This is a genomic window from Rhizobium sp. ZK1 (assembly GCF_047782645.1).
Lineage (GTDB): Bacteria > Pseudomonadota > Alphaproteobacteria > Rhizobiales > Rhizobiaceae > Rhizobium.
Genome location: NZ_CP180587.1, coordinates 1595863 through 2244590, shown reverse-complemented (window position 1 = coordinate 2244590; position 648728 = coordinate 1595863). Strand labels below are relative to the sequence as shown.

The following is a 648728-nucleotide window of genomic DNA, read 5'->3' as shown; positions in this document are numbered from 1 at the left end:
GAAGCATTCCCCTTTCGATTGTATCGACGTTTTATCTCATGCAGTCATTCGTCACCGTTGCGACATCAGTCCGGAAAGATGCCGGGGCTCGTCGGCGCGCCGTCGTCATATCCGGAAAGCCAGTCGATGGTCGTCTCGCGGTAGCGGGTCAGTCCCTTGTAGTCGATGAGCTCTGCTGGCAGGGTTTTCAGCACGCGCGGAAAGCGGCGCGCCCATTTCGGCACCGTCACCAGCTCCTCCATATTCATCAGGTAGCAACGGATGACGAAGAGGATCGCGTTCGAGCGCGGCAGGCGCCAGAGGCTCTGCAGCTCGACGCGCAGATGCACCTTCTCGCCGACATTCTCCGATGTCACCGTCGTACGGTCCGGTCCCCATTTGTGATAATTCTCCGGACTGGTATCCAGTCTCGGATTGATGGTCATCGTCCAGTTAAAACGGCGCGTCGGCTTGCCCTGCTGCAGGTTCAGGAGGAATTTCAGCGCCCTGTCGAAGACGCCGATCTGGTGGGCGAGCGGCACCGGACCGTGCCATTCCATGAAATTCATGCCGATATCGAAATCGAGCGACCAGTCGGCCTGGGTCGTCACCATGCCGGCATCCATCCAGAGATTGCCGTCACGCTGGTCGACGATGCAGAAATCTCCCTGAGCCTGGCGAGTGATGTATTCGAGCGGCTCATATGGCAGCGTCGAACGGTCGCCGAAGGTGAATGTGTCGTCGATGCCGAGCGGCCGGTTGATCCAGCGCCACTGGTCGCCGTTCCTGATCAGCGTGAAATGCTCGGGATAGCCGGCAGCCTGCTCCTCCATCAGGAGTTCCAGCGTATCCCATTGCGCCGTCATCATATGCGGCAGCGCCTGATAGCGCAGTGGGTCCTCTTTCAGCACCAGCGCCCTGTCCTGCATCTCGGCGACGTAATGCTCGTCGACATCGATGAGGCTTTCGAACACGGTGCCCTCGCGGCCCTTCACATGCGGCTCCATATTGACCGAATACATGTATTCGTCGCGATCGAATGGAAACGGAAAGCGCCGGATGTTTTCCGGGCTGTTGCGATAGGTGAAGTCGTCGCGGAAGGTTTCCTGTTTGAAGACGATGGCCATGTCCGTTCTCCTTGTTCCGCTTTCAGCTCTAGAGGTCGAGGCTGAGCCTGTTTCCCTCAAAGCGGGAGACACAGATCATCACCTTGCGGCCGGAGGCCTTTTCTTCATCGCTCAGATAGACGTCGTGATGCAGGAGCCTGCCCTCGCAGGCCGCGACTGCCGTTTCGCATTGTCCGCAGGCGCCTCCCCGACAGAGGAAGGGAGCGTCAACGCCTGCCGCCTCGATCGCCTCCAGGATGCTCTCGTGGTGACCGACATGAACCGTCTTTTCCGACCGCAGCAGCTCTATGTCGAAGGGCTTGCCGGGCTGGGAGGATAGAAACCGTTCCGAATGCAGGTTTTGCTCCGGCCAGCCGGCCTCGAGACCGGCCCTCAGCACGCCATCAATCATGCCGGAGGGGCCGCAGACATAAAGGTGCGTGCCGAGCGGCTGGCTGTCGAGCAGGCGGGCGAGAGGAATGAAGTTGCTCTCCGCATCGCAATAGATCTTCACCCGATGCGAACCGTAGCGGTCGACCAGTTCCCGGCAATAAGCGCCGCGGTCGTGGGAGCGCACCGCATAATGCAGCTCGAAATTGGCACCCTCGCGCGAAAACTGTTCCATCATCGCGATGAAGGGCGTGATACCGATTCCGCCGGCGATCAGAAGGTGCTTGCGGGCACGCCAGTCCGGCTGGAAGAGGTTGACGGGATAGGAGACCTTCATCTCGTCGCCCTCGCGCACCCTCTCGTGCATGAAGGCCGAACCGCCGCGAGAATTCTCGACGTGCAACACGCTGATCTCATAGGCAGAGCAATCCTGCGGCGGCGACATCAGCGAATAGGCGTTGCGCCGCATATGGCCTTCGTCATTCATCGAGACGATCACATGCGCGCCGCCCGAAAAATAGGGCATCGGCCGGCCATCCAGGCGTTCGAAGCGGAAGCGCTTGATGCGCTCGGCGACCGGCGTCACCTCCGTCACGCGGACGGGAATTTCTGTACCACCGCTCACAGGAACAATTCCTCCGGATCTGGGGCGCTGCCGGGCTCCTCGGCGTCGATATTGACGCCCTGGAAGGCACCGAGCCGGCGGGAATAATGGTCACGCACGAGGAGCGGCAGGCCACAATGGCTGCAGGTGAAGGGACTGTGCGTGACGTTGTCGGTAATGCCCTTGCAATGGACGCATTGCACCCGCCGCGCGAGCGACCCTCGATGCTCCGTAATGATCGAGGCGTGGTCCATGCCGTGGTCGAGGGCGACCATCATCGCCTGGCCAATGAAACCTTCGGTGCCTGCAAGATAGAGCCGCGTACCCATGCGGGCGGTCGTCAGCGATCCCTTCAGTCGGAAGAGCAGCGTGGGGATCGTCGGGGCGACAAAGAACATGTCGGCGTCGAGGCGGCGAAGTGCCTCGTCATGGCCCTTTCCCTGCGAAGCGCGGGCGACATAGAGGATCTCGCTGCGGGAAAGGATGCCTGTATCGAGCCCCGCCGTCTGGTCGAGAAGGGCATTCGCACCCTCCCCCTCCAGCACGAAAATGTGATGCCGGGCCTGCGGCTGGATCGTCAGACCCTTGTAGACCGGCCGGCTCTTGATGCCTTCGACAAGCATGCCTGCGCCTCCTTAACCGACTGCCGTCCTCTTCTTCTTTTCCGGATCGTCGAAGGGCAGCGTATGAGCGATCGCGCTGGTCTTCAGGGTCTTGCCGCGCACCTCGAGCTTCGTGCCCTGGATGGCCTTGTCGACGTCGAGGCGGGCGATCGCCATCGACTTCTTCGTCAGCGCGGAATAGCTCGGGCAGGTGATGACGCCGACCTTCTTTCCGTCGGCATAGACTTCGTCGCCGAGATCGGCCGGACCGTCGGCATCGATCAGCATGCCGAAGATCTTGAACCGTTCCTTGCCCTTCAGCCGCGCATGTTCCTCGGCGCCGCGGAAGCCGGTCTTGCCGGGGCTGACCGTGAAATCGAGGCCGAGTTCCCACAGGCTGTCGCCAGGCGGCTGGTCGGCAAAGGGATACATTTGCGAGTTGTCGTAGGGATAGAAGAGCAGGTAGCTCTCGACGCGCAACATGTCGAGCACAGAGAAGCAGCAGGGAATGATGCCCATATCGGCGCCTTCGGCGACGATGCGGTCCCAGACCATGACGGCGTCCTGGCCGCGCACGAAGATCTCGTAGCCGCGCTCGCCGGTATAGCCGGTGCGCGAGATCATGACGGGCGCGCCGAACAGCGTCGTCTGCATGTGATGGAAATATTTGAGGTCGCGGATGCCGGGCACATATTTGGCGAGGTAGTCGACCGCGAGCGGCCCCTGCAGCGACAGATCATGGAGGTCGTCATCGAAGAGCACGGCGCAGTTGCGGCCGGCCGCCTGTTTGACGATCTCCTCGTGGCCGGAGCCGGAGCCGTGCACCAGCATCCAGGAATTCGGGCCGGTGCGGTAGACGATGCAATCATCGGTGAAGTGGCCGCGGTCATTCAGCATGGTCGCGTAGACCGAGCGACCGGGATAGATCTTCGTCATGTCGCGGGTGGTGATATAGTCGAGCACGGCGATCGCATGCGGGCCGACCAGATGCACCTTCTTCAGGCCCGAGACATCCATGATGCCGGCCTTGGTGCGGACCGCGATATGTTCCTCCGACATGTCCTTGTCGTAGGTCCAAGCGGTTCCCATGCCGCTCCAGTCCTCGAGCTTCGATCCCAGAGCGCGATGCCGATCCGCCAAGGCGGAGAAACGCCAAGATAATGCCATTTCCGTTCCCTCTTATTTCCTCTACGGAATATTTATTTCCTGACTATATTCGTCTTTCACGCTGTGGCAAGCCGATCCCGATGATTTTTGTCGGCGGTCCCAACGGCATTTTCACTAGAATACCGGCGGCGTCAGTCCTGCCGAACGATGGGCGGCAATCACCGTATTGGCCATCAGCATGGCGATCGTCATCGGGCCGACGCCACCCGGCACCGGGGTGATGACGGCGGCAACCGGGGCGACCTCGGCAAAGGCGACATCGCCGACGAGGCGGGTCTTGCCCTCGCCGCGTTCGGGGGCCGCGATGCGGTTGATGCCGACGTCGACGACGGTGGCGCCGGGCTTGACCCAGTCGGCCTTGACCATTTCCGGCCGGCCGACGGCCGCCACCAGAATATCGGCATTGCGGCAGATGTCGGCCAGGTTCTTCGTGCGCGAATGGGCGATGGTGACCGTCGCATTGGCGTTGAGCAGAAGCTGCGCCATCGGCTTGCCGAACAGGTTGGAGCGACCGATGACGACAGCGTTGAGGCCCGATAGGTCCTCGCCATGGGTGCGGCGCACGAACACCATGGCGCCGGCCGGCGTGCAGGAGACGAGGCCGGTCTTCAGGTCGCCGGTCGCAAGCTTGCCGGCATTGACGACGCTCAGGCCGTCGACATCCTTTTGCGGCAGGATCGACTGGATGATCGGCTCGCTGTCGAGATGTTTGGGCAACGGCAGCTGCACGAGAATGCCGTGGATCGAGGGATCGGCATTGAGCGAAGCGACAAGGGTTGCAAGCTCGCCCTGGCTCGTTTCGACGGGCAGCGTGTGCTGGACGGACTTGAAGCCGCATTCCTTGGCCATGCGGCTCTTGGAGCTGACATAGGTGTGGCTCGCCAGATCATCACCGACGATGATGACGGCAAGCCCCGTCTGGATGCCCTTGGCGGCTTCCAGCGCAGCATTTGCCGATTTCACGGTTTCGATTACGGAAGCGGCAACCTGCTTGCCGTCGATGACCTCGACCATGGCTCAGCCCATGCGCTCGGAAGCGTAGCTGCCCGGACTTGCCGGGAAAACGACGGTGCGATTGCCGTTGATGAAGGTACGGTGATGGATATGGGCGTGGATCGCGCGCGCCAGCACCTGGCTTTCGACATCGCGGCCGATCGAGACGTAGTCGTCCGGGCTCTGTGCATGGGTGATGCGGGCGGTGTCTTGCTCGATGATCGGGCCTTCGTCGAGATCGGCTGTCACATAATGCGCCGTCGCACCGATCAGCTTCACGCCACGCTGATAGGCCTGCTTGTAGGGGTTGGCACCCTTGAAGCTTGGCAGGAAGGAATGGTGGATGTTGATGATGCGGCCCGACATTTTCTGGCACATCTCGTCTGACAGGATCTGCATGTAGCGGGCGAGCACGATCAGTTCCGTGCCGGTCTGCTCGGCCACTTCCATGATATGGGCTTCCGCCTGTACCTTGTTGGCCTTGGTGACGGGAATATGGTGGAAGGGAATGTCGTGGTTGACGACGACCTTCTGGTAATCGAAATGGTTGGAGACGACGCCGACGATGTCGATCGGCAGCGCGCCGATCTTCCAGCGATAGAGCAGGTCGTTGAGACAATGGCCAAAGCGCGACACCATGAGCAGCACCTTCATGCGCTTCTCGCTGTCGTGAAAATCGTAAGTCATGCCGAAACGCGTCGCGATGCTGGTGAAGCCGGCGCGGATATCGGCCTCGGAGATGCCCTCTTCGGACATGAAGGAGACGCGCATGAAGAACTGGCCGGCGTCCAGATCGTCGAATTGCGAGCTGTCGACGATGTTGCAGCCCTGTTCGGCGAGATAACCCGAGATCGCCGCAACGATGCCGCGCGTCGACTTGCAGGATACCGTCAGTACGTAGCTCTTCATGCCATCTCTTCCTTCGTCTTTTGAAGCATAGGCCACCAGCCGGGCCGGTGCGCTAATGCTCCGACCCGTCGGCACGTGATGTCAAAACCTCAACCGGTCGGCTCAGATATCGAGCGTACTGTCGCGTTCCCACTGGGTGAAATGCGAGCAGTAGGCATTCCACTCCTGGTGCTTGAGCTTGAGATAGGCGGCGGAGAACTCGGTTCCGATCGCAGCCTTCAGACCCTCGTCGGCGTCATAGGCACGCAGCGCATCGAGCAGATTCAGCGGCAGACGCGGCGCATTCTTCACGAGATGGCCCTCCGCATACATGTCGATGTCGTGGTGCGGGCCAGGATCGGCCCTGTCCTCAAGGCCGTCGAGGCCGGCGGCGATGATGATCGCCTGCAGCAGGTAGGGGTTGACCGCACCATCAGGCAGGCGCAGCTCGAAGCGGCCGGGGCCTGGCACGCGCACCATGTGGGTGCGGTTGTTGCCGGTCCAGGTTACCGTGTTCGGCGACCATGTGGCGCCCGAGGTCGTGCGCGGCGCATTGATGCGCTTGTAGGAGTTGACGGTCGGGTTGGTGATCGCGGCAAGTGCCGAGGCGTGCTTCATGATGCCGCCGAGGAAGTGCCTGCCTTCCGCCGACAGGCCGAATTCGGCTGTCCTGTCGGCGAAGACGTTGACCTTGCCATCATTGTCCCAGACCGAGATATGGCAATGGCAGCCATTGCCGGTCAGGCCCTTGAAGGGCTTCGGCATGAAGGTAGCGCGAAGCCCGTGCTTCTCGGCGATCGACTTGACCATGAACTTGAAGAAGGAATGCTTGTCGGCCGTCTTCAATGCGTCGTCGAATTCCCAGTTCATCTCGAACTGGCCGTTGGCATCTTCATGGTCGTTCTGATAGGCGCCCCAGCCGAGCTCCAGCATATAGTCGCAGATCTCGGCAATGACGTCGTAGCGGCGCATGACGGCCTGCTGGTCGTAGCACGGCTTTTCAGCCGTGTCGCGGCCATCGGAAATCTGTTCGCCGTCGGCGGTGATCAGGAAGAATTCGGCCTCGACGCCGGTCTTGACCCGCTTGCCCGCCGCTTCGGCTTTACCGACAAGCTTCTTCAGCACATTGCGCGGCGCCTGCGCCACGAGCGTACCATCCATCATGCAATCGGCAGCTACCCAGGCGACGTCCTTCTTCCAGGGAAGCTGGATGACGGAGGCGGCATCGGGAACGGCAAAGAGGTCGGGATGGGCGGGCGTCATGTCGAGCCAGGTGGCAAACCCGGCAAAACCCGCGCCCTCTTCCTGCATTCCGGCAATCGCCTGCGCCGGCACCAGCTTAGCGCGCTGGCCGGAGAAGAGGTCGGTATAGCTGATCATGAAATATTTGATGCCTTTGTCTTTCGCAAAAGCAGCAAGGTCCAGTGTCATTCTCGTTCCCCTTTGGATTTCTCAGAGACACTTTGGTTATGGATGCGAAGCGGCCGGACTTTTTTGCCCGGCCGGTAGAAATCAGTAACCTCCCTTGCCCGGTATCCAGCTCGTTCCCGCGAGCGGTACCTGCGCCATCGCAGAAGCCTCGATCGTCAATGCGCAGAGGTCTTCCGGTTCCAGATTGTGGACATGATTCTTGCCGCAGGCGCGCGCGATCGTCTGCGCCTCCAGCGCCATGACCTTGAGGTAATTGGCGAGGCGGCGACCGGCGGTGATCGGATCGACGCGCTTCATCAGTTCCGGATCCTGCGTTGTGATGCCGGCCGGATCCTTGCCTTCGTGCCAGTCGTCATAGGCAGCTGCCGTCGTATGCAACGTCTCATATTCGGCCGCCCAGCGCGGATCATTCTCACCGATGGCGATGAGGGCGGCCGTGCCAATGGAGACGGCATCGGCACCGAGCGCGAGCGCCTTCGCCACGTCTGCGCCGTTCCTGATGCCGCCCGAAACGATGAGTTGCACCTTGCGGTGCATGCCGAGGTCTTGGAGCGCCTGCACGGCTGGGCGGATGCAGGCGAGCGTCGGCATGCCGACATGCTCGATGAAGACTTCCTGCGTTGCCGCAGTGCCGCCCTGCATGCCGTCGAGCACGACGACATCGGCACCGGCCTTCACGGCAAGGGCCGTGTCGTAATAGGGGCGCGCACCGCCAACCTTCACATAGATCGGTTTTTCCCAGTTGGTGATCTCGCGCAATTCGAGAATCTTGATCTCGAGGTCGTCGGGACCGGTCCAGTCGGGATGACGGCTTGCCGAACGCTGGTCGATACCCTTCGGCAGCGTGCGCATTTCGGCGACGCGGTCGGAGATCTTCTGACCGAGCAGCATACCACCGCCACCGGGCTTGGCACCCTGGCCAACGACGATCTCGATCGCGTCGCAGCGGCGCAGATCCCGCGGGTTCATACCGTAGCGCGACGGCAGGTACTGATAGACGAGCGTCTGAGAATGCCCGCGCTCTTCCTCCGTCATGCCGCCATCGCCTGTTGTCGTCGAGGTACCGGCAATCGTGGCACCACGGCCGAGCGCTTCCTTGGCAGGCCCGGAAAGCGAGCCGAAGCTCATGCCGGCAATCGTGATCGGGATCTTGAGTTCGATCGGCTTCTTGGCATAACGCGAGCCGAGCACGACGTTTGTGCCGCATTTCTCGCGGTAGCCTTCGAGCGGATAACGCGAGATCGAGGCGCCGAGGAACAGGAGGTCGTCGAAATGCGGCAGCTTGCGCTTGGCGCCGCCGCCGCGGATATCATAGATGCCGGTTGCCGCGGCGCGGCGGATTTCCGACATCGTGTATTCGTCGAAGGTTGCCGAAAGGCGAGGCTTTGTGGGCGGGTTGTGATAGCTCATGGAAAACCTCGATAAACTCAATAGGCGTCGGCATTGTCGACGTTGAAATTGTAGAGCTTGCGGGAGGAACCGTAGCGGCTGAACTCCTCCGGCCGCACATCGGTGATTCCGGCCTCTTTGAGCAGAGCGGAGAGAAGCTCGATATGTTCTGCCCGCATTTCCTTCTCGATACAGTCGGCACCAAGGCTCTCGACCTTGCCGCGCACGAAGATTTGGGCCTCGTAAAGGGAGTCTCCGAGCGCATCGCCGGCGTCGCCGAGCACGACGAGGTTGCCGGCCTGCGCCATGAAAGCGGACATGTGGCCGATATTGCCACGCACGACGATGTCGATGCCCTTCATCGAGATGCCGCAGCGCGAAGAGGCATTGCCCTCGATGACCAGCAGGCCGCCGCAGCCAGTGGCGCCCGCATATTGGCTGGCGTCACCCTTGATGGTGATGCGGCCGGACATCATGTTTTCGGCAACACCGGGACCCGCCGAGCCGTGCACGGTGATGACAGCCTCCTCGTTCATGCCACCGCAGTAGTAGCCGACGCTGCCGTGGATATCGATGCTGACGGGAGCATGCACGCCTGCGGCGACGGCATGGTGGCCGCGCGGATTGACGACATCGAACTGCAGGTCGTTGTCGCCTGACGCTACGTCATGCAGGGCTTGGTTGAGGTCACGAAGCGGGGTCACCGCAAGATCGAATGTGGGCATGAAATCGTCCTGAAATGAGATCGAGCCGATGGGATGAAGGCAGAAGAAGCAGCCCTCAGCGTTCCCAGAAGTAGACGGTCGCAGGCTCCGGCTCCCAGATGCGTGCGGCCTCGATACCGGGCAGATTGACGAGCGCGCGGTATTCCGAGCCGAAGGCGACGTAACGGTCGGTCTCTGCCATGACGGCAGGCTTGCAGGCGATGGCATCGCGCACGACGCCGAAGCCGGACTTGGTGCCGACGACGAAGGTGAAGAAGCCGTCGAGATCGTCGACGGCGCCCTCGAGCGCCTCGCCGAGATTCTTGCCCTTGGCCATTTCGGCGGTCAGGTAGGCGGCGGCGACTTCCGTGTCGTTCTCGGTCTCGAACATCATGCCTTCGCGCTTGAGTTCGCGGCGCAGGTTGTTGTGGTTGGAAAGCGAGCCGTTATGGACGAGGCACTGGTCGGAGCCGGTGGAAAAGGGATGGGCACCGAGCGTGGTGACTGCCGATTCCGTCGCCATACGGGTGTGGCCGATACCATGTGTTCCGGCCATGGCATTGACGGCGAAACGGGAAACGACGTCCTTCGGCAGGCCGGTTTCCTTGTAGATCTCGATCGCGTCGCCGCTGCTCATGATGCGAATGTCGGGGCGCAGATCGGCGATGGCAGCGCGGCCCTCTTCGAGCATGTCCTTCGGCAGGGTGACGACGGCATGGGTGCTCTTGATATCGATTGAGACCCCTGCACCGAGTTCCTTCATGAGCTCGGCTTCAAGACCGGAAAAATCCTTCTTCGGTCTGGCGGACTGGATGGTGATCTTGGCGCTATTGCCGCTGCTTGCGCCATAGATCGCAATGCCGGCGCTATCAGGTCCGCGGTCCGTCATCGTCACCAGCATGGATGACAGCATCGCACCGAGCTCCGGCTCCAGGCTTTTATCCTTCAGGAAGAGACCCACAATTCCGCACATGACAGACCCTCCATTTCGCGTCTGTAAAATGACTATCAGGTCTGTTTTGGCTTTTCAACCTGCAGGAATATTTTTTTCTTTTAAGGCAAGTCAGTCATTCTTGCCGCGTTGCGGATAGCTGATGATGGAAAGGTAGCGGCTTGGGAGTTTCACGAGTTCTTCCGGCCCGTGCGGCGCATCGGCGTCGAAGAACAGGCTGTCGCCCGGCTGCATCGGGAAAAGCTGGTCGCCATGGCGATAGACGACCTCACCTTCCAGCATGTAGATCAGCTCCATACCCTCGTGCTGGAAGGTCGGAAAGACATCCGAATCCGTCGTCAGCGTAATGAGATAGGGTTCGACGACCACGCCGCTGCTGTTGTTGTCGATATGGCCGAGCAGATTATACTGATGGCCGGCGCGCGTGCCGCGCCGCTCAAGCTCGATGCCCTGCCCCGCCTTGACGAAGACGGCGTTGTGCGGTTCCTCGTAGCGGCGGAAGAAGGCCGTCAACGGCACGCCGAGGGCGCGCGACAGCGACTGCAAGGTCGTCAGCGATGGCGAGATATTGCCGTTTTCGATCTTTGACAGCATGCCGAGCGAAATGCCGGTCGCCGCCGCAAGGTCGGTGACGGTTATGCCGAGCTTCTTGCGATAGGCGCGCACCTCATGGCCAATCGCCATTTCGAGATTGTTTTCCTTCGGCTCGCGCACCGCATGCGGATTCTGGGACAGGGCCTGACGCGCCGCTTGGGTATGCTCCTGGCTCGACGTTTCATCCAGCTTGATCTTCATTCACGGTCCTTCGTACACTCGCTCTTTACAATAGCCTATCGCCAGAGTGAAATCTTCTCAACCCTGAAGAAAGTCAGAGCTTGCGGACCGAACTCGGACTGGTGCCGTAAAAGCCGCGAAAGAGGCGCGAAAAATGCGCGGCGCCGGAAAAACCTGTCGCAATGGCGATCTCGGAGATCGACAGCGGGCTCTGCTCAAGGAGCCTTCGGGCATGCTGCAGCCTGATGCGTCTATATTGCGCGATAAAGGTCGTATCGAGGTGAATGGCGAACAGGCGGTCGAGATGGCGCGGTGTTACCCCGGCAATGCGGGCCATGGCTGCACGGTTGAGCGGCATCTCTATGGTTTCCTCCATCTTTTCCAGGACGCTCAGCAGCCCCGGATGGTGCACGCCGTAGCGCTCGGTAAGGGAAGCGCGCTGCGGCGCCGTCGACTGTCCGACCTCGGTATGCAGGAACCAGTCGCTGACCCGACGGGCGAAGTCCGGTCCCATGCGCTCGCCGATCAGCGCATGCATCATGTCGAGCGGGGCAACGCCGCCGCCGCAGGTGATGCGGTTGCCGTCGACGACGAAACGCGCCTGGCGCGGCGACAGGTCGGGAAAGGCTTCGAGAAGCGCCGGCGCATGCTCCCAATGGATTGTAAAGTCACGGCCTGCCAGCAGCCCGGCCGCAGCCAGCAGGTAGGGACCGCCCGAAATGCCGCCGATGCGCACGCCTTCGCGCGCAAGCTGCCTTATGCAGGAAAGCACAGCCGGATAGTGCCAGTCGCGCGGCGAACCGCCGGCGCAGACGAAAACAGTACCGAGCCCAAAACCGCGACCGGGAAGCGGTGCGGCCGGAACGGGGACGCCACCGGAAGACAACACCGCCCCACCCTCAGGCGAAAAGCACGAGATGCGGTAGATTTCCCGCCCGGCAAGCAGATTGGCGGCCCGCAGCGGCTCGCTTGCCGAGGCATAGGACATCAGGGCAAATCCCGGCAGAAGGATGAAACCGATGGAATGCAGGTTTTTTGCTTCGATCGACGCCATGTCCCGTTCTTATCGATAAATGTCCTAAACAGGCAAGTCGCGTCTTGCCTTTCTGGCATCATGGCACCAGCTCCCACCGGATCCATCCATGCGCTATTCCGCTCTTTCCATCTTCCTAAACGGGCTTCGCGGCAACAAGGACTGGGCGCCTGCCTGGCGGGAGCCTTCGCCGAAGCCGCATTATGACGTGATCATCGTGGGTGGTGGCGGCCATGGGCTTTCGACGGCCTATTATCTCGCAAAGACATTCGGCATCACCAATGTCGCCGTGCTGGAGAAGGGCTATCTCGGCTCCGGCAATATCGGCCGCAACACGACGATCATCCGCTCCAATTACCTTCTGCCCGGCAACAACCCCTTCTACGAGCTCTCGATGAAGCTCTGGGAAGGGCTGGAACAGGACTTCAACTTCAACGCCATGGTCTCGCAGCGCGGCGTGCTCAACCTCTTCCATTCCGATGCGCAGCGCGATGCCTACACAAGACGCGGCAATGCCATGCGCCTGCACGGCGTCGATGCAGAGCTCCTCGACCGGGCGGCGGTCCGCAAGATGCTGCCCTTCCTCGATTTCGACAATGCCCGCTTCCCCGTCATGGGCGGTCTCCGTCAGCCGCGCGGCGGCACGGTACGCCACGATGCGGTCGCGTGGGGTTATGCCCGCGGCGCCGACATCCGCGGCGTCGACATCATCACCCAGTGCGAGGTCACCGGCATTCGCTGCGAGAATGGCAGGGTGACAGGCGTCGAGACCACCAGGGGCTTCATCGGCTGCGGCAAGCTGGCGCTTGCTGCCGCCGGCAATTCCACCGTCGTTGCCGACATGGCGGGCCTGCGCCTGCCGATCGAGAGCCATGTGCTGCAGGCCTTCGTCACCGAGGGGCTGAAGCCTTTCATCGATACCGTCGTCACCTTTGGAGCCGGCCATTTCTACGTTTCGCAATCGGACAAGGGTGGCCTCGTCTTCGGCGGCGATATCGACGGCTACAATTCCTATGCCCAGCGCGGCAATCTCGCCACTGTCGAGCACGTCGCCGAAGCCGGCGTCGCGATGATCCCGTCGCTGACGCGGGTCAGGTACCTGCGCAGCTGGGGCGGCGTGATGGACATGAGCATGGACGGCTCGCCGATCATCGACCGAACCCATATCGACAATCTCTACCTGAATGCCGGCTGGTGCTATGGCGGCTTCAAGGCGACACCCGCCTCCGGCTATTGCTACGCCCATCTGATCGCCCGCAATGAGCCGCACGAGACGGCGCGCGAGCTGCGCCTCGACCGCTTCCGGCGCGGCTATCAGATCGACGAAAAGGGCGTCGGCGCCCAGCCCAACCTGCATTGAGGACATGAGACCATGGCAAGCCTGATTTCCTGCCCTCATTGCGGGGTCCGCCCCAGGGAAGAATTCACCATCCGGGGCGATGCGAGCCTGACCCGACCGGCAGCCGATGCCGGCGGTGACGCCTGGTACGAGTACATCTATCTGCGCGACAATCCGAGGGGGCGGCACAAGGAGTACTGGCACCACTCCTCCGGCTGCCGGCGCTGGCTGATTGTCGAGCGCGACACCGTCACCCACGCCGTTCACACCGTCTGCGATGCCGCGCTTGCCAAGCTCGGAGGTGCAGCATGACGAGTTCGCGGCTTCCCAGCGGTGGCCGGATCGACCGGTCGCGCACCTTGAACTTTACCTTCGACGGCAGACAACTAACCGGCCATCCCGGCGATACGCTCGCCTCCGCCCTTCTTGCCAATGGCATCCAGCTCGTCGGCCGCAGTTTCAAGTATCATCGGCCGCGCGGCATCCTGACGGCGGGCGCGGCCGAGCCCAACGCACTGGTCACGACGGGTACGGGCGGCCGCACAGAGGCCAATACGCGTGCCACGATGATCGAACTCCATGACGGGCTCATTGCCCGCAGCCAGAACCGCTGGCCCTCGCTCGACTTCGACATTGGCGCCATCAACGGCCTGCTGTCGCCCTTCCTGAGCGCCGGTTTCTACTACAAGACCTTCATGTGGCCGGCCGCCCTTTGGGAAAAGCTCTACGAGCCGCTGATCCGCAAGGCCGCCGGCCTCGGCAAAGCTTCCTACGAACCGGATCCGGATTCCTACGAGAAATGCTGGGCTCACTGCGACTTGCTCGTCATCGGCGCGGGGCCTGCCGGCCTTGCCGCGGCGCTGACGGCAGGGCGCGCGGGTGCCCGCGTCATCCTCGCCGACGAAGGTTTTGCGCTCGGCGGCAGCCTGCTTCTCGAAAGCGGCACCGCACTTCAGGACATGCTCAATGAGCTCGAAGGCCTGCCGAACGTCCGTCTCCTGGCGCGCACCACCGTCGTCGGCTGGTACGACGACAATGTCTTCGGCGCTGTCGAGCGCGTGCAAAAACATGTGGCACTGCCGGATCCGCATCGCGCCGTCGAGCGCCTCTGGCGCATCATCGCCAAACAGGCAATCCTCGCCTCGGGCGCCGAAGAGCGGCCGCTCGTCTTCGGCGGCAACGATATTCCAGGCGTGATGATGGCGGGCGCGATGCACAGCTATCTCAGCCGGCAAGCGGTGACGCCCGGCGCCCGCACCGTGATCTTCACCAGCAATGCGTCCGGCTATCGCACGGCAGCCGCACTCGAAGCCGCCGGTGTCGATGTCGCCGCCATCGTCGACAGCCGCGACGCGGCCGACAATACCTGGTCGGGACGCGCCCGCGTGCTGAACGGCAGCCGGGTGCGCGAGGCGCATGGCGGCAAGCGCCTGCGCCATGTCACGATCGAGACCGCTTCGGCAACACAGCGCATCGAGGCGGATGCGCTTGCCATGTCCGGCGGCTGGAGCCCGATCATCCACCTTGCCTGCCATCGCGGCGCCAGGCCGGTCTGGTCGGACGAAAAGGCAGCCTTTCTGGCGCCGGAACGCCAGCAGGGCCTGTCGATTGCCGGCTCTGCGGCCGGGCTCGGCTCGACGGAAGCCTGCCTCGGCGACGGCGCGGCCAAGGCAGTCGAGGCGCTGCAGGCGATCGGCTTTGTCAAGGTCGCGGCCGCCTTCGCGCCCGTCGAGGAAACCGCGACGGCATCGAAGCCGCTCTGGTTCGTCAAGGGCGGAAAGGGCAAGGCCTTCGTTGATTATCAGAACGACGTACACCTCAAGGATCTCGGCCTTGCCGTTCGCGAGGGATATGGGCATGTCGAGCTTGCCAAACGCTACACGACAAGCGGCATGGCGACCGACCAGGGCAAGCTCTCCAATATCAATGCGATCGGCATCCTGGCCGAGACCCGCGGCGTGTCGCCTGCCGAAGTCGGCACCACCACATTTCGTCCCTTCTATACGCCTGTCTCCTTCGGCGCCCTGACGGGCGCCTCGCGCGGCCGCCATTTCCAGCCCGTGCGCAGATCGCCGCTACACGGCTGGGCCAAGAAGAATGGCGCCGTCTTCGTCGAGACGGGGCTCTGGTACCGCTCCTCCTGGTTTCCACGCGCAGGGGAGACGAACTGGCGCGAGAGTGTCGACCGCGAGGTGTTGAACATCCGGCAGAATGCCGGCATCTGCGACGTCTCCACCCTCGGCAAGATCGAGGTCTTCGGCAGGGATGCCGCTGCCTTCCTCGACCGCGTCTACTGCAATGGCTTTGCCAAACTGCCGGTCGGCCGGGCGCGCTACGGCATCATGCTGCGCGAGGATGGCATGATCTACGACGACGGCACGACGAGCCGTTTCGCCGACGACCATTTCTTCATGACGACGACGACGGCGCTCGCCGCCGGCGTGTTGACCCATCTCGAATTCTGCGCCCAGACGCTCTGGCCGGAGCTCGACGTCCGTTTTGCCTCCTCGACCGACCAATGGGCGCAAATGGCGGTTGCCGGCCCGAAATCGCGCGCGATCCTCTCCGAGATCGTCGACGAGGATATTTCCGATGCCGCCTTCCCCTTCATGAGTGCCCGCACGGTCTCGCTCTTCGGCGGCGCGCTCGAAGGACGATTGTTCCGGATCTCTTTCTCCGGCGAACTCGCCTATGAACTTGCCGTGCCGGCCGGCTACGGCGAATGGGTCGCCGATCGGATCATGCAGGCTGGTGAAAAGCACGGTATCTGCCCCTACGGTGGCGAAGCCCTCGGTGTCATGCGCATCGAGAAGGGCCATGTCACCCATGCCGAGATCAACGGCACGGTGACGCCTGGCGACCTCGGATTCGCCCGCATGGTTTCCACCACCAAGCCTGATTTCATCGGCAAGGCGATGCTCGCCCGCGAAGGTTTGCAGGCAAAGGAGCGCCCCCGCCTCGTCGGCGTCAAGCCGCTCGATCCGGCGACGAGCTTTCGCACCGGTTCGCATATCCTTGCCGAACATGCCACCGCGACCCTTGAAAACGATCAGGGTTACGTGACCTCGAGCGCATTCTCGCCAAGCCTTGGCCACACGATCGGCCTTGCGCTCGTCAGGCGCGGGCCGGAGCGTTTGGGGGAAAAGGTCGTGGTTTGGAACGGCCTCAGAAATGAATTCACCGAAGCGGTGCTTTGCAGTCCCGTCTTCGTCGATCCCGACAATGAGAAACTCCATGTCTGAACGCCCCGAACACAAGCCGGCCCTTGCCGGCAAAGCCACAATTGAAGGGTCCGGCATCCGGCTGGAGCCCTTGCCGGAGGGTCACCTCCTGCATGTCATGGGTGCGTTCGACGGCGACACGCTTGCAGGATCGCTTACTGCGGCTGGACTGGCAAAGAGCGCGATCCAACGGGCGGGCTATCAACAATGGTACGTAACAGGAGATGAAATCCTCCCACCCGCGCAAATCGCGCTGCTTGCCGATCACTTGAGAGGCAAGGGTTTCGTCTGCGACCAGAGCCACGGCCGCATCCGCATCGCTCTGTCCGGTTTCCGCGCCCAGGAACTGCTTTCTCTGGGAACCGCAGTCGATCTCGACCCCGCCGCCTTCCCCGTCGGACACTCGGCAGTCACACTCTTCGGACATATCTCGGTGCAGCTGACGCGCACGCACGCCACACGCTTCGAGTTCGCAGCGTTGCGCAGCTTTGCCGAAAATCTCTACGACATGCTCGAACATGCCGCCCTCGCCTCAGCGTAAGCCAGCGATCGGATCGATGACGACAGCCCTCCGATAAGGGCCCAGCAGCCTTGCGCGGGCCACGTTATTGCATCTCGATTTGTCAGCTGTGAAAATCAGGGCTTTTCGGGCTGCAAATCAACCGGTCGAGGGCAAATGAACGCAATCGGTTTTATCTGATCGCGTCGAAGATTGATGCTGGTCAAAGCATCATCCTTGGCATGTGTGAAAATGGCCATCAAGGATCACACTGGAGGAAAGGAACCGTCATGCTGGCCCAGTCGACAATGGCGTACAATCGTTCCGCAATCAGGACCGGAGCGACGACTCGAGATGTGACCAAACTCACGCCTTCGCTTTATGGAGGCTTTCACACGACGGGCGATGAAGGTGGCGCGCACGGAACTGTCGTAAAGGGCGACCTGATCATGCGCCGAGAGATCAAGGCAGTTCCATCGGAAGATCGCAACTGCGGCGCCGAGTTCGAGCTCGTACGCGACATCCCGAGTAATCGCTCGTCCATAGGGGACATCATCCTGCCTGTCGTCGTGGAAGAGGATGTTGAGGCGATGCGCGGCGGCGCCCGCTACACTGACAGGCTGCAGGTTTCGTCCGCGGACATGCTTCATGGACGCCAATCCTGACAATTATGTTGAAGTCTCTCCCAAGGAGTCGATGCCACGGAACCTGCTCGGTTTCGTGCTTCTGATGGGCCGATCCCATCAACTGGCTTTGGCTGCAATTTCGGTGCTTCTCTTTCTTGCCGGAACAGCGCCCCTGGAAATCCAGAGGCGAGTCATCAATGCGGCAACGCAGGGCGGCGCCTACCCGACCATCTTCGCTCTTGTCCTTGCTTATCTCGGCCTCGTCCTGCTGGAAGGACTGACTAAGCTCGGCTTGAACCTCTATCGCGGCTGGATCGGTGAGGTGGCGATCCGCTGGCTGCGGATGACGGTACTGTCAGCCTCCGATCAGTCGCGCAGGCATCCTCCCGACGCACTGGCAGAGGGCGTGCAGCTATCAATCGTTCTGGCCGAAGCCGAGCCGGTCGGCGGCTTCGTCGGCACGAGTATTTCCGAGCCGCTTCTACAGGTCGGCATTCTCTGTGCGGTCGGGGGTTACATGATCTTCCTGCAGCCGCTCATGGCACTTGCCGTCGCCGTCGTCTTCTTGCCGCAGGTCGGCTTCGTGCCGCTCATGCAGCACGCCATTAACCGGCTCGTTGCAAGCAAGATCGCTATCATGCGGCATGTCAGCGAGGGAATGATCGAGCATGTCACTGGCAGCGATCTGAGTGATGTCCAGGCAGATCGCGTGCAATCGCTTTTCGTCACCAACATGACGATCTACAAATTCAAGTTTTCGATGAATTTCCTGATGAACCTGATGACGCAGCTGGGTTACGCCGGCATTTTCGCGCTCGGTGGCTACTACGTCGTCACCGGAAAGACCGAGATCGGCACGATCGTTGCGTTCGTGTCAGGGCTGTCGAAGATAACCGACCCTTGGGGGGCTTTGATCGACTGGTACCGCGACCTCACGGTTACTCAGGTCAAATACGCGATGATCCGTGATGCAAACGCCGATCAGGAGGCGCCAAAAGATCAGAATGATGCCGGGGCGAAGCGACGGACGATCACATAACTCTGGAAGCTCGTCATAAATGGCGCTCACGGGGCGCTGCTTTGATGAAGCTCAAAGACGACCGCGCCAAAAGACAGAAGATGTTCGGCGGGACTGTCGCAATCCATCGCGGCGGCGTTGAGGGAGACCTGACATGTTCAAGAACATTCTCATAGCGACGGACGGCTCCGAACATTCGAAAAAGGCCGTCGAGTTAGGAGCAGCTCTTGCGGCGGGGACTGGCGGGCAGGTCGTTCTCGTGCATGTTCTCCTCGTCGGAGAGGTCGATACTGATGTACAGCGGATGATCGACGCTGAATTTCCGGGAGCAGAACCAGCACTGGGCTCGGCCGATGACATCATGAGCACGAGGCTGGCAGCGCCGCGTTTTGATATTTCTCTTCATCGGGCGACCTCCTACCGGATTTTCCGCATCTTGGGCGATCAAATCATCGAGCAGGCCATCAAGGTCGTCAAAGCGGAAGGCGTTGATCAGGTTTCAACGCTGCTGTTGGAAGGAAACCCTGCAGAGCAAATTCTCAACTCGGTCACCGACGTGCAGGCCGACGTCGTCATCTGTGGCGCTCGCGGCCTTTCCAGGTTCTCGGCGCTGCTCCTCGGCAGCGTATCCAACAAGATCGCGCAGCTTTGCCCTGTGACCTGCGTGACGGTTCGCTGATGGTGATCGCGTCGCTCCACACAATCTGTGACGGATCCAGGTCGATCGAAAAAAAAGACCAGCATTCGATTTCAATCCGGGGCATCTTGATGGCGCGATAGCGTCGGGTGCATCAGGAGGCCCGCATGGTGAACGTTCATTTCGCCAATGGACCACTAAGGTTGCCCGAAACCCCTCACGCATTGACGCCGGAGGCGCTGACCGCCATGCTTGGCGTGTCGGAAGAGGTGGGGTTGTCTCGTGAAGACGCTGAAAAAAGGCGTCGGGCCGTTGGCTCGAACGCCATTGAAGCGCGACCCGCCGCAACGTGGTTTAAACTTCTTTTGCACCAGTTCATGACCCCTGTGGTTTATCTGCTGGCCGGTGCAGCTGGATTAGCTTTTTATTTCAACGAGCTGGAAGAAGGCGGCGCCATCGTTGCCGTCCTTGCCGTCAATGCTGTCATCGGGTTTTACACCGAGCTCAAAGCCGTACGTTCAATCGAGGCGTTGCGTGCACTGGGAGCCCATACCGTCCGGGTACTTCGTAACCGAGTTGTCAGCCGTGTGCCGGCAGAGGATCTGGTCCCAGGTGATGTCGTGGTCATTGAAGCGGGCGAAGCGGTCTGCGCCGACCTCCGACTGATTGAAGCTTCCAGGCTGGCCGCGGATGAGTCGACCCTGACAGGCGAATCCGTGCCTGTGGAAAAGGATGTCCAGTCCGTCTCGCAAGACGCGCGCCTTTCGGAGCGTCGGTCGATGCTGTTCAAAGGAACAACTATCACACGAGGAAGCGGCCGAGGTGTCGTGACGGCGACGGGGCTCGCCACCGAACTCGGCAAGGTATCGCGGCTGATCATGGAGGTTGACGCCGGCAACTCACCAATGGAGCGAAAGCTATCTCGTCTTTCGACACAGCTTGTCGGAGCCACGCTGGTTGTCGCCTGCGCAATCGCTGCTCTTGGCCTCGTCTCTGGCCAGGATGAACTCCTGGTCATCGAGGCCGCAATTGCTCTTGCGGTCGCCGCTATTCCAGAAGGACTTCCGATTGTCGCAACGCTCGCTCTAGCGAGAGGAATGTGGCGTATGGCGGAGCAGAACGCCTTAATCGAGCGCCTTTCGGCTGTGGAGACGCTCGGCGCCACGACCGTCATCCTGACGGACAAGACCGGAACGCTGACGGAAAACCGCATGACCGTCCAGCAGCTTTTGACCTCTTCTGGAGAAGTCGTGGTCAACGCGAATCCGCCGGAGAACACACTTCTTTTGCGGGCCGGCGCCGATCAGGAACTCTCATTGTTGTTGACGGTGGCTGTGCTGTGCAATGACGCAGATCTTGAGAATGCCGACGCCGAGGGGACAGGCGATCCAATGGAAATCGCACTTTTGCGCGCCGGTCTGACAGCGAATATGAACCGGTCCGACCTCCTGTTCAAATACCCGCTTCTGCGCAAACACGCCTTCAATCCCACTACGAAGATGATGGGAACGGTCCATTCCAGTCGAGATGGCATTCTCATCGCAGTCAAAGGAGCGCCGGAGCCGATTATCAATTCTGCAACCGGGGTGATGCACGAGGGAAGCGAAATCCGGTTTGACGAAGAAACGCGCTCGAAATGGAATAATTCCGTCGGACGTCTCGCCGACCACGGCCTGCGCGTTCTCGCCTGCGCTGTCAGACACCAGCCTCAAGAGCCCGATGATCCGTTTCATAAACTGGTCCTGGTCGGCCTAATCGGCCTTCAGGATCCTGCTCGTGCAGACGTACCGGAGGCGATCCGAGACTGCCAGAATGCAGGAATACGGGTGGTCATGGTAACCGGCGATCATGTTGCAACGGCCAGAAGCATTGGTCGCGCCGTGGGCCTCGACACATCTGAAGGCAATGTGGTTGAGGGGCGAGAGCTCCACGAGATGCTGAGGACAGGTGCGCCTGCTCTACGCGATGTCGGCATCTTTGCCCGGGTCGATCCCTCTGAAAAGCTCACTCTCGTGCGAGCCTATCAGAATGCCGGCGATATCGTGGCGATGACGGGGGACGGCGTCAATGACGCTCCAGCCCTGCGGCAGGCAGATATCGGCGTTTCGATGGGACTGCGCGGCACCGACGTCGCCCGCGAAGCGGCGGCAATGATCCTCCTTGACGACAGATTTTCGACGATCGTCAAGGCAATCCGTGAAGGCCGCATTATCTTTGCCAATATCCGCCGGCTTGTCGCCTATCTGCTATCGTGCAATCTCAGTGAACTGATGGTGATCGGTCTGGCAGTTGCCGGATCTCTGCCACTGCCTTTGCTGCCGCTGCAGATTCTCTATCTGAACCTCGTGACCGACGTGTTTCCGGCCTTCGCGCTCGCAATGGGCGAAGGAGAGCACCGAGTGCTCAACAGACCGCCCCGCGATCCGAAGGAGGCTATTCTTGGCCGCGCCCAATGGCGCGCAGTCATCCTCCACGCGATGGCGCTGAGTGCCGCTACCTTTGCAGCTCTCGGTATCGGAAAATGGCTAGGCTTCGATCAACGCGCAAGCGTGACCGTAACATTCCTAACCCTTGCCTTTGCTCAGCTATGGCATGTCTTCAATTTGCGCAGTCGTGGAACGAGCATTTTTGTCAATGAGATGACCGGGAACCGATGGCTCTGGTTTGCCCTTGGCCTTTGCACCCTGTTATTGGCTCTCCCCCCTTATGTGGGTCCGGCAGCTCACCTTCTGCAACTCGTCCCACCAACTGCTCAGATGTGGCTTGTCGTCCTGTTTTCCAGCACCGCGCCGCTGATCGCGACACAGATCGTCATGCTCGCACTATCCGGGACGAGACCCAATCGCTCCTGAGCTGGCTGGCCGTATTTCCGGGTCGAGCTCATGCTGAACGGCATTGCGAGCTCGGCGCTGTTAATGGGCAGCTGCACGCGCTTCCAGCGCTCCGTATTACTTTCATGGTCACATATAACCGGCGTCCGCGCATGCGTTAGATCAATGCGACCGACAACGAAAACAAATAGATATTATACTGCGAAAGATGGAGAGGTGGAGAAGACATGACACCACAGTATTTTCTTCCGCTGGCGACGTATCCCGATCCGAGTTCGGGATTGATCATTTCGAATGCCATCGCGTTCGCCGAGTTCTGCGGCGCAAATCTTCACGTCTGCGCGCAAAGAGTTGAGATTCCGCACATCCCCGACGCCTGGTCATCGCTGCTGCTCGATACGCCAAAGATGATCGAGCAAGCCGAAAGCTTGAGCCGTGACCGGGCTGCAACGCTGATCGCCGCGGCGGAAAATCTGAGCGCAGGCACGGAAATTAAGGTGTTTACTCGAACGTTGAAGACCGCTTTGCCTTCGCTGCACGAAACAGCGGCCACGCAAGCACGTTTCTTCGATCTCGCAACCCTCGAATGTATCGCCAGTATTCCGGACACCCGCATCGTCGCTGAAGCCGTCATATTCGGCTCAGGCCGACCGGCCGTCATTTTTCCCAATAAGACTGTCGCCAGCAAGATCGATCATCTGGTGATTGCATGGGATGGGAGCCGCGCAGCCGCTCGCGCCGTCAGCGATGCGAACCAGCTCATCCGGATGGCCCGGACCGTATCGGTCCTGTCGGTCACTGGCGAAAAATCGCTTCCAGCCGACAGCGGAACGCACCTTGCTGAAATCTTGAGGTCGAGCGGCGTCGATGCCAAGGCAACGTTCGCCCAAGGTAGCGGGTCATCTATCGGCCAGAGCATCCAGCAGGCCGCGCTGGACCTGGGCGGCGATTTTTTGGTCATGGGAGCATTCGGGCATTCTCGATTGCGAGACTTTGTCTTGGGCGGAGCAACTGATGGGGTCTTGGACGAGCCGGCCTTGCCAGTTCTCATGTCCCATTGACGGGCGGGAGGATAGGTCTCTCTATCCGACCCTTTGGGCTCAGGCGGGAAAATGCCGTTACGCCGGAAGTCTCAGCCGATCTTCACCGATGCTCGCTATGAGATTAATCAAGCAATTCGCGCAGACGGATCGCAAGTTCGCGGGCCGTGTAGGGCTTCTTCAGCAAGCTTGTGGAGGGGGAAAGCTCGCCGCCGGCGATCGTCGGCTCGGCATAACCAGATGTGAAAAGGATCTTGATACCCGGCTTCAGCATCCGCACGATATCCGCCAATTCGTCGCCGGTCATGCCGCCGGGCATGACGATATCGGTAAACAGCAGCGCGACATCAGGATAATCCTCAAGCCGGTCGAGCGCCTCGTGACCGTTTGCCGCTTCTATGACTTCGTAACCGGCACTGATGAGGCGGGAAACAGCAACCCGGCGCACGCGCGCATCGTCCTCCACGACGAGGATCGTCTCAACACCGCGTGGAATGTGGGGCTCCGACCGTTCAGCCTGCGATTCCTGATCCGTGCCATCCTCTGCCACCTTGGGAACTGCCGGAACAAAGATGCGCACAGTCGTTCCCTGGCCCACCTCGCTATAAAGCTGAATATGGCCGCCGGATTGCTTGGCGAATCCGTAGACCATTGAAAGGCCGAGCCCCGTGCCGGAACCAAGGCCCTTGGTCGTGAAGAAGGGTTCGAAGGCCCGCTGCTTGACCTCCGCCGTCATGCCGCTGCCGGTGTCCGTCACCGAGATCAGCACATAGTCGCCAGTGCGCACCTGTGGATACATCTGCGCATAATCGGCGTCGAGCTTGACGCGCGAGATCTCGACCGAGAGCTTGCCGCCGCGCGGCATGGCATCTCGAGCGTTAAGCACAAGATTCAAAAGAGCGTTCTGTAACTGCGATCCATCAACCAGCGCGCTGTTGGACGAGCCAATCACGGTGGTGCGAAATTCGATCGCTTCGCCGAGCGTACGTCGCAGCAGGTCGGAAAAACCGGAAATAAGCTGCCCGACGTCGACGGGTTTCGGATTGAGCGGCTGGCGGCGACCGAAGGCGAGCAACTGGCCCGTAAGTTTCGCCCCGTCCTCCGCCGCCTCCTGCGCCTCACGCAGCAGCGGTCGCAGCCTTTCGTCCGTCAGTTTGTCCTCGATCATCTCGAGATTGCCGCTGATGACGGTAAGCAGATTGTTGAAGTCATGCGCAAGCCCGCCGGTCAGTTGGCCGATCGCTTCCATCTTCTGCGACTGGCGCAACTCCTCCTCGGTCTTGTGGCGGCTCGTGAGGTCGCGGATGAAGCCGGTGAAGATGCGTTTGCCATTGGTGACCGCCTCGCCGACGGAAAGCTCCATCGGAAAGACCGAACCATCTTTACGCTGCCCGGTCACCAGTCTGCCATAACCGATAATCCGGCGCTCGTCGGTCATCAAGTATCGGGAGAGGTGGCCGTCATGGGCGTCGCGATCCGGCTGCGGCATCAGGATCTTGACGTTGCGCCCGCAGACTTCCGCGGAAGGATAACCGAAAAGCCGCTCTGCCGCAGCGCTGAAGGAGGAGATCCTGCCGGCATCGTCAATGACAATCATCGCTTCGGGAACCGTGGCCAGGATGGAGCGCAGATGTGCTTCCCTCTCCGCCAGATCATCCTGCATTCTCTTCATGCCGGTTACATCGTTGTTCGTTTGGATAATCATCGCTGTTTTGCCGAGCGATGGATTGAAGAGGGACCAGCGCGTGGCAATGAAAAGCGTTTGGCCGTTATTGTGTCGGTGCGTCACCTCCCCTTCCCACGCCCCTTGCCTTCGAACGGTTTCGCGGATTTCTTCCAAGGGTGTCGGAAACTGCGTTGCGAGAAGTTCGTGGACGACCTTTCCGACAGCCTCGTTTCGTGGCCAGCCATAGAGAGCTTCGCAGCCACTGGTCCAGCGGTTGATTATCCCGTCGAAACCGTGAACGACCACGTTTGCTCCGTCGAACATCAGGGCAATCTGGTCAAGCTCCGTCTCAATCGTCATCTCCTCGCCGCTCTCCCTTCATCGCTGACGCTCTCAGTGGCGCGGCCGCCTTTCACATGCAGCCTGCTTCCATCCGTCCCCCGCCAATTCGTCGTCACTTCCTGACAATTGCACAAGCGCAGACCGCTTCACGACGCGAAGGGAATGACGTCCCACAGGCGCAAGCACGCCTTTATTCGTCAGCTTCGTGATAGAACGGGAAACCGTCTCGATGGTGAGGCCGAGATAGTCGGCGATGTCCAGTCGGGTCATTGGCAGATCGATCACGAAATCGCCCTGCCCTTCCGAGACCGCGCGAAGAAGCTCTCTTAGAAGAAAAGTGCAAATCCGCTCTTCGGCGCTCTTGCAGGACAGGAGGACCATCTGATCCTGGGCAGCGGCCATTTCGTCGCAAAGACGGGCGAAGACCTCGGGCCGCAACTCCGACGAACTGGCGACTTCGCTATCGAATGCCTTGCGCGAGAAACGTCGTACCTTCGTGTTGGTAATGGCTTCGGCACTGTAGAGATAGTGGTCCTTCAGCGAGACGCCGACGATGTCGCCGGCGTGCAGAAATCCTGTGATGACGCGGCGGCCATCCGAGATGATCTTGAAGATGCGGAGGGTCCCTTCGACGACTTCGAACAGGTGCTTGGCAGCGTCGCCTTCGAAAAAAAGGGACTGGCCGGCGGCCAGACGTTCGACAGGTTGTCTCCTAAAAAGCTCCTGAATGCAATTCGGCTCGGAGCCAAGGAGCACCGCATTGTTGATCTGCTTGTCGTGATGAAAAGTGGCGCCCTGCAGCATCTTCGTCCCTCCGCGCTGTGGATGAGGCCAATAAAAGGGCTCAGAGTGACATGCGGATGCCGCGTGTGTAAAAGACAATGCGAATTTGTAACAGTTTGTAACAAATGTCGGCGCAACGCCGTATTGCCGTAGCCACCTCCCCATCTGCCAGACGATCAGAACCGCCCGGAAAGGCGATCAAAGGCGATAGATGACGCCGTGGTCCCATCGATGACGGAACTCCTGATCGTCGAGCACACTCCAAATCTCGGGTCGAAGAGACCAAAATCGCAGATATTTGCTCTTCGCATCGATCGCCTGTCTCTCGATACAGGCAAACAGGGCTGCGGCGATTTCATGTTCGTGGAGCGGGCTTATGACAATGAACATCGCTACGTCGAACAGCGGCCCGGCAACAGGGTGCTTTTCGAAGCGAACATGGCAAAGGCCGCGAGAGTAACCCCTGGTGTCGGTCGCGACGATAAAGTTGCGCCGCTCCGAGCCGCCGGTTACCCGGCGCCAGGAGTCAAGTGTCAGATCAGGCATTGCCGCCTGCGCTATGACGTATGTACGGTCAATCTGGTCTTTCTGCAGAGGGCCGATGACAAAACCGCTATTGTTAGGCGTCATCTGAGGTCTCCGTTACATTGGACTATACCCTGGCGCTTTGCCGGGGATGGACGTGACGCTTCGTATTCGATGGTCTGACAAATCCCGTCACCTGCCGAAGAACATCGCCAGCACATCCCCGCCCGTTAGAGCCGCCAATCTCGCCGAGATCACCGTGCTCCGGAGGCTCCGTCATTACACCTGTGAGACTTTGCTAACAGCAGTACAAAACCCTAGACCGATGGTGAGCTTACCGCGTTGACCCGCATCAAAGTCGACCGGTCAATCAGAAGATCGCGAGCACAAGCACGCTGCTGAAAATCGTGTTGTGTTAGCGCCACCCATCTCGGCGGGTGCATTTGTTCAGCGGATTGACAATCAGCGCTCGGTACCGGGACTGAACGGCTGCGACTCTAGGCTTCGCGCCGAATGTTCCGCGTCACCCGCCTTGGTGCATTTACAATCATCAATGACATCATCATTGGGGCTCGACGGTCGCGAACGGCGGCAACCGCGCCATGCGTCGCACATTGAGGTATGTCAAGGCGGCCGCCAAGCCGGCCCGGTATCCTGCATTCTCTTCTAGCTGGAGCCGTAGACATGACGATCCCCGCCAAATCGGTAATGACAACGGATTTAATTACGGTGTCGCCTGAGACCACCGTAGCCGAGGCCGCCCGGCGCATGCTGATCCATCACGTCACCGCCGTACCTGTGGTGGACCCCGATAACCGGCCGCTTGGATTGGTCAGCGAAGGCGACGTGATGCGCCACTTCGGCGCGCAGTTTCAAAGTAAGCGAGCGGAATGGCTACGCCTGCTGGCGGAAGGCGAGACACTCGCGCCGGAGTTTCTTGCCGAAATCCGCCTCAACCAGCAACGCGTCCGCGAGATTATGCATTCAACCATCATCTCCGCTGATCAGGAAACCTCTCTTGCAGAGTTGGCTGATCTGATGCTGAAACATGGGATCAAGCGCGTTCTTATCCTGCGTGACGGCGTGTTGGTTGGCATCGTCAGCCGCGCCGATGTGGTTCAGGCCGTGGTGGAAAAACTGGACGACTTGCTTGAGCCGACGGACTAGCGCCGGAAGTTGGTGGAGCAAACCTACTCGACAATCATCTCCTTCCAGTTTTTCCTGATCATTGAGGCCGCGAGTGCTTGGCTTTACCGGTTTAGATGAGCCTGTGCGGGTCTTTTCGGCTGTTGCGCCCGATGACGTCGACAGCATTGATGCCGGTCACATCGACAACACGTCAGATAGCGCCGGCTCTTTGAGATCGATCAACGACGACCCGCGGCAAACGATTTAGCTCAATTTCCCAATGAGATTGCATGGCGCGATTCATGCTGGTCAGCGATACGCGTCGTGACTTTAGGTGCTCTTTCGAGGGAGATTGACATGCAAATTGACCATATCGCCCGTATGCCCGCTCAGAAGGTCTACAAGGTTACCGAGCTCGCCCGCACGCTGCATATCCGAGATGAACAGGAACAAGAGTTGAAGACGCTTTTCGGCGAATTCGTCACGAGGCAGGAATTCTTGTCCAATGTGGAGCCACCACCGCGCTTTCGGTGACGGTCCGGTCGACGCCGATGCCGGCGGACGCCTCGCCGCGAAGAGGGGCATGACAGTGGCTTCCGGCTTCCCTCCGCGCCCTTTCAGATCACCCATCTCACGTCGGGCGCCGCTTTCCCCTCGCGGTCAGCCGGACCTCGGCATGCATCAAGATCAGTCCTGGGACCATCGGCAACCAGAATGTCAGTCCACGGAAGACAAGCGTGGCGGCAAGCGCCTCCTCCACCCGGATCCCAAGCAGGTGCAACAGTCCGACACAGGCACCCTCGAAAGATCCGAGGCCAAGCGGAAGCGGTGAGACGGTTCCAACGACCGAGGCGAGAACGAAGCTCACGAAGGCAGCGCCAGGTGAGGCAGCAACGCCCAGTGCATGCAGAACAACCCAGAGGGTCGCCGCATCGAGCAAAAAGATGGATGCCTGAAGAAGAATGCTCTTCGCGAGCAGTCCATTATCGCCAAGCACGCGATGATCCACCTTGGCCAACAGATCGGTAAGGCGTGCCACCGGGCGCAGCGAGCGGATGCGGTCCGGAATGAAGCTCAGTCTGGTGCGCACTGTCATTATAAGAACGGAAGGAGCCGTGATGATCAGCAGGGAAAAGACGATGCAAAGCCATGCCCACTTTTCGTCCAGCTTGCCGGTGCTCCAAAGTGCTGCGAAAGCGGCCGATGCCATGAGAAGATAGGCTGAGTAATAGGCGATGGTCGCATTCAAAAGGGCGGTAACCGTTGCCGCGGCCGAGATGCCGCGGCGGATCAAACCCCGCGCGACGACGAGGCCGCCGCTGACGCCTCCGGTCGGTACTGCCTGGTTTGCAAAGAGCTCGATGACGGCAAGGCGAAAAAGAGCACGCAAGGGAGGCCTGAAGCCCTGTCTGCGTAAGACGAGGAGCCAGATCATCGCGGCGCAGGCATAGGTCGCGAGCTGAAACGCGATACCAGGCAAAAGCCAGCCAAGCGATGTTCTGCCGAGCGTGACAAGAAAGATCTCGATCTCTCCGAAATGCAGAACGCCTGCAACCAAAGTCCCTAGCCCGAGTACACCGATTACCCAGCCGGCAATGATGGCTGGCGAAAGCTCCAGCGCCGCCTTGGCGGTTGAGCCGCCGGCGGGCGGGCTTACCCGATCCGATGGCATCTCCTCGGTCACGGTCGGTTTGATGCCACAGATTGGCCCTGGACGGGCAGGATCGCCGCCTCTTCGCGCCGAATTGCCGGAAAATCGGCGGGTGTGATCGTCTCGCGTTCCAGCAGAAGGCGAGCGCCGGCCTTCAGGTCCACAATCCGGGCGGCCAGAACGTTCCTGGCGTCCTGATAGGCCGTTTCCAGTATCTCTCGGATTGCCAGATCAACGTCGCGGGCTGTCGCATCGGCATAGTCGCGCTGCATGGAGGCTGCTCGCCCATCGTCGAGCCATTGCAGCCGCGGTGCTTCCAGGACCGCTTGCCCGAGCCGGCTCATGCCGAAGCGTGTAACATAACCGCGGGCGATGTCAGTGGCCTTCGCGAGATCGTCGGCCGCGCCCGTGGATATTTCCGAAAAGACCAGTTCCTCGGCCGCACGACCTGCCAACAACGCGACAATCCTCTCCAGCAATTCCGGTGCGGTGACGAGAAAACGATCGTCGGTCGGCCTCTGCAACGTGTAGCCGAGCGCACCCACGCTGCGTGGAATGATCGACACTTTCTGCACCGGGTCGGTGCGCCGCAACGCGGCTGCGGCAATCGCATGCCCCATTTCGTGGACGGCGACCCTTTCGCGCTCGGGCGCTGCCAGGAGCCGGCTTCGCCTTTCGGCGCCCGCCACGATCCGTTCCATGGCTCTCGTGAAGTCGCCCATCTCGACGCAGTCCGCATTGCGGCGCGTTGCAAAGATTGCAGCTTCATTGACGAGATTTGCGAGATCGGCTCCGGTGAAGCCTGGCGTCATGCGTGCCACGTCGTCCAGCTCGACTGTCTTCGACAGCAGGATCTTCCGGCAATGCAGGGCAAGGATTGCGGTGCGACCCGGTCGATCCGGGCGATCGACGACGATCTGCCGGTCGAAGCGGCCCGACCGAAGCAACGCAGCATCAAGAATCTCGGGACGGTTCGTTGCAGCAAGCAGAACGATGCCGGAACCGGGATCGAAACCATCGAGTTCGGCAAGCAGCTGGTTGAGTGTCTGCTCCTTTTCGTCTCCCGCGCCGAAAGACCCAAGCGCGCTTCGTGCCCGTCCCAACGCGTCGAGTTCGTCGATGAAGATGATGCAGGGTGCTGCGGCGCGCGCCTGTTGAAACAGGTCGCGAACGCGAGCGGCACCGACTCCCACGAACATTTCGACAAATTCCGATCCCGTAATGGAAAAGAAAGCGACGTCGGCCTCCCCGGCGACCGCTCGTGCCAGAAGGGTCTTGCCGGTTCCGGGCGGACCGACAAGCAGCACGCCCTTCGGCACGCGTGCGCCAAGGCGCGAGTACCGGTCCTTCTCCTTGAGAAACGAGACGACCTCCTGCAGCTCGGCCTTGGCCTCGTCGGCGCCTGCAACGTCCTGGAAGGTCACACCCGTCTTCCGTTCGAGATAGACCTTGGCTTTGGACTTGCCGATCGTCACGAGCCCGCCCATGCCCTGCTGTTCGGCGAACCTTCGGAAGAAGAAGAACCAGATTGCGAGAAAGGCGACAGTCGGAACGATCCAGGACAGAAGTGCTGTCAGCCAGTTGCTGTCACTGGCACCAGTGATCTCGACGCCGGCCTTTTCAAAGGTTTCTGCTGCCGCCGGATCGACGCGATGGGTTGCAAAGAAGGTCTTTCCATCGAGCGGCTGTTTGAACTTTCCCTCGACCATCGTCTCGGTGATCGTCACAGACTGGATCTTGCCCTCGCTCGCCATGCGAACGAGATCACTATAGGACGGCTGCGCAATGTCACGCGTCGCAAACCACACTTGGAACAGTCCGATCAGGAGCAATGCCACGAAAAGGTATCCGAGGTTGAAGCCGTGCTTGCGTTCCATGTACGCCTCCTTTGCGCCCTTTGGTATCGTCTTCCCACGAACGACGCGAACAATCCTTGATGGGGATCAACATTGAGCAATCGGGGAGCCGGGCAGCATTCATCGGTATGGTGAGAGACCGGCGCAGCGCATCTTCAACGCGGCGTGCCGTTCAGGCTGACACGGGTTTCTCGAAGGTCGGCAGCGAACGAGTCAAGGTCCCGATTGGCCGCATCCATCCAGGGCTTCGTTACCGGCCAGGCTGGAGGGGCTGCCGCAACAACCCATCTATTTCAATCTCCGGCGCGCCCGCCCTCTTTCAAGCGTGCTCGACTGCCCGCTGTCTCCATCGCCGCAAACCTGCCAACGGCCGTAGATCTCTCCTCATTTTGACAGGGATCAACGACGAACGACCGGTACGATCCTAACAAAGAAATGATCGGGAGGAGAATGTCATGAACGACAAAATCTTGAGACGGAGCGTGATAGAAGAGCTCGATTTCGAACCGGCCTTGACTCGACCATTATCGCCATCACCGTCGAGGGAAGCATCGTTCGGCTTTCCGGAAAGGTCGGAACATCTGGCGAGGTTGAGCTTGCGGAACGCGCGGCGAGCCGTGTGAGGGGCGTTCGTGGCATTATTCAGGGCCTGGGGTCCGCGCCACCCATGAGCAGATCATGATTGCATAACTTACCAACACCGTCTTGCACAGGTGTCTTATAAGGAGTCCTTGTCATGCTACATCATCGAGACACAAGCCGCGTCACGGAAGCTCTGATGTCGGCTGCCGGCTGCGCTCCGCCCTCTTACGATAGCCGGACGAATGGCGATATCTTGCTTGAGCGCGACGATGCCGATCACTGGGACATCGAGATCATCTCGCCGCGCGCTAGAGAATGGGCGGCGTCCGAACTCTGTTGCCCGCTCCGGCAGTGTTTCGCCGGCAGGATGCGTCTCGACATAATGAGCGCAGACCGGCTCCTGAAGATGGCCCATGATCGGGGATTCCGGACGGAGTTCGTCACCCGAAGCGGCAGGGACGTTTTTTGATGTTCAATACCGTCGTCTGCGCGCGATCAGCATGGGGTCACGCAGCAGGACGTTCCAGAAATTGTCGCAGGCGAAAGCCCAATGGAAATCCCGAACTCGGCCGATGGTCTCGTACGGGCGATCGTGCCGGTCCCGGAGCGCTTGGTTGTGGCATGCGCAACTCCAACAGCGGACCGATGTTCGATTGGCGCGGCAACCCCTCCGACATGACCCCATCCAAGATCGCTTTCCGCTGGAGGTTGACCGCTCGGAACCCGATTGCCGCGTGGTCTTATTCAAGCAGTTTGATGCGCGTCAATGTCGTTGTCCCATTCCATCGCTCTAATGCAACGGCTCGCTAATGAGTGAACATGGACTGCACCAGGTCCTTGGGACGCTTTGATGCAGTCTCCTTTGCCAAACGTAGGAGAAAATCATGGCTGACACAGCAACGAAGCTTCCGGTCAAGACTGAAGAAAAGTCTGCATTGCCGACCGGCAACCTCTGGTCCCCGTTTGAAGCATTTCGCTCGGAGATCGACCGTCTGTTTGACGATTTCACGCCTTTTTCGCGTCGCTCGTCGGATCGCCCATTATTCGGGCGCGTTCTGCCGGCGCTTGGTGCCTGGCCGACGGTCCCCGCAGTCGATGTCATCGAGAGGGACGATGCGTTCGAGCTCACCGCCGAGGTGCCCGGGCTCGATGAGAAGAACATCGAGGTCAAGCTGTCCAACGGCATGCTGACGATCCGGGGCGAGAAGCAGGAAGAAAAAGAGACAAAAGAAAAAGAATATCATATCTCCGAACGCCGCTTCGGCTCATTCCAGCGCAATTTCCAACTTCCCGACGGCGTCGATGCCCAAAAAGTGGAAGCAAGCTTTGCCAAGGGCATCCTGAAGGTCAAACTGCCGAAGAGCGCCGAAGCGAAAAAGAATGAGCGGAAGATCGAGATCAAGGCCTCGTGATCCAACAGCGCCTTCGATAAGGCGGCGCGCAGATATCGCGCGCCGCGTCAACCGAGGAGGCTCACCAACACGCAATCACGCATGATGTGCCACCAAAGCAGGGTACTTGGCGGTCGCAAACGCGTCAGCGTTGCTGTTGATCCTGTTCAGAGAGCCCATCTGCAAGGCGGCAACACCGGTAAAGATCACGCGCCGGACAAGGCGCGGACGATGAAAGCATTACCGTCAGAAGCTGCTTGCGGCCTACCGTTTGGCTTTATCCCACAATATCCGGCGCTGATGTCGACACCCAAGCTGGATTCCTCAGAAAATAGTCCGCTGAAACATGGCTAGAAATTCCCGCCGCCGTTTGAAACGCCGCGGGTCCACGCCAGCACGCATTTCCAACGAGTCAGCATCTGCTTTTGTCAGATTGAAACCAGCAGCGGAGCCAGATGCAACTCGTTCGGAGGATCTGTCAACGATCACACGACCATCTGCCGCCGACCGGCAACCCCGCCAAGCCGACAGCATCCTTATGGCGACCCCGACAACTCGCCGACGAGCCGTTATTCCGTTCGTCAGCGCTCTGAGACAAGGTGTCTCTGAATTTCGTCGATTGGCAGATTGACGAGGTCTTTGTCGTATTCGGCAATGACGCGCTTGCTGAGGCTTTCAGACATGGCCTGTCTCAGGTTGGCCAGCGACTTGGGAGCCGCGGCGATGACGAGTTTGCCGATAGCCCCTTCCGCGCAGACGGTCTCAAGCCGCTCTGCTACGATTGTCGAGAAACGCCGCTCCTCCAAGTCGTGAAAGTCGGTCTCATCGACACTGCTGCGATGGCTGCCCGCCCACGTCCGGCCCGGCCGGTCCGTTCCCTGTTCATGGCTGGGCGGGTTGGCGCTCGCTTCAATGACCTGCTCGACTTCGAGCATCAGCTGATAAGCTGTCCCGATGTTACGCAACAAAAGAGCCTTCTTTCCGTCGGCAACCAAAACACATGCGTCGTGGGGAATGATCTCGCTCTTCATTGAGCCCTCCTGGCTTTGAGTGTTTTTCATTGTAGACGTGCAGGAAAAATGCAGTTTGACCAGCGTCAAAAAGGGGACGAAGTTCGCAGCGTTTGGCTAAGACCAAGTGACGAAGCTTTTTCTGGTTACTGCCGCTTGTTCGGCTTGGTCTTCTGGGTTGCCCGTCCCGGAAGCGACCTACACTGCCGCGGTGATGACACCGCTCCATCCAGCGCTCTCCCAGGTCGAGCCGTTTACGAAGAGGAGCTTCGTGCGATGACGAATGAAATGATGTTCGAGGCCGCCGCGCAACTCGAGGCCGAAAACGCAAGCTGAGGATTGCAGTCAATCTCAACCGATCCGGCCGCCGATGTTGCTCCAGTTCCTCCGCCGGGGTGAATCTTCAAAAGACGACAGACCCCGGCCGGCGCGGCTTGGATGCCGGCGCGTTTAGCGAAGCCGTCGCAGCAATTGTCTGGCCGACGTGCTTCACCACGCGCTGTTCATATCATTTGCCAGCCGCCCGCCTCGCAGCTTCATCAAACACCTGGAGCGCATATTCGCAAGTGGCGCTCATGTCGTCGCCGCAAAGCTTCAAGTTCTTGCATCCGGAGGAAACCTTCCGGGCGATCGTTTCGCGGAAGGCGGAAAGGTCGTGCGCGTCCGGGTGCTTGAGGATCTCCTGCAGGCAGGCGACGGTAATCGTTTCGTAGACCAGCAGCTTGCCCTCGATTTCTCCGATTGTCGGCACCGCGAAGCACTCGCCTCCGCGCTTGTTGTCTCGTTCAACAGTCAGCATAGCGCATCTCCCTTTGTCCAGCGATGATCGAATCCTGCATCTGCAAGCCCCTGCTGGCTCGGCTGCCGACAATCGTTTTCGACACGGCAAAATGATCCAGTAATCTCCACCCTGGCACCGCGCGCCTTGATCTTCAGAAGCGCGAGCGAGAGGCACTTTTGACGAAACCTGGGTTCGTCCAGCCTTCAGATGGCGATACGACATCGCTTCCACTAATCTAACAACGATATCCGCACTGCGGCGCGCAAACGTTGACGAAGGTCAAAGACCGTCCAGCAGAAGAGAATATTCTCATCGCATTCAGCCAAGAGGTGATCGCGATGACAATCAAGACGGTATTGAGCATTCTCAACGTCGAACATTTCGATGAAGATCTGAGAGCGGCGGCTGCATTCTGTGAGATCTACGGAGCGCATCTCAGCGCGCTCGTCATTTCAATGGGTTCAGCGGGGGCGATAGGCGAATACAATGCCATGTCGACCGTCTGGCTCGATGAACGGCAGCGCGAGATCGAGGAACTTGCAGAAGCCGCAGACAGGGTGAAAGACATACTTGGCCGCGCGGACCTGTCCTGCGATGTCGACCACGTCTATACGGAATTTGCATGGGCCGACCAGGACATAGCGGAACGGGCGCTCTACGCGGATGTCGTGCTCGTCGGTCGGCAGGCGGCCGATGATGAAGACCTTCGCAAGCGGATCTTCGACGGCGCTCTCTTCCAAACGCCAACTCCCATCCTCATCAATCGCGGCCCGCGCGCCATCTCCTCAGCTGCAAAATCAATCCTCGTCGCGTGGGACTCCAGCAATGAAGCCTCTCGTGCAGCGCGCCAATCGCTCGAGCTTCTGAAACAGGCGGACGTGGTTTACATCACGCTGATAGACCCGGTCGCCAGTATGAGGGCGAATGGCGAGGAGCCGGGAGCCGACATTGCAGCCTACCTTGCCCGCCACGGTGTCAAAGTGCAGGTGGATCGCCTGGCCAGCGGCGGGCGGAGCGCGGACGAAGTCCTAAGACAACACGCGGTCGATGTTGCCGCCGATCTTATCGTCATGGGCGCCTTCAGCCATCCACGCTGGCAGCAAACGCTGTTTGGCGGGGTGACCCGTAGCATGATCGAGGAGACCAGCATCCCAATTCTCATGGCGCACTGAGGCGGGCCGGAAGTAAGATCGATCATAGCATCGTCGCGATGGACAAGACTAAAACCCCCGAATTCCACGGGGGGTGCTTTGTCGTGTGCGCCAGCGGATCGACATCGTCGTCTTAACCGAAATCGCTCCCAACACGCTGACATGGCCCGGTCGCCCTGTCGCTCTTACTGATAAAGGACGGCATCGCCCGGCGAACTCAAGCGCTGCGATGACAAATTCGACCGGTCCTCCTGATCGACCTCCGCCGCTGCTCGAAAGCCCAGCCTGCGCAGATCGGCGGCGTCGGGCGCCACCCCTGTATAGCGTGTTGGAAGAGGAAATCCGCTTGTTCCCTCGGGCATGGAAATCACGACAAAAAAGTTCCACGCCCGATCTTGAAGATACATTATTATATATTATAATATAATGTATAATAAAATCTAGCACGGAGTTGGCAATGCCTGTCACCGCAATATCCGAGAAACTGTCGGTCTCGCCGCAGCCGAGCATCGAGACCATCCAGTCGCTTTACGACAGAGGCTTTAGGACACTGATCAACAACCGGCCGGATGATGAAGATTCTGCCCAGCCGGGAACGCAGGGCGAAAGCCAGGAAGCAAAGCACTGCAAACTGTCCTATGCATTCATTCCGGTCACACTTGGCACAATCACCGAGGCGGACGTCCGTGCGTTTCAGCGCGCAGTCGACGAATCCGAAGGGCCGGTGTTCGCCCATTGCAAGACCGGCACCCGATCACTCAGCCTCTACCTGATCGGTGAGGTTCTTGACGGCCGGATGTCTGCAGACGCGGTGGTCGAGTTCGGACACGTCCGGGGCTTCGACACAAGCGGCGCCGCAGCCTGGCTTAAGACACATGCCGCGCGCCGACCGCAGGTGAAGGGCTTTTTCGACAAGCGCACCTGGAGCGTCCAGTACGTGGTGTCCGATCCGGCGACCGGCAAGTGCGCCATCGTGGATCCGGTCCTGGACTTCGATGAGAAGGCGGGCGCGACAGCGACCACCAATGCCGACGCAATCCTCGAATACGTCCGCAGCCGGGGGCTGACCGTCGAGTGGATCCTAGATACCCATCCGCATGCCGACCACTTCTCGGCCGCCCAGTATCTTAAGGAGAAGACCGGGGCTCCGACAGCCATCGGCGAGCGCGTCGTCGACGTCCAGAAGTTGTGGAAAGGCATCTACAACTGGCCGGAACTTGCGACCGACGGCTCGCAATGGGACCGTTTGTTTGCCCACGGTGAAACCTTCAAGGTCGGCTCGATCGATGCCAAGGTGCTGTTCTCGCCCGGACATACGCTCGCCTCCATCACCTATCTGATCGGCGACGCAGGCTTCGTGCACGACACGCTCTTCATGCCCGACAGCGGCACGGCGCGCGCCGACTTCCCCGGGGGCGATGCCCGCATTTTATGGAACTCGATCCAGGGGATCCTCACCCTCCCCGACGAGACGCGGATCTTCACGGGCCACGACTATCAGCCAAGGGGCCGCGCACCCCGTTGGGAAAGCACGGTGGCCGACCAGAAGAAGTCCAACCCGCATCTTGCCGGCGTGACGGAGGAAGAATTCGTGGCACTCAGGACGAAGCGGGACAAGACGCTGCCAATGCCGAAGCTCATCCTGCATGCCCTGCAGGTGAACATCCGCGGCGGGCGCCTGCCGGAGCCTGAAGCCAACGGCAAGCGCTACCTCAAATTTCCACTCGATGCATTGGAGGGAGCAGCATGGGAATGACGTCCGATCTGAAGGCGATGATGAAGGCGAGGCTTGCCCGCACCGAAATGGCCAGCCAGGCCGGCGAAGTTGCAGATCTATTGAAGACCCTGTCCCATCCGGCCCGCCTGATGATCGTCTGCACGCTCATCGAAGGCGAGTATTCGGTCGGCGAACTTGAAGAGAAACTCGACGTGCACCAGCCGCATCTGTCGCAGCACCTGACTGTGCTGCGTGGCTCCGGCATCGTCGAAACGCGGCGGGAAGGAAAGCAGATCTTCTACCGCCTGACCGAGGCAAAGGCTGTCCGGCTGGTCGCCGCCCTCTATGACATCTTCTGCGTGAAGGAAGAAGAATGAACGCCTATCTCCCATCCCTGGCCGGCGGCATGCTGATCGGCGCGTCCGCTACCATGCTTCTTCTTCTCAACGGCCGGATCGCCGGGATCAGCGCGATTGTCGGGCGTCTCGCTCAGGGCGTCGGAGTGACCACCAATCTTGCCTTCGTGCTTGGGCTGCTGCTCGGGCCGATTGCCTACCTGCTCGTCTTCGGCGATCGGCCAGTGGTCGACATCACCGCAGGCTGGCCGCTCATCATCGTCGCGGGGCTGCTCGTCGGCTTCGGCTCGCGGATGGGCTCCGGCTGCACGAGCGGGCACGGCGTGCTTGGCCTCGCCCGCTTGTCGCCGCGCTCCATGGTGGCCGTCGCTACTTTCCTGACGGCCGGCATGGTCGCCGTCGCAGTTTTGCGGAGCCTTGGAATATGAACAGCAACATCTACCGGTTCGCGGCCGCTCTCGTCTCCGGCGTCGTCTTCGGATTGGGCCTGTCGCTCTCCGGCATGCTGAACCCGGCTCGCATCCAAGGCTTCCTCGACGTCTTCGGCGCATGGGATCCGAGCCTCGCCTTCGTTCTTGGCGGCGCTGTCGCCATTGCCTTCGTTGGCGTGCAGGTGATGAACCGGATACGACATCCTGCCTTCGACGACAGCTTCCATGTCCCAACGAGCCGGCGGGTCGACGCGCCGCTGGTCGTCGGCTCGGCCTTGTTTGGCCTCGGCTGGGGGATCGGCGGCTTCTGTCCCGGCCCGGCCGTCGCCTCCCTGTCGCTCGGTATTCCGCAAACCGTCCTGTTCGTCATCGCCATGCTGGTCGGGATGACCTTGTACGACAGAGTATGGAGCAGACGGGCATGAGCACCTCCATCCTCGCGGCAGTCGGCTCCGGCGGGATCGTCGGGTTCATGCTCGGCCTACTCGGCGGCGGAGGCTCCATTCTGGCCACTCCGCTGCTCCTCTACGTCGTTGGTGTGAGCCAGCCTCATATCGCAATCGGAACGGGCGCGCTTGCGGTCTCGGTGAACGCGTTCGCGAACTTTGCAAGCCACGCGATCAAGGGGCACGTCTGGTGGCGCTGCGCAGCCGTCTTCTCGGCACTTGGCGTTCTCGGAGCGCTCGCCGGATCCAGCCTCGGCAAGGCGATGGACGGAGGTCGTCTGATCTTCCTGTTCGCAGTCCTGATGGTCGTCGTCGGCGCCTTGATGCTCAAGCCCCGCAAGGCGGTGACGGCGGAGTGCCGGCCGGTCGACCTCAAGATGTGCCTCGCGACTGCGGCCGTGGCACTCGCCGCCGGCGCTGCATCCGGTTTCTTCGGAATCGGCGGCGGCTTCCTGATCGTTCCCGGCCTGATGCTGGCGACAGGCATGCCGATGATCAACGCGATCGGGACATCTCTGCTCTCCGTCGGTGCGTTCGGACTGGCGACGGCGTTGAATTATGCCAGTTCAGGATTGGTGGATTGGTGGCTTGCCGCGGAGTTCATCGGGGGCGGCATCACCGGCGGTTTGCTCGGCATGCTGGTCGCCACACGACTAAGTGGCTACAAGAACATCCTCAACCGCCTGTTCGCGGTGCTGATCTTCGTAGTCGCCGCGTACATCTTCTATCGCAACTGGGGAACGCTGATGAACGGCTGAGTGGGCGCCGACGTCGGAGTGGCGGCGCTTGGCGTGGCATTCCGACGGGAGCCAACGTCCCGAGGCCGATCATGCGATCGTCAGGCGGTCTTCCAGCGTGCTGATACCCGGTGCCGACCAAGCGGCACGCTCAGCCGCGCGGCGTTGGGACCAGGTGGCGACCTTGCCGGACAAGATGACCTTTCGGCCCTGGACATCGACGCTAATATGGTTGGATTCGATTTCCGCGTCCCGTTCGAAGGCATCCTCGATGCGTTTCTTTATGTCTATAGCGCTCAGTTGCGGCTTGATTTCGATGAGATTGGAGACGCCGACAACACCGGCAAGGCTCTTCACGGAGGCGTAGGCCGCGTCCTTTTGATACTGCCACTCAACTTTGCCGGTGAGCGTGATCCAGCCCTTGAAAACCCTCACCTGGACGGTGTCCTTCGGCACACACACGTCCCAATCGAGCATCTTGACGGCTCTGGCGGCGATGTCATCGTCGTCAGTCGCGGCCGCGCCAAATATCCGCACCTCGATTTCCTGCGCGATCCCCCTGACGCCCTTGACCCGGCTAACGACCCGCTCGGCCGCTTCCCTCTCGGCATAGTTCGCAACATGGCCTGTCAGCGTAACGATGCCCTTCTCGACGATCACGCCGATTTCGGCCGCGTTGACTCTGGGATCAAACTCCAGTTCATCCAGAATATGCTGACGGAGTGAAAGATCGTTCATAACACCCTCCTTGGAATGGTCGACGCCATATACTGCCATAGGCGGAGCCGGCATCATTGACCCTTGTCAAGATTGGCAGGACCAATAGCGCAACGCGGTCAGGAGGGTTGCTCGCCGGCATGACCGGCGAAAAAACACTCCGCCCGAGCCAGAAAACGGTGCGCATGAGACGATACCCGTGACTGAAGCGAGCGCTGAACAGGCACTCAGTGCCGCTCATGGAAGAGCATCAGGATACCGTTTTTGCTCCAATGTCATCGGCGACATCATCGGCGAGCTTCCGAGCCAAGCGAGCGCCTTCCGCTTCCATGCTCGAAGCGACAGCAGCCATCTTCGCGAACGCGCGCGGATAGTCCGCAAAAGCGCTCTGGAAATAGTCCGCCAGTACATCGAATGAATCGTTCAACTCGATACTCTCGACCAAGTCGCGCAGGCAGGTGTCGAACAGCTTCGTTCGATGCTGCAGGAAGCCCATGAGCTCGGCCTGACAGCGCAGGCCGATCCTGCATGACAGGACGAAAAGTCTCGCTTGTACGACAAGAGGATTTGCCGCGAGAGGGGTGTCCATTTGTGCAGAAAGTGGAAAGGCGGTTTTAAACATCGACAATCCTCCAAAACAAGGTTGGCACGGAAGGCCAAAGATCCGAAATCTCGGTCAATCGAGATTCCTGTCGAGGGCCGAGCCAGCGTGGCGTTGCACCTGCGAATATATCCGCACATTCACGCGCCACTTTGATCCGCCGCAATGAAATGCGGCAATACTTTGTGGAACTATCCTTTCGAAGATGAAAGGGAGCGGAACAATGCTGAGGTTTTTTGCAGCAGGGGTTATGATCGCGACGGCCGTTCTAATTGGCTATGCCGGTGCAACGAAACCGGCTGGACAAAAGCAAGCCAGCGCCGACAGCCAGACCGACAAGAAGCCTCCGAAGGCGGGTTATCCGAACCTTTTCATTCCGCCGACAAAAGGCAACGGCTTTTGACCAGTAGTCTCGACCTGACAAATCCCTGGATGATTTGGGCGGTTTATCTGATCACGATGAAGCGCGTGTGTCCGTCCCTGTAAATTCCAAGCAGTAGAACATCCTTCGCGCGCCGGGTGAGTTCGACGACGGCTTGCGGTGATTTTGCCGGCGTGCGGTCGACGCTGACGATGACGTCTCCGGCTTCGAGGCCGGCAATTGAGGCCCGGCTGCGATCGCTCATTGATTTCACCAACGCCCCTTCAACCTTGCCATAAGCATCCGAAGCTTGATCGAGAACCTGCAGGGTGACGAGGGAAAGAAGGCCGTCGCCTTCCATGGTCAAGGGAAGCGGAGCTGGAGGGGGTTCGCTTTCGGCGGCAAGCGTGGCGCGCAGATCGAATTTCCCCTCTCGCCGAAAGACGGAAACGGTCACCGTGGCGCCGGGTGGATAGGAGGCGACCTTCGTCCGCAACTCGCGCGCTGTATGAACGGGAGTACCGTCGATCCCGACGATGACGTCGGCGACCCGGACACCTGCCCGGCTCGCGGGCGAACCCGGGACAACCTCGCCGACGAGAGCCCCGGTTGACGTCCTGATGGCAAGCGCCTGTTCGAAGTCACGATCATTGTCCTGAACTGCAACGCCGAGCTGCCCACGGCGAACTTCCCCATAGGTAACCAGTTGTTTGACGACACCGCGGGCAATGTTGACCGGGATGGAGAAGCCGACGCCGACATTCGTGTCGGATGGTCCCATGATCGCCGTGTTGATACCAACCAGTTCGCCGTCGAGGTTGACCAAAGCCCCGCCCGAGTTTCCCGGGTTCATGGAGGCGTCGGTTTGAATGAAATCCTCATAGCCTTCAAGACCGAATCCCCCGCGCCCGAGAGCGCCGACGATTCCAAGGGTGGCAGTCTCTCCCAGGCCAAATGGATTACCGATCGCCACGACATAGTCACCGACATGCAGCGCGCCGGAATCGCCGAGTGCCATTGCCGTCAAACCCGAGGCCCTGATCCTTACGACGGCAAGATCCGTTTGAGGATCGCTGCCGACAAGTTCGCCATCATAGGTGTCGGCGGTGAAAAGCCGGATGGTAATCTTCGTGGCATTTGCAACGACATGATAGTTCGTCAGAACAAAGCCTTGCCCGGCGTCGATAATGACGCCCGAGCCGGTCGTCTGCGTTGGATCGGACGTCCCGTCCTCCTCTAACGCGCTGTCGGCACCGACGGACGCTTGGACATTGATGGATACCACGCTTGGAAGGACGCGCTCGAGCATCGGCGCCAAGGAGGGCTGGCCCTGGGCGAACGCTGCAGTGCCGCATCCCCAGGCGAGAAATACGGCGACCTGCAGGAGTCTGAGAAGGACTGTTCCATAAACCTTAGGCGCATAGCGACTATTATTCGGACAATGACTTGCATGCGCCGGCATAACTGGTCCTCCCCAGCAACTTTCCTTGCAGCTTCGCCGAGAATAAGAGTCGATCCGACATCGCGACATTGACCAAGCGCAATCTCGATTATCCTTCGTTGCAAGAAAGTGGAGCATCTGCCGTCAATCTCCTGCGCTCGCTCGGCATCGGGAAACCGCGTGTTGCCGTGCTTGCGGCGGTCGAAACGGTCAATAGCAATATGCAGGCGACGCTGGACGCCGCTGCGCTGACTGTGATGGCGGCACGCGGCCAGATCAATGGTGCGGTCGTCGATGGCCCCCTCGCTTTCGACAATGCGATCAGCGCCGAAGCCGGCCGGGCAAAATCTATCGACTATGCAGTGGCCGGTCAGGCAGACATCTTCCTCCTACCGGATCTGGAGGTCGGCAATATGCTGGCCAAGCAGCTCATCTATTTCGCCGGGACCCATGCCGCCGGCCCGGTGCTTGGTGCTCGTATTCCCATCATCGTGACCAGCCGAGCCGATCCGCTCAAAGTGCGCACCGCTTCAGCGGCCTTGGCTAAACTCCTGGCCGCCGCCATATCAGACAGTCCTTGAAGCAGGATCAGCGATGGCGCAGCCTCGCTTCTTCCACCCTTATCGCAAACGTGCGAATGAAGACCCTTCTTTGGTTGGAAGGCAAGACAGAGGCTGACTTGGATCCTCCGGGCTGGCATCCGTAACCGGAGCTTGCCTTGGCCGTTTGGCCTGCGGGTCTCAGCAAGCGGGCGCCAGACCTGTTTGGGTGCTCGTTGATCAAGGTCAATGAACTTGCCGCTCATCATTTTAGTCTGTGTCTGTACAGGAGGCAAAAATGTCGACAGTGCAGACCATCATGACGCCAAACCCCGTGACGATCGGCGCGGAGGCGCGGATCTGGGAGGCGGCAAACTTGATGCTTGACCATGGCATCAGTGGTCTGCCCGTGACGGACGAGGCCGGACAGCTGGCCGGCGTCATCAGCGAAAGCGACTTCTTGCTGCGTGGAGAACTGCACACAGATCCGGCAAAAAGCTTCTGGCAACGGTTGTTTTCCACACGCGGCGCCCTGGCGGAAGACTATTCCAAGGCGTTCGGGCGAAAGGTCGGAGAGGTCATGTCCTCTCCGGCTGTCACCATCGGGGCTGAGGAGGCGGTCGGCGCCGCAGCTCTTCTCATGGTCGAGCGCAACATCAAGCGCCTGCCCGTCGTTGCGGACGACAAGGTCGTCGGCGTCCTGACGCGATCCGACATCATGCGCTCGATGATCAAGGAGATGGCCGCACGTTCGGTCGAGAGAATCGATGCGGATATCCGCCGCGCCCTGGAGGGCGAGCTCGATCATCAGCGGTGGGGCGACAACATTACGGTACACGTGAAGGAAGCCATTGTCACACTCGAGGGGAAGGTCCTCGACTTAAGGGAGAAAACTGCGGCGCGCGTGGCGGCAGAAAATACACTGGGCGTGATCCAAGTCATCGACAATCTGCAGGTGGTTGTGCTGCCTGACATGCCTGTCCCGCCGCCTGGCTTCTACCCTTGAACCGAGAAGCTCTGGCAATCGGTCTTTCGGGTGGCGAGCTGGAGAGCCCACTCCGGAAGGGATCGCAGGTTTCCGCAAACCTGGTTATCGAAGGAGATGGAAATGAGTGACACGCAAGTCGCAGCATTGGACCATACGGTCCAGCTCACAAATCTATGGCTGAAAAAGCTTGTGGATCAACACCGTTTCAGCGACCGGCACGAAGCATACAACGCTTTGAGAGCCGTCCTCCACGCGTTGCGCGACCAACTGACGGTAGAGCAGGCGGTTCATCTGTCGGCACAACTGCCGATGCTGGTGCGCGGGATCTATTTCGAAAATTGGCACATCGGCGCTGAAAGGAAGCGCATGCGAAGTATCGACGACTTCACGCAGCAGGTAGCAAACCACCTTCCGCCACAGTTTCCACGCGACCCCAAAGCGACCAGCAGGGCTGTATTCGATCTCCTGTCACAGGAGATCGACCCGGGTCTGTCGGAAAAGTTGATCGACGAATTACCCGAGGTCCTGCGCCCCCTTTGGCTGTCCGTTATAGAGCGGTAATTGCCCATCACGAGAAACGACAAGCCGCGGTCACACAGGCTTGAAGAGGGATTATCAGTTTTAAGGATGTTGAGCACGCAGAGGAGGAGAAGAAGATGTCAGTCCCTAACGAGCTCGTCGAACCCTGGCATGAGCCGGTATATGTGCAGGTCGAGGCGCGAGGGCCGCAGATCATTCACAATCCGGCCGAAGCACTCGAGTTTCTCGCAAACGATTGGGTCGGATCGCGTCGAAAGCACTCATTCGCGCGGGAAATCTGTTCGGCTGCCGTGCGAAATCAAATTTCCAGCGACACCGCGCGCGAGGCGTTCTTGCAAGCAGTTCTCGATGCCAAAATAAACACCCGCGCCCCAGACAGTCAGCAGTAAATTCCGGAGAGCCGCTTCGCCCGCCTCGAGAAGCCTTCTGGCAAGCATTATGCGTCAAAAGCGATCCTGGCCGGCACGCGCCCCCGACGGTCGCTAGACGACGGCGCTCCAAATTCAACGCGCCATTTTCGAGCCCACGCTGAAACCTGAATACAAAGCGGCCTGCGCCAAGCTAACATACCTGTCCGTCTTCTGCTCCCATACGCTCGTTTCCTTTGCGCTGCCGTCAATCAGATGAGAATAGCTCATGCGTGCCCGCAGCGTTGCTCGAAAGGCCACGTAGAAGAACCACAGACTGTCGGGAATTTGATCGGCGAGCGCATGTTGCAGAAGACCTCTTATAGTCTCGCCTGTATCTCCCGCGCCTGAAAAGGCGCATTCCATCGCAAGAAAAGCAACCTCATCGAAGGGATCGATGAAGCGAAGTCGAGGATTGAACTCCAGGCAATCAAAAATCACGAGCGGGTCGCAGAAACATATGTGCTCGGGGCGCAGGTCGCCATGTCCCTCCACATAATGTCCACTCTCGATCCGTTGGACGATCGCATTCTGTACAGCATAAAAGGCGCAATCGAGGTCATTCAACACATGCGCGATTGCTCGATGATCGACGTCGAAACCCTCATGTCTCAACGTCTCCCTGGTGATGTCCTTCTGGCACTCGAGCGTGCGAAGATGGTCGAAAGGATCGATCGCTGGCCGAGCGCCCGTTCGATAGAAGTCGGCTAGCCGATCCACGAGCCTTGTCATATGCCCCGACGGGACGGCCCCGGTCTCAAGAAGCCGGTCAAGCATCAGCTTGTCTGGAAGGCGACGCATTTCCACCAGCCACTCGACCGCCTTGCCGCTTCCATCGAGACAGAGCGATCCATCCGCCTGCAATGTTACTGGTAGCACCGAGAGATATGTGTCCGGCGCCAGGCGCCGGTTGAGGCGCGCCTCCTCACGACAATTGACCTCGCGTGCGGCGAGCGTCGAAAAGTTCATGAAAGGACCCGTTACCGGCTTCTTCAGCTTGTAAACCCTGTCATCATGCAAGAAGACGAAGGACATATGGGTTTCGCGAACGGTGACCGGAAAGTCCGGCTTGCCGTAGGTGGACGGTTCGCTCAGAAAGCTGACAATCTCGTTCAGGGTCGCCAAAGAAAACTCCTCAAGCAAGTATCGAACAATCTTAATCGAAAGAGCGTCTTCTCCGGTTGATGTCGGTCAATCCGCTTTCCCGTTTTGACTTCGATCATGGCAGTGGCGCTGGGCCAGCTTATTCTCTCTGGTGTTTAGAGGAGGGTGCCATGACCATGTTCGCGAAAGTCGATAAGCGTCTGACGCGTCTGTTCCGTCGTCTTGATAGTGCTCTTACGTCCACCGACGAACACGTCAATCTGCTTCATCAGGCCTGGCTCGACCGACGAGGTCAGAAAATAGCGCCAGATCCGGAGCCTTTCCTGTCGCCGTCGTCCGAAGCCCCCGGTGGTGGCCTCGTCTTGCGCGCGGAACCGGACAATCGCTATCGGTTGGTCTCGGGACTGGCAGCGGCAAAGGATCTTCTCGGCTCATGTCCGGGCGAAGGACATCTAGAGAAGGCAGCGGACAAACGAGGGGCCGTGCGTCTTCGAAGCCTGATGCGCTTCGTCGAGCAGACCGGAGAGCCTATCATCGGATGTTTTACGACGCGACCTGCGCCAAACACGTTCATCGATGCGGAGCTTTACGTTGCCCCATTGTCTAGCGATGGAAGGACGATAGACGCGTTCCTGGCTGCGGCAAACATGCGGCAGGTCGTAACGCAAGCACGACGTTTCGTGCCGCACTGGCGCCGCCCCCACCCCCTTCTCTTTGCTCTTGAGGGCAGCAGGGTTTTCGGCGAGCGCCTGGCAGCAGAGCTCGAGCTTCCCATCTCTCCACTCGAAGAGCGGTCCTTTGAGGACGGCGAGAAGAAATGCCGCCCCTTGGCGGATGTTTGCGGCCGCGATGTTTTCGTGGTGTCGGGCCTGGGGCGCGACGCAAGCGAGAGCGTGCACGACAGGCTTCTAAAGCTGTTATTCTTCATCGCAACGCTAAAGACCAACGGCGCGGCACGCGTCACTGCCATTGCTCCCTACCTCCCATACATGCGCAAGGATCGGCAAACGAAAGCGCAGGATCCCCTATCCGCCGCCTATGTGGCCCGGTTCTTCGAGACGGCGGGCACCGACTGCCTGATCACAATGGAGACCCACAATCTGGCGGCCTTCCAGAATGCCTTTCGCTGTCGAGCAATTAACCTTGTGGCCTACGAAGCCTTCGCCAGCCACTTTGCCGAACGCATCCTAGACCAGGGCGTCACCGTCGTTTCCCCCGATCTTGGTGGAGCAAAACGCGCCGAGATGTTTCGGGAAAGACTGGAAACCAGGCTGCGTCGCCCGGTGGGCCTTGCATTCATGGAAAAGCAGCGCAGCCAAGGGATAGTAAGCGGAGACCTCTTTGCCGGTGATGTCGACGACAGGTTTGTCATCATTCTGGATGACCTGATCAGCTCGGGCACGACGATGCTTCGTGCAGCAAAAGCCTGCGCCGAGCGCGGAGCTAGGGAAATCCATCTCTGCGCCACACACGCCGTCTTTTCGAAACCCGCCGCAGCCGACCTCAGCGCCGCGTTCATAGACGGAATCGTCGTCAGCGACACTATCGCTCTTGCCGAGCCCTATCGCTCGGACCGGCGGGTTGCGGTCATCCCTGTGGCCCACCTTTTCGCCGAAGCAGCCGCCCGAGCTTATGAGGCTGGCGCCGAGTGACCCCGGCCACGATACACGTTGGAGATACCGACATGGACGTTTCGGAAGCCCCTGCCCTCAAGGCGTCGACAGGCAGCGTGTCGGCTTCGGCCGGCCTGTCGTTGGACGTCAATCGACAAGTCGCCGGGAGGCTGCGCGAATATTCCGGTCTTCTTCGCCAGCAAGGCGAAAGCGGTTTTCGCTCTCGTGCCTACAATCGGGCTGCCGACGTGATCGGGGCGCTCGAACGCCCCGTTGACGAGATCTTTTCGCGCAAGGGCCGTGAAGGATTGATCGAGCTTCCAGCCGTTGGACCGGGGATTGCGAGCGCGTTGACGGAAATATTGACGAGTGGGCGCTGGAGCCAACTCGACAGGCTGCGCGGAGACTCTGCTCCCGAAGCCATATTCCGCACCATACCAGGAATCGGACCAGCGCTTGCCAGACGCCTGGTCGACCAGGCCGGAATTGAAACCCTCGAGGATCTGGAGCACGCGCTTCACATCGGCGGGCTTACGGTTGCAGGCATTGGCAAACGCCGAAAGGATCTGATCGCTGCGGTTCTGGCGGAGCGGCTGGGGCGACGGCCGGCCGTCGCGATAGCCGAAAGCCCGCCTCCCGCCGTGTCATTGCTTCTTGAGATCGACCGCATCTATCGCAGCATGGCCGGAGCAGGAAAGCTCCCAAGAATCACCCCGCGACGTTTCAATCCGATGAAAGTGGCATGGCTTCCCGTTCTGCATATCCGCAGGCATGGTTATCATTTCACGGCTCTCTTTTCCAACAGCCGCCTGGCGCATGAATTGGGCCGAACGAAAGACTGGGTGATCATCCATTACCATCGTGACGGTGAGCAGGAGGGACGATGCACGATCACGACAGCAAGCCACGGCCCGTTGGCGGGACAGCGGGTGGTTCGAGGCCGGGAAGACGAACAGCGCCCAGTCGTGGCATGAAAGCCTGATCATGCAGATATGAAGATCGGACGTTTCCGCCGCTCCAGCATAGAGCGGGTCACGCCGCCAAAGATGCGCTCGCGCAGACGCGAATGGCCGTAGGCGCCCATGACGAGGAGGTCGGACTGCATCTGATCTGCGTGGGCATCCAGCGCTTCGGCCACGGTAAGTCCATTGCTACCCACGCAATCCACGACGATATCTATTCCGTGATGAGACAGGTAGGATTGCAGCTTGGCGGTGACTTCTCGCTCACTGCCTGAGGAATCGACCATAACCGCCCTTACCGATCGTGCCCGCTTCAAGAGCGGCACGCTCGCCTTGACCGCGGCGGAGGCTGCCGGCGCATCCGTCCATGCAATCAGGACAGTATTCTCCTCCCATTTGTCCGCAGCAGTCGGATTGACGATGACAGGAACATGAGCGTGGAACAATAAGCCGTCGAGCACGGCATCCCGGATCACGGGATCAGCAAGAATGTCGTTTCCGATGACCGCGACATCGCTTAACTGTGCCTGCTCGCCAACGACATTATCGATACGGACGATCTCCGTGTAGGCGCATTCCACGTCATTGGAGATCCCCTTCCGGGTAAGTGTGGCCTCGAGATCTTGGACGCGGTCTAAAAGGCGGGATCGATTCTTCTGGTTTTCCGCCTGCCAAGGTGCGGACACGAACTCCAGGTTAACGCCCACGGGCGGCGGCTCGGCTGCCTCGACAAGCAAAAGGGAAAGATGACCCTTTTCGAAGCGAGCAAGTATCACAGCCGCGTCCAGCTCTGCCTCGGTGACATCCTCTTTGACGATGTTCAGGATGTTGGCGAACGTCATTGCCGATCCTCCGTTAGGATCTGCGAAGGATGGAGCCGCTGTCCACTTCGAACCTTGACCTTAGTCAAACCGGACTGGATTTGATGCCGGCGACAGGTTCGTCATAAGCAGTCGATCGAGATGAATGCGGCCGGATTTCTCGAGAGGGGATGCTGGCGCGTAGGGGTTGACCTGCGTCAATGTTGCCCGCGACGAGCGCTGTATCATTGAAAAGTCATCGCCAGGGAGGTTCTCGTGTACAAGCATTTTCTCGTTCCGACAGATGGATCGGCTTTATCGAATGCGGCCGTGAAAAAGGCGATGGAGTTCGCCCGCGGCATGGGCGCCAAGGTCACGGTGCTAACTGTGGTCGAACCCTTCAAAGTGCTTTCGATCAATGCCGAGCAATTGGAAAACACCCGCGCGGAATTCGATCGTCATGCGGACCTCGTGGCCGACAAGGTTCTTCGGGACGCGGAGGAGGTTGCCGCTGCGATCGGCACCACCTGCTCGACGCTGCGAATGAAAAGCAGCGACCCTGCAAAGGCCATCGTTGAAGTTGCTGCAAGCAATGACTGCGACCTGATCGCAATGGCTTCCCATGGTCGGGAGGGCTTCAAGGCTTTCATGATCGGAAGCGTGACGATGAAGGTGCTCGCCAATTCGAAGCTTCCCGTTCTCGTCTATCGTGAATCGTAAAGAGCTGGCGGAACGGGTCCGAGGATCAAGCGGCCAGTGCAGGGTACCGCGAGGTTAATGGGAAGCGGAAGATGTCTCTGAAAGACAAGCCCAGGCTGACGTTCCACGGAGCCGCCGGCTCGGTGACCGGTTCATGCTTTCTCCTTGAAGTCGGCGAAAGCCGCATTCTCGTCGATTGCGGCATGTTTCAGGGATCCAAGACAGAAAAAGAGCTGAACTATCGCCCCTTTCCGTTCCAGTCGGCCGAGCTTGATGCCGTCATTCTGACCCATGCGCATATAGATCATAGCGGGCTCCTGCCGAAACTGGTGAAAGACGGGTTCTCCGGCCCGATCTACTGTACGCCGGCTACATTGGACCTTTGCGCCGTCATGCTCCCGGATTCGGGGCATATCCAGGAGATGGAAGTCGAGCAGCTCAATCGAAGAAATGAGCGGCGAGGGCGAAAACCCGTCAGTCCGATCTACACCGCTGCTGACGCCATGTCCTCGCTCGTGCAGTTCCAGGCGCACCCGTTCAAAATTTGGAAGGAACTGTCTCCGGAGTTTCGCTTCCGTTTCTGGAATGCCGGACATCTTCTCGGCTCCGCCTCGATTGAAATTGAGATCGGCTCTCACTCCGATCGCCAGCGGCTCTTATTTTCAGGAGACATCGGCCCACGCCACAAGCTGTTCCAGTTCGATCCGGAAGCGCCGTCCGCCTTCGACTATATCGTCTGCGAAAGCACCTATGGCGACGTCGATCGTCACGATCCCTCGGATGAAAGGCGCCGCAAGATGCTGCGTGAGGAGGTCCAGCGTGCCACGCGCCATCGAGACGGCGCGCTTCTGATACCCTCGTTCGCGGTGGAGCGCACGCAGGAGCTTTTGGCCGACCTGTCTCACCTCATGGATAAGGGCGAGATTCCAAAGTGTCCTGTCATTATCGATTCTCCCCTTGCACTGCGCGCAACCCAAGTCTTCAGCAGACATGCCAGCGAGCTTGAGAACGGTGATCTTCTGCTGCGCGCATTGAAGTCCAGGAATGTCCGCTTCACGGAGAGTGCCGAACAGTCGAAGGCGATCGATCATATCCATGGATTTCACATCGTCATCGCTGCCAGTGGCATGTGTGAAGCCGGCCGTATCCGGCATCGTCTCAAGAACTGGCTTTGGCGGGAGGAGGCAACCGTGCTGCTGGTTGGCTATCAGGCAACCGGTACGCTCGGACGCCTTCTGCAGGATGGGGCGTCTACCGTCCGCATCCAGGGCGACGAGATCATCGTTCGAGCAAATATCCGCACGCTCGACGTCTATAGCGGACACGCCGACGCGACGGAACTGGCAGCCTGGGTCACTGCGCGTCTACCTGTAAGAAGGGTCCTATTTCTGGTACATGGCGAGTTGCCGGCCGTGGTGGGGCTGGAAACCCGTCTCCTGGCGACACGGCCTGATCTTTCCATCGTCAAGCCGACCCTGGACGCAACCTACGAGCTTTCTGCCGAGGGGCCAGTGGAAACCCGCGCCCCTGAGGCGCCACCCCGTTTGGAAGCGTTCCAGACCGGTCGCAAGGACTGGCACAACGATTATCAGTCCCTGATCCTGGACCTCGAAGAGAGATTGGACAAAGCCGCTGACGAGAAAGCGCGCGGTGTCATTCTGCGGAAAATCAGAAATGCCGTCGACGAACTTCAAGAGCGGGGTCGATGACCGACCTATACTTTATATCCGCAATTGATCGTAACCGGCGTCGAACTCCTTTCTCGCCAGTAACCGTCTGATCGGCAAGAGGCCGCATGACCCGTACCGCTGTCGCAAACCCGCCTTATGAGGCGCAATGTTTTTAATGACCGGCATTTGAAATTGCCGTCAACGGGCAGCCCAATGGCCGCCAATCTTGACATAGGATCGTTTCACCGCAGCCCAGGCGATCCTATGGGACACCTCCTCCTGGCGAGGATCGTCTTTATAGGCGTCGAAGGCATGGTTGAAAGCCTGACGATAGATGTCCTGGGCGTGATCCGGCAAAGAAGCGCGCACCGAGGCAGGCAAGTCGCTGTTGTCGATATAAGGCATGGCGGCGTGCCTCGCTTCCCTCCAAATCAAGCAGAGTGATGCGACATCCCCGCTTCATCCTTCCGTCGTTCCGCCTCCGCAACCTTCCTTTTGACCGTCACGAAACTATCGGGGCTGACGGAGATGCTGTCGATGCCGCAGTCTACCAGAAAGCTTGCGAAGTCAGGATGATCGCTTGGCGCCTGACCGCAAATGCCAATCTTGGCGCCGGACCTGCCCGCTTCGGCGATGACATGCGAGATCATCCACTTCACGGCCGGGTCCTGTTCGTCAAAAAGGTCGGAAAGCTCGCCCGCATCGCGATCGACGCCGAGGGTGAGTTGCGTGAGATCATTCGAGCCGATGGAAAATCCATCGAAATGGTCAGCGAACTCCTTTGCCAGAATAACGTTGGAGGGAATTTCGCACATCACATAGACCTTCAGCCCGTCTTGACCGCGCGCAAGGCCATTCTCTGCCATCACCTTCAGGACCTTTTGAGCCTCTTCCACGGAGCGACAAAACGGTACCATGACGATGACGTTATCGAAGCCGAGTTCGCCTCTTAACTTGCCGATGGCGCGGCATTCCAAGGCAAAGCCGTCACGGTAGCGCGGTGAGTAGTAGCGGGAGGCACCTCTGAAGCCGAGCATCGGATTTTCCTCGCTCGGCTCGAATTCCCGACCGCCGACGAGCTTGGCATATTCATTCGTCTTGAAGTCGCTGAGCCGGACGATCGCAGGCTTCGGATAGACCACCGCGGCAAGGCGTGCCAGGCCGCAGGCGAGATGATCAACGAAAAAGTCTGCCTTGACCTCGTAACCTGCAGTTAGTTCCTCGATCTGATGTTTGGCGTCTGCATCCTTCAGACTGTCGAGATGGGCTAACGCCATCGGGTGGATGCGGATGGCATTGCCGATGACGAATTCCATGCGGGCAAGCCCGATGCCGTCACAAGGAAGCCGCCACCATCGAAAAGCGGCCGCGGGATTGGCCAGATTCAACATGATCTCGGTGCGGGTCGTCGGCAGGTCTGTGACGTCAACCGTTTCGACCTCATAGTCTGCAGTGCCATCATAGATGAAACCCTCGTCGCCTTCTGCGCAGGAAACGGTTATTTCCCCGCCTGTATGGAGTATTTGCGTCGCATTGCCGGTTCCGACGACCGCCGGCAGGCCGAGTTCGCGACTGACGATTGCCGCGTGCGACGTGCGCCCGCCGTGGTCGGTAACGATTGCCGCTGCCCGCTTCATGACGGGCATCCAGTCGGGGTCCGTCGTTGCCGTTACCAATATCGACCCGTCGACGAACGTGTCGATGTCCTTGGTCGTCTCGATCAGACAGGCTCGGCCGGACACAACGGCGTCACCGATTGCCAGGCCGGCAAGAAGCATCTTGCCCTTGCGTTTGACGACATAGTTTTTGAGTTCGTTCAGCTTGCGAGCGGACTGCACCGTTTCCGGACGGGCCTGGACGATGAAAAATTTGCCGGTCTCGCCGTCTCTGGCCCATTCGATGTCCATCGGGCAGCCGTAATGATCTTCGATCAGCACAGCCCAACGCGCCAGAGTGATGACGGCGTCGTCATCAAGAACGAAGGCTGCGCGTTCGAACTTGGACGTCGGCACGTTGCGGGTCGGTTCGCCTGTCGACCCATAGATCAGCTTCTTTTCCTTGGCACCGCATTTGCGCGCGATGATGGGGCGCAACGACGTGTTCTTCAGCAGCGGCTTGAAAACCTGATACTCGTCTGGGTCGACAGTGCCCTTGACGACATTCTCGCCAAGCCCCCAGGCGGCATTGATCAATACGACCTTGTCAAAGCCCGTCTCCGTATCAATGGAAAACATCACGCCGGAACTGCCAAGGTCGGAGCGGACCATCTGCTGGACGCCGATCGACAAGGCGACCTTCAGGTGATCAAAGCCTTTTGCCTGCCGATAAGTGATCGCTCTGTCGGTGAAAAGCGAGGCGTAGCATTGGCGGCAGGCATCCAAAAGAGCCTTCTCGTCCCTGACGTTGAGGAACGTCTCCTGCTGTCCGGCAAAACTCGCATCCGCAAGGTCTTCCGCAGTTGCGCTGGAGCGCACCGCCACTGCGAGGTTGCCGCTTCCGACCCGCGCTGAAAGCTCGGCGTAGGCCTTTCTGACGGCGTCTGACAGCTCATCGGGCCAATCGCCGTGCAGAAAAAGCCTACGGATCGCAGTGCCGGTCTCCGCCAGACCTGCCTTGCCTGCCTGCCACTCGGCAATCAAGGAGGCGATGCGGCCTTTAATATCGTTGGACGCAAGATAACGCCAGTAGGCCGCGGACGTCGTTGCAAAACCCGGTGGAACCGCAATCCCCTTCGGCGTCAGGTTCTGGATCAACTCTCCGAGCGAGGCGTTCTTGCCACCGACTTCAGCGACGTCGTCGCGCCGCACGTTTTCGAACCAGACGATCTGCTCCATCGTGCCGTCCATGAGACGCTCCCTGCAATACGAGTGTCGAACTCCAGTCGCATCAACTCTATTGGAGATCCTTTTGTGCGGCTTTGATGAGGATCAAGGTCGGGTCTCGCCAGATGCGCCAGGCTATTAAAAGCGGGCGAACATATGAGGTGGAGCCATGCAGATGCTGTCAGACCGTCACGCCGTCGTTGGCGAAATCGGAGCGGGCCACTTGCGCTTTGCCGTGGCCGACATCGACGAATTGGCGATCGATCACTATGTCAATTTCAAAACGAGCGATTTCGATTCGATCGAGGTGGCGCTCGATGCTTATTTCAAATCGCTGCCCGGGCAGCCAGGCAAGATCAGCCTTGCCGTGGCCGGCGATGTCGCCGACAATCAGGCGCGCATTTCCCATCTCCCGTGGACGTTTTCCGCAAGAGAATTGCAGAACGCCTTCAGCGTGCCCATCGTCAGGCTGATGCGCGACATCGATGCGGTCAGCTCCTGCGTGCCTACACTGCCCCCGCACGAACTCGTAAAACTGACAAGCCCATCCCCGCAAAGCGGACCGAAGGGTGTCATACTGCTCGACCGGGATCTCGAAGCCGCCATGATCGCTCCAAACCAGCATGGTTGGACTGTTTTACACGGCCGCGTCGGCGAGATGTCGTTCGGCGCCGATAGTGCCGACGAACTCTTACTCGTCCAGGCGATGCGGCATGGCATTGGCAGGGTTGCGCTGAAGAGGGTGCTCACATCGACGGGACTGACGGCTCTTTACGATGCATTGCGACTTCGCTCCGGTCTTGAAGCCCCGAGTTGGAGCGCATTCGATATTGCTCGGGTTGCCTTGTCTGCAGAGCCAGATCCAATCGCGCATGATGCGCTTCGGTATTTCGCAAATTGGCTCGCACGCTTTGCCGGTGATCTTGCCGCGGCATATGGCGCAGAAGGCGGGATCTATCTCAGCGGGAGCCTGGCGATCGAATTGCGCGAAATCCTGAGAAGCGAGGCGTTCGTCGAATCCTTTTCGGCCGCCGGCGGTCCCGACGGCTTTACCCGCAACGTCCCGGTTTATCTCGTCACGGCGACAAATCTCGCGCTGCGCGGTGCTGCCCTGGCAATTTCCTGAAATCCACTGACAGGGCGCGTTGCTTGCCCGTTCTAGATCTCCATGGGCGGGGCAGCCGGTTGCTGGGCGGGCTCCGGAATTTCGGTCATCGTCGCCTCCGAGAGGAGCAATATGCTGGCAACCGACACCGCATTTTCCAACGCGACGCGCACCACTTTGGTCGGATCGATGATCCCCTCCTCAAGAAGATCGACGTAGCGATTGCGGGCCGCATCGAACCCAATCGCGCCGTCAGATTCCAGCATCCTGGCGACAACGACACCGCCGTCGACCGCCGAGTTCTCGGCGATCTGTCTGGCCGGTACTTCCAAGGCGCGCTTGAGGATTTGGACGCCCGTGCGCTCATCGCCTTCGCAGAGGTCTTCCTCTGCGACCACCGCCTTTACACAGCGAAGCAGCGCCAAGCCGCCCCCAGGAACGATACCTTCATCGACCGCGGCCTTTGTGGCATTGATCGCATCGTCGAGAGCCTCCTTCTTAGCCTTCACCTCCGCTTCCGCAAGCGCGCCGACGCGAATGACCGCAACACCGCCCGACAATTTGGCAAGCCGCTCCTGCAGCTTTTCCTTGTCGTAGTCGCTTGTCGTCGTCTCGATCTCCTTGCGGATCTGTTCAGCCCGCCCTTTGATGGCCTGCTGCGAACCGCCTCCGCCGACAATTGTCGTCGTGTCCTTATCGACGACGATACGCGACGCTGTGCCGAGCTGATCTACCGTCACCTTGTCCAGCTTGAAGCCGAGGTCTTCGGAAATGAGCTGCGCTCCGGTAAGGATCGCCAAATCCTGCAGCATGGCCTTGCGGCGGTCGCCGAAGCCTGGAGCCTTGACGGCACAGTTGCGGAACGTGCCGCGCAGCTGGTTGACGATAAGGGTTGCAAGCGCTTCACCTTCCACGTCCTCGGCGATCACGAGCAATGGCTTGCCTGATTTGGCAATCTGCTCAAGTAATGCGACAAGATCGCCCAATGCGGAGATCTTTCGGTCAAAGATCAGCACCCTTGCGTCTTCCAGGACGCATTCCATCTTCTCGGCATCGGTTGCAAAATAGGCTGAAATATAACCGCGATCGAACTGCGTTCCCTCGACCACGTCGAGACGTGTCTCCATCGTCTTGGATTCCTCGACGGTGATGACGCCTTCCTTGCCGACCTTTGCCATGGCTTCGGCGACCAGCTTGCCGATCGCCTCATCATTATGGGCGGAGATGGAGGCGACCTGCTGCCTTTCCTTGTCCGAGGTCACCGGTCTCGATATCGATCGCAACGCCTCGACGGCCCGAACAACGGCGCGATCAAGACCTCGTTTGATATCGATGGCGCTTGCGCCCGCTACGACGTTGCGATGGCCGTCCGCCAGGATCGCATGTGCCAATAGCGTCGACGTGCTCGTTCCGTCGCCAACGACCTCGCCTGTCTTTTCCGCAGCGGCTCGCAGCATGCGGGCACCCAGATTTTCTTCCGCGTCCTTCAGGTCGAATTCCTTGGCGATCGTCACACCGTCATTGCACACGATCGGCGCACCCCACTTCTTTTCGATCAGAACCGACTTCGAGCGCGGCCCAAGGGTGATGCGAACCGCATCTGCGAGCTTGCTGGCCCCCTGAAGAACCTTGCCTCTGGCTTCGGAATGAAAAAGAACCTGTTTATGCGCCATCTTCCATCTCCCAAGTAAAACCAAGCGCAGATGCTCAGCCCGTTGATAATGATTGGCATAGATCGTGGGCAGCCGCGTTGACCAACATCAATATTGCGCTCGCTTTCAAGACCAGCTCGTTTTGACCTCGCGCAATGCTGCGGCGCGCGGGGAGTGATAATTTTCGCCCTGTAAGGCACGGAGAAATGAGAGATCGGGGGAGCTGCATTCCCCAGCTCAAATCACCCCCCTGGAGAAGGTCAATGACAATGTCCGAACAAACGGGGCGCTGGCTGCGCTGGTTGATCATCGATCATCTTGTCCTGATCGTACTGTTTTTGATGATCGCTACGGTCTTCAGCATTTTGCTGCTGAAACCATTGATCCGAGGCGAGCAGGACCTACCGCTGCAACGTTCAACGCTCGATGACCGCGCCAGCGATTAGAGACCGATCACATGCACGGCGGCAGGTTTCAAGGAATGCCGTCGGTTATAGCTACCATACACCTTACCGGGGGAGTCCACGCGCTGGACTTTGCCAACACAATTGGAGACGGCGCCGGGCGTTTGACGAGCGCCAGTGACGTTCTCGACTGGGCGCACCGTGCGCACCGTGCGCACCGACGCGAATAGATGCGACCGCCTCAGCGCTATAGCCTCAGCTGCGTCTCTGCATCGAAGAGATTGACGCTCGATGGATCCACGGCAAAGGCAACCGGATCTCCCCTCTTTCCGGAAAATCGAGGCTCCACCCGAGCGATAACGGTCTGAGGGCCAATGACCGTCGTCAGGATCGTATCCGGTCCGGTTGGCTCGACCACGTCGATGACACCATGAAAGGCGCCGTGTCCTTCTACAATCTTCAACTCCTCCGGACGAACACCCAGGATCAGATCCCGCTCGGTCAATTCACCGTTTCCGGCTCCGAGTTCCAGCGCCACCCCCTCCGCGCGAAACTGCCAACCACGATCGCTTTTGACCACGCGTCCCCGGAGAAAATTCATGGCCGGCGAACCAATGAAACCGGCGACGAACATGTTGGCGGGGCGCTCGTAGATGGTTCGCGGATCGGCCAGTTGCTGGAGATGGCCACCCTTCATGACCGCCACCTTGGTAGCCAATGTCATGGCTTCGATCTGGTCATGCGTCACGTAAACGATGCTGGTCCCAAGCCGCTCATGGAGCCTCTTGATCTCGGTGCGCATCTCCACCCTGAGCTTGGCATCAAGATTGGAAAGCGGCTCGTCGAACAGAAACAAGTCCGGATTCCGGACGATTGCGCGTCCCATCGCTACGCGCTGGCGCTGACCGCCGGACAGGTTCGCCGGTTTGCGGTCAAGGAGATGCGTGACCTGCAGCATGTCGGCGGCTTGCGCGACGGCTTCGCGCCGCTGGTCCGCCGGTACACCACGCATCTCCAGACCAAAACCGATGTTACGCTCGACCGACATCGTCGGGTAAAGCGCGTAGGACTGGAAGACCATGGCGATGTTGCGGTCTTTCGGCGGCAGAGCCGATACCGAGCGGCTACCAATGGCGACATCGCCGCTGGAGGAATCGTCAAGCCCTGCGATGATGTTGAGCAAGGTCGACTTGCCGCAACCGGATGGTCCGAGCAGAACGAGGAAACCGCCATCCTCAAGCTCGACGTCTATCCCGTGAAGCACCTCAAGAGCACCGTAAGACTTTCGGATGTTTTTGAGTGAGAGTGTAGCCATTATCGTCTCCTTCAGCCCTTGATTGCGCCGGCAGTGAGCCCCTGGACCATCGCCCGCTGGACGATTGCGAAAAGAAGCATGACGGGCAGAATGCTGAGAATGCCGCCGGCGGCCAGAACACCCCATGGAAGCTGGAATTCACCGACCATCAGTTGCAGCCCGACAGGCCATGTGCGCGATCCCTGCCCGGTGGTCAGCATGAGGGCGAAAATGAATTCGTTCCAGGCGGCGATGGCAATGAAGACCGAACTGGCGAGCAGACCATTGCGCGCCAGCGGCAAGACGATGCGGACCATGGCGCCGAGCCGCGTCGATCCGTCGATGCGCGCGGCGCTTTCGAGCTCCCTGGGCGCAGCGTCCAGGAAGCCCTTGAGCATCCACACGAAAAGCGGCAGCAGGAAACTGGTATAGGCAAGCGCAAGGCCGAACCGGCTGTCCACCAGGCCGACGGTTTTCATCATCACATAAAGCGGGATGATCATCATCACGGCGGGGAACATACGGATCAGCAGGTAGCCCAGCATGAGGCTGTTGCGGCCGCGGAATGTCATCCGTGCAAACGCGTAAGCCGCCAGCGTGCCGGCAACGACGCAGATGGCCACGGTGACGATGGTTACGATCAGGCTGTTGCCGATCAAAACCGGAAAGTTGGACTGCGTCCAGATCGCCACGTAGTTCTGAAATGTCACGTGCCGGGGAATATATTGCATCTGAGAGGTGACGATGTCCGTTTCGGCCTTCAGTGAGGTCAGGAACATCCAGAGGATCGGACCAAGGCAGAATATCCCGAGCGCGCACAAGACGATGTAGGTGAGAACGTCGGCTGCCAAACGCCTGCTATGTTTGGTTCGAAACATGGATCATTCTTTCGTTATACGTGACAGGCGGATGTAGATCGTCGCAAACATCATCAGGATCAGGAACATCACGACCGACAGAGCGCCGGCGTAGCCAAAATTGAAATCCCGGTGGGCTGTCTGAAAGGCGTAGAGTGACAAGACTTGCGTCGCGTTTCCGGGGCCGCCGCCGGTCAGGACCAGCAGAAGATCGGGAGAATTGACAAGGCTGATGACACGCAGGATGACTGCAGCGACGATTACTGTTTTGAGCATCGGCACCGTGATCAACCGGAATTTCGTAAAGGAACCGGCGCCGTCTACGGCGGCAGCCTTGTATAGGTCCTCGGGAATCCCTTTCAAGCCAGCGAGAAACAGCAGGGCAAAGAATGGAAACCCATGCCAGGCTTCGACGAGGATCGTGGCGGCAAGCGCGGTATTCGGGTCGGCAAACCATGCCTTGTAGGCATTGAGCAGGCCTATCCGGACGAAGATGTCGTTGATGACGCCAAGCCGCGGGTCGAGAAGCAGCGCCCACATGTGTCCGGCGACAACATTCGGAAGGAAATAGGGCAGCAGGATCAAAACGCCGAAGATCTTCGTCCCCGGCAGATTTCGGTTCAGCGCAACGGCAGCGATGAAGCCGAGCGTCATCTCGACGGCGACCGCCGCCACCACCCATATCGCGGTGTTCTTCAGTGAGATCCAGAAGACCCGATCGGACATCATCGCCACATAGTGCTTCATTCCCACCCAGCCGTTGAGGCCCGGCCGGGTGAGGCGCATTTCCCGCGTACTGATGACGAAGCCGTAGATCGTCGGGTAAGCGACGACGAGGAGAAGTAGAAGGAGGCTCGGCAACAGGAGAAGATACACCCAGGAGCGTGTCTCCGAGAGTTCGCCAAGACGGCGGAGCGGTCGGCTGCGTGAGGTTGATGTCATTGAATATCGGCGATGGCGCCGTCCCTGATTAAGGCGCGTGCCCCATTAGGACATCGCGCCTGAACGAGGTTAGCGAAGGGCGGCTTCGAGGCCTTCGATGAAGCGGTCCACGGCCTGTTCCGGCGTCAACTGACCGGTAAGGACTGCCTGGAACGTCGGATTGACGACGTTCTCCGACCAACCGGCGGCACCTACGAAACTGTTGGGCAACCGCCCGAACTCCAGCGTCTGCGTTGCCGCGTTGTAGATCGGGTTGCCCGTGATGCGGTCGTCCTTCAACGCTGCGGTGGAGGCCGGGAAATATCCCGTTGCCTCGAGAAGCGCGATAGCCGCATCCGTCTCGCCCCAGAAGCTGATCCACTTCCACGCGGCCTCGATATTGTCTTCCTTGAAGATCCCGTTGCCGGCATAGGCAACGCGGGCAATATGGGCTTTGGGACCTGCAGGCATCGGCGCGGTGGAGAACTGCTCGCCCTGCTTGAGCGCTGCCGAGATCTCGATGAGCGAGCCGGTATGGTGCCAGATCATCGCCGTCTGACCGGTCCTGAAACCTTCCATGATCTGACGATAGCTATCATTCGGCGCGCTGGGCGGCACCACCTTCTCCTTGCGGAAAAGGTCGGCATAGAAGGTGATCGCCTCGACGGCCGCGGGCTTGTCAATGGCTGCCTGACCATCCTTGACGAGCGGCGAGCCGAACGCCTCCATAACATCGATGACATATTTGAAAGCGCCAGCGCCGCCGCGCATTCCGAATGCATAGCGGTTCTTGGAGGGATCCGTCAGCTTTCGGCAAGCGACCAGGAATTCCTCGAAGGTCTTCGGGGGAGCGGAAAGACCGGCTTCCTCGAAATAGTCTTTTCTGTAGTACATCCAGTCGACGAAGGCATAGGCTGGAACTGCATAGATGGCGCCGTCCTGCGACATTCCCGTCCAGCGATTGTCGGGAAGGTTCGCCTTGCCGGCCCAAGTGTTGACGCGCCCGCTGATGTCCACAAGCGCTCCCATCGCCGTCAGGTCGGCAAAACGCTCGGCGATCACCATGCCGGTATCGGGGCGCCCGCCGGCAACGACAGCCGACGAAACCTTCGCCATATATTCGGAATTGGGAATGCCCTCCTGCGTCACCGCCACATCCGGATTTGCCGCTGCGAAGAGCTGGATGATCTTTGCCAGTCCGGCCATCTCAGACTGGCTGGCGAAATGGTGCCAGTAGTTGATGGCAGTCGCGGCATTGGCGCTGCGAAGGCTGGCCGCCAGGCTTAGCGCTGCCGAGGCTATCAGGAATTCACGCTTGCTGAGTTGCACTACTATCTCCTCCCGAGATATCAGACCATCAATCTGATCGATCAGATGGCAATATCATCGTTTTGGAGATCCCGCAACACACTCGGTCGAAGACAGCGAGCGCGGAAACGTTCAAACAAGACCGAGATTGCGTTGCACGGCAGCCTGGAAGTGCGCGATCAGGGCCTTTTCGGCAGCATCCGCGTCCCTCGTGCTGCATGCTTCGAGTATATCGAGGTGCTCCTTCAACGTGCGCACAAGGATCGGGGTCGTGACCTTTCGCTCCAGCCGCAGAAGACGCAGGTAGTTGTGCATGCGCCGGTAGGCGCTGTCGATCAGCGGGTTGCGCAGGGCCTTGATGATCTCACCGTGCAGTTCCAACTCAAGCGCGTCCGTCTCCAGAAGCTGCTCAGGTCCTATGCCGTTACGCTCAAGCTGGCGAATAAGCCTGGAATGCCTGACTTCCAGGGCATTCATCAGATTCTCGTCGCCCTCCTCGGCAAACACCCTGATAGCCGCGCGCTCGACGATGGAACGGAACTGATAGGTGGAGCGGGTAAGTTCCATGCCCGGCCGGACGAACTGGATGCCCGAGCGCGGGTGGATGGTCAGAATGCCCTCCGTTTCCAGCACGCGCAGCGCGTCGCGCAAGGGTGCCACGGGAACACCAACGACCGCCGACAGCTCGTTCTGCGAGATGAAGGCACCCACCGGCACCTTCCGTTCGAACAGGCTTTCCAGGACGCGCTCATAGGCTATGTCGCTGAGGCGCGTTGCCGCGGCATCCCCAATCACCGACTTCGCGGCATGCGGCTCTTGCAGTTTCTTCATAGGTCCGATATCACCTTTCTGATCGATCAGATCAACAAATTAAACGATCAGCGAGCGCTACGATGTCTCTCTCCCGCTTCCGTATAACCCGATTTCAATTTGCCCGCGACCGCGTAATCGGCGACAGCCAGGTTCGCGCCGACGAGACCAACGTCGCCGCGCTCGAACTGATCTCGGACACAGGAGAGGTGGGGCTCGGCTTCATCCAGACCCTTTTTTATCCCCTGCCGGATCAGGCCGAGATCGAGGCCGTTTTCGAAAACGAAGTCTGGCCCGCGATCAAGGGAGAAAAGGCGATCGGACTGGTTCACCGCGTGAACCGACCGCGCGGCGGCAACCAGCGCGCCTACTCCCTGCCATTCCACGAAGCGCTGCAGGTAGCCCTCTGGGATCTTGCCGCCAAGCAGGCAGGCATGCCCTTGCACCGCCTCCTCGGAAGCCGACGCAATCGCGTCCGCGCCTATGCGAGCGGCCTTGATTTCCACCTGAGCGACGACGCCTTCAGCGCGCTGTTCGCGCATGCTGCAAGCGTCGGCTACACGGCCTTCAAGATCAAGGTCGGCCATCCTGATTTTGCCCGCGACCTTGCCCGCCTCGAACTCTTGAAGAAGGTCGTGCCGGAGGGATCGCAGATCATGATCGATCCGAACGAAGCCTGGAACTCTAAGGAGGCCCTGGTCAAGCTGACGGCAATACGCGATGCAGGACACAATCTCCTCTGGGTGGAAGATCCCATTCTGCGCCACGATTTCGAGGGTTTGCGAACCCTGCGTCACGCGGTCAACTGGACGCAGATCAACAGCGGAGAATATCTCGATCTGTCCGGCAAGAGGACCCTGCTCGACCATCACGGCGCCGACATTCTGAACGTTCACGGCCAGGTGACGGATGTTATGCGCATCGGTTGGCTGGCCGCCGAACTGGGCATCCCGGTCAGCCTCGGCAATACCTTCCTGGAGATCGGCGTTCACATGGCTGTTGCCCTGCCGGAGGTCGAATGGCTGGAATATTCCTTCCAGAACTTTGACCACCTGGTCGAAACGCCAATCGAGATCCGCGACGGCTTCGCCTACGCGCCGGACCGCCTGGGTCATGGATTGGTGCTTTCGGAGGGGGCACGGCGCGAATGGGCGCGCCCACAGCGACTAGAGCGGTCCAAACTTGGACCGGCCCCAAAAAACCACCGCCTTCCTCTCCTCCCATGAGGATAAGTTCGCAATAGGCAAACAGCGACGAGCGCAGCATTTCCTCCCGTTCGTGGCATAAGCCTCTTGTTCGCAGGAGGTGGACCTCGATCTGGATTGACCATTCCGACAAAGATCATTGTCGTCGTCAGAAACGTGGCTCGCAAACAGGCGGCTGCCCCAGGTAGCGCGCATTCCCTTGACCGCAATATTGTCTTTCACGGTCAGAGGCACGCCATCCAATGGCCCAACCGGCTCGCCAGATTTCCCACGGCGCTTGCTTTGTCGTCCCGCTTCCGACGCTCCGCCCTGTCCAGGGGCACTATAGCATTGGGCTTCGGATTTACTTTAGGACCGAAGCCCATCACTGGCCGGATTGTCTCAAAGCAAGCGGTAACCACATGGGCGTCGGCTTCGTTACGAGCGCTCGGATCCGGCAATCATTTCCAGGCGCGATCCGCAACCTGCATTGTGAAGATTAGCCCTCAAGAGGTCACGCGGGTAACCACGGGGGCCGTCGTAAACACAGCGTTGCTCGACAAAAGGCTTGCCTGAGGAGACAGTCCTCCCACGGTTGAGAAATAGCTGTTTTGCTCACGGTGGATCCCTGGCGCTTGTTTGAGCATATGCTTTAACCGCAGCTCAGAAACTCGGCAACTTCAAAGTCATGATGAGCAGGCAATACATCTCCCAGTCACAGGCTATCTAATTGGCCAATAACATGAAATTATAATTTCACATAACTTGGCACGAAACCTGCTTCTCTTTTTTGACTGGGCAGACGCTCAGAGGCAGCCAAAAAGAGGGAACGTAATGACGCATAGGGACACTCACATTTCCCGTAGCCAGCGAATGATCATGATCTTCCGCACGGCAATCCTTGCAGTATCTGCTACGTTTGCAATGACGACGGCAAACGCAAGCGGAGCACTGGCTGCGGGTACGTTGCGCATCGGGATGACTGCCTCCGATATTCCCCTGACGACTGGCCAAACCGACCAAGGGGGCGAGGGTCAGCGGTTCATGGGCTATACCGTCTACAATTCGCTCATCGAATGGGATCTGACGAGCGCAGACAAACCTTCGATCCTGATACCGAGCCTTGCGGTCTCCTGGGACGTCGACGCGACTGATAAAACGAAATGGGTGTTCAAGCTTCGTGATGGGGTGAAGTTTCATGATGGCAGTGCCTTTGACGCAGATGCCGTTGTATGGAATCTCGACAAGATCCTGAAGCAGGATGCCCCACAGTTCGACAAGCGTCAGTCCGCGCAAGGCAAATCACGCATTCCGGCCGTTGCCTCTTACAAGGTCATCGATCCGCTCACGGTCGAAATTACCACCAAGACACCGGACGCCACCCTGCCCTACCAAATCAGCTGGATCCTGATGTCATCGCCGGCGAACTGGGAAGCCCAGGGCAAGAGCTGGGATGCCGTTGCCCAGAAGCCCTCTGGCACCGGCCCATGGAAGATCGAAAGTGGTTTCACCCCGCGCGAGCGCGTCGAGCTGACGCCCAACAAGGACTATTGGGACAAGAAGCGCGTACCGCAGCTCGACAAGCTGGTTCTCATCCCGCTGCCTGAACCGAACACCCGCGTCGCCGCGCTTCGATCCGGCCAGGTCGACTGGATCGAAGCACCGGCTCCAGATTCCGTCAGCTCGCTGAAGGACGCTGGCTTCAAGATCATCACCAACTCCTACCCGCACAACTGGACCTGGCATTTCTCCCGCGTCGAGGGTTCGCCGTGGAATGACATTCGCGTTCGCAAGGCGGCAAACCTTGCGGTCGATCGTGACGGCCTGAACGAACTACTCGGCGGTCTGTCGATCCCGGCGCAAGGCTATCTGCCGCCGGGCCACCAGTGGTTCGGCAACCCGACGTTCAAGCTAAGTTACAATGTCGAAGAGGCAAAGAAGCTGATGGCTGAGGCCGGCTTCGGTCCCGACAAGCCCATCACGACCAAAGTCATCATCTCGTCCTCGGGTTCTGGCCAGATGCTGCCGTTACAGATGAACGAATACATCCAACAGACGCTGGCTGAAATCGGCATCAAGATCGAATACGAGGTGGCTGACTGGAACACCGTCATCAACATCTGGCGTGCAGGTGCCAAGGACCCGAGCGCAAAGGGTGCGACGGCGATCAACTACAGTTACTTCATCCAGGATCCCTTCACCGCGCTGATCCGCCAGTCGCAATGCAACCTCGCACCACCGAACGGCACCAACTGGGGTTACTATTGCGACCCCGAGATGGATGCCCTCTTCGACAAGGTGCGCACGACCTTCGACCCTGCCGAACAGGACAAGGTGCTTCAGCAGATCCACGAGAAATATGTGAACGAAGCATTGTTCCTGATGGTCACGCATGACGTCAACCCGCGTGCCATGACCGGCAAGGTCAAGGGCTTCGTCCAGGCACAGAACTGGTTCCAGGACTTCTCCACGATCAGCATGGACCCTTAAATCCAATGCCTGGGCTGCGCCCTGGCCCACGGGTGCGCAGTCCCAAGGATGCCCGATCGAACCCGTCTTGTGAGGACACCATGCTGGCCTATGCCTTGAAACGACTGCTGCATGTCATTCCCGTGGCCATCGGCGTAAGCATCGTCTGCTTCATGCTGATCCATATTGCGCCGGGTGACCCGCTGGCGGCGATCCTGCCAACCGATGCCTCTGCGGATCTGCAGAACCAGATGCGGGCCTTCTATGGGCTCGATCGTCCATTGCCGGTGCAATACGCCCTGTGGGCATGGCGGGCGCTGCACGGCGACCTGGGGATCTCGATCGCGTCCGGCCGCCCGGTGCTCAGCGAGATTATGGACGCCTCGGTCAACTCGATCATCCTGGCGGTCGCCGCGACGATCATCGGCTTCACCGTCGGCTCGGTACTCGGCTTGGTGGCAGGCGTGTTGCGGGGTAGCTGGATTGATCGCCTGGCCTCCGCATTCGCGATGCTTGGCGTTAGCGTCCCACATTACTGGCTGGGCATGGTTCTCGTCATCGCATTTTCCGTCACGCTCGGCTGGCTGCCTGCAATGGGCGGCGGCCCCGGGGGATCGGACGGACGCGGCTTCAGCTGGGAATATCTGCAATACCTGATCCTGCCTGCGGTCACGATGTCGGTCATTCCGATGGGCATCATTGCACGCACCATTCGGTCGCTGGTGGCCGACATCCTGTCACAGGACTTCACCCAGGCGCTGGCTGCCAAGGGGCTGATGAACCGGCAGATCATGAGCCATGTGATACGTAATGCAGCGCCGACCGCTATTTCTGTCATGGGCCTTCAACTGGGCTATCTCCTGGGCGGATCGATCCTGATCGAGACCGTGTTCTCCTGGCCGGGCACCGGCTTCCTGTTGAACGGCGCCATCTTCACCCGCGACCTGCCGATCCTGCAGGGCACGATCCTTGTGCTTGCGATGTTCTTCGTCCTCCTCAACCTCGTTGTCGATGTGCTGCAGAGCGCAATCGATCCGCGCATCCAGAGGAGCTGACCCATGTCGGTCATTACAGCAGATCTGGCCTCGGAGGCGCCAAAAGTCCTCAAATCACCCGGATTCTGGGGTGGTGTCGTTCGCCGCCTCAGCCGTGATCCGGTAGCGCTCACGGCTTTGGGCGTCGTCATTCTTTTGGTGCTCATCGCGATATTCGCGCCGTACATCGCCCCTTATGACCCGTCGAAAGGCAGCGTTATCCGTCGCCTGAAGCCGACCGGCACACCCGGATATATCCTCGGCACCGATGAACTCGGGCGCGATATGCTCTCGCGTCTGATTTACGGCGCCCGTCTCTCGCTGGTGATGGGCGTCGTCCCGGTTCCGGTCGCCTTCGTCATCGGCTCGGCGATCGGCATCATCGCCGGCTATGCTGGCGGGATTACCAATACGCTGATCATGCGCACGATCGACGTCTTTTACGCATTCCCCTCCGTGCTGCTTGCTGTCGCTTTGTCAGGTGCCCTTGGTTCGGGTCTGACCAATGCGCTGGTCTCGCTGACCGTGGTCTTCATCCCGCAGATCGCGCGCGTTGCTGAAAGCGTCACGACCCAGGTCAGGAAACTCGATTACGTCGATGCGGCCCGCGCATCCGGTGCTCCTGGTCACACCATCATTCGGGTACACATTCTCAGCAATGTTCTCAGCCCCATTTTCGTCTTTGCCACGAGCCTGATCTCGGTCTCTATGATCCTTGCATCCGGCCTGTCGTTCCTCGGCCTTGGTGTGCGTCCGCCCGATGCCGAATGGGGTCTGATGTTGAATACGCTAAGAACAGCGATCTACAACAATCCGTTCGTCGCTGCTTTGCCGGGATTGATGATCTTCATCACCTCGGTCTGCTTCAATCTTTTCTCCGACGGGCTGCGCACAGCCATGGACGTGAAGTCATGAGCGCAACAATCTCACCCTACAATCAGGACATGGAAATCGGCGAGCGCGGCGGACCGGCTCAACCCCTCATCTCCGCCCGCGGTCTGCTCAAGCATTTTCCGGTCAAAAGCGGTGGCTTTCTCGGACCGCGGAAAGTCGTACGCGCCGTCGATGGCGTCGACTTCGATATTCTCAAGGGCGAGACGCTCGGCGTCGTCGGGGAAAGCGGCTGCGGTAAATCGACGACGGCGCGGCTGTTGATGAATCTCATCGTTCGCGATCAGGGCGACATCCTGTTTGATGGCGAGACAGTCGGCGGCACGCTACCGCTTGCACAATACCGACGTCAGGTGCAGATGGTCTTCCAGGACAGCTATGCATCTCTCAATCCTCGGCTGACGATCGAGGAATCGATCGCCTTTGCGCCGCAGGTTCATGGTGTCCCGGCCGGAAAGGCGATTGCACGCGCCCACGACCTGCTTTATCGGGTGGGGCTGGAGCCAACGCGCTTTGCCGGGCGATACCCGCACGAACTGTCGGGCGGGCAGCGGCAACGCGTCAACATCGCCCGCGCGCTGGCACTCGAACCAAGGCTGATCATCCTCGACGAGGCGGTCTCCGCGCTCGACAAATCGGTGGAAGCACAGGTTCTCAACTTGCTGCTCGACCTCAAGCGCGACTTCGGGCTAACCTATCTGTTCATCTCCCACGATCTCAACGTCGTGCGCTTCATGTGCGACCGGGTCATGGTGATGTATCTCGGCAAGGTCGCCGAGATCGGCAGCCGGCAGGCGGTCTTCGAAAACACGCGGCACCCCTATTCTTCAGCGCTGCTGGCCTCGATGCCCAAAATCGATCCATCTGAGAGAACGTTGGAGCCACCGCTTTCTGGAGATCCACCGAACCCGATCGATCCGCCCAGCGGCTGTCGTTTTCATACCCGTTGCACCTTCGCCGAGGATGCCTGCAGCCGAACTCTGCCGCTGTTGGCAACGGTCTCCGACGAGCAGTCCGCAGCCTGCCTGATGTCGACACCGGGGTCGGGCCACAGCCGTGCGCCCGTCACCATGGAGGCTTGAGATGACGCAATCCGATGTTGTGATCGATATCCAGAACCTATCGGTTACCTTCAATCGAGGACGCAAGCCGGTAAAGGCCGTCAATGGCGTCAGCCTCCAGGTAAGGGCTGGCGAGGTCGTGGCCCTCCTGGGAGAGTCTGGGTCCGGCAAGAGCGTCACCATGCGCTCGCTGCTTCGCATGCATCCGAAGGGGACGACGATCGACGGGACTATGTCGGTGGCCGGACGCGATGTCACTGGCTTGTCGACGCGCGAACTCGGCAATCTGCGTGGCGCCGTCGTCTCGATGGTGTTTCAAGAGCCACGTCTTGCCCTCGATCCGGTCTACACGCTTGGCCGGCAGATCGAAGAGACGATCATGCGCCATGAAAAGATTTCTCGATCCGCCGCGACTGCCCGATCGCTTGCCTTGTTTGAAAAGGTTCGCATTCCCTCGCCGGAGCGGCGCCTTCGGAACTATCCGCACGAGATGTCGGGAGGCATGTTGCAGCGCTCGATGATCGCCATGGCGCTGGCCTGCAATCCAAAGGTCCTTCTCGCCGATGAGCCGACGACGGCGCTGGATGCCACCGTACAGATCCAGATCCTGCTGCTCATCCGTGAATTGCAGAAGGAGTATGGATTGTCCGTCATCTTCGTAACCCATGATATCGGCGTTGCGGCCGAGGTCGCTGACCGCATCGCGGTCATGTATGCGGGACGGATCGTCGAAGAGGGGCGCGTTGAAGACATCATCCGCGACGCGAAACACCCCTATACAAAAGGGCTGCTCGGCGCGCGCGTCGAACTTGCAAACGGCCGCGATCGGCTGATCACCATTCCGGGCGCGCCGCCAGATCTGGCCAACATGCCACCGGGCTGCGCGTTTGCGCCACGATGCGCGCAGGCATCAGAACCCTGTCGCACCGAAGTTCCGGCACTCGTCGCCGCGGAACGGGCTGGCCGGGTTGCCTGTCTCCTATACCGCTGAGAAACCCGAAATACACTAAAGGGAGGTGGACGCCCGGCTGCGGCGTCCAAAGCACCATGACACACATCGTTGTCATCAATCCAAACACATCGGAGGCGACCACGGCGATGATGACCGATATCGCTCGTCAGTCTGTTCCTGCTGGTATTTCGATCGAAGGCGTGACCGCAGCAAGAGGCGTATCGATGATCCTCAACAGCAGAGAGCTTGCCGCCTCCGCCGACGGCGTCGTGCAGATGGGGTTGACCGCGGCGCCAAGGGCCGATGGCATCATCGTCAGCGCTTTCGGGGATCCTGGCCTCGAAGAGCTGAGGCAGATGACCGATATACCCATCATCGGCATATGCGAGGCAAGCATGCTGGAAGCTGCGTTCGGCGGACGACGGTTTGGCATTGCGACCGTCACACCAGATCTCGTCGAGGGTTTCGCGGCAAAGGCGGTGAGCCTCGGGCTTGCCAACCTTTTCACCGGCACTCGATTGACCAGCGGGGACCCAATTTCTCTCTCTTCCGACCCGGAGCGGCTGCAGACGGCCCTCACCATTGCCGTCAAGGAGTGCCTGGAGCTTGATGGCGCCGAGGTGGTCGTCATCGGCGGCGGGCCGCTTGGCAGAGCAGCGGTCCAACTTCAGCAACAGCTGTCCGCGCCGGTGATCGCCCCGATTGAATCAGCCACTAAACTCCTCCTCAAGCGGATGTTTCCTCTTGAATCAGTCGCTGCGAGTTTGGTGTAATGACCAGGTCGCTTCGGCACGGCAGCTTGAGTTTTCCGGTTGCAAATCGGGAGATTGCGAAGGAAAGTCCGCCGCCTGGAGACGTCGCGGAGAGTATTGTGCCGAAAGATCGTTCGTTCCTGTTTCGCGTGAGAGAGGCGCTTCCCAACCTCCATCCGGCAGAAAAGCGATTGGCTGAGTTCGTTTGCGATTTTCCCGGCGAACTCGCGAGCTATTCAGCACAGGAACTTGCGGCGCTCGCGCACGTTTCCAAGGCCACTGTCACGCGGTTCATCCAGCGGCTCGGTTATGAGACCTACGAGGAAGCCCGCCGCCACGCGCGGGAGGAAAAGCAAACTGGGTCCCGGCTTTTTCTCACGAGTTCGGCCAACGCTGCGTCGATCCAGTCGGTAGAGGCACATATAGCCCAAGGCATCGCCAACCTTGAAGCGACGTTCATTTCTATTCCTGACAGTCAGATAGAGGCCGCAGCCGACGCAATCCTCAATGCGCGAAAAGTCTGGGTTGTCGGATTTCGAAGCAGTCACCCATTTGCCTCGTATCTCCAATGGCAACTGATCCAGGTCATTGAAAACATTGTCGCCATCCCCGGTTCTGGGCAGACGCTAGGCGAACACTTCGTGAGCCTTCGTGAGAATGACATCGTCGTGGTCTTTGCTATGCGCCGACGAATTGCGCAGATGGACGCAATTCTCGAACAAATTCGGAGATCGAAGGCAAATCTTCTGTACGTTACCGACGAAAGCGCACCCTTCGAGACCGCCGCTGGTTGGCACTTCCAATGCCAGACACTTGCGCCCGGCCCGTTGTTCAACCACACCTCGGTGATGGCGTTGTGCCATTTGCTGATTAGCCGGTGTTTCGAAAAAGCCGGGGTTGAAGGTCGAAAACGACTTCGCGACATTGAGGCTCTAAACGAAAATCTCGAAGAATTATAAGTCGTTTTAACTTCGATAATTGGCATGGGGGTGCGAGCCCGAAGCTGTAAATAGAGTCGACCCCGCAGCAGTTCCCCACGTTTTGAGTCTCACTGCTCGTGATGGGAGCAGAACCGACAACCTCCTATATCCTTGCAATCAGTCAGTTCATCGATCGTTACTCATGCCGAGAAGGCCGCCACCGCACGATCCATGCCGCAGTGACGGAAATCCGCTACCCCGCCGCAAATTCCTGTTTGCGGTTGGCCCACCCACAAACCCGCAGCTCGATGACGGCGAATACGCTGTAAAGAGCGATGCCCAGGAATGCGAGGGCAAAAAGTCCTGCGAAGGCGAGCGCTACGTCGAAGCTCGACGTTGCCATCATCATCACGGTTCCGATGCCCAGATTCGAAGCGACTGTCTCAGAAAGCACCGTGCCAACGAAGGCAAGGGTAACGGCGACCTTAAGCGACGCGAAGAAATATGGCATAGCTCGTGGAAGGCTGACGTTCCACAGAACCTGGATACGCGATGCTCCGAGTGCCTTTAGCACGTCTTCCATTTCCGGCTCGGTGGTCGCAAGACCGGTCGCGACATTGACGACAATCGGGAAGATGCAGGTCGTCAGCGCGGTTAGGACCGCTGGCACCGTGCCCGAGCCGAACCACAGAACGAAGATCGGAACGACGGCGACCTTCGGAATGGACGAGAAACCGACCAAGAGCGGATACGCTGTCTTGTAGGCGGTTCTCGATACGCCAACAAAGATGCCGAGTGCCACGCCGATCACCATGCCGAGGGAAAACCCCACCATCGTTGTTGCCAACGTCTGGAGGATGTTGGGCCACAGAGCCGGCATTTGGATAATGAGCGTGCTGAAGATGGCGCTCGGGCGCGGCAACACGATCGGGCTGATATGGAAGACGATGCAAGCCACTTCCCAGACAACAAAAATCAGCACGATCAGGGACGCGGATTTCAGGTTTTCCTTGATTTGAGGCGACGGCATCAGACCTTCTCCACTTCCTGGCGCGCGGCAAAAATCAGGCGCCGTAAATCATTTGTGAGATCGGTAAACTCTGTCTCGAACGTGGTTTCCAGCGTTCTCGGTCGCGGAAAGTCCACTGCACGGTCCTCGGTCACGCGGCCTGGGCGGGCACTCATCACCAGGATCCGGCTTGCCAGAAACGCCGCTTCGCGAAGATCATGCGTGACGAGAAAGACAGTCGGTTTCGTCTCCATCCAGAGATCCTGAAGGATCGCCCAGAGCTCCTCGCGGGTGAATTGATCCAACGCCCCGAATGGCTCGTCGAGCATCAGGAGTTTCGGGGAATGGATGAGCGCGCGGCAGAGATTGGCGCGCTGTAGCATGCCGCCGGATAGTTCCCAAGGCCGGCGGTCACCGAAACCGGTAAGGCCGACTTTCGCAAGTAGGGCGTCGGCCCTGTCCCGAAACACGGTATCCTTATCGCGACGGAAAGTATCCGAATAAGGTTTGACGATCTTCAGCGGCAGCATGATGTTCTGCCGGATCGTCAACCAGGGCAACATCGTCGGATTCTGGAACGCCATGCCGATCCCGACCTGTTCCGCCCCCACCTCGCGCCCGGCGACAAAGACAACGCCTTCCGTCGGCCGAAGCAGGCCCGCAACGAGCTTGAGAATGGTGGACTTACCGCAGCCGGAGGGACCGACCATCGCAACGAAATCACCGGGGCGAACTGTCAGATTTGTCCGGTCTAGCGCCAAGAACGTGTTGTCTCCCTTGCCGAACCGCACCTGGACATTTTCGAGCTGCGCTATTCGTGCCGTCATCTGCTCCGCCGGAGGGAATGCTGTCGTCATCTACTCTGCCCCTCTTTGATTTTCCGTTCGAACGCCGCGATAGCGGCTTTCGCGATCTCAAGATCCTGCTCTCCCGTCCCGGAGCCGACCCCGATCCCACCGACAACCTGACCGTCAACAAGCAAAGGCAGGCCACCAAGCAGATTTGTCATCTTTCCCGACGTTGCTTCGGCCAAAAGCAATGCCTTGTCGGGCGATATACCACCCGTCGGCTGACCGGTCGTTGCAGCCGTCATCGCCTTGCGCGTTGCGCTCTCGATCGAAAGCACGCGCGCCCCGTCCATTCGGATAAAGGCCATCAGATTGCAGCCTTCGTCGACCACGGCGATGCATTGGGGGACGCCCATGGCTTCCGCAGCATCAACGGCTGCGGCAAGAATGGTGGATGCGCCGCGATGCGTAAGCTTTACCGCCGATCTGGTCAACGTCATCGGAAGTTCTTCAGACATGGCGCACATACCCTCCGTCGACGCGATAGACACTCCCCGTGACATAGGATGCCCGACCGCTACAGAGAAAGGCGACGACGGCCGCAATTTCGTCAGGTTCGGCATAGCGACCGGCGGGAATCTGGGCCAAGGAACGCTGACGCACGGTTTCCACCGGAATGCTCTCGCGTTGAGCGGTTGCCTCATCGGTCATCGCGACACGCTCGGTCGCGACCCGGCCGGGCATCACCACATTGACGGTCACTCCATCCTTTGCAACCTCGGGCGCCAGCGACTTAGACCATGCGATCAACCCGGCTCGGATCGTGTTCGAAATCCCGAGGACGGGGATTGGCTGAACGGCGCCAGTGCTGACAACCGTCACGATGCGTCCCCAGACTTGCCTGCGCATGGCCGGAAGAAATAAATCCGTCAGACGGATTACCGACAGCGACATCGATCGGAAGCTCTCCTCCCAGTCCGAGACATCACGGCCGACCGCGCCACCGTAGGGCGGGCCGCCGGTGTTGTTTATCAGGATGTCGATATCGCCAACCTCGGCCGCGAAGACGGTCAGGCTCGTAATATCCGATAGATCGACCTGAAACATGCCTGCCGCCCCGACTTCGGCCGCGGCTGCCGCAAGCGCCTGCCTGTCACGGGCAGCCAGGAACACGGCAGCACCTTCGGCGGCGAGTGCCCTGGCGACAGCGAGACCCATGCCGCGATTGCCTCCCAGCACGAGCGCACGCTTTCCTGCAATTTTCAGATCCATGCGGCGATCTCCCTTGTCTTCCAAGCCGACGATGTTTGTTGCGTGAGGAACTGTCCGCGGCCCGGCTGCGCCTTCAGTTCATTGTTCTCGATGATGACCTCACCGCGGCTGATGATGGTCTCTGGCCAGCCCTGGACCTCGAGCCCCTCGAATGGAGTGTAGTCGACATCGTGATGCATCATGCTGTTGGTGATGGTGACCCGCCGTTCCGGATCCCAGATAGCCAGATCCGCATCGGCACCCACGGCGATCGTGCCCTTACGTGGGTGGAGACCATACAGCTTGGCATTGTTCGTCGCCGTCAGTGCCACGAAGCGCGGAAGGTCTATGCGCCTTTTCATGACACCTTCGCTGAACAGGATGGCGAGCCGCGTCTCCAGCCCTGGGATGCCATTGGCGATGGCACGGAACGATGCCGCAGGACCAGCCTTCAACTTCCCATCCGCATCGAAGCAATAGGGCGCATGATCGGAATTGAAGATGTCGATCGTACCGTCTTCGATGCCGCGCCAAAGTGCTGCCTGCGCCGCCGTATCGCGCGGCGGCGGACTGCACATGGCCTTGGCCCCGAGCATATCCGGCATTTCCAGATCGGCTTCGGTCAAGAGCAGATATTGCGGGCAGGTTTCGGCGATAACGACGTGGCCACCAGCGCGAGCGCGGCGGATCTCATCAAGCGGATCTCCCCCAGAGACATGCACGATCACCAGCGGCACACCAGCGATTTCGGCCAGCGTGACGGCCCGGTGTGTCGCTTCCCTTTCTACTGGAAGCGGCCTCGACGTGGCATGAGCAGGGGGTCGCGTTCGCCCCTGCTTTTCGAGCCGATCCGCAAGCCAGCCGATCATCTCGTGGTTTTCGGCATGGATCAGCATCACTGCTTTTTCCTCGCGCGCTGTCTCGAAGACATCGAGGATCTGGCGATCGCTCAGCTGCATCGCGTCGTAGGTCATATAGACCTTAATGCTCGTGTGGCCGCGGCGGATCAACGCCGGCAGTTCCTGCCCGAGGACCGCGGGTGTCGGGTCGCTGACGATCAGATGGAACGCGTAATCTATCACCGACTGCCCCTCGGCCCGTCGGTGATAGTCGGCCACCGCGGCAGTCAATGACTCACCCCGGTGCTGGACGCAGAAGGGTACGATGGTCGTTGTTCCCCCGAATGCGGCACTAATGCTTCCGGAGCGAAAACCGTCCGCCATTTTCGCGCCCTTAGCCGCCAGCCCCGGCGCCTGCGGTTGGTCGAGATGGCAATGAGCATCGATGCCGCCGGGCAGCACGAGCCGCCCGGTTGCATCGATCACTTGCTCTGCGTCCTCGATATGCTCGGCGATCGCAGCAATACGGCCTCCCCTGACACCAAGGTCCGCCTTCGTTACGTCAGAGGCGGTCACGATTGTTCCGCCGCGGACCACCAGGTCAAACATCATGCCGGAAGCTTCCTGAGTTCAGCCACGGGCAGGAAAGACGGATCGAACAGATCCTCGGCCTTCGGTACGGATGGCAGACTGAAGCCCGCCGCGACGGCCTCCATTGACTTCGACAGTCGGGCCGTGTCGACACCGCCCATGCCGCTCTTCTTCGTTTCTTCAGTGGTGAACTGGTTCTTGATCAGCCAACGTAGCTTCTGTTCCTCCAGATCGGCATTGATCAGCGGGGAGTGTGCCTTCAGTGCAGCGATAGCAGCCTTCGGATCGGCTATCGCTGCCTGATACCCTCGTGCGCTGGCAGCGATAAAGGATTTTGCCACGTCCGGCCGCTCTGTACGGAACTTCTTCGATAGGACAATTGCGTTGCCATAGAGGTCAAGCCCAGCGTCGGAATAGTAGAGGATCTTGATATCGGCTGGCGCAATACCGGCCTTCTGGAGACCGAAGTAGACCGTGGAGTCGAAACCAAGAATGGCATCGGCGCTGCCTCCAGCAAGGACGGCCTCGCGCAACTGCAGGCCGACCATGTTCCACTTAATCTTCGATGCATCGATCGACGTCGTCTTGACATAGGTGGAGAACAGTCGGTAGGCGCCGTCGGCCGCCGCTGCGCCGATCGTGCGTCCCTCAAGGTCGGAAGGCTTTGTAATTCCCGATTTCGCCAGCGTGACGACCGAAAGCGGGCTTTTGTAATAGAGCATGAAGGCAGCGCGTACCTCCGCAGTCGGGTTCTTCGAGTTGAACTCCGCGAGATTGTTGATGTCGACCGTACCGCCATCGTAAACGCCCGACCCGGTTCGTGACGCGGCTTCGCCTGAGCCGCCGCTGGTGTCGAACTGGCAGTCGAGGCCGGCATCCTTGTACCAACCATTCTGCGCTGCCAGGAGATACATTGAGATCGAGCCGTCGAACGGCACGGCAAAGGAGAACTTCACCGGTTCAGCTGCAAAGCTACGCCCCGCCCGAACAACGAAGGGCGCGGCTAGAGCCGCCTGCAGAATGGTTCGCCTTGAAGTTTTGAATTCGAGCATGTCAGTCCCCTTTTTTTGGTGAAGCCGCCAGAAATATTTTGCAAGGGACGTGCCACTCTGCGAAATATAATGAAAACAAAGCTGCGCTCAAAATTGTGCGCAATATTCTGTGTAGCGATTAATCGCGGAGAGCCTAAGTATGAGCCAGAAGACGCGTTTGGTGGGCATGATGAATGAGCGCAACCGCCCCCGGACGGATGACGCGGAGGCTGCTTACAGGCATTTATTCGACGCAATTGTCGACCAGCGCCTGCTGCCGGGAACTAAGCTTACCGAGATCGCGTTGGTTGAAGCGTTCGGCGTAGGCCGACGTATGGTCGCTACCGCCTTGCAGCGCCTGCACTGGGAGAAACTTGTCGTTTTCATACCCAACCGCGGTGCCTATATCGCCGCACCCGACGCCGACGAGGCCCGGCAGGTGTTTGCCGCCCGCGTCGCGATCGAGGCCGGAACGACCGAAGCGGTGGCGCAGGCGGCTGATCCAACGGCGATTGCTAGGCTGCGCGACAATATCGAGCAGGAGCACAAACTTCGCGAACAAGGGTATATCCGCGAGGCGATCCACCTATCCGGTGGTTTTCACACGTTGATGGCCGAGCTATCCGGCAATCGTGTCCTTGCAGATCAGGTGAGGCTGCTGGTTGCCCGCACCAGCCTGATCGTCAATCTCTTCGACAATCAGATGGGACTTGCTGGCTGGCATGATCATCATGACGACCTGATTGAGCATTGCGAGAGAGGTGATGTCGAAAAAGCCGTGACACTCATGCGCGAGCACATTCTCGAAATCTGTGATGCACTGGCACTCGACAGGCGCCGACCTGTCGCCTTTGATATGGTGAGGGTGTTCGCGCGGGGGTAATCCGAGCAATGTTACCGGAGCTCTTGAAGGGAATCGAACAGCAGATCCCGCAAATAAAAGCATGGGATAATAGCGATTTAGGGAATGCCAGATGATGTTGACACGCGTCACACTCCCGGCCTTAAATGCCCATCAAGCAACTGTGCTTGTTCATTCACTCGGCGAGCGCCTAAACGGGATCGCTCGTCCAGTCTTCATGTCCATGCCGTATTCGGATCACGAAAATTGCTCCGTTCTCCTCGATCCGGTAGACAATGAGATGGGCTTTGAACGGATGAATTCTAACTGGCGGCGAAATCTCTTCTCGCTCACGCGCCATTCGCGGATTAGCGGCAATGAGATCAAGCACTGCAAACAGTTCGTCATGATACCGCCTAGCCTGTGCGGATCCGAACATGCGCACACCTTCTTCGGCGATTGTAATGATATCCTCTTCCGCTTCGACTGAAAGGCTAAAACGCATTACCTGCTGCCGCGCGTCGTTTCCCCACGCGCGACTGCCGCGGCAAAAAGCTCGTCCTTCGACCGGCTGCCAACACCACTTTTAAGACCGTCATCAACGAAGCGTTGCATGGCGGCAATCTTATCACTGCGAACTTGGTCCCTCCGGATCAGATCACGCACATAGTCGCTGGCATTGGAATATCGCCCGGTCTTTGCTTGCGCCTCGACCCAATCTTTCATCGGGTCCGGAAGAGATACGTTCATCGTAGCCATTCGAGTCTCCATAGGACGAGAAGATTAGCCGAACTTGGCAAAGTTTGTCAAATCGCTCTCCCGGGTTCGAAGCGCAGCTCGGCTAGGCTCATTCTCGACATCGCGCATCGCCGCGATTAGGCGCTCTCGCTGGCGTGGAACGCCGATCTTCAAATGGCCGTCTTGAACGAACTCGAACCGTTGGCCCGCAGCACAGCAGACAGAAGTCGCGATCGGCTCCTTCATCCTCAATCGAATGTTGGCCTGCGCACGCCCGCGGTAAGATCACCGCCGCATAACAGCAGCATCAAAGATGGAAGTTCGCTCTTTCCGTGACCCTTGCACCAACGCCGCACAACACGGCTGAGGTGGGGAAGCAGGGTGTTGTGCCGGCAACTCCTCAATGGAATAACGCAGCCGTTCCTGTCAAAGAAACGTCGGTTCCTGCCATCAAGATGAATTGGGTTTGCTCGATGCCGCTGACCGGATTAGTCTCTAGCGTCAATCCGGGAAGGACACTACATGCGGCAGGTCGCCCTTGTTCTCGAACACGGTTTTCAACTTATGGGATTGGCAGCTCTGGCAGCATTCGAGCTTGCCAACGCCGAACTCGGAGACGATGGCTATCAGCTGACTGTCCTATCGGAACACGGTGGTACGGTCAGGTCTTCGATGAACACGGGCATAGAGACGGTAGCGCTCGGTCTCATGCCAGATACGCTGATAGTGGCTGGTGAACTCGTTCCCTCTCCCATCTCTCCAGGATTGCGTGGCTATCTGGCGCGCGCCGGTAAGGAGGCCCGCAGGGTCGCCGGCGTTTGCACCGGTGCTTTCGTACTGGCCGAGGCCGGTCTGCTGGACGGCCGCACGGCCACCACCCACTGGGCGCATGCACCTAACCTCAGATCCCGATTTCCTAAAGTCACCGTGGACGATGACCGGATTTTTATCCGTGATGGGAATGTCTGGACCTCAGCCGGAATGTCCTCGGCTATCGACCTAACTTTGGCGTTGATCGAGGATGATCACGGATCGTCTCTTTCAAGAGCCATTGCCCGCAAACTCGTCGTCTATCATCGACGCCCCGGCGGCCAGTCGCAATTCTCGGCGCTTCTTGAACTGGAGCCGCGATCCGACCGGGTGCAGCGAGCGCTTACCTATGCCCGGGAGAACCTGCGCAACAACCTCTCTGTCGAGGAATTGGCCGAAGCCGCCAGCCTGTCACCACGCCAGTTTAGCCGGATTTTCCGCGAAGAAACCGGCCAGTCCCCCGCCAAGGCCGTCGAGATGATGAGGCTGGAAGCTGCGCGCGTTATGCTGGAAGAAGGCCGGCATCCAATGGACATCGTCGCCCGCGATACCGGCTTTTCCGACCGTGACCGGATGCGCCGCGCCTTCCTGCGCAGCTACGGGCAACCGCCCGCCAGCCTGAAGCGCAGCCTTAAGCTGATGGAAGACAGCACGGCGGCGTGACTGGATTTGCTGCATCTATGTCGTTTCAGTCAGCGGCTTTGACGGATAGCCTCGCTCTATTCAAACAGAATGGAGTAACGTCATGGAGAAGACTCTGGCACCCGCTGGCTGGATACCAGCCGGGGGCGTCTTGCCGTCAGGCAAAGCGGTCCAGACGGTGGCATCCCGCTGATCCTGCTGCAGCGGTTTCGTGGCACGATGGACGATTGGGATCCGGCGTTCGTAAAGGCCATTTCCGCCGAGCGTCGTGTATTCAGCTTCGACAGCACAGGCATCGGCAGGTCCGAGGGCCGCGTCCCTGAAACGATCGCCGGAATGGCTGCGGTGACGGCCGAGGTTATCGGCCGGCTGGGCTTCAGACAGGCTGATGTCCTTGGCTGGTCCCTTGGCGGCGGGGTGGCCCAGCAACTGGCGCTCGATTCCCCCCATCTTATCCGGCGCCTGATCATCGCCGGATCGAGCCCAGGCGGCATCAACGACGAGACGACTTTCTCTTCCTTTTCTATCCCGAGACCGAAGCCGCGGTCGCGTGCGGCAAGGCTTCGATTGCAAGGATTGCGGCACAACCCGATCAGGGTCCCACTGTGACCGCCAAAGCCTTCATGGCACAGATCAAGGCAATCTCCAGCTGGCCGGGCGTGCTTTCCCGGGCAAAGGATCTGCGCATGCCGATCCTGGTCGCCAACGGTGCCCATGATTTGATGCTGCCCGCCTATCGCTCCTTCGTTCTGTCACAGCAGGCGCCGGACGCAGGACTGGTCCTTTATCCCGACGCAGGCCACGCCTTCCTGTTTCAGGAGATCGAGGATTTCGCCGCACAGATCGATCTCTTCCTCGGCTAACGCGCACCAACGCCAGTGTCGTTTCAGACAACACCCGGCCATCGCGCCGGGTTTTTGATGTCTTCTTAAAGCAGTGTCTTGATTTGCTGTTTTTATGACATTTGAGCCAACCCATTCAGCCCACATAATGAACGTATCGAAAGCGCCGTGGTGGCGCGCGATTTCGCAAGAGAAGGAATATTCCATGCAGATGACCGGCAACACAATCTTCATCACCGGCGGCACGTCGGGCATTGGCAGGGCGCTTGCCGAAGCCTTCCATGCTCTCGGCAACAAGGTCATCATCGCCGGCCGCCGCAAGGCGCTGCTCGACGAGGTGGCTTCCACGAACCCCGGCATCGACGGTGTGGAGCTCGATATTGCCGATGCGGCCGACATCGACCGTGTCGCGGCACAGCTGATCCGTGACTATCCCACGCTGAACGTCCTGATCAACAACGCCGGCATCATGCCGTTCGACGATCCTTCGACCCGCATCGACGACGCCACGTCGCGCCGCATCATTGAGACCAACCTGCTAGGCCCGATCCGCCTGACATCAGCCCTGATCGAGCATCTCAAGGCCCAGCCGCGCGCGACGATTATCCACAACACCTCGGTCCTTGCCTATGTGCCGATCGCAACCAACGCCGTTTATTCGGCCTCAAAGGCGGCACTGCATTCCTACACCCTGTCGCAGCGCTTCATGCTGCGGGATACCCGTGTCACCGTGCAGGAAATTGCGCCGCCGTGGGTCGATACGGACCTGATCAAGAAGAGCGGCGATACGCGCGCCATGCCGTTGGACGCCTTCATCGCAGAAACCATGAAGGGGCTTGCAACCGAAGCGCCGGAGGTTTTCGTCGAGGGGATCCGTGCGCTGCGCGACAATCCAGGCCTCAACGAACACGCGCTGGTCGATGGCTTCAACGCCGAGATCGCCGCAAACCCGATCCCCTTCTGACATCTCCATGCTGCCCGTGTCAGGGCCCGCAGATGGCGGGCTCTGACGTCAAGGAGTTTTAAAACCATGTCCGTGTCGCTGATTCACACCTCCCACGTGGGACTTGTTCCTGCGGGATTCCTTGCACTCGGGACCTTCGCCATCGGCACCGAGGGCTTCATGATCGCACCTCTTTTGCCGGTCATGGCCGAAGACTTCCACATGGCCGTACCGACGGTGGCCCTACTGGTTGTCGTGTTCACGCTGGTGCTGGCCGTGTCCTCGCCGGCCACGACAGTTGCAACCGGCAGATTGGCGCGCCGGAGGGTACTTCTGATCGCCATGTCGCTGTTTGCCATCGGCAACCTCACTGCGGCATTGTCATCCTCTTTCGCGGTCCTGATGGGTGCGCGTATCGTCATGGCGATCGGAGCGGGTCTTTATGTCCCTGCGGCCAATGGTTTGGCCGGTGTAATCGTACCACAGCATATGCGTGGACGCGCGCTTGCCATCGTCAGTGCCGGGCAGACATTGGCGATTGCGCTCGGATTGCCGCTCGGCGGCCTGATCGGTCATGCCTTTGGCTGGCAGGCAACCTTTCTGCTGGTCGGCGCGATGAGCGCGGTGGCAATCGGGGGCATATTGATGGGCATCGCGCGGGATGCCGGCAGCGGCTTTGCAGTGGCAGGCCTGAGAGACCGGGTATTGGTCATACGGCAGCGGCCCGTCCTGCGGCTGTTGTCCGTGAGCCTATTCTGGTCGATCGGCGCCTTTGCCGCCTACCCTTATATCGCCGAGTATCTGGAGGCCGTTCTTTCGTTCGGACCGCCAGGGATCACCGCAACAGTATCCCTTTGGGGTCTTTCGGCCGCAGCCGGTGTTATGACCGGAGGTATCCTCAACGATCGCTTCGGCGCGAACCGCGTGGTGTGCTGGTCGCTTTCCCTGCTTGGCCTCTCCTTCCTGGCGCTGGCGGTCCTGGCAGGCCTGCCTCCATCGACGGCGCTTGTCCCCGTGCTGGCGGCCGTTGCCCTCTGGGGCTTCACGGTCTGGTCGTTCTTTCCCGCGCAGATGTCGCGGCTGATCGGAGCGGGAGCACAATCGCAGGCGCCGGTCGCCCTCGCGCTCAACACATCGACCATGTATTTCGGATTCTCCGTCGGAAGCGCGCTTGGCGCAACCGTTCTTGGCACGGGCGTCATATGGGGCATCGGCCTGCTGGCAGCATCGGCGGAACTTATCGCCTTCGTCGTGAATGCCACCTTCTTCAGGACCCGATGACTTTGACCGTCAGCCCTGACACTTCCTCCCGTCACCCCGAACGGCAAATCCCCCTGTCCCTCACCCAACGGCGATTATTTCCCCACGAAAACAGCTCGAAAGGAGCAATGCCATGGCCTCTCGTATTAACACCCCGGCCACTGTCACCGCAACCGGCGAAACAGCCGATCTCTTCGCGACCATCCGCAACTCCATCGGCATGGTTCCCAACGCCTATTCTGCCATCGGCAACCTCAGCACCCCGGCCCTGCAGGCCATGCTCTCAGCCGATGCGGCGCCCTCGCGCGGCTCGCTGTCCGCCCAGGAACGCGAAACCGTCAAGCTCGTTGTCAGCGCTATTGCCGCCTGCGACTATTGCGTGGCGGCCCATAGTCTCGCCGGCAAGGCTTCCGGTATTCCGGTCGACACGGTGCGCGCGATCCGCGCGCTTGAGCCGACGGGTGACGCCCGCCGCGATGCGCTGGTCCGTTTTGTCCGCGTCCTTCAGCAAAGCAGCGGGACGATCGACTTGGCTGAACTCGACACGTTCCGCGCCGCCGGCTTCCCCGATCAGGCCGTTGTCGACGTGGCGCTGGCGATCGCGATCATCACCTTCACGAACGTTTTCAATCGCGTCAACGACACCACCGTCGACTTCCCGGCCCTCAAATGAGGGCTTTCGTGCTTCTCGATGCGACAACAGGCGTATCGGCGGGCACGTCCTGAATTGCCGTCTTTACGTCCTTCCGGGCAAGCCTGCCAATTGCTATCGTCTTCCCTACAGACCCTCATCCAGCAACGGATGAACGCAAAAGGAACTGATCATGAGCACGACTCTCGAGACGGCCCCGACACTCCACGTTGAAGTTGGCGGCATCCGCTTTGCCTACCGCAAGCTTGGTCCCGAAAGTGGCATTCCGCTTGTCTTCTTGCAGCATTTCACGGGAACCATGGATGCCTGGGATCCGCGCGTCGTCAATGCGCTGGCCGCCGACCGCCCCGTCATCGTGTTCAACAATACTGGCGTGGGAACGTCCACCGGCGCCGTGCCCGACACCATCGAGCAAATGTCCACCGATGCGGAAAGCTTCATGGTGGCGCTTGGCCTCACCGAAGTCGATCTTCTCGGCTTCTCGCTCGGCGGATTCCTCGCCCAAGTGATAGCCACCCGTTCCACGGTCAAGGCTCGCAAGCTCATCGTCGCCGGGTCCGCCCCCAGAGGCGGCGAGGAACATCTCCTGCAAGTGGTGGAAGAAGCATTCTCGAAGAACGCCCGGGACGTGCGCCTTCCCCTTTTCTTCACGCCAAGCGCGGCGAGCCAAGCAGCGGGCTCCGCTTTTGTCGACCGGGCGACCGCCCGCCGCCAGGATCGCGACCCCGAAAGTGGCGATGCCGTCAGCAACCCGCAGGCGGCCGCGATCATCGCCTGGTGCGCAAACAAAGATGCCGGCCACGCGACATTAAAGGCCATCCGCCAGCCCACGCTTATCGTCCACGGCAGCGACGACACGATGTTTCCCTCGATCAATGCCTACGAGATGTTCAAGCATATGAGCAGCGCCACGCTGATCATCTATCCGGACTCCGGCCACGGCGCCCTGTTCCAGCACGCCAACACCTTCGTCGCTCACGTCCAGACCTTCCTCAATGCCTGAACGAGTACCCGCACCCTATTTTACAGGACTTCCTCAATGAATACGCTCGCGCAGAAGATAATCGATGCCCATGGCGGCCTCGACGCCTGGAAGACGTTCGCTAGCCTCACCGCGCATCTGAAGCAGGGCGGTGCGCTCTGGCCCCTCAAAGGTCATGGCGGGAAGCTCGATGACACCAACGTCACGGTCGGGCTCGGCAATGAATGGGCGTCCCACCATCCGTTCGGCGCCAACGGCAAGGTCACCCTGTTCCGGCCCGACAAGGTCGAGATCAAGGATGGGACAGGTCGGGTGCTTGAGGAACTCGAGATGCCCCGTGCCTCCTTTGCCGGCCATACGCTCGAGACGCCTTGGACGGAACTGCAGCTCGCCTATTTCGCCGGTATTGCGATGTGGACCTACTTCAATATGCCGTTCCTGTTGGCGGCTCCCGGTGTCGCAAGCGTACAGCTACCGGACTGGAGCGAAAACGGGGAGACGTGGCAGCGTCTGAAGGTGACCTTCCCGAAGGAAATCGCAACCCATAGCACCGTGCAGACGCTGTATGTCGATGCTGACGGGCTGCTGAAGCGCCACGATTACGACGTGGAAATCGCCGGCAACACGCCTGGCGCTCACTATATCTCAGGCTACACGACAGTGTCGGGAATCAAATTCCCGACTGAGCGACGCATCTTCCCGCGTCAACCTGACGGGACATCGCTTCCTGAACCACTCGTGGTGTCGATCGACCTCTCTGACATTAAGCTGCACTGAGTGACAGCTGGCGACGGCGATGCTCCCGCCCTGTGAGGAAAATGTGATGTATGTTCCCCAAGTCACTTTGGGCGCTGTGAAGGCGGCGGAGACTAAGGCGGACGAGATCGGCGTCCATGTGACCATTGTCATCGTTGACCGGGGTGGGGAGCAGATCGCCATGGCGCGTATGGATGGCGCCTGGCCGGGCGCGTTCGATCTGGCTCTCGGCAAGGCACAGACAGCGCGGTCGTTTCATGCGCCCTCAGCCACATTCGTCCTGTTGATCCAGCCGGGCGCCAGCCTCTTTACCGTAGGGAATACCAGCGCCGGCAAATATGTCATCCTTCCCGGCGGCGTCCCGATCAAACTTGAAGGTCACGTCGCGGGCGCCGTCGGCGTAAGCGGCGGCTCCAGCGAACAGGATGCTCTCATTGCCGCCGCTGCGCTCGAAGCGGCTGTCCTCAAGCAACAGGAAAAATTGTGACCACCTGACATTCGCGGCACCCGCAATGAGTTGTTTATACGTAATGACCCGGCCAACCAGATGGGTCCGCACGCCGAAAAGGATATCCGTTATGACGTCTGAAATTCTGATGCCGACCGACGCGTCTTTCGTCGATATTGACGGCCTCAAGATCCGATTGGTCCGGTCGCCTTCGGATCCCGGCCTACCGATACTGCTGACGGCACCCTGGCCCGAGAGTATCTATGCCTTCAATCTCGTCTGGCCGCGGGTATATCCCTTGGGGCCTTTGACGGCGGTCGATCTCCCGGGCTTCGGCATGTCCGAAAGCCGGCCGGATCTGATGTCACCCGAGGCAATGGGCCGTTTCCTCATTCGCGCGATGGACGAACTAGGCATCGAACGCGCGCATGTCATTGCGCCGGATGTCGGCACGCTAGCGGCGCTCTTCGCTGCGAGCAGCAATCCGGACCGGTTCGAAAGCATCGTCGGCGGTAGCGGCGGCGTCAGTCTGGATCTTCTAGGCGGCCCATTGCGGCAGATCGTGGGATCATCGAGAGACGACTTTGCTGGTTCCGATGGTGGCGAGCAGGTCTATCAACTGGTCAAGACCATGGCACGGACCGCCATTCCGGAAGCCATTCTGGAGGATTACCGCACGTCGTCTAAAGGTCAGCGCTGGAACGAGGTTGCTGATTTTGTGCGCGCCTATAGTCACGATCTTCCCCGATTGGCGGAGTTGTTGCCGGCGATTGCGACGCCGACATTGGTGGTTTCGGGGAAGGATGATCCATTCGTTCCGCCATCCAACGGGCAGTTTCTCGCAGACCATATGCCGCATTGCCGTGCCGAAGTGGTCGAGGCTGGTCACTTCGTCTGGGAGGACGCTGCCGAGACCTATGCGAAGCTGCTCTCTGATTGGATCTCCGGAGATTACCGACATGCCTAGCCATGAGCTGCTTCGGAAAGCCGGAAGAAACCGCTGCGGCAACTGCATTTGCTGTCTGGCGAGGCTTTCATCACCGGGCACACGCTGCACGTCGATGGTGGTGCATCGATTGGCAAGGCATCGCTTTGAGTGCTGATGCTGTAGAGAATACCCCTTTTGAGAGTGGCCCGAAATCGCAGGCATCAATCATATCGACCCTGTCCTCTTCAATGCAGTCAGCTGAAGCTATCTCGCTTGGAACGCTCGCAGCCTTGCTGAAAGCAGGCGCCTTATGCACGTCGGGCTGCCGAGGCGGGACGATGACGAGATCATTCTGCTCGACACGGTGCTTTGCAAGCACCACAAGTTGATCGGAACGGTTAATGAAGTCCCACGCCATCAAGGAAAAGCGGGCAATGGTTCGGTGGTTTGCGAAGAAAGCGCAACCGCTGTTCGGTGCGGGCAGCTTCGAACTTTCGTCGGCGAAGTCTTTCCACGTGATAGAGCCGCAGATAACTATCGTCATATGAAAGTGGGTGGTGGATTTGAGGAGGTGGTTCTTAAAGGCGAGATGAACGGAGGAAGGGCATGGCTCTTGAACCAGTTCGAACCGCCGACCCGTTGTTTTCCGGCATCAAGCTCTAAGTCTAGCTAGTTGGCAAAGTGTCGGGCCATTCCTGCGCGCCATGGAGGACGCGAAGGATACGAACAGATGCCTCCGTTGCCGCGTATGCCACGACATACGGCGTGCCGTTGATTACCAGTTCGCGCGTGCCAGCAATTCTGCCAACACGACCGCTCGCGGGAAAATCAGTCAGACGACGAGCGGCCGCGACTATCCGTTCATCGACAAGGATGGCGGCTGAAGGATTATCAGCCTCGATAAACGTGAAGATGGCGTCACGATCCGATAACGCGAACGCAGACCAGGTAAGCTTCACGATTTGCGCGCATTCACTTTAAGGCAGGCCGCCGCGCGACGTTTCGCAAAATGGGCCTCGACTTCATCATCCGAGACGTCCGGTCGAGTATCGTTCAATGCTTCGAGTACCTTGGAGCGAAACCAAGCGTCATGGGCCTCACTGCCTGAAAGAAGTTCGAGTGGCAGCACACCCTCGTTGGCTGTCCGGGTGAGCAAGATACGAACCGCATCGGATACCGTTAGGCCCATGTTTTCAAGCACGGCGGAAGCGCGATCTCGAATTTCGGCATCGATACGGGTTTGGACGAGTGCGTTTGCAGCCATAGCCATCTCCATTTCAAGCCTGAAAGTAGTGCAAATGAATGACAAACGCAATGGCAGGTTTCGGTCGTCTTCGCTCACGAGAGTGGGAAAAACGTGGGGGTAAGGATATCCAGGTAATCGAGTACTTTTTGGAAAGGATACTCGTTGACCGCACAACTGAAGATGATCATCTCCGTCGAGCTTGTGGGGGTGGACGGCGTTCGACAGCGTCGCGAAATTGCCAACGTTAAGCGCAGTGTCGATGATGCTCGTCTCGACGATTTTGGCCTTTCCCTCGAAGAAGCCAAAGAAATTCAGCTGCATCTGCAGAAGGAGCTGACGCAGTTTCAGACGGATCAGGCTGTCCAGCGTGATCGGAAGTGCCCGCATTGCGATTGCTCTCGCCAGGTTCACGATTACAGATCCCGTACGATCCATTCGCTCTTCGGCCTTTGTCGTGTGCGCGTGCCACGGTGGCGACGCTGCGAATGCGGATCGAGCGCAAGATTGGCCGCCGATTGTACCCCGACCCTGTTGAATGGAAGAACAACGCCGGAATTGGAGTGAATTCAGACAGAGCTCGGCTCCCGTTTGTCCTTTCGAGAAGCAGCTCGTGTACTTGATATCTTTCTGCCCCATAATCACCGGACGCTGCGTAACCGGCTGGCCAAGGTTGCCGATCAGATCGAAAAGTGGGACGTCGAGAGCCCGTATCGGCATCGTAAACTTAACGTCCGCCAAGTGACAGGTACTGCTCCTGCTGGACTCCCCGATTATATCCGAGCGATTTCGGCCCACATGCTCATGGTCGCTGCGCGTAGTTCGCGATGGTGGCTGGATGAAATGTCGTGACGGGGGATGTTGAACAGATTAGCGATCGGATCGTGAATGGACACGAAGCGTTGCAAATGTCGCGGTGACTTGGAGCCCTTCATGATCCGTTCTCGTCGTCGGACAGGCTGGTGGGAGTTTTCTGCCCGATTGTTGAGGCCTTTGTGGGAGCGATGCTCGACGCCGGGCATGATTTCCCGCTTTGCGGCGCCGTAGGAGCGAAGCTTGTCGGTAACCATCACGCGTGGCGCCCGGCCATGGCTTTTCAACAGCTTGCGCATCAGGCGCTTGGCCGCCTTGGCGTTACGGCGGCTTTGTACGAGAACCTCCAGAACGAAACCATTCTCATCAACGGCGCGCCACAACCAATGCTTCTTGCCTCGGATCGAAATGACGGCCTCGTCGAGGTGCCATTTATCGCCGAACTGGCCGGACGAGCGGCGGTGGATCTCGTTGGCAAAACTACGGCCAAATTTCTCTGCCCACAGTCGCACCGTTTGATGCGAGACAAGGATGCCTCGCGCCGCCAGCATATCCTCGACCATCCGCAGGCTCAGAGGGAAGCGGATATAAAGCCAGACCGCGTGGGCGATGATGTCGGCGGGAAAACGATGGCGGCGGTAGAGTGGGTCAAGGGCGGTCATACCCCAGGATCCACCTTCAAAGCCCACATTTCGTTAAGTTGACGATGCCTGCCTTGCTCATCGACCAAGAGGTGCGCTCCGCGATGAATTCCGCGAACGGTTTGACGTTCATGTGGACGCTCGCCTGTTCAAGGCCGGCCAAATAAGTTGACCGATCCTCAACCCTAACCACTGCCCATGGAAACCCACCCGAGGCGAACATGGCGTTCATCAGGAAGCGCGCCATCCGTCCGTTGCCGTCAGGATAGGGATGAACATAGCCTATCAACCAGTGGCCAAGGACTGCCCTAACCGCTGGCTCGCTTTCCTTCTCCAGTAGATCGAACAGGGTCTCCATTCCATCCGGAACCGCTTCGGAACGCGGTGGTACATGCCATGATCCGCGAAGATATACAGGGTGGTTTCGATAGCCCGCGAGGGCGCTGGGTTTCAGGATACCTGCGGCGACCGAGGGACCGAACAGTTCGCGGTACCAATCCCTATGTTGCTTACGGATAACGGCTCCTGACGGTGCACCGCGGAGAATCTCCGCAACAGATTCCTTCACGCTCTGAAATGCCTGCCAATAACCGCGTGCTGCCAGGGCGTCCCGGTTTTGCCTATCCTGCTGATCCACATCCGGAGCCCACGTACCAGCGCGCACGCGATCAATGAGTTCCGGAGTAACGCTGTATCCTTCGATCGAAAGTGAATGGTATGCGTCGTTCTTGTATATGTCCTCGACCGATTTCATGAAAGCGACGGTGTCCGAGGGAAGTCCGGGTGCAGCAGGAAAGACATCGAGGACCGCCTGACGCTGGCTTTCCCATATAGCATTGAGACGCGCCACAATGGGAGATTCACCGACAGCTAAGGTGGAGACTTTCTGGTTTTGATCGAACGGGTCGGTCTCTCTAACGTCGTACATCGCGCCTTTCATCGTTTTCAAGATATCGTCGGCGAACTCGCCTTTTCCTATGCGCCGAAATGCCCCGGCCAGACGGCCTGCCACCGCCGAGTGCCCTCCGTCGAGTAATCGACCGAGGACACCCGACACATCACGCATGGATTTCAGCACGATCTGGGCTTCGATAGGTGATCTTTGGAAAAACGCTTCAGTAACTTTTACCAGGGCGGCGTCCGCAGTATAGAACCTCAATCCGTTTTTCTCGACGAGATCCTCGCGCGGTGGCATTTGCTTGGTCTTGAGATCGTAGATGGATGTGCCAAAAAGCAGTGATATATTGTTGCCCGTTGCCTTTGGACTGTTGACAATCACCTGGGGCGGAATCGCAGTTGCTTCTGCGTGGAATAGCATCGATTGTTCCGGTGACAGATGCCATTCCCGTCCAAAGCGGTCGTTGCAGTAGAGGGAGCAGAACTCCCAGAATGAAGCGTACCAAAGGGTTGTGTCGCCGTCTTGGGACTGGGGTCCCGTTGACATTTGCCAGCCGCGGATGACTTCTTGGAGAAATCCGCTCCGTGTAAGGCGCTCTCGGTGTAGTCGGCTGAACTCGTCGGACTTGAATATTCGACGCCCGCCATCCTGCAACGTTTTGAGGGCTTGCAGGGCTTCAGCCAACTTTTCATTTGGTGTAGCCATTTTGGTTCTCACGACCATGTAGTTGTTGCGCGAACTCGCAATGCCGCGTCTCATAAGGCAATGCCCGCGTCATTGCACGTTTTTGATGCCGTTTAGTTGCGCGTTTTTAACGTTGAGTCAATACGCGTTCAATATGATGATTTAATAAACGTTTTTGATGATGAGTCATAACGCGTTTTTGGTGCCGCGATTCACCGCAGCACTTCATGTCGATCTAAGCAGCCTGCATCAAGATGCGAGAGTGAGATGGTGGTGATTGGATTCTTACGGCGATGGATTGAACATCGGCGAGGGGGCGTAGCCTTAAGCTGGGACAGGGTGCGCGTCTGGCATCGTGTCAGCCTTCACGCGTTGATTGACATAGTGATCTGCCGCCATGTTGCGTTGGCGTTGGAGCGAAGCTGGCGGTGATCTGTTGCGGTCAGGTGTTTGCGGTGAAGAAGAAAGAGATTGGCGACTTGGCCATGGGTCGAGATGAAACGCTGGCATTGCCGCGCCTACTTGAAGCGCATCATGCGCCGTTCCCGTCGTCGCACGGGAAGATGTGAATTCTCGGCGCGGTTGTTGATGCCTTTATGTGACCGATGCTCGACGCCCGGCATCAATTCGGACTTGGCGGCAGAATAGGACCGCAGCTTGTCGGTGACCATAACCCGTGGGGTGGTACCCTGACCCTTGAGCAGTTTGCGCATCAGCCGAAGGGCTGCCCGCTTGTTTCTGCGGCTTTGCAGCAGGGCATCGAGGACGTAGCCGTTGGCATCGACAGCGCGCCACAGCCAGTATTTCTTCCCCTTGATCGTCACCACCATCTCATCAAGCTGCCATTTATCAGCAAATTGACCGCGGGACCGTCGACGAAGCTGATGAGCGAATTTGAGGCCGAACTTCGCAGCCGGCATCGTCAACTTAACGAAATGTGGGCTTTGAAGGTGGATCCTGGGGTATGACCGCCCTTGACCCACTCTACCGCCGCCATCGTTTTCCCGCCGACATCATCGCCCACGCGGTCTGGCTTTATATCCGCTTCCCTCTGAGCCTGCGGATGGTCGAGGATATGCTGGCGGCGCGAGGCATCCTTGTCTCGCATCAAACGGTGCGACTGTGGGCAGAGAAATTTGGCCGTAGTTTTGCCAACGAGATCCACCGCCGCTCGTCCGGCCAGTTCGGCGATAAATGGCACCTCGACGAGGCCGTCATTTCGATCCGAGGCAAGAAGCATTGGTTGTGGCGCGCCGTTGATGAGAATGGTTTCGTTCTGGAGGTTCTCGTACAAAGCCGCCGTAACGCCAAGGCGGCCAAGCGCCTGATGCGCAAGCTGTTGAAAAGCCATGGCCGGGCGCCACGCGTGATGGTTACCGACAAGCTTCGCTCCTACGGCGCCGCAAAGCGGGAAATCATGCCCGGCGTCGAGCATCGCTCCCACAAAGGCCTCAACAATCGGGCAGAAAACTCCCACCAGCCTGTCCGACGACGAGAACGGATCATGAAGGGCTCCAAGTCACCGCGACATTTGCAACGCTTCGTGTCCATTCACGATCCGATCGCTAATCTGTTCAACATCCCCCGTCACGACATTTCATCCAGCCACCATCGCGAACTACGCGCAGCGACCATGAGCATGTGGGCCGAAATCGCTCGGATATAATCGGGGAGTCCAGCAGGAGCAGTACCTGTCACTTGGCGGACGTTAAGTTTACGATGCCCTTGATGGATCACCATCTTGCGGACATCGAGGGACGGGTGCGGCTGACGGAGGGACAAGGCGATCGGCACACGTTTATGGCGGTTCTGGAGAACTTTTCCTAAGCACCGAGAGCGAGCGAAGTGGCACTCTCTATTTCTTTCAATGCGATGGCCGCCTCGAAGGGATCAGAACTTGCGCGCCCCTTTTTGACCAAGCGATAACAACGATTTATCGGTCTTGCGCTCAGGAATCTCGCCTCCGTCCAAACATCATTCGTTCAGACGATCAACCAAACGCGTCATGAGATCCATTCGTTCATGAAGAATCGCCATGATGAGGGCAGGCGCATCCTCTCGAGGCAGACAAAAGACGTAGTGATGCTGGCATCGCGCCATTCGTAACGCCGGATAAAGCGCGCTCATATCCTTGAACGGAGCTTCGCCCTCGGCAAGGTTTGCGATACCTCGCTCCAAAGCCGAGACGTAGCGGCGTACCTGGGCGGCACTCCATTGCGCACGTGTGTAGCGGATTACCGAGCGTAGATCCGCTTCCGCCTCTGCAGTAAGAATGTAGGCCGTCAAGCACGACCCTCGGCAATCTCCTCGTCGAGGATCTCACCTACGGTTTTGGTCGACACTTTTCCGGCGAGCCCCTCATTGACGCGCGTGTTCATCAACGTCTTCAACTCCTCCCAGGCTCGTTCTCCGTCTGTGTCACCGGGAAAGAGGCGCTCAAGTGCATACTGCTTGATTGTCTTGCCCTGCAAAGCGGCCAGCGCCTTTAGGCTTTGATGTTGTTGGTCCGTTATGTCGATCGTCAATCGGCTCATCTAACGTGCTCCTGAACTGAGAAAACCCACATTAGCACATATGTGGGTATGTGTGTAGCGACCCCATAAATCTCCGGACAGAGGTGCTGTCCGGCCCTGAGCGCCGCCGCCGGTGGCCGACCACGAAGAAGCTCGCGATAATCCGCGAACTACGAGCCTGATGTCACAGTCAGCATCGTTGCTCGGCGTCATGGCATTCAGCCGAACCACTTGTTCGCCTGGCGCAAACTTGCGGTGCAGGGTGCGCTGACGGCCATTGCATCGCAGGAAGAAGTCGTCCCGGCGCGTGCCGGCGGCCAGGTCGGCGCTGACAAGCGACAAGGGTAACTGCGCCACGCCCACACCGGCGCGAACGGCGTCGCTAACCATCATGAACGACGAAAGGCTTAATACCGGTCGCTCGATCCCTCATCCAAATCGACAAGCAAGTTTCAAAGGATAGCAATTGCCACTTGTTCCGATTGCAACAACGGCAGCTCTGACGACACCGCACATTTTAGGAACGTCATACTGGTAGCCGGATTACCCAACGCTGCGGTGAGCGAGTTGTGGAACGGCAACCATCCCATCTTGTTCTGACCCCAATATTGTCGGGAAGACGGTCAATCAACGGCCTGTCACCTGGCTGCCCCGGGGCCGTGTCGGCGCTGAGGCGACCTGGCGGCGTTCGAAACCGCCGCCAGCAGCTTGTAGTTTAACGTCCTGGATGGCTATTCCGCCGGCCTAGGGAACTTTAGCCGTTCAGCGGCACCATTCCTCGATCGCTAAGGCGATCGCCTTGGTGCAATCGATGAGATCACGGACCGAGACGCGTTCATTCGGCTGATGCGACAGAGCTGGATCGCCCGGGCCGAAGTTTACCGTCGGCGTGTTGCCAAGGCCGGTCGGCAGACCGATATCGCTATGGGCACCGAAGCCGGAGAGGACCGGATCGAGATCAGCCGTCTCCACCGCGTTCTGGAAGATGCCGATGAAAGAGCTGTCGGCCGGGATCTCTGCGCAATCGGCATCGAGAATCCATTCTACCCGAGCTGGATGCGCGCGCAGGTAGGGATCTGCCTGGCACACATGCCGCACATGCTCTTCAATCTCACGCTTGACCTTGCCGCCGAGGCCGAATTCGTCCTTTTCGCTTGGAAGATATTGCGCGTCGATGATGATCTCCGCGCGACCGGCCATCGACGACGGATGTTCGCCCGCCGACATCTGGGTGACGATGATCTGGTTCGGCAGATCCATCAGCGGGTGGTTCTTCCTGGGATCGAACATCCAGCGACGATTGAGGATGTCGATACCGTCAAGCATCTGGCGGCAAAGCTGGACCGCGTCGACGGGACCGCTGGAATACCACGCATTCGGCGTCAGCTCAGCATGGCCGCCGATGCCGTCGATGATGATCTTGCCCCACAGGATTCCATGGCACAGCGGCGCGATCTTGTTGCCGGTCGGCTCGGTCATGATACCGGCGTCCGCCTTGAAGCCACGATCGACCATTGCAAGCGAACCCATGCCGCCGATTTCCTCGTCGACAACGGTCGTAAAGACGATGTCTCCCGAAAGCGGTACTTTCAACTCCTTCAGGATCTCGACCGCCATCAGCATGCAGGCAACGCCACCCTTCATGTCGACGGTGCCGCGACCATGAAGGAAACCTTCTTTAAGGACCGGGTCGAAGGGATCGGTCGCCCAATGATCGATGGCACCCGGCGGAACGACGTCGATATGGCCTGTCAACATGATCGAGCGGCCTCCACCGATGCCGGCAAGCGTACCGCCGAGATTGGGCCGGCCTTCGAAGGTACGTCCTTTGTTGGCACCTGGCCGGCCTTCATACTTGGCATAAAGTGCCGGACCGTCCGGATCCCAGAGATCGGTAGTAAAACCCAGCTTTTCCAAGCGCTTCTGCAGATAAAGCTGGCAGTCGCGCTCGCCGGGACCGGCCTCCTTCGGGTTTGATTTGACGACGGAGGGAAAGCGGACGAGGTCGCTCAAGGTCGCGACGATCTTGTCCGAGCGCGCTTCGACGAGCCCGGCGATGGTCTGTTGCAGTGAGGTCATATTTTATCTCCAGCGTTGGGAAAGGCGTTCGGCAAGCAGGACGAAGATCAGCAGGCAGCCGACGATGCCCACCTGCCAGACGGTGTTGACGCCAAGCTGCAAAAGGCTCGTCTGCAGGGTGACGAGCAGCATCACGGCTGCGAGCACGCCGCCGACGCCGCCGCGTCCTCCCGTGATGAGGATGCCGCCAAGCATGGCTGCAGTTAGTGATGCCAGTTCGAGATTCTGGCCAATATTCGGCCGACCGCTTCCGAGCCAGGCGATTGAAACAAGCCCGGCGGCACCGCAAAGCAAACCACTTGCCGCATAGATAATCATGCGGGCGCGATCGACCGCGATGCCGGTCAGCCGCGCGGACCTTTCGTTGAAGCCCATCGCATAGATCCATCTGCCCCAGGCAGTTCCATTGAGAAGTATTGCCGTGGCGATAAAGGCGGGAAGAGCAATGGTCAGGAACGGAAGGGGGAAGCCGGCCACGATGCCCCGCCCCCAGACAAGCAGCCAGTCCGGCACGCCTGACTGCGCAGCACCACCTGTCACAGCAAGCGCCAGGCCCGAATAGATGAAGAAGGTCCCGAGCGTGGCGATCAGTGGTAAAATGGCAAGGCGTGTCACGAGCCAGCCGTTGATCAAGCCCAGGACTGTTCCGAATAGGAGACAGAGGAAAGGCAGCAACCCCGGCGGCAAGCCGAGCCGGACGAGCATCAGGCTGGCGACAGCCGTCAACGACACGATACTGCCGACCGAGAGATCGATGCCGGCGCCTCCGGCAAGCACGACAAGCGCCTGACCGAGCGAGGCGAGCGCCAGGATGGTCGAGAATTGCAGCACGGTGGAGACCGTCGAGACATTGAGCGTCGATGGCTGCAAGACGGCGACCCCGGCCACGAGGACGATCCACAATGCCACAAGGATGGAAAGGATCAGATGGGTACCCTGCAACGTGCATCGGTTCTTCATCACTTCGCCCACTTGATATCGGAGAATTTCAATCGATGGGCCATGACCTCGAAGGCAAGCGTCCCGATGAGGAGAGCGCCGGTCACCACCGGCTGCCACAACGAGGGCACGCCGATCAGCAGCAGCCCGTTCTGCAATATGCGCAGCAGGAGCACGCCGAACACCGTGCCGACGAGGCTACATTTGCCGCCGAGGATGCTGGTGCCGCCGAGCACGACGGCAGCGACCGCATCAAGAGCCAGATTGCTGCCGATCGACATTTCGACATTGCGGTAGGTGCCGACATAGAAGGTGGCAGCAAGCCCCGTCAGTGCTCCGGCGATGACGAAGACAGCGCAGCGGACTCTGACGACCGCAACGCCTGAAAGTCGTGCCTTGTCTTCCGAATTGCCGATCGAGAGCAGATGCAGACCGAAGGGTGTCCGCCGCAGCACTAGCCAGATGACAAGATAGGCAAGCACGATGACGATCGCGTTCAGCGGTATGCCGGCAAGCGAGACCGACAGGAAGTCCGTCAGAGATTTCGGCAGGCCTGAGAGCCACTGCCCGCCCAGAAGCACGAATATGCCGGTGCGGTAGACCCCGAGCAACCCGAGTGTGCCGACGATCGCCGGAATGCGACCAAGCACGACCACCGAGGCCGTAACCAGCCCGAGCAAGGCGCCGACAACAGGCCCCGACAGGGCGACCACAAGAGGCGGAAATCCGGCGCCAAGGCCGCGACCGATGGCGATCGCGGCGAGGCCCATGACGACACCGATGGAAACATCGATGCCGCCGATGGCAAGGATCAACGTCATCCCCAGACCCGACAGCAGCAATTCCACGCTATTGCGCAGTATTGTGCCGGCGTTCGCGAAGGATGCGAAATAGGGCGATGCGAGGGAGAAGATGGCCACCGCCACGAGGATCGCGGCGAGCAAGCACCACTCCCGGGCACTCATGGACGTATTGCTACCGATCAGACGTCGCATCGCTCTGCTCAGAAGTTGAACTTGTCGACGTTGTCAGCGGTAAAGACTGCCGGCGGTCCCAGCAGGAGGATGCCCTTCTTGGCGTCATAGGAGACCGGCTCATCGAAGCTCGGAACCTTGTTTTCAGCCTCGAACGACTTGCCGTCGACGAGCTGCTTGCCGGCCCAGACCGTCAGATAGCCGAGCTTTTCCGGATCCCAGAGGACGGTGAAGCCGAAGGCGCCGCTCTTCAGATAGCTGCGGGCGGTATTCGGGCTGCAATAGCCGGTCCCGATGACGGAACCGATCTTGCCTGCCGTCTCTATTGCCTGGGCGACGCCCGGGCATGTCGAGGAGGCGACGCCAATGATTCCCTTCAGATCGGGATTTGCCGTCATCATGTCGCCGGCGATCTGGGCGGCGCGCTCGGCGGTGCCGCCGGCATATTGGGGCGGCAGAAGCGTCAGCTTTGGATATTTGATCTTGGCTTCCTCCTGCATGAAGCCGATCCATGCATTCAGGTTCGATGCAGTCGCCTCTCCCGAGACGATGCCGATCTTGGCATCCGGCCCGACCCGCTTGACCAGCTCATCGATGATGGTGTTGCCGAGACCCTGGTCCGTCGCCTGAGCGACATAGACGGCGCGGCCGCTGTCGGGCGCGTCGCTATCGCTGGTGAAAAGCTTGATCTTCTTCGCTTCGGCCGCCTTGACGACCGGGGCAATGCTTGACGCATCGAGCACGCTGACGGAAATGGCGTTGACGCCCTTGTCTATCAGGCTCTGAACGATCTGAAGCTGATCGACCGGATTGGTGTCGACAGGGCCGGTATAGACGAAGTCGACGCCGAGATCCTTGGCGGCGCGATTTCCGCCGTCCTGCATAGCGTTGAAATAGGGAATGCCGACAAGCTGGGGCACGAATGCGACCTTTGGCTTGTCCGCTGCGAAAACGGCGGTTGCGGTGACGAGCGTGAAGGCTGAAATCGTCAGCGTCTTGGTGATGCGATTGAACATGGTTTCTGATCCTCTGGAAGTGACGCGCATTTTTTAGTTTGTTTTTTCAAGCGCCCGCACGTCGGGATGGGCGCCTGTTATGAGGGAGACGATCTCTTCTGGATCGGTGGTATCGCGCCTGCGTTCCGCGACCTTGCGGCCGCGGCGGAAGACGACCATCCGGTCGGCGACTTCGAAGACATCGGAAATGTTGTGGCTGATGATGACGACGGCGCAGCCGCGCTGGGCGAGCTTGCGGGTCAGCGACAGCACCTTACGGGTTTCGGCGACGGCGAGCGCTGCCGTCGGCTCATCCATGATGACCAACTTGGCGTCGAGATTGAGCGCCCTGCAAATGGCGACCGCCTGGCGTTGCCCGCCGGACAGGCTGCCGACGGCCGCGTTCGGATCGGAGATATGCGCATCCAGTTCATCGATCAGATTGTCGACGCGCTGACGCATTTCCCGGCGGCGCAGAAAGGGAATGCCGAGGACCGACCGCTTCAGTTCGCGCCCGAGAAAGACGTTCTCGGCGATCGAGAGATTTTCCGAAAGGGCGAGTTCCTGGAAGATCGTCGCGATGCCGGCGGTGGCGGCGTCCTTCGGCGAGGTGAAACTGACAGGCTTGCCCTCGATCAGCAGTTCACCGCTGGTCGGCGCGTGGGCGCCTGCCAGGACCTTGACGAAGGTCGATTTGCCGGCGCCGTTGTCGCCGAGCAACGCCAGCACCTCGCCCGCGTGGATATCCACATCTACGTCAGCCAGAGCGGTCAGTCCGCCAAAGCGCTTTCCTATTCCGGCGGCTCTGAGGAGGGGATCTGTCATGTCGGTTTGCTCCTTTTCGTCCGCTAGATCGACTTCACGGCCCAGCGCAGGATGTTGAGCCAAAGCGTCGCGTAGCCCGGCCAGGCGACAAAGCTGTTTGGCAGCCAGTGTGGTCCGATATCGGAAGTCCAGGCGACTGTGCGGCCCTTGCCGTGGGAACCCGTGACCAGCAGCGGGTGCGAGCCCTCGTCCTGCGGCAAGGTTGCCAGCACTTCGATACCGGCGCCGTCCTTGGCGACGACCTCGTTGGCGCCAAGCAACAGCGGCCATTCACCATCAATGCCGGAAAGGATGGGATGCGACTTGCCCGTCACGATCGCCTTGAAGCCTTCCGGTACTTCCAGGCGATCGTCGTAGGGAAGGCAGGTGACGGGGAGAGCCTCCTCGACCGGCGTGCGTCGCCATCGCGCCTTGCCGTCTATGCCCTGAAAGGAGAAATAGCCGCCGGCCATAATCAGGCCGCCGCCCTTCTTCGTCCATTCGCGGATAAGCTTCAGACGGTTGGCGACAGGCTTGCCATGCAGCCACACATCCGGCGGCAACAGCAACGAATTGGCGCCGATATCGGAAAGGATAATCGCGTCATAGGACGTCAGGCCATCCATCGTGTAGGGAAACTTCTCGACGGCCTCATGCGCGGGCATGTAGTTGACGTCGAACTCGCTTCCCTTCAGGGCGGCGACGAGCGGTTCTGCACCGAGATGGAAGGTGACGCTGCCGAACTGATCGAACCCCTTGTAATGGGTAGCCGAACTTACCCAGCTTTCGCCGACCAGCAGCACTTTCTTCGTCATGAACCTCTCCTTGTCTTTGAATTGTCCGGGGTGAGCCCCGATTCAGATCGCCCGGCGCACTTCGACGGCGGACAGCAATTCCTTCAATCGTGCGGCATTGGCCGTGTAGCCCTGCGCACCTTCGGCAGTCGTGGTCAGGCTGGCGCCGATGGCTGCGTGACGCGCGGCCTCTTCCAGCGAAGCGCCATGCAGCCAAAGGCTCAGGAACACGCCGGCGAAGGCGTCGCCGGCACCGGTCGCATCGACGCGGTCGACTGGCAGCGCCGGCACTTCGATCTGCGCGCCGCCGCCCTTTCGAAAGACCGCCGCGCCGAATTCGCCGAGCGTCAGCACGATGTCGCCGCGCGTCCTGAGGCGCGAGAAGATCCGCCGGGCTTCCTCGATCATCGAGGCGAGCGGGGTGCGGATGTTGAAGATCTCGCGCAGCGTCTCGTCGTTGACGAAAGTCAGGTCGATGCGCCCGACGAGGTCGATGAATGCCTCAGGGGTGCGCGACCCCTCGGGCAGTCCGGCCGTGTGCAGGCTGACGCGCCAACCGGCATCACGGAAACGCTGGATCGAAGGGATCATGCGCTCGTAGTGAAATCCTTCGATATGAAGGCAGGACGCAACTTGCGGCGTCTCGACATCCATATTGGCGGTCAGGTCGATTTCGCTGAGTTCGAAGGTCTCGTGAATGATCGTGCGGCTGCCGTTGCCCTCGATGATGACGATCGCGCGCGGCAGGCGGTTGTTGATCGGTCGGCGGATCGGCAGCACGTTGACGCCGCGCGCCATGAGTTCGGCCAGTGCCCATTCGCTGTCGCCATCGTCGCCGACAGCGGTCGCGAGATCGACCTGCAGGGAATAATCGTCGCCGACACCGACGGCGGCGACCGCAAGATTGGCAGCCGGGCCGCCGAGAGCCTTCTCGATATGGCGGGCGGCCACCCGGTCGTCGCGATGCGGTAGAACAGGTACCCGGCATAGGTAGTCCACACATATATGTCCCACGACCAAAAGCCTTGGCAATGAGCGCGTTGACTTCATCCTCTCGGCAACACGAAGAGGTAAGGCTCTTGCGAAAAGACTCGGTCTGTAAGCTAGCTTTTGAATTGCTTGCTGGACCTTCTCACCCGTTTCCGGTCGGACGGGGACGTTACCATTGAGAAAATTCGAGACGGTGCCAAGAGAAACCCCCGCGGCACGAGCAACGTCACTTATCGTAGGGCGACCATTCCGCATAGCAGCTACTTCTCCATTGAAGCGTTTCAATGGTACAAGCGGTGCGTCACGCCGTCAAAAGAAAGAAATACTAACAAGCTGTGTTAAATGGGAAGCGCATTTCAAGAGTCGGCCTAAGCAGGCATTGATTTCCACTAGCGGGCGTTATTGAAATCATTTCAATTGGCGCTGGGGCATCGTTAACTTAACGAAGCATGGACTTGAATGTGGGATGCTAGTCGCCGCTGGATGAAAGTTCAGTGGCATGTCAGGTGCGGTCGAGCGCCTGGATCTGGCTTTTCTCGTCGACCGACAGCACGATGGCATGGGCCGGCGGGTCGACGTAGAGGCCGACAACGTCTTTGAGCTTGGCGACGAACTGCGGGTCGTTGGAGAGCTTGGAGGCCCCCCAGCGGTGGGGCTGGAGACCATGCGCCTTCCAGATGCGACGCACCGCGCTGGCGCTGACGCCCACCTCGGCCGCCATCATGTCGGCAGTCCAGTGCGTCGTCTCGCCCGGCGGGTCGGCAAGCGAAAGCGCCACCACCTGCTCGCTGATCTCCGGCCCGAGCGGCGCAATACGCGAGGGGCGCGACTTGTCGCGCAAGAGACCCTCGAAGCCTTCAGTGGCGAAGCGCTCCTGCCAGCGCCACACGCAGGTCTTCGACTTGCCAGTCTGTCGCATGATCTCGACGGTGCCGACGCCATCGGCACTCAGCAGGATGATCTCGGCGCGCCAGACGTGCTTCTGCGGCGCATTGCGATCACTGATGAGGGCTCTCAGGCGTTGGCGTTCGGTCGACGAAACGGTGAAGGCTATTCCTGTGCGCATGCGCCACACTCGCATACGCGCTCGCCAAAGGGAATCCCATACGGACTCTTATGTTAAGCGGAAACCACTAGCGCAGCTGATCGGAGACTTCGCTGCGCTGGCCGTCGTCGATCTGGATGAACTGAGCTTCCGTTTGGGTGATCCTGCCGACGCTTGGCGAGGTGAAAGCTCAGGCGCCGATGGCGGCGCGCAGTTTCAGCGCCAGATCCGGGCTGTCCGAGGTCAGGCTGCCGATTCCGCGCTCCAGCCAGTGGCGGATACCGGGCTCGTCGTTGAGGGTCCAGACGCAGAGGCGCTCCAGCGGCAGCCGGGCGCGGATCAGGTCCCATGCGGCTTCCATCAGCTCGTGGTGGATGGCGACGATCTCTACCAGCTCGTCTACGTGATCGATGAAGGCGGTGAGCCCGCCCTGCTTCTCGGCCCAGGCGGCGTTAACGGAGACGAGGCGCGAAACATCGGGCGCATGAAGGCGGCAATCCTCCAGAACGGAGGTATCGAAGGAGGTCAGGTAGGAGCGTTCCCCGACACCGAAGCGGGAAAGCTCGGCTGCAACGCGCGCGGCGATGTCAGGATAGGGCGTGCCGGTCTCGTCAATCTTGATCTCGACATGCAGGTCGATGCCTCTATTGGGGGCGAGAACTTCGAGCACTTCGCCAAGCGTCGGAATGGCCTCGTCCGTGCCTTTCAGCAGGATCCCCTTGCGGGCTTCGACCGACAGGTCCTGCACCGGGCCGGAGCCTTCGGCGGTGCGTTCCAGCGTCGCGTCGTGGATGACGACCAGTTCGCCCGAGCGCGTCAGGTGCACGTCGAATTCGATGGCGTCGACGCCGAGCGTGATAGCATTGCGGAAGCCGGTGAGCGAGTTTTCGGGCCAGAGGTTGCGGGCGCCGCGATGGCCGGTGATAAGCGTCATGGAATTTCCTTCAATAATTGTTTTCACAGTATTAGCGGATTGTCGGGTCGAGCTTGTCGCGCAGCCAGTCGCCGACAAGCGAGATCGAAAGCGTCGTCAGCATGATGACGGCGGCGGGCGCCAGCATGATCCAGGGCGCGCGCGTCAGATATTCGCGTCCGAAGCCCACCATGTTGCCAAGGCTGGTTTCCGGCGGCTGCACGCCGAGGCCGAGGAAGGAAAGACTGCTTTCCATCAGGATGATTTCGGGAAACGTCAGCGTCATGGACACGATCAGCGTCGAGGCGACGTTCGGCAGGATATGACGCAGGTAGACGCGCGAAGGCGTAGCACCGAGCTGCACCACCGCGGCCGCATAGCCCTGGGCGCCCGCGGCGATGGCTAGGCCGCGGGCGATGCGTGCATAGCGTTCCCAGCCGTAGAAACCCATGAGGCAGACGAGCAGCAGCATGGAGGAACCGAAGAAGGCGAGCACCGCCAGCGACATGATGAGGAAGGGCAGCGCGGCCTGGAAATCGGCGAGCATCAGCACCAGATGCTCCACGAAACCGCGGAACTGCGCCGCCAGGAACCCGAGCAGTGTGCCGAAGACGGCCGAGAGGATCGTCGCGCCGAAGGCGATGACGAGCGACACGCGGATCGACTGGATGAGGCGCGAAAGCACGTCGCGGCCGAGCTCGTCCGTGCCGAGCAGATGCTTGAGCCCGCCCGGCGCCGAAAGCCGGCTGCTCAGATCCATGGCCGTGATGTTGAACGGACGGATCGTGTCGGCGAAAACGGCGATCAGGACCATGGCCGCTAGCCACAGCAGGCCGAACGCCACCGACATCGGCAGGTTGCGGCGCAGGAAGGAGACGAGGCGGTTGGGCTTTCCGGAAGCCGGCGTTGCCACGAGATCGACAGGTGCCATCGGTTTTCTCCTCAGTGCCCGGCCGCATGCGAGCGAAGCCGCGGATCGAGCCAGCCGTAGAGCAGGTCGACGACGAGGTTCGATACGACCATGGCGGCGGCGATGATCAGCAGGATGCATTGCACGACAGCGAGGTCGCGATTGGTGACCGAGACCACCAGCAGGCGACCGATGCCCGGCCAGGAAAAGATCGATTCCACCACGACGGCGCCTGCGATCAGCGAGCCGACCATGAAGCCGACGATGGTGACGATCGGCACGGCCGCATTGGGCAATGCGTGGTTCCAGACCACGTCATGCCATGCCAGCCCCTTGGCCGAGGCCGTGCGGATATAGGGCTGGCCGATCACCTCGATCATGGCGCTGCGCGAAAAGCGGGCGAGGATGCCGATGCCGCCGATGCTCATGGTCAGCGTCGGCAGGATGCCGTGCACCCAGGTATCCTGCCCGCCCGAGGGCAGCCAGCCGAGGATGACCGAGAAGACCAGCACGAGCAGCAGTCCCATGACGAAGGAGGGAATGGTGAAGCCGAGGACGGCGAGCAGGATGACGCCGCGGTCGGAGAAGCTTTGCCGGTGGAGCGCCGCATAGACGCCGGAGGGAATGCCGAAGACGAGCTTGAGGACGAGGGCCGGCAGCGTCAGCTGCAGCGTCGCCGGCACGCGTTCCAGCACCAGGTTGAGTGCGGACGCCTTGTCGCGCATCGAGACGCCGAAATCGCCTGACAAGATCGACTTGATATAGGCGAGATATTGAATCCAGAGCGGCTGGTCGAGGCCCCATGCCTTGCGGAAGGCATCGACCGCCTCCTGCGGCACGTCAGGCCCGAGCATGACCAGCGCGGGATCCCCCGACATGCGCAACACGACGAAGGCGAAGGTAACGACCGCCATGATGGTCAGGACGGCACGGAACAGGCGCACGAGTACGAAACGGATCATGGAAGCCTCCTATGCCGCCACCGGCGTTGTTTCACCGGCCACGACATGGCAGGCGGCGGTGCGGCCCTCGCCGATATCGAGGAGTTCCGGCACGACGGAACGGCAGACGTCCCGCGCCAGCGGACAGCGCGGGTGGAAGGCGCAGCCGGAGGGGCGGCTCGCCGGGTTGGGCGGCTCGCCCTGCAGGATGACGCGGCCTTCGAGCGGCTTGCCGGGAACGGGCACGCTGGACACCAGCGCTTTCGTGTAGGGATGCCGCGGCGCGCGGAAGATGGCGTCCGAGGACGCCTCCTCGACGATGCGGCCGAGATACATGACCGCGACACGGTCGGCGATATTGCGCACCACCTTCAGGTCGTGGCTGATGAAGACCATGGCGATGTCGTTCTTTTCCTGCAGGTCGCGCATCATGTTGACGACCTGCGCCTGGATGGAGACATCGAGCGCCGAAACCGGCTCGTCGCAGACGATGAGCTTCGGCCGGGACGCGAGTGCACGGGCGATCACCACACGCTGGCGCTGGCCGCCCGAAAGCTCGTGAGGATAACGATCGGCCTGGTCATCGCGGAGGCCGACGGCCCTCATCAGTTCCGTTACGCGCGACGCCTGGTGCTCCCTCGGGATGAGCTTGTGGATTTCGAGCGGCTCGGCGATCTGCTTGGCGATCGTCACGCGGCGGTCGAGCGCGGCAAGCGGGTCCTGGAAGACGAGCTGCATTTTCGCACGCAAGGAGCGCCATTCGGCGGTGTTGCGCGCCGGCATGGCCCGCCCCTGAAGGCGAACGCTGCCCTCCTGCGCATCGTCGATGCCGAGCAGCATGCGCCCGAGCGTCGATTTGCCGGAGCCGGATTCGCCGACGATGCCAAGTGTTTCGCCCGGCATGACCTGGAGAGACACGCCATCGACGGCGCACACCGGCGTCGGGCGGCCGAAAAGGCCGCGGCGGATCTGATAGATGCGGACGAGATCATGGGCTTCGATAAGCGGCGTCATTGAAGCAGGCCTTCGACGATACGGGACGTCAAGGTCTCAGGCGCAGCCGCGACGGGCACCGGCCGCGTGCAGGCGAGCTTGCGGCCGTCATCAAGGGACACGAGCGGCGGGCGCTCGCTGCGACAGGCCTCGACAGCGCGTGAACAACGCGGCGAGAAGGAACAGCCTTGCGGCAGGTCTTTCGGATTGGGAACGGTACCGGGAATGGGGATCAGCCGTTCGCGGCCGCCATCGAGGCGCGGAATGGCATCGAAGAGGCCGCGCGTATAGGGGTGGCGCGGCTCGGAGAAGAGCTGTTCGACGCGGCCCTCCTCGACGATGCGACCGGCATACATGACGCAGACGCGCTCGCAGACCTGGCTGACGGCACCGAGATCGTGGCTGATGAAAACGGTCGCCATGCCGGTTTCGGCACGCAGGCGGATCAGGAGATCGAGGATCTGCGCCTGGATCGTCGCATCGAGAGCCGTTGTCGGTTCGTCGGCGATCAAAAGGTCCGGCTCACCGGCAAGCGCCATGGCGATCATCAGGCGCTGGCACTGGCCGCCGGAAAATTCATGCGGGTAGAGATCGAAGCGGCGGCGCGCATCGGGAATACCGACCATGTCGATCAGCCTCAGCGCCTCGGAGATCTGCCGGCCGATGCGCAGCACCGGATTGAGCGAGCTGGACGGGTCCTGGAAGATCATGGCGATGCGGCTGCCACGCACGCTTTCGAGCACAGTACGCGATCCGCCGACAAGTTCGTTGCTTTCCAGCCGCACCGAGCCGGAGACACTCGCCTTGCCCGGCAGCAGGCCAAGGGCTGCAAGCCAGGTGACCGACTTGCCGCAGCCGGATTCGCCGACGAGGCCGAGCGCCTCGCCTTTGGCGACGTCGAGATCGATGCCGTGGAGAACCTGCACGCCGTCGAAGGCGACCGTCAGGCCACGCAGTTCCACGAGATTGGAGCCGGTCGCGCCCATCTTTCATCCCCGCTTTTCGCTTGCACCATAAAAGAGGATCTCCGGCAGCCCTCAAGCCGCCGGAGACCGGAGTGACGAGCCGATCAGATCGACCAGTTGGTGGCGCGGAAGTCCATGGCGAAGGCCGGAGCGGCCTTCCACTTCAGCGACGACTTCATGCCGGTGAAGACGGCATTCTGGTGCAGGACCTGATAGACCGGGTCTTCGCGCTCGGCGATGTCAAGCATGCGGGCGATGGCCTTCTTGCGCTGCGCCCGGTCGGTGGAAGTTTCCATGACGACGGAGAGCTTGTTCAACTCCGCGTTCGTCCACTCCTTCTTCTGCTGGGCATCGCCATTCGGGCCGAACTGCACGACCAGCGGCGTGATCGGGTCGTTGATCGTATTGGAAGCCGACCAGTCGCGGATACCCTTGACGCCTGCCGTATCGTGGATCTGCGCCCAGTTTTCCTTCATCTCGATCTCGACGTTGAGGCCGACTTGCTTCCACATCTCGACCATGATCTGGCCGTTCGCCGTCTGGTTCGTGTAGTAATTGTTGAGCAGGCGGTAGGGGATCGCATCACCCTTGTAATTGGCCTGCTTCAAGAGGTCCTTGGCGAGATTGGGATCGTAGGCCGGAGGCGCCCAGCCTTCGATGAACATGTCGCCGTTGCGGAAGGATTCGAACTGCATACCGGCCGGGACAACCGTTTTGCCGGCCCAGAGCGCATCGACGATCGCCTGACGGTCGATGGCGTGCGTCATGGCGCGGCGCACCAGCGGGTTGGCAAGGATCGAGTTCTGGATGTTGAAGACCGAAACGCGGTGGTTCCAGATCGTCGCGTTCTGGACCTCGTAGCCCGGAGCAGCCTCAACGGCGTCGATCTGGTCCGGCGGCAGGTCGCAGGCGAAGTCGTATTCGCCTGAAAGCAGGCCGTTGACGCGGGCTGCGACTTCAGGAACCTCGACGAAACGGATCTGCTCGAGCGGCGGGCGGCCGCCCCAATATTCGTCAAAGGCGACGAGCGTCAGCGAAACGTCGGGCTTGTACTCGCCGACCATGTAGGGACCGGTCGTGACCGGCTTGCGCGACCATTCGGTGAAGCTTGCAGCCTCATCCCAGGCGCGGCGGTTGGTGATCTGGCTGCCGGCGGAATAGAGGCGGCCTTCGAGCGTCACGTCAGGCGTGGCGTTGTGCAGGCGCACGGTGTACTTGTCGACGATTTCGATGCCGGCGAGCGCCGGCCATAGACGACGGCCGGTACCGGGCATGGAAGCCGGCAGTTCCTTGGCGGTCGTCGGCTTGTGATCGTCTTCGAAGATGGTCTTGCCGCCGGCAGGTTCCGTATTGCCGAACACGCGCTCCCTGGAGAAGGAGAAGGCGACGTCCTCGGCGGTCATTTCATCGCCGTTGTGGAACTTGACGCCCTGGCGCAGCTTCAGTTCCAGCGTTTTGTCGTCGATGCGCTTCCATTCGGTCGCAAGACCCGGAACCGGACCCTGGTTGCCCATCCAGTCGCGCAGGATCAGACCTTCCCAGAGGTTGGGATAGAAGATGCGCTCGCCGACGTTGGACTGCTCGTGATAGACGTCGAGCGAGTTGTTGTTGGTTATCTTCTGCACCGCGATGGTGATGGAAGGACGCTTGGCCTGGCTGAAAGCCATGCGCGGCAGAATAAGCGTACCGGCGGTAGCGCCGAGCAGGCCGAGCGCGCCGCGTCGATTGATGGAAATCATCGGAAACTCCTTGTGTCTTGACCGGCGGGCTCCCCGGCTCGCGGCCTTCGTTCTTAGGATCGGCTCCATGTCGCCTGAACGACGGCTTCATGAAGTTTCGGTAACAGCCGCCCGTCGCGGATGCCGCGAAGGGCCATTCAGCGCGCGAAAGCATCCGCCCTCGCGAGATCAGCCAGCGGCCTCCACCGCCGGTTTCCCTTCAGAAGAGGCCTTTTCCTTTTCAGAAGACGAAAGCGCCGCAAGAGCGAGCGCCAATTCCCCCGCCCCCTCGACCGTTCGCAAGGCCCCTGCCACCTTCAGCGCCTCGTGCCGCCCGCTGCGCGGATCAGCCGGATCGACGAAGCCGATCGCCGCCATGCCGGCCGCCACAGCACCCGCAATCCCGAGCGCACTGTCATCGATGACAAGGCAACGGCCGGGCTCGACGCCGAGATTTTCGGCGCAGAGCAGGAAGAGATCCGGTGCGGGCTTCGGCCTCGCCACCATCTCCGCGCTGTAGATATGCGGGGCAAATTCCGCCCAGAGGTCGAAAAGACCGAGGCTGCGGCGCAACCGCTCCATGTCGCTGTTGGACGCCACGCATTTACGCTGCTTGAGATCCCGCACCAGCTTTTCCATACCGGCCATCGGCTGCAGCGAACGGGGAAATTCCTCGTAGAGTGCGCTTTTTGCATCGGCGAAGACGCGGTCGGGATCGGCGAGGCCGAGTTCCTCCATACAAAGGCGGCGGCCCGCCTCGCCCGAAAGACCGGTGAAGCGGCGGTGCACCTCGGCATGGCTCAAGGGCACACCGGCGCGCTGCAGAGCCTGCGCCAGCGTGCCGCTCGCCACCGGCTCGCTGTCGATCAATACGCCATCGCAATCGAAGATCAGAAGTTCTATCGTCATGCCGAGCGCATTACGTTACATATGTTACACCAATGTGATATTTGTAACGCCGACGAATTCAGGATGAAGATTTTATGGATTTTGGTGAGCTGAAAATCCGGGCGGCCTGGCTCTACCACGTGGAGGGATTGACCCAGGCGCAGATCGCCGAGCGGATGAACCTCACCCGTCGCAGGGTGAACGAGTTTCTGGCCGCAGCTCTGGAGGAAGGCATCGTCAGGGTCAGCTTCGCATCGCCGCTTGCCGCCGGAATGGAGCTCGAATCGCGCCTACAGGAACGTTTCGGCCTGGAGGCAGCGATCGTCGTTCCGACCCCGGCCGATCCGCAGCTTCTGCACCAGGCGGTCGGCCGCGGTGCCGCCGCCTATCTCGACCGGCTGATCCAGGCCCGCAAGCCCCGCTCCATCGGCGTCGGCTGGGGGGCGACGCTCAGGGAAACCGTCATTCACATGACGCCGGCAAACGAGCCGGAGATCGAGGTACGCTCGATGATGGGCGGGCTGACGCGCGGTTCGGAGATCAACACGTTCGAGATCGTGCGCACTTTCGCACAGGTCCTGAAGGCGCAATGTCATTATTTCGCAGCACCTATCTATGCAGAGAGCCCGCATTCGCGCGAGGCGATCATTTCGCAATCCGTCTTCCAGCGGATCTTCCGGCAGACCTGCGAGGTCGATATTTCATTTCTAAGCGTCGGCGACATGACACGGCAATCCCTGCAGGTGCGCTACGGCCTGCCGCCCGGAACCGATGTCAGCGACCTCATCGACGTCGGCGCCGTCGGCGACTTGCTCGGCCGCTATGTCGACGCCGAGGGACGCCCCGTCGCCCATCCGCTGAACGCCCAGGTACTCGCCCCCGATCTTTCCGACTACCGCAAGATCCCCTGCCGGATCGTCGCCTCCGGCGGATCCCACAAACACGCCATCCTCACCGCCACCTTGCACGCCGGACTCGCAACCGCGCTGATCACGGATGAGGAGCGCGCAAGGGCGTTGCTGGCCGGCGGATGAGGTGAGGTGCGTGCCTGCGTCTATGGGAGGCGACCGAGATTGATGCGGCCTGGGCAGTAGATCCTGAGATCTCCTCCACAAGACCGGCGGAATCTGGAAAACCACTATCTCGTCAGTGGAGTGGCATTGACCGCGACACGTTCTGCGATCATTATTCGGCAATCCCTAAATTAGAAGCATCATCTGATTCACACCAAAATCAAGCGAGTGCAGTTAGATCAGTGGGTGTTCTCTAGAGGACTTTACGGAAGGGGAGCAAAGGATGCCGGACGGCGACGCGACACAGTCTGCTTCTGTCGAAACCTATCTCCTTACCAATACCGACGAGATCGTCTCTCTTTATGACGAGAGCTTTCATCTTACCGAATGCTCGGCAAGTCATCGGCAAACGCATGCCGTCGATTCTCTGGTCGACGCCACCTTGTGGCATGTCTATCCGGAGCTTTTAGCCCCTTCGACGAAATCTGCGGTCGAACTCGTACTTTCGAGTGGATTGCCGCGAAACGTCGAGATCGCAGACGCAAAGACAGGAGATCAGCGTACACTCACGGTTTTCCGCAGCCCTCGCGGCTTGGGTGTTGTCGAGGCGGACGGCGATTCGAACTTGCGCGGGACTTATAGCCAGGCTGAAAATGACCGTGCGCTTCTCTTTCATCAGGCTACCCACGATGTTTTGACCGGACTGCCAAACCGACGGCAATTCAGCGATCAATTGCGGGGCGCCTTCCCGGTATCAAAGGGGGTAAAGTTCGCCCTCATGCAGATCGACCTCGATGATTTTAAGCCTGTCAATGATACATTGGGTCACGGTGCGGGCGATACCGTCCTGAAGATGGCGGCCGAACGGATAAGGAGCGTGCTTCGGGAGCAGGAATTCGCTTATCGATTGGCCGGTGACGAGTTCGCGGTCATCCAGCGGAGAGCCAACCAGCCTCGGGAGGCGGAGCGCCTGGCAGAAGCGCTCGTCGGTGCGTTCAGGGAACCGTTCACGGTGGAGGGCATCAATGTCTTTGTCGGCGCAAGCGTCGGGATTGCCGTTGCCCCGGCGGATGGAAACGAATTCGAACAGCTCATGAAAGCGGCAGACATCGCGCTCTATGCGGCCAAAAAGGACGGCAGGCACAGGGCAAGGAAGTTTAACCGCTCCATGCTCATGGTTCTGGAGCAGCGGGAGACGCTGCGTCGCAGTTTGCGGACCGCCCTTAAAGAGGGCCAGTTCTTCATCGAGTATCAGCCGCTCGTACAACCTCCCTCTTCGATCGTCGGCTTCGAAGCACTGTTACGATGGCATCATCCTGTCGTTGGCATCATCCCGCCCAATATCTTCATCCCCATGGCTGAGACGGACGGTTTGATGAGCGACATCGGTCAATGGCTCCTTGAACAGGCCTGTCGTGAAGCGATGTCGTGGCCCGCCCATTTTACAGTGGCTGTCAATCTCTCCCCGGCGGAGTTTCTGCACGCAGGCCTTACCGATCGCATTGCTCAGACCTTGGACCTCGTTGGCATCCGCGCCGACCGACTTGAATTTGAGATTACCGAGTCTGTGTTGTTAGAGCGTACAATCAACAATCTCGACACCCTCAATACGTTGAAAGTGCTGGGAGTGCAGATCTCGCTCGACGATTTCGGGACCTACTATTCGTCGCTCAGCTACCTGAAGAACTTTCCCTTCGATACGATCAAGATCGACCAGTATTTCATCAAGGATCTTGAGATCGATGACAAAAGTCAGACGATCGTCCAATCCATTATCGCACTCGCCCACGGGCTCGGCATGAGCGTCACTGCCGAGGGGGTGGAAACGGCAGAGCAAGCCGCTTGGCTCAAAAAAGCAAAATGTGACCGGCTGCAAGGATATTTCCTCAGCAAGCCGATGCCCGCCGAAGAGGTCGGTATGTTCCTCAGCAATCTTATGCCGCCCGTCGCCTTTGAGAACTTCTCGATTTCCGGACGAGCGCCACCTTTGGATCCTAGGAGAATGTGAACATCAGTTTTCGAATTCTCTCGGAGCGGATACGGCGAGGAGGAAACGATATGCATGCAGCCAGCGACAAGTCACCGGAAGTGGCCTTCAAGCCCCTCCTTCGGTTCGAGATGGACATGGCGACATTTCTTTCCGACTGGCAGCATTGCGATCAACTGTCGACCTTCATGGCGCGGATGATCAGTCACAATCGCGCCGATCCTATTCGGCATTCGAATTTCTTCTCGTTTGCTCTCAATGAACTGCTGGAAGTATCGTTCCGCGGTGGTTCTCCGCAGGGTTTGATGGACTGCACAGTCTATCGATGCGATGCGACGGAACGTGTAAGGCTCAGTTTCGCGTCTCCCGCCGGACAGCGAGAATTCTATCGCGAGGCAGTGTCGAGAACTCATCAGAAAGATGCAATCGCGCGTTATCTCAGTGCCATTGCAATGGATCAGACGCCAAACAGGGAGGTCACTCTTCTCGATCTGGCAATCAATTTCGATGCCCGCCTGCATCTGGAGGAACGCGCTCCAGCGTCCATAACATTGGTGGTCGACCTGCCGCTTGAAGGAAGCATACGTTGAGCACAACACCCTTCCATGCAGAATTCGACTCCAACAGCCAGGAATTCGTCCTATCTGGCGTGATCCGACCGTATTCCGTCGATGAGATCGCCGCCAGCATTTTCATGCTCAAGGAGGCTGTCGATGATGTTCGAGGGGTTCTCTACATCAATGTAAAACGCCTCGTTCAGATGAACAACACCGCCTTTCAGGCCATTGCCCGCGTTGTGCTGGACACCTGCCGAACAAGATCCGATCTTCGCTTCGTGGTGGTGACTTCGAGTGTCGTCGGCTGGACCGAACGCATGTTCAAGCACTTGAGCAGCATCGAGCCGCGGGTAACGGTAGAGGTCTATGATTCGGGATTTTATCCCGGCCAGAGCTTCGTCGAGGATACGAGCTTCATTCCGATATTGCGCACGCAAACCAAAATGACGTGGCGCCACGAGCGCATGATCCTTCCCCGTCACGGCATGCGGCCAGGGATTGTGATGGCCGATATCTGCTGTGGCATCGGCGATTTCGCCTCACTTGTCAAAAAAGAGTTCCGGCCAACGCGGATCGTGGCGCTCGACCATTCCAGGGCAAGCCTTGCCTATGCACGCGAGATGGCCGCCAGCTTCAATATCGCCGATATCGAGTATACTTACGGCGACGCCTCGGAGATGCTGCTCGAAGACAACCAGTTCGACCTGGTGACCTGCCGCCATTCGCTTCAAATATTCAACCGGCCGGATGTGCTTCTGAAAGAGCTCTTCCGGATCTGCAGACCGGGCGGGCGGGTCTATATAACCAACGAGAAAAATTCGCACTGCCTAGGAGAACCCCGCTCGCAAAGCATCCAATGGACGTATCATCAAGTCGCAAAGCTATTCAGCCACTTCGAAATGGACGTGGAACTCGGCCCGAAAAGTCGCAGATATCTCGCCGACGCCGGCTTTGACGATATTCTCGTCGAGTCCTTCATGGTCACCAATCTCGATGGAGACCCGCAGGATTTTGCCGACGTCATCGCAGCCTGGGAAACTGTTTATGCCGGAGAAATGGCTGTCAGACGGGGAGATTCGTCCGAATTCATAGAACGTTTCCGCCAAGGTTTCAGGGACCATATCTTTGCGGCCCTTCATCCGAAGGGCTATGCCGGCTGGCCAATCTGGGCGGCGTCCGGGCGCAAACCGTCATGAGCACAGCCGGTCGACAGATCACACGTTTTGGCTTGAACTCGTTTCGTGCAAAGTTCGTCCTCGTCGTCGGCAGCGCCGTGCTGTTCGACCTGCTGGTAACCGGAGGCCTGGCGCTTTGGAACGTGCAAAGGCTCTCTCGTGATGCCGCCGCGGAAGTCGGCCAAGGTTTGGAGGAAGCCAATCAGGGCTACATCCGCTCCTACGCGGAAACAACGGCCGAACACGTCAACCTGCTCCTGAGCCAAGTCCATTCCGACGTCAGCACATTGGCCGGCGTTCTTCAAGCCCAGATCGATCGCCCCTCGAGAGAAGCCCAGATCGGCCAGGCGATGGCTCTTGGTTCTCCAGGAACCACCCAGGTCGTTTACGATACGAAAGGAGGATGGGCTCAGAACCTGCCCGGTTCGCCTTCGGTCGTCAGCGTCTGGGGATATCTCCTGGGATCTGATCACCTTCCATTGCCGGCGGTCCAGAGGGACATCGAAAACAGTGCGGTCCTCGACCTGGTTGCGCCAAGTCTCTTGTCGGACGGTCTGTCGAAGCTTCAGATGTATTATATCGGCCCGAGAGAGCGTCCAATCTTCAGGACCGCGCCCTACACGGCCCAGGCCCAGACCTTCGACAAGCTCTATCCTGGCCATAACAGCGCGGAATTCTGGACCTTCTTTTTTCCCGGGCTTTACGAGTCCTGGGAGGAGTGGGGCAAGGATAGAGGACAGCGGCCAGTCAATAGTGACATCACTCAGACTGCACCTTACACGGATGCAATCACGGGAAAGCTCATCGTCAGCTTCTTTCAGCCACTCTGGTCCCCTGATCGGACGAAAGTCGCAGGCGCCACCGGAACGGATATCACGCTCGACCAGCTGGCTGGAATCGTGGAGAGCGTCAAAGTTGCCGACAGCGGCTTCGGATTTCTGGCCATGTCGGACGGCAACGTGGTTGCCATCAATCCGACCGGCGAGAAAATTATCGGCCTGCGGGCATCGAACAATCAAGGCGGTGAAGGTGTCACGGGTCTCAACCGTTCACTGAAAGGGAGTGCGCAGCCGGAAGTCGCGCAATTACCGCTGGGGGAGGACGGGCTATTGCGGCATATTCGCCTTGATGAAAATGGCGAAAAGGTTCCCTATCTCGTCGTCTTGAAGCAGTTGCGACCGACGAACCTTTGGGTTTCCGGCCCTGTCAGACGCGAAGCCATGCTGCTCGGCATCGTCGTGCCAGAGCGCGAGATCTATGCTTCGCTGTTTGCGGCTCAAGCTGGAATTTCACAGGCAACGAACCGGATTCTGATCTACCAGGTCCTGGCACTCCTCGTATCGCTGTGCTTCGTCATCGCAGCCGTTTTCGCCATATCGAAACGCATCACCAAAGGCATCAGCTCGCTCGCCGAAGCCGCCAAACGCATTCAGGCCAAGGATTATTCCGTTCGGGTGGACATACCGACACGTGATGAGGTTGGAGAAGCTGGAATGGCCTTCAACCGCATGGCTGAACAGATCAGTTTTCATACCGAAAATCTCGAGCAGCTCGTCGAGGACAGAACGAAGGAGATCGAAGAAGCGAACCAGCAGATCTCCAGCTTGAATAAACAATTGCGCAGCGAAAACCTGCGCCTGGGGGCGGAGCTTGCGGTTGCGCGCCGCATCCAGATGATGGTTCTCCCCAAGGCCGGAGAATTGGAAGAAATTTCGGATCTGGAGATCGCGGCCTACATGCGGCCGGCCGACGAGGTCGGGGGCGACTACTACGATGTCCTGAGGGACGGAACGCGGTTGAAGATCGGCATCGGCGACGTTACCGGACACGGCCTCGAAAGCGGCGTTTTGATGCTGATGGTCCAATCGATTGCGCGGGCATTGCAGGAGGCCGGCGACATGGACCCCTCGCAATTTCTCAACAGGGTGAATCGGGCCATTTATAAAAATCTCGTCAGGACCAGCACCAACAAGCACCTTTCCCTCGCCTTCCTGGACTACGACGAAGGACGCCTGACGCTTTCGGGCCAGCACGAGGAACTGATCGTCGTTCGAAAGCTCGGAAAGGTGGAGCGGATCGATACGCTTGATCTGGGTCTGCCGATCGGACTGGAACCGGATATTTCGCCGTTCGTGGCGACACGCGAGGTTTCCTTTGACCGCGACGATATAATCATTCTGCACACGGATGGCGTGACCGAGGCCGAGGATCGCAACGGCGAACTCTTCGGCATCGAGCGGCTTTGCGAGAGCGCCGGCCGGCGATACGGCCTGAGCGCCGAGGACGTCAAGGCCGGGATCATCGAGGATTTGATGGCCCATATCGGCACGCAGAAGATCCACGATGACATCACACTCGTGGTTATGAGACACAGGTGAACGAATGACGACCTTGTATGGACTGGAAGATCTGGCAACTGGAACAGGCGAAAATGTCACGAGGCTGCGCCTTTTTGAGGGGCCTCTCGATATCGGCTGGAAACATTGCGCAATCACGTCGGATTTCGTCGCCGAGGTCGTGGCCTTGCGCTACCGCACATCGCATAGCCTCTACAGGGAGGTCCGGCACAGTGTCAGTTATCTGACGAACGAGCTTGTCGAGAACGCAGTAAAATTCCGTGCAGCCGGCGAAATTGTCGTAGAGGCTTCGGTTGAGAATAATGTCTTCCGGGCCAAGGTCTCCAATCTTGTCGACGAGGAAACGTCCGAGCAGTTCCAGCATTTGCTTTCGGAAATCACGATAGGCGATCCGGGCGAGCTTCTCATCAAACGAATTGAGGCGAATGCAATTGGCGCAAATTTAACGGGCTCAGGTCTCGGACTTCTGACCCTCATGAGTGATTATGGCGCTCACTTTGCGTGGGTTTTTGGAGCAGGCAAGCCAGACGGCAGAATTCCGCTGGAGACCTACGCATCCATCACAGTTCCAGATGCAGCGAATTGATGGGAGAGGTCGATATGGAAATCAAGGAAGAAGAATATCGCGTCTGGTCGGAAGGTACGGAAATCTACTTCGATGGGATTATGCGCCTGCCCAGCACGGAGGCTTATGCACCCATTTTTTCCCTTGTCATGAATATTCTGGACGCCAAGCCGGATCGCGTCACGATCGACCTCACCGGGCTACAATTTCTCAATTCTTCCGGGATCAACCTGCTCGCGAAGCTCACGATTGAAGTCCGCAACAAGCCGAATGTTCAATTCACGGTGCGCGGAAGCTCGGAATATCCCTGGCAGTCGAAGTCCCTTCCGAACTTGAAGAAGTTGTACCCGGGGGTGGATCTCAGGCTTAGCTGAGGCAAGGCCTCTGCCATGGCATCAAATCACCCTGCAAGCATTAGAGCGCCGTGCGTCCATTCGGACGCACGGCGCTCTAACTCTTTGAATCCACGCATCAGGCTTGCGAAAATCGATTCCGGTTTTCGGGCCGATGCTGTAGCCAATCGCCGATCGTTGTCCCATGACGCCGCGTGGAACGCGTAGCCGGGACAACCGGGCGCTCAGTTGCTATGGTTTTTCGGATTTCACGTGGGCTGAGCCCGAATTCGTGGCTAAAGGCGCGCGTAAAATTGGCTGCGGCGTCGAAACCGGCGGCCTCCGCAATCTCCGAGATCTGCCTGTTGTCGGCCGGATTACTGAGATCCGCATATGCCTGCAGCAATCGGCGTTTGCGAATGTAGTTAAAGACGCCCCCGCTCGCTTCGAACAATTGATAGAGCCGTGTACGCGAGATGCCCAGCGCACGGCACAGGACGTCGGGCGTCAAATTGTCTGAATGGAGGTTGAGGTGAATGTAGCGGTGCGCCCGCTCCATCATTCCCATGCCGGTCTGGATCTGGCCCATATCCGGCCTTGTGGATGACGCAGCGCATGCGACAAGCATATCGGAGATCGTTTGTACGATCCGCGGCACTTCCCCCGCCGTCAGATTGCTCAGGTTCGTTTCCAGACCGGTAATATAGGTCCTGAGCAGTTCAGCCAGGCTACCGGACAGGAGCGTGTTGTTGGCACCGTGGAGAAGGCCCGCATTCGCAGCCAATAATTCATAGGGCAAGAAGATAAGTATAGCGACTGAATCAATGATCCGCCCGCGACAGGGATAACCCAGAGAGCTGAAAAACACCTCGCCGGGACCGGCCTCTGTTACGTGACGGCTGACCTCGGCCCAGACCCGGCCGCTGTGAAGCAGGCCGATGTTCCAGTGGTCAATCGGGCTCGATCGCAGCATGGCTTGATCGCGAACAAAGCTGTATGCCTGCGCGCGCTGCTGGATGATGAGTATGTCGCCGAGATGCCAGCCGATCTGTTCGGCAAGAAAGCCGTCGTCCGGGGATTTTTCGTCCGGTAAATGGACATCCACGATCGGCGCCATATGCGTGCGCCAGGCTTGAAATTGTTCCTTCGGCGGCAGGTCCTGCGTCGAGAAACGCAAGGGCGCCAGCGCAGGCGGAACACCCAAGCGGTGCTCTTTCTGTGCCGCCGGTTCACGCGGCCAGCGCCGCCGCTCGAGGTCGGCCGGCCATTCCTGCCTCACGGGGAGGTCATCTCCAGATCCAGATTCCGTATCCATCCAATCCCTCCAGCGCATAAGCCGATCCGGGCTGTTGAAATTGAGAGTGAACAATCGTTCTTGCGGCTAAAATCTCCGCACAGCCCCTTAAAGGGAAGCGGCTGAGCCTCACGTGTATAAGCTACTTATCATATTCTTTTCCGAGCAGAAATGTGCGGAACGATAATTTTCGGGATGCGAGGATAACGACAACTGCGTCCTGTTCTTTTAGGCAATGATTAACTCCGAAGCTCATTGCATCGCTGCACAAAACCGCACGGTTGCGACCAGCACTTGTCTTTTGATTTTCAATGCGTTAAATATGCAATATCTGGTTGCATCCATTGTGCCAACTTGATGGGTACAATGGATGCTGAAGCGATACCTTCGGATGCCAATATGATCTGGAACCATCGCATCACACGCATTCTTGTCGGTCTACTTATACTGGCACTCGTGATCATCGTCTCGTTGCCTGCGATCACCGGGTTTACGAGCCTTGACGGTACGGTCAACGCGCGTTTCGCTGTCGTTAATGCCCCAATCGATGGCACGATTGCAGAAGAGCCTCTCAAGGTCGGTAGCCCGGCAAAAGGGGGCCAGGCCCTCGCAGAGATCAGAAATCCGCGCGTCAATCGCGCGATTCTCGCCTCACTCGAAGCGGATCGCAACACAGCGCTCGACCGCGTCGCAGCGCTGAAAAAGGAGCGGGATGAGCTCTCCCAACTTCGCGAAGAGCTATCTGCTCGATTGGAGGTCTATAGGCAAACCACCATTGCCAATCTTGAACGCGAAGTCGAAATCCTGCGGAAGAAAGTCGAGGTGTCGCAAGCCCAGGATCTGGTCGCGCAGGTCGACCTGAACCGCCGGATGGAGCTTGAGTCAAAAGGCATTCTTACGCAGAAGCTGGTTGAGGCTGCCCGCGCTGCCGGAGTTGCGACTGGCGGCGAGGTCGAAATCAGCAATTTAACGGTCGATCAATTGCAACAGAGGCTCAATGCCGTCCGCCAAGGTATCTTTGTCTTCGGCGACGGACAGAATGATGTGCCTTATTCGCGACAGCGCGAGGACGAAGTTACCGTTCGCATCAGCGACTTGAACTCACGCATCGCGGAAAATGAGACACGCGCCGCGGAAGCTCAAAAGCAGTTGATCGAAGAGGAAAACCGCGTCGGAAGCCTTGAATCTGCAATAGCAACAGCGCCGTTTGACGGCGTTGTTTGGAGCAGGAGTATCGTCAACGGTTCGAATGTCGTGCTTAATAACGAGCTGATGCGCCTCCTCGACTGTCGGGAGATGTTTGTCGATATCCTTGTTCCCGAGGTCAATTATGACGAGATCTATCCGGGACTTGCCGCGCAAGTGCGCTTGTTCGGCCGCAGCGATGTCTTCAAGGGTGCGGTCATTTCCGTAAGAGGCAGCTCGGCGGCTGTCGAGACCGATTCCTTTGCAGCCAGTCTGCCGCCATCGACACAGCGTAACGCTCGCATTCGGGTCCACCTCGATCCATCCTTCATGAACGAGGATTTTGCGAACTTCTGCCAAGTGGGGCGCACCGTGCAGGTGCGGTTTCCCAAACACGGCATCTCGGTGTCCAATTGGGTTAAAAACCTGTGGTTCAGTATCTTGTAGCGCTGATCCCAACCCTTCTCGTTTTGGCCTTCTTTTGCCTCGGGCCGTTCAATTGGTCGCGCCATCGCACCTGGACACGGGCGGTGACCTGCGTGTTTGTGGCAGCAGTTGCATTGCGATACATGTTCTGGCGCTTGACCGAGACTGTCCTTCCCTATCCCAACGACGGCCTGAATTTCTATTGGGTCTGGATCCTTTTTGTGGTCGAGATTCTCGCCTGCGTCGAGGTGGTCCTATTTTTGATATTGATGAGCCGCTACGTCGATCGAAGCGGAGAAGCCGACAGGTTGGCTCGCGTTTTCTTTGAGCGAGACGAGCGTGAACTGTCGGCTGTAGATGTTTTCATTCCTACCTATAACGAGCCGCTCGACGTGCTTGAGCGAACCATCATCGGCGCGCGTGCGCTGGATTATCCCGCCGACAAATTGAACGTATATGTGCTTGACGACCAGCGCCGGGACTGGCTCAAGGCCTATTGCGAGGAGAAGAACGTCATCCATGTCACGCGCGGCGACAACAAGCACGCCAAAGCAGGCAATATGAACAATGGGCTGAAGGTGAGCTCGGGCGAGTTTATTGCAGTCTTCGACGCGGATTTTGTTCCCTATCGACATTTCCTTCGCCGGACGCTGCCCTTCTTTTGCGATGATAGCATCGGCATCGTCCAGACACCTCAACATTTCTTCAATGTCGATCCGGTGCAATCGAACCTGGGCCTGGAGAATATCTGGCCAGACGAGCAGCGCCTGTTCTTCGATGAGATCGCGCCGAGCCGAGACGCCTGGGACGTCAGTTTCTGTTGCGGGTCATGCTCCATTGCGCGCCGTAAGGCCATCGACACCATAGGCGGGTTTCCGACGGAGTCGATCACAGAAGACCTGCTGACAACCCTTTCAATGCTCAATAAAGGCTACAAGACGCGCTATCTGAATGAGCGGTTGTCGATGGGATTGGCCGCCGAAAACCTGACAGGTTATTTTGTGCAGCGCGAACGGTGGTGTCAGGGGGGTATTCAAACTCTTTACCTGTACAATGGCCCGCTGCGCGGACCCGGATTGACGCTCTTTCAACGGATCATGTTCCTGCCGATATCATGGCTGGTACAGTATCCGGTCCGCTTCATGATATTGCTCGTCCCGATCGTCTATCTCTGGTTCGGCATGCTCCCGCTCTATTTCACGGATATCGCTGATTACGTGTCGCATCAGGTGCCGCTGCTGGCGGCGTATTTTCTGCTTATGCTGTGGATCACGCCGACGCGTTATCTGCCTGTGGTCTCCAGCGCAGTCGGGACCTTTGCGGCATTCCGCATGTTGCCTACCGTGGTCTCCAGCCTGGTGAGGCCATTTGGCAAGCCGTTCAGGGTGACGCCGAAGGGCAGCGGCAACGAGTCGAACCTGTTCGACCGTTACAGTTTCGCATGGATCGCAAGCCTGATCGCGGTCACCGTCCTGGGTCTGCTGGTCAACATCGTGCCGGAAACCTCGCATATACAGGGTCAGTTTTCGACGATCGCCGCCTGTTGGTCAGGTATCAATATCGTTGTCTTGCTCATCGCGTCCCTGATCTGTTTTGAGAAGCCTCGACGCCTGTTTGATGCGTTCAAACTCGATGAAACCGCCACGGTCGACGATATCCCCGGCCGAGTCGTAAGTTTGGCGCTGGACAAGGCGGTCGTTGCTGTCCCCATCATGGCGCGATTTCAATCCAAAACGGTCATGCTGAAACTCGCCGGCTTCACCCCGATCAAGGCAGAGCTCAGGCAGGTCACTCAACGACGAAGGAGCATAAGTCGCAGCGGCGATAAGCAAGCCTATTACATGCACCTGTATTTCGAACTCAGTGGCGCCGCTCGCGACAGCATGATTGTGAAACTCTACACTGGTCACTATTCGCAGGACATTCCCGACATCGACAAGGTCGCCGTTTCCCTTAATCTCTTGCTGCGCTCGTTCGGGCGAACGCGCACATTGTAGTCGACGTTCAAGCGCCCCGAAGCCGATACAGAGATCGGCCTGGCCGAGGATGACGAGGATCAGGCTGGTCACGGCCGCTCCCGACTGGTGCGACCTTGCAGTTCCGGCAGTATCGGCCATCCACCACGCCTCCACCCGGGACGATGGCGGCCCATATGAATGTGGCCGCGACCTGGGGGATCGTGTTCATGAGTGCTTGCATCTTATCTCGCTTCGAAGTGAGGCTGAGCAAAAGCCTCAACGACTCCTGCATGTTCGACATCAACCTTCCTAACTTGAACAAGGCAGGTTTGCGCGCTGCAACCCTGTGACAGCGATGATGACGGTGTATCCAGGGTCAAGGCATTGGGATTGCCGTGCCGTTCCAGATCACGCTTGTGATCCATGTCGAACCATGCGCCTGTCGACAGCCTCACAACACCTGGCATGATCGCGTCAGAAATCACCACACCAGAGATAACCCGCCCGCGCTTATTGTGGATTTCGACGAGATCCCCTCCAACAATTTCTCGGGCCTGTGCATCCTCCGGGTTCATGAAGATCGGCTCACGGCCCTTGATCTTACCCGCTTTGCTGTGTGGACTGGCGTCCAACTGGCTGTGTAGCCGGCGCACGGGCTGATCTGAAATCATGTGCAGTTCCTGGCCGCCCCGCAAAGCCGCGCCCAGCCATTCCGGCGGCTCGAACCAGGTTGGGTGACCAGGGCAATCTTCAAGTGCAAAGCTGTCGACGGTTTCAGAAAAAATCTCGATACGGCCGGATGGGGTCGGTAAGGGATTGTCGTCCGGCGCGTGGCGGAAGGCCTCCAGCATCACGACCGGCTTGGCCCGCGGCCCGAGATCGATGAGGCCGGCTTCCCAAAAATCGCCGAACTCCGGCAGATCGATGCTCCTTGCAGCAGCGGTGTCGCGACCCAATGCATAGATGCGCTTCAGCCATCCGCTCTCATCAAGTCCTTCTGAGAAATCGATGCCGAGCCGCTTGGAAAGATCGTCGAAAATATCGAAATCACTGCGTGACTGTCCGAAAGGCGCCTGGACCTTTTTCATCGCAACGATCAGGTCTTCGCCGCCGGAGGATGCGATATCGTTGCGTTCCAGCGGAGTGGTGACCGGCAGCACGATATCGGCAAGCTTCGCCGTTGACGTCCAGTAGGGTTCGTTGACGACGATGGTCTCCGGCTTCTGCCAAGCTTGCAAGAGACGATTGAGATCCTGATGATGATGGAACGGATTACCGCCGGCCCAATAGACCAACCGGATATCGGGATAGACAAAGGCCTTGCCATTATAGGTGAAGCCGTCACCGGGATTGAGCAGCATGTCGGTGATGCGCGCGACCGGAATGAACGTGGAAATCGGGTTTTTCCCCTGCGGAAAAGCACCGAACTTGAAGCGGGGATTGTCGTGGCCGACGGAATTCAAGGCGCCGTAACCAATGCCAAAGCCGCCGCCGGGTAGGCCGATCTGGCCTAGCATGGCCGCCAAGGTCACCGTCATCCAGAATGGCTGTTCGCCATGCACGGCGCGCTGCAGCGACCATGAGACGTTGATCATCGTCCGGCTGGTCGCCATTTCCCGCGCCAGCGAGGTGATCCGTCGGGCATCGATACCGCAGATCACGGATGCCCATCCCGGGGACTTGGCAATGCCGTCGTTCTCGCCGAGGAGATAGGGCCTGAAACGCTCATAGCCGACGCAATGGCTTTGCAGGAACGAGAAATCGGCAAGTCCCTCGGTATCCAGCACATAGGCAAGCGCCAGCATGACCGCCACGTCCGTGTTCGGGCGGATAGCCAGCCATTCGCTGTCAACCGGCATGTTATCAGACACCGGGCTGACATTGACAAAGCGCGTGCCGGCCATTTCCATCGCCTTCATGCCGGCCGTCACGCGGTGGCGCCCGGCGCCTCCGGCAGACATCTGGGCATTCTTCACCGGCACGCCGCCGAAGGTAAGGAACAGCTCGGTATGCCGCGCCATCACGTCGAATGACGTGTGTTGGTCGAGAAGGATCTCGGTCGATGCGATCGCGTGAGGCAGGATCACCCGCCCCGCCGCAAGACTGTAATTGTCGACGCTGCCAACATAACCGCCGATCAGGTTGAGGAAACGGTGCACCTGGCTTTGCGCGTGGTGAAAGCGGCCAGCGCTGGCCCAGCCATAGGAGCCACCGAAGATCGCCTCATTGCCGAATTTTTCACGGATACGCTGAAATTCGCGCGCCAAAAGATCGAGCGCCTCGTCCCATTCCACCTCAATGAAAGGTTCGCGGCCGCGCAAATGCGGGTTGGCGCCCGGTCCACTTTGCAACCAGCTTTTGCGGATCGAAGGCTTTGCGATCCGCACCGACTTCAGCGTTGCTGATGCCATATGAAGGCCGATCGGAGACGGATCGGCATCCTCCGCTGCACCGCGGATCGACACGCCACCGGTGGCTTCGGGCTCTATCTCATAGACGCCCCAGTGGGCAGCAGTGCGGATCTTGCGGTTGGAGCTTTTTGCGTGGTCCATTATTTCGCCGCTGCCGATGGCTCTTCGCGCTGCCGCAATGCCTCTATGACAATTCGCGCACCGTCGGAGATCGCATGCTCGATCGCGGCGCGAGCCGCATCTGCGCTCTTCTCCTGCAGAGCCCGCATCAGATCGTCGTAGTTATGGTGATCGCCGGAAGCGGACTGGACCTCCGGATAGAGATAATTAAAGCCAGGGCCTGCCTTCAGCCAAAGCATTTCGATGACGCCCAGAAGGGTTGGCATGCGAGCTGCGGCATAAAGTACGAAGCGAAACTCCTTGTTCAGGGCAAGGGCCAGATGCTGGTCTTTCGCCGTCTTCGCTGCCAAGTACTTTTTTAGAAGAACCCGCATCTGCGCAATCTCTTTGCCGCTGATCTGACTTGCAGCATTGAATGCAGCGAGGCCCTCGACCGATTTGCGAATCTCGGAAATCTCGCGATATTGCGCCATTGTCATCGTCGGCACCCGAAAGGATTGTGCAGGTTCCGCGGTCAGGACGCCGGAGGCTGCGAAACGCACCAGCGCTTCACGCACCGGCGTAATGCTCATTCCGAGCGAGTCCGCCAAGTCCTTTGTGACAAGCCGTGTCCCCGGCTCCAGACGACCTTCGATGAGAGCCATGCGGATCTCATCCTCGACATGCGTCACAAGGCTCTTTCGCGGAGCCGCATTGAACAAAGCCGTACTCACATTATCCTCGCGGGTAGAAAAATTGCCCGTTTTTTACCACGGATTCGAAATTGCCTACATCTTGTCCAGACAGGATATATCATATATCGTCCATCTATTAACAGCCCTTCCCTGTGGGAAGCCTGGAGTAAAATCGAATGTGAATACGAACTCCAAAGGAAGTGAAGGTCCCATGAAAAGACTTGCTGCCCTCGCGCTTGCGGCATCCATGCTGCTGCCCCTGACCACGGCAAACGCTGACGCTGCCGATCTCGTCGTCGGACGCGGCGCTTCCACCACGGCGATGGATCCCGGTTTCCTGCGGGAAAGCGCGACGATCGTCGACAATATCTTCGATACGCTGGTCATGCGCGACAAGGATATGAGGCTCGTCCCGGGGCTCGCGACTTCTTGGAAGGCGATCGACGACACGACCTGGGAGTTCAAGCTGCGCGAGGGCGTTAAGTTCCACAACGGCGAGGACTTCGATGCCGAAGCCGTTAAATTCACGCTCGACCGCGTTCTCGATCCGAATGCCAAGTCGCCCACGGTTTCCTATATCCGGACGATCGACAGCGTCTCGGTGGTCGATCCGCTGACCGTTCGCATCAAGACCAAGAGCGCAGATCCGCTTCTGCCGACCCGCATGAGCCGCTATCCGGCCTATATCGTGCCGCCGAAATACGTGAAGGAAGTCGGAAACGATGTCTTCGCTCGCAAGCCAGTCGGCACCGGCCCGTACAAGTTCGTCGAGTTCGTTCCGGACCAGCACGTCATTCTGGAAGCCAACAAGGATTACTGGCGCGGCGCACCGTCGATAGACAAGGTCACCTGGCGCGCCATCCCTGATGGGACTGCCCGGATCACCGCTCTGCTGACCGGTGAAGTCGACCTGATCGAGAACGTCCCGGTCGATATCGCACCGATGATCAAGGAAAGCCCGGACGCCGACCTCGTGCAGGTCAAGAATGGAGGCCTGACCATCTATCTCGGCCTCGTGATGAGCGAAAAGCCGCTTGACAACGTCAAGGTCCGCCAGGCGCTGAACGCCGCAATCGACCGCCAATCGATCGTCACCAACATCCTGCAGGGCATGGCATCGCCGCGCGGCACGCAGGTGGGCGCGGCTGACTTCGGCTACAAGGATCTGCCGGTCACGGCCTATGATCCGAAGAAGGCGAAGGACCTGCTTGCCGAAGCTGGCTTCCCGAACGGCTTCTCGATCAAGATGCAGTCTACCCACCGTTACATGAAGGACGGCGAGGTCGCCCAGGCGATCGCCCAGCAGTTCGGTGATATCGGCGTCAAGGTCGAACAGGAGGTCCTCGACTGGTCGGTCTATGTCCAGCAGGTGCCGCGCAAGGGGCCGATCTTCATGCTGGGCTGGGGCTCGACCCAGACGCTGGATGCCGATGCGGCCGTTTACGCAATCTTCAAGACGGGTGAACCCTATTCGACGGCCTCCATTCCGAAACTCGACAAGCTGCTCGATGAAAGCCGCTCGATCGTCGATCCTGCCAAGCGTGAGGCGGTCTTGGCCCAGATCCAGGATCTCGCCGCCGAACAGGTTCCGGTGATCCCGCTTTACCAGGAAGACGCGCTGTACGGTAAGGCGAAGTCGGTTACCTTCGAAGGACGCCCCGACGCCCGTATCCCGGTCTTCGACATCAGGAAGAAATAGGCCAAGCATGACACGGTTCTGGAATGTCCGGAACAATGCGGATGCCCTGTTCGCAACGTTCCTTCTGGTCGTGGTTCTGTTGCTCTGTGTCTTCGTGCCGCTCCTCTGGCCAGTCGACGCGGTACGGGGAACCCTGACCGCGACATTCAAGCCGCCACTTTCTGTTATCGGCGGGCAATTCCATCCGCTTGGAACCGACCAGCTCGGGCGAGACCTTCTCGCCCGGCTGGGCCTCGGCACAGCCATCTCGCTGTCGATCGTCATCGCCGCTTCAGTCATCTCAGTCGTGCTCGGCACGACGCTCGGCATGATCGCCGGTTATTACCGCGGCTGGTTCGACATCATCATCATGCGCGCTGTCGACGTGCAGCTCGCCATTCCCTTCATTCTTCTCATCCTGCTGATCGTCGCGGTGATCGGCCCGAGCATGGGCAATCTCGTCGTCGTGCTTGGCGTCACTGGCTGGGCGGTCTTTGCCCGTGTCGCCCGCGCCAAGACGCTGGAAATCCGCGAGCTGGAATATATCGATGCCTCGCGATCGATCGGCCTGTCCGACATGGTCATCATCTTCCGCCATGTGCTGCCGAATATCGTCGGGCCGCAGACGGTGCTGATGACGCTCGACCTGCCGAGGTTGATCATCCTGGAGGCCTCCGTCGGCTTCCTCGGCCTTGGCGTGCAGCCCCCCACCCCGACCCTCGGCAACCTGATCGGCGAGGGCCGTTCCTATATCCTGCTTGCCAATTGGCTGGTGCTTTATCCGGGTCTCGTCATCGGCGCATTGGTGATCGGCTGCAATCTCATCGGCGACTGGCTCGTGCGACGTGCCGACAGCAGGAACGTTTAAAGACCATGAAGACCTTGAGTTTCATCACAGGACGAGCACTGCAGGGCATCGTCGTCATGTTCGGCGTCTCGGTGATCGTCTTCTTTGCCTTGTTCCTCACCGGCGATCCGGCTGCGCTGATGATGTCGCCGGACGCGTCGCGTGACGAAATCGAGGCCTTCCGCCAGGCGATGGGCTTCAATGATCCGATTTGGCTCCAGTATGGTCGCTTTCTTGCAAGTGCCGTGACGGGAGAGCTGGGCAACTCGCTGCGCTTCCATCGCCCGGCGCTCGATCTCCTTATCGAACGCCTGCCGGCCACCGCGCTGCTTGCCTGCGTGGCTCTCGTCTGGAGTTCGCTGCTTGGTTTCCTGCTCGGAACCATCGCGGCCATCCGCAAGAACAGTGCCATCGATTTCGCAATCCGTGTCATTTCGCTGCTGGGCCAGGCGATTCCGGTCTTCTGGCTGGCACTGCTGCTGATCATCTTCTTTTCGCTGAAGCTTCGCTGGCTGCCGTCGAGCGGCATCGGTAGTGCCGCCCAGTTGATCATGCCGTCGATCGCGCTGGGCGCCTATTATCTGAGTGCCATCACCCGGCTGGTGCGCGCCAGCCTCATCGAGGTGCTGGGCGAGAACTATATCCGCACCGCGCGCGCCAAGGGCATCTCCTCCTGGCGCATCATCGTCCACCACGCGCTGCGCAACGCGCTGATCCCCGTTATCACCGTTCAGGGCATGTATTTCGCCTCGCTGCTCGGCGGCGCTCTGGTCACCGAGATCATTTTCGCCTGGCCCGGCATCGGACGGCTTGCCGTCGAAGCCATCCAGAACCGCGACTTCCCGGTTGTACAGGCCGTCGTGCTGTTTGCCGCTGCCGTCTTCGTGGTCGTCAACTTCCTCGTCGATCTCACCTATGTCTGGCTTAACCCGAGGATCAGGCTATGATCGACGATTGGACAGTCGACGAGGCGCTGCAACTGACGCAGGACTGGTGCGCTATCCCGTCGGTCAAGGGCGACGATAAGGCATTGCGTGCCCAAGCCGACGAGGTCCGCTGCTGGCTGCAGCACCAGCTCGGAGCCGAGATCATCTGCTCCGATCCGTCGGGGGACCGCCCGCCGGTGATCCACGCCCGCATCGACGTCGGCGCCGCGACCACGGTCATTCTCTACAACATGTACGACGTGATGCCGGCCACGCCGGACGGCTGGTCCGTCGATCCGTTCTGCGGCGGCATCGTCGACTTGCCGGAGATCGGCGAGAGCTTCGTCGCGCGCGGAGCCGAAAACAACAAGGGACCGCTTGCCGGCATGTTCTGGGCGCTCAAGGCGCTATCGTCGGCCGGCCGGCTGCGCGTTAATGTCGAGGTCCTTGTCGATGGCGAGGAAGAGAGCGGCAGCCGCGCCATGCGTGACTATCTCGCCGATCCGTCCTGCCCGGTCAGGCCGAGCGCCTCTGCGATATTCCCGTCGTTCTGCGAATATGGCGGCGGCCCGCCACGCCTCTATCTTGGCTTTTCCGGCATCGCCAAGGGTGAGGTCCGGGTCGAGGGTGGTGCCTGGGGAGGCCCGAAAGCTGCGGTCCATTCCAGCAACGCGCCCTGGATCGCCAATCCCGCCAGCCGGCTGGTTGAGGCGTTGTCGCTGATCGGCAAGCCGCCGACAGGCGAACTTGCCAGGATTTCGATCGACGAGGAGGCAAAGGCCGTCATCGCAAACCTGGCCTTGACCTTCGATCCCGCCGCGGAGCTGCACTTCCGCCGGACGGAAACTTTCGCGCTGGAAGGCGATGGCCTCGCGCTGCTGCAATATGTCCTTTCGACTGCTTCCTTCAACATATCCAGCCTGGAAAGCATGCCGCTCGGCTCCGATGGCGTCATACCTTATGGCGCCCGCGCCGGTTTCGAGCTGCGTGCCCCCCCGTCTCTCGATCCCGCCGATTTTCTCGCCCGGTATCGGCAGGCACTCGAAACGGTCCCCGGTGCGGTCCTGGCCGTCACCGACAGCTATCCCGGTTCCCGCTTCGCGGCTGATGCGCCAGGTATCGGGCCGCTTCTGAAGAGTTATGAAAAGACGGCGCTTGCACGCCCGCAGATCTGGCCCTGGGCAATCGGCGCAGCACCGGCCTACGCCTTTGCCCGCCATGCGAAATCTTTCCTTCTGGCCGGTGCCGGCCGCGGCGGCAACGCCCATGGCATCGATGAGTTCATGACGCTGGAAGGCTTCCGTCGCTTCATCGACTCTATCGCCTTGTGGCTCGATCTGATTGCCGACGAAGCTGAGGAGGCTGCGCGATGAATACCATCCGTCACCTTTCCCGCGCGGATGCGATCAAGGCCGGCGCCTTGGACTGGGCGGCAGCTGTCGAGGACATAAAGACGACGATCAGGCTGCTGCACGACGGACAGGCGGGCATGGTTGCCGAAAGCGTCATGCCGCTCGGCGCCGATCCCCGCAACAAGGCCTACGGCCTGCCGGCCTTCGTCGGTGGCCGCTACGATGCAGCCGGACTGAAATGGACGGTCCATCGAGCAGAGCCAACGGGCGACCTGCCAAGCATCAGCAGTATCACGATCATAAACCGACTCTCAGACGGTGCGCCGGTCGGTAGCGTCGAAAGCGCGCTTCTGACCCGTATGCGCACGGCTGCCGTTTCCGCCATCGCCATGCGGGCGCTGAAACCGGGCGGCGTCACATCCGTTGCATTGCTCGGTGCCGGCGCCCATGCCGAAACCCATCTGGACATGCTGGTGCGGCTGTTCCCCTCTGTTCAGGAGATCCATCTCTGGAACCGCACGAAAGCCCATCTCGACCGGTTGCTGGATCGGGTGACGCCGGGTGCCACACGTATCCTCGCGTATGACGATCTCGACGCTGCGCTGGACGAGGCTGACGTTGTGATATGCTGCACCTCGGCGCCGGTCCCTTTCATCGGCCCTTCGACGGTTCGGCCCGGTCGGCTGATCATGCAGATCGGCTTCCATGAGGTTTTGTTCGAAACGATCGCGGCGACGGATGTCGTCGCCGTCGATCTCTGGGGCGATTTTGCCGAGAAGAGCGCCAAGAGCCTGTTTCAAATGTATCGCGCCGGCGAGTTCGGCCCCGACCGCGTGGCAGCGGACCTGCCAGCCATCCTTCTGGATGGCTGGCAGCCACCTGCCGGCGCGTCGCTCTATTTTTCCAGCTTCGGCCTCAACGTCTTCGATATCGCCTTCGCCGCCCGCCTGCTGCACCGTGCGGCCGGCTTGAATATAGGCGCCGTACTGCCTTCCGTCTGATATGCATTCCCTGAAAGGATCCGGCCATGATCATCACTGCCGCGGAACTCATGTCGCAATTGCCGCAAGGAAAACTCGTGCCGGTGGACGTTCGCCCGGAGGTGGATTGGCGCAAGGAGACGCTGCCGGGGGGCGTCAGCCTCAACGTCTACGACTACTTCATCCCCGAGAGCGACGAAGCCGGCATCGCCGGCATGGCCGCCGGCGCGCGCGGTGCTTTCGAACGGCTCGGCCTCGGCAAGGACCGTATCCCGGTTTTCTTCGAGGAGCAGACCGGTATGATCTCTCCGCGTGGGCTCTGGTTCTATGAACTCGTCGGTTTGGAAGGCGGGCTGATCCTTGACGGCGGCATCCAGGCCTGGAGAGCGGCCGGTGGCGAGACCGCGCCGGGAACAGGCGCCACCGACGCGATCCGCCAGGCCGAAGCGTCGGCGATACCGTTCCGCCGCGAGCTTGTCGCGTCAACGGAGCAGGTGCTGGCCCATAAGGCCGATGGCGCCGACATTTTTGACACGCGCCGCCGCACGGAATTCGAAGGCACGTTCGTCCATCCCTGCTGCGCCCGGCCCGGCCGTATCCCGCATTCGCATTTCGCCTTCTATGAGGATCTGTTGCAGGACGGCAGATACCGTTCAGCGGCCGAGATCCGCGCGATTGCCGAAGCGGCGGGGCTTTTGCCGGAACGCGAGGTCATCACCTATTGCCACCGCGGCGCCCGCGCGGCCACGGCGCTTTATGGTCTCAGGCTCGCCGGCTACGACAAGGTGAAGATCTATACCGGCTCCTGGCACGAATGGGCCGGCAATGCGGCGCTGCCGATCGAGATCGGCCCGGCGCAGGAGGTCTGAGGTTGGCTTGAAGCCAGTCCGGGACCTTGATGGATCACTCATCCCTGCGGCCGTTTTCGCGCGAAACCTCAGCCAGGAGAATCTACGCCGCTGCGGTCGCGCTGCCCCACTCGTCGCCCCAGACCTGTACCCGGTGCCCCGGCGAGACCTCGATATAATCGCGCTTTGGCGGCACGTAGGAGAGCGGTCGCACAGGGCTCTTGATCTCGTCGTTGCTCAGTGCCCGACGGATGCCGCGCCGCGTCGGGTCCGGGATCGGCACGGCGGCCAGGAGCCGCTTCGTGTAAGGATGCTGCGGGTTTTCGAAAATCGCACGGCGCGGGCCGATCTCGACGATCTCACCGAGATACATAACCGCCACACGGTGGCTCATCCGCTCCACCACGGCCATGTCGTGGGAGATGAAGAGGTAGGCGAGGCCGAGATTTTCCTGCAGGTCGAGCATCAGGTTGATGACCTGCGCCTTGATCGAGACGTCGAGTGCGGAAACCGCTTCGTCTGCGACGACGATCTGCGGCGCCATGGCAAGCGCCCGGGCGATGCACAGGCGCTGCCGCTGGCCGCCGGAGAATTCGTGCGGGAAGCGGGAGGCCATGTCCGGCTGCAGCCCGACCTTGACCATCAAGTCCCCAACCCGGTCATGCGCCTCGCGCCTGCCCGATGCGATGCCATGCGCCAGCAGCGGCTCAGCGATCGCGTCGCCCACTTCGATGCGCGGATTGAGGCTGGCGAACGGGTCCTGGAAGATCATCTGGATATGCCGGCGCATGTCGCGCATTTCCCGGCCGGTGAGGCCGAGGATCTCCCGGTCATCGAGCTTGACCGAGCCGGACTTGGCATCGAGCAGCCGCATGATCGTACGGCCGGTGGTCGACTTGCCGCAGCCGCTTTCGCCGACCAATGCCAGCGTCTCGCCGGCCTTCAGGTCGAAGGAGATGTTTTCGACGGCATGCACCCGGCCGGAGGTGGAACCCAGGAAACCGCCGCCAATGTCAAACCGTGCGACGAGATCGCGGACCTGCAGCAGCGGCACCGGCTTCGCCGAAACTGTATCCTCGACCGGCTGCATCTCGACCGGAGCGCCGCTTTCCACGTCGATCAGCGGAAAACGCGCCGGGCCGAAGGCGCCGTTCATGGACCCGAGCTTCGGCACGGCGGAGAGCAGCGCCTTGGTATAAGCACGCTGGGGCTCGGCGAAGATGTCTTCCGTGTGGCCGCGTTCGATCGCCTCGCCCTTATACATGACTATGGTGCGGTCGGCGATTTCCGCGACCACGCCCATGTCGTGGGTGATGAAGAGGACGCCCATGCTCTCTTCTTCCTGTAGCAGCTTGATGAGTTCGAGGATCTGCGCCTGGATCGTCACATCGAGCGCCGTGGTCGGTTCGTCGGCGATCAGCAGTTTCGGACGGCAGGCAAGTGCCATCGCGATCATGATGCGCTGACGCATGCCCCCGGAAAGCTGGTGCGGATATTCCTGCATGCGCTTGGCGGAGGAGGGAATGCGCACCTTTTCCATCAGGCCGAGCGCTTCCTTCGCAGCGTTGGAGAAGGACAGGCCGCGATGGGCTACCAGCACTTCGGAAATTTGGTCGCCGATCGTCAGTGATGGATTGAGGCTCGTCATCGGCTCCTGGAAGATCATCGCGATGCGATTGCCTCTGATGTCGCGCATCTTCCGTTCCGGCAGGCCGAGCAGTTCCTGGCCTTCCAGCTTGACGGAACCTTCGATGCGACAGGCATTCCGCTCATAGAGCCGCATGATCGACATGGCGGTCACGCTCTTGCCGGAGCCGGATTCCCCGACCAGCGCCACCGTCTCACCGGCGGCAACGTCGAACGAGACGTCGCGCACCACCGGCAGCCACAGACCCTTCCGGCGGAAAGAGGTCTTCAGGCTGGAAACGCTGATCATTGTCTCTGCCATGGCCCGATCCTTTCGAACTCCTGGGCGGCGACACCCTCATGCGCCTGCCTCACTATGTTGCATGCCACAAATAAAAGGACCTTGCCACTGCGGATACAGGATATATGATATATTTATATCAGCATGAGGCCTGCGGGATTGCTGCGGGTGAGAATGGAAGAAGCGAATTCATGAAGCTTGAAGAGATCCCCCGCCTTTCCCTTGGCTTCCTGCCGACCCCGATCGAGAAACTGGAGCGCCTCAGCGCCGAGCTGGGCATCTCCCTGTCGGTCAAGCGTGACGACTTCACCGGCTTCGGCGGTGGCGGCAACAAGGTCCGCAAGCTGGAATATCTGATGGCCGATGCGGTCTCGCAGGGCATCAAGGTGCTGATCACGACCGGTGGCCACCAGTCCAACCATGCCCGCATGACGGCCGCAGCCGCCCGCAAATACGGCATGAAGCCGATCCTCGTCCTGCGCGGCAACCGCCCGGATCTCTACCAGGGCAACCTGCTTCTCGACCATCTGTTCGGCGCCGAGATCGACTTCCTGGATCCAGACGCCTATTTCACCGAGATCAACCCGCGCATGCAGTATCACGCCGACCAGGCCGAGGCCCGCGGCGAAAAGGCCTATATCATTCCGCTCGGCGGCGCCTCTGCGCTTGGCGCGATGGGTTATGTCAATGCGGTCAAGGAACTTGCCCAACAGTATCGCGCCGCCGGCACCCCGACGCCGGACTATATCGTCGCCCCCGTCGGCTCGGGTGGCACGCTGGCCGGCCTGCATATCGGCTGCGCCATGTTCATGCCGAAGGCCGAAGTCATCGGCATTGCGGTCACCGGCAGCGCCGTTCCCTTCAGCGAACGGATCGCCGTCATGGCCAATGCCGGCGCTGAACTGCTGGGCTTCGACAAGCTCTGGACCGCTGACGAAATCCGCATCGAGAACGACTATATCGGCCCTGGTTATTCCATCCCGTCGGAAGCCGGCAACGCGGCGATCAAGCTCGCCGGTAACCGCGAGGGTATGCTGCTCGACCCGGTTTATACCGGCAAGGCCGTCGCCGGTATCATCGGGTGTGTCGAGAACGGCTCGATTGCCAAGGGCTCACATGTTCTCTTCATTCATTGCGGCGGCTCGCCGGCGCTCTACCCCTATGCGGGCCTGCTTACAGACGATATCGGGACGAGACTGTCAGGACTATGACAGACGTGATGACCGCAGCGCGCGGCTCCCGCATACTTTGCACGAATCGTTCCAATCTCGCCGCCGCCTATGGCGGCAGCGGTAGTCACGAGTTCAGCGCCTACTGAAGGCGCTGAAAACGGCGTTGGTGCATGGGTCGCAATGGGAACGGCTTTCTGTCTTTGAAGCAGACGCTATCTATACCTTTGCTGCTTGGCATCGGACGGAATTGGGACGAGCGCATGCCAGCATGCGATTGAGGGCGGCGCAGCCGATGGCGACCTCGGTCTGTTGCGCGCCGAATGAGCGTGCCCGTAGTCGGTGTCCGATGATCGATTTGTATCGGCCGATGGCGATCTCGACCAGCGAGCGCTTGCCATAGCCGGTCGTTGCTTGCCATTTCATCCGACCGTGTGCCTTGATCGCTTCAATGTGTCGGTCTCGCTGTGCCGCGACCGCGAGGGCCGGCTTCGTATTCTGCCCAGTTCGTCACCTTGAACTTCATCTTGCCGATACGATGGCGGCGGGCGGCATTGTGTTGAAGGGCATAGTGGTGGCACGAGGTTGAGGCGATCGCACCGATTATCCCATCATCGATAAACGATCTGTGCACCAACGCCATCCCGTCTGTAATCATGCCTAAGTCAATTTGAAACAGCGTGGATATGCGTCTGATGGACGACTTGCTGTTTCTCGCGGATGAGATTGAGGAAAGCGCGCTCATCCAGGTCTTCGGCATCAAGGCCGTCCCAGTCGAGCGCCGTCTGCATGAGCGCCATATCCATCAAGCGCACGAGATCCATCAGCTGCAATGATGAAGCACCGTCTCTTGCTGCAGAGATGAGGCGGAAGAGCCGCAGGAATCCCACCGGCTCATTGCTCTCAACCATATCGCGAGTTGCATTGGCCATCGCCTTGATTTGCCTCCAAGCTTGGCAGAAGTCTCGAGATCGAACAGGCCTGCCCGCGTCGCTCCCGAAACAGAATGTTGAATCGGATCTTGCCCACGAAAAACGCTAACACACCCTGTGAATTGCGTAAATGACCCAATTGGATCGATTTAAATCACGGAAAATATTGCTGTTTATCTAAAATCTGAAATAGGATTAGACACCTCAATGGTAGTATTTCTAGCCGCGCCAGCGATCAAGATCGGCTGTTGCAATCGTTAATCTGCGACCTCTCAGCACCGATAAGCTGCCATTCTTCGACAATTGCCCATAATCTCCGATCAAGTGTATTGTTGCGCTTCCACTAATACGTGAGGCGGTCTTGAACAAACCCTTCCCTCCTCTTCCATTCGGCAGCGAACGCGCCGATCTGGACAAATCACCGCTTGAAATCCGGGGCCTGCTCTCGCGGCCGATCTGGCGCGAGCTCAGAACCTTTCTGGCGGTCGCCAAAAGCCCCTCCTTTGCTCAAGCCGCGGAACTGCTCGGCACCAGCGCGCCCACCGTCAGCCGCGACGTGAAGCGCCTCCAGGACCAGATCGGTTCGCAACTCGTCATCTCGACCTTTTCCGGCGTCACCCTGACGGAAACCGGCCGCAAGCTCGCCATCCAGGTCGCAGAACTCGATTTTCAGCTGTTTGCCCTTTCCAACGACCTGAAGGACGAGATGGACGCTGTTACCGGGCGGGTCGCCCTCAGCGTGACATCCGGTCTTGCCGTTGCCATCGTCGCTCCCGCGGTACCCCGGCTGAACGACAGCTATCCGCGCCTCAACCTCGACATCCGGGAACAGGTATCGCTGGTCAACTTCGAAAAGAACCAGGCCGATCTGATGATCTCTCTGTCGCCGATCTCGCGAGCGGATGTCGATTGCCTCGAGATTGGCACCCTTCATCTCGTTCCGATCGCCAGCCGAGATTATCTGAAGAAATCCGGTGTTCCGCAGCGCCAATTCGTTTCCCAGCATGTCTACGTGCAGTGCAACTATTATGCTTCCGAACGCGAGATCTGGGATGGCTGGCGCGGTCTGGTCGAAGCCGGCCACCAGACCCACAATTGCGAAAATTCGCTTGCCTATTTTGCTCTCGTCCGTAACGGCGCCGGTGTAGGGCTGCTCGGCAACTATGTTCTTGCAGATTCCGAACTCGTGCCGCTTGAACTCGGCGTTCATGTCGCTCTGCCGATCTACCTGATTTCCGTTGCCAATCGCAGGCAATCGAGACCGGTTGCCGCCGTCTATGACTGGATCGTCGATATTTTCAGGACCAATCCGTCTTTCGGTACGGGATTGACCTTCCCATCCGGACGGCACGAGCAGGAAGAAAGCCTGCGCAAGATGCTTGAAACTATCGCTCCTCCGCCGCCTTCACAATCTGGCTGAGCTCTTCCGAGATCGAAAGATAGGCATTCGCGACATCCTCGAGGAAGCCGGCAAGCTCGACCGGCTGCACTGTCGGATCGTTGATGAGACGACGCACCATTTCGGTGTGCAGTTTCGTGCGGGTCAAGATTTCCTCCTGCAGCGCCGCTGTTGCGGACTTTTTACCCGCATTTCGCAAATCTGCCATGGTCATGCTGTCTCAAACGAACTCGGTGCGTCCCATTGGCCTTCGACACGCAACAGCAACGCACTACTGCTCTCCATCGTAATCGGGTCAGGCGCGGCGGGAATCGTACCGACGACGGTCAGATAAGGTTCCGGATGGCCGGCGATCTCAACGGGGGGGCTGTCGACGATCTCCAGATCGAACAAAATGGTCCACAACCGCGCGAGGCGCTGCTCGGCCTGGGTCAGAACCTTCGTGTAGCCCTTGCGCGCCACGTGATCGAACGTCATCTGAATGCAACGCTTAACCGTAAAAGGGTGTCGGTACTTTTCGCGGAAGCAGGTTCGTTCATACTTGGCAAAATCGGCGAACCAGCGGATGCGAAGGGAACCCACCGGCTCTTCGCCATCATAAAAGACGAAATGCGTGGCCTGGTGATCATTGCCATCGAAGATGAAGGAGGGAGGGATACCGTGCTCATGGACAAAGCAGATGCTTCTGAGGATCATCGCATCCCGAACATGATCCGGGGTGGTTGCGACTTGGCATCGAAGATTGGGATATTTGGTCACCATCGGTCGGCCTCGTTGTCTGTGCAACCCACTTCAACTCCAGAATGCGAGCTGCGCGAAGGACGAAGATTTCAGGGGGGATTTCAAAAATGACGGACCCTGCCAATCCGATGGCAACCATCATCGCTCTCTGCGCCGAAGGGGCACGTCGGTTCGGCGACGACCCAAGAGCCATTGCGAGCTTCGTCGAAAATGAGATCGCCCGCCTCTCCGAGACAGAACAGCGCCAACTCAAGGAACAACTGACGCTTTTGACCGATGGAGGTGGAACTCAAAAGCCGATCATGTAAAGACAATCCACAAAGATTTGACGATTTCCGGAAGTATTCTCAAGGATAGGCATGAAAGATCAGGAACTGAATTTGGCGATCGGTCAAAGGCTGCGCTCCGTGCGCGCCGCTCGCGGCGTCACCCAGAGCGAACTGGCCGCCCATATCGGTGTCGCGTTTCAGCAGATTCAGAAATATGAGAATGGTATAAACCGCCTGTCCGTTGCGGTCATGCTGCGGCTGTGCAGCTTCATGAAGGTGGATGCCGGTTGGTTCGTCAACGGCATCGAAACCGGGATGGGCGGCGGTGTCGAGGACGAGGCAGCCTATCTTGCCAAGGAAATCGCGCGCATCTCCGATGAGAACATCCGCCGCAACCTCACAATGCTGATCCACTCCCTGGCCGTCACCGATGTGACGAACTGAAGGCAATCCTGCTGGCTTCGACGCAGCGCTGACCTGACGAGGCCGTACCTGCTGTGAGTGGCCTCGCAGGCAAGCTGCGAGGCCTGGAGATCATTGACAGTCTCAAGCAGCGTTCGGATAACGCGCGGCATACCAATTCCTGAACAGGCGATACTGGTTTTCGAGGTGGCGGCGCTGCGAGTCGCTGAGCTTGTCGGTCTCGTTGAAGTGCAGCGTGTATTCCGTCTCGCCATTCAGCACCATCAGATACTTGTAGTGCAGCACCAGATCCGGGCCTTCGTCATAGGTCGAAAGAACCATCAGCGCCTCTTCGAGCTCGCGTGCGGCGCTGCGGGCAGCGGCATCGCCCTTTGCTGCCTTTTCGCAGAGCGAGACGAGATGCAGGACTTCTTTCGGCAGCGCATTACCGATGCCGGTGATGGCGCCGCCTGCGCCGCAATTGACGAAGCCGTGGTAGACGCCGGTGTCGACGCCGACCATCAGCGTCAGCGCATCATCGCCCGACGTGATATTTTCGGCCGCATAGGTCATGTCGCTCTTGCCGCCGAACTCCTTGAAGCCGACGAGGTTCGAGAATCGCGAACGCAGATCGAAGAAGAGATCAGCGCGCGTTGCAAAGCCGTAATAGGGACTATTGTAGATGACTGCCGGCAGGCCCTTCGCAGCCTCGAGGATCGCCGAGAAATGATCCCGCTGGGCCGAGACAGACGAACCGCGCGACAGAACGCGCGGGATGACCATCAGCCCCTTGGCGCCGACGGCGGCCGCATGCGCGGCATGAGCAACGGCCGACTTGGTGTTGACGGCACCGGTGCCGACGATGACCGGAACACCCGCCTCGACAAGGCGCTTGACGCCTTCCTGGCGCTGCTCGTCCGTCAACAGCGGCCAGTCGCCCATCGAACCGCAATAGACGACGGCGGACATGCCGAGGTCGATCAGTTCCTTGCCCTTGCGAGCAAGCGCGTCGAAGTCAGGGGTACGGTCATTGTTGCAGGGCGTCATGAGCGCCGGGATGCAACCTTGGAATACGGAACCAGTCATCGCCAATCTCTCGTTATCTTGAAAACTCCCCGGATACCGGGGTTGATGAGGCATTTAGCATCTTGCCGACTTCTTGTCGACAATAAAAATACAAGGCACAATTTTCCTTCGGCGGAAGCGCTTTACCGGCGGTGCAAGAGTTTTGCGGCGACTAGAGTGCCAGCTTGGCGTTCTGGCGGGAATCGGCGGTGATGTAGGAGCGGATCTGCCGAACGATCTGGTCGGCATGCGCAGAGGCCAGGCTGTCGGCGCGCGCCACGTCGCGATTGATGATCGCCTGGATCATCTCCTCGTGCTCGCCAACATATTGGCGCGGCAGGACATCGTTGAAGGAGGAATAGTAGAGCCTCAGGATGCGGCGTCCCTCGTCCAGCAGCCGGGTGAAGAGCTCGACATAATATCGGTTCCGACCGGCCTGGGCGATCGCGATATGGAAGTCGCGGTTGGTCGAAATCATGCCGAGCACGTCGCGATTGGTGACCGCTATCTCGAAGGACTTCTGCAGAACACGGATGGCGGCGATATCCCCTTCGGCGTGATTGGCCGCCGCAAGCCGGGTGGTGACGCGATACATCAGCGTAAGGGCATCGAAAAATTCCGGCAGGCCGAGGAAATCGATGTTCGAGACGATCGTCGCGCGGTTGGTCAGCGTCGTGATCAGCCCTTCGGCGGCAAGCCGCACCAGTGCTTCGCGGATCGGCGTTCGCGACAGCGCAAAACGATCGGACAATTGCTGTTCGTCGATCGGGCTACCGGGCGGCAGTTTCAGCTCGATGATCTCGTTTCGAAGCGTCTCATAGACCGTCGATACGCCGGAGCCGCGCCGGTGTGTTTGCAGTTTTTCGGTCTCGTCCACGCTTCCATCGTCCTTTCAAGCAGCCGAGTTCATACTCAGTCTACTAGCGAATCCGCTGGACGACTTCAAACCCTATATACTTTCTGTCGGCAGATGGAATTTTCAATGTTCCCCTTGTCTCGACAAGAGGCGGCGATGCCTATTCGCGTTTTCCCGGCTTGCCGACGCGCAGCGCATCGCTCAATTCCATTCGCGCCGTGCCGATCAGTTGCTCCATCGCAAAACGCGCCGCATCTGGCCGTCGCATGCGGATCGCGTCCAGCACGTCCTGATGCCGGGCGATCGCATAGTCGTGGCTCTGGCTCGCCCGGTTGGTCAGGCGGAAGCTTGCAAGCAAAGCAGCACGGATGGCGGTAGCAAACTGACGGAAGACCCAGTTGCCGCTGGCATTGATGATGGCGGTATGGAATTCGAGATCCGCCTGGCTCCAGGCCTCGTTGTCACGGGCATTGGCCGCCACCATGTCCTCGAAGGCTTCGGCGATCTCGGCGAGCTGCCTAGCTGTGGCATTGGCGGCGGCCTGTGCGGCAGCGGCCGGCTCCAGCAGCTGGCGGGCGTCGAGCAACGAATCGTAGAAGCGACGGTCATCGCTGAATTCGAGCGTCGCATCGAGGACCAGCGGGTCGAGATAGTTCCAGTTCTCGCGAGGCAGCACGCTGGTGCCGGCGCGTGTGCGCGAACGGATCATGCCAAGGGCCGACAGATATTGCATCGCCTCCCTGAGGCTGGTGCGGCTGACACCATAGAGCTCGGAAAGCTCCGCTTCGTTCGGCAGAAGCGAGCCTTCGGCAATATCGCCGGAGACGATCTGGCCGATGAGTTTCTTCAACAGCTCCTCGCGCACGGTGCGCCGTCCCTGTTCGGGCTTGGTCGCCGCACTTCCCGTTCGCAGGAGTCCCGATCGCGTACTCATCACGTCCCCCGTGCCACTGGTCTTGTTTTCATCATGGGCGGCGTCTCGCTCAAGCTTCAATCTACAACTGCAGGCTCAGCAGGCTTCTCCCAAGAAATCTGATCGTCACGCGCGGCTCCCGCGTCCCGCGGCCGACGAGCGCATATTGTCGAGCAGGACGGCGATCAGAAGAATAAGACCGCGCACCACATATTGATAGAAGGCCTGGATGTTGAGCAGGTTCATGACATTCTCGGCAATGCCCATAATGAGCACGCCGACAATTACACCGGTCATCGCCGCGCGGCCGCCGGCGAGCGACACGCCGCCGAGCACGCAGGCCGAGATGACGGAGAGTTCCAGGCCGGTCGCCGCATTCGGCTGACCGGATGTGATGCGCGAGGCAAGCAGAATGCCGGCAATGCCGCAGACGAGACCCTGCAGGGCAAAGATCCAGATGCGCATATTGACGACATTGACGCCCGCAAGGCGCGAGGCCTCGGGATTGCCGCCGATCGCCAGGGTATTCTTGCCGAAGACGGTGCGGTTCAGCACGAAACCGAAGACGATGAAGAGCAGTACCATGATCCAGATCGGCGTCGGCACCGTCAGGAAGCGCGACAGCGCCAGCTGGTAGAAGGCGGGATCGTTTATGCCGACGGCACGGCCATCAGAGGCGATCAGCGCCAGGCCGCGCACGATCTGCATGGTCGCAAGCGTGGTGATCAGTGCGTTGATGCGAAAGCGGGCAATGACCACACCATTCACAAAGCCGACGATGCTGCCGCAGACGAGAGCCGCCAGCAGGCCAAGCGGGATAGAGCCGGTGGAATTCGACACCATGACGGCAATCATGCCGGAGAAGGCCACCGTCGAGCCGACGGAAAGGTCGAAATCCCGCGAGGCAAGGCAGAACATCATGGTGCAGGCGACGATGCCGATCGTCACCACCGACTGGAGCAGGCCGAGCATGTTACGTTCGGTCAGGAAGCTCGGAACGGTGATCGAGACGATCACGAAGGCGATCGCGAAGATCACCACCAGACCTTGTTCACCGAGGAGGATTTTTTTCAACGCGTTCATCACTACCGTTCCTGAATTAGATTGTGCCGGCGGCATTCTTGTCGGGCAGGGCCGCGGTCAGAATGCTGCGTTCGTCGAAATCGGCGCGCCCCACGTTGGCGGCCACACGACCCTGGCACATGACCATGATGCGATCCGAGATACCCATGACCTCGGGAAGCTCGCTGGAAATGACGACGATCGCCATGCCACCGGCAGCAAGTTCATAGAGGATTTCATAGATTTCCGACTTGGCGCCGACATCGATTCCGCGCGTCGGCTCGTCGATGACCAGCACCTTGACGCCCTGCTCCGAAAGCCAGCGGCCGAGAATGACCTTCTGCTGGTTGCCGCCCGAGAGATTGATGATGTCCTGCTTGCGCGAGGGCGTGCGGACCCTAAGCTTGGCAATGAACTGGTCGGCGATCGAAGCTTCCTTCTTCGGATTCAGAACGCCGAACGGAGAGAAATGCCGGCGTGAGGAGATCGTAATATTCTCCTGGATTGACCGGCCTTGGATGATGCCGTCGAACTTGCGGTCCTCCGGGCAGAGAACCATGCCGGCATTGATCGACGCCTTCGGATTGTTGGGAGATATGCCTACGCCATCGATCGCGACACTGCCCTGATAGCGGTGGTCGGCGCCATAGAGCAGCCGCGCCATCTCACTTCGCCCGGCACCGATCAGCCCGAAGAAACCAAGGATTTCGCCTTTGCGGACAGAGAAGCTGATCGGATTGCGGAGCTTCGAGCCGGACAGGGTCTTGACCTCAAGGCGGACATCGCCGAGCGGCCGCTCGCGCCAGCCCCAGATATTGGCGATCTCGCGGCCGACCATTTCGGCGATGATCTGCTCGCGGGTCGTCTTGCCGATATCGGGATGGTGCGCGGCAAGCTTGCCATCGCGCAGAACCGTCAGGCTATCGCAGAGACGAAAGATCTCATCAAGGCGGTGCGAGACATAGACGATGACCGTACCCTTGGCCTTCAGCTTGCCGATGAGGGAAAACAGGATTTCGCTTTCACGCGAGGAGAGCGAGGAGGTCGGCTCGTCGAGCGCGATCACCCGGGCGTCGAGCATCACGGCCTTGGCGATTTCCACCATCTGGCGGGCACCGATCGACAGCGAGGAAACCTTTGTGGAAGGATCGACATCGATGCCGATCTCGTCAAGCTTGGCGCGAACCGTCTCGATCAGCGTTTTGCCATTGATGACCCCGGCCTTGCCGGGAAAGCGGCCGAGCCAGAGGTTTTCGGCGACGGTCAGTTCCGGCACGAGCTGAAGCTCCTGATGGATGACGATGACACCGGCATGGAACGCATCGCGGACGGAGCTGTATTTCTGCTCGAGGCCATCGATGAGAATGCTTCCATCATCGGCAAACTGATCGCCTGAGAGCACGCGGATCAGGGTGGACTTGCCGGCGCCGTTTTCGCCCATCAGCCCATGTACGGTGCCTTTTTCGACGCCGAAGGAGATGTTGGAGAGCGCTTGGACGCCCGGATAACCCTTGGAAATTGTCTTGAATTCGAGGAAAGCCATCATCGCTCCGTCGAGAATATACCCGGCGACAGAAAGTGCCGCCGGGAAGAAATCATCACGGACGGATGATCATTCGATGCCGAGGTCCTTGCGAACCTTTTCATAATCGCCGCGCAGCGCCAGAGAACCCGAGGTCAGCGTCACCTTTGCAGGCTCCTTGCCGTTGGCGATCCAGTCATACATGTTGAGCGCGGTTTCATAACCGTGACGCTTCGGCGAGATGATGACCGTGCCGAAGAACCCGGTCGAAGACGGCTTCTTGAACTCGTTGATCGCCGATTCCGCACCACCGATGCCGACGCCAATCATGTTGTCGGCGGAAATGCCGACCGATTCCGATGCGCGCACAGCGCCGAGCACGGCTTCATCGTTGAGGCCGAAGGCGACCCAGTACTTCACATCGGCATGCTTGTTGAGAACAGTCGTGGCGGCATTGAGCGCTGCCTCGGTATCGGTCTTTGCCTGCGGCGCGTCATAAATATTCTCAGCCGGGAAGCCGGCAGCCTTCAGAACCGAGATCGCGCCTTCGACACGGTCGACAGCCGTCGGAAGCTGATCGTAGGAGACGCGGATTGCGCCGACATTCTTCATGTCCCAACCGCGCTTCTTCATCTCGTCAACGAGCGCCTGGCCGACGCCTTCGCCGATCTTCGTGGCGGAAATGCCCATATGCGGCACATCCTCCAGCGGCTTGCCGTCGGCATCGACCAAACGGTCGTCAACGGTCATCAACTTGAGTTGGTTGGCAGCGGCCTTGGCAACGATACCGGGACCGAGCTTGACGTCAGGCGTGCAGATGATGAAGCCTTGGGCGCCCTGCGCACCGAGGTTATCGATCGCCGACTGGACCTTTTCGCCATCCTCGGCGCCAATCTTGACGACGGTGAAACCCTTTTCCTTGGCAGCCTGATCGGCAAATTTCCATTCGTCCTGGAACCAGGGCTCCTCCGGCTGCTTCACGATGAAACCGATCTTGACATCCTCTGCCAAGACGGAGCCGGCGGCCAGAACGGCAAAGGCGCCAGCGAGGATGGCTGCTTTGACGAAGCGCATTATCTCTCTCCCTAAATCTCGATCTGCCGCTCATCGGCAGCAGTCATTGGATAGAAACAAACATCATACCAGTCAATATTTATGTATGATTATTTACGCGAATCGACCGTGAAAACCCGCGCGAAATCTCCGAAACACCAAGACATAGGTCGAGAACAGGCCGACAACACCGTCGAAGACGAAAATAAATCCTATATATATTGACATTCATTCGACCGATAATAGGGTGCCGCCCAGTTCGGATCAGCCTCGATCTCTTGGGGAACATTGCTTCATGGCCATCATCGATCTGCAGGGCGACCCGCTTTCGGCACTTGCATCGCCGATGCGGGCCGATGCGCTGTCCTGATCAGCGAGAACAAGCATAAAGAGGAGACAGACGATGCCACACCGCCTTTCCGGAAAACGGGTCTTCGTTACAGGTGCTGCGCAAGGGATCGGCCTGGCAATCGCCGAGGCCTTTGCGGCAGAAGACGCGCGCCTCTTCCTGGTCGACCGCGATGAGAAACTGCTCGAAGAAACCGCCGCGCGCCTGGCGGCAAAAGGCACAGTGCTCGGCTATCAGGCGGCCGACATCACCGATGCTACCGCCATAAAGGCTGCCGTGGCCAAGGCAGGGGAACAGATCGGCAGCATCAATGCCCTCGTCAACAATGCTGGCGTCAACGTCTTTGCCGAGCCTTTGCAGACAACAGATGAAGAATGGCAGCGCTGCTTCGATATCAATCTCAAGGGCGCCTGGCATTGCTGCCGTGCCGTCTTGCCGCAGATGATCGCCGATGGCGGCGGCGTCATCCTCAATATCGCCTCGACCCACGCCTTCACCATCATCCCGCACACCTTTCCATACCCGCTCGCCAAACATGCGCTACTCGGCATGACCAAGTCGCTCGGCATCGAATATGCTCCACAGCATGTGCGGGTAAACGCGATTGCGCCCGGCTACGTCTCGACCCAGAAGGTCATCGACTACTGGAACAGTTTCCCCGACCCAGAAAGGGCCAAGGCTGAAACGATGAAACTGCATCCGGGCGGGCGCATTGCCACGCCGCAGGAAATCGCCATGGCGGCGGTCTTCATGATCTCGGATGAATGCACCTTCATCAATGCCACCTGCCTGACGATCGACGGCGGCCTAAGCGTCATGCAACACCAGTGATCGTTTCCGCTACTCGCCAGAGACCTAAAGTGCGGCGCACACGGCAGCTGTCTAGTTTTTGCGCAGCAGCATTACTTGACACAATTTTGGGCGATCCATAGAGTTTTATCCATCTGGTAAAAAAGAGGGGAACTCATGAAAAATCAGATCACTATCACCCGTCGTACGGTGCTCGCTTCCGGCATGGCGTTCGGTGCAACCGCCTTTGCACCCAAGCTCTGGGCACAGGAAAAACTGAAGGTTGCCGGCATCCATGCCTCGCCGGTCGAAAATGCCTGGAACTCCTGTCTGCACAAGGCGCTTCAGGATGCCGCTTCCGAAGGTGTGATCGAATACGTCTTCTCCGAAGGTGTCTCGGGCACCGACTATCCGCGCGCCATGCGCGAATATGCCGAACAGGGCTGTGCGCTCATCGTCGGCGAGGCCTATGCCGTGGAGCGTGAAGCCCGCCAGGTGGCCGCCGACTATCCGAAGACCGCCTTCATGCTCGGCTCCAGTGGCGAGCCGTCGGGCGACAATTTCGGCGTCTTCGGCACCTGGAATCACGATGGCGCCTATCTCGCCGGCATGCTGGCCGGCAAGATGACGAAATCGGGCATTGTCGGCTCGGTCGGCGCGCTGCCGATCCCCGAAGTCAACATGCTGATGAATGCCTTTGCCGCCGGTGTGAAGGAAGTCCGCCCGGATGCCAAGCATCTCGTCGCCTTTATCGGCACCTTCTTCGATCCGCCAAAGGCGCGCGAAGCGGGCCTCGCCCAGATCGATGCCGGCGCCGACATTCTCTTCGGCGAGCGCATCGGCACGGCTGACGCTGCCAAGGAGCGCGGCATCAAGTCCGTCGGCTCGCTGATCGACTATACGCCGCGTTATCCTGATACTGTCTTTGCCAACGCCATCTGGGGCTTCCGCCCGATCCTCAATGCGGCGATCGGCGACGTGAAGGCCGGCAAGCCGACCGGCAACAACTACACGCGCTTCGGCCTGATGAAGGAAGGCGGCAGCGATATCGTCTATGTCAAGGGCGTCGCTCCGGCTGAAGCCGAAGCGGCGATGGAAGCCAAACGCGCCGCCATCAAGTCCGGCGCCTTCGAAGTGCCGATCATGCCCGAGGAGCCTAAGTAAGCCGGCATTCGGATGACCAGGATTGATGCAAGCAAGGGCTCGGTACCGGGGGGCGACGCGATTGCGCTCGCCGCCCGGATCGGGAGCGGTGCATCTGATTGTACCGAGGCGATGGAAAAGGCGATTTCCGCCGCCAGAACCAATGAGGCGCTTGGTGCGATCTGTTATCTCGACGCAGCCCTCGGCATGGACAATGCTGCCGCCCTTGATCGCGAGCGCCGCGATGAGCCGGATCGCTTCGCCGCCCGGCCCTTTGGCGGCGTGCCGACGCTTGCCAAGGATCTCGGCGGCCCGTTCAAAGGGCTTGCCGTCCATGCCGGCTCAAGACTCTTCGATGGAATGCTCGATGCATCGGCCGATTCCGATCTTGCGGCGCGCTTCCGTCAGGCGGGCTTCAGCCTCTTTGGCCTCACCACCAGTCCGGAAGTCGGTCTCTCTCTTGCAAGCGAACCGGCGCGAGGGCCCGTCTGCCGCAATCCGCTCGATCCGTCCCGCACCGCAGGCGGCTCATCCGGCGGAGCTGCGGCCGCGGTTGCAGCCGGTATCGTGGCGATTGCCCATGCGACGGATGCCGGCGGCTCCATCCGTGTGCCGGCCGCCTGCTGTGGTCTCGTTGGCCTGAAACCCAGTCGTGGCGCAATCCCCGGCGGTCCGGGCTTCGGCAATCATCTCGGCGGCATCGCCAGTGAGCTTGCGGTCTGCCGTTCCGTTCGCGATGCAGGGGCAATTTTAGACACCCTGTATGGAAATCCAGATGGCCCCTATGCGGCACCCGCTCTCGACGACGGTGAAAAGCCCCGCCTTCGCATCGGCCTGCTGACAGAGACTGGCAGCGACCTGCCGACCGAGCCAGCAAGGCAGCAAGCCGTGGAGACAGCAGCCCGGAGCCTCGAACAGGACGGACATGAGATCGTCACGATCGAATGGCCGCGCCTTGCGCCAAGTGTTACCGCGAGCGCTGCCATTTTCGCCGACATCATTGCCATCAATCTGGCATGGCTCACCGAGAGCCTGCGGCTCGACCTTTCAAAGGCTGAGCCTCTGACCGCCGCCTTCGCGGCGCGCGGAGCAGACCTTGCGCCAACCTCTCTCTGGCAGAGCCTCAGCGCCATGCCGCATGTCAGTCACGACCTCTGGCGGCTCTTCGACGGCATCGACTGCCTGCTGACGCCGATGCTTGCGACAGCCCCTCTGCCAATCGGCTCCTTCCCGAGCGACCATCAGGACACGGCCCTGCATCTGAACCGCATGGCGCGCTTTGCACCGCTCGCCTGCCTTGCCAATATTTCCGGTTTTCCGGCTCTGACACTGCCTTTTGGAAGCGACGCGGACGGAATGCCTTTGCCCGTGCAGTTGCTGGCGCCGATGGGCCAGGAACCGCTGCTGCTTGCCCTTGCCTCGCGGCTGGAAGCAGAGCAACGTTGGATCCACCCCCATGCCATTGCGGGACTTGCCTCATGACATCAGCTCCCGTGCTCCAGCTTGCCGGCATCAGCAAGCGTTTCGGCGCGATCCAGGCCAATGACGATATTTCGCTGAGCCTCGCCAAGGGGGAAGTGCTGGCGCTGCTCGGCGAAAACGGCGCCGGCAAAACGACGCTGATGAACATTCTCTTCGGCCATTATGTGCCGGACGCCGGCACGATCCATATCGAAGGCAACGAGTTGCCGGCCGGCCGGCCGCGTGCGGCGATCCACGCCGGCATCGGCATGGTGCACCAGCATTTTTCCTTGGCGGCGAACCTGACGGTGCTCGAAAACGTCATGACGGGAACGGAAAAGCTCTGGTCCTGGAAATCGGAAAAGACCGCCGGCCGTGCCAAGCTCCTGTCGATTGCCACACGCTTCGGCCTCGAGGTCGATCCCGATGCCCGGCTCGGCGACCTCTCGGTCGGCGAACAGCAGCGCGTCGAAATCCTCAAGGCGCTCTATAACGATGCCCGCATCCTGATCCTCGACGAACCGACGGCAGTGCTTACCAATATCGAGGCGGAACGTCTCTTCCAGACGCTGCGGGAAATGGCCCGGCAGGATCTCTCGCTGATCTTCATTTCCCACAAGTTGGACGAGGTGATCAGTGCGGCAGACCGCGTCGTCGTGCTGCGCGGCGGAAAGGTCGTCGCCGAGCGGCTGACCGGTGAAACCAGTAAGGCGGAGCTTGCCGAACTCATGGTCGGTAGGCGGGTGACCCGCCCGGTCCGCGAGGCGTCCACACCCGGCGAGGTCGTCTTCGAAGCGGTCGGCGTCACCGTTCGCGATAGCGGCCAGGAGCGGCTGAGAGATATCAGTTTTCAGCTCCATGCCGGCGAAACACTCGGCATTATCGGCGTCTCCGGCAATGGCCAGGCGACGCTCAGCCATCTTGTCAGCGGCCTGGCCGGCTGGAGCAGCGGCGACATCCTTCTGTTCGGGCAACCGGTCACCAAGATCAGCGTCGAAAACCTGATCGATGCCGGCATCGGCCGTATTCCAGAGGATCGCAATAAGGAAGGCGCGATCGGCGAGCTCTCCGTCTGGGAGAATGCCGTACTCGAGCGCATCGCCTCTCCACGCTTTTCCCGCCATGGGCTGGTCGACCGAAAGGCCGGCATGGCCTTCGCACAGCAGATCATCGCCGAATTCGACATTCGCGGCGGCGGGCCGGCGACGCGCACCCGGCTTCTTTCGGGCGGCAACATGCAGAAGCTGATCCTCGGCCGCAACCTGCATGACAGGCCGAAGATCCTGATTGCGGCGCAACCGACACGCGGGCTCGACGAGGGCGCTGTTGCCGCCGTCCATGCCCGTATATTGCAGGCACGCAAGCAGGGCACGGCCGTGCTTCTGATATCGGAGGATCTGGACGAGGTGATCGGCCTTGCCGATCGCATCCAGGCCATCGTCAAAGGGCGCCTGTCGCCCCCCATCGACGCGCAAAGCGCCGATCCCCGAAAACTCGGCCTGATGATGTCAGGCGAATGGACGTCCGAGGCCCAGCATGCGTCTTGAACGCCGCGATCACCGCCCGCCCTATCTGGTCGTGGCAGCGCCTATCGGTGCCGTCATCGCCGCACTCGCCATTGCCGGCATCCTGATTGCGCTCGCAGGCGCCCCTGTCTTCGAAGCCTATTGGCGTATCCTGACCGGCGCCTTCGGTACACGGCTTTCGGCGACGGAGACGCTGACGCGGGCTACACCCTTGATGCTGACCGGCCTTGCCGCAGCTGTCGCCTTCCGCGCCAGGCTCTGGAATATCGGTGCCGAAGGCCAGTTCTATCTCGGGGCCATCACCGTTGCCGCACTCGGCTCCAAGCTCTTGGCAGGGCTGCCGGCCGTGCTTCTCATCCCCGCCCTCTTGCTTGCAGGGGCCGTCGCCGGCATGGTGCTGATCCTTGTGCCGCTCTGGCTCCGGCTGCGCTTTTCCGTCGATGAGGTCGTGACCAGCCTGCTCTTGAATTTCGTCGCCCTGCTCTTCGTCTCCATGCTGATCGACGGCGTGCTGAAGGATCCGCTCGCCTTCGGCTGGCCACAATCCATGCCGGTCAGCGACCACGCGCTGCTGCCGAAGCTCGTGGCGCGCTCACGCCTGCATATCGGCTTCATCATCGCCATCGCCATCGCGCTCGCGGTGCATCTCCTTCAGTCGCGGACTGTCTTTGGCCTGCGCTCGCGCGCAGCAGGCCTCAATCCCGCCGGCGCCGTCTTTGCCGGCGTGCCACTCGGCATGACGCTGGTCAAGGTCGCCTGCCTTTCCGGCGGCCTGGCGGGCCTTGCCGGCGCGATCGAGGTAATGGGCGTGAAAGGCTACGTGACAACCGATCTGTCGCCGGGCTTCGGCTATTCCGGCATTATCGTCGCCATGCTCGCCAACCTGCACCCGATCGGCGTGATTGCCGCGGCACTCTTCACTGCCACCATGTTCGTCGGCGCCGATGGCATGAGCCGGGCGCTCGGCATACCGACCTATATTGCCGACGTGACCGTCGCCGTCTCTCTGCTGACCATGCTTATCGCGCTGTTCTTCACCCAATACAGGATCCGCAGATGATGGCTCTGACCGACATTGTCTCCTCCGCCGGCCTCTGGGCTGCCGTGCTGCGCATCGCAACACCGCTGATCTTCGGCACGCTCGGCGCGCTGCTCTGCGAAAGGGCGGGCGTGCTCAATCTCGGTATCGAGGGTATCATGACCTTCGGGGCGATGATTGGCTGGCTTGCCGTCTTTCACGGCGCTGATCTCTGGACCGGGATACTCGTTGCAGCACTCGCCGGCGCGATCTTCGGCCTGCTGCATGCGCTTCTGACCGTGACGCTCGGCCTGTCACAGCATGTCACAGGCCTCGGTATTACCCTTTTTGCCTCCAGCCTCAGCTATTTCATCTTCCGCCTAGTCGTGCCGCTTGCCGGTACACCGCCGACGATCGTACCGTTCCAACCGCTCGACATTCCTGTCCTCTCCGGCTTGCCTTTCCTCGGCCAAGCCCTTTTTGCCCAGACTGCGCCGACCTACCTTGCCATCCTGCTTGCCGTCATTCTGGGCTATCTGATCTTTCGCACGCCGCTTGGCCTGACGATCCGTATGACCGGCGAAAACCCGCATGCGGCAGAAGCACAGGGCATCGATCCGATCAGGATCCGCTATTGCGCCATCATTGCCGGAAGCGCAATCATGGCCGTCGGCGGCGCCTTCCTGACGCTTTCTGCCTTCAACAGCTTCTTTCCGACCATGGTTCAGGGACGCGGCTGGATTTCGATAGCACTCGTCGTCTTCGCCTGCTGGCGGCCGGGCCGTGCCCTTCTGGGCGCCTTGCTCTTTGCCTTCTTCGATGCCTTCCAGCTCAGGCTTCAGACCGTACTCGGAGGCGTCGTTCCCTATCAGCTTTTTCTGATGACGCCCTATCTCCTGTCGATTGCCGCACTCGCCGTGATGGCGCGACGTGCCCGCGTTCCGCATGCGCTCATGCAGCCCTATCGCCGTGGCGAGCGCTGATTGCCAATTCCCAGTTCCACAACAGACCGGTGCCGCCATGTTTGACCTGATCATCCGAAACGCAAATCTTCCCGATGGCCGCAGCGGCATCGATATCGCCATTCAGAAAGACAGGATCGCCGAGATCGCAGCCAGGATCGAGGCCGAGGCCGGCGAGGAGATCGACGCGACGGGCCGGCTCGTCAGCCCGCCTTTTGTCGACCCGCATTTTCACATGGACGCGACGCTTTCCCTCGGTCTGCCGCGCATGAACCGCTCCGGCACGCTTCTCGAAGGCATTGCGCTCTGGGGCGAGCTTCGGCCGATCCTGACCCGCGAAGCTTTGGTGGAGCGGGCCTTGCGCTATTGCGACCTCGCCGTCTCCCAAGGCCTCCTGCATATCCGCAGCCATGTCGATACCAGCGATCCGCGGCTGGTAACCGCAGAGGCGCTGATCGAGGTGCGCGAGAAAGTCGCTCCCTATATCGATCTGCAGCTCGTCGCCTTTCCGCAGGATGGCTACTATCGTGCGCCCGATGGCGTCGAGGCGCTGAACCGTGCGCTGGACATGGGGCTCGATATCGTCGGCGGCATTCCGCATTTCGAGCGCACCATGGCCGATGGTGCGGCGTCGGTTGCCGCCCTTTGCCGTATCGCAGCCGACCGTGGCCTGCCCGTCGACATGCATTGCGACGAGACCGACGATCCGATGTCGCGCCATATCGAAACGCTTGCCGCCGAAACCGTCCGCTTCGGCCTGCAGGGCCGTGTCGCCGGGTCGCACCTGACATCGATGCATTCGATGGACAACTATTACGTCTCCAAGCTCATTCCGCTTATGGCGGAGGCAAAGATCAACGTCATCCCCAATCCGCTGATCAACATCATGCTGCAGGGCCGCCACGACACCTATCCGAAACGGCGTGGCATGACGCGGGTGCGTGAACTGATGGAGGCGGGCCTGAACGTTTCCTTCGGCCATGACTGCGTAATGGACCCCTGGTACTCGATGGGCTCGGGCGACATGCTGGAGGTCGGCCATATGGCGATCCATGTCGCGCAGATGGCCGGCATCGACGATAAGAAGAAAATCTTCGACGCGCTGACCGTCAACTCCGCCCAAACCATGGGGCTTGAAGGCTACGGCCTGGAAAAGGGCAAGAATGCCGATCTCGTCATCCTGCAGGCTCGCGATCCGCTCGAAGCACTGCGGTTGAAAGCGAACCGGCTGACCGTCATCCGCCGCGGCAAGGTCATCGCGCGGAGCTTGCCGCGCTTGAGCGAACTTGTAATCGAGGGCAGACCGACAAGGCTAGACGCATCGGATTTCTATCCTAGCCTGCCAGGCTGACAACGGGTTGCTATAGAAACGGAGCGCTGCCGCCGTCGACCATATCCTGACCTCCGAGCGCCTGCTCTCGTCCTGAAGACCATCAATTCCACCGCCCCGTCGAGGCGGTGCGCCTTGCGGTTGTCGGGGCGTCGCCTCCGGCTCAGGGACAGATGCAAACTTCCTCATCTGGCGCAAAAATTGCTTTTCATGAGCGATGGAGAACACCATATGCTCGACATTGACCCGCGAATATTCTCGATAAGCCGGCCGTCGCTTCAGCAATATAAAGCGTTCGTTCAGCGCGACCTCATCATAGAGACCTACCACAGCTCGGCTGGCGAAATGGCCTCACAGGGCTCGCTTCACAGGATCTCGATCAACCGCACAGCTCACCGGAAATATGCACACAGATATGGTTCGGCAAATTTCAGATCTGTCGAGAGGCCGTCCTTCACACTGGGCTTTCAGCCGGCTTCGATCAATTTCGAAGTCGAAGGTGACGCCGCAGATTACATATCGATTTTCCAGGCTCCGAAGCTCTACGAGAACCTGGGCCTGAGAGATTTCGATCCTGACCGCCTCAATGACGATGCATTCAGCGCAGCATCGGACCCGACTACTTTGCAAGTGGCCCTTTCACTCGCTGCAGCCGTCGAGCAGACCGAATGCGCCGACCCTCTCTTGATGGAACACCTCGGCATGGCGCTCGCCTGTTCGGTCGTCAGGCTCCTGGGAACAAGACCAGCCGTCGGGATACGGTCGATAACGTCGGAAAAGCTGAAGCGGGTGACCGAGTATGTCGAGGATTATCTTTGTCGTGCCGACCTCACCGTCGATGAACTGGCCGGCGTCGCCCACATGAGCCATTTTCATTTCAGCCGCGCCTTCAAGAAGGCTGTCGGGAAGCCACCACACCAGTTCATACTCGATCGAAGGATTGAGAGGGCTCGAATTTACCTGGCCGATGGCAAGGAAACACTCTCGGAGATTGCCTATGCCACCGGCTTTTCCAGTCAGGCACATTTCTCGAGCGTATTTCGCCGGATCGTCGGCGTAACTCCCACTGACTATCGCAGATCATTGCAATGATTGGCGCCGATGCGCAGAAAAGCAGCTTTGCAAAAAAATAGCGCACGATTTTGAAATCGCACTTCGCGTTTGCAAGACACACTCTCGACAACAAGGGAGTATCGAATGCCTGCCTTCGCGCAAGTTAATCCAATCACCGATATCTGCTTTCTGGTCGAAGACATTGACCGGGCAGCAGCCTTCTACGTCGATAGCCTCGGCTTCCAGCCACGCCGGCGCGCTCCAGGCTTTGCCGATTTCAAGGGTGCGGGCGTTACGCTCGCCCTTTGGGAGATCGACCATATTGCCCAAAATACCGGCGTATCCGGCCTGAAGGCCCCGCCCGGAGTTCACAAGGCCTGCGCTGCGATCGAGCTTTCTTCTCCCGCAGCCGTTGACGCAGCCTACGCCGAACTGGCAGCTGCCGGCGTCACCTTCCAGGGGCCTCCACAGGATTACAGCTGGAATGCGCGCTGCTGCTACTTCGCAGATCCTGATGACAATCTCTGGGAACTCTATGCCTGGGCCGAAGGCGGTCCTGTGGGCGATCTCGACTAGACAAGGCTCTGCCGCCGATGCTGGCAAGGGCGTTAACAAAAAGGGGAATGGCGATGACGATGAACCGACGCAGATTTCTGGCCAACGGTGCGCTGACGCTTGCTGCTCTATCCGGCGGCCTAAGCATCTTTGCGCCCATCAGGGCGAACGCCCAAAGCGCAAAGGTGGTCATCAAGTACGATTGGTTGATGAGCAACGGCCAGATCGGAGACATCGTCGCCGCGAAGAAGGGATTTTTCCAGGCTGAGGGGCTGGAGGTGGAGTTTTCTCCCGGAGGCCCCAACTCCGCGACAGTGCCTCCGGTCGTTACCGGCCAGGCCGGGCTCGGCCAGTTCTCGGACTCGGCGCAGCTGCTGCTCGCACGCGCCTCAGGGGTGCCGATCAAGATCATCGCTTGCGGGTTTCGCATGGCACCGTTTGCATTCTACTCGCTGCCGAAGGCACCAATCCGCACAGTCAAGGACATGGTCGGCAAACGCATCGGGATTCAGCCAACCGCCCGTTACGTCCTGGATGCAATCCTTCTCAAGAATGAGATCGATCCGTCGAGCCTTACGATCACGAACATCGGGTTCGACATGACGCCGTTAACGACGGGCCAGGTCGATGCGGTGACGGGCTGGATCACCAACACCCAGGCGCTGTCCGTTCTTGGGCCTGACCGGATCGATTTGATGATGAAGGATACGGGGCTGCCGTCTTATGCTAACGTCTACTTCGCAACCGACGATGCGATCGACAAGCACGCCGACACGCTTTCGAAGGCAATGCGAGCCATAGCCAAGGGCTGGGCATGGACGCACGAGCATCCGGAAGACGCGGTGAAGCTCACGGTCGAAGCCTATCCGCAGCTCGACCTGGCGGTGGAGTTGAAAACGATACCGCGGATCATGTCACTGAGCTTCGATGAGACGACGGCAAAGGATGGATGGGGTACCTTCGATCCCCAGGGTATTGCCGAGCAAATCGCGGCCTATGACAAGGTTGGCCAGTTCAAGTCCGGCCCACCGAAGCTCGATGACTGCTTTTCGACCGCCATATTGGAGATGACGGCAGGAGACCGTCCGAAAATCGGATGAACCCTGTGACAAACGAAATTGCAATCGAGGCGAGGAGCCTTGGGCTCGGCTATCCGGGATCGATGCAGCCAGTTCTGGAGGGCGTCGATCTCAGCGTCGCCAAAGGCGAGTTTCTGACGATCCTTGGCCCGTCTGGATGCGGAAAGTCGACGCTCCTTCGCGCAATTGCCGATCTGCTGCCGCCGATCAACGGCCGGCTTTCCGTGCTTGGGAAGCCGGCAGCGGAGGCGAGACGGAAGCGGGAGGTTGGATTTGTATTCCAGGAGGCCACCCTTCTTCCCTGGCGCACGGTGCGAGACAATGTCTGCCTGCCATTGCAGGTTGGAAAAGGCCGCATCGCCAAATCGGTCGAGCCCAGGGCCGACCATTGGCTGGAGCTGGTCGGCCTTGCCCATCTATCGGATCGCTATCCAAACCAGCTTTCGGGCGGACAGCGCCAGCGCGTATCGATTGCACGCGCCTTGCAGTGCGAGCCGGACATCCTGCTGATGGACGAGCCCTTCGGGGCGCTCGACGAAATCACCCGCGACCGGCTCAATGATGAACTTCTCTCCATCTGGCGTCGGACACACGCGACGATCCTGTTCGTGACACACAGCATAACCGAGGCGATTTATCTCGGGGGGTGCGTACTGGTGCTTGCCGCAAATCCTGGCCGGTGCCAGGCCCTCATCGATCTCGCGTCACTGAAGGACGAAAACGGCGTCTGTCGCAGGGAAAGCCCGCAGGCACAGGATATAGCAGCGCAACTGCGCCAGCTGCTGCGCGAAGGTGGAGCGTAATCCCTTGAAGAGAGACCAACTTTCCCTGTTGGAAGCGACTATTCTTCCAGTTGCCGGCGCGTTCTCATTGTTGGTCGTCTGGCAATGGGTGTTACCGGCGCTCGGCGTTCCGGCTTATATTGTCCCAACGCCCCTCTCGGTCCTGCGCACATTCGCCAGTGAATGGCAGGGGCTCGTCCAGAACGCGCTGCCCACCTGGTACGAGGCTCTTCTTGGCTTTTTTCTCGGCAATCTGATTGCGGTGATCCTTGCCATTGTCTTCGTCTACAGCCCACGTGTCCGGGCGGCATATTTTCCTGTCGTGCTGCTCTTCAATACCATTCCGGTTTTGGCTCTGGCACCAATCATCATTCTCGTCTTCGGTCTCGGCATTTTACCCAAGGTCGTGATCGCCGCCCTCCTCTGTTTCTTCCCGACGCTCGTCAACATGGTCCGCGGTTTGACATCGGCGACAAGCAACGAGCTGGAGCTGATGCATGTTCTGTCGGCAAGCGGATGGGAAACCTTTTGGCGTCTGCGGGCTCCGCGGTCGGTGCCGCTTCTGTTCGCCTCATTGCGAATATCGGCAACGACCTCTGTGATCGGCGCGATCGTGGGGGAATGGATCGGATCAGACCGTGGACTTGGCGCCGTCATCATCCAGTCGACGTTCAATTACCAGGCCGAAAGGCTGTTTGCGGCGGTGCTGCTTGCCTCGCTGTCCGGCATCATCTTCTTTGCGATCGTTGGCCGGATCGAGCGGATCTTTCGCCGGCTGGCATCGCCGTGAACCAGGCATGTCCTCGACAGACATGATGGCGTCAGCGCTCGCCCTTGACCTGGATCAGATAAGGTGGCGTCAGGCCCGCGGGGATGGCGGGCAGATGCTGGAGGATTGTCAGGTTAGGATCAAGCGCCCGGCGCAGGTGATCGGCGAGCGCGGCACTGGCCTTGTCGATATCGCCGGCGAGCAAGGCGTCATAGACGCGTGTGTGCTCTGATATCATTCTGGAAATTTCCTCCTCTGTGCGGAAATTGGCGAAGGTCGAGTGGGTGGCGATCAGCACACGCTGGCTGCGACGAACTGCCGAAAGAAGCACGGTGTTGGGACAGGGCGCAAGCGAGTCAAGATGCAGGTCGGCCTCAGCTCTCTCCAGCTTTTCCGGCGCCTGCGGATAGGAGCCAAGGGATTTCAGCCGTAGCCGCCGCTCCTCGAGGGCGGGCTTGTCGAGAGAGGCGTAAGCCTGGCGCAGCGCTTCCGGCTCCAGCAGGCGGCGCATGTCGTAGTGATGGCGGAAAACCCTGGCGCTGAGCGGGCCGGCATACCAGCGATTGTTGCTGTCCTGCTCGATGATGCCGCTGCGTTCGAGCTGCGTCAGCACTTCATGGGCAATGGTGCGGCTGACATCGTAGTGCTGGGCAAGGGCGGTTTCGTTCAACAGGAAGCGGCCATAGGCAAGACAGACGGCAACGGCGTGCTCGACTTCCGGATAGATCTGCTCCCGGCGGTTGACGACCGGCACGGTGAGCGAATGCGGCAGGTCAAGGCCGGCCGCAAAAAGGTCACCGCGCTGCGGATCGCCGCCCGGCACGATGTAGCCGCGTCCTTCGAAGGTTTGAACAAGGTCTTCGGACAAGAGCCGGGCCAGCGCGATCCCGGCCGGAATGCGGCTGACATTGAAGGCGCGCGCCACGTTCGTCTGGCCGAGAACGAGACCCGGCGTCAGCGCGCGCCGTTCCAGATGGTCGCGTAGAACCTGATAGATCGTCAGATAGATCGGCTCCGACCGAACAGCCGCAGCGGCGCCTTCAGTCTCCACCTCGCTCGGCATCGTCATGTCTGTTCCAGAGGTTCTCTGCCCATTGCCCGATGCGCCCGATCATCTTGCGGGCGGTCTTGCCTGCGCGATCCATGATGAAGAAACCATGGATGGTTCCCTGCCACTCCTCGTAACAGACGTCATTTCCGGCGGCAATCAAGCGCTGTGCATAAGCGCGACCCTCGTCGCGCAGCGGATCATGGTCGGCGGTGATCAGCAAGGCCGGCGCGAGGCCCGCGAGGTCGCTCGCCAGCAGCGGTGAGACCCGGGGATCAGCAGGCGGTGTGCCGCCGGAGAGATAATTTTCCGCAAACCAGATCATCGTCGATCGATCGAGCGAAAAGCCGGTTGCGAACTCAGCGCGGCTTGCTGTGGTACCCGAGAGATCGGTCGCCGGATAGACCAGGACCTGCCCAGCAAGCCCGATGCAAAGATCGCGCGCGCGGATCGCCAGCGATGAGCAAAGGCTTGCGCCGGCACTGTCGCCTGCAAGGATCAGCCTGCCTGCATCGAGCCCGCGCACCTCACCATTCTCCAGAAGCCAGAGAAGTGCCGCTTCTGCATCCTCCAACGCGGCCGGAAACGGCGCTTCCGGCGCCTTGCGGTATTCGACCGACAGCACATTGGCGCGGGCGGCATTGGCGAGCGTCCGCACGGGGCCGTCATGGGTTTCGATGCTGCCGACCATCCAGCCGCCGCCGTGGAAGAAGAGGATGGTTCGCCTGGCGTCGGCCCTGCGATAGAGCCTTGCCTTCAGCTTCATTTCACCGTTTGGGATTTCGAGATTCTCGATATCCGCAACCTCGTCCTTTGCCCCCCAAAGAAGAGCTAGCCGAACCTCGGAATCGGCGCGCGCTTCCTGGGGCGAAAGCGTTTCCAGAGCCGGCCCGCCCAATGCGTCGATCTCCTCCAGCAGGGTTCGATATTCCTGCAACAGCCTCGATCGATCGACCGGGGCCTGGTTTTCTTGCGGCTTCATCAACTCCTCCCGCCGATTGCCTGCCGAGATGGAACAGGAAGATGACAAAAAAGTCAATTATTGAATATTGCATGCGATATTCGATCGTGTTAGCGATTGAGTATGGCAATGCTGGAAGAGGACTGGCTTGCCCAAACGGGAGGATGTCATGACAATTCGCAGTTTCATTGCTGCAGGCCTTGCATGCTCTGTGGCGCTCGCGCCGCTCGGCGCCTTCGCCTCGGATAACAAGATCGCCCTGGTTCCGGGTGGTCCACATCCCTATTTCGCGCCCTGGGAACAGGCTGCAGCTGATGCCGCGAAGGATTTCGGCATCGCCGCCGTCGACTATAAAGTGCCGAGCGAATGGAAGCTTGAGGCGCAGACCGAGCTTCTGGAAAGCCTCGCGGCACAGGGCACCAACGGCTTCGGCGTCTTTCCGGGCGACGCGGTCGGCATCAATGCCACGGTCTCGGAAATGAAGAGCAACAGCATTCCATCCGTCGCGCTCGGCGGCTGCGCGCAGGATCCGACCGATGTCGGGCTTTGCCTGGCGACAGACGTCTCCCAATCGGCCTATCTCGGCACCAAGGCGCTGATCGAGGCCATGGGCGGCAAGGGCACGATCGTTCATCTGGCCGGCCTGCTCGTCGATCCGAACACGACGCTGCGCGTCAAAGCGGTCGAAAAGGCCGTCGGCGAAACGAACGGCGCCGTCACGCTGCTGCAGACGGTCGGCGATACCGATAGCCAGGAACAGGGCGACCAGAAGATCAACGCGCTGCTCGCAGCGCAGAAGGACAAGATCAACGGGATGATTGCCACCGGATACATTTCCTCGGTGGTTGCCGCAACGGCACTCAAGAACCTCGGTGACAAGAAGATCAAGCTCGTCGGCATCGATGACGACAAGATCATCCTCGACGGCATTCGTGACGGTTTCGTCGCCGGCACGATGGCGCAGAACCCCTATGGCCAGGCCTATATCGGCGCCTATGTGCTGGACCAGATGGCGGAAGGCTGCAGCGTGAAGGCCGATGCCCCGTGGATCGCGACGCCGCAGACTGCGCATTTCGTCGATTCCGGTACGTTGCTGATCTCGGCCAAGAACGTCGATGGCTATAAGGACGACCTGAAGGCGCTGACGAAGAAGCTGCAGGCGAGCTTCAAGGACACCTATCTCTCCTGCAAGTGAGGAGAATGGCGCGGGGCCGAACAGGCCTCGCGCCAGATTATCGACATTGCCCACTTCCGTTTAACGATACCGGTCATCCCAGCGCATGGCACCCATCGACAATGATAGTCCCGTCCCCGATGCAGGCAGACGCAGCCTGCTGGGACTTTTGACCAGAGGACCGGCGCAGCTTGGTATTCTGATCATTCTTCTGATCCTGTGGGCCGTCTTCAGCAGTCTTGCGCCGGGCTTCCTGTCCCGCTTCAACCTGAATTCCATGGGGCGCTCGGTCGCGATCGATGTCGTGGTCGGCTTTGCGCAGATGGTGGTGCTGGCGACCGGCGGCATGAACCTCTCGGTCGGTGCCATCGGCGTTTGCTGCGTGATGGCCGCCGGCTATCTGATGCAGCTGGCCGGCCTTCCCATTCCGGTTGCGATCCTCCTGACCCTTGCCTTCGGGGGCTTCCTCGGCGCACTCAACGGGCTGGCCATCGTCAAAACCGGGGTCAACAGCTTCATCGTCACACTTGCGAGCGCCAGCCTGTTTTCCGGCGGTATGCTCATCTTCACCAAGGGCGTGCCACTGAACGGATTGCCGGCAACATTCGGCGCCTTCGGCCGCAGCGGCATCGGCCCGATACCATCGCTGGCAATCGTCGCCTTCGTGATCGGCGCAACGCTCTACATCCTGTTCAAGCATACGGTGCTCGGCCGGCAGGTTCTGGCCGTCGGCGCCAATGCGCGCACGGCGGAAATGTCGGGCATCCCGGTCGGGCGGATCACCATTTTCGTTCATGTGCTCTCGGGTGTGCTCGCTGGCGCTGCCGCCTTGATGCTGACATCGCGGCTTTCGGCGGCCATGCCCGCGGTTGCCGGCGACGACTGGCTGCTTCCCTCCTTCCTCGCGCCCGTCATCGGCGGCACGGCGCTGGCCGGCGGCATGGTCTCCGTCATCGGCACAATCCTCGGCGCGCTGCTGGTCGCAACCATCCGCAGCGGCTTGCTCGTGCTGCAGGTCGGGAATTTCTGGCTGCAGCTCTTCCTCGGCATCTTCCTGCTCTCGGCGATCCTCTTCGAGCGCTACCGGACGACGCTCGCCATCAGCGAACAGACGAGGCGCGCATGAAGACGCTTATTTCCCTGGCCGCACGGACGCAGTGGTCCGGCATCCTTGTCGGCGTAGTCGCCGGCGGCATCGCGCTCAGCCTCGCCTCTCCCGCCTTCATGACGGAATTCAACTGGTTCGTGATGCTGCGCAGCATCTGCGTATCGCTGCTCGTCGCCTTCAGCCAGATGGTGATGCTCGGCGTCGGACAGATGAACCTTTCGGTCGGAGCGCTCGGCGGGCTCGTCGCTGTCGTCACCGGCGGTCTGATGGATGTCTGGGGCTTGCCGGCGTTCGTCGCCATCATCATTGGCATCGCGTTCGGCGGCTTTGCCGGTTTCGTCAATGGCTGGCTGACGGTGCGCACCGGCATCAACGGTTTCATCGTGACGCTCGCGACCGGCTCGGCCTTTGCCGGCATCAATCTCGGCATCACCAAGGCCATTCCCTTCTACAATCTCTCACCGGCCTTCGTCGCTTTCGGCAATGGGCGGTTCGGGCCTTTCCCGATGCTGCTGATCGTGCCGCTGCTGGTCACCGTGCTGCTCGTGATCTTCTTTGCGCGCACGGTCGAGGGCCGCTATATGCTGGCGGTCGGCGGCAACAGCCATGCAGCGGAACTCTCCGGCATCTCCGTTGCCCGTGCCACCATCATGGCGCATGTCCTGTCAGGCCTGCTTGCCGCGACTGCCGGCGTGCTCGCGGTCGCCCAACTCGGTTCGGCGCAGCCGACGATCGGCGCGGATTGGGTGGTCATTTCCTTTGCGGCTCCGATCATCGGCGGTGCGAGTCTCGCCGGCGGCTCCATATCCATTCTCGGCACTTTCATCGCCGTGCTCTTGGTCGGGCTGATCCAGAACGCCATGGTACTGCTGGCAGTCGATCCCTATTGGGTCACCTTCCTGCTCGGCGCGCTGATCCTTGCCGCCGTCTGGATCAACCGCTATCGCGCAATCCGGGTCGGGGAGGATTGAGATGGCGCTCGTTCTCGACAAGATCGGCAAGTCCTTCCCCGGCGTCAGGGCGCTCAACAACGCCTCGCTGGCGCTCAAAGGCGGCGAGATCCACGCGCTGATGGGCGAAAACGGCGCCGGCAAATCGACGCTGATCAAGGTCATCACCGGCGTTCACCGGCCCGACAGCGGGACCATGACGCTGGACGATGCGCCGCTGTCGCTTGCCTCGCCGCGCGATGCGATCAAGCTTGGCATTTCTGCCGTGCATCAGGAGCGCAACCTCATTCCACGCTTCTCGGTTGCCGAAAACATCCTTCTGGAGGGCCTGCCAGTTCGAAACGGCCTCGTCGATTTCCGCCGCGCCAACGACGAGGCGCGCGAACATCTGCGCAAGGTCGGCCTCGATATCGATCCGGCAACCGAGGTCCGGCGTCTTAGCGTCGCGCAGATGCAGATGGTGGAGATCGCCAAGGCTCTCAGCCACAAGGCGAAGGTGCTGCTGCTCGATGAGCCGACCGCATCGATCACCGACGCCGAAACCGAAATCCTCTTCCGCCTCGTGCGCCAGCTGCGCGATCAGGGAACGGCAATCCTCTTCGTCAGCCACAAACTCGAAGAGGTCTTGAGCCTTTGCGACCGCGTCACGGTTCTGCGCGACGGGGAAGCGACACTACGCGGCGCGCCGATGGCCGGCATGACAAGGCAGACGCTGATCGAGGCGATGATCGGCCGCGCCGAACGGCCGGTGATCGCCCGCGCAGGCAAATCACGCGAAGGCATGCCCAAGCTTGAGCTTCGCGACGTTGCCACCGCTGCCGGCCACAGCGATATTTCCTTCTCGCTGCACCGTGGCGAAATCCTCGGGCTCTACGGGCTTGTCGGCGCCGGACGGACCGAACTGATCCGCGCCATCATCGGTAAGGACAAGGTAACGTCCGGCACGATTGAGATCGACGGCGAGCCCGTGCGCATCCATTCGGTCGAAGAGGCGATCAAGCGCTTCCGCATGGGCTATGTCAGCGAGGACCGGAAACATGAGGGCGTCATCCTCGCCCATCCTATCCGCTCCAACATCGCCATGACGGTCTGGGACAGGATCGCATCCACCCTCGGCCTGATCGGCGCTGGCCAGGAGCGCAAGACCGCCGCCCCGCTTGCACGGCAACTGGAAATCCGCACACCCAGCCTGGAGCAGCTTGTCGGCAATCTTTCGGGCGGCAACCAGCAGAAGGTTTCGCTCGCCAAGTGGCTGGCAGCCGATGTCGACATCCTTTTCATCGACGAGCCGACCGTCGGCATCGACATCAAGGCCAAGGCCTATATTCACGAGTTGATCAACGGGCTTGCCGACAAGGGCATGGCGATCCTGCTGATCTCGAGCGACATGCCGGAAATGGCGGCGCTCGCCGACCGCATCCTCGTCATGCACGATTTCAGGATCGTCCACGAGCATCAGAACGACCGCAAATATGAGACGGCAAGCCGCGCCATCATGTCGGCGATCCACGCGGCCGAACCCGGCCAGACCCGCACGGCAAGCTAGGAGGAAGCATGGCCCGCATTGAAAAGATCGAACTGCGCATGGTGGACCTGCCGCCGAAGGTGAAGCGCACCGATGCGATCCAGAGCTTCGTCAGCCAGGAAACGCCAATCGTCACCATCACCGATTCCGACGGTGCTTCCGGCACCGGCTATTCCTATACGATCGGCACCGGCGGCTCCTCCGTCATGCGGCTTCTGTCGGACCATCTGGTCCCGCTGCTGATCGGCGAGGATGCCGATTGCATCGAGGCGATCTGGCACAAACTGGAATTTGCCACCCACGCCACGACGATCGGGGCGATCACGGCGCTGGCGCTCGCCGCCGTCGATACCGCGCTGTGGGATCTGAGAGCCAAAAAGCAGAAGCTGCCGCTGTGGAAACTCGCAGGCGGCGCCAAGGACAGCTGCCCGCTCTATACGACCGAAGGCGGTTGGCTGCATATCGAGAAGCAAGCGCTCGTCGAAGACGCCCTGCAGGCCAAGGCCAAGGGCTTTTCCGGCTCGAAGGTGAAGATCGGCAGGCCACATGGCGCCGAGGACTATGACCGGCTGTCTGCCATGCGCGCAGCACTCGGTGACGGTTTCGAGATCATGACCGACTGCAATCAGGGCTTTACCGTCGATGAGGCCATCCGCCGGGCCGCACGGCTGGAGGAGCTCGACCTCGCCTGGATCGAGGAACCGCTGCCGGCCGACGATCTCGACGGGCATATCCGGCTTTCCCGCTCAACCTCGACGCCGATCGCCGTCGGTGAATCCCTTTATTCGATCCGGCATTTCCGCGAATATATGCAGAAGGGCGCCTGCTCGATCGTCCAGGTCGACGTTGCCCGCATCGGCGGCATTACGCCCTGGCTCAAGGTCGCGCATGCGGCCGAAGCCTTCGACATTCCGGTCTGCCCGCATTTCCTGATGGAGCTGCATGTCAGCCTCGTCTGCGCCATTCAGAACGGCAAATATGTCGAATATATCCCGCAGCTCGACGACCTGACGACCAAGGGCATGGAGATCCGGAACGGCCACGCCATCGCTCCTTCCCAACCCGGCATCGGCATCGAATGGGACTGGGAGGCCGTGAAGGCCCGCAGCATCGCCGAGTTCACGACGGCAATCACGCAAGGGCGGTAGAACATGCAGCGCATGGGCATGGTGATCGGCCTGGAGCCGGACAAGGTCGCGGAATACAAGGCGCTGCATGCGGCTGTCTGGCCGGAGATCCTGGCACTGATCTCCGCCTGCAACATCACCAACTATTCGATCTTCCTGAAGGAGCCGGAAAACCTGCTCTTCGGCTACTGGGAATATGTCGGCGACGATTTCACGGCCGATATGGCCAAGATGGCCGCCGATCCGGCAAACAAGGCATGGTGGGCCGCCTGCATGCCCTGCCAGAGGCCGCTCGCGACCCGCAAGGAAGGCGAGTGGTGGGCGACGATGCCGGAGGTGTTTCACCTCGATTGAGGCAGGAGCGATGAACCGCCGCGCACCTATCCTGTATCGCGGATCACCGGTTCCGATTTAGCGGCAAGCCCGCGGAACTCATCAGTCCCGGAAGACGTTTTCCGTGCATCCTCGCCTGTCTCATTTCGAGTCCATCGATAATTCGCACACCCATGGAGCCGGATGTCAACGCAGCAGATCCTCGCATTCTCCGTCATCGCCATGATGATGGGGGTCTTTATCTGGGATCGGTTCAGATATGACGTCGTCGCGTGTTGCGCGCTTGTTCTCTCCGTCGCGGTCGGAATCGTCCCTCCGGACAAGGCATTTTCCGGTTTCTCCGATGATATCGTCATTATCGTCGGCAGCGCGTTGATCGTCTCAGCCGGGGTTGCACGTTCAGGCGTCGTCGACATGGCGATCAAGCGATTCTTTCCGAACCTCAATACGCTGCACAGCCAGATTGCCCTGCTGATGATCGCCGTGGCATTGCTTTCCGCGTTCATCAAGAATATCGGCGCGCTGGCGATCATGATGCCGGTCGCCTTTCAGTTTGCCCGGAGGTCTGGCGTCTCACCGTCCAAATATCTGATGCCCATGTCATTCGCAGCCTTGCTTGGCGGCCTGATGACGCAGATCGGTACGTCGCCGAATATCGTCGTCTCGCGGCTGATGGCGGAGATGACGGGCAGTTCCTTCACTATGTTCGATTTCACGCCGGTCGGCAGTGTCCTGACGATCGTCGGCATCACCTTTGTTATCTTCTTTCACTGGCTGGTGCCAAGTCGTACGAAACAGGGCAGCTCGATCGAGGAAGCGGTCGACATCAAGAACTATACCTCGGAAGCGCTGGTTACGGCTGAATCGGCTGTCTTGGAAAAGCCGATCAGCGTTCTTGTCAAACCTGGCGACGGCGAGGCAATTGCCACTGCCGTCCTGCGCGGCGCGACGCGCATGTCCCCCTTCCCTGATCTCACACTCCGGGAAAACGATATCGTGCTGCTGGAAGGCCCGCCGGCCGCGCTCGACCGCATCGTGTCAGCCGGAAAGCTGCAGCTCGCCGGCAAGCCAATCAGGGAAAGTGGGCAGATGAAGGCGGAGGTCGTCTCGATCGAGGTGGTGATCGGTCAAGAATCGCCCCTGAGGGGCCGTTCCGTCAAGCAACTTGCGCTCGCCTATACGCGCGGCGTCAATCTGCTGGCCATCAGCCGGCATGGCGAACGGCTGAAGGAGCGCCTTGCCAATCTGACACTTGCAGCCGGCGACGTGCTCGTGCTGCAGGGAAGCCGTGAGAACCTGCCAGTCGTCATGCAGGATCTTACCCTTTTGCCACTTGCCCAGCGCGAAATATTGCTCGGCACGCGCCGGCGGGCTTTCATTCCGCTGATCATCCTGGCGCTTGCCATGGCGACGACGGCGGTCGGCGTTGTGCCGGTGCCTGTCGCCTTCTTTGCGGCGGCGCTTGGCATGGTCGTCTTCCGGGCGATCCCGCTTGCCGATATCTACAAGTCGGTCGACGGCCCGATCCTCATCATGCTTGCAGCCTTGATCCCCGTCTCCGATACGCTGCGCACTTCAGGCGGCAGCGATCTCATCGCCCATGGGCTTGGCGACATCGCCAAGGGCGTGCCGGCCTGGGGCGCGCTCGGCTTGATTCTTGTCGCAGCGATGGCCGTAACGCCCTTTCTCAACAATGCCGCCACCGTGCTTGTTATGGGGCCGATCGCCGTCGGTTTTGCCACCGATCTCGGCTTCCGGCCGGAGGCCTTCCTGATGGCGGTGGCGATCGGTGCCGGCTGCGATTTCCTGACCCCGGTCGGCCACCAATGCAACACACTAGTCTTCGGTCCGGGAGGATATAAATTCTCCGACTACCCGCGCCTCGGCCTTCCGCTGTCGTTTCTGATCATTATCGCGAGCGTGCCGATGCTGTTGTACGTGTGGCCCGTAAACTGATTGCTGGTACGCGCGGGTCAACAGAACGCACCAGACGCACAGAGAGCCAGTCTTGCTACACGTTCTGCCTATGAACCGCAAAACTGCCGTAGCGCTCCCCATGGAGCATGATCCCATACTTTTCGAAAATTCTTCCATTGATTGCAGAATCGGCAATGCCACCCAAACCCGGCGTCGTATCCGATTAGCGACGGTCCTTTACCGAAACTCTCTTGCCGGCGAAACCTTCTTGACATGCTTTCGGTATGCCCGCCGCCTCACGGTGGGCGTACAGCGGGTTCTTCGTGCAGGGAAGAAGATTACAGGGCAGCGACGCTCACCCGTAGCCGGGGTGCGGCAAAATCCAGAAAGCGGCGCATCTTGAGCGGCATCTGGCCGCGGGCGAGATGGACCAGGTGGATGGGAGCGGGCTTCGGTTCGAAGTCCTCAAGCACAAGTTTGAGCGCGCCGGCCGCGACCGCTCCTGCGACCTGGTAATACAGCAGCCTGGTGACGCCAGCGCCGCGGATGGCGGCCTCGGCGGCCGCCTCGGTGGTGGTGACTGAAAGCCGCGGGCTAATCAGCACCTCTATGGCCTTTGCAGCTCCTGGCTTCTGGAACCGCCAGCCGGCCGTGGGCGTCAGGACCTCGACGTTGATGCAGGGCAGGCCCAGGAGATCGGCCGGCTCCTTCGGCACCCCGCGGCCGGCAAAGAGGGCCGGACTGCCGCAGACGACCCTGCGCACCGAGCCGATGCGGGTTGCGACCATGGCGCTGTCGGGCAGATTGCCGATTCGCACGGCCATATCGACATGTTCTCCGACGAGATCGATATTCCTGTCCGTCAGCATCAGCCGCACGTTGATAGCCGGAAAGGCTTCCAGGAAGTCGGTCACGACAGGCAGCACATGAAAACGGCCGAACTGCACTGGCGCAGTGATCACCAGTTCGCCCTTTGGCATTGCGAATTCGCCCGATGCCTGACGCTCGGCCTCTTCCACTTGCTCGAGGATGCGCCTTGCCGCCTCGATATAGGTGGCGCCCGCATCGGTCAGGGCAATCTTCCGGGTGGTGCGGGTCAACAGCTTCGTTCCCAGCAGCGTTTCCAGTTCGGTGATCCTGCGGCTCAGCGTCGGCAGGGGAATTTTCAGCGACCGGCCGGCCGCAGACAGGTTTCCCTTATCCACCACCTCCAGCAGCATCGACATGGCTTCGAACCGATCCATTTATTCTTCCAATTTTTGGTAAAATCACTTTCATGCAGAGCATATTCTCTTTCCGATTGGAAATCGACACATTGAGTTCGCCAAGCCAATCACAGCTCGGCTGTCCCAAAGGAGATTTCCATGTCCCGTATTTCCATCCCCGCCCGTGACGATGTGCCGGAAGCAGCCAAGGCGACGCTGGATGGCATCCAGAAGGCGCTCGGCTTCGTCCCGAACCTGTTTCGTCTGATCGCCAACAGCCCGGCGGCCCTGGCGGCATTCACCGGTCTTCAGGGTGGGCTTTCTAAAGCGCTCGATCTCAAGACGCGTGAGCGGATCGCGCTTGCCGTCGCAGAGGTGAACGGCTGCGGCTATTGCCTGTCCGCCCATACCTATCTCGGCCTAAACCTGGCAAAGATCAGCCCGGAAGAAATTGCCCTCAACCGCAAGGGCGCATCAGCCGATGTCAAGGCGAATGCCGCCGTCGGCTTTGCGGCAAAGATCGCCGAGGCACGCGGACATGTCGCCGACGCCGATATCGCTGCCGTGCGCGCTGCAGGCTTTTCGGATGCGCAGATCGTCGAAATCGTCGCTCTGGTCGCCGAAAACACTTTCACCAACTATCTGAACGAAGTCGCCAAGACAGATATCGACTTCCCGGCAGTCTCCGCTGTCAATGCGGCCTGACAGACGAGGAGCGGGGCTGGCGCTCCGCCCCTCCCAACCCTTTGAGGAGATGGATCATGTCCTATGGATTTCTCGACATAGCCTCGACCCCGAGCGTGCGTGCCGCGCAGGCGGAAATGGGTGTCCAGGACTTCTGGACGAACCTGCCGACCGACCGCAGCTTCGACCGCTTCAGCGAAAACGAGCGCGCCTTCATTGCTTCCCGCGACAGCTTCTACATGGCCACCGTTTCCGAAACCCACTGGCCCTATGTGCAGCACCGGGGCGGTCCGCAGGGTTTCCTGAAGGTACTCGACGATCGCACACTTGCCTTTGCGGACTATCGCGGCAATCGCCAGTACATCAGCACCGGTAATCTCGCCGCCAATGATAAGGTGTGCCTGTTCCTGATGGATTATCCTCGCCGCGCACGGCTGAAGATCTATGCCCATGCCGAAAAGCTGGGGCTTGATGCCGATCCGGCGCTCGCCGAGCTGCTTGTTTCGCCTTCCTATCGCGCAAAGCCGGAACGTCTCTTCCGCCTGCGCCTCGAAGCCTTCGACTGGAATTGCCCGCAGCATATCACGCCGCGCTATACCGAGGCGGAAATTGCCGTCGCCGTAGAACCGCTTCGTCAGCGCCTGACGGAGCTGGAAGCAGAGAATGCCGCCTTGCGGGCACAGGTCGCGCGCGGAGATGTCGGCTAAAACTCGGCTATTGCGCTGAGACCGCGCCCCTGTCTGTCAGCAACAGCGAGGCAGAAGGGGACGGCATATCTAACATTCCTATTGCGGCTCCTCTTCATCCGAAGTGAGCAGCTCAATGAGCGCAGCAACCCTGCCGGTCGCCAGGCGTCGCCCCTCACCCATCAAGGCCTCGTCATTATTGACCCACGCAAATGCCTCTGCAAGCTCGGCCTGCGTTGCACCGGTCGCAATGACGTCGGCCACAAGTGTATTATCAACAGGTCCAAGGATGGCGATGACATCGTCTGAAGTCATTGTCATATCCATTCCTCCTCTCTTTACCTCCGCTTGAACCTAGTGACGCTGTTGGAAAGATCAATTTTTCTGTCGGGAAGTTCCTCGCCGATATAGGCGCGATGGGGCTCGATGGGGCGGTTCGTATGCGTGGCGGTCACGTTCGACTGGGCAAAAGCGGGCGCGCCGACAAGCAGGACACTGACAGCGATCGAAATGAGTTTTTTCATGGTAATGCTCTCCGGGCATGAATATTGCGCGTTGACGATTTTTGCCAGGGGCAAGGCCCTGGATAGTGAATGCGGCGATCGGACCTTCTCGCCGCGGTCGACATGAACCCACGGCAAGCTCTGGGCGCTGCAGCCATGATTTCTCCCTTTTCATTGTAATGGTAAGGTGGATGGTGCCGGCATGAAACATCCGGGGACGCATTGAGGCTGACATATGGCAAGCAAGCGCAGGATCAGAGACTGCCTCTCGATGGCGATCCTTCTCGCCGGCCTTGCGGGCGCTGCGGCGGCCGACCAGCCGGATCCGTTTGGTCAATTCGGCGAACGCTGCCTCGGGCGGGGGCCGGATTTCCAGCGCACCGTCGCCGCTGCGAAGGACCGGAACTGGCCGGCTCTTGCAACGGATATGATGACCAGCCTCACGCCGGTGGAAAATCCGGTCGCGCTGGAAGGCTGGAATCTGACCGCGGAAGGAGATGGCTCATTTGAAGCCCTCGTCGTCGCGCGGGCGTCTGTGGGCGAGAGCAGGGTGGAAAGCTGCACCATGGCCTTCGCGGAAATCGATGCCGCGGCCTTTGAGCGTCGCCTCGTCGATGAAACACGCGCCAAGGCATCAGGCGCGAAGAATGGTCAGGGGCGCATCAGGAAATTCTTCGAGGCGTCGTCTTCCGAGCGCAGGCAAGCGATCACGCTCGACCTGCCTCTCTATCCGAACGGAAACGACGAAGTCGTCGTCAGCGTCGTCTCGGAGCAGCAGATCGAAAACTGATCAGATGATCGGGTTTGCCCTCGTGTCGCCGGCGGGACTGTCGGTTGCGCGGCAGTTCGGCGATCCGCCCCGACGGTGGAAATCCCGGCAAGGCAGGGTCGCGAGAGGGCAGATGCCCCAGAAATCCCGCCAACCTTGTTACTCCTGCATATCGGCCGCCCGGGCTTACGCTCCTCGCCGATCATCAGGGAACCCCTCCTGATGGCAAGGTCAGTCATAGGAGCATGTCTTGAACATCGGAAACAAAACGGTCCTGATATCAGGCGCCAATCGCGGCATCGGCCGGGCTCTCATGGACGAAGCGCTACGTCGTGGTGCAAAGCGCGTCTATGCAGGGTCGCGCAGCGAGCAGCGCCATGAGGATGAGCGCGTCACCTTCGTCAAACTCGATATTACCGACGAGTGGGATGTCCTGAAGGCGGCTGCCACTGTCGAAGACCTCGATATCCTCATCAACAATGCCGGCATCTTCATGCCCGACGATCTCACCGATAAAGACATCATCAATTGCCATCTGGCGGTCAATTTCTTCGGGCCGCTAAGGGTGACCCAGGCCTTTGTCCCGGCACTGATGCGATCGAAGGGCGCCATCATCAACAATCTCTCCCTGTCGGCGCTGGTGCCGGTCGCTTCCACACCGGCCTATTCGGTCTCGAAGGCGGCGGCACATAACCTGATGCAGGCCTTCCGGGCGCTCCTGTCAGCGCGCGGTGTCGCGGTACACAGCTGTTTCACCGGACCCGTTGATACCGATATGACGCGCGGCTTCGAGGTGCCGAAGTCGCCACCCGGCCTGGTGGCGGCAGGAATATTCGACGGCTTCGAAAGAGGCGAAGAGGATATCTTCCCCGATCCCTATTCCGAACGCATTGCCGATGGCTGGCGCACCGGCGTCATCAAGGCTCTCGAGCAGGAATTTGCCACTTACGCTCCGCCGGCAGCTGAGGCGGCTCAGGACTGCTGTCACCACTGACATTCTGTTGCGTGCGAAAGGCCTTGCCGCGCCGTTCGCCGCAAGCGGCTGCCTACTTCATATAAAGCGAACGCGAGCGCTCCAGATGTTTGAGCACTGCGGCCTCCGCGCCATCGGCATCATTGGCGGCAAGCCGCTCCAGGATCTCTTCATGTTCGGCGAGCGTATATTTTTCCTTGCCGGTCCAGATCAGCATTTCCGTATGATATTCCTTCAGCCATGCCAGCATGGCTTCGCTGACGGCCACATAGATCGGGTTGCCGGAAATCTGGGCGATGCGGGTGTGGAACCGCATGTCGGCGGAAATGAATTCTTCGGCATGGCCGAGGGATGCGCGCTGATGGTCGATGATTTCGCGAAGCGCCTCGACATCAGCCGGTTTGGCGCGTTGCGCCGCTTCACGCGCCATGCCGCGCTCGAAGAAGATACGGGCGCTTTTCAGGTGCTCCAGCGAATCGGCCGATTGCGACAGCATGATCTTCGCCGTCAAATCGACCTGCCGGAAGATCGACTGGGCGGTCAGCTTCAGGACCTTCGCGCGCTCGCCGTGCGAGATGCTGACGAGGCCCTTGTTGGCGAGAGATTGCATCGCCTCGCGGATCGCCGGACGACCGACGCCGAAGCGTTCCATCAGGACGCGCTCGGAGGGCATCTCGTCGCCCGGTTGCAACTCTCCTGACGTAATCAGCCGTTCCAGCCGGTCAAAAACCTCGTCAGACAGTTTTCGACGGACAATAGGTTCGATGGCTGAGGTCATGGCGTCTCGCTGGCTCAAATCTTCCCTCCCTTAACATTTCCACCGACCGACGACAAAGCGCGCCACGCGAAATTCACACCTGTTGAAAATTTCCATTGCAGAAAATGGAATACTCATTATACCAGATTACAAGTTGACGCCATGGCTTCTTGACGTGGCGAGAGGAGCAACCGGCAATTTTCATGATGATAACGCTCACCTACCGCATCGAGACGCCTGGCAGCGTCGAAGCGATGGCGAACAAGATCGCTTCCGATCAATCGACCGGCACCTTCGTTCCGGTTCCGGGCGAGACGGAGGAATTGAAGTCGCGGGTTGCCGCCCGGGTTCTCGCCATCCGGCCGCTGGAAGATGGGCGCCATCCCTCCTGGCCGGAAGCGCCCGAGGGCGCACGGCTGCAGCGTGCCGATGTCGATATCGCCTTCCCCCTCGATGCGATCGGCACGGATCTTTCGGCGCTGATGACGATCGCGATCGGCGGAACCTTTTCCATCAAGGGCATAACGGGCCTGCGCGTCATCGACATGAAGCTCCCCGAGGCTTTCAGGGATGCCCATCCCGGCCCGCAGTTCGGCCTTCCCGGCAGCCGACGCCTGACCGGCGTCGAAGGCCGGCCGATCATCGGCACGATCGTCAAGCCGGCGCTTGGCCTGCGGCCGCATGAAACTGCCGAGCTCGTCGGCGAACTGATCGCATCCGGCGTCGACTTCATCAAGGACGACGAGAAACTGATGAGCCCCGCCTATTCGCCGCTGAAGGAGCGTGTGGCGGCGATCATGCCCCGCATTCTCGATCACGAGCAGAAGACCGGCAAGAAGGTGATGTATGCCTTCGGCATCTCGCATGCCGATCCCGACGAGATGATGCGCAACCACGATCTCGTGCTGGAAGCGGGCGGCAACTGCGCCGTCGTCAACATCAATTCGGTCGGTTTCGGCGGCATGAGTTTCCTGCGCAAGCGCTCGGGCCTCGTGTTGCATGCGCATCGCAACGGCTGGGACGTGCTGACACGCCATCCCGGCATTGGCCTCGATTTCAAGGTCTATCAGCAGTTCTGGCGGCTGCTCGGCGTCGACCAGTTTCAGATCAACGGCATCCGCGTGAAATATTGGGAGCCGGACGAGAGTTTCGTCGCCTCGTTCAAGGCGGTCAGCACGCCGCTCTTTGCCCCCTCCGACTGCCCGTTGCCGGTTGCCGGTTCCGGCCAGTGGGGCGGCCAGGCGCCGGAAACCTATCAGCGCACCGGCCGCACGACCGATCTTCTCTATCTTTGCGGCGGCGGCATCGTCAGCCATCCGCAGGGACCTGCAGCCGGCGTGCGCTCCGTGCAGCAGGCCTGGCAGGCAGCGGTCGCCGACATTCCGCTCGACGACTATGCCAAAGATCATCCGGAACTTGCGGCATCGATCGCCAAGTTCAGCGATGGAAAGGCTGCATGACGATGCGCGACCTGCTCGTCAGTTACTACGGCGACGACTTCACCGGCTCCGCCGATGTGATGGAGGCGCTTGCTAGCAACGGTATTCCGACCGTGCTCTTCCTCGGCATTCCCGATCAGCCGCTGTTCGACCGCTTCCAGAATTGCCGGGCCATCGGTATTGCCGGAACGAGCCGCAGCGAGACCCCTGCCTGGATGCAGGAGCATCTTGGCCCAGCGCTTGAATGGCTGAAGGCGCTCAAGGCCGGCATCTGCCACTACAAGGTCTGCTCGACCTTCGATTCAGCCCCCGAGGTCGGCAATATCGGCAAGGCAATCGAGATCGGCAGCGCGACGTTCGAACAGAAGCTCGTGCCCGTCATCGTCGGAGCGCCACAACTGAAGCGATACACAGCCTTCGGCAATCTCTTTGCCGCCTACCAGGGACGTATCTTCCGCATCGACCGGCACCCCGTCATGAGCCGCCACCCGGTCACCCCCATTCATGAGGCGGACCTTGCGCTTCATCTCGGCAAGCAGACCGATCTTCCCGTCTCATTGGCCGACCTGGTGCTGCTTTCTTCGCCCGATGCCGATGCGGGGATCGACCAGCTGATTGCCGATCTATCCGGCATCCTGCTTCTCGATGTCGATTCCGCCGAGAGCCAGGCGGCCGCCGGCCGACAACTCAAGCGGATCACGGCCGCAAAAGGCAGCTTCGTCGCCGGTTCCTCCGGTGTCGAATACGCACTCATCAATGCCTGGCGCGAACAGGGGCTGATTGGTCCCAGCATCGAGTTCCAGTCTCCGGGCAGGGTCGACCGGCTTGCCGCAGTCTCAGGCAGCGTGTCGCCAACGACCGAGCGGCAGATCCGCACAGCCATCGCCGATGGCTTCGAAGATATCCCGCTCGATCCGCTGGCGCTCGTCGGCACGAATGGGGAGGCCGCACTGGATGCAGCGGTTGCCGCCGGGCTCGTCGCTCTGAAGACAGGCCGCAGCGTCATCCTGCACACCGCGCTTGGCCCTTCGGCCGACCGTGGCGCCGATATCGATCAGCTGCCCGGCGCTCGTCACCGGCTGGGCTGGGCGCTTGGCACCATCCTGCGCCGCCTTGTCGAAACGGAGGGGCTTTCGCGTGCGGTCATCGCCGGTGGAGATACGTCGAGCCACGCGCTGAAAGAATTGCGCGTCGATGCGCTGACGACCCTGCTGCCGTTGCCGCAGACCCCCGGCTCGCCGCTCTGCACCGCCCATGGCGGTTACGCGCCGACAGATGGGCTGCAGATCGCGCTGAAGGGCGGGCAGGTCGGTGCAGACGGCTATTTCGCGCAGATCCGTGATGGAAGGAAGGCCTGATGACCTGTTGGATGGTCAACCGCGTCAAGATGAACAAGACGCTTGCGAGACCGTCGGTTTTCTGAGCGCTACACCCATCTATGATGACATAGTGATTGACTCATCATACCAGTTACAATACGAATCCCGCATACAAAGGTGAGGAAACATGACAGCGATTGCCCTCTTTGGCGCCGGCGGAAAAATGGGATACCGGCTGGCCAAGAATCTCAAAGGTTCCCGTTTTGACGTTCGCCATGTCGAAGTCAGCGATGCCGGCAAGGCGCGCCTGAAGAACGATCTCGGCATCGATTGCACCCCGGCCGATGCCGCGCTCGACGGTGCAGACGTCGTGATCCTGGCCGTGCCGGATACCGCGATCGGCAAGGTTGCCGTTGGCATCGTCAACAAGCTGAAGCCGGGCACCATGGTCGTGGCTCTCGACGCCGCCGCGCCCTTTGCAGGCCACCTGCCTGATCGTGCCGACCTCACCTATTTCGTCACCCATCCCTGCCATCCGCCGATCTTCAACGACGAAACGGAGATGCAGGCGAAGAAGGACCATTTCGGCGGCCTGTTTGCCAAGCAGCATATCGTCTCGGCCCTGATGCAGGGTCCGGAAAGTGCCTATAGCCTGGGTGAGGAAATCGCCAAGGTGATCTGGGCGCCGGTCATGCGTTCGCATCGCGTCACCGTCGAGCAGATGGCGATGCTGGAGCCCGGCCTTTCGGAAACCGTCTGCGCCTCGCTGCTCGTCGTCATGCGCCAGGCCATGGACGAATGCATCGCCCGCGGCGTCCCGGCGGAAGCCGCCCGCGACTTCCTGCTCGGCCACATGAACGTACTCGGCGCCGTGATCTTCAAGGAAGTCGACGGCGTTTTCTCGGATGCCTGCAACAAGGCGATCGAGTTCGGCATTCCAGCCCTCATGCGCGACGATTGGAAGAAGGTCTTCGAACCTCAGGAGATCGCCGACAGCATCCGGCGCATCACCTGACATATCAGCGGCAAGGCGCGCCTTGCTGCTCTGCCGGCCCGCGGGGGGACTTTGACGGACCGGTTTTCTTTTTTCGCATGGATTTCAACCGAACCGGGATTGGTTCGGCCATGCGTCAAACCTGGGAGGAGAAACCATGAAACTTACACGTAGACTGACCCTGGCTGCCTTTGCCGGTGCGCTTTCATTTGGCGTGGCCATGCCGGCCTTTTCGGCCGACCTGATCGCCATCATCACGCCGGCTCACGACAACCCGTTCTTCAAGGCGGAAGCTGTCGGCGCCGAAGCCAAGGCCAAGGAACTCGGCTATGAGGCGCTCGTCATGACCCATGACGACGATGCCAACAAGCAGTCGGAAATGATCGATACCGCCATCGGCCGCGGCGCCAAGGCGATCATCCTCGACAATGCCGGCGCCGATGCTTCGGTTGCCGCCGTCAAAAAGGCCAAGGATGCCGGCATCCCCTCCTTCCTTATCGACCGCGAAATCAATGCGACCGGCGTTGCCGTCGCCCAGATCGTTTCCAACAACTATCAGGGCGCCCAGCTCGGCGCGCAGGAATTCGTCAAGCTCATGGGCGAGAAGGGCAATTATGTCGAGCTCGTCGGCAAGGAGTCGGACACCAATGCCGGCATCCGTTCGCAGGGCTATCATGACGTCATCGACGACTATCCGGACCTGAAGTCCGTTGCCAAGCAGTCGGCCAACTGGAGTCAGACGGAAGCCTACGCCAAGATGGAAACTATCCTGCAGGCCAATCCCGACATCAAGGGCGTGATCTCCGGCAACGACACGATGGCCATGGGCGCGATCGCTGCTCTTCAGGCTGCTGGCCGCAAGGACGTGATCGTCGTCGGCTTCGACGGCTCCAACGACGTGCGCGACTCCATCAAATCGGGCGGTATCAAGGCCACCGTGCTGCAGCCGGCCTATGCGCAGGCCCAGATGGCGGTCGAGCAAGCCGACGCCTACATCAAGAACAAGACGGCACCAAAGGAAGAAAAGCAGCTCATGGACTGCGTTCTCATCAATGCCGACAACGCGGGCAAGCTCGAGACTTTTGCTCTGGCAAAGTAAGGCGGACCGACCGCTGCAGGGAGCGCGGGACACTGCGCTCCCTGCAGCCTGTTTCCATTGATTTCGAGGTTTATCGCATGTTGAGGATCAGGGGCGCCCTGATCGCCGCTCTCGTGGCGGCGGCTTTGCCCGGATGCAAGATCATCAAGACACCGACTGCGGAAGAAAAAGCCGCAGCGGCGGCAAAGAACGCTTTCGATCCGAATGCCAAGGTTGAGGCAATGTGGCAGCCGCAGGTCGTTCCCTACTATGAAAAGCGTGCCGGCGAGTTAAAGGACGTTGCAGCGCTTGTCGCTTCGAACCCTGACCAGGCCGGCGAGAAATACGGCAACCCGCACAAGCAGATAAGTTCGCCCTGGACCTATGCGGTGAAATTCACGGGCAAGGTCGTCGCGGCCGATACGGCGTCGCGTGCGGCAACGCTCGATGTCGATGCCGATGGCGACGGCAAAGCTGACGCAAAAGTGCAGATCGGCCCGGCACTCCGAGGTACGGCGTTGCGCGATACCTTGGATTTCGTCAATTTCAACGAGTTCAAGAACCAGATCGAATGGGCGCAGTTCGGCAAGTCCTTCAATGAGAAGGCCAACAGCGCTTTCCTGTCGGCAATCCCGCGTGACGGGCTGGTCGGCAAGACGGTCACTGTGACCGGCGCCTTCCCGCTGCCGTCGGGCAGCGACGTTCCTCTCGTCACTCCTTCGGCGCTGATGGTGGCACCATGACCATCACCGAGGCCCCGAAGGACGATATCATCCTGCGCCTCGACGACGTGTCGAAGGTCTATTCCGGCATCGTCGCCGTCAAGCACGCCAATCTCGAGCTGCGACGCGGCGCCGTCAACGTGCTCGTCGGCGAGAACGGTGCCGGCAAATCGACGCTGATGAAGATCATCGCCGGCGTCGAGCGGCCGACGCTCGGGAGCATCATCCTGGAGGACGAGACCGTCTCCTTCACGAGCCCCGCCGATGCGCAGGCGCACGGTATCGGCATGATCTTCCAGGAGCTCAACCTTTTCGCCAACATGTCGGTCGCCGAAAACATCTTCGCGACGCGCGAACTGACCCGCGGCATCATCGGCATCGACCATAAGGAACAGGTCCGCAAAGCCAACGAATTGCTTGAGCGACTTGATGCCGGCATCGATGCCGAGACGATGGTCGAGGACCTGCCGATCGGCCAGCAGCAGCTCGTCGAGATCGCCAAGGCAATGTCGCTGAATGCCCGCATCCTGATCATGGACGAGCCGACATCGGCACTGTCTGCGGCTGAGGTCGAGATCCTCTTCAAGGTGATCGGCGAGCTGAAGGCGCAGGGCGTGGCCATCGTCTATATTTCGCACCGCCTCGAAGAGCTGATGCGGATCGGCGACTTCATCACAGTGCTGCGCGACGGGCAGATCACCGGCCAGGCAACGGTCAAGGATATCGATACGCGCTGGATCGTGCGCTCGATGATCGGCTCGGATGCCAAGGATTTCGCCAAATCGGTGAACCATACGGTCGGCAAGGAAATGTTCCGCACCGAAAATATCAGCCTGCCGCGCCCAACCGGCGGGCTTGCGGTCGACAATATCTCACTATCGGTCAAGGCGGGCGAGATCCTCGGCATTTACGGGCTGATGGGCGCCGGACGCAGCGAATTCTTCGAATGCGTCATCGGCCGTCATACGCACTCGACCGGCAAGATCTTCATCGATGGCGAGGAAGTGCGCGCCCGCGATACGACGCGGCGCATTCGCCGGGGTCTCGCGCTCATTCCCGAGGACCGGCAGCGCGAGGGGCTGGTGCAGGTGCTCTCCATCGCATCCAACCTGACGCTTGCAAGCCTCGCCCGCTTCACCCGCCTCTTCCACATCAATGCCAAGGCAGAGAAGAACGCCATTGTTGAGGCGATCCGCGATCTTGCCATCAAGGCGCCTAACCCGGACTTCGAGGTAACGTCGATGTCCGGCGGCAACCAGCAGAAAGTAGTCATCGGTAAGGCGCTGATGACCAATCCGAAGGTTCTTTTGATGGACGAGCCGAGCCGCGGCATCGATGTCGGCGCCAAGGCGGACGTGTTCCGTACCATGCGCCGGCTTGCCGCCGATGGTCTCGCCATCCTGTTTTCAACCTCCGACCTCGAAGAGGTCATGGCGCTTTCCGACCGTATCGCGGTGCTCAGCAACGGCCATCTCATCGCTGTCTTCAACCGTGACGACGCGACGGAAGATGCCATTATCGCTGCCTCGGCAAAGGGGCACGAACATCAAGGGAAACTCGCGTCATGACGGCGGCTACTGCATCCACCTCCGCGCCGAAGAGCGCGAACGGCTCCTTCCTCCTGACGATGATGAAGCTTCGAACCTTCATCGCGCTCTTTGCCGTCATCATTTTCTTCTCGATCTTCGCGCCGAACTTCACCTCGACCGCGAACATGATCCTGATGTCGAAACATGTGGCGCTGAACGCCTTCCTGGCGATGGGCATGACCTTCGTCATCATCACCGGCGGCATCGACCTCTCGGTCGGCTCGATCGTCGGCCTCTGCGGCATGGTCGCCGGCGGTCTTATCCTTTACGGCGTCGAACTGCCGATCGGCTATACCGTCTATTTCAACCTCGTGGAGATCGTGCTGATCACGCTTTCGATCGGCCTCATCATCGGCCTGATCAATGGCCTGCTGATTACCAAGCTCAACGTTGCACCCTTCATCGCGACTCTCGGCACGCTCTATGTCGCCCGCGGCCTGGCGCTGCTTTCCTCCGATGGCCAGACCTTCCCCAACCTCGTCGGCCGGCCGGAATATGCCACGACGGGCTTCGATTTCTTCGGCGCCGGTCGCATTCTTGGCCTGCCGGTGTCGATCTGGATCCTGATTTTCCTCGGGCTCGTTGCTGCCTATGTGGCGCGCTCGACACCGATCGGCCGCCATATCTTTGCCGTCGGCGGCAATGAGCGGGCCGCGCGCATGTCGGGCATCCGCGTGGATCTGGTCAAGATCTTCGTCTACATGTTCTCCGGCCTGTGCGCGGCGATCGTCGGCATCGTCATCTCCTCGGAGCTGATGGCCGCGCATCCGGCAACGGGCGAAAGCTTCGAGCTCAATGCGATCGCTGCAGCCGTGCTCGGCGGAACTTCGATGTCAGGCGGGCGCGGCACGATCGGCGGCACGATCATCGGCGCCTTCGTGATCGGCATTCTTTCCGACGGTCTGGTCATGATGGGGGTTTCTTCCTTCTGGCAGATGGTCATCAAGGGACTGGTCATCATCATCGCCGTCGTCGTCGATCAGGCGCAGCGTCGGCTGCAGCAGCGCGTGACCCTCATGCAGATGGTAAAGGCAGGTTGAAATGGCTGACGTGAAAGGTGCTTTGATCGGTTGCGGCTTCTTTGCGATCAACCAGATGCACGCGTGGAAGGATGTCGATGGTGCCGCGGTCGTGGCGATCTGCGACCGCGACCCGGAGCGGCTGAAGATCGTCGGCGAGCAGTTCGGCATCAACAGGCGCTATACGGATGCCGCAGCCATGTTTGCCGATGGCGGCTTCGATTTCGTCGATATCGCCACCACGGTACAGAGCCACCGGGCGCTGGTGGAGATGGCGGCGAGCCATAAGATCCCCGCCATCTGCCAGAAACCCTTCGCCAAGACGCTTACCGATGCCAAGGCGATGGTCGAAGCCTGCCGGAAGGCAGGCATTCCACTGATGGTGCATGAGAATTTCCGCTGGCAGACGCCAATCCAGGCTGTCCGCCGGCTTCTCGACAACAAGGCGATCGGCACGCCCTTCTGGGGCCGCTTCTCGTTTCGGTCCGGGTATGACGTCTTTGCGGGCCAGCCCTATCTTGCCGAAGGCGAACGCTTCATCATCGAAGACCTCGGTATCCATACGCTCGATATCGCCCGCTTCATCCTCGGCGACGTCAAGACGCTGACGGCCCGCGCCAAACGCGTCAATCCAAAGATCAAGGGCGAGGATGTCGCGACGATCCTGCTCGACCATGAAAGCGGCGCGACCTCGGTCGTCGACGTCAGCTACGCGACCAGGCTTGGCACGGAACCTTTCCCGGAAACGCTGATCGAGCTCGACGGCACCGAAGGTACAATCCGTCTTTCTGTCGGCTACCGGCTCGAGGTCACCAACGCGGCCGGCACGGTCGTATCCGATGCCTCGCCGCAGCTACTCTCCTGGGCATCGCGTCCCTGGCACAACATTCAGGAAAGCGTCTATGCAATCCAGAAGCATTGGGTCGACCGGCTGAAGAACGGCGGTGAGCCGGCAACCTCAGGCGCCGACAACCTCAAGACCTTCGCCCTCGTTGAAGCGGCCTATGACAGTGCGGCGTCAGGCAAGACAATCGACGTGGAGGCGATGCTGAAATGACGACGGACGCCTTCGCTCTCTATGGCACGCATGAGGCCGATGCGCATCCGGTGCACCTAACTGCCGGACGCCTCTCAGCCGATCTCGCAAAGGGCAATCTGCGGACGATCCGCTATGACGGCGTCGAGGTGCTGCGTGCCGTTTCCTATCTTGTGCGTGACCGCGACTGGGGCACCTACAGTCCTGATATCGAGAACCTCTGGATCGAGCAGGGCAACGGTGCCTTTTCCGTTCGTTATGTCGCGTATTGCCGGGGACCCGAAGACAGCAGGCTTGGCATTTCGGTGCATATTGCGGCAACGGAGCATGAACTGATCTTCGAAGCCGGAGCGCTCTCGCCGACCGGTTTCGAAACCAATCGCTGTGGTTTCTGCATCCTGCATCCGATCGTCGGCATTGCCGGAAGCCCTGCCAAGGTCGAGCATGTCGATGGCAGCGTGAACGAGACGCGCTTTCCCGACCAGATCGATCCCTGGCAGCCCTTCAAGGATATGCGGGCGATCACCCATCAGGTGCTGCCGGACGTTTCAGCCGAATGCCGCATGGAAGGCGATACGTTCGAGATGGAAGACCAGCGCAACTGGTCGGACGCGTCCTACAAGACATATGTGCGGCCACTGGCCCTGCCCTGGCCCTACCAGATCGCCGCAAACGAACCAGTGCGCCAAAGGATCGTCCTTGCCATCCGCGATACGAGAAGCGGAGAGACGACGGAAGCCGGCAGCGCTGAGCGCACCATCAAGCTCGAGCCGGGCGATCGCAGCGGCACCATGCCTGACATAGGCGTTATCGTTACGCCTGACGAAGCCAAAGCGGTACTTGCTGCCCGTGACCTCCTGTCCGACATCGCGCCGCAGGAACTGCTTTTCCATTTCGACCCCAATGCCGGGCACGGCACTAAGGCCTTGAAGGATTTTGCTGCGGTTGCCGCGCTTCACCGCGGACGATCGACGCTGGAGATCGCCCTTCCCTGCAAGCAAACACCGGCCGCCGAAACCGCCGAGATTGCGAGGCAGATGCAGTCTGCAGGCTTCCACCCGGACGCAATCCTGATCTCACCCTCCGTTGACCGGCAATCGACACCACCCGGCAGCAAATGGCCGAAATGCCCGCCGCTGGAGGAGGTCTATGCCGCAGCACACGAGGCCTTTGCCGGCATTCGCATCGGCGGTGGCATGCTCAGCTATTTCACCGAACTCAATCGCAGGCGCGTACCGGCCGATCGCCTCGGCTTCATCAGCCATTGCACCAATCCAATCGTCCATGCCGCCGATGATCTGAGCGTCATGCAGACCCTGGAAGCGCTGCCCTTCATCACGCGCTCGGTGCGCGCCATCTACGGCGACAAGCCCTACCGGATCGGCCCTTCGACCATTCCTATGCGGCAGAACCCCTATGGCAGCCGCACGATGGACAATCCCGCCGGCTCCCGCATTCCCATGGCAAACCGCGATCCACGCCACAATGGCCGCTTTGCGGAGGCATTCGCGCTCGGTTACGCCATCCATGTGCTCGATGCCAACATCGAGTGCCTGACGCTTTCAGCGCTCACCGGCCCCTCCGGCCTTGTTGCCGGTAAGGAAGAGCCAGCGGAAGAAGGCGCATATCGCCCGCTTTTCAACACCGTGAAGCTGCTGTCCCGCCTTGCCGGATCAGCCTGGAATGGCTGCAGGTCTTCGCATCCATCGGAGGTATTGGCTTTCCAATCAGGCTCGACTGTGTATATCCTTAATCTGACGGCCGAAGAGCAAAACATCGATATCAGTGCCTTTGGGTCGACCTCAGGCAAAAGCATGGCACTTGCGCCTTTTGGTACCACCTCGATCAGACTCGCCGTTTAGGGCTTTCGGGCGCATCGCGCGGACCACTGGGCATCAGCATCTATGCCGTGGCCAAGCGACATACATTCTTTGATTGCTTTTATACTTTCTCTCCCGTAAAACGTTTAGATGCGAAACATCGGGTGAGCCGTTACGATGGAAACGATTCCACCGAAGGCTTTGATGTAGCTTCGACCCTGACCGACACCCTTGAGGCATCGTCAACTTAACGGACGGGGCATGTCACATCGTGACCCGCTCTATCGCCGCCATCGCTTTCCCGCTGAAATCACTGCTCACGCCGTTTGGCTGTATTTCCGCTTTCCTCTCAGCCTGCGGATGGTCGAGGACTTGCTGGCCGCCCGTAGGATAATTGTTTCCCATCAGACAATCCGGCAGTGGGCGGAGAAATTCGGCCGCACCTTTGCCAATGAGATCCGCCGTCGATCATCCGGTCGGCTCGGAGATAAATGGCACCTCGACGAGGCCGTTGTTTCGATCCGCAGCGAGAAGCATTGGCTGTGGCGCGCCATGGATCAGGACGGTTTCGTCTTGGAGGTTCTTGTTCAAAGCCGCTGAAATGCCAAGGCGGCCAAACGCCTGATGCGCAAGCTCTTGAAGAGCCAGGGTCGAGCGCCGCGGGTAATGATCACTGACAAGCTTCGGTCTGACGACGCCGCAATGCGCAAGACCATGCCCGGTGTCGAGCACCGTTCCCATAGAGGCCTGAACAATCGGGCGGAGAATTCTCACCAACCAGTCCGGCGGCGAGAGCGGATCATGAAGCTCTTCAAATCACGGCGACATCTACAACGCTTTCTCACCATCCATGACCAGATTGCCAACCTGTTCCACATCCCCCGCCACGACATCCCCTCCAGCCATCATCGCGAACTGCGCGCAGCGGCGATGGGTGAAAATCGCCCGATCATGAAGTAACCTGATAAAGCTGGCATACGGCTGCTTCTGGCAAGTTAAGTTTACGATGCCCGCTCAAGATCACACGACCCGCAGCTTTCGGATCGCCGCTCACGTCTTTAAGGCCAGCGAAAACGACATATGCTTTCTCATAGACCTGCACATATTCAGGCTTGCTCTCGGCGCGCTTTGCCGAACTAAACCCGAACTCGGTCCCATATGGCCCAGGCTCCACGAGGGTCTAACCTTGATGCCGAAACCCTTCACACTAGATCGGCTTTGCGGAGCCCGCCCATTGGGCCGGAAAGTCTGCAGCCCGCATCACGGGGTTGATTGGCATGGCAACTCGATACCGCCGGTCCGCCGCCTTGGTAAATTGGCTGGGCTGTGGTGATCGCGTCAGGACTCAACGATTGGGATAGCGGTCAAGAAGAAGACCGTGCAAGTGGCCACGCCCGCTATTAAGGGGAATGTCTTTGAACAACCGCGATATGAGGCGCGGTCGCAATCCTCGCCTCTCATCGATGAGGAGGAATGACATCCTCTTTATTTCGATCGTGATCACGCCTGCATTGTCGTGGCGACGATAACTCCCCGAATCGATCGCATGGAATCCGTTTTCCACCGCCCAGGCGGCTATCGTATCCGCGTTCATCAAGCTCCTGCTCTAGGAGATGCGGACGTGGTTTCTCCAGCTCTCCCGGTCGTGCCAATCGCTTTTGCAGTCCTACGGGTACCGCAACTGAAACGCTCTAAGCCAGCCAAATCCGTCCAAGATTCCAGTTCCCACATAGGTGTTGCTAGAAAGACTCGCAGCAATCGGTACGATTCAGCCGTAAGCCCCGCCCATTTGGTGTTTTGATGGGATAGGAACTATAAGTCGGGAAAATTTGCAGCTGCAAATCTGTCCTATAATCAATGACTCTCAGGCTCGTGCATCGACGGTGGGATGTCCCGTTTCCCATGAAGCACACGCCACACGTCCACATGATCTTTTTGATCATGATAAAAGATGATATATGGGTATCGTTTCAGCGAAATGCTGCGCAGGTCAGGCAATCCTAACTCGTATCCATATCGTGGTGATCCCGTTTCCGGATGCCTTGCGATCAGGTCATAAGCTGCCTCTACAGCGTCAATAAAGCCAAGGGCAACCTCGGTTCCAGCCTCGAGTATATAGTAGTCTATGGCCGCCTCGACGTCACGGCGAGCCAACTCCCTAGGGACGATAGACTTGTTTGTCACTTGCTGTGCCGACCACGCACGCGATCACGCAATCCGGCAAAATAGCGCCCATCGACGGGATCGGATTGTACGGACGATGCTCCGTCAATCAACAGTCCACGCAATAGAAGACGGTCTTGATCTCGTCGAATCAATTCGCGGATATATTCGCTGCTCGTCCCATAACCACGTCCCGCGACCTGCTCATCAACGAAGCTCTTAAGGTGGTCGGGGAGAGAAATGTTCATTGTGCTCATATGAATATCTATAGCTCAAATGGCAAAATTTGGCAAGATTGACATCTTTCTTCTAAGACGGGCCTAGACGATGAGCATTGAGCTGAATCGAATTTTTTTGCCATTGGCTATTAGCTCCGTCGGCGTGTCTGGCAGCCCGCCCCCCAAGGACCACCGTTCGGCTTTTGGCTGCCTGATTTGGGCCATCCTCCGATCCTGACAACATTCGCTCACAAGGTCGGCCAAGCCGCCTTGAACGGATGTGAAGCCGTGACCTGCCTATTTTCGAAACCTTAGTTTCTCAAAGACGCAAATATCATCTTCGCGTTACATGAAACCGAGCGAGACCGGTCGGGGCTTCCTACCACTCGGGCCTTAGCGACCGGCGTCCGCGTGGTCCTTCATCGATCGGCACAAAGAGATTTCCGCTCTCTTCGTCCTAATAATTAGAACGATCAATTCCTGAGCAGTCAGGTAAATTGCTTTGACAAAAATTCGCATATTAAATCAAAGCACTGGACCTCTGGCGCTTGGTGCCATACCAAGTCGAAGCCAATCTTGCATAAATTTCAAGCACGTACAAAATTTCATCAAAACTCTTGCGAAAAGCGGCTTTTGCGTGAGACAAAGATTTTGCGAGTAGAAGCGGTCTGAGCCTTGGTTCTGGACATTGCTCGACGGGTAAACCTGTCGAGGAAATGTTAGAATGCAAGGAAAAATCAGTGATCTCGCCCTGAAATCCGCTGAGACCGACATCGGATCTGACCAACTTCGCGCGCATCGTTGTTTTACATGCCTGAGCAGCAAGCGGCCTGAGAAACGCGATTGCACAATCGCAACGCTCATCGCGAATGGCTTCGATCCAGAGCGCGTCGCCAATCTCTATCCGTCCTTAAAAACCGAACACCAATTGCGAAAGGTCGACCTATGTCCCGCACCAAGCTTGCCTTCTATGCACTTGCCGCAACCCTTTCTGCCGGTGCCGCATCCGCCGCCGACAAGGTGATCTTTCAGCTCGACTGGCTGCCCGGCGGCGACAAGGCGCCGATCTATGTCTGCATCCATGAAGGCTTCTGTTCGGAGGCCGGCCTTGAAGTGGAGATCGCTTCCGGTCGCGGCTCGACCGAAGCCATCTCGCGCCTGGCGGCAGCATCCTCCGACATCGGTGTTTCGGATATCGGCGCCCTGATGGCCGCCCGCGCCAACGAAGGTGTGAAGGTGACCGCCGTCATGTCGCTGTTCAACAAGGGACCGCATGCCTTCTACGTTGCCAAGGGTGGCTCGATCACAAGCGTCGCCGATGTCAAGGGCAAGACGATCGCGACGTCGCCCTTCACATCGTCGAATGTCTATCTACCGCTGGTGCTCAAGGATGCCGGCATAGACATGGCGGATGTCAAGCTCATCAAGGCCGAACCCGGCGCGCTCGGCCCGATGCTGATGACCGGCAATGCCGACGGCATCATCGCCTGGATGACCGACCTGACGCGCTACAGCAATCAGGGCAAAGAAGCCGGCAAGGAGATCGTTGCCCTGCCATGGTCCGCGGCCGGCCTCGAACTCTATTCCGCATCTCTCATCGCCAGCGACGATTTCCTTGCCAAGCGTCCGCAGGTCGCCGCACGCTTCGTCGCGGCCTACAAGAAGTCGGTCGAGTTCGCGAAGGAAAATCCTAAGAAGGCTGCCGCAGCTGTCACCGCCATCGTACCGGAACTTGGCTCGGAAGATGTGCGAGGCTCGCTCAACGACACGCTGCCGCTCATCTTTAACGAGGTGACGGAGAAGGACGGCCTTGGCGTCTTCGAAACGGCCCGCCTCGCCGAAACCTGGCGCCGTGTTTCGCAAGCCCAAGACATCGATCCGGGCAAGCTCGATCCGGAAACCGTGGTCAACCGCACCTTCGCCGCAACGGAGTAGCCGCCATGGCGATGCCCGCTATCCGCTTCGACAGGCTGGGCCAGGTTTTCGAGACCCGGTCGGGGCGCACGGAAGCGCTTCGCGACGTCAGTTTCGATGTTGCCCGGCATGAGTTCGTCTCGATTCTCGGCCCTTCAGGCTGCGGGAAATCTACCCTGCTGCGCATGATCGCCTGCCTGCTGAAGCCGACGTCCGGCTCAGTGGAGGTTTTCGGCCTGCCGGTGGAGGCTCCGCGTGACGACACCGGCATCGTCTTCCAGAAGCCGACGCTGCTTCCCTGGGCGAATGTCGAAGACAATGTCGTGTTTCCCGCCCGCCACAAGACCGGCAGGGTGACGGCAGAGGAGCGCGAACGGGCGAGCGAACTCTTGAGGATGGTCGGGCTTTCCGGCTTCGAGAAACGCCTACCGGACGAACTGTCCGGTGGCATGCAGCAGCGCGTCGGCATTGCCCGCGCGCTGCTGATGGAGCCGGACATCCTGCTAATGGACGAACCGTTCTCGGCGCTGGATGCGCTGACGCGCGAGGTGATGGGCTTCGATCTGCCGCGCATATTCTCCGAGCGTCCGAAGACCGTGGTCTTCATCACGCATTCCGTCAGCGAGGCGGCGCTGCTGTCCGACCGGGTGCTGGTGATGACCGGAAGGCCTGGCTCGATCCTGACCGAAGTCACCGTTCCCGTCGGCCGACCGCGCGGCCCCGAAACTGCAAAGGACAAGGCGATCCATGACCTCTCCGATTACCTCCGCGATCTCCTCCTCAACCGTCAAGCGGCATGACGCGATGCAGAGCCGCACGCCGGTCGCCCTCCTCAAGCAGGTGCTGGCATTGCCCGGCATCACGACCGCCGCGGCCTTGATCGGCGCCGTCATCCTGTGGGAAGCTGCGGCGCGGCTCCTGTCGATCCCGACCTATCTGCTGCCACCGCCAAGCGCAATCCTCGGCTCGTTCTCGTCCATCGGCATCGAGCGCTGGATAGGCCACATCACCGCGACGTTGCGCGTGGCACTGATCGGCTATGCGATGTCCATCGTCATCGCCATTCCGCTCGCCGTCGTCATGATGCGCTCGCCGTTCCTGTCGCGAACCCTCTATCCGCTGCTTGTCGTCGTGCAGTCGACGCCCGTGGTGGCGATCGCGCCGATCATTATCGTGGTACTCGGGGCCGGCGATGCGCCACGCATCGTCATCACCTGTCTCATCACGTTCTTTCCGCTCGTCGTATCCACGGCAACGGGCCTTGCCGCCACCCCGCCGGAACTGATCGAACTGTCGCGTAGTCTGCGCGCCTCGGGCTTCCGCGAGATCACCCAGATCCGCCTTCCGTTCGCGGTGCCCTACATCTTCTCGGCTTTGAAAATCTCGATCACGCTCGCGGTCATCGGCGCCGTGGTTGCGGAGTTCTGCGCGTCGGAAGCCGGCGTCGGTTATTTCATTCAGCTATCGACATCGCTGTTCAAGCTGCCGCAGGCCTGGGCCGGCCTGCTGGTACTCGCCGCGATGTCGCTCTTGCTGTTTCAGGCCGTAGTCCTGACGCAGAGGCTCCTCTTTCCCTGGAGCCTGCCGAAAAACGGCTGAACCCATCCGGAGTAGAAGCAGTCGGGTCCTGCCCGGACATTGCTCCCCAATCGCCGGTCCGCCGGCATTCACGTAAGGAGAATGGTATGAATATCCAGACAGACACCCTCGCGGAACTCGCCAAGGAAGCGACCATCGGCGGCATGGGCACGACCGTCGACCGGGAAATCCCCGTCATCGACCTTGCCGACTTCGACAACCGCAAGCACGCGATCGCCGATGCACTCTGGCAGGCCTCGGTCGATATCGGCTTCTTCCAAGTCTACAATCACGGTATCGCCCAGGACGATATCGACGCCGCCTTCGACATGGCCTGGACGTTCTTCGAACTGCCGGCGGAGGTTAAGGCGAAAACCCCGATGCCTAAGGGCATCAATGCCGGCTGGGAATTCAAGGCGCAGGTCCGCCCCTCTACCGGTACGCCTGATAACAAGGAGAGCTTCCAGCTCACCCGGCCGGACATGATCCGCCTAAACCTGTGGCCGAGCGAAGACGATCTTCCGGGCTTCCGGGAAAAGATGCTCCGCTTCGAGCGCCAGAACTGGGAACTCGGCATGCGCATCCTCTCCTGCTTTGCGCTGAAGATGGGCTTTGCCGAGGATTTCTTCACCAAGGCACATGATCCGTCTTCGGATCAGTACCAGTCGACGCTGCGCCTCATCCACTACATGTCGATGGAAGGCGCCAAGCCGGAAGACTTCACGTTTTGGCGTGCCGGTGCGCATTCGGACTTCGATTGCCTGACCATCCTTCACCAGAAGGAAGGCGAAGGCGGGCTTCAGGTTTGCCCGGGCAAGGATGCCGCCCTGCACGAATGGACGGATGTTCCGCCGCGAAAAGGCTACATCACCTGCAACATCGGCGACATGCTCATGCGCTGGTCGGACGACCAGTTGCAATCGACGCTGCACCGGGTGCGCATGCCACGCGAGGATGAGTATATGGGCCGCCGCCTGTCCCTGCCCTTCTTCTGCCAGGCAAACCGCGATGCCGTCATGCAGGGTCCGCTCGGCAAATACGAAGCTATCACGGCCGGCGAATACCTAACCCGGCGCATCAACGCCAATTTCGCCAAGAAGTGACGTTGAAGATGGTCCATTGCGGTGACACCGTGGAACAGTCAATCCGACTCCCATCAGGCAACGGACCAATCATGCTGCATGGACGCGCGCTGCGCTATATCGACGAGGTGGCCCGCCAGGGCTCCATTCGCAAGGCGGCGAAGACATTGCATGTCGCCGCCTCCGCGGTGAACCGCTACATCCTGGAGCTTGAGGAAGAGTTGCAGGCGCCCATCTTCGAGCGCCTGCCACGCGGCCTGAAACTCACGAGTTCCGGTGAAATCCTGATCCAGCATATTCGCGAGACGCTGCAGGCGCATCAGCGGATGCGGGCGCAGATCCAGTCCCTCAAGGGGCTCAACCGCGGCGAGGTGGTGCTTGCGACCATGGCGACACTTGCGGCTGGCCGGATTGCCGAGATCGTTGCCGCCTACCGCGAAAAACATCCGCAGGTCAGCCTGCGGATCATGGTCGGGGACAGGGCGACCGTCGCCGAGATGGTGGCGCTCGGCCAAGCCGATCTCGCCATCGCCTACAACCTGCCGGATGATACCCGGCTGCAACGCGCCGCCGAATTCCGCCATGCGCTGGGAGCGATCGTCGCACCCAGCCATCCCCTCGCGATCCGCAAGACCGTGCGCATGTCCGACTGCCTGCTTTATCCGTTGGTTCTGGCGGATCGATCGCTGTCGTTGCGCGAGGTCGTCGAGGCAATAGCCCCGGCGCGTGCCACCCTGGTTCCCGTCGTCGAGACCAATTCGATGGAGCTGATGAAGCGCCTTGCACGGACGACCCCGCATATCACCTTCCTCAATCGGCTCGATGTCGATCGCGAGATGGCCTCGGGCGACCTCGTCTTCATCCCGCTGACGGGAACGGGCTCGCTACAAAGGCTCAATATCCTTCACCGCGCCCGCGGCTCGCTTTCGCCTGCCGGCAGCCATTTCATGCAATTCGCGCAACATCGTCTGCTCACCTCGTTTGATGAGAGCTGACCGCTCGGCAACCCATACAATAGAGACCCTCACCATGAACGATCTTTCCTTGTTTCCAAGCCTTGCCGCCCGTCTGGCGAGACCGGAGCGCATTCGTCTTGCAAAGGCGCGCGTGCCGGTCGCGCTGCTTTCCGATGACGTTCCTGTTGGTGCAGAGTTGGACCGGGACGGTTCGGCCCTCGTCGATATTCTGATCGAGAATGGCAAGATCGCGGCGATAACGCCCGCCCTTGCCGACCGCGGCGAAGATGCAGTCGCGCTCGAGGGCCGCCATGTCTGGCCCCTGCTGATCGACGCGCATGTCCATCTCGACAAAGGTCACACCATGGGACGGGCGCCCGATTCCGGCGGCACGCATCCCGGTGCGCGCGCCGCGACGACGGCAGACCGCCTCGCCCACTGGAACGCGACCGACCTTCTACGGCGGATGGAATTCGGTCTTGCGACGGCCGACGCCCATGGCGTTGCGGCCATCCGCACTCATCTTGATAGTCACGAGGGGCAGGCCGAGGTCACCTGGAACGCTTTTGCCGAGGCGCGCCAACGCTGGAAAGGCCGCATCACCCTGCAGGCAGTCGGCCTCGTGCCACTCGATGCCTATCGCGACGACTATAGCGCGCATCTTGCCGATATCGTTGCCAGCCATGGCGGCTTGCTTGGCGGCGTCACGCGCGCCTCCGGGGGTACGCATGGATCGGGCCTCGACGATATCGACCTGCTGCTTGACAGGCTGTTTGCGCTGGCGAAGGAACGGGAACTGGATGTCGACCTGCATGTCGACGAGGCGGCGCAGGCCGACGCGCTGCCGCATGTAGCGCGTGCCGCCATCCGCCATGGCTACGAGGGGCGCGTGACCTGCGGCCACTGCTGCTCGCTTGCGCTTCTGAGCGAGGATGACTTGCGTGACAGGATCGCGCTGATCGCCGATGCCGGCCTCTCGATTATCACGCTGCCGACCGTCAACATGTATCTCCAGGACCGCGAAGATGGCCGCACGCCGCGCTGGCGCGGCGTCACGCCCGTGCAGGAGCTGCGGGCGGCCGGCATTCCGGTCGCCGTCGCCGGCGACAATTGCCGCGACCCGTTCTTTGCCTATGGCGATCACGACATGCTGGACACATGGCGGCAATCGGTGCGCATCCTGCATCTCGACCACCCTTATGCGGATGCGCCCGTGCTTTCCGGCCCTGCATCGGCCGGCATTCTGGGCATCGACGCCGGCACGATCGGCGCCGGCCGTCCGGCCGACCTGATGATCCTGGAGGCCTGGAGCCTCGATCAGGTCATTGCACGCCCACACTCCGATCGCGTCATTCTCCGCTGCGGCCTCTTCGCCAACAGGGCATTGCCCTCCTACAGCATGCTCGCCGATTTCCAGCTGGCAGGGCCTACTCGCATATAGGAAACAAAAACAATAGGCCGGCGAAACTGGTCGGTTCCCTTGGCGCCTGGTTCCAGGAGGCGCCGTCCCTCTACCGTATCCAGAAGCGATCTTGGTTTTGCGCGCATGACAATTACCCAAAAAGAAAATCGAGGCCCGATCTTGCCCTGAAATCGGACCATATCATTTTCTTTTGCGGATAGGCTTTGCTGTACGCGTGGACATATCGCACTCTTCCTCCGTAACAGCACGCGCCTGATGTCAGTGCTCTTCGGCCTTGCCGTCCGGCTGGCCGTCCTCCAGCCAAAGCATATCGGCGCGATGGCGGATATGGTCTTCGTCCACTTCTTTCGTGGGTTGGCCTTTTTCTTCCATGACTCGTTCCTGGTGTTTTTCGTCATCCACGCCACGTAGACTGCGACGAGAATCGCTGTTTGGCGATCCTCACATCAAATTCGTGCAAATCGGCGATATTGTTACATCAGGGGGCACAAATGCCGGCGACCAATCGCAGCATCGCGCAGGTATTACCATGGCCTGCCGGCGACCTGTTGCTGGGATTGGCTGCTCAACGCGTGAATCGGGAGAAGATGCTTTGCAGGCCGGACAGCAGGCCGACGGTGACGACCGCAAAGATCACATACCGCAGTTCTTCAAGCGGTGTGCCGTTAAGATAATCCAGGCCATAGCTCCATAACATCACGATCAGACCTATCGAAAGAGCCATGGCGGCAAGTCCGATGAAACGACGCTTGGGGTCCAAGTTCCTCTCATCACTCACGCGCCCGCTCCATTGACGAATCCATCCACCTTGAAGATCAGCAAATCGTCGCGTCGCTCGATCGCACCCTCAAGGACAACGGGAACGCCCGTTTTGTCGAGAAGGCCTTCCGGCATCGGCCCGCCGTTCGTAGAGGAGAGCAAAAAGAAAATATGGCCCTCGACAGGCGCGGTCGAAACAAAGACGGGTGGAACACCGCCGTTGATGCAGAGATTGGCGCAGGCCTTATGAGCAAGGCCGGTGCCGGGCTTCATCGCCCCGCCGCCGCACTTCCCATCGCAGATCTCGCCGGTCAGCCGCCACCTGCCAAGGTTTTTTGACGGGGAGGGATCGGGCAACGCGACCGCCTGCGGTTCGGCAGCCCTTAGATCGTCGCCTCCCCCGATCAACAGCATTTCCAGGTCTCCGCGCTTGACGAAGACGCCTCCCACTTGCGCGGCTTTCCCGGCCAGAGGCAATGCCCTGTCGTCAACGCCGAACTTGCCCGATCCCGCTAGCATGATGGCACGTGCAGGTCTCGATCCGGTCGCCGGCACACGAAGGATTGGATAAGGACTTGTTTCCATCGTTCCGATCAGATGTTCACCATGCAATTCGTCGGCATACCTTCCCGCTCCGGGGCTTTCCGTATTGATGGACAACAGGACGGAAGCTGAGGCCATACCGGCGACGAAGAACACAATGAAGCCGATCATCAGCGCCCTGACATCGGCCGGCACCTTCTTGAAATATCCAACGAAGAAGCCACGTTCGGCGGGTTTCAACATTAGGTTGTCCGCTCTTTGTTGGAGGTGGAGGATAGGAATTCGGCCGGGATTTGAACAGGATCGAGTTTCGTCCCCAGCGGCAACGGTTCTGGATCGACAAGGACTTCCGAGCCTTGCAGCCGGATGCGATATTTGCAGATGCGTTCCCGGAACGGCGGTGGCGAACAGCCGTCTTCGGGGCGATATTGATAACCGTGCCATGGGCAGGTAATGAAACCGAGAACGACCTTGCCTTCACCGATCGGTCCGTTCTGGTGTGAGCACACATTCGACACGGCCGACAGGCCACCCTTGGAGCGAAAGACGGCGATGCGCTCGCCGCCCGGAGAAGCGCCGATGATCGCCCTGCCCTCGGCAATCTCGGAGAGATTGCCGACAACGATCCAGGGCTCCTCCGGCGCCCTGGCCGAAGCGGCGGCATCTGCCCCAACCTCACGGTGCCCGGCGATCAGATGCAGTGTTGAGAGCAGCGCCAAGCCGCCGACCAGGAGCAGCCCAAGGGCGAGATCGTGGCGATCGAGCAGCGCCCCAAGCGCCACATGCAGGATGATCGCGGCATAGGCGAAATAGACACTCATGTGGATCGCCTTCCACAGGGGCGGCGTCAGAAAGGAGAGCCAGAAGTCGTGGCTGGTCACCGCGAGAATAGCCAGAATGACAAGCGCAAAAACGCCAAAAAGCTCGAAGGGAAAGCCTGCGACACTTGTGAAACTGGTGTTGCTGGTGAACAGTGCCGTCAGTTGCGGGGTCGGGCTGTAGGAAAAATACCAGCCCAGCACGTAATGGGCATGCGTCGCGGCAACGATGAAGGTCATCACGCCGAAGTGGCGCCTGTTGTAGAGCAGTGGAATGAAGCGTGTATCGATGCGGGCGAGCGGTCCGATCGCGAGCACGATCGTCAGCATCAAGAGAGCTAGCGAACCGAAAGCCCGCATGCGCTGTGTTGGAAGATCGACCTCGCGCAACGCCGGCGAGAGAAGTGGACCAGCTTTCAGGAAGATGAGAATGTAGACGACGATCCCGGCAAGCAGGACGCCATCGTAGATCATTTTGGTCCGGTTCCAGATGACCGGCTTGTAGGATACGCTCACGGGTGCCCTCCTCCAGCGACCTTGCCGTCGAGACGGATTGCCGGTGCGTCCACCGGCAGTTTCGGAGCGCTTGCAAAGATGATGGCCAGCAACAGCGGCAGAGCGACTGCAAGTCCGGTCCAAATCGCCGTATGGGCGCGACGATGGCGGCGCTGCATGTTACTGTCCTCCCTTCGCAAGGCTCAGCCAGCGCCAGATGACGACCGGCCAAAGGAGGACGAGGCCTGGAATGAGTAGAGGCCTCACCGCATAGGCATCATGTGCACCCGGATCGACCTTGTCGAAGCCATAAAGCAGGAACGCAGCGGCAACGATAAGTCCGATGCCGGCCCATAACATCAGCCCTGCGGAAATCGGATCGGACGGATCGAACATAAGCCGCTCACATGCGGCCCGTTGCGGGAATCGCGGCGCCCGTGACGACGCCTCCTGCCGGCGACACAAGAAACCCGATAAGCTTGGCGATATCGGCTGGGTGAACCCAACCGTCCGTCTTGGCGTTCGGCATCGCCGCCCGGTTTTGCGGCGTATCGATCGTGCCGGGCAGGATGCAATTGGCGGTGATGTGCTTCTCGCGATTCTCTGCGGCGATTGCCTCCGTGAGCCGGATGACAGCCCCCTTCGATGCGGCATAGGCTGCCTGATTGGCGCCAGCCTTCAATCCGGGTGCAGCTGCAATGTGAACGATACGGCCATATTTTGCGTCCCGCATTGGCTTCAGGACTGCGGCGCTGATCACATAAGCGGTCCGGGCATTCATCTGGAACATCTGGTCCCATTGATTGAGGCCCAATTCCTCGACCGGGCCGGTCTGGAAGCCCCCAACCGTGTTGACCAGCGCATCGAGTCGACCAAACACATCAAGCGTCCGTTGAACGGCGTGCTGACAGGCGGAAAGATCCGTTAGATCGATGCCGTCGAGATCCAGGATTTCGCCTCTTTGCCAGCCCGCCCGTCGTTCCTGATCCGGGAGGTGTCGTTCGACAGCTGCGACTTTCGCGCCGTTATCAAGTAACTCGGCCACAACCGCGCCACCGAGATTGCCGGCTGCGCCTGTCACCATCACGACAATCTTGTTTCTCGCTTCCTCATTCATGGCGACGTCCCTTCCAATCGGCTGATCAACATTGTGTCTGCCGCGTCATACGGATCGCATCATCGTTTTGTTACAGATGTTTTGAAATTTGTTCAGTGTCATTGCGCAACGGGCGAAATTTGCTGCGTCCGCGAAAAAATCTGTCGGCTCCCTGTAACGAACCCGGTCGCGCAATCGTACAGGCCTTTGTCAGACCCGAATTTCAGATCGAAGCCATCGAGATGAAGGGCTCTCGCCAAGGAGCAAAGTAGATGAAACGCGATGCATATGGTCTCACAACCAGCACGGACAGCAACGAGGCGCAACGGGCATTCGAGGGCGCAGTCTTCGGTGTGGCAACCCATCGCCCGAACACAGGTCCAGCACTGCAGATGACGCTTGCGGCCGATCCGCATCACGTTGCCGGTCACGCATTGAAGGGCTTTGCGAACTTGATCCTGGCGCGCTCGGAAACGGTGACGCCTGCCACTGACGCGTTGAAAGATGCGCGCGTGGCTTTGGCCGCGAAAAGTGGCGGTACGGGCGACGAGCGTCTTCTCGTCAAGGCGCTTGAGGCCGCTGTCGACGGCTCCTTCTCCCGGGCTGCCGACCTCCTCGACTACGGTTTCGAAGATCGTCCAACTGTCTTCCTGCCGTTCAAGATCTCGCAAGCCCTGCGCTTCATGTTGGGCGATGCGGGCGGCATGTTGAGCGCGAGTACGAGAGCAGTCGGGAGCCTCGACCTCAAGAGCAGTGGCGCCGGTTTTATTCTCGGCTGCCATGCCTTTTCTCTGGAAGAACATGGCCGTTATCAGGAGGCGCTCGACGTCGGGCAACGCGCCGTGGCGCTGCAGCCAGATGATTCCTGGGGGCTTCATGCGGTCTCACATGTCTTCGAAATGCGTGGCGATACGCAAGAGGGGATCGATTGGCTCGAAAGAAGCCGAAAGGCCTGGTCGCGCTGCAACAACTTCTCGTTCCACATGGCCTGGCATCTGGCTCTATTGCATCTAGAGCGCGGCGATCATGATCGTGTCCTGCAAATCTACGACGACGAGGTGCGGCCTCAGCAGACCGACGATTTCCGCGACATGGCCAACGCCGTTTCGCTCCTCTGGCGCATGCAGCAATCCGGGATCCATGTTGGCAGCCGCTGGATGGACGCTGCCGAAATTGCCAATCGGCGAAGGGCCGATACCACGTTGATCTTCGCCGCTCTGCACAATCTAGCGGCCATGGTCGCAATCGACGATCGCCGGGGTGTCGCCGAACTCGTTGCTCAAATCGACGCCAAAGCACTTGGCATGGATGATCAGGCGCGTGTTGCGGCCGAGATTGGCGTGCCGATGGCGCGCGTACTGGCCGGGCTCGACGCGCCCGCCGACCAACGAATGATTGATCGCATGGTGGCCAATCTGCCGAAGATCGGCGGCAGCAATGCGCAACGAGACTTTTTCGTGCTTGCCCTTGCCAAAGCCGTCGGACGCAGCGGCGACAACGCTGCAGTCTCGCGCATCGGGCAGATCCGCCAACGCCTCAAGGCGGACGACCGTCTCTTCCAGTCCATCGAGCAGTCGGTCGGCGTCAGCCTGTCGGCCTGAGATCATCCCCAAATAGGAGAAAAGTCATGACTATGATGGCAATGCAAAAGCCGGCAATTTTCCCGGAGATCCAGCCAAGCCTGGCGCGCACGATCGTGCTGGCGGGCCTCGCCGCGGACATCACCTGGGAGATCTGGGCGCGCGTCATCACACCGCTTTGGGTCGGTGGACCGCTGGAACCTGCAGCTCTCGTGCAGTCCGTCTTCGGTTTCAACAATCTGCTGGCTGCCGAGGCCATTCATGCCATCGTCGGTATTATCTTCTATCCGATCGGCTATCTCTTTATCGCCCGGCCGCTGCAGAGATTGATATTACCGAAGCTACCGCTGCTTTTGACGGGCATCGGCTTTGGCGTCGGCCTGTGGGTGTTTGCTCTTTATGTGATGGCTCATTTGTTCGCGGGACTGCCGCCATTTCTCGGCTTCATCACCCTGACCTGGGCCTCGCTTATCGGTCACGTCCTGTTCGGTACCGTCGTCGCGTTCGTCGTGCGCCTGACGGAACGCTGAAGGTGTCGTGGAGGAGACCTGCCCGGTCATACCATCCGCCGGGCAGGTTTCTCGTTTTTGAATAACCCCTACAAGGTGGCTCGTTTGTAATGTCTCAATCCAGACCTCCGGATCGCGTCGCCGATATCGTTGCCAAGACCCTCCGTGCACATCAGGTCCGTCACGCATTCGGCGTGCCTGGTGGTGAAGTCGTCACACTGATCGACGCTCTGCAGGCGGCGGGAATAACGTTCAACCTGACACGCCACGAGACGTCTGCCGCCATCATGGCAGCGGGCGCCAGCACGATCAGCGGCAATCCCGAGCTTCTGGTGACGACGGTTGGGCCGGGTCTTGCGAATGCAGTCAACGGAATTGCCGACGCCGTTCAGGAGCGTGTTCCGCTGGTCGTTATTTCCGGTATCGTCGATCGAGGGACACGGGCTCGCTATACGCATCAGGTGATCGATCACGCCCAGCTTCTGCGCCCGCTCGTCAAGGCCTCTTTCGAAATCGAGCCGGAAAGTGCGGCCTCCACTGTGGCGCGCGCCTTGGCGATCGCAACGACGCAACCCATGGGGCCGGTGCACCTGGACCTCTCACCCGCGGTTGCTGCAAGCTTGAGCCCCAGCGCGTTCATCCCCGAGGCTCCAAAACGGTTCATCACCCCTGCTTCCGTCACGGACCCCGGTGTTCGCCTCCTTGCAGAGCGAGTTCGTAGGGCGGACCGTCCCGTGCTTCTTGTCGGACTTGAAACTGCGCGCAGCCAGGCCGGCCCTGCAATACAACATCTGGCGGAGACGATCGGAGCACCTGTCATCACGACCTACAAGGCCAAGGGAATCATCCCCGAAGACCATCCGTTGGCTCTCGGCGGCGCCGGACTATCACCGCTTGCGGATAAAATCCTTCTTCCTCTCATCGAGAAAGCGGATCTGGTGCTTGCATTCGGCTACGATCCGATCGAGATGCGGCTCGGTTGGCTGGATTTCGTGTCCGACCAGACGAAGCTCGTCGATATTTCCAGAACTCTTCCCGACCACGGCATGCATCACGCCGGCATGTGGATTTCGGCGGAAACGAGAAGCATGTTGCAGGCGCTCAACGATTCGCTCGTCGAGCGAAAAGGCTGGACGGGCGGTGAGCCTGCCGAGGCGAAAGCGGCGCTCGATCGCGTTTTTTCGACGAAGGACGCCTGGGGTCCGCACGCCATTGTCGATCACCTGAATGAAGCAGCCGGGACAGACGGTCTGGTCACGGTCGACAGCGGTGCTCACCGTATTCTGCTCTCGCAAAAATGGTCGGCCAAAACACCACTCTCCCTCCTGCAGTCGGCAGGCTTCTGCACGATGAACGCAGCACTGCCGTTGGCGATCGGTGCCAAGGTCGCCGATCCCACGCGACGGGTCTTTGCAGTCATGGGGGACGGTGGCCTGGAGATGGGCATCGGCGAACTTGCAACCCTTCGCGATCTTAACCTGCCGGTGACGATCGTCCTGTTTCAGGATCGCAGCCTGGCGCTGATCGCGATGAAACAGGCATCCGCCGGCCTCGCCCCAGCGGGGGTCGCCCTCGGTGAAACAGATTTTGCTGCCGTCGCATTTGGGTTCGGTGGCTATGGCGTGAATGTGGAGACGATCGATGACTTCCGTAAGGAGCTTGAAGCTGCCGGCAGACGCAAGAGTTTCAGCCTCATCGCCTGCAGATTCGATGCCAGCGCCTACGACGGCGCCTTCTGATGCCACACCGGCGATAGCGCCAGCCGGGCAAAAGACAAAGCGTCCCCGCGACTCACGCCTCGACTTCTTCCGTGGCGTCGGCATGCTGATCATCCTGCTTGCGCATATACCGAGCGACGGCTGGGCGCTTTGGATCCCTGCACGCTTCGGCTTCTCGGACGCCACGGAGATGTTCGTCTTTCAATCCGGCATGGCCTCAGCCATCGCATTCGGCTCGACCTTTGACCGCAACGGCGCCATCGCGCTGATTGCCCGCGTCGCCCAACGTATCTGGCAGATCTTCTGGGCGCATATTGCCGTCTTCATCGTGGTTGCCGCCATCATGGTGGTCGCCGGAACGCGCTATGACGGCGTCACCTATGTCGACAGTCTGAATCTGGTACCGTTCATGAAGGATCCTGGCCATCTGCTGGTCGGCTTGCTGACGCTGACTTACGTGCCGAATTATTTCGATATCCTGCCGATGTACATCGTCATCCTGGCGCTGATGCCAGTCATGATCTTCGCTTCGAAAGCCAACCGATACTTGCCGTTTCTGCTGATGATCGTTCTGTGGATTGCCACACAGTTTGGCCTGACTCACCTGCCGGCCGAACCTTGGTCGGACCGCCCCTGGTTCTTCGATCCGTTCGGCTGGCAGTTTCTCTTCTTCACCGGTTTCTTTCTCATGCGAGGAAATCTGCCGGCACCGGACTACGACCTCCGCCTGATGGCGCTTGCGATTGTCCTCGTGATTGCGACGGTGCCTTTCGCGTGGGTCCGTTTCCAGGAAGTTCACCCCTTTTTCCAGATGGCCGCAGCGCGGATCGCTCCGTTGACCGATAAATCAGATTTCGGCATCCTTCGCTTCGTTCATTTCATGGCGCTTTGCTATATCGCCGTCCACTTGGTTGGAGAAAAGGGATCCCGTCTGCGCGGTCCGGTCGTACGTGTGTTGACCGTTGTCGGGCAGCAATCGCTCGCCGTCTTCATCACCGGCATGGTCATCGCCCAACCGATCGGTATCGCACTTGATCACGCCGGCCGCACGAGCGGCGCCGAAGTCATCGGCAACCTGTTTGGCTTCGCGACTCTGATCGGCACCGCCTATCTCGTCCGTTGGTTCAAAGCGTCTCCCTGGAAATCGTGAGGCATCGATGCCCAATCATCAAAAACCCGCCAGCCTCGAAGGTTTGCGCATCCTCGACCTCTCGCGCATCCTTGCCGGGCCGACGGCAGCACAGCTTCTCGCCGATCTCGGCGCTGATGTCATCAAGGTCGAACGGCCGGGCGCCGGTGACGATACCCGCGGGTGGGGGCCACCCTTCGTCCCGAATGCGGATGGCAGCGACAGCGATCTCAGCGCCTACTTCCTGTCTGCCAACCGCAACAAGCAGTCGATCGCGATCGATCTTGCGACCGATGAGGGGGTGGCCCTCGTCAAACGGCTGGCGGCGATTTCCGATGTCGTCATCGAGAATTACAAGCCGGGGGATCTTGCCCGACGCGGCCTCGGCTACGAGGACATTAAGAAGGTCAAGCCGGATATCGTCTGGTGCGCGATTTCCGGCTTCGGCCAGACGGGGCCTTATGCCGATCGCACGGGCTATGATTTCCTGATCCAGGCGATGGGCGGGATCATGAGCATCACGGGCGACAGCGACGCCAATGGCGGCCGGCCGGTCAAGGTCGGTCTCGGGATCGCGGATGTGATGTGTGGCATGTATGCAACTGTCGGCATCCTGGCGGCCCTTCGCCATCGCGATCACACCGGAGAGGGCCAATACATCGACCTCGCCCTTTACGACGCGCAGGTCGCCTGGCTGATCAACGCCGCAACGAACCATCTTGTGTCCGGCAAGATACCCGTACGGATCGGCAACAGGCATCCGAACATCGCGCCGTATCAGACTTTCGCAACGGCTGACGGCGAAATCGCAATTGCAGTCGGAAACGATCAGCAGTTTGTCCGTTTCTGCCAAGCCATCGGCATGCCGGAGCTTGCCGGCGACGAACGTTTCGCCCGCAACCGCGAAAGGGTCATCAACATCGATGCACTGGATGGAATGGTGACCACCGCCCTGCGCGCCGACACGGCAGAAAACTGGGAGCAGCGGCTCATTGCAGCCGAAATACCCGCCGGTCGAGTGGCAACGATCGATCAGGTCGTTTCCAATCCGCACACACTGGCGCGCGAGATGGTGGTAGAGATGCCGACGCAAGACGGACGGCCTCTGCGGCTTCTTGGAAATCCTCTGAAAATGTCGGCGACGCCGGTGCGCTTTGATCGGGCTCCCCCTCATGTTGACCAGGATCGCCACGATATCCTGCAGTTGCTGCGCGACAGCGAGGACAACGCAGCATCATAAGGTAATCGCTTTCGGAGAACTGCCAAACTCAGTGACCGTCAAAGTGTTCTGTCACGCTACGGGCGCCTTGCGGATCGCGCCGCACTACTGAATCTTGCTCAGCGCGCCAGAAGGCTATGGCCAGGACGCGCATGCTTTGCTCGCAGATCGCAAAACCTGTAAGCGCCAGGCCGCTACGCGACATGCCGCGCCGGCTGGCCTGCATAGTCGACCATTGCGCGAAGCAAGCTATCTGCGTCTTCAGGTTCGGCATCCAACAGTTCGGCAAGGGCCACATTGATTTCCCGCCTGTTCCAGCCGATGGCGGTCGCACGATCGATCAGATTGTTGAGATCAGTGACAATCGATCTTTGACAATCGCGAAGTCGGTCGGGATGGCGATGGGAAATGCGAGGTGCAGAAATGATGACTTGGACCTAAAATGGCTTCGATGTTCCGCCCGCCCATTTACACGGACGGGCAGTGCTTGGTAATGGCGCCAGTCAGGGGGCGGGTTGGGCCCTCACAGCGTCCCAATTGGCATTTGCCTTTTTGATGTAGCCGCCAATATCCGACCGCCAGGTCTTTGCGACCTCGTCGTTGTAGTTGAGATAGAGCTTGTCATTGACGACGGTAAACGCCTGCGGCTGGGTAGGCGCTTTGTGGCCTTCAGCCGTGCCGAAGGCGCAGTACCCGCCATATTGTGGTGCGTAGTGTTCCGGGTTTTTCGCGAAGGCATCACGATGCGCGGCGGACGCGAAGTAGAAGGTGGCGCCTTTGTAGGAGGTCGAAAACTCTTGGCTTCCCTTCACAGGCTTATGGTCAGTGAAATACGCGACCGCATCATAACCGTTGATGGCAGCGCCATTGGTAGCGTAGATCTCATCGGCGAAAGCGATCGACGCAGTAGACAATGCAAGAAGGGCTGCCGCCGCCATCGGCAGAATACGCTGGACGAAGAAGGTCATGGTCTTTCCTTTGCAGTTGAGACGAACGCTCTCAATACGCAGGCGACAGGCGAGACGTTACCGCTCGCAGTGTTCACGAAGTCGTGCGTTCCGCGCAGAGATTCTATTGCGAGCACATCGCAAGCGCGACCTGAGCCCGAAGCTGCCGGATTTCACGATCCTTCTCGGCCGATTCACGCAGCAACTGATCGAAGCGGGCTTCGGTCGCCCGAGCGATCTCCCAGAATGTCACCGTGAAAATAATCGGAGTCGCGGAAGCCGGGTCGTGGCTGCGGGATTGCTCCTGCCGCGATGGTTCCTCGGCTGTCGCCTTCCCCCAAACTTTCAGAGTGCAGTCACCGCCAACATCGATCCGAGCGACGGCTTCAACCGTTGCATCCGTCCTGCCCGCGGCATGGCGAAATGCAGTTGCCCCGACATGAACTCGCAGCGTCGAAGCATCGATCACGTGCGGCAGCAACGCGCCAGCCGTTTCAACCTCGAAAACGATGCCCGGACGAACGCGAGAAAAATCGATCGGAAAGTCGCGATGGGACTGAATGAGGTGGGCAATGCTTGGTGTAATCAGCTGTCCCCAGACAGCCGCGCCGTCTCCAAAGTGATGGACGATGGCGTGGCCCATGCTGGGGCATACGACGGAATGAAGCATGATCAAGTTCCTTTGTAACGCAGGGCCCGAACCTCTCGGTCAGATCTCGCCAGGCTGAACGGCCTTGCTGCCGACTAGTTCGCAAGATTCCGGCCAGTTGTTACAAGGAGCTTCAGCTAATTTTCGGGAAAAGGATCATCTTGGAAAGCCAATGGCCGTCAGGCCCGCATCGAGCATGTCGGCGTGGGCTTCGTGGCCGCCGTTGTGGATGCACATGATGCTGTCGCCCCGGATGCAGCCGGGAACATCGTCGCACTTGATGCCGTCGAGCGTGATCGTCTTGGCGTCCTTCACATCGCATTTTGCCCGCGCACGCAGAATAGCCATGCTGTCATAGGCATTTCCCTGCTGAAAATTCGCGCCAAGAGCGCGTCCGGCAAGTGGGAAGGTCTGGTCGGCCGTACCGTGAAAATGGATGGTGGGCGGAACCTCTGCAACACAATCCTCGGCTTTTGGAAGGGGATCCCAGAACACCCCGGAGAAAGTAAGCAAGGCAACCGCCTTTTCCCCTTGCTGACAAGCGGTGTACCAAGCCATCGAGGCGCCGATGGAAAATCCCCCGATCACCGTTTTATCCGGCGTGAAGCCGTAGCGTTGCCTCAGGTCCTCGAGGACATCGGCAATGAATTGCTTTTCGTCTCTCCCCGGGCGGGCGCTGTTTGGAAACGACCAGTTCCCATTGATGCCGTCTACCGCCACAAAAGCGAGATGATGTGACGTGGTCGTATCGACGAGAGGCCGTTGTTGCATTTGCAGTTCGGCCGAACTTTTGTAGCCGTGAAAGAAAACGTAGGCGCCCCGGATATCGCCATTTTTCGGCAACTCGATCCGATAATCTCCGTCCTTCAACGGACAGGCCACGGAGCCGCCGCAAGGAACCGCAGCGAGCGAGGGACTCGACATCGCAGCGAGTGCCAACCACCAGAATAAAATGGATCTAATCACCAGCAGGCTCCTCCGTAAGCGTTTGACCGGAGAATGCGTAGAGCCTTAGACGAACGCATACAATTTCCGCCAGATCAAATTAACGAGAGACGTCCGGTACAACGGTATCGGTCGAGCTTGTCTCGACAGGCTTCATCTTTGGATGAGATAGGAGATTCCGCCCTTTAGATGAGAGGTTGCGTTGACAACGCCGGCCAATCCTACGCGCTTTGCGCAACAACCACTGATCCTGCGAAATCGGCGAAGGCACGCGCTTTCGCACTTGCCAACCTGCCGGTCGGGAAGACAGCCCAAAGATCGATCCTTGGAAGTTCCCAGTCTTCCAGGACGCGCCGCACCGTGCCGTCGGCTAATTCCGGCGCAAACATCCAGTCGGAAGCAACCGCCAGGCCCATATGCGACAAGACGGCGGTTCGGATGCCTTCCGCGGCACTGAACCGGGCCCTGCCGGTGACGGCCACGGAAGCTTCCGTTCCCTCACGGCTGAAGATCCAGTTGTTGCCAAGCTGGGTATAGACGACGGCCTGGTGGGCCGCGAGATCAGCCGGCACGAGCGGCATGCCGTGACGTTCGAGATAGGCGGGCGTCGCCATCACGGAGCGGCGACCGGTGGCGAGCCTCCTCGCTACGGCAGAGGAATCGGCGAGCTCGCCCATTCTCAGCGCCACGTCTATACCCTCGGATATGAGGTCGATGACGCGATCGTCCAGGACGACGTCGACGTCGAGATCCGGATGGCTGTCCATGAACTGTGACAGATGCGGCAGGACCATGATCCTGGCAAAGGTGGTCGCTGCGCAGATCCGGAGGCGGCCCGACAGGCCCGCGCCAGAGCCCTTTGCTTCCAGCTCCGCCTCGTCGGCTTCCTGGATTGCTGTTCTTGCCCGCTCAAAGAAACGCAAGCCTGCATCGGTCGGCGTCAGGCCGTGGGTGGAGCGGATGAGAAGGCGGACCTGCAGGCGATCCTCCAGTTGCGCGATTGTTTTCGAGATCGCCGGCTGGCCGACGCCGATCTGGCGAGCCGCCGCTGAGAACGACCCCGTCTCCACCACCCGCACGAAGGCGGTCATCGCCTGTAGTCTGTCCATTGCCTATTCTCCTTCGGAATAAGCGTTATCGCCTCGACGCGCCTGCCGCAAGGTGAGAGGAATGGTCATAACTGCCTCCAACGGAACACGATCCGATGGAGATGAACGATGATCGAAGTCCACGCCTTTGCCACTCCGAACAGCGTCAAAGTGCTGATCGCGCTTGAAGATATGGGGCTGCCTTACACGCTGAAGCCGGTGAACGTTCGCAAGGGTGAACAGAAAACCGAAGCGTTTCTTGCTCTTAACCCAAACGGCAAGGTGCCGGTCCTGGTTGATGGCGGTTTCGTTCTGACCGAGAGCGCCGCGATCCTCGTTTACCTCGCCGAGAAGACCGGCAAGCTCCTGCCGCAGGATGGTATCGGCCGCGCCCGCGTCTTCGAACAGCTCTTCTTCCATGCTTCTGGCTTGAGCCCGGCCTTCGGCAACGCTGGCTTTTTTAAACGCTCGTCGCCCGAACCGCAGCCGATTGCCGAAGCCCGCTTCACCACCGAAGCCGAACGACTCCTCGGGCTGCTGGACGCCAAGATCGCGTCACAGCCTTTCGTGGCCGGTGAGGAGTTCACGATTGCCGACATCGCCCATTTCGGCTGGATGTCGCGGATACGATTTCCTGGCCTGACCCTCGATGGCCACCCAAACCTTTCCCGCTGGTTCGAAACCGTGGCTGCACGCCCCGCCGTCCAGCAGGCCACTGCTAGGGCCGAAGCCCTTGTGCCCGTCGCCTGATCGCCCCACCCACCAATTCCACCAGACACACAGGAGTACACCCATGTCCAAATTTGAATCCTACAAGAACAGCTTTCCGAACGCCCGCCTCACCCGCTCGCCAAGCGGTGTGCTGGAGGTCGCGCTGCACACCGACGGCGGCAAGCTCGTCTTCAATGGCCACACCCATGAGCAGTTCGTCGATCTCTTCCACCAGATCGGCGCTGATAGCGAGAACCGCGTTGTCATCCTGACCGGCTCGGGCAACGCCTTCATGGACGCCATCAGCCCCGACGGCTTCGATTTCTTTTCACCCCGCGGCTACGACAAGATCTTTCGCGAGGGCCGCAAGGTCCTGATGAACATCCTCGACATCGAGGTGCCGATGATCACGGCGCTCAATGGCCCGGTCCTTCTGCACTCGGAATATGCGCTTTTGACAGACATCATTCTTGCCACGCCGGAGACTGTCTTCCAGGACAAGCCGCATTTCGATTTTGGGATCGTACCCGGCGACGGCGTCAACCTGCTTTGGCCGGAAGTGATCGGAAGCATCCGCGGCCGCTACTTCATCCTGACCCGCCAAGTGCTGGATGCGGCGACCGCCAGGGACTGGGGCGTCGTCAACGAGATCGTCCCGGCTGATAAATTGCTCGCCCGTGCTCATGAGATTGCCGAGGGCATTGCCGCCCTTCCGCCGCTGACCTCCAGCTACACCCGCATTGCCCTGACCCAGAAGCTGCGGCGGATCATCGATCAGGACACAGGCTATGGCCTCGCGCTCGAAGGCATCAGCGCCGCGGAAGTCGCCCGCTCCATGGCCGCCAACGGCTGAGCAATCCCCCATTCATCTCCGGACTTCAGGGCAGTTCCCGAAGTCCGGCATGCTCGAAACCGAAACTCACCTCAATCCAAGGAGAATGACCGTGACCCTGCAATCCAAGCTCGACGCCTTCAAAGCTGATTTCGAAGCCGGCAAGCCGCCCTATAACGTACCTTATTCGGTGATCGAGACGATGCGCCGCGCCACCGCCGAGCTGATTGCCTCAGGTGCGGCACAGAAGGCGCTGAAGGCTGGCGACAAGCTGCCGGAATTTTCACTCTCCGACCCCGAGGGCAATCCGGTCTCGTCTGCCGATCTCCTGGCACACGGCCCGCTGGTGATCAGCTTCTATCGCGGCGTCTGGTGCCCCTATTGCAATATGGAGCTTCAGGCTTTGCAGGAAGCGCTGCCGCAGTTCGAGGCGCTTGGCGCAAAGCTTGTCGCCATCTCGCCGCAAAACTCGGTCAACAGCCGCAAGTCGGTGCGCCAGAACAATCTGACCTTTCCGATCCTGTCGGACCCGCAAAACGATGTCGCCGCCGCCTTCGGCCTGCGCTTCGAGATGCAGGACTACTTGGTCGATCTCTACGAGTCACTGAAAAACGACCTTCCGGCCTTCAATGGCGACCCGAGCTGGACCCTGCCGATGCCTGCCCGCTACGTCATCTGCCAAGATGGCGTGGTCCTCTACGCCGAAGTGAACCCGGACTATACCCGACGTCCCGAGCCGGAAGACATGCTGCCGGCATTGCGCCGCGCAGCAACCCGTACTGCCGCCTGATCCGATCCACACCAGAGCACCCTGCCTCGTCGGAGGTGGGGTCGAGGATTGTCCCATGAAGAGAAGATTTTTAATTACTGGCGCCAGCAAGGGCATCGGCCTTGCTCTGGCGAACCGTCTCGCCCAACAGGGCCACGAGGTTATCGGCGTCGCCCGCAATGCGACCGATGGCTTCCCTGGCCGTCTCCATCCTCTCGATCTTTCCGACCGCGCAGCCGGCGACGAACTTACGGCCATTGTCCGCGCGAGCGAGATCGACGGGATCGTCAACAATGTCGGGCTTGTGCGAGCAGAGCCGCTGGGCGATATCGCTGTCGAGACGCTCGAAGAAGTGATGCGCGTCAATCTGCATCCGGCTCTGGTTGCGACCCAGGCGGCACTCCCTGGCATGCGCACGCGCGGCTGGGGCCGGATCGTCAACATCTCCAGCCTCACCGTCCTCGGCAGTGTGCAGCGGACCAGTTATGCCGCCGCGAAGGCGGCACTGGTCAGCTTCACCCGAAGCTGGGCACTAGAACTCGCTGCCACAGGGATCACGGTCAACGCAGTTTCGCCAGGCCCAACGGAAACGGAGCTGTTCAGGGCCAACAACCCGGCCGGAAGCGGCGGCGAGGCCCGTTATCTCTCCGCTGTTCCGATGGCCCGCTTTGGCAAACCCGAAGAGATCGCCGCGGCGATCGCCTTCCTCCTGTCGCAAGACGCCGCATTCATCACCGGTCAGACGCTGCATGTCGATGGCGGTGCCTCAATCGGGAAGGCGTTGGCGTGAACGAATTCCGTCGCCCGCGTCTCGTTCAGCCGAGGTCATGTCACCACGGCAGAGACGCGTTGAAGCGATCGACGTAGCGCAGGCCGGGTTTACCCCTTTTTGCCTCGACCATATCGACGACGAGCGGGATGCTCTCTTCAATTGAAAGCAAGGCATCCGAGCCGCCCATTTCGGTGCGGACCCAGCCTGCAACGACAAGGAGCAACGTGTGACGCTCCTCCTCATGCTGAACGGTGTAGCCCTTCATCAACATGTCGAGCGCCGCCTTGCTGGAAGAATAGAGTTGCCAGGATCCCTTGGCGTTTTGGATGCTACCAAGTTCCGACGTCATGATGGCGATTGGCCGCGCAGATCTTACAGTCGCCGAAGGTCAAGCGCACGCAAGATTATATCACCGGCCGCTACGGCTGATACGCATTTTGTCACGGAAAGTCTGCGTTCCTACCGGCCCGCTAATTGCCTACCAAACCCTTGCGCCGGCCAAGTCGCCTCTTGTTCTCTGGCAGGTAGGAAGAGGACGGTCACCGGATATTGCCGACATCGGAGGTTCCGCCATCTCTGAACAGACTGTCCCACTGGGAGCCATTGGCGGAAAACTCGCCCCGAGATTGTGGATATCCTGCCACAGCGCCTGGATCTTGACGATGTGCTCACCGATCGCAGTCGGCGCACCAAGCTTCACCTTAGATAGGGCGCGGCCAAGGAATGGTCGGCGTCAGGATGAGTGTCGAGAATCCATATGATCTCGATGCCGATCCCTTCACATACAGTAGGGTTTCATCGGCGCGGGCTTATCGACGGCGCATGCCGGAGCATCGTCTCCGAGCGCCGGATCGACGAAGGCACCTTTCATCGTATCCGGGTTGTGGAAGACATATTGCAGCTTCCCTTCGGCTTGTCCCAGAACGACTGGACGATTGGATAGGACATTGTCCTGATCACGCCGCGTGGGGCGCAGCGCCCGAAAGCTGCGTGAAGGCCTCGAGCGCCTGAGCGGCATACATCAGCGAGGGACCAGCTCCCATGTAGACAGAGACACCCATGGTTTCGACGATTTCTTCGCGGCTTGCGCCAGCTTTTGCTGCACCCTCGGCATGATAGGCGATGCAGGGTGCACAACGCGTGGCGACGCCGATGGCAAGTGCGATGAGTTCCTTGGTCTTGTGATCGAGCGCCGTCCCGGAATGAGCGGCTTTAGACAGATCAGAAAAAGACTTCATGACATCCGGTCCAGCCTGGCGAAGATCCTTGAGGGCGCCATTCATATTTTCGATCAGAGCCTGCCAATCCTGTACCATCTGCCTCATCCTTTCGACCGGCGCCTCGCCCGGTATTGTTGATCTGGTTTTCAGTCGGCCTGTTCGAGCCGGGCCCAATGCGCCATCTCGCCGAGAAACCCTCCGGTCGATACCGGCGGAGAGGTTCCTCCAGGAGCAGAGACAGCCTGCGACATTGGAAGGACTTGCGATGAACCAGCGCCGCAGAAGACTTGCATCAGCATCTTCATGACGACGGCGACGCGGTCGTCGGCGATCGAGTAATAAACCTGGCGAGATTCGCGCCGTGTCTGGACCACTCCTGCCTGTCGCAGCTCGGCCAGTTGCTGTGAGAGCGCTGGCTGCTTGAAGTCCAGATCCTCCTGGATTTCGCCGACGGAGCGCTCCTTCTGCGTAATGTGACACAGCAGCATCAGTCGGCCTGGCGTGCCGAACAGGCGCATGAAGTCGGCTGCCTCGACCACTTTTTCCTGCATCATCTCGAATGAAAGAGTGGGATCGTTCATGCGCGGCGCTCCCGGTAATACCAGGACTGGCCGTCGGCCATCTGCTCGGCATCGTCCACGGTAGCAGCTGCAGGCTCGACAAGCGCATCGCCGGGGTGCCAGCCCTCGGGTGTCAGAGCGCATTCACGCTGCGACGTCTGCAGGGCCTCGACCAGACGCAGCAGTTCCTCGACGGAACGACCGACATTCATCGGATACCAGACGATGGCGCGGATGACGCCTTCCGGGTCAATCACATAGGTTGCGCGAACCGTACCGCTGTTCTCGGATGAGGCATCCAGCATGCCGTAAGCTCCGGCGACCACCATCGCCGAATCCTCGATCAGCGGGAAGCGCACCTTGACGCCAAAGCTACGCTCAATGTCGCGGAGCCACGCGACGTGAGCGTAAAGGCTATCAACCGAAAGCCCGAGCAGATCGCAGTTCAACTTCTCGAACTTCTCCTGCGCCCTGGCGAGCGCGATGAACTCGCTGGTGCAGACGGAGGTAAAATCCGCCGGGTGCGAGAAGAACAACAGCCAGCGCCCGCGATAGCTCGAAAGCGAGATTTCGCCGGCTGTCGAGCGCGCGGCAAAACCTGGCGCCTTGTCGTTCAGGCGAAGCGCCACCGGCGCTTCCTGCTGGTTCGAATTCATCGCATCCATTTCCAATCTCTTCCGCCGATAAAGTCCTGCCCTGGCTATAGCGGAGGCTCAGTTTCATGACTATTGAAAATACATACTTGCATAGTTATTGTAAATATGTATTTTATAGCTCTTATCAGGAGGCAGACATGGCCGACATCGCAGTTGATATCCCCCTCGCTCACGCGTCAGCCGTTGTTCACGGCTCGCTCGAGGATCCGGGAAAACGCGCTCAAGTGCGTTCGTTCTTTGATCCCGCGACATTTACGATCAGCCACGTCGTTAGAGACCCGGGCTCGAGCGCATGCGCGATTATCGATAGCGTCCTCGATTACGATGCAGCGTCCGGGCGGACCAAGAACGTATCCGCGCAAGCGCTCATCGATTACATAAAATCTGAAACTCTCGAAGTGCAGTGGCTGCTTGAGACGCATGCTCATGCAGATCATTTGTCGGCCGCACCGTTTCTACAGAAGGAAATCGGCGGGCAGCTGGCTATCGGCCGGGAAATCATCCGCGTTCAGGAGGTTTTCGGAAAGATCTTTAACGCAGGTACCGAGTTTCAGCGCGATGGCAGCCAGTTCGATCAGCTGTTTCAGGACGGCGACCGCTTCAAGATCGGCAATCTCGATGCGACCGTCCTGCATGTCCCAGGTCATACGCCAGCCTGCCTCGCCTATGTCGTCGGTGATGCCGTCTTCCCCGGCGATACGATGTTCATGCCGGACTATGGCACGGCACGCTGCGACTTTCCCGGCGGCGATGCCCGGACCCTCTATCGCTCCATCAAGCGGCTAACGCGGTTGCCGGATTATGCCCGTATGTTCATGTGCCACGACTACAAGGCGCCCGGTCGTGACGACTATGCGTGGGAAACGACTGTGGGTGCAGAGCGCACCGGCAACGTCCATGTCCACGAGGGCGTCAGCGAAGACGAATTCGTTACGATGCGCAACGCCCGTGACGCGACGCTTTCAATGCCCAAGCTCATCCTGCCATCGGTGCAAGTCAACATGCGCGGCGGACAGATGCCGCCGGCCGAGGATAATGGCGTGCATTACCTCAAGATCCCGGTCAACACTCTCTAAAATCGACTGGCATTCCCAATGTCTGACCTTAGCTTCATCTGGCTGCTCTCGTGACCTCCTTGTCGGCCTTTCGGCAGCGCCCCGGTTCGGCAATCGCATCACTCTTCACGGGTCGCTGGGAGGCGGCCCTGTTCGCCGTGGCCATGTTGGCCGCCATGTTCGCCTATCGCATCGTCTCGTCCCGGCAGGTCGCGCCGCTTCGGGCTCACTGAAGGAAGAAGCCTCATGGATATTCGCAAAGTCGACGACAGCATCAGTGTCGCGCCGCAGATGAAACTTGAAGACGTGCACGAACTCGCCCGCCTCGGTTTCAAGTCGATTATCTCCAACCGGCCGGATGGCGAAGAAGATGGTCAGCCGAATGCCGACATGGTCTGCATGGCCGCAGAAGGCGCCGGCCTTGAATTTCGACATATCCCTGTCGTCGCATCCAGCATCGGCGATCGCTCCGTGGCACTATTTGGTGAGGCGATGAAGGACCTGCCAAAGCCCATACTTGCCTTCTGCCGGTCGGGAACGCGTGCTGCGACCCTTTGGGCGCTTTCGCAGGCGCCGGAGATCGGAGGCGATGCCGCCCTGAAAGCCACCAAAGCCGCCGGATACGACCTGTCGAAGCTTCGCCCCCGTCTGTTTCCAATGCCTGATGCGAAAGATCTGAAAGCCGCATCGGCCTGCGATGTGCTGATCGTCGGCGCGGGAGCTGCGGGGATTGCCACCGCCGCCAGCCTGCTGAAGCGACGCAAATGCCTTAATATCGTGCTTGTCGATCCCTCTGAGCGGCACGCCTACCAACCCGGATGGACCATGGTCGGCGGCGGTATCTTCAAGCCCGAAGATACCGTCCGGCCCATGGCCGATGTGATCCCGCACGGAGTCAGATGGGAAAAGGCGTCCGTCGCCGAGTTCGACCCCGAGCATGACTGCGTTGTCTTGTCCGACCATCGCCGCATCAACTATCGCATGCTGGTCGCGGCTCCGGGCATCAAGTTGAACTGGGCGGCAATCGAGGGTCTGGAGGAAACACTCGGCCGTAATGGCGTCACCTCCAACTACCGATACGACACCGCGCCCTATACCTGGTCATTGGTTCAGAACCTCAAGGGCGGCCGCGCCCTGTTCACGCAGCCCTCCATGCCGATCAAATGCGCCGGCGCGCCCCAGAAAGCGATGTATCTCTCCGGCGATCACTGGTTCCGCCAGGGCCGGATCAACGACATCACCATCGAGTTCCACAATGCCGGACCGGTCCTGTTTGGCGTCAAGGAATACGTCCCGGCGCTGATGGAATATGTCAAAAGGTATCGGGCTGACCTGAACTTCGGATCGAAGCTGCTTTCGGTGGACGGACTGAAGAAGGAGGCTCGTTTTGCCCGGACAGCGGCAGACGGCACTGTCACTGAGGAGACGCTCGCATTCGATATGATCCATATCTGTCCACCACAGGTCGCGCCAGACTTCGTACGCAACAGTGCGCTCGCCAATCAGGCTGGATGGATCGAGGTTGACGAGGTGAGCCTCCAGCACAAGCGCTACCCGAACATATTCTCGCTCGGCGATGCTGCGGCCACCTCGAACGCGAAGACGGCTGCAGCCGCCCGCAAGCAGGCCCCGATCGTCGCTGAAAACGTGCTTGCCGCGCTCGACGGAAAACCGACGCGGGCGGCCTATGACGGGTATGGTTCCTGCCCGCTCACCGTCGAGCGCGGAAAGATCGTGCTCGCCGAGTTCGGCTATGGCGGCAAGCTGCTGCCGACCTTCCCGACCTGGTTAATCGACGGCACCAGGCCATCGAGCCTTGCCTGGTATCTGAAGGCAGAGGCTCTGCCACCGATCTACTGGCACGGCATGCTGAAGGGCCGCGAGTGGCTTGTCAGTCCGGAACTCAAGGAGAATGCTGCCTGACGGGTAGCTTCGGAATAAGCGCATGATGCTCGATCCGCTGCAATATGGCCTCGGAGCCTTCTCGGGAGGATTGGTCGGATTCACGCTCGGTCTTTTTGGCGGCGGTGGCTCGATCCTGGCTGTCCCGCTGATGGTCTACGTCGTCGGCGTGCCGAGCGCACATCTGGCGATCGGCACCAGCGCGTTCGCCGTCGCCGCCAACGCGTTTGCCAACCTTGTCGGCCATGCAAGGCTTGGCAACGTCAAATGGCGCTGCGCCGGCGTTTACAGCGTTGCGGGTGTCGTCGGCGCCTTCATGGGCTCAAGCTTCGGCAAAATGGTCGATGGCCAAAAGCTGCTCATCCTGTTCGCCCTGCTGATGCTGGTCGTCGGCGTGCTGATGTTTCGCAAACGCGGCGCGGAGGGAAATCCCGGCGCCCAATGCTCACGTGAGAATATACACAAAGTGGCAGGATTCGGTGGCCTGACAGGCATCTTCTCGGGCTTCTTCGGAATTGGCGGAGGTTTCCTGATTGTGCCAGGACTGATCGCATCGACCAATATGCCGATCCTCTACGCCATCGGCTCGTCGCTTGTCGCCGTCACGGCCTTCGGTCTGACCACCGCGCTGAACTACGCGTTTTCAGGCTATGTGGATTGGCTACTCGCGGCGATCTTTATCGCGGGCGGCGTCCTCGGCGGCGTCGCAGGCTCATACCTCGCCAGGCATCTCGCAGCGCGCAAGGGTACGCTCAACAGCCTATTTGCCACCTTAATTTTGGTCGTCGCCGCCTACATGCTCTACCGGAGCCTCGGCTCGGCATTGCACGCCTGACGAACACCGGGGAATTCGTCGTTCTGACGCTAACATCGCTCACCTTCATCGGCATCATACCAGGCACTGGCTGTTCGGCGCATCGTTCACGGCAACCTCGATGACCGGCTTCACCGCGCTTGCTGCTGGTGGAGAAGGAGAAAGCAGCAACCACGCTCGCATGTTTGGCGGAAAGGAACCGAGAGGCTTGCCATGTCAGTCCGACGCTGTGCATCCGTCAAGACGATGATGTTGACAGGGGTCAATGAAGTCCGACCGCCAATGCAGTTCCCTGAAATCTCAATTAAGGAAAAAGGGAGAAGCATCATGAAAAAAAGCGGCATACGCTTCTAATTGTGGCTTTGGCCACGACTGTCTTGACGGAGTTCCTTGCCGAAGCGCAGGATCATTTCAAAGCGGCCGATCAGGCAGCGACGGACAGGTGAGCCCATGGGAATATCGGCGCGGCTGTTGGTACTGATTTGAGTGCCCGCGTTCGACCGAACTGAAAGCGTTTTGCTCGACTTTGCCAATTCTCCCCGGTCGCGATGCCGTTTCGATGGAGGAGTTCCGCTACTCTCCACTGGCCTGCGTGTAATCAGGTCGATGTCGCATGATCGCCCAGTGCCTGCGACTGCAACCGATATCCCATTCTTGTTTTGCGATCGAAAGTCAAAGGAGGCGGAGGCGTGAATACTGACCGTGATCGCCGAATATCGGGTTCACGCAGACAGGGTCTGCCAAGATGGGCGCTTGTCGCACTTTATCTTGGCTTCGCAGCTCTACCGCTTTTCCTTTCCGCAATCGGTGACATTCCGCCTGCGGGTCCATTCGCAGAAGGTGCGGCGGCAGCCGGGATGGTTGGCATGGTGATGATGGTTGCTCAACTGGGCAGCAGCGGGCGCGTCCCTTTCCTGTCGGGGCGGATTGGCATCGATGTGACCATGGCATTCCATAAATGGGCCGCGCCCGCCGCTTTGATCCTGCTGGTAGCACACCCGATACTTCTGGCCGGGCCATTCGATGCCACAACCCCCTCTCGCACACTGGTTCGGCTTGGGAACCTGTTGGCCGCTCCAAGACTGATAACAGGCTTGCTGGCACTAGCCCTCTTCCTCCTGATCACGCTGGCGGCCATCCTGCGTGATCGCCTGCCTGGGAGCTATGGACTGTGGCGGCTGAGCCACGGCATTCTGGTTCTGGCAGCGCTGCTCTTTTCTCTGAAGCATATACTCGCGCAGGGTACCTATGCCGCCGATGAGCGACTGAGGCTCTTCTGGCTGGTTCTGACACTCGGCTCGATCCTGATCTGGCTTTTACGGCATTTAACCGTCTGGCGCAGCCCGCCATGGCGGGTGGCAAGTATCACACGCATGGCCGACCGGCTTTGGCTCCTGCAGCTTGAAAACCAGCGCGGCCTGCGCTTTCGGGCCGGACAGTTCGTCTGGCTTCGCTTCGGTCGCAGATTTTCGGACCATCCCTTCTCCATCGCGTCGGCGCCTTGCCAAAGGCGTCTCGCGTTCCTTATCCAGGAGTCTGGCGATTTCACCTCGCGGATCGGAATCGTGCCCGTCGGGTCACAGGTTGCGATCGATGGTCCACATGGCAGCTTCACCCTCGACGGACTGCCGGAAAGCGATACGCTCATTCTGATTTCGGGCGGCGTCGGATTGGCGCCTATCGTTTCCATTCTCTCTGATGTCCACCATCGTAGCGAATACCGCCGGATACGGCTTGTCCACACGGCCCGCAGTCGAGCTGCGCTCGTCAAGCTCGAAGTTTTGCAGTCCACCTGCCCGTCGGCCGAGATCACGATTCTGGCGGATGACGCAACGGCTGCCGATGCGCCGGTCGGCCGTGGGCCGCTCACTCTTGAGCACCTGCGAAAGCTTTTGACCGATGTCGAGCCGTCTGCCGTAAATGTCTTGATTTGCGGCCCGAGTGGTATGATGACGTTTGCGGCCGACGCCCTGCATGCAATGGGCGTCCCGCTCGACCGCATACGATACGAACGCTTCAGCTATGGCGGTGGCCCCGTCTCAGTGAAAGATTGCCGTATTCTCAGAGGATTTGCCGGCCTGTGCGTTGCCGTCATGGCCCTCGCATTCGGCTTCGCGTTACGCTGACGGATCATTGCGCCACCAGCCAGTCGATCAACGCTACCCTCTTAGCCTCATCTGGCCCGTGGTGATGGGCAAGCAGCGATGAAAGGACCTCTCTTCGAATGGCCGGCCCCTGCGGAAGTCTTCGCAGCACGGATGCGGCCGAGGCATGACACCGGCTGCAGCGCTCCTTAAAAAGCTCGGCTCCGTCGGTGGCTTGTTGTGCAACGGCTGGAAGCGTCAGGCAGAGGACGCAAAGTACCACGACGATAAACCTGATCATTGCGCTAAACCTTCGGCCATCGAGGGCGCCCATCTCATATACCTGGCAACTTCATACTATCGCCGGCATCCCACAAGTCCCGTTCAAATCTTTGGCGCCATGAGAGAGACTGAATCCTGTTTGCCACGAAGCGGCTCCGAACTGATAATTTCCCATCCGTCACCTTCATTTGCGGCACTCACGACATCCCTAGAGGCGAGAAACGGGACTCTAAATTGCTTCGTCGCCTGCTCGATACGCGAGGCAACATTTACCACATCGCCGATAATCGTGAATTCGCGCCGGTTCTCATGCCCAATAATACCGCAATATACCTTTCCTCGGTGCACACCTAAGCCGACGGTGAGGTGATGCGATGTGAGAGAATCGATATGCCATTCCGCGATGAGTCGAAGAATATCGCGCGCGCAGTTCAATCCTCGCCTTGCGTCGTCGGCGCTTGGATCAGGCACCCCGAACACGATCATCGCCCCGTCACCGATGAATTTGTCTATCACACCGCCGTTTTCCTTGGCTGCACGCTGAACGATTCTCCGAAAGGATGAGATGAGTTGCGACAGCGCCTTTGGGTCGAGTCCTTCGGCAATTTGCGTCGAATTCCTGATATCGACAAACAGCACGGTGACGACCTGCCGTCGCCCCTGAATCCATTCATCGCCTTCAGCAACAAGAGGAACGATTTCAGGCGGCAGAAATCGAGCCAATGCAGCGGTGGCATAGGCCTGCTTCTCTGCTTGGATCAGCAATGACCGCGCGCGCCACATTACGACAACCGAGGCCAGACCGGTCAGCAGAATGAGGCACAAACGCATAATTGAAGGCAACAGGGAAAAAAGCCGCTCTACACCCGGCAAGGATGCTGACTGAGCATCAGAAGCAGGTGAGAGACCAATAAATACGCCAAGGCAAAAGCAGATAGAAGAGTGGAGCAGATCTGAATAGCAGGTCGATAGCGAAGCGCACCAACCGTTAGCAGAAGCGGGATAGCCCAGATTACCGGGGCTGCAAAAACCCACTCTCCCGAAAGGCTATTCAGCTTAAGCGACAGATAGCAGACCGAAGCGATCATGATTGCATCGATGATCGCGAACACATATCGCATCCACGAGCGGAATTGCCCGTGGCGGATCAAAAGCAAGGCGAGGATCCCAGTTAGGAAAAAAGTTGCCAGAGCAAGCATGGATGGCAACTGCACTCCGAAAGCTCTGTCCATTTGATTGAGGGAAAGCGCCGAAAAATGCGGAATAGATAGAATGAGCGCTGAGAGGAGTCTGAGGAATGCAAGCGTTCTTTCTGCCTCCATTTCAGCATCCAGGAATATCTTGTGGTTTTTCGGCTGCCCACTCGAAGAGGCTACCATCGTTCTGCCCTTCAAAATTTACACCTGCACGTTTCAGGTTCTGCCTCTGAAGATCTTCCATCATCCGAAATCGCATGCTCTCTTGCGTGGCCAACCCAAGTCAATAATGGTCCATCGCAATCCCGATCTCGTCTTGCCGCCTTGCACAATTGCAACTGACAAGGCCCTAGGTCGTGTGGACTCTTGGGATTCCCAAGGCTGAGCAAATCAGATTCAAGACTGTCTTTTGGAGGCAGTCATGGGTGTATTGGACCGGTTGATTCTACGGGACGAGCAGTGGGAGCGGATATCGCCGCACATCATAGGTGACGATCGGACGCGGGGGTCTTCGGGCCGCGATAACCGAATGTTCGTGGAAGCCGTGCTTTGGATCGTACGCACGGGCTCGCCTTGGCGTGACCTGCCAGAAGTGTTCGGCGAGTGGAACAGTGTCTTCCGACGTTTCAGCCGGTGGAGCGAGAAGGGCATCTGGTGGCGCATGTTTGCAGCGATGTCAGATGATCCGGACTTCGAGTATCTGATCGTCGATTCCACCATCATCCGCGCCCATCAGCACGCTGCCGGCGCAAAAAAGGGGCTGAAGATCAAGCCCTTGGTCGTTCCCGTGGCGGCCTGAGCACCAAAATCCACATGGCGGTGCGTGGTCTCGGCTGCCCGGTCCGCTTCACTCTGACCGCCGGCCAGAAGGGCGATGCGCCACAGGCCGATGCCCTGATCGAAGGCCTGCCCGCCGATATCGTCATGGCCGACACCGCCTACGACAGTGATCGTCTGCGTGATGCAATTGCGGACAAAGGCGCTGTGGCGGTGATCCCCAATAATCCCTCCCGTGCCAAGAAACACAAGCTGGACAAGCACCTCTATGCCCAGCGCCACCTCATCGAATGCTGCTTCTCCAAGCTCAAGCACTTCCGCAGGGTCGCAACGCGCTTCGAGAAAACAGCACGAAACTATCTCGCAGTCGTCACAATCGCCGCCGTCGTGCTATGGATCAGATAATTGTCCACACGACCTAGAGGGCGCGACCTTGCGGAGTTCGTTTCTCCGTTGGTGTCCGCCCCCAAAGAACGAAGCCTCACACTGGCTTGCGGGCGACGAGGTCAACAAGCGCTGCCATGCCATCGTGCCCTGGTCTCTCGCGCAATTCGCTGTCGTGTTCCTTGAGATGGAGGATGTCGAGCGTGCCGAAGGCGGTGCACAGCTGCGACGCAGTATACATGAAAATCGCTGATTCCACCGCAGGAGGTCTTCGCGTGTCGGGGCGTCATTCATGCCTTCGCCTCGATATTTGGGACAGTTTTATCGATGAGACCATGAGGAGATGACCACCATCGATCACACTTCCTCTCTACCGCAGGCAGGCCGCGCCAATTTGATCACCGGCGGAAGCGCTCATATCTTCCAGGAGAGATTTCGGTGCCCTGAAGAGTAGCCCGCCGAGCCGCAAAGCCAGTGGAGACGGCGATATAGTGGCTCATGGAACGACTTTTCTGTTTCAGCTTGAGATCGGAGCATTATCGACCGGTTCAGGAGATTCGGGTGACGGTCGATCCGGATGCGGGCCTCCCCTCAGCACGACATAGATGGCCGGGATGACGAGCACCGTGAGGAGCGTGGAGGAGGCAAGTCCGAAGAGCAGCGAGATCGCCAGACCCTGAAATATCGGATCGGCAAGGATCACCACTGCACCGATCATCGCCGCAAGCGCAGTGAGCAAGATTGGCTTGAAGCGGATAGCGCCTGCCTCCAGCAGCACGTCGATGAGCGGCCGTTCAGGCCGGCGCGCATGCCGAATGAAATCGGCAAGCAGGATCGAGTTGCGCACGATGATGCCTGCAAGAGCGATGAACCCGATCATCGAAGTCGCCGTGAACGGCGCGCCGAACAGCCAGTGCCCCAGCATGATACCGATGAAGGTGAGCGGAATCGGCGTCAGGATGACGAGCGGCAGCTTGAAGGAACCAAACTGGGCGACGACGAGTATATAGATGCCGAGGATCGCCACCAGGAAGGCCGCTCCCATGTCGCGGAAGGTCACCCAGGTCACTTCCCATTCGCCGTCCCACAGAAGCGTCGGGTGGGTCTCGTCATCTGGCTGCCCGTGAAGCGCAATCACGGGCTTTGGCAGGTCGCCCCAGTCGATCTTGTCGCTCGCCTCCTGCACGGCGAGCATTCCGTAGATCGGTGCCTCGTAGGCGCCCGCAAGCTCGGCCATCACCATCTCGGCGGCGCGGCCATTGTGCCGGAAGATCGGGTAGGATGCGGCTTCGCGGGCGACGCTGACTACATCGCCAAGCTCGACCACACCCCGCCCGCCGGGCAGAGCATTGGCAGGAACCGGCGTCGTCAGCGCGCGCTCGTCCAGTATGTCGGCTTCCTTCGGCAATGCCATCCGGATTGGGATCGGCTGGCGGCCGCCGCGATGGGAATAGCCGACGGTAGCGCCGCCATAGAGATAGCGCAGCGTATCGTAGACGTCGGTCTGCTCAACCCGGTAATATTCGAGATTGTCCTGGTCAATCGCAATCCGCAGCCGCTCCGGATGGTTGTGATAGCTGTCATCGACGTCGACGATGAAGGGGATGCTTGCAAAGACCTCGCGCACCTTGCCGGCCACCGCTCGCCGGGTTTCGGCATCCGGCCCATAGATTTCGGCCAGCAGGGTGCCCATCACCGGCGGACCAGGTGGTGGTTCCACCACTTTCACCACGGTTCCTACGGCAAGGTCCAGCCCGCGGAGACGCTCGCGCATCTCGAGCGCGATCGCATGACTGGCGCGTTCCCGCTGGCCTTTGGGCGAGAGGTTCACTGTCACCTGTCCCTGTTCGGGATTTGCGCGCATATAATAGTGGCGCACCAGTCCGTTGAAATCGAATGGCGCCGCCGTTCCTGCATAGGTCTGGAACGAAACGATCTCGGGCACCACAGCGAGCCGGTCAACTGCAGCCTGCAGCGCACGATCTGTAGCTTCCACCGACGATCCTTTCGGCAGGTCTAGGACGACCTGGAGATCCGATTTGTTGTCGAACGGCAGAAGCTTCACCGTCACATGCTTGGTATAGAGGAGCCCGAGCGACGCCAGCGTTGCGACGCCGACAATCAGGAGAAATGCCAAGGAGCGCGCTTTGGTCTTGAGTATCGGCCGAGCGACCGCGACATAGAGCCGGCCGAGCATGCCACCTGGGTCTTCCGCGCCGTGTCCTACGGCACCGTGCTCCGTGCTGGCCTTCAGCATCAGCCATGGCGTGAGGATCACCGCCACAAAGAAGGAAAACAACATGGCGGCGGAAGCATTGGCAGGGATTGGGCTCATATAGGGACCCATCATGCCTGACACGAACAGCATGGGCAAAAGGGCGGCCACGACGGTCAGCGTCGCAACGATGGTTGGATTGCCGACTTCCGCCACCGCGTCGATGGCTGCTTCTCTACGCGAACGGTCATCGTGCATCGCCCAGTGGCGCGCGATGTTCTCGATGACGACAATTGCGTCGTCGACCAGGATGCCGATCGAGAAGATCAGCGCGAAGAGGCTGACGCGGTTCAGCGTATAGCCCATGATCCACGCGGAAAACAGCGTGAGCAGGATCGTCGTCGGGATGACGACGGCGACGACAATGGCCTCCCGCCAGCCGATGGCGATCGCGACGAGCACGATGATCGAGACCGTTGCCAATGCGAGATGGAACAGTAGCTCGTTGGCTTTTTCGTTGGCGGTCTCGCCGTAATTACGGGTGACCGTCATCTCCACATCCTTCGGGAAGATCTGGCCACGCACCTGTTCGAGGCGGTGCTGGATGTCCTCGGCGATCACCACGGCATTCGTACCGGGACGCTTGGCAATGGCAAGAGAAACCGCCGGAGCCCGCTCCAGCCGATCCGCAACCTTGCGGATGTCGGTGACGCGGTTTTCCGCCGGCGAGGTCGCCAGCGCGACGTTTGCGACATCGCGCACGTAGACGGGACGACCATCGCGCGCTGTGAGCAGCAGGTTGCCGATCTCAGGCAGCGCTTGCAGGGTCTGGCCGGCCACGATGGCCCGCTGGCCGCCGTCGTCACGGACGGTGCCGATGCGGAACGAGCGGTTGGCGCCGTCGATCTTGGCCGCAAGCTGCTGGAGAGTGATGCCGTAGAGCGAGAGCTTTTCGGGATCCGGTTCCACACGGAATTGTTCCGGCTGCTCGCCGACGATATAGGTGAGGCCGATATCCGATAGCTTGGACACTTCGACCTGCAGTTCCCGCGCCAGTCGGGTGAGGTCGTTTGCCGACCAGCGCGCGACCGCCACCTCATTCGGCCTCAGGGTAACGACGACAATCGCCACGTCGTCGATACCGCGGCCGACGATCAATGGTTCGGGAATGCCGACCGGAATGCGGTCCATATTGGCGCGGATCTTCTCATGCACCCGCAAGATGGCGGCATCCGCATTGGTGCCGACCTCGAAGCGGGCGGTGACCAAGGTCCCGTCGTCCTGTGTCTGCGAGTAGACATGCTCCACTCCGTCAATGCTCTTGACGATTGTCTCGAGCGGTTCAGTGACAAGCTTGACGGCATCCTCCGCTTTGAGCCCGTTCGCATCGATATGAATATCGACCATCGGCACGGAAATCTGCGGCTCCTCCTCGCGCGGCAACGTCAGCAGGGCGACGATGCCGAGCGCCAGCGCGGCCAACAGGAAAAGAGGCGTCAGTGATGAAGCAATGAAGGCGCGGGTGAGTCCGCCAGCTATACCGACTTTCATGGCAGCAGGACCCGATCGCCGTCACCGAGGCCCGACAGGATCTCCACGCGCTTCATACCGTCCTGATCGAAGATCTCGCCCAGGATCACGGCAACGTCCATTTCGTCATCGGCGGTGGCCACCTTCACGTAATCGACGCCATGGACCGTGCGGACCGCTTCCGGCGGCACCGACAGGACGGTGCGCTTGCCGACGGGGATGGATACGAGCGTACGTTCCTTGACGAAGTAGTCGCCGATACCTGCGACCTCGACGTCAGCGAGCACGCGTCCATTGGTGATTTCCGGATAGACCTTGACGATCCGCCCTGGGCGAGCGGGCATAACTTCACCAGGCAACCGCACCAGCCCTCGCTCTCCGACCATGACCTGCGAGCCCTGTACGATTTCCGCGGCATGGCGCTCCGGCAGCGAGAGACGCAGATAATAGGGTCCAGGCGCAACGCGGGCGATCTCCTCTCCCGGCAGGACGACGGAGCCCAGGGTGACCGGCACGGTGAGCACCCGACCGGCCGCCGGCGCGAGAACCTCGCCTTCACGGGCGTTCTGCTCGATTACCGCCTTTTCGGCCCGAGCCGCGGCGACCTGGTTCGTGGCAACCTCGAACTGCATCCGTGCCTGGTCCAGGCGGGCTTGGCTTGCAGTACCCGTCTCCCGGAGTTGCTGCGACCGTTCAAGCTCGATACGCGCATTGGCGAGCTGCGAATTGAGCGCCTCGATTTTGGCATCCGCGGCGCTGAGCTGAAGTGCAAGCTTCTCGTCGACGATGAGGGCGATGGTCTGACCTTCCCGGACCTGATCGCCTTCGCTGATGTGGATTTCCTGGACGGAACCGCCGATGCGGGCGCGAGCTGGAACGACGATATGGCTCTCGACCTGGCCGAAAACCGCCTTCATCTCGGTAATCGTGACAGGTTTCACAACGAACTCGGATGCGCTGGCATGCTGGCCTGCAAAGGCCGCCATCGCCAGGAGAACAACGCCGGAAAGATGAAAGACAGGTCGAAACATGGAGCAACTATTCTTCCGGGCTGCAGCATTTCCTGTCGCGCCCGCGGTTGGAGGAGAAAAGGCGGCTCTGTATCCGTCGCTCAGTCGAATGCCGTTCCCGGCTTAATCCCGAGCTTCTTGAAGACGATTGCCGCCGGGCAGAAACCTGTGATCGAAGCCTGTATAAGGTTGAGCCCGACGAAGATCGTGAGCAGATACCACCAGGGCGATACGTAGAAGCCGAGCGCCAGGGACACGAGGACCATGAGGCCAGCGAACATCATGACGGCGCGGTCGATTGTCATTGTCTTCTCCTTCGTCTCCGGGACAGCGCTCAATCGGCCGTCTCGATATGAATTTCCTTCAATTTCCTGATTCCGAGCATGTCGAGCACGAGATTCTCGTAGAACGTGTCGCTCTTGCCTTGCCGGACCTTGTGCAGGAAATATTTCTCGAAGCCCACCTTGGCCGCATGGACCCAGCGTCCCTGAGACGACCAGTTGACGTTGCGCGGCGGGATCTGCGGCTGCGCCACGAAAGCGATACCGTCGTCGCCGAAGTCTGCAAGGCAGACTGCATTCCAGCTCGCGACAGCCTTGGGCTCCTCGCCCTTGAGAAGGGCTGCGATATTCTCCGCCGTCGCAGCGACCATTGATTCGATCATGAAGCCCGTCTTCGGCACTCCGACCCCAAGTGGCGTCTTGCCGACCGGGGGAATTGCGACGCAGACGCCAAGGGCGAAAACATTCGGATAGGTTGGATTGCGCTGGTGTTTGTCGATGACGACGAAACCTCGCGGATTGGTCAGCCCCTCGATGCCGGCAACGGCCGACACGCCGCGGAAAGCCGGCAGAAGCATCGAGAAGGCGAACGGAAGTTCATGCGCCGCTTTTACGGTACCGTCGTCGTTCACTTCCTCGACGAAAAGTTTGCCTGGCTCGACCTTCGTCGTTCTCGCATTGGTGATCCATTTGATATGACGCTCCCGCAGAGCGCTTTCGAGGAGTCCCTTGGTGTCACCAACGCCGTCAAGCCCGAGATGGCCGATATAAGGTTCTGGCGTCACGAAGGTCATCGGCACCTGATCGCGGACCCGCGCATTGCGGAGCGCCGTCTCCAGGATGAAGGCGAATTCATAGGCGGGACCGAAGCAGGAAGCGCCCTGCGCAGCGCCGACCACGACCGGTCCCGGCGCTTTGACGAGCTTGTCGAAGGCAGCTTTCGCCTGCACGGCATGACCGGTCTGGCAGACGGATTGGGTATATCCTTCCGGGCCGAGCCCGGGCACCTCGTCGAAGGCGAGAGCCGGACCGGTTGCGATAATCAGATAGTCGTAGTCGATGATGTCGCCGCCGTTGAGACGAATGGTGTTGGAAACCGGGTTGATCCGCTCGGCTCCTTCCGGCCGCAGTTCGATACCGCGCTGCTTCAATACGGGAGCTAGGTCAATGGTGATGTCGTCCGGCTGCCGCCAGCCGACGGCAACCCACGGATTCGAGGGAACGAACGAATAGGTGGAGCCCAGATTGACGATGGTGATTTGGTCCTCGCGCCGAAGCCTCGACTTCATCTCGTAGGCCATTATGATTCCGCCAAGACCTGCACCAAGGACGACGATATGAGACATGGTAATTCCTCCAAAGCGGTTGGCTTATTCTTCCCGCGCCGCGCGAAACTGCCTTGATCTGCCTCAATTCAGCTGAACCGGTGAAATCCGGCTTTCGAATTGAGTTCCTCGCCCGTCTGGCGCATCGTATGCCTTGCATGTAACATTCAAAGATTATAAATTCAAGAATATGAATGTAGAAGAAATGATCCCAGCCGCAGAGTCGGCAGCCGAACTGATGCGCAGCCTGTCTCATCCACAGCGCCTGCTGGTTTTGTGTGCTCTGGTGGGAGGCGAAAAATCCGTCGCCGAATTGCGCCAGGAATTGCTAATCGAGCAAGTGCCGATGTCGCAACAGCTCATGCGGTTGCGCGCGGACGGATTTGTCGAGGCGCGCCGCGAAGGGACCACGGTCTATTACCGTATTGCGCGGCCCGAAGTGGCGGATGTTGTCAGCGCGCTCTATTCGGCTTTTTGCGGAAGTACAAAGCCGAAGACGTGATGCGACCCTGTGGCCGGCTGCTGTGAGGTCTATGCTACGGATTCCCAAGGAAAGCGCATCGAGGTCCTGTTTGATCATTTGGTTTTAATCGGGTGTCCGGACCGATTCTTGGACAATATTGATCCCGCAACCCTTGAGGGCAGGCCTTGATGAGATGCGACCCCATGGCAGCGCCTCGGATTGAGAAAAATGGCCAGGTCCCAAATCAGCTGCGTCACGCGATAGGACGTGACGCAGCCAACGAGTTCATAGAGACAAGCGGCAATCGCAAGCCACTTAATCTGTTGTCACTTGGCAGCCTTGGCTGCTTCCTCGATAACCTTCGCAACTGCTGCCGCTTGCGAGATGTAGAGGGCGTGACTACCGTCGATCTCGGTGACGGTTGAGCCAGCACGCTTGTACATCCAACGCTCCAGGTCGGGGTTTATCGTTTTATCGTTCTTCGCGACAATGCCGTAGCTGGGCTTGTCGTGCCAGGCGGCAATCGAAACCTGCGCATCGGTGCCAGCGACGGCGACAGGCATCTGAGACCGGGCCATGAACTCGGCCTGATCCTTGGGCAGATCCGCCCCGAAATCAGCCGCGAACTTTGCCGGGTCGATAAGCAGGAAGCCATCTTTGGTCGGCTTGATATCATTGGTCGGTGAAGGCATCGATTGGAGCAACTGTGCGGTACTTTCGCCCTTTTCCGGCTGGAGGGCTGCAACATAGACAAGTGCCTTGACCTTAGGGTCATCACCTGCCGCCGTGATGATCGTGCCCCCGTAGCTGTGACCGACGAGAACGACGTCGCCGTCCTGCTGGTCAAGCACGCGTTTGGTTGCCTCGACGTCCTGGTCCAAGCCTGTCAACGGCTGCTGGACAATGCTGACATTATAGCCGTCGCGGGTCAGAGTGTCGTAAACGCCGCGCCAGCCCGAGCCATCCACGAGCGCACCATGAACGAGCACGATGTTTCCTGCATCGGCCAAGGCTGGCGCTGTCACGGCGGCAGAAGACAGAAACACGGCCGTTAGGCCAATAGCTGCTTTGCTGAAAATCGACATGATCGTTAGTTCCTTTGATATTTGTGTTGCGAAATCGGTCTTGATCCGTGTGCGAGCAATCCTCTTCCTCAGAGGATTCGGCACGCGCGTGGATTCTGGGGGTGACTGAGGCTTTGAGATCGCCCGATGGAAATGTCTCTTCCCTGGCTAGGGAGACGAACGTCAGGGTTTACTGCTTTACGACGATCGGCGCCTTTATCGGGACGCGATCGTAGAGGTCTATGATGTCCTGGTTGAGCAGTCGCACGCAGCCTGCCGATACGGCCTTGCCGATCGAGCGCCATTCTGGATTGCCATGCAGACGGTAGAGCGTGTCTTGGCCGCCGGAGAAGATGTAGAGTGCACGGGCGCCAAGAGGGTTTTTCACACCCGGCTCCATACCACCGTTCTCGATGGAGTATTTCGCCAGTTCCGGCTGACGGGCGACCATCTCGTTCGGCGGCTTCCAGCGCGGCCACTTCTGACGCCATTGGATGACGCCATCGCCCTGCCAGGCGAAGCCCTCGCGGCCGATGCCAACACCATAGCGCATTGCGGTTCCACCGGGCTGAACCAGGTAGAGAAAGCGCGTGGGGGTGTCGACGACGATTGTACCGGGTGCTTCGCCAGTCGGATCGAGGACCTGCTGGCGATAATAGCGCGGATCGATCTGCCGGAAGGGAACGGCCGGGATCAGAATTCCGCCATCCTCGATCGGGCCGTACATGGCGGCCAGCTCGACCTCCGTCGGCGCAGGGGGCGTCTGGACTGCATGGATCGGATTTGAGGGAGGCGTCGGTTGCTGCCCCACCATCCCGTCGGTGGTGGAGGTGGAGGCGCAACCTGCCAGCGCCGAGGCCGCAGCCATTGCCGAGAGGGACAGAAAGCTGCGGCGGGACGTTGTATGTTCCAAGCTCATGCTCATTCCTCGTCCTGCCACCTGCGCAGATCCGTCTGGTCATGATAGGCCATGCGGTCGGGCGTAGTGATAAACTCAATCGTCGTACCCCATGGCATGCGGCAATAGCAGACCTTGTTTCCAAGACCTTTTTCGGTTGCGTAGGGAATAGCGCGCGGCGCGGTAAGAGACGTGCCTCCAGCCTTTTCGAAGCGCTGCACCGATGCGTCGATGTCGTCGGTGTAGACACCGAAGTGCGTAATGCCGAAGTCGCTCGCTCGAACCGGCTGCGCTTGTTCGGGGCCGTGCATTTCGAAGAGCTCGATGTCAGGTCCGGTTCCGATTTTGACCATCGCCTGCGCACGCACGACCGTTCCGGGGAAAGCACCAGTGGCCCGCTCGAATTCGGGTCCGTGGCGCGGCGGATCCTGCGGTCCGAAGGACTGGTAGATCACCTGGCCGCCGAAAGCTTCCACCAGGAACGATTTTGCTGCTTCGATGTCGGGCACCGTGATGCCGATATGATTGACGCCGCGAATGACAGGTGCGGTCATGACAGTTTCCTTTTCTATTTAATCGATCGAACGCGATAGGTGCAGGCGCAACTCGCCCGCGATGCCGCAACCCCCGAGCCTACGACGGGGCGATTGCAGAGTTTCAATTGGCCTTGAGGAAATCGATCAGAGCTGCCGCTACCTCATCCGGCCGCTCGTCAGCGACATAGTGGCTGCACCGCGCAATCGAGCCGCCCGTCACATTGCTGGCAAACTCCTGAAGCATCGGCACCATATGTGCGCCAAAGCGCTGCTCCCCGCCGAGACCTAACACCGGTATCTCGAGCGGTCGCTTCTTGTATTCGAGTGCGGCCGCATGGTCGGCAGCAAGGGTACGATACCATTCCATGCCGCCGCGCGTGCGGCCAGGAAGGGCCATCGCTTTCGCGTAGATCTCGACGTCCGCCGGATTGAAGGTGCTGTGATCGTAGAACCGCTCGGCCATGAAGGCCGAAACATAGTCATACTCACGGCCATGGATCAGGCGCTCGGGTAGATCCCGGTTCATATGGAAGCTGAAGTGCCAGATCTTTGCGGTCGTCGCCTCCCATTGCGTCCAGCCGGGAAGCGGAACGTCGAGGACGGCCAGACGGGTAACAGCCTCCCGATAGATGGCGGCCTGCGGCAGCGCCACCATTCCGCCAATGTCATGGCCGCACACGGCGTAACGTTCATGCCCAAGGGCAACCATGACCTCGTGCGCGTCGCGCGCCATCGTCGTCTTGTCATAGCCGTCAAGCGGGCAGTCGGAAAAGCCTGCGCCGCGCAGATCCATCGCCACCACGCTGAACTGCTCGGCCAGCAGCGGCATCACATGGTGCCATTCCCACCATGTTTCCGGCCAACCGTGAAGCAGAAGGATCGGCGGGCCTGCGCCCCCCGTAATGGCGTTGATCTTGATGCCATTCACCGGCACCAGCTGCTGGGTAAACCCCTTCAACGTTGCGATCATGATCACTTTCCAGTCGATGTTGATGTTCAAACAGAGGTCGCGGCCGGCGCTCAGGGCTGGTCGAAATCGGTGGCGATCGTGATGTCGCGCCAGGCGTCGATATCGCTGCGGAAGGAAGCCAGCTTTCGCTCGGCGATCGAATGCGCGGCGGGGCCGAGCGGCAGATGAAGCGGGGCGTCATCGGCATCGACTGCCTTGAGGATCACCGCGATCGCCTTGTCGGGATCGCCGGCCTGATTGCCGTCGTTGGTTTCGCGATAGTGCTTGCGCGAGCTCGCGGCGTATTCCGGCATCTCGTTGGCCGCCATCGTGATCGAACGTCCAAGGAAATCGGTGCGAAACGGCCCAGGCTCGACGATCAACACGCGGATGCCGAATGGCTTCAGCTCACCGGCGAGCGCTTCGGAAATCCCTTCCACAGCGAACTTGGCAGCATTGTAATATCCAGCTCCGCCGCTGCCCGCGATGCCCGCGCCGGATGATATGTTGACAATCCTTCCGCCCGAACGCCGCAGGACTGGAAGGGCGGCTCTGGTAGTTTCGACCAGACCGAAGACATTCACCTCGAACATCGGCCGATATTCCTCAGGCGTGCCTTCCTCGATCGCGCCGAACAGTCCGTAACCGGCATTGTTCACGAGTACGTCAAACCCGCCAAAGGTCTCGATCGCCTTTGCGACCGCTGCCTCAGCTGCCGCCGCATCGGTCACGTCGAGTGGCAAAGTGATCATGCGGCCGCCGAAAGGCTCAGCCATTTCCTCGATCACTTTGACATTGCGGGCCGTTGCGACGACCCGATCGCCGCGCTGCGCTGCAGCGAGCGCGAGCCGCCTGCCGAAACCACTTGAGCAGCCTGTGATGAGCCAAGTTTTCATAAATTTGTCTCCGACTTGTTTTCAGATGACGCCAACGGCGAGTTGCCTTCACCCGAGCGGCCTCATCAAAGGCGTCGAATCTGCAGAAGGGGCGCGCCCGGACGATGACAAAAATCTAGGTGTTTAGATTTGTTCTTTAAGTGACAAAACTGTATTCTCGTCGTTCAGTTTTGTGGGGGGCATGACGATGGAATGGAGTGACGTCAGAATCTTTCTTGCCGTGGCGCGATCCGGCACGCTCGGCGGCGCCGCGCGTTCCCTTCAGACAAGCCATCCGACCGTCGGCAGACGCCTGCGCGCACTTGAGCAGGCGATCGGTCACACGCTCTTCCAGCGGACCGCCAACGGTCTTGTCCTGACCGAAGAGGGCCACGGGATCATCGCGCTGGCCGAGCAAATGGAAGAGGGCGCTCTGGCCATGGAGCGCCGGCTTGCGGGGCAGGAGCAAAATCTCAAAGGCAGTCTGCGCGTTTCATCAGCGGACTGGTTCGGGGCCTATGTCCTGCCTCCAATTTTGGCGGATTTCTCGAAAGCCTACCCCAATGTCGACGTCGAGATCCTGACCGGCACGCGCCTGTTCAGCCTTGCCCAGCGGGAGGCCGACGTCGCTTTTCGTATCGTTCCGTTCGACACTGCCGATGTCGTTCAGCGGCGGCTCTTCAGGCTCGAATACGGCGTCTATATCGCCGAGGAGTCGCCTGATCCCAAATATGGCGACGGGACCGGCTTCCGGCTGATCACCCACGATACGTCGACCGGACAGTTCCCCGACATCGCCTGGCTCATCGAGAGTTTCCCGAACGCGAGACCGGTCCTGCGATCGAACAACCGCAACGTACAGGGGCGCATGTGCAGGCAAGGCGTCGGTATCGCCGTCCTGCCCCGCGTGGTCGGCGATCAGATCGCGGGTATCCGCAGACTGGACCTGCCGATGCCCCCGCCGGCGCGAGACATCTGGATGGGATATCACCGGGACCTACGACGTCTTCAGCGCCTTCGCGCGTTCATCTCGACCGTCTCGGACCACCTCGTGAATGCGGCCGCATGATGTGTGGTCCGGCCAAGCAACAGAAAGTCAACGGATGCTAGCTGCCTACTCTCGAACGCGATCGTATTCCTCTTGCGCTCGCTCAAGCTCGGGTCCGTAGGTCATGGACCACGCATAGAGTGCTTCGAAAGGTTGCTGAAGGGAGCGGCCAAGCGAGGTAATGGTATATTCGACGCCGACCGGCGTTGTCGTCGTAAGCACTTCGCGGCGAATGAGCCCATTACGCTCCAGGCGTTTTAACGCGTCGGCGAGCGCTTTGTGCGTGATCCCATCAAGGCGCCGCATGATCTCGTTGAACCGTGACGGCCTGGTGCACAGAACGGTCAGGATCAGGACCGACCACTTGTTGGCGATCTGCTCAAGCACTGGCCGCGCCTTCTCAACGTCCAGCAACGCCTCGGCGGAGACAGCTTTATGGCTATGAGACGAGCAAGCTTTGATGAGCGGACCTTCTTTCATTGCGGGCATGGGTATACTCCTCGATATCTGCTTTACCCATAGTGCGTAATTGACCGTAGATATAGAGAATATATCGTACCTTCATCAGTGTTGATGGAGTTAACATGAGCAGATTAGCAAACAAGATTTCCCTCGTTATCGGTGGTGTCGGTGGCATCGGCGGAGCCGTTTCTCAAAGGTTCGCGAGCGAGGGAGCGCAGGTATACGCGACCAGCCGCAAGGGCGGGGAGATCACACGAGAGTCAGCCGGCATGGGCAGCATCCACGCGATCAAGGCGGATGCAAGCGACAACGCCCATCTTCAGCGCGTCGTCGAGCGGATCCGATCAGAGCAGGGCCGTCTAGACGTGCTCGTCGTCAATGCGGGCCTATCCGAATACGCCCCCCTTGAAGCCATTTCAGAGGATCATTTCGACCGGACATTCGGCCTGAACGTCCGGTCCCTTGTATTCGCGGTACAGGGTGCTATCGACATCATGCAGCCCGGCGGTACGATCGTACTGATTGGCTCCATCGCGAGCGATATAGGAACCAAGGGGTATGGTGTCTATGGTGCGACCAAGGCCGCAGTCCGTTCGTTCACGCGCACATGGGCTAACGAACTTGCTCCCAAAGGCATTCGCGTCAACGTTGTTAGCCCTGGACCGACCGATACGGCGATGATGGCGGCGGCCTCAAAGGAAATTCGAGACGCACTATCCGGAATGATCCCTCTTGGGCGTATGGGCAGACCTGATGAGGTGGCAGCCGCAGCCCTATTCCTTGCAAGCGACGAGAGCAGTTTTACCACTGGTGCAGAACTGGCCGTTGATGGGGGCATGGCTCAGGTCTGACGCCTGCCATCGACAGGCGCCGGAAAAGAGACTGAGGGCAGCAGAAAGCTTCGCTAATCCAGCCACTCCTGCCCTCGCTCTTCCTCCGTCAGCGCGCCTGAGCCAGCGCGACGGCGTCGGCTCCAGCGGGAAAGCGAAGCTGGTTCTCGGTATCGTGAACGGCTTGCCAAATGGCTTCTGCAACATCGCTTTCCGTGGTGGTCAGGGAAGGATTCGCGAATGCCTCAAGGATCGGCCGTGCGAAGTCTGCATAGCCGCCGGGAAGGAGCTCCGAGACAGGAACGATGGCATTCGCCCCGAACTGGGTAGTTGGCGCATAACCCGGCTCGACGAGCTTCACGCGCACCCCGAAATAGCCGAGTTCATGCGCGAGCGAAGCCGAGAAGCCCTCGATGGCCTGTTTGGTGGCGGTATAGGCTGCCGCGAGTGGGAACTCTCCCAAGGTGACACTGGACGTGACATTGATGATGGTTCCGGACCGGCGCTCGCGCATCTGCGGGATGACGGCCTGGCACATTGCCATAACGCCAATCGTGTTAGTCTCTATGAGCTGTCGGATGAGGGACATCGGCATCGCCTCGAACGCACCGACACCGCCAAGACCGGCATTGTTTACCAGCACGTCAATCGAATCCACAGAACCGATCAGGTCGGCGATGCTTTTGGCGCTGGTGACATCGAGCGGCAGCACGCGCAGCCGGTCAGTTTCGGCGAACAGCGAAGGGTCAGGACGCCTCATGGTCGCGACGACATTCCACCCGCGAGATAGGAAGTGTTCCGCGGTGGCCTTGCCGTAGCCCGATGATGTCCCGGTAATGAGGATCGTCTTGGTCATGTCAGTCTCCTTGGTTGCGGTCGGGGTAGGAATAGACAGCCATGCGAATACAATCTATAATTTCACGTCCACATTATGTTATAGATCGTCCAGCCTCCATGGATCCTCTTAGCGATATCATCGCCCTCTTGCACCCGAGCGCCGCGATAGCGAAGCCCATCTCCGGGCGCGGCCAATGGGGCGTTCGCTATAGATCCTATGACGCACCCGGGTTTACGGTCGTCCTGACCGGAGAGGCATGGGTCACGTTCGATAAACGGGAGCCGCTCCGCATCACTGAAGGCGATTTTCTCCTCTTGCCGACTACGCCGGCGTTCTCGCTGTGCAGCAAACCGGGCGTCCCTTGCATTCCTGCTGAGCCTCTGGCTGAAGCTGTCCGACACGGCGAGCAAGAAGGAGATTCCGATTTTGCGGCACTGGGCGGAAGCTTCTCGATTGAGAGTGTCAACGCGCCGCTGCTGATCGAGCTGCTGCCCGATACAATTCATATTCCCGCTTCAGCGGGACGCGGAACGCGATTTGGGCGCTTGATCGAACTGCTGTCTGAGGAGGGCATTGCCGACTATCCCGGCAAAGAATTGATCATCCAACGCCTGCTGGAGACGCTGCTGGTAGAGGCATTGAGGTGGGACATTATCGGCAACAACGCAGCTTCGGCGGGCTTATTAAACGCGCTGCGCGATCCCGCCATGGCCCGAGTCCTGCGGGCCATCCATGAAGACGTTCGGAGGAGGTGGACGGTAGCCAATCTTGCAGGAATAGCGGGCATGTCGCGATCGGCCTTCGCCGCGCGATTCAACGAGGTTGTTGGTTGTGCGCCAATCGAATATCTGGGGCGCTGGCGCATCGCTATTGCCAAGCATGCACTGCTGAGCGGCGCAAAGTCGCTCGACAGGATCGCCGATGAAATAGGTTACGAATCCGCCAGCGCCTTCAGCACAGCGTTCAGCAAAAGGCTCGGCTGCTCCCCGGGCAGGTTCGCCAGAAGGCACGCCGGCAGTGCCAGCCCTGGCATGCCTGCGATCTCATGATCGCTACCCGCTGCTGACCGGTCAGCGGTAACAGTTTGATATGACCGCTTGTGGCGGGCGCATCGCGGCAGACGCGACTTTCCTCCCGAGGGCCGGCGGCCCTCATTCAGATCGTCCGCACAAGAATGCCGTCGCCGCGGAAAAACTGGTCCCTACTACTTTTGTCCGGCGCGAAATTCTAACCGTCGATTGAAGTCGGACTGCCGAACGCCTATCGCGTCCGGCAGCCTTGAATATATCATTCGATCTTGGTGTTCTCGATGCTGAGGCCCGACTGGAACGTCAAGAAGCCCGGCATGTTCGTAAAGCCGGTCACGCCTTTCTTGACCGCGTAATTCTGTTCACGCCACATGAAGTAAACAAGCGGCGATAGCTCGAGGGCTCTATCGACGAACGCGTCGTAGATTTTCGCTCGTTCCACCTTGTCGACTGTGCTCCTTCCCTTATCGAGCAGTTCGTTGATCTGCGGATCGTTGAAGTAGGGCGAGTTGTTTGTGCGGACGAGCTTGGCACCGCCGTAGTAGTAGTTGCTCAGCCAGTCGGCGTCGGTAATTTCACCAAGGCTGCCGAGCACGGTAAAATCGTAATCAGCGGCAGTCGCCTTGGCCATGCGGCTGGCCCAGTCCGGCAGGTCGAGCTTCACCTTGATGCCGATTTTGGCGAGCTCCGATTGAATGGCAATCGCCGTATTCTGATGGAAACTATATTGCGACGACGCAAGCAATCGCGCCTCGAAGCCGTTCGGATATCCGGCCTTGGCGAGAAGCGCCTTGGCCTTCTCGATGTCATGCGAGAAATAGTTCACCTTGGCTTCGGAATAGCCCATGTAGCCCTTCGGAATAGCAATGCCGTAAATCGGGCTGCCCAGGCCATTGAAGGCGGTATTGATGATGACGCTGCGATCGACGGCATAGGCGATTGCCTGGCGAACTTCCGGCTTCGAAAACGGTTCGAATTTTGTATTGAACTGCAGTCCCATGAACGGACCGGTGTTTCGCAGGAGCTCGGTATCGGGGCCTTTTTCGAGATCTGCAGCGTCTTTGGCCGGCACATAGTCGATAATGTCGACGTCGCCCGATTTCAGCGCGTTCACGCGCGTATTCTCGTCGCTGTAGAAGACGTAATGGACCTCGTCCAGATCCGGTTTGCCGGGTTTATAGTAGCCATCATATTTCTTGACGACGATCTCTCGACCGCGCGTCCAGCCCGCAAATTTGAACGGCCCGGCACCAATCGGCGAGGCGGTCGGATTGTCGGCGTTCTTTGCGAGCCACGCTGCCGGCACGATGACGGATTCCGGCAGCGCCAGATAATCGACGAGCGCGACCGACGGGCTCGAAAGGGTCAGTTTTACGGTCTTTTCGTCCGGCGTCTCGATCTTCGATATGATCGAAAGCTCATTACGGAAGGCTGCTTTGCCGTTGGGGTCGAGAATTCTCTCCAGGGAGGCTTTCACATCGGCGGCCGTTACCGGAGAGCCATCGTGGAACGTGGCCTGCCGCAGATGGAACGTGAACACCTTGGCATCGGGGCTGATGTCGTAGCTTTCGGCCAGTTCCGGTGTGATCTTTCCATCGACGCCATAATTTACAAGTCCGCGATGGATCGCCAGCTTGACGGTGCGGCCGGAGGTGCCTGGCTGGATGATCGTGTCGAGGGTCGACGGCTCTCCCGAAAGGCCGAAGTAAAGGGTGCCGCCGGCGAGCGCACTCGTCGCCGTCAGCCCCAGAAGGCTCGCAGCGAGAGCCATTTTGAGAATTCGCTTCATGATGTTCCCTTTCTTTGTTGAAGATTGTCAGTTTTCGCGAAGTCTCGGATCGAGATGGTCGCGAAGCGCATCGCCGAGGACGTTGATGGCGAGAACGGTGACCGCGAGGCATACGGAGGGCCAGACCACATACATGGGATTCTGGCTGAGATAGCCGCGCGCCGTCCCGATCATCTGCCCCCATGACGGTTCGGGCGGCACGATGCCGAGACCGAGGAAACTCAGGCCCGATTCGAGCAGGATCGCCGCTGCGATCGTCAACGTGGCCTGAACCACCAGCGGCGAAAGAATGTTGGGCAGGATCGCCCGCAAGACGACCCGAAGGTAGCGCGCGCCCATGGCGTGCTCGGCTTCCACGAATTCCTGCCTGATCACCTGCAAGGTCGCCGATTGCGCAACGCGCGCAAATTGCGGGATGAAGATGATGCCGATGACCACGCTGAGACTTACCACGCCACTGCGCCAGAACCCGACGGCCAGCAACGCAAGCAGGATTGCCGGGAAGCTCAGCATGATATCGACGCCGCGCATGACGAAGAAGGCAAACACCGGCCGGCTGTAGGCGCCGACGATGCCGCAGGCCGTTCCGCCAATCGCGGCGATGATGGTGGAAATGACCGCCACCAGGATCGTCGGACGGATGCCGACCAGGAGACGCGATAAGATATCGCGGCCGAACTCGTCGGTGCCGAGCAGGTATTGCGTCGAACTCGCCTGGTTGACCGCATTCTGGTTGATGGCGAGGGGATCGTGCGGGGCAAGGAGAGGCCCTGCCAGGGCGATCCCGAGAACCACCGTCACGACGACGAGACTGGAGGCGACGAGCGGTCGGCGAAAAAGAAAAGTCGTCTTCATGCGCGTTTCCGGCGGATGCGTGGATCGAGCAGGCTGTAGAGGATGTCGACGCACAGATTGATCAGGATGAACAACGCCGCGATGGTCAGGATGCTTCCCTGGACCAGGGGATAGTTGCGGTTGGAAACAGCCGTGACGAGAAGGGTGCTCAAGCCCGGCCAGTTGAAGAGGGCTTCGACCAGAACCGTGCCGCCCATCAGATTGCCGAGCTGCAGGCCGATGATCGTCACGATCGGGATTGCCGCATTGCGCAGCACGTGAAGCCAGATCACGCGGCGTTCGCGCATGCCCCTCGCCCGCAGAGACCGCACGAAATCACGACCCAGGATCTCCAGCATCGATGAGCGCGTCATGCGGGCGATGGAAGCGGCGAGCCCGAGGCCGAGCGTGACCGCCGGCAGGGTCAGCTTCTGGAAATGCAGGAAGGCGTTCCGGGAAATGTCGGTGTAGCCGCTCGACGGGAGCCATCCGAGCTTGAGGCTCAGCAGCAGGATGAGAAGCGACCCGAGAATGTAGACAGGCACCGAAATGCCGAGCGTCGAGAGCGAGGTCAAAAGGCCATCGAGAAAACGTCCGCGTCGCAACGCTGCCGCAATGCCGACGGGTACGCCGATGATGGCGGCAAGGACGATTGCGGCGCTCGCAAGTTCGATGGTCTTGGGAAGACTGGAGGTCACGTATTCCATGACCGGAACGCCGTCGAGCGAGTTGCCGAGATCGCCGCTTGCGGCATTGCCGAGCCATTTGAAATATTGGGAGAGGACGGGCTGGTCTAGACCCAGCTGATGGCGCATCGCGGCGACCGTTTCCGGGGAAGGATTGCTCTCCGGCCCGAGCAGCAGTAGCACCGGATCCCCCGGCATGATGTACATGATGGAAAAGACGAGGGTCGCGATGACCCAAAGCTGGACCAGCGCCGTGATGAGCCTCGATCCGAGCGTGATGACGAATGTCGACAGGGTTTCCATCAACGCACCTCCAGAGCGGTTGGCTGCACAGTGCCGATCTTGGGCACGGCGCTGAGAAGCGTTCGGGTGTATTCAGCCTTGGGATTGTCGAAGACATCCGCGGCAGGGCCGGTCTCGACGATCCTGCCCTTCTGCATCACCGCGATCGTATCGCTGACGTGGCGCACGACCGACATGTCATGGGAAATGAACAGGTAGGTCAGGTCGAATTCGTCCTGCAGATCCTGCAGCAGGTTGAGAACCTGCGCCTGAACGGAGACATCGAGTGCCGAGACGGCTTCGTCGCAAATCAGAAGCTTCGGCCTGAGGGCCAGAGCGCGGGCAACGACGATACGCTGACGCTGGCCGCCCGAGAACTCGTGCGGATAGCGACGCATGGCATCCCGGGGCAGGCCGACAGCATCGAGGAGCTTTGCAACCGTCGCTTCGCGATCGCGACCCTTTTCGTGGATGTCGATCGGCGCGGCGACAAGGTCGGTGACCGTCTGTCGCGGATTGAGCGAGCCATAGGGGTTCTGGAACACCAGGGCAAAGTCGCGCCGGGCTGCACGCAATCGATCGTGGTCGAGCGAGACGAGATCGCGGCCCTCAAATTCGATGGAACCACTGTCAGGCTGCATCAATCGCATGACAAGCCGTGAGAGGGTCGACTTCCCACAACCCGATTCGCCGACGAGGCCGAGCGTCGAACGGGCCGGGATGGCAAGGCTGACGTCATCGACGGCGCGGAAGGGCTGCGGCGCCGAAAGGGCGCTTTGCCGCGTCCAGAATGTCTTCGTCAGATTGCGGATATTCAGGAGCGTCGCGCTCTCCGGTTCCGGAGCGGGCCGCAACTTCTGCGCCGGGCGTGCCTCGACGATACTTGCGATCGCGCCGCTTTCGTCTCTGCCGATGACCGGAAGACGCAGCTTCGGTGAGGAAACGGACGGCATCGAGGCGATCAGCGCCTTGGTATATTGGCTGCGCGGGGCGGCGAAGAGATCACCTGTGGCGGCCTCCTCCATCAGGTCGCCACGGTAGACGACGGCAACGCGGTCGGCGACTTCGTAGATGACGCCAAGATCGTGCGTGATGAGCAGGATGGCAGCACCCATCTCCTGGTTGAGACTGCGCAGAAGGCCGAGCACCTGCTTCTGCACCGTAACGTCAAGGGCTGTCGTCGGTTCATCGGCGATGATGACATCGGGCTTGCAGGCAACCGCCATGGCGATCATGACGCGCTGGCATTGCCCACCCGAAAGCTCGTGAGGGTAGGAGCGCATGCAGCGCGCCGGATCGGCGATCCCAACTCGTGCCAGCAGATCGCGAGCACGCTCGCCGGCCTGGCGGCGCGTCATCCGCTCATGCAGCAGGATCGCTTCGACGATCTGGCTTCCGCAGGAGAATACCGGATCCAGGGACGCCATCGGATCCTGAAAGATCATCGAGATGCGTTTGCCGCGCAGCTTTCGCAAGACGTCCGGCCGAGCCGTCAGCAAATTTTCGCCGGCGAAGTCGACACGTCCGCTTGTGACCACCGCATTGCGCGGCAGAAGACCCATCGCAGCCAGCGACAGGATGGTTTTCCCGCTGCCGCTTTCACCGACGAGACCGAGGATTTCACCTGATGTCAGCGCAAGTGACACGCCGTTGACCGCAGCGCGCAGGCCCTCGCCCGTCTTGAAGGCGACGGAAAGATTGTCGATTTTCAGAACTTCCCTACCCGGCATACCGCGATCCGATCTGCGATTTCTGCCCACCGTTACCGGCAAGCCCGTTCCCGTAGTTTTTGAGCGCTTATGCGCATATTTTGAATTATTAAGGCATAAAGCGCCAAACTCCGTCAAGCATACGTTTGTATTTTGGTAGAAACTTTTCAGTGATGGGAGTTTCTGAAGCTTTTTTTGAAGTTTCTACCAGAATCCGGCTTGCCAGAAACGAAAAGCCCACTTACCGTCAATGCAAAGGAATGCGCGACTGGTCAGTCGCGACAGGGGAATGGACAATGACAACGGAACATCACTCACGCGTGGTGCTGATCTCAGGCGCAAGCCGCGGGATTGGTCTTGCGATCGCCCGCGAACTCATCGAGCATGGCTATCGCCTCAGTCTCGGCGCCCGCGACGTCAAAACGCTGGAAGCGGAGCTCGGCCCGGAAAGCGACCGGCTGCACTATGCGCATTTCGACGCCTATGATCCGGCAACGTCGGAGCAATGGGTGGCGGCGGCTGCCGAGAAATTTCAGGGGATCGATGCTCTCGTCAACAATGCCGGCCTCGGCGAGCGCGTCTCGCTCATGGATGACAATGACGAGGCTCTTGATCGGCTCTGGGCCGTCAACGTGAAGGCCCCGCTGCGCCTCACGCGCCTCTGCATGCCCCATCTCGAGGCGACGGGTGCCGGGCGCATCGTCAACATAGCCTCACTGTCCGGAAAGCGGGTGAGGAACGCCTTCGTCGGCTATAACATGACCAAGTTCGCGGTGATGGGCCTGACCCATACGACACGCCATGTCGCCTGGGAAAAAGGCGTGCGGGCGACGGCCATATGCCCGAGCTTCGTGCGCACCGAAATGAGCTCTTACACGAGTAAGGTCACCCCCGAGGAGATGATCCAGCCGGAAACGCTGGCCTCGCTCGTGCGTACCGCGATCGAGCTTCCCAACAATGCAGCCATGGCCGAGATGCTGGTAAATTGCCGGCTCGAAGACATGCTCTGATCAATGCCGGCGAGATAGAACCATGTCACGTATCATTCCCGACGCCGTCCCCTCCACGCAGGCCCTGCCGGCGAAGGTGGACGTCGTCGTCATCGGCGGCGGGATCGTCGGCATCTCGACGGCGCTGGAACTTGCCGAACGCGGCGTATCCGTTGCGGTTTGCGAAAAGGGCCTCATCGCCGGCGAACAGTCCGGCCGTAACTGGGGCTGGGTGCGGCAGATGGGCCGCGATCCCTCCGAACTGCCGCTCGCCATCGAAAGCCTGTCACTCTGGAAGGGCATGAACGCGCGTATCGGCGAGGAAACCGGCTTTCGGCAGACCGGCATCGCCTATCTATGCCGCAACGCGCGCCAGGAGGCCGAATACGAGGCCTGGTTGGTACACGCTCGCGAATTCGACCTCGATTCCCGCCTGTTGCGAAGCGAGGAATTGCGCCAGCATCTTCCCGGCATGACGGGTGGCTTCACCGCTGCACTCCATACCTCCACCGACGGCCGTGCCGAACCGTTCAAGGCCGCCCCGGCGATTGCCCGCGGCGCCCTCCGCGCCGGCGCCCACGTAATGACGGGCTGCGCGGTCCGGGCGATCGAACGCTCTGCAGGCGCCGTGAGCGGCGTAATCACGGAACGCGGACGCATCGCCTGCTCCTCCGTCGTGCTTGCCGGCGGCGCCTGGTCGCGGCTCTTCAGCGGAAACATGGGCGTTGATTTTCCGCAGCTGAAGATCCTCGGTTCCGTGGCGCGGGCGACGTCGGTCGAGGGCGTGCCCGAGCTGCCGGTCGGCGCGGACAATTTCTCCTTCCGGCGACGGCTGGATGGCAGCTTTTCGATCGCCATGCGCAACGCCAATATTGCGCCCATCGTGCCGGACAGCTTCCGGCTGTTTGCCGATTTCGTGCCAACCCTCATCAAGAGCTGGCGCGAACTGAAACTTCGGGTCGGCAACCGGTTCATCGAGGAATGGCGGACGCCGAGGTCCTGGGCGGCGGACGAGATTTCCCCGTTCGAACAGGTGCGCATTCTCGATCCGGTCCCCTTCGAACGCTTCAACCGGGAAGGCCTTGCGCATCTCGTCAAGGCGTTTCCTGCCTTTGCCGAAAGCCGCATCACGCAGAGCTGGGCCGGCCTGATCGACGTGACGCCGGATGCTGTTCCGGTCATTTCTCCGGCCGGCGGCATTCCCGGCTTCTTCATTTCCAGCGGCTTCTCCGGACATGGTTTCGGCATCGGTCCCGGTGCTGGAAAGCTGATGGCCGATCTCGTCACCGGCGCGCGGCCCTGCGTTGATCCCGCTCCATTCCGCTTCGATCGTTTCAAGAAGACCAAGGCAGCCTGATCCGCTTGCGACAACCTTGGCCACAGAGGGTGAAGACATGGCATTGAGAATTGGCGTAGATTCCGGAGGCACGTTCACCGACGTCTGCCTGTTCGACGACGAAACCGGCAAGCTCGACATCTGGAAAGTACCGTCCACACCGGACGATCCTTCACGCGGAATTGCAGACGGCGTCTCCGAAGGGCTTGCAACCGTCGGCAGCACGGCGGCGCATGTGGCCTTCCTTGGTCACGGAACCACGGTCGCCACCAACGCGCTGATCGAGCTCAAAGGTGTCGCCACCGGGCTGATCACCACTGACGGCTTTCGCGACCTCCTGGAAATCGGCCGCCAGAAACGCCCAAGCCTTTACGACATGAACGCCGAAAAGCCGGAAACCCTGGTCAGCCGTGACCGCCGGCAGGAGGTCCCCGAACGCCTGAGATGCGATGGTTCGACGGATCGCTCGCTCGACGAGGAAAAGCTGCGCGCCGCGGTGCGCAAGCTTGCCGAGGAGGACGTCAAGGCAATCGCGGTTTGCTTCCTCTACGGCTTCCTGAACAGCGCCCATGAGCAGCGGGTGGTCGAGATCCTTCGCGAAGAAATGCCTGATGTCTTCGTCAGCGCCTCGCATCTGGTGGCGCCGGAATTTCGCGAATACGAGCGCATGTCGACGACGGTCGTGAACGCCTATCTCGGCCCCGTGATGCAGCGCTATATCGACAGGCTGAAACTGCGCCTGAGCGAGCTCGGCGTGCCTGTCGCCCCCCAGCTGACGCAGTCGAACGGCGGCGTCATCGGTTTCGACATGGCCGCGCAGCTTCCGGTCCGCACCGTGCTGTCCGGTCCGAGCACCGGCGTCGTGGCGGCCCAGGCGGTCGGACGACTGGCCGGCTTCGACAATATCATCACCTTCGACGTCGGTGGAACCTCGAGCGACGTGGCACTGCTGCAGGGCGGCATCTGCAAGCTCACCGGTGAAGCCAATGTGCATGGCTATCCGATCAAGGCGCCGATGCTCGACATCCACACGGTCGGTGCAGGCGGCGGCTCGATCGCCTTTGTCGACAGCGGCGGACTGTTGAAGGTCGGCCCGCGCTCGGCAGGCGCCGACCCCGGACCGGTCTGCTACGGACGCGGCAATACGGAGGCGACCGTCACCGACGCGAATATCGTTCTGCAGACCCTCAATCCGGTCGAAATCCTCGGCGGACGCATGAAGGTACGGCGTGACCTCGCGATCGAAGCCGTGCAGCGCCTTGCCGATCAACTCGGCCTCGGGCTGATGGAGACGGCGCAGGGCATCATTTCCGTCGTCACGGCGAATATGGCCAAGGCCATCCGCCTGATCAGCGTCCAGCGCGGGCATGACCCACGCGACTACGCGCTAATGGCATTCGGTGGCGCGGGGCCGCTGCACGCCGCCCGGCTTGCCAAGGAACTCGACATGAGCCGCATCATCGTGCCGCTCACCCCCGGCACGCTCTGCGCTCTGGGCCTGCTTCTGACCGATCTGCGCTCGGATTTCGCGATCTCTCGTCTGATGAAAGTCGATGAGAATGCCGTCGAACCGATGATCAGCGGTTTTGAGGCACTGGAAACCCAGGCCGACACCTGGTTCGATCAGGAGTCAATCGAGCCAAGTCGGCGCGTTGTCAATCGGACCGCAGATATGCGCTATGTCGGCCAGAACTACGAGCTGCAGGTCGCCGTGCCTGCTGGTCCGTTGGGACCGAATAGCCTTGCTGCCCTGATCAAGGGCTTCGAGCAAGCTCACCTGCAGCGCTTCGGCTTCATCGCCGAGGGCGAGGCAATCCAGATCGTGACGTTGCGGCTTGAGGCGGCCGGTGTCGTCAACAAGGCCGAACTTGCCTCATTGCCGGATGCCGGCCCGTCCTGCGACGCCGCCGTCATCGGCTCACGACAGGTCTATATGGACGAGGCCAAGGATTTCGTGCCCTGCCCCGTCTATGCCCGCGAGAAATTGAAACCGGGCAACCGCATCGCCGGTCCGGCAATCGTCGAGCAGATGGACACCACCACCGTCATCCTGCCGGATATGCAGGCGACGGTCGATCCCTATCTCAACCTCATTCTGGAGACGCGGGCATGAGCAAGATCGACCCGATCACCGTGGAAGTCATCGGCAGCGCGCTGACGTCGATCGTCGAAGAAATGGGCGAGGCGCTGGTGCGTGCCAGCTACTCGACCAACATCAAGGAGCGGCGCGATTGCTCCACTGCCCTCTTCGACCGGCATGGAAACACCCTGTGCCAGGCCGAGCACATTCCGATGCACCTCGGCAGCTTCATCGGCATCATCCCGCACATCAACAAGCGCTTCGCCGCCGACGATATCAAGCCGGGTGACGTGTTCATGGGCAATGACGCCTACGAGGGCGGTGCAACACATCTGCCGGATATCGTGCTCGCAGAACCCATCTTTCATGGCGAGACGATGGTTGGGTGGGCGGTCAATACCGCCCACCACGCCGACTTCGCCGACCGCGGCCATGCCCATATCTATCAGGAAGGTCTGCGCATCCCGCCCGTGCGGCTCTATCGTCAGGGTCAGTTGCAGCAAGACCTGCAGGACATGTTCCTGCTGAACTGCCAGGTCCCGCACGAGCGGTTGTCGGACCTGCGCGCCCAGATGTCGGCCAACCGGCTTTGCGTCCAGCGCATGCAGGATCTCTGCACGAAATACGGCGCGGATCTCGTCCTTTCCGCCGGCGACGCCTTGCAGGACTATGCCGAGCGCAAGATGCGCGCCGGTATCGCTGCCATCCCGGACGGTGTCTACAGCTTTACGGATTACTTCGACAGCAACCAGTTTTCCGATGTGATGGAACTCAAGGTGGATATCACTATCAAGGGCGATGCAATGCACATCGCCTTCGAGGCACCGCCGCAGGTCCCTGCCGGGCTGAACGTCATCTACACCGCGCTTCTGGCGACCTGCTATTATGCGGTCAAGGCCGTCATCGATCCGACGATCCTGCCGAATGCCGGTCTGTCGCGGCCCATCAGCGTCGAGGCACCACATGGGTCGCTGCTCAACTGCAAGCACCCTGCTGCTGTCGACGGGCGCATTGCCGCGTGCCAGCGGGTTGCCGACCTCGTCCAGGGTGCGCTCGCCAAAGCTTTGCCCGGCAGGGTCACGGCAGCGGGCAACGGTGCCTGCACCGGCGCTCTCTTCACCGGCACGCGCGAGGACGGTTCGCTCTGGGTCTATCTCGAGACCATCGGCGGCGGCGGCGGTGCGCGTCCGACGGCAGACGGGCTGAGCGGCGTGCACGTCCACATGACGAACACGTCCAACCTTCCGGTCGAAGCGCTTGAGCTCGAATATCCTCTGACGCTGCTGCGCTATGAACTCGTCAACGGCTCGGCCGGAGCCGGCACCTGGCGCGGCGGCATGGGCTTGCGGCGCGTCTATCGGATCGAGGCCGATTGCCGGTTCAGCGTCGAGGGTGGCCGGCTGTCCGTCTATCCCTGGGGGCTGGAGGGCGGCCTGCAGGCGACCGGTTCTCATTTCGATTTCGGCAACGGCCAGCAGAATCTGCCCGGAACGGTGCAATTGAAGTCAGGACAGGTGGTCGAGCTGGTGACGCCCGGCGGCGGCGGCTACGGCTCGCCTTCCGGCCGGTCCGTGGAGGCTATTCGCCGCGACATCAAGGAAGAGCGCATCACCGCCGAATTCGCCGAACGCGTCTATGGCCGCGGCGCCGAGCAAAAATCTCATCTGGCGGCAACCGCCTGATCGTTCAATCCCACATCAAAGGAAGGGTCTTACTCGTGGTAAAGGTAACGAAAGTCAAATCCGGCAGCCTCTATGAGGAAAAGGAAAGCTACTCGCGCGTCGTTGCGGTCGACAATTGGGTATTCGTGTCCAACACTGCAGGACGCAATTACAAGACCCGGGAAATGTCGACCGATCCGGTCGAACAGGCCAAGCAGTGCTTCCATAATATCGAGGGCGCTCTCGCAGCGGTCGGTGCAACGCTTGCCGACGTCGTTCGCTCGCGCGTCGTCATCCCGAACGTTGCTGACGCCCCCTCCGTCATGGCCTATGTCGGAGAGAAGTTCAGGGGCATCGATCCCTGCAGCACGGTGACCTGCCCGCCGCTCGGCGGTCCGGATTTCCGCGTCGAAATCGAGGTAACCGCCTATAAGGGCGTGGGTGCGGCCGGCTCCGAATATATCAACGTCAGCCTCTAAAGAGATCATCGGCCGTCCGGCACGTCCGGGCGGCCGATCACCGGGGCGAGGGATTGCCCCGCTTTCAGTTTTCCTGCTGTTTCTGTAAGGTCGCATTCCATTGAGAAAGAAAGAGGGACTGCTCTTGGCTGAGACGGAAACACCGCAACCGGAAGACTTCTTGCCCGCCGAGCGGCGCGAGAAAATCATGGAATGGTTTTCGTCCAATCAGGTTGCCTCGAGCCAGGATCTCGCAAAGCGGCTCAACGCCTCCATCTCGACGATCCGTCGCGATCTCGATCTCCTGGCATCTCAGGGTGTCGTGAGAAGGACCCATGGGGGAGCCGTGCGCGTTCGTCGCAGCACGACATTCGAACAGCTGGTCGATGAAGCGCGCCAGACGGCAGTCGAGGAAAAACGTGCCATCGCGGTTGCGGCCGCAAAACTGCTTCAGCCGGAGCAGAGCATCTTCATCGATTCCCGCTCGACTCTGCATCAATTTGCCTATGTCATCGCCGAATTGACGACACCGCTGACGGTCGTGACGAACGACGTGCATGTTGCGGATGTGCTCGTCAACAAAGACCATATCAAGCTCGTGGTCCCCGGTGGGATCTGTCGCCCAGGGGCCTATTCCCTGCTCGGGGAAACGGCGATCAATTTCGTTCGCGAGCTGCGCTGCGATCATCTTTTCCTGTCTTCTCAGGCAGTCGACACGGAGTGCGCGAGCGACACGTCCCTGGAACTGGTCCAGCTGCAGCGCGCGATGATCGATGCGTCGGTCGAAACGACGCTTCTGATCGACAGCAGCCGTTTCGGCAGCCGGGCAATTTATCGCACGACCCCCATCGAAAGGATCAACCGCATCATCACCGACGAGGGTCTCAATGCCGAGGAACGGGCAAGATATGCCTCCGTCGTCGCGGATCTCATCATTGCGCCTTATGTCGATGAGATCCAGGAGGAGCCTGAGTGAGGTTGCAGAACAACCACGGAAGCGCTCGCTTTCTTTCCATTGACAATGCTGACCGCCCGTGACCCTACCAAAAGGCAAAGGAGTGACGGCGCGTTCGAAGGCGAGCGTTACGATCGTTGATATCGCCCGGCTCGCAGGCGTCAATCCGTCGACGGTCAGCCGAGCCCTGTCGGGTTCGTCGGCCGTGACGCCGCAAACGCGGGCGCGCATCGCAGAGATCGCCCGGGAAAGTGGTTATGTCGCAAATCATAATGCGCGCATGCTCCGGTCGCGAAAAGCCAACCAGATCCTTGTCATTGTCCCCAACATAGCCGCCTTTTCCCATCCGGATGTCATATTGGGAATCGAGGAAGCACTCGAGGAACACAATATCGGTGTCATCGTCGGCAGCACGAAGGGAAGTAGGGAACGGGAAATTGCCCTCGCCCGGCAGCTGATTACCGGAACGGCCGACGGTCTGATCCTGCTCAACGGTCACCTGCCGACTGAACTGGGGGAGCTTTCGCACTACAATCGCAGAATCGTTGCGATCTCCAGACCCGTGGCAAACCCGGGAATCGCCTTCGTCGGCATCGATAATGAAAAGGCAGCAGTCGAAGCGACGCAATATCTGCTTTCTCTCGGCCGCAGCCGTATCGTGCACATCGGGGGGCCGGAACAAAGCTCAATTTTTGCCGCTCGTGCGCAAGGCTATCGAAGCGCAATGCGGCAAGCGGGCCTCAACGAACATAGTGACGTTCAGCACCTCCCCTCATTCGACATCAACGCCGGGCGAGATGCCATGCGCAGCATCGTCAGCCGACGACATTTGCCGGATGCGATATTGTGCGCCAGCGACGAGCTTGCCTTCGGCGCTATCCAGGTCGCCAAGGAGTGTGGCATAAAAGTGCCGGAACAAATCGCTTTCATCGGCTTCGACAATCATCCGGTCGCCGAAGCGTTCAGCCCGGCGTTGACGACGATCTCGGTGCCGCGCAGGCAGCTTGGGTTCCTGGGAGCCCAGACGCTCCTTCGCCTCATTGAAGAGGACCGCGAGATTGCAGAGCCGCAGCTGTTACCCTACGAGTTCCTCGTAAGAGCAAGCTGCGGCAGGAACAGATTCGACTCCTGACCCGCTGTGCCTCACCTCAGTTAAGCGATACCGGCTGGCCTTTTCTATTGCCCCGTCATTCCTACCTGAATGTCCCTACAATCGTGCTTGCCTTGTGCTCCCGCGAGACTGGCCAGAAACTCCTTCCACCGCGCGTCATGCTTTGCGACGTCGTCCTGCTGAGCCCAAAGCTTGACCAACCCGGCCGCGGCCTCGTCCTGGTAGGTTTCCGCGACATCGCTGTGCAGCGCCAGAACCAGCGTTTCGACGTCCCGGGCAGACAGGATCTCGGTCTGCGACAGGTTTTCGGGATTGGTGAAGGAAAGCGAGTTGGGAAGCAGCCAATGCGTCCCGATCCCGCCGTCTCGATAGACGCGCGGCATGATGATTTCGTGGATGCTGACCTTAGAGCTATGATTGCAGTAGAGTTTCTCGATCGCCGCGCGAAGCTCCGTCTCCAGACCGAGGCCGAGTTGGCCGCCGGCGCCGAGAACCGAGCCGAAACCGAAGCTCTCGCTGTAACGACCTGCCGAGGCCGAAACGTCGGCGATGACGATGTGCAGCGGCGGCAGGGCCTGCGATGCTTGCGGCACTGAGCGGAACGCATCGCGGATGGCATAGTAGAGCGTCATGGCGCCACGGTTTTCGACCGCTCCGCCATCGGTCACCCAGTATCGGGTCCTTGCTTCGCCAGGTGCTTCGATGTCGATTGCGGCATCGGGAAAGACCGGCGGAAAGTTTGCGCTCAAGGCTGCGGCCCGCGCAATCGACATGTCCGCATTGTCGAGCGTGACGAGCTGCATGTGCAGCGATCCGTCGTCCGGCAGAGACGCGGGCGCGGCGAGATTGGTCAGCACCAGCCGCCCGCCCGCCTGGGCCGCATCCAGGAACTGGCGGCAGCGCGTCGCCCTCTCGGGAAGCGAAAGGCTCCGATCCGCTTTGCAGGCAGTGCTGTCGTCGGAAAAAGATCCGACGATCGCGGTGTTGAGCATCACGCCGAAGGACGGCGCTTCCATCGTCCCGGTGCCCATATGGCAGACGAAGGATTCAGCGAGAATCGCGCCCAGCCTCGAGCGTGCGGGTATCCAGCCTGTCACGTCTTCATCCGGCCTTTGAGCTTCGCGGCAGGCCGAGGACGCCCAATGCCAGCGCCCGAAGGCGAAGCGCATGTCGCTCGCGCCATCGATCACCTGCTCGATGAAGGGCAAAGCCATCGCCTTCGAAAAATCATCCCAGGCCTTGACGTCCATGCTGTCGTGCGGCCGGCGAAGTTCCTGCTCGTGAAGCGCGAAATAGCCGAGCGCGGCGCTGCCGCCAGAGACGCCGCTGACCAGGACGACATTGCAGATCTGGTCGCGCTCGGCCAGCCCCCTGAGAAGTGAGGCCGTGTAGATCGCCGCACGCGTGCCGCCGCCGGAGGCGACGACTGCAAGTCTCGGCGTTGTGGGCTGGAGCGGGCCGCAGCCGCCGTTGGGTTGACCGCTTTCGAACAGGAGCGATGCCGGCTGCTTGCCCACATGCCGTTCGGAACGGATCGCAAGTTCCGGCGGCTGGATCGCCCGCAGGAAGCTGAAGGCGGCAGGACCGCCGATCAGGCCATAGGCGAGGGCGCCGACGAGGGCGGGATAGACGAGCGTCGAGCGCTGGAAATTGCGCAGGCTCGCAAGCAGGTCCCCGGTCGGCGCCTGTTCGGCGGGCAGGCGCTCCAGCTGCGCGCGAAACTGCGCGAGCACGTCCGCCGGCGTCATGAACTGGATCGCCCTGTCCGACGCGGCCTTGGTCCGCTGCTGGTATCGATCCTCGTAGCGGCCCTCGATCTTCAGGCGCCCGGCGCCATGCAGCGCGATTGTCCGGCCCTGATTGCGGACCGTGCTCAAGGCCTCGCTGCCTTCATAGTCGTAAGCGATTTCGACCGGCGTGATCGTCTGCCGTTCCCTGTCCATGAGGCGGATGAGCCGGCGCGCGACGAAGTGATCGCACCAGAAGGCATAATACCAGGCAACGGCATAGGCGAAGGCGATATAGCGCATGAGCGTCGTATTGCCGTAACCACTGGAGCCGGCGTTGAAGAGATAGGTGATGTAATGGACGTCGGCGAGGCGAAGCACCGCCACGACGATGACGAGAACGCTGATGACCCGCTGCGGGCCGATGAAGAAAAGACGTCCGATCGTGCGCAGGATTTCCATCAGCCGCTCGAACAGGATGCCGAGGAAAAGGGCGATCCATGCGGCAATGCCGGTCACCAGGAAAGCATACCAGAGATAATGGTCCGGCACGAACAGGGTGAGCAGCGATCCAGGCAGAAGCAGCTCGACCGGATAGCGGATCGGGGCGATGACAAGGGCCGATACCAGCGCGGCAATCGGTCCGCGGCCCATGAAATCATAACGGTTCCTGGGCAGGAAGAGCTCCACCTTCGGCAGGCTGTCGGCAAGTCCGCCGCCGGCATTGGAGCGGAACAGGCTCGATGCGAGCAGCCAGGCCGCCGGGAGCGCGAGGACGAGTGCGCAAACGATCGCGGCGCCGATATGCAGGCGAGGCCGTGCCGTCATCGTGCCATAGGTTTCCGGGCGCGAATTGACGAGGAGAAGCACGGCAAGAGCCGCAAGAATCACCAGTTGTCCGGCCAGCAGATACTGGTTGAAAAGTGCCTGCCGGCCAGCTGCCGCATGCAGCAGGAAAAGAAGCACGGCCCCGATCGCCAGCAGGCCGAGATTGCCCCAGCGCATCTCGATGGTCGGGCCAAGCGCCATGGCAAGGGTCAGAATGCCCGCAAGCAGCGGCACGAACCAGGCATAGCCGTCAGGGGCGAGCCATCGCCACGCAAGGTGCCGCCCCTTCGGCAGCGGCTGGTTGAGCCAGGCATCGAACGTTCGCCACAGGCGAACGAAACTTCGGACGTGTTCGCCGAGCCAGTTGTAGATGCTCGCTTCCCGATGGGGATGGGGTTCGTCCATCAGCGTGTTTCCAGTTGGCTGTCGGCGAGAATGACGTCGGCCGCCTTCTCGGCGATCATGTAGACGGCCGTGGCGAGGAAGTAGCCGGGAATGCGCGGGAAGACGGAGGCATCGACCACGCGCAGGCCTTCGACGCCATGCACCCTGAAACGGCTGTCGAGCACGCCCCCACCCTCGCGGGGGCCGATGGCGCAGGTGCCGCAGGCGTGGTGGCCCCAGGCGTTTTCCGCGACATAGCGGCGAAGCGCCTCGTCGCTCTCGTTCTGCCGGCCGGGCTCCTCTTCGCTTGCGATGAGATCGTCCATCGCATCGTTGACTTTCCTGACGAAGCGGATGGCGTGGACCACGGCATCGAGATCGAGGTTGTAATTGCCGGTTCCCTCGAAGAAGGAATGAAACATGACGGCGGGCAGGACAGTAGGATCGGCGCATCTGAGCCGCACCGTGCCGCCCTGGTTTTCGGTATAGGCCTTGAGGATCGCCCAGGTCATGTAATCCGGCTTGCGGATACGCTCGGAATAACCGGGATAATAGCCGCGGAAATCGGCTAGCAGCGAAAAGCAGTGCAGGTCCGGTTCGCTCAGCGTGTCGCGGGATTTCAGCGTCAGGGAAAACATCACGCCGTTGCTGGTATAATTGCCGATGCGGAACCTGCGCCACCGCCGGTAATGGGCGTCGCGGGTCGTGTAGGTGACGCCCTTGAGCGCCGACCAGGGTTCGGTCACACGGCTGACGACACCGACCTCGTAGCGATCCTGCAGGTTCCGCCCGACGCCTGGAAGTGCCTCGACGACGGAAATCCTGTGCTCACCGAGATGGCCAGGATCGCCGATGCCGGAGAGCATCAGAAGCTGCGGCGAGGCGAAGGTGCCGCCGGCCAGGATGATCTCGCGGCCGGCCCGAATGACCTCCTCACGCCCCTCTCCGGCGATGCAGCGGACCGCCACGGCCCGCTTGCCGTCAAATTCGATGCGCGTGACCGTGGTGTTCAGGCGAAGCGTCAGGCGGTCGGGATGCCGCTTCATCACGTCGAGCAGCCGCTCGCGCGGTCCGCGCCTGACGTGGCGGCGCGTTGCAAGCGGGGTGACGCGGACGCCGCAGGCGCCGACGTTCCAGTTGCGGTTGTCGTTCGGGTCGATCTCGGTCGTCTCCCAATCGGAGCCCCGCTTGCCGAAGGCATCGGCGGCCGCGCCGACGCAGCGCAGGAGCGCCCGCCACAGCGGCCAGTCGCGCAAGACCCTGAGCGGCAACGCCCGCTCCGTCGTCATCCATCCCCACCATCCGTGGCCGGTCGGATTGAGGCCAGTTGCGGCGGCGAGCCAGCGCCACAGGAAGAAGCGGTAGCGGCAGCGCTCGATGCGCTCGAAATAGCCCTGCATGTGCGAGGCCTTCCAGCTTTCGTCGCCGGTGATCGCAAAGATTTGGTTCCAGTCGCAATGATTGGGCCGGACGATGATCATCGCATGATGGGCAGTGCAGCCGCCGAGGCCGCGCACACGCGGATAAAGCACGCCGTCCTTTTCCCTGGAGTAGCGCCAGTCGCGCTCCTGAATTTCCTGATTTTCGTAGTGGCGCACCCAATGGTTCTCGGCCATGCCGGGATGTTCCGAGGCAAAGGCGTGAAAGGCGGGTACGCGACAGGCATCGGCAAGCGGCATGTCGGAACTATCGTCGGTCTTGGCCAGCGGATCGCCGCCAGCTTCGATGACGAGCACCGTGCGGCCCTCTTCGGCGAGCCGCGCGGCGACGACGGCACCGCCCGCCCCGCTGCCGATGACGATATAATCGTGGGTCGGCCCGCCGGACATCGTCAGAACTGCTTCAGATAGGAGATCAGGGCATTCTTGTCCGATTGCGACAAATCGGCGCCGAACGTGTGCCCGCCATTGACCACATAGTCGGGGCATTTGCTCAGGCCCACCAGGCGGTCGATGAGCTTGGTGTCGCGCACCACCTTCTCGGCCTTGGCGAGCACGGCGGGATCGGCAAGCTCCTCCGGCGTGCATTGCCCGCCGAGCTTGGCGAAGGCGCCGATCAGCGCCGGGCCGCTGGCGATCAGGCGCTTGTAATTGGCAAACTTGTCCTCCTCGTCATTGTCAGGAAGCAGCTCGGTATTGGTCAGCGCATTGACCGGGAAGCCGGCCGGGAACGGGCCGATGGTGATCGAGCCGTCCTTCTTGAAGGCCCAGCCGGCGACCTTGTTCAGCACGCCGGTGAAGGGACGCACCTTATCGGGCACGAAGCCCGCCGGCACGATGAGGCAGGAGGGAGCGCTGGTGCGATAGATGTAGCCCGGCACCGGCGCATCGGTCATTTTATCCATGCGGCGCGTCTGCGGCGACAGCATCTGGCGGATCGACCGGTCGAACACCGCAAGCCTGTTTTCGATACAGGGCATATAGGGGTCGCGGGCATCCGCCGCCGGGCAGGCGGTGCCGCGACTGGCGCCGTAGCCGCCGGCATAGTCCTGATTGTAGTAGTCGGTCCCGTAATAGCTGTCTTCGTGGCCAACAGCATTGTTGAGCAGGAAGGGCGCGGTCGACCAGAGGCTGACGAGCGAGGGCGGCCTCAGATAGCCGCGCCCGTTGCCGGCCGCCTGCAGCGGCGTCGCGGCCCCTGAAACCGGATGATTGACGGTCACCTCATGCGGTGGTGGCAGCGATTTGTAGGTAGAAGAGGTGAAGTTGTCCCAGATATCGCCCGAAAGCCCATTGGTGGCGATCGCGCTGCAGGCATTGGTGCGCACGACATCCATCGGCACGCGTCGTTCCGTCGAGAGGTAATTGCCGTCGAGGAAATCCTTTCCGTCCGCATCCTTTTCGGTGACGAGCTTGACCATGCCGGCCTTGAAAGCATCCGACTGCGCCCAGGCCCAATAGCGGTCCCAGCATTCGCGATAATGCGGGCCGGACCCGCCGCCTTCGCATATGCCCTGATCGACGCCGAGCTCTGGCGCCGGCACCGGCTGCCTGCTCGAATGGCAGGCTGCGCAGTTTTCGGCAAAGACGATCTTGCCGCGGTCGACCTCGGCGGGATTGCGCTCTTCAAGCACCTTTTCGCCAACGGCCGTGTCCTTCAGGTGATCGGCGCGGGCGGCGACCAGGAAGAAGATCGCCATGTCTGGCGTCATCGCTTCGGTCGCCTGCCAGTAGACCGAATTCTTCTGGGCGTCGGCGATGCGGATCGGCGAGATCTTCTGCCCGCCGAGGAAGGGGCGGAAATGCAGCAGCCATTCTTCGCTGAAGAGGCCGATATTGAGATAAACGCGATTGAGCGCGCCGAGCGTGCCGACGGAATCCGCACCGTCCTTCAGGACACGCATCGAGGCGACCGTGCCGGTCGCCTTGTCATAAAGCGAACCGAAGGCCGCGGTCTGCGGATAGTCCTGCGCCTGCTTGTTGTCCTTCTCGTCTCCCTTGATGATTTCCTTGCCGGTCTTCGCCCCGATGCGTAGCCGCTCCAGGACGTCGTAGACCGCATTCATCGTGCGCGGGTTGTTCATGTAGTCCGACGAGACGAGCGATGTATCGAGGGAACCCGGCGGGTTCGTATGGAACAGCTGGAAGAGGAAATTCCTTTCGTTGTCGGCCGGTTGCCCCGCCGCCGTGCGCGGTTTGGTGTTCCAGAAGAAGATGCGGTCGACCCAGAAATACTGGGCGCCGGGATTGGAGGAGATTTCGGAAAATGCCGGGCTCTCGACATTCTCAGGCGGATTGATCGGATTGGGACCGACATGGCAGAAGGCGCAGGACATGCCGACGCGATAGGGACGCACGAGATCCTTGTCGTTGTAATAGGACGGATCGGTGTAGTAACGCACCGCATCCCAACGTTCGGCGGCCTTGCTGTCGAAATCGGGATTGGGAAAGAGGCGCAGACCCATCACGCCCGTCGGCTCGCCGTAATAGGAGCCGACCGGGATCTTCTTCTCTTCGCCCTTCACCTTGACCACGGTGCCGCGCGAGCCGATCTCGACGCCGGGATAACGCGCATCGGCCTCGGCATTGCCGCCGAAACTGTCGGCCGGGCAGTCTTTCTTGCGCTGATCGATCCACAGCCCCCAATGATCGGGGTCGGCACTCCCAGGGGTGTCGAAGCAGGGCTCGTTGACGAGCCCGAGATAACGGAAGCGGTTGTCGCGGCCATAGGCCATCGTCGGATGAGAAGAGATGGTCTTCAGGAGATCGAAGGAACCGATCGTCGAGCGGGCGGCGAAATCCCAGAAGCGGTCGTTGCCACCGGTCCAGACGATCCAGGCATTCTGTCCGCGGATCGCCGCCTCGCGGACGGCCTCCGGATCGAGCCCGGTGGCCGTGGCGACTTCCTTGATCTCGGCGGGGTAGTCGGCGCCAGGCGCGGGCGGCAAGAGCAGGCCCTTGTCCATCGCCGCGAAATAAGGCTCGCCCGCGCCCGGAAACTGCTCGACCGTGCGCTGCGCCTTCTTCGCCTCGTCCTCGACATGGCCGAAGCGGCTCGCATCCGGCTCGATCAGCCACCAGACGATGAGCGCGACCGCGGCAATGGCGATGACGGCGAGGGTGACGACGGCTGCTGCCGTCCAGGCGAGAAACCGTAGGATGCGCTGTCTGACGTTTGCCATCGACCCCTCCTGATGGTCAAAGTGTCTTCAGATAGGAAAGCAGCTGTTCCTTCGCCTCCGCAGGCAGATCCGTGCCCCAGAGATGACCGCCATTGCCGTTGCCCTGCAGGTTCGTATCGTAGAGTGTACCGTGCCGTTCCCCCGGCGTGCCTGCTGCACTGACGAAGCCGCCATTCTCGGCATCCACCAGATCGTAGCCGCGGTAGAACTGCTTCGGCCGCTCGGCGGGCGGAAGGAGCAGGGCGCGCAATGTCGGGACGCTGCCGTTATGCAGGTAAGGACCGCGCAGCCACAGGCCACCATGACCCGTGGCGACATAACCGTCGGTCTTCTGGAAATTGGTAAAACCCCAAGCATAGCCCGGCTCGTAGGCCGCGTAACGGTCGCGGGCAGCAGGCGTCCACATGTCCAGGCGATGGCGGTCCGTGCCGACCTCGACGATCGGGATCGGGGTGCGATAACGGGCGCCCTTGGGATCATGGCAGACGGCGCATTGCGCGATATAGATCGCACGGCCGGCGTCGACATCAGCCGCATCGACATGATAGGGATCGCCGGCAGGCCGCAGGGCAGAAAAGGGTGACGGCGGCGGACCCTGCAGGCGGATGAAATCCGTGATGCGGCGCAGCCCCTCTTCGCTTCCCCCGTAGGATTTATAGGTCATTCCGTCGCCGATCGCACCGGAGACCACCGTCTCGTAGAGATCGGTCTGCAATCCGTCCCAATGGAGCGAGAAGCGGCGCGTATTGGTGGCGGCGAGATCGGCAAGCGACCACAGCGGCATCATGTCGGAATTGCCGATCGTGTGGTCGTCAGCCAGATGAAGGTTCTGGAATTTGACCGGGTTGAAGGGATCGATCCGGCCCGGACCCCAGTCCGGCCTGTCCTTCATCCAGGCGAAGCTTCGCCCCTGTTCCTGAAGGGCTGACCGGGTCGCGGGGATCAGAACGAAGCGGTAGAGCGCCCGCTCCCAGACCGGCATGTCATAGATCCTGCCGATCTCCGCCATCACCCGATCGGCCGTGAAGCGCGGGTCGGCGCCGACATCGATCAGGAAGCGGATATAGGCCTGAGGGTTCACCCTGGTCCCCGGCCCCGCCTCGACCAGCCGCGCCGGCTCGTCGGCGCGGAGGCGGTAGCTGCCCTGGTGGCAGAAGGCGCAGTTCGGCGCGACGCGCTCTATGACGCCGAGCGTCCTGACCGACAGGCCGACCGGAACCTCGTCGCCGGCGCGCCAGTAGAGCCCGAATGAGCCGTAACCATCCGCATTGGCCGGCAGATGGTCTGGAAAGAGCTGCGGCAGGACCCGCCAGATCCAGTAGGGAATTCCCTGCGCCACTTCATTGCCGATCGAGCCATGATTGAAGACTTCTGCAAGATCGTTGGTCTTCGGTTGGGCGACCGGCCGGAAGAGCAGGAAGAACAGCGCGAAGGCGCCGACGACGAGCAGGATCAGAACGGCGAAAAGCCATTTCCAGAAGGCGCGCCTCATGCCTGTCTCCCTTCGGAGATGTTCTGTTCGAGCTTCAGGATGCGCAGGAGACAGAAGAGCGTCGCAACGCCGATCGACCCGTCGAGAAAGACGCCGGCGAGATAGCCGATCGGTTGGCCGAAGACGAAGACGGCGAGAAAGAAGAAAACCGTGCCGAGCGTGCGGGAGGGGAAGACCGCGAGCCAGGCGAAAACGCGGTAGCGGTCGATATCGAGCGTCGCCGGAATATAGAAGATCGACAGGATGCCGAGCAGCAGGCCGGCAAATCGCGGCCAGATCAGCTGATTGACGGTGATGCCGAAGAGACCGAGGATCCATTCCGGACAGAAGATGAGCGGCAGGACGAAGGCGAAGTTCAGAAGGATGCCGATCCAGACGAGGACCGCATGCCGTGCCTTCCATTTGCTGAGCGAGCGCGACTGGGTCATAGCGTTTTCATATATTCGACGAGGGCGTCTTTTGCCGCGTCCGGCAGTTCCGTGCCGTAGCGATATCCTTCATGGCCGGTATTGGCGTTGCCGGGCCGTTTCGTGTCGTAGCGAAAGAGATCGCCGCCGGCCGACTGGTCCGAGCGATAGCCCACCTTGGCAAGGTCGAACTCGTCGCTGCCGCGCGACCAGACGGATGGCCGCCTGGCGCTCGGCTCGAGCAGGTCGCGCAAGGTCGGCACCGAGCCGTTGTGCAGATAGGGCGAGCGCGCCCAGATGCCGTCGAGCGGGTGGTTGGCATAACCGTCCGTCTTGTGGAAACGGCTGAAGCGCCAGGGATAGCCGGCATAGAGCAGGTTCTGCTCGGCGGCGAAATTTTCCGTATAGGAGGTCCAGCGTCCGACATCGGTGCCGATCTCGGCAAGCGGAACCGTCTTGCCGAGGCGCGTGAAACGCTGCCTGTCGTAGCTGTAGCCGCTCGCATCCTTGAAGCCGTGGCAATCGGCGCAATACTGCAGGAAGAGCGTCTTGCCCTCCGTCGCCTTCGCCTGATCGATCCTGTCGGCGACGGGGAATGGCGGCGAAGGCAGATCCCACATCCAGTCCTCGATGCGCGCGATCGACGCCCGGTCGACCGTCACAGGGGTGACACCGGCGCCGAGTGCGGCACTCAGGTTCCGTTCGGCGACGGAATCGTTGTTGCCGTCCCAATGGAGGTTCATGCCTTCGCGCGGGCGCTGGCGCCAGATGGCGGGATAGTCGGAGGAGCCGTTCAACGCCGCTCCGCTGATATGGGCCTCGTCCATCGGAAAGTTGAACTGCAGCGCCTTGTAGGGGTTGAACGTGTCCACGCGCCCCGGTCCCCATTGCTCCTGGCGCTTGACGAAATCGAGTTGGGTGCCGAGGTCGAGGAAAGCGCTCTTGACCCGCGGGAAGACGACGTAGCGGTAGATCAGCCGCTCGAAGATATTGAGGTCGCCGCCGACCTTGGGGCTGTCGATCGTCGCAATCAGCGCATCCCCGGTAAAGCCGGGATCGCGGCCGACATCGATGAAGAAACTGATGAATTCCTGCAGGCGCAGATTATTGGAAGGCGCGCCGGGAATGAGATGGCGAACCGGATCGCCGGGCAGGCGATAGGTGCCGACATGACAGACGGAACAGTTGAGCCAGACCCGCTCGACGCCTGAGACCACGCGGCGCGACACCCCGATCGGAAGGTCGTCATCCGGCTTTTCGTAGAGGAAGCCGAAACGGCCCCAGCCTTCCGGCCCGAGCTTGTCGGCATACATGACCGGCAGGGCCTTGAAGACCCAATAGGGCGGTCCCGTCGCCGTCTCGCTGCCGATCGAACCATGCATGAAATGGTCCTTCGGACTGACGAAGGCGACAACATATTGGTTGACGAAAACCAGATAGTAGACGAGCCCGAGCAAGATCAGCACGATGATCGCCAGCCACCAGCGCCGGTGGCGGGCAACGGCAATCTCGACGGGCGTCTTGCGGTCGTTGTCGCTGCTCATGGGTCCACTCCGAATGCGCGGGCGATGGCGCGGTTCACTGGAAGGTCGGCGGCTCGTAAACGGACATGACCTGCTTGATCATCCTGTCATAACGCTCCTCGAAACTGTTCCCGTCGAAGCGACTGAGGTCATAGCAGCCGAGCGGGTTTTCGAGGTCGTTGAGAAGACATTTGTTGCAATAGGTGCATTCCTTTTCCGGGCCGTTCTGTCTGGTCAGGATGTCCGGCAGGTCATTGTTGGCAACCAATGGACGCGCCATTGTCACACCGTCGCAAGCCTTGGAGCGGATCGCGTCGGCGATCCTGTCGGCATGCTGGAATCCGCCCGTACAGAGAACCCTGATGTCAGGAGCGATCTTGCCGATTTCCTCGGAGACAGCGCGCGCATAGTCGAGATTGATACCTTCGATGACCTTGCCCCGACGCCACCGCCACAGGGCCTGAAAGGCGCGCCCCAGGATCGGATTGGAAAAGATCGCATAGTTCATCGGCGCCCGCGTGCCCTGCGAGAGCATGCCGTCATACCAGCGGTGCAGGTCGTTCAGCGGCAGGTCGCCGGCCGGATTGCGCGGATGGGGGAAGGTCGAACCGCTCGATATATGGAAGGAATCGACGCCCTTGCCGCCGTCGAGCAGCATCGTGCAGATCTTCACCGTCTCGTCGAGCGTGTTGCCCTTGCCGATCCAGGGATAGAGCCAGTCATTGTGGTCGACGCCGTTGATCTTCATCTGCAGGTGAAAATCCTGACCGACCTCGCGGCGGATCGCCCTGACGATTTCAAGCACGAAACGTGCCCTGCCCTCCCAGCCGCCGCCGTATTCGTCCGTCCGGTCGTTGATGCCGGAACTCAGGAACTGCGTCAGCAGATAGCCGTTGGCGCCGTGAAGCTCGACACCGTCGAGCCCCGCCTGCCGGGCGCGCCGCGCCCCTTGCGCGAACTGTTCCACCACTTCGGCGATTTCGGGCTTCGTCATCGCCTGGGCGAGCAGCCCATGGAAATAGTCGCTCTTGTTGGTCGAGCTCAAGCCCTTGTTGAACAGGTTCTCGACGCCGCCCATGTCCTGCTGGCGGCCGGAATGGCTGAGCTGCATGATGAACCGACAGTCATAAGCATGAACGCGATTGCCGACTTCGCGCCAGAACGGGATCTTGTCGTCATTGTCGATCATCGCGTAACGCACAAGGATGCGGCCGCGCACCGAGACCGGCGTAAAAGAGGAGATGATGCAGCCGATGCCGCCGCGCGCAAACTTCTCCTCCCAGTTCAATCGAGCGTGGCCGCCGTGGCCGTTATAGTCGTCGAACTGGCCGGAAATATTCGATCGGAACAGACGGTTCTTGACGCGCAGGGAACGGAACGTCAGTTCGTTGAAAATAACCGCCGCGTTATCGGCATGTGTATACTGACTATCTGGATGCATGCGGGCTTATCCAAAGTAACGTGCCGCGGCAACGTGAGAAAAGGAAAAGAAACCGAGATGCACTGCTGACTGTATAACTTTCAGGTGTGAGCGACGGTAATTCAATCCTATGTAGTTTGCAAATGGATTTCGGACAGCGCCGAAATTTGAATACTTGCGATTGCAAATTTCCCGTATTGCTGAACATTTCGGCTTGAAAGGACCCAATGCGCTGCAACCGATAAGTCCTTTACCAGCTATCGACAAGGCGGCCCAAGCGCTGTCAGCCGGAGATCGCTGGGATCTGCGCAAAGCGTTTCGGTTACGAGAGCTTGGCGAGATTAGGCGTACTGATAAATCAAATCATTGAAATCAATTGTATTTTTATCGCCACCCGTCCGTCGAGAGGCAGCCCTTTTGACCGGAATGGCTGGCAGCGCAGCGTCTATGGCAGAGAGGCGCGCCGGGCCGCACGACGGAGCACAGGAGCATTTTGGCGCCTTCCATGGCGTCACAACCGCCTGAGTTTTGCACGTTGACCAGACGGCCCTTTGCCGCCTCTTAGCGTATCAATGCAGGACAAGGCCGCGCTGGTCTCTCACCTGACGGAGCGTCGCGTAAGCCGATGATGCTTGCCGTTTGCGGCATTTGATTAATATTAATGCACAGATTCCTGCGATTTGTACTGTTATTTCTCTTTAAAATTGCATTGTATTCGCGCGCCACTCTGTTAAGACTTCAAGAGGATTTCGACTTGGCCGCGGGTTGAGAACGATGTGGGCTGGTGTCAACTCAAGATGCCGATGCGACCCGGTCCGGCGGCCGACTGTCTGGTCGTGCTACGGGAAGCATCGGAACCGACGGGAACGAAGCCAAAGATGGAGAAGGATGTCAGATGAGGCTGATTGCATCTTTCCTGATCGTCATGGCCGCAAGCGTCGGCCATGCTGGGGCAGAAGATCTTGAGATCGGCGGGCAGAAACTGGCCGTGACCGGGTTCGGCATCTCCAAGAGCACGAGCGGACGGCTCGTCAACGTGCTGGCCGACGACCCGCTTGCACAGGCCCAGAAGACGATCAAGGGCGTCTATATTCCGGCCGGAACCCGGTTGGCTTTTCTCGATCGTTCCTATCGCGACAAAGGCCGCATGTGGAACCTCGTTTCAACCGAAGACGGCATTCTGGCCTATGTCCGGGCCGGCGTGAATGGACGCGGCGCCCAGTACTGGACCCAAGACCAGATCGGCAACTTCTTCGCTGCAGGGGCGGACCAGATCGCCGTCGTCCAGGCGCCACAGACGATCAAGACGGACAAATACGGGGCCATCTCGCTGACCGCCTCGGAAATCTATCGTGTCGATCCGGAGGCGCCCCAGGACAATGGACAGGTGCCCCTCGTTCTCGATCGGTCGAAACTCGGGGATGCCTGGAGCGCCAACGAGACGATCTTCGTTCCCGAGCAGATGGTTGCCCTGCTCTCTGCGGAGACCTTCAGGAATGCCGGCGACCTGGAGCAGCCGTTCACCGAGTACGACCCGGCTCGCGAGGTTCTTTCGGCGGTCGATACTGCGCTGCAGACGAAGACCTTGCCCGATGCAGCCGCCCTGCGCCGGCGGGTCCAGGACTTTCTGACCAGCCGTTTCATTACGAGCAAGAGCTGCGAGAGCGAGATCAGCTTCAGCCTGGATGCCGGGGCCGAGGCTGCGCTCGGCTTGAGCGGGCTGTTGTCTCCGGTCGAGGCGAAACTCAAATTGACGGGGTCGATCGCAGGCGCAACCAAATACGCCAAGGGCGAGGAATTCGATATCGTTCGCGTGCGCCAGGCCGACAATCCCTACATCTACGAGATCAAGACTTCGTCCAACCGGCCCGACTGCGCAAGCGCCCCGAAGTCCCGCATCACCGTCGCCGGCACCGATGGAGTCCGCGGCGAGATCAACGAAGCCAATCTGGAGGAGGCAGGCTTCGGAGAAAAGACACAGGGCTCGCCCGTCTATACGTGCCGGGCCGAATTCTTTGCGCTCAGGGACATTCTTGCAAACAAGGCTTTCCTGCCACAGACGATTTCGACCTTCGTGGTGGCCAACCTCGCGGAATTTCGCGGGGCAAGCGACCCCAGCACCTGCGCGGCGAACAAATAAGCTTCCGGGTCCCGCATATCCGAGCATAGTGACAGAATCGCCTTCTCACATCGCGCAGGGATACCCTACGCCGTCTTCCCTTCCCCGTACAATCCGCCTGACCTCGGACCTTAGTCCGTTCCGGGCAGGCATATTTCCGTGCATGATCCAGAGTTGGATCGCAACTTGGGGAGGAATATTGTGATCTACGAAAAGCGGAATGTTACCGACAGCTCGACAGAACGGACGCGCTTCGAGAAAGAAGCGGCCGAAGCCCTCAACAGGCATTACCGGCGCCCGATCGCTATCTTTTTTTCCTGGCAGCCGGGTCAGAAGCCCAATACCATCGATCTGCGGGCCACGCCCCAGGTTCTATCTCAAGATGAGAGCCAAGGACCGATCAACTGACATCACTGACCTTCGTTTTTTGAAGCGTGTCGCCGATCTCGCCGGCTGGCCGCTCTGTCACAGGCGCCCGGGACGGTCGACAATGGAGCGAGCGGCTCAAGGGGTTCAGAATATCCGCGGCGGAAAGAGTGGAAGCCCGGCGGCAAAACCGAGCTTGATCACGCGGCTGTATTGGCCTCGGCAGCGCTCAGCGCGAGATCCGTCATCTCGCCGGTCGAGGCATAGCCGGAGACGAGCTCGGCAAGCATCAGGCGGGCAGCCGGTATGTCGTTGCGGTCGAGGGCTGCATCGAGAACCTTCAGCCGCTTGGAAAGCTCCGGCCAGAAGAGGAAATCCTCACGCGCCTTCATGATGCGCGGATGCTGCGTCGTTTCGGGATTGTCGCCGATCAGCAATTCCTCATAGAGCTTTTCGCCGGGCCTGAGACCCGTGACGGAAAGCTCGATATCGCCTTCGGGATTGTCGTCGCTGCGCAACGTCAGGCCGGAGAGATCGATCATCCGGCGCGCCAGATCGGCAATGCGCACCGGTTCGCCCATGTCGAGCAGGAAGACATCGCCGCCATCGGCCATGGCGCCGGCCTGGATGACGAGCTGCGAGGCCTCGGAGATCGTCATGAAGTAGCGGGTGATGTCTGGATGCGTCAGCGTCACCGGGCCACCATCCCTGATCTGCTGGCGAAACAGAGGCACGACGGAACCGGAGGATCCGAGCACATTGCCGAAGCGGACCATCGAGAAATTGGTGTGCGTGCGGCCGGCTGCACGCTCGGATGCCAGCGCCTGCAGTACCATTTCGGCCAGCCGCTTGCTGGCGCCCATGACATTGGTCGGGCGGACCGCCTTGTCAGTGCTGATCAGCACAAAATTCGACACGCCGTATTTTTCGGCCGCCTGTGCGGTGATCAGCGTGCCCATGACATTGTTCTTGATGCCTTCGACGGCATTCTGCTCGACGAGCGGCACGTGCTTGTAGGCGGCGGCATGATAGAGCGCCTGCGGCCGCCAGCTCATGATGATATGCTCCATGCGGTCGCGGTCGCGAACCGAACAGAGGATCGGCACGATCTGTACCGTCTGCTGCTCGTAAAGTTCCGAAAGCTTCTGCAGCTCGCCATGGATCGCGTAAAGCGCATATTCGTTCTGCTCGACGAGGACGAGATGCGTCGGGCCGCTGCGCAGGATCTGGCGGCAGAGCTCGCTGCCGATCGAGCCGCCGGCGCCGGTCACCATCACCACCTTGCCCAGCGTCGCCTTATCGAGCAGCTCCTGGCGCGGCGCCACGGCCTCTCGACCGAGCAGGTCTTCGATTTCGAGTTCACGAATGTCGGAAACGGCGATGCGGCCCTGCGCCAGTGCCGTCATGTCCGGCAGCGTACGGACATTCACCCTGGACTTGCGGATCTGCTCGAGGATCTCGTTGCGCCGCTGGCGCGATGCCGAGGGCAGAGCCAGAAGCACGTTGTGAACGTTCAGCGTCTGGACAAGCTCGGTCAGGTCGGAGGGATCATAGATCGGAAGGCCGCCCATGATGCCGCCCTTGAGCTTCGGGTCGTCATCGAGATAACCGACGACGTTGAGCTCGGCGCTGTTGGTCAGCGCGGCGGCAAGCTGCCGGCCGGAGCTGCCCGCGCCATAAATCAGCACCTTTGCCATCGCACCCTTGTGCAGGATGCGCTGATAGGTATCGCCCAGCCAGTAGCGGATGCCGAGGCGCGAAAGGCCGATCGCGATTAGCAGCAGGAAGGGCTGCAGGATACCGACCGTACGCGGGATGCCGGGAACGCTGAGCGCCGTGAAGATCGTCGCGAAGGCAACGCCATAGATCGCAATCGCCTTCAGCACTGCCAGGAAAGCGGCAATGCCGGCATAGCGGAAGATCGCCCGGTACATGCCCATGACGATGAAGATCGGCAGCGCCAGACACAGCGACACGAGAACCGCGAGCCACTGCACGCCCGTCAGCACTGTCCATTCGTTCAGGCGGAAACAATAGGCGAGCCAGATGGTGAGAACACAGAGGCTGGAATCGACGATCAGCGCAAGAATACGCTTGGCCGGACGCGGCATCGCCAATAGTGGTCCAACCAGTGCCTGCATCGACATCCAGGACCGGCTGGTCTTTGATCCGTCGCTCGAGGGATCATCATGCATTTTTATAGTGTCCACCCATCATCCAGCCTGACTTCTTCTTGTCCTTTTCGATCTTAAGTGCAACCGAATAATCGGTAGTCGCTTACGCTATCTGTTTATAACCTTGGGTAGTAGCCTCAATGGGTTATGCCCTTGCTGCCCAATACCTTGCCGACAGTCATCGCCAGAATGCGCATATCCATGAAGAAGGAGCGGCGCTGCAGATAATCAACGTCGAACTTCACCTTTTCGGGAATTGGCAGCTCGTCGCGGCCGTTGACCTGCGCCCAGCCTGTCAGACCCGGCAACAGCGCATCGACGCCTTCGGCCGTGCGCAGTGCGATCAGGTCGTCCTGATTATAGAGCGCCGGGCGCGGGCCGACGAAGCTCATATCGCCCTTCAGGATGCACCAGAGCTGCGGCAGTTCATCGAGACTCGACTTGCGCAGGAAGCCGCCGATCGGCGTCAGGTAGCGGGAGGGATCATCGAGCAGATGCGTGGCAACCGTCGGCGTGTCGATTCGCATGCTGCGGAATTTCGGCATCTGGAAGATCCTGTTGCCGCGCCCGACCCGGTTCGACCAATAAAGCGCGGGTCCAGGTGACGTCAGGCGTACACACAGCGCCACGATGCCGATCGGAATGATCAGGATCAGGGCTGCCACCAGAGCCAGAAAAAGATCCACTGCCCGCTTCACGTCCGTCCTCGCGTTTCCCACACTCTTCCGGCCCCCAGCGGCCTGCCTTGCCCTATCGTCCCGGGCTAATTCATGTCAACGACCCTTTCCGGGTGTGGCTTTTAGTTTGTCGTTTCAAAACCGGCAAATGCCATCTGGCCGTGATCGAAGATCAGCACCATCTGCGATTCATTCGCTTCGCGCCGGCGGCGCGACCGATTTGGGGTCAGCCTGACGAAGGCCTCGGGGCTGTCGGGACCTTATCCCGCCAGCAGACGTGCTAACATATTTCTGATGTTGTCCTGCGCGCCGTAGAAAATTGCCGCGACAATGATCGTGCGGCTATGTTCTACCGGTAGAAACCACATAGCCGCCTTGTCCCGCCGAAGAAACCCGATCCCGGGATGAGTATCGGGCCGCAGCGTCCCAATATAGGGCTTGTCGACGAGGCGTTCGATTTCGACACGCAATTTGCGGATCCGTTCAGCGGTACGCTCCACAGCCTCGTCGGACGAGTCCCCCAGTTCGACATAGGCGTCGAACAGATGGTCGAAGATCAACTCGAAATCGCGCTCGGCATCCTCAGAATATTCAAGAGTCCACACGAACAACCCGTCGCTTCCGCTCAATCATTTCTGCGACGCGGCTTTCCATTTCCGTCGCAGAAATCACCGGTCCGTTCAATCGCCGCTGGACCAAATCGCGAAGCGCTGCCGTTTCAACGGTCTCAGTTTCCGTCTTTTGGCGAAGCAGTTCCAGGCCCTGCTGAAGAACGGAGCTCATGCTGGAATATCGGCCGCTCTCCACCAGCGAACGGGCAAACGCATCCTGCTGGTCGGTCAGCGAGATCGACGATTTGACACTCATCGGTTTAACTCCTTTGAGCCTAAATTGCTACTCAGTAGCACCTTTGTCAATCTGACGAAATGATCCGCGCACATTCGTCACGAAGCGAAAGATCTCAGATGGCACGATGAGCCGCGACGGCCGGGTCGTGCGTCTTGCGCAGAAAGCCCGGCGACACATTCCAGTGACGCCCGTCATGACCAATTACCGTTACAGATCTCTTGTTGTAACGGGTCAGCGTCCCCTCGATTGTCTGACCTTGCTGATCTTCGAACGCCACACGGTCGCCGATCGAGAAATTGAGCATAATCTTGTGCGCGCGCATCTGGTGAAGAAATCGCAGTCGCTCGACAATCCGATTGTTGAGATCGATCAATTCGCCTTCGCTCAGCTTATCGATGTCGATTGGCATGGCATCCTCGTGGGTTCGAGATTACATCAGCCTAACGCGAGGCAACCTCAGGGTTCAAGGCCGTGCCGCAACTATTACCGTGGATTTGTTCCGCCTGGAATTTTGTCCCGGTTACGCAATTCAGGCACACTGGGGCAAATTTGGCGGCAGCTTCGCACCAATGGCGGACATGGCACGGATAGTTTTAAACCGTAGCCAAGAAGGCTGCCATCTCCGGACGGCTTGATAGCCTAAACTTCTGGAGAGTGTATTGCTTGAAGAACCATTGGTGACCATCGAACGAGTTCAGGTGGTTCTTTCTGAGGTGGTATCCACGCGTATAGTCTAACAATTCCTCGAACTGTTCTGCTGTACCTCCAGCTGTTTGGCCTCGCTGTAAGAGGTTTGAGACGCACTCGTCATTAGAGACGTCCAGCCAGATCAGCGTCGTTACACGCGAGAAAACCTGCTTCAGGATGGAGCCATAAATGCCCTCCATGATCCAAGAGCGACCATCCGCAGCCGCAGCCACCAGTTGATCACGTTCATGTCGAGGACGCTCTCCGATAAAATTCCGCAACCAATGAAGATCATCGAGATGAAAAACGGGAGCTGCGATCTTCTTTCCTAACTGTTCGGCAAGCCAGGTCTTACCACTGCCGCCATTCCCGATAATGAAAATTCGATCCATCACACCTCTGTCCGCTGAAGGGAGGTCCACGAACTGCAGCGCCATCGATATCAGATTCCCTGCCCATACCCCGTTGATGAAGTCCGCTTCGAGCCGCCAGAAGTCTTTGGGGCACATATTGACCCTCAATCTGGTTCTGCTTGTGGCCGTTGGCTATGGCGGTGATAGTACAGGTCAGGTAAGAAACAGACCGACGCGGCTTCGCTGCTCGTCGCTGAGGAACTTTCTCTCCGAAACCGGCAGTGCCGCCAGATCTGCCCCGCTTACCTACTGTCGGTCGAAACGATGTTTGGCTCAAGATATTGAAGCGACTTGATTCCCCTTCTATTACGGAAGCTAACATCCTCTTCATTTCCGATACTTACCCTCCTTCGAAAGAAGGACGAATCTTTCTCGATCGTCTGACGATACCGCCCAAAGCGCTCCTAATGGCTGCGTAGTCGCTTCTTCCGCTCAAGCACGCGCTCCACCGCAGCCGATTATCGACGCCGCGCGAGGGTTCTCAGGCCCGCCGCGCAACCGGATTGTTCTGCCTCACCAGCGCCATCAGCATTGGCCCCAGCGAGAATTCTCCTCGCGCTCCCTTGCGGGTCAGGTCACGCAGATAGCCACCCGGTGAGTTGATATGAGTTGCCCGTTCCAGCATGCAGGCAATGACGACAGCAGCATGTTCCCGGCCCAGACTTTCGCAAGCCGTCTGATAGGTCTCTGGGGTGATCCCAAGCATGGAACGCACGGTGACGGCAGCGGTCACGAGATCTCGCCATCCCCTGATCGATCCTCCCTGAGCATAATCGCTGATCTGCGGGCAGGCCTGTAGGATGAGGGTGAGAGGGAACATTTTCTGGGGTGTCGTGGTCTGACTTGGTTCAGCTGGCATCGGCAGCGTTTCCATTTGCACTGTCGTACAAGATTCTAATTCAAGAGAGTTTGTATCTGAATTCTGTATGTGCGGTTCATTTTGAACCACACTGGCGCTCATTTTTTTGAAATTATCGAAGCTGGTCAACAGATTGACGATATCGGCGCGAAGGGCTTCGAGCTTCAGGCGCGCGCCATCCAGATCGGAAGCGTTGGGATTGCGGGGCAGGCATGCGAGATGGTGAACATAGGCAGCCTTGATGTCATCCCAGTCGCCGGGCACGCCTTCGTCGATTGCGACATCGATCAGTTTGCGAACATCGCGACGGCAGATTGTCAAAAGCTCGCGCGAACGCCGAAGTGCCAGCCGATCAGCCTCGATCTTTTGAGCCATCGCAGCCAGCTCTTCGCTGCGGGCAAGAAGCGGCGCCAGACTGAAGCCATAGGCATCCTCCAGTTCACCAGAACTCTTTCGACGGGCAAAACGCTTGCCGTTGGCGCTGTCCTTGCGGATGATCAGGCCAGCCCCCACCAGAGCTGCCAAATGCCGACGCAGCGTGGTGACGGCAATGCCGTGCGCCCGGAGCATGAGCTGCCGATTGGACGGAAAGACAACCATGCTCGCCTCACCGGAGAGATGGCTCTCGGGATAGAAGGAGAGAAGGGCATTCAGGACCGCAAGTGTGCGGTCGGAAATGTCGAGCAGCGGACGTGCCTCGCAGACATTGCGAAACACCTTCCACTTGTCGACGGATTGATCTGATTTAACTGATTCGACCTGAAGCTGACCTCTGATCAAGGCAAGCGACATCGGCCGCCGCCCGAAAGGCGTCGTCATAAATCCCGTATCCATCGTGGTTCACCTTTTACAAAGGCAAATCATCAGCGCCCGCCAAAACGGCGTTCAAAAACCTTGACAGCGATTCCGGGAAGTGCGATTCTCTAGGTGCTAAACGAGAGAAGAGGGCTTCCGGATGTTTTGTTCGGGGGCCTTTTTCTTTGCCTATTGGCTCCTTTTCCTAACAGTCAAATCTTCGTCAACGGCTTAACCCGCCGACAGTTATCGTTGTGACCTGATGGCGCCGAACTCCTCGAAGAGTTCATCCAGCCGGGTCGTGAGATAATCGGCAAATTCAGGCACCATGCGCTCGTCGAACGTTATCCGTGTCTTGGTTCCGGAGCGTTCGATCTGCGCTGCCTTCTGGCCCTGCCGCGTTTTCCAGGTTTCGCCCGGCGCTTTCGTCGCGTCGCGAGCCACCATTTTCGACAATACGCGCTGCAGGCGCTGATCGCTGTCGAGATCGGCAAAGGCATCGTCTTCGATGATCGCCTCGACCTGTTTCAGCGAGGAAGACACCGCATCGACGAGAGCCAGCCACCGTGCACGGCCCGCCTTCGGTGCGGGACCGATCGCCATGATCACCGCCTGCGGCACGCCACGGGCAACGGAGATGTAACGGCTGAGATCGGCCTTGTCGGTTGAGAGTGCAGCTATGATGACATCGCGGGGATAACCCGCGTCTTCCAAGCGATGGGCAAACAGCGCCTTCTCGATGAAGGAAAGATCCTGCCGGTCGAGATTTTCCTTGCCCTGAGCAATCACCAGTTCGTTGTCGCTCAAGTTTTGAACGATCGCCTTGACCTTGAGCCCAAGCTTTGCCGCAGCACGCAGGCGTCGTCGGCCGTAGGCGATCTGATACTGGCCTTCCTTTTCAGGGTCGGGACGGACGAGGATCGGCACCTTCTGACCGTGCTCGGCAATGCTTGCGACCAGTGCGTCGAATTCGGCATCGTGCTCGACCGGGATACGATCGCTGATCGATGAATTGGAAATATCGGCGGGGGCGATTTCCAGGACGGAGAACCCGGATGAAATCTGAGCCTGCAGCCGGTCGGCGGCGCGCGCCGCCTCGGTCATTTCCTGCAGCGAGGCACCCATGGCCGAGACGGCTCCGGCGCGTACGCGGTCAGGGTTCTTCTCGGCACCGACGGAAGGCGCCGGAATATCCGCCTTGCGCATGAAGATCGAATTGACAGTATCGCGTCTGCTCATCAATTCTCTCCTTCCCACCTGGATGCGAGCAACCTGAAAGAGCGCAGTTGGGAGCTCCCAACACGCTCATGGGCTGCCGATCGATGGCCGGATTTCTGACAGGTGCTCCCGCGGCGACCTCTGTTGGGAGCTCCCAACAGGTCGGCCGGCCCGCTCAAGCCCGATAAACCTGTGTTGATCAGCGAGAACGTCACGTGCGCCCCCATGCCTGCCGGATCAGCGTCTCGACCTCTCCGTTGACGGCATCGAGCGCTTCCATCGCCCGGTCATAGGTCGAGCGGGTCAGGTTCTCGCGGCCAATCTCGTAGAGCGTCTGCTTGGTGAGGCCGGCATCGGAGACCGCCGCCGATTTCACCATCGCGTTGATCATGACGTGATCGTCAAACAGATTGCGCAAGAGCGCCGCGACCTTCGTCTGCGGCGCATCCTGCGGTTCGTAGCGAGTGAGCAGATAACGAATGAAGTCGTAATTGAGCTCGCCGCCGGCTTCCCGCACGACGGAGAGAAGGTCATGCGTCATCAGCAGGAACTGGCTCATGGACGCCACGTCCAGCATCTGGGGATGCACGGTGACGATCATCGACGTTGCGGCGCAAAGGCCGCTCAGCGTCAGGTAACCGAGCTGCGGCGGGCAATCGAGCACGACGACGTCATAATGTTCAGCAACATCCTCAAGTGCCTTGGCGACGCGCATGAAGAACACGCCTTCGCCATCCCGGGAGCCGCGCATCAGCGCGCGCGGCGTCGTGTGCTCGAATTCCATGAGTTCGAGATTGCCGGGAATGAGATCCAGCCCATCGAAATAGGTTTTGCGCACGACCTCCGAGAGGGGACGCCGCTCCTCGTCATAACGGATTGCCGCATAAAGCGTCTCGTTCGAGCGGACATCGGTCTCCGGCATGACACCGAGCATGGCTGACATGCTCGCCTGTGGATCGAGGTCGAGGGCGAGCACGCGGTAGCCCTGCAGGGCAAGATATTGTGCGAGATGCACCGATGTCGTGGTCTTGCCTGATCCGCCCTTGAAATTGGTGACGGCGATGACCTGGAGATGTTCGTTCTCCCTGCGGCGCGGCAGGAAGTCATGCGCCTCGCGGCCACGGGCGGAGGCGGCAAGCAGGGCGCGCAATTCATTGAGCTGGCGCAGCGAATAAAGGCGTCGGCCATTGCTGCTGACATCGGGCTGCGGGCCTTCCCCAGCGAGCGTCATCTTTCGCAAGGTCGAATCCGATACACCGATCAGCTTGGCCGCTTCGCCTGAGGTGAAGCGGCGCAAAGTCTTGCTTGCGGTCGGCGGAAACAGGGCTTCGCTGATCGCCTGCAGCTGCGAACTGATGGTCGACGCGTGGGCGCCGATCGTCTCGTCGACGCTACGCTGAAGGGTTCGAGAAGTCCTTTGTGGCTTGCTCACGCTCTAATCTTTCATCACGGAAAAACGCCAGAAACGGCCTTTTATCCGTGACGATTACCGATCGGAGCGATTCTGGCAAGGTGCCCCGATGAAGCAAGACCTTAGCGAGCGAGGCGTTGATCGGCAGATTACGACAGAAGAATTACAATTTCCCCTGATATCTCTGTACGTTAACAGAAATCCGCGGTGTCTGGCGAAGCTGTGTCACCCTCATATGATTTCTGGGGTGAAACTGGCGACGCGACCGTTTTGATCCTGCCAGAGTGGTCCAGCGCATCCCATTGGAAAGAATCAGCTATTACCGATTCCCAAACTTTGCCGGCGAACGATCATGGCTTTGCGAGGCGAAAGGACCCGGTCGCTGCGACTGCGTGGGCATTGACGCCGGAGGATGACGTTCTCTCCCTGGGGTAATTTTGCCGGCGTGAGGGAGCAGAGACGAGTGAAATTCCTGCTCACCCATTTTCAGCACGCCGATCGTGCCAAAATCGAACGCGGAGGTAACGGAATCAATCCGCTTCATTGATTCCGTATCGAGCGAAGATGTGAGAAAAAACAGCGCATTAGAGACACGCTAATTAGGCTATCCATGGCCCGCAGGAAGGCTCTTTTGAACCACTCCCCTCGTATTTACTTATAAGGGATTTCAGGCCCTCTTGCAATGATAAGAGCCTGGCTATTCCCAGCGAGAGGGGACAGCCAGCCTCTCAGAAGTCCCCTATCCGCGGAATGTGTAGCCGGCAATCGAGGCCGGTTTCATCTCGATCGAGAAGCCCGGCCGCGTCGGCGGCATATAGGCGGCGTCCTTGATGATGCAGGGATCGAGGAAGTGTTCGTGCAGGTGGTCGACATATTCGATGACGCGGCCGTCCTTGGTGCCCGATACCGCCAGATAATCGATCATCGACAGGTGCTGCACATATTCGCAGAGCCCTACACCACCGGCATGCGGCCAGACAGGCAGGCCGAATTTCGCAGCGACCAACAAGACGGCCAGCACTTCATTCAGCCCGCCCATGCGGCAGGAGTCGATCTGCACGATATCGATCGCGCCTTCGGCGATGAACTGCTTGAACATGATGCGGTTCTGGCACATCTCGCCGGTCGCGACCTTCACCGGTGTTATACCCTGGCGGATCTTGCGGTGGCCGGCGACATCGTCGGGGCTCGTCGGTTCCTCGATGAAGAAGGGTTTGGCGAAGGAGAGCTGTTTGACCCAGTCGATCGCCTGGCCGACCTCCCAGACCTGGTTGGCGTCGATCATCAGGTAACGGTCCGGGCCGATCACCTCGCGGGCGATCCTCAGGCGGCGGATATCGTCCTCAAGATCACGGCCGACCTTCATCTTGATATGGTTGAAGCCGGCATCGATCGCCTCCCGGCAGAGGCGGCGCAGCTTCTCGTCCTCGTAGCCGAGCCAGCCGGCCGAGGTCGTGTAGCAGGCATAACCTTCCTTCTCGAGCGTGGCGATGCGTGCGGCCTTGCCGGCTTCCGCCTTTTTCAGGATGGCGATCGCCTCGTCGCGCGTCAGCACGTCGGTAAGGTAGCGGTAATCGACGATATCGGCGATCTCCTCGGCCGGCATATCCGCAACGAGGCGCCAGACCGGCTTGCCGGCCTCCTTGGCAATGAGATCCCACACCGCATTGACGATGGCGCCAGTCGCAAGATGGATGGCGCCCTTTTCCGGCCCGATCCATCTAAGCTGGCTGTCGCTGGTCAGATGCCGCCAATATTTGCCGGGATGGGCTTTCACCTCGGAAAGTTCGGTGCCGACGACCAGGTGGCGCATCGCTTCGATCGCCGCGCAGCAGATATCGTTGCCGCGGCCGATGGTGAAGGTCAGGCCATGACCGGCGAGACCTTCTCTGTCGGTTTCAAGGATCACATAGGCGGCGGAATAATCCGGGTCGGGGTTCATCGCATCGGAACCATCGAGGCTTTGCGAGGTCGGAAAGCGAAGGTCGTAGACGCTGATATCGGTGATTCGGGTCATGGTCTTCTTCCCGTTTGGATCGGCCGGCATCCCTGCCTTCGAACGAGCCGGCCGTACGAAGGTCAGATCGTCCAGCCGCCGTCGATGGCGTAAGCTTGGCCGGATGTGTAGGTGGCGCCGGCGAGATAGACGGCGAGATCGGCAATCTCCTCGGGTGTGCCGAGGCGGCCCATCGGCTGGCGGGCGATGAAGGCGGCGCGCGCCGTGTCATAATCGCCTTGGGCGCGCATGCGGTCCTGCAGCGACGGGCTCTCCACCGTGCCGGGGCAGATGCAGTTGCAGCGCACGCCCTGCGTCACGTAATCGGCAGCGACCGACTTGGTAAGGCCGATCACGGCTGCCTTGGTCACACCATAGGCAAAGCGGTTCGGCACGCCTTTGATGCTGGATGCGACCGAGGACATGTTGATGATCGCGCCATCCTTGCGCTCCAGCATGCCCGGCAGCACCGCGCGGATGGTGCGGATCATCGCCTTGACGTTGAGATCGAAGGCAAATTCCAGATCGGCATCCTTCATGTCGAGCACGGAGCCGTTATGGACGGTGCCGGCGCAGTTGAAGAGCACGTCGACGGCGCCGATCTCTGCCACCAGCGCCTTGACCGCCTCGTCTTCAAGCACGTTCAGCTTGTGAGTGGAAACCTTGCTCTCCGCGGCCAAGGTCGCCAGCGCGTCGGTATTGATGTCGGTCGCGTGCACCTTGGCGCCGGCAGCGGCGAAGGCAAGCGCGGTCGCGCGGCCGATGCCTTGACCGGCAGCGGTGATGAGAACGGTTTTGCCGGAAAGATTGCTTGTCATGTCATGGCCTCTTCGGGGTTGCTCGCGCTGGCGGCGGTGCTGAAAATACTGGAAAAGGATCGGTCGGGATAAAGGCCGTGCTCGACCATCTGCCTCATCGGCAAAGGTGGTTTTATGCAGGCAATCACGATATCCATGCGCTGCATGGCTTTCCTCCCTCTCCCGTCATCTTATTTTGATCTCGCCTTGGCGAGTTTTTTTGGGAATTTCGGTCGTCCGGCGTGAGAACCATGCCGAGCGATGTCTTCAGACTTGATTTGTCTGTTTATAGACAAACAGACGATAGCTTCAGGGTCAAGCGCGAACTTTTTCTTTTCCGTCCGCCTGTCTGCGTATATGCAGAATGATATTCACAGGAGGGAAGAATGGAGACCGAAGAGTCAGATCGCTATCGCGCTCCGGCGCTCGACAAGGGTCTCGATATTCTCGAACTTCTGGCTGGCGTCGATAGCGGCCTGACGCAGGCGGAAATCGCCAAGCGGCTGGAGCGCAGCCCGAACGAATTCTACCGCATGCTCGACCGCCTCGTGAAGCGCGGTTACGTGACGCGGCTCGATGGCGACCGTTATTCGCTCACCCTGAAGCTCTTCGGCCTGGCACAGCTGCATGCGCCGGTGCGCCGGCTCGCCTCCTATGCGACGCCGCTGATGCGCGATCTCGCCCAGCGCTCCCGCCAGGCAAACCATCTGGCGGTCTTCGACCGGGGTGCTGCCGTCGTCATCGCCCAGCAGGAGGCGCCGGACTATTGGGGCCTGTCGATCCGCGTTGGTTCCCATATCAGCCTGTTCGATACCGGCTCCGGCCATGTGCTGCTTGCCTTCCGCAGCGACGAGGAGCGCGAGATGATGATCTCGGAGCATGTGCGCAGCCGCGAGGAGGTCGATCTCGGCCCGGAATTCCACGAGCGGCTGAACCAGATCCGTGAGCGTGGCTATGAGATGATGGCAAGCGTCCAGACGGCCGGTGTCTATAATCTCTCGGCGCCGGTCCTGGGGCCGGACGGACGCGGCATTGCGGCGCTGACCTGTCCCTACATCGCCCTCGTCAATGCGCCGGCGGCACCCGATATCACCCAGGCGATATCAATGGTGCAGAAGACAGCGGCCGAGCTTTCCGCGCTTGCCGGCGCTACGATCGCCGTGCCAGGTTGAGATCGCAGAATTTCTATTTGAACAATTCATTCACCAAGGATAGGTTGCTGCCAACCACTCTTTGGAGGAGAAGAGCGTGTTCATCGACACCCATCTGCACGTCATCGACCGGTCGGCGCTGAACTATCCCTGGCTTGCCAATGTGCCTGATCTCGACCGCGATTTCCTCTACGAGACCTACGCGACCGAGGCCAAACGCTGCGGCATCACCAAAGTGCTGCACATGGAGGTGGATGTCGATCCGGTCATCATGCAGGCCGAGACCGATTATATCAGCCGCCTCGGCGATCTGGTGGCCGGCGCGATCGTCTCCTGCCGGCCGGAAGAAGATGGCTTTGCCGCCTATCTGGAGCGCCAGAAAGCCGATCCCTTCGTCAAGGGCTTCCGGCGCGTGCTGCATGTGGTGCCTGATGATGTTTCGGAAGGCGCGCTCTTCCGCGAGAATGTCAGAAGGCTTTCTGGCACCGGCCTGACCTTCGACCTCTGCACGCTGCCGCATCAGGTGAGCAAGGTCGTGGCGCTCGCCGACGCCGCGCCCGACGTGCAGTTCGTGCTCGATCATTGCGGCAATCCGGATATCAAGTCGAACGCCTTCGAGCCCTGGAGCCGCGGCATTGCCGAAATCGCCCGGCGACCGAATGTCACCGCCAAGATTTCCGGCATTGTCACCAATGCCGATCCGGCAAGCTGGACGGCGGAAAATCTGCGTCCCTATATCGAGCATGTCATATCGAGCTTCGGCTGGGATCGTGTGGTCTGGGGCAGCGACTGGCCTGTCTGCACGCTGGCGAACGGCCTTTCCACCTGGGTCGCGGCGACGCAGGCCGTGCTGTCGGGCACGGCCCAAACGGAGCGTTCGAAGCTCCTTTACGGCAATGCGCAGCGGCTGTGGAAACTTTGAACTCTTCCTGTAGCTGTGCGCCCCAGAGGCGAATTCTGCAGGATTTTCAACTCCGGTGATCCGTCGCCACGTGCAATCCGTAGGGGCTCTCGGATAGCGCGATGTTTTGGCTCGGCCGAAACTACATCCAGACAATTGCTAGGTTGAACTAACTCGGCTAAAAGTTGTTACAGCCGGCCGTGTAAGTTGTCGGGCCGGTTTTCGCAGGAGGGAATATCAGATGAAAGAAGAACCGCATTCCGTGGACGTTCACGTCGGCAAGACGATCCGCATACAGCGACTGCTGAGAAAGGTTTCTCAGACGGAACTGGGCGATCGTGTTGGCGTGACCTTCCAGCAGATCCAGAAATACGAAAAGGGCTCCAACCGCGTCTCCGCCAGCATGCTCGTCGAAATCGCCGGCGCGCTCAGCGTCGATGTCAGAACCTTCTTCGACGACCTGACGCCGCCCGCCGCCAACGCAAACGATAATCCCGCTCCGAGCGAAGAATTCGTCATTTCGCGTGAAGGCGTCCAGCTCAACGCTGCCTTCTTCTCGATCAAGAACGAGCAGCTTCGCAAGAAAATCCTCAAGCTCGTCCAGGCAATCGCCAGCACCGAGCAGATGGACGCCGACGCCGCGGAATAAAACGTCGGCCTGAATATTTAGCGATCAGTCGCACCCGCATCGGGCTTAATGGCGTTCGATCACGATCAGATTTTCGCCAGCGTCCTTCATTGCGATCTTGGCTTTGCTGCCGACGAGTCTTTCGAGGTTCGCATCGAGTTCCCTATCCGGATCGATGCCGTCCCAATCGATGACGACCTGCAGCAGCGCCATGTTTGTCAGGTGTATGAGATTGCGCAGCTGAAGTTTTTCAGCCTCGTCCTTGGCTGCCGACAGCAGCCGGAAGAGTCTTGCGTATTCTCTGCCTGCACCCTGGTCCCTTTTTTCGAACATTGTTTCCGCCCTCGACGATCATAAAATCCCCACGAAGGACATCTTCGGCGCGGAACCGTTATTCGAGCGTTACAGGCGGCGTCTGCTGCGTGACTTCGGCCTGCAGCAGCTCCCAATGCGAGGTTGCTGCAAAGCGCCAGTCACGCCTTGTTGACGCAAAGACTCCCTTTTCCAGCCATTCCAGCACGAGCCGTGCGTCGGTTCGCTTGCGTTCAACGCGATTGGCGCGGATCGTTGCCAGGATCTGGTCGCGCCGCGGCTTGCGGGCGAAGTGACACTCGTCGACCACCTTGGCGTAGGTCCGCTCGGAAAAATGCAAGAAGCGGCCGGCGAGCAGCAGCTTCTTGCGCTCGCTGACGGAAATCTCGCCCCTGGCATGGAGGCCTTCGATCGTCGGCTCGAAATCGACCCACGGGACGGAAAGCGGCAGCCAGCCGAGTTCCTGCGGCGCATGGACGAGCGCCACGGCTTCGTCATCGACGAGCTCGCCGGATTCGTAATCGTCGAAGATCGAGCCGATGCCGACCATGCCGAAAGCGGAACATTCGGCAGCGCGCAGCGCGCCCATGCTGGAGCCGCCGGCAACGGCAATGCCCTTTTCCAGCGCAAAGAGGATTTCTTTGTGCCAGACGGACGGCAGATCGCCGAAATAGCCGTCGATCAGGCCGATTGCGCTCGCCCCCTCATGCACGGCTTTCAAAATGTCGCCGCAGGCTGCGGGCGGGCGGAAATCGATATCGGGATGCTGCTTGCGCGCCTCGGCGATTTCGCTTGCAAGGCTCGGACCGACGAAGAGGATCTTCATGCCGCGGCCTCCCTGATGACGTTGACGGCGCGCAGGCCGAGCTGGATGTACTGGCCGCTGATATCGACCTCGAGGCCCGGCACGATGACGCGCACGACGGAAACCGGAAGGATCGGATGCGGCAGCGGCACGGCAACGATCTGACTGATGCCCGCGGCCCTCAGCCGGCCTGCAATGTGGCGGATCGTATCCTGGATCGTCATCGGACGTTGCGGGCGCATGGGAAATGGTTTCAGCGCCGCATCATTGCTGCAGAGATCGACGACCTGGCGCATGCCGGCGCTGCGGTCGATCCGCTGGTAGATCCTCGGCGAGAAATCGTCACGGCTGCCGGCAATGGCGGTCAACCGGCTCTGGGCTGCCTCGGTGATGGCGCGAAGAGCCGCACGCACCGGATCGGGATGGCAGCCGCAACCGCCGCAGACCTGAGCCCAGCGGGCATCGACGCGATCGGAGAGATTGCCGGGAATGATGATGGCGAGAAAGGCCGGCACACCGATATCGGTGGTCATGTCGATCAGGAGCAGGCGCATGCCGGCCTGGCGGATGCGATCGACCATGACGTCGATGACGGCATCGCCGAAGGCGAGCGGATCGACTCTGCTCTGCTTGAGCTGTTCGGGGGATTTGAGCTGGGTGAGAGCCCAGGCATCGCGCTCGACGAGTTCGCAGAGCCCGTGCAGCACGGCTTCAGCCGGCGTATTGCCCGACGCAAGGCCGTCGCTCGACTGTTCGAAGCCCGGCGGGCGGGCGCCTCGATGGTCGAGGCCGACCAGCCACCAAGGCACGAAACTGGTGCTGCCCGAGAGGAGGTCGAGGCCGGAACACCAGGGGATCTGAGCGTTGCCGATCTCGTCGGGCGCGCAACGCGCCACGCTGTCGAGGTCGATCATCGCCGCCCGTTCGGCCTTCATGGTCTCGAGGCTGGTGAGTGTCAGGTCGGCAGGCGCAATTTCGGCAATGCGAGTCTCGATTGCCTCCATGGCGGCCGAGGTCATCGCCGCTTCCTTGTCGATGCCCTTGCCCTGGAAGACCGACAGCGTGTGGCTGTTCGGCCGTGTGGCGAAGGCAACCGGAATGTTCAGCACGTCGAGCCCGGTCAGCATCCCGACGCGGGTAATCCCGAAATCGCGCAGATGCGGTTTGATCGCCGCAAAGGTCTGCGCCGGGGTCATCGACCGGTCGTGGTAGCTGTTGACGCCTGCCGATGACCGCTGAAGGTCTTCGGCAAGCAAAGCAAGCTCGGTGAATGCTGACATCAGCTACTATTCCTTAACGGAATTTCAGGGCGTGCGTCAGGTTTTCAAGGCCGTTCGGCGAAACGCTGAGGTCGTCCTGCTTCATGGCAGCCCTGGCGGCAGCGGAGAAACGGAGCGTCGGGGTCTGGATTGCGGCGTTGGTTTGAACGGTCTTCATGATCTCTCTCCAAAAGGTTGGGCGGCTGGCCGCCGTTAACCATTGGAAGAGAGCATTGCCTGCGTCATTCAAGCGTTACAGGCATTGTTAAAATGCGAGCTATCAGGGCAATCCGGCCAGTTGAAGGGCATGAATCAGCCTGCTCGTGTGAACCTGCTCACGGTCAGGTATGAAGTGACGGATGTCCTCGCTGCGGAAATCCGGGAAATTCTCAAGCACGACCTTGGCATATTTATGCGCCTTCCTGAGGTCGCCGGCCATGGCGTGGGAGGCGGCGAGCAACCGGGCCGTAGCCTGTTTGGTCTTCACGGGCTCCAGCGCCTCGATCGCTTCCTCATATTCCCCGCGGTCGAAATGAATACCGCCGAGATTCCAGTAATAATAATCCGGCGGCAGCGGATTGAGCTTGAAGGCTGCCTTGCTCAATTCCAGCGCCTTGTCGAATTCGGCATTGTGCAGCAGCGCGTCGGCATAATCGGCAAGGATGTCGGCATCGTTGGGATTGAGTTCGCGCGCCTGCTCGAACATTTCGAGGCTTTCCTCGAAGCGGCGGCGATAGAGCGCCACGAAGCCGAGTTCGCGATAGGCCCGGCCGCTGTTCGGGTCGGTCTGCCGTGCCATCCTTGCGGAGGCGTAGGCTTCATCCAGCAGGTCCCGGTCGTGCATGCCGCGGATCAGCCATTCCATGCCGAGTGCGCGCGACATGCCAGCATGAGCCGGCGAGAAATGCTCGTAACGGCTAAGCGACGACTTGAACCACCTGCGCGCCTGGCGCAGGTGCTGCAGGTCGGTCTGAGCAATCAGCCGCTTGCCTTCGAGATAGAGGCGATAGGCCGAAGCCGGCACGTCGCCGAGCGGCATCGCCAGTTCGTAGCGCTCGATCGTATCGGCGAGCGTCATGACGATGCGCCGCGTGAGCTGGCTGAAGGCTTCGCTGATCCTCTGCATTGCAAAAGGAATTTCGACCGCCCAAAGCACTTCTGATGTCGAGGTGCGCGTCAGCCGGCAAGTGGTATAGACATCCTCATCGCGGCCCTGGATCGTCACATAGACGGCATAGTCGAAGGACAGGTCGAGCGGGCCGACGGTCGGTCGCGATGGGTCGAGCGCGCGGCTCAGCATTTCCAGGCTCGTATGGGCGGCGATCACCTTGAAGCCGCGCTGCTGGCTGAGCCCGATCGTGACATCTTCGAGCAATGCGCGGCCGACACGCTCCATCAGCGGATCGGTGAAGATGCTCTCTGGCGGCAGGATGACGATGCGCGGCTGGCCGGCCGGATCGATCAGCAGCTCGGAGGCGGGACGCGGACGTTCCGTCGCCGGCTGTGCCGTGGCCAGGATTCCGAGTTCGCGGGCGAGCGCTGCCGTGGCCTCGTCCGGCTCGATGTCGAAATCGTCCTTGAGCTGGCTGCGATACTTCAGATAGGCCTGACGCGCCGCCGGCAGGTCGTTCATGCGGGCATGGGCGCGCATCAGCGCCCGGCAGGCGATCTCATTGGCGGGATCGAGCTCGATCAGGCGCTTGGCAAAGGCGATCTGTTCCTCGTCCGGGCGTTCGTCTTCGTTTTCCAGAAGGCGGACAAGATGCGCCGAGCGCGTTTCGTTAATCCGCTGGCGCTCGAAGGTCAGCCAGTCTTCTGCCCCCTGCGTCGGAGATTTGACGCTTTCGAGCAGTTCGCCGAGCAGGATGCCGCTTTCTTGTCGCCCCAGCACATCCTTCCGCTTGAGGATATCGAGATCGATCTCCCAGCCGGGCGCGAGGCCGAGATGGGTGCGCGTGGCGGTAAGCAAGGGCGGCAGGTTTTCAGGAATGCTCTGTTCGATGCGCGACAGAAGCTGGCGCAGGCTGCCGGCCCGCTTTTCGGGGAGTTCGGATTGCCAGAGCTGGCACCGGATGGTTTCGCGGTCGACCAGCGGTTCCGACGACAGCGCTAACATTGCCAATAGGAAATAGGATTTTTCGGGCAAGGGCAGCTCAGTCCCGGCGGCCAACAATCGCGGCCTGCCGAGCAGACATAGTCTGTTCGCTTTCACTTCCCCGGTTGACCCGTCCATCACGGTTCTCACCTTCAAAAGCCGGAATGCGTCGAGCGCACCGACCGATTATTCGATGTTAGAGTGAATAGCGGGCAACGGGAAGCGCTTTTGCTTTGATGGAGCAAGATTTTCATCGAATATTTACGCTCCGGGCAATGCTGGCTACCAACACGCTTCACGAATACTGCATATGGGCGTGACACGCCGCTCTATTTCGGAGCATCATCCCGCCATGCGGACCGGCGCTGCTGCCATGAATTCAGCCGGTGCTGCCGCTTCCTCAACCGACAGGTAGAGCCCCTTCTTGCTGCGCCGCCAACGGCCGAAATCGCTAAGCGAACGCCTCGATCCGGGCGCAAAAACTAGTCCCACTTCGGCCCCCAGTCAGGATCGACGACGCGGTGGTGGCGATCAATCTTCTCAATCCGGGTGACTTCGTCAGGCGACAGATTGATCGAGCTTGCCTTGAAGTTCGAGCGGATACGCTCAGGCCGGCCCGATGTCGGGATAGTGCAATAGCCCTTGGCAAGTTCGAAGGCAATTGCCACCTGTTCCGGTGTGGCATCGTATTGTTCGCCGATTGCGCGCAGCACCGGTTCGCCGGACAGGAGGCCACGGGCGATCGGCAGATAGCAGGTGATGAGAATTTCCTTTTCCCGGCAATAGTTTGCGAGCTTCTTGTTCTGAAGGATCGGGTTGAGCTCGAACTGGTTATTGGCGATCCTGCCCTTGCCGAGAAGGGCTTCGGTTTCTTCGAGAAGGGCGATCGTGAAATTCGATACGCCGATCTGCTTCGTCAGGCCGCGGGCCTGCGCCTCGGCGATCTGGGTGATGTAGACCTCGAGAGGAATGCGGCCGTTGGGCGATGGCCAGTGGATCAGGGTCAGGTCCACCTGATTGACCTTGAGCGCTTCAAGGCTCTTTTCTAGCGACGGGACGAGCGCCCCTGGACCGAAATTATCGGTCGAAATCTTCGTCGTCAGGAAGACCTCGTCTCGATCAAGGCCCGAACGGCGCAGCGCTTCGCCGACTTCGAATTCGCTATCGTAGGTCTGCGCAGTATCGAGGTGCCTATAGCCGGTTTCGAGCGCGCACAGGATAGCATCGATACCGTCCTTGCCGTTGCGCCCGAAGGTCCCAAATCCCATCAACGGAATAACATCATGTTTTTGCAAATCGATTTCCTCCAATTCGCCTCACTCCTCCAGTGGGCTCAGGGAGCTTTGCAATAGCCCGGGGCTGTGTCCAGCGAAAAACGCCGAGGGATCTCGGACCTGATGGCAGCCGGTCGCCGCCGGCTACAGATCATCCTCGTGGTTTGAGATCCCGGAAAGCTGAGCGCTCCTAAAATGCTTGGGCAACTCGGCGCAATGGTGTCGCGATTTCGGCGGCCGCTTCGACGAAATCGAGGCCGATGTCGAGCACCGGGGCGCTATGCGTCAGCCAGCCGACGGAAATGAGGTCGACGCCGGAAGCGGCAATCGCTGGCGCCGTTGTCGGCGTCACGCGGCCCGAGGCCTCGGTGATTGCCCGCCCGGCGACGATGTCGACTGCCTGGCGGAGCTGATCGGGCGTCATGTTGTCGAGGAGCACGGCATCGACCCCCTCACCCATCGCTTCGTGCAGCTGGTCGAGCGTATCGACCTCCACTTCGATCTTGACCATATGGCCGATGCCGCCTTTCGCGCGGCGGATCGCTTGCGAAACGCCGCCGGCAATGGCGACGTGATTGTCCTTGATCAGCACGGCGTCATGGAGCGCAAAGCGATGGTTCATGCCGCCGCCGGCGCGCACGGCATATTTTTCCAGCGCCCTCAGACCCGGCGTCGTCTTGCGGGTGCAGACGACGGAGGCCCTGGTGTCACGGATCGCCTGGACGATGCCCGCCGTCACCGTTGCGATGCCGGAGAGATGGCCGAGGAAATTCAGCGCCGTGCGTTCGCCCGTCAACAGCCCGCGCGAGGGACCTTCGATGGTGGCGATGACGCTGCCCGGTTGGACGGCGGCGCCATCAGACAGATGCCGCTTCACTGCGATAGCGGGATCGACGAGCTGGAAGGCAAGCTCGGCGGCATCAAGGCCGGCTACGACACCCGGCTGGCGAGCGGCCATGACGACCGTGGAGCGATGGTCTTCGGGGATGACGGCAGCGGACGTGATGTCGCCGGCGAGGCCAAGATCCTCGGCAAGGGCGGCGCGCACGAGCGGCTCGACAATGACGCGCGGAAGGGAAGCGAGGTTCATCTCAGGCACTCCTTGCAAGGGGATGGGAGGCGGTGGCCCGGGCAATCTCCAGAGCCTCGGCGAGCGTCATCTTTCGCCGTGCGGCTTCGGCGCGCTTCAGCGGGAAATCGGTGCGCGCATGGGCGCCGCGCGATTCCGCCCGAAGGCTGGCGAAAACCGCAATCAGCAGCGCAACGACGGCGGGGTCGGAGGCCACCCCATCGTCTTCGGCAAGCGGCAGCAGGCTTGCGACGGCGCCATGGATCGCTCCTGCGTTGCGCAGCACGCCAAGATGGCGTGAGACGATCGGCCGGACCAGTGAAGGATCGGCCGCCGCCGGCAGCGCAATGCCGGTCTCAGGCACCGGCGGCTTTGCGGCCGGCATCGAGAGAATGTCGCGCGCGGCACGTATGCCCATGACAGCGGCTTCCAGTAGCGAATTGCTCGCCAGCCGGTTTGCGCCATGCAGGCCGGTAGAGGCTGCCTCACCGGCAACCCAGAGCCCGGCAACGGAGCTGCGGCCGGCAGCATTGGTCGCGACCCCGCCCATGTGATAATGGACCGCGGGACGAACGGGGATGAGCTGACGGCTCGCATCGATGCCAGCTTCCCGGCAGAGCGTGTCAATGACAGGGAAGCGGGTGGCGAAACGATCGCCAAGCACCTCGCGGGCGTCGAGGAAGACCCGACCGCCACGCGCCAGTTCAGTGCTGATGGCACGTGCCACCACATCGCGCGGGGCAAGTTCTGCGCCTGATACGCCAGCCATGAAACGTTCGCCACGCTCGTTGACGAGCACGGCGCCTTCGCCGCGCACGGCTTCACTGACGAGCGCCAGGGGCCGGCGGCGGGAATCGAGCGCGGTCGGATGGAACTGCACGAATTCCATGTCGGCGAGTTCTGCGCCGGCGCGGGCCGCGAGCATGATGCCCTGGCCGAAATTTCCGGTCGGATTGGTGGTCGCTTCATAGAGCCCGCCAATGCCGCCGGTCGCAAGCACGATCCGCCGCGTCGCCAGGAGAATTGCACCATTCTCGCCGGCGCAGACGAGGCCGGTGACGCCCTCCTCATCGCTCAGGATACGACGGGCTTCCAGGCCTTCCAGCACGCTGACGGAGGGTGTCGCGATAACGGCAGCGACAAGCGCACGAACGATCTCCGCACCGGAACCATCGCCTTGCGCATGCACGATGCGGCGGCGAATATGGGCTGCTTCCAGCCCCAGCGACAAGGCGCCATCCGCGGTTCGGTCGAAGCGCACGCCCGCCTGTTCCAGCGCGGCAATGGCATCAGGCGCCTCGGCGACGATCCCGGCAGCGATGGCAGGATCGCAAAGCCCGTCGCCGGCTGCAAGCGTATCGGCAAGATGCAGCGCGGCGCTGTCATCAGCCCCCAAAGCGGCCGCGATGCCGCCTTGCGCCCAGGCGCTCGATGTCTCCGTGCCGAGGCCGGCGCGGGTGACGATGATAACGGGTTCAGGCGCCAGGGTGAGCGCCGTCATCAATCCCGCAAGACCGCTGCCGACGATGACGGTGCGGCCGGTCCGTTGGTCAGCAATCTCGCTCATATCGCCAGCATCCTTTCGACAGCGCGCCGGGCAGCTGCTGCAACCGCGGGATCGACCGTCACCTCATGGCGGTTTTCCTCAAGTGCCGTGCGGATATTGGAGAGCGTGATGCGCTTCATGTGCGGGCAGAGATTGCAGGGGCGGATGAATTCGACATCGGGATGATGGACGGCGACATTGTCGCTCATCGAGCATTCGGTGAGCAACACGACGCGAGCCGGCTTCTTCTGCCCGACATAATCGGACATGACGGCCGTCGAGCCGGCAAAATCGGCTTCGGCGACGACCTCAGGTGGGCATTCGGGATGGGCAAGCACCATGACGCCTGGGTGGTTTTCGCGCAGTTGGCGCACATCATCAGCGCTAAAAAGCTCATGCACCTCGCAGTGACCGTGCCAGGCGATGATTTCGACATCGGTTTCCTTGGCGACATTCTGGGCAAGATATTCGTCCGGGATCATCAGCACCCGGGGCACGCCAAGGGATTCGACCACCTTCCTGGCATTGCCCGAGGTGCAGCAGATATCCGAGGCGGCTTTGACGGCGGCCGATGTGTTGACATAGGTGATGATGGGTACGCCCGGATGGGCCTGGCGCAGCAGTGCGACATCTTCGGGCGTGATCGAATCGGCCAGCGAACAGCCGGCGCCCATATCGGGGATCAGCACCGTCTTTTTCGGATTCAGCAGCTTTGCCGTCTCGGCCATGAAATGCACGCCGGCGAGCACGATCACATCGGCATCGACCTCGATTGCCTTTCTCGCAAGCGCCAGACTGTCGCCGACAATATCGGCGACGCCATGGAAGATTTCCGGCGTCTGGTAGTTATGCGCGAGAATGACGGCGTTGCGCTTGCGCTTCAGCTCGAGGATCGCGTCGACATCGTCCTGAAACGTCATCCATTCGGCTTTGGGAATGACGCGGCTGACGCGGTCATAGAGGGAAGACGCGGAAACGAGGTGGTTCATGGCCGGCTCCATCAATTATGCTCGATTTGAGCATATCATGCGCAAACAGATATTCTCATGATGAGCATATGTCAATTGCGGGAGAGCGGTAATTTCGTTCCGGCGAGCGCGCGCTCTTCGAGGATGGTCTGGCGGAAGCGGAAAAGCTTGGCCGGCCGACCGCCGGTTTCGCTCGTCGCCTCGCCGGTTTCCTCCACCAGTTCCTGCTGCTCGATCAGGCGGCGGAAGTTCTGCTTGTGCAGCGTCAGGCCCGCGAGCGCTTCGACCGCCCGCTGCAGCTGCAGCAGGGTGAAGCTTTCGGGCATGAGTTCGAAAACGACAGGGCGGTATTTGATCTTGGCCCTCAGCCTGGCGATACCGGTTGCGAGAATCCGCCGGTGATCGGCAAACATCGGCCGGCCGAGGTTGGCGGCCTTGTCGCAACCCGCTTCGGCAACGAGGCCTGCCTCGTAGAGCAGCTCGTAGCGCTGCAACGTCAGATCCTCGTTCCAGCCGCCGCCATCGAGCCCGAAGGTGAAATCGGAGCGGCGATGACGGTATTCGCGCCTAGTCGGATCGACATCGGCCCAGAGGCGCAGCCGCGCAATGAGTTCGTCCATAATGGCGGGACGCCCGTCGCGATGGTCTTCCCAGGGGAAATATTCATACCAGCCATGCCAGCCCGGCCGTCCGGCGCCCGACTGTTCGTTGACGAGGCCGAGATAGCTGATCGAGATGGTGCGACCGCCCTGGATATCGTTGTTCCGGTCGCGGTCGGCGAAAGTGTAAAGCTGCTCGAGGAAACCGACGGGATGAGCGGTCTGTTCCTGGATCCATTCGCGCAAGCCCGATTGCAGCGTGCGATGGCCCATTTCAAAAGGGCCTGACGGCAGCGCATCGCCATTGCGGATCGTCATGACGCGCGGCTCGTCGCCCGTCACAGCGACGAGAACCGCGATCAATTCCGCATGGGCAAAGCCTATCGTCACCGGCGCCTGAGAATCTGTTCCTGATGGATCTATTCTCTGACACAGCGCGGCACCGATGCCAATCACAGGCCCGCACCCTCCCCAGCAAAGAGGCTCGCTCTGAATTGAGGACTACCAAATTTTGGTACATATTGGTAGTAACAAGGAGGTTCTTATGTCCAAAAACACATCCATTGCTTTGGGTGATCATTTTGCGGGCTTTGTCGAACGGCAGGTTATTGAAGGCCGCTACGGCTCGGCGAGCGAGGTCATCCGTGCCGGCCTGCGGCTTCTGGAAGAGCACGAGGCCAAGGTGAAGGCGCTACGCGACGCGATCGGCACCGGTATCGATAGCGGCCAAGCCGAAGATTTCGAATTCGATGCATTCCTCGACCGGAACCGCCGGACCCGGAGGAAATGAAAGGCCACATCCTTTCCAAGGCCGCCGTTGCCGGACGGCGACCCGCAGGCTCTCACCTCTCCGCTTCCGGCCGATGCAGAAGATTGTTCAGTTCGGCCTCGTCGATGCCGACGGGATGGCGCTTTTCCGAAGAGGCGCCGGACGAAGTCCATGCGCTGAAGAATCCAGGCGCCGCGTTGAAGGCAAGCATGGACTATTTTGCGGCGAAGGTCTGAGCGACTATTCGCGGCCGCGGAAGCGGCGCTGGTAGGCGGGATTGTAAAGCGAGCTTTCGCGAAAATCTTCCGATGCAAGCGAGCGGCCGACGAAGATGATTGCCGTGCGCTCGATCGGTTCGGCTGCCACCTTGCCTTCGATATCGGCGAGCGTGCCGCGCAAGATACGCTCGTCCGGCCAGGTGGCTTTCACCACGATGGCAACGGGGCAATCGGCACCGTAAAGCGGTGTCAGCTCCGCGACTACCTGTGCTAGCGCATGGATGGCGAGGTGGATCGCAAGGGTCGCGCCTGTCGCGCCGAATTTCGAGAGCGTTTCTTCATTCGGCATCGGCGAGGCCCGGCCAGATACGCGTGTCAGCACGAGGCTCTGCGCCACGGTCGGGATCGTCAGCTCGCGGCCGAGTGCGGAGGCGGCGGCCGCAAAAGCCGGAACGCCCGGCGTCATCGTGTAGCCGATGCCATGCTTTTCCAACCGGCGGACCTGCTCGGCAACCGCGCTCCAGACGGATAGATCGCCGGAATGCAGTCGTGCCACATCTTCGCCGGCCGCAGCCGCCCGCAGATATTCGGCCTCGATCTCGTCGAGCGACATCGGCGCTGTATCGATGATGCGCGCGCTGGCTGGGCAATATTGCAGGAGTTCGGGCGAGACGATTGAGCCGGCATAGAGGCAGACCGGGCATTTGCCGATCAGGTCGCGTCCGCGCACCGTGATGAGATCTGCAGCCCCCGGTCCGGCGCCGATGAAATGAACCGTCATTTTCCTATTCCTTGATCCAGCGCCATTGCGTTACCGGCATGGCCGGCCGCCAGCCACTCATGCCGCCGACAGGTGCGGCGCGGGCGATTTCGATCTTCGTCAGCGAGCCGCCGCGGGCAGCATGTTCTGCCAGGAGGACCGCCTCCATCTCGAGCGTCACGCCATTGGCGACGAGCCGCCCCGCCGGTTTCAGGGCGGCGATTGCCGCATTCATGACACCGGTCTCGCTGCCGCCACCGCCGATGAAGATCGCGTCCGGTGCCGGCAGGCCGGCCGTTACCGCGGGTGCGACGCCCTCGACGAGGGCAAGCTGCGGCACACCGAAGGTTGCGGCATTTCGAGCAATACGGGCGGCGCGCTCCGGCGATTGTTCGATGGCGATCGTCCTCAGTGACGGATCGGCAAGCATCCACTCGATACCAACAGATCCCGAGCCGGCGCCGATATCCCAGAGGAGTTCGCCATGCCGCGGCGCCAGCGCCGACAGCGTGACGGCACGGATCTCCCGTTTGGTAATCTGTCCGTCATGCTCGAAAAGATCGTCGTCGAGGCCGCAGACATAAGGCAGGATACGAGCCCCCGGCGCCGCGATCACATCGAGCGCACAGACATTCAAGGGGTCGATATCGGCAAGGTCGAAATTGCCTGCCGTGGTACTCCTGATCCTTTCCCGCTTGCCGCCGAGCGCCTCCAGAACCGTCAGCCGTGTGCCGGCAAAGCCATTGGCGGCAAGCAGTTCGGCAAGTATCTGTGGTCCTTTCTCGTCCGACGTCAGCGTCAGAATGCGCCTGTTCGCATGGAGATGCGGGCGGACAAGATCATACGGCCGTCCGTGCAGCGAAACACACGCCGTCTCCTGCAGCGGCCAGCCGAGGCGCGAGGCGGCAAGGCTGAAGGCGGATGGTGCCGGAATGGTATAGATCTCTTCTGCTGCGACATGACGCGCGAGCGTCGCGCCGACGCCGTAGAGGAAGGGATCGCCCGAGGCGAGCACGACAACAGGCGTGCCACGCCGCGCCAGGATCGCTTCGACCGATTTTTCGAACGGGCTCTGCCAGGTGAACCGTTCACCTGAAATCAGCGCATCAGCAAGGTCGTGATGGCGCACGCCACCGAAGACGGCAGGCGCGGCTACGATCAGTCGCTTGGCTTCATCACCAAGGCCTTCTGGACCATCCTCGCCGATGCCGATAAGAGTGAGCCAGCGCGGGTCGTTGGGAGACATATCAGACATGGACAAGACCCGCATTCTGATCCTTGGCGGCACGGGCGAGGCGCGCAGGCTTGCCGCAGAGCTTGCCGGCCGAAACGATCTCGACATCCTGCTGTCGCTGGCCGGCCGCACGCAGGCTCCAGCCGAACAGCCCGTCCCCGTCCGCATCGGCGGCTTCGGCGGCGCGGAAGGCCTTGCCGAATTCCTGGTGGCGGGAGGCTACAATCTGCTGATCGACGCCACCCATCCCTTCGCCGAGCGCATTTCGGCCAATGCCGCGGCGGCAGTGGAACGCACCGGCATTGCCGCCATCGCGCTCGTCCGCCCGGAGTGGGTTCCTGAAGCCGGCGATCACTGGCATGTCGTGGCGGACATTCCTGCTGCCGTCGCCACGCTCGGCCCGGCTCCTCGGCGCGTCCTTTTGGCGACAGGCCGACAAGGTGCGCACCACGCGGAGGTCGCCCCTCAGCATTTCTACCTCGTGCGCAGTGTCGATCCCGTCGATCCGCCTCTCGCTCTGCCTGACGTCGAATACGTACTCGACCGCGGCCCCTTCACGCTCGAAGGCGAGATAAAGCTCATGCGGAAATATCGCATCGACGCTGTCATCGCCAAGAACAGCGGCGGTTCTGCCGCTTATGCCAAGATCGAGGCCGCCCGCCTGCTCGGCATCAAGCTTGTCGTGATCGCCCGCGCGCCCGCTGCCGCCATTACGTCGGTCGGAACGGTCGAAGCGGCGCTCGAAGCGATCGATCATCTCCTGTCTCCGGCCATGAAGCGTGGCGTATAGATGAGGTCCGCTTGCCCCTCGCGGGCAATCACCCGCGTCTCGGGGGAACCGATGATGACACAGGTCGCCATATCGGCGAGATCGGCGTCAGCTCTATCAAGCGGCTGAACGGTGATCCGCTCATCAGGCCGTCCGGCCGCCCGACCGAAGATGACAGGCGTCGTTGCCGGCAAGTGCTGGCGCAGAAGCTCGAAAGCCTTGCCGAGCTGCCAGGGCCTCGCCTTGCTGATCGGATTATAGAGGGCGATGACGAAGCCCGCGCGGGCCGCAAGCTCCAGGCGGTTCTCGATAACGGTCCAGGGCTTCAGATTGTCCGAGAGCGATATGGCGCAGAAATCGTGACCGAGCGGCGCCCCGACACGGGCGGCCACCGCCAGCATGGCGGTGATGCCGGGCAGGATAACGAGATCGACACCGCGCCATTGCGCCGGTCCCCTGTCGATCGCCTCGCAGACGGCAGCGGCCATGGCAAAGACACCGGGGTCGCCGCCCGAGACGACACAAACATCGGCGCCGCCGGCTGCCATCGTCAGCGCAGCCTCCGCCCTGTCCAGCTCCTCGCGGTTGTCGGAGACATGCCGTGTCTGGCCGGCGCGCAGCATCAGGCGGTCGAGATAGGGGCCATAGCCGAAGAAGTCGGTTGCTGTTTCCACGGCTGCCTGTGCTTCCGGCGTCATCTGCCCGGGATTGCCGGGACCGGTGCCGATCACGAAGAGCCGGCCGCTCATCGGCTGGCCTCCCAGCCGGGAACCAGCACGAGCGAGAAGTACGGCGCTTCGCCCTCGTCGCGTTCGGCGAGCTTCACCATAGCGGCATTGGCCATCGTGCCGCGTTCGACATAGAGAGCGTCGCCGAGACGTCCGGCCGCCCGCAACGCGCGGCGGATCTTCGGCAGGTTGCGACCGACCTTCATGATGACGGCAGCCTCGGTGTCCGTGAGCCTGCGGGTCAATTCCTGTTCGGTCATCGTTCCCGGCAGCACCGAAAGCACGTCGTCGCCCTGCACGATCGGCATGCCAGCCAGCGACCAGCAGCCGGACATGGCGCTGATGCCGGGGATGACCTCGGTCGGATAACGCTGCGACAGCCGCACATGCAGGTGCATGTAGGAGCCATAGAAGAGTGGATCGCCTTCGCTGAGCACTGCCACCGTGCGGCCGGCATCGAGATGGCGGGCGAGCGCGTCGGCGGAGTCATTGTAGAAGCCGGTGGTGCGGCTCTGATAGAGTGGATCGCTTTTGTCGAGCTCGGTCGTAACCGGATAGTAGAGCGGCAGCAGCTCGACGCCCGGCTTCAGCAGATGTTCGACGATCGCCCTGCCGTTGCCGCCCCTGCCCTCTTTGGCGAAATAGGCAATGACATCGGCGCTCTCGATGGCGCGCACCGCCTTGAGGGTCAGCAGTTCCGGGTCGCCGGGTCCGGTGCCGACGCCGATCAGATGGCCGCTCATAGGCCTGGCCTCGCCAGTGCATTAATGGCGGCCGCCGTCATCGCGCTGCCGCCAAGACGGCCGCGTACGATGGCAAAGGGAACGCCGTAGGAATTCTCCGCAAGCGCATCCTTGGATTCGGCAGCACCGACGAAGCCGACCGGCATGCCGATAATCGCTGCCGGTTTCGGCGCACCATCCCGCAAGAGTTCGAGAAGATGGAAGAGGGCCGTCGGCGCATTGCCGATGGCAACGACGCTGCCGGCGAGCCGGTCGAGCCAGAGTTGGATGGCGGCAGCCGAGCGGGTATTGCCGGTCGCGTGGGCGAGTTCGTGGGTGCGTGGATCGTGCAGCGTGCAGATCACTTCGTTCTTCGCCGGCAGGCGCGCGCGCGTCACGCCATGCGCTACCATTTCCGCATCGCAGAAGATCGGCGCACCGTCCTGCAGGGCGATCCGTGCGGCATGGACGAAGCCGGGTGAGAAGACGAAATTCTGTGCCGCCTCCACCAGGCCGCAGGCATGGATCATGCGGACGGCGACATCGGCCTCTTCGGGCGAAAAACGCGAGAGGTCGGCTTCGCTGCGAATGATCGCGAAAGAGCGCTCATAGATCGCGTCTCCGCTGCGGATATAGTCGTAGTCTGGCATTTTTATTCCTGTTGTAGCGCCTCGGTGAGGCCGATGGCCCCAAGCCTTTTCAAGCTTTCGGCACTCGACTCGCCGGCACCTTTCTTGGCTTCGATCAGCCGGGCGAGCCTCTCTATAGCGAAATCGATCCGTCCGCCAGCAATCCTTGCAGCCGGCCTGTCGGCCGCAAGCCCATCGAGGACAAAACCGTAACCTTCAGCCGAACCGACGATCGCGAGATCTGCGCGTCGGTGCGCACAACCTTTCGCACAACCGGAGAGATGAAGCTTCAGCGAGCCATCGAAGAGATCGGGAACGCGATCGATCAGCTGGCCAGCCAGAGCCCTCGTATCGTAGAAGGCCGAGACACAGGCCCCTGCCCCCACGCAGGCGGCAATCTGTTCGGCCGGCTCGTGCGCCATGACGCTGAACCCATGATCGATGGCCGCTTGTTGCATAGCGGGCATTTCTGTCTCGCCGATGCCGATCAGGAAGAAGCCACGATCAGGCGCCAACCGGATTTCCGTCCCGCCAGCACTCTCGGTGGAAGTCAGGAAAGAGATCAGATCGGCCGCCTTGGCCTGGCCGAACCTCAGCCGCACGCCGAGTACCGCGCTGCCATCCCGAAGCCTCGTGACGCCGACGAAGGAGGATTTCTGAGGCGCCGGACAGGTAGATCGGATGCTGTCGATCTGCGGAAATTGGGGGCGCAATGTTGCTGTGTCGATGTCGCGGGCGCGTGTCTGCCTGCCGTGTGCAATCAGGATCTGAAGCAGATCGCCGACCGCGTTGATGGCTGCATCCGCACTGCCGAGGGCCAGCGGCGTCGCGTCCTGTCCATCGCCAGCTATTGAGACCAGCCACTGACCTGCATGTTGTGCGACGATGCGGATATCGGCAACGAGAGTGGAAAGCGAAAATTGCCCGCCGCCATCGATCAGGATCGAAAGTTTCGGCGCAAGGCGCGGACAGCTGAGAAACGCGGAGAGCCTGTTGCGCAGCGCCGCCTCCATCTCCGCAGCATCGGCGATCTCATCGGCATCGACGCCATGCAGCGGTGAAATCTCGATCGCGACGCCATCAGGCACGGTGATACCGGCGGCGTCGATATCCGCCGCCAGCGCTTCGACGGACCCGGCACGAAGGCCGCGGATCTGTAGATTGCCGCGGGCGGTGATTTCCAGAATGCCGTTCCCATGGCGCACGGCTTCCGAAGCCAGCGCCCGAAACTGGGAGATGGTGAGTGCGCCACCGGCCGGCCTCAGGCGCACGAGCAGGCCGTCACCGGTCTGCATGGGCGCTGCAAGCGCCGGGCAGGCGCCGCGCTGCATGCTCGTTATATCGGGCCTCTCTGCTTCCAAAATCTTGCCGGTAACGCTACGCATTCATCCATCCTTTGGCCATGTCTTACATGATCGCGCCGGATGCAGCAAAGCGAGATCGGTCCGGTGAAGGGGCAGTGAAGGGGACATTCAGTCGTCGAAATCCCGTCCCTTGCGAAGCAGATAGATGTCCATGATCCAGCCATGGCGTTTGCGCTCGTCGGCACGGAGCTGGATGATGTCGTCGGCGATATCGCCAAGCCGGCCCGAGCGAATGATTTCATCCTTCGTGCCGAGGTAAGCGCCCCAGAAGATCTCGGCGTCGGGATCTTCGATCCTGGAAAAAGCCTGTTCGCCGTCGAGCATGATGACAGTGCTCTCATGCGTCAGCCCTTCCTCCAGCAGCCGCCGCCCGGTGGTGATTTCGACCGGCTTGCCGACGAGATTGACAGGAATGCGATGGCTGGCCGCCAGCGCCTGGATGCTCGTGATGCCGGGAACGACATCATAGTCGAAGGCGCAGGTACCGGCATGACGCACCCGTTCGATGATGCGGATCGTGCTGTCATAGAGGCTCGGGTCGCCCCAGACGAGGAAAGCACCGGCTCCGGTATCCGGCAGATCGCCGATCAGACCCTCGTAGATACGGGCGATCGCCGCATGCCAGTCGTCGACGCTCTGGACATAAGTTCGGTCCTGGACCGCCCGCTTCGGCACCTCGAATTCGACGATGCGGACGCTTTGGCGGGTCAGGTATCGCTCGCAGATTTCCCGGCGGAGCTCGGCGAGATCCGCCTTCGCGGCCCCTTTGGTCGGGATGAACACGACGTCTGCTGCGTTCATGGCGTTGATCGCCTGCACGGTCAGATGCTCGGGATTACCCGTACCGATACCGATGATATGGATGTGCCGCATGTTTCCCGCCCTCGCGATTTCCTGCGGGTTGTGCCGCTAAAGCAGGTCTTTCGCAAGGGTGGACCGAAGAGTTGGCCGCGGCCAACTTTCAATCTGTGTGGTTAGCGAACCGTTTATTGTCGCTACATCCGAATCATGTCATCTTCGATACGCTTTTTGACGCAATGTTGACGGAAAAGCGCTTTAAGAAGGGGCAAGTGTTTTGGACAACATTAGCGTATCGACCACGGACGTTCGCATCGAAAGGCACGCCACGCAGCTCTCGCGCCAGCTGAAGCTGCTGCGGGAAAGGCTCTTTCCGCCGCTTTCGCAAAAGACGCTCCGGACATTCACATCAGGTGAAGCCGCGCAGATGATCGGTGTCTCCGACGGCTATCTTCGCCAGCTTTCGCTTGACGGCAAAGGTCCGCAGCCCGATGTTTCGCAGAATGGCCGCCGCTCTTACACGCTTGGCCAGATCAACGAGCTGCGCCAGCATATGGCGAAGATCAAGCCGAAGGATATGCTCTCCTACCTGCCCTGGCGGCGGGATGGCGAGAAGCTGCAGACGATCGCCATTACCAATTTCAAGGGCGGTTCGGCGAAGACCACGACCACGCTTTATCTGGCGCAGCATCTGGCGCTGGAAGGTTACCGTGTTCTGGCGATCGATCTCGATCCGCAGGCCTCGCTTTCCTCCCTGCTCGGCGTTCAGCCGGAATTCGACCTCGGAGATGGTGACACGCTTTACGGTGCCATTCGCTACGATGCGCAGCGGCGTCCGCTGAAGGATATCATCCGCAAGACCTACTTCGATGGTCTCGATCTGGTCCCCGGCAATCTCGAGCTGATGGAGTTCGAGCATGAAACGCCGCGTGCGCTGAATGAGCGCCAGAAGCCGGAAGAGCTGTTCTTCCGGCGTGTCGGCAATGCAATTGCGGAAGTCGAAGGGGATTATGATATTGTCGTCATCGATTGCCCGCCGCAACTCGGCTACCTCACGCTTGGCGCCGTCTGCGCCGCCACGTCATTGTTGATCACCGTTCATCCGCAGATGGTCGATGTCGCCTCCATGTCGCAATTCTTGCTGATGACATCGGACCTTCTATCGGTCGTGCGCAAGGCCGGCGGTGACTTGCAGCATGATTTCATCAAATATGTCGTTACCCGCCATGAGCCTTTCGACGGACCGCAATCGCAGATCGTGGCACTGTTGCGCAGTCTCTTCGGCGATGATGTCTTGACGGCGACGATCCTGAAGTCGACGGCAATCGCCGATGCAGGTCTGACCAAGCAGACCCTCTATGAAATCGAAAAGGGGCAGGTTCGCCGCTCCACTTATGACCGGGCACTGGAATCGGTTAACGCCGCCAATGGCGAAATTCTAACCAGCATCCATAAAGCATGGGGTCGCATATGAGCCGACGAGATCGACTGAAGGGATTGTTCACTGATACGGCGCAGGAGTTGGCCGCGGCCAACTTCGAGGAGACATCCGTGCGCGGAGCCGCCGGTCCGGTCCGTACCATGGCGCTGACGCTCGGCCGTATGGAGGAGGAGAGCAGGGCGATGAAAGAAGCCCTGCTTTCAGGCGAACATGTTGTCGAACTCGATCCTGATCTGATCGATTCCTCCTTCATTCGCGATCGCCTCGGCGACGAGCCGCTCGATATGGACGACGAGCTCGTCCAGTCTATTGCCGAAAACGGTCAGGAAGTGCCGATCCTTGTGCGGCGCAATCCGCATCATGATGGACGCTATCAGGTGGCCTATGGCCATCGCCGCCTTCAGGCCGTGAAGCTGCTCGGCCGCAAGGTGCAAGCGGTCATCCGCAAGCTCGACGATACCGATCTCGTCATTGCCCAGGGCATTGAAAACTCGGCGCGGCGCAATCTGTCCTATATCGAGCGGGCCGTCTTTGCGCTCAATCTCGAACTGAAGAAGTTCGACCGTCCCGTCATCATGAAGGCACTCTCGACCGACAAAACGGAACTGTCGAAGCTTATCTCCGTGGCGAAAACTATTCCTGCCGATATCATCCAGGCCGTCGGTGCTGCTCCCGGCATCGGCCGCAGGCGATGGATGGCGCTTGCCCAGGATTGGACCGATGCCGCCGTCTCGCGCCTGACCAAGCTGGTTGCATCCTCCACGTTCAATGCTGTGGAGAGTGATCGCCGTTTCGAACTGATTATTGCCGAGCTTTCCAAGAAGGAAGAGGCGAAGCCCGAGAGCACGGAATACGACTGGAAGCCTGCGAACGGCGGCAAGATCGCCGGTCGTATCAAAAGCACCGGTACGTCCTTCACGATCGCGCTGAAGACCGGCGATGCGCCGGATTTTGGCGCCTATCTCTCAGGCCGCCTCGATGAGCTTTACGAGGCTTACAGAGCCGGGAAGCCGAGCGCTGTAAAATAAACTGCAAGGCCCACGGTTAATCGGAGCCGAACCGGATCGCGAGGAAGTGCCTTGGTGGATGGCTCGGCTTCACCCGACAGGCGAGCGATTGCTTCGTCCGCCTGTGCCGTTCAATCGATACCGGCCAATGATCCATCGGAAAACCGGGTGAAAACCTTGAGCTTGCCCGTCGTGACGTTGTTTGTATGTCTCCGTCATGCGATAACTGACGGAAGGTAATGCGGGTTTCGCTTCCCTTTGTGAGAATCCATTAAGCCTAACAATGCATTATGATATTGATGCCGCAACGCTCCAGACGCTGCTTCCGGCCATCGCCGCGGCCGAGGATGCTCTGGCGCGCCTCGATGAGCGGGCGGCGCGTTCACCGGTAGGGCAAGGCTTTGCCGAGCGCAGTCATTTCTTCGACGCGGCCGGCGCACTGTGGGTGGCGGGCGAGCTCGTGCATGTCGAAGATCTCGTCCTGCATGACGCCCATATGGACAGCCGCGCGCCGAGCCACGAGCTGACGATCGCCCATTCCGTCCTGCGCACACGGCGGCGGATCGAGACGGCCGATCCTGGTTGGGCGCTCAGCCCGACAGGTCTCGGCGTGCTGACCGCCAGCACGTTGGAAGGGGAGGAGAGCGTGCCGGAGGCGGGAGCCTTTGCGCCTTCCGAGAGCGAAGCTGATGATGAGGATGACGAAGCACCGCTCGCCGCCGAAATCGCCGAGCTCGACGCTTTGCTCGCCCGTTCGCAGAGGCTTCTCGACCGGCATGCGGGCAAGACTGTCGAGGAGGAGCCGGCGGAGGCTGCACCCTCGAAGCGGGATGACGATCCGCTCGGCCTGTTCGACGATGACGAATGGAACGAGGAGGAACGGCTGCAGGAATGGCGCGGTCTGATCCCGTTTGCCGATGTGCTGCCGCCCAGTCTGGCGGCTGCGATTCTTTTCGACGCCTGGGAGCGGATCGAACCGTTGCGCCGCCAGCATTGGCTCGGCGGCCTGCTGATCGCCAGCAACCTGCGTGCCAGAGGCAAGGTCGCCTCGCATCTTTTTTCTTTTCATATTGGGCTGAAGCAGATCCGCCATGAGCGCCGGCGCTCGCGTGATCGGCTGACACGTCTGCAGGCCTTTCTCGGTGCGATGCGGGAGAGTGCCGCCGCCGGCCTCAAGGAGATCGATCGCCTGTCGCTCGCGCGCACGCAGATGGAGTTGCGCTTTCGCGGTCGCCGGTCGAACAGCAGCCTGCCGCAGCTTGCCGATTTCGTCCTGTCGCGCCCAATGGTGTCGGCCGCTATGGTTGCCCGTGAGCTTGGCGTCACGCAGCGCGGCGCGCTGAACTTGATCAACGAGATCGGCATCCGCGAATTCACCGGCCGTGGCCGCTACCGGGCTTGGGGCATAATCTGATCCAGCGCTGGCGCGCTCGGGGAGCTCTTGTAGGTGCGCCGGCAGATTGGATGCCGACGGTGAGGTGGGGGGGAGGGGATGCGATCCGTGCGACCGTGATCGAGATCCGTGTCGCGGGTCATCACGCCGCCTCTGCATCGGTCTGGGAAAAGTCGTTGCCGATGAACAGCAGGGCTACATCGGCGCGTTTTGCCAGCGCGTAGGAGAAACAATCGGTAAAAAATCAAACCTGCCGGGTGCTGGCCTTTGCCGTAGCTCAGCCTGGCTTGCGTCGCCAGATCCACGAGATCGCCATCGACCGGAATAATCTCCGCTTCGGTTTTCCTCAGCCAGAGGTCGATCTCAGCCAGCGCATGCTCACCACGCCGGCTGACAAGCATCATCCGCGCCTCCAGCACACAGGTGGCGGGGACCAGGCGGATCGGCAACTAGGTTGCGTTCCAGCCGCAATGCCTCTGGCTCGTTGCGCAGGATTGCGACTATGGCGGAGGTGTCGATCACCATCAGTTCGGAATGCCGTTCTCGTCATAGCCGACGATGTCTTCGTCGCTGCGATTGTGGAGCTCTGGCAATCGCGCCACACGTTCGCGGATGGCCCGCAAGTCGCCAAGCAGACGCTCCTGCGCCATATCGCTATATCCCAGGCGATGCAGGCGTTCGGTGAGGGCCTGATGAATGGCTGCGGTCTTGCTGATGCCCTGGCGGCGGGCAAGTTCATCGGCAAGGGCGACGGTGGCCGGGTTCTTGATGTTGAGAGACACGACAGACCCCATTGTTCTACCTTTTGGACGGTTTCTACCTTAAGCGTACGACCGCATCAAATAACGTCGGATAATGCAACGTTATCGGACGTTCTTAACGGCGACATGGGCAACCCAGCCGCGACTGTCCTGCGTCTGGTCACGGTCGAAGTCGAGCCCGACGATCTCGGAACGTGCAGCCCGCGCAAAGCCGATCACCAGCATCTCCCGGTCGCGCAGGCCCGGCAGCGTGCCTCGAGGAAGTGTCTCCAGCATGGCAAGCAGGTGTTCGGGCAGAACCGCTTCCTCAATCGGTTAGGGGCGGCGTGGGTGTTGCGGATGCCGGTGAACACGGTGGCGAAATCGCGATCCTTGCGGTCGAGCGGCGTGCCGCGCTGATAATAGCTCTAGGTCAGCGCTGAAAGCCGCTGCTCGATCGCCGCGGAAGCATAGGCTTTCCACGTTTCGCTGGCGTGATCGCCTCGGCCGCCGCGATAGCTTCTTCCTACTAACCGGCGCCCTCCAACTTCTCTCTGCATACTGACTCAACCGTTTGCTGAAGAACCTTCACCCGCTCGACCAGCCATGCGAGATCCTGTGAACTGATCTCGTAATTCGGCGAATATCGCGCCTCGACATAGGCGCGCGACAGGAGCTCGAAGTGCCGGCGGGCGAGCCGGTTGTCTCGCGGCCAAGCTGCGATCAGCCGCTTGTCGATCTCCTCGGCCTTCGAACGTAAGACTTTGATGCGATGTGATTTCGGGCTGTAGAGCGTGAGTGTCAGCAGGAAGCAATGATAAAGCCGTTCAGTGGTCTGATGAAGATCAAAGGCAGCGTCGTTGTTGTATCCGCGCTCAACGCCGGTTCGTGCGAGATCGAAGCGATGCAATGCACTTTGAAACCACTGATCAAAATACTGCTGCGCCTCGGCTTTCGCCTGTTCCCTAGTGAGAGGCTTCGGCTCGGCCAGTGGATGGCCTTCCTCCTCATAGAGGACCTTGCCGTCTCTTGCGATATCGACGAAAAAGGGCCGGCCGCGCGACAACTGGTCGTTGACATCATGCAAACTGTGGACGATCGGGATGACCGGCGTTTCGATCCGATGGGCGATCTGGTCTCGGAGGAGCCTCTCATCCAGGCCGAGCCACAGTTCCTGCTCTTGCGCGAAGGCCTCGGAATTGACGACGATCAGAATGTCGTAATCGGAGCGGTAGCCGCTTGAGCGATCCTCCACCCAGTCGCCGCGGGCATAAGAACCATAGGGGATGACCTTCAGGATCTGGCTGCCGGCACGTCTCGCCGACAGTTTGGTGGCGCGGAATTGCTCGACTTCGGAAAAAATGACTTCCAAAACGCGCGCGAGTTCACGCCTTTTGTTAGCTGGCAGATGGTCGAGAGTATCGGTCAGTGTCAAAGCCGCATCAAAGCCTTCGGTGGGATTCGTCTCCATCCTAGCGGCTCACCAATCGTTGCGCATCTGTAATCTTTACGGGATTACCTTGCTAATGGCAACCGGAGATAGATGACAAGATTTGTGCTGACAGTCGGGGCGATTCGGCCGGCCGGCATGCCACGATCGGAATCGCTCTGCCGTTTCGCTGGGTCCTACAGATGATGGGCAACGAATTTTAACAGCGGCGCTTCCGGCGCCGTCCAGGGCAGGGGCGAGCCGGTGGCGGAAAGCGACCAGGCCTGCAGATAGGCAAGATCGGAGGTCAGAGCGCGCAGCGTATTGCCGCCCACGCCCTCGTTGACCAGATGCCGCAGCCTCGACATCCTGGTCGGTGAGCAGCTCGGCGAGCTCATCGCGGCGTTCGATCGGCAGCACTGCGGCGATCGTGTCCAGCTCTTTCGCGCGGCGATCAATGGTGGCGTTCATTTCGGGAGAACCGTGTTCGTCGTAAAGATCGTCATGTGCCGAAGTGGTGTTGGGGTCGACAGCGGCACGGCCTTCCGCGGCCAGTTTTAAGAACTCGTCCATCGCGCTGGCACTGCCGTCGCCGCTTAAGGGTTCGCCCGCCAATTACTGGCGCTCACCCCTGTCGGGCTTTTTCTCGTCTTTGGTTATCGCCGTGAGTATAACGACTGGAGTGCCATCGCAGCAAATAATCACTTCGTCTTTAGGCACAATCAGGTCCAGAAGGTCCTCCAACCGTTGGGCCGCTTCGTCCGTATCGATCACTATGCGCATATGATATTCCTTTGCTCGCTCCATCCAACCGACAAGGTCTTGATGTCGCGAACCCGTTCTCACGTCTGGCGGTCTACGTTGTCGTTAACACGGAGCTCAACGTTCCAACACTTCCGGAAAACCCGTATATTCCGTGAAAAAGGAGTTTTGACATGACCTCCACTGTCACGGCGGCCGCCGTCTCGAAGAATTTCGGCGCCTATCAGGACGCGGCTGCCCGCGATCCCGTCATCATCACCAAGAACGGTCGCCCAAGAACGGTGCTGATCGCCTACGAAGACTATATGCGTCTGACGAGGCGGGATAGGCGTGTTGACCTGACGTCATCGCTCAGCGACAACGAGCTGGCAGTGATCGAAGCGTCTGAGATGGATGATGGCCTGGATCATCTCAACACCGGGTTGACCGGCAAGCATGCTGCCGATTGAGCCGAAGGTCGGCTGGGTCCTTCGCTACTCCTATCTCTGGCATTGGCAATATCTCGAAGGCCGTCGAGGAGGGTGACAAGGATCGCCCGGCGCTTGTGCTGGCCATCGTCGCGCGTCTCGAGGACGGCACGCCGACGGTTCGCGTTCTGCCGATCACTCACACGCCACCCGGCAAGGCAGAAGACGCGATCGAGATTCCGGCAACGACCAAGCGACGGCTTGGCCTCGACGACGATCGTTCCTGGATTGTGCTGACCGAGAGCAACCGCTTTGTCTGGCCGGGTCCGGATATCCGACCGGTCGATGGCGAGACGGGATATGCCGGGCCTTTGCCGCCGGCGCTGTTTAACGAGGTGAAGCGTCGCTTTGTCGAACTGGCCCGGTCGCAGCGGCATCGGGCGACACCAAGAAGCGAGTAGCGGCATAATCTTTTCCCTGAACCGGCGTTATTCATGGCCGCGCGGGCCGTGGATTTACCAGTCGCCAAATGCGCGTCAGCGGGCTTCCACGGCGGAAACCTCCTAAAACTGGCTGTTCTGGAAAAGGATCAGCCTGGCTATGAGGTTTTGGACGGATTTGACGCGGAGAACCGGGGAAGGGAGCTGACGCGGCCATGATGCCCCGCTATCTCTCAAGCCAGTTTTCGAGGTTGAGGCCGCGGATGCGCTGGAACTCACGCATATTATTCGTCACCAGTGTGAGGTCTAGTGCACAGGCATGCGCGGCGATCAGCAGATCGTTGAGGCCGATGGTCTGCCCTGCAGCTTCCAACTCTGCGCGGATGTCGCCGTATTTGATATCGGCGGGAATATCCAGCGGCAGTATGGGAAGCGTTTCCAGTACGCTCTGGACCTTGGCCAACAGCTTGGCCGATCCTTTTTTGGCGCAGCCGTATCGCAACTCCGATGCGACGACGATGCTGGTGCAAATCTCCCTGGGACCCAAATCTTCGATGCGCCGTGCCGCCGGCCCGAAAGGATTGCGTATGATGTCGCTGATGATGTTTGTATCAAGTAAATATCCGTTCAAAAAATATCCTCCGGCTTGGCAGGCATATCCTCAATATCGGGGAACTGGTCTTCTGGCCCAAGTGGAGCTTCATTCTTCCACGCGGCAATAAGTTCCACGATGTTGGAAGGCTTGGTTACGGGCTCGATGATGAGCTTGTTCCCTTCCCGGTGGATCAACACACGATCACCCGGCAACTCAAATTCCGCAGGAATGCGTACGGCCTGGCTGCGGTTGTTGCGGAAGAGCTTCACTTCTTTGGATCTTGATGATGGCAATGACACAGGCATTCGAAAGCCTCCTTTGTATATGCCAGAATGTATATGCCGTGTTGTGCGAATTCAAGCCCGGCACCCCGTTCTTCAGCACGTCACAAGGTCAGGCGGTAGGTGTGATTGCTCTCAGGCTCGCTCTTCCGAACTCCGGGAACGGCCTCTGCGAGAAAACCACTAAAGGTCGTAGATCGCCCGAGCGATATTTCGCGGGTACAATCCCAGACAGCCTTCGACGGCGGTATTGGACATGATCGCGGCGGAAATGCCTTTCACGGGATCGATGAACCAACTGTGCCCATAGACTCCGCCCCAGGTTACCGATGCTTTTGACATCGGAGACTCTGCCAGAACCGGATCCTGAATCACCGCGCCCAAAAAGGAGAACTCCTGTCCTGGTTCGGCTCGGCGCGGGATATTACCGATCTGGTTGAGAAGCGCCGCCCTCGCCGTGTCCTCCTTCAAGATGGGAGCCCCGCCCTGACGAATGGTTTCAAGAAAGGAGATCAGATCCGGCGCCGTCCCCACCATGCCGGCGCCACCGGATTGGAAAGCCTTTGGGTTGAAGAGCCGCAACGGCGCAAAGGTCAGCAAGTTGCCATCACTGTCCGGGACCAGATGCCGATCATTCATCCGGACGGCGGTCGGATTGCCATCAGCATAAGGCGTAGCAAGTCGCTCCAGGTCACTGACCGAGAAACCGGTGTCGCTCATCCCAAGCGGTTCGAGCACGTGATGACGCACGACTTCATCCAGGCTGCAGCCTTCGATCCGCGCTATGACTGCCCCAAGGACGTCGATAGCGATCGAGTAAGACCAGAGCGTGCCCGGTGCGGCCAGGAGCGGAAAGGTCGATAATCGGCCGAAATTCTCTTGAAAATCGAGGTCTGTATCGGAAAGACCACTATTGAACATCCGCTCCGGTGGCGTGGTTTTGGGGTCCGCACCATAGCTGAGGCCCGCCGTATGAGTGAGCAGGTGATGGATGGTGATATCGGCTATTTTTCCATCTGGCTGCCGAGGCTGGAAATAAGGAAGGTGATCTCGCACGAGGTCGCCAAAAGCAAGCCTCCCCTTGTCGACAAGTGCTAAGGCGGCGGCAGCTACAAGCGGCTTACTCACGGACGCGAGACGAAATATGGTCCCGATTTCGACGGGTTTCCCCATTTCGCGATCGGCATAACCCGCGGCGCGGCTATATACGGTCTCTCCGTCTTCGACGACGATCACGACAGTGCCGACGATCTTGCCTGTCTCGATCGCCTTCTCGATAATCGTGTCGATCCGAGCCTTCATCGCAACAATCCTCCAATGGCCTGCAAAGCAGGCACAGGACTACATATTTCGCTTATGTCCACAAGGCAGCGCAGTGCCGGTAGGTGCTTGTGTCGAACCATAAGTGATCGCGATACCGTCGCTCACATGATCAATCGAGCTGCCCGTCCGTTCTTACGTTCGGCGTTGCTATAGTAGCTCGCCGCCTGCGTCACCGACTTGTGCAAGGATTGCTGCATGGCCTCCTGCAGCGGCACGTCGCCATTGGCCGCCTCGGTGAGATACCCAGATCGCAGCCCATGCGCCGAAAATACCTCCCGATCGAGACCAGCTTGGCTGTGCAACGCGTCTTCAGGATCAGATTGACCGACTGCGGCGTCAGAGCCCGGCGATCGATATTGCCCCATTGGTCGATACGTCGGAACACCGGTCCAGTGTCGATCTTCGCCGCCGCCAGCCACTGCTTCAAGGCGACGACCGGCCGTCCGATCAAAACGACATGCACTCGGTCGTCTGCTGTCGTCGTCTTCGTGCGGCCCAGTCTGATGGTGAGGCAGGGCACGAGAGGGGAGGCAGAGTTTCGGGGATCGGCATGCTCCGGCTCTTCGTCGACGAGATCCTCGACGCGCAGGTCAGCAACTTCGGAGCGTCGGCGGCCGCCGGAGGCAAAGGCGGTGAGCAACAGGGCGCGGTCGCGAAGATCGACCATGCGCTCGCCGGCACAGGTGGCCAGCAGCTTTGCCAACACATCGCCGGTGACCGCCCTTTTACTCTTGCGCCGCCTTGGCCGAGCGCTGGCCCGCACGGCGAGCCTGAGCGCAGATTTCAGGGAAGGAGCGGTAAACGATCCGCTCAAGCCGCGCCAACGGGTGAGGATCGACCACGAGGTCAGTCGCCGGCGCACCGTATCCGGCCCATGCGGGCCGTTGGCCCGTAGCAGACCTTTGGCACGTAATGCCATCTCGATCACGGCCGGCATGCCGTGGCTGGAATCCTCGGCGCGTGCAACGGATCCCAGAGATGATGGGCGACGAATTTGAGCAGCAGACTCTCCGGCGCCGGCCAGGGAAGGGGAGCGCCGGTGGCCAACTCGCACCAGGCCTCGAGATAGCCGAGGTCGGAGGCAAGCGCCCTCAGCGTATTGGCACCCATGCCCTCCTTGGCGAGATGCTTGAGGGTGGCGACATCCTCGTCGGTCAGCAGCGTCGCCAGCTGATCGCGGCGGGCGAACGGCAAGATGGCGTCTAGCGCATCAAGTTCTTCGGCGCGGTTTTGCACCGGATCGGCGGGGGAGGGCAGGGCTTTCGGCTTTGGCATGGTCGGCTCTGGCGCTGTGATTTGCCCTGACATTAACAGTGTCGATCCACTTGACTAAGCGGAATCAATTTCCTTGGAATGATACAGTTTAGTATCTGCCAGGTTCGTTGGAATCTTCTGGAATGGCTGGAATGAACGCGACAGCGTTCGGTGGCTTGATGACCTCTTTTCGGGGCGCGAAGCGGATGTTTAGCAAGGCGACTTCAAGTTGCCCTTGAATTCAACATGGCTCGCCAGAAACGACCAGTCAAACACGAAGCCGCATGGATAAAGAAGCGGCTGCAGTTTGAAGCCGCGGCCGGAGAAGCTTAACATAATTCGCACCGAGCTTGCTTATCCACCGCGCCTCCATGAAATGGTCGAGTGAATCGTATGGCGCCGATTACTCGTGAAAGGCCGCACATGCGAGGACCATCTGCCGGAATCAACAGCCCTTGCCCATCCCTGGCCCAAGACGACGTCCGGGCTGTCGATTTCGTAGAAGGCAGTGAACTTCGGTTCGCCGGGAAATGACAGAACGTGCGTTTCGCCTCCCAGAGCGATCGACAGATGCTCCTCGCGGCGGACTCGGCGCACCGACCGCACCCTCGGCACCTCCATTAACGCTGGGATATGCTCTGCCTCGCAGATTTCCTGGAACAGAGCTTCCTGCTGGGATCCACGTCCATCTGAACGGAAAGGATCCATGGGTTATCATGCAGCTTCATCGATCTTCTCCATTGCGAAAGTGAGGCGAGACACTGCTTTGACCAGTTGAGGTTCGGGTTCGTTCAGCGCAATCCGGATGAACCGACCGAAGCCGGCTCCAAAGGCTTCGCTATCGGAAATCTGGACACCGAAGGCAGCGCAGCGGGCCACGACAACATTGGCCGGCGGGCTATCCGCGGGCAGGCGCGCCCAGACGCGCTCGCCGAGCCGCGATTAGGTGTTGCCAAGACAGCGCACATACACGCGCAGGTCCTCCTGCTTTGTCTTGTTCCCGAATATTTCTTGATTTACTCGCGGACGTGGTGGAGAAGGCGCCATCAACCTCACTCTTCAATCCCTAGGAGAGTATTAGAGAACCGTCGTGAACGCGAAAATTATCTTAGGTTTTATTACAATCGCGGCCCTAGCCGGCTACGACAGCCTGGGTCTCGATGCTAAGTATCTGGTTTATATCCTTATTTTCATAGCCGCTTTTTTTGTCGGCGCCTGGTTTGACACAATCGGACAGGATGAAGAAGAGGAATAGCTTCTGCCAGGCGGTGCCACGTCCCAATGACATCGACTGTCACTGCTGCCGCTGTCAAACAACGCTTCGTCGCGCTTGTCCGCGCCAAGGCCCATCGATCGGCAAGTCGTAGCGATTAGCTATACGTCCGATGTCAAATTTGCATTCTGAAGATCGAAATCGCTCACTATCGATACTCTGTATTTATCGATGGCCAGCGGTGCGCTGGTGCAATCTATCCAGTGATAAGTTTGGTAGGGGCTGATGGGAACTTGCGCACGGCCGCTGGTTGGGTCAAACCCCAGAAGGGCGTGTTCGACGTGGTCGTGCATGGCGAAGCGAATGGATTTTTCGTTCAGACAGCAGATGGGAATTGGACAAAAATAAGTACTAATAATCTATCACAATATATGAAAGCTAACGGCTACTCCGGAGAACCGGTGAGGCTCATTTCTTGTGGCACTGGCGCTTGCAATGCCACGGCAGCGCAAAAATTGGCAAACCAAATTGGCGCTCCTGTTACGGCGCCAAGTGACACGGTTTGGATTCACCCTAACGGCACTCTCACTGTAGGTTCAGAAGCAACCGTCAACAGCGGAGCGTGGAACACATTTACGCCGGGAGTTAAACCATGAAAAAACAATTGAAGCGTATCGGTTTTTTTCGAGAGCTGCCCTATGGGGGTCCTGATGGATTGAGTATAAATTCGTCGTTCTCGGAGTTCTCTTTAGAAAAGAAAGCAAAGGTCATTTCCTATCTAAGATCGGGCGCCGCTTGTGTGGTGTCTCCTGGGGTGTCGAGAGATGTGATTTCCGCTGAGCGAAACATAATTGGGGCTTTGTCTCTATTGACGGATGGGGTTTTCTTGTGGCCGAGCGACTTGGCATATTATATTGAAAAATACTCGGTGGGGATTCCGGAGGAATTCCTAGAGCATATGGAACAGAATGTGTGGGTCATTTCGACCGATATCGATATTCAGAATTTGGAACTGTGATCAGGGAGCGGGAAAAACGTTGGGGGGGCAAGCGGCCAGGGCAAACTTGGCTTGTTTGAGGCGGCCGTCTGCGACTGCGGCTCTGACCTGAAGAACCCGGTGAGCGCCGACGGGCGACCAGCGCATTTGACGTTTCTTGTTCATGCGGGCGTTGACGAGGCTGTTGGCGGACGGCTTCCTCGAGAACGAAATCAGCCATCCGAACGGAGTCTTGATAGGATCCGAACATCCGCTCGATACGACGGTGGGCGGTTGCGCTGAGCAGTTGACGCGCCTCCAGCCAATCGTCGTTGTAGACCGTGCCGCCAGCCATGCTGGAAGTCCGAATGCAGTGGCTCGCCGGCGATTTGGAACCCGTTTTCAAGGTGGTCTCCAATTGTCGCGAACGATTTTCGCTCCTCATCGCTAAGAACTCCGCACGCCCCGCCTCATCGAAAATCAGCTCAGGGACAAGGCTAATTCTGTCCTTCTTCGCAATTTTTCATCGTTGATTTTGCGCGCGATTGACCGCAGTTTCGTGAAAAGGTCTGGCGCAAAGGCCGCCAGTCCCTGTCCCAAGGCGGTCAAGGCCTGAGCTTGCTTTTCGGGGTCGAGAGCCGTGATAGCGCGAAGGATATGATCCTCGAGTTGAGCGTCAAGTCTATGGCCCTTGTTCCTTACATGGTCTTCGAATTCGCTGCCGACCTTATCACCTGCTCCCTGCAACGTAAGTGTTGTTAAGCCGCGACGCAGACCCGCTAACAGGTCGGGGCGCGTTTCGATCAGCGGAACTATGCCATCGTCGATCACAGTTTGACGCTGTTCGGGAGACAAAGCACAAAGGGCGGGGGCAAAACCGGCCAGTGCATGCTGACGCTCCTGAGCAACCTGCAAGCTCGCGTTTGTATTGAAGAGGCGCTGAAGAAGATCGTGCGAAAGGGCAGCTGCGCCCACTGAAAACCGGCCCAGCAATCGCCCGTTCGCGCAACTTTCAAATATCGTGATCAAGTCTTCGTGTTGATCGGGAGAAAGCGCCCGAAGAACGGCGCCGAAATTAGCGAGAAGGCTCAGGCGAGTGTTTTCGTCCTGGATAGACTTCGCATGATCGATCAGGTCCTGGCGTTCAAGCGCCTGGAAGATTTCTATACGCTCGACGAACGGCTCGAGCGCTTGCACGCTCATTTTAGGGGGAAGTGCTTTGACCACAGCGAGGAGCCGGTCGCGCCTCTCCACAGAAAGCCACTCGAGGCCGACCGCGAAGCCTTTTGCTGCTAGCCAGCGCGCTCTCGCCGAACCGATTTTTTCGATCCCGGCGACCCATTCCTCGTGCCGGTCGGCAGAAAACGCCGGCAGTCCATATGCCAGGAATTCCAAGCCGGAGGGTAGATGCGGCGTCTTGTCAGCCTCCTTGATAAGCTCACTGCGAAGCTCCGGCGAAAGAGCCGCAAAATGCGGAGCAAACGTTCTGAGGCAGACGTCTTGATCATGTCTGTTCAGTTCATTCGGTTCTTTATTGGCCATTGTCTTTATGGCTGCGCATAGATCCAATTGCTGCTGAGGTGTCAGGCAGTCGCTTCGCCGGGCAAGGGTCTTGAGCAACTCAAGGTCGTCAAGATCCACGAGCCGCTCGGCAGCAGTTGGTGGGTCATCCGTCAAAAGCCCCTTGAAAAAGCGTGCTACGGCAGCCATCACGTTTTCCGAATGCGCCGCCATCAGACCTTGCCAGGCTTTCTGGGCGCCAATGGCTTGCAGCCGATCCGCGTTCCAATGTGGATCTGAGAGGATTTGCTGTCTTCGAGCGGAATTTACCTGGGACATGGTCAGCAGATCGATCGGATCTAGGTGCTTGTTGATTTCGAGAAACATCTCTGGCGGCAACTCCACCACCACCTCCATCCAACTCGTCTGCTCTTGTTTCCAAACCATTCCACAAACTCCCTTCTGGAACCGTGTGACTGTGACGGAATTGGCAAACCGGCATTGCCCGATCACCGACGCATGCTCGCTTGAAATTGAGGAATTGCCGGATCGCCGGTGCGGTGGGCCGAAAAGCCTTATGGACTTGCTCTGGCACCGCTTCTGGCAATGACTGCCTTGGAATTTGCAGATTTCATAAGAACATCGATTCTTCAGGCGTTGGTTGCAGGTGTAACATCACGAGGGTGACACCTGCGCGGACGTCGGCGGCCCGGGACATTTCCGTTGCTTGTCCGGAAACCAGGTGGGCGGCTCGTCCCCCTGCTGGCCGGCATCACGGCACGGAATATTGCGAATGGCTACGGTCTGTCCCGGCACGATCGGTACGCTGCCGGTGTACCTCGCCCGCATGGGTAGGAATTAATGTCGCTAAATCGAGTGGAATGCCCGGTAACTGCTTCATCGAGTCCCTTATCCAACAGTCCGCGGGTAGCACGAACAATATCGGCTCCTGCGGTGGATCCAGAACACTGCGCTCGGGAACCGACCTCGCCAGCCGGGAGACCTGCGCGAAGCTATGATCGCAATCCGGTGTTTGACTACAGCTACAACCGACTAATAGCGATCTGAAACATCCGTGATATCCGCTTCGGCAATTCTGGCTCCCCGAAAAGACCTACACTTCATTGGTGGCGTGCTCCCATGGCTGCGCGTCTACACGACACACGAAGAGCTTGATCATGATGGACATCGCCTTGTTTGGTCTCATTCCTCGTCCGTTGCGACTGCTCGGCCCCCTCGAGCGGTGTCGCTGGCATGAGACCGTTTCCCGGCAGCCGAGAGTTGTCATCATCGTGGAGGTATCCGGGAGGACAACCATCCAAGATTGGCAACGAGCGCTTGACGAAGTGCGGCGTTGTCACCCTTTGCTGGGTGTTGAGATCGCGCTCGACTATGAAGGGCGACCGGCATTCTTCGACCTGCCCAGGCGACCGTTTCCGCTGGAGGTGTCAGGTTGCGATGAAGAGGACTGGAAAGGAGCCATCTCGATCGAGCTGAAAGACAAGATTCGGCATTCCAGCCCGCTGGCGAGGGCCGTCCTTCTGCATGGCGCCGAAGCTTCGACTCTCATGCTCGTCGCGCACGCAGCGATTGCGGATGCAAGCGCACTTTCCAGGGTGATGAGCGATTTGCTGACGGTGATCGGTGGCGGGTCGATCGTAAGACAGTGTTTCCCGGCCGCGGTTGCGATCCCACGAGGGCGCGAAGGGAAGGCCACATCGCTAGCCGCCTTGTGTACGATGGCATGGAGCGAGCCGCATATCAACAGTGCCCGCTTGTCGCCGGCATTGACCGCTCGGCTTGACATGGTGGCGCACAGGCATGGGCTCAACCTCGGGGACCTCATGTCAGCGGCGCTGGTCAAATGCGCTCAGTTTCGAGCTGGTCGCCATGAAAGCGATATGAGGCGCGTCCTTGGTGAAATTCGTCTTTCTCGTCGCCAAGCTCCGTCCTGCTGCGTCGTTGAAAGCGCGCTTCATAAGAAAGACTACACCCTCGTCGACGAGACCGACGTGTTTACCCTGGCGCGGTCCCTAGCGTCAGATTTCTCCTGCGAGATGCGAAAGGAAGGCAGCAACCACGGGATATCCCCATCGGCGAGCGTGCCTGACAGTATTCCTTTAATGAGAGACGACGCATCTTCTGCGAGCGCTTCCCATCGACTGCGCTTGGGTCATCTCGGACATCAATTCGCTCAGTCTTATGGCGCAATTCGGGTAGACGCTGTTTGGGGGCCGTTGTCTATCGGGGAAAAAGACGCAGACCATACGATTGCGACAGGACAGGTGAATGGACGTGTCCACATACTGTATGCCGCGCGAAAGCCATTTGATCGTTTCCTGGAGCGCACCCAGCAGCTCCTGGAGCGGGCCGCGGACGAGGGGGCGACCGGGCACCCAACGGGGGATTTTCGGTAGGTCAGCGGGTTGTTTCTACGGCATCGACCTCCGGTGTATTACCGCTCGTTGCCTGTCTCCAGGCATGAAACGCCTTATCAATCGACCTGAGGTCGGCGCCTTACCTTCTATTCAACAACAACGAAACGGAGACGCAAATGAATGCGATTTCGAGAACGGATAATATGGATTGGCGAGCGACAGCCCTCGACATTCCGAAGAGGAGTAATACGTGAAAAAAATTGAAGTCATATTTCCACCGTCCAGGATATACGAATTGCGGGAGACGCTTTCCGAGCATTTCCACTTCGAGTTCATTGTCTCGGACGTCAAAGACATCGCGCCAAAGAACATCAGGGTCGTCAATTACAATGGCATCCAACATCAGACTGATGAAAAGGCGGCTTTCAAACTCGAACTGATCGCCAGCGACGAAGAGGCGAACAGTGTCACCGAGGCGCTCTCAATCGCACTTATTGGGTATGGAACGGACAGCAAGATATTGGTCACGAATATACGCGAGGTCGAAACGCGCTAAGGGTGCGCCTTGCGGTTTGGCATCGCTCGTGGATCTCGCCGCGGCTCCCAAGCAAGATACGCCATTATTGCAATACGGCCAGTAGGTTATGTCGCCTCGTCTCGGTTTGAAGTTTTCACGGGACCGCGTCGATGGTTGGGCCTGGCGAGGCGACAGGGCACCGACCGACGCTGGTCCGTACATTTCCTCCTCACCTGCGACACTTGCCGGGACAACGGCACTCTCCTATTCCCGGTCGCTGTTTGGTTCGGCGCAGGTTTGAGACGCGCTCGTCCAACCTGGAAAACTCTCGCATATCGCGGTGGGTGGCTGGGCCGCAGCCAGGACGCCTGGTTCCCTTCCGATCGGAAACCGCAATCGATAGCCGCGGCGACTTTTGATGCGTAGCAGCTCGAGGGACAAATCGAACGCTTCCGATTCGCTTTTGAAGACATGCACCATGCGCTGACCGCGACTGCCGATCCGCCCCCGCTGCGGATCTGTGACGTTTCGCCAAACAGAGTCGGCTCGATCGAAACCGCATAGTAGCGCGCCATGTTCTTCGATGCATCGATACGTTCGGCATAGAGATGATGGGACTGCGTGCTCATGCGGGCAGGATCGCAAAAACTGCTTCTCTGCGTCCAACGACATTTGTGAATCGATCACGGTCGACCGATTCGCGTTTTTGATGTCGTCGGATCAGTCTTGCGATCTTTGAAACAGTCCCTCGAACTCGGGATCGGCATAGTAGCGCAGCTTCGTTGCCGCGATCGGCCGCTGTCCAGCGATGAACATGAGCTCAACGCTTGCCGGCAGATTGCGCACTTCGTCCGGCGTGAGGAGAGGGCGGCCGACATGCTGCTCGGCGAAGGACAGACCGGACTTTTCGGAATCGAGCGCACGCGCCGCCGTGCTGAACACGACCGTCTCCTGGCCGAGCAGATCGGAGACCAGCCGCGCACTGTCATGGTCGTTGACACCGAACACCTGCAGCACGCCGGCATTCGAGAGGAACGTGCCGGCGCGCTGGCCATAGGTGGCGCGCAGTTGGTGAATGTCCTGGACGATCGGCCACAGCTGCACGCCGTATCCGGCCATCAGGCCCATGGCGCGTTCGATCGGCGCGAGATGTCCGAGGCTTGCGAACTCATCGAGAAGATAAAGAACAGGCGTCGCGAATCCTTGCGGCGAGGGTGGCGTGCGCGCCATCTCGGTCAGGATCTGGGCAACGAGCAGGCGGAGCCATCGGGAGTAGGCCGCAAGTCGGTCCGGTGGCAGAACAAGTAAGACGGTTGAAGTATTCGCCTTGAGATCAGCGAACCGGAAATCCGAGCGCGCCAGGACGTCGGTCATGCGTGGACTGTCGAGGAAATGCGTATGGCGCTGGGCCGCCGACAGCACGCCGCTCGCCTCGCGATCCGATTTCCCGAGATGCCGGTTGGCCGCCCGCGCAATCAGGCCGTTGACCGCCTCACTCGCCTGCATGTCGTCGAGGAGGCGACGAAACGCTTCCGGCGCCAGCGTCAGATAGTGACGGAGCATCGCATGGAGCAGCAATCCCGAAATCAGCGCCTTGGCCTCCTCGTTCCAATGGGCGTCACCCGAAAGACCCGGCTCGTCGAACACCAGCGCGTCGGGAAGCGTCGAGACGTCTTCAGCAACATCGATGTTCTCAGGATCGAAACCGTCCAGCGGATTGAAGGCTGCCGACGGCCCGCTGGCGACGCCGAACGGATCGCAGCCCGAGGACAACAGGCTTCGGCGACGGCGCTCGCCTCCCGCGGCACATAAGCCTTGGAACGCTCACGGCGACCGGGTTCACCAGCGCATGGCAATCGGCAATAGGCGACTTCCCTTCCTGTGTCCGCCGTCTCAGGACAAAGGACGCGAAGGCGTGGTGGTCGCGCGATTTTTTTCGGACGACGCGAGCGAGGCCGCGGCCACGCTCAAACATGTCTGGCGTCTTTCGACAGCGGGGTTCTGACCGTCAACGCAGTGCGTTGCGGATGATGACCATATCAGAAAATCATTGTGAGAAAACAACACCAAATGCCAGCCTAGCGACCGCACCAGCATGACGAGCCAGACGGACGCCTGCTGCATTTTGCCAAAATCCACGTTTTGTGAGTGTGAGTGATGACATTTCCGTTTACCGTCGACGCATTCAAGCCGATCAGCACGGATGCAATATCGAAGCTTGCGAAGAGCGACTCCAGCGACAGTGGCCCGAGCGACGAAACGCTTGCCGCAGCCGATGCGCGGATGCACGACGCTCTCTCGCTCGTCCGGGAGCAAGTATTATTTAACCAGCGCATTATGGATGACGCTCTCACAGAAAACCGCGCGGACGTCCAGGCGACCATCGAGGAAGCCAAAAGGTCACTGAAGTTCGATGACGCGGCTGATGTGCTGATAGCCAACCTTCGCGAATTGGCGAAGGCGGACGAGTTCCTGACCCTGCCTCATGCTGAACAGGTACAAGCTGACATCATTGCCTGGGCGACAAACAACGGCATGGCACTGGAGGAATACATCGATGAATGGATCTCCTTGGTTTCACTCTCCGACAGCCTGGCTGTCATGTGGCGTGCCGAAATAGAGTTGATCGAGACGGAAAGCTCAAACGCTATCGTCAAAGATCTTTTACGGATTGTCGACGGCATTGAAACCGTCACGAATCGCGCGAGAGTGTTCAAGTATAGTGGCTACGCCGACAGCATTAATGCCATTGCCGATGGCACATCGACGGCCGAAATAGAGGGCGTCACGAAGGACTATAATCGCCAGGTGGAAGACCTTCGGCGGCAAGTAGGGCTTGCTCGATCTCAAACCCGGCAAGCTGATTTGTTGCTGGAAAGCAGGGCTTTTTTGGAATTGCGAGACGTTGGGTCGCAAAAACTGCAAGATGAATTGAACATTCTCACGCAAAGAGCCAACCGCTGCAAGGCGGTTCTAAAGATCCTCCACGAGGATCATTTTATCAACACGGACCTCGACGCTGCACTCAAACACTTGAGACTGATCTTTGAAGCCTCTGCCTCCGAGTCTCGACTAGCGACCGGATTGTCGAAATACCTCGGTGAAAAGGTCGAGCACGAGGAAGTTGGCACCCTACTGTCTGATAGTGCGGAGCCAGCCCTTAAGAATTCAGCGCGAATGACGACCCTCGTCGACGAATTGTTCCCGCTCTCTGTTGAGAGATGGCTGACCTGGATCCAAGATCCGCAAAGCCAAAACGTCGGCGACGCTCAACTCCATACGCTTTATGAGGAAACATCCCGGATATATCTCGCCGCACGCAAGGGCCTTTTTGAGCTGAGCGAGGAGAACAAGGCGCTGCTCGCCCAAGCCGGAGAAATGAACCATTACAACGAAGTCATCACATTCGTGCAGGCGTCGGAAGAGTCGCGAAAACCCAAACAGGATACCCTTGAGAAAATGCTCGAGATCCTGGCCGGGTCGCGACTTCAAAACAGCGCCGATGCTGGCGCGTTGCACGAGACATCCGCTGCCGAAGCCATACCCACGGACAATCCATTCGAAAGCAGCACCTTCGAAAATTACAGGTTCGGGGGAAAGATATTCGATCTGGCAGACGAAGCACAACGCGACGATATCCGGTTGGGTCTGGTGCAACTGTTCGAGGAGATGGACGCATCAGCGACATCGAACATCAGTCTGCGCGGCGAGATGATCGAGCGCGAGAAGCGAATATATGGAGAGATACTGACGGAACTTTTCAACGCGCCGGATGGTACGATGCCTGGTTCCGCCTCACTGCGCACGACGTCTGACGAGCGCAAAAAGATCTTCACCACGGATTGGGCGCACTCGATGTTGGCATGGGAGCGTCAAAATGAATTGGTGGACGTCACAAGGCGCACCCTGGGCGATACGTATGCGGAATCCTTTCTGTCGAAAAGGAAGGATTGTTTGGAGAAGTCAAAAGTGGTGGCCGCGACACAAAGGGCGATCGCTATGGCCGACGGATTCATAGATGAAGATCCTCGTCGACCGAAAACCGTCTTCTTTCAATCGACACTCGCAAATTGCCGGGATGCCGTGAACAAGGCACAACCGAGGCACGGAGAGGATCAGCTACATGAGGGAATATTGCTTCAACGACGCGTCTATATGGCAGAAGCTACGTTATTGCTAGGAATGCTTGATGCCATGGCAAACGGATGGCCTGTCCCGCTGACCGACGTTGAAGCTGACAACTTCAGCGATCTTCGGAAGCGGCTGGTTCCCCGATTGACAGATCCTGAAGAGGCCTGGTTGGGAAATATCACCCGCGCGCGCATCGGTGAACTTGTTGATCACGAGGACACGCTCGGCTTGGCACATCAAGTTACCCTGCAATGATCGGCCTCCTTTCATGAACATGACGCGCAAAGGCCGAGAAGCGGTGGTTTGATGACGTGGCATAAAGAACAAGCGGCGAGGTGATTTCATTCGCGAAAGCGTCGCCTTGCGATCAAACCAGATCCGATCGTCGTTCGTTCCCATGCACTATATGGCAAGTCCGCCGCTGGTGCCCCGACAATACGCAGAGGGTGGTTGTATGGCGCGTTGCGATCATGCTGTGATCAGGTGGCAAAACGATCGGATAGACGGATCCGCCGCCCATTGCACCAGCGCCTGGACGACCCGAGGGCAATGTCAGGTTAGCCAGCGATGAACGCCATTGGCCGATAGTTGGCGGCCATGATCCAGCGCGTTGTCAGATACAAGCGTCATGGCCTGCCACCCCCTGTGATCGCCCATGCGCTCCGGCCCTGTTTTCGATTTGAACCTGTCTCGTTGAAGAGATACTGCCTGCGTGGGATTGTCGTTTCCTGGCAGGCGATCCGTGGTCGAAAGTCCGGACCGACGATGCCGGTCGTTTTCGTGCTCGACGAGATCGCCCAGACCCGCCGCAACACCAAAGCCGTACTACTGCCAGACGGGAGCGGCTGATACAACAATTTCGCCGGCATGCGCCCTTCAACACATCACAAGCGTCTTTTCGTGGAAACGCTTCGGGCCGACTGAAGGCGATCGCGCATCGGAAAGACCTGGCGGAGGCGGACATGACGGAAATGCATACCGATATACAAATATAGCGTAACGGCGCCAGAGCCATTCCCCCTATGGTCTTAGCATCTCGACAGGAACCGGATGGTGACAATTCATGCCCCCAAAAGGCCATAGCACTGACAATGCGGTAGCGAACCAAGGACGGAAATCGACGGAAGTAGTCGGTCCTCAGTCACGCGATGACCTGGAGATAATTGAAGAGGCAAGGTCGCCAAACGAAGCTCTCCTCAAAAACCTGCCGGTGCAAGCCCCCTTACTCGAGGGTGCCGCGACGGAAGAAAGCCACACGCCTCCGGAAAAAGACGCGAAAAATATCGATGTCTCGCATCTTGTCTGGCTGCGTCAAACAAATGGTGCGGCCTTTCCAAAGCTCCTGGAACAAGCAAAAGGCAGCCCTGACTTCACGAGAAAGATTCTTTCTGCGGTGAAGACGGCCACGCTGAGAGAACTCGATGTTCTCAACAACACGCCCAAGCCTCATCTGAGTTGGACAACCCTCTATAAGGAGGGAAGGTCTGCCGATACCATCCGCCAACGCATCAAGGACATGGACGCAACCATTGCTGGAGATGATGGCAGCGAGCAGGTCACGTTCAATGTTCTCGATGTGACCCGAGACGCGCTCATTAACCTTAAAGAGGAAATTGCTGCATACGCCGGCGGAGCCGAGGAAAATGAGCAGTTCCTGATAAATAAGCTCGACAGTAGCATCGAGAATGTACTTGATGCCATTGGCAGGACCGCCTACGATCGGCCAGCTCGGGATCGCGTCCTGACTTCGGGCGTTGCGATCATTTCGTCTGCGGCGCTGGTCGCCGTCCCGATGCTCTTCATATATTATTCGGTACCGGCGGCCTGGTATTTCCTTGCCAGTTTTATTGCGCCAACGGCTCGAACACTGGTTCAGCTCTATAGCTATGGCATGAACGGGGGCACGTCCGGCACTCAATATTGGAACCTCACGCATGAGCGATTGCTCACGTGGGCAATGCCCTCGATTTTATTTGCAAAACCTGTGTTTGACGCTGCCCGCGCAAGCGACAATCCAGACGATCCAGGCCTTCGGGCGGCAGCCGAAAAGTCCCATAAGGACACTGCCGAGGTGGCGTTCACGATCGCAATGGGGGCGCTCCAATTCGGCATTCTGTTCCTGAGCAACGAGTCCTTGCGGAACTCCACGACCGGGATGGCAAAGCGCGTGCTTGGCGTGGGTCAGCAGGCTCAGGACCTGCAGATCGAACTTGCCCGACGCGACGGGGAAAATGGGTCGCAGACCGTCACAGATGCCTATGAGCTGGCAAATGACCTCGTCAGGATACTCCAAGACTTCGGTGCTGACCTAAACAAAGGCGGTCATAGTCCTAATTCGGAGAACGCAATATTCGCCGAATTGGATCGAATGGTCGGGCAAATGCGGCAGGTTGCCGAGAAGGCGCTGGTGGATCTGCCGGTGAGTGCGGCCGTCGCCCCGCCCTCCAAGGATACGTCCAGTAAGAAATCGGCATTTGCGACTTACACAGCGTTAAACTTGCTTCTCGGTGGAATATCTGTCGCCTCCGTCTCCAAGACGCCGGCTTTGGTGCCTGATTATGTTGCGTACTACGGTTTCGTAGAATGGCTTCTCACACAGCAGACTTTTTTTAATGAGGCGTCTCCGGCAACTGAGCTGGACCGGCTGTTCGGAAGCTATTTGGGTGGAACAGTCCTCGGGACGCCTATCGCACTGGCAAATTTGCTGTCGATCTTCCTCTCGCCCTCGCGTATCGGCCTTTTCGATGTCGCTCAGGAAGATGGCTACACGTCAAAAAACGCGATGGACCCCATGATTAAACGGCCAGCGCCATCTCGTCTCGAACCCAATGATAGCTGGCACTATGGGAACGGATTGGGCCAATTCATTGGGGCAACCGCTTTTAATCTGGTGACAACGCTCATGATGTCTGGCGAAATAGGTCGCTGGATAGCCGATTTCGCATCTTCGCGGGCAAAAAATGCTGCGACGACAGATGTGGAGGCAGCGTATGTCGATGATATATACCGTGAGGCGGCAAAGCTCGCTCGGCAAAGACAAACGGCGGATCAAGCTGGCATCGCCTCGATCGAGGAAGTTCCAGACAAACTGAAGACGGCGTGAGATGACGAGGTATGCCATGATCCTCCGCCGTGGACTTGGCCTGGTGTAAATCTTTGCTGACAGCTGCGCCCTTGGTGAAGAGCCCGATAAAAGTGTCGATGCGACCTCCGAACTGGCGGCCAATGTTGCAGGCAATCATCGGCACCTTGGAAGAGGGAGCAGGTCGCTTACAAAGAAAACGGCAGCGTATCGCGCGATGGATCGGCTTGGCGCATCGATCGGCCTCGATCATGGCAAAAATCCCGTCATCGGTCACTCCACATCGACTCGTAATCAGCTCCTCGGGGTGAGGGAAGTGCCTACGGTTCCCGGGTGCTCCCTCGACATCCGACGTTGCCAGACGATGCCGAATGTTATCGCAGGCTTTTGCGGAGGCGATGCGCTCCGGAGCTTGAGGGATCGCCACACGCGATCCTCAAGATTTAGCCGACAGGCTTGCTGACCTATGCGTTTCGAGCCGGCCCCACACCCGACCGCATCCACCAAGATCCTGGCGGCCGGGAAGTGTTTTTGAATGACCATTTCGGTGCATTGGCGTCCCGAGGCACCGAAGCCGTTCATGGCACTGGCCTGAACGCGCCTTTCCAAAGAACGCTGCGGCAGAGCAGTAACCTATCCTCTTTCATGCGACTGGCCTGTATCGCGCAACTGCCGTCGCGATCGATGAAGGCGGCAGAGGCGAGCCGAGTTTGGACACAGCTTTGCTCCCCCGGACATCGCCAGGTGGATAGCATCGATACCAAGTTTGCATGACCAAATCCGCCAAGCTCGTGCAAAATTACTTTCTGTCAAATGAATAGCGACGTTCAAGGTGTTCTATGTCTCTTTACAACAAGGTGATCTGGTCCGAGGGCCTGTTCCTCAAACCGCAGCACCTTCAGCAAAGTGACCGATACCTCGAAAAGCTCATCGTCGACCGGTGGGCGGGCACTCAGAACTACGGCTGGGGGCTGACAGAACTCACGATCAATCGCGACCTGCTCAAGCTCGGGCGCATCGCCATCATCTCGGCGTCTGGTGTCATGGAGGATGGCACGCCGTTCTCGATTCCCGGCGAAGCCGATCACCCTTTGCCGTTCGAGCCGCAGCCTGGCCTTCGCAACGCACTGATCTACCTGGCAATCCCTCTGTATCAGCCGGGCGTCGCTGAGGCGGCAGAGCCGACCTCCAGCGAGCTTCCCGTGCGCTATGCCACCAGTGAGCAGGATGTGCTCAACAGCCTCGTCGGGGAGCGGGAATCGGCGATCATCGAGGTCGGGCGCCTCAAGTTTCATATTCTTCCGGAGGGGGCCGACCTTGCGGGTTTCAGCTGCATCCCCATTACTTATCTCGTTGAAACGCGCTCGGATCGGCAGGTCGTCCTGGGGGAAGACCATGTGCCGCCCATGCTCGATTGCAACGCCCATTCCGCCCTTTCGAACTGCATCACCGAGATACATGGCATGCTCCATCATCGCGGCGAAGCACTCGCCGGACGCGTTGCGCAGTCGGGCGGGCGCTCGGTAGCCGATATTGCGGATTACCTCCTTTTGATGCTGGTCAATCGCTACGAGCCGGTCTTCAAGCATTTCGCGTCAGCCGCGCTCCTTCACCCCGAACGCCTCTACCGCGAGATGCTCGCGCTGGCCGGAGAGCTTTCGACCTATTCACGGGCGGATAAGCGCCCGCCAGCCTTCGGCGTTTACCGGCATGAAGACCTGGCGCAGACATATCGGCCCGTCATCCAGTCAATACGCGATTCCCTGCGGACGGTCCTGGAACAGACTGCGATCCAGCTTGCGCTGAAGCAGCACAAATATGGCGTCCAAGTTGCCGAAGCGGCGGACCGAAGCTTGTTTTCCAGCGCGACATTTGTCCTCGCCGTACGTGCGGATATCGATATGGAGCGGCTGCGCCGCGCCTTTCCTTCTCACATCAAGATCGGTCCCGCGTCCAAGATCAAGGACCTTGTCAACGTGGCGATCCCCGGCATCCTGATCAACGCCTTGCCCGTCGCCCCCCGCCAGATCCCCTTCCATGTCGGCGTCGTCTACTTCGAAATCGATCGGCAAGGACCCTACTGGAAAGAGGTTGGCCAGTTGGGTTCATTGGCCATGCACGTTTCCGGGGACTTCCCAAACCTTGAAATGGCCCTTTGGGCCATCCGCGGCGACTAGGCCATCATCATGTATGGATTGCGTATTGAATATCAGGGCGGCGGCTCCTGTGACTTGCCGGCGAACGGCTGGGCCGAGCTCACCCGTAAACTGACGATCGGGCGGGGCGGGGACAATTCCGTCGTGCTGCAGGATGCCACGGGTACCATATCGAAGCATCACTGCACGATCACCGCGGTTGATGGAAAATGTGTTGTGGTCGATCACAGCCGCAATGGCACCTTTGTCAACGCCAGCCGTCAGGCTCTCGACAGGGAAAGCGCCGTCGCCCTGGAGGCGGGTGACGTCCTGCAGATCGGCGCCTATGCGCTGACGGTCGTGGCGATGTCTGAACCCGAAGGGCCTGAGGTTGGCGATCGCCTGGAAATTTCAGAGCTTAACGTGGAGCCTTTGAGCGAGCAGAGCCTCCTCGGGGCTGTCATGCGGCCGCGCTCCGACGCCCTGCGACCGTTCGGCGCGCAAATGCCTGCGGCATTCTTCGAGCCGGCGATAGGCATTGCCCCAGCGACGTTCGGAGATATGTCCATCACCTCGGAAGATTCGCTGATGCTTTCGCCGGTCGATCGGCACACCGGCATTTTCTCGATTGCAAACCGGGAGCCGGCGGAGGCTGTCGGCATGGCCTATGTTCAGCCGCGGTTGAGCACGGAGCCTATCCCCGACGACTGGGATCTAATGGCCGATCTGGGGCGCACCTCGGTGACACTCGATCACAACCCAGCGAGGACGATCGCGACTGGTGAGGGCGCGGAGGGAAGCGATGGCGAGACCCTCTCGGTGCCGCCGGTTGCAAAACCACCTGACCCGGACGTGGCGGCGGCGGTGGCCGCATTCTTCCAGGGCTGCGGCGTGGACGACCATGAGATCGACCCGCGGGACTTTGCAGCAATCCTCAGGCGCGCCGGCCAGGCGCTGCGAGTGACGGTGTTGAACCTCCAGAGGGTCTTTGCGCACGAAGAACCAGCCAGCCTGTCGCAGATCCTGGACCGGCCCCAGGCCAACCCTTTAGCGCTGGAGGCGGATCCCGGCGATGTCCTTCTGTCCCTCCTTGCAACGAGCCTGGCGGGCTTGCCGGGCGCCGATGACGTGATCGAACGGGCCTTCGGCGAGATGAGGCGAAAGCGAATTTCATCCGAGGTCGAAGCGCGCCATTCGATGCGCCGCATGTTGGAACGTCTTGCGCCTGCCACGATCGAGAAAAACGAGCATGCAGATGACCTCATCCATCGACACCTGTCCGTGCTCCAGCATGCGAGGTGTTGGCGCCGCTACCAGGCAAGCTACCGAGAAGTGATAAGCGACATCGAGGCGCGCGCCACCGGGCGCAAAGAGCCCCCGCCTCATGCATCCGGAGAACCTTCGGGACCAAAAAGTCAGCCGCGCGGCACTGATGCCTGAGCGCCGGCGCAAACCATGGAATGACGAGCGATGTCAGAAGAAAAAGCTGTCGCGTTGCAGAGCCCCGCCGACGAGACAATAGTGCTACCCTTGGGGGCGAGCTATGCGCTGAAGGATGCTGCCGTGACCGGCGGCAGGAAAAGAACGCTGAACGCCGACCGCTCCATGTCGCTGGATAGCATGTGGCGCATGATGACCTCCGGCCGGGCATGCCCGCTGGTTGCCGCCGCCTCGCCGCTCCTTGACCTGTGCGCGAGCCTGACGGCAGCATCCACGCATGACGATGTCGAGCAATTACGTCTGCACGTCCTGCGCGAAATCAGCCGGTTCGAAATTCGGGTTGCACCGCTGCAACTGACCGCGAATATTTCAAGGGTCAGCAAATACGTGCTGTGCGCGACCATGGACGACCTGGTTCTCAACACGACGTGGGGAAGCCGCAGCATCTGGACCAAGCGCAGCCTTGTGGCCACAGTATTCAGCGAAACTTGGGGCGGCGACCGGTTCTTCGATATCCTGGCGCAGCTGAAGAAAGAGCCTCACATCAACGTCGATGTTCTCGAGTTGATGTATTACTGCATCTGTCTCGGATTCGAGGGCCGCTACCGCGTCGCCGAACGCGGCACCTCCGAGCTTGCCAGTGTCAGAGATGAACTGTATCGGTTGCTGCGCACTGTTCGCGGAAAGGTTGAGAACGATATCTCGCCGCACTGGCAGGGCATTGCCAGCATGAAAGCTCGCTCGCCGTTCTTGTCGCCGCTGCTCGTCACCGTCGTGTTATTGCTGGCCCTTGCCGGGCTCTACGCCGCCCTGTCGATCTCATTGGCAAATCGCAAGGTTATGGTCGTGGGCAGCCTGTTGAGCCTGCCGCCATCGTCTGGCGTGACGATCTCTCGCGCCGCGCCTGCGCCCCCCGAGCGCGTGGTCGTCCTGCAGGCTGATCGTCTCAGGCGCTTTCTTGAGCGAGAGATTGAGCAGGGCCTCGTCGCGGTCAAGGAAGATGCCCAAACAATAACGGTGCTCATCCGTGGCAAGGGCATGTTCGAATCGGCGAGCGAGACCGTCATCGCAGATTTCAATCCGCTCCTCGTCAGGATCGGCGAGGCGCTGAACGACCAACCGGGCGACGTCGTCGTGGCCGGCCATACCGATAATACGCCAATCCGCAGCCAGAAGTTTCCTTCGAACGTCGAACTATCCATGGCAAGGGCAAACACCGTGGCCGCCATCATGGCGTCCCGGATGAAAGAACCTGCACGCCTGAAAAAAGAGGGGCGGGGCGACAAGGAACCGATCGCCAGGAACGATTCTGTCGAGGGGCGGCAGATGAACCGACGCATTGAACTCATCGTAACCAAGGAGACGGCGAAGTGAGCCGCATCATTCAAACCCTTACAGGCTCGCCGCGTGTCGTCATCCTCGTGGTGCTTGGTCTGTTGGCAGCGGCTGCGGCGGCCACCATGCTCCTTCCTGTGCCCTTCGACACGATCAGGGCCAATGGTGAAACGGTCGCCAGCTCCTGGACGATCGTCGCAACCGCGCTCGGACTGCCGAGCGCAGCCTTCATCCTTCTCATGTTCCGCGACCGTTTTAGCTCGTTGTTCTTTGAATTCCTCTACAGGATCACCGATACGATCGGCGGCAGCTGGCGCGAACCGCGGCGCGCAGATCGCAACAACTCTGAGAGCGAAGACAGCATGGCGCGCTCGCGGCGCCAGGGGATGCAGTCACTGGCGTCCTCCTTCAAAGACGCCACCAGTGTTTTAAAAAAGCGACGTATGACTGGTCGCTTCAGCCAAAAGTGGCTCTACCAACTACCGTGGTATTTGGTCATCGGCGCATCCGGATCCGGCAAGACGACGGTGATCGACAATTCCGGGCTGTCGTTTCCCCTTGCTGGCAAGCGCGCACGTGGCATCGGTGGCAGCGCTTCCAAGCAAGATCTGAACTGGTATTTCACCGACGAGGCGGTGCTGCTGGACAGTGCTGGACATATCACGGCAGAAGACGATCCCCAAGGCGGCCATGGCAAATGGTTCACGCTGCTGCGCCTTCTCAAGCGCTACCGAGGCCGACTACCACTGAACGGCCTGATCGTGGCGATCGCCATTGACGACTTGGTCTCCTCGTCAGTTGAGGCACGTCTTCGCAGCGCCGCGACGGTGCGCAAACGCGTAAGCGAGCTCTATCAGCGGCTGGGACTGAGAGTGCCTATCTATGTCCTGTTCACCAAATCCGATCTTCTCGCAGGTTTTTCCGAATATTTCGATGACCTCGACAAGGAGGGCCGCGACGCAGTTTTCGGCATTACCTTCCGGCCGACCGTGTCAAACCAATTGGGAGACCCGGGTGAAGGCGCGGGCGAGGTCGACATGTTCACCATGGAGTACGATCTCCTCGTCCAGCGGTTGGAGGAGCGCCTTCTGACACGCCTGCAATTTGAAACCGATATCCAGCGTCGCGCCCGCGCCTTCAGCTTGCCCCAGCAGCTACTGAGCCTCAAAGAGGCACTGAGCGACTTTCTCTACGACGCATTCGCCCCGAATACGTTCGACGAACCGGTCATCCTGCGCGGCACATATTTTGTGAGTGGAACGCGCAATGGCGATCCGCTCGATGCTGTCGGCGATGCGGTGGCACGAACGTTCCAGCTCAAGCCGGGCGCGCGCGCGCCGGTGCAACGCCTCAACTCGGGATATTTCGTTAACGGCCTCCTTCGGAAGGTCATCTTCCTGGAATCCTGGTTGGTCGAAAAGGACGGACATCTTGAGCGCCGCGTGCGCCGTCGGCATGTCGCGGCCATCTCACTCATCACCGCAGCGGCGCTCGCGCTTGGCGCGCTCACCTATCGCGACTATTTGCGCCAGGAGGCACTGGCCGCCAGGGCGAGCACCGTCATTGCTGATTTCGAGGCAAAGGCGAGTGCCCTGAGACTCAATAGTGTGGCGTCAGGGGATCTGCGAGCGGTCGCCCCACTGCTTGATGGTTTGAGGGACCTCAGGACCGAGATCGACAACACACCGCGTTTATGGACTCTTGTCGAACCCGTCTTCCTCGGCCGGATGCTCACGCTTGAAGGCGAGACGGATCAGGCTTATCGCCGGGCTCTCAACACCATTTTGCTGCCGCGGCTCCTGTATCGCCTCGAAGGTCAGCTTGCTGGGCGAACAAATGAACCCGCCTTTCTTTATCCCGGCCTGCACGTCTACCTGATGCTCGGTGGAGATGGGACGTTTGCGCCCGAGGCAATCAGGGAATGGATGGTCCTCGACTGGTCGTCGCAATATAACCGGCCCGCGGACGAGGCGTTACGGACAGCTCTTGCAGCCCATCTCGATACGATGATGGAAGGCAAGCTCGACCGGATCGGACTGGATCCTTCCCTGATCGAACGGACCAGGACCGCGCTTCGTAAAACATCCGTCGCCCAGAGAGTGTTCAACGGGGTCCTGAACAGCCGCGAGGCCCGGGCTCTACCCTCGTTTGATATCGCCATGCATGCGGGGCCTTCGGCGGGAGAAATCATGCAGATGAGATCCGGCGAGCCTTTGTCGTCTTCCATACCTGGGCTTTTTACCCGCGACGGTTTCTTCAAGGTCTATCTCCCGCTTCTGGACCGCGAAACCGATCTCGCAATCAAGCGCAACTGGATCCTGACGGATGCCAAGCAGAGACAGCCCGTCGCGGTGCCCGCCATGATCGAACAGGTCAAGTCAGACGCGATGGGGATCTACCTGCAGGAATTTTCTTTCAAGTGGGATCAGTTGATCAACGACATTTCCGTCAAGCCGATACTGACCCTCGACGATTCGCTCAGGACGCTGAACATTCTTGCTGCGCCGACATCGCCCATTCGGCTTCTTGTCGCCGCCGTCGCGCAACAGACATCGCTGGCCCCTCCGCAGCCGCCCGAGCGGGAAATTCCGCCGGACTCCAACCGAGTGGTGGGCCCGGCGAACATCGAAACCCTGTTTCCGGTGACGGAGCCAACCAATAGCCCGCAGGACATTGCGGCGAGACACACGGCGCAGCACTTCCGTTATCTTCAGCAGTTGGTTCGCATTCCCGACAATAGCGGTCCCAATGCGGAAGCGCCGATCGATGGCGCCATTGCAGAGCTCGGCGGACTGTACCGCGCCCTGACCGCAATCCCACAGACCGCATCATCGCCATTTGACAGGTCACTGCCCAACGCGCTTGCGCTGCAACGCGTGCCTGCCGCCACGGCCAATCTTCCCGAGCCGATCCGGCAATGGTTTTCGAAGGTCCTGAAGGAAAGTTCGAGCCTTTCGATTGGCGATGCGAAGAGCAAGCTAGCGGATCTGTGGCACGCGGGGCCGGGGAAATTCTGCACGACCGCCACGACCCAACGCTACCCGTTCGTCAAGAACGCCACCCAGGACATTCCTCTTGCCGATTTCGCCCGGCTCTTTGCGCGTCAAGGCGTCACCGACGAGTTTTTCAGCAAGAACATCGTGCCTTTCATGAATGCGACGCGCACAAAGGAAAGCGCCGCCGTGGGTATCGAGCAGGCCGCGCTGAAGCAGTTCGAGAAAGCGGCCGTCATCCGCGAGGCGATGTTCCAGAAGAGCGACACGCAGCCGGCGCTCGATTTTCAGCTGTCGGTCGAGGCGATGAGCGCGACCATTTCCAACATCGCTCTCGACATTGACGGTCAGCGCCTGCTGGCAGCACCACGAGATACGGCGCGAATGAGGGTCACGTGGCCAGCCGAAGAGCCGAAAAACCTTGCAACCCTGACGGTTTTTCCCGCCGACGGGTCACAGCCCGTCCAGTTCAGGGCAACCGGCACCTGGGCTCTGTTTCGATTGATAGGCATGTCGACGATCAGCAGACAAGCCCGTTCAGGGGAGCTTGTCGCGACCTTTAAGAGCCACGGATACGAGGTCGTATTCACCATGGTGGCAGATCGTACCGACACACCTCTCAACGGCGCCCTGCTATCCGAGTTTCGCTGCCCGGAGACGTTTTGAGAATGTTTTATAAGTCCAGGGATCGTTCCGAGGACGCCGGCTGCATCGGCAAGGCTCGCTGCAATGCGACTCACATCACCAAACCGGCGACGGTGCGGGCGGCCTCATCGGCGGCGACCCACTGCGGCTTGCGTCGCAGAAACAACCAAGATGCCATCCTCGACCGTCCGGATATAGACCTATGGGCCGTTGCCGATGGTGTCGGCGGCTTCGGAGGCGGGGAGAAAGCAAGCCGCACCGTCATCGAGGTTCTTGAACGCTTCGAGCCGAGCGAGGACTATGGCGACGACATTGCGAAACTTCTTGTGACGGCAAACCGCGAGTTACGCCTTCAGGCGGTCGTAGACGGAACCGGAACAATAGCAAGCACAGTCGTCGCGCTCGTCACAAACCGGTCGCAGCAGAGGTTCACTTGCCTTTGGGTCGGGGACAGTCGCCTCTACCGCCTCAGGGGGCGCGATCTCTTGCAGATCACCGAGGATCACACCCCTCTGCAGGAAATCGGCCTAGGTGCCAAACTTTCCAACCCCAAACTTCAAAATGCCTTGAGCAGGGCCATTGGCAGCGAGGAGGCGCTCGACGTCGGACGCGTCGATGGCGCAATCGAACCCGGCGACATCTTTCTTTTGTGTACCGATGGCCTGAGCAAGCCAGTCAACGCACGACAGATAAGCTTGCTTCTTTCGACCGGCACGACAGCCCTCGCAGCGCAAGATCTGGTCGACGCCGCTCTGGCGGCCGGTGGTCCGGACAATGTCAGTGTGATCGTCGTTTCCTTTCCAAACGCCGCGCGTGGCGCAGGAAGGTGGCGCTGGACACGCAAGATCGGGAAGAAACGGCCCTTTCTGAAGCCGAAAAGCGTCCGAAGAAGGGTCATTGCGCTGTGCCTGCTTGTCCTCGTCGCCCTCGCTGCCATCGCAACACAACGACCAGCGCTTTCCTTCGCCCAAGCCGAGAAGGCACTCGCCGAAACGGCGTACCGATGGCTCAGAGCAGCGCTCACGACGAGGGTACCCGGCGATGGACAGCATTGAAAGTCAAATCCGACAGATAGTCCGGTCGCTCGAGGCGAGGCTCGTGTCATCGACCGACCAAGGCTCAAAAAGCCGCTCTGCGCAAAAATGGTTACGTCAAGCATAAGGAGCAAGCAATGCCAAGAATAACAAAGACTGAGGCGCGCAAGTATATCGCGCTGATCCTGGCAACGAAATCAGACGGGAAGTTTGTTTCCTATGCCTGGGGAGACCTCGTAAACAAGAACCCGAAGACAGGAAAGCCGGAACAGACCGGGATATTCGTCGTCAGTAAAAGGAACGGCGCTGGAGTAAAAGGCAAAGCGGGCAGGCTCAATTTTGCGGATGGAGACAAGCTCGAATTAAAGGGTGTTGGCGCGTGCAGACTTGAAGGCAACGTTCTCCTGATCGCCGGCTTCAACGGACAAAACCCGAAAGGCCCGCCCGCCAGGATAGCGAAACGCGTCAAAAGCTTCTTCGAGAGGCTAGCGATCAAGTCCTGGGGCTTTACCCGGATCGTCGAAACAGACGATGTGACGATAGACGAAAGCGAGTTTCTCGACACTTTCGCTGATGAACCGGACATCTCCGTGAATGATGAGGAGCTTGACCGAGCACTTGAAGCGATTGCGGCCGAATACGGCGAGGGCCTCGAAGTCGAAGAGGAATACGACCAGGAAACGACGCTTAGTGAACGGCCGGCGAGCGCGCAAACCCAACCAGGGAGCGAAGAAGAATCCGACGGTGAAACTGCGGTCGAAGACGCGGGTTCGAACTACGAGTCGGACTCGGAGGATGAGACGGAGATTGGTGGCCTCGATCCAGCAATGGATGCGAATATCACGCAAAAGCTGGGAGGCATCGTGTCGACCCTGTTGAACGTCGCGCAATCCATCGGTCTGCCAATGAGCGGAAAACATGCCGATATCGTGGCCAAACTCTTCTCCTGGCTGGAGCGTATCCTCCTCGCCCTGCCTCCGGAGAAAAGACAGGCGGCGGCAGACAACTGGCTGGCGCGGCTGCAATTGGCAATCAACAGCAGCACGCAGTCCATGCGCGACGCCTCGATGGTTGCGCCGAAGCAGAAAGACCCTGCCGCTGGCAAACAGGATGCGGGCAAGGAAGCACGATCCGAGACGGATGAAGAGGCGAAATCGGACGAGGGCGGCAGCGACGACATCATTGCCGGCGTAACTCTCGAGGACATTACTACGGACGAGCCGAGTGAGGACGAAGTGGTCGGCGTGGTCTTCGACAAGGGCGTCGCAGCACTTCACGCCCTGAACGAAGCGCGTAGACAAGCAAACCTGCCTGACTATAACGTCTCCGCCGCAACGAAAGACAAGCTCCACCAGATGGTCAAAGGCGCCTTGGCCAGGGGTAACAGCGCCGCCGATGCGATCGCCCGCCTCTTTGCAACGCTCGACAAGGCGTTCCAGGACCCCGACATCCTGCTGCGATACTTTGACGTGCCGATTGTTGGTCCAGAACAAGCTGCTGCGGCTGCACCGGGCCTCGACCAATCCCACATCGCCCAGTTGTTAGCCGGGTGGCAGGCTGCGCATGCCAAAGCCTACGCCATGGTGGAGGACTTGAAGCTGGAGGTGGCGAACCGCCTAAGAGCTAACAGTCCAGATGGCAAATTGTGGACCGTGGAGAACCTGGGCGGGAGTTGGGACCGCGTCGACGCGATCTTCAAGTTTGTGGAAGAAGAAGAAATATCGCGCGAGTTGAGCGCAGTGGCGAGCGCATCCGAAAAAGACGGGGCGACTGCGGTTCTGCAGGACACTGTCGAGCGCTATATCGGATTCCTGACGGGCCACGCGATTGTCGAGGCAATCGACAACAACCCGTTCGCGACGGGACAGAGTGTCGGTCCGACGCTGCTCAGCAACCTTAATCTGATCAGGCAACAGCTCAAACAGCAGGCGCAGAACGCGGCATGATGGCAGCATTTGCGTGGATCTCATTCTCGTGGCGCCCGGCCTCTGGTGCCACGTCGGTTGGGCAAATGATCGAACTGGCAACGAACCCGCTACGCGTAAGATGGAAAATTTCTCGTCGAAAATCGGCCGATACGAATTGAACGGCATGATCGGCAGCGGAGCAATGGGCGCCCTTTATCGCGGCCTCGATCCTGTCATCGGCAGGCAGGTCGCCGTCAAGGTCATCAGAACCGATCTGCTGGATACTAATCAGCAAGAGGAGTACCGTACGCGCTTCGATCAGGAAGTGCGCGCCGCAGGACGTTGCATACATCCTGGCATCGTCACCATCTTCGACTACGGCGAATGGCGCGGTAATCCCTTTATCGTGATGGAATATGTGGAGGGCAGGCCCCTCCAGCAGATGTTGGCAAACGGTAACCTTCCCGTCGACCAATCCGTCCGGTTGGTGGAAAAACTCCTCGATGCCTTGGGTCATGCCCATGCGCAGGGGGTGGTTCATCGCGACATCAAGCCTAGCAATGTCATCCTGACCGGTGAGGATCATCTCAAGATCACGGATTTCGGCGTCGCGCTCATCGACACGAGTTCGATGACTGTCGCGGGTGCGCTCCTTGGAACCCCTCAATATATGGCTCCCGAACAGGCGAGGGGCGAGCGCGTGGATCATCGCGCCGATCTGTTTTCCGTCGGCGTCATTCTCTTTCGCATGCTGACGGGGCGCTCTCCCTACGGCGACGACGGGCTTGCTGCGGTTTTGACGCGCGTCGCCGCCGACGATCCCGTCGACGTTGCGGCAGTGGATGTTATTTCGCCGATGCTGGCCTGCGTCGTCGCTCTCGCCCTCCAAAAGGACGCTTCGGCTCGATTTCAATCCGCCCCGGAATTCTCACACGCGCTAAGGGCGGCCCTGTCGCCGGAGTTGAACCTGTCGGGCCATGCAGCAGAGGCACTGAAGGCAAAAACGGCCGAGCGTGGCGCGAGAACATCCGCCGCGTCAAGGCAAGCCATCAAGCGCGCATTTCTCGGCCGGGTGCGACCGCTTCTTCTGTCGGCGATCGGACCGATCGCGGACCATGTGATTACGCAAATCGATAGGACCTGTCTGGCCGAACAGGACGTCATCGCGGCTCTCGGCTTGCATTTCGGCGGCAGACAGGAGGAACCTGCGTTCAGGGCCCTGGCAGCAGCCGAGGAACGCTGGGACCAACCTTGCGCTTCCTCTCCGGCGACCTGTGGCACACGCGATCCCGATGCCCGACCACTCGCCCTGTCTCCTCAATTCGCTAAGCTGGTCCAAGATCTGCTGGCCTCCTTCATTGGTCCGATATCCGGGATTGTCATGCGCCAAAGCCTCTTCGTCGTAAGCGGCTCGCAGGAATTGTCAGACCGCCTTGCAATGCATATCCGCGCGACAGACGAACGATCGCTTTTTCAGGCACATCTTCGCAAGCTGATGATCGAGCACGGATTGACGACAGAGGCCGCCACTGAGGCGCGCTCCCAAAACAATATCGATAGGTGATCGATGTCCTTTCGCATAGCCCTCTTATTGTTGAGCGGGTCAGTACTGCTCGCGCCTGCGCCGGCGCTGGCAGTTACTGACAAAGTGGCGCTGGTGATTGCCAATGGATCTTACGGGCAGGGCACGGCACGTGGTTGCAGTCGGCTCGGGCAGGACGTGGCGGACGCTCTTGAGGCCGATGCTTTTAAGGTCGAGGCGGTTGTCGACGGTTCCATCGCCATGATCCAGAGCTCAATCCTGCAATTTGCGCAGCAGCTAGAAGGCGCCCAAAAGGTTGCTATCGCCTACATTTGCAGTCAGGTCGCGACGAGAGACGGGCGGCTCTTCCTGGTCCCGGCCCATATTGGCATCCACGGATTTGAACGACCGCAGACGCAGGGTCTTGTCATCAAGTCAGTGATGAACGCACTGGACGGCAGGAATGGTGTGTTGCTCGCCGATCTGCTCACCACCAATGTCGCGGAAGCACGCGCTCTCGATGGCTGGACTTCGCCAGGCCGCACGCAGGTGGCATTGTCGTTGAGCGGGGACTTTTCTGGCGATATCGGCAAGAACGTCCTCGCTCATCTTGCCCGACCTGCCTCCGAGCGCACGTCCTTCCCGACATTTCTGGCGGACATGAAGGAAAGAAGCGACGAGATGACCAGCGTTTTTGCCTTGACCGAGGCGAAGCCCGCGCCGCAGCTCTTTGGCCCCGTGATGCCCCCGGCGAACGCAGCCACGCCCGTGCCGGAGACGCGACCGACCGAGATCGCTGAACCGCAAGCGGCGACGAAGGCAAAGCCGCAAAGCGGGCGCAAGAAACGAGCAAAAGGCCCGGGTACGAAGAAAAGACAGTCGGATGTTCCTCTATTTTTTGGACTGTTCGGCAACGAGCGGCGGAGCAAGAAATGAGCCTCAGAATGACATTCAACATGGTCATGACCACAGCAATGGCGATTGGTTTGGCGATGGCGTGGTTCATGACCGCACGCATCAGCGCACAGGAGGCCAAAGGTGCCGTCCTGGCGGAAGCCGTAGCTATCATGGAGGCCGCCGACGCCGTTCGGCACTATACGAGCTTACAGGTTCAACCGCTTCTCGAAACCCAGATGCATGCGCAGTTCCTGCCGCAGAGCGTGCCCTTCTTCGCGGTCCAGCAGACCATGGACAAATTGACGGAGCGATCTCCGGGATATCTATTTCGAATGCCGACGACCAATCCAACCAATCCGGCCGACCGCCCGGCTGATTGGGAGGCCAAGATCATCGAACAGTTGGCGTCAGACGCGAAGCTGAAGGAAATGGTCGTGGAGCGCAGTGAGGCCGGCCGCGATCTCCTGTCCTATGCACAGCCGATCAGGGTGGAAAGCGAGACATGCCTTGTGTGTCACTCGACGCCGCAGACAGCACCTGCCACCCTGATCGACATATACGGTCCTGCCAACGGTTTCGGCTGGAAGGTCGGCGATACGATCGGGGCGAAGATCGTCTCGGTCTCGCAGGAGGTCCCACGCGCCCGCGCTCGCAAAAGTCTCGTCGAAATCATGATGGGACTGTCGGGTGTTTTTGCCGTCATGCTCCTTGTCCTCAACGTGCTCTTGCACTTTTCGATCATCCGACCTGTCCGGCGGCTTTCGCAGCTGGCTGACGAGGTGAGCCTGGGGAACATGGCGGTTCCGGAATTTCCAGCATCTCCCAGTGGCGAAATCGGCTCGCTGGCCCTGTCCTTCAACCGCATGCGGCGCAGCCTTGTCACCGCGATGGGAATGCTCGGAGATTGACAGCAAGCGCAGAGGCAATGTTTGGGGGCGCAATCTACGACGATTGCATCTCGTCACACTGCGCGATGACTTCGACGGCTTTGCCCTGCGGGTTTTGGCCAAAAGTACGAAGGACGCGGCACAGGCTCGGCGTCTTCTTGCCCTTGCCGAAATCTATGACGGCCATTCACGCAGCGATGCGGCCAGGATCGGTGGCGTGACCCTGCAGATTGTTCGCGATTGGGTTGTTCGCTTCAATGCACGTGGTCCGTCAGGGCTCATCAATGGCAAAGCGCCTGGCAATCAAGGAAAGCTTTCCGACGTGCATCGTCAGGCTCTGGCAAAGATCGTCGAAAGTGGCCCGATACCAGCGGTGCATGGCGTTGTTCGCTGGCGGCACAAGGATCTTGTTCAATGGCTTTTCCAGCAGTACCGGATATCCATCGATGAAACGACTATTGGCCGCGAATTGAAGGCGCTCGGCTTTGCAAAGCTGTCTGCTCGCCCGCGCCATTATGCCCAGAACGAAGGCGACCTGGAAAGTTTTAAAAAAACTTCCCCGCCACGTTGGCAGCCATCAAAAGCAGGCTCCCCAAGAACGTCGAGATCGAGCTCTGGTGGGCCGACGAAGCTCGGATAGGGCAGAAGAACAAGATCACCCGGCGATGGGCACGCAAGGGGATAAGGCCTTCGGCACCACTCGATCAACGCACGATGTGGACGTACATCTTCGGAGCCATCTGCCCCAAGAAGGGCAAGGGTGCGGGCCTTGTTCTTCCCTACTGCGACACCGACGCCATGAACCAGCATTTGCTCGAAATCAGCCAGGCTGTCGATGAGGGTGCTCATGCCGTGCTGATCGTTGATCAGGCTGGATGGCACGTCACGCCCAAACTCAACGTCCCCGACAACATCACTTTGCTATTCCTGCCGCCGCGCTCGCCCGAATTAAACCCCGTGGAGAACGTGTGGCAATTTATGCGCGATAACTGGCTGTCCAACCGGATCTTCAAAGACTACGAGGACATCGTCGCCCATTGCTGTGACGCATGGAACAAGCTGGTCGCGCAGCCTTGGAAAATCATGTCGATCGGAATGCGCGATTGGGCGCACCGGTCTTGATTAGCGCTCGTTGGTATAAGGCACTCGCAATTGCGATTCCCGGTTTACGCATCTTGAATTGCACGATTGCGGTAATCGCTCATTTCGCGCAGCCAAAGCCGGTTCGTTCCACCGATGAATTCTGGAGCTACGGGGCCTTCGCGGCAGCGGCCGCGATCTCCGCACGAATGTGGCGGTGATGTTGATCCCGATGGCAGCGTTCATGCCAGATAAGCGACACAGACAACGGCTCGGGTTGAAAATCCTCCGGCAATTCCACGACAACAAGGGATTCGTTGGCGATTGCCTGGGCTGTCTGACGTGGAAGCAATAAGGCGAGCTCTGTCTGCTCCAACATGACCGGCGCCATCGTCAGGTTGGGAATGACCAAAGGGTCTTGCTGCGGGGACTTCAAGCGGATTGGCGCGTCACTTATGCCGGCCATATCTTGCTCGTCCCCGCATGCGATCGCGGCATGGCGCAGCTCAAGGATGGCTTTGGTCGTCCATGCTCTGTCCAGCACGGGATGCCCGCGCCTTAACAAGCAGACCAGCCGGTCCGAATAGAGCATGCGCGAATAGAATCCGGATCGGGTCTCGTTCATCTGGCCAATGGCGAGGTCGATTGTACCTTCCTCCAGTTCGCGCATAGCCTGAGATAGATCGGTCCGCAGAATGACATCCAGAGACGGTTGACGCCTCACCAGCGGTGGCAGCAGGCGCGGCAGCAGAGCGACCGACTGAAATTCCGACATTGCTATCTTGAGCTCGCAACGTCCATCGTCGATACCCAGGCTGCGCGCCGATATCAACTGGCGGATAAGCCCGAGTGCCTCCGGCAATCGTTCGAGCAACTGTTCGGCGCGCCGTGTCCGGGTGAGACCGCGGGGAGTGCGCACCAGAAGCTCGTCACTGAATAGCGCCCGCAGGCGTGAGAGCGCCCGGCTCATCGCCGGCTGGCTCAGGCCTACACGCCGGCCCGCGTGCGTGACGTTGCGATAGTGCAGTAGGGCCTCGAGCGCGACGAGGAGATTGAGGTCGACGGAGGCAAGGTTGACATCGGCACCGCCCGACGCCACACGGAACGTCTCGTCGTGCGGCTCCCCGCCGTGAAGGTCGAAAGCTGCCGGCCCGTCCGAACGTTCACGATCTTTAAATCCTGCGGTTGAGAACATGATCCCCTCAAGTCGTTGATGCGCATGGCATCACGACTAGAGACAGTCCGATCGATAAGAATTTCAGCATCGTGGAAAAGGTTACAGACGTAAGATTGTGCGAAGCACATCTACTCGCTGCCTTGACCGCCTTCGCTGCCCTCGTCACCAGCGAGCGCCTCACCAACGAGTTCCATGATGTTTGGCGTGGCTGGATATAGGTCGCGAACGACCTGAATGAGTTCGGGGCTCGGCCTCGGCACTGGGGGAAGCGTTGAGGTGACCTTCCCCCCCGTCGACAATAGGCCAACATTCTGTCCAATGGCGAACACCCCGTCCTCGTTAATCACGACCGCTTGCTTTCCCTTGGGCGTGGAAACAATGAAGGAGATACTCTCGGGCGTGGCGATGATCTTGCTGCCGGATATCTGTCCCGACACATCAAATAGCGTGTCATCGACGCCCTTGTCCCAAGGAGCCTCCTTGGCCAGGTTCACAGCGAACTCTTCAACAGTATTAATCTCGCAGGTTTCACCCGATTCCAGCATCAAGTTTTTCTGCGACCTCAAGTATGTCTCCTCTCGGCCGGGATCGTCATCGAAGCTGAGTTCGTTGTATTGGCTCGAAGCGCCCCCAATCGTGCGCGTCCGGATCGTGGTCTTGTTAGCGTTCTTCGGCAGTTCTTCGGCGGGCATGTTCGTCGCATTGTAAACGAGGCCGATGACCAGCGGCTGGTCCGGATCGCCATTGAGAAATTCAACGACCACTTCCTGACCGATGCGGGGAACGGCGATCGCACCAAAGTTCTTCCCTGCCATGCTGTGCGACACACGGATCCAGCATGAACTGTTCTCGTCCTTGCAGCCTCTCCGATCCCACTGGAACTGGACCTTGATGCGCCCATACTTGTCCGTCGTCATCACCTCGTCGGCTAGGCCAACCACCACGGCTGTCTGGGGGCCGCTGATCCGGGGCGGCGGTGTGCGGCGTGGCGGTCTGTATTGCGTGGTTGCTGGCACGGCGGTCACCGCACAACGATAGAGGCGCTTTTCGTCGTCTTCTGACGAAAGGCTCGGCATCGACAGCCGCGCCCTGCCATCGGCATGGCGTCTTGGCGTGAGGACGGACCTTTCGCTGACGCCATCTTCTCCCTCGCCGGTGATTTCGATTTCGGCGCGAAGAGCCAGCCATTTGTCATCGGGATTCGGCGCGATCGTGGTATTTGCGATCTCGAACGGGTTTGATGCAGTAAACGTGTCGCCAACGCACAGCTGCCTGACATCGCCGATGATTTCGACCCTGTAGGTGTTCGCGGCGATTTCTTCTGACCTGATGCGCGCGTAGAACTCTCCGGTCGCCCTGTCGAGGTACTTTCCCGGGTAGAAAAAAAGCTCGCGCTGGCTCCCGTCCTGGCCCGCAAGCGTTGTCGCAACCGTCGTGGCGGACTGGCCGCGTTCGCGCGGCGAAATGGCGAGCTTTTCAGCCACGGTCGGCATTTTTCCAGTGCGGGCGGAGGGAACGGGGGAGATCGATGTCAGGTCGACGTTGGGTAGTTCGAAATTGTAGTCCCCGAGAACCACCTGAGCCGCCTGAAACGAGACTGACTCTCGCCAGTGCCAGAAACAGTCGTCGCGCGCCCTCAGCCGTGCCAGCGAAAGATTGGTCTCGATCGCATTCGGTTGGCAAGGCGTGTGTCCGGCGATGCCGTCAACAAGAACCATTTCATGCTTGTTCTTGGCGTGCCTGAAATAATAATAGATCCCGTCGCTCTCAAGCAGGCGATTGACGAAGGCGAGGTCCGTCTCGTCGTATTGAACGCAAAAACTGCGCGTCGGGACAGGGGTCGTGGTGTGGTCCTGGAAAAGGCATTTCGGATGCTCGCCAAGGATTTTCTTAACGATATCAAGGCTCGTCATATCCCGGAAAATCCGCGAATCGCGGCGAAATTCAAGCGTTGCCAACCACGGCACCACATCGGCGACATAGATCGGCCGACGCCCGTCGTCGAGACCGGCATAGGCAAAGTGGCGCACCATGCCGTTGAAATAGCGGACCCGCTTGTCCGCAAGCTTCAGTGCGATCGTCATTGGCTCGCCGACGATCCTGGCAAAGTTGCGTATACGGCGCCGGGAAATGAGCGAAACTTCAAAGTGGAACGGTTGAGACAATTCTTCTATGCCCCGCGCCGCTAGAAGCGTGACGTCTTCAAGATCGAAGGCCGCAGATATGACTGCGGCGTTACGATTTTGCGGCAAGAGGTCATCGATGGCAGGCGCGGCGGTGCTTGCGGCACGCTCTCCTGGTTCAGTCATTGATAGGCTCCTGTCGTCGGGTCAGCGTCAACCGCAATATTGGGTTTATCGGTTCGCGTTCCTCAAATGTAATTTTGATATGCCGACATGCGACCGGCATGTGTTTCGACGCCACCTGGCCCGGCCTGCGTCACGACAAGATTCCTGCTGGAATGTCTCGAAGCGGAGCGGGCGGCTGGAATTTGTACGAGAATTCGTCTCCCTCAAGATCGAGATGAACCGCACCGAACGATCGTCCTTCCAGCTGTTCGGCAAAGATGCGCTGGCTGATTGTCGGCAGGACCGCCTCCGTCAGCAGAGCATCGATTCCCCGGCCGCCGCTTTCGGAATGTCGCAGCCTTTCGGTGAGCGAAGGAATGACGGCGTCGCCGTATGTGAACGGCACGCCATGTGCCTGCGACAGTCTGGCAGCAAGAGCCTCGAACTGATGACTGATGATCCGCGCCAGCATCGTGTCGGAGAGTGGGTAATAGGGCAGAACGATCATCCGGCCCTGGAAGGCCTTTGCGAAGACATCGCCCAAGGGGCGGCGGATCGCCATTTCCAACTGCTTCGGTGATGGCAAGGTTTTTGTCTGTGCCACGAGCGCGCAGATCTCCTCCGAACCGAGATTCGAGGTCATGAGGATGAGGGTGTTGCGAAAGTCGATGAGACGCCCTTCGCCATCCTCCATTAGGCCCTTGTCGAAGACTTGATAGAAAAGCTCGTGCACGTCCGGGTGCGCCTTTTCGAACTCATCGAGCAGCACCACGGCGTTTGGCCGCCTTCGAACTGCCTCCGTGAGCCGGCCTCCCTGGCCGTAGCCGACATATCCCGGAGGCGCGCCTTTCAGCAGGGAGACGGTGTGGGCTTCCTGGAATTCGCTCATGTTGATCGTGATAAGGGCCGCCGCGCTGCCCTGTAGGCTCTCGGCGAGCGCGTGGGCAGTTTCTGTCTTTCCTACCCCTGAGGGACCGCACAAAAGAAAAACTCCGATCGGTCGGTCGGGGTTGGCGAGCCCGGCGCGGCTCGTTTGTATGTGCCGGCTGATTGCCTCCAGAGCATGGTCCTGACCGATAACCCTGCGCCCAAGAGTGTCCGCGAGCGACAGGAGTGTCGCGGCCTCGTTGTTGAGCAATTGACCGAGCGGGATTCCAGTCCATTCCTGGATGATGCGGCCGACAATATCGGGCGTCACGCGCTCTTCTACGAGGCGCGTTTCGCCGGAAATTTCCGAGAACCGATGCGACAGATGGTGTAAATGATCGTCGACCGCCGCAATGCTCGCGGATGCCTGGTCCTGTCTGCTGCGCCGCTCGCGCCGCGCCTTCCTCATCTCCTCGACAAGCGACAATTCTGTCTGCCATCTTCCCGCGAGGTTCTCTTCTGTCGCACGCAAGCCGGCAAGGCGGTCTTTCGCACCGGCCCGCCGCTCTCTCACGTCCTCACCGTCCCCGGCCATCCGCTCGAGGGCCTGGAGTTCTAGTTCACAGCCAATGATGGCTTGCCGCACAGCCGACAGTTCGACCGGCGGACTGTGGCGTCCGATCGACACGCGACTGCAACACGTGTCAAGAAGGCTGACGGCCTTGTCTGGTAGTTGCCGCCCGGGAATATAGCGATGCGACAGGCGTACGGCGGCAATGACCGCCTCGTCGGTGACCTCGACGCCGTGATGGCGTTCGAGGACGGACGCGGTGCCGCGGATCATGGTGATCGCCTGCTCCTCGGATGGTTCGTTGACGGGAACAGCCTGAAACCGTCTCGTCAGGGCAGGGTCCTTCTCGATATATCGCTTGTATTCGCTCCAAGTCGTGGCGCCGATCGTGCGCAGGTTGCCGCGAGCGAGCGCTGGCTTCAACAGGTTGGCCGCATCGCCCGTGCCCTCCTGGCCGCCCGCGCCAATGAGACTATGGACCTCGTCGATGAACAGGATGACTTGCCGTCCCGGGGCCTGCACTTCGTCCATCACCTGACGCAGGCGATTTTCAAACTCACCCCTCGCGCCGGCACCGGCTTGCAGGAGCCCGAGGTCGAGTGCCTGAATTTCGACATCGCGTAAGCTCGGGGGAACATTGCCGGCGACGATGGCGCAGGCGAGCCCTTCAACGACTGCGGTTTTTCCCACGCCCGCCTCGCCTGTCAGGATGGGATTATTCTGTCTGCGACGCATCAGAACGTCGATGATCATGCGGACTTCCGCGTCGCGCCCAAGGATGGGATCAATCTCTCCGGCCCGAGCCTGTGCGGTGAGATCGGTCGCAAAGCGGCGCAACGCCGTGTCGGCCTCGACGGGTCTGCGAGCGAGAATCGGCGATGACTGCTCGCCCTTTGTCGCGGGGGCTTCTGGCGAGGCGGAGCGGATCTGTGCAAAGGCGGAGTTGGCCCATTCGGGGCTCAGTCGCGCAAATTCGGTTGAGGCGCTCGCGAGCGCGTTTCGAATGAGAATGCTGGAAAGGCAGGCGACCAACAGATGGCCCGACCGGATCTTGTTGCTTTCGAAGCCAACATTGGCGACAACCCAGCCCTCCTTGACCGCCTCGTCGATATGAAGAGCAAAGTCTGCAATCGCCGTTGCGCCACGCGGAAGCCTGTCCAGGCTCCGATCCAGATCCAAAACCAGGCGAGCTGGATCCACACCGGCAAGCTCTAGCATGCGAATAATGTCGGAATCGGCCCTCTCAAGCAGTTGGCGGAGCCAATGAGCCAATTCCACATAGGCATGGCCACGCATTTTGCAAAGCGCCGTGGCCGTCTGGAGTGTCTCATAGCAAAGCGGGTTCAAGCGCTCAAAAAGCGCCTGACGGCGTAAATGGATCATTGCTCGCTCCCTTTTGGCGCGCTCGAGGTTTTTTCTGGTTGTGTCGTACCATTCTTCGAAGGCGCAGCCACTCTGACTAGGTCTCGGGCATCAGAAGGGTCACGACGTTGTCCAATCCACGACGTCCAACCCAGTCGACTGTTCCCGCCAAGTCTCAACTGCGGGACGTCACGACGTTTAAGGACGAGATTATATTCGAATTCCAGCTCGTCGCCGATGTAGTTGCGCACGATTGCCACTAGCGCCTCTAGCGTTTTGTCGCCGGGCAGAAAGCGTTCATAGTCTGCGATCGATAATGGGCCAACGACGACACGAAACCGGTGGTGAAACACCCGTACGCGCGCGCCAACCGTTGCAGTTTTTCCGATGGTTCCAGTGCGCGGATCGCGCCCAAGCGTGAAAAGTGCCTTCTCTGGCAAACGCACCCAGTTCGCGACGAACTCTTGGATACTGATCGGCAGGTCGAGATAACCGGCAAGTATCGCCTGCAAGCCCTCCGCGTTGCGCGTATGCGAGGCCAGTCTGCCGGTGAAATGGAGCTTTACAAGGTCCGGCATATGGTCTCGCGCGCGCATAGCCGGAGCCCCCAGGCCAGCAAGCGAGGCGAGGTTCTGGGCAAAGATGTCGCTTACTTTGCGATCATAGCTGACGGTCGGCTCGCTTGTGGCCCATGCGCGATAGAAGAAGCTGAGCATCCGGTGATGGAACATGTCGGCAAAGCGCGCCAACGTTTCGTCGCGGGCGTTCTTGATGCGTGAAAACGCATATTCCGTCAGGTGCAGGGGAAGCGGGCCGTTCGGTCCAAACAGACCGAACGACAAGACGTCGATGCGTTCGCGTCCCGGGCCCTCAAGTGCCACGGGGCCTTGTCTGGGTTCGCTGATTGCGGCGATGGTCCGCGGAGCAAAGGCCATCGATGGCTGCTGGCCGAGCCTGACGGGATCTTGCGCAGGTCGTCGCGATTCCCCTAGCCGGGGATGCTCAGGTGTCATCGCCTCGACCCGGCGCAGCACCCGGAAGAGGTCGAATTCATGCGGTGCGAGCCGGATCGCATCGAAAAGCGCCTCGATCGGTGCCTTCATGCAAGCGGCCTCAGGCCCTTGGTCATATCCCAACGCATGATGGTTCCGCGTTGAGGCGTTTCCAGCACCGTTTCCGTAAAACTGTTGATGGAGACATACTTTGCAAAGAACGCGCTCAACGCCGCTGCCAGGGGAAAGCACCCGACGCCTTCGAAAGCTGTCTCGTCGAAGCAGAGCGTGATCTCGATGCCTCGGGCCAGTGACGCCAGCCCGCCGCCACGAAGGCGCTTGACGACCGGCTTCGACGACACGCTTCTGACGCCTTCGATCTGGCGGGCGACGGCCATGTCGCGCGTGGACGAGTACAGGCGAAGAAGCTCGCGCAGGCCCTCCGCGCCCGTACCGTCCGCGTGGTCGTTGATAGACAAGTAGTTGAGGGTCAGGTGATTGATAAGATTCCATGCGATGTCACCTTCGGCCGGCGACGGCTTTGGCGGACTGGGAGGGGTGATGCACTTGACGGTTTCGACGGGCGCGCCGATCTCCAAGCTGAAGTCGCTTTCAGCGGAACCAATCGGCATCATCAAAGGCAGGTCGCGATTGGAGCAAAGACATCTCAACTGCAATTGCCTTTCCACGTCCGGAAAGACTGCGGTGGTGTCGTCGGCAAGCGACACGAACACCTCGCTTCCGATGTAACCGGTGCGGTTTCCATGGATCTGCTGGCGCGCCGAGGGCAGCCGCCTCTCGCGCCTTGTCGTGTAATAGGCAGCGTCCCCACCACCGGCATGTTTTTGGGTGAGGCAGTAGAAGGGCAGATACTGTATCGCTTGCGAATGGACCTGTCCGATACTCTGGCCCTTGACAGAAAGAAGGCTGTGAAGTTCGAAGTCCATCGGACGGAGCTTGTCGATGACGACGTGATGCTCGCTATTGCGATCGCTGACATGAATGCGGTCGGCGCTGCGTTCGAAAAGATTGACGATCGGGGTTGCAAACAGGCCAACGTTAGATGGGCTGATGCTTCCCTCCAGTCGCGGGTCGACGACGCGCATCATGAAGACGAGCTCGATCTCATTTGTCGTGGATTGTGCGACCGCATCCGCCAAGCCGCCGATCTCAACGAACAGCATTCGTTCCGGTAGGGCAAAATATTCCTGCAACAGCCTGTAACCATCGAAGGAGCGCGGCACTACCGGCAGCAGAGCCTGGTCAGGGTCGAGCCCGTGCTGGCGAACAACCGGTTGGTCGTAGAATTCATGCCACGTCACCAGGGTGTTGGGTGGGCGCACAACCATGCCGCAGACATGCGCAAGCAGGTTCTCCGTTAAAGCGCCGCCAAGCCCCCCGGAGCCGGCCAGATGGACCACGAGGCTTTTGAGAGACAGGCGGTTGAACGGCATGCCATTGGTTGTCTTCAGCCGAAGCCGAAGGACTGCCTTCGCATCAGGACGCTGCGGCAGGCGTAAGGCGGCGACTTGGGCGGGGACCGAATAATATCCGAGAGCGCTGACCACTATTGGCCACAGATGGACATCCTGAGCGGTGCGGAACTGGCAATGGGTGGACGTCCCTGGCGCCAGGCCGCCCAGCAAGATCGTCCCGCGCGGGATAACATAGCCTTTTTCCATCCGCCCCGCATCTGCGTCCGGCCTGAACTGAGCGATGGCCATGGATGGGAGGGGCGCCAGAAAATGTGGATAGACCATTTCCAGCATATGCTGGGTAAAGTCTGGGAAACGGGCCTGGAGCTTGAGCTGAACGCGCGCCGCCAGAAAGGCAAACCCCTCCATCATGCGTTCTACCGTCGGGTCGGCCATGTCCCCGCTCTGCAGGCCCAGTCTGCCGGCAATTTTGGGAAAGATCTGCGAAAATTCCGAGCCCATCTCGCGCATGTAGGCGAGTTCGTCATTATAAAGGCGCAGCAGCCGGGGATCCATTATCGCTGGTCCCTTGTCAGATCCACCACCTTAACGCCGATGGAACGACGGTCGTGCTCGGTGCGCATCACCATGTGGAAGGGCTTGGGCGTTGCAGGGATGTCCGCCTCGATCCTGAAGTGCAACGAATCCGACGTGCTGTCTTCCAAAAAGGATACTTCCAGGCTGTCCTGAACGAAGCGGGGCTCGAAAATATGCAGCGCAAGCGAAATATGCGATCGCAACGCGTCGGGGTCGATTGATCCCAATTCCACCCCAACGCCGCAGTCAACGCCGTAATTGAGTGTGCTTGCGCGCACTTCCGGATAAGCGGTCAGATCGACGCTGCTTGCCAGCGGCGGCGTGTTGAGGAGCACTGAGAGATCGCCTACGACCGCCTGGCGCATTTGGGCGCGACCTGCATCTGCCTGTGCCAGCGGTTCCATTCCCGCTTCGAGCGTATCGTCGGTCAAACGTTGCAACAGGCTGCTATTGGTCCAGTGCCGCATCGATCAGATTTGCTTTGGGTCGGCCGCGCCGTCAATCGACTGGCGGACATTGTTCGTGTTGCTGATCTGGTTCCAGCCGTTTGCCGCTGCCTTCTTGATCGCGCCCGATGCATCCTGCTTGCCGTAGCAGACGTAGCATGTTGCAAATTTGAAGGTGACGGTTTCCTCCGGCGCCGGATCTCCGAAGCTCCACTCGACCTTTTCGACCACGAGCTGGTTGAAGCTCCAGACGAGATACAGATTCGAAGTCGCGTCTTCCTTTTTGCCGCCGGCTTTATAGATGTGCAGCTCGACGCCGTGGAAGTGGGCGCCTGATCCGCAGGCGACCAGCAGGTTGGGCGAGGCCGTGTCCACCTGCTTCTTGATGGTAAAAGCTTCAAACTCCGCCTTGCCCGATCCGGCGCCGCCGGTATGCTGCGTGATGTTCAGCTTGTTTTCGAGGGAGAAGCTCCATTCATCGGTCAAGGCAATGCCGTCTTCAATGAGCTTGGATTCTCCCTTGACCTTGATGCCGCCTTGTCCGCTCTCCCGCGAAAAGTATAATACAGCGTCGAATGCCATGAGTGTTGTTCCTCTGAGTCACGTTTATGGGTTTGTCAGGCGCTGGCGCGCAATGACGGCAGCTTTGAAACCAGCCGCAGGGAGACGGTTAGCCCTTCGAGCTGATAGTGCGGGCGTAGGTAGAATCGTGCCGTATAGTATCCGGGATTGTCGACGACCTCGTCGACGAATACTTCCGCCGCACTCAGCGGCATTCGGGCACGATCGTCAGTCGAAGCCATCTCAATCGACGGGTGAACATACTGGTTTATCCAGCGGTTAAGCCAATTCTCAACTTCATGTCTCTCCTTGAAAGTGCCGATCTTGTCGCGAACGATACATTTCAAGAAATGGGCAAAGCGACAGGTTGCGAAGACATAGGGCAGGCGTGCTGCGAGCTCGGCATTGGCAGTGGCGTCCGGATCCTCGTAGATGACCGCCTTATTGAGGGTCTGTGCGCCGATGAAGACGGCCATATCGGTGTTCTTGCGGTGCAGGAGCGGGAGCAGGCCGTTCTTGGAAAGTTCGGCTTCCCTTCGGTCGCTGATGGCGATCTCCGTTGGACATTTGAGATCGACGCCGCCATCATCGCTGGGGAAGGTGTGAGCGGGCAAGCCTTCTACAAGTCCGCCTGACTCGACGCCGCGGATGCGCGCCATCCAGCCGTGGAGCTTGAAGGAGCGGGCGATGTTAACCGCCATTGCGTAAGCGGCGTTGCACCAAAGATATTGGTCGGAATTGCGCGCCTCTACTGTTTCCTCGAAATCAAAATCGTCGACGGGATCATGCTTTGCGCCGTAGGGCAGGCGGCCGAGCGTTCTCGGCATCGTCAAGGAAACGTAGCGCGAGTCCTCGCTTTCGCGAAGCGAGCGCCAGGCGGCATATTCAGGCGTCTGGAAGATCTTGGTGATATCGCGCGGATTGGCGAGCTCCTGCCAGGATTCCATCTGCAGAAGATGGGGAGAGGCAGCGGAGATGAACGGTGCGTGTGCGGCCGCCGAGATGCGTGCGAGCGCGCCCAGCAACTCGATATCGGGCGGACTGTGATCGAAGTAGTAGTCGCCGACAAGGCACCCGTAGGGCTGGCCGCCGATCTGTCCGTATTCTTCTTCGTATATTTTTTTGAAAATCGGGCTCTGATCCCAAGCAATTCCTTTATACTTGCGAAAACTGCGACGCATCTCGGTCTTGGAGACGCTCATGACACGTATTTTCAGTGTCTCGTCGGTTTCAGTATTGTAGACGAGGTGATGGAGGCCGCGCCATGCAGATTCTAACGCCTGAAACTCCTCGTGGTGGATGACCTTGTTGATCTGATCGCTGAGCTTCCGGTCGATGGACGCTATGACGTTCTGGATTGCCGAAATCACGTCATTGTCGATCAGTAGGGTGGTTTCTAGCGCCTGTTCGGCCAACGTCTTGACGGCTTGGTCAATGATGGTGCGTGCCTGGTCAGAACGTGGCCTGAATTCCCGCTGCAAGAGCATGGAGAAGTCGTCAGGAGCCAAAGCCGGACTGTTGACGCCCGCGGCCGGCAGGCCTTCCTGATGTGTTGAAGCCGATACCGGCATTATTCGCCCCCCTGACCGGATTTACCGGTCTCTTCGATTGGATTTGCGCTTGTGACTCCAGATGCCCGCTGTGCGCCGAGCGTCTCCATCAGTTGACGGTCAGTAAGCATGCGCGCCAGGAGGGCTTCGGCACCGGCCTTTCCGTCCATGTATGTCAGCAGATTGGACAATTGCATACGCGCCTCCAGGAGCCGGGCCAGACTTGGGATCTTGCGTGCGACGGCAGCAGGCGAGAAATCCTCCATGCTGTCGAACGTGAGTTCCACGGGCAGGCTGCCTTCGCCCGTCAACGTGTTTTCGACCTGAAACGCGGCGCGCGGCGCAAGCGCCTTCATGCGCAGGTCGAAGTTGTCGATATCGATCTCGGACATTCGTCGTTCGCCCAGTGGAGGCTGTTCCTGCAGGCTCTTTCCCGCCAGATCCGACAAGACGCCAATGACGAACGGAAGCTCGACCTTCTTCTCCGCACCGTAGATTTCGACGTCATATTCGATCTGGACACGGGGCGCTCGATTGCGACCGATGAACTTCTGGCTGCTTGCTTTTCCCATAGCGTATCCTGTCCATTGATTTCGGAATTCTCGTCAGTCGTTCGCCTCAGCCGGCAGGCCAGCCAGCGCCCGAAACTCACCCGCCCCCTTGGGGGCCAGCTCGGCCAGCAACGACACAAAGTCCATCGTCACAATGCGCTTGACCCGCTCGAGCAGGGCAGGAACGGGGCTGGACGGCTCGTTGTGCCTGTACCAGCGGCAAATCCCTTCGAGCGATCGAATGACGTCGTTGCGATCGCGGATGTCAGGCGGTCCCGCGGCCGGCGCCGCTGCCTCCGTTGAATTCGGGTTGCCGCCGGCCGGGGGAAGAGGGCGATATTCATCGACAAGCTTGCGCATGGCGCCAAGCACATCGAGCAGCGGTTCGCAGTTCAATGCGATCACCGCGTCGACGTGGTTTCGGGTGCCGACATCGATCCGCATCGTTGCAGCAATGGCCGCCGACAGATCCCGGCTCAGAGCGGACGAAAAGGCTTCGTCGGAATCTTTGAACGCGGCTTCGATCGTGGCGATGTCCGCGATCGGGCTATCGGCACGCACCGAATCCGGTTTGTGGACCTCCAGCCAGTCACTGAGTGCGAAGCTGCCAAACGAGCGGGAATTGCTGAGCGAACAGGAGCGAAGGTCCGCCAGCAAGCCTTCGGGATCGCATAGGTCTGCAAGGGCATTGACCCGAACAATCGCGTCGTCCGGATCGTCGCCATCCGGGCGCGGGTGCAGACCAGTCCAGAAGTCCTCGACGTAGATTGCGAGGCCTTCAAGCGCAAGACGAAAAGCCTCGATGCCGCCGCGGTTGAGGCTCGAGCGTACCGCAAGAACTCCAACGCGCAGGTCTTTGGACCGTGCGCTCAGCTCCTGAATGAGGCCGTCGACCTTGTTCCAATCCGGGCCCTCCGATGCGACGACCGATCCGCCCAGCTCTGAACCGGGCTTGCCCTTTGCAGCAATTTCCAGCTCAAGAAAACTGAGGTCATAATCGAGCGCCTCGCCACAAGGGTCACCGCCATCGATCGGATCGGGATAATTATTAATCGGCAAGACCATCGAACATACCGCGCTGCTGCACTTAAAAAGCGTTCAAGCTGCACGAAGGATAGGTCTCGCGACGGCCGAATTGAAATGCATGTTTGATATGCGGACATGACGGTTTCGGAATTCTCTTGCCACGTCGGGAGGGAGCCCTTCACCGACAAAAACCACCTCCGTTTTTGGCAAGATGAAGATCTTCCGAGCCTGTGGATACGCAATCTGACGCAGATCGCGTTCGATAGGGCCGCGGCCCTTAGGGTCGATGAGCACATGGGTTAGGATGCCTCGGCCGGCACATGCAGCGACCGGCATGGAGTGTGAGTTTATTGATGTAGCCCGTTATCGACTTTAGACTGCGTCACCCGCTTGAGCGACGAACATGCGGCCCACCTGATCTGCTTTCGCCGGCAACGCTCGCGACACCCTGAGGGGTTCGACCGGAACCGCCTCTGGATGGCAGCCATATCAAATCCGCATGCGGTAGATGCCTTTAGTGCGGATAGGTTCACAAACTGGTCGCAGTATTCTGCAGCAATAATCAGGCGCTGACGACGCGAGCATCCAGGGGAGGCAGTGCGATGATACTGTTCGAATGGATTGAGCGAGTGTGCGGATGCGCATCGCCGTCGCGGCAGCGACAAGCTTTCGGTCTTTCTGAGTTGCAACCGTACGGCGGGTCGGAGATACGTGAGAACTGGGGTGTCAACGCAAATTGCTACGCCTATGCGATGAATGACCGGAAACCGGCAAACGCCATCGGAGGAGCCATCCCGGGCGGGGCGTCCGGGAACGTCGCTTCCCTGTCTGCAACCGGAGACTACCTAGATAAACTGGTTTCCGGCGCTATTGAGGATGGACTTCTCCACGTTGAGGGTTCCCCTGAATGCCCTCCAGACGATGTCTCTGGAACCTACTTGGTGGCGTTGATAGCCAGCGAGGTGGGCTTTCATTGGCTACGCAGGGAACCCGACCTGAAGCGCTGGTCGTGGAAGGATGGAAACAGCGGACAAGTTAGGCTGAACATCTTCAACGTGGCGGAGAAGCGGTTCGTCTATATCGATGACGCGAACCTGGCTGAGCTGCTTTCGAATGGGGGCAATTTTACTCCCTGGCTTTACAGCCAAATGCGGTTCTTGTCGTTTTTTCGAGTTCCCGCCTCCGGTATTTCTGTGGCCGGTGCACCCAACAATAGCCGAACACCGGCGGCCGACTAAACTGGGACCAGGTACAAGTGGGGCAAAGCGGTTTCTTCCCGCACCGGCCGATCCTACGTGCCGATCGTGCCCGTCATAGGGTTTCGCATGAAGCCGCCCGCCGCCGAGGCTATCCCCGGGTGCTCTCTTGGTGTCTGCAGGGTTGCGCGCTCGCGGTCGTTCGACCGCGGGTCAAAGCGTTTAAATCTCTTCCGGAGATTTCGGACGATAAAGCCCGGCCAGCAGTAGGAAGTCTCTGTAATGGTCGGAGACCATCAGGCTGCCATGCGAGAAAGCATGCCCTGGTGTCAGTTTCTCGACCAACTGACGCAGAAACTGCTCGGAGTGCGAATGAAGACGTGCCCGTTAAAAATCGGGATATCCTCTAGCTTGAGATTTGGCAGGCGAGTCACAAACACGCTGAGCGCTTCCTCAAGCTCGGCGCGAGCGAAATGATCGGCAACGCACCGATGGGCGCCCGCACCGAACACCAGATGAAGCCTTGGCAAGTCGTCACGATGGATATCGAACACGTTCGGGCGCTTAAAGACCCTTTCATCGCGCAGTGCAGACAGTGTGGACAGGATGACGAGACTATTGGCGGGCAGAGTAGCTCCGTGAAGCTCAACCGGTTCGGCGGTCGCGCGCACCAGGCCTGCGATTCCCGGTTCATAGCGCAAGGCCTCACTCACTGCGGCGGGCACCAGGCTGGTATCCGCATATAGCGAATGCCATTGATTACGATGCTGAAGCAGAAGAGAGATCTGCGCAGATAGTGAAGCGCGCACAGATTCGGTGCCACCCAAGATCATCTGAATTATCTGGAACACGATCTCTGTCGGAGCTAGGCGCTCTGCCTCTGCCTCCACCCTTATGGCGGACAGGAAGTCGGATTTTTTACTCTCGGTGATTTTGCGGAACCTGAACTCAAAATAGTCCCGCAGATATTCAGCGGCAGCAAACGATATCGCGATGTCGGCATCCGTCGAGCTAGGAGCAAAAAACCGGCCCAATTCCTCGACGCGGTTCACGAAACCCTGTCGGTCAGGCTCTTCCACCCCAAAAACACCAGCGAGGGTCAAAATTGGAATCTGGTTTGCAAAGTGACTGACAAATTCCGCACTTCCACCCTCGTAGGCGACATCAATGAGGTTTTCGGTCACTGAGCGGACGTTTCTTCGCACATCACCAATCAACACGCTCGCCAAAGCGCGCGATACGATCGATCGGCGCCCCTGGTGCTCGGAGCCGTTCGCGGTCAGCATGCCCAGCTTGAAAATGTCATGAAGTGCACCGGACGTAATCCCGCGCGATTCGGGCAGCGCAGTCCCAGTGGCGACGACCCGCGGATCTAAACTCAAACTCACGACGTCCTCATGGCCAAGAACGAACACGCCGCCGCCTTCGTAATCGACAACGGGGGCTTCCTTGCGCCAGCGAGCGAGAGTCGTGTGGGGATTAGCATTCATCTCAGCGATTGTCAGCATGATATCTCCATTCGAATGGCCAAGGATCATGGCCGAAATGAGTTACGGTTCTCGAAATATCATATTTATCAATTCTATCATTTTCAAGCCGGGCCGGATCGCGGTGTCGTTACATTTGTAACCTCATCGGATCTAAGCCTCAGTGCATGGCAGTGTTCGACGCCCACGACAGGGTTCAGCGGTCCTTGTACCAGTCGAGGACGCAATGGAAATCATTGGAGAAGAAGGGATGACAGCCTCACAAAACCGTCACGCCCGCGCTGAAAGCCTCGGCAACGATCAAGCAACATTTAAACCCATCGCCTTGCAAGCGGTATGAGCTGCGCGCGGTTCGCAAGCTGGGCCATTGATAGCCCTCAAACCCCTTCAGGTGGCGACTCGCGCATGTAACCAGAGCGCCGCCCAGAGGAGTTTATATAGCCTTGTGCAAAGCCGGACGCCGGACGCCAGATGCTCGCCTTCTCCCCAGAGGTTCGACAGCAAAAGGCGTCAACACGGCCAGATCGCCCGGTTGGGCACTGGAGCGCTAGCGTCGTGGAAAATCCACGTCCCAGCCGCCGCTTGCCTTAATCTGCATATGGCGGAGCTGGCGCTCTTGCGAACGTGACTTGATGGTCTGCGAGGCTGCGTCAGCCAGCGCCGCCAGCGCAGCGCGATCTTCCCCGCCGAACTCGCGTGCGACGCGATCGATGATGCAGATGGAACCCAAAGCAAACCCGTTTTCATCGCGAACGGGGGCGCCGGCATAAAAACGAAAGCAGTGAGGCGCACCAAGGGTTGGATTGTCCTTGAAACGAGGATCGCTTGGAAGATCATTCAGGACCGTCAGTTCGTTCGCGGTCAAAGTATAGTTACAGAACGACCATTCACGCGGCGTCAGTTCACCGTCATAGCCAGCTTTGGCCTTAAACCACTGCTCGCTAGATGTCAGCAGGGTGAACATTGCGATCGGCGTCTGGAACACGCGTATCGCCATGTCGATCAACCCATCGAAAACCGGCTCGGGAGGCGAATAGAGCAAGCCTGAGGCTTTGACAGCGTCCAGGCGGTCATCCTCGTTTGACGGCACAGGGTATGTCAGACTGGTGGCCGCGACGGGCGGTCGATCACCGACATGCTTGAGGATCGCCTCGATGGCGACGTCGACCGGCTCGTCGATATTGATTGTAAAGGGCTGCCGTTTCTTCTGACCGGAAAGAACAGACCCGGTCTCAGTTCGCAACACCGTCACTGAGGATAAAAGAAGGGGATCCTCGCAGAGCCTTTCTGCCAATCTAACCCGCTCCAGGCCATCATCGTTTTCGATGACAATTAGGTCGGGGAGGGACTCGCCGATCGCAAGGGCGGCGGCCAACGAATCCTCCAGGATCTTTACTATGTACCCATGCGCCGATAGAGCCCGCCAGGAGTTCGCATTTTCCGGGCGTGACACGACAACGGCGATAGCGCGAGGCGTGATCTTGGGCTGTCTCGATGCGAGGATGTCGACAATGGCAGCCCTTGGAATGCGCCGGTGCCCACCGGGTGTCTTCCACGAAGGTATCTCCCCGGCTTCAACCCAAAGCTGCGCCGTTCGCACCGATATGCCGAGTAATTTGGCCGCCCTAGCCGTGGTGAGAATCTCTTCCAACGTCACATTCTCCATTCTTTAGGAAGAGGTATACCCAGCAATCGCTTTTAGCAAATGATAAATTTGATAGTTGTAATGTATTTAGAACATACGGACCTGTATGATGCCGCGCATATAGTGGCTGCTCGGCCTTACCAGTCCCGCGAGTCGAACGTGGTATCGCTTTCGCGTGCCGCCCAGAACGAGACTGCGACCACAGCTTGGCGAGCAGGCAAAGATCGGGAGCAGACGGCTTGTCCCTGCCGTCCAGCATCCGCCGATCGTGCCGGAGGAGCACAAGCTAACCGGCAGCTTGGGAAGCAAATGGTCAGCTCGCCTCATATAGGTTAAGCGCAAGGCTACTCGCGCAGCAGATGAGAGATCAAAGGCAGCTGGCCAACGTCGTTTAATCTCGCTTGAATCCATCCAGATGCTGTACCAATCCTCTCGTCATTCGTGCCGTTATCGAGCATCGCAGAATTGCCAACGGTGAGGTAACGACCTTCCGCCAATGGATTTACGGCTTTGCAAACCCACCAGCCACGTCACTGGATTGACAGCGGTTAATATCCAATTCGGTTAGTCAACGTCCCCATTTCCTCAATCTCGAGTTGAACTTCGTCACCTCGAATGGGGAAACGCCCGATCTCGAGGCCGCAGCAACACGGAAGCGTGCCAGTTGTCAGGAGATCCCCGGGATGGACCGTCTCTCCCATTGCGGCGTAGGCGACAGCTTCGCCAAGGGTATACTGGGCCTCCTCGGTGGAGCCTATGCACCAAGTCTCCCCGTTGACACGGACCTTGCCCGTTAGCCGGTGAAACCTCGGCAATATCTCGTCGGCGGTGACCACGACGGCCCCAATTGAGCCAGCAAAGGTCTTTGCTTTGACGACGCCGCCGAATGTGCCCCGTCGCGTGTCGTCCCACTGCACGTCGCGAGCACTCCAATCGTTGACGATACAGAAGCCGCCGATCGACGCAAGGCCCTCGCTTGGCGTGCAGTCCCGCACTTGCCTAGCGATGACCATGCCGATTTCGAGTTCGAAATCCACGACCTCCGAAAATGACGGCCATGGCAGCTCCTGCCCATCTTCAATTAGGGAGCGATGGTTGCCCATATAGTATTGTGGAAAACGATAGTAGTTGGGGCGTGGTCGCATGGGCTCTATCAGCCTGCCGATGAGCCGCTCATGACCCGCCGCAAGAGATTTCAGCAAGGGGGAACCGAAACGCGAGACCATGCCCTTGGCTGCGCTGGTCATGTGCCTCTCCCACAGAGCAAAGGATCGAAGCGACCCGGGACTGAACGGCAAACCGTGGGGATGATTGGCGCTTTCGCCCATGCATTTGGCGAGCTCGCCGGGTTCAAGGGATAGCAGCTCCAGCAGGTCGTCCGAGCGCGGATGCTCGATCTTGCGCCAAGTGCCGGCCTTCGGATCGAAGCCGACTGCCCGACCGCTATTCATGCCAAGTTTCATTTTAGGATCCTTCTGTGGAAACGCGATGTCTGCCTCGACGCTGGCGACCCATCGATTGGCCGCGCATAAGAATCCGCCAGACCAAAGCCGGCAAGCCGGTTGCTCGGGATCGCAAAAGCAGCGCGGGCATTCGGGCGGGATGCAATGGCAACCGCGATAAGCGTCAGGGGCAGGCCACGAATTACCGCGCCCGGATCGTTGCTGCCTCCCCTCGGCTTGTCACAACGCCGGGTCTAGGATTGTAAACAAATGTCAGCTTTGCCCGGCTCGCTCGATGTCCTGGAGGAATTCTGCCACATAATGATTGAACACGGCGCTCGTCTGCAGGAAGGGCGCGTGCCCGGCAAAATCGATCCGAAAGCACCTTTTGCGCCACAAGTTGGCATAGGGAACGCGGTCAACATAATCGAGATCAATGATCGGATCCGCAGCACCGTTGACAACAGCGGTAAGCGTTTGGGTCGAACTCACGACCTCGCGCTGATTGCTCTTTTCTGCTATGCGCGCCTGGGAAAACAGCGTGGTACGAAAATCGCCGTCAGTTCTGGATGCTGCCAGCGCCAACTCAGGTGTCGCCGCGCTATCGAACACACGATCGGCAAACTGGGTCGCTTGCTCCTGCGAAAACGCTGACGACCCTGCAAGGCCCTTCAACAGGCTGCCACGAAAACCTTCGGATATGTTCTCGCCCACAGGCGGTGTACCGGCGATGAAGAGCCCGCGGAAATCCTTTCGACGCGATACCATCTCGATTGCAACATGCCCACCGAGCGACCATCCCAACAAGACAGGATTTCGAACACCCAGCGCGTCGAGCACTTCGAGGGCGGCGTCGGCGAGACCGGGCAGGGGATAGGTTCTCTCCTTTTCATATGCATCGCCTGATTGACCGTGTCCCGGCAGGTCGAAACAAATCAGGCGGTAGGTTTCGCCAAGCCCTGACTTCATTTGCCGTTCAAAGACACCGCGACACGATGAATTTCCGTGAATGAGGACGACGTCCATGCCCCTTCCCGCCGTCATTTCGGTTGCGATCCTGCAATGCGATGTATCTATATTTCGCGTAATCGTATCGACCATGAACCTCATGCTTTCTGTGGTGTTGATGACATTTGGCTGGCAGGCACCGGCCGCCTCACGTTGTGGGACCTGGGCAGATATGAGCTCGCCACCGTCGCAGATTTGGACCGGAAGCCGTAGAATGCTACGAGACGCAGTCGCGCAGTCTCAAGCCAGGCGGAGGCGTCAAGCAATCAATGTCATAACCCTTCACATTCACCGTCCTCAGTAGGCAGGCCCGCGGGCCAGAGACGACGATTTTGGACGAATTGTTCAAAGCCAGGAACTTCGCCGTCACGAGCAATGGATTGACCTTCCAATATTTAGATTTGCATTGGCACCTGAGCGACCGAATGCCATCCCATTCCGGACCTTTCGCGATGCGCTCGCATTAGGACCGCACCGAAGTTTCGGAATATTTCGAAAACATCCGAGTTCGTTACGGATGTAGTCCGAACCGATGCCCATTGGCGTTTGCCGGCACTCCACCGGGGTTAAGGGCGATTGCATCGACCGGGCTATCGTCCAGAAGCCACACCCAGGTGACCAGGCATGTTGCCCATTTCATCTGCAACCCTCTTTTGGCTCGCTGAAATATGGTCATGCGCTCCGCAGGCTAGCAATGGCGCCCGACAGCCGCCGCGGTTGTCCTTGAACTCTCGCCGACGTCGGGACGCTCAAAAGCGGCCTGGACCGACCTGCCATTGGAGGAGGACTTCTTGGCCAATCTTATAGCAGCGCTCGCCTCAACCCATCATCCCTTCTATCTCAAGGCAACAACCTCGCCTCCAGAGCAGCGGATCCCGCAGGCGCAGGTCTGGAAAGAGAAGATTGAACGATATCGAGAGACGCTGACGAACACTAAGCCTGATGTTCTGGTAATGGTGGGGTCCGATCATTTCCACCAGCTTTTCCTGGACAACTATCCGCAGTTCCTCATCGGCAAGGCGCCGGCCTACGACGCGACCTTCTATAATGAGGAGCGCGAGTTCGGCCTTCCCAAGTACCAGCTGCAGGGTGATGAGGCGATGTCGCGCTTCATGCACCAATCCTTCCTCGATCAGGACTTTGACGTCGCTTTCTCAAATGAGCTCAAGATCGACCATTCGATCATCTGCCCGATCATTACGCTCAGACCCGACAATGACCTGCCTGTGGTACCGATCTACACCAACATATTTGCTCCGCCCCTCCCATCGCCGAAACGCTTCTATGACTTCGGGCGCGCCATTCGCAGAGCGGTGATGGATTACCCGGCGGAAATTCGTGTCGCCGTCATCGGGACCGGGCACCTCTCTCTGGAACTGGGGGGACCACGCCAGTTCATGGAAACAGGTCCGGACCCGGCATTTGACCGTCAAGCGATTAATTGGCTGCGCAACGGAGATATTGAGTCGATACTTGCAAACGTCACTCATAAGTCGCTGCAGCAAAGCGGAAACGCGACCCACGGCTTCTTGAACTTTGTTCTCATGCTTGGCGTCGCGGGTCAGCAGGTCGCCGATCATGCTGATAGCCTGGACCTCTTCCACACGATGGAAGCCTACTTCACGTGGTATTTCGAAGGGAGCGAGCGATGAGCAAGTACTACGTTAACAAATTCCTCTTCATGGTCGACCGCGATCCCCAACTGCTGAGACGCTACGCGGACAATCCCGCATCCCTCGTCGCCGCCTGGGAGCAATCGATTGGTCCTGCCCTGTTGGGAAACGAGGTCGAAAGCTCGAGCGTGCATTGCTTGACCGACCTTGAGAGGCAGGCCCTTGTCAGCCACGATTACGTAGCTTTGTTTGAAATGGGTGTACACTTCTTCCTCAACCTGACGATATTTATCGGCCTTTACGATGAGCCCTATCGGGACAAATCCGGTCCGCTGTCGTTTCAGCACAGATTCGCGTCGGACCTGAAGGAGTGGGCCGGTCGCGAATACCCGTCGGTCGCGACCTAACCTTTCGCATTGGGGACAGGGCCGGCTACCAAAGCAGCCTTGTTCTCATGCGCCCCGCAGCATTTTTTGCATGAGAATGTAATCGGCAGGCACCGTACTTCGCAGTAACGATGGAACTTCGCACCGGAGTATACGCAGGTTTCGATCAGGCGATCGTGCTCGCTAATGCCTTTCCCGCTGCCCACTTTTGGTTTCAAACGGGCGAAAATCCAGACCCCCATGTCGGCTTCTTTGCGATGCGTTGCGATATCGCTCGAAGACGACCTCCGAATGAAAACTTCAGCAACGAGGACGGGTTCATGTCAACCGAGGTTTGCAATCAACCTGAGACGCCATAGCGCTGGTCTCAATGCAGACACCGATGCCCGCCTGGTCGGACAACATCTACAGAAACACGAGCATGAGAGACTCAGAAAGGCGTTTGCCAATGGTCAACGCATCGACAGAGCGGGCCAGGGACTGCCGATCGATGCGGAAATGCCGATAGAGATCACCGATCGTACCGGTCTGTCCGAAGTGCTCGACGCCGTGCGAGATCGTCCGATGCCCGGCCACGCCTCCGAGCCATGATAATGTTGCGGGATGTCCGTCAATGACAGTGACGATCACACAGTCGCGTGGCAAGGGATCGAGCAGCCTTTCCGCATGGCTTCTGGCCAAGGAGTTGCCACGCGCCCGCTCCCGCTGCGCCGCTGTCCATCCGGCATTGAGGCGGTCGGCCGATGTTACGGCAAGTACGCCGATGTCACGCCGCGCCTCGGCGATCATGCCGGCAGCGGCAATCGCCTCGTCGGCGACCGCACCCTGATACGCGATGACGACCGAACAATTCGGACCAGGTTTGCGCCACCAATAGGCGCCGTCGATGACCCCCTGTCGGTAGTCGTGGTCGACACGTTTGAGCGGTTGTTCGAGCGGCTTGGTGGTCAGCCGGAGGTAAACCGATCCGCCAGTCTCGTCACGCAGCCAAGTGCGCTCGTCACTTTTGCCTTCGCCATCGCGCTGTAGGTAGTCGAAGGACCATTCCATGATGACGGCAAGCTCATCGGCAAAGCCGGGCTCGAAGGCTGCCAGCCCGTCCTGGCTCATGCCGATGAGCGGGGTTCCGATAGACTGGTGGGCGCCGCCCTCCGGTGCGAGCGTCACGCCGGAAGGCGTGCCGACGATGATAAAGCGTGCGTCCTGATAACAGGCGTAGTTGAGGGCGTCGAGCCCACGGCAGACAAAGGGGTCATAGACCGTGCCAATCGGGATCAGACGCTTGCCAAAAAGCGAATGGCTTAGGCCGGCGGCACCAAGCAGCAAGAAGAGGTTCATCTCGGCGATGCCCAGCTCCACATGCTGGCCTGTCGGCGTGAACTCCCACTTTGCGGTTGAAGGGATGCGATGCTCAATGAAGGCGTCGCTCATTGCCGTGCGGGCAAAGAGCTTGCGTCGATTAACCCACGGCCCGAGGCTGGTCGTACCGGTGACGTCCTGTGAGGTCGTCAATATACGCGAGGCCAGGTCGCTGGCGCCTTTAGCGAGATCATCCATGATCTTTCCGAAAGCTGCCTGGGTCGAGATCTCACGAGCGGGCTCAAGCACAATAGAGGGCACATCAAGACGCCGGTCTCCGAGGCGTCGGGTGCCATTGGAGAAAAACGCGGCACCGGCAAGAAACGACGTCAAGCCAGCGACATCTTTGATGCCTGCAAAAGGATCCCATTCCTGGCCAGCGGGGATGTTCAGGGCTTTCTGCCACTCGGAAAATTGCTTGCTCGTCATCAGCCCGCCGTGATTATCCTTGTGCCCGGCAATCGGCGTGGCCCAGCCCTTGATCGTATAAGCGAGGAAGCATGTCGGGCGATCGTGGCCAATTGCATCGAAGGCTTCCGCCATCGTTTCCACGCAATTGCCGCCGAGATTTTCCATGAGCGTCGCAAGTTCGGTGTCGGTGCGCGCATTGATCAAGGACCGTGTCTCTTCATGTTCGCCGAGATCTTCCAGCAGACGCTTGCGCCACACTGCCCCGCCCATGAATGTCAAAGCTGCATATTCCTGGTTGGGGCATCGGTCTATCCAGTCGCGAAGGTGGGTTCCGCCACCCTCGTTGAAGGCAGCACGCTGCAGCGCACCGTACTTCACCCGAACGACTTCCCAGCCGAACGTATCGAAGATCTTCTCGACACGTTCGAACAGCCCCTCTCGAACGATCCCGTCAAGGGATTGGCGATTATAGTCGATAATCCACCAGCAGTTTCGAAGGCCGTTCTTCCACCCCTCCTGTAGGGTCTCGTAGATGTTTCCTTCATCCAACTCGGCATCGCCCATCAACGCGATCATACGGCCAAGCGGCAAGTTGCCACCCCATTGTTTTGCCTTGATGAAATCCTGAACTATGGAAGCGAGCGCAGTGATGCCGACCCCTAGCCCGACGGAGCCGGTCGAAAAGTCGACGTCGTCAATGTCCTTGGTCCGGCTCGGATAACTCTGGGCGCCGCCGAACCCGCGGAACTTCTCTATTTTTTCCCGCGTCTGGCTCCCCATGAGATAGTGCATGGCGTGGAAGACTGGTGAGGCGTGCGGCTTGATGGCTACTCTGTCTTCCGGCCTAAGGGCGGAGAAATACAACGCCGTTATGATTGATACCATCGAGGCCGAGCTCGCCTGGTGGCCTCCAACCTTGATGCCATCTACCTTGGACCGGATATGGTTGGCGTTGTGGATTATCCAATGTGACAGCCATAACAGCCGCTGCTCAATGGTTTTTAGGTGCAGGCGTCGTTCATTGGTCATCGGTACGTCCACGACTGGATAGGAGAGGCGGCCCTTTCGGAAGGTTTAGCCCTCTCGATAATAGTAACTGTAGCCGTTTAGTGCCGGCGCGCCCCCGAGATGGGCGTAGAGCACCCGTGAACCGTCTGGAAACAATCCCTTGCGTACAAGATCGATCATCCCCTGCATCGACTTTCCCTCGTAGACGGGGTCGGTGATCATCGCCTCAGTGCGAGCAGCGAGGCGAATAGCTTCGTTGGTCTCTTCCGACGGCACGCCATAGGCTGGATAGGCATAGTCCGGAATTATGACGACTTCGTCGTCCCGCACCTTACGACCGAGCCCGACGAGTTCGGAAGTATTGTCGACGATCGATCGCACCTGAGCCCTCGTCTTTTCGAGCGTGCCGGACGCATCGATGCCGATCACGCACTCGGCGCGATTCTGGGCAGCGAAACCGACGATCATGCCGGCCTGGGTTGAACCGGTAACGACACAGACGACGACATAGTCGAACATGAAGCCCAACGCCTTTTCCTGCTCTGCCACTTCCTCCGCAAAGCCGACATAGCCGAGTGCACCATATTTATGGACCGACGCACCGGCAGGAATCGGATAGGGCTTTCCGCCAGCGTCCTTTACCGACTGGATGGCATCTTCCCAGCTCTTGCGGATTCCGATGTCGAAGCCGTCATCGACAAGGCGCGAATCAGCGCCCATCAAACGCGTCATCAAGATATTGCCGACGCGATCATAAACCGCGTCATGATGCGGCACCCACTTTTCCTGGATGACGACGCATTTCATGCCGATCTTGGCGGCGGCCGCAGCAACCATGCGCGTGTGGTTCGACTGCACGCCGCCGATCGATACCAGGGTGTCGGCGCCCGAGGCGATCGCATCGGGAACGATATATTCGAGCTTTCGCAGCTTATTGCCACCCATGGCCAGCCCGGAATTACAATCATCGCGCTTGGCATAGATCTGCACATTGCCACCCAAGGCTTCCGTCAGGCGCGGAAGATGCTCAATCGGCGTCGGGCCGAACGTAAGAGGGTAGCGTTCGAACGTTTCGAGAAGCGACATCTGGGGCTCCGAATGGGTAAGGGATGGTTCGTCATCAGGCTAGCGCGATTGCTTCGAAAGGTGCTTTCAAAGTGACGGATGTAGAGGCCTGATTCGCAGCAACCCCTCGATGATTCTCATGACTTTGTTTCGGGAATCGACCAACTTCTGGAAGTTTCTTCCACACCCGTTTTTTGGTGGCCCCACTGCGAGATGAATGGACTGACACTCGCCCGGGTTTTTAACCTCCCTCGACGTTCGCCATTTTCTAGCCGGGCACATTGCAATTGAAATGACATTCACGGCGATCGACATCGCGACTGAACGGTCCTTTGCTTTCATTCCCTGAAAATTTGGGAGTGGAATATGCGGACCATCAGCCTTCAGGTATCTCGAGTTGGGGCATACATCATCACGTCTCTCTTTATCTTGCTGAGCCTCACTCTCGCAGGACCCGGCCTTCGGGCAGATATGATCGCGGAGCCACTTGAGAAAGAACGCCAACTGGCGGATCTTTACCAAAGCAAAATCATGGCGTTCTGGAACGAACACGGCGAACGTCGAGACTTTTTCGGCGTCGGCGGCGTACACATCGCGGCGATGGCCTTTCCGCATCGCATGGCGAAGGAAGGAATCGTGGTTTCCAGCGGCTACGGAGAGAGCTTCATCAAGTATCGTGAGGTTGTCTACGATCTCTGGCAAGCGGGTTATCAGGTATATATTCTTGATCATCGCGGCCAAGGCCTGTCGGAGAGGTTGATCAAGCCGAGCAAGATGCAGCAAACCGAGCCAGCGGTTGTCAAGCGCATCCACGATCTCGGTTATGTCGAGAATTTCGGCGATTTTGTCGACGATCTGAAGACTTTCGTGGAAAGAGAGGCCAAGCCGGCCAATGAACGGCTTTTTCTGCTCGCGCACTCGATGGGTGGCGCAATCGCATCATTATATCTGGAGAGATTCAGCACCGATTTCGCAGCAGCAGCTTTGTCAGCTCCCATGCACCAGCCGGACTTGAGTCCCATTCCCAATAATGCCTGCTGGCTGCTAAGACTGGGATCGCGCGCGAGCTATGTTTGGGGCCGTGGTCCATATGTCTCCAGGGAATTCGACGCGGATCGCGATCTGACGGGCAGTCGTATTCGCTACGAAATTCTCAAGCGCGGAGAGCTCGATCGCCATCCGCAGGCGCAGCTCGGTGGCCCGAGCTTCAAATGGGCCCACGAAGGCTGCTTGGCGTCAGCTCGCAGTGTCCGAGACGCCGGACTGATCGCGGTGGACGTCCTGCTTTTTCAAGCGGACGATGACCGAGTGGTGAAGGCTTATGGGCAGCAAAAGTTCTGCGTTACGATGAATGCCGCGCGATTGGGCTCGTGCCAACTAAGGGTCATTGCGGGCGCAAGACACGAGTTGCTCCTTGAGAAGGATGTCTACCGCGATCGGGTGATCGACGAGACGCTGGCATTCTTCAAGCAGCGTGGACGCCGACAGCAACCTTCCAAGATGTCAGAACAACATACAAGATCGGGCGATAGGGTCTGGCAGTTCAGATGCGGCTGTCCTTGTTCACCCTTTAGGCTGCGCTAATCGCGTTGTAAGTGCGAAAACCTGGTCCGCTACGCGCATTCCGATTGGATGTGCCGTCGCCGCACTCTTTTCCTTCACGAACTCCCGAGTGTGTCCACAGGAGTGCGTCAGCGGCAAAACTGTGCGAGCGCGGACGAGTTCTCAGCAACGTTCGCCGCCGCGATCGCCTGGCGTCCCACCCCCACGTGACACGGAACCATTTCTCACGTGCGATCGCAACGCGCCAACCGCATGGTTCCATATGAAATCCAAAACGCGGGATTGGAAACGCATCTGCAATATCGATCGATCAAGACGCGGACGGTTTTTATCCGGGGGCCAGTATCGTCTCATGCCAAGGCGATATAAACCTATCCAAGGAAGGAGCAGTCTTTCGTGATCAGGAACGCTGCGAGAGTGGTCGAAGATGAGGCCCCTCAACCTCGAGATCTATTTCATTACCGCCCCGCGCCGCTTTACGATGTAGTCCGACCACCGCCATTGACTGTCGACGAGCGTGAGACTTTCGGCTGGCGGATGCTCGCGTCCAACTTTCGTGTTCGACGCCGGATGGCAAAGGCAATAATGCGAGTCGCGAATTTAGCGAGCGGGCGCCGTGGAAGACTATCGTGCCTAGTGCTGCGCCAATGATGGAACGCTTGCTGAACCTGTGATGAAGATGAGGCCGTCGCGCCGAGGAGCAGGCTCGATATCGGTCGGCGATCGCGTTGAGCAGGCGCGTCATTATCGTGGGTTTGGAACATCATGAATTGGCTTCATCAAGCCACGATGGCCGAGGATGAGGACCGACTGATGGTTCTGGCACCTGCCCCGCCAAGCAAATTCGAACTTCATAATCTGCAGAACCGCAAATCGACATCACAGGAAAATGATATAATTGATACTTGTGATATATTCGAAATCTGATTATGTGTTGCAGATCCGACTGCAGAGCATAGGAATCTTTGTATGAAGCGCCTCGTAGAATTTTTGTTCAAGCGTAAATGGTGTTGTGAGCGTGCGAGCGCTTGCAGGAGCGCCAGCAATGGGCCGCGCGCAAGCTCTCCTAGAGGCATGGGACTGATTGCAAGAGATGTAATCGGATGGTGTGGAGCGAAACCGTGAAACACGTCCTGGTGATTGATGATGACTCAAGCATGCGAAATCTCTTGATCGATTATCTTTCGCATCACGCTTTTCGTGTCACGGGAGTGAGCGGCAGCCAGGACCTTTCGCGCATTGTCAGCACCGATCCGGTTGACCTGTTCATTGTTGATTTAAATCTCGGTCACGAGGATGGCTTGGACATAGTGCGCAAGCTTTCAAGCTCAACGGACTCGCCGATCATCATAATAAGCGGCGACCGGCTCGATGAAGCGGACAAGGTCGTGGGCCTGGAGCTTGGCGCTGCTGATTACATCATCAAGCCGTTCGGTACCCGGGAACTGCTGGCGCGTGTTCGCACGTCGCTGCGTGAGCGCCCGACTCTCGACAAGAAGAAAGATCGAAAGATCTACAATTTCGGGGAATGGGCACTCAACGTCAAGCTTCGCAAGCTGACCTGTGGTGACGAAAACGAGGTCAAGCTCACCGCCGGGGAGTTCAACCTGCTGACCGCTTTCTTGCGCGCACCTCGCCAGATTCTGTCGCGCGAGCAGCTCCTGTCGGCGAGCAGAGTTCACGACGAAGAGGTATTCGATCGCAGCATTGACGTTCTGATCCTGCGTCTGCGGCGCAAACTCGAGAAGGACCCGTCAAAGCCGAGTTTGATTAAGACTGAGCGAGGCGTCGGCTACGTCTTCGACGAAGATGTCGAGGCGACACTCAAAGGTAGCCGTAAGCCATGAGCCTAAAAGGAAGCCGCACAATGATCGAGAAAGGCATCAGCCGCCTGGCGTTGATGACCGTTTGGCTTGTCGCATGCGGCTCTCCCATAGCCTCGGGGGAAGAGTTGCCGCGTGAGGCGCCGCAGGAAGCGCTTCTGCCCCTTCCAGACGCGCCCAAACTGGATCCTAGCCGCGTGGATCTTGGGAAGCGTCTCTTTCATGACAAGATCTTGTCGAAGCGGCGGGAGGTGTCTTGCAGTTCTTGTCACAACCTAGCGACCGGCGGCACGATTCACGCGGCCAGAACCGTCGGCTATCTGGGCAAAATGCACGCTTTCAATGCGCCGACGATCTTCAACGTCGGCAATAATTACAGGCTGGGCTGGCGTGGGAAGTTCACATCGCTGATCAGTCAAAACGACGCGATCATTCACGATCCAAACTTGATGGCTATGGACTGGCCCATCTTATTGTCTCGGCTGAACGGCGACCGCTCCTATGCCGAGGCATTTTCCTTGACATATGGCAGAGCTGCAGAACGCGACAATGTGCTTGACGCACTTGTCAGCTATCAGAGGTCCCTTACGACACCAGACGCCCCTTTTGACCGTTTCCTGAAGGGGGACCAGGATGCGATCACGCCCTTGCAAAAGCTTGGCATGAAACTCTTCACCGCCTATGGCTGCGTCTCCTGCCACCAAGGCTCAAACATCGGCGGCAACATGTTCCAGATCTTCGGCGTATTCGGCGAGCCCGGCGCGGAGAACTTTCCGACGCCCGAAGAACTCGACACGCGCCTCGATCGGGCCGATCAGGACGAGGAAGTCTTCCGCGTCCCCAGTCTGCGCAATGTGGCACTGACGGCCCCCTATTTCCACGACGGGCGCACCGCAGATCTGCGAGATGCGATCGCCATCATGGGCAGAAGCCAACTCGGCCGGCGGCTCTCGGAGAGAGATGTCGACGCCCTCGAGGCATTTCTCAATAGTCTGACTGGAGTTTACGGTGGGAAAGAGCTTTCAAGGCCTGTCACTGAACAGCTTCGGTGAAACTCTACCGATCGCATTGCTGACATTATCGGCAATTGTTCTTGCGGTCGCGGCTGCAGGGCGAGATCCCGGCCGCAATGTCCATGAAGCTATTATGCTGAACCTGCGCGCGGTCGACGTCAATCACGCTTCGCTTCAGCGCGATGTGTTACGCGCAAGGGCCGGATTGTTGTCGTCATACGATCCGCTCGTTTCGTCCGTTGTCAAAATGAGACAGACGACAACAGAGCTGAAGACGTTGTTCAGCAGGCCGCAGTTTACAACTGACCTGAGGCTGCAGCAGCGTGTTGACCAACTTCGAGAAGGTGTCGAACTCGACGAGAAACTCGTCGAGGAGTTCAAGACCCGCAACGCCTTACTGCAGAATTCGATCGGAGTATTCGGACAGACACTATCCGATCTTCACGATTCCCGGAATGAGGCCGTCAAAGTCGCTCTCGCCCGTGTCGGCGATCTCGGAAATCTGATGATGCGTTTTTCGACCAGACCTGACGACGCGCTTCAAGAGGCTATTCGCACGCGGCTCGGCCAGTTGCCGGAGTTTGATACCGAGGCACCCGTTCTGCAGGGATTGGGAACACTGATCATTCACGCAAGAATGATCCTCGCCGTCTTGCCAAAAGTCGATGAGAAGATTGCCGCCATCCAGGCCTCCGGGACACCATTGCAAGCAGAAGCGCTCCAGTCAGAGTACCTCGGTATCGCGGCGGATGCGACGTCGCGCGCAGCGTTCAGCAGGATAATGCTGGGTCTCACTGCAATTATTCTCTGTGTCTACATATGCGTGCTGGTGTATCGGCTACGTGCTCAGACTAAACGCCTCAAGCGGCGCCTTCACTATGAACAGGTGGTCGCCGAACTCAAGGCAGAAATGGCCGAGAGTGACTGCGCGAGCTTCGCAACCCACATGAACAACGCATTGGGTGCAATCTCCGGACTGTTCGGGGCTGAAAAATGCGCCTTTGCCATTTGCGATATGGAGCGGGGCGAGATCAAGGACGATTACTGCCTCGGCGAAAACGATAAGCACAGGAGAATGCTGCTGGAGCTTGCCAGGGATGTACTCCCTCAGAAGGGCATGCCGGCGCTTTGCGATCTTGATACCTCCTTGCGCCGGCTTTCCTCAAAGCGGCGCTGCTTCATTCGCTCGCGCGGAGCGGCGACCGCATGTCTCTTCATTGGGGCCGGTGTATCCGAGGGCGATGTGGCCGCTCTCTGCCTCAGCTTCGCCCACCCGCAGCCAAAGGCGCCCGGGGACGAGATAAGATTGCTTCAGGCAACCCTTCAAACGCTGATAGAATTCGTTTACGCGAACCGCAGCCGCCAAGAGCGAGAAGGCCTGGAGCACCGTCTTGAGCATGCGCAGCGGCTGGAAGCGATTGGGACCCTCGCGGGCGGCATCGCACATGAGTTCAACAATGTTTTGAGCGCTATCCAGGGCTACGGCGAGATGGCGGTCCAACTGCTTCGCAGGCCGTCGACCACTCGTCACTACGTCCAGGAAATCCTCAGAAGCGGGGCGAGGGCCAAGCACATTGTCGACCAGATACTGACGTTCAGCCGAAAGCGTGAAAGAACCACGAAACCATTCGATGTGGCCGATGCCGTCGCCGACGTACTGCCCCTCCTTCGCGTCACCCTCGGCAGCCATGTGATCATCGAGTCCAACCTCGATGAACGTCCCGCGGTCATTGAGGGCAATCCCGTAGATGTGCATCAGCTTGCAATGAACCTATGCAAGAATGCGAGCCAGGCGTCATCGCGCGGCCAGAAAGTCATCATCAGTGTCGAAGTCATCGAAACCACCAGGCGGCGGCTCTTGTCACATGGCGAGGTCCGGCCTGGGAAACATGTCTGCCTCGTGGTCCAGGACGAGGGACCTGGCATAGCCGATCATGTCCTGCCACATATATTCGAACCATTTTTCACCACGAATGCAAAAACCGGGGGATCGGGCCTCGGTCTTTCGGCGGTGCACGGCATCGTTTCGGCGCTAGGGGGCAGCATTGACGTTACGAGCGAACCCGGATTGGGTTCGGCCTTCCGGCTCTTTCTGCCTGCAAGCGATCTCGAACCGCTGCCCATCGGCAGCTTCTTTGGCGAGAACGCAGTTCCCGTCGGCAATGGTGAGCGAGTTGTCGTTGTCGTACAGGACAGGATGCTCCTGGAATTGTACGAGGAGAAGGTCGCAGCCCTTGGCTATGAACCGATAGGATGTGCAGGAATCGAACGCCTGATCGATCAATTGCGGGCGGGCCTGTGTTTCGACATCGTGCTCATTGACAGCAAGCTTCTCGCCATGCATGCCGACGTGTCGAGCCTTCTGACCGAAGTGACGACAGAGAAGCTTTTGTTGTTGAGCGACCCCGCACTGGATCAGAATTCCGATAGTCCGCTCTTTGCCGCACGCATGTTGCGGACACCCTTCAGTTCGGCGACGCTGGCAAACGCGATATTTGACGTATTACAGGTCCCATCGAGACCTGGGATCCAGGACGGTCCGGTCTCACCATCCCTTTAGCAGTTTCCAGCCCGCACCCGCGACAAACAATCTGGCGCTCTACCATATCCCCCGCCTTCGTTCGGCTCGTCGGCCGCGCTCCAGGGTGGCAAGCCGCGTTGTCCATTCAATGCTTTTGCGGACGACGGAATTGGGGCCGAATCGGCTTTAGACTGCGGACCCGGCCCCAGCCGCAGCCAGGGGGGCGCCTGTCGGGACTGCGGTGCCTAGAGATGCGGGGAGCGTTGTTTCGGCGCGGTTAATGAATTCGCGATCTTGATGACACCAGAAACATTCGCCGTTGGATCTCGCATCGCGAATGCAAGGTGAGCGAAACGCGCCGGATTGCGCGGACGTGTTGACAGACAGGATGAAATGGATCTAGATAATATTTATTGCGATAATATTTATTGCGATTTGGCCGATGGGTGTGAACCGTGATGGCGAGGCCAACCGAAAGGACGACAGACGTAATGCGAAATCGCGAGGTCGTGACATTCGCCGCCACGGTCAGGCTCATGGCTTCAAATGAAATCGACGAACCCAAGACTGTAACCGCCAACGAACATGCCCGTGGAACCTAACGGCCGAACGCCGCCGCGTATCAAGGGCAGCTATCGTCAAACAACAAGGTGAAGCATGATACACTCCGATGAAGATGAAAGCCGGCAGGCTGTGCTGCAAAACCAGAGAAGGTTGCGCACGCACCTTCAAGCGCACTACGATTTTATCGTGTGTGGTGCCGGTTCAAGCGGTTCTGTCGTGGCCGGTCGACTGGCCGAGGACAAGGACGTCCGGGTCCTGCTTCTCGAAGCCGGTGAGGACGATAGCGAGCCGTGCGTGATCGAGCCTGGCCAGTGGCCGCTCAATCTCGGCTCCTCGCGCGACTGGGCTTTTTTGGGAGAGCCTTCTCCGCACCTCAACGGTCGACGGCTTCCGCTCAGCATGGGCAAGGTCCTCGGCGGAGGTTCGAGCATCAATGTGATGGTCTGGGCCCGCGGACACAAGAGTGATTGGGACTATTTCGCAAAGGAATCCGGCGATCCTGCCTGGGGCTACGAATCCGTTCTCACATATTACCAGAAGATCGAGAATTGGCAGGGCAACGCCGACCTGGCGCGCCGTGGAACAAGTGGACCGGTTTTCGTCGCGCAGCCAGAAGCACCACAGCCGCTCGCCATCGCGACGCTTCAAGCTGCCGGGGAGCTCGGTATTCCGACTTTCGAAAGCGCCAACGGCGAGATGATGGAATCAGGCGAGGGGGCGGCCATCGCCGAGCTCAGGATTCAGGGGGGCAAAAGGCAATCCGTCTTTCGATCCTATACCTACCCGCGTATGCACCAGTCCAATCTGACGGTACTGACCGGCGCGTATGTCACGCGCGTGATCCTCGATGGATCGAGGGCGATTGGCGTGGAAGCCATCGTTGACGACGAATTGGTGCGCTTCGGCGCGGATCAGGAAATCATTCTTTCCCTCGGCGCGGTCCATACGCCAAAAGTGCTGATGCAATCGGGAATTGGGCCTGAGGCCGAGCTGCGCCGCCACGGTATCCCAATCATCCAAAACCTTCCCGGAGTCGGCGAGAACCATCAGGATCACATCGCATTTGGCTGCACGTGGGAATATGCTGAACCGCAACAGGTCGGCGGCGGTGGATGCGAAGCTGTTCTCTACGCCAGGAGTGATTCTAGGCTGCAGGCTCCCGACATCATTCAATGCCAGCTTGAATTTGCCGTACCCCCACCGCCGGAAGTCGGGTTGGCGGCGCCTGAGCATGGTTGGTCAATGTTTGCCGGCCTTGCACAGCCCAAGAGTCGAGGCCGGGTGCGCCTGTCCGGCCCTGGCCACAACGACCCTGTTGTGATCGCTCCAAATTCACTTAGTGAGCCCGGCGATCTCGAAACGGCCTTTCGCACGATCGAACTGTGCAGAGAGCTTGGGAACAGTGCTCGCTTCGGGTCGCTGATAAAACGGGAGGTGATCCCGCAGCAGCGTGACCGTGCCAGCATGGAGAGTTTCATTCGGAACTCCGCCGTGACCTACTGGCACCAGTCGTGCACGGCAAAGATGGGTCTGGATTCAATGTCTGTCGTCGATGCCCGCCTGCGTGTCTACGGAATAGACAATCTGCGCATCGCCGACGCATCAATCATGCCGAAGATTACAGTCGGCAACACGATGGCGCCGTGTGTCGTGATTGGCGAGCGTGCTGCCGATCTACTGAAAGCTGATAACGGAACAAGTGCTTAACAGAGCGGTAGATACCCGAGGTTGTCAATTCATCGAGGTCGCGAACGGTTCAAGACCTCGATGACAAGCCTGATCGTGGAAGTCATGCGACCACCATGCTCGGGCGACCGGCCGGCGTCCCAGAGGACGGCGGGTGCGGCCGAGAGGGCGCAAGGCTGTCGCGTGGTCGGGCGGCGCTGAAAATCGCAAGTGGCCCGCCGCCTCGCGATTAGGAAAGGTCATTACTCGATATGAAGATAATCATTGCCGGAGCCGGCATTGCGGGCTTGGCCGCAGCTAAGGCCATGGAGATCAAGGGCCATCAATGCGAGATCTACGAGCAGGCTCGCGGACCAAGGCTTACCGGAGCAGGCATTTTCTTGCTCGGGAATGCCACCCGGGCCTTGAACCGGCTCGTGGAGCTTGAGCCAATCGAAGGCTTGGGACGCCTGGTCAGAGAACAGCGCATCTTCTCCTCCGACGGAAAGTTAATCCACGCTATGTCGGCAGACGATTTCTGGAAGGATTGCGGGCCATGCCTTGCCATGCCTCGTTCGGTGCTCATCCAGTCGCTGCTTTCCTGCCTCAAACATACCAAGATTACTTACGGAAAAGCGGTCGTGGATTTCCATCGTACGCCCACCGGGGTTCTCGCGCTAATGTCGGACGGCAGTTCGGCAGAAGGTGACCTGGTCGTTGCCGCAGATGGTGTGAACTCTTGGCTCCGCAGAATTACGAACGGCTGTCGCCCACGGTCGCTGGGCATATCGTGCTGGAGAACCGTGACTGAAAATGTGGCGGATATATCGGCCTGGACGGCAATGCTCGGGCGAGGGCGGACGCTCCTGGCTATTCCCATTACGGCCGACAAAGCATATCTATATGCGGACTGCCGCACTTCCGAGGTCAAGAATGGCGCTGCGCAGGGCCTCAAGCACATGTTTCAGGACTTCGGGCCCCCGCTTGGACATCTGGTCGCGCAACTCGATAGATCGGCCGAAATCCATTTTGGCGCCCTTGAAGAGGTCCCCAATTTTAGCAATTTCGAAGACGGGTTGGTCTTCATCGGTGATGCTGCGCATGCCTGTTCTCCAAGCATGGCGCAGGGCGCCGGCATGGCGCTTGAAGACGCCCTCGTCCTGGCCGAGATTGTGTCAGACACTTCATCCAGGGAGCCGATATTGCGTCGGTTTTCCCAACAAAGGCAACAACGCGTGGCCTGGGTGCGCCGGCAAGCCCGAGCCCGAGACATGCTACGCGGACTTTCGCCCATCGTCAGAGATTTCACGCTAAAGCATCTCGGCGACCGACTTTACAATCGCTCCTACCGGCTATTGAAAGGCAATCTCATGGACAAGATATTTTGAAGAACCCGCAAAGCTAAATATCAGTATGAGCTGGAAGTAGAGTTAAATATCGACGTAAATCCGCGTGCCGGTAACGTGCCCACAGCATCCTACATTTCCCGTCGGTTGAGCAATCACATCGTCGGCTTCGACATGGCGACACGATCCGAAATTTAGGGTAGATGCGCTCCGAGCGCTCACGCAGGCATCGACCTCTTCCACAACGACCGCTTTAGTTGCCGGACGTAGAAGAAATCTATGACATTATGACACCGCCCAGACTGGCGGCAGAGGCGGCGGGTATAACCCCCGCCAGAAGGTCTTGGGTATTGGGCAGAAAGCCCGATAGACCGGCAGCTGGCAACCGTCCGTTCTCTGTCACTCTGGCGCAGAATTCATTGCTCGACGTGATGGGAACCACGTGGCTTTCTTATCGTACGTTTCATGCACTTCCGGTCAATCTGAACAGTGGTCGCCGCCGTTTGATTACAGGTTGAAAGAATGTCCCTGGAATTGCCGTTGTCTGCCCGGGATCAAGACGACCGGATTGTCGCCGGGCGAGGTCCTGCCCGCTGAGGCTTTTGCACACACGTCGCGCACGTCGACAAGCCGTCGCCTCCCGCACGCAGACATCGACGCGTCGCCGACGTTCCGATTTACAATATGTTTCGTCCTTAAGACGGCGGGCACCAACCGAAATGATGTTGAAACGGCGTCCCGCGACAAACGCATGTTGACAGAAGGAGACACATCCATGCGGCGAGACGCCCGGGGACCGTTCCGTGACAAGGCTCCGTCACGCCATCGACCGGCCAACAAAAATCAGGGGCGTGACGTGGGGGGCAGGGCTTGCTTCGGCCGCCTGAAGGAAGGCGAACGTGAGCACGTGGGGGACGACGAGGATGAGAAGCTGTGGCGAAAGGGTTTCTTTGCCGCATTTCTGTTCTGCGTCGTGGCGATATCTTACTTTGTCCTATTCTCGATCATGCAGTCGTTTCAGCTGCCAATCTATGGTCGTCCGTAATCACATTGCCGGCACCAAACCCATAAATCGAATCACCACCGGAAGCTCACACATCGGTGCCTAATCGGCCGTTCGCCAAGATCGACTGACGTAAAGGGTCATTCAGCAGTTTTTTTGGAGGACCGCCGTGCCTTCTGAGGAGAGCAGGAGACGCTCCAAAGCCGCATATAAACGCTCACTGACCCCAAGGCATCTTTGCGCAGCGAGCTCAATGGCTCGCTACAAATGCAACTGCTTTTTAGCATTCCCTAATAGTCAGGCGGCACGCGTGCTCAATAGTCAAACGGACCACCGACGCCACGCGCGCGTCGAACATCCATTTGAAGAAGCCCGGAGGCAGCAATGGGATTTAACCAGACGACAATCATGGCACAATTGACGCGCCCGATTGCATCGCTACGCCGCAAGCGCAAGATCCGCAGAGCCACTATCGAACTTGGGGGACTGGATGACTTCATGCTTCGTGATATCGGGATCTTGCGAAGCGATATCGAGTGGTTCGTACGGATCGGCCGACAAAACGAGCGGCCCGTTGACAACTAAGATCGCAGGACGTGCCTGCGCGATCGTCACTTTCGCCGGTACTCAGATGGTCGAAAAGTCGCCGGATAAGGAGGATCAATTGGAGAATCGCCAGTGCCGATCCCGTTTTTGCGGGCATCAACGCGGCTCTCCGCATTCACGCGCGTGTTTTGCTATGCCAGCGATGGCTAGACGCTTGACAATGTCGCAAGGGACTGGGCCGCGCGACCTTCGCGCGCTCAGCTCGGAGATGCAGTCCATCGATTGGCTGACGGCAACGCTGAGCGGTTCTCCACCAGGGAGCGCCTTTCCTTCTCCCCCACGATGCCCCCCCTGATCGCATCGGCCAATGCCCGGCTACTCAGCGGTTCGCGCAGCAGCGTAAAGCGCAGAGCGATAGCACTGATTAGGATCTCTTCTCTCCCGAAATGGGAGATCAACGCGACATGGGCGCCACGCGCCATAGTCGCGATATCGCGGGCCGAATAGCTTGGTGGGATCGAACGGACATCAATCATGATCAAGTCCGGCGTTTGGGTTGACAGCCAATCCTCCATCATACCGATCTCCAAAAAGCCAACGGGCTCGTAGCCGAGCGCGGCGATCTTTTCCTCAAGCATCGCCAGGTCGCGGCAATGGGGCTTCAGGATGGCGATCAGCTGCCCGTTCCCTGACATCACGCTTGGGACCGCGATGAATTGGTTGATGGGCGTTGGCACCATGGTGGAGTGGGGAAAATACAGCTCAAAGGAAGTGCCTTTTCCGCAATCGCTAGTAACGTCAATCCGGCCATCTATTGCTGTCACCAGGCCATGGACCGCCGCCAAGCCGAGGCCAGTCCCGCCTATTGCGGCCTTTGTCGTGAAAAATGGCTCAAAAATATGCGGAAGCACATCCGGAGAAATTCCGTTCCCATTATCTGAGATGCTTACGCGGGCATATTTGCCCGGCTGCAATAACCCTAGAAAGAGAGACTTCACACCCTCCACCAGAACGACGTCGACATTGATGTCGACTTTGATTTCGCCTCTTGATGCCTCGAAGGCGTTTTTGCAGAGGTTCATGACGACTTGTTGGAGTTCAACAGGGTGCCCGAGAAGTTTACAGTCTTCGTCAGGTACGAGTGGCGCATTCACATCCAGATCGGGCAGCGAAGCAGATATCAGCGGAAGGGCGTCCCGGATCGCTTCAACAAGATTGATTGGGCGCCGCTCCTGTTCGCGACTTCGGCTCAATGTGAGGATCTGGCTGACGATGAACTCCGCTCGTCTGGCAGTGGCCATCATCTCATGGAGGTAGTGCCCCACATATTCACCTTCTTCTGCACGCTGCAGTGCCATCTCTCCGTAGCCCAAAAGCGCGCCAAGGATATTGTTGAACTCATGAGCTATACCGCTAGCCAAGGTGCCGACAGCCTGCACACGTTCGGCGTGACTGAGACTTCGCTCGAGATCTTCACGGTTCCTGCGCTTGCAATGATCGGCGGCGGTCTGGATCAGCCCCGACAAGGCTGAACATAACAGCGAAATTTCATCTTCGCGAAATGACCGCCGGGGTTTGCTGTAGGCTAGCAGCAGAATACCGATGCGTCCGAGTGGGGTCGTGACGGCGGCCGCAACCTTCATAGTCGTGCGGGCGGTAAACGGCCAGGGCCGCATGCTCTCCACGTCGAGAAAATGTCGCCCAATCTGCTCTCCGTTTGAACTCGTTATGCCAGCTCTTACTAGTAAGTCCGCTTTGACTTCTGGCTCGATAGGAGGCGGAAATTTGATGCCAAAATATTCCTCGACCGTGACGCCGGTGCGCGGTTCGACGATTTCGAGTCTCACTTCATCCGCGCCAAAAAACTGTGCGAACTCCGAGAGAACTGTTGTTGCGACAAGGGTGAACTCGCTCCTTGTGAGATTATCGTCAAAGGCTCGTCGGAATTTGCTAAGCAGCGACTGGCTCTCCAGCAATCGCCTGGTGGACTGAGATTGCCTCATCCCCTGAAACGTCACCCACAATGCGTAGGCGCAAAGGCAAAATGACAAGACTGCAGATGCGGCACCGGAAAAGCCTAACCCACCAGCGGCAGCGCCGCACAGCGTGCAATCCCTTGTCGATTCATGGCCGGACGCGAGCAAGGCAATCAGCAACGCGCCAAAAAGACTGACGAGGATCTTGACGGAGTTATCGACTGACGGCCGTGCCGTCCTCGCGCTGAGCCAGGGTCTCGGTATGATCATGTCTGCTCACTAAGTGGTTTGGAGATTGAGAGCGGTCGTGCGCAAAGCTCGACAGTGCCCGTTCACGGCCCCACGTCCCTCGTTCTACCCCCGTGTTGCCAACGCCCAGGGACCCCGCGCCGGTCATACCAGCTTCGGAAAGGTTGGCTTCGAAGCGGGGATGCATTGCAAGGATTTTTTGCGGTCTCGCGTTACCAGATCATTTCCGATTCGATGAGTTGCACTACAACCGTAATGCGTCTGCCACGCCTGTGCCGGGAATGCCAAAGTGGGCCCGGCCGGCGGCTTCCTCAAGATGAGTCTATGCGCTTCGGTGCCGATCCCAATCCTGCGTCCTAGACCTTTGCCGGCAAGCAACAACCGCGCCGCGTGCCCCTTTTTGGTCAACGTCAACCCGCTGACACGCTGACGCAGGTTTGAAAGAGCAAGATCAATCGGCCGACCAGTGAAGTCATTGAGGCTTCCTTTTGCGCAGTGGGACGGCGTCTTGAGCGCGCAGCCGGGTTCCCTTGCCGGCTGCCGGCTCTGCCGCCGAACTTACTCAGTCCCAGCAAACCTCCAGTTCATCGACTTGCCTGATACCAGCATGGCCATGAACATACAGTTGATCACCTGCGAGCCGCAACCGACGCCTGGAGCCAACCAGTGCACGGAGTGCCTCTGCCAACTCGAGCTGCGCCAAGGCCTGCCCCAAGCACCGGTGCGCACCATCGCCGAAGACAGGATGCCATCGGGGGCGTTCGCGATGGAGATCGAACAGTTCCGGTCTAGGGAATTCTTCGGGATCGCGCAGGCTCGACATGGTTGACAGCACCAGAACGCTACCGCTTTGTATAAATTGTTTATCCAATTCGATGTCGCAGATAGCTAACCGAGGTATGGAGGCCACGGCGGGTTCCAGTCGCAATGCCTCCGCTACGGCAGGCACAATCAGATCCTCGTCTCTGCGCAACGCTTCCCACAGATCCTCCCTTTCGAGCAGCAGCCCGGTCTGAATGACGATGGCGGCGCGGGTCGTATCGGTGCCCCCAATTACAATGGAAACGACCTGCATGACGGCCTCGATCGCGGATAATTCTGCGTCCTGATCGACACTACCGACGTAGTCGGATATGAAATCACCTTTCGGCGAGCTGCGCCGGCTGATGATCAGATCCGAGCAATAGGACTTGAGCTCGCGAGAAGCCGCTTCGATATCCGGTACGTCCTCGGCCGTCCAAGAACTCGTCAATATCTTTGATACCCGATACGCCAGCGAAGTGAAGAATGGAACATCCGATGGGTCGATGCCTAGTATCCCAGCGAGCGTGATCGCCGGTATCAGTGCCGCATAATCATCGCGCAGCATAAGCTTGCCGCCATCCAAGCTGCGGCCGGCCAAATCCTCAGCAAGCGATCGCACGTCCCGTCTTACGCTTTCCATCCTTCGAAACGAAAAACACTTCGCCAGAGGCTGTCGCCTGCGTCGATGGACTTCGTCGTTGGAAAACAGCATCGTGTTTGTAACGAACTCCATGATGGGTCCTGAGGCTATGCCGCGCGCTGCAATCGATTGTGTCTCGACTTGCTTTGTCCTTTGATCTTTCACCAAGGCTCGAACGTCGCTCGCGCGCAGCACAAGATAGGCACCGTCCTCACGTCGCAAGAAAGGTAGGGACGGACGGTAAGTCGCGAAGGTCTCGTGGGGGTTTGCGTTCAACTCGGCAAAGCTCAGGGTCGGCGGAGAAACAACGCACGGCATCGCAGTAGGCTTGGTCAAGGGCAGATCCTTTGGCTTGTCCTTCATGGGAAGTGCTAGGTTGCCCCGTTTGATGCGTATTGACGTTTCATTTTGCCTGGAAGCAACTACAGATGTCACAAGCCGATTGTCGATGCGTCGCGGCGCAGATATTCGTCTCTTGTCGTCCCGCTGGATGGCTGTGTCAGCGAAGTCGCCGAAATATGACCGATCGCATCGATGAAGACAGATATTCGCTCCCCAAGACAGCGAGGCGCTCAAGACACGGAGAGGATGCTCCCGCACTGGCGTGGCCGATCTCCTGCGATACGCGGCGGGACGACCGGCCGGCGCCTCGCGCCGACTGCAATGCCAATCCATTCGACGGACGATTGCATCTAAGCTAGCCAGGTATGGACGGAAACTCTTGGCAACGTTCAGGACATGCGTGGGCTGCGATGGAAGACAGAACAATCACCAGATCAATTCATTGTTTTGTAGAATTATCGGCAATAACCCATCAGTCGTAACTATGTAGATACAGCCGACCACCACGATCGTGACTGCAAATATCAAGCAGCAGGCGAACTCAACCAGCAGCGACGGGTGAAGCATCCATTTGAGAGCGCCGTCCGACGTGTCCTCCTTCCAGTCACTCAGGGGCGGCGCAGCAAAGTCTGGGCCATCTACGGCTCGCTCCGCCCCGCCGCCAACCAACAGCTTGCCGTCGCGGGCAATCAGCTTGATTGGTGATGATTTCGGCGCTCTTCGTGTCATTGGAATATCTCATCGCCGGGCTCAGCGCTTGCCGGTACCGGCTCAGAAGTCGCTAAGTCCCTGGGTATGTTCATCACGGAGATCTGCAAGCTCCAGGTTCGAAAGGGCGAGCGACGCGCATCTCCTCGAATTTCTTCGGGTTGCGCACACTCCATGTCTCCGAGGATTCGACGGCCGGCGGATGGATTGCGCCGGTTCCCGGAGCCCAGTGTGGCCTTGGCCGGCCTGGCGGCATTGCTGGTCGCCACGGCGTCAGCCACTTCGCCACTGCCTATCAGCATAACGGTTCTTCTCATTGCCATCGACCTCTTGAGGTCGACCCTTTAAGCAGTGCCAATTTCAAAACCGTGTCCATTTTGATCATCTCTATTTCATTTGCATTCAACGCCGAGATCACTCGACAAGTGGGCGTTGAGCAGAGCTGCCATGTTAAACGATCTCAGGCTAAGTTAGTGCCGCAGGTGAAGGTTGCTGTGAGCACCGGCGGGTCAAAGCGCGACCCGAAATCAGCGCTGCTTGCGATTTCATGCCAGGGTCGGTTCAAGCGCTGACGCCGACAGCGACGATCACCGTTCCTTAGCAGGCTTTTCCTCGAACGCCTTCAAGTGCGCGGCGACAATCAAGGTGCGCAGTCTCATCCTGATCGTCGCGCTATATTCAAGCGAGGTCGACGTGCGATAATGCTGCCGGAAAGGATTGTCTAACCGGATTATTTCGCTGGGTTACAAAGCAAATAATTGGCCGCGTGGCTGAAATGATCGCGCCAAGACTGTGGACCACGCTTTTCATATCTTCTGCGGAAGAGATTTGTTTGGGAAGTTAAGATGCGCGTTGATCCTAATAGAGGTTCCGAGAGCGAAGGGTCGCCACGCTAGCACGCAGACATTATGTTCGCCCATCCCTCCCGTCATCGCGGTTTGTGCGGCGCCGTGGACGCCCATTGTCGAAGGTCTATCCCGCTTGAAGCTCAGCCAAGTTCCGAAATCAGATCATCGCCAAAGAGGCGGGTACCCCAGACTTGTTGCGGTCGACGGAGAACTGCTGCCGCTTGAGTTTGGCATGATCGAAGACGAGCAAGCGATTTTCTCCGGCACGAGCGATCAAACCGCTCACGTGGCGTTTTGCGTAAGGGAGTTTGTGATGGCGCTGGCTGCCGGCTCAGCCATTGTTATCGCAATCCTCATCTACGGCTTTATCCACGACTTGCTGTTAGCTTGATTTGATCTTCAGCGCGTTGCTCGAGGTCTTTGTCAGTTAGTTCCGATGGACCAAGCGGCCCGAACGTTCTCAAAGCAGCAACCATCGCTTCGCCTGGCATGCCGACAGATGCCGGTGAGCAATCCGACGGCGCATCACAAGCCGTGGTCTTGGCAAGAAAGGATGCGGACCCGCACCTTAACGCTACAAACGGCAATCTCCTCCAAAGCTGCCGCACTCCATTAGCACTCGCCAGCTCATGGGATCAGCTTAGTTCGCCTAGGCAAAATCAACGAGGACCGGCGGCCAGCGAGGTCGCGACGCGGCAGAGCGCTCCAGTTGAAACGAAACGGTAGGATTTTGAAACCGTCCAGCAACAGGTACAGGCCATCGTTTCGGTGCAGTCGAATTGGCATGGCCGCAAGAAGGGCCTTTCACCGACAGTGTGGCTGCGGTCGTGTGGCCCTTACGCCAATCGCGACGATCAAAGGTGCCATCAATCGACCGCCGCACCGCTGCTGCCAAACGCTTGGTCAAACGCTGCCCTCGTGTCTGCTAGCCCCAACCTGAACTGCAGCTGACGAGAGCTGGGTTCGTCTGAAATCTCGTGATTGGAGAAATATTATGCTAGGGCGTTTCCTTGTGACTGCCTCTCTTACCATCTTGTCCAATATTGCCTCGGTCCACGCGACCAACATTGGTACGACCGTGGACACACCGTGCCCCTTTGGCGACTGCGCGGGAGGAATCTCTCTGTCCTATCTCGGCGAGTTCACCATCCCTGCCGAGCAACTAGACGGTGACGTTCCCGTGGGCGGCCTGTCGGGACTCACCTTTGATGCAGCCACGGGTCAATATATCGCCATAAGCGACGACCGCTCGGAGAAGGCCCCGGCTCGCTTTCTGCACCTTGACATCGATGTAAGCGCCGCTGGCATAACCGACGTGACAGTTCGAAAGCGTGTTGTCCTGGAGGACAAGAACGGTCAGCCCTTTGCGCCGCGCCATGTCGATCCCGAGTCCATCCGCATCGGCAAGGATGCAATCTATTGGAGCAGCGAGGGAGATGCAAAAGCACTCGTTCCCCCTTTCGTTCGTGTAACCTCTGCCGAGGGCGTATTCCTGCGTGAGCTTAAGCTGCCAGACGGGTTCGCACCGATGGCTGACAAGTCAACAGGCATTCGCGACAACCTCGCTTTCGAAGCTCTCGCCGTCACGCCGTCGGGTCACGTCTTCGCCGGGCTGGAAGCAGCGCTCCATCAGGACGGCCCAAATCCTTCACTGACGACGGGCAGTTTGTCGCGCATCATACGCTGGGACGCCGCGACCGAGGAACCCAATGCGCAGTTTGTCTATCCCGTCTCACCCATCCCGCAGGTCGCCACCAAGGCCAACGGCGGCAACGACAATGGCCTGTCGGAAATGGTCGCGCTCGACGACCATCGCCTGATCGTTGTCGAGCGCAGTTTCGCGCAGGGCTTCGGCAACACCATTCGGCTCTTCATGGTGGATATAAGAGATGCAACCGACGTTTCCCCCATTGCATCGCTTGCCAAGAGCGACGAACTCATCGTGCCGGTTCGCAAGACCCAAATTCTCGATCTTCGCGCGATTGGCCTGGTGCCGGATAACATCGAATGCATGGCTATCGGCAAGGCGAAGGACGGCACCGACGTCCTGATTCTCGCGGCGGACAACAATTTCTCTGACAAGCAGAAGAACCAGTTCTTCGCCTTCCAGATCAAGCAATGAACCGAGTTAACCGTAACGGAACGGTCGGGCGTCGATAATCCTCGCCCGCACGTCGATCTTACGCTCACCCATACCCCAGGCTCGAGCACCCATGCTGGCAGCATCCATTCTAGACACGTTCACCCTCGCTGAGGATTTTCCCGTACCGCAATGACGAGCTTTTTGGCGATTCATCGTCGTCATGTTTGCCGGATTGACACTCGGTCCAGCGACGGGGCGGACCGTTCGAAGAACCTCAGCTGCCTTCGCCATACTCGTGGCTGCAGATCCAGTTGGATGCTGCATCCATGTTTCAAATGACGCAATTACCGGTCAAACGGACATCTTGAGATAGTCAGCATGCGTGACATTGCTTGGCGTATCCGGCCGTAGCGCAGAAATCGATATGTCTGAAAGGATGATTTACGACAAAGAGATTGTTCGCAATCTTTTCCATCACTACAACATGCATACTTGCAGCTGTAGCAGGGGAGGGCGCCGTTGCCGCGCCTCTCCATGATCAAGCGTCAAGCGCTTTCGAAATAAGCTATCGGGACACAGAACGAGGCTACTGGAACGGCTATCGCGGCTATCGCGTGAAACGTTTCGGCTATCGGTTAGGTCCTGATGGTTACTGGTATCCAGCAAAAGCCTTCCGCCACGGCGGCTATTCTCATCAACCAAAACCATTGAGGAGGGCTTGCCACCTTGGTTTCAGGCCGACCAACGGCCCTCATAACTGCAATTATTAAGCCTGCTAGGCGACGAGGCCGGATCAGCAGAATGTCTCGATCCGGCCACAAATTGGCCGGGTTCTTTCGAGGAGGCAGATTCAAAGCTTCTGGGTGCGATGGCTTGCGAACCGACCACAACCGAAGGGACCGAGAGCTCTGTGCCCGGACCACCTGTCTGCATCGTCAGCGAGCAAGGTCGCGCTGCGGCAAAGATTGTAGCGCCTTCGTTACCGCGACAATAGCCCAGCCTAAGGTGCAGCCGAATATCACGTCACTCGTCCAATGCTCGCCTACAAAAACACGCGAGAGGCAGACCACCATGACAGCTGCAAGGATCGGGACTTGTAACTTCGGAAAGACCACAGCCAATGAGCAACCGAAGGCCCCAGCCAATGTGGCTTGGGCCGAAGGAGCTGACGCAAACATGTCCTGCCCCGCGAAGGGGTGAAAGAGCAGAAAGTCCATTGAGCCTTGGTTCGGCCTTGCGCGGCCGATCGCGAGCTTGAGAAGGGTAGCGATCCCAACCGCCAAGATACTGCGAATAAGAAGGCTTGTTATCAGTTCAAGGAAGCCAAATTCACGGAAACACCGTGCGGCTATGAAGGCGCCTGCTAGCAAGGGGAGGATGACCACGGGGTCTGTCGACACGGAAACCCATCCAGCGGCAAACGACATCCAAGCCGGAAGAGCAGGAACCGTTTTGGCAATCGTCAGGTCGGCCGTGACGGCAGTCAGCGCCACCAGCATCAGCAGACAGAGTTTAGTCGCGGCCGCCTTTAGATTGGACCAGGCGCCACAGCCGAGGCCCTGTTCCCTCTTTACCTGCGCAGCAATATTGCGATCATGCATTTGAGGTCCTTCAATTTATGGCTGGCTCGACCGTATCGCGCAAATCATTCGCTCGCGCGACACATGCCGGCAAACCCCACCGCGAAGACGCAAGGTCGGTTCCGGCGAGGATGCCGGGTAAAGAATCGGTCGCAGTTGCAATCGAGAACGGCTGCCCGAAGTTTTCAAACTGTTGGATAGTCCATTCATCAGTTCCGTCTGCTCTACGGTCGCTTGCTGGCACCGTCGATGAGGATCCGGAAACATCGGCCCGTGTCGACCCGGTCGGGCACCCCGTCTGGTTCCAAAGCGTCGCGATGGCAAATCGAAGCGGCAAATGTCCAGCCTGGCACAATATGTATATGGCGGTGAAGGATAGCGGCGCTCGGCGGCGCCGCCGTCGCCAATGCTAGAACCTGTAGTTCAAGCCAACACGAAACAGATGGCCGTCGTTGTTGAATTTGGAATCGTATCCACCGGCAACGCCCGTTCCCTGAATAGCTTGGACGTTGAGTTTTTCCTCGCCAAGATCATAGTAGAGATACTCAGACTTCAGTGAGATCTGTCTCGTTACTGCATATTCGACACCTGCACCGACCGTGTAACCAACATTCGTTTCGGTCTTCTCGCCCGTGAACTGTCGAACACCATTCGGGGCAAACATGTCGACGCCCATCGTGCTCTTGCCGTAGGCAAGGCCCGCGGTGCCGTAAAACAAGGTGCGATCGAACGCATAGCCCAGGCGCCCGCGCACGGTGCCAAGATAGTCGAGCTCAGAGCTGAATTGGTTTCCCTGCGCAAGTCCTGTATTGATCTGCGGCGTGACGATGTCTCGATTGTCATCAATATTGGTGAAAGCAAAATCCGCCTCCAGACCGTAGACCAGTGCACCGTTTTGCCAATTGTAACCGATCTGGCCACCGCCGAGAATCCCGTTCCGGTCCAGATCAACCGAACCTGGACGCGCCCCCGTTGCTATGTTGGCGATGTTGGGTCCAAGCTGACCCACAGAGGAAATGTTTCCATCGCCGCCAAAACCGTAGCCTAGGTTGGCGCCGACGTAGAAACCACTCCACGAGAATGTCTCGGGTGCTTCGACAGAAGGTGCCGGCGCAGATTCCAGCAGGTCAGTGGCGTTTGCCACCGAGAAGGCCGACATGATGAAACCCAAAGTCAGGGTCAAAGTCTTCTTAGGCATTGCAAAAAATCCAATCTATCTATCCGAATCCAGATTGGGAGCCGGCCACCGCCCGCTCAACCGATGAGAATGAGCCTCTGATGTCATCGGATTGATCGGTATGTCAGCCGCAATTCGCTCCCATCCTCACCAGTATTGATGAAGATGCCTGATGGTTGGGCGAGGCGTGTTATTTCTCGGTTTCGGCAAGGCGCAGAACGGCTAGATTTGTAACAATTTACCGACGGCAGGCAGCTCCGTTCCCAACGCCCCAAGCGAGTGTGCTTGCGCAAATCACCTTGATGTCGGTCGGCGCACCTGGGAATGCCCAGCTACTTAATTGGCTAGCAGTACCGTGCTCACAGGGGCATTTAAGCTGGATACGTTCGCCCTGCACCTACCCGGCAAGAGGAAACCGAGCGCGGTTACAGATTAAACGGTCCACCCAGCTACAGCAATCGTCGTGCAACCTAGGACCTCGAGTGATCCACCAGCTCAACACGCAAATGAGCTGACCCACAATCGTTCGACGAGAGGATAGTATGGCGCGGCGGTTTTCCGGATCCATTGAAAATGAACCTATGCGGGTTCCACCCCACGAACTCGAGCAGATGTTGCTCTACGAACTGCGCCTGCCAGGCACAGAAGGCAAGCACGACGAGGAACACACGGTTGATTCAGGGAAAACGGCTTGCGTCCCGGTACGCCGGATCACTTGCAGTCGACAGAGAGAACGACCGAATGCGCAGCACAAAGAGGATAGGGGAACATCAGTAATCGAATGTCTCGCGGCCGCTCTCCTATTCTGCGTCGTGGCCGTCTTCTACTACAGTCTGCTGTTGGTTTTGGAACAAGCACTGCCGCTTCGCATCTTTCCATAGCTGCAATCCCGGCAGTTGATGGATCCACGGTTTGAACCGGCGGCCTTGCAAATCCGGCAGCTCGCGTCTGAACCTGTCCTTCGTTGCTGCCGTCTTTAATTCGTTGCGATCGTGAGGACATCACACAAACCGAAAGATGCCGCAGCGTCTTTGTTCGGAGGAGGGAAGCCAATCAAAGCCTGTTGGCACCGCAACGCGGACGTCCCTAAATCAACGCCAAGGGGATGGCGTCGATCGGGAAGAAAAAATGGCGCCGACCACTCACTCGGGCGGCGCAACGAAAACACTCTCAGTGAATGCGCTTGCTGGTTATTCTTTGTCGCCGTTAGGCGCTTTCCTCAGAGGGACTGGGGACCGATTGGCGCAAGCAATCGGCCTCGCCAAGACCACGCGATCGAGTGGTCTGAATGTGCAGGCAAGTTTCTTCCTTGTCGAGGGGCACCTACCCACGTCTTTGAACCGGACAGATCCCGCAGCTTCCCAGGACATGATAAAATCAGAAATTGGTCTTTACGTTGATCCAAAGGCGGTTGAGAACCCGTTGCTGGTGGGCATTATAGGGCGAGATGGAAAATAGCTTCGCCATTGTTGCTTCGGGCGGATATATCGCCGGGTTACCGATAACGGCTTCATCGAGCAGATGTTGCGAGGCTAGATTGCCATTTGCGTACTGGACATAGTTCGACGCCTTGGCAATGACATCCGGCCGCATCAGATAGTTGATGAAGATATGGGCCTCCGCAACGTTCTTGGCGTCTGCCGGAATGGCGAGGTTGTCAAACCAGACGTAGGCTCCCTCCTTAGGCACCAGCAGCTCGATCGTGACGCCGTTTTTCGCTTCGCTCGCGCGGGCTTTCGCTTGGAAGATATCGCCGGACCAACCGACTGCAAGGCATATGTCGCCGCTCGCCAGGTCGTTGATGTAGGCTGAAGAGTTAAACGTGCGAACGTACGGGCGAGTCTTGCGATACAGGTCGGACGCGGCCTGCAAGTCGCCAGCCTTCTTGCTGTCTGGATCCTTTCCCAAGTAGTTCATCGCAAGTGCAATAGTCTCGTCAGGGGCATCCAGAATATTTATGCCACAGGCTCTTAGCTTTTCCAAATATTCTGGCTTGAATATTATATCCAAGCTGACGACAGGAAGGTCGCCCAAAATTGATTTGAGCTTTTCGACATTGTATCCAATGCTGGTAGTGCCCCACATATAATTGATCGCGTATTGATTACCGGGATCGTATTTCGCGAGTCTTTGAGTAATCTCCGGCCAGAGGTTGGCTATATTGGGGAGCCTGCTTTTGTCCAGTTTTTGAAGGGCGCCGGCTGCGATCTGCCGGGCGAGAAACGGTCCACCTGGGACAACCACATCATAGCCCGAGTCCCCTGCCAGGAGTTTCGTTTCCAAGACGCTGTTGTCGTCGAAGACGTCATAGACCACGCGGATGCCGGTTTCTTTGGTGAAATCTTCTAAAATGACCGGATCAATGTAATCCGACCAATTGTAGACGTTGACGACTCTTTGCTTGGCTGTCGATTGTGGTGCCAAACCGCAGGCGGCAATGAAACTGGCTGCAAGGCAAATTGCGACTCTCATACTTTTCCTCTAAAAAATCTTATTTTGGACGGACCGGTTTTTGGGCACGTCTCAAGCGCAATGCTGGCCGCACGCGGTTATCCGATCATGTGAAAAAGTCCTGAAGCCGTTTCATTTGCAGCGAGGAATCGATCCACTCGGTGAGACAACGCCGCTAGATGATTAAGGCTCACCGGTCATGAGGCCCGGTGCGCCCGCATCAATGAACGCGTTCCGGAAGAGCGATCGCGCATCAAAACGTTAAAGTGCGACGAGGGAACCAGGCAGCGCACGGCGGACCCTTATATCAATTGTGGCGCACCTGTCTCGACGCGACCCGCAACCCACGACCATCGACAGTACAAGCGGTGCGCTACCGGGCCGGACTGAAGAGCTATATAAGGGAGCGGCAGCAATGCTAGGGTTGCCAGCGCCGGACCCAAGTCCGGAACGACGCCATCAAGTTACGGCCCGCGGGCTTGTTAGGATCTTCCGCCAGGAGGCGCTCCTGCTCAGTGAAACCTTCAGCCGTGACGTGGCACGCGAAGCCCAAAAGCGCAAAGCCGAGCACATAGTCATGCATTTTCGGTGTTGATTCTGAGCACCGCTGCTGCGGAGGCCAGACGAGCTCTAGGTGCGATGGCTTCTTGCTCGATGCGATTGGGTGTTGATGTTCGGCCACGAGGGAACTCCTTTGTTCCCTTTCGTGCGCGAGCGATGTTTCACCTCCGTCACAGATTCGAGTGCAAGCTTACAATTGCAACAGGATGATTGCGCGCCTCTTGGATGTATCCCGTTTTCAACGATAGGCGGATACAGGATCACAATGGCATGCGTGTGCGGATCACACCAGTCCTGACCTTATGCAGATCTACGCCATTTCATCTGACATCAAACGACGTAATCCTATCATACATAGCGAAAGAAGAGAGGGGACGATACAATATTATCCAATAACAGCGGAACTCAAATGGACCAGCCTGACACGCCTTTCGTCCGAGCATTCTATCATAAGCTCTCCGGAGCGGTTCAATACGTGGTTTCGGACCCGGCAACAAGGGAATGCGCGATCATCGATCCAGTTTTAGACTTTGACGTCACATCACACCACTTCTGTACGGGCAGCGCCGACTCCATTCTCGACTACCTCTGCACAAATGCGCTTCGAACGCAGTGGATCTTGGATACACATGCCCACACCGACCATGTCAGCGCCAGCAGCTACCTAAGTCAGGTGACAAAGGCTCCAACAGGTATTGGCAAGGACGTGCTCAAAATGCGGAGCCTCTGGAACGACATGTTTAAAGTTGGCGTTCATCGAGCGGATGGATGTCAATGGGACCTACTGCTGGATCATGGAGATACAATAAAGGTCGGAAGGTTTACGCTCACTGCGGTGGCCGCACCGGGCCATTCATCGTCCTCGGTCAGTTATCTTGTCGGTGATGCAGCATTCATCCATGACACATTGATGATGCCAGACAGCGGGACGTCTCGCTGTGATTTGCCGGGCGGCAATCCCATTGCGCTTTGGCACACGATACAGTCGATTCTTCGACTTCCCGAAGGCACCAGGCTCTTCGTCGGTCACGATTACCGTCCAAACGGCCGTAAGGCACGTTGGGAAACCTCCATCCGCGCTCAAGCGGAAACAAACGTTGACCTCGTGGGGAGGGATTTGTCGTCATTCGTCGCACTGCGAGAGCGGAAAGACAAGAGATTGCCGTTGCCGCAGTTGATGCTGGCCACTCTCCAGATCAACCTCTACGGAGGGCTTCCACCCCTGAGTGACACAGGCCATAGCACAACCGTTCAATACAACGATAGTTTTCACTAGGACCGAATGAGGTTTGGAGGGCCTTGACCGACGAAGCTTTCTGTGGAGCGGATCAACCCCAGCCACGTACTGTCATATTGCGCTGCTTATCCGGCCTCATCGGCAAGGGCGCAATGGCCTTCACCGAAGGCGAGGCGCTGATCATTGGATCACGCAATGAAATAGCAACGCGCCGCTGCGCGGTCGATCGCGCATGTAATCCGACGACAAACCACTTTCGGTCATGACATGAGAAGCAAATCCTGCAGGGCCCATGGCATCAAGCCCGAAGAAGCACGATTCGTCAAACTATCAGGTCTCTATGGACGCTGGACGGTGTGGGATCGGGATGCACGAATGCCTGCCATATTTGGCGGTGACCTCTGTATTGATCTTGACAGGAGGGCAGCCGAAGATTTGTGCAACATCCTTGTCGAAATCCACGGATCGTCAATCCGACGACCGTCTTGCGGGCACGGATAGTCCGTTGACGAATCTCTCGCATCGGCGCCACCATGCGCGACGGCCTGGAACGCAATCGCTTTGCACTCCACGAAAGAAAAGAGATCGAGATCTTCAGCACAGGAGTTTGCGAGATGGACGCTCGCATCGAACAAACCCTTTTTACCCTAGCAGGGTTCGGTAAAAGCAGGCTCAGACAAGGATTTGTCGGCCACTTCACGTCAAAGACCTGTTGATCGCTGAAATTAGGTGCTTTTCGTGGGTAGGGGTTGTCTTGCCGCGCGGCCACAGCCGGAGCAACACATGACGCGGTGACAGGGTCCGACCACTTGAAACCGACGCTGGCCAACCTGCCACGGTTCCCGTTCGACCAACGGCAACGGCGATTTGCTGCCGTCGTATTACATTAGCAAGCAGATTTAGCCGTATTGAAATAATGCGGCGACGAAGTTTTCGCATCTTGCGATGCTTCAATTTAATATGAGGAAGGTAATGACAAAGTATAAGCTCGAGTACATTTGGCTCGATGGGTACACCCCGGTACCGAACCTGCGTGGCAAGACGCAGATCAAGGAATTCGATAATTTCCCGACGCTCGAACAGCTCCCGCTCTGGGGCTTCGACGGTTCGTCGACAATGCAGGCCGAAGGCCGCAGCTCGGATTGCGTGCTGAAGCCGGTTGCCGTCTATCCCGATCCGGCCCGCACCAACGGCGTGCTCGTCATGTGCGAAGTCATGATGCCGGATGGCGTGACACCGCACGCAAGCAACGCTCGCGCAACCATTCTCGATGACGAAGACGCTTGGTTCGGCTTCGAACAGGAATATTTCTTCTTCGAGAACGGCCGTCCGCTCGGCTTCCCGGAGAGCGGCTACCCGGCTCCGCAGGGTCCGTACTATACCGGCGTCGGCTATTCGAACGTCGGTTCGGTTGCCCGCGAAATCGTCGAAGAACATCTCGACCTTTGCCTCGCTGCCGGCATCAACCATGAAGGCATCAATGCCGAAGTGGCCAAGGGCCAGTGGGAATTCCAGATTTTCGGCAAGGGCTCCAAGAAGGCGGCCGACCAGATCTGGATGGCGCGCTACCTGCTGCAGCGCCTGACCGAGAAGTACGGCATCGACATCGAGTATCATTGCAAGCCGCTCGGCGACACCGACTGGAACGGCTCGGGCATGCACTGCAACTTCTCGACCAAGTACATGCGCGAAGTTGGTGGCAAGGCCTATTTCGAAGCACTGATGGCTCAGTTCGAAAAGAACCTGATGGACCACATCAATGTCTACGGTCCTGACAACGACAAGCGCCTGACCGGCAAGCACGAGACGGCTCCGTGGAACAAGTTCTCCTACGGCGTTGCCGACCGTGGTGCCTCGATCCGCGTTCCGCACTCGTTTGTCAAGAACGACTACAAGGGCTATCTCGAAGATCGCCGCCCGAACTCCCAGGGCGACCCCTACCAGATCGCTTCACGGATTCTGAAGACGGTGTCCGAAGTCTCGCTTCTCGACAGGCAAGTTGGCTGACATTGGTTGCAGGCTGGCGTAAAAAACTGGTATCCGGCAACAACGGACATCGATGCTTCCCGCCAGATGGTTGGACATAAACAACCTGCGGGTCAGCAGCGGGCGGCTTGCGCCGCCCGCTCTTCAAAATCCCAGACCTACTTCGAGACCGCTTTGGCGGCCTGGTCGATTGTGTCAGCAATCGTTTTTGGCTGGGTCATGAACAGCGCGTGGCTTGCGGATACCTTGGTTACCTTCGCGCCGATACGCTCCGCCATATGGATCAGCATCTTCTGGTCGAAAGCCTTGTCTTCCGTAGCAATCACTGCCCAGCTCGGCTTCGTACGCCAGGCTGCGTTGGTGAGCTTAGTACCGAAAACAGACATGTTAATCGGAACCTGCGAGTCCCGCATGAAGGCGACATCCTCCTCGTTTGCATCGTTGGCAAAGCCGATCTTGAACTTCTCCGGCTTCACATAGCCAAAGCCGTCCTTGGTAGTTTCGATAACGAAGTCCGTCTGCGGGGCGAAGCCTTCATACTGCTGGGCGCTCGTCTCACCGGCATCGGGGGAGAGAGCTGAAACGTAGACAAGGCCGGCAACCTTCGGGTCGACACCCGCTTCCGTGATGACAGTTCCGCCCCAGGAGTGTCCAACGAGAACGGCTGGACCTTCCAGTCGCTCCAGCGCGCGGTTTGTGGCCGCGACGTCGTCGGCAAGCGATGTCAGCGGGTTTTGCACAATGGTGACTTTATAGCCGCGGCTGGTGAGATCCTTGTAGACACCACGCCAACCGCTGCCGTCCGCGAATGCACCGTGAACGAGAACGACATTCTTAACGGCTTGGGTCTGCGGTATCGTTTGTGCGGTTGCCGAGTTGACGGCGGCAAGAGTGCCAATCGCAGCCAGAACGCTCATCGATGCGAAATTCATGTTTTTCTCCTCTAAAAGCGCGATAACTATTATCGCAATAATTATTCAATACGTTCACCGGAACAGTCTGTCAAGCCATTATTTATCGCGATATTGTTTTTCGCGAGTGAAATGCCTATGTTTGAGATGAAGGAGCCCTGAGATGCCCGTTAAAACCACCGACAGACCTGTCCCCCTCGACGACCAGCTTTGCTACGCGGTTTATTCCGCTAGCATAGCGATCCAGCGCCTCTACAAGACTTTGCTGGACGACCTCGGCCTGACATATCCCCAATACCTCGCGCTTAATGTGCTGTGGCGTTCCGACAACCGGTCCGTCGGAGAGATTGCCGACACCCTCGCGCTCGAATCCAGCACAATGACTCCTGTGCTCAAACGCCTCGAGGTCGCCGAATTGATCAAGAGGACGCGAAATCCGGCAAACGAACGGCAAGTCGTCGTCGCCTTGACCGACAAGGGACGAGCACTGGCCTCGCGCGCGAGATGTCTTGGCGACACGCTGCTGACTGCCTCTGCACAAACACCGGCGCAACTCGCAACACTCAACGAACATGTACGGCATCTACGAGACGCGCTCTACACGCACATGGGTGATCGCAAGACCCCTCTTTGACCTGGGTTGAAGCTGAAACCCATTGGTTTGTCGAACGTTCCGTCTGAAGTTGTTGGGGAGGGGACCCGGCGATCTGGTCTCCCAGCATAGCCTCTGCATCGTCGGGCATCCTCGACAGCACTGGTGGGCACTGGGCGCCCTCAAACGCGGGCTGATTGGCAAGTGGTTCCAGCCCCTTCGGCCCGCTCCGCGCCACTGGATCCCGCGTGGCATTTTGATACAAATCTTGCGTCTGCCTCGTTATACCCAAGCCTTTTTTGCGACCCTTTTGTATCTGTCAGCGATGCTGGGAACGATGTTCGGGGAGGGACACAGGACGAGTACCGCCAAGCTCTCACGATGTCGCATGTCGTTCCGTGTCCGCTGTAAGATCCATGAAGGCCTTGCCAACTGTTGGACTGCTGCTCCAGACCAGTCTGAGAAACCACGACAGTGTCGACGGCCTCGAGTGTGCGAGCGCGACCGTGAAAAGCGTAATCCCGAAACCCGATTTCATATCCCGTTTCCCCTGAAGTTCAGGTAGTAGACTATCTCCGAAGACATGAAATGTACTTTCTTATTTGCTTTTTTACTCGTCCAATATAGGCTGCCCAAGATCATTTTTCGGTAGCAATGCATGCAAAATCAGCACAAAGCGAAAGAATCTTCCGAGGAACAGCTAGATCGTATCGATCTGAAAATCCTACGTGCGCTGCAATCTGAAGGAAGGCTAACCAACGCCGACTTGGCAGAAAGGGTCAATGTCAGCCCCGCCACATGTCATCGTCGCACCCAACGGCTATTTGAAGAAGGCTTCATCATCGGCGTTCGCGCCGAGGTCTCTCCGGCGGCCATTGGCCTGGGCGCTTAGGTGATGGTCGGGGTAGTCCTCGATCGTTCAACGCCGGAAAGCTTTGCGGAGTTCGAAGGTGCAGTGATGATGATGAAGGAGGTTCTTGAGTGCAACCTCGTCGCCGGGGACTTCGATTATCTGTTGAAGATAAGAGTGCGCGATATGGCCGATTTCAATAAACTTCACGGTCAGAAGCTAATCGCGCTTCCCGGCATTCGACAGACCCGGACTTTTTTCGTTATGAAGGAAGTCAAGGAAAACGCGAGATTGCCATTTTAGGAATCGTCGGCCAAGCCGCGAGGAATTGTCGTCGTGGACACTCGACGATGCTGGCGGTGACCTGATCGTGTCTCGGCACGCCATGCTTGGCGTCCGGTTTTGGTTGACGTCGCGCCTGTTGCAGCGCGTAGTGGCCTCAGGGTCGCACACCTTCACGGCGCCCTAAGACCGCCACAGCTGAGCCGCCCGAATGAAGCCATGTCATCCGCAATTGTTTCCGCGCGTTTCAACGCGTCCTATTTGCGGGCAGGGCGTACTGGCAGAGGCGGCCTCTTAATATCTATCCAAATAGATCCGGCTCCCGCACATCAATATCCTGTTACAAATGTAGGCAGAACCCTATCCGTCGAGCTCGTGCCGTAACGCATCGCTCGGAAAGTCTGTTCGCGGGTTCACGAGTTCGTCGGACCGGCATTTGAGTATTTCGAAACGAATCGTCTCGCCTGGCGGGACGATCGACTTGAGAACGGCACCGGAGAAATGAACGCGATGAGAATCAAAACAATGCTTGCCACACTTGCGATCTGCACATGCACTGCCTCGAGCTTCGCAATTGCTCGCAGCGATCCTCCGCAGCCCGATTATTCGTTCCTCCAGTCAGCAAGCCGAGACGACGGTGTAACCCTAATTTTTTTGAGGAGTAAAAGGAGCAGGGACGAACTGCCGCGTATCTATCGAAACCCCTCGCCAGAAACGATTTCGGCAGCACAGAGGGAAATCCGGACAAACAAAAGATTGAAGGCGGTTTTGGTCGGCAAACGGGTACAGCTCCACAATGTCGTCGGGATCGAGACAGCGTTAAATGGTGGAAAGATCGTCTATATTCGATAGTCGGATTGATATGCGGGTTTGGAGTACGCACTCTCCCGAGCCGGGAGCGATGCAGGATGGCGCGTAGCCACCGCAAAGGTCGACCGCAAGATGCGCAGGAAACTGGCGGCCTCATTACGAATGACACGCGACGCTTCAAACCGGCAACGATCGTGAAACGCAAAACAATGAGGCTGACGTCTCCATAGGCGGCAGAAACGCTGCTTCCTTGGTTCGTGATCATCCAATGTCACCTGAAAGGGGACGACATGAGCAATACTACGCCAAGAGCCTTTGAACCTTCAGAGCACTCACGGTCCTCGGATTGGGCACCCTCCCTTCCAACCGAACATGCCCACGTCATCAGCAGCGACGAGGAAGCGATAGCGATGGCGGAGGGTTTGCGCGCGCGGTTCCTCGCCAATGCAAGCTTGCGGGACAAACACCGACGGTTGCCGTTCGCGGAGGTCGACGATTTTTCGCAGAGTGGTCTCTGGGCAATGACAATCCCAAAGAAATACGGTGGTGCAGGGGTTTCGCAGACCACGGTCGCCAAAGTGTTCACCCTCCTTGCTTCCGCGGATGCCTCGTTGGCGCAAATGCCGCAGAGCAACTTTGAAATCATCGACGTCATCCGGCTTACCGGAAGTGAAGAGCAGAAGAGTGATCTTTTTGCCAGAGTGCTCGCCGGCCAGAGACTGGGCAACGCATTTTCGGAATTTAAAGGCAAGAACGTCGAGGATTTCGAGACCCGGTTGGTCCGGGATGGGGATGAGTTTGTCGTTTCCGGACAGAAATTTTACTCAACCGGCGCCCTTTTTGCACACCTTGTACCTATCGTGGCACTGGATGAAAATGGCCATGTCGTCGTTGCGGTGGCAGACAGAACTTCGGATGGGCTAACCGTTATCGACGACTGGTCCGGCTTCGGCCAGCGCACGACCGCAAGCGGCACGGTGCTTTTGAACAACGTGCGTGTTGCGGCCTCTCGCGTGCTTCCTGCCCACATTGTTTACGAGCATCCGAGCGCGGTCGGCCCGCAGAGTCAAATCATTCATGCCGCGATAGACCTCGGTATAGCCAAACACGCGATCGATGTCACAATCAATCTGGTCAAGTCCTATGCCCGTCCCTGGATCGACAGCGGAAAAGAACGAGCTACTGAAGACCCTTACACGATCGCCGCGATCGGAGACCTGAAAATCAGGTACAACGCTGCCGAGTCGATGCTTGAACGCAGCGGACGTCAGCTTGATGCCACGATCGCTAATGTAAATGAACAAACGATAGGCTTGGCGAAAATCGCAATTGCTGAAGCAAAGGTTTTGTCGACGGAACTTGCCCTCCTCGCATCCAACAAACTTTTCGAGCTCGTGGGAACGCGCTCGACCCTGGACGAATTGAACCTGGACCGGATTTGGCGCGACGCGCGAACACATACGCTCCACGACCCGGTCCGCTGGAAATTCCATGCAATCGGCCAATATTACTTGAATGACATCGAGCCCCCGATCCACTCTTGGATCTGACCAAGAGACTCTGGTCCGACGTTCCTAGGGACAAAACTGGCGGCTACCAGCCGGTAGTCACAACCTAACCTTTGCCGCAGGCGGCTGAGGGTACTCAAGGAAGCGATGAACAAGCGAGCAGAAACCGCCCCACAAAATCCATGCGGGGCGCTTTCCGCGCCTTATCGGGGAGCATGAGGATTTGTGGGGCGGTCATGCGACGCGGGCTGTTTCGTCCGTCTCTTGATTGTCGTTGGCCAGGCCTGGATACCACTGCCGGAAGGTCGAGCGCAGGGAGCCGTCGAGGGTCTGCGTTCGGGTTTGCAGCAGAAGATGCGCACCGGTCCTGCTCCATTGCATCTGTTGCTTCTTGGCAAAACGCTTGGAGATGACGGCGTTGACGGTCGCCTCAACGAAGGCCGATGAGATACGCTCTCCAGAGCGATAGCGCTCGCCGTAATTGATCAGGCTCGCGCTGTTGGAAGTGATGTAGGCCTGGAACTCGTCGATGCCGGTCAGGAACTTGCGCATGTTCGGATAGTCGGTCTCGAGACCTTCCGTGTTGATTTGCAGATCGGCAATTTCATCCCGGGCACGATAGCCATTGCCATGCCAGAGATGCCATTTGATCCTGCGTAGGCCGTGAAGCATATCTTGCCCAGCCTGTTCGTCGCAGTTTCGAGCCCCTGCGCGAACTGGCGAAGCACGGTGATATGGAACCAGTCGAGGACATGCTCGCTCGCCGGTGCGATCATCTCGGTGAGTGAGCGCACTTCTTCGCCACCGTCGGTGATGAAGGTGATATCCTGATTGGCCTGAACACCCTGCTTCTTGAGGTGATCGAGGATGCGCCGCTGCGGCCTGCGGTCATAGCCATGGACGAAACCGATGTATCGTGGATCGCCGTCTTCGGGCAGCGAACGGCCGACAATCAGCTCGAAATTCTTCTTCCGGTCGTTGCGGTCGCGGATGTATCCGCCATCCAGGCCGATGACGATGCGGCCATCCGGAATGGGCAGGTTCATCCAGTCGCGCGGACAGGAATCCTGCATGAAGGACACCCGCTCTTCCGTCAGTTCCCGCTCGATACGGCACGCGGTGCGCAGCGCATGCTGCCGGACTGTGGTGGCGTTGGCGCCGCAATCAATCGGCAGCACGTCGGCCAGTAGTTCGGCCGCGGCGGCATAGGGCACGAGCGAGGCCCACCGGGTCTCCAGATAAAGGCGTTCAGGTGCAATGTGGTCATGGATCAGTTTCCGTAGAGGTGAGATCGTTGCTGGGCCGTTCCCTCCGGCCGTCCGTGGCAAGCAATAGCGCGGGCTCTTCAGCCGGACGTCCCCGAACAGCGTATGGAAGGTGACGGGATAACTTCCCTTGCTGCGCAGACGGCAACCATCCAGATCGCGGTTTTCCCTGAGCCACAATTCCACCTGCGTCTCCACCATCGCCTGCTGCAATTTGGCTAGCAGGGTCTTCGCCTCCGACAATGACAGTCCGAGATCCTCGGCGCCTTTCGTCACCTTCACCAAATCCGCAACGGTCTCGGTCGCGATCGTCTCGCCGTCATCATCCATCATCTGCAACACCAACCGCGCCCGCATGTCGTCTTCCCGCATCGAGTTTTCAGAATGGCCGGAGTGAAAAAATCGGATGCTTGCAAAACAGCCGTTTCCGCTCTTCGGCCGTGCCGGAAACAGTGATACATAATACGGGTTAGCAATCCGAAAATCATCTGGTAAACCGCCATGATTTCGATCGAGCGTGCCGCCCATGCCGGCGCCAACGTTCCCATTTGGGAGGGTATCGATCATCTTCGAAACGACCGTGGCCTGCGCCGGAAATTCGATCAAATCACCGGATCCGGCCGCTCGCTCTCGGCTTTCGGGCATCCGGCGCGATCGCGGTGATGATGCAGCTCTCCTGGCGGCTGATCTTCTTCGACGGATCGCAACAACAGACCGGTTACATCTGCTGGTGCATGAGTATCAGATATTCGCCCTGTTGCAGGCGTTCATTCGTCTTCCGGTGTTCGAAGCGCTCTCCCAGCCAACTTGCGCGCTCCCTCAGTCTATCCAGTGCCCCGCGCAGTTCCTCCGAGCGGCCGGGATCGTCCAGCGCAGCAAGGGATTTCGTTTCGGCAGCCTCCTGCAAAAACTCCGTCGTGATCTCCAGGTCGTGCATCGTCTCATAGCCGAAGGCGTTGTTGTGCCGCCACATCCAAGCCTCGCGTCCGCCGCAGTCTTCCTTCGGACAGTCGCAGCCGCCTCCCATGCATGCCGGATAGTGAGCACCCGGTTTGACTGGCTGGCGCTCCTCCAGCCGGATCTCGTGCTCCCATAGAATGTTGAGGTCGTACTCGTAAAGGAACCGGCTGCCTTTGCGCAGCTTCAATTCGCCAAGCGTCTTGGCGGGGACCGGGCTCCCGTCTCCCACGAGCCGTACCGCGCGGCGTGAATGATGAACTGATAAAGGTGGATGCCTTCCCATCCCATTACGACCTGAAGGACGCCATGAAATTCGCGCAGGCTGATTGTCGAGAGAACCTGGACCCTGCGCCACACCATCGGGCTTACGTCTTTCAACCAGATACGGAATTGCAGGCCGAAAACTTCATCCTCTGAGGTCGCCGTGTCTCCGCGAGCTCTCGTTGTTCGTCTTGCCCTCTTCACGCTCACCAGTTCCGTCGAAATTCAATGGCGACGACATACTCCGTTCCGGCCCGCCCACAAATCCTTATGCTCCCCTACCTGTTGAAGACGATCGTCGATCTTCAGGCCGAGGGCATCAGGGATCGCAACCTCTGGCGCCTGCAGGCACTTGTGGCCGCGGAAATCATAGCGCTTGAAAAAGCCTGACCGTTGCGCGGCCAGGCTTCCTGTATTTCCGTTGATGCGCCGGTCGTGTCAGTCCAGCATCACCATATGCGCGGCGACCTGCTGCTCGAAGAATTTCGAGAAGGAAGCGATGCGCGGCGGCAGGCTCTGGTATGGCGGATAGTAGAGCGTCAGCCACAGATCCGGCGGCGCCCATCCCTTGAGGACATGCACCAGACGCCCGGTCCGCAGATGTTCCGAAATGTGAAATCCGGGCAGCATGGCCACGCCTACCCCATCCGCCGCCATATCAGCCAGAACCTCGCCATTGTTGGCGCTGAAGGCGCGCCCGGCGGCGATGGTGATGCTCGATCCGCCATCCGACAAAGCCCAGGTCTCGCTCCGGCTCTCGCCGCTATAAGCAAGGCAATCGTCGGGCGTCAGCTCGCTCGGGTGCTGCATGTCGGCAAAGCGGCTTCCCGGTGCGGCAACGAGAATACGCGGCACGACGCGGATCTTGCGCCAGATGGTGAATTTATCGGAGGGTTGCGACGAGATGCGGATCGCGAGATCGTAATCGTCGTCGACAATATTGACCAATCCGTCCGACAGCGAAATCTCGAAACTCATCTTCGGATAGATCTGCCGAAAGCCCGACAGAATGGGCGGCAGCACCGCCTTGCCGAACCATGTGGGCGCACTTATGCGCAGCCGCCCCTGATCCGCCTTGTTGGCATTGCGCACGTCCTTGCGGGCGCTCTCGAGCGCCTCGACGGCCGGCTGGATCTGCGCGGCAAACACCGCGCCATCCGTCGTCAGCGACACCTGCCGGGTCGTGCGGACGAACAATTGCACGCCGAGATCATCTTCAAGCGCCGCGATCGCACGCGTCACCGCAGCCGGGGTCATGTCGAGCTCGCGGGCGACCTGCGCGAAATTGCGCTTCTCGGCGGCGAGGAGAAAGGTTTTCAGGGCCTTGTAGTCATTCATCTCGATTATTTCACAAAACGCAATTCATTCGAGAGAAATATTGCAATTCCGAACAGCAATCAAGCCGGTTACATCTCTGTCCATCGAAACGGCAACGCCCACAGAGAAAGACACCGGCCATGATCAAGGATATCAAGGGACTGCACCACGTCACTTCGATGGCGTCGGATGCCCGCCAGAACAACCAGTTCTTCACCAACGCGCTCGGACTGCGCCGCGTCAAGAAGACCGTCAACTTCGACGACCCGAGCGTCTATCACCTGTACTATGGCGACGAACAGGGCACGCCCGGCACCGTCATGACCTACTTTCCCTTCCCGCACATGATGGCCGGCCGTCCCGGCGTCGGTGAAGTCGGTGAAACGCAGTTCTCGGTGCCGAAGGGTTCGCTGGGTTTCTGGAAGGACCGCCTGGTTGCCCAAGGCGCGAATGGTATCGAGGCCGACACAGTCTTCGGCGCCGACCGCCTCCGCTTCTCCGGCCCCGATGGAGACGGCTTCGCCCTGGTCGAGGCAGCCAAGGACAAGCGTACCCCCTGGCTTGCCGACGGCATCACCGAAGACCACGCGATACGCGGCTTCTCCGGCGCCCGCCTCAACCTGCATGACACGGCTGCCACCGCCGAACTCCTCCAGTTCATGGGCTATGAGCGCGCCGAAGTCGAAGGCGACGTCACCCGCTTCGTCATTCCCGGCGGCAACGGTGCCGACACGATCGATCTGGCCGCTCTTCCGAAGACGCCGTTTGCGCGTCAAGGTGCCGGTTCGGTCCACCACATCGCCTTTGCCGTCGAAAACCGCCAGAAGCAGCTCGAAGTGCGCAAGGCACTGATGGATACCGGATACCAGGTGACTCCAGTCATCGACCGGGATTACTTCTGGGCCATCTACTTCCGGACCCCGGGCGGCATCCTGTTTGAAATCGCCACCAACGAACCGGGTTTCGACAGGGACGAAGATACGGCCAATCTCGGCCAGGCATTGAAACTGCCGACCCGATACGAAGCCTACCGTAGCCAGATCGAACAGGAACTGGTTCCGCTCGCGGCATGATGCAGCGCGGCTAACCCCGCCACCGCAACTTTGAACAATCCGTCTTTCGAAACGGCTGCCTCAGGCAGGCAGCCGACCGCCGAAGGCATACCCGATCCCAACCGCCATACCGGCACCAAGACCTGAACCCAACCAAAGGAGTCATCAAATGTCCAAACTCGAAGTTCTCACCCCTGCAAACAGCCAGCTCATCTTCATCGACCAGCAGCCGCAGATGGCCTTCGGTGTTCAGTCGATCGACCGCCAGACGCTGAAAAACAACGTCGTCGGTCTCGCCAAGGCGGCCAAGATCTTCAACGTTCCGACGACCATCACCACGGTCGAGACGGAGAGCTTCTCCGGCAACACCTTCCCCGAGTTGCTCGGCGTCTTCCCGGAAAACGACATTCTCGAGCGCACCTCGATGAACTCCTGGGACGACCAGAACGTCCGCGACGCCCTGGCGAAAAATGCCGCCAACGGCCGCAAGAAGATCGTCGTTTCCGGTCTCTGGACGGAAGTCTGCAACACCACCTTCGCACTCTCGGCTCTCCATGATGTGGCAGACTACGAGATCTACATGGTCGCCGATGCGTCTGGCGGCACCTCGCTTGAGGCCCACAACCGCGCCATGGACCGCATGGTTCAGGCCGGCGTAATCCCGGTCACCTGGCAGCAGGTCATGCTCGAGTGGCAGCGCGATTGGGCCCGCCGCGAAACCTACGACGCCGTCACCACGCTGGTGAAGGAGCACTCCGGCGCCTACGGCATGGGCATCGATTACGCCTACACCCACGTCCACAAGGCCGCCGAGCGTGTCCAGCACGGCAAGCGCATCGGCCCGAACCCCGCCAAGTAAGCAGCAACACCGCCGCTTCCGCAGGACCAAGTCTCCAGCGGAAGCGGCTTTCGCACATCGAGGACGCTCCCATGAAACTCTATCTGCTTTCCCTTGGCGCCGGTCTTCTGGTCGGCATCGTCTACAGCCTGCTCAACGTCCGCTCTCCCGCTCCCCCGGTCGTCGCCCTCGTCGGCCTCCTCGGCATCCTGGTCGGAGAGCAGCTGATCCCCTTCGCCAAGACGCTGATATCAAAAGAACCGGTGGCGGTTTCCTGGCTCAACCAGATCAAGCCGCACATGTTTGGCCATATGCCGAAGGGCGACGTCCGCAATGACGTTGTCGTGTCTCGCCAAGATCAGACCCAGTCTGATAGCTGACACGCAAGAGGAGATTCGCCGGCGCGGGGTGTGACGTTCGTTCGTTTCAACATGCGTGGTGACATCAATTTCAACAATGAAGCCTGGAGCATCACCCATGTTCGCCGACCTCATTCTTCACCATGGTCAGTTCACCACGCTCGACCGCAGCAACCCGACGGCAAGCGCCGTCGCCATCAAGGATGGCACCTTTCTCGATGTTGGCGCCGATGCCGAGATCATGGCGCTGGCCGGTCCCGACACGAAGATCATCGACCTGAAGGGCAAGCGTGTCCTGCCCGGCCTGATCGACAACCACACCCACGTCGTTCGCGGCGGCCTGAACTTCAACATGGAACTGCGCTGGGATGGCGTGCGTTCGCTCGCCGACGCCATGGATATGCTGAAGCGCCAGGTGGCGATCACGCCGGCCCCGCAATGGGTCCGCGTCGTCGGTGGCTTCACCGAGCACCAGTTCGCGGAAAAGCGCCTGCCGACGATCGAGGAAATCAACGCGATCGCCCCCGATACGCCGGTCTTTCTCCTGCATCTCTATGACCGTGCGCTCTTGAACGGTGCGGCCCTTCGCGCTGTCGGCTATACGCGTGATACGCCCAATCCTCCCGGCGGCGAGATCACCCGTGATGCCAACGGCAACCCGACGGGCATGCTGCTCGCCAAGCCGAATGCCGGCATTCTCTATTCGACGCTCGCCAAGGGCCCGAAGCTGCCGCTCGACTATCAGGTCAACTCCACCCGCCATTTCATGCGCGAACTCAATCGTCTTGGCGTGACAGGCGTCATCGATGCCGGCGGCGGTTTCCAGAACTATCCCGACGATTACGAGGTCATTCAAAAACTCTCTGACGAGAACCAGATGACCGTGCGTCTCGCCTATAATCTGTTCACCCAGAAACCGAAGCAGGAAAGGGAAGACTTCCTCAACTGGACGTCTTCGGTCAAATACAAGCAGGGCAACGATTATTTCCGCCACAACGGCGCCGGTGAGATGCTGGTCTTCTCCGCCGCCGATTTCGAGGACTTCCGCCAGCCGCGTCCCGAGATGGCGCCGGAGATGGAAGGCGAGCTCGAGGAGGTCGTGCGCGTCCTTGCCGAAAACCGCTGGCCCTGGCGCATGCACGCCACCTATGACGAGACGATTTCTCGTTCGCTCGACGTCTTCGAAAAGGTCAACAAGGATATTCCGCTCGAAGGCCTGAACTGGTTCTTCGACCATGCCGAGACCATTTCCGAGCGCTCGATCGACCGCATCGCAGCCCTTGGCGGCGGCATCGCCACCCAGCACCGCATGGCCTACCAGGGTGAATATTTCGTCGAGCGTTACGGCCATGGCGTCGCCGAAGCGACCCCGCCGATCGCCCGCATGCTCGAGAAGGGTGTCAACGTTTCGGCCGGTACCGACGCCACCCGCGTCGCCTCCTATAACCCTTGGGTATCGCTGTCCTGGATGGTGACCGGCAAGACGGTCGGCGGCATGCAGCTTTATCCGCGTGCCAATTGCCTGGATCGCGAGACGGCGCTTCGCATGTGGACGGAAAAGGTCACCTGGTTTTCCAACGAGGAGGGCAAGAAGGGCCGGATCGAGAAGGGCCAGTTCGCCGATCTCGTGGTGCCGAGCAAGGACTTCTTCACCTGCGCCGAAGGCGAGATCTCGTTCCTGACCTCGGATCTCACCATGGTCGGCGGCAAGGTCGTCTACAGTTCCGGTGATTTCGCCAAGTATGACGAGAGCAACATCCCGCCGGCCATGCCGGACTGGTCTCCTGTTCGCAAGTTCGGCGGTTATGCCGCCTGGGGCGAGCCTGATGGTGCCGGCGCCCGCTCGCTGCGCCGCACGGCCATTTCTACCTGCGGCTGCGCCAGCGATTGCGGCGTTCATGGCCACGACCACGCCGGCGCCTGGACCTCGAAGCTGCCGATTGCAGACCTCAAGGGCTTCTTCGGCGCCCTCGGCTGCTCTTGCTGGGCAGTCTGAGGCAGACCACCTCACGCTTCGTATTGCGGGCGGATAATCGCCGCCCGCAATACAAACACAATTGCAATTTTCACAATTAAATCGAAAAGATTAGTGCAATTGTTGGCGGCAATCTTTCCGGTCAATATCGCTCCATCAGACGACAACGGCGCCGCTCGGTACGACCGGCCAGATCTAGAGGAGCAGACATGACCGCCCGTTCTCAATCCCCAACTCACCCGAGCACTTTGGTTAAAAGCTTCATTGCCGCGCCAGCAATCCGGACCGTTGCGCTTCTCGCGCTTTGCGCAGCCTATATCCAGGGCCCCGTGACCAAAATTGCCGACTTCAATGGCGCCATCGCCGAGATGGAGCATTTCGGTCTACATCCAGCCGGATTCTTTGCGGTTGCCGTGATTGCCTTCGAATTGACGGCTTCCGCCATGGTCGTTTCCGGCTTCCTGCGCTGGGCGGCAGCGCTTTCGCTCGCGGGCTTCACGCTCATGGCTACATTCATCGCGCTGCGTTTTTGGGAAATGGCGCCCGGCATGGACCGCATGATGGCGACCAATGCCTTCTTCGAACATCTCGGCCTCGCAGGCGCATTCGTCTTCGTCGCTGCAATCGATCTTGCCAAGGGAACAACCAAATGAGCGTCGCCAAAACATCCGGGGGCACTTTCGCACCCCTTGCACAGCCCGTCTTCGCCGTCCTCTGGATCGCCACTGTTCTCGGCAATACCGGCAGCTTCATGCGCGACGTCGCAAGCTCCTGGCTGATGACGGATCTCTCCGCCTCACCGGCGGCCGTTGCCATGGTTCAGGCGGCCGGCACTCTGCCGATCTTCCTCCTTGCCATTCCCGCCGGCGTGCTGACGGATATTCTCGATCGCCGCAAGTTTCTCATTGCAGTCCAGCTTCTGCTGGCGTCTGTCAGCATCTCGTTGATGGTCCTTTCCCAGACGGGCATGCTCTCCGTCAGCGCATTGATCGGGCTCACCTTCCTCGGGGGCATCGGTGCGGCCCTGATGGGGCCGACCTGGCAGGCGATCGTGCCTGAACTGGTCAAGCGCGAGGATGTAAAAAGCGCCGTCGCTCTCAACTCGCTCGGCATCAACATCGCCCGGTCGATCGGACCGGCCGCCGGCGGCCTGCTGCTCGCAGCCTTCGGGGCGGGCATCACATACGGTGCCGATGTCGCGAGCTACATCATCGTCATCGCCGCACTCGTCTGGTGGCCGCGCGCCAAGAATGCCAATGATGCGCTTCAGGAAAACTTCTTCGGCGCCTTCCGTGCCGGTCTGCGCTATACCCGCGCCAGCCGTCCGCTGCACGTCGTCCTATTGCGCGCTGCCATCTTCTTTGCTTTCGCCAGTGCGGTCTGGGCTCTGCTTCCGCTTGTTGCCCGGCAATTGCTCGGCGGTGACGCCAGCTTCTACGGTATTCTGCTTGGCGCGGTCGGCGCCGGTGCGATCGGTGGTGCCCTCGTCATGCCGAAGCTGCGGGAACGGCTGAGCGCCGATGGTCTTCTCTTGGGCGCCGCGATCATTACGGCCGCCGTCATGGGCGTCCTCTCGCTCGCTCCACCGAAATTCGTCGCGATTATCGTGCTGCTCTTCCTCGGCGCCGCCTGGATCACCGCGCTGACCACGCTGAATAGCGCCGCGCAGGCTGTCCTTCCGAACTGGGTGCGTGGCCGTGGCCTTGCCGTCTACCTCACCGTCTTCAACGGCGCGATGACGGCAGGCAGCCTTGGCTGGGGTGCGATCGGCTCTGCTGTCGGAATCCAGGCAACGTTGATCATCGGAGCCGCCGGCCTTCTTGTTGCAGGCTTCATCATGCGCCGCATCAAGCTTCCCGCCGGCGATGCAGACATGGTTCCGTCCAACCATTGGCCTGAACCCCTGGTCGCCGAACCAGTCGCCCATGACCGTGGCCCGGTCCTCATCCTGATCGAGTACCATGTCGAAAAGCAGCACCGCAAAGCCTTCCTGCATGCGCTGGACACACTCTCCCAGGAACGTCGCCGCGATGGCGCCTATGGCTGGGGTGTGACCGAAGATTCCGCTGATCCGGAAAAGATCGTCGAATGGTTCATGGTGGAATCCTGGGCCGAGCATCTTCGCCAGCACAAGCGCGTCTCCAATGCCGATGCCGACCTGCAGGGCAAGGTTCTTGCCTACCACTCCGGTCCGGACAAGCCCGTCGTCCGTCACTTCCTGACGATCAACAGACCGGGCGCGGCATAAGCAATCTGCAATGGGCGGCCTCACGGTGGCCCATTGTTTCATTTGCGGCAATGATATCGAAATTATTGATGCAATTGTGAGGCCGGGTCTTTCAGGCGAATATCGCGTCATCAGGTCGCCGACAATACCGACGCCCAGTTCACAAACCGCTGCAAAGATCGCGAGAGATCCCATGAAATTCCCCTCCCTTCCCATGCTCCTGAGTTTCAATGGCGGCTATGTCGACACGCTCGGCTTCCTTGCCCTCTCGGGTCTCTTCACCGCCCATGTCACGGGAAATTTCGTCACCCTGGGCGCGACTGCGGCCCTTGGCCTCGGCGGCGCCCTGTCGAAGCTGCTGGCGCTTCCGGTGTTTTGCCTCGTTGTCTTCCTGTCGCGTCTCGTCTGCCTAAAGCTTCAGGGCGCGGGCCGCTCGCCGATCCGGCCGATGCTCTTGGTCAAGCTCGCTCTGTTTACCGGCGTGGCGATCTACGCGCTTTATCACGGACCGTTCCATGCCGAGGAAAGCACGGTCGCCCTTCTCGTCGGCATGGCGCTGGTTTCGGCGATGGCGATCCAGAACGGTCTCCACAAGGCACACCTGCCCAAGGCGCCGCCCTCGACCCTGATGACCGGGACCACGACGCAGATCATGCTCGATCTCGCCGATCTTCTCGCCGACCCCAAGGCCGATGAAGTCGCCGCTGCCAAGGCACGGATCAGGAAGATGGCCAGCGCGGTCGTCACCTTCGCGCTGGGCTGTGGTTTTGGCGCCGCGGGCTACATGTTCGTGCCCGCCGCCGCCTTCAGCCTACCCGCCATCATCGCCGTCGTCGCTCTCTTCGCCAGCACGGCCGGCGCCGAGGCGAACTAGGTCAACCAGAGAGAATAAAGCAATGGATATCGGTAGTGAAGCCGGAGGTCTGGCCAGTCTCATCGCCCCCATCCTGAAGCCGCTCGCATCGGGCCTCGAATTCTTTGGTGTCGGCGTCATCCTCATCGGCGTGGCCGTCGCCACCATCGGATATGCCCGCGACCTGACCACGGAGGCTCGCACCGAGGCATATGATCGCTACCGTGCCAATCTCGGGCGCGGCATCCTGCTCGGCCTCGAAATTCTGATCGGGGCGGATATCATCGCCACGATCATTTCCCCGCTCACCTGGGAAAGTGTCGGCCTTCTTGGATTGATCGTCCTGATCCGCACATTCCTCAGCTTCTCGCTGGAAGCGGAGATCGACGGTCAGTGGCCGTGGTCGCGCAACGCTCAGAAAAGCTCGAGAGCCGGGTGGCAGGTTCGCACCTGCCCCCGCCAATTCTCCTGAACCCTAAAACAAAGCAGATCCTGAAATGACAAACACTCTCGAATTCGGCCTCGACACGTTCGGGGATGTCACGACTGCCAAGGACGGGCAGCTCCTCGCCCAGCCACAGGTCATTCGCAACGTGGTCGAAGAGGCCGTCCTCGCGGACCGGAATGGCATCGACTTCTTCGGTATCGGCGAGCATCACCGCAAGGACTTCGCAGTATCGGCTCCAGAGGTCGTTCTGTCGGCGATTGCTGCACGCACCGGGCGCATCAGGCTCGGGTCGGCGGTTACGGTCCTCAGTTCGGACGATCCGATCCGGGTTTTCCAGCGCTTCTCGACGCTTGATGCGGTTTCAAACGGACGAGCGGAAGTCATTCTTGGCCGTGGCTCGTTCATCGAATCCTTTCCGCTCTTCGGCCATGACCTGTCGAAATACGAGGAGCTGTTCGAGGACAAGCTGGATCTCTTCTCCCAGCTCGTCACCAAGGACGTGATCAACTACAAAAGCGACTGGCGAGCGCCGCTCGAGGATCAGATCGTCTATCCTCCGATCGCCGAGGGCCAGTTGAAGACATGGATCGGTGTTGGCGGCAGCCCCGAATCCGTCATCCGCGCGGTACGGCATGACATGCGCTTGATGCTCGCCATCATCGGCGGCGATCCGCGCCGGTTCGTGCCCTATGTCGATCTCTATCGGAAGGCTTCAGAACAGGCCGGACGGCCCGTCCGCGAGATCGGCGTGCATTCGCCCGGCTATATTGCCGAAAGCGACGAGCAGGCCCGCCGTGACCTCTTCCCGCATTTCAAGAAGATCCGCGATCGCCTCGGCCGCGAGCGCGGTTGGCCGCCGGTCACGGAGCGGGATTTCGACAATGAGATCGAGCATGGATCGCTTTACGCCGGCTCCCCCGCAACGGTCGCGAGGAAGATAGTCAAGCTCGTCAGAACGCTCGGGATTTCCCGCTTCCAGATGAAATATTCGGCCGGGCCGATGGAGCATGAGAAACTGATGAGCAGTATCGAGCTTTACGGAACCAAGGTCATCCCGATGGTCCGTTCGCTGCTCTCTCAGGCTGAGGCCCAGGCATAGGTGGGGGAACAAACATGTCCGAGGAATTTTCGCGGAAGATCCAGGCCGAAGAGCTGCAGATCGTCGATTCAGAGGGTAAGGCCAGGATTCGGTTGTCGGCAATTGGCGGCACGCCATCGATCGAGCTTTTGAAGCCTGACGGTGCAGGGGCGGCCTCCCTCACGCTCGACGGTAATGGTCGGCCATCGCTCTCGCTCAGCAACGTGGCGCCCGACGGCCCAACGGCCGTTCTCGAGATCGATGACAAGGGTGCTCATATCAAGTTCGATCGAGAGGGAGGGGCTTCGACCTATCTTTTCCTGAACAATGCCGGTGGTTCCGGCGTGGTATTCTACGATGCGCAAGGCGAACGGCGATTGAGCCTGATCGTTGGGGCCGACGGCAAGATCGCCATCAACCCTTCTCCTTTGACTGCCCGATAGGCTGCGTAGCCCGGTTGCCGGTGGCGCCGGGCTACGCGACAGACGACGCTTTGGGATTTAGCCTGTGGATTTCACGGGATGGATCATGTCCCGGGCATAGGCGAGGCCGATGCCATATCCGCCGGCACGGGCTTCGACGATGGCCCTTGCGTCGGCATAGGTTTCCTTGCGCGTCCAGTCGCGTTGAAGCTCCAGAAGGACCTGCAGCCAGGAGGTCATGGTCGCGCCCGCGGCCTCCATCCGACGAAGCGCCAGCGAATGGCCGTCATTCGTCACCCCGCCGCAGGCATCCGCGACGACCGAAACGTCATAGCCGTCCGCCAGCGCGGAAAGCACGGTGAAGGAGACGCATGCCTCGGTCAGAAGTCCCGATACGAGCAGTTTCTTCCGCCCGGTGTTCTCGACCGCGGCCCTCACCGCCGCATCCTCCCAGGCGTTCATGCTATGCCGTTCGAGACTTGCAACACCGGGCAGGAATTCCTGAACCGCCGGCATCAGGGGGCCGCTATAGACCGCCGATGCGGATGTGGAGACCACGATCGGCAGATTGACGGCGCGCGTCGTTTTGGCGAGCGCAATCACGTTGCCGAGGAGAGCCTGCCGGTCGATGGAGCCTACCTCGAAGGCAAGGCCCGCTTGTTGATCGACCATCAGAACGGTCGGCTGCGTCGGCGTGAGGAGGGAAGGCATCGTCAACTTAACGAAGCGTGGATGCCGATGTGGGATGACGGGGCCATGATAGACCGCGACCCACTCAACCCCGCCACCGCTTTCCCGCCGAGATCATCGCCCACGCGGTGTGGCTCTATTTCCGTTTTCCTCTCAGCTTGCGGATGGTCGAGGACGTGCTGGCGGCACAAGGGATTATTGTCTCGCACCAGACGGTCCGGCTGTGGGCTGAGAAGTTCGGTCGCGCCTTCGCCAGAGAGATTCGCCGTCGCTCAGTCGGTCGGCTGGGAGACAAGTGGCACCTCGACGAGGCCGTCGTTTCGATCGGCGGCAAGAAGCACTGGCTCTGGCGCGCCGTCGATCAGGATGGTTTCGTCCTCGACGTTCTGGTTCAAAGTCGTCGCAACGCCAAGGCAGCCAAGCGTCTGATGAGCAAGCTGCTGAAGAGCCAGGGCCGCCCGCCGCGGGTGATGATCACCGACAAACTCACGTCCTATGACGTCGCCAGGCGCCAGATAATGCCAAGTGTCGAACATCGTTCGCACAAAGGCTTGAACAATCGGGCAGAGAACTCCCACCAGCCATTCCGGCGACGAGAACGGATCATGAAACGCTTCAAGTCACAGCGACATCTACAGCGCTTCGTCTCAATCCACGATCCGATCGCTAACCTCTTCCACATCCCCCGACACGACATCTCCTCCAGCCATCATCGCGAACTGCGTTCAGAGGCGATGAGCCTGTGGGCAGAAATCGCGCGGATGTGAACCGTCGTGATGCAAGCGGCCTGCTATTGCCTCGTGCCCATTAAGTTTACGATGCCGTATCATCAAGCGTCATGCTCCTGCATCAGCCTCCGAACAAGCTCGGCTTGCCTTCGCACGCCGATCTTGGCGAAGATATGGCTGAGATGCGCCCGGACCGTCGCGGGCGTGATGCCAAGCCGGGCTGCGGCGGCGGTGCGCCCGTCGCCTTTGAGAATCTCAAGAGCCACGTCGGCCTCCGCTTTCGTCAATCCGAACCGCGCGCGAAGGAATTCTTTCGCTTCGACCGGTTGGATGTCGAAGGTTCTGATCACGGATGAGCCAATGAAGATAGCGGCCGTTGCTTTGCCCTGGTTCCGCTTGCGTTCTTCGGTTCCATTCATAGGGAGGACATGCGCAAACAGAGGTGGGGCGGACGATCCTGTTAGGCGAACCGCCAGACCCGACTTGCCGAGCTTTGTCTCGTCGCGTGCCGCCAACCGGATTGCCTTTCGCAATTCCTGCGTTGCCGGCGGCATCCTGGCACTGAGGACACCGCCTGTCCCGTGCAGGGTTGCGCCGTTTTTAAACATCTGCTCCGCTAAGCGGTTCGCATGGACAATCCTGCTTTCGTCATCTGTCAGTATGACACTGCAAGGGCGCATCCAGCGCATCGGTCATTCGGCCGTATTCGACCGTGCGGGCTTCGAGCACGTTGCTGATCGTGACCGCGCGGCGCAGATGGGGCAATAGAAGCGTCCCGATTTCGACCTCCCGGTCGGTGACAACCCCTTGGGATTGATGGCGTGCGACCACGATCTCGGAGAAACGCGATGGGCTATACATTAGGAAAAGGTGCATGATGTCGACGATGCCGAGCGGGTTCAAGCATCGTTCCACATATGCCGAGCCGGCCAGATATTCCGGCGATAGCTGCCGCGAAGCCACGAACGGCTCGTTGATCGAGGGGCCTCTGGCGAACCATTCGTTCAGCCGAGCGTGGATCTCGGGAATATGTTTCTTACGCTCTTCGAGCCCGAATTCACTCCAGCCGATGCTTTTGTCGATGAGAAGACGGTTCGCATGGAGATCATTGAGAGACAGGATGACAGATTCACCAGACATCGCCTGCATGATTTCGGCAAGCGTCCGTTCCCAATGCGAGGGATCGAGCGCGCAATCGTAAATGGACCCTATCAGCTGCGAAAGACCGTTTGAGGAAACGGCCTGGCCCTGAGGTCGTTTGGGCGAAGCTGGAGACCCACTCACGATCCACCCAACAAGAATGGTTTGGTCCAGCACTCGTCAGGAAGGTGGGTCGTCTGTTGGAAGCATTGCATCGTTCCACTCACCTCCGCTCCCCGGGCATCCCGATCGCGCTCAGATTCTACAACCTCAAGTGACAATATAGAACGAACGTCCGATGCGCAAATCCGCTGCTTGTGGAACCAATGAGCGGCGGAATCGAAAATCCCGGATCAAGCCGTGATGGCAGTGATCGATTGTCGACTTAACACAAGCGAGGAGAATTTCACGATGACATATGCGATCTCGCGGTGCGAAAAAATCGTTCACTTTCATTGTTTATCGATGACGCTGGCTGCGGTCTCTCTCCTGATCGCATCCGGAATCGCCTACGCGTTCGCCGTATACGGTGCGATCGGAGAAAAATACAATGCACTCGGTGGCCCAGGCGGCGTCATGGGTCAGGCTTTGAGCGACGAGGCGGACGCGCCTTATGGCGGACGTTTCAACAATTTTCAGAACGGCGCAATCTATTGGCATCCGTCGATCGGAGCTTTTGCCGTCTGGGGCGACATCAGCACGAAATGGAACGAATTCAACCGGGTGGAATTCGGCTACCCGATCACCGACGAGCTTGGCACGCCCGACGGTCGCGGCCGCTTTAATCATTTTCGGGCCCTCCAGGTCGAGGGAGCACCCGAAGCATCGATCTACTGGACATCGGAAACCGGCGCGCATGCCACCTATGGAGCAATACGTGACAAATGGGCCAGACTCGGTTGGGAGACTTTTCTCGGGTATCCGATCACCGACGAGTCCGGCACGCCGGACGGCGTAGGTCGCTTCAACCACTTCCGCCGTCTCGACAATGGCGCGGAAGCGTCGGTCTATTGGACATCGCAGACCGGCGCATACGCCGTCTATGGCGCCATACGCGAGAAATGGGCCCAACTCGGCTGGGAAACGTTCCTCGGCTATCCGATCACCGATGAATCCGGTACGCCGGATGGCGTTGGCCGCTTCAACCACTTCCGTCGTCTCGACAACGGCGCGGAAGCGTCGATCTACTGGACGCCCCGGACCGGCGCCCGCGCTGTCTGGGGCGCCATCCGCGACAAATGGAGTTCGATGGGTTGGGAGCGAAGCGAGCTCGGCTATCCCGTCAGCGACGAGTATCAGGATGGCAGCTATCGCCGCAGCGACTTCGAGAAAGGTTTTATCCGCTGGTCGCCGCAGGGCGGTGCCGAGGTAATGAGCTATGGGGGTAATGCCGGCCAGGGCGGGTCCGAGACCTGTCTGCAGGGATATGTCTGGCGAGACAGTCGTCCGGGCGACACCGTGTGCGTGACGCCGCAGTCGCGCGTAGTAGCGGCCGCTGAGAACGCAAAAGCGGCGTTCCGGCGTGAGCCCGGCCCTCGGGACGGAGTATATTGGTGTCTCCCCGGCTTTGTGTGGCGAGAGGCCTATGACGGAGACACCACCTGCGTTCCGCCACATGCCCGCGATCGGGCGAGGACGGAGAACACTCTTGCCCGTTCCAGAACCGTCACTGGGGGCAAAGAATGGAATGTGGAAGGCGAGCATACACTCGAGGTGGGCATGGTCGCGACCCGCGAGGCCTGGGCCGACCGTAACTATGGATCCACTTGTGGGCGCCTCAGCCCCTTGCCAGGACCTATGAGCGGCATGATCGGCTGGGGGCAGGCGGAAATCGGATGGCTCGGCGAGAACTGTATGGCTTTTGTGACGGAAAGGGCTGTTCAATTCGACCGGGCGCTGATCGGTCAGCTGGCTGGCAAGATACAGATTCACAGCGTAGTCCTCAGCTACGAGGAAGCTGAAGCGCCGTCCTGCCCTCTCGTTGCCGGATACAGCTACCGGTGCTGGCAAAACGGCGACGGGAACTACGAGGTAAAGCAGAACGGCTGTGTCGTGGTGCATGTGCCGTCAGTTGACTGGGAGAGGAACGGCGGAGCCTATCCTGGTCGCATTCCATATTCCCAGGACTATCTGCAACCCATAACGAGGATTGACAATCGTCACTGGGATGTCACTTCGCCGGTTTCGTGGCAACTTTCCAGCCCGACACCGCCCCTCGGTGGGTCAAGCGGCTTCGGACTGCTTCTGAGCGGCTGGCCCAGCATCCAGGATCTTACCGCGCAGGACGACACCGTCTGTGTCTCCGATATCATAAACGTCGCCTTGACGATCAGCTATACGGTGCTTCCGCAGGGCGAATTTCATCCGCCGAACTGACCGTGTGTGGCCACGTCCGCTTGCAAACGGATATATTCGCATGATGAGAAGGTTACGATGAGGAAGGTCGGTGCGGCTTCGCCTCGGCCTTTTTGTCGTTTCCATTCACCCGCTTGCTGGCGAGCTCGGCCATGCCGTCGTTCTACGCTCTGTGTCTTCTTCATTGAACAAGTACACTGGAGGTGCCAGCCGCCGCAGGGCAAATGTTCTTTGCAGGGTCAGATTCGACCCCGCGACGCTAACGTCGCAAATCGCGAAACAATTTCGGTGTTTTATCAAAAAGGCAACGCTTGTCTGCGGTTCGAGTTGGTTCAAGGCGAACGTGTGGCACAGAGGCTCTGCCCGGCATTAGCGGCAGCGATCAAAATTGTCCGTTCCGAGCAAGAGCATGTCAATGCGTGCTATAATTTCGGCTTTCCGCGTGCGGCAAGCTTGAGCGCGATCAGAAAAACAAGCGCCACTGACAGCATGAATATCGCCCCCGACATCGCATAGATCGTCGGCGAGGCCCCGGCGTTCATCTTGCCGAACAGGACGACCGGCAGCGTGTTCTGTAGGCCGGCAAGATAGAAAGATCGTGTGAACTCGTTGAGCGAGAGCAGAAACGAGAAGATGAAGGCACTGACAAGGCCAGGACGGATCAACGGCAACGTGACGTCGCGAAACTGCCGCCAGCGGCTGGCGCCGAGGTCGGCGGCCGCCATCAAGTAGGACGGCTTGACCGCCGCAAAACTCGTCAGGATGACGATAAAGGCGAAGGGCATGGCCCAGAGTAGATGCCCCGCCGTCACGGTCAGCATGGAGGCCCTGATGCCGATGCGAGTAAAGACCGTTGATAGCGCAAGACCTTGGATCACGCCCGGCACGAACATCGGCAGGATGACGGTGAGAAACCAGGCAGTGCGGCTTCTATGGAGCTCGAAATAGGCGAGCGCTGCGGCAAGAGACAACAATGTCGCGAGCACCGCAGTCAGGGTGGCTATCATCGCCGATTGCTGCAACGCGGACACAAGGGCCTGCTCCTCGGGGAGCGAGACATACCATTTCAGCGTGATGTCCCAAAGGTTCGGCAGACCGGGCTGCAAGGCGGGATTGAACGAGACTGCCAGTAGGTAGAGCGGCGGCGCGTAGATAACGATGAGCCCGGCAATCGTTAGTACCCAGATCAGGAAACGGTTCGCTCTGCCCTCCGAATGCGCCGTCATGTGCGATCCTCGAACAGGGAGGCAAGGCCGAACAGGCGATTGCCGATCAGGACGAGCGCGAAGATTACGGCCAGCACGACGGTGGAGATAGCAAATGCGAGCGGAAAGTTCGCAACGCGCATAACGTCGTTGATCATCACCGAGATAATGGTGGCGCCGGCGCCGCCCAGCATCTGCACTTCAGTAGAGGAGCCGGCGACCATGACGAATACGAACAGAAAGCCGGCGAATATGCCCGGCATGGTGAGCGGTATCATGATCGTCGTCAGCGTCTTCCAGAAACCAGCCCCGAGGTCGCGGGCGGCGGCCAGCACGGTCGTGTCCAGCCGGCGCATCGAGAGCAACAGCGGAAAGGTCGCAAACGGCAGGTAGGAGGCGACGAGGCCGATGAGGACGGCAAAGTTGCTGAACAGCAGCCAGTCGATCGGCGCCGTGGTCAGCCCAAGCTCTTGGAGACCGGTATTGACGACACCGGTGCGTCCGAGCACCAGGCGCCAGGAAAAGGAACGGATGAGATAGGATGTGAAAAAGGGGATCGTCATCAGCGCGAGCAGGATGATGGCGAGCCTGCGGCCGGCGAGGAAATGCACTGCATAAGCCGAAGGATAGGCAATCAGCAGGCAGAGCAGCGCTGCGCCCATTGCTTTCGCGAGCGTCGAAAGAATGACCGTCCAGCGCCCGGCATCAAAGATTGCGACGTAGCCGGCAAAGCTGAAATCCGGCTTGATCCAGTAGGTCGAGGCATCCCAGGTCCAAAAGCTCCATGTGACTACAACCGCCAGCGGCGCCAGGCCGAAGACGATGATGGTAAAAAGCGGTAGTGAAATCAGCGAAAGGGCAGCAGAGCGGAATGGGTGGAGCATGTCTGAACCTTGGCTGAGGGCTGTTCGCGGCAGCAAGGCGCCGCGAATGGTCTGGTCTGATCGAATAGCTGCGGTCAGGCGTTACGCAGCTTCTGCCACCACTCCTCATAAAGCTGAAAATTATCCGGCCGGCAATTCTGCCAGTAGACCTTGCCGGCGAACTTGGCCTTCACATGGTCGCCGAGCGCTTGAACATCCTCCGGCTTGTATTCGTCGGAATGCACTTTGGCGTATTCGACATTCTTGTCAGTCGGAACCAGATAACCGCGCGCTTTGCCAAGCTCGCAGCCATAAAGACCGCCGAGCAGGCCATCGACGAACTTATGAGCGGAATCAGAGACGCCACGGTCACCGGCGCCCTTCAGGAGAACGCTGTTGTTACCCCAGCCTTCGTAGCCTTCGACGGGTGCTGCATATTCGACCTGCAGACCACGCTTGCGCCCCTCGTAGACGATCGGCTCCCAGCCTGTCATTGCATCGACTTCCTCGTCGGCGACGAGCTGAACACCCTGTTCCCAGCCGTTCCAGAAGGTACGGAACTGCCCGTCCTTCTTGTGTTTGATTAGAAATTCCATCACCAGCCCGAGTTCGGATTCCGTCAGGTTGCCGGGATCGGTGATCGGCTTGTTCTCGCTTTCCTTCAGATACATGGCCGTGAAGACTGCACTGTTGATCCAGGCGTCCTCCATCGCGACGCGACCCTTCAGCTTGGGATCGAAGATCGCGCCGTAGCTATCGACCTTGCCGAGCTTGTCGGGCCGGTAGATGATCGAGTCGGCATTGACGACGGTCGGAATGCCGTATTGTTTGCCGTCGTGCTTAAGATAGGGGATGTCCTTGGCCCATTGCCAGACACTCTCGTAGTTGGAGATTTTCGAAAGGTCCCAGGGAATGATTGCCCCCTGGCGCGCCAGTTCCTTTTCCGCTCCACCCTGGAAGCCCCCGACATCGAAGAGGTCGTTGGCATTGCCCGCTGCAAGGCGCGCGACGACCGGGCCGACATCATTGCCGTTGTCGGTGAATTCCGGGTTTACGCCGACCTGTGAAGCGAATTCCTGCCACTTGTCGCCGATGTCCAGCGTCGCCGTCGCCCAGAAGGCAACCGTGTCGGCCGCCTGCGCCCGCCCGGCAAGGCCGAGGCCACCGAGCGAAAATGCCGCGGCACCCGCTCCCATAAGCCCCAGGAACTGGCGGCGCTGCACGTTGCTGGCATTGGAGGATAAAAGCCTGTCATATCGTTTTGTCATCGTCATTCCCCTTTTTGTTAGGTCTTTCGATTGTCGTTCTGTCTCTCCTGTGACGCGGGCTAGGCGCCGCCGGCCGCGATCAGCACTGCGGCGTCCGGCCTGAGATAGACGGAAACGCGCGTGCCCGGCGGCTGCGGTTCGAGATCCGGGTCCAGGGCCACCAGCACTGACTGTCCATCGGCAAAGGCGAGCCTGACGTCGCGATGCAGCCCGCGGAAGGTCGTTTCCGCCAGCGTAAGTTCCAGTTTGGCGGCGGTTCCCGATGGGTCCGGAACGAGCGACAGACGGTCGGGCCTGATTGCCACGAGGCTCGCCTCCGGGTCGATGGGTCCGGCGATCCGGATCGGAAGGCGCTGGCCCGCGACCAACGCTTCATCCTTTCCGTCGTGAACATGGACCGCCTCCGGCCGTAGCAGGGTATCGATGCCGACGAAGCGAGCGACGAATGCATTGGCTGGCGTGCGGTAGAAGGCTGCCGGCGTATCCACCTGCGCGATCCGCCCGCCGTGCATGACGGCCATGCGGTCCGACAGGCTCACGGCTTCGTCCTGATTGTGGGTGACGAGGACGAAAGTCGCGCCGGTTCGCTTGTGCAGGCGGCCGAATTCATCGCGCATCTGCTGGCGCAAGCGCTCGTCGAGCCCGGTCAGCGGCTCGTCCAGCAGCAGGATACCGGGTTCCATGACCAGAGCGCGGGCAAGCGCCACACGCTGCCGCTGGCCGCCGGAGAGAAGGTTGACGTCACGCGGGCCAAAGCCGGAAAGTTCGACAAGCTCGAGGGCTTCGTTGATCTTGGCGTCGAGCTTGCCGCCCGACATGCCCTTCAGTTTCAGACCGTAACCGATGTTCTGCGCGACGGTCATGTGCGGAAAAAGACCGAGGCCCTGGAAGACGGTATTGACGGGGCGTCGATTTGCCGGGACTGCGCCGATGTCTTTGCCGTCGAAGGCGATGCGTCCGGACGTTGGCGTCTCGAAACCGCCGATCAGCTTCAGCAGCGTACTCTTTCCGCAGCCTGACGAGCCAAGCAAGGTAAAGAACTCGCCAGCGGCGATAGACAGCGACACACTGTCAACGGCGGTGACCGGCCCGTAGCTTTTAACGACATCATCGATTTCGATCGATATGGCCATGTCAGCGCGCCATGCGGCTCCCTTCGCGGATCACGAGAATGCCGGTTTCCGTCATTTCGATGACCTGGTTTTCGAGCACCAGCGTCGTCGCTGTTGCCTCCTCGACGATAGCAGGCCCTTCGAGCCTTTCGCCGGCCGGCAGCCGGCTGCGGTCGAATACTGGGCAGGCCAGCCAGCCGCGCGCGGTGCCGAAATAGACGTTTCTCGTTCCGGTGCGGCCCGCCTCGAGGCTGCGTCCGGCTCGCGGAATCTTCGGCAGTGCTATTACAGGCCCGCTGAGCACGGCTTCGAGGTGCAGCGTGGTGATCTCGATCGCTGAGTCCGGCAGGCGGAAGGAATAGGCCTTTTCGTGGGCGGTATGGAAACGGTCGGCGAAAGCGGCTGCATCATCCCCGCGCCGGAAGAGCGTAAATACGCCGTGCTCCTGGCCGCGATAGCGCGCCTCGACGCGGTAGGTGAACTGGATCGCGGCATCCCGGCCTTTGGCGAAATAAGTGATGGCCTCCTCTTCCATTTGTGAGAAGCGGCGGCTCAGCTCGCTTACCGCCGCGTCATCAAGAGGGTAGAACCATGTCGCTCGGAAATCGGCGCGGGGCTCGGCTGCGAGCATGCCCCAGGCTGAGAAAATGCCCGGATGCGGTGGCACCACCGTCGCCTTGACGCTGAGATCGCGACCGAGCCGTGCAGCAAGCGCCGGGCCGGCGCCGCCGCTGATGACGAAGGCCGCGTCGCGCGGGTCATGGCCGCGCTGAACGGTTACGAGTTTCAAGGCGTTGATCATGTTGGCATGAGCGATCTCGATGATCGCCATCGCCGCATCCTCCGCTGACATGCCGAGCGGATTGGCGACGGTGGCAATCGCCTGTTCCGCCTTTGCCTTGTCCAGCGCCATGGTGCCGCCGGCAAAGTTGGCCGGATCGAAGATCCCGACGGTCAGGATAGCATCCGAAAGCGTCGGTTTCGTCCCGCCGCGCCCGTAACATGCCGGCCCCGGCGTAGAGCCGGCGCTGTGCGGCCCGACCCGCAGCGCACCACGTTCATCGATCCAGGCGATGGACCCGCCACCGGAGCCGATCTCGACGATATCGACGACCGGGACCTGCACAGCGTGCCCCGGCTTGATACGGGTATGTTCCAGACGATATTCGGCGTTGAGCGTGGGCCTGCTGTCATGGATCAGCGAGCATTTTGCCGTCGTTCCGCCAACGTCGAGCGAAAGGACTTCCCTCTCACCGATCGCGGCGCCGATGCGCGCAGCACCCGCAATCCCGCCGGCCGGCCCGGATTCCACCAGGGTGAGTGGGCTGCGGGTGGCCTGGTCAAAGGTGGAGATGCCGCCGTTAGACTGCATGGCGTAATAGGGGCAGGTCAGATCGCGATCGGTCAGCGCCGCTTCCAGCCGCGCAAAATAGTGCCGGATGATCGGCTGCACATAGGCGTTGAGCACGACGGTGTTCGACCGTTCATATTCGCGCCATTGCCGCGAAACCTCGTGACTGGCGCAAACCGTCAATTCCGGAAGCGCATCGGCCAGGATATCGGCACACAAGATCTCGTGCTCGGGATTGGCGTAGCTGTGCAAAAACAGCACGGCGATCGCTTCCACCTGCTGTTGGCGACAGCTTTGGATGATCGGGCGCAGATCGTCCAGTTCGACGGGCGTGAGGACGTTGCCGCTTGCGTCGATGCGCTCTCGCACCTCAAAGCGCAAATGGCGTGGGACGAAAGGTTCGGGACTGTGGAACTGCAGGTTATAGAGGTCAGGGCGATTGCCGCGTCCGATCTCCAGGACGTCGCGAAAACCTGCTGTCGTGACCAGCGCGGTGCGCACGCCTTTGCGCTCGGTGATGGCGTTGATGACCGTCGTGCCGCCGTGGGCAAAGAACGTCACGTCGCGGGTCCGCAGCCCATCCCGCTGCTCCGACATCGTGATCGCGGCGAGAACGCCGAGGGACTGATCGTCGACACTCGTCAGGCTCTTTGCGGTAAATAGCCGGCCTGTTCGCTCGTCATAGCCGACGAGGTCTGTGAAGGTTCCCCCGACATCGGTCGCCAGCCTGATCATTCCGCTCTCCTGCGATATTCATAAGCCTCAACGGCCGCTTGTTCCGTTACGAAACCATTGTCGAGGTCCTGCTCGATCAGTTGAACCTCACGCTCAAGCGGGTCGCCCCAGCCGCCGCCGCCGCCGGTGACGATGCGCAACACATCGCCTTGTTTGAGATCGATATGGGCCGCGCGGCCGTATTCGTTGCAATCCACAGCCTTAGACTTGACCACCTGCAGCACGTTCGCCGAACCTGGGTGGCCGCCATTCATTCCCCAAGGAAGGGTCCTCGTGCGGCCGAAGCTGCAATAGGCTGATGCGTCCTGCGATAGGATCTCGTATTCGCGCACGATACCGAAGCCGCCGCGCCTTCGCCCCGCCCCGCTGCCCGCCTGGATGTTGAAACCGTAACGCTTGACGAGCAGCGGATATCGGGCCTCGATCACCTCGACCGAATAGTTATAGGTATCGCCATCGGTCAGCGCGATCACCGCGTTTGCCCCATCACGATCCTCGCTCGCGCCCCAGCCGCCATGCTGGGGCTCGATATGGATGAAGGGCTGGTCGTGGGCATCCTTGCCCGAGACATAGACGACGCAGAGGCTGGAATAAGAGCCGGCCGAAAAACGTGAGGGCATCAGCGGCGCAAGTGCCTTCCAGACCAATTCCGACGCGTGGACCGAACCCTCGTAATACCAGCCGGTGGGTGAGGGCTTTTGTGCGGTGAAGATGGTGCCGGCCGGCGCGACGACCTTCAGCGGGCGGAACCAGCCTTCGTTCGATGGCGCCTGCGGACCGACAAGCGCCTTTATGATGGTACGGCATGCCGATTCCAGCGCGCCTCTCGCGCAGTTGATCGGCCCTGCCACGGCCGGTGGGCAACCGGTGAAGTCCGCAGTGATACTGTCGCCCGTGATCGTGACCGCGACCTTCACCTCGATGGGGCCGTCACTGACGCCGTCGCCATCAATGACATCAGTCGCGTGGTAGGTGCCGTCGGGCAGGGCGGCGATCGCTGTGCGACTTTGTTTCTCGCTGACGGCGATCAGGTTTACGAAAGCCGCCTTGACAATGGCGCTGCCATACTTGCCGGTAAGTTCCGACATTCGCCGCGCCGCGACCTGCACCGTGGCGATCTGCGCGGTCAGGTCACCAAGGGCGATTTCGGGGAGCCGAACGTTCTCGCTGATGATATGGATCAGCTCCGAAGAGACGACGTCGCCACGAACGATCTTGACACCCGGCAGGCGCAGGCCCTCCTGGAAGACCGAGGTTGCATTCGGCGCAAGGCTGCCCGGAACAGAGCCGCCGACATCGAGAAAATGCGCGACGTTGATCGCATAGGCGACAATTTCTTTGGCGACAAAGATGGGCTTGACCACAGCAAAGTCACAGGCATGCGTGCCGCCGGCATAGGGATCGTTGGTCAGCAGCACGTCGCCGTCGGCCATATCTCCATCGTAGCGGGAGATCAATGCCTTGACCTGCGCGCCGAACGTACCGGTAAACAGTGTAATGCCGTTCATTTGCGCGACCAGTTCGCCCTCCGCGGTCAGGAGGCCGCAGGCGAAATCCAGCACTTCGTAGATGACCGGGCTCATGCTGGTGCGGGCCATGACGATGCCCATTTCGTCGACAGTCGCTGCAAGCTTACCCTCGATGATTTCCTGGGTGACGGGATCGATGGGATCTGGAACAAAAGTCATCTTGCTCACGTATCGCTGCATGGATTGGCAGGCACAGAGTAAGCGTCATTGCTCGAGGTTGGATAGCCTGTCAGACGGGTAGGAAGAGTTCGAAGCGCCCTACCCGTTCGGGTAGGTCAGCCCGGCCAGAACGCCCCGATCCCGCGCGACGTTGACCGCAGCGAGGCGGGTGCTGACGTTGAGCTTGGCGTAGATGTTGCGCAGATGGAACTTCACCGTATTGTCGCTCATGTCGAGCTTGCGACCAATCTCTTTGTTGCTGAGGCCAGTGCTCAGCAGTTCCATCACACCCCGTTCCCGATCGGTGAGTCCACTGTCTGGCTGAACCTCGGCTGCATTCTTGCGGCCGAAACCGAGGCGACTCGGCCAATCCTCACCGAGGGATTGTGCCAGCCGCCGTCCGACGATGTCAGGCGTTGACACGTCAGAAGCGAGTGCGCGAAGTGTGTCGACAAAGCCTACCCCCTCGATGCATAGGAGCGCTCTGTAATCTCCGAGCGAGAGACCAAGGACGAGGTCGCCGAGCCGGGCGGCAGCTTCGTCCTTCCGGCCTTCGGCTACCATGAGGCCCACATCCAGCAGCGCTAGTTCGATCGCGCGCGGTACGTTCGGCTTGCGGACCTGCCGGACGATCAGTTGTGAGAGGCATCCGCGGGCACTGACGAAGTCGCCGAGCGCAAGGTGGATGCGTGTCCAGAGCAGAGCCGGGACTGTGCCGCGCGGATGGATGGCGAGGTCGTTCGCTCTGTCTAAACCCACCGATTTGCGCCCCATGCCCTTGGCATCGGCGTATCGCATCGCCTGCTCTATATCGCCGAAGGCAAGCAGGAGCCTGACACGCTCTCCTTCGACCAGCCATGTCAGACGGTCGAAGCCACGGCGGCCAGCGGCGGCATGAACCCGATCGATGGCGGCATGGGCTGCGACCTGATCACCCTTGAGAAGCAGGACGCGCTGCTGTGCCAGGAAGCCGGCGGCTAGCAAATCGAACCAGGTATCGTGGCGTTCGAGATGTGGCAACGCCCAGTCGAGCATCGCCTCAGCCGTATCCTCGTGGCCGTTCATCGACAGCAACTCCGCCTTTAGGACCTGGCCCACCGCATCGAGATCGCTTCCGACGCCGATATTCCGCTGCGCTTCAGCGATCAATCGGTTATAGGCCTCGGCCGCCTTGGCACAGTCTCCACTGAAATAGGCGGCCTGGCCAACATGGGTATAAAGATGCATGGCGCCGAAATCGGCATTGCCGTCGCGGAAGGCGTGAATGGCGAGGTGCCCGTAATGCAGCGCCCGTTCCAGGTCGCCGCGGATGAGGCAATTGTAGCAGAGCATGTTAAGCGCAAGGGCCCTGTGGATCAGTTCCATTCCCTCGCGCTTCGTCAGGTCGTCCTCCAGCGCCGAGAGATCCGTATTGCTGGCCGAACGATCGGTGTAAAGCGAGAGCAGTATGCGCACGACCCTCAGATCGGCGGCCAGCGCCTCACTGCTCCGCGCTATGCCGTGTTCGGCGATCGCGAGGTAGTGATTGGCTGCGTCGAGCTGACCCGCCTTTGCGCTGACGACCGAAAGACCGAGCGTCGTCAGCGGGAAGCGGCTGAGATCGATCTCGGCGGCCTTATCAATGATCGCCTGAAACATGGTGGTGCCGCCCCGGGTCGTGGCGTAGACCCTCCGCCAGCCCCCCGCAGCCTCGACAATGCGCGCAGCAAGATTGGCCTCGCCGCTCAAAAGCGCGTGTCGCACGGCACTGTCGCAATCACCTTGCTGTTCGAACCAGCGGGCAGCCCTCTGCAGCGTGACCCGCGTATCGACATCTTGACGTTCGGCCTCTTCCTTGAGGAACGCACTGAAAACCGGATGATAGCGGATCCAGCCGCCCTGGCCGCTCAGGACGGCGATCGGGAGCGCCAGCCTGGCGAGATCCTGAAAGGTAGCCGAAACGTCAGCCTCGTCGCTGATGGCTGAGACCAGTTCGCGATTGAGTGCCGGCAAGGCCGCCGTCTCGATCAGGAAACGCCTTGTGCGTGCCGGCAGATTCGCGAAGACCTGTTCGGAAAGGTAGCTGCCCATTTCCGCCGTTCCGGCGTCAAAATAGGAAAGGATCGCCTCCGCCTCGATATTGTCCGTCACCAGCACCCGCACCATCTGCAGCGCCACCGCCCAGCCTTCGGTGCGTCTGTTGAGGCTGCCAATCTGGTCGGCAGTCAGCGCGATGCCGTTACCAGCGAAGAATTCTTCCGCTTCCACGTCCGAAAACGCCAGCTCGCTGACGCCGACCAGTTTAAGGTCGTTGTTGAGCCGCAGGGACGAGATGGGAAAACGCGGAGCGCTTCGGGAGATCAGCACGAATTTCAGATGTTCGAGCGAGCTGTCGGCCAGCAGTCGTGCGATGACCGATTCTGTCGCGTCCGTCTGGGCAAAGTGATAATCGTCGAGAAAGAGGGTGAGCGGAGCAGGGAAATGGCGAAGCCGTGTAGCCAGGATACCGAGTAGGGCGGCCGAGGACAGGCTTGCTGTATCGCGTGCCATCCTGTCTGCAGGCGTCAGCCGGTCGAACGCCTCCAGGAGAACGAGGATGAACTGGCTATAGTTGCTGTGTTCCGCATCGAGCCCGACCCAGACGACCTGTTGACCCGATGCAAGCAGGTTGTCATGCCACTGCGCCGCAAGACATGTCTTCCCATATCCTGCAGGCGCGACGATCGTCATCAGTCGCCTTAACCCTCCGTCTCCCAGTCGCTGAAGAAGGTTGCGACGCCGGACAGCGTTTGGAGCAGGGTTCGGAGGGGCAAAACGGCTATGAGTGCTCATGGAACCAGCTTGCTTCCAAGGTTTCCATATTTCAAGGTGCCGGATAGGTTCTTCACCTCCCCCGCCAAACGTCTTCGGCGCCGTAGCCGCGAGCAGTAATGTGTCTGAGTGTCAGCATTCGCTCCAGTTCGCTGCCGTGGGTGGCGAGTTCTAGATTTAGCTTTTCACGACCACAACGCCGATTTCGGTTGATCCCGCAACCACGACCAGGCGAGCTCGACCATGGTCGCTCGCAAACGCGGATTTCCCGCCTTCGACACACCTTGTTCGCGATCGACGTTGCCGCTTTGCCGAGGCGAGGGGCGAGGCCAGCGTAGGAGCCGATTTGCGGTCGATTGTCGAAGTGTCGGAGCAGGCCTTCCGTCTAGAGTATCGTGGCGAACTCAATTGCCTCGAGCCCCAAAAGCGCCGTCGCTCTTGCCGGCTGACCGCTTCGATTTCTCAGATTGCCGAACCCAGGCGTGTCTTGGTGTAAAGCCTGCGTAATTCCCCCGCTATGGGTCCCGGTTTGCCGTCGCCGATAACGACATCATCGATCTTGACCACCGATGTTGCGAAGTTGGTGGCAGAGGTGATGAAGGCTTCGGCAGCCTGCTGGGCTTCGGTGACAGAAAACGCCCGTTCCTCGACGACCATTCCGGCGTCGCGAGCAAGATCGATGATGCTTGCCCGAGTGATCCCATGCAACAGGGCATTGGACAGGCCGCGTGTAACCAAGGTCCCATCCGCTTTTACGATATGGGCCGTTGCGGCGCTGCCTTCGGTGACAAGCCCGTCCTGTACCAGCCAGGCATCGTCCGCGCCCCGCCGCATGGCTTCCATCTTTGCCATCGACGGATAGAGCAACTGGACCGTCTTGATGTCCCGCCGCTCCCAGCGCCAGTCCGGCAGGGTGGCAATCGACAGACCGGTTTCGCTGCGAGGACTGCTCAGCACCGGCTTTGCCTGGGTGAACAGCACCAGCGTCGGCGCTGCCTTGGCAGGATATGCAAAATCACGATCGGCGGCGCCGCGGCTGATCTGCAGATAGATCAGCCCCTCGTCCAGCTGGTTGCGGCGGACGAGATCCCGGTGGACATCGAGCAATAATGCTTCGGAAAGCGGGCAGGCAATTCCGAGCTCCGAAAGCGACCGCTGAAGGCGAGCCGCATGCCCATGATAATCGATCAGCTTGCCGCCGATCACCGCCGTGACTTCGTAAATTGCATCGGCGAACAGGAAGCCGCGGTCGAAAACGGAGACTTTCGCCTCGGTCTCGGGAAGCCAGGCGCCATTCAGATAGACAGTGCGGGTCAATAAAGATGTCCTCGGTCAGAAAACAGGCTTTGCAAAGGGAGCGATATCAATGCCGTTTGCGCCGAGCGCGTCCCGCAGGGCGCGTGCCGTCGCGACGGAGGCGGGATTGTCGCCATGAACGCAGATCGTTGCCGCATCGACCGGCAGTTTCTTTCCGCCCGCAGTCGGGATAATGCCATCCCGGATCATCGACAGAGCCTGATCGACGCTCTGCTGCGGATCGTGAATGACCGATCCTTCGATCTGACGGGAGGTCAGCATGCCGGCATCGTCATAGGTCCGGTCGGCATAGACTTCGCAGGCAACGCGAAGGCCGGCCTTGTCGGCCGCCTTCATCGTTTCCGAATAGGGCAGGGTGATGAACACCAGCGTCGGATCGACCGCCTTGATGGCGCGAATGCAGACCGTGGCAAGTTCGGCATCGACGGCTGCCATGTTGCCGAGCGATCCGTGGGTCTTGACATGGGTCATCGGCCAGGAGAGAGCCGACGCCATGCCCTGCATCGCGGCGATCTGATAGATGATCTGCGCTTCCAGATCCTCCGGGCGCTCGCCGGATATCCGCCGGCGGCCAAAACCATAGAGATCTATGAACGACGGATGGGCGCCGATCGCTACACCTTTGGCCTTGGCGGCCAGAATCGTGTTACGCATCACCACCGGGTCGCCTGCATGGAAACCGCAGGCGATATTTGCGGTGGAGATCAGCTCCAGCATCGCCTTGTCGTCGCCGATCGTATAGGCGCCGAAGCTTTCCCCCATGTCGCAATTGAGATCGATGGTTGCCATCCGAAAGAACTCCTTGCAGGGTAAGCCTGCTTTCCGGCAATAAAACTGTTTCCGCCCCGTGGCGTCCTGCGGCGCCGAGTTGACAGCAGTTTTAGTTGACATACAGTTGGTATACTGAAATAGCAATAGCCAGAATCAGGCGGGAATCGCACTTGCCTGCAACGGATGAAAGGGATCGGCGCGCAATGGCCCAAATGTTTCCGCGCATTCTTGCTTGCGGCGACAGCGCCTTGTCCGTCGAGCTCTCCGACATTATCGACGAAGCGATAAGCCGGCGGGTCATCGCGCTGGCGCAGAACCTGACGGATACGCCGATCGACGGCGTCGAGGAACTCGTGCCGACCTATCGCTCGCTAATGGTCGTCTATGATCCCGAGATCGTTCGCGGACGCAGTCTTGGAGCGTGCTTGCTGCTCCGGCTGGACGGTCTTGCCGTTGGCGACGGCCACTCGCGGCACTTCGATATTCCGGTCGTTTATGGCGGAGCGGTCGGGATGGATCTGGAGGAACTCGCGGCCATGAAAGGTCTGACGGCCTCCCAGCTGATCGAGCTTCATTCCTCGGCTGAGTATCGCGTCTACATGATCGGCTTTGCGCCCGGCTTTGCCTATCTCGGCGGGTTGCCGGAGATACTGCACACGCCACGTCTCGCTGCGCCGCGGCAGAGAATCGAGGCGAGCGCGATCGGCATCGGCGGCAAGCAGGCGAGCATCAATTCCGTTCCCGGGCCAAGCGGCTGGCGGTTCATCGGCCGCACACCGCTGCGGCTTTTTGATCCTGCGCGGGCCACGCCGTTCCTGCTTCGGGCCGGCGACAGGGTGAGTTTCCGGCCCGTCAGCGAAGAGGAAGCTGCGTTTGTCGCTCGATCGGTGGCCGCTGGGCAGGCTGTCGGGGGGATCATGCTGCAATGACCTTTCTGAACGTCCAGCAGATAGGGCCGATGGCAACGGTTCAGGACCTGGGGCGAAGAGGCCTTCAGCATGCCGGCGTATCCGGTTCTGGCCCGATGGATGCGCCGTCTTTCCGAATCGCCAACGCTCTTGTCGGCAATGAGCCGTCGTCGGCGGCGCTGGAATTTGCGGGCGTGGGCGGGAGCTTCACCGTCAGCCGGCCGGTACGCTTCGCGGTGACGGGCGGTGACGTCGATATTCGACTCGATGGAATGAAAGCCTATTCCTGGGAAAGCTACGATCTGTTGCCGGGGATGACGCTTTCGATCGGCGCCTTGCGGGATTGTGTTTGGGGATATCTCGCGATCTCCGGCGGCGTCAATGTCGCGCCGGTGCTGGGTTCGCGCTCCACGCATCTCGGCACCGGGCTCGGCGGTCACGAGGGACGCCGATTGCAGATAGGCGACCGCCTGCCGATCGGCGAGGCCGGCGCGTCGGCCAATCTTGCCTTGCGGCAGCCGTGGCGACGGGATGCGCGGCCGATACAGATCGTTTACGGTCCTCAGGACGATTGTTTCTCCGCGGATGTCCAGGAGACGCTTCTGGGGACACTTTTCACCGTTTCTGCCCGACGCGACCGGATGGCGCAGATGTTGGACGGCGCTCCGATCCGGGCCGCCGCCGGGCACGATATCGTTTCGGACGGCACCTGCCCCGGCTCCATTCAGGTGCCGGCCTCGGGCAGGCTGCTTGTGCTGATGGCGGAGCGGCAGACGGCTGGCGGCTATCCGAAAATCGCCACGGTCGCGTCTGTCGATCTGCCTCGGCTGGCTCAGGTCGTGAGCGGGCGGGCGATCCGCTTTGCCCGCATTTCACAGGAACAGGCCGAGGAACGGCTGATCGGCGAACGACAGGCTTTGCGGGACACCCTTGCAAATCTGGTCGCAAAGCCGAGAGGCGACAATCAACGGGGAGACACACTGCATTGAACCAGCCGCTTGCTCAACAGGCCTATGGAAAGATCATCGAGATGATCCTGTCCGGCACCTTGATGCCCGGCGATGCGCTGCAGGAAGCAAAGCTGGGTGAGACCCTGGACATGTCGCGGACACCGGTGCGCGAAGCGATCAAGCGGATCGAGGCAGAGGGCCTTGCCGAACAGGATGGCCGCTTTCTGAAGGTGCGGACGCTGACTACCGCCGAAGTAGAGGAGATCTTTTTTCTGCGCGGTGTGCTGGAATCCTACTGCATCAGGCAGGCGACGTCGGTTCCCGTTACCGTGCTCGATGAACTGGAGAAACGGGTTCGCCATCTGCAGCGCCACGGTCCGGGCGAAGAGGACGAGCAGCGCCGGGTGGACGACGACCTGCATCGAACGTTTGCGCTTTCGAGCCGCAGCGAGGTGATGGTCAGCACCATCGCCGACCTGCGCCGCCGCACCTGCATGTTCGACCACAGCAACCTGCCGCATCGCTTTCTGAAAAGCTGCGAGGAACATCTGGAAATGCTCGACGCCGTGCGAGCCGGCGATGCGGAGAGAGCCGGTATCCTGATGGCCGAACACATCACCCATGCGCGCGATGCCATTCTGGAAAGGTTGGCGCTATCTCCCGAAAGGCCGGCCGAATGAGATGCCTCATCGTTCAGCCGGTCCATGCCGACGGGCTGGACCTGCTCCGCCAGGCCGGCGTCGAGCCGGTCCTGTGCCCCAAGCCGGATACGGAGACCGTCGCGCGGATGATCGTTGGCTGCGATGCCGCGATCACCCGCGATGCCGGCCTGTCCGGCGCGGCAATCGAGGCCAGCGATTGCCTTCGTGTCATCGTCGTGCATGGCGCCGGCCACGATGCCGTCGACAAGGATGCGGCATCGAGGAAAGGTGTCCTCGTCTGCAATACGCCGGGCGCCAACGCACGCTCCGTCTCGGAGCTGGCGCTCGCGCTGGCGCTTGCTGCTGCCAGACGTATTTCCGCCGCCGATCGCAGTGAGCGTGCCAGCCTTCACGGCTTTCGTGAACGCGAGACATTCTCGGAACTTTCGGGCAAGACTGCCCTGATCATCGGCTTCGGCGCCACGGGCGCCGGCCTTGCGCATATGCTCAAGGCCGCGCTCGATATGCGCGTTATGGTGTATTCGCCGCGCGTTTCCGACCCTCAAGGCTTCGAACGGGTCGGCAGCCTCGACGCCGGCCTGTCGCAAGCCGACCTGGTCTCGCTGCATACGCCCCTGCGTCCCGAGACGCGGCACCTGATCGGTCAACAGGCGCTTTCCGTCGTCAAGCACGGAGCAATCCTCGTCAACACCGCGCGTGCGGGCTTGGTCGACGAAGCGGCGCTTGTCGCAGCCATCGAGGATGGGCGGATCTCCGCGGCAGGTCTCGATGTCTACAGCCACGACGCCCCGCAAGGGCCGCTCGCCGCCACCGACCGGGTGATTTTCACGCCGCATCTCGGCGGAGCGACGGAGGAGGCCCTGCGCCGCGTTGCAGTTGGCGCGGCCAGAAACGTTCTCATTGCTCTCTCCGGCGAGCGTCCGGCCACCGCACTTAACAGCCCCGCAGAGATAGCCGCATGACCGAGATCCTGATCAAGGAAACCGTCGAGCGGCTGCTGGACAAGATCAATGCCATTTCCGCTCCAGGCCCCGGATATACCCGACCGTCCTACAGCAGTCTGGAAAGCGATGCGCATCGCGTGATTATCAAAGAAGCCGAGGCGCTGGGCCTTGAGGTCGCGCGCGATGCGGCGCTCAATCTCTTTGCCCGCCTGCCGGGCCGGGATCGGAACGCGCCTGCGCTCCACATCGGCTCGCATCTGGACACGGTTCCGATGGGCGGCGCCTATGACGGAACGTCCGGTGTGGTCGGCGCCATGGCCTTGGCAACCGCCTTCGTAAAGAGCGGCGAAGCGCCACCGACCGATATCGTGGTGACCGTGACCCGGGCCGAGGAAAGCGTATGGTTTCCGGTCTCCTATGTCGGCTCGCGGGCAGCACTCGGTCGCCTGACGGCACCGGAGATGCAGGCCAGGCGCGCCGACAGCGGCCGCACCCTTGCCGATCACATGCTTGAACTGGGCGGCAATCCCGAAGCTGTGCTGCGCAATCCGGGGCTTGCGCCCGCCCGCTTCGTCGAGCTGCATATCGAACAGGGGCCGGTGCTCGACGAAGCTGCCGAAGCCTTCGGGATCGTTCATGGCGTGCGCGGCGGTTTGCGCTATCGGGATGCCCGTATCGAAGGCGTATGGGCCCATTCCGGCGGAGCGCCGCGCGCTGCGAGATCGGATGCCGTCTTTGCCTTGGCCGATCTCATCGTCGCTATGGACAAGGCCTGGGGTGCCGTTCTTGAGGAAGGCCATGACCTTGCAGTCACCTTCGGCCGCGTCGGCGCGGCGACCGCGGAACACGCCTTCGCCAAAGTTCCGGGCCGGGTCGATTTCTGCATCGATATCCGCAGCGACGATATGGCCATTCTCGAACGTGTCGACGGAATGTTCCAGGACGAGATTGCGAAAGTCGAGAAGGCGAGAGGGGTGCGTGTCGTCACCGGCGCGCAGTCGCGCAGCCAGCCGACGCAGCTGTCCTTCGAGCTCGGACAAACAATAGCCGCTGCTGCTGCCGCCTTCGACCTGAAGCCGCGATTCATGCTGTCGGGCGGGGGGCACGACGCTGCCGCCTTCGCCCAAGCCGGCTGGGAAGCGGTTATGGTGTTTTTGCGCAACTGGAATGGAAGCCACAATCCGGACGAGGCGATGAGCCCGGCTGATCTCGTGCAGGCCGTTCGGGTTCTGCATCTCGCATGGTCTGGAAGATGAGGGTGAAAACATGAGCGAAACCCTAGCCCAGCAAGCCTACAAGGACGTCAAACAGCGCATTCTCGCGGGCACGATCAAGACTGGCGATCTCCTGACCGAGCGGACGTTGGCGATCGAATCCGGCATTTCGCGCACGCCGCTTCGCGCTGCCATTTCGCGGCTTCAGAAAGAGGGCGTCATCTCACGCCTCACCAACGGCACATTGATGGTCCTGCCTGTGACCGTGGAGCAATTGTTGGAGATCGTCCAGGTCCGCCGTCTGGTGGAAGGGGCCGCTGCCGCCCGCGCAGCGGAGCATCCGATGACGGCGGCGCTCGAGCAGTCAAGGCAGGTCATGCAAGCCTATGTCGAAGGAGAGGATGCGGCTTTCGATCGCTTCTGGATGGATGACGACGCTTTCCACGAAGCCGTTGCCGAAGCCGCGGATCTCCACCTTCTGCCCGCCATGCTGCGGGAAATGCGCAGTATCGCCCGCCGATGCACGATCACCCGGACCCATGACCGCTTCGCAGAGCAGGCGGCCGAGCACATCGCGGTGATCGATGCCATCGAGGCGCGCGATCCGGCCGCCGCCGCCGCGGCGATGGAAGCCCATTTCGACAGCGTGCGCGGCCGGTTTCTGGGGTGGCTTGCCAGGCCCTAGAATGTGCGTTTCGAAACTGCGCCGCCTCCGGGGAAGTGCCGGCGTTTCGTGTTCATTCTTTCCGGATCGCAATCCGTTTCTCGTCTCGATCGCGAGACACCAATGCCGAAGTCGAGTAATGCAGGATGCATGAGTTTGCCGAATTCCGTGGCCGTGAGGCCGCTTTCCCCGAGAACGAGTTCAAGCAGCGGCAGGACCGCGCCCGTAATGCCATCGAGGCGGCCGGCTATGGGGCACTCATCGTCACCACACCTGAAAACATCTATTGGCTGACCGGCCGACAGACGGCGGGCTATTTCGCCTTTCAGGCGCTGATCATGCCGGTGGAAGGCGAGCCGATCCTGCTGGTCCGGCAGCTGGAGCTGGTCGGATCGATCGCCAACACCTGGATAGACGATATCGTTGTATACCAGGATGGCGAGGATCCGGCTTCCGCCCTAGCGCAGCTCCTGTTGCAGCGAGGGATCGCCCGCCCTGCAATCGAGCTCGCCGGCTGGTTCCTGCCGCCTGTGCTTGCGCAGAGGATTGCCGCACAAACCGGCGTCGAAGCCATGCCTGACGGCTCCGCCATTCTTCCTCCACTCAGAGTGGTGAAATCGCCTGCCGAAATGGCGGCTATCAGACTGGCCGCCACTTTCGCGCAAAAGGGGCTAGTCGCCGGCATTTCGGCCTGCCGGGCCGGCACGGACGAGAACGCCATCGCTGCCGCCATGCTGGACGCCGCAACAAGGGCCGGGTCCGAGGTCATGGCGATGGAGCCGCTGGTATCTTCGGGGCCGCGCAGCGGCTTGCCGCATATGACATGGCGCCGCCGCCAGATCGAAGACGGCGACCCCGCTTTTCTCGAACTGGCCGGCAGTCATGCCCGCTATCATGCCGCGCTGATGCGCACGGTCTGGATAGGTGAGCCTCCGGTCGAAGCCCGGCGGATGATGGACTGTTCGCTTATGGCGCTTGACGCGGCTCTCGGCGCGATCAGGCCGGGCATTCCCTGCTCCGTGCCGCACGAGGCCGCGCAGCGGGTGATCGACGCGGCGGGCTACACGGCGGCCTTCCGCAAGCGCATCGGCTATTCCATGGGTGTCGCCTTTGCGCCGGATTGGGGCGAGGGCGGCATACTCAGCTTGTTTTCCGGGGTCGAGCGCATCATCGAGCCCGGCATGGTGTTTCACTTGCCGGCGACCCTGCGCAACTACGGCGTCTGGACCGTCGGTGCTTCCGAAACGGTCATCGTGACCGAGAACGGCGCCGAGCCGCTCTCCGACCTGCCCCGCGATCTGATCGTCCGATGAAATCTGTTTTCAACCTCTTATCCTGATATCGCAAAGGAGCTATCATGCGTTCGCTTTTCCATCTGGCCTATCATGTGACCGATCTCGACCAGTCCCGTCAGTTCTACGGCGGTGTTCTTGGTTGCGAAGAGGGCCGGTCGACGGATACCTGGGTGGACTTCGATTTCTTCGGCCACCAGATCTCGCTGCATCTCGGCAAGCCCTTCGAAGTCACCCGCACCGGCAAGGTCGGCGATCATATGGTGATGATGCCGCATCTCGGCGTCGTCCTGCCGCTGGACGACTGGTTTAACCTGTCGAAGCGCCTGCAGGACGCAGGCATCGCGTTCGATATTCCGCCGGTCGTGCGGTTCGAGGGCGAGCCGGGCGAGCAGCGCACGATGTTCTTCTTCGACCCGAGCGGCAACCCGATCGAGGTCAAGGGCTTCAAGGACTTCGACGGTGTCTTCGCGCGTTAGCTGAACAACCGGCGGCCATCGGCCGCCGGCTTTCTATTATGGCGATTTCACGCAGGCATTCGCCCGCAATTCACCACCACTGGCTGGGGGAGCGCGTTAGAAGCTCGTTGCCGTCCTTGCCGATGATGAGAATGTCTTCATAGAAGGCGGCTCCGACGCCATCGAGGGAGAGGAAGGCTTCGACGCCGAACACCATGTTCTCTTCGACGGTGTCTTCCGGAAGCGACATGACGGTGGAAATACGCGGCTGCTCGAAACCGAGCCCGATGCCGTGGCCGTAGAAGGGAAAGTTCTTCATGATCGGCGATACCGAGCCGCCGAAGGTGGCCGTCAGCCGGTCGCCCTCTGCCGCGACGTCCAGAAGCTTCGCCCCGGGGCGCACCATGTCGGAGAGCCGGTGCACGATGTCGGCGACAGCTTCGATCAGCCGCTTCTGGTCGGCCGTCGGCTTGCCGCGAACGCCAGTCCGGCCGGGGTCGAGATAGTAGCCCTGGTAGAAGGCGCCATGGAGCGTTCCGGTGACGATATCGCCGGGCTTCGGCGTATCGGCGCTGTAGCCCGTCAGCGGAAGGCGCTGGTCGAAGCCGAGCGTTTCTCCATGATTGGTGCCGATCATCTGCAGCCTTCCGCCACGGCGTACCACTTCCCGAGCGGCCTCGCCGGCGGCTTCCTGCTCGGAAAGGCCGCTGATCAGCCCTTCCATCAGGCGGTTCAGGCCGACGGTCGCGGTTTCACCGCCGATGCGGCAACAATCCTGCTCGCGGGGGCTCTTGATCCGCCGCACCGACCGGACGAGGTCGTCGGCCGGGACCCATTGAATATCCGGCGCTTCCTCAAGAAGTTGCTGGTAGAACTTCACGGGAATGAATTGCGTGCCGACCAGCGCCACGCTCCCGGTGATTCCTCTTTCGTTCAGCGCCTTTGCGACGCTGCGGAACGGATGATTGGAACAGCGCGCATCGGAAATGGAAACGAGATCGGTGCGGACCTCGGGCTCATCGATGTGAAGCTGCGGCTCTCTGCCCTGCTGCAAGATGATTCCCGAGAAGGAGCGGGCCGACCAGATTAGCGAGTCCATGCCGCCGCTGATGGCATAATGGTTCGAGAGATAGAGAATGTCGCCGCAATTGTCCGTAGTGCCGCCGCCGCGGCCGAAAACGACGGCGGTCTCAAACCCACGCAACCGCATTTCCTGGAGAACCTTTTCCCAGCGGTTCTCATATTCTTCCTGCGGAAAATAGCGGGTCATTCTCGTCTCCTGAAAGCCTCGATCGAAGCGGAAACAATTGCCGCATCCGAGAGGGAAGATGCATCGTCACGGGGTCGGCGGATCGGTCATTTTGGGTTGCCGTAGCGGCCGAAATTTCGGTACACCAATCGTGTTCCGAGGTCAACGCACGCGCATCTTCGGCGTGCTCAGAAAAGTGATCATGATGAAAAAATCATCATATGCCGAAAAATTGCAGCCACTGCTGATTATTATGTTGCCATAAATACTTGAAATTAAACCTTGAATTCCACTGGTATACTGAATAGGATTTTGATGAGCGCGGCGTAGAGGCCAAAAACTCTCCTGAGCGCCAAGGCATCGACTGGCTTGGACATCAACGGATACGGAAGAATGACTGGAAGTTCAGAAACGGTGCCTGCAAGCCATGGCCGCGGATATCAGATGCAGGCTGGGCAAGTTGCCGTCATTACCAATCTGCATGGAAATCAGGTGGTGGACACCTGGGCTTTGGCTGCGGCCGAGGCGGGCGAGTTCAGTTCCATGGACCATACCCGCTCGGTGAACAGCAGCATCTATTTCAAAAAGGGGATGGCTGTCGTCAGCAATCGCCGGCGGCCGATGATGACGCTGATCGATGACAGCGCGTCGCTGCGTCACGACACCTTGCTTTGCCCCTGCAATGCGGAACTCTATCAGCAGCTCGGCTACGATGGCTATCACCGCAGCTGCTCCGACAACTTTCACGAGGCGCTCTCCGAAGAGGCTGAGGATCTGCCGTTCACGCCTGCCTCGCTCAATCTCTTCATGAACGTCCCGGTTCATGCCGACGGGAGCCTGGAGCGCCACGCGCCGGCATCGAAGGCAGGCGATTTCGTAGCACTTCGCGCCGAAATAGATCTGGTTCTGGTGCTATCGGCCTGCCCACAGGATATCACCGTCATAAACGGTGACGACCGCACGCCGCGGGACGTCGCAATCCGGATTGTTGCGGATTATTGGGAGGCTTCCTCATGACACCGCCGCTTCTGGCTCTCAAGGATATCAGGAAGAGTTTCGGCGAAAACGAGGTCCTGAAGGGCGTCTCGCTCGACGTCCAGCCCGGCGAGGTGGTGTCGATCATTGGCGCCAGCGGCTCTGGCAAGAGCACTTTCCTGCGCTCGATCAACGGCCTCGAAATGCCGCAGGCCGGTTTCCTGAAATTCGAGGAATTGTCTTTCGACTTCCACCCGGAGTCCCGCTTTCTGCCGACGCCGGCGCAGATGCAGTCGCTTCGGCAGCGGGTCGGCATGGTCTTCCAGAGCTATAACCTCTGGCCGCATATGACGGTTCTGGAGAATGTCATCCATGCGCCCATGAAGCTGCTCAAGCTGCCGAAGGCGCAGGCAATCGACGAGGCCGGAGCGCTTCTGTCGCGTATCGGGCTTTATGAAAAACGCGGCAGCTATCCCACTCGTCTTTCCGGTGGACAGCAGCAGCGCGTGGCGATCGTCCGGGCACTTGCCATGAAGCCCCGGCTGATGCTGTTCGATGAGGTGACTTCGGCGCTTGATCCAGAGCTCGTCCATGAGGTGCTCGTGCTGATGGCCGCACTGGCGTCCGAGGGCATGACCATGCTGCTGGTGACGCACGAGATTGCCTTTGCCCGCGACGTGTCCTCACGCGTTCTGTTCTTCGACAAGGGGGTGATGGCCGAATCCGGCACGCCCGATATTCTGCGCAATCCCCAGAGCGACCGGTTGCGGCAATTCCTTCATCGTATTCTGCACGACGGCCTGGCCTACGGCGCCGGCGCACCCAAAACTGCCCAGGGAGCATGACATGCTGACGGATTTTCTGACGGATGTCAGGCTTTACGGCAACGGCTTTCTGACGGCATCCTGGACGGTCCTCTGGCTGACGATCCTCACCATCGTCGTCAGCTGGATTTCCGGGCTGCTGGCAGCCCTTGGTCAGAGGTCGTCATGGCGCGGGGTCCGCTCAGTCGCGGCGTTCTATATCTGGTTCATTCGCGGCACGCCGACGATCATCCAGGTCTTCATCGTCTATTTCGGCTTTCCTCAAATCGGCATCAGGCTCTCGCCGTTTACGGCGGGCGTTCTGGCGCTCGGCATCAACAGCGGAGCCTATGTCGCGGAAATCATCCGCGGCGGCCTGTCGGCAATTCCGCGCGGGCAAATGGAATCGGCCCTTGCGATCGGTTTCAGCCACGCCGCCACGATGCGCAACATCATCCTGCCGCAGGTGTTTCGCATCGTGCTTCCGTCCCTGACGAATGAGGCAATCTCGACGCTGAAGAACACATCGCTTCTATCGACCATCACCGTCGTCGAGTTGACGCTCTATGCGCAGACATTGATCGCGATGACCTTCCGCCCATTCGATTTCTACATCGCAGTCGCCGTGATCTATCTGCTTTTGACGACGATCTTCACGCAACTCGCGGGCTGGCTGGAGCGCCGCTACGCGGTGCATAGCTGAACCGTTGACTCTATTCCTCGTGCTTCCTGCCGAAGAAACCGACCTCTTGTTGCCGAGCGGCGAGAGACCTCTAACAAGAATGAAGAAGGGAACAGAAATGAAACGTCAGATACTCGCCTTTGCTTTTGCCGTCGCCGCCGCCTTGTCCAGCCAGGCGTCAGCCTTTGCCGCCGATCTCGAATTGCTGCAGCCCGGCAAGCTGCTCGTCGCCACGGAAGGCACATTCCCACCGTTCAGCATGCGCGCAGCCGACGGGTCGCTCGATGGTCTTGAAATCCGCGTGATGAAGGAAATTTCCAAACGGCTTGGTCTCGAATACACGCCTGTCATCATCAAGTGGGAATCGCTGCTGATCGGGCTTCAGGCCGATCAATACGATATTACAAGCGATGCAATGGACATCACGCCCGAGCGTCAGAAGCAGGTTGTTTTTGTCGATGGCTGGCTCGAATCCGGCGGTGTCGTCGTCGTTCCAAATAATTCACCCATCAAGTTGCCGGATGATCTGAAGGGCAAGACGGTCGGCGCGCTGGCATCCTCCACCTTCTCCAAGATAGCGGAAGACAAGGGCGCCACTGTGAAGGGCTATAAGGCCGAGACAGACGGTATCCAGGATCTTATCAACGGCAACATCGACGCTGAGATCACCGATGCGATCGGCGCTGGCTATATGATCAAGTCCGCGAACATGCCGCTCAAGGTCTTGCCGGATTTCGTTAGCCATGTCCAGAAGGGCTTTGCGGTCAAGAAGGGCAAGCCTGAACTGGTTAAGGCCGTCAATAAGGCTCTCGCTGACATGATTGCGGATGGCACCTACGCCAAGCTCACGACGGATCTGGTGGGTTTCGACCCAGCCCCGAAAGATCCTATCAAGAGCATTCTTCAGTAATCCGCTCCACTCTTGCCGCGGCTATCATGCCTGCCGCGGCAAATCCATTACTTCTTGGGTCCTGATCTGGCTTCTCGACCTGCTTTCGTCGATGTGGGTTCAAATGGGATTTCCTGGGAACAATTCCCTTTGGCAGCAGCGCTAGATTATTGGAAAATGGTCGCTATCGAGCGTTTGCCTCAACATATTGCGCCACATCTACCAATGCAGTCGCCATAAGGCTTTGAAAAAATGCGCAAATATTACTCGCTATGGGGAATCAGCGGTTCGATTCCGTTCAACTGCGATGGACGCCGCGGTAACAATCGGCTCCGAATTCCTAGAGCGGGATGATTTTAGATGGAATCGAAAAGGGGATTCCCTTTTTCCCGCAAATCAGATTCACCATTGAGACCGGTAAAGGAGGCCGGTCTTTATGGCAAAACCTTTTTCCGATGATTTGCGGGAACGCGTTGTCGGCGCGGTGACGCGCGAAGGATTGTCCTGCCGGGCAGCGGCGAAGCGCTTCGGGATTGGCATCAGCACCGCGATCGATTGGGTGCGGCGCTTTCGCCAGACGGGCAGCGCAGCCCCCGGTCAGATGGGCGGGCACAAGCCACGGGCGATTTGCGATACGCATCGGGAGTGGCTGCTCGAGCGCTGCCGCACACGGGCTTTTACCCTGCGCGGGCTGGTCGCGGAACTGGGCGAGCGTGGCCTGAAGGTCGATTACCGCTCCGTGTGGACCTTCGTGCATGATGAAGGGTTGCCGGCCGCGACATTGGCAAAGGCGATCTGGTTGGAGAAGACAGTCTTGCCCGCGCCGGGCTGGTCCTGGACGATGTAGGATGCGCCCTCGATCAGGCCTTCGCCGAGGTTGGCATCAAGGCCGGGTGATGCCGGTTATGAGTCTTGGAAGTTCATGTGCCACGAAGATCGTCCCGTTCTGATGCCCCGGCCGCAACCTAGATCGGTCAAGTGATCTTGCAACCATCTATTCCAGCTCGTCGTACCGAGCAGAGGCAAAGGCCGGTCGGTCCATGCCGGAAGTGCCGCGGATCCCAAGGATCAAAGAAAAAACTCGCGCAAGCGCATCGATCTGTTATTGCGGTTCCTTCAATTGCTCGGAAATTGTTTCGCCTGCCCTATGTTGTTGGCATTCGGACGACGCCCGAATAACCCTGCCGATACGCAACATGCGACCGCATGGTGCGAAAGTTTCCTGCCCTTTACGAGAGACGCTCAATGGAACGACGCCAGACGCCCCAGATGACAACATATGGTGTCGGGTTGGATCCGGGTGTCGCGATCGGTCTGGCCTGCGCGTTCTTCTTCTTCATCGCAAGTGGTTTGATCGCCTATTCCAATCTTCAGGATCTACGCACCGGCAATGAGCGGGTGGTCCAGACGCATGTGGCGATCGTCGCTTTGGACGAGCTGCTGTCGAAGGTACAGGACGCAGAAACCGGTCAGCGTGGTTTTCTGCTCACCGACAACGAGACGTATCTCGCCCCTTACAATCTCGCCCTGCAGTCGATCCCGCCGCAGCTCGACAAGGTGGCATCGCTGACGGGCGCCAATCCGGGCCAGAGCCAGAGACTGGCGACGCTGCGCCAGCATGTCGAAGCCAAACTCGCTGAACTAGCCGGAACCATCAGACTGCGCCAGTCAACGGGGCTTGAAGCTGCACTCGCCGTCGTCAACTCCGATCGCGGCAAGGCGGAAATGGATGCGATCCGCGCGCAGATTGCCGCTATGGCAGTCGGCGAGTCAGAAGTCCGCTCCCAACGGCTGATCGAGATGAATGCCGCGCAACAGACGGCGTTTCTCAGCACCCTCCTTTCCGGTGCGCTCGGGGTCGCCTTGACGGCTGCCATCGCGTTCCTCATCCGGCGGAACACCCTGGCGCGGCGCCGGGATGAATGGCTGCAGACCGGCCAGGTCGAGCTTGCAGCAGCCATGATGGGCGATCAGCCGATCGAAAAACTCGGCGACAGCATCCTTCAATTCCTGGCGCGCTATGTCGGTGCCGTCGCCGGCGCCGTCTTCACAGGCGGCGGCGACCGGTTCGATCGCGCCGCGACCTACGGCGTGCCGTCTGAGGCTGATATCCCATCGCGGGTCAAGAGCGGCGAAGGCCTGATCGGTCAGGCAGCCGCCGAAGGCAGGTCGCTGACGATCGACGACGTACCGGACGGCTACCTGGCGTTCGGCTCGGCGCTCGGCGCAGGCAAACCACGTCACCTCGTCATCCTGCCGGGCAAGGTCGATAATTCGGTCAACGCAGTCGTCGAGCTTGGTTTCCTCCGAGGGCCGGACGAACACGTCACGACGCTGCTCGAACGCGCATCGGACGCGATTGCGGTCGCTGTGCGGTCGGCCGTCTTCAGAACCGAGTTGCAGGACCTCCTCGAAGAAACGCAGCGCCAATCCGAAGAACTCCAGACCCAGAGCGAGGAGCTTCGCGTTTCGAATGAGGAACTGGAGGAGCAGAGCAGGGCACTGAAGGAATCGCAAGCCCGCCTGGAGCAGCAGCAGGTCGAGCTCGAGCAGACCAATTCGCAGCTCGAAGAACAGGCCCAGCAGCTCGAAGCGCAGCGTGACGACCTCGAACGCGCCAATGCCTCGGTTCAGCTCAAGGCGCGCGAGCTGGAACAGGCGAGCCAGTACAAGTCCGATTTCCTCGCCAACATGTCGCACGAACTTCGGACGCCGCTCAACTCGTCGCTTATCCTGGCCAAGCTTCTCGCCGACAATCCGCAGGACAATCTGACGGAAGAGCAGGTCAAATATGCCAGGACTATCCAGGCTTCCGGCAACGATCTCTTGAACCTGATCAACGACATTCTCGACCTGTCGAAGATCGAGGCGGGGCATGCGGAGATCCGGCCGGAGGTCGTAGCGCTCGAGCGTATCGCCGCTAGTCTGCGCCAGACATTCCAGCCGCTCGCGGCCGACAAAAAGCTCGACTTTGCGATCGATATCGATGACCGGACGTCGACATCGATCGACACCGATCCGCAAAGACTGGAACAGGTCCTCAAGAACCTTTTGTCGAATGCGATCAAGTTTACCGAGAAGGGTCAGGTCCGTTTGTCGATCCGCGGAAACGGAGAGGGGCAGGTCGTCTTTTCCGTGTCCGACACGGGGATCGGAATCGCATCGGAACACCAGCAGAGCGTCTTCGACGCTTTCCACCAGGCCGACGGCACGATCAGCCGCAAGTTCGGCGGGACCGGGCTCGGATTGTCGATCTCGCGCCAATTGGTACGCCTTCTGGGCGGGGCGATCGATCTTGAAAGCGAACCGGGCAAAGGCAGCACCTTCAATCTGACCGTGCCCGAACGGTACGATGCCGCCAAGATCACCCCGCGCGATCTGAGACCAGGCACGCCCGTTACGCCGGCAGTATCGCAGCCCCTCGCACCACAGGTCCCGCCTGTGCTGGCACGGAGGATCGACGACGATCGCGAAGCCTTGGCTGATGGCAAGCGCGTCCTTCTCGTGATCGAAGACGACGAGACGTTTGCCGGTATTGTGCGCGATCTGTCTCGGGAATTGGGGTTCCAGTCGGTGGTCGCAGGAACAGCCGAAGAGGCTCTGATCCTTGCCAAGCAGTTCATGCCGAACGCTGTTGTACTCGATGTCGGCCTTCCCGACCAATCGGGATTGGCTGTCCTCGACCGTCTGAAGAACGATGTTCAGACCCGGCACATCCCGGTGCATGTCGTCTCCGGCAGCGACCATGCAGAGACGGCCTATGCGCTCGGCGCCGTCGGCTATCTGATCAAGCCCGTCAACCGGGAACAGCTTGTCGAGGTATTGCAGAAACTTGAAACTCGCCTTTCCCAGCGCGTCCATCGGGTGCTGATCGTCGAGGACGATCCGGTGCAGCGCGACGCGGTTGCCAGGCTGCTCGGAACCCAGGATGTCGAGACGGTGACCGCCAGCACGGTGGCGGAATGTCTGGAACTCCTCAAGCGCGAAACGTTCGACTGCATGGTGCTCGATCTGACCTTGCCGGACGCATCCGGCTATTCCCTTCTGGAAACGCTGAGCAAGGAGGACGCCTACGCCTTCCCGCCAGTCATCGTCTACACTGGCCGCGAGCTGTCGGCCGACGACGAGCAGCGGCTGCGCCGCTACTCGAAGTCGATCATCATCAAGGGCGCCAAATCGCCCGAGCGGCTCCTCGACGAGGTGAGCCTGTTCCTGCACCAGGTAATTTCGGAACTGCCGGTCGAACAGCAGAAAATGATCCGCAAGGCTCGCAACCGAGATGCCGTCCTCGAGGGTCGCCGCATCCTGATCGTTGAAGACGACGTGCGCAACGTCTACGCGCTGACCAACATCCTGGAGCCGCGCGGGGCCATCGTCGACATCGCCCGCAACGGTCAAGAGGCGCTCGAGGCGCTGGAAAAGACTTCCGTTGACGGCGGGGCGCCAATCGATCTCGTCCTGATGGACGTGATGATGCCGATCATGGACGGCCTGACCGCCACCCGCGAAATCCGCAAGAATCCGGCATGGAAGAAGCTGCCAGTCATCACCCTCACCGCAAAGGCCATGCCCGATGACCAGCAGCGCTGTATCGAGGCTGGCGCCAATGACTATATGGCCAAGCCCCTCGACGTCGACAAACTCTTGTCGCTCGTCCGCGTCTGGATGCCGAAATGACGGAAATCGGAACGCCCGAAAAAGTCGACGATATCGAGATCAGGCTGCTGCTGGAGGCTTTGTTCCTCAAGTATCACTACGATTTCCGCAACTATGCTATGGCGTCGGTCAAGCGCCGACTGAAGCAGGCACGCGAGCAATTGGGCTTTGCCACCTTCTCCGCTCTTCAGGAGAGCCTGCTCCACGAGCCTGCCATGCTGCCGAAGCTGTTGCGGTATCTGACGGTCCAGGTGAGTGAGATGTTCCGCAACCCAAGCTACTTCAGGGCGATCCGGGAGAAGGTCGTGCCGCATTTGAAGACCTATCCCACCCTCAAGGTCTGGGTCGCGGGCTGCAGCGGCGGCGAGGAGCTCTATTCCCTCGTGATCCTTTTTCGCGAAGAGGGGCTCGAGGAGAGGACGATCTTCTATGCCACCGACATCAATCAGGAAGCGTTGCAGGCGGCCGAAGCCGGGATCTATCCGCTCGACCGGCTGCAGCTTTTTACCGAAAACCATCGGAAAGCGGGCGGCAAGACAAGCCTGTCGGAATATTACCAGGCCGCCTACGGCGGAGCCTCGTTCGACAAGGGCCTGCGCCGCAACGTCGTGTTCTCGGACCACAGCCTGGTCACCGACGCAGTCTTTGGAGAAATGCAGCTCATCTCCTGCCGCAACGTCATGATCTATTTCGATCGCGGGCTCCAGGACCGCGCACTCGGCCTGTTTAAAGACTCGCTGGCGCGAAAGGGTTTTCTCGGGCTTGGCGCGAAGGAAAGCCTTCGCTTCTCGAAGCACGCCGGTGAGTTTGCGGACTTCGTGCGGGAAGAAAAGATCTATCAGAGGCAGGACCGATGACGTCGAGCATCTTTGAAGCCGTGGTCATCGGAGCTTCGGCCGGCGCCGTCGATGCCCTCTCGGACATCCTCCCGGCATTGCCGCCGAGTTTTCCGATCCCGATCATCATCGTCGTTCACATTCCTCCGCAAAAGCCCAGCATCATGGCAGACCTGTTCGACGCCAAATGCTCGCTTTTGGTGAAAGAGGCCGAGGACAAGGAGCCGCTTGTTCGCGGCACGATCTATTTCGCCCCGCCCGACTACCATCTCCTCGTTGAAGCCGCCAAGACGCTGGCGCTCTCCAATGAGGAGCCGGTGTTGTTTTCTCGCCCGTCGATCGATGTGCTGTTCGAAAGCGCAGCCGATGCCTATGGACCGGGACTTCTGGCGATTGTGCTCACCGGCGCCAATCACGATGGTTCCGAGGGGCTGCGAGCCGTCGTGGACGCTGGAGGAGCCGGGCTCGTTCAGGATCCGGAAACGGCGTTTTCATCGACGATGCCGGAAGCGGCGATCAAGGCTTGCCCTGGCGCTCAGATGCTGTCGCTTGCGGCAATCGCCGACTATCTTGGAAAGGTTTAACATGGGTCCCGTCCCGTTCCTGCTCGTCGACGATCTCGAGGAAAACCTGCTTTCGCTTGAGGCGCTGCTTCAGCGCGATGACCGTCTTCTGTTGAAGGCCCGTTCAGGCGATCAAGCGCTGGAACTGCTGCTCCAATACGATGTCGCCCTGGCGTTGGTCGATGTGCAGATGCCTGGACTGAACGGTTTCGAACTCGCCGAACTGATGCGCGGCAATGAGCGCACCCGTCGCATTCCGATCATCTTCGTGACGGCCGGAACGGCTGACGGGCGGCGCTTTCGCGGCTACGAGGCCGGCGCGGTGGATTTCATCCAGAAGCCGATCGAGCCGGACGTTTTGCGCAGCAAGGTCGACGTCTTCTTCGAACTCTACCGGCAAAAGCAGCAACTCGCAGCCCAGCGAGACGAACTGGCAGCGCAGGCCGAAGCGTTGAAGGAGGCGGCGCAGCACAAGGACGTTCTACTGCAGGAAATCAACCATCGCATCAAGAACCTCTTCAGCCTGACGGCCGGATTGATTTCGCTGAGCGCGCGGCCAGCCACGAGCGTCGCCGAGCTCGAGTCCGACCTGCGATCGCGGGTGGGCGCACTTGCGCGAGCCCACGAGCTGACGCTTCCGGACTTCGGAAACGGGGCGAACGCCATCAGTTCGGCAACGACCATTTCGGCTCTGCTCAAGGCCATCGTGGCGCCACACGAGCATGACCAAGGCCCCCATGTAACGATCACCGGCAGCGACGCGCCTCTTCAGGGCACAGCGCTCACGTCGCTCGCACTGCTGCTGCACGAGCTGACCACCAATGCCGCCAAATACGGCGGACTGTCCGTGCCGGAGGGCTGCTTGGCAATCGACGTTTCGGCCGCCGACGGCCAGTTGACGCTGCGTTGGGACGAGAGCGGGGTTCCGCCGGTGGATGTTGCGCCCGACCGCGCAGGTTTCGGTACGACACTTGAGCAGGCCGCTTTGCGCGGCCTCAATGGCAAAATCAAGAGGGACTGGCGTTCCGAAGGACTGTCATTGTCGCTGCAGATTCCCCTATCGAACCTGATAGTTTAGAGTGGTATGATTTTAGGTCCATTCATATGCTGCCTCTTTGAAATAGTTCTGGCATTCTTTTGGTGAAACGGTTTGGAGGATGGTTGCGAGGGCGTCATGGATGGCGTTGCGGCTTTTAGAGCAGATCCTGTTTAATCTGGGTCATATCCTGCGGCCTTGAAGTAGTTGGCGCATTCTGCCGTCGTGAAGCGAGGCATCAAGGCGCCCAGCGCGTCCCACAAAGCGTCGATCTTTCGCTCCGCCCGAGCCCGCAACATGGCTTGCAACTTGGAGAATACGTTCTTACAGAACGCCCCTGCGTTGCACGCCGCCCTTATAAGAGATCTTGAAACAGTGCCGCGAGCCTCACGCTATAGGCATGGACCAGCAGATAATCAGTATCATCATATATCCGCATCCGGCGATAGTGCAGAGAATACGTGCCAAGGCACCGGCCATCCAAGCCAACCAACGGGCTGGAGACGATAGAGCGGATTCCCGCGTCGCGGGCGAAGTCCCGAAAGGGAGTGGGGGTTTCGTCCTCGTCGATATCGTAGACGAAAACCGGCTTCTGCAAAGCTAGAGCACGCGGGCTGACTGTGCCATCACCCTGTCTCACCTCCGGGAAGCGATCGACGAAGCCACTGTCAAAATTCGTCTGAGCAAACAGCGAGAGGCAATGCTTCTGTTCGTTCCAGATCCGAAGGCTTCCATGATCGGCGTGATTAGCTCGAACGGCATGGTCGAGGATCAACTCCGCGTCCTCACCGACCTTGAGAGGTACCTCGATCTGAGGACAGGTGAGAAACCAAATGTGTTCCAGCCTTGCGAGCTCTCGCCGGGCATCTTCGATCAGTTCGCGCAGGTGTTCTCTACGAACCGCACTTGCTTCATCTGCAAGTTGCTCTTCGTACTGCACCAGGTTTTGCCGAAGAATAAAGCGGCGCATGTTATTTCACCGGAGCTGACTGGGCACAGGCAAAACACACCTCACGAACCCGTTGGGTCAAACGGACCTAGCCGAGGTGGAATGATATTATTTCATGATGACTCGACGCTCGAACACTGTCAATCACACACAACTCTGGCGATAAGGGGCCGGATAGCGAGTGCTCCAGCTGGGCCACCAGGCAGTGATCGACGGAGGATCGCTCGGCAGTGCCGCGCACCTCGCGAAGCTGCTGGAAAGGTCGATCGCCTTCGCTGCCCAGATCCACGAACCTGGCAGTCGGGATGGACAAGCGAGGGCAAACTTCGTCCGATCGGCTTAAAATATTCTGTCGTCAGCCCTTTGAGACGGCCTTTCATAAGGAACGCATTCGCGGCACCAGGCCTCAGCACTTGGTCTTCGCCCCACCAGTCCCCATCAATATGACCGCGTATCGCAACGACCCGCAGGTACACGACCTGGTGTCCAAAATGCCTGGCCAGACCGGAAAGGCAAAGACGAGATTAGGAGCAAGTAATACGTTTATTGACGGGAATCAAAGCGCCTCCAACAGATTGGATAGACTATGAAATTCTTCGCGGCACGCCAGATTGGGCGATATCCGAAAGATGAGTATTCCGTGGAGTCAAAAATCGCTGCGTGACAGATGCGAGGGAGTGTACTCGTGCTATCGGATTTGCTGAAATATATCCTCCAGATCGCACTGATTTCGTTCATGCTCGGCAGCCTGGTCGATGTTGGCCTGAAGCTTGAGGTCAGGGATGCGGTGGCGGCACTTCGCGACCGGCACTTCGTCGTGGCGAGCGTTCTGTCTGCGTTCCTCGTTGGACCGCTTCTTGCTATCCTCATCGTATGGGCGCTTGCGTTACCACAGCCTTACGCGCTCGGCCTGCTCTTGCTGGGTTTTGCCCCCTGCGCTCCCTTCATGCCCGCTCTTTCTGATCTGGCGAAGGCTGATTCTGCCTATGCTGCGGCATTCATCATGATCGCTGCGCTCGGAACCATTGTCGTGATGCCTTTTGCTGTGCCGTTCGTTGCTCCCGAGCTTGACGCAGGCGTGGGCTCGATCGCCCGCCCGCTCCTCCTTCTCGTTCTGGCCCCTTTCGCGGCAGGCATCGCATTCCGACGCCTGTCAGCCAGGTGGGCGGATAGATGCCATCCGATCATGAAAACACTCGTCACTTTGAACATTCTCTTGCTTCTGATCATTGCAATCGCGCAAAACTGGCGTGACGTCATCGGTGCTGTCGGAACCTGGGCGATCGCGGCACAGTTCATTTACTATTGCGGCTTGGCAATCTGCTCCTACGCAATCTCTCTGAAACTTCCACTCGACAGGCGAGGCGTTGTAACGCTTGGTGTTTGCACGAGAAATGTCGGCGCAGCGCTGGCGCCGCTGTCTGCTGTTTCCAACGCCGACCCCCGATCCAGCACGATGTGCATTCTCGCCGCCTTCATCACGCTCCTCGTCGGATTTCTCGTAGCCAAGCTTCTCGCTCGGCTGGAGACGAAGGGAAGGCTCGAAATGACAGAGGCCTAGCCTGGCCGGATTGCCGGGCAGATCCGCAGCCGAACAGGTCCCAGGATCGACATGCCCGATGGCACCGGAGATGTGTCGCAAATGACGATTTTGATCTGCCGCAATGCCGGCAGCGCATGTGCTGGTAGCCTCGCTCGATAGCGCTCGCGCACCTTCTCATCCCGCATCTCGCAGGAAAGCGCCCGAGCAGAAGAACATCGGCTTGTGAGATCAACTGCCATGATCGTGACCCGAAGAATGAGCTACATCTGCGTCCCGGCGCGTTTCGGCCTTTTCAACGTCGTCGATCGCAACACCGGTTTGCCGCCTGACATTGATGTCACGGCAGTTTTCCTGACGCGCAATGAGGCGCGGCATCTCATTGCGGCGCTGGAAGGAGACGTGCGGCCGGCACCCAACGTGTCGCAAAGCAGCGTTCCCGATCCTTTCGCCAAGGACTGTGTTTGTACGTGAAGGATGTCGTAATGATAGATGCACGACCTTTGCGGGCGGCGGCTGTTGTGCCGACAGCGCTCGATGTCCAGAACCAGCTGGAGCGAATTCTTGCGAGCGAGGATTTTCGGCTGTCGAAGCGCGCAAGAAGGTTTTTGCGATTTGTCGTTCAGGAAACGCTCGCCGGAAGATCACGATACCTGAAGGCATATACGATCGCCGAGTCGGTGTTTGCGAAACCGAATTTCGATGCGCAGAACGATCCCGCAGTCCGCATCGAGGCGCGTCGGATCAGGAGCGAATTGGAGCGCTTTTATCTGAAGTCCCGAGATTTCGAACCCGTGCTCATCACTATACCGAAAGGCGGTTATGTTCCTTCATTCATCATGAACACTGCACCCTGTAGGCGCCAAGGTCACCCGCCAGGTCCCGTCATGTCCGCCAGCAGGAGAACCGGTCTATCCAATTATTTGCGGCAGCCTGTCCTGTTTTGGGTTGGTGCGGCCGGATTGAGCGTTGCGGTAGCGGCGCTGCTCCTTGCACATGCACCCTCACTCGCCGAGACGTCGGCTGAGCCCCTTGAGGAGCAGCTGAAGCCAACCGTCATCGTGGAACCATTCTACGCCGCCGGTGGGGCCGAGGCGCGCTTCCTCAGAGATCAGATCATAGTCCGGCTGGTGGCTGGCGGGAAAATCTCGGTTATCGTCCAATCGGCTGGGCCAGACCATTTGCAGGGACAACATTATCTCCTGCAGGCAGGCACGAGAGGAGCGCAGGGGCCGATGCGGCTGACCGCCCGCCTCGTACGAGAAGGCGATGGTGTGGTTTTGTGGTCTCGCAGCTACGATTTGAACGCGCGTTCCAGCGCGTCGACGGAGTCGGAATCGGCACTCGCCAGCGACGTCGCACGAGACGTCGCGGCGACTCTTCAAGCCTCGAACTCATAGCACGCTCGACTGAAGTTGGAGCAATACCGATGCACCGAACAGCTCACAGAACTCGAGATCGCCGCACCGGGAGAGACAGGCATAATTGGATCTACCGCGTGGCGAAACGCAATCGGGAAAGCTGCCGATATCGCGACCACGTAGTAGGCTCGCCGTTCTTATTGCTCTTTTGATGCGCGTCAAAGAAGGATTTTGGCCGATCTCTTAGATTGTTTTGGATCCATCGGACCTCGGCTGGCGTTCAACCAAGGCCTGTCCCAAGAACGCAAAATTCAGAAGGTCGCCGCTCATGTCGTTGAAACTGGTCAGTGGAATGATGAAGTCGTCTGGCGAGGAAGCTCTGCTCCTGATGGAGGCTGCCGGGGCGGAGCATATTGTCCTTGTCAGCAAAGAGGCCCTCATGGCGGTTGCAGAGCCACCGCGCTGTGATGAGAGCCGCTTGCAGGAAAACATCGATGTTTTCAGCCAAATCGCTGATGCCAAATACGCCGCCGGGGGCGCGGAGCCTGATGGTCGCATTAGAATAACGGCAGACGACGTTGGCACCTGGTTCCGTTCACGAGAGGCGGCAACATGATCGCCGGAGGTTTAGTTGCCGATCAAGAGCCGACTTTGCTTCATGGCGGATGTCCGATGGCTTCGACAATCGCACCTCGATGAATTGGTCGAACTGGAAGGGGCGGTCCGACATCGCCTTGTCAACCTTCCATTAAGGTGGCTTCTGTCTCGCCGAACTGGTCAAGCGCCTCTTCAAGGTAATCCGACAGCAGCGGCATGCCCAGCAGATAGGAGGCAGTGCGTCCGTTGTGCGCGTCGGCGGCCTGCTGGCGAAGGTCGTCCCAGTCCGCGGCATCCCCATCGCCACGCCCAAGCCAGGAAAGTGCCACAAGGTCGATCTGTTCGTCCTCGTTAAGCGCCCAGATCACGCTGCGCAATTCCTGCTCCACCGAGTCGTCGGGGTGGTCTTCAAGGATTTCGATCATATTGTCATCCGTCGGATTGGAGCCCGGATCCGGCTCGGTCATGACGTCTTTGGCATCGAACTCTCTTGCCTTGAGGATGACGTAGCGCACTTTCTCGGGCGAAATGCCCGGCTTCCATTCTTCGCCTACACCAGTCATCGACAGCCTCCTTTCGCGCGTGAGGATTTCAAGCATCTTGATCCCGATTACATGTCACGCTTTGCGTTGCGTCAAACGGGACGCCTATGAGCGGAAATAAGGCGGTCATGGGTGAGGCAAAATGGCCGCACGCCTGCATGCCGACCGTCCGATGAGAGCAGAGCCGTGACGGGCGGCTCAACAGGATGTGTTTTTACAGCGGCCGCCCGCTGACCGCGGCGGATATCTGTAACGCTCGAGAACGCGCCCGCAAAGCCAGGTCGTGCGGCATTTCAGTTTCCAATTGACGCCCATCAATGTCCTCAGCGCAATTCGGATCCACGTTGATCTCCTCATCAAGGAGGTACAAGATGTCGACATTCATCATGCTCACCCGCTTGAGCCATGAGGCTCTGAGAAACCCCCGCGCCATGAAGACCCTGAGCCATGAACTCGCTCAATATATACGACGTGATTGTCCCGAGGTGCGCTGGATTTCAAGTTTTGTAGTGCTTGGTCCGGCAGACTATGTCGATATTTTTTCCGCGCCCGATATGCTGTCTGCGACGAAGGTGGCAACACTCGTAAGGACGTTCGGCCATGCCACAACGGAGATCTGGCCCGCGACCGAATGGCCCGAGTTTGAGAAATTGCTTCAACAGCTTCCGTCATTGATTACTGAATAGTCGGCTCAATTAGCGGCGCTGATCGTTTCAAGGCTCAGGCGAACCAGAATGCGCCAACGACTTCAGAGCTGCAGGATATGATCCAGATCGAACAGGATCTGCTCTAAGTGGGAGGATGTTCTTCGATCGATTGACTTTTTCGTGCGAGCTGAAACTCCCGCCATGCAGGCATGGCGGGAGGAAATGCAGGACTTATCAGGCGTGATGACCGCTGACCGCTCTCAGCAATTCTTCAGCAAGCGGCCGACTGCCGCAGTGCGTAATGTCGCCGATGGCAAGCATACCAACGATCTCGTCTTCTGCATTCATGACAGGCAGGCGCCGGATCTTATGCTTTTCCATCATGCGTACTGCTTCCTCAATGCGGTCCGACGTATGGCAGAATGTTGCGCCCGGCGACATGACCTCCCGTGCCGTAATCCCGGAAGCATCGTGACCATCGGCAAGGACGCGTATGGTGAGATCGCGGTCAGTAATCATCCCGATCATGCGCCCGTTCTCGGTGACGGGAACGGCTCCGATATCCTGCTTTTTCATCAGTTTGGCGACCTCATTGATACGCGTGGTCGGCGAAACTGATTGAACCTGCTTATGCATCGCTTCTGATACATGCATGATATGTCCTCCTGGTCCAAAACAGAACGTACCTGTCGAAGTTTCCAGGAACGGGTCAGCAACTGCATTGACCAGGGTCAATGCAGTTACACACGAATGCCCCTCGCTTCCGCAACGTTAAACCAGGTCGACCACACAGGTACGGTCTCTTTCCGTTCTGCAAACTTGACGGAGATCAATGCAACAAAGTCGTCATCGTGTTGTCCTGTGCAGATTTTCAACACCGGCGTCTCCGCCCTGCAGCCGACAGCAGGGATGGCGGCGGATGCGGCCGGCGTTAGAAAGGAGCCGCCGATGTTGTTCGATGACCGAACCGACGCGGGCAGGAAGCTCGCTCAAGCTCTTGAAAGATACAAGAATGATCATGTCGTCGTGCTCGCGCTTCCACGTGGAGGCGTGCAGGTAGCAGCCGAGATAGCAAGATATCTGGATGCTCCGCTTGACCTGCTTCTGGTACGAAAAATCGGCGTCCCCATGCATCCGGAGCTCGCGATGGGAGCGATCGTCGACGGATTGGAGCCAATCGTCGTCCGCAACGAGCACGTTCTCCGCCTCGCAGGTGTGCCCGAATCCTCGTTCGAGGACGTGCAGCGGCGCGAATGGGAGGAGATTGAACGTCGTCGGCACCGGTATCTTGGCGTCAGCCCTCATCAGGAAGTCTTCGGGCGCATCGTCGTGATCGTCGATGATGGCATTGCCACAGGTGCGACAATGATGGCGGCCATTCGTGCGTTGAGGCAACGCAAACCGAGTAAGATCGTCGTGGCTGTACCTGTCGCGCCTCTTGAAGCGCTCGAGCAATTGAACCAGGCAGCCGATGAGACTGTCTGCTTGTCCACCCCCGCCTTCTTTGAGGCAATAGGTGCTCATTATCGGGACTTTCGGCAGCTGAGCGACGATGACGTCATCGCATTGATCCAGTCGGTCCCGGCCACGCCATGATGCCCGCTATGCGTCACACCTCGGCGGAGCAGATCGCCCGATCGCTCCCAGACGATCGGCATCAATGAACATTTGGTGCAGTTGCTGATGGAAGGCGGTCCTGGAGGTGTCAGATTACTGCCTGCCGCCGCTCAAGTGTTGCACTGCGTTGGTTAAGACATCGCGAGAACGCCGCTCCATTGCGTTTTTACCGGAGGCAATCGCCATGACCATTGAGGAACTGAACGCAGAGGACTGCTTTAACGTGCTTCAACACGCAAGAACCGGGGTGTTGGCATGCAGCTACCATGACAGGCCCTACGCGGTGCCTATTCAAATCGCCTATGACGAACGAAAGATTTATGCGTTTTCGTTGGAGGGCAAGAAGATCGAAATCATGCGTGCCAATCCGCAAGTTTGTCTTCTCGTGCAGGAAAAGAAGGGATCCAGAGACTGGTACACCGTCCTTGCTTGCGGGCGGTTTGAAGAATTTCGCGACGAGGATGGCTTCGCCGGTGAGATGCATCACGCCTGGAGCCTGCTGCAGAGGAAGAGCGAGTGGTGGGAGCCGGGGGCCATCAAGCCCGAGGGCTACGGAAATGATCGCCCGTACAAGCACGTCTTCTTCGGGATTTGGATCGAAGAAATCTCCGGTAGGCATAGCAAGGAGATCGAATGACATCGCGGGCTCAGACGGTACCGCTGCATTACACGCCCCTTTGATGCAGATCAAAGGTCCCGAAGCAGCTTTCTGATATTAATTTCTATCATGGTTGCGCCTACCTGAACCATGATCGGGCGTGGTGAGGTTCATCGTTCGCGTGCTGCCTTAAGTCGCTGCCGGAGGGTGCTCCAGCAGAGCGCGGCTGCGTGCGACACCGGCAAACCGCCCGAATGCATCTCACATGTCACCACGTGATCTTCACCTTTGCTTTCTCGCGTCCCCACATGAAAGGAGCAAGTCATGGACGATCTGACACTGAGACAGAACATCCTCGATGAACTGGAATTCGAACCGAGTATTGACGCTGCCAATATTGGCGTCGCCGTCGATAATGGCGTCGTGACACTGACCGGCCACGTGAGTTCCTATCTTGAGAAGGAAACCGCAGAAGGGGTCGTGAAGCGGGTGAAAGGGGTGCGCGCGATTGCCGAGGAGATTGGCGTGCGCATTGCCGGGACGTACGAAACCGAAGATGAGGACATCGCCCGCCGTGCCGTCAATACGATCGATTGGAAGGTTTCCATTCCAAGGCAAGCGGTCCAGGTTAAGGTCGAGAATGGATGGCTTACGTTAACCGGCGAGGTCGAGTGGCAATACCAGAAGACCGCAGCCTATGATGCCGTTCGCGACCTCGCCGGGGTCGTCGGCGTTTCCAATTTGATCGAGATAACCCCACGGCTGAGTGCTGGCGACGTCAAGAAGCGTATCGAAGATGCCTTCAAGCGTGATGCAGAACTTCAATCTCAAGCCATCCAGGTGGAGGTTGCGGGAAGCAGCGTGACGCTCAAGGGCAAAGTCCACAGCTGGTCTACGCGGCGTGCTGCTGAACATGCCGCGTGGTCGGCACCGGGCATCCGCAATCTCAACGACCAGATTGCCGTCGACTAGCAGATGAAAATCCGATCTCGGAGGGCGATCCCGAGTGCTTACGCAGTTCCACCGTCTCCTATCGACAGGACCGAACTAGCAGATGCCGGCGAGGCGTGACGGCAACGCCGCCGGCACGCAGATATCTGTGGATGGTATTGGATAGGCCCGTGCTGCGGTGTATCTCCCGGACCATACGGGATTGAAACATGGGTCGATTCTCAGTGATATTTTCCCGCAATCCCGGGTCAGCTCTCAGCGCAAATCAACACTGAATCCTATCGATCGAAATCTTTAAGGTATTTGGCGGGAGACACGCCGAGCGCTTTCTTGAACATCGTGATGAACGCAGACACCGATTCGTAGCCAAGATCGCCCGACACCTGCTGCACTGGTGCACCTGCTGCGAGGCTGCGGATTGCAATAATCAGCTGTAGTTGTTGTCGCCAACGGCCGAAGGTCAGGCCCGTCTCTTGTTGAACAAGGCGAGCGAGTGAGTTCTCGCTCAAGGCCATTCGCTTTGCCCATTGCGCTACCGTGCTTGGGTCGGAGGGATCCTTGACAAGCGCGGTCGCAATGCGCTCCAGCCTCGGCTCCCCTGTCAGCGGCAGATGCAAGTGCTCGACTGGCATCTTCGATAGAGCCGACAGAAGCAGGGTCGTGATGAGTTCACCATCGACCTCTGCGACCTCGGACCGGTCAGCCAATTCGATGATGAGCTCCCTGACGAGGGGCGAAAGCGCAAGGGTGCAGCAGCGGTTCGGCATCTCGACCGCAGTTGGCTCGATGAATAAGTAGAACAAGCGCGCGTTGGCTGTCGCTGCATTGCTGTGCGGCATACCGGCAGGAACCCAGACGCCGCAATGAGGGGGAACCATCCACATTCCGCGGGGAACGCGACATGTCACTCCGCCCCGCAGCGGCATGACGAGTTGCCCCTTGCGGTGGCTATGTTCTGGAGCTTCCCGCTCGTTTTGCGACACGTCGATCCGGATGGCATGCACTCGCGATGCGTGCTCTTCGAGATCTTGATCAAGGAGGGCGCCAGGGAGCGACACCCGTGGAAGGGGGAATTTAGTGATCATCTGAGGGAATATCTAAATTTCTCAGCACAATTTGTCGATAGTCTTTAGCGAAATGAATTCGGAGAGTGATCATGGCAGCTGATGAGCACGCCCCTCACTGGGTGTCTGACGTGGTTCAAACGGAACTTCGAGAGCCACAAAAGTTCTGCGGCAGGACGTGCATCCTGCTTTTCCCGCCCATCGACAACTGGCTTCCGCGCCCCTCCGTAACGAGACGCATCGCAAAGAAGCTCCTTTCAAAAGTTCGCGCCATCCTTGCCTCCAATACGCCTTCCATGTCTCCAGCTGAATGTGAGAAGGCGGCGGAGGCTTATCTGCATGCCTGCACCGCTGTTCCGTTGTTCTGCTATGTATCACCGGCACTCTATGGTCTTGCGAGCAAAGTCGGCGAGCAGGCCCTCGAGCACGGTGGTTCCCAAGCTGGAGATGAGCGGTGAACGCGCGACCGGTGGTCACCACGAGCAGTGTGATCTTTTCGGTAAAGACGTTCATCGCGGCGATGCTCGCCTATTTTATCGCGATCCGTTTTGATCTGCCGCGACCGTCCTGGGCGGTGGCCACGGTCTACATTGTTGCTCATCCGCTTTCCGGCGCGGTCGTGTCAAAATCGATCTATCGGCTGCTGGGAACGCTCATTGGCGGCGCGGCCACGATCATCATGGTCCCTAATCTGGTGAACGAACCGATCCTCCTGTCGGGCGCGATCATCTTGTGGGTGTCTGGATGCACGTTCATCAGCCTTTTAGATCGCACGCCGCGCAGTTACGTTCCTCTACTGGCGGGTTATACTGTGCTTCTGGCGGGGCTGCCGCTGGTCACCGCTCCGGCAACTGCGTTTGACACTGCCGTCTCTCGCGTCGAGGAGATCGGGCTGGCGATTATCTGCGCCTCGATCGTCAGTCATATTGTTCTTCCGGTCCATGTGGGTGCGGTGCTTCTCGACCGCATCGATGGTTGGATAGCGCGAACGCAAGACCTTTTGACCACAACAGCAACAGGCAAAGCAGATAAAACCCGAAGCAGGGGAGAACGACTTGCTTTGGCCGCAGAGGCGGCCGATCTGCGGTCGCTTGCGGTGCATCTTCAATATGACGGGTCGCGATATCGCCGTGCTGCATTCCTGGTTCGGTCGCTGCAGCATCGGATGGTGGCTTTCCTCCCACTATTGAGCGAACTTGCGGATCTCCGCCGTTCACTGGAAAGGCTTGAAACCTCCACTTCACAAGAGGCTCTGTCGTCGATCAGTCAGGCAGCTTCTTGTAGGTCAAACGCCTCTCGCAACGCCTTCAGGCGGGAGATCGATGCGCTTGTCCCTTTGGCCGCGCCTCCGTCCTGGGAAAAGCTGGTACTTGCCAATGTCGCACGCAATCTCAGCGATATTCTTCACCTTGCCGATGCGTGCCGCGACCTTCGAGATGCCGTTGAAAAGGAGAATGTGGGGGGAGTGGCCAGCCGCTTCCGCCACCGGGATCGAATATCAGCGCAGCACCGCGACTTTGGAATGGCTTTGCTGTCAGCACTGACAATCGCGACCTGCTTGGTGACGGCCATGCTATTCTGGATCGCAAGCGGCTGGACCGACGGAATGACATTCGCTCAAATCTCGGGCGTCCTTTGCTGCTTGCTCGCGACAATGGACGATCCGGTCCCCGCAATGAGAAAATTTGCCGATGTTACGATCGGCTCTGTCATCGCGGCGTTCGTCTATGGCTTTGCGATCCTGCCGATGATCGACGGCTTTGCACCACTCGTTGCCGCGCTCGGACTATTTCTGATCCCCGCCGGCATATGCCTGGCCGTGCCTTCGCTCGCGATCGTCGGCATGGGCCTTTGCATAAACTTTCCGCTTCTTCTCACGCTGCAGGCCCATCAGAGCAACGACTTTTTGGCCTTCGCAAACGCCGCAATCGCGACCGTCCTTGCGATGATATGGGCGATCCTGATCTCCGGCATCTTCCGGTCTGTTCGGGCTGAAACCAATGCAAGACGACTGTTTTCTGTGTCCCAGCGACATGTGTCAAAGATCGCGGCCGGTGGACACACCGATGCAGAGCTCACCCACCATCGCCTCATCGATGTTGCCGGTCTTTTTGCTTCGAGAGCTGCGAAACTGTCGCCGACCTCGGACATCTCGAATGGAGACATCATTCGAGATCTGCGAACGGGACTTCACCTTATCGCTGTTCAAGAACTGCTTGTAGACCTCTCCGAAGTGACGCAACCAGCGGCAAGCGCAGTTCTCTCGAGGGTGGCGCAGCTGTACGATCTTGCCCCCGCTGATCGGGACAAACCTCTTGCGGAGGCGCTCGGGGGGGTGGACGATCTGATCATGACGCTGGCGGTTTCGAACCCTGTTGATACGGAAGAAGAGCTTCTGATGCACGCCGTTGCCCTTCGTATCTGCCTCGCTCCGGAGGTTGATCCACCGATGTTTCCGAAGCCACCTTCTTTGGGGAAAGCCGCGTGACCGGGCAACTCGATCTTTATGGCGTCTTCCTGCCTTCGCTTGGGGTATTCGCCTTGTTGGCCTACGGTGTTTTTCGCGCCCTTGCATGGCTTCTCGGCAAAGTCGGATTTTATAGCGCGGTGTGGCACAGGCCCCTCTTTGACCTGGCATTGTACATCAGCCTTATCGGCATGTTTTCCGTTGCCAGCAACTGGACTTCAAGATGAAAAACATAGCGTTCTTTTCGGGCCGCGTTCTCCTGACCCTGTCAATGGCCGCCTGCGCGGCAGTTTTTGGCTGGCACCTGTGGTCCTTCTACATGGAAGCCCCGTGGACCCGGGATGCGCATGTCCGGGCCGACATCGTCCGGCTGGCGCCAGACGTTTCGGGCCTGGTTACGGAGGTCGTCGTGTCGGATAACGCCCATGTGGAGAAGGGAGCGCCTCTGTTTCGCATTGAAAGAGACCGCTTCGAGCTTGCGCTGCGTGAGGCGGAGGCCCAGGTCCAAAGCACTCAAGCTGCTGCCGAGCTGGCGAGGGTCGATTTCGAACGGTATCAACTGCTCGCATCAAAAGAAGCAGCTAGCCTTAAAGATCGACAGCATGCTGAAGCCCAGATGCATCAGGCGGACGCTGCATACCAATCGGCGATTGCCGCTCGGGATCTGGCGAAGCTGAACCTTCAACGGACGACGGTGAGTGCGCCGGCATCTGGAACGGTCACGAACTTCTCTCTTCGCAGCGGGAACTACGTGTCCGTCGGAAACGCAGTCGGCGTGCTTGTTGAAAACGACGCCATGTACGTCGCGGGATATTTCGAAGAGACGAAGCTCCCCCGGATCCATGTCAATGACGAGGTGCGCGTCGATATCATGGGCGAAACGCTACCAATCATCGGACATGTTGCAAGCATCGCGGCTGGAATCGAGGATCGGGAACGAAGCGATTCCGCCGGCTCGTTCGCAAGCGTGGCGCCGACATTTTCGTGGGTGCGTCTCGCTCAAAGGATCCCGGTGCGGATCGAGATTGATCATATACCAAGTTCTGTTCAACTCGTTGCGGGCAGAACCGCGACGGCCTCTATCCTCCAAAACAGCAAATGAAATACGGTGCCTGTACGATACAACTTGGGTCGGCAGGTGCGGGTTGCTTCAAAGAACATGCGGTCGGCCCTCGAAATGGACGGACGGGCCATTGTTGACGAGATACCGGAGAACATACCATTGCGTGGATTCCGGATCGAAGGGCCGCATGCGCTCGTCTACGAGAGCCCGGCCCGCGAAGTAACACCGCTTCGTCCAAGCCCCACAGGTAGCGAACGAATGTCAATGTTCGATGCGGTCTGGTTCGGATGAGGTGATCTCAGAGTGCTGGACCAGAAAGCTGGACAGTCGTCGTCGCGAGAGCGGCGCGATCAAGCGGGCAATTCAGACGACCGGTCGCGATGCGGCAACGGCTTCAAGGTAGCCGTGGTCCAGGGAGGGTGCCGCGCTGATTGGCGTGCACTACACCGCCAATGCGGATGCGGCCAATGCCACGGTACGCGACATCGAGGCGCTTGGCGTCAAGGCCGTCGCCGTGAAGGCCGGCCTCAGACAGGGCAAGGACGCGGCCAAAAGCCTCTGGGCGCAGTTCAGCGAAGCAGCCGACGCCCACATTCATCCCTTGACCGGCAGACACCGGATCAGGCCTACTTCAACGCGCTGGCACCAATGATGGTGGCGGTATAATCGAGGCGGAAATCCACTTAGCGGCACCAAGCTGTTCAAACAAACCGAGCCGGCTCTCAGATCAATATCACCGGCGAGCATCGCTGGCTAAAGCCATTAGCGTAGGATTCCACCCCTCCCGTATGCGCCCCATCAGTTTCGATCGGCCGCCTTGCCTGACCCACTCCGCTCAGGAGGAGCCGCAATTCGCCGCGATTGATTTTTAGCGTTGGCATTTACATTTCGATATTTGCATCATATTATTCGCATAATGTCTTTTTAGAATAATGAGACAATTAAGTGGGAACAAACGATCTACCCCGCCCGGCATCACTTGAAGCTCTGGAAAAGCGGCTTGAGCTCGACTTGCTCTGGCTCAACCAGCCGCCCAAGGCGTGGCTTCCTGGGATCAAAGTGGATGGAGTGGAAGTACTCGACGTCGCCGTCATTGGCGCGGGGCTCTGCGGACTGATAACGCTTGCCGCCTCGAGAAAGGTCGGCATCAGAAATGCCCGAGCCTTCGACCGCGCGCCAGAAGGGCGGGAAGGCCCCTGGATCACCTATGCGAGGATGGAGACGCTTCGCACCCGCAAGGACGCCGTAGGGCCGGCGCTTGGCATCCCGTCCTTGACGTTCCGTGCTTGGTTCGAAGCGCAATATGGGGCTCAAGCCTATCTCGACTTAGGCCTCATTCCCCGCCCGATGTGGATGGACTATCTCGTCTGGTATCGACAGGTGCTCGATCTCGACGTGGTTAACGACGCTGCGCTGACTGCGATTGGCTTCCGCTCCGATGGCCTGATCGCTCTGGAGTTCGACAGAGCCGGAACGACGGAGCAGGTTCTCGCCCGCCGCGTGGTTCTGGCGACCGGCCTAGACGGGCTCGGCGCTCCGACGCTTCCGGATGTCGCCATGCGTATACCGTCGCGCTTCGTTAAGCACGGCGCCGATCTCATCGATATGGCATCCTTGAAGGGCAAGCGTGTTTCGGTCGTCGGCGCCGGCGCATCGGCGATGGACAATGCTGCGGCCGCCCTGGAGGCGGGCGCGGCGCGCGTCGACATTTTCGTGCGTCGTGCCGATATCCCGCGTGTCGACAAATTCACCGGAGTCGGCAGCCAGGGGATGACGCACGGATATGTCGGCTTGCCGGATGCGGACAAGTGGACCTATATGGTCGCCGGCGAACGGGCCCAGATTCCGCCGCCGCGCCACAGCGTGCTGCGCGTCTCGCGCCATCCGAACGCTTTCTTTCATCTGGCGAGCCCGATAAACGATCTCGTCGAGGCTGGTGATGCGGTGGACGTCGTAACGCCGAAAGGGCGTTGCCGGACCGATCTGGTGATCTTCGCGACGGGCTTTTCGGTCGATTTCGGCAAGCGGCCGGAATTTTCTGCGCTTGCCGGCAAGATCCTGCTCTGGCGCGATGCTTATACTCCGCCTGCCGGCTGGGAGCATGAAGGGATCGGTTCCACGCCCTATCTCGGGCCTTCTTTCGAATTCCTGCCAAAGCCGGGGCTCGATCCCGTTGTCGCCGCCTCGGTCTCGCGGATCGCCTGCTTCGCCTATCCGGCGGTTCCCTCGCACGGGAAGATCACCAGCGGGATTCCCTCGATCAGCGATGGTGCGTTGCGCCTTTCGACGGGTCTCGCGCGCTCGCTTTTCGTGGAGGATCGGACATACCATCTCGATCGCTTTTTCTCCTTCGACACGCCGGAGCTTATGGGCGACGAATGGACGGATGCGGATATTGACGAGGACATGAGCATTGCGAATGGATGAACGACGCCCGGAGCTCCAGATTTTCTACGGCATCTCGTCGCCATGGGCCTATTTTGGCGCCCGGCGGGCCATTGCGATTGCCGCTGAGAACGGCGCGGCCGTGCGGCTCAGGCCGATCCGCATCATCGAGGCGAATGGCGGCATTCCGCTGCGCAAGCGTCCCGATGCGCGCCAGCTCTACCACGAGGTCGAATTGCGCCGGTGGCGGGACTATCTCGGCATGCCGCTTAACCCGAAGCCGAAATTCTACCCTTGCCGGACGATCGAGCCCGCCGCGCAGGCGGTGATCGCGATCCAGAAGGCGGGTCTTGACGCGATTTCCTTCTCGTTCGCCGTGCAGCGGGCGCTTTGGGCCGAGGACCGAGACATTGCCGACCTCTCCACGCTCCGCGACATCGCGCGGGCAACGGCCGGCGAGGCGGCCGCAGGGCTCGTCGCCGATCCGCAGGTGGATGACATCGTCGCGGAGTGGCACGGCAATCTCGCTGACGCAGAGCGGCTCGGCATCTTCGGGACGCCAACCTACGTCGTCGGCAGGGAGCTTTTCTGGGGCCAGGATCGGCTGGAGTTCGTCGACCGCGCCTTGAAGGCCAGCAACACCACTGAAATGCGTGAGGAGAAGGCGTGATGACCGACGCAAGAAAACTGCATGACGAGGCGATCATCGTGGATGGCCTTCAGACCTGCCAGTGGAGCCGGTCGATCTTCGAGGAAATGCGTGCCGGGGGGCTGACAGCCGTCAACGTCTCCTCCCTTCTTTGGGAGAATTTCCGCGAAGGGATCGGTTACGTTTCCGAGTGGAAGCGCTTTCTGCGCGAGAACGACGACATCATCCGGCCGGTCCGCACCGTCGCCGACATCCATGCTGCCAAGGCGGAAGGCAAGACCGGCATCATTATTGGGTGGCAGAACACCTCGCCCCTGGAAGACAAGCTCGACTACGTGGAGATCTTCAAGGATCTCGGTGTCGGCATCATGCAGCTCACCTACAATACCCAGAACTATTCCGGCGCGGGCTATCTGGAAGAGGTCGACAGCGGGCTCACCGGGTTCGGCAGGGAAGTGCTGGCGGAAATGAACCGCGTCGGCGTGCTCTGCGACCTCAGCCACGTGGGCGACAAGACCAGCGCCGACGTCATCGCCTATTCGAAAAAGCCGGTCTGCATCTCGCATGTCCTGCCGCGGGCGCTGCGGGACGTCAAACGCAACAAGCCGGACGAACTGCTTCTCGCCTGCGCGGAAAAGGGCGGCCTGATCGGCGTCAGCCTGTTTGCGCCGGGCCTTGCGGCCGGCAACGACGCGACGGTCGAGGACTACCTGGATGCCATGGCCTATGTGATCGATCTCGTCGGTGAGGATCATGTCGGGATCGGCACGGACTTTTCGCTCGACCGGCCGCGCCCCGGTCCCTGGCTGCTCTGGGCCAACAAGGACAAGGGCACTGCGCGGACGCTGACCGAATTCGGCTCCGTGAAGATATCGAAGCCAAAGGGAATCCAACGGATGACCGAGATGCCGAACCTCACGGCCCGCATGCTGGCACGCGGCTGGAGCGAGGAACTGGTGCTCAAGCTTCTCGGCAGGAACTGGCTGCGTATGCTCGACGCGGCCTGGACGCCGATGGCCTGATCTTCTCCGACATGGATTGTCGGCGGGAAGAAACGGCCTCGGCTAATCGAGCGTAAGGCCGCGTTTGCGGGAACAGGGAACTGCATGGCGACAAAAGAATAAATGCCATGCCTCAAACTGGAGAGACGGACATGACGATACGCATGCAAAACGGAATTTTGCGGATCCTCCTCCGCGCCGGCATTATTGCCGCTGGCCTTGCCGCTTTTGCCGGCGCGGCCCAGGCCCAGGACGCCTCGATCAAGGGAACGGTGAACGTCGTCGGTTTTTCAGGCGTCTTTGCCGACAACTATCAGAAGTTCATCATCGCGGCCTTCAAGGAGAAATATCCCGGCATCGAGGTGACCTATCAGCAGAGCAAGAATTCCGCAGAGACGCTCGCCCTTTTGACGCTTCAACAGGCCGACCCGAAGATCGATGTCGCCCTGATCGACGTCTCGGTCGCCATCAAGGCGAACAAGAGCGGTATTTTCGCCAAGCTCGATCCGGCCAAGGTCCCGAGCCTTGCCGAGATGCCGGACTGGGCCCGTCTCGACGGGGACAAGGCAATTGCCTTCTCTCAGGACAATCTCGCGATCCTTTACAATACCGACAATGTGAAAGAGCCGCCGACGAGCTGGAACGACCTGACCGACCCGAAATACAAGGGGAAGATCGCTGCAAAACTCGGCGATACGCGCGGCGTCATCCTGCTGCCGATCCTCGACAAGCTCAAGGGAGCCGACTACAAGGACACCGTCGATCCGGCAATCGACATGCTCAAGGAAATCGCCCCGAACGTCTCGACCTGGGAGCCGGCGCCCGATTGCTACGCCGTCGTCCAGAGCGGCGAGGTGGATCTCTCCATCTGCTGGAACGGCCGCGCGCAATACCTGCACGACACTCAAGGCGGCAAGATCGCTGTTGCCGCGCCGAAGGAAGGCTCGATCGGCCAGACCAACACAATCGGTCTCGTCGAAAACTCTAGGAATGCCGAGGCAGCACAGCTCTTCATCAACTATGCGCTGGGTACCGAAGCACAGGCGACGTTCGCCGAGAAGAGCTTCTACGGACCGGTCAATACCAAGGTGACCCTGACGGACGCGGTTGCCGCGCGAATCTACGGCTCCAAGGAGGCTCAGGCCGCCCAGATGTCACTCGACTGGAACTTCGTTGCGGACAAATATTCCGCCTGGATCCAGCGCATCAACCGCGAAGTCATCGCGCTCAACTGATCTATCTTGAAGGAACTGGCCGTCATGGCTGATCATCACGTCATCATCGAAAATCTCGTGAAGACCTATCCAGGCGCCCAGAAGCCTTCCGTGGATCACGTCAGCATCTCGCTGCCGCGCGGCGAGATGCTGGCCCTGCTTGGGCCTTCCGGCTGCGGTAAGACGACGATCCTGCGCATGATCGCCGGCCTCATTGCTCCCACCTCGGGCGCGATCAGGCTCGATGGCAGGGACGTTTCCTCCATCCCCGTCTACAAGCGGAACATGGGCATGGTCTTCCAGGCCTATGCCCTGTTTCCCCACATGACGGTCGCAGAAAACATCTCCTTCGGCCTCGAAATGCGCAAGGTTGGCAGGGCCGAGCGGGAGGAGCGCGTCAGGAGAGCGCTCGACCTCGTCAAGCTTGCCGGTCTGGGCGGGCGCAAGGTCAGCCAGCTTTCCGGCGGCCAACAGCAGCGCGCGGCGATCGCCCGTTCGCTGGTGATCGAGCCGGAACTCCTGCTGCTCGACGAGCCGCTGTCGAACCTTGATGCGAAACTGCGCGACGAGATGCGCGATGAGATCCGCGACATCCAGGCGCGTACCGGCGTAACCGCCATCTTCGTGACCCATGACCAGGACGAGGCGCTTTCGATGGCCGACCGCCTGGCGGTCATGTCGGCAGGAAAACTCGAACAGATCGGAACCCCGCTCGACATCTTCGACCGGCCGCAGACTGAATTCGTCGCGTCCTTCATCGGTGCGGGAACATTCTTCGAGGGCAAAGTCGCCGGACCGGGCCTTGCGGAGGTCGACGGCCTGCCTCCGATTCATTTCGCCGGTGAAGCCGCGGTTGGATCATCGATCAAATTGATGGTGCGGCCTCACCGATTGCTGCTTGCGGGAGATGCCGGCCAGCCGAACAGCTTCAGCGGCGTGGTCGAGCATATCGTCTATCGGGGCCAGATCCTGACGCTGAGCGTGCGCTGCGGCGGGCGCTTGCTGCAGGCCGATCTGCCGACGCATGCGGGTATCCTGCCAAGGAAGGGCGACGATGTCACCCTGACCGTCGCGCCCGACGATGTGACCCTGATCGGTCGGGAGGCCGCATGAGCGCCGCCGTGACAGCGCCTGCGAGCGGCGCGCCGACCACCTCGAGGGGCATCCTGCTGCTTCTGCTTCTGCCCGGCCTCGTCGCGCTGGTCATCACCTTCCTGCTGCCGCTCCTCTGGCTGTTGCGCGCCTCATTCGCCTCTTCGGCCGTGGGAGCGCTGAGCGGCGGCGACTGGACGTGGGAAGCCTACACCACCGTCCTGTTCGATCCGTTCTACTGGCGTGTAGCCTGGAATACCCTGGTTCTCGGCTTCAATGTCGCGATCTTCGCCGTGATCCTGTCCTATCCGATCGCGCTTTTCCTTGTCCGGACGGAGAGCCGCTTTCGAGGTGTGCTGACGGCGCTTGCGGTGGCCCCTCTGCTGACATCGTCGGTCGTGCGGACCTATGGCTGGATGGTGATCCTTGGAGACCGGGGCGTCATCAACAGCACGCTGCAGTCGCTTTCGCTCACCGATGGCGTCATCCGCCTCACCAACAACAGCTTCGGCGCCACCGTCGCGTTGATCGAAATCCTGATGCCCTATGCGATCCTCGCGATGCTCAGCGGCTTCGGCCGATTGAACGTTCAACTGGAGGAAGCGGCCGCGATGCTCGGGGCCAACCGGCTCAAGGTGTTCACGCGCATCGTCCTGCCGCTCAGCCTGCCCGGCGTGCTGACGGCGGCGCTCCTCGTCTTCGTGCTGGCGATCTCCTCCTTCGTGACGCCTCGGCTGATGGGGGGAGGGCGCGTCTTCGTGCTCGGCACGGAAGTCTTCAACGAGGCGACGGTGACGCTCAACTGGCCGCTCGCCGCGGCGCTTTCGGTCATGCTGCTCGTGCTGTTCAGCAGCATTATCCTTCTCTACCAGCGTGCGCTGCGCGCGCTCGAAGTGTGAGGCCGGCCATGCAGAATTCCTCGATCCTCGGTCGAGTCGCCTGGAGCACGCTGATCATGCTGCTCTATCTTTTCCTGCTGGCGCCGATCGTCATCGTCTTCATCATCTCATTCGACACGCGCCAGTATCTCGCTTTTCCGCCGGAGAGCTTCTCGTTCGGATCCTATGTGAAGGTCTTCGAGAATGCGAAGTTCATCTCGGCCTTCTGGCGGAGCCTGGCGATCGGCGCGATTGTCGGCATCGTGTCGGTTTCGGCCGGCATGCTCCTGTCGTTGTCGCTGGTGCGCTACACGTTCCGCGGCAAGGCGGCCGTGAATTTTCTCATCCTTGCGCCCTTCCTCGTGCCACACATCGTGCTGGCCGTCGGCATCATGCTGGTGATAGCGCCGATCGGCCTGCTCGACAGCTATCCCGGCATCATACTCGCCCATCTCGGCATCACGATCCCTTACACGGTACGAACGATCACCATGAGCCTGATGGCGGTCGACACGCGGGTGGAAGAGGCGGCGCTGGTGCACGGGGCCTCTCCGGCCATGGTATTCTGGCGCATCACCCTGCCGCTGGTGCGTCCCGGGCTGATCGCCGGCGCCGTGATCGCGTTCCTCATCTCCTTCGACGAGGCGACGATTTCGCTCTTCATCGTCTCGGTCAAGGCGTCCACGCTGCCGACCGAGATCTATCACTATCTGGAATATTCGACCGACCCGCAGATCGCCGCCCTTTCCGTCATCCTGATACTTATCTCGATCGGCGTCGTGGTGGCGGTCGAAAGATTGGTCGGCCTGCGCAGGGCGATATGAGGTCGCCGTGACAATTGTCGAAACAACGGGCGGTCCCGTCGAAGGGTTTCGGGAAAACGGATATCACGTCTTTCTCGGGATACCCTATGCCGCGCCGATCACGCCGGAGCGGCGCTTTGCAGCGCCGCAGCCGGTGGCCCGGTGGTTCGGCATCCGCTCTGCCAGGACACTCAGCGCAGTCTGTCCGCAGATCCCGACCTATGGTCCCGTAGGCAAGGCGGCCGCATCGAGACTGGTATTCGGCACGGACTTCCTGACGGTCAATATCCGGACGCCGTCGATAACCGGTTCCGCTCCTGTCCTCGTCTGGATCCATGGCGGCGGCTATGCCGTCGGTTCGGCGAACGAGGCCGTTCTGCAAAGCGGCGCCTTTGCGGCCAGTGACATCGTCGAGGTCACCGTCAACTACCGCCTCGGTGCACTCGGCTTCCTGCATCTGAACGACGGTTCGCCGGACAATCGCGGCCTGCTCGACCAGATCGCCGCACTTCAATGGGTGCGCGATAATATCGAAGCCTTCGGCGGCGACCCGAGGCGTGTCACCTTCGCGGGCCGTTCTGCCGGTGGCTTCGCGATTGCCGCGGTCATGGCCATGCCGGCGGCGCATGGTCTCTTCGCCAGGGCGATGCCGCAAAGCGGAGCGAGCACCGGCATTTCCACGATGGAGGATGCACAGAGGCTCAATCGTCGCATGCTCGACTCTCTGCAGGTGACCGAGGCCGAGCTTCACGAGCTCTCCTTCGAGGCCTTGCTGGTTGCGCAGTGCGATCTCTGCAACGAATCCTATGAGCGACACGATTTCGATCGCGATGGTTCCGCGTCGATGCTGGGCGTACCCTTCGTCCCGGTCATCGACGGCGTCTCGCTTCCTCGGCATCCGGAGGCAGCGGCGGCGGGGGGCGAAACGGTCGCCGTGCCGATGATGATCGGCTGCACGACCGGCGAGTACGTGACCCATGCGACGGCGCAGCCAGACATGGATTTCGAGATCGCCGCAGGCCTGCTGCACGAACGCGTACGACCAATGGGGCTGACCGGCACCGAAATCGTCGAGCGCTACCGTCAGGCGCTTCCGGATCATTCTCCACGCGGCATCTGGCGCGCCATCGGAGGCGATCTTGTCTTCCAGAACCCGGCGACGCGCTTCGCACGGCTGCACGCGATCCGCCAGCCTGTTTACAAATACCTCTACGGGCCGATCGAGTTGGACGAACTCGGGGCGCCGCACGGCGCCGAAGTCGGCGAGGTCTGGTACCGGCGCGGCATGGACGTCAGTCATCTGCCGATGCGGCAGGCCGTCACCCAACCGGATTTCGCGACGGCTGTTCACGATGTCTGGGTTTCCTTCATTCGCGACGAGCTGCCGCAGTCGCCGACCGGTGACTGGCTTTGCTATTCCGCGTTGCAGCCAGAGGTGCTCCATATGGATAGCGGGGATTTTCGTGTCGTCGCCGACCCCTTCGATGGGCGTATCGCGCTTTGGAGCAAGGCGAGCGCGTGAAAAGGATCGCACGACCGCTCAAACCGAGAAGCGCCCGTTCTCAACCGGACTGGTCTGCCAGGGATAAGATGGCTATACCAACCACGTTGACGAATGCTGGAATGTCACTCGTAAGAGCGAAGACGGGAAACCCTATGCCTCCGGAATATCTTGATACGCGGCAATTGGAGGCTTTCGTGGCCGTGATGTCCATCGGCAGTATGACGGGTGCCGCCAAGGCGCTTGGAAAATCCCAGCCGGTGGTGACGAGGCTCATCCAGGAACTGGAGCAGGAACTGGGTTTTCCGGTCCTGCATCGCAACGGGCCGCGGATCGCACCGACAGAACAGGGGGTCGCCTTCTTCTCGCAGGCAGAGCTGTTCCTCAGCGGGCTGCGCACAATCAGCGAAAGGGCCAGGCAAATCGAGACGGCTCAGGCGAAGGCGGTGGAACTTGCATCGATCCCGGCGATCGCGGCGAGCGTGATCCCGCTTGCGTTGCAGGAGTTGCCAGCGGAACTCTTTCCCGAACATGTGCATGTGCAGAGCATCGCTTCGGAGAATGTCGTCCAGGCGGTTTTGGCGCGGACGGCCGATGTGGGCGTCGCCAGCCTGCCGCTCGACAATCCGGGGATCGACGTCCACTGGATAGGGGAGGTGCCATGCGTGGCCATCGTGGCCGCTGGCGACGAACTGGCGGGGAAGGAGATGCTGCAACCGGCCGACCTGCACGGCCGCCGCTTGATCGCCTCGGCAAATCCGTACCGGCTGCGGATGCGTATCGACCGCGCATTTGCCGAGAATGGCATCGAGCCCGGCGGCGTCATCGACAGCAACGCTACCTATGTCTCGCTTTCGCTGGCGCGCGCGGGGCTTGGAGTGGCAATCGTCGAGTCTGTCACTCTGAGCGGCTTGCCGATCAAGGACGTCTCCGTCATTCCCCTGAGCTTCCATGTCCCGTTCCATTGGGGCGTGATCACGGCGACGGGACTTCCTCTGTCGGCGACCGTCCGGCGATTGATCGATGCGATCGAGCATCAGGCCTCGAAGCTGACCAGCTTTCGCAAGCACGACAGCCTGCCGAGCCTATAGGCGTGACGATGGTTGCTGCCAGACGGTGACACCTGACCTTTAATCGAATGCAAGATGCTTGCTCGCAATCCGTGTGGTTACACCCGGCAGTTCTCGTGTAACGCGTCCAGCTATTTCGGAAGACCCTTCCAAGACCTGACATCCCTTCCAAAGCCTATTTTTTAGGCGGGATTTTCTATTGCCTCAAACCTCATTATGCATTAAACGAATTGATATAGATTAATGCTGCAATTTGCGCATTATGGGTTGGCGATGGAAATCAAGCAGCTCGAAGTCTTTCTTGCGGTCATGTCGGCGGGCAGTATCACTGCCGCGGCGCGCCTCTTGGACCGTTCGCAATCCCAGGTGACACGGCTTGTCCAGGAACTGGAGGCTTCCGTCGGATTTCCGCTCTTCGAACGGAACGGCCCGCGCATAACGCCGACGTCCAAGGCGATTGCCTTCCATGCCGATGCTGAACGTTTTCTGACCGGGATCGGCCAGTTGCAGGAGCGGGCGAAGACGATTGCGTCCGCGGAACTGGGTCCTATCGAGATTGCCGCGATCCCGGCTTTCGCGAGCGGTCTTCTTCCCCTGGCGCTGGCCGAGATGCCGGAAAGCCTGCTTCCCCGGAACATCCATCTGCGCAGCATTTCCGCCGAGGCCGCGGTCCAGTCCGTACTTGCCCGGACGGCTGATCTCTGTGTTGCATCGCTGCCGGTCGAGCATCCTGGTCTTGAAATTCATGGCCTCTTCCAGTCGCCGTGCGTGGCGGCGGTCGCGGTGGATGATCCTCTGGCCGCCAAGCCGACGATTTCCATGGATGATTTCGCCGATCGTTGCCTGATCACCATGGCAAACCCCTTCCGCCTGCGCCGCCGCGTCAACCAGGCTCTTGAGGTTGCCGGTGTCCGGCCGTCGCGCATCGTGGACACCAACGCGGCGCTCAATGCGTTGCAACTCGCGGCGACCGGCTTCGGCATCGCGATCGTCGAGCCCGCTACCGCCTATGGCGTCGAGTTGAAGAATGTCGAAATCCGCCCTCTGGACATGAACGTCCCGTTTCTCTGGGGAATTTTCTCGGCGGCTTCCAGGCCGCTTCCGGATGGCGTCCTTGAGCTCATCCAGTTGATCATCAGGATTTCAGCCGCCCGCATGCCCGGTTTCATCGCGCATGATCCGGGTCATATCGAACGCGTTGCCGATGCCACGTTCGGCGCCGGCCAACAGGCACAGGAGCATTGATCTTGAACATCCAAGCCAAGCAGCTGGCGACGGGTCTGGCAGGTCTCGAAAGCAGATTGGCCGACGACCTTTCGCTCCTCGAGCTTCCTCCCAAGGAGTGGGTGCCGGCGACCGAATACGATGGCAAGCGTGTCTATGACGCCGTCGTCATCGGCGCCGGCATGTGCGGGCTGGTGGCGGCCGCATCGCTGAAGATGCTTGGTATCCACAACATCGTCTGCCTGGACAGGGCTCCACAGGGGCTCGAAGGGCCATGGGTCACGTTCGCCCGCATGGAGACGCTCCGCTCGCCCAAGCAACTGACGGGCCCGGCCCTCGGCTTGCCATCGTTGACCTTCCGCGCCTGGTATGTGGCGCAGTTTGGCGCGGAGGCCTGGGAAGCGCTTGGCAAGATCCCCAAAGAACAATGGATGGACTACCTGGTCTGGTATCGCAAGGTGCTTGACCTGCCGGTTCGAAACCGCGTCGCCGTCACCGCCATGGCGCCGGCCAATGACGACCTGATCGCGCTTGATGCGACCGATTTGGCAAATGGAAGGGAGGAACGGCTTTACGCACGGCATGTTGTGCTTGCGACCGGCCGCGACGGCCTCGGCGGCGGCTACGTTCCTGACTTCGTGCGCCACGTGGGCCGCAGGTTCTGGGCGCACTCGGCCGATGACATCGACTTTGCGGCCCTGAAGGGCAAGCGCGTCGCCGTCATTGGTGCCGGGGCCTCGGCCATGGACAATGCTGCAACCGCCCTCGAAGCGGGGGCGGCCGCTGTCGACATGGTCATTCGCCGCGAGGAGATGCCGCGCATCAACAAGTTCACCGGCATTTCCAGCCAGGGCGTCGTTCACGGCTTTGCGGGCCTGAGCGACGACTGGAAGTGGAAGTTCATGGACTATGTGCTGGGCGCCCAGACGCCGCCGCCGCGGGACTCCACGCTGCGGGTCTCCCGTCATCCCAACGGCCGCTTCTTTCTGGCGACGGGGGTGCGCGGCCTGCGTGAGAAGGGCGGTCGGGTGATTGTCGAGACCAGCCGCGGCGACCTGGAGTACGACTTCGTCGTCTTCGCGACAGGCTTCCGGGTGGATCTCGATGAGCGGCCGGAACTTCACCACTTCGCGCCGTTCATCCGGTTCTGGCAGGACACCTACGCGCCCGCCGAGGGCATGGAGAACGGTGAACTCGCGACTTCGCCCTATCTCGGTCCCGACTTCGAATTCCTCGAAAAGATGCCGGGAAGCTGCCCGTCGCTGCGCCTTGTCCATTGTTTCAACTATCCGGCGTCGCTCAGCCACGGAAAGCTGTCGGGCGACATCCCGGCCGTCAGTGATGGTGGGCGCCGGCTGGCGCGAGGCATCGCCCGCAGCCTCTTCGTCGCTGATCGCGAAACCCATTTCGCCAACCTCCTGGCGTACGAGACGCCGGAATTGCTTGGCGACGAGTGGACCGATTCCGCCGCGCTGCTCGACGATCTCGAAAAGGGTGCAGCGGAATGAGAGACACGGTTCTTGCCGCTGCGAGGCCTTGCCCATGAAGCGCTACCTGGCAGTCAAGCTCTCAGAAGCGCTGCTCGCCATCTGGGGTGTGGTGACCATCGTGTTCTTCGTCAGCCGCGTGCTGGGCGATCCTGCGGTGCTGCTGCTTCCGGTCGGAGCCGACCAGCAGGAGATCGACGCGCTGCGGATCACCCTTGGTCTCGATCGGCCGATCCTCGAACAATATGCCCTTTCCATGTTCGCGATGCTGCGCGGAGATTTCGGCATCTCGTTTCAGCATACGCGCCCGGCGATGGATGTCGTTCTCGAACGCATGCCGGCGACCGTCGAGCTTGCCGGGAGCGCATTGCTCTTCGGCACGCTGATCGGCGGCGCCGCCGGCGCGGTTGCCGCCTTGAAGCGCGGCACCATCTCTGAATTCATCGTCATGATCGCGGCCCTGCTGGGGCAGGCGACACCCGTCTTCTGGCTCGGCATCATGCTGATCCTCGTCTTTTCGGTCGATCTCGGCTGGCTGCCGACCGGTGGCTCGGGCACGATCGCTCATCTGGTCCTGCCGGGACTGACGCTTGCGGTCTTCGTCTCCGCCTCCATTGCCCGGCTTCTGCGATCGTCGCTGCTCGATATCATGCGCGAGGACTACGTCCGCACCGCCCGCGCCAAGGGCCTCATGCCGCGCACGGTATTTTTCTGGCATATCGCCCGCAACGCGCTGATCCCGGTCGTCACGATGATCGGCATCATCGCCGGTGAATTGCTCGGCGGTTCGGTGGTCATCGAGACGGTGTTTGCGTGGCCGGGCGTCGGACGCATCATCATGCAGGCGATCCAGGCCCAGGATTTCCCGGTCATTCAGGCGGGTGTCGCTCTCGTCGCGGCTATCTTCATCCTCATCAATCTGCTGGTCGACCTGCTCTATGGCGTGCTCGATCCGCGCATCAGCCGGCAATAAGGGGGCGGCTCATGAAGTCCTTCTTCCTCGCCCTCCTGAAAAGCCGCGCCGGACTATTCGGCTACGTGCTCGTCGTGGTCTTCGTTCTGGCCGCGCTGCTTGCACCCTATCTAGGCCTGCCGGTCCCGACGCGCTCGAACCTCGTCGCCCGCATGGCGCCGCCAACCTGGACAGGGCTTTTTTCGCCGGGCGCCCATCCGCTCGGCACCGACGAACTCGGCCGCGACATCCTCTCGCGCATCGTCTACGGGAGTCGAGTGACGCTGACAATCGCCACGGCCGCCGTCGTTCTCGGCGGCATCGTCGGCACGCTTCTCGGCATCGTCGCCGGCTATTATCGCGGCACGGTCGATCGGGTACTGATGCGCGTCGTCGACATCCAGCTCGCCCTGCCTCTGATGCTGCTCGCACTTCTGGTGATCGCGGCGCTGGGGCCGTCCACCACCAACCTCGTCGTCGTGCTCGCGCTGACGAGCTGGTTGCGCTACGCGCGCATCATCCGCGGCCAGGTTCTGGCGCTGCGGGAGAGGGAATTCGTGCTCTCCGCCCATGCGATCGGGGCAGGGACCTGGCGCATCATGATCAAGCATCTCCTGCCGAACGTCCTGACGCCGGCGCTTGTGGTCGCGACCCTGGAGCTCGCCCGCATCATCATCATGGATGCGGCGCTGTCCTTCCTCGGCCTCGGCGTGCAACCGCCGAACCCAAGCTGGGGCCGCATGCTGGCCGATGGCCGCGTCTACATCTCGACGGCCTGGTGGATCGTCACCTTTCCGGGCGTCGCGATCCTTTTGACCGTGCTGAGTGTCAACCTCCTGGGAGATTGGCTGCGCGACTATTTCGATCCGAAATTGAGGACCATGCGATGAACAAGATATTCCCATCCAGCCTGCCGCCTCGCGTCGGACGCCTCAAGGCGGGCATGGCGAAACAGGACGTCGATGTCATCATTTCCTTCAAGCCGGAAAACAGCTTCTATTTCACCGGCTTCAACCCGATCATCTATTCGCATCCGGTGATCGCGATCCTCACGCGCGACCACGACCCGATCATGCTCGTGCATGCGTTGCGCGACGACCATGGCCGGACGAGCGCCTGGGTACCGGATATTCGCCTCTATGGCGCATGGTCCACCAAGGTGACGATGGGACCCAATTGGCAGGATGCGCTCGCCTCCATCCTCGGCGATCTCGGCGTTGCCGCAAAGACGGTTGGGATCGAGGAGGAGTTCATTTCGATCCAGCGGCTCGGTCAGCTTCGCAAGGCCTTGCCAGACGCGACATTCACCGATGTCAGCCATCTCATCGATCATTGCCGGCTGATCAAGGATCCCGACGAGATCGCCCAGGCGCGCATTGCCGCGAAGATCGCCGACCTTGGCATGGATACCGCGGTCGAAACGCTGGCGGCAGGCGGAACGGAGCGGGACGTCGCGGTCGCCTCGATGCACGCGATGAACAGGCTCTGGGCGGAAAACTATCCCAATGTGGAAGTCTGTGATTTCGGCTCCCTGGAGGGCGGCGTTCAGAACGGCCTCTGGACCTGGGTGCTCTCCGGCCCGCGCATGTTCTTCAACTGCGACAACCCCACCCAGCGCAAGCCGCAGCGCGGCGAGGCGGCTTCGGTCCTCATCTGGACCATCGCCAACGGTATCCATGCGGAAAACGAGAGGACGGTTGCCATCGGTCCGTTGCCGGAGGCCAACAAGCGGGCGATCGACACCATTCTCGAAATCCGTGAGGAGGTCGATGCGATCATTAGGCCTGGGACACCCTACAGGGAACTCTTTGAGAAGACCCGCGAAGGCCTGAAGAAGCGCGGCTATGGCGCCAATATCCCGGGCCGCATCGGTCACGGGATCGGGCTCGGCGCCCACGAGCATTCCTCGCTCGATGCCGATTCTCCGCTGGTGCTGGAGCCGGGCATGATCTTCACCTTCGAGCCCAATATCCGCGTGCCAGCTGTCTGCGCCACGCAGATCTCCGACACGATCCTCATCACCGAAGCAGGCCGCGAATACCTGACCCGCTCGGCCGGCGGTTACCTGGAGGTCTGAGCGTCCGATGGCTCCGCTGCTCGAGGTCCGTAATCTTACCGTCGCGTTCGACACGCCGTCCGGCACGGTGCATGCCGTCAACGACGTGTCCTATATCCTTGAGGAGGGCGAGACCCTCGGCATCGTCGGCGAATCCGGTTCGGGCAAGAGCGTGCATGCGCTTTCGATGGTCGGGCTGATCGCCACGCCGCCGGGCCGCATCGTCAGCGGCGAGGTAATCTTCAACGGCCGCGACCTGCTGAGACTCTCGCAACGTGAGCTTTTCGAGGTGCGCGGCAAGGAGATCGGCTTCGTCTTCCAGGACCCGATGACCTCGCTCAACCCGGTGCTGACGATCGAGCGGCAGATCGCCGAGCCGCTGCGCCGGCACTTCGGCATGTCGAAGAGCCAGGCACGGGCGCGGGTGATCGAACTTCTTGAACTGGTCGGCATTCCCGATGCCGCCCGCCGCGCCCGGCAATATCCGCATGAATTTTCCGGCGGCATGCGTCAGCGGGTGATGATCGCCATCGGCATTTCCTGCAATCCGAAGCTTCTGATCGCCGACGAGGCGACAACGGCGCTCGACGTCACGGTCCAGGCGCAGATCCTCGATCTCGTCCGCGACCTGAAACGCAAGATCGGCACGACCGTCATATGGATCACCCACGACATGGGCGTCGTTGCCGGGCTCGCGGACACGGTTCAGGTCATGTATGGCGGCCGCATCATGGAGCGTGGCCCGGTTCGCTCCGTTTTCCACGATCCGCGCAGCGCCTACACCTGGGGCCTACTGAAATCGCTTCCACAGGGCGGCCGGCGCGGCGTCAATCGGCTCTATCAGATTCCCGGCAATCCACCTGATCTGACGAAGGAACAGGTCGGCGATCCTTTCGCGCCGCGCAATCCCTTCGCCACGGAGCGGTGCAGGTTGGAAACGCCGCCGCTTGTCGATGCTGCCGACAGCACTCCCGGCCACCGGGTGGCGGCCTGGTACGACCTGCGTGCCGAGCTTGCGCGCATGGAGGCACAGACATGACCGAGCTTCGCGCCACCCCTCTCGTTTCCGTCAACCAGCTCTGCAAGGCCTATGGTGGCAGAGGGGGGATGTTTGGGTCTTCGACAGTTGCGTTCAAGGCGGTCAACAATGTCAGCTTCGACATTGCGGCCGGCGAAACGCTCGGCCTCGTCGGCGAATCCGGCTCGGGCAAGAGCACGACCGGACGCGTGCTGCTTCAGCTCGAGGCACCGACAAGCGGTGACATTCTCTTCAGGAACAAGAACATCACCGGTCTTTCCAAGGCGATGCTCAAGCCCTACCGGCGCGACATGCAGATCATCTTCCAGGATCCCTATGCCTCGCTTAATCCGCGCATGACGGTCGGCGAATTCGTTGCCGAACCGCTCGACGTGCACGGGTTTGCCGGGGCGCGGTCGGAGCGGCAAGACAGGGTCGCCTCGCTCTTCAAGAAGGTCGGTCTCGACCCCTCGTTCATGAAGCGTTATCCGCACGAGTTTTCCGGCGGACAGAGGCAACGCGTCAACATCGCTCGGGGGATTGCGCTCAATCCGGCCTTCATCGTTGCGGACGAGCCGATCACCGCGCTCGACGTGTCGATCCAGGCGCAGATCGTCAACCTGCTTCAGGACCTGCAGGACGAGCTGGGGCTGACCTATCTCTTCATCGCCCATGACCTGTCAATGATCCGCTACCTGTGCCACCGGGTGGCGGTGATGCTGCGCGGCCGTATCGTCGAGATCGGACCCTGTGAGGCGATCTTCGAGAACCCGCAGCATCCCTATACGAAGGCGCTCCTTTCGGCGATCCCGGTTCCCGACCCGGACATCGAGCGCAACCGCCGACCCATCGCTTTCGACGTCAATGCCAACCTGCCGCCTGAGGATGCCTTGCTACAGGCGGTCGGGAATCGGCACTTCGTTTTGAGAGGCTAGGCGCAATGCACCTGTTCGCGACCCATTTCGGAACCTATGAGGTCGGCTTTGGCACGAACGGGAAACCGCTGCTCACGCCTTTCCGGCATGATCCCGATCCTTCGGAAATGGGGCTCGGTTATCTGGATCTTGCCGATCATCCCGAGCGTATTCGTGCGCCTATGGTCCGGCGTTCCTGGCTGGAAAATGGTCCGCTTGCCGGAACGGGCTTTGGTCGGGGCAGGGAGGAATTCGTCGCGGTGGGCTGGGACGCAGTCGCCGGCCTGATCGCCGATGAATTGCGGCGTGTTCGCTCCACCCACGGAAACCAGGCGATCTTCGGAGGCTCCTACGGCTGGGCGAGCGCCGGCCGTTTCCATCATGCGCAAAGCCAGCTCAAGCGGCTTCTCAATCTCGCCGGCGGCTTCACGTCTTCGGTCAACACCTATTCCTACGGTGCGGCCGGCGTGCTGCTGCCGCATATCCTGGGGAGCGACTACAAGGACGCCTGCGATACATCGCCCTCCTGGAGCGACATTGCGGAGAATTGTGAATTGCTCGTCGGTTTCGGCGGCTTCCGGCTGACCAATGCGCAGGTCGAGGCAGGGGGCACCGGCAGCCATCGCGCGGGCGAGTGGCTGAGGCGCTGCCAGGAAAGGGGCGTTCGGATCGTCGTGTTCAGCCCGGCGGCGAGTGATGCGCCGCCAGGGCAGAATGTTCGCCACGTCCCGGTCCGTCCGAACACGGATGTGGCGGTCATGCTCGGCATGTGCCACAGGCTGTTGGCCGAGGGATTGTTCGATTGTGAGTTCCTGAAGCGCTGCACCACGGGCTTCGGAGAGTTCGAAAGCTATCTGATCGGAGAGAAGGACGGCATTGCCAAGGACGCGGCCTGGGCGTCGGCAATCTCCGGTGTGCCGGCCGATACGATCATCGAAATCGCCGAAGACCTGCACGACTATCCCAGCCTGATCAACGTTGCCTGGTCGCTGCAGCGCGCCCGTTTCGGTGAACAGCCGTTTTGGGGAGCGATCACGCTTGCTTCCATGGCCGGTCATGTGGGCAGGAGGGGGGGCGGTTTCGCCTTCGGCCTGACCGCTGTCAATGCGGTGGGCCAGCCGGTGCGCCGGTTGAGAGGTCCGGCATTCGATCAGGGAATGAATCCCGTTCGCAATTTCATTCCGGTGGCGCGCATCACGGAGCTCCTTGAAAATCCGGGCGGCCGGATCGACTACGACGGGCGGGTCCTCGAACTGCCCGATATCCGGCTCCTCTGGTGGGCGGGCGGCAATCCGTTCCATCATCACCAGGACCTCAATCGCCTTGCGGAAGCATTCCGGCGTCCGGAGACGGTGATCGTCACGGAGAATATGTGGACCGCGACCGCGAAGATGGCTGATATCGTGCTTCCATCGGCCTTTCCCTTCGAGCGGGACGACGTCGTGGCCTCCTCACGCGACAACTGGCTGGTCTACAGCCGGCGCGTCATGGAACCGCCGGAAGGGGTGCTTGCCGATCACGAGGCATATCGCCTGATTGCCGACAAGCTCGGCTGCCGCGAGGCCTTCGATGAAAACCGCTGCATCGACGACTGGCTGGTACATATCTATGAAGGTTACCGCGAGCGATACCCCGAACTGCCCGATTTCCCGTCCTTCCGCTCGCGGGGCTTTGCGGCCCTGGACGAAGGGGAGGAAGCGCCGGCGCCCGCCGATCACTTCCAAAGCTTTCGGAACGACCCCGAAGGCGTGCCGCTGAAGACGCCGAGCGGCCGCATCGAGATTGCCTCCGGCACGATCGGCAGCTTCGGTTATCCCGATATCGGCCCGCATCCCGCCTGGATGGAGCCGGAGGAGTGGCTCGGCGCGCCGCTTGCGTCGCAACACCGGTTCCATCTTCTTTCGCCACAGCCTGCGCACCGTCTGCATGGACAGCTTGAATACGGTCCCGCAAGCCAAGGCGCCAAGCTGAAGGGCTGCGAACGGGTGACGCTGAGCGCCTTGGATGCACAGGAACTCGCCGCCGAGGATGGCGATCTTTGCGAACTCTACAACGACCGGGGCCGCGTGATCGCAGCCGTGACGATCGACGAGGGCGTGATGCCAAGTGTGGCCGTCCTGCCGACCGGCGGCTGGTTCCGCCCGGATGGCGACGGCGTCGATCACGGCGGCAATCCCAATACGTTGACGCCGATCACGGCCGCTTCCCGCCTGTCTCAGGCGACCGCACCGAATTCTTGCTTGGTTTCGATCCGCGCATGGCGCGGACCGGAGCCGGAACAACAGCACGAGGACTGAATATATGGATCAAATTGATATCCTGTCAGGGATAAAGCCGGGTTCCGAACTGTACCGGATCCGCCGTGAGCGGCCGGACTATGTGGAAGGGACGGAACTGTGCCGTCAGACGGTGCTGGCGCCCAGCCATGGATTCGACATCGGCCCGGCCATGCGCGCAGCACTCGCCGCCCGCATGGCGCGGCTGATCGGCCGGAATGATCTGGCGCGGACCTATGGCCTGATGCTGGAGGAAACAGGCAGCGACGAGACGCTTGCGGCGATCGCTTCCGCTGCCGAATTTCCGGCGAATGCCGGTATCTTCACACAGGCGCTCGTCCGCCATGCCGACCTTGTTACCAAGACGCCGCGTAACAACACCAAAGCCGATATCGAGCATCTCGAAGCCGCCGGACTGTCGAACCCGCAGATCATCGCGCTCTCCGAGCTGATCGCCTTCGTCAATTTCGAGGCACGGGTGATCATCGGCCTGGAAGCGTTGGAGCTGGTGGCATGAGTGCGTCGCGTTTCAAGGTTAAGGCACTCGCCTGGGCGCCCTATATCGAGCCGGTTGACGTGGCGACCGCCACGGAGGAGCAGCTTGCGGCTATGCAGGTGACGCCTTCCAACACCAAGGTGTCGCCCTACGTGCGCACGCTCGCACACGACCCGGAATCCTATGTGGCCCGGACGAAACTCTTCAATGCCATCATGTATGCAAAGGGAGGACTCGACCGGGCCGAACGGGAACTCGGCGCACTGGTCGCTTCCGCCGTCAACCGCTGCGTCTATTGTGCCTCCGTCCACGCGCGCCGCTACGCGGAGCTTTCCGACCGCTCTGACGTGGTCGAGGAGATCTACACGCGCGGTCTCGACGGTCCATTCGATCCGAAGATCCAGGCGATCGTCGATTTTTGCAGGACGCTGTCGCAGACGCCCGCGCAGGTCGGCAGGGATCAGGTGCAGGCGCTTCGAGACCACGGGCTTTCGAAAGCCGAGATCGTCGACCTCATCCACTCCGCCGCGATCTTCGGCTGGGCCAACCGCCTGATGCACACGCTTGGCCATTCCACGCCGGTTGACGGCCGATAACACGAACGAGGAGAACACCATGAACGCCATATCGACCGCAAACGCTCCAGCCGCGATCGGGCCCTATTCGCAGGCTGTCCAGCATGGAGATCTGCTGTTCGTTTCCGGGCAGCTTCCGATCGATCCGTCGACCGGCAATTTCAATTCCGACGATGCCGTCGAGCAGATGAAGCAGTGCCTGAAGAACATCGCCGCGATTGCCGAAGCGGCCGGCACCGACCTGTCGAAGACCATCAAGACCACGATCCTGCTGACCGACCTTTCCGGTTTTTCGGCAATCAACGAGGCCTATGGCGCTGCTTTTTCCGCGCCCTATCCGGCGCGCGCCACCTTCGAGGTCTCCGCTCTGCCGAGGGGCGCCAAGGTCGAGGTCGAGGCCGTCATCGCCATTCCCGCAAAGGCCTGACCCATGTCTGAGACGCAATCCTGTCCGCCGGTGATGCGGCTGCCCGAAAGCGAGGATCGGGACTGGGCGCGGCACGCGATCGGCATCCTGCAGGGTGACGGCCGCCGCTCGGCCGACACCCATCTGGTCAATCCGGTCTTCAAGGGGCTGAAGGGCATCTCGATCTACCTGAAGGACGAGTCGACCCATCCGACCGGCAGCCTGAAGCACCGGCTCGCCCGTTCGCTCTTCCTCTACGGCATCTGCAATGGCCGAATCCGGAAGGGCACGACGCTGGTGGAAGCCTCGTCCGGCTCGACCGCGGTCAGCGAAGCCTATTTTGCCCATCTTCTGGAACTACCGTTCATCGCGGTGATGCCGCGCTCGACCAGCCGCCAGAAGATCGAGGCGATCGAGCGCTTCGGCGGTCGCTGCCATTTCGTCGAAAGCCCCGGCGAGGTCTATCATGTCGCCCAGCGCCTGGCCGAGGAGGCTGGAGGCTATTATCTCGACCAGTTCACCTATGCGGAGCGGGCGACCGACTGGCGCGGCAACAACAACATCGCCGAGAGTATCTTCGAGCAGATGCAGGCGGAGCGCCATCCGCATCCGGCCTGGGTGGTGATGAGTGCCGGCACCGGCGGCACCTCGGCGACGATCGGACGCTATATCCGCTACCGGAATTTCCCGACAAGGCTCTGCGTCGTGGATGTCGAACACTCCGCTTTCTACGATGCGTATTGTGCCGGTGACGTGAACGTTACCTGCGAGAGGCCCTCGCGAATCGAGGGGGTCGGACGGCCGCGGGTCGAACCGTCCTTCATTCCGGGCGTCATCGACCACATGATTAAGATCCCGGATGCGGCGTCGGTTGCAGCCATGCACGTCCTGTCGGAGCGGCTGTTCCGGCGGGTCGGCGGTTCGACGGGCACCAACTTCTTCGGCCTGTGCTGGGTCGCCGGCTGCATGATGGCGGCAGGCGAGGAAGGCTCACTGGTCTCGCTCATCTGCGACAGCGGCGACCGCTATACCTCCACCTATTACAACCCCGATTGGCTGAAGGAGAACGGCATCGACATCGAACCCCATAGGCAGATGATCGAGACCTTCCTCGATACCGGAAAGTTCGATCCCATTATTCTCAAGGATACGCGATAGGGGAAAGTCCGTTCCTTGCAGTTACGCATAACAGAATGAAAAACAATAATATTCTCAAACCAGAAGGAGACGGAACATGGACTGGAAACTGATATCTACGGCGGTCGCCGCCGTTTCATTGAGCGCCCTGATGTCGACCACGGTGCTGGCCGAGGGCAAGACGGTGACGATTGGCATCACCAATACGGTCAACACGTTCGATCCGCACATGACGGCATCGGTCGGCACCGATCTCAGCCTGCTCAGCCATATCTATCCATCACTGGTGCTACGTGCTCCCGACATGAAGATCGTGCCGTCGCTGGCCACCGAATGGAAAAACGTCGACGACCTAACCTGGCGGATAAAGCTGCGGTCGGACGCGACATTCAATGATGGTGAGAAGATAGACGCGGAAGCGGTGAAATGGAATTTCGACCGCGTCCGGGACCCGGCGCTCAATGCCCGTATCAAGGCATGGTTCGCGCTGATCTCCGACGTCAAGGTCGTCAGTCCGACCGAGCTCGAGATCAAGACCGGCGCGCCCTATCCGGCGATGATCGAGCAGCTCTCGATGTTCTTCCTTCTCCCGCCGAAATGGGCGGCGGAGCACAAGCCGGCAACCGAGACGGCGTCGGGCGGTCCTTACGTGCTGAGTTCCGTCAAGCCGGGTGAAAGCTTCACGCTTGATGCCAATCCGAAATACTGGGGCGGCAAGCCTGACTTCGACCAGGTTGTCATGCGCGTCATCCCCGAACCGGCGAGCCGCGTCGCGGCCCTTCTTGCCGGTGAAGTCGATTTCGTGAATTCGATCCCCACCACCGAAATCCAACGCATCAAGGACAATGGCAGCGCCCAGGCCGGCGCCGTGCCGAGCACACGCACCGTGTTCATCAAGTTCAACACGACAAAGCCGCCGCTCGACAACAAACTGTTCCGGCAGGCGCTCAACTACGCCGTCGACAAGGAAGGGATCGTCAAGGCCATCTTCAACGACCAGGCCGAGATCGCCCGCTGCGAGGTGATGTCGAAGACCTATTTCGGCTTCAACCCGGACCTGAAACCTTATCCCTATGATCCGGACAAGGCGACCGAACTGTTGAAGCAGGCAGGTGGCGCCCCTTCCGAACCGATCGAGTTCGACGTTCCGACCGGAACCTATCTAAACGGCGGGGAGGTGGTGCAGGCCGTTGCGAGCCAGCTCGAAGAGATCGGCGTCAAGACAAAGATCGTCGAGATGCAGTTCAGCACCTACATGGACAAGTATCTGAAGACGAAGGATCTTGCCCCCTTGAGCCTGCTCAGCCAGGCTTGGCCGACGATCGATGCCGACGGTCTACTGACGTTGTTCGCGCCGGGCAACATTTACGCCTATTGGGACAATGCAGATTTCGGCAAGGCGCTGGCGGACGGCCGTTCGACCATGGACAAGTCCAAGCGCCAGGAGGCCTACAAGAAGGCGACCGAGGTCATGTGCGACGAGGCTCCTGCGCTTTTCCTCTACACGCAGCCGGCAACGTTCGGGCTTTCCAAGCGCATCACCTGGACTCCGCGCGGCGACGATTGGGTCCGGGCCTTCGACATGAAGCCTGCCAGTCGATGATCCCGCACCCCGCGTTCCTGGGGGCGCGGGGTGCGCGCTTGCCAGTTCGAGGACAATCTATGCCGACAGTGACTCTGAACAACGCCACCTTCGTCTACGATGACATCGGCGATCCCGACGCGGAAACCATTATCGCTCTGCATGGGGGAAGGGGCATCGGCGACCGCCGCGGCGAATTCAACGCCTACAAGCCGCTATCGGACAAGTACCGCCTGATTGCCTACGACCAGCGCGGATGCGGCGAGACCAGCCTGACGCCGCCCTATACATTCGAGCAATTGGCGGATGACGTCGAAGCCTTTCGCGTGAACCTGTGCGGCGGCCGCAAGATCATCCTGGAGGGAGGTTCTTTCGGCGGCATGATCGCGCTGACCTACGGCGTCAAATATGGGCATAACCTTTCCCGGCTGATCCTGCGCGGCACGGCGGCGAGCTATCATCACGAGGACGACGCGATGGTGGTGTTCAAGGAGCGCCTTCACAAGGCGACGAGCGCCTCGCTGTCGATGCTCGACAAGATGTTTTCCGACAAGGTGAAGGACGATACGGAGCTTCGTCTCATCTGGCTCGCACTGCAGCCGCTTTATTATGAGAAGTTCGATCCAGATGCCGCGCTGGAACGGACCCGCACCATGCGCCTACATGCGGAAACTCACAATGCGCTCTTCAAGGAACGGCTCTACGACCTGCGTGATCGTCTCAAGGACATCCCTGTGCCGACGCTGGTTATCTGCGGTGCGCAGGACTGGATCTGCCCCCCCAACCATTCCCGGTTGATCGCCGAGCGAATCCCCAAGGGCGAACTTCTCGAAGTGCCTGGAGCGAACCACGCGGTTCATGCGGAAGCAAATGCCATTGTCATTGCGGCGATCACGACGTTTTTGGAACGGACCGCTTCATAGCAATGACCTTGAATTGCGTCGTGTCGTCTTACTGTTTGCCCCGAAAGCTGGCGCAGATTTGACCTCGACCTGCTCGGTTTGGCGTTCCGGACGGATCTGCAGTCAACAAAGTTTTGAGCCGCGGGAGCGTTACCACGGTGCTGGTCGCATAACGGCTGATGGATAATTGAGGGCTATGGACAGTCCGACCATGAGCCACACTGATGGGCCTGCTCGCAGACCCATCGCGCTTTGATGGCCGCCGCGAGAGCTTTCAGGGTCGCCTCGGCCGGTAGATTGGCGAGATAATACTTGCGCTCGTCGTTTGAGCGCCATTCACCAACGAGCCACGCCTCTTCGCCCGGCATATGCTGCTGTCCCTTGTCGAGGATGCGTTGCGGGTTGCCATCAGCAATGCGAATGCGCAGGGCAGCGAAGCGTGCGGTCAGTCGACCTTTTGTGCCATGACGCCAACTGACCTTCTTCCAGGAAGTTCCTTCCAGAATTGTTTCGGCCGCCGTCGATAGGGTATCGGGGATGGCATTCTTACGTGGCCATCCATGGCCGGCGACAGGAAAGATCAGTGCGACATCATGGGGATAAACCTTCTGATGCTTGGGAATACCGACAGCCCAGGTGAGATTGCGTGCCCTGAGCCCCTGGCGAAACGCAGCCGACAGACCATAGCCGGCATCCGCAAGCACGGTGCCAAACCGCACGCCTGCGGCCATCAGCCGATCGATCTCGTCGAGCGCGATCTCCGGTTTGGTGCGGGGTAGACGCATCTCCTCGGGAACACCAGCCTTCGCCATCCGATCCTGATCACTGGTCCAACTGTCGGGCAGGAACAACCGCAGGCCAACGGGAACAGGAACCTCGTCGCGAGCCAGCGTCAACGACACCAGCGTCTGGCAATTGGCGCGCTTGCCGAGCATCGACGCATACTGCGGCGCGACCCCAACAGAATGGTCGCCCTTCTTCGGCAGACCTGTGTCGTCGATCACCAGAAAAGCATCTGAGGCCCCGACAAGCTTGTCGGCCTGCACCGCCAGTTCCGCCTCAAGGGGACCGGCATCTCAAATCCCATCCGAGATGAATGATGCAGGCGGTCGTAGCGATCAGGTGTCAGGCGCTCCGCCATGGGCTCGATACTCTTGCGATCGCCAGGTCCGATGAGGCCCGAAATATACACCGGGCACATCTGTCGCCGCTTCTTGTGACCAAGCTTCTCAACGAACGGCTTCAGCCAATCTGCCAGTGCAACATCCAGCTCTGCCATCCTTCGCACCCCTGCGAAGGTGCCCAAGATGGCCTATCATCGTAAATGGCCAGTTAATCTGCCAAAGTAGTGCTTCTGTAATGGGCCTTTGTTCGTCAAGTCCCTCTGAATGATTATCTCGTCGCTGAGGCCATGCTTCTGTCCGTGGTCAGCACGAAGACCGCCACACTATGCCATCAGATCAACAAGCCGACAGGTCAATCTAGAAAGCGTGCTTCGCCGAAGCGGTCACAGCACTACACACGACCTTGCCAAGCCTGCGTCCCAGCGACGGGACCTCATCAGACGCAAGCCTTGCACTTGCCCGCGTCAATCACGTAGCTCTCTTCATGCCGCCATAGGGTTTGCGCTCCAGCGAAAGTCCGTCGCATCCATCCACATGCGGTGAAGTACGACACCCAGTTTGCGTGCGAGGGCAACCTTCGCGCGCTTCATCCCGCGACGCCTGGCCACATCGAGCGCCCAGCGCTTTAGACTGGAAAAGCGCGTCGCCCGCGTCAGCATTATGTGCGCAGACTCGAACAATGCGGTTCGCACCATCGCGTCGCCGACCTTGCTGACACCGCCATCGCGATCAGTTTCGCCGGATTGATATTTCTTCGGCGTCAGCCCGAAGTAGGCACCCACTGTGCTGGACTTTTCGAACCGGGCTGGATCATCGACCGCGGAGCGGTAGGTCAGCGCAACCAAGGCACCGACACCCGGCGCACTCATCAGCCGTTGGCAAACTCTGTCGGCGCGGGCGATCCTGAGCATCTCGCGGTGCAGCTTCGTAAATTCGCTCCACAGCGCTGCTCGCGCCGTCAGCATCGCGTCAATCACCATCGACAATATCGCATGCCCTGCAATCAGTTCGCGGATGCGCGCCTCGAAACGCCCTCGGCTGACTTCGCCGACCTTTAATCCATAGCCACGCAGGATACCCCGGATGCTGAGCTCGACGTCGAGCAGCTTGGATTGCAGAAGCTTGCGGCCAACCAGGAGAGCCCGAGTGTCCTGGGCCGGCGACGATTTGGCGTGGACCGGACGATACCACCCCATGCGGAGCAGTTGCGCGATCCCCCGTGCATCCTTGCGGTCGGTCTTCACCGTCATCGCCGAAAGCGCCGCCTTCACATGCCGCGTTTCCAGCAAAACCACCTCATGACCCGCAGCAACGAGAGCCGCGTGTAGCCATTGGGACAACGGCCCCGCTTCAAGGCCGATGCGCTCTACCGGAAAGTCCAGTTGATCAAAATACCCGACCAGGCATTCAGGCTCGCTGCCTACCTTGACCTCGCGAACCAACTTGCCCGTCGCGTCGACCACGCACACGCTGCTCTCTTTCAGCGAGACGTCGATTCCTGCATAATATTCCATGGCTGTTCCTCTCATGATGCTTGAGGCCGATCGCTCGGACCTCGTTTCCAAACATCATCATTCTGAGGGACAGCCACCCAACTGGCTACTCATGAGACGCCGGCCCATTACGGCATCTAGATCCAACTGAAAGGCTCCCCGCACGCAAAGCTTTTGCAGTTGTGCCGCCGCGGGCGGATTTGACCCAGCATCGACATGTTTTGATCGATATTAATATTACTATTTACTAATTTATATTCTGGTATACCGTCGTGGTGCGATCGGCACATATGCCACACGTCGCTTCGCGACGGACCTTGGAGGGGAGCGCATCGGCCGGCCGTAAGTCGCGAACGGGCCCTCGCAACCGCGGCCCTTGGGAGGAGTATTATGAAACAGCTGAAACGGAAAAATGCAGCCTTGTTTTTCGCCGCGTTGATGCTGAGTGCGGCGCCGATGGCTGTATCACATGCCGCCGACAAGCCGACACTCGCATTCGTCGTCAATGGAGCATCCGACTTCTGGAAAGCCGCCGAGGCGGGGGTGAAGAAGGCGCAGGGCGAGATGCCAGACTACAACATGGAGCTGAAATATCCTGAGCAGGCGGCCGTCGCCATTCAGCAGCGTCTCATGGAAGATCTCGTGAGCGCCGGCGTCAAGGGGATCATGGTCTCCGCTGTCGATCCCAAGACCCAGACGGACGGCCTCAACAAGATCGGCTCGCAGACGGCTCTCTTCACCACCGACAGCGACGCGCCGAAGACCAACCGCGTCGCCTATATCGGTTCTTCGAACGTCGACGCCGGCAAACAGGCCGCCGAAATCGCCAAGAAGGCGATGCCGGACGGCGGAAAGTGCATGGGCTTCGTCGGTCTGCTGGGCGCCGATAACGCCCGCGAACGCATCGAGGGGATGAAGGAAGGGCTCAAGGGTACCAAGATCGAGCTGGTCGATGTTCGCGGTGACGACATCGACCAGACGCGCGCTAAGAAGAACGTGGAGGATGCGCTGGTGGCCAGCCCCGACTTGACCTGCATGGTCGGCTTCTACTCCTACAACACGCCGCGTATCTATGAGGCGCTGCGCGACGCAGGCAAACTCGGCCAGATCACCGTCGTCGGCTTTGATGACGATCCGATCACGCTCGGCGGCGTCAAGGAAGGTACGATCGCGGCAACCGTCGTGCAGCAGCCGTTCGAATGGGCCTATCAGGGCATGAAATTGATGGCTGCCTACCTCAAGGGCGACAAGTCCGGCATTCCCGCCGACGGCTTGATCATCATTCCGACGGTGATCATCGGTAAGGATGACGTTGACAAGTATGCTGCCAACCTGAAGGCCATGGCTGGAAAATAACCTCTTTCGCGGCGGCTCTACCGCCGCCGCGAAAGGCATTTCGTGCCGACAGCATCAGCAGCCATGGACAGCCGATGAACCATAGTTCCGAAATCTCGCCACCGGGCGTGCCCGGAAAGCCATTTCTTTCGCTTTCCGGCGTTGGCAAGACCTATCCAGGTGTCGTTGCGCTCGAGGGTCTGTCAATGGACATTATGCCAGGCGAGGTCATCGGCCTTGTCGGCGAAAACGGGGCTGGAAAATCGACACTGATGAAGATTCTCGGCGGTGTGATCGCACCGGATCGGGGCACGATCCTGCTCGACGGGGCAGAACTTCGTTTCCTCACTGTGGAATCGAGCATCTCGTCCGGCATCGCCTTCGTGCATCAGGAACTCAATCTCTTTGAGAATCTCGACGTCGCTGCCAATATCTTCCTAGGGCGCGAACCGCTGAAGGGGGGACCTCTTAAGCTCGTCGATCGCGATCGGCTAAGGGACATGGTGAAGCCGCTCTTGAGGCGCGTGGGCGCGCATTTTTCCGCCGACACACGCGTGGCGTCGCTTTCGCTGGCCGAGCAGCAGATGGTGGAAATCGCCAAGGCGCTGTCCATCAACGCGCGGCTGGTCATCTTCGACGAACCCACTTCCAGCCTGCCGCTGGCTGAAACCGAGCGGCTGCTCAGCATCATCAAATTGCTGAAGGCGGATGGCATCAGTGTTATTTTCATCTCGCATCGGCTCCACGAGGTTGAGCGCGTAGCCGACCGGGTCGTCGTACTCCGTGACGGTGCGCTTGCGGGCACGCTCGCCAGGACGGACATCGGCCACGACCAGATGGTCAAGCTGATGATCGGCCGGATGCTTGCGGCCCGTACTGCAAAGCCGCAGCGCTCACCCGGCTCGATTGCGCTGAAGGTAAGTGCCGTGCGCACGGAGGCCTATCCCGGCCGTCCCGTTGATCTGGAAATCAGGTATGGAGAAATCCTGGGACTTGCGGGCCTCGTCGGGTCCGGCCGTACCGAGCTTGCCAAGGTGCTCTTTGGCATTGATCGCAGTTACGGCGGATCCATCCTGCAGGACGGGCACAAAATTATAGTCCGTTCCGCGCGGGACGCCGTTGCTCGCGGCATTTTCCTGGTGCCGGAGGATCGAAAGCGCAACGGCATTCTTCTCGATTTCTCGATCGCCCAGAACATAACCCTTGCCGATCTCCCCATGCTCGCCAGCCGCTTCATGCTTTCCGCCGAGCGGGAGACGGCGGCGGCCGAAAAACAGCGCGTTCGCCTCGGCATCAAGGCGCCCTCTATTTCGAGCCGAACCGGCACCCTATCCGGCGGCAACCAGCAGAAGGTGGTACTTGCCAAATGGTTGTCGATGAGCCCGAAGGTGATGATCTTCGACGAGCCGACACGCGGCATCGATATCGGCGCGAAGAACGAGATCTACGGCCTGATGCGGGCGCTTGCCGATGCCGGTGTCGCTATCCTGATGATCTCCAGCGACATGGAAGAGGTGATCGGCGTTTCTGACCGCATTGCCGTCATGCACGAGGGCCAGATCGCCGGCATTCTCGATGAGGACGAATTCAGTCAGGAAAGCGTCCTTTTGCTTGCTGTTGGCAAACGCGTAAAATAGCCGCCGCGGCAATATAATCAGGTGTACGGGGGATCTCGAATGATCAAAAAGGATCTTGGACTGTTGCTTTTGATCGTCGTCGTCGGCATCGTCGTCGCCATCATCAATCCGCGCTTCCTGCTGCCGATCAACCTGGCGAATACCGCCAACCTCATCGGTCTGTTCGGCATCCTGTCGATTGGCCAGGCCTACGTCATCATTACAGGCGGTATCGAACTTTCCGTGGGTTCGCTTGTAGCGCTTCTTGGTGTGCTGTTTGTCGATTTCGTCGCGGTCCAAGATATGTCATGGATGCTGGCGCTGCCACTCATTCTAGTGCTCGGCGCGGCCATAGGTGGCATTCACGGCTGGTTGATCACCCGGCTGAACCTGCAACCCTTCGTCGTCACTCTCTGCGGCCTCCTTATCTATCGCGGGGCGGCGCGCTTCTATACGGCCGACGGGACGGCGGGTTTTGCGTTCGGCCAAAATTTCCCGGACCTTGAGTTCATCACCGCCGGACGGTTTTACGGCGTTCCCAACACCTTCATAGCGCTCGTCATCATTTCCGTGGTCATGTGGGTGGTGCTGCATCGCTCTGTCTTCGGGCGTTACCTTTACGCGATCGGCAAAAACGAGGAGGCGGCCCGATATTCCGGTATCCGCACCGGCCGGATGGTGATGTCGGCCTATGTCATCTGCGGACTGCTTACGGCGCTCGCGGCAATCTACTTCGCCATGTACACACGCTCGATCTCGCCGGCCAGCCATGGCCAGTTCTATGAACTCTACGCGATTGCCGCTGCCGTACTCGGCGGCTTTTCGCTCCGCGGCGGCGAGGGATCGATCGTTGGCGTCGTGCTCGGAACGGTCCTGCTCCAGGAGCTGCAGAACCTCGTGAATCTGCTGGGCATCCCCTCGTCGCTGAATTTCGCCGTCATGGGTGGCGTGATCCTCATCGGCGTGCTGATCGACCAACAATGGAACGCGATCCGCGCACATCGCCGACTCATCTCCGCCGCCCGGCAGACCGAAGCCCGTGTTCCGGACGAAAGCAAATTGCCGGTGGCTGCCAATCAGGACCAGGTCGGTGGATGAGACCAGTGTATCAGGCTGCCGCTAGCGAATCATGCAGCCTCTTCCGGCACTGGCGAGCAAGGTCTGCTTGGTGACTCACGCTGAAGGAAAAGTCGATCACCGCATCGATCTTACGAGGCAGGGGTCGTTCGGAACAAGTTGGTCGATCGTGAAGAATTCGCTTTCAGGCAGAAAGCTGCGACATTGATTGGCGCTGGAACGTGAGGATGAGTACGGCGACCAGACACAAAAGCTGCCTGAACCATCGCAAGGAAACAGCCTGTCCAGTGGCTGTTTCCGGCAATTACAAGATCTGCAGATCATTCGATTCTTACCCCAAATCAGTGGCTTGCCAGTTCTTCACGGCCGACTCTATCCGGATCATCGGACATGTGATCGCCGGCTCGCGTCACGGGACCGTCCAACCGTTCAGCCGTCGGCGTAGACCCCGGCGAGATCGCTCAAGTCCCAGTTCCCGCCCGACAGGACGGCGCAGACCTTTTCGTCTGGCTTCAGATTGATCGAGCCCGCCAGCAGCGCGCCGACCGTGATGGCGGCGGCCGGCTCGGCGATCAGCTTGGCATCCTTTGCCAGCGCGCGCATGCCATCAATGATATGCCGGTCTTCCACCAGAACGATCTCGTCGACATATTTCTCGATGATGGGATAGGGGTTCTGGCCCGGAACGCTGATCCGCAAGCCGTCTGCGATCGTGTCCAGGAGCGGAAGCGAGGTTCGCTCCCGGTTGATCCGGCTGTGGTAATATTTCGGCGTCAGCGCGGGCTCTGCGCCGATGACGCGGACGGACGGCTTCGTTTCCTTGATGGCCGTGGCGATACCCGAAATCAGCCCGCCGCCACCCACGGGAACGATGACCGTATCCACGTCCGCCAGATCATCGAGAATTTCGCAGCCGATCGTTCCCTGTCCGGCCATGACGATCGGATCCTCGAAGGCGTGAATGGGCACGTAATTGTTTTCGGTCGCAATCTCGTAGACGCGCTTCCAGCGGGCTGCGGTGTCGCCGTCGAAGAGGACGACCTCAGCGCCAAGCGCCTTGGTGTTCTCGATCTTGATCTTGGGCGAGGTGACCGGCAGCACCAATATGGCTTTCACACCCAGCATTCTCGCGGCATAGGCCAGCCCCTGCGCATGATTGCCCGACGATGTCGCGATGATGCCGTTTGCGATATCGGCTTTCGAAAGCGAGAGCGCCTTGTTGAGCGCGCCGCGAATCTTGAAGGCGCCGGTGATCTGCAGGGTTTCCGGCTTGAGGTAAAGCTCGCAACCCACCGTCTTTTCGATCTTGTCCGCGCGCAGCAGCGGCGTATGCCGGACATGCGGCTTGAGGCGCGCGCGCGCGTCGTGAATGTCCTGGATTGTCGGGAAGTTGCGCATGATCGTCACTCGATGAAGGAAAAGAATGTGCCAATAGTGTTGGCGAGAGCGTTCCGGTAGATCGATCCGGCCGTGGTGTTGTCCTGGATGGCCATACCGGTAGAGTCGAAGATTGTGATTTCGTCGTCGCTCGTGCGACCGGGCTTGGCGCCGAGCAGGATTTCTCCGATCTCGGCGTAAATGTCGTCTATCTTGATAATATTCCCGGCAAGAGGGTGAACAGTTTCACCCTTCTGCGTGCATTGCGGAATGGAATCGACCACGATCTTCGCATTTCTGAACAGTTCGGGGTCCAGCTCCTGCTTGCCGCGCGCGTCCGTTCCTATGGCGACGATGTGAGTGCCGGGTTTCACCCAGTCTGCCTGGACCAGACCCCCCTTGCCGCGTGTGGTGGTGATCAGGATGTCGGCCTTTTCGACCGCCTCCTTTCCGGAGGCCGCGATGATGACCGGTATCTGGAATTCGCGTTCGATGTCCTGCTTGTAGGCAGCCAAGTTTTCCGGCGTCCGGCTCCAGGCATGGATTTCGTCGATCTGCATGACCTCGCGGATCGCGCGGATCTGCATTCGCGCCTGGTTTCCGGCGCCGATGGAGGCGATCGTGCGGGCGTTTTTTCGGGCAAGCGCCTTGACGGAGACCGCGCCGGCGGCGCCGGTTCGCAGGCCTGTGATCAGGCTTCCGTCCATGATGCAGGCGAGCGCACAGCTTCTGGCGTCGAAAAGGAGAATAGTTCCCATGCTGTTGGGGACGCCATGCGCCTCCGGATTGCCGGTGAAGCCGCCGGAATGCGCCTTCATCGAGATCATCTCGGCCTGCTGATGATAGCTCAGCTTGAAATCGATCTCTCCGCGACCCTCCGGCAGGCGGATGCCGATATAGTCGGGTTGCTCCACCTGTCTGCTGCTGAAGGCCCGGTAGGCATCTTCCACCGCAGCGATGACCTGTCGCATCCCAATCAGGCCCTTCACCTGATCCTTGCTAAGCAGAAGCGTTTGCATCGCTGACCTCAGATTGTTCGCGGTTCACTGCAGGCGCATGCGACTGCCCGTGACATGACCATGCCCGACTTTGACAGTCATTTATCGCTGCATGGGTTGCCGGCGAAAGCAGATTGTTGCGATTGCAGTCGCGCCTCTCGCAGAACGTTTGCTGTAGGTGAACGAAGCGGGCTCCGGAGGTCCGCTGCCAAGTGATCGATGCCCGAGCCGATGCCGAAACCGCGGCCGGATCCGCCGGCACCAGATAAAGGCCGCGCACGCGCTCGTCTGCTGAGATTACCGGCACGGCATCCGGCGTGCGGTCCGCATAGGAGCGCCGGCGGACGCGCCGATCATGCCGCCACCGATGACCACGACACCGGCCCGGGCCGGTAGTTCCGGATCGCTTTGGATGGATCTGAGCAGTCGAGTCAGGGACGTTGATCCGGATGGGTCCGGTTATCGTCGCGGATTTACGGGCCGATCACGGCAACCGCGTCGATCTCGACGAGGTAGCCATAGTGCAGTTCAGGGACGGGAACGACCGTGCGGGCGGGGCACGCCTCGCCCAGCCGCTCGGCATAGACCTTGTTGAAACGCGGCCAATTGCTGACCCCGACAATATAGGCTGTCACGCGCACGAGATCGGCCGGTTGTCCGCCAGCAGCCTTCAGGATGGCCAGCATGTTGTCGATGGCTTGCGTGGCCTGCGTCTCGAACATGTCGTCGGGCAGGGGCTCCCCGTCGGCCCGGATCGGCAATTGCCCGGATATATAGAGATGATCACCCGCGCGCCTGGCCTGGACGTAATGTCCTGCCGGGCGCGGCGCTTCTTCCGTGCTGATGTCCAGCAATCTCGTCATCACCAGCCTCCAAAACGCGGCCAGACGGCTTCCACATCATGCGAGGTACCGCGCACGACATGATAGGCGCCGTGCTGTGCCGCGGTCGCGCAGGCGTGGTTAGGCAGGATGCGGACCCGGTCGCCGACGGCAAGCTCGGGAAGGCGACCGTTCGAGCCGGGCCGGACAGCGATAATCCCGTGCTCCTGGCTCACATCCGCAACGATCACATCGTTCAAAACATTGCCGTTCACGTCGCAGACCAGTCCGAAGCCCATGTCGACGGGCTGCTTGCTGGTACCGCGGTCCCGCGACAGCGACATCCAGCCGCCATCGGTGAGGATCCAGCCCTTCTCGCGCTGGTGGCCGATGACGGTGGCCAGAACGCTGAGCGCAATATCGTCTACCCGGCAGACCCCGATCCCTGCCATGACCAGATCGAAGAACACGAAGACGCCGGCGCGAACCTCGGTCACGCCTGTCAGATCCTTTGCGTGATGGGCGGTCGGCGTCGAACCGACACTGACGACCGGGCATGGCAGGCCGGCGGCACGCAGGGCCTGCGCTGCCTCGACCACAGCCTTACGTTCTGCCTCTGCGAAGCGCTCCTGAGCCTCGGGGCCACCGCCGCGATAGCTGTCGCCGGCATGGGTCAGCACGCCGCGCAATTCGGCGCCTGTGGCAAGCACCTCGCCGATCTCAAGCAGGCGGGCACGGTCATAAGGCGGAACCCCGGAGCGATGACCGTCGCAGTCGATCTCGATGAGGGCAGGAATGGGCGAACCCGCCGCCCTCGACGCTGCCGCGATGGCCTGCGCCTGCTGGACATTGTCGGCCAGCACCATGAGATCGATGCCGCGGGCCTGCATCTCGGCGACACGGGCGAGCTTGTCGGGGGCGATGCCGACTGCATAGATCATGTCGCGAACGCCTGCAGCGGCGAACTGCTCGGCTTCCTTCAAGGTCGATACGGTTGCGGGTCCCTGCGGTGTGGTCATGACCTTGCGGGCGGCCTCGACCGACTTGGCCGTTTTCAGATGTGGGCGCAGCGAGACGCCCAGAGCGTCAAGGCGCGTCCGCAACCGCGCGATGTTTTTCTCCATCCTGTCCGCATCCACCACAAGGCAGGGCGTTTCGAGGCTTTCGAGCGTGTTGGCAAAATTGGGGTCTGTGCGCATATCAAGCGTCCTGGCATCCATCAGTCGGGTCTCCGGTTTGATTCCAGCTTGTCGCCAATCCGTAAAGGCAACAATTAATGAATACTGAATGCTGAATTTACCCCAGCATTAATCTTGCCGCCGGGTTTCTCGGTGTGATTGCCACCTTCGACACACTGTCAGAGCGTTGGGTCGAGGCGTGCTGCGCGACTGCTCATCTCAGTCCCAGGTCCGCAGCGATAAATGCCGCAGACCTTCCGATCTCAGAACTCCGAGACTTTCCCCCAGGCAGAGGCCGCGAAACGGGAGGGATGGTAGGGCTTGGGGTCGACGATGGGTTCGGCGCCTGATGCGATGTCCGCAATCAGATGGCCCGCACCGGGCCCGATGCCGAAGCCGTGGCCGGAAAAGCCGGCGGCGAGGATGAAGCCGGGCAGGCTCTCGATTTCGCCGATTCCCGGCACGCCGTCCGGTGTGGAGTCGATATAGCCGGCCCAGGTGCCAGTGATCCTTGTACTCTTGAGCTCCGGCAATAGGTCCAGCGCCCGATCATGAATGAGACGGAGCGTTCCCTGATCCGGCTTGGGATCGAGAATGCGCATGCGTTCCATGGGCGTGGGACGGTCGAGCCGCCAGGGGGAAACGGTTTCATGCCCGCTTCGCATGCCTTCAAGACCGCCGGGGGAAAGTAACTGCCAGCGCTTGACGAACATGGGCAGGAATTGCGGCAGGAACCGCACTTGCTGGAGCGTAAGGTCAACGCGGGCGCGGCCGCTGATCGCCAGCGTGTAATCGCCGTTGCTGCGGCTCGTGACCGAAATGTCCTTCGTATGCAGCGCCGGCGGAATGCCCGCCGCGCTCGACACGGCGACGATGGAGGACCGGATGGACGCCTGCGGGAAACGAATGCCGAGCTGCCGGCAGAACGAGGAGGCCCAGGCGCCGCCGGACAGGATCGCGATCTTCGTGCGGATCGTGCCGCGTTCGGTGACAACCGCGCTCAGGCGGCCGCCTTCGGTCTCGACTCCGCGCGCCGCGCAGTTCTGGATGACGGTGCCGCCGAGCTTCATGATCGCACGCGCGACGGCCGGAGCCGCCTTGGACGGATCGGCAATTCCGTCAGTCGGCGAAAAGACGCCACCTCTCCAGGCGCGGCCCGTTGCCTGGCCCTTTTCGGCAGCTTCGGAGGCTGACAACATATGCGTTGTTACCCCGGCTGTCTTTGCAAAGTCGCGCCAGCGCGCCCAGCCGGCAATTTCGGCCTCGCTGTTGCTGAGATAGAGGAGGCCGCAGCGGCGGAAGCCGATATCCTCGCCGGTTTCGGCCACGAAGCGCTCCCATAGGTCTAGGCTCTTGGTCGCGATGGGAAGTTCGCGCGCATCGCGGTTCTGCTGGCGGCACCAGCCCCAGTTCCTGCTCGACTGCTCAGCCCCGATACGGCCTTTCTCGAGCAGAACGGTCTTCAGACCGCGTTGTGTCAGGAAATAGGCCGTGAAAACACCGACAATGCCGCCGCCTATCACGACGACGTCGGCCTCGTGTGGCGGGTTCGAAGGGGTCTCGATGAGGGTCAACGGCGCGGGCATCGGAATCTCCATGTATTAAGCAGACACTAGGCGCTTGCTACACGCATGCGGAACCGCAGTTCCGGACTTGGCGGCAGAAAATTCTGGTATCCCGTCCCGCATCGAAATCTTCTGCGCCATTTCGGTTTTCACGGCTTGATGGACAAAAGACCAGGCTATGCTAACGTTGTTTGAGACAAACGGCAGAATTTTATGCTGCAAGAGAATGGGAAGGCGAAGGCCGATGATGAAACTCGACCGGACGGACATCAAGATTCTCTACGAGCTGCAGAAGAACGGCCGCATCACCAACGTGGAATTGGCCGATCTCGTGCACCTGTCTCCGAGCCCCTGCCTGATGCGCGTCAAGCGATTGCAGGCGGAAGGCTATATCGAGGGCTACTCCGCTCAGATCAATCTCGCCAAGCTCGGACAGACGCTGACTGTCTTCACCGAAATCACGCTGAAGAACCACCGCCAAGTCGATTTCGCCCGCTTCCTTGCCGTCGTCGAGAAAATCGACCAGGTGATCGAGTGCCATCTCGTCTCGGGCGGCTATGATTATCTCGTGAAATTCGTGACCGCCGGAATCGGCGAATATCAGACGATCATGGAACGGCTGACCGACATGGATATCGGCATCGACAAATATTTCAGCTTCGTGGTGCTCAAATCACCCATCGTGAAATCGCACCTGCCGCTGACGAGCCTGTTTACGGTATGAGACGGGACGCTTCTTCGAGGGCATTTCCGCACGCGAGACCGGCTTCCACTTTCGCGGGAAGTGCCTCACGCCCCGCCGTATTGCCGCACCAGCTCCGGCTCCAGCACGAGATTGTCGAGCCAGCTCGGGTCGAGCTTGGGCACGGACGAGAAGAGGAGCTTCGAATAAGGATGCGTCGGCGTCTTCACGTCTTCCCGTGTCAGGTGCTCGACCTTTTCGCCGCGATACATGACCGCGATCTCGTCACAGATCGCTTCGACCACCGACAGGTCGTGGCTGATGAAGATGTAGGAGAGATCGAGTTCGCGCTGCAATTCCTTCAGCAGTTCGATGATCGCGGCGGCGACCACGGTATCCAGCGCGGATGTGATCTCGTCGCAGATGATCAGCTTCGGATTGGCGGCCAGAGCGCGCGCGAAGTTGATGCGCTGTTTTTGCCCGCCGGAAAGTTCGGACGGGTGGCGATAGCGCAGCGCCTTCGGCAGATGCACCATGTCGAGGAGTTCTTCCACGCGCGCCGAGCGGGCTTTTCCCGTCAGGCCGTGATAGAAGCTCAAGGGCCGGCTGAGTATGTCGTCGATGGGCTTGGCCGGGTTCAGCGCCGTGTCGGCGTACTGGAAAACGATCTGCATTTCGCGCAACTGATCGCGTGAACGTCGGCGCGCTGCGTGGTTGAGTTCCTTGCCGTCGAAAATGATCTTGCCGGCATTGGCGGGCAGGATGCCGGCTATGCACCGGGCAAGCGTCGATTTTCCGCAGCCGGATTCGCCAATGACGCCGAGGTTGCGGCCCTTCTCCACCGTCAGGCTGACCAAGCGCACGGCCTGAATGAAAGGCAGGCCGTCAGACTGGATTGGTCCATAGCCGGCGATGACATTCTCGATCTCGAGAAGCGGGCGCGGTGTCTCGACCGGCTTGTCGGCAAATTGTGTTTCCTTCGGCTCGAACGCGGCCAGCAGCTCCTGCGTGTAGGCATGCTTGGGCGTCGATAGAATGTCTGGCGTCGTGCCTTCTTCCTGCAGCTCGCCGTCCCTGAGCACGACGATCCGGTCGGCGATCTGCGCTACGACTGCGAGATCGTGCGAAACATAGACGCCGGAAATGCCGCCGGCCTTCATCACCGACTTGAAGGCTTTCAGGACGTCGATCTGCGTCGTTACGTCAAGCGCCGTGGTCGGTTCGTCGAAGATGACGAGCTTGGGATCGCCGATCAGCGCCATCGCGGCGGCCAGCCGTTGCAGCTGGCCGCCCGAAACCTGATGCGGATAGCGCCCACCAATCGTTTCCGGCGAGGGAAGCGACAAGGCCCTGAAGAGTTCGATCGCCCGCTCGCGCGCCTTTTCCGGCGTCATCAGGCCGTGGATTCGGGCCACTTCGATAACCTGATCCATGATCGTCTGCGCCGGGTTGAAGGCGGCCGCAGCGCTTTGCGGCACATAGGCCACTTCCGTGCCGCGCACGGCGGAGCGCTCGCGTTCGGAGAGCCTGGCCATGTCCTTGCCGTCGAACATGATCGCGCCTGCAGAGATCTGGCAGCCCGGCCGGGTATGGCCCATCAGCGTCAGCGCAATGGTGGTCTTCCCCGAGCCGCTTTCCCCGATCAGCGCCACGATCTCGCCGTTCGCGATCTCTATATCGACGCCCTTGATGATTTCGATGCGCCGGCCTGAGTCGGTGGTCGCCTCGACATGCAGGTTTCGGATTTCGACAAGCTTGCTCATATCAGGCGCTCCGGTCGCGGATCTTGCGGGGCAGGTTGTCGATCAGCAGGTTGACGCTGATCGTCAGGCTGGCAATCGCGATCGACGGTGCGATGACAGCAGCCGAGCCGAAGGGCAGGCCCTGAATGTTCTCGTGCACCAGCGCACCCCAGTCGGCGAGTGGTGGCTGTACGCCAAGGCCTAGGAAGGAGAGGCCGGAGAGAAGCAGGACGATGAAGACGAAGCGCAGCCCGAAATCGGCGAGCACGGGCCGGATGATATTGGGCAATATCTCCGACACGGCCAGATACAGGGTATTTTCGCCGCGAATCCGGGCAACCGTGATGAAATCCATCGTGTTGACATTCACCGCCAGCGCACGGGCGAAGCGATAGGAGCCCGGAATGTAGATGACGGCGAGCGTCATGATGAGAGCGGGCAGCGACGAGCCGACTGCGGCCACGACGACCAGACCGAAAAGCTTGCTGGGGATGGAGATCATCGCATCCATGAAGCGGCTGAGCAAAGTATCGAACCAGCCGCCGATGACCGCTGCCGCCATGCCGAGGATGACGCCGCTACTGGAGGCGATGAGCACACCGGCAAGCGCGATGCCCAGCGTGTAGCGCGCGCCGAGAATGATGCGCGAGAGCATGTCGCGTCCGAGATAATCCGAACCGAGCCAGAACTTAGAACTGATCGGGCCGAAATAGTCCGTGTCGACGATCTTGCCGATCGGGTAGGGCGCGATATGCGGCCCGAGGATCGCGACGACGGCCCAGAACAGGATCACCAGAAAGGCGACCATGCCGACCGGACTGAATGTGTAGCCGAAATAGCCGAGGCGGGAGGGCGACAGGGCGCTTTGTGTCATCACCGGAGCCTCGGATTGGAGACGATTGCAACGATGTCGGCAATGGTGATCAGGATCAGGTAGCCGAGACAGAAGATCAGAGCGCAGGTCTGGATCAGCGGCAGGTCGCGCGTGGCCACGGCATCGACCATGAGCTTGGCGATCCCGGGATAGTTGAAGATCGTCTCGATGATGATGACCCCGCCGATCAGATAGGAGAGCGAGAGCGCCAGCGCGTTGACAATGGGGCCAAGCGAATTGGGCAGGGCGTGTTTCAGCACGATCCGGCTGCGCGACGCGCCCTTCAGCAGTGCCATCTCCACATAGGGCGTCGAGAGTGTCTCGATCACTGCGGCACGGGTCATGCGGATGATCTGCGCGGAGACCACAAAGGTCAGCGTCACCACCGGCATGGCATACATGCGCAGCAGGTCGGACAGCGAATGCACCTCGTTGACGAAGGAGATGGCCGGCAGCCATTTCAGATAGACGGCGAAGATCAGCACGGCAGTCGAGGCGACCACAAATTCGGGAACCGAGATCACGCCGATGGTGAGCACCGTGACGATACGGTCATAGATCGAGCCGCGCATGACTGCTGCGGTAATGCCGAGCGTCAGAGCGAGCGGCACGGCGACGAGCGCAGTGATGCCGGCAAGCTCCATCGTATTGACGAAACGGCTGCCGATCAGCGTCGCGATGGGCATGTTGTTGGCGTATGACGTGCCGAGATCACCTGTCAGGACCCCAGCGATCCAGCGCAGAAAGCGCAGCACGGCCGGCTGGTCGAGATGCATGGCATGGCGAAGTCCCTCCACCGCCTCCGGCGTTGCGGCCTGACCGAGCAGGATGGTTGCGGTGTCGCCTGGCAGCATGTTGGTGGCGAAGAAGACCGCGAAGGAAACGATGAGCAGCGTGATCACGCTGAGGATCAGCCGCTTTCCGATCATGGTCGGGATTTCAGCATTCATAAGAGATCTCCAGCCGCATATGATGGACGACAGCCGCTTCGCTTTGCCGATTAAAGCACGCCGTGCAGACATAAGCTGCGGACTTTTTGTCTGACATCATTGATGCGCGCTCCGGCAAGGGAGGCATAAGCTGCAAGTGGCATTTGCAAGGCGAGATCTCCCGCCTTGCATCTGCGACGAACGGCCGTGGCATCCGGGAGAGCATTGGCCTCCCGGACACGGTCGGCTCGGTCAGGCTTCCAGCCAGACATATTCGGCCATGGCGTAGCCCATCATGCCACCGAGCGGGTTGGGCAGAAGGCCCTTGACCTTGCTGGAAATGCCGTCGGCATTCATCGTGGTGGCCGGGATGATGGTGCCGGCTTCTTCCGAGATCATGGACTGCATCTCGTTGTAGATCTCGTGGCGCTTGGCATCGTCGAGCAATCCGCGCGCTTCCAGCATCATGGAGTCGAATTTCGGCGACTTGTACTGGCTTTCGTTCCACGGCGCATCGGACGAGTAAAGCAGCGAGAAATAGATGTCCGGCGTCGGCCGCGGATTGATGTTGCCGAAGTGGATCGGCGCCTTGAGCCAATACTTGTCCCAATAGCCGTCCGAGGGCACGCGCTGGATATCGAGCTTCAGGCCGATATCGGCACCGGCGGCCTGAATGATCATCGCCATGTCGACAGAGGAGTCCGCTGCCGGGGAAGCAACGACCGGGATCGACTGGCCGAGAACCCCTGCCTTCTGGAAATAGTGCTTGGCCTTGTCGGGATCGAATGCCTTTGGCTTCAGGTTCGGATTGTGGAAGGCATTGACCGCCGAAATCGGCTGGTCGTTGCTGACTTCGCCGAAGCCACGAAGCGCCGCGTTCACGATCTGCTCGCGATCGACAAGATACTTCATACCCGTCACGAAATCGGGCTTGTTCATGTCGAGGCGAATGTTCAGGTTCGTATAGGTGCCGGTGTTCGTCCGCGAAAGCGCAAAGCCTTTTTGTCCGTCGAGGAGCTTGGCGGAACGCGGATCGATGGCGGAGCAGAACTGGACATCGCCGGCCAGCAGTGCATTGACGCGGGCGCTGGGATCGCTGATGGCGAAGTACTCGAAAGAATCGAGATGCGGCAGGTTCGGCTTCCAGTAGTTCGTGTTCTTCTTCACGATGGAGCGGACGCCCGGCTCGAACGTTTCCAGGACGAAGGGGCCAGTGCCGATGCCCTTGGAAAAATCGGTCGTGCCGTCCTGCACGATCATGAAGTGATGCAGCGCCAGAATGTAGGGAAGGTCGGCATTGGGTGCCTTCAGCACGATTTCGACCGTGGTCGGGTCGATCGCCTTGACCTCGGTGATCTGGGCGGCAATCTTGGCAACCTTCGAGCCGACGGCCGGATCAAGGTGACGCTTGAGCGCGAACACGACGTCGGCGGAGGTCAGGGTCTTGCCGTTGTGGTATGTGACGCCCTTGCGCAGCGTGACAGTCCAGGTCTTGGCATCCTTGGTCTCGAGCTTTTCAGCAAGTTCCATTTGCGGGATGCCGGTCACGTCGATGAAGGTCAGGCGGTTGTAGACCATGCAACAGCGCGCGTAGTCGGTGCCGAGAGAAGCCTTCGCCGGATCGAGCGTGTCAGCGTTCGAAGACGAAATGCCGGCCGCTTTCATGTGGCCGCCGGAAACCGGCGTCGCGGCAACTGCGCGTTCGGCGCGGCCGAAGACGGCGCCGCCGGCAGAAAGCGCTACACCGCTCGCCAGCATCATCTTCAGAAGATCGCGACGGGAGGCGCCGCGACGGATGGCGTCTTCGACGCGGGCGTCGTCTGACTTTGTCCAGTTGGTAATGTTGTCGGTCATGTCATTCCCCTTCTTTGCTTCGATTGGGTGACGTCCGTCTTGTGCGGACTTTTCGGCCCCGGTGAATATTGCTCGCGGCGTCCCAGGTTTTGCGCCTTCTCCCTTTGATGCGCCGGGTGACCGGCGTGGGCGCTGGGCTCTGTCTGCGTATTCCGTATGCCGGAGGCCGGTTTGGTCTCGGGCTTGATGTTTATGAGTCTGTCATGTCCACCGGGGCGTATCGTTCGATTTGGCCTTGGGCGGCAGCATAAAATTGCGAACTTGCTTCCTGCGGCGATATATCGGCGAAATACCGCCGCAGGCGGTTTCAGCGGTTCAGGCCAGCGCCGACCGAATATCCGGGTCTTCCAGCGTCTGATCGAGCGTCTGGCGTGTGCGCTCGATGATGGCGTCGATATCGGCGTCCGTGCAGCAGAGCGGCGGGGCATAGCCCAGCACGCCCTGCGGGAAGGCGCGGATGACGAGACCGTTGTCCCACGCGCGGTCGAAAATGCGGCGGGCAGGTTGGGATGCTGCCGGAAGCGGCATCTTCTTCGTCTTGTCGGTCACAAGCTCGACGCCATAGAGCATACCGCGGCCTCTGATATCACCGACCAGCGGATGATCGCGAAGGCTATTCAGACCGTCCAGCAGCCGCTTGCCGGCCTTGAGGCCGTTTTCGAGCAGTCCGCCTTCATAGAGTTTCAGCACTTCGAGCGCTACCGCGGCGCTCACCGGGTGGGCGGAATAGGTAAAACCGTGGCCGACCGCCGTTTCGCCGGCACCGTCTGCAATCACATCATAGACATGATCGGCCATCAAGACGGCACCCATCGGCACATAGCCGGAGGTCAGCCCCTTGGCGACCGTCATCATGTCCGGCACGATGCCTTCATCCGTACAGGCAAAGAGCGGGCCGGTGCGGCCGAAGCCGGTGATGACCTCGTCGGCGATGAAGAGAATGCCGTAGCTCTCGCAGAGCTCGCGCATCGCCTTGATCCAGCCGTTCGGCGGAACGATCACGCCGCCGGAGCCCTGGATCGGTTCGGCATAAAATGCTGCCACGCGATCCGCGCCGATTTCTTCGATCTTGGCCTTCAGGCTGGCAAGCGAAGCGGCAATGATCGCCGCATCGTCGTCGCCGGCCGGGTTGCGGTAGGGATAGGGCGAGGGGATCTTGTGCTGCCAGTCAAACGGCACGCCGAAGCCGGTATGGAAGGCCGGAAGCGCCGTCAGCCCAGCGCCGACCGTGGTCGAACCATGATAGCCCTGCTGGATCGAGATGAACTGGTCGCGCTGCGGCTGGCCCTTGGCGTTCCAGTAATAGCGCACGAAGCGGATGGTGGAATCTACCGCATCCGAGCCGCCGAGCGTAAAATAGACGCGGTTCAGATCGCCCGGCGCGCGTTCGGCCAGTTCTGCGGCGAGCCGGATAGCCGGTTCCGAGCCAAGATCGAAATAGCCGGTCGCATAGGGCAGTTCGCGCAACTGCTTCGTGGCCGCCTCGATGATGCTTTCATGGCCATAGCCGGCATTGACGCACCAGAGGCCGGCAAAACCATCGACCAGTTGATGGCCATTGGCCTCGGTCACGGTGGCTCCCGATGCGGATTTCAGCACCCGCACGCCCTGCCGCTCGTGACCGCGATAGGAGGCGACGGGGTGGATGAGGTGGGCGCGATCGAGTTCGATCAGCGAATTGGCGAGCATTTTCAATCTCCTGTATGTTCAGCCGAGTGCCTGGCTGGCAAGTGCGTAGGCCTTATGCCGGAGCTGTCCCCCGTCTTCCGTCAGCGGGCGCCGCATTGTCACGCCGCCACCGACATGGGTAAGGCCGATCTCCGAAAGCCAGGGCGCAAGGCCCGTTTCGCTGCCCGTGTCGACACGGAGGAAGGCGCCCTCGCGGGAGGACGCGAAATAGGCGATCAGGACGCGGGCCGTCTCAACATCCGGTGCAATGATCGGGCCGATGACCTCGCCGCGTCCGAAGGGACGGATGACTGCCCAGGCATCGATCGTATCGCCCTTGCGCACGACGGCGAACCGCCCGTGTTCGAGCAGAGCGTCGATCAGCGCCGAACGGTCGGCTGCATAGGCCTGCCGGTCGAGCGCCTTCACGGCCTCGACATCACCGGCCTGCATGTCTTCGACGCCCTCGGGTCGACCAACCGCCTGCACATGGCCCTGATGCTGCCGGATCGTGCCCGTGGCGACGAAGCCGAGCTGTTCGTAGAGCGGCAAGCCTTCCTGGGTGGCAATGAGGCGCAGCGGCCGCTGCCCGGCGAGTTCGAAGGCGCGCTCCATGAGCTTGCGGCCCATGCCGAGACCGCGCATCGACTTGTCGACGATCACCATGTTGATCGTTGCGTAATCATCGCCGAATGGGGTCATGAATGTCGTGCCGGTAACCCGGCCTTGGTCGTCCACCACGGCCACGCCGGCACTGAGCTGCTGCACCATGGCCCAGTCCTCGGGACGATGCGGCCAGCTTTCGGCGCGCGACAGGGTAACGGCACCATCAAGATGCTCAGGCCCGAAGGTGACGATATCGATTTGCTTCTGCATGGACATGTCCTTTCGTGAGCCAAAGTCTCGGACAGGACGCGGAAGCTATTCCTCTGAATGGTTGCGTTCGCGCACCATCTTCCGCCGAAGCCTGGGGCCGATGCCGCATCTTATGCTGCGGCCCATTCGGGCGAGCCTCCGGCAGGTCGCCAAGATCTCGAAAATTCAGGCCCTTCCAAACAATTGTGTGCCAAACGGGATGGCGGATTAAAAACTTTGTGCTTCCGGACGGGTGAATTCGCGCAATCGAGGCGGGATAAGACCGCTTATGATCAGGGCAACGAAACATGAAAGCCAGAGGAAGAACGTCATGGCCCCCTTTCGCCCGAAATACATCTCCTTCGACTGCTACGGCACGCTGATCAATTTCGACATGGCAGGTGCGGCCCGTGATCTTTACGGCGATCGGCTCGACGAACCGGCCATGCAGAAGTTCATCAAGAATTTCTCCGCTTACCGTCTGGATGAGGTCATGGGCGCCTGGAAGCCTTACGCGGAGGTCGTGCATAATTCGCTGTCGCGCACCTGCAAGGCCAACGGCTTGTCCTTCAAGGACGAAGACGCGCAGATCGTTTATGAGCGCGTGCCGACCTGGGGTCCGCATGCCGACGTGCCTGCGGGTCTCGCGAAAGTCGCTAAGGAAATTCCGCTGGTCATCCTCTCCAACGCCATGAATTCGCAGATCATGTCGAATGTCGAAAAGCTCGGCGCACCCTTCCACAAGGTCTACACCGCCGAACTGGCACAGGCCTACAAGCCGCGCTTCCAGGCGTTTGAATACATGTTCGACATGCTCGGCTGCGGCCCGGAAGACATGCTGCACATCTCCTCTTCATTCCGCTACGACCTGATGTCGGCCCATGATCTCGGCATCAAGAACAAGGTCTGGGTCAATCGCGGTCACGAGCCCGCCAACCCGTATTACGGCTATACCGAGATCGCCGACATTTCCGGCCTGCCGGGTGTTGTGGGTCTCTGACCAGAAAGCGGAAGCGATGAAATTCGTCTCCTATTGGCATGACACCGCGCCGGCCTTTGCCGGGGCTGCCCAAGGTCCGGTCAGCGGGCACTATGATGTTGCGGTGATCGGCGCGGGTTTTACAGGGCTTGCGGCCGCGCGGCAGTTGGCAAGAGCGGGGGCGAAGGTCGTCGTGCTGGAGGCGGAGCGCGTCGGCTTTGGCGCCTCCGGCCGCAATGGCGGTCATCTGAACAACGGGCTCGCGCATAGCTATCTCGGCGCGAAAGCCGAGCTTGGCAAGGAGCGCGCCATCGCGCTCTATCATGCGCTGGACGATTCCATCGACACCATTGAGGCGCTGATTGCCAAAGAGGGTATCGACTGCAACTTCCGCCGTGCGGGCAAACTGAAGCTCGCCTCCAAGCCCAAACATTTCGAGGCGATTGCCCGCAATTTCGAGGCGCTGAACAAGGAATGCGATCCCGACACAGCGCTCTTGTCGCCGGAGCAGCTCAAGGGCGAAATCGGCTCGCCCTTCCATGGCGCGATGCTGTCGAAGAAGAGCGCCATGATGCATATGGGCCGCTATGTCGTAGGGCTGGGGCAGGCCGCTGTCCGCCATGGCGCCACGATCTTCGAAGGAACGACGGTGACCGGGCATCGCGAGGTCAACGGGACGCATACGTTGCAAACCTCCCGCGGGAGCGTCACCGCCGCCAATGTCATTATCGCGACGGGCGCCTACACGACGAAGAACTTCGGCTGGTTCCGCCGGCGCATCATTGCGGTCGGCAGCTTCCTGATTGCCACGCGCCCGCTGACGGACAGCGAAGCTCAGGCCGTGATGCCGGGTAACCGTACCTGCGTCAACACGATGAATATCGGCAATTACTGGCGTCTTTCGCCCGACAATCGACTGATCTTCGGTGGGCGCGCCCGGTTCTCGGCGACGTCCGATCAGCGCTCGGATGAGAAGAGCGGCGCGATCCTGCGCGAGAGTATGGAACTCATCTTCCCGCAATTGAAGGGCATCGATATCGACTATTGCTGGGGCGGCCTCGTCGACATGACGGCCGACCGTTACCCGCGCGCCGGCTTCCACGACGGTCTCTGGTACGCGATGGGCTATTCCGGCCACGGCGCACAGCTCTCCACCTATCTGGGCATGATGGTCGCCGACGCCATCGTCGGCAAGGTCGATCGCAACCCGATGCAAAACTACCCCTGGCCCGCCGTTCCCGGCCATTTCGGCAAGCCCTGGTTCCTGCCGCTGGTGGGGCAATATTACAAGATGCTCGACAGGTTTCAGTGATAGTCCTCCCGAGTCAAACTTGAGGCGCGGATTGGAAACAATCCGCGCCTTCTTTTTGCCCGCCCGAACGAAAAGGGGCGGTCTAGCTAGCGACCGCCCCTCGCATATCCTCAAGCCAACCCGCCCATATGGAAACTCTTCGTTTCCAGGTATTCCTCGATGCCCATTTGCGCGCCCTCGCGGCCAAGGCCGGATTGCTTGACGCCGCCGAAGGGGGCGACTTCCATGGAGATGAGGCCGGTGTTGAGGGCGACCATGCCGAATTCCAGCGATTCGCCGACGCGCCAGGCGCGTTTCATGCTCTCTGTGTAGAAATAGGAGGCGAGACCGAAGGGCGTGCCGTTGGCGATGGCGATGGCCTCTTTTTCCGTCTCAAAGCGGAATAGGGGCGCGACGGGGCCGAAGGTTTCTTCCGTCGCGAGCAGCATTTCGGTCGTCGCACCGGTGAGGACGAGCGGGGCCGTGTACTGCTTGCCGTTCGGCATCGCGGGTGTTTCGGTGATGATCTTGGCGCCCTTGGAAAGAGCGTCCGCAACGTGGCGCTCGATCTTGTCGATGGCGGCGGCGTTGATCATCGGGCCGATGGAGACACCGGCTTCCGTGCCCGGACCGACCTTCATCGCGTCGACGCGGGCCTTCAGCTTGGCGGCAAAGGCATCGTAGACGCCCGACTGCACGAGAATGCGGTTGGCGCAGACGCAGGTCTGGCCGCCATTGCGGAATTTCGAAGCAAGCGCGCCTTCAATGGCCAGATCGAGATCGGCATCGTCGAAGACAATGAACGGCGCGTTGCCGCCAAGCTCGAGGCTTAGCCGCTTGACGCTGTCGGCGGCCCCGCGCATCAGCAGCGAGCCGACGCGGGTCGAGCCGGTGAAGGAAATCTTGCGCACGGTCTCGTTGGCCATTAGCTCGTCGCCGATCTCGGATGGCATGCCGGTGACGATGTTGATGACGCCCGCCGGTATGCCGGCGCGTTCGGCAAGAACCCCGAGTGCCAGCGCCGAATAGGGGGTGAACTCGGACGGTTTGATAACGACCGTGCAGCCGGCGGCGAGCGCCGGCGCCACCTTGCGGGTGATCATCGCATTGGGGAAATTCCACGGCGTGATGATGCCGCAGACGCCGACCGGCTCCTTCAGCACGAGAATGCGGCGGTCGCGGGCCGGCGACGGGATCGTGTGGCCATTGATGCGGCGGGCTTCCTCGGCAAACCATTTGACGAACGAAGCGCCGTAGCGGATTTCGCCGCGCGCCTCGTCCAGGGGCTTTCCCTGTTCGGCGGTCAGGATCAGCGCCAGATCCTCGACGTTTTCGATCATCAGATCGAACCACGTTTCGAGGAGAGCCCCGCGTTCGGCATTGGTCTTCTTCTTCCACGTCCCGAAGGCAGCCTCCGCCGCGACGATGGCCGCACGGGTTTCCTCGCCGCCCATGTCGGGAACGGTGCCAATGGCGTCTTGCGTTGCCGGGTCAATGACATCGACGGTCTTGCCCGAGCGGGCGGCGATCCATTCGCCATTGATGAGACCGGCCTGGCGGAGAAGGCTCTGGTCCTTGAGGTTCAGCATGACTTTCTCCTTATTCAGCGGCGAGGGCAGCGATCACAGCCCTCGTGATCGTGTCAGTCGAGTCCTTGCCGGGAACCGTGCCGATGCCCTTCGCGGTGACGGCGGAAAGGGCGGTCATCACGCGGGCGGCGGGGTCCTTTTCACCCAGGTGATCGAGCATCATCGCGCCGGACCAGATGGTCGCCATGGGGTTTGCAATCCCCTTGCCGGCAATGTCCGGGGCGGATCCGTGGACAGGCTCGAACATGGAGGGCGCAGAGCGATGCGGGTTGATATTGGCAGACGCCGCAAAGCCGAGGCCGCCCTGAATGGCCGCGCCTATATCTGTCAGGATATCGCCGAAGAGATTGGAGGCGACGACGACGTCGAGGCTTTCCGGTTCCATGATCATGCGGGCGGAGATGGCATCGACATGATAGCTTGTCACCGCGACATCCGTATATTCGGCCGCAAGTTTCCGGGTGATCTCATCCCAGAAAACCATGGAATGTTTCTGCGCATTCGACTTGGTGACGGAGGCGAGTTTGCCGCGGCGCGTGCGGGCCTGCTCGAAGCCGAAGCGTAGGATGCGTTCGACAGCGGTGCGGGTGAAGATCGCCGTTTCCACCGCCACTTCATCTTCCGTACCCTGATGAACACGTCCGCCGGCGCCTGAATATTCGCCCTCGGTATTCTCGCGAATGCAGAGAATGTCGAAAGCTTCCGCCTTAAGCGGACCTTGCACCCCCGGCAGGAGCCGGTGCGGGCGGATATTGGCATATTGCACGAAGGTCTTGCGGATCGGCAGAAGCAGCCCGTGCAGCGAGATCGAATCCGGCACTTCCGCCGGCCAGCCGACCGCGCCGAGAAGAATGGCATCGAAGGCGCGCAGGGTCTCGATCCCGTCTTCTGGCATCATCCGGCCGGTTTCTTTGTAGAAGGCGCAGGACCACGGGAATTCCGTGCCGGAAAGGGCGAAGCCGGAATGCTCGGCAACGGTTTGCAGCACGCGCCAGGCGGCATCGGTGACATCGCGGCCGATGCCGTCGCCAGGGATCAATGCGATCCTGTGGGTCTTCATGGCTGATACTTTCTCGATAACTGAAGAGAACGCTGCTCTTCTTTTGATTGGCTAGGACGGTCGCGCCCATGGGGCGCCATTGTCAGTTGACGACGACGTAGATCTTGCGAACGGTCTCGATCGTCTTCCAGACGCCGACAAAGCCAGGCTTCATGACAAAGCTGTCGCCGGCCTTGTAGATGACGGGTTCACCGCCGGCGGGGGTGATTTCGACGACGCCGGAGAGGATGTGGCAGAATTCGAAAACCCCGCCCTTGATCGACTTCGTCTCGCCCGGCGTTGCTTCCCAGACGCCGGACAGCACAAGGCCGTCCTTGGCCTCATCCATGGCCCAGGTCTTGAAGGTGGGGGAGCCGGCAATCAGGCGCTCAGGCAGCGGCGTGGATTCGCGCGGGGCGAAAGTCGGGTTCGGGTCGAGGGTCTTCAGAAGAGACATGCGGGTTCCTTTCAGGAGAGGGTTCTTGTGTTCAGTAACCGCGCGCCCGATCGACAAGGCCGATCGGATCGCGGCCGGCCAGATGAAGCCGGATGTTTTCGATGACCGCACGCGCCGCACTGGCGGGCTGCGTGACGCTTGCGACATGCGGGGTGAGGATGATCTTCGGATGCATCCAGAAAGGGTGATCTTCCGGCAGCGGTTCGGGATCGGTGACGTCGATCATCGCGCCGCTCAGATGGTCGCGGTCGAGCGCTGCGAGCAGGGCCGCGTGATCGAGCTGGGGGCCGCGCCCGACATGGATCAGCCGCGCGCCCTTCGGCAGACTGGCAAAGAGGCCGGCATTCAGGAAGCCACGGGTTTCTGCGGTCAGGGGGAGAAGGCAGGCGAGAATATCGGTTTCGGCCAACATGGCGCAAAGTCCGCTTGCCCCGTGGTGGCAGGTCACGCCGTCGAGGTCACGCGGACTGCGGCTCCAGGCTGCAAGCGGGAAACCGAGAGGCTTGAGGCGTTCGAGAACAGCCTGTGCCAGCACGCCCAGGCCGAGAATGCCGATCCGTCGGTCCGCTGCCTGGCTCTGGGGCAGGGGCGCCCAGCGTCTGTTGCGCTGGTGGTCGAGATAGGCGGGAAGGTTGCGATGGAGCGCGAGCGTCGCCAGGAGAACATATTCCTGCATCATCCGGACGATTCCGTCCTCGACCATGCGCACGATCTTCACATGTTCGGGAATGCCGGCAAGATCGAGCTGATCGACGCCCGCCCCGATCGAGAAGATGATCTCGAGATTGCGATAGCGGGTCAGGTCTTTCGGCGCGGTCCAGGTGATCAGGTAGCGGACCTCATCCGGATCGGCGCCTTTGGCGTCCATGCTGAAAGGAATGCCGGGCAATTCCCGAGCAAAAGCGTCCGCGAAGATCGCGCCGCGCACGCCATCGGAGTTGAAGAGAAAGGTCATGGGGCCTTCTCCGTCACGCGGCACAGCGCGCGCCAAGCGCTTCGAGGAAGCGCTGGCAGGCGGCAAGTTCGCTGTCGAGGATGAATTCATCCGGCTTGTGCGCCCGGCCGATATCGCCGGGCCCGCAGATCACTGAATCGACGCCGGCGGCCTGATAGAGCCCGGCTTCGGTGCCATAGCTGACCGCTCCAAGCGGCGGCTCGCCGGTCAGGTCCGACACAAGGTGAGCGAGCGCGCTTTCCGGTGAGAGTGCCAGTGCGGGATAGGCGCTCAACTCCTCCCACGCGACCGTGAACCCGTTTGCGCGGAGCGCTTCGGCACTTGCGCGGATCGGCGCGAGCAGCTCGCGCGGGGAAACTCCCGCAATCGCGCGGGCCTCAAGCTCGAGGCTGCAGAGGTCCGGGATGATGTTGATTGCCTTGCCGCCGACAATCACGCCGGCCTGCAGCGTGGAATAGGCGGGCTCGAAGGCGGCATCAAGGGCCCCCTCAGTGAGGCGCGCGGCTTCCTCGACCACGACATGGAGGACTTTTGCGATGGCATGAATGGCGTTCAGCCCCAGATCGGGCCGCGAGGAATGGCCGGCGCGACCGCGGACGGTGATCCGCGCCGCGGACTTCCCCTTATGGGCGAGCACGGGACGCATATTGCTCGGCTCGCCAATGATGGCCCCGAGCGGGGGGCAGCAGAGTTCCGGCAACCGGGCGATGAGATGCTGCACGCCCCGGCAGCCCGCTTCCTCATCATAGGAAAAGGCGAGATGGATCGGACGCTTCAAACCCGCCTTCACCAGTTGCGGCACGGCGGCAAGCGCTGCGGCGAGATAGCCCTTCATGTCGGTCGTCCCGCGTCCGAAAAGCTTGTCACCATCGCGGCGAAGGGTGAAGGGCGAGGAGGTCCATTCGCCGGCATCGGCCGGGACGACGTCCATGTGTCCGGAGACGATATAGCCCGGCACATCCACCGGCCCGATCGTCGCGAGAAGATTGCTGCGGTCGCCCTCGGGGCCGGCCAGAACCTTTGCGTTCACGCCGTGTCCGTCGAGATAGGCAACGATCCACGCGACGATCGCGGCGTTCGGCGTGCCCACGACGCTATCAAAGGAGACCAGCTTTTCCAGAATGTTAGTCGCGTTCATCACTTCCCCGATGCGGCCGCCAGCCGTATTTGGCATGGTTCGACGGCTATCAAGCATGGCCTGTTTCTGCGGGATGGGATGCCGAACGCACGGCCGTTTCGGTGAAAAGTTGCGCAGCGCCGCAGATTTCGAGCAAAATCTGCGGAACGGTCGGCTTATGATAAAGGAACTGTCCGCACCCACGGGTGCAGGATGTTCAGAAATTGATCGAGGACATGCGTGTGGGTGAGATGCTGAAGCCCGGCGAAAGAAACCAGATTGACGCCTTCGCGATGCAGATCGGCGATGTGGCGGCGGCAGACCTTAAGCAGCTTCATGCGCTGTCGATTTCGGTCGGCTGGCCGCACCGCGCCGAGGACTGGCAGTTCCTGCGTGAGGTCGGCAAGGGCGTCGTTGCGACCGACGACATCGGCCGCATCATGAGTTCCGCCATGTGGTTTCGCCAGTCGCCCGCGCTTGCGACAATCGGCATGGTCATCACCTCGCCGCGCCTGCAGACGCAGGGCACCGGCCTCTGGCTGATGGAATCTGCGCTTCAGGATCTTGAGGGCGTCGACCTGCGCCTCAATGCGACACGGGCTGCTCAGAGGCTTTACCTGTCCCTCGACTTCATGCCGGAAAAGAAGGTCTATCAGTGCCAGGGCATCGTCACCGATGCGCCCAGCGAGCAGGATTTCTCCGGCGACTTGCGGGTCCTGGGCCCTGATGATCTCGCCGCGGTGACGGCGCTGGATGCTGCGGCCTTCGGCGTCGTGCGCGCAGGGGTCATCGAAAAGCTCATGGCCCATTCGCGAGGCTACGGACTTTTCCGCGATGACGTGCTGAAGGCCTTCGCACTCTGTCGCCGTTTCGGACGTGGCCATGTCGTCGGCCCGATCGTGGCCTCGGACGACGAGGAGGCCATCGCTGTCGTCTCGCCGCATATCCGCGATCATGAGGGCCGGTTCCTGCGTCTCGATACGCATTTCGAAACCGGTGATTTTGCGCTCCTCGTGGTGCGCAGCGGCCTCGCCGTTTACGATACCGTGCTGACCATGTCGCGCGGCAAGCGGCTTGCGGATTTTACCACGGGAGAGGCGAGTGCGCCGATGACCTACTCACTGGCTAGTCAGACACTCGGCTGATCATGCCGAGGCGACCGGCGGACCCTCAGATTCGGGCTGCCATTGTTAATCCCAGCCTTAACCGGGCATTCAGGCGAGATCGGTTGTCGATCTCTTACCCTTTCAGTCACCCTGCTCGAAACGCACGGAATGCGGCGGGCAGGACCAAGAGAAGGCGCAGCGATGAAACGAGAGAACCAGTTTTACATCAACGGCGAATGGCAGGTCTTTGCCGATGTGAACGTGCTGCCGGTCGTCGATCCCGCGTCTGAACAGGTCACCGGCCACGTCCCTGCCGGTAGCGCCCGTCACGTCGATCTTGCCGTGGCCGCCGCGCGCAAGGCCTTCGCGGCCTTTGCGCAATCGCCGGTTCCGGAGCGGCTCGCGCTCCTGAAAAGAATGCATGCGCTCGTCATGGAGCGCGCCGAGCTGTTCGCCCAGGCCATGGTAAGCGAAATGGGAACGCCGATCAGCTTTGCGCGGTCGTCGCAGGTGTTCTTTGCCGCCGAACACATTCGCGTCCAGATCGAGACGCTCGAGACATATCCGTTCCTGTCGATGAAGGAAGGCCTGGCGACGGCGAAAGAGGCCATCGGCGTCTGTGCCCTTATTACCCCTTGGAACTGGCCTCTCTACCAGATCACCGCCAAGGTGGCGCCGGCAATTGCCGCCGGCTGCACGATCGTCCTGAAACCCAGCGAGCTGTCGCCCTACAGCGCATTGCTGTTTGCCGAGCTGATGCATGATGCCGGCACGCCGCCCGGCGTGTTCAATCTGGTCAGCGGGACGGGCGAAGCGGTTGGCGCGGCCCTGTCCAGCCATCCGGAGGTGGACATGATCTCCATTACCGGCTCGACGCGCGCAGGCGTGTTGGTCGCCCAGGCGGCCGCGCCCACCATCAAGCGCGTGGTGCAGGAACTTGGCGGCAAGTCGCCGAACATCCTGCTGGACGATGCCGATTTCGAAGTCGCGGTCCCGAAAGGCCTGCAGGCGGGCATGCGCAATGCCGGCCAGTCCTGCAGCGCGCCCACACGGATGCTGGTTCCCGCACATCGGCTTGCCGAGGTGGAGGAACTGGCGCGCAACACCGTCCATGCCATGGTGGTCGGCAATCCGCGCGACGCCGCGACCACGATGGGGCCAATCGCCAACCGCGCCCAGTTCGATCGCGTCCAGACCATGATCCGGGCGGGCATCGACGGTGGAGCGAAGCTCGTGGCCGGCGGGCTCGGCCGGCCGGGCGGGATCGAGGCCGGCCTCTTCGCCCAGCCGACAGTCTTTTCCGACGTCACCACCGACATGCGGATCGCGCGCGAGGAAATCTTCGGCCCCGTCCTGGCGATCATGCCCTACAAGGACGAGGAAGAGGCTGTCGCCATCGCCAACGACACGGTCTACGGTCTCGGTGCGCATGTACAGTCGGGCGATATCGACCGGGCGCGACGCGTGGCTGGCCGCATCCGCGCCGGTCAGGTTCATATCAATTATCCAGCCTGGAACGGCGCCGCGGCATTCGGCGGCTACAAGCAGTCGGGCAACGGCCGCGAATACGGCGTCCATGGGCTTGAGGAATATCTGGAGACGAAGTCGATCCTCGGCTATTGACGGTCGGAGGCGATACCGCCGCTTCGCCATGGCGGCGGCTTGAGCGCGTGACGCAGGAGCTTCAGGAAAGCGGTGGACCGGGCGCTCCGCCCGTGCCTCGATCCCAGCATGGCGACGATGTCGGCCGTGGGAAGCTGCCAGTCGGGCAGCACCTCTTGCAATCGGTCGGCGGCGAGGTCTTCCGCCACGCTCCATTCCGAGCGCATCATCACGCCCTGGCCCGCCAGCGCCCAGTCCCGGATGACCGACCCATCATTGCTCGACATGACCGGATTGATGCGCACCGTTGCAGTCTCCTGTCGCGGCCCGGTGAACCGCCACAACGTCACGTCCTCGTCGTTCTCGCGGACGGCAAGGCAGCGATGTCTGACGAGATCTGCCGGCTCGGAAATGGGCGGCGCGGATGCAAGATAGTGCGGACTGGCGCAAAGAATGCGCCGGTTCTGCGCCAGTGTCGTGACCACCTGGTCAAGGTGTCCCCGCGCCCCGATGTGAATGATCACCTCGAAGCTCTCCATGAGCAGCGCTGACGGGTGATCTGACAGTTCCAGCGTGGCGAGCGCGCTCTGATGCTCGCGTGCAAACGCCTCCACGACGGGGGCGACATATTGCCTGCCGAACCCATGGGGGGCTGCGATCCTCAAATGTCCCCGCACGACACCCCTGCGGTCGGCCAGGGCTTCCGCCAGCTGGTCGATGACGTTGCTGACCAGAACGCTGTGCGACGCGACGAGCGAACCCTCTTCGGTCAGGAGCAGGCTTTTACCCGTTCGGTCGATCAGCCTGACACCCACTTTCTCTTCGAGCGCACGCAGTCGCTGCGTGACGGCCGGCGGCGTCACGTTGAGCTTGCGCGCACTTTCCGCCAGGGACCGAGATCCGGCAAGGACCGAGAAAAAGGCGAGATCATCGGATGTCAGCATTAAGGCTATCCTGAATTCTATATTCCGCCAGCATTAATGTTCATCTTCAGTGTCCGGAAGCAAGACTGCCGAACCGGAAATTGTGGCAATGGCTCCCCTTCAGCAGCGCCTGGTCGAGGGCATCGAGCACAAAGCCCGCATGAGCGGTCCGGCTTGCCCGCCAACCGACAATGCGGCGTGCAAAGGCATCGATGACGAAGGCCACGTAGACGAAGCCCTGCCAGGTCGCCACATAGGTGAAATCGGAAAGCCACAGCATGTTCGGCGCGGGAGCAAAGAACTGCCGGTTCACGCGGTCGAGCGGGCATGGAGCGGCCTTGTCGCTGATCGTCGTGCGGATCGGCTTGCCCCGAATGATGCCCTGAAGACCCATTGCCCTCATAAGCCGAGCGACGGTGCAGCGGGCGGTATCGAAGCCCTCTCGCTGCAACTGCCGCCAGACCTTGCGCACGCCATAGACCTGGAAGTTCTCATTGAACACCCGACGTATCTCGATCTTCATGGCGATGTCACGACGGGCGCGGGCCGACAGTCGACCCACGGCCGTGCGCTTGGCAACGACCTCGTAGTAGGTGGATAGGGCAATCGGCAGCAGCCTGCAGATCGGCTCGACCCCGAACACGCCTCTGGATAAAGACGCCGATTCAATACGTTACGCGTTCTTCACGGGGGACTCTTTGATCGAGCAAAGAAGGAGGAAGGGCATCCGCATCATGAGACATGATATCCATCGCGCCCCTGCCGAAGCGGTGGCTTGGGAAGACGGCAAACTCAGGCGGTTGGCTCGTGTCGATATGCGGCGCGATCTGTTGGAGGCATCCTCGATAAAGCTATCGAGGAAGGATATCGTGGTAATAGAGTTGAACATACGATCGACGCGGGTGTGCTGGCCCAGCTTTAGCCAGCGGCTTTCTACGTTGAGATGTGGATTCCGTATCAGCGGCGAGAGCTAGCTCTTTGGCAAAATACCCAAACTCACACGAACAAAACCCTATTTGCCCGGCAACATCGTCTCAAGGACGCCGTCGCGACGTACCAGCCCGTGGAAAAGTGCTGCAGCGAGATGCATCAGCACGAGCGCGAAGAACGCAAAGGCCAGATAATAATGCGCGCTCCAAAGCAGTGCGTGCAGGGTATCGCTCTGCGGCAGTATCGGCGGGAGATTTACTCCCCCAAACAGCACGATCGGATATGCGGCGGCAGACAGCATCGCCCATCCGATTAACGGCATCCCGATCATCAGCGCGTACAAGCCGATGTGGGACAGATGCGCGGCAAGCTTCATCGGCTCAGGCAGATCTGCCGGCAAGGGAGGAGCGCCGGATAAGATGCGGACTACCAGGCGAACCAACGCAAGGACGAGGATGACGGTCCCGAGCGTCTTATGCGTCACCAGGAGAGGCACATACTCCCGTCCAATGGTGGAAACCATTCCGACGCCGATGAAGAGCATCGCGAGGATGCCGATCGCCATCAGCCAGTGCAGCACGCGCTGGACGGTCGTGAAACGGGTCTTGATGCTAGCGTTCATCATGGCTTCGCGCTCGCTCCAGTTCGGGGATAGTTGGCGGCTTCCGACGTTCGCAGATCATAGGATCTGGCGTAGGCCGCCGAACGGGCTGCTGGGAACGGGTCGTCGGAAACCTTGATGCCATTGGGTAGGATGGTCGGGTCAAAGTTAATATCGCGGCATGGGCCGTCCGACTCGCGCTCGATTTTCTGCACGATCAAAGTTCCAGCCTCGATGGTAGGTCGGCTAGGTGGCCAGGCCTTGGTGGGATCCGACGTCGGATCGGAGGGATCGGCCACGGTCAACACGAGCGTCCAACGCTGAGGCGAACGCGCAACCCGTTCGGTGATGTCTTCTTCGAGGTGATTTGCGCCGAGCTTGGCGAACTCCTCGGCCGAAATAGGCGCGGGCTGCGCCTCCGGTCTCCATGACCAGCGCACGGCGTGCTCGGCGCCCGAAGCATTCGTGAAGATGAAAGCATTGAGGCTGTTGAACGTTACCTCCGCATAGCTGGCCATCCAGGGGGCCTTTGTAGCCCACTCGCCGAACGAGGCGAATTCTGGATGGGCGCCAACGAAGTCTTTCATCGCGTCCGGCTCCTTGCTCGCGGACGCCTTGAGCAGGTCGTAGAAGCCTTGCGGGGTGGAAACCGCAAACACGGGAGGATCGATCATGGCCATTCGCCAGACGTCGCCGTCGGGCGCCGAGATCTGTACGCCGATGCCGCGAACCCGAACCGTCGCATCGGCGGCGTTTGGGTCGGGTGTCGCAAGATTTAAGCGGCCGAGTACAGGGTATTGACCAGAGACGAAGATGGACGCCTTCGAGATCGCGCTGCCGTTTCCGTTCGCTTCGAACGTGCCGGTAAAGCAGACGCCCTTGGCGTGGTTTCGCCGATGCCCGAGAGCGGCTCCGCCAGGAGGCGCCAAGGCGCTGACAATTTTCGTCGGCGTCAGGCGATTAGGCGAGAGCCACCCCGCGGTGTAGGCGAACGCTCCAACGCTGAAGCCCACGACTGTCGCTATCAACACGAGGGATCCTAGAGTGGAACGCTGCGGGGTTGGCATTCAACAGTCTCCGTCGTGGCGTTAGGCGTTATTGCGACCGTGGAGATGGCACACAGGGAGGATGCCATCGCCGATCTGAGAGGTCAAATGCTCGTGTGAGACTTTCGGAGACTTCTTCCGGCGCACAAATGCAATCACATCAGGACCGCGCCGCATCCTCGGCAAACTATTCAGATTTCCGCGTCGGACTGGCGTCCAAAAATGCCTTACCGTTCAGATTCGCCGCAACACCCAGGCAGCCAAGCGATTGCTGGTCCGTTTGCTGAAGAAACAGGGCTTGGCGCCCTGGCGCATCATCACCGACAAGCTGCGATCCTATGGCGCCGCCCGGCCTCAGGTCATGCCCACCGTAGAGCATCGGTCTCATAAAGGCCTGAACAACAGGGCCGAGAATTCGCATCTGCCATTTCGGAAGCGTGAACGAACCCGGCAAGGATTTCGGTCGATCGGGTCGCTTCAGCAATTTGTCTCGATCTTCTCAGCCGTTTGAAACCATTTCGTTCCCGCCAAATCAAATCGCCCGGCTGCCCAGATCCGATCCTTCCGCCAAGCCGCCACTACCCAATGGAGGATGGCCGCGCTGCAACTCGCCTGAAATCCAACTTGCGGCTTCCATGCGCCCGCACGTAAAACAATGTGACAGTACCGGAAAAGTGGATTGCGGGCGTCCAGGCCGGGATCGAGGACGCTGACAGGGGCGAATTCGCAACCGACGAGGAAATCGCCGCCGTTTTGAATAAATACAGTCAGGCGTAACGTGCGCATCGTCTGGACGAGACGCTATCTACGGGAATTGGGGAACGCAATCCGCGCGCGGCTACCCGAGTGGTGAATGACATTCACACAAAAACCGGCAAACTCCTCTCAGCGAATCCCTTCATTGGCCGCCAAGGTGAGATCAAAGGCATTGGCGAGCTGGGTTATTCCGCGGAAGATACGCCCGTGATCTCGGGAACGAAGGAAAACACCTTTTGAATGGAGGGGCGGCCGGCGCTCACTGCCTCACGTGCTAGTTTTCCGGCGATCTCGCCGATGATGCGGCGGGGTGATTTCGAGGTCGCGATTCTTGCCGGCAAGGCATGCGCGAGCTCCAATCCGTTGAACCCGGCGATCAGAACGTCCTCAGGACTTGCAATGCCGAGTTCCATGCATGCAAACAGCCCGCCGGTCGCCATGTCGTCGTTGGAATAATAGATGCAGTCGATTTGCGGTCTATCCGCCAGCATTGAGGCCGTGAGGCGCTTTCCGAGCGCGACCGAGGAGAAGGCTTCGTCCAGGCGGTGCTCGACGAAACTGAGACCGCCGCACTCGCGCAGAGCTTTTTCGAAACCGGCCTTCCGCTTGGCTGCACGCAAGTCGCGCGAAAGCGCGCTTCCCACATAGCCGAAACGCAGGCGGCCCGCCGCGATCAGCGCTCTTGCCATATCCTCTCCTGCACGCTTGTGCGAAAGTCCGACGTTGAAATCGACCGGCGTGCCGTCGAGATCCATGATCTGGATGACAGGAATGGTTGCGTTCTGCAGCATGCGGACCGTCTCTTTCGGTTGGTCGAGACCGGTGACGATAATGGCGCTCGGTTGCCAGGAGAGCATGTCGCGGATGATCGTGCGCTCCTTGTCCGTATCATAATCCGATATGCCAAAGACCGCCTGCATGCCCGAATCTTCCAGCGCCGCCGAAATGCCGGCCAGAACTTCGGGAAACACGATATTGGACATGCTGGGTACGACCACCGCGAGCAGATTGGTATTCTGTGAGGATAGGGAAAGCGCAAGCCGGTTGCCCACATAGCTCAGGCGTTCGGCCACATCGAGAACCCTTTCGCGGGTTTCCTTTGAGACATCACCGGCGCCACGAAGCGCGCGCGAGGCTGTCATCTTGCTGACGCCGGCTGCAATGGCAACTTCTTCCAAGGTAGGTTTGCGCATTCCGAAAGGATCCTCGATGACCGCGAGCGCTTAACGCCTCGCAAGCCCGTCATACGGCTTTTGTGGGCGAGGGGGAACAGGTGCAATATTGACAATCATCTTTACACGGGCTTTGGTATCGATACCGGTATCGGTAACGGTCTGTGTGGACGACACTATGGAAGCTATTCGAGATACGCGGCGCGCCGCGGTCGTAGGGCTGGGTTCGATGGGTTGGGGGGCGGCGATCTCGCTTCTCAGGGCAGGCTTTGAAGTGAGCGGATGCGACCTGCGGGCCGATGTTCTCGAGCGCTTTCGTGACGCGGGAGGGCATTCGTGCAGCACGCCGGCGATCGCAGTCGAGGCGGCCGATGTAGTCTTTGTCTATGTCGTCAATAACCAGCAGGTCGAGGAGGTGCTTTTCGGGTCGGGGGGCGCCCTTGAAACCGCGCAGCCCTCGACCGTTTTCCTTCTATGCACGACCATGGCGCCGACCGCCTGCGCCGCGATCGCCGCGAGACTGGACGCGGCTGGCATGCTGGTCGTCGATGCGCCGGTCTCCGGCGGGCATCTTCGGGCGCTGTCGGGAGAAATCACCGTCATGGCATCGGGTTCGAACGAGGCATTCGCACGAGCTTCTGCCGCGCTTGAAGTCGTTTCGTCCAAGGTCTTTCGCCTCGGTGAGCGACCGGGCGCGGGCTCGCAGGTCAAGATGATCAATCAACTTCTGGCCGGTGTACATATCGCCGCCACCGCCGAAGCCATGACGCTTGCGGCAAAGAACGGTATCGACCTGAAAACCCTCTATGAGGTCCTGCGCGTTTCCGCCGGCTCCTCCTGGATGTTCGAAAACCGCGGCGAACATATCGTCAAGGGTGACTACACCCCCCGCTCGGCGATCAACATCTTCGTCAAGGATCTGGGCATCGTCACGTCGGAAGCGCGGAAGACCGGGGCGGTCACACCGCTTGCCGCAGCTGCAATGCAGCTTTTCCTCGAGGCTGCCGAAGACGGGCTCGGGCTGGAAGACGACGCGGCTGTGGCGAAGTTCCTGGCGCGCAAGAGCGGTGTCGTTCTGCCAGGCATGGAGGGGTGAGCGCTTATGGGAACCATACTTGGCTGCATTGCGGATGATTTTACGGGTGCGACGGATCTCGCTGCCCTTCTCGCGCGCAGCGGGCTGCCCGTAACGCTGCGCATTGGCGTGCCGGCCACAGATCAGGATCAAACGGAGGCCGCAACCTTCGAGGTCATAGCCCTGAAAACCCGCACGTCGCCTGTCGCAGACGCGGTCGGACAGGCCCGGCAGGCCTTGGCTTGGCTGCGCCATGCCGGTGCAGCCCGCTTCTTCTGGAAATATTGCTCCACTTTCGACAGCACGGCTGAGGGCAATATCGGACCGGTCGCAGAAATGCTGATGTCGGAGCTCTGCGTCGCGCAGACCATCTATTGTCCGGCGTTCCCGGAAAACGGCCGCAGCATCTTCATGGGCCATGTCTTTGTGGGCGAGGAGCTCCTCTCGGAAAGCCCGATGAAGGATCACCCGCTCACGCCGATGCGCGATTCAAGCCTGATCCGGCTTTTGGCGCCCCAGGTCAGGGGCAAGGTCGGCCTTGCCAATCGCCACACCGTCTTACAAGGCCCGGAAGCGCTGAAGGAAAGATTACGGAGCCTTGCCGAAGAAGCCGTGCGCCACGTTGTCGTCGATGCCGTTTGCGACGAGGATCTTCGCACGATCGCAGCCGCCACGGCCGACATGTCGCTTGTGACGGGCGGCAGCGCGGTGGCGGGTCAGCTTCCGCGCTACTATGTCGAACGGGGGCTTGTAGCGGCACCCGCCGCGCGGCGCGCTAGCACCACGGTGAACGGGGGGCAGATCGTGCTGTCGGGAAGTTGTTCGGCGATGACCCGAAGTCAGGTCGCTTATTACCTGGGGCAATGCGCCAGTCTCCGCCTCGATCCCGTGGCGCTCGCCGAAAAGGGAGTGGGGCCGGCACGGGAATGGTTGCAGCGGCAGCCTTCCGATGTGCCGAAGCTTATCTACGCCACGGCAGAGCCGCAGGAGGTACGCCAGGCACAGGAAAGGCTCGGTTTGGAAAAGGCAAGCACAGTCGTCGAGACTGCTCTCGCCAACCTCGCTCGCGAAGCGTTTGGGCTTGGTATCCGCCGGATTGTCGCCGCTGGCGGCGAGACGTCTGGTGCGATTACCCAAGCTCTGGGTGTCACCCGTCTGGAAATCGGCCCGGAAATTGCTGCCGGCGTTCCCTGGATCTTCGCGAAGGTGAAGGGTGAGCGGGTCGCGCTTGTGCTGAAATCCGGCAATTTCGGCGGCGAGACGTTCTTCGAGGATGCCTTCAAACTGCTGGAGGCCGCATGAGCGAAGAAGCGCGGCTGAGGGACGAAATCTGCTTCATGGCCAAGTCGCTCTTTGACAGGGGCCTGACGGCCGGTTCATCGGGTAATATCTCTGCGCGGCTTTCCGACGGCCGGCTTCTGGTGACGCCGACTGGCAGTTCCTTTGGGCGGCTCGACCCAGCAAAGCTATCCTGCCTTGAGGTGGATGGGCGGCAAGTCGGCGGCGACGAGCCGACCAAGGAAATGCCGTTGCTACCTTACTTCATGCCGGGCGACCCGGGAATGGGCGATGCGATCCGTGGGCTTGCCGGCAGGCGCAGTGCGGTAATGCTCGCCGCCCACGGCCCGGTCGTGGCCGGCAAAGATCTCGAGGCGGCGGTCTATGCGATCGAGGAGCTGGAGGAGACGGCAAAACTCGCCCTGCTGACACGTAGCGCCAATCCATCGCTCCTGAGCCCAGTCCAGATTGGCCAAATTCTCCACACCTATGATGTGGAGTGGGACTGAAATGACAATGTTTTCCGCCAATCTTGGCTTTCTCTGGCAGGAACTGCAGCTTCCCGACGCCATCCGCGCCGCCAAAGCCGCAGGTTTTGACGCGGTCGAATGCCACTATCCCTATGATGTTCCGGTCGAGAGGGTACAAGCGGCGCTGGCGGAGACCGGGCTCACCATGCTTGGTCTCAACACCATTCGAGGCAATGTGGCGGCCGGAGACAACGGGCTTGCCGCCATTCCCGGGCGCGAGGAGGAAGCGCGACACGCGATCGAACAGGCAATCGATTATGCCAACGCTACGGGGACGCTCACCGTGCATGTCATGGCTGGCAAAGCGTCCGGCGAGGCGGCACGGGCAACGTTCATTGCCAACCTCAAACATGCTTGTGAACGCGCCGCTGAGACTGGGGTCACTATCCTGATCGAACCGCTGAACCATCACGACGCGCCAGGCTATTTTTTGCAAACATCCGAACAAGCGTTGGAAATCATCGCTGCAGTCGGGGCGACGAATATCAAACTGATGTTCGATTGCTACCATCTGCAGATCATGCAAGGCGACTTGACCCGCAGGTTGCAATGGTCTCTGAATTCCATCGGCCATATACAGATCGCTTCGGTTCCAGACCGGCGGGAACCGGATCATGGGGAGATCGATTACAGGTACATCCTCCGTCTCTTGGAAGAGCTGGGCTATGACCGCCCCATAGGGGCCGAGTATCGGCCGGCCACTTCTACGGACGCGGGCCTGCGATGGTTGAAGGACTATCGGTAAGGCGACGACGACATGCTCTGCATGACGATCGCTCGGAATCGAAATGAGGAGGCTGGACGGATTTCGGGGCGGCACGGAAGCTTTCTCGACCAAAATGAAGACTGACGGCGATGGAGGAGAAGCCGACATGCATGTGATGATTTTGGGTGCGGCAGGCATGATCGGCCGCAAGCTGGTCGAAAGAATTGTCCGCGAGCCGCTGGTTTTCGGCCGGCCCGTCGCCCGTCTGACACTGGTGGACGCCGTTCCGCCGCCGGTGCCGGAAACGCTCCGGCCCATTCCCACGGCGATGACGGTCGACCTTGCCGCTGCCCATACGGCCGATAGGCTGATCGAAAGCCGGCCGGACCTGATCTTCCATCTTGCCGCCATCGTTTCCGGTGAAGCGGAGGCGGATTTCGGCAGGGGTTACGCCGTCAATCTCGACGGCACGCGCGCGCTGTTCGATGCGATCCGCCAGGCCGGCCTCACTAGCGCCTATGTTCCGCGCCTCGTCTTCGCCTCCTCGATCGCCGTCTTCGGCATACCGTTCCCGGAGGTCATTCCCGACGAGTTCTTGTCCACGCCGCTGACAAGTTATGGCACGCAGAAGGCCATTGCCGAGCTGCTGCTTGCCGATTATTCCCGCCGTGGCATTTTCGACGGCATCGGCATTCGCTTGCCGACGATCTGCGTACGGCCGGGTGCACCGAACAAGGCGGCCTCGGGTTTCTTTTCCAATATTCTGCGCGAGCCGCTGGTCGGCAAGGAAGCCATACTGCCGGTCAACGACAGCGTGCGGCATTGGTTTGCAAGCCCGCGCGCGGCCGTCGGCTTCTTCGTCCATGCAGCGACGATTGACACAGCAAGGATCGGCTCGCGGCGCAACCTCACCATGCCGGGTCTCTCGGCGCTGGTATCTGAGGAGATCGAAGCGTTGCGCCGGGTGGCCGGCGACAAGGCAGTCGCCCTCATCAAGCGCGTGCCCGATCCCATCATCGAACGCATCGTCGCCGGCTGGCCGACCCGGTTCGATGCGCAGAGAGCCTCCTCGCTCGGCTTCAAGGCGGAGACGAGCTTCGACGAGATTCTGAAAGTCCATATCGAGGATGAACTCGACGGGAGGATCGCATGAGCATATCGGCCAGCGGAAAGACAAGGATTGCGCTTGTCACCGGCGGCGGCACCGGCGTCGGGCGTGCCATATCGCGAGGACTCGGCGCCGCCGGCTACACGGTCGTCATTTCTGGACGGCGGACTGACGTGCTTGAAAAGGCGGCGAGCGAGCTTGGCGGCGAAACCGGCGCGCAGTTCCTCGCGGTCTCCGCCGATGTCGGCAATCCCGACTCGGTCCGCGCGCTCTTCGATGTGATTACGGAAAAATACGGGCGGCTCGATCTCCTGGTCAACAATGCCGGCGTCACCGTGCCGGGCGTGGCGCTGGAGGAGGTTTCGTTCGAGCAGTGGAACGCCATCGTCGCGGCCAATCTCACTGGCGCTTTTCTCTGCACTCAGCAGGCTTTCCGGCTGATGAAGAGCCAGAGCCCACGCGGCGGTCGCATCATCAACAACGGCTCCGTCTCGGCCACCACGCCCCGTCCGAATTCCGCTCCTTACACGGCGACGAAGCACGCCATCACGGGGCTGACCAAATCCACCGCTCTCGACGGGCGCGACTTCGATATCGCCTGCGGCCAGATCGATATCGGTAATGCCGCAAGCGACATGACGACGAGGATTGCGGCCGGCGCGCTGCAGGCGAACGGCAGCATCGCTGCCGAGGCGACGATCGATCCGGCCCATATTGCCGATGCAGTCGTCTACATGACGGGCCTGCCGCTCAGCGCCAACGTGCTGACCATGACGGTCATGGCGACGACGATGCCTTTTGTCGGGCGGGGGTGAGAAGGCGGGCTGCCGCCGGTCGAAAACGACATAGATACAGTGCTTGCGCAAAGCTCATGATCTGGGAGGAGGAGGAGTATGGCAAACGTTCAATTCGCGGATGTGCGGAAATCATTCGGCGCGCACCCCGTCATCAAAGGCGTGGACATCGATATTGCCGATGGGGAATTCGTCATCCTCGTCGGTCCCTCGGGCTGCGGCAAATCCACGCTTCTGCGGATGCTGGCCGGGCTCGAGAATATTTCCGGCGGCGAGATCAAGATCGGCGGGCGCGTCGTCAACACGCTGCCGCCGAAGGACCGCGACATTGCCATGGTCTTCCAGAACTATGCGCTCTATCCACATATGACCGTAGAGCAGAACATGGGCTTTTCGCTCATGCTCAACAAGGCGCCGAAGGCAGAAGCCGAAAAGCGGGTGAAATATGCCGCCGGCATCCTCGGCCTCGACAAGCTGCTCGACCGCTATCCGCGCCAGCTTTCCGGCGGCCAGCGCCAGCGCGTCGCCATGGGCCGCGCCATCGTGCGCGATCCTGAAGTCTTCCTGTTCGACGAGCCGCTCTCCAACCTCGATGCGAAGCTGCGCGTCGCCATGCGCGCCGAGATCAAGGAATTGCATCAGCGCCTGCAGACGACGACCGTCTACGTCACCCATGACCAGATCGAGGCGATGACGATGGCTGACAAGATCGTCGTCATGCATGACGGCATCGTCGAGCAGATCGGTTCGCCGCTTGAGCTTTACGACCGTCCCGCCAATCTCTTCGTCGGCGGCTTCATCGGCTCGCCGGCGATGAACATGATCCATGGCCGGCTCGATCCCGAAAATGTCACGCAGTTCGTCGCGGCGAACGGCACCCGGCTGCCGGTCGCCAATCCGCCGGCAAGTGCGGTGGGCCGCGAGCTCGTGTACGGGCTGCGTCCCGAATATATCTCGCTCGACCCCAACGGCCTGCCGGCCGAAATCGTGGTGATCGAGCCGACGGGCTACGAGACGCATCTGACCGTCCGTCTCGGCGGCAGCGAGGTCAGTTGCGTCTTCCGCGAGCGTATCGATGCCCGCCCGGGCGAAGCGATCCGTGTAACGATCGACGCCAAGCATGTTCATCTCTTCGACGCCGAAGGCGGCATGAGATTGACCGACTGACGCCATCCGGCGGCGCAGGGAGAGGAGGAGTCTTCACGACCGCCGGAGCGCAAGCATACCCGGAGCGCGCGCTCCCGGAAGTGCCAGGCCGTCGTTCACCAAGCGGGAGGTGAATGCCGGAGAATTACTCCCGCTGTTTCAATGAGGAGGAATCTCATGACGATCAAGAGACGTGAATTTCTTGCTGCATCGGCAGCCGTTGCCGGTGTTGCCGGCCTTGGCATCAAGCCATCCTTTGCGCAGGCCGAACCGATCTACACGCCGGAAAGCGGCGCCAGCCTGCGCCTGCTGCGCTGGACGCCTTTCGTGAAGGGCGATGAGGATGCCTGGATCGCCAATACCAAGAAGTTCACCGAAGCCACAGGCGTGGAAGTGCGCATCGACAAGGAGAGCTGGGAAGATATCCGCCCGAAGGCGGCCGTTGCCGCCAATGTCGGCTCCGGCCCCGACCTCATCATGTGCTGGTTCGACGACGCGCACCAATATCCGGACAAGCTGGTCGATCTTACCGAACTCGGCAACTATCTCGGCAACAAGTACGAGGGTTGGTACGACGGCGTGAAAGGCTACGCCACACGCGATGACAAGTTCATCGCCATGCCGCTGACGGCGATCGGCAATGCCGTCGTCTATCGCGACAGCCATGTGAAGGCCGCCGGTTTCAACGAATTCCCGAACGATACCGCAGGCTTCCTCGAGCTTTGCAAGGCGATGAAGGCAAAGGGCACGCCCGCCGGCTTCCCGCATGGCAAGGCCGTCGGCGACGGCAACAACTACGCCCATTGGCTGCTCTGGAGCCATGGCGGCAAGATGGTCGACGAAGGCGGGACGGTGACGATCAACAGCCCCGAGACGCTGGCTTCGATCAACTATGCCAAGGAGCTCTACGCGACCTTCATTCCGGGCACGGAAAGCTGGCAGGACGTCAACAACAACCGCGCCTTCCTGGCCGGCCAGGTATCGCTGATCGCCAACGGCGTCTCAGTCTATTACACGGCCAAGAACGATCCGAAGCTCGCCGAGATCGCCAAGGACATACGCACGACGAACTTCCCGATCGGGCCGGTCGGCAAGAGCGTCGAGCTTTGCCAGACGAGCTCGCTGCTGCTCTTCAAGCACAGCAAATATCCGGAAGCCGCCAAGGCCTACATCAAGTTCATGATGGAAGCTGACCAGATGAATGCCTGGATCCAGGGCTCCAGCGCCTATTGCTGCCAGCCCCTCAAGGCCTTCGCCAAGAACCCGATCTGGACTGCCGATCCGGTCCACGCACCCTATGCGCGCGCCTCGGAAAAGCTTCGCCCGAATGGTTATGCCGGCCCGCTCGGCTACGCCTCGGCCGCGACCATGGCCGATTACGTGCTGGTCGATATGTACGCCGCCGCCGTCACCGGCCAGAAGTCGCCGGAAGATGCGATGAAGGAAGCCGAACGCCGGGCGAACCGCTACTACCGCGTCTGATCCAGAGCCGGAAATGCGGCATGCCCGATATCCGGCATGCCGCATGTCATCAAGGACTGAATGCAATCTGGAGACAAGCAATGTCGACCTTGAAATCCGGGGATACGCGCGGCCCCTCGCTCCTGCAGAATAACAATGTGCTCGGCTTCCTCTTCATGCTGCCGGCCGCGGTATTTCTCGTCTGCTTCCTCACCTATCCCCTGGGACTCGGCGTCTGGCTTGGCTTCACCGATACGCGGATCGGCCGGGACGGCATCTTCATCGGCCTGGAGAACTATCAGTTCCTGGCAGACGACGCGGTCTTCTGGCTGTCGGTCTTCAACACCATTCTCTACACCGTCATCGCCTCGGCTCTGAAATTCGCGCTCGGCCTCTGGCTGGCGCTGCTGCTGAACCAGCACCTTCCGTTCAAATCCTTCTTCCGGGCGATCGTGCTCTTGCCCTGGGTGGTGCCGACAGTGCTTTCGGCGCTGGCCTTCTGGTGGATCTACGATTCCCAGTTCTCGATCGTCTCCTGGTCGCTGATGAAGCTCGGGCTGATCAGCGCGCCGATCAACTTCCTCGGCGATCCCACGAATGCCCGCATCTCGGTCATCGTCGCCAATGTCTGGCGCGGCATTCCCTTCGTCGCGATCTCGCTGCTTGCCGGCCTGCAGACCATTCCGGCCTCGCTACAGGAGGCAGCCTCGCTCGACGGCGCGACGAGCTGGCAGCGCTTCCGCTATGTGACGCTACCGATGCTGACGCCGATCATCGCCGTCGTCATGACCTTCTCGGTGCTCTTCACCTTCACGGATTTCCAGCTGATCTACGTGCTGACCAAGGGCGGGCCTGTCAACGCCACGCATCTGATGGCGACACTCTCCTTCCAGCGCGGCATTCCGGGCGGCCAGCTCGGCGAAGGGGCGGCCATCGCGGTCGCGATGATACCCTTCCTGCTCGGCGCCATCATGTTCAGTTTCTTCGGTCTGCAACGCCGCAAATGGCAGCAGGGCGGACAGGATTAAGGAGCAAAACCCATGTCGACCAATCTCAAAACAGCCGATGAGGTCCTGACCGACAATGCCGAGGGCATGAGCTACCTGAACCGCCTGCCGCGGCGCGTTGTGATGCTCTACCTGCCGATGGCGGTCTTCGTCTTCGTGCTGCTCTTTCCCTTCTACTGGATGGCGATCACCGCCGTGAAGCCGAACGAGCAGCTGACGGACTACAACAATTACAGCCCCTTCTGGGTGGTCGGGCCGACGCTCGACCACATCAAATACCTGTTCCTCGAGACATCCTATCCCGGCTGGCTGTGGAACACGATGCTGGTCGCCGTGGGATCGACGGCGCTGTCGCTGGTGGCCTCGGTGTTCGGCGCCTATGCGATCGAGCGCGTGCGCTTCACCGGCTCGCGGCAGGTCGGACTCGTCATCTTCCTCGCCTATCTCATTCCGCCTTCGATCCTGTTCATTCCGCTCGCCTTCATCGTCTTCAAGCTCGGCATCTACGACTCGCGCCTGGCGCTGATCTTCACCTATCCGACCTTCCTCATTCCCTTCTGCACCTGGCTGCTGATGGGCTATTTCCGCTCGATCCCGTTCGAGCTGGAGGAGAGCGCGCTGGTCGACGGCGCCAACCGCTGGCAGATCCTCGTCAAGATCATCCTGCCGCTCGCCGTCCCCGGCCTGATCTCGGCCGGCATCTTCGCCTTCACGCTATCGTGGAACGAATTCATCTATGCACTGACATTCATCCAGTCCTCGGAGAACAAGACCATTCCGGTTGGCGTGCTGACCGAACTGGTGCGAGGCGATGTGTTCGAATGGGGATCGCTGATGGCAGGTGCGCTGTTCGGCTCGCTGCCGGTGGTCATTCTCTATTCCTTCTTCGTCGACTACTACGTGTCGTCGATGACGGGCGCTGTGAAGGAGTAAGGACGACGCTTTATCCAACGATCGCCGTGAAAAAGCGCGGAATTAGGTAGCAAATGGCACAAGGTTGGTGATGACGAATAATTCACAACCAATGATATTGAATTAACCATATCCGTTCACCTCGATCGGCTCCCACCGCTCCCCCCTGATATGACGGCCGCATGGTTACGAGAGCGACACGAATAGGCTGACGATTTCACCCCCGCCGATAGGCGGCCGTCAGCATGTATTTCGTGTCCTGAGGTGACCATGCTCTCCATCAAGCTTCCGATCCTGCGCCCCAACGCCTACGACCCCTTCGAAGACGAGGCCAGGAGGTTGGAAATACGAACGTTGTCTTTGGCCTGATCCGAAGGACGCGATCCCGAAATGCCGTATGGCTCTATTTTCGGTTTCCACTCAGCTTGCGAATGGTCGAGGACATGCTAGCCGCCCGTGGCATCATCGTCTCGCATCAGACAGTTCGGCTATGGGCCGAGAAATTTGGGCGAATCTTTGCTAACAAGATCCGTCGACGTTGCCCTATGTTCACAGACGGCACCGAGAATTCCGGGCCGAGCCTTGTCGTGAACCGCTCTGTCGTTCCAGCCGTGGCGAGGATGGCCTCAGGCGCGACCAAGACATGCACCGCATGCCCCAGTCCTTCAGCGGCGTCTCTCACGCCTCTGGCGACGTCTCGCGTGTCCGCCCCGCTGAGAAACAAGAGGCGTCCTGCACGCGCTGCCAGATGTGCGGACCGTTCCGTAGAAATTGGCTTTTGATCAATCGCAAGCGCCATATCGCCTTGACCTTCGTTATTCGGGCTGTGGAACTGGATGCCACCTTTAGTGTATGGTGCCGTTTTCACTGAGCATTTCAGATAGTACCCGCTAGGCAACCTGATGATTGGCGGCCATTGAGCCTATTTGCGGCCGGCCCCTCCCGTTCGCTACGGCTGTGGAGACCACTTTGGTGGCTATCGCGACAGGAAGTTCGAGAGGGTCAGATCAAGCAATTGGTCGCCTCTGCCGTTCATCACGGCCTTGATCGCCCAAAGACTGAGTCCCTTCACCTGCGCCGCCTCGATCTTCGGTGGCATCGATAGCTCTTCCGTGTTGGTAACAACGTCAAGCAGTGCCGGACCCGGATGAGCAAGGATATCCTTCACCGCCGCTTCAAGATCCGTCGGGTCTTCGACCCGGATCGCATGAACGCCGGCCGCGCGCGCCACCGCTGAGAAATCGGGGTTCTTGAGATCGGTGCCGGTCTCCAGAAAGCCGGACGCCTTCATCTCCATGGCAACGAAGCCAAGGGTCGAGTTGTTGAAGATGACCACCTTGACCGGAAGTTTCTGCTGCACGAGCGTCAGGAAATCGCCCATCAGCATTGAAAAGCCGCCGTCTCCCGACATGCTGACGACCTGTCTGTTCGGATATGCGGACTGCGCGCCGATTGCCTGAGGAAGAGCATTGGCCATCGATCCGTGGGTCAGCGATCCGATCAATCGACGCTTCCCGTTCATCTTCAGGTACCGCGCGGCCCAGATGGTCGGCGTTCCGACATCGAAGGTGAACACAGCATCGTCCGACGCGTGCTCGCTCAACAAACGAGCGACATACTGCGGATGAATCTTTCGGCCCTTCCGTCCTGTGGCCAGATCATCCAGCCCCTCACGCGCCTTTTTGTAGGCCGCAAGGCAGTCCGTGAGATGGCTGTGATCAGTTCGCTGCTTCAAGGAGGGTATGACAGCCGAAAGAGTGGATTTGACATCGCCGACGATTGCAAGATCCAGTGCCGCCCTTCTGCCGAGGTTCTCGGCCCTTATGTCCACTTGAACGATTTTTGCGTCGGTCGGATAGAATTGGCGATAGGGGAAGTCAGTTCCCAGCATCACAAGCGCGTCGCACTCGAGCATTGCCTTGTAGCCGGAAGAAAATCCGATCAGCCCCGTCATCCCCACATCGAACGGGTTGTTGAATTCGACATGTTCCTTGCCGCCGAGCGCGTGAACGATAGGGGCTTTAAGCTTCTCGGCAAAGGCGATCAGCTCGTCGTGCGCTCCCTCGCATCCACGGCCGCAGAGGAGAGTGACCTTCGAACTTCCATCAAGAAGTGAAGCCAGCTTTGCAATTTGGTCGGCGGATGGAACCACGCTGGGCTGCGGAACAGCCAGAGCGGGTGCCTTGGAGATTTTTGCTGTAAAGTCGGAAAGGGCGACGTCGCCAGGGATAACGATAACGGCAACGCCGCGGTTGCCGACAGCGGCGCGGATTGCGGTCTCGATGATCGCGGGGAGCTGCTCGGGATGACTGACAAGCTCGCAGTAGTGGCTGCATTCTCGAAAGAGCTGATCCGGATGTGTTTCCTGGAAATATCCCCGACCGATTTCGGCGGATGGAATGTGTGCGGCGATTGCCAGAACCGGCACGCGGGACCGATGGCAATCGAAGAGACCATTGATCAGATGAAGATTGCCCGGCCCACAGCTGCCCGCACAGACGGCCAGTTTTCCCGTCAGGTGCGCTTCAGCTCCAGCGGCGAAAGCCGCGGTTTCCTCATGGCGTGTGTGGATCCATTGGATGTCACCCCGTTTTCGCAACGACTCCGTCAGGCCGTTCAAGCTATCTCCAACGACCCCGTAGATCCGCTGCACACCGGCTGTATGTAGGATTTCGGTCAATACGTCTGCGACCTTAGATGCCACTTTGCGCTCCTTCGCTCGTACGAGTCTCTTTCGATTAACTAGGTCTGGCTAAACTCCCGCCGGAACTTGCTCTCGTCCTGTCAGTAAGTTCCGGCTCTTTCACGACGCCTCGTCTGTCGAACAGTGGAGGTGGAAAAACGATACCGCCCGCCGATCAATTGGCGCGGCCTTCCTGTGTTGCGTCTGAAAGGAATACCCGAGGCTGGCGAGGGCTGCCTTCTCCGTGGAGGTGGCCGACTGCCGAGAACAGCAGGAGGGCCGGCATCGCTATACTGATCTCTGCGATCGGAAAGCCGGTATCATACTGGGCAGTTTTCGCGCGCTCTTCGTATCGGGTCATTGCCGGTTCTCCGATGGCTCGGTTGTTGATGTCCGAGAGCGTAACGGCTTCGGTGGCCACCGAATTGTAAGAATCGACTGAGTTTTAGATGATCGCGGGAGGGCTTAATCCGCTTGAATGTGGTCGGATGCGATAGGAACGTCCAAGCAGCACGATCCGTCGAGAGATAGTCTCGGGGATGAGAGATACAACCGGGGACGATCATGACGACCATATCGACGCGCGACGGCATGCACATTTTCGTTAACGACTGGGGGACTGGAAAGCCAGTGGTTTTTTGTCCAGGCTGGCCACTGACCGCCGACATGTGGGAATCGCAGATGCTGTTCCTTGCCCAGAACGGGTTCCGCGCGATCGGGTATGACAGGCGTGGTTTCGGACGTTCGTCGCAACCATGGTCAGGCTATGATTACGATACCTTTGCCGACGACATCGCCGACATTATTTTAGATCTTGCGCTTTCAGACGTGACGCTTGTCGGGTTCTCGATGGGCGGGGGCGACGTCGTTAGATATCTGAACCGTCACGGTTCACAGGCGGTCTCGAAGCTCGCCCTCGTAAGCTCGGTGACGCCGTTCCTGATGCATACGAAAGACAATCCTGATGGTGTTGACAGGTCTGTTTTCGAAGGGATCAGGGCGGGACTGACCGTGGATCGAGCCCAGTTTCTTGCAGATTTCAACACCTATTATTTGGGCACCAATCGGGACGGCTCGAGCATCTCGCAAGGTGTGCTCTCTCAAACATTGCAGATGGCGTATACAGGCTCGCTGAAGGCCACCTTGGACTGCGTCACGGCGTTTTCCGAGACGGATTTCAGAGCGGACATGGCTGCGATCGATATTCCGACATTGATCATTCATGGGGATGACGATCAAACCGCCCCCAAAGGTGCCACGGGGGACCGCACAGCCAAGATGATCAAAGGCTGCATTTACAAGGTCTACGAGGGTGCGCCGCACGCCTTATATGTGACTCACAAGCAGCGTCTGTCCGAAGACCTTTTCGCTTTCGCACGGGCTTGAATTGCCCCTTGTGAGAGGCTCCAGGCCCAATCGGGCTTCGAGCTGGCATTGAAAAAGGAGATCATGATGCGCCTGCCGCCGCTAGCACCAAACGAACTCGATCCCAGACAGAAGGCTCTTTACGATGAAATGAAGGCTGGCGTTGGCGCCAAGTATCAGGATTTCGTTACCATGCGTGCCGACGGCGCATTCCTTGGGCCTTGGAATGCCTGGCTGCATCAGCCCGAGGTAGGGGAGGCATTCTGGACCGTCACCAAGGCGATGACCTCCTTCAAACATCTGGACGATGCCGTTCGACAAGTCGCCATTATTGCCGTTGGTGCCCACTTCGGGGCGGCCTATGAGGTGTACGCACACTCGGCAGTCGCCAAAAACAGACACTCCATGGGCGACGCTCGGCTTTCGACATTGTCGGCGGGTGAGCGGCCTAGTGACCTGTCGGTATCGGAGGCGGCGGCGCTCGACGTTGTCAAAGCGCTCCTTAGAGGCGGCATACTGCCGGATCGTGTGTATAGCTACGCGCTGGAAGTGTTCGGCGAAGCCGGAATACGAGAGCTGATTTGGCTTGTCGGGCACTATTGCTCCGTTTCCATGACACTGAACGGATTTGCCATAGGTTTGCCTGAACAGGACGCTTAAGGATGGCAGGATCGGCTTGAGCGCATCTGCTCAAGCCGATCCTGCTGTCGCTTGACGCGGGACATGATCACCACGAAAATTTCAACTCGGCTCCAAGGTAATTGCCGTCGCGCCCGCCCGCGTTTCGGATTGTGGAGCCTGCATCATAATGGACGGCCTCAATCGCCCCGGTCAGGTTGGCCGTGAACGAGTAGTCCGCCCGGAGTTGGAGATATGCACCCGTCCAGGCATCGCCGTGACCTGCGGTGTTGGCGACTGGAATATTCGGCTGCGTGTACACGGCATCTGCCGTCGTCATACGCCAGAGCAGGCCCACTGCCGTCGTGACTGACAGCTTTTCAGCGGGCTTCACCGTGATCGAAGGCTTGAGATGGACCAGGTTCGAATAGCCGGTATATCCGCCTAACGTGAAATAGTATCCGTTGGGGAAGAGCGGGTTGAATGTTTCGACGGTCCCGTCGCCTGGATTTCGGTCGCCTGACGCAATGTCGAACTGGAGGCCAATCCTCGGCGTCCAGGAGGCATCGGCGAAAGTATATCCGGCGCGTGTGCCCATCGCCCAGGCTTTGATGTCGTCTGACCCGACGGTGCCAAGCTGACCCATGGCTTCCATGTCCCAATCGAAATTGTTGGAGTTACCCGCGAAACGAACGTCAAGCACATGACGCTCCTCATCTCCAGCTGCATCGAGGTAGTGTGCATCGTCACGGTCATATAACGCGTAGTAGGCGGACAGTTCATTGGTGCCGAACACCTGCCGCTCAAGCCGGATAGTGCTGAAGGTGAAATGCCCATTTGACCTGTCGTCAAAGGGCTCATCGTTCCGGTACTGGACTGGGCGGCTGATGAACCCCAAGAGGCGCCATGGTCCGCTTTCCCAATCGGCCCAAACCGCATCAAAGGACTGGCGGACGTTGGGTCCATCGCGGGACGAAACGAAGCGTTGCAAATCGAAGGCGAAATCCTGCCGTCCTATACGGGCCTTGAATGTCCCGGCGTCGAATGTCTGCGAATAGCCGAGAAACGCAAGCCTGAGATCGAGTTCGTTTTCATCGGCGCCGCCGATATCCGCTTTTCCAAAGGCGCGGGCGTCCTCGAGCTGGGTGAACAACTGCCAGTTCTCATTGAAATGCGTGTCGATGTGTATTTGGGGGCGCTGGAGAAGATAGGAATCCCGCGCGCCACCTCCGATCCCGAATCCGGGCGCCGTATTGACCTCGAAGCGTTCACGAAGAGTGAGGCCGAAAGAGACGTAACTGTCAGGGTCATCAGGAAACAGCCTGATATACTTGAGGTCATCCAGTGGCTCCGTCTTGAGGTTCGGGTCGGATAGTGCCGACCAATCCTCTTGCCAGCGATTGGTTTTGATCGCTGGTCGCTTCGATGAGGTGGCCGAGCTCTGCGCGTATGCGAGCGAGCAGGAAATCGACAGCGCGAGCGGCAGGAGTGCCGACAAAGCGGTCGCCTTGCAGTACCAACTCCCAACTATGCTCTCGGGTGTTCCAAGCCTATTCCTGCCGGATTTCATTTGGACACCGCATGGATTTCGGTGATGTATCCGCCGGGGAATTGTACTATGGACGTCTGGCGGTCCCCGGCTCGATGCGGCGGCACCAGGATGTTTACCCCGAACTTCCCGGCCTTTTCTAACGTCTGCTGAAGGTCCCGGACTTCATATCCTGTTGTTTCGTAGCCGTAGGGGTAGGGTAGGTGTCCGTCGGATACCAGCACAAGCATGCGTCCAAACTCGGACTGAACCTCGATGCGGCGGAACTTTTCGTCTGGCTTCCCGATCTCTGCCGCGGACGCATTGCCGTCGTCGGCAACGACCTTGCCGCCGGAGAAGGATAGGAAGTCCTTGAGGAATTCGTCAACGGCATCCGGTGAAACATAGGCGCGGTTTTCCGGTATCGTTTCGAGCGGTTTGTAATCGGGGTGCTTGGTGTGCCAGTACAGCTGCATATTGAGGCCGCCGGGCCACTGTATGACGGCGTCACGGCCGATAGGATCCGGAAAAGCATCGACGATCACGCTGGCACCGGCGTCCCGCGCGGCCCTGACGGCGGCGTCCATGTCCCGGACGAGATAGCCATTGCGTTCAAGCCCGAACGGATAGGGGACCGGCGTCTTGAATCCAAAGAGCGAAACCACGCCGGCGGGGGTCTGAAGCAGTTGGCTCGTGGTGCTGCTTGGCGTTGGCGTCACGGTCGCGACCACCTGCGGCGTGGACTTGCCGCCAAACGTCCCAAGAAACGCCTGAACAAAGTTGTCCACCTGTTCGGGCGCAACATAGACATGCGTCGTGTCGTATTGGGGGGCGACAGCGACCGGTGGGATTGCCGGGTTCGCGACGGCGCTGGATGCAAGGGTGACGGCTGCGATGAAAGGCAGCGCTAGAATGGATACTCGGCGGTGCATGGCTGCTCCTGTAACGGGGTGAGGGGTGAGGTTTCCGATACTACAGCTCAGGTCGTTCGCTCCGCTTGGATGGACCAATGCCCTTTTGTCGTTTCTGGCGGCTACCCGAAAGAAATCGAGAGTTTCGACCCTGCCGAAATAGCGTCTCGCAGCCAGCCGGGGACGTAACGCAATGCTGTCGTCCAAACACAGTCTGATCCAACAAGATCGATCCTGGGTGCCCGTCTAAGCTGCTCGCCATTCGAACCTCTTCAGGAGCAAAAAGCCAAATGACCTCGACGTCCACAAAGCCAACCGTCATCCTCGTCCATGGTGCATGGGCCGATGGCTCAAGCTGGCAAAAAGTTATCCCGTTGCTGCTGAAGGAGGGGGTTCCTGTCATCGCAGTTCAGAATCCAACCTCGTCGCTTGCAGATGACGCGGCTGCGACCCGCCGCATCATGAACTCCGTTGAAGGCCCGATCGTCCTCGTGGGACACAGCTGGGGTGGTGCTGTCATCACCGAAGCCGGCACCGATCCCAAGGTGAAGGCCCTCGTTTATGTCGCCGCTTTTGCTCCCAACGCCGGCGAGACCGTGGGCGACCAGGTCGGCAGGTATCCTGCGCCTCCCGGCTTGTCGCAGATCAAGAACGATGGCGCGGGCTATCTGACGCTTTCCGAGGAAGGCTGGATCAACGATGTCGGGCAGGACCTTCCTAAGGAGGAGGCGCGGGTGCTCGCCGTACTTCAACCCCCACTCGCCGCCAGTACGTTCGGTGACAAGGTGACTGAGCCTGCATGGGTGTCGCGGCGGACCTGGTATATCGTGTCCACGCAAGACCGTGTCGTCAGCGTTGACCTCGAGCGGGAACTCGCAGCGGCAATGGGGGCCAAGACCACGGAACTCGCGGCCAGCCACCTGTCCCTCCTTTCTATGCCGGAAGCAGTCACGAGTGTGATCCTCGATGCTGTCGCCGCACTCGAGACCGCTTGAAGTCCCCCGTCCTGGATTGGCTGCAAGTCCGTCCGACAGTGGATCAATGACTGGTTGGAATTTCCAATAAACGCTAAGGCGGCAAGACTACTGGTTTTGGCGCCTTCATGTGTTTATGAAGAGGGGTGATTGTTGGATGTCGCCCCGCCAGGTCTTTCGTCGATCATATTTTGATCAAATCACAATGCTTGGAACGAGATCACCGATGTATCCTGAAGGTGTGCGGTCGCCTCGCCAACAAGTCCATCCGGGAGGCAAGATTGAGTCTCGACTGTCCTGACGGTAATTCGCTCGGGGTGTACTTCGGAATGACGGAGGCACCTTTTCTGAAGACTGTGCCCCTGGCTTCCGCCCCTATTATCGTAAGTAAAATAGTCCGGTCGGTGAAGAAAGATGTCGAAGCAAGGGTGGCGATCCCGAGTTTCGATGCCTACCTCGTGATGGTCTATCTTGAGGATACGATTCACTCGGACGTGCGAAGCGACGGTCGTCTTGCGCCACCGCGTTGGTGCGCAAAGGGTTCTGTATGCGTCGTCGATCTCGATGAAGGCGCCTCCGCGGTCCTCCATCGCGACCTGTCTTCTCTGGCGATCTATTTGCCGAAAGCCTTGGTGCATGAAGTTGCGCGCGCCAGCTTCCCCGAACAGGGCGCGAAAACACTCCGTTGCCGCAGGGCGGAACCGGACAACGTGGTGAGCAACCTGGCATCTGTGGTCCTGTCTTTGTTCGAGCGAGATCCCGCGACGATCGATCCCCTGTTGCGTCACCTGTCGATCGCAGTCTGTGCGCATCTTCTGCAGGACTGCCTCGAAGTCGTGACATCGAAGCATGGAGCGATTCTCCCGGCCGATCGCGAGATGGCGGCTAAAGGCTTTATGCAAGAGAACCTGGCTCGTGAACTTACCGTGGCTGAGGTCGCTGCGGTTATCGGGCTTTCAGCTGCACATTTTGCACAAGGGTTCAAGAATGTAACCGGCCTGACGCCGCGTCAATGGCTGACGCAGGCACGAGTCGGAGCTTCAAAGCCCCTTCTTTCCGCGCATGAACTCTCGATCAAGGAAATTGCCCGAGCATGCGGCTTTGTCGATCAAAGTCATTTCACCAAGGTCTTCTCCAGGCAAGTGGGCACCACGCCTGCTCGGTGGAGAGATCGTCAGCTCCATTAAGTTGAGACAGCTGCGGCTGAATTGAACGCCCAGAAAGAACGCCTTGGATACGAACATTGACGGTGCCTTCACATCTTTTTCAACCAGGATCACAAGCTGGTCGCTCAAGGCTTCAGCTGTGACGGTCACACGGCTGAGCTACGACGGTAATGATCTGCCTATCGCTCCGCCCAGCAAGCGTGAGGATGCCGTCTCTGTTATTGCTCAGCTGGCTGATTTTCGGCTGCACCGTCTTTGGCGGAATGGGCGGCTCGTTTTCGAGGGCGGTCATCCCAAGGGCGCGATTGCTATTACCGACCTCCGCGAGGAATGGCAGTGCCACCATATGTCGCCCTTTGACAACATCCGCTTTAACATCCCACTCTCGTTTATTCGAACCTACCTCGAGGATTTGGGACGACCCCAATTCGACGGGTTCGATTGCAAGCCGGGAACAAAAGATGAAGTGATTTTGGGCCTCGCACAGGCGATTTCGCCATATCTACTGAGCAGGCAAGAGCCAAACCAGATGTTCCTGGAGCAGATCAGCATCGTACTGTTGACCCATCTCGCACAGACCTATGGTGGTCAATACTTTCCCGTAAAAAAGAGCGGGCTACTTGCTCCCTGGCAAGAGAAGCGAGCGCTCGAATTCCTCACGACCATGGCATTTGATCAGGTATCGATCACACAGCTCGCCGAGACGTGCGGGCTGTCACGGAGCCACTTTACCCGTGCTTTCAAGGATACATTCGGCAAGAGCCCTTATCGCTGGCTGACAGAATATCGGGTCGCGAAGGCGAAAGAATTTCTTCTTTCGGACGACACCATTCTCGGCGTGGCCATCAAATGCGGGTTTTCTGATCAGAGCCATATGACCCGCATCTTCCAAGGCGTGACTGGGAAGACGCCAGGAAAGTGGCGGCGACAAAACCGATCGGCGTGAGCCAATGAAAAATGCCGCTTCTCGACAATGCGTCGCTGTCTGGAGCGATTTTTACGTCGTTTCGTGCAAGCGGGGGCTTCAGCGACCGGCTAAGAATAGAATCCGCCAAGACAGACGGCGACGTATTGAAGTCGGAAATCGATCATGCACGCGTTCTTCAATTCACTCTCAGGCTTTCACATCATATGAAGTCCGAGGCCACCTACGAATTCCTGATCCTGCTGCTAATGGCAACAGTGATCCTCGAACTGGTGGCCAGGCGGCTGCGGTTGCCTCCCGCAGCGGCGCTCATCGTGGGCGGCGTGGTGCTCGCATTGATACCCGGCGTTCCCGAGATCGATATAGATCCGGGCCTTATAATGCTGGTATTTCTGCCTCCGCTGTTGATGCGCAGTGCCTATTATACGGTTTGGGGCGACTTCAAACGGTATTTTGCAGGCATCGCCTCGCTCGCGCTTGGGGCTGTGGCCTTTACCACCCTCGCCGTCGGCGTTGTCTTTCATCTCCTGCTTCCAGGACTGCCATGGTCGGTCGGGTTCGCGCTTGGGGCGATCGTTTCGCCGCCCGACGCGGTCGCAGCAGGAGCTATTCTCGAGCGATTGCATCTTCCGAGTCGAATTACCGCTCTCCTTGAAGGGGAAAGCCTGGTGAACGACGCAAGCGGCCTAGTGCTCCTGCGATTTGCCGCCGCTGCAACGCTCACCGGAGCCTTTAGCGTCACGGAAGCCCTCACGTCGCTGGTGTGGGTCACCCTCGCCGGCATCGCGGTCGGCCTTTCGATTGGGTGGGTCGGCCTGACTGTCATACGAAGACTTCGCGACAGTGAATTGATCATAACATCGACCCTGCTGCTGGCTGCGTTGTCTTATATCGCGGCCGAGAAACTCGGAAGTTCGGGAGTCCTGTCCACCGTCAGCACTGGCCTGCTTTTAGGTTGGCATCAACACGAGACGTTCAACGCCGAAACTCGCGTGCGAGCACAAGCCTTCTGGAAAGCACTCGTTTTCCTCATGGAGTCGCTGTTATTCATCCTAATCGGGCTATCCTTGCGCGGCGTTCTCGGCCGATTTGGCGGCGTTCAGCAGGGAATGCTGGCAATGGAACTTCCGGTGCTGGCGGTGATCGCCACGGTCATCGTAGCGCGGTTCGCCTGGCTTCTGACTGCCGGGTCTATTGCCAGATTTGCTCCAGGGTTGCGGCGCATGGGTGGTCGGTCGTCTCTCGCCACCACGGTAGTTATGAGCTGGGCCGGAATGCGTGGCGTGGTCACCCTCACGGGTGCCCTATCGCTTCCGGCCGATTTTCCAGGGCGCGATCTGATCCTGGTGAGCGCGTTCGCAGTGATCATCATGACGGTTCTGCTACAGGGAAGTACATTGGGCCTGCTGATATCGCTCTTGGGGGTTGTCAACCCGGACGAACGCCATTTGGTTCAGGAGAACGAAGCTCTTGCCTGGAAACGCGTTGCAAACGCACAATACAAGGCCATACAGGGGTTGTCGCGCAATGCCGATGGAACAGAGCGGCATCCAAGGCTCCTGGAGCAATATCGTCACAGGGCCGAGGTCGCCGCCCACTATGAGCAAGACCGCGAGTTACATCATTCGATCAAGCTTGAGCACTTTGACACAGTCCTGGCCGCGATCGCCGCCGGCCGCGCCGAGATCCTAAAGATGCACAAAGCTGGAGAAATCCACGATGAGGTTCTCCGCCAGCTTGAACACGAGTTGGATCTGCAAGAAATGGCCGCCGAGAACCGTCGATAACATCGTAGCTTGAAGGTGGCGGGGACCTTACTCGATCCCCGGACGCCCTCAGCTTTCCATCTTCGCTCTCGTTCGCGCGACGCACGATATCGGCCGGCATGCGGTTCGGAAGCAGCTTAGGGCAATACGGAATGAGAACACCTTTTCGTGGATATCAAGTTTTCCTAAATAAAAACACCATCGGCCGTAGGCAGAGTCCTCGCCGGTCGATACCGAAGTGCAGAGCTCATAAGGGCACGATGGCTATTGGCGCATCACCGGCGAGGAGTGGCGTAACGAGAGAACCGGATGGGACGCCGGTGGCTGCCGCGGTTGCGACATCAAAGCGCTGGATCATCGGGCAGCGCAGCTATGTTGACCGCCAGCAAAGCCGAGGATCAAGATACTGGCGAGCGCACGCAAAGTCGCATTAAGCCCGGGCATGATCGTGGTGGGTAGACGCAGAACTTTTTCGGGACGTTACCTGACCGACGGCCGAGCCCGTTTTCGCTTGAGGATCAAATGGAAGAACTGGTCAATCGCCTTCGGGTGTCTCGACCCGAGCAGCAAAAGAGAAGACGCTGAGGATAGCCGGTATGACAAACGCCCACAAAGGGATCGATACGATCGCGAGGGCGGCGCACGCGCAGCCCAGGGCAAATGCTGCGACCGCGACGATCATCCGTTTCACCCGTGCCAGCGCCAGAGAAGAGCCTTGACCTTTCTCCCCGACCATGATCTCGGCGAGATCGAGCATGATCTGCGTGGTCGTGCCCGTCATCAGTGTGGACGGGGGCGACTTGGCGAGATGAACACGGTGTAGCGCATTCTGAATGGCCATCGCCGAAACCAGGGTCATGCCCATGACGAGATTTGCGATCGCGGTGGCGCTTCCGAAGGGGCCGTGCATGACCGAAAAGATGGCCGCTACGATGAGCAGGATCACCTTGGCTGCCAGAAGGCATTTGAGGACCGGACGGCCAGCCTTATGAAGCATCAGACCGACGATACGCGAAATGAGAATGACGAGGCAGAAGACCGGAAGCGCCAGCAGCTTGGGCAGCGCGCCCGATCCGCCCATGACAAGCGTGGCACCGAGCGTCACGAAGTTGCCGGTAACGTGGGCGGGGAAGAGGCCTTGCAGGGCCAGAAAGCCGGCCGTGTCGACATAGCCGCCGTTGAAACTCAATAGTGCGGATAGCGGCAACCTCTTCATGGCATTCCCCGACGCTTGCTGGAATTTAAAAAGCCCGCTCGCGATCACGCGCGAGCGGGCAATCGTAACCGGACTTACGCCTTGATGAAGGCAAGCAGGTCCGGGTTGATGACGTCGGCGTGCGTCGTCAGCATGCCGTGCGGATAGCCCTTGTAGACCTTGAGCGTACCGTTTTTGACAAGCTTGACAGACAGCTCGCCGGAGTCGGCGATCGGAACGACCTGGTCGTCATCGCCATGCATGACGAGCGTCGGCACGGTGATCTTCTTTAGGTCTTCGGTCTGATCGGTTTCGGAGAAGGCCTTGATGCCGTCATAGTGGGCCTTGACGCTGCCCATCATGCCCTGGCGCCACCAATTCTGGATCACGCCTGGATAGATCTTGGCGCCTTCACGGTTGAAACCGTAGAATGGACCGGTGGGGAAGTCGATGAAGAGCTGTGCGCGGTTTTCCGCGACGCCCTTGCGGATGCCATCGAACACCTCGATTGGAAGACCACCCGGGTTGGACGCAGTCTTGAGCATGATCGGAGGAACAGCGCTGACCAGCACAGCCTTTGCGACACGGCCCTGCGGCTGGCCGAAATTCGCGACATAGCGGGCAACTTCGCCCCCGCCCGTCGAATGGCCGATGTGAACGGCGTTCTTCAGGTCGAGGTGCTCGACGACGGCGGAAGCGTCGGCAGCGTAGTGGTCCATATCATGGCCTTCAGCGACCTGCGACGAACGGCCGTGGCCACGGCGATCGTGTGCAACGACGCGGAAGCCGTTCTGCAGGAAGTAGATCATCTGGGTGTCCCAGTCGTCGGAAGAGAGCGGCCAGCCGTGGTGGAAATGGATGGGCTGTGCGTCCTTCGGACCCCAATCCTTGTAGTAGATGTTCACGCCGTCCTTGGTCTTGACGAAGCCGTCGGTCATTTCAAAGTTTCCTTTCGCGGTCTGGGTTGCTGATTTTGGGAATGCGAGATCCGGAACTGCCATTGCAGCGGAAAGCGCCGCGCCTGCGATGAGCGTCTGGCGACGGGAGAGTGAGAAGTCGAAATCGTTTGCCATCGGTGGCCCCTTGGTGACTTGGCGGAAGATCGACCGCCGTGAGATGAGTTGTAGCGGCAGCTGCTTTGCCCATCTTGTTGGTTCCGACGATTTTTGAACAATGCCAAGGCGTTGCAGTTTCAGCGGAGCACTTGGCTGGCGCTCTTCAACGAAACTGAAAAAGCCATGCGACCGACTAGTCGCATGGCTTCCCATGGTGATGCTGTTTAAAACAACCTAGCTGTTGGTATTGCGCAGGATCTCGAACAGGAACCAGACGCGCTTCTCGCCTTCGTCGATCCAGTTCTCGAGCAGGCTCGCTGTTGCGACGTCGCCGTGTTCGTCGCAGACGTCGTGCAGCGCGCGCATGCTTGCCACCAGCGTGCCATTGTCTTCACGCAGTTCGGCCAGCATTTCATGAGGATGCACGAAATCGGCGTCGTTATCGCTGATCCGCTGGCGTCGGGAGATGTCGCCGATCGAGCGCAGCGTGGTGCCACCGAGCTTGCGGACACGCTCGGCCAGCGGATCAGTGATCGCAAAGAGTTCGTCGCCATGATCGTCGAGGAGCAGGTGATAGTCGCGGAAATTCGCCCCCGACATGTGCCAGTGAAAGTTCTTGGTCTTGAGATAGAGGGCGAAGACATCCGCAAGGAGTGTCGTTGCGCCTGCGGAGATGTCTCGGGTCGCATCGACACCGAGACCTGTCGGGGTCTTGAGGGACGCGGCGCGGAGCGCCTTGATATCGTCGGTCATTGGACTGTTCCTAGGTTGCGTTGCTGGCTCATTCCATCCGGCCGCTGGCCGGCGGGTCGCTCGCCGGAAATGACTCCTGCAAAGCTTCGTCGAGCAGTTCATCCTGATGCTGGGTGGGCGAGGGGGGTAGTTCGAGCTCTACGTCTTCTATTTCCGCCAGTGCCTCGACCCCGTCGCGAATTTTAGGTGCCATAACCTTCACTTCAGTTTCTGTAAACGATTTGAAAGGCGCATCTTGGACCGAAGATCATGCCAAGCCACGAGGAGGAAAGCGCCTGCCAGACCAAGGTGTTCGAAGAACCCGTTCATCGCCATCGTCCGCTCCATTCCGGGAGGCAGTTCCCAGAAACGGAGGGCCAGCGATGTTGCGAGAAGCGTGAAGCCACCGAGGGCGAGCGCCGCCGCCCAGCGGAAAAAACCGCTGAGTATGGCTGCGGACATGGCAAGCTCGAAGATCACCACGGCGACCGCAAAAACCATCGTTGGCCGCAGTCCGAACTGATCCATCTCCGCAAGTGCGCCATTGAAGTCGAAAAGCTTCGTGAGCGGTCCCTGAATGTAGGCGGAGCAGAGAGCCAGGAGAGCAATGAACTGGATGCTCTTGCCGCCAGCAAAACGCCGCCCAAGTCCCTTTTTTGCCGATGCATATCGATTTGTAACCACTACCGCACCCTCCTCACACGGCCCAGCAGGAGCAGCCAAGAGCGCCAAAGAAGCCCTTCAAGTCTGAGATGGGAAGCTTTGATGTCCAGGCTCCAGCGTGATCATGACCGTGAACACTGCAATCGCTCGCGCAGCCGCAAGTGGAGATTGCAGTGCGGCGCAGAGAACGTGCGCCTGCACCTTCCGGATCACCCCAGGCCGCATAGCCGCCGAATTTTCGGACGGGAGACCAGTCCGGCATCGCGGGCGGAACGTCGTTTTCATCCAATTTCCTGAAGTCGCCGGCGCCATAGACGATCTTGCCACCAACCATCGTCAGCTCGGATGTCAGGAAGGAGATTTCGTCTTCTGCACAGGAGAAGAAGTCCTTGTCCGGCACCACGAGGTCGGCAAACTGGCCTTTTTCGATGCGGCCCTTCTTGCCCTCTTCATTGGAGAACCACGTGACCTTTTCCGTCCACATGCGAAGAGCCGTCTCCCTATCCAGGCAGTTGGCGCGTGGATAGAGCTGCATGCCCCCGACCGTCTTGCCCGTCACCATCCAAGCCAATGAGACCCATGGATTGTAGGATGCGACGCGAGTGGCGTCTGTTCCAGCCGATGTCTTGACGCCTCTCTCCAGGATCTTGGCAACCGGAGGCGTGGCTTCCGCAGCGCCGCGGCCATACCGCTCGACGAAATACTCGCCTTGATAAGCCATGCGATGCTGAACTGCGATGCCCCCGCCAAGGGCCGCGATCCGATCGATGGAGCGATCCGAAATCGTCTCGGCGTGGTCGAAGAACCAGTTGAGACCCCCGAGCGGAATATCCTGATTGACCTTTTCAAAGACGTCGAGAGCCCGTGAGATCGTCTCGTCGTAGGTCGCATGAAGACGCCACGGCCACCGGTTTTCGGCGAGCACGCGGACGACGTCCTCAAGCTCGCCCTCCATTTCCGGCGGCATATCCGGTCGAGGCTGACGAAAATCCTCGAAGTCGGCGGCGGAGAAGACGAGCATTTCGCCCGCGCCGTTATGGCGGAAGTAATCGTTGCCCTGCTTGTACTTCACGGAGGATGTCCAATTTAGAAAGTCCTCCTTTTCGCCTTTCGGTTTCTGGGTGAAAAGGTTGTACGCCAGCCGTACCGTAAGCTGGTCTTCGTCGGAAAGCTTCTGGATCACGGCATAGTCGTCGGGATAATTCTGGAAGCCGCCGCCCGCATCGATGACGCCGGTCACCCCCAGCCGATTCAGCTCCCGCATGAAATGGCGGGTGGAGTTTACCTGGTATTCGAAGGGAAGCTTCGGTCCCTTGGCAAGCGTGGAATAGAGAATTCCGGCATTAGGCTTGGCCAGAAGCATGCCGGTCGGATTGCCGTTCGCGTCGCGGGTAATCTCGCCACCCGGCGGGTTCGGTGTGTCCCTGGTGTAACCGACGGCGCGCAATGCGGCGCCATTCAGCAACGCACGATCATAGAGATGCAAGAGGAAGACGGGTGTGTCGGGAGCAACCGCGTTGATTTCCTCGATCGTCGGCAGACGCTTCTCGACGAACTGGTGCTCGGTGAAGCCCCCGACGACCCGAACCCATTGGGGGGCCGGTGTGTTCGCCACCTGCCGCCTGAGCATGTCCATGGCGTCCGCGAGCGAGCGAACGCCGTCCCAGCGAAGCTCCATGTTGAAGTTCAATCCGCCACGGACGACGTGCGTGTGATTGTCTATTAGACCGGGGAGCACGCGCTTGCCCTTTAGATCGATGATCTTCGTTTCAGGCCCCGCATGCGCCATGATCTCGGCATCGTGTCCGACAGCAAGGAACCGGCCGTCCTTGATCGCAACGGCACTTGCCGTCGGATTCGAGCGATCAAGCGTCGTGAAAAGCCCGTGGTGTAGAATTACGTCGGCGGTCATCAGAGTTCTCCGATTCAAAATTTCTGTAACTGGAGGCTATCGCTGGCGCTCGTCACACCGGGTGGATCATGTCGCGTGCATAGGCCAGGCCGATGCCGTAACCGCCCGCGTGGCCTTCAACGATGGCGCGCGCCCCGTCGTAGGTTTCTTTTCGGGTCCAATCCCTTTGAAGTTCGAGGAGCACCTGCAGCCACGAGGTCATCGTTGCGCCAGTGGCTTCCATGCGGCGAAGGGCGAGAGAATGGCTCTCCGCCGTTACCCCGCCACAGGTGTCGGCGACGACGTACACGTCATAGCCGTCGGCCAAGGTCGACAGGACCGGAAAGGATACGCACGCTTCGGTCAGAAGGCCGGAAATGAGGAGCTTCCGGCGTCCCGTCTTCATGATTTCATCGCGAACGGCCTGTCTTCCCATGCATTCATGTTCCTGCGTTCCAGCGACGGCACATCGCCAAGAACGCTTCTGATCGATGGCATCAGCGGTCCGCTGTAAGCCTTGGACGCCGATGTCGAAACGACCACCGGGATCTGAAACGTCTTTGCGGTTTTGGCAAGGGCAATCACGTTGTTGACAAGGAGTTGTCGGTCGATCGATCCCACCCCGAAGGCGAGGCCAGCTTGCTGGTCTACCATCAACAGGGTGACTTCGGCGGGATTGAGCAGCGGTGGGCTCGTCATTCTGTGGCTCCTGGATGCAAATTGCTTGAGGCAGAGAGCTAAACCAAAGGTGGGTCGCTGGCTTGAACGGATGCTTTGAATTTGATGAAAACCGGGTGCGAATTGTCGGTCTCGGCACGTCCGGCTTAAAGACAAAAAAATGGCCGCTCAGGGGCGGAACTGAGCGGCCAGGCGGATCATCTCCGCTGCTTCGGGGAGGGGAGCCGAAGCGTATCGGTAGCTGGGGCGGATCTGCTACCACCTCTATGCGAGGCAACGAGAGAAAAGATACCGGAGCTGGCCTGGGATGAAATTATACAAAGGGATGGTTTCGGCATACGTGCGGTTGTTGCGAAACCAAGCGCTGCGAAAGTGACAGTCTAATCGTCCATGTATAGTTGGATAATTCAATATCGAGGCTTTGGCACGGGTTAGTGGTTATCTTCTGCCCTATGCACCAAGCCTGAAAGGCCGGTTTTACATCGGGCATTACGCTCCAGTAGCGGAGAAATAGCATCTGCTCCCGAAAGGCGCGGATATCGAGGACGGCGCATCGCTCGGATGCAGACTGGGGAAGAGGATGCAGGAAGTTCCGCTTATTGGCATCGTCGATGACGATCCGGATATTCCTGCCGCACTGGCGAGCTTGATCCGCTCTCTCGGATACAAGGCGGTTTGCTTCTCCTCCGCAGAAGCACTTCTCTCGTCGAAAGACGTCCATCGTTTCAACTGCGTCATCAGTGACATTCACATGCCGAATATGTCCGGCCTGGACCTCATTGCGCTTTTGAAGAAGCTCCGCCCGGAGTTGCCTGTCATTTTGATGACCGGCCGGTTTGAACCGGGTCTTGCTGACAAGGCGGCTCTCGCAGGAGCCGCCGTCCTGGTTACAAAGCCTTTTGTGCTGGGCGATCTCCTGGAAACGATCAGCCGATCCGTTCGCGGCTGAACTCAGGAATCTTCAAGATTACGGTGGATCTCCAGAAGCTCCGCCATCTTGACGAGGTCTGCCAATGTCTTTGCGTCCATTTTTCGCATGGCCGAACCGCGATGGATTTTCACGGTGACTTCGCTCAACGAAAGCTTTCCTGCGACCTGCTTGTTCATCAAGCCGGTCGTCACCAGCGCCATTACTTGCCGTTCGCGCAGACTGAGGTCCGTGTAGCGTTTCCGAAGTGCAAGAAGCTCCATCTCGCCCCGCCGTCTGTTGCGATCGATCTCCAGTGCCGATGCGACCGCGTCGAGCATGTCCTGGTCCCGAAATGGCTTCGGCAGGAAATCCACTGCCCCCGCCTTCATCGCCCTTACGGTCATTGGAATATCGCCATGCCCCGTCATGAATATGACGGGAATGGCCGACCCTGCCTTCATCAGCTGATCGTGAAAGTCCAAGCCGCTGAGCCCGGGCAGACGAACGTCGACGACAAGGCACCCCGCTACGTCGGGCTTCCCGGTGTCCATGAATTCGCGCGCATTCGCAAACATGCTCGTCCTCAAGCCAACGGAGCGGAAGAGGCTGTCGAGAGACAGTCGCAGTTCACCGTCGTCTTCAACGATGAATACGACCGGTTCCTCTGCCGGGACGGCGGTCATTGGCGGAGGAAATTCAAGAGATCGCTGTTGAGACGATCCTTGTGCGTGAACAGAAGTCCGTGCGGAGCGTTCTCGTACACCTTCAACTCCGCGTTCGGCATCAGCTGTATCGCCTGTTGAGCGGTCGCGCCGAATGGGACAAAAGCATCGTCCTCGCCGTGAATGATGAGGACCGGAATATCGAATTTCTCTATGTCGCCGCGATAGTCGGTCATAGCGCAAGCCGTGATGGAATCATGTGCCGCCTTCAGGGAGGACTGCATGGCGATCTGATGCAGATGCATCATGCTTCCTTCGGAAACACTCGCGCCCTCTCTGTCTGCTCCGAAGAATAGGCGTGAGAAACCACGGATGAATTCCGCTCTATCCGCCCTCAACCCGGCTCTGACGCCCTCGAAGACAGCTTCGGGAACTCCGTTCGGATAATCTTCGCTCCAGGCAAGCTTCGGCGTGGTGGCACCGATCAGGACAAGACGCGAAATCCGCCCAGTCCCGTGCCGGCCGATATAGCGCGCGATCTCCCCGCCGCCCATCGCGTAACCGACAAGGGTAACATTCCGCAGATCAAGGGCGTTTATGATCTCGGCCAAGTCTTCCGAGAAAGTATCGTGGTCATATCCGTGCCACGGCTGGTCCGAGCGGCCGAAGCCTCTGCGGTCATGCGCGATCACCCGGAAACCTTCCGATGCCAGATGCATCATCTGGTTTTCCCACATGTCCGCGTTCAAAGGCCATCCATGACTGAAGAGAACCGGGGGGCCGTTTCCCCAATCTTTATAATAGAGTCGCGTGTTGTCGCGAACAGTCAGCATTGGCATTTGACGGCCCCGATGGTTGATTTCAGAGGATTTACCGAGCTTTACCAGCTGTTCGCGCGAACCGCCAGAGGCCCTGGTTTTTAATGGGAGCAATCGTCAAATTGCAGCACAAACGTACAAAAATTTTTCCAGCTACACCCGAAGCAATCGCTCGAGGATACCGTTCGACGAGGTTTCTTGCGAACCTTATGCTGTCTTACGAAAGCCGTCGATCAAACCAATGAACGATCGGTTGCACGCTCTCCGCAAGATCATCCAAACCACCCTTGTATGCGACAAGAATGCCCTGCCGTTCTGCAGCATGGTGTCCCCATGCAATCATGCATCATCAAGGGGATAACACTTATGACCGTTCATGCCACTGCGACGCCGGGCTCCAGACTTCTGACGCCGAAGGACCACACGCTTCTGATGATCGATTTTCAGTCGCAGATGTCCTTCGCGACCAAGAGCATTGATGCAGTCAATCTGCGTAACAATGCTGCTCTCGTCGCCAACGCCGCCAAGGGTTTCGGTGTCTCGACCATTCTGACGACCGTCGCCGAGAAGAGCTTCTCTGGCCCGATGTTCAATGAAATCACCGACGCCTTCCCCGGGCAGAAGCTGTTCGATCGCACGTCGATGAACACTTGGGAAGACGCTGCCGTCATCGAAGAGATCAACCGGATCGGCAAGAAGCGAATCGTTCTGACCGGCCTGTGGACCGGTGTATGCATTGTCGGTCCCGCGCTCTCCGCGATCGAACAGGGCTTCGAGGTCTTCGTGCTCGCGGACGCCTGCGGTGACGTCACCGAAGAGGCGCATAACCGGGCCATGGACCGCATGGTTCAGATCGGCGCACAGCCGATGACATCGCTTCAGTACATGCTCGAGCTGCAGCGCGATTGGGCGCGCACGGAGACCTACGACATGACGACGGGCGTGGCGAAGAAGTTCGGCGGGTCGTACGGCCTCGGCATCATCTATGCGAAGACGATGTTCAACGCATCCGAAAGCCACTGAAATCAACGGGGAATGCCGCTCCATTCGCGATGGAGCGGCTTCTTGACGATGATGGAGATCCTGTCCGTGAAAATCTATATCCTATCACTTGGGGCTGGCCTGTTGGTCGGCATCATCTACAGCCTTCTGAACGTCCGTTCGCCCGCGCCGCCGGTTGTCGCGCTCGTCGGCCTCCTCGGAATTCTGGTCGGCGAACAGCTCATTCCGTTCGCTCGTACTCTTTGGAGCAAGGAACCCGCTGCCGTGTCCTGGCTCTATCAGATCAAGCCGCACATGTTCGGGCACCTCCCCGGCGGCAGCAACCGGACCGACCTTCCGCCGAAGACAGGCACGATCGACACCTGACATACCGGGGAGCCAGACAGGAATGCCGGCCGAGGTATCGGTCGATACTGGAAGCGCCATTGCGAGCCAGCGGCAATATCGCAGGTCTTTGACCGTAGTGGGACAGACATCATGCTGCCGCGCAAGAATTCCGACCTACGGGCAGGTAAGGTTTCCCTGCAAATATGGAGAATACATATGACTACGAGATCTGCCTTCCCATTGCCTTCGCGCCTGATAGCTCTCGCGATGGCGTCGGTGGCGACAATCGCGATCCTGAACATGACGATGGCGACGCCGTCTCTGGCTGCAGCACCGATCGTGGGAACACAGGCTCCGGGCTTTTATCGGATGATGCTCGGGAAGTTCGAAATCACTGTCCTGTCGGACGGCACGCACCCCTTTCCGGTTCACAAGGTGCTGACCCAAGTCGCCGGAAACAAGGGCGCGGTTCCGCTTGATCAGGTGGCGCCTGGCGAGGCCGATGCACTCCTTGCGGAAAGCAGACTTGCCGTACCGATCCAAGGATCGATCAACGCGTTCCTGATCAATACGGGAACCAAGTTGATCCTGATCGACAGTGGCGCCGGCTCGCTTTATGGAGATTGCTGTGGTCACCTCATCGACAATCTCAAGAGCGCCGGTTACTCACCGGACCAAGTGGATGAAATATATCTGACACATCTGCATGCGGATCACGTCGGCGGCATTGCGCCGAACGGCAAGATGGTGTTCAACAACGCGATTGTCAGAGTGAGCCAGATCGACGCTGATTATTGGCTCGACGACAAGAACGAGCAGGCAGCGCCCAAGCTGCTGAATTCCATGTTCGAGGGCGACAAAGCCTCGCTTAAGCCCTATATCGCCGCGGGAAAATTCAAACCTTTTAAGTATGGCAAGGAGCTTTCACCTGGCATCACGCCAATTGCCAGCCCTGGTCATACTCCCGGCCACAGCTTCTTTATGGTCGAGAGCGAAGGCCAAAAGATGCTGATGTGGGGCGATGTCGTTCACGTGGCGGCCGTGCAGTTTCCGAACCCCTCTGTGACGCTGGCTTACGACAGCGACGCGCAGATGGCCGAGAATGAACGCGAGATGATTTTCTCCGACGCCGCACGCAACGGCTACTGGATCGGCGCGGCACACATTTCCTTCCCCGGCCTCGGGCATGTCAGCGCATCTCAGGGTCATTTCTACTGGATCCAGGCGAATTACGAAGGACCATCCGCGAACCCATGACGTGGGAAGGTTGGGGACATTTGTGTCCCCCAGCACGACGAAGCGCCTGAATTGTTTCTTCCGATCGCGCAGCCCGCATGCGACGCGCATTGCCCTCCAAATCCCTAACACTGCGTGAACCCCTGGACCCGCTGTCATAAGCATCAGGTGGCGTCCCGTTCAAAAATGAACGGAAATTCTTCAATTATGCCAGTTTCAAAACACATTGGATGGGCCGACATGGAGTTCCATCAACGAACGGAGATCGCAGATGACCCAGTCCGCGTTTCATAGTTTCCGCCACGGCGAGTTCGATATCACCGTGCTTTCGGATGGTCCGATTGTCCTGAACGGCGAGCTGTTTGCGCCCGAAGCCGATGATGCCGAGAGAGCGGCCATCGTCTCTCGCCTCGATGGGAAGGATAACACCGCCCACGCCCAATCGAACATTCCGCTGATCGTCTACGACGAACAGGTCATCCTGGTGGATGTCGGTGCCGGGAAGCGCTTCCAGCCAACAGAGGGCATGCTTGAGGAAAATCTGGAACGCGTCGGCGTGCGGGCTGACGACGTTACGATCGTGCTCATATCTCACGCGCACCCCGATCATATTTGGGGCCTGCTGAGAGACGACGGAAGCCTGCGCTTCCCAAAGGCGAAATACTTCGTCGGCAAGACCGAGTGGGATTTCTGGATGGGTGAGGCAGCCTCCGCCTTGCCGGCGGAAGTGCAGCCTTTCGTCGAGGGTGCCCGCCGGGATCTGGCCGCCCTACAGGGCAGGGTGAACTTTCTGGGCAGTGGCGACGAAATCATTCCCGGCATGCACGTCCTGGCAACGCCTGGACACACTCCAGGCCACCTATCGGTCGTGCTCGACAGTGATGTTCCTTTGATCATCACTGTCGATGCCGTCTCAAGCGAGATTGTCTCCTTTGAGCATCCTGACTGGAGCTTCGGCTTCGACATGGATCCTGCAACGGCAAAGGTTACCCGCCGGGCTCTGCTGGAACAGGCGTGCGCGCAGAATGCGAAGCTTCTGGGCTTTCACTGGACCTATCCGGGCGTGGGCAGGATCAGGAAGGCTGGCGATGCCTATGAGTTCACGAGCGCTGCAGGAGAAAAGTCGTGACACGCAGGGTACTCGGGCGCCAAGCAAGCTTTCTGACTGCTGCGGCCATTGTTGCTCACACCATTTGGACGAGTGCAGCGCCCGCGCTGAGCTATCCCCTTTATGCCGAGCAATGGCACCTCACGACGTTTACGACGACGGCAATATTCGCGGTCTACCCAGTCTTTGTCGTCGTTGTCCTGATACTGTTCGGAAACCTTTCCGACCACATCGGGAGACGAGAGACCATGCTGGCGGGTCTTGCCTTCTCGGCAGTGGGATCGCTGATATTTGCAATTGCGCCGGACGTCGACTGGATATTTTTCGGTCGCGCCTTCATGGGCGTGGGGGTCGGTCTTTCAGCAGGCCCTTCTGCCGCTGCGGTCGTGGAATTCAGCCCGCCGCATCGGGTCGGTCAGGCGGGCAGTGCGACAGCGGCCGCGCAAGGGTTCGGAATGATGGCGGCTGCCCTCATCGGCGGTGCGCTTATCCAGTATGCGCCGCTTCCGCTCAGGCTGAACTTCGCGGTATTGACAGCCGTTCTTCTGGGCCTGATTGCCGTGACGTGGTTCATGCCAAATCATACCGCATCAAGGGCTGCCGGCCGCTGGAGGCCTAAGGTGCCGTCCATTCCGAATGGCGTGTTTGCGGTCTTCGTCGCGTCCACCGCGGCCGTGAGCGGAGCGTATGTTCTGGGAGCCATGACGCTCTCTCTCGGCGCTCAGGTTGCGCGTGACGTCGTTGCGTCTTCGAACGCTTTGGTCAACGGAGGAACAATCGCCTTATTTGCTCTGGCGTCCGCACTCGCGACCATTCCGGCCCGCAAACTGGCTGCAGGAAGGGTCATCCTGTCGGGTGGAATGACGGCCATTGTCTCATCCGCCCTGCTTGCTCTTGCAGCGATCGAGCACTCGCTCAGCCTCTACATGCTGGCCCAGCTTGGCGCCGGCGCTGCGTATAGCTGGTTGCTGCTAGGCGGCCTTTCGCTGATCAACGGGCATCTGCCGGTCACGCATAGGGCGGCAACACTATCGGCGCTGTTCCTGGTGGCATACCTCGCGCAGGCCGTGGTCGCGCTGTCGCTCGGGAAGATCGCGACATTCTACGGACTGACGACGGCGGTTGACATCGGCGTCGTCACAATCGCCGTTCTTGCGCTCGTGACGCTCCTTCTGGATCTTGTCCGCCAAAAGACTTCCCTTAAACGGTCGAGAAAAGCTCCGTGATTCTTCTCGGGCAATCATTGTATTGCCCCAACATCTCCCAAAATTTTCACGATTAGCCTTCCCTTAAGGCTCGGGTTTGAGAGGAGCATACGTAGGGATGGTTGACGTTCTTGGCTAAAGATCTAGTTTCAGCTCCAAGGCATCAGTGATCGGTGCAATTGGAGACATTGGTGCCACTGAACTCGCTTATTGGAATAGTAGACGACGACGTAGATATTCCTGTCGCGATCAGCAGCCTTGTGAGATCGCTCGGCTACAAGGCAGAATGCTTTCATTCCGCTGAGCAACTTCTTCGCCGTTCCAACCTTAAAGACTTTTTTTGTATAATTAGTGACATTCATATGCCGTCTATGGACGGGATCGAACTGACGAATGCGCTCGGTGATCTCGAGCGGGATCTTCCGGTCATCCTGATGACCGGAAGAATGGAGCCCGGGCTGGCGCAGAAGGCCTATGCAAGCGGCGCGATTTCCGTGGTGGCCAAGCCGTTCTCCTTCGAAGATCTCAGCAATAACCTCAGGAAGGCGGGCAGCCATCGCCGTGGCGACGCCTGAGCGGCCCCCGTCGCTCAGGCAGGTGAGGGGCCGGCGGTCAAATCCCACCCGTCCGCGTTAGGCTCGATGCCAAGCGTAAAGCTGAATCGCGCACCCAGATATGGCGACGACTGCAGTTCGATTTTGCTGCCATGGGCCTCGACGATCGATCGGCAAATCGCCAACCCCATCCCGATTCCCGTCGTCTTGGTGGTGTAGAAACTCTCGAACAAGCGCTCACGCACCTTGGGATCGACCCCGGGGCCGCTGTCTTCGACCTCCAGGACGACGCGTTTCTGGCTTTCCCGCGCCCTGATCGCAAGCGTCCTGTTCCAGGCTTGACCATCCGCCATCGCCTGGGCCGCATTGGTCACCAGATTGACGACCACCTGCAGAATTTGTGTCCGGTCGATCCAGACCGGTGGCAGATCGGGAGAAAGCTCCAGACGCAGCCCGATCTGGCGCCGGTTTAGATCCGAGCGAAGGATCAAAACCGCTTCATCGATCAGAGCGGCTATATCAACCGCATCTCTTTCGGGCCTTGTGTTGCGTGCCAGGCCCTTGAGGGCAGATATGATGTCTCCTGCGCGCCGGCCGCTGGCGACGATCCTTTCAAGCAGCGCCCGAACTTCATCGAGATTAGGCGTCTCGTGATTAAGCCATCGAAGCCCGGCTTCGGCGCTGGTGACGATCGATCCCAGAGGCTGGTTCACTTCATGGGAAATGGATGCCGTCATCTCTCCAAGCATCGCTATCCTCGCCGTATGGGCAAGGTCGCCGAGAATGTCGGCCTTTTCGTTGTTGCGAGACTGATCGAGTTTCGTGATCCCGATAATGACCTGATCGCTGTCGCCGGGTCGGATGTCGCTCCATCCCGTTATGTGTGCAGGGAAATCCGTTCCATCGGCAGACTTTACCGTGCCTTCCATGGAAAAGCTCTTTCCATGGAGCAGCGCGACGAGTCCCTTCGCAAACGGCTTCTGCAGCTTCTCGGGGATGATGTGCGATACGCGCTCCGGCGCTTCCTTTCCATCCAATGCGATGATGGATTGGGCTGCGCTATTCAGGTCCAGAACGTCAGCGCTGTTCGTAAGGGCACAGACCGATGCGTGATCATAGCATCGATCGCCATCCAAGGATATTTTCCTGTCGTCAACCAGATCCCGCGTCTTTCGCAGATCCAGCTTGATCATCGCGAGCGGGGCAAGAGAAAAGGCCCCACGCGAAAGAATTCCACTATCCATGTCTCAACCCACAACCGTTCGAAGCCTGTTCTGGCATGAAGGCCTGATATCGATCTCGCAGTTTCACACCCGACGGTAGCTTTTTTGATCAGGCGTTGAAAGGTTGGACCGCCGATCTGCTGCCGGATTGTCCAAAAAGAATCGAACCATTCAAGGTCATGGCCTTTCTCGCTTGCGGATCCTGTGATCAATCATACAAAGGTATGCTCGGCTACGACTGGTGTGTTGAAAAAGCCAATGGATGTACGATTTCCCGGATAAGGCGATCCGACCAGAATGACCTCATAGGCAAATGCTTTTCAGGGTCATTAGGAGATCGATATGCTTCCCGGTGCCGCCGCGGTTTCAAGTCAAGATAAATTTGTAGCCTTTGACGATCTCTTCGCTAAAAATACGAGCGAAGTCTCTCGCTTGGTGATGAATGCGATCACTCTGGTCGAGAGCGACGAGTCGGTCGCGATCGATCTGATAAAGAGAGCATCGATCTTGCTCCGCCCTCATGCGGCGAATGAGGAAGGCCGCAGGCGCCCGGCGACAGGCGGCCTCGCCCCATGGCAGGAAAATCGCGTCAAAAAGTACATCGAGGAAAATCTTTCGACCGCGATATCGCTCGATGAACTCGCGGGCTTGGTGCGCCTTAGCACGAGCTACTTTTCTGCGGCGTTCAAAGTTAGCTTCGATATGTCGCCTCATAACTATATCATCAGCCGGCGGGTCGAACATGCAAAGCACCGGATGGCCAATAGCAGCGATTCTTTGAGCGAGATCGCGCTCGACTGCGGCCTCTCGGACCAAGCCCATCTTTCCCGCATCTTTCGCAAGGCAACAGGGACAACGCCGAGTGCCTGGCGCCGCTTCAGCATCAGTCAAGAGGTGGCGATCGGCGCTTGAACCTTTGGAGTTTAACACCGCTGCTTCTCGATTTCCCCACCCGACTGTCCGGTTGCTGAGCGGCAGGACGACAAGCGTGGCTCCCGCTCCGCCACCGCCGTACCTTCGGCCACACGGTCGGTCGGATGTAGCACGACCCGGTCGCCCGACGAAATCCCGGATAACACCTCCACCAGTTTGCTGTTTCGCTGTCCGGTGCCCACGACCGTGGCAGGGGCACGACCGTCCTTGACGGCAAAGACGGCCCAGTCGCCTCCCCGCTGGAACAACGCGCTCACCGGTATAGTCAGGGAGTCTTTCGATTCCCAAATGGCCACGTGAACGGCGACCCGGAAGTCGTGACCCAGTCGGGTCCGGGATTCGGGCGGATCGACGAGATCGATCACGTGCCGACTCGCGGTTCCTCGATCCCGAGAGCCGAGACTTTGACGAAGCCGGCCGGGTCGACGCGCTTCACCCGGCCACGCAGGGGCGGACCGCCCCAGCCGTCGATGGTGACCGCAGCGCCCGCCTTGATCTGGACGGCTTCAGTCGACAGGAAGATACGCACCGGTCCTGCTCCATTGCATCTGTTGCTTCTTGGCAAAGCGCTTGGAGATGACGGCGTTGACGGTCGCCTCAACGACGGCCGATGAGATACGCTCTCCAGAGCGATAGCGCTCGCCGTAATTGATCAGGCTCGCACTGTTGGAGGCGATGTGGGCCTGGAACTCGTCGATGCCGGTCAGGAACTTGCGCATGTTCGGATAGTCGGTCTCGAGACCTTCCGTGTTGATTTGCAGATCGGCAATTTCGTCACGGGCACGATAGCCATTGCCATGCCAGAGATACCATTTGATCCTCCGTAGGCCGTGAAGCATATCTTGCCCAGCCTGTTCGTCGCAGTTTTCGAGCCCCTGCGCGAACTGGCGAAGGACCGGACACTTATTCGCCTGAGGAGGTGGTAACGGATATTCTCGGTGTTCGGAAAAGGTCGTTTTCCGTACACTAATACTACAGTTGCGTTTGATGCCTTGCTTTGTAGTGAGAAAGCATTGCGGATGCTTGATGCCTGCGTCGCCAGAGTGACCATGCCAAGATGAGGCGAACTCTAATCGGGGGCTGTAGCAGGAGGCGTTTGATCAGATAGCGGATCTCTGCGACGCTGGGCACGAAGGCCATGGTGTTGGTCAGGCGGCGATTGGCGGGTTTGGACTCGTTTCGTTCGGTTTGCCAGCAGCGGTGCGGCGTAGATCGGCGCCGAGTTTGGCGAGGAATGCAGCGGCTGCCATGACGAGCGTCATGTGCCGCTTCCAAGCATGCCAGGATCGCGCTTCGCAATGATCCAGGCCGAGATCGTCCTTCGCACGCTGGAAGCATTCTTCCACGGTCCAACGCAGCCCGGCAGCGCCCGCCAATTCGCTCAATTCGGTACCGGCGGGCGCAAAGACAAAGTAATAGGCGCGCGCATCGGGTTCGCGTCGGCTGCGCCGGATCAGAAGCCAGCGCTCCCATTGTGGATCCGGGCGAGAGCTGAGAGGAATACGGGCCCAATCATAAAGCCGAAGACCCTTGGCACCTTCGCCTGCTGCATGGCTCTGCCAAACCTCCGGTTTCAACTCATCAGCCATCGTTTCGGGATCGGTCTGCTCGATCCCTTGCTCACGCACAAAGCGCAGGCAATGATTGGAGCGCACTGCCAGAACATAAGGCTGGCCACGGCTTTCCAGCATCCGGCGCAGCTTGGAATCCGAACCATAAAGCGCATCCGCCAATACCCAGGCACAAGGCACGCCGGCATCCAGCGCATCGGCAATGAGCTTGGCTGCAATGGCCGGTTTGGTCGCGAAGGCTTGGGACTGGGGGACATGAGCCGAAGCACGGCGGGCTTCATCCTCGGCCCACTCCTTCGGTAGATAAAGTTGCCGATCGATCAGGGTCTGACCGTAGCGGCTTGCATAGGCAAGGAAAACACCGATCTGACAGTTCTCGATCCGGCCGGCCGTGCCGGAATATTGTCGTGCGACACCGACTGAATGGGCGCCTTTCTTCAGGAAGCCGGTCTCATCGACCACAAGAACGCCGTCCGCGTCACCGAGAGACTCTATTGCATAAGCGCGAACCGTATCGCGCAATGCGTCAGCATCCCAATGGCTGCGCCCCAGCAGCGATTGCATCCGATAAGGGCGCTCCAGTCCTGCCTGTTCCGCCATCAGCCAGCCAGTCTTGCGCTCTACTCCCGACAACAACCCATCCAGAAAGGCACCGCACGATGCGCGCAATTCTCGGCGACCAAAGACCGAGCCCAACCGCACCTTCAAGGCATCGAGCTCACGATGCCACGCCAGAACCGACCCGGACCAACCCGCAACCGACATTGAACTTCCCTCCCGCCAAATGCGGGAAGTGAATCATGATTTCCGGTAAACCGCAACTGTAGTACTAAAGCATGTCGCATCTATTCGGCCTCATATCCTGCTGCCTTGAAGAAGTTTCTGCATTCGGTGACTGAGAAAAGGCTTATGATGTCGCCGAGTGCATGAGTAATCGCATTAAAACTGCGTGCGGCTCGTTTTCGTAAGAGCGCTTTGAGTTTGGAGAACGCCATTTCGATGGGATTCAGGTCGGGCGAATAGGGCGGCAAAAACAGAACCCATGCTCCTTTCGCTTTGACCAGTTGTTGCGCGCGCTCGCTTTTGTGGAAGCCGACATTGTCGAGAATGACAACATCGCCAGGCGACAGTGTCGGCACAAGCTGTGTCTCGATCCAGGTTTCGAAGATGCGGCTGTTCATCGGAGCATCGACGATCCATGGTGCGGTCAGGCCATGGCAGCGCAATCCGGCAATGAAGGTCTGCGTCTTCCACTTCCCGAAGGGAGCATAGGCGGTAAAGCGACTGCCTTTGGCAGACCATCCGGTGCGTTTTGTCAGGCGCGTATTCGTGGAGGTCTCATCGATAAAGATGAGCCGCGACAAGGCCTTGTTGAAGAAGCGCTTTCGGCGGCTGATCCACAGATCACGCGCCTTGGCGATCTCCGGCCTGCGCTGCTCGCTTGCTTTGAGGCTTTTTTTTATTGCTTAGCCCGAGCCGGCGCAGAAACCGCCCGACCGTAGCGCGATGGACTTCAATGCCGCGCTCCGCGAGTGCAACGCACAGTTCGTCCAAAGTCGTTTCGCCATGCGCGGACATCCGCTCGCGAACCCAATCAGCATGAGCCAAAAGCTTCGCGCCACCAGGCGGGTGGCCCTGCCTAGCGGCGGCCAGAGAACCAGACGACCGATGCAGGATCATCATGTTGTTGACGAAGCGAGGCGAAACACGAAAGTGCCGGGCGGCTTCACGGTTGCTATGCCCTTCATTTACAAACGCAACGACACGCTCACGCAACTCGATTGGATGCGGCTTGCCCATGGTGCACCTCCTTCCATGGACAAGTGAATCACAAAGCGACCCAAACGGAAATCCTGAATCTGGTTGGCCGCGACACGCTTTAATCGAAAACCATGGCCATCCTGGAAAGACTCCCGCGGAAACGGATGCTGCTGGCCGGGCCATCGCCACACCAGACGCAATCATGGGACAGAAGATCTCGCGGTTGTTCGGGAGCACCGTGCCGAGCGATGTAGTCTGGAGATGCGACAGCAATTTACCGGAGTTCACCGCCGAGGGCAGCGCAATCATGTCCTGGTTGATTTCGAGGCCGATTGCCTGACAGTGAACCCGTTGATGGGGCCGGACCCACTCGAGCCATTCGCTGAACGCGCCAAGCGGCACGGCAAGGGTCTGTTCTTTTCGAACGCTCGCGCTGCGACTCCTCTATGTGAGGATGGCTGCTTCAAGCAGCCTCCACCCAGTCGCCCGGAGTGTCTGTTGAGAATATCGCATCGAGGTTGAGGAAGCAGATCATTTCTTTGTCTCTGGCAAAGATACCCTCGGCATAACTTCCGGACGTGATGCCGGCCGCAACCGGGACCGGTTGCAGCTCACCCGTCGCCACTGTCAAGATATCCGACACCCGATCGACCATAAGACCGATCGTCTTACCGCCTACATTGGTGACTACAATCGCACTTCGCTCGCTCGTCGCTGTGGGTGGCATGCCGAGCTTTACGGATAGGTCGACAATTGGAATGACCATGCCGCGCAGGTTCATGACGCCCAGGACGTCGGTCGGCGCATGGGGGAGGGGGGTGACAGGGGCCCATCCGCGAATCTCGCGGATGGAGGTGGTCCGAACACAGAACTGCTGATTGTTGAGCATGAACGCTATGATCTCGAGCCCACTGTCGCTGGTCTTGAAAGAAGCGTTCATCAGAAATCCTCCCATCCTGCCGTGTTGGAACCGGCAGCCGCACTGCCACCTGTGAAGGCCGATGCTATCTTCCGGCCAAGGGTGCGCACAGGGGACGTGGTGGGCTTGTCGTTAGTTGCGGCGAGGCGTGGTGCTGCCTGTCGTTGGCCCACATCACCAAGCTTGAACTGTGCCAGCAAGTCGTTGAGCGACGTGACTTCCTTAGCGAGACTGTGGCTCGCGGCTGTCGTCTCCTCAACCATCGCCGCGTTTTTCTGGGTGTCCTGGTCCATCTGGTTGACGGCCGTGTTGATTTGCTGCAGTCCGGAAGACTGTTCCTGCGCTGCATCAACGATCGCCGAGACATGGCGGTTGATTTCTTGAACTTCCGCGACGATCGTCTGTAACGCCTTGCCCGTGTCGCCGACGAGCTGGACGCCTTCTTCCACCTGCTCGTTAGATGTGTTGATCAGTGCCTTGATCTCTTTGGCGGCGCTTGCAGACCGCTGAGCAAGCTCTCTCACCTCCTGAGCGACCACCGCAAATCCCTTGCCAGCTTCGCCTGCGCGCGCGGCTTCGACACCCGCATTAAGCGCAAGCAGATTGGTCTGGAAGGCGATTTCGTCGATAACGCCGATGATGTTGGAGATTTCCGCGGACGACTTCTCGATACGCTCCATGGCAATCACGGCCTTGCGCACGACCTCTCCGGAATGCTCGGCGCCGGTCTTGGTGCGCGCGACAAGAGCTCCGGCTTCCTGAGCTCGCTTGGTGGAGTCAACGACCGTCGTTGTGATTTGCTCGAGTGCGGCTGCCGTCTCTTCGAGTGCTGCAGCCTGCTGTTCCGTTCGTTTTGCAAGGTCGTCGGCCGCGGATTTAATCTCATTTGCACCAGCGCCAATCCCTTGTGCATTCTGTGAGACCCGGCTTAGCGCCGACTGCAGCTTTTCGGCCGACCCGTTGAAATCGTTGCGCACGCCATCAAGTGCAGCGGTAAAGGGCTGGCTGATGCGGTGGGAGACATCTCCGTTCGAGAGTGCTGACAGACCGCTCGCCAGGCTGTCGACAGCATGTTGAACATCGGCCGCCTCCGTTGCCTTTTGCTTCTCGCGTTCAATGCGTTCTTTCTCAGAGAAGCTCCGGTTTGCTTCCGTTTCCTGCTCAAGGCGGACCCGTTCGATGGCGCCCTGACGGAAGATTTCGACCGCCCCAGCCATCTCGCCGATTTCGTCGCGGCGACCAGCGTGCGGAATAGTGCTCTCGCGGTCGCCGTCGGCAAGCTTCATCATCGACATATTGATATTGCGGATCGGCTTGATCACAGAAACGAAGATGCCCCAAAGAGCGAACAGCGACAGCGCAACCGTCAGACCGCTGGTGACATAATTGCTGATTTCCGTGGCCGCCGCGGCAGCTTTGGCTTCATCATTGCGCTTCTCCAACAGGCCGCGCTCTTCGCCGGCCATTTCAGCGATCTTGCCGCGGATGGCATCCATGGATGCCTTGCCAGCCCCTGATGCCTCCATTGTCCGGGCTTGCTCTCGCGTTGCCGGATTCTGCATCAGATCCTTTTCTTTTTGAAGCACACCATTCCAGGTCGATGCGTAACCGTCGAGCTCATCAAGCCTCTTTTGCTGAGCTGCGTTGTCCGATGTCAGGGATCTCACACTGGCAAGCGACTTCCGGTAGGTTTCCAGGCCGGCCTTTTGCGGTGCGAGGAAGGCCTCGTCCCCCGAAATGAGATAACCGCGCAGGCCGGTTTCTTGGTCGACCATTGAGGCCATGATTATGTCGAGTGTCGACAAAACCTGATAGGTGTGTTCGGAGATAGCAACTGCTCTGTTCTGATTGTTAAGGCCCGATATGTTGATCGCGCAGGCTGCGATACTGAGGACGATAAGTAATCCGAACGCCAACGCGATTTTCGTCAGTATCTTTAGGTTGTTGAATGCGGACAAGGAAGGCTCCATGGGACAGGCTCTCTGAGGCGCGAGCGTCAGCTGAGCGTCAAAACAGTTGGGAATGGGCAGCCGCCATCTTCCAGAAACCTGGACGGTGTATTGAAACGGAGACTGGACACGGAATTTCTAGAGAGAGATCACAACTGACAGCGCGCGAATCAAATGGGCGCAAAAAAATCGTAACGATGTCGCGGAGATTTCAACTCCAGAGAAGGTTGCGCCATCATGGCGTCCTGGCGGGGTTCTCTGCTATTGCGAATATTCGGATAAAATAGTTTACAACATGCTAAGATATTAGTGCCGTTATAGTATAAATCCTCTCTCCAAAATAAAATGCAACTATATCGTGTTCATATACGCAAGCAATCCCGCAACCTGATTGATCTCCAACATTAACTCGGCGTTGCTGCGAGCCCGAAGTTCGCTGCGAAAGCGCGAAGCATTACGGGCTCGCCATGCGCCAATGAAGCATTCCCCGGAGGCGTCGTTCTTGAAGACCGGCGCACCTCCGAATGATGACGACAGGCCGCCCTCGCCAACTACGCCGCCAGTGCAATAAACTGCGACGACGGTGTCCAGAGGTGCGACACTAACCACGGTGTCGCCGGACGGGGCGAAAACCTGTGCTTCTAAAAAGGTAAACCGGGCACGGTGCGGTTGTCATTCGCTGAACATCCGGATCACGAATACCCGCAAGCGCCCCATCACACTTTGTCAACAGGACCCAGATGCCGTAATGGGCCGGCGCTCCCGAGATTGTAGCCAGATTGGTGGCTGTCCCTCAGAATGACGATGTTGAGACGGGGTCCGAGCTGGTCGGCCCCAAGCATCAAGCGAGGAACAGCCATGGAGTACTTTGCCGGAATTGATGTTTCTTTGGAAGCGAGCATCGTGTGTTTGGTGGATTCGGCGGGCAAGATCATCCGCGAGACGAAAGTGACGAGCGACCTGGATGCGCTCATCGAACACTTTGTTTCACTGGGGTTTGCTTTGAAGCGGGTCGGCCTTGAGGCAGGGCCATTGTCTCAATGGCTGCATGAAGGCCTGACGAACGCTGGTTTTGATGTTGTTCTGCTGGAAACCCGTCATGTGAAGGCCGCCCTGTCGGCAATGATCATCAATACGGACCGGAAAGATGCACGTGGCATCGCGCAACTCCTGCGAATGGGCTGGTATCGTGCCGTTCATTCAAAGTCTCCCGGCTCCCAAGATGTCCGAGCGCTTCTGACCGGTCGTAAACTATTGCAAGCCAAATTGCGTGATCTCGAGCTCAGCATTCGCGCATTTTGCGGGGCTATGGTTTGAAGGTTGGCGAGGTAAACCGCGGCCGGTTTGAAGGGCGAATATCGGAGCTCGTCGACGGACACCCGGTATTGAAGACCGTTATCGGAGCGATGTTGCAGGCCTGTCATGCGCTTTGGACCGAGTTCACCAAAATGCATCGCGAGATGCTGAAGATCGTTCGCCAGGACCGGGTCTGCCAAAGACTGATGACCACGCCGGGTGTTGGCGCGCTCGTTGCGATTACCTATCGCTCGGCGGTCGATGATCCATGTCGGCTTGCAAAATCCCAAACCGTCGGCACGTACTTCGGGTTGACGCCGAAGAAGTACCAATCAGGTGAAACGGATCTGGACGGTGGCATCAGCCGGGTCGGCGACACGATGGTACGCACGGCCCCTTACGAGGCGGCTCACATCATGCTGACCCGCGCCACCAGGTTCTCGGCGCTGAAGCGATGGGCAATCGACGTGGCATGAAACGGGCAAGAGTCGCGCTGACCCGCAAGCTTGCGACTGTCCTTCATCGTCTGTGGATGAACGAGACCGAGTTTCGTTGGGGCAGGGAAGCCTCAGCAGCATAACTAGACAGCATCGAGACGAAGCAATTGTAAATTCGTCTCAATGAAGGTTCCGTCGCCGGGACGAGAGCCTGGCAAGGTCGTAAGTGAACTGATGGGTGGATGCCCCCTCCGGCCGGCATCGGAGTATGATGCCTGCCCAGCGCCATGGTGGCGCTCACGGAGGAAAGGCAGATGACACAGGTGCAAATCCTTGCAATCGACCTCGCGAAGCGGAGCTTTCAAGTCTGTGGAACGGATCGCGGCGGGGCGGTTCTATTCAACTGGGTGCTTTCACGGCTCGATTGCAGCAGCTTTTGAGTGACCAGTTGCCTTGCATCGTCGCGATGGAGGCCTGTGCCACCAGTCATTTCTGGGGCCGCTTTGCTCAACGCTGTGGCCATAATGTAAGGCTGATTCCGCCGATCTACGTGAAGCCGTTTGTCAAACGACAGAAGAACGACGCAGCCGATGCAGCAGCGATCGCGAAGGCTGCACAGCGACCGAACATGCATTATGTCGAGGTCAAGAGCGCCGAGCATCATGCGCGTGCGGTGGCGTTTCGAACGCAGCGGTGCTTCGTGCGCCAGCGCACCCAGCTCATCAATGCGCTACGTGGGCACCTCGGCGAATTCGGGATTATCGTTGTTCAAGGACCAGCCAATCTCACGGCTGTAGTGGGCATTCTGGCCGATGAGACCAATGACCTCCCTGCTGGAGTGAGAGAGATTGGTCAGCTTTACCTCGACCAGATCAGGCTGCTAACCGAGAAGATCGACGGGCTGATGCTGAAGCTTCGAGACGCAACCAAGGCAAATGAAGATATGCATCGACTTTGCACCGTTCCCGGCGTCGGACCCGTGACCGCCGGCGCGATCCTCGCATTTGCTCCAGATCTTCGCGCATTTAAGAGCGGCCGGAATTTTGCTGCCTGGCTTGGCCTTGTGCCCAGGCAGCACTCCACGGGAGGCAAGACCCGACTGGGTGGTGTCAGCAAGATGGGACAGACCGATATCCGAAAGCTACTCGTCGTCGGAGCCATGAGCCTGATCCGCTGGATCGTGCGCAAGGGCGTGTTACCGGACAACTGGTTGGGAGGCATTCTGGGCCGAAAGTCTCGAATGGTGGCTGCTGTCGCGCTCGCCAATAAGATGGCGCGCATCATTTGGGTAATGATGACCAGGGAGCAGAATTACAGAATGGCGTGATCTGCTGCCTTTCTCGAGAGGCAATGCGGTGATGCCTGGGGCCAAAAGCTCCGTTAGGAAGATCGACTGACGGAACGATGCGGAAAGGACTTCAATGTTCAGAATGGGGTAAACCAGTCCCGGCGCTCGAGCAAAAAGCTCTCTGAACCGATGTGGCCCCTGTTCTTCGAACTGCATCCCGGCCCGTGGCTAATCAGGCAACATCGAGAGGCTTGACACACGACCGATAGAATTCCTCGTTCGCGGACAGCCGCCAAAATCTTCTTGCCAAAGCGGGGGCATCGACACACGACGATGCCGCAATAGGAGGCGGGCGCCCTGACGGAGCCTCCGGCGGTGCGCACCGTGTCGGAGGGATTGTTGGGGTTGCCGAAAATGATCGCACCCGCCTCGCGCAGTAGCGTCACGCAGGTAGCATCTCCTTCGGCGATGCGAGGCCCAACGCCTTGGTCGCGTAGCTCGTGGCAACGCCGGCCACGTCAATGATGTCCTTGATGGCGACGGGAATGCCATGCAGCGGCCCTTTGACGGAGCCGGCCTTCAGTTCCGCCGTTGCCACGCGCGCCTGCTCCAAAACGTTCTCGCGCATAGGATCGATGAAGGCGTTGAGCTGCGGTTCGAGTTCCGCCAGCCGGTCAAGCGCTGATCGGCACACCGCGGGCGCAGCACAATGATGGCTGCGGTCATCATGCGCTCAGAAATGCGCGAGAATGGCCGAGACGAGTTCTCTTTCGCTGGTAACGTCGAGTTTCTCGTAAAGCCTCAGCTTGTGGTTCTTGACGCTGCCGACCGTGATGTCGAGGCGCTCGGCGATCGACGCGTTGTGATAGCCCTGTAAGCAGAAAAGCACGATCTGCTTCTGGCGACCTGTCAGGCTGTGCAGCCGGCCGAACTGCTCCACCCGCTCCGATAGATCGCCGGTGGTGCGGCGCAGCACATAGATGTCGGCGCCAGCTAATATGGCATCATGGGAAGCGCGCGAAAGGCGCAGCAGCGACCAGCCGTCCCGTCCCATCGTCTCGGTCACTCGGCTGTTGCCGATCTCGCTCGGCTCCGGCTCGCGTTCGAATGCTTGGATTGCGGCATGCGACCAGGTCTCGGATTTGTAGAGCACGGTGTTATTGTCGCTCAGGATCATGATTTCGGATTTGCCGAGATCGGTCCGATGGAGCAGCAGCGCCAGATGGCGGTCGATTGCACGCAACATGTGCAGATGATGCATCTCGATCAGCATCTGCTGCAGCTCGTGGGCAAGGGCGATTTCCTCTCGCGAAAAAATGCAGCTCTGACGGTCGAGGCAGAGCGCCAGGAAACTGCAGTCGTTGATGGGAAAGAGCAGGGCCAACTCATCGGCGATCCGCAGCGTCTTGTCGAGATAGCGCCGGTAAGTCTGGTCGAAATCGCCATTGTCGCGCAGATCGTTGAGGCTCACGGCCTTCAGCGCCCGCTCCGTCCAGCGGCGCGGCAGTGGATCGAGCTGCCAGAGGGTATCGGTATAGGCCGCCTTGGCACTGGATCCCATGCCGTTCTCCAACACGATGAGCGGCCTCGATCGGTCTTCGTATCGCGCCACGATCCAAAAGTCGCAGGGGATCATCTGGCGCAGCAGCTCAACCACGTTTTCATAGAAATCCGGTCGTCCGATCTTGGAGATGACTTTGGACATGGTCGCCGAAAAGCCGACGGGCAGAGCGTTACCGGCAGTCATCACCTGGCTTTCGATCATAGAACACCCTGTCTCACAACACGCATTGCCAGACGCAAGTTTCATGCCCGTTTATCATGGCATCGATTAGCATAGCTTGCCCCGTGACTGCAGTCACTATTGGGGGTAACCAGCGCCTTGTTTAATGTCTGTGCATAAATTCTAATCAACGGCGGTAGCCCTGCTGGCGGCCGATATAAGGGAACAAGAGAATGTCGATCGATAAGAAAAAGCTAGGCATGCCGTTTCAGCTTTCCCGCCGCGATCTGCTGCGTCATAGCGCCAATGCCGCGATGTTTGCCGCCATCGCATCTCAGGTCGACTTCACCAAGCCCGCTTTTGCCAATGACCAGAAGCTGACGGGCCCACTGAACGTTCTCGCCTGGGCGGGCTATGACGATCCGGAGCTGATGAAGGGTTTCACCGACCTCACCGGCGTCGAGTTGAATGTCAAGGAAGCCGAAAGCAACGGCGCCCAGCTCAACCTCGTGCAGGCCGGCACGGTCAAGTTCGACGTGATCAACCCTGATGCCGTGTGGACCTCCAAGTTCGCCGAAGCGGGCCTTACGATTCCTGTCGATACGTCAAAGCTGTCATCGCTCGACGAGACGATCCCGATGTTCCGCAACCGGCCAGAGACCATGTTTAACAATGAGGTTTATGCGATCCCCACACGCTTCGGTGTCAACGGCTTCGTCTTCTGGCCCGACAAGATTTCTGCACAGTCCGCAGCCGATGCCGAGCTTGCCTGGGATCCGTCGCTGAAGGGTCGCGTCGAGATCATCGACTGGCCGGAGCTCTACCTCTGGATGGTCGGCCTCTGGACCGGCCTGAAGGCGCCGGAAACGGCAACGGGCGACGATCTGCAGAAGGTTCTCGCCAAGATGACCGCCTTCCGCCCGAACATGCGCGCCCTGCAGGCGGATATGGGTACGGTCAAGACCGATCTCACCAACCGCGAGGCATGGATGGTCTGGGGCTCCTCAAGCGATAACGTCCGCACGACCGCGCGTCTCGCTGGCGCCAGCGTTGATCTCGTGATTCCGAAGCAGGGCGGCGCCATGTGGATGGAATCGCTGCAAGTCGTCCGCGGCACGGAGCATCTGGCCTCCGCGCTCGCCTACGTCAACTACATGACCAGTGCCAAGGCGATGAAGCAAATGGCATGGGGCGCCGACAAGTTCGCCGTCACCAATGCCAAGGTCAAGGATCTCCTGACCGCCGATCAGGTCAAGGCGCTCGGCCTCGACAAGATGGAAGAATGGGTCTCGCAGTGCACAATGGCCAAGGCACCAGTCGATGACACTGGCTGGGCCGACGCCTGGCAAACGTTCAAGACCGCCTGATCCGGCTTGCGGAGACTTCTGAAATGCATATTCGCGTTATCGTGCCCGTTCTCGACAGCGACGCACTCGTCGGCAAGGCCGAAAAGGAATACCGTTCGTTTGCGGGCGATGGCGTGATGATTTCAGCGGTGCCGCTGAGGCGCGGTACCAATTCGATCGAATGCGGCTATGATTCCACGCTTGCCGCACCCGAGGTGATGCGGCTGGCACGCGAGGCGGAAAAAGACGGCGTCGATGCCTGCACCATTGCCTGCTTCACCGACCCCGGCCTGGTAGGTTCCAGGGAGCTGGTCTCGATGCCCATCGTCGGGGAAGGCGAAGCGGCGCTGCACATGGCGGCGATGCTGTCGACGCGCTTCAGCGTCGTCATCACCGAGAAGCCGTTCTTCTCCCTTATCCGGCGCACCGTCCATCACTACGGGCTCTCGGAAAACCTGGCTTCGGTCATTTCGGCCGATGCCAGCGTGCTGGACCTGAACCAGGAGCATGTGCCGCATATCATCGCGCAGTGCATCGACAGTGTCCAACGGCATGGTTCCGAGGCTTTCGTCATGGGCTGCACCGGCACCGGCTTCGATATGGCGCTGATGATCGAAGAATCATTGCAGACGCATTTCGGTGCCTATGTCCCGGTCATCGACCCCGGCAAGGTGGCGCTGCATTTCGCTCGCGCCATGGTCGCCACCGGCCTCAGTCACTCTAAGCTCGCCTATCCAAAGCCGGCGCTGCCGCGCAACGAATATGGTTTCGCGTAATGGCTGATGTTTCGCCCAGCCACCATCATGCTTGCGCAGCGGCGGCGAACAACGTCCGCCGCCGCAAGCTGCTGGCTGCAGTCGGGCTTGCGCCACTTCTCCTGTGGCAGCTCATCTTCTTCGTCGTTCCCGTCCTGCTGCTGCTGGTCATCAGCTTCTGGCGCACGACGAACCGCCGCATGGTGCCGGATTTCACCTTCGACAATTATCGCTCCGTCTTCAGCAACGGCGCGACATGGCGTGCGCTGTCACTGTCGCTGGAAACGGCCGCGTTCGTGACCATCGCCTGCGCCGTGCTTGCCTATCCGATCGCCTATTTCATCGCGAAAAAAGCGGGGGCGATGAAGAACCTGCTGCTGGTGGCTGTGATCGCGCCCTTCTGGGTCAGCATCGTCATGCGCGTCGCCGCCTGGCGGCTGCTTCTTGGCGAGCATGGAGTGATCAACCAGGCGCTGTTGTCGCTCGGTATCGTCGATCACCCTCTCACCGCGCTGCTCTATTCGCCCGTCGCGACCGCCATCGGCCTGGTCTATGCCTATCTGCCGCTTTACGTCCTACCGCTCTATGCCTCGATCAGTGCCATCGAGGACAACTGGATTGCGGCGGCCAAGGACCTAAACGCCACGCCGCTCCGCGCCTTTTTCGAGGTGACGCTGCCGCTGTCCCTGCCGGGCCTGATTGTCGGCGCCGTCTTCTGCTTCGTCTTCGGTCTCGGCGAATTCGTCACGCCCGCGCTGCTTGGCGGCGGTAAGGACATGATGATGTCGCAGATTATCCAGGACCAGTTCCAGCGTCGCCTTGATTGGCCGGCCGGCGCGGCCATCGCCATCGTGCTGCTCGCGATCGTGCTTGTCCTGCTGGCGGGATCGATGAAGTGGTTCCGCCAGGCCAGCGGAGAAAAGCTATGACCGCTTGCTTCTCAGCCAGAAAACTATTCAGTTCTCGCAATCTGCTTGGCCTATACGCCGCCGTCATTTACGCATTCCTTTATCTGCCGATCGTCGTCATCGTGCTGTTTGCCTTCGACGCGAAGCCGATCCCCGGGCTACCGCTCGGGGTGCTGACAACGGACTGGTTTTCGGCAGCTCTGAGCGATGATCGGATGGTCGGCTCGTTGATGACGAGCATGAAGCTGGCGGCCATCTCGGCGATCCTGTCGACGCTGCTTGCCATGCCGTCGGCGATGGTGCTCGCCTGGATGCCGGTTCGCTTCAAGTCGCTGGTCATGTGCCTGGTGCTCGGCCCCGTCGTCCTGCCACAGCTGGTGCTCGGCCTGGGTCTCGTCATCCTGATGCGCGCAGCACCTGATCTGATCGGTCAGCCTGCGATCGTGTTGGCGCACACGACGATCACCTCGAGCTATGCGACGCTCATCCTATATTCGCGGCTGTTGAGCTTCCGCCGCAGCTATATAGAAGCGGCAATGAACCTCGGCGCCAACGAGTGGGTTGCCTTCCGCGAGGTGGTTCTGCCGCTGATGCGACCGGCGCTGATCTCGGTCGTAATGTTGGCCTTCACCGATGCCTTCGGCGAGTTCGTTATCGCGTGGTTCGTCGCCGGCTTCACCCAGACTTTCCCCATCACGATCTGGACCTCACTTCGCCAGGTCATCTCGCCGAAAATCTATGCGCTTTCTTCGATGATCGTAGTCGCGACGCTGGTCCTGAGCGTGGTCTCGCAATTGTGGGCCATCCGCCAGACCCGTCGCATAAATAAAGTACAGCCCGCATGACAGCTACATCCCTCCATGGTGTCGAGATCGACGGCATCACCAAGCTCTACGGCGATGCAGTTGCCATCCAGGATGTGTCGATGACGGTTTCCGCCGGCGAGTTCGTCACTATCCTCGGGCCGAGCGGCTGCGGCAAGTCCACCCTGCTGCGGATGATCAGCGGCTTCGCCGAACCCACGAGCGGCGATATCCGCGTCGGCGGGAAGTCCGTCGTCGGTCTGCCGCCCTACAAGCGCGACACGGCCATGGTGTTTCAGGATTACGCGCTGTTCCCGCACCGCACGGTCGCCGAGAACATCGCCTTCGGCCTGCGGATGCGCAAGGTCGACAAATCGGAGATCGCCCGCCGCGTCGAGGAGATGCTGGAGCTGATCAACCTCAAGGATTTCGGTAAGCGCCGGGTCAGCGAGATCTCGGGCGGGCAGGCGCAGCGCGTGGCGCTGGGGCGTGCCCTGGTGGTGCGGCCCGCCGTCCTTTTGCTGGACGAACCGCTCGGCGCGCTGGACATGAAGCTGCGCAAACAGATGCAGGCGGAGCTGAAGAAGATCCACCGCGAACTTGGCCTGACCTTCATCGCCGTCACCCACGATCAGGAGGAAGCGCTGACGCTCTCCGACCGCATCGCCGTCATGAACGCAGGCTGCATCGAGCAGTTCGACGCGCCGGAAGCGCTCTACCGCCGGCCCGTCACGCGTTTCGTCGCCGATTTCGTCGGCGGCGCCAATCTGATCGATGCCGAGGTCGGGCCTGCGGGAAGCCTGCTCATCAACGGCAAGCCGCTGGCCGAAATGCCTGCCGACATCATCGGCGCCCGGCCGGTCGGTTCAGCCGTATCCATCGTCGTCCGCCCTGAAATCCTTTCCACCTCGGCCGTTGGCGAGAATGACCTCGGCGTCCAGGCCGTGGTGACGGAAGTGCTTTTCTCCGGGCCTGTCCAGCAGATCGTCGGCCGGCTGGCGGATGGAAAGACACTGGTTGCGCACGAGTCGGCGCTGAAGCCTTCTCTCACTCGCGGCGAGACGGTCACCTTCAGCTGGAACAAGACGCTGTCCTGGCTGGTCGATCGCTGAGCAGAAATTTCACTGGATCAAGAAAATGCGTGAACTCAAATTCGAGGAACTAGAGGCGCTTGCAATCGGAGCGGGCGTTCTCGGCACCGGCGGAGGCAACCATCCGCATCTGGAACTCATGTGCGCCGAGGAGGTTTATCGCCGCGGCAAGCGGATCCGCCTCATCGACCCCTGGGAGCTCGCCGACGATGCACGCGTTGCCGTGGTCTGCATCATGGGTGCTCCGCTGGTCACTAAGGAGCGGCTGCCAGAGCCGATCGCCATCCTGCGCGCCGTGAAGCTAATGGAAGAGCACACCGGCAAGCCTTTCGACGCCATCATGTCGATCGAGATCGGCGGTGAAAATGCCTTCTTCGCCATGCTTGTCGGCATGGAGCTCGGCCTCCCCGTCGTTGATGCCGACACGATGGGCCGTGCCTTCCCGGAAGCGCAAATGGCAAGCTTCGCGATCCGTGGACTGTCCGTCGCACCCTTCGCCATCGCGGATATCAGGAACAACGCCGTACTGATCCCCGTCGCCGAAAGCGCCGAACGCGTAGAGCGTATCGGCCGCAAGGCTGTCATTGAGCTTGGCTCGATCGCTGGCACATGCGCCGCACCGCGCTCGGGACGGGAGATCAAGGATCACGCCATCCTCAATTCTGTCGGACGGGCCCTTACGATCGGCAATGCGGTGCTCGAAGCGCGCAAGAGCGGCAGCAACCCCGTCACCGCCGTTCTCGCCGTGGAGAAGGGCGCACTGCTGTTCGCCGGCAAGATACAGGATGTGGCACGCCGCACGACCGACGGCTTCGTGCGCGGCCGCGCCACCGTGCTTGGCAAGGGTGCGTTCGAGGGCCGGACGCTGGAGATCGATTTCCAGAACGAGTTTTCGGTCGCCTGGCTGGACGGTGAGCGGGTGGCCTGCGTGCCCGACCTGATCACTGTGCTAGATGAGGAAACCGCCGAGGCGATCGGTACCGAAGTGCTCCGCTATGGTCAGCGCGTTGCCATCGTCGCGCTGCCGGCCGATCCGATCATGACGAGCCTGCAGGGTCTCGCCAAGGTGGGGCCGCGGGCCTTCGGGTTTGATTTCGATTACCAGTCCTTTGCGGAGGTTCCGGCATGAAGCGCATCGGCATCGACGTCGGCGGCACCAACACGGATGCCGTGCTGCTCAGTGGCAGTGAGATCCTCCGGTCCGTCAAGACGGCCACCACAACCGATGTGACGACAGGCATCCAAAATGCCATGGCGCACATCCTCGATGGCGGCAACCCAGCCTATGCTGAAGGCGTCCGGGCGATCATGATCGGCACCACGCATTTCACCAATGCGGTTGTTGAGAGGCGCGGCCTTTCCAAGGTTGCGGTGATCCGCATCGGGCTTCCGGCTGCCCACAGCATCATGCCGATGCAGGCTTGGCCGGCCGATCTGCGCGCCTGCGTCGAGGGCCCGGTCTTCCTTATCGAGGGCGGCAACGAATTCGACGGACGGCCGATTGTCCCCTTCGGCCGTGCCCGCATGGTGGAGATCGCTAAGGAAATTCGCGACGCCGGCGTCACCGCGGCGGCGATAACCGGCGTGTTCTCGCCGCTGACATCGGAATGCGAGGACGAGGCGGCCTCCATCCTGGCCGAGGTCGCGCCGGATGTCTCAGTCACCCTCTCCAGCCAACTCGGCCGCATCGGCCTGATCGAGCGCGAGAACGCGACTATCCTCAACAGCGCGCTGCATGATATGGCCCGCTACACCGTGAACGCCTTCGAGACTGCGATCGTAGAAAGCGGCGTCGATGCGCCTCTTTACCTGACGCAGAACGATGGCACCGTCATGCAGGCGGCCCACGCCGCGCAGTTCCCCGTTCTCTGCTTTGCGTCTGGGCCGACCAACAGCATGCGCGGCGCCCGGATGCTTTCGGGTCTCGACGAGGCGATCGTCCTCGATGTCGGCGGCACGACGACTGATGCCGGCTGCCTGGTCGGCGGCTTCCCGCGCGAAGCCAACTCCAAGGTCGATGTGGGCGGTGTATCGACGTTCTTCCGCATGCCCGATGTCGTTGCCATCGCGCTTGGCGGCGGCACCATCGTCGATGAAGCACGCAAAGCAATAGGTCCGGCGAGTGTCGGCTATCGCATTTCGCAGATGGCAAGGGTCGCAGGCGGCGAAACGCTGACTCTGACGGATATCGCGGTCCATCGTGGGCTCATGGAGTTTGGTGATCCGGATCGTGTCGCCGGTCTCGCTCCTTCCCTGTCGCAACATGTCGAGGGATGGATAGAGACGCAGCTTGCCGATCTGGTCGACAGGATGAAGACCAGTGCCGCCGACATCCCCGTTGTTGCCGTCGGTGGTGGAGCGGCCTTGGTGCCCAATCATCTGCCGGGTGTCTCGTGTGTCATCAAGGTCGAAAATGCCGGTGTCGCCAATGCGATTGGCGCCGCCATGGCACAGGTCAGCGGTGAGATCGACCGGGTATTCCATGACGTCGACCGCGCACAGGCCATCAGCCGCGCCTCGGAGCTAGCCCGCCATCGCGCCGTCAGCGCCGGCGCCGACGAGGCCTCGCTCGAGACGCTCGATGTGGAGGACACACCGCTTTCCTATATTCCGGGCAACCCGCTCCGGGTTCGGGTGCGGATGATCGGCGATCTTAAGATCTAGTTAGGGCAGCTGGGGAGAGTTCTCATCTGTAGCCGGAGCCTCGTACGTTCCCGGACCCGCGTTGTGGGTATCCTGGCATGTCTACTGCGGCGTCCCGAAAGGCTCAAGTCCTAGATCGCCGCCGCTCCAGCGAATGCCGGGCCGTCGCGGATAGGTGCGTAGCGTGCTGAAGGTTCTGCAAATTCCCTGAGAGGGGCGGTCATGGCAGGGTGGTGCCGTTTATGCCACTGCTTTCCTCACGCTTGAGCCAGCGACAATTGCCCAATACTAAAGCAGGTTTCTCGCTCTTGCGGCCCTCCCTTTGTTTCACCGAGAACCAGAGATGGTCGACCTGATAATCGCTTTGGTGCGGGTTAAATGTCCGTCGTAACGTGATCCCGATCGATCTTGCCAAGCGTTGTGACGCCGAGCAGGGTCACCCGCTGATCATCACGCAGCGTGGTGCCGGCTCCGCGGAAGGCTTCAGGATGCTATCGCGCCTGTCAGACGACGAGGGGATCGCCATCTGCCAATACTGGGCGATCCAGCTGGCGGCGCCAGCCGACCATCCGATGGTCGCCGGATATGCATTCGCTTGAGCCGGCCTGCAAGGTCGTTCATATCGGGCAAGACCCGCTCTATTCACGCTTTCCGGTCCGCAACTTTCACTATGACCTCGCCCTTGTCGGCGACACGGCCGAGGTCATTATCGACTTTGCCGCTGCCGCTTCGATGTTTCTGCCGACAACGGCCGGAAGATTGTTGAGGAGATTGCAGACCAACCCGACGAACACTCCGGCCCCGCCGATCGCCAGGCCTTCTTCGCCTGATTGAGGCCGCAGGTTCGACTCCCATCAAGGCATCCAAGCGTATCTCACCTAACAGAAGCCGTTAAGCTTTAAGATTTTATGGGCGTCGATCGTCGCACGAAGAGCCTCCTCGGCCGTGCGGTCTCCGTCGTTGGCATCGGGATGGTGCATCTTGAGTCTCTGCTTGTAACGGCTTCTGATTTCATCCGGCGTAGCGTTCGGCGATAGGCCGAGCGTTTCGAATGCTTTTGCTTCCAGCACTTTAAGTTTGCGGGATTGAAAGGCCGCCTTGGCTGCTTGGTTTTGTGCGGCGTTTTTTCGCGCGTTGATCGTCTTCGCGGTCCCGGAGCGAATTGACGAAGGGAGGGGAGTTTCAGAAGCGTGATTGACTCTAACGCCCCAGCTGGGGCGGCTGCCACTTGCCGCTTCCCTCTGATAGCGGGCCGTGACAGGGCTCGACAGTTTCGTCACATAATTGTAGCCTTCGCTATATTCTTTTGCGTGGCTACGGCAAAACAGCAGGTATAGCCCCTCGGCATCCGCTCCCACTGGGGCGCGATGGACGCCTTGTTTGTCGCATCCATCCCATTGGCATCTCGGGCCGCTTGTGTCGCGATGTTCGGCCGGCTTGTTTCGCGTCGGTCGCAGGCCGACGAAAATCTTTGAATCAGACGTCATCGCCCCTTATATGACCATGCCGCTGGCCACGGCAAGATCGCTCTTGGCGGACGTGGATTCCTTGACTGTCGTTAGATTCAACGGGACGGCCCCTAGTCCTGCGCCATCGTGTGACGCAAATGCCCGCTTTGCCGTACACTCGGCTCGGCCACGATGCTGAAAGCTCCGATACGCTTTTCTCTCCCAAGGCGACGCTGCTGATTGACCAACTACGCCTGGGTGTCCGGCGTCCCGAAATTCGCCCGAGCGTCCGGATGCTCGTCGAGGCGCCGTTCGTCATGCTCTATGAGACCATTCCGGACGCTGACGAAGGACCGATTGAAACGGTCGTGATTGTAGCGTGGTGGATGGCCGGAGAAATCTGCCAAGCCTCTTTCCTGAGACGAAAAATCATATTCGGCAGCCGACTCCGGTATGCCTAGAGACAGGATAGCCCCGTGGTGCTGCCTGATGAATGTTTGGCCAGGTCAGAGAACTACGTGTCCGCCGGTTCCTCTCTTCAGCTGCTACGATTTCGCAGGTTGAAATTCAACCGGCAATCTGCGCTGGGAGGACCTAGAGATGGGCGACGAGTTAGTTGCCTCAGCGAGGGTCAACAGCAGCCCAGCGGCCTGGTAATGTGCTAACGGCTAGTGCGCCATTGAAGATTCAGATCAGCAATGATATATATTGCCGATATCATATATCGGAACTTTCTTATGAGAACATTGGTTGATATCGGCGACCAAGAAGTCAAAGCGCTCGACCGGCTGGCGCAGAGGGAAAAAATGTCGAGGGCAGCGCTGATCCGAAAGGCGATCAATGACTTTCTGGCTAGGAACAATGCCGATAGTGAAGCAGAAGCGTTCGGACTCTGGGGCGATCGAAAGATCGATGGTTTGACATATCAGGAAAACATGCGCAGCGAATGGTAAAGTCTCTGTTCGACACCAATGTTTTGATCGACTATCTCAACGCAGTTCCGCAAGCGCGAGACGAACTGACAAGATATCGCGAAAAGGCGATTAGCATTATCACCTGGATGGAGGTACTCGTCGGCGCCAAGCCTGAGGTGGCAATCGGAACGCGCGCTTTCCTGGCTGGCTTTGCAGTAATCGCTGTCGATGACGCCATAGCCGAACGAGCAGTATCTCTGCGACAGCTTCATCGTATCAAGCTTCCAGATGCCATCATCTGGGCAACGGCCAATGTTCACTCGATGTTGCTGATCACCCGAAACACGAAGGATTTCCCTCGCGAAATGCCCGACATACGGATGCCTTACGAAATCTGACCGCAATGTCTGCGCTGTTGCCGGCCGCGTTAGCAGGTGTGAATCAGCACCGAAGGTTGGGTCTGACGCATATTTGGGCCGTTTGACCAAGGCTCGGTGATTGCTGCAGAAACTGCTGCCTTGTCTTTCAGGATCCCGTTGGCAAAGGCGAAGAGACTGTCGCTTGCATCAGCGATCCAAGGATCGAGTTCTGTCTTGGCCTTCCTTCGGATCATTGTTTGGAACCGATAAACTAGGCTGCTAGGCTGCGGACTTGGACCAAGGCGGGAACACCGGCTTATATGGCCGCGATGGTAATTGTATCCGCTTTGCTCAATTGATCGCGAGCAGTTGTCATCAATCGGGCAATCGTTCTGGCGGATGGCACTTTTTGAAGTTGCTGATCGCAGATCCGCTCGGACCGCCGTCGCCTTGCCGCCCACTCTCCGACCACACGAGAACAACCACGAAAGCCTCTGCATTTTAGCTGCCGCCAAAGTTCAGCGCCGTTGCGCTGCCCGGACGTCCAGAGTTGATCCAACAAGGGAAGATGAGCCTCAAGGGAACTTTGTCTGACACGGGACACATCGGATCTGTGACCGCGGACAGCCTGGCGCACGGTTCCACGGCTGTAGCATCAATGATGCACCCTCACACTCAGGGACTGCACACCTAGGATCTACTCCAGGACGGCCCCAGGTGGATGGCAAGAGAAAGTGGACTTTAGTCGTTAACCTCGGGATGAGTGATGCTCCTCACATCCGCAAGACCTCGTGCGGCATCACGATTGCCGGTGGCCGCCGCGGCCTCGAAGACGCGCGTAGCATCGCCATACATCTTCAGATTCATGTAGCTGTAGCCACGCAACACCATGAGATCGACGCGCTCCTGCTGCAACTGGGCGCGCTGGTCGAGATAAATGAGCGCTTCGCGATAGCGGTGGCCTTCGAAGGCGGCAAGCGCGCGGTCGGCAAGGATTGCCACCTGCAGCTCTGAGGCGCGGTCGCGGCTCTGAGGCGCTCTGGTGGCGGCGACCGCAGCATTGTTGGACAGGCCGGCTCGTAGATAAGCGAGGCTCTGACCGTAAGCGGCATCCTCACGCTCCTTGCGTACGGGGCTTGCCAGCGCAGCCTCGAAGGCCTTCACCGCTTCCATCGGCCTGTTGATGTCCATCAGACACCAGCCGCGCGCCAGCGCTTCGCCGGGGTGGAGGCCGGCGGGATCTATGGTCGTAGAGCAGCCGCGAATCTGGCGCGGACTGCGCTCGACCGTAACCGTCTGCATGACCGGCTCAGACCTTTTCGGTGTAACGGCCTGGGGCCGCGCTTGCGAGGGCTGAGATTGAAAATTCGTTGGAGGCCGAAGCGCCGCACTTCCTTCGGTCGGTGCTGTCTGGGCCTTGGGTGCAGCAGGCTGAGCTGCCACCGGTTGCTCGGCTACCGGGCCTGGAGCCGACAATGGAGCGCTGGTTCGGGAATCGGCATAGGCGTCGTTCAAAGTGGCAATGCGAGGGGAACGACCAGCCCAGAGACGCTGGATCTCAGCAACGCCGGTACGGTCGTTCAACTGCTTGCGGGTAACGGCAAGGCCGTAGGCTGAGGGTTCGTCATCCGGCTTCCAGCGCAGTGCCGTTTCGAACCAGCGGGCAGCCGTCTGGAACTGATTCAAAGAACGGGCATACCATCCGAACTGCTGGGCCGTCGGAACGTATTTCTGCTCGATGACCGCAGCAGCGATGCGGCCGAGCACGTCCTCGCTCAGGTCGGCCGGCGGCTGCAAGGCCATCAGATTGGCGGACGCTGCAAGGTAAGTGGCGGTTGCATCCTTGGAATCGTCGCGCCATTTATACATGACATCTTCTGCTTCCCGCGGCGATTTGCGGGCAATGAGAGCCAGTGCCAGGCCTTGCGAGGCGGCCGCCGAATCTTGCTTCTCGTGGGCGATACGAAACCACTTTTCGGCATCCGCCTCGTTGTTGCGGCGAAGCTGATACCAGCCGAGCAGCAGCGCGTCGGAGGGCAGCTGCCGCTCTTCGGCAAGCTTTTCGACGCGGGAGATGTAGCTGGGAGCGACGTCAAGCTCGGCGTCGTCATTGCCATCGGCAACAAAGCGGCGGGCAAGATCGTCGCGCAGGCTGTCGAACTCCCTGGCACCATTGGCGTTCGCAGGCTTTTCGAGGGAAAGCAGCGCCTGCATCGGACCATATGGAAGAAGAGCAGCCGCCTTCTGGATCGTCGCCAAACGTTCGGCCGGCTCGGTGCAATTCTTCAGGATGTAGGTATAGGCATCCTGCCCGCGCTGCTGCCTGTTCGTTCCAATAAACGCTTCGGCGACACGCCAGAGCACATCTATCTCGGCACAGGTCAGCAGGCTCGGCGTTTCGGCCGCGATACTGACGACCGTCGCATATTGCTTGAGATCGGAGGCGTTGATCAGCCGGGCGCGGGATTCGGCGACATCGAGGCGATCGAGCAGGTCCGCCGGCGGCTGCCAGCCGCTTTCGGCAGTCTGACGATCGGCGATCGCCTTGCGCAGCTCGGCGTACCGCGCCTCCGAATAAAGCCGCCACATGTTTTCGAGCTGTCGGTCACCATTCTGCGGGATGGCGAGCGGATCGGCAGGCGGCACCCAATTCGGATAGAGTGCCTGGAGGCGGGAGATTTCCGCCTGCAAGCGAACCTTGTCGCCTCGGGCTGCAAAATAACGGAGGGCACTTTCATCAACGACCGGCTGCTGCTCCGCCGCGCCAGCCGGTGGTGGGTAGTCAGGTGTCGTAGCGCCGCCCGCCCCCGCCGATGTCGCAGCCGGCGGGACGACCGGAACCGGAGGCGGCGCCGTTTGGACGGGCGCGTTCGGCGCCCGGCCTATTGCGGGTGGATTTGCCGGAGCCTGAGTCGTCTGGGCAACGCTCTGGATCTGCTCGGAGAAATTAACCTGTGTCGCCGCCTGGATTCGATCCGACACGGTCTGCACATCAACAGGCTGACTGTCGCTATCCGGCCCCTTGACGCGGCCGATCGTCATCAGTTCGGGTGTCCTACCACCAAAGCCGAGACGTTCCTGCAAGGCTTCGCGGTCCTTCAGCCCAGTGATGAGAGTCGCCACGAAAACCGCTGCCGTGACCGCCACGAGAGAAGATTTCACAGACACTCTGGATGCTTCTCCCCGACATAGGCCAGCCCCAGAAGCTGAAGCGTTGATGGATAATAATAGGCAGGCGCAAATTGCAGCGCTTCGGCCGGAAGCTTCGTTCCGTCCAATACACAGGCCACAACGTGGTTAACAATTTCATAACCGGGGTCGGAAAGCTCCGTCTTCGACCGCCCCGTGGAGAGATCAATGGTAGCTAGTACGCCGTTTGCAGTCATACCTTCTTTCAGGCGCGTCAGCAGTGCCCTATCGGACACGCCGCCTCGGGCCAGATAGAGCGGGATGCGGATCGCGTTGTAACCGAACTCCTCGTCAAAACCTTCAGCCGGCTGCGGCCGACGCTTCAAGCTCACCCATTCGGCGGGCAGCTTGCGCGGGCCGAACTGCATGGCCTTGAGCAGCGAGAGACCGTCATCGGCAAGTTTCTGCCACCGATCGGAAGGGGCAAGTGCCGCCATGACGGGAAACGCTTCATAGACCCAATAGGATGGGTTGACGACGGGACCATCATCGCGATCCGCCCCGGAAAAGCCTTCCGCACCGGGCATCAGCAACGTGCGGCCGGCGAAATCGACGACGGTCTCCGACAGCGTAGACTGCGCCATTCGCGTGGCCGCGGTGATATAGTCGGCGCGGTTCCAGGCGGAACCCGCCAGCGCAAGCGCATAGGCAATGAGTATGTCGCCATCGGAAGCATTATTGCTGTCAGTCACATGGGGGGTGACGGACGGATCCCATTTCCAGACGGCAAGGCCGTCATTGCGCAGAAGCAGTTCTGTGCGGGTAAAATACCAGATCTGCTCGAAATCAGCCGGGCTTGCGGCGAGGTAGGCAAGCAGCAGGCCATAGCCCTGGCCTTCGCTATGGCTGATATTACCGTTGCCGTTGTCGACGATGCGACCGCTCGGATCGAGGAATTTCGCTTTATAGGCTGCCCATGCCTCGCCACTGATCCGCGGCCGCTGGGCAAAGGCAGGCTTGCCTGCGAACGCCAGCATCATCGTGCCTGCCAGCAATATGGTTGCCCAGCCCTTCATTTCGACCTGCCTAGCCTTGAGAGCATTCTGGAAGTGGCGAGACCAATCAGCAGCGACAGGACAACCAAAAGGAAAGAATAGGAAAGAATATTGGTCGAAAGCCAGTTCGCCGCGATCAGCCGATAGTTCGCTATCGACAGCCCCTCCGTGGGCACGAAATCGAAACGCGTGACCGGCACGCTTTCGATCTTTCCGGTGCGGCTGGAATAAGTGGTGATATGGCCCGATATTTGCGGCCAATTCCTCTGAGCGGTGAGCGCATTCAGCCCTTCGCGCAGGTCCCCGGCCGACGGCGATGTCACGACGGTCCAGGCGCCACCGCCTTCGGGGCTCTTGCCCTGAGCGATCATCAAGGTCGCCGCATTCGACGGCGTAAACACCTCTTCGGCATTTGGTACGAACTGCAGTGAGCCGGCAGTGATGTCGAAGTTGCGGCGCAACCATTCGCGGAGCGCTTCTATGCGCCCCCGTATCGCGCTGCCGGTGATACGCGAACGCCATTCCTCCAGCGCCTTCCCGTTATCGATTTCCGTCGGCTGCGAATCCGTCACCGGCCGCCAGGAGGCCTGGCTGGCCGTTGCGACATTGACCTGAGCAAGCACTGTTGCCGGCATCTGCGAAATCGAGCCGATGAAAATGGCGTTGCGGTCACCGATGACGCCTGGCGAAGCGACGGTTTCGATTGCGATCGGATGGCCGGCCGCGATGGCGAGTTGACCAAGCAGTGTTGCCGTCGCCGAAAGAGTGTCGGCATCGGTTCGGTCGATAAGCAGTGGCGTCGGTTGGGGGCTGCGCCCATATGGGTAGGAAGTGCCGGCCATCGCTGCGAGGTTCGGTCGCTGACCGACGCGGGCGAAATCCGGCATGTGAAACTCGGAGGTGTCGAACAGTGCAAAACGTGGCGTCTGCGACGCCGTTGCCCCGGGGGCGCAAGCGACATCGTCCGCAGTCATCAAGACGGCTTCGATCGCGATGGAATTCAGGCCAGGTTTGAAGTGCCGCATAGTTACGCGGATCGGAAGCTGACGGAAAATACCGCCGTTGGTCGTCGCGATTGGTACGGTTGAAGCGATATTGCCGTTCACGTAGATGTCGACATGGCTGCCCGGAAGCACTTGGCTGGAATAGGCGGCATCGAGCAGGATTTTCGCCTCGCCATAGGAATTGGCATAAAAATCTGCCGGGACGGCGATATTGAAGCTGGTGCGGAAGCGGCGGCCGGAAAAATCGACGGTGCGTATACCGAGCTGCGAAAGCGGGATGCGCGTATCGGCAAAAAGAAGGGGCGCGTCGGGTGCGGTCCAGCGCTGCGTGGTCAGCACATCGCGGCGTGTTTCAGGGGCGCGGTCGGTCGGAGAGACGATGGTCTCGATCGCCGTCGAGACCGCCTGCCAGGACGGACCGCTGATCAACAGAACGGGTGAGCCGCTGCGTGGCTCCGTGGCGAAGGCGGCGAGTGGTGCGCTTTCGGCGGCTGGAGGAAGGCCAGGGAAGATCGGTCGCAATTCAGCCGCAGTACCGATAAGCACCGCCATTTTGCCAGGACCACCTGCCGGCAGCGTGTCGGCGCTGAAGGCAAAAGTCTGGTTGGGCATCCCGCTCAGGAGCGACAGGCCTTGCGCCAGGCGCAGGAGTGGCTTGGTGGTGCCGGGCTGCTCCATCGCAGGGACGACAAGATTGAACGCCGTCCTTCCGGTACCATCGACGCCGACGGCGCGGATCGCATCTGTTCCGGAAAACCGGCTTGCATCGCTGCCGGTAAAACTCAGATAGGTGCCGGCCGGATCGATGTTCGACCAGAGCTCATAAGTAGAGTCGATGCTGCAATCCGTGCGGTGGCGCTGATTTGCCTCGAAAGTGACGAGGTTTGCACCAGGCTGCAGCAGGCCTTGAGGAACCTCGAAGCTGACCGCCGACGGGCTGTCGGGCGAGCCAACCTGCCGCTGCCCGATTAGTCGGTTGTTAATGAACACGGTCAGCTTTGACGCCTCAGGCGCGACGACAATGGCGTTCTGATAGGTGAAGGTGAGGCGCGCTTTCGCCGACGCCTGCTCCGTCGTCAGATAGATTGACCATGACTTGCGGTCGTATTCCCCAACCAGGCCGAGCTCAGAGAAAGGCACGATATAACGTCTGGAATCCCCAGTTTGTGGGGCGGCCGCGACAGGATTGGCGGGAGGGGGCGTAGGCGGTTGCGGGGCAACCGTCTGCGGCAGAGCGGGAACAGGGACCGGCGAAGGCTGGGCGGGCAGCATTGGGCGCGGAGCAACCGGCCGCGCACCTGCCGGCCGCTCACCGGACATGTCGAACGGGCTTGTCTGCGCACAAGCGAGGACCGACGTGCCGAGCAGGAAAAGCGAAGCGGCAAAGAGCTCTCTCATCCGGCGTTCACCTTTGTCGCCTGCTGCTGCCGATTTTCTTCCCGCTCCTGGCGCATGCCCCGGAAGAAATAAACCAGGCCGCGGCTCGTCTGGTACAGCGAGAGACCAAGAAACCAGATAGTGCCCCTGATGAGACCGGGATTGCGGCGGCGCGAGATCTGAAATTGCATCCATTGATCGGAATTGGCAAAGATCAGGTCGGCGATCAGGCGGTGATCCAGCGCGCTCTTCGGCTGATATTGACAGCCGACATTGGTTATATCGCCCGACGGTTCGATGTTTCGGACAACGAGCGGAAGCGTTTCGAGATCGGCGCCGCTATAGGGGCGGAAGCGGATCTCGCCATGTGCACCGATCTGCACCTGATCGAAATGCTTGCTGAAGATGTGCAGGCGCGCGCCGTGGACGGAAACATCCTCGATCGAGGCCGTATACCACTCTTCGCCGACGCCGAATTCGCAGCGACGATTGACGCGCACGCGGCGCGAGGATGCCCTTTCCCCACGTTCCGAAACTACACCGAGCGCGCAGCCGGCAAGGATGAGATTGATGATATTCCAGCCGCCAACGACGAGGGTAACGTCTGCCTTGTAAGGTTCGGCATAGATCTTGAAAATGGTGATCGCGACGGCGACGATCTGCACTGCAAAAATGACGAAGAAAGGCCGGCTGATTTCCGACAAGCGGCTGACTGCGATGGATTCGTCCTTGGCTGTGACCTTGAAGGTCGGTTTGCGTGGATTGAGCATGACCGAGACGACTGCCGGCAAGAGATGCACCGTCTGCACATATTCGTAGAGTTCGGAAATCCAGGGCCAGCGGAACGATCCGTAGAGATAGTTCTGCATCATCAGATTCACGATCATATAGGCGAGCGTATAGGCGAGGAATTCGCCGCCGGAGGCGGTAAAGATTTCCAGATCGAAGAAGAGATAGAAGAGCGGCGCGAAGAGGAAGATCGTTCGCGGGAACGGGAACAGCCAGAACAGCGACGAAGACATATAGCAAAGGCGCTGTGGTAGGGAGAGGCCGCGCTTGAGCAGCGGGAAACGGAACCGCAGGATCTGCATCATGCCCTGCGCCCATCGGCTGCGCTGGCCGATAAAGCTTGCGAAAGTCGCCGGCTGCAGGCCTGCGATCAGCGGCTTGTCGAGATAGATGCTATTCCAGCCGGCGCCGTGAAGTGCAAGAGCGGTCTCGCAATCCTCGGTAATGCTGACCCCGCTGAAGCCATTGGTGGATTGCAAGGCGCGGCGGCGCAAGACTGCGGCCGACCCGCAGAAGAAGGCGGCGTTCCACTTGTCGAGACCGCGCTGGATGATGCCGTAGAACATCTCGTTCTCGCTCGGCATCTTTTCGAAGGTGCGCAGATTGCGCTCCAGCGGATCCGGATTGATGAAGAAATGCGGCGTCTGAACTAGGAAGAGTTTTGGATCATCGTCGAAATAGCCGACGGTTTCGAGGAGGAAGTCGCGCGCAGGCGCATGATCGGCGTCGAAAACGGCGATCAACTCTCCGCTCGAATGCTGCATGCCGTTGTTGAGATTGCCGGCCTTTGCATGTTCGTTGCGGTCGCGTGTCAGGTAGTTGACATCGAGATCGATACAGAGCTGCTTGAGTTCGGCATTGCGGGCAGCGGCAGCCTGCGCCTCGATCAGCTTGCCGGAATTTCGCTTCTGCAGGGTACCCCCGTCATCCAGCAGCCAGACATGCAGCTTGTCGGCGGGGTAGTCCATCGCCTTGGCGGCGGCGAGCGTATTGGCGAGCAGATTCGCATCTTCGTTGTAGGAGGGCACGAAGACATCCACGTGTGGAAAGCGCTCGAGCTTGGCGGCGCGTGACGGGCGTGGCGGCAATGGCGTGGCCACGATGAAGAGCGACAACGCCAGCATCATCACGCTGTACATTTCAGCAAGATAGAGCAGCAGACCGGGGATGAAGTTTGCGAGCTGGTTGACCGGTGGCAATGTATTGGTCGTGCGCCAATAGACATAGCGCAACACGATGGACGTACCGAAGGCGAGCGCTACCAGACGCCAAGTGCCCTCGCCCTTCAGCACCTTGATGAGCGCCATGATAGCGACGACGGTGATGCTGGCGATAAGCTGGGTCTGCAGATTGACCGGCAGCGTGATTAGGGCGATCACACAGAGCGACACCCCAGCCCATATGATAATACTGCCTGCCTTACGCATGAACATTCCTTCGAAATGGCTCGACCGTTGCGCGCCGGCGCATTGGACGCGTTTGCTATTTCCGGCAGGCGGCCGTCATGGCCGCATCGCCTATGCAATCGGGTGAAGGCACGGTCACACCGATCGGCCTTGCCGTTTGTTGGATCGTTGCCGGCGCCGCCGAGGGCTGTATCGCGTTCGTCTGCGTGTCGTCATTCGGCAGCGGCACGCGCGGTCCGACGGGCGGCTGGGATACTGGCGCCACCGTTGCGGCCTGCGGCTTCGCGCGACGCACGGCCGTGGTCCGGGGCTGGCGCATCATAGCCGGAGCAGGCTCATAACCGATAGGCATGGTATTCGCACGGTAGCCGCCTTCGTCGGGATAGATTGGCGCGCCGGTCTGGCCCAGCGCCGGACTGGCTGGCGGCGGAGGACCATAGGGATTCCAGACATCGCCATCGAACGTTCCGATGACGGTGTAGCCGTAGACGATACCGAGAAGCTGGCGCTCGGGGGCACGGGCATCGCAGAGACGCAGGCGGATCTGGATCATACCGAAGTTGCGCGCCTGCGTGTGCGCGGACTGGCTGGAGCGAATCTGCTGCCACGCGTAGACGCAGGTATCGCCGGCTCGGCTGCGGCCGGAAGCATAACCAAAGGGACCGTAACTATTCTGCAGGAACGTAGCTGATGTTGCCATCGGCACACCCGGGACCGAGCGCACCATCTCACGGGCAATATCCCCTTCCCGGATCATCCTGTAGGAATCGTTGCCGACGCCGGGATTTGCGCCCGACGCGCCGAGAAATTGCACTTTTAAGAAATTCTGGCCCTGAACCGTTGAAGATGTGAACAGCGATATCGTCTGTTCCACACCATTTCCACGCTTTCGCTCAACGACGCTGACGATCGAGGGCCCTCCGGGGGGCGGCAGGACAAGCGCCTTTTCCGGCTCCACAGTCTCAGGACCAGCCGGCTGGCGCACTCCGCCTGTCGACGTGCAGCCGGCCATTATGGCCGCAACGGCCACCACCGATATCGTCTTCAGAAAATGCATATCCTGGCCGTTGCTATCGGATTCTTAGTCTCTGTCTGAACGCACAAAGCGCGACGAATTTGCGAATCAACAACCCCGATGTCGTTCATCATGAACAAACGATGCCCATGGTTAACAAATGGTCAACATCTTGCCCACGGCAGTACCTAGAAAATTCGTGGCGCTCCATCTTCGCGGGTGAGCTCTCGAGTCCTTTCCGGCTAGCAAACATTTTGCAATTATTTCATCTCTCGATTTGCTTTCTCTACGGGAATGTTCTGGGAGGCACAGATGACGGAGGAAGGGAGACGCATACCTGCGTCATCTGCTCGTAATCGGCGCCAGAAACATAGTACGATTTCCCAAAGCTCGAGCGAAGGTCGGAGGAAATTGGATCGAAGTTTTACTGCAACGATGGCACCCGATGATCGTGGCCGTCGCCTTAGTCAACAAGCTCGCCCGGATCATCTGGGCGATGATGACGAGTGGAGAGTTGTTCAGGGCGGCGCGTGGCAAGATTATATAGGCAGGAGCCAATCGAAAGGCATGAGGCGCAGAAGAAACAGATGGCCACTCAGCGGAGCTGGGGAATCGAACAAACCAGAGTCGGCATCTCTTGTCCTCGTTGCCGCAAGAGAGACGTCTCTATCCGCCACCCCGCGAGCATGAATGTCAATGGAGAACGGCGAGTGACCACCGGCTTCGACGGGTCGCCGCTTCAGGTTGATCCAACAGCACGCCAGCTTACGACCCGAGGCGTTATTCAGCCGCTTGTTCTATCGCGAAAGGGACCAACATTATTTCGGCGTCGGGCACGTCATATAGTAGCAATTGCTGCAGATTTGCTGTGAATCAGCGCCGAAGGTTGACACCTGACAAAAGGCTGCAAGCACATGAATGTTCACGCAAAATCTCGATCCAGGTGTGGTCGTCATTGGCGCCGATCGTGACCTCTCTCGATTTCCATTTCGTATTCGTAAATCAATGCCTTGCGTAAAGAGCGGCAGGGGATCAGCCTTCGGCGCTGATTCACACACCATATGGGTGGCGCGTACTTTTCCCCGTCGATCTTTGCACCGTGAGGGCGTCGTCGACTACGGCAGGCTCTAGGGAACTCCTCCTTCAACGCCGCCTACCTCTGCCGACATCCGCGCCACCGAGCCGCCGCACGAAGTCTGCGAAGAAGAGCGAGGCGTTCGTGGCCCGTTTGTGTACCGCGATCGTCTGAGGAATTCGCGAAAACAGTCCATCTACCACCCGGAAGCCTTCCATCCGCTGCGAGGCGTTTAAGAGGAATTCTGTCAGTCCAGCCGCCGCGTCGCATTCTCGGTCGGCGAGAAAGTCGAGGGCCGTCGCGGGGCTGTCGACATGGAGCACCGTCGCTCGCTTGAGTGTTCGTTCAAGCTGCTTCGTATAGGCGGCGCTACGCGCGGAAGCGATGCGAATTCCGTTGGAATCCAGCTCGCCCGCCGTCCGGTAGGGTGAAGTCACTGGAACCAGGTAGGTGGCCTCGACCGAGATGTAGGGAGGCGAGAAGCTGAAGCGATCGGTTCTTGACGGGTCAGACGCGATGAAGGCGATGTCCCACTCGCCGCCATCAGCAGCGGAAAGAATATCCGCGGCCGATCCGTATCGTATCAGGGAAAGCTCCCGATTAAGTTCATGGGCGATCCTATCCGCAATTTCCGCGCTCGGGCCTACCAAGGCGCCGGCGTTTTCGTCCCAGCGAACCAACGCTGCGTTCGACATGTTGACGGCGGCTCTAATAGGTCCGGTCGGCGCTATCTCCGACCGGACCTTATCCAAGGTGAACATGCTGTGTCTCCCTAGCGCGAAAACCTTGACGCCAGTGCTTCCGATCCTCTGGCAAGGAGAGCAATGTCGACGCCAACTGCCGTGAACAGTGTTCCCTGTGCGATGCAGCGAACCGCAAACTTCTCGTCAGCCGTCAAGATGCCCGAAGGCTTGCCGACCGCCTTCAAGCGCTCGATCGCATTCTCGATTGCCGAGACTACCTCGGGATGTCCCGGTTGGCCGGGATAACCGAGGCTGGCTGCAAGGTCCGCCGGACCGATGAAGATCCCGTCGACTCCGTCGACCCCCGCGATGGCGTCAAGCTGATCGAGCGCCTCTCGTGTCTCGATCTGCAGCAAGAGGCAGATTTCCTGTTCGGCGGTCTGTGCGTAGTTCGGCACGCGCCCGAAACGGGTGGCGCGGGTGAGGGCGGATACGCCGCGGATACCGCGCGGTGCGTAGCGCGCGGCGGCCACGGCCGCCTTCGCCTCCTGTTCATTCTGCACATATGGAATGAGAAGCGTCTGGACGCCGATATCCAGAAAGCGCTTGATCAACACAGGGTCGTTGGAGGCCGGGCGCACCACGGGGGCGACGTCGTACGGCGCGACCGCCTGCAACTGTGGAAGTACAGTGAGGACGTCGCTGGGAGAATGCTCGGTATCGAAAAGCAGCCAGTCGAAACCGGACAGTGCGACGATTTCCGCTGCGTAGCTGCCCGGAAGGCCGCACCACAGCCCGATCTGACTTTGACCGGCCCGGAGTTTCCGCTTGAACCTGTTGACGGGGAGTTCCATTAGATCCTCACACGAACGAGACGCCGATCGAGCCGACGGGGCCGTAATCGGCCTGGATCACGTCGCCCTGGGCGATGTCCACAGGGCGGGTGAAAGAGCCGGCCAGCACGATCTGTCCCTTTTTCAAACCGCCGCCCACCGCATGGAGCTTGTTTACCAACCACGCGATCCCGGCTGCCGGATGGCCCATGATCGCTGCAGAAACACCGGATTCCTCGATAATGCCATTCTTCGAGAGGGTCGCGCCCACCCAGCGGATGTCGAGGTCCATTGGACGAATGATGCGGCCCCCTACGACGATCGCCCCAAAAGCGGCATTGTCAGCGATCGTATCGGTGATCGCCCTCGGAACCTCGGTGCGATAGTCGATGATCTCGAGAGCCGGGACTACGAATTCAGTTGCCCTCATCACGTCGTAGATCCGCGTACCGGGTCCCTCGAGATCCTCGCCCATCACAAAGGCGAGCTCGACTTCGAGGCGGGGCTTGATAAAAAGGTCCGCTTTGATCTGTGCTCCGTCGTTGTAGAGCGCGTCATCGAGGATGACACCATAGTCGGGCTCGGTCATCTTGGATGCCATCTGCATCGCGCGCGACGTAAGGCCGATCTTGTGGCCTACGACCCGAGCACCCTTCGCAATCCGAGCCTCCGCCCAGAGCGCTTGAATGTTGTAGGCATCTTCAAGCTCCAGACCGGGATAGGTCTTGCTCGGTTGAACGATTGGCTTGCGGTCGGTTTCTGCTTTCAGAAGGGCGTTGGCCGCCTCTCGGCGTTCCTGTTCTGTGATCATGGGTTCGGCTCTGTCGTTGACTATTTGATTGGTGGACGCGGCAGCACGGCTTCGCCGGGCTCCATGACGTAGGTGTAGTCGAGCGAGTACCACGGGCCGTCGACGCCCGGTTCGGACGGATGCGGTTCGTCATGGCGGACGAAGTCGCCGGTCAGGGCTGTCGTCACTCCAAACTGGACGTCGGAATCGATGTTCGGATCGCTTGGATCGAAGACCTGGGAAATCAGCGTCTTGTATCCCTGCTTGAAGATCAGGGCGTGAAGATGCGCTGGTCGATACGGGTGACGTCCCTGCGCCTTTAGCAGTCGGCCGACGACGCCGTCGACCGGGATCGGGTATCCGACCATCTTCACGGTACTGAACCAGAAGCGGCCGTCGGCATCCGTGGTGAACTTGCCCCTAAGGTTCATCTCAGCCTGATCGGGATCCTGGTTTTCATAGAGTCCAACAGGAGAAGCATGCCAGACGTCGACCTCGGCACCCGCGATCGGCCTGCCGTCCCGGTCTACCACCTTGGCGCGGACATAGAGTGGCGTGCCTGGCGTGTCGGAGCGGATGATCGTGCCGCCGTTTTCGACACGGGGAGAGTTCAGGCGCCAGAACGGGCCGAGAAGAGACTGCGACGTCTCTGTCTGGCCGCTGTCGCCGTTGTTCAAAAGGCAAACCAGCGAAGATACGCCGAGAGATCCGGCCATGAGAACAAACTCGTTGTGGCTGTCCGTTTGCAGTTGTCCGATCTCGTTTAGTATCGCCGTAGCTTCGCGGAACTCGACTTCGGACAATCTCACCTCCCGCACGAATGCATGGAGATGCTTCACCATCGCGACGAGGATCTCTCGCAGACGTGGATCCTCGGTTTTGTTCATTGCCGCGAGGACAGCAGGTGTCAGCTCGCTTTCGGTTTTTATGGCCATAGGGCTACCTCCCAATGATGCCGACTATTAAAAATAATCGATTATCTGTCAATGAACGTTACGACGACTTTTTCCGTCGGTGCGGAGGAAATCAATCTAATATCTAATTAATTTATTGAATTTGCTATACTAATCCACGAAGTAAACGAGCCACAGCTAGCGAAAACGAGTTCAACTGCATTTCTCGTTGACATAAATAATCGTTTATCATATCGATCATCGACAGTTGATCAAAATCGCCAGAGGAGTAGGGATGAGCTCGACCGACGATAATGCCCCTGCGCCAATGACAGACGAGGAGACAGCGTCCGCGGGCTTTTCCGATGATGGCAAGAACACCATCGGAAGCCAGTTGGCGTCGCGTCTGCGCGAGGCGATCATCTCTGGCGAGCTGGAGGCAGGCAGCAAGATCAATCTCGACAAGGCGCGCCGCACGTTCAACGTCAGCCTAAGCCCTCTGAGGGAGGGACTTGCCCGCCTCATCTCCGACGGCCTGGTGGAGTTTCATGACAACCGTGGCTATCGCGTAGCTCCGATCTCGCTGGCGAATCTGGAAGAAATCACGACGCTCCGCGAAGAGCTCGAAGTCTTCGCGCTGCGGGAATCCATACGTCTCGGTGATGTCGAGTGGGAGAGCAATATAATGCGCTCGCTCCATCGCCTGAACCGCACGGATCGAGATGCCTCACGGCCTGAGACGCTCGAGCAATGGGAGGCTCTTCACCGGGAATTCCATCTCACACTCATTTCCGGTTGCGGAAAACCGCTTCTGTTGCATTTCTGTGGCCTCTTGCTGAACCTGAATGATCGATACCGCCGGGTTTTCCTCATCAGGACTTCCGGCGACCGGAACGTCGGGCAGGAGCACAGCGAGATTGCGCAAGGGGCGGTTGCGCGGGATATCGACTACGCCAGCGAGAAACTGCGACAGCACATCCACCGCACTGGGACGAACCTTCGAAATCATCTCGCGACGAAAGGGATCGTGTGATGGCGGCGCCTGGATCAAAATCAGAGCAACAGATTGGCGTAGCGCACTTCTCCGCCATCTCCCTGACGCCGAGCGATTTTGCGAAGGCCGCAGCGCGGGCAGGCTTTTCCAGAATTGGACTGCGGCTTAATCCGGCTTTTCCTGGAGCGCCGTACTACGAGCTGCCTGTAGGCGGCCACGCAGCGGACGAATTGAAAGCCGTGCTGCGCGGCGAAGCGCTCGAGGTCTTCGATATCGAGTTCTTTGTCATCGACCCCTCGTTCAACGTCTCGTCGCTGGAACCCATAATGGCTGCGGCCGCCAACATTGGGGCCCAGCGTCTAAGCGTGTGCGGCGACGATCCGGAGCAGAGCAGGCTGCAGTCGAACTTCACCGAATTCTGCGACCTTGCAAGCGGCTACGGATTGGCAGTCGATATCGAGAACATGGGTTGGCGGACGGTCAGAACGTTCGCTGACAGCGTTAGTCTGCTGAAATCGAGCGGTGCACCCAATGCCGGGGCACTTGTCGACGGAGTGCATTTCTTCAGGAACGGCGGAACGTTGACGTCGCTGCGCGCCGAGATCGGCAGGGTCAAGCACGTCCAGTTGTGCGACGTCGCCGGACCCGCTCCCACCACGGCCGAGGCCATGATCGCGGAGGCACGAGGCAAACGTCTTGCCCCCGGCGAGGGGGGATTGCCCTTGGGCGATTTGGTCGCCATCGCCGACGGGGCCGCATCGGTCTCGGTCGAAGTGCCTCTTTCAGGCTCGGCAGACGCGGAGGAGCATTTGAAGCGCCTGTTCGAAGGGGCGTCACGAATATTTAAGCCGGATCAATGATCCCGGCGCCGGCGAGGCGAAAGCCGCGCCGAGTGGAGGAAGCCAACACATGGGTTACACGTTTGATTTTGGTGCGGTCTTCGACCGCGCCCCGGAATTGTTTTGGGGTTCGCTTGGAACATTGGGTCTCGCCTTCGCCGGGATGCTGCTCGCTCTCGTGATCGGAATCCTGGGCGTTGCAGTGAGAACGTCGAAGATCGCGTGGGTTCGCGCTCCCGTCATCGCGTTCGTCGAAGTCGTCCGCAACACGCCGTTTCTGGTGCAGATCTTCTTCATCTACTTCGCCCTTCCGCTTATGGGCATCCGCCTCAACCCGACGATCACCGCAATCATCGCGCTGGGGATCAACGGAGGTGCCTACGCCATCGAGATCATCCGCGGGGGCGTTGAGAGCATCAGCAAGGGACAGATCGAAGCTGGGTTTGCGCTCGGGCTGCACAAGGCTGACGTCTTCCGCCTCATCGTTCTCAAGCCGGCATTGCGAGCGATCTACCCGTCTTTGACGAGCCAATTCGTGATGCTGACCTTGACCACTTCGGTGTGCACCTCGATCGCCGCATATGAGCTGACATCCGCGGCGCAACGCATCGAGTCAGATACGTTCCGAAGCTTCGAAGTCTACTTCACGGTGACCGCAATCTACCTGGTCATCTCAAGCTTAATGATGGGAATCTTCGCTTTGATATCCCGTTCCTACTTTAACTATCCGACTCGATAGGAGGCGCTCATGGGTCCCATTGGCGAAAACGAGCTGTTCTTCCTCCTGCAGGGTCTGAAATGGACCGTATTGCTGGCGATCATCGGGTTCATTGGCGGAGGCGTATTCGGCATTTTGATCGCACTTGTGCGCACGTCGAAGCATCAGTTCGCCCGGCTTGCATCATCTGGCTATATCGCGCTCTTCCAGGGCACGCCGCTCCTGATGCAGCTCTTTGTCGTCTACTACGGCGTTGCCTTGCTTGGCATCGACGTCAACGCCTGGGTCGCAGTCGCGATCGCCTTCACTCTCCACGCGAGCGCCTTCCTCGGTGAGATATGGCGAGGCTCGATTGAAGCCGTTCCCAAAGGGCAGACCGAAGCCGCGAACGCTCTTGGCCTACATTATGTCTCCCGAATGAGGGACGTGGTTCTGCCACAGGCTTTGAAGATCTCGATGCCCGCGACTATCGGCTTTCTTGTGCAGCTCATTAAGGGGACGTCGCTTGCGGCGATCGTGGGCTTCATCGAGCTGACCCGCGCTGGCCAGATCATATCGAACCAGACCTACCGCCCGCTGCTCGTCTTCGGGATCGTCGGAATAATCTACTTCATGATTTGCTGGCCTCTCTCCCATGTCGGGAGCGGCCTCGAGAAACGGATGGCAAAAGCCGCCCGCTAAGCCTGCTTCAGGAGAAGCAAACAGCACAAGAGGAGGAAAGTGTAATGAATACCAATCGCAGGAAATTTCTCGGTCTAGCGCTGGCGACCGCTACCTTCGCCACCGTTGGCGCCGCGGCAGCCACCGCGGCATCTGTCGAGGAGATTAAGTCGAAGGGAACGCTCGTCGTGGGCATCCAAGGTGACAACGCGCCTTGGGGCTTTGTGAACTCGAGCGGCAAACAGGACGGCTTTGACGCCGACGTGGCGACGCTGTTCGCCAAGGAACTCGGCGTGAAGGTCCAGTTCCAACCGCTCGCGGTGGCCAACCGTATTCCCGCGCTGACGACCGGCAAGGTCGATATTCTCTTCGCCACGATGGCGATGACGGAAGAGCGCGCCAAGTCGATCCAGTACAGCAAGCCTTATGCGGCCAACACGATTTCGCTTTATGCCGCCAAAGCCGACGCCGTGAAATCGCCGGCCGACGTGGCTGGTTGGGAAATCGCCGTGCCGAAGTCCAGCTCGCAGGACAAGGCTGTAACCGACGCGGTCGGATCGACGGCCACCATTCGCCGCTTCGACGATGACGCGGCCACTATCCAGGCCCTGATTTCCGGACAGGTAAAGGCAGTGGGTGGCAATCAGTTCTACGGGCAGAGGCTGGATGCAGCCAGCGCCGGCACCTTTGAACGAAAGATCAACTTCCTGACGACTTACAACGGTGTGGGAACGCGACTCGGCGAGAAGGACTGGAACGAGACGGTCAACGCGTTCCTCGACAAGATCAAGGGCAACGGCGAACTCGCGGCCATCACCAAGAAATGGATGGCAATCGATCTTCCCACGTTCCCTGAATCCATCCCCAACATCCCGTTTACGGTCAAGTAAAGCATAAATGGAGGGCGCCGTGCTCAATTCCCCCAACGATCAATCGACCTTGATATCCCTTGATAAAGTGCAGAAATGGTACGGCTCCTTCCACGCGCTGAAGAACATCAGTCTGTCGGTTCGCAAGGGAGAAAAGATCGTCCTTTGCGGACCGTCCGGTTCCGGCAAGTCCACCTTGATCCGTTGCATCAACGCTCTTGAATTGATTCAGGACGGCAAGATCGTGGTGGAAGGTCAACTGCTGGATGGCACCACCAAGGCGGTCGACGCCATCAGGCGTGAAGTCGGGATGGTTTTCCAGAACTTCAATCTGTTCCCGCACATGACCGTCCTGCAAAATTGCGCGCTTGCACCCATGAGAGTGCGGGGCGCAAGCCGTGCCGACGCAGAGAAGTTGGCGCGAAAGTATCTCGAGCGCGTTCGCATCCTCGATCAGGCGGAAAAGTATCCAGCACAACTCAGCGGCGGACAGCAGCAGCGCGTCGCCATTGCGCGCGCCCTGTGCATGGAGCCGAAAGCGATGCTTTTCGACGAGCCCACGTCCGCCTTGGATCCCGAAATGGTCAAAGAGGTTCTCGACACCATGATCGGCCTCGCAAGAGACGGCATGACGATGATCTGCGTGACCCATGAAATGGGCTTCGCCCGGCAAGTCGCTGACAGGGTCATCTTCATGGCTTCCGGAGAGATCATCGAGGAGGCGGAGCCCGAAACCTTCTTCAAGAACCCCAAGCATGACCGGACGAAGGCATTTCTCGGCGAAATCCTCGCGCATCACTGATCGGGCAGAGACATGGACAAGAACAAGTACCTGGTGGGCCTCATCGGCGCCGACATCCAGATGTCAAAGTCGCCGGCGCTCCATGAAACGGAAGGACGCCATCTGGGACTTGATTACGAGTACGAGCTCGTGGATCTGGCAACGCGCGGTTTGCCTCCTTCCGCGCTGCCAGATCTTCTGAACGAACTGGAAAGCCGCGGCTTTGCGGGAACCAACATCACCCACCCATGCAAACAGACCGTGCTGGCTCACCTGACGCGCCTGTCCGAAGATGCTGAGATGCTTGGAGCCGTAAACACGGTTGTGCTTCAGAATGGCGAGCGGATCGGACACAACACCGACTGGTATGGCTTCTACAAGAATTTCGAGCGCGGCTTGCCCGGCGTCGCGACGGCTCATGCTGTTCTGCTTGGGGCAGGTGGTGCTGGGGTGGCCGTCGCGCACGCTGCCGTGAAGGTCGGCATAGAAAAGCTCTCGATCTTTGATCAGGACGAGCGCCGCGCCTCCACTCTCGCCGATCAACTCAACGAGAGATTTTCAGGGGAGGTCGCAAGGCCGGTCAGAGACGTCGGTGCGGCGCTCGCCACCGCAGACGGCCTTATCCACGCCACGCCGACTGGTATGCGAAGCCATCCGGGGCTTCCGATAGATCCCGATTGGATACAGCATCATCACTGGGTCGCGGATATTGTCTATATGCCGTTGGTGACCGAGCTTCTTGCGTTGGCAAAGCGGAAGGGCTGCCGAACGCTCGCAGGCGGAGGAATGACCGTGTTTCAAGCGGCCGCAGCCTTCGAGCTTTTCACACGCCTGTCGCCCGACACGGAACGAATGTCGCGCCATTTCGACGAGTTATGCCGAGCGACAGATTGATCGGGGGACTACTCCATGCCGCATATCATCATCGACTACAGCCGAGGCGCCGATGAACGCGTCGCCATCGACGAGTTGACCCGCGCTGTTCATCGCCGAGTCCGCGACGGAGGGTTGGTCAAACCAACCGTAGTCCGCACGTTCGCTAGAGAAGCCACCGTCTCCTGCGTCGGCGACGAGCATCCCGACAATCACTTTGTGCAGATAATTGTACGCATGGCTCCAGGCCGTTCTCCGGAGGTCAAACGAGAGCTGCTGAAATCAATACTCGAAGCTGCGCGTGACGTTGCAGCCTCCGCACTGGAAACCGGCCGGCTCGGCCTCCGCGTAGATCTCTACGAATCCGACCCAAACTTCGCGTTTCAGGACATAGCCTTCGCCTGATCCCGGCAACGCCCAACAAGGACAAATGCAATGAGCCTCATCTACGTTCTCAACGGACCAAACCTAAACCTCCTCGGCAAGCGCCAGCCACATATCTACGGGCACGAGACATTGGTTGACGTCGAGGCGGACTGCCGAAAGTTGGCGTCGGAGTTGGGTCACGAAATCCGTTTCCATCAAAGCAACCGCGAATACGAGATCATCGACTGGATCCACCAAGCGCGCGAGGACGGCGCTGGCATTGTCATCAACCCGGCCGCGTTCACTCACACTTCGCTCGCGATCCTCGATGCATTGAATACATTTGAGGGCCCAGTCATCGAGATCCATATCTCCAACGTTCACAAGCGCGAGAGTTTTCGTCACCACTCCTTCGTGTCCCACCGGGCCGACGGTGTCATCGCGGGTCTCGGCACCGAAGGCTATCAACTCGGCATCCGCAGAGTTGCGACCATGCTCAAGACTGAGAAGAAGGACTGATAGCAATGACGAACCGGGTCAAGCTGGCAGTCCTTGGCGCGGGGCTAATCGGCAAGCGTCATATCAAGCATGTAATAGAGGAGCCGACCGCAGAGCTGACGGCAGTCGTGGATCCCACGCCAGCCGGCCAAGCGATCGCAAGTGAGGCGGGTGTCAGGTGGTTCCCCAGCTTTGCCGACATGATGAATTCTCAGCGCCCCGACGGAGTCATCATCGCGACACCTAATCAGGTGCATGTACAAAATGGGTTGGAAGCCGTGGAGGCGGGCGTACCGGCGCTGATCGAAAAGCCGATCGCGGACGACATCGCTGCCGGTGAGAAGCTTGTGCAAATGGCTGAGGCCAAAGGCGTAGCGCTGCTGACGGGACATCACCGCCGGCATAATCCGATGATGCAGAAAGCGAAGGAGATCATCGATAGCGGGACGCTCGGTCGGATCCTGGTCGTGAATGCGATGTTCTGGCTGTTCAAGCCGGACGAGTACTTTGACATCTCCTGGCGGCGAGAGCGTGGAGCGGGGCCGGTCTTCCTCAACCTAATTCACGACATCGACAACCTCCGTTTCCTTTGCGGCGATATAAACGCCGTACAGGCGCGTGAATCCAACGCAGTGCGAAGCAACGCCGTCGAGGAAACCGCGGTTATCATCATCGAATTCAAAAGTGGTGTTCTCGGTACTGCTTCCGTATCCGATTCCGTTGTCGCGCCGTGGAGTTGGGAGATGACGACTGGAGAAAATCCCGCTTACCCGAAAACCGAAGAGACTTGCTACATGATCGGCGGAACACACGGATCTCTGGCCGTGCCGTCGCTAGAAATATGGAGCAATCCCGAAAAGCGAAGCTGGACCGAGGCATTGGAGCGCGACAGAGCCGCATTTGTAATGGAGGACCCTCTTGTCATGCAGATCCGTCAGCTCTGCACCGTCATTCGGGGCGAGGAAGCTCCTTTAGTTAGCGCTCGGGAAGGCTTGGAGACACTGAAAGTCATTGAGGCCGTCAAGCGGTCGGCCACGATGGGAGGACGCGTCGTCCTCTAACCCGGAGCGACAGAGGGGTGGGTTCGATTCCGTTCAACTGCTCGTCAGGGAGATCTTTTGCAGCGCGGGGATATTCTGGAGGTTCAGAGCGCCGCCATGCAGTCTTCGATGTGATAGCCAGCAATCGGAAACCAAGACGGTACCGTCCGCGTAGTGCTGCCGGTGTCGATTGCAACAAGAGTGTAGGCACTGGACCCAATAACCGCCGCCGCAAACGCTGGCATTCCGTGGCTCGATGCCCGCCGCATCGCTGGCGGAAGCGTTACCCGCATACGCGCCCGGCCTGGCGCGGAGGTCAAGATCGAGATTTCGCCTGTTGACCGGGACGTTGTCCACGATGCCGGTTTGCTTACGTTACCACCAGCTCCGGTTCGAAAGCCCGCACAGGAGCTTCTCAAGCTGCGCAATTTCGGTAGAGGAAACCATATGCGACCTGTCCGGCAGAATGTCGCAATGGAGCCGCGCCCGCGCTCGGGCCAGCGCCGCAGCAGTCTGGGCGAAGGCATCGACAGGGATCCAAGGGTCCTTGTCCGAGCCGGTCAGATAGACCGGCAACCGGTCGAGGTCGGCGAAGGGGCGGTCGCAATCGGGCGTTCCTACGCGGCAACCGGTCAGGCTTGCCAGAGCGCCGTTCCACGGGCCGTGCCGCATCGCATATTCGACTGCAAGGCATGCGCCCTGGCTGAAGCCGCCGATGACGAGCGGCTTCGGGTGATTGTTCGAGCCGGAAAGATCGCCGATCAATTTCCTGACATGAGCGATCGCCTGCTCAAGCTGTTGCCGGGTGCGATCCGTCAGCACGTCGGTCGCGCGCGCGTCATACCAGCTGTTGCCGCGCGCTCGCGGCAGCAGGAAGGCAACGCCGGGCACCTTGAGCTTCGAGATCACCTGCTCCTGGATATCCTCGGGCGACTGGGTACGCCCGTGGATGAAGATGCAGTGCACTAGGGCCTCCCCGGGGTTCGCACCGAGGAAGAGCGGCGTGTCGTGGGTCGACATGATACCGGGCTCAGAATGTTGCGGGTTCGAGACCTGCGATCAGCTCCTGCCGGCGATCTTCGAACCACGGCGGGAAAACCAGCGTCGTGCCGATCTGGTCCGCCGGTTCGTCGAGCGCCCAGCCACCTTCGACCGACCAGGCGATCTCGAACAAGGCGCCGCCGGGCGAGCGGACATAGCAGGACTTGAAGTAGTTGCGGTCCTTCTGGTCCGAGACGTCGGTGAAGCCGAGGCCCTCGATATGTGCCTTGAGCTTGAGCTGGTTTTCCTCGTTGCCGGTGTTGAGGGCGAGGTGATGGATCGTGCCGCCGGCCAGTGTCCAGGTGCCTTGCGGGCCGGTCGGCTCGTGCAGTACCTCGACCATGCTGCTCGGCCCGCCGGCATTCGGCACGGAGAACATCAGGCCTTCGTCGCTGTCGGCTTCCTTTTTCATCGACATGCCGACGCCGAGGAAGTCGTCCATTGCGGTACGGTCGAAGACGGCGATGGCCGCACCATAGATGCCCTTTATGCCGTGGGCGGCACTCACGCCCTGCGCCTCATTGACGATCGACGGACGATTGTCGGCCGGGCTTTCGACCAATTCATGCGGAATGCCGCAGGGATGTTTGAAAGCGACACGGGTGATGCCGAAGCGCGAAATCTTGGCGGCCTCGACGCCCTTGCCGTTTAGCCGGTCGATCCAATAGTCGGCCGAACCGACAGGAATGGCCTGCTGGATGATCTTCGACTGATTGGTGCCGCGCTTGCCGAAGACGGCCGGCTTGCGGAAGGGGAAGGTGGTTATGATGGTCGAGGCATCGCCGTTTCGCGAGCCATAATAGAGATGATAGACGGGGATCGTGCCGTCAAACAGGACCGTGCGCTTGACCGAATAGAGCCCGAGCACCTTGGTGTAGAAGTCGTAATCCTCCTGCACGCCATCGGTGCAGAGCGTCAGATGATGATAGCCGCTGACAAGAGCCATGTCGTCCTCCTCCAAAGACATTGCCAATTCCGGATACGGTTCCTCAGCCGTCGTCATCCGAAACCACGGCGCGGTCTGCATGTTGCAGACATCCCGTGATAGCCCTGACTATAGCCAATTTACCCTCCCTCTGATTGACATTGTTCATGCAAGCTATAGCAATTTGCTATGAAGATCGTGGAAGCTCACCTTGTCCAACTCGCCGCCGTGATCGAGACCGGCGGTGTTACCGAAGCGGCCGCCATGCTGGGCATGACCCAGTCGGCGGTGTCGCGCACCATCTCGATCCTGGAAAAGCGCATCGGCGAGCCGCTCTTCGTCTCCGGCCGGCGGCCGATGCAGCCCACGCCGCTCGGCGAACAGCTCGGCCAGCAGGGCAAGGCCATCCTGGCATCGTCGCGTAAGGCGATGGAGATCATCCGCAGCTTCAAGTCTGGCTCGTCGGGACGCGTGCGGATCGGCGGGGTGCCCTTCTTCATGGATGCGGTGGTGTCGCCGATGATCGCCTCGTTCCAGCGCGGCGAGCCGGGCATTATGGTGCACCAGTCCTATGGCAACTATCCCGATCTCGTCGCCGAACTGGATTCCGGCCAGATCGACCTCGCGGTGACCCCGACCGGGTCGGTGGATCTGCGCGCCGATCTGCATTTCGAGCCGATTCTGACGGCGCGCAACGTGCTCACGTGTGGCGCCGGCCATCCGCTGGTCCGCAAGCGCAATCTCGTAACCGAGGACATCGTCAGTTACCCCTGGATCGCGCCGCTGCCGGGTTCTCCGCTGGTGCTCGACCTGCACAATATTCTGCTGACGCTGGGGCTGGCGGAAGTGTCGCTGCGCTATGCCGGCGGGTCGCTGTTGAGCGTCGTCAATTACCTCGCAGGCACCGATGCGCTGGCCATTCTGCCGCATTCCGTCGTTCATGCTTTCCGCGGTGAGAACAAGATCAGCATCATCCCGCTCGATATTCCCCAGCCCGAGCGCGTACTCGGCGTCATGACACGCAAGAAGCCCTATTCGAACCCGGCCGGCCGCAAGTTTCTCGGCCATATGCGCCGGGAGTTTGCAGAACTCCGGCGTGCAGTCGAGAAACATGAAAAGACGATCCAGTGGGTGCAGGGACCGTTCATGGGTGAACGCGAGCGTATCTCGTCTGCCGACTGATACTGCGATGAAATCGCTCAGAAGAGGATGCCATGCCGCATCCTCTCCTATTGTTATAATTAGGCCTCTGTCAGGTGCGGCTTCGCGCCAGCACGAAGTCGTGCGTCACATCCCAGAAATCACCGCCGAATTCGTAAGCTTTCGCGCGCACCGGATCATTCACCCGGTTGAACTTCGCCAGCAGGCTTTCCTTGACGCCGAAAACGGCGTCAGATTGGATGTAGGGATCGTTGGGATCGAAAATATGCGTCGTCAGCGTCTCGAAACCGTCGGCGCTGATGATGTAGTGCAGATGCGCCGGGCGGTAGGGGTGGCGGCCGAGATGGCCGAGCAATTGCCCGACGGGGCCATCGTCCGGTATAGGGTAATATTTCGGTTTCACGGCGCGGAACCAATAATGTCCATCCGGGCCGGTCCGGAAGATGCCGCGCAGATTGAAGTCGGGCTGGATGCCCTTCTGCTGCACGTCGTAGAAGCCTTCGTCATTGGCTTGCCAGACGTCGATGACGGCATTGGCAATCGGCTTGCCCTCGGTGTCGAGGATGCGGCCCTCGATGACCATGTCCTCGCCCTTGCTGTCGAGGCAGATATTGCTGCCCATCGGCAACTCCGGGGCGTCGGCGACGTGGAAGGGGCCGAGCACCGTGCTTTCGGATGCGCCCGAGGGCTTGCGGTTGTTGATCGCATCGACCAGCATCGACACGCCAAGCACGTCGGACAGCAGGATGAACTCCTGACGCCATTCGTTGCACATCTGGCCGGTGCGGGTGAGGAAGAGGATGGCCTGCATCCATTCGTCCTGCGTCGGCTCCAGTTCCTTCACTGCCTCATGCAGCTTGCGGGTAATGACTTCCATCACCTGCTTCAGCCGCTCGTCCTTGGCGCCGGCATTGCGGCCGGTCACGACCTCGACGGAGTTTTCCTCGGTGAAATAGCCCTTCTCATGTGCTTCCATCATCGCCTCACCGATCCAGAATTGTTGTCAACACGCGGCGCAATTCGGCTGCGGGGTCAGCCGCCAGCCCCTCGGAGCGCCATGCAACGTGGTGGTCCGGCCGCACCAGGATGGCCCCTGCATCGCCCACTTCGCTGGCACGTGCCCAGTCGCCGTAATGATCCTGCCATGTCTGCCGTGGCCCGATGACATGGGTTGCGAGCGGAAGGCCGAGTTCCGCCGACAAGGTCTCGACCGCATCGACCCAGGCCCGGCCGCCGATACCGGTTAGGAGGGTGAACTTGCCGTGACCGCAGAGGTCGAGCGTGGAGGTCTTCCGGTTGCCCTTGCCGAACAGCCAGGCATGCGGCAGGCGTGCGCCGGGCCAGGTCGTCTGTTCGAAATGCAGTTCCGGGTCTTTCGTGAATGCGGGCTCGGGCTGAGCATCGGTCGCAACCGCCGAAGATTTATAGCGGTGGTTCATCTCCACGCCATGGGCGTCGAATTCATAGACCTTGAAGGCGATCGCCTCGCGCAGCGCCGCACGCTGGCTCTCGGCGGCCTTACTATCGTCGCAGCGGCGATCCATGTTTTCCTGCATCTTTACCGGGTCGATGGAATCGAGCAGGCCAAGTGCTCCGAAGATCGGGCCGAATTCCTCGATCGACTGGTTGGCGCGGGTGACGATCTGCTTGGCGATCGGCGCGCGCTCCTCGGTATAGGTTTCGAGCAGGCCGGCGCCGGCCTGGCCCTTGATGACCATGGCGAGCTTCCATGCCAGGTTGAAGCCATCCTGGATCGAGGTGTTGGAGCCGAGCCCGTTCGACGGCGGATGGCGGTGGATCGCATCGCCCATGCAGAAGACCCGGCCCCTTTGTGTGCGGGTGGCGTAACAGTTGTTGACCGTCCAGGTCGAGACGGAGGTGACCTCGATGTCGATATCGGGATCGCCGATCAGGTCGCGGGCCACGCCTTCGGCAAAAGCGTTATCGACCTCAGGCACGCCCTGGCTGATGTCATAGCCCCAATTGATCAGCCACTCGTTCCATGGCCGGATCATTCGCACCAGGCCCATGCCGATGCCGCCGACATTGGAGCCCGGCTGCAGCACCCAGTAGAGGACCGAGGGGCGGTGGGCGACGTAGCGGGTGAGGTCGGCCTTGAACAGGATGTTCATCGAACCGGCCACGCCCATCTTGCCCTCGAACGGCAGGCCGAGATGCTGCGCCACCAGCGAATTGCCGCCATCGGCACCGACCAGGTATTTCGAGCGGATGGCGAAATCCTTGCCGGTCAGGCGGTCCCGGCAGATCGTCGTCACGCCCTCGGTATCCTGCACATGGCTGACATATTCCGTGGACATCCGCGCCTGCGTCCCGCGCGCGCAGGCAGTCTTGAACAGTAGCGGCTCCATGAAGGTTTGCGGCAGGTCATTCATCTCGGTGGGCGAGGAGAGTAGATGCTCGGCCTTGGACTTCGGGTGGGTGCCCCAGGTCTTGAGACGGCCGAGTTCCTCGCCGGCGAGCGAGGTGCAGAACACGTTCTCGCCCATGATTTCCTGCGGGCTGCAATGGAGATAGGCTTCCGCTTCGACCTCCTGGCCCAGGTCGCGCAGTACTTCCATCGTGCGCTGGTTGGTGATGTGGGCGCGCGGTGTGTTGGCGAGCCAGCGATAACGGTTGATCGCCATGTTCTCGATGCCGTAGGTGGCGAGCAGGGCCGCAGTCGCCGAGCCCGCCGGGCCGGTTCCAATGATCAGGACGTCGGTTTCGATATCGGCCATCAATCACTCCCTTTGATGTCTTTGGTTTTGGGCTGGCCCGCCAGGATGCGGCGGACGGGAAAGAGCTGGATTCCGGTGCGGTCGGCGAACAGGCCCCAGAGGCCGCGCGGCGCAAACAGCATGATCAGGATGCCGATCAGACCGAGAATCAGGAGGTACCAGGAACCGTAGTCGGCCAGCAGGCTCTGCAGGATGTAGAACACGATCACCCCGATAATCGGCCCCTCGATCGTACCGATACCGCCGATGACCGCGATGAAGATCACATAGGCCGTCCAGTCCGGAACGGAGAAGGCCGCATCCGGCGAGATGCGCGCCTTCTGCACATAGATCAGCGCGCCGGTGAGGCCTGTCGCCAGCGCCGCGACGAGATAGACGAAGGATTTTGTCCAGAGAGGATCGACGCCGACCGAGCGCGCCGCCTCGCGGTTGTCGCGCACCGCGGCGAGACCCAGGCCCTGCTTCGAGCGCAGCAGCTTGTAGATCGAACCGATCGTCACGACGGCCAAAAGCAGCGCAAGCCAGTAGCAGACGATATCGGTGGCCTGTGGGCCGCGTACGCCGAGCAGGTCCGCGACGAAGCGCACGCCGAACATGTCGCGGGTCGCGCCTGACGGCAGCGAGGTGCCGGTTCCGCCACCCAGCGCCTTCCACTGCGCGAGCGACAGTCGCACGATCTCGGCGATGACCCAGGTGCCGATAGCGAAATAGGCGCCCTGCAGGCGGAAGACGAAGAAGGCCGTGGGCACAGACAGCGCCAGCGCTGCCAGCCCGCCGAGCATGATGGCTGCCATCGGATCCATTCCGAGCAGGCTGACGCCTGCAAACATCGCATAGGCGCCGAAACCGACAAAGGCCTGCTGGCCGACGGAGACCAGGCCCGCATAGCCGGCGAGCAGGTTCCAGCACTGTGCCAGCACCAGCATGGTCAGGATGAAGAACAGATCCTGGACCACCGAGCGCGAGACGAAGAGGGGTGCTGCGACGGCGAGTGCCACAATGGCAAGGATCACCAGCATGGATGCGGAGGAACCGCGCGTGTGCGCCGAGACGGTCCAGCAGGAGGAAAGGTGATCGCTCATATCAATCCACCGCCCGTGGGAAAAGGCCGCGCGGCCTGACGACCAGCACCAGCAGGAAAGCGATATGGCCCGCCAGGATCTGCCATTCCGGATTGATCGCGGCGCCCACGGTCTGCGCCACGCCGATGATGATACCGCCGGCCAGCGTCCCCCAGAAGGAGCCGAGCCCGCCGAGGATCACGGCCTCGAAGGCATAGATCAGCCGTGCAGGTCCCATGGTCGGATCGAAATTGGCGCGTGTACCGAGATAGAGTGCCGCGATCGTCACCACCATCATGGCAAGCCCGGTGGCGGTGGCGAATATGCGCTCGGCGCGGATGCCCATCAGGCCCGCCGTCGCACTGTCGTCCGATGTGGCGCGGAAGGCCCGGCCGAGCGAAGTGCGGTAGAAGACGAGGTTGAGCGCGATGATGACGCCCACCGCGGACAAAAAGGTGAGGAGAGGCATGGTGCCGATGCTGACGGGACCGATCTTGAGCGAGGCCGTTTCCAGTGTGCCCGCGGAAATCCTGCGGCTGTCGGCCGAAAAGCCCTCGAGCAGACCGTTCTGGATCACGACCGAAAGGCCGAAGGTCACAAGCAGGGGAGGTAGTATATCGTTGCCGAGTGTCCGGTTGAGCACGAGGAATTGCAGTGCCCAGCCGAGAGCGAACATCACGGGCAGCGCGACCGCGGCAGCGATGAAGGGATTGAGGCCGAGTGCCGAAACCAGCAGCAGGATCAGGAAGGCGGCGAGCACGATCAGATCGCCATGGGCGAGATTGACGAGCCGCATAATGCCGAAGACGAGGCTGAGCCCGGCCGCGAAAAGTGCGTAAAGGCCGCCGAGCAAAATGCCCTGAATGATCGTATCGAGCCAGTTCATCGCGCATGCGCTCCGAAATAGGCGGCATGGATATTCTCGCGGCTCAGCGTTTCCGGCGTGCCCGTCAGCGTCACCCGTCCCTCCATCATGCAGTAGACCCGGTCGGCCACTTTCAGCGCCTGGCCGATATCCTGTTCGATGATGACAATCGAAGCGCCCGTCGCGCGGATTTTCGGGAAGGCGGCGTAGATGTCCCTGACCACCACGGGCGCGAGCCCGAGGCTTACCTCGTCGCAGAGCAGCACGCGCGGATTGGACATCAGTGCGCGGCCGATCGCGACCATCTGCTGCTGTCCGCCCGAGAGTGTGGTGCCGGGATGGTGGCGCCGCTCCTTCAGCACGGGAAAGAGATCGTAGATGGTGTCGAGCGACCACGCACCGTTGCCGACCCGGCCATATTTGCCGATCAGCAGGTTCTCCTCGACGGAAAGGGAAGGAAAGAGCCGACGGCCTTCCGGCACCATGGCGATGCCGAGTTGCAGGACATCCGGAGCGGCCAGGGCGCCGATGTCCCGGGCATCGAACCGGATATGTGCGGGGACATTGCGGATCAGGCCGGAGATCGATCGCAGGAGGGTCGACTTGCCGGCGCCGTTGGAGCCGATCACGGCGATCGTCTCACCTTCATTCAAGGCGATATCGACGCCGAACAACGCCTGGAAATCGCCATAGAAGGCCGTCAGGCCATGTGTCTCGAGCAACGCCATCAGACATCGATCCCGAGATAGATTTCACGCACCTCCTTGGATGCCATGATCGTGTCGGGATCACCGTCACCGATTACCCGGCCGAAATGCAAAACGACGAGCCGGCTGACGACCGAATTGAGGGCATGCAGCACGTGCTCGACCCAGATGATGGAAACGCCGCGCCGATGGATGGCACGGATCGTTTCCACCAGTTCCTGGCATTCTGCCTCCGTCAATCCACCGGCAATTTCGTCAAGCAGCAGGACCTTCGGGTCGGTCGCGAGCGCGCGGGCGAGCTCCAGGCGCTTGCGCTGCAGGAGCCCCAGGCTTCCGGCGAGCTGGTTCGCCTTAAGATAAAGCCCTGTCTCGACGAGAATATCGGCGCAGCGGTCGCCGACCTCTCGCTCGCTCTTGCGCGACCCGAAGGCACCGGCGACCAGCAGGTTTTCGAACACCGTCAGCTTTTCGAAGGGCTGCGGGATCTGGAACGTCCGGCCGATACCGGCGAGGCAGCGCGCCATCGGCGGCTGTCGCGTCACGTCCCTGCCGTCGAACTCAATGGTCCCGGCATCAACGCGGATGTTGCCGGTGATGAGGTTGAACAGCGTCGACTTACCGGCGCCGTTCGGCCCGATTACGCCGAGCGCCTCGCCCGTCTCCAGTGCAAACGAAATCTGGTCGGCGACCTTCAGGGCGCCGAAGCTTTTAAATACATGGTCAAGGGCGAGTATCGGCATGGCTCAGCCGATCGCTTCCATCCTGCCGCCGGTCGGAATGTTCGGCGCGGTCTGGTTGTCGACGATGACAAGATCGTAGCCGCCGCCGTCCCTGAGACGCCACTGACCGCCGACCAGCGGCGTCTTGGCGATGTTCCTGGCCGCAAAGGGCGGCACATTGGCACCGTCCCAGGCCACCTTGCCGACGATTGTCTCGATGTTCGAGGCAGCGATGGCGGCGATGACCGCCTCGCTGTCGGTCGGGTCTGCACGTTTCATGACGTCGAGGCCGACCTCGAACAGCGCATGAACGAAGCCTATGGGCTGGGTCCAGGGCCGGCCGGTGACAGCGGTGAAACCTTCAGCGAGTTCACGGGCGCTCTGGCCGGTCAGCGACGACTTGAAAGGATGGCTCGCCGACCACCAGACTTCGCAGGAAAGGTTGTGTCCGGTCTTGCCGAGCGCCTCGACCGCCTGTGGGAACAGGATCGCCTTGCCGATGGAAGCGACCTTGGGCTTGAAGCCCTGTTGCTGCGCCTGATTCCAGAAAGTGGTGAAATCCGGCGGGATCATCACGCCGGTGATGAGGTCGCTGCCGTCCGACTTGAAGGCGTTGATCTGTGCGGAAAAATCGTCGGTCAGGTTCTGGTATCGGCCCGGATCCTTCAGCGTATAACCGAGCTTCTCCAGAACTGGCGGAAAGCCTACAGCCTTGTCGCCCCAGGCATTGCCGTCGCCATCGTTGGGAAACAGGCCGCCAACCTTCTTGTTGGTCTCGAGCTGGCCCCACATGTTGGTGTAGACCGCGATGACGTCTTCCAGTCCCCAGAAGAAGTGGAAGGCGCTGTTGAAGGGTTTCCAGGATGTGGGATCGCCGGGATTTGCCTGCTGGCCGATGAACCAGGGCTGCCAGGGGGCCGCGGTCGAAATGCAAGGCACGTCCTCTGCCTCGCAGACAGTGGCCACAGGATTGGTCGTCTCCGGCGTCGATGCCACGAGGACGAGATTGACCTCGTCGCTGACGATCAGCTCCTTGGCGACTTCGGCGGCGCGGTTCGGATTGGACTGACTGTCCTTTACCACGACTTCGTAATTCAGGCCGGCCGCCTTGGTGGCGGCCATGAAACCGTCGATGATGAACTTGTCGGCCTCGGCGAACGCGGCCAGCGGACCGGTCTGGGGGCTGACATAGCCGAATTTGATCGGAGTGCCCCTGGCGATCGCCGGCATGGCGAGGCCGGATGTTGCCGCCAAGGCTCCCGTGGCGGCTGCGGACTTCAGCAATTCACGTCTCGTAATCATATGCCTTCTTCCTCCCAAAAGAATTCAATATGGCGGTCGTGTTCCCTTCCAGGCGTCCTGCAACAAGGCGCGGATCGATGTGCGGTCGATCGGTCGCGGATTGGAATAGGGGTTCTTGGTCGCGATGTCGGCCGCCCTATCGAGATCGGCCTCAGTGAGGCCAAAATCCCTGAGCGCCATCGGCGCGCCGATCGATTTCGCGAAGTCGCAAAGGGCCTGCCCGGGTGTCGTGCCACCGAAAATGTCGCAGATCGGCGTCATCAGGTCCGGCACGGCCGACGCGTTGAAACCGATTGTATGCGGCAGCATGATGGAGTGGGTCTCGGCATGCGGCGTGTCGAAGCTGCCTCCCAGAGTATGGCAGATCTTGTGATGCAGCGACATCGAGATCTGGCCGAGCACGGTGCCGCAGAGCCATGCGCCGTAGAGCGCCTTTCCGCGAGCGGCACCGTCGCGCGGATTGCCGATAAGGATGGGCAACGCGTCTCTGAGCGCGCGAATGCCATCGATGCTCATCATCGTCGTGATGGGATTGCGATCGGGCGCATAGAGCCCTTCGGCAGCATGGGCAATCGCATTCAGGCCGCTGGTGACGCTCATGCCGACCGGCAGGCCGAGCGTGAGTTGCGGATCATAGATCACGACTTCCGGTGTGACCTTCGGGCTGCGCAGCGTGGTTTTGGCGCCGTTTTCCGTCTGGCCGAGGATCGGCGTGACTTCAGAGCCGGCATAGGTCGTGGGCACGACGATCTGCTGGATATCGGTGCGATAGGCCATGGCCTTTCCAAGCCCGGTCGTCGAGCCGCCGCCGAGGGAGACGACGCAATCCGCGCCGAGCTCGGCCGCGCGCGCGACGGCGCGCTCCGTCACGTCGACCGGGGTATGCATGGTCGCTTCGGTGAAGGTGCCGACCGACAGCGTTCCGAGCCGTTTCGACATGGCTTGCGCATCGGATGCCTGGTGCGGCGTCGATAAGACGAGCGCGCGGCGGCAGTCCAGGGCCTCGACCCATTTGCCGACATCGGCACTCGTTCCACTGCCGAAGACGATGCGCGCCGCACTGCCCTGATAGGTGAAGGATAGCGTCATGTCGTGCCTCGCCCCTTCTTCGCCCTAACCATGGTGAAGGTGAAGTCGAGTGTCGAGGCATCCCCCTTGCCGGTCGGCTTGAATTCGCCGATCAACTCGTCCTTCACGCCGAACAGGGCGTCCCGGCCAAGATGCGGATCACTGCCGTCATAGACATGCGTGCTGATCGTCTCGAAGCCATCGGCCTTGATCAGGTAGTGGAGGTGGGCGGGACGGCGCATGGGAAAACCCAGCCTGCCCAGCAACTGGCCGACCGGGCCATCGCTCGGCACGGCATAGCCGCCCGGGCGAACGGTCTTGTAGCGGAAGCAACCCTGGTCGTCGGTCGTGAAGATGCCGCGCAGGTTGAATTCCGGCTGCTGGTCCGGCTGCTGATTCTCATAGAAGCCTTCGCTATTGGCCTGCCAGGTCTCGACCGTGGCGCCGGCGATCGGCTTGCCGTCGAGATCCTGCAGATGGCCGTTGACGGCAAGCGCCGAGCCGACGCCGTCGAGGGAAATATTGGCATTGAGCGCCAGCCGGGGCGCATCGGCTCGGTAGAAGGGGCCGCGCACGGTATTGGGCGTCGCGCCCTTTGGCCGATTTGTGTTGATTTCCTCAACGAGTGCGGTGACGCCCAGCAGATCGGAGAGCAACACCCATTCCTGCCTGCGGCCGTCGCTGGCATGGCCGACATCGGTCAGGAATTCCATCGCCCGCCGCCAATCCGCTTGCGACGGACGCGTCTCCCGGATGAGCGTGTGCAGATGCTCTATGAAAGGAACCATGAAGGCTTGCAAAGGGCCTTCGGCATGCCTGTCGAGCCGCTCGGCCACACGCTGCGCAGAGTTGCGCTCACTGAACGATATGTCTGGCATGACTCCTCCCATGACGAGAACCTAACAGGCCGGAATAGAATGCTTGATAATTTTTCCGGCGATTTATATTCGTTATTGTTATGAAGATAGATGAAAGGCATCTCGCGCAGCTCGCTGCGGTCGTTCAGGCAGGGGGTGTGACCGAGGGTGCGACGCTGCTCGGGCTCAGCCAGCCGGCCGTTTCGCGAACGCTTGCGCTGTTGGAAAAGCGTCTGGGCGAGCCGCTTTTCCTCAAGGGGCGACGGCCGCTGCAACCGACGCCGCTCGGCCGGGCGCTGGCCGATCACGGCCAGGCCATATTGACCTCCGCCCGCAAGGCATCGACCCTTGTCGAGGGATTTCGCCATGGCCGCACCGGGCTGGTGCGCGTCGGCGGTACGCCCTTCTTCATGGATGCTCTGATTGCCGGCATGATTGCCGGTTTCCAGAATTCCTCGCCAGACGTTCGCGTCGAGCAAAGCTACGGCTATCTTTCCGAGTTGCGCGCGGCCATTGTCGCCGACCGCATCGATCTCGCCATTTGCCCGATTGACATGCTCGAAGAAGGTTCGGGCTTGCATTTCCAGGAACTGCTGCCTGGCCGCAATGTCGTGGCCTGCCGCGTCACGCATCCGCTGCTGCTCAAGCGCAAGCTGATGGGTCCTGAACTGCTCGACTTTCCCTGGATCGCGCCGCCGCCCGGTAGTCCGTTGCTCGCTGATCTGCGCAGCCTGGTTCTGTCGCTCGGCGCCACCGAGACCAAGATCCGCTATGCCGGCGGATCGCTGACCAGCGCGATCAACTACATGAAGGAAAGCGACGCATTGACGATCCTGCCGCACAGCGTCGTCTTCGCCTATCGCAATGACAAGGCGATCACCGCGCTGCCGGTCAATATCCCCCACCCTGAACGGGCGCTGGGCCTGCTCAGGCGCTCGGGCGATCTCGGGGCACCGGCCATTGAGGCGTTTTCGGCACATCTTCGCAAGAGTTTCCAGAATCTGAGGCATCTCATCAAGCGCCACGAACAATCCGTGGTCTGGGGAATGTAATAGGGTAACCGGCGGCCATGCCGCCGGCATGGCTTCAGAAGGTGGCGGAATCGTCGGGCCACAGCAGCATAGGCGCCGAGACGGTGTCGACCACGGGACCCAGCGCGTGCCAGGCTCGGTTGGAATAGACCAGCGCCTCGGCCTGTCGTGTCACAAGCGCCCCGGATGATACGGCGGTCAGCTCCGCCGTCACCAGGCAGGCCCCCGACGTTTCCAGCCGGCCGCGCAGCTCGGCGCGAAACCAGAGTTCGACCTGCGGATAATAAGGCTCGCCGCTGTCGAGCCTTGACCAGCGCACGTCCGTCCCGAAGCGATCCTTGCCTGGTGTCGCGCAGAGCCGGGCGAGTTGCATGTCGGCACGGCGCACGAAATGCACGACGACGGATGCAGCGCGCTCGACCACCTTCCCACTCGAGGACGATGCCGAGAGCGAGAAGGCGACCATGGGTGGTGCGGCACTGATCGAGATCAGCGAACTCACGGTCATCGCCACCGGGCCTTCGGCGCCCTCCGCCGTAATGATGGCGACACCGGACGGATGGTGCCGGAAGGCTGCCACGAACGCCTCGGTGAGGCCGGAGCTGACGGCGGCGGTGCCCGTTTCAGGCGCCGCCACTTTATCCGGCATGCCTTTTGCCCGCGCGCTCATTTCTTCTCGATTAGGTCGTAGAACTGCCAGGTGCGGTCGCTCCACAGGCCGGCAATGTCGCGGCCAACGGCGGCGACGATGTTCGGGTTGATCGTGAAATGGTTCGAGGCCGTCAGCATCTCGCGATAGATCCGCTGCATGACGCCATAGCGCAACGAAGCCCCACCGAGCGAGCGATAGACGAAATGGCAGGCATCGACGCCCGCCTCATGCACTTCGGATTTGGCGAGATGCACCAGGCTGATCTGGCGCGTTGTCATGCGGTTGCCGGCCTCGATCGAGGCTTCGACGTCGCGCCAGACCTCAAACAGGAAGGCGCGGGCGGCCCGCACACGAGCCTCTGCCCGGCCGAAATCGTACCAGAACTTGTCGCTCTCGCCGAGCAGGCCGGCGCGGCCGGTCTTGGTCTTCGCGTATTTCGCGGCCTCATCGAGCATGCGGCGCGATGCGCCGATCGCCCAGCCGGAATGGCCAATGGCGGCAAGGCCCACCACGCCGAGGCTAAAGAACTCCTGCATGCGCTGCGGTTCGGCAGTCAGGATCGGGAACACCATGTCATCGGGAATGAAGACGTCATTGGCGGCATAGTCGATGCTGCCGGTGGCCTGCAGGCCAAGGACATTCCAATTGCCGAGCAGGTCGTGGTCGTCGACCGGCGCATGCGCGCAGAGCACGATCACGTCGCCCTTCTCGTCCTTGGCCGGCTGGCCGTTGCCGTCGTCGAGCAGGGCGGCGGTGTGGGTAAAGGTTGCGTGGTAGATACCGCTGGCATAGGACCACTTGCCGTTCAGGCGATAGCCGCCATCGACTTTCTTCAGCATGCCGGTCGGCGTACCCTGGCCGGAGAACCGGTTGTCGGTCTTGCCGCCGAACAGGCGGCCGATCGCAGTGTCGGGCAGGAAGGCCGCCGACATCGCGCCGATGCAGGCGTGTACCATCGATACCCAGCCGGCCGCGCCGCTGTGATAGGTGATCGCCTCGATGAGCTGCAGGCCCTGCGTCGGCGAGAGCTGTGCACCGCCGATGTCCTCGCCAGCGAAGATATGGCTCATGCGGATAGGCTTGAGCGCCTCGAAGGTCTCCTCGTTGAGGCGGCCGAGCTTCTCGTTCGCCTCGGAATTTTGATCGAGGATCGGGCCGATCTTGTCGACATGTGCCATGAGGGAGGCGAAGTCCGTCTTCGTGCCCCAGTAGCCAGATGCATGCTTGATAGGTGCGTTCATGATAATTCCTCCTTGATAGTCCTGGTCGTCGCAGATCGCCCCGGGGCGCTGCGCTCGGATTTCACGTGGCGAGGAAGTCGCCGATGGCTGTGACGGTTCGCGGATCTTCCTGCATGGCGAAATGGCCGACATCCTCGATGATCAGCGTCCGGGCATTGGGGATGGCCACCTGCCAGAGCGGCGCCTGCGAGGCGGGCAGCATGCGGTCCCTGTCGCCCCAGACGATCAGGGTCTCGTTGGGAATCCGGCTTAGCCAGCGGCCGAGATTCGGATGACCCATGCCATGTGCATTGAGAATGTTGCCCAGCGCCGGGCCTTCCTTCTCCCGGGCGGCCAGGAAACCCTCGGTCGAGGGACATTCCGAGCCGCCCGGGAAATAGCGGGCCGCGACCTCGACATTGTGGGCGAGATAGGCGGGAAACTGATCCGGCGGGATCTGGCTCAGATCGGCGCCGGGATGATCGGGATGATTGAGGCCGGCCGGCGCATTCAGCACCAGCTTGCCGAACCGCTCCCCGGCGACGGCGGCGATCTCGGCCGCCATCCAGCCGCCCATGGAGTGGCCGACCAGATGCGGACGCTCGAGGCCGAGCGCCTTGATGAGCCGGAGATTGTGGACCACCATATCCTGCATGCCGGAAATGTGCGGCGCCTCGGCACTCTCGCCGAAACCGGGATGGAAGGGCAGATAGATACGGAAGCGCTCGGCAAGACCGCGCGCCCACTCGTACCCCTCGATCGTCGCCGCGCCATGCAGCGCAAGCACGGCGGGACCGCCGCCGATCGCCTTCACGACCGTACGCACACCGTCGATGTCCTGCGTCAGGGTCTCGAATTCCATAGACTATCCTCCTCGACAATCGATCAGGCCGCATCAGCGGCGATCAGCACCTTGCATTGCGTCGTTCGGTGCCTCAGTCCTTCGAAGGCATCGGGCACGTCATTGAAGCCGATCCGGCCCGTGATCAGCGCCTGGGGGCGGTAGCGGCCGGGGCCAAGCGCAGAGAGCGCTGTCTCAAACTCGGCCATGTTGAAGAACACGGCGAAGATGAGCTGGATTTCCTTGGACAAGGCCGCGAAGGGATCCCAGTCGTCGCCGCCGACGCAGAGACCGACGCCGACCACCGTTCCGTGGGTGCGGACGAGCTGGCAGGCGAAATCGATCAGCCCGCGCTTGCCGACGCATTCGAAGACGATGTCGGGCGCTCCGCCGGTCTTGGCGCGGAATTCTTGCGCCAGTCCGGGGCCGGACATGGCAAAGCCGGTCGCGCCGATCGAGGCCGCACCTTCTTCCTGATGCCGGTTGATGTCGGCGACGATGACGTCGCGGGCGCCTTGACGTCGTGCCCAGAAGGCGACCAGCAGGCCGATCGGCCCAGCGCCGAGGATCAGCACGCGCTCGCCTGGCTTCAATCCCGACCGCATCACGCAATGCAGCGCCACGGCAACCGGTTCGGCCAGCGCGCCTTCTTCGATCGGAAGGTCATCGGGCAGGATCCGGCATTGGCGGGCGGTGACCGTGGTATATTCGGCATATCCGCCGCCGATCAGCCGCATTTCGGCGCACCAGGCAGGCTCGCCTTTTCTGCAATTGTCGCATGTGCCGCATCCGCGCATCGGCGCCACAGCCACCCGGTCACCCGGTTTGAGCTCGGAGACGCCGGTGCCGCATCGGACCACTTCGCCGGCAAATTCGTGGCCGAGCACGTCGTGACGATTGAGGCCGAAAGTCTTCGGGTCCTCGGTCATGTGCAGGTCGGAACCGCAGATGCCACAAGCAGCGATCCTGAGCATGACTTCATCGGAAGCCGGTTCCGGAACGGGGCGTTCGCCCAATTTCAGCGGCATTCCGACGCCGTCGAAAAGCACGGCCTTCATGTCCGATCCTCCATCAGCCTTCGTCGTGTCGGGAACCACGGGGCGTCGACGACCTTGCAGATCAGGCCCCAGATGCCGCCGCGCGCGAAAAGCGCCATGCAAAGAGTGAGCAGGCCGAGCACCACCATATAGGTCGCGCCGTACTGGCCGAACCAGCGTTCGGCGAAGAAGTAGACCAGTGCCCCGATCAGCACGCCTTCCAGCGATCCAAGGCCGCCGACCATGACGATGAAGATGGCGATGCTGGCCCAGTTCGGATCATAGGCGGAAGGTGGGGTGATGCGCAGCTGGGCCATGAAGTAGATGGCGCCCGCAAGACCCGTACCGACAGCCGCGGCGACCCAGATCAGGAAGCGCAGCCGGCCGACATTCACACCCTGGCTTGCCGCCGCGACCGGATTGTCACGCATGGCGATCAACGCCAGGCCGTAGCGCGAGCGTAGGAGCCAGTAAGGGCCGCCGACGGTAACGAGCAGCATCAGCGCACAGAGGAGCGAAACGCCGACGGCGCGTTCCATGGGCGAATAGCTGGTCATGACGCGCAGGCTCATTCCTGCCCCGCCGTTGACATAGCCGAAGACCGAAGTCGCAAGCCGCAGTACTTCGGCGACGACCCAGGTACCGATCGCGAAATAGGGGCCGTCGAGCCGATGCAGCAGACCATAGGTGGGAATGGCGAGCAGGGCCGGTGCGATCATCGCCAGCATGACGGCGACAAATGGATTGATGCCCCAGAGCTGCGCCATCACGAACATCATGTAGGCAGCCACGCCGACGAAGACCTGTTGGCCGACCGACACCAGTCCGGCATAGCCGGCAAGCAGGTTCCACATCTGGGCAACGGCGATGTAGCAGCAGAGCTCGACCACATCGCGGATCAGGCCCTGGCTTGCCCAGAGCGGCATCGAGGCGATGGTGAAGAGCGCGATGATGCCCAGCCCCGTAGCGATGACGCCGGAAACGGTCTGGCGCTGAACGCGGACCGGCGGAAGATCCGTGGTGCCGGCGGGGCCTTGTGCGGTTGCAAGCGCGTGGGTCACGGTCTCAGTCCTTTCCGAGAATGCCCTGCGGCCGCAGTGCGAGAATGAGCAGGAAGACGAGGTGGCCGGCGAGAATGCCGAAGCCGGGATCGATACGGAACCCGATCGACTGGCTGATGCCGAGCACCATGGCGCCGATGAAGGCGCCCCAGATCGAGCCCATGCCGCCGATGATGACGGCCTCGAAGGCATAGATCAGCTGAAAGGCACCATCGGTCGGCGACACCGTCGAACGCATCGACTGAAAGACGGCGGCGAAGCCCAGGATGCCGACGGCAAGTGCCGTCGCGCCGGCATAGACGGCTTTCGGATCGATACCGGTCATCGCTGCGGCCTCGACATCGGCGGAGGCCGCGCGCAGCGAACGCCCGAAACGCGTATATTGCATCGTGGTTGCAAGAGCCGCCGTCAGCGCAGTGGCCGTAGCGAGCACGATCACGGGCAGCACCCCGACGAAGAGCGGTCCGAGCTGGAAGGAGGCCTGGGCAAGGCCGCCGCTCTGCAGCGAGCGCGTATCCGCCGACCAGACCTGCAGCATTGCGTTCTGCAGCGCGATCGACAGGCCGAAGGTGGCGATCAGAGACGGCAACGGGTCGGCGCCGACGACGTGGTTGAGGATCAGTCGCTGGAGGATGACACCGATGATGCCGCCGAGCGCGACGAGGACTACCAGCACCGACCAAGGGCCGAGGCCGAAGGTCGAGGCGAGGCTGATGCCGACCAGCGCCAGCAGGATCATCAGATCGCCGTGAGTGATGTTGACGACACGCATGACCCCGAACATCAGCGCCATGCCGAGTGCATATTGTGCATAGAGGCCGCCGAGAAGAATGCCCTGGACCAGTCCGTCAAGCCACTGCATGGGATGCTCCGAAGTAGGCTTCGCCGATCGCCTCGCGGGACATGTCCGCCGAGCGGCCGGTCAGCGTGACGCGGCCCTCCAGCATGCAATAGAGCCGATCGGAGGCGGACTTGGCGAGGCCGACATCCTGTTCGACCAGCACGATGGCCGTGCCGTTTCCTGAAATCGACGGGATGGATTGGTAGATTTCCTTGATCACCTTCGGTGCCAGGCCGAGGCTGATCTCGTCGCAGAGCAGCAGCCGCGGCTGGTTGAGCAGCGCCCGGCCGATTGCCACCATCTGCTGCTGGCCGCCGGAAAGCGACTGGACCGGTGCCGCCTGCTTTTCCTTAAGGATCGGAAACAGCGCATAGATGCGCTCGATCGTCCAGGCATCGCCGCGGCCTGGCGCGGCATGATCGACGGCCACGCGCAGGTTGTCGAGCACGGACATGCCGGCAAACAGGCGGCGGCCTTCGGGTACGATCGCCACACCGTCGGCCACCATGTGGTGCGGCCGGCTGCCGCCGACCGCCCGGCCGTCAAGGCGCACCATGTCAGGCGCGACCTTGATCAGGCCCATGATCGACTTCAACAGCGTCGATTTGCCGGCACCGTTGGCGCCGATCAGGGCGACGACCTCGCCCTCTGCGATTTCGAGATCAATGCCGTAAAGCGCCTGAAAGTCGCCGTAGCGGGCCTTGAGATCGTGGGTGGAAAGAAGCGTCTTTCCCGTCATGCCTCGACCCCCATATAGACGCGCCGGACTTCCGGGTTCTTGATGACATCGTTCGGCAAGCCCTCCGCGATCTTTTTGCCGAAGTTCAGCACCATGATCCGGTCGGCCACGGCCAGCAGGGCATGCAGGACATGCTCGATCCAGACGATGGTGACGCCGCGGTCGCGGATGCGGTGGATCAGTTGCACGAGCGCCTTGCCTTCTTCGTCGGTCAGTCCGCCGGCAATTTCGTCGAGCAGCAGCAGGCTCGGGCTCGAGGCCATCGCGCGGGCCAGTTCCAGCCGCTTGCGGTCGAGCAGCGTCAGCGACCCGGCTGAGCGGTTGGCCTTGTCGGCCAGTTCGCAATCGCGCAGAATCTGCGCGCAGAGTGCATAGCTCTGGGCTTCGGTGCGCCCGCCGCCGAAGGTGGCGGCCACGAGCAGGTTTTCGAAAGTCGACATGCCGACATACGGCCGGGGGATCTGGTAGGTGCGGCCGATACCGATCTTGCAGCGCGAATAGGGCGGTTGGCCGACAAGTCGCTCGCCGGCAAAGTCGAGTTCGCCGGCATCGTTTCGCAAGTCGCCGCTGATCAGGTTGAACAGCGTGGTCTTGCCCGCCCCGTTCGGACCGAGGATTCCCAGCACCTCGCCGCGCCGGACATCGAAGCTGATGTCATGCAGGACGCGGAGCGCGCCAAAGGATTTGCTCAATCCCCTCGCTTTTAGCAATACGCCGTCCAATCGATCCTCCGCTCCGGGCAGCGGCGCGTTCACGCCGCCCGCCTGGTCTTTAAGCATTCGGGATAGGTCTGCGGGTTGCGGGCGGGCTCGCCGCCCGGCCGCAACGCCCAAGGCGCCCGGGTTCAAGCGGCCCAGGGGATTACCTTCATCTTCTGCTCGGGTTCGAACAGCTTGTTGACGGTATTGTCGACGATCTTCAGGTCGTAGGGCCACGTCCCGCCCTTGACCCATTGGCCGCCGAAAATCGGCGTCGTCGAGACATTCTTGTGCGGACCACTGGAGAAATCGACCTTGCCGATCAGGGTCTCGATCTTGGTCTTGACCATGGCGTCGCGGATCGAGGTGCGGTCGAGCGGATTGGAGGCGCGCTTGAGGATGTCGAGGGCCACTTCCCAGATCGCGTGACTATAGCCGAGCGGCTGCGTCCACTGCTTCTTGGTCTCGTTCTCCCACTGATCCGCGATCTCCCGGCTCACCTGGCCCGTCAGCGCCGACTTGAACGGGAAGGCGGGCGTCCACCAGACCTCGGACGACATGCCGTCGCCGAGCGGTCCGAGCGCCTGCACGCCACCGGGGAAGAGCAGCGCTGCGGCGACGGTGACGGCCTTCGGCCTATAGCCCTGCTGAGCGCACTGGTTGATGAAGGTCTTGAGATCGTCGGGATAGGTGATGCCGCCGATAATTTCGCAGCCGGCATTCTTGAAAGCGGCGATCTGCGCCGAATAATCATTGGTGCGCGGCTGGAAGAAGCCGGGGACAGTGATTTCAAAGCCGGCCTTCTGTGTCGGCGCGGGCAGGCCGTAGTCGTTGTTGCCCCAGGTCTCGCCATCGGCGTTCTGCGGGAACAGCATGCCCACCTTGCGATTTGTGTCGAGCGTGTTCCACAGGCCGACAAAGGTGTTGAGGGCCTCGTCGAGACCCCAGAAGAAATGGTACGTCCAGTCGAACGGCTTGTTCTGGCCGCCGCGCGGAAAGATCACCGCCTGCCAGGGCGCTCCGGTCGACAGGCACGGGCATTCGTTGAGCTCCGCCTGGTCGGCCGAAGGACTGACGGTATCGGTCGTAGAGGCCGGCAGCAGCAGATGCACGCCATCGTTCAGTATCAGGTCACCGGCGACCTCAGCGGCGCGGTTCGGGTCGGACTGGCTGTCGCGGATCAAAATCTCGACATCGAACTTGCCGGCCGCGGTCTGAAGACCGTCCTTCAGCGTGGCCTTGACCTTTTCGGCCGCCCAGCCATCCGTCTCGCCGAACAGCGCGAGCGGGCCGGTCGTCGGCGTCACGAAGCCGAGCTTGATCGTGCCGGCCGATTGCGCCCTGGCGATCATCGGCGCGCCGAGCGCCGCGGTGGCAAGGCCGGCACCCATGCCCTTGAGCACGGTCCGGCGGGATGGCTGCGCAAATTTCGTCTTCAGGTCCACCTTGGTCTCCTCCCTCTGGTGTTCTTGTCGTCTGCACGCATATTCGTCGACGGCCGGCCCTCCCAGACCCGGCGATCGCCTCACTTAATGCGGTTCATCGAACCTCCATCGATCACGATCTGGCTGCCGGTGACGTAGGACGAGCAGGGTGAGGCCAGATAAAGCGCCAGGCCCTTGATATCCTCCGTGTCGCCGATCCTACCGATCAGCGACTGCTCCTCGAAGGCCCTCCGGTCGGCGGGGATCTTCAGCCGGCCGCCGGCAATATTGGTCATGAACGGACCGGGCGAGATGCAGTTGACGAGGATGCCGAACATCCCCAGTTCCATCGCCATCTGCCGGACGAAATGATCCACGCCCGCCTTGGCCGGCATATAGGGCGTGCCGACAATCGCCTCGTTGATCTGGGCGGCGATGGACGACGTGACGATGATCCTGCCGCCGCCGGTCTTCTTCATGTGACGCGCGGAATGCTTCACGGTCGTGTAGACCGATGAGAGGTTGACCTCGATGACCCGGTCCCAGTGGTGGTCGTCGAGCACGTCGATCGCTCCCTCCGGGATGCGCCCGCCGGTCGTCGACAGGAAACCCGGCCCGGCGTCGATACCGGCATTGGCGAAGACCACGTCGATCCGGCCATGCCGCTCAGCCACGGCATCGAATGCCTCCTCCATGCGCGGACGGTCGGTCACGTCGACCATCTGTCCCCACACATCGCCGCCGTTGGCCTTAAGCTCTGCCACGACGCTGTCGAGCAGCGTTGGATTGAGATCGAAAATACAGACCCGCGCGCCGTTGTCGGCCATGACCTCGGCATAAGCGCGACCGATACCGCTGGCGCCGCCAGTGACGATGACTGACTTGTCACGAACGTCGAACATCTCTTGCAATGTCGCCATTCTTCTCCTCCCGATTACAGAGAGGCTAGCAGCGGCGGACACCCGATTTGATGATTTTTTTTAAATTTAATATATCGTCTCGTTATATTGATGCGTTCAAGCGATCACCCGCCTGCAACCATTCGAGGTTATGGCCCGTGAGCGCCTACCATAGTGCCTGAACAGCGACGACGACGATAAAAGCAACCACCACCGCGGACGCCATTCGTAAAACAGTACGGTTGGCCTGGGCGAGTACCTGTGGCTTCGGGTCTCGCTTAGGATTGAATTTGGGGCGACGTTTCTGTGGTCCCGCTGCCTGGGGCGATTTGTTTCCTGCTGCCATGGCTGTTTCGCTCGACGTGCTGGATTTCCGCAAGCTAATTTAGCATGAAATCTACCTGACGCTTAGTGCGCAACACTGCCGATATCCGGAACACACCCCATCTTTTGCGGGCATCGCGTGTCGGGGAAGGTGATCCTTCCGTTCAGGAGCTCGATCAGCTGATCGATCTCTTGGAGGAGCGCGGGACGGCCGGCTTCTTCGGACATTTCTGGAAAGCCGCCGAGGATGCGGCGCGGCTGATGATCGCCGGCGAGACCGGCGTCCAGAGCATGTGGTCGCCCGGCATCGGCATTCTGAATTCGAAGGGTGTGCCGGTCGAGCAGGCCGTGCCCGCCGAAGGCTATCGCGCCTGGCATTTCGGCCTGTGCCTTTCGAAACATTTGCACGGTCGCCTCCTCGATGTCGCCTACGACTATCTGAATTGGTGGATATCGGGATGGCCAGGCGCCGTTGTCGCGCGACAGGGATACTGTATTTCCACGCCGCAGCGCTCGCGCCAGTCCATGACGCCGGCCGAATGGGACTACTGGTACAAGGGCGCTACCGCTGCCGAAGACCTGCCGGGTCCGAGCTGTTCGTCCGCGTCAACTCCAAAACGCTGCGCAATACCTTGATCGGCAATTTTCTCGATTGGTGCGGGGTGTCGCTACCTTGCGGTACTGGAGAGGCCGGCATGCCGGTGGGACTGCTGCTATCGGCTCCGCGCGGCCGGGACGACGACCTATTGGCCACCGCAATGGCCTTGGAAGATATCGTTGCCGGGTAGACCGACCCAACGCGCTTATCTTTAACACCGCGAGCGGCTTCTGGACGGGATCTCAGACCGAGCTTGCTTTGGGCGTTGCCGTTTGGAGAGGCGATTGCAATGTTTAGAGGCCGCGGGATCAGGCAGACAGGCCAGCGCTCAACGAGCGCCGGCACGGTCTCCGTTTCGGCTACGCATCACAGCATGCGCGAGAGGACATCATTCTCCTTGCTCCGATCGAGGAAGCGATGTTTCAGGACTGCGAGAACATGTAGCGCGACCACGAAGAGCAATGTGTACGCCAAAAGCCTATGCAGCAGCTGGAACAGCCTGAACTCTGTATCGTCCTTAGGCAACAGCTCCGGCACCGTAATTCCAAAGAAAACGACCCCGTCACTCTGCGTAAACGAACTCGACATCGCATACCCCATGAGTGGGACGACAATCATTAACACATAGAGAGCAATATGGGCTGCCTTGGCGGCAGCGACCTCCCATTTGCCGAGGCCGGTTGGCAATTCCGGTACTCCCGCCCATATGCGAAATACGAGTCTCAGAGATACGAGAAGGAATATCAGCAGTCCGAACGACTTGTGGAGCGGATACAAGGCCTCCGGCCCGGACTCGCCTGCCGTGGTCATTACCCAACCGAGTGCGATCATCGCCAACACGATCGCCGCCATAATCCAGTGTAAAACGCGAATTGCCAGCGGGTATCGAGCTCTGCTCATACGTAATCACTCCGTGGATGGCCGACCACGTCACCTGCCAGCGTTGGACCTATCCGCTGCCCGTGGTTGGAAAACTGCCTGGCATATTGCAGGGCGTTGCCGACGTGTACAGGCATCAACGGCCTGGAAATCATCCATAGCGGCGATCTTCGCCGAAGCTCCACGCTATCTGTGCACACGCCAAATATAAGTCAGCAATATCAAGTCGATAGAAAGGAGCGATGATGCTCGTCTGCCGCTTGATCATCTTCTGCGTCATCATGGCAGTCTTCGCCATAATGTTCTCGACTGCGGTCATAGACGCGCATCGAGAGGAGTTCATACCGCGCGCGCTGTATATGGAATGAGATGGATGGACTGGCGCAATTTTCTCCGAACTCGACGAATAGGTAATGCAACATGAGGTGGGGCCCGTCGATCTCTCCGAGATTAAATCCGCCAAACATTCATATGTCGTCCACTAAACTGCAACATGCCGGCGATATGAATGGAGATCAAATAGCGGCTGGGGGGCTGATGCCTGTTAATTTGCAAAGCATCGGTGCGAGAAGCAGGAACTTGTTGTCACCTTCCATCGACGGGAAGGTCTCATCTTCGGCGATGCGCAAGCTGCGCATCCTGCATCTACTTTTCGCAGATGAAATTGCAGGGTCAGAGAGGCACTGCATCGACCTCGCCAATGGACAGGCAGCTCTTGGGCATGAGATTCACGTCGTCGGATTTCGCGGCTCGCCGATCGTCCCGCTGCTCTCCGACAAGGTCAATTTTCACGGGCTCTCGACTGCGCTACTGCGTGGGATGAGACTGCGACAGTTGATTGCGAAGGCCCGAATCGAGGTCGCGCATGCACATCACAGCCCAGGAAGCAGGACCCTTGCCAGCGTTCCCGATAGCGTGACGACGATTGCGACCCTGCATGTCGGGTTCAAGCCGAAGCGACATGCACGGATGGACGGCGTCATCTGCGTGAACCGCGATCAGTTGTCCCGCCTGGACGGTTACGCCGGTCAAGCAGGTTTGATTTCGAACTGGCTTCCAGATGCGGTGAGTGGGGAGGCCGTAGACCTGCGTTCCAAATTGAATCTGCCTCGTGAAACGCGGTTGGTGGGCGCCGTAGGTCGACTGCATTCCAGCAAGGGAAACGACGTCCTCATCGCAGCCTTCAGACGATCTGCGCCAGAAAATGCGGCGCTGATTATAGTCGGCGAAGGGCCGCAGCGCAGCGAGTTGAAAAAGATTGCGGGAGGCGACCGTCGAATCCACTTGCCGGGCTATACGGACAACGTGCCTGGATTTCTGCGCAATCTGGACCTGTTCGTTTCTCCGTCTCGCGAGGAAACGTTCGGCCTGGCCATACTTGAGGCCATGCGTGAAGGCCTCCCTATCATCGCAACAGCGACGAAGGGACCCTCGGAATATCTGCATGGCCATCCAGTCAATCTGGTGCAACCTGGTTCCATCGACCACCTGTCAGCGGCGCTGATTGACGCCCTCAAGCCTCAGGGCGTTGTGAGCCACGCGCGCGTTGGGTACGATTTGACTGCTTTTTCTCGCTCGACGGGTATCGACAATGTCCTTGATTTCTATCGCGAAGTCGCTGACAGAAAACAGCGTGTCGACACGAACTCTGCCAAGGCGCCGTTGCTGTATGTTGGCCAGACCTAAGAGTGATTTACGCAGGCTTTCACCAATCAACGCTCGCAAACTCCGCAAACGCACCGTGATGCGAAAGGTCAACCTGCCATCCGATGACAGGTCTCGATATTTTTGCTGGGAGTCTGAAAGACGCCTCAGTAGCTCTGCTCATTAACGAACTGAATGCGCTTTGGCAGCAAGCGTCCAATCGGGCGCCGGACAATCAAGGTTATGCGGCGATCGAATCCGAGATGTCGCCGAGATTGTCGATGGCGATCAAGAGTGCGTAAGGAGCTCTCATGCCACTGCTCCCCGCGCCAGCCAACCGAGAACTCCGCCGAGGATCAGCGCAGCATAGGCGACGCCAGCGACCGCGAATTGGCCGGCAAATACAAAGCCTGTGATAGCGCCGGACAGCCCGGTCAGGATGCAGATGAGGATGATGTCTGCTCCCCTCCGAGGACGATCATCTGCAGTGCGACGCTGCTCCTCGGCAGCTTCGCTGATAACGCAAGGATCGTTTCGAGAAAGCACAGCCCCGTGGTCGCGTGGATATTGCCCGTGGTCGCAATCGTCAACACCGTCGTTTCGCCCCCGTCCAGCCTGCATCAAAAGGTCGCCCTTCTATCTGCCGTCCATCGAATCGACAGACGGAAAATCGATGATATTTTCACTGTGAACTCTTCTCCAGTGGAGGGGGAATAAGGTTTCCGGCCCTTTCTTTCGCTCCACTATCGGGGGCCCGCGTTCAGTTTGTTCGCAGGCCCTGTGGAGTTTAGATGGAGGCCGTTGCTGGCTATCGACGCAGCCCAATGTGAAGGAAAGAGTTCACGAGGCCGGCCCGCCTATCCAAAGGTCCGAAGTCGAATTCATTCCTCCTTCGAACATCCACACAACTTCCACGTATCGCCAACGTCGTGACGTTATGGAGGCTTCCATCCAGCGGTTGGAAACTCGATGTCCGTTAATTCAAGAAATGGCGACGCAAGTCGCGTTGCAACATTTGAAAGCTCTCCCCATCCTTCTATGGATCAAGGAGCGTCATCCTCCGGCAACCGGAAAGCAACAAGCAAGCAGCGAATCCTGCATCTGCTTTTTTCTTCTCGAATAGCGGGATCGGAAAGGTATTGTATCGACCTTGCCAACGGACAGGCGGCCCTTGGCCACGAGGTGCATGTTGCGGGAAGATCTGCCTCCCCGATGGCCGCCCTCCTGTCCAAGGATGTCGTCTTTCACGGCTTCGCGATGCCTTTCTTGCGCGGCATGAGATTGCGGCGGTTGATGACAAGCGCGGCGATTGAGATTGCTCACGCACATCTCAGCCCTGCCTGCAAGGCGCTTGCCACTGCTCCCACCAGCGTATCAAAGATTGCAACGCTGCATGTCGGCTTCAAGGCAAAGCAACATGCCAGCCTCGACGGCGTGATCTGCGTGAACCGTGCCCAGTTGTCGCGTCTTGGCAACTATACCGGCCAAGCGCGCCTCATTTCGAACTGGCTGCCGGCTGCGGAAGAGGGCGAGAATTTCGACCTGCGTTCGAAACTGAAGTTGCCGCGCGAAACGACACTCGTCGGTGCCGTAGGGCGATTGCATCCGAGCAAGGGTTACGATGTCCTGGTGTCGGCCTTTCAACGGGCTGCTCCTGATGACGCGGCGTTGGTCATTGTCGGCGGGGGACCACAGCATGCAGCGTTGAAGAGCCTTTCCAGAGGCGACAGCAGAATTCATCTGCTGGGGCATAGCGATAACGTCTCCGGATTTTTACGCAATCTGGATCTGTTCGTTTCTCCGTCCCGCGAGGAATCGTTTGGCCTCGCCATACTTGAAGCCATGCGCGAGGGGCTTCCCATAATCGCGACAGCGGCAGAAGGTCCATCGGAGTATCTGCGTGACCATCCGGTGACCCTTGTGGAGCCTGGCTCTATCGACCGCCTTGCTGTGGCTCTAGGCGATGCATTCTATGCAAAAGCCGCCGTCGGACTGTCCCGTGTGGTTTACGAATTGAGCTCGTTTTCTCGAACAGACGGCATTGCCAATGTTCTCGATTTCTATTCCCAGGTCGCCAGAGGGAATGCGGCCCAAATCTTCTCAGATACCTCCGGCCATCCCTGACAATTTACGATCCCTCCACCCAACCTTCATTCGGCCGCGATCATATTTCGATCCCGTCATTCTTACTCGGCCGGATATCTGCAGGTTTCCCGCGCAGGTCGTGTTGTCGAGAACCTCGCGATTAGGCGGGCGGAGTTTGCGCGGACGTGGTGTCGAGCATCAGCGAAGAGCGTTCGCTGGGCGTCAAGTAGCCCGTGGCAGAGAGATTTCGAACACCGCACCTCCGCGTGAGGAATTGCGGCATGAAGCCTGACCACCATGTGCTTCCGCAATGGCGCGAACTATGGACAGGCCGAGACCGGAACCACCGTAAAGGCGGGAGCGGGAATCGTCGGCGCGGGTGAAAGGTTCAAATGCGCGCTTGTCGAAATTGGGCGGCAGCCCTGGGCCAGAATCTTCAACCCGGATGACGGCCTCGTTTCCTGAGGCCAGTGTAAAAACTTCAATACGACCAGGTCTGGCATAGCGTTGGGCGTTGTTCAGGAGCGCCAGAAGCACCTGCCGGAGCCGGACCGCATCCGCCGGAACGGTCATATCCACAAGAGCAAGCTCCAGCGAAAAACCTGCTTGCTGAAGCGATGGCGCGACGACATCCGCGACCTTCCTTATTTCTGCGGCGAGATCGATTGGCTCAATCTGTAAGTCCAGACGGCCCGCATCAGCAAGGGTGACGACGCGCAGGTCGTTGACCAGCCTTGTAAGCCCTTCGGTCTGAACGATGAGTCCGTCGATCAATTTCTCGTCGACGGGGAACAAACCATCGGCAACGCCCTGCAGCCTGCCCTTGAGTATTGTAAGCGGGGTCCTGAGCTCGTGGGCAATCGCGGCATTCCAGAAGGCGACGTTGTCGGCCATGTCCTGAAGCTTTTGCGCCATGATGTTGAAGTCCGCGACCAGATGGGCGGTCTCGCCGAGCGAGTGGTCGCCTGGGGTCGCGCGAGCGGTGAGGTCTCCATCTGCGATGCGGCGAGCGCTCTCGGCAAGCGAGTTGATCGGCACGAGGATGCGCGCAGCGAGTTTGAGGGAGACAAATCCTGCAACGAGCAAGGCCGGGAAGGCAAGGCCGGTGAGAATCAGAAGATCGGTCCCGGATGGTAGCCAGCTATCCTCGTCCAGCAGATACGGAAAGAGCGAAATGAGAATGGCATAGATAACGTAGACGCCGAAGAACACGACCAAGACGGCAATCATCGTGACAACCGCCATCGACAGCAGGATCTGACGGCTGAGAGCGGAGCGTCGGATCATTGCTCGGCGGCCAGTCTGTAGCCGACGCCACGAACACCGGACAACATTCCGGGAGCGCCAGCCAATTCGAGTTTCCTGCGCAGATTGCTGACGTGGCTGTCTACCGTCCGGTCGAGCGCATCGCCTCCGGGGAGGCAGGCGTCGACAAGCTCTCCGCGCGCAAAGACCTTCATCGGTGCTCTCGCCATATGCGCGAGAAGCCGGAATTCCGTGAGTGTCAACGGCACGGCTTTGTTCTCTCCGTTGGCTTCGACCCTTGCCTGATAACTATCCAGATCGATCGTCAGCCGGCTTACCCGCAGCACGCCCGCCGCGTTGCCCAGCCCGGCACGGCGAAGGACCGCCTTGGCGCGAGCAACCACCTCGATAGGATTAAAGGGCTTTACGATGTAGTCGTCGGCGCCGATGCGAAGGCCCTGGAGGCGGTCGATATCCTTATCAAGGGCCGTGATCATGATGACCGGAGTATCGCCCCTGCGCCTGATCTCGGCCAGCACTTCCCAGCCGTCAAGGCGTGGCATGGTCACGTCGACGAGCATCAGATCCGGCTTTAAGGCGAGGTGCAGGTCAATCGCCGTTTTCCCGTCGGCGGCACGCACCGTGCGAAACCCTTCACGCGTCATGTAGGCGTCGAGGATATCGACGATCTCCGAATCGTCTTCGGCTATAATGGCGAGAGCGTTCATCTAGCTAGGCACCGTTGTTTGAAGGCTTGATAATATTCGATGTCGCAGCGCCCCGTCGAGCTATCAACTGCCATCTGCGCCATACCTCCACATGATCTCCACGATTTGCCAGCGTCCACAGGCAATAGCGCTGATGAAGAAGCGCCGCCAGCGCGCATGCGGATTGGATATGACATATGGTTTATGGGTTGCGAGTTTCGCTCGTTGTTCTCGGTGCGTTGACAGCCGGCGTTCTGTCCGGATGCAGCAACGAAAATTCCGGCGGAGCAACTGGCGAACAAGGCGCGCTGCCGCCCGCGCGGGTAACGGTGACATCCGCCACGCCGGAAACGGTGACAATCATCGACGAGTTGCCAGGGCGCGTCGCAGCTTTCCGGACGGCCGAGATCCGCCCCCAGGTGGGTGGCATTATCGAGAAGCGATTGTTCGAGCAAGGCTCCAAAGTCGAGGCGGGTCAGCCGCTGTTTCAGATCAATCCGGAGCCCTTCAAGGCGGAGGTCGACAGTGCTGCTGCGGCGCTTCAACGGGCGGAGGCTGTGGTTGTCCGCGCACAGGCCAAATTCGAGCGTTCGAAGGCGATGGTCGGCGCCAAGGCGATCAGCGTGGAAGCCTATGACGAAGCCGTCGCGGATCTCGCCCAGGCCAAGGCGGGAGTCGCTGAAGCCAAGGCAACCTTGCAGCGTCGCCAGCTCGATCTGGCGTTCGCCACCGTCAAGGCGCCGATTTCGGGCCACATCGGTCAGGCACTGGTCAGTGAGGGGGCGCTGGTTTCTGCCTCCGGTACGAACGCGCTGGCGATCGTACAGCAGATCGACAAGGTCTACGTGGATGTTCGGCAGCCCGCCTCGCAGATCGACGTTATTCGCGACGCTGCCAAATCGAGCGAGCTCGACGATAGATGGAAGATTCCCGTCGCTATCTTCTCGGTCGGCGGAAAGCCATATCCGGTATGGGGACGGACACTGTTTTCCGAAATCAGCGTCGATCCGGGCACCGGCAACGTAACCGTACGTGTCGAGGTCGACAATCCGGCTCAGCTTCTCCTCCCGGGCATGTATGTCCGGGCCCGGCTTCCGCGCGCCGTTCGCCGCGACGCACTTCTCGTGCCGCAGGAAGCTGTCGTTCGCGATCCGGCCGGTCGACCTCAACTGGTCGTAGCCGGCGGCGATAGGCATGGGGAGCGGCGCGACGTCGAGCTTGGAGAGACCGTTGACGGCCGCATCATCGCCACGTCCGGCATAAAAGCCGGTGAAACGGTCGTTGTGCAGGGTCAGGACCGCGTTCGCGACGGCGCTCTGCTGGAAACCGTACCGTTCACTGCTGGAGGCAACTCCAACGCCACCACGCGGCAGTGAGGGAAAGCATCGATGCCTCAGTTCTTCATCAACCGCCCGGTTTTCGCCTGGGTTATCGCCATCTTCATCGCGCTTGCGGGCGTCATCGCTATCCCGCAGCTTCCGGTCTCGCGCTATCCAACCATCGCACCACCGAGCGTCAGCATCAGCGCAACCTACACGGGCGCCACTCCGCAAACGATCAATGACAGCATTGTCAGTCTGATCGAGCGTGAATTGTCGAGCGTCAGGAACCTTCTTTACTTCGAATCGACCGCCGACACGTCGGGAAGCGCCAGCATTACAGCGACATTCAAGCCGGGAACGGATCCGGATATAGCGCAGGTAGATGTGCAGAATCGCCTCAAGGCCGCGGAAGCGCGCCTGCCTGAAACAGTCCGACGCGCCGGCGTGAATGTCGAATCCGCATCCTCCGAGTTTGCGATGATGGTCGCACTCAATTCAAAAGACGGCCGGTACGATGCGCTCGCCCTCGGCGACTATATGGTCGGCAACATCATCGAAGAGTTGAAGCGCGTCGAAGGGGTCGGCCGTGTGCAGTCCTTCGGTTCGGAAAGGGCGATGCGCATCTGGGTCGATCCTGCCAAGCTCGTCTCTTATTCCCTTTCGCTGTCCGACATCACCCAGGCGATCCAGAACCAGAATGCGCAGATCGCGCCGGGACGTGTCGGCGACGAACCGACGATGCTGGGGCAGAAGATCAGTATTCCGCTCACGGTCCACGGCCAGTTGGCGACACCGGAGCAATTCGCAGCGATCGTGCTTCGCTCCGAACCCGATGGCTCCAAGCTGCTTCTCGGGGAAGTCGCCCGTATCGAACTCGGGGCGCAAAGCCTCGCCTTCTCGATCCGCAACAATGGCAAGCCCGCCGCCGCTGCAGCTATCCAGCTGGCGCCGGGAGCAAATGCGGTGCGCACCGCCGAAGGTGTTCGCATGCGCCTCGCCGAGCTCGCACAAGCGATGCCGGCGGGGATGGAATATACGATACCCTACGACACCTCGCCATTTGTAAAGACTTCGATCCAGAAAGTGGTCCAGACCCTTGTTGAAGCGATGATGCTGGTCTTCTTCGTGATGCTGCTCTTCCTGCAGAAGATCCGTTACACGTTGATTCCGGCGATCGTCGCACCGATCGCCTTGCTCGGCACCTTCGCGGTGATGTTGGCTGCCGGCTTCTCCATCAACGTGCTGACCATGTTCGGCATGGTGCTGGCCATCGGTATCATCGTCGATGACGCCATCGTCGTGGTGGAGAATGTTGAGCGTATCATGGCAACAGAGGGCCTACCGCCCAAGGAAGCCACGCAGAAGGCGATGAAGGAGATCACCGGCGCCGTCATCGGCATCACGCTGGTGCTGGTGGCGGTTTTTATTCCCATGGGGCTCGCAAGCGGTTCGGTCGGCGCGATCTACCGGCAGTTTACGCTGTCCATGGCCGTATCCATCCTGTTCTCGGCCTTTCTCGCGCTGACGCTCACACCGGCGCTTTGCGCGACGGTGCTGAAGCCGGTTGATCCGCGCCACAGTGAGAAGAAAGGCTTCTTCGGCTGGTTCAACCGCAACCTCGACAGGATAACCAGCGGCTACGCCGGCTGGGTCGGATTGCTGGTGCGCCGCGGTGGGCGGATGATGGTGTTCTATCTCGTTCTCGTCGCGGCTCTCGCCTATAGTTACCTGCAACTGCCTTCCGCCTTCGTCCCCGAAGAGGATCAGGGCAGTTTCATGACATCCTTCTCACTGCCGGCAGACGCGACGGCTGAGCGTACGCGCAGCATCGTTTCGATGTTCGACAGCCTCGTAATGTCGAGGCCGGACGTTGAAAACAACATCTCGATCATGGGCTTCGGTTTCTCCGGTTCGGGTCCGAACGCTGCGTTTGCCTTCACTAGCCTGAAGGACTGGGCCGAGCGCACCACGACGATTGACGAGGAGATCGGTGCCGTGACAGCGGCAATGGCGACTGCACCGGAAGGCACGGTCATGAGCCTCAAACCACCTGCAATCGATTCTCTTGGCACCACATCAGGCTTCTCGCTGCGTCTCGAAGATCGCGCCAATCGCGGTAGCGCCGCCCTGAAGGCAGCGCAGGATCAACTCCTGCAGCTTGCCGCGCAAAGCAAGCTCGTCACCGGCGTATATCCTGAAGGCCTGCCGGATGGTGCCAACGTCACGCTGGAGATCGATCGGCAGAAGGCGGAGGCCCTGGGCGTAACCTTCTCGATGATCAGCGACACGCTGACGGCGGCCATCGGATCAACTTACGTCAACGACTTTCCCAATGCAGGGCGGCTGCAGCAGGTCATCGTGCAGGCGGATGCGCCGAACCGCATGCGGACTGAAGACGTTTTAAAGCTCTATGTCCGCAACAACGCCGGCGGCATGGTGTCGTTGTCGGAGGTCGTCAGGCCGGTATGGCAAACTAGCCCGCTGCAGCTCGAGCGCTACAACGGCTATCCGGCGGCGCGTATCGCCGGGAACGCGGCCTCTGGTGTTTCCAGCGGTGCCGCCATAACAGAGATGGAACGACTCGCGTCGCGTCTGCCTTCCGGCTTCATGATCGAGTGGACGGGACAATCGCTCCAGGAAAAACAATCGGCCTCGCAGGCTCCGATGCTTCTCACGCTCTCGATGCTGGTCGTCTTCCTGGTACTGGCTGCGCTCTACGAGAGCTGGTCAATTCCCTTCTCCGTAATACTGGTCGTACCGCTCGGTATCTTGGGTGCGATCATGGCTGTCCTGTTGCGCGGGCTGGAAAACGACGTCTTCTTCAAGGTCGGCCTGATCACCATCATCGGCCTTTCGGCGAAGAACGCGATCCTGATCGTGGAGTTTGCGAAGAACCTGCGCAACGAGGGGCATGACATCCGGGATGCCGTCATTGAAGCAGCGCGCCTGCGGCTGCGGCCGATCCTGATGACATCGCTTGCCTTCACACTGGGCGCCGTACCGCTGATGATTGCGCATGGCGCGAGTGCCGAAACCCAACATGCGATCGGCACCGGTGTGTTCGGCGGCATGGTTTCCGCGACCGTATTAGCGGTGTTTTTCGTCCCGGTCTTCTACGTCGTCGTTATCAGGCTATTTGGTCGCCGCGGCAAGAACTCCGCCAGCACCATGCCGCAGTAGGACAATCCTCCAGCCGGCTGAGTCAGGCACATCAGAATCATCAAACACGAAAGAATCCACAGCGATGACCAGTGCGACACAGGCCACCCCTATAACGGGTTCCTGGAACAAGGCTCTGCCGGTATCCACACAAATTATCGGCATGCTGTCCCTTGTCCTGTCCCTCGGCGCCTGTGCGGTTGGGCCTGATTATGTAAAACCTTCGCTTTCGCTCCCGATCAAATATAGCTCGGCGGATCGGACGCAATCAGTTGCCAGGCCGCAATTGTCCCGCTGGTGGACCCGCCTCGGCGATCCGACTTTGAATGCCCTCATCGAAGAGGCCATCCTGGGTAATCTCAATGTCGCGGCGGCGAAGACCCAGGTCAGGGAGGCGCGCGCGACCTACCGCCAGGCAGAGGGCATCCTGTTGCCGGCACTTGGAGGCAACAGTTCCGCGAACCGTCTCAGAACCGCGACCACGGCCACGACGGGAGCCACCACCGGTCCGCAGGATTCAACGCAATATCAGGCTGGATTCGACGCAAGCTGGGAAATCGATCTCTTCGGCAGGAACCAGCGTGGCGTCGAGGCGGCTTTCTATGGTGTGGAGGCAGCCGACGAACAATTGCGGCTGGCCATGCTGACGCTCATCGGCGACGTTGCCTCCAACTATGTGTCCGCGCGGGGTTATCAGGCGCGCATCGCGCTCGCACAACGCACGGCGAAGGCGCAACGCGATGCGGCGCAACTGATTAAGGTTCGAATGGCCGCAGGCTCGGCAACGGCCATGGATCTTGCCAACGCCACCGGTCAGGCGCGATCGACCGAGGCCGCGATACCGGGCCTGAGGATTTCCTACGCCGAAGCGGTCCATCGGCTCAGCGTCCTCACGGGCCGTGCGCCGGGCGAGCTTACGGAGCGGTTGAAGCGCCAGGCACCGATCCCGCGACCAAAGCTGCCGATGCCGGTCGGCATTCCCGCCGATATCCTGCTGTCGCGGCCTGATATACGCTCAGCGGAGCGCCAGCTGGCCCAGGCGACCGCGAGGATAGGCCAGGCGGAAGCCTCAAGATACCCTTCGATCAATTTGACCGGCAACATTGCCACTACCGGGCTGAGCGTCGGAGATCTTGCCAAAAACTCTTCGATCGGCTGGTCGTTCGGGCCGGCGCTCAACGTTCCGCTCTTTAGGGGCGGGCAATTGCGGGCGGCGGTCGAGGTCATCCAAGCTCAACGGGACCAAAATTTCGCGACGTATCAGGCCGCGGTGTTGAGATCCCTCGAAGAGATCGAAAACGCGCTGGTCGCGCTGGCGCAGGAAAGGGTGCGTTACGGCAAGCTCTCGGCATCAGTCGAGGCATACCGCCAGTCTGCGACATTGTCCCGGACTCTCTATGAAGGTGGCTCAAAGGACTTCCTGTCCGTGCTGGACGCGCAACGCTCCCTCTACAGCGCCGAGGATGCCCTCGTTCAAAGCCGCATCGCACTCGCCAACAGCTACGTGGCGCTGAACAAAGCACTCGGCGGCGGCTGGGACGGGGGCGTCGATGCCTCGAAGCGGGAGATTGTCGACAAAGACATGGGACCGCGACTGGCGCGAAAGCCATGAAGAATGACAGGGAGCCGTCTATTCGGCGCTGCAATCGGCTTCTTGAGACGGCGCGCTGCCGATTCCTGCCTTCTTCATCGTCGCTGTTTGCCCATTGCGAACTTATCCTCACGGACGGAGAGGAAGGCGGTTGTTTGTGGTGCCGGTTCAAGCCTGGACCGATCCAGCCGGTGTGGCCGCGCCCATTCTCCGGAAGCACCACGCCATGCCCCGCCGCTCGTGGCAAGCGCATAGACACCGAAATCGCCGTCGATACCGGATGCGCCTGCCGTAACGATCAGACGGCCATACTTTCAACGTATCGGCGCCAGCCACCATAAGCAGTGATATCGGGCTGCTCCTTGACCGCGACCGCCTCGCACAGAAAACCGGTGACCAAAGAGCCGTCCTCCAGCGAGAGCTTTCCCACGCCAAGTGGCGCTGGAATCCGATCGATGAAATCTCCAAATCCTGCTACGGGCAAAGCCCAGACCTCGACATCGATCGGGGCGCCGCTCGACACGTCCCGGACCAGACCGGGCTTGGGAGGCATGGCGCCGCTCAACGCGAAGAGACGATAGTCCCCGCTGGTTCGGGCGGCTCTGCGAAACAAGCCTGATCGCTGTGTCAGTTCGTGATTGAGCGGCATTCCGGAAAGGTGTGCGCCGACGACCGCAATTTCACGATAGCCATCGGGCAAGGATGCATCAGCCGGTTCCGGATAGGGGTTATCGAATTTGCCGAGCTTGAGCCCGGTCGCCCTGTGGAACGCAGCTGCGATACCGGCTGCTCGTGCCTCTTCGAAACCAGGGGCGAGGAAGGTTACGCCGAGCGGTAGGCCATCCTTGCGGAAGCCGTTGGGAACGGCGATGCCGCACAACCCCATCAGGTTCACGAAATTGGTATAGATGCCGAGATTGCTGTTGAGTTGAACGGGATTGGCGGCGATCTCTTCCTTGGTGTAGATGGTCGGGGTCGTCGGGACCAACAGCACGGCAATGTCGCCCCAGAGGGCGCGCGTATCGCGCTTCAGTTCGGCGATCCTGTGAATGGCCGCAAAGGTGTCGCCAGCCGTAAAGTTTGCGGATTTCGACAGGATCTGACGTGTGACCGGATGGATCGCCTCGCCGTGCTTCTCGAGCACGCTGTCGAGGCTCAACGCTCTTTCTGAGATCCATGGCCCCTCATAGAGTATACGCTGCGTTTCCTCAAACGGAGCAAAGTCCACCTCGACCTTTTCTCCTCCCATCGCCGTCAATCGCGCCATCGCCTCGCCGAAGAGCCTTTCAGCCTCGATGTCACCGAAGAAGCGAAGTGCTTTGCCGGCCGGCACACCGAAGCGGAAACGCGGCGGCGCGGGCGCGGGTATCAGCGGAACGGCGTCCGCTTCCGGCCGGGAGAACGGGTATGACGGGTCGTATCCGGCGATCAGCCTGAGGACGCTCATGCCGTCCTCGACGGTCAGCGAGAAAATCGCGAGCGTTTCGATCGTCTTGACGCAGCCTCCGCCGGACACACATGCATTGCTGACGAGGCCGGGTGTCGGCTTGATGCCGACGATATTGTTGAAACCGGCCGGCACGCGACCGGAGCCGGCGGCATCGTTTGCGATGGAAAAGGACGACAGCCCTGCCGCAACCGAGACGCCCGACCCGGAGCTCGATCCTCCCGAAATGAAGCGATCATCGAAGACCGACGAGCAGGCGCCATAGGGCGTGCGCATGCCGACAAGGCCGATGCCGAACTGATCCATGTTGGTCTTGCCGATGAGAATGGCGCCGGCGTCGAAGATCCTGTCCAGTGCTTGACCGCTGGACGTCGCGATATAGGCACCTTCCTTCAGGGCATTCGTGGTGGGGAGGCCGACAATGTCGTTGCAGTCTTTCACGGAAAACGGAATGCCCCATAGCGGCCGCCCATCATAACCTTCTGCCTCCAGCGCTTCTGCCGTCGCAAGAGCAGTCTCGCGCGACACGAGATAGGTCCAGACGTGATCCTCGCCGCGCGCCGCGATGCGATCGTAGATCGCGTTGATCACGCGCGTCGGCGTCAGCGTCCTAGCCGCATAGGCGAACGAGAGCGTCGAAAGGTCGAGGCTTCCCGTCGTGTCGGACCATTTCAGTTCGGACATGGCTTCACTCCTGATAATTTCCGAGAGCCGCCTCGACAGCGGCGGCTGAGGCAATCGCGCCGAAAAGGCCGTTGCCGAATGTGGTCATGCGCAGCTGCGCGTCATGGCGCGCCGGAGAGGTTCCCTTGCAGGCGTCGATGACGGTCAGACATTCGAAACCCATGTCGTTTGCCGCGCGCTGCGTTGCGTGCACGAGCCCGTCGGTCGGCAGGCCGGTCATGAGAAGGTTGCGAATTGCGCGCCGCCGGAGGGTGTCCTCAAGGCAGGTTCCGAAGAAAGCGTTATCGCCGGCATGATCGACGATGACGGCGGCGGTCGGAAGCGACATGCCGTCATCGAACTGCCAGTCTGGGCTCTCTTTTGGGGGAACCTCATCGCCAAAGACTGCACGTCGCCGTGCGACAGCGCCGCTTTCAGGAGTCAGTCCGCGTCTCGAGGCGATGATGGCAAGACCGCGACGGCCGGCCGCCTCGATCAAGCGGATGGCAGTATCGCGCTCCGCTTCGGCGGCGAGGCTGCGGACGATGCCGCTCTGGAAGCCGAGGAGCAGAAGGGCCGTATCACCGGATGACCATTCACCGTCGAAGGGCCACGCATAGGGGTTGGCGTCTATCCGCCCGAAATGGTCCATCGAGTTCTCAACCATCGGCCGTTTCCAGCATGGCGGCAAAAGCAGTCCGATCGGCAACTCCACCCCAGCGCCCGCCAAAGGCCCGAAGGATTTCCAGCGTTGCCTCATGGTTCCGGGTTTCGACCGCAGCGGTGCAATCTTCAAGAAGGACGCATTCGATGCCATGCTCGAAGCCGTCGCGGATGGTGGATTGTACGCAGCAATCCGACGTCACGCCGGTGACGACGAGCCGCGAAATGCCGCGGCTTTCGAGCTGCTCGGCAAGATCGGTCCGATGAAACGAGGATTTACCCGGCTTGTCGATGACGATCTCCCCGTCGATCGGCGTCAATTCCGGAATGATCTGCCAACCGGGCTCACCATGAACGAGTATCCGGCCGGTCTTTCCCATATCGCCGATCCCCAGCCCGTGAACGCGCGTTCGCCATTGCTTGTTGGTGTGGAGATCGGAAAGGTCGGGATGATGTCCCTCGCGGGTGTGGATGACGGTCAGGCCGGCGGCGCGGGCAAGGGCGAGTGTCTCGGCAATAGGCCCGATCACCGAACGGGTGTTTGATACATCTTCGCCAAGCTGGTCGACCCAGCCGCCGGCTGCGCAGAAATCGATCTGCATGTCGATGATGATCAAGGCGATACCGGCTTTGGAAACCGTGCCGCCCAGAGGCCAGAAGGTCGCGGTCGATTCTTTGCTCACAGGCGAACTCCGGTTTCGGGATCGAACAGCAGGATCAGCGACGGATCCACGGAGAATGTCACGCGCTCGTCGCGCTGCACCCGATGGCTGCTGTCGACGAGTGCTTTCAGTTTTGGCGCCGATTTCATCATGTCACGTTCGTCGTCCATGACGACGGCACCGCTCGCAGCCGTTCCCTTGTCCTCCATGTGGACGAGCAGATCGGCGCCGAGGTCTTCGACGAAGGAGGCTCTTGCCGAGATCGTGCCGGGCATACCGGCATTGTCAGATAGTTTCAGATGTTCGGGCCGGATGCCGATCGCGACCCGTTGATCGATGCGGCGGGCCGCGCGTTCGCCCTGTTGCGCGAGCGGCAGCAGGAATTCGCCGATTGCAACGGCTGGGCCGTTGTCATGCGCGACGAGGCTGCCCTCCAGAAAGTTGATTGGCGGGGAGCCGATGAAGCCGGCGACGAACATGTTGACAGGACGGTCGTAAAGCGCCCGTGGCGTATCAAGTTGTTGCAGTGTTCCCTTGTTCATGACCGCGACCCGGTGGCCCATCGTCATGGCTTCCACCTGGTCGTGGGTCACATAAACAGTGGTGACGGCCGTCATGCGCTGCAACCGCGATATTTCGGCGCGCATCTGGCCGCGCAGGCGCGCATCGAGATTGGAAAGTGGTTCATCCATCAGGAAGGCGTTGGGCGAGCGCACCAACGCACGACCCATGGCGACGCGCTGCCGTTGGCCGCCGGAAAGACGGCTCGGCTTGCGATCCAGAAATTCCGTCAATTCCAGCAGCGCGGCGGTTTCGCGCACCTTGTCGGCGATGACTTCGGGCTTGGCGCCGCGCACCTTCAGTCCGAAGGCGATATTGTCCGCAACGGTAAGATGCGGATAAAGCGCGTAGGATTGAAAGACCATGGCTATATCGCGGTCGCGAGGCGACAGATCGTTTGCCACCGTGTCATTGATCTTCAACTTGCCGGAGGAGATATCCTCCAGGCCGGCGATCATGCGAAGAGCGGTGGTCTTGCCGCAGCCGGACGGGCCGACCAGTACCATGAACTCCCCGTCGGCGATCTTGAGATTGAAATCACTCAGCGCGGCGGTCTTGCCGCCGGCATAGGTCTTTGAGACGTTCGTAAACGAGATTTCGGCCATGCTGTCTGCTCTACTGTACGCCGTTGGTCGCGCCCTGAACGAAGTAGCGGTTCATGAAAAGCGCCATCAGGACAATCGGTATGGTGGAAAAATGAGCAAGGGCTCCGAGCGTGCCCCACGTAATGTCCTTGGTCCCATAAGCCGTTAGCAGCGCGACCGAGATCGGCTTTGAATCCAGGGTCGTCAGAAACATTGGGTGAAGGAAGTCGTTCCAGGAGAACATCATGCAAAAGAGTGCGCAGGCGATGATGCCGGAGCGCACAGACGGCAGGGCCACGCGCAGGAACGCACCGATCAGCGTGCAGCCATCGGTCAGCGCGGCCTCTTCCATGTCCGGCGGCAGCGACTTGAAGTAGGAAAACATCATCCAGGTCACGAAGGCGCAGTTCAGCATGGTATTGAACACGATGACCGCCCACCAGCTGCCGAGCAGGCCGATGTCACGCATCAGCAGATAAAAGGGGATCAGTGCTGCGATCGCCGGGATCATCCGGATCGCCAGGAAGAAATAGGCAAAGCCCGTGGCAAAGCGTGCTTTGGAGCGCGCCAGCGCGTAGCCGGAGGGAACGCCGAGCAGAAGCGAAAGAAGTGTCGTGCCAAGGCTGATCACCAGCGACGAGCGGACGAGGGAAACGACGTCGAACAGCGCAAGGGCCTGGCGAAACTGATCGAGCGTCGGCTCGAAGGTCACGCGCGGCGGCACGGTGAATATCTGGTTCGACGGCTTGTAGGCGGTCGCGATCAGCCAGCAGACCGGAAGCAGGAACAGGAGGGTTGCAACGAGGACGACCGTGCGCTCGGCAAGGATGCGACGCCTGGAAACACGTGACATCGGCCTATCTCCCGTTGATCCTGACATCGGCGCGTCGGACGACCAGAAGCAGA

Annotated in this window: 593 protein-coding genes and 37 pseudogenes (1 of these 630 running past the window's edge); 320 read left to right on the top strand and 310 right to left on the bottom strand. The window is 59.9% G+C overall.

What is annotated here, in order from left to right; all coding sequences use genetic code 11:
- Window positions 1-65: 65 nt before the first annotated feature.
- The 12 genes from ACK9YZ_RS33085 to ACK9YZ_RS33030 form a co-directional block, all read right to left on the bottom strand.
- A complete protein-coding gene (locus ACK9YZ_RS33085; RefSeq protein ID WP_416067635.1) occupies window positions 66-1106 on the bottom strand; it encodes a heme-dependent oxidative N-demethylase family protein in 1041 nt (346 codons plus the stop codon).
- Window positions 1107-1134: 28 nt separating this feature from the next.
- Window positions 1135-2100, bottom strand: a complete 966-nt coding sequence (locus tag ACK9YZ_RS33080) for a PDR/VanB family oxidoreductase (RefSeq protein WP_416067634.1) — start codon at window positions 2098-2100, stop codon at window positions 1135-1137.
- Window positions 2097-2702 (bottom strand): dimethylamine monooxygenase subunit DmmA family protein, encoded by a 606-nt coding sequence (locus ACK9YZ_RS33075; RefSeq protein WP_216759522.1) that lies wholly within the window; start codon window positions 2700-2702, stop codon window positions 2097-2099. Before ACK9YZ_RS33075 ends, ACK9YZ_RS33080 begins: the two co-directional genes overlap by 4 nt.
- A 12-nt stretch (window positions 2703-2714) precedes the next feature.
- The gene (locus ACK9YZ_RS33070) at window positions 2715-3848 is read right to left on the bottom strand and encodes an aminomethyltransferase family protein (RefSeq protein WP_416067633.1); all 1134 of its coding nucleotides are present in this window, start codon (window positions 3846-3848) and stop codon (window positions 2715-2717) included.
- A 114-nt stretch (window positions 3849-3962) separates the two neighbouring features.
- The gene (gene folD / locus ACK9YZ_RS33065; protein ID WP_416067632.1) at window positions 3963-4862 is read right to left on the bottom strand and encodes a bifunctional methylenetetrahydrofolate dehydrogenase/methenyltetrahydrofolate cyclohydrolase FolD; all 900 of its coding nucleotides are present in this window, start codon (window positions 4860-4862) and stop codon (window positions 3963-3965) included.
- A gap of 3 nt (window positions 4863-4865) precedes the next feature.
- Complete coding sequence (gene purU, locus ACK9YZ_RS33060; protein WP_416067631.1) at window positions 4866-5750, bottom strand: formyltetrahydrofolate deformylase; 885 nt, start codon at window positions 5748-5750, stop codon at window positions 4866-4868.
- 102 nt (window positions 5751-5852) lie between these two features.
- Entirely contained in the window at window positions 5853-7160 is a 1308-nt protein-coding gene (gene glnT / locus ACK9YZ_RS33055; protein WP_416067630.1) for a type III glutamate--ammonia ligase, read from the bottom strand.
- An 81-nt stretch (window positions 7161-7241) separates the two neighbouring features.
- On the bottom strand, window positions 7242-8570 hold the full coding sequence (locus tag ACK9YZ_RS33050; RefSeq protein WP_416067629.1) for an FMN-binding glutamate synthase family protein: 1329 nt from the start codon (window positions 8568-8570) through the stop codon (window positions 7242-7244).
- Window positions 8571-8587: 17 nt separating this feature from the next.
- Window positions 8588-9274, bottom strand: a complete 687-nt coding sequence (locus tag ACK9YZ_RS33045) for a protein GlxC (protein ID WP_416067628.1) — start codon at window positions 9272-9274, stop codon at window positions 8588-8590.
- Between the two features lie 55 nt (window positions 9275-9329).
- Entirely contained in the window at window positions 9330-10226 is an 897-nt protein-coding gene (locus tag ACK9YZ_RS33040) for a class II glutamine amidotransferase (RefSeq protein ID WP_416067627.1), read from the bottom strand.
- Between the two features lie 90 nt (window positions 10227-10316).
- Window positions 10317-11000 (bottom strand): helix-turn-helix domain-containing protein, encoded by a 684-nt coding sequence (locus ACK9YZ_RS33035; protein ID WP_416067626.1) that lies wholly within the window; start codon window positions 10998-11000, stop codon window positions 10317-10319.
- 73 nt (window positions 11001-11073) lie between these two features.
- Entirely contained in the window at window positions 11074-12033 is a 960-nt protein-coding gene (locus ACK9YZ_RS33030; protein ID WP_416067625.1) for a GlxA family transcriptional regulator, read from the bottom strand.
- A gap of 88 nt (window positions 12034-12121) precedes the next feature.
- Between ACK9YZ_RS33030 and ACK9YZ_RS33025 the strand changes: the two genes are divergently transcribed.
- The 9 genes from ACK9YZ_RS33025 to ACK9YZ_RS32985 all read left to right on the top strand — a co-directional run bounded on the left by ACK9YZ_RS33025 (window position 12122) and on the right by ACK9YZ_RS32985 (window position 23244).
- Window positions 12122-13372 carry a sarcosine oxidase subunit beta family protein gene (locus ACK9YZ_RS33025; RefSeq protein ID WP_416067624.1) on the top strand — a complete coding sequence of 417 codons (1251 nt, stop codon included), beginning with the start codon at window positions 12122-12124 and terminating at the stop codon, window positions 13370-13372.
- A 12-nt stretch (window positions 13373-13384) separates the two neighbouring features.
- The gene (locus ACK9YZ_RS33020; protein ID WP_216759533.1) at window positions 13385-13663 is read left to right on the top strand and encodes a sarcosine oxidase subunit delta; all 279 of its coding nucleotides are present in this window, start codon (window positions 13385-13387) and stop codon (window positions 13661-13663) included.
- Window positions 13660-16593, top strand: a complete 2934-nt coding sequence (locus ACK9YZ_RS33015) for a sarcosine oxidase subunit alpha family protein (protein ID WP_416067623.1) — start codon at window positions 13660-13662, stop codon at window positions 16591-16593. The genes ACK9YZ_RS33020 and ACK9YZ_RS33015 overlap by 4 nt, the downstream gene beginning before the upstream one ends.
- Window positions 16586-17113: a sarcosine oxidase subunit gamma gene (locus tag ACK9YZ_RS33010; protein WP_416067622.1), complete on the top strand. Its 528-nt coding sequence runs from the start codon at window positions 16586-16588 to the stop codon at window positions 17111-17113. The genes ACK9YZ_RS33015 and ACK9YZ_RS33010 overlap by 8 nt, the downstream gene beginning before the upstream one ends.
- A gap of 314 nt (window positions 17114-17427) precedes the next feature.
- Window positions 17428-17736: a hypothetical protein gene (locus ACK9YZ_RS33005; RefSeq protein ID WP_416067621.1), complete on the top strand. Its 309-nt coding sequence runs from the start codon at window positions 17428-17430 to the stop codon at window positions 17734-17736.
- 31 nt (window positions 17737-17767) lie between these two features.
- Window positions 17768-18736, top strand: a complete 969-nt coding sequence (locus ACK9YZ_RS33000; protein ID WP_216759537.1) for an ABC transporter ATP-binding protein — start codon at window positions 17768-17770, stop codon at window positions 18734-18736.
- Window positions 18737-18869: 133 nt separating this feature from the next.
- Window positions 18870-19394: a universal stress protein gene (locus ACK9YZ_RS32995; protein ID WP_416067620.1), complete on the top strand. Its 525-nt coding sequence runs from the start codon at window positions 18870-18872 to the stop codon at window positions 19392-19394.
- 125 nt (window positions 19395-19519) lie between these two features.
- Entirely contained in the window at window positions 19520-22204 is a 2685-nt protein-coding gene (locus ACK9YZ_RS32990) for a cation-translocating P-type ATPase (RefSeq protein WP_416067619.1), read from the top strand.
- Window positions 22205-22410: 206 nt separating this feature from the next.
- Window positions 22411-23244, top strand: a complete 834-nt coding sequence (locus ACK9YZ_RS32985) for a universal stress protein (RefSeq protein ID WP_416067618.1) — start codon at window positions 22411-22413, stop codon at window positions 23242-23244.
- 103 nt (window positions 23245-23347) lie between these two features.
- On the opposite strand, the gene ACK9YZ_RS32980 is transcribed toward ACK9YZ_RS32985, so the two are convergent.
- From ACK9YZ_RS32980 to ACK9YZ_RS32970, 3 genes are all read right to left on the bottom strand, one after another.
- Window positions 23348-25249 (bottom strand): PAS domain S-box protein, encoded by a 1902-nt coding sequence (locus ACK9YZ_RS32980; RefSeq protein WP_416067617.1) that lies wholly within the window; start codon window positions 25247-25249, stop codon window positions 23348-23350.
- Between the two features lie 33 nt (window positions 25250-25282).
- Window positions 25283-26035: a Crp/Fnr family transcriptional regulator gene (locus ACK9YZ_RS32975; protein WP_416067616.1), complete on the bottom strand. Its 753-nt coding sequence runs from the start codon at window positions 26033-26035 to the stop codon at window positions 25283-25285.
- Window positions 26036-26212: 177 nt separating this feature from the next.
- Window positions 26213-26644: a hypothetical protein gene (locus tag ACK9YZ_RS32970; protein WP_416067615.1), complete on the bottom strand. Its 432-nt coding sequence runs from the start codon at window positions 26642-26644 to the stop codon at window positions 26213-26215.
- A 579-nt stretch (window positions 26645-27223) separates the two neighbouring features.
- On the opposite strand from ACK9YZ_RS32970, the gene ACK9YZ_RS32965 reads away from it, so the two are divergent.
- Window positions 27224-27706, top strand: coding sequence for a CBS domain-containing protein (locus ACK9YZ_RS32965; RefSeq protein ID WP_416067614.1), 483 nt, complete (start codon window positions 27224-27226; stop codon window positions 27704-27706).
- A gap of 318 nt (window positions 27707-28024) precedes the next feature.
- Window positions 28025-28201, top strand: a complete 177-nt coding sequence (locus tag ACK9YZ_RS32960; protein ID WP_416067613.1) for a hypothetical protein — start codon at window positions 28025-28027, stop codon at window positions 28199-28201.
- Window positions 28202-28298: 97 nt separating this feature from the next.
- Here ACK9YZ_RS32960 and ACK9YZ_RS32955 read toward each other — a convergent pair whose 3' ends face one another.
- On the bottom strand, window positions 28299-29351 hold the full coding sequence (locus tag ACK9YZ_RS32955) for a lysylphosphatidylglycerol synthase transmembrane domain-containing protein (protein ID WP_416067612.1): 1053 nt from the start codon (window positions 29349-29351) through the stop codon (window positions 28299-28301).
- The gene (gene ftsH, locus ACK9YZ_RS32950; protein ID WP_416067611.1) at window positions 29348-31195 is read right to left on the bottom strand and encodes an ATP-dependent zinc metalloprotease FtsH; all 1848 of its coding nucleotides are present in this window, start codon (window positions 31193-31195) and stop codon (window positions 29348-29350) included. Before ftsH ends, ACK9YZ_RS32955 begins: the two co-directional genes overlap by 4 nt.
- A 499-nt stretch (window positions 31196-31694) precedes the next feature.
- Here ftsH and ACK9YZ_RS32945 point away from each other — a divergent pair.
- From ACK9YZ_RS32945 to ACK9YZ_RS32935, 3 genes and pseudogenes are all read left to right on the top strand, one after another.
- Window positions 31695-31856: pseudogene (locus tag ACK9YZ_RS32945) on the top strand (BON domain-containing protein); the annotation flags it as partial.
- 54 nt (window positions 31857-31910) lie between these two features.
- Window positions 31911-32225: a hypothetical protein gene (locus ACK9YZ_RS32940; protein ID WP_216759548.1), complete on the top strand. Its 315-nt coding sequence runs from the start codon at window positions 31911-31913 to the stop codon at window positions 32223-32225.
- A gap of 415 nt (window positions 32226-32640) precedes the next feature.
- The gene (locus ACK9YZ_RS32935) at window positions 32641-33168 is read left to right on the top strand and encodes an Hsp20/alpha crystallin family protein (RefSeq protein ID WP_216759549.1); all 528 of its coding nucleotides are present in this window, start codon (window positions 32641-32643) and stop codon (window positions 33166-33168) included.
- Window positions 33169-33728: 560 nt separating this feature from the next.
- On the opposite strand, the gene ACK9YZ_RS32930 is transcribed toward ACK9YZ_RS32935, so the two are convergent.
- Both ACK9YZ_RS32930 and ACK9YZ_RS32925 read right to left on the bottom strand, forming a co-directional pair.
- Window positions 33729-34178, bottom strand: coding sequence for a host attachment protein (locus tag ACK9YZ_RS32930; protein ID WP_416067610.1), 450 nt, complete (start codon window positions 34176-34178; stop codon window positions 33729-33731).
- A 487-nt stretch (window positions 34179-34665) separates the two neighbouring features.
- Window positions 34666-34956, bottom strand: coding sequence for a hypothetical protein (locus ACK9YZ_RS32925; protein WP_216759551.1), 291 nt, complete (start codon window positions 34954-34956; stop codon window positions 34666-34668).
- Between the two features lie 320 nt (window positions 34957-35276).
- On the opposite strand from ACK9YZ_RS32925, the gene ACK9YZ_RS32920 reads away from it, so the two are divergent.
- Window positions 35277-36110: a universal stress protein gene (locus tag ACK9YZ_RS32920; protein WP_416067609.1), complete on the top strand. Its 834-nt coding sequence runs from the start codon at window positions 35277-35279 to the stop codon at window positions 36108-36110.
- A 164-nt stretch (window positions 36111-36274) separates the two neighbouring features.
- Here ACK9YZ_RS32920 and ACK9YZ_RS32915 read toward each other — a convergent pair whose 3' ends face one another.
- Window positions 36275-36496 (bottom strand): hypothetical protein, encoded by a 222-nt coding sequence (locus tag ACK9YZ_RS32915; protein WP_416067608.1) that lies wholly within the window; start codon window positions 36494-36496, stop codon window positions 36275-36277.
- A 50-nt stretch (window positions 36497-36546) separates the two neighbouring features.
- Between ACK9YZ_RS32915 and blh the strand changes: the two genes are divergently transcribed.
- Genes blh through ACK9YZ_RS32890 form a run of 5 tightly spaced genes read left to right on the top strand, consistent with a single transcriptional unit; the run spans window position 36547 to window position 39797 of the window.
- Window positions 36547-37845, top strand: a complete 1299-nt coding sequence (gene blh / locus ACK9YZ_RS32910; protein ID WP_416067607.1) for a bifunctional sulfur transferase/dioxygenase Blh — start codon at window positions 36547-36549, stop codon at window positions 37843-37845.
- Window positions 37836-38183 carry a sulfite-sensing transcriptional repressor BigR gene (gene bigR / locus ACK9YZ_RS32905; RefSeq protein ID WP_416067606.1) on the top strand — a complete coding sequence of 116 codons (348 nt, stop codon included), beginning with the start codon at window positions 37836-37838 and terminating at the stop codon, window positions 38181-38183. Before blh ends, bigR begins: the two co-directional genes overlap by 10 nt.
- Entirely contained in the window at window positions 38180-38590 is a 411-nt protein-coding gene (locus ACK9YZ_RS32900; protein WP_416067605.1) for a YeeE/YedE family protein, read from the top strand. The genes bigR and ACK9YZ_RS32900 overlap by 4 nt, the downstream gene beginning before the upstream one ends.
- Window positions 38587-39018 (top strand): DUF6691 family protein, encoded by a 432-nt coding sequence (locus tag ACK9YZ_RS32895; RefSeq protein WP_416067604.1) that lies wholly within the window; start codon window positions 38587-38589, stop codon window positions 39016-39018. Before ACK9YZ_RS32900 ends, ACK9YZ_RS32895 begins: the two co-directional genes overlap by 4 nt.
- A complete protein-coding gene (locus ACK9YZ_RS32890; protein WP_416067603.1) occupies window positions 39015-39797 on the top strand; it encodes a sulfite exporter TauE/SafE family protein in 783 nt (260 codons plus the stop codon). Before ACK9YZ_RS32895 ends, ACK9YZ_RS32890 begins: the two co-directional genes overlap by 4 nt.
- Window positions 39798-39866: 69 nt before the next feature.
- Here the strand turns inward: ACK9YZ_RS32890 and ACK9YZ_RS32885 are convergent, their stop codons facing one another.
- Both ACK9YZ_RS32885 and ACK9YZ_RS32880 read right to left on the bottom strand, forming a co-directional pair.
- A complete protein-coding gene (locus tag ACK9YZ_RS32885) occupies window positions 39867-40514 on the bottom strand; it encodes a BON domain-containing protein (protein WP_416067602.1) in 648 nt (215 codons plus the stop codon).
- Between the two features lie 229 nt (window positions 40515-40743).
- Window positions 40744-41115, bottom strand: a complete 372-nt coding sequence (locus ACK9YZ_RS32880) for a hypothetical protein (protein WP_416067601.1) — start codon at window positions 41113-41115, stop codon at window positions 40744-40746.
- 229 nt (window positions 41116-41344) lie between these two features.
- Between ACK9YZ_RS32880 and ACK9YZ_RS32875 the strand changes: the two genes are divergently transcribed.
- Window positions 41345-41497 carry a hypothetical protein gene (locus ACK9YZ_RS32875; protein ID WP_416067600.1) on the top strand — a complete coding sequence of 51 codons (153 nt, stop codon included), beginning with the start codon at window positions 41345-41347 and terminating at the stop codon, window positions 41495-41497.
- Window positions 41498-41540: 43 nt separating this feature from the next.
- Here the strand turns inward: ACK9YZ_RS32875 and ACK9YZ_RS32870 are convergent, their stop codons facing one another.
- The gene (locus tag ACK9YZ_RS32870; protein ID WP_416068480.1) at window positions 41541-42764 is read right to left on the bottom strand and encodes a trypsin-like peptidase domain-containing protein; all 1224 of its coding nucleotides are present in this window, start codon (window positions 42762-42764) and stop codon (window positions 41541-41543) included.
- A 269-nt stretch (window positions 42765-43033) separates the two neighbouring features.
- Between ACK9YZ_RS32870 and ACK9YZ_RS32865 the strand changes: the two are divergent.
- From ACK9YZ_RS32865 to ACK9YZ_RS32850, 4 genes and pseudogenes are all read left to right on the top strand, one after another.
- Window positions 43034-43477 (top strand): annotated as a pseudogene (locus ACK9YZ_RS32865) (phosphate acyltransferase); the annotation flags it as partial.
- Between the two features lie 265 nt (window positions 43478-43742).
- A complete protein-coding gene (locus ACK9YZ_RS32860) occupies window positions 43743-44441 on the top strand; it encodes a CBS domain-containing protein (RefSeq protein ID WP_416067599.1) in 699 nt (232 codons plus the stop codon).
- A gap of 102 nt (window positions 44442-44543) precedes the next feature.
- A complete protein-coding gene (locus ACK9YZ_RS32855; RefSeq protein ID WP_416067598.1) occupies window positions 44544-44984 on the top strand; it encodes a DUF2267 domain-containing protein in 441 nt (146 codons plus the stop codon).
- A 95-nt stretch (window positions 44985-45079) separates the two neighbouring features.
- Window positions 45080-45352, top strand: a complete 273-nt coding sequence (locus tag ACK9YZ_RS32850; protein ID WP_216759563.1) for a DUF982 domain-containing protein — start codon at window positions 45080-45082, stop codon at window positions 45350-45352.
- Between the two features lie 114 nt (window positions 45353-45466).
- Here the strand turns inward: ACK9YZ_RS32850 and ACK9YZ_RS32845 are convergent, their stop codons facing one another.
- Window positions 45467-46339 carry a hypothetical protein gene (locus tag ACK9YZ_RS32845; protein WP_416067597.1) on the bottom strand — a complete coding sequence of 291 codons (873 nt, stop codon included), beginning with the start codon at window positions 46337-46339 and terminating at the stop codon, window positions 45467-45469.
- Between the two features lie 305 nt (window positions 46340-46644).
- Between ACK9YZ_RS32845 and ACK9YZ_RS32840 the strand changes: the two genes are divergently transcribed.
- A complete protein-coding gene (locus ACK9YZ_RS32840; RefSeq protein WP_416067596.1) occupies window positions 46645-48126 on the top strand; it encodes a ribose-phosphate diphosphokinase in 1482 nt (493 codons plus the stop codon).
- A 32-nt stretch (window positions 48127-48158) separates the two neighbouring features.
- Window positions 48159-49061 (top strand): helix-hairpin-helix domain-containing protein, encoded by a 903-nt coding sequence (locus ACK9YZ_RS32835; RefSeq protein ID WP_416067595.1) that lies wholly within the window; start codon window positions 48159-48161, stop codon window positions 49059-49061.
- Between the two features lie 8 nt (window positions 49062-49069).
- Here the strand turns inward: ACK9YZ_RS32835 and ACK9YZ_RS32830 are convergent, their stop codons facing one another.
- On the bottom strand, window positions 49070-49891 hold the full coding sequence (locus tag ACK9YZ_RS32830; RefSeq protein ID WP_416067594.1) for a universal stress protein: 822 nt from the start codon (window positions 49889-49891) through the stop codon (window positions 49070-49072).
- A gap of 234 nt (window positions 49892-50125) precedes the next feature.
- On the opposite strand from ACK9YZ_RS32830, the gene ACK9YZ_RS32825 reads away from it, so the two are divergent.
- Both ACK9YZ_RS32825 and ACK9YZ_RS32820 read left to right on the top strand, forming a co-directional pair.
- Window positions 50126-50569 carry a universal stress protein gene (locus ACK9YZ_RS32825; RefSeq protein ID WP_216759567.1) on the top strand — a complete coding sequence of 148 codons (444 nt, stop codon included), beginning with the start codon at window positions 50126-50128 and terminating at the stop codon, window positions 50567-50569.
- A 71-nt stretch (window positions 50570-50640) separates the two neighbouring features.
- Entirely contained in the window at window positions 50641-52257 is a 1617-nt protein-coding gene (locus ACK9YZ_RS32820) for an MBL fold metallo-hydrolase (protein WP_416067593.1), read from the top strand.
- A 159-nt stretch (window positions 52258-52416) separates the two neighbouring features.
- Here ACK9YZ_RS32820 and ACK9YZ_RS32815 read toward each other — a convergent pair whose 3' ends face one another.
- Complete coding sequence (locus ACK9YZ_RS32815) at window positions 52417-52623, bottom strand: ChaB family protein (RefSeq protein WP_416067592.1); 207 nt, start codon at window positions 52621-52623, stop codon at window positions 52417-52419.
- A 26-nt stretch (window positions 52624-52649) separates the two neighbouring features.
- Window positions 52650-55064, bottom strand: a complete 2415-nt coding sequence (ppsA, locus tag ACK9YZ_RS32810; RefSeq protein ID WP_416067591.1) for a phosphoenolpyruvate synthase — start codon at window positions 55062-55064, stop codon at window positions 52650-52652.
- A gap of 145 nt (window positions 55065-55209) precedes the next feature.
- On the opposite strand from ppsA, the gene ACK9YZ_RS32805 reads away from it, so the two are divergent.
- Window positions 55210-56166: a glucokinase gene (locus tag ACK9YZ_RS32805; RefSeq protein WP_416067590.1), complete on the top strand. Its 957-nt coding sequence runs from the start codon at window positions 55210-55212 to the stop codon at window positions 56164-56166.
- A 32-nt stretch (window positions 56167-56198) separates the two neighbouring features.
- Here ACK9YZ_RS32805 and groL read toward each other — a convergent pair whose 3' ends face one another.
- Window positions 56199-57818 (bottom strand): chaperonin GroEL, encoded by a 1620-nt coding sequence (groL, locus tag ACK9YZ_RS32800; protein ID WP_416067589.1) that lies wholly within the window; start codon window positions 57816-57818, stop codon window positions 56199-56201.
- Between the two features lie 242 nt (window positions 57819-58060).
- On the opposite strand from groL, the gene ACK9YZ_RS32795 reads away from it, so the two are divergent.
- Window positions 58061-58243, top strand: coding sequence for a hypothetical protein (locus ACK9YZ_RS32795; RefSeq protein WP_183726826.1), 183 nt, complete (start codon window positions 58061-58063; stop codon window positions 58241-58243).
- 205 nt (window positions 58244-58448) lie between these two features.
- Here the strand turns inward: ACK9YZ_RS32795 and ACK9YZ_RS32790 are convergent, their stop codons facing one another.
- From ACK9YZ_RS32790 to ACK9YZ_RS32770, 5 genes are all read right to left on the bottom strand, one after another.
- Window positions 58449-59516, bottom strand: coding sequence for an ABC transporter ATP-binding protein (locus ACK9YZ_RS32790; protein ID WP_416067588.1), 1068 nt, complete (start codon window positions 59514-59516; stop codon window positions 58449-58451).
- A gap of 11 nt (window positions 59517-59527) precedes the next feature.
- On the bottom strand, window positions 59528-60373 hold the full coding sequence (locus ACK9YZ_RS32785; RefSeq protein ID WP_416067587.1) for a carbohydrate ABC transporter permease: 846 nt from the start codon (window positions 60371-60373) through the stop codon (window positions 59528-59530).
- Window positions 60374-60376: 3 nt separating this feature from the next.
- Window positions 60377-61294: a carbohydrate ABC transporter permease gene (locus ACK9YZ_RS32780; RefSeq protein WP_416067586.1), complete on the bottom strand. Its 918-nt coding sequence runs from the start codon at window positions 61292-61294 to the stop codon at window positions 60377-60379.
- Window positions 61295-61363: 69 nt separating this feature from the next.
- Entirely contained in the window at window positions 61364-62602 is a 1239-nt protein-coding gene (locus ACK9YZ_RS32775) for an ABC transporter substrate-binding protein (protein WP_216759576.1), read from the bottom strand.
- Window positions 62603-62713: 111 nt separating this feature from the next.
- Entirely contained in the window at window positions 62714-63412 is a 699-nt protein-coding gene (locus ACK9YZ_RS32770) for a GntR family transcriptional regulator (RefSeq protein ID WP_216759577.1), read from the bottom strand.
- 62 nt (window positions 63413-63474) lie between these two features.
- Here ACK9YZ_RS32770 and ACK9YZ_RS32765 point away from each other — a divergent pair, with 62 nt between their 5' ends.
- On the top strand, window positions 63475-64617 hold the full coding sequence (locus ACK9YZ_RS32765) for a mandelate racemase/muconate lactonizing enzyme family protein (protein ID WP_216759578.1): 1143 nt from the start codon (window positions 63475-63477) through the stop codon (window positions 64615-64617).
- Here the strand turns inward: ACK9YZ_RS32765 and ACK9YZ_RS32760 are convergent.
- Window positions 64558-64881 (bottom strand): annotated as a pseudogene (locus ACK9YZ_RS32760) (amidase family protein); the annotation flags it as partial. The gene ACK9YZ_RS32765 and the pseudogene ACK9YZ_RS32760 overlap by 60 nt on opposite strands.
- Window positions 64882-65499: 618 nt before the next feature.
- Here ACK9YZ_RS32760 and ACK9YZ_RS32755 point away from each other — a divergent pair.
- The 7 genes from ACK9YZ_RS32755 (at window position 65500) to ACK9YZ_RS32725 (ending at window position 72693) form a co-directional block, all read left to right on the top strand.
- Complete coding sequence (locus tag ACK9YZ_RS32755) at window positions 65500-67065, top strand: ABC transporter substrate-binding protein (RefSeq protein ID WP_416068479.1); 1566 nt, start codon at window positions 65500-65502, stop codon at window positions 67063-67065.
- A gap of 80 nt (window positions 67066-67145) precedes the next feature.
- Entirely contained in the window at window positions 67146-68099 is a 954-nt protein-coding gene (locus ACK9YZ_RS32750) for an ABC transporter permease (protein WP_216759579.1), read from the top strand.
- 3 nt (window positions 68100-68102) lie between these two features.
- A complete protein-coding gene (locus ACK9YZ_RS32745; protein ID WP_416067585.1) occupies window positions 68103-68993 on the top strand; it encodes an ABC transporter permease in 891 nt (296 codons plus the stop codon).
- Window positions 68990-70051, top strand: coding sequence for an ABC transporter ATP-binding protein (locus ACK9YZ_RS32740; RefSeq protein WP_416067584.1), 1062 nt, complete (start codon window positions 68990-68992; stop codon window positions 70049-70051). Before ACK9YZ_RS32745 ends, ACK9YZ_RS32740 begins: the two co-directional genes overlap by 4 nt.
- Before the next feature lies 1 nt (window position 70052).
- On the top strand, window positions 70053-71021 hold the full coding sequence (locus tag ACK9YZ_RS32735) for an ABC transporter ATP-binding protein (RefSeq protein WP_416067583.1): 969 nt from the start codon (window positions 70053-70055) through the stop codon (window positions 71019-71021).
- A gap of 56 nt (window positions 71022-71077) precedes the next feature.
- On the top strand, window positions 71078-71755 hold the full coding sequence (locus ACK9YZ_RS32730; RefSeq protein ID WP_416067582.1) for an aspartate/glutamate racemase family protein: 678 nt from the start codon (window positions 71078-71080) through the stop codon (window positions 71753-71755).
- Between the two features lie 95 nt (window positions 71756-71850).
- On the top strand, window positions 71851-72693 hold the full coding sequence (locus ACK9YZ_RS32725) for a MurR/RpiR family transcriptional regulator (protein ID WP_216760881.1): 843 nt from the start codon (window positions 71851-71853) through the stop codon (window positions 72691-72693).
- A gap of 214 nt (window positions 72694-72907) precedes the next feature.
- On the opposite strand, the gene ACK9YZ_RS32720 is transcribed toward ACK9YZ_RS32725, so the two are convergent.
- Genes ACK9YZ_RS32720 through ACK9YZ_RS32695 form a run of 6 tightly spaced genes read right to left on the bottom strand, consistent with a single transcriptional unit; the run spans window position 72908 to window position 78184 of the window.
- Window positions 72908-73684, bottom strand: a complete 777-nt coding sequence (locus ACK9YZ_RS32720) for an ABC transporter permease (protein ID WP_416067581.1) — start codon at window positions 73682-73684, stop codon at window positions 72908-72910.
- Window positions 73684-74520 carry an ABC transporter ATP-binding protein gene (locus tag ACK9YZ_RS32715; RefSeq protein ID WP_416067580.1) on the bottom strand — a complete coding sequence of 279 codons (837 nt, stop codon included), beginning with the start codon at window positions 74518-74520 and terminating at the stop codon, window positions 73684-73686. The genes ACK9YZ_RS32720 and ACK9YZ_RS32715 overlap by 1 nt, the downstream gene beginning before the upstream one ends.
- Complete coding sequence (locus tag ACK9YZ_RS32710; protein ID WP_416067579.1) at window positions 74517-74969, bottom strand: GlcG/HbpS family heme-binding protein; 453 nt, start codon at window positions 74967-74969, stop codon at window positions 74517-74519. Before ACK9YZ_RS32710 ends, ACK9YZ_RS32715 begins: the two co-directional genes overlap by 4 nt.
- The gene (locus ACK9YZ_RS32705; protein ID WP_416067578.1) at window positions 74962-75723 is read right to left on the bottom strand and encodes an SDR family oxidoreductase; all 762 of its coding nucleotides are present in this window, start codon (window positions 75721-75723) and stop codon (window positions 74962-74964) included. The genes ACK9YZ_RS32710 and ACK9YZ_RS32705 overlap by 8 nt, the downstream gene beginning before the upstream one ends.
- The gene (gene hydA / locus ACK9YZ_RS32700) at window positions 75714-77153 is read right to left on the bottom strand and encodes a dihydropyrimidinase (protein ID WP_416067577.1); all 1440 of its coding nucleotides are present in this window, start codon (window positions 77151-77153) and stop codon (window positions 75714-75716) included. Before hydA ends, ACK9YZ_RS32705 begins: the two co-directional genes overlap by 10 nt.
- A complete protein-coding gene (locus tag ACK9YZ_RS32695; protein ID WP_416067576.1) occupies window positions 77150-78184 on the bottom strand; it encodes an ABC transporter substrate-binding protein in 1035 nt (344 codons plus the stop codon). Before ACK9YZ_RS32695 ends, hydA begins: the two co-directional genes overlap by 4 nt.
- A 139-nt stretch (window positions 78185-78323) precedes the next feature.
- Between ACK9YZ_RS32695 and ACK9YZ_RS32690 the strand changes: the two genes are divergently transcribed.
- A complete protein-coding gene (locus ACK9YZ_RS32690; RefSeq protein ID WP_416067575.1) occupies window positions 78324-79046 on the top strand; it encodes a GntR family transcriptional regulator in 723 nt (240 codons plus the stop codon).
- Between the two features lie 169 nt (window positions 79047-79215).
- On the opposite strand, the gene ACK9YZ_RS32685 is transcribed toward ACK9YZ_RS32690, so the two are convergent.
- Window positions 79216-79509 carry a type II toxin-antitoxin system RelE/ParE family toxin gene (locus tag ACK9YZ_RS32685; RefSeq protein WP_416067574.1) on the bottom strand — a complete coding sequence of 98 codons (294 nt, stop codon included), beginning with the start codon at window positions 79507-79509 and terminating at the stop codon, window positions 79216-79218.
- Entirely contained in the window at window positions 79509-79763 is a 255-nt protein-coding gene (locus ACK9YZ_RS32680) for a type II toxin-antitoxin system ParD family antitoxin (RefSeq protein ID WP_220333757.1), read from the bottom strand. The genes ACK9YZ_RS32685 and ACK9YZ_RS32680 overlap by 1 nt, the downstream gene beginning before the upstream one ends.
- A gap of 501 nt (window positions 79764-80264) precedes the next feature.
- Here ACK9YZ_RS32680 and ACK9YZ_RS32675 point away from each other — a divergent pair.
- The 10 genes from ACK9YZ_RS32675 (at window position 80265) to ACK9YZ_RS32630 (ending at window position 88044) form a co-directional block, all read left to right on the top strand.
- Window positions 80265-81215, top strand: coding sequence for a GlxA family transcriptional regulator (locus tag ACK9YZ_RS32675; RefSeq protein WP_416067573.1), 951 nt, complete (start codon window positions 80265-80267; stop codon window positions 81213-81215).
- A gap of 198 nt (window positions 81216-81413) precedes the next feature.
- The gene (locus ACK9YZ_RS32670; RefSeq protein ID WP_416067572.1) at window positions 81414-81803 is read left to right on the top strand and encodes an alpha/beta fold hydrolase; all 390 of its coding nucleotides are present in this window, start codon (window positions 81414-81416) and stop codon (window positions 81801-81803) included.
- On the top strand, window positions 81800-82057 hold the full coding sequence (locus tag ACK9YZ_RS32665) for an alpha/beta fold hydrolase (RefSeq protein WP_416067571.1): 258 nt from the start codon (window positions 81800-81802) through the stop codon (window positions 82055-82057). Before ACK9YZ_RS32670 ends, ACK9YZ_RS32665 begins: the two co-directional genes overlap by 4 nt.
- Before the next feature lie 184 nt (window positions 82058-82241).
- Window positions 82242-83000, top strand: coding sequence for an SDR family oxidoreductase (locus ACK9YZ_RS32660; RefSeq protein WP_416067570.1), 759 nt, complete (start codon window positions 82242-82244; stop codon window positions 82998-83000).
- 66 nt (window positions 83001-83066) lie between these two features.
- Window positions 83067-84260, top strand: coding sequence for an MFS transporter (locus tag ACK9YZ_RS32655; RefSeq protein WP_416067569.1), 1194 nt, complete (start codon window positions 83067-83069; stop codon window positions 84258-84260).
- A gap of 112 nt (window positions 84261-84372) precedes the next feature.
- The gene (locus ACK9YZ_RS32650) at window positions 84373-84912 is read left to right on the top strand and encodes a carboxymuconolactone decarboxylase family protein (RefSeq protein ID WP_416067568.1); all 540 of its coding nucleotides are present in this window, start codon (window positions 84373-84375) and stop codon (window positions 84910-84912) included.
- A gap of 151 nt (window positions 84913-85063) precedes the next feature.
- Complete coding sequence (locus ACK9YZ_RS32645; protein WP_416067567.1) at window positions 85064-85894, top strand: alpha/beta fold hydrolase; 831 nt, start codon at window positions 85064-85066, stop codon at window positions 85892-85894.
- Window positions 85895-85930: 36 nt separating this feature from the next.
- Complete coding sequence (locus ACK9YZ_RS32640; RefSeq protein ID WP_416067566.1) at window positions 85931-86650, top strand: hypothetical protein; 720 nt, start codon at window positions 85931-85933, stop codon at window positions 86648-86650.
- A 46-nt stretch (window positions 86651-86696) separates the two neighbouring features.
- Window positions 86697-87116, top strand: coding sequence for a GlcG/HbpS family heme-binding protein (locus ACK9YZ_RS32635; protein ID WP_416067565.1), 420 nt, complete (start codon window positions 86697-86699; stop codon window positions 87114-87116).
- Window positions 87117-87207: 91 nt separating this feature from the next.
- Window positions 87208-88044, top strand: coding sequence for an alpha/beta fold hydrolase (locus tag ACK9YZ_RS32630; protein ID WP_416067564.1), 837 nt, complete (start codon window positions 87208-87210; stop codon window positions 88042-88044).
- A 70-nt stretch (window positions 88045-88114) separates the two neighbouring features.
- Here the strand turns inward: ACK9YZ_RS32630 and ACK9YZ_RS32625 are convergent, their stop codons facing one another.
- From ACK9YZ_RS32625 to ACK9YZ_RS32615, 3 genes are all read right to left on the bottom strand, one after another.
- Window positions 88115-88549, bottom strand: coding sequence for a hypothetical protein (locus tag ACK9YZ_RS32625; RefSeq protein ID WP_416067563.1), 435 nt, complete (start codon window positions 88547-88549; stop codon window positions 88115-88117).
- A 121-nt stretch (window positions 88550-88670) separates the two neighbouring features.
- Entirely contained in the window at window positions 88671-88964 is a 294-nt protein-coding gene (locus tag ACK9YZ_RS32620) for a type II toxin-antitoxin system RelE/ParE family toxin (protein ID WP_416067562.1), read from the bottom strand.
- Complete coding sequence (locus ACK9YZ_RS32615; RefSeq protein ID WP_416067561.1) at window positions 88961-89269, bottom strand: type II toxin-antitoxin system RelB/DinJ family antitoxin; 309 nt, start codon at window positions 89267-89269, stop codon at window positions 88961-88963. Before ACK9YZ_RS32615 ends, ACK9YZ_RS32620 begins: the two co-directional genes overlap by 4 nt.
- Before the next feature lie 144 nt (window positions 89270-89413).
- Between ACK9YZ_RS32615 and ACK9YZ_RS32610 the strand changes: the two are divergent.
- Window positions 89414-90046 (top strand): annotated as a pseudogene (locus ACK9YZ_RS32610) (ISKra4 family transposase); the annotation flags it as partial.
- Here ACK9YZ_RS32610 and ACK9YZ_RS32605 read toward each other — a convergent pair.
- The 3 genes and pseudogenes from ACK9YZ_RS32605 to ACK9YZ_RS32595 form a co-directional block, all read right to left on the bottom strand.
- Complete coding sequence (locus ACK9YZ_RS32605; RefSeq protein ID WP_416067559.1) at window positions 90022-90723, bottom strand: IS6 family transposase; 702 nt, start codon at window positions 90721-90723, stop codon at window positions 90022-90024. The pseudogene ACK9YZ_RS32610 and the gene ACK9YZ_RS32605 sit on opposite strands and share 25 nt — an antisense overlap.
- 16 nt (window positions 90724-90739) lie before the next feature.
- Entirely contained in the window at window positions 90740-92305 is a 1566-nt protein-coding gene (locus tag ACK9YZ_RS32600; protein WP_416067560.1) for a Fic family protein, read from the bottom strand.
- 344 nt (window positions 92306-92649) lie between these two features.
- Window positions 92650-93192 (bottom strand): annotated as a pseudogene (locus ACK9YZ_RS32595) (IS6 family transposase); the annotation flags it as partial.
- Between the two features lie 56 nt (window positions 93193-93248).
- On the opposite strand from ACK9YZ_RS32595, the gene ACK9YZ_RS32590 reads away from it, so the two are divergent.
- Both ACK9YZ_RS32590 and ACK9YZ_RS32585 read left to right on the top strand, forming a co-directional pair.
- The gene (locus tag ACK9YZ_RS32590; protein WP_416067559.1) at window positions 93249-93950 is read left to right on the top strand and encodes an IS6 family transposase; all 702 of its coding nucleotides are present in this window, start codon (window positions 93249-93251) and stop codon (window positions 93948-93950) included.
- A gap of 56 nt (window positions 93951-94006) precedes the next feature.
- Window positions 94007-94111, top strand: a pseudogene (locus ACK9YZ_RS32585) (GntR family transcriptional regulator); the annotation flags it as partial.
- 147 nt (window positions 94112-94258) lie between these two features.
- On the opposite strand, the gene ACK9YZ_RS32580 reads toward ACK9YZ_RS32585, so the two are convergent.
- Both ACK9YZ_RS32580 and ACK9YZ_RS32575 read right to left on the bottom strand, forming a co-directional pair.
- Window positions 94259-94570 carry a type II toxin-antitoxin system RelE/ParE family toxin gene (locus ACK9YZ_RS32580; RefSeq protein ID WP_416067558.1) on the bottom strand — a complete coding sequence of 104 codons (312 nt, stop codon included), beginning with the start codon at window positions 94568-94570 and terminating at the stop codon, window positions 94259-94261.
- Complete coding sequence (locus ACK9YZ_RS32575) at window positions 94567-94818, bottom strand: antitoxin (protein ID WP_416067557.1); 252 nt, start codon at window positions 94816-94818, stop codon at window positions 94567-94569. Before ACK9YZ_RS32575 ends, ACK9YZ_RS32580 begins: the two co-directional genes overlap by 4 nt.
- Before the next feature lie 65 nt (window positions 94819-94883).
- On the opposite strand from ACK9YZ_RS32575, the pseudogene ACK9YZ_RS32570 reads away from it, so the two are divergent.
- Window positions 94884-95103: pseudogene (locus tag ACK9YZ_RS32570) on the top strand (transposase); the annotation flags it as partial.
- Here the strand turns inward: ACK9YZ_RS32570 and ACK9YZ_RS32565 are convergent.
- The 16 genes and pseudogenes from ACK9YZ_RS32565 to ACK9YZ_RS32490 form a co-directional block, all read right to left on the bottom strand.
- Window positions 95104-95214, bottom strand: a pseudogene (locus ACK9YZ_RS32565) (LysR family transcriptional regulator); the annotation flags it as partial.
- Between the two features lie 345 nt (window positions 95215-95559).
- Window positions 95560-96876, bottom strand: coding sequence for a M20 family metallopeptidase (locus ACK9YZ_RS32560; protein WP_416067556.1), 1317 nt, complete (start codon window positions 96874-96876; stop codon window positions 95560-95562).
- Window positions 96877-96879: 3 nt separating this feature from the next.
- On the bottom strand, window positions 96880-97836 hold the full coding sequence (locus tag ACK9YZ_RS32555; RefSeq protein ID WP_416067555.1) for an ABC transporter permease: 957 nt from the start codon (window positions 97834-97836) through the stop codon (window positions 96880-96882).
- Window positions 97836-98759, bottom strand: coding sequence for an ABC transporter permease (locus ACK9YZ_RS32550; RefSeq protein ID WP_416067554.1), 924 nt, complete (start codon window positions 98757-98759; stop codon window positions 97836-97838). Before ACK9YZ_RS32550 ends, ACK9YZ_RS32555 begins: the two co-directional genes overlap by 1 nt.
- A gap of 59 nt (window positions 98760-98818) precedes the next feature.
- Window positions 98819-99805, bottom strand: coding sequence for an autoinducer 2 ABC transporter substrate-binding protein (locus tag ACK9YZ_RS32545; protein WP_416067553.1), 987 nt, complete (start codon window positions 99803-99805; stop codon window positions 98819-98821).
- A gap of 33 nt (window positions 99806-99838) precedes the next feature.
- Window positions 99839-100609: an ATP-binding cassette domain-containing protein gene (locus ACK9YZ_RS32540; protein WP_216759589.1), complete on the bottom strand. Its 771-nt coding sequence runs from the start codon at window positions 100607-100609 to the stop codon at window positions 99839-99841.
- Window positions 100610-100632: 23 nt separating this feature from the next.
- Window positions 100633-101403, bottom strand: coding sequence for a glutamine amidotransferase (locus ACK9YZ_RS32535; protein WP_416067552.1), 771 nt, complete (start codon window positions 101401-101403; stop codon window positions 100633-100635).
- A gap of 42 nt (window positions 101404-101445) precedes the next feature.
- Window positions 101446-102627: a carbohydrate kinase family protein gene (locus ACK9YZ_RS32530; RefSeq protein ID WP_216759591.1), complete on the bottom strand. Its 1182-nt coding sequence runs from the start codon at window positions 102625-102627 to the stop codon at window positions 101446-101448.
- A gap of 250 nt (window positions 102628-102877) precedes the next feature.
- Window positions 102878-103438: pseudogene (locus tag ACK9YZ_RS32525) on the bottom strand (IS630 family transposase); the annotation flags it as partial.
- 169 nt (window positions 103439-103607) lie between these two features.
- Entirely contained in the window at window positions 103608-104351 is a 744-nt protein-coding gene (locus tag ACK9YZ_RS32520) for a glycerophosphodiester phosphodiesterase family protein (protein ID WP_416067551.1), read from the bottom strand.
- A 31-nt stretch (window positions 104352-104382) separates the two neighbouring features.
- Window positions 104383-105261: an ABC transporter permease gene (locus tag ACK9YZ_RS32515; RefSeq protein WP_416067550.1), complete on the bottom strand. Its 879-nt coding sequence runs from the start codon at window positions 105259-105261 to the stop codon at window positions 104383-104385.
- Between the two features lie 11 nt (window positions 105262-105272).
- The gene (locus tag ACK9YZ_RS32510) at window positions 105273-106202 is read right to left on the bottom strand and encodes an ABC transporter permease (protein ID WP_416067549.1); all 930 of its coding nucleotides are present in this window, start codon (window positions 106200-106202) and stop codon (window positions 105273-105275) included.
- Window positions 106203-106211: 9 nt separating this feature from the next.
- Complete coding sequence (locus tag ACK9YZ_RS32505; protein ID WP_416067548.1) at window positions 106212-107195, bottom strand: ABC transporter ATP-binding protein; 984 nt, start codon at window positions 107193-107195, stop codon at window positions 106212-106214.
- Window positions 107192-108160, bottom strand: coding sequence for an ABC transporter ATP-binding protein (locus tag ACK9YZ_RS32500; RefSeq protein WP_416067547.1), 969 nt, complete (start codon window positions 108158-108160; stop codon window positions 107192-107194). The genes ACK9YZ_RS32505 and ACK9YZ_RS32500 overlap by 4 nt, the downstream gene beginning before the upstream one ends.
- An 83-nt stretch (window positions 108161-108243) precedes the next feature.
- Window positions 108244-109878, bottom strand: coding sequence for an ABC transporter substrate-binding protein (locus ACK9YZ_RS32495; protein WP_416067546.1), 1635 nt, complete (start codon window positions 109876-109878; stop codon window positions 108244-108246).
- Between the two features lie 168 nt (window positions 109879-110046).
- A complete protein-coding gene (locus ACK9YZ_RS32490; RefSeq protein WP_416067545.1) occupies window positions 110047-110766 on the bottom strand; it encodes an HAD family hydrolase in 720 nt (239 codons plus the stop codon).
- A gap of 74 nt (window positions 110767-110840) precedes the next feature.
- Here ACK9YZ_RS32490 and ACK9YZ_RS32485 point away from each other — a divergent pair, with 74 nt between their 5' ends.
- The 7 genes from ACK9YZ_RS32485 to ACK9YZ_RS32455 all read left to right on the top strand — a co-directional run bounded on the left by ACK9YZ_RS32485 (window position 110841) and on the right by ACK9YZ_RS32455 (window position 118773).
- A complete protein-coding gene (locus tag ACK9YZ_RS32485; protein WP_416067544.1) occupies window positions 110841-111779 on the top strand; it encodes a sugar-binding transcriptional regulator in 939 nt (312 codons plus the stop codon).
- 262 nt (window positions 111780-112041) lie between these two features.
- Window positions 112042-113766 carry a putative bifunctional diguanylate cyclase/phosphodiesterase gene (locus ACK9YZ_RS32480; protein WP_416067543.1) on the top strand — a complete coding sequence of 575 codons (1725 nt, stop codon included), beginning with the start codon at window positions 112042-112044 and terminating at the stop codon, window positions 113764-113766.
- A gap of 50 nt (window positions 113767-113816) precedes the next feature.
- On the top strand, window positions 113817-114335 hold the full coding sequence (locus tag ACK9YZ_RS32475) for a ubiquinone biosynthesis methyltransferase UbiE (RefSeq protein WP_416067542.1): 519 nt from the start codon (window positions 113817-113819) through the stop codon (window positions 114333-114335).
- The gene (locus tag ACK9YZ_RS32470) at window positions 114332-115498 is read left to right on the top strand and encodes a class I SAM-dependent methyltransferase (protein WP_416067541.1); all 1167 of its coding nucleotides are present in this window, start codon (window positions 114332-114334) and stop codon (window positions 115496-115498) included. Before ACK9YZ_RS32475 ends, ACK9YZ_RS32470 begins: the two co-directional genes overlap by 4 nt.
- On the top strand, window positions 115495-117855 hold the full coding sequence (locus ACK9YZ_RS32465) for a SpoIIE family protein phosphatase (protein ID WP_416067540.1): 2361 nt from the start codon (window positions 115495-115497) through the stop codon (window positions 117853-117855). Before ACK9YZ_RS32470 ends, ACK9YZ_RS32465 begins: the two co-directional genes overlap by 4 nt.
- Window positions 117856-117859: 4 nt before the next feature.
- Window positions 117860-118420: a slr1658 superfamily regulator gene (locus ACK9YZ_RS32460; RefSeq protein ID WP_216759605.1), complete on the top strand. Its 561-nt coding sequence runs from the start codon at window positions 117860-117862 to the stop codon at window positions 118418-118420.
- Window positions 118421-118434: 14 nt separating this feature from the next.
- A complete protein-coding gene (locus ACK9YZ_RS32455; protein ID WP_216759606.1) occupies window positions 118435-118773 on the top strand; it encodes a slr1659 superfamily regulator in 339 nt (112 codons plus the stop codon).
- 97 nt (window positions 118774-118870) lie between these two features.
- Here ACK9YZ_RS32455 and ACK9YZ_RS32450 read toward each other — a convergent pair whose 3' ends face one another.
- The gene (locus ACK9YZ_RS32450) at window positions 118871-120046 is read right to left on the bottom strand and encodes a helix-turn-helix domain-containing protein (protein ID WP_416067539.1); all 1176 of its coding nucleotides are present in this window, start codon (window positions 120044-120046) and stop codon (window positions 118871-118873) included.
- Window positions 120047-120424: 378 nt separating this feature from the next.
- Between ACK9YZ_RS32450 and ACK9YZ_RS32445 the strand changes: the two genes are divergently transcribed.
- Window positions 120425-121657 carry an HlyD family secretion protein gene (locus ACK9YZ_RS32445; RefSeq protein WP_216760885.1) on the top strand — a complete coding sequence of 411 codons (1233 nt, stop codon included), beginning with the start codon at window positions 120425-120427 and terminating at the stop codon, window positions 121655-121657.
- Window positions 121639-123633, top strand: coding sequence for a glycosyltransferase (locus ACK9YZ_RS32440; RefSeq protein WP_416067538.1), 1995 nt, complete (start codon window positions 121639-121641; stop codon window positions 123631-123633). Before ACK9YZ_RS32445 ends, ACK9YZ_RS32440 begins: the two co-directional genes overlap by 19 nt.
- 203 nt (window positions 123634-123836) lie before the next feature.
- On the opposite strand, the gene ACK9YZ_RS32435 is transcribed toward ACK9YZ_RS32440, so the two are convergent.
- Window positions 123837-126146, bottom strand: a complete 2310-nt coding sequence (locus ACK9YZ_RS32435) for a molybdopterin guanine dinucleotide-containing S/N-oxide reductase (RefSeq protein ID WP_416067537.1) — start codon at window positions 126144-126146, stop codon at window positions 123837-123839.
- Window positions 126146-126838 carry an FCD domain-containing protein gene (locus ACK9YZ_RS32430; protein WP_416067536.1) on the bottom strand — a complete coding sequence of 231 codons (693 nt, stop codon included), beginning with the start codon at window positions 126836-126838 and terminating at the stop codon, window positions 126146-126148. The genes ACK9YZ_RS32435 and ACK9YZ_RS32430 overlap by 1 nt, the downstream gene beginning before the upstream one ends.
- A gap of 172 nt (window positions 126839-127010) precedes the next feature.
- On the opposite strand from ACK9YZ_RS32430, the gene ACK9YZ_RS32425 reads away from it, so the two are divergent.
- From ACK9YZ_RS32425 to ACK9YZ_RS32400, 6 genes are read left to right on the top strand one after another with little or no spacing between them, the layout of a single operon-like run.
- Window positions 127011-128498, top strand: coding sequence for an ABC transporter substrate-binding protein (locus ACK9YZ_RS32425; protein WP_416067535.1), 1488 nt, complete (start codon window positions 127011-127013; stop codon window positions 128496-128498).
- A 7-nt stretch (window positions 128499-128505) separates the two neighbouring features.
- Window positions 128506-129345: an ABC transporter permease gene (locus tag ACK9YZ_RS32420; protein WP_216759611.1), complete on the top strand. Its 840-nt coding sequence runs from the start codon at window positions 128506-128508 to the stop codon at window positions 129343-129345.
- A 5-nt stretch (window positions 129346-129350) separates the two neighbouring features.
- Entirely contained in the window at window positions 129351-130271 is a 921-nt protein-coding gene (locus ACK9YZ_RS32415) for an ABC transporter permease (RefSeq protein ID WP_416067534.1), read from the top strand.
- Window positions 130268-131623: a M20 family metallopeptidase gene (locus tag ACK9YZ_RS32410; protein WP_416067533.1), complete on the top strand. Its 1356-nt coding sequence runs from the start codon at window positions 130268-130270 to the stop codon at window positions 131621-131623. Before ACK9YZ_RS32415 ends, ACK9YZ_RS32410 begins: the two co-directional genes overlap by 4 nt.
- Window positions 131620-132603: a hypothetical protein gene (locus tag ACK9YZ_RS32405; RefSeq protein ID WP_416067532.1), complete on the top strand. Its 984-nt coding sequence runs from the start codon at window positions 131620-131622 to the stop codon at window positions 132601-132603. The genes ACK9YZ_RS32410 and ACK9YZ_RS32405 overlap by 4 nt, the downstream gene beginning before the upstream one ends.
- A gap of 26 nt (window positions 132604-132629) precedes the next feature.
- Window positions 132630-133451 (top strand): sulfurtransferase, encoded by an 822-nt coding sequence (locus tag ACK9YZ_RS32400; protein ID WP_416067531.1) that lies wholly within the window; start codon window positions 132630-132632, stop codon window positions 133449-133451.
- A gap of 82 nt (window positions 133452-133533) precedes the next feature.
- Here the strand turns inward: ACK9YZ_RS32400 and ACK9YZ_RS32395 are convergent, their stop codons facing one another.
- Window positions 133534-135378 (bottom strand): dipeptide ABC transporter ATP-binding protein, encoded by a 1845-nt coding sequence (locus tag ACK9YZ_RS32395; RefSeq protein ID WP_416067530.1) that lies wholly within the window; start codon window positions 135376-135378, stop codon window positions 133534-133536.
- A 170-nt stretch (window positions 135379-135548) separates the two neighbouring features.
- On the opposite strand from ACK9YZ_RS32395, the gene ACK9YZ_RS32390 reads away from it, so the two are divergent.
- The gene (locus tag ACK9YZ_RS32390) at window positions 135549-136568 is read left to right on the top strand and encodes a 1-aminocyclopropane-1-carboxylate deaminase/D-cysteine desulfhydrase (RefSeq protein ID WP_416067529.1); all 1020 of its coding nucleotides are present in this window, start codon (window positions 135549-135551) and stop codon (window positions 136566-136568) included.
- A 177-nt stretch (window positions 136569-136745) separates the two neighbouring features.
- Here the strand turns inward: ACK9YZ_RS32390 and ACK9YZ_RS32385 are convergent.
- Window positions 136746-136994, bottom strand: a pseudogene (locus ACK9YZ_RS32385) (IS5/IS1182 family transposase); the annotation flags it as partial.
- A 197-nt stretch (window positions 136995-137191) separates the two neighbouring features.
- Window positions 137192-137458 (bottom strand): hypothetical protein, encoded by a 267-nt coding sequence (locus tag ACK9YZ_RS32380; RefSeq protein ID WP_216759621.1) that lies wholly within the window; start codon window positions 137456-137458, stop codon window positions 137192-137194.
- Window positions 137459-137819: 361 nt separating this feature from the next.
- On the opposite strand from ACK9YZ_RS32380, the gene ACK9YZ_RS32375 reads away from it, so the two are divergent.
- Entirely contained in the window at window positions 137820-138878 is a 1059-nt protein-coding gene (locus ACK9YZ_RS32375; protein ID WP_416067528.1) for a LysR family transcriptional regulator, read from the top strand.
- Here the strand turns inward: ACK9YZ_RS32375 and ACK9YZ_RS32370 are convergent.
- Together ACK9YZ_RS32370 and ACK9YZ_RS32365 are read right to left on the bottom strand one after the other, a co-directional pair.
- Window positions 138844-139005, bottom strand: a complete 162-nt coding sequence (locus ACK9YZ_RS32370) for a hypothetical protein (protein WP_416067527.1) — start codon at window positions 139003-139005, stop codon at window positions 138844-138846. The two genes, ACK9YZ_RS32375 and ACK9YZ_RS32370, sit on opposite strands and share 35 nt — an antisense overlap.
- A 62-nt stretch (window positions 139006-139067) precedes the next feature.
- Window positions 139068-139619, bottom strand: a complete 552-nt coding sequence (locus ACK9YZ_RS32365; protein ID WP_416067526.1) for a hypothetical protein — start codon at window positions 139617-139619, stop codon at window positions 139068-139070.
- Between the two features lie 86 nt (window positions 139620-139705).
- Between ACK9YZ_RS32365 and ACK9YZ_RS32360 the strand changes: the two genes are divergently transcribed.
- Together ACK9YZ_RS32360 and ACK9YZ_RS32355 are read left to right on the top strand one after the other, a co-directional pair.
- Window positions 139706-139906 carry a hypothetical protein gene (locus ACK9YZ_RS32360; protein ID WP_416067525.1) on the top strand — a complete coding sequence of 67 codons (201 nt, stop codon included), beginning with the start codon at window positions 139706-139708 and terminating at the stop codon, window positions 139904-139906.
- A gap of 51 nt (window positions 139907-139957) precedes the next feature.
- Window positions 139958-140311 carry a helix-turn-helix domain-containing protein gene (locus ACK9YZ_RS32355; RefSeq protein ID WP_416067524.1) on the top strand — a complete coding sequence of 118 codons (354 nt, stop codon included), beginning with the start codon at window positions 139958-139960 and terminating at the stop codon, window positions 140309-140311.
- A gap of 102 nt (window positions 140312-140413) precedes the next feature.
- On the opposite strand, the gene ACK9YZ_RS32350 is transcribed toward ACK9YZ_RS32355, so the two are convergent.
- The 6 genes from ACK9YZ_RS32350 to ACK9YZ_RS32325 all read right to left on the bottom strand — a co-directional run bounded on the left by ACK9YZ_RS32350 (window position 140414) and on the right by ACK9YZ_RS32325 (window position 146761).
- Window positions 140414-141355 (bottom strand): dihydrodipicolinate synthase family protein, encoded by a 942-nt coding sequence (locus tag ACK9YZ_RS32350; RefSeq protein WP_216759626.1) that lies wholly within the window; start codon window positions 141353-141355, stop codon window positions 140414-140416.
- A 151-nt stretch (window positions 141356-141506) separates the two neighbouring features.
- On the bottom strand, window positions 141507-142211 hold the full coding sequence (locus ACK9YZ_RS32345) for a GntR family transcriptional regulator (protein WP_416067523.1): 705 nt from the start codon (window positions 142209-142211) through the stop codon (window positions 141507-141509).
- Window positions 142212-142350: 139 nt separating this feature from the next.
- The gene (locus ACK9YZ_RS32340; RefSeq protein WP_416067522.1) at window positions 142351-143124 is read right to left on the bottom strand and encodes a FadR/GntR family transcriptional regulator; all 774 of its coding nucleotides are present in this window, start codon (window positions 143122-143124) and stop codon (window positions 142351-142353) included.
- Window positions 143125-143229: 105 nt separating this feature from the next.
- Window positions 143230-144186: an L-arabinose ABC transporter permease AraH gene (gene araH, locus ACK9YZ_RS32335; RefSeq protein WP_416067521.1), complete on the bottom strand. Its 957-nt coding sequence runs from the start codon at window positions 144184-144186 to the stop codon at window positions 143230-143232.
- A gap of 16 nt (window positions 144187-144202) precedes the next feature.
- A complete protein-coding gene (araG, locus tag ACK9YZ_RS32330) occupies window positions 144203-145708 on the bottom strand; it encodes an L-arabinose ABC transporter ATP-binding protein AraG (protein ID WP_416068478.1) in 1506 nt (501 codons plus the stop codon).
- A gap of 69 nt (window positions 145709-145777) precedes the next feature.
- A complete protein-coding gene (locus tag ACK9YZ_RS32325) occupies window positions 145778-146761 on the bottom strand; it encodes an arabinose ABC transporter substrate-binding protein (protein ID WP_416067520.1) in 984 nt (327 codons plus the stop codon).
- 382 nt (window positions 146762-147143) lie between these two features.
- Between ACK9YZ_RS32325 and ACK9YZ_RS32320 the strand changes: the two genes are divergently transcribed.
- The 12 genes from ACK9YZ_RS32320 to ACK9YZ_RS32265 all read left to right on the top strand — a co-directional run bounded on the left by ACK9YZ_RS32320 (window position 147144) and on the right by ACK9YZ_RS32265 (window position 159577).
- Window positions 147144-147920 (top strand): SDR family oxidoreductase, encoded by a 777-nt coding sequence (locus ACK9YZ_RS32320; RefSeq protein ID WP_416067519.1) that lies wholly within the window; start codon window positions 147144-147146, stop codon window positions 147918-147920.
- A 135-nt stretch (window positions 147921-148055) separates the two neighbouring features.
- A complete protein-coding gene (locus ACK9YZ_RS32315; protein WP_416067518.1) occupies window positions 148056-149042 on the top strand; it encodes a BMP family protein in 987 nt (328 codons plus the stop codon).
- A 12-nt stretch (window positions 149043-149054) separates the two neighbouring features.
- Window positions 149055-150503, top strand: a complete 1449-nt coding sequence (locus tag ACK9YZ_RS32310; protein ID WP_416067517.1) for an amidase — start codon at window positions 149055-149057, stop codon at window positions 150501-150503.
- Window positions 150500-152029: an ABC transporter ATP-binding protein gene (locus ACK9YZ_RS32305; protein ID WP_416067516.1), complete on the top strand. Its 1530-nt coding sequence runs from the start codon at window positions 150500-150502 to the stop codon at window positions 152027-152029. Before ACK9YZ_RS32310 ends, ACK9YZ_RS32305 begins: the two co-directional genes overlap by 4 nt.
- Window positions 152019-153068: an ABC transporter permease gene (locus ACK9YZ_RS32300; protein ID WP_416067515.1), complete on the top strand. Its 1050-nt coding sequence runs from the start codon at window positions 152019-152021 to the stop codon at window positions 153066-153068. The genes ACK9YZ_RS32305 and ACK9YZ_RS32300 overlap by 11 nt, the downstream gene beginning before the upstream one ends.
- Entirely contained in the window at window positions 153065-154009 is a 945-nt protein-coding gene (locus tag ACK9YZ_RS32295) for an ABC transporter permease (protein ID WP_416067514.1), read from the top strand. Before ACK9YZ_RS32300 ends, ACK9YZ_RS32295 begins: the two co-directional genes overlap by 4 nt.
- Window positions 154010-154046: 37 nt before the next feature.
- Window positions 154047-155339: an amidohydrolase family protein gene (locus ACK9YZ_RS32290; protein ID WP_216759643.1), complete on the top strand. Its 1293-nt coding sequence runs from the start codon at window positions 154047-154049 to the stop codon at window positions 155337-155339.
- Window positions 155340-155549: 210 nt separating this feature from the next.
- On the top strand, window positions 155550-156410 hold the full coding sequence (locus tag ACK9YZ_RS32285) for a helix-turn-helix transcriptional regulator (RefSeq protein ID WP_416067513.1): 861 nt from the start codon (window positions 155550-155552) through the stop codon (window positions 156408-156410).
- Window positions 156411-156515: 105 nt separating this feature from the next.
- Window positions 156516-156947, top strand: a complete 432-nt coding sequence (locus ACK9YZ_RS32280; RefSeq protein ID WP_216759645.1) for a VOC family protein — start codon at window positions 156516-156518, stop codon at window positions 156945-156947.
- Between the two features lie 53 nt (window positions 156948-157000).
- Window positions 157001-158026, top strand: a complete 1026-nt coding sequence (locus ACK9YZ_RS32275) for an ABC transporter substrate-binding protein (protein ID WP_216760888.1) — start codon at window positions 157001-157003, stop codon at window positions 158024-158026.
- Between the two features lie 5 nt (window positions 158027-158031).
- A complete protein-coding gene (locus ACK9YZ_RS32270; protein WP_416067512.1) occupies window positions 158032-158808 on the top strand; it encodes an ABC transporter ATP-binding protein in 777 nt (258 codons plus the stop codon).
- A gap of 4 nt (window positions 158809-158812) precedes the next feature.
- Complete coding sequence (locus ACK9YZ_RS32265; protein WP_216759648.1) at window positions 158813-159577, top strand: ABC transporter permease; 765 nt, start codon at window positions 158813-158815, stop codon at window positions 159575-159577.
- Between the two features lie 31 nt (window positions 159578-159608).
- Here the strand turns inward: ACK9YZ_RS32265 and ACK9YZ_RS32260 are convergent, their stop codons facing one another.
- The gene (locus ACK9YZ_RS32260; RefSeq protein WP_216759650.1) at window positions 159609-160625 is read right to left on the bottom strand and encodes a GntR family transcriptional regulator; all 1017 of its coding nucleotides are present in this window, start codon (window positions 160623-160625) and stop codon (window positions 159609-159611) included.
- Window positions 160597-161586 (bottom strand): alpha/beta hydrolase, encoded by a 990-nt coding sequence (locus ACK9YZ_RS32255; protein ID WP_416067511.1) that lies wholly within the window; start codon window positions 161584-161586, stop codon window positions 160597-160599. The genes ACK9YZ_RS32260 and ACK9YZ_RS32255 overlap by 29 nt, the downstream gene beginning before the upstream one ends.
- A 148-nt stretch (window positions 161587-161734) precedes the next feature.
- Between ACK9YZ_RS32255 and ACK9YZ_RS32250 the strand changes: the two genes are divergently transcribed.
- The 7 genes from ACK9YZ_RS32250 to ACK9YZ_RS32220 all read left to right on the top strand — a co-directional run bounded on the left by ACK9YZ_RS32250 (window position 161735) and on the right by ACK9YZ_RS32220 (window position 169738).
- Window positions 161735-162760 carry a sugar ABC transporter substrate-binding protein gene (locus ACK9YZ_RS32250; RefSeq protein ID WP_216759652.1) on the top strand — a complete coding sequence of 342 codons (1026 nt, stop codon included), beginning with the start codon at window positions 161735-161737 and terminating at the stop codon, window positions 162758-162760.
- A gap of 85 nt (window positions 162761-162845) precedes the next feature.
- Entirely contained in the window at window positions 162846-163865 is a 1020-nt protein-coding gene (locus tag ACK9YZ_RS32245; protein WP_216759653.1) for an ABC transporter permease, read from the top strand.
- Window positions 163862-164818 (top strand): ABC transporter permease, encoded by a 957-nt coding sequence (locus ACK9YZ_RS32240; protein WP_416067510.1) that lies wholly within the window; start codon window positions 163862-163864, stop codon window positions 164816-164818. Before ACK9YZ_RS32245 ends, ACK9YZ_RS32240 begins: the two co-directional genes overlap by 4 nt.
- A 1-nt stretch (window position 164819) precedes the next feature.
- A complete protein-coding gene (locus ACK9YZ_RS32235) occupies window positions 164820-166343 on the top strand; it encodes a sugar ABC transporter ATP-binding protein (RefSeq protein WP_216759656.1) in 1524 nt (507 codons plus the stop codon).
- 8 nt (window positions 166344-166351) lie between these two features.
- Entirely contained in the window at window positions 166352-167470 is a 1119-nt protein-coding gene (locus tag ACK9YZ_RS32230; protein WP_216759658.1) for a mandelate racemase/muconate lactonizing enzyme family protein, read from the top strand.
- Window positions 167471-167473: 3 nt separating this feature from the next.
- Window positions 167474-167803 carry an L-rhamnose mutarotase gene (locus ACK9YZ_RS32225; RefSeq protein ID WP_216759659.1) on the top strand — a complete coding sequence of 110 codons (330 nt, stop codon included), beginning with the start codon at window positions 167474-167476 and terminating at the stop codon, window positions 167801-167803.
- Window positions 167804-167965: 162 nt separating this feature from the next.
- Window positions 167966-169738, top strand: coding sequence for an SLC13 family permease (locus tag ACK9YZ_RS32220; RefSeq protein WP_416067509.1), 1773 nt, complete (start codon window positions 167966-167968; stop codon window positions 169736-169738).
- A gap of 299 nt (window positions 169739-170037) precedes the next feature.
- Here ACK9YZ_RS32220 and ACK9YZ_RS32215 read toward each other — a convergent pair whose 3' ends face one another.
- Entirely contained in the window at window positions 170038-170943 is a 906-nt protein-coding gene (locus ACK9YZ_RS32215) for a LysR family transcriptional regulator (RefSeq protein ID WP_216759662.1), read from the bottom strand.
- A 120-nt stretch (window positions 170944-171063) separates the two neighbouring features.
- On the opposite strand from ACK9YZ_RS32215, the gene ACK9YZ_RS32210 reads away from it, so the two are divergent.
- On the top strand, window positions 171064-171609 hold the full coding sequence (locus ACK9YZ_RS32210) for a carboxymuconolactone decarboxylase family protein (protein WP_216759666.1): 546 nt from the start codon (window positions 171064-171066) through the stop codon (window positions 171607-171609).
- A 56-nt stretch (window positions 171610-171665) separates the two neighbouring features.
- On the top strand, window positions 171666-172295 hold the full coding sequence (locus tag ACK9YZ_RS32205; RefSeq protein ID WP_216759667.1) for a pyridoxamine 5'-phosphate oxidase family protein: 630 nt from the start codon (window positions 171666-171668) through the stop codon (window positions 172293-172295).
- A 78-nt stretch (window positions 172296-172373) separates the two neighbouring features.
- Here ACK9YZ_RS32205 and ACK9YZ_RS32200 read toward each other — a convergent pair whose 3' ends face one another.
- Together ACK9YZ_RS32200 and ACK9YZ_RS32195 are read right to left on the bottom strand one after the other, a co-directional pair.
- Window positions 172374-172595, bottom strand: a complete 222-nt coding sequence (locus tag ACK9YZ_RS32200) for a hypothetical protein (protein WP_216759669.1) — start codon at window positions 172593-172595, stop codon at window positions 172374-172376.
- A 17-nt stretch (window positions 172596-172612) separates the two neighbouring features.
- Window positions 172613-172798 (bottom strand): hypothetical protein, encoded by a 186-nt coding sequence (locus tag ACK9YZ_RS32195; protein WP_216760920.1) that lies wholly within the window; start codon window positions 172796-172798, stop codon window positions 172613-172615.
- 214 nt (window positions 172799-173012) lie between these two features.
- On the opposite strand from ACK9YZ_RS32195, the gene ACK9YZ_RS32190 reads away from it, so the two are divergent.
- Together ACK9YZ_RS32190 and ACK9YZ_RS32185 are read left to right on the top strand one after the other, a co-directional pair.
- Complete coding sequence (locus tag ACK9YZ_RS32190; RefSeq protein WP_216759670.1) at window positions 173013-173567, top strand: hypothetical protein; 555 nt, start codon at window positions 173013-173015, stop codon at window positions 173565-173567.
- A 229-nt stretch (window positions 173568-173796) separates the two neighbouring features.
- A complete protein-coding gene (locus ACK9YZ_RS32185) occupies window positions 173797-174540 on the top strand; it encodes an SDR family NAD(P)-dependent oxidoreductase (protein WP_216759672.1) in 744 nt (247 codons plus the stop codon).
- A gap of 52 nt (window positions 174541-174592) precedes the next feature.
- Here ACK9YZ_RS32185 and ACK9YZ_RS32180 read toward each other — a convergent pair whose 3' ends face one another.
- Window positions 174593-175297 carry a transcriptional regulator NanR gene (locus tag ACK9YZ_RS32180; protein WP_216760890.1) on the bottom strand — a complete coding sequence of 235 codons (705 nt, stop codon included), beginning with the start codon at window positions 175295-175297 and terminating at the stop codon, window positions 174593-174595.
- A gap of 182 nt (window positions 175298-175479) precedes the next feature.
- Here ACK9YZ_RS32180 and oiaX point away from each other — a divergent pair, with 182 nt between their 5' ends.
- The 10 genes and pseudogenes from oiaX (at window position 175480) to ACK9YZ_RS32130 (ending at window position 187252) form a co-directional block, all read left to right on the top strand.
- Window positions 175480-176736: a 3-oxo-isoapionate-4-phosphate decarboxylase OiaX gene (oiaX, locus tag ACK9YZ_RS32175; RefSeq protein ID WP_416067508.1), complete on the top strand. Its 1257-nt coding sequence runs from the start codon at window positions 175480-175482 to the stop codon at window positions 176734-176736.
- A gap of 2 nt (window positions 176737-176738) precedes the next feature.
- A complete protein-coding gene (locus tag ACK9YZ_RS32170) occupies window positions 176739-178073 on the top strand; it encodes a four-carbon acid sugar kinase family protein (RefSeq protein WP_416068477.1) in 1335 nt (444 codons plus the stop codon).
- A 148-nt stretch (window positions 178074-178221) separates the two neighbouring features.
- Complete coding sequence (locus tag ACK9YZ_RS32165) at window positions 178222-179049, top strand: phosphogluconate dehydrogenase C-terminal domain-containing protein (protein WP_216759675.1); 828 nt, start codon at window positions 178222-178224, stop codon at window positions 179047-179049.
- Window positions 179050-179185: 136 nt separating this feature from the next.
- Window positions 179186-180127: a D-ribose ABC transporter substrate-binding protein gene (locus ACK9YZ_RS32160; RefSeq protein WP_216759676.1), complete on the top strand. Its 942-nt coding sequence runs from the start codon at window positions 179186-179188 to the stop codon at window positions 180125-180127.
- Window positions 180128-180204: 77 nt separating this feature from the next.
- Window positions 180205-180849: a DUF2291 family protein gene (locus ACK9YZ_RS32155; protein WP_416067507.1), complete on the top strand. Its 645-nt coding sequence runs from the start codon at window positions 180205-180207 to the stop codon at window positions 180847-180849.
- Window positions 180846-182396 carry a sugar ABC transporter ATP-binding protein gene (locus ACK9YZ_RS32150; protein ID WP_416067506.1) on the top strand — a complete coding sequence of 517 codons (1551 nt, stop codon included), beginning with the start codon at window positions 180846-180848 and terminating at the stop codon, window positions 182394-182396. The genes ACK9YZ_RS32155 and ACK9YZ_RS32150 overlap by 4 nt, the downstream gene beginning before the upstream one ends.
- Window positions 182393-183457: an ABC transporter permease gene (locus tag ACK9YZ_RS32145; RefSeq protein ID WP_416067505.1), complete on the top strand. Its 1065-nt coding sequence runs from the start codon at window positions 182393-182395 to the stop codon at window positions 183455-183457. Before ACK9YZ_RS32150 ends, ACK9YZ_RS32145 begins: the two co-directional genes overlap by 4 nt.
- A gap of 1 nt (window position 183458) precedes the next feature.
- The gene (locus tag ACK9YZ_RS32140) at window positions 183459-184493 is read left to right on the top strand and encodes a Gfo/Idh/MocA family protein (protein ID WP_416067504.1); all 1035 of its coding nucleotides are present in this window, start codon (window positions 183459-183461) and stop codon (window positions 184491-184493) included.
- Window positions 184490-186334, top strand: a complete 1845-nt coding sequence (locus tag ACK9YZ_RS32135; RefSeq protein ID WP_416067503.1) for a hypothetical protein — start codon at window positions 184490-184492, stop codon at window positions 186332-186334. Before ACK9YZ_RS32140 ends, ACK9YZ_RS32135 begins: the two co-directional genes overlap by 4 nt.
- Before the next feature lie 219 nt (window positions 186335-186553).
- A pseudogene (locus ACK9YZ_RS32130) lies at window positions 186554-187252 on the top strand (IS6 family transposase).
- A gap of 385 nt (window positions 187253-187637) precedes the next feature.
- On the opposite strand, the gene ACK9YZ_RS32125 reads toward ACK9YZ_RS32130, so the two are convergent.
- The 3 genes from ACK9YZ_RS32125 to ACK9YZ_RS32115 all read right to left on the bottom strand — a co-directional run bounded on the left by ACK9YZ_RS32125 (window position 187638) and on the right by ACK9YZ_RS32115 (window position 188712).
- Window positions 187638-187886: a hypothetical protein gene (locus ACK9YZ_RS32125; RefSeq protein ID WP_416067502.1), complete on the bottom strand. Its 249-nt coding sequence runs from the start codon at window positions 187884-187886 to the stop codon at window positions 187638-187640.
- 260 nt (window positions 187887-188146) lie between these two features.
- The gene (locus tag ACK9YZ_RS32120; protein ID WP_416067501.1) at window positions 188147-188476 is read right to left on the bottom strand and encodes a type II toxin-antitoxin system RelE/ParE family toxin; all 330 of its coding nucleotides are present in this window, start codon (window positions 188474-188476) and stop codon (window positions 188147-188149) included.
- Window positions 188473-188712: a ribbon-helix-helix domain-containing protein gene (locus ACK9YZ_RS32115; RefSeq protein ID WP_416067500.1), complete on the bottom strand. Its 240-nt coding sequence runs from the start codon at window positions 188710-188712 to the stop codon at window positions 188473-188475. Before ACK9YZ_RS32115 ends, ACK9YZ_RS32120 begins: the two co-directional genes overlap by 4 nt.
- Before the next feature lie 906 nt (window positions 188713-189618).
- Here ACK9YZ_RS32115 and ACK9YZ_RS32110 point away from each other — a divergent pair.
- The 6 genes from ACK9YZ_RS32110 (at window position 189619) to ACK9YZ_RS32085 (ending at window position 195644) form a co-directional block, all read left to right on the top strand.
- A complete protein-coding gene (locus tag ACK9YZ_RS32110; RefSeq protein ID WP_416067499.1) occupies window positions 189619-190608 on the top strand; it encodes an ABC transporter substrate-binding protein in 990 nt (329 codons plus the stop codon).
- Between the two features lie 5 nt (window positions 190609-190613).
- Entirely contained in the window at window positions 190614-191387 is a 774-nt protein-coding gene (locus ACK9YZ_RS32105) for an ABC transporter ATP-binding protein (protein WP_416067498.1), read from the top strand.
- A 4-nt stretch (window positions 191388-191391) separates the two neighbouring features.
- Window positions 191392-192186, top strand: a complete 795-nt coding sequence (locus ACK9YZ_RS32100; RefSeq protein WP_416068476.1) for an ABC transporter permease — start codon at window positions 191392-191394, stop codon at window positions 192184-192186.
- A gap of 86 nt (window positions 192187-192272) precedes the next feature.
- Window positions 192273-193268 carry an isopenicillin N synthase family dioxygenase gene (locus ACK9YZ_RS32095; RefSeq protein ID WP_416067497.1) on the top strand — a complete coding sequence of 332 codons (996 nt, stop codon included), beginning with the start codon at window positions 192273-192275 and terminating at the stop codon, window positions 193266-193268.
- A gap of 2 nt (window positions 193269-193270) precedes the next feature.
- A complete protein-coding gene (locus ACK9YZ_RS32090) occupies window positions 193271-194242 on the top strand; it encodes a LysR family transcriptional regulator (RefSeq protein ID WP_416067496.1) in 972 nt (323 codons plus the stop codon).
- A 34-nt stretch (window positions 194243-194276) separates the two neighbouring features.
- On the top strand, window positions 194277-195644 hold the full coding sequence (locus tag ACK9YZ_RS32085; RefSeq protein WP_416067495.1) for a cytosine deaminase: 1368 nt from the start codon (window positions 194277-194279) through the stop codon (window positions 195642-195644).
- A gap of 240 nt (window positions 195645-195884) precedes the next feature.
- Here ACK9YZ_RS32085 and ACK9YZ_RS32080 read toward each other — a convergent pair whose 3' ends face one another.
- The 7 genes from ACK9YZ_RS32080 to ACK9YZ_RS32050 all read right to left on the bottom strand — a co-directional run bounded on the left by ACK9YZ_RS32080 (window position 195885) and on the right by ACK9YZ_RS32050 (window position 199358).
- A complete protein-coding gene (locus tag ACK9YZ_RS32080; RefSeq protein ID WP_416067494.1) occupies window positions 195885-195998 on the bottom strand; it encodes a DUF2934 domain-containing protein in 114 nt (37 codons plus the stop codon).
- A gap of 193 nt (window positions 195999-196191) precedes the next feature.
- Complete coding sequence (locus ACK9YZ_RS32075) at window positions 196192-196386, bottom strand: hypothetical protein (RefSeq protein ID WP_416067493.1); 195 nt, start codon at window positions 196384-196386, stop codon at window positions 196192-196194.
- Window positions 196387-196400: 14 nt separating this feature from the next.
- Complete coding sequence (locus ACK9YZ_RS32070; protein WP_416067492.1) at window positions 196401-197171, bottom strand: hypothetical protein; 771 nt, start codon at window positions 197169-197171, stop codon at window positions 196401-196403.
- Window positions 197171-198262, bottom strand: a complete 1092-nt coding sequence (locus ACK9YZ_RS32065) for a Rieske 2Fe-2S domain-containing protein (RefSeq protein ID WP_416067491.1) — start codon at window positions 198260-198262, stop codon at window positions 197171-197173. The genes ACK9YZ_RS32070 and ACK9YZ_RS32065 overlap by 1 nt, the downstream gene beginning before the upstream one ends.
- Window positions 198259-198420: a hypothetical protein gene (locus ACK9YZ_RS32060; RefSeq protein WP_416067490.1), complete on the bottom strand. Its 162-nt coding sequence runs from the start codon at window positions 198418-198420 to the stop codon at window positions 198259-198261. Before ACK9YZ_RS32060 ends, ACK9YZ_RS32065 begins: the two co-directional genes overlap by 4 nt.
- Before the next feature lies 1 nt (window position 198421).
- Complete coding sequence (locus ACK9YZ_RS32055) at window positions 198422-198637, bottom strand: hypothetical protein (protein ID WP_416067489.1); 216 nt, start codon at window positions 198635-198637, stop codon at window positions 198422-198424.
- 7 nt (window positions 198638-198644) lie between these two features.
- Window positions 198645-199358 (bottom strand): SDR family NAD(P)-dependent oxidoreductase, encoded by a 714-nt coding sequence (locus tag ACK9YZ_RS32050; RefSeq protein WP_416067488.1) that lies wholly within the window; start codon window positions 199356-199358, stop codon window positions 198645-198647.
- A gap of 251 nt (window positions 199359-199609) precedes the next feature.
- On the opposite strand from ACK9YZ_RS32050, the gene ACK9YZ_RS32045 reads away from it, so the two are divergent.
- The 5 genes from ACK9YZ_RS32045 to ACK9YZ_RS32025 all read left to right on the top strand — a co-directional run bounded on the left by ACK9YZ_RS32045 (window position 199610) and on the right by ACK9YZ_RS32025 (window position 205513).
- Window positions 199610-200938 (top strand): tetratricopeptide repeat protein, encoded by a 1329-nt coding sequence (locus tag ACK9YZ_RS32045; protein WP_416067487.1) that lies wholly within the window; start codon window positions 199610-199612, stop codon window positions 200936-200938.
- A 26-nt stretch (window positions 200939-200964) separates the two neighbouring features.
- Window positions 200965-201447: a hypothetical protein gene (locus ACK9YZ_RS32040; protein WP_416067486.1), complete on the top strand. Its 483-nt coding sequence runs from the start codon at window positions 200965-200967 to the stop codon at window positions 201445-201447.
- An 89-nt stretch (window positions 201448-201536) separates the two neighbouring features.
- A complete protein-coding gene (locus ACK9YZ_RS32035; RefSeq protein WP_416067485.1) occupies window positions 201537-203165 on the top strand; it encodes a thiamine pyrophosphate-binding protein in 1629 nt (542 codons plus the stop codon).
- Window positions 203137-204294: an OpgC family protein gene (locus ACK9YZ_RS32030; RefSeq protein ID WP_416067484.1), complete on the top strand. Its 1158-nt coding sequence runs from the start codon at window positions 203137-203139 to the stop codon at window positions 204292-204294. The genes ACK9YZ_RS32035 and ACK9YZ_RS32030 overlap by 29 nt, the downstream gene beginning before the upstream one ends.
- 7 nt (window positions 204295-204301) lie before the next feature.
- A complete protein-coding gene (locus tag ACK9YZ_RS32025) occupies window positions 204302-205513 on the top strand; it encodes a CaiB/BaiF CoA transferase family protein (protein ID WP_416067483.1) in 1212 nt (403 codons plus the stop codon).
- Window positions 205514-205995: 482 nt separating this feature from the next.
- On the opposite strand, the gene ACK9YZ_RS32020 is transcribed toward ACK9YZ_RS32025, so the two are convergent.
- The 4 genes from ACK9YZ_RS32020 to ACK9YZ_RS32005 all read right to left on the bottom strand — a co-directional run bounded on the left by ACK9YZ_RS32020 (window position 205996) and on the right by ACK9YZ_RS32005 (window position 209142).
- Window positions 205996-206460 (bottom strand): YHS domain-containing (seleno)protein, encoded by a 465-nt coding sequence (locus ACK9YZ_RS32020; protein ID WP_416067482.1) that lies wholly within the window; start codon window positions 206458-206460, stop codon window positions 205996-205998.
- Window positions 206461-206563: 103 nt separating this feature from the next.
- On the bottom strand, window positions 206564-207082 hold the full coding sequence (locus ACK9YZ_RS32015) for a hypothetical protein (protein WP_416067481.1): 519 nt from the start codon (window positions 207080-207082) through the stop codon (window positions 206564-206566).
- A 162-nt stretch (window positions 207083-207244) separates the two neighbouring features.
- Window positions 207245-208054, bottom strand: coding sequence for an alpha/beta hydrolase family esterase (locus tag ACK9YZ_RS32010; protein WP_416067480.1), 810 nt, complete (start codon window positions 208052-208054; stop codon window positions 207245-207247).
- Window positions 208055-208254: 200 nt separating this feature from the next.
- A complete protein-coding gene (locus ACK9YZ_RS32005) occupies window positions 208255-209142 on the bottom strand; it encodes a LysR family transcriptional regulator (RefSeq protein ID WP_416067479.1) in 888 nt (295 codons plus the stop codon).
- Window positions 209143-209250: 108 nt separating this feature from the next.
- On the opposite strand from ACK9YZ_RS32005, the gene ACK9YZ_RS32000 reads away from it, so the two are divergent.
- From ACK9YZ_RS32000 to ACK9YZ_RS31985, 4 genes are all read left to right on the top strand, one after another.
- Complete coding sequence (locus ACK9YZ_RS32000; protein WP_416067478.1) at window positions 209251-209871, top strand: glutathione S-transferase family protein; 621 nt, start codon at window positions 209251-209253, stop codon at window positions 209869-209871.
- Between the two features lie 43 nt (window positions 209872-209914).
- Window positions 209915-210685, top strand: coding sequence for an enoyl-CoA hydratase/isomerase family protein (locus ACK9YZ_RS31995; RefSeq protein WP_416067477.1), 771 nt, complete (start codon window positions 209915-209917; stop codon window positions 210683-210685).
- A gap of 91 nt (window positions 210686-210776) precedes the next feature.
- Entirely contained in the window at window positions 210777-211454 is a 678-nt protein-coding gene (locus tag ACK9YZ_RS31990) for a peroxiredoxin-like family protein (RefSeq protein ID WP_416067476.1), read from the top strand.
- Between the two features lie 55 nt (window positions 211455-211509).
- On the top strand, window positions 211510-212223 hold the full coding sequence (locus tag ACK9YZ_RS31985; RefSeq protein WP_416067475.1) for an SDR family oxidoreductase: 714 nt from the start codon (window positions 211510-211512) through the stop codon (window positions 212221-212223).
- Between the two features lie 40 nt (window positions 212224-212263).
- Here ACK9YZ_RS31985 and ACK9YZ_RS31980 read toward each other — a convergent pair whose 3' ends face one another.
- The 4 genes from ACK9YZ_RS31980 to ACK9YZ_RS31965 all read right to left on the bottom strand — a co-directional run bounded on the left by ACK9YZ_RS31980 (window position 212264) and on the right by ACK9YZ_RS31965 (window position 214650).
- A complete protein-coding gene (locus tag ACK9YZ_RS31980; protein WP_416067474.1) occupies window positions 212264-212554 on the bottom strand; it encodes a hypothetical protein in 291 nt (96 codons plus the stop codon).
- 607 nt (window positions 212555-213161) lie between these two features.
- On the bottom strand, window positions 213162-213521 hold the full coding sequence (locus ACK9YZ_RS31975; protein WP_416067473.1) for a carboxymuconolactone decarboxylase family protein: 360 nt from the start codon (window positions 213519-213521) through the stop codon (window positions 213162-213164).
- 50 nt (window positions 213522-213571) lie between these two features.
- A complete protein-coding gene (locus ACK9YZ_RS31970) occupies window positions 213572-214006 on the bottom strand; it encodes an ArsR/SmtB family transcription factor (protein ID WP_416067472.1) in 435 nt (144 codons plus the stop codon).
- On the bottom strand, window positions 214003-214650 hold the full coding sequence (locus ACK9YZ_RS31965; RefSeq protein ID WP_416067471.1) for a peroxiredoxin: 648 nt from the start codon (window positions 214648-214650) through the stop codon (window positions 214003-214005). The genes ACK9YZ_RS31970 and ACK9YZ_RS31965 overlap by 4 nt, the downstream gene beginning before the upstream one ends.
- A gap of 128 nt (window positions 214651-214778) precedes the next feature.
- Here ACK9YZ_RS31965 and ACK9YZ_RS31960 point away from each other — a divergent pair, with 128 nt between their 5' ends.
- From ACK9YZ_RS31960 to ACK9YZ_RS31940, 5 genes are all read left to right on the top strand, one after another.
- Window positions 214779-215717, top strand: coding sequence for an MBL fold metallo-hydrolase (locus ACK9YZ_RS31960; protein ID WP_416068475.1), 939 nt, complete (start codon window positions 214779-214781; stop codon window positions 215715-215717).
- 50 nt (window positions 215718-215767) lie between these two features.
- Window positions 215768-215929 (top strand): hypothetical protein, encoded by a 162-nt coding sequence (locus tag ACK9YZ_RS31955; RefSeq protein WP_416067470.1) that lies wholly within the window; start codon window positions 215768-215770, stop codon window positions 215927-215929.
- A 13-nt stretch (window positions 215930-215942) separates the two neighbouring features.
- Complete coding sequence (locus ACK9YZ_RS31950; RefSeq protein WP_416067469.1) at window positions 215943-217619, top strand: TIGR01244 family sulfur transferase; 1677 nt, start codon at window positions 215943-215945, stop codon at window positions 217617-217619.
- A gap of 22 nt (window positions 217620-217641) precedes the next feature.
- Complete coding sequence (locus ACK9YZ_RS31945; protein ID WP_416067468.1) at window positions 217642-218433, top strand: sulfite exporter TauE/SafE family protein; 792 nt, start codon at window positions 217642-217644, stop codon at window positions 218431-218433.
- Between the two features lie 836 nt (window positions 218434-219269).
- Entirely contained in the window at window positions 219270-220538 is a 1269-nt protein-coding gene (locus ACK9YZ_RS31940; protein ID WP_416068474.1) for a ferric reductase-like transmembrane domain-containing protein, read from the top strand.
- Window positions 220539-220880: 342 nt separating this feature from the next.
- On the opposite strand, the gene ACK9YZ_RS31935 is transcribed toward ACK9YZ_RS31940, so the two are convergent.
- Window positions 220881-221651: an adenylate/guanylate cyclase domain-containing protein gene (locus tag ACK9YZ_RS31935; protein ID WP_416067467.1), complete on the bottom strand. Its 771-nt coding sequence runs from the start codon at window positions 221649-221651 to the stop codon at window positions 220881-220883.
- The gene (locus ACK9YZ_RS31930; RefSeq protein ID WP_416067466.1) at window positions 221639-222157 is read right to left on the bottom strand and encodes a hypothetical protein; all 519 of its coding nucleotides are present in this window, start codon (window positions 222155-222157) and stop codon (window positions 221639-221641) included. Before ACK9YZ_RS31930 ends, ACK9YZ_RS31935 begins: the two co-directional genes overlap by 13 nt.
- Window positions 222158-222395: 238 nt before the next feature.
- Here ACK9YZ_RS31930 and ACK9YZ_RS31925 point away from each other — a divergent pair.
- Window positions 222396-223156, top strand: a protein-coding gene (locus ACK9YZ_RS31925; RefSeq protein ID WP_221111278.1) for an IS5 family transposase whose coding sequence is annotated in 2 segments (ribosomal slippage) — window positions 222396-222723 and window positions 222723-223156 — 762 coding nt in all. Because the reading frame shifts where the segments join, the coding sequence is not laid out codon by codon here.
- A 76-nt stretch (window positions 223157-223232) separates the two neighbouring features.
- Here the strand turns inward: ACK9YZ_RS31925 and ACK9YZ_RS31920 are convergent.
- From ACK9YZ_RS31920 to ACK9YZ_RS31900, 5 genes are all read right to left on the bottom strand, one after another.
- A complete protein-coding gene (locus ACK9YZ_RS31920; protein WP_416067465.1) occupies window positions 223233-223376 on the bottom strand; it encodes a hypothetical protein in 144 nt (47 codons plus the stop codon).
- Between the two features lie 276 nt (window positions 223377-223652).
- Window positions 223653-226901, bottom strand: a complete 3249-nt coding sequence (locus ACK9YZ_RS31915; protein ID WP_416067464.1) for an efflux RND transporter permease subunit — start codon at window positions 226899-226901, stop codon at window positions 223653-223655.
- Window positions 226898-227911: an efflux RND transporter periplasmic adaptor subunit gene (locus ACK9YZ_RS31910; protein ID WP_416067463.1), complete on the bottom strand. Its 1014-nt coding sequence runs from the start codon at window positions 227909-227911 to the stop codon at window positions 226898-226900. The genes ACK9YZ_RS31915 and ACK9YZ_RS31910 overlap by 4 nt, the downstream gene beginning before the upstream one ends.
- Before the next feature lie 80 nt (window positions 227912-227991).
- Window positions 227992-228195 (bottom strand): DUF2892 domain-containing protein, encoded by a 204-nt coding sequence (locus tag ACK9YZ_RS31905; protein WP_416067462.1) that lies wholly within the window; start codon window positions 228193-228195, stop codon window positions 227992-227994.
- A 29-nt stretch (window positions 228196-228224) separates the two neighbouring features.
- Window positions 228225-229517: an NAD(P)/FAD-dependent oxidoreductase gene (locus tag ACK9YZ_RS31900; protein WP_416067461.1), complete on the bottom strand. Its 1293-nt coding sequence runs from the start codon at window positions 229515-229517 to the stop codon at window positions 228225-228227.
- A 169-nt stretch (window positions 229518-229686) separates the two neighbouring features.
- On the opposite strand from ACK9YZ_RS31900, the gene ACK9YZ_RS31895 reads away from it, so the two are divergent.
- Window positions 229687-229998 carry an ArsR/SmtB family transcription factor gene (locus tag ACK9YZ_RS31895; protein WP_416067460.1) on the top strand — a complete coding sequence of 104 codons (312 nt, stop codon included), beginning with the start codon at window positions 229687-229689 and terminating at the stop codon, window positions 229996-229998.
- A 287-nt stretch (window positions 229999-230285) separates the two neighbouring features.
- Here ACK9YZ_RS31895 and ACK9YZ_RS31890 read toward each other — a convergent pair whose 3' ends face one another.
- The 5 genes from ACK9YZ_RS31890 to ACK9YZ_RS31870 all read right to left on the bottom strand — a co-directional run bounded on the left by ACK9YZ_RS31890 (window position 230286) and on the right by ACK9YZ_RS31870 (window position 234302).
- Window positions 230286-231044, bottom strand: a complete 759-nt coding sequence (locus tag ACK9YZ_RS31890; RefSeq protein WP_416067459.1) for an alpha/beta fold hydrolase — start codon at window positions 231042-231044, stop codon at window positions 230286-230288.
- A gap of 169 nt (window positions 231045-231213) precedes the next feature.
- Window positions 231214-231942: a L,D-transpeptidase gene (locus ACK9YZ_RS31885; RefSeq protein WP_416067458.1), complete on the bottom strand. Its 729-nt coding sequence runs from the start codon at window positions 231940-231942 to the stop codon at window positions 231214-231216.
- Between the two features lie 2 nt (window positions 231943-231944).
- Complete coding sequence (locus ACK9YZ_RS31880) at window positions 231945-232475, bottom strand: VOC family protein (protein WP_416067457.1); 531 nt, start codon at window positions 232473-232475, stop codon at window positions 231945-231947.
- A gap of 103 nt (window positions 232476-232578) precedes the next feature.
- On the bottom strand, window positions 232579-233427 hold the full coding sequence (locus tag ACK9YZ_RS31875) for an alpha/beta fold hydrolase (RefSeq protein ID WP_416067456.1): 849 nt from the start codon (window positions 233425-233427) through the stop codon (window positions 232579-232581).
- Window positions 233428-233477: 50 nt separating this feature from the next.
- A complete protein-coding gene (locus ACK9YZ_RS31870; protein WP_216759929.1) occupies window positions 233478-234302 on the bottom strand; it encodes an oxidoreductase in 825 nt (274 codons plus the stop codon).
- A gap of 187 nt (window positions 234303-234489) precedes the next feature.
- Here ACK9YZ_RS31870 and ACK9YZ_RS31865 point away from each other — a divergent pair, with 187 nt between their 5' ends.
- Window positions 234490-235350, top strand: a complete 861-nt coding sequence (locus ACK9YZ_RS31865; protein ID WP_216759928.1) for a LysR family transcriptional regulator — start codon at window positions 234490-234492, stop codon at window positions 235348-235350.
- A gap of 45 nt (window positions 235351-235395) precedes the next feature.
- Here ACK9YZ_RS31865 and ACK9YZ_RS31860 read toward each other — a convergent pair whose 3' ends face one another.
- Window positions 235396-235818, bottom strand: coding sequence for a winged helix-turn-helix transcriptional regulator (locus tag ACK9YZ_RS31860; RefSeq protein WP_216759927.1), 423 nt, complete (start codon window positions 235816-235818; stop codon window positions 235396-235398).
- A gap of 95 nt (window positions 235819-235913) precedes the next feature.
- Here ACK9YZ_RS31860 and ACK9YZ_RS31855 point away from each other — a divergent pair, with 95 nt between their 5' ends.
- Complete coding sequence (locus ACK9YZ_RS31855; protein WP_416067455.1) at window positions 235914-236642, top strand: SDR family NAD(P)-dependent oxidoreductase; 729 nt, start codon at window positions 235914-235916, stop codon at window positions 236640-236642.
- A gap of 88 nt (window positions 236643-236730) precedes the next feature.
- Here ACK9YZ_RS31855 and ACK9YZ_RS31850 read toward each other — a convergent pair whose 3' ends face one another.
- Window positions 236731-237477, bottom strand: coding sequence for an SDR family oxidoreductase (locus ACK9YZ_RS31850; RefSeq protein ID WP_216759925.1), 747 nt, complete (start codon window positions 237475-237477; stop codon window positions 236731-236733).
- 98 nt (window positions 237478-237575) lie between these two features.
- On the opposite strand from ACK9YZ_RS31850, the gene ACK9YZ_RS31845 reads away from it, so the two are divergent.
- Complete coding sequence (locus ACK9YZ_RS31845) at window positions 237576-238508, top strand: cupin domain-containing protein (RefSeq protein WP_416067454.1); 933 nt, start codon at window positions 237576-237578, stop codon at window positions 238506-238508.
- 238 nt (window positions 238509-238746) lie between these two features.
- On the opposite strand, the gene ACK9YZ_RS31840 is transcribed toward ACK9YZ_RS31845, so the two are convergent.
- Genes ACK9YZ_RS31840 through ACK9YZ_RS31825 form a run of 4 tightly spaced genes read right to left on the bottom strand, consistent with a single transcriptional unit; the run spans window position 238747 to window position 243808 of the window.
- On the bottom strand, window positions 238747-240276 hold the full coding sequence (locus ACK9YZ_RS31840) for an ABC transporter substrate-binding protein (RefSeq protein ID WP_416067453.1): 1530 nt from the start codon (window positions 240274-240276) through the stop codon (window positions 238747-238749).
- A 27-nt stretch (window positions 240277-240303) separates the two neighbouring features.
- Entirely contained in the window at window positions 240304-241131 is an 828-nt protein-coding gene (locus ACK9YZ_RS31835; protein WP_216759922.1) for an ABC transporter permease, read from the bottom strand.
- Window positions 241128-242099 (bottom strand): ABC transporter permease, encoded by a 972-nt coding sequence (locus tag ACK9YZ_RS31830; RefSeq protein ID WP_416067452.1) that lies wholly within the window; start codon window positions 242097-242099, stop codon window positions 241128-241130. Before ACK9YZ_RS31830 ends, ACK9YZ_RS31835 begins: the two co-directional genes overlap by 4 nt.
- Window positions 242099-243808 carry an ABC transporter ATP-binding protein gene (locus ACK9YZ_RS31825; RefSeq protein ID WP_416067451.1) on the bottom strand — a complete coding sequence of 570 codons (1710 nt, stop codon included), beginning with the start codon at window positions 243806-243808 and terminating at the stop codon, window positions 242099-242101. The genes ACK9YZ_RS31830 and ACK9YZ_RS31825 overlap by 1 nt, the downstream gene beginning before the upstream one ends.
- A 275-nt stretch (window positions 243809-244083) precedes the next feature.
- Between ACK9YZ_RS31825 and ACK9YZ_RS31820 the strand changes: the two genes are divergently transcribed.
- From ACK9YZ_RS31820 to ACK9YZ_RS31790, 7 genes are all read left to right on the top strand, one after another.
- Complete coding sequence (locus ACK9YZ_RS31820) at window positions 244084-244797, top strand: SDR family NAD(P)-dependent oxidoreductase (protein ID WP_216759919.1); 714 nt, start codon at window positions 244084-244086, stop codon at window positions 244795-244797.
- Window positions 244798-244819: 22 nt separating this feature from the next.
- The gene (locus ACK9YZ_RS31815; RefSeq protein ID WP_416067450.1) at window positions 244820-246133 is read left to right on the top strand and encodes an NAD(P)/FAD-dependent oxidoreductase; all 1314 of its coding nucleotides are present in this window, start codon (window positions 244820-244822) and stop codon (window positions 246131-246133) included.
- A gap of 37 nt (window positions 246134-246170) precedes the next feature.
- On the top strand, window positions 246171-248225 hold the full coding sequence (locus tag ACK9YZ_RS31810) for a hydantoinase/oxoprolinase family protein (protein ID WP_416067449.1): 2055 nt from the start codon (window positions 246171-246173) through the stop codon (window positions 248223-248225).
- Entirely contained in the window at window positions 248222-249874 is a 1653-nt protein-coding gene (locus ACK9YZ_RS31805; protein WP_416067448.1) for a hydantoinase B/oxoprolinase family protein, read from the top strand. Before ACK9YZ_RS31810 ends, ACK9YZ_RS31805 begins: the two co-directional genes overlap by 4 nt.
- A gap of 35 nt (window positions 249875-249909) precedes the next feature.
- Complete coding sequence (locus tag ACK9YZ_RS31800; RefSeq protein ID WP_216759915.1) at window positions 249910-250332, top strand: RidA family protein; 423 nt, start codon at window positions 249910-249912, stop codon at window positions 250330-250332.
- Between the two features lie 124 nt (window positions 250333-250456).
- Entirely contained in the window at window positions 250457-251287 is an 831-nt protein-coding gene (locus ACK9YZ_RS31795) for a DeoR/GlpR family DNA-binding transcription regulator (RefSeq protein ID WP_216759914.1), read from the top strand.
- A 58-nt stretch (window positions 251288-251345) separates the two neighbouring features.
- A complete protein-coding gene (locus ACK9YZ_RS31790; RefSeq protein ID WP_416067447.1) occupies window positions 251346-252398 on the top strand; it encodes a LacI family DNA-binding transcriptional regulator in 1053 nt (350 codons plus the stop codon).
- Between the two features lie 44 nt (window positions 252399-252442).
- Here ACK9YZ_RS31790 and ACK9YZ_RS31785 read toward each other — a convergent pair whose 3' ends face one another.
- From ACK9YZ_RS31785 to ACK9YZ_RS31755, 7 genes are read right to left on the bottom strand one after another with little or no spacing between them, the layout of a single operon-like run.
- On the bottom strand, window positions 252443-255337 hold the full coding sequence (locus tag ACK9YZ_RS31785; protein ID WP_416067446.1) for a patatin-like phospholipase family protein: 2895 nt from the start codon (window positions 255335-255337) through the stop codon (window positions 252443-252445).
- Window positions 255337-257145 carry a GMC family oxidoreductase gene (locus tag ACK9YZ_RS31780; RefSeq protein WP_416067445.1) on the bottom strand — a complete coding sequence of 603 codons (1809 nt, stop codon included), beginning with the start codon at window positions 257143-257145 and terminating at the stop codon, window positions 255337-255339. The genes ACK9YZ_RS31785 and ACK9YZ_RS31780 overlap by 1 nt, the downstream gene beginning before the upstream one ends.
- Window positions 257146-257147: 2 nt before the next feature.
- Window positions 257148-259937: a hypothetical protein gene (locus ACK9YZ_RS31775; RefSeq protein WP_416067444.1), complete on the bottom strand. Its 2790-nt coding sequence runs from the start codon at window positions 259935-259937 to the stop codon at window positions 257148-257150.
- A gap of 16 nt (window positions 259938-259953) precedes the next feature.
- Complete coding sequence (locus tag ACK9YZ_RS31770) at window positions 259954-261429, bottom strand: cytochrome c (RefSeq protein WP_416067443.1); 1476 nt, start codon at window positions 261427-261429, stop codon at window positions 259954-259956.
- Window positions 261426-261857: a hypothetical protein gene (locus tag ACK9YZ_RS31765; protein WP_216759908.1), complete on the bottom strand. Its 432-nt coding sequence runs from the start codon at window positions 261855-261857 to the stop codon at window positions 261426-261428. The genes ACK9YZ_RS31770 and ACK9YZ_RS31765 overlap by 4 nt, the downstream gene beginning before the upstream one ends.
- Window positions 261854-263380, bottom strand: a complete 1527-nt coding sequence (locus ACK9YZ_RS31760; protein WP_416067442.1) for a cytochrome c — start codon at window positions 263378-263380, stop codon at window positions 261854-261856. Before ACK9YZ_RS31760 ends, ACK9YZ_RS31765 begins: the two co-directional genes overlap by 4 nt.
- Window positions 263381-263414: 34 nt before the next feature.
- Window positions 263415-264800: an NADH:flavin oxidoreductase gene (locus tag ACK9YZ_RS31755; protein ID WP_216759906.1), complete on the bottom strand. Its 1386-nt coding sequence runs from the start codon at window positions 264798-264800 to the stop codon at window positions 263415-263417.
- A gap of 874 nt (window positions 264801-265674) precedes the next feature.
- Here ACK9YZ_RS31755 and ACK9YZ_RS31750 point away from each other — a divergent pair.
- Window positions 265675-266919 carry a hypothetical protein gene (locus tag ACK9YZ_RS31750; RefSeq protein WP_216759905.1) on the top strand — a complete coding sequence of 415 codons (1245 nt, stop codon included), beginning with the start codon at window positions 265675-265677 and terminating at the stop codon, window positions 266917-266919.
- A gap of 180 nt (window positions 266920-267099) precedes the next feature.
- Window positions 267100-267306 (top strand): hypothetical protein, encoded by a 207-nt coding sequence (locus ACK9YZ_RS31745; RefSeq protein WP_416067441.1) that lies wholly within the window; start codon window positions 267100-267102, stop codon window positions 267304-267306.
- A 158-nt stretch (window positions 267307-267464) separates the two neighbouring features.
- Here ACK9YZ_RS31745 and ACK9YZ_RS31740 read toward each other — a convergent pair whose 3' ends face one another.
- The 12 genes from ACK9YZ_RS31740 to ACK9YZ_RS31685 all read right to left on the bottom strand — a co-directional run bounded on the left by ACK9YZ_RS31740 (window position 267465) and on the right by ACK9YZ_RS31685 (window position 279307).
- The gene (locus tag ACK9YZ_RS31740; RefSeq protein WP_416067440.1) at window positions 267465-269459 is read right to left on the bottom strand and encodes a polysaccharide biosynthesis protein; all 1995 of its coding nucleotides are present in this window, start codon (window positions 269457-269459) and stop codon (window positions 267465-267467) included.
- 116 nt (window positions 269460-269575) lie between these two features.
- On the bottom strand, window positions 269576-270136 hold the full coding sequence (locus ACK9YZ_RS31735; RefSeq protein WP_416067439.1) for a sugar transferase: 561 nt from the start codon (window positions 270134-270136) through the stop codon (window positions 269576-269578).
- Between the two features lie 239 nt (window positions 270137-270375).
- Window positions 270376-270726, bottom strand: a complete 351-nt coding sequence (locus ACK9YZ_RS31730) for a type II toxin-antitoxin system RelE/ParE family toxin (protein WP_416068473.1) — start codon at window positions 270724-270726, stop codon at window positions 270376-270378.
- Entirely contained in the window at window positions 270707-270982 is a 276-nt protein-coding gene (locus tag ACK9YZ_RS31725) for a type II toxin-antitoxin system ParD family antitoxin (RefSeq protein WP_416067438.1), read from the bottom strand. The genes ACK9YZ_RS31730 and ACK9YZ_RS31725 overlap by 20 nt, the downstream gene beginning before the upstream one ends.
- A 94-nt stretch (window positions 270983-271076) precedes the next feature.
- A complete protein-coding gene (locus tag ACK9YZ_RS31720; protein ID WP_416067437.1) occupies window positions 271077-271373 on the bottom strand; it encodes a hypothetical protein in 297 nt (98 codons plus the stop codon).
- Between the two features lie 184 nt (window positions 271374-271557).
- Window positions 271558-272160 carry an AAA family ATPase gene (locus tag ACK9YZ_RS31715; protein WP_416067436.1) on the bottom strand — a complete coding sequence of 201 codons (603 nt, stop codon included), beginning with the start codon at window positions 272158-272160 and terminating at the stop codon, window positions 271558-271560.
- A gap of 385 nt (window positions 272161-272545) precedes the next feature.
- A complete protein-coding gene (gene repC, locus ACK9YZ_RS31710; protein WP_416067435.1) occupies window positions 272546-273757 on the bottom strand; it encodes a plasmid replication protein RepC in 1212 nt (403 codons plus the stop codon).
- Between the two features lie 207 nt (window positions 273758-273964).
- Complete coding sequence (repB, locus tag ACK9YZ_RS31705; RefSeq protein ID WP_416067434.1) at window positions 273965-274957, bottom strand: plasmid partitioning protein RepB; 993 nt, start codon at window positions 274955-274957, stop codon at window positions 273965-273967.
- Window positions 274958-275147: 190 nt separating this feature from the next.
- On the bottom strand, window positions 275148-276368 hold the full coding sequence (gene repA, locus ACK9YZ_RS31700; RefSeq protein ID WP_416067433.1) for a plasmid partitioning protein RepA: 1221 nt from the start codon (window positions 276366-276368) through the stop codon (window positions 275148-275150).
- 718 nt (window positions 276369-277086) lie between these two features.
- Window positions 277087-278364, bottom strand: coding sequence for an L-fuconate dehydratase (locus ACK9YZ_RS31695; protein ID WP_416067432.1), 1278 nt, complete (start codon window positions 278362-278364; stop codon window positions 277087-277089).
- 62 nt (window positions 278365-278426) lie between these two features.
- Window positions 278427-279161 carry an SDR family oxidoreductase gene (locus ACK9YZ_RS31690; protein ID WP_216759898.1) on the bottom strand — a complete coding sequence of 245 codons (735 nt, stop codon included), beginning with the start codon at window positions 279159-279161 and terminating at the stop codon, window positions 278427-278429.
- Window positions 279158-279307 carry a hypothetical protein gene (locus ACK9YZ_RS31685; RefSeq protein ID WP_216759897.1) on the bottom strand — a complete coding sequence of 50 codons (150 nt, stop codon included), beginning with the start codon at window positions 279305-279307 and terminating at the stop codon, window positions 279158-279160. Before ACK9YZ_RS31685 ends, ACK9YZ_RS31690 begins: the two co-directional genes overlap by 4 nt.
- Window positions 279308-279526: 219 nt before the next feature.
- Between ACK9YZ_RS31685 and ACK9YZ_RS31680 the strand changes: the two genes are divergently transcribed.
- From ACK9YZ_RS31680 to ACK9YZ_RS31670, 3 genes are all read left to right on the top strand, one after another.
- The gene (locus ACK9YZ_RS31680; protein WP_416067431.1) at window positions 279527-280312 is read left to right on the top strand and encodes an IclR family transcriptional regulator; all 786 of its coding nucleotides are present in this window, start codon (window positions 279527-279529) and stop codon (window positions 280310-280312) included.
- A 76-nt stretch (window positions 280313-280388) separates the two neighbouring features.
- Entirely contained in the window at window positions 280389-281213 is an 825-nt protein-coding gene (locus ACK9YZ_RS31675; RefSeq protein ID WP_416067430.1) for an amidohydrolase family protein, read from the top strand.
- Window positions 281214-281433: 220 nt separating this feature from the next.
- Window positions 281434-281841 carry a helix-turn-helix domain-containing protein gene (locus tag ACK9YZ_RS31670; protein ID WP_216759894.1) on the top strand — a complete coding sequence of 136 codons (408 nt, stop codon included), beginning with the start codon at window positions 281434-281436 and terminating at the stop codon, window positions 281839-281841.
- A gap of 45 nt (window positions 281842-281886) precedes the next feature.
- Here ACK9YZ_RS31670 and ACK9YZ_RS31665 read toward each other — a convergent pair whose 3' ends face one another.
- From ACK9YZ_RS31665 to ACK9YZ_RS31615, 11 genes are all read right to left on the bottom strand, one after another.
- A complete protein-coding gene (locus tag ACK9YZ_RS31665) occupies window positions 281887-282153 on the bottom strand; it encodes a hypothetical protein (RefSeq protein ID WP_416067429.1) in 267 nt (88 codons plus the stop codon).
- Window positions 282154-282211: 58 nt separating this feature from the next.
- Window positions 282212-282958 carry a TfuA-like protein gene (locus ACK9YZ_RS31660; RefSeq protein ID WP_416067428.1) on the bottom strand — a complete coding sequence of 249 codons (747 nt, stop codon included), beginning with the start codon at window positions 282956-282958 and terminating at the stop codon, window positions 282212-282214.
- The gene (locus ACK9YZ_RS31655) at window positions 282955-284217 is read right to left on the bottom strand and encodes a YcaO-like family protein (protein WP_416067427.1); all 1263 of its coding nucleotides are present in this window, start codon (window positions 284215-284217) and stop codon (window positions 282955-282957) included. The genes ACK9YZ_RS31660 and ACK9YZ_RS31655 overlap by 4 nt, the downstream gene beginning before the upstream one ends.
- Before the next feature lie 13 nt (window positions 284218-284230).
- On the bottom strand, window positions 284231-284374 hold the full coding sequence (locus tag ACK9YZ_RS31650; RefSeq protein WP_416067426.1) for a hypothetical protein: 144 nt from the start codon (window positions 284372-284374) through the stop codon (window positions 284231-284233).
- A gap of 102 nt (window positions 284375-284476) precedes the next feature.
- Window positions 284477-286429 (bottom strand): tetratricopeptide repeat protein, encoded by a 1953-nt coding sequence (locus ACK9YZ_RS31645; protein ID WP_416067425.1) that lies wholly within the window; start codon window positions 286427-286429, stop codon window positions 284477-284479.
- Between the two features lie 204 nt (window positions 286430-286633).
- Window positions 286634-286783: a hypothetical protein gene (locus ACK9YZ_RS31640; protein ID WP_416067424.1), complete on the bottom strand. Its 150-nt coding sequence runs from the start codon at window positions 286781-286783 to the stop codon at window positions 286634-286636.
- On the bottom strand, window positions 286774-287586 hold the full coding sequence (locus tag ACK9YZ_RS31635) for an aldo/keto reductase (RefSeq protein ID WP_416067423.1): 813 nt from the start codon (window positions 287584-287586) through the stop codon (window positions 286774-286776). The genes ACK9YZ_RS31640 and ACK9YZ_RS31635 overlap by 10 nt, the downstream gene beginning before the upstream one ends.
- A 169-nt stretch (window positions 287587-287755) precedes the next feature.
- A complete protein-coding gene (gene nadC / locus ACK9YZ_RS31630) occupies window positions 287756-288655 on the bottom strand; it encodes a carboxylating nicotinate-nucleotide diphosphorylase (protein ID WP_416067422.1) in 900 nt (299 codons plus the stop codon).
- Between the two features lies 1 nt (window position 288656).
- Window positions 288657-290201 carry an L-aspartate oxidase gene (locus ACK9YZ_RS31625; RefSeq protein ID WP_416067421.1) on the bottom strand — a complete coding sequence of 515 codons (1545 nt, stop codon included), beginning with the start codon at window positions 290199-290201 and terminating at the stop codon, window positions 288657-288659.
- Window positions 290198-291169, bottom strand: a complete 972-nt coding sequence (nadA, locus tag ACK9YZ_RS31620; protein WP_416067420.1) for a quinolinate synthase NadA — start codon at window positions 291167-291169, stop codon at window positions 290198-290200. Before nadA ends, ACK9YZ_RS31625 begins: the two co-directional genes overlap by 4 nt.
- Window positions 291170-291240: 71 nt before the next feature.
- On the bottom strand, window positions 291241-292137 hold the full coding sequence (locus ACK9YZ_RS31615) for an NUDIX hydrolase (protein WP_216759884.1): 897 nt from the start codon (window positions 292135-292137) through the stop codon (window positions 291241-291243).
- A 154-nt stretch (window positions 292138-292291) separates the two neighbouring features.
- On the opposite strand from ACK9YZ_RS31615, the gene ACK9YZ_RS31610 reads away from it, so the two are divergent.
- Window positions 292292-292537: a type II toxin-antitoxin system ParD family antitoxin gene (locus ACK9YZ_RS31610; RefSeq protein ID WP_416067419.1), complete on the top strand. Its 246-nt coding sequence runs from the start codon at window positions 292292-292294 to the stop codon at window positions 292535-292537.
- Window positions 292538-292589: 52 nt separating this feature from the next.
- Here ACK9YZ_RS31610 and ACK9YZ_RS31605 read toward each other — a convergent pair whose 3' ends face one another.
- Genes ACK9YZ_RS31605 through cbiE form a run of 3 tightly spaced genes read right to left on the bottom strand, consistent with a single transcriptional unit; the run spans window position 292590 to window position 294749 of the window.
- Window positions 292590-292727, bottom strand: coding sequence for a hypothetical protein (locus ACK9YZ_RS31605; protein WP_416067418.1), 138 nt, complete (start codon window positions 292725-292727; stop codon window positions 292590-292592).
- A gap of 29 nt (window positions 292728-292756) precedes the next feature.
- Window positions 292757-293515 carry a precorrin-4 C(11)-methyltransferase gene (cobM, locus tag ACK9YZ_RS31600; protein WP_216759882.1) on the bottom strand — a complete coding sequence of 253 codons (759 nt, stop codon included), beginning with the start codon at window positions 293513-293515 and terminating at the stop codon, window positions 292757-292759.
- Window positions 293516-293519: 4 nt separating this feature from the next.
- The gene (gene cbiE, locus ACK9YZ_RS31595) at window positions 293520-294749 is read right to left on the bottom strand and encodes a precorrin-6y C5,15-methyltransferase (decarboxylating) subunit CbiE (protein ID WP_416067417.1); all 1230 of its coding nucleotides are present in this window, start codon (window positions 294747-294749) and stop codon (window positions 293520-293522) included.
- Between cbiE and ACK9YZ_RS31590 the strand changes: the two genes are divergently transcribed.
- Window positions 294748-295518, top strand: a complete 771-nt coding sequence (locus tag ACK9YZ_RS31590; RefSeq protein WP_416067416.1) for a cobalt-precorrin-6A reductase — start codon at window positions 294748-294750, stop codon at window positions 295516-295518. The two genes, cbiE and ACK9YZ_RS31590, sit on opposite strands and share 2 nt — an antisense overlap.
- Here ACK9YZ_RS31590 and ACK9YZ_RS31585 read toward each other — a convergent pair.
- The 5 genes from ACK9YZ_RS31585 to cobF form a co-directional block, all read right to left on the bottom strand.
- Window positions 295482-296246 (bottom strand): precorrin-3B C(17)-methyltransferase, encoded by a 765-nt coding sequence (locus ACK9YZ_RS31585; RefSeq protein ID WP_416067415.1) that lies wholly within the window; start codon window positions 296244-296246, stop codon window positions 295482-295484. The two genes, ACK9YZ_RS31590 and ACK9YZ_RS31585, sit on opposite strands and share 37 nt — an antisense overlap.
- The gene (locus tag ACK9YZ_RS31580) at window positions 296243-296968 is read right to left on the bottom strand and encodes a precorrin-2 C(20)-methyltransferase (RefSeq protein WP_216759878.1); all 726 of its coding nucleotides are present in this window, start codon (window positions 296966-296968) and stop codon (window positions 296243-296245) included. Before ACK9YZ_RS31580 ends, ACK9YZ_RS31585 begins: the two co-directional genes overlap by 4 nt.
- On the bottom strand, window positions 296965-297597 hold the full coding sequence (locus ACK9YZ_RS31575; RefSeq protein WP_416067414.1) for a precorrin-8X methylmutase: 633 nt from the start codon (window positions 297595-297597) through the stop codon (window positions 296965-296967). Before ACK9YZ_RS31575 ends, ACK9YZ_RS31580 begins: the two co-directional genes overlap by 4 nt.
- A gap of 2 nt (window positions 297598-297599) precedes the next feature.
- Window positions 297600-298961 (bottom strand): precorrin-3B synthase, encoded by a 1362-nt coding sequence (gene cobG, locus ACK9YZ_RS31570; RefSeq protein WP_416067413.1) that lies wholly within the window; start codon window positions 298959-298961, stop codon window positions 297600-297602.
- 87 nt (window positions 298962-299048) lie between these two features.
- On the bottom strand, window positions 299049-299813 hold the full coding sequence (gene cobF / locus ACK9YZ_RS31565; protein ID WP_416067412.1) for a precorrin-6A synthase (deacetylating): 765 nt from the start codon (window positions 299811-299813) through the stop codon (window positions 299049-299051).
- Between the two features lie 202 nt (window positions 299814-300015).
- Between cobF and repA (ACK9YZ_RS31560) the strand changes: the two genes are divergently transcribed.
- From repA (ACK9YZ_RS31560) to ACK9YZ_RS31550, 3 genes are all read left to right on the top strand, one after another.
- Complete coding sequence (gene repA / locus ACK9YZ_RS31560; protein WP_216759874.1) at window positions 300016-301212, top strand: plasmid partitioning protein RepA; 1197 nt, start codon at window positions 300016-300018, stop codon at window positions 301210-301212.
- Window positions 301209-302207, top strand: a complete 999-nt coding sequence (gene repB, locus ACK9YZ_RS31555) for a plasmid partitioning protein RepB (protein WP_416067411.1) — start codon at window positions 301209-301211, stop codon at window positions 302205-302207. Before repA (ACK9YZ_RS31560) ends, repB (ACK9YZ_RS31555) begins: the two co-directional genes overlap by 4 nt.
- Before the next feature lie 262 nt (window positions 302208-302469).
- Window positions 302470-303600, top strand: coding sequence for an RHE_PE00001 family protein (locus ACK9YZ_RS31550; RefSeq protein ID WP_416067410.1), 1131 nt, complete (start codon window positions 302470-302472; stop codon window positions 303598-303600).
- 121 nt (window positions 303601-303721) lie between these two features.
- Here the strand turns inward: ACK9YZ_RS31550 and ACK9YZ_RS31545 are convergent.
- The 6 genes and pseudogenes from ACK9YZ_RS31545 to ACK9YZ_RS31520 all read right to left on the bottom strand — a co-directional run bounded on the left by ACK9YZ_RS31545 (window position 303722) and on the right by ACK9YZ_RS31520 (window position 306531).
- Window positions 303722-304104, bottom strand: a pseudogene (locus ACK9YZ_RS31545) (type II toxin-antitoxin system VapC family toxin).
- Window positions 304104-304361, bottom strand: coding sequence for a type II toxin-antitoxin system VapB family antitoxin (locus tag ACK9YZ_RS31540; protein WP_416067409.1), 258 nt, complete (start codon window positions 304359-304361; stop codon window positions 304104-304106). Before ACK9YZ_RS31540 ends, ACK9YZ_RS31545 begins: the two are co-directional and overlap by 1 nt.
- A 111-nt stretch (window positions 304362-304472) precedes the next feature.
- Window positions 304473-304777 (bottom strand): annotated as a pseudogene (locus ACK9YZ_RS31535) (integrase); the annotation flags it as partial.
- A gap of 71 nt (window positions 304778-304848) precedes the next feature.
- A complete protein-coding gene (locus ACK9YZ_RS31530; RefSeq protein WP_416067408.1) occupies window positions 304849-305790 on the bottom strand; it encodes a HEPN domain-containing protein in 942 nt (313 codons plus the stop codon).
- Window positions 305791-305948: 158 nt separating this feature from the next.
- Window positions 305949-306219 (bottom strand): annotated as a pseudogene (locus ACK9YZ_RS31525) (integrase); the annotation flags it as partial.
- 144 nt (window positions 306220-306363) lie between these two features.
- Window positions 306364-306531, bottom strand: coding sequence for a hypothetical protein (locus ACK9YZ_RS31520; RefSeq protein ID WP_416067407.1), 168 nt, complete (start codon window positions 306529-306531; stop codon window positions 306364-306366).
- Between the two features lie 152 nt (window positions 306532-306683).
- Between ACK9YZ_RS31520 and ACK9YZ_RS31515 the strand changes: the two genes are divergently transcribed.
- Window positions 306684-306959: a type II toxin-antitoxin system Phd/YefM family antitoxin gene (locus ACK9YZ_RS31515; protein WP_416067406.1), complete on the top strand. Its 276-nt coding sequence runs from the start codon at window positions 306684-306686 to the stop codon at window positions 306957-306959.
- A pseudogene (locus ACK9YZ_RS31510) lies at window positions 306946-307378 on the top strand (plasmid maintenance toxin (PemK-like)). The gene ACK9YZ_RS31515 and the pseudogene ACK9YZ_RS31510 overlap by 14 nt, the downstream one beginning before the upstream one ends.
- Window positions 307379-307583: 205 nt before the next feature.
- Here ACK9YZ_RS31510 and ACK9YZ_RS31505 read toward each other — a convergent pair.
- The 4 genes and pseudogenes from ACK9YZ_RS31505 to ACK9YZ_RS31490 all read right to left on the bottom strand — a co-directional run bounded on the left by ACK9YZ_RS31505 (window position 307584) and on the right by ACK9YZ_RS31490 (window position 310831).
- Window positions 307584-307988, bottom strand: a complete 405-nt coding sequence (locus tag ACK9YZ_RS31505) for a type II toxin-antitoxin system VapC family toxin (RefSeq protein WP_416067405.1) — start codon at window positions 307986-307988, stop codon at window positions 307584-307586.
- On the bottom strand, window positions 307985-308257 hold the full coding sequence (locus tag ACK9YZ_RS31500) for an antitoxin (RefSeq protein WP_416067404.1): 273 nt from the start codon (window positions 308255-308257) through the stop codon (window positions 307985-307987). The genes ACK9YZ_RS31505 and ACK9YZ_RS31500 overlap by 4 nt, the downstream gene beginning before the upstream one ends.
- 159 nt (window positions 308258-308416) lie before the next feature.
- Complete coding sequence (locus tag ACK9YZ_RS31495) at window positions 308417-309535, bottom strand: serine hydrolase domain-containing protein (protein ID WP_416067403.1); 1119 nt, start codon at window positions 309533-309535, stop codon at window positions 308417-308419.
- Window positions 309536-309657: 122 nt separating this feature from the next.
- Window positions 309658-310831 (bottom strand): annotated as a pseudogene (locus ACK9YZ_RS31490) (site-specific integrase).
- Between the two features lie 1069 nt (window positions 310832-311900).
- On the opposite strand from ACK9YZ_RS31490, the gene ACK9YZ_RS31485 reads away from it, so the two are divergent.
- The 3 genes from ACK9YZ_RS31485 (at window position 311901) to ACK9YZ_RS31475 (ending at window position 313041) form a co-directional block, all read left to right on the top strand.
- Window positions 311901-312065 carry a hypothetical protein gene (locus ACK9YZ_RS31485; RefSeq protein WP_416067402.1) on the top strand — a complete coding sequence of 55 codons (165 nt, stop codon included), beginning with the start codon at window positions 311901-311903 and terminating at the stop codon, window positions 312063-312065.
- Window positions 312066-312355: 290 nt separating this feature from the next.
- Window positions 312356-312679 carry a hypothetical protein gene (locus ACK9YZ_RS31480; protein ID WP_416067401.1) on the top strand — a complete coding sequence of 108 codons (324 nt, stop codon included), beginning with the start codon at window positions 312356-312358 and terminating at the stop codon, window positions 312677-312679.
- Window positions 312676-313041: a hypothetical protein gene (locus ACK9YZ_RS31475; RefSeq protein ID WP_416067400.1), complete on the top strand. Its 366-nt coding sequence runs from the start codon at window positions 312676-312678 to the stop codon at window positions 313039-313041. Before ACK9YZ_RS31480 ends, ACK9YZ_RS31475 begins: the two co-directional genes overlap by 4 nt.
- A 438-nt stretch (window positions 313042-313479) precedes the next feature.
- Here the strand turns inward: ACK9YZ_RS31475 and ACK9YZ_RS31470 are convergent, their stop codons facing one another.
- Window positions 313480-314946, bottom strand: a complete 1467-nt coding sequence (locus ACK9YZ_RS31470) for an F-box protein (RefSeq protein WP_416067399.1) — start codon at window positions 314944-314946, stop codon at window positions 313480-313482.
- Between the two features lie 731 nt (window positions 314947-315677).
- On the opposite strand from ACK9YZ_RS31470, the gene ACK9YZ_RS31465 reads away from it, so the two are divergent.
- Both ACK9YZ_RS31465 and ACK9YZ_RS31460 read left to right on the top strand, forming a co-directional pair.
- Window positions 315678-316916 (top strand): hypothetical protein, encoded by a 1239-nt coding sequence (locus tag ACK9YZ_RS31465; protein WP_416067398.1) that lies wholly within the window; start codon window positions 315678-315680, stop codon window positions 316914-316916.
- 211 nt (window positions 316917-317127) lie between these two features.
- Entirely contained in the window at window positions 317128-317433 is a 306-nt protein-coding gene (locus ACK9YZ_RS31460; protein WP_416067397.1) for a hypothetical protein, read from the top strand.
- Window positions 317434-317793: 360 nt separating this feature from the next.
- Here the strand turns inward: ACK9YZ_RS31460 and ACK9YZ_RS31455 are convergent.
- Window positions 317794-318023, bottom strand: a pseudogene (locus tag ACK9YZ_RS31455) (WGR domain-containing protein); the annotation flags it as partial.
- 91 nt (window positions 318024-318114) lie between these two features.
- Window positions 318115-319152 (bottom strand): annotated as a pseudogene (locus ACK9YZ_RS31450) (type IV secretory system conjugative DNA transfer family protein); the annotation flags it as partial.
- 399 nt (window positions 319153-319551) lie between these two features.
- Between ACK9YZ_RS31450 and ACK9YZ_RS31445 the strand changes: the two are divergent.
- The 13 genes from ACK9YZ_RS31445 (at window position 319552) to ACK9YZ_RS31385 (ending at window position 340524) form a co-directional block, all read left to right on the top strand.
- Complete coding sequence (locus ACK9YZ_RS31445) at window positions 319552-321780, top strand: hypothetical protein (protein WP_416067396.1); 2229 nt, start codon at window positions 319552-319554, stop codon at window positions 321778-321780.
- Window positions 321781-322218: 438 nt separating this feature from the next.
- Window positions 322219-322374 (top strand): hypothetical protein, encoded by a 156-nt coding sequence (locus tag ACK9YZ_RS31440; protein WP_416067395.1) that lies wholly within the window; start codon window positions 322219-322221, stop codon window positions 322372-322374.
- Between the two features lie 214 nt (window positions 322375-322588).
- Window positions 322589-324628, top strand: a complete 2040-nt coding sequence (locus ACK9YZ_RS31435; RefSeq protein ID WP_416067394.1) for a hypothetical protein — start codon at window positions 322589-322591, stop codon at window positions 324626-324628.
- Window positions 324629-325446: 818 nt separating this feature from the next.
- Window positions 325447-326784, top strand: a complete 1338-nt coding sequence (tssK, locus tag ACK9YZ_RS31430) for a type VI secretion system baseplate subunit TssK (RefSeq protein ID WP_416067393.1) — start codon at window positions 325447-325449, stop codon at window positions 326782-326784.
- 9 nt (window positions 326785-326793) lie between these two features.
- A complete protein-coding gene (tagH, locus tag ACK9YZ_RS31425; protein WP_416067392.1) occupies window positions 326794-328182 on the top strand; it encodes a type VI secretion system-associated FHA domain protein TagH in 1389 nt (462 codons plus the stop codon).
- Between the two features lie 30 nt (window positions 328183-328212).
- Window positions 328213-329556 (top strand): type IVB secretion system protein IcmH/DotU, encoded by a 1344-nt coding sequence (icmH, locus tag ACK9YZ_RS31420; RefSeq protein ID WP_416067391.1) that lies wholly within the window; start codon window positions 328213-328215, stop codon window positions 329554-329556.
- Window positions 329553-333176: a type VI secretion system membrane subunit TssM gene (gene tssM, locus ACK9YZ_RS31415; protein ID WP_416067390.1), complete on the top strand. Its 3624-nt coding sequence runs from the start codon at window positions 329553-329555 to the stop codon at window positions 333174-333176. Before icmH ends, tssM begins: the two co-directional genes overlap by 4 nt.
- Window positions 333177-333178: 2 nt before the next feature.
- Entirely contained in the window at window positions 333179-334210 is a 1032-nt protein-coding gene (locus tag ACK9YZ_RS31410; protein WP_416067389.1) for a PP2C family protein-serine/threonine phosphatase, read from the top strand.
- A 116-nt stretch (window positions 334211-334326) separates the two neighbouring features.
- Window positions 334327-336135: a hypothetical protein gene (locus ACK9YZ_RS31405; RefSeq protein ID WP_416067388.1), complete on the top strand. Its 1809-nt coding sequence runs from the start codon at window positions 334327-334329 to the stop codon at window positions 336133-336135.
- Window positions 336136-336148: 13 nt separating this feature from the next.
- Window positions 336149-337660: a serine/threonine-protein kinase gene (locus ACK9YZ_RS31400; RefSeq protein ID WP_416067387.1), complete on the top strand. Its 1512-nt coding sequence runs from the start codon at window positions 336149-336151 to the stop codon at window positions 337658-337660.
- Window positions 337661-337663: 3 nt separating this feature from the next.
- Window positions 337664-338554 (top strand): hypothetical protein, encoded by an 891-nt coding sequence (locus tag ACK9YZ_RS31395; protein ID WP_416067386.1) that lies wholly within the window; start codon window positions 337664-337666, stop codon window positions 338552-338554.
- Complete coding sequence (locus ACK9YZ_RS31390) at window positions 338551-339423, top strand: DUF3365 domain-containing protein (protein WP_416067385.1); 873 nt, start codon at window positions 338551-338553, stop codon at window positions 339421-339423. Before ACK9YZ_RS31395 ends, ACK9YZ_RS31390 begins: the two co-directional genes overlap by 4 nt.
- Window positions 339424-339466: 43 nt before the next feature.
- Window positions 339467-340524 (top strand): IS630 family transposase gene (locus ACK9YZ_RS31385; protein ID WP_416067384.1). Its coding sequence is split into 2 segments (ribosomal slippage): window positions 339467-339950 and window positions 339950-340524, totalling 1059 coding nucleotides; the frame shifts between segments, so codons are not numbered across the junction.
- Between the two features lie 127 nt (window positions 340525-340651).
- Here ACK9YZ_RS31385 and ACK9YZ_RS31380 read toward each other — a convergent pair.
- From ACK9YZ_RS31380 to tssA, 10 genes are all read right to left on the bottom strand, one after another.
- The gene (locus ACK9YZ_RS31380; protein ID WP_416067383.1) at window positions 340652-341677 is read right to left on the bottom strand and encodes a LysR family transcriptional regulator; all 1026 of its coding nucleotides are present in this window, start codon (window positions 341675-341677) and stop codon (window positions 340652-340654) included.
- Between the two features lie 110 nt (window positions 341678-341787).
- Complete coding sequence (locus tag ACK9YZ_RS31375) at window positions 341788-343968, bottom strand: type VI secretion system Vgr family protein (RefSeq protein ID WP_416067382.1); 2181 nt, start codon at window positions 343966-343968, stop codon at window positions 341788-341790.
- 130 nt (window positions 343969-344098) lie between these two features.
- On the bottom strand, window positions 344099-346768 hold the full coding sequence (gene tssH / locus ACK9YZ_RS31370) for a type VI secretion system ATPase TssH (RefSeq protein ID WP_416067381.1): 2670 nt from the start codon (window positions 346766-346768) through the stop codon (window positions 344099-344101).
- Window positions 346765-347850 carry a type VI secretion system baseplate subunit TssG gene (gene tssG / locus ACK9YZ_RS31365; protein WP_416067380.1) on the bottom strand — a complete coding sequence of 362 codons (1086 nt, stop codon included), beginning with the start codon at window positions 347848-347850 and terminating at the stop codon, window positions 346765-346767. The genes tssH and tssG overlap by 4 nt, the downstream gene beginning before the upstream one ends.
- Window positions 347847-349730 (bottom strand): type VI secretion system baseplate subunit TssF, encoded by a 1884-nt coding sequence (gene tssF, locus ACK9YZ_RS31360; protein ID WP_416067379.1) that lies wholly within the window; start codon window positions 349728-349730, stop codon window positions 347847-347849. The genes tssG and tssF overlap by 4 nt, the downstream gene beginning before the upstream one ends.
- A complete protein-coding gene (locus ACK9YZ_RS31355; RefSeq protein WP_416067378.1) occupies window positions 349730-350218 on the bottom strand; it encodes a type VI secretion system baseplate subunit TssE in 489 nt (162 codons plus the stop codon). Before ACK9YZ_RS31355 ends, tssF begins: the two co-directional genes overlap by 1 nt.
- A 3-nt stretch (window positions 350219-350221) precedes the next feature.
- Window positions 350222-350779, bottom strand: a complete 558-nt coding sequence (locus ACK9YZ_RS31350) for a type VI secretion system tube protein Hcp (RefSeq protein WP_416067377.1) — start codon at window positions 350777-350779, stop codon at window positions 350222-350224.
- 35 nt (window positions 350780-350814) lie between these two features.
- A complete protein-coding gene (gene tssC / locus ACK9YZ_RS31345) occupies window positions 350815-352245 on the bottom strand; it encodes a type VI secretion system contractile sheath large subunit (protein WP_416068472.1) in 1431 nt (476 codons plus the stop codon).
- An 83-nt stretch (window positions 352246-352328) separates the two neighbouring features.
- A complete protein-coding gene (tssB, locus tag ACK9YZ_RS31340; protein ID WP_416067376.1) occupies window positions 352329-352880 on the bottom strand; it encodes a type VI secretion system contractile sheath small subunit in 552 nt (183 codons plus the stop codon).
- A 33-nt stretch (window positions 352881-352913) separates the two neighbouring features.
- Window positions 352914-353924: a type VI secretion system protein TssA gene (gene tssA, locus ACK9YZ_RS31335; RefSeq protein WP_416067375.1), complete on the bottom strand. Its 1011-nt coding sequence runs from the start codon at window positions 353922-353924 to the stop codon at window positions 352914-352916.
- A 563-nt stretch (window positions 353925-354487) separates the two neighbouring features.
- Here tssA and ACK9YZ_RS31330 point away from each other — a divergent pair.
- Window positions 354488-355123 carry a hypothetical protein gene (locus tag ACK9YZ_RS31330; RefSeq protein WP_416067374.1) on the top strand — a complete coding sequence of 212 codons (636 nt, stop codon included), beginning with the start codon at window positions 354488-354490 and terminating at the stop codon, window positions 355121-355123.
- 287 nt (window positions 355124-355410) lie between these two features.
- On the opposite strand, the gene ACK9YZ_RS31325 is transcribed toward ACK9YZ_RS31330, so the two are convergent.
- The 4 genes from ACK9YZ_RS31325 to ACK9YZ_RS31310 form a co-directional block, all read right to left on the bottom strand.
- Window positions 355411-356589: a cytochrome P450 gene (locus ACK9YZ_RS31325; RefSeq protein ID WP_416067373.1), complete on the bottom strand. Its 1179-nt coding sequence runs from the start codon at window positions 356587-356589 to the stop codon at window positions 355411-355413.
- Window positions 356590-357115: 526 nt separating this feature from the next.
- The gene (locus ACK9YZ_RS31320) at window positions 357116-358219 is read right to left on the bottom strand and encodes a helix-turn-helix domain-containing protein (protein WP_416067372.1); all 1104 of its coding nucleotides are present in this window, start codon (window positions 358217-358219) and stop codon (window positions 357116-357118) included.
- Between the two features lie 542 nt (window positions 358220-358761).
- Window positions 358762-359676 carry a fumarylacetoacetate hydrolase family protein gene (locus ACK9YZ_RS31315; RefSeq protein ID WP_416067371.1) on the bottom strand — a complete coding sequence of 305 codons (915 nt, stop codon included), beginning with the start codon at window positions 359674-359676 and terminating at the stop codon, window positions 358762-358764.
- Window positions 359677-359928: 252 nt separating this feature from the next.
- Window positions 359929-360756: an alpha/beta fold hydrolase gene (locus tag ACK9YZ_RS31310; RefSeq protein WP_416067370.1), complete on the bottom strand. Its 828-nt coding sequence runs from the start codon at window positions 360754-360756 to the stop codon at window positions 359929-359931.
- 698 nt (window positions 360757-361454) lie between these two features.
- Between ACK9YZ_RS31310 and ACK9YZ_RS31305 the strand changes: the two genes are divergently transcribed.
- Window positions 361455-362315 (top strand): extradiol ring-cleavage dioxygenase, encoded by an 861-nt coding sequence (locus ACK9YZ_RS31305; protein ID WP_416067369.1) that lies wholly within the window; start codon window positions 361455-361457, stop codon window positions 362313-362315.
- Window positions 362312-362683: a hypothetical protein gene (locus ACK9YZ_RS31300; RefSeq protein WP_416067368.1), complete on the top strand. Its 372-nt coding sequence runs from the start codon at window positions 362312-362314 to the stop codon at window positions 362681-362683. Before ACK9YZ_RS31305 ends, ACK9YZ_RS31300 begins: the two co-directional genes overlap by 4 nt.
- A 384-nt stretch (window positions 362684-363067) precedes the next feature.
- Here the strand turns inward: ACK9YZ_RS31300 and ACK9YZ_RS31295 are convergent, their stop codons facing one another.
- On the bottom strand, window positions 363068-365461 hold the full coding sequence (locus ACK9YZ_RS31295) for a transketolase (RefSeq protein WP_416067367.1): 2394 nt from the start codon (window positions 365459-365461) through the stop codon (window positions 363068-363070).
- Between the two features lie 45 nt (window positions 365462-365506).
- A complete protein-coding gene (locus tag ACK9YZ_RS31290; protein ID WP_416067366.1) occupies window positions 365507-366526 on the bottom strand; it encodes a 1-aminocyclopropane-1-carboxylate deaminase in 1020 nt (339 codons plus the stop codon).
- Between the two features lie 345 nt (window positions 366527-366871).
- Between ACK9YZ_RS31290 and ACK9YZ_RS31285 the strand changes: the two genes are divergently transcribed.
- The 7 genes from ACK9YZ_RS31285 (at window position 366872) to ACK9YZ_RS31255 (ending at window position 378588) form a co-directional block, all read left to right on the top strand.
- Window positions 366872-368089 carry an alpha/beta fold hydrolase gene (locus tag ACK9YZ_RS31285; RefSeq protein WP_416067365.1) on the top strand — a complete coding sequence of 406 codons (1218 nt, stop codon included), beginning with the start codon at window positions 366872-366874 and terminating at the stop codon, window positions 368087-368089.
- A gap of 1100 nt (window positions 368090-369189) precedes the next feature.
- On the top strand, window positions 369190-369915 hold the full coding sequence (locus tag ACK9YZ_RS31280) for a winged helix-turn-helix domain-containing protein (protein ID WP_416067364.1): 726 nt from the start codon (window positions 369190-369192) through the stop codon (window positions 369913-369915).
- A 20-nt stretch (window positions 369916-369935) separates the two neighbouring features.
- On the top strand, window positions 369936-370943 hold the full coding sequence (locus ACK9YZ_RS31275) for a cytochrome-c peroxidase (protein WP_416067363.1): 1008 nt from the start codon (window positions 369936-369938) through the stop codon (window positions 370941-370943).
- On the top strand, window positions 370900-373464 hold the full coding sequence (locus tag ACK9YZ_RS31270) for a two-component system VirA-like sensor kinase (RefSeq protein WP_416067362.1): 2565 nt from the start codon (window positions 370900-370902) through the stop codon (window positions 373462-373464). The genes ACK9YZ_RS31275 and ACK9YZ_RS31270 overlap by 44 nt, the downstream gene beginning before the upstream one ends.
- Window positions 373465-374082: 618 nt before the next feature.
- Complete coding sequence (locus ACK9YZ_RS31265) at window positions 374083-375696, top strand: GMC family oxidoreductase (protein ID WP_416067361.1); 1614 nt, start codon at window positions 374083-374085, stop codon at window positions 375694-375696.
- Between the two features lie 230 nt (window positions 375697-375926).
- Complete coding sequence (locus ACK9YZ_RS31260; RefSeq protein WP_416067360.1) at window positions 375927-377042, top strand: FAD-dependent monooxygenase; 1116 nt, start codon at window positions 375927-375929, stop codon at window positions 377040-377042.
- A 1345-nt stretch (window positions 377043-378387) separates the two neighbouring features.
- Entirely contained in the window at window positions 378388-378588 is a 201-nt protein-coding gene (locus tag ACK9YZ_RS31255) for a DUF1127 domain-containing protein (RefSeq protein ID WP_416067359.1), read from the top strand.
- A gap of 218 nt (window positions 378589-378806) precedes the next feature.
- Here ACK9YZ_RS31255 and ACK9YZ_RS31250 read toward each other — a convergent pair whose 3' ends face one another.
- From ACK9YZ_RS31250 to ACK9YZ_RS31240, 3 genes are all read right to left on the bottom strand, one after another.
- Window positions 378807-380795 carry an ATP-binding protein gene (locus tag ACK9YZ_RS31250; protein WP_416067358.1) on the bottom strand — a complete coding sequence of 663 codons (1989 nt, stop codon included), beginning with the start codon at window positions 380793-380795 and terminating at the stop codon, window positions 378807-378809.
- Window positions 380796-381336: 541 nt separating this feature from the next.
- Complete coding sequence (locus ACK9YZ_RS31245) at window positions 381337-382581, bottom strand: cytochrome P450 (RefSeq protein ID WP_416067357.1); 1245 nt, start codon at window positions 382579-382581, stop codon at window positions 381337-381339.
- A 405-nt stretch (window positions 382582-382986) separates the two neighbouring features.
- Window positions 382987-383289: a hypothetical protein gene (locus ACK9YZ_RS31240; RefSeq protein WP_416067356.1), complete on the bottom strand. Its 303-nt coding sequence runs from the start codon at window positions 383287-383289 to the stop codon at window positions 382987-382989.
- A 140-nt stretch (window positions 383290-383429) separates the two neighbouring features.
- On the opposite strand from ACK9YZ_RS31240, the gene ACK9YZ_RS31235 reads away from it, so the two are divergent.
- The 3 genes from ACK9YZ_RS31235 (at window position 383430) to ACK9YZ_RS31225 (ending at window position 386238) form a co-directional block, all read left to right on the top strand.
- The gene (locus ACK9YZ_RS31235; RefSeq protein ID WP_416067355.1) at window positions 383430-383840 is read left to right on the top strand and encodes a hypothetical protein; all 411 of its coding nucleotides are present in this window, start codon (window positions 383430-383432) and stop codon (window positions 383838-383840) included.
- 508 nt (window positions 383841-384348) lie between these two features.
- On the top strand, window positions 384349-384507 hold the full coding sequence (locus ACK9YZ_RS31230; protein WP_416067354.1) for a hypothetical protein: 159 nt from the start codon (window positions 384349-384351) through the stop codon (window positions 384505-384507).
- A gap of 603 nt (window positions 384508-385110) precedes the next feature.
- On the top strand, window positions 385111-386238 hold the full coding sequence (locus ACK9YZ_RS31225) for an esterase-like activity of phytase family protein (RefSeq protein WP_416067353.1): 1128 nt from the start codon (window positions 385111-385113) through the stop codon (window positions 386236-386238).
- An 896-nt stretch (window positions 386239-387134) separates the two neighbouring features.
- On the opposite strand, the gene ACK9YZ_RS31220 is transcribed toward ACK9YZ_RS31225, so the two are convergent.
- The 3 genes from ACK9YZ_RS31220 to ACK9YZ_RS31210 form a co-directional block, all read right to left on the bottom strand.
- Window positions 387135-387800: a phosphatase PAP2 family protein gene (locus ACK9YZ_RS31220; RefSeq protein ID WP_416067352.1), complete on the bottom strand. Its 666-nt coding sequence runs from the start codon at window positions 387798-387800 to the stop codon at window positions 387135-387137.
- Window positions 387801-388188: 388 nt separating this feature from the next.
- Window positions 388189-388977 (bottom strand): outer membrane protein, encoded by a 789-nt coding sequence (locus tag ACK9YZ_RS31215; RefSeq protein ID WP_416067351.1) that lies wholly within the window; start codon window positions 388975-388977, stop codon window positions 388189-388191.
- 1356 nt (window positions 388978-390333) lie between these two features.
- Window positions 390334-391428: a polyamine ABC transporter substrate-binding protein gene (locus ACK9YZ_RS31210; protein ID WP_416067350.1), complete on the bottom strand. Its 1095-nt coding sequence runs from the start codon at window positions 391426-391428 to the stop codon at window positions 390334-390336.
- A 949-nt stretch (window positions 391429-392377) separates the two neighbouring features.
- Between ACK9YZ_RS31210 and ACK9YZ_RS31205 the strand changes: the two genes are divergently transcribed.
- Window positions 392378-393244 (top strand): MBL fold metallo-hydrolase, encoded by an 867-nt coding sequence (locus tag ACK9YZ_RS31205; RefSeq protein ID WP_416067349.1) that lies wholly within the window; start codon window positions 392378-392380, stop codon window positions 393242-393244.
- Window positions 393245-394177: 933 nt separating this feature from the next.
- The gene (locus ACK9YZ_RS31200; protein WP_416067348.1) at window positions 394178-395212 is read left to right on the top strand and encodes a glutamine synthetase beta-grasp domain-containing protein; all 1035 of its coding nucleotides are present in this window, start codon (window positions 394178-394180) and stop codon (window positions 395210-395212) included.
- 137 nt (window positions 395213-395349) lie between these two features.
- Here the strand turns inward: ACK9YZ_RS31200 and ACK9YZ_RS31195 are convergent, their stop codons facing one another.
- Window positions 395350-396108 (bottom strand): alpha/beta fold hydrolase, encoded by a 759-nt coding sequence (locus tag ACK9YZ_RS31195; protein ID WP_416068471.1) that lies wholly within the window; start codon window positions 396106-396108, stop codon window positions 395350-395352.
- Between the two features lie 157 nt (window positions 396109-396265).
- On the opposite strand from ACK9YZ_RS31195, the gene ACK9YZ_RS31190 reads away from it, so the two are divergent.
- The 3 genes and pseudogenes from ACK9YZ_RS31190 to ACK9YZ_RS31180 all read left to right on the top strand — a co-directional run bounded on the left by ACK9YZ_RS31190 (window position 396266) and on the right by ACK9YZ_RS31180 (window position 400186).
- Entirely contained in the window at window positions 396266-396736 is a 471-nt protein-coding gene (locus ACK9YZ_RS31190) for a MarR family winged helix-turn-helix transcriptional regulator (RefSeq protein ID WP_416067347.1), read from the top strand.
- A 616-nt stretch (window positions 396737-397352) separates the two neighbouring features.
- Window positions 397353-397847: pseudogene (locus ACK9YZ_RS31185) on the top strand (Lrp/AsnC family transcriptional regulator).
- 1079 nt (window positions 397848-398926) lie between these two features.
- The gene (locus ACK9YZ_RS31180; protein ID WP_416067346.1) at window positions 398927-400186 is read left to right on the top strand and encodes an SfnB family sulfur acquisition oxidoreductase; all 1260 of its coding nucleotides are present in this window, start codon (window positions 398927-398929) and stop codon (window positions 400184-400186) included.
- A gap of 192 nt (window positions 400187-400378) precedes the next feature.
- Here ACK9YZ_RS31180 and ACK9YZ_RS31175 read toward each other — a convergent pair.
- The 3 genes and pseudogenes from ACK9YZ_RS31175 to ACK9YZ_RS31165 all read right to left on the bottom strand — a co-directional run bounded on the left by ACK9YZ_RS31175 (window position 400379) and on the right by ACK9YZ_RS31165 (window position 402729).
- Window positions 400379-401766: pseudogene (locus ACK9YZ_RS31175) on the bottom strand (ISKra4 family transposase).
- A gap of 361 nt (window positions 401767-402127) precedes the next feature.
- Window positions 402128-402598, bottom strand: coding sequence for an IS1096 element passenger TnpR family protein (locus tag ACK9YZ_RS31170; RefSeq protein ID WP_416067345.1), 471 nt, complete (start codon window positions 402596-402598; stop codon window positions 402128-402130).
- A complete protein-coding gene (locus tag ACK9YZ_RS31165; protein WP_367882550.1) occupies window positions 402553-402729 on the bottom strand; it encodes an IS1096 element passenger TnpR family protein in 177 nt (58 codons plus the stop codon). Before ACK9YZ_RS31165 ends, ACK9YZ_RS31170 begins: the two co-directional genes overlap by 46 nt.
- 180 nt (window positions 402730-402909) lie before the next feature.
- On the opposite strand from ACK9YZ_RS31165, the pseudogene ACK9YZ_RS31160 reads away from it, so the two are divergent.
- Window positions 402910-403020: pseudogene (locus ACK9YZ_RS31160) on the top strand (gamma-glutamylcyclotransferase); the annotation flags it as partial.
- 48 nt (window positions 403021-403068) lie between these two features.
- Here the strand turns inward: ACK9YZ_RS31160 and ACK9YZ_RS31155 are convergent.
- Complete coding sequence (locus ACK9YZ_RS31155; RefSeq protein WP_416067344.1) at window positions 403069-403968, bottom strand: LysR family transcriptional regulator; 900 nt, start codon at window positions 403966-403968, stop codon at window positions 403069-403071.
- 119 nt (window positions 403969-404087) lie between these two features.
- Here ACK9YZ_RS31155 and ACK9YZ_RS31150 point away from each other — a divergent pair, with 119 nt between their 5' ends.
- The 10 genes from ACK9YZ_RS31150 to ACK9YZ_RS31105 all read left to right on the top strand — a co-directional run bounded on the left by ACK9YZ_RS31150 (window position 404088) and on the right by ACK9YZ_RS31105 (window position 413220).
- A complete protein-coding gene (locus ACK9YZ_RS31150) occupies window positions 404088-405020 on the top strand; it encodes a VOC family protein (RefSeq protein ID WP_416067343.1) in 933 nt (310 codons plus the stop codon).
- Window positions 405021-405168: 148 nt separating this feature from the next.
- On the top strand, window positions 405169-405858 hold the full coding sequence (locus ACK9YZ_RS31145; RefSeq protein WP_416067342.1) for a hydrolase: 690 nt from the start codon (window positions 405169-405171) through the stop codon (window positions 405856-405858).
- Between the two features lie 71 nt (window positions 405859-405929).
- Window positions 405930-406217 (top strand): XapX domain-containing protein, encoded by a 288-nt coding sequence (locus ACK9YZ_RS31140; RefSeq protein WP_416067341.1) that lies wholly within the window; start codon window positions 405930-405932, stop codon window positions 406215-406217.
- A gap of 97 nt (window positions 406218-406314) precedes the next feature.
- Window positions 406315-408192: an amidohydrolase gene (locus tag ACK9YZ_RS31135; protein ID WP_416067340.1), complete on the top strand. Its 1878-nt coding sequence runs from the start codon at window positions 406315-406317 to the stop codon at window positions 408190-408192.
- Between the two features lie 188 nt (window positions 408193-408380).
- Window positions 408381-408824 carry a DoxX family protein gene (locus ACK9YZ_RS31130; RefSeq protein WP_416067339.1) on the top strand — a complete coding sequence of 148 codons (444 nt, stop codon included), beginning with the start codon at window positions 408381-408383 and terminating at the stop codon, window positions 408822-408824.
- Complete coding sequence (locus tag ACK9YZ_RS31125; RefSeq protein WP_416067338.1) at window positions 408821-410419, top strand: MFS transporter; 1599 nt, start codon at window positions 408821-408823, stop codon at window positions 410417-410419. The genes ACK9YZ_RS31130 and ACK9YZ_RS31125 overlap by 4 nt, the downstream gene beginning before the upstream one ends.
- A gap of 172 nt (window positions 410420-410591) precedes the next feature.
- On the top strand, window positions 410592-411272 hold the full coding sequence (locus ACK9YZ_RS31120) for a YoaK family protein (protein WP_416067337.1): 681 nt from the start codon (window positions 410592-410594) through the stop codon (window positions 411270-411272).
- Window positions 411273-411294: 22 nt separating this feature from the next.
- Window positions 411295-411723: a DUF1622 domain-containing protein gene (locus tag ACK9YZ_RS31115; protein ID WP_416067336.1), complete on the top strand. Its 429-nt coding sequence runs from the start codon at window positions 411295-411297 to the stop codon at window positions 411721-411723.
- A 25-nt stretch (window positions 411724-411748) separates the two neighbouring features.
- Window positions 411749-412798 (top strand): LLM class flavin-dependent oxidoreductase, encoded by a 1050-nt coding sequence (locus tag ACK9YZ_RS31110; RefSeq protein ID WP_416067335.1) that lies wholly within the window; start codon window positions 411749-411751, stop codon window positions 412796-412798.
- Between the two features lie 14 nt (window positions 412799-412812).
- Entirely contained in the window at window positions 412813-413220 is a 408-nt protein-coding gene (locus ACK9YZ_RS31105; protein ID WP_416067334.1) for a hypothetical protein, read from the top strand.
- A gap of 57 nt (window positions 413221-413277) precedes the next feature.
- On the opposite strand, the gene ACK9YZ_RS31100 is transcribed toward ACK9YZ_RS31105, so the two are convergent.
- Window positions 413278-413916, bottom strand: coding sequence for a hydrolase (locus tag ACK9YZ_RS31100; RefSeq protein WP_416067333.1), 639 nt, complete (start codon window positions 413914-413916; stop codon window positions 413278-413280).
- Between the two features lie 86 nt (window positions 413917-414002).
- Here ACK9YZ_RS31100 and ACK9YZ_RS31095 point away from each other — a divergent pair, with 86 nt between their 5' ends.
- Window positions 414003-414656 carry an IS6 family transposase gene (locus ACK9YZ_RS31095; protein ID WP_416068470.1) on the top strand — a complete coding sequence of 218 codons (654 nt, stop codon included), beginning with the start codon at window positions 414003-414005 and terminating at the stop codon, window positions 414654-414656.
- A gap of 62 nt (window positions 414657-414718) precedes the next feature.
- Here ACK9YZ_RS31095 and ACK9YZ_RS31090 read toward each other — a convergent pair whose 3' ends face one another.
- On the bottom strand, window positions 414719-415036 hold the full coding sequence (locus tag ACK9YZ_RS31090) for a response regulator transcription factor (RefSeq protein ID WP_416067332.1): 318 nt from the start codon (window positions 415034-415036) through the stop codon (window positions 414719-414721).
- Between the two features lie 229 nt (window positions 415037-415265).
- Window positions 415266-415901 carry a hypothetical protein gene (locus ACK9YZ_RS31085; protein WP_416067331.1) on the bottom strand — a complete coding sequence of 212 codons (636 nt, stop codon included), beginning with the start codon at window positions 415899-415901 and terminating at the stop codon, window positions 415266-415268.
- A gap of 267 nt (window positions 415902-416168) precedes the next feature.
- On the opposite strand from ACK9YZ_RS31085, the gene ACK9YZ_RS31080 reads away from it, so the two are divergent.
- On the top strand, window positions 416169-418133 hold the full coding sequence (locus ACK9YZ_RS31080; protein WP_416067330.1) for an LGFP repeat-containing protein: 1965 nt from the start codon (window positions 416169-416171) through the stop codon (window positions 418131-418133).
- Window positions 418134-418534: 401 nt separating this feature from the next.
- Here ACK9YZ_RS31080 and ACK9YZ_RS31075 read toward each other — a convergent pair whose 3' ends face one another.
- The 10 genes and pseudogenes from ACK9YZ_RS31075 to ACK9YZ_RS31030 all read right to left on the bottom strand — a co-directional run bounded on the left by ACK9YZ_RS31075 (window position 418535) and on the right by ACK9YZ_RS31030 (window position 431230).
- Window positions 418535-419338, bottom strand: coding sequence for an ABC transporter permease (locus ACK9YZ_RS31075; protein ID WP_416067329.1), 804 nt, complete (start codon window positions 419336-419338; stop codon window positions 418535-418537).
- A complete protein-coding gene (locus tag ACK9YZ_RS31070) occupies window positions 419335-420201 on the bottom strand; it encodes an ABC transporter permease (RefSeq protein WP_416067328.1) in 867 nt (288 codons plus the stop codon). The genes ACK9YZ_RS31075 and ACK9YZ_RS31070 overlap by 4 nt, the downstream gene beginning before the upstream one ends.
- A gap of 74 nt (window positions 420202-420275) precedes the next feature.
- Entirely contained in the window at window positions 420276-421448 is a 1173-nt protein-coding gene (locus tag ACK9YZ_RS31065; RefSeq protein ID WP_416067327.1) for an ABC transporter substrate-binding protein, read from the bottom strand.
- A gap of 59 nt (window positions 421449-421507) precedes the next feature.
- Window positions 421508-422581 carry an ABC transporter ATP-binding protein gene (locus ACK9YZ_RS31060; protein ID WP_416067326.1) on the bottom strand — a complete coding sequence of 358 codons (1074 nt, stop codon included), beginning with the start codon at window positions 422579-422581 and terminating at the stop codon, window positions 421508-421510.
- Window position 422582: 1 nt separating this feature from the next.
- Window positions 422583-424646 carry a hydantoinase/oxoprolinase family protein gene (locus ACK9YZ_RS31055; protein WP_416067325.1) on the bottom strand — a complete coding sequence of 688 codons (2064 nt, stop codon included), beginning with the start codon at window positions 424644-424646 and terminating at the stop codon, window positions 422583-422585.
- Window positions 424643-426334: a hydantoinase B/oxoprolinase family protein gene (locus tag ACK9YZ_RS31050; protein WP_416067324.1), complete on the bottom strand. Its 1692-nt coding sequence runs from the start codon at window positions 426332-426334 to the stop codon at window positions 424643-424645. Before ACK9YZ_RS31050 ends, ACK9YZ_RS31055 begins: the two co-directional genes overlap by 4 nt.
- A 99-nt stretch (window positions 426335-426433) precedes the next feature.
- A complete protein-coding gene (locus ACK9YZ_RS31045) occupies window positions 426434-429043 on the bottom strand; it encodes a LuxR C-terminal-related transcriptional regulator (protein ID WP_416067323.1) in 2610 nt (869 codons plus the stop codon).
- A gap of 275 nt (window positions 429044-429318) precedes the next feature.
- Window positions 429319-429509: pseudogene (locus ACK9YZ_RS31040) on the bottom strand (transposase); the annotation flags it as partial.
- A 77-nt stretch (window positions 429510-429586) separates the two neighbouring features.
- Entirely contained in the window at window positions 429587-430441 is an 855-nt protein-coding gene (locus ACK9YZ_RS31035; protein ID WP_416067322.1) for a D-amino-acid transaminase, read from the bottom strand.
- A gap of 15 nt (window positions 430442-430456) precedes the next feature.
- Window positions 430457-431230, bottom strand: a complete 774-nt coding sequence (locus tag ACK9YZ_RS31030; RefSeq protein ID WP_416067321.1) for a LamB/YcsF family protein — start codon at window positions 431228-431230, stop codon at window positions 430457-430459.
- A 185-nt stretch (window positions 431231-431415) separates the two neighbouring features.
- On the opposite strand from ACK9YZ_RS31030, the gene pxpB reads away from it, so the two are divergent.
- The 8 genes from pxpB to ACK9YZ_RS30990 all read left to right on the top strand — a co-directional run bounded on the left by pxpB (window position 431416) and on the right by ACK9YZ_RS30990 (window position 438325).
- Window positions 431416-432141, top strand: coding sequence for a 5-oxoprolinase subunit PxpB (pxpB, locus tag ACK9YZ_RS31025; RefSeq protein WP_416067320.1), 726 nt, complete (start codon window positions 431416-431418; stop codon window positions 432139-432141).
- A complete protein-coding gene (locus ACK9YZ_RS31020; RefSeq protein ID WP_416067319.1) occupies window positions 432138-433109 on the top strand; it encodes a biotin-dependent carboxyltransferase family protein in 972 nt (323 codons plus the stop codon). Before pxpB ends, ACK9YZ_RS31020 begins: the two co-directional genes overlap by 4 nt.
- On the top strand, window positions 433106-433750 hold the full coding sequence (locus tag ACK9YZ_RS31015) for a GntR family transcriptional regulator (protein ID WP_416067318.1): 645 nt from the start codon (window positions 433106-433108) through the stop codon (window positions 433748-433750). Before ACK9YZ_RS31020 ends, ACK9YZ_RS31015 begins: the two co-directional genes overlap by 4 nt.
- Window positions 433747-434694 carry an NAD(P)-dependent oxidoreductase gene (locus tag ACK9YZ_RS31010; protein ID WP_416067317.1) on the top strand — a complete coding sequence of 316 codons (948 nt, stop codon included), beginning with the start codon at window positions 433747-433749 and terminating at the stop codon, window positions 434692-434694. Before ACK9YZ_RS31015 ends, ACK9YZ_RS31010 begins: the two co-directional genes overlap by 4 nt.
- Entirely contained in the window at window positions 434691-435932 is a 1242-nt protein-coding gene (locus ACK9YZ_RS31005) for a hydantoinase/carbamoylase family amidase (RefSeq protein WP_416067316.1), read from the top strand. The genes ACK9YZ_RS31010 and ACK9YZ_RS31005 overlap by 4 nt, the downstream gene beginning before the upstream one ends.
- A 10-nt stretch (window positions 435933-435942) precedes the next feature.
- Window positions 435943-436575, top strand: coding sequence for a GntR family transcriptional regulator (locus ACK9YZ_RS31000; RefSeq protein WP_416067315.1), 633 nt, complete (start codon window positions 435943-435945; stop codon window positions 436573-436575).
- Between the two features lie 125 nt (window positions 436576-436700).
- The gene (locus ACK9YZ_RS30995) at window positions 436701-437867 is read left to right on the top strand and encodes a M24 family metallopeptidase (RefSeq protein ID WP_416067314.1); all 1167 of its coding nucleotides are present in this window, start codon (window positions 436701-436703) and stop codon (window positions 437865-437867) included.
- A gap of 44 nt (window positions 437868-437911) precedes the next feature.
- Window positions 437912-438325 (top strand): VOC family protein, encoded by a 414-nt coding sequence (locus ACK9YZ_RS30990; protein WP_416067313.1) that lies wholly within the window; start codon window positions 437912-437914, stop codon window positions 438323-438325.
- Between the two features lie 70 nt (window positions 438326-438395).
- Here ACK9YZ_RS30990 and ACK9YZ_RS30985 read toward each other — a convergent pair whose 3' ends face one another.
- A complete protein-coding gene (locus ACK9YZ_RS30985; protein ID WP_416067312.1) occupies window positions 438396-439574 on the bottom strand; it encodes a M24 family metallopeptidase in 1179 nt (392 codons plus the stop codon).
- A gap of 372 nt (window positions 439575-439946) precedes the next feature.
- Here ACK9YZ_RS30985 and ACK9YZ_RS30980 point away from each other — a divergent pair, with 372 nt between their 5' ends.
- From ACK9YZ_RS30980 to ACK9YZ_RS30940, 9 genes and pseudogenes are all read left to right on the top strand, one after another.
- Entirely contained in the window at window positions 439947-440570 is a 624-nt protein-coding gene (locus ACK9YZ_RS30980) for a DUF1989 domain-containing protein (RefSeq protein ID WP_416067311.1), read from the top strand.
- Window positions 440567-441373, top strand: a complete 807-nt coding sequence (locus tag ACK9YZ_RS30975) for an amino acid ABC transporter ATP-binding protein (RefSeq protein ID WP_416067310.1) — start codon at window positions 440567-440569, stop codon at window positions 441371-441373. The genes ACK9YZ_RS30980 and ACK9YZ_RS30975 overlap by 4 nt, the downstream gene beginning before the upstream one ends.
- Window position 441374: 1 nt before the next feature.
- Window positions 441375-442034 (top strand): amino acid ABC transporter permease, encoded by a 660-nt coding sequence (locus tag ACK9YZ_RS30970; protein ID WP_416067309.1) that lies wholly within the window; start codon window positions 441375-441377, stop codon window positions 442032-442034.
- A 97-nt stretch (window positions 442035-442131) separates the two neighbouring features.
- On the top strand, window positions 442132-442923 hold the full coding sequence (locus tag ACK9YZ_RS30965) for a transporter substrate-binding domain-containing protein (protein WP_416067308.1): 792 nt from the start codon (window positions 442132-442134) through the stop codon (window positions 442921-442923).
- 415 nt (window positions 442924-443338) lie between these two features.
- A pseudogene (locus ACK9YZ_RS30960) lies at window positions 443339-443671 on the top strand (helix-turn-helix domain-containing protein); the annotation flags it as partial.
- Between the two features lie 476 nt (window positions 443672-444147).
- Window positions 444148-447579, top strand: coding sequence for a response regulator (locus tag ACK9YZ_RS30955; RefSeq protein ID WP_416067307.1), 3432 nt, complete (start codon window positions 444148-444150; stop codon window positions 447577-447579).
- The gene (locus ACK9YZ_RS30950; RefSeq protein WP_416067306.1) at window positions 447576-448415 is read left to right on the top strand and encodes a CheR family methyltransferase; all 840 of its coding nucleotides are present in this window, start codon (window positions 447576-447578) and stop codon (window positions 448413-448415) included. The genes ACK9YZ_RS30955 and ACK9YZ_RS30950 overlap by 4 nt, the downstream gene beginning before the upstream one ends.
- A complete protein-coding gene (locus tag ACK9YZ_RS30945) occupies window positions 448412-448978 on the top strand; it encodes a chemotaxis protein CheB (protein ID WP_216759799.1) in 567 nt (188 codons plus the stop codon). Before ACK9YZ_RS30950 ends, ACK9YZ_RS30945 begins: the two co-directional genes overlap by 4 nt.
- Before the next feature lies 1 nt (window position 448979).
- Window positions 448980-450035, top strand: coding sequence for a sensor histidine kinase (locus ACK9YZ_RS30940; protein ID WP_216759798.1), 1056 nt, complete (start codon window positions 448980-448982; stop codon window positions 450033-450035).
- Window positions 450036-450047: 12 nt separating this feature from the next.
- On the opposite strand, the pseudogene ACK9YZ_RS30935 reads toward ACK9YZ_RS30940, so the two are convergent.
- From ACK9YZ_RS30935 to ACK9YZ_RS30925, 3 genes and pseudogenes are all read right to left on the bottom strand, one after another.
- Window positions 450048-450149: pseudogene (locus ACK9YZ_RS30935) on the bottom strand (IS630 family transposase); the annotation flags it as partial.
- 17 nt (window positions 450150-450166) lie between these two features.
- Window positions 450167-450319: pseudogene (locus tag ACK9YZ_RS30930) on the bottom strand (IS630 family transposase); the annotation flags it as partial.
- 29 nt (window positions 450320-450348) lie between these two features.
- Window positions 450349-450963 (bottom strand): GAF domain-containing protein, encoded by a 615-nt coding sequence (locus ACK9YZ_RS30925; RefSeq protein ID WP_216759797.1) that lies wholly within the window; start codon window positions 450961-450963, stop codon window positions 450349-450351.
- A gap of 664 nt (window positions 450964-451627) precedes the next feature.
- Between ACK9YZ_RS30925 and ACK9YZ_RS30920 the strand changes: the two genes are divergently transcribed.
- The 4 genes from ACK9YZ_RS30920 (at window position 451628) to ACK9YZ_RS30905 (ending at window position 454459) form a co-directional block, all read left to right on the top strand.
- A complete protein-coding gene (locus tag ACK9YZ_RS30920; protein WP_416067305.1) occupies window positions 451628-452503 on the top strand; it encodes a bile acid:sodium symporter family protein in 876 nt (291 codons plus the stop codon).
- Window positions 452504-452740: 237 nt separating this feature from the next.
- Window positions 452741-452956, top strand: a complete 216-nt coding sequence (locus ACK9YZ_RS30915; RefSeq protein ID WP_416067304.1) for a hypothetical protein — start codon at window positions 452741-452743, stop codon at window positions 452954-452956.
- Window positions 452957-452967: 11 nt separating this feature from the next.
- Window positions 452968-453882: a hypothetical protein gene (locus ACK9YZ_RS30910; protein ID WP_416067303.1), complete on the top strand. Its 915-nt coding sequence runs from the start codon at window positions 452968-452970 to the stop codon at window positions 453880-453882.
- A 289-nt stretch (window positions 453883-454171) separates the two neighbouring features.
- On the top strand, window positions 454172-454459 hold the full coding sequence (locus tag ACK9YZ_RS30905) for a hypothetical protein (RefSeq protein ID WP_216759793.1): 288 nt from the start codon (window positions 454172-454174) through the stop codon (window positions 454457-454459).
- 121 nt (window positions 454460-454580) lie between these two features.
- Here ACK9YZ_RS30905 and ACK9YZ_RS30900 read toward each other — a convergent pair whose 3' ends face one another.
- Window positions 454581-455003, bottom strand: a complete 423-nt coding sequence (locus ACK9YZ_RS30900) for a DUF3775 domain-containing protein (protein ID WP_216759792.1) — start codon at window positions 455001-455003, stop codon at window positions 454581-454583.
- Window positions 455004-455353: 350 nt separating this feature from the next.
- On the opposite strand from ACK9YZ_RS30900, the gene ACK9YZ_RS30895 reads away from it, so the two are divergent.
- Window positions 455354-455668, top strand: coding sequence for a GYD domain-containing protein (locus tag ACK9YZ_RS30895; protein ID WP_216759790.1), 315 nt, complete (start codon window positions 455354-455356; stop codon window positions 455666-455668).
- Window positions 455669-455863: 195 nt separating this feature from the next.
- On the opposite strand, the gene ACK9YZ_RS30890 is transcribed toward ACK9YZ_RS30895, so the two are convergent.
- Window positions 455864-456364 (bottom strand): CBS domain-containing protein, encoded by a 501-nt coding sequence (locus ACK9YZ_RS30890; protein WP_416067302.1) that lies wholly within the window; start codon window positions 456362-456364, stop codon window positions 455864-455866.
- 126 nt (window positions 456365-456490) lie between these two features.
- Between ACK9YZ_RS30890 and ACK9YZ_RS30885 the strand changes: the two genes are divergently transcribed.
- From ACK9YZ_RS30885 to ACK9YZ_RS30875, 3 genes are all read left to right on the top strand, one after another.
- Window positions 456491-457225: a phosphoribosyltransferase gene (locus ACK9YZ_RS30885; RefSeq protein WP_416067301.1), complete on the top strand. Its 735-nt coding sequence runs from the start codon at window positions 456491-456493 to the stop codon at window positions 457223-457225.
- A gap of 205 nt (window positions 457226-457430) precedes the next feature.
- On the top strand, window positions 457431-457883 hold the full coding sequence (locus tag ACK9YZ_RS30880; protein ID WP_216759789.1) for a pyridoxamine 5'-phosphate oxidase family protein: 453 nt from the start codon (window positions 457431-457433) through the stop codon (window positions 457881-457883).
- 285 nt (window positions 457884-458168) lie between these two features.
- Complete coding sequence (locus tag ACK9YZ_RS30875; protein WP_416067300.1) at window positions 458169-458816, top strand: BON domain-containing protein; 648 nt, start codon at window positions 458169-458171, stop codon at window positions 458814-458816.
- Window positions 458817-459073: 257 nt separating this feature from the next.
- Here ACK9YZ_RS30875 and ACK9YZ_RS30870 read toward each other — a convergent pair whose 3' ends face one another.
- A complete protein-coding gene (locus ACK9YZ_RS30870) occupies window positions 459074-459880 on the bottom strand; it encodes an AraC family transcriptional regulator (protein ID WP_416067299.1) in 807 nt (268 codons plus the stop codon).
- 71 nt (window positions 459881-459951) lie between these two features.
- Here ACK9YZ_RS30870 and ACK9YZ_RS30865 point away from each other — a divergent pair, with 71 nt between their 5' ends.
- The 28 genes and pseudogenes from ACK9YZ_RS30865 to ACK9YZ_RS30730 all read left to right on the top strand — a co-directional run bounded on the left by ACK9YZ_RS30865 (window position 459952) and on the right by ACK9YZ_RS30730 (window position 489028).
- Window positions 459952-460317: a hypothetical protein gene (locus ACK9YZ_RS30865; protein WP_416067298.1), complete on the top strand. Its 366-nt coding sequence runs from the start codon at window positions 459952-459954 to the stop codon at window positions 460315-460317.
- The gene (locus ACK9YZ_RS30860; protein WP_416067297.1) at window positions 460314-462347 is read left to right on the top strand and encodes an FUSC family protein; all 2034 of its coding nucleotides are present in this window, start codon (window positions 460314-460316) and stop codon (window positions 462345-462347) included. The genes ACK9YZ_RS30865 and ACK9YZ_RS30860 overlap by 4 nt, the downstream gene beginning before the upstream one ends.
- Window positions 462344-462553 carry a DUF1656 domain-containing protein gene (locus tag ACK9YZ_RS30855; protein ID WP_416067296.1) on the top strand — a complete coding sequence of 70 codons (210 nt, stop codon included), beginning with the start codon at window positions 462344-462346 and terminating at the stop codon, window positions 462551-462553. The genes ACK9YZ_RS30860 and ACK9YZ_RS30855 overlap by 4 nt, the downstream gene beginning before the upstream one ends.
- A complete protein-coding gene (locus ACK9YZ_RS30850) occupies window positions 462550-463428 on the top strand; it encodes an efflux RND transporter periplasmic adaptor subunit (protein ID WP_416067295.1) in 879 nt (292 codons plus the stop codon). The genes ACK9YZ_RS30855 and ACK9YZ_RS30850 overlap by 4 nt, the downstream gene beginning before the upstream one ends.
- 367 nt (window positions 463429-463795) lie before the next feature.
- A pseudogene (locus ACK9YZ_RS30845) lies at window positions 463796-463972 on the top strand (short-chain dehydrogenase); the annotation flags it as partial.
- Between the two features lie 362 nt (window positions 463973-464334).
- The gene (locus ACK9YZ_RS30840) at window positions 464335-465816 is read left to right on the top strand and encodes a SidA/IucD/PvdA family monooxygenase (RefSeq protein ID WP_416067294.1); all 1482 of its coding nucleotides are present in this window, start codon (window positions 464335-464337) and stop codon (window positions 465814-465816) included.
- Window positions 465809-466444: a 2-hydroxychromene-2-carboxylate isomerase gene (locus ACK9YZ_RS30835; RefSeq protein ID WP_416067293.1), complete on the top strand. Its 636-nt coding sequence runs from the start codon at window positions 465809-465811 to the stop codon at window positions 466442-466444. The genes ACK9YZ_RS30840 and ACK9YZ_RS30835 overlap by 8 nt, the downstream gene beginning before the upstream one ends.
- Complete coding sequence (locus ACK9YZ_RS30830; RefSeq protein ID WP_416067292.1) at window positions 466444-467445, top strand: dipeptidase; 1002 nt, start codon at window positions 466444-466446, stop codon at window positions 467443-467445. Before ACK9YZ_RS30835 ends, ACK9YZ_RS30830 begins: the two co-directional genes overlap by 1 nt.
- Before the next feature lie 131 nt (window positions 467446-467576).
- Entirely contained in the window at window positions 467577-468659 is a 1083-nt protein-coding gene (locus ACK9YZ_RS30825; protein WP_416067291.1) for an ABC transporter substrate-binding protein, read from the top strand.
- Window positions 468660-468683: 24 nt separating this feature from the next.
- On the top strand, window positions 468684-469751 hold the full coding sequence (locus ACK9YZ_RS30820; RefSeq protein ID WP_416067290.1) for an ABC transporter ATP-binding protein: 1068 nt from the start codon (window positions 468684-468686) through the stop codon (window positions 469749-469751).
- The gene (locus tag ACK9YZ_RS30815; protein ID WP_416067289.1) at window positions 469748-470629 is read left to right on the top strand and encodes an ABC transporter permease; all 882 of its coding nucleotides are present in this window, start codon (window positions 469748-469750) and stop codon (window positions 470627-470629) included. The genes ACK9YZ_RS30820 and ACK9YZ_RS30815 overlap by 4 nt, the downstream gene beginning before the upstream one ends.
- Window positions 470630-470637: 8 nt before the next feature.
- Window positions 470638-471432, top strand: a complete 795-nt coding sequence (locus tag ACK9YZ_RS30810; protein WP_416067288.1) for an ABC transporter permease — start codon at window positions 470638-470640, stop codon at window positions 471430-471432.
- Between the two features lie 7 nt (window positions 471433-471439).
- The gene (locus ACK9YZ_RS30805) at window positions 471440-472933 is read left to right on the top strand and encodes a carboxylesterase/lipase family protein (protein WP_416067287.1); all 1494 of its coding nucleotides are present in this window, start codon (window positions 471440-471442) and stop codon (window positions 472931-472933) included.
- Window positions 472934-473034: 101 nt separating this feature from the next.
- Complete coding sequence (locus tag ACK9YZ_RS30800; protein WP_416067286.1) at window positions 473035-474003, top strand: LysR substrate-binding domain-containing protein; 969 nt, start codon at window positions 473035-473037, stop codon at window positions 474001-474003.
- Window positions 474004-474225: 222 nt separating this feature from the next.
- The gene (locus ACK9YZ_RS30795; protein WP_416067285.1) at window positions 474226-475227 is read left to right on the top strand and encodes a LysR family transcriptional regulator; all 1002 of its coding nucleotides are present in this window, start codon (window positions 474226-474228) and stop codon (window positions 475225-475227) included.
- Window positions 475227-476714 carry an NAD(P)-binding domain-containing protein gene (locus tag ACK9YZ_RS30790; protein ID WP_416068469.1) on the top strand — a complete coding sequence of 496 codons (1488 nt, stop codon included), beginning with the start codon at window positions 475227-475229 and terminating at the stop codon, window positions 476712-476714. Before ACK9YZ_RS30795 ends, ACK9YZ_RS30790 begins: the two co-directional genes overlap by 1 nt.
- Before the next feature lie 34 nt (window positions 476715-476748).
- On the top strand, window positions 476749-477666 hold the full coding sequence (locus ACK9YZ_RS30785) for an ABC transporter permease (protein ID WP_416067284.1): 918 nt from the start codon (window positions 476749-476751) through the stop codon (window positions 477664-477666).
- Between the two features lie 11 nt (window positions 477667-477677).
- Window positions 477678-478535: an ABC transporter permease gene (locus ACK9YZ_RS30780; protein WP_416067283.1), complete on the top strand. Its 858-nt coding sequence runs from the start codon at window positions 477678-477680 to the stop codon at window positions 478533-478535.
- Window positions 478532-479722 carry a M24 family metallopeptidase gene (locus ACK9YZ_RS30775; RefSeq protein ID WP_416067282.1) on the top strand — a complete coding sequence of 397 codons (1191 nt, stop codon included), beginning with the start codon at window positions 478532-478534 and terminating at the stop codon, window positions 479720-479722. The genes ACK9YZ_RS30780 and ACK9YZ_RS30775 overlap by 4 nt, the downstream gene beginning before the upstream one ends.
- A 7-nt stretch (window positions 479723-479729) precedes the next feature.
- The gene (locus ACK9YZ_RS30770; protein ID WP_416067281.1) at window positions 479730-480740 is read left to right on the top strand and encodes an ABC transporter ATP-binding protein; all 1011 of its coding nucleotides are present in this window, start codon (window positions 479730-479732) and stop codon (window positions 480738-480740) included.
- Complete coding sequence (locus ACK9YZ_RS30765) at window positions 480737-481654, top strand: ABC transporter ATP-binding protein (protein WP_416067280.1); 918 nt, start codon at window positions 480737-480739, stop codon at window positions 481652-481654. The genes ACK9YZ_RS30770 and ACK9YZ_RS30765 overlap by 4 nt, the downstream gene beginning before the upstream one ends.
- 5 nt (window positions 481655-481659) lie before the next feature.
- Entirely contained in the window at window positions 481660-483930 is a 2271-nt protein-coding gene (locus ACK9YZ_RS30760; protein WP_416067279.1) for a molybdopterin-dependent oxidoreductase, read from the top strand.
- Between the two features lie 4 nt (window positions 483931-483934).
- Window positions 483935-484426, top strand: coding sequence for a CMD domain-containing protein (locus ACK9YZ_RS30755; protein WP_216759755.1), 492 nt, complete (start codon window positions 483935-483937; stop codon window positions 484424-484426).
- Window positions 484423-485001: a peroxidase-related enzyme gene (locus tag ACK9YZ_RS30750; protein ID WP_416067278.1), complete on the top strand. Its 579-nt coding sequence runs from the start codon at window positions 484423-484425 to the stop codon at window positions 484999-485001. Before ACK9YZ_RS30755 ends, ACK9YZ_RS30750 begins: the two co-directional genes overlap by 4 nt.
- Before the next feature lie 19 nt (window positions 485002-485020).
- Window positions 485021-485407: a Rid family detoxifying hydrolase gene (locus ACK9YZ_RS30745; protein ID WP_216759752.1), complete on the top strand. Its 387-nt coding sequence runs from the start codon at window positions 485021-485023 to the stop codon at window positions 485405-485407.
- Between the two features lie 3 nt (window positions 485408-485410).
- Complete coding sequence (locus ACK9YZ_RS30740) at window positions 485411-486544, top strand: PLP-dependent cysteine synthase family protein (RefSeq protein ID WP_416067277.1); 1134 nt, start codon at window positions 485411-485413, stop codon at window positions 486542-486544.
- Between the two features lie 76 nt (window positions 486545-486620).
- Window positions 486621-488126 (top strand): ABC transporter substrate-binding protein, encoded by a 1506-nt coding sequence (locus ACK9YZ_RS30735; protein WP_416067276.1) that lies wholly within the window; start codon window positions 486621-486623, stop codon window positions 488124-488126.
- A gap of 59 nt (window positions 488127-488185) precedes the next feature.
- The gene (locus ACK9YZ_RS30730) at window positions 488186-489028 is read left to right on the top strand and encodes an alpha/beta fold hydrolase (protein WP_416067275.1); all 843 of its coding nucleotides are present in this window, start codon (window positions 488186-488188) and stop codon (window positions 489026-489028) included.
- Window positions 489029-489228: 200 nt separating this feature from the next.
- Here the strand turns inward: ACK9YZ_RS30730 and ACK9YZ_RS30725 are convergent.
- Together ACK9YZ_RS30725 and ACK9YZ_RS30720 are read right to left on the bottom strand one after the other, a co-directional pair.
- Window positions 489229-490286: pseudogene (locus ACK9YZ_RS30725) on the bottom strand (IS701 family transposase); the annotation flags it as partial.
- Between the two features lie 327 nt (window positions 490287-490613).
- Window positions 490614-491645 carry an IS110 family transposase gene (locus ACK9YZ_RS30720; protein ID WP_099086550.1) on the bottom strand — a complete coding sequence of 344 codons (1032 nt, stop codon included), beginning with the start codon at window positions 491643-491645 and terminating at the stop codon, window positions 490614-490616.
- A gap of 369 nt (window positions 491646-492014) precedes the next feature.
- Between ACK9YZ_RS30720 and ACK9YZ_RS30715 the strand changes: the two genes are divergently transcribed.
- The 3 genes from ACK9YZ_RS30715 to ACK9YZ_RS30705 all read left to right on the top strand — a co-directional run bounded on the left by ACK9YZ_RS30715 (window position 492015) and on the right by ACK9YZ_RS30705 (window position 495673).
- Window positions 492015-492980 carry a sugar-binding protein gene (locus ACK9YZ_RS30715; RefSeq protein ID WP_416067274.1) on the top strand — a complete coding sequence of 322 codons (966 nt, stop codon included), beginning with the start codon at window positions 492015-492017 and terminating at the stop codon, window positions 492978-492980.
- A gap of 74 nt (window positions 492981-493054) precedes the next feature.
- The gene (locus ACK9YZ_RS30710; RefSeq protein ID WP_416067273.1) at window positions 493055-494596 is read left to right on the top strand and encodes a sugar ABC transporter ATP-binding protein; all 1542 of its coding nucleotides are present in this window, start codon (window positions 493055-493057) and stop codon (window positions 494594-494596) included.
- Window positions 494597-494635: 39 nt separating this feature from the next.
- Window positions 494636-495673 (top strand): ABC transporter permease, encoded by a 1038-nt coding sequence (locus ACK9YZ_RS30705; protein ID WP_416067272.1) that lies wholly within the window; start codon window positions 494636-494638, stop codon window positions 495671-495673.
- Between the two features lie 408 nt (window positions 495674-496081).
- Here ACK9YZ_RS30705 and ACK9YZ_RS30700 read toward each other — a convergent pair whose 3' ends face one another.
- From ACK9YZ_RS30700 to ACK9YZ_RS30675, 6 genes and pseudogenes are all read right to left on the bottom strand, one after another.
- On the bottom strand, window positions 496082-497050 hold the full coding sequence (locus tag ACK9YZ_RS30700) for a threonine ammonia-lyase (protein ID WP_416067271.1): 969 nt from the start codon (window positions 497048-497050) through the stop codon (window positions 496082-496084).
- Between the two features lie 5 nt (window positions 497051-497055).
- Complete coding sequence (locus tag ACK9YZ_RS30695; RefSeq protein WP_416067270.1) at window positions 497056-498048, bottom strand: ornithine cyclodeaminase family protein; 993 nt, start codon at window positions 498046-498048, stop codon at window positions 497056-497058.
- Window positions 498049-498224: 176 nt separating this feature from the next.
- Window positions 498225-498361, bottom strand: a pseudogene (locus ACK9YZ_RS30690) (D-amino-acid oxidase); the annotation flags it as partial.
- A 139-nt stretch (window positions 498362-498500) separates the two neighbouring features.
- On the bottom strand, window positions 498501-498890 hold the full coding sequence (locus tag ACK9YZ_RS30685; RefSeq protein WP_416067269.1) for a RidA family protein: 390 nt from the start codon (window positions 498888-498890) through the stop codon (window positions 498501-498503).
- Window positions 498890-500068 (bottom strand): DSD1 family PLP-dependent enzyme, encoded by a 1179-nt coding sequence (locus tag ACK9YZ_RS30680; protein WP_416067268.1) that lies wholly within the window; start codon window positions 500066-500068, stop codon window positions 498890-498892. Before ACK9YZ_RS30680 ends, ACK9YZ_RS30685 begins: the two co-directional genes overlap by 1 nt.
- A 221-nt stretch (window positions 500069-500289) precedes the next feature.
- Window positions 500290-501612, bottom strand: coding sequence for an NAD(P)/FAD-dependent oxidoreductase (locus ACK9YZ_RS30675; protein ID WP_416067267.1), 1323 nt, complete (start codon window positions 501610-501612; stop codon window positions 500290-500292).
- A gap of 226 nt (window positions 501613-501838) precedes the next feature.
- Between ACK9YZ_RS30675 and ACK9YZ_RS30670 the strand changes: the two genes are divergently transcribed.
- Window positions 501839-502315, top strand: coding sequence for an Lrp/AsnC family transcriptional regulator (locus ACK9YZ_RS30670; RefSeq protein ID WP_216760901.1), 477 nt, complete (start codon window positions 501839-501841; stop codon window positions 502313-502315).
- 65 nt (window positions 502316-502380) lie between these two features.
- On the opposite strand, the gene ACK9YZ_RS30665 is transcribed toward ACK9YZ_RS30670, so the two are convergent.
- From ACK9YZ_RS30665 to ACK9YZ_RS30640, 6 genes are all read right to left on the bottom strand, one after another.
- Window positions 502381-504036, bottom strand: coding sequence for an ABC transporter ATP-binding protein (locus tag ACK9YZ_RS30665; protein WP_216759731.1), 1656 nt, complete (start codon window positions 504034-504036; stop codon window positions 502381-502383).
- A 1-nt stretch (window position 504037) separates the two neighbouring features.
- Window positions 504038-504889 carry an ABC transporter permease gene (locus ACK9YZ_RS30660; protein ID WP_216760899.1) on the bottom strand — a complete coding sequence of 284 codons (852 nt, stop codon included), beginning with the start codon at window positions 504887-504889 and terminating at the stop codon, window positions 504038-504040.
- A complete protein-coding gene (locus tag ACK9YZ_RS30655; RefSeq protein ID WP_216759729.1) occupies window positions 504889-505839 on the bottom strand; it encodes an ABC transporter permease in 951 nt (316 codons plus the stop codon). The genes ACK9YZ_RS30660 and ACK9YZ_RS30655 overlap by 1 nt, the downstream gene beginning before the upstream one ends.
- A 231-nt stretch (window positions 505840-506070) precedes the next feature.
- Entirely contained in the window at window positions 506071-507672 is a 1602-nt protein-coding gene (locus ACK9YZ_RS30650; RefSeq protein ID WP_416067266.1) for an ABC transporter substrate-binding protein, read from the bottom strand.
- Between the two features lie 315 nt (window positions 507673-507987).
- Window positions 507988-509361, bottom strand: a complete 1374-nt coding sequence (locus ACK9YZ_RS30645; RefSeq protein ID WP_416067265.1) for an aspartate aminotransferase family protein — start codon at window positions 509359-509361, stop codon at window positions 507988-507990.
- A gap of 18 nt (window positions 509362-509379) precedes the next feature.
- A complete protein-coding gene (locus ACK9YZ_RS30640) occupies window positions 509380-510216 on the bottom strand; it encodes a GNAT family N-acetyltransferase (RefSeq protein ID WP_416067264.1) in 837 nt (278 codons plus the stop codon).
- Window positions 510217-510526: 310 nt separating this feature from the next.
- On the opposite strand from ACK9YZ_RS30640, the gene ACK9YZ_RS30635 reads away from it, so the two are divergent.
- Entirely contained in the window at window positions 510527-511195 is a 669-nt protein-coding gene (locus ACK9YZ_RS30635) for a haloacid dehalogenase type II (RefSeq protein ID WP_416067263.1), read from the top strand.
- Between the two features lie 16 nt (window positions 511196-511211).
- Window positions 511212-512486: an NAD(P)/FAD-dependent oxidoreductase gene (locus ACK9YZ_RS30630; protein ID WP_416067262.1), complete on the top strand. Its 1275-nt coding sequence runs from the start codon at window positions 511212-511214 to the stop codon at window positions 512484-512486.
- 110 nt (window positions 512487-512596) lie between these two features.
- On the opposite strand, the gene ACK9YZ_RS30625 is transcribed toward ACK9YZ_RS30630, so the two are convergent.
- The 5 genes from ACK9YZ_RS30625 to argE all read right to left on the bottom strand — a co-directional run bounded on the left by ACK9YZ_RS30625 (window position 512597) and on the right by argE (window position 517643).
- Complete coding sequence (locus tag ACK9YZ_RS30625) at window positions 512597-514054, bottom strand: NAD-dependent succinate-semialdehyde dehydrogenase (protein WP_416067261.1); 1458 nt, start codon at window positions 514052-514054, stop codon at window positions 512597-512599.
- A gap of 10 nt (window positions 514055-514064) precedes the next feature.
- Window positions 514065-515114 carry a tartrate dehydrogenase gene (locus ACK9YZ_RS30620; protein ID WP_416067260.1) on the bottom strand — a complete coding sequence of 350 codons (1050 nt, stop codon included), beginning with the start codon at window positions 515112-515114 and terminating at the stop codon, window positions 514065-514067.
- Window positions 515115-515196: 82 nt separating this feature from the next.
- Window positions 515197-515550, bottom strand: coding sequence for a cupin domain-containing protein (locus ACK9YZ_RS30615; protein WP_216759720.1), 354 nt, complete (start codon window positions 515548-515550; stop codon window positions 515197-515199).
- Window positions 515551-515581: 31 nt separating this feature from the next.
- Window positions 515582-516505 (bottom strand): 2-hydroxyacid dehydrogenase, encoded by a 924-nt coding sequence (locus ACK9YZ_RS30610; protein ID WP_216759718.1) that lies wholly within the window; start codon window positions 516503-516505, stop codon window positions 515582-515584.
- A gap of 13 nt (window positions 516506-516518) precedes the next feature.
- The gene (argE, locus tag ACK9YZ_RS30605) at window positions 516519-517643 is read right to left on the bottom strand and encodes an acetylornithine deacetylase (protein WP_416067259.1); all 1125 of its coding nucleotides are present in this window, start codon (window positions 517641-517643) and stop codon (window positions 516519-516521) included.
- Between the two features lie 230 nt (window positions 517644-517873).
- On the opposite strand from argE, the gene ACK9YZ_RS30600 reads away from it, so the two are divergent.
- Both ACK9YZ_RS30600 and ACK9YZ_RS30595 read left to right on the top strand, forming a co-directional pair.
- Window positions 517874-518767 (top strand): GNAT family N-acetyltransferase, encoded by an 894-nt coding sequence (locus tag ACK9YZ_RS30600; RefSeq protein ID WP_416068468.1) that lies wholly within the window; start codon window positions 517874-517876, stop codon window positions 518765-518767.
- A 162-nt stretch (window positions 518768-518929) separates the two neighbouring features.
- Window positions 518930-520351 (top strand): aldehyde dehydrogenase family protein, encoded by a 1422-nt coding sequence (locus ACK9YZ_RS30595; protein ID WP_416067258.1) that lies wholly within the window; start codon window positions 518930-518932, stop codon window positions 520349-520351.
- Here ACK9YZ_RS30595 and ACK9YZ_RS30590 read toward each other — a convergent pair.
- From ACK9YZ_RS30590 to ACK9YZ_RS30575, 4 genes and pseudogenes are all read right to left on the bottom strand, one after another.
- Window positions 520345-521274, bottom strand: coding sequence for a LysR family transcriptional regulator (locus ACK9YZ_RS30590; protein ID WP_416067257.1), 930 nt, complete (start codon window positions 521272-521274; stop codon window positions 520345-520347). The genes ACK9YZ_RS30595 and ACK9YZ_RS30590 overlap by 7 nt on opposite strands.
- Window positions 521275-521377: 103 nt before the next feature.
- Window positions 521378-521902, bottom strand: a pseudogene (locus ACK9YZ_RS30585) (IS3 family transposase); the annotation flags it as partial.
- Window positions 521903-522265: 363 nt separating this feature from the next.
- Window positions 522266-522805 carry a cytochrome b gene (locus ACK9YZ_RS30580; protein WP_216760895.1) on the bottom strand — a complete coding sequence of 180 codons (540 nt, stop codon included), beginning with the start codon at window positions 522803-522805 and terminating at the stop codon, window positions 522266-522268.
- The gene (locus ACK9YZ_RS30575) at window positions 522805-523851 is read right to left on the bottom strand and encodes a catalase family peroxidase (protein WP_416067256.1); all 1047 of its coding nucleotides are present in this window, start codon (window positions 523849-523851) and stop codon (window positions 522805-522807) included. The genes ACK9YZ_RS30580 and ACK9YZ_RS30575 overlap by 1 nt, the downstream gene beginning before the upstream one ends.
- A 211-nt stretch (window positions 523852-524062) precedes the next feature.
- Between ACK9YZ_RS30575 and ACK9YZ_RS30570 the strand changes: the two are divergent.
- Window positions 524063-524446: pseudogene (locus ACK9YZ_RS30570) on the top strand (DDE-type integrase/transposase/recombinase); the annotation flags it as partial.
- Window positions 524447-524499: 53 nt separating this feature from the next.
- A pseudogene (locus tag ACK9YZ_RS30565) lies at window positions 524500-524607 on the top strand (transcriptional regulator); the annotation flags it as partial.
- A 164-nt stretch (window positions 524608-524771) separates the two neighbouring features.
- Here ACK9YZ_RS30565 and ACK9YZ_RS30560 read toward each other — a convergent pair.
- Entirely contained in the window at window positions 524772-525779 is a 1008-nt protein-coding gene (locus tag ACK9YZ_RS30560) for a LacI family DNA-binding transcriptional regulator (RefSeq protein ID WP_416067255.1), read from the bottom strand.
- Between the two features lie 157 nt (window positions 525780-525936).
- Between ACK9YZ_RS30560 and ltnD the strand changes: the two genes are divergently transcribed.
- From ltnD to ACK9YZ_RS30505, 11 genes and pseudogenes are all read left to right on the top strand, one after another.
- Window positions 525937-526854: an L-threonate dehydrogenase gene (gene ltnD, locus ACK9YZ_RS30555; RefSeq protein ID WP_216759709.1), complete on the top strand. Its 918-nt coding sequence runs from the start codon at window positions 525937-525939 to the stop codon at window positions 526852-526854.
- A gap of 6 nt (window positions 526855-526860) precedes the next feature.
- On the top strand, window positions 526861-528135 hold the full coding sequence (gene otnK, locus ACK9YZ_RS30550; RefSeq protein ID WP_416067254.1) for a 3-oxo-tetronate kinase: 1275 nt from the start codon (window positions 526861-526863) through the stop codon (window positions 528133-528135).
- Window positions 528132-528620 carry a class II aldolase/adducin family protein gene (locus ACK9YZ_RS30545; protein WP_416067253.1) on the top strand — a complete coding sequence of 163 codons (489 nt, stop codon included), beginning with the start codon at window positions 528132-528134 and terminating at the stop codon, window positions 528618-528620. The genes otnK and ACK9YZ_RS30545 overlap by 4 nt, the downstream gene beginning before the upstream one ends.
- Before the next feature lies 1 nt (window position 528621).
- Window positions 528622-529386 carry a hydroxypyruvate isomerase family protein gene (locus ACK9YZ_RS30540; protein WP_416068467.1) on the top strand — a complete coding sequence of 255 codons (765 nt, stop codon included), beginning with the start codon at window positions 528622-528624 and terminating at the stop codon, window positions 529384-529386.
- Window positions 529387-529513: 127 nt separating this feature from the next.
- The gene (gene denD / locus ACK9YZ_RS30535) at window positions 529514-530500 is read left to right on the top strand and encodes a D-erythronate dehydrogenase (RefSeq protein WP_416067252.1); all 987 of its coding nucleotides are present in this window, start codon (window positions 529514-529516) and stop codon (window positions 530498-530500) included.
- Window positions 530497-531270, top strand: coding sequence for an SDR family oxidoreductase (locus ACK9YZ_RS30530; protein ID WP_416067251.1), 774 nt, complete (start codon window positions 530497-530499; stop codon window positions 531268-531270). Before denD ends, ACK9YZ_RS30530 begins: the two co-directional genes overlap by 4 nt.
- A 78-nt stretch (window positions 531271-531348) precedes the next feature.
- A complete protein-coding gene (locus ACK9YZ_RS30525; protein WP_216759704.1) occupies window positions 531349-532416 on the top strand; it encodes an ABC transporter ATP-binding protein in 1068 nt (355 codons plus the stop codon).
- Window positions 532417-532572: 156 nt separating this feature from the next.
- Window positions 532573-533877, top strand: coding sequence for an ABC transporter substrate-binding protein (locus ACK9YZ_RS30520; RefSeq protein WP_216759702.1), 1305 nt, complete (start codon window positions 532573-532575; stop codon window positions 533875-533877).
- Between the two features lie 80 nt (window positions 533878-533957).
- Window positions 533958-534884 carry a carbohydrate ABC transporter permease gene (locus tag ACK9YZ_RS30515; protein ID WP_088681473.1) on the top strand — a complete coding sequence of 309 codons (927 nt, stop codon included), beginning with the start codon at window positions 533958-533960 and terminating at the stop codon, window positions 534882-534884.
- 12 nt (window positions 534885-534896) lie between these two features.
- A complete protein-coding gene (locus tag ACK9YZ_RS30510; RefSeq protein ID WP_416067250.1) occupies window positions 534897-535796 on the top strand; it encodes a carbohydrate ABC transporter permease in 900 nt (299 codons plus the stop codon).
- A 344-nt stretch (window positions 535797-536140) separates the two neighbouring features.
- Window positions 536141-536320 (top strand): annotated as a pseudogene (locus ACK9YZ_RS30505) (hypothetical protein); the annotation flags it as partial.
- Between the two features lie 431 nt (window positions 536321-536751).
- Here the strand turns inward: ACK9YZ_RS30505 and poxB are convergent.
- Both poxB and ACK9YZ_RS30495 read right to left on the bottom strand, forming a co-directional pair.
- A complete protein-coding gene (gene poxB / locus ACK9YZ_RS30500; protein WP_416067249.1) occupies window positions 536752-538479 on the bottom strand; it encodes a ubiquinone-dependent pyruvate dehydrogenase in 1728 nt (575 codons plus the stop codon).
- Window positions 538480-538633: 154 nt separating this feature from the next.
- The gene (locus ACK9YZ_RS30495; RefSeq protein WP_416067248.1) at window positions 538634-538819 is read right to left on the bottom strand and encodes a hypothetical protein; all 186 of its coding nucleotides are present in this window, start codon (window positions 538817-538819) and stop codon (window positions 538634-538636) included.
- 203 nt (window positions 538820-539022) lie between these two features.
- Here ACK9YZ_RS30495 and ACK9YZ_RS30490 point away from each other — a divergent pair, with 203 nt between their 5' ends.
- The gene (locus ACK9YZ_RS30490; protein WP_416067247.1) at window positions 539023-539844 is read left to right on the top strand and encodes an alpha/beta fold hydrolase; all 822 of its coding nucleotides are present in this window, start codon (window positions 539023-539025) and stop codon (window positions 539842-539844) included.
- A gap of 48 nt (window positions 539845-539892) precedes the next feature.
- The gene (locus ACK9YZ_RS30485) at window positions 539893-540483 is read left to right on the top strand and encodes a carboxymuconolactone decarboxylase family protein (protein WP_416067246.1); all 591 of its coding nucleotides are present in this window, start codon (window positions 539893-539895) and stop codon (window positions 540481-540483) included.
- Window positions 540484-540550: 67 nt separating this feature from the next.
- On the opposite strand, the gene ACK9YZ_RS30480 is transcribed toward ACK9YZ_RS30485, so the two are convergent.
- Window positions 540551-541939, bottom strand: coding sequence for an alginate export family protein (locus ACK9YZ_RS30480; protein ID WP_416067245.1), 1389 nt, complete (start codon window positions 541937-541939; stop codon window positions 540551-540553).
- A gap of 68 nt (window positions 541940-542007) precedes the next feature.
- Window positions 542008-542901: a glyoxalase gene (locus ACK9YZ_RS30475; RefSeq protein WP_416067244.1), complete on the bottom strand. Its 894-nt coding sequence runs from the start codon at window positions 542899-542901 to the stop codon at window positions 542008-542010.
- 269 nt (window positions 542902-543170) lie between these two features.
- Here ACK9YZ_RS30475 and ACK9YZ_RS30470 point away from each other — a divergent pair, with 269 nt between their 5' ends.
- The 4 genes from ACK9YZ_RS30470 to ACK9YZ_RS30455 all read left to right on the top strand — a co-directional run bounded on the left by ACK9YZ_RS30470 (window position 543171) and on the right by ACK9YZ_RS30455 (window position 547732).
- Window positions 543171-543875: an alpha/beta fold hydrolase gene (locus tag ACK9YZ_RS30470; RefSeq protein ID WP_416067243.1), complete on the top strand. Its 705-nt coding sequence runs from the start codon at window positions 543171-543173 to the stop codon at window positions 543873-543875.
- Window positions 543876-544258: 383 nt separating this feature from the next.
- Window positions 544259-545041: a helix-turn-helix transcriptional regulator gene (locus tag ACK9YZ_RS30465; RefSeq protein ID WP_416067242.1), complete on the top strand. Its 783-nt coding sequence runs from the start codon at window positions 544259-544261 to the stop codon at window positions 545039-545041.
- Window positions 545042-545084: 43 nt separating this feature from the next.
- The gene (locus tag ACK9YZ_RS30460; protein WP_416067241.1) at window positions 545085-545966 is read left to right on the top strand and encodes a helix-turn-helix domain-containing protein; all 882 of its coding nucleotides are present in this window, start codon (window positions 545085-545087) and stop codon (window positions 545964-545966) included.
- An 11-nt stretch (window positions 545967-545977) separates the two neighbouring features.
- Window positions 545978-547732: a Na+/H+ antiporter gene (locus ACK9YZ_RS30455; protein WP_416067240.1), complete on the top strand. Its 1755-nt coding sequence runs from the start codon at window positions 545978-545980 to the stop codon at window positions 547730-547732.
- Window positions 547733-548246: 514 nt separating this feature from the next.
- Here ACK9YZ_RS30455 and ACK9YZ_RS30450 read toward each other — a convergent pair.
- From ACK9YZ_RS30450 to ACK9YZ_RS30415, 8 genes are all read right to left on the bottom strand, one after another.
- Window positions 548247-548927, bottom strand: coding sequence for a YoaK family protein (locus ACK9YZ_RS30450; RefSeq protein WP_416067239.1), 681 nt, complete (start codon window positions 548925-548927; stop codon window positions 548247-548249).
- A 74-nt stretch (window positions 548928-549001) separates the two neighbouring features.
- Window positions 549002-549979, bottom strand: coding sequence for an alpha/beta fold hydrolase (locus ACK9YZ_RS30445; RefSeq protein WP_416067238.1), 978 nt, complete (start codon window positions 549977-549979; stop codon window positions 549002-549004).
- A gap of 216 nt (window positions 549980-550195) precedes the next feature.
- Window positions 550196-550714, bottom strand: coding sequence for a Dps family protein (locus ACK9YZ_RS30440; RefSeq protein ID WP_416067237.1), 519 nt, complete (start codon window positions 550712-550714; stop codon window positions 550196-550198).
- A 28-nt stretch (window positions 550715-550742) separates the two neighbouring features.
- Window positions 550743-550907 carry a hypothetical protein gene (locus ACK9YZ_RS30435; protein ID WP_416067236.1) on the bottom strand — a complete coding sequence of 55 codons (165 nt, stop codon included), beginning with the start codon at window positions 550905-550907 and terminating at the stop codon, window positions 550743-550745.
- A 5-nt stretch (window positions 550908-550912) separates the two neighbouring features.
- Window positions 550913-551311 carry a DoxX family protein gene (locus ACK9YZ_RS30430; RefSeq protein WP_416068466.1) on the bottom strand — a complete coding sequence of 133 codons (399 nt, stop codon included), beginning with the start codon at window positions 551309-551311 and terminating at the stop codon, window positions 550913-550915.
- A 79-nt stretch (window positions 551312-551390) separates the two neighbouring features.
- A complete protein-coding gene (locus tag ACK9YZ_RS30425) occupies window positions 551391-553268 on the bottom strand; it encodes an amidohydrolase (RefSeq protein ID WP_416067235.1) in 1878 nt (625 codons plus the stop codon).
- Window positions 553269-553320: 52 nt separating this feature from the next.
- Window positions 553321-553683: an isochorismatase family protein gene (locus ACK9YZ_RS30420; RefSeq protein WP_416067234.1), complete on the bottom strand. Its 363-nt coding sequence runs from the start codon at window positions 553681-553683 to the stop codon at window positions 553321-553323.
- Window positions 553650-553946, bottom strand: coding sequence for a hypothetical protein (locus ACK9YZ_RS30415; RefSeq protein WP_416067233.1), 297 nt, complete (start codon window positions 553944-553946; stop codon window positions 553650-553652). The genes ACK9YZ_RS30420 and ACK9YZ_RS30415 overlap by 34 nt, the downstream gene beginning before the upstream one ends.
- A 559-nt stretch (window positions 553947-554505) precedes the next feature.
- Between ACK9YZ_RS30415 and ACK9YZ_RS30410 the strand changes: the two genes are divergently transcribed.
- Window positions 554506-554874, top strand: a complete 369-nt coding sequence (locus tag ACK9YZ_RS30410; protein ID WP_416067232.1) for a response regulator transcription factor — start codon at window positions 554506-554508, stop codon at window positions 554872-554874.
- Between the two features lie 2 nt (window positions 554875-554876).
- On the opposite strand, the gene ACK9YZ_RS30405 is transcribed toward ACK9YZ_RS30410, so the two are convergent.
- Together ACK9YZ_RS30405 and ACK9YZ_RS30400 are read right to left on the bottom strand one after the other, a co-directional pair.
- Window positions 554877-555518: a response regulator transcription factor gene (locus ACK9YZ_RS30405; RefSeq protein ID WP_416067231.1), complete on the bottom strand. Its 642-nt coding sequence runs from the start codon at window positions 555516-555518 to the stop codon at window positions 554877-554879.
- A complete protein-coding gene (locus ACK9YZ_RS30400; protein ID WP_416068465.1) occupies window positions 555515-556330 on the bottom strand; it encodes an alpha/beta fold hydrolase in 816 nt (271 codons plus the stop codon). Before ACK9YZ_RS30400 ends, ACK9YZ_RS30405 begins: the two co-directional genes overlap by 4 nt.
- A 351-nt stretch (window positions 556331-556681) precedes the next feature.
- Between ACK9YZ_RS30400 and ACK9YZ_RS30395 the strand changes: the two genes are divergently transcribed.
- The 6 genes from ACK9YZ_RS30395 (at window position 556682) to ACK9YZ_RS30370 (ending at window position 561768) form a co-directional block, all read left to right on the top strand.
- Window positions 556682-557338: a hydrolase gene (locus ACK9YZ_RS30395; RefSeq protein WP_416067230.1), complete on the top strand. Its 657-nt coding sequence runs from the start codon at window positions 556682-556684 to the stop codon at window positions 557336-557338.
- A 66-nt stretch (window positions 557339-557404) separates the two neighbouring features.
- Window positions 557405-557683: a XapX domain-containing protein gene (locus tag ACK9YZ_RS30390; protein ID WP_416068464.1), complete on the top strand. Its 279-nt coding sequence runs from the start codon at window positions 557405-557407 to the stop codon at window positions 557681-557683.
- 111 nt (window positions 557684-557794) lie between these two features.
- A complete protein-coding gene (locus ACK9YZ_RS30385) occupies window positions 557795-558901 on the top strand; it encodes an MBL fold metallo-hydrolase (protein ID WP_416067229.1) in 1107 nt (368 codons plus the stop codon).
- Window positions 558902-559151: 250 nt separating this feature from the next.
- On the top strand, window positions 559152-560009 hold the full coding sequence (locus tag ACK9YZ_RS30380; RefSeq protein ID WP_416067228.1) for an MBL fold metallo-hydrolase: 858 nt from the start codon (window positions 559152-559154) through the stop codon (window positions 560007-560009).
- Window positions 560006-561214 (top strand): MFS transporter, encoded by a 1209-nt coding sequence (locus ACK9YZ_RS30375; protein WP_416067227.1) that lies wholly within the window; start codon window positions 560006-560008, stop codon window positions 561212-561214. Before ACK9YZ_RS30380 ends, ACK9YZ_RS30375 begins: the two co-directional genes overlap by 4 nt.
- A gap of 170 nt (window positions 561215-561384) precedes the next feature.
- On the top strand, window positions 561385-561768 hold the full coding sequence (locus ACK9YZ_RS30370; RefSeq protein ID WP_416067226.1) for a response regulator: 384 nt from the start codon (window positions 561385-561387) through the stop codon (window positions 561766-561768).
- Window positions 561769-561782: 14 nt separating this feature from the next.
- Here the strand turns inward: ACK9YZ_RS30370 and ACK9YZ_RS30365 are convergent, their stop codons facing one another.
- Complete coding sequence (locus ACK9YZ_RS30365) at window positions 561783-562883, bottom strand: sensor histidine kinase (RefSeq protein WP_416067225.1); 1101 nt, start codon at window positions 562881-562883, stop codon at window positions 561783-561785.
- A gap of 429 nt (window positions 562884-563312) precedes the next feature.
- Here ACK9YZ_RS30365 and ACK9YZ_RS30360 point away from each other — a divergent pair, with 429 nt between their 5' ends.
- A complete protein-coding gene (locus tag ACK9YZ_RS30360; RefSeq protein ID WP_416067224.1) occupies window positions 563313-563882 on the top strand; it encodes a helix-turn-helix domain-containing protein in 570 nt (189 codons plus the stop codon).
- An 11-nt stretch (window positions 563883-563893) separates the two neighbouring features.
- On the opposite strand, the gene ACK9YZ_RS30355 is transcribed toward ACK9YZ_RS30360, so the two are convergent.
- The 7 genes and pseudogenes from ACK9YZ_RS30355 to ACK9YZ_RS30325 form a co-directional block, all read right to left on the bottom strand.
- Window positions 563894-564268: a hypothetical protein gene (locus ACK9YZ_RS30355; protein WP_416067223.1), complete on the bottom strand. Its 375-nt coding sequence runs from the start codon at window positions 564266-564268 to the stop codon at window positions 563894-563896.
- A complete protein-coding gene (locus ACK9YZ_RS30350) occupies window positions 564265-564432 on the bottom strand; it encodes a hypothetical protein (RefSeq protein WP_416067222.1) in 168 nt (55 codons plus the stop codon). The genes ACK9YZ_RS30355 and ACK9YZ_RS30350 overlap by 4 nt, the downstream gene beginning before the upstream one ends.
- A pseudogene (locus tag ACK9YZ_RS30345) lies at window positions 564422-564799 on the bottom strand (ISKra4 family transposase); the annotation flags it as partial. The gene ACK9YZ_RS30350 and the pseudogene ACK9YZ_RS30345, both read right to left, overlap by 11 nt.
- A 252-nt stretch (window positions 564800-565051) precedes the next feature.
- A complete protein-coding gene (locus ACK9YZ_RS30340) occupies window positions 565052-566239 on the bottom strand; it encodes an IS701 family transposase (protein ID WP_216755744.1) in 1188 nt (395 codons plus the stop codon).
- A gap of 80 nt (window positions 566240-566319) precedes the next feature.
- Window positions 566320-567274 (bottom strand): IS630 family transposase gene (locus ACK9YZ_RS30335; protein WP_416065787.1). Its coding sequence is split into 2 segments (ribosomal slippage): window positions 566320-566937 and window positions 566939-567274, totalling 954 coding nucleotides; the frame shifts between segments, so codons are not numbered across the junction.
- Between the two features lie 424 nt (window positions 567275-567698).
- Window positions 567699-568175: a chemotaxis protein CheW gene (locus ACK9YZ_RS30330; RefSeq protein WP_416067221.1), complete on the bottom strand. Its 477-nt coding sequence runs from the start codon at window positions 568173-568175 to the stop codon at window positions 567699-567701.
- Window positions 568175-570124: a methyl-accepting chemotaxis protein gene (locus tag ACK9YZ_RS30325; RefSeq protein WP_416067220.1), complete on the bottom strand. Its 1950-nt coding sequence runs from the start codon at window positions 570122-570124 to the stop codon at window positions 568175-568177. The genes ACK9YZ_RS30330 and ACK9YZ_RS30325 overlap by 1 nt, the downstream gene beginning before the upstream one ends.
- 803 nt (window positions 570125-570927) lie before the next feature.
- Here ACK9YZ_RS30325 and ACK9YZ_RS30320 point away from each other — a divergent pair.
- Together ACK9YZ_RS30320 and ACK9YZ_RS30315 are read left to right on the top strand one after the other, a co-directional pair.
- Window positions 570928-571979: pseudogene (locus ACK9YZ_RS30320) on the top strand (IS110 family transposase).
- A 171-nt stretch (window positions 571980-572150) separates the two neighbouring features.
- A pseudogene (locus tag ACK9YZ_RS30315) lies at window positions 572151-573163 on the top strand (IS110 family transposase).
- Window positions 573164-573566: 403 nt separating this feature from the next.
- Here ACK9YZ_RS30315 and ACK9YZ_RS30310 read toward each other — a convergent pair.
- Both ACK9YZ_RS30310 and ACK9YZ_RS30305 read right to left on the bottom strand, forming a co-directional pair.
- Window positions 573567-573818, bottom strand: coding sequence for an amidase family protein (locus ACK9YZ_RS30310; RefSeq protein WP_416067219.1), 252 nt, complete (start codon window positions 573816-573818; stop codon window positions 573567-573569).
- Between the two features lie 39 nt (window positions 573819-573857).
- Window positions 573858-574889, bottom strand: coding sequence for a helix-turn-helix transcriptional regulator (locus ACK9YZ_RS30305; RefSeq protein WP_416067218.1), 1032 nt, complete (start codon window positions 574887-574889; stop codon window positions 573858-573860).
- A gap of 191 nt (window positions 574890-575080) precedes the next feature.
- Here ACK9YZ_RS30305 and ACK9YZ_RS30300 point away from each other — a divergent pair, with 191 nt between their 5' ends.
- The 9 genes from ACK9YZ_RS30300 (at window position 575081) to ACK9YZ_RS30260 (ending at window position 583227) form a co-directional block, all read left to right on the top strand.
- A complete protein-coding gene (locus tag ACK9YZ_RS30300; protein ID WP_416067217.1) occupies window positions 575081-576214 on the top strand; it encodes an ABC transporter substrate-binding protein in 1134 nt (377 codons plus the stop codon).
- A 23-nt stretch (window positions 576215-576237) separates the two neighbouring features.
- Window positions 576238-576969 (top strand): aspartate/glutamate racemase family protein, encoded by a 732-nt coding sequence (locus tag ACK9YZ_RS30295; protein ID WP_416067216.1) that lies wholly within the window; start codon window positions 576238-576240, stop codon window positions 576967-576969.
- Window positions 576969-577877 (top strand): ABC transporter permease, encoded by a 909-nt coding sequence (locus tag ACK9YZ_RS30290; protein WP_416067215.1) that lies wholly within the window; start codon window positions 576969-576971, stop codon window positions 577875-577877. Before ACK9YZ_RS30295 ends, ACK9YZ_RS30290 begins: the two co-directional genes overlap by 1 nt.
- Entirely contained in the window at window positions 577874-578701 is an 828-nt protein-coding gene (locus ACK9YZ_RS30285) for an ABC transporter permease (RefSeq protein WP_416067214.1), read from the top strand. The genes ACK9YZ_RS30290 and ACK9YZ_RS30285 overlap by 4 nt, the downstream gene beginning before the upstream one ends.
- Window positions 578698-579771: an ABC transporter ATP-binding protein gene (locus tag ACK9YZ_RS30280; protein ID WP_416067213.1), complete on the top strand. Its 1074-nt coding sequence runs from the start codon at window positions 578698-578700 to the stop codon at window positions 579769-579771. The genes ACK9YZ_RS30285 and ACK9YZ_RS30280 overlap by 4 nt, the downstream gene beginning before the upstream one ends.
- Before the next feature lie 25 nt (window positions 579772-579796).
- Window positions 579797-580879, top strand: coding sequence for a DUF917 domain-containing protein (locus ACK9YZ_RS30275; protein WP_416067212.1), 1083 nt, complete (start codon window positions 579797-579799; stop codon window positions 580877-580879).
- The gene (locus tag ACK9YZ_RS30270; protein WP_416067211.1) at window positions 580876-582414 is read left to right on the top strand and encodes a hydantoinase/oxoprolinase N-terminal domain-containing protein; all 1539 of its coding nucleotides are present in this window, start codon (window positions 580876-580878) and stop codon (window positions 582412-582414) included. The genes ACK9YZ_RS30275 and ACK9YZ_RS30270 overlap by 4 nt, the downstream gene beginning before the upstream one ends.
- Window positions 582415-582785: 371 nt before the next feature.
- The gene (locus ACK9YZ_RS30265; protein WP_416067210.1) at window positions 582786-582992 is read left to right on the top strand and encodes a hypothetical protein; all 207 of its coding nucleotides are present in this window, start codon (window positions 582786-582788) and stop codon (window positions 582990-582992) included.
- A complete protein-coding gene (locus ACK9YZ_RS30260) occupies window positions 582979-583227 on the top strand; it encodes a hypothetical protein (RefSeq protein WP_416067209.1) in 249 nt (82 codons plus the stop codon). The genes ACK9YZ_RS30265 and ACK9YZ_RS30260 overlap by 14 nt, the downstream gene beginning before the upstream one ends.
- Before the next feature lie 44 nt (window positions 583228-583271).
- Here ACK9YZ_RS30260 and ACK9YZ_RS30255 read toward each other — a convergent pair whose 3' ends face one another.
- Window positions 583272-583880, bottom strand: coding sequence for a J domain-containing protein (locus ACK9YZ_RS30255; protein WP_216760048.1), 609 nt, complete (start codon window positions 583878-583880; stop codon window positions 583272-583274).
- A 119-nt stretch (window positions 583881-583999) separates the two neighbouring features.
- Here ACK9YZ_RS30255 and ACK9YZ_RS30250 point away from each other — a divergent pair, with 119 nt between their 5' ends.
- The 3 genes from ACK9YZ_RS30250 (at window position 584000) to ACK9YZ_RS30240 (ending at window position 585153) form a co-directional block, all read left to right on the top strand.
- Window positions 584000-584302: a hypothetical protein gene (locus ACK9YZ_RS30250; protein WP_416067208.1), complete on the top strand. Its 303-nt coding sequence runs from the start codon at window positions 584000-584002 to the stop codon at window positions 584300-584302.
- 276 nt (window positions 584303-584578) lie between these two features.
- Complete coding sequence (locus ACK9YZ_RS30245; protein ID WP_216760768.1) at window positions 584579-584794, top strand: CopG family transcriptional regulator; 216 nt, start codon at window positions 584579-584581, stop codon at window positions 584792-584794.
- Window positions 584788-585153: a type II toxin-antitoxin system VapC family toxin gene (locus tag ACK9YZ_RS30240; protein WP_216760050.1), complete on the top strand. Its 366-nt coding sequence runs from the start codon at window positions 584788-584790 to the stop codon at window positions 585151-585153. The genes ACK9YZ_RS30245 and ACK9YZ_RS30240 overlap by 7 nt, the downstream gene beginning before the upstream one ends.
- 702 nt (window positions 585154-585855) lie before the next feature.
- Here the strand turns inward: ACK9YZ_RS30240 and ACK9YZ_RS30235 are convergent.
- The 9 genes from ACK9YZ_RS30235 to ACK9YZ_RS30195 all read right to left on the bottom strand — a co-directional run bounded on the left by ACK9YZ_RS30235 (window position 585856) and on the right by ACK9YZ_RS30195 (window position 599205).
- The gene (locus ACK9YZ_RS30235; protein ID WP_416068463.1) at window positions 585856-588276 is read right to left on the bottom strand and encodes a cellulose synthase; all 2421 of its coding nucleotides are present in this window, start codon (window positions 588274-588276) and stop codon (window positions 585856-585858) included.
- Entirely contained in the window at window positions 588273-589319 is a 1047-nt protein-coding gene (locus ACK9YZ_RS30230) for a glycosyl hydrolase family 8 (protein ID WP_416067207.1), read from the bottom strand. Before ACK9YZ_RS30230 ends, ACK9YZ_RS30235 begins: the two co-directional genes overlap by 4 nt.
- On the bottom strand, window positions 589316-591700 hold the full coding sequence (locus tag ACK9YZ_RS30225; protein ID WP_416067206.1) for a cellulose biosynthesis cyclic di-GMP-binding regulatory protein BcsB: 2385 nt from the start codon (window positions 591698-591700) through the stop codon (window positions 589316-589318). The genes ACK9YZ_RS30230 and ACK9YZ_RS30225 overlap by 4 nt, the downstream gene beginning before the upstream one ends.
- The gene (bcsA, locus tag ACK9YZ_RS30220) at window positions 591697-593895 is read right to left on the bottom strand and encodes a UDP-forming cellulose synthase catalytic subunit (protein ID WP_416067205.1); all 2199 of its coding nucleotides are present in this window, start codon (window positions 593893-593895) and stop codon (window positions 591697-591699) included. Before bcsA ends, ACK9YZ_RS30225 begins: the two co-directional genes overlap by 4 nt.
- A gap of 55 nt (window positions 593896-593950) precedes the next feature.
- Entirely contained in the window at window positions 593951-594931 is a 981-nt protein-coding gene (bcsN, locus tag ACK9YZ_RS30215; protein WP_416067204.1) for a cellulose biosynthesis protein BcsN, read from the bottom strand.
- A 1101-nt stretch (window positions 594932-596032) separates the two neighbouring features.
- Entirely contained in the window at window positions 596033-596725 is a 693-nt protein-coding gene (locus tag ACK9YZ_RS30210) for a transporter substrate-binding domain-containing protein (protein WP_416067203.1), read from the bottom strand.
- Between the two features lie 11 nt (window positions 596726-596736).
- Complete coding sequence (gene hpaI, locus ACK9YZ_RS30205; protein ID WP_416067202.1) at window positions 596737-597501, bottom strand: 4-hydroxy-2-oxoheptanedioate aldolase; 765 nt, start codon at window positions 597499-597501, stop codon at window positions 596737-596739.
- 7 nt (window positions 597502-597508) lie between these two features.
- Window positions 597509-598291: a 2-oxo-hept-4-ene-1,7-dioate hydratase gene (gene hpaH, locus ACK9YZ_RS30200; protein WP_416067201.1), complete on the bottom strand. Its 783-nt coding sequence runs from the start codon at window positions 598289-598291 to the stop codon at window positions 597509-597511.
- 20 nt (window positions 598292-598311) lie between these two features.
- The gene (locus ACK9YZ_RS30195) at window positions 598312-599205 is read right to left on the bottom strand and encodes an intradiol ring-cleavage dioxygenase (protein WP_216760054.1); all 894 of its coding nucleotides are present in this window, start codon (window positions 599203-599205) and stop codon (window positions 598312-598314) included.
- A 253-nt stretch (window positions 599206-599458) separates the two neighbouring features.
- Here ACK9YZ_RS30195 and ACK9YZ_RS30190 point away from each other — a divergent pair, with 253 nt between their 5' ends.
- From ACK9YZ_RS30190 to ACK9YZ_RS30145, 10 genes are read left to right on the top strand one after another with little or no spacing between them, the layout of a single operon-like run.
- Window positions 599459-600196 (top strand): GntR family transcriptional regulator, encoded by a 738-nt coding sequence (locus ACK9YZ_RS30190; RefSeq protein WP_216760055.1) that lies wholly within the window; start codon window positions 599459-599461, stop codon window positions 600194-600196.
- On the top strand, window positions 600196-601017 hold the full coding sequence (locus ACK9YZ_RS30185) for a sugar phosphate isomerase/epimerase family protein (RefSeq protein WP_416067200.1): 822 nt from the start codon (window positions 600196-600198) through the stop codon (window positions 601015-601017). Before ACK9YZ_RS30190 ends, ACK9YZ_RS30185 begins: the two co-directional genes overlap by 1 nt.
- Window positions 601018-601066: 49 nt before the next feature.
- Entirely contained in the window at window positions 601067-601735 is a 669-nt protein-coding gene (locus ACK9YZ_RS30180; RefSeq protein WP_216760057.1) for an amino acid ABC transporter permease, read from the top strand.
- 9 nt (window positions 601736-601744) lie between these two features.
- Window positions 601745-602395, top strand: coding sequence for an amino acid ABC transporter permease (locus ACK9YZ_RS30175; protein ID WP_183726508.1), 651 nt, complete (start codon window positions 601745-601747; stop codon window positions 602393-602395).
- Window positions 602396-602439: 44 nt separating this feature from the next.
- Window positions 602440-603264, top strand: coding sequence for a transporter substrate-binding domain-containing protein (locus ACK9YZ_RS30170; RefSeq protein ID WP_416067199.1), 825 nt, complete (start codon window positions 602440-602442; stop codon window positions 603262-603264).
- Window positions 603265-603283: 19 nt separating this feature from the next.
- Complete coding sequence (locus ACK9YZ_RS30165) at window positions 603284-604045, top strand: amino acid ABC transporter ATP-binding protein (RefSeq protein WP_416067198.1); 762 nt, start codon at window positions 603284-603286, stop codon at window positions 604043-604045.
- 12 nt (window positions 604046-604057) lie between these two features.
- Entirely contained in the window at window positions 604058-604918 is an 861-nt protein-coding gene (locus ACK9YZ_RS30160) for a shikimate dehydrogenase (protein WP_416067197.1), read from the top strand.
- 15 nt (window positions 604919-604933) lie between these two features.
- Window positions 604934-605302 carry a 5-carboxymethyl-2-hydroxymuconate Delta-isomerase gene (locus ACK9YZ_RS30155; protein ID WP_416067196.1) on the top strand — a complete coding sequence of 123 codons (369 nt, stop codon included), beginning with the start codon at window positions 604934-604936 and terminating at the stop codon, window positions 605300-605302.
- Between the two features lie 30 nt (window positions 605303-605332).
- The gene (gene aroQ / locus ACK9YZ_RS30150) at window positions 605333-605782 is read left to right on the top strand and encodes a type II 3-dehydroquinate dehydratase (protein WP_132591303.1); all 450 of its coding nucleotides are present in this window, start codon (window positions 605333-605335) and stop codon (window positions 605780-605782) included.
- A gap of 5 nt (window positions 605783-605787) precedes the next feature.
- Window positions 605788-606822 carry a Gfo/Idh/MocA family protein gene (locus ACK9YZ_RS30145; RefSeq protein ID WP_416067195.1) on the top strand — a complete coding sequence of 345 codons (1035 nt, stop codon included), beginning with the start codon at window positions 605788-605790 and terminating at the stop codon, window positions 606820-606822.
- Window positions 606823-607176: 354 nt separating this feature from the next.
- On the opposite strand, the gene ACK9YZ_RS30140 is transcribed toward ACK9YZ_RS30145, so the two are convergent.
- Window positions 607177-607821, bottom strand: coding sequence for an alpha/beta hydrolase (locus ACK9YZ_RS30140; protein WP_416067194.1), 645 nt, complete (start codon window positions 607819-607821; stop codon window positions 607177-607179).
- Window positions 607822-607831: 10 nt separating this feature from the next.
- A complete protein-coding gene (locus ACK9YZ_RS30135) occupies window positions 607832-608788 on the bottom strand; it encodes a VOC family protein (RefSeq protein ID WP_416067193.1) in 957 nt (318 codons plus the stop codon).
- Between the two features lie 168 nt (window positions 608789-608956).
- On the opposite strand from ACK9YZ_RS30135, the gene ACK9YZ_RS30130 reads away from it, so the two are divergent.
- Entirely contained in the window at window positions 608957-609949 is a 993-nt protein-coding gene (locus ACK9YZ_RS30130; RefSeq protein WP_416067192.1) for a LysR family transcriptional regulator, read from the top strand.
- Between the two features lie 70 nt (window positions 609950-610019).
- Here ACK9YZ_RS30130 and ACK9YZ_RS30125 read toward each other — a convergent pair whose 3' ends face one another.
- From ACK9YZ_RS30125 to ACK9YZ_RS30085, 9 genes are read right to left on the bottom strand one after another with little or no spacing between them, the layout of a single operon-like run.
- Window positions 610020-610904: an intradiol ring-cleavage dioxygenase gene (locus ACK9YZ_RS30125; RefSeq protein ID WP_416068462.1), complete on the bottom strand. Its 885-nt coding sequence runs from the start codon at window positions 610902-610904 to the stop codon at window positions 610020-610022.
- Between the two features lie 7 nt (window positions 610905-610911).
- Window positions 610912-612666, bottom strand: coding sequence for an FAD-dependent oxidoreductase (locus ACK9YZ_RS30120; RefSeq protein WP_416067191.1), 1755 nt, complete (start codon window positions 612664-612666; stop codon window positions 610912-610914).
- Window positions 612666-613748, bottom strand: a complete 1083-nt coding sequence (locus ACK9YZ_RS30115) for a branched-chain amino acid ABC transporter permease (protein WP_416067190.1) — start codon at window positions 613746-613748, stop codon at window positions 612666-612668. The genes ACK9YZ_RS30120 and ACK9YZ_RS30115 overlap by 1 nt, the downstream gene beginning before the upstream one ends.
- Window position 613749: 1 nt before the next feature.
- The gene (locus ACK9YZ_RS30110; RefSeq protein WP_216760067.1) at window positions 613750-614613 is read right to left on the bottom strand and encodes a branched-chain amino acid ABC transporter permease; all 864 of its coding nucleotides are present in this window, start codon (window positions 614611-614613) and stop codon (window positions 613750-613752) included.
- Window positions 614610-615320, bottom strand: a complete 711-nt coding sequence (locus tag ACK9YZ_RS30105) for an ABC transporter ATP-binding protein (RefSeq protein WP_416067189.1) — start codon at window positions 615318-615320, stop codon at window positions 614610-614612. Before ACK9YZ_RS30105 ends, ACK9YZ_RS30110 begins: the two co-directional genes overlap by 4 nt.
- On the bottom strand, window positions 615320-616039 hold the full coding sequence (locus ACK9YZ_RS30100; protein WP_416067188.1) for an ABC transporter ATP-binding protein: 720 nt from the start codon (window positions 616037-616039) through the stop codon (window positions 615320-615322). The genes ACK9YZ_RS30105 and ACK9YZ_RS30100 overlap by 1 nt, the downstream gene beginning before the upstream one ends.
- Window positions 616040-616042: 3 nt before the next feature.
- Window positions 616043-617320, bottom strand: coding sequence for an ABC transporter substrate-binding protein (locus tag ACK9YZ_RS30095; RefSeq protein ID WP_416067187.1), 1278 nt, complete (start codon window positions 617318-617320; stop codon window positions 616043-616045).
- 24 nt (window positions 617321-617344) lie between these two features.
- Window positions 617345-618409: a maleylacetate reductase gene (locus tag ACK9YZ_RS30090; RefSeq protein ID WP_416067186.1), complete on the bottom strand. Its 1065-nt coding sequence runs from the start codon at window positions 618407-618409 to the stop codon at window positions 617345-617347.
- The gene (locus ACK9YZ_RS30085; RefSeq protein ID WP_416067185.1) at window positions 618406-619266 is read right to left on the bottom strand and encodes a dioxygenase; all 861 of its coding nucleotides are present in this window, start codon (window positions 619264-619266) and stop codon (window positions 618406-618408) included. Before ACK9YZ_RS30085 ends, ACK9YZ_RS30090 begins: the two co-directional genes overlap by 4 nt.
- A gap of 80 nt (window positions 619267-619346) precedes the next feature.
- Here ACK9YZ_RS30085 and ACK9YZ_RS30080 point away from each other — a divergent pair, with 80 nt between their 5' ends.
- Window positions 619347-620297, top strand: coding sequence for a LysR family transcriptional regulator (locus tag ACK9YZ_RS30080; RefSeq protein WP_416067184.1), 951 nt, complete (start codon window positions 619347-619349; stop codon window positions 620295-620297).
- Between the two features lie 34 nt (window positions 620298-620331).
- Here ACK9YZ_RS30080 and ACK9YZ_RS30075 read toward each other — a convergent pair whose 3' ends face one another.
- The 10 genes from ACK9YZ_RS30075 to ACK9YZ_RS30030 all read right to left on the bottom strand — a co-directional run bounded on the left by ACK9YZ_RS30075 (window position 620332) and on the right by ACK9YZ_RS30030 (window position 629709).
- On the bottom strand, window positions 620332-620925 hold the full coding sequence (locus ACK9YZ_RS30075) for a flavin reductase family protein (protein ID WP_416067183.1): 594 nt from the start codon (window positions 620923-620925) through the stop codon (window positions 620332-620334).
- 17 nt (window positions 620926-620942) lie between these two features.
- A complete protein-coding gene (locus tag ACK9YZ_RS30070; protein ID WP_416067182.1) occupies window positions 620943-622169 on the bottom strand; it encodes an acyl-CoA dehydrogenase family protein in 1227 nt (408 codons plus the stop codon).
- Between the two features lie 61 nt (window positions 622170-622230).
- Window positions 622231-623010, bottom strand: a complete 780-nt coding sequence (locus ACK9YZ_RS30065; RefSeq protein WP_416067181.1) for an alpha/beta fold hydrolase — start codon at window positions 623008-623010, stop codon at window positions 622231-622233.
- Window positions 623011-623033: 23 nt separating this feature from the next.
- Window positions 623034-624047: a zinc-dependent alcohol dehydrogenase gene (locus ACK9YZ_RS30060; RefSeq protein WP_416067180.1), complete on the bottom strand. Its 1014-nt coding sequence runs from the start codon at window positions 624045-624047 to the stop codon at window positions 623034-623036.
- Window positions 624044-625087, bottom strand: coding sequence for a branched-chain amino acid ABC transporter permease (locus tag ACK9YZ_RS30055; RefSeq protein WP_416067179.1), 1044 nt, complete (start codon window positions 625085-625087; stop codon window positions 624044-624046). The genes ACK9YZ_RS30060 and ACK9YZ_RS30055 overlap by 4 nt, the downstream gene beginning before the upstream one ends.
- Window positions 625088-625091: 4 nt before the next feature.
- On the bottom strand, window positions 625092-625949 hold the full coding sequence (locus ACK9YZ_RS30050; protein ID WP_416067178.1) for a branched-chain amino acid ABC transporter permease: 858 nt from the start codon (window positions 625947-625949) through the stop codon (window positions 625092-625094).
- Window positions 625936-626667: an ABC transporter ATP-binding protein gene (locus ACK9YZ_RS30045; protein WP_416067177.1), complete on the bottom strand. Its 732-nt coding sequence runs from the start codon at window positions 626665-626667 to the stop codon at window positions 625936-625938. The genes ACK9YZ_RS30050 and ACK9YZ_RS30045 overlap by 14 nt, the downstream gene beginning before the upstream one ends.
- Window positions 626664-627359 carry an ABC transporter ATP-binding protein gene (locus ACK9YZ_RS30040; RefSeq protein WP_416068461.1) on the bottom strand — a complete coding sequence of 232 codons (696 nt, stop codon included), beginning with the start codon at window positions 627357-627359 and terminating at the stop codon, window positions 626664-626666. Before ACK9YZ_RS30040 ends, ACK9YZ_RS30045 begins: the two co-directional genes overlap by 4 nt.
- A gap of 152 nt (window positions 627360-627511) precedes the next feature.
- Complete coding sequence (locus ACK9YZ_RS30035; RefSeq protein WP_416067176.1) at window positions 627512-628810, bottom strand: ABC transporter substrate-binding protein; 1299 nt, start codon at window positions 628808-628810, stop codon at window positions 627512-627514.
- 80 nt (window positions 628811-628890) lie between these two features.
- On the bottom strand, window positions 628891-629709 hold the full coding sequence (locus tag ACK9YZ_RS30030) for an SDR family NAD(P)-dependent oxidoreductase (RefSeq protein WP_416067175.1): 819 nt from the start codon (window positions 629707-629709) through the stop codon (window positions 628891-628893).
- Window positions 629710-630162: 453 nt separating this feature from the next.
- Here ACK9YZ_RS30030 and ACK9YZ_RS30025 point away from each other — a divergent pair.
- Window positions 630163-630603: pseudogene (locus ACK9YZ_RS30025) on the top strand (signal peptide prediction); the annotation flags it as partial.
- Window positions 630603-630800: pseudogene (locus ACK9YZ_RS30020) on the top strand (hypothetical protein); the annotation flags it as partial. The pseudogenes ACK9YZ_RS30025 and ACK9YZ_RS30020, both read left to right, overlap by 1 nt.
- 176 nt (window positions 630801-630976) lie before the next feature.
- On the opposite strand, the gene ACK9YZ_RS30015 reads toward ACK9YZ_RS30020, so the two are convergent.
- Window positions 630977-631510, bottom strand: a complete 534-nt coding sequence (locus tag ACK9YZ_RS30015; protein WP_416067174.1) for a cytochrome b — start codon at window positions 631508-631510, stop codon at window positions 630977-630979.
- 130 nt (window positions 631511-631640) lie between these two features.
- On the bottom strand, window positions 631641-631772 hold the full coding sequence (locus tag ACK9YZ_RS30010) for a hypothetical protein (protein WP_416067173.1): 132 nt from the start codon (window positions 631770-631772) through the stop codon (window positions 631641-631643).
- 254 nt (window positions 631773-632026) lie between these two features.
- On the opposite strand from ACK9YZ_RS30010, the gene ACK9YZ_RS30005 reads away from it, so the two are divergent.
- On the top strand, window positions 632027-633175 hold the full coding sequence (locus tag ACK9YZ_RS30005; RefSeq protein WP_416067172.1) for a glycosyltransferase: 1149 nt from the start codon (window positions 632027-632029) through the stop codon (window positions 633173-633175).
- A gap of 267 nt (window positions 633176-633442) precedes the next feature.
- On the opposite strand, the gene ACK9YZ_RS30000 is transcribed toward ACK9YZ_RS30005, so the two are convergent.
- Window positions 633443-633754 carry a hypothetical protein gene (locus ACK9YZ_RS30000; protein ID WP_416067171.1) on the bottom strand — a complete coding sequence of 104 codons (312 nt, stop codon included), beginning with the start codon at window positions 633752-633754 and terminating at the stop codon, window positions 633443-633445.
- A 348-nt stretch (window positions 633755-634102) separates the two neighbouring features.
- Between ACK9YZ_RS30000 and ACK9YZ_RS29995 the strand changes: the two genes are divergently transcribed.
- A complete protein-coding gene (locus tag ACK9YZ_RS29995) occupies window positions 634103-635257 on the top strand; it encodes a glycosyltransferase (protein ID WP_416067170.1) in 1155 nt (384 codons plus the stop codon).
- A 183-nt stretch (window positions 635258-635440) separates the two neighbouring features.
- On the opposite strand, the gene ACK9YZ_RS29990 is transcribed toward ACK9YZ_RS29995, so the two are convergent.
- Both ACK9YZ_RS29990 and ACK9YZ_RS29985 read right to left on the bottom strand, forming a co-directional pair.
- Entirely contained in the window at window positions 635441-636430 is a 990-nt protein-coding gene (locus ACK9YZ_RS29990; RefSeq protein ID WP_416068460.1) for an ATP-binding protein, read from the bottom strand.
- Window positions 636431-636501: 71 nt separating this feature from the next.
- Window positions 636502-637191 (bottom strand): response regulator, encoded by a 690-nt coding sequence (locus ACK9YZ_RS29985; RefSeq protein WP_416067169.1) that lies wholly within the window; start codon window positions 637189-637191, stop codon window positions 636502-636504.
- A gap of 176 nt (window positions 637192-637367) precedes the next feature.
- Here ACK9YZ_RS29985 and ACK9YZ_RS29980 point away from each other — a divergent pair, with 176 nt between their 5' ends.
- The 3 genes from ACK9YZ_RS29980 (at window position 637368) to ACK9YZ_RS29970 (ending at window position 643263) form a co-directional block, all read left to right on the top strand.
- Complete coding sequence (locus ACK9YZ_RS29980; protein WP_416067168.1) at window positions 637368-638546, top strand: efflux RND transporter periplasmic adaptor subunit; 1179 nt, start codon at window positions 637368-637370, stop codon at window positions 638544-638546.
- A 12-nt stretch (window positions 638547-638558) separates the two neighbouring features.
- Entirely contained in the window at window positions 638559-641672 is a 3114-nt protein-coding gene (locus ACK9YZ_RS29975) for a multidrug efflux RND transporter permease subunit (RefSeq protein ID WP_416067167.1), read from the top strand.
- 64 nt (window positions 641673-641736) lie between these two features.
- Entirely contained in the window at window positions 641737-643263 is a 1527-nt protein-coding gene (locus tag ACK9YZ_RS29970; protein ID WP_416067166.1) for an efflux transporter outer membrane subunit, read from the top strand.
- Between the two features lie 277 nt (window positions 643264-643540).
- Here ACK9YZ_RS29970 and atzF read toward each other — a convergent pair whose 3' ends face one another.
- The 6 genes in view from atzF to ACK9YZ_RS29940 are tightly spaced (at most 10 nt apart) and all read right to left on the bottom strand, a layout consistent with a single transcriptional unit that may run on beyond the window.
- Window positions 643541-645373 (bottom strand): allophanate hydrolase, encoded by a 1833-nt coding sequence (gene atzF, locus ACK9YZ_RS29965; protein ID WP_416067165.1) that lies wholly within the window; start codon window positions 645371-645373, stop codon window positions 643541-643543.
- A 4-nt stretch (window positions 645374-645377) separates the two neighbouring features.
- Complete coding sequence (locus ACK9YZ_RS29960; RefSeq protein WP_416067164.1) at window positions 645378-646019, bottom strand: cysteine hydrolase; 642 nt, start codon at window positions 646017-646019, stop codon at window positions 645378-645380.
- Window positions 646012-646698 carry a cysteine hydrolase family protein gene (locus tag ACK9YZ_RS29955; protein WP_416067163.1) on the bottom strand — a complete coding sequence of 229 codons (687 nt, stop codon included), beginning with the start codon at window positions 646696-646698 and terminating at the stop codon, window positions 646012-646014. The genes ACK9YZ_RS29960 and ACK9YZ_RS29955 overlap by 8 nt, the downstream gene beginning before the upstream one ends.
- Complete coding sequence (locus ACK9YZ_RS29950) at window positions 646695-647843, bottom strand: ABC transporter ATP-binding protein (RefSeq protein ID WP_416067162.1); 1149 nt, start codon at window positions 647841-647843, stop codon at window positions 646695-646697. The genes ACK9YZ_RS29955 and ACK9YZ_RS29950 overlap by 4 nt, the downstream gene beginning before the upstream one ends.
- Before the next feature lie 10 nt (window positions 647844-647853).
- A complete protein-coding gene (locus ACK9YZ_RS29945; RefSeq protein ID WP_416067161.1) occupies window positions 647854-648675 on the bottom strand; it encodes a carbohydrate ABC transporter permease in 822 nt (273 codons plus the stop codon).
- 4 nt (window positions 648676-648679) lie between these two features.
- Window positions 648680-648728, bottom strand: partial view of a carbohydrate ABC transporter permease gene (locus ACK9YZ_RS29940; protein WP_416068459.1) — the final stretch only. The gene runs 851 nt beyond the window's last position; 49 of the gene's 900 nt are visible here — the last part of the coding sequence; its start codon lies off the right edge, out of view; its stop codon occupies window positions 648680-648682.

Excerpts from the sequence above, each read along its gene's own strand:
- ACK9YZ_RS33085 (WP_416067635.1), bottom strand. The coding sequence starts at position 1,106 with ATGGCCATCGTCTTCAAACAGGAAACCTTCCGCGACGACTTCACCTAT.
- ACK9YZ_RS33075 (WP_216759522.1), bottom strand. The coding sequence starts at position 2,702 with ATGCTTGTCGAAGGCATCAAGAGCCGGCCGGTCTACAAGGGTCTGACG.
- ACK9YZ_RS33070 (WP_416067633.1), bottom strand. The coding sequence starts at position 3,848 with ATGGCATTATCTTGGCGTTTCTCCGCCTTGGCGGATCGGCATCGCGCT.
- folD (WP_416067632.1), bottom strand. The coding sequence starts at position 4,862 with ATGGTCGAGGTCATCGACGGCAAGCAGGTTGCCGCTTCCGTAATCGAA.
- purU (WP_416067631.1), bottom strand. The coding sequence starts at position 5,750 with ATGAAGAGCTACGTACTGACGGTATCCTGCAAGTCGACGCGCGGCATC.
- glnT (WP_416067630.1), bottom strand. The coding sequence starts at position 7,160 with ATGACACTGGACCTTGCTGCTTTTGCGAAAGACAAAGGCATCAAATAT.
- ACK9YZ_RS33050 (WP_416067629.1), bottom strand. The coding sequence starts at position 8,570 with ATGAGCTATCACAACCCGCCCACAAAGCCTCGCCTTTCGGCAACCTTC.
- ACK9YZ_RS33045 (WP_416067628.1), bottom strand. The coding sequence starts at position 9,274 with ATGCCCACATTCGATCTTGCGGTGACCCCGCTTCGTGACCTCAACCAA.
- ACK9YZ_RS33040 (WP_416067627.1), bottom strand. The coding sequence starts at position 10,226 with ATGTGCGGAATTGTGGGTCTCTTCCTGAAGGATAAAAGCCTGGAGCCG.
- ACK9YZ_RS33035 (WP_416067626.1), bottom strand. The coding sequence starts at position 11,000 with ATGAAGATCAAGCTGGATGAAACGTCGAGCCAGGAGCATACCCAAGCG.
- ACK9YZ_RS33030 (WP_416067625.1), bottom strand. The coding sequence starts at position 12,033 with ATGGCGTCGATCGAAGCAAAAAACCTGCATTCCATCGGTTTCATCCTT.
- ACK9YZ_RS33025 (WP_416067624.1), top strand. The coding sequence starts at position 12,122 with ATGCGCTATTCCGCTCTTTCCATCTTCCTAAACGGGCTTCGCGGCAAC.
- ACK9YZ_RS33020 (WP_216759533.1), top strand. The coding sequence starts at position 13,385 with ATGGCAAGCCTGATTTCCTGCCCTCATTGCGGGGTCCGCCCCAGGGAA.
- ACK9YZ_RS33015 (WP_416067623.1), top strand. The coding sequence starts at position 13,660 with ATGACGAGTTCGCGGCTTCCCAGCGGTGGCCGGATCGACCGGTCGCGC.
- ACK9YZ_RS33010 (WP_416067622.1), top strand. The coding sequence starts at position 16,586 with ATGTCTGAACGCCCCGAACACAAGCCGGCCCTTGCCGGCAAAGCCACA.
- ACK9YZ_RS33000 (WP_216759537.1), top strand. The coding sequence starts at position 17,768 with ATGCCACGGAACCTGCTCGGTTTCGTGCTTCTGATGGGCCGATCCCAT.
- ACK9YZ_RS32995 (WP_416067620.1), top strand. The coding sequence starts at position 18,870 with ATGTTCAAGAACATTCTCATAGCGACGGACGGCTCCGAACATTCGAAA.
- ACK9YZ_RS32990 (WP_416067619.1), top strand. The coding sequence starts at position 19,520 with ATGGTGAACGTTCATTTCGCCAATGGACCACTAAGGTTGCCCGAAACC.
- ACK9YZ_RS32985 (WP_416067618.1), top strand. The coding sequence starts at position 22,411 with ATGACACCACAGTATTTTCTTCCGCTGGCGACGTATCCCGATCCGAGT.
- ACK9YZ_RS32980 (WP_416067617.1), bottom strand. The coding sequence starts at position 25,249 with ATGACGATTGAGACGGAGCTTGACCAGATTGCCCTGATGTTCGACGGA.
- ACK9YZ_RS32975 (WP_416067616.1), bottom strand. The coding sequence starts at position 26,035 with ATGCTGCAGGGCGCCACTTTTCATCACGACAAGCAGATCAACAATGCG.
- ACK9YZ_RS32970 (WP_416067615.1), bottom strand. The coding sequence starts at position 26,644 with ATGACGCCTAACAATAGCGGTTTTGTCATCGGCCCTCTGCAGAAAGAC.
- ACK9YZ_RS32965 (WP_416067614.1), top strand. The coding sequence starts at position 27,224 with ATGACGATCCCCGCCAAATCGGTAATGACAACGGATTTAATTACGGTG.
- ACK9YZ_RS32960 (WP_416067613.1), top strand. The coding sequence starts at position 28,025 with ATGCAAATTGACCATATCGCCCGTATGCCCGCTCAGAAGGTCTACAAG.
- ftsH (WP_416067611.1), bottom strand. The coding sequence starts at position 31,195 with ATGGAACGCAAGCACGGCTTCAACCTCGGATACCTTTTCGTGGCATTG.
- ACK9YZ_RS32940 (WP_216759548.1), top strand. The coding sequence starts at position 31,911 with ATGCTACATCATCGAGACACAAGCCGCGTCACGGAAGCTCTGATGTCG.
- ACK9YZ_RS32935 (WP_216759549.1), top strand. The coding sequence starts at position 32,641 with ATGGCTGACACAGCAACGAAGCTTCCGGTCAAGACTGAAGAAAAGTCT.
- ACK9YZ_RS32930 (WP_416067610.1), bottom strand. The coding sequence starts at position 34,178 with ATGAAGAGCGAGATCATTCCCCACGACGCATGTGTTTTGGTTGCCGAC.
- ACK9YZ_RS32925 (WP_216759551.1), bottom strand. The coding sequence starts at position 34,956 with ATGCTGACTGTTGAACGAGACAACAAGCGCGGAGGCGAGTGCTTCGCG.
- ACK9YZ_RS32920 (WP_416067609.1), top strand. The coding sequence starts at position 35,277 with ATGACAATCAAGACGGTATTGAGCATTCTCAACGTCGAACATTTCGAT.
- ACK9YZ_RS32915 (WP_416067608.1), bottom strand. The coding sequence starts at position 36,496 with ATGTATCTTCAAGATCGGGCGTGGAACTTTTTTGTCGTGATTTCCATG.
- blh (WP_416067607.1), top strand. The coding sequence starts at position 36,547 with ATGCCTGTCACCGCAATATCCGAGAAACTGTCGGTCTCGCCGCAGCCG.
- bigR (WP_416067606.1), top strand. The coding sequence starts at position 37,836 with ATGGGAATGACGTCCGATCTGAAGGCGATGATGAAGGCGAGGCTTGCC.
- ACK9YZ_RS32900 (WP_416067605.1), top strand. The coding sequence starts at position 38,180 with ATGAACGCCTATCTCCCATCCCTGGCCGGCGGCATGCTGATCGGCGCG.
- ACK9YZ_RS32895 (WP_416067604.1), top strand. The coding sequence starts at position 38,587 with ATGAACAGCAACATCTACCGGTTCGCGGCCGCTCTCGTCTCCGGCGTC.
- ACK9YZ_RS32890 (WP_416067603.1), top strand. The coding sequence starts at position 39,015 with ATGAGCACCTCCATCCTCGCGGCAGTCGGCTCCGGCGGGATCGTCGGG.
- ACK9YZ_RS32885 (WP_416067602.1), bottom strand. The coding sequence starts at position 40,514 with ATGAACGATCTTTCACTCCGTCAGCATATTCTGGATGAACTGGAGTTT.
- ACK9YZ_RS32880 (WP_416067601.1), bottom strand. The coding sequence starts at position 41,115 with ATGTTTAAAACCGCCTTTCCACTTTCTGCACAAATGGACACCCCTCTC.
- ACK9YZ_RS32875 (WP_416067600.1), top strand. The coding sequence starts at position 41,345 with ATGATCGCGACGGCCGTTCTAATTGGCTATGCCGGTGCAACGAAACCG.
- ACK9YZ_RS32870 (WP_416068480.1), bottom strand. The coding sequence starts at position 42,764 with ATGCTCGAGCGCGTCCTTCCAAGCGTGGTATCCATCAATGTCCAAGCG.
- ACK9YZ_RS32855 (WP_416067598.1), top strand. The coding sequence starts at position 44,544 with ATGAGTGACACGCAAGTCGCAGCATTGGACCATACGGTCCAGCTCACA.
- ACK9YZ_RS32850 (WP_216759563.1), top strand. The coding sequence starts at position 45,080 with ATGTCAGTCCCTAACGAGCTCGTCGAACCCTGGCATGAGCCGGTATAT.
- ACK9YZ_RS32845 (WP_416067597.1), bottom strand. The coding sequence starts at position 46,339 with ATGAACTTTTCGACGCTCGCCGCACGCGAGGTCAATTGTCGTGAGGAG.
- ACK9YZ_RS32840 (WP_416067596.1), top strand. The coding sequence starts at position 46,645 with ATGACCATGTTCGCGAAAGTCGATAAGCGTCTGACGCGTCTGTTCCGT.
- ACK9YZ_RS32835 (WP_416067595.1), top strand. The coding sequence starts at position 48,159 with ATGGACGTTTCGGAAGCCCCTGCCCTCAAGGCGTCGACAGGCAGCGTG.
- ACK9YZ_RS32830 (WP_416067594.1), bottom strand. The coding sequence starts at position 49,891 with ATGACGTTCGCCAACATCCTGAACATCGTCAAAGAGGATGTCACCGAG.
- ACK9YZ_RS32820 (WP_416067593.1), top strand. The coding sequence starts at position 50,641 with ATGTCTCTGAAAGACAAGCCCAGGCTGACGTTCCACGGAGCCGCCGGC.
- ACK9YZ_RS32815 (WP_416067592.1), bottom strand. The coding sequence starts at position 52,623 with ATGCCTTATATCGACAACAGCGACTTGCCTGCCTCGGTGCGCGCTTCT.
- ppsA (WP_416067591.1), bottom strand. The coding sequence starts at position 55,064 with ATGGACGGCACGATGGAGCAGATCGTCTGGTTCGAAAACGTGCGGCGC.
- ACK9YZ_RS32805 (WP_416067590.1), top strand. The coding sequence starts at position 55,210 with ATGCAGATGCTGTCAGACCGTCACGCCGTCGTTGGCGAAATCGGAGCG.
- groL (WP_416067589.1), bottom strand. The coding sequence starts at position 57,818 with ATGGCGCATAAACAGGTTCTTTTTCATTCCGAAGCCAGAGGCAAGGTT.
- ACK9YZ_RS32795 (WP_183726826.1), top strand. The coding sequence starts at position 58,061 with ATGACAATGTCCGAACAAACGGGGCGCTGGCTGCGCTGGTTGATCATC.
- ACK9YZ_RS32790 (WP_416067588.1), bottom strand. The coding sequence starts at position 59,516 with ATGGCTACACTCTCACTCAAAAACATCCGAAAGTCTTACGGTGCTCTT.
- ACK9YZ_RS32785 (WP_416067587.1), bottom strand. The coding sequence starts at position 60,373 with ATGTTTCGAACCAAACATAGCAGGCGTTTGGCAGCCGACGTTCTCACC.
- ACK9YZ_RS32780 (WP_416067586.1), bottom strand. The coding sequence starts at position 61,294 with ATGACATCAACCTCACGCAGCCGACCGCTCCGCCGTCTTGGCGAACTC.
- ACK9YZ_RS32770 (WP_216759577.1), bottom strand. The coding sequence starts at position 63,412 with ATGAAGAAACTGCAAGAGCCGCATGCCGCGAAGTCGGTGATTGGGGAT.
- ACK9YZ_RS32765 (WP_216759578.1), top strand. The coding sequence starts at position 63,475 with ATGTCTCTCTCCCGCTTCCGTATAACCCGATTTCAATTTGCCCGCGAC.
- ACK9YZ_RS32755 (WP_416068479.1), top strand. The coding sequence starts at position 65,500 with ATGACGACGGCAAACGCAAGCGGAGCACTGGCTGCGGGTACGTTGCGC.
- ACK9YZ_RS32750 (WP_216759579.1), top strand. The coding sequence starts at position 67,146 with ATGCTGGCCTATGCCTTGAAACGACTGCTGCATGTCATTCCCGTGGCC.
- ACK9YZ_RS32745 (WP_416067585.1), top strand. The coding sequence starts at position 68,103 with ATGTCGGTCATTACAGCAGATCTGGCCTCGGAGGCGCCAAAAGTCCTC.
- ACK9YZ_RS32740 (WP_416067584.1), top strand. The coding sequence starts at position 68,990 with ATGAGCGCAACAATCTCACCCTACAATCAGGACATGGAAATCGGCGAG.
- ACK9YZ_RS32735 (WP_416067583.1), top strand. The coding sequence starts at position 70,053 with ATGACGCAATCCGATGTTGTGATCGATATCCAGAACCTATCGGTTACC.
- ACK9YZ_RS32730 (WP_416067582.1), top strand. The coding sequence starts at position 71,078 with ATGACACACATCGTTGTCATCAATCCAAACACATCGGAGGCGACCACG.
- ACK9YZ_RS32720 (WP_416067581.1), bottom strand. The coding sequence starts at position 73,684 with ATGCCGTCGCCTCAAATCAAGGAAAACCTGAAATCCGCGTCCCTGATC.
- ACK9YZ_RS32715 (WP_416067580.1), bottom strand. The coding sequence starts at position 74,520 with ATGACGACAGCATTCCCTCCGGCGGAGCAGATGACGGCACGAATAGCG.
- ACK9YZ_RS32710 (WP_416067579.1), bottom strand. The coding sequence starts at position 74,969 with ATGTCTGAAGAACTTCCGATGACGTTGACCAGATCGGCGGTAAAGCTT.
- ACK9YZ_RS32705 (WP_416067578.1), bottom strand. The coding sequence starts at position 75,723 with ATGGATCTGAAAATTGCAGGAAAGCGTGCGCTCGTGCTGGGAGGCAAT.
- hydA (WP_416067577.1), bottom strand. The coding sequence starts at position 77,153 with ATGATGTTTGACCTGGTGGTCCGCGGCGGAACAATCGTGACCGCCTCT.
- ACK9YZ_RS32695 (WP_416067576.1), bottom strand. The coding sequence starts at position 78,184 with ATGCTCGAATTCAAAACTTCAAGGCGAACCATTCTGCAGGCGGCTCTA.
- ACK9YZ_RS32690 (WP_416067575.1), top strand. The coding sequence starts at position 78,324 with ATGAGCCAGAAGACGCGTTTGGTGGGCATGATGAATGAGCGCAACCGC.
- ACK9YZ_RS32685 (WP_416067574.1), bottom strand. The coding sequence starts at position 79,509 with ATGCGTTTTAGCCTTTCAGTCGAAGCGGAAGAGGATATCATTACAATC.
- ACK9YZ_RS32680 (WP_220333757.1), bottom strand. The coding sequence starts at position 79,763 with ATGGCTACGATGAACGTATCTCTTCCGGACCCGATGAAAGATTGGGTC.
- ACK9YZ_RS32675 (WP_416067573.1), top strand. The coding sequence starts at position 80,265 with ATGCGGCAGGTCGCCCTTGTTCTCGAACACGGTTTTCAACTTATGGGA.
- ACK9YZ_RS32670 (WP_416067572.1), top strand. The coding sequence starts at position 81,414 with ATGGACGATTGGGATCCGGCGTTCGTAAAGGCCATTTCCGCCGAGCGT.
- ACK9YZ_RS32660 (WP_416067570.1), top strand. The coding sequence starts at position 82,242 with ATGCAGATGACCGGCAACACAATCTTCATCACCGGCGGCACGTCGGGC.
- ACK9YZ_RS32655 (WP_416067569.1), top strand. The coding sequence starts at position 83,067 with ATGTCCGTGTCGCTGATTCACACCTCCCACGTGGGACTTGTTCCTGCG.
- ACK9YZ_RS32650 (WP_416067568.1), top strand. The coding sequence starts at position 84,373 with ATGGCCTCTCGTATTAACACCCCGGCCACTGTCACCGCAACCGGCGAA.
- ACK9YZ_RS32645 (WP_416067567.1), top strand. The coding sequence starts at position 85,064 with ATGAGCACGACTCTCGAGACGGCCCCGACACTCCACGTTGAAGTTGGC.
- ACK9YZ_RS32640 (WP_416067566.1), top strand. The coding sequence starts at position 85,931 with ATGAATACGCTCGCGCAGAAGATAATCGATGCCCATGGCGGCCTCGAC.
- ACK9YZ_RS32635 (WP_416067565.1), top strand. The coding sequence starts at position 86,697 with ATGTATGTTCCCCAAGTCACTTTGGGCGCTGTGAAGGCGGCGGAGACT.
- ACK9YZ_RS32630 (WP_416067564.1), top strand. The coding sequence starts at position 87,208 with ATGACGTCTGAAATTCTGATGCCGACCGACGCGTCTTTCGTCGATATT.
- ACK9YZ_RS32625 (WP_416067563.1), bottom strand. The coding sequence starts at position 88,549 with ATGACGATAGTTATCTGCGGCTCTATCACGTGGAAAGACTTCGCCGAC.
- ACK9YZ_RS32615 (WP_416067561.1), bottom strand. The coding sequence starts at position 89,269 with ATGGCTGCAAACGCACTCGTCCAAACCCGTATCGATGCCGAAATTCGA.
- ACK9YZ_RS32605 (WP_416067559.1), bottom strand. The coding sequence starts at position 90,723 with ATGACCGCCCTTGACCCACTCTACCGCCGCCATCGTTTTCCCGCCGAC.
- ACK9YZ_RS32600 (WP_416067560.1), bottom strand. The coding sequence starts at position 92,305 with ATGGCTACACCAAATGAAAAGTTGGCTGAAGCCCTGCAAGCCCTCAAA.
- ACK9YZ_RS32590 (WP_416067559.1), top strand. The coding sequence starts at position 93,249 with ATGACCGCCCTTGACCCACTCTACCGCCGCCATCGTTTTCCCGCCGAC.
- ACK9YZ_RS32575 (WP_416067557.1), bottom strand. The coding sequence starts at position 94,818 with ATGAGCCGATTGACGATCGACATAACGGACCAACAACATCAAAGCCTA.
- ACK9YZ_RS32560 (WP_416067556.1), bottom strand. The coding sequence starts at position 96,876 with ATGACCTCACTGCAACAGACCATCGCCGGGCTCGTCGAAGCGCGCTCG.
- ACK9YZ_RS32555 (WP_416067555.1), bottom strand. The coding sequence starts at position 97,836 with ATGAAGAACCGATGCACGTTGCAGGGTACCCATCTGATCCTTTCCATC.
- ACK9YZ_RS32545 (WP_416067553.1), bottom strand. The coding sequence starts at position 99,805 with ATGTTCAATCGCATCACCAAGACGCTGACGATTTCAGCCTTCACGCTC.
- ACK9YZ_RS32540 (WP_216759589.1), bottom strand. The coding sequence starts at position 100,609 with ATGACAGATCCCCTCCTCAGAGCCGCCGGAATAGGAAAGCGCTTTGGC.
- ACK9YZ_RS32535 (WP_416067552.1), bottom strand. The coding sequence starts at position 101,403 with ATGACGAAGAAAGTGCTGCTGGTCGGCGAAAGCTGGGTAAGTTCGGCT.
- ACK9YZ_RS32530 (WP_216759591.1), bottom strand. The coding sequence starts at position 102,627 with ATGCGGAATGGTCGCCCTACGATAAGTGACGTTGCTCGTGCCGCGGGG.
- ACK9YZ_RS32520 (WP_416067551.1), bottom strand. The coding sequence starts at position 104,351 with ATGACGCTTATCACCGGCCATCGCGGCGCCCGCAACCTCTGGCCCGAA.
- ACK9YZ_RS32515 (WP_416067550.1), bottom strand. The coding sequence starts at position 105,261 with ATGGCACCTGTCGATCTCGTGGCAACGCCGGCTTCCGGAAAGCCCAAC.
- ACK9YZ_RS32510 (WP_416067549.1), bottom strand. The coding sequence starts at position 106,202 with ATGATCCGTTTCGTACTCGTGCGCCTGTTCCGTGCCGTCCTGACCATC.
- ACK9YZ_RS32505 (WP_416067548.1), bottom strand. The coding sequence starts at position 107,195 with ATGACGCCGCTTATCGAAGCCCATGATCTCGTCCGCATCTATCAGATC.
- ACK9YZ_RS32500 (WP_416067547.1), bottom strand. The coding sequence starts at position 108,160 with ATGGGCGCGACCGGCTCCAATCTCGTGGAACTGCGTGGCCTGACGGTC.
- ACK9YZ_RS32495 (WP_416067546.1), bottom strand. The coding sequence starts at position 109,878 with ATGATTTCCATCAATCGACGCGGCGCGCTCGGCCTGCTCGGCGCTACC.
- ACK9YZ_RS32490 (WP_416067545.1), bottom strand. The coding sequence starts at position 110,766 with ATGACGATAGAACTTCTGATCTTCGATTGCGATGGCGTATTGATCGAC.
- ACK9YZ_RS32485 (WP_416067544.1), top strand. The coding sequence starts at position 110,841 with ATGGATTTTGGTGAGCTGAAAATCCGGGCGGCCTGGCTCTACCACGTG.
- ACK9YZ_RS32480 (WP_416067543.1), top strand. The coding sequence starts at position 112,042 with ATGCCGGACGGCGACGCGACACAGTCTGCTTCTGTCGAAACCTATCTC.
- ACK9YZ_RS32475 (WP_416067542.1), top strand. The coding sequence starts at position 113,817 with ATGCATGCAGCCAGCGACAAGTCACCGGAAGTGGCCTTCAAGCCCCTC.
- ACK9YZ_RS32465 (WP_416067540.1), top strand. The coding sequence starts at position 115,495 with ATGAGCACAGCCGGTCGACAGATCACACGTTTTGGCTTGAACTCGTTT.
- ACK9YZ_RS32460 (WP_216759605.1), top strand. The coding sequence starts at position 117,860 with ATGACGACCTTGTATGGACTGGAAGATCTGGCAACTGGAACAGGCGAA.
- ACK9YZ_RS32455 (WP_216759606.1), top strand. The coding sequence starts at position 118,435 with ATGGAAATCAAGGAAGAAGAATATCGCGTCTGGTCGGAAGGTACGGAA.
- ACK9YZ_RS32450 (WP_416067539.1), bottom strand. The coding sequence starts at position 120,046 with ATGGATACGGAATCTGGATCTGGAGATGACCTCCCCGTGAGGCAGGAA.
- ACK9YZ_RS32445 (WP_216760885.1), top strand. The coding sequence starts at position 120,425 with ATGATCTGGAACCATCGCATCACACGCATTCTTGTCGGTCTACTTATA.
- ACK9YZ_RS32435 (WP_416067537.1), bottom strand. The coding sequence starts at position 126,146 with ATGGACCACGCAAAAAGCTCCAACCGCAAGATCCGCACTGCTGCCCAC.
- ACK9YZ_RS32425 (WP_416067535.1), top strand. The coding sequence starts at position 127,011 with ATGAAAAGACTTGCTGCCCTCGCGCTTGCGGCATCCATGCTGCTGCCC.
- ACK9YZ_RS32420 (WP_216759611.1), top strand. The coding sequence starts at position 128,506 with ATGACACGGTTCTGGAATGTCCGGAACAATGCGGATGCCCTGTTCGCA.
- ACK9YZ_RS32415 (WP_416067534.1), top strand. The coding sequence starts at position 129,351 with ATGAAGACCTTGAGTTTCATCACAGGACGAGCACTGCAGGGCATCGTC.
- ACK9YZ_RS32410 (WP_416067533.1), top strand. The coding sequence starts at position 130,268 with ATGATCGACGATTGGACAGTCGACGAGGCGCTGCAACTGACGCAGGAC.
- ACK9YZ_RS32405 (WP_416067532.1), top strand. The coding sequence starts at position 131,620 with ATGAATACCATCCGTCACCTTTCCCGCGCGGATGCGATCAAGGCCGGC.
- ACK9YZ_RS32400 (WP_416067531.1), top strand. The coding sequence starts at position 132,630 with ATGATCATCACTGCCGCGGAACTCATGTCGCAATTGCCGCAAGGAAAA.
- ACK9YZ_RS32395 (WP_416067530.1), bottom strand. The coding sequence starts at position 135,378 with ATGGCAGAGACAATGATCAGCGTTTCCAGCCTGAAGACCTCTTTCCGC.
- ACK9YZ_RS32390 (WP_416067529.1), top strand. The coding sequence starts at position 135,549 with ATGAAGCTTGAAGAGATCCCCCGCCTTTCCCTTGGCTTCCTGCCGACC.
- ACK9YZ_RS32380 (WP_216759621.1), bottom strand. The coding sequence starts at position 137,458 with ATGGCCAATGCAACTCGCGATATGGTTGAGAGCAATGAGCCGGTGGGA.
- ACK9YZ_RS32365 (WP_416067526.1), bottom strand. The coding sequence starts at position 139,619 with ATGGTGACCAAATATCCCAATCTTCGATGCCAAGTCGCAACCACCCCG.
- ACK9YZ_RS32360 (WP_416067525.1), top strand. The coding sequence starts at position 139,706 with ATGACGGACCCTGCCAATCCGATGGCAACCATCATCGCTCTCTGCGCC.
- ACK9YZ_RS32355 (WP_416067524.1), top strand. The coding sequence starts at position 139,958 with ATGAAAGATCAGGAACTGAATTTGGCGATCGGTCAAAGGCTGCGCTCC.
- ACK9YZ_RS32350 (WP_216759626.1), bottom strand. The coding sequence starts at position 141,355 with ATGACTGGTTCCGTATTCCAAGGTTGCATCCCGGCGCTCATGACGCCC.
- ACK9YZ_RS32340 (WP_416067522.1), bottom strand. The coding sequence starts at position 143,124 with ATGAGTACGCGATCGGGACTCCTGCGAACGGGAAGTGCGGCGACCAAG.
- araH (WP_416067521.1), bottom strand. The coding sequence starts at position 144,186 with ATGAACGCGTTGAAAAAAATCCTCCTCGGTGAACAAGGTCTGGTGGTG.
- araG (WP_416068478.1), bottom strand. The coding sequence starts at position 145,708 with ATGGCTTTCCTCGAATTCAAGACAATTTCCAAGGGTTATCCGGGCGTC.
- ACK9YZ_RS32325 (WP_416067520.1), bottom strand. The coding sequence starts at position 146,761 with ATGCGCTTCGTCAAAGCAGCCATCCTCGCTGGCGCCTTTGCCGTTCTG.
- ACK9YZ_RS32320 (WP_416067519.1), top strand. The coding sequence starts at position 147,144 with ATGCCACACCGCCTTTCCGGAAAACGGGTCTTCGTTACAGGTGCTGCG.
- ACK9YZ_RS32315 (WP_416067518.1), top strand. The coding sequence starts at position 148,056 with ATGAAAAATCAGATCACTATCACCCGTCGTACGGTGCTCGCTTCCGGC.
- ACK9YZ_RS32310 (WP_416067517.1), top strand. The coding sequence starts at position 149,055 with ATGACCAGGATTGATGCAAGCAAGGGCTCGGTACCGGGGGGCGACGCG.
- ACK9YZ_RS32305 (WP_416067516.1), top strand. The coding sequence starts at position 150,500 with ATGACATCAGCTCCCGTGCTCCAGCTTGCCGGCATCAGCAAGCGTTTC.
- ACK9YZ_RS32300 (WP_416067515.1), top strand. The coding sequence starts at position 152,019 with ATGCGTCTTGAACGCCGCGATCACCGCCCGCCCTATCTGGTCGTGGCA.
- ACK9YZ_RS32295 (WP_416067514.1), top strand. The coding sequence starts at position 153,065 with ATGATGGCTCTGACCGACATTGTCTCCTCCGCCGGCCTCTGGGCTGCC.
- ACK9YZ_RS32290 (WP_216759643.1), top strand. The coding sequence starts at position 154,047 with ATGTTTGACCTGATCATCCGAAACGCAAATCTTCCCGATGGCCGCAGC.
- ACK9YZ_RS32285 (WP_416067513.1), top strand. The coding sequence starts at position 155,550 with ATGCTCGACATTGACCCGCGAATATTCTCGATAAGCCGGCCGTCGCTT.
- ACK9YZ_RS32280 (WP_216759645.1), top strand. The coding sequence starts at position 156,516 with ATGCCTGCCTTCGCGCAAGTTAATCCAATCACCGATATCTGCTTTCTG.
- ACK9YZ_RS32275 (WP_216760888.1), top strand. The coding sequence starts at position 157,001 with ATGACGATGAACCGACGCAGATTTCTGGCCAACGGTGCGCTGACGCTT.
- ACK9YZ_RS32260 (WP_216759650.1), bottom strand. The coding sequence starts at position 160,625 with ATGACGATGCCGAGCGAGGTGGAGACTGAAGGCGCCGCTGCGGCTGTT.
- ACK9YZ_RS32255 (WP_416067511.1), bottom strand. The coding sequence starts at position 161,586 with ATGAAGCCGCAAGAAAACCAGGCCCCGGTCGATCGATCGAGGCTGTTG.
- ACK9YZ_RS32250 (WP_216759652.1), top strand. The coding sequence starts at position 161,735 with ATGACAATTCGCAGTTTCATTGCTGCAGGCCTTGCATGCTCTGTGGCG.
- ACK9YZ_RS32245 (WP_216759653.1), top strand. The coding sequence starts at position 162,846 with ATGGCACCCATCGACAATGATAGTCCCGTCCCCGATGCAGGCAGACGC.
- ACK9YZ_RS32240 (WP_416067510.1), top strand. The coding sequence starts at position 163,862 with ATGAAGACGCTTATTTCCCTGGCCGCACGGACGCAGTGGTCCGGCATC.
- ACK9YZ_RS32235 (WP_216759656.1), top strand. The coding sequence starts at position 164,820 with ATGGCGCTCGTTCTCGACAAGATCGGCAAGTCCTTCCCCGGCGTCAGG.
- ACK9YZ_RS32230 (WP_216759658.1), top strand. The coding sequence starts at position 166,352 with ATGGCCCGCATTGAAAAGATCGAACTGCGCATGGTGGACCTGCCGCCG.
- ACK9YZ_RS32225 (WP_216759659.1), top strand. The coding sequence starts at position 167,474 with ATGCAGCGCATGGGCATGGTGATCGGCCTGGAGCCGGACAAGGTCGCG.
- ACK9YZ_RS32220 (WP_416067509.1), top strand. The coding sequence starts at position 167,966 with ATGTCAACGCAGCAGATCCTCGCATTCTCCGTCATCGCCATGATGATG.
- ACK9YZ_RS32215 (WP_216759662.1), bottom strand. The coding sequence starts at position 170,943 with ATGGATCGGTTCGAAGCCATGTCGATGCTGCTGGAGGTGGTGGATAAG.
- ACK9YZ_RS32210 (WP_216759666.1), top strand. The coding sequence starts at position 171,064 with ATGTCCCGTATTTCCATCCCCGCCCGTGACGATGTGCCGGAAGCAGCC.
- ACK9YZ_RS32205 (WP_216759667.1), top strand. The coding sequence starts at position 171,666 with ATGTCCTATGGATTTCTCGACATAGCCTCGACCCCGAGCGTGCGTGCC.
- ACK9YZ_RS32200 (WP_216759669.1), bottom strand. The coding sequence starts at position 172,595 with ATGACAATGACTTCAGACGATGTCATCGCCATCCTTGGACCTGTTGAT.
- ACK9YZ_RS32195 (WP_216760920.1), bottom strand. The coding sequence starts at position 172,798 with ATGAAAAAACTCATTTCGATCGCTGTCAGTGTCCTGCTTGTCGGCGCG.
- ACK9YZ_RS32190 (WP_216759670.1), top strand. The coding sequence starts at position 173,013 with ATGGCAAGCAAGCGCAGGATCAGAGACTGCCTCTCGATGGCGATCCTT.
- ACK9YZ_RS32180 (WP_216760890.1), bottom strand. The coding sequence starts at position 175,297 with ATGACCTCAGCCATCGAACCTATTGTCCGTCGAAAACTGTCTGACGAG.
- oiaX (WP_416067508.1), top strand. The coding sequence starts at position 175,480 with ATGATGATAACGCTCACCTACCGCATCGAGACGCCTGGCAGCGTCGAA.
- ACK9YZ_RS32170 (WP_416068477.1), top strand. The coding sequence starts at position 176,739 with ATGCGCGACCTGCTCGTCAGTTACTACGGCGACGACTTCACCGGCTCC.
- ACK9YZ_RS32165 (WP_216759675.1), top strand. The coding sequence starts at position 178,222 with ATGACAGCGATTGCCCTCTTTGGCGCCGGCGGAAAAATGGGATACCGG.
- ACK9YZ_RS32160 (WP_216759676.1), top strand. The coding sequence starts at position 179,186 with ATGAAACTTACACGTAGACTGACCCTGGCTGCCTTTGCCGGTGCGCTT.
- ACK9YZ_RS32155 (WP_416067507.1), top strand. The coding sequence starts at position 180,205 with ATGTTGAGGATCAGGGGCGCCCTGATCGCCGCTCTCGTGGCGGCGGCT.
- ACK9YZ_RS32150 (WP_416067506.1), top strand. The coding sequence starts at position 180,846 with ATGACCATCACCGAGGCCCCGAAGGACGATATCATCCTGCGCCTCGAC.
- ACK9YZ_RS32145 (WP_416067505.1), top strand. The coding sequence starts at position 182,393 with ATGACGGCGGCTACTGCATCCACCTCCGCGCCGAAGAGCGCGAACGGC.
- ACK9YZ_RS32140 (WP_416067504.1), top strand. The coding sequence starts at position 183,459 with ATGGCTGACGTGAAAGGTGCTTTGATCGGTTGCGGCTTCTTTGCGATC.
- ACK9YZ_RS32135 (WP_416067503.1), top strand. The coding sequence starts at position 184,490 with ATGACGACGGACGCCTTCGCTCTCTATGGCACGCATGAGGCCGATGCG.
- ACK9YZ_RS32125 (WP_416067502.1), bottom strand. The coding sequence starts at position 187,886 with ATGAACGCGGATACGATAGCCGCCTGGGCGGTGGAAAACGGATTCCAT.
- ACK9YZ_RS32115 (WP_416067500.1), bottom strand. The coding sequence starts at position 188,712 with ATGAGCACAATGAACATTTCTCTCCCCGACCACCTTAAGAGCTTCGTT.
- ACK9YZ_RS32110 (WP_416067499.1), top strand. The coding sequence starts at position 189,619 with ATGTCCCGCACCAAGCTTGCCTTCTATGCACTTGCCGCAACCCTTTCT.
- ACK9YZ_RS32105 (WP_416067498.1), top strand. The coding sequence starts at position 190,614 with ATGGCGATGCCCGCTATCCGCTTCGACAGGCTGGGCCAGGTTTTCGAG.
- ACK9YZ_RS32100 (WP_416068476.1), top strand. The coding sequence starts at position 191,392 with ATGCAGAGCCGCACGCCGGTCGCCCTCCTCAAGCAGGTGCTGGCATTG.
- ACK9YZ_RS32095 (WP_416067497.1), top strand. The coding sequence starts at position 192,273 with ATGAATATCCAGACAGACACCCTCGCGGAACTCGCCAAGGAAGCGACC.
- ACK9YZ_RS32085 (WP_416067495.1), top strand. The coding sequence starts at position 194,277 with ATGAACGATCTTTCCTTGTTTCCAAGCCTTGCCGCCCGTCTGGCGAGA.
- ACK9YZ_RS32080 (WP_416067494.1), bottom strand. The coding sequence starts at position 195,998 with ATGGAAGAAAAAGGCCAACCCACGAAAGAAGTGGACGAAGACCATATC.
- ACK9YZ_RS32070 (WP_416067492.1), bottom strand. The coding sequence starts at position 197,171 with ATGTTGAAACCCGCCGAACGTGGCTTCTTCGTTGGATATTTCAAGAAG.
- ACK9YZ_RS32060 (WP_416067490.1), bottom strand. The coding sequence starts at position 198,420 with ATGCAGCGCCGCCATCGTCGCGCCCATACGGCGATTTGGACCGGACTT.
- ACK9YZ_RS32055 (WP_416067489.1), bottom strand. The coding sequence starts at position 198,637 with ATGTTCGATCCGTCCGATCCGATTTCCGCAGGGCTGATGTTATGGGCC.
- ACK9YZ_RS32050 (WP_416067488.1), bottom strand. The coding sequence starts at position 199,358 with ATGAATGAGGAAGCGAGAAACAAGATTGTCGTGATGGTGACAGGCGCA.
- ACK9YZ_RS32045 (WP_416067487.1), top strand. The coding sequence starts at position 199,610 with ATGAAACGCGATGCATATGGTCTCACAACCAGCACGGACAGCAACGAG.
- ACK9YZ_RS32040 (WP_416067486.1), top strand. The coding sequence starts at position 200,965 with ATGACTATGATGGCAATGCAAAAGCCGGCAATTTTCCCGGAGATCCAG.
- ACK9YZ_RS32035 (WP_416067485.1), top strand. The coding sequence starts at position 201,537 with ATGTCTCAATCCAGACCTCCGGATCGCGTCGCCGATATCGTTGCCAAG.
- ACK9YZ_RS32030 (WP_416067484.1), top strand. The coding sequence starts at position 203,137 with ATGCCAGCGCCTACGACGGCGCCTTCTGATGCCACACCGGCGATAGCG.
- ACK9YZ_RS32025 (WP_416067483.1), top strand. The coding sequence starts at position 204,302 with ATGCCCAATCATCAAAAACCCGCCAGCCTCGAAGGTTTGCGCATCCTC.
- ACK9YZ_RS32020 (WP_416067482.1), bottom strand. The coding sequence starts at position 206,460 with ATGACCTTCTTCGTCCAGCGTATTCTGCCGATGGCGGCGGCAGCCCTT.
- ACK9YZ_RS32015 (WP_416067481.1), bottom strand. The coding sequence starts at position 207,082 with ATGGGCCACGCCATCGTCCATCACTTTGGAGACGGCGCGGCTGTCTGG.
- ACK9YZ_RS32005 (WP_416067479.1), bottom strand. The coding sequence starts at position 209,142 with ATGGACAGACTACAGGCGATGACCGCCTTCGTGCGGGTGGTGGAGACG.
- ACK9YZ_RS32000 (WP_416067478.1), top strand. The coding sequence starts at position 209,251 with ATGATCGAAGTCCACGCCTTTGCCACTCCGAACAGCGTCAAAGTGCTG.
- ACK9YZ_RS31995 (WP_416067477.1), top strand. The coding sequence starts at position 209,915 with ATGTCCAAATTTGAATCCTACAAGAACAGCTTTCCGAACGCCCGCCTC.
- ACK9YZ_RS31985 (WP_416067475.1), top strand. The coding sequence starts at position 211,510 with ATGAAGAGAAGATTTTTAATTACTGGCGCCAGCAAGGGCATCGGCCTT.
- ACK9YZ_RS31980 (WP_416067474.1), bottom strand. The coding sequence starts at position 212,554 with ATGACGTCGGAACTTGGTAGCATCCAAAACGCCAAGGGATCCTGGCAA.
- ACK9YZ_RS31975 (WP_416067473.1), bottom strand. The coding sequence starts at position 213,521 with ATGGTACAGGATTGGCAGGCTCTGATCGAAAATATGAATGGCGCCCTC.
- ACK9YZ_RS31970 (WP_416067472.1), bottom strand. The coding sequence starts at position 214,006 with ATGAACGATCCCACTCTTTCATTCGAGATGATGCAGGAAAAAGTGGTC.
- ACK9YZ_RS31965 (WP_416067471.1), bottom strand. The coding sequence starts at position 214,650 with ATGGATGCGATGAATTCGAACCAGCAGGAAGCGCCGGTGGCGCTTCGC.
- ACK9YZ_RS31960 (WP_416068475.1), top strand. The coding sequence starts at position 214,779 with ATGGCCGACATCGCAGTTGATATCCCCCTCGCTCACGCGTCAGCCGTT.
- ACK9YZ_RS31950 (WP_416067469.1), top strand. The coding sequence starts at position 215,943 with ATGGATATTCGCAAAGTCGACGACAGCATCAGTGTCGCGCCGCAGATG.
- ACK9YZ_RS31945 (WP_416067468.1), top strand. The coding sequence starts at position 217,642 with ATGATGCTCGATCCGCTGCAATATGGCCTCGGAGCCTTCTCGGGAGGA.
- ACK9YZ_RS31940 (WP_416068474.1), top strand. The coding sequence starts at position 219,270 with ATGGTTGGCATGGTGATGATGGTTGCTCAACTGGGCAGCAGCGGGCGC.
- ACK9YZ_RS31930 (WP_416067466.1), bottom strand. The coding sequence starts at position 222,157 with ATGGTAGCCTCTTCGAGTGGGCAGCCGAAAAACCACAAGATATTCCTG.
- ACK9YZ_RS31920 (WP_416067465.1), bottom strand. The coding sequence starts at position 223,376 with ATGTATACTGCGTCGCAGCTGTGCACCGCCTTCGGCACGCTCGACATC.
- ACK9YZ_RS31915 (WP_416067464.1), bottom strand. The coding sequence starts at position 226,901 with ATGAAAGTCGGTATAGCTGGCGGACTCACCCGCGCCTTCATTGCTTCA.
- ACK9YZ_RS31910 (WP_416067463.1), bottom strand. The coding sequence starts at position 227,911 with ATGTTTCGACCTGTCTTTCATCTTTCCGGCGTTGTTCTCCTGGCGATG.
- ACK9YZ_RS31905 (WP_416067462.1), bottom strand. The coding sequence starts at position 228,195 with ATGACAATCGACCGCGCCGTCATGATGTTCGCTGGCCTCATGGTCCTC.
- ACK9YZ_RS31900 (WP_416067461.1), bottom strand. The coding sequence starts at position 229,517 with ATGTCTCATATCGTCGTCCTTGGTGCAGGTCTTGGCGGAATCATAATG.
- ACK9YZ_RS31895 (WP_416067460.1), top strand. The coding sequence starts at position 229,687 with ATGAATGTAGAAGAAATGATCCCAGCCGCAGAGTCGGCAGCCGAACTG.
- ACK9YZ_RS31890 (WP_416067459.1), bottom strand. The coding sequence starts at position 231,044 with ATGTCGATTTTCAGCAAAGCAGCTATTGGCCTAACGGCCGTGTTTCTG.
- ACK9YZ_RS31885 (WP_416067458.1), bottom strand. The coding sequence starts at position 231,942 with ATGAGCTTGGAACATACAACGTCCCGCCGCAGCTTTCTGTCCCTCTCG.
- ACK9YZ_RS31880 (WP_416067457.1), bottom strand. The coding sequence starts at position 232,475 with ATGACCGCACCTGTCATTCGCGGCGTCAATCATATCGGCATCACGGTG.
- ACK9YZ_RS31875 (WP_416067456.1), bottom strand. The coding sequence starts at position 233,427 with ATGATCGCAACGTTGAAGGGGTTTACCCAGCAGCTGGTGCCGGTGAAT.
- ACK9YZ_RS31870 (WP_216759929.1), bottom strand. The coding sequence starts at position 234,302 with ATGAAAACTTGGCTCATCACAGGCTGCTCAAGTGGTTTCGGCAGGCGG.
- ACK9YZ_RS31865 (WP_216759928.1), top strand. The coding sequence starts at position 234,490 with ATGGAATGGAGTGACGTCAGAATCTTTCTTGCCGTGGCGCGATCCGGC.
- ACK9YZ_RS31860 (WP_216759927.1), bottom strand. The coding sequence starts at position 235,818 with ATGCCCGCAATGAAAGAAGGTCCGCTCATCAAAGCTTGCTCGTCTCAT.
- ACK9YZ_RS31855 (WP_416067455.1), top strand. The coding sequence starts at position 235,914 with ATGAGCAGATTAGCAAACAAGATTTCCCTCGTTATCGGTGGTGTCGGT.
- ACK9YZ_RS31850 (WP_216759925.1), bottom strand. The coding sequence starts at position 237,477 with ATGACCAAGACGATCCTCATTACCGGGACATCATCGGGCTACGGCAAG.
- ACK9YZ_RS31845 (WP_416067454.1), top strand. The coding sequence starts at position 237,576 with ATGGATCCTCTTAGCGATATCATCGCCCTCTTGCACCCGAGCGCCGCG.
- ACK9YZ_RS31840 (WP_416067453.1), bottom strand. The coding sequence starts at position 240,276 with ATGAAGCGAATTCTCAAAATGGCTCTCGCTGCGAGCCTTCTGGGGCTG.
- ACK9YZ_RS31835 (WP_216759922.1), bottom strand. The coding sequence starts at position 241,131 with ATGAAGACGACTTTTCTTTTTCGCCGACCGCTCGTCGCCTCCAGTCTC.
- ACK9YZ_RS31830 (WP_416067452.1), bottom strand. The coding sequence starts at position 242,099 with ATGGAAACCCTGTCGACATTCGTCATCACGCTCGGATCGAGGCTCATC.
- ACK9YZ_RS31825 (WP_416067451.1), bottom strand. The coding sequence starts at position 243,808 with ATGCCGGGTAGGGAAGTTCTGAAAATCGACAATCTTTCCGTCGCCTTC.
- ACK9YZ_RS31820 (WP_216759919.1), top strand. The coding sequence starts at position 244,084 with ATGACAACGGAACATCACTCACGCGTGGTGCTGATCTCAGGCGCAAGC.
- ACK9YZ_RS31815 (WP_416067450.1), top strand. The coding sequence starts at position 244,820 with ATGTCACGTATCATTCCCGACGCCGTCCCCTCCACGCAGGCCCTGCCG.
- ACK9YZ_RS31810 (WP_416067449.1), top strand. The coding sequence starts at position 246,171 with ATGGCATTGAGAATTGGCGTAGATTCCGGAGGCACGTTCACCGACGTC.
- ACK9YZ_RS31805 (WP_416067448.1), top strand. The coding sequence starts at position 248,222 with ATGAGCAAGATCGACCCGATCACCGTGGAAGTCATCGGCAGCGCGCTG.
- ACK9YZ_RS31785 (WP_416067446.1), bottom strand. The coding sequence starts at position 255,337 with ATGGACGAACCCCATCCCCATCGGGAAGCGAGCATCTACAACTGGCTC.
- ACK9YZ_RS31780 (WP_416067445.1), bottom strand. The coding sequence starts at position 257,145 with ATGTCCGGCGGGCCGACCCACGATTATATCGTCATCGGCAGCGGGGCG.
- ACK9YZ_RS31775 (WP_416067444.1), bottom strand. The coding sequence starts at position 259,937 with ATGGCAAACGTCAGACAGCGCATCCTACGGTTTCTCGCCTGGACGGCA.
- ACK9YZ_RS31770 (WP_416067443.1), bottom strand. The coding sequence starts at position 261,429 with ATGAGGCGCGCCTTCTGGAAATGGCTTTTCGCCGTTCTGATCCTGCTC.
- ACK9YZ_RS31765 (WP_216759908.1), bottom strand. The coding sequence starts at position 261,857 with ATGACCCAGTCGCGCTCGCTCAGCAAATGGAAGGCACGGCATGCGGTC.
- ACK9YZ_RS31760 (WP_416067442.1), bottom strand. The coding sequence starts at position 263,380 with ATGAGCAGCGACAACGACCGCAAGACGCCCGTCGAGATTGCCGTTGCC.
- ACK9YZ_RS31755 (WP_216759906.1), bottom strand. The coding sequence starts at position 264,800 with ATGCATCCAGATAGTCAGTATACACATGCCGATAACGCGGCGGTTATT.
- ACK9YZ_RS31750 (WP_216759905.1), top strand. The coding sequence starts at position 265,675 with ATGAGGCTGATTGCATCTTTCCTGATCGTCATGGCCGCAAGCGTCGGC.
- ACK9YZ_RS31740 (WP_416067440.1), bottom strand. The coding sequence starts at position 269,459 with ATGCATGATGATCCCTCGAGCGACGGATCAAAGACCAGCCGGTCCTGG.
- ACK9YZ_RS31725 (WP_416067438.1), bottom strand. The coding sequence starts at position 270,982 with ATGAGTGTCAAATCGTCGATCTCGCTGACCGACCAGCAGGATGCGTTT.
- ACK9YZ_RS31720 (WP_416067437.1), bottom strand. The coding sequence starts at position 271,373 with ATGCCAATCGACATCGATAAGCTGAGCGAAGGCGAATTGATCGATCTC.
- ACK9YZ_RS31715 (WP_416067436.1), bottom strand. The coding sequence starts at position 272,160 with ATGTGCCCCAAAGACTTCTGGCGGCTCGAAGCGGACTTCATCAACGGG.
- repC (WP_416067435.1), bottom strand. The coding sequence starts at position 273,757 with ATGGATACGGGATTTATGACGACGCCTTTCGGGCGGCGGCCGATGTCG.
- repB (WP_416067434.1), bottom strand. The coding sequence starts at position 274,957 with ATGAGCAGACGCGATACTGTCAATTCGATCTTCATGCGCAAGGCGGAT.
- ACK9YZ_RS31695 (WP_416067432.1), bottom strand. The coding sequence starts at position 278,364 with ATGACCCGAATCACCGATATCAGCGTCTACGACCTTCGCTTTCCGACC.
- ACK9YZ_RS31690 (WP_216759898.1), bottom strand. The coding sequence starts at position 279,161 with ATGACAAGCAATCTTTCCGGCAAAACCGTTCTCATCACCGCTGCCGGT.
- ACK9YZ_RS31685 (WP_216759897.1), bottom strand. The coding sequence starts at position 279,307 with ATGCAGCGCATGGATATCGTGATTGCCTGCATAAAACCACCTTTGCCG.
- ACK9YZ_RS31680 (WP_416067431.1), top strand. The coding sequence starts at position 279,527 with ATGGAGACCGAAGAGTCAGATCGCTATCGCGCTCCGGCGCTCGACAAG.
- ACK9YZ_RS31670 (WP_216759894.1), top strand. The coding sequence starts at position 281,434 with ATGAAAGAAGAACCGCATTCCGTGGACGTTCACGTCGGCAAGACGATC.
- ACK9YZ_RS31665 (WP_416067429.1), bottom strand. The coding sequence starts at position 282,153 with ATGTTCGAAAAAAGGGACCAGGGTGCAGGCAGAGAATACGCAAGACTC.
- ACK9YZ_RS31660 (WP_416067428.1), bottom strand. The coding sequence starts at position 282,958 with ATGAAGATCCTCTTCGTCGGTCCGAGCCTTGCAAGCGAAATCGCCGAG.
- ACK9YZ_RS31655 (WP_416067427.1), bottom strand. The coding sequence starts at position 284,217 with ATGTCAGCATTCACCGAGCTTGCTTTGCTTGCCGAAGACCTTCAGCGG.
- ACK9YZ_RS31650 (WP_416067426.1), bottom strand. The coding sequence starts at position 284,374 with ATGAAGACCGTTCAAACCAACGCCGCAATCCAGACCCCGACGCTCCGT.
- ACK9YZ_RS31645 (WP_416067425.1), bottom strand. The coding sequence starts at position 286,429 with ATGGACGGGTCAACCGGGGAAGTGAAAGCGAACAGACTATGTCTGCTC.
- nadC (WP_416067422.1), bottom strand. The coding sequence starts at position 288,655 with ATGAACCTCGCTTCCCTTCCGCGCGTCATTGTCGAGCCGCTCGTGCGC.
- ACK9YZ_RS31625 (WP_416067421.1), bottom strand. The coding sequence starts at position 290,201 with ATGAGCGAGATTGCTGACCAACGGACCGGCCGCACCGTCATCGTCGGC.
- nadA (WP_416067420.1), bottom strand. The coding sequence starts at position 291,169 with ATGAACCACCTCGTTTCCGCGTCTTCCCTCTATGACCGCGTCAGCCGC.
- ACK9YZ_RS31610 (WP_416067419.1), top strand. The coding sequence starts at position 292,292 with ATGTCCAAAAACACATCCATTGCTTTGGGTGATCATTTTGCGGGCTTT.
- ACK9YZ_RS31605 (WP_416067418.1), bottom strand. The coding sequence starts at position 292,727 with ATGCTTGCCTTCAACGCGGCGCCTGGATTCTTCAGCGCATGGACTTCG.
- cobM (WP_216759882.1), bottom strand. The coding sequence starts at position 293,515 with ATGACGGTTCATTTCATCGGCGCCGGACCGGGGGCTGCAGATCTCATC.
- ACK9YZ_RS31590 (WP_416067416.1), top strand. The coding sequence starts at position 294,748 with ATGGACAAGACCCGCATTCTGATCCTTGGCGGCACGGGCGAGGCGCGC.
- cbiE (WP_416067417.1), bottom strand. The coding sequence starts at position 294,749 with ATGTCTGATATGTCTCCCAACGACCCGCGCTGGCTCACTCTTATCGGC.
- ACK9YZ_RS31585 (WP_416067415.1), bottom strand. The coding sequence starts at position 296,246 with ATGAGCGGCCGGCTCTTCGTGATCGGCACCGGTCCCGGCAATCCCGGG.
- ACK9YZ_RS31580 (WP_216759878.1), bottom strand. The coding sequence starts at position 296,968 with ATGAGCGGCCATCTGATCGGCGTCGGCACCGGACCCGGCGACCCGGAA.
- ACK9YZ_RS31575 (WP_416067414.1), bottom strand. The coding sequence starts at position 297,597 with ATGCCAGACTACGACTATATCCGCAGCGGAGACGCGATCTATGAGCGC.
- cobG (WP_416067413.1), bottom strand. The coding sequence starts at position 298,961 with ATGCGTAGCGTTACCGGCAAGATTTTGGAAGCAGAGAGGCCCGATATA.
- cobF (WP_416067412.1), bottom strand. The coding sequence starts at position 299,813 with ATGCGGCACATCCATATCATCGGTATCGGTACGGGTAATCCCGAGCAT.
- repB (WP_416067411.1), top strand. The coding sequence starts at position 301,209 with ATGAGCCGACGAGATCGACTGAAGGGATTGTTCACTGATACGGCGCAG.
- ACK9YZ_RS31550 (WP_416067410.1), top strand. The coding sequence starts at position 302,470 with ATGCATTATGATATTGATGCCGCAACGCTCCAGACGCTGCTTCCGGCC.
- ACK9YZ_RS31530 (WP_416067408.1), bottom strand. The coding sequence starts at position 305,790 with ATGGAGACGAATCCCACCGAAGGCTTTGATGCGGCTTTGACACTGACC.
- ACK9YZ_RS31520 (WP_416067407.1), bottom strand. The coding sequence starts at position 306,531 with ATGCGCATAGTGATCGATACGGACGAAGCGGCCCAACGGTTGGAGGAC.
- ACK9YZ_RS31515 (WP_416067406.1), top strand. The coding sequence starts at position 306,684 with ATGACCTCCACTGTCACGGCGGCCGCCGTCTCGAAGAATTTCGGCGCC.
- ACK9YZ_RS31500 (WP_416067404.1), bottom strand. The coding sequence starts at position 308,257 with ATGCCTGTGTCATTGCCATCATCAAGATCCAAAGAAGTGAAGCTCTTC.
- ACK9YZ_RS31495 (WP_416067403.1), bottom strand. The coding sequence starts at position 309,535 with ATGAAGGCTCGGATCGACACGATTATCGAGAAGGCGATCGAGACAGGC.
- ACK9YZ_RS31475 (WP_416067400.1), top strand. The coding sequence starts at position 312,676 with ATGAAAAAACAATTGAAGCGTATCGGTTTTTTTCGAGAGCTGCCCTAT.
- ACK9YZ_RS31470 (WP_416067399.1), bottom strand. The coding sequence starts at position 314,946 with ATGGTTTGGAAACAAGAGCAGACGAGTTGGATGGAGGTGGTGGTGGAG.
- ACK9YZ_RS31465 (WP_416067398.1), top strand. The coding sequence starts at position 315,678 with ATGATGGACATCGCCTTGTTTGGTCTCATTCCTCGTCCGTTGCGACTG.
- ACK9YZ_RS31445 (WP_416067396.1), top strand. The coding sequence starts at position 319,552 with ATGACATTTCCGTTTACCGTCGACGCATTCAAGCCGATCAGCACGGAT.
- ACK9YZ_RS31435 (WP_416067394.1), top strand. The coding sequence starts at position 322,589 with ATGCCCCCAAAAGGCCATAGCACTGACAATGCGGTAGCGAACCAAGGA.
- tssK (WP_416067393.1), top strand. The coding sequence starts at position 325,447 with ATGTCTCTTTACAACAAGGTGATCTGGTCCGAGGGCCTGTTCCTCAAA.
- tagH (WP_416067392.1), top strand. The coding sequence starts at position 326,794 with ATGTATGGATTGCGTATTGAATATCAGGGCGGCGGCTCCTGTGACTTG.
- icmH (WP_416067391.1), top strand. The coding sequence starts at position 328,213 with ATGTCAGAAGAAAAAGCTGTCGCGTTGCAGAGCCCCGCCGACGAGACA.
- ACK9YZ_RS31410 (WP_416067389.1), top strand. The coding sequence starts at position 333,179 with ATGTTTTATAAGTCCAGGGATCGTTCCGAGGACGCCGGCTGCATCGGC.
- ACK9YZ_RS31405 (WP_416067388.1), top strand. The coding sequence starts at position 334,327 with ATGCCAAGAATAACAAAGACTGAGGCGCGCAAGTATATCGCGCTGATC.
- ACK9YZ_RS31395 (WP_416067386.1), top strand. The coding sequence starts at position 337,664 with ATGTCCTTTCGCATAGCCCTCTTATTGTTGAGCGGGTCAGTACTGCTC.
- ACK9YZ_RS31390 (WP_416067385.1), top strand. The coding sequence starts at position 338,551 with ATGAGCCTCAGAATGACATTCAACATGGTCATGACCACAGCAATGGCG.
- ACK9YZ_RS31380 (WP_416067383.1), bottom strand. The coding sequence starts at position 341,677 with ATGTTCTCAACCGCAGGATTTAAAGATCGTGAACGTTCGGACGGGCCG.
- ACK9YZ_RS31375 (WP_416067382.1), bottom strand. The coding sequence starts at position 343,968 with ATGACTGAACCAGGAGAGCGTGCCGCAAGCACCGCCGCGCCTGCCATC.
- tssH (WP_416067381.1), bottom strand. The coding sequence starts at position 346,768 with ATGATCCATTTACGCCGTCAGGCGCTTTTTGAGCGCTTGAACCCGCTT.
- tssG (WP_416067380.1), bottom strand. The coding sequence starts at position 347,850 with ATGAAGGCACCGATCGAGGCGCTTTTCGATGCGATCCGGCTCGCACCG.
- tssF (WP_416067379.1), bottom strand. The coding sequence starts at position 349,730 with ATGGATCCCCGGCTGCTGCGCCTTTATAATGACGAACTCGCCTACATG.
- ACK9YZ_RS31355 (WP_416067378.1), bottom strand. The coding sequence starts at position 350,218 with ATGCGGCACTGGACCAATAGCAGCCTGTTGCAACGTTTGACCGACGAT.
- ACK9YZ_RS31350 (WP_416067377.1), bottom strand. The coding sequence starts at position 350,779 with ATGGCATTCGACGCTGTATTATACTTTTCGCGGGAGAGCGGACAAGGC.
- tssC (WP_416068472.1), bottom strand. The coding sequence starts at position 352,245 with ATGCTCTTGCAGCGGGAATTCAGGCCACGTTCTGACCAGGCACGCACC.
- tssB (WP_416067376.1), bottom strand. The coding sequence starts at position 352,880 with ATGGGAAAAGCAAGCAGCCAGAAGTTCATCGGTCGCAATCGAGCGCCC.
- tssA (WP_416067375.1), bottom strand. The coding sequence starts at position 353,924 with ATGGTCTTGCCGATTAATAATTATCCCGATCCGATCGATGGCGGTGAC.
- ACK9YZ_RS31330 (WP_416067374.1), top strand. The coding sequence starts at position 354,488 with ATGATACTGTTCGAATGGATTGAGCGAGTGTGCGGATGCGCATCGCCG.
- ACK9YZ_RS31325 (WP_416067373.1), bottom strand. The coding sequence starts at position 356,589 with ATGCTGACAATCGCTGAGATGAATGCTAATCCCCACACGACTCTCGCT.
- ACK9YZ_RS31315 (WP_416067371.1), bottom strand. The coding sequence starts at position 359,676 with ATGAAACTTGGCATGAATAGCGGTCGGGCAGTCGGCTTCGATCCGAAG.
- ACK9YZ_RS31310 (WP_416067370.1), bottom strand. The coding sequence starts at position 360,756 with ATGGTCGATACGATTACGCGAAATATAGATACATCGCATTGCAGGATC.
- ACK9YZ_RS31300 (WP_416067368.1), top strand. The coding sequence starts at position 362,312 with ATGAGCAAGTACTACGTTAACAAATTCCTCTTCATGGTCGACCGCGAT.
- ACK9YZ_RS31295 (WP_416067367.1), bottom strand. The coding sequence starts at position 365,461 with ATGACCAATGAACGACGCCTGCACCTAAAAACCATTGAGCAGCGGCTG.
- ACK9YZ_RS31290 (WP_416067366.1), bottom strand. The coding sequence starts at position 366,526 with ATGTCGCTTCTCGAAACGTTCGAACGCTACCCTCTTACGTTCGGCCCG.
- ACK9YZ_RS31285 (WP_416067365.1), top strand. The coding sequence starts at position 366,872 with ATGCGGACCATCAGCCTTCAGGTATCTCGAGTTGGGGCATACATCATC.
- ACK9YZ_RS31275 (WP_416067363.1), top strand. The coding sequence starts at position 369,936 with ATGATCGAGAAAGGCATCAGCCGCCTGGCGTTGATGACCGTTTGGCTT.
- ACK9YZ_RS31265 (WP_416067361.1), top strand. The coding sequence starts at position 374,083 with ATGATACACTCCGATGAAGATGAAAGCCGGCAGGCTGTGCTGCAAAAC.
- ACK9YZ_RS31260 (WP_416067360.1), top strand. The coding sequence starts at position 375,927 with ATGAAGATAATCATTGCCGGAGCCGGCATTGCGGGCTTGGCCGCAGCT.
- ACK9YZ_RS31255 (WP_416067359.1), top strand. The coding sequence starts at position 378,388 with ATGGGATTTAACCAGACGACAATCATGGCACAATTGACGCGCCCGATT.
- ACK9YZ_RS31250 (WP_416067358.1), bottom strand. The coding sequence starts at position 380,795 with ATGATCATACCGAGACCCTGGCTCAGCGCGAGGACGGCACGGCCGTCA.
- ACK9YZ_RS31245 (WP_416067357.1), bottom strand. The coding sequence starts at position 382,581 with ATGAAGGACAAGCCAAAGGATCTGCCCTTGACCAAGCCTACTGCGATG.
- ACK9YZ_RS31240 (WP_416067356.1), bottom strand. The coding sequence starts at position 383,289 with ATGACACGAAGAGCGCCGAAATCATCACCAATCAAGCTGATTGCCCGC.
- ACK9YZ_RS31230 (WP_416067354.1), top strand. The coding sequence starts at position 384,349 with ATGATCGAAGACGAGCAAGCGATTTTCTCCGGCACGAGCGATCAAACC.
- ACK9YZ_RS31225 (WP_416067353.1), top strand. The coding sequence starts at position 385,111 with ATGCTAGGGCGTTTCCTTGTGACTGCCTCTCTTACCATCTTGTCCAAT.
- ACK9YZ_RS31220 (WP_416067352.1), bottom strand. The coding sequence starts at position 387,800 with ATGCATGATCGCAATATTGCTGCGCAGGTAAAGAGGGAACAGGGCCTC.
- ACK9YZ_RS31215 (WP_416067351.1), bottom strand. The coding sequence starts at position 388,977 with ATGCCTAAGAAGACTTTGACCCTGACTTTGGGTTTCATCATGTCGGCC.
- ACK9YZ_RS31210 (WP_416067350.1), bottom strand. The coding sequence starts at position 391,428 with ATGAGAGTCGCAATTTGCCTTGCAGCCAGTTTCATTGCCGCCTGCGGT.
- ACK9YZ_RS31205 (WP_416067349.1), top strand. The coding sequence starts at position 392,378 with ATGGACCAGCCTGACACGCCTTTCGTCCGAGCATTCTATCATAAGCTC.
- ACK9YZ_RS31200 (WP_416067348.1), top strand. The coding sequence starts at position 394,178 with ATGACAAAGTATAAGCTCGAGTACATTTGGCTCGATGGGTACACCCCG.
- ACK9YZ_RS31195 (WP_416068471.1), bottom strand. The coding sequence starts at position 396,108 with ATGAGCGTTCTGGCTGCGATTGGCACTCTTGCCGCCGTCAACTCGGCA.
- ACK9YZ_RS31190 (WP_416067347.1), top strand. The coding sequence starts at position 396,266 with ATGCCCGTTAAAACCACCGACAGACCTGTCCCCCTCGACGACCAGCTT.
- ACK9YZ_RS31180 (WP_416067346.1), top strand. The coding sequence starts at position 398,927 with ATGAGCAATACTACGCCAAGAGCCTTTGAACCTTCAGAGCACTCACGG.
- ACK9YZ_RS31165 (WP_367882550.1), bottom strand. The coding sequence starts at position 402,729 with ATGGTGTGGCGCAGGGTCCAGGTTCTCTCGACAATCAGCCTGCGCGAA.
- ACK9YZ_RS31155 (WP_416067344.1), bottom strand. The coding sequence starts at position 403,968 with ATGAATGACTACAAGGCCCTGAAAACCTTTCTCCTCGCCGCCGAGAAG.
- ACK9YZ_RS31150 (WP_416067343.1), top strand. The coding sequence starts at position 404,088 with ATGATCAAGGATATCAAGGGACTGCACCACGTCACTTCGATGGCGTCG.
- ACK9YZ_RS31145 (WP_416067342.1), top strand. The coding sequence starts at position 405,169 with ATGTCCAAACTCGAAGTTCTCACCCCTGCAAACAGCCAGCTCATCTTC.
- ACK9YZ_RS31140 (WP_416067341.1), top strand. The coding sequence starts at position 405,930 with ATGAAACTCTATCTGCTTTCCCTTGGCGCCGGTCTTCTGGTCGGCATC.
- ACK9YZ_RS31135 (WP_416067340.1), top strand. The coding sequence starts at position 406,315 with ATGTTCGCCGACCTCATTCTTCACCATGGTCAGTTCACCACGCTCGAC.
- ACK9YZ_RS31130 (WP_416067339.1), top strand. The coding sequence starts at position 408,381 with ATGACCGCCCGTTCTCAATCCCCAACTCACCCGAGCACTTTGGTTAAA.
- ACK9YZ_RS31125 (WP_416067338.1), top strand. The coding sequence starts at position 408,821 with ATGAGCGTCGCCAAAACATCCGGGGGCACTTTCGCACCCCTTGCACAG.
- ACK9YZ_RS31120 (WP_416067337.1), top strand. The coding sequence starts at position 410,592 with ATGAAATTCCCCTCCCTTCCCATGCTCCTGAGTTTCAATGGCGGCTAT.
- ACK9YZ_RS31115 (WP_416067336.1), top strand. The coding sequence starts at position 411,295 with ATGGATATCGGTAGTGAAGCCGGAGGTCTGGCCAGTCTCATCGCCCCC.
- ACK9YZ_RS31110 (WP_416067335.1), top strand. The coding sequence starts at position 411,749 with ATGACAAACACTCTCGAATTCGGCCTCGACACGTTCGGGGATGTCACG.
- ACK9YZ_RS31105 (WP_416067334.1), top strand. The coding sequence starts at position 412,813 with ATGTCCGAGGAATTTTCGCGGAAGATCCAGGCCGAAGAGCTGCAGATC.
- ACK9YZ_RS31090 (WP_416067332.1), bottom strand. The coding sequence starts at position 415,036 with ATGAATGGAACCGAAGAACGCAAGCGGAACCAGGGCAAAGCAACGGCC.
- ACK9YZ_RS31080 (WP_416067330.1), top strand. The coding sequence starts at position 416,169 with ATGACATATGCGATCTCGCGGTGCGAAAAAATCGTTCACTTTCATTGT.
- ACK9YZ_RS31075 (WP_416067329.1), bottom strand. The coding sequence starts at position 419,338 with ATGACGGCGCATTCGGAGGGCAGAGCGAACCGTTTCCTGATCTGGGTA.
- ACK9YZ_RS31070 (WP_416067328.1), bottom strand. The coding sequence starts at position 420,201 with ATGCTCCACCCATTCCGCTCTGCTGCCCTTTCGCTGATTTCACTACCG.
- ACK9YZ_RS31065 (WP_416067327.1), bottom strand. The coding sequence starts at position 421,448 with ATGACAAAACGATATGACAGGCTTTTATCCTCCAATGCCAGCAACGTG.
- ACK9YZ_RS31060 (WP_416067326.1), bottom strand. The coding sequence starts at position 422,581 with ATGGCCATATCGATCGAAATCGATGATGTCGTTAAAAGCTACGGGCCG.
- ACK9YZ_RS31055 (WP_416067325.1), bottom strand. The coding sequence starts at position 424,646 with ATGATCAGGCTGGCGACCGATGTCGGGGGAACCTTCACAGACCTCGTC.
- ACK9YZ_RS31050 (WP_416067324.1), bottom strand. The coding sequence starts at position 426,334 with ATGACTTTTGTTCCAGATCCCATCGATCCCGTCACCCAGGAAATCATC.
- ACK9YZ_RS31045 (WP_416067323.1), bottom strand. The coding sequence starts at position 429,043 with ATGACGATCGTCGCGCCTGCAGGATATGGGAAGACATGTCTTGCGGCG.
- ACK9YZ_RS31030 (WP_416067321.1), bottom strand. The coding sequence starts at position 431,230 with ATGGCAACCATCGATCTCAATTGCGACATGGGGGAAAGCTTCGGCGCC.
- pxpB (WP_416067320.1), top strand. The coding sequence starts at position 431,416 with ATGGCCCAAATGTTTCCGCGCATTCTTGCTTGCGGCGACAGCGCCTTG.
- ACK9YZ_RS31020 (WP_416067319.1), top strand. The coding sequence starts at position 432,138 with ATGACCTTTCTGAACGTCCAGCAGATAGGGCCGATGGCAACGGTTCAG.
- ACK9YZ_RS31010 (WP_416067317.1), top strand. The coding sequence starts at position 433,747 with ATGAGATGCCTCATCGTTCAGCCGGTCCATGCCGACGGGCTGGACCTG.
- ACK9YZ_RS31005 (WP_416067316.1), top strand. The coding sequence starts at position 434,691 with ATGACCGAGATCCTGATCAAGGAAACCGTCGAGCGGCTGCTGGACAAG.
- ACK9YZ_RS31000 (WP_416067315.1), top strand. The coding sequence starts at position 435,943 with ATGAGCGAAACCCTAGCCCAGCAAGCCTACAAGGACGTCAAACAGCGC.
- ACK9YZ_RS30995 (WP_416067314.1), top strand. The coding sequence starts at position 436,701 with ATGCATGAGTTTGCCGAATTCCGTGGCCGTGAGGCCGCTTTCCCCGAG.
- ACK9YZ_RS30990 (WP_416067313.1), top strand. The coding sequence starts at position 437,912 with ATGCGTTCGCTTTTCCATCTGGCCTATCATGTGACCGATCTCGACCAG.
- ACK9YZ_RS30985 (WP_416067312.1), bottom strand. The coding sequence starts at position 439,574 with ATGACCCGCTATTTTCCGCAGGAAGAATATGAGAACCGCTGGGAAAAG.
- ACK9YZ_RS30980 (WP_416067311.1), top strand. The coding sequence starts at position 439,947 with ATGACTGGAAGTTCAGAAACGGTGCCTGCAAGCCATGGCCGCGGATAT.
- ACK9YZ_RS30975 (WP_416067310.1), top strand. The coding sequence starts at position 440,567 with ATGACACCGCCGCTTCTGGCTCTCAAGGATATCAGGAAGAGTTTCGGC.
- ACK9YZ_RS30970 (WP_416067309.1), top strand. The coding sequence starts at position 441,375 with ATGCTGACGGATTTTCTGACGGATGTCAGGCTTTACGGCAACGGCTTT.
- ACK9YZ_RS30965 (WP_416067308.1), top strand. The coding sequence starts at position 442,132 with ATGAAACGTCAGATACTCGCCTTTGCTTTTGCCGTCGCCGCCGCCTTG.
- ACK9YZ_RS30955 (WP_416067307.1), top strand. The coding sequence starts at position 444,148 with ATGGAACGACGCCAGACGCCCCAGATGACAACATATGGTGTCGGGTTG.
- ACK9YZ_RS30950 (WP_416067306.1), top strand. The coding sequence starts at position 447,576 with ATGACGGAAATCGGAACGCCCGAAAAAGTCGACGATATCGAGATCAGG.
- ACK9YZ_RS30945 (WP_216759799.1), top strand. The coding sequence starts at position 448,412 with ATGACGTCGAGCATCTTTGAAGCCGTGGTCATCGGAGCTTCGGCCGGC.
- ACK9YZ_RS30940 (WP_216759798.1), top strand. The coding sequence starts at position 448,980 with ATGGGTCCCGTCCCGTTCCTGCTCGTCGACGATCTCGAGGAAAACCTG.
- ACK9YZ_RS30925 (WP_216759797.1), bottom strand. The coding sequence starts at position 450,963 with ATGCGCCGCTTTATTCTTCGGCAAAACCTGGTGCAGTACGAAGAGCAA.
- ACK9YZ_RS30915 (WP_416067304.1), top strand. The coding sequence starts at position 452,741 with ATGAGCTACATCTGCGTCCCGGCGCGTTTCGGCCTTTTCAACGTCGTC.
- ACK9YZ_RS30910 (WP_416067303.1), top strand. The coding sequence starts at position 452,968 with ATGATAGATGCACGACCTTTGCGGGCGGCGGCTGTTGTGCCGACAGCG.
- ACK9YZ_RS30905 (WP_216759793.1), top strand. The coding sequence starts at position 454,172 with ATGTCGTTGAAACTGGTCAGTGGAATGATGAAGTCGTCTGGCGAGGAA.
- ACK9YZ_RS30900 (WP_216759792.1), bottom strand. The coding sequence starts at position 455,003 with ATGACTGGTGTAGGCGAAGAATGGAAGCCGGGCATTTCGCCCGAGAAA.
- ACK9YZ_RS30895 (WP_216759790.1), top strand. The coding sequence starts at position 455,354 with ATGTCGACATTCATCATGCTCACCCGCTTGAGCCATGAGGCTCTGAGA.
- ACK9YZ_RS30880 (WP_216759789.1), top strand. The coding sequence starts at position 457,431 with ATGACCATTGAGGAACTGAACGCAGAGGACTGCTTTAACGTGCTTCAA.
- ACK9YZ_RS30875 (WP_416067300.1), top strand. The coding sequence starts at position 458,169 with ATGGACGATCTGACACTGAGACAGAACATCCTCGATGAACTGGAATTC.
- ACK9YZ_RS30870 (WP_416067299.1), bottom strand. The coding sequence starts at position 459,880 with ATGATCACTAAATTCCCCCTTCCACGGGTGTCGCTCCCTGGCGCCCTC.
- ACK9YZ_RS30865 (WP_416067298.1), top strand. The coding sequence starts at position 459,952 with ATGGCAGCTGATGAGCACGCCCCTCACTGGGTGTCTGACGTGGTTCAA.
- ACK9YZ_RS30850 (WP_416067295.1), top strand. The coding sequence starts at position 462,550 with ATGAAAAACATAGCGTTCTTTTCGGGCCGCGTTCTCCTGACCCTGTCA.
- ACK9YZ_RS30835 (WP_416067293.1), top strand. The coding sequence starts at position 465,809 with ATGGATGAACGACGCCCGGAGCTCCAGATTTTCTACGGCATCTCGTCG.
- ACK9YZ_RS30830 (WP_416067292.1), top strand. The coding sequence starts at position 466,444 with ATGACCGACGCAAGAAAACTGCATGACGAGGCGATCATCGTGGATGGC.
- ACK9YZ_RS30825 (WP_416067291.1), top strand. The coding sequence starts at position 467,577 with ATGACGATACGCATGCAAAACGGAATTTTGCGGATCCTCCTCCGCGCC.
- ACK9YZ_RS30820 (WP_416067290.1), top strand. The coding sequence starts at position 468,684 with ATGGCTGATCATCACGTCATCATCGAAAATCTCGTGAAGACCTATCCA.
- ACK9YZ_RS30815 (WP_416067289.1), top strand. The coding sequence starts at position 469,748 with ATGAGCGCCGCCGTGACAGCGCCTGCGAGCGGCGCGCCGACCACCTCG.
- ACK9YZ_RS30810 (WP_416067288.1), top strand. The coding sequence starts at position 470,638 with ATGCAGAATTCCTCGATCCTCGGTCGAGTCGCCTGGAGCACGCTGATC.
- ACK9YZ_RS30800 (WP_416067286.1), top strand. The coding sequence starts at position 473,035 with ATGTCACTCGTAAGAGCGAAGACGGGAAACCCTATGCCTCCGGAATAT.
- ACK9YZ_RS30795 (WP_416067285.1), top strand. The coding sequence starts at position 474,226 with ATGCTGCAATTTGCGCATTATGGGTTGGCGATGGAAATCAAGCAGCTC.
- ACK9YZ_RS30785 (WP_416067284.1), top strand. The coding sequence starts at position 476,749 with ATGAAGCGCTACCTGGCAGTCAAGCTCTCAGAAGCGCTGCTCGCCATC.
- ACK9YZ_RS30780 (WP_416067283.1), top strand. The coding sequence starts at position 477,678 with ATGAAGTCCTTCTTCCTCGCCCTCCTGAAAAGCCGCGCCGGACTATTC.
- ACK9YZ_RS30775 (WP_416067282.1), top strand. The coding sequence starts at position 478,532 with ATGAACAAGATATTCCCATCCAGCCTGCCGCCTCGCGTCGGACGCCTC.
- ACK9YZ_RS30770 (WP_416067281.1), top strand. The coding sequence starts at position 479,730 with ATGGCTCCGCTGCTCGAGGTCCGTAATCTTACCGTCGCGTTCGACACG.
- ACK9YZ_RS30765 (WP_416067280.1), top strand. The coding sequence starts at position 480,737 with ATGACCGAGCTTCGCGCCACCCCTCTCGTTTCCGTCAACCAGCTCTGC.
- ACK9YZ_RS30760 (WP_416067279.1), top strand. The coding sequence starts at position 481,660 with ATGCACCTGTTCGCGACCCATTTCGGAACCTATGAGGTCGGCTTTGGC.
- ACK9YZ_RS30755 (WP_216759755.1), top strand. The coding sequence starts at position 483,935 with ATGGATCAAATTGATATCCTGTCAGGGATAAAGCCGGGTTCCGAACTG.
- ACK9YZ_RS30750 (WP_416067278.1), top strand. The coding sequence starts at position 484,423 with ATGAGTGCGTCGCGTTTCAAGGTTAAGGCACTCGCCTGGGCGCCCTAT.
- ACK9YZ_RS30745 (WP_216759752.1), top strand. The coding sequence starts at position 485,021 with ATGAACGCCATATCGACCGCAAACGCTCCAGCCGCGATCGGGCCCTAT.
- ACK9YZ_RS30740 (WP_416067277.1), top strand. The coding sequence starts at position 485,411 with ATGTCTGAGACGCAATCCTGTCCGCCGGTGATGCGGCTGCCCGAAAGC.
- ACK9YZ_RS30735 (WP_416067276.1), top strand. The coding sequence starts at position 486,621 with ATGGACTGGAAACTGATATCTACGGCGGTCGCCGCCGTTTCATTGAGC.
- ACK9YZ_RS30730 (WP_416067275.1), top strand. The coding sequence starts at position 488,186 with ATGCCGACAGTGACTCTGAACAACGCCACCTTCGTCTACGATGACATC.
- ACK9YZ_RS30720 (WP_099086550.1), bottom strand. The coding sequence starts at position 491,645 with ATGGAATATTATGCAGGAATCGACGTCTCGCTGAAAGAGAGCAGCGTG.
- ACK9YZ_RS30715 (WP_416067274.1), top strand. The coding sequence starts at position 492,015 with ATGAAACAGCTGAAACGGAAAAATGCAGCCTTGTTTTTCGCCGCGTTG.
- ACK9YZ_RS30710 (WP_416067273.1), top strand. The coding sequence starts at position 493,055 with ATGAACCATAGTTCCGAAATCTCGCCACCGGGCGTGCCCGGAAAGCCA.
- ACK9YZ_RS30705 (WP_416067272.1), top strand. The coding sequence starts at position 494,636 with ATGATCAAAAAGGATCTTGGACTGTTGCTTTTGATCGTCGTCGTCGGC.
- ACK9YZ_RS30700 (WP_416067271.1), bottom strand. The coding sequence starts at position 497,050 with ATGCGCAACTTCCCGACAATCCAGGACATTCACGACGCGCGCGCGCGC.
- ACK9YZ_RS30695 (WP_416067270.1), bottom strand. The coding sequence starts at position 498,048 with ATGCAAACGCTTCTGCTTAGCAAGGATCAGGTGAAGGGCCTGATTGGG.
- ACK9YZ_RS30685 (WP_416067269.1), bottom strand. The coding sequence starts at position 498,890 with ATGACGAGATTGCTGGACATCAGCACGGAAGAAGCGCCGCGCCCGGCA.
- ACK9YZ_RS30680 (WP_416067268.1), bottom strand. The coding sequence starts at position 500,068 with ATGGATGCCAGGACGCTTGATATGCGCACAGACCCCAATTTTGCCAAC.
- ACK9YZ_RS30675 (WP_416067267.1), bottom strand. The coding sequence starts at position 501,612 with ATGCCCGCGCCGTTGACCCTCATCGAGACCCCTTCGAACCCGCCACAC.
- ACK9YZ_RS30670 (WP_216760901.1), top strand. The coding sequence starts at position 501,839 with ATGAAACTCGACCGGACGGACATCAAGATTCTCTACGAGCTGCAGAAG.
- ACK9YZ_RS30665 (WP_216759731.1), bottom strand. The coding sequence starts at position 504,036 with ATGAGCAAGCTTGTCGAAATCCGAAACCTGCATGTCGAGGCGACCACC.
- ACK9YZ_RS30660 (WP_216760899.1), bottom strand. The coding sequence starts at position 504,889 with ATGACACAAAGCGCCCTGTCGCCCTCCCGCCTCGGCTATTTCGGCTAC.
- ACK9YZ_RS30655 (WP_216759729.1), bottom strand. The coding sequence starts at position 505,839 with ATGAATGCTGAAATCCCGACCATGATCGGAAAGCGGCTGATCCTCAGC.
- ACK9YZ_RS30650 (WP_416067266.1), bottom strand. The coding sequence starts at position 507,672 with ATGACCGACAACATTACCAACTGGACAAAGTCAGACGACGCCCGCGTC.
- ACK9YZ_RS30645 (WP_416067265.1), bottom strand. The coding sequence starts at position 509,361 with ATGCTCGCCAATTCGCTGATCGAACTCGATCGCGCCCACCTCATCCAC.
- ACK9YZ_RS30640 (WP_416067264.1), bottom strand. The coding sequence starts at position 510,216 with ATGCAGAAGCAAATCGATATCGTCACCTTCGGGCCTGAGCATCTTGAT.
- ACK9YZ_RS30635 (WP_416067263.1), top strand. The coding sequence starts at position 510,527 with ATGGCCCCCTTTCGCCCGAAATACATCTCCTTCGACTGCTACGGCACG.
- ACK9YZ_RS30630 (WP_416067262.1), top strand. The coding sequence starts at position 511,212 with ATGAAATTCGTCTCCTATTGGCATGACACCGCGCCGGCCTTTGCCGGG.
- ACK9YZ_RS30625 (WP_416067261.1), bottom strand. The coding sequence starts at position 514,054 with ATGCTGAACCTCAAGGACCAGAGCCTTCTCCGCCAGGCCGGTCTCATC.
- ACK9YZ_RS30620 (WP_416067260.1), bottom strand. The coding sequence starts at position 515,114 with ATGAAGACCCACAGGATCGCATTGATCCCTGGCGACGGCATCGGCCGC.
- ACK9YZ_RS30615 (WP_216759720.1), bottom strand. The coding sequence starts at position 515,550 with ATGTCTCTTCTGAAGACCCTCGACCCGAACCCGACTTTCGCCCCGCGC.
- ACK9YZ_RS30610 (WP_216759718.1), bottom strand. The coding sequence starts at position 516,505 with ATGACCTTTCTCTTCAACTCCGATGGCGTGCGCGGCGCGATCTTCGCG.
- argE (WP_416067259.1), bottom strand. The coding sequence starts at position 517,643 with ATGAACGCGACTAACATTCTGGAAAAGCTGGTCTCCTTTGATAGCGTC.
- ACK9YZ_RS30600 (WP_416068468.1), top strand. The coding sequence starts at position 517,874 with ATGCTGAAGCCCGGCGAAAGAAACCAGATTGACGCCTTCGCGATGCAG.
- ACK9YZ_RS30595 (WP_416067258.1), top strand. The coding sequence starts at position 518,930 with ATGAAACGAGAGAACCAGTTTTACATCAACGGCGAATGGCAGGTCTTT.
- ACK9YZ_RS30590 (WP_416067257.1), bottom strand. The coding sequence starts at position 521,274 with ATGCTGACATCCGATGATCTCGCCTTTTTCTCGGTCCTTGCCGGATCT.
- ACK9YZ_RS30580 (WP_216760895.1), bottom strand. The coding sequence starts at position 522,805 with ATGAACGCTAGCATCAAGACCCGTTTCACGACCGTCCAGCGCGTGCTG.
- ACK9YZ_RS30575 (WP_416067256.1), bottom strand. The coding sequence starts at position 523,851 with ATGCCAACCCCGCAGCGTTCCACTCTAGGATCCCTCGTGTTGATAGCG.
- ACK9YZ_RS30560 (WP_416067255.1), bottom strand. The coding sequence starts at position 525,779 with ATGCGCAAACCTACCTTGGAAGAAGTTGCCATTGCAGCCGGCGTCAGC.
- ltnD (WP_216759709.1), top strand. The coding sequence starts at position 525,937 with ATGGAAGCTATTCGAGATACGCGGCGCGCCGCGGTCGTAGGGCTGGGT.
- otnK (WP_416067254.1), top strand. The coding sequence starts at position 526,861 with ATGGGAACCATACTTGGCTGCATTGCGGATGATTTTACGGGTGCGACG.
- ACK9YZ_RS30545 (WP_416067253.1), top strand. The coding sequence starts at position 528,132 with ATGAGCGAAGAAGCGCGGCTGAGGGACGAAATCTGCTTCATGGCCAAG.
- ACK9YZ_RS30540 (WP_416068467.1), top strand. The coding sequence starts at position 528,622 with ATGACAATGTTTTCCGCCAATCTTGGCTTTCTCTGGCAGGAACTGCAG.
- denD (WP_416067252.1), top strand. The coding sequence starts at position 529,514 with ATGCATGTGATGATTTTGGGTGCGGCAGGCATGATCGGCCGCAAGCTG.
- ACK9YZ_RS30530 (WP_416067251.1), top strand. The coding sequence starts at position 530,497 with ATGAGCATATCGGCCAGCGGAAAGACAAGGATTGCGCTTGTCACCGGC.
- ACK9YZ_RS30525 (WP_216759704.1), top strand. The coding sequence starts at position 531,349 with ATGGCAAACGTTCAATTCGCGGATGTGCGGAAATCATTCGGCGCGCAC.
- ACK9YZ_RS30520 (WP_216759702.1), top strand. The coding sequence starts at position 532,573 with ATGACGATCAAGAGACGTGAATTTCTTGCTGCATCGGCAGCCGTTGCC.
- ACK9YZ_RS30515 (WP_088681473.1), top strand. The coding sequence starts at position 533,958 with ATGTCGACCTTGAAATCCGGGGATACGCGCGGCCCCTCGCTCCTGCAG.
- ACK9YZ_RS30510 (WP_416067250.1), top strand. The coding sequence starts at position 534,897 with ATGTCGACCAATCTCAAAACAGCCGATGAGGTCCTGACCGACAATGCC.
- ACK9YZ_RS30495 (WP_416067248.1), bottom strand. The coding sequence starts at position 538,819 with ATGACCCGATACGAAGAGCGCGCGAAAACTGCCCAGTATGATACCGGC.
- ACK9YZ_RS30490 (WP_416067247.1), top strand. The coding sequence starts at position 539,023 with ATGACGACCATATCGACGCGCGACGGCATGCACATTTTCGTTAACGAC.
- ACK9YZ_RS30475 (WP_416067244.1), bottom strand. The coding sequence starts at position 542,901 with ATGCACCGCCGAGTATCCATTCTAGCGCTGCCTTTCATCGCAGCCGTC.
- ACK9YZ_RS30470 (WP_416067243.1), top strand. The coding sequence starts at position 543,171 with ATGACCTCGACGTCCACAAAGCCAACCGTCATCCTCGTCCATGGTGCA.
- ACK9YZ_RS30455 (WP_416067240.1), top strand. The coding sequence starts at position 545,978 with ATGCCGCTTCTCGACAATGCGTCGCTGTCTGGAGCGATTTTTACGTCG.
- ACK9YZ_RS30450 (WP_416067239.1), bottom strand. The coding sequence starts at position 548,927 with ATGAAGAGGTTGCCGCTATCCGCACTATTGAGTTTCAACGGCGGCTAT.
- ACK9YZ_RS30445 (WP_416067238.1), bottom strand. The coding sequence starts at position 549,979 with ATGGCAAACGATTTCGACTTCTCACTCTCCCGTCGCCAGACGCTCATC.
- ACK9YZ_RS30440 (WP_416067237.1), bottom strand. The coding sequence starts at position 550,714 with ATGACCGACGATATCAAGGCGCTCCGCGCCGCGTCCCTCAAGACCCCG.
- ACK9YZ_RS30435 (WP_416067236.1), bottom strand. The coding sequence starts at position 550,907 with ATGGCACCTAAAATTCGCGACGGGGTCGAGGCACTGGCGGAAATAGAA.
- ACK9YZ_RS30425 (WP_416067235.1), bottom strand. The coding sequence starts at position 553,268 with ATGACCGCCGACGTAATTCTACACCACGGGCTTTTCACGACGCTTGAT.
- ACK9YZ_RS30420 (WP_416067234.1), bottom strand. The coding sequence starts at position 553,683 with ATGGGAAGACAGGCCGTTCGCGATGAAATCATGAAGACGGGACGCCGG.
- ACK9YZ_RS30415 (WP_416067233.1), bottom strand. The coding sequence starts at position 553,946 with ATGACGAGCCCACCGCTGCTCAATCCCGCCGAAGTCACCCTGTTGATG.
- ACK9YZ_RS30410 (WP_416067232.1), top strand. The coding sequence starts at position 554,506 with ATGCAGGAAGTTCCGCTTATTGGCATCGTCGATGACGATCCGGATATT.
- ACK9YZ_RS30405 (WP_416067231.1), bottom strand. The coding sequence starts at position 555,518 with ATGACCGCCGTCCCGGCAGAGGAACCGGTCGTATTCATCGTTGAAGAC.
- ACK9YZ_RS30400 (WP_416068465.1), bottom strand. The coding sequence starts at position 556,330 with ATGCTGACTGTTCGCGACAACACGCGACTCTATTATAAAGATTGGGGA.
- ACK9YZ_RS30395 (WP_416067230.1), top strand. The coding sequence starts at position 556,682 with ATGACCGTTCATGCCACTGCGACGCCGGGCTCCAGACTTCTGACGCCG.
- ACK9YZ_RS30385 (WP_416067229.1), top strand. The coding sequence starts at position 557,795 with ATGCTGCCGCGCAAGAATTCCGACCTACGGGCAGGTAAGGTTTCCCTG.
- ACK9YZ_RS30380 (WP_416067228.1), top strand. The coding sequence starts at position 559,152 with ATGACCCAGTCCGCGTTTCATAGTTTCCGCCACGGCGAGTTCGATATC.
- ACK9YZ_RS30360 (WP_416067224.1), top strand. The coding sequence starts at position 563,313 with ATGCTTCCCGGTGCCGCCGCGGTTTCAAGTCAAGATAAATTTGTAGCC.
- ACK9YZ_RS30340 (WP_216755744.1), bottom strand. The coding sequence starts at position 566,239 with ATGTCGGTTGCGGGTTGGTCCGGGTCGGTTCTGGCGTGGCATCGTGAG.
- ACK9YZ_RS30330 (WP_416067221.1), bottom strand. The coding sequence starts at position 568,175 with ATGAACGCTTCTTTCAAGACCAGCGACAGTGGGCTCGAGATCATAGCG.
- ACK9YZ_RS30325 (WP_416067220.1), bottom strand. The coding sequence starts at position 570,124 with ATGGAGCCTTCCTTGTCCGCATTCAACAACCTAAAGATACTGACGAAA.
- ACK9YZ_RS30305 (WP_416067218.1), bottom strand. The coding sequence starts at position 574,889 with ATGATCGAAAGCCAGGTGATGACTGCCGGTAACGCTCTGCCCGTCGGC.
- ACK9YZ_RS30300 (WP_416067217.1), top strand. The coding sequence starts at position 575,081 with ATGTCGATCGATAAGAAAAAGCTAGGCATGCCGTTTCAGCTTTCCCGC.
- ACK9YZ_RS30295 (WP_416067216.1), top strand. The coding sequence starts at position 576,238 with ATGCATATTCGCGTTATCGTGCCCGTTCTCGACAGCGACGCACTCGTC.
- ACK9YZ_RS30290 (WP_416067215.1), top strand. The coding sequence starts at position 576,969 with ATGGCTGATGTTTCGCCCAGCCACCATCATGCTTGCGCAGCGGCGGCG.
- ACK9YZ_RS30285 (WP_416067214.1), top strand. The coding sequence starts at position 577,874 with ATGACCGCTTGCTTCTCAGCCAGAAAACTATTCAGTTCTCGCAATCTG.
- ACK9YZ_RS30280 (WP_416067213.1), top strand. The coding sequence starts at position 578,698 with ATGACAGCTACATCCCTCCATGGTGTCGAGATCGACGGCATCACCAAG.
- ACK9YZ_RS30275 (WP_416067212.1), top strand. The coding sequence starts at position 579,797 with ATGCGTGAACTCAAATTCGAGGAACTAGAGGCGCTTGCAATCGGAGCG.
- ACK9YZ_RS30270 (WP_416067211.1), top strand. The coding sequence starts at position 580,876 with ATGAAGCGCATCGGCATCGACGTCGGCGGCACCAACACGGATGCCGTG.
- ACK9YZ_RS30260 (WP_416067209.1), top strand. The coding sequence starts at position 582,979 with ATGCATTCGCTTGAGCCGGCCTGCAAGGTCGTTCATATCGGGCAAGAC.
- ACK9YZ_RS30255 (WP_216760048.1), bottom strand. The coding sequence starts at position 583,880 with ATGACGTCTGATTCAAAGATTTTCGTCGGCCTGCGACCGACGCGAAAC.
- ACK9YZ_RS30250 (WP_416067208.1), top strand. The coding sequence starts at position 584,000 with ATGCCCGCTTTGCCGTACACTCGGCTCGGCCACGATGCTGAAAGCTCC.
- ACK9YZ_RS30245 (WP_216760768.1), top strand. The coding sequence starts at position 584,579 with ATGAGAACATTGGTTGATATCGGCGACCAAGAAGTCAAAGCGCTCGAC.
- ACK9YZ_RS30240 (WP_216760050.1), top strand. The coding sequence starts at position 584,788 with ATGGTAAAGTCTCTGTTCGACACCAATGTTTTGATCGACTATCTCAAC.
- ACK9YZ_RS30230 (WP_416067207.1), bottom strand. The coding sequence starts at position 589,319 with ATGAAGGGCTGGGCAACCATATTGCTGGCAGGCACGATGATGCTGGCG.
- ACK9YZ_RS30225 (WP_416067206.1), bottom strand. The coding sequence starts at position 591,700 with ATGAGAGAGCTCTTTGCCGCTTCGCTTTTCCTGCTCGGCACGTCGGTC.
- bcsA (WP_416067205.1), bottom strand. The coding sequence starts at position 593,895 with ATGCGTAAGGCAGGCAGTATTATCATATGGGCTGGGGTGTCGCTCTGT.
- bcsN (WP_416067204.1), bottom strand. The coding sequence starts at position 594,931 with ATGCATTTTCTGAAGACGATATCGGTGGTGGCCGTTGCGGCCATAATG.
- ACK9YZ_RS30210 (WP_416067203.1), bottom strand. The coding sequence starts at position 596,725 with ATGTTCACCTTGGATAAGGTCCGGTCGGAGATAGCGCCGACCGGACCT.
- hpaI (WP_416067202.1), bottom strand. The coding sequence starts at position 597,501 with ATGGAACTCCCCGTCAACAGGTTCAAGCGGAAACTCCGGGCCGGTCAA.
- hpaH (WP_416067201.1), bottom strand. The coding sequence starts at position 598,291 with ATGATCACAGAACAGGAACGCCGAGAGGCGGCCAACGCCCTTCTGAAA.
- ACK9YZ_RS30195 (WP_216760054.1), bottom strand. The coding sequence starts at position 599,205 with ATGGCCATAAAAACCGAAAGCGAGCTGACACCTGCTGTCCTCGCGGCA.
- ACK9YZ_RS30190 (WP_216760055.1), top strand. The coding sequence starts at position 599,459 with ATGAGCTCGACCGACGATAATGCCCCTGCGCCAATGACAGACGAGGAG.
- ACK9YZ_RS30185 (WP_416067200.1), top strand. The coding sequence starts at position 600,196 with ATGGCGGCGCCTGGATCAAAATCAGAGCAACAGATTGGCGTAGCGCAC.
- ACK9YZ_RS30180 (WP_216760057.1), top strand. The coding sequence starts at position 601,067 with ATGGGTTACACGTTTGATTTTGGTGCGGTCTTCGACCGCGCCCCGGAA.
- ACK9YZ_RS30175 (WP_183726508.1), top strand. The coding sequence starts at position 601,745 with ATGGGTCCCATTGGCGAAAACGAGCTGTTCTTCCTCCTGCAGGGTCTG.
- ACK9YZ_RS30170 (WP_416067199.1), top strand. The coding sequence starts at position 602,440 with ATGAATACCAATCGCAGGAAATTTCTCGGTCTAGCGCTGGCGACCGCT.
- ACK9YZ_RS30160 (WP_416067197.1), top strand. The coding sequence starts at position 604,058 with ATGGACAAGAACAAGTACCTGGTGGGCCTCATCGGCGCCGACATCCAG.
- ACK9YZ_RS30155 (WP_416067196.1), top strand. The coding sequence starts at position 604,934 with ATGCCGCATATCATCATCGACTACAGCCGAGGCGCCGATGAACGCGTC.
- aroQ (WP_132591303.1), top strand. The coding sequence starts at position 605,333 with ATGAGCCTCATCTACGTTCTCAACGGACCAAACCTAAACCTCCTCGGC.
- ACK9YZ_RS30145 (WP_416067195.1), top strand. The coding sequence starts at position 605,788 with ATGACGAACCGGGTCAAGCTGGCAGTCCTTGGCGCGGGGCTAATCGGC.
- ACK9YZ_RS30140 (WP_416067194.1), bottom strand. The coding sequence starts at position 607,821 with ATGTCGACCCACGACACGCCGCTCTTCCTCGGTGCGAACCCCGGGGAG.
- ACK9YZ_RS30135 (WP_416067193.1), bottom strand. The coding sequence starts at position 608,788 with ATGGCTCTTGTCAGCGGCTATCATCATCTGACGCTCTGCACCGATGGC.
- ACK9YZ_RS30130 (WP_416067192.1), top strand. The coding sequence starts at position 608,957 with ATGAAGATCGTGGAAGCTCACCTTGTCCAACTCGCCGCCGTGATCGAG.
- ACK9YZ_RS30125 (WP_416068462.1), bottom strand. The coding sequence starts at position 610,904 with ATGGAAGCACATGAGAAGGGCTATTTCACCGAGGAAAACTCCGTCGAG.
- ACK9YZ_RS30120 (WP_416067191.1), bottom strand. The coding sequence starts at position 612,666 with ATGGCCGATATCGAAACCGACGTCCTGATCATTGGAACCGGCCCGGCG.
- ACK9YZ_RS30115 (WP_416067190.1), bottom strand. The coding sequence starts at position 613,748 with ATGAGCGATCACCTTTCCTCCTGCTGGACCGTCTCGGCGCACACGCGC.
- ACK9YZ_RS30110 (WP_216760067.1), bottom strand. The coding sequence starts at position 614,613 with ATGAACTGGCTCGATACGATCATTCAGGGCATTTTGCTCGGCGGCCTT.
- ACK9YZ_RS30105 (WP_416067189.1), bottom strand. The coding sequence starts at position 615,320 with ATGGCGTTGCTCGAGACACATGGCCTGACGGCCTTCTATGGCGATTTC.
- ACK9YZ_RS30100 (WP_416067188.1), bottom strand. The coding sequence starts at position 616,039 with ATGCCGATACTCGCCCTTGACCATGTATTTAAAAGCTTCGGCGCCCTG.
- ACK9YZ_RS30095 (WP_416067187.1), bottom strand. The coding sequence starts at position 617,320 with ATGATTACGAGACGTGAATTGCTGAAGTCCGCAGCCGCCACGGGAGCC.
- ACK9YZ_RS30090 (WP_416067186.1), bottom strand. The coding sequence starts at position 618,409 with ATGACGCTATCCTTCACCTATCAGGGCAGTGCGGCGCGCATCGTCTTC.
- ACK9YZ_RS30085 (WP_416067185.1), bottom strand. The coding sequence starts at position 619,266 with ATGCCAGACATATCGTTCAGTGAGCGCAACTCTGCGCAGCGTGTGGCC.
- ACK9YZ_RS30080 (WP_416067184.1), top strand. The coding sequence starts at position 619,347 with ATGAAGATAGATGAAAGGCATCTCGCGCAGCTCGCTGCGGTCGTTCAG.
- ACK9YZ_RS30075 (WP_416067183.1), bottom strand. The coding sequence starts at position 620,925 with ATGCCGGATAAAGTGGCGGCGCCTGAAACGGGCACCGCCGCCGTCAGC.
- ACK9YZ_RS30070 (WP_416067182.1), bottom strand. The coding sequence starts at position 622,169 with ATGAACGCACCTATCAAGCATGCATCTGGCTACTGGGGCACGAAGACG.
- ACK9YZ_RS30065 (WP_416067181.1), bottom strand. The coding sequence starts at position 623,010 with ATGGAATTCGAGACCCTGACGCAGGACATCGACGGTGTGCGTACGGTC.
- ACK9YZ_RS30060 (WP_416067180.1), bottom strand. The coding sequence starts at position 624,047 with ATGAAGGCCGTGCTTTTCGACGGCGTCGGAATGCCGCTGAAATTGGGC.
- ACK9YZ_RS30050 (WP_416067178.1), bottom strand. The coding sequence starts at position 625,949 with ATGCAGTGGCTTGACGGACTGGTCCAGGGCATTCTTCTCGGCGGCCTC.
- ACK9YZ_RS30045 (WP_416067177.1), bottom strand. The coding sequence starts at position 626,667 with ATGACGGGAAAGACGCTTCTTTCCACCCACGATCTCAAGGCCCGCTAC.
- ACK9YZ_RS30030 (WP_416067175.1), bottom strand. The coding sequence starts at position 629,709 with ATGGCGACATTGCAAGAGATGTTCGACGTTCGTGACAAGTCAGTCATC.
- ACK9YZ_RS30015 (WP_416067174.1), bottom strand. The coding sequence starts at position 631,510 with ATGAGCAGAGCTCGATACCCGCTGGCAATTCGCGTTTTACACTGGATT.
- ACK9YZ_RS30010 (WP_416067173.1), bottom strand. The coding sequence starts at position 631,772 with ATGATGACGCAGAAGATGATCAAGCGGCAGACGAGCATCATCGCTCCT.
- ACK9YZ_RS30005 (WP_416067172.1), top strand. The coding sequence starts at position 632,027 with ATGCCTGTTAATTTGCAAAGCATCGGTGCGAGAAGCAGGAACTTGTTG.
- ACK9YZ_RS30000 (WP_416067171.1), bottom strand. The coding sequence starts at position 633,754 with ATGCAGGCTGGACGGGGGCGAAACGACGGTGTTGACGATTGCGACCAC.
- ACK9YZ_RS29995 (WP_416067170.1), top strand. The coding sequence starts at position 634,103 with ATGTCCGTTAATTCAAGAAATGGCGACGCAAGTCGCGTTGCAACATTT.
- ACK9YZ_RS29985 (WP_416067169.1), bottom strand. The coding sequence starts at position 637,191 with ATGAACGCTCTCGCCATTATAGCCGAAGACGATTCGGAGATCGTCGAT.
- ACK9YZ_RS29980 (WP_416067168.1), top strand. The coding sequence starts at position 637,368 with ATGGTTTATGGGTTGCGAGTTTCGCTCGTTGTTCTCGGTGCGTTGACA.
- ACK9YZ_RS29975 (WP_416067167.1), top strand. The coding sequence starts at position 638,559 with ATGCCTCAGTTCTTCATCAACCGCCCGGTTTTCGCCTGGGTTATCGCC.
- ACK9YZ_RS29970 (WP_416067166.1), top strand. The coding sequence starts at position 641,737 with ATGACCAGTGCGACACAGGCCACCCCTATAACGGGTTCCTGGAACAAG.
- atzF (WP_416067165.1), bottom strand. The coding sequence starts at position 645,373 with ATGTCCGAACTGAAATGGTCCGACACGACGGGAAGCCTCGACCTTTCG.
- ACK9YZ_RS29960 (WP_416067164.1), bottom strand. The coding sequence starts at position 646,019 with ATGGTTGAGAACTCGATGGACCATTTCGGGCGGATAGACGCCAACCCC.
- ACK9YZ_RS29950 (WP_416067162.1), bottom strand. The coding sequence starts at position 647,843 with ATGGCCGAAATCTCGTTTACGAACGTCTCAAAGACCTATGCCGGCGGC.
- ACK9YZ_RS29945 (WP_416067161.1), bottom strand. The coding sequence starts at position 648,675 with ATGTCACGTGTTTCCAGGCGTCGCATCCTTGCCGAGCGCACGGTCGTC.